Source organism: Qipengyuania sp. SM2512 (assembly GCF_054954005.1).
The window spans coordinates 1,559,553-2,457,491 of the sequence record NZ_CM143134.1 but is presented as its reverse complement, the minus strand read 5'-3'; the positions used below and the strand labels follow the sequence as shown (position 1 = coordinate 2,457,491).

Sequence of the window (897,939 nt, the reverse complement as noted above, 5' to 3'; positions counted from 1 at the left end):
TCATTTCATTATTTTCCTTTCAGCCAAAATTGGCATCCTCCTTTCCTTCAAAATGGAATTGGCCGTGCACGGTCGAGCGCGTGCCAAGCCTGGAACGCGGCAAGGGTAGCGCGATGCTGCGGATCGTTGCTGAGAACACCGCTGAGCCAGGCAAGCCAGATTGCCTGCGCTTTTTGCGGCGCCCTTGCTGCCTGGACGGCTTCATCTGCATCAGGCAGAGCCAGCTCGATGCCGTAGCTTCTCCCAATCAGGGTCAGCGCCCGTTCGTTTGCGGAAATGTAATGGGCCCGCCGATGGCGATGGTGGTCGCGGATGGGAAACACGCGCCGCTCCGCGTCCGTGAGGCGGCCATCATCGTCCAGAGACGCCAGCATGCGAAATGCGGCTCCCAGATTTGCGAGGCAGTCGGTTCGGCCATCGACCAGCGAATGCATATCGGCGGTGGGACCGAGCAGGTCGTCAGGGTGATAGGAGAAGTGATGGCGCTCGAAAGTGACATCCGCTCCCGACCCGAGAGCAACCCGGAACGCGCCGATGGCCCGGATAGGCTGGTCACCGTCAAGGCAACGCGAGCGATGGATGACCGCAAACGACACGACGGTCTGCGGATGGGTGTAGTGGTTCATATTCAATATCCTGAAAACGAAGCGGGCGGCCACCTCCCGGTGCCGCCCGCTTTCTGTTGCTCTGAGTGATTGGGTTGCTTGGCGGGATCAGCTCGCGTTGGCGGATCGAAGATGGCCAACAGCCTGGGCCAGTTCCGCCTGCCCCCTCGCGATTGCCTGATCGATCGCGGCGCTGGGTGAGCAACTGGTTTCCCAAAGGGCGCCGACTTCAGTCAGGGTGAAAAGCCTTCGCCGATCACCACAGACCAGCACCATGGCTCTATCGGTGCGCGGCCTTGCGACATCGACAGGCACGAACTCCACGCCAAGGACATGCCTGTGGATCACTGCGAGGCTCCGAGGCCTATCGGTGTCGCACCCTCGCCATAAGCTCACGATCGTATGCGGACGCAGCGCGATCGATTGCACGGCCAGCGCCAGAAGCCGGCGATCGGTAGGGTTGTCGACGTGCTCGAATTTCACGGACCCGTTGCAGGTCATGCCGTTTGGCATGCCCAGAGCTGCGGCAAGCGCACGTGAGAGTGCTTCGCGCGGACAGAGGTCCGCGACGGTCTTGGTATTTGTCATGTTAGGTATCCTGTTTTGCGGTGACGGCGTATTCGCCGGAGCCTTTTCCATCTCTCGAAAAGCCCGCTTTTACCGCCAATCTGGAAGTCCGGGCGACGCTGGTAGCGCCGCCTGTCACTGGTCTGCGATCAGCGCCGGTAGCGCGTGGTCCAGGTCACCCGCTCAACGTAAGGCGGGTCACGGAACGGCCGGAATGCGCTTGCATACCAGGCTTCCTCAGCCTCGCGTTCCTCGTCAGCCACTTCGACCCACCAGACCTCTGCTTTTGGATTCCACCGCCAGCCTCGCTCCTTCACGACATTCTTGAAGGAGCGCGGCAGCCTGCGCGCCTCGAAACGCCACGTTGGCTTAGCCGCCCGCGCCATGCATTCAGCAAGGACCGAACCACCGGTGGGAGTTTCCTGATCCAGCAGATTCACGAGGCTCACGACGTCCGACATCGCGCGGTGCTTGACCGGGTTGAACAGTCCGCACTGCATGAGCAAATGATCGAGCTTCTGACCGTCCCATCCCCAGTCGGCCCAAGCAGCATTCGCCACGCTGCAAACCCAGGGCTTGTCTTCGAGGTCCGGCAACAACCGTTCCGTAAAGGGCCGGTCGAAGGCTGCGTGGTGCGCGACGATGGCATCTACCGCATTGAGCCGCCTCGCTATGTGCGCAGTATTGATGGACTGGTTTTCCAGCATGGCATCGGTCAGGCCTGTGAGCTGGACAATCTTTTGCGGGAGCGGAAACCCCGGCGCCTGGCGTGCCTCGCCGGCTGAAGTCACCGTCACGATACGGCCCAATGCGTCGACCTCGCAGAACGCCACGGCGATTTCGATCACAGAATCCTTGGTTGGATCGAGCCCACTGGTTTCTGTATCGAGCACGGCGATGGTCCGGATGGGTTCAACTGGATCGTCCAGTTTCGGCCACTGGTCGAAGGGCCGGACTCGCCACAGCGAGATGCACTGGTCATCCTCGCCGCTCATCAGTCTGCCGACGGCGGAGCTGCCGATATTGTCGCAAATCGTACTCATTTTTTCACCTCACGGTGACGTCGGTAGACGGAACCATTTTCCATCCCTTTCCAACGTCACCGCAAGGCATCTGCCGGGGTGCTACTTCTCCACTCCACGCCGGGAGCGTGGCTTTTCCCGATATGGGTCCATGCGTAGTCGTTCTTAGAGCCCCATCCCCTGTTGCCGAGCCTGAAGCTGGCGAAGCCGCTGGCGATGGAGCGCAGCGTCCTGCTCCATCAACTTCTGATCCTGCAGGCGAAGCTCGATGGGCCAGCGCTGTTGTTGCGCATGGGCCATGCCTGCGCACCTCTCTCGCTCTACTGGACCTTCCTCGCGCGCCCGCCTCCATTGACGATAGAGCTTTTCGGTCTTGCGCTTCTGCTCGTCCCGCATCCGCGCTAGCATCAGTTGCAGCAGGCCGGTTCCGCGCCAATGCTCGACAAGCCTGCGGTGCTCACCATCCGGCACGCGGGCGATGATTTTGTCATCGTCGCCGATATCCTGCTCGTGCGCATATCGAGCGAGCAGTGGCGCCAAAACTCTCTGGTCCTCACGCTGCCGCTCAAGGCGCGCGGCCAGGGCGGCCTGCACGATCGGATGGAGAATTGCCCCCTCGTGCATGCCGTGTTTTGCGATCACCGGGCTGAGCGGAACATAGAATCCCCGATGTGCTTCCTCTACCGCAAAGCGCTCGCCATCCAGCAGATCAACCACGTGCTGTGGTCCCGGAACTGTCGGTGCCTCGCGCATGAGGGATGTCGGCTTGGTCTTGTCCGGCGAGGAAGTTTCGTCACGTGCGGGCATTTCCGCTGTCATTGCGCGCGTTGGTTCAACGGAGCCAGGCCGCACTGCATTGGCATTTGCCCCGGGTCCAGCAATTGCGCTGGCCGCACCTCCCGATTGCGCGATTTTCGGCCCCTCGTGGGCTGCGTCGGCCTCTTTGCCAATGCCATCATCCAAGCCGGATACCTCGGTTGTGGTGCGCACCGACGAGGCGATGCCCGTCTGCCTGACCGCCTGCGCCACGCTCGTCCGTTGGTTGTCCGGTGCGGCTGCTGGAGCTGGCGTATCATCCGCAATGTTCGCGGAGGGAGCTGTTTCAAGCCGATGCGGCAGCAGCTCTGACGAGGCTGGTTGGGCGGGCTTTGCAATCAACCGCCCGGAAACTGCTGTGCGAATCCTCTGGAGCAGCTCAAGCTCCGCCTTATAAGCTCGAAGTAGGTGGCCCGGGATGGTGTGTAGGGCTCTCGCTTCACGCGTAATGGACGCCAGGCCGATCATGGCTTCTCGATCGATTTTCCCTGGCTTGGCCCGACTGGAAAGAACGCCACGGGCGCTGGCAGTGTCAGCCAGCGATGAGATAGCCGGAGCTGCGACCCGTTGGGCTGGAGCCTGCCGCCCGATACTCTTTACGGATGCGATGTTCCTGGCCAGCGGGGTGTCCCCTGCTTTGCGCAGAGGGGTGGGCTTCTCCTCACGCCGGATCGCGGCCGCCTGATTCCGGATTTTGCCGAGGTGTTCCAATGCCTCGCCGCGCAGTCCAGCAGTAACCTCGATGGACGAGCGTAACGACCGAGCGGATCGCAGGATTTCATTCAATTTTTGTGGTGTCCTGCGTTGGACAGTCTGGGCCGGAACGCTGTTGCGCAGTTTGTCGGCGCGTTTGGCGGTTCGCGGAAGTGCGTCACGCGCTGCTGCCAACATACGACGTGGTTGAGCAACCCGGCCACGCTGGCGCCCTCTCGTCAGGGCTGACATGTAATTCAGCGCGGATAGATCGAGCTTTTGCATGACTTTCGCCGAATACACTTCACGAAGCTTCGTCGCGCCAGTTCGGACTGGCCGAAGCCACTCATCAGCATTTGAAATAGCTCGGCGCATTCCCATCGTGTTTTGCAGGAGCGCAAACCCTTCGGTCGTCTCTCGCGTATGCGCGACGGCGTTTTTCAGGGCCTGCACTCCAGCGCTGCTACGAGCGTGCACGGTCACCTCTTTTGCGAGCGCAACGAGCCGCTCGTGTATCGCGACCTTTTTCGAGAAATACTGCGCCTCGACCGTGTGTTCGTTCGATTCGATACGGGCGTTGTTGCGTTCGACGACTCCGATCGGTTCGCCCTTGTCATGCAGCGCCATCCGCTCTGGTCCGACATGCTCGGTTGACACCGCGTTGAGGCCGCGGCGCTGATAGGACTGATGTGTGTATCGCTCCTCGAACCCGGAACGGCGGCATTCCAGATTGATGATGGCGGCAATTTCAGCCCGCATTCGAAGCAGCCCCTCAGGCGTAAAAGGCTCGGTTAGCTTCTCCTCCGTAAAGGCCCATTCATGGTCTCCCATGCGCTCCGCAGGACGCATGGACGCTGCGAAATGCGGATGGAAATTGCGCTGGGAGCCTTTTGCGTCCGGGAGGTGATTGGCGGCCATCCAGCCGAGACCGACACGGCCAAAAACCTGGTCCCCGATCGCCTGTGTAACCCGTCGGCGCTGCTCGGCATCGAAGAAATACGGGAGCGCGACGGTCATCCGGAACTGAATCTTGGAATTGGCGCGATAGCCCTGCTCGATCGGTTCCAGCGCGTTCCAGAAAGCAGCGCATTCCTCGACTGATTTCCCGACGTTCGACATCGGCGCCGCCAGCTGGATGTCCGGATCCTCCAGCCCGTCCGCGCGGAAGATGTATTTGACGTGGTCGGCTGCCAGACCGGCCCGATATCCTTTCGATTTCTGGCCGAGGTAACGCATTCTAACGAACACGGCGCTACGTCCGCGACTGTCACGGATGGCGGCTTTGTATTTCCGTATGCCTAACCGCAGTTTGGTCGGATTGATCGTCCTTTGCCCTTTACGCTTCATTCGCTCAGGTGCTTTTTCGACCTTCACATGAAAGGTTCGGCCCCAGGCTTTGCCGTCTTGATGAAGCCCGAGTTCGCGGAGGATCTTACGCTTCTGCCGGCCGTATTCGCGTTCGCTCCGCGCCTCGTTAATCGAGCGCAGCTTCGCCGATCGTTCGCGCGCTTTTTCTGCAGTCCGCTCTTTGGACAGCAGGCGCCGCGCGGTGCGACCGTCCTTCATGATCGCATCGACGCAGCCCGCTGTTGCAGGCACTGATTTTCCGTCGTATTCTAATGTGACCACGCGAAGCGCCCTTGCCTGAAACAGGGGGTGGGGACTTCAAGCGGGGAGCGGGTGTTGACCATGCAAAGCAAGGGTCAACGTTTCTTGCGCGTCCCCACCCACTGAACCTTACGTCCTGTCGGTTTTTGACGTTCGCATTGTCGGAGTACGTTGCAGTTTTAGCGCTGCATATAAGTATGATGCGCGAACCGGGGAGCTTTCCGGTTCACGCCTTTTGCCCCTCAGGGGCATCGGGACATTTCAGGCGTCCCAGGTCCTTCAATCGACGGGTATTGCTAGGGCCCGGCATTGGGCGATATCGCTGGTGGAGTATTCGCCCGCCACAGCGTAGCATATCTGATGCCTTCCACGACCTACAAAGGGGCTACGAGTGCCGGTCGCAGTAAGTTCGACCTTACCAGCATCCGCGCGATCCCGATACGTGACGTCGCGATCGACCTTGGATACGCGCTGACGGCTGGCGGCACCGGACGCTGCCGTCTGCCCGGCCACGAGGATCGCAATCCCTCCTTCTCCATTCGATCAGCGACCAACCGCTTTACCTGCTTTGCCTGTGGCGGAAACGGCGACGTGATAGAACTTGTGATGAAGATGCGCGGCACCGGGTTCGTCGACACTTGCAAGTGGCTCACTGATCGGCATCTTGGCGGCGCTTCGGTCCGGTCGTGGGTTGGCCGAAGGCCAGCCGGTAAAGCGGCAAATGCTACGCGCGCTTTAAGCGTGCCCGCCAAGGAGGAACACGCCGCCGCGCCTGACTACGAAGCCTTCGAATGGTTGTTACTTAGTTCCACGCTGAATTCGTCTGGCTACAACTACCTAGCAAGCCGGGGGTTCAGCGCCGAAACCATTGCGCATTTCCGCGTCGGCCAGATCGGTGATCGTGGAAAAGCAATGCAGAAGGCGGTAGCCCGCTTTGGCCTGGAACGGTTGCGGAGCTGCGGACTCGTCTGCGAAGGCAAGTTCGGTGACCGGTTCGTCTTTCCTACCGGCTACCTCCTGTTCCCCTTCATCATAGACGGCAACGTCGCGTATCTTCAGGCACGTCGCCCAGACAGCGGCACGCAGTGGCGCTGGCTCTGCCCAAACAGTCTGATCCCACCAGTGTTCAACCGGTCAGCGCTAGCAGCTGGCGCCACCACGGTCTCCATCTGCGAGGGCGTCACTGACGTCGTCTCAGCCCATGAACTCGGAATGCCTGCTATTGGACTCGTTGGTGCGAACGCTCGACTCGACGAAGCTACTCTCGACTTGCTTCGCGGTCGCAACGTCGCGATTTTCGGTGACCGCGATCCCGCCGGCTCCCGCTTCGCCTTGCATCTGATCGATAGGCTCGCGGGGATCGGTGTCACGGCAATATCGAAGCGGCTACCGTCGGGAGCCGACGATCTAAACGATCATCTACGAAATATGAGAGGCCTTACTGCATGACGTGGCACGAGTTGCTTCAGCTTCCAGAGACTGCGCTCTGGGCATGGCGAAAAGTGCGCCGTGCATATCAGGCGGCTGACAGCCTGTATGATCCAGCCGAGCTCGCAGCCTTCGAGTTGAACCTAGAGGCCGAACTCGACGCCATCCGCGCTGCCTTCGCCGAAGGCCGGTGGTCCAACCGTCCGCTGCGCCTCGTTCCACAACCGAAGAGCCCGGACAAGCAAGGCGCGCCGAGGATGCGCCAATACTTCGAGGTGTCCGTGCGCGACCAGGTCGCTTGGGCAGCAGTCGCGACTGTCTTGGGCCCTGAACTGGACCGGAAGATGCCCCCTTGGAGCTATGGCAACCGGTTATATCGCGCTGCGTGGTATGATGAGGAACGCGAGGCAGGAAAGGCGTCACGGCTGAACATCGGGCCTTACAGGCATGCGGCCGGACATCTCTATCGCCGATTCAAGCACAGCTGGCCTCTATTCCGGCGCCATATCTCATTGACGGCGCGACGGATGGTCGACGAACGGCTCGACCCCGCGCTGCTCGACGAGGGCGACCGTCGCGCCCTAGATCAATCGGACGGCCTGCAATATCTCGATACTCAGTTCTGGGTTCGGAAGGCTCCGGACGGCGGCACCATCTTCGCCGGATCATTCGACCTTATGAAGTTCTACCCATCCGTGCGGATCGAGGCGATTCGAAAGGGCTTCGCCGATCACGTTGAGGGCATCAGCGACGAGCCAGTTCTGGCAGAGCTACTCCGCCAGATGCTCGCGTTCGAAGTGGATGCTTCAGGCGTCGCGGAAGATATGAAGAAAGCGATTACCCCGCCAGTTTCATCCGGCGAGTTTCACGGCATCCCAACAGGCCTTTTCGTTGGGGGCTTTCTGGCAAATGTGGCGATGCTCTCGATTGACCTCGAAGCGGATAAATTGCTGCTCGAAAAGCGGGAAATCGCCCACTTTCGATTCGTCGATGACCATGAGGTCTTGGCTTACGACTTCGAAGGCCTTCTAGATTGGATCCGAACTTACATCGGGCTACTGGAAACATCGGGCATCGGCGTGAATGTCGAGCCCGAGAAATACGTGCCGCCCGAACTCAAGTGGCTCATCCATCCGGATAGGCTCGAGGACGATAAGGAGGCTGACAGGCCTCTGAATTCCGAGGAGGCGGAGGCCCGCGCCAGGAAGTTGTCATTGGTGGACGGGCGCAAGCCCACGCAGCTCATGACCCGCACCCTGGCCCAAGTTTCGATGCTAGCCGCGACTGACTTTGACCTCCTGACAGACGCCGGTCGCAGTCAGCGACTGGAACAACTGGAGTGGCTGCTGCTAGCCAACATCCCCGACCAGGAGATCCGTGGCGACACCCGCATGGCATTCGCCGCGGCACGCATCGCATTGCTGACGCCAGCCCTCTTCCGTCCGAATGACGATCTGCTCGCCACCCATCGCTGGATGCAAGTCCGCCTTGCCAAGAGGGACAAGGACGGGCGCCGAGGCAGAGCTCCCGACGAGGTGAATGAAGTAGAAATCGCGAGCCTAGAAAAGCGCGTCACTGAACTCGACGATCTCGAAAGGAAGGGTTGGCTCAACCTTCTGGATCGACACTTCGGTCTCCTTTTTGAAGCCTTCGCGGCGCATCCTGACAAGGTGCGACTGTTCCTGCGTCTTATCGATTTCTGCCGCACGACTGGCCACAGCGGCTTGGACAGGTTGACGAAGTGGATGGAAGAGAACCGGGAAGGGGAAACCGGTCTCCTGTGCTGCTACCTCGGCGCGACGGTTATCCAAGCACTCTCCCGGCACGTTCTGACCGCTTGCGCGGACGCCAACCGCACCAACCTGCTACACCGAGAGCGAAACGCTGCAATCTCCTTCTTGGAGAACGTGCTGGGCATAGACCTCGACCACTTCGTGCCAATGAACGCAGAGACGGAGCCCCCCCAGCACTTCCAGCAAGACGCCAAGCGGGCCTTCGTCGCCGCTCTACTCCTCGGCGCCGCAGAAATAGAGCAAGTCGCCCCTCAGCTCTCCGATAAGATGCGTCAGCGCGTCATCGCGGCGATCGGAGGTGACACTTTCGAGGCGCTCGCCGCCGCTACCCACGTTCCGATCGGCACCTGGTATCATCTGTTCCTGTCGACGACGCGCGCGCACAAGGATTTGCCGCCATCTTACTGGCCAAAAATCGAGGCCGCGCACGACCCAGACATTCTAGAGGACTTGCTCAGTCTGCGGCGATATCCGGCAAGGCTACCGGCCAAGGTATGGGCACGTCTCGTGCGCACTCCGGATCTGCTTCGCAAGGACGATGGAGGCTGGCTGATCGAGGCCGCTCGCGCGAACCCCGAGAAGTTTGCCGGTCTTCCGCCATCAGACCCCGTCGTATCCGCGGTGAAGGAGAGCCTCGCCGCCGAGGAGGGAGAGATGACCTTGTTGGACTGGGCCGCGATCGCGCAAGAGCTAGAGCCGACCGATCCGCGCCGAGCAGAGTGGACCGCATTGGAGATCGTAAGGCAGATCCTCGAGGTATTTAGAGAGTTCGACGGCCCACAGATCGACGGTCTCGACCTGATACACCCACAGAACGTCATAGTCGACGCGTCTTGGAGGGACCCGCCATCTGACGCGCTCACGAACGATCGGCTGACCTGGGAGGGCTGGCGGTCGGTGGCGCGCGCAAAGCCAGTGAAACTCTCCCCGGATGGGCTCGAGGACTACAGATACCGGGAGAACCTGGAGCACAATGATCGCAAATGGGCACGTCGGCTGCGACCGGTCGGCCAGTTGCTCTGGGGCACACTCCGGCACGACTTCAGCCTCCCCTCGGCTTGGAACATCCGGGGACAGGAGCGCAGCTTGGTGGAACTGGTCGCTTGGGATCTCGAGCGCCTGCCCATTTCGTCGTTCACGCTGAAAATTCTCCAAGCATGCCTCCTTCCCCGTTCGCTCGAGAGCGCCCTGCTCTTGGACTTCCCCTCATTGTTCGGAAACCTCCTCGGTGGCGCGGCCGACGACGTCGAATTCGACCGCCCCATCAAGAGCCCAACCGTGCTGATTGATGTGATCGAGAGGGCGCAGCTCGTCCTGACCCGCAACCAAATGGCTGTCTTGGAATACGAGCCGAGGCAGCTCATACCCGTTCGGTTGCAGCACGTCGGACGTTTGGGCGAAGGCGATGCGGCCGAGCTGGAGGAACTCCAATGACGATACCCTATGTGTCCGGCTTCGAGGAGAAGTTGAAGATCGGCCTGATCCAGACATCACTCGACCCGGCTGCGGCCTGGCCGACGAGCACGAAGATGACCGCATGCGAGGAAGAACGGGCGATCGTCGAGATCCGGGCTTTTTTCGCGGCGTTCCATCAGGAGGAACCACCTCCCCATATCATCGTGCTGCCCGAGTTGGCAGTCCCCACGGGTTTCGAGTCGAAGCTGCGCACGATGGCGACGAAAATGGAATCGGTGGTGATCGCTGGCTTCGACTACCGCGATGGAAATATTTCGGGCCAAGTCCACAACGACGCGCTTCTCATCGTCCCCCGCGTCTGGCGTGGAAAGAAGATGGGATCCAAGACGACGACGCGTCGCATCGGGAAGACCTATCCAGCACCCGAGGAGAAGAAGAAGCTGCAGTCGATCTCACGCTCGTTCAGGGAGGATCCGTCGGTCTGGCTTCTAGATGGGGGCGATATCGGGAGCTTCGGTGTGATGGTCTGTTACGACTTCCTCGACCTCGAGCGCATCGCCATGTATCGCGGCAAGGTCCATCATCTCTTTATTCTTGCGCTCAATAAGGACGCTACTTCGTTTCGTCACGTCGCGGAGGCCGTTGCTAGAATGGCATTCTGCAACGTCATCATCTGTAATTGTGGACATTTCGGCGGATCGCTCGCCGTCTCACCATACCGGCTGCCTGAGCGACGCACGATCTACCAGCACTCCGGTGCCGGCCTCGCCACCGCGCAGGTGATCGAAGTGCCCGTCTCAAAGCTCGATGAGCATCAGCACCTCAATTATCCTCAGAGCGGCGACGTCAATCTCTTCAAAAGCCTGCCACCTGGCTACAAGTTCGCAGCGGGGCTAGAACCGCACATTGCGGATCTTTGAATGTGGCGAGCATCTTCGAACGCATTCACCACCGCCTGACCCGATCACAGGTCAACAACGTCCGGGGCGGTTCGTCAGAGTCCGTTGGGCCCAATGGCGAGGACCTCGCACTTCGACTGTCGTCGATGCCAGGTTACCGTGTTCTGCGGGAAATTGACGCAAACGTCGGCGTTGAGCGACTGCGGGCCACGGCCGCTGGCGAGCGGATCGCGGCGGTCGTCGACACGGAAACCACGGGTCTCGATCCGATCAAGGACCGGATGATCGAGATCGCTGTCCAGCGCGTGATCTTCGATGATGGGCAGCATATCGTCGAGATCGAACGGGCAAGGTCGTGGTTGGAGGACCCGCAACGCCCCCTCACCTCCGAAATCTCCCAGCTGACCGGTCTCATCGATCGGGACTTGTTTGGGCAGCGGTTCGACGACGAGGCGATCCTCGAGATGATCGGCGGTTCTCACATCGTCATCGCCCACAACGCTGCGTTCGATCGCCCTTTCGTAGACCGGCGCTTTCCAAGCCTTTCCGATGTCTCTTGGGCATGCAGTCTCTCCCAGCTAGATTGGCGCAACCTCGGCTACGACGGTCGGGCGCTGGGCCATCTAGTGCTACAGAGCGGGCGGTTCTTCGATGGCCACCGCGCTGGAAACGACGTTAGCGCGCTGGTCACATTATTAGAAACCATGGCACCAGATGGCCGGACCATTTTGGGCCACCTTCTGGATCGGTGCGAACGTGACAGTCATCGGATCGAAGCGGTTGGCGCGCCCTTCGAGGCCAAGGACGGATTGAAGGGACGGGGATACAGATGGGACGCCGCCCGTCGTTTCTGGTGGCGCGAGGTGGAGCCATCTGAGCTCTGCAGCGAGGAGAACTGGCTCGAAAGAAATGTGTATCGTGGCCGTGGCCACCCGCGGTCCATCCCGATAACTCCCCGCACGCGTTTCAAGCGCGATAGCCAGACGTAATCGCGTCGCCGAGCCTCATGATTAAAGTTGGCTTCCGTGCTCGCCCAAGAGCGAGCCAGATAGTCGTAGTGGAAGCGTGCGGGATCCCTTCCCGGTGCGGCGGCGACGGGGTTCAGCGGAAGCCGTATTTCGGCACGTCCCCGGCCAACATTGCATGCTGTTTCGCTTTTGTTCTTGCGTTGATTGATGGTTTGCTGCATCCGGTGTTCGCCCCGTCGGAATATTCGGCGAGTCGTAAGGCAAGTCTGGGCCATGTGATGGTCTTTGCTGATACGCTGGGTGGCAAGAAACTGGTAAGCCATATTATAACGTTTCAGACATGCGTTATGTTGCCGTCGACAATCTGTCGAAGGCGTCGTCTCGGGGGTTGAAAATTCCCCCTATAGGTGACTGTCCAATAGGTCACTCCTTTCAAAAACCTGCCCCTCAAGGGCTTGGTAAGGAGTGATGTATGTCCAAATTTTCGAACATTCTGCCTTCGGTCACTATCAAGATGGTAGGTGACGCTCTCGATGTCCTGATCCCTGTCGCGCGGAGCGATACGGATCAGGCTCGGTATGTGGCCAATTTCCTTTTAGCATGGTGGGATGGTCAGGACCTCGGCCATCTTGAAGTGGCTGACATCGCCGCAGTTGATCGGGAACTCGGCGAAGCGATGTCTATCATCCTGCTGTTTCTGGGCCAGCACGGCATGGGATACGCTGATCTTTGGGGCCGCCGTAAGGACATGGAAGAGCTGATCGCTCTTTGGCGCCGCGCCTGATCGATGGACTCCGACCTGCGTCCGCGAGACTTATCCGCAGCGCTAGACCTCCGATCCAAACTTACCGCGCTCGTTCGATTATTCGAAGAAGGAGAGCTGTCTTGATCTACGACAAAAACATCGCAGCGCTTGAACGCAAAGAGCGCGAAGCCGAAGCAGAGTTTGTGAAACAGCAGGAGAGGCTGCTGGAGACCAAGCGCAAGATGCGGGAAGCGAAGAGTCGTCTGCTGGCCACAACACGGTCGGACAAATGGCACGCCATGACTCTTACCGCAGAGGCACGCCGAATTGGATTCACCGGCGAACATGCCGAGGCTCTGTTCCATCTCCACAGCCTTCCCCTGAACGAATACGTCAATGCGATTAAGCCCTATGCAAACGATGGGACGAGCGGGTCTATACTCGGTGCGGAATTCGCAGCCGTTCAGGCCAATCTGACCAAGTGGACCGAGCTCGGAAAGCACAAGCACTGGGACCGCGCCAGACGGGAATACGAAGAAGCGGTCGCAAGTTTCCGTAAATGGCAGGCTGACAATCCCGACAAGACAGAATGGCGGGACAAGCCTGCCACCACTGGTCAGTATTTCCTTATGTGGCGGACTGCAGAGCATCTCGGCATCGAGCAGCCTGGCAATCTGAAATGCGGCGAGGCGCATGACTGGCTTGTAAAGCACGATGCCAATCTTCGCTTCCGCTCTCCGGCCATCAACGGCGCGGCTCCACAGCGAGAAACCGCCGTGCCGCTCGCTGCCGCACCTAACTCGTCTATCGGCGAGGGATTGAATGTCTCGCGGAATCCGAAAAATCCGGAGATTTCCCATGGATGATCCCAACATCGAGCGATTGGTCCAGCTTAGGCACAGAACCTGCTTATACCCGAACATACAGGCACTGGAGGAGGACATTACCGAATACCATACGTCCATCGTCGCCAGGTGCCAGTGCGATGGAAGCTGGTCATCATCTGAGCGTGAGCAGCTTCTAAAGGACTGCGATGATTACGAGGATATGCTCGATGAGCATATGGTCTGGTCCGTCGAAATCGAAAATTATCGCAAACATAACGATGAAAAACTGCGGGCAGCACTCGTAAATCTTCCTCATCCATTCGGACCTCCCAATGCTTGATACCACCCAACGCCTTGCACTTGTGTGCGAACGTGAAAAACTGATGGAGCGGATAGATACCGCGAGTCTGGAAAACCTCTACGCCGTCAGCATTGAGGGTTGGGACTACACGCCGGATCACTCTTTACCCGATCCGGTCAACTTTGGGATGTGGCGCGCCCCCCTTTTACTCTCAGGCCATCCCCTCACCAGGATTGATGCGGCTAGGCTTCCGGTGATCCATCCAGAGATGACTAAGTCCCAGCTCCAGACCGGGCAATGGAGGCTGGCGCGTATGCTGCCGGAAGCGCCATATACTTACGACGATCCAGATACCGTCAAGACCGATCAAGACGATTTCTATTCAACGATTTCCGGTCAAGTTCTGGCTGATCGTGATTGGCTTATTTTCTCTTGGCTCGGCCACACGATCCGGGATGGAGTTGATTTTCAGTATGACGCGCTGCTCAAGGAGCCGGCGATCGGAAAGCTTCTGATAGCAAAGCGGTTCGAGGAAGCCCGAGCCATTCGTCCGGATCTCCTGGATTGGAACTGGCCCGACTGCACCCTGGCGCGCTGGAAGATAACCGGCGGGAAGGACTATCTTCCCCCATTCAGTTTCCTAGCGCTCCTCTCGGAATTTCAACGGCTGGCGCAGAATGTGACAGCGCAGATCGCGCTTTCGTTTCGGACCGATGGAAAGCCGATGACGATTGCCTCGGCCATGAATGACCTGGCGAAAGCCGATATCGAGCAGACTGGATCAGCGTTCAGCATTTTCGAAAATTGCCTCGCGAGACAAACTACCCTTATTCCCCTCCAAACCCACGCGCTTCTGCCTGAGGACAGCGTTCTGCTCAGCCGCAATCCGCTCGCAGGAATTCGTCATACCGAAAAGGCCTTTTGCGAACTGAACGATGCGATCTCAAACGGTCCGCCCGATACTCTATCAAAACTTACAGGATTTTCTGAGCAGTCGCGTGCCGCATTTGTCGCGCAGGCCATGAGCGCTCATCCGGACCATCGGCGGGACAGGCCAGTCAGGGGCGGCCACCTAGTCGTCAGGACAGAATATCATGCGAGATTCTGGGGATTGAATTGGCTTGAACATGCCTACGTAGGCTTGTTCCAGATCGCTTCAGAGGCGGACCGCTTGAATGCTGAGCATCGAGATACGAGGCGTCCTCAGCGCGTTGGACATAACCAGAGCCGCGTTATCAAACGCGATCAGGCCGTCGCGCGCATAGCGCGCGCATGGGTCGAAACTGCCCACCCGGCGGCCTACAGCGAGATCTGTCGCGAACATGCGGCAGTTAGGATGAGAAACGCCAAGACAGGTTCCTCGCCATCGGCCTTTGGTCTCGATTCAGAATTTTGCGGGCGTGACGAAGACGATGAGGAAGAAGCTTGCTCGATCGTCGATATCGAGGGAATGATCGACTATCATCTTATTCCGAAAATGAAGAAGTTCGCCAAGAGTAAGCCTGCAGGCGGCCTTCCTGGGTTCACCGCTCAATATCACCCCGCTCTTTGGCTGAAAAAAAGTGAGAACGACGATATCGGTTTTTGGATAGGCCGACGACAGGTCTCGCTGATTGGCAGGATTGCCAACCTTCCTTGTCAGGCGCCGAATATCATGCTTGAAATTCTTAAAGACATCGAACTTCTCCGACGCGCTCCATCGACTGCCGAAGATCGAGCGGCGCAGAACCTTGCAATGACTGTTGGTGAGTTCGCGTTAGATCCGATGCATGCACTATTTCGGCGCAAGGGTATAAAACTCGCAGGCTCATTCTCATCCAATAAGAAGCTGCAACTGACTTACCTGCACAGCTAGGCTTCTGACGATGCTGAAAAAGCATCGGCATGAAGGCGAAAGGATCAAACACCGAGCTGGGTAATGTGGGTGCACCGCCGCTGGTTGCGTTGCCCGAGAATGCCGAGTTTCATCTGATGCTTCCAGAGAACGCGGTGCCAGAGGCAGAGCTGCTTGATCGCCTGATTGGACAACAGATTGTGGCGCTGTTCGAAACCGTTCGAAGTTCAAAATGATAGGGAGTTGCATGGACAGTTTGGCCGGTCTCAAATGCGTTATCTACGCTCGCGTCAGCACAACCCGTCAGGCTGATAACGATATCTCTATTCCGGATCAGGAGACGCAGGGGACACGCTATATCTCTGAACGTGATGGAGACCACGTAAGGACGTATATCGAACCCGGCGCAAGCGCGACGACAACTGCGAGGCCGGTCTACCAGGAGATGCTTGCCGATGCACAGGCAGGCATGTTCGATGTCGTCGTCACGTTCGCGCTTTCCCGTATGTTCCGCAATGCGTTGGACTATTTACAGGCCCGGGCAGAATTCCGTGCTGCCGGGATCCAGCTTATCTCGATTACGCAGGATTTCACGAACGACCCCGCCGGAGAGCTGGCGCTTTCGATGGTTGCAATCTTCGATGAGTATCATTCCGCGGAGAACGCGAAGCACGTGAAACGCACGATGGTTGAGAATGCCAGAAGAGGGTTCTGGAATGGCCAGACCCCCTCATTGGGATTCAGGACCGCCGACGTGCCGCAGCCGAAGGGTAAGGACCGCAAAAAGTTGGTAATCGACGAGGAAACCGCTCCCCTCGTTCGGTTCATTTTTGACACTTACGTCAATGGCACACCGGAAGGCCCAATCGGTATCACCAAGCTGGCAGCGCTCCTAAATGAGCGCGGCGAGACTATCCGCGGCAAGAAGTTCCACGTTTCCAACGTGCATTTCGTTTTGACGAACACCGCTTACATCGGTGTGGTGTTTTTCAATAGGCGCGATTCGCGCGCGAAAACTACAAGACCCGAATCTGAATGGGTTCCGATGAGCGTGCCGCCGATCATCGACGAAGATATCTTCTATCAGGCGCAGGCTCAGATGGCTGCGCGCGATCCGCGAATGGGAAGCGCGGCAGAACGCACGAAAAAGAACCTCCTCACTAAGAAGGTAAAGTGCGGAACCGGAAATCAGGACGGTTGCGGCGGCGGAATGACGACCGCCACGGGAAAGTCAGGCAAACATCGCTACTATGCGTGCCACGCTTCCACCAAAGCCGGGAAATGTGAATGTCCCGGTCGATGGACCCCGATGGATAAGCTCGACGATATGGTCGTTGAGGGTGTTATCGAAAAGGTCCTTGCTCCCGATCGCCTCTCCAAGCTTCTCGAAGCATGGCTTGATCGGAGCGCGCATGGTGAAACTCAGGATCGGAAAGAGCTAAAAGGTCTCCGTTCACGGCAGACGCGTTTGGAAGGCGAGAGCGCCTCGGTCATCAAGCTGGTGCGCAATCAGATTCTCTCACCGGACGACCCTCAAGTGGAAAAGGAGCTCGGCCAGATTGCCGCGCAGAAACGTGCTGTAGCGGCTGACATCGACGCGCTCGAACGTAAACTCGCCGATCCGGCCAAGGCCATTACGCCCAACATTCTCGCGAAATTTAGCGGATTGGTCGCAAGTTCGATGCGCGATCGCTCTAATCCGCTGCGGAAGGCATACGTCGATCTCCTCGTGTCGCGGGTGGAGGTTGGCAACGGCGTCGTTCGTATTATGGGAAGTAAGACCGCTTTGTCCCGGGCAGCAAGCGGAACGCCGCCGCATGCTGTGCCCAGAACTGAACGGGAATGGTGCGCCCGGAAGGATTCGAACCTCCGGCCACCTGATTCGTAGTCAGGTACTCTATCCAGCTGAGCTACGGGCGCACTTGAGGGGCGGCACATAGGCAGGTGCTTTGGGCTTGGCAATCCCCCTCGCGACACGGCCCGGGATTTATTCCACGCTGAAGCGGATCCAGCCCGTTATCTGCTCTTTTCCGATGCCGCCGCGAGGACCGATAACTGCGCAAGCAGCGCCACATCGAGTGGCGGCTTGTCGAGCGAAGCAGCTTCCTGCGATGTGAACCAGGCGATTTCACCTCCTTCCAGAGCCTGCGGTTGCCCTGCCCAATTTCGGCAAGTGTAAAGCAGAATGACAATCGGGATCTGGCTGTCGGTTGCCGGCTCCTGCGCGAATCCGGCGGGCTCGAGATGCTCGGGCGAAAGCGTCAGTCCCAGTTCCTCGCCGATCTCGCGAACCAGCGCATTGGCTGGGGTTTCGCCGCGCTCCACCTTGCCGCCGGGAAACTCCCACAGCCCGGCATGATGCTTGCCCGCAGGCCGCTTGTGCATCAGCCAGCGCCCCCGATCGTCGATCAAAGCGGCCGCCACCACCGGCATCCATGTCGGATTTTCTTCCACATTCATCGCCGGCCTAAACCCTTCTTTAACGCCCCGAACCTAGAACCGGAGAGGTCAGCTCCCGTGGTTGCGAGTGGGGAAACACCGGAATGCGCCAGTTTCTGCAAATGCTCGCCCGCGAGACCGAGGGTGCCACCGCGGTCGAATACGGACTGATACTTGCCCTGATCTTCCTGGCAATGGTCGGCGCCATCCAGACCTTCGGGATCACCGCGATCTCGATGTGGACGACGATTGCCGAAGACGTCACCGGCGCGAGCGGCGGTTAGGAGCAGGCCTCGCAGATTGCATTAACGCAATTTCAACCTGTGGGGCCGAAACTGGAAAATGCCCACTCCCGGTTTGGATTTCGGGGATGGGCCGGGAAACGAAGACCAAACCAGGAGACGACCAATGAAAATTCTCAAGAAGCTTCGCAAGAACGAAGAAGGCGCCACCGCCATCGAATACGGCCTGATCGCCGCACTCATTGCCGTTGCGGCCATTACCGCGATGCAGAGCCTCGGGGGTGAACTTGATAAATCGTTCAACCAAGTTGCTGATACTCTGGAAACTGGCGCAAAAGCCGAGCGCACCGCCAGCGAGTGAAGTGTAGTATGGGCGGCGGGAGGAATCCCGCCGCCTTTTTTCACCTAATTACCCCGCTGGCCCCAATGCTTTTTGCGATGGCTAACGCCCCCTCACCACCAGCTTCACCTTTTGCCCGGCCTGCAGCGTAGAATTCGCGTCGAGCGAATTGAGCACCAGAAAGCGTTCGAGCTGCCCGTTGTCGTAAGCCATCCGGTTGGCCAGCGTGCGGATCGTATCCCCGGCGCGCACTGTTGCGATCTCGATGTGGCGCGGTACCACGTTGGCGGCTTCGGCGGCGCTGATTCGGCGCAGTGAGTTGAACATCGGCGTAAAGGCGCTCGCCCCGCCCGGCTGGGTGATCACCTGGAAGTGGTAGGCGCGGTCGTTCGCGAATTCATAGGCGAAGACGACGACTTCGACCTCTCCTTGCCCGCTGTTGACCCGTGCGGTGCCATATGCGGCAGGCAGACCGTTGACGGTGGTGCGCTGGATCGATTGCGGGCGCAGCTGCTGCTGATTGCCGCCCAGCTCCGCGAAGACGCTGGCCACGTAATTCTCGAGATTGCCGCTGTAGGGCGCCAGCGTGAACTGCGCCTGCCCGCTCTGGCCATTGATACTAACCGCACGCGTCCCGTTGAGGAGATAATAGCCTTGCGGCGCGGTGAAGGAGAGCCGCATCACCGGCTGGATGAACTGGCGCCCCTCGATGATGCCTTGTTCGGGGTCGTCGCCATACATCAATCCGTCGATGCGCTCGAGGAAGGTGTCGCGATTGGTGATTCCGGATGTCCCCTGCGCCGTGGCCAGAGCCTGCTGGACGCGGCTTGCGGGATCGGGGTGGGTCGAGGCCCAGGCTGGCAGCCGCGCATCGTCACGGCCCTGGATGCGGGCATCGAGCGAGTTCTGCGCCGCCAGGCTGGCGAGAACCGTCGCCATGGCGGTGGGATCGTAGCCCGCCTGAGTGAGATAGCGAATTCCCAGCGTATCGGCTTCGAGTTCCTGGCCGCGCGAGAAGCTGAGCGTCAGCAATTGCGAGCCCTGCAGCGCGGCCTGGCCGATCTGCTGCCCGATGCCGCTGTTGCCCAGCAAAATGCCCGACAGGATCGCCGCGCCGGCGCCCAGCAGCGTGTTGCGTTGCTGATTCGCCTGCCGGCGCTGCGAATGGCGCGCGGCGACATGCCCGACCTCGTGGCCCAGCACCGCTGCCAGTTCCGCCTCATTGTCCATCAGCGTGACCAGCTGGCGGGTGGTGTAAACAAATCCGCCGGGGATCGCGAAGGCGTTGTTCACCGAGCTGTTGAGCATCGAGACGGTGAAGGATTCGCGCGCATTGCCGAGCCCTGACTGGACGGCGATGTTCTGCCCCACCTGCTGGACGTATTGTGCCTGCGGGCCCGTCATCGCGCCGCCGAATTCGGCCAGCAATTGCGGATGAGCTTCGGCGCCCATCTGCGCTTCGCTCTGGGTGATCGGCGCGGTGGAACCGGGGATATTGGCCGTGGTGCAGCTGCTCAGCGCAAGCGCGAGCGCGGCGGTGGAACTGGCGGCAAGCGCCTTGATGGTGGACATGTATCTCTCCCTGGAACGCGCACGCGGACCCGTTCGCCCGCACATCGGATTACGGGAGTGGAAATCCTGCGGAGTGCTGGTTGGTTCCCGACAGAATTTTGCGCCGGTTCGGGTTCGGTTAACCCGCCATCGAAAGAAAGCGCTCTTCGCGCATCCGCCGCAGCTCGGCTTCGGGCTTGGTGCTGAGCGTGTCGAGTTCCTCCGCCAGTGCCGAGCCTAGAGCTTCGGCCGCCGCGCGCGGATCGCGGTGCGCGCCGCCGAGCGGTTCGGGCACGATCCGGTCGATCACGCCGAGCGCCTCGAGATGCTGCGCAGTGACCTTCATCGCTTCCGCAGCATCGGGCGCCTTCTCGGCGGTGCGCCACAGGATCGAGGCGCAGCCCTCGGGCGAGATCACCGAATAGACCGCGTGCTGGAACATCAGCACCCGTTCGGCGCTGGCCAAGGCCACCGCGCCGCCCGAGCCGCCCTCGCCGACGATCGCGGCAATCATCGGCACCGGCAGCGCGATGCAGGCCTCGGTCGCACGGGCGATCGCTTCTGCCTGGCCGCGCTCCTCGGCCTCGATCCCCGGGAACGCGCCCGAGGTATCGACCAGCGTCACCACCGGGAGGCCGAACCGCCCCGCCAGTTCCATCAGCCGGATCGCCTTGCGATAGCCCTCGGGTTTGCCCATGCCGAAATTGTGCTTGATCCGGCTCGCGGTGTCGTTGCCCTTCTCGTGGCCGATCAACATGACCTTGCGCCCGTCGAGCTTGGCGAACCCGCCGAGGATGGCGGAATCATCGGCGAAACTGCGGTCGCCGCTGAGCGGGACGAATTCATCGAAGGCATGCTCGACATAGTCGCGAAAATGCGGGCGCGCGGGATGGCGCGCGACCTGCGTCTTCTGCCACGGGGTCAGTGAGTGGTAGATCGTCCGCAGCAGCTCGGCGCTCTTGCGCTCGAGCCGCGTGAGTTCGGTGCCGATATCGACATCGTCGCCATCGGCGGCGGCGCGCAGTTCGGCGATCTGGGTCTCCAGTTCGGCGACCGGCTTTTCGAATTCGAGGTAGGAAATCATCGCTGGCGGGCTAGTCGCTGTTGCGCGGGCGCGCAAGCGGGTGGCGCTCGTTGACGAGTTTGACCAGCCGCGCAGCATCGACATGGGTGTATATCTGCGTGGTGGCGATATCGGCGTGGCCGAGCAGCAGCTGCAGCGCGCGCAGATCCGCACCGCCCTCGAGCAGATGGGTGGCGAAGGCATGGCGCAGCACATGCGGACTAAGTTTTGCGGGGTCGAGCTCGGCGCGCAGCGCCAGCTCTTTGAGGATCTGGAACAGTCGCACCCGGCTGATATGGCCGGTCCGCGAGGGGAAGAGAAACTTCGCCCCCGCCTTTTGACCTTCTGGGCGCAGTGCGAGCCAGCGGCTTAGCGCCGTTCTCGCGCGCCCGCTCACCGGGACCATCCGCGAGGCGCCTCCCTTACCGGTAACGGTCAGGAAGGGCGCATCGCGCGGCACCGCAGTGATCGGCAGCGAAACCAGCTCGGTGGCGCGCAGGCCCGAACCGTAGAGCATCTCGAGCAGCGCGAGCTGACGCACCGCTGGAGCGGCATCGCCGGCGGCCTCGAGTTCGGCCCGCGCAAACAACGCCTCGATCTGGTCGTGCGAGAGGATCTTGGGCAGCGGTCGCCGCGGGACCGGCCGCGGTAGCGCATGGCTGGGATCGTCGCCGCGCACCCCTTCCTCGGCGAGAAAACCGTAGAACTGGCGCAGCGCCGAAGACTTGCGCGCCAGAGAGGACGGCGCGAGGTCCGACCAAGCGTGACCCAGCCTCGCCAGATCCGCGGGTTGCGCGGCTGCCAGCTCGCCCACGAGCGCCTCGGCCTGCTCGAGATCGCGGCGATAGGCTTCGAGCGTGTTGCGCGCCGCACCGCGCTCGGCGGCGAGCATGGCGAGAAAATCGGCGATGGCGCTCATGGGGGGGGCGCTCATGGCTGGCGCGCCGCCCTGCTCAGGCGCGGGCGACCGCTTCGGCCGCGATCATCCGCGCTTCGGCGTTCATCCCCACCGCATCGAGCGCTCGGACGATGTGGAAGAGATGCAGCGCGGTCATCCGCTCCCAGCTTTCGCCCTGCATCCCCAGACCCGCTAGCAGCGCGACCAGCGCCTGATTGTCGGCCTGCGCGGCCTGCGCGATGCGATCGGTCCAGACGCTGCGGCGATCGAGATTGATCCGCAGGTCGCCATAGCCGCCCGCGTCCGACGGATCGATCCGCCCCAGCCCGGCCAGACCGGCCACCAACATCCGCGACTTGTGCTGACCGGCGCTGGTGTCGTTGTCGAGGAAGCTCGCGATATCGCCGCCTCCCACGCTGGCGGATGCGCCCGGCGTCGCGACCGCGAGGAGTCCCCAGGCGAGACTGCCGTCGTCCACCACCGCGCTCCAGCGCTGCGCATCGCGGTCGAGTCCGGCGGCAAGCATCGAGGAAATCAGCGGCGCTGCATCCTCCGCGAAGGCCTCGGCGGGCGGCATCCGCGCCGCCGCGTAGGCAGTGAGCACAAAAGGCCCGAAGTCCTGGCCGAGCGCATCGCCCCAGATCGCGCGCAAAGCCGCGAGCCGATCGGCAGGATCGGCATCGACATAGGCATTGCGCAGCCGTGCAGCCGTCGTGCGCGCTTCACCCTCGCCATCATCGAGCGCATAGATCTGCGAATAGAGATCGATCAGCGCCTCGGAGGAGAGAATTCCGACCTCCGCGGCCATGCCCGCCCCTTCCACGCGCTGCGCCAGCGGCAGCATCGGCGCGGTGGCAGTCTGGCGCTGCAGCGCGGGCGCGAGGGTTCCGGAAAGCTCCTCGGGGATCTCGACGCTCAGCGCATTGGCCAGCGCGAAGCGCCACGGGGTCAATTCCTCGACATCGTCCCACTCGACATTCACCGCGCGCCGTCCGGCGCCTGCCGCTCCCGCATAGCGCTGCGCCAGCAGCGAATCGATCCGCGCTACCGCGCCCGAATTCATCAGCCGCCGCAGATCGTTGCCGGCGCGGGTTTCCTCGCCGGCATAGGCGTTGCAGATCGCCTGCAGCATCCGCCATTCGCCGCCCTCGCGGTTTTCGCGCGACAGCCGCACCGCCGGGCAGGCGCCGACGATATCGGCGGTGCCGACATAGGCGTCGAGCGCCGCGCCGGTGAGACTGCTGGTGTAATCGGCCGTGTCGACATCCTGCACCAAAGTGCGCGCGGCGGCGTGCTCGCCCATCCGGTTGAGCAGACCGGCGCGCAGCGCTGCGAATTCGACCGGGTCCATTCCCGCGGGCGCGGCCAGCCGACTGGCGAGCGCGCGGCGCAGCAGGATATGACCCCAGCGCGAGACCAGCCGCCCCTCGGTCCCGGCGAGCGCCGCGCGCACCAGCGCGGCGGGTTGATTGGCGAGCGAACCGACCGGCAGCCCGCCTTCCTGCGGGCCGATGATCCCGACGCGTTCGGTCGAGCGGCGTGCGGCCGGCGGAATGTCGAATTTGGGTTTCAGCCCGAGCAACTCGTCGAGCTCGTCGGCCGACATGTTTTCGAGTTCGCGCAGCGTCGGCAGATCGTCGAGCTCGGCAGCGGAAGCGCTCTCCGAAGGCGCGGAGGGGATAGGCTGCACCACCTCGCCCGGCTGCGCGACCGGCGCAGGCGCAGAACCGGGCGATGGCGCGGGGGCGGCTGTGGGGCGCGGCGTGGGTGCGGGTGTCGGGGTCGGACTGGGCGTCGGAGCAGGCGTGTCGAAACCCGGCGGCAGCAGGTCCGCGGGCTGACCCTGCGCCAGCGCGAGGGTCGAGCCCAGCGCCACCATCGCTGCGCCGCCAGCCAGCCAGCCGCGCATCATCGGACGCTCTCGGGCAGCGGGACGGCCTGCTCGATCGGACGCATCGCCTCTTCGCCGCCATCGTACCAGGCGAGCAGGAGGATCGACAGGAGGATGAACGCGGCGATCATGCCGATACGCTGTCCCTTCATTATCTGAGCTTTAGTCCGTGCAATATGTGCCATGCTTGCCTGCCCGATAGCCCATCTCTAGGCCATGCAGCAATGACCCAGACGGCGCCACGGCTATCCCCGCAGGAAATCGAGCGGATCGCGCGGCGGATCGATCGCCCGATCGTGCTTGTCGGGCTGATGGGGGTGGGCAAATCCACCGTCGGGCGGCGGCTCGCCAATCTGCTCGGGGTCGGTTTCGTCGATGTCGACGAGCAGATCGAGCGCGCGGCGGATCGTTCGGTGGCAGAAATTTTCGACGAATTCGGCGAGCCCTATTTCCGCGATGGCGAACGGCGGGTGATCGCGCGGCTGATGGGCGAGACCCACGGCGTGATCGCGACCGGCGGCGGCGCCTTCGTCGATCCCGAGACCCGCGCGCTGATCCGCGATAAGGCGATCTCGGTCTGGCTCGACTGCGATATCGAGACTCTGGTCGAACGCACCGCGCGGCGCGATTCGCGGCCCTTGCTGCGGAGCGGCGACCCGCATGCCATCCTGCTCGCGCTCAAGGAGGAGCGCGGCGATTCCTATGCACAGGCCGATTGTCATGTCGTAACCGACGATGGCCCGCACAATGCCACCGCGCTGCGCATTCTGGAGGCGATCGATTCATGGCTGTGATCCCCGTCGATTTGGCCGGTCGCTCCTACGAGGTGCATGTCGGGCCAGGACTGCTGACGCGGCTACCCGAGCTTGCCGGGCCGCTGCTGCGCAAGACCGCGGTTACTGTGGTGGCGGACGCGAATGCGCGCCGGCACTGGGGTCCGGCGCTGGACGAAGCGCTGCGGGCGAGCGGGCGGACCGCGCTGTGGTACGAGGTCGCGCCGGGCGAAGCTTCCAAATCCTGGTCCGAACTCGCGCGGTTGACCGACTGGCTGCTGGCGCAAGGCGTCGAGCGCGGCGATCATGTGCTGGCGCTCGGCGGCGGGGTGGTCGGCGATCTCACTGGCTTCGCCTGCGCCATTCTCAAGCGCGGCTGCGGCTTCATCCAGCTCCCCACCACGCTGCTTGCGCAGGTCGACAGTTCGGTTGGGGGCAAGACCGCGATCAACACAGACGCGGGCAAGAACCTCGTCGGAGCCTTCCACCAGCCCGCGCTGGTGCTCGCCGATCTCGCCACGCTCGCCACGCTCCCGCCGCGCGAATTGCGCGCCGGCTATGCCGAGGTGCTCAAATACGGCGTGCTGGGCGATGCGGATTTCTTCGACTGGCTGACAGAGAACTGCGCCAAGGTGCTGGAACTATACGAAAAGCCCCTCGAACAGGCCGTAGCCACCAGCGTCGCTGCCAAGGCCCGGATCGTCGCCGAGGACGAGCGCGAAACCTCCGGCGCGCGCGCGCTGCTCAACCTGGGGCACACCTTCGGCCATGCGCTCGAGGCCGAGGCGGGTTTTTCCGACCGGTTGCTGCATGGCGAGGCGGTGGCGCTCGGCATGGTGCTGGCGGCGCGTTATTCCGCGCGCAGAGGCGAGATTTCCGAGGATGCGGCGCGGCGGGTCAGCGCGGCAGTCGACGAGGCGGGTCTTCCGTCGGAAATCCCGGCTCTCCGCCTTAGCTGCACCGGCGAGACGCTTGTCAGCCACATGCAGCACGACAAGAAGATGGACGCCGGCACCCTGCCCTTCGTTCTGCTGCACGACATCGGCGACGCCTATTTGGCGCGTGACGTGGAGTTGGCGGATATGGCGATCTTTCTGACCGAGCAATTGCAGGAGCCGTGATGCCCCGGGCTTCTCGTCCGGATGGTGCGTGCGGCGTCATCGCAAAGCCGGGGAATTGACCGTGCAGGTTGGCGAAGCCGAGCTGTCGGATCCGCAGGTCAGCGCGCTTCTCGCGGCCCATCAGCGCGACATGCACGCGGTTTCGCCTCCGGGCACCAGCTTCGCGCTCGATCTTTCCGGTCTTTCGACACCCGAAATAACCTTGTTCGCGGCCTGGGATGACGAGGCGCTGATGGCGGTTGGCGCGCTCAAGCGCCTCGGCCCGGCACAGGCCGAGATCAAATCCATGCGCACCGATCCGGCACATTTGTCGCGCGGAGCCGGACGCGCGATTCTGGAAGCTATCATCGACCGAGCCCGCCGCGACGGCGTCGCGAGGCTCAGTCTGGAGACTGGGACCAGCGAACATTTCGTTCCCGCCATCGCGCTGTATCGGCTGTATGGTTTCAAACAGGGCGAAGCGTTTGGCCGGTACGCGAACGGCCCGCATAACCAATGCTACCACCTCGATATGTAGGGGCAGCTTCGACTAGAACAGTCGCGACCCGTTCGGGACTGGCACATCGGGGGCGAACAGCACCACCTCGCCCGCCGCGTCGGCAAAGCCAAGTACCAGCACCTCGGACATCGCCGGCCCGATTTGGCGCGGCGGAAAATTGACCACCCCGGCGACCTGCCGCCCCGGGAGCTCGGCGAGGGTGTAATTGGCCGCGATCTGCGCGCAGCTCTTCCTGGTCCCGATCCCCGGCCCGAAATCCACCACCAGCCGATAGGAAGGCTTGCGTGCCTCCGGGAAGGCTTCGGCCGAAAGGATCGTGCCCACGCGGATATCGACCGCGAGAAACCACTCGAAGTCGATCTGCTCTTGGCCCGGGGCATCGGGAGAGTGGGCCAGATGCATCAGGGCTTCACCCTGAGGAACATCATGCCGTCCCAACCCTTTCCGCCTACGGTCTGCAACGCGGTGGCTTCGAGTCGATCGTGTTGAAAGACATGGTCGTACAGGGCCCGCGTTCCGATCGCCGATTCGTCGTCGTCCGCCGGCTCGAGGATTGTTCCTTCGCGGACCACATTATCGACCACGATCAAGGCGCCGGGCCGCGAGAGTCGCAGGGCGTGGTCGACATAGGCGCAATTGTTCGGCTTGTCGGCATCGATGAAGGTGAGGTCGAACGGTCCGGTCAGATCGGGCAAGGTCGTCAATGCCTCGCCGACATGCAGCGCGATCCGTTTCCCGAGGCCTGCCGCTTGGAAATTGGCCCGAGCGACTGCTGCAAAGGTGTCCTGCGCTTCGAGCGTGACCACTTGCCCATCTCCGGCCAGACCGCGCGCGAGATGGATGGTCGAATAGCCGCCGAGCGTTCCGATCTCGAGCACGCGCCGCGCTCCCGTCAGCGCGACCAGCAGCTGCAGAAATCTCCCCTGCGCGGCGGAGACCGCGATATCGGGCAGGCCCGCAGCCGAACAGCGCGCCAGACAGTCGTCGAGCACCGGATCGTCGGGGAGCAGGCGGTCAGCAATGAACTCGTCGACCGCCTGCCAGGCTTCGTCCACGGCCTTCCACCCTGCTATGCCCGACATGGGGTCATTCCAGCTCGAGGATCACTTCGTCGACCGCCAGGCTGTCGCCCTCGGCGGCGTTGATCGTGCCCACGGTCGCTTCCTTCTCGGCGCGCAGGATGTTCTCCATCTTCATCGCCTCGACCGTGGCGAGCGGCTGGCCCGGCTGGACCTTGTCGCCCGCGGCGACATGCAGTTTCACCAGCAGGCCCGGCATCGGGCAGATCAGCAGCTTGGACAGATCCGGCGGGATCTTCTCGATCATGTGATCGGCGAGATGCGCGACGCGGGTCTGGAGAATCCGCAGGACATGCTTTGCGCCGCGCGTGGTCACCGCATAGCCGCCGCGGGTGGGCGCGAGCTGCAGCGTCAGCGGCTCGTCGTCGAGCGCGATCTCGACCACGCGCGCGCCGGGCGTGTATTCCATCTCCAGCTCGACCGGCTCGCCATCGACGCTGATCGCGTCTTCCTCGAGCTCGACCGCGTAGTCCTTGCCCGCAATCCGGACCGTCCATTCGCCCGGCGCGTAGGGAGAGCCGTTGAGCTGCTGGTCGATGCGCCCGGCGCGGTCGGCATCGGCGGTGGCGATGATCCCGCCGACCGCCGCAAGCCCGCGCAGGAGGTCGTCGGAAGTCGCTGCACCCTCGAAGCCATCGGGATATTCCTCGGCGATGAAGCCCGTGGTCAGTTCGCCGGCGCGGAAGCGAGGATGCTGCATGATCGCGCTGAGGAAATCGACATTGTGCCCCAGCCCCTCGATGCGGAAGGCATCGAGCGCGCGCACCTGCCGATCGGCGGCCGTGTCGCGGGTCTCGCCCCAGGTCACCAGCTTGGCGATCATCGGGTCGTAGAACATCGAGACCTCGCCGCCCTCGAACACGCCGTCGTCGACGCGGACACCGTCCACGCCGCGGCGGCCGTTGGCCTCGCCGTCGTCGGCCCAGGGCTCGACCGGGGGCTGATAATGCACCAGCCTGCCGATCGAGGGCAGGAAGCCGCGATAGGGATCTTCGGCATAGACGCGGTTCTCGATCGCCCAACCATCGATCCCGATATCGTCCTGGCTCATCGCCAGTTTCTCGCCCGCGGCGACGCGGATCATCTGCTCGACCAGATCGATCCCGGTGATCGCCTCGGTCACCGGATGCTCGACCTGCAGGCGGGTGTTCATCTCGAGAAAATAGAAGCTCTCGCCCGTCGGATCGGCGCCGCTGACGATCAGCTCGACCGTGCCCGCCGAATGGTAATCCACCGCCCGCGCCAGCGCGACGCTCTGCTCGCCCATCGCCTTGCGCATCGCGGGCGTGACGAAGGGCGACGGCGCTTCCTCGACCACCTTCTGGTGGCGGCGCTGGATCGAGCATTCGCGCTCGTTGAGATGCAGAATGGTGCCGTGCTTGTCGCCGAGGATCTGGATCTCGATATGGCGCGGATCCTCGATGAATTTCTCGATGAAGACCCGCTCGTCGCCGAAGCTGTTGAGCCCCTCGCGCTGGGTCGCCTCGAAGCCTTCCTCCACGTCCGTGTCGTTCCAGGCGAGCCGCATCCCCTTGCCGCCGCCGCCGGCGCTCGCCTTCATCATCACCGGATAGCCGATGCGGTTGGCCCATTCGAGCGCCTCGGCGGTGTCGGCGATCGCACCTTCGGAGCCGGGCACGGTGTTGACCCCGGCGGCGCGCGCCAGCTTCTTGCTCTCGATCTTGTCGCCCATCGCCGCGATCGCGCCCGCGGGGGGGCCGATGAAGGCGATCCCGGCGGCATCGAGCGCCTCGACGAAGCTCGCGCGCTCGGAGAGAAAACCATAGCCCGGATGCACCGCATCGGCGCCGGTTTGCTTGCAGACCTCGATGATCTTGTCGGCGAGCAGATAGCTCTCCGATGCCGGCGCAGGTCCGATCCGCACCGCCTCGTCGGCCATGCGGACGAAGGGGGCGCGCGCATCGGCGTCGGAATAGACCGCCACGGTGGCGATACCCATGCGGCGGGCGGTTGTGATCACCCGGCAGGCGATCTCGCCCCGGTTGGCGATGAGGATCTTCTTGAACACGATTATCTCTCCGTCCCGGTCTTCGGTTCGCCGGACACCTGATTGGTTAGCAATGCGCGCATGCTCCGGGTGCGCTCGCGGGTCAACTCGGCGCGGCAATTCGCGGTCAGCAGCGGCTGCAGCGAACCGCCGCGCGCGTCGTAGCCGACCAGCCGGCAATGCGCGTCGCGATAGGCGAGCCAGGCGCGCTGCGCCTCAAGCAGGGTGGGCCAATGCCCGGGCTCACCGTCGTCATAGGGCTCGGCATCGGCGGATTTGGCCAGCGCACGGACCTCGCGCCAGACCTGGTTGAGCTCGGCATCGGCTCGCTGGAAATCCTGCGCGGCGCAGATGTTCATCGCGGTCTGGGTCATGGGCTCGGCGCAATCCGGGTCCTCGAGGGGCGGAGTCGCGGCCTGCAGCGAAAACGCCAGCGCAGATGCCAGGGTTAGCGCGATCACGCCGCCCGTCCGCCCATGCCGCAGTGAACTCGAGCGTGCCTCATGATCCCGTCTCCAAGCCTCGGCGGCCCGCATAGCCGATCAGCGCCGCCGCGTAAGCCCCCGCGCCGCGACGGTCGCCCTCGCCCGCGACCAGCGAGCGCACCGCGCGCGCCAGCATCGCGACATTCGTATCAGACAAGACGCCGAGCGGTTCGACATAGACCCCGATGGTGAACAGGATCGCGCCGGTCGCGGGCAGGCGTCGCAGCGTCTGGCGCTCGGATCGGACGAACAGCGTCTCGCCCGCGTTGTCGGCATCGACATGCGCAAAGGCCAGCTCTGGCGGCTGGGCGATCCAGCGCCGCGCCCCGGTGGGCGCGATGAACCAGTTGCAACGCCCGAAGATCTTCCCCGGTTCGAGCCGGTCCATGAAATGGTCGACGCCGCCGGCAAGCTGCTCGGCATAACCCTGGATAGGTGCGTGCAGCGCGGTCAGCGCGAGGCCCATCTTCTCCGCCGGGTGCCAGTCCGAGGGCCAGGCCACCGCCGCGCCGACGAGGCGATAGACATCCTCGCCCTCGCGCCGGGTCAGCAGGCACATGTCCTCGTGATGTGCGGCGGCGGCCTCGGGCAGCGCGCCCGAGAGGCCCAGCATCGCCGTCAGCTCCGCCCCCGGCGCAGCGGCTTCGGGCGCTAGCTGCACGCCTGCGGGGAAGTCCGCGAACCCCTCGGCGCGCGCCGCACGATCGGGGTCGGGCTGCAGCCACTCGCTTTCGTCGAGCCGCACCAGCCCCATCCGCAGCTGCCCGCCGCCGCGTGCCCTCGGCAGCAGGGCGTCGACGGAGAAGCCGAGGGTCAGAGATTCTCGTCATCCCAGCGAAAGCTGGGATCTGTCTCAGGTTCGCGCGAGACCGACACAGATCCCAGCTTTCGCTGGGATGACGTGCTCGGCACAATCACTCCGCCGGTTCCACCTCGGCCATCCGCTCCGCGCGCATCGGTTCCTCGCCCTGCAGCGGGGTCAGCCCCAGCTTGGCGAACAGCGCCGAATCGCTGGCGTCGCCAGCGTTGGCGGCGGTCAGCAGCTTGTCGCCGGTGAAGATCGAGTTCGCGCCCGCGAGGAAGCACAGCGCCTGCGTCGCCTCGCTCATGCTCTCGCGCCCCGCCGACAGCCGGACCATGCTCAGCGGCATGCAGATCCGCGCCACCGCGACGGTGCGGACGAATTCGATATCGTCGATCTTGGCGAGCGGGGTGTCCGCGAGCATGTCGCCCAGCACCGTGCCCTTGACCGGCACCAGCGCATTGACCGGCACGCTCTCGGGATGCTGCGGCAGCGTCGCGAGCGTGTGGACGAAGCCGACCCGGTCGGCGCGCGTCTCGCCCATCCCGACGATCCCGCCCGAACAGACGTTGATCCCCGCCTCGCGCACGTTCTGAAGCGTGTCGAGCCGGTCCTCATATTTGCGGCTCGTGATGACACGCTCGTAATATTCGGGCCCGGTGTCGATATTGTGGTTGTAATAGTCGAGCCCCGCCTCCTTGAGCATGTCGGCCTGGCGAGGGGTGAGCATCCCCAGCGTCATGCAGGTCTCGAGCCCCATCGCGCGCACGCCCTTCACGATCTCGACGATCGCGGGCATGTCGCGATCCTTGGGGTTGCGCCAGGCGGCGCCCATGCAGAACCGCTGGCTGCCGTGATCCTTGGCCTGCGCGGCGGATTGCAGCACCTGTTGGACATCCATCAGCTTGGTCGCCGCGACACCGCTGTCGGCCTTCACCGACTGCGAACAATAGCCGCAATCCTCGGGGCAGCCGCCGGTCTTGATGCTCAGCAGCGTGCACAGCTGAACCTGCTCGGGCGGATGGTTCGCGCGGTGAACGCTCGCCGCCTGGAACAGCAATTCGGTGAAGGGCAGCTCGAACAGCGCGGCGATCTCGTCGCGGGTCCAGTCGGTGCGGATTTGGGTCAATTTTTGTCTCGCATAAAATATTTCATCATCAGAATGCCGATCACAAAAAAGAGGATCGCAGTTCCAGGGAATGCAATAAACTTGATCAGCGCATCATTCTCACATCCAGTGCCGTCAGCCTGAGGTGCGCAATGTCCGAGAGCAGCCATACCTAGCCCAACGGATACAACGATTATACCAATGATGGCCACGACAGCGCATCCCAGCTTCTGCCATCCCGTCAGCGTCGGTTGATCGCTAAAACTCACTCCGCCGTTCCCTCGTCATTGCGAGGAGCCGCAGGCGACGCGGCAATCCAGCTTCTGACGTTGCTTCACGCGGAGGCGGCAGAAGCTGGATTGCTTCGCTTTGCTCGCAATGACGAACTGAGGGGTATCACTCCGCCGCCTCGTCCAGATCCTCCCCCGCCGGCGGCATATTGTGCCCCAGCAGGCGCAGCACGTCCGCCGCGCATTCGACCACGTTGGAGCCGGGGCCGTAGATGCCCTGCACTCCTGCCTCGCGCAGGAATTCGTAGTCCTTCTGCGGGATCACGCCGCCTGCGATCACTTTGATGTCGCTACGGCCCGCTTCCTTCAGCAGTCCGATCAGCTCGGGGATCAGCGTCTTGTGACCCGCCGCGAGGCTGCTGGCGCCGATCGCGTCGACCTCTTTCTCCAGCGCCATCGCCAGCGTTTCCTTCGGCGTCTGGAACAGCGGTCCCGAGACCACCTCGAAACCCATATCGGCAAAGGCGGATGCGATCACGTTGGCCCCGCGGTCGTGGCCGTCCTGCCCCATCTTGGCGACCATCAGTCGCGGCGCGTGGCCCAGCCGGCGTTCGACGGCGCGCACGCCCTCGACCACCTGATTGTAGCGGTCGTCGCCGGCATAGGCCTCGGTGTAGACCCCGCGGACCGGCACCGGAAGCGTGTTGTAGCGGCCATAGGCGTCTTCCATCGCCTGGCTGATCTCGCCCAGCGTCGCATCGTGGCGCGCCGCCTCGACCGCGAGTTCGAGCAGATTGCCCTCGCGCTGCGCCGCGCCGCGCGCCAGCGCGTCGAGCGCCGCCTTGCAACTCATGTCGTCGCGGGTGGCGCGGACCTTCTCCAGCCTTGCAATCTGGCTCGTGCGCACCGCGTGGTTGTCGATATCGAGCGTGTCGATCTCGTCCTCGGTCTCGCGGCGGTATTTGTTGACCCCGACCACCACCGTCTCGCCGCGATCGACGCTCGCCTGCTTGACCGCGGCGGCGCGCTCGATCGCCGCCTTGGGCTTGCCGCTGGCGACATAGCGGGTCATCCCGCCGGCCTCTTCGACCTCGCCCAACAGCGCGCGCGCCTGCTCGATCAGCGCCGCGGTCAGGCTCTCGATATAATAGCTGCCCCCCAGGGGATCGGCGACATTGGTGATGCCGCTTTCTTCCTGGATCACCAGCTGGGTGTTGCGCGCGATCCGGGCCGAAAAATCGGTCGGCAGCGCGATCGCCTCGTCGAGCGCATTGGTGTGGAGCGACTGCGTCCCCCCCAGCACCGCCGCCATCGCTTCCATCGTGGTGCGGATGACATTGTTGTAGGGGTCCTGCTCCTGCAGGCTGACGCCGCTTGTCTGGCAATGGGTGCGCAGCATCTTCGACTTTTCGGATTGGGCGCCGAGCCCTTCCATCACCTCGTGCCACAGCGCGCGCGCGGCGCGCATCTTGGCGATCTCCATGAAGAAGTTCATGCCGATGCCCCAGAAGAACGACAGGCGCGGCGCGAAGGCGTCGAGGTCGAGCCCGGTCTCCATCGCGCGCTTGGCGTATTCCTTGCCATCGGCGATGGTGAAGGCCAGCTCCTGCACCGCGGTCGCTCCGGCCTCGTGCATGTGATAGCCCGAGATCGAAATGCTGTTGAATTTCGGCATGTTGGCCGAGGTATATGCGATGATGTCCGAGACGATCCGCATGCTCGGCTCGGGCGGGTAGATATAGGTGTTGCGGACCATGAACTCCTTGAGGATGTCGTTCTGGATGGTTCCCGAAAGCTTGGCCTGCGGCACGCCCTGGCGCTCGCCCGCGACGATGTAGAACGCCATGATCGGGATCACCGCGCCGTTCATCGTCATCGACACGCTCATCTCGTCGAGCGGGATCGAATCGAACAGGATCTCCATGTCGCGCACCGTGTCGATCGCGACCCCGGCCTTGCCGACATCGCCGCGCACGCGCGGATGGTCGGAGTCGTAGCCGCGATGGGTCGCGAGATCGAAGGCGACCGAGAGGCCCTTCTGCCCGGCGGCGAGATTGCGGCGGTAGAAGGCGTTGGATTCCTCGGCGGTGGAGAAGCCCGCATATTGCCGGATCGTCCACGGGCGCCCGGTGTACATGCTGGCATAGGGCCCGCGGGTGTAGGGCGCGATCCCGGGAACGCCGGGGTCGAGCGCGCTGCCCTCGGCGCCGACATCGGCGGAGGTGTAGAGCGGCTTGATCGCGATGCCTTCCGGCGTTTGCCAGGTCAGGTCGCGGCCCTTGACCTCCTTGTCGGCGAGGGTCTTCCAGTCGGCATAGGTGGGTGTATCGGTCATGGGAGACGCCTAGCGCCCCGATGCGCGCTTGCCAATCAGGCGGAAGCGCTCGGCCGTGCGGAAACGCGAGCGTGCCAGTCGCGGAGGCTGGCGCAGTCTTCGGGGACTTCCAGCCCGACGAACAGCGCGAAATCCACCGTCGTCAGCAGCAGAATATCGGCCGCCGAGAACGCGCTGCCCGCGAGGAATTCGCGCCCGTCGAGCGCGCTGTCGAAGAACCGCATCGCCTCTTCCACGCGCGGCCGATTGGCTTCGCCCCATTCGGTATTGCGACCCGGCAGCGCGGCGGTGAAGCGGTGGGTATGCACCCAGACCGCGCCGACCGGCAGCATCAGGATCAACTCGACCCGGCGGTTCCACATCTCGATTTCGGCGATCTCGAGCGGGGCGTTGCCGAACAGCGGCGGTTCGGGGTTGAGCGCCTCGAGATAGCGCATGATCGCGACGCTTTCCGCGATGATCGTGCCGTCGTCCAGCTCGAGGATCGGCGTCTGCCCCCGCGGGTTCTTCGCAACGAACTCGGGCGCCTTCTGCTCGCGCTGCGGGATCGAGACTTCCTGCGATGGCAGGTCGATCCCCTTCTCGGCGGCGAAGATCCGCACCCGGCGCGGATTGGGTGCGGGGTTTGGGCTGTCGTAGAATAGCATGGTCGTCCTCTCTCCCGTGCCGGTCAGTTCGACCAGTGCGAATCGCCCTTCGGCGTTTCCATGATCTCGGTCAGCTGCCCCATCATGTCCTTGGGGTGCAGAAAGAAGATCGGCGTGCCGTGCGCCCCGATGCGGGTGGGGCCCAGGATGCGCTTGCCCAGTTCCTCGAACCATTTGCGCGCGTCTTCGATATCCTCGACCTCGTAGCAGACATGATGCTGCGCGCCGGCGGGGTTCTGCTGGATGAACTTGGCGATGGGGCTGTCTGGACCGAGCGGCTCGATAAGCTCGATTTGCGTGCCGTGCGCACCGTTCTCGCCGGGCGTATCGACGAAGCAGACCTTCACCCCTTGTTCGGACATGTCGAACGGATCGGAGATTGCGGTCGCGCCGAGCGTATCGCGATAATGCGCGATCGAGTCCGCGATGCTCGGAGTAGCCACCCCGATGTGATTCAAACGGCCCAGTTTCATGCGCAAACTCCTCTCAATTCGTCATGCTGAACTCGTTTCAGCATCCATCTCGCGACCCGCTCCGACATCGCCTTGGGCGAGCTGGACCCTGAAACGAGTTCAGGATGACGGGGCGGTGATGGCGTTCATCATTTCATCGCCCGAGCCTTCGCTCACAGCGGAATATTGTCGTGCTTCTTCCACGGGTTCTCGAGCACCTTGCCACGCAGCTTTCTAAGCCCCAGCGCGATCCGCCTGCGCGTGGCGCGGGGGTGGATCACCTCGTCGATATAACCGCGGCTCGCCGCGACGAAGGGGTTGGCGAAGCGATCTTCGTACTCCCTGGTCTTCTCGGCGATCTTTTCGGGATTGTCGCGGTCCTGGCGGAAGATGATCTCGACCGCGCCCTTGGCGCCCATCACCGCGATCTCGGCGGTCGGCCAGGCGTAGTTGAAATCGCCGCGCAGATGCTTGGAGGCCATGACGTCGTAGGCGCCGCCATAGGCCTTGCGGGTGATCACGGTGATCTTGGGCACGGTCGCCTCGGCATAGGCGAACAAGAGCTTGGCGCCGTGCTTGATGATGCCGTTGTGCTCCTGCGCGGTGCCCGGGAGGAAGCCCGGGACATCGACGAAGGTGACGATCGGGATCGAGAAGGCATCGCAGAAGCGCACGAAGCGCGCCGCCTTCTTGCTGGAATTGATGTCGAGCACCCCGGCGAGCACCATCGGCTGGTTGGCGACAACGCCCACGCTGCGGCCCTCCACCCGGCCGAAGCCGCACAGGATATTGCCCGCATGCGCCGGCTGGATCTCGAAGAAATCACCCTCGTCGAGCACCTTGGCGATGACTTCGTGCATGTCGTAGGGCTGGTTCGCGCTGTCGGGAATCAGCGCGTCGAGGCTGGGCTCCTCGCGGTCCCAGGCGTCGGCGGTGGGGCGCTCGGGCACTTCCAGGCGATTGGAAAGCGGCAGGAAATCGAAGAAATCGCGCGTTGCGAGCAGCGTCTCGATATCGTTCTCGAAGGCGAGATCGGCGACGCTGGTCTTGGTGGTGTGCGTCACCGCGCCGCCCAGTTCCTCCTGCGTCACCACCTCATTGGTCACCGTCTTGACCACCTCGGGCCCAGTGACGAACATGTAGGAGCTGTCCTTCACCATGAAGATGAAATCGGTCATCGCCGGCGAATAGACCGCCCCGCCTGCGCAGGGCCCCATGATCAGGCTGATCTGCGGCACGACGCCGCTGGCGAGGACGTTGCGCTGGAACACCTCGGCATAGCCGCCGAGCGAGGCCACGCCTTCTTGGATACGCGCGCCGCCGCTGTCGTTGATCCCGATCACCGGCGCGCCGACCTTGAGCGCCATATCCATCACCTTGCAGATCTTCTCTGCATGGCGTTTGGAAAGAGAGCCGCCGAAGACGGTGAAATCCTGCGAGAAAACGAACACCAGCCGGCCGTTGATCGTCCCCGATCCGGTGACCACGCCATCGCCCGGGATTTTCTGGTCCTGCATCCCGAAATCGGTGCAGTCGTGTTCGACATAGGTGTCGACTTCTTCGAAACTGTCCTCGTCGAGCAATACCTCGAGCCGCTCGCGGGCGGTCAGCTTGCCCTTGGCGTGCTGCGCGTCGATGCGCTTCTGGCCTCCGCCCAGGTGGGCAGCGTCGCGGCGACGTTCCATTTCGGCGATATTGGCGGACATTGAATTCCCCTGAAAACTCGTACCCCGAGCGGTTAGCCAGCGCAGCCGCTTCGCACAATACCGCGGCCCGATTCCGCCTGCCCCATCACGCGCCGCGCAGCGCAGAGATCAGGAACTCGACATTGCCTTCAGGCCCGGTGATCGGGCTTTCGACCACGCCCTGCACCGCAAAGCCCAACCCTTCTACCCAGTCCTGCACTTCGGCGCAGACCCGCTCGTGGAGCACCGGATCGCGCACCACCCCGCCCTTGCCCACTTCCTCGCGCCCGACCTCGAACTGCGGCTTGATCAGCGCCACCAGCCGGCACTGCGGTGCCGCGAGCTCCAGCGGCCGCTCCAGCACCTTGGCCAATCCGATGAAGCTCGCATCGCAGACCACCCAGCCGCAGGGTCGGTCGATCATCGCAGGCGTGAGGATCCGCGCGCTGGTCTGTTCGAGCACGGTGACGCGCGGATCCTGGCGCAGCTTCCACGCGAGCTGGTTGGTCCCGCTGTCGACCGCGAACACGTGATCCGCGCCCGCCTCCAACAGCACATCGGTGAAGCCCCCGGTCGAGCTGCCGATATCCATCGCGACGGCCCCCGCCGGGTCGAGTTCGAAATGCTTGAGCGCATGCGCCAGCTTGATCCCGCCGCGGCTGACCCAGGGATGATCGCGTCCGCGCACCTCGAGCGGCGCGTCCCCGGGCAATTGCTGGCCCGGCTTGGCGAGCTTGGTCTCGCCCGAAAACACCAGCCCCGCCATCACCAGCGCCTGCGCGCGAGTGCGGCTCTCAACCAGCCCGCGCTCGACGAGCAGCTGATCAATCCGGCGTTTTGTGCTCATGGCTTGCGATGATCCATTGGAAACAAGCGGCCTAGCGCGCATTGAGCGGTTATGAAACCGATCTACAGCCATTTGGCCGCCGCCCTTGGTCTCACCTTCGCGCTCGCCGCCTGCATCCCGGCGCCGCGGCCGGCACCTACGCCGGCTCCCGCCCCGGTCGAGGTGCGCCCCACGCCCACCCCGATCCCCACACCGCAGCAGACCTATGCCAATTGGATGGACGCCCCGCGCAGCGCCGGTGACTGGAACTATCGCCAGCAGGCGGGCGGCTCGCTGGCGCAATTCGGCTCGCCCGGCGCCGGTGCGGGCTTCGCAATGCGCTGCGACAGCGCCCGGCGCGCAATCGTGCTGACGCGCGAATCGAACGCGTCCCAGCCGGTCCCGCTGCGCATCCGCACCGAGACCGCCGAGCGCGTGGTCACTGCCGAGCCGGTCGCGGGCCAGACATCCTCGGTGGCGGTGGCGATCCCGGCGCGCGACCCGATCCTCGATGCGATGGCGCTTACCAAGGGCCGCTTCGCGATCGAGGCGCAGGGCACGCCGACGCTCTATATTCCGGCCTGGGCCGAAGTCACCCGCGTGATCGAAGACTGTCGCTGATCGGTAACAGAACGCGCTTCGGCATCGGCAACCCGCAAGCGGCCGATACTGACGTGGGAAAACTTTTATACAAGACTTGTTTTAATCGCGCACAGGCAACAGATTGCCACTCAAGATCAGCGGCGAAACGCGGTCTTGTCCCCGGAGACGGGGTACTTTGGCTCTAACAGCGCGAAAGGAGGTGATCCGATGTCTCATGGTTCAGCAGAGAGGTCGGCAAGTTTCCGCGCGGAGCACTATCGGTAAAACCTACCCTTAGAGGCTCCGTGAAGCGGCGCTTCCCGCCGCTGACCATGCGAAGGGCAGTTCCAACCCGAGCGCTTGCGCCGGGCCGGAGCTGCCCTTCACATGTTGGCGAAGCCTATTGTTCGCCATTGCAATATAATTGCTCAGTGGCGCTCTTTTCGTCCAGTTGGGTATGGGCTGGCTGATGGTATCTTCACACCGCTTGCCCTGCGCCCTTGCGCAGATTACCCGCTCGGGATGAACTTCGAACAGATCGCCCACCCCGCTCCCGTCCCCGGTGCAACCCGCCAGCAGGCGCTCGCCGACCCCGGCTTCGGCAAGCTCTTCACAGATCACATGGTCGAGATCGACTATGATGCGGACAAGGGCGGCTGGTTCGCCGCGCGGATCGGCCCGCGCCAGCCGATCACGCTCGATCCGGCGGCGGCGGTATTGCACTACGCGCAGGAAATCTTCGAGGGCATGAAGGCCTATCGCCACGAAGACGGCAGTTTTGCGCTGTTCCGCCCCGAGGCCAATGCCCGCCGTTTCAACGATTCGGCGCGGCGGATGGCGATGCCAGAACTGCCCGAGGATTTGTTCCTCGAATCGGTCCGTCAGCTCGTGCTCAAGGACCGCGACTGGTACCCCGAGATCGAGGGCGGCGCGCTCTATCTGCGGCCCTTCATGTTCGCCAGCGAGGCCTTTCTCGGCGTGCGCCCCGCACGGCAGTACAAATATATGGTCATCGCCAGCCCGGTGGGCGGTTATTTCAAATCGGGCGCTCCGGCGGTCAAGATCTGGGTCAGCCGCAACTACACCCGCGCGGCGCCCGGCGGCACCGGCTTCGCCAAGACCGGCGGCAATTACGCCGCCAGCCTCGTGCCGCAGGACGAAGCCACCGCGCAGGGCTGCGATCAGGTCGTGTTCCTCGATGCGGTGGAGAAGAAATGGATCGAGGAGCTGGGGGGCATGAACCTGTTCTTCGTCTTCGACGACGGCAGCGTGGTCACCCCGCCGCTGACTGGAACGATCCTGCCCGGCATCACCCGCGACAGCCTGATCGCACTGCTGCGCGACGAAGGTCTGAGCCTGCGCGAGGAGCCCTACAGCATCGACCAGTGGCGCATCGATGCGGGCACCGGCCATCTGCTCGAAACCATGGCCTGCGGCACCGCGGCGGTGGTCACCGCAGTCGGCACGGTCGCGGGACCCGATGGCGAATTCACCATCGGCTCGGGCGGTCCCGGCCAACTCACGACCCGGCTGCGCGACCGGCTGGTGGGTATTCAGCGCGGCACCGTCGCCGACGACCGCGGCTGGGTGACGAAGCTCTAAGAACGAGCGCCCGAACGGGATTGTCAGGGAGTGAATCTCCCCTCCCCTCGGGGAGGGGCCGGGGGTGGGGGAGCGCGCCGCAGGCGCGCGTCCAGTTTCATCGGGGCCTAACACACCCCCACCCGACCTCCCCCTCAAGGGGGAGAGCGATTCGGTCAATCCAAAGTCTTCGGGTACTAGGCCGCAATCCGGCTGAGCCGCATCGCCAGCCGCGCCGCGGGCGCGATGCTCTGCGCCACCTGAGTCAGCGCGCGGCCGCCCGTGGCATGCTCGCCGGTGTGCCAGATCGCTTCGGCTACCCGCACCGGTCGCCGGGCGCGGCGGGCAAACTCCTGCTGATAGGTGGGCGCCGCCGCGCCTCCCCCCTGCTGCCAGGCCTGCGCCGCGGCAATCCCGCTGGCGATGGCGATGCTCATCCCCTCTCCGGCGAGGCTGGGGATCACCGCGGCCTGATCGCCCAGCCGGAACAGCCCGGGCGCGGTGTCCTGCGCAATCCAGCCATAGGGAACCGCCGCGATCGTATCGACACGCGGGCTGGCGGGCGCGAACCGCAACCGCGCGGCGAAGGCTGCGGACTGGTCCGCGAGCATGTCGAGCAACTGCGCCGGATCATTGGCCGCGCGCGCGAGCAGCGATTTGCGCAAGGCAAGACAGACATTGGCGCTGCCATCCTCCTGCAGCACGATCCCGGCATAGCCGCCCGCGAACAGATGCAGTTCGATGCTCTCGCCGATCAGCGCGGTGAGCCGCGGATCCGACGCGATCCGAAACCGCAGCCCGAGCGCCGGATCGCGCGCATTGCGGGGGCGAGCGGCACCGCGCAGATCGTGCTTGCCGCTGGCGAGAAACAACGAATCGGAGCGGTAGTCGCGCGCCGCGCCGCTGGCGCAGCCGGGCGCCAGCGCGCGGATCGTGTCGATTTCGAGAGCGGCTCCAGCCTTCACCGCCACTCGCCGAAGCGCGCTGTCGAAAGCGCGGCGCGAGAGCCCCCAGGCCGGCTCGGGCAGCGTGTTCTGCGCGAAGCTGTCACCCGCGAACAGCCGCAGCGTGGTCACCCTCTGTGCGCCGAGCTGGGCCAGATCGATCCCGAGGCTGCGAAGGGTGGCGGCGGTGCGCCAGCTCATGAAGCCGCCGCACAGCGCATCGCCGACCTCGGCGTCGCGATCGATCAGCAGGGGTTCCGCCCCGCCCCGCGCTAGGACGATCGCGGCGGCGCACCCGGCAGGTCCTGCCCCGAGGATCACCGGAGCGTCCGTAGGCGCCATCAGACCCGCTTTTCGACGCAAAGCCGGAAGGGGAAAACCCGCCGCACCCGCGCGTCGGTGATCCCGGCCTCCGCGAGGAGCTGCTTCCATTCCGCAGGGCGATAGGAGCGCGCGATCGACATATGCCCGTCGTGGCGCACGATCGGGTGCCAGCCGGCCAACTGCGCGAGCAGCGGATAGGCGAAATAGGCGAAGCCGTGGCGGTGGAGATCGTTGACGAGCCAGCAGCATTTGGCGTGCGTATCCATCGCGATCAGGAAGGCGATCAGCTCGTCATGCGCCATGTGATGCGCGACCAGGCTGGAGATGACGACGTCGAAATCGCGCGCGATCACCTCGGCATAGTCGCCGGTCCAATATTCGATCGGCAGGTCGCAGGGCGTGCTCTCGCGCGCCACGACCTTGCTCTTGGGATTGAGATCGACCCCGACCAGATAGGCGGTCTTGCCCTTGCGCTTCGCCCAGGCGGCGATCTCGCGCAGCATGTCGCCATCGCCGAAACCGACATCGAGCAGGCGGAAGGTATCGCGGCCCTTCAGCGCGCGCTCGAGATAGTCCAGCGTCGGACGATAGGCCTGGGTCAGGCGGTTGACCTTCGCGAGATCCTGCAGGACGTCGCGATAGGTGGCCAGATCCATGCCGGGCTCGTCCATCATCTCCTGGGCGATGAGGCGGTCTTCAAGCATTGCCGATCACCCGCTCCAGCCGAAGCGGAAGCCTTCCATCGCCAGCCCGGGGCCGAAGGCCAGCGCGACCCCATTGCGCGGGGCGTCGCGCAGCGTGCGTTCGAGCACGAACATCAGCGTCGAGGAGGACATATTGCCGAAATCGCGCAGCACCGCGCGCGAATGGTCGAGCGCATCGGGGGCGAGCCCGAGCCCGCTCTCGACCGCGTCGAGGATCGAGCGCCCCCCGGCATGGACCGCGAAGGCCTCTGGCAGAGCTTGCGGCGCGATCCGCGCGCGGACCTCGGGGTTGAGCAACGCGTCGCGGATCCGGCCCGGGACCTCGCCCGAGAGATGCATGTGGAAGCCGGTGTCGCCGATATGCCAGGTGATCAGCCCGTCGCTGTCCTCCAGCGTCGCGGAAAGGCCCTCGCCCAGCTCGAGACCCGGACCTTCGCCGCTGACGATCGCCGCCGCGGCGCCGTCGCCGAACTGTGCGCCGGCGAGCAGCGGCTCGATCTCGTCGTGGTCCTGATGGTGCAGGCTCGAGAGCTCGACCGTGACCACCAGCACGCGCGCACCCGCCTCGCTGCGGACGATATGGCGCGCGGTGCGCAGCGCGGTGACCGCGGCGTAGCAGCCCATGAAGCCGATCAGCACCCGCTCTACCGAGCCCGCCAGCCCCAGCCGCCGGGCGATCATCTGGTCGATCCCCGGCGCCACGAACCCGGTGCAACTTGCAACGACGATATGTGTGATTGAACCGAGATCGCCCAGCTTCGCGATGGCAGTCAGCGCCAGTTCGGGTGCTTCTCTGGCATAAATTTCCATGCGATCCGCAGTGCTGGGTGGTTCGGCGGCGTAAAAACCGGCCCCCTCGTCGAGCTTGGCGTCTTCCTCGTCCAGCACCGACCAGCGGTGTTCGATGCCCGAGCGCTCCGCCATCCGCGCGTAGAGCTTCGCCTCGCGGCGACCTTCGAGCCGGCGCATCGCCCAGTGGCGATAATCCTGTTCGAAGTCGCAAGCGGGCACTGCTGTGGCGATGGCATTGATACGCGCGGTCATGCGGGAAGACATCCTAGATTGCTCCCTTCAACGGTTGCGCGCTGCGCAGGTTTCCTAGCGCGGCAGATTATCGCGCAGCTCGGCGAGCCACAGATCCGCCACCGCATCGCTCGGCGCGCGCCAGTCACCGCGCGGGCTGAGCGCGCCCCCCGGGCTGACCTTGGGCCCGTTGGGCAGCGCACTGCGCTTGAACTGACTGTACTGGAAGAAGCGCCTCAGGAACTTCTCCAGCCAGCCGGCGATAATCTCGAGGCTGTACTCGTTCTTGCGGTCCTCTGCGAAGCCCTCGGGCCACAGCCCCGCCCTCGCATCCTTCCAGGCGTGCCATGCGAGGAAGGCGACATGGCTGGGCTTGTGGCCCCAGCGCATGATGTGATGCAGGAAGAAGTCGTTGAGCTCGTAGGGTCCGATCTTGCCCTCGGTGCTCTGGATCTCCCCATCTTCGCCCACCGGGATCAGCTCCGGCGAGATCTCGGTGCCGAGGATCGCCAGCAGCACGGCATCGCATTCCGCATCGAACTGGGAGGTGGTCGTGGTCCAGCGGATCAGATACTGGATCAGGGTCTTGGGCACGCCCGCATTGACGTTGTAATGGCTCATCTGATCGCCGACGCCGTAAGTGCACCACCCCAGCGCCAGCTCGCTCAGATCGCCGGTGCCGATGACCCAGCCGCCATGCTGACCCGCCAGCCGGAATAGGTAATCGGTACGCAGCCCCGCCTGCACGTTCTCGAAGGTCACATCGTAGACCGGCTCGCCTCCGGCGAAGGCATGACCGATGTTCTCGAGCATCAGCCGCGCGGTCGGCTTGATATCGATCTCCTCGGCGGTGATGCCGAGCGCCTCCATCAGCTTCCAGGCATTCGATTTGGTGGTGTCCGAGGTGCCGAAGCCGGGGAGCGTGTAGCCTCGAATGGTGGAGCGCGGCAGGCCGAGCGTGTCGCAGGCTTTGGCGGCGACGATCAACGCATGGGTGCTGTCGAGCCCTCCCGAAACGCCGATGACGAGCGACTGCGGATCGGTCGCCCCGATCCGGCGGACGATGCCCTCCACCTGGATGTTGAACGCTTCATAGCAATCCTCGTCGAGCTTGAGCTTGCGATTGGGGACGAAGGGAAAGCGGCGCACCGGACGGTTCAGGCCGATATCACCGCCCCGGGGCTCGTGATCGAAAACCACGGTGCGAAAATGATCTTCGGGCCGTCCGGAAGCCTCCGCGGCATCGTTGAAGGTCTGCATCCGCATCCGGTCGCTGAGGATCCGCTGGCAGTCGATGTCGGCGATGCTCAACTCGGGTTCGCGATCGAAGCGGACGCTTTCGACCAGCAGATCGCCCAGTTCGTAGATCATCCCCTGCCCGTCCCACGCGAGATCGGTGGTGCTTTCACCGTGACCGCTCGCCGAATAGGCATAAGCGCAGACCGAGCGCGCGGAACTTGCGCGGCTGAGCAGATGGCGCTCGTCCGACTTGCCGATGGTGATGTTGGAGGCGGACAGGTTGAGCAGGATAGTCGCGCCCGCGAGCGCCGCCTGCGTGCCCGGCTGGACCGGGCTCCAGAAGTCCTCGCAAATCTCTATTCCGAAGACGAAGCCTGGGATGCTCTCGTGCGCGAAGATCAAATCGATCCCGAACGGCACTTCCGCCCCGTTGACCGAAATCGCCAGATCCACACAATCGCGGCCGTGCGCGAACCAGCGCTTTTCGTAGAACTCGCGGTAGTTCGGCAGATAGCTCTTGGGCACCACGCCCAGGATCGTGCCGCGCGCGATGGCGATGGCGCAATTGTAGATCCGTCCGTTGCGGCGCAGCGGCGCACCGATCACCAGCACGGTCGGTAATTCGCGGCTCGCCTCGACCACCTTCTCCAGATGAATCTCCACCGCGTCGAGCAGTGCGCCCTGCATATGCAGATCGTCGATCGCGTAGGAGGAAAGACACAATTCCGGATAGAGCAGCAGGTCCACATTCCGATCCGCGGCCTTGCGCGCTTCGCTGACGATCCCTTTGGCATTATAGGCGACATCGGCGGTGCGCACCTTGGGGGTGCTGGTCGCTACACGCACGAAGCCATGGGTGTGGATGTCGAAGAAGGGGTGGGCCTGAGTCATGCCGTCTTCCGTATCGGCAGACACTCCGCCACGCAATCGACCAGACCGGACCTCACGCGGCGAGGAGCTCGGCGGCGCGCGGACCGTCCTGCAGCAGGGCGAGCAGACCGCGCTCTTCGCGGCTGAGCCATTTGGTGCTGCGCGGCAAGCTCAAGGTCTCTCTCCACTCGGCCTGTTTGCCGATCAGATCGATGACCGCCGGGTGAACGTAGCTCTTGCGCGTCACAGCCGGAGTATTGCCGAGATGTGCGGCGACCTCTTCCAGCACCGCCTTGATGGTCAGCACCTCTTCGCTGGCGGCCAGCAGGCTGAAACCGAGCACGCTCGCATGCCAGGTGCGGAAGTTCTTCGCCGTAAAATCCTCACCCATCGTCTCGCGCAAATAGGCGTTCACGTCGGATGATCCGACCGCGTGATGCTCGCCCTCGTCGTCAATATACTGGAAAACGTGTTGCCCGGGCAGGTCCTGCATCCTGCGCACGACCCGTGCCAGACTGCTGTCGGTCACCGTCATCTCGCGCAGCTTGCCACCCTTGCCCTTGAACCGCAGTCGTAGCGTGTGACCGGTCACCTCGGCATGACGCTGGCGCAGGGTCGTCGCACCGTAGCTCTTGTTGCGCGCCGCATATCCCTCGTTCCCGATCCGGACTGCGCCCAGATCGAGCAGCCGCACCACGCTCGCCACCGCGCGCTCGCGGGTCAGCGCGCGGGCGCGCAAATCCTCTTCGACGCGGCGGCGCACGAGCGGCAGCAGATTGCCAAAGGTGATGCAGCCGTCGTATTTCTCGCTTTCCTGCTTGGCGCGAAAATCGGGGTGGTAGCGGTATTGCTTGCGGCCCTTCGCGTCATAGCCGGTGGCAAGGATATGGCCGTTGGGTGCCGGGCAGAACCAGGCATCGATATAGGCCGGCGGCAGCGCGATCTCACTCAGCCGCCGCTTCTCCAGGCGATCGGCGATCAGCTTGCCGTCGGGGTCGTAATAGGCCCAGCCCCGGCCGGCGCGCTTGCGGGTGATCCCGGGGAGATCGTCGTCGACATAGATGAGCTTCGTCATGGTGAAGGCCAAACCGCCCGGACTGCGATCCGGTTCCGCTTGCCTGCCGCTCATTCACGCCCCACCTTGCGTCCCACAAACGCGAGGAGACATGCTTTGCCCAACGCCGACTATACGCCGCCCGAAGTCTGGTCGCACGATGCCGAGAACGGTGGTAAATTCGCCAGCATCAACCGTCCGACCGCGGGTGCGCGCGAAGACAAGGAGCTTCCGCTGGGCAAGCACGACTTCCAACTCTATTCGCTCGCCACGCCCAATGGGGTGAAGGCGACGATCATGCTCGAGGAACTGCTCGAAGCCGGGCATTCAGGCGCCGAATACGACGCCTGGACGATCGATATCGGTAATGGCGACCAGTTCGGTTCGGGTTTCGTCGATCTCAACCCCAACTCCAAGATCCCCACCCTGCTCGACCGCAGCGGCGAGAAGCCCGTGCGGGTGTTCGAGAGCGGCGCCATCCTGATGCATCTGGCGGAAAAATTCGGTGCCTTCCTGCCGACCGATCACACCCGCGCCGAAGTGCTCAGCTGGCTGTTCTGGCAAGTCGGCAGCGCCCCCTTCATCGGCGGCGGCTTCGGTCATTTCTACGCCTATGCGCCCGAAAAATACGAATATCCGATCAACCGCTATGCGATGGAAACCAAGCGGCTGTTCGACGTCGCAGACAAGCGGCTCGAGCGCTCGCAATATCTCGGCGGCGACGAATACACCGTCGCCGACATCGCCGCCTTCCCCTGGATCGCCCCCTTTGTTTTCGGCGGAATTTACGGCGAAGCGCGCAAGTTCCTCTCGATTCACGAATACGAGCATGTCGATCGCTGGGTGAAAGCCATCGCCGAGCGACCCGCGGTGAAGCGCGGCCGGATCGTCAACAAAACCTGGGGCGAAGAGGACGAGCAATTGCGCGAGCGCCATTCGGCTGCGGATTTCGAAGGCAAGGCTCTCTAGGCTCGAAAGTTCGGGCGCAACCGGCGGTTGCGTCCGCAGGTCCGATGGACGGCGCCGGGAGGTCACCCCTTTTCATCGCCGCGCAAGCCGCTATAGGGGCCCGCTCGTGCTGGGGTGTAGCCAAGTGGTAAGGCACCGGTTTTTGGTATCGGCATTCGCAGGTTCGATCCCTGCCACCCCAGCCAGTATTTCCAGCACGTCATGCCGAACCGTGAGCTCGGAGCGAATCCTTCGTCAGCTTGATCCGGTCGTGCCTCGCTGGCAGACGCCGACAATGCGGATCGCCATCTACGACCTTGATAACACGTTGACCCGGCGGGCGACCTTCACGCCCTTTCTGGTCTTCGCCGCGCAGCGGATCGCGCCTTGGCGATTGGCGCTGCTGCCGGTCTGGGTGGCGATGATGATTGGATATCGCGCAGGGCTTTACGATCGAAGCAGGCTCAAGACCCGCGGAATGCGGCTGATGCTCGGCATGGCAGACATTGCAACGCTCGAGAAATTGGGCCGGCAGTTCGCAGCCCGTCGTGCGGACAATGACGGGTTCATGCCTGCGGCCCTTGCCTTGCTCGAGGAAGATCGAACCCAAGGCGCGCGTATCGTCGTCGCGACAGCAGCGTTCGAATTCTACGCGAGGGCTTTCGCCGACCATCTCCGCATCGATACGGTGATCGGGACGCGCTGGGACGATTGTTCGATCCCGGGCGGAAATTGTCACGGCGAGACAAAGCTCGCGCGGGTTAGGCAGTGGGCCGAGCAGGAGGGCCACGCGCTGGATGATATCGAGCTGCGCTTCGTGAGCGACAGCTTTGCCGATGCGCCGCTGCTGGAACTGGCAGACGACCCGATCTTCATCAGCGCAAGTTCTGCCAAGAGGGCAAGGGCCCAGGCCCGCGGTTGGCGGGTCCTCAGCGCCGACTGAGCAGCTCTGCGAGCCGCCTAACGATCACCGCCCCCGTTGCGTCGAACCTCTCCTGCGAAAACTTGTCCAACACCCGTGCGCGTGCTTCGCAGCCCATCGCAGAAAGGTCTTGCGGGGCATCCAGCAACTCGCCGAGTGCCTTGGCCAGCGAATGCGGGTCGCCGACCTCGACGACGCGTCCCGTAGCGGGCGCGTCGACAGTGAAGGGCATTTCCCCTGTGCGCGACACGATGGCGGGAAGGCCCGCCTGCATTGCCTCGTGCGCGGCGATGCAGAAGCCTTCGCGGCGCGAGGGCTGCACATAAAGGTGAAGCTTCGCCAGGAAGCCTGCGGGGTCGCTGGCAAACCCGATGAAGTCGATCGTATCGAGGTCGAGGGCCTTGGCACGCGCGCGCAACGCGCTCTCGTCTCCGCCAGCTCCGGCGATCGCAATTCGGTAGCGTGTTTTCGGCGCCGAGGAGCCAGAGTGCATAATGGCGAGGGCATCGATGAGAATGTCGTACCCCTTGTTGGGGTGGAGCCTGCCGAGGCTGCCGATCCGCAGGGCCTCTTCCGGCTGCCAGGGCTGCGCCCGGGGAGCATTCGGTTCGGCCGCGAAGATGGGCCATGTTACAAGCCGATCGGCCGGAATGCCCAGTCGCTCGCCGGTCAGCGCGGCGACCTGCGAACTGTCCGCTACCCAGATGTCGGTCGCAGCTGCACGCCAGCGCAGCAGCCGCTCGTTCCATGGCTTGAGAAACGCATTGTGCTGCCAGCTTACGACCGGGATGCCGAGACTTCGGCCCGCAAGCTGTCCAAGCAGCGTCGCGCGGGTCAGCGAGGTCCAGAGTGCCTCCGCACCCCATCCCCGCGTCTGATCGCGAATCCAGCGGTAAGCGGCCACCTGGTCCTTCTCGCCTCCGTCGCGCACGACGGGTTCGATGCCCTCTGTCCTCAATCGCTCTACGGCAAGTCCGTCGCGCCTGGTGAGTGCCATGATGCGAACCTGCGCACCTGCTCGTTCCAAGGCTCGGACGATCTTGGGTAGAGGCGTCTGCGCGCCGCCTCCCTCCATGGAATTGATCACATATGCTATCCGCATGGCGCTCCGCCCTCACGGCGTGCGACCGCGGCCGCGATGGCGTTGGCGGCTCGTTCGGATGCGGGTGTTTCGGACAGCGCAAAAGTATGCGCGATCAGCCGCTTCTGCTCGGGGCGATAGCGCTCGCCGATTGCATCCCACCGGGCAAGTGCGGAAACCAGACCCGAGGCACTCTCCACCCTCTCCCCGGTCCGCAGAAAGGGCAGCGCCGTCTCGCCTTGCGAGCCCAGTGCGCCGTTGGGATCCAGCAGGAATACGGGCCGCGGTCGCACGAGGAACTCGTAAATCTGGCTCGATGCATCGCCGATGTAGCCGTCCGCTCCGAGCATATAGGACATGTCGAACAGGCGCGGCCCGTCGATGTCGATAAGGATGTTCGACGCCGCCAGCACCTCCTCCGGGATTTCGGGGCGCACTCTGCCGACCTTGTATTCGGGTGAGATGTGGATGGCCTTGCGGAACAGCATGACATGCGGTGCGAAGATCATATTGTAAGCCTGCCCTGCCTCGCTCGCGAACCAGCGGAGCAATTCGGGTCCAGTATCGTACCAGCTCGACAGGTGCGGGTCGAAGTGCGGATTATAGACGAATGTCGGGCGGCCGTTGCTGAAGAAGTCGGGCCGTGCATGAAGATCGATGCCCTCGAACTTGGAATAGCCGGTCACCTCGATCTTGGCTGGATCGACGCCGTTGGCGACGAGTTGCTCCTTCATTTTCGGACCGGCGACGAGACTGAGATCGAAGCGCCGGTGGTCGGGATGGAAGGTGACGCTGCGGTCGCCCGTCCCGTGCGGCACCCTGATGAACAGCGGTGCAGTGTCCGGATCGAGGCGTTGCTTGATCCTCAGACAGGTCCGCTCGGTCGAAACTACCGCATGGCTCGAAGAGAAAAGCGCCAAGTGAAAGCGAAGGCGTGCAAGACGGGTGGCAGGTGCGACCTTGTCCAGCATCCGCGTCGCGCCAGCGATGACTCGCGGCAGGGAGAGTTCCTGCCAGTTTATGCGCGCCGCATCTTCCGGCCGGATGAGGTTCTCTATCTGTGCACGGACGGCGCCGCTGGCATAGGCCACCAAGGTCTCGACCCCGGGATGGAGGCGGGCCATCGCGCCCGCGACCGGAGCGAGATGGGCCACCTGATGCGCCGCGTCGTGGTTGAACAGGAAAACCGCTCGGGACATAGGCCGCGCGGATAAGGCAACGGCTCGCCGATGCAAAGCGAATAGCCGGCTTGCGCCATTTGCCTAGATAGACGCCAACGGCTACCGCGCGGTCGAGCCTGAGGCTGCGCGCCGCATTGGGATTGATGATGAAACTTGCGGCAGAGGAGATGGATCGGCCCGGCGAGCCCCGGCGCGGCGGGCTGCTCAATATCCTCAAGAATGTCGCCTGGCTGATGGGTGGCAAGGGCTTCGGGGCGATCTGCTCCATCGCCTATCTTGCCATCCTGTCGCGCTCGCTCGGTCTCAAGGACTTCGGCCACTTTTCGCTCATTTTTGCGACCGGCCTCGCGCTGGTTGCGCTGGCAAGCTTCCAGACCTGGCAGACAGTGGTGAAGTTCGGTGCCGAGCCCTCGCGCCGCAGGGATTGGCGCAGTTTCGGGCGTCTCGTGTGGCTGTGCGGGGCCATCGACGTCTCCGGCGCAGCGGTCGGGACTCTGGTGGCCTTCGTGGTTTACTACGGGTTCGGAGGGGCGCTCAGCCTCAATCCCGAATTCATCGACATGGCCTTCTGGTTCAACGTCGCATTGCTGTGGTCGCGGATGACCACACCCAACGGCATCGTTCGCGTTCTCGACCGCTTCGACCTCGGCACCTATGTCGAAGCGGTGGTCCCGGCGGGCCGGCTGCTCGCCTCGTTGCTGATCATTCTTCTGGGGCCGACCGTAGGCCGCTTCCTGTTCGCCTGGGCCTTCTTCGACCTGCTGACCGGATTGCTGTATTGGATCGTCGCTTGGCGGCTTGTGCCCAAGGCTCTCAACCGTGAGACATTCGGCCATTTCCGCGAGACGCTGACCGCCAATTCGGATGTGCCCAAGTTCTTCGGCATCACCTATGCCAGCTCGACGCTCGATGCGATCTACAAGCAGGGGCCGGTCCTGGTCGTGGGACTCCTCCTTGGCACCAGCGCGGCGGGTCTTTACCGCCTCGCCGATCAATTGGGTCAGGGGATCGGTAAGCTATCGGGAATGCTTACGCGCGCGATCTTCCCCGAGTTCGCGGTGGCGCATACCACGCAGGCGATCGACCTGTTCCGCCGGCTGGTACGACAGGTGACGCTGATCGCTGCGCTCGGCGGCGTGGGCGTGACGCTGGTCGCCATTTTCCTAGGGGAGCCGCTGCTCACATTGATCGGCGGGGACGCCTATACGGCTGGCGCGGTTATCCTCATCCCGCTGGCGGTCGCTGCGTCTTTCGAACTTGCGTCGGTGGCTTACGAGCCGATGCTCTATTCGACGGGACACGCGCAATATCCGCTGGTGATCCGGTTGATTGCGGTCGCTGTGCTGGGCGTCGGCATTTTCTTTCTTCTGCCGATGGGACCGATCGGGGTGGGCATCGCTGTCGCCTGCGGCATGGCCGTGTCGTGGGTGCTGATGAGCGCGATCGTCCTGCGGGTGATGCGCAGCCTGGTACTGGCGGAGAAAGCGGCGTGAATTCGGCGCTTATATTGGCGGGAACCCGGCCGGGCGGCGATCCGCTTGCGGGGGTCGAGGGCAAGCCGCACAAGGCGCTGATCGAGATCGAGGGCAGGACCCTCCTTGAGAGAGTGGTAACGGCGCTGCGCGGTGCAGGGATGGATCGCATCGGCGTATCCTGCGACGATGGGCCTGTCGCCGAACTCGCCCGCTCGCTGGAATGCGAGGTGATGCGGACAGGAGCCGGGCCCAGTGAAAGCGCCAGCATCGCCTTTGCGGCTTTCGGGGCACCGCTCCTCATTACGACCGCGGACCACGCCCTTCTGCGAGCAGAATGGGTGCGCGAACTTATAGAAGGTACGCCTGCGGATGCCGATCTGGGCGTCGCGATGGCGAAGTGGGAAGATATCGAAATCGCCATGCCCGGCAGCAGGCGCACCTACCTGCGGTTTGCCGACGGTTCCTGGTCGGGCTGCAACCTTTTCTACCTGCGAACCCATCGCGCCGAAGCCGCGCTGTCAACCTGGCGCAGCGTCGAGGCGGATCGCAAGCACCCCTGGCGATTAGTTCGCAGGCTGGGACTGACCACGCTCGCCGCCTATGCTCTCGGCCGTCTGGGTCTGGGCGATGGAATTGCGCGGCTTGGGCGCCGCATCGGTATCGAGGTGCGCCTGGTCAGGGCGTCGGATGGCCTCGCAGCGGTCGATGTCGACAAACCGCAGGACTTGGAAGATATCCGCGCGTTGACTGGCCGGACCGAAACTTAGTGCCGCCTTGCAGTCGCGTCATAAGCGCGATGTTTCCACCCACGCCGCAGACCGTCTGACTGCTCGGTGCAGGAACCTGCCGAAATGGCATGCGTAGAGGGTCATGACCAAGAGCAAGCAGGTTGGGCCCTCTTGATGCTGGCTGGGACGAATTCCTGGGTACCATATTGCGGGGTCGCGCCCGCTCCTGACGAGTGGTGGATGCGGTTCAACTCCGATCCGGTTTTGATCCTGGCGCTCGCTGCTGGACTCGGCTGGGTCTTGCTTCGCGGCGGTTTCGATGCGGGCGGCCGCAGACGGCTCTTCGGTGCTGCCGCCATCTTCGCTTTCCTGTATATTTCGCCATTCTGCGCGCTGGGCTCGTCTCTGTTTGCCGTTCGGGCAGCTCATCATGTCGTGCTGGTTGCTGCCTTGGCGCCGCTGCTTGCCGGATTTGCTCCCTTCGAGCGGGCCGCCCGCTCTCTGTCGCTGCCGCAGCTGACCGCCTTGCACATGCTGATCTTCTGGGCGTGGCATGCCCCCGCGCTTTACTCAGCAGCGCTCTCCAACGACGCCCTGTTCTGGGCGATGCAGGCAAGCCTGCTGCTCTCCGCCGCCGTCTGGTGGGCCCGTGTGCGGCAGGCCGAGCCGGGCGCCGCCGTGATCGCGCTGCTCGCCACCATGGTCCTGATGGGTCTGCTCGCCGCGCTGCTCATCTTCGCGGGCCGCGCCTTCTACGAACCGCATTGGCTGACCACTCAGGCGTGGGCACTTTCGCCGCTCGAGGACCAGCAATTGGCCGGCATTCTGATGTGGGTGCCCGGATCGGCCATCTACCTGCTGGTCGCGCTCGCGGTGCTCTACCGGTCCTTGCGGCTCGAACCTGCCCGGTGAACCTCTCCGACTTCTTCCGTGACTGGTCGAAAAGCTATCGCGACCGCGGGAAATACACTCCCGTCGGGGTCACCTTCCATTGGACCATGGCCGCGCTGGTGATCTATCAACTGCTCTCCGGCTGGTGGATGCAGCGCTATCTCGTCGGGGCCGACAAGCTGGACGCCTATGCCCGCCACAGTGGCCTGGGTCTCACCCTGCTGCTGCTCGGCGCGCTGCGGCTGCTATGGCGGATGATGGTGCCAGGCCCGATCAACGATGCCGACAATCAGGGATGGCGCAGCAATGTGGCACATATCATCCACGCGATGTTCTACACGCTGTTCACGATCATGCCGCTGAGCGGATACATGCTGTGGTCCGCGATCCAGCCGGCGCGTCCGCTGTATATCGGCGGACTGGTCCGGGTGCCTTCGATGCCGTTTCAGGATTTCTCGCCCGAGTGGCAGTCCTGGGTGCTGGAAAGCTCGCTCGACGTGCATGTCTTCTGCGTCGTGGTTCTCGCGCTTCTGATCCCGGCTCACGCAGGAGCGGCGATCAAGCACCACTTCTGGGATCGGGACGACGTGTTCGAAGGCATGCTTCCGGAAGTGCCGGATACCGACTGGAATCCCGCAGCCGCGAGGCGAAAGCCGCAAGGGGAGCAATCTCCTCCTCGTGCAGAAGCCGGCTGATATGCGTCATCGCGCCGTTCGGATCGCCATAGCGTTCTCCAGTCCGCCAGTGTCGCAGCTGCGCCTCCAGATAGGGCGCGGGCTGCGCAGCGACCGGCGGATTGCCCAGCCCTACACCCATCCCGTCGCGGCCGTGGCATTCTGCGCAGGAGATCAGACCGCGCTGTGGATCGCCGAAGAAATAGAGCCGCGCGATGCGGGTAGAACAGACCGCATCCGGCAAGGGCTCGTCGGCGGTGGTGCGCGGCACCTCGGGGGGCACGGGCATTGCGGCATAATGGAACGCAACCTTTTGCCGGGAGTGCCAATCGAGCTGTTCGGCAATCCAGACCATTTGCGGATGCCGTCTGAGGCCGGTGGCGAAATAGTCGAGCTGCCGGGCGATGTAGCCGGGGTTGAGCCCGGCGAGCCGCGGCACGAGTTTGCCGTCGCCCTCTCCGCGAAGGCCGTGACAGGTGATGCAGGCCCCGCGCGCGCCGGCATCGCCTCCGGACAGCGCCACCAGTTCGGCGGTGCGCTCCCATTCGCCGACGGTCGGCTCGGCTTCGTTGCAGGCGGTCGCCGCGGCGGAAGCGAACAGAATCGCGATCGTACGGAAGAGCCGGGCCATCCCGACGGGAACCTTCCCGCCGCCGCGACGGTTCCCGAGCGAGTGACCCGCCGAGTCACTCGCGAAGGGCAAAGAAGCCGCTGGCGGCGGTGGCGCCGCACGAGTGCCACGGCCTGCGCCGCTGCCGCGCTGGCTTTGGCCGGCTGCAAGGAGGTTCCCGGCCCGCGCTATGTCCGCAGCGGAGCCGATGCAGAGAGGGGATTGGCGCTGATCAAGGAAACAGGCTGCGCAGCATGCCACAAAATTCCGGGCATCGACTGGCCCAGGGGGCGATTGGGGCCCTCGCTGGTCGGCTTCGACGATATTGGTCTGATTGCCGGAGCGCTTCCCAACACCCCGGCTAATCTCGCCCACTTCGTCCGTAACGCACCCGAGGCAAAGCCCGGCTCGACGATGCCTGCCATGCCGCTCACCAGGGCAGAGGCTTCCGATGTCGCTGCCTACCTGTACGGCCTCGACGATGTTTGACGCGCTGTGGGGATGGCCGCCGCCGGTGCTCGATCCCGCAGGCCCCTATGCGGACAGCGTAACTGTGCTCGCCTGGGCGCTGTTCGGCATGGGCGTCATCGTCACCTGCGTCGTCGTGGCCGCCTTGTGGGTGGCGGCCAAAGGACCTGAAAAATGGCGTCGAAGGCTGGGCGGTGAGCGCGCGGTTTGGATCGGCGGGATCGCCTTTCCCGGCGTGGTACTGACCGTTCTGCTGGTATGGGGCCTGCTGCTCACCGCCTCGCTGACCGAGGAGATCAGCGGCGACGAAATGCGTGTGCGCGTGACCGGCCATATGTGGTGGTTCGATGTCGAATATCTGGACGCCGATGGCGATGTGCTGCTGCGCGATGCGAACGAGCTGCATCTGCCGGTCGGCGAAAAGGTGGTGCTGGAACTGCTCAGCGACGATGTGATCCATTCCTTCTGGGTCCCCCATCTTTCGGGCAAGAAGGACATGGTCCCCGGCCGTCTCAACGAATTGCTGGTGCAGGCGGACCGGCCCGGACGGTTCGGCGGGGTTTGCGCCGAGTATTGCGGGGGGCCGCATGCATTGATGGGCTTCGTCGCGGTGGCGCATGAAGCGGGCGAATGGGAAGCGTGGTTGCAGGCGCGGCTCGAGGGCGGCGACAGCCCCCCCGCTCTGCCAGCGCGAACTGGCCCGATGCCTGCGGTGGTCGAAGAAACAGACTTGCCCGCGCGAACGGATCAAGCCGCCGCCGCAATTGCTGGCCGCGCTCTGTTCATGGATAGCGGCTGCGGCGCCTGCCACCGTGTAGCGGGAACCGAAGCGAACGGGCTTGCCGGCCCGGACCTTACGCACGTCGGCGCCCGCCTGACGCTGGGCGCAGGTATCCTGCCCAATCATCGCGGGACGATGATGGGCTGGATCGGCGACAGCCAGTCGATCAAGCCGGGCAACCGCATGCCGACCTACGACCGGCTTTCCGCCGACGAGCTCGAGGCTGTCGCAATCTGGCTGGAGCAACAGAGGTGAGGGCAGCTGGCGGAGGCGACGCAATGGCCGGGCGCGAATCCGAAACCGGCTTCGATCACGATCTCTACAAGCTCTTCCCGGTCCACGCCCCGCGCCCCGAAGGCGAGGTGGAGGAACTCGACCGGATCTGGAAAGCGCCCACCGGCTGGGGGCTGCTGAAGGGCATCAACAACAATTACATCGGGTTTTTCCACCTCTCCACGGCCTTCCTGTTCTTCCTGCTCGCTGGGATCCTTGCGCTGGGAATGAGGGTCCAACTGGCCGCTCCGCTGCAGGATTTCCTGCCGCAGGAGACCTACAATCAGTTCTTCACCATGCATGGCACGATGATGATGTTCCTGTTCGCCGTGCCGGCGGTGGAGGCGGCGGGGATGCTGCTGCTGCCGCAGATGCTGGGAGCGCGCGAACTGCCGTTCCCGCGCATGGCCGCCTACGGGTTCTGGATGTTCCTTATCGGCGGCCTCTCGTTCTTCGCTTCGATCTTTTTCAGCCTCGCCCCCAGCGGCGGCTGGTTCATGTATCCGCCGTTGACCAGCATTGCCTTCTCGCCCGAGATCAACACGGATTTCTATCTGCTGGGGATCGGCTTCATCGAGATCAGCGCCATTGCCGGCGCGGTGGAGATCATCGTCGGTGTCCTGCGATCCCGGGCACCGGGGATGACACTGGACCGCATGCCGATCTTCGCCTGGGCGATGCTGGTGTTCGGCGTGATGATCATCCTGGCCTTCCCCGCGATCATCGCCGCCACCTCGCTGCTGGAGCTCGAGCGGGCGTTCAACTGGCCGTTCTTCGATCCCACCCGCGGCGGCGACCCGCTCTTGTGGCAGCACCTGTTCTGGTTCTTCGGGCACCCGGAAGTCTACATCATCTTCATCCCCGCCGCGGGCATGATGAGCATGATGGTGGCGACGATCGCGCGCGTGCCGTTGGTGGGTTACCGGCTCAATGTGGTCGCGCTGGTGGCAACGGGGTTCATCAGCTTCGGCGTCTGGGCGCACCACATGTTCGCCACCGGCATGCCGCGCGTCTCCACCGGCTATTTCAGCGCCGCCAGCATGGCGGTAAGCCTGCCGGCGGGGATACAGGTGTTCTGCTGGATCGCGACTCTCGCGAGCGGGAAGATACGCTGGTCGGCACCGGCGCTGTTCGTGACCGGCAGCATTGTAACCTTCACCATTGGCGGGCTGACCGGGGTGATGCTGGGCATGGTCCCGTTCGACTGGCAGGCCCACGACACGCATTTCGTCGTCGCCCACCTGCATTACGTGCTGATCGGCGGCATGGTGATGCCCCTGTTCGGCGCGTTCTACTACTGGGCCGGGATGACCAGCAAAAACGCGCTGTCGGACCGGCTTGGCCGGTGGGTGTTCGCGCTTTTCTTCAGCGGCGTGCACATCACTTTCCTGCCCATGCACCTGACGGGGTTCCTCGGCATGCCGCGCCGGGTATACACCTATCTGCCGGGCCGCGATCTCGATCTGGTCAATCTGATCTCCACGATCGGCGCCTTCGTCATTGCCGCCGGAGTCGCGCTGTTCCTGTTCGATCTGGCACGCAATTTCCGTTTCACCGCCGCGGAATCGGCGGGCAACGTCTATGATGCCGGGACGCTGGAATGGTTGCCCGCCGGCCTCTATTCCAGTCGCTCGCTGCCGCTGGTGAAAAGCCGCAATCCGCTGTGGGACGATCCCGACCTCGCCGAGGATACTCATCAAGGGCGCTACTTCCTGCCCAACAGCGCCACCGGGCTGCGCGAGACGATCATCACCAGCCCGGTCAATGCCGAGCCGCAATATCTGCAGATCATTCCCGGCCCCTCCCCTTTTCCAACAGCAGCGGCCTTCCTCACGGCCGCATTCTTTCTGTCGCTGACGGTACAGGCCTATGGCTTTGCAGTGTTCTGCGGCGTGATCGCAGTGGGCTGTATGCTGCGCTGGATGTGGGACAGCGATCCACCAGTGGAACAGAAGACGGCCGACATCGGTGGCGGTATCACGGTTCCAATCGCGATCACCGGCCCGAAGAGCCACGGCTGGTGGGGGCTCAACGTCCTGATGGTGGTGATGGGCATGATCGGCGTGATGATGCTGTTTTCCTATCTCTATCTGTTCGGCATTCACCCCGACGTCTGGATCGCCGCGCCGCCGCTGGAACAGACGCTGGGTATCCTTGCGCTGTTCGGGGCGACGACGGCGCTCGCATGGCTCTCACGCCGCATGCTGTCCTGGCGCAAGCCCGGGATTCCCGCCGGACAATTGCCCTGGATCACCGCAGCGCTCGCTGCGACCTGTTCGGCCCTGGCGGTGTATTGGGACTGGTCCGGCTGGAGCGGCGCCGGGCTCGATCCCGTGGCCAGCGGGCAAGGCGCGACGGTGTTCGCAGCGGTGGGTTATCAAGGTTGCCTGACCGCGATAAGCGCGCTTCTGGCCGGTTATCTCGGCTTTCGCAGCGGTCGCGGGCTGATAAGCCCGCCGGCCAGCGTCACGCTCGACACGGTCGCACGCTTCATCGGCTATGTCGGAGTGCAGGGCGCCGTCCTCGCCTTTGTGATCCGGCTGCTCCCGGGCGGGTGAGAGAATGCAGGACTTTCGCAATCACCACGACTTCCGAACTCTGACCGCGGCTTTTGCCATCTGGGCGGCCCATTTCACGCTGCTTTGGGCCGCAAGTATCACGTTCCCCGGCGCCATCGCCGCGCGCTGGCTGGCGCTCGCGTTCACGGTGATCGCGCTGGCTGCGCTTGCCTGGCTTTATCTGCGAGCGGGTAAGCCAAAGCTCGGCAGCGTCGCGGGACTGGGCCTTGCGATCGCCACTGTCGGGACGCTCTATGATTCCGTTCCCCCGCTGATTGGGTGATCCGGCCCGGCAACGGGCTCAGTGGCTTCCGAGTGCAGGGCGCCAGTGTTCAGCTTGGAATGCGAAGCTGTGTCTTCCTACGAAGCTCCGCATGCGGCACCTGCGAGGAACGTCGTAGCGGTAGGCGCATTGCAAAACCATGAGCAACAACGGGCCACCCTCGTCCAGTTTCGTTCGCCAGGCGAGGTCGGGCTACCCTGCTCGCGCCGTTGCGCTCTGCATCATCGCGATCGCGGCGGGCTTTTGGCTGCTGAGGGAAACCTATGCAGTGACCATGCCGGTCCTGGCGGCCTTGCTGCTGGCGCTTGCGGTCTGGCCCGTCGTCCAGCCGCTACGCGACCGGATGCCGAAACATTTGAAGTGGCTGGGAGCGGCGAGCGGGCTGCTGATCGTTCTGCTGATCCTGTTCGCCTTCCTGATCGGACTTGGCCTCGCGCTGCAGCAAATCTACGAACTTTCGAGCACCTTGGCCCCGCAATTGAACGAACGCATCGGCAGTTTGCCGCTGCCCAATATTGTCTCCGACGGGCCCGATCCCGGCTCCCAATCGCTGATTTCGGCTGGCGGCCTTGCATCGCGCGCGCTGGCCGCGCTCGGCATCACCGCCGGAGTCGCGTCCGGGATTATCCTGATATTGTTCCTGATGCTGCTGATGCTGACCGAGACCGAAAACTGGCACCGGAAAATGCTGGCCTTGACCGGCCCCGGCGGCGAGCGCCGCTGGCCGGAGATCGGCCGGTCCGTAGGCACAAAGTTCCGAGCCTATTTCACGACCCGCTTTGTTCTGGGTTGTATCACCGCGGCTCTTTATGTCGCATGGCTCGCCGCCTTCGGTGTCGATTATCTCCTTCTGTGGGGCGTCTTGGCTGTCCTGCTCAACTTCGTTCCGACCGTTGGATCGATAATTGCGGGCACATTGCCGGTCCTTTATGTCCTGATCGTCCGCGATCCCCTGTCGGCTGCGATTGTGGCTGGGGGGTTGCTGGTGATCGAGCAGGTGATGGGCAATTTTGTCGATCCCAAGCTCATGGGCCGGCGACTGGCCGTTTCGCCCCTGGTGGTGCTGGTGGCGCTGGTTTTCTGGACCCTGATCTGGGGTGCGGCCGGCGCCGTCCTGGCGGTTCCGCTAACCGTCTTCGCTACCGTGGTCATGGCCCATTCCGAGCGCCTCAAGCCGGTCGCCCTGCTGCTGACCGATTGTGACGATTTCGATGGCCTCGAGGATTACAGCAAGCCGGGTTAGAACCGAGCGACGCTGACTGTTTCATATGCTTCCACAGAGCAAGACGAACGCCGCCCTCTCTCGCATTTCACTTCGGTGGATCAGTGCCGCGCCAGACGAATTCGCTAGCTCTGCTCGTGCGGCTACGAAACACAATGACAGGAAATCGCTGCCGGAACAAAGAGCCAAGAGCAAAGATCATCATTCGATCCCATTTGGGCTGGCTGAGACGAGTGGCACCCTTCATAAGGGCGCCCCATGAGTAAAATCCTGGTCAGCCGTTATCTTGCTTCCATCGTGAAGAGAGGCACTCTCCAAGTCACGTTCGCCGATGGCACTCGAAGCAATTTCGGCGAACCGGCTGCGGGGTTCCCCGATGTCGCCCTGACCTTCACCGATAAGGCCGTGCCGCGCGATATCCTGCTCGATCCCAGACTTGGGGCAGCCGAAGCCTATATGGATGGCCGGCTGATCCTGCAGCAGGGCGGGATCATGGAACTGGTGGAGCTGTTGCGCTCCAATGCGCCGTGGGATCGCGGCGGATCCATCGGTCGGCCTAGCCTGCGCCGGAGCCTGGGTAACCGCATCGCTTTCGCCCGCGAGGCGATCAACGACACCCTGCGATCGCAGCGCAACGTCTCGCATCACTACGACATCGGCAACGAGCTGTACCGCCTGATGCTCGACTGCGAGCACATGCAGTATAGCTGCGGCTACTGGGACGACGGCGTCGAGACGCTGGCGCAGGCGCAGGAAGCCAAGCTGGCACACATTGCCTCCAAGCTGGCGCTTGGAGACGGCCAGACAGTCCTCGACATCGGCTGCGGCTGGGGCGGCATGGTGATCTATCTGGCCCGCAAGTTCGACATTAGGGTGACCGGGATCACGCTATCCCGCGAACAGCTCGCGCTGGCGCAGGAACGCGCCAGAGACGCGGGGGTCGCGGACCGCGTTTCATTCGAGCTGATCGACTACCGGGACCTGCCAGAGCGCGGCAAACGGTACGATCGGATCGTTTCGGTGGGTATGTTCGAACACGTCGGGCGTCCGCAGTTCGAAACCTTCTTCGAGGCCTGCGCCAATTTACTCGCCGATGACGGCGTGATGTTGCTGCACACGATCGGGCGGATCGGATCGCCCGGAACGACGGATGCCTTCACACGCAAATACATCTTCCCCGGCGGTTATATTCCCGCCCTGTCCGAGACGATCGCCGCCAGCGAGAAATTCAGACTCATCGCCAGCGATATCGAAATGCTGCGGCTGCATTACGCCAAGACCCTCAGGGCATGGTACGCCAATTGCCTGGCCAATCGCGATGCGATCGTGGCTTTGTACGACGAGCGCTTTTTTCGGATGTGGACGTTCTACCTGGCGGGTGCGACGTCGAGTTTCGAAAACGGCGGCATGTGCAATTACCAGATCCAGTATAGCCGGGACCGCCGCATCCTCCCGCTGACCCGGGATTACATGCGCGAAGCCGAAGCGGCGCTCACTCGCTCGTCATAAGCGATCGAAATTTGCCGGAGCTGCCCTTTCCGCTCCTAAGCCCCTCCAATGTGGGGAGAAGGATCGGGCCGATTCCCTAGCCAGTGGCCGATCATCCGCGTCTGAGGGCGTTCGGAAGGCTGTACTCACGCCGGCGCCCCGGGAATGCGGCACCGGTCCAAGACCCGGAGCGTCCCGGAGCGACATTTCCCCCTGTCCACACCAAGCTGCTTGACGAGCCATGCCGATCCCGACAGAGAGCCAAAACGCAAATGCGAATACTTCGCAATAGCGGGGGCATTATCATGGGATCGAATTTCTCCGTCGCCACGCGACTCGCATCGGGCTGCGCCGTCGCGGCGCTTGGCCTGGGGTTAGATGCGGCGCCGGGGTTCGCGCAGGAAGCACAGCAGGATTCCGAGGTCGGGGATCCCATAATCGTCGTCACCGCAGCCGGGTTCGAACAGAAGATCACCGATGCCCCAGCCAGCATCAGCGTGGTGACCGCGGAAGAGCTCGCGCAGCGGCCATACATGACCCTGATCGACGCAGTGCGCGACCTCGAGGGCGTCGATGTGGGCGAGACCTCGGACAAGACCGGGCAGCGCACGATCAGCATCCGCGGCATGGGGGCCGACTATACGCTGATCCTGATCAACGGCCGCCGCCAGAACAATCACGGCGACATCTACCCCAACAATTTCGGCGGCAACCAGTTCAACCACATCCCGCCGCTCGACACGATCGAACGGATCGAGGTAATCCGCGGCCCTGCCTCCACACTCTATGGCGCGGATGCGCTTGGCGGGGTGATCAACATCATCACCAAGCCGGTCAGCATGGTCTGGTCGGGATCGGCCACGGTCAGCCGCAGCATCCAGGAAGACAGCCGCTTCGGCGCCGACACCACCATCGATGCCAGCCTGAACGGGCCGCTGATCGGCGATCTGCTGGGCATCTCGCTGCGCGGCTCGTTGTACAAGCGCGAGCCCTCGAGCCCCGATTTTGCGCCGGTGACAGACCCCGCCGGGGTGGTGCATGTGCGCGGGCTGGGCTTTGGCGGCGGCGGCCGAACCGTCGACAGCACCAATTACAACGTCGGCGGAACGCTCTCGTTCAACCCGGTCGAAGGGCATGTGTTCGAGTTCGACTACGATGTTTCGCGGCAGAAATATGATAACGCACCGATTACAGATCCCGAGACCGGGGCAGTCAGCTTTCCGCTCGGAACGGTCGACAGCATCAACACGATCTGGCGCGCATCCCGCGGAGTGGTGGCACCGCGCGTAGGCTACAAGGACGAGCAGCGGTTCGAGCGCGACAATTGGTCGCTCACCTATCGCGGCGACTGGGGCTTCGGACAGAGCTTCGTCAGCCTCGCCCATATCGATACTGGCAATCGCGGCCGCACGCGCCCGTTCTCGGTGGCGGAGCGGGTGCTGCTTCAGTCGATCTATGACGGCACCGGCGAATATGCCGGACTGAGCGAGGACCAGCGGCGCCAGCTCGCCGAGGACACCTTCCTGCCCCGCCCCGACCGCGATCTGCGCAGCAGCCAGTACACGCTCGATGCGCGCATGGTCGTGCCGCTGATCGGGTTCGCTGGCGATCACGAGGTCGTTTTCGGCGGTGAGGTGATCGACGGCGAACTGGAAGACGCCGTGTTCGGCCTGGAAGCCAGCAATGAAGGCCTCGAAGCGGTGCAGGAGCAGAAGCAGTGGTCGCTCTTCCTCGAGGACAACTGGGCACCCACTGACTGGTTCACCATCACCGGCGGCTTGCGCTATGACGAACACGACCTTTTCGGCGGCCAGTTCAGCCCCCGCCTCTATGGCGTGTTCACCGTCAGCGACACCATCACCGTCAAAGGCGGCGTCAGCACCGGGTTCAAGACCCCCAAGACCACAGATTTGTATGACGGCATTCGCGGATTCGGCGGACAGGGCACCAGCCCCTTCATCGGCAATCCCGACCTCGTTCCCGAAACCAGCGTCAATTACGAGGCAGCAGCCTATTGGGACCCGCTGCCCGGTACCGGCATCAACGTCACTGTGTTCCGCAACGAATTCGACGACAAGCTGTCGAGTACCACGGTCCAGCCCTGTGCCGTAACCGGCGGGGTGCGGCCCTGCGCCAATCTGGGCGACTATTTCGAGGTTCTGGGGCTTGGCGGAACGATCAACCAGCCGATCAATATCGACGAAGCGCGGATCGAAGGGATCGAGGTCGCGGGTCGCTTGCGGATGTTCGAAGCGGTCAAATTGCGCGCAAACTACACGCTGACCGGTAGCGAGCAGCTGAGCGGCGCCGACGTCGGCCTGCCGCTGACCAATTCGGCGCGCCACATGGCCAATGCCACGCTCGACTGGGACGCGACCGACCGGCTGAGTGCGCAGCTGAATGCCGAGCACCGCTCGCGCCGCTATCGCGGGGTCGATGCGGTAACGGGGGAGCAGATCTTCTACAAGAGCTACACCGTGCTCAACGCGGGCGCGCAGTTCCGTCTGAACAATCACATCACCCTGGCGGGCCGGGTCAACAACCTGCTCGATCAGGATTTTACCAGCTACGAAACCAACTTCCTCGACAATGGCGATGGCACCTTCACCCCCAGCTACGTCGACGATTACAACAACAAGGACAAGGCACGAAGCTATTGGGTTAGCGTGAACGCGAGGTTCTAAGCGCTCTGGCTGGGCGGGTCCCTCACCCGAGCCGATGCGCGCAGCCACCAAACGCTTTGTTGCTATTGATGCTGATTTGCAATTACACGCCAGCGTGATAGCGTAGCAGGACACGATACCCGATGGACATGCAATCGACACAGCAACCGGTCTGCGGCCCCGGAGCCGTTCGCCGCAAGGCGGGCAAGCGTCGCATACCCGCTTTCTGGGTGCGCCAGTTCCACACCTGGCACTGGATGAGCAGCGCGATCTGCCTCGCAGGAATGATCCTGTTTGCAGTGACCGGCATCACCTTGAACCACGCCGGTTCGATCGAAGCCGATCCCGAAATCACCACCCAGGAATATACGCTGCCGGCCGAATTGCTCCGCTCGCTCGCAGCCGTGCCGGACAGCGCCGGACCGGAGACCGTCGTTCCTTCGGCAGTAGCCGAATGGCTGGACGAGACCGCCGATGTCGACGTCGCGAACCGAACGCCCGAGTGGAACGCCAGCGAACTCTATGTCCCGCTGGCGCAGCCGGGGGGCGACGGCTGGGTGCTGATCGACCGGGCGACCGGAGAAGTGATCCACGAAACCACCGACCGCGGCTGGATCGCCTATCTCAACGACCTCCACAAAGGACGCGACACGGGCACCGCTTGGTCGTGGTTCATCGACATCTTCGCCGCGGCCTGCGTGGTCTTTTCGCTCACCGGGCTGCTGCTGCTCCAGCTTCATGCCAAGAAGCGGCGCTCGACCTGGCCCATCGCCGGCGCGGGCGTGCTGATCCCGCTCTTTCTGCTCGTCTTCCTCATCCATTGAAGTGAACCCGGAGTTTCCCATGCGCGTATCGATCGCCTTCGCCTTCGCCGCCACTGGCCTTGCCGCCGCCCCCGCCGCCGCGCAGGAAATGTCCGTCAGCGTCGAAATCCCGCGGCTGCGCGTCGCGGAATACCACCGGCCCTATGTCGCGATCTGGATCGAGGATGCGAGCGGCAAATCCGTGCGGACGCTCGACGTCTGGTACGATGTCGATCTCTCGCCCGAGGACGGTGCCAAATGGCTGCCCGACATGCGGACCTGGTGGCGTCGAGCGGGCCGAGCGATGAAGATGCCCGCCAACGGCATCAGCGCACCGACCAAGGCGCCAGGCACCCATGCGCGAACCTATCGCCAGGGCAGCCGTCCGCTCGCGAACCTCCCCGCCGGGAGCTACACCTTGCGGGTAGAAGCGGCCCGCGAGGTCGGCGGGCGCGAACTGGTGTCGCTGCCCTTCCAGTGGCCCCCCAAGTCCAGCACCTCCGCCACCGCACGGGGCAAATCCGAACTGGGCGCGGTGCGCCTGACAACCAAGCGCTAAGCCGCGCGGGAATACCCGACGACCGCCATCATCCGCAATCAAAGGACCCAATCATGTTCGCCAAACCCAGCCTGCTCGCCCTCGGCCTCGCACTCGGCCTCTCCACCCTGCTCCCCACCCAGGCGGATGCGCATCGCCGCTGGCTGCTGCCTTCCGCCACCGTGATGGCGGGCGAGAGCGATCTGGTGACGGTCGACGCCGCCGCCTCCAACGGCTTGTTCCTGTTCGAACACCGGCCGATGTCGCTCGACTCGCTGGTGGTCACCGGTCCCGACGGCGAACCGGTCGATCCGACGATCCTGGGCTCGGGCGCCTACCGCAGCGCCTTCGACGTGCCGCTGGCGGCGCAGGGCACTTACCGGATCGCGCTGGTCAGCGATGGCGTGATGGGGTCCTACGAACTCAATGGCGAGCGCCAGCGCTTCCGCGGCAGCGTCGATGATCTGCCCGCAGGCGCGACCGAGATCCGCACCACTCGCAACAATTCGCGCACCGAAACCTTCGTAACGCTCGGCGCGCCCAGCGATACCGCGCTCCAGCCCACCAACAGCGGGCTGGAAATGGTCCCGGTCACCCACCCCAATGATATCGTGGCGGGCGAACCGGCAGTGATGCGCTTCCTTCTCGATGGCCAGCCGGCGGCGGATCTCGAGGTCGAATTCGTCGCGGGCGGCACGCGCTACCGCGACGATCCGGGCATTGCCATGCTGCGGACCGATGCCGAGGGCCAATTGACGCTCGAGGCCGCGACGGCGGGAATGTATTATCTGGAGGCGTCCAGCGCACAGGAAGCCGCGGACGGCCAGCCCGAACGCCGCGCCTCCTACACTGCGGTGCTCGAGTTCCTGCCGCTTTGAAGGATACGGGGGGCGTGGCAGGGCCGAGACTGGAGCAACTCCTCCTGCCACCCGGGCCGCCGCGCGAGACTGCACCCGCGCCGGCAGATGGCCGGTCGGTACTGCTTGGCGGCGAAACGATGGGTACGAACTGGTCGCTCGAGGCAATCGTACCCCCTGCCCTTACCGACACCGTCATCCGCAGCGCGCTCGATAACGTTTTCGACCGTATCATCGGTCAGATGAGCCAGTGGCACGCCCAATCCGACCTCAGCCGCTTCAACCGCGCTGCGCCCGGAAGCCGGCATCGGATCGCGGACGAGTTCGCCTATGTTCTCGACTGTTCGCTCACCATTGCCCGGGCGAGTTCGGGGGCGTTCGATCCGACGATCGGCGCAGTGTCCGAACTGTGGGGGTTCGGGCCATCGGACCCGCCGGTCCGAAAACCGTCGCGCGAGGTTGCGGCAGCCGGGCGCGGGTACGATTGGCGGAATATCGAGTTGGAAGAAAACGGCAGAGTGCTGGTCCAGCCGGGCGGCCTCACTCTCGACTTTTCCGGCATCGCCAAGGGGTTTGCAGTCGATGCCGGGGTGCATGCGCTGGGCCGAATCGGTGTGGATCACGCCCTGCTGAACATCGGCGGCGAATTACGCGGTTCGGGCCTGCGAGCCGATGGCCTCCCATGGTGGGTCGATCTCGAGATTCCACCGGACAGCCCTGCACCGGCGACGCGCGTCGGTCTGACCGGCTGGTCTATCGCCACATCCGGCAATTATGCTCGTCGGCGCGGCGCGGGAGGGCAATCGTGGAGCCATACGATCGAACCGGCGAGCGGACTGCCTCTATCCGACGAAATCCTTTCGGTGACCGTGCTGCATCCGGGCTGCATGCAAGCCGATGCGCTGGCCACGGCCATTGTGGTGCTGGGCTTGGACAAAGGTAGGATGTTTGCCGAAACCAATGCGATTCCGGCGCGGATCGTCACGAAATCCAGCGTTGTGGAGAGCGCAGCCTGGGCGCGGTGGGCTAACTAGCCCCTCCGGCGACGCGCGCGCATCGCCCCCTTACCTGATACCGGCGCTCGCGAGATCGGTGACGAAGTCCTCGGTCCATTGCTTGACGTTGTCGTCGCGCACGGTGTCGATGGTCGCTTCGTAGCGGCGCTGGCGCTCCGCCAGCGGCATGTCGAGCGCGGTGTGGATGGCATAGGCCAGATCGTCGGGACTGTGCGGATTGACGATCAGCGATTCGGGCATCTGCAGCGCCGAGCCCGCGAATTGCGACAGGATGAGCACCCCGGGATCGAGCGGATCCTGCGCGGCAATATATTCTTTTGCGACCAAGTTCATCCCGTCGCGCAAGGGAGTCACCAGCCCGATCTTCGCCGCCCGGAAAAAGCCGAACAGCTCGGCGTGGCTATAGCCGCGATTGACGTAGCGGATCGGGACCATGTCCACTTCGGAGCGCGCGCCGTTGATCTGGCCCGCCTTCTGCTCGAGCTCGGTACGGATCTGCTTGTAGCTTTCGACATCCTCGCGGCTTGGCGGCGCGATCTGGATGAAGACGAGATCGCGGACGCGCTCGGGAAACTGGTCAAAAAAGCGCCCGATCCCGTCCATCCGTTCGGGCAGTCCCTTGGAATAGTCGAGCCGGTCGACGCCGATCATCGCGGTCCGGCGGCGCGTCGAGGACAGCAGTCTTTGACCCGCCTGCCGCGCCTCTCCGGTCTCGCCCTCGGCCTGGAAATGGTCCCAGTCGATCCCGATCGGATAGGCCCGCGCGTAGGTCGTCCAGCCGTCCAGCGTGACCGCGCCGCTCTCCTCGTCGACCTCTGCGCCCAGCTCTTCCGAGCAATAATGGAGAAAGCTCTCGCGCCAGTCGACGGTCTGGAAGCCCACCAGATCGTATTGCAGCATCGTGCGCACCAGGCGCTCGTGATACGGCAGCGAGACGAAGAGCCGCGTCGGCGGCCAGGGGATATGGAGGAAGAAGCCGATCCGGTTCTTCAGGCCGCGCGAGCGCAGCCTCTCGCCCAGCGGGATCAGATGGTAATCGTGAACCCAGACCAGGTCGTCTTCCTCGATCAGCGGGGTGACGCTATCGGCGAAGCGCTCGTTGACCCGCTCGTAGCCCTTGCCCGTCTCGCGCTCGTATTCGGTGAGATCGAGGCGAAAGTGGAACAGCGGCCACAGCGTGGCATTGGCGTAGCCGTTGTAATATTCGTCGATGTCGCGGTGCGACAGGTCGATCGTCGCGGTGGTCACGCCGTCGTGGCGCTGCATCGCGATGTTGCCGTCCTCCTCGTCGCTTTCCTCACCCGACCAGCCGAACCAGATGCCCTTGTGATCGCGCAGCGCAGAGTTGAGCGCACCGGCGAGTCCGCCCTGCGCGCCCGCGGCGCCTCGCGCCTTGGGTACGGCGACGCGGTTCGAGATGACGATGAGTTTGCCTATCGGACTTCACTCCAGGGTTTTGACAACAATCCGGCGCAATTGATTACTCCTACGAGCGAATAGGTCTGGGGGAAGTTCCCCCAAAGCTCGCCGGTGACATAATCGAGATCCTCGCTCAGCAGCCCCGATCGGGTAGTATGGCTGAGCATAGTCTCGAACAGCACCCGTGCCTCGGCATCGCGCCCGACGAGGTGAAGCGCTTCGATCAGCCAGAAGGTGCAGACGTTGAACGCGGTTTCCGGCGCGCCGAAATCGTCTTCCGCTGCATAGCGCAGCATGTGATCCCCGCGCCGCAATTCGCGCTCGACTGCGGCAAAGGTCGATAGGAAGCGTTCGTTGTCGGGCGAGAGAAACCGCAGCTCGACCATCTGCAGCAGGCTGGCATCGAGATAATCACTCTCGAAGCTGGCGCCGTAATGACCACCCCCGTCGCCATTTTCTACCCACGCTTCGGTTTCGATCTTCGTGCGAATGGCAGCGGCGCGGCGGTGCCACAATTCGCAGCGATCCTCGCGGCCCAGCCGCTCGGCGACATTGGCGAGGCGGTCGCAGGCTGCCCAGCTCATGACCGCCGAATAGGTGTGCACTTCCTGCCGGGTCCGAAACTCCCACAGCCCTGCATCGGGCTGGTCGTGCATCGCCCACGCCATTTCGCCGACTTGCTCGAGGCTCTCGAAATCGCGCTCGTCGGCCATCCTCAACAGGCGGCTGTCGAGGAAGCCATGAACCGTCGGAAGCACGATCTGACCGTAGCAATCGTGCTGGATCTGCTCGAAGGCCGCATTGCCGCGCCGCACCGGCCCCATCTCGCGATAGCCGGCCAGCGCGGTTTCATGGCCTTCGTTGAGCTCGCTCTGGCCCATCACGGAGTAAAGCGGCTGGATGCGCCCGCCCTTGGCGCCATCGATGATGTTGCGCAGATAGGTGAGGTATTTTTCCAGCACATCGAGCGCACCCAGCCGGTTGAGCGCCTGCACCGTGTAATAGGAATCGCGGATCCAGCAGAAGCGGTAGTCCCAATTGCGCTCGCTGTGGGGCGCCTCGGGGACCGAAGTGGTCAGCGCGGCGACGATCGCGCCGGTTTCCTCGTGCTGGCACAATTTGAGCGCGATGGCGCAGCGGATCACCTCAGCCTGCCACTCGAGCGGAATGTGCAGACCGCGCGTCCAATGGGTCCAGTACTTCTCGGTCAGAGCTTCCATCTGGCGCACTTCGGAGCGCAAATTCCCGACGAAAGGCTCGTCGGGCCCGAGGAAAAAATGAACATCGTGCTCGAGACGAAAACTCCGGTTTTCAAGCACATAGCCGACCGGTGCATCGGTGCTCAGCCGCAGCGCCTGCGGTTCGAGCAGATAGCGGATGTGGTTGGTGCCATTGGTGCTTTCGGCGCGCGCGCCGCCGTAATTCTTCATCGGCGCAAGAACCACTCGCAGCCGCGGAGTGCCCGCCACCGGCCGCACGATCCGGACGAAGGCGACCGGACGATACATCCGTCCCGACCGTTCGAAGCGCGGGCAGAAATCGTGGATTTCGACTGCGCTCCCGTCTTCGGACTCGAGCCTGGTCACCAGGATGGGGGTGTTGCGGCGATAACGCTGCGTCGCGGACACCTGCCCCTCTATCTCGAACCGCCAGACTCCCTCGTCGCGGCGGTCGCCATTGAGCAAAGTGCAGAAAACGGGATCGCCATCGACCCGCGGGACGCAGCCCCAGGCGAATGCGCCGTCGGTGTCGACCAATGCACTTACCTGGCAATTGCCGATCGGCCAGACTTCGAGGTTGGGTGTGTCCAAGGTATCTACAACTCCAGCCAATTGTGCACTGCGTCAACGTCCAAAAGAGCGAATTGAGCAGCGCTCTCGCGCGGGGTGCCCACCAAGATCCCGAAGCCGCTCAGCTCCTCGCAGGCGGCAAAGCCGTCCTCGTCGGTGATATCGTCGCCTACGAACACCGGGCGCGTCCCCGCGAACGCGGGCTGGGCCATGAATGCGCGCACCGCGCCGCCCTTGTCGGCGCCCTCATGCACAAGCTCGACGACGCATTTTCCGGTCTTGACCGCCAGACCCTCGCGCGCGCCGATGGCGCGCATGAAGGCATCGACCGCTTCACCGGCGGCGGGGCGGGCGCGGTAATGCAGTGCGCAGCCATGCGATTTGGCCTCGAAGACGAGGTCATGAGCACGGGCGTAGTCGGCGACCTCGGCGATTGTCTCGGGATCGAGCCCGCGCGCCGCGTCTCCCAGGACTGAGCCATCGGCCAGACGCTGGTCGGCGCCATGCGAGCCGGCTTGCGCCACCGACACCGGCCCGAGATGGGATTCCAGATCCTTGAGCGCACGGCCGCTGACCAACGCAAAGCACCCGTCCAGCCGCGTGGAAAGCCGCTCGAGCCTGCGGGCCAGCCCTTCGGGCACCTCGATCGCATCCGGACGCGCAGCGATCGCCACCAGCGTGCCGTCGAAATCGAGGAACAGCGCCAGCGGCCCTTCGGCAAGCAGATCTGCGAGAGGCGGAGGCGGAGGAAGCGGAGCAGGTGAGCTCATGGCGCGCGGCCATAGTGCCTCGCGCCCGCAGGTCAAACCTCCATGATCGGTCTAGCCTGCCTGCAGCGGCAGACGCGACCTGGATGCACGGGCGTCATTCGCGGAAGCTCTCGCCCCAGATCGTGTAAATGAATGTTGCCGACCAGGTGATGAGCATGAAGCCGCTCAGCGATAGGATCATCACGAGGAGCCTGATGGCGCTGTGGGCTTCCAGATTGGTGTATCCCAATGTGGAGAACGTCGCTCCGGCGAAATAGATCAAATCAGCTGCGGAGCTGCCATATCCGCTGCTCAAGGAGCCATGTCCCTGCGAGAGGAGGAGCGCCAGCAATCCGGCACCCAGCGCGATCTCGATCAAATGGAGCAAGGCCAAACCCCAGAATGTGAACAGGAGCCCCAGATAACGATGGGAGTCCTGTTGGGGCTTGTGCTTTCGGATGACCTCGAGCCCAGTCATGTGAAGGACGCCGAAAAGGAGCAATAAGCCAATTCCGCAAGCCAGCACAGTAAGTTCGCTACTGTTCATGATATTCGGAATGAACTTGCCGCCTCCCCCGTTCCTTCCGCGTCCGCAAATTCGCGCGATCCAGGTGGCACCCCGGAATATCGCAGGATCGGCGACACCGGGGCCAAGCGGGAACGAACCCGGGCGTTCCGCGCTCGGGAGGGCATGACGACCACCAATCACGAAGAGCTGTTTCGCGTTGCCGTGAAAGACCTGCGCGAGGGGCGCAGGGTCGTCGCGGATCGTCTCCCCGACGTTGCCTCGGCCACGGACAACCTCGACACCCGGCTTGCCTTCCATCGCCTGATCGCGGGCGCGGCCGAAGAAATGGGGGTGCTGGCCGAAATGCTCGGAGAGCCGGATGGCGAGCCAAACTTATGGGCTGGCGGGATTATGGACGATGCGTGCCGCGACGTCGCTTCGACTGCGGCCGGGCCGGTGCGTGATGTCGCCTTGATCGGAGCGATACGGAAGTTTCTGGCGGCCGATATCGTCTCGCTGGAAACAGCCATTGCCCTGGCCGGGCATGATGATGACCGGAAAGGCAAAGCGCTCGAGCAGCTTCGACAGGCTGCGTCGGACCTCGACCACCATCTGCGCGACCAGTTGCTCGGATTGGCCGAGAGATAGGGCGCTGAACCCGAAATCAGCGCCCACGAGGCGTGGTTCGTCACATTTTCCTGGCTTCCGAGAGAAGCATGCCCAAAGCGGCGAGAGTAGCCTTCCGGCAGACAGTCTCCCGGCCAAGATCGCCGAAATAATGAACTTCGTGAAGCGATTCCGCGCCATTGCGTGCTATCGCAAGGTGCACGAGTCCGACTTCTTCGTCGCTCTCCTGCGGTCCGGCAAAGCCAGTAACCGCAAGAGCCAAATCGGCGTGGCTGCGCTGCAGGGCGGCCGTCGCCATGCCGATAGCCACGTTGCGGCTCACGCCCTGACAGGCTTCGACCTCCACGCGATCGAGGTCGAGCAACTCGCATTTGGAATCCAGCGAATAGACGATGAAACCGCGTTCCAGAGCGCCGCTGACTTCCGGGTCCGAAACAAGCGCGAAGCAGATCATGCCGCCGGTGCAGCTTTCGGCGATTGCCAGGCTGGGTCCGTCCGGGCCCAGCGCTTGACCGAGCGCGCCGACAAATTGTGCTATCTCAGGATTGTCCGTCATGGGTCCACCTTCCATTGGTGTTCGCAACGATTGCGACAGCAAGGCGGTTTCCTGCTTGGTGCAAACTTGGTGCAAACTACCAGGGCAGAAAGCTAACCGCCTCCGCCGATGCTCCCGTCGTTCAGGATCCAGATGCCGGCAATCAGCGCCAGTCCTCCGGCGATGACGGACCAGCTCATCCACCGCAGGTTGGGAGTGTCGGGCCGATCAACTTCATGGCTCGAAAGGCGCGCAAAAGTGCTGCATGCACGTCTTTCGGCGGTGAACGCGACGACTATGCCGAGCAGGATGAAAAGCGACGCGATGGCCTGAGCCAACCATGGCGGCCTGAACTCGCCGAACACGACGTGGAAGGCGATTCCGACGCCGATTGCTGCGAAGGCGGTACGCAGCCAACCGGCAAACGTGCGCTCGGTGGCCTGAATCGTTCGATCCTCGGCCAGATCGGTCCGAAATTCAGCCCACTTCGTGCTTTTTTCCGAATCACTCTTGCAATCGACCGGATCATCCTGCGCCATCAAACCGGAATAGCCCCCCGGGATCGTCTTGCAATTGCTGAAGGTTTGATAGCGGCCAGATAAGGCGGAGCGTATCGCTCTCCTGACGGCCGGGCACAGCAGGAACGGTCTCGCCCCGACTCCGTTGGCCGTGCATGCAGAAAAGCGTTGTTGAACAGAGCCAATCCCGCATTCAGGACCCCATCGGTGGACCTGATCGGCAAACCTCCCCCTGGGACATGATCGTCCAGCCCGGACCCGTTCTGGTGACGGCAATCCATGCTGGCCACACGATCCGCAAGTCCCTGCGACCCTGGCTGCGGATCGAAGAGCATGCACGCCTGCGTGAAGAAGATCCCCTGACGGATTTCTTCCTGCCCGCCGGCGATACGATCTTCCGCGCAAACCGCTCTCGCTTCGAATTCGATCTCAACCGTCCAGCCGACAAAGCGGTGACGGTCGATCCGGAGGATACCTGGGGGCTTCGGATTTGGGATCGCGAACTGCCTCAGACAGAAATCGATGCCTCGCTCGCGCTCCACCGCCAGTTCTACACGGTGATGGCCGAGCGGGTCGAAGCCATGATCGCGGAGCATGGGCGGATCCTCGTGCTCGACATCCACAGCTACAATCACCGCCGGGATGGCGCGGCCGGGCCCAGCGCTCCGCAGGCGGAAAATCCCGATATCGATCTCGGGGCCACGACGTTGAACAAGGCCGTCTACGGGGACCTGCTCGACCAGTTCGCCCGAGGCCTGCGTTCGCGGCCCGTGAGGGGGAAATCCCCAGACGTGCAGGTGAATGTGCGCTGGGACGATGGAGGCAACTTTCCCGAATGGCTGCATGCGACCTATGGCGATGCCGCATGCGTCATCACGCTCGAATACAAAAAGATCTTCATGGATGAGTGGGGCCAGGAGGCTGACATCCTGGCGTTGCAGGATCTGCGCGAAGGCTTCCAGGCCGCAGTCGCGAATGCCCGAGAATGGCTGGCGCACACGGAGGTCCGCACATGAGCGAGACAACCGAAACCCTACAGCGAGTGGGTGGTGAACCGAAGTTGTGTTCGGCGGCGATCGCCGTCGATCGCGCCCTTGCCCGCATGGACACCAAGGTAGACTGGCTCGAGCGCCTGACCCCGATCAATATCAAAGAGATTTGGGGCGAGTTTTGCGCGTCGAACTTCAAGCGGATGCCCGACAGCCGCTTCAGTGAGGGGCTCGAGCAGGATGCGCCCGTCCTTCGCAGCGAGTTGTTCGCCCTTCCGGTGCGCGAGATCGAAGACCCGCTGGTGGAAGCCCTGTTGCTCGAGAAACAGCGCGAAATCGATCAGCAGATCGAGCTGGTCCGCATGCGCGGGAAAGAGGGCTTCATCCTCGCCAGCATCGATCTTTTCGGCCACGTCAGCGAGACGTTGCTTCAGCAAGCGCGCGATCTCCTCGACAAGGTTCCTGTCCTTGCGCCCGATCCAGAGGATGCCGGGGCCCCCGAGATATGCGATGCAGCCCGAGCGGAGGTGGAACAATACCGCGCCCGGCACCCGCGGTTCGAATGCCAGGTAATCGTCGATCCGACCCCGGGCACCTCGCTTTACGTATCCCAGGGCGACTTCCATGTGGCCGCCGATTTCCGCACCTCCCGGCACCGGATCGATCCACTGATTCAGCACGAGATCGGGACGCATGCGGTTACTCGCCATAACGGCCGGTGCCAGCCCCTGCACACGCTGGCCGGGGGACTGGCGGATTACGACGAGCTTCAGGAAGGCCTGGCGGTTCTGGCTGAATACCTTTCGGGCTATCTACCTGCAGAGCGGCTTCGGACCCTTGGCGCGCGAGTGATCGCGGCGCAGATGGCCATCCACGAGGAGAAGGGGCCGGATATCTACGCCTGCCTCGTCGAAGAGCATGAGATCGATTCTCCAACCGCCTTCGATACTGCGCTGCGGGCAAAACGCGGCGGAGGGCTAACCAAGGACGCGCTCTACCTCAAGGGACTGGCAGAATTGCTCGCGCACTTGTCCCGCGGCGGCGATCTCGAAGTGCTCTTTCTCGGAAAATTCGCGCTGAAACACCTGCACACCGTCGAAGCGCTCATCGAGAACGGCGTCCTTCGGCGGCCCGACATCCTGCCTTCCTATCTCCAGGACCAAACGGCGCTCGACCGGCTCGCCCGCGTCCGAACGCTGTCACTCGCGGAATTCTATCACGAAAGCCCCAACCCATGACCGATGCCAAAACCAAAAAGAAAGCGAAGACCAAGGCCGCCGCAGCACGCGGGGACACCACGATCAAAATCGCTTTCGTGGTCAACGACGTCGCGACCGAACAGGACAATTACACCACCATCCGTCTCGCCCGCAAAGCCGTGGCACGCGGTCACGAAGTGGCGCTGATCGGTCTCGGCGATTTCATCTACGATTGGAAAGACGGGATCTGCGCGATGGCGACGATGAGCGAGGTTTCCCGGTTCGAGGACGACACGACCTATCTGGCACACCTCCAGGATCCAGGGATGGAGCGCGCGCGCATCGTCTTGTCGCAATACGATATTCTCATGCTGCGCAGCGACCCGGCGCCGGAGCTGACCACGCGCAATTGGGCCCCGTCCTCGGGCCTCCTGTTCGCGCAGCTCGCGTCCTTGGGCAACACGATCGTGCTCAACGATCCCAAACAGCTGACCGATGCGGTCAACAAAACCTATTTCCAGGGTTTTCCCGAGTCCGTTCGTCCGGCAACCAGCATCACGCGCGAAGCGGACGAGATCGCCCGCTTTCTCGATGCCCATGACGGCAAAGGCGTGATCAAACCGTTGCAGGGATCGGGCGGACAGGGCGTGTTCCTGATCGACGAAGACAATCGCCAGAACCTCAACCAGATCGTCGAGGCGGTGATCCGCGATGGCTATGCGATCGTTCAGGAATACCTGCCGGCCGCGAAGGAGGGTGATCTGCGGATGATCACCTTGAACGGGCGGCCGCTCAAGGTCGACGATACCTATGCCTGCATACGTCGATTCAGCCAAACGGACGACCACCGCTCGAACATCTCGGCCGGGGGCGGTGTCGAGCTGGCAGTGCCCGACGAGACCGCACTGCGGATCGCGGAGATCGTTGGTCCCAAACTGATCGACGACGGCATGTATCTGACCGGGCTAGATATTGCCGGAGACAAGATGATGGAGCTCAACGTCGATACCCCGGGGGGAATCAATTTCATGGAAGACCTTAGCGGCGTCGATTTCAGCGGGGCGATCGTCGATGATCTGGAGCGCAAGGTCAGGTTGCAGCGCCAATACGGCGGAGCGCTGACCAACCGGCAGCTGGCTGTAATTTAGCCGGATCGAATCGTCTGAAAGGGAAGCTGCGCGCCGAGGCACCGACCCTCGCGACAGATATCATGGTTTCAGCTCGGCGCGTCATTCCCACCTTTCGTCACACCCTCGCCGATGCGTCGGAACGCTCCAGCCCCTTGCTGCGCTGTCGGTGTCGTATGGCTCGAGAACGAAATCCGGCTCCGAGCTGACGCGATCCGCATTGCCGCGATCAATCTGCGCAAGACGAAGCCCTCATCCCGGAGAATGTCATGGATAGCTCAATTTCCACGCAGGGGATCGAACCGCCACTCCCCAAACAGCAACAGGAAGTGCCAGGAACCACCAAGGGTATGCAACCGGCGCCCGATCACGGCGAAACCAGCTATTCGGGTTCAGGACGACTGCAGGGCAAGCGCGCGCTCATAACCGGCGGTGACAGCGGCATCGGCCGCGCCGTCGCGATAGCCTTTGCCCGCGAAGGTGCCGATGTGCTCGTCTCCTACCTATGCGAGGACGAAGACGCCCGAGAAACGGCGCGGTGGATCGAAGACGCAGGGCGCCGGGCCATCCTCGAACCCGGCGATATAAGCGATGCTGCGCATTGCCGAAAATTGGTAGAAAAGGCGGTCGGCGAGTTCGGCGGGATCGACATTCTGGTGAACAATGCCGCGCATCAGATGACCTTCGACAACCTCGAAGACATCCCCGACGCCGAGTGGGAAAAAACTTTCGCCACCAATATCCACGCCATGTTCTATCTGGCCAAGGCGGCGGTTCCGCACATGGGTGAAGGTGGTTCGATCATAAACACCGCATCGATCAATTCCGACAATCCCAACCCGACCCTGCTGCCCTACGCGACCACCAAGGGCGCCATCCAGAACTTCACTGCGGGACTTGCGCAATTGCTGGCGGACAAAGGGATCCGGGTAAACTGCGTAGCACCCGGCCCCGTGTGGACGCCGCTTATTCCGGCGACCATGCCCCCTGAACGGGTCGCGGATTTCGGGAAGAACTATCCGCTGGGGCGCCCGGCGCAGCCGGCCGAGCTGGCTCCTCCCTATGTCATGCTGGCAAGCGGCGAGGCGAGTTACATCTCCGGCGCAACGATTGCGGTGACAGGAGGCAAACCCTTGATTTGATATGGGAATACGGGCGACTTGATCGCATCAGCAGAGCGAAGGGGGGCGGCATCAGCCGCCCTTTTTGATGAGGCAGACGACTCCTGTTGAAGTGAAGAGCCCGCCCGAAGCCTAGTGTCCCGCCCCGATTGGAATTCGAGGAACCATGCGGCGCAAGGTCGTTTGAAAGCTATATCCCCCAAAGCTGTCGGAAGCAGAAAGATGAAACTCAAACCCCTTAGCGAACAGGTCGTCGTCGTCACCGGAGGATCCTCCGGGATCGGTCTTGCAACGGCCAAGCTGGCAGCCCGCGAAGGCGCCAAGGTGGTGATCGTCGCGCGCGGCGAGGAGGGCCTGCGTGCTGCGGCCGAGGAGATCCAGGCCGACGGCGGGATCTGCGACTATCTCTGCGCCGACGTCGGTTCCCGCGAGGATGTGCGCGCCACGGTCGAGGCTGTGCTCGAGAAGCACGGGCGGTTCGACACCTGGGTGAGCAACGCCGGGGTCGGGGTCTACGCCAAGCTCGAGGAGTTGAGCGACGAAGACCACCGCCGGTTGTTCGACACCAATTACTGGGGCGTGGTCCACTGCGCGACCGAGGCGCTCCCGCATCTCAAGAAACATGGCGGGGCACTGATCACCACCGGCTCGATCTCCTCGCAGATGCCGGCGCCGGTGCTGTCGTCCTACACCGCCAGCAAATATGCGGTGAAAGGCTATATCGATTCGCTGCGCCTCGAGTTGATGCACGAGAACGCCCCGGTTTCGGTAACCCTGATCCAGCCCAGCGGCATCAACTCGCCGTTCGGCGAGCATTCTCTGAACCAGATGGACGATCGCTCGGTGGTGCCGCCGCCGGTCTATTCTCCCGATGTCGTCGCCAAGGCGATCTGCCACGCGGCAGAACATCCAACCCGCGACATGATCGTCGGCGGCGCGGGCCGGGCGATGACGCTGCTTGCCAACCTCGCCCCGGGACTGGCGGATTGGGTGTTCTCGACGGCCTTTTTCAAACTGGCGCTCGACAAGGATAATCCCAAGCGCTCGGACGACGGCGGGTTCCATGAGGCCGGTGGCGGCGGCGAGGTTTACGGCGATCAGAGCAAATGGATGCGCGATACGAGCGCCTATTCGGCGATGCGCCGGAATCCCGCGATAACCGCTTTCGCGTTGCTTGGCGTGGGCATCGGCCTGCTCGGATGGCTACAGAAAAATCGCTCCTGACGATCAGCGCCTGCCGGGGCGCGACCGATCCCTCGTAGCGCGTTAGCCTGCGCGGCCTCAGCGCTCCCGCGCCAATCCCGGCCCAACCCTTCACAATCGCGGCGGGGCTGGTATCAGAGCGCGCCAGCGGAGAATGATCGGAAGAAAGCAGTTTTGGGATCGACAGCGATAATCCGAGCCCTGATGGTGCTGGCCTTGATGGCGCTGGGTTTGCCCGCGTCGGCACAGCTGGTCCAGCAACCGGAAGCGGAAGAAACGGCGCCGGCCGACCTGTTTGGTCGTGAGACGCCGCGTTCGACGGTCACCGGACTTATCCGTGCGCTCGCATCCGCCGACTACGCCCGCGCTTCGCAGTTTCTCGCCTCGCAGAACCTCGACGATCCTGCGGCAGCCGAGGAAGCCGCCGAGCAGGCGCGCCAGTTGCAGGTTGCACTCGACAGCGGAGGCAATCTGCTGCCTTTCAGCGCGCTTCCCAACGAATCCACCGGGCGTCTCGACGACGGCTTGCCCCCCGGGGTCGAGCGGGTGGGTACGCTTGCAGGCGAGGGAGAAATCCCGATCCTGCTCGAGCGCGGTGAAGGCCCGGAGGGCGTCGAAATTTGGCGGGTCTCGCGAGAGACGCTCGACGCGATCGACGAATTGGTGCCGGCAGTCGAAGAACTCCCCACCGCCGAAACCGAAGAAGCGCTGGCGGTTGCCGGCGCTCCGGTCGCCGATTGGCTGCTGTTGCTCGGCATCGCTGCGGGCAGCTTCCTCCTGCTGTGGGTGGTATCCGCGGCAATACTCTGGCTGATGCGGGCCGCCGTCGCCGACGAGGAAGAGAGCGCAGCCTATGGCCTGGTCCATGCCGCCCTGCCGCCGCTGAGCCTGTTCCTGGCAGTGGTCGGCTTCAATCTGTGGGCAGGCAGCGTCGAGGTCTCGATCGTCGCCCGGCAGACGCTGCTGCGCTATATCGGGATCGTCGCCTGGATCGCCCTGGCTTGGTTCGCGCTCCGTCTGGTCGATGCGGTCGCCCACCTCGCGACCAACCGAATGGAGCGGCAGCAACGACGGCAGGGCGCATCGATCGTCGCGCTGATGCGCCGCGCCGCGAAGCTGGTCCTGCTCGCGCTCGCCTTCGTCGCCATCCTCGACACCTTCGGTTTCGACGTGACCGCCGGCGTCGCCGCTCTCGGCATCGGCGGACTGGCGCTTGCCCTCGGAGCACAAAAAACGGTCGAGAATCTGGTCGGCAGTGTGACGGTGATTGCCGACAAGCCGGTGGAGGTCGGCGATTTTTGCCGTGTCGGCGATGTCGTCGGTACGGTCGAGGACATCGGCATGCGCTCGACGCGGGTCCGCACGCTCGAACGCTCGCTCGTCACCATCGCGAATGGCGATTTTTCGTCTCGGGAGATCGAGAACTATGCCAAGCGCGACCGCTTCCTGTTCAACCCGACGATCGGCGTGGAATACGGAATATCGGCCGCCAAGCTGCGCGAAGGCATCGAGATCATCGAGCACGTTCTGAGCGAACACGAGCTGGTCGAGAAGGAAGGCCTGCGCGCCCGCTTCGCCCATTTCGGTGCCAGTTCGCTGGACATCGAGGTATGGTCGTACATCACCGTTCTCGATTACGCCGAAAGCCGCCTGATCCGGCAGGAGCTGCTGCTGGCGATATTCGAGCGGTTGGAGGCTGCGGGGCTTTCGATCGCCTTCCCCACCCAGAAGATCCATCTCGTTACCGAGGAGGAACGAGAGCGCCCTTCAGCCGGGTAGAGCGGCTCACAAATGCGCTTCCGCCGATCTATGCCCTTCCCTGCTGGTCGCCGGGCGTGCCGACCCGAAGCCCGTCGCTTTCCGGGCGCCCCGGCAGACCAGCATCTGAAAGCTCGTCCGCCGGGTGACAGTGATCGGTGCGTCATTCCTGTTGCTTGCGGGCGCCTTTGCATCGCACCATTGCCGCTTGGCGGGCAGACCAATGCAGTCCGGCGCATGACAAGGTAGCTGCCGAACGGAGAACCACTATGCTCGAACAACTTCTCGGCCCGGATGAATTCGATGTCTGGCCGCACCTTGCTGCCATCGGCCTGGCCTATATCCTCGCTTTTCCCATCGGCTGGAACAGGGAAAAGACCGAAAGAAGCGCGGGACTGCGGACCTTTCCCCTCGTAGCCGTGGCCAGCTGCGGCTTCATACAGGCCGCGGAGTCGCTCACCGCAGAGACGCCCGAAGCAATGGCCCGCATCGTCGAGGGCCTGATCACCGGAATGGGTTTCATCGGTGGCGGCGCAATCCTCAGGCTCAAGGACTCGGTAAAAGGCACTGCGACCGCTGCGAGCCTTTGGGTAACCGGAGCGATCGGCGCATCGGTTGCCTTGGGCAGCCTGGATGTGGCCGTGATGCTTTCGGTAGTGACCGTTGCGACGCTCTGGATCATGGCACCGATCAAGCATTTCGGACATTTGCAGGAAGACAGCGACGAAAGCGGTTCGGGCAAAATAGAGACGCCTCAAGATCGCCCTTGAAGCTGCCAGACCATGCGATATTCCCCGCGGGTCAGCCTTGGCATGATGCAGACGGCATCGCTGACTTCGCCAAACACTTTGAAAACTGAGGCTTATCGTGCGGCAACTGACGATCGTGATCCCTCCCCAAGATGCCGAGCGCGTGCGCGCGGCTGCAGCGGGCAATTCGATCGAGGTCATGGCCGAGGTGGAAGCGGTGCGCGACGGGGCGCAGCGGGTGCTGATGCTCTGCGACGCGCCCAATGCGGCAATCGAGGGGTTCCTCGCTGCGCTCGAGGAGGTCGAGGGGCTCTACGTCACCTACGCACCGCAGGGCGTGCTGGCGCTGCGGCCCCCCGCCAACCAGCCGGAGGACCAGGTCACCGATGTCCAGCCGCGCAGCCCGCTCGAGATCTTTCTTTCGGGGCTGCAGAGCATCGGCTCCTGGACCGGCTTTATCAGCTATGCGGCGCTGGGCGGGGTGATCGTATGGGTCGCGCTGTTTACCGAAAGCGTGTTTCTGCTGGTCGCTGCGATGCTGATCGCGCCCTTTGCCGGTCCCGCGATGAACACCGCCCTCGCCACCGCGCGGGGCGATCTCTACCTGCTGAAGCGCTCGCTGCTGCGCTACGTGGCGGCGCTGGCGACAGCGATCGCGGTGGCGGCGCTCCTGAGCCTGATCTTCGAGCAGAAGATCGCGACGGGTCTGATGATCTCGTCCAGCATGCGATCCGCGGTGTCGGTGCTCCTGCCGCTGGCCGCGGGCGCGGCGGGCGCGCTAAACCTGGCGCAGTCGGAGCGCAGCAGTCTGGTCAGCGGCGCGGCGACCGGGATGCTGGTCGCCGCCGCGCTTGCCCCCCCGGCCGGACTGGTCGGGATGGGGCTGGTGATCGGCCAGATGGATATCGTCTATTCCAGCCTGTGGGCGCTCGCGATCCAGATCGTGGGAATAAACCTGGCGGGCTTCGTGGTTTTCAGGCTCTACGGCGTGACCAACAAGGGCGCCCGCTACCCGCGCGGCAAATCGGCGATCACCGTCGGGGCGCTGGCTCTCAGCATGGCCGCGGTGCTGGCGCTGCTGGTCGTCCAGTTCTCTTTCTCGCCGCAATTCGAACAATCCTCGCTCGCCCAGCGTATCACCGCTCTGGCGCAGCAGCAGATCGAGACGCGCGACGACGTGGAGCTGGTCATGGCGCAGGCCGCCTTCAGCCGCGCGCGCCCGTCTGGTGAAAACCCGGTGCTGCTGACGATCCAGGTCGAAGGCGATCTGACTCAGGCGCAGCAAAACCGGCTTGCCGCCAGCCTGCGGGCGATGATCGAGCGCGAGTTCGGGGTTCGGGCGCTGGTCGACCTGACGGCGCTGTGACGCCAGGCAAGCAAAGACTTGGCCGCGTAGCCAGGACCTCGGACCTTCGCGCACGTCATCCGCTGCCTGGTTGATCACCCGTTCGTGAGTCCGCCGAAAAGAAACCGCCGTTTCGATCGCACCGCAAGCAGCGCAAACGGCACCGGAGCCCCACTCCGCCCTCTATAATACCCTTCGAACTGAAGGGCTTTTATGAACAATTTGAAGATCGGTGCGCGTCTCAACCTCGTCAGCCTCGCTGCGCTGCTGGGACTGGCGCTGGTGCTTGCGCTTTCGCTGTTCCGGCTTGACGACACGATGCGCGCCGATGTTGCGGATCGCACACAAAAGACGGTGGAGATCGCGCACAGTACGCTTGTGCACTACCACGGGCTCGAACGCGCCGGAGCCATGTCGCGGTCGGAGGCGCAGGCCGCCGCCATGGGCGCGGTCAAGGCGATGCGTTATGGCAATGACGACTACTTCTGGGTGAACGACATGCAGCCGCGCATGGTCATGCATCCGATGAAGCCGGAGCTGGACGGTACTGACATCAGCAGGACGACCGACGCCGACGGCAATGCGATGTTCGTCGAGATGGTCGGGATCGTTCGCGCCGAGGGCGAAGGCTTCCTGAATTACAACTGGCCCAAGCCCGGCGCCGAGGAAGCACAGCCCAAAATCTCTTTTGTGAAGGGCTTCGAGCCCTGGGGCTGGATCATCGGATCCGGCGTCTACGTCGACGACATCCGAGCAGCGGTCTGGAAGGCGGCGGTCGGCCAGGGCGCGATCGTTCTGCTGATCATCGCCGCAGTGGGAACCTTGAACTGGCGGCTCAGCAGCTCGATCTCCCTCCCAGTGGCTGCACTCGCCGGACGCATGCGCGGCCTTGCGGCGGGCGAGACGCAGGATCCCATTCCCGGAGTTCGCCGGGCGGACGAAGTCGGCGACATGGCCAAGGGCCTGGAGGTTTTCCGCGAGGCCGCGATCGCCAAGGCAGCGGCGGACGCCGAGAAAGCCCGATCGGATGCCGATCAGGATTTCGTTGTCGAGACGCTCTCGACCCGCCTGGGGCAGATGTCGCAAGGCGATCTCACTGCGCAGATCGACGTCGAATTCCCCGCTTCCTATGCAGTGCTCAAAGCAAATTTCAACACCACCCTCGCCAGCCTCCGCGAGCTGATTGCCTCGCTCGGACAATCGACCGATGCCATCCGCGACGGCTCGCACGAAATCGCCCAGGCATCGGACAATCTCGCCCGGCGCACGGAGGCCAACGCAGCAAGTCTGGAGGAAACCTCGGCGGCCTTGTCGCAGATGGAAGGCCGCCTGCGCACCACGGCCGGCGCCGCCGTTCAGACGGTCGAGCAGGCCAGTGAGGCGAAAGCGCTGGTGGGCGAAGGCCGCACCACCGCCGACCGCGCCGTGGGAGCGATGGGCCGCGTCGCCGATGGCGCGAAGGGCATCGACAATGTCATCGAAGGGTTGGACAAGATCGCCTTCCAGACGCGCGTGCTGGCGATGAACGCTGCCGTCGAAGCTGGCCGAGCCGGCGAAGCTGGCCGCGGCTTCGCCGTGGTCGCGGACCTGGTCTCCGCGCTGGCGATGCGATCGGAAGAAGAAGCCAAGCGCGCGCGCGAGGAGCTAACAGCAACTCAGGCCGACATCGGCCTGGCGGTCGGTGCGGTCCAGGAGATGGATACCGCTCTTGTCAGCATCATGGGCGGGGTCGAGCAGGTCTACGAGCTCGTCACGACGATGGCGGCGGACAACCAGGCGCAGTCGTCGACGATCAGCGAGATAACGGTTGCGGTCAATTCGATGGACACCGCGACCCAGCAGAACGCGGCGATGGTCGAGGAGACGTCGGCGGCATCTCGCAATCTGGCGCAGGAAGCGATGGCGCTGAGCGAGCGCTCGGCCCATTTCAAGACCGGGGGTCAGGCTCAAGCGTCGCTCCCCGGTACCGCGCCGACCGGCAGCAGGCCCGCGGATCTGCCTCGCGCCGCTGCCTAGGCCCGGCCTCCCGAAAATTCAGGATTGCCGCCCTTCGGGGCGCGAGGAGTGCATTACTGTGAACATGAAGAACATTCGGCTCACGCTGATCGCCGGGGTTGCCCTGAGCGCCCTTGGAGCAGTGCCGGCGCATGCCCAGACTGCGCGCGAAGCTGAGCTCGAAGCGCGTCTGAGGATGCTTGAAGCAGCGGTGGCCGAGCTGCGCAGCGAGCTGGCGCAGGAACGCGTGAGCGAGGACAGCGCGGCAGCCACGCCGCAATCCGCATCGCCGCCTCTCCATGCCGAACCGGCAACCAAACTCACAGCGCAGCAATCGATCGAAGATTCAGGCCCCAGCATCGAGGTCGGTGGCTTCTTCAAGACCTACGCAGCGGTGAGCGGGTATTCGGACGGCACGCTTGCGGCAAATTCGAGCGGTCACGACTTCTACAATCCCGGCACGATTCCCGTCGGCGGCGAAAGCCAAGGGGCATCCTTTCGCGCCAATGTGAAGCAGACACGCATCGCGCTGAAGGCCAGAGCGCCGCTGGCCAAAGAAGTTCTGGCAGGAGTTCTCGAGGTCGATTTCCAGTCCTCCCCCGGCAGCGGCAGCCACCGGGTAACCAATGCCTACAATCCTGCCCTGCGCCGCGCTTTCATGAGCTATGGCAATCTGCTCATTGGGCAGGAATGGACCAATTTTCAGTACCTGCCCGCATTGCCGGAGACCGCCGATTATCTCGGCCCAAGCGAGGGAACGGTCTTCGTGCGCCAGCCCCAGTTGCGCTACACGCACGCCCTGTCCCGCTCGGCCAGTTTCTCGGTGGCCGCTGAAAACCCGGCGGTAACCACCGCCGATGCAGGTTCGGCGATCATCGGCGAGAACCACGCCGGTCGCCTGCCCGATCTGACCGCGAGGCTGAACCTTACCCTCGGCTCTGCGGAACTCTCGCTGGCGGGCCTCGCACGCGAACTGACCGCGCACCTGGGAGACGAGGAAGACGCAGCACTTGGCTGGGGCCTATCTGTCGCAGGAAAGATCCAGCTCGGTGCGCAGCGCCGTCACGATCTGCGCTTCATGGTGACCCACGGCAGCGGCATCGGTCGCTACGTCGGGCTCAATCTGGCACCCGATGCGATCGTGGTTCGCGATGGCGGACTGCGCCTCGAGCCCGCCGTTCTGACTGCCGGCTTCGCAGCGCTCAGGCTTGGCTGGACGAAGCGCTTGCGATCCACCTTCATGGTCAGCGCGCAGACAATCGATGTCCCGGCTGCCCTCGCCGCTCTCGAATCCAACGACACGGTCTGGAGCGCTTCGGCCAATTTGTTCTACTCGCCAATGCCGCAGGTGGATTTCGGCTTCGAGCTGCGACACGGCGAGCGCGAGCTGGTGTCAGGCGCTACTGGCCGACTCGACCGCGCCGAATTCGCTGCGAAGTACAGCTTCTGATCGCGAGACGGCGGGCGCTCACGACGAGGCCTGGTCCTTTCTAATGTGCCGTTTGGGACCCCTGCCAGAATACTTGATCATCGGCGAATGTGGGACGGACTAGCACACGCCATAGAGGCTGCGTGGGGGTACAAGGAGTGGTCCTCCGTGCGCCGATTGTAATACCCGATCGGGGGCAGAGCCCCCGACTTTGCGCGGCTTCCTTGCCACTCAAGTACTTAGGGGCAAGTGGTGGACAGGGCTGGATTCGAACCAGCGTACGCTTGCGCGGGCAGATTTACAGTCTGCTGCCTTTAACCACTCGGCCACCTGTCCACTTGGCTTGCCAGTTGCGCGATGAAAACGCGGAGGGTCTGGGCGACCCCGCTGGCCGAGAGGCGCCCCTTTGGCGAAGCGGCGCTTGCCTGTCAATGGCCGCACTGGCAGGGGACGCGGCTATTGCCACAAGGGAGCAGCCATATGGCCAAGACGGAGCGCAAAAAGGCGCTGCGCGGACGCGCGGGACGCATGCAGGGTGGGCGCGGAAGCGGTCGCGCCAGCACCGGTCAGGTCCGCCTGTGGGGTCACCACGCGGTCGAAGCCGCGCTCAAGAACCCCGAGCGGCGCCATCACAAGCTGTGGGCGACGCGGGAGGCGCTGGCGGAGCTCGACGGCGAGCTGCCCGAGGACTTCACTGTCGAATACGCCGGCATGCCCGATCTCGATCGGCTGGTGGCGCGCGATGCGCCGCACCAGGGGCTGGTGCTGGATTGCGCTGCGCTCGACGATGTCTTTCTCGATCAGGTGCTCAAGGCCGAGCCCGACCGCCCGCTGCTGGTGCTTGACCAGGTCACCGACCCGCACAATGTCGGCGCGATCCTGCGCTCGGCGGCGGCTTTCGGCGCAGCGGCGATCGTGACGCAGGACCGCCACGCGCCGCCGGAGGGAGGCGTGATCGGCAAGGCGGCCTCGGGCGCTCTGGAGGTCGTGCCCTGGGTGCGGGTGGTCAATCTGGCGCGCGCGCTCGAGGATATGGCGGCGGCGGGATACTGGCGCATCGGTCTGGCAGGCGAAGCGGAGGCAACGCTGGCGCAGGCGCTTCCTGCTGGCCCGGTGGCGCTGGTGCTCGGTGCCGAAGGGCCGGGAATGCGGCACAATGTCGCGGGCCATTGCGACGCGCTGGCGCGGCTGCCGATCGGCGATGCCATGGAGAGCCTCAACGTTTCGAACGCGGCCGCGATCGCGCTTTATGCAGTGGCGACCCGCTGACTCGAGCCGGAAACGGAAAACGCCGCATCGTGCCTGAGCGCGATGCGGCGTCGATCCGTGCGACCCGCCTGCACGGCGGGAGGGAAACAGGTCCTAGTTGACCGAATCCTTGAGGCCCTTGCCGGCCTTAAACTTGGGCTGATTCGACGCCTTGATCGTCATCGGTTCGCCGGTGCGCGGATTGCGACCCGTCGAGGCCTTGCGCTTGGCGACCGAGAAGGTGCCGAAACCGACCAGCCGCACATCGTCGCCGCTCGACAGCGATTTGGTGATGGCGTCGAACACGCCCTCGACGGCGCTGGAGGCATCGCTCTTCGACAGGCCGCTGGAATCGGCGACGGCGCTGATCAGGTCGTTCTTGTTCATCTTAAGGGAACCCCCACTTGGTGTTGAATTCGTCTCGGTGAATCATGTCTCCGAATGCGCGGCAGTTGAACGAGTCGACGCAGGACTGTCAAAGGCAAATCCGCCCGCCGGGGTCGGGATTCGCCTCTAAAACCCTGAAATCAACGTAATTGCTCGCTTAACCACGCGGCGGAAGCGCCCCTCTGCCTCGAACCGGGTCATCCCCCAAGGACCCAGCGATCCGAGTCGCGGCGCTGCACCGAAGCTTCGATCAATGCGCGGTCCGCACCGGCGATTGCGCATTGCCCACCGTCAGCGGCTGACTCGCAAGATCGTCGGCCTCGGTCCATTCGATCTCGGCGGGAACCGAGGTCAGCGCGTGCTCGAGCACCTGGTCGACATGCGAGACCGGGATGATCTTGAGCCCGTCTTTGACCTTGGCGGGGATCTCGGCGAGGTCCTTCACGTTCTCCTCTGGGATCAGCACGGTCTCGATCCCGCCGCGCAGGGCCGCGAGCAGCTTCTCCTTCAGGCCGCCGATCGGCAACACGCGACCGCGCAAAGTCACCTCGCCGGTCATCGCGACCTCAGGGCGCACCGGGATGCCGCTCAGGGTCGAGACGATCGAGGTGACCATGCCGATGCCCGCGCTCGGGCCGTCCTTGGGGACCGCGCCCTCGGGCAGGTGGATATGGATGTTCTTGCGCTGGAAGATGCTGGGCTTGATACCATAGGCGGGCGCGCGCGCCTTGACGAAGCTGAAGGCTGCGGCGACGCTTTCGTTCATCACCTCGCCCAGCTTGCCGGTGGTCTTGACCTCGCCCTTGCCCGGCGTGGTCACGCTCTCGATCGTCAGCAATTCGCCGCCGACCTCGGTCCAGGCGAGCCCGGTGACCGCGCCGATCTGCGGCTCCTCCTCCGACATGCCGTGCTTGAACTTGCGCACGCCCGAGAAGTCCGCGAGGTTTTCGGGAGTGATGGTGACGCTGGCGGTGGTCCCCTCGAGGATCTTGCGCAGCGACTTGCGGCACAGTTTCGCAATCTCGCGCTCGAGCGTGCGCACCCCGGCCTCGCGGGTGTAGTAGCGGATCAGGTCGCGCAGACCCTCTTCGGTCAGCGTGAACTCGTCCTTGGTCAACCCGTGCTGCTTGATCTGCTTGTCGAGCAGATGGCCCTGCGCGATCTCGACCTTCTCGTCCTCGGTGTAGCCCTCGAGCCGGATGATCTCCATCCGATCGAGCAGCGGTTGCGGCAGGTTGAGGCTGTTGGCGGTGCAGACGAACATCACATCCGACAGGTCGATGTCGAGTTCGAGATAGTGATCCTGGAACTTGCTGTTCTGCTCGGGGTCGAGCACTTCGAGCAGCGCCGACGCGGGATCGCCGCGGAAATCCTGGCCCAGCTTGTCGATCTCGTCGAGCAGGAACAGCGGGTTGGACTTGCCGGCCTTCTTGAGATTGGTGACGATCTTGCCCGGCAGCGAGCCGATGTAGGTGCGGCGGTGACCGCGGATCTCGGCCTCGTCGCGCACCCCGCCCAGCGACTGGCGGATGAATTCGCGCCCCGTCGCCCGGGCGATCGATTTGCCCAGGCTGGTCTTGCCGACGCCGGGAGGGCCGACGAGGCACAGGATCGGACCCTTGAGCGTGTTGGTGCGCGCCTGGACCGCGAGATATTCGACGATCCGGTCCTTGACCTTCTCCAGCCCGTAGTGATCGGCGTCGAGCACCTCCTGCGCCTTGCCGATATCTTTCTTGAGCCGGCTCTTCTTGCCCCAGGGCAGGCCGAGCAGGACGTCGAGATAGTTGCGGATGACAGTCGCCTCGGCGCTCATCGGCTGCATGCCGCGCAGCTTCTTGAGCTCGCTCTCGGCCTTGGCGCGCGCTTCCTTGCTCAGCTTGGTCTTGGCGATGGTTTCGGTAAGTTCGGCGATCCCGTCGCCGTCCTCGCCCTCGCCACCGAGTTCGTTCTGGATCGCCTTGAGCTGCTCGTTGAGATAATATTCGCGCTGGGTCTTTTCCATCTGGCGCTTGACCCGGCCGCGGATCTTGCGCTCGACCTGGAGCACCGAGAGCTCGCCCTCCATGAAGGACATCACCATCTCGAGCCGCTTGTGCGGGTCGGCTTCGGCGAGCAGCGTCTGCTTGTCCGAGACCCGCGCCGCGACCGCAGCGGCGATGGTGTCGGCGAGCTCGCCGGCATCGTCGATCTCGGCGAGTTCGTCGCCCGCGCCCTCGCCCAGCTTCTTGTTGAGCTTGGCGTATTCGGCGAACTGCTCGACCACCTGGCGCATCATCGCCACGACCTCGCTGCCCGCGGCGGTCTGTTCCTCGTGCAGCGTGACCTCGGCCATCACGTAATCGTCCTGCTCGCTGAAACGCTCGCAGGTGGCGCGCGCCGCGCCCTCGACCATCACCCGCACCGTGCCGTCGGGCAGCTTGAGCAATTGCAGCACCCGCGCGACCACGCCGACATCGTAGAGATCGTCGCGCTCGGGATCGTCGCAGCCCGGATCGAGTTGGGCGAGCAGGAAGATGTCCTTCGAGCCTTCCATCGCCGCCTCGAGCGCGGCGACCGATTTGTCGCGGCCGACGAACAGCGGCACCACCATGCCGGGGAAGACGACGATGTCGCGGAGCGGGAGAAGGGGAAATTGCTGGGTCATGCGGTTGGTCCGTAAGTCGGGCGCAGCGAAGACCGCGCCTCGTGTGACCCAGGATATGGGAACCCGCCCCGCCCGCCGCAATCCCGTTTCCTGGCAAAGCTGTGGACGCGGGCGCGGAAGCTCGGTCGGCTGACACATCTGACACGGGTGCGGGGTATCGGGCGGCTTTCGGACGCAAAAGCGTCACCTTGGGGGCGAAAAGCGTCGCCTTGGCGGGCAGAAGTGTCACCTTCGCGCGGCGAAGTGTCGCCTTGCTGGCGGGGCCCGCCTGTGCGGCGGGGCAAAGTGTCGCTCCACCGCGCCGAGCATGCTCCGGGGCAGTCACCTTGCGGCGCGCCGGATGATGGGCGGGGCGATTGGCAAGGCCGGAGGATACGCCGTCGGTCATTGCGCGAGGGTGGCAAATTCGTCGCCTGTAGGAAAATGGTTTTCGTGGCGCTGCGACGCTGGTGGCGCAGGACGCCTTCGCAGAACGCGGCTCGAACCCGGAAGACGTGACGCAGGGTGGCGGGGCTCGCGGCTTGCTGGATGCAGTCTCACCCGCTGCATGAGCGGCGATCTGCACGCCTGCCGGGCATCACGTCTCATCGGGACCACGGCTCGCCGAGGACGGCCCAAGAGCTGGAACGAGCGGGCCGATAACCGTTTACCCAAGAGAGACGGGACACACCGATACGAGGAGAGAGACGATGGCAGACTATCGAGACGATTACGGACAGGAATATCGCCGCGACCGGAGATACGACAATGATCGTTCTTCCTATCGCGATGATGCCAATCGCGCGTCCTATCGCGACGAAGCCGGGCGCGGCGGCTATCGCGGCGGCGGCTATGGAGGCGGCTACGGTGGCGGCGATGGAGGCGGCTACGGTGGCGGTTATCGCGACGATAACGACCGCGGCGCCATGGACCGCGCCGGCGACGAGGTGAAATCCTGGTTCGGCGACGACGATGCCGAGCGGCGCCGCCGCATGGACGAACGCCGCGACTACGAAACCGATCGGTACGGCGGCTACAATGATCGAGGCGGGTCCCGCGACCGCGGCTATTACGGATCCAGCGAGCGCGGCGGCGACCGGGATGGCGGCCGCTGGGGCGGCTATGCCGGCGGGCGTGGCCAGTATGAGGGCCAGTTTGAGGGCCAGGATCGCTACGGTTCCGCCCGGCGCAGCAGTTTTCGCGGCGACGAACTCTACGATCGCGGCGCGGGCGACAGCCATTACGGCAAGGGGCCCAAGAACGACGTGCGATCCAAGGAGCGGCTGCAGGAACGCATCAGCGACGAAATGCACGACGATCACGATCTCGACGCCAGCAACATCGAAGTGACCACGCAGGACAATGGGGAAGTCACGCTGGAAGGCAGCGTCGCTTCGCGCTGGGAAAAACGCCGCGCCGAGAACTGCGCCTATGACGTTCGGGGCGTTCGCCATGTGCAGAACAACATCCGCATCGACGAACGCAGCGATGCCACCGACGAAAGCCGCAGCGTCGCGCGCGATCCGGACGCGACCAACCGGCCCACGACGGGCCGCAAGACGGCGACCAAGACCTGAACCCCGGCTCTTGCCCGCAACCCGGCCCCCCGCTCCGCACCGCGGCGCGGGGGGTTTCCGGATGCGCAACCGCGGATTGCTGCTTCGCAAAGGGCGGCGGCGGAGCGCTCCTGGCTTCGCCCGCTGGTCAGCGCGGCATCGACGGCGCCGATATTTCCTTGCGGATCACCGACCGCCGCTCTCCCGGGTCCGCGCGAAGATCGCGCGATGGGCGCATTGAGGATTCGACAGGGGACGACGTCGTTCGGGTCATCGTGCCCAAAAGCGGACTGTCAGTAAACGACCCTTGCAGCCGTTCCCTAATTTCGTCGCCCCGGGCTAGACCCGGGGTCCCGCTGCCTTCGTGGCCAAAGGCTCAACACCGGCAGGCACGCCTCGGTGGACAAACCCATCCCCTCGTCATTGCGAGCCGCCGCAGGCGGCGCGGCAATCCATGGACGGCGGTTTCGTCTTTACACGTCAGTAGCGAGGGCGCGCGACGCCGCGCCATGGATTGCCGCGTCGCTGCGCTCCTCGCAATGACGAGAGGGAAGGCGGCGGCTTTCCTTCCGCCATCGCCAAAACCCGCCGTACCGTTTACGACCCAATTGCAGACGGTGGCAGACTATGCTCCCACCTCCCCATGAAACATCTTTTGACGTTCCTTTCGGTCGGGCTAGTCGTAGCTTCGTGTTCCGACCCGCGAGCGGGCAGTCCCGATCCTGATCCCGGCACGGCGATCGCCCTGTGCTTGGACGAGAAGCTGACTGATCAGAAGTCGGAACATACCCGCATCAGGTATGTCTCACACGATCGCGGTCGGATGCTCAGCTACGTTTTTGACGTTTTCTCGGGCGACTTCTACTCAGCCGAGATCGATCCGCCCGTGCCGATCACAAACATGGTGATCGCTGCGCAGCTATCCCGTGAGTACTTCGAAGAACTCAGGGAAAATCCGCCAAAAAACCGAGATGATTACGACACGCTGCGGCTGCGCTTTGAAGCGATTGATAACCTCCGAATGTCGGACATGGTCGGGGGTGGCGCGCTCACTTTCTTGGAAGCGGATCTGGCCGCCATAGAAGCCAGCGCAACGAGTATCCTTCCAAGACAGCCCTATCTCGTTCGCGACGGCAATTGGGTATACAAGATCATCAGTGATGGCCCGCCCGATGAAAACCTTCGCGCGAAAGTACGGAAAATCCTAGAGGGATTCGATCAGCACGCTACCTTATGTGAGCCCGGCAAAAGGGCCCGGACAGATCCTCGTGCGACGGAAACTAAACTAGGGCCTGCGTTGTCGTGGTCTGACTAACGTCAGCTTCCCACCCAGTCTCAGACATATCTCCAAAGTGCCGGCCATCCCGAAACCCGCCATGCGGTCAAAAGGCACACCTCTCACGCTAGCCGGTACAAGCCGGGGGTGGCGACGGTAGAGCGGAGCGGCTCGGCGTGAGTCGCTGGCGCGCTTCTCGCCCTTATGCGCGGAAGCCCGGATCAGTGCGGTCGAGCTTCCTCAGCAGCGCGGGCCAGGCGAGCGCGTTGGCGATCATGCCGATGCCCGCGGGCGGGGTCTGCGACTTGACCTTTTCGGGGGTGCCCTGCGGCGGGTTATGGAGCCCGTCGCGGCCCGCCGAGAGCATCTTGACCTGCGCATCGCAGGCGCGTTCGAGGAAATAGAGCCGCAGGAAGCACTCGCCCACGCTCTTGCCGATTGCCAGCGTGCCGTGGTTGCGCAGGATCATGACGTGCTTGTCGCCCATGTCCGCGACCAGCCGCTCGCGTTCCTCGAGGTCGGTCGCGATGCCTTCGTACTCGTGATAGGCGATGTCGCTGCGCGCAATCATCCCGGTCTGGGTGTGCTCGAGCAGCCCGTCGGCCATGGCGCTGACCGCCTGGCCCGCTGGGGTGTGCAGATGCATCACCGCATGGGCATCGTCGCAATTCATGTGCAGCGCGGAATGGATGGTGAAGCCCGCCGGATTGACGGGGTGCGCGGTCGGGATCACCGGCTGGCCGTCGACATCGATCTTGACCAGGCTGGAGGCGGTGATTTCCTCGAACATCTGATCGTAGGGGTTGATCAGGAAATGATGCTCGGGGCCGGGCACGCGGGCGGAGAGATGGGTGAAGATCAGATCGTCCCAGCCGTAGAGCGCGACCAGCCGGTAGGCCGCGGCGAGATCGACGCGGACCGCCCATTCCTCCTCGCTTACCTGCGCGCGGATGTCGGCGTCGCTGCCAGTTGAGTTGTCGTTCATCACGGTTGCCATGACTGCCTCTCCGATTGGTTGTGTTTTGCCACGGATAACACGGAATGGGCGCAGGCTGTAGGGGGTTTGCGGGGCGCGCCTATCTTTCCGACTCGTCACCAAGAACTTGGTTCAGGGTCCATGCTTCCTCCTGCGCCGAAGGTACTAGGCGGAGAGATGGGTGCTGAATCAAGTTCAGCATGACGATGGGGCCGGCGTTGCCATTGGCCAAATACCGTCACCCTGAACTTGGTTCAGGGTCCATGCCTCCGACTGCGCCGAAGGTACCCAGCGGAGCGATGGATGCTGAAACGAGTTCAGCATGACGGATTATCAGAACTTGGAGCTGGTGCCCCTGCCCCCTACCCCATCCCGGGAAGATTGAACCCCGGAGGCAGGCCCATGCCCGACTGGATGCCTTCCATCTCGGTGGCGGCGCGGCGGTCCGCCTTGTCGCGGGCGTCGTTGAAGGCGGCGGTGACGAGATCCTCGACCATCTGCTTTTCCTCGACCTTCATCAGGCTGTCGTCGATCGCGACGCCGAGGATGCGGCCGCGCGCGGTGGCGCGGACCTTGACCAGACCGCCGCCGGCGCTGCCCTCGACCTCGATCGTGTCGAGCTTGGCCTGCGCCTCGCCCATCTGGGTCTGGATGGTTTCGGCGGCCTTCTGCGCCGCGGCGAGCATTTCTTCCATCGACTTCATGCTTGGTTTCTCCATTCCTGCAGGCCGACCGGGGGTTTGTCGCGATCGGCGATGATTTCGGCACCGGGAAAGGCGGCGAAGGCGGCCTGTACCAACGGATGCGCGCGCGCTTCGGTTTCCGCGCTCTGCTGCGCGGCTTCTTCGCGCTCGGCGATCGAGGGGGCGGCCTCACCCTCTCCGTCGGGGACTTCCTCGAGCAGCCAGCGCTTGCCGGTGATCGCGGCGAGCGCCTCGCGCAGCGTGGGACCGATGTCGTCGCGGTAGAGCGGGTTGCGCGTGAACCGCAGCAGCCCGTCCTCGACCGCGATCGGGCGGATCTGCAGCCGCATGATCCCGGCCGCGAGATGCTGCCCGCCGGCCTCGACCTTCGCAACGAGATCTTCCCACTTCACCGCATTGACGCCCGGAGCATCGCCCGCGGGCGAGCCTTCCGCAGACGGTGCGGGCGCGCGGGTGGCGGCGTCCTCGATCAGCCGCGCCAGCCGGCCCGGGTCGGGCAGTTCCTGCGCATGCAGCGCGCGCAGCAGCGCCATCCGCGCCGAGACCAGCGGGTCGGGCGCCTGGCGGACCTCGTCATAGCCCTTGAGCAGCAATTGCCACAGCCGGTGGAGCTGCGCCGGCGGGATCGCCGCGGCCCACTCGCCAAGCTGCGCGCGTTCCTCGGCGGAGAGCGCATCGACCTCGCCCCCCGAGACCTGCGCCACGGTGACGCGGTGGACGATGTCCATCAGCGAGCGCAGCATGGCCAGCGGCTCAACCCCGAGCGCGTATTGTTCGTCGATGCCTTCGAGCAGCGGCTTGCCCTCGCCCGCCAGCAGATGCGCCAGCAGCCTTCGCTGCGCGCTCTTGTCGGCGAGCCCGAGCATCGAGCGGACCCGCTCGGCGGTGACCCGGCCCTCGCTGTCCATATCGGCATGGGCAATCGCCTGGTCGAGGATCGAAAGCCCGTCGCGCACCGAGCCCTCGGCGGCATTGGCGATGATCGACAGCGCCTCGGCATCGGCCTCGACGCCTTCCTTGGTGCAGATCAGCGCGAAATGCTCCTGCAGCATCTCGGCGGGAATCCGCCGGAGGTCGAAGCGCTGGGTGCGGCTGAGCACGGTGACGGGGAGCTTCTCCACCTCGGTGGTGGCGAAGAGGAATTTGACGTGGGCGGGCGGTTCTTCGAGCGTCTTGAGCAGCGCGTTGAAGGCGTTGCGCGAGAGCATGTGGACTTCGTCGACGATGTAGATCTTGTAGCGCGCGCTGACCGCGGAATAGCGCACCGCCTCGATGATCTCGCGGACGTCGTCGACACCGGTGTGGCTGGCGGCGTCCATCTCGATGACGTCGATATGCCGTCCCTCGGCGATCGCGACGCAGGGTTCGCAGACGCCGCAAGGGTCGATCGTCGGGCCGCCGCTGCCATCGGGGCCCACGCAATTGAGCGCCTTGGCGATCAGCCGGGCGGTCGAGGTCTTGCCGACCCCGCGCACCCCGGTCATCAAAAAGGCATGCGCCAGCCGGTCGCGCGCAATGGCGTTGGCCAGCGTGCGGACCATGGGCTCCTGGCCGATCAGCTCGGAAAAGGTCTGCGGGCGGTATTTGCGCGCGAGCACGCGATAGGGCTGCGCGGGCGCGTCGCTGGCTGGTTTGGCCGCGGGAGCCGGAGCAGGCGCTGGATTGTCGACAGCTTTCTCGGTCGGCGCTGGCGCGGGCGCAGAATCGGGCGCGCCGAACAGCGCTTCCTGCCCCGCTTGCTCAAGCTCGGCGGCGGTTGGTTCCGCCTCCTCGGGAACGCTTTCCCATGGCAGGCCGTCTGGATTGTCCGGTGAATCACCCATCCGCCCTAGCTAGGGCGTGCGCGCGCATTTGTCATGCTGGCGTTTGCCATGCCGGCCTCTGTCACGCTGGGGGAAATAGGAGCCGAGCGACCCGTCGCAATTCACCTGGGCTGCTTCCTTCCGGACCTGACCCGGTGAGCGAACGCAAACGTCCACCCGACTCCCGGAGCGCCATATGGCGGCGAAGTCGCGGGGGTTCAAGTTTTTCGTGTGGTGGATTCGTCGTTTCCCTTTTCCTGGTCATTGCGAGGAGCGCAGCGACGAAGCAATCCATGGTACGGCGTTGGCGGCCGTCACTGCCGTCGTGAACGCGGAAAGCGCAGTCCATGGATTGCCACGCCACCTGCGGCGGCTCGCAATGACGAATGGTTCAGGTGGAGGAGCGCAGCGACGCGGCAATCCAGCGCCTGCCGTCGCGTGCAACGCAAAGCCTAGTTGAAATTGTCCGCGTAGGCCTGGAGCTTGAGATGGCGCACTGGGGTCGCGCGGACCCGCGCCGCGATGCCGTGCTTGGCGGCGTAGGCGGCAGCCTCTTCGCGCGAGGGAAAGGTGAGCACGACCTGCGCCTGCGTGTCGCCGCTGCCGGTCCATCCCATCAGCGGGTCGGCATGGCGGGCTTCGCTCTGCTCGAATTCGAGCACCCACTCGTCTATCCGCGCCTTGCCGGACTGCATCGCGTTCTTGGGACGTTGATAGATTCGGGCTGCCATGGGGACGCCCTTAATTCAGCGCGGCGCTTTGGAAAAGGCATTCTTGGTCTTGAGGCTGGGCGCTTCGGTCCAAGGCTCCTCGGGCCAGCGGTGCTTGGGGTAGCGGCCCTTCATCTCCTTGCGCACCTCGGCCCAGCTGCCGCGCCAGAAACCGGGGAGATCGCGGGTCGCCTGCAGCGGGCGTCCGGCGGGGCTGGTGAGCTTGAGCAGCAGCGGGGTGTCGCCAATCATCGGATGGCGCTCGAGCCCGAACAGCGCCTGGACCCGCACTTCGGCACTGGGGGCATCGTCGCCGGCATAGTCGATCGCATGCGTGCTGCCCGCGGGCGAGGTGAAGCTGCGCGGTGCGAGCCGGTCGAGCCGCTGGCGCGAATCCCAGTCGAGCAGCGCCAGCGCCGCCTCGGCGAGTTTCGCTTGCGAGACACCGAGATCGCGGCGCCCGGCAAGCAGCGGTGCAAGCCATTGCTCGGCATTCCAAGCGAGGCTCTCGGGCGACAGCGCCGCGATCCCGGCGTGGCGCGCCCGCGCCAGCAGAGCGGGCGGGAGCAGTTCCCCCAGTTTCTCGACAGCTTTTTCCACAAGGATATCCGCAATCGCTGCCATATCGGGCGCCGGGTTGGAGCCGGTGGCCAGCGTGATCGCGCCGATGCGGCGCTCGACCCGCGCCTCGATCCGCGCTTCGCCCTTGTTCCAGTCGAACACCTGGCGACGCTCGATCCGCTCGGGCAGCCAGCGTTCGAGATCGGGTTCGGCGAGCGGCAGCGCGGCGGTGATCCGCGCGCCCTTTGCCTGCCCCTGCGCATCGCCGATCGCCAGCCAGTCCTGCCGCGCCAGCGGGCTGGCCGGATCGAGCACGAAACCGCGCCCGCCCGCGGCCAGCCAGTGCTCGCCCGAGGAATCGCGGCGGCGCGCGATGGTGTCGGGCATTCCGGCGGCGAGGAGGATGGCGTAGGGGACGGATTTGCGCTCTGCCGTCCCGTTCACCAGCCCCCGCGCCCGTTCCGCCCAGCGCTCGGCCAGCTTGCGGCTCGCCTCGGCTTTGGGCGAGCGGTCGGCGTTCCAGCGTTGGAGCCGGCCCGCCAGATCCTCGCCGCGGCCGCCGAGGTTACGCTCCTGCAGCAGCACCGCAATCCGCGCCGCTTCGCGCGCCGCGCCGTGTTCGGCGCCGAACAGCACCATCGCCGCCTGCGCCGGGTCGAGCGCCAGCGCGGCGAGCTTCCTGCCGCGCTCGGTTATCCGCCCCTCGGCCTCGAGAGCGCCCAGCCCCTGGAGTTTCTGCCGCGCGGCGCCGAGCGAGGCTTCGGGTGGCGCGTCGAGCCATGGCAGCGCAGCGGGATCGCCGCTGCCCCACAGCGCGGTCTTGAGCACCAGCGGCGCCAGATCGGCGGTCTCGATTTCGGGCGGGTCGAAGCGCGGGCGGCCCTTGTGACCGCCCTCCTCCCACAACCGATAGGCGACCCCCGGCCCCTGCCGCGCGGCGCGTCCGGCGCGCTGGGTGGCGGCGGCCTGGCTGGCGCGGTGGGTGACGAGATGGGTGGTGCCCGCGGCGCGGTCGTATTCGGCGCGGCGCGACAGGCCGGAATCGACCACCACCGAGACACCCTCAAGCGTGATCGAGGTTTCGGCGATGGCGCTGGCGAGCACGATCCGGCGGCGTCCCTGCGGGTCGCGGCGGATTGCGGCGCGCTGCATGGCGGGTTCGACCTGGCCGTGGAGCGGAAGCACCGGCACATCGGGCAGCCGCGCCTCAAGCCGTTCGGCAGTCCGCTCGATCTCGCCCACGCCGGGGAGGAAGGCGAGGATATCGCCCTCTTCCTCGCGCCAGGCGGTCAGCACCGCCTGCGCAATCGCATCCTCGATCCGCAGCTGCGGCGAAGAGCCGTGCCATGCGATCCGCAAGGGGTAGGCGCGCCCCTCGCTGGCGATGGTCTTCGCGCCCTCCCCCAGCAATTCGGCGAAGCGCGCGCCGTCGATCGTCGCCGACATCACCAGGACCCGCAGATCCTCGCGCAGCACCGCGCGGCTCTCCAGCGCCAGCGCGAGCCCGAGATCGCTGTCGAGATGGCGCTCATGCGCCTCGTCGAACAGGACCGCGGAGACCCCCTTCAGCTCGGGATCGTCGAGCAGGCGGTTGACGAAGATCGCCTCGGTCATGACCAGAATGCGGGTCCGCGCCGAGGTCCTGCTGTCGAGCCGGGTCAGATAGCCCACCGTCTCGCCCGGGCTTTCGCCCAGCATCTGCGCCATCCGCTCCGCCGCCGCGCGCGCCGCGACCCGCCGCGGCGAGGTCAGGATCACCTGCCCACTGCACCACGGCTCGCCGAGCAGCGCGGGCGCCACCGCGGTGGTCTTGCCCGCCCCCGGCGGCGCAACCAGCACCGCGCCGGTCTGGTCGCGCAGCGCGACGAGCAGTTCGGGGAGGACAGCGTGGATGGGGAGGCCGGCGCTCACTCAATCACCTTTTGTCATGCTGAACTCGTTTCAGCATCCATTCTTCCTCTTCGAACCGGGGTCTGCGAGGATGGATGGACCCTGGAAGCGAAGCTGTGCGCAGCACAACCGAGTTCAGGGTGACAAGTGTTTTAGTAACCCCGGGCCACCGCGAAATGCGCCGCTTCGGTCATCGCCTGGCGGGCCTTGCCGTCGGGGAAGATCGAGAGCGCGTCGATCGCGCGGTCGGCGAAGTGGCGGGCGCGGGCGCGGGTGTCGTCGACCGCGCCGTGCTGCGCGATCAGCGCGCAGGCATGGTCGAGATCGGCGTCGGAACTCTTGATCCCCGAGATCGCCTCGCGCCAGAAGGCGCGTTCCTCCTCGCTGCCGCGGGCATAAGCGAGGATCACCGGGAGCGTCATCTTGCCCTCGCGGAAATCGTCGCCGCGATCCTTGCCCATCGCCGCCGCGTCGGAATCGTAATCGATCGCGTCGTCGACCAGCTGGAAGGCGACCCCGAGATTGCGGCCGTACTCGTCGAGCGCGCGTTCCTGGTCGTCGCTGCATTCGGCGACCACCGCAGCGATCCGGCTGGCGGCGGCGAACAATGCCGCGGTCTTGGCGCGGATGATGTGAAGGTAGCGTTCCTCGCTGGTGCCGATCTTGCGCTGCGCGGTGAGCTGGTCGACCTCGCCCTCGGCGATGATCGCGCTGGCGCCCGAGAGGATTTTCAGCACCCTGAGACTGCCGTCCTCGGTCATCAGCTCGAAGCTGCGGCTGAACAGGAAGTCGCCCACCAGCACGGTCGCGGGATTGCCGAAGATGATATTGGCGGCGGTCTTGCCGCGGCGCATCTCGCTGCCGTCGACGACGTCGTCGTGGAGCAGCGTGGCGGTGTGGATGAACTCGACCGAGGCGGCGAGCTTGTAATGGCGCGAGCCCTGATAGCCGACCAGTTCGGCGCCCGCGAGCGTGAGCATGGGGCGCAGCCGCTTGCCGCCGCCCGAGATCAGATGCCCGGCGAGCGCGGGGATCAGCGGGATTTCGCTCTGCATCCGGTCGAGAATCACCGCATTGACCGCGTTCATGCCCGGCGCGGTCAGCGCCAGCATCGGGTCGAGCGAGGGGGCAGGCGATTGCTTGCGCGAGATGGGGACGATATCGGCGCTCATTGCGCTGCGCGCCATGCTCTGCGCAAGCCCGCTTGGCAAGGCGCGAATTGCTGCTAGCCTTGGCCGCATGAGCGATGCAACACCCGCCACCGTGCCAGCGGAGCCGCACGAAGACCGCGTGCTGACCGGCTATCGCAAGAGCATCGACAATATCGACGCGGCGCTGGTCCACATTCTCGCCGAACGGTTCCGGATCACGCAGGCGGTGGGCGCCTATAAGGCGACCGCCACGCTGCCGCCGGCCGATCCCGCGCGCGAGAAGGAACAGATCGCCCGGCTGCGCCGACTGGCGGAAGAATCCGATCTGGATCCGGAATTCAGCGAGAAGTTCATCCGCTTCGTGATCGAGGAAGTGATCCGCCATCATGAGAAGGCGCGCTCCGACGGCGCCCCCGGCGGTGGGCCCGCGCGCCCCTGACTGGCACCCGCGCGACCGTAGCCAGAACGCAATTGTGGCCCAAAAACAGCAATTCCGACCCGATTGTTGCATAACACCGTGTTTTCTATGCAATGCCCTTGAGTCCGAACCGCCGATTATCTAGACCGGCTGCGATAATCCATTCGAAGGGGAGTAAATTATGAAGTTTGGTAAAGTAGCCCTGGCCGCATCGGCCGTGAGTCTCGCGATCACCCCGGCCGCCTTCGCTGCCGAGCGCGTCAGCGCGCCGGTCGATGGCGAGAGCGAAATCGGTGGCGGCGGTGCCACCGTAGCCGTGCTCTTCGCGATCCTCGCCCTGGGCGTCGGCATCGCGGTCGGTGGTACGGACGAACCCGTCAGCCCCTGATCGCTGGTTCAACAAGAATTCGAAACGGGGTCGGTTTTCCGGCCCCGTTTTCGTTTGTGCGGCTGCAATTGCCGCCCGGCTCGGCCGAACGGAACCGGCCTTCACCCAGAGCTTGCACTATCTTGCCGTAGGAACATGCGCGCGCGGCAGGCTGAGCCGCACCAGCAGCCCACCAAGATCCTCGCTCTCGCCCAGCTCGACCTCCCCGCCGTAGATTTCGGCGACATCGCGCACGATCGCCAGCCCCAGCCCCGTTCCGGGCTTGCCGGTGTCGAGCCGCGCGCCGCGATCGAAGATGCTGATCCGATCGGCCTCGGGGATACCGGTTCCGTCGTCCTCGACCCAGATAACGCACATTGTCTCGCCGGGTTCGGCATCGATGGTCGCGAACACGCTGCCGCCGCCGTATTTTGCCGCGTTCTCGATCAGATTGCCGAGGATTTCGTCGAGATCCTGGCGTTCGATCGAAACCAGCGCGCTGCGGTTGCCGTCGAGGTCGAAGCGGGTGCCCGGATAGAGCCGCTCGACCGCGCGGCGCACCGCCTCGGCGCTTTCCCACACCGGCGTATGCGCCAGTCCTACCGCCCTGCGCCCCACTGCACGCGCGCGCGCGAGGTGGTGATCGACATGGCGCTGCATCGTGCGCGCCTCGCGTATCGTCGTGTCGGCGAGATCCGGCGCGCGCGCGGTCGCCGCATTGGTCAGCACGGTCAGCGGGGTCTTGAGCGCATGCGCGAGATTGCCTGCATGGGTGCGCGCTTCCTCCGCCTGTTTCGCCGAATGGGCGAGCAGGCCGTTGAGCTCCTCCACCAGCGGCTGGACCTCGAGCGGCAGCGGCTCGTCGATCCGGTTGACCCCGGTGCTGCGCATGTTCTGGATCGCCGCGCGTACCCGCCGCAGGGGACCGAGCCCGACCCAGTTCTGCAGCACCGCCATCGCGAACAGCCCCAGTCCCAGCAGCGCGAAGCTCCACACCAGGATCGCTCGGATCTCGCCGATCTGCGCATCGAGCTCTCCGCGACTGGCGGCCACGGTGAACCACCAGCGGGTGTCGCTGTCGGGCAGATAGACCGAGCGTTCCGCCACGCGCAGCGGCTCGGCGGGGAACTGGTCGGAATCGTAGATCACCAGCTCGTGCCCGGGATCGCTGGCGCGCACTTCGAGGCTGCGGTCCCACAAGCTGCGGCTGGGATAGTCCTCGTGACCCTCGCCGCGGATCTGCCAATATACGCCGCTATTGGGTTCGAGGAAGCGCTGATCGCCCAGCCGGCGGTAGAATCGCACGTCGCCCAGAGGATCGATCTCGGCCGAGGAGACCAGCGCGTTCATCACGTATTCGAGCTGGTCGTCGAAATTGCTCTCGACCAGGCTGGTCAGCGTGCGGTCGAGCGCAAACCCGCCGGCGAGCAGCAGGATGAGGATCCAACCCGCGGCGATCGCCATCATCCGGCTGGCAAGGCTCCGCTTGCCGCCGGCGGCTGCGCCGAGCGTCACGGGGCTGCGCCCCTTCTCCACCGGATCGGAGGGGGAAGCGTCCGTCGGCCCGGGCTTACGCGCGGGGGGCGTCGGCGGGGTCGTCGAGAGAGTAGCCAAGGCCGCGTATCGTTGTGATCACTTCCGCACCCAGTTTCTTGCGGATGCGGGTGACGAAGACCTCGATCGTGTTGGAATCGCGGTCGAAATCCTGGTCGTAGATATGTTCGATCAGCTCGGTGCGGCTGACCACCTTGCCCTTGTGGTGGATCAGGTAGCTCAGCAGCTTGTATTCCTGCGCGGTGAGCTTGACCGGTTCGCCCTTGAGCGTCACGCGGCCCGAACGCGTGTCGAGCCGGACATCGCCCGCGGTCAGCTCGCTCGAAGTGTTGCCCGAAGCGCGGCGGATCAACGCGCGCAGCCGCGCGATCAGCTCCTCGGTCTGGAACGGCTTGGCGAGGTAATCGTCGGCGCCCGCGTCGAGCCCGGCGACCTTGTCCGACCAGCTGTCGCGCGCGGTGAGGACGAGCACCGGAAAGGCCCGCCCTTCCTTGCGCCACATGCCCAAAACCGAAAGCCCGTCGATCTCGGGCAGGCCGAGATCGAGGATCACGGCATCGTAATCCTCGGTCGAGCCCATGAAATGGCCGTCTTCGCCATCGGTGGCGAGATCGACCGCATAGCCGTTCTGTTCGAGCGTCGATTTGAGTTGCTGGCCGAGGGTGGGCTCGTCCTCGACAATCAGGAGCCGCATAAAGTTTCTATCCCTGTTCGCACATCGGCACCCCGGTATCGGAGCGCGCCGGAGATGTCGTTCATCTATCGGAACGCGTCAAGTTGGCGCAGGTTTCTGGGACCGCCCTAGCGGCTGCGGCGAATGACCCTGCCCGTGCGCGCATCGACATCGACGAACATCACGCGGCCATCGCGGATGAACTTCAACCGATAGGCCATTGCGGTCGAATCGTAAGCGGGACCCAGATATTCGGCATCGCGCATGGTCGGCAAAATACGCGCCTCGATCTCGCGCAGCGACAGCACATTGCCCGCGCGCATTTCCTTGCGCGCTTCCCCCTGGTCGGAGTTCTGCTGCGCGAGAGCGGGAGCGTGGGCCGACAGGATCAGGCCGGCAGCGGCCAGGGAGGCGGGAAGATGTTTCATGATGGCTCGATGATTGGACCCAAGCCATTGAACAAGGACTGAATGTCCTCCCGCCCCCTTCTGGCACTGTCTAGCGGGTCATTTCATATTTGACCGTGAGGTTCACTCCGGTGCCGACCTGACCGGGCTCGATCGGCGGGGCGGATTCGCTCGCGTCCATCGACCGCACCATCGCTGGCTGCGGGATCGGACCCTGGTTCTGCACGCTCTCGGAAACTTCGAGCAGCCTCACGCGCGAATAGCCGGCCATGCGGGCGTATTCCTCGGCCATGCGCTGGCCGCGGGCGAAGGCCTGCGCGCGCGCCTGTTCCTCGACCGCATCATCGTCCTCGAGCATGAAGTTGGGCCCGTAGATGTTGTTGGCGCCCACGCTCACCAGCGCGTCGAGGATTTCCGCGGCGCGCGGCAGGTCGCGAAGCTTCACCTGGACCTGATTGTTGACGTTGTAGCCCTGGAAGACCTGCTCGCCCGTGCCCTGATTATAGTCGTATTGCGGGCTGACGCTGAAATTGCTGGTCTGGATGTCCTCGCGCGCGATCCCGAGCTCGCGCAGGCGGGCGATGATCCGGTCCATCGCCTGCGAGTTTTGCGTCAGCGCCTCGCGTGCGGTGGAGGCGCGGGTCATCACCCCGGCGCCGATCTGGGCGACATCGGGCGCGCTGCGGACCACCTCGCTGACCGACAGCTCGACCACCGGGCCCTGGCTGGCGATCTGGATTTCGGCGGCGCTGGCCGGCGCGGCGATGACCGCGATTGCGGCGAGGGGGATGGCGTATCGAAGCATGGATGTTCTCCTTGTCGGCAGGCCGCTCGCCTGCCCCGCACGATCAAGCGAGGCCGGCGCGACTTGTTCCGCATCTCCTCTGCCCCCCGGCGCTGCACCGGAGCTGAACGTCGCCGCGGGAAGGATGGCAGGCGTCCCACGACGCAGCGCGGGAGTTTGCCCTTGTCGCACCGGCGCCGCGCGCCTACCTCGCGCTTCCCATGGCGCAACCTCCGATCCTCAGCTGGGAAGGCCTCGGTCTTCAACAGGGCGGTCGCTGGCTGTTCGGCGCGCCCGAAACCGGCGGGCTCGATCTTCATATCGGACCGCGCGACCGGATTGCGCTGATCGGCCGCAACGGCGCCGGCAAGACCACGCTGTTCAGGCTGATCGACGACAAGCTCGAGGCCGATCGGGGCCTGCGCAAGGTGAAGCCGGGGACCCGGATCGTGGTGCTCGAACAGGATCCGGCCGTCGCCGGACATGCCACCCTGATGGACTGGGCGCTCTCCGGCGAAGACGCTCCCGCCGAGTACGAGATCGATGCCATCGCCGGCCAGCTCGGGATCGACATGACGACCGCGACCAAGGGCGCGAGCGGCGGCGAGCGGCGCCGCGCCGCGATCGCCCGCGCGCTGGCGCAGGATCCCGACCTGCTGCTGCTCGACGAGCCGACCAACCATCTCGACCTCGCCGCGATCGACTGGCTCGAGGATTATCTCGACCGCTACACCGGCGCCTTCGTGGTGATCAGCCACGACCGCACTTTCCTTAAGCGCCTGACCCGCGCGACGCTGTGGCTCGACCGCGGCGGGCTGCGGCGCAAGGAAATCGGCTTCGGCGGCTACGAGGCTTGGGAAGAGCAGGTCTATGCCGAGGAAGCGCGCAACGCCGACCGGCTCGACGCGAAGCTCAAGATCGAAGCGCACTGGCTCGAACGCGGCGTGACCGCGCGGCGCAAGCGCAACCAGGGGCGGCTCGAGAAGCTGCACCAGATGCGCGCCACCCGAGCAGGGATGATCGTGGGCGCGGGCACCGCCAAGCTCAAGCTGGCGACCGAGACGGAGTTCAAGTCCAAGGCCGTCATCACCGCGGACAACATCTCCAAGAGCTACGACGGGCGGGCGATCATCAAGCCCTTCAGCCTGCGGATCCAGCGCGGCGACCGGATCGGCATCGTCGGCTCCAACGGCGCGGGCAAGACCACGCTGCTCAAGATGCTGACCGGCGAACTCGAACCCGACACCGGCAGCGTCGAGATCGCCAAGACGCTCACCGGCGTGATGATCGACCAGCAGCGCAGCCTGATGGCGCCCGACAAGACGGTGCGCGAAGTGCTCGCCGAGGGCGGCGACTGGATCGACGTGCGCGGGGTGCGCAAGCATGTGCTCGCCTATCTCAAGGACTTCCTGTTCGACCCCAAGATGGTCGACACCAGGGTCGGCATCCTCTCGGGCGGCGAGCGTTCGCGGCTGCTGCTGGCGCGCGAATTCGCCAAGGCGAGCAATCTGCTGGTGCTCGACGAGCCGACCAACGATCTCGATCTCGAGACGCTCGACCTGCTGCAGGAGGTGATCGCCGACTACGAGGGCACCGTGCTGCTGGTGAGCCACGACCGCGACTTCCTCGACCGGACGGTGACGCTGACGCTGGGGCTCGACGGGACCGGCCAGGTCGATGTGGTCGCGGGCGGCTACGAGGACTGGCAGCGCAAGCGGCGCGAGCCGGTGGCCGGCAGGAAGGGCGATGCGGCTGCGGCGAGCAAGCCCGCTGCCAGGGCTCCGCCGCCGCCGAAATCGGACAAGCTGACCTACAAGGACCAGCGCGACTACGAATTGCTGCCGGCGCGAATCGAGGAACTGGAAGCCGCGATCCTGAAGGGCGAGGCGATCCTCGCCGATCCCGAGCTGTTCACCGCCGATCCGCAGAAATTCGCCAACATCCTCAAGGGGATCGAGAACGCGCGCACGGAGAAGGATGCGGCGGAGGAGCGCTGGCTGACCCTTGCCGAACAGGTTGAGGGGTGAGCGAGGCGCTGCGGCGCGAGATCGCCGGGTGCAGGCTTTGCGCGCAGCATCTTCCGCACGGGGTGCGCCCGGTGGTCGGCTTTTCGGCAACCGCACGGTTGCTCATCATCGGTCAGGCGCCGGGCTCGAAAGTCCACGAAAGCGGGATTCCCTGGGACGATGCCAGCGGCGACCGGCTGCGCGAGTGGACCGGGCTGAGCAAGGAGGAGATGTACGATCCCGCGCGGGTGGCGCTGGTGCCGATGGGGTTCTGCTATCCCGGCAAGGCCAGCGGGGGCGACAAGCCGCCGCGCCGCGAATGCGCAGTCCAATGGCACGAGCGGGTGCTCGAGGTCCTTCCCGCCAAACGGCTGACGCTGCTGGTGGGGATGCATGCGCAGGCTCACTACCTCCCCGAACAGCGCAAATGGTCGATGACCGAGCGCGTGCGGAATTTTCGCGCCTTCCTGCCCGAGGCCTTCCCCCTTCCCCACCCCGCCTGGCGGAGCACGATCTGGATGCGCAAACACCCCTGGTTCGAGGCCGAGGTACTGCCCGAATTGCGCGCGGCAGTGGCTGGCGCGGCGGCAGAACGCGGCGCAAGTTGATGAAACACATCTGGGGGCCTCACGAGAGGCGGTAGAAATCGGCGACGCGGTCGAGCGCGAGGCGGAGCACAAGTTTGCCGCTGCGCGCGGGCCATTCGAGCGCCTTTTCCGCCGCCGGGATCGTCTCGCCGGCGCAGATCACGCGCCACAGCACGTCCTGCAGGCCCCCGCCGGCCTGCGCCAGCGCGCCGTGGAAGCGCGCCTTGGCGGCGATCTGGCGTTCGGCGCCGGTCAGCCCGGTCTCGCCGGTGGTGCGCGCGCGGACCGGGTCCCAGCGCATAGTGACCGAGGGCGCGAGCTGCGCGCGTTCGTAATCGCCGCGCAGCCGTTCGCCGGCCGCGAACTGGCGGTCGCCGAGATAGCCGCGCGCGTAGAGCCAGCTCAGCGGCGATTCGGCCAGGTTCACCGTCACCGAACGGCGGCGGCGCGACGGCGCGCGCCCGGAGCGACGCGGACCTTCCTCGGTGAGTTCGCGTTCGACCAGTTCCTGCTTCATTCCGAATCTCCTGCTGCGGGTCGCGGCCCTTGCATTGTTCCGGTTCATGTAGGAAAGTGGAAAAACCAGATAGGTTAGCAAGATAGGTTAGAGAGAGCCGTCGATGATCAATCGCATTCGCGACATCCGCAAGCAGAAGGGCTGGACGCTGGCCGATCTCGCCGAGGCCTGCACCCCGCCCACGACCCCGCAGACGGTGGGGCGGCTCGAAACCGGGATGCGCAATCTCTCGCTCAAATGGATGGAGCGGATCGCGGGCGCGCTCGGGGTCGAGCCCGAGATGCTGGTGCGTTCGGACCGGTCCAGTCACCCGCAGACCGTCGCGGTGCTCGCCGCCGATGGCGCGGAAGCGCTGCCGACCCCGCGCGATGCGCTGCTGGCGACCGATCTGGGCGGCGAGGCGCCGCTGGTCGTGCTCGAGATCGCCTATCCGCACGGCGAATACCGCCCCGGCGACCAGCTCTGGCTGCGCCAGCTCGCCCCCGAGGACGCGGGCCGCGCGATCAACCGCGACGTGCTCGTCCCGCGCAAGCACGGCCGCTTCGCTTTCGGACGGCTGATCGACCGGCAGGGCAAGCTGGTCGGGATCCTTCCCCCCGGCCACGGGCAGAAGCAGGAGGTGGTCAGCGACCCCGCCTGGATCGCGGTCGCCGAAATGCTGGTCCGGCGGCTCTGATGCCGCGCGTACTCTCGCTCTCGACACTCTACCCCAACAATTTGCAGCCGCGCTTCGGGACTTTCGTCGCGCGCTCGCTCGAGGCGCTCCAGCGCGAGACCGGTTGGGACGTGACGGTGATCAACCCGATCGGCGTCCCGCCGCTGGCGCTGGGGCAATACTGCGCCAAGGCCGCAGCGGCGGTGGACGGCGTGGAACACGGCGTGCCGATCCATCGCCCGAGCTTTCGCCTGCTGCCCGGCGTGAGCGGACGGTTCAACCCCGCTGCCATCGCCCGCGCGGCGATCCCGCTGGCGCGGCGCCTGCACCGCGAGGCGCCCTTCGACCTGGTCGATGCGCAGTTCTTCTATCCCGACGGGCCTGCCGCCCTGCGCGTCGCGCGGGCGCTGGGACTGCCGCTGTCGATCAAGGCGCGCGGTGCGGACATCCATTATTGGGGCGGAAAATCATACGCGCGCGCCGCCATGATCGAGGCGGGCGCAGCCGCTGCGGGCCTGCTGGCGGTGTGCGAAGCGCTCGCCGCCGACATGGCCGCGCTGGGCCTGCCGCGCGAAAAAATCGCGGTCCATTACACCGGGCTCGACCGCGACCGCTTCCGCCCGCTCGACCACACACAGCTGCGCCCGCGGATCGCCGAGCAGCTCAGCCTGCCGCTGGGCTTCGCCGAACCGCTGCTGGCGAGTGTGGGCGCGCTGATCCCGCGCAAGGGTCAGGAACTCGTGATCCGCGCCCTCCCCGGCCTGCCCGGCGCCCGGCTGCTGCTGGTCGGCAAGGGCGAGGAGGAAGCCAGGCTGCGCGCGCTGGCGGCGGAATTGGGGGTTGCGGAGCGGGTCCATTTCCTCGGCCTGCTCGATCACGACATGCTGCCGCTGGTGCTCTCCGCCTGCGATGCGATGGTGCTGCCCTCGGCGAGCGAGGGGCTGGCCAACGCCTGGGTCGAGGCGCTCGCCTGCGGCACGCCGCTGGTGATCACCGATGTCGGCGGCGCGCGCGAACTGCTGAGCGACCCCGTGGCCGGCGTGCTGGTGGCGCGCGAAACGCAGGCGGTACGCGGAGGCATCGAGCGGGTGCTGGCGGAGCCGCGCGACCGGCAGGCAGTGGCCGCCACGGTCGAGCGCTTCGGCTGGACCCAGAATGCGCGCGCGCTCGCGGCGTATTACGACCGTCTGGCGGGAGCCGCCGGCTAGACCCGTCGAGGGTCCAGCCGGCCGGCTACTCAGACCTCGCCGCGCGCGGCGCGGTCCTGCTTGTCGGTGGCGGTTTCCTCGCGCACGAAGCTGCTCGAATTGACCCCCAGCCACACCAGCAGCGGCGCGGACATATAGACCGAGCTGTAGGTGCCGACGAAAAGGCCCAGCGTGATCGCCGCGACCAGACCGAACAGGCTGGCGGGGCCGACGAACAGCAGCGGCAGCAGCGCGATCAGCAGCGTCAGGCTGGTCATCACGGTGCGCGCCAGCGTTTCGTTGACCGAGAGATCGAGCAGCTCGGGCATCGGCATCTTGCGGTATTTCTTCAGATTCTCGCGAATCCGGTCGTAGACCACGATGGTGTCGTTGAGCGAGTAGCCGATGATCGCCAGGATGGCCGCGATGATCTGGAGGCTGAACTCGAGCTGGAACAGCGCGAACATCCCCAGCGTCAGCGAGACGTCGTGGAACAGCGCGAACAGCGCACCGACGCCGAACTGCCACTCGAACCGGATCCAGATGTAGATCGCCACCGCCAGCATCGCCGCGATCAGCGCGAAGGCGGCATCGTCGCGGAATTCGCCCGAGACCTTGCCGGAGACCGAATCCACGCCGTCGATCCGCAGATTGGGGTGATCGGCTTCGAGTGCCTCGGTGATGTCCTGCGTCATGCGATCGGCGAATTCCTTGTCGCCTTCCGCCTCGGGCGGGAGCACGACGCGGATCGAGACCTGGTTCGGTTCGCCGAAGCGCTGGATCACCGGATTGTCGACCGTGGGCACCGCATCCACCGTCTCGCGGATCTCGCCCACCGGGGCTTCAGCCTCGCCGACGAAGGTGACGCGGATTTCCTGGCCGCCGGCAAAATCGACCCCGTAATTGAGGCCGTTGACCGCGACCAGCGCCCAGCTCGCGATGATCAGCGCGATGCTGACCACGAAGAACGGAACCCGCCATTTGAGGAACTTGATGTTGGTGTCGTCTGGGACGAGCTTGAGCAGTTTCATGATCTCTCTCCCCTCACAGCGTGATGTCGCTGGGACGGTTCTTGCGCAGCCATCCGGCGACCCACATCCGGGTCAGGGTGACGGCGGTGAAAACGCTGGTGAACAGACCGACCACGAGCACGATCGCGAAACCGCGGATCGGGCCCGATCCGAACAGGAACAGCAGCACACCGGCGATGAGGTTGGTGACATTGGCGTCGTAGATCGCGCGGCTGGCTTCCTTGTAGCCGTTCTCGACCGCGGCGACGACGCGCCTTCCGCGCTTGCGCTCCTCGCGGATGCGTTCGTTGATCAGCACATTGGCGTCCACCGCCGCGCCGATGGTCAGCACGAAGCCGGCGATGCCCGGAAGGGTCAGCGTGGTGTTGAGCCAGGCCATGATGCCCAGCAACATCAGCACGTTGATGACCAGGGCAACCGCCGCATAGACGCCGAAGCGGCCATAGGTGGCGATCATCAGCACCACCACCGCAAGCGAGCCGATCAGCATGGCGAGAATGCCGCGGCGGATCGAATCGGCGCCGAGATCGGGCCCGACGGTGCGTTCCTCGATCACCGCGAGATCGACCGGCAGGGCGCCCGAGCGCAGCGAGATCGCCAGATTGTTGGCGCTCTCGGTGGTGAAGCTGCCCGAAATCTGCGCGCTGCCGCCCAGGATCGGTTCGTTGAAGACGGGGGTCGAGATCACTTCGTCATCGAGAATGATGGCGAACAGCTTGCCGACGTTCTCGGTGCTGAGCTTGGCGAAACGCGCCCCGCCCTGCTGGTCGAACTGGATATTGACCACCGGCTCGTTGGTCTGGGCGTCGAAGCTCTGCTGCGCGCCGGTCAGGCTGTCGCCGCGGATGCCGCCCAGCCGCCGGACCGCGACCGAGGTGCCTTGCTGCGGAGTGCCTTCGGCATAGGGGAAGATCTGACTGCCCGGAGGCGCGATGCCTTGTGCGACATCGGTCGGCAGCGCGGTCTCGTCGACCATCTTGAACTCGAGCCGTGCGGTCTGACCGAGCAGCTCCTTGAGCTGATCGGGATCCTCGAGCCCGGGGACCTGAACCACGATCCTCGTGTCGCCCTGGCGGATGATGGTCGGCTCGCGCGTGCCCAGCGCGTCGATGCGGCGGCGGACGACCTCGGTGGCGCTGTCCATCGCGTCGGTGACCGCCTGTTCGGTCCCGGCCTCGGTCGGGGTGAGGACCATCCGGGTCTCGTCGACCACGGTCAGGTCCCACTCGCGCACCATGCCTGCGCCATTGACCAGCGGCAGCAGCAATTCGCGCGCGCGGTCGACGTCGGCGGCATCGTCGATCATGAAGCTCAGCCGGCCATCGGCAGTCGAGACATCGCCGATGCGGATCCGCGGCTCGGCGTCCTGGAGAACGGTGCGGACGCCTTCTTCCATGCTCTGCAAGCGCTGTGCGGCCACCTGCGCGGGCTCGGCCTCGAGCAGGATGTGGCTACCGCCGGCGAGATCGAGCCCGAGGTTGACGGTCGGTTCGGGAAGCGCCTCGGGCCAGCGCAGGTCGGTCGCCGCGAACAGCGACGGCAGCGCCGCGAAGATCGCCACCGCGGCGATCAGCCAGAGCCAGGTCTTCTTCCAGGTGGGGAAGTCGAGCATTGTCGGTTGCGCCCTTCGCTCAGTCGTTCGCCGGGGGGGCGGTTTCGGGCGCGATCACATCGCCGATGGTGGATTTGACCGCGCGCACCTTGACGCCCTTGGCCAGTTCCAGCTCGGCGTAATGGTCCTCGACCTTGACGACCTTGGCCACCAGCCCGCCGGCAGTGATCACCTGGTCGCCGCGCTTGAGCCCGGCGACCTTGGCCTGATGCGCCTTGTGCTGCTTCATCTGCGGGCGGATGATCAGGAACCAGAAGATCAGGATCATGCCGACGATCGGCGCCCAGGTAAGCCACGCGGGCGGAGCTTCGGCGGCGCCGGTCGCGGCGGCAAGGATGTCGAACATGATCAGAATCAGCCTGTCGGAAGTGGTGACTATCGGGTGATTCGCAGGTGGTGGAGCGCTGGCGAAAATCAAGCGGCGCGCCCCGCCCCCTCGCGAAGAGGCCGCCGCCTAGCAGCAATGCTGCAACAGGGCAACGCAATGGCGCGCGCAGCGGCTTGCCATAGCGGAATGCGGTGCCTATAGGGCCGCCTTCCACTGGATCCGGGACGTAGCGCAGTCTGGTAGCGCACCACACTGGGGGTGTGGGGGTCGCAGGTTCGAATCCTGTCGTCCCGACCAGTGGAATACCCCTCCCCGCGATACCCCCGCACAGCTCCTCGCCGGCCTGGCCGAGGAGGAGCTCGCAGGCTGGGCTGCGAGCCTTGCCCTGCGCCGGTGCCGCAACATGACCGATCGGCGCTAAGCCATGTTAAGGGCGGTGGACCTCCAATGGGAGCTGGGAACGATGGCGAGCCCATCCCGAAGCGGCTCGATCGCCCGGACCGGCCGAGCTTCGGACTACGGGTTGATCCGCACTACCCCGGTGAAATTGTTTAACGCTATGGTTGATAGAGAGCCAGCTCAGTTGGAGCCCGCATAACTTGTCACCCAAGAATTTCGAGAAGTCCCGCAAGGCGATTGCCTTCGCCGCCTTGGCCCTGGTTCCCACATCGCTGCTGGGGCTGCACCTCGGCGTCCAGAGCGAGTTCGAAAAGGCGCGGATCCTTCGCACGACTGTCGAAGAGACGATCGTCAATCGCGATCGTCTGGCGGCCTTGCTCTCGCTGCATCTCGATATCGAGACCGGCGTCCGCGGTTACGTGCTGACGGACGACGAAACCTTCCTTCGCCCGTTTCTCGTCGCAGCCCCCCGCCGGACCGAGCTGATCGCCGCGCTGAAACGCGATGCGGCTGCCGATGAGGGCGCGCAGCCGCTGCTGGAACGGCTCGATCGGTCCTCCGCCCGGCAGTTCCAGCTGGCACTCGCCAATTATTCGGATGCGCGCGACGGCAGGCAGGACGAGTCGGAGTCCCGCATCGCCTCGGGTGCCGGCAGGAGGGCGATGGACGTTGTCCGGCGCGATATCGCCGCGCTGGACGCTCTCGAGCGCAACCGGCTGGCCGAAATCACCGCGCGCACCGAGGGCATCCGCGGCAATGTCGAGTTCCTCGTGTCGATGCTTATCGCCGGGCTGGCCCTGTTGCTGGCCGCGGTGGCGATTGTCGTCGGCAAGACAACCCGCCAGCGGCAGGAAGCGCTCGCCCGGGCGCACGAACTGAACGCGCGGCAGCGCGCATTGTTCGATGGCGCCGTCGACGGCATGCTGCTGCTCGACGAAACAGGCGATATCCGCAAGCTGAACCCCAGCATCGTCCGCATGTTCGGCTATGCCGAGGACGAGCTGCTGGGCCGCCACAACACCATCCTGATGGCCGAGCCCTTCGATCTCGCAGCAAGCCGCGCCTGGCTCGCCCGAGTCGGCGCCGCCGGTGTGGAAGGGGCTGGCCGGCGTCTCGAATTCACCGGCCGGCGCAAGGATGGCACGACCTTCGACACCGAGGTCGCGGTCAGCCGTGTCGCCGACCAGCGAGAGCGCCGCTACGTTGCCGCCATTCGCGATATTTCCGACTACAAGCGCGCAGAAGCGATGAAGAACGAATTCGTCTCCACCGTCAGCCACGAGCTGCGCACGCCCTTGACCTCGATCGGTGGCTCGCTTGGGCTGCTGGCGGGAGGAGCCGTGGGCGAACTCAACGAAAAGGCCGCGCGCCTGGTGGATATCGCCCACAAGAATTGCGAGCGCCTCGTGCGTCTCATCAACGACATCCTCGATATCGAAAAGATCAGTTCGGGGAAAATGCACTTCGCGCAGGACGAGGTTGAGCTGGGAGAATTGATCCAGCGGACCCTCGGGGCAAATTGCGCCTTTGCAGGGACCCGGCGGGTATCGCTGGTCAGCAAGGGTCTCGGCCGCCGCGTCGAGGTGCTGGGAGACGCCGACCGGCTCGAGCAGGTGCTCACCAATCTGGTTTCCAACGCGATCAAGCATTCGCCCGAAGGCGCGACGGTGGAAGTCTTCCTGCAACAGCGCGGATCGCAGGCAAGGGTCGAGGTCCGCGACCGCGGCGAAGGCGTCCCGCAGGACTTCCGCCAGCGGATATTCGGCAAGTTCGCAATGGCCGACGGTTCCGACAACCGGACCCGGGGCGGAACCGGGCTGGGCCTCTCCATCGCCCGCGAAATCGCGCAGCATCATGGCGGAACGGTGTCCTATGAGGATCGCCTCGGAGGCGGAACGGTGTTCTGGCTCGAACTCCCCGCGATCTCGGAACTGGTGCAATGCTCGAATGCGGCGACGGATCTGCCGCGCATCCTGCATGTCGACGACGACCGCGATTGTCTCAGCGTGCTGGCAAGCGCTTTCGAGGACCGGGCAGCGGTCGTCTCGTTCTCCGCGATGGAGGACGCGCGCAGCGCCATCGAGGACGAGCATTTCGCGGGCGCGATCATCGATGTCGGTATGCGGGACGAAGACGGCACCTCTTTGCTTCCGGCGATCCGCCGGCGCAATCCGGGGCTCCCCGTCCTGCTGTTCAGCGCACGCGACGAGGAGCACCTCTCCGCAGCGGCCGATGCCGTGCTGATCAAGAGCAGATCGGACCTCAACGAAGTGGTGGAAACGATGATGGGTCTGCTCGCCGAGCGAGGAGCGCAGGCGTGACGAGAATTCTCTATGTCGACGATGAGCCGGATATTCGCGAGATCGCCGAGATGGCGCTCGGTCTCGATCCCGGGTTCGAGGTGCGCTGTGCAGCGTCAGCCACGGAGGCGCTCGCGATTGCTGCGCAGTGGCATCCCGAGATCGCCCTGCTGGATGTCATGATGCCCGAGATCGACGGGCCTTCCCTTCTGCGAATGATGCGCGAACGTGAGGACTTGGCCGCGATCCCGGTCGCCTTCGTTACGGCGCGCGCGCAGCCGTCGGAATTGCAGAACTTCGCCATGCTCGATGCGGTCGGAGTCATCGCCAAGCCCTTCGACCCGATGACGCTGGCGAGCAAGGTGCGCGCTCTGATCGCATGACCGACATCGAACGCAAGATGGCCGAACTGGCGGCACGCTTCGCAGCCCGTGCGGACGAGGAGCGGGCGGCCTTCACGGCTTCGCTGGCAGCCGGGGATCGCACAGCGATTGCCGCGCGCGCGCACAGGCTCGCCGGAATTGCGGGAATGTACGGCCATCCGCTGATCACCGAAGCCGCCCTGGCGTTGGAAGCGGCGGCGGAAGAGGGTCACGCGATGGATGCAGAGGCTCAACACTTCCTCGCGCTGCTTGCGGGCCTGCAAGCCAGCTGAATCAGCCGGGCTGAAACCCCTTGCGGGTCATGGTGCCCCAGCCCTTCTGCTTGCGCACGAACTGCCACCAGCCTTGCAGCCGCCAGAAATTGGACAGCTGGCGGTAGCCGAAATTCTCCACCACCGCGATGACAGCCAAAGCAGCCAGCTCGCGGGCCCGGGTGAACCGGCGAAGCTGAATTTCCTCCAGCACCAGCGTCGCCATCGAGACGAATATGCCCAGGGTGAAGGTCACCGCGAGAAACGCGAGCAGCCACGGCAGCGCGAGCAGGCCCAGCGCCCACAGGAGCGGCACGAGGATATAGCCGAACACCTCGACCAGCGGGCCGATCACATCCACCAGCAATATTTGGCCGAACCCGATAATGCCGATCCGCCCGTAGCGCGGGTTGAGCGCCATATCCTTGTGCTTCGCAAAGCATTCGAGCGAGCCGCGCTGCCACCGGGCGCGCTGCCGCGAGAGGACGCGGATATCCTCGGGGCACTCGGTCCAGCAGACCGGCTCGGCGATGAATTCGACCCGGTAGGCGAGGCCAAGGTCGCGCATATGCCGGTGCAGCTTGATCACGAGTTCCATGTCCTCGCCCACGGTATCGTGGCTGTACCCCCCCACTTCCACGACGCGTTGACGATCGAACAGACCGAAGGCTCCGGAAATCACCATCAGCGCCTGCATCTTGCCCAGCGCCAGGCGTGCCATGAGGAAGGCGCGCAGATATTCCATGATCTGCACGAGCGCGAGGAAGTTCTTCGGCAGATGTATCTCGGAAATGCGGCCCGCATCGACCTTGCAGCCGTTGGCGATCCGGATCGTGCCGCCGGCGGCAATGGTGAGATGGGGCTCGTCGATGAAGGGGCGCACGACCCGCAGCAAAGCGTCCGCCTCGAGGATGGAATCCGCATCGATCGCGCAGAACAGCGGGGTCCGGGAGCAATTGATACCGGCGTTGAGAGCGTCGGCCTTGCCGCCGTTTTCCTTGTCGACGACGAGCAGCCGCGGGAATGCGCGCGAGGCATAGAAGCCGCGAACCGGCGCATGGTCGACGGCCTCGTCGACATAGCGCTCCACCTCGCGCAGCCCGAAGCTTTCGATCAGTTTCGCCAGCGTCGTGTCGCTCGAGCCGTCGTTGATGACGACGACTTCGAAGTCGGGATATTGCAGCGCGAGCAGCGATCGCACGCTCTCGACGATGCTCAGTTCCTCGTTGAATGCCGGCGCCAGCACCGAGATCGCGGGCGCCTGCTCCGAATAGCGGCGCCACAATGTCGCGCTGCGCGGGACGGGAGGGCGCGTTCCCAGAGCGATGGCGGCATAGACGAGCTGGACGAGATAGAAGGCCGTCTGGGTGAGCCCCAGGACGATGACGACAAGCGCGATCGCTTCGGCACCGCCGATCAGCCAGTCGCCGATGACAGCGGAATGAGGAAGGGTCATGCGGCCGCCTTTTCGGCCAGCAGGGTGGTCGCAGCGCGGCGCGCCAGGGCTTCGGTTCCGCTCGCCGCCCGGTTCATCACCGCCGTGCCCGGCTCGCCGAGCCGCAGAAGCGCCTCGCCCGCTCTGAAGCGGACCCACCAATGGCGGTCCGACAGCAATATGCCCAATTGTTCGGCAAAGCGGCGCAGCGCGATCTGGCCGGTTGCTTCGGCGGATGCCGCCCTGATCCGCCAGTCCTGGCTCGCCAGTCCCGCCTCGATCGCGCGTGCGCTCGCCGGATGACCGGTTCTCCCCAGCGCGCGGAAGACGCGTGGCTGCAGATCGGGTGTGCCGCACGGATTTGCCGCCATTTCCGCCAGCAGCGGAGCATGGGTGTAGCCGCTGTCGGCAAGCGCATCGACCGCCGCCACCTTGCCGGCATCGGGGAATGCCGCATCGCTCAGCAGCGCCCGCACCGCATCGGGATCGCGCGCGGCGATATCGCTCATCAGCGAAACCAGCAGCAGCGAGTTCTCGGCTTCGCCGATCCGCAGTTTGCCCACCAGCGCCATCAGATCGGGTGCATCGCCGCGGGCCGAGAGGGCCAGCGCCGCCCCCAGCCTGACGTGCGGGTTGGCATCGTCGAGCGCCAGTTCGACGACACCGGTGTAATCGTCGAACAATGCCAGCGCCTCGATCGCCGTCAGCCGATCCTGCGCGGTCCGCGAGCGCGCGCGCTTGTGGAGGAGGTCGGGAACGCCGAGCGCAGCGGCAATTGCGAGCAGTTCGGCCCGGTCGCTGCCGCGCATGAACTCCGCCAGTTCGACGGTGAGATCGGTGGCGAAGCGCACATCGGCGCCGGAGAGCCTTTCCACGCCCGCATTGCCCCCGAGAAGGATCGGGGTCAGGCGTCTGCGGACCCGCGCGCGATTTCGCGCCGCGCGGCCGGAGAAGATGCGGACGACGATCAAGCCGACCAGAGCGACAGCGCCGGTCAGGCACAGGATCAGCGACACGCTCCAGAGGGTGACAAGCGGATTCATCGCGCGTCAGAAGCCGAATTTGAGGCCCAGGCGCCCCTCGTTCCGGTCGAGCCCGTCATCGCGCCACTCGCGGGCGGCCGAAGCGGTCAGCGAAACATTGCGTGCTAGGGGAAACTCGGTTCCGGCGAACAGCGAGGTGGTTTCGGTGACCACACCCAGATCGGTGTCGGGTCCGGTCGCCGCGCCGAGGAAGAACCGCGCGCGCTCGCCGGCGAAATAATCCCCGCGCAGCGAGCCGCCAAAGCGGAAGGACCCGCCGTCGACCCGAACCGCATTGCCCCGCGCGGTCAGCGAAAACCGCCCATCGGCGAAATACTGGGTCACCGTCGGAGAGAGCAGCAGGACGTCCTGGAGGGGAAAACGCTGGAAGCTCGCGTCCAGGCCGACGAGCGTCGGGTTTGCGGTGTCCCTCAGTCGATGCTCCACCCCGGCGCCGATGCTCCATTCGGGGCGGAAATCGGCCGATGGCGTCGCAGAACCGCTCATGCGGAGCCAGTTGTTCGCGGACACCTGCACCGTGGCCCCGCCGGCGAGTTCGATATCCTCGACCCCGAAGCGCCGATGATAGGCCGCGCGCAGGTTGGAGGTGGCGTTCGCGCTCAGCGGCAGCAGCGCACCTGCCGCGACTTCGCTCCAGCCTTCCCGGTCCTGCGACAGGTCGCTGATCGCGCCTTCGACATAGACATGGCGCTGCCGCAGCGAAGGAGCGCCGCGCCGCTGCGCGATCAGCGCGAGCCCTTGCGCCGCATCGGCATAATCGGGCGCTACCGATAGAACGGAGCGAAACTCGGCCTCGGCGGCATCGAAATCCTCCAGGGCGAGCAAGGCGTATCCAAGCTGCAGCCGCGCATCGACATCCTGCGGGTTTGCCGCCACCCAGGGCTCGAGCAGTTCGACGGCTCTGCCGGGCTCGCCTGCCTGGCGAGCCGCGACGGCTTCTTCATAGGGGCGCGGCTGGGCGGCGGCGGGCGCAGGCGATACGGCCAGCCAGCCAGCCAGAACCGCACCGGCGATCAGCGCCGCTCTCATGATTCGTCCTTCAGCAGCCGTTCGAGCCGCGCCAGCAGTTCTTCGGGCATGAAGGGCTTCACCAGATAGTCGTTGGCGCCGAGCTCGAGCGCGCTGACGACGTCCTGTTCGCCCCTTCGGGCGGTAAGCATGATGACCGGGGTGCGCGCATGCGCTTCGGAGGCGCGCATCCGGCGCAGCACTTCGAACCCGTCGTGGACCGGCATCATGGCATCGAGCACTACTGCGTCGGGCGCCGAATCCTCCAGCCGGGCGAGCGCCTCGCGCCCGTCGTGCGCAATTATGGGATTGTAATCCCGAGCAGAAAGCCTGAATTCGAGCAGCTCCGTCAGGAGCGGCTCGTCGTCTACCACCAACACTGTTTTCATCGGTCCGTCCTGCGAGCGAAACATTCACATTTGGTTAGGAATACAGCGCGATCTTCCGCGGGCCCTGCACCGGTGCGCCGGCCCGGTGCGCTGGACGAAAGCGAATCGGCGGAGATCCATGGGATCGATGCCCGGTCGCCTGCAAAAATCGCCAGTCCTATAAATTCGTGTAGCATACATAGCCTCCAAGGTTCTGCATGCTCCGCGCGTTCCCATGTTTTTCGCCAGGGATCTTGAGCATTTTCATCACCTCGCCCGCGGTCGTTCACGCCGGCAAACCCGGAGTTTCGACATGCCCGGCGCGGTAACGTACCCCTTCCCGCGCTGGCCACCCGAGCGGGAGCACGACAAGGCGGCGGCCCCCGCCCCGCACACCCTGGATGCAGGGGCATGGGTCTGGCAGCCGGAGGCCTGGCGAGATGGCGGCGACATTCTTGTTCGCAGCGCTGCCGCGCGGGGGGTGAAGCACCTCTACGTCACGCTCGTCATCGCCGCTGGCGAAGTCGAGCACCGACCCGAACTCGCCAGCTTTATCCGCGCTGCGGCGCGCGCGAACATCGCGGTCGAAGCGGTCGAGGGCGATCCGCATATGATCCTTCGCGAAGGCCTGGCCAATGCGCTTGCCCGAGCGCAGGCTATCGCGCGTTACCAAGAGAAAGCGCCCGCAGCGGCGCGGCTTGCGGCAATTCAGTACGATATCGAGCCCTACGCCTTGCCCGATTGGGGAACGAAATCGGTCGACCACGCGGCGTGGAGCGACGCCGTCACCGCCTTGGCGCAGGCGGTGGGCGGTCCGGTCCATCTCGTCCTGCCATTCTGGATCGCGGACGAACCGGCCGGGTTGAGGTTTCTGCGCGATGTCGAGGCATCGGTGAAGGCAGTGACGGTCATGAGCTATCGGACCGACAGTGCGCTTGCCGCATCCTTGGCCGAGCCTCTGCTCCGCTGGGGCGGAATGGCGGGCAAGCCGGTGCGGATCGCATTGGAGGCCGGGCCTGTCGCTTGCGAGGCCGAGGAGGTCCTTGTCCCCACCGCCAGCGGACGATCGGCGCCGATCGAGAAGGATACGATGCATACGGGCCGCGGCGTGATCCGAACGCAATCGGACCGGATCAGCTTTCTTGGCGACGAACAGCGGATGTTTGCAGCAGCACGCGAAGTCGCGCGGGTGGCATCCGCCTGGCGCGCCTTCGCGGGTGTCGGCTTTCACGGCCTCGTCTTGTGGGAACGCCCGGAAGGGTCGGGCGGACGCTAGCTAACGGGCCGCAGCGGACCGACCGTGTTCAGAAGGACTGGCTCACCGACACGTTGAAACGCGGCGATTTGTCGTCGGTATCGTAGCGCGCCCCGGTCAGCGGGACCGCCAGTTCCAGATCGAGGTCGAGATCGCGGGTGATGTCGGTGCGGATGCCGCCGCCGCCCGATGCGAGCGAGCCGCTGCCGCGGCCGTCGTCGAGATTGCCGACCACACCGCCATCGGCATAGGCGTAGAGCTGCATTCCGCGAACCAGCCCGAAAGCCTCGTCCCAGTCGTAGCGCAGTTCGGCCGAGCCCATGATCCCGTTGTCCCCCGAGCGCTCGCTGAAATTGTAGCCGCGCAGGAAGCGGTTGCCGCCCAGCCCGATGTCCTCGGTGATGAGCAGCGGGGTGGAGGATATCTGGCCCTGCCCGGCGAGGGCCAGGCTGAAGGGACCCGAGAGATCGCGCTGCCACCTCACCCATCCCGAGAGAACCGTGAAACCGGGCGAAGCGTCGGGGCGCGAGGCGAGCGGGTCGCCGCGCTGGGTGGCATCGAGAACATCGAGCCCCTGCGACAGGGTCAGCCTGGCGCTGAGCGCTCCGCCGGCTGCGATGGCGCGCGTGTAGAGGCTGGTCCGGACCACAGGAATCCGGTCGTGGCGAGCAAGAGCGTCGAACCGCTCCTGGCGCAGATCGCGATATTCGAATTCCGCGTCGAGCCAGAGCGAGAAGCCGCGCGAGCGGCGCAGCGGGTGCCGCAATTGCCCGCCGATCTGCACCGATTGGCCGAAAATGCGGCGTTCTTCGAGATAGGCTCCGGGATTGGTCGCCGAATAAGATCCGGTGGCAACGAACTCCGTGCCCTGCGGGGTGAGCACGATGCCATAGCGGCCGCGGACGAACTGCAGTTCGCTCGGACTGTCGGGCACCGTCGAATAGGTGAAATCGACCTCGTCGAAGGGCGAGAGCAGGCCGTTGGCATCGATGTCGATCCGGGCGCGCAGCGGACCGATCGGCTGCGAACCGTCATTGGCGAGTTCGGCCCGCCCCGAGAAACGCGCGCGCGCGGCCTCGACGATCAACACGCCGCGCCCGCCCTCGCGCGCATAGCGCGGGCGGCGCAGCGAGACGCCCGCGATATCGTCGGCCAGCAGCACCTGTCGCTCCAGCCGTGCCAGGGTAACCGGTCGTCCGTCGAGCAGGGGCTGGAGCTGCGCGCGGATCGCGGGATCGTCCGCACCCTGTATCCGGATGTCGTCGATCACCCCTTCCTCGACCCGGACCCGCAGCACGCCGCCGGTCAGCGATTGCGGGGCGATAAATGCAGAGGCGAAGATGTAACCGTTCTCGCGCGCCCGCGCGGCGACCCGGTCGCTCAAGGCGGACAGCTCCCCCGGCGTCAGCGTCCGGGCGGCGTAATCCCGTACAATGTCGGCGAAGTCGCCCGGTGTCAGCGCGATCAGATTGTCGAGCACGATGGCACCGACATCATAAGCGGTATCGTCGAAGACCGTGTTGTCGATCGCGATCGGAGGGAATTCGAGTTCGACCGGGGTCCCTTCGAATCCCGGGATATCCTGCTCCTCCCGCTCCTCCTGGGTGGGATCGGTGCGATCGAGTGCATCCTGCGCCGCAAGCGGTCCGCCTGCGAGCAGGCCGAAGCCGGCCATCGCGATCTTAAGCAAGGAATGCATGCGAACCTGTTCCATCATTACCCGCCCTCCCTGCATTTCAAAGGGTTAAGAGAGGCTCAACTTCACAAAAGATTTACCTTGCGTCTCAACAAGTTGTTCCGACCACCGCGGCTAGTGATACGGTGAAGGAGACCGTCTGTGCGCAAGAAGATCAAGTCCATTTCGTCGCTCGCGCTGCTGCTGTGCAGCACCAGCGCCATGGCGCAGAGCGGACCCTGGACGGTCAGCGAGGCGCGCGGTCAGGTCCAGATAAGCGAGAAAGCCAAGGTCCGTACGGCGCAGCGCGGGGCGAGCGTTCCGCCCGGTGCGACGGTACGGACGGGCGCCGATGGCAATGCGGTCCTGGTTCGCGGGCGCGAGTTCGTCACCCTGCGGCGCAATTCGCAGATCCGCATCCCCGCCGCCGATGCCGAGCGCAGCGTGATCCAGGTGCTGCAGGACTGGGGCAGCGCGCTGTTCGATATCGGCAAGCAGCCCGAGCCTCATTTCGGCGTGGAGACGCCTTATCTCGCGGCTGTCGTCAAGGGGACGAGCTTCACGATCACCGTCGCGCCCGAGGGAGCCTCGATGCAGGTGCTCGAAGGCGCGGTCGAGGTCGCCACTCTAGACGGCGGCGCGCGCGATCTGGTTATGCCGGGTGCGGTCGCGATGATCGCGGCGGACGACCGGTTGCGGCTGGTCGTCGAGAACGGCGAACGCAAGGTGCTCGATTCGCCCGCCCGCCCTGCTGCGGGACCGGCCGCGGGCGCCAGCCTGCAGCCCACATCGGGCGCGACGGCGGTCGGCGGGAGCTATGGGCTGGTCCAGGCCGGACCGGCCAGGGCGATAGACGCGGTCTTCTCCAGCGGGGCAGCCGATCTCTCCGACCTTTCCGAAGGCTTCCTGAGCGGCGAGACGGCGGAGTTCGCCGCGGAACTGGTGGCAGATCTGGCGCGGGAAGTTCCTGCGCCCGCTCTTCCTCCGCCGCCCGAGACCGTGGTCGTGCCTGATGAGCCGGAACCTGAGCCGGAGCCGGAACCCGAGCCCGAACCCGAACCCGAACCCGAACCCGAGCCCGAGCCCGATCCGGCAGACGAAGACGGGTCCGGCGATGACGAGGATGGCGATCCGGACAAGGGCCACGGGAACGACGAGGACGGCGACGACGAGGACAATCCCGGGGCAGGCCCCCCTCCTGGAGAGCCTGAGCCGGAGCCGGAGCCCGAGCCTGAGCCTGAGCCTGAGCCTGAGCCCGAGCCCGAGCCTGAGCCTGAGCCTGAGCCTGAACCCGAGCCCGAACCCGAGCCGGAGCCTGAGCCCGAGCCCGAGCCCGAGCCTGAACCCGAGCCCGAACCCGATCCGGGTGAAGATGACGGCGATGATGGCGATGATGATGACGACGAAGACGATGACGGTAACAACGGCAATGGCAACGACGACGACGGCGACGACGATAGCAACCCGGGAAATGGGGATGAAGGCGACGAAGATGAGGGAGAGGATGAGGAAGACGGTGACGACGATGAGGACGATGACGATGACGACTGAGTCGGCTTGCCGGGTCTGAGGATGCTGCGGTGACCGCCTCGCGTTGTCCTTCGGACGCCGATGCCGGCCGGGGACGATCACGCCTGCGAGTGGCGGCGCTCGCGCTGCTGCTGGCGGCGGTCGTCGGCCTGCTGACGGCCGCGGGCGTCGTGCAGCCGTTCGAGAACGCGCTGCAGAACGCAGGCTTCTCGATGCGCGAGCGCGCGGCGAGCGGGCAGCTGCACATCGTCGAAATGGACGCGGCGAGCGTTGCGGCGATCCGGAGCTGGCCCTGGCCGCGCGAGCATCACGCCCGCGTGGTCGATCAATTGCAGCGCGCGGGTGCGCGGACCGTGGCCTTCGACGTGGATTTCTCCAGCACGTCGAATGCTCGGCAGGATGCCATTCTCGCGAAGTCGCTGGCGCGCTCGGCCGCCACCGTCGTGCTGCCGATCTTCGGTCAGCAGGAGAGTTTCGGCAGCGCTCGCCAGCTCGACTCGCTGCCCATCCCGATCCTCCGGGAGCACGTCGTGCTGGGTTCGGTCTCGGTGGCTCCCGATCCCGACGGGCTGGTTCGCCAGATGCCGCTGGGCACGCTCAACGCAGGCGCCCCGCGACCGTCGCTCGCAGCGCAGATCGCGCACCGCTCGGGCGCTGCGGACAGTTTCTATCCCATCGACTTCGCGATCGATCCGGCCACCATCCCACGCCACAGCTTCGTCGCCATCGAACGCGGGCAGTTCGACAGCGCCGAGCTGCGCGGGAAAGACGTCATCATCGGGGCCACGGCGATCGAGATGTTCGATCGCTATGCGGTCCCCGCGCATGGGGTGCTGCCGGGCGTGGTCGTTCAGGCGCTGGCGGCCGAGACGCTGGCGCGCGGCGTCCCGGTCCGGATTGCATGGTACTGGCTGCTGGCTCTGGCCGCCCTGCTGGCGGTCTGGATCCTGACCGCTTCGTCGCGCGCTTCGGTCGCCGCCCGCGCGATCGTGACGAGCGGTGCCATGCTGACGCTGTGGCATGTCGGCAGCTGGCTGTTCCCCGTGCGGATCGAGCTGGCCGCGGCGTTGCTTGTCCTGGCAGGCGCTTCCGTGCTGCGCGCGGCGGTGCTGCTGCAGCGCGAATTCGAGCAAAGCCGGCTGGTCGATGCCGAGAGCGGGATGCCCAACCGCCGCGCGCTCGACAAGCGCATCGGCGGCGGATCCGGCGCTCACACTGTGGCGGCGATGATCGACGAGTTCGATGCGCTCAAATCGGTGGTGGGCCAGGCCGAGATCGGCAATCTGCTCTCGCGGATCGAGGATCGCCTGCTGGCGAGCGGTTGCCAGGGGCCGATCTATCGCATCGACGACCGCGTCCTGGCCTGGGTTTCTTCGCAGGAACTCTACGAGCTGGAGGACCACCTCACGGGCCTCGGCGCGGTCATGCGCAACCCGGTCGAGGTGGGCGGCCGCAGGGTCGATGTCACGCTCGGCTTCGGGATTGCCGGGGACACCGCGACGTCGGGCGCAGTCCATGCGGCGAGCCTGGCTCTGCGCCATGACGATCTGTGGACCTATCACGAGGATGCCGGGAAAGCCGCGCTCGAACAGCAGGTCTCGCTGATGGGCGAGCTCGACATCGCGATCGAGCGCGGCGATCTCGAGGTGCTCTACCAGCCCAAGCTCGAGCTCGCGATCGACCGCATCACCAGCGCCGAGGCGCTGATCCGCTGGAACCACCCGGCGCGCGGCTATCTGCGGCCCGACAGCTTCATTCCGCTCGCGGAAGAGAGCAACCGCATCGGTGCGCTGACGCTGTTCGTGTTGCGCCGCGCGATCGACGACATGGGCGAATGGTGCGCGGGCGGGGTGAGCATCCGGACCGCGGTCAATATTTCTGCCCGGCTGATCTCCTCGCCCGAATTCGTGGCCGAGGTCGAGCGGATGATCGGCACCACCGGCGTCGCGGCCGACCGGCTGATCTTCGAAATCACCGAATCCGCCACCTTGCGCGATCCCGAGGGCGCGCGCGCGGCGCTGCTGCGCTTCCGCGATCTCGGGGTGGCGATCTCGATGGACGACTACGGCACCGGCCAGTCGACGCTGTCCTATCTCAAGAACTTGCCGCTGTCCGAGCTCAAGATCGACCGCAGCTTCGTCCAGCATGCGCATCAGGACCACAACGACGCGCTGCTGGTCCGCTCGACCGTGGAACTGGCGCACCAGCTCGGTCTGCAGGTCGTGGCCGAGGGGATCGAGGAGGCGGAATGCCTGGCGTTTCTCCGCGCCATCGGATGCGATTATGCGCAAGGCTATTTCATCGGCAAACCCATGACAGGCGACGAACTCGTCGAGATGATCGCCCGGGCCTCGAGGCAGGCAGCATGAAGCAGAGCCCATGCTGCGGCCTTGTCAGGCGCCCCCATGCGATTACCCTGCGGGCATGGCGCAGGATGACGAGCCCGACAGCAAAAGCGAGTCCGAGAAGAGCACCGACCGGGCCGAGCTGCGCACGGATCTGGCCGAAGACCGCACCATCCAGGCGACAGAGCGTACCTTTGCGGGCTGGCTGCGCACCGCTTTCGCCGCGATAGGCGTCGGCGTCGCCTTCCACGTGGTGTTCGGCGAGTTCCAGCCGCCGTGGCTGGCGCAGGCGATCGCCTCGCTGTTCATAGTGCTGGGCATCTCCGTGGCGTTCACCGCCGAGCGACGCGCTTCCGGCACGTTCAAACGCCTTTCGAGCCACGAGGTCGACCGGCCGAACATTCCCAATCTGCGCTGGCTGAGCTGGTCGATCATTGCCGGGGCAATCGCGCTCATCGCCGGGATCTGGATGCTCGACGGTGGGACGAGCGGCTAGCGGCGGACCGGGCCGGGAGATGCGAGAGAGGATCGGTCGCGGAAGCGGGAGCCAGGGCCGACCGGCTTCCGCTCGGGCCGTCCTGCCCGCACCGCAGCTTTACCGGTTGTCCCCGTCCGAGGCTTGCGATAACCGGCGCCCGTGACAGCAGCCTCCCGCATCCTCGATCGTCGACCGGCTGGGATGCGATGAACCTCCCTCTCGAAGCGGCTATGCCGCAACCGCCCCGCCGCGCGCTGTTCGCATTGACGATATTCGCCGGCAGCTTCCTGCTGTTCCTGATACAGCCGCTGGTGGCGCGGCTCGCGCTGCCGCAGCTGGGCGGCGCGCCCAATGTCTGGAACAGCGCGATGCTGGTGTTCCAGCTGCTGCTGCTGGGCGGATATGGCTACGCCCATTGGCTTAGTCGCTGGCCGCTGCGGCGGCAGGGACTGGTCCATCTCGCGCTGCTGCTGATCGCGGCGCTGGTGCTGCCCATATCGCTCGCCGATATCGCACCGCCTGCGGCGGGCTGGGAAGTGCTCTGGGTCCCGGCGCTGCTGGGTTTGACGGTGGGTCCGGTGTTCCTGCTGGTGGCAGCACAGGCCTCGCTGATCCAGCGCTGGTTCGCCGCGGCGCCGGGCGCGGGCAACCCCTACCCGCTTTATGCAGCGTCCAATCTCGGCAGTTTCACCGGCCTGATGGCCTACCCCCTGTGGCTCGAGCCGCGCCTGTCGCTGATCGCGCAGAGCGAACTGTGGTCGGTCGGCTACGGCGTGCTGATCCTGCTCACCGCGCTCGCCGTGGCGCAGCGCTGGAAGTCCGCGGATCTGGTGGCGGAACCGGTTGCGCAGGCGCTCTCGGAGCGCCCGCCCGTTCGCACCGTGCTGCTGTGGCTGGCGCTGGCGGCGGTGCCATCGGGGCTGATGCTGTCGACCACCACGCTGCTGACCACCGACCTGATGGCGATGCCGCTGCTGTGGGTGATCCCGCTGGGGCTCTATCTGCTCAGCTTCTCCGTCGCCTTTTCCGAAATCGGTCACTGGACCCGCATTCTCACGCGGATCGCGCCGGTGCTGCTGCTCGCCGCCGGCTCCTTCGCGATGGTGTCGGGCGGGCAGGCCAATCCGGCGATCGCGCTGGCGATGGTCGGGCTGCTGTTCGTGCTGGCGGTGGCGCTCCACGGACGGCTCTACGCGCTGCGGCCCGATCCGTCGCAGCTGACCTTCTTCTATCTCGTCGTCGCCGCTGGCGGAGCATTGGGCGGTGCCTTTACCGCGCTGCTCGCCCCGCTGCTGTTCGACTGGATCTACGAGCACGCCATCCTGCTGCTGGCGGGAGCCGCGCTCCTGCCGCAGACGCTGGCGATCGAACGGATGCGCCGCTTCCTGCAAGAGCACTCCGCCGGCAAGGCCATCACCGCCGCTCTGGTCGCGTTCGCGGCGCTGCTCGCCTGGCTGCTGTACCGCGCCACCGAAGCGGGCGATGGCGAGACGATCCTGGCGCTGGTTCTTGGCCTGACGCTGATCGGTGTGGCGCTGGTCGCGGTGCGCTGGGCCTTCGTCGTCGTAGCCGCGCTGCTGATGCTGGGCTTCGGCGGATTCTCGACGCTGGCGCTATCGGCGCAGGGTGAACGGGCGCGGACCTATTTCGGGGTCTACAGCGTGGTCGAGACCGAGGGTGGGCGGTTCCGCCAGCTCAACCACGGAACCACCAATCACGGGCGGCAATGGCTCGACCCCGAGCGGCGTAGCGATCCGACCAGCTATTACGGCCGTTCCGCCGGGATCGGCATCGCGCTCGATGCCGCTGCGGCGGATGCCGAGATCGGGGTGGTCGGCTTGGGAGCGGGAACGCTGGCCTGTTATCGCCGCCCGGCGCAGCGCTGGACCTTCTTCGAGATCGACCCGCAGATCGCGGCCTATTCGCGCGACGGCAGCTTCACCTTCCTGTCGGACTGCACCCCCGATGCGCGGATCGTGATCGGCGACGCGCGGCTCGAGCTCGCCGAGGAGCGGCCGGGGCGCTTCGATCTGCTGGCGGTGGATGCCTTCTCGTCGGATTCGATCCCGCTGCATCTGATGACCGAGGAGGCCTTCGCCACCTATGGCCGCGCGCTGACCCGCGACGGATTGCTGCTGGTGCATATCTCCAACCGCTTCATCGATCTGGCGCCGATGGTCTCGGCGCTGGCCGAAGCGCAGGGATGGCAGGGGAGACTGCGCTTCGATGACGAGGACCTCGCCGAGGGGCTGACGCCATCGGTGTGGATCGCTCTGGCGCGCGACGAGGAGGCACTCGCACGGCTCGAGGGTGAATATGCCTGGGAGCCGCTGCCGCGCCCCGCCCGCCGCGCCTGGACCGACAACAACGCATCCATCCTGCCGCTCATCCGCTGGTAGGTCCGCTGGTAGCTGAACCTTCGCACTTGCAGCATCGCGCCTGATCGCATAAAGGCGCGGCATCCATCGGACCCGGCCTGCCGGGTGGCTCGGCCCGGCGCCTATCCCCGGGACAATGTTGAGACCGGCAGTTCAAACCGCACATCGTGATCGCCGCTTTTCGCGTCGTTCCTTGCGTCCCGCCGGTCGTATGGGTCAGGCAAACATTCCCATGTTCGATATCGCTACGCTCAAACGCGAGTGGCTTTCCAATCCCCGACGCGACATCCTCGCCGGCATCGTCGTCGCGCTCGCGCTGATCCCCGAGGCGATCGGTTTCTCGATCATCGCCGGTGTCGATCCGCGCGTGGGCCTCTACGCCTCCTTCTCGATCGCGGTGATCATTTCGCTGGTCGGCGGCAGGCCGGGAATGATCTCGGCGGCGACCGCCGCGATTGCGGTGCTCGTCCTCCCGCTGATCCAGGATCACGGCGTCGAATATCTCTTCGCCGCGACCGTGCTGATGGGCGTGATCCAGGTCATCGCCGGCTTCCTGCGGCTGCATCTGCTGATGCAATATGTCTCGCGCTCGGTGATCACCGGCTTCGTCAACGCATTGGCGATCCTGATCTTCATGGCGCAATTGCCCGAACTGACGGGCGTGCCGATGCTGACCTATGTGCTGGTCGCTGCGGGTCTCGCCATCATCTACCTGTTCCCGCTGCTGACCAGAGCCGTCCCCTCGCCGCTGGTCGCGATCGTGGTGCTGACGGCGGCGGCCTATTACATGGGCTTCGACGTCCGCACGGTGGGCGACATGGGCGAACTGCCCTCCTCGCTCCCCGCCTGGCTGATCCCCGACGTGCCCTTCACGCTCGAGACGCTGCAGATCATCCTGCCCTATTCGCTCACCATGGCCGCGGTCGGCCTGCTGGAATCGATGCTGACCGCGCAGATCGTCGACGATTTGACCGACACCGGCTCGGACAAGCAGCGCGAGATGAAAGGTCAGGGGATCGCCAATTTCTTCACCGGATTTCTGGGCGGCATGGGCGGCTGCGCGATGATCGGCCAGTCGGTGATCAACGTCAAATCGGGCGGCGAAACGCGGCTTTCGACCATGGTGTCGGGCGTGTTCCTGCTGTTCCTGCTGCTGGTCTTGGGCTCGCTGGTTGCGATCATCCCCATGGCCGCGCTGGTCGCGGTGATGATCATGGTCTCGATCGGCACCTTCTCCTGGCGCTCGATCAAGGACATCCGCATCCACCCCTGGCAGTCCTCGGTCGTCATGATCGTGACCGTCGTGATCGTGGTCTGGACCCACGATCTGGCGCAGGGCGTGCTGGCGGGCGTGATCCTTTCGGGTCTGTTCTTCGCCAGCAAGGTCAAGCGGATGTTCACCGTCGAAACCGATCTGTCCGGCGATGGCCGGACGCGGACCTACCGCATCGGCGGACAGGTGTTCTTCGCCTCCTCCGACAGCTTCGTTTCCGCCTTCGACTACAAGGAAGTGCTCGACCGGGTGGTCATCGACGTCAGCGAGGCGCATTTCTGGGACATCTCGGCGGTCGGAACGCTCGACAAGGCGATCCTCAAGTTCCGCCGCGAAGGCACCGAGGTCGAAGTGCTCGGCCTCAACGATGCCAGCGCGGCGATGATCGAGCGTTATGCCATTCACGACAAGCCCGGCGCCGATGCGCAAGCGGGCGCGCACTGATGGGAGAGAGAACCATGGAACACGTGCTCGCGGCGATCGACGCCTCCACCTATGCCACCAGCGTCTGCCGCTATGCCGCCTGGGCCGCGACCCGGCTAACGCTCCCGGTGGAGCTGCTCCACGTGGTGCAGCATCAGGACCCGGTCACCGCGCGCCACGACCTGTCGGGCGCGATCGGCCTCGGGGTCAAAAGCGATCTGATGGAAGAGCTGGTCCGCCTGTCTCAGGACAGCAGCCGGATCGAAATCGAGAAGGGCCGCGTGCTGCTGGCTGCGGGCGAGCAGATGCTGCGCGAGGCTGGCGTCGAGCAAGTCACCGCGCTACATCGGCATGGACCGGTGGTCGAGACCATTCTGGAGCGCGAGGACACCGCCCGCGTGCTGGTGCTGGGCAAGCGCGGCGTGGCGCATGAAGCGGGCGGCGAGCATCTCGGCTCGATGATCGAACGCGTGGTCCGCGCCAGCGCCAAGCCGGTGCTGGTCGCCTCGCGCGAATATTCCGAGCCGCGGCACGTGGTCTTCGCCTATGACGCCAGCCCCGCCGCCGATCGCGCGCTCGAGCGGCTGGCCAATTCGCCGCTGTTTGCCGGGCTGCCGGTCACGATCGTCATGGCCGAGGCGAGTGGCGACGCGGAACGGGCAAAACTGGCCAGGGCCGAGGCGGCGTTTGCGCCCGAGCATTCGGTCACCGCGGTCCTGGAGCGCGGCAAGGCCGAGCAGGTGATCCCCGGCGTGGTTGCTGCCACCGAGGGCGCGCTGCTGCTGATGGGTGCCTATGGCCATTCGCCGATCCGCCGGATGATCCTGGGCAGCACGACCACCGAGATGGTCCGCACGGTCAAGGCACCGGTGCTGATGGTACGCTGAGCAGACCATGATGCGGGCTCAATAATTCGACAGTTTTCGAACTATCGATTGACGCACCCAAGCGTCGCGCTATCTCGCGTCCCGAACAACGGGAGCGACCATGGCCGAAACCGACCAGATCTGGGCCGTCGATGCGCTCGCCGCGCTGGCGCATGAGACGCGGCTGACGGTGTTCCGCATGCTCGTGCAGGCCGGTCCTGCGGGCATGATGGCGGGCGAAATCGCGCAGGCCTGCGGGGTGCCCTCCTCGACCATGTCGCACCACCTCGCCAATCTCGAGCGCGCCGGGCTCGCGCTCTCGCAGCGCGAGAGCCGGGTGATCCGCTACCGCGCACAATACGACGGGATGCGCCGGCTGATGGGCTTCCTGATGGAGGATTGCTGCCAGGGCGACCCGCGGCTGTGCGCCGATCTGCCCGAGCTTGCCGCCTGCCCTTCCCCCACGACGCGATGAGACCCGCCATGACCGACAAGACCTACAATGTGCTGTTCCTTTGCACCGGCAATTCCGCGCGCTCGATCCTGGGCGAATCGCTGATGAACAAATTGGGCGAAGGCCGTTTCCGCGCCTACAGCGCCGGGAGCGATCCCAAGGGCGCTGTCCATCCGATGGCGCTCGACGTGCTCGGCCACCTCGGTTTTCCCACCGAGGGCCTGCGCTCCAAGAATTGGGACGAATTCGCGCAGGCTGGCGCGCCCGAGTTCCACTTCATCTTTACCGTGTGCGACAATGCCGCGGGCGAAAGCTGCCCCGTCTGGCCCGGCCACCCGATCACCGCGCATTGGGGCCTCGAGGACCCCGCCGCGGTCGAGGGCGAGGAGCAGCACCAGGCCTTTATCGACGCGCTGCGCTATCTGCGTCGGCGGATCGACCTGTTCCTGATGCTCCCCCACGGCAGCGTCGACGAGCTGGCGATGCGCGGCAAGCTGGCCGCGATCGGCCGCGAGGAAGGCGCCAGCGCCCGGGCCAGGGACGAGCGATGAACACGCTCGCGCAGGCCGAACCCGCCGCCTCCCCGCTCGGCACATTCGAGCGCTATCTCTCGCTCTGGGTGCTGGGCGCGATCCTTGCCGGGATCGCGCTGGGGCTGCTCGCGCCCGGCATGGTCGGGGTGATGGCGGGGTTCGAATACGCCTCGGTCAATCTGGTGGTCGCACTGCTGATCTGGGCGATGATCTTCCCGATGATGGTCGGGGTCGATTTCGGCAGCATCAAGAACATCGGCCGCAAGCCCAAGGGGCTGGTGATTACGCTGGTCGTCAACTGGCTGATCAAGCCCTTTACCATGGCCGCGCTGGCGGTGCTGTTCTTCGATTATCTCTACGCCGGGCTGATGTCGGACAGCGACGCCGACCAGTATATCGCCGGGCTGATCCTGCTGGGCGCCGCGCCCTGCACCGCGATGGTCTTCGTCTGGTCGCAGCTGACCAGGGGCGATCCCGCCTACACGCTGGTGCAGGTCTCGGTGAACGATCTGATCATGATCGTCGCCTTCGCGCCAATCGTCGCGCTGCTGCTCGGCGTTACCGATATCGCGGTGCCGTGGGAAACGCTGCTGCTCTCGGTCGGGCTCTATGTCGTGGTGCCGCTGGTGGCGGGCGCTGTGGTGCGGCGACGGGTGGTCGCCAGCCACCATGGCGACGAGACCGCGGTCGACACCTTCACCGCGCGGCTCAAGCCGTGGTCGATCGTCGGCCTGCTGGCGACGGTGGTGCTGCTGTTCGCCTTCCAGGCCGAAACCATCGTCGGCAATCCGCTGCTGATCGTGCTGATCGCGGTCCCGATCGTGATCCAGTCCTACGGCATCTTCGCGCTGGCCTATGCCGCCGCCTGGGCGTGGAAGGTGCCGCACAACATCGCCGCGCCCTGCGCGATGATCGGCACCTCCAATTTCTTCGAGCTGGCGGTGGCGGTGGCGATCGGACTGTTCGGCCTGTCGAGCGGCGCGGCGCTGGCGACCGTGGTGGGCGTGCTGGTCGAGGTGCCGGTGATGCTCTCGCTGGTTGCCTACGCCAACCGCACCCGCGACCGCTTCCCCGCGGCGTGACCGAAGAGATGCCGATGAACCGCCTGCGCACCCTCGCCGATCCCGACCACCTGCCCGCGCTGCGCGAGGAGTATCTGCGCGCGCAGCCCGCCGCTGGGCTTGGCGCGCTCGATCCGCCGCCGCGGATTCTGCTGCTCTACGGGTCTTTGCGCGAGCGATCCTATTCGCGGCTCGCGGTGGAGGAGGCGGCGCGGCTGTTGCAACGCTTCGGCTGCGAGACGCGGGTTTTCGACCCTTCCGATCTGCCACTGCCCGACCAGGTCACGGGCGACGACCACCCGGCAGTCCATGAACTGCGCGAACACTCCCTGTGGTCCGAGGGCCAGGTGTGGTGCAGCCCCGAACGCCACGGCCAGATGACCGGGATCATGAAGGCGCAGATCGATCACCTGCCGCTGGCCTACAAGGGTCTGCGCCCGACGCAGGGCCGCACGCTGGCGGTGATGCAGGTCAGCGCCGGATCGCAAAGCTTCAACACCATCAACGCGATGCGCATGCTGGGCCGCTGGATGCGGATGGTGACCATTCCCAACCAATTCTCGGTGGCGAAGGCCTATGAGGAATTCGACGAGGCGGGGCGGATGAAATCCTCGGCCTATTATGACCGCATCGTCGATGTGATGGAGGAGCTGGTGCGCTTCACCGTACTGCTGCGCCCGCATGCGGCGCAACTGGTCGATCGCTATTCCGAGCGCAAGGACCGCAACGAGCCGGTCGAGACTCCTGCGGATCGTGCGGGGCTGGCGAGCAGAAACTAGCCCAATACGGCACTTTTCACTTTCCTACACGAACCGGATTGGTTCATCCTTTCGGCGAATCGGAAGGAGAACCCGCATGGCCCTCGTCGAAACCCTGATCGGCCCCATCGCCTCGCTGCTCGACAAGCTCATCCCCGACAAGGAGGCGCGCGCCCGCGCCAAGCTCGAACTGCTCCAGCTCGAGGGCTCGCAGGAATTGCGCGCCATCGAGGCGCGGCTCGGCGCGATCGTCGCCGAGGCGGGCTCGCAGGATCCCTGGACCAGCCGCGCGCGGCCCTCGTTCCTCTACGTGATCTACGTGTTGCTGCTGTGGTCGCTGCCGATGGGGGTGCTCGCCGCCTTCTCCCCCGCCAGTGCGCGGGACATCGCCGCGGGCATGAACGCCTACCTCGCGGGCCTGCCCGAACCGCTCTACGCGCTCTTCGGCACCGGCTACCTCGGCTACACCGCCGCCCGTCAATGGGGGAAGGTCAAGGGCGTGGACCGGTAGGGGTCGGCGGTACGGCGACTAGCCGAGCTGCTCCTCCAGGCTGCGTGTGCGCGGTGTCATTTCCTCGCCGGTGTGCTTTGTTGCGGCGGGCTCGATCAGCAGCACCCAGCATTCCTCTTGCGCGACGGGATTGTGGCGGACGCCGCTGGGCACGGTCAGGAAATCGCCCTGCTCGAGATCGACGGTCTCGTTCTCGAACTCTATCCGAAGCGATCCTTTGACTATGTAGAACAGCTCATCCTGCCCCTCGTGCGCGTGCCACACGAGTTCGCCCTTCAGCTTCGCGGCCTTGAGAAGCTGATCGTTGACCTGGCCGATCACCTTGGGCGACCAGTAGTCTGTTACCCGATCGAACGCGGCGGCAAGCGTCGTTGGCGATAGCATCCAAACCTCCAGGATAACGCAGGGCCGCATCCGGATCGCGCCCTCGCTCAAGATCATACACGCCGATTGTACGGCAGCAATCGGGTCGCTTGCCGACTGGCAGCTTTTCTTCTCCTCCCCCTTGAGGGGGAGGCGGGGTGGGGGTGTTCGGCGCTTGTAGCTGCGCGCGCCGTACCCCCACCCCCGGCCCCTCCCGATGGGGAGGGGGAGAAATGCGGGAAGACCTGCACCCCCTCTCGTCATTGCGAGGAGCGCAGCGACGCGGCAATCCAGGGGGTAAGGGTGCGGGTTGTCGCTGCCATGGTGCCGGGACGCGAGGCAGGGCCATGGATTGCTGCGCCGCCTGCGGCGGCTCGCAATGACGACGACGGGGACTGGTCCGGGAGGCGAGAAGCGGGCGAAAGGCGAGCCGAGGCCCGCCCCGCCCCGCAAAATCAGCTCGCGGTCACGCCCGCGGCATGGTCCTGCACCAGTTCGTAGGCGCGCTCGTACCATTCGTTGCCGGGGTAGTTGGAGCCCAGCACCGCGGCGTATTTGACCGCTTCCTCGGGAATGCCGAGCGCCAGGCTGCTCTCGGTCAGCCGGTAGAGCGCCTCGGGCGCATGGCTGGTGGTCTGGAAATTCTCGACCACGTTCTGGAACCGCATCTGCGCCGCGATCCAGCGGCCGCTGCGCTGGTAATAGCGCCCGATCTCCATCTCCTTGCCCGCGAGGTGATCCTCGACCAGGTCGAGCTTCAGCCGCGCATCGGCGGCGTAGTCGCTCTGCGGGAAGCGGCGGTTGATCTCGGTCAGCGCGGTGCGCGCCTGTTCGGTGATCTTCTGGTCGCGCTGGACGTCGCTGATCTGCTCGTAATAGCTCAGCGCGATCAGGTAATAGGCGTAGGGCGCGTCCTTGTTGCCCGGGTGGATCGTCAGGAAACGCTGCGCCGATTGGATCGCCTTATTGTAATCGGCGGCGGCGTAATAGCTGAAGGCGCTCATCAGCTGCGCACGGCGCGCCCAGGGCGAATAGGGATGCTGGCGCTCGACCTCGTCGAACAAGGCCGCCGCCAGCGTGGGCTGACCGCGATCGAGCCGCTGCTTGGCCACGGTGTAAAGCGATTCGACATCGCGCGCCACATAGGCGGTATCCGCTTCGGCGCCCCCGGTGGAGGCGCAGGCGGCGGTGAGCAGCGTGGCGCCGGCGAGCGCGGCGGCGAGGATCGGCTTTGTTGTCATGCGGCAAGCCTATAGCCAGCGCCGCGCTGAACGCCAAGTGAAGGTGTGGAGGCGGCGGCGCTTAATGCCCGGCCCGCTGTGATCCGCCTGCGGTTTGCCTCAGTTCACGCCTTCGGGCGCATCCCACAGCAGGTGGCGGTTCTCGAGCATCACCAGATTGGAGTTGCGGATGATCTCGCCCTTGGTGCGATAGCCGAGCAATTGCTCGGCCTCGGTATCGGGATTGTTGATCAGCACACGCAATTCCTCCGAGGAGAAATCGCTCAGGCCCCGCGCGCGTTCGATTCCGGTGCCGTCGTAGATGTGGAGCACGTCGCCGCGGGCAAAATCGCCATCCATCGAAACCACGTCCTCGCGGCAGATCGCCCGGTCGCCGCTGGCCAGCGCCTTGGCGACGCCCTTGCTGACCGACAGGCTGCCCGCCATCTGCAAGCGGTTGGCGATCCAGCTGTCCCAGCCCGAGAGCGGGTTGGGATGCGGCAGGACCTTGGTCGCGCGGCGCTCGCCGCTCAGCACGGTGCTCAGCGGACGATCCACTTCGCCCTGTGCGATCCAGGTGGTGCAGCCCGCTTCCTGCGCCATGTTGGCGGCCTGCAGCTTGGTCTCCATTCCGCCGGTGCCCAGCGAGCTCTTGCCCTTGGTGGCGTCCATATATTGCGAGACGTCCTCGACCTGGGGGATGAAGACCGCCTCGGGATCGTCGGGGTTGCGGTCGTAGAGCCCGTCCACCCCCGTGAGGATGATCAGGTCCTTGGCGCCGATCATCTGCGCCACCTTGGCCGCCAGCCGGTCGTTGTCGCCGACCCGGATCTGCTCGGTGGTGATGGTGTCGTTCTCGTTGACGATCGGCACCACCCCCGCCTTGAGCAGCCGGTGGACGGTGTTGCGGGTGTTGAGGAAGCGGCGGTGATCCTCGAAGTCCCCCAGCGTCAGCAGCACCTGCGCGATCTCGAAGCCGTATTCATGGCCCACGGTGCGATAAGCGTTGAGCAGCAACGGCATGCCGCAGGCGGCCGCGGCCTGCTTGTCGGATACTCCGGCGCTCTCGGGCGTTTCCCCCACGATACGCAGCCCCAGCGCCACCGAGCCGGAGGAGCAGATGATGACGTTGTAGCCATCGGCGCGCAACCGATTGACGTCCTCGAGCAGGCGCTGGAGGAAGCCGAAGCGCGGGGTGAGCAGGTCCTGGTTGGCCAGCAGGGCCGAACCGATCTTTACGACTACGCTGCGTTTGGTCGTCACAATAGAAATTCCGCCGGGTTGAAAGCAATGAGATTTCCACATAGATAGCGATGGTGCAGCGCACAACCCGCAAGATTGGATTCTCTTCGATCATCGCGCCCGATCAAACGTTTATCTGCGGCCGCGCCTATTCGTTACCAATCGAACCGCGCATTCGGTAAAATAGATTGCAGCGTTTCAAATTATCGCAAGGAGCGACTTATTACTTTCTCCAAGATACTCATGATCGGTTGCGGCAAGATGGGAGGAGCCTTGCTCGACCACTGGATGACCGGCGGCGAGGACTTCACCGTGGTCGATCCCGGTCTGGAAAGCGCCCCCGCTGGCGCCCGACTGCTGGCCGACCGCGCCGCGCTGGGCGACGAGCGCTTCGATGTGGTGGTCGTCGCGATCAAGCCGCAGATGATCGACGATCTGATGCCGCCCTACCGCGATCACCTCTCGCCGGGGGGCTATGTCCTCTCAATCGCCGCGGGCACCTCCGCCGCGCGGATCGCGCGGGCGATGGGCGGCGCGCCGGTGGTGCGGGTCATGCCCAATCTTCCCGCCGCAGTCGGCCGCGGGGTCAGCGGGCTCTACGCCGATTCCGCCGCCGAGACCGCGTCGCTGGCCCATGCCGAGGCGATGATGCGCCGCGCGGGCGCCACCGTCACCGTCGACAGCGAGGACAAGCTCGACCGCGTGACCGCGGTTGCGGGCTCGGGTCCGGGTTATGTCTTCGAGCTCGCGCGCGCCTATGTCGCCGCGGCGGTCGAGATGGGCTTCTCCGAGGACGAGGCGCGCGCGATGGTGCTGGGCACGATGGGCGGCGCTATCGCCATGGCCGAGGCGCATGGCGCGCCCGATCTGGAAACCCTGCGCAATTCGGTCACCAGCAAGGGCGGCACCACCGCCGCCGGACTCGACGCGCTCAATGGCGACGGGCTGATCACCGCGCGGCTGCGCGACACGCTCGCCGCGGCCTACGACCGGGCGGTGGAGCTGCGCTGACCAGCCCGCTCCCGCCCTCTTCCCTCCTCCTGCAAGGAATTCGACGATGAACGACCAGACACTCGACCCGCAACTCCACATCCACGAACTCGGCAGCCGCGCCCGCGCCGCCGCGCGCCAGCTGCTCACCGCCAGCACCGAGGCCAAGAACACCGCGCTGATCGAGGCCGCCAAGGCGCTGCGCGCGGCGATGCCCGCTTTGCTCGAGGCCAACGCCAAGGACGTCGCCAGCGTCGAAGGCAAGAAGGACGCCAGCTTCATCGACCGGCTCGAGCTGACCGAGGACCGGATCGAAGGCATGGCCGCCGCGCTCGAGCAGATTGCCGAGCTGCCCGACCCGGTCGGCCGCCAGCTCGCGCAGTTCGACCGGCCCAACGGCCTCAAGATCGAGCGCGTCGCGGTGCCGATCGGGGTGATCGGGATGATCTACGAATCGCGCCCCAATGTCGGCGCCGACGCCAGCGCGCTGTGCCTCAAATCGGGCAATGCGGTGATCCTGCGCGGCGGCAGCGAGAGCCGGCATTCGACCCGCGAGATCGTCGCCTGCATGCAGGCCGGGCTCGAGGCCGCGGGGCTCCCCGCCGATGCGGTCCAGACCGTCCAGACCACCGACCGCGCCGCGGTCGCCGCGCTGCTCCAGGCCGACGAATTCGTCGATCTGGTGATCCCGCGCGGCGGGCGCGGGCTGGTCGAGCTGGTCCGCGACCAGGCCAGCGTTCCCACGCTGCTCCACCTCGACGGCAATTGCCACAGCTATGTCCACGCCGCCGCCGACGTCGACAAGGCGGTCGCGATCATCCGCAACGCCAAGCTGCGCCGCACCGGGGTCTGCGGCGCGACCGAGAGCGTGGTGGTCGACCGCGCGGTGGCCGGCCAGGTCATCCCGCTGCTCGCCGACGCCATGGTGAGCGAATGCGAATTGCGCGGCGACGACGAGGCGGTCGCAATCGACTCGCGCCTCAACCGCGCGAGCGAGGAGGACTGGGACACCGAATATCTCGGCCCCATCGCATCCGTGAAGATCGTCGACGGCCTCGCCGAGGGCATCGCCTGGGTCGACCGGCACAGCTCGCACCACACCGACGCGATCCTCACCGAGGACGGCGAGGCCGCGCGCCGCTTCATGACCGCGATCGACAGCGCGGTGGTGATGCACAACGCCTCGACCCAGTTCTCCGACGGCGGCGAATTCGGCATGGGCGCCGAGATCGGCATCGCCACGGGCAAGATGCACGCCCGCGGCCCCGTCGGGCTCGAGCAGCTGACGAGCTTCAAGTACCTGGTGCATGGGGACGGACAAACGAGGGCGTAGTTTGTTTGCGCAAGCGCATCCGCGCTCGCGATATCCTCGGCCCTGACGGTCCTGCGGGCGGCCGGTCGGCCTTGCGACGCCTGCGGCGTCGTCCCAGCGCTGACCGGCTGGCCTGGTGGCGGAGCACGGACCCGCAAGGGTCCGCAAGGGCGACCGCCCGCCCGCAGCGACCGCAGGGAGCGAGGACACCGCGCGCCCGGATGGGCGTGCGAAAAACAAAAACTCCGCCCGCCCAGATACATTTTCCTACACGCCCCAAATCTGCTTCATCCTCGCGGATGACCTCCCCCGACTCGCCCGAACCCGCCCCCCTCGCCCCGCACTCCCCGCGCGGCACGCTCCCGGCCTTCGCCCCCGTCCCGCGCCAGAAGCAGCGCTCCAACGGCTGGACCCCCGCGGTGCAATGCGCCTTCATCGAGGCGCTGGCCGACACCGGCTCCGTCTCGAGCGCCTGCCGCGCGGTCGGGCGCGCCGATCACGGCGCCTATCTGCTGCGCCGCCACCCGGAGGCGGGCGAGTTCCGCGCCGCGTGGCAGGCCGCGCTCGATCTCGGCATCCAGCGGATCGAGGACGTCGCGATGGAGCGCGCGCTCCACGGGGTCGAGGTCCCGGTCTATTCCTACGGCAAGCTCGTCGGCAGCCGCACGGTCCACAACGACCGCCTGCTGATGTTCCTCCTGCGCAACCGCGCGCCCCAGCGCTTCAGCGAGGGCCGCGCCAGGGGGCTGAGCGCGCTCGACCGGGCGGAACTCGCGCGGCTCAAGAAGCAGTGGCACAAGGAATGGCGCGAGACCTGGGAGGCCGAGCGCGCGCTGCGCGACACCGAGGAGGAGCAGGAGAGCTACGAGCGGATCGACGCCTGGATCGACACTATGCACACCAACCGGATGCGGCGGATGAGCCCGCGCGCCCGCGCCGCGCTCGACGAGCACAACCGCATCATGGAGGAGGACCGCGCGGCGGGCTACGACCCGTGGCACGACCCCGAGCACCCCGACTACCACGGCGCCGCCGCGCGCGCGGCCGCCGGCGAGTCCGAAGCGATCCGCCTCCCCCCGCCCGGCTGGGGCGAAAAGGCAGAGGAGCCCGAGCCGGACCCCGGCCCGCGCCGGCATGGGCTCAAGGATGAGGGGTGGGAGTAGGCGCGCGACCTAGATGGCGAGCGCGAGTCCGGGCCGCGCAGCGGACCGCAAGGGCGACCGCCCGCCGCGGCTTATGCCGCGAAGCCAAGGGGCGCGGATGCGCCCCGCCCGGCGCCTGAGGGCGCAAACAAAAACTCCCCGCCTCATGCTCCGGCATTGCCGCATAATTCCCCTTGCGCTTCATACGGCACTGCCGCATCTAGCCGGCAATGGATGACGCACCAGTTCACACGGTGGTCGAGACCAAAGCCTTCACCTCGCGGGCGAAGAAGCTGGGCCTTACCCCGGCCGAACTGGCGGCCATCTACGATGTCTACGCAAGGACGCCCGACTACGGAAAGGTGGTCAGGAAGACCGGCGGCCTGCGCAAGGGCCGCGTCGCGAATGAGGCGACCGGCAAGAGCGGCGGTTACCGCGTGTTCAGCTTCTTCGCCGATCGCGACAATCCGGTTTTCCTCCTCTGGATGCTCGACAAGACCGACGAGGATACGCTGACCGACGAGCAGGAAAAGGCGTTCAAGGCACTGACTGGCGTTTTGAAGAAGGAATTGCGCAGATGAAGGACGAAGATTTCAAGGGGCTGGTCGCCGGGCTGGAGGACGCGATCGCCTTCGTGCAGGGCGACGCCGCCAAGGGCCGCGTCGCCGCTGGCCCCGACGTCAAGGCGATCCGCGCCAAGACCAGGCTCAGCCAGGCGAAATTCGCCGCCAAGCTGCGCCTCCCCGTCGCGACGTTGCAAGACTGGGAGCAAAATCGCCGCTCGCCGGACGCCCCGGCGCGGACGCTGCTGGGGATGGTGGATGCGGACCCGAAGGCGGCGCTGGATTTGATCGAGCGGGCGACGAACTAAAGTTTGAAGCAGTTCTCGCGGTGCCATTTCAGGAACGCCGGATGCGGGCGCTCCGCTTCGCGGCTGGGTGCCACGGCCTTGCGCGTCGGGTTGATAATCGCCTCGATGCTCGCCGGATCATTGACCTGCCGCGACACCATGATGTCGAGATCGTCCGAGAGCCCGATCAACCCCCGGTCGAACATCCAGTGCGCGGTGCCTGAGAGCGCCAGCCCGTTGCGGATGCTGTCGGGTCCGCCGCGCTCGACCGGGCGGATATGCGCGCTTTCGCTCCCTTAAGCCCTCTTAGAAAAGCTTCGAATCCGCCCTCAGGATGGATCACTTTTGCGCTTTGTGACGCATCACGTCATTCTAGTTTTAGATTGCTGAGTACGACGGAAGTGAGAACCCTGTTCCTAGCGGTAAAGCATTGTATTCATAGTCGCGCAGCGTATATCTCTTCATGGAAGACCCCTAATATCCGTACTTCAGTATTTACAGGGAGAATTGAATGAACGATAATAAATACAGCGGTTGGTTTAGGCAGGTTGAAGAATGGCTAGACCGAGAGGGCTATCCACTCGAATACCAATGCGCTTCAGCGTTTCAAGCCGAAGGTCTGCGTGTTTTCCAAGGAACATTTGCGCAAATCCCGAGGGACGGAAACCCGAAACAGATCGACGTTGTAGCAGACGCCACAGTCAGTTGCGGCGAGCGTTTCCTTCGGATCAGTACGGTCGTTGAGTGTTGTTCGTCCGCAGAAAAACCGATCATCATCTTCACCGATCCGTTCGCCCGAATGGCTCCAGAAGCTTGCATAGCACAAACCATTGGGAGCGACATCGGCGATGCCCTAATGTGGCTCTTGCGTGGAGAAGACTCGCTAAAGAGATTAGCGATTTTCGCAACGCCTGAAATCCCTGGATTTACCGGTCGTCAAGCATTTAGCTCAGAAGATACTTTCTATCAGGAAATTGACGACCTAGTCCAAGCCTGTTCTGCTCTCGTGACGGAAGCAGATCGCGCTAAAAAACCCCGTAACTACATTCAAGACTTCGGGTTGGTCACATTTCCGACTATTGTAATCGACAGTAAACTTCTTGAAGCTAGTTACAATTCCTCAACGAGGAGGCTCGAATTAGTGGAAGTTTCTAAATCTAGAATTCACTGGAGGGGTTCTGGGAGTCATCCATTAATTTCGACTATTGATGTCATCACGCTAGAGGCGTTACCAGACTTCGCTAGAGAACGAGCAAGTGACTGCCGGACCTTACTCCCCCATCTCGCCACCCAGCTTGAGGAACTTGTGGAGGCATTCTCAAAGTCAGACCGCCAACTCATCTTTGAAGATCGGGGACCAACAGGCAGGGGCCGCCTCCCGCGGCTCCTAGCATTACTTTTAGATAATGCCGAAGGAGGCGGCATGAACCAGAAGAAAAATACTCGAGCGTGAACGCCGTATCGCTTAATTTGTTCTAATCCAATTTGGTTAGCCCTCACCTATCTCGACTTGCTCCGCAGCCTCTGTTGGCAGATTTTCCATTATCTCGGCGTGATGTGGATTCAGAAGCAATTCGTGAGGTATGTTATCTAAAATATTGTATTTTACTATATATTTTTGAAATTTTATCCCTCTCTCCGTCAATGAATTGTAAAACAAAATTGCCATAGCGTGGTCTGGTATCTGCGAGCGAATTATTCTATTATAATACACCCTTTCAGCATATGGCGATTCATTTAAAAATCGATATATATTGTACAGTGTTCTAAAGTAAGTTGCCAACAAAGGTCGCAACCTATCTAACGCCTGATTCAAGGGTTGATGGGCGCCGATCTGATCTCCATCTTCAGCACCAAGGGCTCCCAATCCAAAGTTCGGATGTGCGATGAGATGATACATAGAAAAGAAAGCTTGTGCTCCCTTTCGAGGTCTGTCCTCAACAGGAGACTGGTACTCAAATTGATCGACAACCTCATTTAAAAATCGCAGAGAGTCGAACAACGTTCTCTCGAAATTTTGGACTTTTATTGCATTTACTTGCTGATCAAGGGCTTGAGCTGAGCGAGCTAGTTCCTCCCTATTTTGCATCATCTCCCCACGCGTAAGCCGAAGTTCGTTACGGCTCAGTCCTAATTCGGTGGTTTGGATGTGAACCGTATACAGAAGCGCCAAAAACGTGAGTGCTGTCAAAATAACGCCTGCTGCACCGGCCATAAAATCACCAAATTCGGACCATTCGGCTGGGCTGAAATGTAGCACCCCAATCAAGTAAAAAAATACTAGTACAAAAATGCTGATAACGGCGGCCATTATGAGATGCCAAGGACGCTTAGGCGGGAGGTCAACATTCATGCTTGTAGCCTATAAAGAATTGTGCGGCAACGCAACTTGTTTTGAATTCAGGCCTACTCAATACGACATGTTACGGAAATCTCGTTATGAGCCAAGAGACTAGTCTTCACGCGCTTTTGGCGGACGCGCGTCCACATGCCGCATAAGGTTGGGGAAAGCGGTCGGCTTACGTAGTGAAGCGAAAAGCTAGCTACCCACGATGCTCGCGTTCCTACTAGCGAACCTCTTGGGCGAGCTTCGCTCCCGCTGGGACACACCGCCTTCGGCGCTCACGCATCCTCAGAGTAAGGCTATTCCTCCCCCATCCGCAACGCCGCGATAAACGCCTCCTGCGGGATCGACACATTGCCCCCGGCCTTCGCCGGGGCAGGCCGCCTACGGCGCTCCCGCATCCGCGCCTTGCCCTTCTTCTGCTTGTCGAGCAGCTTCCTCTTGCGGATGTCGCCGCCGAAGCATTTGCCGGTGACGGGTTTGCGCCGAGCCGCGCTTGGAGGCGCCGGGGTTTCGCGGGCGACCACCTTGCCACTCACCTCACGGATATTGCTGCCGCGCATGAACCACGTTGAGGATCTCGACAGACTCAGCGCCGACCGTATAGATCAGCACATAGTTGGGATGAACCACCGCTTCGCGGGTGCCTGCAAGGCGGCCCCGGCGATAGAGAAACGGATGCTCGCTCAGCCGCTCGGCGCAGGCTTCGATGGCATCCTTGATCTGTTGCGCGGCGGGCGTGTTGCGCTCGGCGATATAGGTGACGATGGCGCGCAAATCCGAGCGGGCCGATTGCCGCCAGATCAGATTCAGCGGGCTTTCCGATCGTCTATGATCTTCTGCACCTCGGCCATGACCGCGTCGTGCGACAGCGGCGGGCGGGTGTCGGCCAGCGAGGCTTCGACCTTCGCGCGCAGCCACTTGTCATAGGCTTCAGCCTGCTCGACGGTCTCGAACTCGGAAACGATGGGCGACAGCTCGTTCATGGCACAGAATATATCGCAATCGGGGAGGATGGCAAAGGGCCTGCTGTGCTCCCCTTCTTCGTGTCTTCGCGTCTTCGCGTGAAACCAAAATCGCTCGCACGCTGCCGGAGTGCCCCTCCACCATCCTGCGGATGGTTCCCCTCCCCGTGCCGGGGAGGAAAGCTACTCCTCCCCCATCCGCAGCGCCGCGATAAACGCCTCCTGCGGAATGCTCACATTCCCCCCGCCTTCGCCGGGGCAGGCCGCCTGCGGCGCTCCCGCATCCTCAGAATGAGGTCACTCCTCCCCCATCCGCAGCGCCGCGATAAACGCCTCCTGAGGAATCGAGACGTTCCCATATTCCCGCATCCGGGCCTTGCCCTTCTTCTGCTTGTCGAGCAGCTTCTTCTTGCGGCTGATGTCGCCGCCGTAGCATTTGGCGGTCACGTCCTTGCGCAGCGCGGCGATGGTTTCGCGGGCGATCACCTTGCCGCCGATCGCGGCCTGGATCGGGATCTTGAACAGGTGGCGCGGGATCAGGTCCTTGAGGCGCTCGCACATGCCGCGGCCGCGTTCCTCGGCGACCGCGCGGTGGACGATCAGGCTGAGCGCGTCGACCGGCTCGTTGTTGACGAGGATGCTCATCTTGACCAGGTCGCCCTCGCGCAGCCCGATCTGCTCGTAGTCGAAGCTGGCGTAGCCGCGGCTGATGCTCTTGAGGCGATCGTAGAAGTCGAACACCACCTCGTTGAGCGGCAGCTCGTAGGTCACCTGCGCGCGGCCGGCCACGTATGTCAGATCGGTCTGGATCCCGCGGCGGTCCTGGCACAGCTTGAGGATCGAGCCGAGATAGTCGTCGGGGGTGTAGATCACCGCCTTGATCCACGGCTCCTCGATCATCTCGATCCGGCTGGGGTCGGGGTAATCGGCCGGATTGTGCAGCTCGATGACCTTGGCATCCTCGTTCTTGGTGTGCCCGAGCGCGATGCGGTAGACCACGCTAGGCGCGGTGGTGATGAGGTCGAGATCGTATTCGCGGGTCAGCCGCTCCTGGATGATCTCCAGATGCAAGAGGCCGAGGAACCCGCAGCGGAAACCGAAGCCAAGCGCGGCAGAGCTTTCCATCTCGTAGGAGAAGCTGGCGTCGTTGAGCCGGAGCTTGCCGATGCTCTCGCGCAGCTTCTCGAACTCGGCGGCGTCGACCGGGAACAGCCCGCAGAACACCACCGGCTGGACTTCCTTGTAGCCCGCCAACGCCTTGACCGCGCCGCCCTTGACCGTGGTGATGGTGTCGCCGACGCGGGCCTGCTCGACCTCCTTGATCTGCGCGGTGATGAAGCCGATCTCGCCCGGGCCCAGCTCGGGCAGCTCGACGCGCTTGGGGGTGAAGGCGCCGACGCGGTCGATCAGGTGCTGCGTGCCGCCCTGCATGAAGCGGACATTGAGGCCCTTCTTGAGCACGCCGTCGATGACGCGCACGAGGATGACCACGCCGAGATAGGGGTCGTACCAGGAGTCGACCAGCATGGCCTTGAGCGGTGCGTCGCGGTCGCCCACGGGGGGCGGGATGCGCTTGACCACGGCTTCGAGCACCTCGGCGATGCCGATCCCGGATTTGGCGCTGGTGAGGACGGCGTCGTCTGCGGGGAGGCCGATGATGTCCTCGATCTCGGCCTTGACCTTGTCGGGGTCGGCGGCGGGGAGGTCGATCTTGTTGATGACGGGGACGATCTCGTGGTCGTGCTCGATCGACTGGTAGACGTTGGCGAGCGTCTGCGCCTCGACCCCTTGCGCGGCGTCGACCACCAGCAGCGCGCCCTCGCAGGCGGCGAGGGAGCGGGAGACCTCATAGGCGAAGTCGACATGGCCGGGCGTGTCCATGAGGTTGAGGTGGTAGGTCTCGCCATCCTCGGCGGTGTAGCGAAGGTTGACCGTCTGGGCCTTGATGGTGATCCCGCGCTCGCGCTCGATGTCCATGTTATCAAGGACTTGCTCGCTCATCTCGCGCAGGGTGAGGCCCCCGCAATGCTGGATCAGCCGGTCGGCGAGCGTGGACTTGCCATGATCGATATGCGCGATGATGGAAAAATTGCGGATCTTGGAAAGGTCGGTCATCGCCCCCGCGCATAGCCGCGCCGGCACCGCGCGCCAAGCGGCAGATTGGGGCGGTGCTCAGTCGCTGCGGAGCGGTTGCGCCGGGGCCTCGTTCGCCAGCTTGAACTGCGGGTAGCTGCGCGGTGCTTCGCCGATGCTCGACTTGCCGGGGGGCAGTGCCTGCAGGGGAGCGCCCGCGGCGGCCAGTTCGTAGGGGCTGACGCGCGCCCGCGTGCACAGCCCGCCTGCGCCGTCGTCGACCAGCGGCTGTTCGAACTCGACTCCCTGGGTGTCGTCCATCGTCCGGGTGACGGTGCAGACCGCCAGCTGCCCCTGCCCGAAGTCGAGCACAAAGGCGGTGCCCACCGGGACGTCGCACAGCCCCTGGATCATCGCCCCGCTGCGCGACAGATTGCGCAGGGTCACCTCGTAATAATGGTCCTCGTGGATCACCCCGACCTTGCGGAACACGGTGCGCCGGGTCGCGCGCTGGCTGCCGCTGTCGGTGGGCGCGAGACGCCATTCGCCGCGCGCGATTTCCTCCAGCACCTGCGGCGCAGCAAGCGCTTCGGAGAACACGAAGCCCTGCGCCCCGGCAACGCCGAGCTTCTTCAATTCTTCCAGCAGTCCGAGCGCATGGACCCCGGTCGCATGCGTCTCCATCCCGAGCGCCTCGGCCAGCGCGGCGATCGCGCGGACCATCCCCATATCGCCATGCTCGTGGCGAACCGAGCTCTCGAAAAAGCCCGCGCCGAGCTTGACCGCGGTGAACGGCGCCCGGCGCAGATAGCCGAGCGAGGTGAAGCCGGTGCCGAACTCGTCGAGCGTCAGCCGCACCCCGAGCTTGAACAGCGCGGACAGCGCGGTGTCGACTGCCACGGGATCACCCTGGAGGATCGATTCGCGCAGTTCGAGTTCGAGCCGCGCGGGATCCAGCCCCGTCTGCTCGAGCACTTCGGCCACCATCGCGGCAAAACCGTTGGCGAAGAACTGGACCGTGGAGATAGTGACCGCCACGCGCAAGCTCGCCGGCCAGCCGAGCGCATCCTCGCAGGCCTTGCGCAAGGCCCATTCGCCGATCGGGACGATCAACCGGCTGCCCTCGGCGACCGGAAGGAAGGTCTCCGGGGTGACCCGGCCGCGTTCCTCGTCCTGCCAGCAATATTGCGCCTCGAGCCCGACGACGCGGTTGTCCGCCAGCGCGACCTGCGGCTGGTATTCGAGCGAGAAATGCCCGCTCTCGAGCGCCTGCGCCAGATCCTCTTCCATCCGCTTGCGCAGCCGCGCTTCATGTTCGAGATCGGCGGCGTAGAAGCGGAACTGGCCGCGCCCGCCGTTCTTCGAGGCGTAGAGCGCCAGATCCGCGGCGCGGGTCAGTTCGTCGCGCTCGACCCCGTCGTATGGAGCAATCGCGATTCCCACCGAACAGCCGATGGTGCAGCGTCCCTCCTCGACCGAATAGGGCTGCGAGATCATGGCGATGATCTTCTTCGCGAGCTCCCCCAGTTCGCCGCGGTCGTCCATATCGGGGATCAGCAGCTGGAATTCGTCGCCCCCCAGCCGGCCGATCTCGCCGCGCCCCGCTACCACCGCCCGGAGGCGCTCGGCGACCTGCTGGAGCAGCTGGTCGCCCGCCGCATGGCCGAGCGTGTCGTTGACCTGCTTGAAACGGTCGAGATCGAGCATCAGGATCGCCGCCTGCCGTTTGGCGGCGCGGAAAGCCGCCAGGGTGGAGTCGATCCGCTGCTCCATCCGGTGGCGGTTCGCCAGCCCCGTCAGCGAGTCGAACCGGGCCAGCCGCGCCGCCTCTTCCTCGCCGCGGAATTCTTCGGTGATGTCGAATCCGGTGCCGCGGAAACCGAGGAACTCGCCCAGGCCGTCGTAATGCGGCTTGCCCGACAGGCGCAGCACCAGATCGACCGAGTCCCGGACCGACCGCACGGTGAGGTTGGCGAAGGATTTGCGCGTTGCCAGCTTGAGCCCGAGCGAACGGCCGTCGGCCTCGCCATCCGCGGGCACGAAATGCGCCTGCAGCGGATCGCCCAGCAGCTCATCGGAAGCGAGCCCGAACATGACCGGGATCGACGGACTGAGGTAGGCGATGCGGCCCCGCGGATCGGTGGACCAGAACAGGCTGGCGCCGCTGGCTTCGAGCTGTTCGACGAGCGCGAGCTTCTCGTGATCGACCAAAGCGACCGGTCCGGGACCGGCCACGCCGTCTGCCGCAGCCTCCACGGACGAGGGGACGGCGCTCTGGCGTGTCTTGAACAATTCGGAAAAGGGGATCGCCCCCATGGTCCGTCAGCCTTCCTGCGATGTAACTCGGGTGCTCGCGGGGTCTCTTCGAACCGGCTTTCAGGCTATCAACGAGCCATGCTGGAAGTAAGCGCCAATGGTTAGCTTTTCGCTAAGGCACTCCCCGTTCAGGGCGCCCGATCAGGCCATTCAGAGCGCGCGATCAGGCGGCGTGACGTGTACCCGTGATCGCCCGGGGGGGACCGACTTCGACCTCGACGAATTTGCGCTCGAGGGCATCGACCGGCTTCTGCTCGCCGAACAGCATGGTGTAGGCATCCTGCGGCAGAGCCGCGAGAGGCCGGCCCGCGGCCTCGATCTCGTAGGGCGAGACACGGTGACGCGTGCACCAGCCCTCGGCGCCGTCGCTGATCAACGGATTTTCGAACTCCACCCCCTGGACCGCCCCGCGCGAGCGGCGCACCGTGGCGACCGCGAGCTGGCCGCCGCCCAGATCGAGCACGCATTCCGTACCGAGCGGGACTTCTGCCAGGCCTTCGATCATGGCTCCTGTCTTCGACAGATTGCGCATGACCGCGCGGTATCGGCAGTCCTCGATGATCACCCCGATCCGGCGGAAAACGGTGCGACGATCCGCACGGTATTTCTCCGGCCCGCGCGCTTCGTATTCGAGCGAATTGCTTTCGAGCCGCGCAAGGACCTCGTCATTGGGCATGGCGGCGGAGAAGATATAGCCCTGGACATGGCTTGCCCCGCGCTGCTTGACCAGTTCGAGTTCGTCCTTGGTCTCGACCCCCTCGGCCACCGTCTGCATGCCCAGCGCCTCGGCCAGGCCGACGATAGCGCTCATGATCGCGCGGTTGTTGTTGCCGGACTCGGTGGCGCCGCGCACGAAGCTCTGGTCGATCTTGATCTTGTCGAACGGCGCGGTGCGCAGATAGCTGAGCGAGGAATAGCCGGTGCCGAAATCGTCGAGCGCCAGCCTGACGCCGATTGCCTTGAGCTCCTCGAACATCCGCTGGGTTCGCCCGGTGTCGCCGAGGAATACCGATTCGGTGATTTCCAGCTCGAGCCGGTTGGGGTCGAGACCGGTGCTTTTGAGCACCCGCTCGACGATGGCAGAAAAATCGTCGTGGACGAACTGGATCGCCGAGACATTGACCGCGACGCGCAGCGGTACCGGCCAGGCAGCGGCATCGCGGCACACCCGTTCCAGCGCCCAATCGCCCAGCGCCTTGATCTCGTTGATCTCCTCGGCAACTGGAATGAACTCGGCGGGCGGGATATTGCCCTTGTCGGGGTGCTCCCAGCGCATCAGCGCCTCGAAGCACGACACCTTGTTGGTGTTGACGTCGATGATCGGCTGGTAATGCATCGCCATCTCGTCCTTGACGAGTGCGTCGCGCAGATCTTCCTCGACCTGGCGGCGGTGATTGGCACCGTCCTTGAGATCGCTCGAATAGAAGCGGTACTTGCCCCGCCCGCTCCCCTTCGCAGCATAGAGCGCCAGATCGGCGGCCTTCACGATCTCCTCGGAGTCAAGGCCGTCGTAGGGCGCAATGGCCACGCCGATCGAAGTCCCGACGATCGCGCGCAGGCCGTTGATCGAATAGGGCTGCGAGAGCATCTGGATCAGCTGGCTGCTGAGATCGCCGAGCACTCCGCGATCGTCGATATCGGGGAGCATGATCTGGAACTCGTCGCCCCCGACCCGGCCGATGTCGCCCATATGGCCGACCATCTGCTGCAGCCGCGCCGCAAACTGCTTGAGCAATTCGTCGCCCGCCGGATGACCCAGCGTATCGTTGACCTGCTTGAAGCGGTCGAGATCGAGCATCATCAGAGCGCAGCACTGCTTCGAGTTGCGGTAGGACTTGAGCGTCTTGTCGAGCCGCATCTCCATGCGGCGACGGTTCGACAGGCCGGTGAGCGAATCGAACTGCGCCATGCGCTCCGCATCGCGCTGCTTCTCGCGGCTCGAAGTGATGTTCTTCGCACTGCCGCGGTAACCGGTAAATTCGCCCGCATCGTCGTGCTGCGGCTTGCCGGCGATCTCCCAGAAGGTGGTCTCTTGGGCGCGTTTGACCGATACCGGCAGTTCGGAGATCGAATTGCGCGCGCCGAGCAGGAAAGCGAGCGGGCGACCCTCGCGCTCGTCGGCGCCGTCGGTATCGGTGGTGAACAACTCGGTCAGCGGTGTGCCGATGATATCCTCGGGCGCCCAGCCATGCGCTTCGCAGGCGGAGCGGGTCAGATAGGTCAGCCGGCCATTGGCATCGGTCGCCCAGAACCAGCCGAGACCGGCCTTTTCGAAAGTGTCGAGCAGTTCGAGCCGGCGCACGGCATCATCGTTCGCGATGGGAACGACCTGCTGCATCGCCCCCGCCCCGTCGTTCGCTCCTGCATTGCGTGAAACACGCGAGAAAAAACCGCCCATGGCCATCTGCCAAGGCCTCCTGATTTGTCTGCTGCCGGTCGCGAACCGTTGTTCTTGAGACCCGCCCTAATCGCTAATTCTTGACGAATGCATAACCATGCGCAGCGCGCCGTTGCGCTTGCCAGCGGCTGGCCGCGGGGCCATGTTCGCGAGCGGAGGGTCGAGCATGCGCCATATTGCGATCATCGGTTCGGGACCTGCCGGCTACTACACGGCGGAAGCGGCCCAGAAGCGCTGGGGCGACGCGGTCCGGGTCGATATCTTCGACCGACTGCCGGTGCCCTTCGGCCTCATCCGGACCGGCGTGGCGCCCGACCATCAGTCGATCAAGGGCGTCGCGCGCCGCTACGAAAAAACCGCGCTCACCGATCATGTCCGCTTCGTCGGTAATGTCGCCGTCGGCGAACACGTCAGCGTGGGCGAATTGCAGGCGCTCTACGATGCGGTGATCCTGGCAACCGGCGCGCCCGAAGACCGCCCGCTGGGACTCAAGGGCGACGACCTCGCCAATGTCTTCGGCAGCGCCGCCTTCGTCGGCTGGTACAACGGCCATCCGCAATTCGCTGGTCTCGATCCCGATCTGTCGGGCAGGCACGCGGTGGTGATCGGCATGGGCAATGTCGCGCTCGATGTGACGCGGATCCTGGCCAAGACCCAACGCGAGTTCACGGCTTCGGACATCGTTGCGCATGCGCTCGATCGGCTCAGGGCGAGCGGGATAGAGACCATCACCATTCTGGGTCGCCGCGGGCCGCACAATATCATGATGACCCCAAGGGAACTGGGCGAGCTGGGCGAGCTCGAACGCGCCATTCCCCTGGTCGACCCGGCCGATCTGCCGCCGATCGACGAAGACGCCATCCTCGAACCCGGACTGCGCAAATCGGTGACGCATTTGCGCAGCTTCGCGGCGTTTCCGGAAAGCGCGCGCAAGGCGAAACCGATCGCCATCCATTTCGATTTCTACGCCAGTCCAAAAGCCCTGCTGGGCGAAGACGGCAAGGTCCGCGCGGTGCAGGTCGAGCGCACCGCAGTCATGGGCGGGCGCCCGATCGGTACCGGCGAAATCTACGAGCTGCCGGCCGATCTGGTGGTGAGCTGCATCGGCTATCGCACCACCCCCATCCCCGATGTCCCCTTCGACGAGCGCGGCGGCCACTTCTCCAACGAGGATGGCCGCATCGCCCCCGGCCTGTATTGCGTCGGCTGGGCCAAGCGCGGCCCTTCGGGCACGATCGGGACCAACCGGCCCGATGGTTATGCGGTGGTGGATCTGGTCGCTGCGGATATCGGCGGCGGCGCAGACAAGCGGGGGCGCGAAGGCTTCGACGAGCTGGCCGAAGCGCGCGGGCTCGAGGTGGTCACCTTCAGCGACTGGAAGAAAATCGAGGAGGCCGAGATCGCCGCCGCGCGCGAAGGCTCGCCGCGTGAGAAATTCGTCGATATCGCCAGCATGATTGCCGCGCGCGACTGATTGGTCGATGGGGCCGCATGAACCCGCAAGACAGGAACCCCGCGTGCCCAGATCCCGGACGAAACCCATGACCGCCACCATCGAGATGGTCGAGGCTGGCGGCCGTAGCCTGCGCGTGGCGCATTGGCGGCTGGGCGAACCTTCCGATCACCCGCCGCTCCTGTTCTTCAACGGCATCGGCGCGAATATCGAGGCGGTCTCCGCGCTTGCCGAGCGGCTGACCGAGCGCGGATTCGTGATGTTCGACATGCCGGGCACCGGCGAAAGCCCCGATCCTTCGGTACCCTACAACCCCGCCACCATCAGCTGGACCGCGACCCGGGTCCTCGACCGGCTGGGGCTGGATGAGGTCGACGTGATGGGGATCAGCTGGGGCGGCGCGATCGCGCAGCAATTTGCGCTCCAGCACCCCGGGCGCACGCGCCGCCTCGTGCTGGTCGCGACCACCGCCGGTATGCCGATGGTGCCGGGCGACCCTGCCATTCTGAGCAAGATGGTCGATCCGGGCCGCTACGCCGATCCCGACTTCATGAACGAGCTGTTCCTGTCGCTCTACGGGGATATGGCCAGGCGCCCGGGCAGCAAGGCCGAGCATATCGGCAGGCTCACCCCGCCCTCCCCGGTTGGCTTTGCCTATCAACTGCTCGCCATGGTGGGCTGGAGCAGCCTCCCCGCACTGCCTCTCCTCGACAAGGAGGTGCTGATCATGATGGGCGCCGACGACAATCTCGTCGCACCGATCAATGGCCGGATCCTCGCCGCCGCGATCCGCAACTCGCGGCTGGAGATCGTCGAGGGCGGCGGGCACCTGTTCCTGTTGACGCATGGCGACGAAAGCGTAGCCTGTCTGCGCGCGTTCCTCGACGCCCCGGATACCGAGGCGGAGCGGCAGCGCGCGGCATAAGCCAAGGCACGGCGGCTCAACGCCGGCCAAGATCGTTGGGAGTTCGATGGAGTCAGCGCAGCCGGATCCGCTTGTCAGGCCGATCTCGAGTCAATTCCCTCCCGCTCCCCAGACAGGCTCCCGCGCCGCCCATGGCGAAGGCGGCGCGCTCGACCGGCCCGGCTTCGCCTGGGCGGTGTTCGAATGGGCGCGCAATCCCTATTACATCCTGATCGTCATCTATGTCTTCGCGCCCTATTTCGCGCGCGACATCATCGGCGCGGACCTGCTCGCGAGCGGGGTGCTCGACGATCTCGATCCCGAGACCGCGCTCGCCACCGCCAATGCGCAGGGGCAGGCGACGATCGCCTCGGTCACCAAATGGGCGGGCATGATCGCCGCGCTCACCGCCCCCTTCCTCGGCGCCGCGCTCGACCGCGGCGGGCGGCTCAAGCCCGTCCTCGCGGTCGCGCTCACCACGATCGCGATAAGCTCGAGCCTGCTGTGGTTCGCCATGCCGGGCGGCCAGGGCCTGCCGATCCCGGCGATCATGGCGCTGCTGGTGATCGCCTATGTCGCCTTCACCTATTCGGAGGTCACGCACAACGCGATGCTCAGCGTCGCGGGGCGACCCGACCGCCTGTCGATGATCTCGGGGCTCGGCCTCGGGCTCGGCAATCTGGCGGCGACGCTGATCTTCATCGCGCTGGTGGTGCTGTTCGTCCTTCCCGCGCTGACCGGCTGGCCCTTCGCCGCGCCGCTGTTCGGGATCGATATCGGCGCATTCGAGCACATGCGGCTCGCCGGCCCGATCTGCGGCGTGTGGCTGGCTGTGTTCTCGATCTACTTCTTCCGTCACGCCAAAGACCCCGGCGTGCCCGGTGCGAGCTGGCGCAAGGCGCTGGTCGACGGCGCCCGAAGCGTGCTGCGAACCCTGCGCGAGGCGGCCAAATACCGCGAGCTGATGAAATTCCTGGTCGCCCGCATGTTCTATGCCGATGCGATGGCGGCGCTGCTGGCGCTGGGCGCGGTCTATGTCGCGCTGTTCCTGGGCTGGGGCTTCCTCGAGATGCTCTGCTACGCGATCTTCGCCTCGGCCTGCGCCTTCTGCGGCGGCCTCTTCGGCGGCTGGCTCGACACGCGCATCGGGGTCAAGCGCGCGCTGGTGGTCGAGATCGCCGCGATGATGCTGGCCCTCAGCGCGCAACTCAGCATCACCCGCGACAGCCTCGGCTTCGGGCTGATCGAGAACTATACCGTCTGGGACGGGCTGGCATTCCAGACCTTGTCCGATATCGTCTATCTCTCGCTCATCAGCGTGGTCGCGGTGGCCGCCACCGCGAGCCTCTCCTCGAGCCGCTCGATGCTGGTCACGCTGGCTCCGCCCGGGCGCAGCGGCGAGTTCTTCGGGCTCTACGCCATCGCCGGGACGATCACCGTGTGGATGGGGCCGCTGCTGGTCCAGTATTTCACGCTGTGGTTCACCGACCAGCGGATCGGCATGGCCTCGATCTCGATCCTGTTCCTGATCGGGCTGACCATGCTGCTGTTCGTCCGGATGCCCGAGCGCGGGAGCAGCACGGCCTGACCTAGCGCCGGCGACAAGCGTCTGGACTCATCGGTTGCAATGTGGAACCTTCCTCCGCGGAGAGAGGAGCACAATATGCCCGCATTCGACCTGATAATTCGCAACGGCACCATCGTCGATGGCACCGGGGACAAGAGCTTTACCGGAGACATCGCCATCAGGGACGGCCTGATCGCGCAGGTCGGCACGGTGACCGGCGACGCCGCCGAGGAAATCGACGCAAGCGGCCATCTGGTCACCCCGGGCTTCGTCGACATCCACACGCATTACGACGGCCAGGCGACCTGGGACCAGGAAATGGCACCCTCGAGCTGGCACGGGGTCACCACCGTGGTGATGGGCAATTGCGGGGTCGGCTTCGCGCCCGCGCGGCGCGACCAGCACGAATGGCTGATCGGTCTGATGGAAGGGGTCGAGGATATCCCCGGCACCGCGCTGGCCGAAGGCATGACCTGGAAGTGGGAAAGCTTCCCCGAATATCTCGACGCGCTCGAGGAACTGCCGCGCACGGTCGATGTCGCAACCCATGTCCCGCATGGCGCGGTGCGCGCCTATGTGCTGGGCGAGCGCGAGCGGCCCGGCGCGGTCCCCACCGCCGACGACATCGCGCGGATGGCGCAGATCGTCGAGGAAGGCGTGCGCGCCGGGGCGCTGGGCTTTTCGACCAGTCGCACCGTGATCCACCGCGATATCGATGGCGAGGTCGTGCCCGGCACCACCGCCACCGCAGAGGAACTGATCGAAATCGGGCGCGCGATGGGCCGCGCCGGGCACGGCGTGTTCGAAATGGCCAGCGACATGAAGCGCGAGTGGGACGAATTCGGCTGGATGGGCAAGATGAGCCGCGAAACCGGCCTCCCCGTCACCTTCGCCGCGCTGCAATCGATCGCCAAGGAAATGCCGCTCGACGAGCAGATCGCCGCGATGCGCGCCGAGAACGACAATGGCGCCAATATCGTCGCGCAGATCGCACTGCGCGGCAACGGCATCGTGATGGCGTGGCAGGGCACGGTCCACCCGTTCCGCTTCCGCCCCAGCTTCCAGGCGATCGAGGCCCTCCCCTGGGAGGAGCAGCGCGCGAAGCTGCTCGACCTCGAATTCAAGGCGCAGATGCTGTCCGAGCAGAACGACCTCTCGCAGGTCAATCAGGACATTCTGCCGTTGGTGATGGTGGTCTGCGGCGGCTGGGCGATGCAGTATCAGATGGATCCGGATTTCGATTACGAACCCCAGCCCGACGAAAGCATCGCGGCGCGCGCGGAAGCCGCCGGTAAATCGGGTGAGGAATACGCCTACGATCTGCTGTGCAGCGACGAGGGCAAGGGCTTCATCTATCTGCCGATCCTCAATTACGCCGATGGCAATCTCGACTTCCTCGAGACGCTCCAGCAGGATTCCGACACGGTCAATTCGCTCTCCGACGGCGGTGCGCATTGCGGGACGATCTGCGACGCCGCCTCGCCGACCTTCATGCTCCAGCACTGGGTCCGCGACCGGGCGCGCGGGACGATCGGACTGGAGAACGCCATCAAGCGCCAATGCGCCGACACTGCGCGGCTTTACGGGCTCGAGGATCGCGGCATCATCGCGCCCGGCTATCTCGCGGATCTCAACATCATTGATTTCGAGCGCTTGAAGCTGGGTAAACCCTGGCTCGCCTTCGACCTGCCCGCGGGCGGCAAGCGGCTGCTCCAGAAGGCCGACGGTTATGTCGCCACCATCAAGAACGGCGCAGTCACCTTCCGCGAGGGCGCATGGACCGGCGCCACGCCCGGCGGGCTGATCCGCGGTCCGCAGCGGGTCGAACTGGCGGAGGCCGCCGAATGAAGGCCATCCGCACCGGCGCGACGCCCTCCACGCTCGAAGCGCTAGAATATGTCGATATCGCCGAGGCAAGGGCCCCCGGCCCCGGCGAAATCACGGTAGACTTGAAAGCCAGCTCGCTGAATTACCACGATTATGCGGTGGTCAGGGGCATGATCCCGTCCCCGCAGGGCCGCATCCCCATGTCCGACGGTGCAGGCGAGGTCACCGCGGTGGGCGACGGCGTGACCGAGTTTTCGGTCGGCGATGCCGTGGTCAGCACCTTCTTCCCCGAATGGCTCGACGGCGCGCCGCTCAGGTCCGCCTTTACCGGCGTTCCGGGCGACGGGATCGATGGCTATGCGCGCGAGAGCGTGACCGCGTCGGCCGCGTCCTTCACCCGCGCCCCGGCCGGCTTCTCGCATGCCGAGGCTGCGACGCTGACCTGCGCGGGCGTGACCGCCTGGCGCGCGCTGTTTGTCGACTATTCGCTCAAGCCGGGCGACACCGTGCTGGTGCAGGGCACCGGCGGGGTCTCGATCTTCGCGCTGCAGCTGGCCAAGGCGGCGGGCGCGACGGTGATTGCCACCAGTTCCTCCGACGAAAAGCTCGAGCGGGTGAAAGAACTCGGCGCCGATCATCTGATCAATTACAAAGAGGTCGAGGCCTGGGGCCCCAAGGCACTGGAACTGACCGGCGGGCGCGGCGTCGACTGCGTCGTCGAGATCGGCGGCGCGGGCACGCTCGACCAGTCGATGCTGGCCACCAGGGTCGGCGGCCATGTCGCGCTGCTCGGGGTGCTGGCCGGGATGGCCGGCCCGGTCCAGACCGCGCTGCTGTTCTCGAAAAACCTGAAGGTTCAGGGGCTCACGGTGGGCAGCCGGGCAATGCAGCTCGATCTGATCGCCGCGATCGAAGCCAATGGCATCCGCCCCGTCATCAGCGACACCTTCGCGCTCGATGACCTTGCCGACGCCTTCCACCATCAGGAAGCCAACCGCCACTTCGGCAAGATCTCGGTGGCTATCGGCTAGCAGTTCCGATGGGAAAACCCGGCGAAGCGCTGCTTCGCCGGGTCGGGGATCACACCCGCATCGGCATCAGCACGTAAAGCGCGGGCGCGTCTTCGCTCTTGCGGATCAGCGTCGGCGCGCCGGCATCGGCGAGATGGAGTTCGACCGTATCGCTGTCGATCTGGCTGAGGATATCCTTCAGATAGCCGGCGTTGAAGCCGATCTCGAACGGCTCGGAGGAATATTCCGCCGACAGTTCCTCGGCCGCGGTGCCGTTGTCGGGGCTGGTGACGGTGAGCGTCACCTTGTCCTTCTCGAGCCCCATCTTGACCGCACGGGTCTTCTCGGTGGCGATGGTCGCGACGCGGTCGACGCCCTGGAAGAAGCTGCGCGGATCGACCCTGAGCAGCTTGTCGTTGCCGGTCGGGATCACCCGGCTGTAATCGGGGAAGGTGCCGTCGATCAGCTTGCTGGTCAGCACCACCCCGCCGGTGCCGCCGAAGGTGAAGCGGATCTTGCTCGCCGAAAGGTCGATCTGGACGTCGCTATCCATCGCTTCCTCGAGCAGCTTGCGCAGTTCGGCGACGGCTTTGCGCGGGACGATCACATCGGGCATGCCCTCGGCGCCCTCGGGGCGCGGCAGGGTGAAGCGCGCGAGGCGGTGGCCGTCGGTGGCGGCGGCCTTGAGCACCGGCTGGTCCTCGTCCGAGACGTGCAGGAAGATACCGTTGAGGTAGTAGCGCGTTTCCTCGGTCGAGATCGCGAAGCGGGTGCGGTCGATCATTTCGGCCAGCACCTTGGCGGGGAGCGCGAAGCTGGTCGGAAGGTCGCCTTCGACGATCATCGGGAAATCGTCGCGCGGGAGCGTCGGCAGCTTGAAGCGGCTGCGCCCGGCCTTGACCTCCATCCGGTTTTCCGCGGTTTCGAGGCTGACCTGACTGCCTTCGGGCAGCTTGCGGGCGATGTCGAACAGCAGATGCGCCGAGACGGTGATCGCGCCGGGATCGTCGACGCTGGCGGCGGCCATATGCTCGACCACCTGCAGGTCGAGATCGGTCGCCATGACCTTGAGCGAGCTGTCGCTGCCCGCTTCGATGAGCACGTTCGAGAGGATCGGGATCGTATTGCGTCGTTCCACGACCGACTGGACGTGGGAGAGGCAGCGCAGCAGCGTCGCGCGTTCGATGGTGGCCTTCATGGTATCGACTATCGTCCCTCTGAAGGGCGCAGGACAGGCCGGAATCGCCCCACCAGCGCCGGAATATGTCAGCGCGACCTTAGCGGGGCTGCCAGACCGGGCAAGGTTCAACCGCTAATGCGCGGTATTGCTTGGGGATAAAGCGAGTGAAACCAGCCCCGCGGGCCCGAGCACTCAGCCCAGCATCGCCATCCCGCCGTTCACATGCAGCGTCTGCCCGGTGACGTAGCTCGCCTCGTCGCTGGCGAGATAGGCCACCGCCGCGCCGATATCCTCGCCCTCGCCCATCCGGCCCATCGGGATCCGCGCGTTGAGCGCCTCCTTCTGCGCTTCGGGCAGTTCGCCGGTCATCGCGGTGCGGATGAAGCCCGGCGCGACGCAATTGACGGTCACCCCGCGGCTGGCGAGTTCCTGCGCCAGGCTCTTGGACATGCCCGTCAGCCCGGCCTTGGCGGCGGCGTAGTTCATCTGGCCGGGATTGCCGGTGGTGCCGACCACGCTGGTGATCGAGACGATCCGGCCGTGGCGCGCCTTCATCATCGGCCGCGCGGCGGCGCGCATCAGCCGGAAGGAGGCTTCGAGGTTGATCTTGATGACCTCGTCCCACTCCTCGTCCTTCATCCGCAGCGCCAGATTGTCGCGGGTGATCCCGGCGTTGTTGACCAGAATGTCGATCTTGCCGAGCGTGTCGATGGTGGCGGGGACCAGTTCCTCGACCTGCGTGGTGTCCGCGAGGTTGCAGGTGATCTCGACATGATCGCCGCCGACCTCCTCGATCAACTGCTCGCGAAATGTGCGCAGCTTGCTGCCGTTGGAGCCCGACAGCGCCAGCCGCGCCCCCTGCCGCGCCAGTGCATAGGCGATCGACGAGCCGATCCCGCCGCTGGCACCGGTGACGAGGGCGGTTTTTCCTTCGAGACTGAACATCACGAGCACTCCTTTGCAAAAGCTTCGAGGTCGGCCATCGTCACTAGGCTGGTGACCCGCGCCTCGGGGGCGATCCGCCCAACCATCGGGCCGAGCACCTTGCCGCCCAGTTCGACGAAATATTCCACCCCGTCGGCGTGCATGGCAAGCACGCTTTCGCGCCAGCGGACGCGGCCGGTGACCTGTTGCACGAGCAAATCGCGTTCCTCCCGCGGGTCGGTCACCCGCGTGGCGGTGACGTTGGCGTAGAGGGGCAACGCGAAACCCTGCGGCGGGGTGCGCTCGAGCGCCTGCGCCATCCGCTCGGCCGCGGGCTGCATCAGCGAGCAGTGGAACGGTGCCGAAACCGGCAGCTTGATCCCGCGCTTGATGCCGTGGTCCTTGGCCAGCGCGATCGCGCGCTCGATCGCCTCGGCGTGGCCCGAGATGACAACCTGCGTGGGGTCGTTGTCATTGGCGATCTCGCAGACTTCGCGACTGTTTGTAGGGGTGATGGCTGCAGCTTCGGCGAGCGCGGTGGCCTTGTCGATATCGGCGCCGAGCAATGCGGCCATCGCACCGATGCCCACCGGCACCGCCTCCTGCATCGCCTGACCGCGCAGCTTGAGCAGACGCGCGGTGTCGCCCAGCGTGAAGGCGTTGATCGCGCACAGCGCGGTGTATTCGCCCAGCGAATGGCCCGCGACGCAGGCGGCCTTCTCGGCCAGCTCGACCCCGAATTCGCGCTCAAGCACCCGCAAGGTGGCGATGGCATTAGCCATGATCGCGGGCTGGGCGTTGGCGGTCAGCGTCAGCTGGTCTTCGAGGCCTTCGCGCATGATCGCGGAGAGCTTCTGCGCCAGCGCGTCGTCGACCTCCTCGAAGACCTCGCGCGCATGCGGACTGGCCTCGGCCAGATCGACGCCCATGCCGATCTTCTGGCTCCCCTGGCCGGGAAAAATGAATGCTCTCATGCCGGTTCTCCTCTGGGAGTGCTCCTCTGGGGGCAAGGCCCCTATGCGGCGCCCGCCGGTTCGACAAGGCCGAAGGGGACAATCCGGTTGTCCGCGCTATGCCCGATCTGCGCGCGGCCGAGATAGGGAATGCCCGAGCGGCTGCACCAGTCCTCGACGATTGCCACCACATCGGCGCCGAAGGGGCGATCGTTCTCGGGCACCTTGGAAACCTCGCCCAGCCGGATGCCCGCGATGTCGTGAAGGTGCTGGGTCACATGGAACATCATCCGGTCGATCGCATAGAGATGCTCGGCGACTTCCTCGATCATCACCACATGGCCCGCCAGCGGCGGCATGAACTCGGTGCCGACCAGCATGGCCAGCGTCATCAGGTTGAAGGCAACCACCGGCTCGTTGCCGATGCTCTCTTCTTTTCCGGAAGGATCGCCCGCCAGCCAATCGAGCGCACGCCGAACGGCGGCTTCACCGCCCTCGCGCTTGCAATCGACCGGCATGGGCGCGTGCACCGGCCGCCCGATCCCAGCGCGATAAAGCGCACCCAGCAACGTGCCGCAATCCGAATAGCCCAGATAACTCTTGGCCGCCGCGTGCTCGTTCATGCCCGCCAGCGCGTCCCGGGCGATCCGGTTCGAGCCGTAGCCCCCCTTGGCGAACCACACTGCGTCGAAGCCGGGATCGTTGGCGCATTCGAGCAGCGCAGCCAGCCGCACCGCATCCGATCCGGCGAAGTGCCCCTCGGTGGCGAAGCATTGCTCATGGAAGCTCAGTTGGAGCTGCGGGTAGCCCTCCGCCGCCAGCGCCGTGACCAGCTGGGCGAGCTTGCGCTTGATCGGGGTGGCGGGGGCGCAGATGGCGATGCGTCTCATCGCGCACCGCTCTAGCGCGCTTGTCACCGCTTGTCATTGCCGGCACAACCCAATAGCGGATCGCGGAATGAACGACTTTCCTACCCCCGACGAACTGCTGACCCGCCCCTTTTTCTTCGTCGGCATCGGCGGATCGGGGATGCTGCCGCTGGCGCAAATCCTGCGCGGGCGTGGCGCCATTGTTGCTGGATCGGACCGCAGTTTCGACCAGGGCCATTCGCCCGAAAAATTCGCCGCTCTGGAGCGACAGGGCTTCACGCTCCACCCGCAGGACGGCAGCGGAATCGTCTCGCGCGACCAGATCGTTGTCGCCTCCGCCGCCGTGGAAGACACGGTGCCCGAGATCGCCCGCGCGAAGGATTTCGAGTGCCTGCGCCTCACCCGCGCCGAGCTCAATTCGATCCTGTTCAACACCAGCGGCGCGGGGCTGGCGGTCGCGGGGACCAGCGGCAAGTCCACCGTCACCGGGATGCTGGGCTGGATTCTCCACGCGACGGGCCGCGAGCCGACCATCATGAACGGCGCGGTGATGACCAATTTCGTCTCGCCCGAGCGCCCCTTCGCCAGCGCGGTGGTGGGCGGGCAAAGCCTCTATGTCAGCGAGGTCGACGAAAGCGACGGCTCAATCGCGCTTTACCGCCCCGCGGTTGGCGTACTGCTCAACGTCAGCCTCGATCACAAGAGCATGGAGGAATTGCGCCAGCTGTTCGGCGACTATCTGGCGCGCAGCCGGATCGCGGTGGTCAACGCCGACGATGCCGAAGCGCTCGCGCTGCTGCCGCATGCGCGCGAGGCGATTACCTTCGGGATCGATCAGGCGAAGGCGCAAATCGGCGTGGTGCCCGGCTCGATCGCCGAGGGGCCGATGCGCCAGGCCGCGCTGGTGGTGGATCGTCACGACGGGGGCGAGCATGCGCTGCGGCTGGGCCTGCCGGGACGGCACAATCTCTCCAACGCGCTCGCAGCGGTCGCGGCGGCTGCGGCGGCGGGAGTTCCGGTCGCAGCGGCGGTAGAAGCGCTGGCCGGCTTCGACGGTCTGTCGCGCCGCTTCGAACTGATCGGCGTGTCGGCAAACGGCATCACCGTGATCGACGATTTCGGCCACAATCCGGAAAAATGCGCGGCGACTCTGCGCACGCTGAAGGCCCACCAGGGGCGCATACTCGCCTTCTTCCAGCCGCATGGCTACGGACCGCTGCGACAGATGGGCGACGAACTGGCCGAAACATTCGCGAACCTGCTCGACGGAGAAGATCGCGTGATCCTGAGCGATCCGGTCTATTTCGGCGGCACGGTCGATCGCAGCGAGGGCAGCGAGCGGATCGTCCGGCTGATCGAGCAGGCGGGCGGCGCAGCGGAGCACATCCCGCAGCGCGCCGATGTCGGCGACCGGTTGGCGCAAATCGCGCGGCCGGGCGACCGGATCGTGGTCATGGGCGCACGCGACGATACGCTCTCGGGGTTCGCACGCGAACTCTACCAGCGGTTGGCCTGAGCCCCGCCCGCTAGGCCGGGTTCAACGTGTCGTGAAACCGTCCAGCCGTGCTTTTGGCCGTACCGGCATTGTACAGCACGCTGCAATCGCGCCCGCTGTCCTTCGCCCGGTAGAGCGCGGCATCGGCATCGGCAAAGGCCTGATGCATCAATTGCCCATGTCCAAGCACGGCTCCGATGCTGACCGTCACCAAGGGTAGATCGACCGGAGACTGCGAACCATCGATCCGGGTGACGGTCTGCCGCAGTTTCTCGGCCAGTTGCATCAGTTCTGGCCCGTCCGCCGTGCGGGCGACCACCGCGAATTCCTCTCCGCCCAGACGATAGACCCTGGCTCCGGGGCGATCGCCGAGCGCGTCGCGCAGGATCGCAGCGACGCGGCAAAGCACTGCGTCGCCGATCTGATGGCCGTGTTTGTCGTCCACTGCCTTGAAACGATCGATGTCGGCCAGCAGCAGCCCTTCCCCGGGGCTCAACCGCGCCACCATGTCGAAGGCACGGCGATTGGCGAGACCGGTGAGCCCGTCGGTGTTGGCCATTTGCCCAAGCCGGACCGCCTGATTGCGGGCCTGGTCGCGGTCGTCGCGCAGCGCCAGAAAGCGATCGCCGACCCCGAGCGAAGTCAAGATGGCAAGCACGACCATCGCCACGAAAACGCCGTCCTCGAGCGCGAAGCCGAACTCCATCAGGCCCAAGCCTACAAGCAGGCGCAGCAATCCGACCGCCATCAACACCGAGAGCCCGAGCGCCGCCCAGCGCGCGCCGCGGCTGCCGCGCGCGAGCGCCACCGCCACCGCAATCAGCACCATCAGCGCGCTGGGGACGAGACTGGCCATCAACCAGGCGTTGACCGTGATGCGCAGAGCCTCGCCGCCGATCAGCGCGACGATCTTGACCAGAATAGGAATCAGCGCTGCGGCGATGAGCGCCGCGTTCAAGCCCCGGCTCAGCAGCCGGTCCTCGATCAACCCGCGCACCACCATCACCGCGCTCGACAGCGCAAGCACGAAAGCAAGCGCAGTCGCCCGCCAGCGCAGGCCCAGTTCGAGATCGGGGAGGAACTCGAAGATCAGCCCCGATTGAAGCAGCGTGTAGAAAGTCATCGCCCCCACCATGCCAAGATGCCACAGCACGAAAGGCTGGCGCAGGATGCGGTAGAACAGCAGGTCGTAGATCAGCGGCAGGATCAGCAGACCAATCACCAGCACATAGGCCAGCGAACGCAGATAATGTTTTTCGGCGCTGCGGGCCTGCGTGAGGATGCGCGCCTTGGCCGTGGTCGCCGCCGAATAGGGCCGCTCCACCACCGTATCCACCGCGATCAGCCGAGCGGCCTCGTCGGGGATCGGCACGTTGAAGCGGTTGCCTGCAAACCAGTTGCGCGCGGCCATCTGGCGATCGACGTCGATCAGCCGCTGCGTACCATCCGCATAGGTGAATCGAACCAACATGGAGGTGAAGTCCGAGGCTTCGGTCTGCCATACCAGACCGTTGCTGCCGGGCAGGAGCCGGCGGGGAACCTCTACCGAAGTCCGGACGAAGCGGTCGCGATGACCGAAGCGGCTGCCGCTGCATTGCAGCTGCCCGCGCGGGAGATCGAAAGCGCCACGGGCGGATTCGGCGCCGGCGGTGCAGGTCAGCGATTTGAGCGGCAGAATCTGCGCGGCCAGCGGCCCGCCCCACACCAGGCCGAACGCGCACGCAATCAATGCCATAACCCGATAAAGCCCCACGGCTCTCCCCTCCTATTCGAGAACCGTGCCCGGCAGTCTTGCAGCCAGGCGTTTCCCCTCCTGTCGCAGATGTATCAAATCGGGAAACTGGATGGCCAGCGGTTTCCGCAATTCCTTACTCCTGCGCGGTCGAACTAGTGAGCGCCCTCTTCGTTTCCGACCTTGAGCACCTTGTGCAGCACCAGCGCGATAATCATGCCCAGCGCCAGCCCGACCAGTGCGGACAGCGCGGCGTAGGTCGCCCATCCCAGAATTCCGGCCAGGCTGCCCGTGGCGGCCTCGACCGCCACTTCTGCGTCATGCGCCCAGTCGGAAAGGCTGTGCAGACCAAGCTCGTGCATGCCGTGAAGAATGATGCCGCCGCCGACCCAGAGCATCGCGACCGTCCCGATGAGGGACAGGCCGGCGAGCAGCACCGGCATCGCTTTCAGCAGGAACCGGCCGAAGCGCTGCGCGGCTTCCGAAGGCTTTTCGGTCAGGTGCAGACCGAGATCGTCCACCTTCACCAGCAGCGCCACCGCTCCGTAGACGAACACCGTAACTGCGACCCCGACGACCGCGAGCACCCCGGCGCGGGTGACGAAATCCTCGGCGGCGACTTCGTTGAGCGTGATCGCCATGATTTCCGCGGAAAGGATGAGATCGGTTCGAATCGCACCGGCGACGCGCTTCTTCTCGAAGGCGACGGGATCCTCGATCGGGTCCTCGAGCGTTTTGCCATGCTTGGCGCCGCCCAGCTTCTCCATCACCTTTTCCGCGCCCTCGTAGGAGAGATAGGCGCCGCCGGCGAGCAGGATGAAGATGATCGCCGATGGCAGGAAGAAGCTCAGAAGCAGTGCGCCGGGCAACAGGATCAGCAGCTTGTTCTTGAGGCTGCCCTTGGTGATCTGCCAGATGATCGGCAATTCGCGTGCCGGCTTGAAACCGGTCACATAGGAGGGGGTCACCGCGGCATCGTCGATCACCACACCCGCGGTCTTGGTTCCTGCCTTGCCCGCCGCGACACCGATATCGTCGATCGATGCGGCCGCCGCGCGGGCGATTATCGAAACGTCGTCGAGCAGGGCGACCAATCCAGCGGGCATCCGGAATCCTTTGTTGCGTTCTATCCGCGGCCCCTGCCCTGCCTGCGATGCCGCGACAAGCCTTGCTTTCCGCAGGCATCGCGCTATGTGCCCCGCTTCCCCGCGTGAGCAGGGATTCGAAGAAAGCCGGAGGGGCCCCGCGGAACCGCTGCGGACAAGCCAGCGATCGGCATTAGTGAAAGGACCAAGGCATGGCTCTGTATGAGCATGTATTCTTGGCGCGTCAGGACCTCTCCCAGAGTCAGGTCGACCAGCTGGCCGCCAATGCAACCGAAATCGTCGAGAAGAATGAAGGCCGGGTCACCAAGACCGAGACCTGGGGCCTCAAGAATCTCGCCTACAAGATCGATCGCAACCGCAAGGCGCATTTCGTCATGCTCAACATCGAGGGCCCCGGCGCCGTCGTGCACGAGCTCGAGCGCCAGACGCGCATCAACGAAGACATCATCCGCTATCTCACCATCCGCGTCGACGAGCACGAGGAAGGCCCCAGCGTCATGATGCGCAAGAACGAGCGCGACAAGAAGCGTCGCAGCGACCGTGAGGAGCGCAACTGATGGCCCGTCCGTTTTTCCGCCGCCGCAAGTCCTGCCCATTCTCGGGCAAGGGCGCTCCCGCGATCGACTACAAGGATGTGCGTCTGCTGCAGGGCTTCATGTCCGAGCGTGGCAAGATCGTCCCCAGCCGTATCACCGCCGTTAGCGGCAAGAAGCAGCGCGAGCTGGCCAAGGCGATCAAGCGCGCCCGCCAGATCGGCCTGCTGCCCTACATCGTGCGCTGAGGAGAACAGACATGGATATCATACTCCTCGAACGCATCGGCAACCTCGGCGGGATTGGCGATGTCGTCACCGTCAAGGACGGCTTCGCGCGCAACTTCCTGCTCCCGCAGAAGAAGGCCCTGCGCGCCAATGGCGCGAACAAGAAGGTCTTCGAAGCCAATCGCGAGCGTCTCGAAACCGAGAACGCCGATCGCCGGACCGAGGCCCAGGCCGCTGGCGAGAAGATCGCCGGTGCCGAAGTCGTGCTGATCCGCGCTTCTTCGAACGCCGGCCAGCTCTATGGCTCGGTCAATGTGCGCGACATCGTCAGCGGGCTCGAAGCCCAGGGGCACGAAGTCGACAAGAAGCAGGTCATCCTCGGCAGCCCCATCAAGGTGCTCGGCATGCATGACGTGACCGTGGCCCTCCACCCCGAGGTCCACATCACGGTCAAGGCCAATGTCGCGCGTTCGCAGGACGAGGCCGATTTGCAGAGCCAGGGCATCGACGTCCTCGCGCAGGCATTCGAAGACGACCAGGCCGAGATCGAGAAGATGGCCGATGCCAACCGCACCGATCCCAATCTCGAGCCGGGCGAAATTCCGTCCGACATGCTCGAAGACGGCGTCAGCACAGAAGACGGCATGAGCCGGCGCGAAGCGCTGATCGAAGCGACCGATCCGGACGCCGACAACAGCTGATCGCACTTTCTCGACAACAAAAGGGCGCGGCGGCTTCGGTCTCCGCGCCCTTTTTGTAAGACGCGCGATCGGCTAGCGGTGACGCCGACAGTACGAAAGCCGGGCAAAGGGGCCACCTATGGAATCGATCGACCAGATCCTCGACAAGCTGCAGTCCGTCTATGATGCGGCAGTGGAGCGGCTGCGCGGCGATGTCATGGCCTTCGGGCGCGACCGCACCCTGCCCGCACCCGAGCGGCGCAAGGACGGCTCCTACACCTATCCCGAACTGCGCCTGCGCTTTCGCGGCGGCGACCAGCCGGCGGACCGCAGCCGCGCCTTCGGGCGGCTCAACGCGCCCGGGCTCTACACCACCACCGTCACCCGCCCCGCACTGTTCCGCGACTATCTTGCCGAGCAGCTCCATCTGATCTCGTCGAACTACGAGGTCGAGGTGGAGGTCGGCTCCTCGCAGCAGGAAATGCCCTTCCCTTATGTCCTCGACGGCCAGGCGGGCGCGGAGCTGGCGGGCGTCGATCCCAACGAAGTCGCGCGCTATTTCCCTTCCACCGATCTCGCCGATATCGGCGACGAACTCGCCGACGGGATCGAGCTGGAAAACCCGGACGATCCGATCCCGCTGTCGCTGTTCGACGGGCTGCGGACCGATTTCAGCCTTGCCCGGCTGGCGCATTACACCGGCACCCGGCCCGAGGATTTCCAGCGCTTCATCCTGTTCACCAACTACCACCGCTATGTCGATGAATTCGTCGACTGGGCGGGCGCGCAGCTAGGCAAGGACGGCTACACAGAACTCGCGGGCGCCGGCGGGCTGAGGCTGTCCGAGCAGACCGCCAATGCCAGCGCGCAATTGTCCGACACCGCCTGGCGGCGCCACCAGATGCCCGCCTATCACCTGGTCGGCGAGGGCCGCGGCGGGGTGACGCTGGTTAACATCGGGGTCGGGCCCTCCAACGCCAAGACGATCTGCGACCACCTCGCGGTGCTGCGCCCCGAGGCATGGCTGATGATCGGCCATTGCGGCGGTCTGCGCCCCAGCCAGAAGATCGGCGACTACGTCCTCGCCCACGCCTATCTGCGCGACGATCACGTGCTCGACCCGGTGCTGCCGCCCGAAATCCCGCTCCCCGCCATCGCCGAGGTCCAGCAGGCGCTGGCCGGCGCCGCGGAGGAAGTCTCGGGCGAGCACGGTTCGGACCTCAAGCGGCGCATGCGCACCGGAACCGTGGTCACCACCGACGACCGCAATTGGGAGCTGCGCTACACCAGCTCGGCGCGGCGGCTGTCGCTCAGCCGCGCGGTCGGGATCGACATGGAGAGCGCCACCATCGCCGCGCAGGGTTACCGCTTCCGCGTGCCCTACGGGACGCTGCTCTGCGTCAGCGACAAGCCGCTCCACGGCGAGATCAAGCTGCCCGGACAGGCGAACAAATTCTACGAAGAGGCGATCGCCGCGCATCTCCAGATCGGGGTGACCGCCTGCCGCCGGCTGCGCGAGGAAGGCCCGCGGCTCCACAGCCGCAAGCTGCGCGCCTTCAACGAGCCGCCCTTCCGCTGAGCGCGGGCGCGCGACCGAGCCCTGCAGCGCCTCATTCGTCCTGCGCCTCGAGCGTCTCGATGCTGTCCTTGCCAGTCACCTGCTCGATCGCCTGACGCAGGCCCTTGATCGCTGCCTTGTCGGTCCCGAAATCCGCTTCGAAAGCATAGGTCTTGCCCTTCTGCCCCGTCACCGACAGCGGCACGGAACCGGCCAGGTCCGCCAGCATTGCCGCGGAAATCTGCTTTTTGAATTCGACCGAAAAATCGCCCATTGCACCCTCGTTCCGCCAAAAGCGGAAACTGCCACGCGTCTCATACGCGGCAAGGCGAACAAGCTCCGGTTCGGAGGATCAGCGTGCTGGCAGCGGCTCTAGAGCAAACTCCAAATTGTAGCGCGCCTCGACGGTGATCTCGCCGGGCTCGATCGGCGTGCGCGCGATCCGCGAGCCGGTCACCACGATAGCGCCGTTCCCCTTGCTCATCTGGACCTGGCTGTCAGAAACCAGCAGCACCCTGGCGACTCTCATCCCCAAAGCGCTCGCCGTCGCGTCCGCCTGGGCGCGTGCCTCGCGCAGCGCTTCCGCCTCGGCGCTGCGCGTCAGGCGTTCGATATTCTCTTCGGCGACCGCGAACTCCGGGCCACTGATCGAATTGGCCCCGGCATCGAACAGCGCGCTGATCAGATCGCCGGCGCTGGCCAGATCGCGGCTCTCCACCGTCACCGCGCTGCTCGCGCGAAAGCCGAGGATGCGATCGACCGTAGCGTTTCGGGTGTCGGCAAATTGCGGATCGACCGACAGCCCGGAGGTCTGGATCTGCTCGGGCGGGATCCCCGCCTCGCGCAGTACCGCGATCACCGGAGCGAGCTTGCGGTTGTTGGCATCGAGCGCGGCAGCGGCGCTCTCGCCGGTGGTGACGACGCCCACGGTGATTGTCATCACCTCGGGCGCGGCGGCAATCCGGCCCACGCCCTGCACCCGCAGAATCGTCTCGTTGGCGGTGACCAGCGGACGAGCCATCTCGGTTTGCGCCGCCAGCGGCGCTGCGACTCCCAGCGCCAGCGCAAGGCCAAGCAATCTCATTCCTACCACGAGCATCCCTCCCTTTCGGACCTTACCCCATCCCTTTGGTCTTCGTCTTCCCCGCCTGGGCATGCGAGACCATGAAATCGATGATCTGCCCGGCGATATCCTTCTCGGTCGCCTTCTCGATGCCTTCAAGCCCGGGGGAGGAATTGACCTCCATGATCACCGGGCCGTGGTTCGAGCGCAGCATGTCGACGCCGCAGACGTTGAGCCCCATGCGCCGCGCCGCGCTGACCGCGGTCGAACGTTCGGCGGGAGTGATCTTGATCAGCTGCGCGCTGCCGCCGCGGTGGAGATTGCTGCGGAAATCGTCGGGCGCGCCGGTGCGCTTCATCGAGGCGACCACCTTGCCGCCCACCACCAGTGCACGGATGTCGGTGCCGCCGGCTTCCTTGATGAATTCCTGCACCAATATGTTCACATTGGCGCCGCGGAAGGCCTCGATCACCGATTTGGCCGAGGACATGGTCTCGGCCAGCACCACGCCGATCCCCTGCGTCCCCTCGAGCAGCTTGATCACCACCGGCGGCCCCTTGACCGCCTTGATGATCTCCTCGGCCTGCTTGGGATCGTTGGCGTAGGCGGTCAGCGGCAGGCCGAGCCCATGCTTGGCGAGGATCTGCATGCTGCGCAGCTTGTCCCGACTGCGGCCGATCGCGACGCTTTCGTTGAGCGACCAGGTGCCGCGCATCTCGAACTGGCGCAGAATCGAGAGCCCGTATTGGGTGATCGAGGCACCGATGCGCGGGATCACCGCGTCGTAGCTTTCGGCCGGCTCGCCATTGTAGAACACCTCGGGCCGGTGGCTGGCGATATGCACGGTGCAGCGCAGCGTGTTGAGGATGTCGAGTTGGTGGCCGCGCTCCTCCGCCGCCTGCTTGAGTCGCTTGTGCGAATAGAGGTTCGCATTGCGTGCGAGCATGGCAATTTTCATCGGGAGAACCTCAGGGTTTGTGGCCGACGACGACATCGCGACCATGGGTCTGCAGCCAGGAATGGCCCGAATCGACGAGGAAATGGCGCCGTAGTGCGGAGCGCCCGATCAACATAGGGAATTTCATGTCCGAGCGGTCGGCGAGGCTGATCTCGGCGCGGAATTCGACATCGCCGATCCGGATCGGGGTCTTGATGATCATCCGCCGCTGGGTCTCGCCATTGGAACTGGTGATCCCGCGCCAGTCGACATGGACCGCCTCGCAGACCTGCCGGACATGCTGGCGCTCGAAATCGACCGCGAAGCGGACATAGGCCTCGCCGTCGCGCTCGAAGCGCTCGATGATCGTGCCGTGGAGCGAGGAGGTGCGCGCGCCGGTGTCGATCTTGGCGGGGATCGCGGTCAGCCCGAGCTCGGGCAGCGCGACCAGCTCGCGCCAGCCGACCACCGGGAGGGGCTTGCGCGGCCTGGTTGCGCCGGAATCGCTCATGGAAGGATCGCGAGCCCGTCGCCGCCGTGGCCGGCCTCGAGCCGCCGCAGGACGCGCCCGCTTGCGTAATCGACCTCGGCGATGGTGTCGTCGCCGGTCTCGGCGACGTAGATCCGTTCCCCGTCCTGCGACCAGATCACCGTGACCTGCATCCGCTCCTGCGCGCCCTCCGGACCGCTCACCGCGATCGAGCGGATCGGCTGCGCGCTTTCCAGATCGATCACCGTCAGCCCGCCATCGGCGAGATCCGAGGTGACCGCGACATCGCCCTGCGGCCTGATCGCCAGCCGCAGCGGGAAGGCGCCGGTGACGAGCTCGCTGCGGATTTCCAGGTTCATCGGATCGAGCGCGAAGGCCTTGTCCGAACCACGCGCGCTGACCCACAGCGTCTCGCCGTCGGGCGCGAGCGCGATTCCCTCGGGTTCGACCCCGACCGCGACCGAGAGCGGCGCGCGGCGGGTGAGCAGATCGACCAGCGTCACCGTCCCGGAACCCATGTCCACGGTCCAGGCGTGGCGCGCATCGGGGGAGATGGCGAGCATATGACTGCCTTCCTGCCCGGTGCCGTATTCGAAGGTCTCGGCCTTGCCGAGCGGGTCGCGGATCCAGAACACCGATTTGCGGCCCTCGGCGGTGGCGTAGAGCGCGCCATTGGCATGCCAGACGATGCCATGCGGGCGCGCGTTGGCGCCCAGCTCGACGCTCCTAACGCGGGCGAGGTCGCTGGTGCGGAAGATATCCACGCTGGTGCCACCGTAGCAGGCGAGCGCGACATGCGCGCCGCCGGGCGAGGTCGCCAACTCGTGCGGAGTGGTGCAGCTCGGGACCTCGCGCACCGTCTCGCCGGTCGCGAGATCGATCTTGGTCAGCGTGTTGCCGAACTTGTTGGCGACGAACAGAGTGCCGCTTCGCGCTGCCGCATTCGAAGCGGTCGGGGCATCGGCGGCCACGGGCGCGCAGGCGGCGAGGCCCAGCACGGCGGGGGCCCAGGCGAAAGCGAGGGTCGGAATGATACGCACGGTCGTGATGCTCCCCTGATTCGGCACACTGCCGCGTCGGTCTGCGATTGGAGCGCAGCCTACCCGCGGGGAGCGATGCTCACAAGCGCCGCCGTGCTCTCGGCCGGTCCGAGCCATTCGGCCATCGCCCGCCCCAGATCGGGTTTGGTCACGCTGCCCATATGGGTGCCCGGAACCTCGACATAGGCCGCATCGGGCAGCAGCGCCGCCAATTCCTCGGCCGAGCCATTGTCGCGGTCCTCGTCGCCGCAGACCACCAGCGTGGGCATGGCGACATTGGCCAGCGTGGCCAGATCGAGATCGGGCATGGTGTCGAGCAGCAGCCGCGCCGCGACCCGGTCGACGCCCTGAGACTTGAGGAACTGCACCGAGAAATACGCAGGATCGCCGCGCGGAATCGCTTCGAACTCGTCGATCACGCGCCTGAAATGCGCCGCGCGCTTCTGCCACTCGCCCAGCCCCGCGGTCCCCATCCCGCCGACGATCAGCCGCTGCGGCGCAAGCGCCCCGGTCGCGACCCCGTGGAGCGAGGTCCGCGCGCCGAGCGAGAAACCGCCCAGATCGTAGTGCTCCAGCCCCAGATGCGCGACCAGCGCCGCGACATCGCGCACCAGCACATTGGGGGGATAGGCTTCGGGCTCGCGCGGCGCGGCGCTCTCGCCGTGGACGCGAAAGTCGAGCATCAGCACCTCGTAGCCCAGCTCCGCGATGGCGCGGTCGTGCCCCCATTTGATCCAGTTCATCTGCGCGCTGGAGAACAATCCGTGGAGCAGCACCACCGGCCGCCCCGCGCCCACGCGGTGCAGCGCGAGCTCCGTGCCATCAAAGCTGAGGAAATGTTTGGTGGTCGGTTGCATCATTCCGGCCCTGTGAGGAAAGCGACCCAGCCCTGGCTCGTGTCGGGCTGGGTCTGGTGAGCCTTTGCTTCCGGTGACAGGATGATCCACGGCTGCTTGCTGGCGACCCAGAAATGCGCCTTGATTTCGAGCTTCGCACTATCATCGAGCGTGCCGCAGCGCAGCGATCCGAAACCCGGATTGCGATCGTTGGTCGCGTAGATCCGCGCCAGACATTTCTCGCAACCATGGATGGTCGAGACTGCGCCGCTGGGCTGGACCATGGTGCCCGCCTTCACCGGCCCTTCGAGCGTGATGTCCTGCTCGGCGAACAGCATATGCTCGCTGAAAGCGCTTCCGGTGCGGGTTTGGCAATCGGTGCACTGGCAGGCATAGGGCGGCAGCCGCATGCCCGGGGCGAGACGGTAACGCACCGCCCTGCAATTGCACCCGCCGGCGAGTTCGCCCTCGGGCAGGCTCATCGCTCTGTCAGCCCCCGCTGCCCCATCCGCCAGCGGACCATCTCGATGCGGTCCTGGCCGAAGAAGGGTTCGCCGTCGAATACCAGCGTCGGCACGCCCCAATGGCCCGCGGCCTCAAGCGCGGTCTGGTTGGCCGCGATCTCGGCATCGAGCGCCTCGGGATTGCGCTGCGCCTCACAGTCGAGCTCGGCGAGGTCGAGACCGGCCCGGGTTGCGGCTCGGGCCAGGTGATCGCCCTCGTTCCAGCCTTCCGCCCCGCCCCAGATCAGCCGTCCCGCCTCGTGCGCGAAGGCGAGGCCCTTGCCGCGCCGCGCCGCAGCTTGCCCAAGCCGGGTGATCCGGCGGATATGCGGCTGGTCTTCAGCGATTTTCCTGGTGGCGGTGTCCTGGACGATCGGATCGGGGCGCGGCGGGCCGAAGGGGATGTCCTGGAACTGCGCCACGCGCATCATGTCGCGCATCGTGTAGCCCAGCCAGTTGGGATGGTTGCGCTCGAAGAAATCAGGCTGCCGGATGGCCAGCGGCCAGACCGGGCGCAGCGCGATCTCGAGGTCGTAGGCCTCGGTCAGGGCGCGATAGCGGCCCACCGCGAGATAGCTGTAGGGCGAGCGGAAGCTGAAATAGAGATCGGCGGTGAGAGTCATCTCGCCGTTCTCGCGCAAGTCAGCGGAAGAAGCAATTCGTCCCCGCGTGGAGCGATTCGACCTCTTTTTGCGCTCCCTCGTCCGTCAGGAAACCGAAGATGCCCGCGGGGGTGGTGAACTCCTCGCCCAGCGTGCTGTCGGCGATCATCTCGACCTCGTAGGCGGTGGCCAGTTCGGCCTCGCTGCTGGCGAGATCGATCCCCTCCGCGGTGGCGATATCCGCACTCTGCCCGTCGCCGTCGCCCAGCGACCAGCCGGCCAGCGCGCCCTCCTGGAAATTGAGCGTGAGCCCGCCGGGATATTCGGTGAAGGCCACGGGCCCCGCACCGCATTCGGCGTTGGTCCCGGCATCGCGCGCTTCGCCCAGCGCCTTGACCAGTTCCGCCTCGACCGTTTCGCGCGGACTGCCGAACGACAGCATGGTGCCGAGCGGCCCAGTGACCTCGAGCCCGTCGCCGCGCAGCCGGACGACGCCGGCCGGGTCCGCAGGCAAATTGGGCGTTTCCTGCAGCGCAAGTTCGGAGCTTTCGGCGGTCTCCTCGCTCCCGCTGCAGGCAGCAAGCGCCAGCGCCGCGGCGCCGATCATCGTCCAACGCATGCTCATCCTGCCCCTACCCCTTCTTGAGACACTCGCGCCCAAGCAGTTCAGCGATCTGCACCGCGTTCAAAGCCGCACCCTTACGCAGATTGTCCGAGACGCACCACAGGTTGATCCCGAACTCGACCGTTGGGTCCTCGCGCACCCGGCTGATATAGGTCGCGCTGTCGCCGGCGGCCTCCACGGGGGTGACGTATCCGCCGTCCTCGCGCTTGTCGATCAGCATGATCCCGGGCGCCTCGCGCAGGATATCCTGCGCCTGTTCGGCGGTCATTTCCCGCTCGAACTCGATGTTCACCGATTCCGAATGGCCGACGAAGACCGGCACCCGCACGCAGGTCGCGGTGAGCTTGATCTTCGGGTCGAGGATCTTCTTGGTCTCGACCACCATCTTCCATTCTTCCTTGGTCGAACCATCGTCGAGGAAGCTGTCGATATGCGGGATGACGTTGAAGGCGATCTGCTTGGTGAACTTCACCGACTCCACCGGATCGCCGACGAAGATCGCACGGCTCTGCTGGAACAGCTCGTCCATGCCTTCCTTGCCCGCGCCCGAAACCGACTGATAGGTCGCCACCACCACGCGCTTGATCCGCGCGACATCGTGGAGCGGCTTGAGCGCCACCACCAGCTGCGCGGTCGAGCAATTGGGATTGGCGATGATGTTGCGCTTGGAATAGCCGTGGATCGCCTCGGGGTTCACCTCGGGGACGATCAGCGGGACATCGGGGTCCATGCGGTAGAGCGAGGAATTGTCGATCACCACGCAGCCCGCGGCCGCCGCCTTCGGTGCATATTCCTTCGCCGGACCGCTTCCCGCGGCGAACAGCGCGATGTCCCAGCCGGCCCAGTCGAAATGCTCGATGTTCTTGCATTTCAGCATCTTGCCGGTGTCGCCATACTCGACTTCGAGGTTGTGGCTGCGGCTCGAGGCCACCGCCGCGACCTCGTCGACGGGGAATTCGCGCTCGGCGAGCACCTGCATCATCTCGCGCCCGACGTTTCCGGTCGCCCCGACGACTGCCACACGATAACCCAAATGCTGTCTCCTGTAGAATTTCAGTGCGGGACATAGCGACGCCCGCGCCGTTCACAACCGCTCCCGGTCGCTCCGGGCCACTCACTCGGGCGGCGTCACCCCGTGATGCTCGAGGAACCGGAACACCGTGTTGTAGCGATGCGGCGAGATCTGCTCGCCCGAGACGCGGTGGGTGTAGCCGGGATAGAGCATCATCTGGAACGGCACGTTGGCCTCCTGCATCGCGGCGATGACCTCGGTGGCATTCTCGAACACCACATTGTCGTCGGCCATGCCGTGGATCAGCAGTAGCGGGTCGACAATGTTCGCGGCGTTCGGGATGGCCGAGGCGGCGGCGTAGGCTGCGGCATCGTCCTGCGGGGTGCCCATATAGCGCTCGGTGTAATGGGTGTCGTAGAGCTCCCACCGCGTCACCGGCGCGCCCGCGATCCCGGCGGCATAGAGGCCGGGATCGGCCTGCAGCTGCTTCAACGTCATATAGCCGCCATAGGACCAGCCATCGATAGCGATCTTGTCGGGATCGACGAAGGGGAGCGTCTTGAGGAACTGCGCCCCCGCCTTCTGGTCGCGCACCTCGACCCCGCCCATGCCGCGATAGATCGGCTGTTCGAAAGCGACCCCGCGATTGGCTGAGCCGCGGTTGTCGAGCGCGAAATAGATGTAACCGAGGTCGACGATCGCCTGCTCGAGCGGCGCACTCCAGTTGCGCTGCACCACCTGCGGGCCGGGGCCACTGTAGTGATAGTAATAGACCGGGTAGCGCTTGCCCGGCTCCATCTCGGGGCGGATCATCTTCCAGTGCAGGGTGCTGCCGTCCTCGGCCTCGATGGTGCCGAATTCGGGCGCGCGATGCCCGGCGAGGAACGGCGCATAAGGATGCTCGGCCCCCAATGCGTTTTCCTCGATCCAGGTCAGCCGCTGACCCGAGGTGTCGGCGATATAGCTTTGCGTCGGCTGGTCGGGTTTCGACCGGCTCACCAGCAGCGTCTGCGCCTTGGAGTCCATGCTGGCGGAATTGACGAAAGCGGGGTCGGTCAGCCGCTCGATCGCGGCGGGATTCTCGAGATCGAAACCATAGACCTGCTGCGCCAGCACATCGTCCATCGTGCCCTGGAAATAGACCCGGCCCGCCGCCTGATCGACCCCGACCAGCTTGGTGACCATCCAGTCGCCGCTCGTGAGTTGGCTCCACTCGCCATCGGCATAGCGATAGAGATGGCCGAAACCGTCGCGCTCGGACCACCAGATCAGCGAACCGTCGTCGAGCCACTGGTAATTATCGGAGAGATTGATCCAGTAGTCCTCGACCGCCGCGCGTTCGGTGAACAGCACCTCGCTCGCACCCGTGGCCGGATCGACCCGCAGCATGTCGAGCACGGTCTGGTCGCGGTTCTGGCGCTGGACGTAGAGCGCGCTGCCATCGGGCGCCCAGTCGACGCGCGGGATGTAGATATCGGTCTCGTCTCCCAGATCGACCTGGACGCGGTTGCCGCCGTCCGGGTCCATCACGAACAGTTCGACCAGCGCATTGGCGCTGCCCGCCACCGGATAGCGCTGGTCGTAGACCTTGGTCCCGGTGGCGCCGATCGCCGCCCGGGTGACCACGCCGACTTCGCTTTCGTCGAACCGTTCGACCGCGATGCGCCGGTCCTGCGGGCTCCACCAATAGCCGGTGAGCCGTCCCATCTCTTCCTGCGCGACGAATTCCGCCTCGCCCCAGCGGACGTTCTCGTTGTCCTCCTGCGGAGTCACGGGCGCCGCCTCGCTGCCGACCGCGCCGACCCACAATTGCCGGTCGCGCACGAAGGATACATATTCACCGGTCTCGCTCAGCGCGGGGTTGAGTTCGCTTTCCTCGGTGTCGGTCAGCCGGAGCGTGCTGCCGTCGAGCCGCGCGAGATAGAGGTCGCCGTCGAGCGGGACCAGCACGCCCGAGCCGTCGCTCGCCCATTGATAGTCGATGATGCCCTTGAGACTGCCAACGCGCGCGCGCTCGCGCTGCATCTTCTCGTCCTCGGACAATTCGCGTCCCGTCCCCAGCGCCTCGCTGTCGACCAGCATCCGCCATTCGCCGCTCGTCCGGTCGTAGCCCCAGAGATCGTAGCGCTCGCGATCGCTCTCGCGGTTGCGCAGCAGCGTCAGGAAGCGCCCGTCGGGGGAAAGCTTGGCCTGCCGCGGGCTCGGGCCGTCGAGACCGGGGCTGGCGAAGACGCGCTCGAACGTCAGCTCGGGAGCGGCGGTCATCGGGCGGTCCTGCGCGACTGCGGGAGCCGCAAGGAAAACAGCGGCAGTGGATAACAGCGAAAGACGCATCTCAATTCAAACCTCGTCATTGCGAGCCAAGCGAAGCGATCCGGGGGGCGCCCGGGATTGCCGCGCAACCTGTCGTCGCTCGCAATGACGACAATTCGTCCGGTTTGCAAAGGCGCGTTTGCGAAGGGCAAATGCCGCGCCCAACGCAAAAGGCGCCCCGGCCGAGACCGGAGCGCCTTTCGTGTAGCGATGGCGTGAGCCTTATGCCTTGGGCGCGTTGTCGCGGCGTTCGGCGATACGCGCGCGCTTGCCGGTGCGGCCGCGCAGGTAGTAAAGCTTGGCGCGACGCACGATGCCGCGGCGGACCACGGTGATCGAATCGACGATCGGCGAATAGAGCGGGAAGACGCGTTCCACGCCCTCGCCGAAGCTCATCTTGCGCACGGTGAAGTTCGACCCCATGCCGCGGTTGGAGCGCGCGATCACGACGCCTTCGAAGTTCTGGACACGCTCGCGCGTGCCTTCGACGACCTTCACGCCGACGCGAACGGTGTCGCCCGCGCGAAATTCGGGGATTTCCTTGCCGAGGTTCTCGATGGCTTCCGCCTCGAGCTGCTGGATCAGGTTCATATGCCTGGTCTTTCTAGTCTTTTCGCCGCGCGCCAGAGGCAGGTCGGTCCCGAGCGTCACTGTAACGCTCCCAAAGGTCCGGCCTGCGTAACCGTGTGTCGTCCTCGCTGCGTGACTGGCGCCACGCCGCGATCTTCGCATGATCCCCCGACCGCAGCACTTCAGGGATCGTGCGCCCTTCCCATTGCTGAGGTCGGGTGTATTGCGGGTATTCGAGCAGGCCGTTCTCGAACGACTCTTCGGCCCCGCTGGAAGGCGCGCCCATTACTCCGGGAAGCAGCCGAATGCAAGCATCGAGTATGGCCAGCGCGGCGGGCTCGCCGCCAGAGAGCACGATGTCGCCCATGCTCACCTGCTCGATCTCGGGACGCGCCTCGAACAGGCGTTCGTCAAAACCCTCGAAGCGGCCGCACAGCAGCACCACGCCCGGGCCCGCCGCCAGTTCGCGGATGCGCTGCTGCGTTATCGCTTTACCGCGCGGTGTCATGGCGAGGATGGGAACCGTGTCCTCGGTCCCGCTAGTGTCCCCCGCCCCGTTCGTGTCGAGCGCAGTCGAGACACCGGCCAAAGCGTCGGCGCCCTCGTCTCTCGACTTCCCTCGAGACGAACGCAAATGGTGTGCCGATATTCCGACCGCATGATCCACCGCCGCCGCGAGCACATCGCATTTGAGCACCATCCCCGCACCGCCGCCCGCCGGGGTGTCGTCCACAGTGCGGTGCTTGTCGCCGGCGAAATCGCGGATCTGGAGCGTCTCGCACGACCAGTCGCCCCGCTCGAGCGCGCGCCCTGCGAGCGATACGCCCAGCGGCCCGGGAAACATCTCGGGATAGAGCGTCAGGATGGTGGCGGCGAAACTCATTGGGTCCAGTTCTCCGTCGCGAGGCCGGGGATATCGGCGAAATCGCGCTCGTTATTGGTGATCAGGATTGCATCCCGGCTGAGCACATGGGCAGCGATCAAGCGGTCGAAACTGGCGCGCCTGAAGGGTAGCTGCGCATAGGCTTTCGCAGCCTCGCCGTCGAACGGCAGAATTTCGAATTTGTCGAAGAACCGTCCGGCCAATTCGCCCTGCCCCGTCAGCGCCAGGCCCAGTCCGACCTCCGCCTGAACGATTGCGGAAATCGCCAGTTCGTCCGCAGCGACGCTGCCAACCTTCTTCAACAGCGCGTCCGAAGTGCCCTCGAGCAGATAGATGCAGATGTTGGCGTCGAGAAAATACCGGCGGTCAGCCACCGGGCGATACGCCCCAGCGACGCTCCAGCGGGTCGAACGGCACCCGTTCGATGGGGTCGGCCTTGCCATAGATATCGGAAAGGTCGATCGTCCGCGAGGCTGCAGGATTGGCTTCGATGATCAGCCTGCCCTTGAGATCGCGATGCACCGTCCACTCGCGATTGGGCTCCACGCCGAGTGCCGCAGGCAGACGGATCGCCACCGAATTGCCCGACTTGAAACTTTTTGCAGGGTATTCTTCGCCCATCTTGCCACTCCGTATATACGGCGTGTATATACGCTACGAAGGACCGTCGCAAGCTTGTCGGGAGACAGACTGCCGAAGCCGCACGAGAGCATGGATCGCATGAGCAACGACACCATCGACGATTGCATCATTGTGGGCGCAGGTCCCGCGGGACTGACGGCGGCGATCTATCTGGCGCGCTATCACCTTTCGATCCGGATGTTCGATTGCGGCACCAGCCGCGCCAGCTGGATCCCGACCAGTCACAATCACGCCGGCTTTCCCGAGGGCATCAACGGCAACGAACTGCTCGACCGCATGCGCGAGCAGGCGGCGAAGTATGGTGCGCTGCGCGAGCCCCGGCGGGTGACCGATCTATCGTGCGAAGGGGAAGGGTTCCTCGTCCATTGCGGCGAGGAGCGCTATCGCGCGCGCTCGGTGCTGCTCGCCACGGGGGTGGTGAACAACCGCCCCGAAGGAATGGACGACGCCTTTCACGACGAGGCGCTGGCGCGCGGGCTGATCCGCTATTGCCCGGTCTGCGACGGCTACGAGGTCACCGACAAGCGCGTCGCGGTGCTGGGTACCGGCGATCATGGCACCGCCGAGGCGCTGTTCCTGCGCGGCTACACCAAGGATCTGACGCTGGTGTGCCCGCATGGAGACCACGACCTCTCCGCCCAAAGCAGCGCTGCGCTGGACGAGGCGGGGATCGCCAGAGTCGCCGGGCCTTGCGGCGAGTTCGACCTGGATATGCAGGGGATCGGCTTCGACACTGCCGAGGGGCGGCTGCGCTTCGACAGCATCTATCCCGCGCTGGGATCGCAGATCCGCTCGGGCCTCGCGGTCGCCTGCGGAGCCGATGTCAGCGAGGCGGGCTGCATCGAGGTCGACGATCATCTGGAAACCAGCGTCCCCGGCCTGTTCGCCGCCGGGGATGTCGTGGTGGGGCTCGACCAGATCAGCCATGCGATGGGCCAGGCCGGGGTCGCGGCGACGACCATCCGCAACCATCTCGCGGCACAGCGCCCGATCCGCCGCTAGTCGGCGCACTTCACGAAGACGACCCCGTCTCCGCGGATCGGATGGCCGGCCAGCGTTTCCTCCTCCCCACTTTCGGGCGGCATGACGGCAAGCCCGTCGGGTCCGCGAGTCTCGATCGGCAGCGTCGGGATCGGCTCGTCCCATTGGAGCGCCGGGGTTGGGCCGACATCGACGACGCCGGTCTCGGGCAGCCCGTCGATGCGGGTCTCGATAATGCTCATGCCCCGCGAATTGGCCGTGACCGCGAAGTCGGGCCGCGAGCAATCGGCCCGAACTCCTTTTGCGACCCAGTCGCCGCGAACATAGTCCGAAGTCACGGCGATTCCCCCGGCGCGCGCCGGGTCGCGGTCTCTGGCGGGCGGATCGGCGTGCTCGATGGTCTCGACGATCAAGGTGCCGCGGCCCTGCTGGCAATAGCTGGCATCGGCGATCTCGGCGGTCATCCGGACATAATCTCCGGGCGCGATGCCATCGGCACCCTGCGGAGCGTTGAAGGACCAGGTCTCGCCATCGGGCGTGCGCAGGAGCGAACATTCGGCGCCGCTCTCCACCCTGCCCTCCAGCGTGACGGGTCGCGGCTGACCTGCCGGGCGCGTGCCCGCTGCCGGTCCGTCGTTGCCGACACTCGGCGGGGCGACCTCCGGAGACGAGGAACCGGCGTCGGAACAGGCCAGCAGCAATGCGGCGGGACTCAGGATGACGGCTTTGGAAAGGATCGACATATCCGCCCAATGCACGGATTTCGCCGAGAGTTCCTAGTCGACGAACCCTTCGGCTACCACCAGCCGCTCGTCGTTCCATTCGGGCACGGCCTGGCGGGTAAGCGGAACCATGAAGGTCTGGCCGTCGGGCTTCTCGATCTCGATCACATCGGTGGCGCCGAAATTCTCGACCGCCTTGACGTGCCCGACCGGTTCGCCGGTGTCGGTCACCACCGCCAGATCGAGCAGGTCGGAGAAGTAGAACTCGCCCTCTTCCAGCTCCGGCAGGCCCGCCCGCGGAACGGTGAGCGTGGTGCCGCGCAGCGCCTCGGCGGAATTGCGGTCGGCGATCTCGGCAAAGCGGGCGACTGCCCCGCCCTTGCCGTCGCTGCGGACCTTGGTCAGCGTCAGCGCGCCGCCGTTGAAGCTCTTGTGCGGCTTCAGGCTTTCCCAGCCATCGCCGAACAGCTTGAGACGCACTTCGCCCGCCACGCCATGCGCGCCGGTTACGGCGGCAAGGGTGACGGGCTTGTCGGTCATGTCAGGCTCAGGCGCGGACTCGGGCGGAAGGCTCAGCCCTCCGCCTTGTCCTCGCTCTTGTCTTCGGTAGCGGCGTCGTCGGCAGGCGCTTCGGTTGCAGCTTCCTCGGCGGGAGCCTCGTCAGCCTTGGGCTCTTCGGCGGGCTTGGCAGCTTCGGCCTTGGCTGCCTCTTCGGCTTCCTTGCGCTCGGTTTCCTTGGTCGCACGCTCTTCGGCGCGCTCGGTCGCCTTCTCGCCCGGTTTGCCCTTGTTGGGGTTGCTGCGCGCCGCGCGCTCGCGGACGCCCGCGGCGTCGAGGAAGCGGGCGACACGGTCCGAAGGCTGCGCGCCGACCTGGAGCCAGTGACGCGCACGGTCCTCGTCGATCTTCACGCGGGCGGGATCGTCCTTGGCGAGCAGCGGGTTGTAGACGCCGATCTGCTCGAGATATTTGCCGTCGCGCGGCGAACGGTTGTCGGCCGCAACGATGCGGTAATAGGGGCGCTTCTTGGCGCCGCCACGGCTGAGTCGAAGTGCAATTGCCATTGTATCGTACCTTTCAAGATCAACTAACTGAATCTACTTGTTTTCTAAAAGCTTTCGCAGGTCCGGCGGAAGCGTGTTCGGATCGACGCCCGCACCCTTCTTGCCGCCCATTCCGGGCAGTCCGCCGGGACCGGGGCCGTCCATTCCGGGCATGCCGCCCATTCCTCCGCCGCCGCCGCCGAACAGCGCGCCGAGGCCCTTGAGCCCGCCCATCTTCTTGATCTGTTTCATCGCGCGGGACATCTCCTGGTGCATCTTGAGCACCTTGTTGACCTCCTGCACCTGCCGCCCGCTGCCCGCCGCGACGCGCTTCTTGCGCTTGGCGTTGAGCAGCGCGGGGTTCGCGCGTTCCTTGCGCGTCATCGAGCCGATGATCGCATCCATATGCACCAGGACCTTGTCGTCCATCCCGCTCGACGCCATCGCCGCCTTGGCTTTCTTCATGCCCGGCATCATCCCGGCGAGCATGCCCAGCCCGCCCATGTTCTGCATCTGGCGCAATTGCATCCGCAGATCGTCGAGATCGAACTGGCCCTTGGCCATCTTGCGCGCGAGCGCCTCGGCGTCTTCCTGATTGACCGCCGCGGCGGCCTTCTCGACCAGACTGACGACATCGCCCATGCCCAGGATGCGGCCGGCCACGCGCTTGGCATCGAAAGCCTCGATCGCGTCGAGCTTCTCGCCGGTGCCCGCGAACTTGATCGGCTTGCCGGTGACGAAGCGCATCGAGAGCGCCGCGCCGCCGCGCGCATCGCCGTCCATCCGCGTCAGCACGACGCCGGTCAGCGGCACCTCGTCGGTGAAGCTCTTGGCGACGTTGACCGCGTCCTGCCCGGTCAGGCTGTCGACCACCAGCAGCACTTCGGTGGGGGCGGAGATTCCGGCGACCGCCTTCATCTCGGCCATCAGCGCTTCGTCGACATGCAGTCGGCCGGCGGTGTCGAGCAGCAGCACGTCGGCGGATTGCAGTCTGGCGCTTTCCATCGCGCGGCGCGCGATATCGACCGGCTGCTGACCCGCGATGATCGGCAGCGTCGCGACCGAGGCCTGCTGGCCGAGCACCGCAAGCTGTTCCTGCGCCGCCGGACGGTTGACGTCGAGCGAGGCCATCAGCGCCTTCTTGCCATGCTTCTCCTTGAGCAGCTTGGCGATCTTGGCGGTGGAGGTGGTCTTGCCCGAGCCCTGGAGGCCGACCATCATGATCACCACCGGGGGCTTGGCTTCGAGATTGAGCGTCGCGGGTTCGTCGCCGCCGAGCATCTCGATCAGCTCGTCATTGACGATCTTGACGACCTGCTGCCCCGGGGTGACCGAGCGCAGCACATCCTGGCCGATGGCCTTTTCGGTCACCGCATCGATAAAGCGGCGCACCACCGGCAGCGCGACATCGGCCTCGAGCAGCGCGATCCGCACTTCGCGCATCGCGTCGCGGACATCCTGTTCGGACAGCGCGCCGCGGCCCTTGAGCTTGTCGAAGACGGAGCCGAGCCGATCTGACAGATTGTCGAACATGCTGCACCAACTCCTCTTCGAATGCACCGGGCGCGGCCGCGCGCGATGCCCCGACCATAAGCGAAAAACGCCGGCGGACGAAACCTCGTCGGCCAGCGTGCGGACCTCATTGAAGAGAGAGCCGACTTTTTCTGTCTTCGCCATCTCGCCGGAACCCGGCGGGATGGGAAATGGTGGAGCCTAGCGGGATCGAACCGCTGACCTCAACACTGCCAGTGTTGCGCTCTCCCAGCTGAGCTAAGGCCCCAAACATTTCGCGGATATCGCGCCCTTGCGGGTGCACTATCCTTGCGGGAAGCGCCCTTTATGCAGGACGCTCCCCTTTTGCAACCGCTAAATCAACTCTCTTCGGCGTCTTCGTCGCCCTTGCCCTTGGATACGCCGAGATCGTCGTCGCCGCCGAGATCGACCTCGTTGTCGGGCGAATCGTCGTCCTCGTCGATGTCTTCCAGATCGTCATCGGCCAGATCGGAGTCGGCTTCGCCTTCCTTCTCCTTCTTCTCTTCCTCGAAGGGGATCGGCTGCTTGGACTTGAGAACCGGCTCGGGATTCCATTCCTCGCCGCACTCGATGCAGGTCGCGGGCTCGTCCTTGCCCAGATCGTAGAAGCGGGTGCCGCATTTCGGGCAGGTCCGCTTGGTGCCCCATTCCGGTTTGACCATGTGTAATCCTTGGCTGGACCCCGCCGGTCGCGGCGGGGTTGAATGATTTGTTACATACGTGATGGGATCGCGCTGACCCAGAATCAAGACGGGATATCGGGCGCGCGATCGACTGCGCGCGCGCCTTGCCAGATGGCGATGCCACTGTCAAAGACCGGCGCCTACCCGCCCTCCTCGGCGCGCGGCAAGCCTGCTTTGCTCGCGCGCCCTCCAAACCAAGCGAAAGCCGCGCGTGTCCGCTCACCGCTTCTCCACCCATCGCTTTGCCCCCCAGGGCCCGCTCACCGGTCGCATCCGCGTTCCGGGCGACAAGTCGATCAGCCACCGCGCGCTGATGTTCGCCAGCCTGGCGATCGGCGAGACCCGGATCGACGGGCTGCTCGAGGGCGAGGACGTCCATGCCACTGCGCGCGCGATGCAGCAGATGGGCGCGCAGATCGAAAAAGACGAAAGCGGCTGCTGGCGGGTCCACGGCGTCGGCGTCGGCGGCTTGCTCGAACCTGAGGCTCAGCTCGAGATGGGCAACAGCGGCACCTCGACCCGGCTCTTGATGGGCCTGCTCGCCAGCCACGGCTTTCAGGCCAGCTTCACCGGCGATGCCAGCCTTTCCGCGCGGCCGATGGCGCGGGTGATCGCGCCGCTCTCGCAGATGGGCGCGGGCTTTACCGCGCGCGCTGGCGACCGGCTGCCCATCCTGATGGAAGGCGCGCATCCGGCGGTGCCGATCACCTACCGGCTCCCCGTCGCCAGCGCGCAGGTCAAAAGCGCGGTGCTGCTCGCGGCGCTCAACACGCCGGGGATCACCACGGTGATCGAACCCGTGCCCACGCGCGATCACACCGAGCGGATGCTCTCGGCCTTCGGGGTCGATGTAGCCATCGGCGAGGATGGGGACGGCGCGCGCACCATCGCGATCCGCGGACCCTGCGACATGACCCCCTGCACGCTCACCGTGCCCGGCGATCCCTCGTCAGCCGCCTTCTTCGCGGTCGCGGCGCTGCTGGTGCCGGGCAGCGATCTGGTGATCGAGAACGTCGGGCTCAATCCGACTCGCGACGGCATCTTCCGCGTGCTGCGCGCAATGGGCGGATCGATCGAGGAACTCGAGTGCCGCGAGGTCGGCGGCGAGCCGGTGGCCGATCTGCGCGTGCGCCATTCCGCGCTCAGGGGCGTCGAAATCGATCCCGCCATTGCGCCCAGCATGATCGACGAATTCCCGGTGCTCTTCGTCGCCGCCGCGCTGGCCGAGGGGCGCACCGTCGCCGCGGGGCTCGAGGAATTGCGGGTCAAGGAAAGCGACCGGCTGGCGACCATGGCCGCGGCGCTGTCCGCGGTCGGCGCAAAGGTCGAGGAACATGCGGACGGTCTGGTCATCGATGGCACGGCCGGCACCCCGCTGGCGGGCGGCGGCCCTGTCGCGACGAGGCTCGACCACCGCATAGCGATGAGCATGGCGGTAGCCGGCCTTGCCAGCACCGCCGGCGTCGCCATCGACGATGCCGCGCCGATCGCCACCAGCTTTCCCGGCTTTCTCGAACTGCTGACGGAGGCCACCCGATGATCGCCCCCTCGATTGCCGCCATGATCCACCCCGATGTCGCCACCTTCGTCGGCTTTCTCGGCATGGCCTGCATCATCGCTGCCTACGCCTATCTGACCTGGAAGGCCGAACCCAACCCCTTCCTGCTCCACGGCACCAACCTCGCGGGTGCGGCGCTGCTGACCGTATCGCTGGTGGTGCACACCAATTGGCCCAGCCTTGTGCTCGAGGGTTTCTGGGCAGCGATCGCGCTGTGGGGCTTGGCAAAGGCGGTTCGCGACCGCAAAAGCAAGCCATGATTATCGCCGTCGACGGCCCCACTGCCAGCGGCAAGGGCACCATCGCCAAGGCGCTTTCGGCGCATTTCGGGGTCCCGCATCTGGACACCGGGCTGCTCTATCGCGCGGTCGGCCGGCAGGTGCTGCTCGCTGGCGGCGACCCCGACGACGCCGGGGACGCGCTTGCCGCCTGCCGTTTCGAGGACGGCCTGCTCGATGATCCGGTGCTGCGCGACGAGGAAACCGGCGGGCTCGCCAGCCGGGTCTCGCTCCATCCTTGCGTGCGCGAGGCGTTGTTCGCCCGCCAGCGCGCCTTCGCCACGCAGCCGGGCGGCGCGGTGCTCGACGGGCGCGATATCGGCACGGTGATCGCCCCCGAGGCCGAGGCCAAGCTGTTCATCACCGCCAGCGTCGAGGCGCGCGCGCACCGCCGCTTCCTCGAAATGCGCGAGCGCGGGGTGAAGGTCGCGCTACTCGAGATCCAGGACGATCTGCGCCGCCGCGACGAACGCGACCGCAACCGCGCGGTCGCCCCGCTGCGCCCCGCGGAGGACGCCATGGTCATCGACACCAGCCCGCTCGACCGCGACGAGGCGGTGGCGGCGGCGATCGAAGCTGTCACTTTGGCGATCGGCGGCATCGAGCGCTAGAGCAGGCGGATGTTGGATTGCCGCTGCGACAATCCAACAGATGGACGCCCAACGGGATCGCGACCCTCGTGTCAGATGTGTCAGATGGCCCTGCCGCCCGCCTCATTTCGCTTGCCTACAGCACCCGGTTCTGCTAGCCGCGCCCCCGTTCGACGGGCAGGAAAAGGTCCGCGGCAGGTCAAGCGACAGGATCGATATTCCGCCAGGGTGCCATGCGCCCCATGCCTCGCTTTTCCGCCGCCTTCCCCATCCACCTCGAGAACTTGCGCGCCGGCACCCGGCCCCGCGCAAACAACGGCCTCTTGGCCCACCAAGGCAATCCCGCCGCGGTGGAGAAAGACCCCGGTAGAACCGGCGGCCGGAAATTCGAGTGAACAGGACTACCACACGCATGGCAACTGCGCCCAATCCCACCCGCGACGATTTCGCGAAAATGCTCGACGAGCAACTCGGCTCTGCCGATGACGGCGGCTTCGAAGGCCGCGTCGTCAAGGGCACCGTCACCGCCATCGACAACGGCATGGCGACCATCGATGTCGGCCTCAAGAGCGAAGGCCGCGTCGATCTCAAGGAATTCATGCGCGGCACCGAAGAGCACGGCCTGACCGTCGGCTCCGAAGTCGAAGTCTATGTCGACCGGGTCGAGAACGCCGACGGCGAAGCGATGCTCAGCCGCGACCGCGCCCGCCGCGAAGCCGCCTGGGACAAGCTGGAAAGCGAGTTTGGCGAAGGCAAGCGCGTCGAGGGCCGCATCTTCGGCCGCGTCAAGGGCGGCTTTACCGTCGATCTCGACGGCGCCGTGGCCTTCCTGCCCGGCAGCCAGGTCGACATCCGTCCGGTGCGCGACATCACCCCGCTGATGGAAATGCCGCAGCCCTTCCAGATCCTCAAGATGGACCGTCGCCGCGGCAATATCGTCGTCTCGCGCCGCGCCGTGCTGGAAGAAACCCGCGCCGAACAGCGCAGCGAGCTGATCAACGATCTCGCCGAGGGCCAGGTCATCGACGGCGTCGTCAAGAACATCACCGATTACGGCGCCTTCGTCGATCTCGGCGGCATCGACGGCCTGCTCCATGTCACCGACATGAGCTACAAGCGCGTCAACCACCCCAGCGAGATGATCGAGATCGGCCAGACCGTGACCGTTCAGATCGTCCGCATCAACGAAGAAACCCAGCGCATCAGCCTCGGCATGAAGCAGCTGGAAAGCGATCCCTGGGATGGCGTCGGCGCCAAGTACCCGATCGGCATGAAGCTCACCGGCACGGTGACCAACATCACCGAATACGGTGCCTTCGTCGAGATCGAAGCCGGTATCGAAGGCCTGGTCCACGTCTCCGAGATGAGCTGGACCAAGAAGAACGTCCACCCGGGCAAGATCGTCAGCACTTCGCAGGAAGTCGATGTGATGGTGCTCGAGGTCGACAGCGAAAAGCGTCGCATCTCGCTCGGCCTCAAGCAGGCTCAGGGCAATCCGTGGGACGATTTCGCCGAGAAGTATCCGGTTGGCAGCAAGGTCGAGGGCGAAGTCAAGAACGCCACCGAGTTCGGCCTGTTCATCGGTCTGCCCGGCGACGTCGACGGCATGGTCCACATGTCCGACATCGCCTGGGGGATCTCGGGCGAGGACGCTTTGGCGCTTCACCGCAAGGGTGAAGAAGTCGAGGCGATCGTGCTCGATGTCGATGTCGACAAGGAGCGCATCAGCCTGGGCATGAAGCAGCTCGAAAAGGGTGCACCGAGCGAAGGCGCGGCCACCGGTTCGCTGCGCAAGAACGAGACGGTCACCGTCAGCGTTCTCGAAGTGCGCGACGGCGGCCTCGAGGTTCAGGTCGGCGAAGACGGCGCGACCGGCTTCATCAAGCGCTCGGATCTCGGCCGCGACCGCGACGAACAGCGTCCCGATCGCTTCCAGGCCGGTCAGAAGATCGACGCGCTGGTCACCGGCTTCGACCGGTCGAAGAAGCCGACCTTCTCGATCAAGGCGCGTCAGATCGCCGACGAGAAGGAAGCGGTGGCGCAGTTCGGTTCGTCCGACTCGGGCGCTTCGCTCGGCGACATCCTCGGCGCCGCGCTGAAGAAGTCCGACGAGTCCTGAGCTCGCGAGCACCCTGAGCCGCTCCGGCTGAGGGATCTCGAAACCTGAAACGGCAAGGCCCGCCCTCCCATCCGGGAAGGCGGGCCTTTCCTTTTGGGCTTGGGTGCGTAGAATCGGCCCCATGCTCCAGATTCATCAATTCCCCTGCCTGACCGACAATTACGGATTCCTGCTTCACGATCCGGACAGCGGCGAGACCGCGGCGATCGACACCCCCGACGGTGCGGAATACCTTCGCCAGGCCGAGGCCAAGGGGTGGCAGATCACGCAGATCTGGAACACCCACTGGCACCCCGACCACGCGGGCGGCAACGCTGCGATCGTCGAGGCCAGCGGTGCGACGGTGGTCGCTCCACAGGAGGTCGAGCGTCTCTCGCCCATCGACCGGCAGGTGAGCCATGGCGATACGGTGACGCTGGGAACGCACCAAGCGCGGGTGATCGACGTCTCGGGTCACACCAACGGCCACATCGCCTATCACCTGCCCGCCGATGGCATCGCCTTCGTCGGCGACAGCGTCTTCGCACTCGGTTGCGGACGAATGTTCGAAGGCGAGCCGGCGCAGTTCTGGGACAGCCTCCAGCGAATCAAGGCGCTGCCCGCCGAAACGGTGCTCTATTGCGCGCATGAATACAGCCAGGCCAACGCCCGCTTCGCGCTCCACGCCGATCCCGGCAATGGAGCATTGCAGGCCTATGCCCGCGAGATCGACGAAAAGCGCGCGCGCGGCGAGCCGACGGTTCCCACGCGGCTCGACCGGGAGCTTGCGACCAACCCCTTCCTGCGCGCCGACGAGCCCGCCTTGCAGGCGCAATGGGGCGGAGAGGACCCGGCACAGACCTTCGCCGCGCTGCGCGCAGGCAAAGACAATTTCTAACCCGGATCAGGCGGCGGGAGTCCCCTCTTGAAGGCGCTGCGGGTGACCGCGCTCAGCCCCGACCTCACCGGACTGGCGCTGGCCGATATGCCGAAGCCGGAGCGGGGCCGCGGCGAAGTGCTGGTGCGGGTCCGCGCCGCTTCGCTCAACTATCCCGACCTGTTGATGACCCGCGGCGAGTATCAGTTCAAGCCGCCGCTGCCCTTCGTATCGGGTCTCGAGATGGCAGGCGAAATCGTCGAAGCCGACGCTGCCAGCGGCTTTGCCCCCGGCGACCGTGTCATGGGCGGTGCCAAGACCGGAGCGATGGCCGAATACGTCGCCCTGCCCGGCGGCGCGCTCCGTCCCGTGCCGGACGGCCTATCCTGCGCGCAGGCTGCCGCGATGGGCGCTGCCTATCACACCGCCTATGTCGCTCTGGTCGAACTGGGGCAGCTGGAGGCCGGCCAGACCGTGCTGGTGCATGGCGCCAGCGGCGGGGTCGGTCTAGCGTCCTGCGATCTCGCCCGCGCAATGGGCGCCCGGGTTATCGCCGCAACCCATCGCGCCGACAAACGCGAGGCGCTGGCTGCGATCGCCAGACCCGAAGCGATAATCCTCAACGCCGGCAGATTCCGCGAGGAGGTGTCTGAGCTGACCGGCGGGCGCCTCTGCGATCTGGTCTTCGATCCGGTGGGCGGCGACGTCTTCGACGAAAGCACGCGCTGCGTCGCCTTCGGCGGCAAACTGCTGGTGGTGGGCTTCGTCGCCGGACGGATCCCCGAGATCGCGGTCAACATCCCGCTGATCAAGGGCTTCTCGGTGGTCGGGGTGCGCGCCGGCGAATACGCCCGGCGCTTCCCCGAACGCGGCGAGCGGATTGCCGCAGCCATCGACAACTTGGCGAGCGAGGGCGCGATCACCCCGCACATCGACCGGGTGTTGCCGCTCACCGCCTGGCGGGAAGCGTTTCAGGCCATGGAGCGGGGCGAGATCGTCGGAAAGATCGTGCTCGAGCCGTAAGGCTCACAGCCCCGCGATAATCTCGTCGGCAAGTTCGCGATCCTTCGCGGCATCGTGCTTTTCGGCGATCAGCTTGCGGCTCGCCGCAGTGGCGGCCCGCGCAGCACGGTTGCGCACGTCCTCGATCGCCTCGCGCTCGGCGGCAGCGATCTTGTCCTCGGCCATCCGCTGACGGCGTGCCACCATCTCGGCGCTGTCTTCCTCGGCGCGCTGCATGACAGCGTCTGCCTCGGTGCGCGCATTGGCGAGCATCGCTTCGGCATCTTTCTGCGCGTCGGCGATCTTGGCGGCATATTCGTCGCGCAGCGCTTCGGCTTCGGCGCGCAGCTTCTTGGCTTCATCGAGCTGCTCGCGGATGGCCGCGATCCGGCTGTCGAGGCCGCCGCCGATGGTCTTGTGCACCTTCGCGACGAAGAAGGCGATCAGCAGCAGGATCAGCATGGCGATCGACACCCACTGATACGGCGCCAGTCCCATCAATGTGGGTTCGATGTGCTTCCCCGCGCCTGCATCGACCTCGGTATAGGCCTCGTTCGGTTCGGTGGTGAAAACTTCCGTGGCATTAGCCATGAGCGAGCGATTCCTTAACGGCCTGGGTCGCGACCGGCCGGCTAACCTCGACCCCGGCCAGGCGCCGGACGATGTCCTGCGCCGCATCGGCGGCAACCGCTTCGACCTCGGTCATCGCTTCGGTCCGCGCGGCGTCGATGCGCTGCTCGGCCTCGGCCAGCTGCGCGTCGAGACGCTCCTGCGCCTCCGAGAGCTTCAGCCCGGACTGGGTCGCCGCATCGGCCTTGGCCTTGGCGATCAGATCGTGCGCAGCCGCACGGTTGGCGTTTTCCCGTTCGCGCCACGCCGCTTCCTCTTCGTCGGCGCGGTCGCGCGCGCTCTGGGCGGCAGTCAGATCGTCCGAGATCTGCTTGTCGCGCAAAGACACGGTTTCCATCACCCGCGGCACCATGCCACGACCGACGACGAAGAATGTGAGACCGAAGAACACCAGCAACCAGAACAGCTGGCTGGAGAAGGTTTCGACGGCTTGGGCTATCTGGGGCATGAGGCGTGCTCTTGCAGTGGAGGCGGGCCGGAGACATCCCCCGGCCCGCGCCCGATTACTCGTGTCTTAGGCGACGAAGATCAGGATCATCGCGACGACGAAGGCCAGCAGGCCGAGAAGTTCGGCAGCGGCGAAGCCGATGAACAGGCGGCCCTGCTGGCCGTCGGCAGCACCTGGATTGCGCAGAGCGCCTTCGAGATACTTGGCAAACACGTTGCCCACGCCGAGCGAAGCGAGACCGGCACCGATTGCGGCAAGGCCGGCTCCGAGCAGTTTGGCTGCTTCCATTTCCATGAGATATTCCTTTCGTGTGAACGTCGTTGGTGGATCTTGAGGCTTAGTGAAGGTTCTCGGCGTCGTTGATGTACAGGGCCGTCAACAGCGCGAAGACATAGGCCTGGATGCCGGCGACGAGCAATTCCAGCGCGCAGATACCGATCATCAGGATGAAACTGGGGAGGCCGACCAGCAGGCCGAAGCCAAAGCCGGCATTGCTGCCGTCGATGACGAAGCTGGATAGCACTTCGAGAAGGATGTGTCCCGCCATCATGGCGACGAACAGCCGCAGCGCCAGGCTGAAGGGCCGAACCATGAAGGAGATGAACTCGATCGGCGCGATGAAGGGGATCATCGGCAGCGGCGTGCCATGCGGCACGAACAGGCCGAAGAACTTGAGACCGTGCTTCCAGAAACCGACCCCGAGAACGATCGAGAAGGAGATGACCGCAAGGATGCCGGTCACTGTGAAGTGGCTGGTAAAGGTGAAGGGATGCACGCCCACCACGCCCAGCGGCATCAGCCCGAGCAGGTTGGCGAAGAGGATGAACATGAACAGGCTGAAGACGTAGGGCACATATTTGCGCCCCGCCTTGCCGATGTTCGCCTCGAGCATGTCGTCGATGAAACCGGTGAAGCTTTCCACCATCATCTGCCAGCGCCCGGGTACGAGCTCGCGCTTCATGCCCAGCGCCACGAACGCAAAGAGCACGAGCGTGGTGATGAGCATCCACAGCGCGCTGTTGGTGAAAGCGATATTGTAGCCCGCGACTTCCCAACCCGCCGTGCCGCCAAGCGGCTCGATCGTGAACTGGTGCATCGGATCGACCTTGGCTTCTTCTGCCACTTGAAGAAAATCCCTAATCCTGTGGTCCCGAATTCGGCGTGTTCCCGCTACGGGTTCACTCGTCCGAACTCTTGTTCGCGGAACGGATGACGTTTCTGAAGGCCACGACTATCCCGAGGAACAGTCCGGTCAACAGACCCCAGGGCAAAGTGCCAAACAGCCAGTCGAACAACCAGCCGAGCACCAGACCGCCGAGAATCCCGCCGAGCAAATCGGCCAGAACGCGGTTGCCGCTGCTGTAATTCGCATCGGCACCCGATGTCCGCGGCTTGTTGCGCTGTTCTTCCCGCTCGCGTGCGGCCTTGAGCCGCGCCTCGAGCGCGTCGATCCGCGCATCTTCGCCGATGGGTTCTCTTGCGGGCTTCTCGTCGCTCATGCCAGCCTCCGTTTGATGGGAATGCGCAGCACGGGCAAAGCCGCCCGCCGAGGGCGCCGACCCCTTAGGCGGGGGCCGGAAACGAGTCAACACGCGGCGGGCTCACAAGCCGCGGCGGTCGTCCGGGAATTTGCCCTGTGTTGCTAACCTGTTGCTAATCTGTTGCTTACGGGCAGCGCGGATCGCGCTGCGGCGCGACGGTGCCGCGGGTCTGCCAGCTGCCATCGGGCGCCTGGTATTTTTCGCCCGGCGCGGTCTTGAGGATGGCCTGGCAGCCCGCAGCGAAGGCGTATTCCTCGAGCGTGGCATTGGCAGCCTGCGCCTTGTCCGAATAGACTGCGCGCCGCTTGATGTTGATGCTGTTGACGATCCGGCGCAGGCTTTCGGTCTCCGCGGTTACGATGCCGAGATAACCATCCATCTTCTCGCCGATCTGGCCCGCCGAGCGGGCATTGTCGTAGGCCGGGTCGCGCTGCGCGAAGGCCGGCGCGGCGATACCGCCGACGGCCAGCGCCGCTGCTGCAAGTCCGAGAGCCGTTTTGGTCAGTCTGTTCATCATGTTACCCCTTGTGCGGTATCAGAAGATATCCGCGTTTTCCTCGATCGTATTGCCGGCATCCGCGGCGAGCCGGTAGATCACTTCCTGCCTGATGTTCACGTTCAGCTCGATCACGATCGCCTCCTCGGGAGCGTTCACAGTAATGCATCCTGCCAGCGCGAGCGAAGCCAGAAGCGGCAGCGCCATCCTGTTCCTGTCTGCCTTGAAGCCACGCCCCTTGCCGATCCCCTGCCTGCGGCCGGGTGTCGCAAGCCGCACGCGGCCCGTCAATTGCTGGCCTGTCATAGCGGTCACTCGCTTTCCTGCTCCTGAATGGTTGGTTCGCCCGGATCGATCGCGCCCTCTGGATCGTTCGCGAAGGGATCGTCCGGATCGATTTCGGGTCCGGCCTCCTCGCCGGTGATTTTGCGGCGCAGCAGTCTCGTGCCGTCGTCCGATACGAGACCCAGCCTGCGCGGATCGCGCACGGCGGCCGGGTCGTAGAGCGATTTCATCGAATTGATCAGCTGGTAGAATTGCGCGCGGATGTTGATCCGGAACTGCAGCGGCAGGCGCGCCAGCCGCCGGGTGATGAAATTGCTGCTGGCACCCTCGCCCTGCGCGATGCCGTCGAACCGCACCCGGGTGACGATCTCGCCCGTAAGGGGTCCCTCCATCAGCAGGCGCATCTCCGCATAGTCCAGGCTGCGCAGCGCATCGAAAGCGAAATTGGCCATCGGCGAGAGGTCCTCATAGGTCAGCTCGCCGACATAGGAAATATTGCCTCCCGGCGGTCGGGAAATCAGCACGCCCTCGTCGATCCGCCCATTGCCCGAGGCATCGAAGACGATCGGGATCGTCCCGTCGAACACGCCGGTCGCGGCGAGATTGCCGATATCCATTCGATCGACGAATACGCCCGCATCGAGACCGACCATATCGAAAACATAGCCCCGTTCCTCTTTGATGCCGAAGTCGAGATCGACCTCGCGCAGGATGAGCTCCCCCCCCATGAAGGGCCAACTTCCGCCTTCGACCGACAGCATGGTCCAGTCGCGCAGCTGGAAATCCAGCGTACCGCCGGTGACCTCCACGCCGGGATTGACCGAACCGATGCTCAATCGCTGTTGGGGAGCGGTGGTCAGGCTCAGCAGATCGGTGAAGACAATCGTGCCGCTGGCCCCGCGCACCGGACCGAAGGCCGCGGCAAAATCGAAAGCATCGGTGGTGACTTCTCCCGAACTGGTGACGACGGCTTCGTCCCAGGCGACCCGGCCGATCCCGGCGATGAGACCATCGGCATTGGCGATCACCCCCAGCGCCAGCCGCGAGAGATCGTCGGGCTGCAGCCCTCCATCGAATTCCAGCCCCGCCACCGTCAGCGCGGCCTCGCCCCGGCCCGTGGAGAGATCGTGGAGGATATCCGCGGCAGTCACCACGCGGTCGCTGGCGGGATGGCGCAGCTCGGCGAAGGCGGTGATGATATTATCGACCAGCGACAGCCGCGCATCGCGCGCTTGCAGTGGTTCGAACCGATCGGGCGTTGCGCGATCGAGCAGACGGAAGCTGCCGTCCGTCAGATCCAGCCGTCCATCGGCGTAGCGCCACTCCCCGCTGGTACCGCGAATATCGAGCGGCACTGCCTCGAGCGAGACGTCGGCACCGGCAAAGCTGCCCGCGATAGCCTCGCCGAAGCGCGCATCGAGCTGGTCGATGGCGAAGCGGCTGGCGGTCTGCGCGGGGCCAAGCTCGACATCGATCTGACGCGCGGTCAAGATACCGGGATAGGCGAAGCCGACAGCGCCGGTGGCGAGCCGGACCGGGGTTCCGCCCAGCATCCCAGCCAAGGCAAGGCGCGGGGCACCCGCCGCGATACGCAGGCCCTGCGGTCCGTTTTCGACAATCGCCCGCCCCGGCGGCGGGCACAGGGTCAGCGAATGGCGATCCAGCCTGAGATCGGCGAATTGCAAATGCGCGAATCGGATATCGGTGCATTCGCGCCACAGCGCCAGAACTCCGCCCGGGCCCCAGCGTCCCGAAAGCGGCAGTTGCAGGTCGCGTGCCGATCCGCCGGGCAAGGCACCGCTCATCACCGCCTCACCCGAGAAACCGAAGGCTCCGTCCGCTCGCTGCGTCAAGGCAAGCCTGGGGATTGCCAGGGCCGACCCGCCCGCCTCGTAGCGTGCCATAGCCATGCGCAATACCAGATCGCCCCGGGCGCCGCTTTCCATCCGGCCTGTCATGCTTGGCAGACCCGATCCGCTCATGGCAAAATTGCCCGAGAACCGTGCCGGCCCCGCTCCTGTCCGGCTGGCTTCGACCTGCGAGAGCGAAAGCAGCCGCCGACCGCTTCCGCCGCGCAGCTGAGCTTGCGACATGAACAGCGCGATACCCTCGCCGCGCTTGCTGACGTTCATATCCGCGGTCAGCGAACTGCCGCGCGCCTCGCTGCGCAGAGCCGCGGTGATCCGGCGGGCGATCGGCTCGACCAGCGTACCCGCCCCGGTCTCGGCCAATCCGGAAAGCGCGGCGTCGGTTTGGCGACCGGGCCGCAGGCCGTTCGCTTCGACATCGCCGCGCCAGGTCGCATTTTCAAAGCCGCGCTCGGCGCGGGCCGTCCCATCCAGCGTCACCAGCGCACCGGACATTTGCGGGGTGCTTACCCCGCGCAAGGCAAAGCTGTGGTTTGCAGCCATTATGCCATCGCGCCAGCTCGCCCTGATCGTTCCGTCGAGTCCGTTTGCCGCCATCGCTTCGCTGCCGATCCGGTTCGACCGGATCGATGCGCGCCCGCTGAAATCCTGCAGATCCGGGCTAGCCTTCGCCCGGATGCGCGCCGCGAACTGCGCCAGCGTAATTCCGCTGCAGTCGGCCGATCGCAGCCGCACCGGACCCGCAAAGCTGGGCGCGCCTGCGCTGGTCGTCAGCGAACCATAGGCAGTGGCCCCGAGCAGCGCGCAGTCAGGAAGATCGAGCTGAGGCGCAGTGGCGGCGAATATGCCTGCAAACCCATCGTCGATCCTGCCCTCGCCCTCCAGCTTGAGGCCGATCGGACCATGGGCGGTTTCGAGCAGTCCGCGGCCGTCGCGCACCGTAACGTTCAGCTCGGGAAGCCCCGGCTCCGCGCCGGTCTCGGCAAAAATGAGCGGATCGAGAGTTCCGAAACTCAGCCCCGTTCCCCGCAGCACGCCGAACAGCCGCGGCTTGACGAGAATCACGCGATCGATCGTCGGCGTGCCGAAGCGGTGGCGCAGGCGCAGTTCCACGCGTTCGGCGGTGAAATCGGGACGGTCCGGGTCGCCAAGGACGACATCGGTCAGGATCTGGCTCTGCGCACCGATGCGGGCAATATCGTAGCTGGCCGGGATGCCGTAAGGCGCGAGCTGGTCCTCGATGATGTCGCCCGCGATACGCTCGCGCATCAGCCACGCGCCTAGCACCGCCAGCAGCATCGCCACCACGATGCCGAGCGGACCCATCCAGCGTTTCTTGCGCCAACGCGACCGGTATGCGCGAGGTTGCTCCGCCTCCGCGGCCGCTTGGGTATCGACCCCGTCCATCCGCGTGCCCTTGCGCGCATGGACGGTGAAAGGCAATGCAGCCGTGATCAGTGTCGAGCGGAGCAAAAAATTGCCGCAGCAGACGGATACAAAAACGGCGCATCCCGGCAGCGGCCACCGCGCGCGCCTGCGCGAGCGATTGCTTGCCGGCGGCCCGGAAGCGCTCGCCGACTACGAACTGCTCGAATTCCTGCTCTTCGCCGCGGTGCGGCAGGGCGACACCAAGCCCACCGCGAAGGCGCTGATCGCGCATTTCGGTTCGCTCTCGGCGGTACTGAGCGCCGAACCGGGCGCGCTCAAGCAGGTCAAGGGCGTCGGGGAGGCGGGGGCGGCGGCGCTGTGGAGCGTGTCATTGGCAGCGCGGCGAATGGCGCGGGGGCGGGTGCAGAACGCCCCTGTGCTGGGTAGCTGGCAGGCGCTGCTCGATTATCTTGCGCTCGATATGGCGCATCTCAGGCACGAGCGGGTGCGGGTGCTGTTCCTCAATTCGCAGAACCGGCTCGTGCTCGACCATCTGGCGAGCGAGGGATCGGTCGATCAGGCGGCGATCCACCCGCGCGAGGTGATCCGCAAGGCCTTCGACATCGGCGCGACCGCGCTGATCCTGGTCCACAACCACCCCAGCGGCAATCCCGAACCCAGCCGCGCCGACATCGAGATCACCAATCGAATCGCCGAGGCGGGGCGCCATCTCGACATCACCGTCCACGACCACGTCATTGTCGGCGCCAACACGCATGTCTCGCTGCGCGCCAAGGGGCTGATTTGAGGCTGAGCGCTAGGGGACCAGACCCCAGACCGCATATTGGCGTTCCACGCTCGGCTTCATGAGCTTGGCCTCGGCGATCGAAGCCTGCCCGGCTTTCCGATCGCCCATCGCGATCAGGATCAAGCCCCTGAGAAATCGCGTGTCGGGCATCTGGCGATATTCGCCCAGCGCCGCATCGGCGTCGATCAGAGCGGCTTCGTAATTACCGAGCCGATACTGCGCCAGCGCCCGGCTATCGAGCGCGGCCGGGGAAAAGTCGGATTTCTCGACCGCCCCGACGCAGGTGTCGAGGATCTCCTCGTTCACGAGGTCCCATTTGCCGCTTTCCCAGCACAGGGCGTTGAGCAGCCCGCCATCGCCCGGCCGTGACGACAGGGTCGATCGAAGGAGCTCGATACCTTCCTCGGGGCTTCCGGCCCAGCCCAGTGCGATGCCGAGGATCTCATCCGCTTCGTGAGGCGCTTCCGCAAAGCCGGCATAGTCCTCGGCCAGGCTCCGCGCATCCTCGCCCTGCCCCATCAATCCCAGCAGCTCGATTTGGGCGTAGTAGGTGCTTCCGTCGGGATCGCTGTCCTCGGCCATGCGATAGTCTTCCAGCGCCGCTTCGTAATTGCCCAGCATAAATCGAGCACCGCCGCGGGCGAGGTAGAGATCGGCAGTCGGATCCATGGCGATAGCGGCGTCATAGTCCTCGATGCTGCCGGCATGGTCGAAGGTACCGCTGCGGAAGGCTGCCCGGTTGATCAGCGCGGAACTGTCGAAGTCCTCGGCATCCTCGATCAGCGTCGCATAGGCTTCTTCGAGCGGCGCCAGCGCTGAGCGGTCGCTGCCATAATCCCAGGCACGCCGCGTGGTCTCCGGTGCCTGGGCGATCGGCAGTGCGCGGAGATGTTGCGCCAGTTGCCGTTTGACCGCGGTCAGCTGCGCGGCCGGCAACTCTTCCTTGTAGGAACGGCGCGACTGCTTGAGTGCAAGTTTCTCCCCCGCCATCTCGACATCCGAGTAAACCTCCACACCGCCGATAACCGCTTCGATCGCGTCGCCATTGCGCAGCGTGAAGCCCCTACCCGCTTCGGGAAGAATCACTTCGAGTTCGGTCATACCGAAATATGGCCCGTTCAACCGGATGGGGATATCGCGCCACTCCGCCCGCGAGCGGGTGGCGGCAAAATCGAGCTGGGCCGCGATCTGCGCGGGCGGCGAAAGTTGATAGATGCCGCGCTCCGGCCTCCACGGCGAAGTCATCACTCCCTTGGCAGTGATCCTGGCCAGCCCGGGCTCGTCGTCGTAGGAAATCGCATAATCCACCATCTGAACCGGGCCGAGCTCGGAACCGACGATATTCTGGACCGCGTCGCGCTGCAGTTTGCCCTCGTCCAGATCGGCGGTCGAGCGCAGCGCCGCGCCCATCGATCCGCTGCGGACGATCTCGACATCGAACAGCGTCGGCACCGCCACGCCCGCGCTCTGGTCGAGCGTCAGGCGAACGGTCTGGTCGGGGAAAGACTGCGGGCGCTCGTCCAGCTCGACGAGCTCGGCCCCGCCATCCCGCACCGGGAGGGCGTGATGGAAGCGAGGAACCTCATCGATGTTCGCAAGCCGCGTTCCTGCACTGGTCCCGTCGAGCCAATAATTCTTGCCGGCGATCTCGGCGCGCACGATGATGTGGTCGAAATTACTCGCCATCGGCAACAATTCGGCCACCGCGTCGCCGCCCGTGCTGCGAACCAGCACCGCCTCGCTCTCGACACCGAGCTCATGCAGCATCGCAAGCAGGAGATAGGATTTCGCCTTGCAGTCGCCGTAACGAAAGTCCCACGTCTCCTGCGGCGACTGCGGAAGATAATTGCCCCCGGCCATGCCGTTCGCCAAATAGCTTATCTGGTCCTGGACCAACCGCGTGGCCAGCGCCGCCCGTTCGAGCGGATCGGAGGTCTGCGCCGCGATCGCCGCGACTTCATCGGAAAGTTCGCTACCCGGCGCGATCGTGCCTTCGGTGCGATAATGGGGTGCCATCACCGCGGAAACCTCCGCGTAATCGGCAAAGCTCGTGACCTGGATCATCGGCCCCAAGAGATAGCGGAACGGCGAACTGTCGGGCTTTTCGGGCGCTTTGGGCAGCGGCAGAGCGATATCTACGATCCGGTATTCACCCTTGAATTTGGGAGCGATGTCTCCTTCGACTCCGCGAATCTTCCACTCGACGTCCATGTCGGCCGGCCAGGACACGGTGACCCGCCCGCTCTCGAGCGGGATCGGTTCGGCAATCAACTGATCGGTCCATTGCACCTCGCGCCCCAGCGCCTGGTCGGTCACCGTCGTCGAGAATGCCATGCGCAGCACGTCGCCGATCTGCGCACCCGACAGCGGCATTGTCGCGGTCAGCATTCCGTTGAGCTCGCGCTGCTCGAGCCGCGCCTCGCGCCGCAGCACCTCGAATCGATTGCCCTGTGCCAGCACATCGATCACCTCGTCACCGCGCAGCAATTCGATCCGGTGGACGGTCAGATCGCCCTTGTCGGGAAGCCAAGCGGTCTGCAGCGTCCCCATCTGCGTGAGCGCTTCGGGGGAATCGAGCCGGATGGCGGCGTCGGTGTAGACCCACAACTGCCCCTCTTCGAGCCGCACCTGCTTTTCCGCCAGCAGCAGCGGGCCGCGACTGTCCCGCACGGCGTCGAGCTCGGCGATTTCGACCCAGGATGGCGGCGCATCGTAGAGCGGGACCTCCCCGGCATAGGCCGGACAGACCGCGAGCGCGGCGCAAGAAGCGGCAAGCGTAATGGCGATCCTGTTGAAATGCATGGTTTCCCCCCCGACCGAATGCCCCATCCGGTGTAGCGCGACATTGCCGTTCGCCATGGCAAAGATCAACCGCCTCCCACAGGCACCTACCTTGCCAATCCCGCGCCGGACTTCTAGCCGCGCTGCAGCCCCTTACCCGGAGATTCCCATGGTCCCCCGCTACGCCCGTCCTGCCATGACCGCCATCTGGGAGCCGGAGGCGCGCTATCGCATCTGGTTCGAGATCGAGGCGCATGCGACGCAGAAGCTGGGCGAGCTGGGCGTGGTGCCGGTCGAAGCGGGCGAGGCGCTATGGGCCTGGTGGGCCACCGATCCCGCGATCGACGTCGAGGCGATCGACGAGATCGAGGCGGTCACCAAGCACGATGTGATCGCCTTCCTCACCTGGGTCTCCGAGCAGGTGGCCGCGCATTCCGGGCAGGACTGGGCGCGCTTCATGCATCAGGGCATGACCAGTTCCGACGTCCTCGACACCACGCTCGCGGTGCAGCTCGCACGCGCCACCGATCTCCTGCTCGAGGATATGGACGGGCTGCTCGCCGCGCTTCGGACCCGCGCGATGGAGCACAAATACACCCCCACCATCGGGCGCAGCCACGGGATCCATGCCGAGCCGGTGACCTTCGGGCTCAAGCTCGCGCAGGCCTATGCCGAATTCGAGCGCTGCCGCGCCCGGCTCTGGGATGCGCGCGCGGAAATCGCCACCTGCGCGATCTCGGGCGCGGTCGGGACCTTCGCCAATATCGATCCCGAGGTTGAGGCCTATGTCGCGCAGAAACTCGGGCTGGTTCCCGAGACGATCTCGACGCAGGTGATCCCGCGCGACCGCCACGCGATGTATTTCGCCACGCTGGCGGTGGTAGCCGGATCGATCGAGCGGATCGCAGTCGAAATCCGCCATCTGCAGCGCACCGAGGTGCTCGAGGCGGAGGAGTATTTCTCGCCCGGTCAGAAGGGATCGAGCGCCATGCCGCACAAGCGCAATCCGATCCTCACCGAAAACCTCACTGGCCAGGCACGAATGATCCGCGCCTATGCCCTCCCCGCGCTCGAGAACGTCGCGCTGTGGCACGAACGCGATATCTCGCATTCCTCGGTCGAGCGCTTCATCGGCCCCGATGCCACCGTCACGCTCGATTTCGCGCTCGCGCGGCTCACCGGCGTGATCGAGAAGCTGCTGGTCTATCCCAAGCGCATGCAGGCGAACATGGACCGCATGGGCGGGCTGGTCCATTCGCAGCGCGTGCTGCTGGCGCTGACCCAGGCCGGGGTCAGCCGCGAGGACGCCTATGGCATCGTCCAGCGCAACGCGATGAAGGTGTGGGAATCGGACGGTCGGATGCAATTGCTCGAACTTCTTCAGCAGGATCCCGAGGTGACCGCAGCGCTGCCCGAAGGCGAACTCGAAGAGAAATTCGACCTCGCCTATCACTTCAAGCATGTCGACACGCTGTTCGCGCGGGTGTTCGACGAGCAGCCGGAAGGCTGAGCTTGCGGCTTTACGCCACCGCTGCCCGGGCCTAGCATCAGCCCCATCGTACACGGAAGGAATTGGAGGCCATGCAGATCATCCGCACGCTCGTCTGGGTGCTGATCCTGGTCGTGCTGCTCGTCTTCACCGCCTTCAACTGGCGGCCGGTCGAGGTGACGATCTGGACCAACACCGTGCTCGAAACCAAGATCCCGGCGCTGGCGATAACCGCCTTCCTGCTCGGACTGGTGCCAATGTGGCTGATCCATCGCGGCACGAAATGGCGGCTGGAACGGCGCATCGCGGCGCTGGAATCGGCGGCGCGGGTCGGAAGCCGGTCGCGTGCGCCGACGCAGCCCGATGCGCTCGCGCCGACGCGGCCGACCGCCGAACCCGCCGATCCGTTCAACCCGGCACCGACCGCGCCTTCCTCTTCCTCGTCCGCTTCTGCAACCTCCCCAACTACGAACCCCAACCCATGAGCAATCCGGTCTATCTCGCCCTCGACGAACCCCGTCTCGCGGAAGCGCATGCGCTTGCGGAACGCGCCCGGCCGCATATCGGCGGCATCAAGCTTGGGATGGAGTTCTTCTACGCTCATGGCCATCACGGCGTGCTCGACATCGCGCATCTCGGCCTGCCGATCTTTCTCGACCTCAAGCTGCACGACATCCCCAATACCGCCGCGCGCGCTATGCAGGCCGTGGGCGTGCTCGAACCGGCGATTGTCACCGTCCACGCCAGCGGCGGCAGGGCGATGATGGAGGACGCCAAAGCGGCCGCGGGCGAGAATTGCAAAGTGGTCGCCGTGACCATGTTAACCAGTCTCGACGAGCGCGATCTCGATCGCACCGGGGTGGCGGGTTCGCCGCACGATCATGTCATGCGTCTTGCCAATCTGGCGCGCGAGGCCGGGCTCGACGGAATCGTCTGCTCGGGCCGCGAGGTTGCAGCCGTGCACCGCGACTGGAAGGAGGGCTTCCTCGTGGTGCCCGGCCTGCGCCCCGCGGGCAGCGCGGCGGGCGATCAGAAGCGCGTCGTGACCCCGCGCCAAGCGCGCGACGACGGGGCCAGCGTGCTGGTGATCGGCCGGCCCATCAGCCGCGCCGCCGACCCGCTCGCGGCGGCAAGAGACATCGAAGCGACACTGTAGGATACCCATGACCACGCAGATCAAGATTTGCGGGCTCTCGACGCCCGAGACGATGGACGCCGCCATCGATGCCGGTGCGACACATGTCGGGCTGGTCCATTACGAGAAGAGCCCGCGCCACGTCGCGCTCGAAGACGCCGCCAAGCTGCGGCGCCGGGTGCCCGAAGGCGTCAAGCTAGTGCTGGTGACCGTGGCGATGGAGCCGCAATATCTCGCGCGCTGCTACGAGGCGCTGCGCCCCGACGTGATCCAGTTCCACGGCTCCGAGACGTCCGAATGGATGGCGCTGGTGCGCAAGACGATCAAGGTCGAGACCTGGCGCGCGGTCGGGCTGCGCGAGGCCGCGACGCTCGAACGCGCGCGCCAATTCGCGGATTCCAGCGACCTGCTGCTGTTCGATGCGCCCGCCAAATCGCTCCCGGGCGGCAATGGCGTCTCGTTCCAGTGGGACCTGCTCCAGGGCTGGGAGCCGTTCATGCCCTGGGCGCTCGCGGGCGGGCTGACCCCGGAGAATGTCGGCGAGGCGATCGCGATCACCGGCGCGCCGCTGGTCGATGCCTCGAGCGGGCTCGAAACCGCGCCGGGCGTGAAAAGCGTCGAACTGATCCGCGCCTTCTGCGAGGCCGTGAAGCGCGCGTAAACTCGCGGTGCGCAGGCACAAACGCAAGCTGTCTCGACTTCGTCGGGCACGACCGCCATGGGGATCCGATGGACACCAAGCCCAACTCCTTTCGCACCCAGCCAGACGAACGCGGCCACTTCGGCGATTACGGCGGTCGCTACGTGGCCGAAACGCTGATGCCACTGGTGCTCGATTTGGAGCGCGAATACCGCAAGGCGCAGGCCGATCCGGCGTTCAAGGCGCAGTTCGACGATCTGCTCGAACATTACGTCGGCCGCCCCAGCCCGCTCTATTTCGCCGAGCGGCTCACCGAAGCGCTGGGCGGCGCGCAGGTCTGGTTCAAACGCGACGAGCTCAACCACACCGGCGCGCACAAGATCAACAATTGCATCGGGCAGATCCTGCTGGCGATCCGGATGGGCAAGACCCGGATCATCGCCGAGACGGGCGCGGGCCAGCACGGGGTCGCTACCGCTACGGTTTGCGCGCGCTTCGGCCTGCCCTGCGTGATCTACATGGGCGCGGAGGATATCCGCCGTCAGCAGCCAAACGTGTTCCGAATGAAGCTGCTGGGCGCAGAAGTGGTGCCCGTCACCAGCGGGCGCGGCACGCTCAAGGATGCGATGAACGAGGGGCTGCGCGACTGGGTCGCGAATGTCCACGACACCTTCTACATCATCGGCACCGCTGCAGGCCCGCATCCCTATCCCGAGATGGTCCGCGATTTTCAGAGCGTCATCGGCAAGGAAGCGCGCCAGCAGATGCAGGACCGCATCGGCCGTCTGCCCGATCTGCTGGTGGCGGCGATCGGCGGCGGCTCCAACGCGCTCGGCCTGTTCCACCCCTTCCTCGACGATCCGGAAGTGAACATGCTCGGAGTCGAGGCGGCGGGTCACGGGCTCGACGGCAGCGAACACGCCGCCAGCCTGCTCGGCGGCTTCCCCGGCGTGCTCCACGGTAACAAAACCTATCTGCTGCAGGACGAGGACGGCCAGATCACCGAGGGTCACTCGATCAGCGCCGGTCTGGACTACCCCGGGATCGGCCCCGAGCACGCCTGGCTCAAGGACAGCGGCCGCGTCGAATACACCGCGGTCACCGACGACGAGGCGCTGGAGGCGTTTCAGCTTCTGTGCCGCACCGAGGGGATCATACCCGCACTCGAACCCGCCCACGCCATCGCTGCAGTGCAGAAGCGCGCGGCGGAGATGGACCGCAACGCAATCATCCTCGCCAACCTGTGCGGGCGCGGCGACAAGGACATTTTCACCGTGGCCGATAAGCTCGGGGTGGAGATCTAGTGCACACCCACTCCCCTCCCGTCACCCCGGACTTGATCCGGGGTCCCGCTTCCTTTTTGCCCGGTCGAAGCCAGCGGGATCCCCGCCTTCGCGGGGATGACGGTAAAGATGACAACGGAATATCGAGCCGAAGTGCGTGCCTCCTCGATGACTGATCGCCTCTCCACCACCTTCGCCAAACCTCACCCAGCCCTCGTCTGCTTCCTCACCGCAGGCGATGGCGAAACCGCGGCCAATCTCGATGCGCTGGTCGCGGGCGGCGCGGATGTGATCGAGCTGGGAATGCCGTTCACCGATCCGATGGCCGATGGCCCCGCGATCCAGAACGCGAACATTCGCTCGCTCAAGGCAGGCACGACCACCGCCGACGTGTTCGCCATCGCCACGGGCTTTCGCCAGCGCCATCCGGAGGTGCCGCTCGTCTTGATGGGCTATGCCAATCCGATGATCCGGCGAGGCCCTGAATGGTTTGCCGATGCGGCGAAGAAGGCAGGCGTCGATGGGGTGATATGCGTCGATATCCCGCCCGAGGAGGACGATGCGCTCGGCCCGCAGCTTCGCGCCGCGGGGATCGCGCCGATCCGCCTCGCCACTCCCACCACCGATGCCGCGCGGCTGCCCGCGGTGATCGAGGGGAGCGAAGGCTTCCTCTATTACGTGGCGGTGGCGGGGATCACCGGCATGCAGCAGGCGGCGATCGGATCGATCGAGGACAACGTCGCGCGGATCAAGCGCTCGACCGATATTCCGGTTGCGGTGGGATTCGGTGTGAGAACACCCGAACAAGCCGCTGAAATCGCGCGAGTCGCGGATGGCGTGGTGGTCGGATCGGCGCTGGTCGAGTTGGTCGCCGAGCACGGACGGAACGCGCCGGAGCATCTGCGGGCGCTCACTCGTTCACTTGCTGAAGCGGTCCACTCGGCGCGTTAGCCTCTGTACCGTCATTGCGAGCATCCGTCAGGACGCGCGGCAATCCATGGAACGGCACTGCAGGCGGCGCGCGGGTTGCAAGGGCGGTCCATGGATTGCCGCGTCGCCCTGCGGGCTCCTCGCAACGACGAGGCTTGGAAGGGGCGGATGCGCAGAACCCATGACCATCCACCCTTCGGCTCGCAATGACAGATTTTTGACGCTAAGGCCCTCTGCATGAACTGGTTCAACCGCGTCCGCAATTCGCTCGCCTTCCTTCCCAAGCGCGCGACCGAGAAGGATCTCTGGGTCAAATGCCCGGGATGCCAGCAGATGGTCTTCGCACAGGAATATGCCGAGAACCTCTCGGTCTGCCCACGCTGCGAGCATCACGGCCGGATCGGCGCCGACGAGCGGCTGCGGCAATTGCTCGACGAGGGCTATGATGTCCTGCCCCAGCCCGAGGTCCGCGAGGATCCGCTCAAGTTCCGCGACACCAAGAAATACACCGACCGCCTCAAGCAGGCCCGAGCCAAGAACCCGCACCGCGATGCCTTTACGGTGGGTTCGGGCACGATCGAGGACCGCCCGGCGGTGGTCGGGGTGCAGGATTTCGGCTTCATGGGCGGCAGCATGGGCATGGCGGTGGGCACCGCCTTCTGCCAGGGCGCCGAGCGCGCGCTGACCCGGCGCTGCCCCTATATCGTCGTCACCGCCGCGGGCGGCGCGCGGATGCAGGAGGGCATTCTCAGCCTGATGCAGATGCCCAAGGCCACCGTGATGACCCGGCGGCTCAGGGAAGCAGGCCTGTCCTATATCGTCGTGCTGACCGATCCCACCACCGGCGGCGTTACCGCGAGCTATGCGATGCTGGGCGATATCCACATCGCCGAACCGGGTGCGCTGATCGGTTTCGCTGGCCAGCGGGTGATCCAGGACACGATCCGTGAACAGCTCCCCGACGGCTTCCAGCGCGCGGAGTATCTGCACAAGCACGGCATGGTCGACATGGTCGTCCACCGCCACGAGCTGAAAGACAGGCTGGCCACGGTGCTCGACTATCTGCAGCCCAAGGTTGCGGCGTAATCGCCAGCGGCATGGGATGAGGTCGTGAAGGACTTCGCCACCTCTTCCGATCCCGCCGTTCAGGCGCAGCTCGACCGGCTCGCGGCACTGAGTGTGCCCAACGGGCGGCTCGGGCTCGGGACGATCCGCGCGCTGCTGGCGCGGCTGGGCGATCCGCACAAGCGCCTGCCGCCGGTGCTTCATGTCGCAGGCACCAATGGCAAGGGCAGCACCTGCGCCTTCCTGCGCGCCATGCTCGAAGCCGATGGTCAGCGGGTGCACATGACCACCAGTCCGCATCTGGTGCGCTACAATGAACGCATCCGCGTCGCGGGCGAGTTGATCTCGGACGGCCGCCTCGCCACCCTGCTAGAAGAAGTGCTCGATTTGGGCGACGATCTGGCGCCGAGTTTTTTCGAAGTCACCATTGCCGCCGCCTTTACCGAGTTTGCGCGGGTACCGGCGGATGCCTGCGTGGTGGAAGTCGGCCTCGGCGGACGCTTCGATGCGACCAATGTGATCGAGAACCCCGCCGCCTGCGCGATCGCCGCGCTGGGGATCGATCACGAACGCTTCCTGCTCGCTCCCGAGGAGGGGGCGCCGCAAGTACCCCTGGCCCGCATCGCCTTCGAGAAGGCCGGGATCGTCAAGCCGGGGGCGTCGCTGGTGACGCTGTCCCATCCCACCGAGGCGCAGGCCGAGATCAAGCGTGCGGCGTTGGCTGCCGGAGCGTCCTTGGCGATGCGTGGACGCGATTGGCATTCAAGTACCTCCGGCATCGGCCTGCACTATGCCGACCGTCACGGCGAGCTTGTCTTGCCGCTACCCACCCTTCCCGGAGCGCATCAGGCGGAGAACGCGGCGCTGGCGGTGGCCACGCTCCGCCATCAGGATTTCATCACCGTTTCGCACGATGCAATGGCCGCAGGAATCCGCGCGGCCGATTGGCCCGCACGTCTGCAGCGTCTTGCACCCGGTGCCCTAAGCAGCGCGGGATTTGCGGACCGCCCGATCTGGCTGGACGGCGGGCACAACCCCAGCGCCGGCGAAGCGTTGGGCCAGCATTTTACCGGCCAGCGGCTGCACCTGATCGTCGGGATGCTCGATGCCAAGGACCCGCGCGCGCTTACCGGGCCGCTGGCGGGTTCCATCGCGAGCCTCACCGTGGTTCCTGTTCCCGGGCACGATTGCCACCCCGCCAGCGCCTTCGGGGCGGACGCGGGCGCGGCGCCCGATGTGCCCACCGCACTCGCCGCCCTGCCGCACGACGGTCTGCCGGTGCTGGTCTCGGGCTCCCTCTACCTCGCCGGCGAGGTGCTGCGGCTCAACGGGACTATACCCGAGTAAGCGACTGGCGAGGCGTTCGGTTTACTGGCTCCTCGCCACCCTCGGCGCGGGATCGGGAGCGACGACCCCGGATTTGCGCCCGGCCCGGTGCTCGCGCATCCATTCGAGGATGCACAGCACCACCGCCACCATGCCGATCAGCATGGTGAAGATAAAGACGTCGTAATAGCCGCGCTCCTCGATCATCTGGCCGAGCGCACCGCGCCCCAGCGTGCCGACCAGCAGCGTGAGCGAGGCCAGCAGCGCATATTGCACCGCCGAATAGCCCTTGGCGACGATCGACGACAGCCAGGCGATATAGGCCGCGCCCGCGATGCCGATCGCCAGGTTCTCGCCCCCGATGGTGATCATCAGCCGCGCCAGCCGCTCGCTCCCGCCGGGGAACTGCATCACCGCCCAGGTGAAGCCGGTGAAATCGCTGACGGCCTGCATGTTCGCCCCGCCCAGCGCCAGATCGGCATAGAGTAGGTTGGTGGCCGCCGCGAGAAACGCGCCCAGCGTCAGCGTGAACATCCGCCCGAATGCAGTGATCATCCAGCCGCCCAGCGCGAGGCCCAGCAGAATCGCGCCGACGCCGAAGAATTTTGACGCCACCGCGACCTCGTCGAGCGTGTATCCCAGCTCGCCGAGATAGAAGGGATAGGCGAAAGTGCCCCAGATCGCGTCGGTGATCCGGTAGGTCAGCACCAGCGCGAAGACGAGCACCAACGACCAGCCCATGCGGCCGACGAATTCGACCAGCGGCAGCAGCAGCGCGCGGTAGAGCTGGTCGAGGATCAGGCCGTCCGATTTCAGAGCGGTGCGTCCCTCCTTGATGACATGCTTGCCATCACGGTTGAGCTTGAACAGCCAGGCAGCGATGAAGGCAGGGACGATGATCGTCGCGGCGATGATCAGCGGGCCGTAGGTTGCGGTGAAGAGCGTCGGATCGGGGCGATCTTCCGGCAGCGCGGTGAGCGAACGCACCATGAAGATCAGCACCGTAACGATCGCCCAGCCCCACAGCAGGCCAACCGCCAGCAGCGCCCAGTTGCGCACCCGCGGCTCGATCTCGCCGACCTCGTAGAGTTCGGCGGTCTTTTCCTCGTTCATCGTGGTTGCCGCGGCCTTGTCGACATCGGCGTCGGGCGCGAACAGCCCGGCGATGCCGATACCCAGCATGATCACGCCCATCACGACATAGGTCTGCGGCCAGCCGATCCGTTCGGCGATGATCAGCCCCAGCGCCCCGCCCACCAGCGCGGCGAGACGAAAGCCCATCTGGGTGACCGTGGAAAGGATATCGATCGTCGCCTCGTCATCGGCGATGTCGATGCGCCAGGCGTTGATGACGATGTCCTGCGTCGCGCTGGCGAAGGCACCGATCCCGGCGAGCAGGCTGAACCAGCCCAGCTGGCTCTTGGGATCGAGCAGCGACAAGGTGACGAGGATGATCCCGAGCAGCAATTGCATCGGCGCGATCCACTGTTTGCGCTTGCCGAGGCGGCGCAGGCCGGGAATGTCGAGCCGGTCGACCAGCGGCGACCACAGGAACTGGAAGGCGTAGGCCAGCCCGATCAGCGAGAAGACACCCATCGTCTCGAGATCGACCTCCGCCTCGCTCAGCCAGGCGTAGAGCGTGCCGAGAAACAGCGCGAAGGGCAGGCCGCTGGCGAAGCCGAACAGCGCCATATAGCCCGTCTTGCGGTTCCTCAGCGCGAGTTTCAGGACACTCCAGCTCGAAGGCTTCACCGTCTCGGCAACTGATGCCATTCGTCTGGACCCTTTCGGTTATTGGAATTTTTTGCGACACTAGGTGGATTGCAGGAAAAGGAACAGGACACATGGGCGTTCCCAGCACGCTGGCCCCCCATCACCGCCCAACCGACGGGCAGCTCGCGCTGGCGCGCGAGGTCGCCGACGGCGGCAGGGCACCCGAGCAGCCGGTAACGCGGGTGCCCGCGAGCGTCTACACCGATCCGGCGCATTTCGCCCGCGAGAAGGCGGCGCTTTACGACCGGATGCCGCAGATCCTGTGCCCCAGCGCGCTGTTGCCCGATCCTGGCATGGCACTGCCGCACGACGCCACCGGGCGCCCGCTGCTGATCACCCGCGATGCGAACGCAGAGGTGCATGTCTTCCTCAATGTCTGCCGCCATCGCGGCACCAGGCTGGTCGAGGGAGACGAGGTGCGCTGCACCAAGAAGCTGGTGTGCCCCTATCATGCCTGGACATATTCCGTGGACGGTCGCCTGCTCGCCCTCCCCCGTCCCGATACCTTTGCCGCTATCGACAAGGACGCGCACGGCCTGGTCGAACTGCCCAGCTGCGAGAGCGGCGGGCTGATCTGGTTCGCTCCGGCCAAGGGCGCGGATTTCGGCCACGTTCGCAACATCGGCGCGGACATGGACGCATTCGGCACCGCCGATCACGTACTGTTCCGGCGCAAGACCCACACGGTCAAGGCCAACTGGAAGCTGATCATGGATGCCTTCCTCGAAAGCTATCACGTCACCCGGCTCCATGCGAAAACCATCGGGCCGTTCTTCAAGGACGGGGTGACGTCGGGCGATCTGATCGGGCCGCACCACCGTTCGGCGGTCGGACGGCTGGAGGACATGGCGAGCGTCGATCTCACCGATATGGCCGCGCTGCGCCGCGTCGTCACCTTCGCCTATCAGCTGGTCCCCGGTGCCTTGATCATCCCCAGCCCGGACTATCTCAACGTGATGGTCATGATGCCGCAGGCGCACGACCTCACGCTGGTCGAAGACTTCATGCTCATTCCCGAAGAGCCCGCCACCGACAAGGCGCGCGACCATTGGGAGCGCAGCTGGGCGCTGCTCGACGGCGGGGTCTTCGCGAGCGAGGATTTCCGCGCCGCCGAGCTCGGGCAGCAGGGGCTGGCGACCGGCGCGGTGCCCGAATTGATGCTGGGATCGCTCGAAGGCGGGATCGCCCGCTATCACGAGACCGTGGCGGAAGCCTTGCGCGCCGCCGAGTGACCGCGTAGCGGCGCGCAGATGGCCGAAAGACTACCCGAAGCCGGCGACCGGATCGCCAAGCTGCTCGCACGCGCCGGCGTGGCCAGCCGACGCGAGATCGAACGCATGATCGCCGATGGCCGGGTCGCGATCGAGGGCAAGGTGCTCGACACCCCCGCGATCAAGCTGCTCAACCTGCGCGGGGTCACCGTCGACGGCAAGCCCGTCGGCAGGGCCGAGGAAGCCAGGCTCTATGCCTTTCACAAGCCCTCGGGCCTCATCACCGCCGAGCGCGACCCCGCCGGACGGCCGACGATCTACGACGCTCTGCGCAACGCGCTGCCCAAGGGCACGCCGCGGCTGATGCCGGTGGGGCGGCTCGATTTCACCACCGAAGGCCTGCTGCTGCTCACCAATGACGGCGAGCTCAAGCGGGCGATGGAACTGCCGTCGTCGGGCATCCCGCGCACCTACCGCGCGCGCGCTTTCGGCGACATCACCCAGGCCCAGCTCGACGATCTGTCGCACGGAGTCGAGATCGACGGGATGCGCTACGGCAGTATCGAGGCCGATCTCGAGCGCGGCTCGGGTCGCAACCGCTGGATCGTGCTGACGCTGACCGAGGGCAAGAACCGCGAAGTGCGCAATGTGCTCGAACATCTCGGGCTCGAGGTCAGCCGGCTGCTGCGCACCGGCTACGGCCCCTTCGACCTCGCCGATCTGCCGCGCGGCCAGGCGGTCCAGATCCGCCACGCGGATGTCGAACGCTTCATAGGCACCCTGCCCAAGCCCAAGAAAGCGAAGCCGCAGGCATGAGGCCGAAATCGTGAGAATCGTCGCGGGCGACTGGCGCGGACGCAAACTTGTGTCGCCCAGGGGCGAGGCCACGCGCCCGACCGCCGACCGCACGCGCGAGACGCTGTTCAACATGCTCACCAGCCGGCTCGGCAGTTTCGAGGGGCTCTCGGTCGCCGATCTCTTTGCGGGATCGGGCGCGCTGGGAATGGAAGCGCTGTCGCGCGGCGCCGCGCATTGCCTCTTCGTCGAGCAGGAGCCCGAGGCGCTCAAGGCGATTCGCGCCAATATCGCCGCTTTCGATGCGCGCGACCGCACGAGCGTTCAGGCCGGTTCGGTCATGGCGCTGGGCGCCGCGCGTTCGCCGCACGACCTGATCCTGCTCGATCCGCCCTATGGCACCGGAGCTGGCCAGGTCGCGCTCGACCGGATGATGCGCTACGGCTGGTTCGACGCCTCGAGCTGGATCGTCCTCGAAACCGGCGTGAACGAAATCGTATCGATCAAGCAACTCGACATCGAGGCGGAACGCCGCGTCGGCAAGGCCAAGCTGACCTTCCTGCGGCTCGCCTGCTAGCTCATTCCTGCGGCGGATAGAGCTCGAATTCGGGCAGACGGTGCGCTTGCACCATCCATCCCAGCCGCTCTGCGGTCTGAATATGCGCTTGCGCAGGCAGTTCGTCCGGCTCGTCGAGCGTGGCGCTCTGCACATCGACCAGCCCGGGCAGCATTGCGTCATTGGTGTAGAACAGTCCCGTTCCGCACTGGATGCAGAAGTGGCGGCGGGCATGCTCCGATGAGGCATAGGTAGAGGGCTCGCCCGACACCGCCAGCTGTTCCTGCGTCATCATCGCCCAACCCACCATCGGCGCGCCCGAGGCGCGGCGGCAATCGACGCAATGACACAGCGCATGATTAAGCGGCGCACCGGAAATCTCGTAACGGATCGCTCCGCAGTGGCATCCTCCGGTCAGCATGATCATCCTCCTCCTGTTCGCCATTTCGGAATGCGCTGCAGCGAAGCAAAAGAAAAGGGCGGCGCTTTTGCGGCACCGCCCTCTAATAAACCTTTGAATGCGTTACATCTGATCGTCGGTTTCACCCGGCCAATAGCCCAACGGCTTGGTGACCCCAGGGCCTCGCCTTCCGGCTTCCCAGGCGTTGATGCAATTGTCCTGCTCGTTCGGCGAGCAGATCGGGACTTCGCCGGTGGGAGGCCCCTGATCGCCGGGAGTGTTTTGAACGACCGCAGTGCTTCGGAACTGAATATTCCCCGCCATCGTGTTCGCTGCACGCGAGGCCGGAGCGGTGCCGGCGGTGGCGCTCTGCGTCGCAGGCATCGGCGTCGCACCGCTCATCTGGTTCATGATCGACGTCCAGGCCGCGGCACGCTGCTGCGGCTGCATACCGGCGATGCGCATACGCTGCTCATCGTTTAGTACCCACCAGCCGCGCACCTGGTCATCGGTCAAGGTCCAGTAGTATTCCTGAACTTGGATGGGCCAGCGCGTGTAGGCGATTCGCTGGTCGTCTTCCCAGTTCATGAACATCTGTTGCTGGGCGGGAGTCATATTGTATGCTCCGGCATCCATGTCCTGTGTCGTAGTCTGCGCCAAAGCGGGAGCTGCTGAGAATGCCAGCGCTGCGGCACCGGCGAGGATGAGATTACGCATGTTTCGTCTCCGATTAAAATTGCCGTCCCCTTCTCTACGCAGCATTGCCGCGTGGGTTCCGTTGCTCTTGCCTAGCCTGCCGCCGTTCCCTAACTGTTCGCATGATCATGACTTCGCTCGAAAACTCTCCCCCGCCCGCCAGTCCGGGCGCGCTGCCCCCCTATGCGAAAAACCTCAACGGTCCGCAGAAGGATGCGGTGCTGACCACCGAAGGCCCGGTGCTGATGCTGGCGGGCGCTGGGACCGGCAAGACCGCCGCACTCACTGCACGGTTGGCGCATCTGATCGCGACGCGGCGTGCCTGGCCGAGCGAGATCCTCTGCGTAACCTTCACCAACAAGGCCGCGCGCGAGATGCGCGAACGGGTCGGACGGCACATCGGCGATGCGGTCGAAGGCATGCCCTGGTTGGGCACCTTCCACTCGATCGGCGCCAAGATGCTGCGCCGCCATGCCGAGCTGGTGGGGCTGCAGAGCAATTACACCATCATCGACACCGATGATCAGCTGCGCCTGCTCAAGCAGCTGATCCGCGAGGCCGAGCTCGACGAGAAGCGCTGGCCGCCGCGCCAGCTCGCCAGCCTGCTCGACCGCTGGAAGAACCGCGGGCTCAACCCCGGCGATCTCGATGCGGTCGAGAACGAGGCCTATGCCAATGGTCGCGGGCAGGAATTCTACACGCTCTACCAGGAGCGGTTGAAAGCGCTCAACGCCTGCGATTTCGGCGATCTGCTGCTGCACATGCTCAACATATTGCGGCGGCACCGCGATGTGCTCGAGCAGTATCAGCAGCGCTTTAAATACATTCTGGTCGACGAATACCAGGACACCAACCAGGTCCAGTATCTGTGGCTGCGGCTGCTCGCGCAGGAGCGCCGCAACATCTGCGTGGTGGGCGACGACGACCAGTCGATTTACTCGTGGCGCGGTGCCGAGGTGGCCAACATCCTCAAGTTCGAGAAGGATTTCCCCGGCGCGGCGGTGATCAAGCTCGAGCAGAACTACCGCTCCACGCCGCAGATTCTCGCAGCCGCTTCGGGCCTGATCGATGCCAACAGCCAAAGGCTGGGCAAGACGCTGTGGACCGACCTGCCCGCGGGCGACAGGATCAAGGCGATCGGCGTCTGGGACGGACCCGAGGAAGCGCGCCGGCTGGGTGAGGACATCGAACGGCTCGAACGCGAGGGTGCCTCGCTCGACGAGGTCGCCATCCTGGTCCGTGCACAATATCAGACGCGCGAATTCGAGGACCGCTTCATCCAGATCGGCCTGAGCTATCGCATCATCGGCGGCTTCCGCTTCTATGAACGCGCCGAAATCCGCGATGCGCTCGCCTATCTGCGGGTGATCGAGCAACCTGCCGATGATCTCGCTTTCGAACGCATCTATAACCAGCCCAAGCGTGGCCTCGGAGCCAAGACGCTCGACGCCATGCGGCGCCACGCTAAACGCACGGGCATGCCGCTAGCGGCCGCCTCGATCGATCTGTGTGACAGCGACGAACTTCCCGCCCGCGCGCGAAATACGCTCAAGGCGCTGCTCCAGCAGTTCCTGCTGTGGCGCGAAAGCGCTGAGCAGGAAACGCCTGCCAACCTGCTGCGGCGGGTCGTGACCGAAAGCGGCTACGAGGACATGCTGCAGAAGGATCGCGGCCCGGAAAGCGCCGGACGGCTCGAGAACCTCTCGGAGCTGGCCCGGGCCATGGAGGATTACGACACGCTCACCGATTTTCTCGAGCATGTCAGCCTGGTGATGGAGAACGATGCGCGCGATCAGGGCGAGAAGGTCACCATCATGACCATGCACGCGGCAAAGGGGCTCGAGTTCGACCATGTTTTCCTGCCCGGCTGGGAGGAAGGGGTGTTCCCCAGCCAGCGCTCGCTCGACGAGGGCGGGCTGGCCAGCCTCGAGGAGGAACGCCGCCTCGCCTATGTCGCGATCACCCGCGCCAAGCGCCGCTGCACCATTCTCCACGCCGCGAACCGGCGGATCTACGGGCAATGGACCAGCTCGATCCCCAGCCGCTTCATCGAGGAGCTGCCGGCCGAGCATGTCGAGCAGGAGACCACGCTCGCGGGCGGCGCCTCGCTGTGGCGCGCGAACTGGAGCGAGCAGGACGACCCCTTCGCGCATGTCTCGACCGCCCGGCCCGACAAATCGACGACACGCGGACCCGGCTGGCAACGGGCGCTCGCCACTGGCTACGACAGCAAGCCGGTCAGGATCGCGGAGAACAAGCGCAGCGCCGCGAGCTTCGCCGCCAAACCACGCAGCGACATCGCCATCGGCGCGCGCGTGTTTCACGACAAATTCGGTTACGGGACGGTCGCCGGGCAGGACGGCAACAAGCTCGAGATCGGATTCGAGAAGGCGGGCACCAAGCGGGTGCTCGACAGCTTCGTCAAGCTGGCCGAGTAATCGCGCTAGCGCTCAGCGCACCGGTCGCTGGGCGACGGGCGCTCAGCGAAATCCGACGCCGAGGAAATCGGGACGCGGACCGTTCCATTCGCCATCGCCGGCCGGTTCGTCGCGGCGCGCGCGCGGCGCGGGCTTCGCTGCGGGTTCGGCATCCGGCTTCGCGGCCCTGGGCGCGCGTTCGCGGCGCGCCGGCTTGGCCGGACGGTCCTCGCGGGTTTCGACCCGCTCGGGTTCGGGTGTGGCTTCTTCGACTACAGCGGCATCCTGCGGCGCTTCCTCGCGGCTGCGACCGGCTTCGCCGCGCGGCTTGCGCGCCCGGCGGGGCTTCTTGTCGGCGGGTGGGTCGTCGGCAAGCTTGCGGTCGACGACCTGGTCATCGGCAGGCTTTTCCGCCGCCGGCTTGTCGTCGGTCTGCTTGGGCGTCTGCTTGGACGCGCCGCCCTTGAGTTCGACGCGGACATCGTCCTTGCCGAACACCGGGATCTTGTGACCGGTCAGCTTCTCGACATTGTCGATCGCCTCGGCATCTTCATCCGAAACGAAGGTGAAGGCGCGGCCCTTGGCGCCCGCGCGGCCGGTGCGGCCGATGCGGTGGACGTAATCGTCCGGATGCCAGGGGGTGTCGTAGTTGAAGACGTGGCTCACGCCCTTCACATCGAGTCCGCGCGCGGCGACATCGCTGGCGACGAGAATGTTGATGGCGCCCGACTTGAACCGGTCGAGTTCCTTGATCCGGGTCGCCTGGTCGATGTCGCCATGGATCTCGCCGCTGGAAAAGCCCTCGCGCTGCAGGTGCTTGTTGAGCTCGCGCACCGTCGTCTTGCGGTTCGAGAACACGATCGCGGTCTCGACATGATCGTTGCGCAGCAGCCATTCGAGCGTCTCGCGCTTCTTGCGCGCCGACACCTGGATCTTGAAGGCGGTGATGTCCTTGTTGGTGGACGCCGCTCGGCTGACCTCGATCCGCTTGGGATTGTTCATGAATTTCTTCGAGAGCTTCTCGATCGGCGGCGGCATGGTCGCCGAGAACAGCATGGTCTGGCGCTGCTCGGGAAGCTTGGAGCAGATGAACTCGATATCGGGAATGAACCCCATGTCGAGCATCCGGTCGGCCTCGTCGATGACGAGCAGTTCGCAGCCGTTGAGCAGGATCTTGCCACGCTCGAACAGGTCCATCAGCCGGCCCGGAGTCGCGATCAGCACGTCGACGCCCTCGTTGAGCGCCTTGATCTGGTCGCCCATCTGCACGCCGCCGATCAGCAGCGCGAGCTTGAGGTCGTGGTTCTTGCCGTATTTCTCGAAATTCTCGGCGACCTGCGCGGCGAGTTCGCGCGTCGGCGCAAGAATCAGCGAGCGCGGCATCAGCGCCCGGCGCCGGCCGCTGGCCATGATGTCGATCATCGGCAGCACGAAACTGGCGGTCTTGCCCGTCCCCGTCTGGGCAATACCGACAATGTCCTTCATCATCAGGATCGGCGGAATCGCCTGCGCCTGAATGTCGGTGGGTACGGTATAGCCCGCGGATTCCACCGCTTGGAGCAGGGTCGGGGAGAGGCCGAGGTCGGCAAATGTCATGCGGTTTCGCGTGGTCCGATAATGGATAGGAGTATCAACGCTGCGGCCACGAATGCAGCACGAGCGCCGCGCCCATCGCCGGAAACCTCGCGAAAGTCAAGAAATCCCGCGGGAATGGCACTCGATGGTTACTATTCAGCCATCCGGACCAATTGCCGCAACCGCGCCACTTCGCATTTCGCCCCGTTGCGCGCGTGCAACTGGTCGCGATCGATGCAGAGCTGTCCGTCCCGGTTGTTCTCCATGTAGAAGCCGGAGTAGAAGTCGCGCGCCGAGCAGGATTTTTCCAGCGTGGCGGAAATCAGCCGCCGGTCGCGCAGGAACAGCAGCAAACGGTTGCTGCCTTCGGCGTGGACACCGGCGATGCTCTGTACCGGCAGGCAATTGCCGATCGTCCGCTCCAGATAGCGCGGTTGCGAACTGCGCGGCGGCAGCGTGGTCGTCAGGTTCTGGCGCACGGGGCCGGGTCGCGGGGCGATCCGGATGATCACCCGCTGCTGAATCCGGACCTGTTCGAGGACCGGGGTCCGTTGCGGCAGCAGAAAGGGGAGATAGGCGGCGGGCAGAAGCTCCGCCCGCCCCTCGGGGAGTTCCTCCAGAGCCGCCTGCTCGGTCAATCGCCGATCCGCATCTTCCAGCGCGTCCGGATGAAAGGGAGCGCTCGCAACGGGAAACAGCAGCCCGAAGGACGCGAGGATGGCGGCAAGCGAATTCATTGCGAAATCGGACGATGCTCCCTGACGGCCACGGTTGCGGCGCGCGGTCGATGAAATCCGCTGGTGGCCTCCCCTGCTTGAATAGCGGCTTAATCCCCCAGCGGGTTATGACAAGGGCCGGGTCAAATGGTGGCGGACAAAGCTGCGGATGTGGCATGGGGCCCCCATGGCTCCCGAACCCGACGCGAATCGACCGTTTCTTGCCGCTGCCGCCGAATTGCTGGGCCAGCGCGGCTTCACCTGCGATCCCGATCTGCTCGAGCCTTGGCTGACCGACTGGCGCGGTCGCTACACGGGTACCGCTCTCGGCCTCGCCTCGCCGCGCACCACGCCCGAAGTGAGCGCGCTGGTGAAATTGTGTGCCCGGCACGGCGTTCCGATCGTGGCACAGGGCGGCAACAGCGGCATGTCGGGCGGCGCGACGCCCGATGCGAGCGGCAGCGCCTTGCTGCTCAGCCTGAGGCGGATGGATGCGGTTCGCATGCTCGACAGCGAAGCCAGAGAGATCGTGTGCGAGGCAGGCGTCATCCTGCAGGACCTGCACGAGGCAGCGGAAGCGGCCCGGCTGCGCTTCCCGCTCACGCTGGGCGGCAAGGGCTCGGCCACGATCGGGGGGCTGGTGTCGACCAACGCCGGCGGGACGCAGGTGCTGCGCCACGGCACGATGCGCGCGCAGGTGCTCGGGCTGGAAGCGGTGCTCGCGGATGGCAGCATCTTCGATTCGCTTACGCCGCTCAAGAAGGACAATCGCGGCTTCGACCTCAAGCAGATGCTGATCGGGTCGGAGGGCACGCTGGGCATCGTCACCGCGGCCAATTTGCGCCTGCTGCCGGAGAGCGGCGGTCGGCTCGTGATCTGGGCCGGCCTCGGCACGATCGCGCAGGCGAGACAGCTCCTGCTTCAGACGCAAGCCGAAGCGGGAGACCAGCTCGAGGGGTTCGAGGTGATCCCGGCGCATTCGCTTGCCGCGGTGCTCGACCATCTTCCCGACGCACGCGCGCCATTGCAGGGCGAACATGCCTGGCATGCGCTGATCGAACTGGTCGCTGAGGTGGGCCAGGAGGACCGGCTTCAGCCGCTGGCGGAAAGCCTGCTCGCCAAGGCCCTCGATCGCCGATTGATCGAAGACGCCACAATCGCCGCCAATGAGACGCAGGCGGAGGCGTTCTGGCTGCTGCGCGATTCGATTGCGCCGGCAGAGCGCTCGATCGGGCCGGCAATGCAGCACGATATTGCGGTGCCCGTGGCGCGCATGGCCGATTTCGTCGAGGCTGCCATCCCCGAGGTCGAAACCCGTTTTCCCGGCACAAGCGCCATCGCCTTCGGCCATCTTGGCGACGGCAATGTGCATTTCCATGTCCTGGCGCCGCCTGGCGCGGTGCGCGGCGAATGGGAGCGCGAGCAGGGCAAGGCGATCAGCCGCTTCGTCCACGATCTAGTCACCCGATGGGGCGGTTCGATCAGCGCCGAGCACGGGATCGGGCAGGTCAAACTGGACGAGTTGGAGCGGCTCGGCGATCCGGTGTCCTTGGCGATGATGCGCGCGGTGAAGCAGGCGCTCGATCCGGACGGCATCCTCAATCCGGGCAAGCTGGTCCGGGTTGCACGCGCGAACGGCAACGCCTAAAGCGCGCTTTTCCACGCGCGTTCCGGGCCCGGCCCGGATGTGCAAACGACATTCCAGCTCGATCCGGAGACGCTCCATGGCCAGCGCGCCGCAGCCCAGCCTGCCCCTGTTCTACAACGACCTCATGCCGCTCAACAGCCGCGATCACCAGAAATGGCGCACGCGGTCGCTCGACAGCGCGGACTTCATGAAAAAGGCGCACGCAATCCCGCTGACGGTGGACGAATTCGTCCAGGCGCAGCGCAATTATCCGATCGTCTTTTCCTCGGGCGACAATCCGCTGCCGCTCGCGCTGATGGGCATGAACGAGGGCGTCAACACCTTCATCGACGACAAGGGCAAGATCAACGAACCCGTCTATCTGCCGGCCTATATCCGCCGCTATCCCTTCATGCTGGCGAAGCTGCAGCAGGATAAGGACGAGCTCTCGCTCTGCTTCGACCCGACCAGTGAAGCCATCGGCGAGTTCGAGGAAGGCGAGGCGCTGTTCAATGACGAAGGCCAGGCTTCGGACAACACCAAGCGCATCCTCGAATTCTGCGAGCAGTTCGAACAGTCGGGCCAGCGCACCAAGGCCTTCATCGACGAGCTCAAGAAGCACGATCTACTGATGGACGGCGAAATCTCGATCCAGCAGCAAGACAATCCGGACAAGCCCTACATCTATCGCGGCTTTCAGATGGTCAATCAGGAGAAGCTGCTCGAGGTCCGCGGCGATCAGCTTCGCACCTGGAACCAGAACGGGCTGATGCTGCTGATCCACGCCCATATTTTCTCGCTCGACCTGATGCGCACGATCTTCTCGCGCCAGGTGCAGCAGGGGACGGCTCCGGTCGCCGCGGCCGCGCCTGCTCCGCAAAGCGTCAACTAAGCCGAGAAATCTCCCTCTCGCGGCCCGGCCTCTCCGGGCCGGGAGAGGGAGTGGATGCGACAGGATGAGGCGGGCGTGCGCCGACCGGGCGCCCCCGCTTATCCGCTTTCCTGCCGACCACTTGAAACCGGCCGACGGCAATTCCATCTTGGCCGTGCCGGGCGGCATCCCCCCTCATGGCTTGCCCGGCTGGGTGCATGAAAATGCACCTCCTCCCTGAACCTTGGCCACCTCGTGCATCTCGCGCGAGGTGGTTTTTTTGGGACGCAGCTTCTACTCTGCCGCGTGGCGCATCCTGCCGTCGGCGCCCAGCGCGGCGGTCTCGGTGGCCAGCGCCCGCACCAGCCCCGACAGCAGCCGCACCATCCCCGGGAACCGCGGCCCGGCATCGCGCAAACCTGCGTCGAGATAGGCGGTGCGGCACACCTCCAGCTGGAGCGCATGGATCCCGCGGCGCGGCGCGCCGTGGCGTTCGAGAACATAGCCGCCGGCATAGGGCCGGTTGTGCGCCACCCGCCGCTCCGCCGCCGAAAGATGCCGCAACGCGGTGGCGGACAGCAGGTCGTCGCAGGACGCGCCGAAGCGATCGCCGATGACGAATTCGGCCGCACGGTCCTGTCCGCTCCGCGGTTTCAGCGGCGGCATGGAATGCAGATCGAGCAGCAGGACCGCACCCCATTGCTCGCGAACCTGTTCGAGCGCGCCGCCCAATGCCCCGTGATAGGGCCGGTGGATGCTGTCGATCCGCTCGGTCAGCGCTGCGGGCGTGAGCGCTTCACGCCAAATCTCGCCCAGTCCCGGAAGACGCCGTGGAACCAGCCCAAGCCCGCTGCGCGAGCGGCGATTGGAAGCGCTGGCGCCGCGGTTCGTGCGGGGTGCGCCCTGCACCATCGACCAGTCGATATCGTCGGGGGCGCGGTTGAGGTCGAGCAGCGCCCGCGGCGCATGCGCCACCAGCAGCGCCGCTCCGCTGGCTGCGGCCACCTCCCGCGCCAGCCGGTCGACCAGCCGGTCCTCGAGCCGCAGCTGCGACCATTCGGCTTCGCGCATGGCGGCGTCGATCCCGGGAGGGTAATGGCGTCCGCCATGCGGCGCGGCGATCACGATCGGCAGCGTCAGCCGCTCGGGAATATGCAGGGTGAAAGCGGGGTCCTGCGTCCCGGGTATGCAACCGCCCTCATGTGTGCCGGATGTCGGCCAAGCGATGGTCCTCGAAGACGCCATGCCCGAGTGCTGAACGGAACAGGCGCGCAAGTCAAAACCATTCCCTCCGATCGGCTTGTTCCAGCCGTGGACAGGTCCGGATCTTCCAAGGCTTTCTTAAGGAGAATGGCCTATGGGATGCGCCATGACAGATTTTCATCGTGCCCAAATCCTTCTCGCCGAAGACGACGATGCCATGCGGTCCTATCTGGTGCGCGCGCTGGAGCAGGCCGGCTTCGCAGTCGACGCGGTCGATCGCGGAACCGCGGCCCTGCCCCTGCTCCATTCGAAGCATTACGATCTGCTGCTGTCCGATATCGTCATGCCCGAAATGGACGGGATCGAGCTGGCGCAGCGCTGCAACGAGATCAGCGCGGACACGAAGGTTATGTTCATCACCGGCTTCGCCGCGGTGACGCTCAAGGCCAGCCGCGAACAGCCAAACGCCAAGGTGCTGTCCAAGCCCTTTCACCTCAAGGATCTGGTGCTCGAGGTCGAGCGCGTGCTCGAAGACCGGATCTCGGCGATCCTCTAGGCACGATTTTGGGAACAGGCCCGGAAATCGCGCGAATGACCTCTTGCGCGCACAGGGACCTCTCGCTAAAGCGCGCGCCTGTCGCATGATCCTCAGCGGGTCATGATATACTCGATATAGTGGGCGTATAGCTCAGTGGTAGAGCACTGTGTTGACATCGCAGGGGCCGGGAGTTCAACTCTCTCTACGCCCACCATTCGAAAACCCCGCAAATCGCTGGATTTGCGGGGTTTTTCTTTGTCTGCCACGAATTACACCCGGCGCAGCACTATGGCGGTCGACCGAACAGGCGGGGCCCCGCTTCGGCCCGGTTTCAAGCACACCCGGCCGGAAGGGCTTCGTCGGCAGTGCTGGTGCTCAGACCGCAGAACTGAACCGGCGCTTCGACACTCCACGATAGGGATCAAACAAGGCCGCAATGGTCCTCGGATATGGCAGACCTTCGCCGGTGATTGCGACATGGTCGCCGCTCAGCGAAGCCAGATTCCGCTCGAGAAAGGGCTCCAGGCTATCGCCGACTTGTGACAGAAGCGGCTGAGGAACAGCCGCTACACCCGAGCACAGCAGGCTCTCGATGATCCTGGCGCGCCTGCGATCATCGTTCGTCCGGGCGATCCCCCGAACGGCGGCAAGGCGGCCTTGCGACGCCATCATCCGGTAGCGGCCGCTGTTCTTTTCATTCTGCGCCAGAAGAGTGGGGAAGGAACTGATCGCCGAAGCGCCCAGTCCGATCACATTGGGCGCATCGTCGTCGGTAAAGCCCTGGAAATTGCGGTGCAGGGTTCCCCCCAGCGCGGCTTCGGCCAGCGGATCGCCGCCCGGCCGCGCGAAATGGTCGAAGCCCACCGGGGTATATCCATGCGTACACAGGAAAGAAAAACCCAGCTTGGCCATTGCGAACCGCTCCGCCTGGCCCGGCATGTCGCTAGCATCGATGACCCGCTGGCGCGGCACGATATGGGGCACGTGGGCATAGCCGAACAGAGCGATACGGTCGGCGCCCAGCACCCGCGTGCGCTGCAGACTGTCGAGCAGATCCTCGCGGGTTTGGCCGGGCAATCCATACATCAGGTCGAAATTGAGCGAGGTCACCCCGGCGGCTCTCAACCAATCGGTAGTTCGCAGGATCAGATCCTCCGACTGAATCCGGCCGATCGCCGCCTGGCAATGCGGCGCGAAGGTCTGCACTCCCAGGCTCGCGCGCTCGATCCCGCTCGCGGCGATCGTATCGGCCCATTCCGGGCTCATGGTTCGCGGATCGAGTTCGATGGACATGACCGGGTCGGAGATAGCGAAGCGAAGCGTCAGGGCTTCGACCAGCCGGGTGAAATCCCCCGGCGCGATCGCATTCGGGCTGCCCCCGCCGAAAGCGACACGTCCGATCCGGGTGCCCGCAGGCAAGAGCGCTGCCACGGTTTCGATCTCGCTGTGCAGCGCGGCGAGATAGGATTCCAGCCTGCTCCTGCGGCCTACCGCGCCGGTGTGGCAGCCGCAGTAGAAACAGATCTTCTCGCAGAACGGGATATGGACGTAGAGCGACACATCCCCATCCACGCTCTCCAACGCCGTACGATAGGCAGCGGGATCGATGTCACCGAATTCCGCCGCAGTCGGGAAGCTGGTATAGCGCGGGACGGGCGTTGCGAGCAGGTCTGGATGATAGGGCCACATGCCCCCTGCTGAGCGCAAGGAGGCTGCCGGGTCATTGCGCTGGATCAAACCAGGCTTAATCCGGCTCCTCTTCCTCGTCGATCAACACGCGGTTTGCGGCGCCATCGAGATCCTCGAACTGGCCATTTCGCATTGCCCAGAAAAAGAACGCCAGGCCTGCGCCGCCCATGCCCAGGGCGATCGGGATCAAGAACACGAGAACGTTCACGCGGGCGGCGCATTTGCGGCGCTTGCAAGCCGCAGCGAATTGCCGACCACGACCAGCGAGCTGAGCGACATGGCGACGGCCGCGATCAGCGGGGTGACCAGACCGGAAACCGCCAAAGGTACGGCGAGAATATTGTAGCCGATGGCAAAACCGAAATTCTGCCGCACGATCGCCATCGTCCGCCGCGCGACCTGCACCGCCAGCGCAACCGGCATGAGGGTCTCGCCGATAAAGACCGCGTCTGCCGCCTGCCGGCTGGCGTCGCTGGCGCTGCCCGGCGCGATCGAGGCATGCGCGGCGGCAAGCGCCGGTCCGTCGTTGAGCCCGTCGCCGACCATGAGCGGGCGATGCCCTGCCCGCTTGAGGTCCTCGAGCAGGGCCAGCTTCTCCGCCGGCGTCATCGATCCGCTGCCCTCGATGCCGAGCTCGCCTGCGACCTCTGCAACCGCGACCGGGTCGTCTCCCGAGACGATGGCCGGGTGCAGGCCAAGCGCCTGGAGCGCATACAAGGTGGTTTTGACGTCGGGACGCAATTGGTCCTCGAAGCCGATAGTCCAACCGGCTTGTCCGACACGCAGGGCCACGCTGGTCCGCGCGGTTGCCGCGGCGGGGCGCTCCAGCGCAACGCGGATCTCGCCCCAGCGCCCGGTGAGGCCTTCGCCGCCGATCTCCCGGACGTCCGACAGTTCCGCCGGCGAAACCCGCAAGGCGGTTAGAGATCTGGCGAGACCGATGCTGAGCGGATGACGGCTCTGCTGCGCCAGCGCCAGCGCGATGCTCTTCGCTTCCTCGTCGAGGCCAGCGACATCGGCGCGCAGCTCTCCCAGCGTCAGGGTCCCGGTCTTGTCGAACAGAGCGGTGTCGACCTCGGCCAGGCGCTCCAGCGCGCTGCCGTCCTTCACCAGCAGCCCCTTGTGGATCAACGCGCCCGAGGCCACCACCTGCGCAGCGGGAACCGCCAGCCCCATGGCGCAAGGGCAGGTGATGATCAGAACCGCGATCGCGACCACCAGCGACTGGTGCCAGCCCGCCCCCGCTATCATCCAGCCGACGAACGACAGCGCGGCGAGCGAATGCACCGCAGGGGCATACAGGCGCGAGGCGCGGTCCGCGATGCGGACATAACGGCTGCGCGATTGGCCCGCCTCGTCCATCAGCCGGGCAATGCCGGCAAGGACGGTGTCGTCTGCCACGGCGGTCACTCGCACATGGATCGGGTCGAGCAGATTGATCGCACCGGCGAAGATCGTGTCGCCTGCCCCGGCCTGTTCGGGAACGCTTTCCCCGGTCAGCATCGCATTGTCGATCGTGCCGCGACCCTGTTCGATGATGCCGTCCGCCGCCAGTGCCTCGCCGGCAGCGACTAGCATGACCATCCCGGGTTCGAGCCGGTCCGCTTCGATCCGGACGATGGTGCCGCCAGGCTGGATCACTCCCGCGCTGCGCCCCATCCGGCCAAGCAGTGCGCCGATTCCCGCCCGGGTCCGGTTGCGCATGGTCGCATCGAGCGCGCGCCCTACGAGCAGAAAGAACAGCAGCATCACCGCGCCGTCGAAATAGGCGTGTTCCCCACCCGCCACCGTCTCGTAGAGACTGAGGCCGGTCGCCAAGATTACGCCGATCGAGATCGGCACGTCCATATTGGTGCGCCCATAGCGCAGCGCCATGAGGGCCGAAGCGAAGAACGGGCGGCCGGCATAGGCCACGACCGGCAGGGCGATCAGCGCGGACAGCCAGTGGAACAGTTCGCGCGTCACCCCGCCCAGACCGGACCAGATGCTGACCGAAAGCAGCATGATGTTCATCATGCCGAACCCGGCCACGGCGAGAGCGCGGAGCAGGATCTTGGTCTCGCGGTCGTCCTGCGCCAGCGGGTTGTCCGCGGCAGTCTGCGCCTCGAAGCCCAGCTGGCGCAGTGCGCCCAGCAGTGCCTGCTCGTCGAGCGATCGGGAGTGGCGGACCGCGACCCGCTTGGCCGAAAAATTGACTCGCGCCGCCTCGATGCCCTCGACCTCGGCGAGGCCGCGCTCGATCTTGGCGATACACCCGGCGCAGCGCATCCCCGGGACGGTGAAGCGCGTGTCGGTGAACCCGGTTTCTTCGGGGACGGCAAGGATCGCTGGCGCGTTCATTCGACCCGGCTTTCGTCGACCCATTGCCGGTCGGCATTCTCGATCGCGACCCGCACGATCCAGCGGCCTTCAGCCAGCGGATCTGTGGAAACGAATACCCCCTCGCCCGCCGCTTCGAAATCCAGACCGGTCGTCTCCGCATCCCCCAAAGGACGGCGCAGTTCGGCCGAGACCGTCGCTCCGGCCGGCACCCCTTGGGTCAAGACAAGCAAGCGTCCATCGGCGCCGCGTTCGACGCTGGCGGACCATCCAAGCGACTCCTGTTCGCGCGCCGCTTCCAGCCAGGTGTTGAACTTCTGGCTGGCAACATAGGAGTTCTTCACCACCACGCCGCCGAAACCCGCGGTCGCCAGGCTCGCCATGTACAGATTGACCGCGACCACGATCCCGAACCCGCCCACCAGGACTGCAGTCATGTGGCGACCGGTGAACTCGCGCTTCATCATTCGTCTCCCGGCGCCGAGAAGCGCGTTTCGGCGGTATCGGTCTCGCGCTGCTCGTCCAGCGAAGTCACCCGGAAGACGAAGTCCTGCGCCGGGGTCCCCTCCGGAACCATGACATAGGCGCGCACCGTCTCGATCTGATCGGCGGCAACGGTGACGGTCTGGCTCGCGGCGGCATCGTCTCGGCGGATCGTGTCGGACCACATCAATGCGCCGGGCAGCCCCTCGACCGCGATCTCCATGTCGCGCGGGCGGCTTTCCATATTGCGCAGCCGGAGCGTGTAGGAATTGCGCACCGAGCCGTCGCTCATCAGCATGAAGGGCGGATTGCGATCGGGCGAGGCCGTGAGTTCGGTGTGGCTGCGCACCCCGAGCGCGAACAGCAGCGCCAGCCCGATCGATCCCCAGATCAGGAAGTACGCGATGGTGCGCGGTCGCAGCAGCGTCTTCCAGATCGGACGCGGCTCCTCGCCCCTGGCCTCGCGCTCGCAATCGTCGAGCGTGGCGTAATCGATGAGTCCGCGCGGGCGACCGATATCGGCCATCACCTTGTCACAGGCGTCGATGCACAGCGCGCAGGTGATGCAGCCGATCTGCGGCCCCTCGCGGATATCGATGCCGGTCGGGCAAACCGCCACACACAGGTTGCAATCGATGCAGTCGCCGAAATGCTCGGGGTCCTTCTGCGCCTTCTTGACGCTTCCGCGCGGTTCGCCGCGCCAGTCCTTGTAGGTGACCACCAGCGATTTCTCGTCGAGCATCGCGGTCTGGATGCGCGGCCAGGGGCACATGTAGATGCACACCTGCTCGCGCATGAAGCCGCCCAGCGCGAAGGTGGTGAAGGTCAAGATGGCCACGGTGATGTAGGCGACCGGGGGCGCTTCGCCGCCGAAGAAGTTCCCGAACAGCGTCGGCGCGTCGGCGAAATACAGGATCCATGCGCCGCCGGTGACGAAGCTGATCGCCAGATAGAGCGACCATTTGAACCCGCGTTTGGCGGCCTTCTTTGGCCCCCAGGGCGCGGCGTCGAGCCTAATGCGGGCATTGCGATCGCCATCGACCAGACGATCGACATGCTGGAACAGATCGGTCCAGACGGTCTGAGGACAGGCGTAGCCGCACCATGCCCGGCCGACCGCGCTGGTCACCAGGAACAGGCCAAGGCCCGCCATGATCAACAGCCCTGCGATGAAATAGAACTCGTGCGGCCAGATCTCGATGCCGAACATATAGAAGCGGCGGTTGGCGAGATCGATGAGCACCGCCTGGTCGGGCGCATAGGGTCCGCGATCCCAGCGGATCCAGGGCGTAACGTAATAGATCGCCAGCGTGACGAGCATCATCGCCCATTTGAAGCGGCGAAAGCGCCCGTCGATCCGCTTGTTATGGACCTGCTTGCTCTTCTCGAACAGCTTGCTTGGCAGGTGTTCGCGCGGCGGCTCGTGCGGCTCATGGCGCTCGCCGCCCGCCTCCGGCTCGGCGACAGCGCTGGAAACGGGATCGCCGGACTTGGCGACCCCGTCCTCCTTCAGAACATTCTTGCCGTCACGGTGTTTCATCGACTTGTACCGCCGGGTTCTCGGCGACCTCCAGGAAGTCTTCCCCTCCCCCGAGCGAATGGACATAGGCCGCCAGCATCTTGATGGTTACCGGGTCGAGCCGCTCGCCCCAACGAGGCATCATCCCCATCTTCGGATCGACCACCTGGCGTGCGATCGCCTCACGGCTGCCGCCGCGCAACCAGATCGCATCGTTCAAACGCGGCGCGCCTATTTCGCGACTGCCGCCGCCCTGCGGACCGTGACACAGCGCACAATTGTCGGCGAATATCTGTGCGCCGACCGGGCCGGATTCGGCCTTGCCGCTGAGTGACAGCACATGATCGACCAGCGCATCCATCTGCTCCGGCGCGAACACTCCGGTGAACGCCGGCATCAGGCTGGTGCGCGTCTGTTCGTGGCCGGCCTGACGGATGCCGTGAACGAGGGTGTATTCGATGGCGCGCAGATCGCCGCCCCAAAGCCAGGCGTCGTCGTTGAGGTTGGGATAGCCCAGCGTCTGGCTACCCGCGGCACCCGAGCCGTGACACTGGACGCAATTGACCTTGAATGCCGCAGCGCCGCCCGCCACCGCCTGCGCCATCAGGGCGCTGTCGTCGGGGAGGCGCTCGATCGGAATGCGCGAGAGCCGTTCGCGGACCCCGGCCTGCGCCAGCTCGGCGGCGCTCATCTCCTCCGCTAGCTGGCCGCGGCTGCTCCATCCGAGCACGCCGCCAGTGGCCTTTTCGACCAGCGGCCAGGCCGGGTAGAGGACGACATAGACCACACTCCAGGCGATCGTGGCGTAGAAGATCCACAGCCACCAGCGCGGCATCGGCGTGTCGAGTTCCTCGATCCCGTCCCATTCGTGGCCGACTGTCTCGGTGCCGGTCGCTTCGTCGATCCGCTTATTCACCATCGTGATCGTCCTCGAAGATGGAATGGCGCGCCGCATCGACATGGCGGCGCGAACCGGGCCGGAAAGGCCAGGCGCACAGGGTAACGAACACCCCGAACATGACGACGAGGAAGTAGCTGTCGGCGAAGTGGCGCAATTGCTCGTAGAAGCTCATCGGCCTTTCTCCCCGGCAAGCTCTTCCTGCGCTGCAGCGCTGCTGAAATCGACCAGCGTGCCGAGCATCTGGAGATAAGCGACAAGCGCATCCATCTCGGTCAGGCGGTCGGGATTGCCGTCGAAATCGCGGATCTGCGTCTTGGGATAGCGTTCGGCCAGATCGCCCGGGTCGGCATCGGGGTCCGCCTGCGCGAGAATGTCGTTGAGCGCGAGTTCGATGTCCCTGTCGGTATAGGGCACGCCCACGCGGCGCAGCGCCACCAGCGTCGCCGCGGGATCATGGATCGCAAGATCGGTTTCGAGGAGAAAGCCGTATTGCGGCATGACGCTCTGGGGCACCACGCTCTGCGGGTTCTCGAGATGCTGGACATGCCATTCGTCCGAATAGCGTCCGCCCACGCGTGCCAGATCGGGCCCGGTGCGCTTGGAGCCCCACTGGAACGGGTGGTCGTACATGCTCTCCGCCGCCAGCGAGTAATGCCCATAACGCTCGACCTCGTCGCGGAAAGGCCGGATCATCTGACTATGACAGGAGTAGCAACCCTCGCGAATGTAGATGTCGCGCCCAGCCTGTTCGAGCGGGGTATAGGGCCGCATCCCTTCGACCTGCTCGATGGTGTTGTCGATCCAGAACAGCGGCGCGATCTCGACGATACCGCCGATGGCGACCGCGAAGAAGGTCCCGACCGCCAGCAGGGTGATGTTGCGCTCGAGCTTCTTGTGCACCTTGACGGTGGCCGAGACATCCGGCGGCTCGTTCGCAAGATCCTTGTCGTCCGGCAGGTTCGATGGAGTGTTCATTGGTCGGCCTTCAATTCGCAGTGGCGACGATCGGGCGGTCTTGTTCCGCGTCGTAGGCAGCGTCGCTCATCGGCTTCTCCTCACGCAGCTTGCCGGCGAGAGTCATCCAGATGTTGTAAGTCATCACGAGGGCACCGGTGAGATAGAGCAGCCCGCCGAAAGCGCGCAGGACATACATCTCGAACAGCGCTTCGACGGTGTCGGCGAAGCTGTTCACCAGATAGCCGTCGGCGCCGTATTCGCGCCACATCAGGCCCTGGGTGATCCCCGCCACCCACATGCTGGCAGCGTAGAAAACGATCCCCACCGTCGCGAGCCAGAAGTGCCAGTTGATCATCTGGAGCGAGTACATCCGCTCGCGTTTCCACAACCGCGGAACCAGATAATAGATCGCCGCGAAGGTGATCATCCCGTTCCAGCCGAGCGCGCCGGCATGGACGTGGCCGATAGTCCAGTCGGTGTAGTGCGACAGCGAGTTGACCGCCTTGATGCTCAGCATCGGGCCTTCGAAGGTGGCGATGCCGTAGAAGGCGAGCGCCATCACCATCATGCGGATGATCGGATCGGTGCGGACCTTGTCCCACGCGCCGTTGAGCGTCATCAGCCCGTTGATCATCCCGCCCCAGCTGGGCATCCACAGCATGATCGAAAAGACCATGCCCAGCGTCTGCGCCCAGTCGGGCAGCGCCGTGTAGTGGAGGTGGTGCGGACCCGCCCAGATATAGAGGAAGATCAGCGACCAGAAGTGGATGATCGACAGCCGGTAGGAATAGATCGGGCGTTCGGCCTGCTTCGGGACGAAGTAATACATCATCGCCAGGAAGCCCGCCGTCAGGAAGAACCCGACCGCGTTGTGGCCGTACCACCACTGCGTAAGTGCGTCCTGCACCCCGGCGAACGCGCTGTAGCTGCGCGACCCCACCAGGCTGACCGGCATCGCCAGATTGTTGACGATGTGGAGCATCGCGATCGTAATGATGAAGGCGAGGTAGAACCAGTTGGCGACGTAGATATGCGGCTCTTTGCGCTTCAGGATCGTACCGATAAACACCGCCGCATAGGCGACCCAGACGATCGTCAGCCAGATATCGACATACCATTCCGGCTCGGCGTATTCCTTGCTCTGGGTAATCCCGAGCAGATAGCCGCTAGCCGCCAGCACGATAAACATCTGGTAACCCCAGAACACGAAGCGCGCGAGACTGGGGAAGGCAAGCTGCGCGCGGCAGGTGCGCTGGACGACGTAGAAGCTGGTCGCGATCAGGGCGTTGCCCCCGAATGCGAAGATCACCGCCGAGGTGTGCAGCGGGCGCAAGCGGCCGAAATTGAAATAGGGCTGGAAATTGAGCTCGGGGAAAGCAAGCTGGAGGGCAATGAGCAGACCCGCGAGAAGCCCGGCGAGACCCCAGAAGGTCGTCGCCAGGACGCCCCAGCGAATGACATCGTCATCGTAACGCGACGGCCCTTCGGGCATGCGGAAGAAGCTCTGCGCCTTGCCCACCGGGTCGAACCGCGCTGCGCTCATCCACATGAGCACGAAGGCGACCGTACCGACGATCCAGGCGTGCGCCGCAAATCCGCTGTCCACCGCAGTGGCCGCAGCGACAATCGCCAGCAACAATACTCCGAACCACAGGCCTACGCGGCCAAGCGCAGCTTCAGCTTGCATGAGTTTCTCCGTCCAATGGAGGCGCGTCTATGGCGCAGCGCGGCTGGCCGCATTGATCCAGCTCAAATTGGCGAAATAATTACGCGGTTGCACAAAGATGTCCGGCGCGTGCCTCCAGGGTCGCGCTGTCGCAGAGATGCACGACCGAACGGCCCGAGGTTTCGATCAGGCCTGCTTCGCGCAACGCCGTCAGCTGCCGGCTGATCGTCTCAATCGTCAGTCCCAGGCTGTCCGCCATGTCGCGGCGCGACATCGGCAGGTGCAGCAGACAGCCGCCCTCCAGCGGGGTCCCGATCCGCGCGGCCATGGTGACGAGGAAGCTCGCCACTCTTTCCTGGGCGGTCTTGCGCCCCAGCGTGATCGACTTCTCGCGGCTGCGGCTAAGCGAATCGAGGACGCGGACGAGCACTTCGTTCAACAGGCCGGCCTCGCTGCGAGCGAGTTCGAAGAACTCGGCTGCGGGAAAGGCGATCAGTTCGCAATCCTGCAATGCACACAAGGTGTAGGAATGCGCGCCTCGGGCCGGAACCGAGACGAGATCGCCCGCGAAGTAAAAGCCGAGAACCTGCTCGCGGTCGCCCGAGGCATGCGCCACCAGCTTGGTCGCCCCTACCGCAACGAAGACGATCTGGTCTTCATCGCCATCGGCAAGGACGTCCTCGCCGGATTTGGCGCTGGCATAGCGGCCCAGAGCCTGAAGCCGCAGGTAGGCCGCATCCGCCATATCCTGGGGAAGGATCGCCTGAACGAACAGCTCGAACAGTTCGGGGAAAGTCGTGGTCGCCGGGGCGCGGTGGTATTGCATTCCCGATTTATGCGGGCCTGGCCCCTGTCGGTCATTGATCCCGATCAATGAACTCTGGTCCGATCGGCGCGATGGAGCGCGCGTCGATGCAAGCGAATGGGCCGCAAGGGGTGGCCACTGCATCGCCAGGACAGGAAAATGAAAACTTCAGCCATGGTCGGCGCTTTGATACTGGGCGCGTCGCTGTTGCCCGCCACAGCCGCCGCACAGGATCGCAGCGGTTCCGTGCAGGTCAAAGCCTTCGCAACCGGTGTGTTGCCCGACGGCGAAATCGTCGAAGTCGAAGTCGACAATGTCGGACTGCCTGCAGGCACCCAGACCAAGGCCAACGACAATGTCGTGCCGACCCTCGCCATCGAGTATTTCCTGACCGATAACCTCTCGCTCGAAACGATCTGTTGCCTGACGCAGCACGATGTCGACGGCGTCAGCGGTTTGCCCGGGGCCGAACTGGTCGCCGATGCGAAACTGATCCCGGCGACGATCACCGCCAAATACCATTTCGATCTCGGCGTGATGAAGCCCTATATCGGCGCCGGAGCGGCCTACTTCATCTTCCTGGGCGAGGACCCGGGCGCCGCCACTCTGCCCCTCGGAGTGACCGATTTCGACCTGTCGAACGAGTTCGGCCTGGCGCTCCAAGCGGGCGTGGATATTCCTCTCAACGATCGCGGTTTTGGCGTCAGCCTGGATGCCAAGCGCTATTTCATCGATACCACGGCCCGCTGGTTCGTGGGCGATACGGTCGCGATCCAGACCAAGCACAGGCTCGACCCGTGGGTCGTCAGCGCAGGTCTGGCCTACCGGTTCTAGACGAAACAACGACTGGCGGGAGAAGCCTATCCGGCGCGGTCCTCCAGAGCCTCGGGCTGGAGGATCGCGATCTCCCTGCGACCGAGGACTTCGATCAGCCCCTCGTTCTTCATTTTGGTGAACTGGCGGCTGACCGTCTCGATCGTCAGACCCAGAATATCGGCGATCTGCTGACGCGACAGCGGCAGCGTCAACTCGCGCGGGCCTCCCCCGGCCGCGGAACCACACGGAGGGGGCACGAGGCGTTCGGCGGTTTCGAGCAAAAAGCTCGCCAGCTTCTGTTCCGCATTCATCCGCCCGAGCAAAAGCATCCAGCGGCGCGTGCGGTCGAGTTCGGTCAGGGTCCGCTCGAGCAATTTGTGCTCCAGCCGCGGATGCTCGCGCGCAAAGCGCTCGAACTCGAGGCGCGGAAACACGCAAACCTGCGTGCTGATAAGGGCTTCCGCGCCATAAGGCGTGGTCGGCCCGAACGGCCGGCCAAGAAAGTCCGAGGGGTAAGCCAGGCCGAGTATCTGTTCCTTGCCGTCCGCGGTCTGCGTGGACAGTTTCATGATACCGTCCACGACATTCGCCACCAGGACCGCATCCTCGCCTTCCCACAGGAGGCGTTCGCCGGGTTCCAGATGCATGGGCCGACCGATATCGTTCAGGAGCAGGATTTCGGCCTCCTCAAGCTCGGCGCAGATCGCCCGATCGCGCACCGCGCATGCCTGGCAGAAATTCACTGCGGTTGCTTGACGGGTAGATGATTTCTCATTGCGGATGCCAGCCCCCCCTTGGGCTGCGGATGTTAAAGACTCCCGTTGATCGAACATGATCTGCGAAGGCCCACGCGGTGCGATGGTTGCAACCAATCGTTGCAAGAGTTTTCCGGCGCGGAATGGAGTGCGGGCCTTCGAAGTGGAGCCCTTGCCGTAACGTTACCATAGGAGAGCAGGCGATGGCTACGACCGCGTCCTCGGTTGAGTTCGCGGTGAGCCTCGGGCAGAGGCCCGCGCATGCGGATCGATATGAATGCCTCCACCCGCCGGGTTTCGTCGATGGCAAAGAATCCCGGGCTTTTTGCGAACCAGGCTGCCGATCTCCAGAGGCTTTCGGCCGAAGGAAGAGTCAGGCGACTGCAGGAGCGCCGGGGAATCGACTTTTCTTCGAACGACTATCTGGGCCTGGCCGGTTCGCCGCGTCTGTCGCGTGCGATCGGCGAGGCGATTGCGCGGGGGGTTCCGGTGGGCTCGGGCGGGTCGCGGCTGTTGCGCGGCAACCATAACGAGCATGAAGCGCTCGAATCCGAGGCAGCCGCATTCTTCGGCACCGAAGCGGCGCTCTACTGCTCTTCAGGCTTCACCGCCAACTCGCTGTTGCTTTCGACACTGCCGCAGGCGGGGGACCTGATCGTCCACGACGAACTCATCCATGCCAGCGCGCATGAGGGCCTTCGTCTGGCGCGCTGCGAAGCGATCGCCGTTCCGCACAATGACGTGAACGCTTTCGAGGCTGCGATCACGACCTGGCGGCGTTCGGGCGGCACCGGGCGACCATGGATTGCGGTGGAAAGCCTTTACAGCATGGATGGCGCAAAAGCTCCGCTATCCGACCTTGCCACGATCGCCGAGCGCCACGAAGCGATCCTGCTGATCGACGAAGCCCATGCGACCGGGGCCTTCGGACCCGACGGACGCGGGTTGGCAGCCGCGCTCGACGGAAACCACAATGTCGTGACGTTGAAAACCTGCGGCAAGGCGCTGGGATGCGAAGGTGCGCTGGTGTGCGGTCCGCGGATCGTGCGCGACTTTCTCGTCAATCGCGGGCGCGGCTTCATCTTCTCGACCGCGCCCTCGCCCCTCATGGCGAGCGCTGTTCGCGAAGCGCTGCGTATCCTGGTCGCCGAACCCGAACGGCGGACGAGGCTTGAGATGCTTGTGACCGAAGCAGAACGCCAACTCGCTCCGTTGGGGGCTCGCAGAACAGCTTCGCCGATCCTCCCGCTGGTTATCGGCGACCCGGCCCCGACGATGGCGGTGGCAGAGAGGCTTCAGTCCGCAGGCTTCGACGTTCGCGGCATTCGGCCGCCCACCGTACCGGAAGGAACGTCGCGCCTGCGCATTTCGATCACCCTCAACATCGATGCACAGGATATTGCCGCGCTGGCAAAAGCTCTGGCCGAGGTCGTGCCATGAGCAGGCCGACGAGCGAGCCGGCATTCGTCGTTACGGGCACCGATACGGAGATCGGCAAGACGGTATTCGCGGCGGGTCTAGCGGGCGCGCTGAAGGCGCATTACTGGAAGCCGGTCCAGGCGGGCCTCGCGGATGGCAGCGACCGCGAGCGCGTTGCGGCGCTCAGCGGGCTCCCGGCTGCAAACATCTTGCCCGAAACCTACCGGCTGACCACGCCCTGCTCTCCCCACGAGGCGGCTGCGCGCGACGGTGTCACCATAGATCCGGTGCGGCTCGGACCGCCACCGCTCCGCCCGCTGGTGATCGAGGGCGCCGGCGGAGCGCTCGTGCCGTTGACGCGGGACGTCCTCTTCGCCGATGTCTTCGCGCGCTGGGGTCTGCCTGCGATCATCGTCGCCCGCACGGGCCTCGGGACGATCAACCACAGTCTGCTGACGATCGAGGCCTTGCGAAACCGCGGCGTTGCAATTTTCGGTGTCGCCTTCGTCGGCGAACAGAACGAGGAAAGCGAGAGCACTATCGCCCGTCTCGGAGACGTGCGCCGGCTTGGCCGGTTGCCCTTGCTCGATCCGCTGACGTCAGAGACGCTCTCAGCCGCCTTCGCCGCCAATTTCCGCGTGGAGTGCTTCTCTTGACCGCTTCCCCGATCTGGCATCCCTTTACCCAGCACGGGCTTGGCGAGCCGAGCCCGCAGGTTGCGCGAGCCGAGGGTGCGGCGCTTTTTATCGCAGACGGCCGCCGGATCGTCGACGCCATCTCGTCCTGGTGGGTAACCACTCACGAACACTGCCACCCGCGGATCATGACGGCGATCGCCGAGCAGGCCCGCAATCTCGACCAGATCATTTTCGCCGGCTGGACCCACGAACCCGCCGAAGCCGTGGCCCGCGGGCTTCGCGAATTGATGCCCGACGAACTGACGCGGATCTTCTTCTCCGATTCCGGATCGACCAGCGTCGAAGTGGCGCTCAAGATGGCGCTCGGATATTGGGCGAACACGGGCCGGCCGCGGCACAAGATACTCGTGCTCGAGCACGCCTATCACGGCGACACGGTCGGCGCGATGTCGGTGGGTGCGCGCGGCGTGTTCAACGCCGCCTATGCACCGCTGCTGTTCGATGTGGAGACGCTACCCTTTCCCGCCGGCGACGGGGCGGCCACGCTCGAGAGATTGACCGCGCTGTGCCGCGAAGACCCGGCGGCGCTCATCGTGGAGCCGCTGATCTGCGGCGCGGGCGGCATGAAGATCTACGATGCCGCGATCTTGGCAGAGATGCGCCGGATCTGCACCGCGCACGATGTGCTGTTCATCGCCGACGAGGTGATGACCGGTTGGGGCCGCACAGGAACTCTGCTTGCCTGCGAGCAGGCGGGGATCGTCCCGGACATTCTCTGTCTCTCCAAGGGTCTGACGGGGGGAGCCATGCCGCTTGCGGTAACCATGGCGAGCGAACCGATCTTTGCGGCCCATCTCTCGCAGGATCGTGCGCGGATGTTCTTTCACTCGTCGAGCTACACCGCAAATCCACTGGCCTGCGCCGCCGCAGCCGCGAACATCGCAATCTGGCAGGACGAGCCGGTGATCGAACGCGTTGGCAGGCTCGCCGAGCGTCAGACGCGACACCTTGAGAAGCTCGCGCAAAATCCGCGAATTGCGAACGCCCGCCGAGCCGGTACGATCACAGCGGTCGAAATCGAGGACAGCCATAGTGGCTATCTGTCCGATCTCGGCCCCAAACTCTTGGCCCGTTTCCGCCAGTCCGACCTGTTGCTGCGGCCGCTCGGCAACACAGTCTACGTCATGCCGCCCTATTGCGTTTCCGACGAAGATCTCGCGTCGATATACGACGGGATCGAGGACGCGGTCGCTAACTGCTGAGCGATCCTCTGCTGCTTCCGGCGGTCCTCTGCTCCACCGGAAGCACCCACGCTACTCAAGCAAGCCGGAACCCTTGAGAAAGAATTCGGTTCGCAGGGCCAACCTTTCTTGTGACGGCTTTCCCGCGACACCGTGGCTTATTGCCTCGGTCTGCAAATCGCTGATGATGAGACCGAGGAAGATTTCGGCAAGCATCTCGGGGTCCCCTTCCATCGCGACTCCCGCTTCGCTCCAGGCGACGAAGATTCGTTCCAGCGCTTGGCGCGTGCACATGGCGGTGGTCTCGAAAAAACGCCGCGCGAAGGTCGGGTCCTCGATGCTGCGCGCGATCACGATCCGCACCAGCGCGACCTCTCCCGGATCGAGCAGCCGCTGGTGCAGCTTCGCGGCAATGCGCCGCAGCGTCTCGGCGGGCAGCGCACCCTCGGAAGCGACCTCGCGGATGAGGCTTTCCCCCGATCCGGCCTGGTCGAAGACCACCGCGTCGAGCAATCCCTCCTTGTTGCCGAACAGCTTGTAGACCGTCGCCAGCGAGCCACCGGCGCGATCGACGATATGGCCGAGCGTCGTGCGCTCGAAACCCTGTTCGACGAACAGCGCGCGGGCCGATTCGACTATCGCTTGTCGGCGGCGGTCCAGCCGGTCTGTTTCGGTTGCAGTTTCGATCATCACTCCTCTTTTTCCATGAAAAGCGGTTGCGCACTACAGGTGTAATTCCTATTACACCTTCGCACCTGCACAATTTCCCTCAGAAAGTCCACTCGCGATGCGTTATCTAGCCGGCCTGCTTGCCAGCATCCTGTTGGTTTCCTGCGCAACCGAGGAAGAGGCCCCAGCTCCGCAGCCGATTCCGGTAAAGACCATCACGATCGCCAGCGAGGCGATACCCAATGTCATCGAACTGCCGGGCCGCGTCGAGCCGGTGCGCGAAGCCGAAGTGCGCGCGCGGGTAACCGGCATCGTCCAGGAACGGCTTTACGAGGAAGGTACCGACGTCTCGGCTGGCCAGCCGCTGTTCCGCATCGATCCTCGCGAGCTGCGCGCCAGCTCCGCGCAGATCGAAGCCAGCCTCGACCGCGCCCGTGCCACTGCCGCCAACGCGCGCGCCGTGGTCGATCGCTACCGCCCGCTGGTGGAAGAGAACGCCATCAGTGGTCAGGAGTACGATGCCGCCGTGGCCGCTTCGCGCGAAGCGGCGGCCAATGTCGCGCAGATCCGCGCGCAGCTCGAATCGGCTTCGCTCCAGCTTGGCTACACCACGGTTCGCGCCCCGATCGCCGGCCGTGCCGGTCGCGCGCTGGTGACCGAAGGGGCGCTGGTAAGCCAGGCCGAGGGAACGATGATGACGCAGATCGAGCAGATCTCGCCGGTCTACGTCAGCTTCGCGCAGTCGGCGAGCGAGGTGCTGGCCATCCGCCGCGCCATCGCCGCGGGCGAGCTCGATCTCGGCGAGGACGACCGGGTCGAGGTCCGGCTCACTTTCGCCGACGGCACCGAATATCCGATCCCCGGCTATATCGACTTCCTCGCCTTCTCCGTCGACGAGGACACCGGTACCGTCGAACTGCGCGCCGAATTCCCCAACCCCACCGGCCTGCTGCTTCCCGGCGAATTCGTCCGCGCGCAGATCTATGCCGGGCAGGTGACCAGCGGGATTGCGGTCCCGCAGCGCGCGGTCACCGTCAACGAGAACGGCGGCTCGGTGTTCGTGATGAACCGCGAAGGACTCGCCGAATTGCGACCGGTCAAGCTGGGCGCCATGGTCGACGGGCGCTGGGTGATCGAGAGCGGGCTGCGTCCCGGCGATGTGGTCATCGTCAGCAATCTGCAGAAAATCCGCCCCGGCGCCCCCGTCACGCGGGCCGACACGAAGACCGGGCGCGCGGCCCGTCCGCAGCCCGCTGCCGCCGGGGGCCAGTAAATCATGGCACGCTTCTTCATCGACAGGCCGATCTTCGCCTGGGTGATCTCGATCGGCCTCCTGCTCGCCGGGATCATGGCGCTGCGCGCCCTGCCGATCGAGCAATACCCGCAGGTCGCGCCGCCCTCGCTCACCATCAGCGTGGTCTATCCCGGCGCCGACGCCGCGACCCTGGAGCAAAACGTTACCCAGGTGATCGAGCAGCAGCTCAATGGGGTGGAGGGTTTCCTCTACATGGCGTCGAGCAGCAATTCCAACGGCACCGCATCGATCACGCTGACCTTCGAGGCGGGGACAGATGTCGATGTCGCACAGACCGAAGTCCAGAACCGGCTGAGCACGGTCGAGGCGCGGCTGCCCGAAGAGGTCCGGCGCCAGGGCATAACCGTCCGCCAGGCCAACGCCGGCTTCCTGATGATCGTGGCGCTGACCTCCGAAAGCGGCAATCTCTCGACCACCGATCTGGGCAATATCGCGTCGAACCAGGTGGTGGACGAACTGCGCCGCGTCCCCGGCGTCGGCGACGTCACGCTGTTCGGATCGCAATATGCGATGCGCATCTGGCTCGATCCCGAGGCGCTGGCATCCTACCGCCTGTCCCCCTCCGATGTCCTGGGCGCGATCCGCGAGCAGAACAGCCAGACCGCGGGCGGTGCGCTCGGCACGCTGCCGATCGTGGACGGGCAGCAGATCAACGCCACCATCTCGACCGAGGGCCGCTTCACCACGGTCGAGGAATTCGAGAACATCATCCTGCGCGCCAGTTCCGGCGCGGCGGTCGTGCGGCTGGGCGAGGTCGCGCGGGTCGAGATCGGCGCGCAGAGCTACGCCACCTCCACCACGCTCAACGGCCAGCCGATGGCGGGCATGGCGGTCCAGCTCGCCACCGGCGCCAATGCGCTGGCCGCGGCGGAAGGCATTCGCGCGCGGATGGAAGAAATCGGCAGCGGGCTTCCGGCCGACGTCGCTTGGTCGGTGCCCTACGACACCACGCCCTTCGTCCAGGCTTCGGTCGACGAGGTGGTGGTCACCCTGATCGAGGCGATGGTGCTGGTCTTCCTCGTGATGTTCCTGTTCCTGCAGAACTGGCGCGCGACCCTCATCCCGACGCTGGTCGTCCCGATCGCGCTTGCCGGCGCTTGTCTCGGGCTGTGGCTGTTCGGTTTCTCGATCAACGTGCTCTCGCTGTTCGGCATGGTGCTCGCGATCGGCATTCTGGTCGACGACGCGATCGTGGTGATCGAGAATGTCGAACGGATCATGCGCGAGGAGGGGCTTCCCCCGCTCCAGGCGACCCGCAAGGCGATGGACCAGATCACCGGCGCGATCATCGGCATCACACTGGTGCTGATCGCGGTCTTTATTCCGATGGCCTTTTTCCCCGGTTCGACCGGCGGGATCTACCGCCAGTTCTCGGTCACGCTCGCGATCTCGATCTTCTTCTCCGCGGTGCTCGCGCTGTCGCTGACACCCGCCCTGTGCGCGACCTTCCTCAAGCCGCTGGACCATGGCCCGGACGAGGCCGCCCCCGACGCAATTCTGCCCGAGCCCCGGACGCCGCGCGAAGGATGGCGCGGCGCGATCGACCGGCTGCGCAGTCTGTCGGCGCGCGGTTTCGCCCGCTTCAACCGCTGGTTTGCCCGAATGACCGGCAAATACGGCCGCGCCAATGACGCTCTCCTGTCGCGTCCGTTGCGGACCTTCGCGATCTTCGTTGCGCTCGCCGCCGTCACGCTGCTGCTGTTCATGCGGCTGCCGACCGCCTTTCTCCCGAGCGAGGATCAGGGCTTTTTAATCACCGCCGTCCAGGCGCCCCCGGGCGCGACGGTCGAGCGCACCGACGAGGCGCTGGAGCCGATCACCAGCTACTGGCTGGCGCAGGAGGAGGTGGAGAGCCTCGTCGTGGTTCGCGGCTTCAGCTTCTTTGGCCAGGGCCAGAACAACGCGCTGATGTTCGCTTCCTTCAAGCCGTGGGACGAACGCGGCGGCGCGGAGAGCGGTGCCGAAGCCGTGCTCGGGCGTGCCATGGGCGCGTTTTCGCAGGTCGATGGCGCGACCGCCTTCGTGATCCAGCCGCCCGCGATCCAGTCGCTAGGGCAGGCGAGCGGCTTCACGCTCAAGCTGCAGGACCGCGGCGGGCTGGGGCGCGAAGCGCTCATCGCTGCCCGCGATCAATTGCTCGGAATGGCCTCGCAAAGCCCGGCAATCGCCAACCTCCGCCCCGAGGATCAGGGCTCCAGCCCCGAACTCAAGGTCACGATCGACCGGGTCCAGGCGCGTGCGCTGGGTCTCTCGCTGGCCGAGGTCAACACGGCGCTGTCGATCAATTTCGGCTCGGCCTATGCCAACGACTTCAACCGCGAGGGGCGCGTGCTGCAGGTGCTCGTTCAGGCTGACGCGCCCTATCGCATGCAGCCCGACGACGTGCTCGCGCTGCGCATACCCAACCAGCAGGGCGAGCTCGTCCCCTTCGGCGCCTTTGCCGAAGTCGAATGGTCCGCCGCTCCGGGGAGCCTCGCGCGCTACAACGGCTATCCGGCGATGACCCTCTCGGGGATGGCCGCACCGGGCGAATCCTCGGGTGCCGCGCTGGAGGAAATGGAACGGCTCGCCGGGCAGCTGCCTCAGGGTATCGGCTTCGAATGGACCGGCATCTCCTTCGAGGAGAAGCAGGCCGGCGGGCAGATATCGCTCCTGCTAGGCCTGTCGCTGGTGGTCGTCTTCCTGGTGCTTGCCGCGCTGTACGAAAGCTGGACGATCCCGCTCGCGGTGCTGCTGATCGTCCCGATGGGCGTCCTGGGAGCGGTGCTGTTCTCGATGCTGCGGGGTCTGTCGGCGGACGTCTATTTCAACGTCGGCCTGATCACCATCATCGGCCTCGCCGCCAAGAACGCGATCCTGATCGTCGAATTCGCGATCGAGGAGGAGGAACGGGGCAAATCGATCGCCGAGGCGGTCAAGACCGCGGCGCGGCTCAGGCTGCGGCCGATCATCATGACCTCGCTCGCCTTCTCGATGGGCATGGTCCCGCTGGTGCTGTCGAGCGGCGCCGGCGCGGCCAGCCGGATCGCGGTCGGCACGGGTGTGATGGGCGGAATGATCGCGGCGACCGCGATCGGCATCTTCATCATTCCGGCGCTCTATCTGCTGGTCCGCCAGCGGTTGAGCCGCAAGGAGCCGGTTCCCGCCGGTCACCGCGACGAACAGATCGACACGCTGCCCGGAGAAACAGTGTCCGGAGAGGAACCCGCCCGATGAGACGGATCATTGCCCTCGCTCTGCTGGGGACCGCGCTGACCGGTTGCACCAATCTTGCGCCCAAGCCGGAGCTGCGCGAGCTCCCCGTCGCACCCGCCTTTCCCGAACTGTTCGACACCGACGGCGAGGCGGTGGCCGCGCAGCTGTCCTACCGCGACTGGTTCACCGATCCGCGCCTCGAAGCGCTGGTCGCCACCGCGCTGGCGAACAACCGCGATCTGATGGCCGCCACCGCCCGCATCGAGCAGGCGCGTGCGCGCTATCGCATTCAGGACAGCCGCGAACTTCCGACTGTGGTGGCCAATGCCAATGCGCTCCGCACGAGGCAGGCGGCGGGGAGCGTGCCGATCGGCGGCGTGGATGGCGGCATCGGCGCGACCACCTTCAGCCGCTTCGACATCGGCGTCGGTGTCAGCGCCTTCGAACTCGACTTCTGGGGCCGGCTGGCGAATCTGAGCGAAGCGGCGCGGGCGCAGTATCTCGCCACCGTCGCGGCGCAGCGCGCCTTCTACCTGTCGCTGATCGCCGACACAGCGACCACCTATTACGAGATCGTCGAGACCGAGGAACAGATCGCGCTCGCGCAGGCGACCGCCGAGAGCCGCGAGGAAGGTCTGCGGATCGCGCGGCTGCGGCTCGATGCCGGGGTCACCTCGGCGCTCCCCTTCGGCCAGGCCGAGACGTTGCTGACCCAGGCCCAGCAGCAATTGGCGGCCGAGCGGCTTTCGTTGGCGCAATTGCGCAACCAGCTTGCCGTGCTGGTCGGCGGTGCGGAACCCGACAGCCTCCCCGCCGGGCTGGCGCTCGCCGCGCAAGGAAACGAAGTCCGTCTGGCTGCCGGTCTGCCATCGGAGCTGCTGCTGGTCCGCCCCGATATCGCCGCCGCCGAGGAGCAGCTGCGCGCAGCACGCGCCAATATCGGCGCCGCCCGGGCCGCCTTCTTCCCGAGCATCTCGCTCACCGGCAGTGCCGGCCTGTCATCCACCAGCCTCTCGGGACTGTTCGGCACCGACGGGCTGGGCTGGAGCTTCGGCCCCTCGATCAGCCTGCCGATATTCGATGGCGGCGCGCGCGCGGCCGATCTCGATCTGGCCGAAGCGCTCGCGGTCGAGGAGGTCGCCGATTACGAACGCACCGTGCAGACCGCGTTCCGCGAGGTGGCGGATGCGCTTGCAGGGCGGCGCTATCTGGCCGAACAGGTCGTCACGCTCGAGGCGGCGGTAGCCTCGCAGGAGCGGATCGCGCGGATCGCGCGGCTGCGCTACCGCGAAGGCGTGGCGGATTATCTCGAAGTGCTCGACGCGGAGCGCAACCTGTTCGCCGCGCAGCAGCAATTGCTCGCCACCCGCCGCGCCTGGCTGCAGAACCGCGCAACGCTCTTCGTGGCGCTGGGAGGCGGGTTCGGGCGGGTAGATCCCTGAGACCTCCGACCCCGCCCCAAACTGTCGGCCCCTCGCCTTGCGCCCTCCCCTCGCTCTGCTAAAGCGCGCGGGACTCACATATTCTCGGACATTCTAGACAAGCAGGGCACTCATGCAAAAAATTCAGGTCAAGAACCCGGTCGTCGAACTCGACGGCGACGAAATGACGAAGATCATCTGGGAGTGGATCCGCGAGCGGCTGATCCTTCCCTATCTCGATATCGACCTGAAGTATTACGACCTGTCGATCGAAAAGCGCGACGAGACCGACGATCAGATCACCGTCGATGCCGCCAATGCCATCAAGGAGCATGGCGTCGGCGTCAAATGCGCCACGATCACGCCGGACGAGCAGCGGGTCGAGGAATTCGGGCTCAAGAAGATGTGGGTCAGCCCCAACGGGACGATCCGCAACATCCTGGGCGGCGTCGTGTTCCGCGAGCCGATCGTGATCGACAACGTGCCGCGGCTGGTGCCCGGCTGGACCGACCCGATCGTGGTCGGCCGCCACGCCTTCGGCGACCAGTACCGCGCCAAGGACACGCTGATCCCCGGCAAGGGCAAGCTGCGGATGGTGTTCGAGGGCGAGGACGGCCAGAACATCGACATCGACGTGTTCGACTTCCCCAGCCCGGGCGTCGCGCTGACGATGTACAATCTCGACGATTCGATCCGCGATTTTGCGCGCGCCAGCTTCGCCTACGGACTCGACCGCAAATGGCCGGTCTATCTCTCGACCAAGAACACGATCCTTAAGAAATACGACGGCCGCTTCAAGGACCTGTTCGAGGAAATCTTCGAGGCCGAGTTCAAGGCCGATTTCGACAAGGCCGGGATCACCTACGAGCACCGCCTGATCGACGACATGGTGGCCTCCGCGCTCAAGTGGAGCGGCAAGTTCGTCTGGGCCTGCAAGAATTACGACGGCGACGTCCAGTCGGACATCGTGGCGCAGGGCTTCGGCTCGCTCGGGCTGATGACTAGCGTGCTGATGACCCCCGATGGCAAGACCGTCGAAGCCGAGGCCGCGCATGGCACCGTCACCCGCCACTATCGCCAGCACCAACAGGGCAAGGCGACCAGCACCAACCCGATCGCCAGCATCTTCGCCTGGACCCGCGGGCTGATGTATCGCGGCAAGTTCGACGAGACGCCCGATGTGGTCCGTTTCGCCGAGACGCTCGAGAAGGTCTGCATTCAGACGGTCGAGAACGGCCAGATGACCAAGGATCTGGCGCTGCTGATCGGTCCGCAGCAGAACTGGCTCACCACCGAGCAGTTCTTCCAGGCGATCGTCGACAATCTCGAGACGGAAATGGCGAACTGGAGCTGAGGCTCCGGTTCCCGTTTTCAGGGAGCTGAACTCAATGGCCAAGGCTCCGAAGAAGCGTCCTTCCGCGCGCGTCAGCGGCGAGAAGGTCGGCAAGGCGCGGCTGCTCGTGCGGCAGGCGATGATCAAGGACATCCGCGGCATCGCCGCGCTGGTGCGCCGCGCCTATGACGATCTGCCCGCCTACAAGCAGAGCGAGATCCGCGGGCAGATCAACAATTTCCCCGAGGGCTGCTTCGTCGCGCTGCTCGACGAGGAGGTCGTGGGCTATTGCGCCTCGATGCAATTGCCCGAGCCGGTGGTGTTCGCACCGCACGATTGGGACGAGATCTCGGGCAATGGCTATGGCAGCCGCCACGATCCGACCGGCGACTGGCTCTACGGCTACGAGATGTGCGTGGACCCCAAGGTGCGCGGCGTGCGCATCGGGCGGCGGCTCTACGAGGAGCGCCGCGCGCTGGCCGAGGAGCGCGAGCTGACCGGCATCGTGTTCGGCGGGCGGATGCCCAACTATCGCCGCCACCAGCGCAAGGTCGATGGCCCGCAGGACTATCTCGACCAGGTGATCGCGGGCAAGATCCACGATCCGGTGCTGCGCTTCCAGCTCGCCAACGGGTTCGAAGCGGTCGGAATCCTCGAAGGCTATCTGCCCGAGGACAAGCGCTCGGCGGGCAATGCGGTCAAGATGGTCTGGCGCAACCCCTATGTCGAGCGCGACACGCCGGTGAAGATGCGCATCCCGCGCGGGGTCGAATCGGTCCGCGTCGCGACCTGCCAGCTGCAGGCGCGCGCGGTGAAGGATTACGACGAATTCCTGCGCGCGATCCGCTATTTCATCGATGTCGCCAGCGATTACGAGGCCGATTTCATCGTCTTCCCCGAGCTGTTCACGCTGATGCTGCTCAGCTTCGAGGAGAAGGAACTGTCGCCGATGGAGGCGATCGAGCGGCTCTCGGAGTACACCCCGCGATTGAAGACCGACATTTCGGACTTCGCGATGCGCTACAACATCAACATCATCGCGGGCTCGCATCCCACCCGGATGGAGGACGGCGACATCCACAACGTCGCCTATGTCTGCCTGCGCGACGGTTCGGTTCACGAGCAGGAGAAGATCCACCCCACGCCCAACGAGCGCTATTGGTGGAACATCCGCGGCGGCGACAAGATCAACGTGATCCAGACCGATTGCGGCCCGATCGGCGTGCAGATCTGCTACGATTCCGAATTCCCCGAACTCTCGCGCAAGCTGGCCGACGAGGGTGCGCGGATCATCTTCGTGCCGTTCTGCACCGACAGCCGCCAGGGCTATCTCAGGGTCCGCTATTGCTCGGCCGCGCGCGCGATCGAGAACCAGTGCTTCGTGGTGCTGAGCGGCAATGTCGGCAATCTGCCCAACGTCGCGAACATGGACATCCAGTATGCGCAGAGCTGCATCCTGACGCCGTGCGACTTCCCCTTCGCGCGCGACGGGATCGCCGCCGAGGCGACCGAGAATGTCGAGACGCTGACCATCAGCGACGTCAATCTCGCCGATCTGTCCTGGGCCCGCGCCGAAGGCACCGTGCGCAATCTCGCCGACCGCCGCTTCGATCTCTACCGGATCGAGTGGGACGAGGACGGCGACCACGCGGGCAAGCCGCGCCCGCGCACCGAACCGCTGGGCCCCCATTCGGTCGGCGGCGGCTGATACTTTCCGCGCGCAACGAGAGCCGCGCGTGGTGACAGGAAGGCCCGCCCCGGCTAGTCGCTAGCCATGGCTGGCGAAATCGAAGCAACCCCCATGCTCTCCGACGCGCTGGTGATCCTCGGCGCGGCGGGGCTCGTCATCCCGATCTTCACCCGCTTCCGCATCACCCCGGTGATCGGCTTCATCCTGATCGGCATCGCGGTCGGCCCTTATGGTCTGGGGCAGCTCGTGTTCGAGCGACCCTGGCTGACCCACATCACGATCACCGACCCGGAGGCGCTGGAGCCCTTCGCCGAGCTTGGTATCATCCTGCTGTTGTTCACGATCGGGCTGGAATTGAGTTTCAACCGATTGTGGCAGATGCGCAGGCTGGTCTTCGGGCTCGGGGCGCTCGAACTGGTTATAATCGGCACCCTGCTGGCGATCTTCCTCGGGATGATGGGACAATACTGGACCGGCGCGCTGGCGCTGGGTCTGGCGCTTGCATTTTCCTCCACTGCCATCGTGCTGCCGATCTCGGGCACCAACAGTCCTGTCGGGCGCGCAGCCTTGTCGATGCTGCTGTTCGAAGACATCATGATTGTCCCGATCATCTTCATTCTGGGCGCCATGGGACCGACCGCGCAGGCCGAAGGCTGGGAGGGATTGGTCGACACCCTTCTGCTCGGAGCGGCGGTGATCACCGTGCTGCTGGTTGTCGGCCGGATCGCCCTGCCCCGCCTGTTCGCGCAAGCGGCGCGAACCAAGAGCCCCGAGCTGTTCCTTGCCGCCAGCCTGCTGGTGGTGATCGGGGCCAGCCTCGCCACGGCATTGGCCGGCCTGTCGCCGATCGTCGGCGCGCTGATCGCGGGGCTGCTGATCGCCGAGACCGAATACCACACCGAAGTCGAAGGCATTATCGAACCCTTCAAGGGGCTCGCGCTGGGTATTTTCCTCATCACCGTGGGGATGAGCATCGACCTCACCACGATCTGGGAAAACATCGGTGCGGTCGCCGCCGCCGTAGTGGGCGTGCTGGTCTTCAAAGCGCTTGTGACGGGCATGTTGCTGCGGCTGATGGGCGCGCGGCGCTCTACTGCTGCCGAGACCGGCATTCTGATGGCGAGCCCTTCGGAAACCACGCTCATCGTGCTCGCGGCGGCGGGATCGGCACTGCTGATCCAGCCAGGAACCGCGCAGTTCTGGCAGATCGTCACCGCGATCGGCCTCACCGTCACGCCGCTTCTGGCGCGTCTGGGGCGCGTAATCGGGCGCCGGGTCGAGGCGATCCCCGACCTGCCGCCCGAAGACGAAGGAGACCCGCGAGTCATCATCATCGGCGCCGGGCGCGTGGGCCGCCTCGTCGCCCGCATGCTGGAGAAGCACGGCAAGCCCTATGTCGCGCTGGATTCCAACTCCGACCTCATCGTCAGCGCCAGGCGCGCCGGCATTCGCGCCACTTTCGGCGATGCGGCGCGCGGCGCGGCGCTCAGCAAGCTTGGAGTCGAGAACGCGCTGGCAGTGGTGCTGACCATGGACGAGCCGGTGCTCGCGCAGCGCTTGGTCGCACGACTCCGCAAGGAATATCCCGATCTGCTGATCGTCGCCCGCGCGCGCGACACGCGGCACGCGGCGGAGCTCTACCGCGCCGGAGCCAGCCATGCGGTGCCCGAAGCGCTCGAGGCTTCGCTCCAGCTCAGCGAAGCGGTGCTGGTCGATATCGGCGTGGCAATGGGGCCGGTGATCGCCTCAATCCACGAGAAACGCGACGAGTATCGCGTGCAGATCGAAGAAGAGGGTGCGCTCGCCTACAAGCCCAAATTGCGAACCAGCACCGCCCAATCCTGATCTTTCCGCAACCGAGCGGTGAACTCCGGCCCGGCCCGTGCGTTGGGCCTGTACGACGAACGATCAAGGAGAAACCGCAATGGCCGACCACGACCCCACCAAACCGACCCCCAACAAGGAAAAATTCAAGCCGCAGAACGTCCAGGATCCGCAGCAGAGCGGAAAGGACCGCGGCAAGCCCGGCGACACCGGGGGGATGGATATCGAACAGGGCAGCAGCGGCGTGACCAAAACCACGCCGAGCCGCTAGCAAGAACCCAGACGGGCAAACTCAGGCGGACTGCCTCGCCAGTGCCTCGCGCACTGCCGCGATGGCGTCCGCCGCTTTTGCGCCGTCCGGCCCGCCGCCCTGCGCCATGTCGGCGCGGCCACCGCCGCCCTTGCCGCCAAGCGCCTCCACGCCCGCGCGAACCAGCGCTACGGCGTCGAACCGACCGGTGAGATCGTCGGTAACCGCAACCGCGAAGGCACCCTTGCCGTCGTTGACCGCGCAGATCGCCGCCACGCCCGAACCCATCCGCTTCTTCGCTTCGTCGAGCAGCGGGCGCAGGTCCTTGGGGTCCAGCCCCTCGATGACCTTGCCCGAATAGGCCACCCCGCCGATGTCTTCGTCCGCGGCTGCCTCGCTGTTCGTGCTTGCTCCGTCGCCCGCGAGCGCCAGCGCACGCCGGGCCTCGGCGAGTTCCTTTTCGAGCTTCTTGCGTTCCTCGACCAAAGCTTCGACCCGCGCCGCGGCCTCGTCGGGCGAGGTGCGCAGCGTGCCGGCGATCGCCTGCAGCGCCTGATCGCGCGCGCCGAGCCACTGGCGCGCCGCTTCGCCGGTTACCGCCTCGATCCGGCGCACCCCGGAACTCACGGCGCTGTCCGAGACGATCTTGAACAGACCGATATCGCCTGTCGCCTCGACATGGATGCCGCCGCACAGCTCGACCGAATAGTTGCGACGGCCATCGCGCCCGGTGCCAATCGACAGCACGCGCACCTCGTCGCCGTATTTCTCGCCGAACAGCGCCAGCGCGCCGGCCGCGACCGCGTCGTCGGGTGTCATCAGCCGCGTCTGGACCGCCTCATTGGCGCGGATCTCCGCATTGACCTCGGCCTCAACCGCCGCGATTTCCACGGGCGTGAGCGGTTTGGGGTGCGAGAAATCGAACCGGAAGCGGTCGTCCGCAACCAGCGAGCCTTTCTGCGTCACATGCTCGCCGAGCTGATCGCGCAGCGCGGCGTGGAGTAGATGGGTCGAGGAATGGTTCGCGCGGATGCGGTCGCGCCTTTGGGCATCGACTGCGAGATGGACGGTATCCCCGCGCTTCACCGCGCCCTTGGTGACGCGGCCCACATGGGTGTGCAGCCGCCCGAGCGGCTTGTTGGTGGTTTCGACCGCGAATTCGATCCCCTCCGGGGTCCAGATCCGCCCCGAATCGCCGGTCTGACCGCCGCTCTCGCCGTAGAAAGGCGTCTGGTTGGTAAGCAGGATGACCGTCTCGCCCTCGCTCGCGCTCTCGACCTCGGCTCCGTCGCGGACGATCGCGATCACCGCGCCCTCGCCCGTGGTCGAACTGTAGCCGGTGAATTCGGTCGAGCCTTCGCGATCGGCGATGTCGAACCAAACCTCCTCGCTCGCGGATTCGCCCGAGCCCTTCCATGCGGCGCGGGCTGCGGCCTTCTGCTGCGCCATCGCGGCGTCGAAGGCATCGCGATCGACCGCGATGCCGCGGCTGCGCAGCGCATCCTCGGTGAGATCGTAGGGGAAGCCATAGGTGTCGTAGAGCTTGAACGCGGTGGCGCCGTCGAGCGTGCCGCCCTCGCCCATTGCGCCGGTGGCTTCGTCGAGCAGGCGCAGCCCCTTGTCGAGCGTGCGGCGAAACTGCGTCTCCTCGCGCTCGAGCACTTCCTCGATCAGCGCCTGTCCGCGCTGCAACTCGGGATAGGCCTGGCCCATCTCGGTAACCAGCGCGGGGACCAGCCGATGCATCAGCGGCTCGGCGGTGCCGAGCAGATGCGCGTGGCGCATCGCGCGGCGCATGATCCGCCGCAGCACATAGCCGCGCCCTTCGTTGGAAGGCAGCACGCCGTCGGCAAGCAGGAAGCTGGTCGACCGCAGATGATCGGCGATCACCCGGTGGCTGGCGGTGTTGTCGCCCTGCGCCGGAACGCCGGTCAGGCTTTCGCCCGCGGCGATCAGCGCCCTGAACGTATCGGTGTCGTAATTGTCATGGACGCCTTGGAGCACCGCGGCGATGCGTTCGAGCCCCATGCCGGTGTCGATCGAGGGCTTGGGCAGCGCTTCGCGGCTGCCATTGGCCTGCTGCTCGAATTGCATGAACACCAGGTTCCAGATCTCGACGAAACGGTCGCCATCTTCTTCCGGCGAACCCGGAGGGCCGCCCCAGATGTGCTCGCCGTGGTCGTAGAAGATTTCCGAGCACGGACCGCAGGGGCCGGTGTCGCCCATCGACCAGAAATTGTCGGCCGTGGCGATGCGGATGATCCGCTCCTCGGGCAGGCCGCTGATCTTGCGCCAAAGCGCGAAGGCTTCGTCGTCGGTGTGATAGACGGTGGCGGTGAGCCGGTCCGCCGCAAGACCCCATTCCCTGATGAGCAGGTTCCAGGCATGCTCGATCGCCTGCTCTTTAAAATAATCGCCGAAGCTGAAATTGCCGAGCATCTCGAAGAAGGTGTGGTGGCGGGCGGTGTAGCCGACATTGTCGAGGTCGTTGTGCTTGCCCCCGGCGCGGACGCATTTCTGGCTGCTGGTCGCGCGCGGGCTCGGCGGAGTTTCGAGCCCGGTGAAGGCGTTCTTGAACGGCACCATGCCGGCATTGACGAACATCAGCGTCGGATCGCTGAATGGCACCAGCGGCGCGGACGCCACCTGCGCATGATCGGCGGCGGAGAAATAGTCGAGGAAGGACCGGCGGATGTCGTTGGTCGATGTCATGAGGCGCAGTTAGGCAATCGCCGCGCGAGCGACAAGCGCGGAGTATCCGATTGCGGTGATCGCCGAACCGGGCCGGAAGCGTCGGACGCCCCCGGCCCCGCCCGCTACCAGCCGAAATAGGGACCGCCGCGCTCGCGCGCGCGCTGCCATGCGGGGCGGGCATGGACCGCCTCGACGAAGCGCGCCAGCTTTGGCGCTCGCTCGGCATAGCCCTGCATGACCGCGATCTCGGCGGGGAAGCTCATCAGGACATCGGCGGCAGACCAGTCGTTTCCGACGAAATGAAGATCGTCGCCCAGCTCGCGTTCGGTGAACATCACATGCGCCTCGAGCTGTTCGTCGATCCGCGGCATCAGCGGCGCGGCGGCCTCGCCCAGCCGCGCGCTATAGAGCTTGAGCATGACGGGGACGAAGAAACTGCTTTCGCCGAACTGCATCCATTCGAGGAATTCGACCCATTGCGCGCTGTCGCGCGAAGGCAGCCAGGCATCGCCGCCGTGGCGTTCGCACAGATACTGGATGATCGCGCCGCTTTCCGAGACCATAAGGCCGCCGTCCTCGATCACCGGCGACTTGCCCAACGGGTGCGCTTGCTTGAGTTCGGGCGGCGCGAGATTGGTGGTCGCATCGCGCTGATAGGAAACGATCGTATAGTCGGCGCCCAGTTCCTCGAGCAGCCAGAGGATCCGCTGCGAGCGGCTGTTGTTGAGATGGTGGACGGTGATGGTCATGCTGGGATTCCTCGCTGGTTGGGCCGCTGGTCCGGGCGCTGGTTCTGGCGCTGGCTCGGGACCAAGCCTATGCCATCCGCACCGGCGGGGCCATCACCATGTGAGATCATCCGATAGCTACCCTTCGGGTCCTCGCGGCCGGAACACGCAGCGGGACGCACAGTGAGACACGCAGCGAAAAGCCGCCGCAACAAGGGGCCTGGTGGGGCATGTTCTTGCGCACGGCGGCTTTCCGCGTGTCCGAACGCCGCTTATGGGGACAGCCGGGGGTGACGGCTGCGGCGTCCGCTTGAGAAGATGCGCTCAGTCCTCCGCGTCAGGACCGGTCATCATCTTCTCGGCGACTTCGTCGGTGCGGCCGCGAATGGCGGCTTCCAACCGGTCGCAAACTTCGGAATTTTCCTTCAGATAGGTCTTGGCGTTCTCGCGGCCCTGGCCGATCCTTATGCTGTCGTAGCTGAACCAGGAACCCGACTTCTCGACGATCCCGGCCTTGACGCCGAGATCGAGAATCTCGCCGATCTTGGAGATGCCCTCGCCATACATGATGTCGAATTCGACCTGCTTGAACGGCGGTGCGACCTTGTTCTTGACCACTTTCACGCGGGTCGAATTGCCGACGATATCGTCGCGGTCCTTGATCTGTCCGGTGCGGCGGATGTCGAGCCGGACCGAAGCGTAGAACTTGAGCGCGTTGCCGCCGGTGGTGGTCTCGGGATTGCCGTACATCACGCCGATCTTCATGCGCAGCTGGTTGATGAAGATCACCATGCATTTCGAGCGGCTGATCGAGCCGGTCAGCTTGCGCAGCGACTGGCTCATCAGACGGGCCTGGAGCCCGACATGGCTGTCGCCCATCTCGCCCTCGATCTCGGCGCGCGGCACCAGGGCGGCGACCGAATCAATCACCAGCACGTCGATCGCGTTCGAGCGGACCAGCGTATCGACGATTTCGAGCGCCTGCTCGCCAGTGTCGGGCTGCGACACGATCAGCTCGTCGATATCGACGCCCAGCTTGCGGGCATAGACCGGATCGAGCGCATGCTCGGCATCGACGAAGGCAGCGGTGCCCCCGCCCTTCTGCGCTTCGGCGATGACATGCAGCGCGAGCGTGGTCTTGCCCGAGCTTTCGGGGCCGTAGACTTCGATCACGCGCCCCTTGGGCAGGCCGCCCACGCCGAGCGCGATATCGAGCCCGAGCGATCCGGTCGAGATCGACTCGATGTTCATCGCTTCCTTCTGGCCCAGCTTCATCGCCGAGCCCTTGCCGAATGCGCGATCGATCTGCGCGAGTGCGGCATCGAGTGCCTTTTGACGGTCCACGTCGACTTCCTTGTCTTTTACGAGCTTCAGACTTGCCGCCATGACATTCCCTCCTGCGCTTGACCAGAGCCGCTGCCGACTCATCAACGGGAGAGTATGTACCGCGTTTGTTCCACCGGAACAAGAGTGGAACGAGAAAATTTCTCGGAAGCGCCGTTCAGCGCCTGGTCTTGCCCTGCCCGCTCAGCACTTCGGCGACTTTCTCGCTGATCTGCTGGACGCTGAAGGGCTTGGGAATGAAGTGCATGTTCTCGATGTCGATTTCGTTGCGCAGTTGTTCCTCGGCATAGCCCGACATGAACAGGATCGGGATCGTCGGCTTCACCCGGCGGACCGCGCGCGCCATCGCCGGCCCATCCATCGCGGGCATCACCACATCCGAAACGATGAGGTCGAACTCGATCCCGCTATTGGCCACCGCCGCCAGCCCGGCCTCGCCATCTGCGGCGGGGGTGACCGAATAGCCGGCGCGCGTCAGCGCCCGCTCGGCCACCGCGCGGACCATGTCTTCGTCTTCCACCAGCAGCAGATTGCCGCCCTCCGACCAGTCGCTCGCCTTGGCATCCTCGACTTCCTCGCGTCGCCGAGGGGCCGGCATTTCGCCCTTGTGAACGGGGAGGTAGACGGTGAAGCGCGCGCCCGCGGGTGTGCCGTCGGGTCCCGGCACGTTGTCGGCAAAGATGAACCCGTTGGACTGCTTGACGATGCCATAGACCGTCGAGAGCCCCAGTCCGGTGCCCTTGCCCTGCTCCTTGGTGGTGAAGAACGGCTCGAAGATCTTGTTGATGACGTTTTCGGGGATGCCGCCGCCGGTGTCCTGAACGATGAGCACGGTGTAGTCGTTGGCGGGCATGATATCGATGCCCATCTTGCGCGCGTCGCGCGCCGAGACGTGCCGGGTGGCGAGCGTCAGCCGGCCCTTGAGATCGGGCTGCCCCTTGCGCTCGGCATAGGCCTGCATCGCATCGCGCGCGTTGACCGCGAGATTGATGATCACCTGCTCGAGCTGCTGCGGATCGGCGCGGACCGGGCCGAGCTCGCGATCGTGACGCACCGAGAACTCGACCCTGCCGCCCATCAGCCGCTTGAGCAGCTGGCTGACCTCGCTGACCACGTCGGGCATCTGCAGCACCACCGGCCGCAGCGTCTGCTGGCGGCTGAAGGCGAGCAGCTGACGGGTGAGCGAGGCGGCGCGGTTGGAATTGGCCTTGATCTGCTGGATGTCGTCGTAATCGCTGTCGCCGGGAGTATGGCGCAGCAGCATCAGGTCGCAATAGCCGATGATCGCGGTGAGGACGTTGTTAAAGTCGTGCGCCACGCCGCCCGCCAGTTGGCCGACCGCCTGCATCTTGGTGGCCTGCGCCACCTGGCGGCGCAGGCGTTTCTCCTCGGTCGAGTCAGATAGCGACAAGAGAACTGCGGCATCGCCGAGCCCGCGCACTCCGGCGAGGCCGATGCTCACCGGCTCTTCCTTGTCGCCCGCCAGCCGCACCGCCATGTCGCCGCTCGCCGCGACCCCCTTGGCGAAGCGGCGCACGGTATCGGACATCGCCGCCTTGTCTTCCGCGACCACCAGATCCGAGGGGAATTGCGGCAGGCCGGATTTCTCGCGCTCGATGGCCCGCAGGAACGCCTTGTTGGCGAACAGGAAGCGGCCGTCGCGATCGGTCAGGGCCAGACCCAGCGGCAGCGCCGATAGCAGCGCTTCGAGCTGCGGAACCGCCGCGCGCCCGCTGCCTTCCCACGCGCCGCCGACGCCCACGCTGCTGTCGACCAGCAGCATCAAAGAGGGCGCCTCGTCGGCCCCGCTGACCTGCTTGGCGCCCGGTTCGTCGAGCGGGATGTGGACCAGTGTCTGCGGCGAACCCTGCTGGCCTTCGCGCGCGAAGTAGATGCGATCGCGGTCGTCGGACCGCAGCAATTGGACGAAATCCTTGCCCGATAGCGATTTGTCCGCCTGCCCGGTGGTCCGCTCGGCCAGCCCCCGGCTATGCTCGATCACGACGCCGTCGGGAGCGACCAGCGCGACTTCCAACCCTGCGCGCGACATCGTGGCGCCGAAGGGGCCGGCAATGCTTTCCGCCACGCCGTCGTAGCTGCGATGCTCGATGATCTCGCGAAACCGCCAGATCAAATAGTCCTCTCCCCGACCGCTGCGCTCGACCGTGAGGCGAAATGTCCGCTCACTCTGCGCCAGACGCAGCAGTTCGACCTCGCCGCGTCCGTCCCGCCATGCCGCCCGCGCGGCGGCGTTCGCGGCTTCGCGCCCGCGCTCGTCGAGCGCCAGCGCCTGCGGCTCGGCATCGATGCCGAACCAGTCGCGATAGGTCGAATTGGCGCAGGTCAGCCGGTTGGCACGATCGGTAATCGCGATGGCGACGCGCTTGTTCTCGATCGCCGCATGCGTCACCGACCAGTCGGGCGGCGCAAGATCGCGGGCCGCTGGCGGCGTCTTCAGCCGGGTGATCAGCAAGAGGCCCAGCATGAGCGTGAGCAAACCCCCGGCGTAGGCGGCGGCCATGAGCCCGCTCGAACCCAGCAGCCAGACCAAGCCGACCGACAGGCCCATTGCAACAAGCAGGCCGATCACCAGCGGAATCGGCGGCAGTCGCAGGAGCCCATCGTCGCCGGCAGTGATCATCGGTCCTCCGCGCCCGGCAGACCTGCGGTCTCTTCCATCGCGCCGAGACGTTGCTTACGCTTGCGCATCACCAGATTGCGCCAGATGAAACCCGCGATGAGATGGCCCGCAGCCGCGCCCACCACCGCGAGAACCACGAAGCCGAAAGCGGTCAGCCCGGCCAGTTCGAAGAACCCCGCCAGCGCCCCGCGGTCATGCGCGATTTCCGAGGCGGCGCCACCACCGACCGCGGCATCGATGTTGAGCACCGTGGCTCCGACCTTGTTGGCCACCACCAACCAGAACGGGAAGGTAAAGGGATTGGTCACGAAGGTCACCGCAGCTGCCAAAGGCACATTGGCGCGCGCCGGGAGCGCGAGAAAGGCGGCGAGGAAAATCTGCCCAAGCGGCACGATGAACGCGGCAAACAGGCCGAGCGCGACGCCGCGAGGGACCGAGCGCCGGGTGAAACGCCACAGTTCAGGGCTCAGGAACCGGTGCGCGATCGGTTGAAGATATTTGTTCCGCCCCATCTGCTCGCGCGTGGGCATATGCTTGCGGAACCAGTCCGACAGAAACGTCTTGGATCGCATATCGCTCATTGCCACCCTGCAGCATTGTGCCAGCGGGCGGGACTAGGCAAGGAGCGTGAACGGGCTGGCGGCATGAAGTGCATTCCGAGCTTGGGTGACTAGCGGCGTGGACCTGTCCGATGCGTGAACTTGCGCGAGCGCCTGCACGGCGACCGCGCGCGCAAGATCTGGCTGTCAGCCACGATCGCGCATTACGCGCGCCTTGTCCCGCTGCCAATCGCGATCCTTGATCGTCTGGCGCTTGTCGTGCGCCTGCTTGCCCCTGGCCACCGCCAGCTCGACCTTCGCGCGGCCTGTCGAATTGAAATAGACCGAGAGCGGGACCAGCGTCATGCCCTTGCGTTCGATCGCGCCGAGCAGGCGCTCGATCTCGCGCTCGTGCAGCAGCAGCTTGCGCGGGCGCTTGGGCTCGTGGTTTTCGCGGTTGCCGTTTGCGTATTCGGGGATGTTGGCATTGACCAGCCAGACCTGTCCGCCGCGCACCTCGGCATAGCTTTCCTTGATCGAGGCCTGCCCGCCGCGCAGCGCCTTCACTTCCGTACCGTGGAGCGCCAGGCCCGCCTCGAGCGTATCCTCGACGTGATAGTCGAACCGCACCCGCCGGTTGTCGGCGACGGTCTTCTGCTTGTCGAAAGTGGCGGGCTTGGGACGGGCCATGATGACGGGCACTTAGGAAGGCCGGGGCCAAAGGGAAAGGGGGAACGGTTACGGCCTGCCGGTTTGCGTCGACCGGGCGAACTGCCGCTGCGCCCCCTGTCACACCAGACCGGCATGCTCCAGCGCCGCATCGACCGCCTTGCGCGCCTCGGGACTGCAGGCGCACAGCGGCAGGCGGACCTCGTCGGTCAGCCAGTCGTGGACCCGCGACAGCGCGTATTTAACCGGCGCGGGCGAGCTGTCCTCGAACATGGCGTAATGCAGCGGATAGAGCCGGTCGTTGAGCTGGCGCGCCTTGACCAGATCATTGTCCGCGCAGGCCCGCTGGAACTCGGCACACAGCGCCGGCGCGACATTGGCGGTCACCGAGATGCAGCCCTTGCCGCCCGCGGCGTTGAACGGCAGCGCCAGTTCGTCATTGCCCGAGAGCTGGCAGAACTCCTTGCCGATCCCCATCCGGTGGTCGGCGACCCGGCTGAGATCCTCGCTGGCATCCTTGATGGCGATGATGCTGTCTGGATATTTGTTCGCCAGGGCGATCGTGGTTTCGGGCGCGATATCGGTGACCGTGCGCGCGGGCACGTTGTAGAGCACGATCGGCAGATCGCAATTTTCTGCCAGATGGCTGAAATGCGCGATCAGCCCCGCCTGGCTCGGGCGGTTGTAATAGGGCGCCACGCACAGCGCCGCCGCGGCACCGGCCTTCTTCGAGAAGTGCATGTGCAGGAGTGCGTTCTTGGTGTCGTTGCTTCCGCAGCCGGCGATCACCGGCACGCGGCCTGCCGCCTGCTCGATGCAGACCTCGACCACGCGGTGATGCTCGGCATTGGACAGCGTCGAGGCCTCGCCGGTGGTGCCGCAGGGGACCAGCGCCGAGCTTCCGTTCTCGATCTGCCAGTCGACCAGCCGCCGGAAAGCGGCTTCGTCGAACGTTCCGTCGCGAAAAGGAGTCACCAGGGCCGGTATCGAGCCAGAGAACATTTACGAAGGTCCTGCGTTGGTCCCATGCACGCAAAATTCTTGCGCGCTGGGAGGGAAATCGTTCAGCGCCTGATAAGGAGCCGGAAGGCACAATGTCCAGCATGGGTCACAAAACACTTACAACATTCGTACTTCTCGCCAGCACCGCGCTGGCTCCACCGCTGGCCGCCCAGTCGATGAGTAACCAGTCGATGGGCAACACGCCCAATGTCCGGTCCAATATGGTTGCCATGCAGCCGGCCCGGATGGCCGAGGCAGTCGATCGCTGGAACTACCTGCGCGAACAGCAGAACCTGCCGTTTGCGACCTACGCCAATTTCATCAGCGCCTATCCGGGCTTCCCGATGCAGGAGCGGTTGCAGCAACGCGCCGAAGCCGCGCTCGACACCGACCCGGTGGACACCGAGTCGCTGGTCGCCTTCTTCGATCGCAACCCGCCGCTGACCAACCCCGCCAAGGCGCGCTACGCACTCGCGCTCGCGACTCAGAACCGTCCGGAAGCTTTCGCCATGGCGCAGGACGCCTGGCGCGGCGGCACCATGAGCGGCACCGCCGAAGCCTATCTTCAGGGTCTTTATGGCGCTCGTTTCACCCCGGAGGATCACGATGCGCGGATGAACGCCTTGCTGTGGCAGGGCGACAGCGAAGCCGCGGCCCGCAATGTGGTGCGCGTTTCGCCGGCACAGCGCGGACTCGCGATGGCGCGACTGGCGCTGCTTCAAGGCGAAACGCCGTCCTCGGCCGGACTGAGCGTGCCCAACGACGCGCGTTCAGACCCGGGCTATGTCTACAATCTGGTCCGCCACTATCGCACCAGCAATCAGATCCCGCAGGCGGTCGCCCTCCTGACCAGTCGCCCGACTTTCACCCGCCCCGCATTCGATGGCGAGGCCATGATCGGCGAGATGCTGCGCGTGGCGCAGGGTGCAAGTTCGGACCAGGCGGCGCGTATCGCGGCTTCGGTCGACGATCTCTTTGCTCCGGGGTACGACGTCAGCGACGGCGCCTATCGCCTGCGCGACGACTACACCTCGTTGATGTGGCTCGGCGGCACCGGCGCACTGTGGCATATGGGCGACGGCACTCGTGCGGCGCCGCTGTTCTATCGCTACGGCGCGGCAGCGAAGACCCCGCAAACCCGCTCCAAGGGCTTCTACTGGGCCGGTCTCGCCGCTTCGCGCGCCGGCATGGCGCAGGAAGCCGAGCGGTACTTCAACCTCGCCGCGCAATATCCCGACCGGTTCTACGGCCAGCTCGCGCTCGACGAACTCGGGCGGCCGGTGCCACCGCTGCAACGGGTGGCGGTGGCTACGCCGACCGACGAGCAACGCCGCGAATTCGCCCGATCGCCGCTGGTCGCCGCGACGCGCTATGTGGCGCAGGGCGCCCCTTGGAGTACGGGCATCCAGTTCTATCGCGAACTGGCGCAATCCGCCGATACGCCCGAAGAACACGCGCTGGTCGCCGAACTGGCGCAAGAGATCGCCCGGCGGGATCTGGCGGTCAACGTCACCGAAGCGGCGGCAGCCGATGGTCACGACAGCTTCGTGGCGCAGGGTTTCCCGACGCTGCCGCTTCCTGCGGGCGCGAACTTCACCCTCGTCCACGCCATCGCAAGGCAGGAAAGTCAGTTCGCGCAGAATGCGATCAGCCATGCCGGCGCGCGCGGGCTGATGCAGTTGATGCCCGGCACCGCCCGCGAGGAAGCGGATCGTGCGGGCATGAACTACATGACCGCCAATCTGATCGATGATGCGAGCTACAACATCCGCCTGGGCAGCAACCACATCGAGCGGCTCGTCTCCTACTACGACGGCAGCTATCCGCTCGCCTTCGCGGCCTACAATGCCGGACCGGGCAATGTGAACAAATGGCTGCGCGCCAATGGCGACCCGCGCACTGGCGCGATCGGCTGGCTCGAATGGATCGAGAAGGTGCCGTTCTTCGAAACCAAGAACTACATTCACCGGGTGATCGAGAACGCGGCGGTCTACGAACACCTCTACCCTGATCGTACGGTCTACGGTCAGGCGCGGACGGTGAGTGACTTCCTGCGCTGATTTGCTCTAGGGCGGCGCATCATGACCGCGCCGACCAATCCGATCACCCCTGCGGGCTACGCCGCGCTCAAGGCTCGCTACGACCTCCTGCTCGGCACCGAACGGCCGGCGATCGTCGAGATCGTCAGCTGGGCGGCGGGCAATGGCGACCGGAGCGAGAACGGCGATTATATCTATGGCCGCAAGCGTATGCGCGAAATCGACCGCGAACTGGCGCATCTCGCCCGCCGGCTCAAGGCGGCGCGGGTGATCGATCCCAGCGAGCAGCCCGACAAGCAGCGGGCCTTCTTCGGCGCGCGGGTGACGCTTGCTGACGAGGATGATGTCAGGAAGAGTGTCACCTTGGTCGGCGACGACGAACAGGATGCCGGAGCCGGCCGGATTGGCTGGTCCTCCCCCCTCGCCCGGGCGATCAAGGGCGCTGCGGTGGGCGACCTTCGGTCGGTGCGGCTTCCGGGCGGCGACAAGGAATGGGAAGTTGTCGCAATCGCTTATGACTAGACTCGGCCTCGCCCTCCTGCTCCTCCTCGCGGCTCCTCTCTCCGCCAAGGAGAGCCTTGGAGTCTTCGGCAATTGGGGCGCCTTTCGCGACGAGGCCGGCCCCCGCTGCTACGCCATCGCCATCCCTCGCACGAACTCTGCGTCCGGCAGCGGGCAGGCCTACGCCAGCGTCGCTACCTGGCCGCGGCGCAATATTCGCGGCCAAATCCATTTTCGCCTGTCGCGCGAAACGCGGGCGGACAGCGCCGTGACGCTGCAGATCGGGCGCGAACGCTTCGAACTGACTGGAGGCGGCGTGGACGCCTGGGCCGCTGACCGCGCGATGGATGCAGCCATCGTGGCCGCACTGAGATCGGCAGACCGGATGAGCATTGGCGCGGCCGACAGCAGCGGGCGGCGCTTCTCCGACCGCTACGTACTGGACGGCGTGGCCTCGGCAATGGACGCGGCGACCGTCGCCTGCGCACGCCGCCGCTAGGCAAATAAAAGGCGGGCCGCAGCACGAAGCTGCGACCCGCCGATCTTAAAGCGTCATTCGATTAGAAGCGGAAGCCGACGCCCGCGACGACCTGATGACGATCGGTGTCGATGTCGAAATTCGCCGTGTCGGGCGCATCGCCTTCGAAATCGATCTCGGCATCGCTGTAGTTCGAATAGCGGTATTCGAGCTTCACGAAGCTTTGCTCGGTCATGGCGTATTCGACACCTGCGCCAAGGCGATAACCGTCGGCATCGATGTCCTGATCGAAGGTTTCGGTGCCGGAAGCCGAACGGATGTTGTATTTGGCGTTGGTGTAGCCGCCCTTGGCGTAGACCAGCAGATCGGGCTGCGCCAACACACCGACGCGCGCGCCGACGTAGAGGTCGCGGCCGGTTTCGACATTGCCGAGGCCAAAGCCTTCGAAATCGCCGTCCCGGAATTCCACATCGGCGGTGGAGCCGGTGTATTCGCCTTCGACACCAAGCACGAAGCCGCCAGCACTGAAGTCGTAACCCAGCGCGCCGCCATAGACGACGCCTTCGATCGACTGATCGTTGTCGATGCTTGAATCATCGTCGATCGAGCTGCCAGCTGTACTGCTGTCGTAGCCGGCGATGATCTCGGCGCGCGGACCGGTGAAAGTGCCGTCGACCGCGGACTGAGCCATAGCCGGGGCCGAAATCGAAAGAGCCGAACCTGCGACCAGAAGGACTGTTGCGTATTTCATGTTATTCTACTCCGTTGTCGTAAACCCGCGGACTTCTGCCGCGTGGACCTACTCAACGGCGCATATGCCAGCGCAGTTTCATGAACCTGAAACAACAAGAATCTGTTGCAGTTTGGTAACATTGCTGCATCGACCCGTGCCCGTTTGTCGACCGGATCGAAGCAGCCGCGTCTCCTCGAGGTTTGCCGACCAGCAGCCTTTCGCAAATGCGGCAACGCCCCTATATGCGTATCTCCCATGCCAGACACCACGCTCATGACCATTCCCGGACAGGTCGATCCCGTCCCGACCTCGCGCGACATCACCCCGCGCAGCGACGGCCGCGTCGATCTTCTCGGCCTGCCCCGCCCCCGGATCCGCGCGCTGCTCGAAGAGGCCGGGCTCGATCCCAAGCAGGCCAAGCTGCGCGCCAAGCAGCTGTTCCACTGGCTCTATCATCGCGGCGTCACCGAGTTCGACGCGATGACCGACATGGCCAAGACGCTGCGTCCCTGGTTGGCCGAGCGCTTCGTCATCGGCCGCCCTGAGGTGGTGGAGGCACAGCATTCCTCCGACGGCACGCGCAAATGGCTGCTCAAGACCAGCGACGGGCACGAGTTCGAGATGGTCTTCATCCCCGACGACGACCGCGGCACGCTTTGCGTCTCGAGCCAGATCGGCTGCACGCTGAACTGCACCTTCTGCCACACCGGGACGATGCGGCTGGTCCGAAACCTGACCCCGGGCGAGATCGTCGGCCAGGTCATGCTGGCGCGCGATTCGTTGGGCGAATGGCCGAAAGCCAGCGCGAGTCCCCGCGCAGGCGGGGACCTCGGGCAGCCTGGCACTACGCCGACCGAGACCCCCGCCTTCGCGGGGGATCACGATCACGATGAGCCCGGCGAATACCGCGCCGACGGGCGGCTGCTGACCAATATCGTGATGATGGGAATGGGCGAGCCGCTCTACAATTTCGACAATGTCCGCGACGCCTTGCAACTGGTGATGGATGGCGAGGGGCTGGCGCTGTCCAAGCGCCGGATCACGCTTTCGACCAGCGGCGTGGTGCCGATGATGGCGCGCTGCGGCGAGGAGATCGGGGTCAACCTCGCGGTCTCGCTCCACGCGGTGACCAAGGAAGTGCGCGACGAGATCGTGCCGATCAACCGCAAATACGGGATCGAGGAGCTGCTCCAGGCCTGCGCCGATTATCCCAGCGCCAACAACGCGCGGCGGATCACCTTCGAATACGTCATGCTCAAGGACAAGAACGACTCTGACGCCGATGCGCACGAGCTGGTCCGGCTGCTGCGGCAATACGACCTGCCCGCGAAGGTCAATCTGATCCCGTTCAATCCGTGGTCGGGTTCGATCTACGAATGCTCGACCCCGGAGCGGATCCGTTCGTTCAGCGGCATCGTGTTCGACGCGGGGATATCCGCGCCGGTGCGCACGCCGCGCGGCCGCGACATCGATGCCGCCTGCGGCCAGCTCAAGACCTCGGCCGAGAAGAAGAGCCGGGCGCAGCGCGACCGCGAGGCTGCCGAGAACGAGACCGCAGCCGCCTGATGGCCGACGCGGCGACCCTCGCTTTCTACCAGGAGCAGGCGCCGCGCTACACGATGAGCTTCGATCAGGCGCCCAGCCGCCATCTCGACGGCTTTCTCGATCGCGTGTCGCCCGGCGCACGCGTCCTCGAGCTGGGCTGCGGCGGCGGGCGCGACTCGGCACGAATTCGGGAGCGGGGTTTCGATCTGGACGCCACCGATGGCACCCCGGCCATGGTCAGGAAGGCCAATGAGCGGTTCGAAATCGGCGCTCGCGCCATGCGGTTCGACCAGCTCGATGCAGAAGCAGCTTACGACGCGGTCTGGGCCCACGCCTGTCTGCTCCATGTCGGGCGTGCCGAACTGCCCGCGATCCTCGCTGCGGTCCACCGCGCGCTCAGGCCCGGAGGCTGGCATTATGCGAGCTACAAGCTCGGCACCGGCGAAGGACGCGACCGCCATGGCCGGCTGCACAATTTCCCTACCGAGGACTGGCTGGAGACGATCTATCGCGAAGCCCGCTTCGCGATCGCGGACACGCAGGTCTATCCCGGCAAGGGCGCGGACGGCGTGATGCGCGACTGGATGGCACTGACGGTGCGCAGACCGTGACAGCCCGGCCCGCCAGCGGCGAAGCCGAGGTCCTCGCACTGTGCGTCGGCCAGCCGCAACCCTTCAACGGCGCCGAACTGAGCGCGATCGACAAGCGCGCGGTCGCCGGCCCCGTCGCCATTCGCAGCTTCGGGCTGGAGGGCGACATGGTAGCCGACACCAAGCACCATGGCGGACCGGACATGGCGGTCCATCACTATCCGCGCGACCATTATGCCGGATGGGACCCCTGGCTCGGCGGCAATGCGGTGCTCGCCTGCGATGCGCCGTTCGGCGAGAATATTAGCACGGCGGGTCTGACCGAAAGCGATGTCCACATCGGTGGTCGGTTCCGGCTTGGCTCGGCGCTGATCGAGGTCAGCCAGCCGCGCCAGCCCTGCTGGAAGATCGAGCATCGCTTCGGCCGCATGGGCATGGTCAAGCGCATCCTCCGGGAGCACAATTGCGGCTGGTACTACCGCGTCATCGAGGAAGGCGAAGCGCAGGCTGGAGATGTCATCCGGCGCGTCGAGACCGGACACGAGGGCTGGAGCGTGGCGCGGCTTTTCGCCTGCCTGTACGATCCCTCGCAAGCTGCCACCGCCGCCGAACTGCAGGAAATCGCCGCGCTCGAGCGGCTGTGCGACGAATGGCGCAAGAAGGCCGCGAAGGCGATTGCGGGCTAGGCCGGTTCCCACTGCTTAGGCGAGCAAGCCGCCGACCGATCGATTATCCCGAGAAACACCTTTGCTTGACCGCCCGATGATGGTTGAAGGGCAAGGATGCTTGCCCGCGGCCAACCTCCAGCATGACCCAGCCTGCAGTTCTGATCACCGGCGGAGCGCGGCGCATAGGCGCTGCGATCGCGCGAGCATTCGGCGATGCGGGCTGGCACGTCGTCATCCACTATGGAAGTTCGCGCGAGGAGGCGGAAGCCCTAGCCGGAGAGCTGCCGAGCGCCGAGACCGCGAGTTGCGATCTGGCGGACGGCGAGGCTTCGGTGGCTCTCGTCGAGCGCCTAGCGGCCCGGCTCGACGACTGGCGGGTGCTGGTTAATTGCGCCAGCGTCTTCGAACCCGATGGTTCGCGCGCACTCGATCCCGAAACCAATCGCCGTGCCTTCGCGATCAATGCGGCGACGCCCGCGCGCATGGCGCAAGCGTTTCTGGCGCGGTCGCGGACCGGCCAGGGGCGGCGGGTCATCCAGATCACCGACCAGAAGATCCGCAATCCCAACCCCGACTTCTTCAGCTACACCATGAGCAAGCACGCGCTCCACGCCACCGTGGCGATGCTCAGCAAGGCGCGGCTGCGGGCGGAGGATCGGGTCTACGGGCTGGCCCCCGGCGCCATCCTCGCCAGCCACGATCAGGCGCAGGACGAGACCGACATTTCCCACCGGCTCAACCTGCTGCAGCGCAAGACGGCACCCGCCGAGGTGGCACGGGCGGCATTGTTCCTGGCGCAGGGCTGGATGGCGAGCGGCCAGACGCTGTTCGTCGACAGCGGCCAGCACCTGCTCGACCAGGACCGCGACGTGATCTATCTTGCCCGCGAGCAGGTCCGCAGCGGAGAGATTGCATGAAACGCCACGCCCTGACGACGCGCCTCTGGCACTGGATCAGCGCCGTCCTCGTGGTGATCCTGTTCATGTCGGGCCTCACCATCTCCAATGCGCACCCCTGGCTCTATTGGGGCGAAGCGGGCTTCATGCCGCAAGAGGCCTGGCTGGCCGTGCCGCGATTTCCCGACTGGATGACGATTCCGGGCTATTACAGCCTCGCGGTAGCGCGCGACTGGCACAATCTCGCGGTCTGGCCCTTCGCGCTGATGCTGCTGTTCATCTGGATCGCGATGCTGGCGAACCGCCACTTCAAGCGCGATCTCGCGACCACGGCGGAGGAATGGCAACCGCGAAACATCCGCCGCGACATCGCCGCGCATCTCCGGCTCGACTTCGATCACGGCGCGGGCAAGTACAACTTCTTCCAGAAACTCGCCTATGGGCTGGTGTTCGGCGTGTTCTTGCCGATGATGATCTTCACCGGGATCGCCATCAACCCGGGTCTGGGGCCGACATTCGGCTGGCTGATCGATCTGCTGGGCGGGCGGCAATCCGCGCGCAGCCTGCATTTCATCTTCGCCTTCGCGCTGTTCGGTTTCTTTATCGTCCATGTGGTGATGGTGATGCTGGCCGGGCCGGCGCGGCAGGTCAGCGACATGATCACCGGCGGCAAAGGCAAGGATGGAGAAGCCGATGCGCCGTAGGAACTTCCTCGTCGCCGCAGGCGCGGCCTTGCTGGCGGGCTGCAACAAATTCGCCGAGAGCGGCCCCGGAGCGAAGCTGCTTTCCGCCGCCGAGCGCTGGCACCTGGGAGCGCATCGCTTCCTGCGCGACCGCGAAGCGCTGGCGCCGGAGTTCGCACCCGGCGAGATCTCGCCCTTCTTCCGCGGCAATGGCACCACCGATCCGCAAAGCCCCGCCTATCGAGCCCATGCCGCGCAAGGCTTTGCCGAGTGGCGGCTGGCGGTGGGCGGGCTGGTCGAGACCCCGATGGCGCTGTCGCTCGACAACATCCGGCGATTGCCCCAGCGCACCCAAATCACCCGCCACGACTGCGTCGAAGGGTGGAGCGCGATCGGGCAATGGACCGGACCGCAATTGTCGCTGCTGCTCGAGGCTGCCGGTCTGCGTCCGGAGGCCAAATACATCCTGTTCCTCTGTGCCGACGAACTCAATGGGGACCGGTATTACGAGAGCATCGACCTGATCGATGCCTTCCACCCGCAGACGATCGTGGCGCACAGCCTCAATGGCGAGCCGCTGCCGATCCGCAACGGCGCGCCCTTGCGGATGCGGATCGAGCGGCAATTGGGTTATAAGCACGCCAAATATCTCACCGCGATCATGGCGGTGGCGAGCCTCGACGACATCGGCGGCGGAGAAGGCGGCTACTGGGAAGATCGCGGCTATCAGTGGTACGCGGGGATCTAGCGGCCTCCGCCAGCGTAGTTCTCTTGAAGCCTCAAGGAGATAAGCGGCATGGCCGGTGGTTGGGCGCGCGATGGCGCGGTTCAGGATCAGATCGACGACACCATTTCGGACGCGGTCAGGGCGGCGCGGTCGCGAATGCCGGTGGGCGAGAGCGAGCGCTATTGCATCGAGTGCGGCGAAGAGATTCCCGAGCGGCGGCGCGAGGCCCTGCCCGGCGTCAAGCGCTGCGTCGCTTGTCAGTCGGGGCTCGATTCCAGCGCCCGCGCCTCTGGGATCAACCGCCGCGGCAGCAAGGACAGCCAGCTGCGCTAGTCCTGGGCCTCAGAGATCGGGAAGGCGCTGGCTGGCGAAGCCCCAGCCGGACAGGCTCTTGCTCGCGGCGCGATCGATCAGGCGCTTGGCATCGTCGATAGAGAACAGCTTCGCGTCTTGCAACGCCTTCAACTCGTTCCAGGCGATCGGTGCTGCTACCGGCGCTCCTGCCCGTGCACGGGCGGAATAGGGCAGCACCGCCGTGCTGCCACGCTGGTTGCGCAGCCAGTCGATGAAGATCTTCCCCTTGCGCTTGGCCTTGCTCATCGTTGCGGTGAAGCGCTCGGGCTCGGCGAGGCTGAGCGCCTCGGCAAACCGGCGGCTGAAATCCTTGTGCGCTTCCCAGTCATGGCCCGGTGTCAGCGGGACCACCACGTGGACGCCCTTCCCGCCTGAGAGCATGGCAAAGCTCACCAGTCCCAGATCGGAGAGCCGGTCGCGGATATCGCGCGCCGCGCTCTTCACATCGCCGAAATCGAGCCCCTCGTCAGGGTCGAGATCGAACACCATCCGGTCGGGCGCCTCGACATCGCCGCTGCGCGATCCCCAGCCGTGGAACTCGATCGTGCCCATCTGGACGCATTGCAGCAGCCCGCGCGCGTCCTCGACGAACAGATAATCCTCGCTGCCGCCATCCTTCTCGACGATCGGCACGTGGCGCACCGCGTCGCCGAAGCTGCCGCTGTCGTGCTTCTGAAAGAAGCACTTCTTGGCTCGCCCCTGCGGGCAGCGCACCAGACTGACCGGGCGTTCCGCGGCGAAGGGAAGCATGATCGGGGCGACCGCTTCGTAGTAATCGGCGAGCTGCCCCTTGGTCTGTCCGCTCTCGGGAAAGACGACCCGCTCGCGGCTGCTGATCGCGACTTCGGCTTCGGGCGCCGGGGGGTCGGCGGGTAGCTCCGGGGTGACGTCCTCGGCCGGCTTGTCGGTGCGCAGGCCCAGATAGCTGCCGTGGCGGACATTTCCCGCGGCGGTGAATTCGGCGAAGGCGATCTCGGCGACCAGGTTCGGCGTCACCCACGAGACGCCCCGGCTCGACACCTTGTCGACCTCGGCGGGCGGGGTCTTGCGGGCCAGCCGCTTCAGCTTGCCCGCCAGCTCTTCCATGTCGTCCTGCGAGAAGCCGGTGCCGACATTGCCCTTGTAGACCAGCTCGTCATCCTCGTGCTGCGCCAGCAGCAGCGACGAAAAGGGACGCGCCTTGGCCGAAGACTTCTTCCAGCCGATCACGACGAACTCCTGCCGCCGGGTGCATTTGACCTTCACCCAGGATTTCGACCGGCGCGAGGCATAGCGGCCGTCGATGGTCTTGGAGATGATCCCTTCCTGCTTCGCGCCGCACATGGCGCGGTAGAGCTTCTCCCCCGCGCCGATGACGTGCTGGGCGATATGGATCGGCGGCTCGGCACGGTCGAGCAGCGCTTCGAGCCGTTCCTTGCGTTCGACGTTGGGCAGGTCGGTGAGATTTTCCCCCTCGGCCTCGAGCAGATCGAAAGCGTAGAAGAGCAGATCATCGCCCTTCCCCTGCGCCCCATGCCCGCGCTTGAGCACGCTCTGCAGCGAGGAGAAATCGGGGTTGCCATCCGCGTCCGTGGCGACGATCTCGCCGTCGATAAGGCAGCTCGGCAGATCGAGCGCGGCGAAGCTCTCGACCAGCGGAGCGAACTTTTCTGTCCAGTCCTTCCCGTTGCGAGTGTAGACCCGGACCTCGTCGCCCTTTGCCGCAATCAGCGCACGATAGCCGTCGAACTTGATCTCGTGCATCCAGCGATTGCCGGTGGGCACATCGTCGACCAGCGTGGCAAGCTGCGGCTTGCGGAATTTGGGCAGCGGAGCGGGCTTGGCGGGTCTGGCGGTCGTTGCCTTGCCCGCATTGCGCGACGCGGCCTTCTCCATCTGCGCCAGAAAGGCATCGTCCTTCTTGCCCGCCAGCGAGTACTCGCCTTTGCGGTCCGCCGCGATCTCCGCCATCGAACGACCGGTCAGCACGCTGGTCAGTTCGCGCTGGACCAGCGCATCCCCTTCCTGCGCATGGTCGTCCTGCAATTTGCGCAGCAGCCAGTTCTCGCGCTTTTCGCCGGGCTTTTTCTTCAGCCGGATCAGCAGCCATTCGCCCTTCATCCGCTCGCCCTCGAGACAGAAGTGGAGATGGCCCTTCTCGAGATCCGAAGCGCTCTTGCCTTCGATCGGCGCCCAGGTCCCGCGATCCCACAGCATCACCGTCCCGCCGCCATATTCCTCCTTCGGAATGGTCCCCTCGAACTCGGCGTAGGACATCGGATGATCCTCGGTGCGCACCGCCAGCCGCTTGATGTCAGGATCGGGCGATGGCCCCTTGGTGACCGCCCAGCTCTTGAACACCCCGCCCACTTCCAGCCGCAGATCCCAGTGCAACCGCGTCGCATCGTGCTTCTGGACGATGAACAGATCGCCGCCCGCGCTGCTCTGCGCCTTACCAGAGGGCTCGGGCGTCTTCCCGAAATCGCGCTTGGCATTGTAGGTGGCGAGGGGATCGGTGCGGGCCATCGATCAGGCGGATTTCTTCTTGCGCGCGGTGCTCTTGGCCGCCCCCTTCGCCGGCTTGCCCGTGCCCTTTTCGGCAGCGACCGATTTCTTGAGCGCCGCCATCAGGTCGATCACATTGCCTCCGGTGGCCGCGGGTTCCTCGGCATCCTCGACGATCCGCTTGCCGTCCTTGGCCTTGGCCTTGGTGTCGATCAGCTTGCGCAGCGCCTGCGCGTAGCGGTCCTCGAACTCGCCCGCATCGAAGGGCGCAGTCTTCTTGTCGATCAGGCTGGTGGCGAGATCGAGCAGATCCTCGTCGGGCTTGTCCTCGCCGATCTCGCCGAAGAAGGACTGACCCTTGCGGACCTCGTCGGCATAGCGCAGCGTCTCGAGCAGCAGTCCCTTGCCGCAGGGCTTGACCGCCACCAGCTTCTCCGCGCCGCGCACCGACAATTGCCCGAGCCCGACCTTCCCCGCCTGGCGCAAGGCATCGCGCAGCACGATGAAGGCTTCTTCGGCGAGCTCGTCCTTCGGAACGACGTAATAGGGTTTCTCGTAATAAAGCGCGTCGATCTCATGCGCCTCGACGAACTGGACCAGTTCGAGCGTGCGCTTGCTCTCGACCTTGACCGCCTCGATCTCCTCGTCCTCGAGCAGGACGTAATTGCCCTTGGACAATTCGTAGCCCTTGACGATCTCGTCCCGGTCCACCGGGCCGACCCCGGCGACGACCTTGTCGTAGGCGATGCGCTTGCCCGAAGGCTCGTGGATCTGCCGGAAGCTGATCTTGGCTCCCGACTGGGTCGCGGAATAAAGCTCGACCGGGATCGAGACCAGCGCGAGCCGGATCTGACCCTGCCAATAGGCGCGTGCAGCCATGGATTGGTTCCTTTCGAGATATAGCAGCGCTTGAAGCGCGCAAATGTTTCGCAAGGCTCGTGATGCGCCGTTTGGATTGCCGCTCGCGCCGCACGCTGGTAACGGGCGCGCGCACCCCGGGCCTGGCTTGCAGGTCGGTATTTCAGGAATTGCCCTTCATGCCCAGCACCTCCGAAGCCCATCCCCGCAAGGTCGTCCTCGCCTATTCGGGCGGTCTCGACACCTCGGTGATCGCCAAATGGCTGAGCGTCGAGCGCGGCTGCGAGGTCGTGACCTTTACCGCCGATCTGGGCCAGGGCGAGGAGATCGAGCCGGCGCGCGACAAGGCCCGCGCGATGGGGATCCCCGACGCCAACATCTTCATCGAGGACCTGCGCGAGGAATTCGTCCGCGATTTCGTCTTCCCGATGATGCGCGCCAACGCCCGCTACGAGGGCGACTATCTGCTCGGCACCAGCATCGCCCGCCCGCTGATCTCCAAGCGGCTGGTCGAGATCGCGCGCGAGACCGGCGCCGATGCCATCGCGCATGGCGCCACCGGCAAGGGCAACGACCAGGTCCGTTTCGAGCTGTCCGCCTATGCGCTCGCGCCCGACATCACGGTCATCGCGCCGTGGCGCGAGTGGGATCTGACCAGCCGCACCGCGCTGATCGCCTGGGCCGAGGCGCACCAGATCGCCATCCCGCGCGACAAGCGCGGCGAGAGCCCCTTCTCCACCGACGCGAACCTGCTGCACACCTCCTCGGAGGGCAAGGTGCTCGAGGACCCATGGGAGGAGACCCCCGACTATGTCTATTCGCGCACCGAGCACCCCGAGCAGGCGCCCGATACGCCCGAGTACATCACCATCGAGTTCGAGCGCGGCGACGGCGTGGCGCTCAATGGCGAGGCGTTGAGCCCGGCGGCGCTGCTGACCGCGCTCAACGAGTTGGGTCGGCGCCACGGGATCGGCCGGCTCGATCTGGTAGAGAACCGCTTCGTCGGCATGAAGAGCCGCGGGATGTACGAGACCCCCGGCGGCGAGATCTATGCCCGCGCGCATCGCGGAATCGAGCAGCTCACGCTGGATCGCGGCGCGGCGCATCTCAAGGACGAGCTGATGCCGCGCTATGCCGAGCTGATCTACAACGGCCTCTGGTTCAGCCCCGAGCGGCTGATGCTGCAGGCGGCGGTCGATCTCAGCCAGGAGAAGGTCAGCGGCACCGTCCGGCTCAAGCTCTACAAGGGCACCGCCAGCGTGGTCGGGCGCAAATCGCCCAACTCGCTCTATTCGGAGGCGCATGTCACCTTCGAGGACGATGCCGGCGCCTACGACCAGAAGGACGCCGAGGGCTTCATCAAGCTCAACGCTTTGCGACTCAGGCTGCTGGCACAGCGCGACCGCTAAGGCGGATCCGCCGATCCCGGCAAGAATGTTTCAACTCGGGTAGCGCAGCAGCGGTGCTTGCGGCGAAGCGTTGACTTATCCACTCGCGTCCACAGCGAAAAACGGCGTCGGTGGATAAGCCGGGCGCTTGCTCGAACCGCATGCGAGGCGCAGATTTGATCCATCGGAACGGGGCGGAAACGCCGGGCAATGGCAGGCCGAAAGGTCTGAAATCGCTCGACAAATCCAAGCCGGAAAGACGTGGTGAAACCTGTCCACGCCTGCCCCGAGATGGTCGGATGCAAGGGCTTCTGTCTGCAGCACCCGGCGATCGATGACGGACGAGCGCAAGGCGCTTCATCACGGGCCGGACAGACCGGTCGGATGCCCGCGGAGGCTTGGTGGAGGATCTCTGATCCGAAGCGAAGCCGAAGTTCACGGCGCCGGCCATCAGGAAAGTCCGGTTGCGGAAATGCCTGTCGAGGGTTTTCCCGCCTGGTTTGCGAAGGGGTTCGCCTCCGAACGGTCTGGCGGGATGACAGGAGGGTGTTTCCGGATGCCGGTGCGAGCGCCGGCGACGGACCCGACCCGCGCGCTTCGGTGCGCGGCTGGGAAACCGCCGGATGCCAAGTGCCCGTTTCGGCGGGACCACGCATCGGTGAGAGTGGGGTCGGCAGCGATGCCGGCCCCATTTTGTTAGGCCTCCCTGCTTTTGCAGCGCGCCGCTTTCGCTGGTCGTAGCGCCGCGCAAGGCAACCGCCGGGTTCCCGTTCCGCTCGGGCCCGCGCCTCCTTCCTGACCGGCCGCGCCTCACCATGGCCAAGCCGCAGGGGCGAATCGGTCTCTCCTCATGCTCTCGCCGCAGGGCTGTAGGAAAATGAAAAAGGCGCCGCGCCGCCACGATCTCGCCCGCGCGGCCTCAATCCACGATGAACTGTGGCGACAATCGGGCAGTTGCCCGCGCCCGGTGCGCACGGCCACGCATGATGGGCTAGAGAGTTCCCGCAACAATTGGAGGGAACGGTTTTGTCCCATCGCAGTTTGAAGCTCTTTTTTCTGGCCGCCGCGATTGCGGTTCCGGCCAGCGCCGCCACTCCGGTGGATCACAATGCTGACCGATCCGGCGAAGCTCCCGCCGCGCCGATCCGGTTCGAAACCGGCCCCGTGGTGCAGGAGGTCCCGCCCGCCCCCGCTCCCGTCATCGAAGACGATGCGCAGTCGCTCGGCAGCGGGGTCGCGTCGTTCTACGGCGCCAAGTTCCACGGCCGCCGCACCGCCAGCGGCGAGCGCTTCGACATGCATGCGCTCACCGCAGCGCACCGCAGCCTGCCCTTCGGCAGCGAGGTCCGCGTCACCGATCCGCGCTCGGGCCGCTCGGTCACGGTGCGGATCAACGACCGCGGTCCGTTCTCGCGCCACCGCACGATCGACCTCTCGCGCGCCGCCGCGCAGGAGATCGGGCTGGTCAACCGCGGCCACGGCACGGTCGAGCTCGAGCTCCTCAGCTAACCACCCCCTTCGCTACCCCCGTCATTCTCCGGCTTGCCGAGCCCTCCGCTTCCCGCGATAGATCGCGCGGGGGGGGACGCGAGGGATGGCGGGGATCGATTGGCCCGATCCGGCGACCCCGCCCGGGCTCGAGTGGCTGGCGCAGGCTTCGGAGGCGACCGATATCGCCAGCCTGCTCGCCTTCCTCGCGCTGGGCTTCGTGCGCGGGCGGCGGACGAGCTTGGCGCTGCTGCTGGTGGTGACCGGATCGCTGGGGGTGGAGGCGCTGGCCTCGGCGATGGGGGTCGGGATGTATGTCGGGGTGGTGCCGGTGTGACCCGCGCCATCCCCTTCAGGCAGGTCCGCGCCCTCCGACGGGTCCGCCCCATCGGACACATCTGACACATCTGACACATCCGACCCGTCCGGCACAGCCGAAGCGTCACCTTGCGGCGCCGCGTCCGCTCCGAGGTCCTCCGCGCTCCCTTCCCCGACCCCCTCTCCAGTCTCCCCTTCTCCGGCCTCCCCAGCCAGCACCCGGTCGAGCAGTTCGCGGCCCTCGGCCTGCCATTGCTCGAAGCGCGCCAGCGCCTTGGCGGTTGCGCGCTCGACCGCGCGGTCGTCGGCGCGGTGGCGCGCGGCGGCGTCGCGGTAGTCCTTCTTCCCCGCCGCCACCGCCGCCTCCTGCGCTTCGAGCGCCTGTTCGCAGGCGAGCCCGAACACCCCCAGCCGGCTGGGCGGCAGATCCGCGCAGGCCGGAGCGGGCGGCGCAGACGGCGCGGGCGGCGCCTCGCCCGCAGCGGTTCCGGTTTCGGGCCAGGCCTGCTCGCACTCCTCCGCCGCCAGCCGCGCGCCGAGCTGCGCCGCGCGGGCATGGTGCTCGGGGACGCTCTGCCCGGCGCGCCCGGCGAGCAGCGTGTCGAAACACGACGCGCGCGCTTGCGCCTCCTGCTCCGCCCCGCCGTTCTGGGCAATCCGCCGGTCGAGCCGCGCGAGATGGGTGAGCAGATAGCGCGGATCGTGCCGCCGCCAGGTGGCGACATGCTCGCCGCGGCAGAACACCGGCACGGCCACCCCGTCGAAGGCGCGGGAGGCCAGCTCGGCCTCGCCCGCGGCGCGCGCATGGACCAGCGCCGCCTCCCACAAGTTCGCGAACGCGGGCTCGCGGCGGCGAAGGCGATAGACGGTGTCGCGGCTCACCCCGACCCGCGCCGCCGCGGCGCGGACATTGCCGTGCAGCGCGAGACTATCGAGAAACCGCACCTGCTGCGCCGCGCCGAATTTGACGTTGGCGGGCGTCGGGTCGCCGGAGCCGGAACAGGGGTCGGCCCAAGGGTCGGAATCCAGCACGATCTCGCGCGGCGGATCGCCGGGCAACCAGCCCCCGGGCCAGTGCGGCGCGGCGGATTTGCGCCCGCCTCCATACCCGGAGCCGCCCATCCGGGCCGCCCGCCGCGCCTGCAGCAGCGCGGCGCTGGAGGGGTAATGGTCGTAGGGGGTCTTGGCGGCGGGATGGGCGGCGGGATTGGCGGGATCGTATGCGCCGCTGCGGGGGTCCTGCCCGTAATCGTAGGACAGCCCGTAGTAGGGATCGTCGTCGGAGTCGGGGCCGGGGTCGAGGTCGGGGTCGCCGTACGGCGCCTCCGCCTCCCACCCCCGCCCGGCCTTGCTCTTGAGCCCGCGCGACAACCAGTCCTGCGTCGGGACGCCGTAATCGCCCGCCCCCGAAGCGCCGCCTCCCCGCGCAGCCGGGGACCTCAGGCCGCCAGCGGACCGGTCGTTACCCGCCGCCCCGTCGTCATCGGGGATGTCGCAAGGCATGGTGAATTTGTCGAAGCGGTGGGCGATATCGGGAGTGTCGGTCATGCCACGTCTCCCGTGCCGGAGAGCGCTGCTGGGCTAACGGAGAGCGCGAGTCCGAGCCCGCAGGGCTCGCAAGCGCGACCGCGCGCCGGCCGGTCAGGCCGTAAGCCGTTGCGAAGCACAGCCGCAGGCTGAACCGCGCGGATGCGCGCGCCGGCGCCTGAGGCGAAAACAAAAAGACTCTGAGGCATGATCCGATCTCCGTGGGGATGAACGAATCGAACCATCTATGGCATGTGGGGGTCTGTAGGAAAATGATTTGTTCGAAACTTTGACATTGCTGCGGCTAGTCCGTCAGGTATGAATCGCGCCATGGCCAAAGCAAACTTGCTCGATACAAACACCGCAAACGTCGTGGAGCTAATTGGCAACGGAAGAATCTTTCGCGTTCCGCCCTATCAGCGCGACTATTCGTGGGGTGAAGAGCAATGGGAAGACCTATGGACCGATGTAACGGAGCTCGTTCAGAAGCCCGACGATAAGCATTACCTAGGGGCTCTTGTAGTAGAGGCCAAATCGGACCGTGAATTCGAGATTATCGACGGACAACAAAGGCTAGCAACAATCAGTCTACTTGCCCTCGCTATCATCGCTAGGCTCCAAAATCTAGCTGCCCGCGATATTGAGAGGGATAAAAACCAAGAGCGCGCTCAAGCGCTGCGGTCGATATTCCTTGGGCAAAAGGACCCTGCCTCATTAATAGAGGCCAGCAAATTATATCTTAACGAAAACAACAATAGCTTTTACCAAGACTACTTAATACAGCTAAAGAGCCCGCTAAATCCTAGAGGATTAGAAAAATCCAATAAGCTTCTTTGGACATGCTTCGAATATTTTTCAAAGCAATTATCGCAACTCGAGTTTTGCGAAGACGGAGAAAGGCTCGCCACTCTACTATCTGAGACGATTGGCCGCCAACTAATGTTTATACGGATCAGTGTCGATGACGAGTTAAATGCGTATACAGTCTTCGAGACACTTAATGCGCGCGGCTTGGAGCTAACTTCAACAGACCTCCTTAAGAATTACATGTTTTCTCGCATTTCTGTAAAAACCGATCGTGACGTATTACATCGTCGGTGGCAATCCTTGATCGCCAAAGTAACGGCCCCAAGCTTTCCGGAATTTCTCCGCTATCACCTTCTTACGAAATACCCAAAGGTTCGGACTCAACGGCTATTCAAGATATTCCGAGAGCAAATAAAAGAACCGCAGGACGTATTTAAGTTACTAGATGAGCTTGAACCCCGCGCGGAAATTTATGCAGCGCTAAAAGATCCGACACACGGATATTGGCAGGAGACGCCTTCTGCACGGCCGTATATACTTGATTTCAAATTATTTCGAGTACGGCAAATGACGCCTACGCTATTCGCTGCTTGGGAAAAGTACTCCATCGAAGAATTTGTCAAGCTCCTCAAACTAATATCAATTATTTCGTTTAGATATAATGTAATAAGCGACTTGAATACAAATACCTTGGAGCCGATTTACCACGAAGGCGCTAAAAATATTTTGGATGGATCGTCAACAAGGGCAAGTGATTCAGCGAGGGACTTGCGTCGCATTTACGTCGGTGATGACAAATTTAAATCCGATTTCTCCAGTTTCTCTGTGAGCGGTAGCGGCCAGAGCAAAAAGCTCGTTCGGTACATTCTAGCAAAGCTTGAGTCTCATGTTTCTGGAATACCGCGGGACCCGGAAACCGATAGCGGTTCGATTGAGCATATCTTGCCAGAAAATCCGTCACAGGATTGGACAATCATGTTTCCAGAGGAGCTTTGGGAACAATCGATATATCGTGTCGGCAATCTTACCCTGCTCGAAGTTAATAAAAATCGAGACATTGGAAATAAGCCATACGGCGAGAAGGTGCTAGTTTATCCTACAAGTCAATATCGGCTTACGCAGAAGGTCGCGGAATACGCTCCAGAAGATTGGACGCCCGCCAGATTAAACGCGCGACAGATCTCGATGGCAAACCGCGCTCTGCAGATTTGGCGATCGGATTATGCGTAAGGGCGCCGTGTAAGAGAGAAGGTCTAGCTTTCAGTCGCGCAATACCTTGACCAACTGCCCGTGGGCAAAAATTATTGATCCCTTTGTCCTTAGTTTATCGAAGGACGTGCTCGTCGGCCGTGGATAAGCCTCGGCCGCGTGCAACGCGGCACCGCTCCACCATCCTGCGGATGGTCCCCCTCCCCATCTTACGATGGAGAGGACCTTTGCGTCCTTAATGTGAGCCTAGATATCGTCCGCGACATCCTCGGCTTCGTCCTCGACTTCCTCGACGCAATCGACGTCGTCGGGGGCGCAGGTGACGGCGGCGGCACCGGCTCCGGCGCCCAGCAGCGCGGCGCAGCCCGAGGTGGCGAAAGCCGCCAGCGCGGCGGCGGCAAGTGCGGGTTTCTTCATGGGTTTTCTCCTTTTGCGATGCCGATTCAATGGCCGCGGGCGGAGGAGGTTCCGGGTTTTTGCGGGGTATGGGGAGCGGGGGGCGCGGGACTGCGGGCGCGCGCGCTTGGGGCTTTACCCCTCCACCATCCTGCGGATGGTCCCCCTCCCCATCTGCGATGGGGAGGATCTTTGGCGGGGCCTTACTCGCGCGGAGAATCAGCGCGCGAGCATCGGCGCCAGATAGTGCCCCGTCACGCTGCGCTTTTCCTTCGCGACCTGTTCGGGGGTGCCCTGCGCGACCACTTCCCCCCCGCGCACGCCGCCGTCGGGGCCGAGATCGAGGATCCAGTCGGCCGTCTTGATGACGTCGAGATTGTGCTCGATCACCACCACCGAATTGCCCTGGTCGACCAGCCGGTGGAGCACTTCCAGGAGCTTGCGGACATCCTCGAAATGCAGGCCGGTGGTCGGCTCGTCGAGGATGTAGAGCGTCTGCCCGGTGGAGCGGCGCGCGAGTTCCTTGGCGAGCTTGACGCGCTGCGCCTCGCCGCCGCTGAGCGTGGTCGCCTGCTGGCCGACCTTGACATAGCCCAGCCCGACCTCGCCCAGCATCCGCATCTTCTCGCGGATCGGCGGGACCGCCTTGAAGAATTCCTCCGCGTCCTCGATCGTCATGTCGAGCACATCGGCGATCGAGAGGCCCTTGAAGCGCACCTCGAGCGTCTCGCGGTTGTAGCGCTTGCCGTGGCATTCCTCGCAGGTGACGTAGACGTCGGGGAGGAAGTGCATCTCGATCTTGATCAGCCCGTCGCCCTGGCAGGCCTCGCAGCGGCCGCCCTTGACGTTGAAGCTGAAGCGCCCGGGCTTGTAGCCGCGCGCGAGGCTTTCGGGCAGGCCTGCGAACCAGTCGCGGATCTGGGTGAAGGCGCCGGTGTAGGTGGCGGGGTTGGAGCGCGGGGTGCGGCCGATCGGCGACTGGTCGATCTCGATCACCTTGTCGCAATGTTCGAGCCCGGTGACCTTGTCGTGCGCGCCCGCGATGATCCGCGCGCCGTTGAGCTGCCGCGCGGCGGCGGCGTAGAGCGTGTCGATGGTGAAGGAGGACTTGCCCGAGCCCGAGACCCCGGTGACGCAGGCGAAGGTGCCTAGCGGGAGCGAGGCGGTGACGTTCTGGAGGTTGTTCGCGCGCGCGCCGTGGACGGTCAGCTTCTTGCCATTGCCCTTGCGGCGCTTGGCGGGAACCTCGATCTTGCGGCGGCCGGTGAGATAGTCGGCGGTGAGCGAGTTCTTGGCCTTGAGCACCTGCTTGAGCGTGCCCTGCGCAACGATCTCGCCCCCGCGCACCCCCGCGCCGGGGCCGAGATCGACGACATGGTCGGCCTGGCGGATCGCGTCCTCGTCATGCTCGACGACGATGACGGTGTTGCCCAGATCGCGCAGCCGCTTGAGCGTTTCGAGCAGCCGGTCGTTGTCGCGCTGGTGGAGCCCGATGCTGGGCTCGTCGAGGACGTAGAGCACGCCGCTGAGCCCCGAGCCGATCTGGCTGGCGAGGCGGATCCGCTGGCTTTCGCCGCCGCTGAGGGTACCTGAAGTTCGGTCGAGGTTGAGATAATCCAGCCCGACATTGTCGAGGAAGCCCAGCCGCTCGTTGATCTCCTTGAGGATGGCCTTGGCGATCTGGCTCTGCTGCGGGTTGAGGTGATCGTCGAGCCCGAGGAACCAGGTCTTGGCATCGGCGACGCTCATCTGCGTCGGCGTGGCGATGTCGGTGGGGCCGTCGGCACCGGGGATCTTCACTGCCAGCGCCTTGTCGTTGAGCCTTTTGCCGCCGCAGGCCTCGCAGGGCTGCGCGGTCTGGAACTTGGACAGCTCCTCGCGCATCCACGCGCTCTCGGTCTGCAGCAGCCGGCGGTTGAGATTGCCGATCACCCCCTCGAAGGCCTTGTTGACGGTGTATTGCTTGCGCCCGTCCTTGAAGGTCAGCGGCACCCGCGCGCCCTTGGTGCCATGCAGGATCACCTCGCGGTGCTCCTGCGCCAGATCCTGCCACGGGGTGGTCAGGTCGAAGCCGAACTCGGCGGCGAGGCTGGCGAGCACCTGGAGGTAATAGGGCGATGGCGGGTTGGACTTGGCCCAGGGCACCACCGCGCCCTTCTTGAGGCTCAGCGCCTCGTTGGGGACCACCAGCCGGGGATCGAAGGACTGCTTCTCGCCCAGCCCGTCGCAGGTCGAGCACGCCCCCTGGGGGGCGTTGAAGGAGAACAGCCGCGGCTCGATCTCCTCGATCGTGAAACCGCTGACCGGGCAGGCGAATTTCTCGGAGAAGACGATGCGGTTGGCGGGGACGCCGGTGCCCTTCATCTTGCCGCCGCTCGCTTCGCTCGCCACCATCTTGGTCTTCGTCACCTCAGCGGAAGCTGGGATCTCGGTCGGTTGCGCGCCTTCGTGAGCGATCCCAGCTTTCGCTGGGATGACGGCAGGGGTGGGAAGCAATTCCGCCACCGTCCCCTCAGCCAGATCCACATACGCCAGCCCGTCGGCCAGCTTGAGCGCCTGCTCGAAACTGTCCGCCAGCCGCGTCTCGAGCCCCGGCTTTACCGCGAGCCGGTCGACCACCACCTCGATGTCGTGCTTGAGCTTCTTGTCGAGCGCGGGCGCCTCGCCGATCTCGTAGATCTCGCCGTCGATCCGGACGCGGGTGAAGCCCGATTTCTGCCATTCGGCGAGCTCCTTGCGGTACTCGCCCTTGCGCCCGCGCACCGCCGGCGCGAGCAAATAGAGCCGCGTGCCTTCGGGCAGCGCCATCACCCGGTCGACCATGTTGGAGACGGTCTGCGCCTCGATCGGCAGCCCGGTGGCGGGCGAATAGGGGGTGCCGACGCGCGCCCACAGCAGCCGCATATAGTCGTAGATCTCGGTGACGGTCGCCACGGTCGAACGCGGGTTGCGCGAAGTCGTCTTTTGCTCGATCGAGATCGCAGGCGAAAGCCCGTCGATATGCTCGACATCGGGCTTCTGCATCATCTCGAGGAATTGCCGCGCATAGGCGCTCAGGCTCTCGACATAGCGCCGCTGCCCCTCGGCATAGATGGTGTCGAAGGCGAGGCTCGACTTGCCCGAACCCGACAGCCCGGTGATCACGATCAGTGCATCGCGCGGCAGATCGATATCGATGCCCTTGAGGTTGTGCTCGCGCGCACCGCGCACGGAAATCTTGGTAAGAGCCATGCGGCGCGTGTTCCTGTTGTGTTCGGTTTTGTCAAGCGTGGGAGCCGCCCGGTTCCCCGGAGAGATGGGGACGCGGCCCGCGGCGCGCAACAGCGCGCTCCGGGGTCCTACGGGTCAGGCCGAGCGGAGTTCCGCGCGGTCAGAGCAGCGGCGCACGCCGCGTCACCGGCACCGCGAGTCCGGCCTGATCCGCGATCATCGAGATCCACTGGCCGACCTGCGCGATCTCCTCCTCGACCAGCGGGCTGTTCGCGCGTTCGCTGTCCTTCGCCGCGGTCGCACCGAAGTCGCCGCCGCGCTTGGAATGGGTCGCGAACACCGGACCCTCGGCCACCCGGGCGGCCTGCGCGGCATCGAGCGGCAGGTCGAACAGGCCGGCGATCGCGGCGATGGTATCGGCGCGCCGCACGTCGAAGACATCGCCGTCGAGCGTGCGCAGCCGTTCGGGGTAGCGGTCGAGCAGCATCGCAAAATAACGCTGGTTGAGAAACCAGGCGAGCCCCGCGGCCTGCAGGTCGGTCATCGAGAATTGCTCGCGCGCATCCATCCCCAGATCCATTCCCGCGTAACCCATCATTTCGAGATAGAGCTGGCGCCCCCAGCGGCGGCCCATCATCCCCTTGCGGACCACCGCGGCGAGGAAGGCGGGCAGCGGGTTGGTCATGAGGACCGCGCGGGCATCGGGGCGCGCATCGAGCAGCGCGGGGATCAGCCTGTTGGCATGGTTGGTCGGCTTGACCACCACCGCCGCCTCGCGCTCGCCCCCTGCACGCCCGTGCGGACGTGACAGCAGGTCGAGCATCGGCGCGACCAGCGGGCGCCCCGCCTCGCCCAGATTGGTGAGGCTCACGAGAATGCCCGGTTCGCTCAGCCCGGCGGCGACCCCGGGAATGTCGAGCGCGCGCACCAGCAGCGTCGACCGGCAGAAGGCCGTGTGGAACACGAAGTGCAGCGGGCCGGTCGCGGGCACGAGATCCACCATTCCGCCGAGCGGGAGGAAAGCCTCGTCCGCCGCAGTGGCCGGGGTGCGATCGGCGAGGAACTGCGGCGCGGCAAGATCGCTGCGCGGGATGCGCAGGAACTGCAGCATGCCAGCGGCAGGATCGATCCGGTGGGGCAGCCATTCGGGGTCTGCGGAGAATTTGGTACCATCGTCTGTCATCCCCCTCCCTTAGCGAGGCTTGGGCGCGAAGACCAAGACCTCCGGGCCGCCGACCTGCGGCGCGCCCCGAGCGCAGTCCGCCCCGTAGAAGGGACGAGTTGAGGACCGATGACGTCCGGGAGCCGTTGTATAGGTAACCGAGGGGGCTTTTCCGCTGTCCGACCCGCGATGACGGGATTGGGCGCGAGGCCCGCCACCAGCAGATACGCCGGAGCAGATGCCACCGATGTCCAGTCCAACCCCGACGAGCGTCGCAGACGCCGAGAACCCTATCCACAGCAATCCACCCGCGCAGTCCCGCTCTGCGCCGGCGCCGGCGAGGCGTGCAGCGCAAGGCGCGCTGCCCTCGCCCGGCGCTCGCGATCTCAGTTCCGGTCCACGCGACCGGGTGCGGCGCCTGTTGCAGGATCTCGATACACCGCTGGACGGCGCGCCGGACCGGCCCGCCACCGCTTCGCGCCCCCGCGTCGGCGAGGCCGAAAGCACCGACCTGCGCCGCGCGCGGCGGGCTGCGCGCAGGGTGTTCAGGGTCAACCCCTCGCGCTCCGCACGGCGCAGCGCGACCGCCATGCTGACCGCGGGCGCGGTCGGTCTGGCGGCCTTTACCGGGCCATCGGCGCTGCGCACCGGCTCCGACGGCAGCGAGAGCAGCCTGGTGCTGGGGTCGGACGATCCCACCCAGAACCGCATCCACGCCAGCCGGATCTCGACCAGCGCGCAGTTCAAGCGCGCGCTGGTCCAGGAAGAGGGCGTGCGCCAGGTGGTCTACCGCGATGTCGCGGGCTATCCCACCGTCGGCGTCGGCCATCTGATCGAGCCGCAGGACAATCTGCGTGTCGGCGACCGCGTGAGCAAGGAAGGCGTGCTCGGCTTCCTCGACGGCGATATCGCCGAGGCGGAAGGTCATGTCCGCGATCTGGTCGGCGATCTGCCGCTGTTCCAGCACGAGTTCGATGCGCTGGTCGATCTGGTCTACAATGTCGGGCGCGGCAATGTCTCGGCCTCGGAAAGCCCGCGGCTCAACGCCGCGATCGATGCCGGCGATTACGACCGGATCGCTTCCGAACTCGATTACACCCATGCTGCGGGCCGGGTGGCGCGCGGGCTGGAGTTTCGCAGCGAACGGCGCGCGGCGATTTTCGTCAGCGCGTCCTACGAGGATCCGCGCGAAACGGGCTCGACGCGTACCGATGTGTGATAGATTGCCGCGATGGGGCAACGCTTTTTCATCGCCATCCGACCGCCGGGCGAGATCCGCGATCTGCTGATCGACCGGATGGAGGCGCTCGAAGGCGCTCGCTGGCAGGACGACGACCAGCTCCACCTCACGCTGCGCTTCGTCGGCGAGGCCGATCCGCGGGAGGTGGACGATCTGATGGTGGCGCTGCAATCGGTTTCCGCTCCGCCCTTCGCGCTGGCGCTCGATGGCCTCGGCCATTTCGAGCGCAAGGGCGTGCCGCATACGCTATGGGCGGGGGTGACGCAGCCGGACGCTCTGTTCGTGCTGCGCAACCGGGTCGAGCGCGCGTGCCGCAGGGCGGGTTTTCCTGCGGAAACGCGCAAGTTCGCGCCGCATATCACCATCGCCCGGCTCAATCGCTCGACCGCACCGCCCGAAGGCTGGCTGGCGCAGCACGCCGATCTGCGCTCGGACCCTTGGCCGGTCGATTCCTTCGTCCTGTACGAGAGCCGGCTCGACCCGGGTGGATCGACCTACGAACCTGTCATGCGCTACGGATTTGCCTGAAATGACCCGCCCGACCTTCCTTGTCCCCGTATTCGCTCCCCTGCTGGCGCTGGCCTGCTTCGGCTGCTCGGCGGCCCCCGAAGAAGAAGAAGAGCAGCCGCTTGCGGCCGCCAGCGCCGAAACTCCCGGCCGGGCCGGTCTCGAGCAAGCGATGGCGGCTCCGCCCGAGGATTGCCTGCTGATGGTGTGGTCGAACCAGCAGGAGCGCGACATCGAGTTCGACCGCGCGCACGATCTGGTGGATGGCGGGGCGATCTCCTGCGCCACCGGGACCAGCCCGAGCCAGTTCCAGGCGGCGCTCGAGGCGCTGCGCGAGGCGGCGCGCTCGGGCGACAGCCGCCGAGTGCTGGCCGAGGTCGGGATCCCGCTGCTCTATATCGATCGTGCGGGCAAACGCGTCGAGCTCGACGAGGCGCGCGCCGAAGCGCTGGCCGAGGAGGTGTTCGACGCCGAGCTGATGCGCACGCTCGAGCGGCTCGACCTTGCAGACATGACCGTGGTGCCCAAGCGCGGCGGGTTCTTCGAGCTGGGCTCGCTGTGGCTGGTGGTCGATCAGCAGGGCGGGCGGCCGCGGCTGGTCACCGTGAACCGCCAGGCGCTCGCCGAGGCGGCGGATGCGGCGAGGAGCGCGGCGCAGGATCATGAGGGCGCGGTGGTTCCCGAGGGCTGAGCCCTTGCATTTGCTGGCAATCCCCTGTTCAAGCGCGCCAGTCTAAACGTCTGTTGTCCGTGGGCGCACTCGTGCCCCGCAATATGAAATCAACCGGAGACCCCTATGAAGGCCCAGATTCTGGCCACCACCGCCGCCGCCGCCCTGCTGGCCGGCTGCACCACCACCGGAGAAGCCGCGATGGATCGCCCGCTCGCCGAGGCCCCGACCGCAGGCTCCGCTGCCATCCCGCAAGGCACCGGCTATTTCGCCGCCGACAGCACCCTGCCCTTCCTCGCCCCCGATTTCACCAAGATCTCGGAAGATGATTACCTGCCCGCTTTCGAGCAGGGCATGGCGATCCAGAAGGCCGAGGTCGAGGCGATCGTCGCCAACCCCGAGGCGCCCACCTTCGCCAACACCATCGTTGCACTCGAGAAATCGGGCCGGATGCTCGACCGCGTCGGCAATGTGTTCTTCGCGCTGACCGGCACCAACACCACCGACCGGCTCGACGAAATCAACACCGAGATCAGCCCGGTGCTGTCCGCGCATTACGATTCGATCACGCTCAACCCCGCGCTGTTCGAGCGCGTGAAGGCGGTTTACGACAACCGCGCCGCGATGGCGATGACGCCCGAGGACGCGACGCTGCTCGAGAACACCTACGAGGGCATGGTCCATGCCGGTGCGATGCTGACCGACGCCCAGCGCGAGCAGGTCAAGGCGATCAACACCAAGCTGTCCACGATCACCACCGAGCTGAGCCAGAAGGTGCGTTCGGCGATGACCGACCAGCCGCTGGTGGTCGACACCCGCGCCGAGCTGGCCGGATTGTCGGATGCCGACATCCAGGCCGCCGCCGATCTCGCGACCGAGAAGGGCTATCCCGGCAAGTTCGCGATCGCGCTGCAGAACACCACCCAGCAGCCGGTGCTCCCGAGCCTGGAAAACCGTGCGGTGCGCGAGAAGCTGTTCATGCTCAGCTATCACCGCGCGGATGGCCAGCGCGCGGTCGACACCCGCCCGCTGATCGCCGAGATCGCCGCGCTGCGCGCCGAGAAGGCGGCGCTGTTCGGCGCGCCCGACTGGGCGACCTATGCGATGTGGGACCGGATGGCCGAGAACCCCAAGACCGCGCTGGGCTTCATGGGCCAGATGGTCCCCGCGCTCGCCGCGACCCAGCGCCGCGAGGCCGCGCTGCTCAACGAGGTGATCGAGGCCGAGGGCGGCGATTTCGAGGTCCAGCCGTGGGACTGGTATCGCTACGCCAACCAGGTCAAGGCCGAGCGCTACGATCTCGACGAGGACGCGGTGATGGAATATTTCCAGCTCCAGCCGGTGCTCGAAGACGGCGTGTTCTACATGGCCGAGAAGCTCTACGGGCTGACCTTCGAGCGGCGCACCGACCTGCCGGTCTATCACCCCGATGTGTGGACCTACACCGTGTTCGACCGCGACGGTTCGGAACTCGGGGTGTTCTACTTCGATCCGTTCCAGCGCCCCTCCAAGCGCGGCGGTGCGTGGATGAGCAATTTCGTCGAGCAGAGCGATCTGTGGGGCACCAAGCCGGTGATCTACAATGTGCTCAACATCCCCAAGGCGGCCGCGGGCGAACCCCAGCTGGTCAGCTTCGACTGGGTCAACACCGCGTTCCACGAATTCGGCCACGCGCTGCACGGCTTCTTCGCCGACCAGCGCTACGAGAGCCTGTCGGGCACCGCCACGGCGCGCGATTTCGTCGAATATCCCAGCCAGGTCCACGAAATGTGGGCGACCTATCCCGAAGTGCTGGCGAACTACGCCAAGCATTACGAGACCGGCGAGACCATCCCGGCGGAGATGATCGCCAAGATCGAGGCCGCGGCCAAGTTCAACCAGGGCTACGACTTCGGCGAGACCGTGGCCGCGGCGCTGCTCGACATGAAGTGGCACGCGCTGACACCGGCGCAGGCGCGGGCGATCGACACGCCGGCCGAGGTCGACGCCTTCGAACGCCAGGCGCTGACCGAACTCGGGCTCGAGGTCGATCTGGTGCCGCCGCGCTATCGCAGCACCTATTTCAACCACATCTTCAGCTCGCCCGAAGGCTACAGCGCCGGGTATTACAGCTATCTGTGGACCGAGATGCTCGACCGCGACAGCCGCAAGTGGTTCCGCGAGAACGGCGGGCTGACCCGCGAAAACGGCGATCACTATCGCGCCACCGTGCTCAGCCGCGGCGGGACGATGGACTATTTCGAGATGTTCGAGAATTTCGCCGGACGTCAGCCGAACATCACCCCGATGCTCGAGGCGCGCGGGCTGATCCCGGGCGACGAGGCGGCGGACAGCGAAGTGGCCGACGACGGCCCCGCGCAGGTCGGCGATGCGGGTACGGGTCCGATCAGGGACTGAGCTTTCGTCCAATGCAAAAACAGGGGTCGGACCGCGAGGTCCGGCCCCTTTTTCGTGCGCGGGGTCAGCGGATGACGAGCGCCCGGCGGCCCGGCTCGCCGATCCACTCGACCGCGACATTCCAGACGCGCGCGATGACTTCCGCGGCCAGCGCGTCTGCAGGCGCGCCGTCGGCGGCCACGCTCCCGCCGCCGAGCACCACGACCCGGTCGGCATGGTTCATCGCCAGCGCAAGATCGTGGAGCACCAGCACCACGCCGGCCCCTGCGTCGGCCGCATGGCGCAGATGACGCAGCAGCGCGAATTGATGGGCGAGATCGAGCGCGGCGAGCGGCTCGTCGGCGAGGATCCATTCGGGTGTCCCCGCGAGCACCCGCGCCAGCAGCACGCGCGCGGTTTCGCCTCCCGAAAGCGAGAGCGCGCGGCGCTCGGCGAAAGCGCCGAGATCGAGCGCGGCGATGGCGGCATCGACCGGCGCGGCGAGGCGGTCGCCATGCGGCATCCGCCCCAATTCGATCAGGCTGCGCACGGGCACGTCCCAGGCGATCTCGGGGGTCTGCGGGAGATAGCCCAGCCGCCTGGCGCGATCGCGCGGGTGGAGCCGGGCGAGATCCTCGCCGACCAGCATCACCCGGCCCGCATCGGGGGTTATCAATCCGGCGAGCGTTTCGAGCAGGGTCGATTTGCCCGCGCCATTGGGGCCGCAGATCGCGGTGATCTGGCCGCGTTCGAGCGCGAGCGACACGTCGCCTAGGCGGCCAGACACGACCAGCCCTTCTGCCGCGAGACTCTGTGCCGACCCGTTCACAGCAGCCCCCTCCGCAGCCGCAGCAGCAGCCACAGGAAGAACGGCGCGCCGAGCAGGCTGAGCGCGATCCCGAGCCTGAGTTCGGTGACCAGCGGGAGCACCCGCACCAGACTGTCGGCCACCAGCACCAGCAAGGCGCCCGCGAGCGCGCTGGGGAGGATCAGCCGCGAGGGGCGGCGGTCGGTGAAGGGGCGGACCAGATGCGGGACGATCAGTCCGACGAAGCCGATGATCCCCGCCACCGCGACGCTGGCACCCACGGTCAGCCCGACGCCCAGCACCAGCAGCCACAGCAGCCGCGCGGTGTCTATCCCGAGCGAGCGCGCAACCGGTTCGCCCAGCGTGAGCGCATCGAGCGCGGGCCCGGCGCGCCACAGCAGCGCCACGCCCAGCGCGACCAGCGGCGCAGCGAGCCAGACCTCGCGCCAGCCGCGGTCGGTCAGCGCGCCGTTGAGCCACATCACGATCTCGCTCATCGCGAAGGCGTTGGGCGCGAGGCTGATCGCCAGCGCGGTGAGCGCGCCCGCGAGGCTCGCCACCATCAATCCGGCGAGCGTGAACAGCGCGATCCCGCCCGTGCGCCCGGCGATCGCGGCGAGCAGCGCCATCGCTCCGCCCGCGCCCAGCAACGCGAATAGCGGCAGCAGCAGCGGCGAGGCGGCATAGCCGAACCACAGCGCCACCACCGCGCCCAGCGCCGCCCCCGGCGCGATCCCGAACAGGCCAGGGTCGGCGAGCGGATTGCGCAGATAGCCCTGCATCGCGGCCCCCGCCGCGCCCAGCCCGGCGCCGACGACGATCGCCAGCAGCGAGCGCGGCAGCCGCAGTTCGGCGAGGATCAGCGTGGCATTGGGGGTGCTCGCCGGGTCGAGCCAGACCCGCCCCGCAAGCAGCGAGAGCGGGAGGGCCAACGCCAATAGCAGGGTGAAGAGGGCGATGGCGCGGGTCATCGGCTTGCGGTCCGCTGCGCCAAACGGCGGTCGAGCATCGCGGTGCGCAAGCCGCGCAAGCGCTCCATCGCGCGGATGATCGTCGGCCCGCCGCAATAGACGAGGCCGGGGTCGAAGGGTTCGACGCGGGTTTCCGGCAAATGGTCGAGCAGCGGATGGCTCTGCCCCGGCTCGTTGCCCGCGACCAGCAGCAGTTCGGGCGGATCGGCGGCGACCTGTTCGAGACTGAGATAATCCGCCTGCCCCAGGCCGCGCGCCGCCGAATGGCTGGTGAATCCGGCGCGGCCCAGCAGATCGGTGACCAGCGCCGCCTCGCCCGCAACGATGCCTCCCGATTGCCACAACACCGTCGGCACGCGCTCGCCCTCGATCGGAACGGCCGAGGCCGCGATCCGCGCCGCCAGCCGTTCGCCCGCCGCTGCATCGCCCGCGAGCTGCGCCAGTTCGCGGACTTGCGCGATGCTGTCCTCGACCCCGCTGGCGATCCCGAAGGAGACCACTGCGATCCCCATGTCCTCCAGCGCGGCGCGGGTCGCGGGGGCGAGGAAAGGGCTCGCCACCACCACATCGGGGTCGAGCGCGAGCACTTCCTCGGCCGTCCCGCCGGTGACGGCGAAGCGGCGCGCCACCGCCACATCCATCGAGCTGGCGCGCGGATCGTGGCTGTAATGCGAGATCGCGAGCAGTTGCGCCGGATCTGCGACCTCCGCCAGCACTGCATCGCTGCAAGGGTTGAGGCTGACGATGGTCGGTCGGGCCGGCAGGCGGTCTGCGGTAGGCTCGGGCACGCGGCTCTCAGCGCATCCCGCCAGCAGCAGCGCCGCCGCCAGCCCCCACCCGGCCCCCCGGCGGATCACATCTGCGCCCTCACCCCGAGGAAGGCGCCCCGTCCCGCAGAGCCGTAGCCCGCCGCGGTCTGATATTCCTCGTCGAAGACGTTCTCGACCCGGCCGAACAGTTCGACGCTGTCGCCGAAGGGATAGGAGGCACGCAGGTCGAAGACTTCGTAGCCTTCGAGCCGGACGGTGTTCGCGGCATTGTCGAAACTGTCGCCGACCAGCCGCAGATCGCCGCCGATCACCAGCCCGAGCGGGGTCTGCCAGTCGGCAAAGATCGTGGCGCTGTGGCGCGGGCGGCGGGCGAGTTCGTTGTCCGTCTCGCGGTTCTCGGTGTCGACGAGGCTGTAGACGCCCGCGAGCCGCAGCGATGGTGCCAGATCGACGCCCAGTTCCGCCTCCACGCCCTGCGCCCGCGCGCGGGCGATGTTGGCATAGGTAAAGGTGGCGTTGTCGAACCCGATCAGGTTCTCGCTGTCGCGGCGGAACAGCGTGAGCGCGGCGTGGAAATCCGATCCGCGCACGCCGCGTTCGACCCCGAAATCGGCGCTGGTGGACTGCTCGGGCTGCAGGTCGAGATTCCCGTAGGGGGAATAGAGCTGGTACAAGGTCGGGGCCTTGAACCCTTCGCCGACGCTCGCGCGGAGCCGCCAGCCGCTGCCGACCCTGTAGCTGACATCGCCGCCGAAGCTGGCGGCGCTGCCGAAGCGGTCGTGATCGTCCACCCGCGCGCCGACATGCGCCGCCAGCCCGCCCAGCACCCAGCCCGCCTGCACATAGGCGCCGGTGATCGTGGCGTCCTCGCCAGTGTCACTGTCGGTCTGGTATTCGCTCCATTCGCGGTTGCCGCCGAAGGCCAGCGTCAGCCCGCCGATCAGCCGGTATTCGCCGCGCAGCGACAGGTTCTGCGAATTGCCGTCGCTGGTGAACAGCGGCGCGCTACCGAGTATGGGGCCCAGTGCGGTATCGAAATTGTCGCGCGCGGTGTCGGCCAGCGCATAGGAGGCGCGCAAGGTCAGGTCCTGCCCGTAATAGGCGAGGCCCAGCGCGCCCGAGAGCTGCTCGGTCTCCTGCGTCTCGGAGGTGTCGCCGAGCGTGTAACTGGGCGCGGGGAAGCCATCGATGTCGATGTCACTGTTGGCGTAACGGGTGTTGGCGAAGAGTTCGAGCTGGTCGGTCAGATCGACGAAGACCGATCCGCCCAGCGTGAACTGCTCCGATCCGTCCGCTTCGGACCCCGCTGCGGCGGAAGAGAAGCCGTCGGTGCGGAAATAGGAGGCCGAGAGCCCGGCGTAATAGGCGTCCTCGGAGAGCCCGCCGGTGGCGCTGGCGGAAAGCGTGTCGCGCGCGCCATATTCGGCGCTGCCCGCCAGTCCGCTGCGCCCGCGGGTCGAGATGTCGAGCACGCCCGCGACCGCGTCCGAACCCCAGATGGTGCTGTTGGAGCCGCGCAGCAGGTCGATCTTGCCGACCGTGCCGGTGGTCAGCGTGCCGAAATCGAACCCGCCCGAGGGCGAGGCCGGATCGGCCACGCGCACTCCGTCGATCAGCACCAGCAATTGCTCCGCATCGCCGCCGCGCACGCGCACCCCGGTGAAGGCGCCGGGCGGTCCGTTGCGGCTGAAGGAGACACCCGGAGCGCGGGCGAGCACGCGGGTGATGTCGGCGCCCTGCACCGCCTCGATCTCGTCGCGGCCGATCACGGTGACCGCCTGGCCGGTGTTCTCGACCCGCGTGAACAGGCCGGTAGCCGTGACGGTGATCGCCTCGGCCGCGCCCTCATCGCCGTCGTCCTCGTCAGCGCCGACGAAGACCTCCGCCTCCTCGACCCGGTCGACAGGCTGTACGGGTTGGGCGCAAACCGCAGAGGGAATCGCAGTTACGGTCAGCAAGAACAGAAATTTACGCAATGCAGGCTCCTATCACGAACGAAACGCCGCTCATGACGGAGGGAGTCTGCCTCAGGGCAGTCTCACCCGTTTGCCATCGGTACACCCCGCCCGCGGCCGAACGACACGCATGGGCAGGTCTCCTGGCTCCCGGATCTCCGGAGCGCCCCGCCTTCCCGCTGTCGCAGTGGCATGCTGGAGCGCACCTAACCGGTCACAGTTGCGGGGGCAGCCGAAGTATCGAACTCCGTTCCCTCTTAGGCCGGCGTCAACCGGCACCCATGACGCGAAGGCGCCCTTAAGCGAAGGCTTTACCCCGTGCAAGCGACCTGTCCGATTTCGGGATGGTGGCAGCGCCAAGGCGCGAGATGCGCAAATTAGTGCTAGGGAAAGCATTGCCTGCTAATGGCGCGGGCTCCTTTGCGCATATCGAGGATTCACACCGGTGAAACGGCACGGCACGGCAGACATGGGCGAGGCGCCGGGGAGCGATCCCCGCATCGCCCTGCGCGCCGCCAGCCGCAGCCGACTCCGCAGCCGCCGCCTGGCGCACAAATCGCTGCTGCGGCAGCGTTTCGCGGCGGTGGGCGCGCTGGCCATCGCGGTCGCGGTGCCAGCGCTGGCTGCGCCGCTGGGGCTGGACGATCTGACCGCGCGCGCGTTCGGCATGGCCGAACAGGCCGCACCGCTCACCGCGATGCCGTTCGAACGGGCCGAAACCAACTTTCCCGGCTCGGCTTTCTACTATCTCGACGGCGTTCCCGGGGACGTCTCCGGGCAGGCCTACGATCTCGACGATCTTCGCTCGCCCGAGGCGGTAAAGGGCGAAACCATCCGCTTCGCCGAAAGCCACGACCCCGGGCTCGCCGCGCGGGCGTTCCAGTCGGCGGGCTCGGCGGTGGACCGCGCGCGGGCGCTGCAATGCCTGTCGATGGCGGTCTATTACGAGGCCGCGAGCGAGAGCTACGCCGGCCAGCGCGCGGTGGCGCAGGTGGTGCTCAACCGCGTCGCGCACCCGGCCTATCCCGCCAGCGTCTGCGGGGTGGTGTTCCAGGGTTCGGAGCGCACCACCGGCTGCCAGTTCACCTTCACCTGCGACGGCAGTCTGGTGCGCCAGCCCGCGCGCGCCAGCTGGGCGACCGCGCAATCGGTGGCGCTGTCGGCGCTGTCGGGCGAGGTTTTCGCCCCGGTCGGCACCGCGACGCATTACCACACCCACGCGGTGAACCCATATTGGGCGCCCAGCCTCGATCTGATCGGCTCGATCGGTGCCCACCGCTTCTATCGCTGGAAGGGCCGCGCGGGTCAGGTCGATGCTTTTACGATGAGCTATCGCGGCGGCGAGCCCTTCGCCGCGCCGCGTCCGCGTTCGCCCGAGAGCGCGGTGCCGGCCGTCAGCGACGCTTCCGCGCCGCGCGGCTTCGCCACCCCGCCCGCGCCCAGCGAGGCCTTCGCGCCGCCCCCCGGCGCCGGTCCGGTCGAGGCCGCCCGCGCCCCCAAGGTCGACGATCGCCTGCCCGACAGCGGCGGGATCAAGGCCGAATACCGGCGCAGCGGCCAGTGGATCGCCGAGCCCGGCCAGGCTCCCGCGGCCCGCTAGTCCCGGCGTTCACATGTTGGAAACCGTCCTTCCGAAGATTGTTTTAGGAAGAGGCGCTTAGTTCACCGGCAAGCCTCCAGGAGACTTGCCCCAATGTCGTTCCATTTCGCCGCCGCCCGCTCGGCCGCGCATTCTCCGATCGCGCGCGCATTGGCCAAAAAGGCTCTCGGCCGAGCCGCCAACGACAACCCTTGCGACGAGACCGATCTCACCGGAGCGCTGGGCGGACAGGATTTCATGCTCAAGGCGGCGCTGCGCCATTTTGCCGAGCACGGGCTCGGCGCCGCGCGCGAGGCGCGCAAGCAGGCCGAGCGGGCATTCTTCACTGGTGACCGGCAGGGCTATCGCTGGTGGCTGGGCGTCTGCCGCGCGCTCGATCGCCGCCTCGCTGCCGACCTCGACCGCAGCACCACGGATCACAGCGCCGACGAGACGCTGATCGGCTGATCCGGATCCGCCACGAGCGAGCGGCCTGCTCGCGTCACGGAAAACCACCATTCCGGTCTTAACTAATTTATGATGTCTGCCAGCCTATAGCCGTCGAGATGGCGAACGACAGGCCACAGACGAGCCTCGAAAGGTTCCTGCCCCACCGGGAAGGCGCGGACGCACTGAGCGACCGCGTCCGGCTCCTGCTCGTCCGAACGCTTTACACCCAGCCGACCAGCCTCGCGATCGGCGCCGCCAATGGCGCGGTCTCGAGCTTCGCCGCCGCCTATCTCAGCGGCGAGTCGAGCCTCTATGTTCTCGCAGCGGTTCTCACCGCGATCGCCGCCGCGCGTGTGGTGATGGCCTTCTACCTGCCCGCGCGCAGCGGCGCGGGCGACGCGCGCACGCTGGAAACCGCCTACGAAATCGGCGCCTTCGCCTATTCGGCGGTGCTCGGCGTGTTCGCCGCGGCCACCCTGCTGCTCGAACTGCCCTACGGGATCGATCTGCTGATGGCCGCCAATGCGCTGGGCTACGGCGTCGGGATCTGCGCACGCAACGCCGGGCGGCCCTTTATCGCGCTGGGCCAGCTGCTGCTGGTGGTCATGCCGATGATCCTGGTCTGCCTGTGGCTCGGCGGGTTCGCAATGTATCTTCTTGCGGCCAACATGCTGCTGCTGCTTCCTGCGATGTCGTCGATCACTCTCAACGTGTTCCGAGTCCTGCGCGATTCGATTGCCGAGGCCGAACGCAGCCAGGAGCTGGCGGTACGGATGCAGGTGCTCGCGCGTACCGATGTGGTCACCGGCCTCGCCAATCGCGCCGGGCTCAACCATGCGCTGGTCGAGACGCTGGTCGAACTGCCGGTCGACGGCGCGCTGGGGCTGTTCTGGATCGATCTCGACCGCTTCAAGGAAGTCAACGATCTGCTCGGGCACCAGGTCGGCGACCGCGTGCTCGCAGAGATCGGCCGCCGGCTGCGCGCCAGCCTGCCCGCCGGCGATACGGTGGCGCGCTTCGGCGGCGACGAATTCGTGATCTGCACCCGCGTGGCCGACAAGCGTGCCTGCGAGAAGATCGCCGCGCTGATCCAGGGCGAGATCACCCGTGTGATCCGGCTCGACGGCGAGCGGCTGGAGATGCAGGCCTCGATCGGGATCGCCTGCCTGCCCGAGGACGGCAAGGATGCCGATGCCCTGATGAAGGCCGCCGATCTGGCGCTCTATCACGCCAAGGCCAACGGCAAGAACCAGGCCTCCTTCTTCGACGGATCGATGACCCGCGACCTGATGCGCCGCCGCGAGATCGAGGCCGAGCTGCGGCTGGCCCTGCAACGCGACGAGCTGTCGATCTTCTTCCAGCCGATCGTCGATCTGGATACCGGCAATATCCGCACCTTCGAGGCGCTGGTGCGCTGGTTCCATCCCGAAAAAGGCGAGCTCAAGCCGGACGAATTCATCCCGGTGGCCGAGGAATCGGGCGTCATCGTCGCGCTGGGCAACTGGATCACCGCGCAGGCCGCCAGGGCTGCGGCGCAGTGGCCCGCCGATGTCACGCTGGCGGTCAATCTCTCGCCGTTGCAGATCAAGGCGCCGGGGGCCGCGCTGGGAATCCTCAACGCTCTCAAGGCGGCCGGACTCGACCCGCGGCGGCTGGAGCTGGAGGTCACCGAAAGCCTGTTCCTCGAGGACAGCCCGGTGGTCCGCGGCTTCGTCGAGCAGCTTTCGGCGGCGGGAGTGCAGTTCGCGCTCGACGATTTCGGCACCGGCTATTCCTCGCTCGCCTATATCCACAACTGGCCGTTCTCGAAGATCAAGGTCGATCGCAGCTTCGTCTCGGGCCCGCATGTCGGCAAGAAGAGCGACGCGATCATCCGCGCGGTGTCGCAGATGGCGGCGACGCTCGACATGACCATCGTCGCCGAGGGGCTCGAGACGATCGAGCAGGTCCAGGCGGTCCGCGATGCCGGCTGTACGCTGGGACAGGGGTTCTATTTCAGCCGCGCGGTGCCCGATTACCTCGCCGCCATGCTGCTGGCGCAGGAGCGCAACACCGACGTCCACTCGCTGACGGGCTGATCCGCGGCGGCGTTTCCCGGAACGGATTGCGGTTCCGGACGTCTCCTCGATGCAGGGTTTTCGGGCCTTCCACACTCCTGCGCACCCTCTTATTGCAACTGCGAACAAGTCGCAAAGATAGTCGCACGAGCGCCGGGTTTTCGGGTTGCAATCGCCATGTCTGCCGCCTAACTCGCTGGCACGCGCCCGGCGCTGCGTCACCGCGGGACGCGGATGCGCGCCAGTTTGGCAGGATCTCGTCCCGCAAGTTCAGAAGGACGCACAGCCTCATGTCCCACACACAACATGGCCGCAAGAAAATCGCGCTTATCGGCTCCGGCATGATCGGCGGCACACTGGCCCATCTCGCCGCGAAGAAGGAAATGGGCGACATCGTCCTGTTCGACATTGCCGAGGGCATGCCGCAGGGCAAGGCGCTGGACCTGAGCCAGTGCGGCCCGGTTGAAGGCTTCGACGCCAAGATCACCGGCACCAATGATTATGCCGATATCGCCGGTGCGGACGTCATCATCGTCACCGCCGGTGTGCCGCGCAAACCCGGCATGAGCCGCGACGATCTGCTCGGCATCAATCTCAAGGTGATGAAGGCGGTCGGCGAAGGCATCAAGAACAACGCCCCCGACGCATTCGTGATCTGCATCACCAACCCGCTCGACGCGATGGTCTGGGCGCTGCGCGAATTTTCCGGACTGCCGCACAACAAGGTGGTCGGCATGGCGGGCGTGCTCGACAGCGCGCGCTTCGCGACCTTCCTCGCGTGGGAATTCGACGTTTCGGTCAAGGACGTGAACGCCTTCGTGCTTGGCGGCCACGGCGACACGATGGTTCCCGTCACCAGCTACACCACGATCAACGGCATCCCCGTGAAGGACTTCGCCAAGATCAAGGGCGTGTCGGAAAGCCGCATCGATGAAATCGTCGACCGCACCCGCAAGGGCGGCGGCGAGATCGTGGCCCTGCTCGGCAACGGCTCGGCCTATTATGCCCCCGCGACCAGCGCGATTTCGATGGCCGAGGCCTATCTGGGCGACACCAAGCGCATCCTGCCCTGCGCCAGCTATGTCGACGGCAAATACGGCCTCGACGGGCTGTATGTCGGCGTGCCGACAGTGATCGGCGCGGGCGGCACCGAGGAAGTGATCGAGATCGAGCTGTCGGACGAAGAAAAGGGCAACCTCAAGGTCAGCACCGACGCGGTCGAGGAACTGCTCGAAGCCTGCAAGGGGCTGGACGAAAGCCTGAAATAACCGCCGTCATTCCGGCGCAAGCCGGAATCTCGTGCCGCGAGGTGCGACTTCGTTGAAAGCGATCCCAGCGTGCGCTGGGATGACGAACAGATTGGGAAGACAGATGAGCATCCTCGTAGACAAATCCACCAAGGTCATCACCCAGGGCATGACCGGTGAGACCGGCACCTTCCACACCCAGCAGGCGCTCGATTACGGTACGCAGATGGTTGCGGGCGTGACCCCCGGCAAGGGCGGCACCACCCACATCGGCCTGCCCAATTTCAACACCGTGCGCGAGGCCAAGGCCGAGACCGGCGCGACCGCGTCGTGCATCTATGTCCCGCCGCCCTTCGCCGCCGATGCGATCTGCGAGGCGATCGACGCCGAGATGGAACTGATCGTCTGCATCACCGAAGGCATCCCGGTGCTCGACATGGTCAAGGTCAAGGCCGCGCTCGAAGGCACCAAGTCGCGGCTGATCGGCCCCAACTGCCCCGGCGTGCTGACGCCCGGCGAGTGCAAGATCGGCATCATGCCCGGCTCGATCTTCCAGAAGGGTTCGGTCGGCGTGGTCAGCCGCTCGGGCACGCTGACCTATGAGGCGGTCCACCAGACCACCATGGTGGGCCTGGGCCAGACCACCGCGGTCGGGATCGGCGGCGATCCGGTCAACGGCACCAATTTCATCGACGTGCTCGACCTATTCCTCGACGACGACGCCACCAAGTCGATCATCATGATCGGCGAGATCGGCGGCAGCGCCGAAGAGGAAGCGGCCGAATTCATCAAGCAGGAAGCCGCCAAGGGCCGCAAGAAGCCGATGGTCGGCTTCATCGCCGGCCGCACCGCGCCTCCGGGCCGCCGCATGGGCCACGCCGGGGCGATCGTCTCGGGCGGCCAGGGCGGCGCCGACGACAAGATCGCGGCGATGGAAGCAGCGGGCATCCGCGTCTCCCCCTCGCCCAGCGAGCTTGGCACCACGCTCGACGCGATGCTCAAGGAACTCGCCTGACGAAACTAGCTGAGTCCCCGCGCAGGCGGGGACCTCAGGCCGCCCGGACACCGCATGAAAGCTGGCTATGTCTATGTCCTCACCAACAAACCGATGGGTGTCCTCTATATTGGAGTCACCGACGATCTGGCGAGGCGGGTGGAGCAGCATCGTGCGAACGCGGTTTCGAGTTTCACGAAGCGATACAATTGCCATCGCCTCGTGTGGTTCGGGCGTTTCGAGAACATTCACGACGCTCGTTCGTTCGAACGGCAGATGAAGAAATGGGATCGGGCATGGAAGGTCGCACGCATCGTCGAAATGAATCCGACGTGGCGCGATCTGGCGGGCGATCTGTGACCATGCGATTCGAGACGAGTCGCGAGTGGCCTGAGGTCCCCGCCTTCGCGGGGACTCACACTGATTGGCCTGAGGTCCCCGCCTTCGCGGGGACTCACCACGGGCTTGGCGCCTCTGCCTTCGCAGGGGTCCGGAGATAGCAATGGGTAACGAGAACCACGATTTCCTCCCCGAGATGGCCGGGCAGGACGGACCGCAGCCCGGGCCGAGCTGGGACAATCCGCGCTGGCGGCACGAGAACTCGGGCGCCGGGGACGACTGGACGCAGGGGCTCGACCCGACCCAGATGCGGCTCGCGGTCGCGCAGGCGGCGAAGCAAGCGGGCAAGCCAGCCGATCCCAAGGCGATCGAGCAGGCGGCGGACGATTCGATCCGCGCCATGCTGCTGGTCCGGCTCTACCGCGTGCGCGGACATCTCGCCGCCGATCTCGATCCGCTGGGTCTGTCGCACCGCGAGGAGCCCGAGGATCTGAGCCTCGAATGGCATGGCTTTGCCGGCCAGGAGGACCGCGAGGTCTATGTCGGCGGGGTGTTCGGCTTCGAATGGGTCAGCGTCGGCAAGCTCTACGAGGTGCTGCGCGCGACCTATTGCGGCAATGTCGGGCTGGAATACATGCACATCTCGGACACCGAGGAGCGCCGCTTCCTGCAGGACCATTTCGAGACCCCCGAAGAGACCATCCAGTTCACCGAGGAAGGCAAGCGCGCGATCCTCGCCGCGGTGATCCGCGGCGAGCAATACGAGCAGTTCCTCGGCAAGAAATACGTCGGCACCAAGCGCTTCGGTCTCGATGGCGGCGAGAGCATGATCCCCGCGCTCGAGGCGGTGATCAAATACGGCGGCCAGCTCGGCGTGCGCGAGATCATCTACGGCATGGCGCACCGCGGGCGTTTGAACGTCCTCGCGAACGTCATGGCCAAACCCTACAAGGTCATCTTCCACGAATTCTCCGGCGGCAGCTCCAACCCCGACGATGTCGGCGGTTCGGGCGATGTGAAATATCACCTCGGCACCAGCACCGACCGCGAATTCGACGGGATCACGGTGCATATGAGCCTGGTCCCCAACCCCAGCCATCTCGAAGCGGTCAACCCGGTGGTGCTGGGCAAGGCGCGCGCGCAGCAGGCGAACCGCGACGATCTGATCAAGCACGAACAGGTGCTCCCGGTGCTGATCCACGGCGATGCCGCCTTCGCGGGTCAGGGCATCGTCTGGGAATGCCTCGGACTCTCGGGAATCCGTGGCTACGACACCGGCGGCTGCATCCACTTCGTGATCAATAACCAGATCGGTTTCACGACCAGCCCCAAATTTGCCAGATCGTCCCCCTACCCCTCCGATGTGGCCAAGGGCGTCCAGGCGCCGATCCTCCACGTCAATGGCGACGATCCCGAGGCAGTGACCTTCGCCTGCAAGCTAGCGGTCGAATACCGCCACACCTTCGGGCGCGACATCGTGATCGACATGTGGTGCTATCGCCGCTTCGGCCACAATGAGGGCGACGAACCCAGCTTCACCCAGCCGCTGATGTACGATTCCATCCGCGCGCATCCCAAGGTCAGCGTGATCTATGGCGACCGGCTCGAAAGCGAGGGCGTGATCGAGGGGGGTTATCGCAACGGGCTGTGCGACGAGTTCAACGACCGGCTGGAACAGGAATTCGCCGCCGCCAAGGATTACACCCCCGACGAGGCGGACTGGTTCGGCGGGCGCTGGGCCGGTCTCAACAAGCCCGCCGATCCCGAGACCGCGCGGCGCAACGTCGAGAGCGCGGTTTCCGACAAGCTGTTCGCCAGCCTCGGTCGCACGCTGACAACCGTCCCCGAGGATCTCACGATCCACAAGACGCTGGGCCGCGTGCTCAAGGCCAAGCGCGCGATGTTCGAAAAGGGCGAGGGCTTCGACTGGGCGACCGCGGAAGCGCTCGCCTTCGGCAGCCTCGTTACCGAGGGCTTCGGCGTCCGCCTCTCGGGCCAGGATTCGGGCCGCGGCACCTTCAGTCAGCGGCACGCGATCTGGGTCGACCAGACCGACGAGCGCAAATACATCCCGCTCGCCACGCTGCCGCACGGCAAGTTCGAGGTCTACGACTCGATCCTGTCCGAATACGGCGTGCTCGGCTTCGAATACGGCTTCGCGCTGGCCGATCCCAAAACGCTGGTGATGTGGGAAGCGCAGTTCGGCGATTTCGCCAATGGCGCGCAGATCATCATCGACCAGTTCATCGCCAGCGGCGAGGCCAAATGGCTGCGCGCCAACGGGCTCGTGCTGCTGCTGCCACATGGCTACGAGGGCCAGGGTCCGGAGCACAGCTCCGCGCGGCTTGAACGCTTCCTGCAGCTGTGCGCGAACGACAACATCCAGGTCTGCAACATCACCACCCCGGCGAACTTCTTCCACGTGCTTCGCCGCCAGATGCTGCGCTCGTTCCGCAAGCCGCTGGTGATCATGACCCCCAAGAGCCTGCTGCGCCATCCGATGGCCAAGAGCCCGGTGGGCGATTTCACCGGCAAGTCGCATTTCCAGCGGATCGTGTCCGACCCGCTCGAAATCGCCGACGACAAGGTGCGCCGCGTGGTGCTGTGTTCGGGCAAGGTCGCCTACGACCTGATCGAGAAGCGCGACGCGGAAGGGCTGGACGACGTCTCGATCATCCGGGTCGAGCAGATCTACCCCTTCCCCGGCGACCCGCTGGCGCTGCGGCTGTCGCGGATGGGCAATCTCGAGGACGTGGTCTGGTGCCAGGAAGAGCCGCAGAACAACGGCAGCTGGTTCTTCGTCCAGAACCGCATCGAGGATGCGCTGACGCAGGCCGGCCACCAGGGCAAGCGTCCGCTCTATGCGGGCCGCGAGATGGCGGCATCGCCCGCCACCGGCTATGCCCGTCGCCACGAGGAGCAGCAGCGCTCGCTGGTGAGCATGGCGCTGGGTCTCAACGATGGCGGCGCTGCGCTGCGCAACGGCAATTCCAACCCTAACCCCGCGAAGGGCTGAGGAACATATCATGGCTACGGAAATCCAAGTCCCGACCCTGGGCGAATCGGTCACCGAAGGCACCATCGGCGAATGGCTCAAGCAGCCCGGCGACAGCGTGGCGGTGGATGAGGCGATCGTCAGCCTCGAGACCGACAAGGTCGCGGTGGAGGTCCCCTCCCCCGTCGCGGGCGTGATCAAGGAACTCAAGGCGGCCGAAGGCGATACCGTCGAGGTCGGCGCGGTGCTCGCGATCGTCGAGGAAGGCGGCGCCGGCGCTGCCAAGAGCGACGACAGCGCCAAGGCCTCCGAAGCCAAGGATGCGGCCCCCGCTCCTTCGCCCACCCCGGCCCCCGCTCCAGCTCCGGCGAAGGAACAGGCCAAGGACGGCGGCGCTACGCTAAGCCCGGCGGTGCGCCGCGCGGTGCTCGAACACGGCGTCGATCCCTCGATCATCGAGGGGTCGGGCCGGGATGGCCGTCTGACCAAGGAAGACGTGATCGCCGCCGCCAAGGCCAAGAAGGACGGCTCCGCCGCGCAGTCCGCAGCGCCCGCCGAGGAGGCCAAGGCCCCGGCCAGCACCGGCGGCGAGCGCCGCGAGGAGCGGGTCAAGATGACCCGGATGCGCCAGACCATCGCCCGCCGCCTCAAGGGCGCGCAGGAAGAAGCAGCGCTGCTCACCACCTTCAACGATTGTGACATGAGCGCGGTCATCGAGGCGCGGACCAAATACAAGGACCTGTTCGCCAAGAAGCACGACATAAGGCTCGGCTTCATGGGCTTCTTCGCCAAGGCCGCCTGCCTCGCGCTCAAGGACGTCCCCTCGGCCAACGCCTATATCGAGGGCGACGAGATCGTCTATCACGACTATGTCGACATCTCGGTCGCGGTCAGCGCCCCCAACGGGCTGGTCGTCCCGGTGATCCGCGATGCCGACAAGAAGGGCTTCGCGCGGATCGAGAAGGACATCGCCGATTTCGGGGCGCGGGCCAAGGACGGCAAGCTCACCATGGAAGACATGAAGGGCGGCACCTTCACCATCTCCAACGGCGGCGTGTTCGGTTCGCTGATGTCGACCCCGATCATCAACCCGCCGCAGAGCGCGGTGCTCGGCCTGCACCGGATCGAGGATCGCGCGGTGGTGGTGAACGGCGAGATCGTTGTGCGCCCGATGATGTATCTGGCGCTGTCCTACGATCACCGGCTGATCGACGGCCGCGAGGCGGTGACCGCGTTGAAGATCATCAAGGAGGCGATCGAGGATCCCACGCGGATGCTGATCGACCTGTAGTTTTCCGTCACCCCAGCGAAAGCTGGGGTCTCGTGCCACCAGGTACGACTTAGCTGAGGGAGATCCCAGCTTTCGCTGGGATGACGATTGAATGGCTGACCACACTTACGATTACGACGTCCTGATCATCGGCTCCGGCCCCGGCGGCTATGTCGCGGCGATCCGCGCGGCGCAGCTCGGGCTCAAGACCGCCTGCGCCGAAGGCCGCGAGACGCTGGGCGGGACCTGTCTCAACGTCGGCTGCATCCCTTCAAAGGCGATGCTCCACGCGAGCGAGTTCTTCGACGCCGCCGCGAACGGCACGATGGCCAAGATGGGCGTCGAGGTCACTCCGAAGCTCAACCTCGACGCGATGCATGCGCAGCGGATCGACGCGGTCACCTCGCTCACCGGCGGGATCGAGTTCCTGTTCAAGAAGAACAAGGTCGACTGGAAGAAGGGTTACGCAACCTTCCAGGACGCGCACACGGTCAAGGTCGGCGACGAGACGGTCACCGCGAAGGACATCGTCATCGCCACCGGCTCCTCGGTCACCCCGCTGCCCGGGGTCGAGGTCGATAACGCCAAGGGCGTGGTGGTCGATTCCACCGGCGCGCTGGAACTGGCGCAGGTGCCCAAGAAGATGGTCGTCATCGGCGGCGGAGTGATCGGGCTCGAGCTGGGTTCGGTCTGGCGCCGGCTCGGCGCCGAAGTCGTCTGCGTCGAATTCCTCGACGAGATCCTGCCGGGCCTGGACGGCGACATCCGCAAGGAAGCCCGCAAGATCTTCAAGAAGCAGGGCATCGAGTTCAAGCTGTCGAGCAAGGTCACCGGCGTTTCGGTGAAGGGCAAGACAGCCACGCTGACGATTGAGCCCGCCGCGGGCGGCGAGCCCGAGACGATGGAAGCCGATTGCGTGCTGGTCTCGATCGGACGCCGGCCCAACACCGAGGGGCTCGGCCTCGAGGCGATCGGGCTGGAAACCAACAAGCGCGGCCAGATAGAGATCGATCACGAATTCCGCACCAAGGTTGAGGGCGTATGGGCGATCGGCGATGTCGTCCCCGGACCCATGCTGGCGCACAAGGCCGAGGACGAGGGCATCGCGGTGGCCGAGAACATCGCGGGCCAGACCGGCATCGTGAATCACGCGCTGATCCCCAATGTCGTCTACACCTGGCCGGAGATCGCCGGAGTCGGCCTCACCACCGAGGAAGCGATCGAGAAGATGGGCGGCGACAAGGCCAAGGTGAAGATCGGCAAGTTCCCGATGATGGCCAACAGCCGCGCCAAGACCAATCACGAGCCCGATGGCCTGGTGAAGATCATCGCCGAGGCCGAGAGCGACCGGGTGCTCGGCGTCTGGGCGATCGCCAGCGTCGCGGGCACGATGATCCAGCAGGCCACGCAGGCGATGGAATTCGGCGCGACGAGCGAGGATATCGCCTACACCTGCCATGCTCACCCGACGCATTCCGAAGCGATCAAGGAAGCCGCCATGGCGGTCCAGGGCAAGCCGATTCACATTTGATCGGCCTGCCCTCCCCGCCTAGGACGCGGGAAAGGAGCGAGCGGCATGGCCTATCCGAGACTGACCGACAAACCCGGCGCGCTGGAGACCGCGGCGGCGATCCGCGCGGGCGAGCTGTCGCCGCGCGAAGCGGTGGGGCACGCCATCGCCCGGATCGAGAAGCTCGACGCCAAGGTCAATGCGGTGGTGGTATGCGATTTCGACCGCGCCCGGGACGTGGCAAGCGCGCTCGACGGCCAGACGCCGCGCGAGGACCAGCCGCTGTTCGGCGTGCCGATGACGATCAAGGAAAGCTTCGACATCGAAGGGCTGCCGACCAGCTGGGGGCATCAGAGCTACGCCGGCAATATCGCCAGCCGCGATGCCGAGGTGGTGCAGCGGCTCAAGCGCGCGGGCGCGATCTTTCTGGGCAAGACCAACATTCCCCCCGATCTCGCCGACTGGCAGTCGAACAACCCGGTCTATGGCCGCACCAGCAATCCGCACGATCCTTCGCGTTCGCCGGGCGGCTCCTCGGGCGGCGCGGCGGCGGCGGTGGCGAGCGGCATGGTCGCCTGCGAATTCGGCAGCGACATCGGCGGCTCGATCCGCGTGCCCGCGCATTTCTGCGGCATCTGGGGGCACAAGACGAGCTGGGGCCTGATCAGCCTGCGCGGCCACTATCATCCGGCCCTTTCCGCCAGCCCCGGCTTCCCGGGCGCGCATGATGGCGCGCTGGGCGTCATCGGGCCGCTGGCGCGCAATCCGGACGATCTCGAGGCGCTGGTCCGGATCACCACCGAGCGCCCGCTCGGCTCGCGCGGCAAGCCGCTGGGCGAATGCCGCCTGCTGCTGCTCACCGATCACCCGGCAAGCCCGGTCGATGCGTCGGTTCGCGAGCCGATCGAGGCGGCCGCGGGGGAGCTGGAGCGCGCAGGGGTGCGGATCGACCGGTCGAGCGATCTGGTCCCCGATCTGGCCCGCCAGCATGCCGCCTATATGAAGATGCTCGCCATCGCGATGGCGCGCGGTGCCCCGGCCCCCGACGGCAAGCGCGCGAGTGCCAGCGACTGGTTCGGCCTGCTCGACGCGCAGGCAGTCAATGCCGCGGCATGGGCCACGCTGTTCGAGACCTACGACTTCGTGCTCGCCGCGCCTGCGCCAACGCTGGCCTTCGAACATCGCGACGAGGCCTATTTCAAGGGCGAGGAAACCATCGAAGGCGCCAGCCGCCGCGCGGCCGACGGGCTGGCCTGGGCGGGCCTCGCGACCTTCCCCAACCTGCCCGCGACCGTTCTCCCTGTGGGCGAGAGCGGCGGCCTGCCCTGCGGCGTGCAGGTGATCGGGCCCGCCTGGGCCGATCTCGACTGCATCGCCGCGGCGCGCGGCATCGGCCGGATCCTGCACGGGTAATTCTGCACATGAACGCCAAACTCATGCAGCGCTTCGCCCGCTGGCACATCTGGCTCGGCTGGGCGATCGCGGTCCCGCTGATGATGTGGACGCTGAGCGGGCTGGTGATGGTCGCGCGCCCGATCGAGCAGGTGCGCGGGGAACATCTGCGCCTGCCGGTCGAGGAGCAGGCGCTGCCGCCAGACGTCCAGATCGCGGTCCAGCTGCCTGCGGATTCCACCCGTCCGGTGCGCTCGGTCACCACGCAGGTCGAGGGCCGCACGACCGTGACCCGGATCGCCTATCTCGACGGCACCAGCGAACGCTTCGGCGCCGATGGACGCGCGATGGCACCGCTGACCGACGTCGAGGCGCGGCTGCTGGTCGCCGAGCGGATCGTCGGCGGCGACGCCGTCGCCTCGGTGACGCGGTTCGCGGCGGAGGACCCGCCGCTCGATTTCCGCCGCGAGATCCCGGTCTGGCAGGTCGCGCTGGAGGACGGCACCCATGTCTATGTCGGGATCGAGAGCGGCGCGATCGAAGCGGTGCGGACGCGGTTCTGGCGGGTGTTCGACCTGATGTGGGGGCTCCACATCATGGATCTGGAAAGCCGCGAGGACACCAGCCACCCGGTGCTGATCCTGTTCGCAGGTCTGGCGCTGCTGGGCACGCTGCTGGGCACCGCGCTGCTGTTCCGCCGCCGCCGCAGCCGGCCGCTGCGGTGATACGAGCCGCATGAACCCGGAAATCCTCACCCCCGTGCTCGACTGGCTCGATCTGATCGGCATCGGCATCTTCGCGCTGACCGGGGCGCTGGTCGCCGCGCGCGAGCAGCAGACCTTCGTCACCATGGCGTTCTTCGCGCTGGTCACCGGGGTCGGCGGCGGCACGGTGCGCGATCTGCTGATCGGTGCGCCGGTCTTCTGGATCGGCCACCCCTGGGTCGCGGCAGTGTGTCTGGCGACCGCGCTGCTGACCTGGTTCACCCCGACGCGCTGGTGGGACGGCAAGCTGCTCGATTTCGCCGACGGGCTGGGGCTGACCGCCTATGCGGTGATCGGCACGGCCAAGGCGCTGAGCTACGGCGTCCCGCCGATCCCGGCGATCCTGATGGGGGTCGTGACCGGCACGGTCGGCGGGATCATCCGCGACATGATTGCCGGACGGCCTTCGATCATCATGCGCCCCGAACTCTATGTGACCGCGGCGGCGCTATCCGCCACGCTCGCCGCGGTCGGCGAGATTGTCGCCCTGCAGCGCGAATGGGTCTGGATCGGCGCGGTCACCGCAGGCTACGCGCTGCGCGCGGCGGCGATCCACTGGCAATTGGCGTTGCCGGCCTATCGCGATCCGCTCGCGCGCAGGGAATAGCGCCTAGTAGCCGGGATATTCGGTGCCGATTTCGTCCTGTTCGAGATCGCCTGGAAGCGGCGCGCCGGGATAGGGCGGAAGCGGTTCTTCGCTGGTTGCCCGGCTGGTTACCGGAGCGGGAAGCGCAGGCTGCGCTGGCTGGGCATCGATATTGGCCCAGGCCGAACGATAGGCCTCGTCGTCATACTGCCGGTCTTCCACAGGCGCGGCCGCATAGAGATCGCCCCGATTGCTGGCACTGTAGTTCGGATCCCCATAGCCGACCGCGCCGTTCGACAGATCGATTGCGTCGATCCGCCCGTCCGCTCCGATCGAGCAACTGAACCCCGCGCCGTCGTAGAGTCTGCCCGTGACGAGCCAGCCTCTGGCATTGCGATCGACCGAGTCGACGCTTTCGACGCGGGTGTCGCGCTCGATCCTCTCGACGCACATGGCGGCAGCACGGTCGAGCCCGCTGGTTTCGGCGCTGCGAAGGTCCGGATTCTGCGCGGGATAGCGGGTGTCGGGATAGCGCGCCTGGCGATCGTCGTCGCCGGCGACCGCACTCGCCACCGCGGCGAGCCCGCCGAGGATCAGCACCCCGGTGAGAATGTCGCCGGCATCCACCCCGCCGCGCCCGTGATGACGGTCGTAGCGGCGGTCATAGCGCCGATCGTAACGGTCGTGGCGATAGCTGCGGTATTGCTCGTATGTCTGGCCCTCGGCTGCATCCCAGGCGAGCCCGGCGGCGATGGCGCTGCGGCTGCTCGAGACGGGCAGTTCGGCTGCCATGGCGGGGGTCGCGGTAAGCGAAAGCGCCGCCAACATAGCGGGAGCGGCGGCAAAGCGGGCGAATCTGGTCATATCATGGTTCCCATGCGGTCCGCCCCACCCGGAGTCGCGAAAGTGAGATGATGAGCTAGGCGGTCCAGGCTATCTCGAGCCTGAACCGCCCCTGTGGGACCTTATTCGGTGCAGCAGCGCGCGCGAGCCTAGCGGAGGCCGCGGATGCCGTTGTAGTCGATGTCGCGGATCTGGCCGCGGTAGTCGACCTGACAATTGAACCGCCCCTCGTCGGTGCGCTGGTTGCCATAGCGTCCACCGCGATAGGATTGCTGGCCATCGACCACCAGATTGCCGCGGACGCGGAACCCGTTGCGGTTGTCGTTGACGTCGCGGACTTGGGTGACGTTGGCGTAGCGGTAGCCGTAGCGGCGGGCGTTGTTCTCGACCGCGGCGACGCAGCGCTGGACTGCCGCGCGCGGGTTGACCCGCGCGTTGTAGCGATCGTTGTGGTAGCGATTGTCCTGGTAGCGGGGATCCCGGTAGCGCGGATCCTGATAGCGCCGGTCGTCGTAGCGATCTCTGTCCGAACCGCCCAGCGCGCCGGCGGCGATGGCGATACCGCCGAGGATCACCGCACCGGCGATGATTTCACCGGCGCCGATGCCGTCGTCGCGGTCGCGGTCGCGCGACTGGGCGAAGGCGGGAGTTGCGGAAGTCATCGCCAACGCGCCTGCCGCGATGGTCGCCACGCTTCCCTTGGCGAGTGCTTTGGTGATGGTCTTCATGGCTCGATCCTCATGCTCGGCCGGGGCGAGAATGCCTTGGCTTCACATGAGGTTCTAGGCGGGCCGCGCTGAGGCGAGCCTGAATTCGCCCGACAGCCGCCGTTCAGCTAAATACGCACTTATCTGAACGGCGACTTCGACTTACTCTGCTGGTGGCACTTCCAGCCCGGTGTGCTGCGCGAGGAAGGCGAGGATATCGCCATATTCGTCGATCACCTTGTCGGTGGGCTTGCCCGACCCGTGGCCGGCGCGGGTCTCGATCCGGATCAGCTGCGGCTGCTCGCCCAGATCCGCCGCCTGCAACGCGGCAGTGTATTTGAAGCTGTGGCCGGGAACCACGCGGTCGTCGGTGTCCGCAGTCGTCACCAGCAGCGCCGGGTAATCCACCCCGCTGCGGATGTTGTGCAGCGGCGAATAGGACCGCAGGACCGCGAAGTCGGCCTCGCGGTCGGGATAGCCGTAATCGTCGACCCAGTAGCGGCCCGCAGTCCAGCGGTCGAAGCGCAGCATGTCCATCACGCCCACCGCGGCATTGCCGGCGTCGAACAGATCGGGACGCTGGTTGACCACCGCGCCGACCAGCAGCCCACCGTTGGAGCCGCCCTGGATCGCCAGACCGTCCTCGGTGGTGTAGCCATTGGCCTTGAGATACTCGCCCGCGGCAATGAAATCGTCGAAGACGTTCTGCTTGTTGTTCAGACGCCCGCCATCGTGCCACTCCTTGCCGTATTCGCCGCCGCCGCGGATATTGGCGAGGGCGAAGGTGCCGCCCGCCTCGAGCCAGGCGAGCCGCGTGGGCGAGAAGCTGGGCGTCAGCGAGATGTTGAACCCGCCATAGGCGTAGAGCAGCGTCGGCGACGGGCCGGTGCTGTCCTTGTGGCGGACCACGAACATCGGCACGCGCGTGCCGTCCTTGGAAACGTAGAACACCTGCTCGACGCGGTAGTCCTCGGGTTCGAAAGCGACCTCGGGCTCGGCGAAGACGGTCCGCTCACCGGTGTCGACATCGAGGCGGTAGATCGCGCCGGGCTGGTTGAAGCTGGTGAAGCTGTAGAAGGTCTCGGCGTCGCCGGGATCGCCGTTCAGCCCGCCGATCGAGCCGATCCCGGGCAGGTCGAGCGTGCCGGTCGGATTGCCGTCGAGATCGTGATAGACCGCGCGGCTGCTGGCATCCTTCATATATTCGACCACCAGCCTGTCGCCGATGATCGAGGCGCCCGAGATCGGCTCGTCGCTCTGCGCGACGACCTCTTCCCATTCGAGCGTGTCGGCGGTGAGATCGGCGCGGACCACGCGGTAGCGCGGCGCATTCTCATTGGTCATGAAATAGACCGTGTCGCCGGTCGAGGCGATCGGGCTCCAGCTGTTGTCGAAGCCGGTGATCAGCGGGCGCGGCGTCCAGCCTTCGCTGGCGCGCGTCGTGAGGTCGATCACGCGCAGCTCGTTGCGGTCGTCGGTCCCGGTCGAGCTGGAGATGAAGGCCCAGCGCCCGTCGTGGCTGACTCCGGCGCCGTGGCCCTGTTCGCGGGCATCGGGGGTCTCATAGACCAGCTCGTCCGCGCTCTGCGGCGTGCCGAGGCGGTGGAAATAGACCTTCTGGTTGTAGTTGAGCGACTGGAAGTCCTGCCCTTCCTCCGATTCCGGGAAGCGCGAGTAGAAGAATCCCTCGTCGCCGTTCCAGGAGATGCCGGTGAACTTGGCCCACTCGATTTCGTCGGCCAGTTCCTCGCCGGTGTCGACATCGAGCACCTTGATATTGCGCCAGTCGCTGCCGCCGTCCTGGATCGCATAGGCGAGATAGCGCCCGCTCTTCGAAGGCGCGGTGTCCGCGAGCGCGGTGGCGTTGTCGGCGGACCATTCGTTGGGATCAAGCAACAGCCGCGCCTCGCCGTCCCATCCGTCGCGGACGAAATATTGCGACTGGTTCATCAGCCCCGAATTGTAGCTGTAGAAATAGCGGTCGCCCGCCTTGTCGGGGATGCCGAAGCGTTCGTAGTCGATCAGCTCGGCGAGCCGGTCCTTGAACCAGGCGGTGCCGGGGAGCGTTTCCAGATAGGCGTCGGTGACCACGTTCTGCGCCTCGACCCACTCGGCGACCTGCGGATCGGTGCGGACGTCATTCTCGAGCCAGCGATAGGGATCGGCGACGGTCTGGCCGAACAGCACCTCGCTCGTGTCGGTGGCGCGGGTTTCGGGATAATCGATATCCGCGGTCTGCGCGGCGGCGGGCGCTGTCGAAAGCGCGATGGTGGCGGCGCCGGCGAGCGCGAGAGCGATGATACGGGACATGGGGGGACTCTCCAGGATTTTGGCTATTTCGTTGGGATTGTAACTAGGTGCTCGAGCCCGGCGGCGCAATCATTCGCCCAGCGCGGCGAGCACGTCGCGGGTGAAGGCGAGGATGTCGAAGCTCTCGCCCACCGGATCCTCGCCGCGGCGCACGATCACCACATCGCGGCTGGGGACGATCACGACATATTGCCCGCGATTTCCCATGGCGGCGAAGGTGTCGGCTGGAATGCCTTCGGTCCGGTTGAACAGCCAGAAGCCCGCGCCATAGCCCGTCGGGCGTCCTTCGGGCTGCGGGCCCGACGGGGCGGAGACGTATTCGATCCAGCCTTCGGGCAGGATACGAATGCCATCGGGCAGCACGCCATCGTCGAGATAGAGTTGGCCGAATTTGGCGAGATCGCGCGCGGTGGACCACACCTGGCTCGAGAGCACGTAATTGCCCTGCCAGTCGGTCTCTGCGACGGTGTGGTCCATGCCGAGCCGTGCGAACAGCGCGGAGGGCGGGTGGTCGGCAAAACTGCCTTCGATCGCTTTCACGGCCATCAGCGTGTCGTTGTTGGCGTAGCGATACGTGCTGCCCGGCGGGCTCACCAGCGGCCAGTGCGCAGCGCGCTCGTTAACCGTGGCACCGCCCCAGTAGAGCGGATCGGTTCGATTCCCGGGCGTGTCGGAATAGCGACCCGAGGCCATGCGGAGCAGATGATCGATCGTGATCGCCGCGCGTCCCTGGTCTTGGGTCAGATTGCCAAGCCCCGCTCTGCGCTCCACCGCTGTCTCGCCGCGCGCGACCGCCGCCCCGACCAGTGTCGCCGCAAGGCTCTTGGCGACCGACCATGTGCGCTGTGGCACCGCGGGACCGAAGTCGCGGGCATAGGCCTCGCCAAGCATCCTGCCGCCCGACTGGACAACCACGGCGGTCGTGCGGGCGCCCTCGCCGAATGCGTCACCGAACGCGTCTTGCGAGATCCGCGCCAGTGCTCCGGAAGGAAATGCGCGGATTGCAACCGCAGGGCGGTTTGGCTGCTCGCGCAGCGTCGCGAATGGCGGGATATTGCCGCCAATCGGAAGGAGCTGGCACCCTTGCTGCGAAACGTGCCGGGCAATCCGCGGAGCCATTCCCTCGGCCCAGTCAACACTCACATTCGCGACCTGCGACGAAGCGTCGGCCGCATCGACCCGGGAAATCCGATAGCCGAGCTCGGGAGCGATTCCGTCGAGCGGGGCCTGGATGCCCGCCATCTCCCACTCCGCAACGCTCTCGGGGGTCCGCGTCGCACCGTTGCGCTCGGCGTTGGCGATTGCGCTGCACAACATCAGCGCCTTGTACCCCGCCGCCAGCGCGCGGTCGTAGCGGGCGTCGAGCCGCTCCTGTTCGCCCTGCGCGAAAACGGGTGCGGCGATGGTGGCGGCGGTGGCGAGCAGCGCGGCGGCTGCGAGGGTCTGGCGGATCATGCGGCACCTTGTGCCATGCCCCGCGCAAAAGAAAAGGGCCGCGCGGTTTCCCGGGCGGCCCTGCTCCCCCGCAAAGGCGGGGGTCTCATGCGTTTTGCGTGGCGCCAATGGCCCGAGGTCCCCGCCTGCGCGGGGACTCGCCAGCTCAGGCGTCCTCGTATTCTTCCTCGTCCTGGTTCATCACCGGGCCGCTGTCCTTGCCCTTGGCGTCGACATCGCGGTCGACCAGTTCGATGATCGCCATCTGCGCGGCGTCGCTGCCGCGGTAGCCGGCCTTGATGATCCGCGTGTAGCCGCCTTCGCGATCCGAATAGCGATCGGCCAGAACGTCGAACAGTTTCTTGAGCTGGGTGTCGTCGAGCATCCGCGCATGCGCGAGACGACGGTTCGAGAGCCCGCCGCGCTTGGCCAGCGTGATCAGCTTCTCGACATAGGGGCGCAGTTCCTTCGCCTTGGGCAGCGTGGTGAGGATCTGCTCGTGCTTGATCAGCGCGGCGCTCATATTGCGGAACAGGGCCTTGCGGTGGCCCGACTTGCGGCCAAGCTTGCGCTGCGAAATACCGTGACGCATCATTCATTCCTTACGTTCGTTAGAGGCCCGTATCAGGTAGCCCGTAGCCGGTCGGTTAGGCCGACCACCACTCTCCCCGTGAGGGGAGAGAAAACGAGACTTGGCGGCTTGCCGCCTAGTCGCAGTAGAGAGGGGATTGCAACCGTTGCAGGCCCCTCTCCAACTTCGCCTAGCGAGCAAGCTCGCAAGGCTTCGTATCCTCTCCCCGCACGGGGACAGGATTATCAGCCCAGCAGTTCCTGTTCGAGCTTCTTGGCCATTTCCTCGATGTTCTCCGGCGGCCAGCCCGGGATGTCCATCCCGAGACGCAGGCCCATGCTGGAGAGCACTTCCTTGATCTCGTTGAGCGACTTGCGGCCGAAATTGGGCGTCCGCAGCATCTCGGCTTCGGTCTTCTGGACCAGATCGCCGATGTAGATGATGTTGTCGTTCTTGAGGCAATTGGCGCTGCGCACCGAGAGCTCCAGCTCGTCGACCTTCTTGAGCAGGTAACGGTTGAGCTGGTTGGTGTCGCTTTCCTGCGGCTCCGCGGCCTGGCCGATCATGGCCGAGCTGGGCTGCGGGACGCCGTCCTCGAAGTGGACGAACAGCGTCAGCTGGTCCTGGAGGATGCGCGCGGCATAGGCCACGGCGTCTTCCGGGGTGACGGTTCCATCGGTTTCGACCGTCAGCGAGAGCTTGTCGTAGTCGAGCTCCTGCCCGACGCGGGCGGCCTCGACCTTGTAGCTCACCTGGCGAACCGGCGAGTAGAGGCTGTCGACCGGGATCAGACCGATCGGCGCGTCGGCCGGACGGTTCTGGACCGCGGGCGAATAGCCCTTACCGATGTCGGCGGTCAGCTCCATGTTGAGCGTGGCGCCCTCGTCGAGATGGCACAGCACGAGGTTCTTGTTCATCACCTCGATATCGCCCGAGACCGCGATGTCGCCGGCCTTGACCTGCGCCGGCCCGGTCATGGAGAGCTGCAGCCGCTTGGGGCCCTCGCCTTCCATCCGCAGCGCGATCTGCTTCACGTTGAGGACGATGTCGGTGACATCCTCGCGCACGCCGGCGAGCGAGGAGAATTCGTGGAGCACGTTCTCGATCTTGATCGAGGTGATCGCCGCGCCCTGGAGCGAGGAGAGCAGCACGCGCCGCAGCGCGTTGCCGAGCGTCAGGCCGAAGCCGCGCTCGAGAGGTTCAGCGACGAAGGTCGTCCTGCGGTTCTTTTCGCCGCCGTCCTTGATTTCGAGGCTGCTGGGTTTCTTGAGTTCCTGCCAGTTCTTGGTGTTGACGGACATGGATTTCCCCTATTTCGCGCTGGGCGGGTTCGGATATGGGCAGGACCGGAAGCTCTGGAAGAGCGCCCGGTCCGTGAGAGATTGTCGGCGGGACCCGTATGGCCCCGCCAGGCAGGCACGGATCAGACGCGGCGACGCTTGGATGGCCGCACGCCGTTATGCGGGATCGGCGTCACGTCGCGGATCGAGGTGATGGTGAAGCCCACCGCAGCCAGACCGCGAAGCGCGCTCTCGCGGCCCGAGCCCGGACCCTTCACTTCGACTTCCAGCGTCCGGACGCCGTGCTCGGCGGCCTTCTTGCCGGCATCGTCGGCAGCGACCTGGGCCGCATAGGGAGTCGACTTGCGGCTCCCCTTGAAGCCCATCGTGCCGGCGCTGGACCAGCTGATCGCGTTGCCCTGGGCATCGGTGATGGTGATCATCGTGTTGTTGAAGCTGGCGTTGATGTGCGCGACGCCGCTGGAAATGTTCTTCTTGTCGCGACGTTTAACTCGGCCGGGTTCGCGTGCCATGTGTGTATTCCTCTATATTCGCGAGAAGGGAAAAGCTGCGGAGGCACAAGGGCCTCGCGCGGCTTACTTCTTCTTGCCGGCGATCGGCTTGGCCTTGCCCTTGCGGGTGCGGGCGTTGGTGTGGGTGCGCTGGCCGCGAACGGGCAGGCCGGTACGATGACGCAGACCGCGATAGGTCCGCAGATCCATCAACCGCTTGATGTTCATCGCGGTGTCGCGGCGAAGGTCGCCTTCGACCTGATGATCCGAATCGATCGTCTCGCGGATGCGCAGCAGCTCCTCGTCGGTGAGGTCCTGCACGCGGCGCGACTGGTCGATGCCAAGCTTCTCGGCGATCTGGACCGCCGTGGTCCGGCCGATTCCGTGAATATAGGTAAGCGCGATAATCACGCGCTTGTTGGTGGGGATGTTGATCCCGGCAATACGTGCCACTTAATACTTCTCCATGCTCCACAGGGGTTTGCGGTTGCCTGACGGGCCGCCCCCTATCTCATCGCTCACTTCACCGACAAATGCACAAACGAACCGGATAGCGCGCATCCAAAGGCTGCCGCCTGCCGGACCCGTCCGATACTGTCGAATGAAGGGCGCGCTTACGTCGATTCGACGCTCGCGTCAACCATCTACCCGCGCGCTGGGGTGCGCAACCGCCCGCGGGGCGGCTGCGTGAGAAAGATCCTATAGCCCGAAGCCGAGCGCTCGTCAAAACACGTAATGCCTGCCCTGCCCTATTCTGCCCGCCCCAGCGCATCGATCTGATCTTCCAGCGAGGCATCGGGTTCGATGCGCGGTTCTGGGTCCGGTGCCGGTATCGCCTCGTCCGGCGCGGCGGAACCACCCGACTCGAGCGCGCCGAGGTGATCGCGCAAGCCCATCAGCTGCTGCGTCATCACCCCGTCCACGGCTCCGGCGATCTGTTCGACCTCGTAGCGCATCGGTCCGCCGACGTTGTATTCCCACAGCACCCTTGTGCCGCCCTCAACTTCCTTGAGCGTGATGGTGAGGATCCCCGTCGCCGGCTCGCCCTGCAGCGGTCCCAGCCCGCCGCGCAGCCGCAGCACGCGCAAGGGGAAGGCCTGGAGCACGGTGGCGTGGTGCGCGCTGCCATCCATGGCGAAGCCCTCCTCGCCATCGTCGCCCGGGAGCTTCTCGCACAGGCAACCGCCCGCCTGCGGTGTGAGCATCATGTTGGCGGCATCGCCCGACCATGTGTGGTCGGAATTCCACCATTCGCCCGGCTTGATCAGCGCAAGCCATACCGCAAGCGGCTCGGCGGCCACTTCGGCGGTGGCGCGGGTGACGAAGCCGTCGTCCGTGGTCGAAACCACTTCTGCGGTAGCGGGTGAAACGGGGATCGCCAGCGCGAGCGCGGCAGCGAGGATAATCCGGTTACGCATCCATCACTCCTTCGCCCCTGGCGATAGGACAGAGCGAACGCGTTGGAAAGCCGATGGTGCGCGCAGGCGTGAACCAGCGCCGCGCCCTCAGCCCTGCGCGAGAATTCCGTCGATCCGGCTGGTCACATCCTCGATACTCGCCATGCCATCGACCCGGCTGACGATCCCGCGGCTTTCGTACCCCGGCAGGATCGGCGCGGTTTCGGCCCGGTAGAGCGCCATGCGCTTGCGCACGGTTTCCTCGTTGTCGTCGGGTCGCCGCTTGAACTCGGTCGAACCGCATTTGTCGCAGGTCCCCGGGTCCTTGGGCAGCTTGAAGATGTCGTGATAGCCCGCTCCGCATTCCGCGCAGGTAAAGCGCCCGATGATGCGTTCGACCAGCGCGTCTTCATCGACTTCGAGTTCGATCACGTGATCGAGCTTGCGGCCGTGGCGGGTGAGGATTTCGTCGAGCATTGCGGCCTGCACCTCGGTGCGCGGGTAGCCGTCGAAGATGGCGCCCATATCGGGACCCATCGCGGTCAATTCTGCATCGATGAGGTCGGAGACGATTTCGTCGTTGACGAGCTCGCCGCGGTCCATGACCGTCTTGGCCTTGATCCCGACTTGCGTCCCCGCCTTGACCGCACCGCGCAGCATGTCGCCGGTCGAAAGCTGGCGCATGCCGTGATGTTCGACAAGGCGCTGCGACTGCGTGCCCTTGCCTGCGCCCGGAGGCCCCAGAAGGATTATGTCCATTCCGTATTATCCCCTTCGACCCCGCGCGCAAGCTAGCGGTTGCGGCCCTTCAACTTGGCCTTCTTGATGAGGTCGCCATACTGATGCGCGAGCAGATGCGACTGGATCTGGCTGATCGTATCGACCGTGACGTTCACGACGATCAGCAGGCTGGTCCCGCCCAGGAACAACGGAATCCCCGTCTGCGCGATCATATATTCGGGGATCACGCAGACCAGCGCCAGGTAGATCGCGCCGACCACGGTGATGCGCGTGAGAACGTAATCGAGATATTCCTCGGTCCGCTTGCCCGGACGGATGCCCGGAATGAACCCGCCGTTCTTCTTGAGATTGTCCGCAGTCTCCTCGGGGTTGAAGACAACCGCGGTGTAGAAGAAGGCGAAGAAGATGATGCCGGCCGCGTAGAGCGTCATGTAGAGCGGCTGACCATGCGCCAAATACTGGTTGAGCGCGATGATGGTGCTGCCGAACCCGCTGTCGGTGTCGACCGAATTGCCGGCGAACTGGCTGATCGTCAGCGGCAGGAGCAGGAGCGAGCTCGCGAAGATCGGCGGGATGACGCCTGCGGTGTTGAGCTTGAGCGGCAAATGCGAGCGGTCCGCCTGCATCATGCCGCGCTGCGTGGCGCGCTTGGGATACTGGATCAGCAATCGCCGCTGCGCGCGTTCGACGAAGGAAATGATCAGAATCAGCACCACCACCATCAGGATGAAGCCGATGATGATCCCAGGCGAGATCGAGCCGGTGCGACCGCCTTCGAACAGGTTCGAGGCAAAGCCCGGGAACTGGGCGACGATGCCCGCCATGATGATCAGCGAGACGCCGTTGCCGATGCCGCGACTGGTTATCTGTTCGCCCAGCCACAGCAGGAACATGGTTCCGCCGACCAGCGAAATGACGACGCCAATGCGGAACGCAATGCCCGGATCGATGACCGCGTTGAGACCGCTCGACGCGCCGAAGCTCTCAAGTCCGGCGGCCAGGAACCAGCCCTGGATCGAACACAGGAACACGGTGCCGTAGCGGGTGTACTGATTGAGCTTCTGGCGCCCCGTGCTGCCCTCTTTCTTGAGCGCGGCCAGCGTCGGATGCAGTGCGCTGGCAAGCTGCACCACGATCGAGGCGGTAATATAGGGCATCACGCCGAGCGCGATCAGGCTCATCCGCTCGAGGCTGCCGCCGGTGAACATGTTGAACATGTCCAGAATGCCACCCTGGGTGGTCTCGGCGAGCTGCGCGAGCACGCGCGGGTTGATACCCGGGAGCGGCACGAAGCTGAGAAAGCGGAAGACGATAAGCGCGCCGATGGTGAACCAGATACGCTGGCGCAGCTCGGTGGCCTTGGAGAAGTTTGCGAGGCTCATCTGGCTCGCAATATTGTCGGCGCGTGATGCCATGGCTTAATTGTCGATCCTAGCGTCTGCGTATGATGGGCGCCGGCCCGTCCCGGCAGACAGGACAGATAGGGAGCGGGGTTCGCAATGTCGAACCCCGCTCCCGATTTTTCCGACTATTCGGAAGCAGCCTTGGCTGCAGCGTGCTTGCCGGTCTTGTTCTCGTTGGGCTTGCCGCTGACGCGCTTGACCTTGACGATCTCGACCGATCCGCCCGCCTTCTCGACCGCTTCGATGGCGCCCTTGGAGGCACCCGCGACCGTCAGCGTGAGCTTGGTGGTCAGTTCGCCCTTGCCGAGCAGGCGCAGGCCGTCCTTGCCGCCGCGCGCGAGGCCAGCGGCCTTGAGCGCTTCGTGGTCGATCGTGCCCTTGGCGTCGAGCTTGCCCGCGTCGATGAACTTCTGGATCATCCCGATGTTCACTTCGGAAAAGTCCTTGGCGAAGGGGTTGTTGAACCCGCGCTTCGGCAGACGCATGTGGAGCGGCATCTGGCCGCCCTCGAAGCCCTTCACGGCAACGCCCGAACGGCTCTTCTGGCCCTTCTGGCCGCGCCCGCCGGTCTTGCCCTTGCCCGAGCCGATGCCGCGTCCGATGCGCATCCGGCTCTTGCGGGCGCCGGGATTGTCGCGGATTTCGTTGAGTTTGAAAGTCATGGGTGCACTCGCTTTCGCTTTGTTCGCGCTGATTGTGTCTCGATCTCCGCCGGATGCGGAAACGAGGATCGGCCCCCCGCACCGGCGGGGGGCCGACGGGTCTTAGATGACCTCGACCATGTGCGGCAATTTTGCAATCGCACCGCGCACTTCGGGGGTGTCCTCGATCTCGACGGTCCTGTGCATCTTGCCCAGGCCCAGACCGGTGAGGATCTTCTTCTGGCTCTCGGGCCGCCGGATGGGCGAACCGATCTGCCGGATCGTAATCGTCTTGTTCTTTGCCATCTGTCTTACTCCGCGACCGCTGCGGCGTCGGCTTGCGCCTCGGCTTCGCTGCTACCACCGCGGCCGAGCAGATCGGCGACCTTCTTGCCGCGACGCTGGGCCACCGACTTCGGCGAAGTCTGGTTCACCAGCGCATCGAAAGTGGCGCGGATCATGTTGTAGGGGTTGGACGAGCCGACCGACTTGGTCACCACGTCGGCAACGCCAAGGCTTTCGAACACGGCGCGCATCGGACCACCGGCAATGATGCCGGTACCCGCGGGTGCCGAACGAACATTGACCTTGCCCGCACCGAACCGGCCCTTGCCGTCATGGTGCAGCGTGCGGCCTTCCTTGAGCGGGACGCGGATCATCTTCTTGCGCGCAGCCGCGGTCGCCTTGGAAATGGCTTCCGGCACTTCGCGCGCCTTGCCATGGCCGAAGCCGACCCGGCCTGAACCGTCGCCGACCACGACCAGAGCGGCGAAGCCGAAGCGCTTACCACCCTTCACGGTCTTGGAGACGCGGTTGATGTGGACCAGCTTCTCGATGATGCCGTCGTCTTCTTGCTCGCGTCCACCGCCGCGACGGTTGTTGTCACGGCCGCCACCGGGGCCACCGCGACCGCGATTGCCGCCGCCGGGGCCACCCGGGCCACCGCGACCACCGCCGCCGGGCCCGCCGCGTCCGCGACCGGCATTCTGGCGCTCGCGTGGTTGCCCTTCGGCGCCTTGTGCCGGCGACTGATTGGCGGCAGCCTCGGAAGGCGTGTCGGCGATTGCCGGCTCTTCCTTGACGACCGCATGCTCGGTCTCGGCCTTGGCAGGCTGGTCGATCTCGACCGGCTTGGCTTCGGACTTGGTTTCCGTCGCCGCGGCCTCGGCTTCGGGAGCCTTGGTTTCGGGGGTCTCTGCGGATTTGTTGTCGTCAGCCATCATCAGAACTCCAGCCCGCCTTCGCGAGCGGCGTCGGCCAGCGCTTTCACGCGGCCGTGGAACAGGAAGCCGCCGCGATCGAACACGACGGTGGTGACGCCGGCCTTCTTGGCGGCGGCGGCGATGTCCTTGCCGACCGTCTTGGCGGCATCGATATTGGCACCGGAATTCTCCGCCCCGAGCGTCGATGCGGCGGCGACGGTCTTGCCGGCCGCGTCATCGATGATCTGCGCGTAGATGTGCTTGCCGGTGCGGTGCACGGACAGTCGCGGCTTGCCGCTCGCACGGCTCTTGAGAGCGGTGCGGACACGCTGGCGGCGGCGTTCGAAAAGGGAAAGTTTGGCCATGTTACTTCTTCTTCCCTTCCTTGCGGAAGACGTACTCGCCCTGGTACTTGATACCCTTGCCCTTGTAGGGTTCGGGCTTGCGCCAGCGGCGGATTTCAGCGGCGAACTGGCCAACAGACTGCTTGTCGATGCCCGAGATGATCACGGTCGTTTGATCGGGGGTGGCGACATCGAGGCCTTCGGGAATGTCGAGATCGACATCGTGGCTGTAGCCGAGCTGAAGCTTGAGCTTCCGGCCCTGCGCCGCAGCACGATAGCCGACACCGGTGATTACCAGCGTCTTGGCAAACCCGACAGTGACGCCCTCGACCAGATTGGAGACCAGCGTACGCTGCAGACCCCAGAAGGACCGTGCCTCCTTGGTGTCGTTGGCCGGGTTCACCTGGATCTCGTCGCCTTCGACCTTGTAGGCGATGTGGTCCGACAGGTGCAGGGTCAGCGTGCCCTTGGGGCCTTTGACGCTCAGCACGTTGCCATCGATGTTGGCGGTCACCCCGGAGGGGATCGCGACCGGTCGTTTACCGATGCGGCTCATCAGTATACCTCCGCCAGCACTTCGCCACCGACGTTCTCGGTCCGCGCTTCCGCATCGGAAAGCACGCCGCGAGGCGTCGAGACGATGGTGATGCCAAGGCCGTTGCGCACCGTCGGAAGTTCCTTGGAACCCGAATAGACGCGGCGGCCGGGCTTCGAAACGCGCGAGACGTGCTTGATAGCCGGCTCGCCTTCGAAATATTTCAGTTCGATCCGCAGCGCCTTGTGCTTGCCGGTCGAGTCCTCGGAGAAGCCACGGATGTAGCCCTCGCGCTGGAGCACTTCCAGTACGTTCGCGCGCAGCTTGGACGCGGGCGAAAGGACGGAATCCTTCTTCGCCTGCTGGCCGTTGCGGATACGGGTGAGCATGTCACCCAGGGGATCGGTCATTGCCATCGTCTAGTTCCTCACCAGCTCGACTTGGTCAGGCCGGGAATCAGGCCCTTATTGCCCAGATTCCGCAGCTCGATCCGGTTGACGCCGAACTTGCGGTAATAGCCGCGGGGGCGGCCGGTGGTCGCACAGCGATTGCGCACGCGGGTCGGATTCGCATTACGCGGAATCTCGGCCATCTTCAGGCGTGCCATCAACCGGTCGCTTTCGTCGGCAGAAGTGTCGTCAGCAATCGCCTTCAGCTTTTCATACTTAGCGGCATACTGCTTGACGAGCTTCTTGCGACGCTCGTTCTTGTTGATCGAACTCAGTTTCGCCATTGGACTTAAGTTCCTCTTCTAGCGGCCCTCAGGCGGCTTCTTTCTGCTCGGCCATCAGGCCAATGAACGGGAAGCCGAACAGGCGCAGCAATTCGCGCGCTTCGTCGTCGGTCTTCGCCGTGGTGGTTACGATGATGTCCATGCCCCGGACCTTCTCGATCTTGTCGTAGCTGATCTCGGGGAAAACGATCTGTTCCTTCAGGCCCATCGCGTAATTGCCGCGCCCGTCGAAGCTCTTCGGGTTGAGACCACGAAAATCTCGAATGCGGGGCATGGCGATGGTCACAAGACGATCGACGAACTCGAACATCCGCTCGCGGCGCAGGGTTACCTTGCACCCGATCGGCATGCCTTCGCGCAGCTTGAACTGGGCGATCGACTTCTTGGCGATGGTGATGACCGGCTTCTGGCCGGCGATCAGCGCCATTTCGTCGGCGGCGGTCTGAACCTTCTTCTTGTCCTGGCTGGCTTCGCCCACGCCCATGTTGAGCGTGATCTTGTCCAGACGCGGAACTTCGAGACGGTTCTTGTAGCCGAATTTCTCGGTCATCGCCTTGACGATCTCGTCGTCGTAGCGCTGCCTCATGCGAGGGGTATAATCAGCCATCGATGGTCTCCCCGGACTTGACGGCGACGCGCACCTTCTTGCCGTCCTGCTGTTCGAAACGGACGCGGGTGGGCTTGCCGTCCTTGGGGTCGGCCAGGGCCACCTTGCAGATCGGCATCGCGGCTGCGAAGCGGTCGATCCCGCCCTGCGGGTTGGCCTGGTCGGGCTTGCGGTGACGGGTGGCGATATTGACGCCGTCCACGATCAGCTTGCCTTCCTTGGGCATTACCTTGGAGACGGTGCCGGTCTGGCCCTTGTCCTTGCCGGACAGCACCACGACCTTGTCGCCCTTCTTGATCTTTGCGGCGGCCATTACAGCACCTCCGGCGCGAGCGAGATGATCTTCATGAAGCCGCGGCCGCGCAGTTCGCGCACCACCGGGCCGAAGATACGGGTGCCGATCGGCTCTTCGCTCTTGTTCACGAGCACGGCGGCATTGCTGTCGAAGCGGATGACGCTGCCGTCGGGACGACGGACGTCCTTACGGGTCCGCACGATCACGGCGCGATGGACGTCGCCCTTCTTGACCTTGGCGCGCGGCTGGGCTTCCTTGACGGAAACCACGATGACATCGCCGACGCTCGCGGTACGACGCTTCGACCCGCCCAGCACCTTGATGCACTGGACGCGCTTGGCGCCGCTGTTGTCCGCGACGTCGAGATTGGACTGCATCTGGATCATAGATCCGTCTTCCTTCTCATTGGCTTGCCGGAACCAGTCCGGCAGTTCCTAAAACGTCAGTTACCGGCGGCCTCGGACTCGAGGTTCGCCTCGACCGCCTGAGTGCCGCCCGCGGTTACGCGATCCTTCACAAGCCAGGTCTTGGTCTTCGAAATCGGCTTCGTCTCCTCGATACGGACGACGTCGCCGAGCGTGTATTCATTCGCTTCGTCGTGAGCGTGATACTTCTTCGAACGACGGATGATCTTCCCGTAGAGCGGGTGCTTCACCTTGCGTTCGACCTTCACGGTCACGGTCTTGTCGGTTTTGTCGGAAGTGACGGTCCCGATCAGGATACGTTTGGGCATGGTCTACTCCTCAGGCTTTCGCTTTGGCGTCAGCAGCGGAACGCTTGGAGCGCTCGGTCTGAAGCGTCTTGATCTTCGCGATCGCGCGACGGACTTCGCGGATACGCGCCGGCGCTTCGAGCTGGTTGGTGGCAGCCTGAAACCGCAGGTTGAACTGCTCGCGCTTGAGCGTGGTCAGTTCGTCCGAAAGCTGATCGTCGCTCTTCTGGCGCAGATCGTCGGTCTTGGTCGAATTCTGGGCCATCATTCGCCTCCCAGGTGCGAGGTGTCGCCAAAGCGGGCGATAACCTTCGTCTTGATCGGCAGCTTCATCGCTGCGCGTTCGAAGGCTTCGGCGGCCAGCGGGCCGGCAACGCCGTCGAGTTCGAACAGGATCCGGCCCGGCTTAACGCGGGCGGCCCAATATTCGACCGAACCCTTGCCCTTACCCTGACGCACTTCGGCAGGCTTTTTCGACACGGGCACATCGGGGAACACGCGGATCCACAAGCGTCCCTGACGCTTGATGTGGCGCGTGATCGCACGACGCGCGGCCTCGATCTGGCGCGCGGTGATACGCTCGGGTTCCAGGGCCTTGAGGCCATAGGAGCCGAAGTTGAGGGTGGTGCCACCCTTGGCTTCGCCCTTGATCCGGCCTTTGAAGGCCTTGCGGAACTTGGTTTTTTTCGGTTGCAGCATTTTTTCTACCTATCCTGCAATCAGCGAGCCGGTCGCACGCCGGAGGTCTGCGATTCCATCATCAGACGGTCCTGCGCGGTCGGGTCGTGGCCGAGGATCTCGCCCTTGAAGACCCACACCTTGATGCCGATGATGCCATAGGCGGTCAGCGCCTCGGCTTCGCCGTAATCGATGTTGGCGCGCAGCGTGTGCAGCGGCACACGGCCTTCGCGATACTGTTCGACGCGGGCGATTTCGGCGCCGCCAAGACGGCCGCCGCAGACGATCTTGATGCCTTCGGCACCCAGACGCATGGCGGACTGCATCGCGCGCTTCATCGCACGGCGGAAGGCGATACGGCGGATCAGCTGATCGGCGATGCCCTGAGCGACGAGCTTGGCATCGACTTCCGGCTTGCGGATCTCGACGATGTTGAGCTTGACGTCGCTTGCGGTCATCGAAGCCAGCTTGACGCGCAGCTTCTCGATATCCGCGCCCTTCTTGCCGATGATAACACCGGGGCGGGCAGCGTAGATCGAGATGCGGCACAGCTTGGCCGGACGCTCGATCACCACCTTGGAAATCGCGGCCTGCGGCAGCGAGTTCATGATGAACTTGCGGATCTCGATGTCTTCCTTGAGCAGCTGCGCATAGTTACGCCCTTCGGCGTACCAGCGGCTGTCCCAGGTGCGGTTGATCTGCAGACGCAGACCGATCGGATTGCTCTTCTGGCCCATCTTACGCCTCTTCCTCTTCGCGCACCACTATCCGCAGCTTGCTGAACGGCTTCAGGATGCGGGTGGACTTGCCACGGCCGCGCGTGTGGAAACGCTTCATGGTGATCGACTTGCCCACGGAAGCTTCCGCAACCACCAGCGCATCGACGTCGAGATCGTGATTGTTTTCCGCATTGGCGATCGCCGAAGCGAGCACCTTACTGGCATCACGGGCCATCGCCTTCTTGGAGAAAGCGAGGATGTTCAGCGCCTCTTCGGCCTTCTTGCCGCGGATCAGCTCCGCGACAAGGTTCAGCTTCTGCGCGGAACCACGAATGGTGGTGCCGACCGCGAGAGCCTCGTTGTCGGCCACGCGGCGGGGAGACTTAGCCTTGCCCATCAGCGCTTACCCTTCTTATCCGAGGCATGCCCCGGAAATGTCCGCGTCGGCGAGAATTCGCCGAGCTTGTGGCCGACCATCTCTTCCGAGACGGAGACCGGGATGAACTTGTGGCCATTGTAGACGCTGAACGTCAGACCGACGAACTGCGGCAGGATCGTCGAACGACGCGACCAGGTCTTGATGGGCTTGGAGCCACTGCTGTCCTGCGCGTCTTCGGCCTTTTTCAAAAGGCTGAGTTCGACGAACGGACCTTTCCAGACGGAACGAGCCATTGGTCCTTACCTCTTCTTCTTGGCGTGGCGCGAACGGATGATCATTTTGTCCGTCTGCTTGTTGTTGCGGGTACGGGCGCCCTTGGTGGGCTTGCCCCACGGGGTGACCGGATGACGGCCACCGCTGGTGCGGCCTTCGCCGCCGCCGTGCGGGTGATCGACCGGGTTCTTGGCGACGCCACGGGTCAGCGGGCGACGGCCCTTCCAGCGGGTGCGTCCGGCCTTGCCGAAATTCTGGTTCTGGTTGTCCGGGTTGGACACGGCACCGACGGTGCCCATGCAGTCCGCACGCAGATAACGCTGCTCGCCTGAATTGAGCCTGACGATGACCATGCCGCGATCGCGGCCGACCAGCTGGACATAGGCACCGGCGGAACGGGCGATCTGCCCGCCCTTTTCCGGCTTCATCTCCACATTGTGGCAGATGGTGCCGACCGGCATCTGGCCCAGCAGCATCGCGTTGCCCGGCTTGGTGTCGACGCGTTCGCCGGCAATCACCTTGTCGCCGACGGCAAGCCGCTGCGGCGCAATGATATAGGCCAGTTCATCGTCGGTATACTTGATCAGCGCGATGAAGGCAGTGCGGTTGGGATCGTATTCGATCCGCTCCACGGTGCCCTCGACGTCCCACTTGCGACGTTTGAAGTCGATAAAGCGGTAGCGCTGCTTGTGACCGCCCGCGATACCGCGCGAGGTCACATGACCCTTGTTGTTGCGGCCGCCCGTCTTGTGCTTGCCCTCGGTCAGAGACTTGATCGGGCCGCCCTTGTGGAGCCCCGACTTGTCGACCAGGATCAAGCCACGGCGTGCGGGGCTCGTCGGTTTGTAATTCTTGAGTGCCATTGGTTCCTAGCCCCTCAGATACCGCTCGTGATGTCGATCATTTCACCCTCGGCGAGGGTGACGATCGCCTTCTTCACGTCGGAACGCTTGTAGGGCCTGCCCTTCCAGCGTTTGGTCTTGCCCTTGGTCACGATGGTGTTCACGCCCACGACTTTCTTGTCGTAGATCGCCTGGACCGCTTCTTTGATCTGCGGCTTCGTGGCATCGTTCGCGACCTTGAAGACGACCGCATTGTGCTCGGACGCCATCGTCGACTTTTCGGTGATGTGGGGCGCGAGAATCACGTCGTAGTGACGCGCGTCCACTTCCTGCTTCTTAGCCATTGAACCGGGCCTCCAGCTTTGCAACCGCATCCTTGGTGAGGATCAGCGTGTCGTGCTTCAGGATGTCGTAGACATTGGCGCCGACTGCGGGGAGCATGTTGATCCCCGGCAGGTTGCGCGCAGCCTTCTGGAAGCCGTCGTTGACGGTCTCGCCGTCGATAAACAGGACCTTGCCGCTCCAGCCGTTCTTGTCGAACTGGCCCTTGAGCGCCTTGGTCTTGGCTTCGCTCAGATCGAGGCTGTCGAGGATGATCAGGCCGTCCTTGGCCTTGCTCGACAGCGCCATCTTGAGACCGAGCGCGCGGACCTTCTTGTTGAGCGACTGCTCGAACTCACGCCGACGCGGGCCATGGGCCTTGCCGCCGCCGATGAAGATCGGTGCAGCGCGATCGCCGTGACGGGCGCCGCCGGTGCCCTTCTGGCGGACGAACTTCTTGCCCGTGCGGTTGACATCCGACCGCTCGCGCGCCGCGCGGGCGGTGCCGCGACGGTTCTCGAGCTGCCAGGTGACGACCCGGTGCAGGATGTCGGCACGCGGCTCGACCCCGAACACGGTATCGTCGAGTTCGATATCGCCCGACGCCTTGCCGTCGATATTCTGGACCTTCACCTTCATGGGTCAGCCCTCCTTGTTCTCGCCATCGGCCTTGTCGGCGCTCGGCGTTGTGCTGGTGTGTTCTTCGTCAGCACCCGGCTCGGCATCGGCGCCGGCCTGCTGCTGGTCCATCAGCTTTTCCTGCTGCTCGACCGAAACCTCGGGGTTGACTGCGTGATCGGCGCTGCTTTCGATCAGGCCGGCATCGGCCTCCTCGTGAGCGAACTCGTCCTGATTACGGAACATCACACCGGGGAACGGCAGATCTTCGGAATGCTTGATCTTGACCGAGTCGCGAACCAGCATCCAGCCGTTCTTCGCGCCCGGGACCGAGCCCTTGACGAAGAGCAGGCCGCGTTCGGCGTCGGTACGCACGATTTCGAGGTTCTGCTGGGTGCGCTGACGGTCGCCCATGTGGCCGGCCATCTTCTTGCCCTTGAACACCTTGCCCGGATCCTGGCGCTGACCCGTCGAACCGTGTGAACGGTGCGAGAGCGAGACGCCGTGGGTGGCACGAAGACCGCCGAAGTTCCAACGCTTCATGGCGCCGGCAAAGCCCTTGCCCTGCGTGTGACCGGTGATGTCGACCTTCTGGCCGGCAATGAAATGCTCGGCGGAAATCCGCGCACCGACCGGCAGAAGAGCGTCTTCGCCGTCGACGCGGAATTCGGCGACTTTCATCTTGAGCCCGACTTCGGCCTTGGCGAATGCTTCGCGCTGCGGCTTGTTGACGTTCTTGTGCTTGGCATCGCCGGCACCGAGCTGGACGGCAAAATAGCCGTCACGATCGGCGGTGCGATGCAATGTAACCTGGCAACCTTCCAGCGACAGAACGGTAACCGGCACGTGCCGACCGTCCTCCTGGAAGAGGCGGGTCATCCCGACTTTTTTCGCGATAACGCCTGTGCGCATCGTCAGAACTCCTAAACAGAGGCACCCGGCCCATCCGGGTGCTTGCGAACAACCGGGTTCAACCCCGGAGGTCCAATTCAGCCCATAAATGCGATGCGAGCCCCGTCCGGGCCGAGTGCTCCGTCGGGCCAGGTGGCCGTGGGAGCGAGACGGGGGACGCAGACCCGGATAAATCCGGCGGTATCCCTTATCCGAGTCCCCGCGAAGGCGGGGACCTCAGGCCGCTTGGTGCGACCTGCAAAACTGTTCCGGCCCTTTAACGTCCGACCGGGAGGACCGAGACCCCCGCCTGCGCGGGGGCTGCGCTCATGCAAACCTGCGGTTTACGCGAGCTTGATTTCGACGTTGACGCCGGCAGCGAGATCGAGCTTCATCAGCGCGTCGACCGTCTGGGCGTTCGGCTGCACAATGTCCAGCAGTCGCTTGTAGGTGCGCACCTCGAACTGCTCGCGCGACTTCTTGTCGATGTGCGGGCCGCGGTTCACGGTGAACTTCTCGATACGCGTCGGCATGGGAATGGGGCCACGAATAAGAGCACCCGTACGACGTGCGGTTTCGGCGATTTCGCCAGTTGCCTGGTCGAGAACGCGGTGGTCGAACGCCTTGAGGCGAATGCGGATATTCTGAGCTTCCATTACCTATACCGATGCGAAAGAGCCAAGGAAGCCCGGAGACCTCCAAAAAAAGAGAACCGCCCCACCCAACCGATAAACCGGTGAGGGGCGGCCCTCCTCAAACTTTAAAGCGCGCGCCGGGGGAGACGAATCTCCCGTCGCGACGCGCGCTCTATATTACTTCGTGATGTCGCTGACAACCCCAGAACCGACGGTCCGGCCACCTTCACGGATGGCGAAACGCAGGCCTTCGTCCATGGCGATGGGAGCGATCAGCTTGACGCCGATCGTCACGTTATCCCCAGGCATCACCATCTCGGTGCCCTCGGGAAGTATCACTTCGCCGGTGACGTCGGTGGTGCGGAAGTAGAACTGCGGGCGGTAGTTGGCGAAGAACGGCGTGTGACGGCCGCCCTCGTCCTTCGACAGCACGTAGACCTCGGCGCTGAACTCGGTGTGCGGGTTGACCGAACCGGGCTTGGCCAGAACCTGGCCACGCTCGACATCTTCACGCGCGATACCGCGGATCAGGGCACCGACGTTGTCGCCGGCTTCACCGCGATCGAGCAGCTTGCGGAACATCTCGACACCGGTGACGACCGTCTTGGTCGTATCCTTGATGCCGACGATTTCGCATTCGTCGCCGACGTTCACGATACCGGTCTCGATACGGCCGGTGACGACCGTGCCGCGACCCGAGATCGAGAACACGTCCTCGATCGGCATCAGGAAGGGCTTGTCGACCGGACGCTCGGGCTGCGGGATGTAGGAATCGACCGCTTCCATCAGTGCCTTGATCGACTTCTCGCCGATTTCCTCGTCGCGACCTTCGAGAGCGGCCAGGGCCGAACCCTTGACGATCGGAATGTTGTCGCCGTCGAAATCATAGGCCGAGAGCAGTTCGCGGACTTCGAGTTCGACCAGTTCGAGCAGTTCCTCGTCGTCGACCTGGTCGACCTTGTTGAGGTAGACCACCAGCTGCGGCACGCCGACCTGACGGGCGAGCAGGATGTGCTCGCGGGTCTGGGGCATGGGGCCGTCGGCGGCGTTCACCACCAGGATGGCGCCGTCCATCTGCGCCGCACCGGTGATCATGTTCTTCACATAGTCGGCGTGGCCCGGGCAATCGACGTGCGCGTAGTGGCGCTTCTCGGTTTCATACTCGACGTGCGCCGTCGAGATGGTGATGCCGCGCTCGCGCTCTTCGGGAGCCTTGTCGATGTTCGCGAAATCGACCGCTGCACCGCCGAATGTTTCGGCCATGACCTTGGTGATCGCCGCAGTCAGCGTGGTCTTGCCGTGATCGACGTGACCGATGGTGCCGATGTTGCAATGCGGCTTGTTCCGCTGGAATTTTTCCTTCGCCATTTTACTCTAACCTCTGTTCAAAAATTGAATCTGTGCGGGGAAATGCGGCACCCGCCGAAACAGGCGCCGCCCCTAAACGCTCGCTTGCGGTTAGGCAAGCTTCTCCTTGACGTCCTGCGCAACGCTCGCCGGCACTTCTTCGTAATGAGAGAACTGCATCGAGTAGTTTGCCCGGCCCTGGCTGAACGAACGCAGCTCGTTCACGTAACCGAACATGTTGGCGAGAGGCACCATGGCTTCCACTGCCTGGGCATTGCCGCGCGTGTCGGTGCCCTGGATCTGGCCACGGCGCGAATTGAGATCGCCGATAACGTCGCCAAGATAATCGTCCGGAGTGATGACTTCAACCTTCATCACCGGCTCGAGCAGCTTGATCCCGCCACGTTCGGCGGCTTCGCGCATCGCACCCTTGCCGCAGATCTCGAACGCCACGGTCGAGGAGTCGACATCGTGATAGGCGCCGTCGGTCAGATGGACGGTGAAATCGATGATCGGGAAGCCGATCAGATAGCCGCTTGCAGCCTGCTCGCGGATCCCCTTCTCGAGCGACGGGATATATTCCTTGGGAATATTGCCGCCCTTGATGCTGTCCTCGAACACGATGCCCTGACCGCGCTCACCCGGGGTGAAGGTCGCCTTGGCACGGGCAAACTGGCCCGTACCGCCGGACTGCTTCTTGTGGGTGTAATCGACGTCGATCGTACGTCCGAGCGATTCACGGTAGGCCACCTGCGGCGCGCCGACATTGGCCTCGACCTTGAACTCGCGCTTCATCCGGTCGACCAGGATGTCGAGGTGAAGCTCGCCCATGCCCTTGATGATCGTCTGGCCCGATTCGTGATCGGTCGAGACGCGGAACGAGGGATCCTCGGCAGCCAGGCGATTGAGCGCGACGCCCATCTTTTCCTGGTCGGCCTTGGTCTTGGGTTCCACCGACAGTTCGATGACCGGCTCGGGGAATTCCATCCGCTCGAGAATGATCGGGTTCGCCGTATCGCACAGCGTATCGCCGGTGGTGGTGTCCTTCATCCCGGCGATGGCGACGATGTCGCCCGCGAACGCCTCATCGATGTCCTCGCGGTTGTTCGAGTGCATCAGCAGCATGCGGCCGATCTTTTCCTTCTTGTCCTTCACCGAGTTGAGCACCTGGCCCTTGACCAGCTTGCCCGAATAGATGCGGGTGAAGGTGAGCGAGCCGACGAAGGGATCGTTCATGATCTTGAACGCCAGCGCGCTGAAGGGCGCGTCGTCGGAGGACGCGCGGCTTGCGGGTTCCTCGGTGTCGGGGATGATACCCTCGATCGCGGGAACGTCGGTCGGCGACGGCATGTAGTCCACCACCGCGTCGAGCAGGGGCTGCACGCCCTTGTTCTTGAACGCCGAGCCGCAGACCACGGGAACGAAGGCGCGCGCCAGCGTACCCTTGCGGATCAGCTTCTTGATCGTGGCGACATCGGGGATCTCGCCCTCGAGATAGGCTTCCATCACCGCGTCGTCCTGGTCGACGACCAGCTCGATCAGCGCCTCGCGGTATTCCGCGGCCTTGTCGGCCAGATCCTCGGGGATGTCGACATAGTTGAACTCGGCGCCGAGGCTCTCGTCTTCCCAGACGATGCCGCGGTTGTTGACCAGATCGACGACGCCCTTGAGGCCGCCTTCCATGCCGATCGGCAGGTAGAGCACCAGCGGCACCGCGCCGAGGCGGTCGATGATCGACTGAACGCAATAGTAGAAATCGGCGCCGGTGCGGTCGAGCTTGTTGATGAAGCACATGCGCGGGACGCCGTATTTGTCGGCCTGGCGCCAGACGGTTTCGGACTGGGGTTCCACGCCCGCGACGCCGTCGAAGACCGCGACCGCGCCGTCGAGCACGCGCAAGGACCGCTCGACTTCGATGGTGAAGTCGACGTGCCCGGGGGTGTCGATGATGTTGATGCGGTGCTTGGGGCCCTTGCCGTCTTCGGCCGCCCAGAAGGTGGTCGTCGCGGCCGAGGTGATGGTGATCCCGCGTTCCTGCTCCTGCTCCATCCAGTCCATGGTCGCGGCGCCGTCATGGACTTCGCCGATCTTGTAGGACTTGCCGGTGTAATAGAGGATGCGTTCGGTCGTGGTGGTCTTGCCGGCATCGATGTGCGCCATGATGCCGATGTTGCGGTAACGCTCGAGCGGATACTCGCGGGCCATGTGGAATTCCTCGTTCGTGTAGGGGCCCCGGGACGGGTCGCCCCCCATATGGTGCTTCGTGTGACCTTATGAAGACCGCCCCGCGTCCACCCGTGCCATGCCTGAGCCAAGCACGAAGCGAACGCGGGGGCCGGCCTTCAGGCCTGCACTACCAGCGGTAGTGCGAGAAGGCGCGGTTGGCGTCCGCCATGCGGTGGGCGTCTTCGCGCTTCTTGACCGCGTTGCCGCGGTTGTTGGCGGCATCCATCAGCTCGCCCGAGAGGCGCGCCGACATGGTGGTCTCGGGGCGGCCGCGCGCGGCGGAGATGACCCAGCGCATCGCGAGCGCCTGGGCGCGCTCGGGGCGCACCTCGACCGGCACCTGATAGGTGGCACCGCCGACGCGGCGCGAACGCACCTCGACCTGCGGCTTCACGTTCTCGAGCGCGGTGTGGAACAGCTCGATCGGATTGGCCTTTGCCTTTTCCTCGACCACGGAGAGCGCGGTGTAGACGATCCCCTCGGCCACGGCCTTCTTGCCGTCGAGCATGAGGTTGTTCATGAATTTCGACAGGGTCTGATCCCCGAACTTGGGATCGGGCAGGATGACCCGTTTTTCGGGACGACGACGACGTGACATGTCGCTAAATTCCTTATTCTCTCCCTCGCTGCTCCCCCGCGAAGGCGGGGGTCTCGGGCGGCGAGGCGAATTGCAAACTGCGGCGTTCAGCCTGAGGCACGAGGTCCCCGCCTGCGCGGGGACGCCCCAAACGATCCGCCCCTAGCGGATCATTTGGGCCGCTTGGCCCCGTACTTGGAACGCGACTTCTTGCGATCCTTGACGCCCTGCGTATCGAGCACGCCGCGCAGCACGTGGTAGCGCACGCCGGGAAGATCGCGGACACGCCCGCCGCGGATCAGCACGACGCTGTGCTCCTGCAGGTTGTGGCCCTCGCCGGGGATGTAGGAGATGACCTCGCGCTGGTTGGTCAGGCGAACCTTGGCCACCTTGCGCAGCGCCGAGTTCGGCTTCTTCGGGGTCGTGGTGTAGACACGGGTGCAAACGCCGCGCTTCTGCGGGTTCTGCTCCATCGCAGGGACCTTGGACTTGGCCTTCTGCGGAACGCGGCCCTTGCGGACCAGCTGGTTGATCGTCGGCATAGATTCTTTCTCTTCACCTTCGTTTTCCGGTCATGCGGTAGTGCATGACCGGGGACGCCCCTTCCGGGCGCGAAACCGGTTCCCACTTTCGCTGAAGGGGCTCGGTCCGTGCCAGTCAGGGCTGGCGGCTCGGGCGGGTCGGGGATGGAAGGTCTGGGCTGCCCTGCCCCGCCAAAGCGGAGGCGTTGCTGCGTCTCCGCGAAGGCGGAGACCTCATGCCGCCAGCAAAACGCCAGCGGCCCGAGGCTCCCGCCTCAAGCGGGAGCTCAACTTGGGCGAGCCTGAAACACTCCACCCGCGGCCCGCAAAAGCCACCGGGTTACTTTACCGGCTGCCCCAAAGGGTCCGGAAGGTTTCCGCAGCTCCGGAAGTGTCCGGAGCGCCTCGCCTTCTGGTCCGCCTCAATAGAAAGGAGCCTCGCGCTGGTTGGCGACAAGGCCCCGGGACATGACCGGCAATGTTCAGCTCTATCTGACCAGCCCGCCTGTCGCGCGGACGCGGGGGCATGGCTGGATGGAGGGGCGCTTAGGGGGATTCGGGGTTGGGGTCAAGGTGTGGTGGCGGATGCGCGGCTAAACGCCTTGCGTTAAGGCGCATTGACAGGTGAGCCTCTTAGGATTATCGGCTGTGATATGCGTTGTGTTGTAGAGGACAAACGGGTCGCGGCGGTTGTCGCCAACGGTGAAGCCAAGGCTTCGGGATTGACCGTGGCAGTCATCACGTCGCTTCGGATGAAATTGCGAATCATCTTGGCGGCCCCTGATGTCTCTACGCTTAGCAATTGGAAGAGCCTCCGGTTTCGACAAACCGAGACCGAAGGATTGATTGATATAGATGAGGATTGGACGATGCGGGTCGCTATTTCGTCAGCAGACGGGGAGCTGCAAATGAACATCAAACAGATCGAGAGCCGTGCAGGAGTGGCGGCGTGATACTTGAGAGGATCGACGGTCCGCCGCCTCATCCGGGCGAGTTCATAAAGATGGAGCTGGAAGAGAGAAGCTGGACCCACCGCGATCTGGCTTTTGTGCTCGGCATGTCGGAGCAACAGCTAAGTCCCATCTTGAGCGGTAAGCGTGCTGTGTCGCCTGACATGGCATGCGCCTTGGGCGCTGCATTGGACGTAGCGCCCCAGTTCTTCTTAAACCTCCAATCGGTTTATGTGCTTGAGCATGCAAAGCCACCGGAAGCCGGTGTGGCCGCACGGGGGAAGATTCAAAATGAACTCCCGCTGCGTGAGATGATGAACAGGGGTTGGATCGAGGAGTTAGACCCGGACCTTCTCGAAATACAGGTAGCCGATTTTCTTGAGTTGAGTGCATCGAACGACAATTCCTTTCTTGACGCGTTTGCGGCCAAGAAAACTCATTATGGTGAAATCACCCCGAGCCAACGCGCTTGGGTCGCCTGCGCTCGAAAACTCGCCCGGAAAATTGATGCTCCAAGGTTCGACTTAGGTGCGCTCGAATCCGCCCTTACGAAGCTTAAGCCTCTTCTGATTGAACCGGAGAGCGTCAATGAGGTCCCTGAAATCCTCAGAGTGTGTGGAGTTCGGCTGGTAGTTGTCGAAACTCTGCCTGGAGCGAAAATCGACGGTGCGTGCTTTTGGTTGGACGACGACTCCCCTGTGATCGCGCTATCCACACTTTATGATCGTCTTGATAATTTTTGGTTCGTTCTTCGCCATGAGATCGAGCACATAATCCGTGGTGATGGGAAAAATTCTCCGTTGCTTGACGAAACAGTTGAGCAAAATGAAGACAATGACCTGCCTGATTGTGAGAAAATCGCGAACGCAGAGGCGGCAAACTTCCTAGTGGATGAAGCAAAATTCAATTCTTTCTACCTCAGGAAATACCCTTACTTCTCGGAACGGGATATTCTCGGTTTTGCGAGTGTAAATGGCGTTCATCCCGCCATAGTAGTTGGGCGACTTCAAAACCGCTTGAAGCGCTACAATTTTCTCCGAAAGCATCTGGTTAAAATAAGAAGTACCCTTTTAGGATCTCTCCCATACGATGGATGGGGGAACTCGAGCTTAGTGACGAAGGAGTAATACCTTGAAGTTTGCCGAACAAATGCAGGCGATTTTCGACGAGTATCAACTCGAAGTTGCCAGCGGCCCCGTTAATTTAGACGAAGTAGCCGATTGGGCTCTGCGGACTAGCCGTTTCGTACCTCCACCTAGGAGCATACGAAAGATCTGCCGGGATGCGCTTGCCGAGAGCCTAAGGCAAGAGAAGCGCGTGGACGAAGCAGGCCGCGAGTACCGCGCCAAGCATTCCATCCGCTCTCAAAGCGGCGGGCAGCAATTAAGTCTGTGGGCCGATATCGATTCTGCCCCGCGGGCCTTCATGGTCAAATCGTTCGCACAGAGACGCAAAGGCATTTCCAGCGATTGTTTCCAACTGAAGCAAGATGTCGACCATTACAATGATGTTTCGGAAACTAAGCCGATCCAACTCATCATTGATTTCTCCGACGATGTGGCGGAAATGGAAGCCCAGAGGGAATTCGATCGAAAAAAAGCTGCCTAACCATTCTTGACCATTCGCTCTGTCGCTCAGTTACGCTTCGATTTCGACGAGCTCGCCAGCTCTGTTTCCTTTCATGGAGCAAAACCACTGCTTGCCACTTGAAGACCCTATGATTAAGGAACCCTTTTTTGGATTCAAAAGACCGATAAGTTCATTCTTAAGTTCAGAAAACTTTTGATCAGCTCGCTTCTTTATTACGATAGCGGTCAAATGATTTGGCACCACACTGACGTCGTAATCTAGTGAGCGCAGGTGTGCCACGACCTTATTGATACTATCGAATTTATTTCGATTGAATTCAATTAGATATTGCCGCTCGACATGATTTTCCTTAGTCAAGACTTTGTCCTTATTTTCGGTAATGCAGTCGCATTGGCTATCTAAAACATTACGAATTGCAAGCAGTCTTGTAGTGAATGTGCCACTTCAGGATCGTGCATCGATGGACGGCCTCTCATTCTCGTCATGGAGTGAACCACTAAGAGCGAAGAAAACCATTTTCCTACACGCTTCTATTTTGCTCTCGTCCCTCTAACAGCGCTCGCAACTCGGTGCCCGCGCTTGCCTAGGAGGACGTTCTATGACGCAAGTCCCCACCACCGGGAGTTTGTTTTCCGCAAGCGCATCCGCGCTCGCGATTTCCTCGGCCCTGACGGGCCTGCGGGCGGGCGGTCGCCCTTGCCTCGCCTTCGGCTCGGTTCTCGCGCTTGCCAAGGAGGTTGGATTATGACGCATTACCCCGACGGCCCTTCGGACGCCGACGACGACGCATCGCCCTTCCCTGTCGATCCCGCCTCCGACCCCACCCTTCAGAACGCTTCGCAGACCGTGAACCTGCGGCAGATTCCGCGGCAGGCGACTTCCGCAGTCGCCTTCGTCGGGCCGCTGCCTGCGGATGGCGATCCGCTGCTCTCCTTCACCCCCTATATCCACGCGGCGCCGCGGGCGCGGTCGATCACGCCCGAGGTCCAGCGCGGCTTCATCGCGCATCTCGCCGCCACCGGGGTGGTCAAGCAGGCGGCGCGGCATGTCGGGCGCAGTCTCGAGGCGCTCTACAAGCTGCGCCACCGTCCCGGCGCCGAGGGCTTTTCCGAGGCCTGGGACGCGGCGCTGGAGCGCGGGGTGCGACGGCTCGAGGATGTCGCGCTCGAACGCGCGATGACCGGCACGCGCACCCCGATCGTCTCGGGCGGCGAAATCCTCGGCTGGTGGGACAAGCCCGACAACGCGCTGCTGCGCTTCCTGCTCCAGCACCGGCTGCCCGATCGCTACGGGGTCCATAATCTCAAGCCCGGCCACCCGGTCTACGAAAGCATCCGCGCCGAGGTGCTCGCCCAACTCGCCGCGGAGGAGGAGGACGAGCAGGAGGTGTTCGACCGCATCGACGCCTTCATCGACGACATGAAAGTCCGCCGCGCCGCCAACGCGAAGATCCTCGCGGAGGGAGACTGGGGCGGGGATGCGGGCGCTGGGGAGGAGGAAGAACAACCAGAGTAGCGGCCTGGTCCTAGCCGAACGGTTCGGCCTGGTGGCGGAGCACGGGAGTTTTTTGTTTGCGCAAGCGCATCCGCGCTCGCGATTTCCTCGGCCCTGACGGGCCTGCGGGCGGGCGGTCGCCCTTGCGGACCCTGCGGGTCCGTGCTCCGCCACCAGGCCGTAAGCTGGCTCTGAACTCCCCTCAACCCTTCAGGAAATCCACCAGGTTCTTGACCTTGCGGGTGCGCCATTGCGGGAGCGGGGCGACCAGCCAGTAGGCGCGGCGACCCGGTTCCGGCCCTTCGAGCACTTCGAGCCGCCCGTCCTCAATCGCATCCTTGACCAGCAGTTCGGGGAGCACCGCGCGGCCCAGCCCGGCGAGCGCGCTCGACAGCGCCTGCCCGGCGTTGGAGACCGCGACATGCGGCTCCGCGCCCTCGGGCAGGCCGACGCCCCAGTCGATCCAGCGCTCGGGGGGCTTCCCCTTGCCGGTGGCGGGCCCATCGACCGGTTTCGCGACGGTGACGCGCGCGGCGGGGGCGAGTTCCACGCCCTCGAGCTCGCCCGGCCCGTCGACCAGCCGCACCGCGCAATCGAGGTTCGCCTCGGTGAAATCGGCCAGCTCGTCAGCGACGAAGGAGAACCGCACATCGGGGTATTCGGCGGCGAAGGCGGCGAGCCGCGGGGCGAGCCACTGCGCGTAGAATTCGCGCGGCGCGGCGATGGTGTAGCGGTCGCTCGCCTGCCCCGCCTGCATCGCCTGGACGCTCTCCTCGAACTTGAGGAATCCTTCGCGCAGCGCGTCGAGCCCGGCGCCGCCCTCCTCGGTCAGTTCGAGCCCCTTGCTGGTGCGGCGGAACAGGACGGTGCCGAGGTGATCCTCGAGCGCGCGGATCTGCTGGCCGACCGCGGCGGGGGTGACCGCGAGCTCGTCCGCGGCGCGGGTGAAGCTGAGGTGCCGCGCGGCGGCATCGTAAACGCGCAGGGCGTTGAGGGGCAGATGGGTGCGCTTCATGGTGCGCCCCGTCTAGGCAGAGGTGCCAGTGAGTACAAGCGGGAGCCGGCACAAGCGGGTGTGGGTTCCCGCTCGCCCGCGCCTAGTGTAACCGCTTCGTGACCGCTGTGTTGCCATGCTGGCGCGGCGCGGCGCGCAGCGTTACCAGCGCCGCCGCAACGAGAGGAGCCCGACCCCAGCGATGAACGCGCCCGAGAAGATCGCGCCTATCCCGACGTATGATTCGCCCGCCGAGCGCTACGTCAACCGCGAGCTGAGCTGGCTGAGCTTCAACCGCCGGGTCCTCGCCGAGAGCGAGAACCCGCGCTATCCGCTGCTCGAGCGGTTGCGGTTCCTGTCGATCTCGGCGAGCAATCTCGACGAGTTCACCATGGTCCGCATCGCCGGGCTCGAGGGCCAGATGCAGCGCGGGATCGAGACCACCGGGATCGACGGCCGCTCGCCGCGCCAGCAGCTCGAGGCGATCCGCGAACAGGTGCTCGCGGTGGAGGATCGCCAGCAGGCCAGCCTGCGCAGGCTGCAGGGGCTGCTGCGCGAGGAAGGCATCCTCATCGCCGATGTCGCGGAACTGGGCGAGGACCAGCAGGCCTGGCTGGAGACCTATTTCACCACCGACATCCTGCCGCTGATCACCCCGCAGGCGATCGATCCGGCGCATCCTTTCCCCTTCGTCCAGAACATGGGGATGGGCGCGCTGTTCCGCCTCAAGCGCGCCAAGCCCAAGCTCGAGCTGATGGAGATGGTGCTGATCCCCAGCGCCGCGCCGCGCTTCGTCCGCCTGCCGGGCCAGCATGCGGTCTATGTCGCGGTCGAGAAGCTGATCGTCCATTTCGCGCGCGAGATCTTCCCGGGCTTCAAGATCCTGGGCGACGGCATGTTCCGGGTTCTGCGCGACAGCGACATCGAGGTCGAGGACGAGGCCGAGGATCTGGTGCGCTATTACCGCACCGCGATCCAACGCCGCCGCCGCGGCCGCGCGGTGCTGCTCGAGCTCGACGAGGATTGCGACGCGCAGGCCGAGACGCTGCTGCGCGAGGAGTTCAACGTCGACAGCGCGATGGTGGTCAAGTCGGACGGGATGCTGGGTCTGCGCGAATTGAGCGCGATCTGCCGCGAACCCCGCCCCGATCTCAAATTCCCCCCGTTCAGCCCGCGCTTCCCCGAACGCATCCTCGAGCATGACGGCGACTGCTTCTCGGCGATCAAGGCCAAGGACATCGTGATCCACCACCCCTACGAGAGCTTCGAGGTGGTGGTCGATTTCCTGCGCCAGGCGGCGACCGACCCCAATGTCGTCTCGATCAAGCAGACGCTCTACCGCGCGGGCGACCAGTCGCCGGTGATCGCGGCGCTGATCGACGCCGCGCAGAACGGCAAGGCGGTGACCGCGGTGGTCGAGCTCAAAGCGCGGTTCGACGAGGAGCGCAACATCCGCTGGGCGAGCGAGCTCGAACGCGCGGGCGTGCAGGTGATCTACGGCTTCATGGAACTCAAGACCCACGCCAAGATCAGCCTGGTCGTGCGGCGCGAGGAGGACGGCTACCGCACCTATTGCCACTTCGGGACCGGAAACTACCACCCGATCAACGCCAAGATCTACACCGACCTCAGCTTCTTCACCGCCGATCCGGCGCTGGGGCGCGATGCCGCCAAGGTGTTCAACTACGTCACCGGCTATGTCGAACCCACCGGGGTCGAGAAGATCGCGGTCTCGCCGCTCAATCTGAGCGAGCGGCTGTTCGAGCTGATCGATCGCGAGATCGCCAATGCCGGCGCGGGCCGCCCCGCCGGCATCTGGGTCAAGCTCAACTCGATCACCAACCGCCCGATGATCGACAAGCTCTACGAGGCGAGCCAGGCGGGGGTCGAGATCCGCATGGTGATCCGCGGGATCTGTTCGCTGCGCGCCGGGCTGCCCGGCCTGTCGGAGAACATCCAGGTCAAATCGATCATCGGCCGGTTCCTCGAACACAGCCGGATCTGGTGCTTCGCCAACGGCAAGGACCTGCCCAGCCGCCAGGCGGAGGTCTATATCACCTCCGCCGATGCGATGAGCCGCAATCTCGACCGCCGGGTCGAGGTGATGGTGCCGATCACCAACAAGACCGTCCACGATCAGGTGCTGGGCCAGGTGATGCTGGCCAATATGCTCGACACCGAGCAGAGCTGGGAGCTGTGCCCCAACGGCCAGTACGAGCGGATGCGCGAAGACGCGGCCGGGGACGGCGCAGGGGGCGATGGCTTCAACTGCCACCAGTATTTCATGAGCAACCCTTCGCTGTCGGGCCGCGGCGCGGCACTGGAAGCGGGTGCGGTCCCGCGGCTCAAACTTAAGGATCAGGACAAAGCGTGAGCAAGAACGTAAAAATCCGCCGCGAGCGGCGCCTCGTCCATGCCCCGAGCGCGGTGATCGATATCGGCTCCAACACCGTGCGCCTGGTGATCTACGAGGGATCGCCGCGGGCGCCGCGGGTGGTCTGGAACGAGAAGGTCGCCGCGCGGCTGGGCCGCGACCTGTCCACCACCGGACTGATCCCCGACGAGGCTTCGGATGAGGCGATCCGCGCGCTTGCGCGGTTCGCGCTGCTGATCGAGGATCTCGATATCGGCGATGTCCAGACGGTCGCCACCGCCGCCGCGCGCGATGCAAGCAATGGCGCGGAGTTTCTGGCCAAGGTCGCCGATCTCGGGCTCGAACCCCGCCTGCTCTCGGGCGAGGACGAGGCCGAAGCCGCCGCGATGGGCACCATCGGTGCCTTCCCCGGAGCGGAGGGCGTGGTCGCCGATCTGGGGGGCGGCAGCCTCGAGCTGGTCTCGGTCGCGGAAGGCAGGAGCCATCACGCCACCAGCCTGCCGCTGGGCACGCTGCGGCTGCCCGCGCTGCGCGCCGGATCGGACAGGAAATTCGACAAGACCGTCCGCACTGCAATCGCCGAAGCCGGCTGGGCCGCCGCGCATCCCGGCCCGCTCTACATGGTCGGCGGCACCTGGCGCGCCTTTGCCGCCTATGCGATGCGCAAGCACGATTTCCCGCTGACCGATCCGCACGGCTATTGGCTCGACACCGAGACCGCTGACAAGCTCGCCGCCGAAGCGATGACCGCTTCGCCCGACAAGCTGGCGACAATGTCGGGCATCAGTTCGATGCGCGCGGGCTATATTCCCGATGCCGCCGCGATGCTGCGCCCGCTGCTCGACGAATTGCAGCCCGAGGGGCTGATCTTCTCCTCATGGGGCCTGCGCGAAGGCTTGCTGTTCTCGCGGCTCGAGGAACTGCAGCGGACCAAGGACCCGCTGCTGGCGGGGGTCGCCGATTTCGCCGAGATGCACGGCGCCTCGATCACCCATGCGGCGATGCTGGCGGCGTGGAGCGTCGAGCTGGCCGATGGCAAGGGCCGCAGCCGAGGCAACGAGCGGCTGCGGCTGGCGAGCGCGCAGCTGGCCGCCGCGCTGCACCGGGTCGAGCCGAATCTGCGCTACAATCACGCGCTCGAATGGGCGCTCGACAAGCGCTGGATCGGCTGCGACGCGCGCAGCCGCGCGATGCTCTGCGCCTCGCTGATCGGCAGCATGGGCCGCAGCGCCATCCCCGACCGGTTGCGCAGCCTCGCCAGCGACAGCGATCTGTGCGAGGCGGTCACCTGGGGGCTGGGGTTCAAGCTGGCACGGCGGCTGGGCGCGGCTTCGCGGGTCTCGATGATCAGCAGCGCGCTGATCCGCAAGAAAAAGCGGCTGATCCTGCGGCTCGACCCCAGCCGCGCGCCGCTGGGCAATTATCCGGTGACCAAGGATCTCGAGATCCTCGCCAACTTCCTCGAGCTGGAACCCAAGATCAAGATCGGGGCGGTCGAACCCGGGGACTGAGCCCCGCGCCGGTCCGGATCTCAGTTCGCGGTGGCGGGGGCCGCGAGCGGGAAGAAGGGTATCCGCACTTCGAGCGGGGAGCCGTCCTCGGCGTCGAAAGTGTAGAAGCCTTCCATCGAGCCGTGCGGCGTATCGAGCGGGCAGCCCGAGACATAGTCGTGCGCCTGCCCGGGGGCGAGCACCGGCTGTTCGCCGACCACGCCCGCGCCATCGACGATGCTCACCCCGCCGCGCCCGTCGGTGATCCGCCAGTGGCGGTTGCGCAATTGCACGGTCCGGTCGGAACCGTTCTCGATCCGGATGTGATAGACCCAGAACCAGCGTGCGGATTCGGGCTGTGACTGTTCGGGCAGAAAACTGGCGGCGACGCGCACGGTAATTCCGTGGGTCATCGCGGCATGGGGAAAAAGAGCTTTGATCACCCCGCCAAGGTAGCGTGTGTGGCGCGCGCGACAAGGGGCGAGGCAGTTTGGGCGGGGCGGTTTCGGTCATGCCGCCGGAACGGTCGGTCGCAGGGTGACCGGGACGGAGACGCCGCGGCGACCCGTTCGAGGCGTGCTCCCGGCGGGGGTTATCCCCAGGCCCTTCTTGCCCGCCGCTTTATGCCTTGCGAATGACTTGCATTAGCATAGGATGGCAGCAAGGAGATCGCATGGACCATTCGGATGATTCGACCACACTCGACCTTCCCCTCCCCGCACGCCGCGAGCGCACGCTTGGGCTGGTGCTGATCCGGCGGATGGCCGGGCACGGGCTGCAGGATTCGCGCGCGGCGATGCTGGCGATGGATGCCGCCGGGCCGGGCTTTCCCAAGCTGCTGGTGGTGGCGCGCGCGCTGGTGCTCGAACTGGCGCGAACCTCGCGCCGGCGGATCCTGCTCGCGCCCTGCTGCGCCGCCGGGATGACCCGCGACGAGGGGCTGCTGGTGGACATGATCGCCGGCGGCGGGCTCGAACTGCACGCCGCGCTCACCGACGATGCGCCCTGCACCACCGCGCTCTCGACCGCGCGGGCGCTGGGCCGCGAGCTCGAACGGGTGGCGCTGCGCAACGGCTGGCGGCGCTAGATCGGGACGACATAAAACGGAAATCTCCCCTCCCCTCGGGGAGGGGCGGGGGAGCGCGCCGCAGGCGCGCGTCCAGGCCATTGGCGCGGTACACCCCCACCCAGCCTCCCCCTCAAGGGGGAGGAGCAGGTCGGGTCGATCCAAAATCGTCGAACTCTAGAACCCGGCGGCACTCAGCGCGCGGTCGATATCCTCGGTGATGTCGGCGATGTCTTCGAGCCCGACATTGATCCGCAGCAGCCCCTCGGTCACTCCCATTTCCGTGCGCGCCTCCGCGCTCATGCCGGCGTGGGTGGTGCTGGCGGGGTGACACATCAGGCTGCGCGCATCGCCGATATTGTTCGAGATATCGACCAGTTCGAGCGCGTCGAGCAGCGCGAAAGCCTTTGCACGGTCGCCGACATCGAAAGCGAAGATCGGGCCGAATGCGTCCATTTGCCGCGCGGCCAATTCGTGGCGCGGGTGGCTGGGCAGGCCGGGGTGGAGCATCCGGGGACCGCGGTCCTCGATGAAGCGGCCGAGTTCGAGCGCGTTCTCGCTCTGGCGATGCGCGCGCAGGCCCAGCGTCTCCAGCCCCTTGAGCACCACCCAGGCGTTGAACGGCGCGCAATTGGGGCCGGTGTTGCGTTGGAACGGGAGCAGCACTTCCTCGATCCATTCGCTGCTGCCGCAGACCGCGCCCGCGAGCACCCTGCCCTGCCCGTCCATCAGCTTGGTGGCGCTGTAGGCCACCACGTCGGCGCCGAATTCCATCGGCCGCTGCAGCGCGCTGGTGGCGAAGGCGTTGTCGACCACGCTGGTGATGCCATGCGCCTTCGCGAGCCCGCAGACATGGGCGAGATCGACCACGTCGAGCGTGGGATTGGCGGGAGTCTCGAAGAAGAACACCTTGGTGTTGGGGCGGATCGCGCGCTCCCATTCCGCGTCCACCGCGCTGTCGATCACGGTGGTTGCGATCCCGAACTTGGGGAGCAGATTGTCGACCAGCCAGCGGCACGAGCCGAAGGCGGCGCGCGCGGCGACGACATGGTCGCCGGTCTCGAGCTGGCACAGCAGCGCCGCGGTCATCGCCGCCATCCCGCTGGCCTGCGCGCGGCAGGCCTCGGCGCCTTCCATCAGCGCGATCCGCTCCTCGAGCATGGCGACGGTGGGGTTCTGCAACCGCGAATAGGTCATGCCCTGCTCGTCGCCGGCGAAGCGCGCGGCAGGAGTTGCGGCATCGGGGTAGGTGTAGCCCGAGGTGAGGAACAGCGCCTCGCTGGTCTCGCCGTGTTCGGAGCGCCAGGTCCCGCCGCGCACGGCCTGGGTCGCGGGGCGCCAGTGGCGGGTGATCGAGCGGTCGGTTCCGGTGGTCTGTTTCATCGCGCGCCTGTCTAGGCAGCGCATGGCGCTGCGGCAAGCCGCTGCCGCGATGATGGGCGGAACCACGAAAAAGGGGCGGAGAGTTGCCTCTCCGCCCCCGTATTTCGCAAACCCGAAAGCTTACGGGCTGACGGCTTCATCGTCATTGTCATCGGCGATCAGAACGATGCCGAGGATCACGGCGGCAGCCGCCACGATCCCGATGATGAGGCCCGAACCGCCGGCGGCCATTTCGCTTTCGCCATCGACCGGAGCCGAATAACGCTCGGCAGCGGCAACCGGCGCAGCGATCATCGCAGCGGCGGCGGCAGCACCAAGAACTGTTGCAGTCTTCTTCATAGTGGAACTCCACGCATTGCAGTCGGACGGCGGTATTTTAACGGTGCGACTCGCGTCGCTCGGCCCTTCCGCCTTGGCCTTGGCGACTTGCTAGAGCTGTAGCATGACATAATCGTGGCGAAACTGTGTTTCTGCCAGGCGGGGCGCAGTTGCGGCGAAACCTGTGGTTGTTTCGCCACTTGAACGGCGCCCCTCCGCCAATTAAGCCCGCCGCGATGACAAGCTCCGCCAGGCCCGACCACGATCCGCGCGCCTGGTGCATGGCGCTGACGCTCGGCTTCTGGCTGGTCTGCCTGATCCGGCTCGGTATTCCGACCGCCCCCTATTTCGACGAGGTCCACTACCTTCCCGCGGCGCGCGAACTGCTGGCGCTGGGCGAGTTCACCAACCGCGAGCATCCGCTGCTGGGCAAGCAATTGCTCGCGCTGGGGATCGCGCTGCTGGGCGACAATCCCTGGGGCTGGCGGCTGGTGCCGACGCTTTTCGGCGCGCTGGCGCTCTACGCCGCGATGCGCGCGCTGTGGCACGCGACGCTCAGCCGCTTCGCCACGCTCGCCTATGGCGCGCTGCTTGGGACCGGTTTCCTGCTCTATGTCCACGCCCGGATCCCGATGCTCGACGTGTTCCACATCGCCTTCCTCGCGCTTGCTTTCTGGCAATGCGCAGGCGCGATGCGCGAGCCCGAGACCGGACGGTGGCGGCTGGCGCTGGCAGGCGCGGCGCTGGGGCTGTCGATGGCCGCCAAGTGGAACGCGCTGGTGCTGGCCCCGGTCCCCGGCCTGGTCTTTCTCGTCATGCGCGCCAGGGCGGGTCGCCGCCGGCTGCTGCTCAGCCGCCGCGGCGCGCCGGTGCCGGGGATCACGCTGCTCGAGGCGGCGCTGTGGCTCGGGCTGGTGCCGCTACTGGTCTATGCCGCCACCTATCTGCCCGCCTTCTGGTTCGAGCGCGGCGCGATCGGCAGCCCCGACGGACCCGCCGATCTGATCGCCCACCATATCGCGATGCTCGGGATGCAGTCGGGCGTCACCCAGCCGCATCCCTATTCGAGCCAGTGGCTGCAATGGCTGCTCAACGCGCGCGGGATCTGGTTTCTTTACGAGGTCATCGACGGGGCGCAGCGCGGCATCCTGCTGATCGGCAATCCGCTGACCATGCTGCTCGGCCTGCCCGCGCTGGTCTGGGCCGCATGGCGCGGCATCGCCCGGCGCGACGGCGTGTTGCTGGCACCGGTCTGGCTCTATACTCTGACGCTGGGGTTCTGGGCGGTCGCGGACAAGCCGGTGCAGTTCTATTACCATTACCTGCTGCCGAGCATGTTCCTGCTGGCGGCGCTGGCGCTGGCGCTGGATGCGCTGTGGCAGGCGGGACGGCGCTGGCTCGCACTCCTGCCGCTGGCGGGGAGTGTCGCATTCTTCGTCTATTTCTACCCCATCCTCAGCGCCGCACCGCTGGATGGCGAGATGGCCTTCCTGCAATGGGCCTGGCTGCCCGGCTGGCGCTGAAGGGCCCGCCCTATGCCTCAGTAGCGGCCCCAGACGAAGCGGCTCGACAGCGCGTAGTTCCACACCGAGCCGATCGCGATCCCGACCAGCGCCGCGGCCACTTCGTGCAGGCCGCGGTCGAACAGAGTGGTCGCCACCGCGACATTGGCGAAGGCGCCCACCGAACAGGCGGCGATGAAGCTGAGCCAGCCGCGCAGCACTGCGCCCGGCGTGGTCAGCCGCCGGTCGCGGTAGGTGAGAAAATTGTTGAGCCAGAAATTGAAGGTCATCGCCCCGAAGGTCGCGATCGCCTGCGCCCAGGGGAATGCCGTCCCCGCAGTCAGCAGGAACAGATAGAGCAGCGCCATATGCACCAGCACGCCGAGCGCACCGACGGTGCCGAACATGGCGAAGCGGGTCGGGATCAGCCGCCCGAAACTCTTGTCGTAGAGCCCGGCGAGGAAATCGAACGCGATCGCGCGATCGAGCTTGGATTCGCCCGAGCGGCGCGCGGAGAAATTCATCGGGACATCCTTCACGGTGAGGCTCCGCTCGCTGGTGGCGAGCAGGTCGAGCAGGATCTTGAAGCCGATCGCCGAGAGTCGCGGCGCGAGTTCGCGCGCGGTCGCGGTGCGGAGCAGGAAATAGCCGCTCATCGGATCGGTCAGCTCGACCCCGGTGAGCTTGCGCGCGAGCGTGTTGGCGATCCCCGAGAGCCTCTCGCGGTCGGGCCGCCCCCATCCTTCGGTGCTCGCCCCGACGGCGAAGCGGCTCGCGACCGCCACATCCGCCTCGCCCGAACGCACCGCGTCGAGCATGGGGACGAGCAATTGCGGATCGTGCTGGTGGTCGGCGTCCATCACCGCGGCAAAGGGCGCGGCGGTGGCGCAGAAGCCCTCGATCGCGGCGGAGGACAGGCCGCGGCGACCGATCCGCTGGATTACGCGCAGACGAGGGTCGGTCAGCGCCAGCCGGCGGGCTTCCTCGGCGGTGCCATCGGCGGAATTGTCGTCCACGACCAGCACTTCCCAGCCCGCAGGACCGAGCGCCTGCTCGATCCGCGCGACCAGCGGCGCGAGATTGTCGCGCTCGTTGAGCGTGGGCAGGATGATGGCGAGTTCGAGCGCGGCCATGGTCGATCGGATCGGGACGGGCGCGGCGGAGGACATGTCCATGACCAGACCCGCCTAGCGCCCAAATCTCAAGATAGGCTTAGCAGATTGCTAACCAGCGCCGCAGCGATGGTGTCGGTCGAGGCCTCGCCGCCGAGATCGGCGCCCAGCACCCCGCCGGCCAGCGTCTGCGCCACGGCACGCTCGACCCGGCCCGCATCGCCCTCGCGCCCGAGCGAATGGCGCAGCAGCATCGCCAGGCTGAGGATCGCGGCGAGGGGGTTGGCCCTGCCCTGCCCCGCGATATCGGGCGCGCTGCCGTGGATCGGCTCGTAAAGCCCGAAAGTGCCGTGGTCGGTGGTGCGCTCGCCGAGGCTGGCGCTGGGGAGCAGACCGATCGACCCGACCACCGCGCTGGCCTGATCGGAGAGGATATCGCCGAACAGATTGCCGGTCAGGATCACGTCGAACTGGCCCGGCGCGCGGACCATCTGCATGGCGGCGTTGTCGACATAAAGATGGTCGAGACGGATCTCGGGATAATCGCGCCCGACCTCGATCACGGTCTCGCGCCAGATCCGGCTGGTCTCAAGGACATTGGCCTTGTCGACGCTGGTCACCCGGCCGCGGCGCTTGCCCGCCGCCTGGAACGCGGTGTGCGCGATCCGGCGGACCTCGCTCTTGCTATAGGACATCGAATCCCAGCCCTCGCGCTCGCCCGCCTCGGTGGTGCGCTCGCCCTTGGCGCCGAAATAGACATCGCCGTTCAATTCGCGGACCACCAGCAGATCGATCCCGCGCGCCAGTTCGGACTTGAGCGGCGAAAGGTCTTCCAGACCGGGCCAGCCCGCGGCGGGGCGCAGATTGGCGAACAGGCCAAGTTCGGCGCGCAGGCCCAGGATCGCCGCCTCGGGGCGGTGCTCGCGCGGCAGCGTGTCGCCTTCGGGATCGCCCACCGCGCCAAACAGCACCGCATCGGCGGCGCGCGCCATTTCGAGCGTCTCGAGAGGGAGCGGGTGGCCGTGGCGGCGATAGGCCGCCATGCCGACATCACCCTCGAACAGCACGAGGCCGGGCAGCGCCAGCGCGTCGAGCACCTGGCGCGCGGCAGCGGTAACCTCGGGGCCGATCCCGTCGCCGGGCAATAGCGCGATCTTCATGGTGTCAGCTTTCCCCCCTGCTGTCCGATTGGCCATCCATTCTGGCGAGCCTCTCGCACAGCTGCCTGCGCGCCGCCATAACGTCGGCGCGGGTCTCGGCAATCAGGTATCGGGCGACCGGCCGCTCGAGCCGAGCCAGAATTTCCAGCCCCGAAGCAAGATCGGCTATCGCGGGCCGGCCCCGATACCAATTTGCGTCTCCGGCGCCATCGGCATTCCTCGCCTCGTCTCCGCCATAGCCCATCTCGCGCAGCAGCAGCGTCTCATAGGCGACCAGCCCCTCGACCCAGCCGCGCGCCGAGGGCGCCGAGCAGATCGCGTCGAGCAGGCCCGCGAGCGCGGCGTGGACCGCCGGATAGGCCTGGCGTTCGGGGAGCGCGGTGGCGGTCAGCGCACAGGTCCAGGCGATCGCCGCGGCGGGGAGCGGCTCGCTCAGCCACGGTCCGCGGCTGGCGGTGAGTTCGAGCCGGGCAAAGGGCAGCTGACCTTCGGATTTGGAGCGGATATCGGCCATCACGAGGTTGCCCGGCATGACGACGGGACGCAGCAGCCGCCCGCGGCCGCCCGCGACATAGGCCGCAACCAGACCGGCCTCGGCGGTCAACATCCGGGCGATGACCGCAGTCTCGCCCTGCGGTCTCGAAGCGACGACGATGGCGGGTGCGCGAAGCTGCATCGACGGAGCGCGTCAGGCGCTGCCGGCGCAGAGACCCGCGCCGAACCTCGCGTTAGGGATTGCGGGCTTCCAGCGCGGTGATCCGCGCGGAGAGCTTCTCGGTCTCCTCGCGGGCCTTCGCAGCCATGGTCTTAACCGCGTCGAATTCCTCGCGGGTGACGAAATCCATCCCCCCGAAGGCCTCCTTGGCGCGTTCGCGCGCGGACTCGCGCGCCTCGCGGGTCATCCCCGCAAAGGTTCCGGCGGCCGAATTGGCCAGTTTGACGAAATCGGCGATGAGCGGGTTCTGGCTTTGCATGGCGCTGAGATGGGCGCGGCGGAAGCGATTGTCCAGAGGGTGACGCCGGCCGGCGCTAGCCGCCGATCCGGACGCGTTCGACCGCGCCGCCGGTCTCGCCATCGCCGGTGCCATCGGCCTCGGGATTGAGCTGGAGGAACTGGTAGTTGAGCGCGAAGGCGAACAGCACCCAGACGAGATAGGGCAACAGCAGCACGCCTGCGAGCCGGCGGATTCGCCAGAACAGCACGATCACCGCAATGAGCGTCAGCGCCACCAGCCCGATCACCAGCAGCCCGCCCGCGATCTGCTGCATCCCGAAGAACACCGGGGTCCAGGCGAGATTGAAGACGAAATGGACCGCGAACACAGTCAGCGCCAGCGTTCGTCCACGCGCGCCCCAGGCGGCGCAGACCAGCGCCAGCGCAAGGCCGATCATCACATAGAGGATCGTCCAGACGATCCCGAAGGCGGCGGGCGGTGGGTAGATGCCGGGCTTGTCGAGACCGGCGAACCAGGCGGTGTCGGGGCCGCTCGACTGCCCGGCGAGAAAGCCGAGCAGCACGATCAGCGGGACGGTGAACAGCGCCCAACGGATGAAACTCGCGCGCAATTGTCCGCGCGAAGCCAGCATGTTCATGCAATTTTCCCCGTTATCCCGATTCGTTGCCTCGGGTTTAACCCTGTGCGGGCGCGCAAGGCAATCGACTGGCACCAATGCGTCGCGTGCCGGGACGGCGGGTTTATCGGGCCTGCGAGGCCGCGCGCGCTCAACGCAGCAGGACCAGTTCCTCGGCCATGGTCGGATGGATCGCGGTGGTGGCGTCGAAATCGGCCTTGGTCAGCCCCGCCTTGACCGCGATCGCCGCCGCCTGCATCATCTCGGGCGCATCGGGGGCGATCATGTGGATGCCGACGATCTTGCCGCTGTCGCCGTCGCAGACCATCTTGAACAGCGAGCGTTCGTTGCGCCCCGCCAGCACGTTCTTCATCGGGCGGAAATCGGACAGATAGACCTTGACGCTGCCGAGCTTGTTCTTGGCCTCGCCCTCGGTCATGCCCACCGCCGCGATCGGCGGATGGCTGAAGACCGCGCTGGGGATGCAGGAATGGTCCACCGCGACCGGGTCGTGGCCGCCGAACACGGTGTCGGCGAAAGCCTGACCCTCGCGGATCGCGACCGGGGTGAGCTGGACGCGGTCGGTGACATCGCCCACCGCGTAGATGTGGTCGACATTGGTCTTGCTGAAGCGATCGACCACGATCTCGCCGCCCTCGCCCAGTTCGACACCCGCCTTGTCGAGCCCCAGCCCTTCGGTGTTGGGGATGCGGCCGACGGCGAACATCACCGTGTCGGCTTTCTCCTCCTCGCCGTCGGACAGCTTCACGTAGAAGCCGCCCTCGTCGCAGGGCTTGATGTATTCGAAGGTGGTGTTGAAGCGGAAGGTGATCCCCTTGGTGGTCGAGATCTGCAGCAGGCGGTCGCGCACCGCCTCGTCGTAGCTGCGCAGCAGGCGGTCGCCGCGATTGACGATATGCACGTCGCAGCCGAACTCGTTGAAGATGCCCGCGAATTCGTTGGCGATATAGCCGCCGCCCGCGATGATGATCTTTTTGGGCAATTCGTCGAGGTGGAACGCCTCGTTCGAGCTGATCGCATGTTCGGCGCCCTCGCACTCGGGCATGCGCGGGCGCGCCCCGGTGGCGATCAGGATATGGTTTGCGGTCACCACTCTGCCGCCTGCCAGCGTGATCTCGTGCGGGCCGGTGATCTCGGCGCGCTCCTTGAAGATGGTCACATCGTGGTTTTCGAGCGTGTCGGTATAGGCGCCCTCGAGGCGGGTGACGTCGTCGAGGACGTTGTCGCGCAGCGTCTTCCAGTTGAAGCGCTTGCCCTCGATTTCCCAGCCGAACCGCTGGCAGTCCTCGAGATCCTCGGCGAAATGCGCGCCATAGACGAGCATCTTCTTGGGGACGCAGCCGCGGATGACGCAGGTGCCGCCGACGCGGTGTTCCTCGGCGATTGCGACCCTCGCCCCATGCGCCGCGGCGACCCGGCTGGCGCGCACGCCGCCCGATCCGGCGCCGATGGTGAAGAGGTCGTAATCATAGTCGTCGGAAGATTGAAAGACCACGCGCGCGCTCCTTGGTGGGGGAGCGCGCGCTATGGCTTTCATCGGGTAGGTCGGCAACCCCGTGCAAGGGTTGCCTTAGAGGTTAGCGCGAAGCCTGGCTGCGTCCGCCGCGGCTGCGGTTGCGGTTCTGGCCACCCCCCGAGCTTCCGCCCGAACGCCCTTGGCCGCCGCCGTGGCCACCATCACCATCGCGGCGCGGCTTGCCGGCGCGCGAGGGATGCTTCTTGCCCGGCTGGCTGCCGCGCGACGGAGTGACCTGCGCGCGGCCCTGCTTCTGCTGGTGCTCGCGCTTGGTCGGACCGACGCCCTCGACCACCGCACGGAAATTCTCCGGCAGGTCGAGCCGTTCGAATTCGGCATCGGTGAGCTTGCGGATGTCCTTGAGATAGGCGCGCTCGTCCTCGGCGCACATCGCGATCGCGATGCCCTCGGCCCCGGCGCGCGCGGTGCGGCCGATCCGGTGGACATATTGCTCGGGCACGTTGGGCAGCTCGTAATTGATCACGTGGCTGACGCCGGGGATGTCGATCCCGCGCGCGGCGACATCGGTTGCCACCAGCACCGGGGTCTTGGCCCGCTTGAACTCGTCGAGCGCGCGTTCGCGCTGCGGCTGGCTCTTGTTGCCGTGGATCGCATTGGCGTTGATGCCGACCTGCGCCAGCTTCTTCACCACCCGGTCGCAGCCGTGCTTGGTGCGCGCGAACACGAGCACACGCTCGATCTTGCCGGGGATCTGGTGACGGCCCGAGAGGATCATCTCGAGCAGCGACTGCTTCTCTTCCTGCTGGACCATGTAGAGATACTGGTCGATCCGCTCGGCGGTGGTGCTTTCGGGCGTGACCGAGACCTGGACCGGGTTGCGGCAATATTTGCCGACCAGTTCCTTGATCGCCTTGGGCATGGTGGCCGAGAAGAACAGCGTCTGGCGCTCCTTGGGGACCAGCTCGCTGATCTTGCGCAGCGCGTGGATGAAGCCGAGGTCGAGCATCTGGTCGGCCTCGTCGAGGATGAGGATCTCGACGCTACCAAGGCCAATCGCCTTCTGGTCGATCAGATCGAGCAGCCGGCCCGGCGTGGCGACGAGGATGTCGGTGCCGCGGTGGAGCTTGTTGCGGTCCTTGTTGACCGAGGTCCCGCCGACGATGGAATGGACCTTGAGGCCCGCCAGCGCGCCGTAATCCTTGGCCGACTGGGCGATCTGCCCGGCCAGCTCGCGCGTCGGCGCGAGGATCAGCATGCGGCACGATTTGAACGGGGTCTGGTTGTCGGCGGCGCGCAGCCGGTCGATGCTGGGCAGCATGAACGCGGCGGTCTTGCCGGTGCCGGTCTGCGCGATGCCCATCAGGTCGCGCCCTTCGAGCACGGGCGGGATCGCCTGCGCCTGGATCGGGGTCGGGGTGGTGTAGCCCTGCAGGTCGAGCGCCTGGAGAACGGGCTGCGAAAGCCCGAGATCGGAGAACTGGACGGGCTGGTCGGAAGTCTGTGTCATGTGTCTGTAAACTCGTAATATGCGGCGCGCGCGCAGAGCCGGGACGGAGTCCAGACGGAATCCACGCGCGTCGCGGGTGTCAAAACGACCCGCGTGAAAAGGGAAGTCTTTGGGGAGAACCGAAGGGCTGCCGGGGATGGCTCTGTCTGGCCAACCGCTTCACGCGGGCGCGCACCTCGATGGAAAGCCATGTGGGGAAGTTGCGCGGGAAAGTCAATTTGTTTCGCGAATGGGGGCCGCAGGAGGCCGCATGAGGATCACGGACTGGATGCACCCGCGCGAGCCTTGTCCGCAATCCGGTGGAAGACCGCGCGCAATTCGTCGGGACCGGCCTTCTCGATCGCGCCCGCCGCGACTTCGGCTGGCGACCACGTCAGGGTCGGCAGTTCGTCGTCGAGCATCTCCCACTCCGGGAACATTCGCTCCTCGACCGTCTCGGACAGCGCCAGGCTGACCTCGGCATGGCGATCATCCTCGACGATACGCGCATAGAGGGCATCGATCGCGCCAGCGGGCCCTTCGATCAGCTGGAGATAGACGTCGTGCCTGCAGATCAGCGCGCCGGTTATGTCGTCGCGCCGGTTGTTGCGGCGGGCCTGGATCAATATGCCGGCAAGCGTCGAATTGTCGAACCCGAACGGCTGCGAACGGTAGATCAACTGCTTCATTGCATGCCTCCTGCGGGTACGCGCACGACAGAATACTGCATTTGCTCGGCTGTCGATAGCCATGGGGCACGTGCATCCCGCCCCACGGTGGTCATCCGGGCCTGATCCGGGGTCCCGCTGGCTTCCTCATGCCGCGTCAGACCTTTTCGCTCGTCGTCGCAGGCCGCCGCCGGCGTCGTGGCAATCCATGAGAGGCGCTTTCCACCCGAAGCCACGGCAGCGACGAGCCGCGGCCGCACCATGGATTGCTTCGTCGCTACGCTCCTCGCAATGACGAGGGTGGAACCCCTTGGCGGGCCGGATGCAAGATCGCCCGTCTGCGTCGCCCCGGACCCGACCCGGAGTCCAGCTTGTTCGTCGCTGCCGCGACGCAAGCCCGGATCGAAGCGCAGAGCCGCCCCGCAGCGGGACGACCGATCCGCTTCGCTTGCGTCACTTTGCACCAGAGGCAGCGGGGCCCCGGGTCAGGCCCGGGCGACGAGGGGGTGAGCTGCCCCATCGATTTTGGCGGTTCGCGACTCGGACGGCCCCGGCAAATCCGCTGGCCGCTTGCTGGGGCCCTGCGCCAAAAGGCTGCCTGGCAGCGAACGACCCAGTTACAGCGCTTCCCAAGTTTCGTCGCCCCGGGCTCGACCCGGGGTCACGCTGCCTTGCTGCCGAAAGGCTCAACACCGGCAGGTTCGCCTCCGGGGAAAAACCCCTGCCGCCGTCATTGCGAGCCGCCGCAGGCGGCGCGGCAATCCACGAACGACGGTTTCCTCTTTCCATGACAGTAGTGAGGACCCGCAAAGCCGCGCCATGGATTGCCGCGTCGCTGCGCTCCTCGCAATGACGAGAGGGAAGGCGGCGGCTTTCCTTCCGCCATCGCCAAAACCCGCCGTACCGTTTACGACCCCATTGCGGACGGTTTCTGAAATCGCTCTATTTGCTCGACGAATAATTCGCACCTAGGGGAGATAATGGCCGCGCTTACCAACCGGCTCAAGGCAGCGACAATGGGCTTCGGCATAACGGTTGCGCCGTTTGCCATCTTCGCAATTGCGCACCTAATTTTCATGCCGCAGATCGTCGCGGCTATGGAAGGACTCGACAGTAACGATCAAGCTCTGGTGGTCTCGTCCTGGCGAAGTGAATATTCCGCGATGCACAGCATAGTCGCGATAATATTCGCCGCTTACTGGGTCATAACGGCAGTGTTCGGAAGGGGGGATCTACTAACTTCCAGGGCTGCCAATAGCATCTTGGCCTTTTGTGTTGCCGTATACCTTACGATAACGGCATACTTCATATTCCTTCAGCGGCCCGACGGATTAGAGATCGTGTGCCCACTTCTCGGTATCTCTAACACGGACGGAAACCCCTTTGGCTTCGACGTCAAAACATCATGCGGCGCTTTCGTCTACGCGGCCAACCAAATCATATTGTTGGGGCTGGTGGGGTTGATCGTGCCCCTAATTATTAGCCTGATTGTCCGCATAGTTTCATCTCGCCGCGCATATCGGCTCCTTGATGACGCTCCTCCACCGTTTCTTGAATGACTGCTTCCCACCCAATGCCGGACGTTCGCGCTTGGTTGGCCACATATTGAAAGCCGACCTTCGGCTATAAGCGGGTTCAGTGTAAAAAAGGCCTAGCAGCAATCGACCCGAACCCCAGAAACTCAGCCAACCCACAAAGCAAGCTCAGTCACGGGCGATTAACCGGCCGGCTTGCCCTCACCCCAGCCCCGCCCGCTCCAGCAACCCTGCCGTGCTCGCGTCGAAGCTCCCGCCGCCCTTCTCGATCGCCTTTGCCATCTGCTTGCCCAGTTCGACCCCGAACTGGTCGAAGGGGTTGATCCCCATCAAGACCGCGCTGGCGAACACGCGGTGTTCGTGGAAGGCGATCAGCGCGCCCAGCGCGGCGGCGTCGAAATCGTCGGCGAGGATGGTGGCGCTGGGGCGGTCGCCGGGGAAGTGGCGCGCGGGGTCCTCGCCCTTGTCGCCCACCATCAGCGCCGCACCTTGCGCGAAGCAATTGGTCAGCAATATGCGGTGATGCGCGGGGTCGAGCGCATCGCCCGGCGCCACGCTGGCGATGAAATCGACCGGGATCAGATGCGTGCCCTGGTGGAGCAGCTGGAACACCGCGTGCTGCGCATCGGTGCCCACCCCGCCCCAAGTCACCGGCGCGGTCGGGCCGTCGACCGGCTGCATGCCGGCGGTGACTCGCTTGCCGTTGCTCTCCATCTCGAGCTGCTGGAGATAGTCGGGGAACAGCCCCAGCCGCTCGTCATAGGCGAAGACCGCGCGGGTCTGGCAGCCGCGAATGCGGGTGTAGTAGAGATCGGCGAAGGCGGCGCGCAGGACGAGGTTGGCGCTTCCCTCGGTGTCGCGGAAATGCTCGTCCATCGCCCTGGCGCCGGCGAGGAAGGCGCGGAAATCCTCCATCCCGGCGGCCATAGCGACCGGGAAGCCGATGCTCGACCATACCGAATAGCGCCCGCCGACGCTTTCGGGGAACGGCAGGATGCGGGTCTCGTCGACGCCCCATTCGACCGCCTTTTCCGGGCTGGCGGTGAGCGCCACCACGCGGCCGTAGGGATCGGCGACGCCGTTGTCGGACAGCCATTTGAGCGCGGAAGCCGCGTTGGTCATGGTCTCGATGGTGGTGAAAGTCTTGCTGGCGACCGCGATCAGCGTCCTGGCCGGATCGCAGGCGGCGAAGGCCGCTTCCAGCGCGACGCCGTCGATGTTGGAGACGACGTGGACGTCGCAATAGGACAGCTCGCGGCTGAGCGCATCGACGCCCAGCGCCGGGCCCAGCGCCGAGCCGCCGATGCCGATGTGGATCAGGTGGTCGATATCGCCCAGCGCGCCCTGATGGATCGCCTCGACCAGCAGCCCCATGCGATCGAGCAGCGCCTCGGCCTCCTCGACCTTGGCCGCGTCGCCGACGCCGCGCAGCGTCGCATGATCGGCGGCGCGGTTCTCGGTCGGGTTGACCACCTCGCCCGCGAACAGTTTCGCGCGCATGCCGGCGAAATCCATCGCCTCGGCCAGCTCCTCGAAAGAGGCGATCACCGCGCGGTCGAGATGGGTCTTGGACCAGTCGAAGAAAATCCCGCCGGCATCGAGGATCGCGTTCTCGCCCTCGGCGCCGCTGCCAAGCTCGATCCGGCCCGAGAGCATGGCGACGCGGTCCGCATCGCCGGGTTCGTCGGTGCCCTCACCGCCATCGCGGGTGGCGCTGAACAATTCGCGCAAGGTGGGGCGCGGCAGGGCTTCGAGACGGGTCCACAGATCGGCGGGCGAAGTCATGCGCAAAAGTCCTTTAATGGCCAGCCCTGCGCGCCTAGGGAATCGCTCCATGAATGGCAAACCCCCTATCGCTGCGAGCACCGCGCCGCAAAGGCCGCAGGACGGGCGCACCGGATCCGGAACCGCAGCGGCCCCCGAGACCGGCACCGGCACCGGCACCGAGGAGCGCGAGGACTGGTGGAGCTTCACCAAATTCGTGCTCAAGGTGGTGCTCGCGGTGCTGGTGTTCCGCACCTTCCTGTTCGCGCCCTTCACCATTCCCAGCGAGAGCATGCTGCCCGCGCTGTGGAAGGGCGATTATCTGGTCGCGGCCAAATGGCCCTATGGCTATTCCAACCTCTCGATGCCCTTCCAGGTGCCGCTGCTTCCCGGCAGGATCCTCGCGGACCTGCCAGAGCGCGGCGATGTCGCGATCTTCAAGCATCCGATCGACGGCACCGACTATATCAAGCGGGTGATCGCCCTGCCCGGCGACACCATCGAGATGCGCGGCGGGCGCGTGACGATCAACGGTCGGCCGGTCGAGCAGGAGCTGGTGCGCGAGTTCGACCTGCCGCTGTCCGCCAACACCCAATGCGTGCGCGGCGGGTTCGAGGTCGAGACGGAGCGCGGGACCGCCTGCCGCTACCGCATGGCGCGCGAGACGCTGCCCTCGGGCCGCGCCTACACCGTGCTGGATTTCGGGGTGACCCCGCAGGACGATTTCGGCCCGGTGGTCGTGCCGCGCGAGCACCTGTTCGTGATGGGCGACAATCGCGACAATTCGCAGGACAGCCGCTTCGAGGCCGCGCCGCAGGGCGGCGTGGGGCTGGTCCCGACCGAGCTTCTGGTGGGCCGCGCAAGCAGGGTGCTGTGGTCGACCGATGGCAGCGCCGAATGGCTCAAGCCCTGGACCTGGTTCAGCGCCACCCGCTGGGACCGGATCGGGGAAAGCCTGTGAGCGGGGGCGGGACCCTGGCGCCCGAGGCGCGCGACTGGCTCGAGGCGACCGGCTTCACCGTCGGCGACGAGGCGCTGTGGCACGCCGCGCTGACGCATGGCAGCCTGGGCGAGGCGAAGGATTACGAGCGGCTCGAATTCCTCGGCGACCGGGTGCTCGGACTGGCGGTGGCCGACTGGCTCTACCGCCAGAGCGAGGCGCCCGAGGGGCGATTGTCGCAGCGGCTCAACGCGCTGGTCAGCCGCGAGATGTGCGCCGAAACCGCGCGCGGGCTGGGCCTCGCCGAGCATATCCGGATCTCCAAACAGGCCAGCGCCGACGGCGGGCGCGACAGCGACAACATCCTGGGCGATGTGATGGAATCGCTGCTCGGCGCGCAATTCATCGAGAACGGCTTCGCTTCGGCGCGCGATCTGGTGCATGAGCTGTGGCGTCCGGCGCTCGAAAGCGGTGCGGGCCAGCGCAAGCACCCCAAGAGCGCGCTGCAGGAATGGGCCGCGGGCAACCAGCGCCGCCCGCCGCAATATGAGGTCACCGACCGCAGCGGCCCCGACCACGCCGCGCAGTTCACCGTCAAGGTGAGCGTGTTCAAGGTCGGCGAGGCCGAAGCCACCGCGGGCAGCAAGTCCGAGGCCGAGCGCGAGGCCGCCAGAGAGTTCATGGAGAAATACGGATGAGTACCGCGTCGTGACCAACGAGACCGAAGCAAGCCAGGCCGAGCCCGCCGAAACCGGCCCCGCCCTCCCCACCCGCTGCGGCGTGGTCGCAGTGCTCGGCGCGCCCAATGCGGGCAAGTCGACGCTGGTCAACCAGCTGGTCGGGCAGAAGGTCGCGATCACATCCGCCAAGGCGCAGACCACCCGCGCGCGGATGCTCGGGATCGCGCTGCACGAGAGCGACGGCTTCGCGACGCAGATGGTCCTGGTCGACACGCCGGGCATCTTCGCGCCCAAGCGGCGGCTCGACCGCGCGATGGTCAGCGCCGCCTGGGAAGGCGCCGAGGCCGCCGATGCGGTGCTGCTGATGGTCGATCCGCTCAAGCAGCGCCGTCACGAGTTGCTGCCGATGCTCGAGCAATTGAAGCACCGGCCCGAGCGCAAGTTCCTGGTGCTCAACAAGGTCGACCGGGCGAAGAAGGAACCGCTGCTGGCGCTGGCGCAGGAGCTGGGCGAGCTGGGCGATTTCGCCGAGATCTACTTCATCTCCGCGCTCACCGGCGACGGGGTCGCCGAGCTCAAGGATGTCCTCGCCGCGCTGATGCCGCAGGGCGAGTGGATGTATCCCGAGGACCAGGTCAGCGACGCCAGCGAGCGGCTGCTCGCCACCGAGATCACCCGCGAACAGCTCTACAAGCAGCTCCACGAGGAACTGCCCTACGACAGCGCAGTGCGCCCCGAGAAATACATCCAGCGCAAGGACGGCAGCCTCGAGATCCACCAGCAGATCGTGGTCGCGCGCGACAACCAGCGCATGATCGTGCTGGGCAAGGGCGGCAGCATGATCAAATCGATCGGCGCCGCCGCGCGGCAGGAGCTGAGCGAGCTGCTGGGCCAGAAGGTGCATTTGTTCCTGCACGTCAAGGCGACCGAGAACTGGGCCGAGGACAAGGAGATTTACGAGGAAATGGGGCTGGATTGGGTGGGGTGAGCGGGGACGCGCATCTGCCCCTCCGTCAGCCGCCTTCGGCGTCTGCCACCTCCCCACTTGTCCTGCGGAAAAGCGGGGAGGAACTGACTTGTCAGATCCCTGTGATCCTCCCCGTTTTCGCGAAGCGCAAATGGGGAGGTGGCAGCCGCGTTAGCGGCTGACGGAGGGGCTCAGCGCCGGCAGCGGCGGATGAGCGCTTCGGCTGTATCGATGGGCGATCTCAGCACATCGGTTGCCGGTATCCGGACGATCTCGATCCCCCGCCCGCCCAGCCAATCATCGCGCGCCGCGTCGCGTTCGGGGCGGTTGCCCATGCTGTGCGCGATACCGTCGATCTCCACGCAGAGCTTTGCGGCTGCGCAGTAGAAATCGAGCACATAGGGGCCGAGCGGGTGCTGGCGGCGGAACTTGGCCTCGGTGTTTTGCCGCAGTTGGCGCCACAGGAGCACTTCGGGGAGCGACATGCTTGCCCGGAGGGAGCGTGCTCGGGCGACGTTTCGCTCTTGCTTGCTGCGTGGCATTTTGCCCCTCCGTCAGCCGCCCTTGGCGGCTGCCACCTCCCCGTTTGCGCTGCGCGAAAACGGGGAGGATCCCTGCCGCCTAACGCTTCTTCAATATCTCGATCCCGTTCTTCTTGGCGAAGTCCCTGGTCGATTCCTCGCTCCGGCCGAGCGATTTGGCGATTTCGCGCAGGCCCTTGCCCTTGGCGGCGAGCGTGCGCAGCATGCCGGCCTCGTCGGCGCGCCAGGGTTGCTTGTGGCGTTCGAAATGTTCCTTCGCCATTACTCAGCCGCCTTCTTTGCCGGTGCTTTCTTAGCAACAACTTTCTTGGCGGGAGCCTTCTTGGCGGCCGGTTTCTTCTTCGGCGCTGCCTTCTTCGCCGGGGCCTTGCGCTTCTTCTTGACCGGCCCCTTGGCGACCCGCGCGTCGATCAGCGCGATCGCTTCGGCGTCGGTCAGATCCTCGGGCTTGGCGTCCTTGGGGATGGTCGCATTGGTGGTGCCGTCGGTGACATAGGGGCCGTAGCGGCCCGGCATCACCTTCATCTCGGCGCCGCTGACCGGGTGGACGCCGAGCGTCTTGATCGGTTCGGCCTTGCCGCGGGTGCCGCCCTTGCGGTTGGCCGCCTCGGCCAGCAGCGAGACCGCGGCGTTCATGCCCGTGTCGAAGACGTCGCGCGTGCTGGTCAGCTTGGCGTATTTGCCATCGTGGCGCAGATAGGGGCCGTAGCGTCCGATCGCCGCCTCGATCTCCTTGCCGCTCTCGGGATGGGTGCCGACGATCCGCGGCAGCGCCAGTAGTTTCAAGGCCCATTCGAGATCGAAATCGTCGAGGTCCTTGGGGATGCTGGCGCGTTTCGCCTCCTTGCCCTCGCCGAGCTGGATATAGGGGCCGAAGCGCCCGGTCTTGCGCTCGACCGGGAGGCCGGTGGCGGGATCCTCGCCCATCACCGCATCCTCGGCGGCCTCCTCGCCATCGGCGCCCGGCTGGGCGAAGCGGCGGGTGAACTTGCACTCGGGGTAATTGGCGCAGGCGACGAAGGCGCCGTAGCGCCCGCCGCGCAGCGCGAGCCGGCCGCCCTCGCGGCCTTCCTTGTCGCACAGCGGGCAGAAGCGCGGCTCCTTGCCGTCGGCGCGTTCGGGGAAGAGATAGTCCGAGAGATATTCGTCGAGCACCTCGGTGACTTCCGAAGGCTTCTTCTCCATCACCTCCTCGGTCTTGGGCTTGAAGTCCTTCCAGAACGCTTCGAGCAAGGTCTTCCACGCCTCGTTCCCGGCGGACACCTCGTCGAGATCGTCCTCCATTCCGGCGGTGAAATCATAGGCCACGTAGTTGGGGAAGAAGCGTTCGAGGAACGCCGTCAGCAGGCGCCCGCTTTCCTCGGCGAAGAAGCGGTTCTTCTCCATCCGGACATATTCGCGGTCGCGCAGCGTCTGGATCGTGCTGGCGTAGGTGGACGGGCGGCCGATGCCCAGTTCCTCGAGCCGCTTCACCAGCGAGGCTTCGGAGAAGCGCGGCGGCGGCTGGGTGAAATGCTGGTTCGCCTCGACCGCGGTCTTGGCGGGCGCATCGCCCTTGCGCAGCACCGGGAGCAAGCCCTCGTCCTCGTCCTCCGCCTTGTCGTCGAAGCCTTCCTGATAGACCGCGAAATAGCCCGGAAACTTGACCACCTGGCCGGTGGCGCGCAGCTCGTGCCGGCCGGTCGCATCGCGCAAGGTCACGGTGGTGCGTTCTAGCTGCGCGGTCGCCATCTGGCTGGCCATGGCTCGCTTGAAGATCAGGTCGTAAAGCTTGGCTTCGTCCCCGCTGCCCGCTCGATCCTTGCGGAAATCGGTCGGGCGGATCGCTTCGTGCGCTTCCTGCGCGTTCTTGGCCTTGGTGCTGTAGAAGCGCGGTTTTTCGGGGCGATAATCGTCGCTGAACCGCTCCACGATGGCGTCGCGCGCGGCCATGATGGCGCTCATGTCCATCTGCACGCCGTCGGTCCGCATGTAGGTGATCGCGCCTGCTTCGTAGAGCGATTGCGCCAGCCGCATGGTGTGGCTGGCGGAATAGCCCAGCTTGCGCGAGGCCTCCTGCTGCAGCGTCGAGGTCGTGAAGGGCGGCGCGGGGTTGCGCTTGAGCGGCTTGGTCTCGACGTCCTCCACCGTGAAGCGCCCGTCCTCGACCGCCTGCTTCGCCGCCGCGGCACTCGCTTCGTCGCCCAGCGTCAGCTTTTCCAGCTTCTTGCCGTCGAACTTCACCAGCCGCGCGTCGAACGCGGTGCCGTCGTGCTGGAGCTTGGCCAGCACGCTCCAGTATTCGTCCGCGCGGAAGACCTCGATCTCGCGCTCGCGTTCGCAGATCAGGCGCAGCGCGACCGACTGCACCCGGCCCGCGCTCTTGGCGCCGGGCAGCCGCCGCCACAGCACCGGGCTGAGCGTGAAACCATAGAGATAATCGAGTGCGCGGCGCGCCAGATAGGCGTCGATGAGCGGCTGATCGAGTTCGCGCGGGGCCTTCATCGCCTCGGTGACCGCGGTCTTGGTGATCGCGTTGAAGGTCACCCGGTCGACCTTGGCGGGCAGCGCCTTGCGCTTGGCCAGCAGCTCGCGGACATGCCAGGAAATCGCCTCGCCCTCGCGGTCGGGGTCGGTCGCGAGCACGAGCCGCGTCGCCTTCTTGGCCGCGTCGCTGATCTCCTTGAAGCGGCTCTGCTTGTCGCGATAGAGCTCCCAGTCCATCGCGAAATCCTCGTCCGGGCGGACGCTGCCATCCTTGGGCGGCAGGTCGCGGACATGGCCGTAGGATGCCAGGACCTTGAAGTCCTTGCCGAGGTATTTCTCGATGGTTTTCGCCTTGGCGGGCGATTCGACGATGACGAGTTGCATGAGTGTCTGGAACGTCCCTTACGTGTGCGTATGCGTATACGCGCGAAAATGGGGGCGGTTTTGGAGAGGCGTCAAGCGCGATATGCTTGGCGCATCGGATGTTCGCCCCGCAATCGCAACTGCAATCGAACCGGGCGGAGACGCGACGACCGGGCCGACCCCGTGGATCGACCCGGTCAATCGAGCCTGTTCGCTTGCCGGAAAAATGTCCGGATTAGGGGGCGAGCACCACGTCGGGCAGCGCAGCGAGGTCCTGCATGGTCATGCCGGTCTGCAGATCGGCATCGTCCCCGGCGCCGCGGACCGTCAGCCCATCGATCGGGATGACGACATAGCGATCGGGGTTGCTGTCCTCGATCTCGATCAGCAGCTCGGTCACCGCGCCGGAGGCGTCGCGGCTCACCCGTTCGACATCGCCCAGCTCGGTGCCGTCGGCGGTCACCAGCTCGGCATCGAGCAATTGCGCTTCGGTGAGACCGAGCGCGGCCTCGGCGGTGCCGGCGGCAATAGCGCTTTGTTCGGCCTGATCCTCGATCCGGTCGAGCTGGGCTTCGGTCGTCTGCGTCTCGTCGGTCGTGTCCGAGCCGCAGGCGGCGAGCGAGGCGAGCGCGAACGGGAGGATGGCGAATTTTGCGAATGTCATGGAATGGGGCCCTCTTTGCTGTTTTGTACTCGGTCAATCGGTGCCGGACGCAGATGTTCCGGGCTCGCGGGTGGTGTGGTCGTGGATCAGGCGAGGCTGACGCGCCCCGCCGCGTGCCTCTCCAGCCGTCCGGCGATCTCCAGTTCAAGCAGCGCCAGCTGCACCGCGGCGGCGCTGGTCCCCGACTGGCGGATCAGCTCGTCGACCGCGACGGGCGCGGTGGTGAGCAGCGCGGCGATGTCCGCGGGCTCTGCCTCCGCCAGCTCTTCCGGTGCAGAATCGAACTGGCCCATCGGTTCGCGGAAGGTCGAGCGCGGGATGCCGTCGAAGCCGGAGAGCAGCTCGATCACCTCCTCGGGCGATTGCACCAGCACCGCGCCTTCGCGGATCAGATGGTTGCCGCCGTGGCTGCGCGGGTCGAGCGGGCTGCCGGGGATCGCCATCACCTCGCGCCCCGCCTCTCCCGCCAGCCGTGCGGTGATCAGGCTGCCCGAGCGCACCGCCGCCTCGACCACCAGCGTGCCCGCCGCGAGACCGGCGATGATGCGATTGCGGCTGGGGAAATGGCTGCCGCGCGGCTCGGTGCCCGGCGGCTGTTCGGCGAGCAGCAGGCCTTCGCTCGCGATCCGCTCCTGCAGCGCGGCGTGCTGCGGCGGATAGGCGATATCGATCCCGCTGGCGATCACGCCAACGGTCCGGGGGCCCGCTGAACTGTTGAGGGCACCCTCGTGCGCCGCGCCGTCGATCCCGCGCGCCAGCCCCGAGACCACGGTAAACCCCGCCTCCGCCAGCGCGGCGGCGAAATCGCGCGCCAGCTTTACCGCCGCGGCGCTGGCGTTGCGCGCGCCGACCATCGCGACGCAGGGCTGAGAGGCCAGCGCCAGATCGCCGCGCCAGGTCAGGATCGGCGGCGCGCTGTCGAGCTGGCCCAGCAGCGCAGGATAGCCGGGCTGGTCGTGGAACAGGTATTTCGCGCCCGCGCTTCGGACCGCATCGATCTCGCGCTCGATGGTCTCGGACGGGGCGGCGCGGTAGGCGCGTCCGCCGCGGCTGCCGAGTTCGGGGAGCGCCGCCAGGGCCTGGGCCGCGCTGCCGAAGCGCATCAGCAGCTGGGCATAGCTGACCGGGCCGATATTGGGCGAGCGCAGCAGGCGGATGCGGGCGAAGGCTTCGGCCTGATCGAGCGCCTCGGCCACCTCGTCATCCCAGCGAAAGCTGGGATCTCCCGCAGGTCGAGCGCCGGGAGGAAGGCGATCCCAGCTTTCGCTGGGATGACGGATGGATTGCGGGTTTCACCCCTTGCTGCCCACCCGAGGCTCGGTCCCCGCCGCCAGCCGCTTGAGATTGGCGCGGTGGAGCCAGATCACCAGCAGCGCGATCAGCGCCAGGACCGGAACGAAGGCGGGGTAGCCCAGCAGCGCCGCCGCCAGCGCCGCGGCGACCACCGCGCACATGCCAGCGAGCGAGCTGATCCGCGAGACCGCCAGCACTCCCAGCCACACCAGCGCGTAGGCCAGCCCGATCGGCCAGGCGATACCAAGGCTGACCCCGGCGTTGGTGGCGACGCCCTTGCCGCCCTTGAAGCCCAGCCAGACCGGGAAGCAGTGCCCCACCACCGCAGACAGCGCCGCGGCCGGAACGGGGCCCCAGGCGGCCTGCGGCATCGCCTCGGGCTGATCGAACAGCCGCCAGGCGAGGAACACCGGCAGGAAGCCCTTGGCCAGGTCGAGCAGCAGCACCGCCGCCGCCAGCCCCTTGCTCCCGGTGCGCAGCACATTGGTCGCGCCGATATTGCCGCTGCCGATCTGGCGGATGTCGCCCTTGCCCGCGAGCTTGGCGAGGATCAGCCCGAAGGGGATCGAGCCCAGCCCATAGCCGAGCAGCGCGGCCCACAGCGTGGAGATCGTGAACTCGGTACCCATATCTGCGCGAATCCCCACAATTGGTGCGGACCGAGCCTGTCCAAGCCCCGCCCTTTGCCCTAGCGCGTCTACCGGAAGCAGCGCCCCTTCGACAAGCTCAGGACGAACGCAATTGGACAAACCCGAGCCGCATACCCCCATCCTGGTGTTCGATTCCGGCGTCGGCGGGCTGACGGTGCTGGCGCAATTGCGCCGCCTGTTGCCGCAGGCGCCGGTAATCTACGCCGCCGACATGGCCGGGCTGCCCTATGGCGCCAAGAGCGAGGCCGAGGTCGCCGCGCGGGTCGCCGGCCTGCTCGGGCGGATGGCCGAGCGCTACCAGCCGCGGCTGATCTGCCTCGCCTGCAACACCGCTAGCACGATCGCATTGGGCATGGTGCGCGAGGTGCTCGAGACCCCGATCGTCGGCACCGTCCCCGCGATCAAGCCCGCCGCCGCGCTCACCAAAAGCGGCACCTTCGGCCTGCTCGGCACCGAGGCGACCATGCGCCAGGCCTATGTCGACGAGCTCGAACACGACTTCGCCAAGGGCAAGACGCTGCTGCGGCACGGCGCCAACGGGCTGGTGGCGCTGGCCGAGGCCAAGCTGCGCGGCGAAGCCGTATCGATCGATGCGGTGGCGCGCGAGGCCAAGGGGCTGGTGCTCCAGCAGGGCGGCGAGGCGATCGACACGGTGGTGCTTGCCTGCACCCATTTCCCGCTGCTCGAGGAGGAATTGCGCGCCGCCTTCGGCGAGGACGTCACCCTGCTCGACGGTGCGGAAGGCATCGCTCGGCGGATCGTCGCGCTGACGCAGGGCCAGAGCTTCGAGCGCAGCCGCTCCGATTTCGCGGTCACCACCGGCGAGTTGGAGGATTTCAGGAAACTGGCGCCGGCCTTCGCGGCGCAGAAGATGACCCGGCTCGAACGCTTCTGACCCCTTGCGAGTCATTCGCAAAGATCGCTGTGGCAAATCGTCTGCTTTCTCCCTAAATCGGCGCTCCAGATGGCCGCCGCGGGCGGCGCGACCAAGCGGTGACGCGTGAACTACGGACAGGTATTCGACCAGGCGATCGACCGGCTCCATTCCGAGGGCCGCTACCGCGTGTTCATCGACATCATGCGCAACAAGGGGGCCTACCCCAACGCGCGCTGCTTTCACGGTCACAACGGCCCCAAGCCGATCACCGTGTGGTGCTCCAACGACTATCTCGCCATGGGCCAGCACCCCAAGGTGATCGAGGCGATGGAATCCGCGCTGCACGATGTCGGCGCCGGTTCGGGCGGCACCCGCAACATCGGCGGCAACACCCATTTCCACATCGAGCTCGAGCGCGAGCTCGCCGATCTGCACGACAAGGAAGGCGCGCTGCTGTTCACCAGCGGCTATGTCTCCAACGACGCGACGCTGTCGACGCTGGCCAAGCTGCTGCCGGGCTGCGTGATCTTTTCCGACGAATTGAACCACGCCAGCATGATCGCCGGCATCCGCAATTCGGGCTGCGAGAAGCGGGTGTTCCGTCACAATGATCTGGCGCATCTCGAGGAGCTGCTCGCCGCCGAGGACGAGGCGACTCCCAAGCTGATCGCCTTCGAGAGCGTCTATTCGATGGATGGCGACGTGGCCCCGGTCCACGCGATCTGCGATCTCGCCGACAAGTACAACGCGCTGACCTATATCGACGAGGTTCACGCTGTCGGCATGTACGGCGCGCGCGGCGGCGGCATCACCGAGCGCGACGAGGCCGTCCACCGCATCGACATCGTCGAGGGGACGCTGGGCAAGGCCTTCGGCGTGATGGGCGGCTATATCGCGGCCGACAACCGGATCATCGACTGCATCCGCTCCTATGCACCCGGCTTCATCTTCACCACCTCGCTCAGCCCGGTGCTGGTCGCGGGCGTGCTGGCGGCGGTCAAGCATCTCAAGGGCTCGAGCGAGGAGCGCGACGCGCAGCAGGCCAATGCCGCGATGCTCAAGGCCATCCTTGGCGAACGCGGGCTGCCCGTGCTGCCCTCGACCACGCATATCGTCCCGCTGATGGTCGGCGATCCGGTGCGCGCCAAGAAGATCAGCGACATCCTGCTCGCCGAATACGGCGTCTATGTGCAGCCGATCAACTTCCCCACCGTGCCGCGCGGGACCGAGCGACTGCGCTTCACCCCCGGCCCGGCGCATACGGTCGAGATGATGCACGATCTGGGCGATGCGCTGGTCGAGATCTGGTCGCGGCTGGACATGGACCTCGCCGAGGCCGCCTAGCCCGCGCTGCCTGACCCGCAAGGGATTTGCGCAAAGCCGCCGCTGCGCTACCACGCCTGCACAACGCAGGAGATAGCATGAGCGGGACGCCCGAACAGACCTATGCCGAAATCGTCCGCGGTCGCCGCTCGACGCGCGGCTACCTCGACAAGCCGGTTCCGCGCGAACTGATCGAGGAAGTTCTCGCGCTCGCCACGCGCTCGCCCTCCTCGATGAACACGCAGCCGTGGCATTTGCACGTCATCACCGGCGAGCCGCTCGACCGTATCCGCAAGGGCAACACCGAGCGCATTCTCGCGGGCGAGCCCGACAGCCGCGAGTTCCGCCGCGGACAGCCCTTCGCCGGGGTCCACCGTGATCGCCAGATCGGCGTGGCCAAACAGCTGTTCGGCGCGATGGGCATCGAACGCGACGACAAGGATGCGCGCCAGGACTGGGTGCTGCGCGGCTTCCGCCAGTTCGATGCTCCCGTCTGCGTGATCGTGGCCTACGACCGCGAGCTTTCCGAAAGCGACGACACCGCCTTCGATTGCGGCGCGCTGACCACCTGCCTCGTCAACGCCGCATGGTCGCGCGGCCTGGGCTGCGTGATCAACTCGCAAGGCATCATGCAAAGCCCGGTGGTGCGCGAACACGCGGGCATCCCCGACGATCAGGTGATCCTGAAGGCGGTGGCGATGGGATGGCCCGACGAGGAGTTCCCGGCCAACGCGGTGGTGAGCACCCGCAAGCCGCTGGAGGAAGCGGCGCGGTTCGTGGGGTTCGGCGATCGCCCAGACTGAGCGGAAAACGCGGGAATTTCGCGTCCCGCGGTACCAGCATCATTGAACCGCCTGCTGCTTCCAATGAATAACAATTGTTAATTTAACTAACACTGGCCTTCATCGGTTCGGTTTATTTCGAGATTATCTCTCTCTCTCGGAACAGCATCGCCCGCGCTCCGTTTCATTGACCATACACACAGTCAAGAAGGGAGACATTATGGCCGAAATTCCAATCGAGAAAAAATCGGGATCCAAGTGGCTTTGGATCCTTCTGGCGTTACTTGCACTGGCTCTAATTGCCTGGTGGATTCTGGACGATGACGGCGACGATGTCGTCGAATACACAGACCAGGCCGTAGTTACCGACACCGTACCGGCAGCGACCGGCATGCTTGTTGTCGGTGAAAGCGTCGATATGGACGGGGTGGAAGTAACCTCGCTTGCCGGCGACATGGCGTTCTACATAGAGATGAACGGACAGCAGGTTCCGGTGTTCTTCGATCAGGTGCCCACCCCGGGCGACGCGACCGAAGGCGAATACGACATCAACCCCGGTTCGATTCTCAACATCGAGGGTGAAGTCCGCTCCGCTACGGATACGCTTCCGGCAAACGCCGACCCGTCGATCCTCGGGCAATCGCAAAACTACATTTTCGCAGAGTCGATCGAGATGGTCGGTAGCTGATACCCTCGGCAGTTCCCTGCCGTAGCACCTCGACGATTTGCACATTCCATTAAGGAGAATTATTATGCGCCACGACAAACGATACGAAAAGCTGGATGCTCTCGGCGACTGGAAGCTCGAGCATAGCTCGCAGGACATCCGCGGCATGCCGCTGGTCAGCCCCGAAGGCCATCAGTTCGGCATCATCGACGACCTGCTGGTCGATCGCGACAACGAGCGGGTGATGGCGGTCCGGCTCGAGGACGGCCGGGTCACGCCGGTCGAGCCGCTCGACATTCACGACAATTGCGTCGTCTATGGCGAAGAAGCGGTCGCCCATGCCCAGCGCGGCGTCGCCGAGGGCCATGTGGTCGACGAGGAAGTCGTACCGGTGGTCGAGGAGCGGGTAGCCGTGGGCAAGCGCATGGCCGACCGCGGCCGGGTCATCAACGTCCATACCGACGTCGTAACCGACAAGGTCAGCGAAGACGTCCACCTGCGCAAGGAAAACGTCTCGGTCGAGAAGCGTCCGGTCGACGATCGCCGCGTATCCACCAAGGATGCCAACGCGATGCTCGATGGCAAGTCGGTCACCATGACCGAGCGCAACGAGGAGGCCGTGGTCGCCAAGGACGCCGTCGTTACCGACGAAGTCGTGGTCAAGAAGACCGCCGGCGACAAGGTCGAGCATATCGACGAAACCGTCCGCAAGACCAAGGTCGATGTCGATACCGACAACGACGCCCGCCGCCGCACGTAATACCGCGCGATAGGCAAGGAAACGGGCCGGTAGCGGATACGCCGCTCCCGGCCCGTTTCCGTTCAGGATGGAGCCCCAGAGATGACAAGAACCGACAAGACCGACCCTGCTCGCGGACCCGTGGTGGAAGAAGCCACCATCCCGGTCGTCGAGGAGCGGGTCCGACTCGACAAGACCGTCGAACAGGGTCGCACCGTGACCGTCCGGACGCACCCGGTGACCGAGACCGAGACGCTCACCCAGCCGCTGGCGCACGAACGCGTGACTGTCGAACGCGTGCCCATCGGTCAGGTGGTGAGCGAAATACCGCCGGTGCGCGAGGACGGCGATCTGACCGTGATCCCGGTGGTCGAGGAGCGTGCGCGCGTGGTGGTGGAACAGGTGCTGGTCGAGGAGATCCACCTGCGCCGCACGCGCGAGGAGACCGTCGAGGCTTTCGAGGTCGAGCGCCGGCGTACCGAGGTCGAGATCGACGAATAACCGACTACGAATGATCGAAGCGAGGCGGGGCCGGTCCCCGCCTCACTCAGAATTCAGCGCAGGCTCACCACATTGTCGCTGACCTTGCGCGCACGGCTGCCGTCATAGAGGCTGGCCATCGGCTGGTCCTCCACGATCAGGCTCTGGGTCGGGCCGAAGCCGTTGAAATCGGTCTTCATCGCCGCGCCATAGGCGCCCAGCATCCCGATCTCGATATAGTCGCCCGCCTGGATATCCTCGGGCAGTGCGAAGGGGCCGGGCATGTAGTCGGCATCGTCGCAGGTCGGCCCGTAAAACGCGAATTCCATGTCCGGCTTGATGAGGTCGTCCTCAAGCGCGCGGACCGGAAACTTCCAGTCGACATGCGCGGCATCGAACAGCGCGCCATAGGAGCCGTCGTTGATGTAGAGCTCCTCGCCGCGGCGCTTCTCGACCTTGACCACCAGCGACGAATATTCCGCGCACAGCGCGCGGCCGGGCTCGCACCACAGCTCGGCGTTGTAGGCGATCGGCAGCGCGTAGAAATGCTGGTGGATGATGTTGAAATAATCTTCGAGCGGCGGCGGCTCCAAGCCGGGATAGACGCTGGGGAAGCCTCCGCCGACATCGATCATGTCGATCACCACCGATGCCTCGGCGATCGCCGCGCGGGTGCGGTCGAGCGCCTGGACATAAGCGAACGGGCTCATCGCCTGGCTGCCGACGTGGAAACACACGCCGAGCCAGTCCGCATGCTGGCGCGCCTGCTGGAGCAGCAGCGGCCCCTCGGTGAGGTCGCAGCCGAACTTGCTGGCAAGGCTGAGCTCGGAAAATTCGGAGGACACGCGGAGCCGGACGCACAGCCGCAGGTCGGTGGCGGGCTCGCCCGCATCATCGGTGCAGGCGGCGACGATCTTCTCGAGTTCCTCGACGCTGTCGAGGCTGAAGGTCCTGACGCCGTGGACCCGGTAGGCCTCGCGGATGGCGCTGGGCGCCTTGATCGGGTGCATGAAGCACAGCACCGCCTCGGGCAGGATGCCGCGCACCAGCCGGACCTCGGCGATCGAGGCGACGTCGTAATGCGTCACCCCGGCGTTCCACAGCACGCGCAGCAGCTCGGGCGAAGGATTGGCCTTCACCGCATAGAGCGACTTGCCGGGAAACTTCTCGACGAAGAAGCGCGCCGCACGCGTGGCAGCGTGCGGACGGTTGAGAATGACGGGTTCGTCGGGCGCGAGAGCGCGTACTACGGACCGGGCGTCAGGATAGGTGTGCAATTCAAGGGACCCCCAAAACGATTGTTCGTGACAAGGGCTGCCTAGCGGTCGTCAGTCCCGCCCTTGTTGAAGGGGCTCCGGCAGCGGGAGTGCGCATTTAGGGCCTGGCGCTGCAAAAGCAAGGAGATTCCCGCCCCCGGACCCGGTTTCTCCGCGTGGCCGCGCGTCAGGAAAGCCGGTTGCGGAAATCCTCGTAGCCGAAGCTTTTCACCAGTTCGAGCGCATCGCTGTCGCTGTCCCACAGCCAGATCGAGGGCAGCGGGACGCCGTTGAAGGTGTTGGTCTTGACCATCGAATAATGCGCCTGGTCGAGGAAGGCAATTCGCTGGCCGGGTTCGGCGGGGACCGGGAGGCGGTAGTCGCCGATCACGTCGCCCGCGAGGCACGAGGGACCGCCGAGCCTTATGAGCCCCTGCTCCCCCGCGAAGGCAGGGGCCTCGGGCGGCGAAGCACCGAACTGCCCGAGGTCCCCGCCTTCGCGGGGACTCGTGCCCTCCCCCAGCATCGCCGGGCGATAGGGCGCCTCGATCACATCGGGCATGTGGCAGGTGGCGGAAATATCGGTGATCGCGAAGGGCACCTCGTTGACCCCGGTGTCGAGGATTGTGCCGACCAGAATCCCGGCATCGAGCGCCACCGCCTCGCCCGGCTCGAGATAGATTTCGGCGCCGGTGTCCTCCTTGGCGTCGCGCAGGAACTCCACCAGCTCCTCGCGCTGGTAATCGGCGCGGGTGATGTGGTGGCCGCCGCCCATATTGATCCATTTGAGCTGGCCGAAATAAGGCTCGATCGCATCGAAGACCCGGTCCCAGGTCTGCGCCAGCGGCGCGAAATCCTGTTCGCACAGATTGTGGAAATGGATCCCCTCGACGCCTTCCATATGCTCCTCGGTGAGCTGGTCGAGCGGGAAGCCCAATCGCGAGCCGGGGCTGGAGGGATCGTAGCGCGGCACCTCGCCGGTGGGGACCTGCGCGTTGATCCTGAGGCCGACATCGAAATCGCCCCCGGTCGCCCGCGCCTGGTCCATGATCAGCGCGGCGCGGCGCATCTGCGCGGGCGAATTGAAGATCAGGTGATCGGACAGTCGGCAGATCTCCTCGAGATCCTCGGGCTTGTAGGCGGCGCAGTAGGTGGCGATCTCGCCATCGTAGAACTCGCCCGCGAGCCGGGCCTCCCACAGGCCCGAGGCGCAGACCCCGTCGAGATATTCGCCGATCAGCGGCGCGACCGACCACATCGAGAACGCCTTGAGCGCCGAGAGCACCTTGATGTCGGCGGCGTCGCGGATATCCGCGAGCAGCTGGCAATTGGCGCGCAGCTTCGCGGCATCGACCACGAAGGCGGGGCTGTCGACGCGCGAGAGGTCGAACTGCGCAAAGGCACCCGGATCGCCGGCTTTGGTTTCCATTTTTAGTCCGTCCTCAATTTAGCCTGCTCGTCATTGCGCGGCGCCCCGAACCTGTTCGGGGCGCCGCGGCAATCCAGTTTGCGACGGTGCGCATGGAAGCTATGCCGGGCCGTGGATTGCTTCGCTTCGCTCGCAATGACGAATGAGGCGGTGCCGCGCACTTGGGTCAGTCGACGCAGATCGTGCTGGCGATTTTGCCGTTCTCGATCGTGCTGTAGCAGCCGAACAGCCGGTCGTCGGCCTGGCACATGCCCTTGGGGTTCTGCGCAGATGGCTGCGGCCCGGTTTCCTCGGCGATGCACTGGCCTTCGCATTGCGAGGAATCGGTGCAGGACTTGCCCGCATCAGCAAAGGGGACGACGCACAGTTCGGCACCAAGCCGCCCGCGGCGCTCGACCGTGCCGCCATCCGCGGCGCAAGTCGCGCGGTCGGTGTCGGACATCGTCGTCTGGAACGGCTGCTCTGCCGCCTCGGGCGCTTCGGCGGGGACGCAGGCGCTCGCCAGCAGAGCGGCGCCGAGAATCGCAAAGCCGCGCATCAGAATGCCACCGGCGCGTCGAGCTCGGCGACCTTCCACGGCAGGCCGTGGGCGTTGAGCATTTCCATGAAGGGATCGGGATCGAATTCCTCGATGTTGAACACCCCGTCACCCTTCCACGCGCCCTGCAGCACCATCGCGCTGCCGATCATCGCGGGCACGCCGGTGGTATAGGAAACCGCCTGGTTGCCCGTTTCGGCATAGGCGTCCTCGTGGTCGCAGATATTGTTGATGTAGAAGGTCTTCTCACCCGAACCGTCGAGCGCCTCGCCGGTGGCGATCACGCCGATATTGGTCTTGCCCTTGGTGGTCTCGCCGAGCGATTCGGGCTTGGGCAGCACGGCGGCGAGGAATTGCAGCGGGACGATGTCGCGGCCCTGGTATTTCACCGGCTCGATGCTGGTCATGCCGACATTCTGCAGCACGGTGAGGTGCGTGATGTACTGATCGCCGAAGGTCATCCAGAAGCGCGCGCGCTCCAATTCGGGGACGAAGCGCGCGAGGCTTTCCAGCTCCTCGTGGTACATCATGTACATGTTCTTGGGGCCGACGGCCTCGAAGTCGAATTCGACCTTCTTGGCCAGCGCAGGGGTCTCGACAAACGCGCCGTTTTCCCAGTGGCGCGCGGGCGCGGTGATCTCGCGGATGTTGATCTCGGGGTTGAAATTGGTGGCGAAATGCTGGCCGTGATCGCCGCCGTTGCAGTCGAGAATGTCGAGCTGGCGGATGGTCTTGAGCTTGTGCTTCTTGAGCCACATGGTGAAGACCGATGTGACGCCGGGATCGAAGCCCGAGCCGAGCAGCGCCATGATTCCCGCTTCCTTGAAGCGGTCGTGATAGGCCCACTGCCATTTGTACTCGAACTTGGCCTCGTCCTTGGGCTCGTAATTGGCGGTGTCGAGATAATGCACGCCGGCCTCGAGACAGGCGTCCATGATCGGCAGGTCCTGATAGGGCAGCGCCAGATTGACGACCAGACTGGGCTGCACCTTGCGGATCAGATTGACCATCGCCGGCACTTCCTCGGCGTCGATCTCATAGGTGGCGACATCCTGCCCGGTGCGCTGCTTGACGCTCTCGGCGATGGAATCGCATTTCGACTTGGTGCGGCTGGCGAGATGGATGTCCGAGAAAATCTCGGGGTTCATCGCCATCTTGTGCACGCATACCGAACTGACGCCGCCCGCGCCGATGACCAGGACTGTCGACATAATAACTCCATTGCTTGCCCGACCGGCGCGCTCGCGGGGCCGACCTGTGATGCTTGCTCACATAGGGAAATGCGCTAGCCCCGCAACATGATCCGAGAAACCATCCGCATGCCCACCCGCGAGGGTGTCCTCGCCGCTGCCGAGAGCATCGCCGCGATCCTGCCCCCCACCCCGCTGCTGCCGGTCGAGATCGGCGGCGTGCGCTGCCATGCGAAGGCCGAGACGCTGCAGCCGGTCGGCGCCTTCAAGATTCGCGGCGGCTGGTGGCGCTTGTCCAACCTGACGACCGAGCAGCGCAAGCGCGGCGTGGTCGCGGTGTCGAGCGGCAATCATGCGCAGGGAGTCGCCTGGGCGGCGCGGCGGCTGGGGATACCCGCAGCGATCGTGATGCCGCGCAACGCTCCAAAGGTGAAGCTCGAAGCAACCGAGGCGCTGGGCGCCGAGATCGTGCTCTACGAGCGCCCCGGCGAGGACCGCGACGAGGTCGCCGCGCGCGAGGTCGAGCGCCGCGGCGCGGTGCTGGTCCATGCCTTCGGCGACGCCTGGGTGATCGAGGGCCAGGGCAGCGCGGGCATCGAGATCGCGGTGCAGCTGGGCGGCGAGCCCTCGCGGATCCTGGTGTGCTGCGGCGGCGGCGGACTGGCGGCGGGGCTAGCGCTCGCCTGCCCGAGCAGCGCCATCGTCCCGGTCGAGCCCGAAGGGTGGGACATGGTCGGGCAGGCGCTCGCCAGCCGAGAAATCGTCCGCGTGGGTACCAATCCACCCGCGACGATTTGCGATGCGCTCCAGCCCGACGCGACCAAGCCGATCAATCTTTCGGTGCTGCAGGACCGCGCCGAGCCGGGCATCAGCGTCACCGACGAAGAAGTCCGCGCGGCGCAGCGCTTCGCCTTTGCGACGCTGCGGCTCGTGGTCGAGCCGGGCGGCGCGGCGGCGCTGGCGGCGGCGCTGGCGGGCAAGGTGGAGCTCGACGAGCGCAGCGTGGTGATGCTCACCGGGGGCAACACCGACGCCGCCAGCTTCGCCGCGACGATCGCGCCCTGACGACAGGGAAGCAAAGCGTCACGAGCCGGACATGAGAACGCCATAGAGCGGTCGCGGGATCAACTCGGGATTTTCGCGACATGGCGACGGCGGCAGGACGGATCATCGACGATGCGGTGGTGCGCAAGCAGGCAAAGCCCGGCGGCAGGCTGCTCGACCGGGCTTTCGCACTGGCGTTCAAGGGTCTGGTCTATCCGCAGATCTGGGAAGATCCGGTGGTCGATATGGCAGGCCTCGCCATCGCGCCCGGCATGCGCGTGGTCTGCATCGCCAGCGGCAGCTGCAACGCGCTGTCCTATCTCACCGCCGATCCCGCAAGCATTACCGCGGTCGATCTCAACCGCGCGCATGTCGCGCTGGGCCGGCTCAAGATCGCCGCGATCCGCCACCTGCCCAATTACGAACGCTTCCACCGCTTCTTCGTGCAGGCCGATCACAAGGAAAACCGCCCGATCTACGACCGGCTGATCGCGCCGCACCTGGATCCCGAGAGCCGCCATTACTGGGAAGCGCGCGATTTCACCGGTCGCCGCCGGATCGGCCATTTCACCCGCGGCATCTATCGTCAGGGTCTGCTCGGCGGCTTCATAGGCCTCGCCCATCTGGCCGCCCGGATTTACGGGGTCGATCTGGGCCGGGTGCTCGAAGCATCGACGCTGGAGGATCAACGGCGGGTGTTCGAGGACGAGCTGGCCCCGATCTTCGACAAGAGATTCATCCGCTGGCTGACCGACCACCCCGCCTCGCTGTTCGGGCTCGGCATTCCTCCGGCGCAATACAAGGTGCTCGCGGGCGACCGTAGGATGGCCGAAGTGCTCAAGCAGCGGCTCGAGAAGCTGGCCTGCGATTTCGCGGTGGCAGACAATTACTTCGCCTGGCAGGCCTTCGGGCGCGGCTACGACCGCAGCGAGACCGCGCCGCTGCCGCCCTATCTGCAGCGCGCCAATTGGGAGCTGATGCAGGAACGGGCCGACCGGCTGGAGGTGCGGCACGAGAACCTGACCGCGTTTCTCGGCCGACAGGATGCGGCGAGCCAGGATCGCTACCTGCTGCTCGACGCGCAGGACTGGATGGACGATGCGCAGCTCGGCGCACTGTGGCACCAGATCACCCGCACCGCCCGTCCCGGCGCGCGGGTGCTGTTCCGCACCGCCGCCGAGCCCAGCCTGCTGCCGGGGCGGCTGGACCCGGCGGTGCTGTCGCGCTGGCGCTACCGCGAGGAGACTTCCGCCGATCTGACGCGGCGCGATCGCTCGTCGATCTATGGCGGGGTTCACCTGTACGAGTTCGCCGGGTGAGCGCTGCGAGCGGCGAGCATGCCGCGCTGATGGATTCGATCTATCGCGGCCAGCGGCACATCTACGACGCGACGCGCAAATATTACCTGTTCGGGCGCGACCGGCTGATCGGTGCGCTGGCCTGCGAGCCGGGCGACAGCGTGCTCGAGATCGCCTGCGGAACGGGGCGCAACCTCGACCGGATTGCCAGGACCTGGCCCGGCGTGCACCTGTTCGGGCTCGACATCTCGAACGAGATGCTGATCTCGGCCTCGGGCCGGCTCGGGACCCGGGCGCGGCTGGCGCAGGGCGACGCGCGCGATTTCGACGCGGCGACGGCGCTGGGGCAGGCGCGCTTCGACCGGGTGGTGCTGTCCTATTCGCTCTCGATGATCCCCGATTGGGACCGCGCGCTGCGCCATGCGGCCGCGCTGGTCGCACCCGGCGGCTCGCTGCATCTGGTCGATTTCGGGTCGCTGGAGGGATTGCCCCGCCCGCTCGCCGCGGCGCTGCGCGGCTGGCTGGCGAAGTTCCACGTCGAGCCGCGCCTGGACTTGCGCGATGCGGCGCTGCGCGTCTGCGCGCTCGAAGCGCTCGATTGCGAGTGGGAGGACGGCCCGTTCGCCTATTACCAGTCGGGAGTCCTGCAGCGCCCGACGGGCTGATTGCGCCGCGCCAGCTTGCGTTTGACAATTGCCATCCTCGCCCTAGTTTCGCGGGCAACAGGGAGAATTTTCAATGCAGGCTCAAATGCTCGCACCGGCCGCCGTGCTGGTGCTCTGGTCGCTCGTCATGCTGTTCTGGATGGGCTTCACGCGCTTCCCTGCGATGAAGAAGCTCGGCGGCGGACTGGCAGACACCAAGCCGGGCGGCCGCGGTCAGAATCTCGAGGGCGTGATCCCCGACAAGGTCAATTGGAAAGCGCACAATTACGCGCATCTGATGGAACAGCCGACCATCTTCTATGCCACCGCGCTGATCCTGGCGGTGATGGGCGCGGGCGCGCTGGATGTGGTGCTGGCCTGGATCTACGTCGCGCTGCGGATAGTCCACTCGGTCTATCAGGCGACGGTCAATGTGGTGAAGATCCGCTTCCTGTTCTTCATTCTCTCGACCTTCGCGCTGCTGGTGCTGGCGGTGCGCGCGGTGATGGCGACGCTGCTGTTCGACCCGGGTCTCGCGCCTAGCTGAGGAGCTAACCGATGGAGACTGTCATGATCCATTCCGCCATCCTCCAGCCGGTCGTCGTGCTGCTGGCCTGGACCATGGTCATGTGGTTGTGGATGTACGTCACCCGCCTGCCGGCAATGACCAAAGCGGGGCTCGCGCCCAACGACGCGCGCCAGACCGGCGTGCTCGACGAGCGCCTGCCCGCGCAGGTCCAGTGGAAGGCGCACAATTACAACCATCTCCACGAGCAGCCGACCGTGTTCTACGCGGTCTGCCTGCTGCTCGCGATGGTGGGCTGGGGCGACGGATTCAACGCCGTTCTGGCCTGGGCCTATGTCAGTCTCAGGGTGATGCACTCGCTGGTGCAGGCGACCGTGAATGCGGTGGCGGTGCGCTTCGCGCTGTTCGCGCTATCGAGCCTGGTGTTGATCGCGCTGGTCTTCCACGCCGCGATCTGGGCCTTCGACATCCACTTCTAGCTCGGAGAGCCTCTGCTCCCCTCCCCTCGGGGAGGGGCCGGGGGTGGGGGAGCGCGCCGCAGGCGCGCGTCCAGGCCATTGGCGCGGTACACCCCCACCCGGCCTCCCCCTCAAGGGGGAGGAGCAGAGTGCATCATGCTTGGGCGTTACTCGGCGGCTTCTTGCTCAGGAGCATCGGTGGCGGCATGCGCGTGGCCGTCGGTGTCGATCTCGAGATTGGCGAGGAAGCGCTCGGCATCGAGCGCGGCCATGCAGCCCATCCCTGCGGCGGTGACCGCCTGGCGGTAGACGTGATCGGTGACGTCGCCCGCGGCGAAGACGCCGGGCACTTCGGTTTTGGGGGTGCCGGCTTCGACCAGCAGATAGCCGCCATCGTCCATCGGCAGCTTGCCCTTGAACAGCTCGGTGGCGGGCGAATGGCCGATCGCGACGAATGCGCCGTCGACCTTGAGCTCGCTTGCCGAGCCGTCGACGGTGTCGCGCAGATTGATGTGGGTCAGCCCGCCCGCGAGCGGATCGCCTGCAAAGCTGTCGACCGCCTTGTTCCACAGCACCGAAATCTTGGGGTGGTTGAGCAATCGCTCCTGGAGGATCTTCTCGGCGCGCAGCGAATCGCGGCGGTGGATCAGCGTGACGTCGTCGGAATGATTCGTGAGGTAGAGCGCCTCCTCGACCGCGGTGTTGCCGCCGCCGATCACCGCGACCTTCTTGCCGCGGTAGAAAAAGCCGTCGCAGGTGGCGCAGGCCGAGACGCCCTTGCCGCCCAGTTCCTGCTCGCCCGGCGCGCCCAGCCATTTGGCCTGCGCGCCCGTCGCGATCACCAGCGCATCGCCGATATATTCGTCGCCGCTGTCGCCCACCGCGCGGAACGGCGAGCCGTTTGCGAGATCGACCTCGACGATCGTGTCCCACATCATCCGCGTGCCGACATGCTCGGCCTGCGCCTTCATCTCCTCCATCAGCCACGGGCCCTGGACCACATCGCGGAAACCGGGATAGTTCTCGACATCGGTGGTGATGGTCAGCTGGCCGCCGGGCTGGAGCCCCTGCACCACGATCGGCTCCATCATCGCGCGCGCGCCGTAGATGGCAGCGGAATAGCCTGCGGGGCCTGAGCCGATGATGAGCAGCTTGGTGCGATGGGTCGCCATGGAAATCTCTCGGTAAAAGCTTGCGGAAAACGTCTATATGGGAAGCGGAAGCGCCTGTGTCACGCCACCAGGCGCGCGTGCAAGCGGGTGCGCATGGCGTCGTCCACACCTATGACCTGCTCGAGATAGGCGTCGAGCGAACCGTGGTCGCGATCCACCTCCTCGCGGTAGGTGGCGAGGTAGTCCTCGTGAACCTCGAGCAGCGCACGGATCGCCGCCTCGTCGAGCTTGCGACCCAGCCGCTGCTCGATCCCCGGGACCGACTGTTCGCGCAGCACCGACAACGTCGGCGCGGCATTGGTGCGCAGGAACTCGGCGAGTTGATCCTCCTCGCTCGCGCCCAGCACATGGAGCAACAGCATCGCCGCCACCCCGGTGCGGTCCTTGCCCGCGAAGCAATGCACCAGGCTGGCGCCCTCGCGCTCGTCCAGCGCGCGGAAATAGCGTCCGAACATGTCGATCATCGCCGGATTGCGCGGCATGCGGGTGTAGACCGCGATCATCCGCTGGTGGGCATATTCCGCGGTGGTCGTTTCCGCATCGACATCCATGTGCGGCGGGCTGGAGCTGGTCTCGCCCTCGTAGAAGATGACTTCGCCATCGAAGCCTTCGACCCGGCGGCAGGGGTTGCGTTCGCGCTCAGAAGTGCCGCGCAGATCGATGACGGTGCGGATGTCGAGGTCGGCGATGGCGGCAAGATCGGCATCGCTGGCGCCGACATGCTGGCCCGAGCGGTACAGCAGCCCGCTGCGGACATGCCCTCCGCCCGAAACCGACCAGCCGCCGTAATCGCGGAAATTGTGGATGCCTTCGGTGGTGAGAAAGGGTTCGCGAATCATGCGCGCGAGCGTGGCAGGGGCGGGGCCGCGCAACAAGCGCAGTCTACTCGCTCAGGTCCGTCTCAGCGGGCACGAGGATCAGCGTCTGCTCCTCCACGCGCCAGCCCGCCAGCCGCGAGAGCACGTTCATGCCCAGCACATTGGTCTGGCCGAGATTGGGCGCGATCACGACATCGATCCCGCTGGCTTCGACATTGCCGAAGCTGAGCGTGTCGGCGGTGGAGATCTGCGCGTTAATCGAGCCATTGGCGGTGGTGATCCGCACCGGAATGCCGCCGGTCCGGGCGGTGAGACCCGCACGGTCTGCGACCTCCTGCGAGACTGCGGTCACGGTGGCGCCGGTGTCGACGAGAAAATTGGCGGGGACGCCGTTGAGCTGCGCCTCGAGCCAGTAATGACCGTCGGGCGAAAGCGGCACGCGCGTCTCGCCGCCCTCGACCACCTGAGCCGGCAGGCCGAGCTGCGGCACCGCCAGATCGATCCGCGAATCGAAGCGCGAGAGCTGGAGCACCACGGTGATCAGGATCGCGCCCAGCGCCAGCGTGCTGAGCGTGCGGATCACGCGCCCCAGTGCGATCCGGCGATGCACCATGACAGCGCCGATCCAGCCGCCGACCATCGCCACGATCGCGGCGATGAGGAGTTCGAAACGGGGGATCGAGCGGACGATCTCGGCGACTGCGTCGAAGGCCGGGGCGAAAGCGGAAGCGAAGTCCATGGGTGCGATATAGGAACGCGACCCTCGCGCGTCCATGAACCGCTGCAGGGTATCGCCGCTGCGGGAGCAGTCAGCCGGGCTCGGCAATCATGCGATCGGCCAGCTCGCGCCCGGAAATCCACGCGCTTTCCACCCGCGGCGCGATCAGCCAGTCGCCTGCCAGGCCGAGGCGCAGCGAGGCGTCCCACAGCGCGGGTTCGCCCGCGACCGGCTGCGCTTTGGCGTAGAGCCAGCGATGCGCGCTGGCATGGTCCGGTTGCGCCGGCTCGATCGCCCGATCCGCGAACATTGCAGCGAGCAGCAGCGCGGGGATTTGCTCGGCCGGGGTATCCAGATGATCGCGCGTCCAGCCCGGCGAGGCCTGGAGGACCCAGCTCTCGCTGCCGCCACGGCCAGGCTTCCCGCCATCGCGCGCCGCCCAGGCCACCGCGCCGCCAGTCGTGATCGCGTCCGCAAGCGGCAGGGTCTGGGCGAACGAGGCCATCGCAGTCCAGCACGGCTCCGACCGCGTCCGCTCGGCGCGATCGGCGAACCCGGACGAGAAATCTGCCACCAGCGGCCCCGCCTGCTCGGCCGGAATGGCGACGACGACGCTGGCATAGCCGCCCCGGACGCCCTCCCCGCCATGCAGCACCCATTCGCCCGCAACCCGCTCGAGCCGATCGATTCGCGTGCCCCATCGCACATCCAGACCTTCGGCCATGGCGCGGACCGGTTCGTTCATTCCGCTGACGCCCACCAGCGCCTCGGGCCCCGCGGCGGGCCAATTGGCGACCCTGCCCGCATCGCGCCACTGCGCCACCTCGGCGCGGAACCGCTCGTCGCGCGCGGTGAAATATTGCGCACCGTGGTCGAAGCGCAGTTCTCGTCCGTCCAGCTCGACTCGACGCGTCGACATCCGTCCGCCAGGCCCGCGACCCTTGTCGAACAGCTCCAACGCGACACCGGCCTGCGCCAGCGCGCGGGCACAGGACAATCCGGCCATCCCGGCACCGATGATCGCGACAGTCATGGCAGCACCGCCCGGTCAGGGTGCCTTGCGCGGATCGGTCGCCTCGGCGAGGATCAGCGAGAAGCGTTCCTTGCTGTCGAGCCAGCGCTTGCGCGGCGACCAGCCGCCCGCGTGGAGCAGCATGTCGGCGCTGCGGCGGGTGAATTTATGGCTGTTCTCGGTGTGGATCGTCTCGCCTTCCGCCATCGCGAAGCTCTCGCCGGAAACCGAAAACTCGATCCCGTGCATGGCCTCGAGATGCATCTCCACGCGGGCGTACTCGTCGTTCCAGCGCGCGACATGGCGCAGGCTTTCGACCGGGATCGTGCCCTCGAGCTCGCGGTTGATCCGCCGCGCAAGATTGAGGTTGAACTCGCCCGTCACCCCGCCCGCATCGTCATAGGCCGCCTCGAGCACCGTGCGATCCTTGACCAGATCCATCCCGATCAGCAGCAGCGGCTGCACCCCGTGATCGGCCTGCAGCGTCAGCCGCATGGAGCGCAGCAGCTCGACCGCGGTCCAGGCGACCATATTGCCGATGGTCGAACCGGGAAAGAAGCCCAGCTTGGCTGCCTTCTCCACCTCGGAAGGCAGCGTGACCTCGGCCATGAAATCGGCTTCGACGGGATAGACCGGCAGCCCGGGAAACTTGCCCGAGAGCTCGATCGCCGCCTGGCGCAGGAAGTCGCCGGCGATGTCGAGCGGGACGTAGGAGGACGGCGCGATCGCATCGAGCAGCAGCGGGGTCTTGACCGAACTGCCCGAACCGAATTCCACCACCGCGCGGTCGGGGCCCACGGCAGAAGCGATCTCGCCGGCACGTTCGGTGAGTATCTCGGTCTCGGCGCGGGTAGGATAATATTCGGGGACCCTGGTGATGTCCTCGAACAATTGCGAACCGGCATCGTCGTATAGCCAGCGCGCCGGGATCGCCTTGCGGCTCGCGCGCAGCCCTTCGAGCACATCGGCGCGAAAGGCGCGGTCGACTCCGTCCTCGTCGCGATCGACGAGAGCTATTCCTTCGCTGGTCTTCATCACAGATCTCTGGCGAGGCGCAGGCCGGTGAACTGCCAGCGCTGGTGGGGGTAGAAGAAATTGCGGTAGCTGGCGCGCGAATGGCCGCGTGCGGTGGCGCAGCTGGCGCCCTTGAGCACGAACTGCCCGCTCATGAACTTGCCATTGTATTCGCCCACCGCGCCCGGAGCGGGCTGGAACCGCGGATAGGGCAGATAGCCCGAGCGGGTGAATTGCCAGCAATCGCCGAACAGGCCCTCGCTGCCGCGCGGCTGGACCGGACCGGCCGCGTCGAGCTGGTTGCCGGCGGCGGGATCATGCGCCGGCCCCTCGCCTTCCTGCCCGCGCGCGATGGCTTCCCACTCGCCCTCGGTCGGCAGCCGCTCACCGGCCCAACTGGCAAAGGCATCGGCTTCGAAATAGGAGATATGCGTGACCGGCGCCTCGGGATCGCGCGGCTGCCAGCCGGCGAGCGTGAACTGCTCGTCCTCGCGCCAGTAGAGCGGCGCGGTGATGGCGTTATCCTTCACCCAGCCCCAGCCGTCGGAGAGCCACAGGGTCGCGGTGTCGTAGCCGCCATCGGCGATGAAAGCGCCCCACTGGGCATTGGTCACCAGCCGCTTGGCCAGCGCGAAGGGTTCGAGCAGCGTGCGATGCGCAGGGCCCTCGTTGTCGAAAGCGAAGCCCTCTTCCTGATGCCCGATCCGGGCGATGCCGCCGGGGTGGCGGTGCCAGCCTTCCCATCCCCCGCGCAGGCGGGGGTCTCCGGCTGCCTGACCGTTCGTCGGCTGACTGAGGTCCCCGCCTTGGCGGGGACTCGCGTCTTTCCACATCGCCGGACCCAGCGGGTTCTGGAACAATGCGTGCTTGATATCGGTCAGCAGCAGTTCCTGATGCTGCTGCTCATGCGCGATCCCCAGCGCAATCAGGTCCTCATGCTGCGGATCCTCGAGCAGCGGCTCCATCGCCGCGCTCACATGCGCGCGATAGGCCAGCACCTCGTCGAGCGAGGGGCGCGAGAGCATCCCCCGGGCAAACCGCGCGATCCGCTCGCCCTCGGTTTCGTAATAGGAATTGTGGATGAAGGCCCAGCGCTCGTCGAACAGCGAATAGTCGGCAGCATATTCACGCAGCAGGAAGGTTTCCCAAAACCAGGTGGTGTGCGCCAGATGCCATTTGGCGGGCGAGGCGTCTTCCATCGACTGGATCGTGGCGTCGGCATCGGAGAGAGGCGCGGTCAGCGCTTCGCTCAGCGCGCGGGTGGCGCGAAACCGCTCGGCAAGTCCCGCGGTCGGGGCGGTCCCGGATCTGGTCTGTAGCTGTGCGACGGTAAGACCCCCTTGTAGATGCAGCTGCCGATGCGCGGCGAGCGAGCCTCACAATGACGAGAAACCGCCGTTTCCGAAAGGGGTTCCGGAAAAAACTCCTTACAGAAGCGCTGTCGGACCGCGGGTTAGCGCGGTCGGCCGTTCAGGCGGCGTCGGCGCGGCGCACCTGCGCTTCGGCGTTCAGCATCTCGGCCAGCAGGAACGCCAGTTCGAGCGATTGCGCCGCGTTGAGCCGCGGGTCGCAATGCGTGTGATAGCGATCGCCGAGCGCCTCGTCGGTGATCGCCACCGCGCCGCCGACGCATTCGGTGACATCCTGCCCGGTCATCTCGACATGGATGCCGCCCGGATGCGTGCCCTCGGCGCGGTGGACCGCGAAGAAGCCCTTAACCTCGCTCAGGATCCGGTCGAAGGGGCGCGTCTTGAAGCCGCTCTCGGCCTTGACGACATTGCCGTGCATCGGGTCGCAGCTCCACACCACCGGATGGCCCTCGCGCGTCGCCGCGCGCACCAGCGGGGGCAGGCCCTTCTCCACCTTGTCGTGCCCGAAGCGGCTGATCAGCGTGATCCGGCCCGGCTCGCGCGCGGGATTGAGCGTATCGAGCAGCCGCAGCAGCGCATCGGGTTCCAGGTTCGGCCCGCATTTCAGCCCCAGCGGATTGCCGATCCCGCGCGCGAATTCGACATGCGCGCTGCCTTCGAAGCGGGTGCGGTCGCCGATCCAGACCATGTGCGCGCTGGTGTCGTACCATTCGCCGGTGAGCGAATCGCGCCGCGTCATCACCTGCTCGTAGGGCAGCAGCAGCGCCTCGTGGCTGGTGTAGAAAGTGGTGCGCTGCAATTGCGGCATGGTGTGCGGATCGATCCCGCAGGCTTCCATGAAGTCGAGCGATTCGCCGATCCGGTCGGCGATATCGGCGAATTTGTCGGCCCAGGGGCTGCGGCCCATGAAGTCGAGCGTCCACTGGTGGACCTGCCGCAGATTGGCGTAGCCCCCGCCCGCGAAGGCACGCAGCAGGTTGAGCGTGGCGGCGGCCTGCGAGTAGGCGCGCACCATCCGCTGGGGATCGTTGCGGCGGGTTTCCGGGTCGAACTCTATGCCATTGATGTTGTCGCCGAGATAGCTTGGTAGAGTCGTGTCGCCCTGGGTCTCGGTGGGCGAGGAGCGCGGCTTGGCGAATTGCCCGGCCATCCGCCCGACCTTCACCACCGGATGCTTGCTGGCGAAGGTCAGCACCACCGCCATCTGCAGGATCACGCGGAAGGTGTCGCGGATGTTGTCGGGGTGGAATTCGGCAAAGCTCTCGGCGCAGTCGCCGCCCTGCAGCAGGAAGGATTCCCCCGCTGCGACCTGCGCCAGATCCGCCTTGAGCGCCCGCGCCTCGCCCGCGAAGACCAGCGGCGGATGCGAAGTGAGCGTCTCCTGAGCCGCCGCCAGCGCCGCGGCGTCTTCGTAGTGCGGCAGATGCCGCGCTTCGAATTGCGTCCAGCTGTCGGGCGTCCACGCCTTCGTCATCATCGGTCCATTCAATCGCCACACGGCAGTATCGCCGTCGCAAGAGCGCAATTATCGCAAGCGGAATGGGCCATATGCCGCAAGCATGTTTTGCTTGGCCAGCGCAAAAACCCGATTGCCGAGATCGGGATCAGCGGCCCTGCATGATCGCCGGGGCCTTCGCGGGCCGGATCTCCTCCGCGAGCTGAGCGCCCTCGGGGATCACCGCGAGCCGCCAGCCGTCGCGCCCGCCGAAATATTTCTGCGCCAGCTGCATCATCGCCTCGGGCGTGGTGCGCGAATAATCGGTCAGCAGCGAGCGCAGCAGCGCGATCCGCCGCGGATCGACGGTGGATCCCTCGAGCTGGTAGAGCCAGAACAGATTGCCGCTCGAGGCGCGCGATATCGACTGGCGCAACGGTTCGGTCACCCGTGCCAATTCGTCCGCGGCAGGCGGCGTGGTGGCGAGCTCGTCGGCGATCCGCTCGGCTTCCTGGAAGAAGATCGGCACCGCCTCGGGCTGCAATTGCGCCAAAGCGCTGATCCGGCCGCCACCCGCGATGTCGCTGGGCCATTCGGTTCGCACGACCGGCGCATAGCTCGCCCCCGCCCGCTCGCGCATCGCATCGAACAGCCGGTTGTTGAACAGCTGGACGAGGATCTCGAGCTGGCGCGATTCGCGCAGGCCCTCGACTCCGCCGCCGCTCGGCCAGGCGATTACCGCGGCGGCCTGATTGGCATCGCCGCGGTGGTAGCGGATGGTGGTGTCCACGTCGTCGGGGAAGGCCGGCACCCGCGCCGCGACCGCCTCGGGCAGATCGCCGCGCGGCTCGAGCGCGCCGAAAGTTCGGGCCAGCGCCGCCACAGCCTCCTCGCGTTCGAAATCGCCGAAGATCAACACTTCGACCGGACCCTGCGCCAGCAGCGGCTCCCAGAAGGCGCGGAAGCCTGCGGGATCGGTTGCGGCGAGCGCGGCCAGATCCGGCGTGGCGAAGCGCGGATCGCCATCGCGCAGCAGCGCGTCGAGATCGCGGTTGAGCACGCCCGCCGGGCTGGTGGCATAGCTTTCATAGGCCAACCGAGCCGCAGCCTGCGCGCGCAGCACCGGGTTGGGGTCCCAGCGCGGCTGGTCGAGCTTGGCGGCGAAGAGATACAGCTGGTCGGCGAGATCCTCCGCGCGGGTCTGCGCGAAGAAGGTGAAGGCGCCCTCGTCGACCGAGAAATCGAAACCCATCTTGCGCCCGGTGCTGATCCGGTCGAGCTCTTCCTCGCCCAGTTCGCCCAGGCCCGAGCTGATCAGGGCCATTTCGCCCAGCCGGACATAGGGTGCCTGCGCCGGATCGACCGCGCGATAGCCGCCGCCGAAGCGGACCTTGACCGAAACGCGGCCTGGCTCGGCATCATTGGCCCACAACAGCGCCTTGACCCCATTGGCGAAATCGACCCGCTCGACGTCGAGCACGCCGATCGGTCCGGCGCGGACGACTTCGCCCGGCTCACCGATGGGCGGCAATTCGTCGAAGGCGATCGTCGTAGCAGTGAGCCGGGCGCTGCCATCGGGCTCGACCGGCGCGGACAGCGCCGTTGCCAGTTCCTGTTCGCTCGCCTCGCCCGCCACGGGCGTGACATAGGCCGCGCGGATCACCGATCCGGTGAACAGGGCACGGGTGTGGTCGAGAATTTGCTGCGGGGTGATCGCGTCCTTCATCCCGCGGAACACGGTGAGCACGGTTTCGGGCGCGGCGACCGCCTCGCGGATATCGACCGCCTGGACGATATCGTCGGCCAGCCGTCCGCCCGCCATCACCGAGCGCTCGGCGACCGAGCTTTCGAACACCTGTTCGAACTCGGCGATCTCGCGATCGATCTCCTCCTCGGTGGGGGGGGTAGCGAGCGCGTCGGCGATAACCGCGCGCACGTCGCCGAGCGCGGTTTCCCAGTCGTCGCTGAGCGGCGCCATGCTGACGAATGTGGCATCGGTCGAGCGACTGATGTCGTCCTGCCGGACCTGCGCATAGAGATAGCTGCCGCCGGCGCGGGCGCGCGATTCGAGCCGCCGATTGATCAGCGCCTGCGCCAGCGAATCGCGCAGCAAGCCCTGGTTGTAGGCGATGGTGTCCTGCACCGGGCGCCACGGACGCAGCGCTGCATAGGTCAGGCTGCGGGGCAGATCGGGTTCGACGATGACGACGGTCTCACCGACCGGATTGGCGGGATCGGTACCGGGAGGCGCCACCGGGTCGCCGAAATCGGGAGCCGGCGCGGGTTCGCCGCGCACGTCCCAGTCGCCGAACTTGGCCTCGATCTGCGCGGCGAGCAGCATCGGGTCGAGATCGCCGACTGCGACGATCACGGTGTTCTCGGGCCGGTACCAGCGGCGATGAAAGGCGTTGACGCTCCTGCCGGTGGCGGCCTGCAGCGTCTCGGCCGTGCCGATGGGGTTGCGCGTGGCGAGCCGCTGCCCCGCGAACAGGGTGGCGCGGCTGGCATCGGCGCTGCGCTGCGCCGCCCCGCCCCGTTCGCGCATTTCGGCCAGCACGATCGGGACTTCGGCACCGACGGTGGTATCGCTGAGCACCGGTTCGCGAACCATGCCAGAGAGCAGCTTCATGCTCTCTTCCAGCTTTGCAGCGTCGATATTGGGCAGGTCGAGCTTGTAGACCGTGTGCGTCGGACTGGTCTCGGCATTGGTGTCGCTGCCGAAGGTGGCGCCCAGCCGCTGCCAGGTCGGGATCGCCTCGGAAGTGCCGAGGTATTTGCTTTCGCGGAACAGCAGGTGCTCGAGCAGATGCGCGTAACCGCGCTCGTTTTCGGTCTCGTGCAGCGACCCGGCATCGATACGGACGCGAATCGAGGCCTGGTCGGGCGGAACGCCGTTGCGCCGCACCGCGTAGCGCAACCCGTTGTCCATCTCTCCGAACAGCCATTCCTCGTCGCGCGGGACATCGGAGCCGCGGTAGATCCACGGCACCTCGTCGCCGGTCTGCAGCGCGGTCGGTGCCGGTGCTGGCGTAGGGGCCGACTGCGGAACCGCGATCTCCTGCGCCAGCGCGGGGTGCACGGCGAGAAGAGCGATCGGGGCGAGAAGTGCAAAGCGCCGGGCGGCACGCGCGAAGATGGTCATGCGCCGCATATAGGGGGTGCATGCGTGAAGCGGTAGTGAACGCGACGACCGGATGCCGCGCCTTGTTCCGGACCGCTATGCACCCTACATCGCAAGGCATGTTCATAGAGACCGAAACCACGCCCAACCCGGCGAGCCTGAAATTCCTCCCCGGCCAGCAGGTCATGGCCCAGGGGACGCGCGAATTCGCCGATCCCGAAGCCGCCGAGGCCAGCCCGCTGGCGCAGGCGATCTTCGATACCGGCGAGGTCGTGAACGTCTTCTTCGGCAGCGATTTCATCTCCGTCACCGCAGCGCCCGGGGTCGACTGGACCGCGCTCAAGCCGCAGGTGCTCTCGATCCTGCTCGACCATTTTGTCGCCGAGGCGCCGCTGTTCGCTCCCGGCACTGCGGCGGGTATCGCGGTTCCGCCCGAAGGCGGCGAACTGCTGGTCGAAGAAAATGCCGAGGACGCCGATATCGTCGCGCAGATCAACGAATTGCTCGATACCCGCGTGCGGCCGGCGGTTGCCGGCGATGGCGGCGACATCCAGTATCGCGGCTTCAAGGACGGGGTGGTTTTCCTGACGATGCAGGGCGCCTGCTCGGGCTGCCCGTCGTCTTCCGCCACGCTCAAGCACGGCATCGAGGGCCTGCTGAAACATTACGTGCCCGAGGTCGTCGAAGTCCGCGCCGCCTGACTTCCCCTCCACTTGCACAATCATAGGATTTTCATGCCCCAGCAGTTCCACGACAACACGCTGTCCGCCGACGCGCTCGACCAGATCTTCCGCGAGGCGCGCACTTACAATGGCTGGCTCGACAAGCCGGTGAGCGACGAGCAGCTTCACGCGATCTACGAATTGGTCAAGATGGGGCCGACCTCAGCCAATATGCAGCCCGCGCGGATCGTGTGGGTCAAGTCGCAGGAACAGAAGAACAGGCTGGCGGAACTGGCTTCGGATGCCAATGCGGACAAGATCCGCGCCGCCCCCGTAACCGCGATCATCGGCTACGACATCGATTTCCACGAGGAACTGCCGTGGCTGTTCCCGCACACCGACGCCAAGAGCTGGTTCGCGGGCGACGAGGCGGGCCGGATCGAAGGCGCCAAGCGCAATTCGGCGCTTCAGGGCGCCTATATGATCATTGCCGCGCGCGCGCTCGGGCTCGATTGCGGGCCGATGTCCGGAGTCGATCTCGAGGGGATCACCAAGGAATTCTTCGCCGACCAGCCGCGCCACCGTGCCGACTGGGTCTGCTCGATCGGCTATGGCGATCCCACGAGCATCTTCGAGCGCAGCCCACGCCCCGATTTCGACAAATTCACCCGCATCGTCTGAGGCCCGCCGCTTGAAGCTTGTCCAAGGCTGAGGCATCGCACCCGGATGCGAACGCTCGCGATCGAATGCGCCACCGAAGCCTGCTCTGTCGCCCTGTTCGAGGGCGCGGACGCGGATGCGCACTTGCTGGATCATCGCCACGAAGTGATCGGGCGCGGCCATGCCGAGCGGCTGGTGCCGATGATCGCCGAACTGCCGGAGCGCGGTCAGGCGGAGCGCATCCTGGTCTCGCTTGGCCCCGGCAGCTTTACCGGAACGCGGATCGGGCTGGCGACCGCGCGGGCGCTGGGAATTGCCTGGGGCTCCGAGGTGCTCGGTTTCCCGACGCTGGCGCTGGTCGGCGCAACCGCGCGGGCATTCGCCGAGACGGCGGAATCGCAAATTCTGGTGGCGATGACCGGCGGGCACGGCGAATATTTTGTTCAGCTCTTCGGCGATCGCGGCCTGCCGCTCGCCGACCATGCTTCGCTGGCTCCGGTGGCGGCAGCGGGCTTCGCCGACACGCCGCTGGTCGCGGGCAGCAGGGCGAAAGAATTGGTCGGCCTGCGGGGATCGGGCCAGGCGCTCGACCTGTTGCCCGACGCGCGCTACGCCCCCGCCCTCCCCGCCTCGCTGCTCACCGATCGTCTCTCTCCGATCTATGGTCGCCCGCCGGACGCCAAGCTTCCGGCATGACGCAGGACGAGACGATCGACGCCATCATGCAGGTCATGGAACGGGCCTTCGATCCCTATTGGAGAGAAGCCTGGAACCGGCGTCAGGTTACCGACAGTTTCGCGCTGCCCTCGACGCATGCGCTGCTAATCGATGCCCAGGGCAATATTGCCCGTCATCCCGCCGACACGATCGGTTTCGTGCTGTCGCGCATCGTGCTGGACGAAGAAGAGTTGCTGCTGGTGGCGATCGCCCCCGAATATCGCGGGAAGCAACTTGGCAAGCGGCTGATAGAACACTCCGCCAGCGCGGCGCGCGACCGCGGCGCGACCCGGCTGTTCCTCGAAATGCGCGCCAACAATCCCGCCGACCGCGTTTACCGTGCCGCGGGCTTCGAGCGGATCGGAATGCGCAAGGATTACTACCGCACTGCCGATGGAGAGAAGCTCGATGCGATCACTTTCGGAAGAAATTTAACCAATTGAGCCGGTCGTCTGTCGAGTTTTACTTGAAAACGATGACAGTGGAGTTGCAATTGTGAACCGAACCGTTCAAGGGCCGCGGCAGAAGCCTCGTCGACAAGAGGCCACTCCGACAGATCGGATCGCTAAGGATTGAAAATGGATAATTTTGAGAACGACACGAGCGAAATGCTCATCACCCTTACCAGCGACATCGTCGCTGCCCATGTCAGCAACAACAGCGTCTCGGTGGACGAAGTTCCTACGCTGATTTCCAAGATTCACGCTGCCCTCGCTGATCTCGGCCACAATGCCGAGCCCGTCGAGGAAACGCCCGAACCCGCCGTTTCGGTGCGCGCTTCGGTCAAGCGCGACCATCTCGTCTGCCTCGATTGCGGCAAGAAGATGAAGATGCTCAAGCGCCACCTGACCACCGAGCACGACATGACCCCGGCCGAATATCGCGATCGCTGGAGCCTGTCGGCCGATTATCCGATGGTCGCTCCCGAATACGCCGAGACGCGCCGCGATCTCGCTAAGAAGATCGGCCTGGGCCGCAAGCCCGGCCAGCAGCGCGGTCGCAAGAAGAATCCCGCCTGAGCGCAGGCTGAAGCTTGAGCAAGACGCCCCGCCCCCCTATGGGTGCGGGGCGTTTTGTATTGGAGCATGACTTGCCGCAGCGGATCGACCTCGAACAGCTTTGTGCCGACAAGGGGCTGCGGATTACCGAACAGCGCCGCACCATCGCGCGCGTCCTGTCCGAGAGCGACGACCATCCCGATGTGGAAATGCTCCACCAGCGCGCCTCGGCGATCGATGCCAAGATCTCGATCGCCACGGTCTATCGCACCGTCCGCCTGTTCGAGGATGCCGGCATTCTCGACCGGCACGATTTCGGCGATGGCCGCGCGCGCTACGAAGCCGCGCCCGAGGCGCATCACGACCATCTGATCGATGTCGAGAGCGGCAAGGTGGTCGAATTCGTCGATCCCGAACTCGAAGCGCTGCAGAAGCAGATCGCGGAGAAGCTGGGCTACCGCCTCGTCGATCACCGGATGGAACTCTATGGCGTCCGGCTCGACCGCGAGGACTGAAACCCGCAGCGCCGCGCGGCTGGCCGCGATGCGCGGCGAAGCCACCCGACTAGACTGGCCCGGCCGCATCCGATTGGCGCTGCGCTCTGCGGCGATCGTGGTCCTGCTGATCGTCTTCGTGCCGCTGCATTATCTGTACCGCATCTTCGCCTATGGCTCGCCGTTCCCGATGTATTTCCTGCGCTGCGTGGCGCGGGTGTCGGGCGCACGGGTCGAGATCGTCGGCACACCGCTGCGGCGCGATGTGTTCTTCATCGCCAATCACATCTCCTGGATCGACATCCTCGCGCTGGCCGGCGCCAGCGGAACCGCTTTCGTCGCGAAATACGAATTGTCTCAGGTGCCGGTGATCGGCTGGCTGTGCGCGCTCAACCGCACCGTCTTCGTGCAGCGCGAGAACCGGCTCGGCGTCGCGCAGCAGATCAACGCCTTGCGCGAGGCACTGGCGGACAATTGGTCGGTGACGGTCTTCCCCGAAGGAACCACCACCGACGGCCATTCGCTCTTGCCGTTCAAATCGAGCATCCTGTCGGTGCTCGAACCCCCGCCGCCGGGCGTGCTCGTCCAGCCGGTGATGATCGACTATGGCGCTGTCGGCGAGGAGATCGGCTGGATCGGCGACGAGGGCGGGCTTAACAACGCCAGACGGATTCTCTCCCGGCCGGGCAGTTTCCCGGTCCGGATCCACTATCTCGAACCTTTCAGCCCGGAAGAATATCGCGGCCGCAAGGCGATCGCAGCCAAGGCGCGCGAGGAAATCGAGGAAGCGTTGCTGGCGGCGCTGGATCATCCGCTGCGCGATTTCGCGCATACGGTCGCACCGATCCGCTATGTGGCGCCCGCCGATCGCGGGGCACCACCGCCGCACGGCTAGAGTTCGGCGCGCACCAGCCAGTCGTGGAATATCCGCACCGGACGTTCCTCCAGCGCGGTCGGGCGGCAGACGAACCAATAGCTGTAGGGGCTCTCGACCTCGACCCCGTAGAGATTGGTCAGCCGGGCATCGCCAGCGCGCCGCAAATGGTCGTCGTGCATGATCGCGATCCCCAGCCCCTGGGCCGCGGCGGCCAGCATCAGCTGGCCCGAATCGTAATGGTCGATCGCCGCGGGTTCGAGATCGTGGAGCGAAAGCGCCGCTTTCCATGCCTCGAAGCTGGCGGGCAGCTCCTGGTGGATGAGAAAGGTCTGCTTCGACAGAAGCTCCCGATCGGGCTCGGTTCCGACCGCCTCGGCGATCGCGCGGTTGGCGATGGCGTGGACGCGGTTGTAGTCGAGCCGCACCGCATGCAGCCCGCTTGCCGGGCCGCGCGAGAGGATGATCCCGGCGTCGAGCGTGTCGCCCACCCGGTCCTCGATATGCGGGCCGGTGTCGATGTCGATATGCAGCAGCGGATGCGAGGCGCGCAGTTCGCTCAGCCGGGGGAACAGCCGCTGACTGCCGAACAGCGGCAGCACGCCGAGCCGCAGCCGCAGCAGCGACAGATTCTCCGACTGGCTTTCGACCGCACGGGCGAGCGCCTCGAGATGCGGATTGACCGATTCGTAGAAAGCCTGGCCCTCGTCGGTCAGCTGCATCGACTGGCGCGCGCGGGTGAACAGTTTCTTGCCCACGAAGCTTTCGAGATTGCCGATCCTACGCGAGAGCGCGGACGGGCTCAGCCCCAGCTCGTCGGCGGCGGCGCGGGCCGATCCGAGGCGGACGGTGCGGGCGAAGGCTTCGAGCGCGCGTAGCGGGGGAAGTCGGCGGATGACCATCGCCTACTCCATGGCGTCCTCGAGCCGTCCTGTCGAGTGCGCGATCAGTCCGCAGCCCTGCGCCCGGGCTGATGGAGTCGCAGCCGGGTGACATGGGTCTCGTCGCCGTCGATGACCTCGATCCGCCAGCCGCTGGGATGGTCGACCACCGCGCCGACGGGGGGCACCTGCTCGGCCAGAACAAAGGTCAGTCCGCCCAGCGTATCGACCGATTCCTCGACCTCGGCCAGGCGCGGATCGATCCGCTCGGCCACCTCCTCGAGTTCGGCGCGGGCATCGCAATCCCACATGCCGTCGCCGATGGAGAGGATCATGTCGACCGGGGTCTCGTCATGTTCGTCCTCGATCTCGCCGACGATTTCCTCGACCAGATCCTCGATCGTGATGATGCCGTCGGTGCCGGAGAATTCGTCGAGCACGATCGCGAGATGCATCCGCTGGGCGCGCATGTCGGCGAGCACATCGAGCGCATTGCGCGTCTGCGGGACATAGAGCGGCTGGCGCATCAGCACCGTCCAGTCGGCGGGCGGCTGGTCGCCGCGTGCCAGAAAGGGGAACACGTCCTTGAGGTGGATCATGCCGACCACCTCGTCGAGCTGGTCGCGATAGACCGGGAGCCGCGAATGGCCGTGCTCGGCGAAGGTGTTGACCAGCTCCTCCCAGCTCGCACTCGCTTCGACCGCGATGATCTCGCCGCGCGGGATCGAGACATCGTCGGCGTCGTGCTCGCTGAAATGCAGCAAATTGCGCAGCATCTGGCGTTCGACCGAGGACAGATCGCCCTTGCGGCTCTCGACCGTCTCGGGGGTGCCGGAATTCTCCCCCTCGTGCTCGTCGATGGCCTCTTCGAGCTGGGCACGCAGCGAGCGATCGCCGCTGTCGGAATCGAACAGTCTGCGGATAGCGGGCCAGAGCCCGCCGCTACTTTCCGCGTCTCCCGCGGTTGATGACGAATCGGGCATGGCCCTGGAACGCGCTCCTTCTAGATGCGATCCCCATATGGGTCGCGGATCGCCAGTTTTTCAAGCACCGCGATCTCAAGCCGCTCCATCGCCTCGGCCTGTGTGTCGCTTTCGACATGGTCGTGGCCCGCCAGATGGAGCAATCCGTGGACGATCAGATGGGCGGCATGATCGGCGAGCGAGACATCCTTCTCCTGCGCCTCGCGCGCGCAGGTCTCATACGCCAGCGCGATATCGCCTAGCAGTTCGGGCGGGCCTTCTGCGGCGAGCGCATGCAGATCGTCCCGGCTGAGCATCGGAAAAGACAGCACATTGGTGGGCTTGTCGCGCCCGCGCCATTCGCGGTTGAGCGCGTGAACCTCGGCGTCGGAGGTGAACAACAGGCTGGCCGAAAGCCGCGGATTCGCAAGCTCGGGTGCGACAGCCGCAGCGGCCTGCGCCGCGCGGTCGGCGAGGCCGGACCAGTCGCCGCTGGGCCAGGGATTCTCGATCTCGGTGTCCAGTTCCACTGTCTTCGGGCTTTCGGTTAAAAATGGCGTTGGAGGAGGCGCGACTTTCATCTGCGCAACGATGGGGAAACCGGGCTATCGGGTGCAGTCCCTCGACGCCGAAAGTCAACCGCCGTGCGGCGCCGTGCCGGGAGCGTGGCGATGGCCCTCCGCTCCGTCGCCGCTGCCGTGATCGGAAGAGTAGGCGGCATATTGTGCTTCGGACATCTCGGGCAACGCCTGCACGAATGCGGCAATGTTCCAGATGGTTTGATCGTCGTGGGTTGCCCCGAAGGCGGGCATGCCAGTCATCTTGACACCATGTTTGACCAGCCAGAAGACCTCGGGCGCGCTCCACTGCTCGGCGGCATTCGCCAGGGCCGGAGGTATCGGGCGCATGCCCTGCGCCCATTCCGCGCGGCTCGCGCCAACTCCTCCGTGGCAGTGCTGACACATCGCCTTGTAAGGGGATGCCCCGGCATCGACCATCGCCCGCGTCAGTTCGGGCGCGCTGACCTCGTCGCCATGCCGCTGTACCGAGTTGACGAAGGTGGTGTTGAGCGCCCAGCCGACGATCGGATTGTGGCGCTCGGACGCGGCGACGTTGTAGCCCCCGGTTAGGATCACGATAAGCGCGATCAGCACGCCCAGAAGAAACAGCGCCAGAGCGCCTAGTGCGAAGGATCGCCGATGAACGGTCACGACGCTTCAATGTCGGTGCCGAAGCACTGCACATAGCCGCGGTAGCCGAGTTCGTCCTGCGCGCCAGGCGGCACGACGATCATCTCCATTCCCTGAAGACCGGCATTGCCCTCGTCATCGAGCGGTCGGAGCCTGACCGTAAGGCCGCCATCGGCGAACTCGCTAGTGCCCGTGCTGGGAAGCGAGATGAGTTTCCCGTTCAGCTTGATGGCGCCGCTTCCGCCGGGCTCATAGACAAGGGATGGAAACGCCACTTCGGTCAGCCTGACCACGCAGCGGCCTTCCACGCCGCCCAGAGCAGCGATGTCCGCGTCTGTCATCGTCTCTGGCTTTATGATTGCGGTCGCGACGTTTTGCAGCGCGGCCTCGGCGCCGACGATCGGCGCCGGAGTTGGTGCGGGCTCGAGCTGCGCCTCACGGTCGTTCCCAACGGCCGTGTTCTGGTTGCATGCGGCCAGCGGAAGCGCGATCAAGGCGAGGAGCGTAACGGCTCTCATCGTTCGATCTCCTCCGGCACCCGCTTGGTCATGCGAACGCCGTTCTCCTCGATGTCGGCGATCAGATATTTCATCTGCGCGATCTCGCGCCTCTGGGCCAGGATGATGTCATGCGCCAGTTTCCGCACGCGCGGGTCGCGGATATGGGCGCGCTCGCTGGTCATGATCGCGATCGAATGGTGCGGTATCATCGCCTTCATGTATTCCGTGTCGGTCACGGTGGTCTGGCTGCGCACGAGCCACAAAGCCAGCGCGAACACGACCGCAGCCACAGCGTAGATGACAAGGTTCTTCTTTCGGTTCTGGTACATTCCCAGCATGAAGGACAGCATAACGACCATCATCGCCGCGCCCATGACGAAGCTCATCCAGAACCGCGTTTCGCTCCAGAAGATGTGGTCGGCATCATAGGTGTTGACGTACATGAGCACGAACATCACCGCCGTGCTTGTGCCGATCATCGCCATGAAGCGCACATACATGCTCATGCCGCCGTGATCGTTCTGCTTGGTTTCCTTGCCCTCTGCCATAGGCACCCTTTTGTGTCCGCTTCAGGAACAAAATGCGGCTCTGGCGGGAATGTTTCTCGAAATCCGGTATTTTGTCCCGGTTGCCGCGCCTGTCGCTCGTTCGGATATGAGAGCAGACAGCGACCGCCAGCCGAGGATTCCGCGGTTGGGCGGCTCCGCGACTGTGTGTTTTCAGCCAGAAACGACCGGCAACAAGCGAAGACTTGGCTGATGTAGTCCGAGCCGGGGCGTGGCCGGCGGAGCCTGCGAAGGTCCGCTAATGGCCGCTAGCTGCCGACGACGAACGGTCCCGTTGGAATCCGCCTGCGCCTACGCATCCGGCCCCTCGTAAGCCTCGACGATCCGCCCCACGATCGGGTGCCGGACCACGTCCTTGGCGCCGAAGCGAACCGTGCCGAAGCCTTCCAGCCCTTCCAGCTTCTCGACTGCATCGGCCAGTCCGCTCATCCCGATCCCGCCGGGAATATCGACCTGCCGCGGATCGCCGCAGACCACCATCCGGCTGTTCTGGCCGAAGCGGGTGAGGAACATCTTCATCTGCTCGCGGGTGGTGTTCTGCGCCTCGTCGAGGATAATGAAGCTGTCCGCCAGGGTGCGTCCGCGCATGAAGGCGATCGGCGCGATCTCGATCTCGCCGCTGGCCATCCGGCGGTCCACCTGTTCGGGGGGCATGCAGTCGTAGAGCGCATCGTAGAGCGGGCGCAGGAAGGGATCGACCTTGTCCTTCATGTCGCCGGGCAGGAAGCCCAGCTTCTCGCCCGCCTCGACCGCGGGGCGCGACAGGATGAGCCGCTGGACGCTGCCGCTGATCAGCTGGCTGACCGCCTGAGCCACCGCGAGATAGGTCTTGCCCGTACCCGCCGGGCCGAGCGCGAAGATGATGTCGTCGCGGCTGAGCGAGCGCATATAGGTCGCCTGCGCCACGCTGCGCGGGACGATGGTCTTGCGCCGCGTGCGGATCATGATCGGCGGCAGGTCGGGTTCGCCCTCGATAATGCCGTCGAGCGTCGGCTCGTTGGACATCGCGATAACCGCCTCGATCGTCCCCGCGTCGAGATCCTCGCCCAGCGCGAGGCGGTCGTACATCGCCTGGAGGACGTCGCGCGCGCGGGCGACGTTGTCCTCGGGGCCTTCGACGTGGATCTGGTCGCCGCGGGCCGAGATGAACACGCCGAGGCGGTTTTCCACCTGGACCAGATTGGCATCGAACTGCCCGAACAGTGCGCCGAGCAGGCTCTGGTTGTCGAAGGTGATCTCGGTCTGCGCGCGGCGGATCTCGCGCTGCGGAACGGGCGGACGCGACAGCGCGGGGGTGGCGCCGTTGCGGGGTCTGCTGACGGATTTTCGAGCCATAGGGTCCTTTACAACTCGGCCATGCGCGGCCGGGCGAGTCGCAAGATTAGGCTCGCAGGGGCGCAGTGCAAGCGCTGCTGCGGCATGGCGGTGGATTGTCACGCCGGCGCAATGGTTTGGCTCGGATGATCTGGTCTCGTAGAGCCGCTCAGGCGGCGACGGTCTCGCAGATGACTCCGCGCAGGGAATTGGGACCCGCCTCGGCCAGATGGACATCGACCAGATCGCCGATCGCGCAATCGCCCTCGAACCAGACCGATTGCAGCCAGGGCGATTTGCCCAGCCATTGCCCGGGGAGCTTGCCCTTGCGCTCGACCAGCACCTCGCAGTTGCGCCCAGCGCTGGCCTTGTTGAAGGCGTGCTGGTCGCGGTTGATCGCCGCCTGCAGTCGCTGCAGCCGCTCGTCCATCACCTCCATCGCCACCTGATCCGCCATGGTTGCGGCGGGCGTGCCGGGGCGCGGCGAATATTTAAAGGTATAGGCCTGCGCGTAACCGACCGCATCGACCAGCGCGAGGGTCTCGGCGAATTCGGCCTCGGTCTCGCCGGGGAAGCCGACGATGAAATCGCCGCTCAGCGCCAGATCGGGCCGCGCGGCGCGGAAGCGCTCGAGCAGGCGCAGATAGCTGTCTGCGGTGTGGCTGCGGTTCATCGCCTTGAGCACCCGGTCCGAGCCGCTCTGCACCGGCAGGTGGAGATAGGGCATCAGCTTATCGACCTCGCCATGCGCGGCGATCAGCGCATCGTCCATGTCGGCGGGATGGCTTGTGGTGTAGCGGATGCGCGCGAGGCCATCCACTTCGGCCAGCGCGCGGATCAGGCCCGCAAGGCCCACCGCGCGGCCGCGTTCGTCCTCGCCGCTCCAGGCGGAGACGTTCTGGCCCAGCAGCGTGATCTCGCGCGCACCGGCAGCGACGAGCTTGCGCGCCTCGAGCGTGAGATCGGCATAGGGGCGCGAGATTTCCGCGCCGCGGGTGTAGGGCACCACGCAATAGGTGCAGAATTTGTCGCAGCCTTCCTGTACGGTGAGGAAGGCGGCGGGCGCGCTCTTGCGGCGCTCGGGCAGAGCGGCGAATTTGGCGATCGCGGGCATGTCGGTGTCGGTGCCGCGCTCGCCCTGCACCGCGCGGTCGATCATGTCGGGCAGGCGGTGATAGGCCTGCGGGCCGACCACCATCGAGACCGCGGGGGCGCGGGCCATGATCTCGTCGCCCTCGGCCTGCGCGACGCAGCCTGCGACTGCGATCAGCGGCGTCCTGCCCGCCTTAGTGCCCGCCTTCACCAGCCGGCCGATGTCGGAATAGACCTTCTCGGCCGCCCGTTCTCGGATGTGGCAGGTGTTGAGCACGACCAGATCCGCCTCCTCGCCCTCGGGCGCGGGCGTGATTCCGCGCTCGCCGAGCATCTCGGCCATGCGCTCGCCGTCGTAGACGTTCATCTGACAGCCGAAGCTCTTGACCCTGTAGGTCTTGGGGGCGGTGGTCGGTTTCATGGGAGGCCGCGCCTTACGGTAAAGGGGCCAGGGATTCAATGGCACGCGAGGGCGCGCAGGAGCCCGCAGGCCCGCCTTGCAGTGGCGGAGGCCCCCGCTATGGCGGAGGCCTCCAGACCGGTCAGCTCACTACGGCGGTTACAATCTTGCCCGGCTCGCGCGGGGGCTCGCCCTTGGGGAGCGCGTCGACATGGTCCATGCCGCTCTCGACCTGGCCCCAGACGGTGTATTGCCCGTCGAGGAAATGCGCGTCGTCGAGGCAGATGAAGAACTGGCTGTTGGCGCTGTCGGGCACCTGGGTGCGCGCCATCGAGCAGGTGCCGCGGGTGTGCGGCTCGGAATTGAACTCGGCCTTGAGGTCGGGCTTGTCGCTGCCGCTCATGCCGGTGCCGGTGGGATCGCCGCCCTGCGCCATGAAGCCGGGGATCACGCGGTGGAACACTACCCCGTCGTAGAAGCCTTCGCGCGCCAGCTCGGTGATCCGCTCGACATGGCCCGGGGCCAGATCGGGGCGCAGCTTGATGACGACATCGCCGCCCTTTCCGTCGCCGCAATCGAGGGTGAGGGTCAGCTTTTCGTCGGCCATGATATCGTCTCCTGAAGTTGCGGCGCCGCTATAGGCGATGCGCCGGAAATGTCACCACCTCCCCGTGTTTTGGCGCCTTGCTTTTGGTGCCTCCTCGCCTAGAGCGGCGCCATGGCCAAACGCGAGCGACCCGAGGACGAAGTGATGCTGGGGGAGCGCCGGCAGACTTCCGCGCGTCCCGAGGATCGCCACGAAACGCGCCCAGACGGACGCCCAGACGACCGTATCGACGACGAGCGGATGGACGAGGAGAACATCCTCAAGCCCGAATATGTCCGCAGCGTTCAGGATGCGCTCGAAGCGGGCGACGACGCGCTGGTCTACGAACTGGTCGAACCGCTCCATCCCGCCGACATCGCCGATCTGCTCGAGCTGTTCGAACGCGACGAGCGCCATCAGCTCGCCGCCGCGATCACCGATCTGATGACCAGCGATGTCGTCGCCGAACTCAACGATTTCGTCCGCGACGATATGATGGAATCGCTGCCCGCGTCGCGGGTGGCGTCGATCGCCGAACAGCTCGACACCGACGATGCGGTCCAGCTGATCGAGGATCTCGACGAGGACAACCAGCAGGCGATTCTCGCTGAACTCGACGCCGAGGATCGCCACGCGATCGAAAGCGCGCTGGCCTATCCCGAGGAGACCGCCGGGCGGTTGATGAGCCGCGATTTCGTCGCGGTCCCCGAGCACCTCACGGTCGGCGATCTGATCGATTTCCTGCGCGAGGACCGCGCGCTGCCCAATGATTTCTTCGAGATCTTCGTGGTCGATGCCAAGCACCACCCGGTCGGCACCTGCCAGCTGTCGTGGATCCTGCGCACTCCGCGCACGATCCCGCTCACCGATGTGATGAAGCGCGACCAGACGCTGATCCCCGCCGCGCTCGACCAGGAAGAGGTCGGCAACATGTTCCAGAAATACGCGCTGATCAGCGCCGCGGTCGTCGACGCAAGCGGGCGGCTGGTCGGCCAGATGACGGTCGACGACGTGGTCCACATCATCGCCGAGGAAGCGGGCGAGGACGCGCTGCTGATGAGCGGCGCGGGCGAAGGCGACATCAACGAGCCGATCCGCGCCGCCTATTTCAGCCGCGTCCGCTGGCTGGTCGCCAATCTGGGCACCGCGCTGATCGCATCGCTGATCATCGCCGCTTTCGGCACCGCGATCGAGCAGCTGGTGGCGCTGGCGGTGCTGATGCCGATCGTCGCCAGCATCGGCGGCAATGCGGGCACACAGACCATGGCGGTCACCGTGCGCGCCATCGCGATGAACCAGCTGACCCGCTCCAACACGAAACGCATCCTGCTGCGCGAAATGCGCGTCGCGGTGCTCAACGGCGCGACCATCGCATTGCTGATCGGCCTCGCGACCGGCGCGATCTTCACGCCCATGCTCGGGCTGGTGATCGCCGCGGCGATGGTGATCAACGTCATCATTGCCGGGCTGGCGGGCGTGCTGGTGCCGGTGATCTTCGACCGGCTCGACACCGACCCTGCGGTCGCATCGAGCGTCTTCGTCACCATGATCACCGATTCGATGGGCTTTTTCGCCTTCCTCGGGCTGGCGGTCGTGAGCGGGGTCGTGGGGTAGGAACATCCGCCAAATCCATCGTCGCCCCGGCTCGGAGGCCGGGGCGACGAGAGTTGTGGAATCGGGACCGAGCCCTACCTAGCCTTCATGCCGCTACACCTGACCAAGATCGCCTTCGGCGCGAAATCCTATGCCGGGATCGCAAGCTGGTACGCCGACCGTCCGCGGGTGAGCGTGAACACCCGCTATCGCCCGACCCGGTGGGAGGAATGCATCGGCGGCTCGCTGTTCTGGATCCACGAACACAATCTGGTCGCGCGCAGTCCGATCATCGGCTTCACCGAGCAGGACAACGGCCGCTGGTTCATCGATCTCGAACCGCGGCTGATCCCGGTGTTGCCCAAGCCCAAGCGTGCGCATCAGGGCTGGCGCTACCTCAAGGGCGACCCGCCGCGCGATCTCGAAGAGGGCGAGGACATCGGCGATGTCATGCCCGGCCGCCTGGCAGGGCGTTTGCAGAAGCTCGGCCTGATCTGAAAAGCGGAACGCTATCCGCCGGGTATGCGTTGGTAGGGAAAGGAGATTTTCTATGCCCGACCGCCAGTCTATGCACCCCGACAACGACCTGATCGACGCCATGACTCAGGACCCGACACCCGCGCAGCAGAGCAGTGCGGGCGGTGCGGTCAACCGTGACGTCGGCAAGCGCGGCGAACTCAACCGCGCTACAGATCCAGCCAATCGCGAGCCCGAAGTCGGCTCGGATAACCCGGCGGATGACGCCAAAAAGGGCCCCAAAACCCGCGCTGCGATCCAGGAAGCTCGCAACAACAGCTGACCTAATCGCAGCGAAGCCCACCAGCGCCGCCCCTTGGAGGGCGGCGCTTGCTTTTGGGGTGGGTTGATTTACTCCTCGGGCCTTCCGGGGGAGCAGACTGTCATGACGGCGATCGCAGCGCAGCACGAAATCAGGCGCGCTTACGTCGGGGGTGGCCCCGGCATCATCGTCTCCGCGCTGGTCTGGGCCATCGCAGCTTATTGCGTCTCGCAATGGGGTATCCAGATAGGGTTCATCGCCCTGTTTATCGGCGGCATGACCATCTTTCCCCTAGCGCAGCTCATTTGTCGCATCGTTTTCGCGCGTCCGGCTCCCTCATCCGGAAACCCCGTAGCCATGCTCGGCCTGGAGAGCACGATCGCGATGATCGCCCTGCTCGGCGCGGCCTGGCTGCTGTTGCCGTTCCGGCCCGAGGCCGTGTTTCCCTTGGCGGCGATTGCCGTCGGCACCCACTATTTCGCGTTTGCGACGCTCTACGGGGACCGCACCTACTGGGTGATTGCCGCACTCCTCACCGCGATCGGCGCAGTCGCGCTGTTCGAACCGGCGGTGGGTACGGTGGCGGTTGTCATAGCAGTAGCGTTGGTAGAATTGGCCGCGGGGCTTTATCTGACTGCGCGGGAGCACAGCCGGGCTGCGGCGCTCTAGCCAACGGGAGCAGCCGTCTTCTCGGCCACCCGGCGCAGGACATCGACATAGGCCTCTGGCGGTTGTGCACCGGGGATCAGGAACTTGTCCGCCACCACCATCGCCGGAACCCCGGAGATGTTGAGATCCCACGCCGCGCGCTCCTCGGCGCGGGTCTTCCGGGCGATGTCCTCGCTGTCGAGCGCGGCCTCCGCCTCGGCGCGGTCGAAGCCGGTCTCTTCGGCGATATCGAGCAGCACCGAACGCTCGCCGATCCGGCGGCGCTGGTTAAAGTGAGCGGTGAACAGCGCGAGTTCGAGCGCGGTCTGGCGTTCGTAGCCATGCGTCTCGCCGGCCCAGGTGAGCAGCTTGTGCGCATCGAAAGTGTTCCACATCATCGCATCGGGCGCAGGCTCCTCGCCCTCGTAATCGAGCGAGACGCCCGCGCTCTGCGCCGCGCTGCGCATCTGCCCTTGGACATCCTTCGACTGTTCCAGAGTGCGCCCGTATTTGCGCGCGATATGCGCGGTGCGCTCCTCGCCTTCGGGCGGCATGTCGGGGTTGAGCTCGAACGCGTGCCAGCGGATATCCGCCGCGATCTCGCCCTCGAGCCGGTCGAGCGCCTGACGCAGATTGCCCCAGCCGACCAGGCACCAAGGGCACATGATGTCCGACCAGATATCGATGGTCAGCTTGCGCGGTTCGGTCATCGGTCTCTCCACCAACTCAGCAAGTGATGCGCGATCGCCTGTGCGGGCGGCGCGGCGAAGGGGCCGTCGCCGGCGAGCGAGGCCGAAACCTCCTCGCGCGTGAACCAACGGATTTCGGCCAGTTCGGTTTCGTCCACTACGAGCGCATCGTCATCGGCATAGCCATGGCAGCCGATCATCAATTGCGAGGGGAACGGCCATGGCTGGCTGGCGATATAGGTGACGTTGCGCACCTTCACCCCGCTTTCCTCGAAGACCTCGCGCGCCACGCCTTCCTCGATGCTCTCCCCCGGTTCGACGAAACCCGCGAGCGCGGAGAACCGTCCCTCGGGCCAGCCCTTGCCGCGCCCCAGCATCAGCCTGCCGTCGTATTCGACCAGCATGATCGCGACCGGGTCGGTGCGGGGAAAATGGCTGGCCTCGCACTGGCTGCAGTTGCGCTGCCAGCCGCCCTTGGCGATCGTCGTGGTGCCGCCGCACTGGGCGCAGAAACGGTGCCGCGCGTGCCAGTCGACGATGCTGCGCGCGCCGCCATAGATCGCCAGATCGTCGGACGTTAGGCTGGCCATTGCCTGCCACAGCGCCGGATTGGCCATCCGCGGCGCCGCATCCCCCAGCGCCGGCACGCAGGCGAAGCAAGGCTTGCCGCCGTCGAGCCCGAGAAACACCAGCTCGGCATCCTCGGGGGCATCGGCCAGCGTGCCCCAGGCGAGGCCGCCGGTCTCGTTCATCCCCGGCATCAACCCGTCGAGCGCGAGCAGCCGCGCGCGCCAGTTCATATATCCCGCCAGCCGCTCGGGATCGGCGCGGTCGTTGTCCGCCCGGTCGAGCCGCGACCCCGTGAATGCCAGCATCAGGCGCTCTGCTTCGCGGCGAGATCCTTGGCGACCGCCGCCGGAAAACCGGCGTGGATCGGATAGGCTTCGGATGGCATGTACTGGGTGAACATCGCGGCGCGCAGATTGGCGTCGTAATTGACGAAAGCCACCGTGCCGGCCGCACCGCCCCAGCCGAAGGAGCCTTCGGTCACCCGCCCGCCAGCCCCGAAGCCCTGGCCTTCGATCCAGGTGCCCTCGGTGGTCGCAGTTTCGGGTAGCAGGTTGGATGTGCCGACCCGCACCGCCAGCTCGCCCATCACGCGCTTGCCGTCGAGCATGCCGTAGCCCAGCAGCATCCGCTGGAAGCGGTCGTAATCGCGCGGGCTGGAGACCAGGCCTGCCCCGCCGAAGGGAAAGGACGGCTCGTCGAGATAGATCGAGGCGCGCGCCGGATCGATCGGCACGGGGACGGAATTGACGATGCCGTAATTGGTGGTGAAGCGCCCGATCTCGCTTTCGGGGACGCGGAACCACGTGCTGGTCATCCCGGCGGGTTCGAACAGTCGCTGCTTCAGGAAGGCGTCGAAGCTCATCCCGCTCGCCACCTCGATCACCCGGCCCATCAGGTCGAGCCCGACCGAATAGCTCCATTTGGAACCCGGCTGGAGCACCAGCGGCACCTGCGCCAGCCGGTCCGCGAAATTGTCGAGCCCGCGCACCGCTTCGGCCCGGCCGAGACCGGGGATCGGAATCCGGCTGACCTGCCCCGGCACCAAGCCGCGCTCGACGTAGAGCTGCGCGATCGGACCCTTCTGGACGATGTTGTAACCCAGACCCGCAGTGTGGGTGAGCAGCTGGCGAATGGTGATCGGACGCTCGGCAGGCACCAGATCGGTGGCCGAGCCGTCATAGGTGCGCTGCACCTGCATATCGGCGAAGGCGGGGAGGATTTCGGCCAGCGGCTGGTCGAGACCGAGCTTGCCCTCGTCGATCAGCATCATCGCCGCCATGCCGGTGATCGGCTTGGTCATCGAATAGATCCGGTAGAGGCTGTCTAGGCCGGCGGGTGCCGCCTGACCGATCGCCAGCGTTCCCTTGGCGATCACCAGCGGATCGCGCTGGCCCCAGCCCAGCGTGGCGACCATGTTGGCGACCTTGCGCTCGTCGACGTATTTATCGACCATTGCCGCGACCGCCGGCCAGCTGCTGCGCGGCGCAGCCGTCTGCGCCAGCAGACCCGCGCCCGGCAACCCGGCGAAAGCCGCTCCGGCGCCGAGCATCGCCCCTCCCCGCAAGAGACTGCGGCGGGACATCTGGGTGCCGTCGAATTCGCGATAGGCCATTGGTTTCCTCTCCATCAGGCGGGGCGCAGACCGCTCCGGTGCATCCGCGCTTGTGAACACCCGATTGCAAATTGCAACCTTGGAAAAGCCTCGAACGCCGTCCCATGCTTGCAAGCCGGCGCTGTCCTATCTATCTAAAGCACATGCTCAATATCGTCTCTATCCTGCTAGGGATTCTCTCCCTCGTCATCGTGATACCCGCCACCATTCCCTTCCTGGGCTGGGGCAATTGGTTCGCGCTGCCGCTGATCGTTGCCGGTATCGCGGTGGGGCAATTGTCCTCGCACCGCAGCGGGCGCAATTTCTGCCTCGTGGTGCTGGCGATTGCGGTGATCCGGCTCGCGCTGGGCGGGGGTAGCTTCTAGGCCAGCGCCAGCCGCGCCGCCTTCGCGAACAGCGTGGGTAACCCGGCTTCGCCGAGCGTTTTCAGCGGCCACCATTCGCCCTCGCCCGGCGGCGCATAGATGCCCTCATAACGGCTCACCGACAGCGCGAGTTGGGCGTGGGTAAAGGTATGGCTGACCTGCCCGAGCGTCTGCCATTCGCCGATCAGCGGAGCCTCGCCCGAGCCATCGGCCTGCGCCGACCAGCCGTCGTCGGGCAGCGCACGCATCCCGCCGAGCATCCCCTTGCCTTCGCGCCGGACCAGCCAGACCGCCTGGTCGCGCTCGATCCAGAAGGCCCTGCCCTGCCGGACAGGTTTGGCCTTCTTCTTCGCTTTGACCGGCAGCCGAGCCGGATCGCCGCGCAATCGCGCTTCGCAGCCGTCGGCCAGCGGACAGAGCAGGCATTTGGGGTCGCGCGTGGTGCAGATCGTCGCGCCCAGATCCATCATCGCCTGCGCGAAATCGCCGGCGCGGCTCTCCGGGGTGATGGTCTCGGCAGCGGCGCGGATTTCCTTGCGCGCCTGCGGCAGCGGGATTTCGATCGCGAACAACCGCGCCACCACCCGCTCGACATTGGCATCGACCACCACCGCGCGCCGGCCGAAGGCGATCGCCGCCACCGCAGCGGCGGTATAGGCGCCCAGCCCCGGCAATTCGCGCAATTTGACTTCGGTATCGGGGAACCCGCCGCGCGCGGCAACCGCCCGTGCCGCTTTGACCAGATTGCGCGCGCGCGAATAATAGCCCAGCCCCGCCCAGGCCGCCATCACCTCCTCCTCGGGCGCGGCGGCCAGCGCCGCGACATCCGGCCAGCGCCCGGTGAAAACGGCGAAATAGGGCTTCACCGCCGCGACGGTGGTCTGCTGCAGCATCACCTCGGAGAGCCAGACGCGGTAGGGATCGGGCGCAGGATCGCCGGGCCTCGCGCGCCACGGGAGCGAGCGGGCATGGCGGTCGTACCAGTCGAGCAATCTGTCAGCGATGGTGGAGGTCACGGCCCGGCTATGGCATGGGGAGCGCACAGATGGAAAGCGACACCCCCCAAAAGCCGGCGAAAGCCAGGCCCGCCCCCAAGAACCGGGTCAAACCCTACGAGCGTCCACGCGGGGGGCAGGCCAAGGCGATCAGCGATCTGGTGCCGCAGATCGGCCGGACCGCCTTCCGCCGCTTCGGTTTCGTCCAGTCGAGCGTGGTCTCCCGCTGGCCCGAGATCGTCGGCGATGCGCATGCCCGCGTCTGCGCGCCCGAATCGATCCGCTTCCCGCCGGGCGAAAAATCCGAAGGCATCCTCCAGCTGGTCGTCCTGCCCGCGCATGCCCCATTGATCCAGCACGTGATTCCCGAGATCGTCGAACGCGTGAACCGCTTCTTCGGCTACAAGGCGGTGGCGCGGGTCAAGATGCGGCAAGGCACGGTTCAGGCGCCCGCGGCTAGCGAAAGACCCAAATCGCCGCCCTCGCTCAAGCCGATTCCGATGGAATTGGGGGACAGCCTGCGCGATATCGGCGATCCGGAACTGCGCGCGGTGCTCGAATCCCTCGCGCGCAGCTTCGGCGATGGCGACAAGGAAACCGGCGAGAGATGATCAAACGACGTGTAAAGCTGGCGCTGGCGCTCGGCGCTCTCGCGCTCACCGGCAGCGCCGCCGCGGTCATGGCGCAGTCTGGGCAGAACTGGACCACCGCGGTCGTCGAGCGCGACAACGGCCACCTGCTCGGCAATCCCGAGGCGAAGGTCAAGCTGGTCGAGTTCATGAGCTACACCTGCTCGCATTGCGCCGATTTCGCGCGCGAGGGCGAGCCGGCGATCAAGCTGGCCTATGTTCCCAACGGCAGGGTCAGCTTTGAAATCCGCCACTTGCTGCGCGATCCGATCGATCTGACTGCAGCGCTGCTGACCCATTGCGGGGATCCGGCGAAATTCGCCGCCAACCATTCCGCCATTCTCCATGCGCAGGACGAATGGATGGCCAAGGCGCGCGCCACTACCCAGGCGCAGCGCTCGCGCTGGCAATTCGGCACCAATGGCGCGCGCCGTCAGGCGATGGCCAGCGATCTGGGCTTCTACACCATCATGGAGCGGCGCGGCTATTCGCGCGTCGCGCTCGACCGCTGTCTCGCGGACGAAGCCAAGGCGGCACAGCTCGCCGAATCGAGCCAGGCCGATGTTGCGGCTTACAAGCTTCAAGGAACGCCCAGCTTCGTCGTCGATGGCGAATTGCTCGAGGGCGTCTTTACCTGGCTCGCGTTGGAAAAGGCGCTCGGCAGCCGCTTTTAGACCCGCCCGGCCGGGGCGATTTGTGTGAAAAAGCGCCGGGCCATGCTTCCATCCACCCGAACCTCCCGTCTAACCTCGCCAATCACGACCAAGGACCGACATCGATGACCGCAATCCGCTCGCCGTTTCTCGCCGCATTGGCCTTCCCGCTCGCGCTGGCGCTTTCCGCCTGCGGTTCGGCCACGGAGGAGACCGGCAATCTCGAAGGCGAGCCGATTGCCGAGGTCCCCGCGCCCGAGGGCCAGCAATGGAGCGATGTCGTCACCGTTACCGATGCCGATGGCTATCTGCTCGGCAATCCCGATGCGCCGATCAAGGTGCTCGAATTCGCCTCGCTGACCTGCCCCGCCTGCGCCGCGTTCGCCCAGAACGGTGCCGATCAGCTCAAGGAAGAATACGTCGACACCGGGCGGGTGAGCTTCGAGCTGCGCAACCAGATCCACGGCCCGCACGATCTGATGCTGGCGCAGCTGGTGCGCTGCGGCGCGGACGAGACCTATCACCCGCTGTCCGACCAGGTGTGGAAGAACCTCCAGACCGTGCTCGGCCCCGTGTTCGAGCGCGAGGAACAGTTCTCGCAGGCGCTGGCGCTGCCCGAGGATCAGCGCTTCGTCGCCGCCGCCGATGTCGTCGGCTTCTACGATTTCTTCGCCGCGCGCGGAATCAGCGAGGATCAGGCGCGCAGTTGCCTGGCCGATTTCTCTGCGATGACGACCATCGCCGAGAATTCGACCCGGCAGTCGAACGAACTGGGCGTCACCGGCACCCCGACCTTCTTCATCAACGGTCAGAAGCAGGACGCGGTCAACAGCTGGCAGGCGCTCGAACCCCTGCTTCAGCGCGCCGGGGCAAGGTAACGGCCCGCTCGGGGTAGCGGATCGGCGATGCTCCTCAGCAAGCTCAAGCTCAGCGGCTTCAAGAGCTTCGTCGAACCGGCAGAACTGCGCATCGAACCCGGGCTGACCGGCGTCGTCGGCCCCAACGGCTGCGGCAAGTCCAATCTGCTCGAGGCGATTCGCTGGGTGATGGGCGAGAATTCGCCCAAATCGATGCGCTCGGGCGGGATGGAGGATGTCATCTTCGCCGGCACGCAATCGCGCCCGCCGCGCGATTTCGCCGAAGTGGTGCTCAACGGCCAGACCGGCGACGGCGAAGAACTGCAGGTCATCCGCCGGATCGAACGCGGCGCCGGCTCGGCCTACCGCGTCAACGGGCAGGACGTGCGCGCCAAGGATGTCGCGCTGACTTTCGCCGATGCCGCCACCGGGGCGCATAGCCCTGCGCTGGTGAGCCAGGGCAAGATCGCGCAGGTGATCGCCGCCAAGCCCGCCGAACGCCGCCAGATGCTCGAGGAGGCGGCGGGGATCGCGGGCCTACACGTCCGCCGCCGCGACGCCGAGAGCAAGCTGCGCCAGACCGAGGCCAATCTCGCCCGGCTCGAGGATCTCGCCGCCGGGCTCGACAGCCAGATCGCCTCGCTGCGGCGCCAGGCCAAGCAGGCCGAGCGCTACACCGCGCTCTCGAACGAGATCCGCACCGCCGAGGCGCGGCTGGTCTTCGCCCGCTGGCGCGATGCCGCCGAGGCGGCTGAGGCCGCCAAGGCGGAAGCGGCGCAGGCCGATGCCCGGGTCGAGGAAGCTAAGAGCGCCACCGAGATCGCGCAAAAGGCGCAGCATGAAGCCGCTAAGGCGCTGTCCGTAGCGCGCGAGGAACTGACCGATCGGCGCGACGATGCCAGCGCGCATGGCCACCGGATGGCGGCGCTCACCGGCCAGCTCGAAGCGGCGGAGCAGCGGCTGCGCGACCTCGACCGGCAGAAGACCCGGCTGGAGGAAGATCGCGGCGATGCCGACCGGCTGACCCGCGATGCCGCAGGGGCGCTGGCAAAGCTCAAGACCGAACTCGAGGCGAACCGCAAGGCATTGGCGGAGGACGAGGAGCGGCGACCGGCGCTGGCTGCCCGGGCCGAGGAGGTCGAGCGCGCCGCCCGAGCCGCCGAACTCGCGCTCGCAAGGGCCACCGCGGAAAATGCCGGCACCGAGGCCGAATGGCGCGTGGTGGAGGCGGAAATCGCGCAGGCGCGCGCGCGGCTCGACCGGCTCGAGACAGATCGCCGCCGGCTGAGCGAACAGGGCGAAGCGCTGGAACGCGAGGATGCGGGCACCGATGTCGATGCAGCGCGCATGGCTGCAGGGGCCGCCACCGCCGATCGCGAAGCGCGCCAGCAGACGATCGCCGCGATGCAGGTGCGCAAGGGGGAATTGCAGCAGACGCGCGACGATGCGGCGAGTGCGCTATCCTCGGCGCGCGCAGAACTGTCGGGAATCGAACGCGAATTCTCCGCGCTCGACCGCGATCGCGAAGCCCGGGAGAAGGCGGCGCAGAAGCGCCAGGGCCGCAGGCAGGCGATCGACGGATTGCGTGCCGCCAAAGGCTATGAACGCGCACTCGCCGCGGTGCTCGGGCGCGACAGCAAGGCGCTGCTCGGCGATCCCGCCAGCAGCGAGGAAGGACGGTTCTGGACCGGGCGCGCTGCCCCCGCCCCGGTGGCCGACAGCCTCGCCGAACAGGTCGGGGACTGCCCCCCCGAACTCGCCGCAAGGCTGGCGCTTGTGCATGTCGCGGAGAGCGACGACGGCCGCGCGCTCGCGCCGGGAGAATGGCTGGTAACGACCTCCGGTTCGCTGCGCCGCTGGGACGGGTTCGTCGCGCGCGGCGAAGGGGCCGCCGAGGCCGCGCGGCTCGAGGCCGAGAACCGCCACGCCGAGCTGGCCGAAGCGCTACCGGCGCTGCGCTCCGCGGTCGAACAGGCCGACGCCGTGCAGCGGCAGGCGCAGGAGGAACTCGCCGCGCTGCAGCGCGATCTCGTCGCAGCCGAACGCGAGCTGGCTCAGGCCTCGGAAAACGAGCGCCAGAAATTGCGCGCGCTCGACCAGGCCGAAGCCGCGCGCGAACGCATGGCGGGTCGGCGCAGCGAGCTCGAACGCGCGCAGAGCGAGCTGGGCGAATTGCTCGGCGCGGCAAAAACGGAACTCGCAGCGGCGGAGGCAAAGCGCACCGCCCTTCCCGATCCGGCAAGCGGACGCGCAGCGCTCGACGCCGCGCGCGCGCGCAACGAGGCGGCGCGGTCGGGCGTACAGGCAGCGGCGGCCGAACTTGCCGCGCACGACCAGGCGCTGGCGGTGGCGCGCGAGCGGACCGCGGCGCAGCGTTCGGACATGGCCAATTGGGAAGCGCGCTCGAGCGAGGCGGCGCGGCGGATGGCGGATATGGCGCGGCGGCTCGAAGAGATCGACGAGGAGCGAGCGGTCGTGGCGGCCAAGCCCGAGGGGCTGATGCGCGAGATCGAACAGGGCGATGCGGTGCGCACGCGGCTGGCGGAGGGGCTGGCGCAGGCCGAGGCTGCACTCGCCCGGGCGCAGGAAACCGCGGCCCGCGCCGACCGCGACTTCGCGAGCGCAAGCGAGGCGTTGGCCGAGGCGCGCGAGAACCGCGCCGGGCTCGCGGCGCGCGCGGAGAGCCAGGATGCCCGAAGGATCGAGATGGCGCGGACCTCGGGCGAGCGCTTCCAGTGTCCGCCGCCGCATCTGCCCGGCGCCTTCGGGTTCGATGCGGCGGCGGTCGCCGAGGCGGAGGCCGAGAGCGAGGCGATGGACCGGCTCACCGCAAGCCGCGAGCGAATCGGTCCGGTCAATCTCGTGGCTGCCGACGAACTAGCTCGGGTCGAGGCCGAACACGGTGCCAGCACCGAGGAGCAGGCCGAACTCGCGGAGGCGGTCAGCCGGCTGCGCGGGTCGATCGGCAGTCTCAACCGCGAGGGACGCGAGCGGCTGCGCGATGCGTTCGAGCGGGTCGACACCCATTTCCGCCAGCTGTTCACGCAATTGTTCGAGGGCGGACAGGCCCATCTGGCGCTGATCGACAGCGACGACCCGCTCGACGCCGGGCTCGAGATCTACGCCCAGCCGCCGGGCAAGCGCCTCCAGTCGCTGACGCTGCTCTCGGGGGGCGAACAGGCGCTGACCGCGATCGCACTGATATTCGCGCTGTTCCTCACCAACCCCGCGCCGATCTGCGTGCTCGACGAAGTCGATGCGCCGCTCGACGACGCCAATATCGACCGCTTCTGCGACCTGCTCGACGCGATGGTGAAGGAAACCGCGACCCGCTATCTGATCGTTACGCACAATGCGGTGACGATGAGCCGGATGCACCGGTTGTTCGGCGTGACGATGGTGGAGAAAGGCGTGAGCCGGTTGGTGAGCGTGGATCTCGGCGCGGCGGAGGAATTGCTCGCCGCGGTGGAGTAGATTTTAGCCCGCGAGCGCGCGTTCGAGCCGGTCGCGAATGGCCCTGAGCTGGGGCAGGATTTCTTCGCCGTTGGCCCGCACCACGGGAGCCTGAGCCGCCCCCTGCGTATCGGGCGCGCCGATGATCGCCGCCCTGGCGCCTTTGAGCGTATAACCCTCGCGGTTCACCAGCCGGTCGATGCGTTCGACCAGCGCGACGTCCTCAGCGCGGTAATAGCGCCGCCCGCCGCTGCGCTTGAGCGGTTCGAGCATCGGGAACTGCTGCTCCCAATAGCGCAAGACATGCGGCTTGATGCCGAGCGCCTGCCCGACCTCGCCGATGGTGCGCAATGCGCCGCTGTCCTTGCCATCGTCGAAATCGGCCATTGCGCTATTCCTTTGCGATGCGGTCCTTGAGCAGCTGGCTGGCGCGGAACGTCAGCACCCGGCGCGGGGTGATCGGCACTTCGACCCCGGTCTTGGGATTGCGGCCGACCCGTTCCTTCTTGTCGCGCAGCACGAAGCTGCCGAAGCCGGAGATCTTCACATTCTCGCCATCGGCCAGTGCACCGCACATCTTCGCCAGAATCGATTCCACGATCCCGAGCGATTCAGCGCGCGACAAGCCCATCTTGCGATTGATCGTTTCCGCCAGATCGGCGCGAGTGAGCGTACCCACCGAACGCATATCGCATCCTCCTAAAGTCCAAGCGCGACCCGCACGAAACCCGCAGGCAGGACTAGCCCCTGCGGTGGAACCGCGCAACGGATAGTGCTGATTTCGCCGCGAAAAGCGAAGAAAACTTCACATGCGGACGAGCGAAGCGCCCCAGGTGAAGCCGCCGCCCATCGCTTCGAACATCACCAGATCGCCGGGCTTGATCCGGCCATCGCGCGTGGCAACGTCGAGCGCGAGCGGGACCGAGGCCGCCGAGGTGTTGGCGTGGCGGTCGACGGTGACCACCACACGCTCTGCGGGCAGGCCCAGCTTGCGCGCGGTGGCGTCGAGGATGCGCGCGTTGGCCTGATGCGGGACGACCCAGTCGACAGCATCGATTGTCATATCGACATCGGCGAGCACTTCGCCCAGCACTTCGGCGAGATTGACGACCGCGTGGCGGAAAACCTCGCGCCCCTTCATCCGCAGCTTGCCGACCGTGCCGGTGCTCGAGGGGCCGCCATCGACATGAAGCAGGTCGCAATGCTCGCCGTCGGCGTGGAGCCGGGTGGCGAGGATGCCGGGTCCGTCTTCCGCGACGTCCTGCGCTTCGAGCACCACCGCCCCCGCGCCGTCGCCGAACAGCACGCAGGTGGTGCGGTCCTCCCAGTCGAGGATGCGGCTGAAGGTTTCGGCGCCGATCACCAGCGCCTTCGTGGCCATGCCGGTGCGCAGCAGCGAATCGGCAGTCGCCATCGCATAAAGAAACCCCGAGCAGACCGCCTGGACGTCGAAGGCGATCCCGCCGCGGCAGCCAAGCGCCTGCTGGACCTGCGTCGCAGTGGCGGGAAAAGTATAGTCGGGGGTCGCGGTGGCGAGGACGATCAGGCCGATCTCGCTCGCGTCGACGCCGGCGGCTTCGAGCGCGTTGCGCGCCGCCTCGATGGCGAGGGTCGAGGTCGTTTCACCCTCGCCCGCAATATAGCGCTGGCGAATGCCAGTGCGCTCGACGATCCAGTCGTCGCTGGTGTCGACGCGTTCGGCCAATTGGGCGTTGGTGACGCAATTCCTGGGCAGGGCCGAGCCCGTCCCCTGCAGGACCGAACGGATCATGTCGCCGCGGGTCCGGCCGCTACGCCGCTGCCTCTGCCCGCGAGATCGCCGACCTTGGCGAGATCATGAGCGATGCGGTTGGTTATATCGTCCTCGAGGAGCCGGGCGGCGACTTCGACCGCATTGGCGACGCCCTTGGCATTGGCGCTGCCGTGGCTTTTCACCACCACGCCGTTGAGGCCGAGGAAAACCGCGCCATTGTGATTGTTGGGGTCGAGATGATGGCGCAGCAATTCGGTTGCCGGACGCGAGACGAGGAAGCCGACCTTCGAACGGATCGAGGAGGCGAAAGCCTGTTTCAGCAGATCGGTAACGAAGCGCGCCGCTCCTTCGATGGCCTTGAGCGCGATATTGCCGGAGAACCCGTCGCAGACCACCACGTCGCATTCGCCGCGGTTGATCTTGTCGGCTTCGACGAAGCCTTCGAAATCCATCGCCAGTCCGGTGGCCGCCCGCAAGCGATTGGCAGCCTCCTGGATGTCCTCGGTGCCCTTGGTCTCCTCGGTGCCGATGTTGAGCAGGCGCACGCGGGGCCGCTCGCGGCCGCTGACGATCCGCGAATAGGCGGCGCCCATGATCGCGAATTGTACGAGATTGCGCGCGTCGCCCTCGCTGTTCGCACCCAGATCGAGCATGATGACATCGTCGTCGGTGAGTGTGGGCAACAAGGCCGCGAGCGCTGGCCGATCGAGCCCGGGCATCGTCCGCAGGGCGAGCTTGCTCATCGCCATCAGGGCGCCGGTGTTGCCCCCGCTGACCGCGGCTCCGGCAAGCCCCTGCTTCACCGCATTGACCGCGAGGCCCATGCTGGTGGTCTTGGCACGGCGCAAGGCCTTGCTGGGCTTTTCATCGCCGCCGACCACATCCTCGCAATGGAGGATCTCGGACGCACCGCTCATGCCGGGATGGTTGTCGAGCGCGGCCTTGATCTGCTTCTCGTCGCCCACGAGGAGGAACTGAAAGCGGTCGTGGCGTCGCCGGGCGAGCGCCGCGCCCTCAACCATCACGCGCACGCCTTCATCGCCGCCCATCGCATCGACGGCGATACGCGGAAGATTCATGACGTGCTCCGGTTGGTTACGGTCAGAGACCGACGGCGACGATCTCGCGACCGTTGTAATGTCCGCAATGGGTGCAGAGATTGTGCGGACGCTTCAGTTCGCCGCAGTTCGAGCACTCGTGATGAGCTTCGACTTTCAGCGAATCATGCGAACGGCGGTTGCCGCGGCGATGGGGTGATACTTTTCTTTTGGGGACGGCCATGGCGGCACCTGTTCCTCAATAAATCTAGATGGTTGGCGGCCGCCCTAGAGGACGGTCCGGCAACGCACAAGTGTGCGTCAGACAGAAAATCCAACCTGTGACGGTGAAGAAGGGCGCTATAACGACATTCGACGCGGTTGCAAGCGGTTGATAGCGCCACTCCAAGGATTGTTCATCGGTGGAGATAGGCTAACGCAAAGTTGGACTACAGGGGGCCAAACGAGATGGACGGTACGACGATTTTCCTCCCGGTGACGCTGGCCGCTGCTGCGGCAGCGGCGCTGATCAATCTGTGGCTGGCGATCCGGGTCGGGCAGCTGCGTGGCCAGACCAAGCTCGTCCACGGCGACGATGCCGGCGGGCCGCTGACCCGGCGAATGCGCGCGCAGCTCAATTTCGTCGAGAACACCGGTTTCGTGCTGGTGCTGATCGCCGCGATCGAGCTGGCGGGAAAAGGGGGCCAGTGGCTCGCACTCGTGGCCGGGGCCTATATGCTCGCGCGGGTGGCGCATGGCATCGGGATGGACGGCGAAACCCCCACCCTGCCCCGCAAGATCGGAACGGTGGTCACTCTGCTCACCCTGCTTGGGCTCGCGATCGCCGCCACGCTGGTGGCGCTGCGGGTGATCTGACCCGCGCTTACGCCAGCGCGTAGTCGCTGACGAAGGCGTTGGTCTTGCGCTCCTGACCGAAGGTGCTGGTCGGACCGTGACCGGGGATGAAGGTGACGTCCTCGCCCAGCGGCCACAGCTTGCCGGTGATCGCGTCGATCAGGTCCTGGTGATTGCCCATCGGGAAATCGGTCCGCCCGATGCTGCCCTGGAACAACACGTCCCCGACCACCGCGAATTTGCTCGGCCGGTGGAAGAACACGACATGGCCGGGCGTGTGGCCGGGGCAATGGAAGACCTCGAGCACCAGCTCGCCCACGGTCACCGTATCGCCATCGACCAGCCAGCGGTCGGGCTCGAACACCTGGCCGTTGACGCCGTATTTCCTGCCGTCCTCGTCGAGGCGGCTGATCCAGAAGCGGTCGGCCTCGTGCGGTCCCTCGATCGGCAGGCCGAGCTCCTTGGCGAGTATCCCCGCCTCGCCGCAATGGTCGATGTGACCATGGGTGATGAGGATTTTCTCGAGCTCGACCCCGCTCTGCTTCACCGCCGCCTTGAGCTTGTCGAGATCGCCGCCGGGATCGATCAGCGCGCCCCGGTTGGTGGCGGTGCACCAGATCAGCGAACAGTTCTGCTGCAGCGGAGTGACCGGGACGATGCCCGCTTTCATGGGTGGAGTGGGAGCGGTCTGGGTCATGGGAATAGAATGGCGGCGGGGCCGGGGGATTGCAAGGAAACGCATGACCGAGCGGGCCGATTTGCAACGCCTCGCTTATTGTGCATTGTGGTCTTCTCACCGGGGGGAGACAAGACGATGGCTGCTTGCGAATACACCGTGAAACCACTGTTCGCCGAACCGTACTTTATCACGAGTATCGCCGACGCCATTTCGCCCGAGCAGATCAAGTTCATCAAGGGGCTGAAAATGCTCGAAAATCAGGTGAACATGATCTCCGAGGAACTCTACATCTTCGACCAGCCCGAGCTTCGCAGTATCGCGGATGCTGTGCAGGCGTCGCTCGATACTTATGCCAGCGAAATCATGGGAATCTCGCAGGAGCTCTATGTCACCCAGTCCTGGGCGCTCGCCAATCCGCCCGGTGTGGGAATGCACGGGCACGCGCATTCCAACTCGATCGTCTCGGGATCGCTCTATTACAGCGACCTACCCGAGCCGGTCTCCAACATGATCTTCGATCGGCATCGAATGTACCAGCAGCTGGCGCTGTCGCCCGAGGAGGGCAAGGCGAACATCTACAACACGACGAAGAATATCGTGCAGCCCAAGAAGGGATCTCTGGTCCTGTTCTCTTCGAGCCTGCTGCACTTCGTCGAACCGAACCAATCGAGCGAGACCCGCCATTCGATCGCGTTCAACACCTTCCTCCGAGGCAAGATCGGCAGCTTCCGGGATGTCTCGGAACTGATCCTGCCCTAGCTGCGAGAGGCTGAAGGCTCGGTCTGCAGCGTTATCCCGTTTACTCCGCGGCGTCGCGGAACTTGGCCGACGGGCAAACCGGGGAGACGAATCAATGGTGCTTTTCGTCCCGGATTTCCTCAATGTCGCGTTCGCGCTGACCATCCATGGGATGTCGATTCTTGGGCTTCCGCATGAATCGAAGGAACAGGACCAAAGCAATCACAAAAGCGGCGATCAATGTGCCGAAAGCGAGCCACGTCAACAAATTGTCCGTTCCCATGATCGGCCTTTCTGTTCCTGCTCCGATTTCAACAATCGGGGAGACCCCTGGTTCCGCAGTTCAGACCCGTCCCCCCTTCCACACCACCCGGCCGATAATCTCGAGCTCCCCGCGCGCCAGCTCGATGGGCGGATAGGCCTCGGTGGCGCTGACCAGCTTGATACGGTCGGGAGCGCTGGCCTGGACCTGTTTCACATGGAGCGCGTCGCCGATGCGGACGACGTGGATGCCCTCGCCGGCGCGCTTGTTGCGGTCGACAAATATCTCGTCGCCGCTGCGCAGCACCGGCTCCATCGAATCGCCCTCGACCCGGATCGCCGAGAGATCGGCGCCTTCCAGCCCCATTTCGCGCAACCAGCGGCGCGAGAAGCGGAAGCTGTCGAGGGAAATTTCCTCCGACCCCACCGCGCCCGGCCCCGCCGAGGCGTCGAGCGGGAGCCGCGGAACGGCGAGGAATTCCTCCGCTGCCGCCCGGAGCACTATCCTCGCGGGAGCGCCCAACTCGGCTTCGGAAACCCCGAAGAATTCGGCCAGCCGCTGGCGGTCGCGCTCCTCGAGTCGGCGGGGCGAACCCTTGCGAACATACTGCTGGAGGTAGCTCGGGTTGCGGCCGAGCATGGCGGAGAGCGAAGCGAGGCTGGAACGGCTGGCCTGCGCCAGTTCGAGCAGGCGGGCGCGTTCGGGTGCGGCGTCGTCATGAATTTCGACCAACAGCTGTTCCTCGGCACTTTGTCGAACCCGACATCGACATTTCCTATACCATAGGATTTTTCCTAGACAAGTTGGATTTCGGCTGGAACAAATGGCGAACGAAGACCGCGAATCGCCAAGCCGAGGGAGTGCCATGCTGATCCGATCCGTCGAAAAATTCCTCCGCGAGCAGGAGATGCCCGCCACCAAATTCGGTCGCCTCGCGGCGAGCGATCCGCGCTTCGTGCTCGATCTGAGGATGGGACGCGAGCCGCGCGGCTTCATGGCGGCGCGGGTGTTGTCCTTCATGGACGGCTATCGCGCCGGACGGGAGGCCGCGCATGTCGAGTGACGGCCCTCCCCTCCATCCGCCCCGAACCGGGCTGCGAACTGCGCGGCGAACCACCACCGACCGACTGCGCGAAGCGCTGCTGGCGCTTGCAGAGCAGCGCGGCGAGGTGCTGGTTCACCGCGAAAAGGCCTGGGCCAGCATCACCTTCGCGGGAACGCGCCACACCCTCTCGCTGCGCTTCACCGGGAGCGAGGCGGTGGCGGCGGGCGAACGCTTCGTCGCCGCGCTCCCCGAGCATGAATTCGCCATCCCCCGCCAGCTGGTCGCCGATGCGACGGTGAGCGAGGTCGAGCATCGGTTGCTGCCCGATCCGCTGCTGGTGGTGGGGTGCGAAATGCTGCTGCTGGAGGAGGCCTAGGACCGTGTCAGATGTATCGACACCCTGCCTCCAGCCCCAATAGCTTCGTCACCCCGGCCCCCGAGCCGGGGTCCCGCTTCCTTCCGACGCCGTGCTGGAGACAGCCCGGCCCCGGATCAAGTCCGGGGCGACGGTGATATGACCGCTCAGGTCCGCCGGATCACCAGGTTCCGAATCTCGGTCATATCCTCCATCGCGAAGCGCACCCCTTCGCGGCCCAGGCCCGAGTTCTTGACCCCGCCATAGGGCATGTTGTCGACGCGGAAGCTGGGGACCTCGTTGATGCAGATCCCGCCGCATTCGACCCGGTCCCAGGCGTCGAGCACCTTGAACAGATCGCGGGTGAAGATCCCCGCCTGCAAGCCGAATTCGCTGCGGTTGACCTCTTTGAGCGCGGCATCGAAATCGTCGAACTTCATCAGCACGGCGACCGGCCCGAAGGCTTCCTCGTTGACGATCTTCGCGGCTCTATCGACATCCTCGAGCAGGGTCGCCTCGATCATCTGGCCGTCGCGCCCGCCGCCGCACAGCAGTGTGGCGCCGTTTGCCACGGCCTCGTCGATCCAGCCCTTCAGGCGCTCGGCCTCGCCCTCGTCGATCATCGGGCCGATGAAGGTGTCGCGCTGCTTGGGATCGCCGACCACCAGCGATTGGGCGCGTTCGACCAGCATGTCGCGGAACCGGTCGTAGACCGCGGAGTGGATGAGAATGCGCTGCACGCTGATGCAGCTCTGCCCCGACTGGTAATAGGTGCCCTTGATCACCCGTTCGAGCGCGTCGTCGAGATCGGCATCCTCGTCCACGATCACCGCGGCATTGCCGCCCAGTTCGAGCACGACCTTCTTCTTGCCCGCGCGCGCCTTCAGCGCCCAGCCGACCGTGTCGGAGCCGGTGAAGGAGAGCAGCTTGAGCCGTTCGTCGGTGGTGAACAGATCGGCGCCGTCGCGGCTGGCGGGCAGGATCGAGAAGGCGCCTTCGGGCAGATCGGTCTCGGCCAGCACCTCGCCGATGATCAGCGCGCCCAGCGGGGTCTTGCTGGCGGGCTTGAGCACGAAGGGGCACCCGACCGCGATCGCCGGGGCGATCTTGTGCGCCGCGAGGTTGAGCGGAAAGTTGAACGGGCTGATGAAGCTGCAGGGGCCGACCGGCACCCGCTTCCAGATCGACTGATAACCCGCAGCGCGGGGTGAAATGTCGAGCGGCATCACCTCGCCGCCTAGCCGCACCGATTCCTCGGCCGCGATCCGGAAGGTGTCGATCAGCCGGTCGACCTCGCCCTCGGCATCGCCGATCGGCTTGCCCGCCTCGACGCAGAGCGAATAGGCGAGCTCCTCGGCGCGCTCCTCGAACCGCGCCACGCAATGCTCGAGCACGGCCTTGCGCTCGTAACTCGCCAGCCGCGCCATCGGCTCGGTCGCCCGGACCGCGCCGGCTATCGCGGCATCGATGATCTCGGGGGTCGCCAGCGCGGTGCGGAACGCGATCTCGCCGGTAAACTTGTCGGTGACTTCGAGATCGGTGTTGGGCTGGGCAGGCTTGCTGTTGAGATAGAGCGGGTAGGTATCCTTGAGCTGGGGCACGGCATTGTCCTCGTCATCCCGGCCACCATGCCGGGAACCCGCTTACTTCTGACCCGCCGCGAGAAGAGAAGCGGGACCCCGGACCGGGTCCGGGGTGACGGAGGAAGAAAGTTCGAGCGGGGAGGTCGTTCCGTCAGTACCCCAGTTCGAGATCGAGCCGCGGTTCGACCGGATCGCCGCGTTTCCAGCGCTCCAGATTGGCGATGAAGCGATCCGCGCTGCGCTGGAACATCTTGGTCTGCGCGCGGCCCGAGAGATGCATGGTCACCTGCGCGTTTTCCAGCCCCCACAGCGGATGGTCTTCGGGCAGCGGCTCGGGATCGGTGACATCGAGCAGCGCGCCCTCGATCGATTTCGAACGCAGCGCCTCGATCAGCGCGGATTGGTCGACCACATCGCCGCGCGCGATATTAACCAGCACCGCGCTGGATTTCATCGCCGCCAGTTCTTCCGCGCCGATCATGTGGCGGGTCTCGGGAGTGGAAGGAACCGCCAGCACCACCCAGTCGAACTCGCCCAGCTTCGCGCGCCATTCACCCGGCTTGAGCGCACCATCCGCGCCCGAGCGGCGCACCGGCACGACCTCCATGTCGAAGGCTTCCAGACGGGTCTTCACCAGCGCGCCGATCGCACCCATCCCCAGCAACAGCACCCGCTCGCCCGCAAGCTCGCGCTTGCCGGGGCTGTCGAGCAGCCATTCGTGCCGGTCCATCGCGCGCACCACCTCGGCATAGCCCTTGGCATGCGCGAGCATCAGCAGAACGACATACTCCGCGATCGTCAGCGCATTGATGCCCGCGCCATTGGTTACCACCGTGCCGCGCTGCGCCAGTAGATCGAGCGGCAGGAAATCGAGCCCGGCGTAGATCGAGTTGAGCCATTTGAGGTTCGTGGCAGCGGTGACGACCTCCGCCATCGGGCCGTGCTGCGCGAAATCGAACCAGCCGATCTCGGCGCGGGGCGCGAGTTCCAGCGCCTCTTCCTTGGACATGAACCAGTGCGGCTCCACCCAGTCGGGCAGGCGCGGCTCGACCAGCGGGCGGATCATGGCGGAAAGGACGGCGGTGGTCATCGGCGCATCTCGATCTCGTTGCGCGCCGCGTCGGCCAGGAACGCGCTACGGGTCAGGCTGCGCTCGGCCGCCGCGCGGTCGATGGCATCGAGCATCCCCTTGTCGAGCGAGATATTGGCACGAACCTGGCGACCGGTGCGCTTGATATAGGGCACGGCGACGATGAAAGCGCCTGCCGCAATATCTTCCGCCGCATCTGCGCGGATCTGGTCGAGTCGCTGCGGCGTCTTCACCTCCGCGTCCTCGAACCACAGTTCCAACGCCTCGCAGGCATTGGGGAGGACATCCTCGATCTCGTCGGCCGCCGAAAAGCACCCGGGGAGATCGGGAAAGCGCACTCCGAAGGCGCTGTCATCGTCCTTGTCGACGATCGCATAGAAATATTGCATATCGGTCACTCCCAACCTGCCATCAGAGCGATGTTGCGCGCGGTGCCGAGCGGCAAATCACGCTTGGGATGGGGAACGATCACCGTCCTGTCGCCCTTGCGAAACTTATGGTGCGAGCCCTTGACCGCAACCAGTTCGAAACCATCCGCTAGCAGGCGCTTGACGATCTTCTTGCTGCTGCGCTCCGTGCGCACTTATATACACACAGATGTGGTGAAGTCAAGCAGGCGGGTTCCTCTCAAAGCTTCCATTCCCAGCCGAGCGAATCGCCGTCCATCACCTCGACGCCCTTCGCGGCGAGTTCGTCGCGGATTGCGTCGGAGGCGGAGAAATCCTTGTTCGCCCGCGCCTGCTGGCGGCGGGCGATCAGCGCATCGATGCCGGCCTCGTCGATTTCGGCCGCGACCGGGTTCAGCCGCAGGTCCTCGCGCGTCAGCTCGAGCAGCCCCAGCCCAAGCAATTGGTCGGCGATCCGCACCCCCTGGATGCGCTTGGCGGCGGGAGTCTTCTTGGCAGCCAGCAGCGTCTCGAGCTGGGTCAGCACCACCGCGGTGTTGAGGTCGCCGCAGATCGCCTCGTCGAACATCGCCCGCTCCTGCGCGCTCAGCGGGAAGCTGCCCTCGGGCTGCTTGCTGGCGGCGAGCTCGGCCTTGAGCTTGTCCACCTGCATCACCAGCCGCTTGAGCCGGGTGAGCGCCGCGCCCAGCCCTTCCCAGCTGAATTCCAGCTCGCTGCGGTAATGCGCCTGGAGGCACATCATCCGGTAGGCGAGCGGGTGATAGCCGCGGTCGATGAGCAATTGCAGCCGCAGGAACTCGCCCGAAGACTTGCTCATCTTGCCGCTGCGCTCAATCAGGAAGTTGTTGTGCATCCAGATCTTCGCACCCGAATGCGCGGCCTCGTCAAGCCCGCCGCAGCCGCAGAAGGCCTGGTTCTGCGCGATCTCGTTGGGGTGGTGGATCTCGCGGTGGTCGATCCCCCCGGTGTGGATGTCGAAGGGGAGGCCCAGCAGCTTCTCGGCCATCACCGAGCATTCCAGATGCCAGCCGGGTGCGCCGCGGCCCCAGGGCGATTCCCATTCCATCTGGCGGGTCTCGCCGGCCGGAGTCTTGCGCCAGATCGCGAAATCGGCGGCGTTGCGCTTGCCTGCGACGGTGTCGATCCGGCCCTCACCACCATCCTCGGTGACGGCGCGCGCGAGGCGGCCGTAATCGGCGACGGTCGAGACGTCGAAATAGAGCCCGGAGTCGAGTTCATAGCAATGCTTGTCGGCGATGCCCTTGGCGAACTCGATCATCGGCTCGATGTAATCGGTCGCCACCGACCATTGCGCGGGCTGGCGGATGTTGAGCGCGCGGACATCGGATTTGAACGCTTGCGTATAATGCCGCGCGATGTCCCAGATCGACTTGTCCGATTTGGCTGCGGCCTGTTCCAGCTTGTCCTCGCCCGCGTCGCCATCATCGGTGAGATGGCCGACATCGGTGATGTTGATGATGTGAGTGAGCTTGTAGCCCCGCCACTCAAGCGCACGGCCGAGCGTATCGGCGAAGACATAGGCGCGCATATTGCCGATATGCGGGTAATTGTAGACCGTCGGCCCGCAGCTGTAGACCCGCGCCTCGCCTTCATGGACGGGGACGAAGGGCTCGAGCGCGCGGGTGAGCGAGTTGAACAGCGTGAGTGTGGGTGCGGTCATGGGGGGCCTTTGGCGGTGGCGGGCGCGAAGGTCAATTTTCCTCGTCATTGCGAGGAGCCGCAGGCGGAGTCGAAGACGGCCCGCAGGGCCACCCGGCAATCCATGGCGCCGGTCCATGGATTGCTTCGCTATGCTCGCAATGACGAACGAGCGTTGAGCCTCAGCCCCACCCCTCCCAGCGCGTGGTCTCTTCCAGCGGCGCGCGCTGGACATCGAAGCGGTTCACCGGGGCTTCGGGGTCGCGATAGCCGATCGCCATGCCGCAGAAGAAGGTGTGATCCGCAGGGATCTCCACCATCTCGCGCACTTGCGGCGAATAGGCGGCCCAGGCTTCCTGCGCGCAGCTATCGAGCCCGGCCTCGCGCAGCAGCAGCATCAGTGTCTGCAGCCACATGCCGATATCCGACCATTGCGGCGGACCCATGTATTGGGGCGTGTGGACCAGCATCAGCACCGGCGCCCCGAAAGCGCGGAAGTTCTGCGCGAACCACGCCAGCCTTTTGGCCTTGTCCTCGCGCACGATGCCGAGCGCGGCATACATGTCCTCGCCCACCCCGAAGCGGCGCTGCTCGTAGGCGCCGCCCAGGTCCTTAGGATAAATGTCGTATTCGGGCTGGAGCGCCGCGCGGCCCTTGGGAAACTCCAGCGCCACCCGGTCGAACAGCGCCTGCATCGGCGCGCCGGTGAGCACCACCGCGTTCCAAGGCTGGACATTGCCTCCCGAAGGCGAACGCTGCGCCTGCTCGAGAATGCCCGTCAGCAAGTCGCGGTCGACCGCTTGGTCGGTAAAGGCGCGTACCGAGCGGCGCGTCTGGACGGCTTGGGTAACGTTCATTGCGGTTTGCTATCGAGCAGGTCCGCGACATTGCGCCGCCCACTCGCCACTCGGAGAATCGTTACGCGATCATCCGCATTCTCGAAGAGCGCAAGATACCGGCCGAAGCTTGCCGCGCGGACCGCACCGCCCCATTCCTCCCGCAGCCTGTACCTGCGAGGATTTTCGGGGATCTGCTCGATGAATGCACGGAGTTCGGCCAGAAACGACCTCGCTCGCGGAGGATTGTCTTCGGCAATATACTCACCGATTTCGACGATATCGGTCCGGGCTTGCTCGGTATATTCGAGCTTCACTCTCCTTGCTCTACAGACTTTCGACGCGCCACACGATCGATCGTGTCGAGAGCCTCGGCGAAGACTTCATCGGACGAGAAACGCGGACCCGATCTTGCCCGATCGAGAATCGCACGCATGCGGGCGTTCTCGGCTTCGCGGTGATCGTAGTCCTCGCCCCAACCGCGCAAGGCTTCACGCACGACCTCGCTGGTGGTGGCGTATTCGCCGCGCTCGACGGCAGCCCGGAGACGGGCGACCATCTCTTCGGGCATAGTGACGGTGATGCGTTCTAGCTTACCCATACGCCTACATTATCATACGATGTATGACTCGAGCAACGCATGATAGGATATTGCGCCAGAGGCAGGTTCAACGATTGAGCCAATGACTAAGCGGCCGCCTATTCTTCCTCGAACAGCCCAGCGAGCTGTTCGATGATCGTTCCGCCGAGCTGTTCGACATCCATGATCGTGACCGCGCGCTTGTAGTAGCGGGTGACGTCGTGGCCGATGCCGATCGCGACCAGCTGAACCGGCGACTGTTTCTCGATCCAGGCGATCACCTTGCGCAAATGGCTTTCGAGATAGCCCGCTTGGTTGACCGAGAGCGTGCTGTCGTCGACCGGCGCTCCGTCGGAGATGACCATCAGGATGCGGCGGTCTTCGGCGCGGCGGAGCAGGCGGTCGTGCGCCCACAGCAGCGCCTCGCCGTCGATGTTTTCCTTGAGCAGACCCTCGCGCATCATCAGCCCGAGATTGCGGCGCGCGCGGCGCCAGGGCTCGTCGGCCTGCTTGTAGATAATGTGGCGCAGATCGTTGAGCCGGCCCGGTTCCGCCGGACGGCCGTCGGCCAGCCAGGCCTCGCGGCTCTGCCCGCCCTTCCAGGCGCGGGTGGTGAAGCCGAGGATCTCGGTCTTGACCCCGCAGCGCTCGAGCGTGCGCGCCATGATGTCGGCGCTGATCGCCGCGATCGAGATCGGGCGGCCGCGCATCGAGCCCGAATTGTCGATCAGCAGCGTGACCACCGTATCCTTGAACTCGGTATCGCGCTCCATCTTGTAGGAGAGCGCGTGGCCGGGGCTGACGACCACGCGGGTGAGCCGCGCGGCGTCGAGCATGCCCTCTTCCTGGTCGAAATCCCAGCTGCGGTTCTGCTGCGCCATCAGCCGCCGCTGCAGCCGGTTGGCAAGGCGGGTGACGATGCCCTGCAGCCCGGCGAGCTGGCTGTCGAGATAGGTCCGCAGCCGTTCGAGTTCCTCGCGGTCGCAGAGCTCGCTCGCCTCGATCACCTCGTCGAAGGCCTCGGTGTAGGGGCGGTAGTTGAAATCGAGCGGATCGTCGGTCCAGGGGCGGTTGGGGCGGACCGGCTGCATGCCTTCCTCGCCCTCGTCCGAGGGGTCGCCCTCGCCCATCTCCTGCTCGCCCTCGGTGTCTTCCTCGGCCTCGCCATCGGCATCGCCCTCGGCGGTCTCGCCCGCCATTTCGGTCGCCTGCGGCTCGGCGTCGCCCTCGTCCTGCTCGTCGGCGCCGTCCTCGTCCTCGGGGGTCTCGCCATCCTCCTCGTCGCCGTCCTCGCCGCCTTCGTCTGGGGCGTCCTGCGGCAGGGTGAGATCGAGATGGCGCAGCATGTCGAGCGCGAGCCGCTGGAACGAGGCCTGATCGTCGAGACTGTCGGCCAGCGCCGCCATGTCGCCGCCCGCCTTGGCCTCGATATGCTCGCGGACCATGTCGACGCCCTTGCGCGCGCGCTCGGGGATCGCCTCGCCGGTCAGCGCCTCGCGCAGCATCAGCGACAGCGCGGTGGGCAGCGGCACATCCTCGGCACTGTCGGCGCGAACGATCGGATCGGAAGCGGTGCGCAGTTCGACCGCCGCGTCGAGATTGGCGCGGATGCCATTGTACTGCGTGGTGCCCAGCGCCTCGTAGCGGACCTGCTCGACCGCGTCGTAGCAGGCGCGTGCAATCGGCTCGGGCGGCGCGGATTTCTCGTGGACGCGCTCGTTGTGGTGGCGCAGCTTGAGCGCGAAACTGTCGGCGAAACCGCGCGCCTCGCGCGCCTGGTCGGCGGGCAGATTGCGACCCGGCAGCGGCACGCGGAAATTCTTGCCCGAGGATGACGGGCTGTCCGCGCTCCAGGCGACCTCCACCTCGTCCTCGCGCGCCAGCGCCCGCGCGGTGCCGGTCAGCGCCTGCTTGAATCGGTCGAGGGGGGTCTGGTCGGTCATCGCGTACTCGGGTTCGGCTGCATCATCCGATGGTCTGGCCGGTGGTCTTCCAGTCGGCGAGGAAGCCCTCGATGCCCTTGTCGGTCAGGACATGCTGCGCCAGCGACATGATCACCTTGGGCGGCATGGTGGCGACGTCGGCGCCGATCAACGCGCTTTCGAGCACATGGGTGGCGTGGCGCACGCTGGCGACCAGGATTTCGGTGTCGAAGGCGTAATTGTCGTAGATCGTGCGGATGTCGCGGATCAGCTCCATCCCGTTGGCGCCATTGTCGTCGTGCCGTCCGACGAAGGGCGAGACGAAGGTGGCCCCCGCCTTGGCCGCGAGCAGCGCCTGATTGGCGGAGAAGCACAGCGTCACATTGACCATGGTGCCATCCTCGGTGAGCTTGAGGCAGGTCTTGAGCCCGTCGATCGTCAGCGGCACCTTGATGCAGACATTGTCCGCGATCTTGCGCAGGATCTCGGCCTCTTTCATCATCGTCGCGTGATCGAGTGCGACCACCTCGGCGCTGACCGGGCCGTCGACGATGGCGCAGATCTGCCTGGTGACCTCGAGAAAATCCTGCCCCGATTTGGCGATCAGCGAGGGGTTGGTGGTCACCCCGTCGAGCAGGCCGGTTTCGGCGAGTTCCTTGATCGCGTCGATCTCTGCGGTGTCGGCGAAGAATTTCATGGCTAAGCGCTCCGGGGGTTTGCGAGTCACGGCCAGCCTTAGCGACCGACAGGCGCAGGGGCTAGTGGGCGGCCAGTGACGGGCTAGAGCGCCGCGGCGGTGCCGAAGACGCCGATGATCAGCGGATCTCGCGTGGCGCGCGGATCGGCGCGGATGGCAGCTTCCTCGCGCGCGATCTCGCCCCAGATGATGTCGTCCACTCCGGTCGCGACCCGGCCGGCGAGCGCGCCGACATCGACTCCGGAAAGCCCCGCGATCAGCTCGCCGACGAGCGGATCCTGCGCGACGCGCATCGCGGTCCCGAGCTCGGGGACCATTGCCTCGACCAGCCTCCCGCCCATCTGCCCGCGCAGATAGCCCGTCGCCGCAGTCGGCCCGCCGCGGACCAGATCGACCGCGTTCTGGAATCCGATAACCCGCACCGCATCGGTCACCAGCGGCGCCGCACGCTGCGCCCCGCGATAGGCGACATCGGCAAAGGCGCTCTCGATCCGGTTCTTGAACAGCGCCGAGGTGAGAATCCGGCTCAGCACATCGCCTCTAGTGCCGAGCAGATTGCCCAGCCCGAGCTGCGCGACCTGGCTATCCCAATAGCCATTGCCCTGCAGCATCCGCGCGAAGGCGCGCTCGCTGGAGAGGAACAGCATCCGCTCGACCGCATCGACGAGGCTGTAGCCGCCCATGTTCTGGCAGGCGGGCAGCGCCAGCAGCGCGGTGCCGGCGGCGAGCCCGCCGAAGGTCCGGGTCATGAAGGCGCGGCGGCCGAGGAAAGCGGCGTTCGGGGCGACGAGAATATCGGTCATATCGTGCATCCTCTTGTAGCGTGCCCTTGTCGTGGGCGCGGGCTGCCGCCCATATGCGGCCCCAGATGAACCGCGTCCGCTGCCTCGTCCTCAACGCCGCGCTCGGCCCGCTCGACTACCGCGTGCCCGAAGGGGTGGCGGCCGAATTCGGCCAGGTGGTCGAATGCCCGCTTGGCCCGCGCACGGTAGTGGGGATCGTCTGGGAGGCCGAACGGCTCCCCGGGGCCGAGGTTCCGGCGGAGAAACTTCGCCCGCTGCGCGCCGCGCTGCCGATCCCGCCATTGTCCGCACCTTTGAGACGGCTGATCGAATGGACCGCGGATTATTACTGCGCCCCGCTCGCCAGCGTGGCGCGGATGGCGCTGTCCTCGGGCGGTGCGCTGCGCGGCCCTGCGACGATGACCGAATACCGGCTCTCGGGCGGGATGCCCGAGCGGATGACCGCGCAGCGCGAGGCCGCGATCGAGGCGCTCGACGGCGAGCAGGCGACGGTGCGCGAGCTGGCGGGAATCGCCGGGGTCTCCGAGGCGGTGCTGCGCGGGCTGGTCAACCACGGGGTGCTCGAGCCGGTCGAGGTCGATTGCGACCGCCCCTACCCGCGCGCCGACCCCGATCATGCGCAGCCCGATCTCAGCGCCGAGCAGCAAAAGGCTGCCGATATCTTCACCGAGGCGGTGCGTGCGAAGCAATTCGCCCCCTTCCTGCTCGACGGGGTGACCGGATCGGGCAAGACCGAGACCTATTTCGAACCGATCGCCGAGGCGCTGCGGCTGGGGCGGCAGGTGCTGGTACTGCTGCCCGAGATCGCTCTGACCGAGGCCTTCCTGACGCGCTTCGAGGAGCGCTTCGGGACGGCGCCGGTGCTGTGGCATTCGGCGCTCAAATCGACCGAGCGGCGGCGCGCCTGGCGCGCGATCGCGGAAGGCGGCGCGCAGGTGGTGGTCGGCGCGCGATCGGCACTGTTCCTGCCCTATGCCAGGCTCGGGCTGGTGGTGGTCGACGAGGCGCATGAGGTCAGCTTCAAGCAGGACGACGGGGTGCGCTACAACGCACGCGACGTGGCGGTGATGCGCGGGCATTTCGAGCGCATTCCGGTGGTGCTGGCGAGCGCCACGCCCGCGCTGGAAAGCCTCGCCATGGCCGAGAACGGCACCTACACCCGCGTCGAGCTGCCGCGCCGCTTCGGCGGGGCGCAGATGCCCAGCATCACGACCATCGATCTGACGCAGGAGAAGCCCGGCCGCGGCGCCTGGCTCGCCGAACCGCTGATCGCTGCGATCGCGGAACGGCTGGAGCGCGGCGAGCAGTCGCTGCTGTTCCTCAACCGCCGCGGCTATGCGCCGCTGACGCTGTGCCGCAATTGCGGGTTCCGCTTCAAATGCCCCAATTGCAGCGCCTGGCTGGTCGAGCACCGTTTCAGCAGCCGGCTCGCCTGCCACCATTGCGGCCACGAGACCGCGCCGCCCCCGACCTGCCCCGAATGCGGCGAGCCCGACTGCCTCGTCGCCTGCGGGCCCGGGGTGGAACGCATAGCCGACGAGGTTGCCGAGCGGCTGCCCGAGGCGCGGGTCTTTGTCGCAACGTCGGACACGCTCAATTCGCCGGGCCGCGCGGCGCAATTCGTGGCGCAGGTGGAAGCGGGCGCGATCGACGTCATCGTCGGCACCCAATTGGTAACCAAGGGGTTCCATTTCCCCGAGCTGACGCTGGTGGGGGTGGTCGATGCCGATCTCGGGCTCGAGGGCGGCGATCTGCGCGCGGCGGAACGGACCTATCAGCAGGTCGCGCAGGTCGCGGGCCGCGCGGGCCGCGCGAGCAAGCCGGGCGAAGTGCTGATCCAGACCCGCCATCCCGACGCTCCGGTGATCGCCGCGCTGGCCTCGGGCGACCGCGACGGCTTTTACGAGGCCGAAACCGAGGCGCGGCGGATGGCGGGCGCCCCGCCCTTCGGCCGCTGGGCCGCGATCATCGTCTCGAGCGAGGAAGAGGACGAAGCGCGCGAGGCCGCCAACCGCATCGGCGCTGCGCGCCCGCGCCACGACGACATGGCGATCTACGGCCCCGCCCCCGCCCCGCTCTCGCTATTGCGCGGGCGCTACCGCTACCGGCTGCTGATCAACGCGAAACGCAGCGTCGAACTCCAGGCGATCCTGCGCCGCTGGCTCGGCGCATTGCACCACACGGCCGGGGTGCGCGTTAATGTCGATGTCGATCCCTATAGTTTTATGTGATCCAGCTTCAGGTCGAATTGCGCCCGCGCGCTTTCGACTGCGCCGATATTCGCGATCGCCCAGTTTCCGAGCCGCGCGACCGGATCGCAGAGCGAGATGCCCAGCGAGGTGAGTTCGTAATCGACTCGCGGCGGGACCGAAGGCGTTACCGTCCGCTTCACGAGGCCGTCGCGTTCGAGCCCGCGCAGCGTGCGGGTCAGCATCCGCTGCGAAATCCCCGGAATGCCGCGGCGCAATTCGTTGAAGCGCTGCGAGCCTTCGGCCAAGCTCATCACCACGCGGACCGACCATTTGTCGCCGACCCGCGCGAGGATGTCGTTGACCGCACCGCATTGGGGAGCGTCGTGGACCGCAAGGGTTACACCGCTGTCCCTAGCGGACATCGCAGTGCCTTCTTGCGCAGGACGGGTCAGGGTATCCATATAGCCTCCAGGTTATCGACAGTAACTATCGCAGCAATCATGGAGTCCCTCAATGCAAATCCTTCGAATCGACAGCGCCACCACCGGGGATCAGTCCGTAACCCGCCGGCTGACCGACGAGCTGACCCGCCACTTCCGCGAAAAGCACCCCGACGCCAAGGTGGTGGAACGCGATCTGGTGGCCGATCCGCTGCCGCATATCGACCCGATCACCACCAAGGCGATCCGCACCGCGCCCGAGACGCATGAGGAAGCGGTTGCCGCCGCCTATCCCGACGAGCGTGCGGTGCTCGACGAGTTCCTCGCCTCCGACGTGGTGATCGTCGGCGCGCCGATGTACAATTTCTCGATCCCCAGTCAGCTCAAGGCCTGGCTCGACCGGCTTGGCGTGCCCGGCGTGACCTTCCGCTATTCCGAAGCCGGCCCCGAAGGGCTCGCGGGCGGGCGCAAGGTGGTGGTCGCCTCGGCGCGCGGCGGTGCCTATTCCAACGAGGACATGGCCGAGAACCAGGAAAGCCTGCTCGCGACCATGTTCGGCTTCCTCGGGGTCGACGATCTCAGCTTCGTCCGCGTCGAGAAGACCGGCTTCGGACCCGAGGCGATCGAGGAAGGTTTCGCCGCGGCCAAGGCCGAGATCGCCAAGCTCTAGGCAAGCTGCGCGGGGTCGGGCATTGCCCCGGCGATGCCCGACCCTGCCAGCCGCCCCGTCCTCGTCCCCATCCTCGGCGACCAGCTCACCCGCGGTCTCGCCTCGCTGCGCGGGCGCGCCAAGAACGATACCGTCATCCTGATGATGGAGCTGTGGGACGAGGCCACCTACGTGCGCCACCACAAGCAGAAGATCGCGCTGATCTTCTCCGCCATGCGCCATTTCGCCGCCGAGCTCGAAGAGGCCGGCTGGAGCGTCGATTACATAAGGCTCACCGATCCCGACAATGCGGGCAGCTTTACCGGCGAGGTCGCGCGGGCGATCGAGCGCCACGATCCGCGCGCGGTGCATGTCACCCATTCGGGCGAATGGCGGGTCCAGCAGGCGATCGAGCAATGGCCCGAGAAATTCGCCTGCGAGGTCGAGATCCTGGAAGACGACCGGTTCCTCTGCCCGCTCTCCGAGTTCCGCGCCTGGGCGCAGGATCGCGGCACGCTGCGGATGGAGAATTTCTACCGCGACATGCGGCGCCGGACCGGGCTGCTGATGACCGATGACGGCAATCCCGTCGGCGGCGAGTGGAATTACGACAAGCTCAACCGCGAGGGCCCGGACGAGGACATGGACCCGCCGCCGCGCCGGGCCTTCCCCCCCGATGAAATCACCCGCGAGGTCCTCGCGCTGGTCAAGGAGCGGTTCGGCGGCCATTTCGGCAGTCTCGAAAACTTCGGCTGGCCGGTGACCCGCGAGGAGGCCGAGGAGGCCGCCGAGGCATTCTTCAGCGAACGGTTGGCGCGGTTCGGCCCCTATCAGGACGCGATGGTCCACGGGCAGGACGACCTCTACCATTCGATGCTCTCGACCAGCCTCAACCTCGGCCTGCTCGACCCGCTCGAGTTGTGCCGCCGCGCCGAAGCGCTCTACGCGTCGGGCGAGGCGCCGATCAATTCGGTCGAGGGCTTCATCCGCCAGATCATCGGCTGGCGCGAATATGTCCGCGGCTTCTACTGGCAGTTCATGCCCGGATTGGCGGAGGCGAACGCGCTCGAGGCGCACCGGCCGCTGCCCGAATTCTACTGGACCGGCGACACCAATATGCGCTGCCTCGCCGACTGCATCCGCTCGACCCGCGACAACGCGCATGCGCATCACATCCAGCGGCTGATGGTGCTGGGCAATTTCGCGCTGATCGCGGGGATCGACCCGCAGGCGGTGCAGGACTGGTATCTGGTGGTCTATGCCGACGCTTACGAATGGGTCGAACTGCCCAATGTGGCGGCAATGATCATCTATGCCGATGGCGGCAAGCTGGCGAGCAAACCCTATGCGGCGAGCGGCAATTACATCAACACGATGTCCGACTATTGCCGCAAATGCACCTATTCGCCGCACAAGAAGACCGGCGAAGGCGCTTGCCCCTTCAACCCGCTCTACTGGCATTTCATGGATCGCCACCGCGAGCGGCTGGAGAGCAATCCGCGCGTCGGCCGGATCTATGCCAATTGGGACCGGATGGGGGATGAGCGGCAGCGAGAATATCTCGACAGCGCGGAGGCGTTTCTGGAGACGCTGGTGCCGGCGAAGGAAGGTTGGGCGCGCGATTCGTGAATTCAGTCCGCTATCGCCGGCGCGAATTCGGCGATAGAGGGCAGCGATGATCGAACTATCCTGCCTCTGCGGCCAGCTCCGCGTCGACCTCACCAAGCGCCCCGACTTCGTCCACGAGTGCAACTGCACGCTGTGCCGCAAGACCGGCGCGCGCTGGGGTTATTTCCACCCCTCCGAAGCCACCGTGACCGGCGCATCGCAGGGCTACAGCCGCACCGACAAGCCCGAACCCGCCGCCGAGATCCGCTTTTGCGCAAGCTGCGGCGCGACCACCCATTTAACCCTGACCGCCGAGGCCGCAGCGAAATATGGCAATACCATGATGGGCGCGAACATGCTGCTGGCGGACGAGCGCGAGCTGGCGGGCGTCGAACTGCGCTATCCCGACGGGGAAGCGTGGTCGGGCGAAGGCGAATTCGCCTATGTGCGCGAGGCGCGAACTCTCGGGTGAGCGAAACGGAGCGCCCTGCGCTCGGGCCGAGCCGCTGCCTTGGTGCGGCCTAACCTCGGCGTTCAGACTAGGAAGGGTTTGGTCGGCTATTCACGCGGGATGAAACGCACAATTTTCCTGGGCCTCGGTGCGCTGATGGCCATCGCCGGGTCGGCAGCGCTGGCAAGCACCGTCGCCTCCGACTGGACCATCGGCCCGCACATCCGCGGCAAGAACTACTCGGTCGGGATGCCGTTGCAGCCCGCGCCCACCCGCAACGGCTGGGCCTTCGACTTTCCCTACCCCGACCGCTCCGCCGGGCATGTTCATTACGTGACCTACGACCCCGGTTCGCTCGCGGGGAAATCCCGGATCGTCGTGCGCTACCGCGTGGATGCTGCGCGCGGTACGCGTTTCGTGCCGCAGGAGCATCCCGAACTGCCCGGCACCGTCTCGATGGTGATCCAGCAGCGCGGCGACAATTGGAAGGCGAAGGGGCGGTTCGAACATTACCGCTGGTACTCGCCGGCTGCAAAGGTCCACGAAATCCGGCCGGGCGAGCACCAGATGACGCTCTCGCTCGACGATCCCGCGTGGATTTCGGTCTATGGCCGCCCGGCAAGCGAAAATCCGCGCGCATACCGCCAGGCGCTGGCCAATTCCGCACGGCTCGGGCTGGTGTTCGGCTCGACCGCCGCAAGGGGGCACGGAGTTTATGCCACCGCGCCGGCGCGTTTCGAACTGGTCAGTATCCGCGTCGAGTGAGCCGGCAGCGCCCGGCGCCTCGCCCAGCTGTTCCGGATCAATTCGTTCGGTCGGGCTTTCCGGCCTTGCCGCGTCGGCGCGCGAGGAGGAACAGCAGCGTGGGCCAGAATATGGTGTTGAGGATATCCACCGCCGACCCCGTGACAGTGGCGCCGCCGGCGGGCGAATAGGCGTCGATCGCCTCGTTTCCGAACGCGAAGAGGTAGACCAATGCGATCGGCACGCGCGAGCGCATGCGATGCCGCAGGAACAGCGCCGCCGCGAAGAAAATGATCAGACCCGCATGAAGGTGCAGCAGATCCTCGGTTGCACCGAGCGTGGTGCCCAGGGCCTGCTTCGCGGAGGAATATTGGCCGAGATAAGGGGTGATCGAAATGTCCACCCGGCCCCGCTACCGGCAGGCTATCCGCTTGTCACCAAAGAGTTTCGCCAAGCATGCGCGGTGAGTCCCGGCGTGAGGCGCCGGCAGCGCGCGATTACTCCTCGTGCCGCTCGCGCCGCAGCAGCTCCTCCTTGATCGCGGTGCCATAGGCGTAGCCGCCCAGCCCGCCATCGGCGGCGATCACTCGGTGGCAGGGGATCAGCACCGCGATGTGGTTCGCCCCGTTGGCACCGCCGACCGCGCGGCTTGCACCGGGATTGCCGAGTGCAGCGGCGAGCTGGCCGTAGCTGCGGGTTTCCCCGGGCGGAATTTCGCGCAGCGCCTGCCAGATGCGCTGCTGGAAGGCGGTGCCCTTGACGTCGAGCGGGATGTCACCGCCGAGCCCCGGCTGCTCGACCGCCCGGGTGACCTGCTCGAACAACTCCCGGAACTCCTCGCCGCCTTCGACCAGCTCGGCCCCAGGAAAGCGCCGCCGCAGCTCCGCCTCGCCTTCGTCGAAAGAGAGGCAGCACACCCCAGTCTCGGTGGCGGCGACCAGCATCGGACCCAGCGTCGTTGCGATCACACTCCAGTGGATGATGCGGCCCTTGCCGCCGCCGCGCCAGTCACTCGGTGTCATCCCCATCCGTCCCTCCATCGCGGCATAGAAGCGGCTGGGTGCCGGGAAGCCCGCATCGTAGATCGCATCGCTCACCCGTTCGCAGCCCTCCAGCATCTCCTTCGCGCGTTCCTCGCGCAGGGCGCGGGCATAGGCTGCGGGCGAGAGGCCGATGGCGCGCTTGAACAGCCGCTGGAAATGGCTGGGTGCATAGCCGGTCAGCCGTGCCAGCTGTCCAAGGGTCGCGCTCTCGCCGGCGCGGATCGCATCCAGTGCCGCGCGCACCGCAGCCTCTTCCTGGCTCTGGCAATCGGGGGCACAGCGCTTGCAGGCGCGCAGGCCTGCGGCCTCGGCCTCGGCAGGCGTGGTATAGAAGCGGACGTTGGCGCGCTTGGGCGCCCGCGCCGGGCAGGAGGGGCGGCAGTATATCCCGGTCGAATGCACCCCGGTGACGAAGACGCCGTCGAAGCGGCGGTCCTTGGCCAGCGCGATCCGCCAGCGGTCCTCGTCGCTCAGCTCCGGGGTGTCCGGGACTTCGACGGATGCAGCGGCAATCATCCCTTTATCCTCCTTTGCTTCGTGTCGCGATGCAAGCGGGGCTAGACTATATCCGCCATCGCGGCGTCCCGAAGCTTGCGGTCAATGTCGCGGGCGCGATAGAAGCGCCGCCGGATGGGACGTCTCCTTACTCTTTGTGCGCTGCTGCTCGGCCTGATCGCCGCGCCCTCGCCCGCGCTTGCCGAGCCTGCCGATATCGACGCGGCGGCGCGCGGGGTGGTGCGCGTGGTGATTCTCGGCAGCGACGGCGAGCAGGTCTATCCCATCAGCCACGGCAGCGGCTTCGCGGTCAGCCCCACGCAGATCGTCACCAACGCGCATGTCATCCGCGATGCCATGAACGACGAAAGCCTGCGGATCGGCATTGTCCCCTCCGATGGGGCGGAGGCGGTTTATGGCCGCGCGGTCGCGGTATCCTCGCGCAACGATCTGGCGCTGGTCGAACTCACCGGCGAACTGCGCCTGCCGCCGCTCACGCTGGCGGGCGGCCCCCCCGCGGACAGCGGAGAGGGCTATGCGGTCGGCTATCCGATGAATGTCGACAAGGCGCAGGGGCTCGACATCGGCGACATCTTCCGCAGCCAGCCGCCGGTCAAGAGCCGCGGCTTTCTCGCCGGGACCCGGCCTAGCCGCAGTTTCGACACCGTGCTTCACACCGCCCCGATCGCCCGCGGCAATTCGGGCGGCCCGCTGCTGGATGGCTGCGGCCGGGTGCTGGGCGTAAACAGCTTCGGCGCCGATTCGGGCGGCTCGGACGCGGAATTCTTCTTCGCCGTGTCGAACCGCGAATTGCGCGCTTTCCTGAACGACAATGAAATCGCCCCGCGGGTCAACGACACAGAATGCCGCAGCCTCGACGCTCTCGAGGCCGAAGAACGCGCGCGGATGGAACGCGAACAGAGCGCTGCGCGAGCCAGTCTGGAAAACCGCAGCGAAGAAGAGCGCATCCGCCGCGATCGCGCGCGCTTCGAGGCCGAGATGCAGGTGCGCGACGAACGCGACGATCGCATGCTGGCGAGCGTGCTGCTGCTGCTGCTCGGTGCCGGGCTGATCTGGTGGGCGTTCGAAAAGCGCGAGCCGGTCGAAAGCGAACTCGGGACCGTGACCTGGCCGGTCCGCAACCGGATCGTGCTGGCGCTGGGGATCGGCGCGGTGCTGGTCGCGCTGATGCTGCATGTCAGCCGCCCGGGGATCGACGAGATCGACCGCCGGGTCACGAGCGCGATGGGCGGAGAGGCGGATGCTCCGGGCGAAGCCGGCGCCCCCGGCTCGCAATCCGGCGAGGCGCGCTATGTCTGTACGCTCGATGCGCAGCGCAGCCGCGTCACCAGCGCGCAGGCGCAGGAGGTGAGTTTCGACTGGAGCGCCGGGGGCTGCGTCAACGAGCGCACCCAATACGGGCTTTCCGCCGGGACCTGGTCGCGCGTCTTCGTGCCAAACGAGGAACAGGCGGTCGCGGTCAACAGCTTCGATCCGGCACGGCGGATATACCGCACCGAACGCTACCTGCTCTCGCGCGAGGCCATGAGCACGGCGCGCGAAGCGCGCGGCAAATACAAGGCTCCGGCCTGCAAGTCCGAAGACGCCGCCTCGTCCTTGGGCGACATGCAGACCGAAGTCGTCTCCGTCCTGCCGACGCAGCCCAACGAGCGGCTGGTCTATTCCTGCGAGATCGCCGAGAGCGAGTGAACCGTCCCTCGGCTGGCCGCCTGTTGGCGACGAGTTTGACGGGCACCCGGCTTGCGCTTCGCGATACCCGATGCTAGGCGCGCGACAGCTTTGCCGGGGTGGCTTTCGTCCATCCGCGACGCCGGGCTGACAGCATCGTTATTTTCCGGACCTCGAGAGGACGACAGCGCGTGGAGATTTCCGCCGGTATACAGGCAAGCCTGGCAGGGCGCTATGCGTCGGCCCTGTTCGACCTGGCGAGCGAGAACGGCACAGTGACCGCGGTCGAATCGGACCTCGACAAGCTCGAGGCCGCTTTGGCCGAATCGGGTGAACTGGCCCAGCTCACCACCAACCCCAAGGTATCGCGCAAGGCCGCCGGTCAGGCGCTGTCGAGCGTGGGCACCGTGCTCGGCCTCGCCGAACTGACGCAGAACTTCGTCGGGGTGCTGGCGCACAACCGCCGGCTGGCGCAACTGCCCAAGGTAATCCGCGCCTTCCGCGCGATCGCCGCCGCCCAGCGCGGCGAGATCACCGCGCAGGTCGTCAGCGCGCATGCGCTCAGCGACACGCAGCTCGAGCAGATCCGTTCGCGGCTCACCGCGCGCGAGGGCCGCACCGTCAAGCTTTCCACGACCGTCGATCCCGAGCTTCTCGGCGGTTTGGTCGTTACGATCGGATCGAAGCGCATCGACGGCTCGATCCGCACCCGCCTCAATTCCCTCGCCCAGGCGATGAAGGCCTGATCAAAGGACGTTACTCATGGATATCCGCGCCGCAGAAATTTCGAAGGTCATCAAGGACCAGATCGCCAATTTCGGCACCCAGGCCGAAGTCAGCGAAGTCGGCACCGTTTTGTCGGTGGGTGACGGCATCGCCCGCATCCACGGTCTCGACCAGGTCCAGGCCGGCGAGATGATCGAATTCGCCAATGGCGTTCAGGGCATGGCGCTCAACCTCGAGGCCGACAATGTCGGCGCGGTGATCTTCGGTTCCGATACCGAGATCAAGGAAGGCGACAGCGTCAAGCGCACTCAGACCATCGTCGACGTGCCCGTTGGCAAGGGCCTGCTCGGCCGCGTCGTCGACGCCCTTGGCAACCCGATCGATGGCAAGGGCCCGATCGTGGCGACCGAGCGTCGCCGCGTCGAGAAGAAGGCCCCGGGCATCATCCCGCGCGAATCGGTGTCCGAGCCGGTCCAGTCGGGCCTCAAGGCGATCGACGCGCTGGTTCCCGTCGGCCGCGGCCAGCGCGAGCTGATCATCGGCGATCGCCAGACCGGCAAGTCCGCCGTCGCGATCGACACCTTCATCAACCAGAAGGAAAACAACGCCGGCGACGACGAAGGCAAGAAGCTCTACTGCATCTATGTCGCGGTCGGCCAGAAGCGCTCGACCGTCGCGCAGATCGTCAAGAGCCTCGAGGAAAACGGCGCGATGGAATATACCATTGTCGTCGCGGCCACCGCATCGGAGCCCGCTCCGCTGCAGTATCTCGCGCCCTACACCGGCTGCGCGATGGGCGAATTCTTCCGCGACAACGGCATGCATGCCGTGATCGTCTATGACGATCTTTCCAAGCAGGCCGTGGCTTATCGCCAGATGTCGCTGCTGCTGCGCCGCCCGCCGGGCCGCGAAGCCTATCCCGGCGACGTGTTCTATCTCCACAGCCGCCTGCTCGAGCGCGCGGCCAAGATGAACAAGTCGGAAGGCGGCGGCTCGCTGACCGCTCTGCCGATCATCGAGACCCAGGCGGGCGACGTCTCGGCCTATATTCCGACCAATGTGATCTCGATCACCGATGGCCAGATCTTCCTCGAGACCGAATTGTTCTACCAGGGCATCCGTCCGGCGATCAACGTCGGCCTGTCGGTCAGCCGCGTCGGCGGTGCCGCGCAGACCAAGGCGATGAAGAAGGTCTCCGGCTCGATGAAGCTCGACCTCGCGCAGTACCGCGAGATGGCCGCCTTCGCGCAGTTCGGTTCGGACCTCGACGCCTCGACCCAGAAGCTGCTCAACCGCGGTGCACGGCTGACCGAGCTGCTCAAGCAGCCGCAGTATTCGCCGATGCCGTTCGAGGAGCAGACGATCTCGATCTTCGCCGGCACCAACGGCTACCTCGATGCGATCGCGGTCGACCGGGTCAACGAATACGAGGCCGCCATGCTCAGCCACATGCGCAGCGAGCACGCCGAGGTGCTGGAGACCATCCGCACCACCGGCAAGTTCGAGGACGATACGAAGGCCAAGGTCGTCGCCGCGCTCGACAAGTTCGCCAAGCAGTTCGCCTGATCGACGCGTGAGCTACACCGTCTTCGCCACGATCCCGGTCAAGCCGGAGCATATGGATGCCGCCTGCGAAGCGGTGGCTGCCATCGTGCCCGCGACTCGCGGAGAAGACGGGTGCGTTTGCTTCGAACCGCGGCGTGCGGCGGACGGATCGAGTACGATCATGATTTTCGAACAATGGGCGGATCGCGCCGCGTTCGATTTCCACCACGCCCAGGATTACACCAAGGACGTTTTCGCAAAATACGAGAACTGGCTCGCAAGCGCGCCGGTACTCGTCGAAGCGAAGCCGCTGGAAGACTGAAACCATGGCTAGCCTGAAAGAACTCAAGGGCCGTATCAACTCGGTCAAGTCGACCCAGAAGATCACCAAGGCCAAGCAGATGGTCGCGGCGGCCAAGCTGCGCCGTGCGCAGGCGGCTGCCGAACAGGCACGCCCTTATGCCGAGCGGCTGTCGGGCGTCATGGCCTCGCTCGCGGGCAAGGTCAGCGGCGACAGCGCGCCCCGGCTGCTGGCCGGGACCGGTGCCAGCCAACGCTATCTGCTGGTGGTGGTCAACACCGACAAGGGCCTGTGCGGCGGTCTCAACGCCAATATCGTCAAGGCCGCCAAGGCCCGCGCGCGCGAGCTGATCAAGGCGGGCAAGGACGTGCAGTTCTACCTCGTCGGCAAGAAGGGCCGCGCGCCGATCAAGCGCGAGTTCGCCGAGCTGGTCGAGAAGCAATTCGACACCAGCGAGGTCCGCACCCCGGGCTTCGTCGAGGCCGAAGCGATTGCCGACGATCTGATCGCGCGGTTCGACCGCGGCGAATACGACATCGCGCAGTTGGTCTATCCGATCTTCCGCAGCGCGCTGTCGCAGGACCCGACCATCGACCAGCTGATCCCCGTGCCCTCGCCCGAGGTCTCGGGCGACAACAAGGATGCCGGAGCGGTGGTCGAATACGAGCCGGGCGAAGAGGAAATTCTCGAGGAGCTGCTGCCGCGCTACGTCAAGACGCAGCTGTTCGGAGCGCTGCTCGAGCGCGAGGCCTCGGAACAGGGCGCGTCGATGACCGCTATGGACAATGCCACGCGCAATGCCGGCGATCTCATCAAGGACCTGACCATCCAGTACAACCGCAGCCGTCAGGCCGCGATCACCACCGAACTGATCGAAATCATCGCCGGCGCCGAAGCGCTCTGACCCTTATGAAAGCCAATCTCTTGAACAAGCTCGCCTTCCTTCTCGTCCCCCTGCTCGCTCTGGCCGCATGCGGCGAGGAACCCGCCGCCGAAGTCGCCCAGACCCAGGTCGCGACGCCCGAACCGGTGGCAACGCTGCCCGCCCCCAATCAGGCGCTGTTCACGCAGCTCTTTGCCGACGCCTGTCCCGAAGCGGAGCCGGTCAACACCGCAGTCTGCCGCCGCGCCGGCCTCGGTTCGGACGAGGTCCTGTGCGAATTCGGCCTCGGCGAGGACGAATATCTGCGCAACGACGCGACCCTTACTCCCGGCGATGGTCAATGGACGCTCGCCGATCCCGAAAACGTGTGCGCCTCTTAAGGCGCCCAACCCCTAAGGCAGGATCCTGATCATGGCCACCGCTCCCGTACTCAACCAGACCACGACCGGCGTCATCAGCCAGGTCATCGGCGCCGTCGTCGACGTGCAGTTCGAAGGCGAACTGCCGGCGATCCTGACCGCGCTCGAAACCCGCAACGGCGACACCACGCTCGTCCTCGAGGTTGCCCAGCACCTCGGCGAGAACACCGTCCGCACCATCGCGATGGACGGCACCGACGGCCTCACCCGCGGGCAGGAAGTGATCAACACCGGCGCGCAGATCCGCGTCCCCGTCGGTCCCAAGACGCTTGGCCGGATCATGAACGTCATCGGCGAGCCGATCGACGAACGCGGCCCCGTGGGCGCCGAGACGACCATGCCGATCCATGCCGAGGCTCCGCTGTTCGTCGACCAGTCGACCGAGGCGGCAATTCTCGTCACCGGGATCAAGGTCATCGACCTGCTCGCGCCCTATGCGCGCGGCGGCAAGATCGGCCTGTTCGGCGGCGCCGGCGTCGGCAAGACGGTCCTCATCCAGGAACTGATCAACAACATCGCCAAGGGCCATGGCGGCGTCTCGGTGTTCGCGGGCGTCGGTGAGCGGACCCGCGAGGGGAACGACCTCTACCACGAATTCCTCGATGCGGGCGTCATCGCCAAGAACGAGGCCGGTGAGGCAATCTCCGAAGGTTCCAAGGTTGCGCTGGTGTTCGGCCAGATGAACGAGCCTCCGGGCGCGCGTGCCCGCGTGGCGCTTTCAGGTCTGACGATGGCGGAATATTTCCGCGACGTCGAAGGCCAGGACGTGCTGTTCTTCGTCGACAACATCTTCCGCTTCACCCAGGCGGGTTCGGAAGTGTCCGCGCTGCTCGGCCGCATTCCGTCGGCGGTGGGCTATCAGCCGACGCTGTCGACCGACATGGGCAATCTGCAGGAACGCATCACCTCGACCAACAAGGGCTCGATCACCTCGGTGCAGGCGATCTACGTCCCCGCGGACGATCTCACCGATCCCGCACCTGCCGCTTCGTTCGCCCACTTGGACGCCACCACGACTCTGAACCGCGCGATTTCGGAGCTGGGCATCTACCCGGCGGTCGATCCGCTCGATTCCACCAGCCGAGTGCTCGAACCGCGCGTCGTCGGCGAGGAGCATTACCGCACGGCTCGCCGGGTCCAGGAAACGCTGCAGAAGTACAAGAGCCTGCAGGACATCATCGCCATTCTCGGCATGGACGAGCTGTCCGAAGAGGATAAGCTGACGGTCAGCCGCGCGCGCAAGATCCAGAAGTTCCTCAGCCAGCCGTTCCACGTGGCCGAAGTCTTCACCAGCATCCCGGGCGTGTTCGTCCAGCTCGAAGACACGGTGAAGAGTTTCAAGGCGGTGGTCGACGGCGAATACGACTATCTGCCGGAGAGCGCCTTCTACATGGTCGGCGGGATCGATCAGGCGGTCGAGAAGGCCAAGAAGATGGCCGACGAAACCTGACACATTTCCCTCCCGCACGCGGGAGGGCGGAGAGACCAGCATGGCTTTGCATTTCGAACTCGTCACCCCGATCAAGCAGGTCCGCAGCGAGGACGTCCACATGGTGGTCGTCCCCGGTACGGAAGGCGAGTTCGGCGTGCTCGAGGGGCATGCGCCCTTCATGTCGACCATCCGCGACGGCGCGGTGCAGGTCTACCGGACCGAGGGCGGCGCGCCCGAGATGATCGAAGTGCGCGGCGGTTTCGCCGAAGTGGGCGAGAACGGCCTCACCGTGCTGGCGGAGCATGTCGAGGGCTGACTGCCCGCAGCATCGCGGAATACTGGAAAGGGCGGCCTCGCGGGGCCGCCCTTTTCGTTTGCGGATCGCTGGCTAGCCGGGCTTCTTCGCGCTCGCCTTGCGCTTCTTCATCGCATCGTGAAAACGGTCGGCCCAGCCCGGCTTCACGATCTGCTCGCCCCGCACCATCCGCAGATCGCCCGCAGCGACATCGCCGCTGACCGCGCTGCCCGCCGCCACGATCGCGTCGCGGCCGATGGTGACCGGTGCGATCAGCGCGCTGTTGGAGCCGATGAAGGCGTTTTCGCCGACCACGGTCCGGTGCTTGAAATAGCCGTCGTAATTGCAGGTGATCGTGCCCGCGCCGATATTGGCGCCCGCGCCCACCTCGGCATCGCCGAGATACGTCAGATGGCTGGCCTTGGCGCCCTCGCCCAGCACCGCCGCCTTCATCTCGACGAAATTGCCGACGAAGCTGTTCTTTCCCATCACCGCACCCGGGCGCAGCCTCGCGAAAGGACCGGCTTGTGCGCCCTCGCCGATGGTGGCGCCCTCGATATGGCTGAAGGCCTTGATATGCGCGCCGTCGGCCACACTGACGCCGGGTCCGAACACCACATTGGGTTCGATCACGACATCACGGCCCAGCTTCGTGTCGTAGCTGAAGAACACCGTCTCGGGCGCCTTGAGCGTGACGCCGTCGGCCATGGCTTCCTCGCGGCGAAAGGCCTGCCAATGCGCTTCGGCGGCGGCGAGTTCGGCGCGGCTGTTGATCCCCCGCACCTCGTCCGGATCGTCCGTGACCACCACCGCGCTGTGGCGACCGTCGGCATTGGCGACGTTGACCACGTCGACGAGGTAGTATTCCCCCTGGCTGTTGTCGTTGCCGACCCGCCTCAGCAGTTCGAACATGTCGGAGGCGCGGGCCGCCATCAGCCCCGAATTGCACAGACGGCAGCTGCGCTCTTCCTCGGTCGCGTCCTTGTGCTCGACCATCTTGGCGATACGCCCGTCCTCGTGGGCGAGCACGCGGCCATACTGCAGCGGGTCTTCCGGTTCGAAGCCCAGCACGACCACCGCGGGCGCATCGTCGGCATGGAGCCGGTCGAGCATCGCCTGCATCGTCTTTGCGCGCACGAAGGGCACGTCGCCGTAGAGTATCAGCACGTCGCCATCGAACCCGTCCAGGCCAGCCTGCGCCTGCTGGACGGCGTGCCCGGTGCCGAGCTGCGGCTCCTGCAGGCTGGTCTCGGCGCGGCCCGCCATCGTCGCCTCGAGCTGCTCGCGGCCGCTGCCGACCACCACGACCGTCTTGGCTGGGCCCAGTTCGGCCGCAGAGGCCATCAGGTGGTCGATCATCGGCCGACCGGCGATCGGATGCAGCACCTTGTGCAGGTCGCTCTTCATGCGGGTGCCCTTGCCCGCAGCGAGAATGACGGCGGCGAATTCGCGTTTCTGGATCATGGTCTGCGCCTTGCCACCATTCGCTTGCGGTTTGAAGTCGCATCCTTCACCGCCGCGCGCATGGCCAGATTTCCCTTCGACATCGTCGCGTTCGACCTCGACGGAACGCTGCTCGACAGTTTCCGCGATCTGGGTGCCGCGGTGAACCACGCGCTCGAGCTGGGCGGGTTCGAGCCGGTGCCGGTGGAGAGCAGCAAGGATCTGATCGGCGGCGGGGCCAAGGTGATGCTGGCGCGCGCGGTCGAGCGCCAGGGCGGGATGCCCGAGGACGAGTTTCGTCCGCTCTACAAGCAGATGCTCACCTATTACGCCGCCAACAACGCGGTCCACACGCGGCCCTATCCCGGCGCGGAGGAATGCCTCGATGCGCTGGCCGCCCGCGGCGTCAGGATGGCGGTGGTGACCAACAAGTTCGAGGACTTCGCGCGCGGGATACTCGCCGCGCTGGGCCTCGCCGACCGGTTCGAGACCATCATCGGCGGCGACACCATGGGCAAGGGCCGCGCCAAGCCGGAACCGGATTCGCTGATCGAAGCGCGGCTGCGCTGCGGCGGCGGCAGCTTTGCCTTCGTGGGCGACAGCACCTATGACGTCATGGCAGCCCGCGCCGCGCGGGTGCCGGTGATCGGCGCGCGCTACGGCTATTGCGACAAGCCGCCGGGCGAGCTCGGCGCCGATGCCGAGATCGATTCGCTCGCCGAGCTGATTTCGGCGCTCGAGAATCTGGCGAGCGCCTGAAGCCGGCCTGAGGCTCGCCCCGACCCTACGGCACGGCGGCGCGTCGAACTGGCGGTTGCAAGCGCGCGGCGAACATGTCAGTCCGCCGCTCGGATTGACGTTCACGTAAACCATATCGGAGACCCCGCATGACCATCGATTTCAAGGACAAGGTAGCCATCGTCACCGGCGCAGGCGGCGGACTGGGCCGCGAATACGCACTCGAGCTCGGCAAACGCGGCGCCAAGGTCGTGGTCAACGACCTGGGCGGATCACGCGACGGCACCGGCACTTCCGATATGGCAGCCAAGGTCGTCGAGGAGATCGAAATGGCCGGCGGCACCGCGATGGCCAATGGCGCCTCGGTCACCAACCCCGAGCAGATGGAAAAACTGGTCGCCGACGCCAAGCAGAAATGGGGCGGCGTCCATGTGCTGATCAACAATGCCGGCGTGCTGCGCGACAAGACCTTCGCCAAGATGACCGCGGAAGACTTCGCCTTTGTCGTCGACGTCCACCTCAACGGTTCGGCCTATGCCACCAAGGCCTGCTGGGAGACCTTCCGCGACCAGGCCTATGGCCGCGTGCTAATGACCGCGAGTTCGACCGGACTGTTCGGCAATTTCGGCCAGGCCAATTACGGCGCGGCCAAGCTGGGCCTCGCGGGCCTGACCAAGACGCTCCAGCTCGAGGGCGCGAAGTACAACATCAAGGTCAACACGCTCAGCCCCGTCGCCGGCACCCGGATGACCGAGGACCTGTTCCCCGAGGAAGCCTTCAAGCTGTTCGATCCGGTCAATGTCGTCCCCGCGGCGCTGTTCCTCGTCAGCGAGGATGCGCCCAGCAACGCCATCGTCGGCGCGGGTGCGGGCGGGTTCCACTCCTCCTGGGTGGTGATGAACGACGCCGTCTGGCTCCCCGAGGACCAGCGCACCGTCGAAGGCTTCGCCGAGAACTGGAAGACCATTTCGGACTTCTCCAACCTCAAGGCGCCGCAGTCGGGCTCCGAGCAGTCGGGCAACATCCTCACCGCAATGCAGAAGGTCACCGGCACCGGCCCGTCCTCCGCGCGCAGCTGATCCTGCCGTCCTCCGCTTGCGTGGCGTATTGACGCCGTAATACACCGAGCCTATTCTCCCTGTCTTCAGGATGGGGAGAATAGGCCGTGTACAGCCAGCAGGATCTCAATTCCGCAGTCGCCGCCGGGGCGATCAGCGCCGAGGCGGCCGACGCGCTGCGCGCGCATGTCGCGGCGCAGAACGACTCCGTACCGGCCGATGCCGAGCATTTCCGCCTGATCACCGGGTTCAACGATGTCTTCGTCTCGATCGGCGTGGTGATCCTGCTGGTCGCGATGGCAGCGATCGGCGGATCGATCTACGAAAGCACTGCCGGCCCTTCCCCGGCCGGCGCGGCGCTGGTGGCGGGCACCTCCTGGCTGCTTGCCGAATTCTTCACCCGCAAGAAACGCATGGCGCTGCCCTCGATCATCCTCCTGCTCGCCTTCGTCGGCGGAGTATTTTCCACACTGGTCGGGCTCTCGCTGGAACTCATCGGAAACGACCCTGCCCGCGAGACCGTTGGCGTGCTGCTCATTGCGTTGGCCGGACTGATCACCGCCGCGGCAGCCTTGTTCCACTGGAAGCGTTTCATGGTGCCGATCACCATCGCCGCGGGTACTGCCGCGCTTGCCGCAACCGTGGTCGCGCTGATCGTCGCCGTGATCGGACCCAATTCCGACGATGTCGGCGATGTGATGCTGGTCATCGTCTTCGTGGCCGGGCTGGCGATCTTCGCCTTCGCGATGCGCTGGGACATGAGCGATCCTGTGCGCGGAACGCGGCGCAGCGATGTCGCCTTCTGGCTGCACCTGCTCGCCGCTCCGATGATCGCGCATCCGGTGTTCGTGCTGATCGGGGTGACCGATGGCAGGACGTTCGGACCCGGCGCGGCGCTGGCGGTGCTGGCGGTCTATGTCGCCTTCGGTCTGGTCGCGCTGGCGGTCGATCGGCGGGCGCTGCTGGTCTCCGCGCTCGCCTATGTTCTCATCGCGCTGACGCTGCTGTTCGACCGCTTCGGCGCGGTGGAACTCAGCTTCGCGCTCACCGCTCTGGTGATCGGTTCGGCGCTGCTGACGCTGAGCGCGATGTGGACTCCGATCCGCCGCGCTGTGGTCGGCGCCTTGCCGGGAAGCATGAGTGTGCGGTTGCCCGCCACAGCCTGACGCTCAGTCCGCGACTGCCTTGACCAGCCGGCGCTCCATGGGGGCGAGCACGCCGGCGAGTTCGTGGCCCCGCTTGAGCACCTGGCCGTGTTCGCCGAACAGCGTCCACATCCCCTGCCGGTTGCGCAGCGCGGGCCGCTTCTCGACCCGCATCTGCGGCCGTTCGGCGGCACGGCGGAAGGCCGAGAAGCTTGCCATCTCGCGCGCGAAATCCATCGCATAGTCGCGCCATTCGCCCGCCGCGACCATCCGGCCGTAGAGATCGAGGATGCGGAGCAATTCCGCGCGGGTGAATGCGACCTGCAGCGGCGCGCGCTGCGGAAAGGGCAGCACCGCGCCCGAGCCCGGCGGCGCTCCGGTCTGCCCCATCAGTCCTGCGTACCGCTGCGCAGGGTCTCGTCCTCCGACCCTGCGGCGGGCTGGGGAAAGGCCTTGCGCAGGCTGTCGAGTTCGGCGCGCATCTCCGTGAGCTGCTTTTCGAGCGCCGCGATGCGGCCCGGATCGGGCTCGCACGGCTCGTTGCAGGGCGTGCCATAGGGCATGAACTCGCGCATATAGGTTTCCACCGGCACCAGCGTGCTGCGCGCCTTGAAGCCGACCATCGTCGCGCCTTCGGCTACATCGTCGAAGACCACCGCATTGGCGCCGATCCGCGCTCGGTCGCCCACGGTGATCGGCCCGATGACCTGCGCGCCCGAGCCAATGATGACATTGTTGCCGATGGTCGGGTGGCGCTTGCCGCCCACGCCGTTGGTGGGATTGGTGCCGCCTAGCGTGACGCATTGGTAGATGGTCACGTCATGGCCGATCACCGCGGTCTCGCCGATCACCGAGAAACCGTGATCGATGAAGAAATTGCGCCCGATTTTGGCGCCGGGGTGAATGTCTATCGCGGTGAGGAAGCGGCTGGTGTGATTGACCAAACGGGCGAGGAAGAACAGCTCGGCTTCGAACAGCCAATGCGCCACCCGGTGCCAGAACAGCGCCCAAACCCCGGGATAAAGCAGCATTTCCCAGCGCGAACGCGGCGCGGGATCGCGCGCGCGGATCGAGTCCAGATAGGCAAAGAGACGGTCGAACATCGGTCGGGATTCTTCCACCAATTGCGGATCAAAGCAAGCGGGCCTGCTCTGGCCCTTCCACGGCGTCCAGTGCATCGCGCCAGATCGACATGGTGGCGGGCGCCTTGCGTTCAAGAGATATCCGGTCGATCTCGGCGACCAGCCGCTCGATGGCGGCATAGCTGCGAGTGACGCGCGGGACGAGATACTGCATCGCGCCCTCGGCAAGAGCCAGGCGGCGCTGTTCGGCATGGGCGGCGATCAGGTCGGCCACCATCGCGTCGTCGGGCGCGGTTATCGCCATCTGCAACGATCCGCCCAGCCGCGAGCGCAGATCGGGAAGCGCAATGTCCCACTGCGCGTCACCGGCGATCAGCAGCAGCGGGCGACCATCTTCCTGTGCACGGTTCCAGCGGTGGAACAATTCGGTCTCGTCCCACGCCTGCGCGTCGTCGATCGCCTCGCCCTGCCCCTGGGCTTCGAACCAGCGCGCCAGCAGCGACTTGCCCGATCGCGGCGGCCCCAGCAGCACTGCGGTACGAAAAGGCCAGTCCTGCGGCCGGGCGAGCGCATCGACCGCACTGCGGTTGCCTGCTCCCACGACGATGCGCGATGCGGTGGCTTCGCCGGAATCGAGAGGCAGCGCGATCTGGGACATCGGCGCCCCCGCCTAGCGGCTGATCAGGAGCGCGTTGTTGCCCTGTTGCACGGTGAAGCCGCGCGCGCGCAGGGCGCCAGCGAGATCCTGGATCGAGCCGGCATAGCTTACCGTGAGCACTGAGGTGCCGCCGATCGCGGTGCTGCGAATGCCGGCGTTGCGCACACCCGAGGACGCGCGAACTTCGCTCAGCGCCGCGTTGAAGGCTGCGGCGTCCGGCGTCTGGACCTGCACCGTATAGAGGGCGACCGACCCTTCTGGGGGCGGGGTGTTGACCGGCGCGGCGCTGATCGTGCCGTCGGTTTCGGCCGCCGCGCTCGATGCGCGTTCGCGTGCGGCCCGCTCCGCCCGTTCGCGCGCATCCGCCGCCTGCCCCGCCTCGATCAGCCGCAGCAGCGCGGGGTCGATTTCGGGGGTGCCGAGATTGAGCGTCGGATCGGGGCTGAGCAATCCTTCGGCGAAGGCGCGGGCGAAGATTGCGTCGAACCGCGTCACCGCCCGCGCGAGCATGTCGGGCAGCTCCTGCGGGCTGTCCGCGGTCATCTCGAAACCGGCGAGATAGACGCTGTCGGGGCCGTAGCGCGCGGTGAAACGCCCGGTCACCGGGCCGCCGGGATAGGAATAGTCGAGATTGGCGATCGGAATCAGGACGTTCGAGGCGCTGAACTGGTCGAGCACATTGCGCCACCACAACCGGCTGCGCCGCCCGGTCTGGCCGTAATTGACGAGCAGCGAATCGCTCCCCGCGCCAGACGGGCGGACGTAGTCGATACGGCTCGAACCCGCCTGGTATTCGGCCCATGCGCGCTGCCAGGGGTTGCGCATCTCGTAGACCAGCTGCGTCCCCGCCGAGACCGTCACCGGCACCAGCAGCATTGGCGCAGACCGCCGCGCTTGCTCATCGCCGCCGAGATAGGCGTTCGCGCGCTGGCGGTCGAAGATCACCCCGAGCCGGGCGATATAGCGCCGCGGACCGAGCTGCTCGCGTTCGATGACAATCGCCGAGACCATCGCGGCGATCTGCGAATCGGAAAGCTCGGGCCCCTCGAGCCGCTCCCAGGCCTGGCGCTGCGCCGCTTCCCAGCCCTTGGCGCGGGCGTCCTGGGCATTCTCGCCGGTGACATCCACTTCCACCCCGGTAACCGAAATGTCTCTCGACGCCGCGATCGGGGCGATCCCGCGCTCGCCGTCGACCTGCGCGAATAGCGCCGCCGCGCACAGCGCAAGCAGCGCCAGAGCGACGATCAGCAGGGCCTGCAATCGGCCGATTGGTGGGAGAGCGAAGCGCATCATGGGGAAAACACCGGCCTTTTGCCCAAAGCCCCGTGCGAATCCAAGCGGGAATGCTAAAGGACCGGGCATGAATGGCAAGAATTCCCCCTACACCTATGCCGATGCGGGCGTTTCGATCGCCGCGGGCAACGCGCTGGTCAATGCGATCGGGCCGCTGGCGAAGTCCACCGCGCGCCCCGGCGCCGACAGCGAGCTGGGGGGATTCGGCGGCTTCTTCGATCCCAAGGCGGCGGGTTATATCGACCCGCTGCTGGTCGCGGCCAACGACGGGGTCGGGACCAAGCTCAAACTGGCGATCGATCACGACCGCCACGACAGCGTCGGCGTGGATCTGGTCGCGATGTGCGTCAACGATCTCATCGTCCAAGGCGCCGAACCGCTGTTCTTTCTCGATTATTTCGCCACCGGCAAGCTCGAGAACGGGATCGCCGAACGTGTCGTCGCGGGTATCGCTGAGGGCTGCAAGCAGGCCGGCTGCGCGCTGATCGGCGGCGAGACAGCCGAAATGCCGGGCATGTACGCGCCGGGCGATTACGACCTCGCGGGCTTCTGCGTGGGCGCGGTCGAACGCGGCCAGCAGCTCACGGGCGAGCGAGTGGCGCCCGGACAGGTGCTGCTCGGGCTCGCCAGCTCGGGGGTCCATTCCAACGGCTATTCGCTGGTCCGGCGGCTGGCGGCGGATAAAGGCTGGCAGCTCGACGCACCAGCACCGTTCGCGCCCGAAACGGCGCTCGTCGATGCGCTGATCGAACCCACGCGGATCTATGTGAAGAGCCTGCTCGGGCCGATCCGCGCCGGGCAGATCGCCGCGCTGGCGCATATCACCGGGGGCGGGCTGCTGGAGAATATCCCGCGCGTGCTCCCCGAGGGCGCGCATGCGGTGGTCGATGCCGACGCCTGGGAGCAGCCCGGGCTGATGGCTTTCCTCCAGCAGCAGGGCGCGATCGAGCCGGCGGAGATGGCGCGGACCTTCAATTGCGGCGTGGGCATGGTGCTGGCGGTCGATCCGACCGATGTCGAGGCGTTGACCGAAGCGCTCGATACCGCGGGCGAGACGGTCCTGCGGATCGGCACCATTGAGGAAGGCGAGCGCGGCTGCACCGTTCGGGGCAGCGCCGGAAACTGGGGCGCCGATGCGGCCTGGGAGGCCCGTCACCTTGCCTGAAGGACACCGCGACAAGGCCAGGGTCGCGGTCTTCATTTCCGGACTGGGCACCAATATGGCCGCGCTGCTCTACGCCGGGCGCCAGCCGGGATCGCCCTATGAGGTGGTGCTGGTTGCGAGCAACGATCCGCAGGCCGAGGGGCTGGAGCTGGCGCGGGGCGAAGGCGTCGCCACTTTCGCGCAGTCGCACAGCGGCATGGCTCGCGCAGAGCACGATGCGGCGATGGAGCAGGCCGCCACCGATGCAGGCGCCGATTATATCGCGCTGGCGGGCTACATGCGGATTCTGACTCCCGGCTTCGTCGCGCGCTGGAAGGGGCGGATGCTCAACATCCACCCTTCCCTTTTGCCGCTCTATCCCGGGCTCGACACGCATGCCCGCGCCATCGCAGCGGGGGATGCCAGCGCCGGCGCGACGGTCCATCTGGTGAGCGACGAACTCGACATGGGCGAAGCGCTCGGGCGCGCCGAAGTGGCGATCCGCACCGGGGACACGCCCGAGAGCCTCGCAAGCCGCGTCCGTCTCGCCGAGCATCAGCTCTACCCCCGCGTGCTTGCGGAGTATGTGGCCCAAGACCATCGAACGCAGGCGTCGTGCGCCGGCGCAATGCGGTAGCAGGGCTCTTAGCCGCCATGTCCGCAACCCCGCCCCGCCCCCATCCGCTCGCCCGTTCCGGCTTCGCGCGCCACGCCGACCGCATAATCGCGCGGATTTGGCGGCACGGGCTGACCCCCAAGCCCCCGCTCGACCCCGAATTCCTGTGGCGCAAGGGCAGCGAGGGCTTCGAGGGAGAGGACGAAACCTCGATCCGAGCACCCGAAGACGTCGCCGATTTTCGCGACCGGGTCGAACATCTGTGCAGGAGCCTGACCGAGGAAGCCGCGCTCAATGCGCTGGGGCATACCCTGGCCTATGGTCAGATCACCGCGGCGATCCGCAAGCGCCATGCGCTTGGTCGGCTGTGGCGCGACCGGCCCGAACTCGCAACCACGCCAATCGCGCCGCCGATCGTAGTGGTGGGCCAGATGCGCGCCGGCACGACAAGGCTGCACCGGCTGCTTTCGGCCGATCCGGCGCATGCGGGCACGCGGTTCTGCAACGCGCTCGACCCGGTCCCGGCCAAGCCCGACTGGCGCCCGATCAAGAGCGGCTTCGCGCTGGCGCTGGCGCGGCGAATCAATCCCTGGCTCGATACGCTGCACCCCTTCGGCGCGACGCGAGTCGACGAGGAGATCAGCTGGCTCTCCTACGCGCTCGACGCCTGCACCTACGAGGCGCAGTGGCGCATTCCGAGCTTCGTCGCCTTCAACGAATCAACCGATCCTGCGCCGATATACCGCGAATTCGCGCGAATCCTGCGCACCGATGCGGCGGCGATGGGGAACGCCGAACTGCCGCGGGTGCTGAAGGTCCCGCAGTATTCGGAGGCTCTGCCGGCGCTGCTAGATCAGTTTCCCGACGCCCGAATCGTCGTCGCCCGGCGCGACGAGGAGGCGGTGCTGGAAAGCTCGGTTTCGATGGTTGCGAGCCAGTCCGCATTCCAGTCGGATCACGCCGATCTTGCTGCCATCCGAGCGGAATGGCGGCGGAAAATCGCGCTGCGAACTGCTCGGATCGAGGCCGCGCTGGCCCAATTCGACGGTCCGCTTGCCCGAGTGGACTTCGATGAGTTCGACTTCGACAGCGAGGCGGTCGTGAAGCGCATTTATAAGGATCTGAGAATCGGTTTTTCATCCGAAGCCCGGATTGCCATGCGCCGCGAAAACGCGCGCGCCTCGCGCGACAGCCATGGGCAACATCGCGCACAGATCTCCGGATTCAAATCGCGGGGTGCGGAACCGACCAGCCAGGCCGGGACGGTTCGTCAGACCTGAAACCGGCGGGGAGAAGGCGAGCAGCCTCGCCCTTCCCCGCCAGCCGGATCAGCCGACGATTTCGTCGTCGTTGAAGAAGAAGGCGATCTCGTTCGCGGCGTTCTCTTCGGAATCCGAACCATGGACCGAATTGGCCTCGATGTTCTCGGCATAGGCCTTGCGGATCGTGCCCTCGGCGGCATCGGCCGGGTTGGTCGCGCCCATCACGTCGCGGTTGCGCTTCACCGCATCCTCGCCCTCGAGCACCTGGACCACCACCGGGCCGCTGGTCATGAAGGTGACGAGTTCGCCGTAGAAGGGGCGATCCTTGTGGACCTCGTAAAAGCCCTTGGCCTGCTCTTCGGTCATCAGGATGCGCTTGGAAGCGACGACGCGCAGGCCGGCTTCCTCCAGCATCTTGGTGACCGCGCCGGTCAGGTTGCGGCGGGTGGCATCGGGCTTGATGATCGAAAAGGTGCGGGTGGTCGCCATCGGAAATATCCTCGTAGTCGCTGGGATGAAATTGTCGCGGGATTGGCCGCGCCACTAGCGCCGCGCCCGCTTGGCGGCAAGCGTCAGTTGAGTCCGCGGCGGACGGTGAGCTGGCCGGTGGTCTCCCCCGTGGCGCCGCTTGCCTGGAAGACAAAGCTGGTGCCGCCGGGCGCCTCGCCCGCGATCATCGTCATCGCTCCGGTCCGCATATCGAGTTCGATGTCGACCCCGGCGGCCTCGGCCTGGCGGCGATAGAAAGCGACCAGATCGGCGGGGCTGTCCTCGCTCGCCAGCGAGACCATCACGCCCGTGCCCTCGTCGCGGCCGATCTGGACCGTGTTGCGGATCGCGGCGCCGGGATAGATGCTGAAGCCCTCCGGCAGGCGAGGCACCACGGTTTCGCCCGCGTGCATGGTGGTGGTGCCGTCCTCATTGTAGACCACCGCGCGGGTCTCGCCGGTTTCGGGATCTACCTCGTAGCTGCCGGTCTCGAATTGCTGGACATCCTTGTCGGCTACCGTCGCCTCCTCGGGAGCGGGGCTGCAGGCTGCAAGGATCAGGCTGGCGGAAATGGCGGTGCCGGCGAGGCGCATGGAATTCTCCTTCGCCCGGTCAACGAGGCGTCACCCCACTTCGATCCAGCCGCCGTCCTCCTGTTTCCAGGCATGGCTCTCGATCGTGTCGCGGGCGCGGAAGCTGCGCCAGAGTTCGCGCGCGTTCTGCGTGGCACCGGCATCAAACAGCAGAAAGGCGCGCTCGAACCCGGTGGCCTCCACGCGCCAGATGCCGTCGGCGAGGATCACCATCCGCGCCTCGTTGGGCGCGGCGCAGGTCTCGGACAGCAGGATCGGCTGGCGCGCCGCGTGCGGCTCGCCCGCTTCGCCATGGGCGAGGAAATGCGTCCCGCCCTCGCTCCACAATGCACGCGAAATGCCCGCACGCCGTTCGCCATCGCCGCTCACCACCAGCATCCGGTGGCCGCCCTGCAGCGCCTTACGCGCGAGCAGCGGCACGACCTGTTCGACCGGATCGCGGCTCAGCTGGTAGAAATCGACCCGCATCGCCTCAGGCCGCCCTGGCGGCGCGGCAGCGATCGGAGCAGAACTTCACCTGCTCCCAATCGCGTGCCCATTTCTTGCGCCAAGCGAAGGGCAGGCCGCAGGCGGCACAGGTCTTCGACGGCAGGTCGCCCTTGCGCCGCATCCTGCCCGTGCCGCCTGCCACAAGCGCGGCTCAGCGCTCGATCGTATCGGCGACCAGCTGGTCTATCAGGCGTACGCCGAAGCCGCTCGCACCCTTGTCCCAGGTGGCACCCGGCTTGTCGGTCCACACCGTGCCGGCGATGTCGACATGCGCCCAGGGCGTGTCGTCCATGATGAAGCGCTGGAGGAATTGCGCCGCGGTGATCGACCCCGCCGCCTTGCCGCCGATGTTCTTCATGTCGGCGATCGGCGATTCGATCATCTTGTCGTAGGCGGGCCCCATCGGCATGCGCCAGACGCTGTCGCCGCTGGTCTTGCCGGCCTTGTCGAGATCGGACCAGAGCTCGTCATTGTTGGAGAAGACCCCGGCGTGCTCGTGACCGAGCGAGACGATAATCGCGCCTGTAAGCGTGGCGAAATCGACCACGCGGCCGGGTTTGAATTCCTGCTGCGTCCAGTGCAGCGCGTCGCACAGCACCAGCCGTCCCTCGGCATCGGTGTTGAGGATTTCGATGGTCTGTCCCGACATCGAGGTGACCACATCGCCCGGGCGCTGCGCCGCGCCATCGGGCATGTTCTCGACCAGCCCGATCACGCCGACGACATTGGCCTTGGCCTTGCGCTTGACCAGCGCGAGCATCCCGCCCGCGACCGCGCCGCCGCCGCCCATGTCCCATTTCATGTCTTCCATGCCGGGCCCGGGCTTGATCGAGATGCCGCCGGTGTCGAAGGTCACGCCCTTGCCGACGAAGGCCACTGGCGCCGTGCCTTCCTCGCCGCCGTTCCAGCGGATCGCGAGGATGCGCGATTCGCGCATCGAGCCCTGCCCGACGCCGAGCAGCGCGCCCATGCCGAGATCGTGCATCTGCGTCTCGTCGAGGACGATCAGCTCCGCGCCGGTACCCTCGAAGCGCTTCTGGCAGCGTTCGACGAAGCTTTCGGGATAGATCACATTGGCGGGTTCGGTGACCAGCTCGCGGGTGAACTCGACGCCTTCGGCAAGCGGCTCGACCGCTTTCCAGGCCGCTTCGCCGCTACCGGGCGCGTTGAAGACGGTAACGCTCTTGAGCGTGATCTTCTGTTCGTCCTTGAGTTTGGTGCGATAGACGTCGTAGCGCCAGTTGCGCAGCCGCAGACCCAGCAGCAGATGCGCCAGCTCGTCTGATTTGAGATTGCCCGCATCGAGACCGATCGTCTCGACCCCTGCGGATTGGAACTTCGCCGCCAGCGCCGCGCCGGCGCGCTCGAGATTGGCGGAGCGCTTGGCATCGCCCGGATCGCCGGCTCCGGCCACGGCGACGCGGATCACCGCCCCGTCGCGCTCGACGAAACCGTCGAAGACCTGGCCGGTGCGGCCCTTGAAGCGCGCCGCCTCGGCGCCTTGCTTCATGGCGGACTCGAGACTTTCGGGAAGCTTGCCCTTGTCGGCGGTTTGGGCGATGAGCCGCAGCCCTTCAGGACGGGACTGGCTAAATTCGATGTTCATGGGATCTCCCGGAATTCTGGATCGGGACGCTGCGGCTCCGGGCCACGGCGTCCCCTTTCGGATGCCGATTGCGATTAGGCGGACGCGGTGCGATAGGCAAGGCATGCCCTCGCCCCGCTGCCGCGCGCCCGGTTTTCGCCCGTTTCAGGCCCGCTTGCTTCAGGCGCGCCTGGCCGCGTCCGCCTGCGCGCTCGCCTTCATCCTCGCGCCGGGACATTTGGCCGCGCAGGAAGGCGCCGCCGCGGGAATGGCCACCGCGCAGGAGCAGATCGATCTTGCCCAGCCGCGCGACCCGGCAGAAACCAACCAGCCCGCGCTGGAGCTGCCGCAGGAACCGCAGCCGGCGCTGAGTGCGCAAGCGAGCGGCGGCGACGCGATCGATTTCGAGGCGCAGACGCTCAGCTTCGACGAAGAGACCGACACGGTCACCGCCGCGGGTAATGTGGTGCTGCGCAGCGGCGACCGATCGGTGCGCGCCGACAATGTCAGCTGGAACCGGCAGAGCGGCGAGATCCTCGCGACCGGCCGGGTTCGCTTCGTCGACGAGAACGGCAACCAGCTCTACACCGAATCCGTCACGCTGACCGACGAATTCGAGACCGGCGCAATGGAAGACCTGTTGCTCGCCTTGCGCCAGGGCGGGCGGTTGGCGGCGCAATCGGGGCTGCGCGAGGCGGATGGCACGATCACGCTCTCGCAGGCGGCCTACAGCGCCTGCGCGGTGACAACCCCTGCCGGTTGCGACAAATCGCCCAGTTGGCGCATCACCGCCGAACGGGTGAGCTACGATCCGCAAAGCAGCGAGGTGCGGTTCCGCAACGCCTATCTCGAGCTGTTCGGGGCGCGTATCCTGCCGCTGCCGGGGCTGGCCATCCGCACCGATGGCGGCGCGGTGGCGGGTTTCCTGGTGCCCGATCTGCGGGTTTCGGAGAGCAATGGCGTCGAGGTCAGCGGGAGCTATTACTGGCGTCTGGCGGAGAACCGCGACCTGACCGCCAGCGCCTATCTGTTCACCGGCGCGCCGCCGATGGCGAGCGCACAATACCGCCAGCTGGCGGACCGGGGCGCGTTCCAGATCACCGGCTACGCCACCTACAGCAGCCGCAGCTCCACCTTCACCGGCGAGCCGACCAGCGAGCGCGATCCGCGCGGCTATCTGTTCGCCAACGGAAAATTCCAGTTCACGCCGGAATGGAGCCTGACCGGCTCGCTGCGGGTGGCGAGCGACCGGACCTTCCTGCGCCGCTACGACATCAGCCGCGACGAGCGCCTGCGCTCGATGGTCGAGCTCGAGCGGGTCGACCGCGATTCCTATCTTTCGATCGCCGGCTGGGCGACACAGACGCTGCGGCTCGGCGCATCGCAGGGACAGGTCCCGCTGGCGCTGCCCGCAATCGACTACCGCAAGCGGCTCGCCGACCCGTTGCTGGGCGGCAAGGTCGAACTGCAAGCCAACAGCCTAGCGATCCTGCGCCAGGACGGGCAGGACACCCAGCGTGCCTTCGCCCGCGCGCGCTGGGATCTGCGGCGGATCACCGGGCTGGGACAGGTGGTCCAGCTGACCGGCCTGCTGCGCGGCGACGTCTATCATTCGGACGAGAATTTCCTTACCCCCACGGCGCTCTACCGCGGCGAACCGGGATGGCAAGGGCGCGGTATCGCGCTCGCCGCAGTCGACGTCCTCTGGCCGCTGGTGGGCGAATTCGCCGGCGGCGAACAGGTGTTCACCCCGCGAGTACAATTGGTCGCCACTCCGCCGATCCGCAACCTGGCGATTCCCAACGAGGATGCCCGCGCGATCGATCTTGAGGATTCCAACCTCTTCGCGCTCAACCGCTTCCCCGGCTACGACCGGGTCGAGGACGGGGTGCGGCTGACCTACGGCTTCGACTGGCAGCTGCGGCGGCCGGGGTGGGAGGTCAAGTCCACGCTGGGCCAGTCCTTCCGGCTCGCGCGCGACCTGGGGATCCTGATCGACGGCACCGGCCTGTCCGAACGCGTTTCCGATGTGGTCGGGCGCACCGAAGTGCGGTTCCGCGATTTCGTCAAGTTCACCCACCGCTTCCGCCTCGACAAGGACAGCCTCGCGATCCGCCGCAACGAGATCGACGCCACCGTGGGTTCGGCGCGCACCTATGCCGAGATCGGCTATCTGCGGCTCAACCGCGACATTACCGAGGTCGAGGATCTGCAGGATCGCGAGGAATTGCGCGCCGCGGTGCGCGTGGCCTTCCTCGACTATTGGTCGGTGTTTGGTTCGGGCGTCTTCAACCTCACCGATCAGGCCGAGGACCCGACTTTCGCCTCCGACGGCTTCGAGGCGATCCGCACCAGGCTGGGGGTCGCCTATCAGGACGACTGCATCGAGATGGGCCTGACCTGGCGCCGCGACTATATCAGCAACGGCGATGCCGAGCGCGGCGACACCTTCCAGCTCTATTTCAGCCTGCGCAATCTGGGCTTCCGCTGAGCGCATTCCGCCCCGCGCCGGGGCACACCCCGCTTCGCCGTGCGCGGCCCCGTTGGCAGCGCGCCGCAAACGCGCTATCCGGCGCGCCAATCAGCTACGGTTAAGCCTGGCACAGCCAGTGACCGCAGCCATATCCGGGCGCCCGAGAGCGGCGCTGCATTGGGACGATATATACGTGACGCGCAAAACGCTTTCCAATCTGGTTTCCATGGTCGCGCTGGCTGGCCTCGTGGCGGCACCGACCGCCGCGTCGGCTCAGATTTCGCCGCCGAGCGCGAACACGCTCGACCTGCCCGAGAACATCACCATCGTGGGTTCGCAGACGCCCAATCTGCGCAGCGCCACCGCGGTGGTGAACGGCGCGGTCATCACGGGCACCGATATCGACCACCGCGTTGCACTGGTCACTGCGGCGAGCGAGAACGAGACCGCCGGCGAGGAACTGCAGCGGCTGCGGATGCAGGTGCTGCGCAATCTGATCGACGAAACGCTGCAGATCCAGGAAGCAGAGGCGCAGGAAATCGCGATCGCGCCCGAAGAGATCAACCAGACCTATGCGCGGCTCGCGCAGCAGAATTTCGGCCAGAACGTCGGAGCGATGGATGCCTATCTGATCGGGATCGGCTCCTCGCCGGTCTCGCTCAAGCGCCAGATCCAGGGCGAACTTGCGTGGCAGCGGCTGCTGCGCCGCAATGTCGCGCCCTTCATCAATGTCTCCGAGGAGGAAGTGAACGAGCTGCTCGAACGGCTCGAAGCCTCGCGCGGCACCGAGGAGCACCGGCTGGGCGAGATCTTCCTGTCCGCCACGCCCGAAAGCCAGGCTGCGGTTCAGCAGAATGCCACGCGGATCATCGAGCAGATCCGCGAGGGCGGCAGCTTCGTGGGTTATGCCCGCCAGTTCTCCGAAGCCTCAACCGCGGCGGTCGGCGGCGATCTCGGCTGGGTGCGGCTGGCGCAATTGCCCGCCGAACTCGCCACCGTGGCGCGCGAGATGCAGCCCGGCCAGCTGGTCGGCCCGGTCCCCGTCCCCGGCGGCTTCTCGATCCTCTATCTGATCGACAAGCGCCAGGTTCTGACCGCCGATCCGCGCGATGCGCTGCTCAGCCTCAAGCAGATCTCGATCGGCTTCGAGCCGGGCACCACCGAAGCGCAGGCCACCGCCCGCGCCGGCGAATTCGCGCAGGCGATGCAGTCGATCCGGGGCTGCGGCGATGCCGAAAGCGCGGCGGGAGCAATCGGGGCGAACGTGGTCACCAACGACCAGATCCGCGCGCGCTCGCTGCCCGAATCGCTGCAGAACGCCGTGCTCCAGTTGCAGATCGGCCAGACCACACCGCCCTTCGGTTCGGTGGAAGACGGCATTCGCGTGCTGATGCTGTGCGGCCGCGACGATCCGCAGGCCGAAGCCGGCCCCGACTTCGACCAGCTGATGGGCCAGATCGAAGACGAACGCATCAACAAGCGTGCGCAGCGCTATCTGCGCGACCTGCGCAACGACGCCTATATCGTCTACAATTGAGCTTGGCGGGTGAGCGGGTCGCGCCAGCCCAGCGAAGTCCCGCCGCTCGCCCTCTCGCTGGGCGATCCGTCCGGGATCGGCCCCGAGCTGATCGCCGAGGCATGGTTCCAGCGCCGTTCGCTGGGCCTTGAACCCTTCGTGGTGGTCGGCGGCGCGACCGTGCTGCACGGTGCCGCGCGCAGCCGCGGTCTCGATCTCCCGATCATCGCCGTGGATGCCGTCGGCGCGGTGGGCCCGGAACTGTTCGACTGCGGCCTTCCCGTATTCTCATCGCATGACGGTGCCTATGCGCCCGGCAAGCCCGACCTGGCGGGTGCGCGGCTGGCGCTGCATTCGTTGACCGAAGCCTGCCGCGCGGTGCGCGAGGGCGAAGCCGCCGCACTGGTCACGCTCCCGGTTGCCAAGTCGCAGCTGGCGCTGGCGGGCTTCGGCCATCCCGGTCAGACCGAGTTTCTTGCGCAGCAATGCGGCGTGTCCGAGCGCGACGCGGTGATGATGCTGGCCGGGCCGAGCCTGCGGGCGGTGCCGCTCACGGTCCACTGCCCGCTGGCCGAGGTTTCGGGGCGGCTGACAGCCGAACTCATCATCCACAAGGCGCGCATCGTCGCGCAGGCGCTGCGTGACGATTTCGGCATCGATCATCCGCGTCTGGCGCTGGCCGGGCTCAACCCCCACGCGGGCGAGGACGGGCGAATGGGGAGCGAGGAAATCCGCGTGATCGCCCCCGCCATTGCCGCGCTGCGCGAGCAAGGGGTCGACGCGACCGGTCCGCATCCCGGCGATGCGCTGTTCACCGCCCGTGCGCGCGCGACCTACGACGTGGCGCTGGCGATGTATCACGACCAGGCGCTGATTCCGCTCAAGGCGCTCGATTTCGACGAGGGGGTCAATGTGACGCTCGGCCTGCCGATCGTGCGCACCAGCCCCGACCACGGCACCGCCTTCGCCATTGCCGGGGAAGGCATCGCCGATCCCGGCGCGACCTTCGCCGCGCTGCGGATGGCGAGCGAATGCGCGGCGCGGCGGCTTGGCAGCAAGGCCTGAGCCTTTCCTGCATTACTGCAAACCGCCGATGCGATGGATTGCTTCGCTTCGCTCGCAATGACGGGCTAAGGGCAGCGACATGCACCCCGCCCTCCCCCCCTTGCGCGAAGTCATCGCCCGGCACGGTCTCAGCGCCTCCAAGGCGCTCGGCCAGAACTTCCTCTTCGACGAGCACCTTCTCGACCGGATCGCCGCCGTTCCCGGCGATTTGCAGGACTGCGCCGTTCTCGAGATCGGCCCCGGCCCCGGCGGCCTCACCCGCGCTCTGCTGCGGGCCGGCGCGCGGGTCACGGCGATCGAGATGGACCGACGGTGCCTCCCCGCGCTCGCCGAACTCGAGGAGGCCTTTCCGGGCCGCTTGAGGGTGATCGAGGGCGATGCGCTTAAGCTCGACCATGACGCGATCATGGGAGAACCCCACGCCGTGGTCGCCAACCTGCCCTACAATATCGGCACCGCGCTGTTCGTGCGCTGGCTCGGCGGGCAGGACTGGCCGCCGCGCTGGACCTCGCTGACGCTGATGTTCCAGCAGGAGGTCGCACAGCGCATCGTCGCCGCCCCGGGCAGCAAGGCCTATGGCCGGCTGGCCGTGCTCGCGCAGTGGCGCACGAGCGCGCGATTGGCGATGAAGGTCCACCGCAGCGCCTTCACCCCTCCGCCCAAGGTGATGAGCGCGATCGTCCATGTCGAACCCGGAACGATGCCGGAGGGGGTGAGCGCGCACCGGCTCGAACGGCTGACCGAGGCCGCCTTCGGTCAACGCCGCAAGATGCTGCGCCAGAGCCTGAAGGGTGTGCCCGGCGCGCTGGAGACGCTCGAGACGCTGCGGATCGATCCGCAACGCCGGGCCGAAACGCTGGCGGTGGAGGAATTCGTCGCCATCGCGCGCCTGCTGAGCTAGCCGGCGCGCAGCCGCGGTTCAGACGCCAGCGGCCGGATTGTCCCGCGTCAGCCGGAGATAGGTCGGCGAAAAATCCCCGGCCGAGGCGAGCATCGTCCAATCGAGCACCCGGATCACGCGCCGTTCGCGCGCGATCAGCCCGTCGGTTTCTAGCTCCTTCAGCACGCGGCTGACATGCATCGGCGTCACTCCGATGATGTCGGAAATCTGCTCCTGGGTCAGCGGCAAGACGAAGTCGTGCAGCTCGGTCTCTTGCGAATGCGACAGCCGTACCGACAGTTCGCACAGCAGATAGGCGACCTTGGTCCGCGAATCCCGCCTGCCCAGATTGGCCATCCACTCGCGCGAAATTGCCGATTTGATCAGCGTATCGCGAAACAGAGCCTTGCCGATACTCGGGCATTCGAACATCACCTGGACGAGTTCTTCGCATTCGAAATTATACAGTTTGCACTCGGAAATCGCCTGCACATTGTAGTCGATCGAGGGCAGGAACAAGGCGTCGAAATCCAGCAGTTCTCCGGCGAAAAACATGCCGACGATCTGCCGCCCTCCGCTCCCGACGATCTTGTGGCCGGCAGCGATGCCGGAAACCAGCAGCGAACAGGTGCTGGGAGTGGCCCCATCGCGAACCGAGAACGCGCCGGGTGCCAATTGCCTCGATGCGCTTCCGAGCGAATTGAGCCTGGCGACATCGCCATCACCCAGGTCGGAGTGTTTCCGCAATCGGTCGATAAACTTCTGAAGCGACACGCAGGCGTCCCCTTTAGGCCGAACCTCAGCGGTCCTGCGGTGCACTCCCACAAGGCAACCACAAATTAACCGGCACGGTATAGCCCATGTTCATAGCATAGATCGTATACATAGCTTGGATTCGCGGATCTGGCGGTCTAGGGGTGATAAAACCCTTGTTCTGTTATTCGGCCTCGTCCGCAAAGACTTATTATAGAGGGTTTACCGAGAAGCAAGGTTCTTGCTCCTCCCGGCCCGAGGTCGGGGGCACGAACTGAAGCCGCTGCCAGGTGGGCCAGCGCGGACGCCAGGGTCCGAGCAGACGGGATATGGGGCGCGCCGCCCCGGTCTGTTCTTCTCCCTTCACACCGGAGAAAATCCGGCGCCTGAAGATCGGTCTATAAGTACACTAATGGGTTGTTAACCCGTCGCGATTGAGTGGAGCCAAATGTTTGGAACACCGACCTCACGAGGAGCCCAATAGAGGGCGCCTCGCATCTTCTTTCGACAATGTCGCCGATCATGTCCGGGCCTCGCTCGACCGGATTGTCTCCCATTGCGCGGCCGAGTTCGACTGTTCGATCTCGCTGGTGTCGGTGGCCGAGCCAGCGCAGCTGAGGGTGCTGGCGGCGACGGGAATCGAAGCCGGCGAGGTGCCGTTGGAGACTTCGTTCTGTATTCACGCGATCCGATCGCAGCAGCCGCTGGTCGTCGACGACGCGCTCGAGGATCCCCGCTTCTGCGGGAACGAATTCGTCCACGGCGACCCGCCGATCCGCAGCTACATGGCCTATCCGCTGCGGCATTCGCGCGGGTGCTATATCGGGACGCTGTGCATCATCGACAGCCGCCCCCACCGCTTCACCAGCGCCGATCTCGTTAAGCTGAAGACCTATGCCGGGGTCGTCGAGGATATTCTCGAACTGCACACCATTCACCTAGACGGACAGGAACTGAACGAAGAGGTGCAGGAGCAGAACCGTCGGCTGCTCACCTCGAACCGGTTGCTGCGCCAAGCCGAAGCGGTGGCAAAAATGGGCGCCTGGGAGCTCGAGATCGCCACCCAGAAGCTCAAATGGTCCGAAGGGGCGCTGGCCGTTTTCGATGGCACTCAGTTCGAGAGCATTTCATTCGAAGCAGCAATCTCGCGCTATGAGCGTGACGATCAAGGCACAATGCGTAGACTGTTCGACGAGCTCATAAGCTCAGGAAAAACCTTCGACTTCGAGACATATCTGTACATCCCACAGGGCGGAGCGAAGCGCGTCCGCATCGTTGCCGAGCGGATCGAAGGCGACATCACCCACCCGGCCCGCGTCGTCGGGATTCTGCAGGACGTCACCGAAAGCTACCAGAGGGACATGGCGCTGCGTCATGCCGCCGAGCACGACAGCCTTACCGGGCTGCACAATCGCTTCGCCTTCGACCGGCTGCTCCAGCAAAGACTCTCCAACAGCAAGAGCCTGCGCGATACGATTGCGGTCCTGCTGATCGATCTCGACGGCTTCAAGGATGTCAACGATGCGGTCGGCCACATGGTCGGCGACATCATTCTCGAAGAGGTCGGCGAACGGATTTCCAAGGCCACGCCGGATGGCGGCTTCGCAGCGCGCTGGGGCGGCGACGAGTTCGCTATCGTCCTGCCGGCAAAAACCAGCGGCGCAATGGCCGAGAAGATCGGCGCGCAGTTGATCCAGCAATTGCGCTACCGCTCGGAAATCTCCGGCCATCTGATCGAACTGGGCGCCACCGCAGGGCTAGCGATCGGAACGAGCGGAACCAGCGTCAAGGAACTCGTCCGCCGGGCCGACACCGCGCTCTACCACGGCAAGAAACGCGATCCGGGCAAGGTCCATGTCTACGAGGCCGGGCTGGAACAGGCGAATGTCGCTCGCCAATACGCGCTCAACGAAGTGCGCAGCGCAATCCGCGAAGACCGCATCTTCCCCGGCTACCAGCCGGTGGTCGAACTGCGCACCGGGCGACTGATCGGGTTCGAGGCGCTGATGCGGCTCAACAGCCGGAGCGGCCGCCGCATCACCGCGACCGAAGTCTTCCCCGCGCTGATCGATCCGATCCTCTCGCGCGAGGTCAGCGCCTGCATGATCGAGCAAGTCTCGAACGAATTCGCGGCGCTCGAGCGCTGCGCGCCGGCGCTCGATTTCGTCAGCATCAACGCCAGCGAAGCCGATCTGCTGACGAGCGGCTTCGCCAGGCAGTTCATGGCCGCGATGCGCAAGAAGCGGGTCGATCTGTCGCGGATCACGCTGGAAGTGACCGAGACCATGCTGCTGGTCGACAACACCCAGGCGGTTCAGCGCGTTCTCACCGAACTGCGCGACAATGGGGTGAGCATCGCTCTCGACGATTTCGGCACCGGCTATTCCTCGCTCAGTCACCTCCGCGATTTTCCAATCGACAAGGTCAAGATCGACGGCAGTTTCGTCCAGGCGATGGCCACCGACCAGCAGGCCACCAAGATCGTCCGCGCGCTGATCGGAATGGCCAACAGCATGGGATTGACCGTGATCGCCGAAGGTGTCGAGACCGAAACCCAGAGCCGCCTGCTCCAGCAGATGGGCTGCCAGCTGGGACAGGGATTCCTGTTCGGTCACGCCGAGGAACTTGGGCGGCTGACGCTGGGGCGCGATCGCAGCTACAAGCTGCACGCGTTCGCCACGGCGGCAGCCTAGGCGCTATCCCGACTTCTTGCGGGCCCGCCAGGCGTGGAGCAGCGGCTCGGTATAGCCGCTGGGCTGCGCGGCGCCCTCGAAGATCAGCGCCTTTGCGGCACTGAACGCGGCGCCGTCCTCATTGGCAAGCAAGGCTTCATAGCTCGGATCGCGAGCGTTCTGCTCGTCCACCTTGGCGGCCATGCGGCGCAGCGAATCCATCACCTGCTCCTCGCTGACCACGCCGTGGAGCAGCCAGTTGGCGATGTGCTGCGAGGAAATCCGCAAGGTAGCGCGGTCCTCCATCAGCCCGACATCGTCGATATCCGGGACCTTGGAGCAGCCGACCCCCTGGTCGATCCAGCGCACCACATAGCCGAGCAGCCCCTGGCAATTGTTGTCGAGCTCGTCGCGGATCTCGTCCTCGGACCAGTTCACCCCCTCGGCGAGCGGGATGGTCAGCAGGTCGTCGAGCCCCGGCATTTCGGCAAGCCCCTGCTGCAGCTCGAACACGTCCTCGCGGTGGTAGTGGATCGCGTGGAGCGTAGCGGCGGTCGGGCTCGGCACCCAGGCGGTGTTGGCGCCGGCACGCAGATGGCCGATCTTCTCCAGCATCATCTTGCCCATCAGATCGGGCGCGGCCCACATGCCCTTGCCGATCTGCGCGCGGCCCGAGAGCCCGTGGCGCAGGCCGATGCCGACATTGCGCGCCTCATAGGCCTTCAGCCAGGGGCTGTCCTTCATCGCGCCCTTGCGCAGCATCGCGCCGGCCTGCATCGAGGTGTGGATCTCGTCGCCGGTGCGGTCGAGAAAGCCGGTGTTGATGAAGACGATGCGGTCCTTCACCGCATGGATGCAGGAGGCCAGATTGGCGCTCGTGCGGCGCTCCTCGTCCATCACCCCGACCTTCATCGTGTGGCGCGGCAGACCGAGCAGGTCCTCGACCGCATCGAACAGGTCATCGGTGAACGCGCATTCCTCGGGCCCGTGCATCTTGGGTTTGACGATATAGATCGAGCCGCTGCGGCTGTTGCCGAAGCGGGTCTTGCCCGCCACATCCAGAGCTCCGATCGCCCCGGTGACGATCGCATCCATCAGCCCCTCGGGGATATTTTCGCCCGCGAACCGCATCGCCGGGTTGGTCATCAAATGGCCGACATTGCGCACGAACATCAGGCTGCGCCCCGGGAGCGCGAAATCCTGCCCCTGCGGATCGGTGTAGCGGTGGTCGTCGGCGAGCTGGCGAGTCACGGTGTTGCCGCCCTTGGCGAAGCTTTCTTCCAGATCTCCGCGGATCACGCCGAGCCAGTTGCGATAGCCGAGCAGCTTGTCGTCGGCATCGACCGCGGCGACCGAATCTTCCAGATCGGCGATGGTGGTGAGCGCCGCCTCGAGCAGGACGTCGCTGATCCCCGCCTTGTCCTGCTGCCCCACGGGACTGGCGGGGTCGAACTGGACCTCGATATGCAGGCCGTTGTTGCGGAACAGCAGCGCGTTCTCGCCCCTGCCGACGAGCTGCCCGGGGTCGGCCAGCGGAACGCCGTCATCCAGCGGCGCCACGAGCTTGGCCCACCTCGCGCCTTCTGCGAGCGGCAGTGCCTGGTCGAGAAAGCGTCTGGCCTCGGCGATCACCGCCTGGCCGCGGAGTTCGTCATAGCCGCCCGGCAGCGCGGGGGGCGCATCGAGCGTGTCGGTGCCGTAGAAGGCGTCGTAGAGGCTCCCCCAGCGCGCATTGGCGGCGTTGAGCAGGAAGCGCGCGTTGAGGATCGGCACCACCAGCTGGGGGCCGGCCATGGTCGCGATCTCTGGATCGACATTCTCGGTTCCGATCGTGAACGCGCCCGGCTCGGGTACGAGATAACCGATTTCAGTCAGAAAGGCGCGATAGGACGCCGCATCATGCGGCTGGCCGACGCGCTCGCGGTGCCAGTCGTCGATCCTGGTCTGCAATTCCTCGCGCCTGGCCAGCAGCGCGCGGTTGCGCGGCACGAACGCGCCAAGCAGCTCTGCACAGCCCGACCAAAATTCTCCGGCATCGCGCCCTAGCGGGGCAAGCACTTCGCTTTCGAGGAATTCGGCCAGCGCGGTATCCACCTCGATACCGGCGCGCGTGGTGTAATCATTCATGGAATCTGCTCACCCGGATTGCGACCGCGCAAGCAGGCGGCCAGACGTTAACGAATCCCGGGGAGGAGATGGCGCGCATATGGCGGGCCGTCCTCTGGTTGGCAAGCCGGGGACGAGCGGGCGGGGTTGGACATGGCGCGCCTGCGGGTTAAGGGCTCCGCCGATGACACTGGATACTCCCACCAAGGAAATACTCGCCCGGATCGATGGCGAGGCGATGCTCGAACAGGTGCTCGACTGGGCCGCCGTCAACAGCGGCACCGCCAATCTCGCCGGCCTGGCAACGATGGCCGAGAAACTGGGAGCCGCGTTTGCGACGCTTCCCGGCGAAGTCGAGCTGGTCGAACCCGCCGCGGTCACCGCGATCGCGGCGGACGGCAGCGAATTCGCCAAGCCGCACGGGCACCACATGGTGCTGCGCGTGCGGCCCGAAGCGGCGCGGCGCGTGGTGCTGACCGGCCATATGGACACGGTCTTCCCCGTCGATCACGGCTTCCAGTCGGTCGCATGGCTCGACGACGAGACGATCAACGGCCCCGGCACCGCCGACATGAAAGGCGGGCTTTGCGTCCTGCTCCACGCGCTGCAGGCCTTCGAGCAGAGCGCAGGCGCCGAACAGCTCGGCTACGACGTGATGATCAATTCCGACGAGGAGACCGGCAGCCTCGCCAGCCGCGGGCTGATCGAAGAGCTCGCGCAAGGCAAATACGCCGCGCTGACCTACGAGCCCTCCGCCCTGCCCGATGGCACGCTCGCGCATGCGCGCGGCGGCACGGGCAATTATTCGATCACCGTTCGCGGCCGCTCGGCGCATGCCGGGCGCAATCCGCAGGACGGGCGCAACGCCATCGTCGCGGCCTCCGACCTGGTCTTGCGCGTCGCGGCGCTGGCGGGCGAGGACATCACCGTCAACCCGGCGAAGATCGAGGGCGGCGCGGCCAACAATGTCGTCCCCGATCTCGCTATCTTACGCTTCAACATCCGCCCCAAGACGACCCAGGCGATGGAGCGCTTCGATGGCGAACTCGACGCGGTCCTGCGCGCGGTGGAAGCCGAGCACGAAGTCTCGACTTCGCGCCATGGCGGCGTTACCCGTCCGCCCAAGCCGGTCGATGCCCGCGCGCAGAAGCTGTTCGATCTGGTCCGCTCCTGCGGCGCGCAGCTCGGCCGCGAGATCGGCTGGCAGCCCACCGGCGGGGTCTGCGACGGCAACAACATCGCCGCCTGCGGTGTCCCCGTGGTCGACACCATGGGGGTGCGCGGCGGCAAGATCCATTCGCCCGAGGAATTCATGATTGTGCCCTCGCTGGTCGAACGCGCCGCGCTGTCCGCGCTGGTGCTCGAACGGCTGGCCGCGGGCGATCCGCTGGCCGATGCCGTGTCTGCAGGAGACCGCTCGTGAGCTTCCGCCTGCGCGCCGCGCGGCTCGAGGATATCGAACCGCTCTACGAAATGGCCAAGCTGACCGGGGGCGGGTTCACCAATCTGCCCGCCGACCGCAAATCGCTGACGGGCAAGCTGGAACGCGCCGCCGCCGCCTTCGCGCGCGACGACGACCGGCTGGGCGACGACCAGTTCGTGCTGGTGCTCGAAAACACCGAGACCGGCCAGGTGCGCGGCACCTGCCAGCTGTTCAGCCAGGTCGGGCAGCAATGGCCGTTTTATTCCTACCGGATGACCACGCTGACGCAGCATTCGCAGGAACTCGACCGCACGGTGCGCGCCGAGCTGCTTGGCCTGACCACCGATCTCGAAGGCTCGAGCGAGGTCGGCGGGCTGTTCCTTCACCCGCTCGAACGCGCCGGCGGGCTCGGCCTGCTGCTGGCGCGCAGCCGCTATCTGTTCATTGCCATGCACCGGCTGCGCTTCGCCGACCGGGTGATCGCCGAATTGCGCGGGATCATCGACGATGCCGGCGGATCGCCCTTCTGGGACGGGGTCGCGGGCCGGTTCTTCGGGATGAGCTTCCAGGAAGCCGACTACTTCAACGCCATCAACGGCAACCAGTTCATCGCCGATCTGATGCCCAAGCACCCGGTCTATGTCGCCATGCTCGACGAGGAAGCGCGCAAGGTCATCGGCCTCCCCCACCCCACCGGGCGCGCGGCGATGCGGATGCTCGAGCAGGAGGGCTTTGCCTATGAAGGCTATGTCGACATTTTCGACGGCGGCCCCACGATGTCGGCGCGCACCGACCGGGTGAACAGCGTGCGCGACTCGCGCCCCGGCCGCGTCAGCGCGACCGATCTGGACATCGGCAAGCGCGCGCTGGTCGCCACCGGAACGCTCGAGAGCTTCCGCTGCGCCTACGGCCAGTGCGACGTGGCCGAGGACGGAAGCATGGCGATAGACGAAGCCTGCGCACTGACGCTCGACGTCGTCGCTGGCGACGAGGTTTGGAGCGTAGCGCGGTGATGGAACTGGTTCGCGTCATCCCAGCGGAAGCTGGGAACTCTTTCCACGGGGTCGAAGCTTGCGGAACGAGGCCCCGGATCAAGTCCGGGGCGACGAGGCTCATGCGATGAGCCTCGTCGAAATCAATTTCGACGGCATCGTCGGACCAAGCCACAATTACGCCGGGCTCAGCCTGGGCAATATCGCGAGCGCCAGCCACAAGGGCCAGCCCTCCTATCCGCGCGCCGCGGCGCTGCAGGGCGTGGCCAAGATGCGCGCCAACATGGAACTGGGTCTGCCGCAGGGCTTCCTGCTGCCGCTGCCTCGCCCCAATTTCGGGCTGATGCGCGATCTCGCGCTCGACGCCTCGAGCGAGCCCGCGCTGGTGGCGGCCGCCTGGTCGGCAAGCTCGATGTGGACCGCCAACGCCGCCACCGTCAGCCCCGCCCCCGACACCGCCGACGCGCGCTGCCACCTGACCCCGGCCAATCTGGTGACCATGCTCCACCGCGGTCAGGAATGGCGCGACACGAAGCGCCAGCTGGCGATAGCCTTCGCCGATCCGCGCCATTTCGCGGTGCACGACGCGGTCCCCGCTAGCTTCGGCGACGAGGGCGCGGCCAACCACATGCGGCTGTGCGAGAACCATACCGAGGCCGGCGTCGAGGTCTTCGTCTATGGCCAGCAGGGCGGCCGCTTCCCCGCGCGCCAGCACGAGCAGGCCAGCCGCGCGGTCGCTCGCAAGCACGGGCTCGACCCCGCGCGCTGCGTGTTCGTCGAACAGAACCCCGAAGCCATCGCAGCGGGTGCGTTCCACAACGATGTCGTGGCGGTGGCGAACGAGCGCGTCCTGTTCACCCATGCGCGCGCCTTCGCCGACCAGCAGGGCGCCTACGAGGCGATCCGTGCCGTCTTCCCCGCGCTCGAGGTGGTCGAAGTGCCAGAAGAAGCGGTGAGCCTGGAAGAGGCAATCCGCACTTATCTGTTCAATGCGCAATTGCTCACGCTGCAGCACGGCGAAATGGCGCTGGTGGTGCCGAACGAATGTCAGGAGAGCGCTTCGGTCTGGGCGTGGTGCGAGCGGATGCTCGCGGGCAACGGACCGATCCGCCGGGTCATCCCCGTCGATGTTCGCCAGTCGATGGCCAATGGCGGCGGGCCGGCTTGTTTGCGGCTGCGCGTGGTCGCCGATCCCGCGACGGTGGATCCCCGCTTCCTGCTGGACGAGGGTCGGATCGAGCGGGCGGAATCCGTCATCGCCGAGATGTGGCCCGAGCAGATCGACCCCGTCGATATCGGTAGCGAAGCGCTTGCCAAGACCGTGATCGAGGCGCGCGAGGCGCTGCTCGGCGTTCTGGCACTCGACGAACTGGCCTGACCTGACCCGCGCCGGCCTGACCCGCGCCGGCCTGACCCGCAACGGGACAGGCACCTAGCTTTGCGGGATAGCGGCTCCTCCATGCTGGACTCAGCCTGTCGGCGCGCCTTACAACCGGCCCATCGATTAACCATCGGGAACGGCTCGCCAGCGAGGATGGCATGGTGCTTGCGTTCCGGGTGGTTAAGCCAAGGGAGTTCGCGTGCTGCGCCGGATCAAGAGACTGTTTGTGATCAAGACGCGCTTCGAGGCGTATCTGATCATTTTCGCGCTGGCGCTGGGCGCGATGACCCGGGGCGTCCGCTACACGCTCGAATATCCCGGGGTCGGCGGCTACCTGCTATGGGCCGCGACGGCGGGCGCGGTGTTTCTGGGCGGTGCCAAGATTCTCGACGCGATCCGCTACGAACGTGATGCCAAAGCGAATGCGGAGGCCGAATAGGACTACCGGCAGCGCAAGATTTTCGACTGAAGAGAAGGTGGGGGTTTCTGTTGCTAGCTACCCCCGGAGCCCCGGAATCCGTTCTGTTGCCCGGTCGGTCCAACCGCGCTTTGGCTTTGTAAAGTCAGGCCGTTAGGCCATCAAATTACGCCGCAAGAGCGAGTGCTTCATTGTCATTGGCACTTATGGTTTTGAGCCTTGAACGGGTTACTCAGCCCGAGCAAAAACTGCGCTTTTCAACACACGTCGATCCTAGTTCGGCCCCAGCATCAAAGGCGGTTTCTCGCCGCTGGTGGTGGAGCCGCCGGGTACTGCCCCCGGGTCCGTTGTGCCTATTGTACGCAGCACTTTATCGCCATAGTCGGCCGAAACCGACCCGCCCTATATAGCGATCCGAAGCTTAATGTGAAGTGGACGAAGGATCGGGTGGCGTCGCGGGCTCGCGCTTGAGCTCCGCGAGGATCTTCTTGAGCACGTCGAGCTGCGGATCGGTGGGCACTTCGGGGTTCTGCGAGCTGTCCTCGGTCGCCGCCTGCTTGCGCTGCATTTCCTCCGTCACCCGGTTGACGCTGCGCACCAGCACGAACAGCGCCATCGCGACGATCAGGAAATTGATCAGCGCGGTCAGCAGCGCGCCATAGCCGATCATCGCCACGCCCGCTTCCTTGAGCTGCTCGTAATTGTCGATCGCGCCCTCGTACCCTTCCGGAATCTCCCCCAGCAGCAGGAACCAGTTCGAGAAGTCGATGTCGCCGAAGAACCAGCCGATCAGCGGCATCAGCACGCCCTGCGTCAATTGCGTGACGATCCCGCTGAAGGCGGCGCCGATGACCACGCCAACCGCCAGATCGATGACATTCCCGCGGGCGATGAACTTCTTGAACTCGGATGCCAGTTTCATGGTGTCGCCCCCTGCTTGACGTATCGTTGCGCCTCCCTGCCACGAGGAGGATTCCGCCTCAAGCCTTGCGGAAACGACCCGCTTCCGCTTGAAAGAAAGCGCGACCGTGCTATCTGGGTAAGACAGTTTTCCACCGAGGGGTATGTCATGAATCGCTTCGCAGCCATCCGCACCGCAACCCGGGCGATCGGCATCGCCGCCATGGCGCTGACGCTGTCCGCCTGCGGGATCAATTCGGTCCCCGCCGCTGAAGAAAACGCCAAGGCCAAATGGGCCGATGTCGAGGCGCAGTTCCAGCGCCGCGCCAACCTCATCCCCAACCTCCAGCAAGTCGTGCTCTCCTCCGCCGAGCAGGAGCGCGAGACGCTCCAGGGCGTGATCGAGGCGCGCGCTGCAGCCACTCGCCCCGAAATCCAGATCGATGGCGACGATCTCAGCAATCCGGAAGCGATGCAGCAGTATCAGCAGGCGCAGAGCCAGCTTGGCGGCGCGCTGTCGCGGCTGCTTGTCTCGGTCGAACGCTATCCCGAATTACGCAGCCAGGAGAATTTCGGCCGGCTGATGGTCCAGCTCGAAGGCGCGGAAAACCGCATCTCGACCTCGATCCGCGACTACAACGAGGCGGTTCGCCAGTACAACACCACCATCCGCACCTTCCCGGACACGATCGGCGCCAACATCATCCACGGCGCCGAGCCGATGGTCCCCTACGAGGCCGCCACCGAAGGAGCCGAAGTCGCGCCCGAGCTCGACATGGGTCGCAGCGACGCCGCCCCGGCTGCAAACTGAGCGGGGCTGACAGCGCCGGAATGGCTCAACCGATCGGTCTGCTTCGTCGTTTTCTCGTCCTGCTGGCCGCGCTTGCGCTGGCTCCTGCGGCCTATGCGCAGGAGTTCCCCGAGCGCGGCACGGCGCCCGTGGTCGATGCCGCGAACATCATCGACGAGGCGACCGAAGCGCAGCTGACGCAGCGGCTCGACCAGTTCGAGGAGCAGAACCAGCGTCAGTTCGTCATCGCCACTGTTCCCGATCTGCAGGGCTACGATATCGCCGATTACGGCTATCGCCTCGGGCGTGAATGGGGGATCGGCGATGCCGAGCGCGACGATGGCGTGCTGCTGATCGTTGCACCCAACGAGCGGCTGATGCGGATCGAGGTCGGCTATGGGCTCGAAGGCATCCTGCCCGACGGCCTCGCCTTTGAATATATCGAGGAAATGAAGGACTATTTCCGCGACGGCCAATTCTCCGCCGGGATTGCGCAAGGTGCCGAGCGGATCATAAACCAGCTCGAACTGCCACCAGAAGAGGCGGCGGCGATCGCCGAGCAGGCCACGCAGGAGCGGGCAAGTGCAGGCGAAGGCGGCTTCCCGATCGGAGCGCTAATCTGGCTGGGCTTCATCCTGTTCTTCTTCGTGCTGCCGATGTTCGGTCGGCGCGGAAAGCGGCGCTTTCGCGGCGGCGGCGCGGGCGGTTTCGCGCGCGACATCATCCTCTGGGAAGTCGGCAAGGCGGTCGTCGGCGGTCTAACCGACAGCGACGGGGGCGGCTTTGGCGTTGGCGGCTTCGGCGGGGGAGGCGGCGGTTTCGGCGGCTTTTCCGGCGGCGGCGGCAGTTTCGGGGGCGGCGGCGCCTCCGGGGGGTGGTAGATGGCCTATTTGACGCAAGATCAGCACGCGATTGTCACCGACGCGGTCGCCAGGGCCGAGAGCATGACCAGCGGCGAGATCGTCACTGTCCTCGCCGATCGCTCGGATGGCTACACCGATGTCGTGCTGATGTGGTCCGCCGGGATCGCCTTCACCGCGATGAGCCTGTTCGCCATCCTGCCCAAGCCCTTCCTCGATCTGTGGGATTCGCTGATCGGCGGCTGGACGCATGAATGGACCGATGGCGAGATTGCCACGATGACGATCATGCTGGGGCTGATCGCCTTCGTCGTGACCTGGCTGCTGCTGTCGTGGGACGCGCTCAAATTCCGCGTCGTCCCCGGCCCGGTCAAGACCGCGCGCGTCCACGACCGCGCGATCTCCCATTTCAAGGTCGGCGCAGAACGCCGCACCCATGGCCGCACCGGGGTGCTGATCTATCTCTCGATGCAGGAACACCGCGCCGAGATCGTGGCCGACCGGCCGATCGCCGAGCAGGTGTCCGCCGATGTCTGGGGCGAGGCGATGGCCGACATGCTGACCGACATCAAGCGCGGCTGCGTGGCCGAGGGAATGGCCGCCGGGGTCCGCGATGTCGGGCAGGTGCTGGCCGAGCACTTCCCGCGCACCGCGGACGATGTCAACGAACTGCCCGACCGGCTGATCGAGGTTTGATCGGGGAGGCGCGCTTGCTCCCCTCCCCTTGGGGAGGGGCCGGGGGTGGGGGTTCGACGCCAACGGCCTGGGCACACCCATCCCCAACCCCTTCCCTCAAGGGAGGGGGCTTAAAATGACCGCCGACCGCGATGCGCCCGAAGAGATCGTCTGGCAGGGCAAATACGTCGTCGCCAAGACCCGCGGGCGCTGGGAATACGTCGGCCGTACGCGGAACATCCGCGCCGCGGTGATCCTCGCGCTGATCGAAGACGACGTGATCCTGATCGAGCAGTACCGCGTCCCCATGGGGCGCAATTGCATCGAACTGCCCGCCGGGCTGATCGGCGACGAAGACGGAGGCGAGGACGAGGACGATCTGGCCGCCGCCGGACGTGAACTGGAGGAGGAGACCGGCTATCGCGCCGGCAGGCTCGAGGATTGCGGGAGCTATCATTCGTCACCCGGCATGGTGAGCGAGAGCTTCACCCTCGTGCGCGCGACGCAATTGCAGCAGGTCGGCCCGGGCGGCGGGACCGAAAGCGAGGACATCGCGGTCCACCGGGTCCCCCGTGCGGAGCTGGCTTCGTTTCTCGAGCGCAAGCGCGGCGAAGGTTGCGGCGTGGATGTCCGCCTGCTCTTGCTGCTGGGACAGGACATCCTATCGGGAGAGACAAAATGACCATGACCAAGGGCAATCGCTGCGCGGGCAAGCTGGCGCTGGTGACCGGTGCGGCGCAGGGGCTCGGCCGCGCGCATGCGACCAGGCTGGCCGAGGAAGGCGCGCGGGTGATGTGCACCGACGTCAACGGCGAAGGCGCGCAGGAGACCGCGACGCTGATCAATGCGCAGCTGGGTGCCGGCACCGCCTTCGGCGTGGCCCATGACGTCACCGATCCCGAAGCCTGGGAAGCTGCAGTCCAAGCCGCGCGCGACCATCTCGGTGGCCTCAGCGTGCTGGTCAACAACGCCGGGATCGGCGTGGGCGGCAATATCGAGACCTGCGACTTCGACGATTGGAAGCGCTGCTTCTCGGTCAATGTCGATTCGATCTTCCACGGCTGCCAGAAAGCCCTGCCGCTGATGCGCGAGCATGCGCCCGGCTCGATCGTCAACATTTCCAGCATCGCCGGGCTGATCGCCAGCGACACCATGCCGGCCTACAATTCCTCCAAGGCGGCGGTGTGGATGCTGTCGAAGTCGATCGCGCTGCATTGCGCCAAGAACCGGATGAACATCCGCTGCAATTCGGTCCATCCCACCTTCGTCGACACCCCGATCCTCGACGGGACCGCGCGGCATCACAATATCGACAAGGCGGTCCTGCTGGAAAAGTTGGCGCGCCAGATCCCCCTCAAGACGGTGGGCGAACCCAATGATATCGCAAATGCGGTGGTCTATCTCGCCAGCGACGAGAGCAAGTTCATGACCGGCGCGGAGCTCAAGCTCGACGGCGGCATCTCGGCCATGTGAACTGACATGCGAGAGGCGCGGATCGCTCCGCGCCTCTCAATCCGCGATCAGGCCGATCGCGAGGTAGATCAGGATCGGGCTGCCGAAGCCTACCAGAGTGGCGATCACGAAGCCCGCCCGCACCAGCGTGGTGTCGATCCCGAAGTAGTTGGCGATCCCGGCGCAGACCCCCATGAGCTTGCCGCGCTGGCGGTCCAGTCGAAAGCTCTTCGACGGCGGACCGCCCGGGGCGGAGTGGCGCAGATCGCTCATGCGATCAGACCACCGGGCGAGGCGGGGACGATGGCCATGGCCAGAAAGGCCCCCGAGATAACCAGCGAAAAGCCGGCGGCGAAAAGCTTGCTGCTGAAGAGATTGGACATGATTTCCTTCCTGTTCGAATGAGAGTTAAGCGCGGCGCGCGGATCAGGCGATGAAGCCGGTCGGGCTGGCGGGGACGATCGCGGTAGCCATGACGATGGCCGAAATGGCGAGTGCGGCGATGGCGGCGAAGGCGTTGTTGATGGTGCTGAACGACATGGTGTTGGTCCTTTTGTTTCCCTGAACCCCGGCCCTTCCGGGGACATCAGGTAGTTTGCAACCCCCGTGCCAAACTAGGAGAATGGCGGAATTCAGCCATTGTTCGGCCGTCGCCAGCTGAACCAGGCATTCATCGACCCGAAAGGTTGGTGAATTTTCCCAACAATTCGAAATCGCGTTTCGCGCTGGCCTCGCTCCGGGCGCGCGGGTAACGCTCGCCGGGCTTATGGCGCTCGACCGCATCTCGCTTTCCGACTTCCGCAACCACGCCCAAACCACGCTTGAAGGCACTGCGCGGATGAACCTGCTCGTCGGTGCCAATGGCGCGGGCAAGACCAATGTGCTCGAGGCGCTGTCGCTGCTCGCGCCGGGTCGCGGGATGCGCCGCGCGGCGCTGGTCGACATGGTGCGCGGCGGGGCGGTCGATGGCTTCGCGGTCGGCGCGAGCCTGATCGGCGCCGAGGAGCCGGTGCGGCTGGGCACCTACACCCAGGGCGCGCAGCCCGGGCGGCGTCGGGTAAGGATCAACGGCGCCGAAAGCTCTGCGGTGGCGCTGGGCGAATGGCTGGCGATCGGCTGGCTGACCCCGGCGATGGACGGGCTGTTCACCGGCGCGGCGCAGGACCGGCGGCGCTATCTCGACCGGCTGGCGCTGGCGATCGATCCGGTCCACGCGCGCCATGCGGGGCGCTACGAAGCGGCCTTGCGCGAACGCAACCGCCTGCTGTCCGACGACCGAGAGCCCGACCCCAGCTGGCTCGATGCGATCGAGACACAGCTAGCCGAGCACGGCACCGCGCTGAGCGAAGGCCGCGCGCGGCTCATCGATGCGCTGATGGCCGAAATCGTAACCCAGCCCGAAGCGCCCTTCCCCCGGCCTGCGCTCAGCTACGCGCCGGGCGGACCGCTCGGCTACGAGGGCCTCTCGCAGGCGTTCCACGACAACCGCCGCCGCGACCGCGCCGCGCAGCGCACGCTCGACGGGCCGCATCGCGACGATCTCGAGGTGCTCTACGCCGCCCGGCGCATGCCCGCGGCGCAATGCTCGACCGGCGAGCAGAAGGCGCTGCTGCTGGCGATCACCATCGCGCATGCCGCGCTCTCGGCGAAGGGACGCGCGTCGCTGCTGCTGCTCGACGAGGTCGCGGCGCATCTTGATCCCGACCGGCGCGCGGCGCTTTTCGAGCGGCTGCGCGCGGGCGGGGCGCAGGTCTGGATCACCGGAACCGAGCTCGCGCCCTTCGAGGCGATCGCCGACGAGGCTGCGGTCTGGACCGTCGCCGGGGGCAGCGCGCAGCGCCGCTAGACCGGCGCCGACCCTAATCCGCCGCGGGCAGCGCCGCCTGCACGTCGTCGAGTGTATCGGCCACCAGCGCCTCGATCCCGGGCGCGGTCGGGTGGATCCGGTCGGACTGGAACAGCGCGGGATCCTGGTAGATGCTCTCGAGCCAGAAGGGCACCAGTTGCGCGTCATATTCCTCCGCCAGCTCGGCATAGAGCGCGTCGAAGCTCTGCTGGAACTCTGGCCCGTAATTGGGCGGCGCGCGCATTCCCATGATCAGCACCGGGATGTCGCGGTTGCGCAATTCGCCCAGCATCGCCTCGAAATTGGTGCGGGTTTCCTCGGGCGAGAGCCCGCGGATGAGATCGTTTCCGCCCAGTTCGAGCAGCACGAGGTCGGGCGGGGTTTCCAGCGCATCGAGCGTGAACGCCAGCCGCTGGCGCCCGGCGGCGCTGGTATCGCCCGAAACGCCGGCATCGATCACCCGCGCGTTCACCCCGGCGCCGCGCAGCGCGGCCTCCAGCCGCTCCGGATAGCCCTCCTGCTCGGCGAGGCCATAGCCCGCGAACAGGCTGTTGCCGAAAGCGAGGATGCGCCGTTCCTCGCCGGTCACCGCGATATCCGCCGCGGGCGCTGCGACGCTCGTCTCCTCGCTCGCGGCTGGCACCTCGCCCGCTTCGCCCGAACAGGCGGCCAGCGCCAGCGCGGCGCATCCGATAGACCAATTGCGTATCTGCATCGTCGAGCTTCCTTGTGTGGCCCCCTTCCCTATGGCATCGCTGCAATGTGACAAACCCCTCTCCGACCATCCTCGCCCAGAACCTCACCCTCACGCTCGGCACCGAACAGGCGCCGGTCGAGATCCTGCGCGGGATCGACCTGCGGATCGAGCGCGGCGAGACGGTCGCGCTGCTCGGTCCGTCGGGTTCGGGCAAGAGCTCGCTGATGGCGGTGCTGTCGGGGCTCGAGCGCGCCAGCGGCGGCACGCTCAGCGTCGCGGACGAGAATTTCGCAGCGCTGAGCGAGGATGGTCTCGCGCATGCCCGCCGCGGACGGATCGGCATCGTGCTCCAGGCCTTCCATCTCCTCCCGACCATGACCGCGCTGGAAAACGTCGCCACGCCGATGGAACTGGCCGGCGAGGGCGACGCCCAGCCCCGTGCCCGCGCCGAACTCGAAGCGGTCGGGCTCGGTCACCGTCTCGACCACTACCCCCAGCAATTGTCCGGCGGCGAACAGCAACGCGTCGCGATCGCGCGCGCCACCGCGGCGCGCCCCGCGTTGATCTTCGCCGACGAACCCACCGGCAATCTCGACGCCGCAACGGGTCACGAGATCGTCGACCTGCTCTTCGCGCGCCGCGCCGAAACCGGAGCCACGCTGCTGGTCATCACCCACGATCCCGAACTGGCCGAGAAATGCGAACGGGTGATCACCCTCGCCGACGGAAGGATCGCCACCGACACCAGGACTGCAATCGGCGGAGCGACCGCGCCCGCATGAGCCGGGCCATCGCCTGGCGCATCGCACGCCGCGATCTCAGCGCGCGCTTCCGCGGCTTGCGGCTGCTGCTGATCTGCCTCTTCCTTGGGACCGGCGCGCTCACCGCGATCGGTTCGCTGACCGCGGCGATCGAGCAGGAGATATCGTCGAGCGGGCAGACGCTGCTGGGCGGCGATCTCGAGATCGAATTGTGGCAGCGCGGCCTCAACCCCGAGGAAACCGCGGCGCTGGCCGAATATGGCGATCTGTCGCGCGGCTATCGCATGCAGGCGATGGCGCGGGCGGGCGAGCAGGCGGTCCCCGTCGGACTGAAGGCGGTCGACGCCGCCTATCCGCTCTATGGCGAGCTGACGCTGCAGGACGGGCGCTCGGTGGGCGCGCCGCCCGAGGACGAGATCTGGCTGGGCCAGGGTGCAGCCGACCGGCTCGGCATCACCACGGGGGACCCGGTCGCCATCGGCACCCAGACGCTCACAGTCGGCGGGATCATCGCCAACGAACCCGACAAGCTCAGCGAAGGCTTCCAGCTCGGCCCCACCGTGATCGCCGCCGAGGACCTGCCGGTCCGCGCCGGGCTGATCGCGCCGGGCTCGATGTACCAGACCAAGACCCGCGTCGCCTTCAGTGGCGGCCAGGACCCCGAGACGGTCGAGGAAACGCTCGAAACCCGCTTCCCCGAAGCCGGGTTCGACTTCCGCACCGCCGACCGCGCCTCGCCCGGTGCCGACCGCTTCGTCAGCCGGATGAGCGAATTCCTGACCCTCGTCGGGCTCGCGGCGCTGGTGATCGCCGGGATCGGCATTGGCGGCGGGGTGACCTCCTATCTCGACGCACGGCGTCAGGGAATCGCCACGCTCAAGATCCTCGGCGCGAGCAGCGGCGATATCGCACGGATCTACGCGCTGCAGATCTTCGCCGCGGCGATGGTGGGTAGCCTCGCGGGCATACTCGTCGGGATTGCGGTCACCCCGGTGCTGTCGCTCGCGCTGCAGGGGCTGCTGCCCGTGGATGGCGGGCTGGTGATCGACCCAGGGGCGATCCTGCTGGCGCTGGCCTATGGCCTGCTGGTCGCGCTGATCTTCGCTGCCCCGCCGCTGATGCGCGCGCGGCGCTTCCCGGCGATGGCGCTCATGCGCGCGCGCATCTCGCCATTGGGGGGAGACCGCAAGGCTGTCGGGATCGTCGCTGCGGGTCTGGTGGCGATCGTCGCGCTGGCGCTGCTGACCGCCAGCCGCCCCGAACTCTCCGCCATGTTCCTCGCCGGCGCCGCGGCCGCGCTCGGGCTGCTCGCGCTGCTGGCAATGGGGATCCGCCGCCTTGCCGCCGCGCTGCCGCGCCCGTCCAGCCCGATCGCGCGCAACGCGCTCGCCAATCTCCATCGCCCGGGCTCCAGCACCACCGCGCTGGTGACCGCGCTGGGTTTCGGCCTGGCCGCCTTCGTCCTGCTCGCTGCGGTGCAATCGGCGATCGACGGCAATATCGAACAGCGCGTGCCCGAGCAGGCGCCCGACTATTTCGTGCTCGACATCCCGCGCGACCAAGTGAGCGAATTCGAGCAGCTGGTCTGGGCCGAAGACGAACAGGCCGCGATCCGCGCGGTTCCGGCGCTGCGCGGGGCGGTGCTCGCCTTCGGGCCCGAGGGCGCGATGACCCGCACCGCCGAGCTCGAGGATCTCCCCGACGGCGCCTGGGCGCTGCGCGGCGAACGCGGGCTGACCTATGCCGACCGGATTCCAGACAACAATACCATCGTCGAGGGCCAGTGGTGGGGTCCGTTCTACAGCGGCGAACCGCTGGTCTCGGTCGATCAGGAACTGGCCGAGGCAGCCGGGCTCGAGATCGGGGACATGATAACCTTCGGTGTGCTCGGGGTCGAGCGAACCGCCCGGATCGCCAATCTGCGGCAGATCGAATGGGAGAGCCTGGGCTTCAACTACGTCTTCGTGCTGAGCCCCAATGCCATCCAGGATGCGCCGCACAATCTCGCCGCGACCATCGACCTGACCGAGGGCACCCCGACCGGACCGCTGCTGCAGGCGCTGGTGCGCGAGTTTCCATCGAGCTCGGTGATCGAGGTCGGCAATGTGCTCCAGCAGGCGCGCACGCTGCTCGAGCAGGTCGGATTGGCGACCCTCGCTGCCGCCGGTGTGGCAGTGCTGGCGGGGCTCGCCGTGCTGCTGGGCGCGATCGCCGCCGCGCGCGCGCAGCGCACCTACGACACGGTGATCCTGCGCGTGCTGGGCGCCGATCGCCGCCAGATCCTGACGATGCAGCTGGTCGAGTATCTCCTGCTTGCCGGCGCCCTGGCGCTGGTCGCGCTCGGGCTCGGCAGCCTGACCGCCTGGCTGGTAATCACCCAGCTGTTCGAGTTCGACTGGCTGCCCGACTGGGGCGCGGTGCTGGCGGTGCTGGGCCTCGGGATCGCGGTGGTGTTGCTGTTCGCGGTGCTGGGCTCGCTCCCGCTGCTGCGGGCCAAGCCCGCCCAGGCGCTGCGCACCCTGTAGGAGCGGTCCGGCAGGACAGACAGCTGCTCCCTTCGCAGCCGCCCCGGTTCTCCCTCGCTTGCACTGCAGACAAGAAAAAGGGGGCCGCGAAGCCCCCTTTTCCGTTTGTCGATGGCCTGCCGCTTAGAAGCGGAAGCGTCCGGTCACGCCGTAGGTGCGCGGTGCGTTCGGGTAGCCCGAAACCGTCCCGGCCTGCGCCACACCGTCGAACACCGCGGTGATGTAGCGCTCGTTGGTGAGGTTGCGGACATAGCCCGAGAGCTCGAAGCCATTGTCCATCACGAAAGCCAGCGAGGCGTTGACCTGGTTGATCTCGCGACGGAACTGACGCGCCACATCGACGCCAATCTGGTTCGTATCGAAGCCGGTCAGGCCATTGACGATCTGCGTGTTGCTCTCGTGGTAGAAGTCCACCCGTCCGATCAGCAGATTGCCGCTGTCGCCGAACTCGTGCGTGTAAGTGCCCGAAGTCGCGATCGTGAATTCCGGGATATCGGCCGGACGCTGGCCCGACAGATCGCCCAGCGTCGAATTGGTGAAGCTGTCGTAGACCGGATCGAGATAGGTCAGCGCGAAGGTGAACACCAGCGGATCGGCGGGCGACACGGTTGCGTCGAACTCGAAGCCCTTGGTCGACTGCTCTTCCGCGTTCGCAAGCGCGAAGCCGGTGCCGGTGAAGACGTTCGACTGGAAGTTCTCCAGCGTCTGGTCGAACAGCGCCAGGTTGAACCCGACCCGGTCGAACTGAGCCTTGAGGCCGAGTTCGTAGACCTTTGCTTCTTCCGGCAGAGCGAAACGCGTCCCGGTCGTGAGGTTGGGCACCGCCAGCCCGGCATCGCGGATCGGCGAGGACGGAGCGAGGATGGTGCTGCCGAACGGACCCGGAGTGAAGTCGCTCGGGAACGGACGGCTGTCGCGCGACAGATTGACCGAGCTCGCCTTGAAGCCCGTGGCATAGGTGAAATAGGCGTTGACGTTGTCGGTGATGTCGTAGGCGGCACGAAGCGTGTAGCTCCAGTCGTCGTCGCGGGTCTGGCCCGGCTCCACCGCATTGGGCACGCCCAAGAACGGCGGCAGGAACTGCAGCGGCTGCAGCGCGAGCAGCGGATTGGTCGCCGGATTGGTCGCCGCGGCGGCAATCGCACCGAAGGCTGCCGGATTGGCCTGCTGGAACTGACCGATGACCGTCGGGGTTACGGACCCCGGAGCGATCTGGAGAGCGTTGGCGATCTGACCCACGATCACCGCATCGACCACATTGGTGTTGGCCAGCGGATCGAGCGACTCCTGCCGAAGCGTGAAGTCCTTTTTGTCGTCGGTGTAGTTGAAGCCGCCGGTCAGCGTCAGCCGGTCGGTGACCTCGAAGTCGACCGTGCCGAAGATCGAGTAGCTCTCGTTGTCGAGCGTGAAGAACTCGCGGGTGCTGGGACCCTCGGCAAAAATCGACCCTGCGGGGAAGCCCAGCGCCGCCTCGACACCCGCCAGCGTCCCGGGAGTACCGCGACCGGCCAGCAGATCGAAGAACGGACGCGCCTGCGGACCGTTGGTCAGACCGCTGTTCTGCGTCACGTCTTCCTTGAAGTAGAAGCCGCCGAGCAGGAAGTTGAGCGGGCCGTCGAAGTCCGAGGTGACCCGCAGTTCCTGCGTGAAGGTGTCGATCGCCTGATCGCGGAATTCGGCGACCACGTCGGCGCTGGAGAAATCGACGTCCTGCTGGCTGAAGCTGCGCAGTTCGCGATAGGCGGTGATCGAGGTCAGCGACACCGAACCCAGATCGTAATCCGCCTGCAGCGAGCCGCCGTAGCTCTCGATCTCGTTGACCGGAAGCTGGTTGAGATAGGTGCGGTCGGAGAACACGTTCTCTGGCTCGATCTGGCCGCCCACGGCGAAGATCAGCGGAACCGTAGGCCCGGCGATGAGATTGCCGGCATAGCAGCACAGCTCGTCGATCTTGGAATAGTCGCCGATGGCGCGCAGACGGAGCGGACCGTTGTTGTCGAACAGCAGCTGACCGCGCACCGAGTAGCGGTCGCGCTCATTGATCTTCTCATCGAGATTGACGACATCGACATAACCGTCGCGCTTGTTGAGGTTGCCGTCGAGCGAAAAGGCGACGCTGTCGGTCAGCGGACCGGTGACATCGCCCTTGAGCACGATGTTGTTGTAATTGCCGTAGGTCGCCGAGACCGAACCGCCGAAGTCGAACTGCGGCTCGCGGGTGACGACCGAGATCACGCCGGCGCTGGCGTTCTTGCCGAACAGCGTCGACTGCGGGCCGCGCAGCACTTCGATACGCTGAACGTTGGCGATATCGTTGATCTGCGCCGCGGAGCGCGAGCGGAAGACGTTGTCGATGAACACGCCGACCGAAGGCTCGACACCGGCGTTGTTGGCGCCATTGCCGAAACCGCGGATGATGAAGGTGGTGTTGGCCGAGCTCTGCAGCTGGCTTACGCGGAGCGAGGGCGAGACCGTCTGCAAATCCTGCAGGTCGCGGATTTCGGCGCGCTCGAGCGTCTCGCCGGTGGTCACGCTGACCGAAACGGGAACTTCCTGCAGCGTCTGCTCGCGCTTGGTGGCGGTCACGACGATGACATTGGGGTTGGTTGCCGGAGCGACATCGGCGGTGTCGTTCGTCAGTTCGGAATCGTTGTCCTGGGTGCGGACCGGATCGTTCTCGACCACGTCCTGGGCGAACACGCTGGCAGGGGTCAAGGCAAAGGCAGCGGCGCCTACAAGCAGGCGCGCGGAAACGGAAATGTGCATGAAAGGTCCTCTTTGTGCGGGCTCTTCTCTTCAGCGAACCCGGCGTTGTGCGAACTCGACGCGCGTCTCTCCCGTGCGTCTCGCGGGTTGCATAGGAGGACCCATCCTGTTGCTCAACGCCAATGTTGCGTCGTTCGTCGGATTGTTGCGCGATTGTTGCAACCAATTCACACCTTCGGCGTCACCCGGCCTTTTGCACCGTCCGAGCTTGCCGTGGGAGGGCACCTGCGGTAGGGGCGCGCGACCCCATTCCCCAGACACTCTCCCCACGAAAGCACCGCCTCATGTCCCGCGATCTGCGTAATATCGCCATCATCGCCCACGTCGACCATGGCAAGACCACGCTCGTTGACCAGCTCTTCCGCCAGTCCGGCACCTTCCGCGAGAACCAGCGCGTCGAAGAACGTGCCATGGATTCGGGCGATCTGGAAAAGGAGCGGGGCATCACGATCCTCGCCAAATGCACCAGCGTCGAATGGGAGCATGACGGCACCAACACCCGCATCAACATCGTCGATACCCCCGGCCACGCCGACTTCGGCGCCGAGGTCGAGCGCATCCTGTCGATGGTTGACGGGGTGATCCTGCTGGTCGATGCCGCCGAAGGCCCGATGCCGCAGACCAAATTCGTCACCGGCAAGGCGCTGGCGCTGGGTCTCAAGCCGATCGTCGTCGTCAACAAGATCGATCGTTCCGACGCGCGCCCCGACGAGGTGCTCGACGAATGTTTCGAGCTCTTCCTCAGCCTCGACGCCAATGACGAGCAGCTCGACTTCCCCTCGCTCTGGGCCTCGGGCCGCGACGGCTATGCGAGCGCCGACAAGGACGCGCGCTCGGGCGATCTCGATCCCCTGTTCAAGCTCATCGTCGATCACGTGCCCGCGCCGGGTCTCGACCCCGACGGTCCGTTCAGCTTTCTCGCGACGCTGCTCGACCGCGACAATTTCATGGGCCGCGTGCTCACCGGCCGGATCCAGTCCGGTACCGTGCGCGTCAACGATCCGATCCACGCCATCGACGTCGACGGCAAGGTGGTCGAGGTCGGCCGCGCCACCAAGCTGATGAGCTTCGACGGGCTCGACCGCGTTCCGGTCGAGACTGCGGTGGCGGGCGACATCATCGCGCTCGCCGGGCTTGAGAAGGCGACCGTTTCCAACACCGTCGCCGATCCCTCGGTCAAGGAGCCGATCCCCGCGCAGCCGATCGATCCGCCGACGCTGGCGATGCGCTTCAGCGTCAACGACAGCCCGCTGGCGGGCCGCGAAGGTTCCAAGGTCACCAGCCGCATGATCCGCGACCGCCTGTTGCGCGAAGCGGAAACCAATGTCGCCATCCGCGTCACCGAGGCTGCCGACAAGGACAGCTTCGAAGTCGCGGGCCGCGGCGAATTGCAGCTCGGCGTGCTGATCGAGACGATGCGCCGCGAAGGCTTCGAGCTTGGCATCAGCCGCCCGCGCGTCCTCTTCCAGGAAGAGGACGGCAAGCGGCTCGAGCCCTATGAAACCGTGGTCATCGACGTCGATGACGAGCATTCGGGCACCGTCGTCGAGAAGATGCAGCGCCGCAAGGCCGAGCTCACCGAGATGCGCCCGAGCGGCAGCGGTAAGACCCGGATCACCTTCTCGGCGCCCAGCCGCGGGCTGATCGGCTATCACGGCGAGTTTCTGTCCGATACGCGCGGCACCGGGATCATGAACCGGCTGTTCGAGAAATACGGCCCCTACAAGGGTGCGGTCGGCGGTCGCCAGAACGGCGTTCTGCTGTCCAACTCGGCCGGCGAAGCCACCGCCTATGCGCTGTTCGCGCTGGAAGAACGCGGCGAGCTGTTCATCGGCGCGGGCGAGAAGATCTACGAGGGCATCATCATCGGCGAGAACGCCAAGCCCGAGGATCTCGAGGTCAACCCGCTCAAGTCCAAGCAGCTGACCAACTTCCGCTCGACCGGCAAGGACGACGCGATCCGCCTCACCCCGCCGCGCGCGATGACCCTCGAACAGGCGATCGCCTATATCGACGACGACGAGATGGTCGAGGTGACCCCGCAGACGATCCGTCTGCGCAAGGCGATCCTCGATCCCAACGAGCGCAAGAAAGCCAAGCGCAAGGGCTGAGCCGCGTTCAGCCGGTCAGCGCCTGTTCGCTCAGCACCAGCGCCGCATAGAGGAGCGTGCCGCCTGCGAAGGGGAGGAAGAAGCTCTTCCTCTCCTCGGGCAGCTCCTCCTTGAGCACGACGAGAACGATCGCGCCCGAAACGAAGGCGAACAGGCCGCCGATGACGATCTGGGGCACGGAGACCTGCGTTCCCAGGATCCAGCCGGCCAGCGTCGCCGCGCTCAGGATCCATCGGCCGCGGTCGTCGTAAAGCTCGGGATGGTCCCCGCGGGTGCCGAAATCGGCGGTGACGAAATGCAGCGTCATGGCGAAGAAATACAGCGCCAGCCCGATCAGGCCGGTGTCTTCGCGGTGGTTGAGAAGATAGCCGATCACGAATATCAGCAGGCTGCTGACCGCGATATGCAGCCAGAACACGCTGCTCTCGGGCCTGGCGCGCTCGATCTGGTCCTTGTCCTGGCCGCGGCTGCGCTTCAGCGCTCGCTCGGTGCCGTAGAAGGCTGCCACCCCGAACAGCGCAAGCAGATAAACCGCGCTTTCGGCCATCACCTCGCCCAGACCCGTTGCACGGTTGAACGCGCCGGCATGCGCGCCGAGTTCGGGCAGCATGTGGAGGAAGACGTAGGCCACCGCCACGCCGCCCGAGAAGCTGAGCCAGCGGCTGCGCGGGTTGCGGTCGAGGAACCGCAAGCGCCCGACGAACAGATGCACCAGGCAGAACGCCACCGCCATGAGACCGGTGAAAAGGGTGGCAGAAGCGGTCAAAGCCGGCCCTCCCCGCCCCAGATCGAAACCGTGCAACCTGCTACCATGCTCCAACGATAGACGCCGCCCTCCCGCTTGGCGAGAGGGCGGCGCCGGTCATGCTGCGGGTGGGACTAGATCCGGCCGGTGATCTGAATCCCGTAGAAGCGCGGCTCGGCCGGAATGAAGGTCGAAATACCGAAGCCGCCGCCGGTGTTGCCCGCGTCGAGCAGATATTCCTCGTCGGCGGCGTTGCGGATGAAGCCCGCAATTTCGAGCCGGTCGTCGGCAAAGCTAACACCCGCGCGGGCATTGATCAGCGTGACCGGCCCCTGCGAGATCTCCGGATCGTTGGGTACCTGGAAGAAGATGCGGCTGCGATAGGTGATCGAAGGGGTGGCGAAGAACCGCATCCCGTTGCCAAGCGGCGCGTCCACGGTGAAGCCTGCCGCCGCCTGCCATTCGGGCTGGAGCCGGAACCGGTCGCCCGCAAATACGCCGTTTTCCGGCTTATCGTCGATACCACCGTCGATGTAGCCGACATTACCGAACAGACTCAGCCAATCGGTGGCGTTGATCGCCAGTTCCGCTTCGACGCCCAGATTGCTCGCCGAGCCGGCGCTTTCCGTAACCGTCGAGCCGACCGCACCAGCCGGATCGTTCGGTTCGGTGATCGTGCGCGAAATCTGGAAACCGTCGTACTGCTGGTAGTAAACACCGAGCGACCCCGACACGGCGCCGAAGCTCGCTTTGATCCCACCTTCGTAGTTCCAGACGACTTCCTCCGGCACCAACTGGACGTTTGCTACCGGAATGCCGCCGCTACGGGCCGCACCCAGCTGAACCACCGGCGAGCGTCGTCCCTTCGAAATCGTGCCATAGACGTTCACGTCGGGACTCAGCCGATAGAGGACGTTGAACCGGGGCAGCACCGCCGAGAAGCTGTCTTCGGTGGTAAAGGTCTGTCCGGCAGTGTCGATCTGACCCGGAATGAGCGAAGCGCGCAGATTGATGCCTGCCGCCCGCAATTGGTCCAGAAGAGTGCCTGGCAGGATGCTGGCCAGCAGCGGTACCGGCACATCGGCGCGGAAGCCCGAGCGGCGCTTCTCGATCAGCAGCCGGACGCCGGCGGTCAGTTCGAGCGAATCCGTGGGGATCCAGGTGCTGTCCGCAAACATCGAATAGCTGTCGTTCTTGCCCTGATTCTCGAACGTCGAGCTGTAGGGGATCTGCGTCAGCGCGCCTCCGGTGATCGCCGCAGTAGCCTGCGCCGCGGTTACCACGCCCTCGGCGTTGATGCAGCCGATCGGCAGGGCATTGCTGAGGCACTGGAGGAAAGTGCCCTCTTCCGAAGAAAACGGCACGTTCTGGAGATTGTCTTCGGTGAAGACGTTCCAGCCGAACGAGGCACGCCAGCTTGGGTCGGTGTAGGTGAAGCGGCTCTCGTGGCTGGCCTGCCAGCCCTCCGCGATCTCGGCGAACTCGAGATACCACGCCGCCGAACCGTCGGCGTCGAACACTTCGCGGCTGTCGAACTCGCGGTAACCGTTGACGGTGGTGAAGTTCCAGCCATCGGCGAAATCGTAGCTGGCGGTGAGGTTGACGTCGTAAATCTCGCGATTGAGGCCGAGTTGGTCGTTACCGAGCGCTTCGGCCGAGAGCGGCGAGCCGCCGAGGTTCGCCCGACCGAAGGGATCGCCGGGACCGTCCTCGGTCGGAAGCGCGCGCGAAATGAACGGCGTGCCGCCGTTGCGCTGGCGGTCGAAGGTGCCGATCAGGTCGACGGTGAGATCGGCGGTCGGCGTGTAGCGTAGCGACGCGCGGACGCCGAGATTGTCCTGCGAATAGAGCTCTTCTTCCTGATTGGGAGCGAGGTTCTCGACATAGCCGTCGCGGGTGCGCCATTCGGCGGCGATCCGGCCCGCGAGCACGTCCGACCCGGCGTTGACATAGCCCGAGAGCAGCGTCTGGTTGAAATTGCCGTAGCCGCCGGTCACTTCGGCGGAAAAGCCTTCGCGCGGGCGCGCCGAGACCAGGCTGATCGCGCCGACCGCGGAGGCGGTGCCGAACAGCGTCGCCTGCGGCCCCTTGATCACCTCGACCCGGTCGAGATCGTAGATCGCCTGGTAGGAGCCGCGCGAGCGCGAGATGTCGACGCCGTTGTAATAGAGTGTGACGCGCGGCCCCTGCTGCGAGGAACCCGAATCCGAGGTGATGCCGCGGATGACGATGCCGGGATTGTTGGCGCTCTGCTCCTGGATGTTGAGCCCGGGAACATAGTTGGAGAGCTCGTCGAGATCGGTGACGCCCAGCTCGCTGATCCGATTGCCGGTCAGCGCCGAGATGGTGATCGGCACATCGACCGCGCGCTGTTCGATCTTCTGCGCGGTGACGATGATCTCATTGCCGCGGACGGGCTCTTCCTGCGCCGGCGCTTCGGGCTGCACCGCAGCCTGTGCGAAGGCGGGCGCAAAGGGCACGAGCGCGGTGGTCGCGGCGAGCAGAGCGAAAACGGAACGTCTGACAGTCATTGTCGAGGAGCCTTTTCATTATTGGTCGCCGCGCCTCTGCGCCGCTCCGGTGACAGGGCCACGACAATTATGTTGCACTGCGGTGAAAGCCGGATCGACCACCCGTGACCGCGCGAGTGGCAATTGTTCGCCGCCTTTGTTAATCGCCCGTCCATGCAAACCGGAACCCTGATCACCCTCGCCCTCTATTTCATCCTGATGATCGGCATCGGGCTGTTCGCCTGGAAGCGCTCGACCGACACCAGCGAGGGCTATCTGCTCGCGGGACGCAATCTGTCGCCCGGCGTCGCGGCGCTCTCCGCAGGCGCTTCGGATATGTCGGGCTGGCTGCTGCTGGGCCTGCCCGGTGCGCTGTTCGCCGCCGGGCTGGTCGAAGCCTGGATCGGGATCGGGCTGTTCCTGGGCGCGGTGGCGAACTGGTACATCGTCGCGCCGCGGCTGCGCCGCCAGACGCAGGATCTGGGCAATGCACTCACCATCCCGCAATTCCTCGCTAACCGCTTTCCCGACAAGGCGGTGCTGCTGCGGGTCATCAGCGCGATCGTGATCGTCGCCTTCTTCACCGTCTACACCGCCGCTGGCCTAGTCGGCGGCGGCAAGCTGTTCCAGACCGCCTTCGCCGAACTGCTGCCCGCTTCGGGCATGAGCGATTACATGCTCGGCATCTGGATCACCGCCGGGGTGGTGCTCGCCTACACCATGGTGGGCGGCTTCCTCGCGGTCAGCCTGACCGATTTCGTGCAGGGCTGCATCATGGTGGTGGCGCTGGTGCTGATGCCGCTGGTGGTGATGTTCGGCGATGGCGGCAGCGGCGGTGCCTCGCTGCTCGAAGTGCCGGTCGAGGGCTTCCTCAGCCTGACGCAGGGGCTAACCGCGCTCGGCTTCATCAGCGCGGTGACCTGGGGGCTGGGCTATTTCGGCCAGCCGCATATCATCGTGCGGTTCATGGCGCTGCGTAGCGTCGAGGACGTGCCCGCGGCGCGCGCCATCGGGCTGATCTGGATGGCGGTGGCGCTGGCCGGTTCGCTCGGTATCGGGCTCGCGGGCCGCGCCTACGCCAACCGCAACGGGCTGGTGATCGACGACCCCGAGACGATCTTCATCGTTCTTTCGGAGCTGCTGTTCCACCCGCTGGTGACCGGCTTCCTGCTCGCCGCACTGCTCGCCGCGATCATGAGCACGATCAGCTCGCAGCTGCTGGTCTCCTCCAGCTCGCTGACCGAGGATTTCTACCGCCTGTTCCTGCGCAAAAACGCCAGCGAACGCGAGGCGGTGAATGTCGGGCGGATCTGCGTCGCGCTGGTGGCGCTGGCCGCGATCGTCATCGCCGCCGATCCCGACAGCGAGGTGCTGGGTCTGGTCGCCAACGCCTGGGCCGGGTTCGGCGCCGCCTTCGGGCCGCTGATCGTGCTGGCGCTGACCTGGGACCGGATGACTGGCGCGGGGGCGGTGGCCGGGCTGGTGACCGGCGCGGCGGTGGTCGCGCTGTGGATCGCGCTCGGGCTGAATGCAGACTTCATCGGCGGCCAGGGTCTCTACGAGATCGTCCCCGGCTTCATCGCCAGCTGGCTCGCCATCGTGCTGGTCAGCAGGGCCACGCAGCCGCAAGCCAACGCCGCCACTCTGGAGAGAACATGATCAGATCGCACACGCTGCTCGCCGGTATCGCCGCCCTCGCCCTGACCGCAACCGGCGGGCAGGCGCAGGAGCCTGAGAGTCCTCGGCCGATCGAGCAGCAGATCGGCGCCGGGGGCCGTCCGGTCGGCGCGAACTGGTCGCGCAGCCCGGTGATCGCCGAGCACGGCATGGCCGCCACCGCGCATCCGCTGGCGACGCAGATCGCGCTCGACATCCTCAAGGCGGGCGGCAGCGCGGTCGATGCGGCGATCGCCGCCAATGCCGCGCTCGGGCTGATGGAGCCGACCGGCAACGGCATCGGGGGCGATCTGTTCGCGATCGTCTACGACCCGGCGACCGACAAGCTCCACGGCATCAATGGCTCGGGCCGCTCGCCCAGCGGACAAACGCTCGCGCAATTGCGCGCCAAACTGGACGGCGCGGAGGCGCTGCCCCCGGTCGGTCCGCTGCCGGTCACCATCCCGGGCACGGTCGACGCCTGGTTCGCGATGCACGAACGCTTCGGCAAGCTACCGATGAGCGACATCCTCGCGCCCACCGTGCGCTACGCCCGCGAAGGCCATCCGGTCGCTCCCGTCATCGCCATGTATCTCGAGCGCAGCCTGCGCTCGTTCGAGGCGCGGCAGCAGACCATGCCGTTCGATTTCGCCAATGCGCGCGCCACCTGGTTCGCCGATGGCAGTGCGCCCGAGGCGGGCGAGATCTTCCGCAACCCCGATCTGGCCGCCACGCTCGAGACCATCGGGCGCGACGGACGCGACGCTTTTTACGAAGGCGAGCTCGCGCAGGTGATGGTCGACTATCTGCAGCGACAGGGTTCGGCCTACACGCTCGCGGACTTCGCCGCGCATGACAGCGAATGGGTCGATCCCGCCTGCGCGCTTTACCGCGACGGCTATGAATTGTGCGAGCTGCCGCCCAACAGCCAGGGCTTCGCCGCGCTGCAGATGGTCAACATCCTCAAAAACGTCGATCTCGCGCAGTGGGAACGCGGCAGCCCCGAGGCGATCCACTACATCACCGAAGCCAAGCGGCTCGCCTACGCCGATGTCGCGCGGTTCTACGCCGATCCCGACTTCGCCGCTCTGCCCGCCGAACTCCTCACCGAGGAATACGGCCGCGAGCGCTTCGCGCTGATCGATCCGGCGCGCGCCACCCCCGAATTCGGCCCCGGCGAGCCCAAGCTCGAGGGCCAAGGCGACACCACCTATCTGACCGTGGTCGACGGCGACGGGATGATGGTGAGCCTGATCCAGTCCAACTACCGCGGCATGGGCGGCGGGCTGACCCCCGACGGGCTGGGCTTCATGTTCCAGGACCGCGGCGAGCTCTACAGCCTCGATCCCGCGCATCCCAACGCCTACGAGCCGAAAAAGCGCCCCTTCCAGACCATCATCCCCGCCTTCGTGAAGAAGGACGGCAAGCCGTGGATGACGTTGGGGCTGATGGGCGGTGGGATGCAGCCGCAGGGCCATGTCCAGGTGCTGATCAACATGGTCGATTACGACATGAACCTGCAGGAAGCGGGCGACGCGGCGCGGATCAACCACGATGGCGGGCGCCAGCCCACCGAACCGCTGGCCGGTCCTTCCGCCGATCCGCTGGGCACGCTGTTCGTCGAACCGGGCCTGCCCGCCGCGACCGTCGAGCGGCTGCGCGCGATGGGTCACACAGTCGAAGTGGTCGCCGACGGAATCATGTTCGGCGGCTATCAGGCGATCGCCCGCGACCCCGAGACCGGGGTGCTGACCGGCGCGACCGAAATGCGCAAGGACGGGCAGGCGAGCGGCTACTGAGGAGCGAGGCGATGGCGAAGGTGACCGGACTGGGCGGGGTCTTCTACGTGGTGAAGGACCCCGAGGCGACGCGGCAATGGTACCGCGAGGTGCTCGGGCTCGGCGGCGAATACGGCCCGCAGCTGATGTGGTCCGAAGAGACCAAGGAGCAGCCCTATTCGCTGGTCAGCCATTTCAAGGACGATGCCTATATCAAGCCGGGCGCCGGCGGCTTCATGATCAACCTGCGGGTCGACGATTGCGACGCCATGGTCGAACAGCTCAAGGCCAAGGGCGTCGCAATTCTCGACAGCGCCGACGAGGGCTATGGCAAGTTCGCCTGGCTGCTCGACCCCGACGGGATCAAGATCGAGCTGTGGGAGCAATGCGCGGTTCCCGAATCCTGACGCAGGTTTCGCGCCCCGCTTAGGCTTTGGTTAAGCATGATCGGGTTACGGCTCGCGCATGCGGCAGTTGCTCTGGTTTCTCGCGCTCATCGCGCTCGGCGGATGCTCCGCAGTGCCGCAGTCGCGCGAACCGGAACGGCCCGGAGCACGCGGCGCTTCGAACGGCGCCGCCGTATCGATCCGGCCCGAAGCCGCGCAATGCCTCAGCGAGCTGGCGCGCACCGGATCGCTCTACTCGCCCGTCCCCGACCGCCACTACGGCGCCGGTTGCCAGATATCCAACAGCGTCCGGCTCGATCGCCTTCAGGGCGACGCGGGCGGATTTGCGCTGTCGAATCTGGGTCCGGTTGCCTGTCCGCTGGCGAGTGCCTTTTCGGGCTGGGCGCGCTTCGGCGTGGACCGTGCGGCGCGCCAGATGCTCGGCAGCCCGCTAGAGCGGATCGAGACCATGGGCAGCTATTCCTGCCGCAACGTGGCCGGCACCGGGCGGCTCTCGGCGCACAGCCGGGCCGAAGCGATCGATATCGGCGCTTTCGTGCTCGCGGACGGACGCCGGATCAGCGTGATCGACGGTTGGTCGTCGCGCGATCGCGACGAGCAGGCCTTTCTCCGCACAGTCCATCGCAGCGCCTGCAAGCGCTTCGGCACCGTGCTGGGTCCGGAGTACAACGCCGCGCATCGCGACCATCTGCATGTCGAGCTGGGCAGCGGAAGCTTCTGCCGCTGACCTCGGCCATGACGCGTTATTCGGCTTCGTAATCGCTGAAGAAGCTGTAGTCGGGCAGCGAATGGAACGCGGTGCGCAGGGCATCGCTCCAGCTGGTCGAGATTGCCAGAAAATAGGGATCGTCATGCGCGATTCGGCGCTGGTGCGTCACCTCGAACTGGTCGCGTTCGATCACCATCAGATCGAGCGGCAGGCCGACCGAGAGATTGGCCTTGAGCGTCGAATCGAACGACACCGTCAGCAGCTTGACCGCATCCTCCATGCTCATCGAGCGATCGTAGCCGCGCAGGATAATCGGGCGGCCGTATTTGGTCTCGCCGATCTGGAAGAAGGGCGTGTCGGCGCTGGCCTCGATGAAATTGCCTTCCGGATAGACCATGAACAATCGCGGCTCCATCCCGGCGATCTGGCCCGCGACGATGATCGAGGCGGTGAAGCGGCCCTTGCCGCGCTCGCCATTGATGCGCTGGCGCTCGGCGATGGTTTCGCGCACCAGTTTGCCGATCTCGCTCGCGACCTGGAACATGGTCGGCGATTGCAGCAGCACATTGTCGCGCTGGTCGGGTTCCTTGGTGCGCTCTTCGAGCTGGCTGACCACCGCCTGGGTGGTGGCGAGATTGCCTGCGGTCATGACGGTGATGATCCGGTCGCCGGGCACCTGCCAGTGGAACATCTTGCGGAACACGGAAATGTTGTCGACACCCGAATTTGTGCGGGTGTCGCTCATCAACACGAGACCCTTCTCGACGATCATTCCCACGCAATATGTCATGCATTCTCCCTGTTGTTGAACCTGGTTATTGTTGAACCTGGCGCTGAGCCACGGCGACTTCGACCTGCAGCTCCTGCGAGGCGCTGCCGAAGGTGATCCCGGTGATCGGCGCGGCATCGCGGTAATCGCGCCCGGTGGCAACCCGGACATAGCGCTGGTCGGGGCTGATGCCGTTGGAAATGTCGAATCCGACCCAGCCCAGCCCTTCGACGAAGGCCTCGGCCCAGCCATGGGTGGCATCCTGCTCGATGCGGTCGTCCATCATCAGATAGCCGCTGACATAGCGCGCGGGGATATCGAGCGACCGCGCTGCGCCGATGAAGATCTGCGCATGATCCTGACACACGCCGTGCCCTTCGCAGAGCGATTGTTCGGCAGGCGTGTTCACATCGGTGGTGCCGATCTCGTAGGCAACCGCATCGATGATCCGCGCCGAGAGCGTGTGAAGCGTGTCGAGCGGTTGCTGGCCTTCGGCGCGGACGCTTTCAGCCAGCGCCTTCATCCTGGGCCCGGGCTTGGTCCGCGGGGTCTGGCCGCGGAAGCTCCACAGCGGCAGGTGGCCGGCGTGGTGGCCGATGACGCCGGCATGGTCCGAGGTGTCAACCTCGCCGCTGCAGGTGACCGTGACCTCGCGCGCACCGCCATCCACGGCAACCAGCGTCACGCGGTTGTGGTGCTGATCGTCGTAGCTGAGTTCCTCGTGCGCATGGTCGAATTCCATGGTCCAGGAGAGGATTTCCTGACCCTGAGTGGCTTTGGGCGTGAGCCGCAGCCGCTGGAGCGCGTGGACAACCGGTTCGGAGAAGCGATAGCGGGTGGTGTGGCGGATATCGAGGCGCATCAGGCAAGGAACCTGTAATCTTGGGCGATCGCCTGAGCGATCGACGAGTTGGCGGCGGTGAAATCGGTCAGGAACTGGTGCAGGCCCTTGTCGAACACGTCCTCGATCGAGAGCCCGGACAAGCGCGTATCGGATTCGCGCATGAGTTCGTTGCTGGTGCCCTCGATGCCGTGGATGCGGGCCAGCGCAGCGAGATTCTCGCGCAGCGCCGCGTGCGAATAGGCCAGGCTGCGCGGGAAGCGCTCGTCGAGCACGAGGAAGCTGACGATACCGCGCGCATCGATCTGTCCGGCGTTGAGCCAGCGGTACGCGCTGTCTCCCGAGACCGAACGCAGCACCATGTCCCATTGCCCGGTGTCCATGCTCGACCCGACATAGGACAGCGAGGGCAGCAGCAGATAGTATTTGATGTCCATGATGCGGGCGATGTTGTCGGCGCGTTCGATGAAGGTCCCGGCGCGGGCGAAGTGGAAGCCCTCCTCGCGCAGCATCGAGCCCAGCACCGCGCCATGCGCCAGCGTGCCCGCGCGGCGCACCGCGGTCAGCACCTCGCCGACGCGCTGTTCGCCGACCGGGCGCGCAAGCATGTCCTTGATCTGCAGCCAGCTGTCGTTGACCGCTTCCCAGACCTCGCTGGTGATCGCGCTGCGCGCCTCGCGGGCGTTGGAGCGGATCTGCTGGAACGTGTTGAGGACGCTGGCGGAACTGTCCTTGTCGCGCAGGATGTAGTTCCAGGCCTGCATGCCGGTGTAGGTGGCGTTCTTGGCCTCGTAGCCGCGGCGGTGGCCGGCGGTCTCGATGACCGAACGCCATTCCTCCTCGGCGCTGACCGAATCGCGGGTCAGCGCCATGCGCAGCCCCGCGTCGAGCAGGCGCGCGGTGTTTTCGGCCCGCTCGAGATAGCGGAACATCCAGAACAGCGAATTGGCGGTTCTTCCCAGCATCAGTCTTTGAGCACCCAAGTGTCCTTGGTGCCCCCGCCCTGGCTCGAGTTGACCACCAGCGACCCCGGCTTCATCGCCACCCGGGTCAGCCCGCCGGGGGTGATGTCCACCTTGTCGGGCGAGACCAGCACGAAGGGGCGCAGATCGAGATGGCGCGGTGCGAGGCCGCGATTGGTGAAGATCGGACAGGTCGAGAGCGCCAGCGTCGGCTGAGCGATATAGCCTTCGGGATCGGCGCGCAGTTTGGCGGCGAAATCGCTCAACTCCTTCTTGCTCGCCGCCGGCCCGATCAGCATCCCATAGCCGCCAGACCCATGAACTTCCTTGACCACCAGCTCGGCCAGATTGTCGAGCACATAGGCGAGGCTGTCCGGGTCCGAGCAGCGCCAGGTCTGGACATTGGGCAGCAGCGGTTTCTCGCCGGTGTAGAATTCGACGATCTCGGGCATGAAGGAATAGATCGCCTTGTCGTCGGCGACCCCGGTGCCCGGCGCATTGGCGATGGTGACCCGGCCGGCGCGATAGACATCCATGATGCCCGGCACACCCAGCACACTGTCGGGGTTGAAGCTGAGCGGATCGAGAAATTCGTCGTCGACCCGGCGATAGATCACGTCGATCGGCTTGTAGCCCCAGGTGGTGCGCATCGCGACCCGGCCATCGACGATGCGCAGGTCGCGGCCCTCGACCAGTTCGGCGCCCATCTGCTCGGCGAGGAAGGCGTGTTCGAAATAGGCGGAGTTGAAGATGCCCGGCGTCAGCACCGCGACGACGGGCTTGCCCTCGGCGCAGGCAGGGGCGCAGGCGGCCAGGCTCTTGGCGAGCCGGCGCGGGTAGTTGGAAACGCTTTCGACCGGTACGCGCATGAACAGTTCGGGGAACATCGCCATCATCGTCTCGCGGTTCTCCAGCATGTAGGAGACCCCGCTGGGGGTGCGGGCGTTGTCCTCGAGCACGTAGAACTCGTCCGGTCCGGTGCGGACCAGATCGATCCCGACGATATGGGTGTAAATCCCCCCCGGCGGGGTGAAACCGACCATATGCGGCAGCCAGGCGGCGTTGTTGCGGAACAGGTGCTCGGGCACGCGGCCGGCGCGAATGATCTCCTGCCGGTGGTAGAGATCGTGCATGAAGGCGTTGAGCGCGGAGACGCGCTGCTCGATGCCCTTGGTCAGCTTGCGCCATTCATGCGCGGTGATGATCCGCGGCACCATGTCGAAGGGGATCAGCCGCTCTTCGGCCTCGTCCTCGCCGTAGACATTGAAAGTGATGCCGGTGCGGCGGAAGGCGGTTTCGGCGTCGCGGTGCTTGCGCTTGAGGAAAGATTTTTCCTGCTCGCCATACCACGCCTGATAGCCAATATAGGCGTCGCGCACACCGCCATCGGACTTGTGCATCTCGTCGAAAAATTCGCCTGCTGCCATGTTTCCCCAAGAACGCTGCGCCCGAGCCAGAAATGGCCGGGGTCCAAGCGCTCGTTCCCGTCATGACAACAAAGGTTCAGACCGCCTCAAGTTCCCCTAACACGGTTTTAATAACTTCGGGCGAGGATACGAAGCCCATGTGGGTGCAGTGCATGCCGATCGCCCGATCGCGCTCGCCCACCCTGCCGCGCGCGCAGCGCGGGTGGACCACTCCGTCGCGCGGGCTCCACAAGGCTACCGTCTCGACCGGCGGCTTGCGCGCAGGCTCGGCATCGAATTCGGGTTCGTCGACCCGGTGGCCGGCAATCGCCTGATAGGCGCGCCAGCCGTTGTTGGCGCGCGGGCTGCCCGAAAACGGCGATCCCAGAGTGATGATCTTGGCGACCTTGTCGGGGTGCAGCTTGGCAAGCTCGCGCGCCATCACGCCGCCCAGGCTCCAGCCGACCAGCACGATCGGCTCGCCAGCGCGTTCGTGCAGTTCGAGCAGACGCGCCTCGACCTTGGCGAAGCGCTTGGCGGTCGCGCCAAAATTGTACCCGACGCCCCAGCGCTTGGCGGTGTGCCCCGCTTTTTCGAGGATGTGTGCCATATATCGCATGCGGATGGGGTGCGCGCCGAAACCGGGCAGCAGCATGACGGTGCGCGGGCGTTCGCTCGGGCTGATCTCGAACTTGCGGAACAGCCGCCGGAACGGCTCGAACACCCACCCCAGTTCGCGCAGCAGCAACAGCGCTCGCGGCGAACGCACGTCGTCGGGGTTGGGTTCGCTCGCCAGCGCCCAGCGGCGGGCGAGTTCGGCTCGGCTCCACCCTTCGGCAAGCTTGGTATCCAGGGGGCCGGTTGCCGTCATTGTGTCATAGGACGCCATGCCGGATGAACGCGGGGTGAGAAGAATCGGTTCCGCCTCCGGCCGCCCTTCACCTCAACGCCAGTCACCCAGCTCAAGCGAGTTACCCAGCCTCAAGGGCAGTCACCCACGCGCTCGTGGGTCGCCTTCATCCGCAAGGTCGAATCGCCCATTCCCGCCATGTCGCCGGTCATGGTCATATTCATCGCCGAGGAAGTCGGGGTCGCGGTTCCGGTCATCGCCATCTGGATGGTGTTGCCCTGCTCGCCGGTGCATTGCATCAGCGCATCGATTTCACCGCCATCGACATCGAAGCGCTGGAAGGTGCAGTCGCCGTCCTGCGACTGGCGCGCCATCTCCTCGTAGCCCTTGTCGACATCGGCCTGGGTCAGGCAATATTCGTGCGCCTGGCCGTCCATCATCTGGCGCAGCATGTCGCCCGCGCCCGCGGGCGCGCCGGGGATATCGACCTCGAGCACTTCCATCACCGCGCGATACTGGCCCGGCTGCGGCTGGACGGTGTCGCGCGCGCGTTCGGCCACTTCGGACTGGCTGATCCCGCCGCCGTCCGCGTCCGCGTCCTCGGGTTCGGGCTCGCCGCAGCCGGCGAGAGCGAGAAGGGCGAGCGGGGCGGCGAAAACGGATGGGTGCATGACGAGATCTCCCTGACAAGCCGGTGGGCTTCCAGGGCAATCTGCACGCCAATGCGGTGCTTGCCAAGCGCCCGTTGATCGGCGGCTCCCCCTGCCCCATATCGGCGCATATGGCCGAACTCGTAATCCGCCGGGGACTCGATGAACCCGATACCACCGGGGACTTCGTACCCCACAAACCCGCGCGGCCCGAGAAATCGATGCCGGGGCGCCCCTTCGAGCTGATCTCGCAATACAGCCCCGCCGGCGATCAGCCGACCGCGATCGAGGATCTGGTCGGCGCCGTGAACGAGGGCGAGCAGACGCAGGTGCTGCTGGGGGTCACCGGCAGCGGCAAGACCTACACCATGGCGCAGGTGATCGAGCGGGTGCAGCGCCCCGCGCTCATCCTCGCGCCCAACAAGATCCTCGCCGCGCAGCTCTATGGCGAGTTCAAGAGCTTCTTTCCCAACAATGCGGTCGAGTATTTCGTCAGCTATTACGACTATTACCAGCCCGAGGCCTATGTCCCGCGCTCGGACACCTATATCGAGAAGGAAAGTTCGGTGAACGAGGCGATCGACCGGATGCGCCACTCGGCCACCCGCGCGCTGCTCGAACGCGACGACGTGATCATCGTCGCCTCGGTTTCATGCCTCTACGGCATCGGCTCGGTCGAGACCTATTCGGCGATGATCTTCGATCTCAAGAAAGGCGAGAGCGTCGACCAGCGCGAGCTGATCCGCAAGCTGGTCGCGCTGCAATACAAGCGCAACGACGTCGCCTTCGCGCGGGGCAATTTCCGCGTCCGCGGCGACAGCCTCGAAATCTACCCCTCGCATTACGAGGACATCGCCTGGCGGATCGGCTTCTTCGGCGACGAGATCGAGGAAATCAGCGAATTCGATCCGCTCACCGGCAAGAAGGGCGCGAGCCTCGAGAAGGTCCGCGTCTACGCCAATTCGCACTATGTCACGCCCGGTCCGACGATGAAGCAGGCGGCCGAGGCGATCCGCTTCGAGCTGACCGAACGATTGAAGGAACTGCACGCCGAGGGTCACTTGCTCGAAGCCCAGCGGCTCGAGCAGCGGACCAATTTCGATCTCGAGATGATTGCCGCGACCGGCAGCTGCAACGGGATCGAGAATTACAGCCGCTTCCTGACCGGCCGCCTGCCGGGCGAGCCGCCGCCCACGCTGTTCGAATATCTGCCCGAGAACGCGCTGCTGTTCGTCGACGAAAGCCACCAGACCGTGCCGCAGATCGGCGCGATGTCGAAGGGCGATCATCGGCGCAAGATCACGCTGGCCGAATTCGGCTTCCGCCTGCCGTCGTGCATCGACAACCGCCCGCTGCGCTTCAACGAATGGGACGCGATGCGCCCTCAGACCGTCGCGGTCTCGGCCACTCCCGGCAGCTGGGAGATGGAGCAGACCGGCGGCGTCTTCGCCGAACAGGTCATCCGCCCCACCGGGCTGATCGATCCCCCGGTCGAGATCCGCCCGGTCGAGGACCAGGTGCAGGACTGCATCGACCAGTGTCTCAAGACCGCCAAGCAGGGCTACCGCACGCTGGTCACCACGCTGACCAAGCGGATGGCCGAGGACCTGACCGAATTCATGCACGAACAGGGCGTGCGGGTGCGCTACATGCACTCCGACGTCGAGACGCTGGAGCGGATCGAGCTGATCCGCGACCTGCGGCTGGGCGTCTATGACGTGCTGATCGGCATCAACCTCCTGCGCGAGGGGCTCGACATCCCCGAATGCGGGCTGGTGGCGATCCTCGATGCCGACAAGGAAGGCTTCCTGCGCTCGGAAACCTCGCTCATCCAGACCATCGGCCGCGCGGCGCGCAACGTGGACGGGCGGGTGATCCTCTATGCCGACCGCATCACCGGCTCGATGGAGCGCGCGATCGCGGAGACCGATCGCCGCCGCGAGAAGCAGCGCGAATACAATGCCGAGCACGGCATCACCCCCACCACGATCAAGCGCGACATCGCCGATATCGTCGCGCACAGCGCGGCGCAGGACGGGGTGACGGTCGATATCGGCGACCCCGCGGTCAACAATCTGGTGGGCCACAATCTGCGCGGCTATATCGAGGACCTCGAAAAGCGGATGCGCAACGCTGCGGCCAATCTGGAATTCGAGGAGGCGGGCCGGCTGCGCGACGAGATCCGCCGGCTCGAGAACGACGAGCTCGGCCTGCCCGACGGCGAGAAGCGCGCACCGCAGGTCGGCCGCTCGAACGAAGGCAAGCCGGGTACCCGTAAGATGCGCTACGGCAAGACCAGCTACAAGAAGATGGGCGGCAAACCGTAAAGGTTACAACCAGTTAACCATCGTTCGCGGAACCCGCTGGGCCAGGCATGGTTTCCTGCATAGTCTCTTCGAAAGGAACTCGCCCTTGCGCCTCCCTCTGGTCCTTCTCGCCCCGTTCGCGCTTGCCGCCTGTTCCGACAACGCCGAGGAGCCGGTCGATGCGGCAGCATCGCTCGAAGAAACCACCACGGCTCAAGCAGGCGCCGACGCGCAGGGCAATCGCTGGTTCTACAAGCCCGCGACGCAGACCGCGCTGTTCGGCCCCGCGAATTCGGAAGGCATCGTTTCGCTCAGCTGCAATCTCTCGCTCGACGAGGACGATGCGGTGGTCGCTTTCCAATGGCTCTCGGCGGCGCAGGAGGGCGCCCGGGAAACCGTCGCCGTCACGTCGGGCGACCGGACGGTCGAATTTTCGGTGACCGGCACCGCCAGCGCGCTCGGGCCCGACGCGATCTGGAACGGCGAGATTGCCGCCGGCGATCCGGCGCTCGCCTTCTTCGCAGCCTCGTCGGAGCCGCTGACTTTCACCCTCGGCAGCGAAAGCGTGACCACGCCCGCGGACGAGGCGATCGACCGGGTGGTGGCCGCCTGCAGCTGACGGGAATTGACCATCGGCGGGGTGATCGCATAGCTGCGCCGATGCGCTCCATCACCCTCCTGTGTCTCGCCGCCCTCCCGCTCCTCGCGCTACCATCGTGCAAGCCGCCCGCCGCCGACGATTACGTCGCACGGGTCGGGCTCCAGGAGCGCTCGGGCCCGTCCGAACCGCTGCTCGCGCCCGACACTGCGGGAGCGCAATGGGTCGTCAGCCGCGAGCCGGGACGGATCATCTATGGCAATCCCGGCGAGACGCCGCTGCTGGCGCTGGCCTGCGTGGAAGGTCCGGGCGGAGCGCAGATCGCCTATGAACGGATCGTCGCCGCCGATCCCAACGCCAAGGCGATCCTCGCGCTGATCGGCAATTCGCATGTCACCCGGCTGTTTGTCGATGCCGAGAAAGTCGGGGACGACTGGCGCTGGCGCGGCGCGACCGACGCCGAGGATCCCGCGCTCGAAGTGCTCACCGGACCCCGGCAGGTTGAAGCGACGGTACCCGGTGCAGGCAGCGTCATCCTCAACCCGAGCAGCGTGCCGCGCGAATTGATCAATCGCTGCCGGGCGCAGGGTCAGTAACGGAACCTCGCGCCTGCTGCGCCAGATCCGTCAACAGATCCGGCGTGAGCACCTGCGGCAGGGTCTGCGCCCCCTCCCCCGCCGGATACCACAGGTAGAGCGGCACCCCCGCCGCGCCCTGATCGGTGAGGAAGCGCGCGATTTCCTCGTCGCGGCGGGTCCAGTCGCCGACCAGCGTGATCACCCCCGCTTCCTCGAAAGCCGCGCGTACCGCCTCGCGTTCGATCGCGGCGCTTTCGTTGACCTTGCAGGTCACGCACCAGTCGGCGGTGAACCAGACGAACACCGGTTGGCCGGTCGCGCGCGCCGCGGCCAGCGCCGCCTCGCTGAAGGGGCGCGGGTCGTGGATGCTTTCGCTGGCCTGCGCCGGAGCTGCGGACTGGCCGGACAAGAGGACTGAGAAGGTCCCGGTCGCCGCCAGCGCGACCAGAGCGCCCGCCACGCGAAACTTGCCCGCTCGCCGCGCGAACAGCACCGCGAGCAGCAGCACCGCCCCCGCCGACAGCCCCAGCGCCGCGAGCGCGAAGCCGGCGCCCGCCATCCGCCACAGCAGCCAGACCAGCGCCAGCGCAGTCAGCCCCATCGGCAGCGCCATCCAGCGGCGGAAACTGGCCATCCACGGTCCCGGTCGCGGCAGCGCGCGGCGCAGGCCCGGCACGAAGCCGAGCAGCAGGAAGGGCAGCGCCAGCCCCACCCCGAGCGCCGCGAACAGCGCGAGCGCCTGCGCCACCGGCAGCAGCAGCGCGGCGCCCATCGCCGCCGCCATGAAGGGACCGGTGCACGGCGTCGCGACGAAGGCCGCGAGCAGTCCGGTCCCGAAGCTGCTCGCCCCGCCCTTCCCGCCGCGCATCACCAGGCCGGGAAGCTCGAACGCGCCGGCGAAATTGGCGGTGATCGCCGCGGCAAGCACTAGCAGCGCCACCACCACCGCGAGCTCCTGCAGCTGGAACGCCCAGCCGATCTGCTCTCCCGCCGCGCGCAAGGCGAGCAGCAGCGCCCCCAGTGCGAGACAGGCGAGCACCACGCCGAGCGTGTAGAACAGCGCATCGCGCCGCGCCGCGCGCTCGTCGCCCCCCGCCCTGGCGAGCGAGAGCGCCTTGAGGCTGAGGATCGGGAAGACGCAGGGCATCACGTTGAGCAGCAGTCCGCCCAGCAGCGCGCCGAGCAGAGCGAGCCAGACCGAGGGCAGCTCGTCTGCGCCGGGCGCGAACGCAGTTCCCGATGCTGGGACCGCGCCCGGCTGCGCCGTGAAGCGAACGCCCTCGCCTTGCCCGAACGACAGGATGCCCGACAGGGTCGCCGGCAGCGTGCCGCGGCCCAGCGGGATCTCGGCGATGAGCCGGTCGCCATCGCGGAAGAAGGCTTGATCCGCGGTGTAATCGACCAGATCGGGTTCGCCGATGAAAACATGCGGGGCGCCTAGGTCGAGCTCGGCGGGGACCGGGACCGCGATCCGCAAACGCCCGTTCGCGATCGCGAAGCTTCCCTCGCGGTCGAGCAGCGGCGCGATCGCGGCGCGCCAGCGGTCGAAGCGCGGATCGAGCGCAATGGTGTTGGCGTCGAGCGTCAGCCGCGCCTGCTGCGGCACGCAGATGGTGTCGGTGCAGGCGAGATAATCCGCCTCGACCGCGATCGCGGCCACATCCCCGACGTCCGCGCCCGCCGGCACGCTGACCGGGACCAGCACCGTGTAGGCGCCTTCGTAAATGTGGTTCATCAGCCCCGAGATCACCAGCCGCTCGGGCACCGGGTAGAGCGGCTCGCCCGCCTCCCAGCCCGCGGGCAGCTCCCAGTCGAGCTCCATCCCGTAGCCGGCATCGCCCGGATTGCGCCAGTAGCCGTGCCATTCCTCGGACACGGGCGTGAAATGCAGCGCCAGCGTCCATTCCTCGCCCGCCACCGCCGCACCCTCGGCGAAGAGTTCGGCGCGGATCGAGTTCTCGCGCTCGCCTTGCGCAAAGGCGGCGGAGGCGAACAGCACCGCGCAGGCCAATAGCGCCAGCAGGCTCCGCAACCCGTTCAACATCCTTGCCTCGATCACGCGACAGCCTCTAGGGCGAGGGACTGCTCCGCGCAATCAGGGGACGACGAACGCCATGGCCGATACGCCCGACACCGCACCGCACGCCACCAAGCGAGACCTGCTGATCGTGGGCGGCGGGCTGGTGGGCATGACGCTGGCGCTCGCCGCCGCGCGCAAGGGGATGACCAGCCATGTCGTCGACCGCGCCGATCCCGCGGAACTGACCGCCGAAGGCTTCGACGGCCGCGCCTCGGCGATCAGCACCGCGAGCTGGCGGCTGTTCCGCCATATCGGGCTGGAGCAGGCGCTCGAACCCTTCGGCTGCGGAATCGCCTCGATCGCGGTCACCGACCAGATGAAGCCCGGGCGGATCGACTTCGCGCCCGAGCCGCACGAGGGCACGCTGGGGCGGATGTTCGCCAACCGTCAGCTGCGGCTCGCGCTGTTCGAGGCCGCACGCGACGAGCCGCTGATCTCCTGGCATTCGCGCGCCGAAATCGTCGATCGCACCCGCAGCGAGCATGGCGTAAGCGCGACGCTGGCCGACGGGACCCGGCTCGAGGCCAGCCTGATGGTCGCCGCCGAGGGCCGCGGCTCGCCCACTCGCGAGGATGCGGGCATCCCGATCGCGCAATGGCAGTACCACCACCGCGCGGTGATCGCCGGACTGACTCACGAGAAGCCGCATGGCAATGTGGCGTGGGAAATCTTCTATCCCGCCGGCCCCTTCGCGCTGCTCCCCATGCTCGACGCAGCCGATGGCGCGCATCGCAGCGCGCTGGTCTGGACGGTGGACGAAAAAGACGCCGCCGGCACGCTCAAGCTGGGCGACCGCGCCTTTCTCGCCGAAGTCGAGAAGCGGATGGGCGGCGTGTTCGGCGCAATCGAGGCGGTGGGTCCGCGCGCGTCCTGGCCGCTGGGTTTCCATCACACCGCGAAGATCACCGACACGCGGCTCGCGCTGATCGGCGATGCCGCGCATGGCATCCACCCCATCGCCGGACAGGGGCTGAACCTCGGCCTGCGCGATGTCGGGGCGCTGGTCGAAGTGCTCGAGGAAGGCCTGCGGCTGGGCCTCGAACCCGGCGATGCGCAGGGTCTGGCGCGTTACGAACGCTGGCGCGGGCTCGACAGCTTCACCGTGGCGCTGGCGACCGACGGGCTCACAAGGCTGTTCGGCCTGCCGGGTAGACCGGCGAGCGCTCTGCGGCGGCTGGGAATGGGCGGCATCCAGCGCATGCCGATGCTCAAACGCTGGTTCATGGACGAGGCGCGCGGGATCACCGGCGACCTGCCCGAGCTGCTGCGCGCCTGAGGCTCGCAGTCTGGCCTCGGGGTCAGGCCTCGGGGTCAGGCCTCGGGCTCGACCACCGGACTGATCTGTTCGATCCGGTTGCCGACCCCGTCGCGCAGCATTCGCGGTTCGAGCACCGCCGAGGTTTCGATCAGATCGAGCGCTTGCTGGGTCGCGGCGAAGCGCTGCGCATCGGCGATCCAGTCGGCGGCATTGTCGGCGCCCGGAAGCTTGCTGACTTCCTCGATGGCCGCTTCGACGCGGCCGCTTTCGAGAAACAGCCGCGCGCGGTCGAGCCGCCGCTCGGGCTGCGGCGAGGGCGTAGTTTCCCGGCGGACCACGAAGAGCTGCGACAATTCGTTGCGGATCAGATCCCAGGAGAAATCGCGACTGCCTTCGGACAGACGCGGCGCAATGCCCTCGAGCCGCGCGATCAGCTGATCGAGCGTGACCGGATCGCGCGAATTGGCGATGATGGTGCGCACCGCATTGGGCAGCGCATCGCCGAAGCGCAGCCGCAGCTGATCGGCGAGGAAGCCGAGTTCGGCACCCTTCTCGATCGCCCGCCGCGCGGCGAAGGCGATCAGCAGGCCCTCGGCGCGCGCGGCATTGCCCGCCGCCGCCTGCGCCTGGATATCGAGCCGCGCCAGCCGCTGCTCGGCCGCGGCGAGCCGCTGGTCGATCCCGCCCTGCTGTTCGGCCACGCGCTCGACCGCCTCATTGGTCTGGCCGATGGCCGCGCTGGCGGTGGTGGTGGGTGTCGGGGTGGGTTCGGCGCGCGCGCCATTCGCGGCCACGGCGGTCGTCGCATCGGGCGCCGCGACCCGAGCGGGTTCCTCCCGCGCCTCGGCCCAGCGATAGACGGCGTACCCGGCGAGCGATCCGCCCAGGATGAAGGCAGCGAGCACTGCGAGCAGCACCGGGCGCATGGAAGGCCGCTTGCTCCGCTGTGAAGTGAATTCGTTCATATGCGCCTTTGTTGCGATCCCATCAGCCGGAGCGTCCGGCGCTCTGCGCATGGCCGCCCGCCCCGATCATGTCCTTGCACAGAATTTCCGCCGATGCCAACAGCGCGCCGTCGTCCGGGGCCGGTGCGATGTGGACCGCCCCCCAGCCGCCGCCCGCGGGCCCCAGCAGCCGCGGTCCGATCAGCACCAGCGCCAGCCTGCTGCGGTCGATCGCCAGCCTCGCGCATTCGGCGGCGAAGTGACGCGCGGTTTCCCCCGAATGCAGGAGAACCACCCCGCCCCCGGCGAGCCGCCCGCGCAATTCGCCTTCGATCGGCAGGTCGACCGCGCGATAGACCACCCGCTCGGCGATCGAAGTCGCGGCGGGGGCAGCCAATGGGACACGGCGTTCGCCGCACAGCCGCAGCAGCCTGGTCATGGTGGCCGGCATGCCATCGACCAGCGTCTGTAAGCCGCCCGCGCCGACCCTCTCCACCGCAAACCCGGCCTCGCGCGCCGCCGCCCCCGTGGTCTCACCGACCGCGAAGACGGGGAGGTCGACGAGGCGGTCCAGCCCCTCGCCCCCGTGGCGAAAGACATTGGCGCTGCCCGCGAGTATCGCGTCGAAAGCCCGGGGGTCGGGAGCTGTCCACTCGGCGGGTTCGATCCGGCTGAGCGGGCGGCCCGCCACCTGCAGGCCTCGCTGGCGTGCCGCCGCGGCGCTTGCGCTCCATCCCGGCTCGGGCCGGAAGAGGAACAGGGTGGCGCTCACGCGGGGCCGCTGAAGGAACCGGCGACATGGGGCGGGGCCTGCGCCAGCAGCTCGCGCGCAAGCCGGTGCGGGGGACCGTCGTCGCCCGGAGCGAGGCGGGTGTCGCCCGCGATCCGCACCGCTCCGTCGGAACTGTAGATCGCGGCGCGCAGCACGATCTCGTCGCCTTCCCAATGGGTCAGCGCCGCGATCGGGCTGTGGCAGGACCCGCCCAGCCCGGCGAGTAGCGCGCGCTCGGCCAGCACCTCGGCGTGGCTTGCCCCGTGATCGATCGCCGCGAGCAGCGCGCGCATCGCCCCGTCGACGGTGCGGCATTCGATCCCGATCGCCGCCTGCGCGGGCGCGGGCATCCATTCCTCGGGGTCGAGCCGAACGCCCACCGCGTCCTCGCCCAGCCGGATCAGACCCGCGGCGGCGAGGAAGGTGGCGTGGACATCGCCCGCCGCCAGCTTGGCCATCCGGGTTGCGACATTGCCGCGGAAAGTCACCGCCTTGCAGTCGGGCCGCGCGTTGAGCAGCTGCGCCGCGCGGCGCGGCGCGCTGGTCCCCACCACCGCGCCCGGGGGCAGCGCCGCGATCGAGCGCGCACCCAGCAGCCGGTCGGCGCGATCCTCGCGCTCGAGCACCGCGGCGATCACCAGTTCGGGCGGGCGGATGGTCTCGACATCTTTCAGCGAATGGACCGCCGCGTCGATCGTGCCATCGATCAGCCAGTGATCGAGTTCGCGGGTCCACAGCGCCTTGCCGCCGATATCGGCCAGGGGAAGATCGCGAATCTTGTCGCCGCTGGCCTGCACCGGGACCAGCTCGATCGCCTGCTCGTCCCAGCCGTGCGCCGCGCAGAGCCGCGCGCGCGTCTCGTGCGCCTGCGCCATCGCCAGCGGCGAGCGCCTGGTGCCGAGGCGGATCGGGCGGTCGGCAAACGGAGGCGGGGTGTTGCTTTGGGGCATCGCGTTGCCTTGCTCTAGCGCCGCAGGACGCTAAGGGAAAGCCGGATGGGCTTGGTACTCGGGATCGAATCGAGCTGCGACGAAACCGCGGCGGCGCTGGTGACCACCGGACGCCAGATCCTCGCCCAGCGGATCGCCTCGCAGGATGCGGAGCATGCGCCTTACGGCGGCGTGGTCCCCGAGATCGCCGCGCGCGCCCACGCCGAACGTCTCGCCCCGATCATTTCGGGGGTTCTGGCGGACGCCGGCAAGACGCTGGCCGATTGCGACGCCATCGCCGCCACCGCCGGTCCTGGGCTGATCGGCGGAGTGATGGTCGGGCTGGTCAGCGCCAAGGCGCTCGCCATGGCCAGCGACACCCCGCTGATCGCGATCAACCACCTCGAAGGCCATGCATTGAGCCCGCGGCTGGTCGATCCCGAGCTCGGCTTTCCCTATCTGCTGCTGCTGGTCTCGGGCGGGCATTGCCAGATCCTGCGGGTCGAGGGCGTGGGACAATACCGCCGGCTCGCCACCACGATCGACGATGCGCTGGGCGAAGCCTTCGACAAGACCGCCAAGATACTCGGGCTCGGCTTCCCCGGCGGCCCCGCGGTCGAGCGGCTGGCGAAGCAGGGCGATCCGCGCGCGGTGCCGCTGCCGCGCCCGCTGGTGGGGAGCGGCGAGCCGCATTTCTCCTTCGCCGGGCTCAAGAGCGCGGTGCTGCGCGCGCACGACAGCGGGCTCCACAGCGCTCCCGACATCGCCGCGAGCTTCCAGCAGGCGGCGCTCGACTGCGTGCTCGACCGGTTGCGGATCGCCTGTGCGTCCACCGAAGCGATGCCCGCGCTGGTGGTCGCGGGCGGGGTTGCGTCCAACCAGTCGATCCGCACGGCGCTCGAAACTTTCGCCAAGGACAATGCCATGCGCTTCGTCGCCCCGCCCCCTGCGCTGTGCACCGACAACGCCGCAATGATCGCCTGGGCGGGCTGCGAGCGGCTGGGCCAGTCCGATCCGCTCGACTTCGTCGCGCGCCCGCGCTGGCCGCTCGACCCCGCCGCCGAGCCCGCGCGCGGTGCGGGGGTCAAGGCATGAGGACGGTCGGGGTTCTGGGCGCGGGCGCGTGGGGCACTGCGCTGGCGCAGATGCTGGCGAGCGATGGGCGCGAGGTGCTGCTGTGGGCGCGCGAGAGCGAGCTGGTCGCGGAAATCAACGCGCAGCGGACCAACACGCTGTTCCTCCCCGGCACCGCGCTCGCGCCGACGATCCGCGCCACCGGCGATCTCGCCGACATCGCCGCGCTCGGCATCGCGCTGGTCGTGACCCCGGCGCAGCATATGGGCGCCGTGCTCGGCGCCATTCCCTCGCATCCCGCCGATCTGGTGCTGTGCTCCAAGGGGATCGAGGCGGGCAGCGGGCGATTGATGAACGACGTCGCGCGCGACGCCGCGCCGAAATCGCAGATCGCGGTGCTTTCGGGACCGACCTTCGCGCATGAGGTCGCCGCCGGGCTGCCGACTGCGGTCACGCTGGCCTGCGGCGGCGGCGAGGCGCAGTGGGAGCGGATCGCGCCCGCGATCGCCCGTCCCGCCTTCCGCCCCTATTACTCCGCCGATGTCACCGGTGCGGAGATCGGCGGCGCGGTGAAGAACGTGCTCGCGATCGCCTGCGGCGTGGTCGACGGGCTGGCGCTCGGGCAGAACGCGCGCGCGGCGCTGATCGCGCGCGGCTATGCCGAAATGCTGCGCTTCGGCGAGGCGCGCGGGGCGCAGGTCGAGACGCTCGCAGGGCTGTGCGGGTTGGGCGATCTGGTACTCACCTGCTCCTCCACCTCGAGCCGCAATTTCTCACTCGGCAAGGCGCTGGGCGAAGGCGAGGATGCGGCGCGCCTGATGGCCGATCGCAAGACGGTGGCCGAGGGCGCGCACACCGCGCCGGTGCTCGACCAGCTGGCGCGCGACATGGCAATCGCCATGCCGATCGTCGCCGCGGTCACCAGGCTGCTCGGCGGCGCCGAGGCCCGCGGCGTGGTCTCGGACCTGCTCGCCCGGCCCTTGCGCGCGGAGCGCGAGGACTAGCGATGGCCCCTTCCCCGCCCGACGCGCCGCCCAGCGACAGCAGCGGCGATATCGCCGCGCTCGCCAAGGGCGGCCAGACCAATTTCATCGGCTTCCTGCTGCGGCTCGCGGCGCGGCTGCCCTTCCTGTTCATCGCCGGGCGGCTCTACGGCGCCGAAGCGCTGGGCCGCTTCGCCTCGGCGCTGGTGGTGGTCGAGCTGGTCGCGCTGCTGTGCTCGCTGGGCGAGAAACGCGGTCTCGCCCAGCGGCTGTCCCTCGGCGAGACCGACGAGACCAATCTCGTCTTCGACGGCATCCTGCTCGCAGTGCTGTTTTCCGCCCTTGCCGCGCTGTTCTTCTGGTTCGTCCCCGCGCCGCTGTTCCCCAGCGGGCAATTCACCGCGCTCGACCGGCTGATCGTGCTGGCGATCCCCGCCTTCGCCCTGACCGAGATCGTGCTCGCGGCGCAGGCCTATCGCTACGACATCGCCACCACCGTGCGCGCCCGCGCCATCGTCGAACCCTGGACGCTCTCGATCATGGCGGGGGCGCTCTATTTCGTGCCGCAGACGCGCGACTCCGGCCTCTCGCTCGCCTATCTCATCTCGATCTATGCCGGGCTGCTGACCGGCTTGTGGACCTTCCTGCGCAGCTACGGCCTGCCGCGCGGCTGGCGCCCCCACCCGGTGGCGATGACGCGGCTGACCACGCGCGCCTTCCCGCTGGCGATCGCCGATGCGATCGAATGGGGCACAAGGCGGGTGGACATCTTCATCCTCGGCCTGTTCGCCGCCCCCGCAGCGGTCGGCGTCTATTATGTCGCGCAGCAGGTCGCCAGCCTGCCGCAGAAGCTCAAGACCAGCTTCGAGCCGATCCTGGGGCCGGTCATCACCAAGAACCTCAAGACGAAGAACTACGCCGCCATCGCCCAACAGGTGTGCCAGGTCGGGTTCTGGATCGTCGCGGCACAGGCCGGAATCGCGCTGGCGCTGGGGATGCCGGGCGAAGCGGTGATGGGGCTGGTGGGGCCCAATTTCGTCGGCGGCACCGGCGCGCTCGCCTTCCTGCTCGCGGCCGAGGTGGTGGCGGCGACGGCGGTCGTCTCCGAGGCGGCGCTGGTCTATGTCGCGCGGGTCCGCAACCTGTGGATCTCGATCGGCACGATCGGCTTCCAGGCCGCGCTCACCGTCGTGCTGATCATGCTGGTCGAGCATCTCGGCTATGGCGAGCCCTACAAGGCGGCGGCGGCGGCGCTGGCGCTGATGACCGCGCTCGGCCTCGCCAGCCTGGTCAAGGCACGGCTGCTCGCGCGCATTCTCGGCCATCCGATCAACAATTGGCGCTGGGCACTGGTCTGGGCCACCGCCCCGGCGGTCGCGGTCGGCTATGGGGCGACGCTGCTGCCCGAATGGGCCGAACTCGCCTTCGGCATACCGGCGATCCTGGCGACCTATGGCTGGGTTATCTGGCATCGCGGCTTCGGCCCGGAGGACCGCGTGCTGTTCCGCCGCAACATGGGCGGCGAGGCCGAAGCGGCCGCGAACCTCGCACCCAAATAGGCTCCATTCACTGGGCATTCACGCCGCGGTGCAAGGATGGCGACAAGTTTTGGGGGAGGAACTTGCCATGAGATCGATGCACCTGCTGACCGCCTGCGCCGCCGGAGCCATGCTTGCGGGCTGCGCAGCGTCTTCCGCCGACGATCAAATCGTCACCACCGGCGCGGAGGGGGTGCGCCCGATCGCACCACCCGCGCCCCCGCCCCCTCCTCCTCCTCCTCCTCCTCCTCCTCCTCCTCCTCCTCCTCCTCCCCCTCCCCCTCCCCCCATGGCGTCGTCGATCATGGTCGCGGGCTCGCGAGTCGCGCAGGAGGCAGCCTCGCCCGAGGCGGGAAGCGCGCCAATCGAGACCAGCTACCGCTATTTCCCGCCGATCATGGTTCCGACCGAGGTGGATCGCGAGCGCTACGATGGCGAGGAGGTCTCGCCGGTCAGGCTGGTTGCGGCCGAACCGGTCTCGACCTTCTCGGTCGATGTCGACACCGCCGCCTATGCCAACGCCCGCCGCTTCCTCAAGGACGGGCAGATGCCTCCCGCCGATGCGGTGCGGACCGAGGAATTCATCAACTACTTCCGCTACGATTACGACGCTCCGCGCGCGCCGGCGCAGCCCTTCGCGGTCGCCATGGATGTCGCCGCCAGCCCATGGAACGCCGACAGCCGCCTCGTGAGGATCGGGCTGTCGGGCTATGAGATGCCGCCGCAAGATCGCCCACCCGCCAATCTGGTGTTCCTGCTCGACGTCTCGGGCTCGATGAACAGCCGCGACAAGCTGCCGCTGGTCAAGACCGCGCTGCGGAGCCTGGTGAACCAGCTCACCGCGCAGGACCGGGTCTCGATCGTGGTCTATGCCGGCGCCGCGGGCCTCGTGCTCGAGCCCACCAGCGATGCCGCCACAATTCGTGCTGCGCTCGACCGGCTCGAGGCCGGCGGGTCGACCGCGGGCGGCGCCGGGCTCGAGCTCGCCTATCGCATCGCCGAGGACAACCGCATTGCGGGCGGGGTCAACCGCGTGATCCTTGCCACCGATGGCGATTTCAACGTCGGGGTTTCCGACCGGGATGCGCTGATCGAACTGATCGAACGCAAGCGCGAATCGGGCACCACGCTCACCGTGCTCGGCTTCGGCCGCGGCAATGTGAACGATGCGATGATGGAGCAGATCGCCGATCACGGGAACGGCAATTACGCCTATATCGACAGCGCGCTCGAGGCCCGCAAGGTGCTCGGCGAACAGATGGGCGCGACGATCTTCACCATCGCCGAGGACGTGAAGATCCAGGTCGAGTTCAACCCCATGGTGGTCAGCCAGTACCGTCTGATCGGCTACGAGAACCGCGCGCTGCGCGAGCAGGATTTCGACGACGATGCGGTGGATGCGGGCGATATCGGCGCGGGCCATCAGGTCACCGCGCTCTATGAGGTGATCCCCGCGGGCGCGAAGGGCTGGATCGCACAGCGCCGTTACGAGACCCCGAGCGATCCGCGCGCGCGCGAACTGGCGGCCGAAGCTGCCCATGTGAAGCTGCGCTACAAGCTGTCCGGCGGCGACACCTCGACGCTCGTCGAGCACGTCCTCCCGGCATCGGCGCTCGCGCAGCCCGCCGCGCCGCGGGGCGATTTCGCCTTCGCCGCCGCGGTGGCGGGTTTCGGGCAGAAGCTGCGCGGCGACACGCTGCTGGGCGATTTCTCCTACGCCGACATTGCCAGTCTGGCGGGGCGGCAGGAGGATTTCTGGCGGCAGGAATTCATCCAGCTGGTCAAGGCGGCGCAGGCGCAATCCGCCAGCGATTAGGAAAAGCGCTGCATCAACCCTTCCGCTTGGGCGGGGCGGCCTTTAGAGCCGGGCCATGGCCAAGCGTTCGCCCCTCGTCCTGCTCGCCGGCGCTGCGCTCGTCGCGGCGATCGGCTATTGGGGCGGTGCGCGCCACGGCGAGGCGTTCGTGGCTGCCAAGCAGCCGCTGGTGGCGCAGGCCATCGCGGGGGTCCAAGGCACCCCGGTACGGGCGCGGATGACCAACGGCGCAGGCTCGCCGACCCGTCACCTGGTTCTCGAAAACGCCGCAACGCTCGACGAGGCGACCCGCGCCCGGGTGGCGCGGGCGGTGGCGCAGGTGCCCGGGGTCGGCGGGGTGTTCTGGGCCGACGGCAGCGCCGCCGCACAGGCCGAGGCCCCGCGCTACACCCCGCTGCATTGCCAGGAGGATGTCGAGGGCCTGCTGCGCTCGCGCACCATCCGGTTCGAGGGCGGATCTTCGGAACTGGTGCCCGCCAGCCAGGTGCTGCTCGACGAAGTCGCCGAGGCGTTGCAGCCCTGCCTCGGCTCGATCATCGCGGTCAGCGGGCACACCGACAATTCGGGTCCCGAGCCGGGCAATCTGGAACTCAGCCGCGAGCGCGCGGTGGCGGTGCGCGAGGCGCTGATGCGCCGCGGCATCCCGCGCGATGGCTTGCGCGCGATGGGTTATGGTTCGCGGCAGCCGGTCGCGGGGCTGGCACCGAGCGACCCCGCCAATCGCCGGATCGAATTCTCGGTGATCGCCACCGAACCGCTCGTGCCCACCCCCGTCGACACCCCGGGAGCGCGCTGACATGCCGATCTGGTTCGAAGTGATCGTGCTGATGCTGGTTGCCTATGGTGGCGGCGTGCTGCTGGGCTGGGCGATCTGGCACAGCGCCGCCGAGCCGGGAATGGATGCAGACGAAGGAGACGACCTGTGATTGAGTTGATCGAAGCCAATTGGCCGCTGTTGCTGGTGGCCTTTCTGATTGGGCTGGCGCTGGCCTTTTTCCTGTTCAAGGCGAACCGCCGCACGCGGGTGACCGGCGAGACCGGCGACGTGCTCGACGAAGGCGCCTCGCCCGCCGCGCGCAATCAGGCGCTGATCGATTCCGGCGCGGTCGCCGCCGCTCCGCCCGAGACCGTCGCTCCGACACCGCCGGCGCCCCCCGGGATCAAGCCGGCCGAGCGTGTCGAGGCGCCGCAGCCGGTCGTTCCGCCGACCCCCACCGGTCTTGCCGGCACCGGCGCGGCGGTCGCCTCCGCTGCGGCGACGAGCCGGCCCGCCGGCGACGACCTCACCCGGATCAAGGGCGTCGGACCCAAGCTGGCAGCGCGTCTGGACGAACTCGGCGTGACCGGCTTCGAACAGATCGCCGCCTGGGACGAGGCCGCAATCGACCGCGTCGACGCCGAGCTCGGCCGTTTCCAGGGCCGCATCCGCCGCGACAATTGGGTCGAACAGGCGCGCTTTCTGGCCCAGGGCGACACCGCCGGATACGAGGGCCGCTTCGGCAGGCTCGACTGACGCGCGACCGCCCGAAGGAACCCGGTCCGGCTTGAAGCATTCATAGCCAAAGGGTCGGCGCGAATTCGGAAAGGACGCTCATGAGGCAGCCAACGATACTTGTCGCCGAAGACGAGGCGATGATCGGCTGGGATCTGCGCGATACCGTCGAGGAGGCCGGCTATGCGGTCGAGGGTCCCTTCGTCGATATCTCCTCCGCCATGCTCGCCTATCAGAAACGCAAGCCCGATCTCGCGATCCTCGACGTCCAGCTGGGCGACGGCAATGCCTTCCCTCTGGCCGAAAAGCTGATGGCGGAAAACATTCCGGTGATCTTCCACTCGGGCAATTACCTGCCCGAAGAAGTGCACCGGCGCTTCCCCGGCTCGACTTCGCTGGCCAAGCCCTGCCCGCCCGCCGAGATCATCCAGTCGGTGCACGACGCGCTCGGCGACTAGTGCCCCGCTGCCCGCCGCGAACACCGCCCCTTGAAGCCGCGCGGCAAGCCTGCCATCGCTCCTGATCAGATCAAAGGAGACCACATGGCCGGCATGGCGCCCTTCGCCTGGGACGACCCCTTCCAGCTCGACGACCAGCTCACAGAAGAGGAGCGGATGATCCGCGACGCCGCGCGCGGCTTCGCCCAGTCCGAGCTCCAGCCGCGCGTGATCGAGGCCTTTTCCAAGGAGATCGACGCCCCCGAACTGTTCCCGCTGATGGGTCAGGCCGGGCTGCTGGGCGCGACCATCCCCGAGGAGTACGGCGGCGCGGGCGCGGGCTATGTCGCCTACGGGCTGATCGCGCGCGAGATCGAGCGCGTCGACAGCGGCTACCGCTCGATGGCCAGCGTCCAGTCGAGCCTCGTGATGTATCCGATCCACGCCTACGGCACCGAAGAACAGCGCCGCAAATACTTGCCGGGCCTCGCCAGCGGCGAGCTGATCGGCTGTTTCGGCCTGACCGAACCCGATGCGGGCTCCGACCCTTCGGGGATGAAGACCGTCGCGAGGAAAGACGGTGACGGCTATGTCCTCAACGGCTCCAAGACCTGGATTTCCAATTCGCCCTTCGCCGATGTCTTCGTGGTCTGGGCCAAGAGCGAGGCGCATGGCGGCGGCATCCGCGGCTTCGTGCTCGACAAGGGCACCAAGGGCCTTTCCGCGCCCAAGATCGAGGGCAAGATCTCCCTGCGCGCCAGCACCACCGGCATGATCGTGATGGACGACGTCCATGTCGGCGCCGAGGCGCTGCTGCCCGATGTCCAGGGGCTCAAGGGGCCGTTCGGCTGCCTCAACCGCGCGCGCTACGGGATCAGCTGGGGCGCCATGGGTGCGGCTGAATTCTGCTTCCACGCCGCGCGGCAATATGGGCTCGACCGCCACCAGTTCGACCGCCCGCTCGCCGCAACGCAGTTGTTCCAGAAGAAATACGCCGACATGATGACCGACATCGCCATGGCGCTGCAGGCCAGCTTGCGCGTCGGTCGCCTCATGGACGAAGGCAAGTTCGCCCCCGAGATGATCTCGATCGTCAAGCGCAACAATGTCGGCAAGGCGCTCGACATCGCCCGCGTCGCGCGCGACATGCACGGCGGCAACGGCATTTCCGAGGAATATCAGGTCATCCGCCACATGGTGAACCTCGAGACGGTCAACACCTACGAAGGCACCGCCGATGTCCACGCACTGATCCTGGGCCGCGCCGTCACCGGGATCGCGGCGTTTGGCTGAGGGGACGCCGATCATGAAACTCCACGGCTATTACCGCAGCTCGACCAGCTACCGCCTGCGGATCGCGCTCGAGCTCAAGGGGCTCGCCTACGAGAACGTCCCCGTAAACCTGCTCCAGTCCGAGCAGAAGGGCGCGGCCTTCACCAGCCGCAACCCCTTCGGCTCGGTGCCGCTGCTCGAGGCCGGTGGCCGCGACAAGGTGCAGTCGATGGCGCTGATCGAATGGCTCGACGAGGCCTACCCTGCGCGCCCGCTGCTCCCCGCCGATCCCGAACAGCGCTACACCGCGCGCGAGCTCGGGATGGCGATCGCCACCGAACTCCACGCCCCGCTCAACCTGCCCGTGCTCAAATACCTCAAGGATCCGCTCGGCCACGATCAGGCCGAAATCGACACCTGGTACCGCCACTGGCTGGCGCGCACGCTTGGTCCGGTCGAGACGCGGCTGGCGCAGCTCGGCAGCGGCGACTTCCTGTTCGCCGCCCCCGGCTATTTCGAGGTCATCCTGCTGCCGCAGGTCTACAACGCGCAGCGCTTCGGTTTCGATTTCGCCGACAAGCCGCATATCAACCGGATAGAACGCGCCTGTCTCGCGTTGCCACAATTCCAGCGGGCGCATCCCGATGCCCAGCCCGACAATCCCGCTAACGCATAAGCCCCGAGAGGAATTGAGATGAAGCTCGCAACCCTGAACGACGGAACCCGCGACGGGAAACTGGTCGTCGTCTCCAAGGACCTCACCCGCTACTGCCCGGCGGACAACATCGCCCCCACGCTGCAGGCCGCGCTCGACGACTGGGCCGCCTGCGCGCCCAAGCTGCAGAACCTCGCCACCGATGTCGAGCACCAGAGTGTCCCCTGCGAACGTTTCCACGAGCGCGAGGCGCATTCGCCGCTGCCGCGCGCCTATCAATGGGCCGACGGCTCGGCCTACATCAACCACGTCGAACTGGTCCGCAAGGCGCGCGACGCCGAGGTGCCCGAGAGCTTCTACCACGACCCGCTGATGTATCAGGGCGGCAGCGACAGCTTCCTGCCGCCGCGCGCCGACATCCCGCTGGGCGATCCCGCCTGGGGCTGCGACATGGAAGGCGAGATCGCCTGCATCACCGACGATGTCCCGATGGGCGTCGGCAAGGCCGATGCCGCGGAACACATCAAGCTGCTGATGCTGGTCAACGACGTGAGCCTGCGCGGCCTGATCCCGGGCGAACTCGCCAAGGGCTTCGGCTTCTTCCAGTCCAAACCCTCGAGCGCCTTCTCGCCGGTCTGCGTCACCCCCGACGAGCTCGGCGAGGCCTGGCAGGGCAGCGTCATCCATCTGCCGCTCGCCGTCGATTACAATGGCGAGCCCTTCGGCCGCGCCGATGTCGGCCAGGACGCCACCTTCAGCCTCGCCGATCTGGTCGCCCACGCCGCCAAGACCCGTCCGCTGGGAGCGGGCTGCATCATCGGTTCGGGCACGATCTCGAACAAGGGCGAGGACGGCGGCCCCGGCAAACCCGTCGCCGAAGGCGGCCGCGGCTACAGCTGCATCGCCGAGATCCGCATGATCGAGACGATCTACGAAGGCGAGGCCAAGACGCGCTTCATGCAGGCGGGCGACACCGTCCGGCTCGAGATGAAGGACAAAGACGGCCACTCGATCTTCGGCGCGATCGAGCAGAAGGTGGTGGCGGTGTGAGGGGGGCGCTGGTGGGTTGGCTGGCGGTTACTTGCCGCGGATCGCGCTGAAGCGAGAGGCGGCGGTTTAGGCGTATCCGGCCCAGCGGTTCGCTGCCGGCTTTTGGGTGGAGGCTGGGCGTCTGCTTTCAGGCGTTCAGATGATGTAAGCGGGCGTTTGTTGCGCCAACCCTGTCATGTACCGGAGCGGACTTGACGCCTTACTTTGCGCGCCAGCTCAACGCCATCGAAGGGCAGATACGTTTCGAGTAAGAAGGCGTGCAAGTCCTTCTCAGACAGCGCCTTCGAGAACAGGAAACCTTGAAGTTCATTACAGCCGGCGATCTGAAGCAAACGCTCCTGCTCTTCCGTTTCCACCCCTTCGGCCGTGACGGAAAGAGCCATCGCATGCCCCAGAGCGATCACCGCCTGAACGATTGCATTTGCCTCGGAATCGTGGCCGAGACGCTTTACGAAACTCTTGTCTATCTTGATCCGATCGACCTTGAACTTCTTCAAATAACTCAGGCTCGAATACCCTGTACCGAAATCGTCAAGAGCAATTCGAAAGCCAGAGGCGCGCAAGTCCTTCAGCGCCGCTGTCACGGCGTCATCGTCCCCAACGAGGATGCTCTCGGTTACCTCCAATTCGATTTGCTCAGGCTTGACGCCAGCCTCGAACACGATCGATCGGATCGAATGGGCCACGTCCGGTGTTCGAAATTGCACCGGAGAGATGTTGACTGCCATCGAGAGCCCCGGCCATTGGCGCGCTACGCGACAGGCCTCGGCAAGCACCCAGCCGCCCACTGCATCGATTAGCCCGCACTCCTCAGCGACCGGGATAAACGCGTCGGGCGCCAACTTACCTCGAGTGGGATGCCCCCATCTCACCAGCGCCTCTAAACCCATTATGCGTCGCCCGGTGGCGTCCAGTTTTGGCTGATACTCGACGAAGAGCTCTTCGCCCGAGCGCAATGCTGCTCTCAGCTCATCTTCGATGACGCGTCGGCTCGCAATGCTCTCGTCCATCTCGGCGGTGAAGAAGCGATAGTCGTTGCGACCGTCTTCCTTTGCCTTGTACATCGCCATGTCGGCCTTCCTTAGCAGCTCGGTCTTCTCAGAGCCCTGGAAGGGGGAAATCGCGATGCCGATGCTGCCACCGACATGTACCGATGAGCCGATGATCTCGAAGGGCTTACGCAGCTCGCTGAGAATAGCGTTTGCAGCGTCCGAGAATTCATCGGAGACGCGCCGATCGGCGAGGCAGATAGCGAATTCATCGCCACCAATGCGTGCAACGACATCGCAGGCTCCGACGCAGTTGACGAGGCGAACCGCCACCGCCTGAATTAGCTGGTCACCCGCCAAGTGACCCAGTCTATCGTTGACCTGCTTAAAGCGGTCGAGGTCGATCAGCATCACACCGAGAAGCGTCTCCGATCCTGCTTCGCCCAGTACTTCATCGACGAACCTGCTGAACGAGGTTCGGTTTGGAAGACCAGTCAACGCGTCATGGTTGGGAGGTAGAGAGCTTGCGTCTCTGTAGCCTGCAGTTCCAGTCGCGCTTCTTCAAGGCGCCGGATTGACTTCGCATCCTTGGACATAAGTCGGCCGACGCTGGCAGTCAGCGCCGCAAGCAAACCCAATAGGGCAAGGAGCGCCACTCCTCCCTGGAGTAGCACCGAACGCAAAATTGCCTGGCCCGGCATCTCGGGACGCCATGTGAAATAGCCGATCGGCTCACCGTCCCAGGAAGATAGGGCGACGCTTTGCATAGCGGAGCTTTCTATAGCGGGTGACTTGGTCACACGTGCACCGACAATCCCCCGTTCGCGCTGGAGATGTTGCATAAGGCTCGTATTCAAGTAGCGGATGCTAATGAGCAGTGGCTCCGTACCGGTCGTATCGCCGGCTATTTGCGAATCTGGCATCATGCGCATGACGCTCGCGGCCGCTACTTTCCCCTCGATATCCACCAGGTCGGTCGCATGTACTGCAACGGGAGACGTGCGAACGGTACTTTGTGGATGGATCTTTTGATTCGGAAGACGCTCATGTGGGTTTGCCGGGGCGCTGCTTCGCCCGCGCGCCTCAGTTATCAGGAAGGCTACCCCCTTCTGAACGCCCATCAGTATTTCGGGATTGACCCGGACACCGTTTTCCATCGCGTAGAGAGGGCGATCTTGGCCATCCACGATGATGTCAATCTCGTGATTGAACACGTAATTCAGCCACGTTCCGACATTCTGGTCCAGCCAATCAAGGTCAGGCTCTCGCTTGCTCACTTCGGCGAAGGCTGGATCCCATATGGCGATCCCTGCCTGACTTTGTGCAAGTTCGTCGAGCGTTGCGCCAATCGCAAGACGTACCTCCCGCACCTGCCTGTCTCGGGTCGCTGCATCGCTGTTCTCTGCCGTGACCCACAAGCTCCAGAGGCCGAACACTACAAGTGCTCCAGCCAGGCAAATGGCAGGTAGCGCGACGAACACGAAAAAACGCTGTCGAGGCCTCGTAATGTTGAAGAGCGGAAACTGGTACATCGAAGCCTGGTGTGATCGAGAAGGAGAAGCACCAATCCCCGATTGCTTTTCAAGCCTTAACCTATTCGGATCGAGGTGCCCTAATCTTTAATTATAGACGAGTTCACTGCCGGTGGTACGCGCCTGTCGATACGAGCTCGGTGATGCGAGGCTCACGTTGCGGCGGTACGCAATATCCTGTCGCAATACGGGTCGAAGTAATGCTGGAGGCAAATAAGCCCGCGCAATCAAGCCTTCGCATAACATTTTGAATATCGCATGTCCTGCGAATCGCTCATCCTGATTTCTCAACGCAAGCGGGAGCGGAAGATGCAGCAGCAGAAACTCAAAGATCCCGCGCCGGACACATCGGCCGGGTTTTCACTGCCAAGCTATTGCCTCAAATTCACTGACGACGGTTTGGGGAGTCGCAAGGAACTCCAGTTCGAGGCCATCAATGCTTCGAAAGCGCTGCTTGTCGCGCAAGAGGAAGCCTCCAACCGGCGGGCCGAACTGTGGTGCGATGGCCGCAAGCTGTGCAACATCTCGCATACCGGAGCCGGGGTCTGGGAAGTCAGCCCCTGAAATCCCGCGCCCCTGATATCCCGCGCCCCCAAATCCGGCACACCTGAGATCCGCAGAAGGCCGGCGTCTCCGCATCCATCCAGCCTCCCGTTTCATTCTTCCGGTCCGGGCACCCGTTCCAGCCCCCGTGGCGCAGGTTCAGGCGACCTGATCGAGGTGCAGGTAGAGCGCGCTGAAGCCGGAGCTATCCCGCAGCCGATCCCAATCGGGGATCGCGATGGACCGGCCATCGCGCTCGATCAGCCCCGCCTCGTCGAGCGCCTTCAGGCTGCGGTTGACATGAACCTGGGTGAGCCCGGTCGCATCGGCGAGCTGCTCCTGCGTGAAGGGGAGCCGATACCCTTCCTCGTCTCCGAGCCCCACGAGCTTCAGCCGCAGTGCGAATTCGCACAGGAGATGAGCGATGCGCTGCTTGGCCGGGCGCTGGCCGACGTTCACCACCCATTCGCGGTAGATCGATGCATCGATCAGCGTGTCGATCCAGAGGGTACGCCCGATCCGGGGATTGCTGTCGATCAGGGCAAGCAGCTCTCGAACGGGAAAGTGGACGATCTCGCAGTCCGTCAGCGCCTGAACGTTGTGATCCGCAACCCTGAGCAGCGAACCCTCGAGATCGACGAAATCGCCCGGGATATGGAAACTGACGATCTGGCGGCGACCCCCGTCGGTGATTTTCTGCCGGATCGCGAATCCCTCGAGGACCAGGGCGCTCTCCTCGCAGGCCACGCCCTCGCGAACGAGATAACCGCCGGCCTGGTAGGTCTTTTCCCTGTAACTGAGCGAATAGAGCGCCTCCAGATCGGCGGCATCGAGGACCCCGCGCCGCTCATGCTTGCGCAGCATGCGATGAAAGATGGGATGGTTCGACAAAGCCGTGAGTTCCCCCTCGGAAAAGCGGCTTGGCGTCTCTGGACGCTCTTCGTCGCTGAAACGCTTCGCCTTTGCGCAGGATAGCACCGCCTCGGAGGAATAAGAAGGGGCTGGCTCCGGCGCCCGCGCCCGCGCCCGCGCAGAGCCGCCCGACGCGCCATCGGCGGCAAAGCCCCGGATCGGCCCGCGCGAAAACGACCGCTTTCCTACACGAAATCGGCCCGCTAGCTTCGCACTGGGCCCTTCTCGCCGCGATTCCGGTCTCCGCGGACACCCGTCGAGCCAGCGGCGAGCGCAGGGGCATGTGTTTCATCAACCAACTCGCCCGAATCGGCGTAGCGACACGAAAAACGGCCGCCGAATCGCAATCCGGCGGCCGATTTGTTGGAGGGACGGGGCGATTACATCGAGCGGGCGATCACCATCCGCATGATCTCGTTCGAGCCGCCGAAGATCCGCGTGATCCGGCTGTCGCGATACATCCGCGCGATCGGATAGTCGTTGATATAGCCCGAGCCGCCATGCAGCTGAAGGCATTTGTCGACCACCTCGCTCTGCAGTTCGGTAACCCAGTATTTGGCCATGCAGGCGGTGGGGACATCGAGCTTGCCCTCGAGATGCTTGGAGATGCAGTCGTTGACGAAGACCCGCGCCGCGGTGCCCTTGGCCTTGAGATCGGCGAGGACGAACTGGGTGTTCTGGAAGTCCCATACCGTCTGGCCGAAGGCCTTGCGCTCCTTGACGAATTCGACCGTCACATCGAGCGCACGCTCGATCCCGGCAATCGCGCCCATGGCGATGATCAGCCGCTCCTGCGGCAGCTCGCCCATCAGCTGGTAGAAGCCCTTGCCCTCCACCCCGCCGAGCACGTTCTCGGCCGGAACGAAGACATCGTCGAAGAACAGTTCGGAGGTGTCCTGCGCATCGAGCCCGATCTTGTCGAGCTTCTTGCCGCGCTGGAAGCCCTCGGCGCCCTCGGTCTCGAGCAGCAGCAGCGAGATGCCCTTGGCGCGCTGGTTGGGATCGGTCTTGGCAACGACGATGATGAAATCGGCGATCTGGCCGTTGGAGATATAGGTCTTGGCGCCGTTGAGCCGGTAGCCATTGCCGTCCTTCAGCGCGGTGGTGGTGATGCTCTGCAGATCCGAGCCGACGCCCGGCTCGGTCATCGCGATCGCGCTCACCAGCTCGCCGCTGACCAGCTTGGGCAGGTATTTCTTCTTCTGCTCCTCGGTGCCGTGGCGGACCAGATAGGGCAGGATCACCGTGTTGTGCAGGCTGGCGGCGAAACCGTCGACATTGTGTTTGCCCTGCTGCTCGATCACCACCATGTCGTGGCGGAAATCGCCGCCATGGCCGCCGTATTCCTCGGGCACCGAGACGCCGAGCAGACCGGCCTCGCCCGCCTCGTTCCAGAATTCACGTTCGACCTGGCCGTCCTCGCGCCATTTCGCGACGCGCTTTTCGGGAGCGTGCTTTTCGTAGAACTTGCCGACGGCATCGGCGAAGATCGAGATTTCCTCGTCTTCCATGAAGGCGGGCGGCGGAATGTCGATGACGGGCATTGGGGGTTATCCTCTCTCAGGGGCAGTCAGATGGCAGTAGCGCGCTTGTCCCGCGCGCTTACTTGCCCTTCCAGTTGGGCTTGCGCTTCTCGGCGAAGGCAGCCGCGCCTTCGCGCGCGTCCTCGCTCATGAAGACCTTGGGCAGCAGCTTGGCCTGCTCGTCCCAGCGCTCTTCCAGGCTCCAGCCGCGCGACTGGTCGACGATCTGCTTGGAAACGCGCACCGCCAGCGGGCCGTTCTCGTTGATCTTCGCCGCCAGTTCCTTGGCCGCATCGAGCGCCGAGCCTTCGACCACGCGGTTGACCAGCCCGAGCTCGTAGGCGCGGGTGGCGTCGATGAAATCGCCGGTCAGCGCCAGCTCCATCGCGATCTTGGGCGGGATCAGATCGGGCAGCTTCATCAGCCCGCCCGCCGCCGCGGCAAGCCCGCGCTTGGCTTCGGGGATGCCGAATTTGGCGTCCTTGTTGGCGACCACGAGATCGCAGGAAATCATCAGCTCCATCCCGCCTGCGAGTGCATAGCCCTCGACCGCGGCGATCAGGGGCTTGGAGGGGCCCTGCTGGGTGATGCCGCCGAAGCCGCGGCCCTCGATGCTGGGGGATTCGCCGCGCAGGAAGCCCTTGAGATCCATGCCCGAGCAGAAGGTCCCGCCCGCGCCGGTGAGGATCGCAACGCGCAGATCGTCGTCTGCGTCGAGCCGGTCCATCGCCGCGGCGATGCCTTCCGCAGCGGCCTTGTTCATTGCGTTCTTGGCTTCGGGACGGTTGATCGTGACGATCAGAATGCCGTCTTCGACCTGGGTCAGGACTTCTTCGCTCACAGGCTCATCTCCCATTGCAATGTGAAACTGGTCTTGCGCCCTTGCTGCGGCAGGCTTACGCCTACGTCAACCGGCAATCGCCGCGAAAGGCGCGCCCGGAGAGGAGAACATTGCATGTCCGAAGCCTATATCATCGACGCCGTCCGCACCCCGCGCGGGATCGGAAAACAGGGCAAAGGCGCGCTTGCCGAACAGCATCCGCAGCACCTCGCGGCAACCGTGCTCAAGGCGATCGCCCAGCGTAACGGGCTCGACACCGCCACCGTCGACGACGTGATCTGGTCAGTAAGCACGCAGGACGGGATGCAGGCGGGCGATCTGGGCCGCATGGCGGCGCTCGATGCAGGCTACGACGTTACCAGCTCGGGGACGACGCTCGACCGGTTCTGCGGCGGCGGGATCACCAGCGTCAGCCTCGCGGCAGCGCAGGTGATGAGCGGGATGGAAGATTGCGTGGTCGCAGGCGGCACCGAAATGATGAGCCTCACCGGACAGATGGCGCGCGACAAGATGGCTGCGGGGATGAAGCCGCCGATGATGGGCAGCTACAACGAGCGGCTGCAGCAGTCGCATCCGCAGAGCCACCAGGGCGTCTGCGGCGATGCGATCGCCACAAAGGAAGGCTTCACCCGCGAGGAACTGGACGAGGTCGGCTATCGCAGCCAGCAGCGCGCTGCGCAGGCGATCGCGGAAGGCAGGTTCGACAAGTCGCTGGTCCCGGTGGTCGACGACGAGGGCAACGTGGTGCTCGACAAGGAAGAGTTTCCCCGCCCGCAGACCACGCGCGAAGGTCTCGCCGAGCTCGAGCCCGCCTTCACCAAGATCGCCGATGTGCCGATCGACCAGAACGGAACCACATTCCGCGGGCTGATCAACCGCAAATATCCCGATCTCGAGATCGAGCATTTCCACCACGCCGGCAACAGCTCGGGCGTGGTCGATGGCGCTGCGGCGGTGCTCGTGACCAGCAAGGCCTATGCCCAGAAGTACGGCCTCAAGCCGCGCGCGCGGATCGTCGCCACCGCCAATATGGGCGACGACCCCACGCTGATGCTCAACGCCCCGGTTCCCGCGGCGAAGAAGGTGCTGGAGAAGGCCGGGCTGACGGTGGACGACATCGACCTGTTCGAGATCAACGAGGCCTTCGCGGTGGTCGCGGCCAAATTCGTCCGCGATCTCGGGCTCGACTGGGACAAGGTCAACGTCAACGGCGGCTCGATCGCGCTGGGTCACCCGATCGGCGCAACCGGATCGATTCTGATCGGCACGATGATCGACGAACTCGAACGCCAGAACAAGCGCTACGGCCTCGTCACCATGTGCGCCGCGGGCGGCATGGCGCCGGCGATCGTGATCGAGCGGGTCGAGGACTTTGTCGACTGATTATCGGTTCTAGCGAGGAGTGGATGGGAGTTCGGGCACCGCGCCCGGCTCCCATCGCTCGCCGGCGAAGCGGATCGGCGGGGCTATGTGGTGCGCGCCTTCGTCTGTTTCGACCAGCAGCCCGCGCTCGGCGATATGCGGTTGGTCGAGCGCTTCGCGAAAATCCAGCACCGGCGCGAAGGCCACGTCCTTGTCGGCGAACCACTCCACCCATTCGTCGCGCGTTTTGCCCGCAAAGGTCTCGCACAGGAAGGCGATCAGCGGCTCCTGCTCGCCCGCGGGCGCTTCCGCATAGGGAAGCAGATCCTCGCGCCCCAGCGCCGCCAGCAGCACTTTCGCGAATTTGATCTCGCGTCCGCCCAGCGCGATGTGGCGCCCGTCAGCGGTGCGATAGACCTGGTAAAAGGCTGCCCCCCCAAGCGAACGCTGGCTGGCCGAGCGCGGACTTTCGCCGCCCGCGATCGCGCTGCCCGCAGTGTGCGCACACCACGGCAGCAGGCTGTCGAACATCGCGCAGTCGATATAGGCACCCTCGCCGCTGCGCTCGCGCCCCAGCAGCGCCATCAGCACCGCCGAGAGCGCGGTGAGTCCCGCGGCCATGTCCGAGCTTGCCACCCCGGGCACCACCGGCACGCCATCGGGCCCGTCGTTGACTGCGAGGAAACCTGCCAGCGCCTGCACCGCCATATCGTGCGCCGGGTGCTGCGCCAACGCGCCGTCCTGTCCGAAGGCGGTGATCGAACAATAGACGATCCCCGGATTGAGCGCGCGGACCGCCTCGTAATCCAAGCCCAGCCTTGCCATCACCCCGGGGCGAAACCCCTCCACGAAGACATCCGCCTCGCGGCACAGGTCGGCGAGCGCCTCCCTGCCAGCATCGCTCTTGAGGTCGAGCGCGCGGCTTTCCTTGCCGCGGTTGCAATTGGCGAACCAGACCGAGTGTCCCGCCTCGAACGGTCCCTGGTCGCGTGCAGGGTCGCCCGCCAGCGGTTCGATCTTGATCACCCGCGCGCCGTGGTCGGCCATCATCACGGTCATCATCGGACCGGGCAGAAACTGCGTCAGGTCGATCACGGTGATTCCGGATAATTTGCCCATTCGCAATTCCCCCCTTGGTGCCCGCGGTCGTTGCGAGGCGGCCCACATGGACGAGGAATTGTCGCCGCGCCAGTGGGCCGTCAGGGGTCGATCGGCAATCGGGCTTCGGCAAGCGCGAGGTCTGCGACCGTGTCGATATCGATCAGGCTGGCGGGCGAGAACGGCGACAGGGCTTCCGCATCTTCGCTCCAGCCATGCCCGCCCGCTCCGCGGTCGCCTTGCAAGCCGCCGAGACGCGAGAACATGGCTGCGGGGAACCCGGCCGGGTTGCCGTGTCTGCCATCGGGATAGCGGGTGAACAGCGCGCCATCGCCCAGCGCGAGGCGGCGCAGATGACCGGCTTCGACGAACGGCATGTCGGCCAGCAGGATCACCAGCCGCGAGCAATCCTTCGCCGCCTGCGCCGCGCACCGGATCGAACTCGCCAGCCCCTCGCCGGCGCGGGCATTTACCGCGGTGCGCCATGGGGTTCCCGAGAACAGGCTTGCCGAATGTTCGCTCGCCACGACGAAGCGGGTCACGAAACCCGCATGGATCGCCGCTTCGGCTGCCCATTGCCAGAGTGGGCACGGGCCGAGCTCTGCCGCCAGCTTGTCGCCGGTGAAGCGCTCGCCGCGTCCCGCGGCCAGCAGCGCGACCGCAATCGATGGGTCGAGCGGATCAGCGCAAGCGTTCATAGGAACCGACCACCTCGGCCAGGACCGACAGCGCCAAGGCCTGCGGTGTCCGGCAGGCGGGGAGCAGGCCGATCGGGCTGCGCAGCCGGGCGATGTCCTCCTCGCGCGCGCCGCGGGCAAGTAGCGCCATGGTGCGCTGTGCGCGGGCATTCTCGCCGCCCTGAGCGCCGATGTAGAAGGCGTCGCCCGCCAGCGCGTGCTCGATCAGCGCGGCCTCCCACTCGTGGTCGTGGAACAGCAGGATCTCGGCGGTCCAGCGGTCCGAAGGGGCGAGTTCGGGCGCCTTGCCCAGCGTCAGTTCGCGCTTGTCGTTCGCCTCGATCGCGATCCCGTAAGCGCGCGCCAGCCGCGCCAGCGCTGCCAGTTCGGGACCCTCGCCATAGGCGCGCAGGCGCAAGGCGGGGATATATCGCCGGCGGCGCAATTGCTCGCTATCGGGTAGCTCCAGCTCGGCCGGTCGGCGCGCTTGCAGCCGCGCCAGAGCCGCGCGGCAGGCGCCCCTGTCGGGCGCGGGGTCGAGCAATATGTCCAACCCTCCGCCGCAGGGCAGGCGGAAGTCGATCAGATCCGAGCCGTGCCCGTAGCGCCGCACGACCGGCTTGCTACAATTCCTGACATCCGCGGCGAGCTGGCTTTCCAGGCAACCGTCCGCGAGATCGCCGACCACGCTGCCATCGGGCAGCACCGCCAATTGCGCACCGATCCGGCGCGAGAAACTGCCCTCTATCCCGACGATGGTGCACAGCGCGGCGCCCGGTTCGCAGGCAGCAGCCAGCGCGGCATGGTCCTCACCCAAAGCAGCGGGACTATCGGTCCGGAGCATCGTCACTCGGGCATCGCCGCGATCACCCGGTCGGGCGTCATCGGGAAACCGAGCACCCGCGCGCCGCATGCGTTGTAGATCGCATTGCCGATCGCCGCGGCACCGCCGCACATCCCCAGCTCGCCGACCCCCTTCGCCTGTATCGGGCTGGCCGCCGGATCGCGTTCCTCGACCATGATGACCTCGAGATCGGGAACGTCGCGGTTCACCGGAACATGATATTCGGCAAGGTCGCAATTGGCGATATGGCCATCGACCGGATCGAACAGCAGCGCTTCGGTGAGCGCGGCACCGATGCTCCAGACGATGCCGCCCAGACATTGCGAACGCGCGGTCTTGGCGTTGAGCACCCGGCCGAAGCCGTAAGCGCCGAGCATGCGGTCGACCCGCGTCTCGCCGGTGAAGCGGTTGACGCGCACTTGCGCAAAGAACGCGCCATAGCCGGACGCGGTAAAATCGTCCTCGACAGCACCGGGCTCGTAATGCCCCTCGACCGAGAGTTCCTCGCCATCGAGCAGTTCGACCAGCGAAGCGCCGCCGATCACGCCGCCGTCCTTGAGCTTCAATTCCTCGGCCGACACTCCCGCCTTCTTCGCCAGAGTCGCGCGCAGGTCCTCGCAGGCGACGAACACCGCCGAGCAGATCGAGGATGCGCCCCAGCTACCGCCCGATCCCGGCCCGCGCGGGAAATCGGTGTCGCCCAAATCGACCAGCACCCGGTCCATCGGCAGGCCGAGCATCTCGCCCGTCACCTGGCCGACGATCGAATAGGTGCCGGTGCCGATATCGGTCATGTCGGTTTCGACCAGCGCGGTGCCGTCGGGCTTGAGCGTCACCCGCGCACGCGCCTCGGCGATATTGTGGACCCGCGCCGCGCTCGCCATGCCGGTGCCGATCCACCATTCGCCCTCGCGCCGCTGACGCGGTTTGCGCGGGCCATGGTCCCAGCCGAAGGCCTCGGCGCCCTGTTCAAGGCACTCGGCCAGCTTGCGCGAGGAATAGGGCAAGCCGTTGACGGGATGGCATTCGGGGATATTGCGCAGCCGCAATTCGACCGGATCGATCCCGACTTCTTCGGCCAGCATGTCCATCGCCGATTCGAGCGCGGGCATGCCCACGGCCTCGCCCGGCGCGCGGACCGAGCCTGCGGTCATCCGGTGGATCCGCGCCACTTCGAGCTGGAGCAGGCGGTTCTCGCCTCCGTAAAGGAACTCGCTCGACTGCAGCACCGGCTCGGCGAAGCTCTCGCCCGGCAGCTGCGAGACGCGCGCCTCGTGCCCGAAGCCGGTCAGGCGACCGTTCTCGTCGGCAGCGAGCCGGAAGCGCTGGCTGGTTTCCGAGCGGCGCATGATCGTCTGGAACACCTGCTGACGGCTCAACACCACGCGCACCGGTCGCTCCAGCTCCATCGCCGCGATCGACGCCGCAACAGCTTCCTCGCTGATCCCGAGCTTGGATCCAAAGCCGCCCCCGACATAGCGGGCGATCAGTCGCACCTGGTCCTCCTCGAGGCCCAGCGCATCGGCCAGTTCGGAAATGTTGTAGTTGGGCATCTGCAGCGAGGCATGGACAGTCAGCTTCTGCCCGTCCCATTGCGCGATGGCGGCATGCGGCTCCATTGCCGCGGAACTGTGTCCTTCGGTGGTGTAGGTCACATCGACGCTGTGCGCCGCTTGGCTCATCGCCTGTGCGAGGTCGCCCTGGCGCGTGGCGCCGTCCTGCGGCTCGGCATCCGTCCTTTCAGGGTCGAGCGGCACATCGGCGACATTTTCGGCGCGATATTCGAAGGTCAGATGCTTGGCCGCATCCCTGGCCTGTTCGAAGCTTTCCGCCACCACCAATGCGATCGGCTGCCCGAAATAGCCGACCTCGCGCGCGGGCTGCGCCGGGGCTTCGCCCGCGCCCCCCTGCGCCGCTCGTGCGGTGAGCCGCTTGTCGTCGATCACCGCAACCACGCCGGGCATCGACAGCACCGAATCCTTGTGGACCCCCTTGATCGTACCCTTGGTGAAGGGAGCAGTGACCAGCACGCCTTCGAGACAATCCGCGATCGGGTATTCGGCGGCATAGGGTGCGGTGCCGGTAACCTTGCCGAGCCCGTCTGGGCGCGCCAGCGGCTTGCCGATGATCCCCTGCACCATGTCGTCGAGCAAATTGCGGGTGTCGGGTTCGTCCTGTTTCAGATGCGCGCTCACAGTTCCATCCCCGTCGCTTCGGCCAGCACCGCAGCCAGCGTGCGCCGGGCCAGCGGAATTTTGAAATCGTTTTCGCCATAGCCTTGCGCACTGTCGAGCAGCACATCGGCTGCCTCGTCGAACAGTTGCGCAGACGGCTCCTTATTCAGCAGCACCTCGCTCAAGCGCGGGTCGTGCCACGGCTTGTGCGCCAACCCTCCAAAGGCGAGATCGGCGCGGCTGAAGCGTCCATCCTCGAGTGCCACCACGGCAGCGACCGAGACCATGGCGAAAGCGTAGGATGAGCGCTCGCGCACCTTGCGGTAGAGCTGGCGTGCCTCGACCGGCGGTGGAAGGATGACAGCTGTGATGATCTCGCCCTCCTCCAGCACATTGTCGCGCCAGGGGGTGTCGCCGGGCAGGCAGTGGAAATCGCGCACCGCCACGCTGCGGGACTTTCCGCTAGCATCGGCGATCTCGACCGCGGCGCCGAGCGCACTCATCGCCACCGCCATATCGCCGGGGTAGGTGGCGATGCATTGATCGCTGGTGCCCAGCACCGCGTGCAGCCGCGCGATCCCCTTGAGCGCACCGCAGCCCGAGCCGGGCTCGCGCTTGTTGCAGGGCTGGTCGATGTTCATGAAATAATAGCAGCGCGTGCGCTGGCACAGATTGCCGCCGGTGGTCGCCTTGTTGCGCAATTGCTGGCTCGCGCCCGCCAGGATCGCGCGGGCGAGCAGCGGGTAGTCGCTGCGGACACGGTCGTGGACTGCGGTGGCGGTGTTGCTCGCCAGCGCGCCGATCCTCAGGCCGCCCTCGTCGGTATCGGCGATTTGCCCCATCGGCAGACGATGGATATCGACCAGCGTCTGCGGCGTTTCCACCTGCAGCTTCATGAGATCGATCAGATTGGTTCCGCCGGCGATCGGCTTGCTATCACGGTCGGCGCAGAGCTGGGCGGCGTGGTCGAGACCGTCGGCGCGCTGAAAATCGAACGGCCTCATGCCGGATCCTCCTGCGCGGCTACATCCTCGATCGCGGCGACGATATTGGCATAGGCGCCGCAGCGGCACAGATTTCCGCTCATCCGCTCGCGAATTTCGGCGCCGCTGGCCTGCATCGGACCTTCGAGGCTCTCGCTCGCATCGCTCGGCCAGCCGTTGGCGATCTCCTGCAGCATCGCGGTGGCCGAGCAGATCTGGCCCGGTGTGCAATAGCCGCATTGGTACCCGTCGTACTCGACGAAGGCTTGCTGCAGCTTCGAAGGCGCAGCGGGGGTGCCCAGACCTTCTATGGTGGTGACATGGTCGCCGTCATGCATCGCGGCGAGCGACAGGCAGCTGTTGATCCGCATCCCGTCAACCAGCACGGTGCAGGCGCCGCACTGGCCATGGTCGCAGCCCTTCTTGGTCCCGGGCAGGGCCAAGTCGTGACGCAGGAAATCGAGCAGGGTTACTCTCGGATCGTCGGGCAAATCGTAGGTTTGGGAATTGATGGTGATCGGCACAGCAAGCTCCTCCACCCGGTCGAACGCATGCGGGCCTAGAAGTGTCCGGCTCGAATTGGGTTTCCTGCAGACCCCGCCGCGGCCAGCGCGCTAGTCGCCCCGGTCCAAAGCGATGGCATTGCGGCCGTTCTCCTTGGCGCGGTAGAGGGCGCGGTCGGCTGCGGCCAGCAACGCCGAAGCGTCACCGGTGAGCGTGGACGAGGCAGCCGCGACGCCCAAGCTGATTGTCACCACCGTTTGATCGGGGTGAGGATGTTCGACGCCGAGCCCCTCGATGGCGGCGCGGATACGGTCCGCGACGAGTGCAGCGCCCTCGGCGTCGATGCCGGGCAACAGCAGCGCGAATTCCTCGCCGCCCGTTCGTGCTGCAATATCGATCTCGCGGAAGGTCCCGCCAATCGCTTCCGCCACCCTCTTGAGGCATTCGTCGCCGGCCGGATGACCGAAGCGGTCGTTGTATTCCTTGAAGTGGTCGATATCGATCGCGATCAGTGCAAGCGGTTTCCCATCGCGCTGGGCGCGCGACCATTCCTCGCGCAGGCGGTCGTCGAACAGCCGGCGGTTAGCGAGTCCGGTCAGCGGATCGGTGGTGGCCTGCGTGGCAAGCAGTGCATTGGCTTCGGCTAGCTCGGCGTTCGCACGCTCGAGACGGACGCGCTGCATGGCGTAGCCGACCCTTGTGCGGAACAGTTCGACCGCGTCGATCTGGCGCCGTGCCCAGGGGCGGGACCGCCCGCGCACGGTCTCTCGCCAGGTGACGAAGGACAGACGCGGCGACGGTTGCTGCGACGATCCCTCAAGACCCTCGTCCTTGCGCGGATCGCCTGCCCAGTCGATTTCCTCGACCTGTTCGGCACGCAGCCATAGCGCGATCAGCGGACGCGATGCCTGCAGCCTGATCGCCAGCACTCCGCTCGCTTCGCGGACCATGGCCGCGCCTTGAGGGTATTCCTCGCTCAGGCGGTCGGTGGCGTAGCTCTCGCGATCCTTCAGCTTGCCATGGAGGAAGTCGTAAAGAGCGGCCAGTCGGCCATCCTCCTCCGGATACCAACCGGCTCCCGCAATCAATCCGCCTTCGGCCAGCAGGACGAAACCGCCGCTGTCGATCAGCCGCTGCAGTTCCTCGCACGAAGTTCTCAAGCGGCGCTCGGGATCCTCGCTCCTGCGCATGGCTTCGAGGACGGAATCCAGGGCGGCGGCCTGGATCGTTCCGAGCCGAGCGCTTTCGGCGCGTTCATGCGCCAGCACGAAGGCAGACAGCGAGGTTGCGATATGGCGGCAGAACAACTGCGTCTCCACTGGCACCAGCCGCGGCTGATAATGGTGGCATATGATCAGCCCCCACAATTCGCCTTCGGCCAGCAGCGAGATCGACATCGAGGCGCGCAGCCCCATGTTCTTCATGTATTCGAGATGGATCGGGGCGACAGAGCGCAGAATGCAGTGCGACATGTCGATCGGCGCGCCGCAGGACGTCGGCACCAGTGGCGCAGGCTCATAGTCCACATCGGGAACCATGCGGATCAGATTTCGGCGGAGCAGCTCGCGCACCTGACGCGGCACGTCCGAGGCGGGGAAGCGGTGCCCGAGATATTTCGCCGCTCGCGCGATGCGAGATTCGGCGATCACCGAGCCGCTGTCGTCATCCTGAAAGCGATAGATCATCACGCTGTCGAAGCCGGTGATGGCGCGCACCTGGTCGACCGCGACGGCGCAGGCATCGCGCAGGCTCTGGCAGGCGTTGATCCGGGTGAAGATCGCCCCCGCCAGGTCCAGCGCCGAAGCGACGCTGCCCTCGAGCTCGGCCTGGAGCAGTTCGACCGCGACGAAGCGGCCGGTGCGGTGTGCCATCATAGCCAACGGCCTGCGGTCGCCGGGCCGGGCGAGTCCCACATAGACCGGCTCGTCATTGAGATTGAGCAGGCAGGAAACGATCAGATCGTCGATCGAGATCCCCAGCAGGTCGCGCGCCGTCGGATTGTCGCTTGGCGCAAGACCGAGCAGGCGCTCGCAATCGCCCGCGCGATGCGACAGCACGCCCGTGGCCGCGTCGAACAGCAGCAGGACGCCGTGCGGCTGGATCGAACCGGGCGCGTGGATCGGCTCCGAATCGCACTGGCGCTGCGGGTCGTGGACGGGGGCTCGCGCAGGGGCGGAGGCGTCGGTAGTCGATGGTATTTGGAGGGTCATGCTGTGTTCCCCCTATCGAAGAGGGTCCGAAATAGGATGGGGGAGAAAGAGCGACAAAGGCTGCGTCAGCGGCACAAGACCGTCGGGGGCCCGGAGAATCGCGGGGCGCAAGCCGTACCCGCCGCGCGATCGCAAGACATTGCCGCCGGGCACGGGTGCGCGGCAAGCCTAGCACGAATTGGTCCCGGGTGCGCGTCTAATCGCTCGCCCGTCCGGCGAAGATCGAGCGGATGACCGCGTCCAGATCCTCGTGGCTGAAAGGCTTCTCCAGCCGGGCGACGATGTCCTGCTTCGCGCCTTCGGGCATCTCGGCATAGCCGCTGGCGAGCACCACGGGCAGCTCGGGACGGTCGCGGTGGATCTCGCGTGCCAGCGCCACTCCGGTCATATTGGGCATGGCCTGGTCGGTGATGACAAGATCGATATCATCGCGCATAGCGAGCATGTCGAGTGCGTGGGCGCCCGAGCCGGCCTCGACGACCTCGTGGCCCAGGTCCTCGAGCAGCGCGACGGTGCCGAACAGCACCAGCGCGTCGTCGTCGACGGCGAGGATTTTCAAGGGCTTAAGTGCATCTTCGGCCCTTTCCTCGGGAGCGGTTTCGCCTGCGGGAGCGGGAGCCTGCGTCCCCGCCACGGGCAGATACATCTCCGCGGTCGTCCCCTCGCCCTCCCGACTTTGTAATTGGAAGGAGCCGCCCAGCTGGCTGGTCAGCCCGTGGACCATCGACAGCCCCAGCCCGGTGCCGCGCCCGACCCCCTTGGTGGTGAAGAAGGGCTCCATCGCCCGCGCCAGCGTGTCGGAATCCATCCCGGCGCCGGTGTCCTCGACCCGGATGCGGACGTAATCGCCTTCGCGCAGCTGCGGCGTACCCTCCTCGGCCCGGACGCAGTCGAGCCGGATGGTCAGCCGCCCGCTGCCCTCCATCGCGTCGCGCGCGTTGACCGCGAGGTTGAGCACCGCCATTTCCAGCTGGTTCTCGTCGACCAGCGCCTGCGGCACCTTCGTGTCCAAGTCGAGCACGATATCCATCTCCGGCCCGAGCGAGCGTTCGAGCAGGTCGCGCATCCCGGGCAGCAGCGCCGCGACATCGACCGGGCGCGGATCGAGCTCCTGCCGGCGCGCGAAGGCGAGCATCCGCTGGGTCAGCGTGGCTCCGCGTTCGGCGCCCGCGAGCGCATTGGCGAGATAGCTGTGTGCGCGCTCGTCGCCCTCGGGCAACCGCTTGCGCAGCAGTTCGAGGCTCGAGCGCACCGCCATCAGCAGATTGTTGAAATCATGCGCCACCCCGCCGGTGAGCTGGCCGATGGTTTCCAGCTTCTGGCTCTGGCGCAGCGCATGCTCGGCCTTGTCGCGCGCGGCTTCCGCCGCCTTGCGCTCGGTGACATCGACCACCGAGGCCATCACCCGGTCGACCTCGCCCCGCGCATTGCGGGTCGAGCGCGCCGAGACCAGCACTTCGGCGCGCTCGCCGCTGCGCTTGATAACGGTGTAGGGCAGGTCGTAGGCCACATCGGCCTCGGCCATCCGCTCGGCATAGGCGCCCTGGTGTTCGCCGAGGCATTCGGGCGCCATGAACTCGGTCACCAGGCGGCCCAGCACGTCCTCGGCGCTGCCATACTGCATGAAGGACAGCCAGCGTTCGCTCACGGTGACGATGCGGCCCTCGCCATCGGTCGAAAGCAGCGCGACCGGGGTCTTGAGATAGAGATCCGCCAGTTCCTGCGTGCGTTCGCGCACCGCCGCCTCGAGCCGATCCTGCGACGCCGCCAGCGCCTCGCGGATGCGGACCTGGTCGTCGATCTCGGTGCAGCTGCCATACCAGCGGGTGATGTGGCCGTCCTCGTCGCGCACCGGCTGCGCCTTGCCCAGCACCCAGCGGTATTCGCCCGAGCGGTGGCGCAGCCGGTATTCGATCTCGTAGGGCACCCCGGTCTCGAGCGATTGCCGCCAGCGCTCCCAGGCGCGCGGCTGATCCTCGGGATGGAACAGCCCCTCCCAGCGCTCGCCATCGGTCGAACCGCGCGGCACACCGGTGTATTCGTACCAGCGGTCGTTGTAATAGTCGTGATAGCCGTCGGGCCGGGTGGACCAGATCATCTGGTCGATCGAATTGGCGATGGCGTGGAACTTGCGCTCGCTCTTGCGCAGCTTCTGCTGGTTTTCGCGCAGCTCTTCCATCCGGGCCCGCGCCTCGAACTGGCGCTGGCGCGCCTTGAGTGCCGAGCGGACCGCGCGGACGATATCGTCGCGGTGCATCGGCCGCGCGAGCAGCACCGCATTGCCCAGCGCGTCGATCCGCTCGTCCTCGGCAGCATTGCGCTGGCGCGCCCTCCCCGCAGTCAGGACGATGAAGGGGATATCGGACCAGGCGGGCTGCGCCTCGAGCGCCGAGCGGATGAGCGCCAGATCCTCGCCGATCGCCTCCTCGGCGATCAGGACCACCCCGATATGCTCCTCGATCAGCGCGCGCAGGCCTGCGGGATCGGCGACCACCAGCGGATCGATCCCGCTCTGGGCAAGCAGTTCCGCCGCCACCTGGGCGTCGCGGCCGCGCGGTGCGAGCACCGCCACGGTGGTTCCGTATTTTGTGCCCGGCATTCTCAGGCGTCTTTCAGCAATCTGTCTTTGCCGGGCACGTAATTGGGATGGCCGCTAAGGAGCCCGGCAAAGCCGGTCAGCGGTTCGCCGATGGTGATCCCCGCAGCGCCGACATCGAATTCGCGGATGATCCGCTCGTGATCCGAAGTGCGGGTCTTGATCACGGCCACGGATTTGCGCACCGTGCCCTCGACCTCGAAGAAACGCATCAGCACCACCGCATCCGCCAGATAGCTGACGTCGACATCGGCGCGCAGATCGCCCATCACCCCGTGCTGGCCCAGGATCATCAGCGAGATGATGCCCTGCTGGCTCAGATAGCTGAGCAGCTCGTGCATCTGCAGCACGAGGAAATTGTCGCTCGGCATGCCATGCATATAGGCGTTGAGACTGTCGATCACGATCATCCGCGCGCCGTCGGTCTCGACCGCCGACTGGACCGCGCCCGCGAATTCGCCCGGCGAAAGCTCGCCCGGATCGATCTGGCGCAGGTTGAGCTGGCCGTTGTCGAGATAGGGCCGCAGGTCCATTCCCAGCGCGGCGGAGCGCTGGAGCAGCGTCGCGAGCCGCTCGTCGAACAGATAATAGGCTACGCGCTCGCCGCGCTCGAGCGCCGCCACCAGGCATCTGACCGCCGTGGTGGTCTTGCCCACCCCAGCCGGGCCGGTGAGCAGCGTGCTGGTGCCCGGAACCAGACCTTCGCCGAGCAGCCGGTCGAGGCCCGCGAGCCCGGTGGTGACGGGGGTCGGGTCGAATGGGCGGTGGTGCTCGGAGGCGACCAGCCGCGGATAGACCACCAGCCCCCCGCGCTCGATGGTGAAATCGTGGAAGCCGCCGCGGTATTTGAGCCCGCGCATCTTGACCACGCGCATCCGCCGCCGTTCGGAGCCGAAATCGCTCGCGCTCTGTTCGAGCGAGACCACGCCATGCGCGATGCTGTGCAATTGCAGATCGCCGGGCTCGGCGGTGCGGTCGTCGAGCATCAGCACGGTGCAATCGCGCTTGGCGAAGAAATGCTTGAGCGCGAGGATTTGGCGGCGGTAGCGCAGCGCGCTTTGCGACAGCAGCCGCAGTTCGGACAGGCTGTCGAGCACCACGCGGGTGGGATTGGTCTTTTCCACCTGCTCGATGATGCCCGCAACGGTCTCGCCCAGCTCGACCTCGCTGGGATGGAGCAGGCTCTGCTCGTTCTCGATGCTGAACTCGTTCTCGGCGACCAGTTCGAACAGGTCGATTTCATTGAGCGACCAGCCGTGCGAGAGCGCCACCGAATGCAGCTCGTCGGCGGTTTCCGACAGAGTGATATACAGCCCGGTCTCCCCCCGCTTGCGCCCCTCGAGCAGGAAATTGAGCGCCAGCGTGGTCTTGCCGGTGCCGGGCGTGCCCTCGACCAGATAGAGCCGATACGCCGGAAAGCCGCCGCGCAGGATGTGGTCGAGACCCGCGATCCCGGTCTGTGTGGGGGCCGCGTGCTCGCGGCCTGTCGTTGTGTCGTTCATCCACACCCTTCTGAGATCATTCGACTATCTTGGCAAGCCGGACGCAGGGGCGGACCCGCCGTTCGCGCAAGCCCCGGCCGCCCCCATGCTCGCGGCAAAACCGGCCCCGCCCGCAGCCCGATTGCTGGCTTCAATCGCCCGGAGCGCAATGGGTTCCGGAAGGGCGGTTCGGGTGATGGGTGTTCGGGGCTGTCCGCTTTCGGCGCGGGAGCTGGCGACGTGCTATGGCTGGGATTGGGTGGAAAGCGGACGTAATGTGCTATTCAATTGTACGCCCGCTCTTGATATTGCGATGCTGGCGCTTTGGTAAAACCCTTATTACGGCAGGCATAATCTTATGACAAATGAGAGGCGCAAGCTTGGCTTCATATTTCAAGAGATTGAGAAGTCACTTGGAATTAGTCTTTCTAGCTTTCCAAGAGTTCTGGGATTTGGAGGGGAAATGGAATTTGATGTGTGCGATTTGGTCGATCGCGCGGGCCCTAAGCCATGGAGTTCGATAAATATCGAAACCGGCGGTATTTCCAGCCGGACAGCTTATGAGCCTGGCTATGGCACCCATTGGGGGGAAATCCTATTCCATACATCTGACGATAAAGGTCTCGTAGTTATCATCGACCCCGAAGTTCCAATCGGTCTACTTTTTCAAACATACGATATCAACGTCATTGAAAACACCGATAGCTGGCGACGAGACTTTCACTATTCTGCCGAGTGGCGAAAAGAGTGCTCCAAAGATACAAAAAAGCGGTCATACATTGACGAGTGGCCGACCCTCTTAGAAGACCTTACAAATACTCCGAGATTGGAGCTTTAAGGGTTATTGTCAGACTAAATACAAGGTGTCTCCGATTGGTGGAGCTGTGGCAAGGTTGCGATGAAGGTCCGCTATTGGGTCGTTTGCTGCTAGGCAGCTTCTGTCGCAGGACCGTGGCAAGCGGACAGTCGAATCCGCGTGACCATCGGGACCGGGAGCCGCCGAAATCGAAGCTGCAACCCAACCTCTCGTCGCCCCGGGCTCGACCCGGGGTCCCGCTTTGGTCGTTGCGAGGAGCGTAGCGACGCGGCAATCCAGGGCGCGACGTAGCGGCTAAGCGACTGCCCTGGCGCCCGGCGGCAAGCTTCGGTCATGGATTGCCGCGCCGCCTGCGGCGGCTCGCAAGGACGAAGGGATGGGTTTGTCCACGGAGGCGCGCCTGCCGGTGTCGAGCCTCTCGGCACGAAGGCAGCGGGGCCCCGGATCAAGTCCGGGGCGACGAAAGTGGGAAAGATGGTCCCGGCTCGGCCGGAGGCCTCCCCTTCGTCATTGCGAGGAGCGCAGCGACGCAGCAATCCAGGGCGGGCCGTCGCGGGCCCACACTCCTGCGCAAATGACGGAAATCGGCGTCCCTGGATTGCCACGCCGCCTGCGGCGGCTCGCAAGGACGAACAGGATCGCGGAACGCTTGCGCCCGCGCTTCGCTGGGTCAGCAAGCGACACTCACAGGGATACGACATGGGTTTTCTGAAAGACGGCCAGTGGCACGACGAATGGGACTATAACGACGAGGATAGCGGCGCCTTCGAGCGCGACGAAAGTGCGTTTCGCAACTGGGTCACGCCCGACGGCAGCCCCGGGCCGACCGGGGACGGTGGTTTCGTGGCGGAGCCGGGGCGCTACCGGCTCTATATCAGCCTCGCCTGCCCCTGGGCGCACCGCGCCAACGCCGCGCGGCATCTCAAGGGGCTGACCGGGGCGATCGAGCTGGTCAACGTCCACTGGCGTATGCAGGAGGGCGGCTGGTCGTTCCGCGAGGGTCAGTGCGTGACCCCCGAACCGCTGATGGGCGCGAGCAATCTGCACCAGATCTACACCGCGGCGAAACCCGATTATTCGGGCCATGTCACCGTGCCGGTGCTGTGGGACAAGGAGACCGGCACTATCGTCAACAATGAGAGCGCGGACATTTTGCGGATGCTCGGCAACGCTTTCGACCATTGCGGCGCGAACGATCTCGACCTCTACCCCGAGGCGCATCGCGGCGAGATCGACGCGGTCAACGAGGAGGTCTACGACAGCGTCAACAACGGGGTCTACAAGGCCGGTTTCGCGACCACGCAGCATGCCTATGAGGCGGCTGTGGTGCCGCTGTTCGCCAAGCTCGACGCGCTGGAGCAGCGGCTCGAGGGGCAGGCGTGGCTGGTCGGCGGGCAGCTGACCGAGGCGGATATCCGGCTGTGGACCACGCTGATCCGCTTCGACCCGGTCTATCACGGCCATTTCAAATGCAACATCCGCCGGATCGCGGACTATCCCAATCTTGCGGCGTTCACGCGGCGGCTCTACGCGCTCGACGGGATCGCCGAGACGGTGAATTTCCACCACATCCGCCACCATTATTACGAGAGCCACGACCACATCAATCCCACCGGCGTGGTGCCTGCGGGGCCCGATCCGCTGGTGCCGGGGGCCGCGGAATGAGCGCGCGGCCTCTGCTGTCGGTCCACAAGGCGCGGCGCGAGGATATCGGCGATCTGGTCACCCGCCGCCCCGTGCCCGGTCCCGGACTGGAGCAGGTCGATCCCTTCCTGTTCCTCAACCATCACGGGCCGCAGACCTATCCGCCGGGCAATCACGGCCTGCCCTTTGGCCCGCACCCGCACCGCGGCTTCGAGACGGTGACCTTCATCCTGCAGGGCAATCTGGCGCACCGCGATACCGGCGGCGGCGAGAGCGTGGTCGAGGCCGGCGGGGTGCAGTGGATGACCGCAGGGCGCGGGCTGATCCACGCCGAACTGTCGCCCGAGAGCTTCAAGCGCGAAGGCGGGCCGCTCGAGATCCTGCAGCTGTGGGTCAACCTGCCGCGCGGCTCAAGCTGACCGAGCCGAATTACATTCCGGTGGCGGCGGAGGAGATACCGGCAGTCGAACTGGCGCCCGGCGCGACCCTGCGCGCGGTCTCGGGGAGCGAGGGCGCGCGGGTCTCGTCGCTGACCGGGGTCATGCTGGCGATGGTGGAGCTGGCTTCAGGCAGCAGCGCCACCCTGCCCGCGCCCGCGGGACGCAGCGTGTTCTTCTACACGGTGCGCGGGGCGGCGCGAATCGGTCCGGACGAGGTGCCCGAGCACCATCTGGCGCAAGTCGGCGACGGCGAGGGGGTGGAGGTTTCCAGCGATTCGGGCTGCCTCATCCTATACGGCCATGCCGACCCGATCGGTGAACCGGTGGTCGCCCACGGCCCCTTCGTGATGAACACGCGCGAGGAGATCCTCAAGGCGCTGCAGGACTACCAAAACGGGGTTTTCGGCGATCCTGCGGCGCTGGGCTAGCCGAGCCTGACCGCGATGCGCTCACCCCAAAACCGAGAAAGCCCCGGCCAGGCCGGGGCTTTCAAAAATCGGTGATGCTGATTTCAGCGGGGCGAGACGAGGTCGCCAATCCATTTCCAAACTGACATAGAAATCTCCTGTCTGCACGGAATGTGCTGACAGCATGGTTAACAGATATTAACCTTGTTGCAAGACCCTATGCTGCGGCGGCTCCTTTCGGCATCTGCGCGAGGAGGGCGTCCATGGGGAGGGGGCGAGAGAAATAATAGCCTTGCGCTTCCTCGCAGCCCATCTCGCGCAGGATCTTGGAGACGCCCAATGTCTCCACCCCTTCGGCGACCGCGGTGCGCCCGAGCGAGTGGATCATCTGGATCGCCGAGCCGACCAGCGCGCGATCCGCCTCCGAGGTCTCGATCCCGGTCACGAAGCTGCGATCGATCTTGACCTCGTCGGCCGGAATCCAGCGCAGATATTCGAGCGAAGCATGCCCCATGCCGAAATCATCGACAGAGAGCTTGACCCCCATCCGCTTGAGGTCCCCCATGGTGCGAGAGACGGCATCATCGTTCTCGATCGGCGCCGTCTCTGTTATCTCGAGAATGATATTGGCGGCCGGGAAACGATGCGCGGCGATGATCTGCTCGAGCTGAGGGACGAACATCCGGTCGCGCAGGTCTAGCGCCGAGATATTGATCGAAATCCGGAATTCGGGATAACGATCGAGCGCCTTGCGCGCCTGGACCAGCGCGCGATTGAGAACGTAGAAGGTGATCATTCCGACCCTGCCGTGTTCCTCGGCGATGGCGACGACCTTGTCGGGCGCGATGTCCCCCCGGGTGGGATGCGTCCAGCGCAGCAGTGCTTCCGCCCCGACGACCAGACCCGTAGCCAGCGACACTTTGGGCTGGAAGGCGACCCCGACCTCGTCGTTGCGGAGCGCAGTTTCTAGTTCCGATAGAATCTGCCCTCGCCAGGCGATGTCATCGGCGACCCGCGACTCGCTGACAAGAAACACGCGACCGGCCCGCGCGGCGTCTTCGGCGCACTGCATCGCGTTCTCAGTCCGCTCGCGCAACTTGGCGTTGTAATTGCTGTCGATGCCAATGGAGGAAGCGATATCGGGCGCTTGGGAGCCGACGGTTATGCTGGTGCGGAACAGCGCATGCAGTCCCTGCGCGTGCTCGACCAGATCGGTCGGCAGGGTTGTGCTCCGGGTCCAGACGAAGGTGTCCTTGTGGAAGGCGAACTCGGCAGAGGAATCGGTGGCGCGCAGCATGGTGTGCGCCTTGATCAGCAATTGGTCGATTTCCTGTGGCGACAGAATCGCCGAGATGGTGGCAAAATTGCGGATCTTCAGCGCCAGCACATCCATGCCTTCGGCCAATTGGGAGCCTTGCAGGGTCTCAATCCTGCGCAGCCCGGTCGCGCCCCGATAGGTATTGTTCGCGAGGCGATACAAGCGGAAGGCGGCGATCGCCAGACAAACCGCCGCGGGTACGACATCCACGCTTACACTGATGAAGTCGAGCACCAGCGGGATCACCGCGAGCCCCACCCCGGAAAGCAGGACGAGACTTTCCGCAGGGATTGCCCGCTTGCTCAGGCGGAAAACCACGCCGCAAATAACGAGAAAAGCGGGAAACCAGCCCAGGTCGATGGGACTACCGCGCTTGAGGGTCTCGGCCCCGATTATATGAAAATACGCCAGGGGAGCATCGCCTCTGAGTGGCAAAGCATGCATATCCCGCGCCCCGCGGCTCGCCGGCGCGATTACCACATCTTTCCCGCGCACGGCTTCGACGCTCGTTCTGCCAGCCAAGGCATCTATGTAGCTTATGACCGGGACCGTGGTAGGGTCGGTCGCAAAATCGACACGGTAAAAGCTACCGTCACCATCCACGCGCGCCAGTGCCGCGGAGAACGAGGGACGATCCTCACCGAGAATGAAGGAGCTCGTTGGCAAACGGAACGAGAGCTTGAAGGGCGCGACCTCGCCATACATCGATACGATCCGTGCCGAGGATCGGAAGCGCTCGTGCGGAACAATCGACGAACTCGATCCATCGGCTTGCTCGATTTCAGGCGTGGCTCCGAGGAAGACCCGCGATCCATAGCGATCGAGCGCTCGGGCGAACTCTGCATCGTGTCGAGGTTCGGTGAGATCCGCATAAGCCCGAGCGAAAAAGACCCGTTCCGCCCCCTGCGCGAACAATCGATCGAGTAGCTGCGCGTCTGCGCTGCGGCTCGGTTCATCCGAGCCCAAGGCGTTGAGCGTCCGATCCTCGATAGCGACGACCACCACCTGCTGATCGGCGGGCTGCGATCTCAGTGCCCCGCGGACCGCACGGAAGCTGTCTTCCACGGGCAGCGCAAGATCGATGAAACCGATCACCAGCCCGATCAGCATGGCCCATGCGGCTATCCGCCGCCGCGCTAATTGCGGCTCGGCGGCATCCTGCTCGCGGCGAAAACGGCCCCGCAGCCCTCGACGCCAGCGCGCGGCAAAGCGGAACACGCCGCCGTCCTGATCTGGTTCGTCAACTTCACGCATAGGCTGTGGGCGGCAGCCGCCTCCCCTCGATGTTCGACCTGGGCTTCAGGCCTTCCTAGGGTTCGAAAGGGTAATATTTCGTAACTTTCGGACCTCACCACCCGGTTTGCGCGCCGCTTCCGGCCCCAGCTTCCGGGCCGAGCCGAAACCAAGCACGGTTGGTCGAACAGTTTTCTCGCCATGGAACCAACCGGCTTTGCAGCCTTTGATGAGGTTCACGCAAAGAAGGATGGCACTATGAAAATTCGCACTATGATGTTTGCGGCAGCCGCTGGCTCGTTGGCCTCGGCGCCGGTCGCGCTTCAGGCGGCCGAGGCCGCTCCGCTCAACCGCGCCTCGATGCCCGCGAGCGAAGCCTCGGAACTCGGCGGTGGGATCGGCGCCGGTATCGCCGTGATCGCGCTCGCCGCCGCCGGCATGCTCGCCCTCATCCTCACCGATGACGATGATGACGACGAAGCCGTCAGCCCCTGAGGCCCAGCCTCCGAGACTTGACAGTCGTTTCGAGAAAGGCGGTCCCGCGGGGCCGCCTTTTTTGTGGCCGGTCCCCCGATGCCGGTCCTACAAAGATGCAGCTGGCCCGGGCATTCTTGCGTAGGGATTGGACACGGACCGGGTCCTTCGTTACCCGGCGCGTTGCAATTCCATGACAGACGCTCCCGAACCCAAGGCACCCGTTGCCCCGATCCACCGCATTCAGGAAAACCTGATCGCGCGGCTCGAGCGGCGTGCGCTCACCCATCTGTGCTCGGTGATGCCCCCCTGGGTCAGCCCCGACATGCTGACCTTCACCGGAATGATCGGCGCGCTGTTCGTTTTCGCCGGCTATCTGGGCAGCAATCTCGACCCCGACTGGCTGTGGCTGTCGATCCTGGGATATTTCATCCACTGGTTCGGCGACTCGCTCGATGGCAGCCTTGCGCGCTTCCGCAAGATCGAGCGCCCGCGCTATGGCTATTTCCTCGACCACAGCTGCGACGGCTTTGCCACCATGCTGGTGGTGATCGGGATCGGAGTAACCCCCTACGTCCAGCTCGAAGTCGCGCTGATCGCGCTGGCGGGTTATCTGCTGATGTCGATCCACGCCTTCCTCTCGGTGCGCGTGTTGGGCGAGCTGCGCCTGTCCTATTTCAACGCCGGGCCGACCGAATTGCGGCTGATCCTGATCGGGCTGACGCTGGCGATGCTGATCGCCGGGCTCGAGAGCCCGATCGTCTGGGAGCTGAACGGCTTCGACCTGTTCGTCGGCGGCGTGGGGCTCATCCTGATCGCCCTGTTCGTCCTCCAGACCGCCACCACCGCGCGCCGGCTGGCCAAGCAGGAACCGGCACCGGACTGGCACGGCTGAACGCGCCGGCACGCACGGCAGGCATGCTGGCCGGAAATCGCGCCCGTTGGCGAAAACCGCGCCGGTTTTCGCAGCCGATCACGCCCCGCCGATTACGGCGCGGATGGTTCACGCCGCGGCATGGAGCGTCTCGTCGCCTGCGAACCACTGCGCGAAATCCGCCGCCTCCAGCGGACGTGCGAAATAATAGCCCTGCCCCTCGTCGCATCCCATCGCGGTGAGCATATCGGCCGCGGCAGCGATTTCGATCCCTTCGGCGACCACGCGGCAACCCAGATCGTGCGATAGCGAGATCATCGAACGGACCAGCGTCAGCTCGCGCTCGCCCCGCATCAAATCGCGAATGAAGGACTGATCGATCTTCACGATCTTGGCGGGCAGACGCTGGAGATAGGCAAGGCTGCTGTGACCGGTGCCGAAATCGTCGATGGCGATGGCGATGCCCGCTTCGTCGATCGTGGCCAGCTGTTCGAGCGCGCGCGCCGTGTCTTCCATCACTGCGCTTTCGGTGACTTCCAGTTCGAGCATTTCGGGGCGGACGCCGTGCTTCATGAGGCTCAACTTCACCCGCTGGGCGAAGTCGATCTCCGACAGATTGGTCGCCGAAATGTTGATCGACAGCGTGAGGCCGAGCCCCTGATTGCGCCAGGCGCCGAGTTGCCGCAGTCCCATTTCGATGACCCGATCGGTCGCCGCGCGCGCCAGCGAGGTCTTCTCGATGATCGGGATGAATTCCGCGGGCGAGACGTCGCCGAGCACGGGATGCGACCAGCGCAGCAAGGCTTCCGCGCCGACGCAGCGACGCGAAGCCAGATCGACCCGCGGCTGATAGACCAGCCGCAATTGCTCGGGATCCTCCAGCGCTGCGCCGAAATCCTCGAGCAGCAGGAACCTTCGGCGATGCGCCTCATCGTCTTGCGAGGCGTAGAAGCCGATGTCGGTCTGGGAGAACCGGGCATCGAGCGCCGCGCTGTAGGCGGTGCGCAGCACGTCGGCAGGCGCGCTCTTGCCGCTGACGAAGGGTGCCATCCCGATCTTGGCATTGGTGACGAAGCGGAAGGTTCCATCGGTCCGCAGCTTGCCCAGCAGTTCGACCAGCTGGAGCATGTATTCCTGCTGCTTGGCGGCGAGCGGCGCGAGAAAGGCGAACTGGGTTGCGGCGACATGATAGGCGGGGCGCCCCGGTCCGAGCAGGCGGCGCAGCGTCCGCGCCGCTTCCTGGACCATGGTGTCGACATAGTCGGGCCCGAGCACCCGGATGCCCTCGTTGACCTGTTCGTGGCCGGCAAGCTCGACGAGCACGACCTGGCGCAATTGCCCCGGATCGTCGCGCCCTAGGTCCTCGAGATCGTCGAAGAACTGGACCCGGTTGGCCAGACCGCTGATCGGATCGATCCGTCCGAATGCATGCTGGAGCTCGATCTGCGCCATCACCATCTGCGCCAGATCCTCCAGCGCGGCCAGCTCCGAGGCGGTCGCCGACCTGGGCTCCATGCCGATGACGCAAAGCGCCCCCAGGCCGAAGCCCTCGCGCGTGGTCAGCGGCGCGCCCGCGTAGAAGCGCGCACCCTGCGATGCCAGGACGCTGTTCGCATAGCGGGGATCGGCGAGAAGATCGGGAACCACGATGGCTTCGGTGCTCTCGGCCACGGCGGCGCAGGGCGCTTTGTCGCGCGGGATCGATCGGTGCTCCACGCCGACGCGCGATTTGAACCACTGCCGGTCGCTGTCGGTCAGCGATACCGCCGAGATGGGCAGGTCGAATATCTGGCTCGCCATGCGGGTGATGCGATCGAAACTCTCGCTCGGCGGCGTGTCGAGCAGATTCAACCGGTGCAGGGCGTCGAGCCGGGCGGGTTCGTCATGGGGGTTCATAGAATCGGCCGAGATAGTATAGGCCAAGTTCCGTTAGCGTCGGAAAGGTTAAGAGACGGTAAGCTTCCCGTCTAGAACACCGCATGGTCGCCGCGTTCCGAGGTAGCGCGGCCGTCGAGTACTGAACGGTAGTGGGCGAATAGGGTTTCGCTTCCGCTCGAAGGTGTGGCGTCGGCATCGTAACGCCCGGTCCGCGGATCGAGCACCAGCATCGATTCGGTGGCGTAATAGCGGCCGATGCGCGCAAGCTCCGCCTTGTCGGCGAGTGACGGCACGATGCGGCCCGCCGCGCCAAGTGCTGCGGCAACAAGGCCGAGCAGCGCTACCGGTACCGAGCGAAACTTCGCGGGACGCTCCAGCAGCGCGAACAGCGCTTCGCCTTGCTGGCGCGGCGTGATCGCATCCCCCGGCCCGCCGATCGGCAGGATGCGGTTCCAGCGGGTCGCGTCGTTGAGGCAGTCCGCGATATACTCCGCCAGATCGTCGTCGCTTATCGGCTTGCAGGCGGTCAGCGTGCCATCGCCGAACAGCAGGAAGGGCCGCCCTTCGCGGACGCGCTCAATCTGGCCCGAGAGCGATTTGAAGAAGGCGGTGGGCCGGACGATCGAATAGCGCAGGCCGGAGCCGATCAGCGCCGCCTCGAAGGCCAGCTTGGCGTGCTGGAACGCCAGCCGCGGTTTCTGCACGCAGATCGCGGACAGCAGGACGAAATGGCCGACCCCTGCGCGCCGCGCCGCCTCCAGCGCCAGCAGATGCGCGCGGTGATCGATCGCCCATGCATCCACGGGCGCTCCGGTTCGCGAGGCCATGCAGGACACCACCGCATCGAAGCGCTCGCCGGCAAATCCGTCGCGAGCGAGCGAGGCCGGATCGCTCACCTCGACCCGTCTTGTCGAAGCTCCGGCAGCCTCCAGAGCCCATACCGGCGAAGGGTCGACGGGCGAACGCTCGCGAACGAAGGCGACGACCTCGTGGCCTCGCTGGACAAGTGCGGAGACCGTCGCCCGGCCGATGGTGCCGGTCGCGCCGAGCACGCAGACCCTGAGATGCGCCATCAGGCCGCCAAGCCTGGGAGCTGCCGCAAGGGCCAGGGAAATCGGGCCGCCGATCCGGACGGCGCTGCGGCGGACATGTCTTCCAACTTGCTCCCCCTTTTCCTCGTCTCCGGCCTGGGTCCGCAACAGGCCAAGTCCAGTCTTGCCCGTTTCCCCGACCTTTTAAAGAGCCTGCCACTTGCGCGGGGAAAAATCGGGTCGAGGGCCGATCAGCCTCGCCCGGCGCGAACGGGCCGCCACCATGCTCGCAAGGCAAACGACAAGCGCGCACCCGGCACGGTGCCGGATGCGCGCCTGGCATGGTGAGTTTGCCTGCCGGTCCGCGCCCTAGAAGGACGTCCAATCTTCATTGGCAGCCCGGCCGTTCGCCACCGCGAGGGCGGGCTTTGCCGTCAGGGCCGCTGCGAGCTTCGCCTGCTCCCGCCTGGCCCCATGGCTGGCCGGAAGCACCGCCACCCTCGCCGAGCCACTTTGCGCGGCGCCGACATCGAACTGCGACGCGCGTTCGGAGAGCGCGTTGACTTCGCCCGACAGGCTGAGCGCGGCGGCGGAGGTTTCTTCCACCATCGACGCGTTCTGCTGGGTGGCCTGATCCATCGCGCCGACTGCGCTGGAGATCTGGCTGATCGCGGTGGCCTGCGCCTCGTTGTCGGTGGCCATCCCGCCGAGCAGCGTGTGCACTTCGGCGACACCCTCTGCGATGTCGGCCAGTGCACCGTCGACCTTCTGGACCATCTCGACCGCGGAACTGATGTCGTCCTGCGTCGCGGTCAACTGATCGCGGGCGCGGCCGGCTTCTTCTTCCGCGCGCATGGCCAGTGCCGAGACGAGATCCGCGACCACGGCAAAGCCTCGACCGGCATCACCGGCGCGGCCCGCCTCGACGGCGGCGTTCATCGCGAGGACGCGGGTCTGGAAGGCGATCTTGTCGACCCCCTCGATCACGTCGTTGATCCCCTTGGCGCTTTCCGAAACGCGGGTCATGGCCTGGACCGCCTCATCGGCAACGCCGCGGCCGCCGCTGACGGTCGAGATGGCATTGTCGGCGCGGCTGACGGTCTGGACCGCGGCCTTGGCGGTCGCTCCGATCCGCTGGTCGATCTGTGCCAGCGCGGCGGAGGTTTCCTCCAGGCTCGCCGCATTGGCTTCGGTCCGGCGAGCGAGATCTTCGGAAGCCTGGGCGATTTCGCCCGAGCCGGTCCGAATGGTCGCGGCGCTTTCGATGACCGAGCCGATCAGCTCGCGCAGGCTGGCCAACGCGTCGTTGAAATTGGTCCGCAGTTCGACATAGGCCGGCGGGAACTCCGCACGGATCTCGGCGGTCAGATCGCCCGCCTTGAGCGCGGTCAGGCTCTCGCTCAGCGAGCTGGTGACCACCTGCTGCTCGGCCGCGGTTCGGGCATCGATCTCCGCCCGCTGAACGGCCGCCATGCGGAACAGCTCGACCGCCTGTGCGACTTCGCCCAGTTCGTCCACGCGATTGCGATGCGGGACATCGGCCTTGCCGCCTTCGGCAAGCGTGGTGGTGGCGCGGGAAACTTCGGCAAGTGGCACCGAGACGGTTCGACCGATAAGCTTCCAGATGCCGAACAATACAGCCAGTCCGGCCAGCGAAAGAAGGACGAGTACCGTGAATGCGGTGGCCGCGAAAGCATTGCCCGCGGCGTCGTTGGCGTTCGCGCGCTGCCCTTGGAGATCAATAAGCTTCTGGGTGTCGTCCAAGGCCGTGGTAGATGCCTCTCGGCCCTCACCTTTGACCAGGGGAAGTGCTGCTGCACCTCCTTGCGAGTCGATAGCCATGAAAATGCGCCCGTTTACCTGGGCCAGATCATCGATATGCTTCTTAAGCTGCTGCAGCTGAGGCGAGAACTCTCCAGCAAGCGGCTCATAGTCGGCGATGGCTTGGGCGATCGCAGTTTCGTTTTTGGCGAACCTTTCGGCGTAAGCCTGTTTCTCTTGCAGCCCGTCCGAGGTCAGTCTGGAAAAGATGATGATCCGGTGTTCGCGCAACGCCGACACCAACCGCCCAAGCGCTTCGGTTCCGGCGATACCGCGATCGACGTGGGCGGAGGCGATCTCGCTCATGGTGCGGGTCGCGTAGATCCCGGAACCCGCAATCGTCGCGAGAATCGCGGCAATGACGGCGAAGGAAACGAACATCTTCTTGGGCAGGCGCCAACTGTTAAACGTCTGTATCATGGGTCTTCCACAACTTGAGGGAGGGTGAAGGTACCACTCCCTTATAGCGCGGCTCCGACCACAACCCGATCTAGCGCAAAGTTATTTTTGGCTGGGCACCTCGCGCGGTCCGACCTAAACCTGGGGCGGCGTGGCTACACGAATGCCCACTTCTATCGGAGCGGCGACGGCGACGGGCCCGAATGGCAGCGCATCGACCCGGAGGTCACTCGTGGCGAAGCGCGTCGATCGGATCGAGTTTCGAAGCACGGCGCGCGGGGTAGTAGCCGAACAGGATGCCCATCGCGGCCGAGAAGACGAAGCTCAGAATGTTGATCGTCGGGTCGAACACGAAGGGCACCTCGATCAGGCCCGCCAGGCTCCACGAGAACAGGAAGGCGAGCCCGATCCCCAGCAGACCGCCGAAGCAGCACAGCACCACCGCCTCGGTCAGGAACTGCAGCCGCACCTCGCGCGCCAAGGCACCGATCGCCAGCCGGATGCCGATCTCGCGTGTCCGTTCGGTCACCGAGACCAGCATGATGTTCATGATCCCGATCCCGCCCACCAGCAGGCTGATCGAGGCGATCACCGCCACCATCGCGGTCAGCGCGCCCGTGGCCGCGCCCAGCGCCTGATTGACCTGCGCGGTGTCGATGACGTTGAAATCATTGTCTGTCCCGACCTGCAGAAACCGCCGCTCGCGCAGCAGCTCGACCAGCGAATCCTGGATCGCGGCGCTCGAATAGGCGGGATCGTATTTGATCACGAAGCTCTGGATGTTGTCACTGCCGGTGAAGCGCCGCTGCACCGTCTTGAGCGGCATCATCACGACATTGTCGGCATCCTGCCCGCCGCCGCCCTGTCCGCGCTCCTCGAGAACGCCAATGACCGTGCAGGAGACCTGATCGAGCCGCAATTGCTCACCCAGCGGACTTACGCCGGGCACGAAGATCGCCTCGACCACCTTGGGACCGACGAGGCAGACGTTCCGACCGCCACTTTCCTCCTCGACGGTGAAGGAGCGGCCTTGCGCGATGTCGATCGTCTGCGCGCGCAGATAGGCGTTCTCCACGCCCTCGACGCTGGTCGACCAGTCCTGCCCGTTGTTGAACGCGGTCGCGGGTGCGGTGACGCTGCCCGCCGCCTCGACCACGCCCGCGATCTGGTTGGCGACCGCATCGATATCGGCGCGATCGAAGGGCCGCGGCCGTCCGCGGTCGCCGCCGGTGGGGAAGACGATGAAAACGTTCGAGCCGAGCGAGGAAATCTCCTCCTTGACCGAGGCGGTCACGCCATTGCCCAGCGTCACCATGGTGATGACCGCGGCGACGCCGATGATGATCCCCAGCGTGGTCAGGAAGGAACGCAGCAGATGGCGCCGGATTTCGCGGAAGGAAAGCAGCAGGGTGGCGCCGAACATGCCGAACATCAGACTGCTGCCACCGCGTGTCCGGCGAGATTGCCGCGCTCGACCGTTTCGACCAGCCCGTCGCGGAAATGGACGATGGTGTTGGCGAAGGCGGCCATTTCCTTTTCGTGCGTGACCATCAGGATGGTGATGCCCTCGCGGTTGAGCCGGGTCAGCAGTTCCATGATCTCGATCGAGCGCTCGGTGTCGAGATTGCCCGTCGGTTCGTCGGCCAGCAGGACATCGGGCTGCGTCACCAGCGCCCGCGCGATGGCGACGCGCTGCTGCTGCCCGCCCGACAGTTCGGCCGGGGTGTGATCGGCCCAGGGCACCAGCCCGACCTGATCGAGCGAACGCAGCGCGGATTCGCGCCGCGCCTTCTTGCTCTCGCCGCGATAGAGCAGCGGCAGTTCGACATTCTCGATCGCACTGGTGCGCGAGAGCAGGTTGAACCCCTGGAACACGAAGCCGAGATATTTGCGCCGCAGCAGGCTGCGCTGATCGCGGTCGAGCGACTGGACCTCGACCCCGCGGAACCGGAATATCCCCGCGGTGGGGACGTCGAGGCAACCCAGAATGTTCATCGTCGTCGACTTGCCCGAGCCCGAGGGCCCCATAATCGCCACGAAATCGCCGCGCTCGATCGTGACGTCGACGCCCTTGAGCGCCTGAAACGCCGCCGCTCCCTCGCCGAAGGTCTTGGTGATCCCGACCAGTTCGATCAGCGGCGCCTCGCTCATGGCGCGTCGGCCTCGATCCCGGTCACAACCTCCATGCCCGGCTCGAGCTCGTCCGATCGCACCACCGTCAGCCGCCCGTCGCTCTGCCCTGTCACGACCTCGATCGCTTCGAGCGTGCCATCGGGTTGTACGACATAGACCTGCTGGCGGCTGCCGACGCCGATCGTCGCGCGCTGTTCGTTCTGCTCGAGCCCGATCGAGGGGTTGAGGACGCCGCCGCCTTCTTCCTCCTCGGCATCGGGGCGAAAGCGCAGCGCGCTGTTGGGCACCAGCATCCGGCGCCCGGTGCTCTGGGTGGCGATGGTCGCTGTCGCGGTCATGCCCGGGCGCAACAGGCCTTGCGTATTCGCCACCGATAGCCGCGCTTCGTAGCTCACCACCGAATTGGCCTGCGCGGCCTGGCTCGCCTGCGCGCTTGCCTCGGAAGCGGTGTTGCTGCTCGCCTGATCGACCCGTTCGACCACCGCCGGGAAGCGCCGGCCGGGATAGGCATCCACGGTGAAGCTGGCCTTCTGCCCTTCCTCGACCTGGCCGACATCGGCCTCGTCCACCGCCACCTGGAGCTGCATCGCCGAGAGATCCTCGGCGATGATGAACAAGGTCGGCGTGCTGAAGCTGGCGGCGACGGTCTGGCCGGGCTCGACCTGCCGCGCCAGCACGATCCCCGCCACGGGCGAACGGACAACCGCGCGGTTGCGGTTGGTCACCGCCGAGGACAGCTGCGCTTCGGAGGAACGCACGCTGGCCTGCGCAGAGGCCACGGTGGCATTGCCGCGCCGGACCGCCGCCTCGGCCTGTTCGAGTTCGACCTGCGAGGGCACGCGGCCGTCGGATATTCTGAACACTTCGCGGAACCGGGCGAGCTGCGCGCGGTCGACGTCGAGCGTGGCGCGCGCCTCCTCGACCCGCGCGCGTGCGGCGTTGAGATTGGCCTGCGCCTGGGTGATCTGATCCTCGATCACATCGGTGTTGATCTCGGCCAGCACTTGCCCTGGCACGACGCGGTCGTTGACATCCACCAGCACGCGATCGATCCGTCCCGACACTTCGGAGCCGACCTGGACCTGATTGGTCGGGCGCAGATTGCCCGTCGCCGTGACCGTGAGATCGAGCGAGCGGAGCACCACTTCCTCGGTGATGTAGCCGGGTGCCTCGTCGCCCCCGACACAGCGCGAGACCGCCAGCACGAGCACCAGCAGCACCAGCGCGGGCAGCCAGAACTTCATCCAGCGGCGCCAGCGCGGGCGCGGCTTCTCGCCGAGAAACTCGTCGATATCGCCGCTCTGTGCGGCCGGCGCGGTGTCGCTCATCGCGGGGTTCCTTCGTCTGTATCCTCGGGCTCGCCGTCCCAGCCGCCGCCAAGCGCCTGGGTGAGGCGCACGAAGGCGCTCGCGCGCTCCACCGCACTCGATGCCAGCGAATTGCGCGCGGAAAGGAGCTGATTTTCGGCCAGCAGCAGCGTTTCGAAATCGATCAGCCCGGTCTCGTACTGGCTGCGCGCCAGGATCGCAGCGTTCTCCGCCGCTTCCAGCGCGACGGCGAACAGAGCGACGCGGGCGCGGGCCGCGCGCAGGTCGACCGCGGCGCTTTCGACCTCCTCGAGCGCGAGCAGGATCGTCTGCTCCCAATTGGCGAGCGAGACGCGCGCCGCGGCCTCCGCCGCGTCGATCTGCGCCCGCGTTCGTCCGCCGTCGAAGATCAGCTGGCTGACCCCGGCGAGCAGCCCGCCGGTGATCGTGTCGAAGAGATTGCCGAGCCCGGCCGAGCCGGTGCCGATGTTTCCGGTCAGTTGCACCAGCGGCAGCAACTGGGTCCGCGTGAGACCGATGCGGGCGCTGTCGGCAATCAGCGCCGCCTCGGCCTGACGAACATCGGGTCTTTGCCGCAGAACCTCTGCGGGGGCTTGGAAACCGACGCTTTCCGGAGGGACCGGGATCGGGCGCGCCTGCTCTTCCAACAGGGCAAGAACGCGGCCCGGCGGCTCGCCGATGAGCGTCGAGAGCGCATAGCTGCGCGCCGCCAGCTCCGCTTCGAGCGCCGGGATGATGGCGGCGGTCTGCGCCTGCTGTGCGCGGGCCTGTTCGACATCGAGGCTCGAGACCAGCCCCGCCTCGCGCCGCCAGACCGCGATCTGGAGGTTGTCGTCCTGGATCGCCAGCGTCTCGCGCGCGATCGCCAGTCGCACCGCGCTCCCCCGCGCCGCAACCGCGATCTGCACCACCTGCCCGACGATCAGCCGCTGGACATCGGCCAACGCGTATCCCGCCGCGGCGAGCTCCGCGCGCGACACCGCGACATTGTAGCCGATCCTGCCGAACAGGTCGATTTCCCACTGCGCATCCGCGCCGATCGAGAGCCCCAAGTCATCGTCGGCGAAATCGCCGAAATCCCGCCGCACGCCGGCGCTGCCGTCCAGCCGGGGCAGATAGCCCGCACGCGCCTGGCGCACGCCCGCCCTCGCCTGCGCCAGGCGCGCAGCGGCGATGGCCAGATCGCGGTTCTCGGTGATCGCCAGCCCGACCAGCTCGGTGATCAGCGGATCCCCCAGGAGCGTCCAATATTGCACTGTGTCGAGCGTGACGGGCGCCGGATCGGCGACCCACGATTGGGGAATCGCAAAGCCCGGCTCGGCAGCGGTTTGCATATTCGTCGGTGTTGCGCACGCGACCAGCGCCAGTGACAGCCCCACGGCCCCTGCGATATGACTCTGCAACCCCCGCCCCCTCGTTCACCCATGGTCGTCCTTAAAGGTTCGAACGACGAAGGGAACGATTATTTGTATAGAATTACCTCCGCAAGCGATCGTTTCGGCGAAGTATCGCCGCCCAAGGGTAGCGGGTCGCTGCACCGCTGCTATGAACAGCCATGACCAACAGGCGCAGCTTCATTCAAGGTTTGGGAATGCTTCCGGCAGCGCTTGCGCTGCGCTCGGTCGCGGCCGAGGCACGCGGTTCCCGCCTGCCGCCGCGGCTGCGGCCCGGCGACACGGTCGGACTGGTCGAGCCTGCCGGTTTCAGCGACAATGCGGCGCAGATCGAGGCGGCCGAGAACACCATCAGGGGGATGGGGCTGGTGCCCAGGCTGGGTGCTCATGTCGGGATGCGCCACGGTTATCTCGCGGGCACCGACCGGCAACGCGCCGCCGACCTCAACGCGATGTTCGCCGATGCCGAGGTGCGTGCCGTCTTTGCCGTGCGCGGCGGCTGGGGCAGCGCGCGTATCCTCCCCTTTCTCGACTGGAAGATCATCCGCGCCAATCCCAAGCTGCTGATCGGGTTCAGCGACATCACCGCGCTGCATCTCGCCTTTGCGGCCCGGGCCGGATTTTCCACGATCCACTCGCCCAACGCCGCCAACAGCTGGCCGGAGATCAGCTGGAACAGCCTGTGGTACCTCGCTTTCGCCGGCGCGACGCCGACGTTCCGCAATCCGGAGATCGAGACCGATGACCCTGCCGCGCGGGAACGCTGGCGTACCGTCGCCATCCGACCGGGACAGGCGCGCGGTCGGCTGATCGGCGGAAATCTCTCGGTGCTCACCGCGCTGGTCGGGACGCCGTGGCTCCCCGATTTCGACGGGGCGATCCTGTTTCTCGAGGACACGAACGAAGCCCAATACCGCGTCGACCGAATGCTGAGCCAGCTGGCGCTTTCGGGCATTCTCGGCCGGGTCGCCGGCGTGGTGTTCGGTCACTGCACGCGCTGCACAGCAGGGGTCGAAGACTACATCGGCTTCACCATCCCGGAACTGCTCCACCAATATCTCGCCCCGCTCGGCGTGCCGGCGTTCTATGGGGCGAATATCGGCCACATCGCCAACCAGCTCAGCCTCCCGGTCGGAGCCCAGGTGGAGATCGACGCCGCCCCCGGGACCATCCGCGTATTGGAGCCGGTCGCTCGATAGCCAATAGGGACGGCGCCGGCTTCTCGGACTGCGTGCAGCCGGGCCGGACTGGCGGTCGAAGGCGATAAGTCCTGCCATTGGCGCAACGATCTGATAGTGCACGCCGCATTGCTTCGAACACCTCGAGAGCAGCCGGCAAGGTACGGGAATGGCGCGCAAATATCGAAAACATGGTCCCCGCGAGGATATCTACGCGCAGGAGGAGGTCCCGAGCGCGGTCGAACCGTGCTGGCTTTGTGGACGGCCGACCGGAAAGACGATCGTCTGGCACCATCCTGTGCCGAAGAGCCGGGGCGGCCGCGATGTCGTTCCCATGCATCCCATCTGCCAGCAGACCCTGATCGCCAACTTCACCAATTCCGAACTGCAGCGCCACGCGATGGATGTGGATGCCCTGCTGGCCAACCCGGCCGTGCGCAAATTCGTCGACTGGGTGGCGAAAAAGGATCCAGATTTCACCGCTACCACGACAAAAAAGCAGCGGTGATCGCGCGGCGGCGAGCCGCCTAGCCGGTGCAGCCGCGCGAAGGTGTTGTGTGGCCAGCACTCGCCGGGCTAGGCGGCGGCACAAACAGGCCCCGCGCTCGCGGTATTGCTCGCGCCGGGGGTCAGCCAACTCGAAACGAGGAGTCCGCCCCGCATTATGGTAACCGCCCCAATCCTCTACGGCCTGCCCCATTCGCTTTATACCGGGAAGGTGCGCAGCTTTCTGCGCAAGCAGGGCATCGCCTATTGCGAGACACCGCCCAGCGACCCGCATTTCACCGGGAACGTCGTGCCGAAAATCGGACGGGGCATCATTCCGGTGGTCGAACTCGGCGACGGTACACTGGTGCAGGATACGGTCGACATCATCGACCATTTCGAGCGAGCCGGGGTCCGTTACACGGCCTATCCCCCGACGCCGCGCCAGCGCACGGTGGCGCATCTGTTCGAACTCTATGCCGTCCTCGGCCTGACGCGCCATGCGATGCATTACCGCTGGTCGTATCTGGCCGAGCAGGAGGCGTTTCTGCGCGATGCCTTCGGAGTCGGCGGCGATCCGGAGCGGACCGCGGCGACCATGGCGCGGATGAACAGCTATCTGCCGGTGCTGGGGGTGTCGGATGAGACGATCCCGGCAATTGAAGATAGCTATCGTCAATTGCTGGGCGGGCTGGAAGCGCATTTCGCGCTTCATCCCTATCTGCTGGGCAATCAGCCGTCGACCGGCGACTATTCGCTGTTCGGGCCGCTGTTCGCTCATCTCGGCCGCGACCCGGTGCCGCTGGCGATCATGCAGCGTGCGGCGCCCAAGGTGTTCCGCTGGACCGAACGCATGCATGCGCCCGATCTCGACCTCGTGGAATATGGCGATGCCTGCGACCAGCCCGGTTTCGCGGCCGATGACGCAATTCCCGCAACGCTGGGACCCGTACTCGACCAGATCGCAGCCGAACTGCTGCCCGGTCTGACCGACCGGCTCGAAGTTCTGCAAGCCCATGTCGCAAGCGGCGCCGCCCGGCCCGGACAGCCCGTCACCGCCAAGCCGCATCAGCGGATCATCGGCCAGGCCGAAACCTCGTTTCGCGGCGTGGCCTATACCGGCGGCGTCCAGCCCTACACCTTCTTCCTGTGGCAGAGACTGCGCGACGCGGCGGGCGACAGCGACCCGGTGCGCAAGCTGTTCGCCGCGCATAGTCTGTCGCCGCTGCTGGAGGCAAAGCTGCCGATCCGCGTCGAACGCGCCGGCAATATCGAAGTATGGGGAGAGCTCGCCGACTAGCCGCCGCGTTGCATCGGCTCGATCTCATGCCCATGCGGCGCGTCACCCGCTCGTAGTTGGAGGCCTCGTCAGGATGTGGGACGGCTGGCATCGCCCGGCGGGCGCGCAGTGGGGTGCGAGGACGACAATCCGCCATCGATGGCGAGTGCCTGGCCGTTGACGTAGCTGGCCGCGTCGCTGACGAGGAACAGCGCGGCCTCGGCGATCTCTTCGGGCTGCCCGCCGCGCAGCAGCGGGTTGAGCTGGCCGATCTTGTGCTCCTTGCCCGCCGCGCGGGCGCCGTCGAACAGCGGCTGGGTCATGCCGGTCTCGGTCAGGCCGGGCAGCACCGCATTGACCCGCACTCCGGTCCCGGCAAGCTGCTGCGCCGCAGTCTGCACCAGGTTGATCACGCCCGCCTTGCTGGCGGAATATTGCGCAGGCCCCGCGCCCGAGCGCAGACCCGCGACCGAGGCGGTGCACAGGATCGCCCCGCCGCCGCCATCGCGGATCGCGGGCGCGGCGTGTTTGATCGCCAGAAAGGGTCCGATCAGATTGACTCGCAGGACTTCAGCCCAGATTTGCGGCGTCGCGTCGAAGAAGCCGCCGCGCGCCCCGCCGGTGATCCCGGCGTTGGCGAAAAAGACGTCGAGCCTGCCATAGGCCTCGAGCGCCTTGGCAACCGCAGCCGCGACATCGGCTTCCTCGCCCGCATCGCCGACCATCGCGATTGCATGCCCGCCAGCCTGTTCCACGGCGGCTGCGGTGCGGTGAACCTCCTCGGTCCGGTCGAACAGCACCAGCTTCGCGCCTTCGCGGGCGAAGAGCAGCGCGCTCGCGCGGCCGATGCCAGACCCCGCCCCGGTGATGACGGCGACCTTGCCCGACAGCCGCCCGATTTCCGTCCCGCTCATATGGTCATGCCCCCGTCGACCACGACCATCTGGCCGGTGGTCCATCTGGCGGCCGGCGAGGACAAATAGACGGCGGCCCCGGCGATATCGCGCGGCTCGCCGATCCGCCGCATTGGCAGTGCTGCCTCGGTCCGTTCCAGCGCCTCGGGGTTCTCCCACAGGGCGCGGGCGAAATCGGTCTTCACCAGGCCGGGAGCGATGGCATTGATCCGCACACCGTGCTGGCCGTTCTCGACCGCGTAATTGCGCACCAGCTGGAAATCGGCGGCCTTGGAGACATTGTAGGCCCCGATGGTCGCCGAGCCGCGCAGCCCGCCGATCGAGCTGATCACCACGATCGCGCCGTCGCCCTTTTCGCGCATGTCGGGGAGCGCCAGCTGCATCAGCCAGTGGTTGGAGAGGATGTTATTGTCCAGAACCTTGCGGAACTGCTCGTCTTCGATCCCGTCCATCGAACCGTAATAGGGATTGGAGGCGGCGTTGCAGATCAGGATATCGACCGCGCCGAGCTGCTCCCTGGTGCGCGCGAACAGATCCTGCAGCTGCTCCTTGTCCGAAATGCTCGCGGCTACGGCGATCGCGCTTCCGGCGCCGTGCTCGGCATTGATCGCCGCGGCGACCTCATCGCAGGCCTCCTGCTTGCGGCTGGAAATGACCACGTGCGCGCCATGGGCGGCGAGTTCCTCGGCAATGGCCTTGCCAATGCCGCGGCTCGATCCGGTGACGATCGCGACCTTTCCGGTCAGGTCGAATAGGGACATTGTTCGTTCTCCTCTCAAGTGTTTCGTCCGTTGCGGTCGAGCGCTTCGGCTCTAGGCCGTATCGGACCTGGCTGGCGGCTGCTGTCAGCTTCCCCTCCTCGGAGGAAAAGAATCCGCGGCTCCGCCCTCGCGCATGGTCGTGTTAGGCCCTGCGGGATTCCCGCAGGGCCTGGCTGCTCAATAACCGCCGATGGTCGCGAAGCGGTTCTTGAGGAAGGATGTGCTGCCGAAGCTGGCTTCCAGCACGCGGGCGCGCTTGAGATAGAAGCCGACATCGTATTCGTCGGTCATCCCCATCCCGCCATGCAGCTGGACGCCTTCGCGGCTGACGGTGTGGAGCACCCGATTGGCTTCCGCCTTGGCGATGACGGCAGCGCGCGCCACGCCGAACCCGCTGTCGAGCGCCTGCAGGCCGCCTTCGACCGCCGAGCGCATCATCGCCAGATCGCCGAACAGATCGGCCATGCGGTGCTGCAGCGCCTGGAAGGTGGCCAGCACCTGATTGAACTGCACGCGCTGCTTGAGGTAGCCCATCGTCGAGTCGAACACCGCCTGCGCCATGCCGAGCATCTCGCAGGCGGTCAGGATCCGCGCCCGGTCCAGCACATCGTCGAGCAGGCTGTCGCCGCCGCCTGCAAGCCGATCCGCCGCAGCGCCGTCGAAGGTAACTTCGGCGTGGCTGCGCTGGTCCGTGAGCTTGCGGGTCGAAAGCGAAACGCCCTCGCCCTTCTCGACCAGATAGAGCCCATCCTTCGCCGCAACCACGAACAGATCGGCGCCATGCGCTTCGTGCACGAAGGCCTTGGTGCCCGACAGTTTCCCGCTCGATACGGAGGTTTCGATCTTCGCCGGATCGTGCCGTGGCCCTTCGTCGACCGCGAGTGTGCCGATGATTTCGCCGCTGGCAAGGCCGGGCAGCCATTTGGCCTGCTGCTCCTCGCTGCCGCCGAGCAGGATGGCTGCCGCGGCGATGGTGCTGGCCACCAGCGGGCTTGCCGTCAGCGTCTTGCCCAATTCCTCGACCACCAGCCCGGCCGAGAGCCAGCCGAAGTCCGAGCCGCCATGCTCCTCTGGAATGACCACGCCGACCCAGCCCATTTCGGCCATGGTGGCATAGGCCTTGCGGTCGAACGCCTCTTCCGCGCCGCCGGCCCGCACCTTGCGAAACTCGGCCACCGGGCTTTCGTTGGTCGTCCACTCGCGCGCCATGTCGCGCAGCATTTCCTGTTCTTCGTTGAGAACCGCCATGTTCCTGTTCTCTCTTTCTTACTGGTGATCGAGCATGCCAAGCACGCGCTTGGCGATGATGTTGTTCTGGATCTCGGTCGAACCGCCGTAGATCGTGGTGGCCTTCCCAAAGAGCCAGGCGCGCACGCCGGACAGTTCGGCTTCGGAAAAGCCTTCGCCTTCCCAGCCCAGCCCCTGCAGCCCCATGATCTCGATCAAGAGCTCGGCGCGTTCCTGCCCCAGCTTGGTGCCCAGCTTCTTGAGCACCGAGCTGATCTCGGACACGCCGCCCGCCTTGCTTTCCTCGGCGGCGCGGCGTGCGGTGAGCAGGAAGGCGCCCCAGCGGATCTCGAAATCGGCGATCCGGTCGCGCAAGACCTTGTCGGCCAGTTCGCCATCGGCGTCGGTCTCGACATACTTCTTTGCGATATCGGCGAGGCTCGCCCCCATGAGGCGGGCCATGCTGCCGCCGCCCGAGAGATTGGTGCGCTCATGCTGCAGCAGGCGTTTGCCGATGGTCCAGCCTTCGCCCTCCTTGCCGACCAGATTGCCCTTGGGCACCTTCACATCGGTGAAAAAGGTTTCGCAGAACGGGCTCATACCGCTGATCATCTGGATCGGGCGGACTTCGACGCCCGGCGCATCCATGTCGATCAACAGGAAGCTGATGCCCTTGTGCTTGTCGCTGCGGTCGGTGCGCACGAGGCAGAAGCACTTGTCCGCCCATTGCCCGCCGCTGGTCCAGGTCTTCTGGCCGTTGACGAGGTAATGGTCGCCCTTGTCCTCGGCCATGGTCTGGAGATTGGCCAGATCGGACCCGGCATTGGGTTCGCTATAGCCCTGGCACCAGCGGATTTCGCCGCGGCAGATCGGCGGGATATGTTCGTGCTTCTGTTCCTCGCTGCCATATTCGAGCAGCGTCGGGCCGAACATCATCACGCCCATGCCGCCGATCGGATTGAAGGCGCCGACTTTCGCCATTTCCTCGCTGAGGATGCCCGCCTGCTTGCGCGAGAGCCCGCCACCGCCGTACTCCGTGGGCCAGGTCGGCGTCCCCCAGCCGCGTTCGCCCATAGCCTTGCGCCAGCCTTCCTGTGCTGGGGTCTCGTGGACCGGACCCTCGACGGACGCCAGCGCATTGCCCTTGCCCTTGAGTTCGGGGGGAAAGTTCTCGGCCAGGAACTGGCGCACTTCCTCGCGGAAGACGTCCTCCGCGCCGTGGCTGTCGATCTGCGGCTGGGTAGCCATGCCTGCTTCTCCTCCAGATTGTCGGCCATCGGGGCCGCGTGATTGAAAACCCATGACCCCATCAATGTGGCAGATGGGCCGGTTCGTCCAGATCGAGCACGCTCCCGCGCTCGCGTTTTGCGGCCAACGCTTCCGCGCCCGCCCCCGCTTCGGGAGTTGCTGGCGCGCGCCAGCAAGGCTTTGCTCGACTTGAGAGGACCTTGTAACCTATCCTAACCACGAAGGCGCCTCGGCGGGGGCGCCGAAGCATCGAGAGGAAGCTGCCATGAATGACACCGACAAAGATCGAATAGTCGGGATATTGAACAATATCCTCGAGCAAGAACTCGCAGGCGTAGTGCGCTACACTCACTATTCCTTTCTGGTCTTCGGCTTCAACAGAATCCCGATAGTGTCCTGGCTGCGAAGCCAGGCGGGCGAATCTCTTCTGCATGCGCAAGAGGCAGGTGAGATGATCACGCTGCTGGGCGAACATCCTTCTCTCAACATCGGACCTTTGCTCGAAACGCACAACCACGACATCGCTGCCATCCTGCGCGAGTCGCTTCAGGCCGAAAGTGCCGCGCTCGACCTCTATCGCGAGCTCTTGAAAGCGGCCGAAGGAAGGTCGGTGACGCTCGAAGAATATGCCCGGAAGATGATCTACGCCGAGGAAGTTCATGCCAGCGAGGTCGATAAGATGCTGCGCATGCCAGGTGAGATCGCAACCTATTCCGGCGGCTAAATAGGCCGCAGTTCCACGGTCGCCGGGTGCGAGATGGGCAAGCCGCACCCGGCCACGCGGGGCCGCTCATCGCCAGGCCGAACGCGAGCTAGGGCACTTCTGTCGGCAGTCACCAAGATTGCCGAAGTGCAGCGGCATGCGCCTGACTCATCTCCTCAACCGAAACCCCGTTTCTGATTTGCTGAACCCTCGGGTGATAGCGCCTGCGAGGACATTCGGTGGAACAGAGCGTGCGGCAAGGCTATTCACCAGGTGTGATTGGCTCGTTCATCTCCACTCGCAGCATGCTCCTCGCCATCTTCGTGCTGATGGCGGGGAACGGCGTCATGTCCACGCTCATCAGCTTCCGGCTGGAGAGCGCGGGCACGCGGGCCGGGATCATCGGGCTGGTGGCGACCTCCTATTTCGTGGGGCTCACCATCGGGGCCTTGCGGGCCTCGCCGATCATCCGACGCGTGGGGCATATCCGCACTTTCGCCGCCGCGGTCTCGCTGCTTTCGGCAACCACGCTCGCCTACACACTCTTTCAGAACACTGCGTTCTGGGGCCTCCTGCGCTTCATCGACGGATTGTGCGTCGCCGCCGTCTTCGTCTGTCTCGAGAGCTGGTTGAACGAGCGAGCGGAGCCCCGCACCCGCGGCTCCGTTCTGGCTGCCTATATGATCTCCCTCTATGCCGGCCAGGCGCTGGGCCAGTTCCTGCTCAACCTCGACGCATCCGCCGCAGCACCCTTCGTGGCATCCTCGCTGCTGGTCTCGCTGTCCGTGCTGCCGATCGCGCTCACGCGGCTCAAGGAACCGGCGGTGACGCAACAATCCCCTCTCTCGATCGGCGGGCTCTATGCGGCATCGCCGCTGGGCGTGGTGGGATGCGCCGCGATCGGACTGATGCTCGGCGCCTTCTACGGCCTTGGTGCAGTCTACGCCCGCCGCATCGGACTGGAGATGTCGCAAATCGCGGTCTTCATGAGCGTGGTGATCGCTGGCGGCGTCGCGCTGCAATGGCCCGTCGGGTGGCTGTCCGACCGGTTCGACCGGCGAGCGGTGATCGTCGCAGCGCTCGCGGGAGCGACGGCGGTCTGCGGCGGGTTGGCGTGGATTGCAGGCCCAGGCCCCCTGTTCCTGATCCTGGCCGCGATCTTCGGCGGGTTGAGCTTTGCCCTCTATCCGCTCTGCGTCGCCCATACCAATGATCATCTGAGCGCCGAGCAGCGGGTGAGCGCGAGCGGCGGTCTCGTGCTCACCTACTCGATGGGGGCGGCTGCGGGACCTACCGCCGGCGCCGCGGTCATGATGGCGGCCGGCGTGGGCGGCCTGTTCCTGTTTATCGGCACCTGCGCCTTGCTGACGCTGATCTTCGCGCTGTGGCGGCAGCTGCGCCGCGAACCCGTGCCGAGCGAGCTGCAGCAGCCCTACCAGATCTTGCCCCGAACGACTCCGGCAGCAGCCGAACTGGACGCGCTCCCCCGATCAGACTAGCCGCCACACTTGCCTGCAACCGACCGCCCTCGGCTGCGTTCGAAAGAGTATATCGCACACCAGCAGGAAGATGCCTTGTCCGATCCCGTTTTGAAGGAAGCCGCGCCATTGGAGAAGAGCGCGCGAATTCAGGTCAATCCGCCGGTCTTCTACATCTCGGCCGGACTGATCCTGCTGTTCGCGATCTTCGGTGCGGTATTCGCGGAGCCCGCAGCACTGCTGTTCGACCGGCTCCAGGCGACGATCGTCGCGGATTTCGGCTGGTTCTACGTTGCCGCGGTCGCCGGTTTCCTGGTGTTCGTCATCTATCTGATGTTCAGCCGACACGGCGAGGTCAAGCTCGGGCCCGACGAGAGCGAGCCCGACTATAGCTATCTGTCCTGGTTCGCCATGCTCTTCAGCGCCGGGATGGGCATCGGGCTGGTGTTCTTCGGCGTCGCCGAACCCATCCAGCACTATGCCGCTCCGCCGATCGGCGAAGGCGGTACGTTCGAGGCGGCGCGGCAGGCGATGGTTCTGACTTTCCTCCACTGGGGGCTCCACGCCTGGGCGATCTACATCGTCGTCGGGCTGGCGCTGGCGTATTTCTCGTTTCGCCGGGGGCTGCCGCTGGCTCTGCGCTCGCCGCTCTATCCCCTGATCGGGCGGCGGATCTACGGGCCGATCGGTCATTCGGTCGATATCTTCGCGGTCATCGGCACGATGTTCGGCGTTGCGACCTCGCTCGGCCTGGGCGTTCTGCAGGTGAACGCGGGTCTCGATTACCTGTTCGGCGTCCCCGTTTCTTCCACCACGCAATTGCTGCTGATCGCGATGATCACCGCCATCGCGACGCTGTCGGTCTTCCTCGGGCTCGACAAGGGCGTGAAGCGATTGTCGGAACTCAACATCGTCCTCGCCGTCCTGCTGCTCGGCTTCGTCCTGTTTGCCGGGCCGACGATTTTCCTGCTGGACGCCTATCTGCAGAACATCGGCGCCTATCTCGACTCGCTCGTCCAGCGCACCTTCCGCCTCTACGCTTACGAGCCGAACCCCTGGCTCGGCGACTGGACGCTTTTCTACTGGGGCTGGTGGATCGCCTGGTCGCCCTTCGTGGGGATGTTCATCGCCCGCATCTCCCGCGGCCGGACGATCCGCGAATTCATCGGCGGCGTGCTGCTGGTGCCCGTGTTGTTCAGCTTTCTGTGGATGACCGTGTTCGGCAACACCGCGATCGCGCTCGACATGGGCGGGGTCGCCCCGATCGCCGAAACCGCGCTGGCCAACCTTCCCGTCGCCCTGTTCGAAACGCTGGCGGCGCTGCCGTTCGGCGCTGTCAGCTCCTTCGTCGCGACGCTTCTGGTAATCACATTCTTCGTCACCTCGGCGGATTCGGGCGCGCTGGTGATGGACACGATCACCTCGGGCGCGGCCGAAAATCCGCCGGTGTGGCAGCGCATCTTCTGGGCCGTTTGCGCGGGTACGATCGCCGGAGTGCTGCTTCTTGCGGGCGGTCTCCAGGCGCTGCAGACCGCGGCGATCGCCAGCGCTCTGCCGTTTGCGGTCATCATGATCTTCATCTGCGTCGGCCTGCTGCGAGCGCTGCAGATGGAGAAGGACGGCTCGACGATCGATCTTTCCGCGGCCGAGACTGCCGCTGCCGATCCCGAACTGAGCTGGCAGCAACGGCTGACCTCGCTGATGCAGCACTTCAGCGCCGACCAGATCGCCGGCTTCATCGGCGCGACCGCCAGGCCTGCGCTGGAAGCGGTCGCCGAGCAGATGCGCGAGAGCGGCTTCTCGCCCGAAATCGCGGAGGAAGCAGGCCGACTCGACCTGAAGATTCCTCACGGCGAAAGAGGCGTGTTCCAGTACACGGTGCGGTCCCGCAGTTTTCTGTCGCCTAGCTTCATCTGGGTGGAAAGACGCAAGTCAGCCGACGGGGAGCAGCGCCACTTCCGCGCGATGGCCCACAGTTCGGAAGGCGACCAGCCTCACGATGTCACCGGGTTCAATCAGGACCAGCTCATCAACGATCTTCTCAACCGCTATGCGCGCTTTCGCCACACGCGCCGGATGACCTGACGATGGCCAGGGTCAGTGACCTCCATCTGGAGCACGCCCAGGAGATGTTTCTGGCCGAGCGCGCGCGGCGTGAGGCAATTCGAGGCAGTCTCAGCACACCGGTAGCGGCGATCTCCTTCGCGGTTTTCGCCCTGGGAACGCTCAGCGTGGAGATCGATGTCGGACGGCTGGGCCATGTCTCCACCCTGGCAATCCTTTTCCTCGCGCTGGGTTCGGTGGCCGCCTTGTTCGCTTCGGCCTATCAGGTGCTGCTGTCGGAGTGGTTGTTCGTCTATCACGAGCCGCCACGGCTCCCGGACATCGTCGGCAGCGAGGATATGAACGACGACGAGAGCGAGGCGATGGCGCGGGGCCTTCTGGCTGCCAGCTATGCGGTCGCCTACGAAGAGCAGTTGAAAGGAAACGCGATCAGCGCGATGCGCCGCACATGGGCGCTGCGCTTGATCCTGCTGGCCCTCCTCCTCCAGGCGGTCGCGTTCGTCATCCTTCCCTTTCACCGCGGAGGGTTTTGAAGATGGCCCTTCTCGATGCGATTTTCACCCGTCGCCGCCAGGTTCCCCGCTTCTCCGCGCTTCCCCGCCGAACGCGGCAGCGTCTTTCGGTGGCCTGCGATGACCTGACGAGGACCGAGAACGAGATCGCGCGCGATCTCGGCCTCGATACGCCGCCCCGGCTGATGCTGGTGGATGAGGAAGAGGCGGTTCTGCTTCTGAAAACCGACCGGGAATGCACTCGGTGAGCCGCGCCGGTGGACGGGCCGCGGATAGCTTCCCGGGCAGCAATCGCCATCACTGCTCGGAGCCTGCGGTTGCAAGTTTGCAAGCATCGCAGGAGCGGACGTTCGGACTAACACCACCCGCATGGCTTCAGCGCGCCACCGGCGGAAATTGGCGAACCCGCCGGTGGCGGAGAGGGAGGGATTCGAACCCTCGGAACGCTTGCGCGCTCAACAGTTTTCGAGACTGCCCCGTTCGACCACTCCGGCACCTCTCCGCATCGCCGTATCGGCGGGACGATTGCCCGCCTCCCGGTCGCTGGGAAGCCGCGCGCCTAGCCCAAGGTCCGGACCGGAGCAAGCCGAAATATGGACGCGAGCGTGCAAAACGGGGGATGGTAACCAAGCGGTTACTTGTCACGGGCGCGCGGGACCCCATATTCCGTGTTCTCATGGATCGCGCATTGTTCTTTTCGCCCCAGGCTGGTCGCACGATCGATGCGCCCGAGCTTGCCCGCACGCGCTTCGCCATCGGCGACGTCGTGCGCCATCGCATGTTCGACTTCCGCGGGGTGATCTTCGATATCGATCCGGTCTTCGCAAACAGCGACGAGTGGTATGAGTCGATCCCTGAGGGTATCCGGCCCGACCGCAACCAGCCGTTCTACCATCTCTTCGCCGAGACCGATGAGTCGAGCTACACCGCCTATGTCAGCCAGCAGAACCTGGTGAGCGATTCGCTGGGCGGCCCGGTCGAGCATCCCGAGGTCGACCAGATGTTCGAACAATTTGAAGACGGACGCTACCGCGTGCGCCGCTCGCTGACCCATTGAGGGGCCCGCCGGGGTCACTCGCCGTGCAGGCCGCGGCGGGGCCGGTCTCGAACCTCAGCTCTTGATCTTCCAGCCCGATTTGAGCACCCGGTAGCACAACAGCGCGAGCAGCAGGTTGCACGCCGCAAGCCCCGCTCCGGCCCAGACGATCGCCTGCACTCCTTCGCCAATGTCGCTTTGCCCCAGGAAGCCGTAGCGAAAGCCCGAGATCACATAGAAGAACGGGTTGAAGCGGCTGATCGTCTGGAACAGCGGCGAAAGATTGTCGATCACGTAGAACGTGCCCGAGAGCAGGCTAAGCGGCGCGATGACGAAATTGGTCACCGCAGCGTTGTGATCGAATTTTTCCGCCCAAATCGAGGCCAGCAGCCCCATCAGCGCGAGCAGGATCGACCCCATCAGCCCAAACCAGATGATCGCCCAGGGCTCCGCCGCGTGGAGCGTAACTCCGGGATAGAGCGCCATCGCCAGCGCCACGGTGCAGCCGACGGCCAGCGCGCGGGTGACCGCGGCGGCGACGATCCCGGTCATCAACTCGCCTTCCGAAAGCGGCGGCATCAGCAGGTCGATGATCGTACCCTGGATCTTGCCCGACAGCAGCGAGAAGCTGGAATTGGCAAAGCCATTCTGCATCATTCCCATTACGATCAGCCCGGGGGCGACGAAATCGCCGAAGGGGACGCCCAGCACCTCGCGCCCACCGCGGCCCAGCGCGACGGTGAAAATGACGAGGAACAGCAGCGTGGTGACCGCGGGCGCCCAGATAGTCTGGGTCTGCACCTTGAGAAACCGGCGGACCTCCTTAATATAGAGGCTCCACAGCCCGATGCGGTTGATACCGGTGATCACCGGCTGACCGTGCGGCGCGAACCGGGTAACTGCGCTCCCGCTGCCGCTTTCCACGAGGGAGGGTGCGGCACCTGCCGCATGCGGGGGGGAGTTCGGGACTTGATCGGTCATGGGCGCGCGCCTACGTCGATGCTGCCCCGCTGACAAGCACGCTTCCGCGCACCCGCCGGGCGCCTATGCAAAATGGATTGAACTGAATGAGCTGGACCGACGAACGCATCGCGACCCTGAAGAAGATGTGGGAAGGCGGCTCAACCGCCAGCCAGATCGCCGATGAACTGGGCGGGGTCAGCCGCAATGCGGTGATCGGCAAGGCGCATCGCCTCGGGCTCAAGGCGCGGCCTTCCCCGGTCAAGGCGGCCGAGAAGAAGCCGGTCGCCGTCAAGAAGGCCAAGCCCGCCGCGAAGCCGGTGGCGAAGAAACCTCAGCTTCGCGCCGACACGCCTGCCGCCGAACCGACCGCCGCCCCCGCACCGAGCGCGCCGCCAGCCGAGCCGGTAGCCGAGCGGCAGGCAGAGCCGGACGTGGAGCCGGGTACCGGTGCTGCTTCGGGCCATTCGCAGCCGCTGCCCAATCGTGCGCCCAACATGCCCAAGATCGTCTCGGTCGGTCCCGGCGGATTCCTCCGCCAGGGTCCGGGCGACCAGCAGCCGCCGATCCCGCCGGCGCCGCCGCGCCGCCTGGTGCCCGCCAAGCCGAGCCCCGAGATCGCCGACAAGACCAGCCTGCTGGATCTGAGCGAAAAGGTCTGCCGCTGGCCGATGGGTCATCCGGGCGAACCGGACTTTCATTTCTGTGGCACGGCGGTCAACCCGGGCTTTCCCTATTGCGTCGAGCATTGCGGCCGAGCCTATCAGGCGCAGTTGCCGCGCGGTTCGCGCCGTCCCCCGCCCCCCCTGCCCTTCGGCGGTCCGCGCGTTCGCTGAACGAACGTCCAGCGGACCGGCCGGTTGGAACCGGTCGTCCGCCGGGCGGTCGATCACCCTCTGGTAACCACCTTCATTGACGCTCGGGACAGCTGCACCGAGCTAGGCTTGGCGATGGTTCCCATCTTGGCATTCACGCCGGGCGGGGCCAGCCGGGGGAGTGCAACTTACCGCAATGGATTGGCCGAGCATCACCTTCGGCGCCTTTCTGGCGACTGCGGCGATTTTCGTCCTCATCACACTGGCGCTTTTCCCGGTGGTCCGGCGTCCGTTCCTGCTCTGGCTTTCGGCGCGCACCGCCATGATCGGGCTGATGGCGGTGATGTTCATGGCCCCCTCAGCTCCGATCGGCCTTAGCGGAGCGGAAGCCAAGCTCATCGGCGGGGTCGCCAACACGCTCAGCATCGCGGTCGCGGGACCTTTCCTCGCGTCCTATATCGAACGCAAATATCTGCTCGAAGGAACCCGGCGACTGTTGCGATCGGTGTTCCCCATTGGACTCGTCCTGGCGGGGATTATCCCGCTGGTCCCGCATGTGCCGATACTGACCAACGTGCCGGAGACAGGGTTGCTGGCGCTGATCGCCATCATCGTCTTCGGCCTCGGCAAGGCGATCGCGCTGGGAAGCCGGGCGGCGACTTTCCAGGCGGTCGCCTGGTCGGGAGGAGTGATTGTAGGACTCTACCTGCTGGTGCACGAACTCGTCACCGGGGTAGAACTCAACTTCTGGACCAGCGCGGTACTCGCCGCTCTCGTGCTGGAATTCATCGTCACCTCGATGGGCGTGGTCGATGGTTTCATGGACTTCCGGCGCCAACGCGACGCGGCATTGGCCGAAGTCGAAGCCGCAACGCTTGCCATCGCGACCGACCCGCTCACGGGCCTGGCCAACCGGCGCGGACTACTGCGGCATTACGAGGAAAGCGAGCGCGGCCGTCCGCATGGCTTGGCCTTGATCGACTGCGACCATTTCAAACGGATCAACGACCGCTACGGCCACGATGTCGGCGACGAGGTGCTGGTCGCGATTGGCAGAGGGCTGAAGGGCGAGAATGTCTTTGCCGCACGGCTCGGCGGCGAGGAATTCGTGGTCCTGCTCTATGGCGCCGACTGGCAGAGTCTGGCCGAAAAAGCCCGCCGGCGCGTCACAACAGCTGTGATCGAGCATGTCTCGCACCTCGCCACTACCGTCACCGCAAGCGCGGGCATTGCGCAGCTGCGCGACGGTGAAACGCTCGCCAGCGCGCTCAAACGCGCCGACCGGGCCCTCTATGCAGCCAAGGATGCCGGGCGCGACCGTTCGCTGGCGATGACCCCTTTCGACGCGGCTCCCTTGGGTGTCGGCGGCCCGCCGCATCTGCGCGCGGTCGGCTGAACCATCGCGTAAAAACACACCGCAAACTCATCTCGCTTCGCGCACCGAATACCTTGGCGGAATGATGCGAACCGCTATGGAGGTCCCGACCAATCGGGAGTTGCCCAATGCCGCTATCGCTACACGCCGCCTTCGTCCCCAGCGCCCTGCAGATGATCGACAGCACCGCAAAGCTGGTCGATCGCGGCGAAGTCTGGTGCAGCGAGCAGGGGCATGAGCCCGCGCATGTCCTGTCGGCGCGGATATACGAGGATATGTTCCCCTTCACCTATCAGGTGAAAAGCGTCGCGGTGCACACCGCGGGCGCGCTCGCGGGTGTCGCGAAGGGTGTGTTCCAGCCCGACCTGTCGCCGCCGCCCGAGAGCTTCGACGGGTTGCGCGAGCACCTGGCTGCGGCGCGCACTGCGCTCGAGCAAACCTCCGAAGACGATCTAGAACAGGCGATCGGGCGCGACATGCGGTTCGAATTCCGCGACTTCAGGCTGGATTTCACGGCGGAGGAATTCCTGCTCAGCTTCAGCCAGCCCAATTTCTATTTCCACGCCGCGACCGCCTACGACATCCTGCGGATGCTGGGCGTTCCGGTCGGCAAGCGCGACTTTAACGGAAGGGTACGGGTTCGGCAGGGTTGAGCCCGCCGGCCCGCATCACGGCGCCCGCGCGAACCAGATGGTGTGGTGCGGCCCCTTGTTGTTGGGGCGCGCGCGCACCACGCGCTCCTCGACCTCGAAGCCGGCATCCTTGAGCCGGCCGCGGAACTTGGGATCGGGCGCGGCGGACCACACCGCGAGGATTCCGCCCGGCCTGAGCGCATCGCGCGAGCGGGCGATCCCGGTGCGCGTGTAGAGTCGCTCGTTGCCATCGCGGACGATCCCGTCGGGGCCGTTGTCGACATCGAGCAGGATGGCGTCGAATTTCGGGCTGGTGCCGTCGTTGGCATCGTCGATCAGTGCCGCCACATCGCACAGCACCACCTCGCCGCGCGGATCGTCGAGCGTCGCACCGGTCAGATGCGCCAGCGGGCCCCGCGCCCAAGCGAGGATCTCGGGCACCACTTCGGCGACCACCACCCGGCCATTCGCGGGGATCGCCGCCAGCGCGGCGCGAAAGGTGAAGCCCATCCCGTAGCCGCCGATCAGCACGCGCGGTGCGGGCGCGTCGATCTGTTCCAGCGTGAGCTCGGCCAGCTGCTCCTCGCTGAACTGCATCCGCGTCCCCATCAGCTCGTCGCGGCCAAGCATGATGATGTGGTCGCGGCCATGGCTGACCAGGGTGAGTGTGTCGCCGCCGGGGATCTCGGCGGTGGCAAGGGTTTCGCGCGGCAGCATCGGTCTTCTCCAAAGGAAGGGGGCCGCGAATTGATCGCGGCCCCCGTCTTAGCTTGATTTCAGCCGGGCCTGAACCCGGATGAAGGTATCAGGTCCTGACGATCAGTCCTTGAGGAAGTCCGGCACATGCGCGCCGCCTTCGCTCGAACCGCCGGTCTCGCCATCGCGATTGCCGCGACCGCCACGGTCGCCGCCGCGATCACGGCCACCGCCGCCACCGCCGCTGCGCGGGCCACGACGATCGCCGCCGCGGCCACCGCCGCCGCTGCGCTCGCCGCCTTCACGCTTCTCGCGCGGAGGACGGGTGTCTTCGAGCTCTTCGCCGGTTTCCTGGTCGACCACACGCATCGACAGGCGAACCTTGCCGCGCTGGTCGATCTCGAGGACCTTGACCTTCACTTCCTGGCCTTCCGACACGACGTCGGTGGGCTTCTCTACGCGCTCGTTCTTCATTTCGGAAACGTGGACGAGACCGTCCTTGCCACCCATGAAGTTCACGAAGGCGCCGAAATCGACGATGTTGACGACCTTGCCGTCGTAGATCTTGCCGACTTCCGCTTCCTCGACGATGCCGAGGATCCACTTGCGTGCGGCCTCGATCTCATCGACGTTGGAGGAGCTGATCTTGATCATGCCCTCGTCGTCGATATCGACCTTGGCACCGGTCTCGGCGACGATCTCGCGGATCACCTTGCCGCCCGTGCCGATGACGTCGCGGATCTTCGACTTGTCGATCTGCAGCGTCTCGATGCGCGGAGCATGCTTGCTGACTTCGCCGCGGGCGGTGCCCAGCGCCTTGGTCATCTCGCCCAGGATGTGCGTGCGGCCGGCCTTGGCCTGCTCGAGCGCCTTGGCCATGATTTCCTGCGTGATGCCGGCGACCTTGATGTCCATCTGCATGGTGGTGATACCGGCTTCGGTCCCCGCAACCTTGAAGTCCATGTCGCCCAGGTGATCCTCGTCGCCGAGGATGTCGCTGAGCACGGCGAACTGGTCGCCTTCCAGGATCAGGCCCATCGCGATGCCGGAGACCGGGCGCTCGATCGGAACGCCGGCATCCATCATGCTCAGGCAGCCGCCGCAGACCGTCGCCATCGAGCTCGAGCCGTTGGACTCGGTGATGTCGGACAGGACGCGGATCGTGTAGGGGAAGTCCTCACGCGACGGCAGCACCGGGTGCAGCGCGCGCCAGGCAAGCTTGCCATGACCGATCTCGCGGCGGTTGGAACCGCCGAACCGGCCCACTTCGCCGACCGAATAGGGCGGGAAGTTGTAGTGCAGCATGAAGCTTTCGTAGGACAGGCCGCTGAGCCCGTCGATCATCTGCTCGGAATCCTTGGTGCCCAGCGTGGTGGTGCAGATCGCCTGCGTCTCGCCCCGGGTGAACAGCGAGGAACCATGGGTGCGCGGGAGGAAGCCGACCATCGCCTCGATCGGGCGAACCTGATCGACCGCACGGCCGTCGATCCGCTTGCCGTCCTTGAGGATGGCCTTGCGGACGATGTCGCTTTCCAGCTTCTTCACCAGCTTGAGCTTGCCGAGATATTCGGCCGGGTCGGAGTGATCCAGGCTCTCGTAATGCGCGCGCGCCTTGGCGCGGGCATCGGCGATGGCGTTCTGGCGCTGCTGCTTGTCGGTGAGCTTGTAGGCGGCGTCGATATCGGCGCCGATCAGCCCGCGCAGCTCGTCCAGCGTCGCGGTCTTGTCTTCGACCGGATCGAGATCCCAGGGATCCTTCGCGGCCAGTTCGGCCAGGTCGACGATCGCCTTGATGACCTTGCGGTTCTCGTCATGCGCGAACATCACCGCACCGAGCATTTCTTCCTCGGTCAGCTCCTTGGCTTCGGACTCGACCATCATCACCGCGTCGTGCGTGGCGGCGACGATGAGATCGAGGCGGCCGTCCACCAGCGTGGAGGACTGTGCCGGGTTGAGCGTGTATTCGCCATCGACCATGCCGACGCGGCAACCCGAGATCGGGCCCATAAAGGGCAGGCCGGAGATCGTCAGTGCGGCGGAGGCGGCGATCATCGCGACGATATCGGGCTCGGTTTCGCCGTCATACGACAGGACCTGGCAGATCACGTTGATCTCGTTGTAGAAACCTTCGGGGAACAGCGGACGGACCGGACGGTCGATCAACCGGCTGGTGAGCGTTTCCTTCTCGGTGGCGCCGCGTTCGCGCTTGAAGAAGCCGCCCGGGATGCGCCCGGCGGCGGAGAATTTTTCCTGATAATGGACGGTGAGCGGGAAGAAATCCTGCCCTTCCTTCAGGCTGCGGGCGGCGGTCACGGCGCAGAGCACCACGGTTTCGCCATAGGTGGCCAGCACGGCGCCGTCGGCCTGACGGGCGATGTGGCCGGTTTCCAGCGTGAGGGTCTTTCCGCCCCACTCCAGTTCTACTTTGTGAATGTCGAACATTTGAATTCCTTCTGATCCCGCCTGCCATATTGCAGCGCGGGGCCTCGATTGTCCGGGGATGCCGTCCCGGTCCGGTTGAGGGCCTTGGTCAGCCCCGAGGCGCAGGGGCCGGATGCCCATGCGCCGATAAGCGAAAGGGCGGCCCTTTATGGGAGCCGCCCTTCCACGAAACTCTTATTTTCTCAGACCCAGCTTCTGGATCAGCGCATTGTACCGCTCGACGTCTTTCCTCTTGAGGTAGGCGAGCAGGTTGCGGCGCTTGTTGACCATCATCAGCAGACCACGACGCGAATGATTGTCCTTGTGGTGGCCCTTGAAGTGACCCGTCAGGTTCTTGATGCGCTCGGTCAGGATCGCGACCTGGACTTCCGGCGAACCGGTGTCGCCCTCGGCCTGGGCGTTGTCCTTGATGATTTCCTGTTTCTTTTCGGCGGTAACCGTCATGCATTCTACTCCGCGACATCGGCTGTGTTGAAACCCCGGACGACCTTGGCCGTCCCTCCGACTATCTCCAGCAACGCGACCGGAATATCCTCCAGCTTGGCGAAATAGAGCCCGTCTTTGTGGGGCATTCCCGAAATTACCCGGCCCTGGCGGACCGCCTGCGCGCTATCGGGGTCGAGGGAAAGAGCCGGGATGTCGTCCAGCCCCGCCTCAAGCGGCAGAAGCGATTGGTGAAGTGGCGCGCCCTTACCGATTTCGTTCAGCAAGTCCAGCGAAATCGCCTGCTTCTCGGAGAACGGACCGGCCTTGGTGCGCCTGAGATAGGTGACATGGCCGACCGTGCCAAGCGCCCGTGCGATGTCCCGTGCAAGCGAGCGGATGTAAGTGCCCTTGCTGACATGGGCGACCAGCGTGACGCTGTCGGCGAGCTCCAGCGGCGCGCCCGGATCGTAGGGATCGGGGCGGCCGGTGGTGGTGGCGAAGGTGCTGGTCAGATCGACCGCCTGCGGGTCTTCACCCGCATCGCGCCACAGCGACAATTCGTGGATCGTCACCCGCCGCGGTTTCATCTCGACCTGCTCGCCGGCGCGGGCGCGGTCGTAGGCGCGCTTGCCATCGATCTTGAGCGCCGAATAGGTCGGCGGCAATTGCTCGATTGCGCCGGTGAAATGCTCCAGCACCGCGGCCACCGCCAGCATCGGTGGGCGCCGGTCGGAGCGTTCGACCACTTCGCCCTCGGTGTCGAGCGTGTCGGTCTCCTCGCCGAACTGGATGGTGAATTCGTAGATCTTGCTGGCATCGAGCATCCGCCCGGCCAGCTTGGTCGCCTCGCCCAGCGCGATCGGCAGCACGCCCTCGGCCAGCGGGTCGAGCGTGCCGCCGTGACCGACCTTGGTCCTGGCATAGCCCGCCTCGCGCAGCACGCGCTTGACCGCGCCCACCGCCTGGGTCGAACCCAGCCCGCGCGGCTTGTCGAGCACCAGCCAGCCGTCGGGTTTGATCGTGGAATTGGCGGCGGCGCTCATCCAGAAATCCCCCGGGCAATCCAGCCGGCGATATCGAAATAGATGTCCTGAACCCACAGCACCGGCGGCAGCACCACATTCTCGACCAGCCTGCTGTCGGGAAAGGCCCAGCTCGCCGCGATCAACACGACGATGAACACCATCCCCAGCGCCTGCAGCCTTTGCCAATGGCGCTGGTAGCGCAGCGGCAGCAGTCCGCCGAGGATGTGCGAGCCGTCGAAAGGCGGGATCGGCAGCAGGTTGAACAGCGCCAGGAAGATGTTGATGAGGATGAAATAGGTGAAGCCGGTAAACAGCCAAGGGTTGGGTTCAACGCCGGCGGCATGGCTGAGCCCCATCACCACGCCCGCCACGATCGCGCCAAACAGGGCCAGCACGAGGTTGGTGCCCGGCCCTGCCGCCGCCACCGCCATCATCCCATAGCGAGGGTTATCGAGGCGGTCCTGCCGCACCGGGACCGGCTTGGCCCAGCCGAAGATCGGGCCGCCGAACAGCGCGAGCGCGCCCGGCACCAGCAGCGTACCGATGGGATCGACATGGCGGATGGGGTTGAGGCTGAGGCGGCGCTGTTCCTTGGCGGTGGGATCGCCCAGCATCAGCGCGACCCAGCCGTGCGCTACTTCGTGAAAGACGATCGCGACGATCAGGCACGGGATCAGGATCGCCGCGAGAATAAGGGTTTCGAGCATGGGGGGTAGATAGGGGCTCGGCGCTCAGCCCGCCAGCGCCTCGCTGAAATGACGGCGGCACAGCGCAAGATAGCGGTCGTTGCCGCCGATCTCGGTCTGCGCGCCCTCGGCCACCGCCTGGCCGCTTTCGTCCACCCGCAGGTTCATCGTCGCCTTGCGCCCGCAATGACACACGCCCTTGAGCTCGACGAGCTTGTCGGCGATCCCCAGTAGCACCGCGGATCCCGGAAACAGCTCGCCCTGAAAATCGGTGCGCAACCCGTAGCAGACCACCGGCACCCCGCCCTCGTCGGTCAGCTTCGCCAATTGCCAGACCTGCTCGCGGGTGAGGAACTGCGCCTCGTCGACCATCACGCAGTCGATCGGGGTCGCGGCATGGACCTCCATCACCTCCCGCCACAGATCGGTGCCCGCCCCGAACCGGTGCGCATCGGTCTCGAGCCCGATCCGGCTGCGGATCATGCCCTGCGAGCGAGTGTCGAGCGCGGCGGTCCACAGCATGGTGCGCATTCCGCGCTCGCGATAGTTGAAATCGGCCTGCAGCAGAGTGGAGCTCTTCCCGGCATTCATGCTGGCGTAGTAGAAATAGAGCTTGGCCATGCTTCAGCGTGACCGATCGCCGCCGCCAATGCCATCCCCTGCTCGCAGCTTGATTGCGGATAAGATCGCCGCCCGGTGCGTTGCTGGTGCGTTGTTCCGGCAAACTCAGGAGGAAGAAGCATGATCCGTTCGATTCTTATGGGCCTGGTTGCAGGGCAACGCAGCATGACCCCCCTCGCCGCCGTCGCCGCCGCTGCCCGCAAGGGCAACCTGCCCCCCGGCGCGCCGCTGGAACGGCTGATCTCGCATCCGGTGGTGGCCGGCGGCACGGTGGCTTTGGCGGCAGCCGAGATGGCGGGCGACAAGATGAAATCCGCGCCGGATCGCGTGGTGGCGCTGGGCCTAATCGCGCGCACCCTGACCTCGGCCTATGCCGGGGCGGCACTGGCGCCGCGCGGCGAGCGCGCGGCGGGCGCGATCCTCGGGGTCGCGGCGGCGCTGGGCGCATCCTACGTCGGGTGGCGGCTACGCTGCGCGGCGATGAAACGCTTTGGCCAGACCGCAAGCGGCGTGGGCGAGGATGCGCTCGTGCTGGGCAGCGGTCTGGGAGTGGCGCTCGCCCCGCGCTGAGCCAGTCAGCGCTGACGGAGGTAGCGCTTAGCCAGCGTCGTCGGAATCCTCCTCGAGGTCGCGCGCGACCTTGGGGTCGTTGAGCAATTGCTCGATCCGGCTCGCCTCATCGAAGCTCTCGTCGGCGCGGAAGCTTAGCCTGGGGGCGAATTTGAGCCCCAGCCTTTTGGCGACCTCGCGCTGAAAGAAGGCGGTGTTGGTGCGCAGGGCCTTGAGTACCACCGCCTCCTCCTCGCCGAGGAGCGGCTTCACATAGGCCTTGGCGTTGCGCAGGTCGGGCGACATCCGCACCTCGGTAACCGAGATGGTGGTGGCGCTGAGCACGTCGTCATGTGCCTCGCCGCGCGCGAGCAGTTCGGACAATATGTGCCGCACCCGCTCGCCCACCTTGAGGACGCGGACCGATTGCTGTTCGGGCGTGGCGGACTTGTGAGCCATCAGGCGTCTCCCTGTGGTCTTGGTGTCGGTATGGCGGTGCTGGTGGCGCTGGCGAGCAGCGTGCCGTCATCGGACAGCAACTGGCCCTCGAGGAAGATGACCCGGCGCCCGCGCCGCACCACCCTGCCCTTGCCGATCAGCGGACCCGCGGGGACCGGCCTGAGCAGGCTCATGCTGATTTCCAGATTGAGCGGTGCCTCGGCATGATCGGTTGCCCAGACATGCGCCCAGCCCATCGCCTCGTCGAGAAAGCCCGCGACCAGCCCGCCCTGCACGCTGCCGCGCGGAGTGATGAAGCTCGCAGGCGCGGTAAAGCGCAAGGTGATCTCCTCGCGCGCCGTATCGTAGCTATCGAATTCGACGCCCATCAGATCGGCATGCGCGGCGTGCGGATTGTGCGGGCGTTCGGCGTTACTCATCACTGACCCTCAAGGTCCCGGGACCACGAACAGCAGGTCTCCGGCAATATAGATCACACCCAGGACGACGGCGATCGCCGCCCCAGCCAGGCCGAGAAACCGGAACCTGCGACTGGGGCGGTAACGCACAATCGGTTCCCGCTAGAGCGTGCGTTCGCGCAGCTCGACCTCGAAGACTTCGAGCTGGTCGCCCGGCTTGATGTCGTTGGTGTCTTCGAGCACCACGCCGCATTCGAGACCGGCGCGGACTTCGTCCACATCGTCCTTGAAGCGTCGCAGCGAAGCGATCGTGGTCGCCGAAACGATGACGTCCTCGCGGGTGAGACGCGCGAACAGACCCTTGCGGATGACGCCCTCCTCGACCAGCAGACCGGCGGCCTTGTCGCGCTTGCCCGAGCGGAACACTTCCTTGACCTGCGCGCGTCCGACGACGGTCTCGATCCGCTCCGGACCCAGCTCGCCCGCCATCTCCTTGGCGACCTCCTCGGTCACGTGGTAGATGACGTCGTAATACATCATCCGCACCTGATCGCGGTTGACCTGCATCCGGGCCTTGGCATTGGGACGCACGTTGAAGCCGATGATCGGGGCGTTGGATGCCGCCGCGAGACTGACGTCGCTCTCGGTGATCGCGCCGACGCCGGCGTGTAGCACGCGCACCTTGATCTCGTCGTTCGAGAGGTTGTGAAGCGCGGTGTTGATCGCCTCGACCGAGCCGTGGACATCCGCCTTCACCACCACCGGCCATTCGATGACGTTCGACTGGAGGTTGGTGAACATGGTGTCGAAGCTGGTCGGCGCGAGCGCGGTGCGCTGCTCGGTGGCGGCCTTCTGGCGGTATTCGGCCACTTCGCGGGCGCGCTGTTCGTTGTCGACCACGGTGAGCTGATCGCCCGCCTTGGGGACGCCGCCCAGACCCAGGACCTCGACCGGCATCGAAGGGCCGGCTTCCTTGACCTGCTTGCCTGTGTAATCGACCACCGCGCGGACGCGGCCGCTCTGGGTGCCGACCACGAAGGCATCGCCGCGCTTGAGCGTGCCGCGCGTCACCAGCACCGTCGCGACCGGACCGCGGCCCTTGTCGAGCTGGGCTTCGATGACGGTGGCTTCGGCCGGACGATCGGGACGCGCCTTGAGTTCGAGCAGTTCGGCCTGGACCGCGATCGCATCGAGCAATTCGTCGAGGCCTTCCTTCTTGAGCGCGGAAATCTCGACGTCCTGCACTTCGCCCGACATCTTCTCGACGATGACCTCATGCTCGAGCAGACGGGTGCGGATCTTGTCCGCATCGGCCTCGGGCTTGTCCATCTTGTTGATCGCCACGATCATCGGGACACCCGCCGCATGGGTGTGGCGGATCGCCTCGATCGTCTGCGGCATGATGCCATCGTCGGCAGCAACGACCAGCACCACCAGATCGGTGACATTGGCACCGCGCTGGCGCATTTCGGTAAAGGCGGCGTGACCAGGCGTGTCGAGGAAGGTGATCATGTCGCCGCCCTTGGTTTTCACCTGATAGCTGCCGATGTGCTGAGTGATGCCACCGGCCTCGCCCTTGGTCACATTTGTGCCGCGCAGCGCGTCGAGCAGGCTGGTCTTGCCGTGATCGACATGGCCCATGATGGTGACCACCGGCGGGCGCGGACGCAGCGTCTCTTCGGGATCGAGATCCTGCTCGACCTGGATATCGATATCGGATTCCGAGACGCGCTGGATGCGGTGCCCGAATTGCTCGACGAGCAGCTCGGCGGTGTCTTGGTCGATGGTCTGGTTGACGGTGACCATCATGCCCAGATTGAACAGCTCCTTGACCAGATGCGCGCCCTTTTCGGCCATGCGGTTGGCAAGTTCCTGCACGGTGATCGCCTCGGGGACGACCACATCGCGGGCCTGCTTCTCGCGCGGCGCGGAGGGACCGCCATGGGTGCGGCGTTCCTTCTCGCGGGCTCGCTTGAGCGCGGCGAGCGAGCGGGCACGGCGGCCCTCGTCCTCGTTGAGCGCACGGTTCACCGTCAGCTTGCCACCGCGACGCTTGTCGGGCTCCTCGCGGACCGGCTTCTCTTCCTTCTTTTCCTTCTTCGGACGCTTGATCTCGGGGCGCGCGACGGGGGTGAACCGGCGCGGCGCGGGCGCTGCCGCGCCTTCCGCCTCGGGCTCGGCTGTGCTCGCTTCGGGACCGGCCTCGACCTTGGCATCCGCGCCGGTCGCAGCCGGTGCAGCGGGTTCGGCCTCGGCTTCGGGCGCGGCAGCCGCGGGCGCGGCCGCTTCGGCCTCGGCCTCACGGTTGGCCTCGGCGCGCTTCTTCTCGTCCTCGGCGGCCTGACGGGCAGCCTCGTCCTCGCGCTTGCGCGCTTCCTGACCCTGCAGCAGGCGTGCTTCCTCGGCTTCGCGCTGGAGACGCGCGACGCGCTCCTGCGGCGTCTCGCCCGAAGTGTCCTTCTTGACCGGAGCGGCCCGCGCCGTCGGCGCGGGGGCCGGCGGTGGCGGGGGCGGCGGAGCCGGTTCGGGAGCCGGCGGCGGCGGCGGCGCGGCCTCGCCGGGCTTCACGAGCTTGCGGCGCCGCTTCACCTCGACCGCCACCTTGTTGGTGCGGCCGTGGCTGAAGGTCTGCTTGACCTCGCCGGCATCCACCGACCGTTTGAGGCCGAGGGGTTTGCGGGCAGGCTTCTGGTCTTCGTCGCTCATCTAGCTCATCTGTCCTTCAGGTATTCGTATCGTCAATCCGGCGCTCTGCGGAAGCAGGCGCGTCGTCGGTGGAGGCGGCATGACTGCCGCCGGTAAAATGCAACAATCGCTGCAGAAGCCCCGAGACTCGCCCGGCCGCTCCATCGTCGGCAAGCGCCAGATGGACGACGTTCAGGCGGCCCAATGCCACAGACAGCGCCGCCCGGTCCAGTGGCAAGACCGTTCCGCGCAATGCAGTGCCCTCGCGATCGGACCCGACGCGCCACGCCTGATCGAGTTTGCGGCACCCGCCCTCGCTGGCATCGCTGGCGTGCAGCAGCAGCGACACCGCCCCGCCCCGCGCCGTCTCGGCGATGCGGTCGGTGCCCAATATGAGTGCGCCGGTGCGCATTTCCAACCCCAGCCGGTCGAGCAGTGCCCTGGTCAGCGCATCCTCGATCTTGGCGGGAAGGTCCGCGGGGATGTGAAGCTCGCCGGTCTTGAAGGCGCGCGAGAGCGCTCCCTTGAGCCGGCCCTTGGCCAGCGCCTCGGCGAGTTCGTCGCGCGTCACCCCGATCCAGGCGCCGCGACCGGGGGCCTTCGCCTGGACATCGGGCAGCACCAGACCCTCGGGCGAGACCGCCAGCCGGATCAGACCCTCGCGCGGCGAACTCTCGCCGGCGAGGATGCAGCGGCGTTCCGGACAGCGCTCCCCGGGCTCCGCTTTACGGGGCCGCGAGGCTTCGGCGATGTCGGGCGTCAGGCGCTCATTGGGTGGAGTCCGCATCGGCGGCCTCCTGGATGTCGGACTCGCCAGCCGCGGCGGCGTCCGCCTCGGTGGGAGCTTCTTCGGCGGCTACCTCTGCGGATACTTCCTCGGCAGGAGCTTCCTCGGCTGGAACCGCCTTGGTCTTCTTCGCAGGCTTGGCCTTGGCGGCGGGCGCCTCAGCCGGAACGGCTGCAGGTGCCGGGGTCTCGTCCTCGAACCAATGCGCGCGGGCAGCCATGATGATCTCGTTGCCCTGCTCTTCGCTCAGCCCGAACTCGCCCAGAACGCCGCCCTTGTCCTGCTCGCGCTGCGGAGGACGCCGCATCGGCGGGCCAGCGGCTGCGGCATCGGGATTGGCGCGGCGCCGCGGCGCCTCGCGCTTCTTGGCGATGAGCTCGTCGGTTGCGAGATCGGCGAGATCGTCGAGTTCCTTGATCCCGGCCTTGCCCAGCACCACCAGCATCTGCTCGGTGAGATGCGGGATTTCGGCCAGCGCGTCCTCGACGCCCAGCTCCTTGCGCTCCTCGCGGAAGGCAGCCGACTGGCGCTCGAGCGCCTCGAGCGCGCGGTTCTGGAGTTCCTCGGCCAGTTCCTCGTCGAAGCCCTCGATCGCCGCCAGCTCGTCGAGCTGGACATAGGCGACTTCCTCGAGCTCGGCGAAGCCTTCGGCCACCAGCAGCTGCGACAGCGTCTCGTCAACATCGAGCTCTTCCTCGAAGGTCTTGGAGCGCTCGGCGAATTCCTTCTGCCGCTTCTCGCTCGCTTCCTCCTCGGTCATGATGTCGATCTGATTGCCGGTCAGCTGGCTGGCGAGCCGGACGTTCTGACCGCGGCGACCGATCGCAAGGCTCAGCTGGTCGTCGGGCACCACCACTTCGATCCGGCCTTCTTCCTCGTCGAGGACGACGCGGCTGACGGTGGCGGGCTGGAGCGCGTTGACGATGAAGGTCGCCTGATCCTCGCTCCAGGGGATGATGTCGATCTTCTCGCCCTGCAGTTCCTGGACCACCGCCTGAACGCGGCTGCCCTTCATGCCGACGCAGGCGCCGACCGGATCGATGCTGGAATCATGGCTGATGACACCGATCTTCGCGCGCGAACCCGGATCGCGGGCGGCGGCCTTGATCTCGATGATGCCGTCGTAGATTTCGGGCACTTCCTGCGCGAACAGCTTGCGCATGAAATCGGGATGCGCGCGCGACAGGAAGATCTGCGGGCCGCGGTTGTTACGCTCCACCTTGCTGATGATCGCCCGGACGCGCTCGCCCACGCGGGCGGCCTCGCGCGGGATCTGCTGGTCGCGGCGGATGACGCCCTCGGCGCGGCCGAGGTTGACGATCACATGGCCGAATTCGACCGATTTGATCACCCCGGTGATGACTTCGCCCGAACGGTCCTTGAATTCCTCGAACTGGCGCTCGCGCTCGGCATCGCGGACCTTCTGGAAGATCACCTGCTTGGCGCTCTGCGCGTCGATGCGGCCAAGATCGATGGCGGGCAGCGGATCGACGATGAAATCGCCGACCTTGGCATCGGCTTCGAGCTTCTGCGCCGCGGCGAGATCCACCTGCTTGAAATAGTCCTCAACCTCCTCGACCACCTCGACGACGCGCCACAGGCGCAGATCGCCGGTCACGGGGTCGAGCTTGGCGCGGATGTCGTTCTCGGCACCGTAGCGGTTGCGCGCGCTCTTCTGGATCGCCTCTTCCATCGCCTCGATGACGATTTCCTTGTCGATCATCTTCTCGGAGGCCACCGCATTGGCGATCGCGAGGAGTTCGGCCTTGTTGGCAGACATGGCACTGGCCATCAGCTGTTACTCTCTTCTTCTTCGGTTTCGATTACGTCCTCGACACCCTGGGTATCGAGCGGTTGAGTCGCGGCGATGAGCGCGTCGGTCAGGACCAGCTTCGCCGAATGGATGAGCGCAAGAGGGAAGGAAACCTCGCCGGCGCGGTTGTCCGCCACGGTGACCATGTCGCCTTCGATCCCCACCAGCGGGCCGCGCAGATTGCGATGGCCCTGGACCTTCTCGGTCAGCGCGATCTTGGCCTCGTGCCCTGCCCAGGTCGCGAAATCCTGCGCGCGAGTCAGCGGGCGGTCGATCCCGGGGCTCGAGACCTCGAGGTGATAGGCACCGGGGACCAGCACCGTACCCGCCTCCTCGAGCGCATCGAGCCGTTCGGAAACCCGGCGGCTGAGCGCGGCGCATTGTTCGATCACCAGCTGACCCGTCGCCGGGTCCTCGGCCATGATCTGCAGCGCCTGGCCGCCGTCGCCGGCTTCCGAGGCGATCATCTTCACCCGCACGAGATCGAAACCCAGCGCCTGCGCTTCAGGTTCGATCACTTCGGTCAGGCGGTCGATATCGGCCATTCGGTCTCCGTTTGCGAGCTCGCGATACCACAGCGATGCGACAACAGGGTTTCGCGCCGGCCCCTTGCGGCGCCAGCCCCTCAATGTCGCAACAGTATCGGGATTGACGGTGAGCTAGGCGCAAACACGCCGCATTGCAAGCGCCGATCAGCCGTCGTCGGCGAGTCCGTGCTTCTTGATCGCATGGCGCAGTTGGTCGTAGCTCAGCCCAAGCGCCTTGGCGGTCTGGCGCTGGTTCCAGCGATGCTTGCCCAGCGCGTGCTCGAGAATGCTCTTTTCGTGCTCGTCGACCGCAGCGCGCAAATCGTCGACCGAATCGAAATCGGCGGCCGCGGGCGCGGGGGCCTGGGCGCTGGTCGTCTTCTGCGATTGCGCATGGCTCGGGGTCGCGGGTTTCCACGGGCTGTCGAAGGGGTCGAACACCGCATGGGCGATCGGTGCGTTCCAGTCGTCCCAGCGGTAAACCGCGCGCTCGACGACATTGCGCAATTCGCGGACATTGCCCGGCCAGGGATGGTTCTCGAGCTGTTCGGCGACATGCGGTGCGAAGCCGGGCCAGCCCTCCCAGCCGATCTCGGCGGCCATCCGGCGCCCGAAATAATCGGCGAGCACCTGGATATCGCCCTCGCGCACGCGCAGCGGTGGCAGGGTGATGACCTCGAAGCTGAGCCGGTCGAGCAGATCGGGACGGAAATCGCCGCGTTCGGCCTTGGCTTGGAGGTCCTCGTTGGTCGCACCGACGATGCGGACGTCGATCCGCACCGGACGGCTCGAACCGATCCGCGTGACCTCGCCATATTCGACTGCGCGCAGCAATCGCTCCTGCGCGCCCATCGACAGCGTACCCAGCTCGTCGAGGAACAGCGTGCCCTTGTCCGCCTCCTCGAAGCGCCCGACGCGGTGCTTGGTCGCGCCGGTGAAGGCGCCCGCCTCGTGGCCGAACAGTTCGGCCTCGATCAGCGTCTCGGGCAGAGCGGCGCAGTTCATGATCACCAGCGGTTCGTCCCAGCGGGTCGAGAGGCGATGGAGCCGTTCGGCGATCAGTTCCTTGCCGGTCCCGCGCTCGCCGACGATCAGCACCGGGCGCCGCATCGGCGCAGCGCGGCTGGTCCGCTCCACCGCATCCAGGAAGGCGCCGGACTGGCCGACAAACTGGTTTTCCCGCTCCATCGCCAAGATATAGGGAATTTCCCCAAGGATTGGCAATAGGCGCCACACCCTTCTGGAGAATGGGTGGACAACCCGCTGCATTTCCACCGCTTTCGACGTTTGGCACACCGCTTGCAAACCATCTTGCAACACAGTCACATCGCTCGGAGGACCACACAATGTACGATCGCCGCTTCTTCGCCACCCGCCTGGGACGCGCCGCCCTCGTCAGCATCGGGGCGATGGTGATCTTTGTCGGCTTCAGCAGCCAGATCGCGGTCACCGAACCCCTGCCCGCATTCGCCATCCACCCGCAGGTCGAGCTGGCGTGAGCGAGCCGAACAACCCGCTAGGGCCGGAGCCTCGCTCTCCCGACAGTCCCGACCGCGCCGACCCCGGCGCGAAAGAGGCTTCGGCCCGCCCCGGTTCCGGTGCGGGCCCACGCCCGTCGCGGATCGAGGAGGAGGTCGAGCGCCTGCGCCGCTCCCCTCGCCCGCGGCAGTCGGCCAAGGAAGGCAAGCGTGCCGACGCCAGAGGCGACCCCTGGGAAGCCGCCGACAAGATTACCGATTTCTTCTCCAACGGAGCACCTTTGATGGGTATTTTCAGCCGCACGCGCGACATCGTCGCCGCCAATTTCAACGACATGCTCGACAAGGCGGACGACCCGACCAAGATGATCCGCATGATCATCCTCGAAATGGAGGAAACGCTGGTCGAGGTTCGCGCCAGCGCCGCGCGGACCATTGCCGATCAGAAGGAAATGCACCGCAAGAGCGTCCAGCTCGACCGGCTGCAGGACGATTGGGGCGATAAGGCGCAGCTTGCCCTGTCCAAGGATCGCGAGGATCTGGCCCGCGCCGCTCTGGTCGAGAAGAAGAAGGCGGCCAATCTCTCCGAGGAGCTCAAGCAGGAGATCGCGGTGCTCGACGATGCGCTGCGCGCCTATGAGCAGGACATCCAGAAGCTCCAGAACCGGTTGCGCGAAGCGCGCAGCCGCCAGACCGCGATCGCCGCGCGGCTCGAGAGCGCCGAGAACCGGGTCAAGCTGCGCACGCTGATGAGCTCGGAGCGCACCGACGATGCGCTGGCGCGCTTCGACCAGCTCGAACGCCGCGTCGACTACGCCGAGGGCCGCGCCGAATCGCTCTCGCTCGCCGAAGGCGGGAACAAGGCCAGTCTCGCCGACGAGATCTCCGCGCTCGAGGGCGCCGATGCGATCGACGACGAGCTCGAACAGATGAAACGCGCGCTCGGCAAGAGCGGCGACCCCAAGCAGGAAGGTTGATCCATGGATTTCGAACCAATCATCATCATTCCGGCGATCTTCATCGGTCTGCCGTGGATCGTTCTGCACTACATGACCAAGTGGAAGACCTCCGCCTCGATCACCACCGACGACGAGGCGCTGCTCGAAGAGCTCTACAACCTCGCCAAGCGGCTCGACGACCGGATGGACACGGTCGAGCGGCTGGTCGCCTCGGACAACCCGGAGTTCAAGCCTGCCCGCCTGGTGCATGATTCCGAAGCCGACAACCAGCAGCTGCGCGAGCTGGAACAGCTCATCGCCGAGAAAAAAGGAGCCGCCAAGTGAACAGCCCCCGCACCACGCTCTACCGCGACAAGCAAAACGCCAAGCTGATGGGCGTCTGCTCCGGCATCGCCGATTACACGGGGGTCAACGCCCTCTGGATCAGGCTCGGCTTCCTAGTTGCGGTACTCTCGGGCGTGCTGAGCCCGATCGTTCTGCCGCTCTATTTTCTCGCCGGACTGCTGCTCAACAAGAAGCCCGAGTATCTCTACCGCGAAGCACCCGAGGAACAGAAATACTGGCAGGGCGTGCGCCAGAGCCCGAAGCGCACGGCACGCCAAATCCGCTCGCGGATGAAGGATGTCGATCGCCGGCTTGCCGAGGTCGAGACCTTCTACGTCAGCTCGAATCCGCGCCTCACCGCCGAAATCGAGCGGCTACGCTGAGCCATAACAAAGCAGGGGAGATAAATTATGGAGTGGATGATAGGTTTCGCACCGTTCTTGATGGTCATCGGGATCGTCTGGATCGCCCAGCGGGGCAAGCTGGAGGAAAAGAAGATTATCGCCACGGCTGAAGCGAGCTCGGAGAAGGCCGCGCAATACGCGAGCCGGGTGACAGAGCTCGAAGACCGGGTCCGGGTGCTCGAACGCATCGTCACCGACAAGGGCTACGACATCGCCGCGCAGATCGAAGCGCTTCGCGACCAGCGCCGGGTCGATGAGACGGTCGCCGGCGTCCCGCTCGACACGAAAGAGAGAGGAACCGTCTGATGGACTGGGACAATCAGACTTTCCTCGTCGCGATCATCGCGCTCAGCATTGTGGGCTGGCTGATCAACAACTGGATCCGCGCCAAGCACGGCTATCCGCTCGAGGACGAATGGGGCGGCAAGACCGAACGCAGCGCCAGTCCCGCCGACAGCGCCGAGACCAAGCAATTGCGCGCCGAAAACGCCGAGCTGCGAACCCTGCTGGGCAAGGTCGACAAGCGAATGCAGGTGCTCGAGCGGATCGTGATGAGGTGGTCCCGCCTTCTTGGACAGGTTGGCGGCGAAGTTAAGCTAATCCCGGATGTGATTATGCCGCCAGTCTGGTCATCAGATCATGGGGGGCATGCCCCCCATGATCTGGTTCGCTGATCCGCCCGTAGGCCTCTGCCGGGGTTCGCCCGGCCAGACCCGAGTGCGGTCGCTGCGTGTTGTAATAGGTGATCCAGCGCCGAAGGCCAGCGCGTAGCTCCGAGCCGGTCTCGAAGGCGTGGAGATAGACGCATTCGTATTTCAGGGAACGCCAGAGGCGCTCGATGAAGACATTGTCCATCCACCGGCCCCGACCATCCATGCTGATCCGGACCTCAGCATCGCGCAACACGCTGGTGAACGCGAAGCTGGTAAACTGGCTGCCCTGATCGGTGTTGAAGATTTCAGGACGACCGAAGCGCGCCAGCGCTTCCTCCAGAGCCGCCACGCAGAAGCCGGCATCCATCGTGTTCGACAGCCGCCAGGCCAGCACCTTGCGGGTTGCCCAGTCCATCACCGCAACCAGATACAAGAAGCCCCGCCGCATCGGGATGTAGGTCACATCTGCGCACCAGACATGGTTGGGCCGGTCGATCGCCAGCTTGCGCAGCAGATAGGGATAGACACGGTGCTGAGGGTGCGGATCGCTCGTGCGCGGCCGCTGGTAAATCGGCGACAAGCCCATCTTCGCCATCAGCCGCCGCACACGGCGGCGACCGACCTCGTGGCCCTCCCGGCGCAGGTGCCGAACCATCTGGCGACTGCCATACCACGGCATGTCGAGGAACGCCGCGTCGATCACCCGCATCAGCGCCAGCGTCTCCTCGGTCTCCGGGACCGGCGCGTAGTAATAGGACGAGCGACTGATCGAGAGCAGGCGGCATTGTGCCGCGATCGACAGGCGGTGGTGAGCAGGTTCGATCATCGATCGCCTCCGTGCCACGCTCATCGACCGGAGGCTTTGGCTAAAAAATCCCGCTCCACGACCAGCTGGCCGATCTTCGCGTGCAGTTTCTCCACCTCGGCCTCGCTGGCCGCCTTGGCTGCTTCGCCTGCCCCGGAGAACGTGCTCCCCATTCCCTCGATGGCCTGGCGCTTCCAAGCCGCGATCATTGTGTGGTGGATGCCATGCTTCGCGGCCAGCTCCGCCAGCGTCAGGTCACCCCGGATTGCTTCCAGCGCCACCTTCGCCTTGAAATCCGCGCTGTAGCGCTTCCTCGTCTTCTTCATTTCCCGTCCATTCCTCAGGTCGGGATTAGCTTAGCACCCTGTCCGAAATTCCGGGACCACCTCATGACGGACAAGGGCTATTCGCTCGCCGACGAGATCGAGGCGCTGCGCGACAGCGGACCCACACTCACGCCTCCTGCCAAACGCCGCGACGGCGGAATCGACACCGCCATCGACACCGGCATCGACACCGGCACCCCGCTGGACATCAAGCAGACGGAACAGGCCCGATGAACCAATTCGCTGAGATCGTCCCCCACCTGCCCTGGATCGTCGGCGCGGCGCTGGGCCTTGGCGCGATGACCACGCTGGGCTGGATCCATACCACCAGGCTCAAGATCAAGCACGGCTATCCTTTGGAGGGAATGTGGGGCCAGTCGCTAAAGCCCTCTACCGACGGGCAGACCGCCGAACGGGTCAAGCTGCTGACGCAGGAGAACGCCGAACTGCGGGCCGAGCTGGGTTCGATGAAGGATCGGCTGGTCAATGTGGAGCGGATCGTCACCGACAGCGGCTACCACCTCACCGGCGAAATCGACCGCCTGCGCGACCGCAGGGATCCGGTACAGTGAACTTCGCCGACGCCATTGCCTTCTGCGCGCTTATGTTCGCCCTCATCGTGGCTGCGGGCATCTGGCTCAATGCCTATGAGGGCAGAATGAAGCATCGACAGAGGCAATTGGAACTGGAAGTGCGCCTGGCAGAAGCCAGCGCGGCGAAGAGGTCCGATGCCGAGGCCGACCGGCTGGAGGAGCGGGTCCGCGTACTCGAGCGCATCGCGACCGACCGCAGCCCCGAACTCGCTGCTCAGATCGAGCAATTGCGCGACCTGCACGAACTGGACGAAACCACCGGCAAGGAACCCGCACGATGAATTTCTGGACCGCCGCCGTCATCATCGTACTGATCTGGGGGATCGTCCAGATCTACACCCGCCGTCACGACCGCGATCTGGGGGTTACCCGGGATGAGGACGGCAATCCGGTGTTCGCGCCGCCGAAATCCGACCCCGGCAGCGAAGAGACACGCCGCGAGATCGAGCGGTTGAACGAGCGGATCAAAGTGCTCGAACGCATCACCACCGACGCCAACAGTCACGAAGCGCGGGAAAGCCGCCGCATCGCGGCGGAAATCGACAGCCTGCGCGACAAACAGGCCGACTAGCCACCACAGGTTCCAGGAGGACATGAGGGAAATGTTCGAACCATCATTCGTCATCGCCGTCGCCGCGCTGATCGGCTTGGCCATCGTCGCCGCCACGCTGTTGCTGGGCTGGCGGGGCTGGCTGGCGCTTAAGCAGCGCGAGCTCGACTGCCACCGCAGCGAACCGCGCGAGGCGGGCTCTACCATGGGCGCCGCGCGGATCGAGATCTCCGATCTCAAGGAGCGCATCCGCAAGCTGGAGGCGATCGCCAACGGAGTCGATCTGTGAGCGCGGTTCGCAATGATGCTGCCCGGGTCGGGATCGGTCTGGGGAGCGCGATTGCGGTCGCCATCTCCTGGAGCCTGCATCAGTCGATCGTCTGGGCTGCGATCCAGGGCTTCTTCGGCTGGTTCTACGTCCTCTATTACGCGCTCACCCGGCCCGGCGGCCTTTCCGGCTGACGGGGGGCTCGCTCGGTCCTGTCCCGCGATGGACGCGGGATTGCGGTGCGGCTAGAGGCGGCGCCATGAGACCACTCGACGACATTGCCGAGGAGTACAATTTCCTCGAAGGCGACGAACGCTATCGTCTGCTGATCGAACTCGGCCACGAGCTCGATCCCATGCCCGATGCGCTCAAGACCGATGCCACGCTGGTGCGCGGCTGTTCGGCGCAGGTGTGGGTCTATCCCACCGAAGTCGCGGGCCAGCTCCGTTTCCTCGCCGACAGCAATGCCGCGATCACCAAGGGCATCGTCGCGCTGGTGATCGCCGCGGTGCAGGACCGCCCCGCCGCCGAGGTCGCCAAGATGGATGTGGCCGCCGCGCTCGATCCCTTCGATCTCAAGAACCAGCTGTCGTCCAACCGCACGCAGGGCGTTCCCAACATGATCGCGCTGGTGCAGCAACACGCGGCCCGGATCTCCGCGAGCTAGGATGCGCCTGTTCTATCGCGTCGCAGGTCTGCTGGCTCTGGCGCTCGGAATCGTGGGCGCAGTCCTGCCGCTGATGCCGACGGTGCCATTCCTGTTGCTGGCGGTCTATTTCTTCGCGCGGAGCAATCCCGAGTGGGAAAAGCGCATTCTCGATCATCCGCACTGGGGCCCGCAGGTGCGCGACTGGCGCGAGCGCCGCGCGATCAACCGGCGCGCCAAGACCCTGGCGATCGGCGCGATGGCGACCGGCGCGGTGTTCACCTATTTCACCCTCGGCGCGCCATGGTACTACGCCTCGATCGCGGTCCTGGTGATCGCGGGCAGCTGGATCGCGACGCGCAACGAGTAAGGGAGGTCCCGCGCCCGGGGCGCCCGCTTCGGAAACGGGTTCTGCGCGCACCTCAGCGGCGCGGGTCCTCGCTCGGTGCGAATATGCTCCCGGTCCACGCGCTTTCGCTGCCGCGCGTCACGCCGTATTCGAACAGCTGGTTCATGTAGGACTGCGAAAATTGCTCCTCGGTTTCCAACTGGAATTCGGGTCCGATGTAACTGATCTGGAACCCGATGCCGTTGTCCTTGGCAAAATTCTGCACATTGAGAAGCATGGCCCGGTCGTGCGCCGAAAGCACCGTCGAGAGCGCGCGACTGATGATCGCGAAAGTGGCCGGTTCGACCAGCCTGTATTCGGGGCGGAGGCGCCCATTGAGGATCACGAATATCTGGTCCTGGCTCTGCCGATCTTCGTCCCCTTCTCGTGCAATGACGCTTTCGGGTATGGCGAGGAAGCCAGCGGTCGCCGATCCATCGACATGCATTTCGCTGAAGCTCTGCGCGCCTTCGGTAACCTCTATCATGACCGGCGCGAACAGGCCCGGGATACTGGCTGAGGCGAGCAGCACCCGGCGAAACAGCTCCAGACGGCGGGGATCGGTGCTTTGCGCGATCGCCCCCATGTCCCACACTACCCCGCGCGCCGCATCGAGATTGGTCGTCTGGACGAGCAACCGGCGCCCCTTGCCATGTTGCTCGGCGATCGCTTCGAGCAGGGGTTCGTCGACGTTCTGCGCAATCAACTCGGCCAGCGGCGCGGTATCGGCGATGCTGGGCTGCGTGAGCAGTCCGACCACGCCGCGCTGGCGATAGATATCCTTGCGGGTGACCCCGGTATAGAAACCGCGCACGCGATCGTCATAGTCGGAACCCAGAAAGGCGAAAGGAGCGATCAGCGCGCCCGTGCTGACTCCCGAGACGATGGCAAATTCCGGTCTCTTTCCCGTTCCGCTCCAGCCCTTCAGGAAACCGGCCGCATAGGCGCCGTCGTCGGAGCCTCCGGATAGCGCGAGAAAGGCGCCCGGACGATCCGACATCCGGTCTTGCGCCATTGACGCCCGCATGGCGTCGAAGGCCCCGGGATCGGCATCGGCCCAGTAGCGGACCGAGGGGAAACCGGGGACGACGGCCTGCTCCGCCTGCGACTGCGTGTGGGCGATCCGCTCGGGCCAGGTCGCGCAGCCGCCCAGCGCAAGGGCCAGTGCCACCAGCAGGGTCGATGTGCGGCGCATCAGCGGGGTGCAGCCAAAGGGATAGCGTGGTTCCAGACAGGGGGCCATTGCGGGCGGAGGCGTGAAAAAGGCACAGACAACACCGAGAATACCACTCCGAAAGCCGCAACGCGTGGCGGCGGTCTTACGTCAGCCCGCAGGCAAGAACAACGGGAGGCGACGGTCGCGATCTAATGGCCGAAATGAGGCATAAGCCTTCCGCCGTGGCAAAGAGCGACGCCATCGTTGCCCGACATGACTTAACAAATGCAAAATCCGATCTCTATGATCGCGATTTTCGGTTAAGAACATATTAACCAGTGGAACGTCCGGGCATCCGCTCTTCATCGCGAGTTTTTGGTTGAAATTAAGGAACCCATATTCTCCCCAATCTGATCGACGCCGAATAGCCTGCTATATGTCACTCACAAATGGCGCACCGAGTACTGCAAGCCGCAGCCGGTTCTTGCCAGAGGACATGGAAATGCATTGGTTTGAGACAAACGCGCCGATAAGGCAGAAGACCTTGATCGCTTTCGGAACGCTGATCGGAGCGATAATCCTGCTCGGGATGATTGCCGCCATCCGTGGAGACTGGGTCATGGCCGGTGCTACGGCGCTCGTGGCGGTGGTCTGCGCACTGCTCGCCCGAGCGTTTCGCGAAGCAATCTGCACGCCCTATGTTTCCACCGTAGTCCGAATGGAGCAACTCGCTGCGGGCGATCTTGCCACGCCTTTCACCTACACCGAATACCAGGATTGCGTCGGCCGAATGACGCGCGCGATGTTCACCTTCCGCGATACCGCCGTGCAGCAGCAGCAGAATGCAGTCGAGCAGGCCGAAGTGGTCTCCGCGCTGCGGCTGGGACTGGCACAGCTCAAGGAAGGCGACCTGACTGGCGATATCACGATCGAGTTTCCCGATTCCTATGCAGAGCTCAAGACCAATTTCAACGAGGCGCTGGCGAGCCTGCGTGAGCTGATCGGCTCGGTAGCCGAAGGCGCCGCGACGAAATGGACGAGCGCCTCCAGGCCACCGCCGAGGCCGCGAGCAGCACGGTCCAGCGGGCCGATGGCGCGATCGCAACAGTCCAGGGCGGTCGCGAAATCGCCGATGAAGCGGTCCGGGCCATGACCCGGGTGTCGGACAGCGCGAAAGGCATCGACAGCGTGATCGAGGGCCTCGACAAGATCGCCTTCCAGACCAGGGTGCTGGCCATGAACGCGGCGATCGAAGCCGGTCGTGCCGGCGAGGCCGGGCGCGGCTTCGCGGTGGTCGCCGATCTGGTCTCGGCGCTCGCCAAGCGCGCCGAGGAAGAAGCCGGCAATGCGAGCGATCAGCTCACCACCACCCAGACCGATATTCTCGCTGCGGTTGGCATGGTCGAGAAGGTCGATGGCACCTTCGTGAATATTTCGGGCGACGTGAGCGAAGTCCACACGCTGCTGAGCCAGATGGCGGACGACAATCGCGCCCAGTCCCGCGCCATCGCCGAGATCAATGTTGCGATCCGGGAGATGGACCAGTCGACCCAGCAGAATGCCGCAATGGTCGAGGAAACCTCGGCTGCGGCGCGCAATCTGACGGGCGAAGTCGCCGCGCTCAGCGAGCAGGCCGGGCAGTTCCGGATCGACAGCGCCAGCCGCGCCGCTCCAAACCCCCTCGCGGGTTTCGCCAGGTCCGCCGGTGAGAATGCCTCCGGTCACCGCGTTCCGGTCAGGCACGTTGCAGCGGCGGAAGCGGCCAACGATCATCCTGCGACGGGCGAATGGGCTTCATTCTAGAGCCCGGGAAGCAGCATACGCTCGTCCTACCGTTCAACCGCAGGGAGAGGGCCGGCTTTAGAGTGATTGGCCGAGCCTCGAAGTAGGTTGCGGATTGCGGAAGGCGTTGCAATCCATGGCTACGAAGAGGCCTTCCGTCGCATGATCTCGCAACTGTGCTTCAGCCGGGCGCGGTGGCTGCCGAGTCCCGCTTCCGAGCGTCGCGTTGGGGCTGGCCAGGGGCCAGCCCTAGTCCTTAAATAATCGATCGCAGTTAACTCATGCGCACCAGCCTAGCTGGGTCGAGTCAACAAACAACGAGCAACCGATCGTTTCAAAGCCACCTCCTGCTGTCCTGCCCAAGCTATCCCAGCCAATCCTCAAAATTGCTTGCTGACCGAACGGTGTTGAGCCGCTAGGTTAACTTCTCTACGCCCGGAAAGCCTGCAGAGAGAATTCTTAAATCGATGGCGATTAGTCCCAGCCCGATAACCTGGATTGAAAGCCATGTACCCGGCGGGAAGAAAGTTGCGCTGCTGGGACTGGCGTTTTTCGCGCTCACTTCGCTGACCATCGCGATGACGCGCTTCGGTGGCGCGCTCGCCCTAGTCTGGCTCGGCACAGCGATCCTCACCGCCGTGCTGGTGACGCTTCCCAGGCCGCAGTGGAGCCGGGTCCTCTGGGGTTTTGCAGCCCTCAGCGCGGCGGCGACCAGCCTCTTCGGCTTCGGCCCGCACATGGCACTGCAACTGGCGGCCACCAATGTGTTCGAAGCCTATGTGATCGCGCGCTTGTTGCTGGCGCTGCGGCCGCAGCGCGACTGGCTCGAGAGCGTCGATGGGCTTATCGTCCTGATCGTCGCGGGCGGGCTTATCGGCCCCGCGCTGGCAGCGATACCGGGGGGCTTGATGGTAGCGATGGTGGCGCCGGGCGGCTGGCTCTCGCACGCGACCGACTGGATCGCCGGCCATGGGCTGGGTACGCTGCTCGGCTTCCCGATCGCCTACATGGCCACCTCGGGCGCACTCTCGAAGGAAACTGCCGCCTCTCGTCCGGCGGTCGTTGCGGAATGCATCGGCCATGCGCTGATCGTCGGCGTCGTGACCGCGGTGGTCTTCCTGCAAGCCGATTTGCCGTTGCTGTTTCTTCCCGTCGCGCCGCTTTTGTTCGCCGCCTTCCGCCAGGGCCGCATCGGTGCGTCGATCGGATTGTTCACCATCGCCCTAGTCGCCATCGTCTCGTCTTCGACCGGCCAAGGCGTTTCGCTCCCGGCCCTCGACGCCTTCGGCGAGAAGGTGCTGTTCCTTCAGTTTTACCTCGCCGTGCTGCTGCTGCTCGCACTGCCGGTATCGGTGGCGCTCAAACGCAATCAGCTGCTGTTCGCCCAACTCGAGGAGAAGAAGGCGCTCAAGGCCCTCATTTCCGATCATTCGGACGATGCACTGCTCAATCTCGACAGCGAAGGTCGGGTACGGTTCGCGTCCCCGGCGGGCGAGCGGCTAAGTGGACGGACCGAGCTGATGGATCTGCCACTGACAGTTTTCTTCGATCCGCTCGACGAAGTGCTCGTGCTCGGCGCCCTCACCCGCGCCGGCCAAGAGCCGGGTCAGACCTGCATGATCGAACGCCCGGTACTGCGGGGCAAGGATCAGATCTGGCTCGAGGCACGGATCCGGGCCGTCCCCCGCGCCGAAATCACTCGCCCGATCGCGAGCTCGATAGGGGCCCCGATCGTAGGCTATGCCGTCACCATCCGCGATGTCACCGCGAGCAAAAGCGCAGAGTTGCGCGCCTTGCGCGAGGCGGATACCGATGCCCTCACCGGCTTGCCCAACCGCCGCGCATTCCTGCGCCACCTCGAAGCCCGGCTCGAACATGCGGCGCATCGCCCCTTCATGTTCGCCATCGTCGATCTCGACCATTTCAAATGCGTCAACGACACCCATGGTCATGACGCCGGCGACATGGTGCTGCGCCGGGTCGCGGCAGCGATGCAGCAACTGAGCGCACCCGAACGCTTTTTCGCCCGCCTCGGCGGCGACGAATTCGCGCTGATCGCCGACGGCATCGAACCGAGCGAGGCGGCGGCGCTATGCGAGCAATTGTGCCGAGAAGTGGCGGAGCTGGATCTCGCCGCGCCAGATGGGACGGTGTTCTCGCTCACCGCCAGCGTCGGCCTGGCAGGAATTGCCGTAGCCTGCAGCGCCTCTCTTGCCCTGCAGGCCGCCGATGGCCCGCTCTACGCCGCCAAGTCGGCAGGCGGCAACCGGGTCGAGATTGCCGCTGCTGGCGAGAATTGCCCCACCCGGCGCTCCGATAGCGCAACGCGAGCGGCTTGACCCCTTACTCTGCGCGGTAGGGCGCAAGACGCCCGGCGATCGCAGCGATGCGCGGGCAGCCATCCCCTGCTGTGTGGGTCCGGCACCTTTGCAAGGTTTTCCCGCTTTTCCCGGTATGGCGCCATTTCCAGTTCGGACCCGCATTCCGGTTCTTCGCGCGGGTCAGGAACCATTCAGCTCAACTGGCCTTATCTAAGCAACGTTTCATCGTAGCGAAAAGGAGCCTGCCATGCCGCTCAGAAGCTATCGCAGCAGCCGTCCCGACCCTTGGTCGGTACCGCGGCCTTACAGCGATGCCAGTCTGCGGATGATGAAGCACGGAAGAATCCTGCCCATGCAGGACGAACCGGGACTGCTTCGGCGCCTTCTCAGCCGCTGACGCAGCGGGGCCATCCCAGCTCAATAATCTGCGCTGAGCAATGCGCGTCCGGTGTCCTGAACCGTGCCGGGGGCAGGCGTTGCGGCGGCCAATTGGGGGCGGAAGCCGTCGTATATCGCGCGCGCGGCGGTGGCGATCACCGCCGGACGGTTCTCGCCCCCGCGGGCGAAAAAGGCGACCGCGAGGCGGCGGCCATCGGGCAACGTCAGAAAACCGACATCGGTGGTGTAGCGGTTGAGCGTTCCGGTCTTGTGCTCGACCACCGCGCCATAGGGCAGCATCCCGCGAATGCGGTTCGAACCGGTCACGCAGCGGCGCATCATGTCGATCAGCGTGGCGCGGCTGCGGGCGGTCAGCGCCCGGTCGCCATCCACCAGCCGCAGCAACTCGAGCATGGCGAGCGGGGTGGCCGAATCGCGCACGTCCCACAGGTCGCGGCGGGCGGCGAGCAGATCGGCGATGTTGCGGTCGACGCGGATGCCGGTGAGACCGTGGCCGCGCAGCCAGCGGTCGATCGCCGCAGGACCGCCGAGCGTGGCGATCAGCTCGTCGGTCGCGCGGTTGTCGCTGCGGACCATCATCCGGTCCATCAGGCTGTAGGCACTCGAACCGCCGATCGCCTCGTCGAGCGAACGGCGCCCGGCATCGACCTCGGACAGATAGGCAGCGGCGACCGCAATCTTCATCGTGCTCGCCATCGGAAAGGCCTTGTCGGTGTTGACTCCGATCACCAGCCCGGTGGTCAGATCAAGCGCGGCGATGCCATATTCTCCGGGATTTTCGCGCGCGGTAGCGGCGAGCCGCTGTTCGAGGTGCTGAAGCTCGAAATGCTGCAGATCGATCGGCTGTGCGGCGATCTCCGCCGGCTGTGCGACCAACAGCACCGCGAGCCAGGCACTCAAACCGAATTTCCACATTGCCGGTCTCCTCGTTCAAGCCGTTGAAGTGTAGGCAAACCTTGCCTCGACTCGCAATTTCTAGGGCCACGGCGTTAACATGTGCTGACACGGGTCGGACCGCGGCTCTGTCAAAAGGTGACAGAGTCACATCGGCGTGGCAACTCTTGTTCTTGTGCTGCACCGCAGGCCGGGAGCGGTGCCTACAGCGCGGAAAGCGAGAACGCAGCCGCGAGCGCGAACGGTTGCGAAAATTGTTTGCCCTGAACGGCACGACTACAGCCGTGGGCGGAGGGTCGCCCCTCCGCCCAAAGTCTTCGTTGGCCCCTTGGTTCAGGGGCTGACGGGTTCGTCGTCCTCGAACAGTTCGATGAGGATGAGGGTGCCAGCTACGGCGACGCCCAGAGCTATAGCTCCGACGATGAGTCCGCCATTGTCGCCGCCGAGTTCGCTTTCATCAGCGATAGGAGCGGAAAAACGCTCGGTCGCGGCAACCGGCGCAGCGATCATCGCAGCGACGGCGGCAGCACCCAGAGCCAGTGCACTTTTCTTCATAGTGAAACTCCACGAGATTGCATTAAACATGGCGGCTTGAAGTGATCGCGACTTTCGTCGCTAGCCCCCCGCCTCGGTCTTGGGGCTGAGGAGGGTTGTAGCATGACTAACTTGGAGCGAAACCGTATTCGGGCAAAATGATACGCCTGGCCCCGGGCTTACGGCTTAGTTATTCCAGCAAAAAACGGGCGGCGGCGGATACCTAACATTCTCCTTGGGTAAGGCGTTCGCTAACCGAGAAAAGGCTGTTTGCTCTCGGGCTCCGAAACCGGCCCGGTCGCAAAGGAGCTACTTGCAGTCCGAAGCTGCATCGGCGATGCCAGCGGAATACGCTGACCGCGCAAGTCGGAACCGATAAAACCCCGGCAGGGAGCGACAACACATGCTCGATCGCATCGGCGCTATCTCGATCCTCCTCGGCGGCGCAGCCATGACCTCGGCGGGATGCGATGCGTCCCACACTTCTCGCAGCGAGAACACCGCCTTCGGTTCGAGCGCACCCGGTTCCGTTTCCGATTGCGCCGAGAAATTCGCCGCAGGCGGGGAAGTATGGGGTGACAATCCGATTGGCGCCTCCTTCGTTTATGACGTAACCGAGGTCGAAGGTCTGGGGACCAACGGGCAGTTCTGGCAGCGCGAGCCTGGCGACGAAGGCACGCATTCCGTCATCATCCACAACGGCGACGGCGCCGCTCAAGCAGTCGAAGACTTTCTCAAGAGCACCCCCTCAGGCGATAGTGAAACGTTCAGTTCCGAGAGTATCTCGCTTGTTCGCGTGAACGAAGCCCCTGAAGCAAAATTCCAGGAAGCCCTGCGCAAAGGCTGCGAAAGACTGCGCGACGGAGTGACCATCCGTCAGGTCACATTCTTCCGCAGCACGCGCTGACGATCTGGTGCTGTCGGGCCGCTAGCCAACCTCACGCAAACCACTCCGGACAAGGCCAGTCCGCGTTAGGTCGCGCCGCTAAAAACCAGATTTGTGACGTCCGGGCGCGTGAACTTCCCCTCGCGCCCGAACTCAGGCTCCGGCGCTGTCGCGGACCACGGCGATGCCCGCCTCGCGCTGGCGCTTGAGTTCGGCCTTTAGCTTGGCCGGGTCGGCGGCGAAGACGAAGCCGAAGCTCACTCCGCCTTCCTTGCCCACGGTCGCGTGGTGGAGCTTGTGCGCCTGGACCAGCCGCTTAGCGTAGCCGCGCTTGGGCACCCAGCGGAAGTAGCGCTGATGCACCAACCCGTCGTGAACCACGGTGTAGATCAGCCCGTAGAGCGTGATCCCCAGAGCCACCCACCAGAGCAGTTCGGAATAGAGATAACCGATCAGGAACATGAAAAAGACGATGGTGCCGAAGGTGACCGCATAGAGATCGTTCTTTTCGAAGACATGATCGTGCGGTTCGTGATGATCGCGGTGCCAGCCCCAGCCCCAGCCATGCATGATGTATTTGTGCGCCCACCAGGCGAACAGTTCCATGCCCAGCACCGCCAGCACGACGGTCAGAATGATGGCGGGGACGGTCATGCGTGTCTCACTCGCTCGGGTTGCGGGTTTCCGGCTGCGGCTGGAGCAGACCGGGCAGCGCCCACCACGGCACGTCGGGCGCCCGATGGTGTTCGTGGTGATAGCCGAAATGGAAACAGGATGCGAGCGATGCCAGCGTCCCGAAACGTTCGCTGCGAGCATTGTGGCGATCGGCGAAGCCGGCATGGCCCGCGCTTTCGTGGCGGTGCGGGCGGTAGGTGCCGAAATAGAACAATTGCAGCGAGGAAGCGATCGCCGGGAGCCCGTAGAGCAACACGATCTTCTCGACCGGAACCGCGAACACCAGCCAGTAGAGCAGCACCATGAAGGAAACGAACAGCACCGAGCGCCAGCCGAAATAGCGGGTCAGAAAGGTTGCGTACCAGCGCCAGAAACGGGTCGGATTGGCGGCGTCGAAATCGGGGTCGCGCACCGAGCCGGGGGATTTGTGATGCGCAAAATGGGCGTCGCGCATCCGCTTCCAGCCGAAGCCGGCGTAAAGGAACAGCAACACCGCGCCCACCGCGCCGTTGACCCGCCCACCGCCCGGAACCAGCGAACCGTGCATCGCGTCATGGCTAACGATGAACAGCCCGACCGAGAGCCAGCATTGCAGCAGCGCAATGGCTAGTGCCAGTGGCAGGCTGTTCCAGGTCAGCGCGAAACCGAACATCGCGTATAGATGGAGGCCGAGCCAGCTCGCGACGATCGCTGCGGCGAGGCCGAGCCCGATCGCGGCCTGTGTCAGGCGCGGGCGACGGGTGGGAAGGGTTGCGGTGCGGGACGACATGGCAGGCGCCTACCAGCCCCAGGTCAGGGGCGGAAGGCCGAGCCTTAGTTGGCCGCTTGCTCGGCGGGGAAGAAGATGCTGCGCATTCCGTCGTCGATCCGCGCAGGCCGATGGGTGTCGACATGGATGCAGCACCAGGCCGACTTCACCTCGGCGAGCACTTCCTCGCCGCGGTGGATGACGGTGGAGTAGAAGGCGCGCGCGCCCCTGAAGCTTTCGAGCACCGTCTGCGCGATCACATCGTCCTCGAGAAAGGCGGGCTTGCGATAGGTGATCTCGTGCTTGAGCGCGACCCAGGCCTTGCTCGCCACCTCTTCGGCGGGCGCCAGCTTCTGCCAATGCGCGAGCACCGCATCCTGGACCCAGCCCAGATAGCGCGCGTTGTTGACATGACCCATGAAGTCGATGTCCGCGGGGACCACGGTGATCGGAAAGGCAAAGGGTTTTGCTGACATGGGTGCCAGTTAGGGATTGATACCTTTCTTTTCCATGACACGGCTATTGCTTGGGCGGGGAAAGATTGCACCTGTTGCCCGCTTGCCGCAAATATCGCCGCTATGGCGAGCAAACCGCGCACACTTTACGAGAAGATCTGGGACTCGCATGTCGTCGAGCGGCGCGAGGACGGCACCTGCCTTCTCTATATCGACCGGCATCTGGTTCACGAGGTTACCAGCCCACAAGCCTTCGAGGCGCTGCGGCTCGCGGGACGCAGCGTGCGCCGCCCCGATCTCACGCTCGCAGTGCCCGACCACAATCTCCCGACCACGCCCCGGCTCGCGGGCGATGGCAGCCGGCTTCCGATCGCCGACCCGAAAAGCGCCGCGCAGCTCGCCGCGCTCGAACGCAACGCCCCGCAATTCGGCATCCGCTACATCGATGCGAGCGCCGCCGAGCAGGGCATCGTCCATGTCGTCGGCCCCGAGCAGGGTTTCTCGCTGCCCGGCACCACCATCGTCTGCGGCGATAGCCACACCGCCGCGCACGGCGGGATCGGCGCGCTGGCCTTCGGGATCGGCACCAGCGAGGTCGAGCATGTGCTGGCGACGCAGACGCTGCTGCTGGCGCCGTCGAAGACCATGGAGGTCCGGGTCGAGGGAGAACTCGGCCCCGGCGTGACCGCCAAGGATCTGATCCTGCACATCATTGGGCAGATCGGCACCGCGGGCGGCACCGGACATGTGATCGAATACCGCGGCGAGGTGTTCGAGACAATGAGCGTCGAGGGAAGGCTGACGGTGTGCAACATGAGCATCGAGGGCGGCGCCCGCGCCGGGCTGATCGCGCCCGACGAGATGGTATTCGCCTACCTAGAAGGCCGCCCCTATGCGCCGACGGGCGAAAACTGGGACCGCGCGCTGGTCTGGTGGCGCTCGCTGCGCACCGACGAAGGAGCGCGTTTCGACCGCAGCGTGGTGATCGATGCGGACGCCATCGAACCCACGGTGAGCTGGGGCACCAGCCCCGAGGATGTGGTCGCGGTGGGCGGCAGCGTGCCCGCACCCGAGAGCTTCGCCGATCCCGCCAAGCAGGAAGCGGCGCGCAAGAGCCTTGCCTATATGGGGCTCGAGCCCGGTACGCCCATTTCCCAGATCGCGATCGAGAACGTCTTTATCGGTAGTTGCACCAACAGCCGGATCGAGGATCTGCGCGCCGCGGCGGCGGTGCTCAAGGGGCGGCGCAAGGCCGAGGCGGTCCGCTGGGCGATCGTCGTCCCCGGCTCCGGCCTGGTCAAGCGCCAGGCCGAGGCCGAGGGGCTCGACCGGATCTTCACCGCAGCGGGCTTCGAATGGCGCGAGCCGGGCTGTTCGGCGTGCCTGGCGATGAACCCCGACAAGGTCCCGCCGGGCGAACGCTGCGCCTCGACCAGCAACCGCAATTTCGTCGGCCGCCAGGGTCCCGGCGCGCGCACCCATCTGCTCAGCCCGGCGATGGCCGCCGCCGCCGCGGTCACCGGGCGGCTCACGGATGTGCGCGAACTGCTGATCGACTCCCCCCTTGCCAGCCCCGACCCCGCTGGCGCATGAGGCCCGCATGACACGCAAGAAAACAGGCAAGGCCGCTATCGCAGGCGCCATCGGTTCCGCCGCCATCGCCGCGGCGATGCTCTATGTCTCCAATCGCAAGAAGAACCGCCCCCAGCAACCCGGCCCCATCCCCCCGTCGGGCGAGAACCCCGAAACCGATTGATGAAAGCCGTCGCTTCGATCGAGGGCCGCGCGATCCCCTATGGCGCGAAGAATGTCGACACCGACATCATCATCCCTGCGCATTGGCTCAAGACGATCACCCGCGAGGGGCTCGCGCAAGGCGCATTCGAGAGTGTTCGAGCCGAGCCCGACAACGTGTTCGACCAGCCCGAGAATATCGGCGCGCCGATTCTGATCGCGGGCGACAATTTCGGCTGCGGCTCAAGCCGCGAGCATGCCGCCTGGGCCTTGCTCGACATGGGCGTACGCGCGGTGATCGCGCCCAGCTTCTCGGATATCTTCTCCAGCAACGCGTTCAAGAACGGCATCCTCGCGGTCGAATTGCCGCAGGAGCAGGTCGACCGATTGATGGAGGTGGCGCGCGAGCAGCCGATCACGGTCGATCTCGACAGCCAGACGGTGACCAACCCATTTCAGGATCGCTTCACCTTCGCGATCGATCCGTTCCGCAAGCATTGCCTGCTCGAGGGCCTCGACGAGATCGGGATGACCCTGGCGCGCGATGCCGCCATTTCTAATTACGAGACGAGCCGGGTGGCTGCGCTGCCCTGGCTCGACAATCCAAGGGAGAATTCATTGTGAAAGCCGTGCTGTCCAAAGAAACCGGCGGACCCGAAACGCTGGTGGTCGAGGAGATCGCCGAGCCCAAGCCGGGCGCCGGCGAGGTGCTGGTCAAGGTCGCCGCCTGCGCGATCAACTTTCCCGACACGCTGATCATCCGCGACCTGTACCAGTTCAAGCCGCAGCGCCCCTTCGCGCCGGGCGGCGAAATCTCGGGCACGGTCGAGGCGCTGGGCGAAGGCGTCGAGGATTTCGCGGTGGGCGACAGGGTGATGTGCGGGGTCGGCAATGGCGGCCTGCAGGAGAAGGTCGCGGTCGCGGCGCAGCGCCTGTTCAAGGTTCCGGACGGCATCGATCTGGTCCAGGCCAGCGCGCTGTTGATGACCTATGGCACCACCATCCACGGGCTCAAGGATCGCGGCGATATCAAGGCTGGCGAGACCGTGCTGATCCTCGGCGCTGCGGGCGGCGTAGGTCTTTCCGCGGTTGAACTCGCCAAGGCCTATGGCTGCCGTGTGGTCGCCGCGGTCTCGACCGAGGAAAAGGGCGAGGTCGCACGCAAGGCGGGCGCCGACGAGGTGGTGATCTATCCCCGCGCGCCTTTCGACAAGGACCAGTCCAAGCAGCTCGCGAGCGATTTCAAGGCTGCGGTCGGACCCGACGGTGCGAACATCGTCTACGACATCGTCGGCGGCGACTATTCCGAGCCCGCGCTGCGCGCGATCGCCTGGGAGGGCCGCTTCCTGGTGATCGGCTTTCCCGCCGGTATCGCCAAGATGCCGCTCAACCTCACCCTGCTCAAGAGCTGCGACATCCGCGGCGTGTTCTGGGGCGCCTGGACCGCGCGCGAACCGCAGAAGAACGCCGCCAACATCGCCGAGCTGTTCGAGCTGTGGCAGGCGGGCAAGATCAGTCCGCTGGTCAGCGAGACCTATCCGCTCGAGCGTGCGCACGAAGCCATCGCCAAGCTGGAAAACCGCGGCGCAATCGGCAAGCTGGTGGTGACGATGCCCGGCTGACAATCCGGTTGCCGGGGCAGGCTGCCGGGCCTATCTCCTCGGGCCGACAGCCCCTGCCCCCACGAGGATCACCATGACCGATTTCAAGGATCGCCAGCGCGGCGAAGAAGCCAAATACGCGATGGACGAGGAAACCGCCTTCAAGATCGCGGCGCGGCGCAACCGCCTGCTGGGCGAATGGGCGGCGGGCCTCATGGAGCTCACTCCCGAGGAAACCGACGCTTACAAGAAGGCGGTCGTCCAGGCCGATTTCGAAGAGGCGGGCGACGAGGACGTGATCCGCAAGGTGCTGGGCGACCTGACCGCCGCCGGGAGCGAGGTGACCGAAGCCGATATCCGCACCAAGCTGGAGGAGTGCTCGGTCGAGGCGCGCCGCCAGTTCATGAGCGAGCAGGGCTGACACCATGCCGATGCCCGCCGAGGAAATCGAACGCCTGATCAAGGCCGCCCTGCCCGAGGCACAGGTCGAGATCCGCGATCTGGCGGGGGACAACGACCATTTCGCGGCGCATGTCGTCGCGCCCGAATTCGCGGGCAAGAGCCGAGTCCAGCAGCACAAGCTGGTCTACGAGGCGCTCGGCGGCCGGATGGGCGGCGAGCTCCACGCCTTGCAACTGACCACTCAGGTTCCCACCTGAATCATCCAAGCAAATTCGTAATGGAAGGCAGGACACCCCAATGTCCGATGTAAACTCCCGTATCACCGGCATCGTCGGCGAGGCCGACGTCGTACTCTTCATGAAGGGCACGCCGCTGTTTCCGCAGTGCGGCTTCTCGAGCCGTGCGATCGCCATTCTCGACCATTGCGGCGTCGCCTATGAAAGCGTCGATGTCCTGCAGGACATGGAAATCCGTCAGGGCATCAAGGGTTTCTCCGACTGGCCGACCATCCCGCAGCTCTACGTCAAGGGCGAGTTCGTCGGCGGCAGCGACATCATGATGGAGATGTTCGAGGCCGGCGAATTGCAGCAGCTGATGGACGAGAAGCAGGTCGCCAAGGCCGAGAGCTGACCGACGACGCCGCCACCGGCGTGCAACCACAACGGGAAAGGCCCGCGTGACCGACCAAAGTCACGCGGGCCTTTTTTGTGCAGTATTCGGGGAGGCGGGACCGCAGACCAGGAGCGGCCCGCCTCGGTTCGAAGACCATCAGGGACGCTTACTCTATGCAGGCCTCGTGCCAAACCCGTTCGAGTTTGGCTTTCCGCGCATCGCGGTGGTTAACACCCGGACCGCTGCAAGCGAAGGTGTAAATTATCCCGACACGCAGCGAGGTCTTGCCTGCTTGGCAAGCCGTCGCCCAGCATGCAGTAGGATCAACATGAGCGCTTCCGACGACCAACCCATCCCCGCCGCAACCCTGGTGATCTTTCGTGGAGGGCGCGAGGGAGCCGATCCCGAATTGCTGATGGTGGTGCGCTCGCGCAAGATGTCCTTCGCCGGCGGCATGGCGGTATTCCCCGGCGGCCGCGTCGATCCGGCGGATTACGACCTGGGGCGGCAGCTTGCTCGAGGTGAAGATCCGGAGGAACTCGCGCACCGCATTGCCGCGATCCGCGAGACGCTGGAGGAAACCGGCCTCGCCGTGGGCCTTACCGGCACCATCGACGGTACGCTTGCGCGCGAGGCCCGCGCCTTGCTGCTGGAACAGGGCGCGCTTGCCCCGGTGCTCGAGCGCTTCGGCTGGGCGATCGACCGGAGCGCCATCATCCCCTTCGCGCGCTGGCTGCCGCTGGGCATGGCGCACAGCCGCATCTTCGACACCCGCTTCTACCTCGCAGATCTGGGCACCGGAGCGGTCGATGTCGAAGTCGATGCCACCGAGAACACCCGATTGTTCTGGGTCAGCGCCCAGGGCGCGCTGGAGATGGCCGAACGCGAGGAGATCGCCTTGATCTTCCCCACCCGCCGCAATCTGGAACGGCTGGCCCTGTTCGGCGATTTCGCCGCCGCCAAAGCGCATGCCGAAGCGACTCCGGTGCGGATCATCACCCCGCAGATCGACGAAAGCGGTGCCGCACCAGTGCTGCGCATCCCGTACGACGCCGGCTATCCGGTGACCACCGAAGTGCTCGAAAATGCCATGCGCGGCGACTGAGCCCCGCTACCGACTGCTTCGCAAGCGCTCCTGAACGGACGCGCCCGCGCGGAAAGTAAGTCCGAAATGGATAGAGTTTTTGGCGTCGCTTCGGGATCGGCCCGAACCCGCCCCTTCCCCGCGGAATACCGTAGCAACAGGATGATGCCGCGCAGCCTCCTGGAAAGCCATTGCATCGGCGGCCATTATAAACACGCCGTTATGGATTATCTCTCCGTTACTTAAAAAGTATTCGGCCGGCTTGACTCTATCAAATTAAAGTTGAGTTTTTCTGCAATACTCGCGCGTCATTAGCCCTATTTTTCCTAATCACTATGTATTTGTCTATTTCCAGTCGCATTTGCTTCTTTACAGCACTATCATTTACATCAAACAAATCGAGAATAGGATGATGGTGTTAGCGGCACGAGTCGCTGATCAATAATATGGGTTGCTACATCCAGGGTCGCTCCGACTGATTATTTCAAGGGAGATTATTGAGATGGCCAAGGAACCCAGAGAAGTCGTTCGCCGGCAGTTGTTCTTTTCCGAGCCACCAACCAAGGAGGTGATCGACCGCCCGCAAACCAAGCTCAGCTTCGATCTCGGCAAAGTCGATCTCGATGCAAAGCAATTGGCGGGGATTCGAAACGAGGCCGTACGCGCGGCGATGGCGGCCGCGGCGAAATTCCTCGGCCGAGATGATTTCGCAATCGATAGCGAAAGCTTTTCGACCTTCTCGACCTTCTCGACCTTTTCTTCGGCGGCATAGCTTCCCGTGTTGCAGCGGCTCTAGATCGGGCCGCTGCAACCTGAGCTATGCGAAGTTTTCGAGCGTTCCGCTTCGGGCGCACAGGGAGTAAGGCGCTATGCCGACCCCATTTTCGACCTTCGTTGTAAAGGTAGCAAGTCGCTGCAATCTGAATTGCGACTATTGCTACATGTACAATCTGGAGGATCGTAGCTACCGCAACCAGCCGGCTGTGCTGACCGATGAAGTTGCGCGCAACGCTGCCAGCCGAATCGCCGAGCATGCCGTAGCGCACGACCTTGGCGCGATTCACTTCATTATGCACGGAGGGGAGTCCCTCCTCGCGGGCAAGCGACGGATCGCGCGGATCGCCACAATCGTGCGCGAGGTGCTTGCCGTTCACGATGTGCAGGTTCGCTTCAGCATGCAGTCCAATGGCATGCTCATAGACGATGAATGGATCGAGCTCCTGGCCGATCAAGGAATCCGCATCGGTGTCAGCGTCGACGGCCCTCGCCAAGTGCATGACCGGCACCGGCGGGATCATTTCGGCAAGGGGTCGTTTGACCGCGTCGTCGGGGCCATCGCTCAATTGCAATCGCACCCGCGCGGCCCGGAAATCTTCTCCAACGTCCTTGCGGTGGTCGACACCGATATCGATCCGGCGGCGCTCCTGGATTTCTGGGACGAGATCGACGTCGTCGGCTTCGATCTCTCGCTTCCGCATGCCAATCACCTGCATCCTCCGCCTGCACCGATCGAAGCCTATCGCGACTGGTTGATTGCCTTCTTCGATGGTTGGTTCGACCGCAACAAGCCCAACCGCCACGTTCGCTATTTCGAGAACATGATGCGGATGATGTTCGGGTGCCAGATCAGCACCGACAACATCGGTGGCAAGCCGGTCGATGTTCTGGTTATCGAAACGGACGGCAGTCTCGAGCCGACCGACGCTTTCAAATGCTGCTTCGATGGCGTCACCAAGCTGGGTGCCAATCTGGCCACGACCGCGCTCGACGAGCTGTCGGACAACCCCTTGATCGAAGCCTTTCAAAAGGGATCGACCGGCCTGTGCGATACCTGCCAGGCGTGCGAGGCTCGCGACATCTGCGGAGGCGGCTACATGCCGCACCGCTTCGGCGAGGATAACAGCTTCAATCACCCCAGCGTTTACTGCGGAGCGCTCAAGCCTTTGGTCCATCACATGCACACAAGGATCGTGGAAAGCCTGCCGGCGCAGATGCAGGGAATGGCAGCATGAACGATCGGGCCGTCCTCTTCGCCGGCCCCGCGTGCTCCGACCACCGCCAACGCATTCTGGCCATGGTCGCATCGCACAGTCGCAGGCAGATCGAGGCTGTCTGTCGTCACTATGTCGAACAGCAGGCAGTCCTCGGCATATCGCTTGGCGAGGCAGAGACGCTGCTCCGATTTGCCTTCCTCCTCGCGCCCCTGGAGGACAGCGCGACGCTCCGCGCTTTCCTGATGCACCCGACCACGCAATACTGGCTATCCGCCATGCGCCGTGCGAGCGGGGAGGTCGATCGGAAGTTCCGGAGACCATTCGCCCGCAATGCAGGCAATCTCGGAATGCAACTGGCGCTGGCGACGGGCGACGAGAGCCATTGGCCAATCGTGCTCGATGGCGAAGGCGGGATGAGACTTCCGATCCTCGACCGGCATATCGAATTCGGCCGCGAAAGAGCCTCCGCGCGGACCGAAGCCGATATCGTCGCGGGCGGTGCGAGATTTCGCTTCGATAACGGCATGACAGTGGAAATTCCGCTAAGCGACCTCGTCGCCGAGATCGTCGACCCGGAGCCCAGCCTCGAACGCGATGGATTCTGCCTCACCCTTTACGAGCGGCTGATGGAGGGCGCCGTTCAACTGCAACGGCGCGACGAGTGGCTCCGCCCCCATTGGACCGGGACCAACGAGCGGAGCACCGGTACGGTGTATTTCGGGGCCTCCCCGGATCAATACCCCGCCCGCTTTCCGGTAGAGCCCTTCGCCAGGGCGGCACAGCATATCGCGGACGCATCCCCCGAACTCGCTGCCGACGTCTGCAGTTTCACACCGGTCTTCGTCCCCCGAAGCACCGGTCCCGCAATGCGGATCGGATTCACGGTTTCCTCCCGCCAGGGCGCGATGTTTCTCGATCCCGACGAGCCGCAGTTGATGGCCGAGAATATCGTCCATGAGAATGCGCATGTTAAGCTGCGCTATATGCAGCTGGTGGACCCGATACTGGAAGATTTCTACGATGCGGATTGCGAACGCTTCCAGGTTCCGTGGCGGCCCGATCCGCGCCCCCTCCCCGGGATCCTGGAAGGCGCCTATGTCTTCTCCAATGTCCTCGGTCACAGGCGCAGTTCCGGGGTCGATGCCACAGCGAACGACCTGGCCGAAGACATCGCCGGGGCCTTGACCATCCTGCGCCGGCATGGCCGCTTTACTGAAGCTGGCGAACGGTTCTTTTCCGAGCTCGAAGCCTGGAACGCCGCGGCCTGAACATCCCGCGATCGTCCTTTCGCACTCGCTGCTGCGGAATTAGCGCACGATGCATGTTCGATGTTACCGAAGAGACCCGGCTATTTTGGTGAGCACCCGCAGCTCGACGAGAGCGGCAGGCGCCCGGGCGGCACATTCCCACCGGCGCCGGCCATCCGGCTACCGCCGAGGCACTCAACCGCACCATGCGCGGCGACCGACCCCTGCCCATCACCGGCTCGTCGCAGTTTCGCGCCCCGCCGGAACGGGTGGCGCTTCGAAACCGTTCTTTCGTCGAACTCTCAGACAAAGGACGCTTCCCATGGGCACGATCACCACCGTCAATCCGGCCACCGGCCAGGACCTCTCCACCTACGCACAGATCGACCGCAACGAGGCCGGTCGCAAGGTCGAGGCCTGTCACGCCGCTTTCGAGAAATGGAAGCTGCAATCGCTCGATGAGCGCGCCAAGATCATCAAGGGCATCGGCAAGGCGCTACGCAACAACAAGGAAGAGCTCGCCCAGCTGATGACCGACGAGGTCGGCAAGCTTATCAAGGACAGCCGCGACGAGGTCGAGCTGTGCGCCGCGATCTGCGACTACACCGCCGCCAACGGCCCGAGCGAGCTCGCCGACCAGAAGCGCGAGCCGAGCAATGCCGGGCGCGGCATCGTGACCTTCTCGCCGATCGGTGTCATTTACGGCATTCAGCCGTGGAATTTCCCCGCCTATCAGGTGATCCGCTACGCCATCGCCAATCTGATGACGGGCAATGGCGTGCTGCTCAAGCATGCCAGCAATTGCACCGGCAGCGGGTTCAAGCTCGCCGAGATCTTCGTCGAGGGCGGACTACCCGAGGACCTCTTCACCGTGCTGGTGATCGACCACGATACCTCGGACGCGATCATCGAGCACGAGAAGGTACGCGGGGTGACGCTAACGGGGTCGGACCGAGCGGGCAAATCAATCGCCGAGGCCGCCGGCAAGGTGCTCAAGCCGACGGTGCTCGAGCTCGGCTCCAACGACGCCTATATGGTGCTCGAGGATGCCGATCTCGATCTCGCCGCTGAGGTCTGCGCCAATGCCCGGCTCTACAACAACGGTCAGACTTGCATCAACGGCAAGCGCTTCATCGTGACCGAGAAGGTCTACGATGCGTTTCTCGACAGGTTCAAGGCGCGTTTCGAAGCGGTCAGGACCGGCGATCCCAACGCCGAGGACAGCGACATGGGCCCGATGTCGCGAGCCGATTTGCGCGACACGCTGCAGAAGCAGGTCGATCAGAGCCTTGAGAAGGGCGCCACCGCCTTGGTGGGGTGTGAAATCCCCGATGGCCCTGGCGCCTTCTATCCCGCCTCAATCCTCACCGATGTCGCACCCGGGCAGCCCGCCTATGACGACGAATTGTTCGGCCCGGTCGCCTCGGTGATCAAGGCGAAGGACGACGAGGACGCGATGCGGATCGCCAACGACAGCCGCTATGGCCTCGGTGGCGGGATCCTGTCGAAGAACGTCGACCGGGCGATCGAACTCGCCTCGCGCCATTTCGACACCGGCATGGTGTACATCAACACCTATGGCGTGGCCGATCCCGCGATGCCCTTCGGCGGGGTCAAGAACTCGGGTTATGGCCGCGAGCATGGCGGCTTCGGCATCAAGGAGTTCGCCAACGCCAAGAGCATCTTCATCGGCAGTGCGTGATCGGCGAAAATGGTGCGCCCGGCAGGACTCGAACCTGCTGCCTCAAGATTAGAAGTCTCGCGCTCTATCCAGATGAGCTACGGGCGCGCACCGCGGGGCAATAGCGCGGGATTGCCTTGACGCCAAACGGAGATAGAACGGGCGGCGATGGTCAACCCCGCGCCGCCCGCTGCTCCCTCCACCGCGGAGCCCCCGCGCTGGCGCTATTACGACTTGGTGATGGCCGCCTTCGTCACCATTCTGCTCCTTTCCAATTTGATCGGCGCGGCCAAGCCGTCCTTCATTACCCTGCCCGGCGGCACCGAATGGTCGTTCGGCGCTGGCGTGCTGTTCTTCCCGGTGAGCTATATCATCGGCGACGTGCTGACCGAGGTTTACGGCTACGCCCGTGCGCGGCGGGTGATCTGGACGGGGTTCGCGGCGCTCGCCTTCATGGCCTTCATGGCCTGGGTGGTGGTCGCGCTGCCTGCCGCCGCCGGCTGGACCGGGCAGGAGGCCTACGAGCAGGTGTTCGGCAACACCTGGCGGATCGTCGCCGCCTCGATGATAGCCTTCTGGGCGGGCGAATTCGCCAACAGCTATGTCCTCGCGCGGATGAAGGTCTGGACCAGGGGCAAGGCGCTGTGGAGCCGGACCATCGGCTCGACGGTGGTTGGCCAGGGGCTCGACAGCCTGATCTTCTATCCGCTCGCCTTCTACGGTGTGGCGGGCTGGCCGCCCGAACTGCTGTGGCAGGTCGTGCTCTCGCAATGGGCGATCAAGACCGCGTGGGAGGCGCTGCTGACCCCCTTCACCTATCTGGTCATCGGCTGGCTGAAGAAGCGTGAGGGCGTCGAGATCTACGACACCGATACCGATTTTTCGCCCTTCGCCCGATCGCGAGGCTAGCCGTCAAAACGAAAAAGGGGCCGGACGATGCGTCCGGCCCCTCCCCTCTCCCAAGGGAACCCAAGTGTCAGAAGGTGACGCCCACCCCGATCCCGTAGCGGCGCGGATCGAGCGTGAAGATATTGCTAAACAGTCCCGAACTGGCGTCGGTCACATAGAGCCCGGTCTCCGAATTGCTGTCGAAGATGTTCTGCACGAACCCGCGCACGAACCAGCGATCGTTCGCGGAGTTGAGCTGGATTTGGGCATTCGCCTGGACGAAAGGTGCGATCCGGTTGACGCGTCCGTTGAACACATTGCCGAATTGTTCGCCGGTGAAGGCGAGATCGAACCGCGGCACCAGCGTCATGCCGCTCTCGAATTCGGCAGTGTACTGGACGCCGAGCGAGGCCTTCATCTCTGGGGCCTGCGGCAGCTTGTTGCCCCGCAAATTGACCTCGACGCCCGGGCTCAGGACCTCGATGCCCCCGAAAGCCGCCCCGATCGCACCGGCCTGCGCCTCGAGGACCGAACAGATCGAGAAGGCCCCGGTCGAGGCGATGCCCCCGTCGGACGGGAAGGCAGCGGGGCCGCGCAAGCCCATCGCGGGATTCACCGCTGCCACGAAGGCGTTGGCCCCGGCCCCGGTGACCGCGCAATTGGCACCGTTGGTGATATCCTTGATGATCACCGCAGTGGGATCGCCGCCGCCGGGATCGCGCGGGTTGGAGAAGAACTGATCGCCCGCCACTTCGGCGTTGAGGTAGCTGAAATTCATGTTGATCAGCCAATTGTAGGCCGGCCGGATGACCGATTCCAGTTCGACCCCCCAGATCGTGGCATCAATCGTATCGTTCACCGATGTCCGCGCGATGATCCGGCTGAGCTGCAGGTCGCTGTATTTGTAGTAGAACGCCGTGGCATTGAGCTGCAGCGCACCATTGGCGAGCGTGTTCTTCGTACCGATCTCGAACGCATCGATGCTTTCGGAGCCGAACGTATCGCTCACATCGAAGATCGGCTGCAGCGGCGGATTGATGCCGCCCGATTTGTAGCCCCGCGAATAGGACGCATAGATCAGATTGTCGGGAGTGACCTGCCAGTCTAGAACCGCGCGACCGGTGATCTCGTCGAAGCCGACCTCGCGGAACTGCACCAGCTGGTTGCCCGGCACGCCGGGATCGGCATCGAAGCCCCCGACGAAGGGCGAGGTGAACGGATCGTCCTCGTTGGCGAAGGGGTTGAGAAAGCTCGCCAGCGTCGATCGTGCGGTGATGTTCTTGCTGTCGTCGTTGTAGCGCAGCCCGCCGGTGAATTTCAGCGTATCGCTGATGTCGAAATAGACTTCGCCGAATATGCCGAAGCTCTCGAGCTGGAAATCGAGCGTGCGGTTACGGAAGAACGAGGTTGCGAGATAGCTCGGCGGCGCACCCGCGGCGAAAGCGTTGAAGGTCCCCAGGATTCCGGTCACGTAATCGATGGCGAAGCTGTTGACGTAATAGCTGTTCTCGGAGACGCTCGAATCGGCGTAGATCCCGCCGACGAGGAAGTTGAAGGGTCCGTCGAAATCCGAGGACAGGATCGCTTCGACCGACCACGCTTTCCGCTCCTCGTTCGAACGGTCGAACTGCAGCGACTCATCCGAACAGGCTGCCGCGCCTTCATAGACGCCGAAATTGTCCGAGCGGTTGTCCGAGGTGCACAATTGCCCGTTGGGGCCGGTCGGGATCAGCGCCTGCGCGATCGGCGCGAAATAGGCGGCTGAGCCGGGGACGAAAGCCGGTGCGGGTGCCGGCAGCCCGGTCGGGATGCCGTTGGCGGCAAAGAAGGCCAGCGTGTTGAGCGCCGGTGCCAGTTGCGAGCGATCGGTCACGCCCAGATTGTAATCCTGGCGCGAATCCACCGACGCTTCCTGATAGGTCCCGCTCAGCGACAGGTTGAACGCGCCGATGCCCTGATCGAGATGCGCCTGGAAGATCATTTCGTCGGCGAAATAGGTCGGCGAAAAGGCGGTGTTGACCTGCCGCGCATCGGCGGGTTCCTGGAAGTTGGCGTAGGAGCCGGGGCCATAGAGGCTGTTCAACCCGAATGCGGCAGGGATACCCTGAATCGCGAAGAATTCGGACGAACCCAGCGTGCCGGTGAAATTGGCGTTGGTGTTGTTCTTGGAAAAGTCGCGGCGGTTGTTGAGACAGCCCAGCACGCCGGTCGGATCGAACTGGCATTTCTGCTTCTGGATGCGCAGGCGGTCGTCGTCCTCGCGGAAGTAATAGCCCATCAGATCGAGCGTGGTGTTCGCACCCGGTTCGAAGCGCAGCGAGCCGCGCACCGCGTACATGTCGCGCCCGTCGATGTCCGTATTGTCGAACAGATTCTCGGTATAGCCGTCGCGGTTGAGGTAGAACCCGGCGACCCGCACGCCGATCGCTTCACCGATGGGCACGTTGATCATGCCCTTGGCCTTGATGCTGTTGTAATTGCCGTACTCACCTTCGACCGCGGCACCGAAGCCCGACAGGTCCGGCTTGGCGGTGACGACATTGACCACGCCCGAAGTCGCATTGCGGCCGAACAGCGTCCCTTGCGGACCGCGCAGGACCTCGACCCGCTCAAGGTCGAAATATTCGGTCTCGAACAATCGGGTGCCGAACAGCGGCGCGGAGTTGAGATGGATCGCGGTGGCGCTGTCGCAGGATACGCCGACGCACAGATCGCCGATCCCGCGGATGGTGAAACTCGAGCCGGTAAAGTTCGACTTGGTGAAAGAGACGTTAGGCAGCGTAAGCTGAAGATCGCTCGCATTCTCGATCTGCTGCGCTTCGAGCGCTTCGGCATCGAACGCGCTGACCGCGATTGGTACTTCCTGCAGACTCTGGTTCTGACGCTGCGCGGTGACGATGATCGTCGGCGCGTTGAAGCGCGGATCCTCGAGATCGCTGTCGGCGGCGGATTGTGCGTGAACCGGAACTGCAACTGCACCGGCACAAATGCCGGCCAGAAGGGTGGCCTTAACCCTCATAATTCCCTCTCCTCATCCAGCCGTCTATTTTTGCGGCTTAGACACGGAAAGGTAACACATCGTCGCTTGCTGGCAAGCGTTTACGCAGCTTTGTTGCGTATCACCTAGGATACACGAGTTTTTCCATTATTACAGAGCCTTTTAGACTTAACAGTCAGACGAGTTCGCTGCTCAGGGAAATATCCGCAATGCCGCGTCTGCCATCCGCATCGCGGCCGAGTTGGACGAGAATGTCGATCACGCTCGAAGCGTAGGCGATCGTATCGCTGCGCGTCAGGCCGATCCCGGTCTGCATGACCATTAAGGACAATTGCTCGAGCGCGCCGCTCAGCGAATTCGCGTGGATGGTCGAAAAACTGCCCGGGTGGCCGGTGTTGATCGCGCGCAGAAAGCTGACGCTTTCCGCGCCGCGCAATTCGCCCAGCACGATCCGGTCGGGCCGCAGCCGGAGCGCGGCCTGGAGCAGTTCGTTGGCGGTGACCTTGGCCTCGCCCAGCTCGCCCTTCACCGCTACCAGACCGACGCCGTTCTCGCCGGGCAGTTTGAGTTCGGGCGTATCCTCCACCAGCACCACCCGCTCGTGCCGCGGAATCTCGCCGAGCATGGCGTTGAGGAAGGTGGTCTTGCCGGTGCTGGTGCCCCCCGAAATCAGGATCGTGCGGCGTTGCCGGATCGCGGCGCGCAGGAAGGCGATCGGCTCCGCGTGCGGGTCGGGCAGCGGTTCGTCCTGTGGGGGTTTGAGCGGACCGCGATCATAGGCGTCGAGCGTGAGATCGAGCCGGCGGTGGCGGCGGATCGCCATGGTCCAGTGCTTCCGTGCGGCGGGCGGTCCGCAGAACTGGATCCGCGCGCCGTCGGGCAAGGTCGCGCCGAGTAGCGGATGCTCGCGATTGATCCCTTGGTGGCTGACCCGCGCGACCTGTTCGGCGAGCCGCTGGACCAGCCGGTCGTCCACCTCGGCTACCGCGATCTTCTGCATTCCCGGATGCGCGGAGTCCTCGATCCACACCTCGCCGGGCCGGTTGACCAGAATCTCGGTCACGGTGTCGCGATCGAGCCATTGCCGGAACGGCGCGAGATAGGCGTCGAGATAGACGCTGCGCTCGCTCACGACGGGCTGCAGCGGCTCGATCTCGCCCGGCTGGAGAGTAAGGATATGCGCGCTCATGATCGGGCGAGCCTCAGCTCACCTGGGTGAAATCGAGGTCGCGCGCGGTGAAGATGCGGATCGGCTCACCCTGGCGGACGCGCACCGTCGGGCTGCGCTGTCCGTCCTGCTGTGCGGCCACGCCGGCGGCGGATTGCCCCGCGCCGCCCAGCACCACCGATGCGCCGCCCGAGCCAAGCGCAGAGAGTCCACCCACGACGGAAAGCAGCATCGCCGATCCGAAGCGCTGGAAGAAGCTGTTGCCGCTGACCCTACCCTCGAGCCCGGTGGTTCCGTCGAAGCCGACCGCAGGCGAGGCGAGGTTCACCGAAGCGCCATCGGGGCGGATCAGCCGGGTCCAGATTACATAGGCACGCTTCTGCCCGCCCTGCAGGCCCGACTGATACTGGCCGATCAGCCGGCTCGAGCGGGGGACCAGCACCCGTTTGCCGTCGAAGCTCTTCACGTCCTGGCTGACCACGGCGCGAACATAGCCGGGGACGTTGGTATCGATCGCCGTTTCGAGGACCGCAGGGATCAGCGTCCCTTGCGTCACGGTGGTCGAGGGATTGGTCATGGCCCTCGCCTGCGCCGGTCCGCCGCCGACACCGCCCACGCGGCTGGCGAAATCGCTGGCCGAATTGCCGGTGGCGCTGGCGGCGGCGGAGTCGCCTCCCGCGGCCGGGCCTTCCTGCAGCGTGGCCGCGGAAGAACCGGAGTCGAACACCAGCGTCGGACTGGAATAGGGATTGGCGCTCGGCATCGTTTGCGGCGGCGCAGAATAGACGGGGGATGGCGCCGGATCGGAATAGGGCGCAGCCTGGACGGCTTGCCCCGCCGGGACAGCCTCACCCGCGTTCGGAGCCGCGACCGGAGCCGGCTGGGCAGCGGCGGCCTGCTGCGGCGGCGCGCTCCCGATCCCCTCGGGTTCGGCGACGCGCGCCGAATTCATGCTCCACAAAGTCACCGCGCCCAGCGCGGCGACCAGCGCGATCCCGGCGACCATGCCGACCCCTTCGCTGCGCCCCTTCTTGGCGGCGACCACCGGGAAGCTGTTGCGCTGCGCCAGATCGATGATCTCGGCATCCGCACCGTCACGCGGATCGACATCGTTGGCGGCATCGGAAAGCCCGCTCTTGGGGGGCATGCGCATGGCCAGTTTCATGATTCCACCTTTCCTGCCGAGACGGGCGTCGTCTCGGCGCGTGTTTCGCGAGGGGGTCTGACCGGGCCGGTGTTGACCAGCCTGGCCATCTGCTCGCCCGAGCGCAGCACGATCTCGCGCGGCACACCGTCGAGCACGATGACATCCTCGCGGACGGTAAAGTTCACCGGACCTTCGTCGCCTGCGGCATTGGTGGTGAGGATGGCAGGCACCGGACGACCCTGCTGCCACGTCAAGAATACGGCGTCGCCGTCGTCGAAGGTTCGAACCGGCAGCAACGCGGTGTCGCCCGAGCTCGCCCAGGCGAAGTTGAGTTCGGTGGGATCGAGGACCGCGAGCGGGTCCGTGCTCGCTTCGCGCTCTGCCGCGGTGGTCGCGTCGGCCAACTGCGCTGGCTCTTCCTCGGGCTCGTCGGGATAGGTAAAGCTCAGGACGTAGAGCGGTTGGGAGTTCGGGCTGGCCACCAGATCGAACAGGTAGGTCCGCTTGTTGGTCACCACGGTCATATTGGTCGCGGCGCGCGCTTCGAGCGGCTTAACGAACAGCAGGTTCGCGCGCTTGTTGGGGGTGATCTGCCAGGCGGTGGAATCCCCCACGGCGACGTTCTCGATCGCTTCGCTGTCGTGAAAGCGGATCGTGGCCTGGACCTTCACCTGGCCATTGACCCGAACCACCCGCGATTCGTCATAGGGTATCTCGACCAGCCGGTTGTCCTGCGCCGACAGCGGCGCAGCCAGCGGAACGGCCAAAAGGGCAAGCGCCAGCGCGGTAGCGGTGGGACGGATCATTTCTTGGACTCCAGAGGACTCGTATTGGCCGAGCGGAAGCGGCTTCCCACGCCATGCGCGCGCGATACCGGGGCGGTACCGGGCTGCACCGGGGCGGCGCCCGAAGCGGCATTGAAAACCCTTGTGGTGCGGCTCTGCGCGGTCTGCGCCGACCCGCCCGAATCATTGGCCGGCATGCCGACCGGCTGCGCGGCGATATCGATCCGGCGCGCCTGCGCCAGCACCTGCGAGGTGGCCTGCGCCTGCTCGGTCGCCGGTTGCATCGCGGCGGCCGCCGGCGCGGAAGTGGTATAGATCACGGTGGGCGTATCCTGGCGATCGCTCTCCGAGCGCGCGAGGCCGAACACCGTCCAGCCGCCGACCATGGTCGCCGCGGTCTTGAGCACCAGCACCATCAGCGCGACATGGACTGCGCCGATCATGAAGAAGCCCATCGCCGCCTGCGCGTCGACCTGTCCGGGATTCGCGACCAGAACCGCAAGGATCGGCACCGCCAGTTCGAGCATCACGCTGCCGCCGATCACCGCGAACAGCGGCGCCAGCGCCAGCATGGTCACGCCCTTGATCCAGCCGGCGAAAAGCCCGCGCGTCCCGTCGAACAGCGCCATCACCACGAACACCGGGCCAAGCGCCACCAACACCGCGAGCGCGATCCGCGCGGTTACCAGCAGCCCGACCGTGCCCAGCATGAACAGCATGGCGCCCAGCCACATCATTCCCTCGGGCGAGAAGGCGGAGATGTCCTCCGCCCCGGCGCTCGCCTGCTGGATGGCGAGGAAGACGACGTCGATCTTCTGCGCGAAAGTGGTGGTCGCCGATTCGGTCGTGCCCGTCAGGATGCCCGCGAGCCAGTCGGGCGCGCCGATCGCGAGGTTCCAGACGACGCTCTGATAGGCGACCCAGCTGGTGGCGAAGGTCAGCACCAGACCCACCGTGAGCATCCGCGGCGTCAGCGCGCGCACCCCGATGCCCGACCGGCCGGTGAGCAGCTGGATGCCAAAAATCGCGATATAGATCGTCAGCAGGATCGTGAGCACCGCGGCCATCGAGCCGCCGGGCGCGAACAGCCGTCCGAACGCCTCCGCGGTCAGATTGCCCGCGGTGCAATCGACCGCGCGCAGCGCTGCCGCCACCCCCGAGCCGACCTCCTGGGCCACCTGCTGGCAATTGACTGTCATTCGGCGGCCAGTCGCTCGGGAATCTCGCCGAAGCTGTCGTTGGCGCCGCCGCCGGGCCAGGCCGCGCCGGTGAGCGAGGGGAACCAGTCTGCGGGATTGTCGCCCACCGCTTCGCGCAGCAGATCGAGCCGGCGCACCGAACCCTCGCGGCCCGAAAGCACGGTCAGCACCTCGGGCGCGCCCGAGAGATCGAGCCGGACCACCACGCTGGCATCGGGCTGGCGGATCAGGAAGCAGCGGCTGTGCGCGGGCAGCGTGCGGATGAGCGCCAGCTCGTGCTGGGTCAGCCCGAACCCGTCGCAATAGTCCTCGGGACGCGCGCGGCTGTTGGGCATGAAGATCATGGTCGCGGTCTGCTCGACCAATGCGGTGGAAATGCGGCTTTCCAGCGCATCGCGCGCGCTCTGGGTGGCGAAACCGACCAGCGCGTTGCGCTTGCGCAAAGTCTTGAGCCAGTCGCGGATCCGCGCGGCGAAGACCTCGTCGTCGAGCGCCTTCCAGCCCTCGTCGATTAGGATCATGGTCGGATCGCCGTCGAGTCGTTCCTCGATCCGGTGGAACAGATACATCATCGTCGGCGTGCGCAGCTTGGGGTTCTCGAGCAGCGCGGTCATATCGAAGCCGACCACCCGCGTCGAGAGGTCGAGCCCGTCCTCGGCATTGTCGAACAGCCAGCCGTTCTCGCCCTCGCCGATCCAGGCTGCCAAGCGGTCCGCAAGATCGCCCGGCTGCGGGCGACGGGTGCCCGAGAGCAGTTCCTTGAAATGGCGCAGCCGCCGGAGCGATCCGTCGTTGGAATAGGCGGCATCCACCGCAGTGGCGATGGTGGCGGATTCCTCGGGGCCCTCGGCCTTGAGCAGCACGCCCAGCCAGTCGCGCAGGAAGGCGCGGTTCGTCGCATTGTCGGCCAGCGCCATCGGGTTGAAACCGGTGGGTTGGCCCGCGCTGATCTTGTCGTAGCGCCCGCCGATGCCGCGGATGAACAGCTCGGCGCCGCGATCCTTGTCGAACAACACTGTGCGCGGCTTGAACTTCTGCGCCTGCGCGGCGAGGAAGTTCATCACCACGGTCTTGCCCGAACCCGAGGGGCCGATGACCGAGAAATTGCCCAGATCGCCGTGGTGGAAATTGAAGAAGAACGGCGTCGCGCTGGTGGTCTGGAGCAGCGTCACCGCCTCGCCCCAGTGATTGCCCTCGGCCTTGCCCAAAGCGAAACCGTGGAACGAGCCGAAGCTCGCCATATTGGCGCTCGAGATCAGCGCGCGGCGCACCAGATAGCTCTCGTTGCCCGGAAACTGGCCCCAGAAGGCAGGTTCGAGATTGGTATCCTCGCGCACCGCGATCGCGCCGGTGTCGGCCAGCGCAGCGGCGCAGGCGGCAGTCGCGTCGTCGAGCCGGACGAGATCGCGCTCGCGCACCAGCACGGTGAGGTGATGATCGCCGAAGCCCACTGCGCCGTTGCCCAGCGCATCGCGTGCGGACAGCATGTCGGCGCGCTCGGCTGCGGCTTCCTCGTCTGCCGACTTGAGCCGGCGGATCGCCAGATCCATCCGCTCGCGCGCGGTCTGGCGCTCCTGCGGGGCGTAGCTTTCGCTCACCACCATCTCGAAGGGCAGCCGCAGCAACGGGTCGAGCAGGCCGGGGCTGGTCGCTTCGGGATAGTCCTTGAGCCCCAGGATCGCGGCGAATTCAGGCGCGCCCGAACCGCGCTGCTCGAGCGCGTCGAGCCCGAACGAAACCCGGCGGTAGGGCAGCATATTGCCGATATCGGCATCGTCCGAGGGCCGCCGCACCGGGCGCATCTCGCCATTGTAGAGCGCGGAGAGCAGTTCGAGCAGCTCGTTGTTGGTCGTGCCCTGCGGCCCGGTGTAATCGCCCAGCGGCTGCGCGCCATAGGCGGCGAGCGAGGCCATCAGCCCGGTCGCTGCCGATTTGAGCGAGCGCATATCCTTGGGATCGGCCTCGATCTCGGTCTGGCCCTTGCGGCGCCAGGCCTTGGACGCACGCTCGACCAGACCGGCCTTGCCGCGCGCGGGGCGGCGGATCAGCGTCACGAACTGGTCGTTGATGAACAGCGAGCCCGAGCCCAGCCGCTCCTTCCAGCGCTCGGAGATGTGGCGGCTGAGCTCGTCGGGGTAGACGCCGTCGAGATCGACCTCGACCCGGCGCCGGACGACGTGGTGATACATCACGAAGCGCGCATCCAGCGTCGAGCGCAGCATGATCTCGCGCGTCGCCGCGTGCGCGTTGAGCGCTTCGCTGTCCTCGGTCTCGAACAGCAGGCCGGGCACCTGCAGCGCGGTCATCAGCGAACCGTCGCGCAGCAGCAGCGTGTTGCCGTCGACCAGCCTTGCATAGGGCAGCCGGTCGCCCGCGCGCGCTTCCTTGGCGCTCCAGGCAGCGGCTCCGATCCAATTGGTCATGCGGTCGCGGTCCTTCGTCCGATACGCGTCAGGCGGCGTAGCTGTTGCAGCCCCAGCGGTTGTAATTCTTCACCCGCGGGCATTTCGACACTTTGGTGATCCACAGGTCGAAGATGCGCGGTTCGCGCAGGCAGGCGAAATAGCCGATCCCGTGGATCAGCGCGGCAGCGGGCAGAGCCCAGAAGCTGCCGGTGATCAGGAACAGCTCGGTCGTCACCATGCCGTTGATGATGAAATAGTTGAACGTCACGCCCGCGAACATCTGCGGGCGAGTGAGCGCGCGATGGACGGGGTGGCGGACGAGCTGCTGCATCTCAGGCCGCCGCCTGCTGGATGCCCGCGACGATCGAGGCGGCACCGAACAGGATGAAGGTGCCCAGGATCACCGTTGCGCCGAAGCGCCAGTTGAGCCTGCCGGTCAGCATCATGAAGCCCACCGCGGCGACCGCCATCACCGCCACGGCGGTGGCGACATTGCCCAGCAGCGTGCCCTGCAGCCAGCCGACCGCGGCCACCACCGGGCCCGAACCCGCGGGGTCGGCAGCCTGCGCCAAAGCGGCGGAGGGTGCGGCAAGCAGCGCCAGGGCAACAAGACGGAACATCGAACGCATCAAACAATTACTCCCGGGAATGATCGGACAGGCGGCCCATGATGGCCGCGACGTAATGCTGGGTCTCGCGAATGCGGGGGATGCCGCCGGCGCGGATCACGCGGCCGGGGCCGGCGTTGTAGGCGGCCAGCGCGCGCTCGAGATCGCCATCGAAGCGATCGAGCTGGGTGCGCAGATAGCGCGCGCCGCCTTCGAGATTCGCGAAGGGATCATGGGGGTTTACGCCCAGTTCGCGGGCAGTTCCGGGCATCAGCTGGGCAAGCCCGCGCGCGCCGACCGGCGAGACCGCATCGGCGCGCCAACGGCTTTCCTGCCAGACCAGCGCCTCGATCAGGGCGGCGCTCAGATCGAAGCGGCGCGCCAGTTCGGCGACCTTGGCCTGGTAGGCCAGCGGTACGCCCTGCGCGTGGCGGGCGGCGTCGCCGACGATGTGTTCGGGATGCGCGACGCCGGGCGAAAATCCGGTTTCTCTATCGACAGTTCCAAGGAGGCGGGTGTCGAATTCGACATCGACAGGTTCGGCTTCGGATGCGGGCGCAGCAAGGCCCCCCGCAATCCAGCGCGCGCCGTCCTCCTCAATCTGTAACACGTCCGCCCTGGCTTGCGTGGCACCGAAGGCCAGGCTTACCGCCAGGAGGCTATGCGTGCACGCGGCACGAATCATGGCGCCCTCCACAGTCAGACCCCCCGTTGGGCGCTATACATGACACGCGGGTGACAATGAAATCGTCACTGCGCTGAGGAGGCGAAGCGTTCCCGCCCTTCATCGCATTGAGATAACGGCCTGGCCCTTAAACGAGGTGCAGAGGAAGGGGCGACACCGCACCCTTATCTATCTGGCGGCGATGCGCGCGCTTTCGGCGAATTCGCCGCGTTCGAGCATGGCGAGCGCCTGCCGCGCGAGGCGGCGGCTGTCGACCCACTCGCCCTCGGCGGTTTCGAGTTCGACGCGGCTGCGGTTGTCGCGCGCCGCCTCGAACAATTGCCGCGCGAGCGTTTCGTCGCCCTTGCGCGCATAGGCGATGCCAAGGTTGATGAGCCGCGCCGGATCGTCGGTTTCGATCCGGTCATTGTCCATGATAGCTGCGATCGCGGCGGTGTCGCGGCCATCGACCAGGGCCTTGTGACCGAAATTATCCGCCACCGGCGCCTGTGCCATGGCCAGTACGACGATTGCCTGTGCGAGCCCAATCATGATCTCTCTCCTTAGGTTCTCTGTGAGCCTGTTGGAGCAGATCGCAACGCTAGCCGCAACATATCTGTAATATTGTCATCGTTTGGTCATACCACCGCGCAGCTTCGTGTCGAAAGCACTTTCGCCGGCGTTTGTCGCCGAAATGTCATGGAGTGACCAAAACTGTCACGGAGCGGGCCTAGCGGGTGATTCGCGATCAGAATTTCGCGCCTTTCCATCCGGTTTATGAGGGGACCGCAAACCGTGAAGACACTCACTCGCTCGTTCGTAATTGGCACCTCCGCCCTCGCTCTGGCGAGCTGCGGTGCAGATGAAATCGTCTCTCCGGGAACCGGCGGCGACATCATCATCACCAACCCGACACCCACCCCGACCCCCACTCCGACACCGACTCCCACGTCGACGCTGGTCACTCCGGCTGCGGGTTGCCCCACGATTTCCAACCCCGACCAGCTGACCGACAGCGGCACGATCACCGGCCCGACCGGCACCTATCGCGTCTGCACCATGCCCGCGCGCTTCACCGCTTCCTCGACCCTGCCGTTCAACCAGGGCATCCTCTATCGGATGAACGGCCGCGTCGATGTCGGCACCGACGGCGGCCCCGCCGCCAATGACAGCGACGGTCTGGACGACAGCGAAGTCACGCTGACCATCGAACCCGGCGCCATCACCTATGCGAGCGGCTCGAGCTTCCTGATGGTCAACCGCGGCAGCGACATCAATGCGGTCGGCACCGCGTCGCGCCCGATCATCTTCACCAGCCGCGACAACGTTCAGGGCCTGAACAACGTCAACTCGTCGGGCCAGTGGGGCGGCATCGTTCTCGCCGGTCGCGCTCCGGTGACCGATTGTATCGCTCCGGGCGCAAACCCGGGGTCGATCAATTGCGAACGTCAGGTCGAAGGTGCATCCGACCCGGCATTGTTCGGCGGGACCACCACCAACGACGATTCGGGCGATCTGGCTTTCGTCCAGATCCGCTACTCGGGCTTCGTCCTCTCGGGTGACAACGAGCTGCAGTCGCTGACCACCGGCGGCACCGGAACCGGGACGACCTTCAACAACATCATGAGCTACAACAGCTCCGATGACGGGGTCGAATTCTTCGGCGGCTTCGTCAACATGAAGCGGCTGATCGTCGTCGGCGCGGAAGACGATTCGCTCGACACGGATACCGGCGTGAAAGCGAACCTGCAGTTCGTCATCGCAGTCCAGCGCCCCGGGGTCGGTGACGGCATCATCGAAGCCGACTCGACCAACGGGCTCGAGGAGCAGCTTCCCCGCCAGAACACGCAGATCTCCAATGCGACCTTCATCGCCAACAGCGGCGAAGGCGACCATGCGATCCGTATCCGCGGCGGCACCGACTACGCCATCGTAAATTCGATCCTCGTGGATGCCTCGGGAAGCACACCGTGTCTGCGGATCGATCAGGCGATCACGCTTCGCGGTGCGAATGCCGCGCTGGATGAGGAAGGCCCGCCGGTGTTCAACTCCTTCGTGCTCGATTGCGCCGAGGATTTCCGCAATGGTTCGGGTGGCACCACCGATGCGCAGACCAAGGCGGTCTTCGATGCCGGCACGAACAACCGGGCCGACTTCACCAACACGCTGTCGATGACCTTCGTCAACGGCGCGAACGAAAACGGCGTGGCGGTCTTCAACCCGACCGTGCTGTCGACCTTCTTCGAAGTTCCGACCAATATCGGGGCGGTTTATCCGGGCAACAACACCTGGATCAATGGCTGGACGTGCAACTCCGCCACGGTGACGTTCGACGAGGCCGTTTCCGCCTGCACCTCGCTGCCGGTCTACTGATCGGACGGACACGGGGAGCGGCCGCCCTGGGCGCGTTCGCTCCCCGATTTCCTACACGAGAGCCCTTCGGGTTCTGATGAATTACGACCGCAAATGAGGGGGTCAAACCACATGTCGACTGGTAAGCGGCTGGCAGGGTTGCTGCTTTTCACCACGGCGCTGTCCTTCCCGGGCTACGCTTATGCTCAAGGAACAGGCGGCGCGCCGAACACCGGGGCAGAGGGCTCTTCGCCCGACGATAATGCCGACGAGGTGCTGACGGACACTGCGCAGGGTACGGCGCAGACACAGCAGGTGGACGAGCTCGAGGAAGAACAGCCCGATGTCTCGATCCCCGGCGGCGGCAGCACGATCGTCGTGACCGGACGGCGACGTACGGATCCCGAGCGTTCCTCGACGCAGGTGGTTTCGGTCCTGAGCGCGAAAAGCATAGCGCGGACCGGTGAAGGCGATATCGCGGGCGCGCTTAGCCGCGTGACCGGTCTTTCGACCGCCGGCAACGGCCTCGTCTATGTCCGCGGACTCGGCGATCGCTATTCACTCGCGCTGCTTAACGGGCTTCCCCTGCCCTCGCCGCAACCGCTCAGCCGCGTGGTGCCGCTCGATATCTTCCCGACCAGCGTGATCGCATCCTCGCTGGTGCAGAAGACCTATTCCGCGAACTTCCCCGGCGAATTCGGCGGCGGGGTGATCAACCTCACCACCAAGGCCATCCCCGACGAGAGCTTTCTCGAGCTCAGCGTCAGCGGCAGCGGTGACGAGCAGACCACCTTCTCGACCGGCTACACCTATTACGGGTCGCAATACGACTGGTTCGGCTTCGACGACGGCAGCCGCGATCCGGGTCCGGAACTGCAGGAGTTTCTCGACAGCGGCGCGCGCATCGGCGATCAGGATGTCGATACCAAGGGCATCCTGCTCGAGCTCGGTAACCCGAACCGGATCCTGCTGCAGAAGAACGAATGGCTGCCGATCAACTGGTCGGCCGGGTTCACCGCCGGTACCAGCTTCGATTTCGGCGACACAGGGCGGTTCGGCGTGATCGCCACCGCTTCGCTCAGCAACAAATGGCGCAACCGTCGCATCATCTCGCAGAGCGCAGTCGATGCCGACCTCAATCTCGACAGCGATTTCGTCGAGTTCGTAACCGACAACCGGATTCTCGCCAACGGCCTACTCGGGTTCGGGCTGGAGCTTGGCGACCATCAGTTCCGCTTCACCAACGTCTTCATCCGCGACACGCTCAAGCGGGCCTCGCTGGAACTCGGGACGGATTTTCAAAACGACGACACCGATCTGATCCAGAACACTGCCTGGTTCGAACGGCAATTGCTCGACACGCAGTTCGTCGGCGAGCTCGAATTCGGCGATCTTTCGGTGGACCTGCGTGGCGGTTATGCGCAGACGCAGCGCGAAGCTCCGTTCGACTGGGAGTTCACCTACACCCGCACGAACAATCCCAACGATCCGCTGGGCAATGTCTTCGTCAACACACTCGACCCGCAGCGCGGCGGGGCTGTCGTATCGTTCTCGGACCTGACCGAGGATTTGTATTACGGCGGGATCGATCTGAGCTATCTGGTCACCGACTGGCTGAGCGCAACGGTCGGCTATGCCTACACCGACACCGAACGTCTCTCGACCCGGCGTGAGTTCGACATTCGCGCCTCGACCGGCTTCCCCGATGTCTTCGGTGGCTTCCGTCCAGACAATCTGCTGGGTGATGCGCTGATCGAACTGGGTTTCGATCCGGCGGCCCAGCGGGCTGGCGGTCTCGGCCCGTTCGAATACAACATTTTCGAAACAACCCAGTCCGACCCGGCCTTCGCGGCCACGTTGAAAATTCACGCGGGTTACGGCAAGCTCAATATCACGGCGGCCCCCGGGCTAACGCTCGACGCCGGCGTGCGCTACGAAGACGCTGTCCAGACGGTCAATCCGGTCGAGGTGTTTGCAAACCCGCTGGGCTCCACCAGTTCGACGCTGATCGCGAACGACTATTTCCTGCCGGCGGGAACGCTCACCTACGAGATCACGCCCGACCTGCAGGCCCGCATCAGCGCATCCGCAACCATCGCCCGGCCGCAGTTTCGCGAGTTGATCTTCCAGACCTATTTCGATCCCGAAACCAACCGCCAGTTCAACGGCAATCCGCGCCTGGTCGACAGCGAACTGATCAATTACGAAGCGCGTCTGGAATATTACCTCGGCGGCGGCGACCGGATCAGCCTGGCGGGCTTCTACAAGGACATCGAGAACCCGATCGAGGTCTTCTCGAGCTTCTCCGATAACGACCAGATCAGCGGTTTCGCCAATGCTCCTGCGGCAACGCTGTACGGCGCCGAGCTGGAAACGCAGGTGACCTGGGATCTCTACGACTGGGGCGGCTTCTGGGAGACCAAGCAGTTCCTGGTCGTGGCAAACTACACTTACACGCAGTCCGAGCTGAAGGTCGGCCCCGACGACATCGCGCAGGTGTTTCCGTTCGCCGACCAGCCGGCGACCAACTTCTTCCGCGACGGCGTTGCTCTGACTGGCCAGTCGGATCATCTGGTCAATCTCCAACTCGGGCTGGAGGATCAGGAAGAACTGCAGCAGTTCACCGTGCTGTTCAGCTATGCCAGCGAACGCGTGACCAGCCGCGGCACTTCATCGCTCCCCGACATCGTCGAGGATCCGGGCCTGCGGCTCGACCTGGTCTATCGCCAGGGCCTCGAGGCTTTCGGTATTCCGCTCGAACTGAAGCTCGAGGCGCGCAATCTCACGGGGCGCGACCATCTCGAGTTCCAGGACAACGGGACCACCCGGATCGACATCAACACTTATGAGGTCGGGCGCAGCTTCGGGGTCGGGCTTTCGGCCGAATTCTGAGCCGCACGGACATTATCCGCCGAGCGAGGGGCCGTCCTGCGGGGCGGCCCTTTTCGTTTCTGCAGTCGGTTCTGCAATCGGGAAGCGGCTCAAGCCGAGTCGTAGACGTAGCCGACCGAGCGCACGGTGCGCAGCGGCGGTTCGGCGCCGACCGCCTCGAGCGCACGCCGCAGGCGGCCGATCCAGACATCGACGGTGCGTTCGTCGATCGGGGAATCCTGCTTGCCCAGACCGGCGATGAGCGCCTGGCGCGTCAGCACCCGGTCGGGGTTTTCCGCCAGGAATCGCAGCAGCCTGAATTCATTGGGGCGCAGGCTGACCGGCTTGCCAGCCCAGCGCGCCTGCAGCGAGCCCATGTCGATCGTCAGCGGGCCGAGATCGAGCACCTTGGCAAGATGGCGCTGCTCCAGCGGCGAGCGCAGCGCCAGCACCCGGTCGAGCACGCTGCGGCGATCGAGCGGCCCGATCAAATAGTCGTCCGCGCCGGCCTGCAGCGCGCGGCGGCGATCCTCGGCGTCGCCGCACTCGAGCACCATGGTCACATGCGCGTCCTGCATCCGCGGATCGGCGCGCAGCCGGCGGCACATCTCGAGCCCCGCCATGGTGGGGAGCACCCAGTCGACGAACACCCAGACCGCGCCTTCGGCGAGCCGGTCCGGGCCATCGGCGCCCAGCCGCGCGAAGACGAAGCGCGTGCCTTCGTGCTCGAAGCTTTCGAGCGCTTCGCCGAGTTCGGCGGTCAGAAATATCGTGACGGTTTCCACCCCGGGCCCCTCCTTGGGAGAGAGACCGGATTGGCGCGCTAGTGTGACCTGATTGTGACGGGATTGCGGGCGAAATTCAGATAGCGCGGCCGACCACTTCCTTCATGATCTCGCTGGTCCCGCCGTAGATCCGCTGGACGCGCGCATCGCGCCACAACCGGGCGATCGGATATTCGTTCATATAGCCCGCACCGCCATGCAACTGCAGCCCCATGTCGCAGCACTCCCATTGCAGTTCGGTGTGCCACAGCTTGGCGGCGCTGGCCTCGTCGGTGGTGAGTTTGCCCTGCAGATGGCGCGTGATCGCCCAGTCGAGATGCGCCCAGCCGACCTGCAGCTTGGCCTTGAGGTCGGCGAGGACGAATTTGGTGTTCTGGAACTCGATCACGGTGCGACCGAAGGCCTTGCGGTCCTTCACGAAGGCGACCGTCTCGTCGAAAGCGCGCTGCGCCCCCGCCTGCGCGCCGACGGCGATAGAGAGCCGTTCCTGCGGCAGTTCCTCCATCAGATGAATGAAACCGCGGCCCTCCTGCCCGAGCAGATTGTCCCTGGGCACGCGGCAATCCTGGAAGAACAGTTCGGAGGTATCGGCGGAGTGTTGGCCGATCTTGTCGAGATTGCGCCCGCGCTCGAACCCGGTGGTCCCGGCGTCGACGAGGATCAGGCTGGTGCCCTTGGCGCCTTGGCTGGGGTCGGTCTTGGCGACCACGATCACGCAATCGGCGTTCTGACCGTTGGTGATGTAGGTCTTGGAGCCGTTGACCACCCAATGCTCGCCATCCACCGTGGCGGTGGTCCGGATGCCCTGCAGATCGCTCCCCGCGCCGGGCTCGGTCATGGCGATGGCGGTGATCACGTCGCCCGAGACCATGCCGGGGAGATATTTCGCGCGCTGTTCGTCGGTCCCGAGCCGCTCGAAATAGTTCGCGGTGATGTCGTTCTGCAGCGTGAAGCCGGCCGAGCTGCCGAGATAGGCCAATTCCTCGGTTACAATGCAGTTGAAGCCGAAATCGAGCCCCAGCCCGCCGTTCTCCTCGGCAACGGTGGGGCACAGCATTCCCGCCTCGCCCAGCGCCTTCCACGCCTCGCGCCCGACGATGCCCTCCTCCTCGTGTTGGTCGAGAAAGGGGGTCATGTGTTCGGCGAAGACCTTGCGGACGGTGCCGCGGAAGGCTTCGTGGTCATCGCTATAGGCGGTGCGGCTGGCGGTATCGAGCATGGGTCTGGTCCTCAGGCGTTCAGGAAGCCGGTCAGGCGCTGGCGGATGATCTGGTCGGCTTCGGCCATGATCCTGTCGATCAGATCCTTGCAGGTGGGAATGTCGTGGATCAGTCCGGCGACCATGCCGCAGGACCAGGCGCCGGCGTCCATCTCGCCTTCCATCATGATCCGCGGATAGACGCCCGCGACCTCCTCGATGATGTCCTCGAACTTGAGATCGGCGCCGAGCTTGCGCTCCTTCTCGATCAGCCGTTCGACCGCGTCGTTGGTCATGACCCGTTCGGTGTTGCGCAGGCTGCGCATCACCAGCCTGGTGTCGAGCTCGGAGGCGGCGACGATCGCCTGTTTCACATTCTCGTGCACCGGCGCTTCCTTGGTGGCGATGAAGCGGGTGCCCATGTTGATCCCCTCGGCACCCATCGCGAGGCTGGCGACGAGGCTGCGCGCATCGGCCTGCCCGCCGCTGGCGACGAAGGGAATGTCGAGCTCGTCCGCCGCGCGCGGCAGCAGGATCATGTTGGGGATGTCGTCCTCGCCGGGATGGCCGCCGCATTCGAAGCCGTCGACGCTGACCGCGTCGCAGCCGATCGCCTGCGCTTTCAGGCTGTGACGCACGCTGGTGCATTTGTGGATTACCTTGATCCCGGCATCCTTGAGATGCGGCAGCACCGCCTGAGGGTTGTTGCCCGCGGTCTCGACCACCCTGACCCCGCCCTCGATGATGACCCTGATCAGCCCGCCGTAATCGGGCGAGTTGACGCTGGGCAGGAAGGTCAGGTTCACGCCGAAGGGCTTGTCGGTCAGCTCGCGGCACTTGGCGATCTCGGCGGCGAGCTTCTCGGGCGTTCCCTGGGTCAGCCCGGTGATGATCCCCAGCCCGCCGGCGTTGGACACCGCCGCGGCGAGCTCGGCAAAGCCGACATAATGCATGCCGCCCTGGATGATCGGATGCTCGATACCGAACATTTCGGTGATGCGGGTCTTCATGGCGGCTCTTCCTTTGTGTTTCGTTTTGCAACGCGTATCGGTCGCACGAGAGGCGCGCAAGGGAGAGATGGTGCATGGACGAGCGGGACGAGACAGGCGAGCGGACACCGGTGATCGTGGGGGTCGGCCAGGTCAACGACCGCCCCGAGCGGCCCGAGGACGGGCTCGACCCGGTCGGGCTGATGGCCGAGGCGCTGAGGCGCGCGGACAGCGATGCCGGCGGAGGAATGCTGGCGAAGTGCGATTCGCTGGCAGTGGTCAGCCAATTGGCCTGGCCGCAGCTCAACCCGGTCGACGGCAAGCTCGCCGAAGCGCTGGGCATCGCGCCCGCGCATTGCGAGCAGACCGCCATGCCCAATGGCGACAGCCCGATCCGCCTGCTGCACGAAGCCGCCAACCGCATCGGCGCGGGCGAGGCGCGAATCTGCGCGGTGGTCGGCGCGGAAGCGCTGCGCACCGCGGCGCAACTGGCTGCCGCCACGGCGAAGGCTGGGGACGACAAGCCCAACGCGCTGCGCGATGCCAGCCATAGGCGGCGCGTGGGCTATGCGCAGAGCTATGGGCTGACGGTGCCGGTCGATGTCTATCCGCTCTACGAGAACGCCGGCCGCGCCGCCTATGGCCAGTCGCTCGCCGAGGGTCAGGCCGAGAGCGGCGCGCTTTGGGCGGGGATGAGCGAGGTCGCCGCGCGATGCGAGCACGCCTGGATCCGCGATGCCGTGGCACCGGAAGACGTCGTGACGCCATCGGAGGGCAACCGACCGCTGGCCTTTCCCTACACCAAGCTCCAGGTGGCCAATTCCTCGGTCAATCAGGGGGCCGGATTTTTGGTCACCAGCCTGGCCGAAGCACGGCGGCGCGGGATCCCTGAGGAGCGGCTGATCCATATCGGGTATGGCGCCGCGGCGCATGAGCATGGCGATTTTCTCCGGCGCGACAGCTACGCCGGCTCGCCCGGGCTGACCGTCTCGATCGCGCGGACGCTCGAACTCAACGGAGTCACCGCCGCCGATCTCGACCATGTCGAGCTCTACAGCTGCTTCCCCTGCGTCCCCAAGATGGCGCGCCGCGTGCTCGCCTGGCCGCTGGACAGACCGATCACCCGCTTCGGTGGGCTGACCTTCGGCGGCGGGCCGATCGGCAATTACATGAGCCATGCACTGGCATGCATGGTCGAAACCTTGCGCGAGACCGGCGGGCGCGGCCTGCTGTTCGCCAATGGCGGCTACGCCACGCACAACCACACGATCCTGCTCTCGGCCGAACCGACCGGCGTATGCTTCCCGCAGGATTTCGACTATCAGGCCCAGGCCGATGCGCTGCGCGGGGAGATCCCGCCGCTCGAGGAAGCCTATTGCGGGCCGGCCACGATCGAGACCTACACGGTGCACTACGCGCGCGACGGCACGCCGAGGCTGGGAACGGTCGTGGCGCGGACACCTACGGGCGCGCGGACCTTGGCAAGCGTTCCGCCCGAGGACCGGACCACGCTCGACCTGCTCACAAGCGGAGTGCAGGAGCCGGTGGGCAGGCCGGGCACGATCCTCGACGGCGAGACCGGGAACGATCTGCGCCGTTGGGTGCCGGACGCAGCCTGGAGCACTTCTTCTCCCCCTTGAGGGGGAGGCCGGGTGGGGGTGTTCGGCGCTCGAAGCTTCATGCGCCGTACCCCCACCCCCGGCCCCTCCCCAAAGGGAGGGGTGTAGCGACCCCGTTCTCTGACTGTGCTCGAGCCGCGCGTCAGAGGTCGGTGAACTTCGGCGCGCGCTTCTGCATGCCCGCCATCACGGCCTCGACCTGATTGGGACGGCGGATGACCTGCGCCTGCTCCTCGCTTTCGGCGAGCAGGATCGCGTCGGTGTTGCCTTCCAGCATCGTGTCCATCAACCGCTTGGCGGCGCGGATCGCCTCGGGGTTGCGGCTGGCGATGGTCTCGGCGATCGCCTGAGCACGCGCCAGCGGTTCCTCCTCGAGGAACGTCGCCAGCCCGTATTCCAAAGCCTGTTCGCCGGTGAACTCGCGGTTGGTGTAGGTCAGCTCGCGCAGCACATCATCGCGGATCAATCCGCGCCACAGCGCGTAGCCGCCCATGTCGGGGACCAGCCCCCATTTCATCTCCATGATCGCCATCCGCGTTTGCGGGTGGACCACGCGGATGTCCGCGCCGCTGGCGATCTGCAGCCCGCCCCCGAAGCACACGCCGTGCACCGCCGCGATCACCGGAACCGGGCATTTGCGCCAGGTCATCGCGACTTCCTGGAACTTGTTGGCGTTGCCATGGGTGCGCTCGGTCAGCGGCGCGGCCTCACCCGAGGGCGCGGCGGTGAAGCTCGCCATGTCGAGGCCCGCGCAGAACGCGCGCCCCTCGCCCGAGAGCACCACCGCACGCAGACCAGAAAGTGTCCGCACATGCTCCCCCGCCGCGATGATCGCGTCGAACATCGCCGGGTCGAGCGCGTTCATCTTGTCGCCGCGGGTCAGGCGGACATGCGCGACGCCATTGTCGGCGAGCTCGAAGGATACGCGATCATTGGGCTGCATGGGATGGTTCTCCTGAAGACTGCGCCGATGACGGTGCGCGAGCGATGCGGCCCTGTCCACACCGTTCGGGTCTGGCCGAAGCGATCAGCCGCCGCTCTTCGCGAGGAAGCGCTTGATGTTACGCGCAGCCTGGCGGATGCGCTGCTCGTTCTCGACCATGGCAATACGGACATAGCCCTCGCCTTCCTCGCCATAGCCGACCCCCGCGGCGACCGCGACATCGGCTTCCTCGATCAGCCGCTTGGAGAATTCGAGACTGCCCATGCTCTCGAACCCCTTGGGCAGCTTGGCCCAGGCGAACATCGAGGCGGCCGGAGAGGGGATATCCCACCCCGCCCGGCCGAAGGATTCTACCAGCACGTCGCGGCGCTTCTGATACAATTGGCGATTGCTCTCTATGATGTCCTGCGGGCCGTTGAGCGCGGCGCAGGCGGCCGCCTGGATCGGGGTGAAGGCGCCGTAGTCGAGATAGCTCTTAACCCGCGTCAGCGCCGCGATCAGTTCGCGATTGCCCACCGCGAAGCCCATCCGCCAGCCGGCCATCGAGTATGTCTTCGACATCGAGGTGAACTCGACCGCGACCTCCTTGGCGCCCTCGGCCTGCATGATCGACGGTGTCGGCACACCGTCGAAATAGAGTTCGGAATAGGCCAGGTCCGAGATCACCCAGACCCCGTTCTCGCGCGCCCAGTCGACCACACGCTGGTAGAAGGCGAGATCGACCACCTCGGCGGTGGGATTGGATGGATAGTTGACCACCAGCATGGTCGGGCGCGGGACGGTGTATTGCATCGCCCGGTCGAGTTCCTTCCAATATTCCTCGCCGGGTGTGGTCGGGACCGAGCGGATCGTCGCGCCCGCGATGATGAAGCCGAAGGTGTGGATCGGATAGGAGGGGCTCGGCGCCAGCACCACGTCGCCCGGGGCGGTGATCGCGGTGGCGAGGCTGGCGAGCCCCTCCTTCGAGCCCATCGTCACCACGATCTCGTTTTGCGGATCGAGTTCGACCCCGAAGCGGCGCTGGTAGTAGCTCGCCTGCGCGCGGCGCAGCCCCGGAATGCCCTTGGACTGCGAATAGCCATGCGCATTGGGCTTGCGCGCCACTTCGCACAATTTGTCGATCACGTGCTGCGGGGGCGGCTGGTCGGGATTGCCCATGCCCAGATCGATGATGTCGCGGCCCGCCTGACGCGCGGCGTGGCGCAGGGCGTTCACTTCGGCGATCACATAGGGCGGCAGGCGTTTGATGCGGTATAAGTCGTCGGACATGTGGGTTCCCGGGACACGAATGGCTCTTGTCACATTGATTACCTATTCATGGCGCAGGCGCAAAGACAGTCGCTATAGCGGATGCGCGGATAATCTAGGCTGCTACAAAGGCCTGCTTGCGCGCGGGAGGGATTTGGAATGAGCGACAGACGGGAGACCGGCGGAGAAACGACCGGCAAAGCAAGCAATCCCGAGGCCGAGCCCTTCGCCCAGGCGCTCGCGATGCAGAACCAGTTGGCGCAGGCCATGTTCGCGCCGCTCATGACCGGTGCCGAAGACCGCCCGGTCGCGATGGACGACATGCAGCACTGGGCCGAGACCGGGCAGAAGCTGCAGGGCATGTGGCTGCAATATCAGACCGAACGCCTGTCCGACCCGCAGGCGATGCTGCCCTATCTCGATCCCTCGCGCTGGATGACGCTGGCGCAAGGCTGGTTCCGGCAGATGCCGCTGGCGCATGTCGAGCAGCAAAAGGCGCTGTGGGACGAGGGCTTCCGGCTGTGGGAAGATGTGCTCGGGCAATATGGCATCGGCTCCAAGGCGAACGAGGCCGCGGCGGGCGATCCGCAACTCCCGCGCAAGGACCGGCGTTTCGCCGACGAGAGATGGCGTGCGCACCCTGCGTTTGCGCTGCTGCACCAGACCTATCTGTTCCTCGCCGAACGGGTCGGCGAGATGGTCGACCGGATCGAGGGCCTGCCCGACGACAAGCGCGAGCAATTGCGCTTCACCACCAGGGCAATCACCGAGGCGGCGAGCCCAGCGAATTTTCCGCTGACCAATCCGGTGGTGCTCGAGCGCACGCTGGAGACGCGCGGCGACAATCTGGTCAAGGGGATGGAGCATCTGCTCGTGGATCTGCGCCGCGGACAGCTCAGTCACACCGATTCCAAGGCTTTCAAACTGGGCGAGAACATTGCGGTCACGCCGGGCAAGGTGGTCCACGAGACCCCGCTCTACCAGCTGATCCAGTACAGCCCGACCACCGAGAAAGTGCTCGCCACCCCGCTGGTGATCTTTCCGCCGTGGATCAATCGCTTCTACATTCTCGACCTCAACGAGAAGAAGAGCTTCGTGCGCTGGGCGGTGGCGCAGGGTCTCACAGTATTTATGGTGAGCTGGAAATCGGCCGATGCCAGCATGAAGGATGTGGTTTGGGACGATTACGTCCGCGCCCAGATCGACGCGATCGACCATGTCCGCAAGCGGCTCGGCGTGCCCAGCGTCAACGCGATCGGCTATTGCGTTGCGGGAACGACGCTCGCCGCGACGCTGGCGGTTCTTCACCGGCGCGGCGAGCAGGAGAGGGTGAAAAGCGCGACCTTCTTCACCGCGCAGGTCGATTTCGAGAAGGCCGGCGAACTGCTCAACCTCGTCGACGACCAGCAGATGGCGGCGATCGAGGCGCTGGCACCCGAAGGCTATCTCGACGGCCGCTACATGGCCGCGGCCTTCAACATGCTGCGCGGCACCGATCTGATCTGGAACTATGTCGTCAACAATTACCTGCTGGGCGAGGACTATCCGGCCTTCGACCTGCTCCACTGGAACGGCGACGTCACCAATCTGCCCGCGAAATGGCACAAGCAGTATCTGTGCGATCTCTATCGCGACAACCGACTGGTACAAAAGGACGCGCTTTGCGTCGATGGGACGCCGATCGATCTCGGACTGATCCGCACCCCGGCCTATATCCAGGCTGGCCGCGAGGATCACATCGCCCCGGCGCAGAGCGTCTGGCGGATAACCGATCACCTCGCCGGGCCGATCCGTTTCGTCCTCGCGGGTTCGGGCCATATCGCCGGGGTGGTCAACCCACCCGAGGCTAACAAATACCAGTACTGGCTCAACGAGGGCGAGACGCGCAGCCTTGATGAGTTCACGCAGGGCGCGACCGAGCATTCCGGCAGTTGGTGGCCGGACTGGATCGAATGGCTGCGCGCACAGGATGGCGAAACAGTTGCGGCCGCGGGCAAGCGCAAGCCCGGTTCGCGCGGCGATACCGTGATCGAGGACGCTCCCGGACGTTACGTCATGGCCCGTTGAAGAGCCACGGACCGCCAATGGTGCAGTGCACAATAAATCCTTGACTTCGCAGTTGCAGCATCCTACTTGTGCAATGCAACAAGAAGCGAGGACTCCATGGCCGAGAGCCAGACCAAAGCCGATAGCGCCGCCGAGAAGGCTTTTGCCGAGGCAAGCCTGAAAGGGACTGGCCTGAAGGCGACGGACTCGAAGGCGACGGACTCGAAGGCGACGGACTCGAAGGCGACTGGCGCCAAGTCCGTCACGGGTGAAAACGTCGACCTCAAGGCTGTCGAAGAGGCAGTCGAGGCCGATGTCGCCGCTCCTGCCAAAGCGGTTGACATCGCCAAGGCCGTTGCAGCTGAAAAGAAGCCCGTTGCGAAACCCGATGCTTCGAAGGCGATGAAGGGCAAGAAGAAGGCTCGCGCCGCCAAGCCCGCCTCGAAGAGGCCGGTACTGGCGAAGCAGCCCGCTCGGCCCCGTACGACCCCGAGCCCCCCCATTCCCACCCCCATTCCAAAGACCCAGCGCAAGGATACCGTCATGGCTACTGCCAACACCACCACCACCGATTTTACTGCCACCGCCCAGAACACCGCTGCCGAAATGCAGAACCGCGCCAAGGCAGCCTTCGAAAAGAGCACCGCTCTGACCGGCGAAGTCACCGAATTCCACAAGGGCAATCTCGAAGCGCTCGTCGAGAGCAGCAAGCTGCTCGCCAGCGGCATGCAGGACCTGGGCCGCACCTATATGGAAGATGCCCGGACCGCCGCCGACACGGTGACCGATGACGTCAAGAAGATGGCCGCCATCAAGTCGCCCACCGAGCTGTTCCAGCTGCAGGGCGAAATCGCGCGTCGCAATTTCGATGCCGCGGTCGCCCAGACCTCGAAGAACACCGAAGCGATGATGAAGCTCTTCACCGGGGCTTTCGCGCCGCTTTCGAACCGCGCCAGCGTTGCCGCCGAGAAGGTCTCGAGCGCCGCCTGAGCCGATAACGATTTCTGTCGCCGGGCTTCTCTCTCCTCTCTCTCTCGGCCCGGAGGCAAACGACAACGGGTCGGATGGTGTGCATGCCATCCGGCCCGTTTTCGTGTCATCGCCAACTTTCCGCCTTGGCGAAGGGGTTATTTTGTCATGAAACGCCCCCGATCCGCCCGCCATGGGTTGCGAAGCGGCTCGGCCATACGATATTGCAGTGCTCAATGACCCGCCTGATCGCCTCTTGCAGCCAGCTGCCCCTTCCCGCCCGCGCTGCGGACGAAGGCGCGGGCGAAGACGATAACGACACCGAGCGCCGCATCGGGGTCGCAACCAAGACCCGAGCCAAGCCCAAGAAGCCGAGCCAGTACAAGGTGCTGCTGCTCAACGACGATTACACCCCGATGGAATTCGTGGTGATCGTGCTCAAGCGGTTCTTCCGGATGGATATGGAAGAAGCGACGCGGGTGATGCTGCATGTCCACCAGAGGGGTGTCGGCGTCTGCGGGATATTCCCCTATGAAGTCGCCGAAACCAAAGTGAACCAGGTCATGGATTTTGCGCGGCAGAACGACCATCCGCTGCAATGCACGCTCGAGAAGGCCTAGCGGGGCTTCCGATTGCCGCCGCTTGGCTCGTCTAAACCATAGGGCATGACCCGGCGGCGTTTTCGCGCTAGAGCAAACGACCCATCGAAAAGTCACGGCGCGCCTTGTTCAACTTCATCCCCAGCATCGATCGCTACATCTTCCGGCTCGTGATCGTGCCGATGCTGGGTGTGTTCGCGCTCGCTGCATCGCTGCTGACGCTGGACAAGATGCTGCGGCTGTTCGATTTCGTCGCGGTCGAAGGCGGACCTGTCGGCGTGGTGTTCAAGATGCTGGCCACGCTGATCCCCGAATACGCCAGCCTGGCCATCCCGCTCGGCCTGCTGCTCGGGATCCTGTTCGCCTTTCGCAAACTGGCCACTTCGAGCGAACTCGATGTGATGCGCGCAGTGGGGCAGAGCTACGGGCGGTTGTTGCGTGTTCCCTATATCATCACTTTCGTGTTGATGGCGGTGAACATTGCGCTGGTGTTCTACATCCAGCCGATCAGCCGCTACACCTACGAACAGCTCGAATACGAATTGCGCTCGGGCGCGCTGGGCGCCTCGATCAAGGTCGGCGAATTCACCTCGCTGGCGGACCGGATGGCGCTGCGGATCGAGGAAAGCGAGGACGACGGCCGCGAGTTGAAGGGTATTTTCGCGCGCGTTGCCAACGACAAGGGTCAGGTCCTGTCGATCTCGGCGCGCGAGGGAGCCTTCCTCGCAACCACCGACAGCCCCGACACGATCATCCTCCGCCTGCTCGATGGCACCATCGTCCAGGATACCGGCAGCCAGACGCCGCGCGTGCTAACCTTCACCCGCCACGATCTGCCGATCGATCTTCCGCAGATGGAGGAATTCCGGACCCGCGGCGATGCCGAGCGGGAATATATCCTGCCCGAACTGCTCAGCGTCGGCTGGAGCCAGGAAGAACCCGAAATCAAGCGGGCAGCCAGTCAGGCCAGTTTCAACTTCCGCATGGTCGAGGTCGTGATGATGCTGCTGATGCCGCTGCTGGCGGTGGCGCTCGCCATTCCGCCCAAACGATCGACCAGTGCGCTGGGCGTGTTCGTGTCGATCGTGATGGTGGTCTCCTATCACAAGGTGAACGAATACGGCGAGGATATCGCCGCGCTGGGGCGGATCGATCCGTTCTTTGCGCTGTGGGTTCCCTTTGCGGTCTTTGCCGCGCTGATCGGATGGATGTATTACCGGGTCGCTTTCGTCCCTGGGGGCCAAGCCATCGGCGCGCTCGAAAACATTTTCGCGAAACTCGCCAAGTGGATCGGCCGGCTGTTCGGCCGCGGGCGGCGCGAAGCGCATTTGGCCCCGGCCGAGTAGGACGGAACCATGCAGCTCGATTTCTTTCCGTCGCGGACGCTGACCGTCTACCTCGCCAAGATGTTCATCACCCGCATCGTTGCAGTGCTGGTGATGCTGCTGCTGGTGCTGATGATGCTCGATCTGCTGTCCACCAGCGGCGAGATCCTCGCGGTCGAAGGTAACGGACAGGGCGAATTGCTCACCTATGTAAGCCTGCGCATTCCGCAGCTGGTCGCCCGCTTCCTGCCCTATTCGGTGCTGCTGGCGACGCTCATCACCCTCGTGGGGCTCAACCAGAACAGCGAGGTCGTGGCGATGAAGGCGGCCGGTCTGTCGGCGCATCAGGTGCTCGCTCCGCTGCTGCTGACCGCCGCGCTGGTGGCGGTGATCAGCTTCACCTTCAACGAACGCGTGGTCACGCGTGCGACCGCGTCGCTCAAGAGCTGGGAAGCGACCGAGTTCGGCGCCGTGCCGCCCGAATCCGCTGCCAAGGCGAACATCTACCTGACCGATGGGCAGAACGTCCTTTCTGCCGGCTCGATCGCTGGCAGCGGTGACGATATTGTGATGGCCGGGGTGACCTGGTACCGCCGCAGCCCCGAAGGCATGATCATCGAACAGGTCCGGGCGCCGCGCGCTACCTTTGCCGCGCCCGGCTGGGAACTGGAGCAGGCGACCAGGTTCGAAGTGGCGAATGCGGGATCGGAGAAGCTCGACCGCCTCGTCGTCGGCGAACAGGTGACGCCGTCGCAGATCGATCTTGCCACCGTGGACCCCGACACGCTGCCTTTCTGGGAGCTGTCGGATTCGATCGAGCGCTACGAGGAAGTCGGCAGGCGAACGGCCGAACTGCGCGCGAAATGGTGGCACAAGCTGTCGGGGCCGTTGTCCTCGGTGCTGATGCCGCTGCTGGGATCGATCGCGGCCTTCGGGCTTGCGCGGTCGGGACAATTGTTCCTCCGCGCAGTGATCGGCATGGCGCTGGGCTTCGCCTATTTCGTGGTCGACAACGCCGCCCTCGCAATGGGCAATTTCGGCGGCTACCCTCCGTTTCTGGCTGCCTGGGCGCCGTTCCTGCTGTTTCTGCTGGTTGGGGAGACGGTGCTGGTCCGCACCGAGGAATGACCGCCTGGTCGATCCGGCTCGCGCGGCGCGAGGACGCCGACGCTTTTCCCGCAATCGAACGCAGCGCCGCACAGCTGCTGGCAGGCTATCCGGGGATCGAAGGCATCGATCCGGAACGAACGCCGACCGCCGGCCAGTATCGCGCGCTGATTGCGAAGGGGCACAGCCTCGTTGCGATCGCCGAGGGCTGCGTTGTCGGTTTCCTCGCCACCGAACCGTGCGGGCGCGAACTGCACATCCGCGAAATGGATGTCGCATCCCGATGGCAACGACAGGGGATCGGCGCGATCATGATCCGCGCCTGCGGAATAGATGCCGCCAACGTAGGCTTTGCAGCGCTGACCTTGACCACCTTCCGCGACGTTCCCTGGAACGCGCTCTTCTACGCCCGGCTCGGCTTTGTCGAGATCGCCGAGCCGGATGAGCACGCTCGGCTCGATGCCGAGCTCGAAAAGGAAGCAATTGCCGGTCTGAAATGCGAACAGCGCGTCGCGATGATCCGGTTTCTCGGCTGAGGACAGCCGGGAAGAGCTCAGCGCGGGCGCATCGTGCTGCGCGCGATCCTTGCCACAAGCATCGTCATGCCCTTGTGGTTGGCGCCGTCATAGGTCGAGCCCACGCCCAGATTGTCGCGCAGGCGGCGGTGCGCCTCGGGCAGCGAGTGATAGGGCATCGAGGGCATCAGGTGATGCAGCGCGTGATAGCGCAACCCCACCGGCGCCCATATCTCGGCGACCACCCCGGGCGGCGGGACATTGACCGAATCGAGGAACTGCGCGGTGACCGTCATCGGCTCGCCCTCGTTCTCCCACAAATGCGCGACCAGCGTGCGCAGCTGGTTGAGCACGGCGGTGACCGAGACCACCGCCAGCGCGACCAGCAGCGGCTTCCAGCCGAGCGCGAACACGCTGCCGATCAGCAGCCACGACCAGACGAAACCGCCCGCTTCCTGACGCAGCACCCGCCCCCGCAGCTCGCCCTCGGGGGGTCGCCGGCGGAAGCGCGGGTTGATCGAGAGCGCGGAAAAGCGCTGCCAGGTGAGCTTGCGGATCGCGGGCACCAGCGCGCCCAGCGGCACCAGCACCGCGAAGCGGAACAGCAGCGCCACCGGCGCCAGCAGCGCCACCAGCACGAACAGCGGCAGCGACCAAGGCTTCATCAGCGCCAGCGGGAGATATTCGGGATCCTCCACCGTGCCATACTGGGTGCGCTTGTGATGCAGCGTGTGAACGCCCTCGTACATGAAGGACGGCGTCAGCAGCGGGATCCCGACCAACAGGTTCCAGCCGGCACGGAAGCCCGGCAACGCATCGCGGTGGATGTGGGACAGCTCGTGGATGAACAGCAGCGCGCGGTAGAGCGCCAGCGCCGCTATCAGTCCCAGCGCGACGGCCGCCAGCGGTGTTTCGACCAGGATCGCACCCGCCAGCGCGCCATAACCGATAGCGGCGGAGAGCAGCATGTCGGTCCAGTAGATCGCGGGGCTCGCCACGGCGATATCCTTGGTCAGATCGCGCGCGGCGCGCAGCATCGCCTTGTCGTCGGCGATCGGCACGCGCACCCGCTGCGCGGTTGCCGCCGGTGCGCCGCGATCGGCCGGGATGGTCTGTTGCATGGTCATAATCGGTCTATCACAAGCGGCCCTTACCGCATTTCGGCCGCGCAAGACAGCGGCGCGGGGGGTCGCTTGACAAAGCCTCGTGTGCCACCGCAGGGGCGAACCCAGGCTGAACGAGGGGTCACAGTGGCGTGACAGGAAAAATAGGTATTCGAGCGGTCTCCGGCAAGCGCGGGCGCGCCGAATTCGTCGATCTGGGGCGCCGCTTCGCCAGGGACGTACCGCACAGCGTTCCGCAGTTGCGTTCCGAACAGCTCGAACTGGTCGATCCCGCCCGCAACCCCTTCTTCGGCCATGCCCGCGTGCAATTGTTCATCGCCGAGCGCGACGGCGAGGCGGTGGGACGTATCTCTGCGCATATCGACGAGCTCGCGCTCGAACTGCCCCCCGAACAGGGGATGGGTCCGGGAACCGGCATGTTCGGCTATTTCGATGCCGCCGACGAGCAGGTCGCCCATGTCCTGCTCGCACAGGCCGAAGACTGGCTGCGCGCGGAAGGCATGACCAAGGTTCTGGGGCCGATCTCCCTGTCGGTGTGGGAAGAACCCGGTCTGCTGGTCAAGGGCCACGATCATTCCCCGATGATCATGATGGGGCATCATCCCGCCCATTATCTCGGCTGGATCGAAAGCGCGGGCTACGCGACCGCCAAGCTCCTGCGCACCTACGAGCTCGACGTGAAGGGGGAATTCCCGCCGCTGATCCGGCGCATCATCGCCTCGGGCGAACGCAACGATCGGATCAAGGTGCGCTATGTCGACAAGGCGCAATGGGACCGCGAGGTCCGCATCGTTCTGGAAATCCTCAACGACGCCTGGTCCGACAATTGGGGCTTCGTGCCCTTTACCGATCGCGAAACCGCTTATGCCGGCAAGAAGCTGCGTCCGCTCATCCACGAGGAGATCAACATGATCGCCGAACTCGACGGCGAGCCGGTGGCCTTCATGCTGACCTTCCCCGATGTGAACGACATGCTGCGCAAGACCGGCGGCAAACTGTTTCCCTTCGGCTGGTTGCGGCTGCTGCGCTGGGCTCGCAACCCCAAGGGCGCCGGACTGCGGGTGCCGCTGATGGGTGTGCGCAAGGCGCTGCACAATTCCCGCCTCGCCAGTCAGCTGGCCTTTATGATGATCGGCCAGATTCGCCGCAATGCAGCGGAAATCTACGATTCCGATCGCGCCGAAATCGGCTGGGTGCTCGACGACAACAAAGGTATGGTCGCAATTGCCGAAACCATCGGCACGACCGTCAATCGCGAATACGCCATCTTGCAGAAGCCGCTTTGACCCCGAAACTCGCGGTGTGGCATCGGCGCCACGACCTGCCGGTAAAACATGCCGGCGGGAACCATGGCCCGGCGCAAACGGTTTTCAGACGATTCCGGGCGCGTATGCCCGGACAGGTTGGGGCCGAATGACACACACGCCACAAACGAACGGGACCTGCGTCCCAAGCGCCGATGGCGTCCTGCCTGGCCGCATCCTGATCGTCGAGGACGACGCGATCCTCGCGGTCACCATCGAGATGACGCTGCGCGATGCAGGCATCGAAGATATTGAGATGTGTTCGACCACCGAAATGGCACTCGTCGCCTTGCGCGCCAAACAGCCCGACGCGATCGTGCTCGACGTCCATCTGGCCGATCGCGACGATGGCTGGACCATCGCCGAACTGGTGCGCTCTCTGGGGCCCAACAGCCCGCGGATCGTGTTCTCGACCGGCGCTCCGCGCGATATCCCCCCGGAAATCGCCGAACTGGGCTGCGTGCTTGAAAAGCCCTACGATCCGCAGACTCTGGTCGATGTGCTGCGCGAACCCAGACGGCGCGGGATCATTTCCCGGCTGCGGAGTGCGCTGAGCTGATTTCGCCGGGGCGACCCGATGGGCAAGCGCCGGCCCGCTTCGTACGATCCATCATTTGCAAAAAAAGGCCTCCGCTCTTGAGAGCGAAGGCCTTCGGGATCGTGTCACCAGCCGCTTGGACGGGAGGGGGGGTCTCGGCGGTGACATTAGACAAATGGTCGGACTTGAGCCAGGTTCCCAGGACGGCGAAAATTTTTGACAATTTTTTGCTGCCGCAATGGATTCCGGTTTTCGCCCCGCTGGACAAAGCGCCTGCGCTCGCCCATCGGGCGCTCGAATTGCACACCTGCGGTCGCCAAATCCAGCCGCTGGGCTCGCAACTGGCGGCGCCCAAGCGCCAGCATATCATCCAGTCGGCACGGTTCGACCGGGCGCCAGCCAGCACGATCCTGAGCCGGGCACGCGCGGCACCGGTTTGGTTTCTCGGGCGTGATCAATCCTCCATTGCCCCCGCCTCTTCTATCGACCATTAGCGGGGCCGGAAAACTGTCAATTTGCCGTTGGATGGTCGCTCTGCGAGCGGAACCATCCCAATTGGCCTGCGTTCTAGGCGCGCTAACCTTGGAAGGGGACTCTATGTCGCTTGGTGATCAGATTGCGAAGAATTTGCCGTATTTGCGCCGGTATGCGCGCGCCCTGACCGGATCCCAGGCGACGGGCGATGCCTTCGTCCGGGCGACGCTGGAAGCGGCGCTGGCCGATGAAGACCTCAAGCGATCGCTGGATGGCGGCCGTGTTCCGCTCTATCGCGCCTTCAACAAGGTGTGGGCGAGCGCCTATCTGGAAACCCCCGAGCCCGCGAACGAGTCCGGTGCCCACGAGCAGGCTGCAAGCGGAAGGCTCAAGGCGATCACGCCGATGAATCGCCAGGCGCTGCTGCTCACGACGCTCGAGGATTTCTCGGTCGATCAGGCCTCCGAGATCATGGAAGTCGAGCCCGACGAGATCGAGAAGCTGGTGCAGGAAGCGGTCGCGGAAATCGACCGCGAAACCTCGACCAGCGTGCTGATCATCGAGGATGAGCCGCTGATCTCGATGCAACTCGAGGATCTGGTCAAGTCGCTGGGCCACGAGATCTGCGGAACCGCGGCGACGCGGACGCAGGCGCAGGAAGTGGTCGCCGAAAAGACCCCGGGCCTGGTCCTGGCCGACATCCAGCTGGCCGACGGCTCTTCGGGACTCGACGCTGTCGACGATATCCTCGCGATCGACACGGTGCCGGTGATCTTCATCACCGCCTATCCCGAACGCCTGCTGACCGGCGACCGGCCCGAGCCGACCTATCTTGTCACCAAGCCCTTCCAGGAACAGACCGTTCGCGCAGCGATCAGTCAGGCGCTGTTTTTCGGATCGAGCCGCCCGATCGGCTGAACTCCGCCTTCTTTAGGGATCTGAGAAAAGATGGCGGTCCTGCGGGGCCGCCATTTTTCGTTAGGGCGGAGGGTTCGTGCAGTTCCTTCCTCGCACGGGATATGGCGAGAGGCTGGAAGGGCGCTGCAAACCTCAGGCAATCGCCGCGACGGTCACGCCTCGGGCAAGGCGTGGCGCTTGGCACGGATCTCGAAAGCGCTGCGCTCCCGCACCGGCACCAGCAGAGTGCAGCGCACGCCCTCAGGGGCGAAGACGAGCTCGACCGGATGGCGCAGTTCGTGCGCCACGATCTTCTCGATCAGGTCGGTGCCAAAACCGCGCTGGCGCTGCTGCGGCACGGGCGGGCCGCCGCTTTCGGCCCAGTGCAGCCGCGCGAGGTTATCGGCGGCCAGCTCCCAGGTTACCGAAACCGTGCCGCCTTCTGTACTCAGCGAGCCATATTTGGAGGCATTGGTCGCCAGTTCGTGCAGCGCAAGGCCCAGGGAGAGCGCGTCGTTGGGCGCCAGTTCGACGGTGGGTCCCTCGCAAACCACGCGGTGCGATTCGTCATGCGCATAGGGCGCCAGTTCGGCTCCCACCACCGCCGCGATCGGGGTGGTGCCCCATTCGGACTGGGTCAGCAGGTCGTGGGTCGCCGAGAGCGCACGGATGCGGCCATCGAGCCCGTCGGCGAAATCCTCGACATCGTGGGCCCGCCGGCGCGTCAGCGCGACGATCGAAAGGACGTTGGCGAGCGTGTTCTTGACCCGGTGGTTCAGCTCGCGGGTGAGCGAGTTGCGGATCGAGTTCTGCTCGGCGAACCAATTGAGCGAGCGCTGATCCTCGAGCGCCTGCTGCGTCAGCAGACGGGTCACGATCATCAGCAGGCTGGCCACGGCGAGGCCGAACAATAGCGTGATCAGCGACATCGGCGACAGCACCCCGCTCCCCGCCGCCTGGATGACCAGCGTCATATCGCGGTTGGCGACTCTGACCGTCTGTTGCAGAATCTCGCCGCTGAGCTCGTCGCCCTCCAGACTGCCGAGCAGATTGTCCTCGTCGGGATTGCCATCGTAAAGCCTGACCCCGAGCCCCTTGCGATCGACCAGCTCCGCTGCCGAGGCGAGGAAGTCCTGGGCATTGAACGGGCTCATGATGAAGCCCTTGAGCTGCCGCTCCCCGGAGCTGGTGTCGAACACCGGCATGAAGATCAGAAAGCCAGGCGCGAAGCCGTCGCCTTCCTGGACGAGCACGACGCGGCCGCTGGCGGTGGGGCGCATGGTCCGCTCGGCCTCGTCCATTGCCGCACGCCGGGTCGGCTCCGAATACATGTCGAAGCCGATCGCGCGGCGATTGCGCGCGGTATCGGGCTGGAGCAGCGCGATCGGCACGAGCGTGTCGCGCGGCTCGTCCTCGAGCGCCGGCTGCACTTCCATCTCGGCGACGCGGTAACGGCCCAGATCGCTTTCGAACTCGGCTACTTCGCTGGAGTTCAGTACCGGCGCCCAGCCGTAACCCTCGGCGCCGCGATAATCGGCGTCGAGCCGCAGTTCTGCCACGAAGCGGCCAAAAGTCGCCATGTCGACCCGGCCGACGGTGGAAAACAGCGCCGCTCCGGCGCGCAGGTAGGAGGCGTTTACCGAAGCGCGCCGCTCCAGCGCCGAGGCCATCGCGATCGCCGTCCGGTTCATCATCACCTGCTCGCGCTGCTCCTCGCCGCGCTCTATCGCGAATACGCTCAGACAGGTAATCGCGATAACGAGCAGGAAGATCGCCGCCGGGATTGCCCGCGGGTAGGTGACAAGCCAGCGGCGCGGACCGGAATCGAGCATGCTGACCTTTTGAGACAGGATTTGGTCCCCCGAGAGTTGATTGCTTGGCCGGAACGGCTGTAGGAAGCGCCCGCCATATGCAGCCGGTCTGTGTGTGGGGAACCAAATTCGGGAGGCTTCGTTCCCTGGTAACCATGGGATCGAACAAACCGCGTTACGTCGCAGGACGCGATTTGTGATAAGGACGTGCCAATTCAATTATGACTTCGGATAAAAATGACCTCGACGCTCGCGGGTCCGACGTGCCGCGCAAACGCGAAGCGGGCCAGTCGAACAAACCGCAATGGGCCAATGGCCTGCGACAATTGTACGATTCCGTGGTGGAAGAAGACATCCCGGATCAGTTCAAGGATCTGCTCTCTAAACTGGACGCAAAGGACTGATGGGGTCGGAAAAACGGACGGCTAGCGAAAAGGCCGCATTCAAACGCGAACTGACCGACGTGGTCCCGCATCTGCGCGCCTTCGCACGCGGATTGTGCGGTCGTGCCGATATGGCCGACGATCTCGTCCAGGAAGCACTGCTCAAGGCATGGGCGGCGCAGGAACGATTCGAACCCGGCACGTCGATGCGCGCCTGGACCTTCGTGATCCTGCGCAACGCCTATCTCACCGACATGCGCCGCAACCGCTTCCGCGGCGAGTACGACGAGAATGTCGCCGAGCGGATTCTCACCGCACCCGCGGGCCAGGAAGAGCCGATCCATCTGTCCGACATGCACCGTGCGCTGCTGACCCTGCCGCCCGAACGGCGTGAAGCGCTGTTGCTCGTAGGCGCCGGCGGCTTCTCCTACGAGGAAGCGGCCAATATTTGCGGTTGCGCAGTCGGCACGATCAAGAGCCGGGTGGGCCGCGCCCGCGCCGCGCTCAACACGATGCTTGCGGATGGCGACATCCCGCGCCGTTCGACTGCCGACGATACTGCACATCGCGCGATCCTGGAGGAACTGGACGATGTTGCCGCAGGCAACGGCGTCGCCTCGCGCAGCTGACCGGCTCCCGCAATTGATGCCGGGTCTTGTCGCTGCGCGCCGCGCGGCGCATCCTGCGCCTGCATGACCACGCCCGAACCCCAGCCGCAGACCGCCGATGCCCGCTCCCGATCGGGCCGGCGACTCGCCTTCGCGGAGCAGGAACTGCGGCTGATTTCGGCGCTGGTGCTGCTGATCGGCCTTGGCCTGTTTCTGGCCCTGCCCTTCGTCCTCTCGATCGGTTCGGTGGTGTTCCTGCCGCTGACGGCAGCCGTCGTGCTCACGATCATCCTCTCGCCGCTTGCCGACAAGCTGGCGATCTGGGGTCTGCCCAACGTCCTCGCCTCGCTCGTTTCGCTCCTGGTGTTTCTGGCGATCGTGATCCTAGCCCTCGCGCTGATTCTTCAACCGGCCTTCGCGCTGTTCGAGCAGCTGCCCGATATGGTCGACACGGTCGGTATGCGCTTTGCCGAGCTGCGTAACCAGTTCGGCTGGATCGCGCAGATCAACGAAGATCTGGCCGAGCTGATGGAGCGCGGGAATGGCCCGCGGGTCGTGATCGCCAGCCCCAGCCTGCTTCAGGAAATGGCCTTTGCGACGCCAAGCGTGGTCATCGAGATCGTGCTCATGCTGCTGATGGTCTTCTTCATGATCGAAGCGCGTGTGCGCCTGCGCCAGCGCCTGCTGCTCGACCGCGCTTCCTTCGGGGCCAGTGTCAAGGCGGCACGGGTGCTGCGCGAGGTACAGGACCGGGTGGCTGCCTATATTCTGACCGTCGGCTGGATCAATCTCTGCGTCGGGGTGATCGTCGGCGCTGGCGCCTGGGCGCTGGGGGTGGAGGCGCCGATCATGTGGGGCGGTCTCGCCGCACTGCTGAATTTCATCCCCTACATCGGTCCGACGCTGATGATCGGCCTGCTGGCGCTGTTCGGGATCGGCACCACCGAAACGGTGCTGGTGGGGCTAATCCCCGCCGCTGCCTATCTCGGCCTGCATACGATCGAGGCGAATGTCGTCACTCCGTCGATCCTCGGCGCACGCTTCACCATGAATCCGGTGATGATCCTGATCGCGCTGAGCTATTTTTCCTGGATCTGGGGCGTGCCCGGTGCGCTGCTGTCGGTGCCGCTGCTGCTAACGCTGACCGCGCTGTTCGAGCATATCGGACGGCCCAATCTGGTCGGGTTTGTTTTCGGAGAACCGCTGTTCGCGGAGAATCTCCTGGCGAAAGATCCCGAAGAGCATGGTCCGCGAACCTCAGACCCGGCTTGATCGGCGCCGCCGCTCCTGGCCACCTGAACCCACATAAGAAAAGACCCGCCCCACCAATCGGCGGAACGGGCCCAATCCATTTTCAGCCTCGGTTTCAGCCGGGGTACTTCCAGCATTCGCCGCGTGCGAGGTTCTCGGAAGCGAAGCTCCAGTTGAGCTTGTTGTCGAGCACCGCGTCGAGATATTTGGGGCGCGCGTTCTGGTGATCCAGATAATAGGCGTGTTCCCACAGATCGATCACCAGCAGCGGATTGTAGCCCTGGTCGGCGAGCGTGTCGCCATCGTGGGTTTCCTCGATGGTGAGCTTGCCGTCCTTCTCGGCGAGCCACACCCAGCCGCTGGCGAAGTGACCGGCGCCGCGCTCGGCGAGCTTGCTCTTGAGTTCGGTAATCGAACCGAAGGCAGCGTCGATCATGCTCTTGAGTTCGCCGGATGCCGCCGATTCCTTGCCGGTCAGCGAATGCCAGTAAAAGCCGTGGTTCCAGCTCTGCGCGGCGTTGTTGAACAGGCCCTGATCGCTGCCGCGCGCGGCAGCGACGACTTCCTCGAGCGACTTGTCGGCATGATCGGTGCCTTCGATCGCCTTGTTGGTCTTGTCGATATAGGCCTGGTGGTGCTTGCCGTGGTGATAGGAAAGCGTCTCGGCCGAAATTGCCGGTTCGAGTTCGGTGTCAGGATACGGCAGGTCGATGAGTTTGAAAGCCATGAGTGGTCCCCTCTGGTTCTGAATTCGTGAGATCGGTTCAACCCTTGCAACGCTTGGCGCGGCGATGGGTTGCAAAGTGCTAGACGAAATTTCCCCGGGCTCCCACCGGAGAATACCGGGCTCGAGAGAGACCTTCCCAAATCGCCTCCAAGCGGGCAGAAGCGCGCCGGCATGCAGGTCCAGAAGCGGGCCAAGAGCGGACAATGGAATCAGGATGACACGCAAGTTCTTCGGTACCGACGGCATTCGCGGACGGACCAATTCGGATAAGATGACGGCCTCGACCGCGATGTGCATCGGCCAAGCCGCCGGTGCGCATTTCCGCCGCGGAACACATCGCAACCGGGTAGTGATCGGCAAAGACACGCGGCTCTCGGGCTATATGGTCGAAAGCGCGCTGGTGGCGGGCTTCACCAGCGTCGGGGTGGATGTGATCATGACCGGGCCCCTGCCGACGCCGGCGATCGCCATGCTGACACACGAGATGCGCGCCGACCTCGGCGTCATGATCTCGGCCAGCCACAATCCCTACGAAGATAACGGCATCAAGCTGTTCGGCCCCGACGGGTTCAAGCTGTCCGACGAAGACGAGATGGCGATTGAGGCGCTGCTCGACCAGAAGCCCCAGCTTGCCGAACCGCAGGACATCGGCCGCGCGCGGCGGATCGAGGATGCGCGCGGGCGCTATATCCATGCGGTCAAGCAGTCGATCGGTGCCGACGTCCGCCTCGACGATCTCAAGGTGGTGGTCGATTGCGCCCATGGCGCGGCCTATCAGGTCACGCCTTCGGCGATCTGGGAACTGGGTGCCGAGGTTGTCACCCTCGGGGTTACACCCAACGGCACCAACATCAACGATGGGGTCGGCTCCACCTCGCTCGATGCGATCAAGGCGAAGGTGGTGGAAACCGGCGCGGATATCGGCATCGCGCTGGATGGAGATGCCGACCGGCTGATCCTGATCGACGAGAAGGGCCAGACGGTGGATGGCGACCAGATCATGGCGCTGATCGCCACCCGCATGTCGGAAAAGGGCGAGCTGCGCGGCGGCGGCGTGGTGGCGACGGTCATGTCCAACCTCGGGCTGGAGCGCTATCTCGAAGGCATCGGGCTGACGCTCGAGCGAACCAAGGTGGGCGATCGCCATGTGCTTGAGCGGATGAAGCAGGGCGGCTTCAATATCGGCGGCGAGCAATCGGGCCACATGATCCTACTCGATCATGCCACCACCGGCGACGGCACCATTGCGGCGCTGCGCGTGCTTTCCAGCCTCGTGCGATCGGGGCGTCCGGCAAGCGAATTGCTCCACCTGTTCGATCCGGTCCCGCAATTGCTCAAGAACGTGCGCTACGATGGCGGTCAGCCGCTGGAGGCGGAGGGCGTCAAGCAGGCAATCGCCGCTGGCGAAGCCGAACTCGCCGGCAAGGGTCGCCTGCTGATACGCGCATCGGGCACCGAGCCGCTGATCCGCGTCATGGCCGAGGGCGACGATGCCGCGCAGGTCGAGCGCATCGTCGACAGCATCTGCGATGCGGTGCAGGCGGCCACCTGATGCTGGAGATGCGCCCCGATTGCGAACGCTGCGGCGCAGACCTGCCCGCGGAGGCGCCGGGCGCATTTATCTGCAGCTTGGAATGCAGCTTCTGCGCGCGCTGCGCCGACGAACTCGACGATATCTGCCCCAACTGCGGCGGCGAACTGATGGATCGCCCAACCCGCCCCAGGCCGCTGCAGGAAAAATTTCCGCCCGCCGCCGAGCGCAAGCACCGGTCCGCCTGAGATGGACCGCAAGCCCGCTCGCATCCTCTCGATCGCCGGTTCGGACAGTTCGGGCGGCGCCGGAATTCAGGCCGACATCAAGACCATCACCATGCTGGGCGGCTATGCGATGACCGCGATCACCGCGATCACCGCGCAGAACACGCGCGGTGTGCAGGCGGTCGAGATGCTGCCGGTCGAACTGGTGCTGGCGCAGATCCACTCCTGCCTGTCCGACATCGGCGCCGACGCGATCAAGATCGGTATGCTGGGATCAGCCGATATCGCGCATGCGGTGGCGGAGCGCCTCGACAGCTTTGTCGGCCCGATCGTCTTCGACCCGGTCATGGTCGCCACCAGCGGTGCCGAACTGGCGAGCGGCGAAACCATCGCCGCCTTCGACCGGCTGCTCGCGATCGCCACGCTGGTGACCCCCAACCTGCCCGAACTCGCGGTGTTGTCGGGGACCGAACCTGAGACTTCGGATACCATTCTGGCAGCGGCAATGACGCTGGCGAAGCGTCACGGGGTCCAGGTGCTGGCCAAGGGCGGCCACCGCGGCGATGCCGAGGTGATCGACTATATCGTCTCGCCCTCCGGCAAATACGCGAGCTTCGGTCATGCGCGGATCGACACCCGCCACACCCATGGCACCGGCTGCACGCTGTCGGCAGCGGTGGCGACGCTGCTGGGTTTCGGCCAGCCGCTGACCAATGCAATCCAGCTGGCGCGGGCCTTCACCTACCGCGCGATCGAACAGGCGCCCGGTTTCGGCGAAGGCAGCGGTCCGCTGGGCCAGCAGGCGGTGCGTTCGCTGGACTAAACCTCGATGTTGTAGAAATCGGCGATATGGCCCCAGGCCTCGTCGGCGGTCTCGCACCAGCGGAACAGCGCGAGATCCTTGTGGCCGATCGTCCCCTCGTCGGCAAGCGCCTCGAAATCGATCACCCGCGTCCAGAAATCCTTGCCGAACAGCAGGATCGGCATGGGCTTCATCTTGCCGGTCTGGATCAGCGTCAGCAGTTCGAAAAACTCGTCGAAGGTGCCGAACCCGCCCGGGAATACCGCCACTGCGCGCGCGCGCAGCAGGAAGTGCATCTTGCGCAGCGCAAAATAGTGGAACTGGAAGCTGAGGTGCGGGGTGACATAGCTGTTGGGCGCCTGCTCATGCGGCAGGACGATGTTGAGCCCGATGCTTTCCGCGCCGGCATCGAACGCGCCCTTGTTGGCCGCCTCCATGATCGACGGCCCGCCGCCCGAGCAGACCACGAACTGGCGCTTGCCATCCTCGACGATCGCCTTTTCGCTCGCCAGCCGCGCGAGATCATAGGCCTCCTGATAATATTTGGCCTTGGCGGCGAGGTTCTTGACCACCCGCCGCTCCGGCTCGGGCAGATCGTCGGTGCCTTCGAGCGCGGTTTCTACCGATTGCGGAGGGGGGATGCGCGCCGACCCGTAGATCACCAAGGTCGAGCCGACGCCGGCTTCGTCGAGCAGCATTTCGGGCTTGAGCAATTCCAGCTGAAACCGGACCGGGCGCAATTCCTCGCGCAGCAGGAAATCGCGGTCCTGGAAGGCCAGCTCATAGGCCGGATCCTGGGTCTGCGGCGTGGCATGCGGCTGCGATTTGGAGAATTGCGCCTCCTCCTCCGCCGGATAGAAGTGACGGGCGGCGCGCTCGGGCTTGCCGGTTTCTGGCTCGGGGGTATCGGTCATGGGCTGTCCGATAGGCAATGCCCGGCGATGCGGCAAGCGCGCTCGCTCGCTCGCACAGGCGATTGTCGTTTCAGGAAATTCCATCGCCAAGAGCCTTCGTTCCCAGCGAAGCCCGGTCCGCGAGAGACCGCACTAAACAAAGATTTGTTCTGACGTCGCTTGGTGCCAAGCGTCATTTTCCTTCCGTAACCACCGAAGGAATTTCTCTTGTCTAATCTGTCTCTTGCTCTGGGTGGATGCTTGAGGGGTGAACCGGTCCGCCATGGCATCGCCGAGCATGCCGCCGGGCCCGCGCGCACCCGCGCCGGAGTCCGCGGCATGAAAACCTCGATCTGCACCATAGCGCATGGCCGGCCCGATCACCTGGCGAATCTGGTGCGCGGTCTCAACCACAACCGCCGCCCCCCCGGCGAATTGGTGATCGCGGTGATGCAGGACCAGCGCTACGACCTGCCTGCGACCGGATTCCCGACCCGGCAGGTGATGCTGGGAACAGGCGACATTTCGTCGGGACGAGCGCGCAATGCCGCTGCCGCCAAGGCTTCTGGCGATTTCCTCATCTTCCTCGACGCCGACTGCATCCCTTCCCCGAAACTGATCGACGATTATGCGCTCGCCGCCGCGCTCAACGACGGGGTGCTGATGGGCGAAGTCGGCTATCTGCCCAAGGGGGCGGCCGACCACGGCATTGACTACACCCGGTTCGAAAGCGAAGCGGTCGAACATTCCGAGCATGCCGGCCCTCCGCCCGGCATGGTTGGCCATTGCGGTGATTATCGCTGCTTCCGGTCGCTGAATTTCGCGCTTTCGACGCGAACCTTCGCCAGCCTCGGTGGGTTCGACGAACGCTATGCCAGCAATGGCGGCCAAGACAGCGACTTCGGTCGCACGGCCATCTCCAACGGGGTGCCGCTGTGGTTGGCGCGCGGGGCGAAGGCCTATCACCAATTCCGAAGCCACCACATGCCGCCGGTTCATCAGCTCGACAGCGTCCTCGCGGATGCAGCGATGTTTCAGGAGAAATGGGGCGAACCGACAATGCAGAACTGGCTCAGGGCGTTCGAACTGATGGGGCTGATCGAGCGCGAAGGCTCCGGCTGGCGCAAACTGCGCGAGCCGGGCGAAGCGGAACTCGCCCTCACGCGCCAGCAGGCGGACCGCCCCTTCGCCAGCAGCGCAGCAGTGCTCGAATGGCTGGAAGAACGCGCTGCGGCTGCCGGCAACGAAGCGTATATGCCCCGCATGGCCTCGGCATAACAGGTTTCGCAGCCCGCAAGTATCGCATCTCCTGACAGCTCGCGAGCGCCCGGGTGCGGCAGACCGTTACTGGGACCGATGCCGAACCCGTTGCCTAGTTTCGCTCTCGCCGGGTAGAGAGCGGAAATGAACAGCCCCAACGAGTTCGAAAGATTTCCCCTGACCGGGCGTTTCCTCGCCGGGCGCGCGCGCTCTGAGATGAGCGAGGCCGAGCGGGTCCGGATGGAGGCATTGGTGACTGGGACCGAGGTGCTCGAGCATGAGCACCGGGTGATCGCGCGCGGTCAGAGGTCCGACCATTCGACCATGCTGATCGAAGGCTTCATGCTGCGCACACTGGAATCCGAAAATCGCCGCCATGCGGTGAGCTTCCACGTGCCGGGCGATTTCGTCGACCTGCACTGCTTTGCGCTCCAGCGGCTCGATCACAATATCGATTGCGTCGGCCCGGCCCGAGTCGGCTATGTCCCGCACGAAGCCATCGTCGAAGTGATGCGCGACGATCCGAAGCTGGCGCGGCTGTTCTGGTTTTCCACCCTGCTGGACGCCGCGTTGCATCGCGAGTGGATCATGAAGCTCGAACAACTGACCGCGCCGCGGCGGATCGCGCATATCCTCGCCGAGATCTGGCGGCGGCTGGAGATGGTCGGCATGGCTCACCCGGACGGGTTCGAGACCCCTTTGAGGCAGATCGATATTGCCGACATGTGCGGCGCCACTGCGATCCACGTCAACCGCGCGGTGGCCGAACTGCGCAAGTCCGGAATTGCCGATTTTCGCCGGGGCCGCGTTGTGGTTTCCGACCGCGACCGGCTGGAGGAATACGGCGATTTCAATCCCGGCTATCTCTATGCCGGCGAGCCGCCGATCCCCTGACTCGCCCTACCCTCGGCATGAACACGGCGACCGCTCGCTGAGTTTCAAGAGAAAAAGCTCCGAAAGTTAACATTGGTCAATGGACCAACCCGCAATCGCTTGCTTAATCGCGCCTCGACCTTTGAGGGGGGGTAGAGAGACCGACCGAATGACTTTTCCCCTCACCGGAGCATTCCTGGCCGGGCGGCTGCGAGATCACCTCGACCACGACGATCTGGCCTATATCGAGGACCTGATCGACAGTGTCGAAGAGCACGGCGATGGCGTTCGACTGGCCGAAAGCGGCGTGCCGACCGAAAAGAGCCAGCTGCTGATCGAAGGCTTCGTGTTTCGCACGATCGAGACCGACAAGCGTCGCTTTATCGTCGGGATTCACGTGCCCGGCGATTTCATCGATCTGCACGGGTTTGCACTCAAGGAGCTCGACCACACGCTGGTAAGCGCCGGTGCGGTCAAGCTCGGCCTGGTCCCCCATGAGCGGTTGGAGGCGGTGATGAGCGAGAGTCCCGACATTGCCCGCGCGATGTGGTTCGCGACGCTGCTCGACGCGGCAATCCATCGCAAATGGATCCAGACGCTCGAACAGCTCGATGCACCGCGCCGGATTGCCCATCTCTACGCCGAGCTGCACGAGCGGCTCGACCTCGTCGGTCGTCAGGTTCCGCGGGCTTTGCGGACGCCGTTCACCCAGCTCGATCTGGCCGATATGTGCGGGGTCAGCGCCATCCATGCAAATCGCGCGGTGGGAAAATTGCGCGAGCTGGGGATCGGCGAAATCCGCCGCGGCGACCTTTACACAGACGATTGGGACGCGCTTAAACAATATGCCCGCTTCGACCCGAGCTACCTCTACGGCCGCGGTGCGCTCAAGGTGCAGGACGACTGGCGCTAACCGCGCCGGGGATCAGGCCGGCTCGATCGCGTAGTCGATCGGCTTGAAGCTGCCGCCGTTGGAGGCATAAGCCGAACAGGCGGTCAGTCCGACGATCAGATCCATCTCGGCGCGCAGCACGATCCGGTCGCCCGGCGTGCTCACCGGCGGCTTGACCGCGATGACGCCGGATTTTCCATCCACCGGCACATTCATGAACAGGTTGAACGCGGTCGGGATGGCGTCGGGTCCGATGCCATAGGGTTCGAGCGCCGCCTGCAGATTGCCGAAACATCCGCGATGCTCGGGCTTGTCGGGATAGAAATGGCGGAAGGTGTCAACACTGCAGGGAGTGAGCAGGAAATCATGCGTGCCGACCGTGTCCTCGAGGATGATCAGCATCACCCGCGAGCGGTTGGACCACAGGCGGCTGCCCGCGGTCAGCGCGATGGTTTCCTCGTAATCGAAGGTCCGCCCGTTGGAGATGACCTCGCCGACATCCTCTGCGCCGTAGCAGACCAGGTCCGAAACCTGCCCGCCTTGGGGGTCGCTGACGATGAGCGTTTCCCCCTTGGCGAGCGTGACAGCAACTCCACTGCGCGGTTCGATTCGTTTCATTTCGGGCCGACTCATTTGGGCGAGTTCCGCTTGTCGCTGAAGGGGCATATCCAATCGGATGCGACCGCCCGGCCGCTGTATTGCCGCGCTTCGCTCGTTTCGCCGTGACGCGCCAGCATCGGGTTGATCGAACCGGCGAGCTTGGTGTCGCGCGCGAGAATGGCCTCGCGCATCCGCTCGTAGCGACCCTGCTCGCGCAGCTTCTCGAACTGGTCGTGCAGGTTGAACACCAGCGTGGGATAGGCGAAGCGCCGCGCCGGACGCGAGGCGTTGGGATGCAGGCCGACGACGAAGAAGGCTTCGCCGCCGAAGCTCAGCGAGAAATGCGGATCGGATGGGTCAGGGCTGACGCTGGCGTCGTAAGGCTGAGAAAACCACTCGTCCTTGTCGGCGAGCGATTGCAGCCGCTCCCACAGCCGCTTCTCGAAGGCGTGCTCGTCGGCATCGAGCGGGCCTTCGAACATCACCGCGAGGCTGCGTAGATAGCTGCGATCGTCGCGGTAGCTCTCAGCCCAGTCGAGCAGCGCGTCGTGAATTCGCAGATCGTCCCAGCCGCTGGTCATGTCCTTGGCGAAGAGCGTTTTCAAAGTCCCCCGCGCCAGAGTCGATTTCGCGCCGACGCAAGGGTACTCGCTGCGCTCGATGAAAGCCTCGAATGCCTCGCGCATTTCGAGTTCGCGCGTTTGCGGCACACTCATCACGGCGACGGTCATTGCGCGGCCCTCGCACCGAACGTGCATCGGCTGGCATTGGCATCATCCCCCGCTTGGAGAGAGAACGGGAAGGAAACCCCATGGGGTTCCGGGCGGCTGGACATCGGTCGGGTCTTTCGAACTGTTTACCACAAGTGCGAGGAGCAAATCCTCCGCCTGGACCCAACGATCCTCAGGCAGAGGAGGACCAAGATTCACATGAATTAATTTTAGCGACGGGCGAAACCGCTGGATTTGGCTTTGTCGCGCCGAGATCTCGAAGCGATTTCCGACAGCTCGGTTCATACCGCGGGGTTGTGATCGAACTGAGCCGGCGGAACCTTGCTTTGTAGCCCGGCAATCGAACGCCGCCACAATTGTCCATCCGCACGCTGCGATCAATGGCAAGCAAAGATCGGCAGCGGCGGATCGGAAAAGATCTCCCGGCTTACCCCGCCCCAGATCGTCTCGGACAGGCGCGAGCGCCCATAGGCACCCATCACCAGATAGGACGCCTGCTGATCAGCCGCAGCCGCCATCACCGCCTTCGCGATCGACTTCGCGCGATACGGCAGATCGATCAACTCGCAGGCGATCCCGTGCCGCGAGAGATACTCGGCCCCCTGGACCGGGGGCAGATCGAAGCGGTTGGCCTCCTCCTCGCCGACTACGGTTACCAGGCTCACCGAACCCGCCTTTGCGAGCAGCGGCAAGGCGCCGCGCAAGGCGCGTGACGCCTCGGGCGAGCCGTCCCAGGCGACGATGGCCGGGCCGCTGCTATCGAAGCGCGTCACACCGGGCGGAACGACGAGAACGGGGGTTTGCGAACGAAGGACGATTTCGCCAACGAGTTTGGAAGGACCTTCGTTCTTCAGCGGATCGCAGCTTCCCAGCACGATGATGTCGCTCAGACCGCTTCGCCGCATGAGTTGCTGGGAAGCGAAGCCGTCGCTCTGTATCCAGTTCCAGGCGACATCCTCCTTCGCCAGCCGCGCCTCGAGCCTTCGGTGCAAAGCATCGGCCTGTTCCCGGGTCGCCTCGATGATCTGTGCCGCCATCAATCCGTAGAAATCGACGACTGCACCCATTTCCCACTGGATGGACTTCATACAGGTAAGATGTCCGTCGAAGGCGCGGGCCAGGTCGAGTGCGACCTGCAGCCGAGCTTCAAGGCAGTCGTCGTCTTCGACGTGAAGCAGGATCGAGCGCATAACAATTTCCCTTCTTGGTTTGGACAATCGGCATAGCATCGGCGGCAGCGGCGCAATCTAAGTTATATCCGGAGCGGCCTTCCCTCAAATACCTTCGTTTTCTCCCCCAAAATACGCAGACAATTCCGCCGTCAAGCAAGGCGGGCGAAGTTTGCCACGCCAGCGGCAGGTCGGTGCGGAGTGGCGGCAATCGCCGCTTCCATTCCAGCCAGCCCATCGATTGCTGCCGACAGCTCGGCAAAGGTCTTGTCGTCTATGCGGTAGAAGACGAGCTTGGCTTCCTTTCGGGTGGTCACCACGCCGGCATTGCGCAGGACGGCAAGCTGTTGCGACAGCGTCGGTTGCCCGATCGCCGCTTCTTCGTCGATCTCTCCGACATTGCGCTCCACTCCGGACAGGGCCCGGAGAATGCGGAGACGGACCGGATGCGCAACTGCCTTCAGCGCGTCGACGAGCTCTTCCTCGCTCATTTTTGCGCCCCTCCCCTGGTTTCCTTCAGGAACCAGTCGGTCTGGTTCTTCGCCGCGAAGACGTCGTCGAGCTTTGCGCTGGGCTGGCGCAACAGTGGCTGTCCCGGCTCCCAATTCGCAGGAGCAAGAACCTGGCCCTGGTGCACCGCTTGCAGGGCGTCGAGGGTTCGCAGCATTTCCGGCGTCGATCGACCCACATTGGCGGGATAACAGGTCATCGCGCGGATGATGCCTTCCGGATCGATGAAGAACGTCGTGCGGACGGTGGCGCTGTCCCTGTCTTGCGGAGCGACCATTCCATAGGCCTTCCCGATCACGAGTGTGGGATCCTCGACAATCGGAAAACGCACTTCGATGTCGAAACGGTCGCGGATCATCCTCAGCCACGCGAAATGCGAAAACAGACTGTCGACCGACAGCGCCATGAGTGCGCAGTCACGCTGATCGAACTGAGCGGCGGCCTGAGCCAGCGCGACGAACTCGGTGGTGCAGACGGGGGTGAAATCGGCGGGATGCGAAAACAGCACCAGCCAACGACCGCGATAATCCGACAGCCGGATGTCGCCTGCGGTGCTTCGGGCCGAAAAATCCGGTGCGATGTCGCCGATCCGCAGTCCCGCGGATGGGGCTGTTCGCTCGGCGACATCGCCTGATGCTGACTGGTTCATCCGGGCTGCATAGCACTTGACACGGCCAACGCAATACATATACTCACTTTATGTAATCAAATGGAGTTAGCAAGATGGCTGATGACAGACCGCTGGAACTCGCATCGCAGCAGATCGCCCGCGCCCGGGGCGACAAGTGTTTGCGCCCCTCGATCGCCGGCTTCTTCGACGAAGCGACGAACACAGTAACCTATGTCGTGCATGATCCGAAGACCGCGGAGGCGGCAATCGTCGATTCGGTGCTGGATTTCGAAGCGGCTTCCGGAAGAACCTCGAATGGTTCCGCGGACCGCATTATCGAATACATCACTTCCAATAATCTGAAAGTGATGTGGCATATCGAGACGCATGCGCACGCCGATCACATTTCGGCAGCCCCTTATTTGCAGGAGAAGCTCGGCGGCAAGCTGGCAATCGGCCGCGAGATCATTCGCGTGCAGGAGGTCTTCGGCAAGCTCTTCAACGCGGGCACCGACTTCGAACGCGACGGCTCGCAATTCGACAAGCTGTTCGACGATGGCGAAACCTTCAAGCTGGGCGAGCTCGAAGGCATCGCTCTTCACGTCCCGGGTCATACGCCTGCCGATATGGCGTTCATCATCGGGGATGCTGCCTTTGTCGGCGACACGATATTCATGCCGGACTTCGGCACGGCGCGGGCCGACTTCCCGGGCGGGGACGCGCACAAGCTGTTCCGCTCGATCCGGCGGCTGCTGTCGCTGCCCGAGGATACGCGCCTGTTCCTGTGCCACGACTATAAGGCACCCGGCCGCGATGACTATGCCTGGGAGACGACGGTCAAGCAGCAGCGCGAAGAGAACGTCCATGTGAAGGATGGCGTGACCGAAGACGAATTCGTCGAAATGCGGACCAGCCGCGACAGGACGTTGGCGATGCCGAACCTCATCATGCCATCGGTGCAGGTGAACATTCGCGGTGGGCGCTTGCCCGACCCCGAGGATAACGGCGTCAGCTACATCAAAATTCCGGTCAACGCCGTATGACGCTTGCCGGATTCCCGGATGCCGCGCCGCTCGCCGGTCTGGCGGGCGGCGTGCTCATCGGGCTCGCAGCCGCTTTGATGCTGCTGGGGTTGGGCCGCATTGCGGGCGTCTCCGGTCTGGCGGCCAAGGCCGTCGGACTGGGCGGTAGCGGCATTGGCCGCAGCGCTGCCTGGATGTTCGTAATCGGCCTCCCGCTCGGTGCGCTGGTCGTCTTGCTCGTGGCCGGCGGCATCGACGCCAGTTTTGCCGACCCTCTCACGCTCGTGGTTGCGGGCCTGCTTGTCGGAATCGGGACCCGCATGGGCAGCGGATGCACCAGCGGCCACGGTGTCTGCGGCGTCAGCCGCCTTTCCGCCCGTTCTCTCGTGGCGACCCTGACCTTCATGGCGGCGGGAATCGCGACCGTAGCCGTCATGAACGCCATGGGCATGGAGGTTTTGTCATGAAGAATATCGGCTCTCGCGATCGTATCCTGCGGATCGCAATCGCAATCGTTCTGGCCATCCTTGCGGCGACCGGAACGATCGGCGGCGGCCTCGCCATCGCCGCATGGATCGTGGCCGGGGTGTTGCTGGCGACCAGCCTCGTCGGCTTCTGCCCCGCCTACCGCCTCCTCGGCCTGAATACGTGCGGGAAGACATGATGCGGATCGCCATCGCTTCGCTTGCTTCGGGAACCCTGTTCGGGGCCGGCCTCGCGCTCGGGGGAATGACGGATCCGGCGCGCGTGCGAGGATTTCTCGATATCTTCGGCAATTGGGATCCCACGCTCGCCTTCGTGATGGGCGGCGCCGTGATCGTGATGGCGATCGCCTGGCGGTTCGTGCCGCAAATGGCCGGACCCTTGCTGGTCGAGCGATTTCATCTGCCGACGCGCTCGGATCTGACCCCGCGGCTGATAGGGGGTGCAGCGCTGTTCGGCATCGGCTGGGGCGTCGCCGGACTTTGCCCCGGCCCGGGCATCGCCGCGCTCGTCATCGAGCCCGCGGCGGCGGCGATCTTCGTGCTCGCGATGCTCGCCGGAATGGGAGCTGTCCGGATGTTCGAAGGAGCAGGGTCATGAAGCTGGCTGAGGTGTCGAACCGGTTCGCGGTGGCGCCGCAGCTTCGGCCCGAAGACATACAGGAACTCGCCGATGCAGGCTTTGGCACGGTCATCTGCAATCGTCCCGACGGTGAGGAAGCAGGCCAGCCAGCCATCGAGCGTATGCGCGATGCAGCCGAGAAGGCGGGACTGGCATTCCATCACATACCCGTTTCCGGCGGCGAGTTCCCGCCTGCTGCGATCAGGGCGTTTGGCAGGGTCCGCGAGGAAGCAGACCGAAAGGTCCTGGCCTATTGCCGGTCGGGAACCCGATCGATCATGCTCGATGCCCTTGCCAATACCGAGCGTCTCAGCGCCGAGCAGCGCATCGCGAATGCGCGGGAGGCGGGCTACGACCTGTCCCCCATGCGCGCGCGGCTCGGCGAGGAACAAAGATAACACCCGGAGAGATCGCCATGGCCCAGAATCCTACTCACGAGGTCGTCATCATCGGCGGCGGATCGGCAGGTATCGCGACCGCGGCCTCGATGCTGAAGCGGCGCCCGGCGCTTGACGTGGCTATCGTCGAACCGAGCGAGCATCATTACTACCAGCCCGGTTGGACCATGGTCGGCGGCGGTGTCTTCGACGCGCCCGTCACCTGCCGGTCCATGGCGAGTGTCATGCCGAGGAAGGTGCGCTGGATCCGCCAGGCCGCCGCCACTTTCCAGCCCGAAAGCAATCGGGTGACGCTGGCCGACGGCAGCACCGTCACTTACGGGATTCTGATCGTAGCAGCCGGCATCCGCCTTGCATGGGAGAAGATCGAAGGTCTCGAGGAGACGCTCGGCAAGAACGGCGTCACGTCGAACTATCGTTACGACCTGGCACCCTACACCTGGGAACTGGTCCAAAACCTGAAATCCGGGCGCGCCATCTTCAGCCAGCCGGCCATGCCGATCAAATGCGCAGGCGCCCCGCAGAAGGCGATGTATCTGTCCTGCGACGCGTGGATGGATCGCGGCGTGCTCGGCGACATCGATGTCGAGTTCCGTAACGCGGGCGGTGTGCTTTTCGGGGTCAAGGAATTCCTCCCCGCGCTGATGGAATATGTCGAGAAATACCGCATCGCCCTGAAGCTCAACCAGAACCTTGTCTCCGTGGACGGACCCGCGAAGACCGCGACTTTCAAGACCGAAGCGGGCGAGGAAACGGTCGAATTCGATATGCTGCATGTCGTGCCGCCACAGGTCGCGCCGCAATTCGTCGCAGATAGCCCGCTGGCCGATGCGCAAAGCGGATTCGTCGACATCGACAAGTTCACACTGCGCCACGTGCGCTATCCCAACGTGTTTGGTGTCGGCGATGCGGGATCCACCCCCAATGCCAAGACGGCCGCCGCCGTGCGCAAGCAGGCCCCCATTGTCGCGGTGAACGCGCTGGCGGCGCTCGACGGGAAACCGCCGGTTGCCGATTATGACGGCTACGGATCGTGTCCGCTGACCGTGGAGCGCGGCAGGATCGTGCTCGCCGAATTCGGTTATGACGGGAAGCTGCTGCCCAGCTTCCCGAAATGGGTCATCGACGGCACTCGTCCACGCAAGCTCAGCTGGCTGCTCAAGTCCGAGGTTCTCCCATGGATCTACTGGAACGGCATGCTCAAGGGCCACGAATGGCTCGTTAGGCCGCAGGTCAAGACCGCTGCCTGATGGACAGCAACGGCCCCGAAGCGGACGTGTCAGGCACCGGCGCAGGCGGGCGGGCAAAGCAAGGCAGCTTGCTGTCGCAGTATTTCCCGATCCTAGAATGGGGGCGGACATATAACGGCACAGTCCTGACCAACGATCTGGTCGCGGCGGTGATCGTCACGATCATGCTGATCCCGCAAAGCCTCGCCTATGCCTTGCTCGCGGGCCTGCCGCCGGTCGTCGGGCTCTACGCATCGATCCTGCCGCTTGTCGCCTACGCCCTGTTCGGCACCAGCCGGACGCTGGCGGTGGGGCCGGTCGCGGTCGTGTCGCTGATGACGGCGAGCGCCGCCGGAGCGGTGGCGGCGCAGGACACCGCGCTCTATCTCGAAGCGGCGATCACTCTCGCGGCCTTGTCAGGCATCATGCTTGCCGTGCTGGGTTTCCTGCGAATGGGGTTTCTCGCCAATCTCCTGTCGCACCCGGTCATCAGCGGTTTCATCACCGCGAGCGGCATTCTCATCGCGACCAGCCAGCTCAAGCACATTCTTGGGATGACGGCCGGCGGCGACACCTGGCCCGAGATGCTGGGCGGGCTGGCCTCGGCCCTCGGCACCGTCAATCCATGGACACTGGCGGTCGGCGTGCCGGCGACGCTGTTTCTGTTCTGGGTCCGTAAAGGGCTGAAACCGTCTCTCATCAGGCTGGGCCTCAAACCGCGAGCAGCCGACATCGCGGCGAAGGTCGGACCTGTCGTAGCCGTGGCGCTCACCATTCTCATGGCGATCGCATTCGATCTGGGCGATCGCGGAGTTAACCTCGTCGGGGCGATCCCGCGGGGGCTGCCGCCCTTCGCCCTTCCCTCGACCGATCTCGACCTGATCGGCCGGCTGTGGGTGCCCGCCCTCCTGATCTCGATCATCGGCTTTGTAGAGAGCGTGTCGGTGGCGCAGACGCTGGCGGCGAAGCGCCGACAACGGATCGCCCCGAACCAGGAATTGATCGGCCTGGGCGCATCCAACATCGCCAGCGCGTTTTCGGGCGGGTACCCCGTGACCGGGGGCTTTGCCCGGTCGGTGGTCAATTTCGATGCGGGTGCGGAAACCCCGGCAGCGGGCGCCTACACTGCGGTCGGTATTGCTCTGGCCAGTCTCTTCCTGACGCCGTTGCTGTTCCACCTGCCGGTCGCGACGCTGGCCGCGACGATCATCGTCGCCGTGCTCAGCCTGGTCGACCTCGACACCCCCGGCCAGCTGTGGCGCTATTCGAAAACCGATTTCGCGGCGCACATGGTTACGATCGCCGTTACCCTGCTGGCGGGCGTCGAGCTGGGCGTCATCTCGGGTGTCGCCGTCGGGCTGCTGCTCTATCTCTGGCGCGCGAGCCGGCCGCACGCGGCCATCGTCGGGCGGGTCCCGGAATCGGAGCATTTCCGCAATGTCGATCGCCACAAGGTTTTTACCGTGCCGCATGTCCTTTCGATCCGGATCGACGAGAGCCTGACCTATCTCAATGCCCGCTGGCTGGAAGAGTACGTGCTGGAAGAGGTCGCCGACCGATCGGAAGTGCGGCACGTCATCCTCATGTGCAGCGCGGTGAACGAGATCGACGCCTCGGGACTCGAGAGCCTTGAAGCAATCAATCATCGCCTGGCGGATGCCGGGATCGGGCTGCATCTGTCTGAAGTCAAAGGACCGGTGATGGACCGGCTGAACCGGACCCGCTTCGTCGAGGAGCTGAACGGCAAGGTCTTCCTGTCGCAGAACCGCGCCTTTCGCGAACTCGCGGCCAATGGCGGCCCGCCCGAGGCTCCCACCGCCGATATGGCGCGAGGGATGATCTGATCGCTGCCGGTTCCGGACGAAACGGCGCGAACGGGAAATTTGCCGCATCCACCGGCTGCTGCGTGTTGCATCGCTGTTGCATCGAGCCGCAAAGACCTCGCCGAAACTCGCGTTGATCCGCGAAAAGACGCGAGACTGCCAGGGGTCCGTCGAACCAACCGGCGGATGCACATATCCGACTGTAGATAGTGGAGAATATTGGATGCCCCGTGAGGATTCGAACCTCAATTGACGGAGTCAGAGTCCGTAGTCTTACCATTAGACGACGGGGCATCGGCACCGGGCGTGGGCGGGACTCGCCTGCGCTCCGGCGCGAGGCGGCCATCTAGGTGGGAGTTCCCGGCAGGTCAAGGCTCCCCGGCGGTGCCGCGCAAGTCCTTGCTCCCGCGCGGCATCGGCTGTAGCAAGCATGTCAGGTCCCCGCGCCGGATTTTTCGGAGCGCGGGAGGAAACAGAAAGATTTGCCATGGCGGACCAATCTCCGCCGGACTTGCATACAGCGGCTGGCAAGCGAAGGGGTAAGACGTCCGGCAAGGTAGCCGATTTTCGCTACAAGCGCCCCTCCCGGCCCGACAGAAAGGCCCGCGATTCCAGCGGCCTTCTCCACGCATCGGCTGGTCATGTCCGCCACGAAGCCAGCCCTCGCCGGCAGGCCTATGCCGCGCTCGATCTGGGCACCAACAATTGCCGTCTGCTTATCGCGCGGCCATCGGGCGAAAACTTTACCGTGATCGATGCATTCAGCCGCGTGGTGCGCCTCGGCGAAGGACTGGCGGCTTCGGGCAAATTGTCCGACGCCGCGATGGAGCGCACCTTGGGCGCACTGCATGTCTGCGCCGAGAAGCTGCGCCGCCGCAACGTGCATCTGGCACGCTCGGTCGCGACCGAGGCCTGCCGCCGCGCTTCCAACGGCGAGGCGTTTATCGAACGGGTGCGCGAGGAAACCGGGATCGCGCTCGACATAATCTCGGCGCAGGAAGAGGCGCGGCTGGCGGTGCTGGGGTGCCATATTCTGCTCGAGGACGGAGTGGGCCCCGCAGTCATCTTCGACATCGGGGGCGGTTCGACCGAGTTGGTGCTGATCGAGCCCGGTGGCCCCGTGCCGCGCATCCTCGACTGGCTGAGCGTGCCATGGGGCGTGGTTTCGCTCACCGATTCGGTCCAGCCGCCCGATGGCACCAGGCACGGCCGCGCGCTGCGCTATGCCGAAATGCGCCGTCTGGTCTCGGAAAGCTTCACCCCCTTCGCCGAGCGGATCGCCGACACCGCGCGCGATTCCGCAACGATCCGCCTGCTGGGCACCAGCGGCACGGTCACCACTCTGGCCAGCATCCATCTCGAACTCCCGCAATATGATCGCCGCGCGGTCGACGGGCTGATCGTACCCTCGCGCTCGATGCGCGACATCTCGCTGCGCCTTTCGACAATGAGCGAAGCGGATCGCCGCACCCTGCCCTGCATCGGCGACGACCGTGCCAATCTGGTCGTGGCGGGCTGCGCGATCCTGGAATCGATCCTCGACATCTGGCCGGCGAAGGAACTCGCGGTCGCGGATCGCGGCATCCGCGAAGGCATCCTGCGCAGCCTGATGGCCGCCGACGAGGTCGCCGAGCGCAGCCGCGAAACCCGCCTGCGCATGCGGGAGCAGGATCTGTGAGCCGTTCCGGGCGCGATTCGGACCGAAGGGTCAAGACGGCGAAGGGGCGCACCGCCTCCTCCACCCGCTGGCTCGAACGCCAGCTCAACGATCCGTACGTCAAGCAGGCCAAGGCCGACGGCTATCGCAGCCGCGCGGCCTACAAATTGCTCGAGCTGGACGAGAAATTCGCCCTGCTCAAACGCGCCGAGCGGGTGGTCGATCTCGGCATCGCGCCGGGCGGCTGGAGCCAGGTGGTTCGCAAGGTCGCGCCCCGGGCGGCGATCGTCGGGATCGACCTGCTCCCGACCGAGCCGATCGAGGGCGTCACCATTTTCGAGATGGATTTCATGGACGATGCCGCGCCCCAGGCACTGGAAGAGGCGCTCGAAGGCGCCCCGGATCTGGTGATGAGCGACATGGCGGCCAACACAGTGGGCCACAAGCAGACCGATCATCTGCGCACCATGGGGCTGGTCGAGGCCGCTGCCTGGTATGCGATCGAAACGCTGGCGCCGGGCGGCGCCTTCATCGCCAAGGTCCTGGCGGGCGGCACCGACGCCGAACTGCTCAACCTGCTCAAAAAGCACTTCCGCACGGTCAAGCACGCCAAGCCCCCGGCCAGCCGCAAGGGTTCTTCGGAATGGTATGTGGTGGCGCAGGGGTTCAAGGGACGCGACTAGCGGCGCCCCCATTACCCAACAACGACCGTTCAGAGACTCCCGACGAAGTCGCTGGGGTTATTCGTCCACTTGGACCGGACCGGAAGGAACCGGTTGCTCGTCGCCCATCGCGCCTGCGGCTTCGGGCGCATCCGCTGCTGCACCCTCGACCGCGCCGGGGCCTTCGCCCGCTGCGTCGACGCCAATCTCACCAACAGCCGGAGCCGCGGGCTCGGGCTTGGCCGGTGCCCCGCCGAAGGTCGAAAGATACTCCATCACATTGGCGCGATCTTCCGGATTCGACAGACCGGCAAAGCTCATCTTGGTACCGCTGGCAAAAGCGCGCGGGCTGGTGAGCCAGGCGTCCATGTTTTCCCAGGTCCACTGCCCACCGTGTTCGGCAAGCGCGCTGGAATAGGCAAAGCCCGGTGCATGTGCACCGATTGCGGTCCCCATCACGCCATAAAGATTGGGACCGATCCCGTTCGCTCCGCCCTGCTCGATCGTGTGGCAGGCGGTGCATTTGGCGAACACCGCTTCGCCAGCGGCGGCATCGGCGGATGCCAGCAGCATGCCGAGGTCCGGCCCGGCATCCTCGCCGGCGCCCTCTTCGGGGGCGTCGATGAAATAGCCCGGCTCTTCCGGCATCTCGGGATTGTCGGCATGGAAATACATGCCCGAGCCGATCGAGGCGCCGAGCGCGACGATCCCGGCGAAGAGAACCCATCCGGAGGCGGTATTGAACTTGTCGTCCATGCGTGAATCGTCCGCAAACTGGTGTGAAGATATCGGTTTCGCGCCGCTCTAGGGGGGCCGTGGCCCGCGCGCAAGTGCGCGCAGCGCGCCTGAGGCTGCAGGAGCTGCAATTCGCTTGCGGGGGTCAGGCGGCGCCGATAGCACGGCTGCCATGCGCAAATTTCCCCAGCCTGCCCTCGCCATGGTCGACACGATGCGCGCTGCGGCACAGGCCGATCCGGCCCGCACCATCGCTTTCGGCGGGGCGCCCGGATCGAATTCGCACCAGGCGACGATGCAGTTCGCGCCCGAGGCGCTGCCCCTGCCCTGCTACGGTTTCGAGGACGCGCTCGACGCGGTGAAGGCGGGCCAGGCGGGCGCGGCGATGATCCCGATCGAGAATTCGCAGCATGGCCGCGTCTCCGACATCCACTTCCTGCTGCCCGAAAGCGGGCTGGCGATCGTGGCCGAGCACTTCATGCCGATCACCCATGCGCTGATGGCGCTAGGCGACGGGCCCTTCGAAGCCGCCTACAGCCATCCGCAGGCGCTGGGCCAGTCACGCGAATATCTGCTGGCGCGCGGTATCGTCCCGATGGCCTATGCCGACACCGCCGGGGCGGCGGCCCATGTTGCGGAGCGCGGGCTGCCGGAACTTGCGGCGCTCGCCCCGCCGATGGCGGCCGAACTCTATGGGCTGAAGATCATCGAGAAGGCGGTCGAGGATGCGCATGACAACACCACGCGCTTCGTGCTGCTGGCCAAGGATGCACGCGACCCGGCGAAGGTCGATGGCGCCGAGCCGATGACCACCTTCATTTTCGAGGTGAAGAACGTGCCCGCAGCGCTCTACAAGGCGCTCGGCTGTTTCGCCACCAATGGCGTGAACATGACCAAGCTGGAAAGCTACCAGAAGGGCGCGAGCTTTGCGGCGACGAAGTTCTACGCCGATATCGAAGGCGCCCCGGGCGACCCGCGGGTGGACCATGCACTCGAAGAACTCGCCTTCCATTGCAACAGCGTGCGGCTGCTCGGCAGCTACGCGCAGGCGCGCAAGCGAGGATGAGCATGGCCACCCGGCGCGGCGCGATGCTCGGCGGCCTCGCCTTGGCGGGCGCGGCCTGCGTTCCCTTCGCGGACGATACGAAGTCCCGGCTGGAAGCCAAGCTGCGCATCGTCGAGGCCGAGGCCGGCGGCGAACTAGGCACCTTTGCGCTCGACACGCAGACCGGGCTCGGCCTGGGTCACCGGCAGAGCGAGCGCTTCGCCCATTGCTCCAGCTTCAAGGCCTCGCTTGCGGCGATGGTCCTCCAGCTCGATGCGGAAGGGACGATCTCGGCGGACGAGCATGTCCGCTGGACGCGCGAGGATCTGATGGCGGTGTCGCCCTTCACCACGCAGCGGCTCGAAACCGGCGCAAGCTTGCGCGAACTTGCCGAGTTCACGCAGAAATATTCGGACAACGCTGCGGCGAACATCCTGCTGGCGAAGCTGGGCGGACCGCAGGCGCTGACCGCCTTCTGGCGGCGGATGGGTGACGATATCAGTCGCCTCGACCGCACAGAGCCCGCGCTCAACCACGTGCCGCCGGGAGAAATGCGCGACACCACCAACCCGCAGGCCATGGCGACCACGCTGGCGCGCTTGCTCTATGGCGGCGGGCTGGCCGCACAAGCGGGCTCTCAGCTAAAAGGCTGGATGCACGACACTCCCACAGGCCTGCGGCGGGTACGCGCGGGGCTGCCCGAGGGCTGGCATGCGGGCGACAAGACCGGCACCTCGATCTGGCCGGGAATGGGCAGTCTTTATGTCGATATCGGCTTCATCGAACCCCCGGGGCGCGCGCCGCTGACCTTCGCGACCTACTACCGCGCACCGGAAACGCATGACGGGATGGATCCGGCCTCCGAAGCCGCGCTGGCACAGGCAGGGGCCATCATCGCCCGCTGGGCCGCCGGCTGAGCGCCTATTCCTCGGCGAAGATTGCGACCTCGTTGACGCCTTCGCTGGTCGCTCGGCCGCGGTACATGCCGCTGGTGTTGAAGCTGAACACCGCCGCTCCCGACGGTGCAACCACGATCACCCCGCCGTCGCCGCCCAGCTCCTCGACCTCGGCGAGCACGGCATCGGCGACGCCTTCGACCAGCTTTTCGGTCAGCCTGATCTCGCCGCCCTCGGGTAGGCCGTTGTCGAATTCCGCCAGCGCCGTGTTGCCTGCCAGACGCAGCCTCGTGCAGATCTCATGCGCCACGCCGACGCGGATGAAATATTCGCCCGCGCCCGTGGCCGAGACCGCGCAGCTCCGGTTGTCGGCATAGGTGCCCGCGCCGATCATCGGCGCATCGCCGATCCGGCCCCAGCGCTTGCCGGTCATCCCGCCGGTCGAGGTGCCGGCGGCCAGATTGCCCGCCTGGTCGAGCGCCACTGCGCCCACGGTGCCGAACTTGTGATCGACGTCATAGGCCGACAGCTGCTCCGCCTTCATCCGCTCGAGCGCTTCGCGGCGCGCCTCGGTCTGGAACCATGCGGGCTCGGCGGTCTCGATCCCCTGCTCGCGCGCGAATTCCTCGGCCCCCTCGCCGCTCAGGAAGACATGGCGTCCGTCGCGCATCACCGCGCGCGCCAGCAGGATCGGGTTCTTGGTCGCGGTAACCCCGGTGACCGCCCCTGCCGTGCGATCGCGCCCGTCCATCACCGCCGCGTCGAGTTCGTTGGCGCCTTCCCAGGTGAACACCGCGCCGCGCCCGGCGTTGAACTTGGGATCGTCCTCCATCAGCAGGATCGCCGCCTCGACCGCATCCATCGCGGTCCCGCCTTCGCGCAGTACCGCGGCGCCCGCGTCGAGTGCGGTCTGCAGCGCCGCCTCGTATTCCGCCTCTCGCTCGGGGGTCATGTTCTCGCGCGACAAAGTCCCCGCGCCGCCGTGGATGGCGAAGGACCAGGTCCCCTCGTCATGCGCCGCAGCGGGGGTGGCGAGGAGCGCCGGCAGCGCGAGCAGACCGAGGGCGAGAGCGGTGAAGGAACGGGTCATGCTGCGGCGATAGCACGGGGGCTTTGCCGCTCCACCCGAAATTGGCGGGTGGTGCCGAAGAACGGGCGTGGTAACCTTGTGCCACACCATTGGGAGAGACAGCGATGAGCCAATTCGGTTTCGACAGCACGGCGGACGAGGTTCTGGCCGATCAGGACCTCACCGGGCGCACCGCCTTCATCACCGGGGCCTATTCGGGGCTCGGCCACGAAACCGCGCGCGCGATGGGTGCCAGGGGGGCCAAGCTCATCCTTTCGGGGCGCGACGAATCGAAGCTCGAAGCGGCGGCCAAGAGTATCGCCGACGAGACCGGGGCAAAGGTCGAAACGCTGGTCTGCGATCTCGCCTCACTCGACTCTGTTCGTGCCGCAGGAAAAGAGTCGAATGCGAGATTCGACACTATCGACCTCCTGATCAACAATGCGGGAGTGATGGCTTGCCCGCTTTCGCGCACCGCAGACGGTTTCGAGCTGCAATTCGGGACCAACCATCTGGGCCACTTCCTGCTCACCAACCTCTTGATTCCGCTGCTGGAAAAAGGCGACCGCCCGCGCATCGTCAATCTCTCGAGCCGCGGCCATCATCTCGACAGCCTCCATTTCGACGATCTCAACTATGTCGAACGCGAGTACGACAAATGGGAAGCCTACGGGCAGTCGAAGACCGCCAACATCCTGTTCACCGTGGCGCTCGAGCAGCGGCTCGCGGACAAGGGCATCCATGCCTATGCGGTCCATCCCGGCGGGATCATGACCAATCTCGGGCGCCATCTCGAACCCGACGACCTCGCCAATCTGCGCAAGCGGATGGAGAGCAATTCCGGCGACAAGGGCATGACCTTCAAATCCATCCCCCAGGGCGCGGCGACCACCTGCTGGGCCGCGACTGCGACGGAGCTCGAAGGCAAGGGTGGTCTCTACGCCGAGGACTGCGCCGTCGCCGAGCAGAGCGATACCGATCCCACCGGCGGGGTGCGCTCCTATGCGCTGGACAAGCAGGCCGCGGAGCGGCTCTGGTCCGTCTCCGAGGAGCTGGTGGGCGCGAATTTCGCCCACTGATCGAGCGGCTCCGGCAAGGGGCCGCCTGTCGTCGGTCCGCTCATGGGCGCCCTTCGTCGACTTGCCCTCTTGCGGATCGGCGCCCGGCGGCGCAGGCCGCAGCACCAGATTCACGGGAGTTGCAGATGAAGACCTTCGCCGCCGCTATTGCCCTGGCCACCGCCCCCCTCGCCCTTTCGGCGTCTCCCGCGCTCGCGCAGGCCGAAGTCGCAGTCGCGGGCGAGGCGGCACCCCAGTGGGTCCAGACCAGCAATGCCTACACCACCCAGCTGATCGAGTTCGAGGCGCAGTTCTTCCCCGAGGGCGCCTCGCAGTCGGGCTACGAGCAATATGACGGGCAGACCTTCGACCTGTCGCTCGATCGCGACGCGCGCTACCTCGCCGGCGCAGAGGCCCTGCGCCGCCAGTTCGTCGCCGCGCGCGAGACCGAGACCAACGCCAACGTCAAACAGGATCTCGCCATCCTGATCGACTCGCTCGACCGGAGCATCGAATCGACCCGGCTCAACCAGCGGCTGCTGCTCGAATGGTCCGAAGTGCCGCAGACCATCTTCTACACGATCGGCGGCATGCTCTCGGACCAGACCGCGGAAAACCGCCGCGCTTCGGCGCTGACGCTGCTGCAGCGCTACACCGGACTGGCCGAAGGCACTCAGCCCTATACCGAACTCGCCAAGGCGCGCTTCGAAGCCAGCCGCGGGGCGGACAAGCTCGGACCCTATGCGGTCGAGGTCGAGGAATCGATCGCCAAGATCCCGACTTTCGTCGCCGGCATCCGCGAGCTGTTCGAACGCTACGAGATCGCGGGCGCCGAGCCTGCGCTGGCCGCGCTGGAAACCCAGTTCGCGGATTACGGCGAGTGGACCCGCGCCACGGTGCTGCCGACCGCCCGGCCCGAAGCGCGCCTGCCCGAGGAGCTCTACGCGCTCAACCTGCGCAATGTCGGGATCGACATGGAACCGCGCGAGGCGATGGCCCGCGCGCGGCGCGGCTTCTACGAAATCCGCGCCCAGATGGAGGCGCTCGCGCCGCAGATCGCGGAGAAGAACGGCTGGGAGGAAACCGACTACGCCTCGGTCATGCGCAAGCTCAAGGAGCGCACGATCCCCAATGACGAGATCGAAGATTTCTATCGCGGGGTGAACGCGCAGCTCGAGGCGAAAATTCGCGAGAACGATATCGTCAGCCTGCCCGATTACGAGCTGTCGATGCGGCTCGCCTCCGAGGCCGAGAGCGCCGCGCAGCCCGCGCCGCACATGCGTCCGCCGCGGCTGATCGGCAACACCGGCGAACAGGGCACTTTCGTGCTGACCGCCGGCAATCCCACCGCCGGGCCCGAAGACGCCTATGACGATTTCAACCACGCCGCGGCCAGCTGGACTCTGAGCGCGCATGAAGGCCGCCCGGGCCACGAAATGCAGTTCGCCGCGCTGGTCGAGCAGGGCGTCAGCCTCGCCCGGCTGCTCTACGCCTTCAACAGCGTGAACGTCGAAGGCTGGGCGCTTTATGCCGAAGCCGAGATGCTGCCCTACGAGCCGATCGAGGGGCAGTTCATCGCCCAGCAGTTCCGCCTGCTGCGCGCCGCCCGCGCCTTCCTCGACCCGATGCTCAACCTCGGGCTGATCACCCGCGAAGAGGCCGGCCGCATCCTGCGCGAAGACGCGCTGTTCTCGCCCGGAATGGTGAAGCAGGAACTCGATCGCTACACCTTCCGCTCGCCCGGTCAGGCGGGGAGCTATTACTACGGCTACCGCAAGCTGATCGATCTGCGGGTCGAGACCGAGATCGCGCTGGGCGAGGATTTCGAGGAGAAGGCCTTCAACGATTTCCTGCTCAGCCAGGGGATCATCCCGCTCGAACTGATGGCGCAGGCGGTGCGCGAGGAGTTCATTCCCTCGCAGCGCTCCGGGCAGTAAACGGGCGGCTGAGCGTTTCCCACAAGGTCCGATCCTTGCCCGCCTGGGCTTTGGGCTGAGGCCGGCGCTGGCGCTATAGCCAGCGCTGGCTGCGGAAGATCGCCAGAATGCCGACGGTGATCGCCAGGCAGGCGCCGAGCACGCCCCAGAACGCCCATGGCTCGGCGTTCCAGGGGATGCCCGAGACATTGCTCCCGAGCAGCCCGGTGAAGAAGGTCAGCGGCAGGAACACGCCCGCCATCACGCCCAGCTTGTAGGTCGCGTTCTGGCTGACCGCCTGCGCGCGGGCGCGCAGTTCGTCCTGCAGCACCAGCGCGCTTTCCTTGCTGATGTTGATGTCGTCGAGATGCCGCCGCAGGCGCGAGATCGATTCGGCGATCTCACGCCGGTCGTGCGGCTCGAACCATTCGGGCGCTTCGCGGCTGATCTGCTGCAGCGCCTCGTGCTGGGGCGAGATATGGCGCTGCAGCGCCAGGCATTCGCGGCGGATATCGGCGATCTCGCGCGCGCGGACCGCCAGCGCCAGATCTTCGGCATTGTCCTCGAGCCGGTCGATGGCGGCGTTGATGTCGATCACCGCGCCGCTCAGATGATCGATCATCAGCTCGGCGATCAGCGTGATCATCGCCCCGGCATCGCGCGGTCCCGCGCCGCGATCGAACAGATCGCGCAGCTCGTTGGGGCTCTGCTGCGGGGCGCGGCGCAGCGTCAGGACCCGGCTGCCGTCGCTCCACAATTGCATCGCGATCATGTCCTCGGGCGTGGCGCCGGGATTGAAATTGAGATCGCGCAGCGTAGCCACCAGCGCATCGCCTTCGCGAAAGGCGCGCGGGCGCGACATGTCCGAGACCAGCAGTTCGGCAGTGGGCTCGGTCATCCCCTTCTGCCGTCGCAGCCACGCCTCGAGGCCAGGACGGGCGCGATCTAGGTGGAGCCACAGGATCTCCTCGGAACTTCCCGGGGTCCAGTTCTGCGCCTCGTCCCACTCGATCGGCCGCGCGCCGCCGGCCCCATCGATCACGCGGCCGAACAGCAGTGGATTCTGGGTGTCGCATGCGTCGATCGTGCCGGTCATCGCCGCCTCATGCCGCATCGCTCGCGCGCTGTCATTGCTCCTTCACCTTGGGCGTTCTATATCGCCACCATGTCTTCCCTACGCCCCTGGCGCGATATCGAGCGCCGCAAGAGCCGTCAGATCATGATCGGCAAGGTCCCGGTGGGCGGCGATGCGCCGATCAGCGTCCAGACCATGACCAACACGCCGACCGAGGACGTGAGCGCGACGATCGACCAGATCCGCCGCTGCGAGGAAGTGGGCGCCGACATCATCCGCGTGTCCTGCCCGACCGAGGAGGCGACCCGGCATTTCGACAAGATCACCCGCGCTGCCGAGGTGCCGATCGTCGCGGACATCCATTTCCACTACAAGCGCGCGCTCGAGGCGGCCGACAAGGGCGCCGCCTGCCTGCGGATCAATCCGGGCAATATCGGTTCCTCGCAGCGGGTTGCCGAAGTGGTCCGCGCCGCCAAGGCCAATGGCTGCGCGATCCGCATCGGGGTCAACGCCGGGAGCCTGGAAAAGGACCTGCTCGAGAAATACGGCGAGCCCTGCCCCGAGGCGCTGATCGAAAGCGCGCTCGATCATATCAAGCTGCTGCAGGATCACGATTTCCACGATTTCAAGGTGGCGGTGAAGGCCAGCGACGTGTTCCTCGCGGTGGCCGCCTACCACGGGCTCGCCGAAGCGGTCGATTGCCCGCTTCATCTGGGCATCACCGAGGCCGGCGGGTTGATCGGCGGCACCGTCAAGAGCTCGATCGGCATGGGCAGCCTGCTGTGGGCCGGGATCGGCGACACGATCCGCGTCTCGCTCTCCGCCGAACCCGAGCAGGAGATCAAGGTTGGGTTCGAGATGCTCAAGGCGCTGGGGCTGCGGACCCGCGGCGTGCGCGTGGTCTCCTGCCCTTCCTGCTCGCGCCAGGGTTTCGACGTCATCCGCACGGTCGAGGCGCTGGAGAAGCGGCTCGAGCATATCAAGACCCCGATGAGCCTCTCGGTGCTGGGCTGCGTCGTCAACGGCCCGGGCGAAGCGCGCGAGACCGATATCGGCCTCACCGGCGGCGGCAATGGCAAGCACATGGTCTTTCTCTCGGGCGTGACTGACCACACGGTGCAGAGCGAGGACATGCTTGAGCATATCGTGAGGCTGGTCGAGGCCAAGGCCGCGCAGATCGAGGCGGGCGAAGCGGTCGCCTTCGATCCGCATGCTCCCGCCATACAGGCCGTCGAAGCGGCGGAGTGATCCGCGCCGCGCTGTGATCGAAGGGCTGTTTCTCGCTCTCGCGCTCGCGATGGATGCCTTTGCCGTCGCCCTGACGCAGGGCGCGCGGTTCCGGCCGCGAGTCCTGCCCGGGATCGGGATCGCCGCCGCCTTTGGCGTCGCGCAGGGAATCATGCCGCTGATCGGCTGGGCGCTGGGCGCCATGGCGCTGGTCTTCGTCGCGGAGCTGGATCACTGGATCGCCTTCGCGCTGCTCGGGATCCTTGGAATTCAGATGATCCGCGGCGGCGAGGACGACGAGGCCGCCCCGAAACTGCGCGGCCTGGCGTTGCTGGCGGCGGCGATCGCGACCAGCATCGATGCGCTCGCCGCCGGAATCACTCTGCCCACGCTCGACCTTTCGCCGCTGCTCGCTGCGGCGCTGATCGCCGTGGTCACATTCGCCCTCTCGGCGGTCGGGGTGCTGTCGGGCCGGATCGCCGGCGACGGCTACGGACGCTGGGCGGAGCGCGCCGGCGGGGTGATCCTGATCGCGCTGGGGACCAAGATCCTGGCCGAGCACAGCGGGTTCCTGTGACGCCATGCTCCACGTCGTCCACCACGCCGATTATATGGCGCCGCCGCCCGAGCGCGGCACGTTCAAGTTCGACAAATACTATCTGGTGATGGAGGCGCTCCGAGGCAGCGGCGCACCGGTCACCGAGCACGCGCCCGAGCCGATGCCGCGCCGCTGGCTCGAGGAAGTCCACGACCCCGCCTATGTCGACGAGGTGTTCCCGCGCGACAAGGAGCGGCGGATCGGCTTTCCGGTGACCCCGCATATCGCGGCCCGCGTGCGCCACACCAATGGCGGGACCTGGCTGGCGGCGCGGCTGGCGCTCGAACACGGTTATGCCGCCAACAGCGCGGCGGGGAGCCACCACGCGCTGCACGGCACCGGCGCGGGCTATTGCGTGTTCAACGATCTGGCAGTCGCCGCCAACCGGCTGATCGCCGAGGGCGATGCGCGCCGGATCCTGATCGTCGATTGCGATGTCCATCAGGGCGACGGCACCGCCAGCCTGACCGCCACCCGGAGCGACATCTTCACGCTGTCGTTCCACGCCGAGAAGAACTTCCCGGTGCGCAAGGCGCGCTCGGATTGCGATGTCGAACTGGCGGACGGCACCGACGATGCCGGATACATGGAAGCGCTCGAGCGCCATTTGCCCGAGGTCGTCGGGCGGTTCGCGCCCGATCTGGTGCTCTACCAAGCGGGGGTGGATCCCCATGTTGACGACAAGCTTGGACGGCTGGCGCTGAGCGACGAGGGGCTGGCGGCGCGCGATCGCTTCGTCGTCGGGGAGGCGCGGCGCCGCGGGCTGCCGATCGCGAGTGCGCTCGGCGGCGGCTACGGCTCCGATCAACGCATAGTGGCTGAGCGCCACGCGGCATCGATGCTAGCGATGGCCGAGACCAACTCCACCTTCGCGCGTTCATCTTGCGCTAGGGTGGACGCTGCTAGAGAATGAAACGATGAAACGCCGCGATCTTATAAAGGCTGGATTTGCCGCGGGCGCGATGGCCGCGCTGCCGCTGCGCGCCGCTGCGCAGGCGGGCGGGACCTCGCCGCGCGACCGCAAGCTGTTCGAACTCGCCCGCAGCGAGCTGGCGCGGATGGGCAGCCATGTCTGGCGCAGCGACATCGTCGGGGTCGCCGATTTCGGGCTTCATTCTTCGCAGCGGCGCTTCCACTTCGTCGATCTGGAGCGCGAGCGGGTCGCAAGCTACCACGTCAGCCACGGCGATGGCTCGGACGGCGAGCACGACGGCTGGCTCAAGCGCTATTCCAACCTCGAGGGCTCGCACGCCACCAGCCGCGGCGCCTACACCACGCGGAGCTGGTATATGGGGCGGTTCGGCATGTCGATCCGGCTCGACGGGCTCGACCCGACCAATTCCAACGCGCTCGACCGCGCGATCGTGATGCACAAGGCGCGCTATGCGACCCCCGAGCATGTCGACCGCTGGGGACGGCTGGGCCGCTCCAACGGCTGCCTGGCGATGGGCCCCGAACAGTTCGACCGCGCGCTGATCGATCTGGCGGGCGGGCGGCTGGTACTGGCGGGAAGCTACGGCATCGCCGAGGACGGCAGCACGATCGCCCCGCCGGTGCAGCAGATCGATTTGCTGCGCCCCGAACGCGAGAATACCCTCCAGCGAACCAACCCCGGCGTCTACTGACCGGCCCGCCCCTGAGACAGGGGGCGAGCCGGTAAGCTGGATCAGGCGCCCGGCGCTGCGAGCGGGATTATCTCTTCGCCCTGCACGCGTGAGCGATTGGCCATCCGCGGACGCTCGAACGAAGCCATCACCGCCGCGTCGCGGCCATAGATGTCCTCGAAGGTCGTCAGATTGCCATCGACATCGCGGGCCATGGTGAAATAGGTGATGTAGACCGGCCACGGGTTCTGGATCTCGTAGGCGGTGTAGGTGCCCGAGGCGGTGATCGCCTCGACCTCGCGCTGGATCGCGGGGATGTCCTCCTTGGTCTCCATATTGCCCAGCATCGCCATCGTCATCGCCAGTTCGCGCGCGTTCTCGACGCGGATGCAGCCGTGGCTGAGCGCGCGGTCGTCATTGGCGAACAGCCCGCGCGAGGGCGTGTCGTGGAGGAAGATCGCATGCCGGTTGGGCATGTGCAGCTTCATCACCCCGAGCGCGTTCTTGGGTCCGGGCTGCTGGACGACCGTCACCCAGCCGTTCTCGCCGCGGGTCGCGGTATAGCCCTGCGCCTTGGCCCAGCCGGGATTGCCGAGCACCCGTGCGCCCAGCCCCTCGCCCTTGACGATCGATTGCGGCACCGTCCAGGTCGGGTTGAAGATCACCCCTTCGACCATCTCGGCCAGCTGCGGGGTCGCGGTATTTCCCGGCTTGCCGACCACGGTGCGATAGCTCTTGATGATCCTGTCGCGCACCGTCAGCCGGACCTGGAACTCGGGCACGTTGGTCATCAGGTACTTGCTGCCCAGATCCTGCGGCAGCCAGCGCCAGCGATCCATATTGGCGCGGATCAGCTTGCGCTTCGACGACTGGCCCTTTGGCGTGGCCGCGAGTTCCGCCTTGAGCAGCGCATAGTCGGGATGAACCGGTGCCAGCCCCTCGAGCGTCGCGACGATGGTGCCCTTGGCGAGCGCATCCTTGAGCAGCCGCGCGGTGGGCATGCGATCGGCGTCGGGGTCCATCACGAACCACTGCTTGCGCCCCTCCATCGGGGTGCGCCCGTCGCGCAGATCCTCGACCAGCCAGACGAAAGTGCGGCTCGCCACATCGTTGAGCGCGGCCCCCTCGCCCTGCGCGATCGCCGCGGCGAGGACATCGGCACCGTAATCCGCCGGATCGAGCCCCTCGGCCGCAATCCCGGCAATATAGCCGGCGAGCTGCTGCGCCTGCGGCAGCAACCATTCGCCGATCAGGATCGGCAGTTCCTGCACAACTTCGCCCGATTCCATCGCGATATCGTCGAAATTCTCGGCAACCGTGGGCTGGCGCGGCTCAGACTGGGGTGCGGACCGGGGTGCCGACTGTGATGCGGCCTGCGGCACCGACCGGACGGGGCGCGGCTCACTCTCGCGGCTGTCCGCCTGCAATCGCGTATAATCGGGCAGCGGCTCCTGGACCGTCGCCGGCTCGGGCGGGAGCAGGTTGCGCGGTGCGGCCTGCTGCGCCTGAGCGCTCACCGCCAGCATCGCCGTGCCCGTCGCCAAACCCAATATCGTCTTGAAATTTTTCATAAGTCCCACCGGAAGCGCCATTCGGCGTCTGTTTACGCGATATCGGGCCACCTTCCAATATCGCAGCTTAGCTGCAGGTGAACTGGCGGTCGTTTGTCGCATCTTCGAGCTAGTAGCGGATTTGCGTGACCCTGCGGCGGCTCGCGCATTATAGCGCAAGCATGATGCAATCGCGTATCCTCCCGATCGCTGCGGCCTTGCTGGGGGTCGCCTGCCTGTCGCTGATGGACGCCTTCATGAAGAGCGCCGCGCTGGCGGGGGGTACCTTCAGCGCCACGCTGCTGCGCTCGGCGATCGGGACGCTGATCGCCGCACCGGTATGGCTGGCGCTCGGCGGACGCTGGCCGCGCTGGCCGGTCTTGAAACTGCATCTCGAGCGGGGCGTCGTGTCGGCCTTCATGGCGCTGTCGTTCTTCTACTCGCTGACCAAGCTGGGGATCGCCGAGGCGATCGCGATCAGCTTCGTCGCGCCGCTGCTCGCGCTCTATCTTGCGCGGGTGCTGCTGGGCGAAATCATCCGCAGGCGAGCGGTACTGGCCTCGGTCCTCGGCTTTGCGGGCACGCTGGTGATCGTCGGCGGAAAACTTGGCGATGGCGAGTTCGACCGCGACACCGGGCTGGGGCTCGCGGCAATTCTGTTTTCGGCGCTGCTCTATGCCTATAATTTCATCGTCATCCGCCGCCAGTCGCAGCTCGCCCGCCCGCTCGAGATCGCCGCCTTCCATTCCGGCGTCGCCGCGCTGGTGATGGCGCTGGCCGCTCCGCTGCTGTTCGTCTGGCCCGGCGAGGCGGTGCTGCTCGACACCGCGCTGGCTGCGCTGCTGACCGTCGCCGGGGCGATGGCGATCGCCTGGGCCTATGCCCGCGCCGAGGCGCAGGTGCTGGTGCCGATGGAATATTCGGGCTTCCTGTGGGCGGCGCTGTTCGGGTGGCTGTTCTTCCGCGAGAGCGTGACCCTGCCGACCGTCGCCGGCGCCGCGATCATCGTCGCGGCATGCTGGCTGGCGGCGCGCGGGCCCGGTACGGATCGCATGGTCCCGGCGACCGAGCAGCGGGCCGTCTAGGGCAGACCGTCCATGCTCGGGCCCTGCTGCCACCTTGATTTTCGCCCGCTTTCGGCGCAGGTGCGCGGCACAGATCGCCGCGCCGGCCATTGGTTGGATGAAGGCCCCAGATAAGAAGGATTGACGCACGCATGACCCAGGTCGGCCAAGACAAGCTCGCAACTCGCTCCACTCTCACGGTGAACGGCAAGGACTACGCCTATTATTCCTTCGCCAAGGCGGCGGAGACGATCGGCGACGTGTCGAAGCTGCCGTTCAGCCTCAAGGTCCTGCTCGAGAACATGCTGCGCTTCGAGGATGGCGGCTTCACCGTCTCAACCGCCGACGCGCAGGCGATCGCCGACTGGCAGAAGGATCCCAAGACCGGCAAGGAAATCCAGTTCCGCCCGGCGCGCGTGCTGCTGCAGGATTTCACCGGTGTTCCCTGCGTCGTCGATCTGGCCGCGATGCGCGATGCGATCGGCAAGCTGGGCGGCGACACCGCCAAGATCAATCCGCAGGTCCCCGTCAACCTCGTGATCGATCACTCGGTCATGGTCGATGAATTCGGCCACCCCAAGGCCTTCGAGCACAACGTCGAGATGGAATACGCGCGCAACGCCGAGCGTTACGACTTCCTCAAATGGGGCTCCAAGAGCTTCGAGAACTTCTCCGCCGTGCCCCCGGGCACCGGCATCTGCCACCAGGTCAATCTGGAATATATCGGCAAGGGCGTGTGGTCGACCGAGGATGCGGGCGGCCAGGCGATCGCCTATCCCGACACCTGCGTCGGCACCGACAGCCACACCACCATGATCAACGGGTTGGGCGTGCTCGGCTGGGGCGTGGGCGGAATCGAGGCGGAAGCCGCCATGCTCGGCCAGCCGATCTCGATGCTGATCCCGCAGGTCGTCGGCTTCAAGCTGACCGGCGCGATGGCCGAAGGCGTCAACGCCACCGATCTGGTGCTCACCTGCGTCCAGATGCTGCGCGAGCGCGGCGTGGTCGGCAGCTTCGTCGAGTTCTACGGCCCGGGCGTTTCGAACCTTTCGCTCGCCGACCGCGCGACGATCGCCAATATGGCGCCCGAGTACGGCGCAACTTGCGGCATCTTCGGGATCGACGAGAAGACGCTGGAATACATGCGCCTGACCGGCCGCGACGAAGACGCGCTGGCGCTGGTCGAAGCCTATGCCCGCGAACAGGGCATGTGGTTCACCCCCGAGAACGAGCCGGTCTTCAGCGACACGCTCGAACTCGACATGAGCAAAGTCGTGCCCTCGCTCGCCGGCCCCAAGCGGCCGCAGGACCGCGTGGCGCTGCCGCAGGTCGACGAGCTGTTCAACACCGACCTCAAGACGGTCTACAAGAAGGACGGCCCGCACCGCGTCGCCGTCGAGGGCAAGGATCACGACATTGGCGATGGCGATGTCGTGATTGCCGCGATCACCAGCTGCACCAACACCTCCAATCCGGATGTGATGATCGCCGCCGGCCTGGTCGCGCAGAAGGCCAATGCGCGCGGCCTCAAGCCCAAGCCCTGGGTCAAGACCTCGCTCGCGCCGGGTTCGCAGGTGGTCACCGACTATCTGGTCAAGTCGGGCCTGCAGACCGATCTCGACGCGCTGGGCTTCGATCTGGTCGGCTATGGCTGCACCACCTGCATCGGGAATTCGGGCCCGCTGGCCCCGCCGATCAGCAAGGCGATCAACGGCAACGACATCGTCGCGGCCAGCGTCCTCTCGGGCAATCGCAATTTCGAAGGCCGGGTCTCCCCCGACGTGCGCGCCAACTTCCTCGCCTCGCCGCCGCTGGTGGTCGCCTATTCGCTGCTGGGCACGGTGACGCAGGACATCACCGAGACCCCGATCGGTCAGGACCAGGACGGCAAGGACGTGATGCTGGCCGATCTGTGGCCGAGCAATCAGGAGATCGCCGACCACCGCGCCGCCAATATCGACCGCGAGATGTTCGCGCGCCGCTATGCCAACGTCTATGAAGGCGACGAGCACTGGCGCGGGATCAAGGTCGAGGCCTCGGACACCTATCGCTGGAACCCGACCAGCACCTATGTCGCCAGCCCGCCCTATTTCGAGGGCATGGGCATGGAGCCGGCGCCGATCACCGACATCACCGATGCCAAGCTGCTGGCCATCCTCGGCGATTCGACCACGACCGATCACATCAGCCCGGCCGGTTCGATCAAGGAAGACAGCCCGGCGGGCGAATATCTCAACAGCCATCAGGTCGCCAAGGCGGACTTCAATTCCTACGGCAGCCGCCGCGGCAATCACGAGGTGATGATGCGCGGCACCTTCGCCAACATCCGGATCCGCAACGAGATGGTTCCGGGCGTCGAGGGTGGCTACACCACCTTCGAGGGCGAGCAGATGCCGATCTACGACGCGGCAATGAAGCACAAGGAAAACGGCACTCCGCTGGTGGTCGTCGCCGGCAAGGAATACGGCACCGGCTCGAGCCGCGACTGGGCCGCCAAGGGCACCATCCTGCTCGGCGTGCGCGCGGTCATCGTCGAGAGCTTCGAGCGCATCCACCGTTCCAACCTGATCGGCATGGGCGTGCTGCCGCTGCAGTTCACCAATGGCGAGACGCGCCAGAGCCTGGGTCTGGGCCCCGACGATACCTTCACCATCAAGGGGCTGGCCGATCTTTCGCCGAGCCAGGAAGTCGAGGTCGAGGTGACCCATGCCGACGGCACTGTGAAGAGCTTCACCACCAAGTGCCGGATCGATACCGCCAACGAGATGGAATATTACCGCCACGGCGGCATCCTGCACTACGTGCTGCGCAAGCTCGCCACCGACTGAGCAAGCTCAGCCCTCGATGCAAAAGAAAGGGCGGCTCCCCATCGCGGGGAGCCGCCCTTTTCTTGTGCGGGTTGGCCTAAAGTTTCGTGGGTTCGCCTAAAGTTCCGATCAGGCGATCCGCTTGCGCGCGAACAGCTCGCCCAGCTTGCGCCGGCGCAACACTGCAGCGGCGGCGAGGCCGAACAGCGCCATCATCGGCGGCGCGGGCACATCGGTCCCGCTGGTGGTGCCGCTGGTCGTGCTGACATCGCCGGAGGTGCTCGAGGAGGTCGACGAACTGGTGCTCGATGATGTCGAACTCGACGTCGAAGAGGAGGTCGAGGACGACGTCGACGAGCTGGTGCTCGAGGTGATGTTGCCCGAGGTCGAGGTGCTGGTCGAAACATCGCCCGAGGAGCTCGAGGTGGTGGTGCTGGTGACCGCGCCGGTCGAGGTGCTGACCGAACCCGTCGAAGTGCTCACCGAACCGGTGCTGGTCGAAACCCCGCCGGTGGTGGTCGAGGTCGACGAACCGCCGCTGGAATTCTCATTCGAATTGTCGATATCGACGATGATGTCGCCATCGAAACCGCTGGTCGAGGTCGTGGTGGTGGTCGTCGTCGTACCCGGCGTGCCGCTGGTGGTTTCGCCGCCGGTGGTGTTGACCACCACGCTGGTGCTGCCGCCACCGCCGCCGCCGAAGAAGCCGCCGAAAAAGCCGCCGCCGCCGCCGAAGCCGCCACCGAAGCCGCCTCCGCCGACGGGAGGGATCGAGCGCGCGGCGCCGCCGCCGCCGGTCAGCGGCCGCGCTTCGGGAAGCGGCGGAACCGGAACCGGGGCCAGTGCGGTGCGATAGACCGGCTCGACCGGGCGTTCGATCGTCCGCGCGCGGACCGGCTCGCGCCGGGGCACCGTACGCTGCGCCACCGGCCGCGGGGCCTGCTTGATCATCTTGATCTGGCGCGGCTCGGCCTTGGCCGATTTGAACGAGGGGCTGTCGGTGATCGGCTTCTCGGCGACATGCACCGCGCCGCCCGCCAGAAGCGCGCCACCCGCAGCGGTGGCCGACAGTTTTGCGAGAGCTGCTTTTACCGACATCGTTCAAATTCCTGTTTCGACCGGCACGCTGGCCCCGAAGGTCCATACACCGAAAAAGCCTCTGTGCAGATTCGTTTACTATCCGCGTCATGGCTAAAAAGTAAATTCTGGCCGGAATAGCGAGGACTTTAGCCGCCTTGTCCCGGAGCGGGACCCGTTGTGGGGTAAACCTTACCGCTGGATCAAGCCTATTCGTCGAACAAGTTCGATTGGCCTGCCGGCCCGGGAACGGCGAGCCCGAGATGTCTCCAGCCGCCCTCGTTGAGGCAGCGTCCGCGCGCTGTGCGGGCGATCAGGCCGAGCTGAATGAGATAGGGCTCGATCACCTCTTCGACCGTGTCGCGCGGCTCGGACAGGCCCGCGGCGAGCGTCTCGACCCCGACCGGGCCGCCCGCATAGGTGGCCGCGATCATGGTGAGATAGCGCCGGTCCATCGCATCGAGGCCGAGCGAATCGACCTCGAGTCTCGTCAGCGCCGCATCCGCGACCCTGGCGGTGACCGTGAGGTCCCCGGCGACGCTGGCAAAATCGCGCACCCGGCGCATCAGCCGTCCGGCGATCCGCGGGGTGCCGCGGCTGCGTCGCGCGATTTCGCGCGCCCCGCCCTCGTCGATTGCGAGATCGAGCAGCCCGGCACCGCGGGTCACCACCCTAAGCAATTCGTCCTCGGTGTAAAAATACAGCCGCACCGGAATCCCGAACCGGTCGCGCAAGGGGGTGGTCAGCAGCCCCTGCCGCGTGGTCGCGCCGACCAGCGTGAAGGCCGGCAGATCGATCCGCACGCTGCGCGCCGAGGGACCCTCGCCGATGATGATGTCGAGCGCGCGGTCCTCCATCGCCGGATAGAGGATCTCCTCGACCACCGGATTGAGCCGGTGGATCTCGTCGATGAACAGCACGTCGTGCGGCTCGAGATTGGTCAGCAGCGCGGCGAGATCGCCCGCCTTGGCGATCACCGGGCCGGAAGTGGAGCGAAAGCCGACCCCGAGCTCCTTCGCGACGATCTGCGCCAGCGTGGTCTTGCCCAGCCCCGGCGGCCCGAAGAACAGCACATGATCCAGCGCCTCGCCGCGCGAACGGGCGGCTTCGATGAACACGCGCAGATTTTCGCGCGCACCGCGCTGACCGACGAATTCGGCGAGCGACTTTGGCCGCAGCGCCGCGTCGGGATCGTCCGGCTGGCGGGTGGGGGTGTGGAGGGGAGCGGGGTCGGTCACCAATTGTCGTCCTGTCGAACTGCATCCGCACAATATGCGCTCCGCAAGGCGCCACCGACCCAGGTTCCGCCCTGCGCCTGACATTCTCGAACGGCCTGTCGAAGCTCAAAGGCCCAAAAAATGACTAAGCCGATCAGCAACCCGGGGACGATTACAAAGAAAGCCCATTCCTTAATCGCGGGGTTTAGCTTTACATTGCCTTTGATGCCTCGGACGAACAGCATCACCCCGCGGCCCTCTTCAGTGCCACGCGGATCAGTTCGCCCTCGCTCGCGCCCTCGCCCAGTTCGCTCTGCGCGCGCGCGACGGCTTGCGCGGCGACGGCGGGTTTGAAGCCGAGGTTCTGCAGCGCCGAGACCGCGTCGGCGCTGGCTCCGCCCGCCGGCAGCGCCGCAGACGCGCCGCCCTCGCCGCCGGGAAGCGCGCCGGCCTTGTCCTTGAGCTCGTTGACGATCCGCGCCGCCAGCTTGGGCCCTACCCCCTGGGCGCGCGCCAGCGTGGCGGCGTCGACCCGCGCGCAGGCGTCGCGCAATTCGCTCGGGCTGAGCGCCGAGAGGATCGCCAGCGCGACCTTGCTGCCCACGCCCTGCACTCCGGTCAGCAGCCGGAACCAGTCGCGCTCGCCGGCTTCTGCAAAGCCGAGCAACCGCATGTCGTTCTCGCTGACCTGTAGATCGGTGAACAGCGTGCAGGCCTCGCCCCTGGCGCCAAGCGCGGCCAGCGTCTTGGACGAGCAATGGACCAGATAGCCCACGCCCGCGACATCGATCACCGCCCAGTCGGTGCCGGTTTCATCGAGCAGGCCCTTCAGCTTGGCGATCATTGCATCATTCCGGACATGCTTTGTTCTTGGGGGAATAGAGAGGATTGGTCCAGCGCCGATGGACTTCCGCCCACATATTCGGGCATGTGGCTGGCATGAGCTGGAACACATTCGGACGCGTCTTGCGCTTCACCACCTGGGGCGAGAGCCATGGTCCCGCGATCGGCGCGGTGGTCGACGGCTGCCCTCCGGGGCTAGAACTGGCCGAGAGCGACATCCAGCCCTTTCTCGATGCGCGCAAGCCCGGGCAGTCCAAATACACCACCCAGCGGCGCGAGGCTGACGAGGTCCGCATCCTGTCGGGCACCTTCGAGGGCCGCACCACCGGCACGCCGATTTCGTTGCTGATCGAGAACACCGACCAGCGCTCGAAGGACTATTCGCAGATCGCGAACAGCTATCGGCCCGGTCACGCCGACTACGCCTACGACGCGAAATACGGCTTCCGGGATTACCGCGGCGGCGGGCGCAGTTCGGCGCGCGAGACCGCGATGCGGGTGGCGGCGGGAGCGGTGGCGCGGCTGGTCATGCCCGAGGTGCGGATCCTCGCCTTTGTCGCGGAGATCGGCGGCGATGCCATCGACCCGGCGGCGTTCGACGCGAGAGAAATCGCGCGCAACCCCTTCTGGTGCCCCGATCCGGACGCGGCCAGGCGCTGGGAGGCGAGCGTCGACGCGGCGCGAAAGGCCGGGTCCTCGCTTGGCGCGGTCGTCGAATGCATCGCGACCGGCGTCCCGGCCGGCTGGGGCGCGCCGATCTACGCCAAGCTGGACGCCGATCTCGCCGCGGCGATGATGGGGATCAACGCGGTCAAGGGCGTCGAGATCGGCGACGGCTTTGCCGCAGCGCGGCTCTCAGGCGAGGAGAATGCCGACCCGATGCGACCGGCGCAGGATGGCTCCGGTCCGCGCTTCGAGGCGAATCATGCGGGCGGGATCGCCGGGGGAATCTCGACCGGCCAGCCAGTCACCGCGCGCGTCGCTTTCAAGCCGACCAGCTCGATCCTCACCCCCGTCGAAAGCGTCAACCGACGGGGCGAGGCGGTCGAGGTTAGCACCAAGGGGCGCCACGACCCCTGCGTCGGCATTCGCGGCGTGCCGGTGGTCGAGGCGATGATGGCGCTGGCCCTGGCTGACCACAAATTGCTCCACCGGGCGCAGTGCGGAACCTGAGCCAAGTCTGCGGCGCTTTGCGAAAGTTCCGCGCCACTGATTGATAATTCCGATGTTAGCAATCGCACAATATCGCTTTTGTGCGGCGCAGCAGCGCCTATCTGTCACCCATCAGTTTCACCCCAAATTTGGAGATTCTCATGGGTATCATCGGTAGTCAGCTCAAGCCGTTCAAAGCCAATGCCTTCCAGGCCGGCAAGGACTTTTTCGAAGTCACGCAGGACGATATCGCCGGCAAGTGGGCGGTGTTCTTCTTCTATCCCGCCGACTTCACCTTCGTCTGCCCGACCGAGCTCGAAGATCTCGGCGAGCATTACGACATGCTCCAGAAGATGGGCGTCGAAGTCTACGGCGTCTCCACCGACACGCATTTCGCGCACAAGGCCTGGCACGACACCAGCGAGCGGATCGGCAAGCTCAAGTTCGCCTTCCTCGGCGATCAGCTCCACACGCTGTCGAAGAATTTCGACGTGCTGCGTGAGGACATGGGTCTCGCCGACCGTGCGACCTTCGTCATCGATCCCGATGGTGTGATCCAGATCATGGAACAGACCTGCGAAGGCGTCGGCCGCAATGCCAACGAACTGACCCGCAAGATCAAGGCCGCGCAGTATGTGCGCAACAATCCGGGCCAGGTCTGCCCCGCGGCGTGGGAAGAGGGCGGCGACACGCTGGCTCCTTCGCTCGACCTCGTCGGCAAGATCTGATCCTCCGGATCTGAAACGATACCGCGGCCGCCGTTTCGGCGGTGGCCGCGAAGCGCCCGGGCCTCGCCCGGGTTGCTGGAAGGCCCGGGGCGAACCCTCCCCCCCTCCCGTCCCGGGCCTTTTGCTTTTTTACTCTCCGGCTTTCGCCACCAGCCTCAAGCCAACGGGATTTGCCATGCTCGATGCCAATCTGACCCAGCAACTGACGACCTATCTCGCCAATCTGCGCGAGCCGGTCGAACTCGTCGCCTCGCTCGGCGATGATGCCAAATCGCAGCAGACGCGCGAATTGCTCGAGCAGATCGCGGCGCTGCACGGTGATGTCAGCGCGAGCTTCGACGGCACCGACGATCGCAAGCCCAGCTTCGTGATCCGCCGCGCCAGCGATGCGACCAAATGGGTCCGCTTCGCCGGCATTCCCGCCGGCCATGAATTCACCTCGCTGGTGCTGGCGCTGCTGTGGGCCGGCGGCCACCCGCCCAAGGTCGACGCCGATCTGATCGAACAGATCCGCGCGCTCGAAGGCGACTACAATTTCGAGATGTATTTCTCGCTCTCGTGCCACAATTGCCCCGACGTGGTGCAGGCGCTGACGCTGATGGCGCTGGAGAACCCGCGCATCACCGCCACGCTGATCGAGGGCGGCGCGTTTCAGGACGAGGTCGAGGAGCGCGGCGTGATGGCCGTTCCCGCGACCTTCCTCAACGGGGAGAGCTTCTACAACGGCAAGATGGAACTGGCCGAGATCCTCGCCAAGCTCGACAAGGGCAGCGGTGCCAAGGCAGCCGAGAAACTGTCCGCCAAAGACCCGTTCGAAGTGCTGATCGTCGGCGGCGGACCCGCGGGCGCATCCTCGGCGATCTACACCGCGCGCAAGGGCTTCCGCACCGGGATCGCCGCCGAGCGCTTCGGCGGTCAGCTGCACGACACGCTCGGGATCGAGAACCTGCCCGGGACCCCCTATACCGAGGGCCCCAAGCTGGCCGGCCAACTCGAGACCCATGTCGGCGAATACGAGATCGACCTGATGAACCTCGCCACCGCCAACAAGCTGGTGCCGGCAAAGGAAAAGGGCGGTCTGCACCGGCTCGAGCTCGGCAATGGTGCCACGCTGTCGTCGCGCAGCCTGATCATCTCGACCGGCGCGCGCTGGCGCAATCTCGGCGTCCCGGGCGAGGCAGAATACCGCAACAAGGGCGTTGCCTATTGCCCGCATTGCGACGGACCGCTGTTCAAGGGCAAGCGGATCGCGGTGATCGGCGGCGGCAATTCGGGCGTCGAGGCGGCGATCGACCTTGCCAAGATCGTCGGCCATGTCACCCTGGTCGAGTTCGACAGCAAGCTGCGCGCCGACGAGGTGCTGCAGGCGAAATTGCGCAGCCTCGGCAATGTCGAGATCATCACCTCGGGCCAGACCACCGAGATCACCGGCGACGGCAGCCGCGTCGACGGGATGGTGGTCAAGGATCGCAATTCCGGCGACGAGCGGAGCATCGAGCTCGCGGGCGTCTTCGTCCAGATCGGGCTGGTGCCCAACACCGAATGGCTCAAGGACAGCGGGCTCGAGCTTTCCAAGCATGGCGAGATCGTGATCGACGAGGAAGGCCGCACCAATCTGCCCGGCGTGTTCGCGGCGGGCGATGTCACCACCGTGCCCTACAAGCAGATCGTGGTGGCGATGGGCGAAGGCTCGAAAGCGGGGCTCTCCGCTTTCGACTATCTCATCCGCAACGAGCCGGCGGAAGAGATCGCTCAGGCTGCCTAAATCTTTCGGCGATACGAATTCGAAGCGCCGCCGTTCCTTTCGGAATGGCGGCGTTTTTTATTGTCCTGGGCTGGCGCAGCCATCGCTTCTGGCAATCAATCCGAACCATTTAATCGATTGGACGAATGATCGCGGAAAGGTCATCCTTCTCCGGTAGCTCGGGCAAGACCTGAGTCGATCAGATCAGACAGGAGAGAGACCATGGACGCGAAGACAGGTGATATCAGCGGCGGATGCCCCTTCAACGGCGACGGAGGCGTACGCGCCCTGCTCGGCCGGACCAACAAGGATTGGTGGCCCGACTCGCTCGACCTTCATATCCTCACCCAGGGGGGCGTCTCGCCCGATCCGATGGGCGAGGATTTCGACTATGTCGAAGCCTTCAACGTGCTCGACTACAAGGCGCTCAAGCAGGACCTGACCGCGCTGATGACCGACAGCCAGCCCTGGTGGCCGGCGGATTATGGCCATTACGGCCCGTTCTTCATCCGCATGGCCTGGCATGCGGCGGGCACCTATCGCACCGGGGACGGTCGCGGCGGCGCGAGCAGCGGGCAGCAGCGCTTCGCTCCGCTCAACAGCTGGCCAGACAACGGCAATCTCGACAAGGCGCGCCGCCTGCTGTGGCCGATCAAGCAGAAATACGGCAAGCACATCAGCTGGGCCGATCTGTTCATCCTCACCGGCAATGTCGCCATCGAGTCGATGGGCGGCCCGGTGTTCGGCTATGGCGGCGGGCGCAAGGACGTCTACGAGCCCGAGAACGACATCTACTGGGGTTCGGAAGAAGAATGGGTCGACCAGGGTGTCGAAACCCGCATCATCCCCGATGAAGGCAAGGCGCTCGAGAACCCGCTCGCGGCGATCCAGATGGGCCTGATCTACGTCAATCCCGAGGGCCCGGGCGGCGATCCGGACCCGCTGGGCTCGGCGCGCGACATGAAGGAAACCTTCGCGCGCATGGCGATGAACGACGAGGAAACCGTCGCGCTGACCGCGGGCGGCCACGCCTTCGGCAAGTGCCACGGCGCGGTTCCGCCCGATCAGCTTTCGGGCGCCCCCGAAGGCGAAGGCATGCACCTGATGGGCTTCGGCTGGGCTACCGACCCCGACCAGATCGGCAAGGGCCACATCACGACCTCGGGCCTCGAAGGCGCCTGGACACCCAACCCGACGCAGTGGGGCGGCGACTATTTCCGCCTGCTGTTCAAATATGAGTACGAGCTGGTCAGAAGCCCGGCCGGTGCCCAGCAATGGCAGCCGATCAACCCCGATCCGGAAGACATGGCGCCCGATGCGCGCGATCCTTCCAAAAAGGTGCCGACCATGATGACTACCGCCGACATGGCGCTGAAGATGGACCCGGATTATCGCAAGATTTCCGAGCACTTCCGCGACAACCAGGCGGCGCTCGACGATGCCTTCGCGCGCGCATGGTTCAAGCTGTGCCACCGCGATATGGGCCCCAAGATCCGCTACATGGGTCCCGAGGTTCCGGCCGAGGAGCTGATCTGGCAGGATCCGGTCCCCGCCGGCACGCAGGCTTCGGATGCCGCCGTTTCGGCGTTCAAATCCGAGGTGCTCGATAGCGGGCTTAGCGTTTCGGAACTCGTCAAGGCGGCCTGGGCCTCGGCCTCGACCTACCGCAAGTCCGATCATCGCGGCGGCGCCAATGGTGCGCGGGTGCGGCTCGCCCCGCAGAAGGACTGGAAGGTCAACGATCCGCAGGAACTTTCCAAGGTGCTGGCCAAGCTCGACGAGCTTCGCGGCGATCTGTCGATGGCCGATGCCATCGTCATCGCGGGTTCGGCAGCGGTCGAGAAGGCGGCCAAGGATGCGGGCTTCGCCGTCACCGTACCCGTCACCACGGGCCGCGGCGATGCCGGCGAAGAGCACACCGATGCCGAGAGCTTCGAGCCGATGGAACCCTTCGCCGATGGCTTCCGCAACTACCTCAAGACCAAGGCGCCGGTGAAGACCGAGGACCTGCTGATAGACCGGGCGAGTCTTCTCGGCCTGTCGATCCCGGAGATGGTCGTTCTGGTCGGCGGGATGCGCGCGCTGGGTGCGGTGAGCACCCATGCCAAGCACGGCAATTCGATCGGCGTGCTGACCGATCGGCCGGGGCAACTGACCAACGACTTCTTCGTCAACCTGCTGCACATGGGCACGTCCTGGGAAGTGGTCGACGAAAGCGGCGACGAGGAATTCATCGGCCGCTGCCGTCTGGAAGGTCACGAGAAGTGGCGCGCCACGCGCACCGATCTGGTGTTCGGCTCCAACTCGCAGCTGCGCTCGGTCGCCGAAGTCTATGCCGAGAACGGCCACGAACAGAAGTTCGTGAACGATTTCATCAAGGCCTGGAACAAGGTGATGGACGCCGATCGCTTCGATCTGCGCTACGCCAAATACCACCAGTGATCGGCAGGCGTTCGGGCGTCAGCCCTTTCGCTTGAGAACGATCAGGAGCGCACCGTCACCCCCGTGGTGGCGGTGCGCTTTGCGTATGGCGGCGATCGCGCTGCCGTGTTCGCTGGCGGCGAGCCAGTCGAGCACCTTGGCGCGGATCGCGCCGCGCCGCTGGCCGCGATCCGCCGGATCGACCGGCCGCGATTTGCCCGTCACCAGCAGCACGGTGCGCGCGCCCATGGCGCGGGCCTGACCCACCCCGCTGATCAGCCTCGTATAGGCGGCATCCAGCCCGTGACCGTGGAGATCGAGGGTGAAATCGGGCGCCACCGTGCCGGACTTGAGCTTGCGGTCCCAATGCGAGTCGAGGTCGCTCCCTTGGGCAACCGGTGGCTTGGGCGGCGGGCGAACCTGGACGCGCGGCGCTCTGGGTTTTGCGGATCGCGGAGTGGGTGGAGATGCAGCGGTTCGCTTCTCCGGCGCGGGTGCGGAGGTCGCCGGTTGGACCTTCCTGGCGACCAGCGGCGTGACCGTTTCGGCGACGCGGTGCCAGGCCGCGGCTTCCTCCTCGGACAGCCCGCGCGGCGGCCTCATCGCCCGATGAGACGCGCGACCGTGCCCTTGGGCAACAGGACCAGCGCGCTGCCGCGTCCGCTCATCCCCCCGGCGATCTCGCGCGCATCCGCGCCATTGCCCCAGAAGGTGTCGAAGCGGTTCGCACCCTTGATCGCGCCGCCAGTGTCCTGCGCGACCCACAACCCGTCGGCGACATCGCGGTCGAGATCGAGCCACACCGGCGCGCCCAGCGGCACGAAGCGCGGATCGACCGCCACCGAAGCCTCGCGCCGGACGGGGATCTCCAGCGCGCCAAGCGGTCCATCGGTCTCGAGTTCGCGGAAGAAGATCCAGCTCTTGTTGAGCCGCATCAAATCCCCGCCCGCCTCGGGGTAGTCGCGCAGATACTGGACGATGCCCTGCATCGAACCGGCGTATTGCCCAGGCCCGTCGCCGAGCAGGCCGCGTTCGCGCATCACGCTGCCGATCCCGACATATTCGCGTCCGTTCTGCCCGGCATAGCCGATCCGCATCCGCGAGCCATCGGGCAGGCGCAGCAGGCCCGAGCCCTGAATCTGGAGGAAGAAGAACTCGATGGGATCTGCGGCCCAGGCGATCTCGAGCCCGCGCCCGGCCAGCACACCCCGTTCGATCTCGGCGCGCTCGTAATAGGGGACGAAATTGCCCGCAGCATCGGTGCGCCCGAGCGGGGGGCGCCCTTCGCGCTCGCTCTCGGCCATATCGGTCGGCCAGCCGCGCACCAGATCGGGCGGCATCCGGTAGACCGGGACGGCGTATCCGGGCAGCGGCGTGCGGCTGCCGAGTATCTCGGGCTCGAAATAGCCGGTCGCGAAGGCGCTACCCTCACCCACCCGAGCGGTTTCGAAATGCATGTCGAAGAAGCGCGCGGCGTCGCCCGCGCCCCAGGATGTTGCGGCCTGGCAGGCGGGGCGCCAGTCGTCGCGCTGGGTTAGCCCGCTCTGGTCGGTACGGATCAGCAGCTTGGGACAGGATTCGCGGAAACCCGCGAGCGCGCTGGCGGCGTCGTTCTGGCCCAGCCCCAGCGAAGCGATCGCCGGGCCGCGCGCAATACCTGCAAGCAAAGCGCTCTCGGCGAGGGCCGGGGGCGCAGGCGGGGTGATTTGCGGAACCCCCGCATCGGGGATCACACGGGTGCAGGCAGCAAGAAGCGCCAGCGCAGCGACCGTCAGCGAGGAGCGAATACGCATGCTGTTTCCCGTTCCCGCCCGTCTATCCGGCGCGCCAGTGGCCACCCATCGGGACCTGCCGCATCGGTCTCCTCGAATCAGTCCTGATCGGTCTCGTCGAGAATCCAGTTGGGCTCGGGCGAATCCACATGGCGCGCAAAGGTCCAGATGTCGCGGCTTTCGACCGCATCGTCGAGCGAGCCGGCGATCACCATGTCGTCGCGATCGCGCGTCACCGCGGCGATATCGGCAACGAACAGCACCGAAACGCGCGCCATGCGCCCGTCGATTTCGGCCGATTTGATCGTCGCGTTCTCGATCCGGACCAGCCGGTTGGCCAGCGTCTCGCCCGCCGCCTCGCGCGCGTCGATTGCGCCGGCAAAGCTTTCATAGACGTCGTCGTCGCACAATTCGCGCAAGGTCTCGCGGTCGCCCTCCCAGAAAGCTTCAAGGATCATGCCATAGGCGCCCTTCGCACCCTCGAGAAAGGAGACGATGTCGAAGCGCGGATCGGCACTGGCAATCGCCCGCACGCCCGCTTCGGTCCCTGCAGGAACGTCCGCATGCCGCAATTGTACCGAGGGCTGCACGGTGCGCGCCGATTCATCGGCCGGCTGGCGGTCTTCGCCGCGTTCGATGCGGCGCGGCACAACTTCTTCCTCGTGTTCCGCACGGCGACCGAGCACCGAATAGAGCCGCAGGCCAAGAAAGGCAGCGACGGCGGCGAGGATGACGATTTCCAGTATCACGTAACAAGCACCTGCAGTTTTGGCCCGCTCGCAAACACGGCACGGACCCGAGATTTTCGTAACTTACCCCTGCCCTACATAGGTGTAAAACTCAAATGGACAACACGCCGTACAGCTTCCTCCCGCCGCTTTGCCGCCCCGCCCCGTCCGGTGCAGCGCAGTTGCCGCACCCATTGGCAGGTGCTACGCGCGCCGCCGAACCGGTGCCGGGCCCAATCGTCCGTCCGCGACAGGCACCGCAGCGCCAACACTGACACGAAAGACGACGCATCATGGCCGACGAAGGCGATATCCTCACCGACATCAATCCCGATCCCGCAGCAGGTGCCAACGGCGCGGACAATCAGCCCGCCGCCGGCATGATCTCGCAATATGTGAAGGATCTCTCGGTCGAGAACCCGAATGCGCCGGCCTGCTTCCAGTGGACCGACCAGCCGCAGATCGACCTGCAGTTCAACATCGGTGCCACCCCGGTCAGCGGCGAAGTGCACGAGGTCGAGCTCAAGGTGAACATCACCGCCAAGGGCGAGAAGGGCAATTTCTACCTCGTCGAACTGAGCTATTGCGGCCTCGCGGGCCTGCGCAACCTGCCCGACGAGCATGCGCACGCCTTCCTCTACGCCGAAGCGCCGCGCATCCTCTTCCCCTTCGCGCGCCGCGTGATCGCTGATGCGACTCGCGATGCCGGCTTCCCGCCGCTGATGATGGAGCCGATGGATTTCGGCGCGCTCTACCAGCAGCAGCTCGCCGCCCGCGCGCAGCAACAGGGCGAAGGTCAGGCGCCCAGCCCCGTTGGCAACGCCTGAGCCTGTAACCTGATCGGGGCTCGGGCATGAGCCTGCTCAAAAACGTCGGGACGATCGGCGGGCTGACGATGGTCAGCCGCGTCGCCGGCATGGCGCGCGAGATGATCTTCAGCCGCGTGCTCGGTGCCAATGCGGTGACCGACGCGTGGTTTCAGGCCTTCATCATCCCCAATGTGTTCCGCCGGCTGTTCGCCGAAGGGGCCTTTTCCGCCGCCTTCGTACCGATGTTCTCCAAGCGGTTGCATGGCGATGGCGGGCTGGAAGCTGCGCGCAGCTTCAGCGACGATGTCCTGAGCGTCTTTCTGCCGGTGCTGATCGCGCTGACCGCCGTGCTGCTGCTGGCGATGCCGGGGGTGATCTGGCTGCTCGCGGACAAGCCGATCGATCCCGGCGAGTTCGACATGGCGGTCGATTTCGCCCGGATCATGTTCCCCTATATCGTACTGGTCAGCATGGTGACGCTGTTCACCGGCATGCTCAACTCGGTCTCGCGCTTCGCGCCGGGGGCGAGCTTTCCGATCATCCTCAACATCGTACTGATCGCCGCTCTGCTGCTGGGCGAGCGCTGGATGGCCGCCACCGGCGCCAGTATCGAGCAGACCGCCTACGGCATCGCCTGGGCGGTGACCGGGGCGGGCGTGATGCAGCTCGTCTGGCTCTACGTCTGGGTACGGGTCGAGGGTTTCCGCCCCAAGCTGCTCTGGCCCCGGCTGACACCCGAGGTGAAGCGGCTCGGCATTATCGCCCTGCCCGCAGCGATCGGCGGCGGCGCCTATCAGATCAACACGCTGGTCCAGCTCTATTTTCTCAACCAACTCGAGAGCGGTTCGGTCAGCTACATGAATTACGCCGACCGGCTGAACCAGTTGCCGCTGGGCATCATCGGGATCGCGCTGAGCACCGCCATCCTTCCCACGCTTTCGAAATTCGTCGGCAGCAAGAACAGGGAAGGCGCCGACCGAGTGCAGTCCGACGCGATCGAGCTGGCGATGCTGCTGACGATCCCGGCAGCAGTCGCCCTGGCGATCTGCGCGACCCCCTTCGTGACGATGATCTTCCAGGGCGGGCGTTTCGATCTGGCCGATGCCGCCATCACCGGCGAAGTGCTGGCGGTGCTGGTGCTGGGCCTGCCCGCCTATGTGCTGGTCAAGGTGCTGGTGCCTAATTTCTACGCCCGCGCGGACACCCGCACCCCGGTCTACGCCGCCTTCATCTCGCTGGCGGTGTTCGTCGCCTTCAACATCGCCTTCCTTCAGCGTTTCGGTGTCGTCGGGGTGGCCTATGCCAGCGTGATCGGCGCCTGGATCAACACCGGCTTCCTCTATATCGTGCTGATGCGGCGCGGCTATTACCGCCTCCCCGGGGCGCTGGTACTGAGGATCGCGCGCCAGCTTGTCGCCGCCGCTGCGATGGGTGCCGCACTGTGGTTCGCGCGCGACTTGCTGACCGGCTATTTCGCCGCCGGCCTGTTTGCACGCCTCTTCGCGCTCGCGGTACTCGTCGCCTGTGCAGCGATCGTCTATTTTGGGGTGGCCTTTGCGGTCGGCGCGATCGACCGGCAGCGGATCGCCATCCTCACCAAGAAGAAAGCACCCTGATATCATGCGCGTCGTTTCCGGCATCCAGCCCACCGGCAATCTGCACCTCGGCAATTACCTCGGCGCGATCCGCAACTGGGTGCGGATGCAGGACGAGATCGATGCGGGTAACCGCGCTCAGGTAGCCGAAGGCGGTAGCGCACCAAAGAACCAGTGCCTGTTCTTCCTCGCCGATCTGCACGCGATCTCGCAGCCGCACGTCCCCGCCGATCTACACCGCGGCTCGCTCGAGATGACTGCGGCTCTGGTCGCCTGCGGGATCGATCCTTCGCGCTCGATCCTCTTCAACCAGGCGCAGGTCCCCCAGCATGCCGAGCTGCAATGGCTGCTCAGCGGCACCGCGCGGATGGGTTGGCTCAACCGGATGACGCAGTGGAAGGACAAGGCGGGCAAGAACCGCGAGGGCCAATCGGTGGCGTTGTTCTCCTACCCGGTGCTGCAGGCCGCGGACGTTTTGCTCTATCAGGCCACGCATGTGCCGGTGGGCGAGGACCAGAAGCAGCATCTCGAGCTGGCGCGCGACATCGCGCAGAAGTTCAACAATGATTTCGGTTCGGAAGGCGCGCCGGTCTTCACCCTGCCCGAGCCCTTCATCCCCCCGGTCGCGGCGCGGATCATGAGCCTGCGCGACGGCAGCGCCAAGATGAGCAAATCCGACCCTTCGGATCTCAGCCGCATCAACCTCTCGGACGATCCCGAGACGGTGATGCGCAAGATCAAGAAGGCCAAGACCGATGCGGAACCGCTGCCCGGCGAACTGGGCGGCCTGGTCGGGCGTCCCGAAGCCCTCAACCTCGTCACCATCTATGCCGCGCTGGCGGATCGCAGCGCCGAGGACGTGCTGAGCGAATTCGCCGGCCAGGGTTTCGGCTCCTTCAAGCCGGCGCTCGGAGAACTGCTGGTCGAGACGCTGCGGCCGATATCGCAGCGCTTCACCGCCCTGCTCGAAGACCGCGAATCGCTCGACGCCATCCTGGCGACTGGCGCGGCGCGCGCGCGGACGCTGGCCGGCCCCACGCTCGATTCCGCCTATCGCGCGCTCGGTCTCGTCAGGGCCTGAATCCTCGAGCGCAGCGGATCGTCTAATCATCTGATAAGTAAAGCATTCAATCGCGGTTCAGGACGCGTGGTTTACACCCCCTCCCAACGCTGACAGCATGGTCATGGGGAAACGACCGCGCGCGGCGTGTCTGTCTCGAAAGGATACCACCATGACCACCCGCAAACAGGGATGGGGGCGCACCATTAAGCTGGCCTCCGTTCCCATCATTCTCGCCAGCCTCGCCGCTTGCGCCACGCCTTTCAAAGCCGATGTCTCGCGTTTCCAGACGCAGCTTCCCGCCCCCGCCGGCGAGAGCTTCGCCGTGGTCGCGGACGATCCTGCGCTGGCTGGCGGGCTCGAATTCGCGATGTACGCCGATCGGGTCGAAGCGCAGATGCAGCGTCTCGGCTATGCCCAGGCCGCCTCGCCCGAAACCGCGAGCCTGCTGGTCCGCTTCGATTACGGCGTCGACAACGGTCGCGAGCGCATCCGCACGACCGGCTTCCGCGATCCGTTCTACGACCCCTGGTATGGTTACAGCCGGTACTACCGCTCGAGTCTGCGATATCGCTCGCCCTTTTACGGCAATCGCTGGGGCTACGGCTTCTACGATCCGTGGTTCGGTGGCCCGGAGGTGACCAGCACCACCGTCTACACCAGCGGCATCGACTTGAAGATCGACCGCACCGCGACCGGCGAACGGCTGTTCGAGGGCAAGGCCGAAGCCGTCTCGACCTCGGACCGCCTGCAATATCTGGTGCCTAATCTGGTCGAAGCCATGTTCACGGATTTCCCCGGCAGATCGGGCGAAACGGTGCGGATTTCGATCGCCCCGGAAAAGACCACGGTGCGCCGGGTCGATTGAACGGCCTGCGGTTACGGAAACACGAAGGGCGGCCCCAACGGGTCGCCCTTTTTCATGCCTGCTTCGCGCTTCAGTTCAGCCCAGCGTGCCCGCCGGTCGAGCCGAAACCGCCTTGTCCGCGCTCGGTCGCATCGAGATCGGCGACTTCCTCCCAGCCGGCGCGAACCACCGGAGCCAGCACCAATTGTGCGATCCGGTCGCCGCGCGCGACTGCGAAGCTCTCCGCGCCGTGGTTGACGAGGATGATCTTCAATTCGCCGCGATAGTCGGAATCGATCGTGCCGGGCGCATTGGGCACGCCGATCCCGTGCTTGAGCGCGAGGCCCGAGCGCGGCCGGACCTGGATTTCGTACCCCTCCGGAATGGCGAGCGCGAAGCCCGTGGCGACCGCGTGGCGCGCACCGGGGGCGAGTTCGACCGCTTCGGCGGCGACGACATCCATCCCCGCCGCGCCGGGCGTGGCATAGACCGGCAGATCGAGCCCCTCGCCATGCGCCAACCGCTTGAGGCGTACGCCGACCGGATCAGTCATCGTGATCGTCCTGCATTGCCGCCAGCGTGTCGGCCGCGCGCCGCACAAGCTCGCGCGCCACGTCCGGCTTGGACATCTGCGCAAGCGTCTCGACCCCGGCCTCGGTGACGATCTGGACCTGATTGCTGTCCCCGCCCATGACCCCGCCATCGCCGGTGTCGGTGACATTGTTGGCGATGATCCAGTCGGCGCCCTTGCGCTTGCGCTTGGATTTGGCGTTCTCGAGCAGGTTCTCGGTTTCGGCGGCAAAGCCGATCAGCAGGTTCGGTCGTTCGCGACCCGAGGCGATGGTTGCGAGGATGTCGGGGTTTTCCGAGAGGATCAGCGCCGGCGGGGCGGAGCCGCGCTTCTTCATCTTCTCGCCCGCGACATGGCTGCTCTTCCAGTCGGCCACGGCCGCCACCATGAAGGCGATATCGGCGGGCAGCGCCCGCTTGACCTGGGCTGCCATCTCGTCTGCGCTTTCTACATCGATCCGATCGACCCCGATGGGTGTGGGCAGATGCACCGGCCCCGCCACCAGCGTGACTCGCGCGCCCGCCCCCGCAGCCATCGCGGCGATCGCGAAGCCCTGCTTGCCCGAGCTGCGATTGGCGAGATAGCGCACCGGATCGATCCGCTCCCAGGTCGGTCCGGCGGTGACCAGCACGTGTCTGCCATACAGCGGACGATGCTCGGGATCGGAATCGAATTCAGCCTGTCCCGCTAGCGGATCGGTCGGCGCCGCGGCCGGCGGTTGCGGCCAGGTCCCGTCGTCAGCTCCCGCGAAGGGGAAATCGAGCCCCGCATGATCGCCAAGGGCCGCAGCGGAAGCCTTGCCCTTGCGCGCCAGCAGGGGTCCGCCCAGATCGGGCTCGGGCCCCCCAACGTCCTGCGGGTTTCCGGCGTCGAACCACGGGTCGGTGGGCGGCTCGCCCTCGGGCAGCGCATCCAGCTCGGCATCGATCTCCTCATGCGAGCGCTTCGCGGTGCTGCGCGGAATGAGGGCGGAGAGCAGCGAATTCCACGCGCCCTTGCTCTCGACTTCGGGTTCGGGTTCGAGCGCTTCGGAAGCGAGCTCGTCGCGATAGGCACCGGCGCGCGCAGTCACTGGTCCGATGGCCTTCGAAGGAGCCGCCAGCTCCGGAATATCGAGATCGAGCAATCCGGCGATCGCCTGGAGGACCTCGGGCGGTTCGGGGAGCCGTCCCGGGCCGTATTCCCCGCAAGCCATCGCTCCCTCGCCGGGCTCCATCACCTCCACGCCCGCCTGGCGCAGCCACGCGACATTGCGCAGGGTCGCCTGATGCTGCCACATCCGCACGTTCATCGCGGGCACGGCGAGCACCGGCTTGTCGGTCGCGAGGATCAGCGTGGTCGCCAGATCGTCGGCGATCCCCGCCGCCATCTTGGCGAGCAGACCCGCGGTCGCGGGGCAGACCACCACCAGATCGGCCTGGCGCGAGAGCTGGATATGCCCCATTTCGACCTCGTCCTTGAGGTCGAAGAGCGAGGTGTAGACCTTGTTTTCGCTCAAAGCGGCCAGCGCCATCGGAGTGACGAACTGCTGCCCGCCCTCGGTCAGAACGCAGGTCACCTCGCCCCCGGCCTTGCGGATCAGGCGAACGAGCTCGCAGGATTTATAGGCCGCGATGCCGCCGCCGATCACCAGCAGGATGCGCCAAGCGGTCACTGCTTGCACCCAGACTTCGGAAGGCTTGGCTGCATATCGGGCCCTGCCCCGCTTATGTTGTCCCCTGATCTCATCGCCGCGCTTGCTAGCGCCCCGGACCCGCTAACGCCAGCAAGTCTTGGCGGCCGAGCTCGCTTGCGCGGACACGCCCGCACGCGCATAACCGTGCCGAAACACGCGGTGGAACCACGTGCCGACCAACAGACCCGGGGGGATATCCGCGATGCACCTGATCCTGAGCGCCATCATTATCCTGCTGGCCGTCATCGACGTGGTGGTGGGGGTGGGCTTTCTGGTCAATCCGGCGATAGCCGGCGCCGACTTCGGCCTGACGGTCGCGGGTAATGCAGGAACCTCGGCACTGCGCGCCGACTTTACCGCCTTCTTCTTTGTGGCAGCGCTGTTCATGGCCTGGGGCGCCTGGCGCCGGCGCGGGGAATTGCTGCTGGCACCGCTCGCGCTGTTCGCGATCGCTTTCACCGGGCGGCTGATCAACCTGCTGGTCGAGGGAAGCTACGACGGCTGGTGGCTGCCGATGGCGGTCGAGATGGCGCATGTCGTGGTGCTCGCGCTCGCGATCCGCGCCTGGCCCAGCCGACGCGCCGGATTCTAGGCCCGGCCGAGCGCCGCGCGGCCCAGTGAGCGTGCCGCCATCGGCACGAAGGCCAGGCCGATGAACATCGCCGGAGCGACCACCGCACCCCAGTAGAAATTGTTCGCTCGTCCGGCGATCATGAATGCCAGTGCGTAGCCCAGATAGAGCAGGCTAGCGGTGCGGCCCGCGTCGCTTTTCCACCCCGCCCAGCCGAATATCATGAGCACCGCCAGCGGCCCCGCGATGGCGTGCGGCAGGAACCGCAAATTGCTCGAGAGAACGATTTTCGAGAGCCAGCCCGCCAGGCCGTCCAGCGTCAGCCATGTCGGGCCGAGCGGGTCCTGCGGTCCGACATAGGCGGCGACGGTCGACAGATGGACCGCCAGTACAGCCGCGTAGAGCAATATGAGCAGGACCCAGGCCGAGCCTTCGCGCCAGTCGCGCCGCCACAGCGCCATGGCCGCCATCAGCAGGACGAAGGGCAGCGCGTGCTCGCGCAGCAGCAGCGCCAGCGCGGCAACCGCCAGCGAAGCGTGCCAGCGCCCGGGCCGATGCAGCGCCAGCGCCAGCGCGATCAGCATGCCCGTCCAGAATTCGTGCAGGACGAAATAGTACCGGTTGATCGTGTTCGACCCGCCCAATACCATCAGCGTCGCACCGATCAGGCAGTAGCGCGCGCCCCCGGGTTCCTCGCCGAGCCGCCTCCACCAGGCGAAGGCCGCCGCGCCCAGCAGCAGGATGCTGAGCCCCTGGAGGATTTCTTCACCCAGCCAGATATGGAAAAAAGCGAGAGTCGGCAGCCGGACGGCGAGGCCGGGGCGCACCGGATAATCGCCGCGCCGCTGCTCCTCGACGGCGACGGCGTAATAGTTCTCGCCTCGCGCGACCCGCTCGATGATCCGGTCGTAGAGCGCCAGATCGTCGTCGCGTGCGCTATCCTTCGTGACCTCACGATCGGGGCTGAGCGAAGGGACACTGGCGACCTCGCCATCCATCGAGGAGGTAAGCGGGGTGACGGCCGCCAGCGCGAGCAGGGCCGCCAGCACGGCCAAGAGCAACCGGGCCGGGGCGCGCTGCCAATGGGAGAAGCGGTCCCACGCGGGCCGCGGCTGAACTACGTCAGCCATCCCTGGGCCGCTGCAAGCCACACCGCCGCGCCGCCGGCCAGCGCCGCGACGAGATAGCCTATCGCGCCACCGCCCTCGCTGCGTCGACGCTCGCGCCGTTCCCACATCAACTCGATATCGGGAACCGGCGGTGGTTCGGGTGCCCCGCCGCGCGCCGGATAATGATCCTCGATCCGGCGGACCAGCGCGGGCAGACGCAGCAGCGTTTCGGTGTCGGCGCGGATGCGCTCGGCGAGCGCGGCCTCTGGGCCCAGCTCGTCGCGGATCCAGGCGCGCACGAAGGGCGCGGAGACATCCCACATGTTGATCTTGGGATCGAGCTGGGTGGCGATCCCCTCGACCATCACCATGGTCTTCTGCAACAAAAGCAGATGCGGCTGCGTCTGCATGTCGAAATCGCGGGTGATGGCGAACAGCCCGTCGAGCATCTGCCCCACGCTCAGCTCGCTCACCGGCTTGCCGCGCATCGGCTCGCCCACCGCACGCAGCGCCGTGGCGAATTCGTCGACCGAATGATGCGAGGGCACATATTGCGCCTCGAAATGGATCTCGGCGACGCGGCGGTAGTTGCCCGTGGTCAGCCCGTAGAGGATCTCGGCGAGCCATTGCCGCGCCTGGCGGTCGATCCGCCCCATGATCCCGAAATCGATCGCCACGATGGTCCCGTCGCCGCGCACGAACAGATTGCCCTGGTGCATGTCGGCGTGGAAGAAGCCCGCGCTGATCGCCTGCTTGAGGAAGGCGAGGACCAGCCGCTGCGCGAGATCGGGAAGATCGTGACCGGCGGCGATCAGCTGCTCGGTCTGGCTGATCTTGATCCCGTCGATCCATTCCATCGTCAGGACCCGGCCATTGGTGCGGTCCCAGTCGATTGCGGGTACGGTGTAGCGCTCGGTCCCGATCATCGCCTCGGCCAGCTCGGATGCCGAGGCCGCCTCGCGGCGCAGATCGAGCTCGCGATTGGTCCAGCGCTTGAAATTGGCGATGGTCAGCCGCGGGCGCAGCCGCCGCGCCTCGGCATTGCCCAGCGCCTCGAGATGCGCGGCCGCCCATTCATAGGTGCTAATGTCGCGTTCGAAGCGTTCGCGAATTCCCGGACGCAGGACCTTGATCGCCACGGTCCGGCCATCGGTGGTGATGCCGCGATGGACCTGCGCGATCGAGGCGGCGCCGACCGGAACCGGATCGATCTCGAGAAAGAGGTCGGACAGCGGCTGGGTAAAGGTCGCGGCGATCGCCGCCTCGATCTGTTCGAAGGGAACCGGTGGGAGATTGTCCTGCAGGCTGAGCAGGTTCTGCGCTGCCTCGTCGCCGACCAGATCCGGCCTTGTCGCCAGCGTCTGACCCAGCTTGATCGCGGCGGGCCCGATCGCGCGGAAGGCGTCGGCATAATCGGGCTGGGCGGGCTGTGCAGCGCCGAAACGCGCGATCCGCGCCAACCGCTTGACCTGCGGCGGAGTGTTGGGATCGCGCTCGATCCCGCGCAGCGCACCGTGCCGCGCGAGGGTGCGGCCCCATTTGAGCAGGCGCCAGATATGGGTTGCAGGACGGGTCACGGGTTCAGGTTTTCCACCCTGAATGGATCGCGACCAACCCGCCCATGATCGGTTCGACGCGCGTCTGGGTAAAGCCGGCCGCGCGGATCATGCTCTCGAATTCGGACATCGGCGGGAACCGGCGGATCGATTCGACGAGATAGCGATAGCTCTCCTCGTCGCCCGCGATCGCCTTGCCGAGCTGCGGGACGAGCTTGTGCGAATAGAGATCGTAGGCCTGTTTGAAGCCGGGCCATTCGACGGTCGAGAATTCGAGGCAGAAGAACCGCCCGCCGAATTTGAGCACCCGGTGCGCCTCGGCCAGGGCCCGGTCGATATGGGTGACGTTGCGGATGCCGAAGGCGATCGTATAGGCATCGAAGATCCGCGAAGGATAGCTCAGCAGTTCGGCGTTCTGGCACGACCAGGCGAGCCCGGTCAGCCCGCGGTCGAGCGCGCGCTCCATCCCGACATCGAGCATGTCCTGGTTGATATCGGCGACGGTCACCTCGGCGCCGCGTTCGACCATGCGGAAGGCGATGTCCCCGGTGCCCCCCGCCATGTCGAGGATCGCCTCGCCCGGCTGCGGCTTGACCCGCGCCACGAAGCGATCCTTCCACAAGCGGTGCATCCCGCCCGACATCGCGTCGTTCATGATGTCGTATTTGGCGGCGACATTGGAGAAGACCGCGCCAACGCGCTCGGTCTTCTCCTCGGGCGCGACGTCTTCATAGCCGAAGGAAACGGTGTCGTTCATGAGGCGAGCCTTAGGGACAATTGCCGGGCGGGCAAAGGGTGTTAGAGACCATCCATGCCCGAACTTCCCGAAGTCGAGACCACCGTGCGCGGTCTGGCGCGTTTTCTCGATGGCCAGACCCTCACCCGGGTGACCGTCAACCGCCCCGATCTGCGCCGCCCCTTCCCGCCCGGCCTGGTCCAGGCGCTGACCGGAGCGCAGGTCACCGGGCTCTCGCGCCGCGCCAAATACGGGCTGATCCACACCGCGCGCGATCATGCGATGGTGTTCCATCTCGGCATGAGCGGGCGCTGGCGGATCGACCCTGAGGAGGACGAGCGGCACGACCATCTGGTGCTGGAGACCGCGAGCCATCGCTTCGCGCTCAACGATCCGCGCCGCTTCGGCTCGGTCGATCTGCTGCTCGCCTCCGAGCTCGATGCCTGGCCGGCCTTCGCCGCCCTCGGGCCCGAGCCGCTGGGGCCGGAACTGACCGCAGCCTGGCTGCGCGAGCGAACCAGGGGCCGCCGGCCCGCGATCAAGCAGATGCTGCTCGACCAGCGCGTGGTCGCGGGTCTGGGCAATATCTACGTCTGCGAGGCGCTGTGGCGAGCGCGGATCGACCCGCGCAAAGCGGGCGGCAAGGTCACCGCGCCCCAGCTCGAACGCCTCGTCCCCGCAATCCGCGACGTCCTCGAGCAGTCGATCCGCGACGGCGGTTCCACCTTGCGCGACTTTGCCCAGCCCGATGGCGAGCTGGGCTATTTCGCCACCCGCTTCGACGTCTATGGCCGCACGGATCAGCCCTGCCACCGCGATGACGGCGGCACGATCCGGCGGCTGGTCCAGGGCGGGCGCAGCACCTGGTATTGCCCGCGCTGCCAGCGCTAGCGGACCGCCTGTCCAACAAAGGATTGACGATTCGCGCCCATCGACCTATGTCGCCCGCTTTCCGGCGGTCATGCGCCGATTTTCGCAAGATTCGACAGATTCGGCGGGCGCGCTCCATGCGGCCGTACGAAACCGAGCAGACAAGGACGACCATGGCCAATACGCCGCAAGCCAAAAAGCGCATCCGTCGCAACGACCGCCGCTCCGAGATCAACACCGCGCGCAAGAGCCGCATCCGTACCTTCGTGAAGCAGGTCGAGACCGCCTGCGAGACGGGCGACAAGGAAGCGGCCACGGTGGCGCTCAAGCAGGCCCAGCCCGAACTGGCCCGCGGTGTCGCGCGCGGCGTGCTGCACAAGAACACCGCCTCGCGCAAGATGAGCCGACTGAGCAAGCGCGTCGCCTCGCTCTGATCCGAATCGCTCGCGTCTCGCCGTCACCGGCGCGGACGACAGCAGGCAAATGACAGCAGGTCGCCGCGGCAACGCGGCGGCCTTTTGTTTTGGGTGCGAAGTGGACCGTCTGTTCAGTCGTCAGAGTGAAACCCAATCGTCATGTTCGGTGCTCGCGACTCCTTGGAAACGCGTGATTCAGGCGCTTAAATAAGTTAAAAATCCTTGATTTCAGCGAGTTCGACGGCGGCCTGCGGGCTAGGGTTGAGTCAACGGTTTTATTTCGCTTTTTTTGCAGCATCCACACTTGCGACTCATCCGAAGCTGACCCTAGAAGATGGCTCTGCCTGGGGCGGGACAGCCCGGGCTCCACAATTTGGTACATACGATGGGGGTTCCCGGAAGGATCGATTCCGGGAAATGGCGACGCTGTGTCTCCATCCTCGCCAGACATGATAACGCTTCGCCGGCAGCGCTGCTTGCCGGCACGATTTTGGGTGACGAGACGATGGGCAAGCTGACGGAACAAACCGGTGTGAAACGCAGCGGGCGGGAGGATCTCATGGAAGACCTCGAGGCGGTGAATCTGGCTGCCGATTGGGCCGACATCAGCCAGGGCCTGCGCAAGGATCTGGGCCAGCAATTGCACAGCCAGTGGATCAAGCCGATCCAGGTCGGCGCGCTCGATCGCGACACCGGGACGCTCGACCTCTACCTGCCCACGCAATTCTCCGCCGACTGGGTCCGCGACCGCTTTTCCGATCGCCTGTCGCTGGCGTGGAAGATCGCGCGCGGCGAAGTACGCCAGATCGCGATTTCGGTTCACCCCGGCCGCCGCAAGGTCGCCGATCTGCAATTGCATTCCGATGGCCGCCGCCCCGCCAACGACGGCGCCGATCAATCGATGATGGCCATCTCGGCCGACACGCTGAACGATGCCGGCTTTACCTCCAGCGTCGGCCTCGACCCCTCGCTGACCTTCGCCGCCTTCGTCACGGGCGAAGCCAATGTGCTGGCCTGCAACGCCGCGCAGCGGATGGCCGCGCCCGAGAAGCCGCAGTTCTCCCCGCTCTATCTCAAGGGCGCGACCGGCCAGGGCAAGACCCACCTGCTGCACTCGATCGGCCATTCCTTCCTGCTGGCGCATCCGCGCAGCCGGATATTCTACTGCAGCGCCGAGCGCTTCATGGTCGAATTCGTCCAGGCGCTGAAACAGAACCAGATGATCGAGTTCAAGGGCCGGCTGCGCAGCTTCGACCTGCTGCTGGTCGACGACATCCAGTTCATCATCGGCAAGGCCAGCGCGCAGGAAGAACTGCTCTACACGATCGATGCGCTGCTGGCCGAGGGCAAGCGGCTGGTGTTCGCCGCCGACCGCGCGCCGCAGGCGCTCGACGGGGTCGAACCCCGGCTGCTGAGCCGCCTCTCGATGGGTCTGGTCGCCGACATCCAGGCCGCCGACATCGAATTGCGCCGCAAGATCCTGGTCAGCAAGCTGACCCGCTTCGCGCCGCTCGAAGTGCCCGACGACGTGATCGATTTCCTCGCCCGCACCATCACCCGCAACATCCGCGAGCTGGTGGGCGGCCTCAACAAGCTGATCGCCTATGCCCAGCTGACCGGGCAGGAGGTCTCGCTCCAGCTCGCCGAGGAGCAGCTCACCGACATCCTTTCGGCCAATCGCCGCCGGATCACGATCGACGAGATCCAGCGCACGGTGTGCCAGTTCTACCGCATCGACCGCTCCGAGATGTCTAGCAAGCGGCGCGCGCGCGCCGTGGTCCGTCCGCGCCAGGTGGCGATGTATCTCGCCAAGGTGCTGACCCCGCGCAGCTACCCCGAGATCGGCCGCAAGTTCGGCGGGCGCGATCACTCCACCGTGATCCATGCGGTTCGGCTGATCGAGGATCTGCGCACCCGCGACGCCGATATGGATGGCGATGTCCGCAGCCTGCTGCGCCAGCTCGAGAGCTGATCGCGGGATTGCGGCGCCGTGGGGCGCAGCGTAGGGGAGCGGCATGACCGCTGCGCCCCCTCTCGCTCCGCTGGCGCCTTGCACCGGCTCTCGCCTCGACCCGACCACCCTGCCTCTCAATTGGCGCGAAGCGGTCTGGCGGGCCCTGCGCGGAAACTGCCCGCGTTGCGGTGAGGCATCGCTGTTCCGCAAATGGCTCAAGCCCGTCGATCATTGCCGGGCCTGCGGGCAGGATTGGTCGTTCGAACGGGCGGACGACTTTCCGGCCTATATTTCGATCTTCGTGACCGGACACCTGATGGCCCCCCTGATCATCGCGCTCATCGGCGAGTTCGGCATGTCGTCCTGGGCCACGCTGGCGGTCATCCTTCCCCTGGCCATGGCGATGATGCTCGGCCTGCTCCAGCCCGCCAAGGGCGCAGTGCTGGCGACGATGTGGTGGTCGGGAATGGGAACCTTCAAGCGCGAACGGCCGATCGGCCATCCCGATCACCACGACCGGTAGGGAGGCCGAGGATGAAGCAGCCGCCCGAAGGGCCATTCCCGCCCGAACGACTCGCCCGGTTCGCCCGCCATATCGTGCTGCCCGAAGTCGGCGGCGCGGGACAGGCGGCGCTGGAGCGATCGCATGTGGTGCTGGTGGGCCTGGGGGGGATCGGCTCGCCCGCCTTGCAGTATCTCGCCGCAGCCGGAATCGGGCGGTTGACGCTGGTGGACGGCGACAAGGTGGATGCCAGCAACCTCCAGCGCCAGACGATCTACACGACCCGCGATATCGAGCACGGCAAGGCCGTCTCCGCCCGCCGCTGGCTGGCAAATTTCGATGTGGCGACCGAAGCCGAATTGCACGACGGCCGGATCGGGCCGGACAACGCCCCCGCCCTGCTGGAAGGCGCCGATCTGGTCCTCGACGGGACTGACAATTTCGCGACCCGGCTGGCGGTCTCGGATGCCTGCGTTGCGGCGCAGGTTCCCTTGCTCAGCGCCGCCGTCGGCCGGTTCCAGGGCCAGGTCGGCGCCTTTGCCGGGCACCGCGCGGACCAGGCCTGCTACCGCTGCTTCGTCGGTGACGCCTTCGACGCCGAGGATTGCGACAGCTGCGCCGAGGATGGCATGCTCGGGGCGATGGCGGGCTGGACCGGTACTTTCGCCGCGCTGCATGCGGTGCGGGTGCTGCTCGACGGCGTCAGCAGTTTCGGCGATCCGCAATGGGGCACGGTCCATCTGCTCGACGGCATGACGCCCGCGATGCGCAGTTTCCTCATCGCCAAGGACCCCGCCTGCAGCGGCTGCGGCTCAGCCGCCCTCTAGCAGCTCGTCGACCCATTGCGGCACCAGCTGCGTCGCGGGGCCCTGCCGGCTTTCGTCGAACCAGTGCGAGCCCTGGCTGCGTTCGAGATTGAGTTCGAGCGTCCGCGCGCCGAGCTCGCTGGCGTCCTGGACGAAGCCGGCGGCGGGATAGACCGCGCCCGAAGTGCCGATCGAGACGAACATATCCGCCTCGCGCAGCGCGGCATAGATCCGCTCCATCTCGTAGGGCATCTCGCCGAACCACACGACATCGGGCCGCAGCGAAGCTTCACCGCAATCCGGGCATGGCGGCTTTTCGATCAGCGTGCCGGCCCAGCGATGGCGCGTATCGCAGGCGGTGCACCAGGCGTTGAGGTGGGTGCCGTGCATATGCAGCACGCCGCTCGCTCCGGCGCGCTCGTGCAGATCGTCGACATTCTGCGTGACGATCAGCAATTCGCCGCGCCATTCCGCTTCGAGCCGCGCGAGCGCATGATGCGCGGCATTGGGCTGCTTGGTCTGCACCGCGGCGCGGCGCAGGTCGTAGAAGCGCTGGACCAGTTCGGGATCGCGCGCGAACGCCTCTGGGGTGGCGACATCCTCGACCCGGTGCTTTTCCCACAGCCCGCCGCCGTCGCGAAAGGTGTCGATCCCGCTTTCCGCGGAGATTCCCGCCCCGGTCAGGACGACGATATTGCGCATGCGGGCCATGTCCCCCATGAAGCATGCGGATTAGGGGAATGGCAATGGTACGGATCGGGATCGTCGGCAGCGAAGGCCGCATGGGACAGGCGATCGCCGCCATCCTGCCCGAGCTCGGGCACGAGCTGGCGGGCGGCGTGGACAAGGGCGGCGATGTCGCGCGGCTTGCGGATGCAAGCGATGTGCTGGTCGATTTCTCCTCTCCCGGCAGTCTGGAAGTCAATCTTCACGCCGCCATCGGCGCAGGGATCCCGCTGGTGATCGGAACCACCGGGCTCGAGGAGCGCCATCACCGCGCGATCGACGACGCCGCGCGCGCGGTGCCGATCCTCCAGACCGGCAACACCTCGCTCGGGATCACGCTGCTGTCGCATCTGGTGCAGGAAGCGGCCACGCGGCTGGGCGAGGATTGGGACATCGAGATCGTCGAGATGCACCACCGCCACAAGGTCGATGCCCCCTCGGGCACCGCGTTGCTGCTGGGCGAAGCCGCCGCACGCGGTCGCGGGGTCGAGCTGGCCGAGTGCCGCGAGAGCGGACGAGACGGCCACACCGGAGAACGGGAAGCGGGCGCGATCGGCTTTGCGGCCTTGCGCGGCGGGACGGTCGCAGGCGAGCACAGCGTCATCATGGCCGGTTCGCAGGAACGGCTGACCTTTTCGCACAGCGCCGAGGATCGCAGCATCTTCGCGCGCGGCGCGGCGCGCGCGGCGGAGTGGCTCGCCGGGAGGGAACCGGGCCGCTACACCATGCGCGACGTGCTCGAGCTTTGACCCGCGACCAAATCTTCGAATTCTTCCGCCGGCTCGCCGAGGACAATCCCGAACCCGAGACCGAGCTGGAATATGGCAACGCCTTCCAGCTTGTGGTCGCGGTGGCGCTGAGCGCGCAGGCGACCGATGTCGGGGTCAACAAGGCGACCCGCGCGCTGTTCGCGAGCGTCGAGACGCCGGAGCAGATGCTCGCGCTGGGCGAAGACGGGCTCAAGCAGCACATCAAGACCATCGGCCTGTTCAATTCCAAGGCCAAGAACGTGATCGCGCTCTCGCGGCTGCTGGTCGAGGAATACGACAGCGAGGTCCCCGCCACGCGCGAGGATCTGGTGCGGCTCCCCGGCGTCGGGCGCAAGACCGCCAATGTCGTGCTCAATTGCTGGTTCGGGCAGGAGACCTTCGCGGTCGACACGCATATCCTGCGCCTCGGAAACCGCACCGGGTTGGCCAAGGGCAAGACCCCCGAAGCGGTCGAGGCCAAGCTGGAGAAGCGCGTGCCGCAGCCGTTCCGGCGGCATGCGCATCACTGGCTGATCCTGCACGGGCGCTACATCTGCAAGGCGCGCACCCCCGAATGCTGGCGCTGCCCGGTGGTCGATCTGTGCAGCTACCGGGCGAAGGTGATGGAACCGCCGCGAAAGGGCCGGGTTCAGCAAGGATCCGCATAAGTCCGTTCTTGCCAAGGAGTGCGACCATGATCCGTACCGCCGCCACCGCCGCCGCTACCGGTCTGCTCCTCGCGGGCTGCGCTCCGGTCGAGAGCGAGGACAGCTTCGTCAGCGAGGCGCCGATGGCCAGCGTGACCGGCGAGGCCGAGCGCTGCATCAACACCGCGATCATCCGCCACTCGCGCGTTCACGACGATCGCACGATCGATTTCGAGGTCGGCAGCCGGACCTACCGCAACACGCTCGGACGCGGCTGCAGCGGCCTGGGGTTCGAGAAATCCTTCACCTACAGCACCTCGATCAACCGGCTGTGCGCCGGCGAGATCATCTATGTCCTGCGCACGGTCGGGGGCCGGCTCGATCGCGGCCCCGGGTGCTCGCTGGGCGAATTCGTCCCGATCGAATATGTCGAGCGCGACATCGACACGATGCAGAGGTAACTCCGCGTCAGACGTCGTCCGCGCTTGCCATCTCGGCGCGGTCGATCTCGTCCGTCATCGATCCCACCGTAACGGCCACCGCGGCATCGCCGGTGACATTGGTGACGGTGCGCATCATGTCCATGATCCGGTCGACCCCGGCGACGAAGGCGATCGTTTCCAGCGGCACGCTGACTGCGGTGAAAATCGCCGCCATCATGATCAGCCCGGCGCCCGGGATCCCCGCCGCACCGACCGAGCCGAGCGTCGCCAGCACCGCGATGGTGAGATAATCCGCCATCGACAGATCGACCCCGAAGACCTGCGCCCCGAACAGCGTGGCGAGCCCGAGATACATCGCGGTTCCGTCCATGTTGATCGTGGCACCCAGCGAGGTGGTGAAGCTGGTGACCGAACGGCTGACACCCAGATTGCGCTCGACGCAGCGCATCGTCACCGGCAGCGTCGCGTTCGACGAGGCGGTGGAATAGGCGACCGCCTGGGCGTCGACGATGCCGCGGAAGAAGGGGATCACCGGCAGTTTGGCCAGGAATTTCACTATCCCGGCATACATGAGGAGGATGATCAGCAGGCAGCCGGCGTAATTGAGCGCAACCAGCTTGCCCAGCGCGAGCAGCGCGGGAACGCCCACGGTCCCCGCCACCCAGGCCATCAGCGCGAACACGCCGAAGGGGGTCAGCTCCATCACCACCGCGGTGACCTTCTGCATCACGATCGAGCCCGAATCGAAGATCCGCTGGACCGGCGTGCCTTCGTCCTTGGCCATCAATATGCCGATGCCGATCAGCAGCGAGAAGATGATCAGCGGCAGGACGTTGACGTCGGCCATCACCTGCACCGGGCTTTGCGGGACCATGCCCAGCAGCATGTCCTGCCAGGTCACGACGGTGGGTTCGGGCACCGGCCCCATGTCGATCGCGCTGGTGTCGAGCCCGAGGCCCGGCTGGAACAATGCGCCCAGCCCGAGGCCGAGCCAGACCGCGACCTGGCCGGTCACCACGAAGATCAGGATCGCGCGCCCCCCGACGCTGCCCAGCTTGCGCAGATCGCCGATCGCCGCGACACCCGCGACCAGGCTGAAGAAGATCAGCGGCACGACCAGCATCTTGATGAAGGCGATGAAGATATCGCCGACGATCTTGATGCTTTCGGCGCCCGGCCCCCACAGCAGGCCGACGACGATGCCCAGGGCGAGCGCGCCGATGACCCGCTGCCACAGCGGAATGGCCAACCAAGTTTTCAACTGCAATCCCCTCGCAAATAACCGGCGCAGAACCCTGCCCTAGCGGCCCAGCGCCGCCGCAGCGATCGCCGTATAGATGCGGCTTAGCGCAGAAAGGTCTGCCACCGCCACCGCCTCGTCGCGCTTGTGCATGGTCGCGTTGACCAGCCCGAATTCGATCACCGGGCAGACTTCGCGCAGGAAGCGCGCGTCGGAGGTGCCGCCGGTGGTGGAGGCTTCGGGTTCGAACCCGGTTTCCTCCTTCACCGCGGCGGCGATGATGGCGGAGAATTCGCCCGGCGGGGTGAGGAAAGGCTCGCCCGAGACGATCGGCAGCGTGGTCCCGCCGTGTTTCGTGGCGATTGAGGCCACCAGTTCGGAGAGCGAAGCCCCAGAATGCGTATCGTTGAAGCGGATCGAGATCCGCGCGGTGGCCTTGGCGGGGATCACATTGTGCGCGACATTGCCGACCTCGAGATCGGTGATCTCGAGATTGGAGGGCTGGAACCAGTCGGTGCCTTCGTCGAGCACCAGCGCGTCAAGCTCGGCGAGCATCGCCACCAGCCTGGGGATCGGGTTGTCGGCGAGATGCGGATAGGCGACATGGCCCTGCGTCCCCTCGACCTCGAGCCACATATTGACCGAGCCGCGGCGGCCGATCTTCATCATGTCGCCCAGCCGGTTGACGCTGGTGGGTTCGCCGACGAGGCACAGGTCGGGCCGGTGGCCCTGTTCGCGCATGAAGTCTATCAGCGCGCGGGTGCCGTGGATCGCGGGGCCTTCCTCGTCGCCGGTGATGATGAAGCTGACCGTTCCCGTCTCGGCGGGCAGTTCGGCGACCGCGGCGACCATGCAGGCGATCGCACCCTTCATGTCGACCGCGCCGCGCCCGTAGAGCAGATCGCCCCCGGGGCTGGGGCGGATATCGGGTTCGAAGGCCTCGCTGGTCCAGCCGCCCCCGGGGGGAACCACGTCGAGATGGCCGGCAAAGGCGAAATGGCGCGAGCCCTCGGGTCCGCGGCGGATGGCGAAGAGGTTTTCGACCGGACCGTCTGGCGCCTCGCCGACGACGAAACGCGTCACCTCGAAACCCAGCGGCGCGAGCATGGCTTCCATTGCGTCGAACACCGCGCCGGTGGCGGGGGTGACGCTGGGGGCGGCCATCAGGCGCTTGGCGAGCTCGAGCACTTGGGTCATGCTCTCGCCGCTAGCGGAGTATCCATCCATGCCCAAGCTCGATCTCGACGCCATCCCCCGGACCAATGCCACCGGCTACCCGCCGCCCTTCGATGCCGAGGTCGAGGGCCGCTGGTATCGCCGCCTCGCACCGCCCGCCGGGCTCACGCTGCTTGGGGCGCGCCATGTGGTGCTCGAACCCGGCGCCTATTCCTCGCAGCGCCACTGGCACCGCGCGCAGGACGAGCTGGTGGTGATGCTCGCGGGCGAGGCGGTGCTGATCGAGGACGGGGACGAGACCCCGGTGCGCGCGGGCGACGTGCTCGCCTGGCCCGCAGGCGTGGAGAACGGCCACCGGCTGCACAATCGCTCCGGCAAAGACTGCGTCTTCGTCGCGATCAGCGGCGGCGACCGCGATGCCGATTCGGGAGAGTATCCCGATATCGACATGGTGTTCGGACCCGATGGCTATGCCCGCAAGGACGGGACGCCCTATCCCACCGAGCGCGTGCCCTGAGCCTGGCGGCGGGCGGCTATCGTTCCGCGGGTGGAAGCAGCCCCGGTGCGAAGGCCTCGTCGAGCAGCCGCGCCATGCGCAGGCCTGCCTGAACCACCCGCTGGCGCGCGACGGGGACCGCCGCGACGATGTCTTCCTGCGTCAGCGCGGTGGAATCGGGCAATTCCTCGTCGCAGGGGCTTCGATCGAAGGCGTTGGGATAGACGATGTCGCGCGCGGTCTGCCAGCTTTCGCGGCCCCAGTCGTCGGGCGTTCCTCCGGCCAGCTCGGCGCGTTCCGCGGCGGAATAGCGCCGCACCACCGGCGGCTCGTCGGTGATGGCGCGTTCGGCCAACGGGCCGTCCCAGATCCAGTGCAGGTTGAGATCGGGGACGATGCCGTAATCGGCCTCGCGGTCGTTGCCGCCGCGGTCCTCGTGATCGCCCGAATGCAGCGGCATGTGCACATCGCCGACGAAATGGACGAGGAAGGCGAGCGCTTCGAGCCTTATATGCGCGGGCAGACTTTCGTCGGCGAGCAGGCGGTGGCTGCGCTCGATCTGCCCCGTAACGCAGGCCCCGCCCGAGCAATTGGCGCGCGGGTTGAAGGCCTCGCAGACCGGCGCGGTGCGGTAATGCCAGGCGGCGGTGTAGCCCCAGCGCGAAGAATCGCGGCGCACGCAATCGGGCCAGACCGATGCGTCCTGCAAAGTGTCGAGATCGCAATCGGGGGTCGCCATTAGCTCGGAGCGGGCCAGCAACCGGGCAATGCCGCGCTGGGTTGCGGGGGCGATATTGGCCTGCGCGACATCGGCGGTCACCGTGTGCGCGTAGAAGCCCCAAGCCGCCGCTATCTGCGGTACCGCCAGCCCGAGCATGGCGAGGCACAGCGCGAACGCGCGCATCATTCCGGCGCCGCTCATCCCAGCGCGGGCGCCGAATCGTATTGTTCTATGACCCATTCTTCATTCTCCGAGGCCTCGATCCAGGCCTGCATCCAGTCATGTTCCCACACCGCCTGCATATAGGCACCGGCGAAGCCGGGAACGGCGACGCCATAGCTGATAAACCGGCTGACCACCGGCGCGTAGAAGATGTCCGCGGCGCCGAAGGTGCCGAACAGGAACGGCCCGCCCGAGCCGAACCGCGCGCGCGCTTCCGCCCACAACCCGAGGATCCGCACCACTTCCTGCTTCGTGGTTTCCGAAGGCTGGACGCCTTCGAAGCGCTTGCGGATGTTCATCGGGAATTCGCTGCGCATCGTGTGGTAGCCGCTGTGCATCTCGGCGACCATCGAGCGCGCCATGCCGCGCGCGGCGTCGTCCTTGGGCCAGAAGCGTTCGCGGCCGACCTTGTCGGCAAGATAGTCGAGGATCGCGATACTGTCCCAGACCACCGTCTCGCCGTCCCACAGCAGCGGGACCTTGCCGCTCGAGGCTTGCAGACCGCTGTCGTCCTGCTTGGCCGATTCCCAGCCCTCGCCATAGAGCGGTACGATGATCTCCTCGAAGGCCAGACCGGACTGCTTGGCCGCCAGCCAGGCGCGCAGCGACCAGCTCGAGTAATTCTTGTTGCCGATGATCAGTTTCATGCACTGCCCCGTTGGTTGCGGGCGCGGTAGAGCCTCGCTGCAACGCTGTCGAGAACGACACGACCATCTTTGCGATGCGCCGCAAACGAGTTAGATAGGCGCTATGACCCTACGCCCTTTCCACCTCGCCTTCCCGGTCCGCGACCTGACCGAAGCGCGCGCTTTTTACGGCGATCTGCTGGGCTGCCCGGAAGGGCGCTGCAGCGACCACTGGGTGGATTTCAATTTTTTCGGCCACCAGCTCGTGGCTCACACAGGTGGCGACCGCACCAGCAACCCCGTGGACGGGCACGATGTCCCCGTTCCCCATTTTGGCGTCCTGCTGGAAATGGCCGACTGGCAGGCGCTGGCCGACCGGCTGATAGCGGCAGGAACCGACTTCGCCATGGAGCCCACCGTGCGTTTCAAGGGCGAGATCGGCGAACAAGCCACCATGTTCTTCCGCGACCCCAGCGGCAATGCACTGGAATTCAAGGCGTTCGCCGACGATGCGATGATCTTTGCGAGTTAGGTAGGCGAGGGGAGGTCCGTCTGGCGTAGTGTCGGACCTGAAAACTGCCGTTCGGCTATCGACCCAAAGACCGCCTTCGTGGTGAATTCCCTAAGACGAAGATGGCTGGACCGTGAAGGGCAAACCGCCTGCCCCGGTTTTGGCTCATGTCTCCAGTACCAGTGAGGTGCTACGATGACCGGAAAAAATTTACTCGCACTGGCCCTCTCGGTCGCCGCTGTTTGCGCATGCGGCTTTCCTATTCTCCCGGCCGGCGCAGCGCCTGCTAATGCGAATACTTGTGAGACATTGGTGATAAATCCGTCGGACGTCAGGACAGCGGATGCCGCCGGGATCGTGCCCGCCGAAGACGCTGGTACGATTGAGATACTTTCTGTCGAAACCGTATCCTCAAAATGTGCGCAACAAATTCTAGCATTTGAAAATGGATCTTATGCAATGCGTGACGGAACGACTTTAACGAAGCCGTCCGGAAGCAATCAAGCGATACCGAAAGGGGCGAAACTTTATACTAATGATCTGCTGGCGGAAGTCCCACAAGGATTCTCGGCTGATGGCGACTTTATCGTTGCGGATCAAGTCGGCTACCGACGCATGGACGATCGGCTTATTACGCAATATATCGGGTTGTGGCGTTCGAGCGAGGGATCGCAGTTATACGGTTTTACTGTCGATGAATCTGGAAAGGCCAGCCCATTAAAACCGGTACTGTCTTCCAAAAAAGCGATCCAGAGCGTCTCTTATTTTCCGATGCCCGATACACGTTCAGGTACCCTGAATCTCGTCATGTCAGACGGAAATCTTGTCACTCTACAGTGGCGACACCCCGGATTTTTCTGAAAATCGACCGCCGTGTGCTCCAGTTCAATGCGCCGGAGACGATTATTACAGATATAACGTAAAGAAGCGTTGGTTGGGTGAATTTCCTATCAATTGGTGACGGCGGCTTTCCACCCAAGATCAGCCATTCCGTGAGAAACCAAACCGTCCCAGAACCCGACTAGACCCCGGCGTCGCTGAGCACTGCGGCGCGCAGTTCGGGGATTCCCATCCCCTTTTCCGCGCTGGTGACATGCACTTGCGGGAAGGCGGCGACATGCTTCTTGGCCTCGGCCTCGACCCGCGCGACGGTCTTTTCCAGCTCGCTCGCCTTGATCTTGTCGGCCTTGGTCATCACCACGCGGTAGCCAACCGCGGCCTCGTCGAGCATGGTCATCATCTCGCGGTCGACGTCCTTCAGGCCATGGCGGCTGTCGACCAGCACCAGCGTGCGGACCAGCACAACCCGTCCGCGCAGGAAGGTGCGGACCAGCTTCTTCCATTTGTCGACCACCGCCACGGGCGCCTTGGCGAAGCCATAGCCGGGCATATCGACCAGACGCATCTGCGTCGGCTCGCCGACCTCGAAGAAATTGAGCTCCTGCGTCCGCCCCGGGGTAACCGAGGCGCGCGCGATCGCCTTACGCGCGGTGAGCGCGTTGAGCAGCGAGCTCTTGCCGACGTTGGAGCGTCCGCAAAAGGCGATCTCGGGTACGGTCGGATCGGGGAGGAACTTGAGCTGCGGCGCCGACAGCAGGAATTCCACCCGCTGCGAGAACATCTTCTCCGCCCGCTTGGTCAGCGCCTTGCGTTCGTCCTCTTCCATCAGCTCTTGGCCCCGGTCTTGCCGGCCGCTTTCTGGGCGTCCTTCTCGGCGCGTTCGGCTTCCGCCGCGGCGCGCAGTTGCGGGTGCTTGGAGTAGAGATATTTCTGCTGCGCCAGCGTGAGGATGTTGCTGGTGTTCCAGTAGATCAGCAGGCCCGCGGCAAACGGCGCCATCACGAACATCAGCACCCAGGGCATGATGTTGAAGATCTGCCGCTGCATCGGATCGCTGACCGGGTTAAGCTGGAAGGTCATCCACATCGTCAGACCCAGCAGCACCGCGAGCACGCCGATCGCCAGGAAGCCGGGCGGATCGAAGGGCAGCAGGCCGAAACCGTTGAGGATCACCGCCGGATCGGGCGCGGAGAGATCGTCGATCCACAGGAAGGGGCGGTGGCGCATCTCGATCGCGAGGTAGAGCACCTTGTAGAGCGCGAAGAAGATCGGGATCTGGATGATCAGCGGCAGACAGCCCGCCAGTGGGTTGACGCCCTCGTCCTTGAACAGCTTCTGCATTTCCTGCTGCTGCTTGACGCGGTCCTCCTTGTGCTTCTCCTGCACCTCTTTCATCCGCGGCTGGATCGCCTTCATCCCCGCCATCGACGAGAACTGCTTCTGCGCCACGGGGAACATCACCCCGCGGACCACCACGGTGAGCAGGATGATCGCGACGCCGAAATTGCCGGCCAGCTCGTAGAGCTGGTGCAGCAGCCACAGCAGCGGCTTTTCGAACCAGCGGAACCAGCCCCAGTCGATCGCCAGGCCGAAACGCTCGATCCCGGAGTCCTCATAGGCGTCGAGCAGCGCGCTCTCCTTGGCGCCGACGAACAGGCGATTGGTCGCGGTGATCGCGCGGCCTGCGGGCAAGGTGATCGGCTCCTGGACCACATCCGCGCGGAACAAATTGCCGCCCAGCGCACGGAAGCTGGCTTCGGTTTCGCCCGCGCCCGGAATGAGCGCGGAGAGCCAGTAGATGTCGGTGAAGCCGAGCCATTCGGCCTCGCCCTCGGGCGTGGTCATGTCGCCCACCGGCAGATCGTCATAGCCGTAATCGTAATTGGCCGAGCCGCCGAAGACGCCGATCGGGCCGGAATGCGCGATGAAGAAATCCTCGCTCGCGGTTTCGCTGGTGCGCGCGATCAGCGCGAAGGGCTGGACCACCGCAGCCCCGCCGGATGTGTTGGCGACGCGCTGTTCGGCGGTGATCATGTATTGCGAGTCGATCGAGAGCGCGATCGTATAGGTCAGGCCATCGGCGCCGCGGTGCGTAAGCACCACCGGGCTATCGGGCGAAAGGACTTCGCCATCGGCTTCCCACACCGCATCGGCGGGAACGCGCTGGCCATTGGCCAGAAAGCCGAACTCGGCAAAATAGGGTTGCGGCGTGCCGGCAGGCGCGAACAGGCGGACCGGCGGGCTGTCTTCTTCGGTGGTCTCGCGATATTCCTTGAGCACGATATCGTCGATCACCGCGCCCCTGAGGTTGATCGAGCCTGCCAGCAGCGGCGAATCGATCCGCACCCGGTTGCTCGAGGCCAGCGCGCTTTCGAGCGTGACGGGCGTAGCGCCCGCGACGCCGGGCGCCAGGCCCGCACCGCTCGCGGTCGTGCCCGACCCCGCACCCGAAACCGCCGCCATCTCGGCCGGCGTATCGGCAATCCCTTCGACCGCTGCAGTGTTGGCGGGCTGCGGATAGAGATAGCCCACTGCGGCGTCCCAGCCCAGCAGGAGCAGGGCCGAAAGCACGACGGCGAACAGGAGATTGCGCTGGTTGGTCAAGGTCGATCCCGTTAAAAACTACGATCTGGGGTGCTGTATTGCATTGTCAATACACCCGCAGTTTGCGAATGGGCTGCGGATATTCAGGGCACCGGATCGTGCCCATGCCCTCCCCAAGGGTGGCAGCGCAATATACGCTTCGTCGCAAGCCATCCACCCCTGATCGCGCCGTATTTGCCCAGTGCCTGGATAGCGTATTCGCTGCAGGAGGGGGAAAAGCGGCAGGTCGGCGGCAGGACGCGGCTTGGGCCCCACTGCCACGCCCGCGCGATCCAGATCAACGGCCAGATCAGCGGGCGTTTCATCGCCTCGGACTGCGCGGCGGACCAGGCCTTCGACCGCGGCGACGATCGCCCTTGCCCTGCGCCGCGCGCGTGAGCGCGAGATCGAGTTCCGCGGCAAGGCTGGCGAAGTCGCGCTCGATCCCGCCTTCGCGGCCGATCAACACGTGGTCGTGATCGGGCAGGCCGCCTTCGGGCAGGGCCGCCCACAGCAATTCGCGAAAGCGGCGCTTCATCCGATTGCGGACCACCGCATTGCCGATCTTCTTGGTGACCGTGATGCCGTATCGGCGGTCGCGCCCGCCATTGGGATGGACCAGCAGCACGAAGCCGGGCTGCGCCACGCGGATCCCGCGATTCGCCGCGAGAAAGTCGGCGCGCTTGGCGATGGACTGTGGGTGCCTCGACATGGCCAGAGTTCACCCCCGCGACGGGCCGGGAACGACACGGGCTCCCTCAGGGAGCCCGCATGGCCGATCGGCCGACTGTATCGCCGCAGCCCTGAGGCCGCGCGAGCAGGGATGGCGCACGCACATCGGCGCGCGCGCAATCACATCAGGCGCAGAGCGTCTTGCGACCGCGACGGCGGCGGTTGCGCAGCACATTGCGGCCACCCGGGGTGGCCTTGCGTGCGAAGAAACCGTGGCGGCGCTGGCGCACCAGGTTGGAAGGCTGGAAAGTCCGCTTCATCGGATCGTCCTTATCTAAATACGGTCAAAGGATGCGCGGCCAGGAACAAGCGGCACGGAGCATCAACAAAAAGGGCCGCCCGTCGAGGCGACCGCTCTTGGGAGGCGCGCATAGTGCAGCCGCGCCCCGGCGTCAAGCGACGCGGGCCCGCTTACTGCATGCGAACCGAGAAGTAGGCGATCCGCGGCGAGCGCATCTTGGCGTAGCGATCGATCCATTGGCCCATCTCGCCCGCTTCCATCCAGCGCGCCCTGTGGTGCGGGACCGAATTGGTCATCGCATAGAAGGCGCGCGCCTGCTGCGACGACATGCCCATATCGGCATAATAGTCGAGATAGACGCGGTTTTCCGGGTCATCGAGCGAGAAATCATCGGCCTCGCGGCCGTATTCGTCGCGCCAGCTGTGGACCGCGAATTCGGCGCCGGGCTCCATGCTGCGTTCGATCCCGGCAAGGAACAGCTCGACCGCGCCCGAGCGCACCGAGCCATGAGCGGGAACATGGGTGGCGAGGCCCGCCTTGCGGATCATCCGGCCAAGCTCGAGATTAGCGCGGTCGTCCAGCGTGCCCGGGCATTCGATCATCTCGAGTCGCGCCAGGCCCGGGTTGTCCGCAAGCACGCGGGCGAACCAGCTGGGGCTCATCGCATCGGTCTCGCCGACCAATTCGACCCGGTCGCCGATCACGCGGAAGGGGCCGTACTGCAACGCGCCATAGCGGGCGGCGGGACGACGCGACTGGACGAAGCTCTGCGTCTCGGGCTGCTGCACCGGAGCGCGCCACTGGGGGAGGTCGCGCGGGGTGGCGGAATAGGTGATGGTCTGGCCCTGAGCGGCTCGCGGAAGCGCATAGCGCGCCGCGAGTTCGCGCGGCTGGGCGGCGCTGCGCGGCTGCGACGCCGCGGGCTGAACCTGCCCTTGCCATGTCGCCACCGGCTGCGTCGGCAGATAGATGAGCGCCAGCGACTGGGCGGCGGCGGGGCCGGCACCGGCAAGACCGAGCGCAGCGAGCGAGAGAGTGGCAAAGCGAAGCATGTCGCATGATTTGGGCCCGCCACCTTGCGAACATGCCAAGGGCCTTGGTTAACCCGGTCTTTACCATGCTTGCCGCGAAGCCGTTTCGAAGCGAGCCGCTTAACGCAGCCCGCACTCGACAGACGGGAAATCGCGTTCCAAAAGAAGCATCGGCAAGATGCCACGACATAAGGGCAAGCACCTGGAGGGGGATAGGCTTGGTCGCACTGGTACGCACAGTCGCCTATCTGGGGCTCGAGGCACGCGCGGTCGAAGTGCAGTGCCAGGTCGCGCCCGGGCTGCCGCGCTTCAGCGTCGTCGGCCTGCCCGACAAGGCAGTGGGCGAAAGCCGCGAGCGGGTGCAGGCCGCGCTTTCCGCCATGGGGCTCGCGCTGCCGCCCAAGCGGATCACCATCAACCTCTCTCCCGCCGACCTGCCCAAGGAAGGGTCGCATTACGACCTGCCCATCGCGCTGGCACTGCTGGCGGCGATGGGGGTGACCGATGCCGAGCAGCTGATCGACTGGGTGGCAGTGGGAGAGCTGGCGCTCGATGCGCGGGTGGTGCCCTCGCCCGGCGTTCTGCTCGCCGCGATCCACGCCAGCGAGGCCGAGCTGGGGCTGATCTGTCCGCGCGCGCAGGGCGCCGAGGCGCGCTGGGCCAGCGGAGTGCCGGTCATCGCCGCGCCGGATCTGGCCAGCCTTATCAATCATCTCAAGGGTACGCAGCGGCTAGCCGAACCTGAGCCGGGGCAAGTGGAAGCAGCCCCGCCCGGACCCGATCTGAAGCGGGTCAAGGGACAGGAAACCGCCAAGCGCGCGCTGGAAATCGCCGCCGCCGGAGGCCACAATCTTCTAAGATAAGATACCCCTACGCTCATAAGTCTGTTAGGGGAATTCGATGGACGCAGTTATCTACGTGCGCTGGTCAAGCGCGGACCAATCGCGGGGCTCAAGTCGAGAACGGCAACTTGAAGATTGCCGCCGGCATGCTGAAGCGAAAGGGTGGACTGTCGTAGCCGAGCTTGAGGACGAAGGTATCTCTGCGTTTAAGGGACACCATGCGTCCTCAGGTGAACTCGGCCGCTTCGTTGCGGATGTGGAGGCCGGAGCCTACCCAGATGGCATCGTCCTTCTGACCGAGAAGTTAGATCGCCTGTCGCGCGAGGAACCGGGGCGCGTCTTCAGTTGGATGCTGCAAGTAACTCATGCAGGCGTGATCGTCGCCACAGTCGACGGCGATCGGCAGTATAAGCACGGCCAACTCGACATGGCCGGCATTATCGAGATCGTGGTCAAAGCGCAGCTTGCGCACGAAGAGTCGCAGAAAAAGGCCGACCGGGTCTCCGCTGCTTGGCGCCAGAAACGCAGCCGGTTGGCCGATGGCGAAACTCTGGTCATGACGCGACGCGTCCCAGCCTGGATTGAGGTTCTTGGTTCGCCCCCTGCATTCGCCCTCATCCAAGAACGAGCTGATATCGTGCGACGTATCTTCGAAGAAACAGTGGCAGGATTCGGTAAGCAATCCATCGCTCGCCGCCTCAATGAGGAAGGCGTAGCCACTTTCGCTCGCGCCAGCGGCTGGCACGCCTCCTACATTCAAAAGATACTCAAGAGTCCGGCGGTCATCGGAGAGATGCAGCCGGGCAGGAAACCGCGCGGCGAGCCACGCGAGCTCGTGGGGGAGGCGGTTCACGACTACTACCCGGCCGTCGTTAACGCTGATCTACATGCTCGAGCCCTGCGCAGCATCGCAGGACGGTCGCGACGCTTCGCCGGTCGGGGGCGGCGGCTCGTCAATATATTCTCCGGCGTCGCCAAGTGTGGCGAGTGCCATCAGCGTATGACGTTCAGAGGGAAGGGTAAGAAGGTCCGCGCCAATGGCGAGATCGTCGCTGAGGATTACCTTGTTTGCGATAGCTATCAGCGTGGACTGGGATGCGCGAATAAGCAGCACTTCAACTACGCCACCTGGGAGACCGCCATTCTCAACGCCGTTCTCACGAAGGCGATGGGCGATGAACATTTCGCTTCACAGCAAGAAGTGAAGGAACTTGAGGTCGAACACGCCGAACTCATCCGCAGGCGTGACGCAAATCTACGTAAGGCCGGAGCAGCGCTCGCGCTATACTTGGAAGCAGAGCGAGAAGAAGTGAAAACGGCTTGGTCCAATCTTACCGACGAACTGGATAAATGCAACGCAGCACTAGTCACCATACGAAAACGGATAACTAAGGCGCGCGGCGTCGTGTCGCCATCAGAGCACCAGAAGAGGATTGCCGAGCTGTTCAACCAGATGGAGGACAAGGATGAGGATATCCGATTTGAGGCACGATCGCGTGTGATGGAGGCCGTTCACGAGCTACTACTTGCCATGGAGTTCAGAAGAGACCCTCCGTCGGTCGAGGTCAGGACCAAGAGCAAATTCGGGATTAACATCGAATGGATCGGCGGCACCGGTTCGAGGGCGGAGTTCTTTTACCGCTATGATGAAGGCTTCTTTTGAACGGGCTTATCGTCGGCGCCCACTTCGTGATGATGACAGAGGACGGCACAGTACGGAGATGCCCCAATCCAGTCGAGCGTTGGCACTGCCCCTCCCCATCGCGCGTCATCGACAACTTCCACCGCTGAACGCAGGGCCGTCCCGCCTTAAGCTGATTAGACGAACCAAATAATGCGCCGAGATCAGCGCCCCCGCCCGCGGTTGCCCAGCAGGTTTAATCTTTGCGAGATATCTCCCTGTGAAAGCAAGCTTACCGCGAGGATTGTTCGAAGTCTGGCCAGCGGAGGGACGGATGCGACATTATCTCGACTTGGCGGCAGCGCTCAGAATGGAACTGTCAGAGCTAGATTCGAGCACGTCTGGTTTAGGCGTTTCGGTCACCATCAGAATGTTACCTCTGCGAAACGTGGCAGCGAAGTCGTCGGCGAGGGCACTTCGCAGAACGTAGCAAGCTTGGGATTGTCTTGCGCATTAGCTCTTAGCCACTGGGCAAGTTGCTGCCAGCACTCACGACCAAACCCGGATCGCTCGGCAGAATCCCACATCTGTGCCGCCAGCCAAGTCGCGATAACATCCGTTTCGCAATAATCTGCAATCTCACGCCACCGCCCCTCAGCAGCGAGGCTAGCGACGTTTTCCCCATTTCCGCTGCACTTGGCCGGGACCGAGAACGCCGCGCACAGATGCGCGAGCTTGACGCCGGGCCCGGCGCCTCGGATCTCGTCATGCAGATCAAAATGCAGACCTGGCCGGCATCTGTGCGCGAGGCGCGAGATCGTCGGGACATCTTCTCCCGTGAGAACAGCCCGTGCGAGCAGAACGGGGATGTCGAACGACTTGCCGTTATAAGTCAGGATGTGGTCTGCCTGCGCCAGCGTGCGTTCGACCTTGGCGACAATCTCTCGCTCGGACTGTCCTTCCAGGCAAAAGCTACGCAGATCGAAGACCAGGCCATCTGTCCCTGCGCGCGAGACGGCCAAGGTGGATGCGCAGACGAGCCGATGAAGTGGCCAAGGAGCGAACACTCCTTCTTCATCGTGATAGCCGCAGCGTGCCATGGCATCGCGGTCGGCGATGGTTTCAATATCCAATACGACGGTTTTCACTTGGCTTCTCCCCCAAGCACCGTGTCGGCTCGCTCTGCGGCCCGAGTCCGCGCAAACGTGAGGAGGACGGAGCGGCGGGGCGCGAAGGCGTCGCGAGCCGCCGGGCTTTGCAGTGGTTCGGCACCGGCAACGATGCCACGGGCCATGGAAGAGTAAACGTTCATTCTGGAAATCCTCGGTGAGGTTTGTCGCTCCTCAACCCGACTTTTCCTTTCGCCGGGCGGAGCATCTCCCGGCTCCCTCCCATTCATGGTGTCGTCCACGGCTGCCGGTCCGTGGCATTCTTTCAACATCTGCGCATGTGAAGGACCGCCGCCCGTTGCGGCGATCCTTCACACGATTCCCCTATTCGGTGGCCTGCAGGCGCACGCGCGGCAGGCGATCGCATTGCCATCCGAAGGGCGTGCAGAAGCGCCAGTCGGAGGGCTGCCTGTTGAGTTCGTTCCAGCATTTATCGAAGAGCTCGTGACCTCTGCGATATTCTACGTCGGAGAGGTCCAGAGACAGCAACTTGGTTTCACCGTCAGCGCCCACCCTCATCTTTTTGGGGATGTGTTCGCCGTCCTCGAGGAACTCGATGCGCACCACATGGAATAGCTGCCGCAATCGGAACTTCTCCCATCTCATCTCCCGCTTGCCGGTGCTCGGCCGGAGCACCTCTGGGATTTGCGCGTCCAGCATCATGCACAAGTCGTCGGTCGTTCTGGCCTTCATCGCCAGCAAAGCGAGGTGGCAAGTGCGGGCGCAAACGATGGCCGTCCGGTGTACTGCAGAAATTCGCGCTGTGAGCTTGTCGGCGCGTTGTCCTGCCCGGCTTTTACCATTCTTGCCCTTGAGAAGGGTGGAATAGCGATGGTGATAATCATCGGCGGCGTCCCTCGAACGGCGCAGAAGATCGGACATCCGGGGGACACCGTCTTTGCCGAAATGCGAAATGATTTGTTGCTCGTTGGCTCGGTTTACTGCCCCTAAACCCCATGTGCGGAGCTTTCCGTTCGACTCGATTGATGGTGCGCTTGTCCTCAATCTCTTCAATCTCGTTCCGCACATTGGCCAGGTAGAGTTCCAGCATCTCGTGGGCGAAGGCATGCCGCTTGATCTGAGGCCGGAATATTTGCCCGATCGTCCAGCTTTTCCTGACCTCCTTACTCCACACCTCGTCGATCTGCAGATGGATCAGGCGCCAGCCCAAGCTTGCTTCCCGCTGCTGCTCAAGCGCAGCCCAGCACACGAACATCCATGCTGCCGGGCCGATCAGATCTGCCTCGATCGCGCCGTGAGTTACAGCATCGTCCATCAAGGTTCGCACATCGTCAAGATCGCCCTGGAAGAGCGCTGCGACCAGTTCAGGCTGCGTTTTTTGCAGCTTCGCTAGTTCCTCGGCAAGAGTTGCAGGGTCGAAGTGACACTGGGTTCCGAGAGCGTACCGAGGTGTGGCGTCCGGGTCGGGGCCCATCTCCCCCTCAGGCGCTACCTGGCCAACCATAAGGTCGGCTGCTTCCGCCGCACGCTCGTTATCGGACGAGCGAGAACCGGCGTGCCACATCCACTCTATGCGCTCGCGCATCATGTCCTCGCCGGCAGGCATATCGAGGATGCGGACCTTCTTCGCCCCAAGATGCACGTTCTTCACCTTGCGCAAATCGTCAGCGGCGAGCAATGCGGCGCCGCTTTCCTCGGCAGTTGGAGCAGCCCCGCGCTCCGCCAGCAGCTGCTGGCGGAAGAGGACCTGGGCGAGCGTTATACTGCTGGCCCCCGGCAGCAGAGGCCGATCGGGATCGAAGGTCTCGAGCTCGTTAGGATCGGCGCTCTTGAAATCGCGGCCCGTGCCCGGCAGCAAAGGCTCGTCGGCGGTGAAAGCATCAAATTTAGTATGAAACATGACTGGTACTCCTTTCAAAAACGGTTCCCGCATGAACCGTCTTCGTGAGTTCCCAGACCGCCACAAAATAGACGGCGATCGGCACTCGTCAAGAACAAATCGGCAACCACTAGAAATTTGCGATTAGATCGACTGCACGATTGAGGTCAGCATCCGCTGCCTGCTGCTCCTTCCGAAGCTTTAGAAGGATAACGCTCCCCACGGCGTCGCTGGCGGGCAACGCATTGAGCCTCGCCAAGTCGGCAATCATCGTCTCCTGGCGCTGTTCGATACAATCGAGCAGCGCCAGGAGTTCGAGCGAGCGGGTCAGAAATTCGTGAAGGTCCATGGCTTAACCGCGCCTCCACTGCGAAGGGCACGGCGGCTCAGACAGGAAGCGCGGATTGCCGCCGTTGGCGGCGATGAAGTCGAAAGCCTGGCCACGCGTGGCGATCGCAGGCAAGGGCACACCAAGCACGCGGTGAATTTCGCCGATCAAGTAGTGTTGAGGGCGGGTGACGCTCTTGCGCCGCCAGTCCTTGCGGTGGAAGGCGTCGGAAGCACGGAATTCATCGACCTCTTGCCGATAGATCGCCTCCAGCCGCTTCCATTGCAGCCAGGTGCCCTTTGCACGAGCCCAATCCAAGATTACCGGATCGCGAAGCGCACGGTGTAGCCCATCCATCAGCCGATCAGGCACTCTCACCTGGTCCTTGAAAATGGCTTGGAACACCTCCCACGGCAGCGAGAGGAGCCCGGCAAGGGCCAGGCTATCGAGATCAAGCGCTTCGTTCACCTCGAACGCGAAACCGAGATAATATTTGAGGTTGTCGCGGCTAGCTTCGACGTCACACCGCCGCTTGCCATACTGGTGGATTTCACGCCTGAGATCGGCGAGCGGTGTGATTGCCGTCTCTCCGTCAATTCCAAGCTGTTCAAGCAAAGGCCGGAGGCGGTGATCCGGCCGAAAAGGTGCACTCATGTCTTCCTCCGTTGATGTGGAGGAAGTTCAGTTAGAGCAGTGGGCGAGCCACGTTGGCGACCGGGTGCTCTCGTACTTTGCGATCAAGGGCCGGCGACTTGCCCCCACAGGTAGCGGCGGACCTGCTCTATGCCATCAAGATCCTTCTCTAGCATCAAATCCAGTGCCGAGCGCCCTGCAAATATGGCCGCATCGTTGGGCGCGCGCATCCACCTGTCTGCCCGCGAAGGGATCGGCAGGAGTGTGCCGATGGTGCGGAAGATGTCGAGCATGATCGCAAGCCGCTCTACGACGGAGCGCGGGACCTCTGCGGCCGATCTCTGTCGGAGTTCGGCAAGCTCGTTGCTTGAGCCCAGCCCCAGCAGCCTCAATTGCTCAGGAAGAGTGAGAGCCCATGCACGCGCGAGACCATCAAAAACCCTAAGGACCGGGTTGGCTGCCGGTGGCCCCATATCATGGGGTATGTTGCCTTCTTGAGCTCCGTGCGCTGAGACGCCCCCATTACCAGCCATCAGGTGTACGCTCCGCCTTGGCATGCGCCGACTGTCTCAATGAAGAAGTCCGAGCCGCAATGGTGTCCGCTGCGCGCACAAGTAGAGTTTGCCTACCCGAACACGGGACTCGCCGTTTCATGAACCAAGCCGCGGCCAGAGCATTACCGCCATGCCGGAAGATGGCCGCTTTGATCAAAGTCTTGCTGAAAATGGCGCCGGAAGCGGCCATCATGCGAAAACCTCGGGTAATTGCCACAATCGCTTCATCCAATCCGTCGGTCTCGATTAAATCATGAAACATTGCTGCTCTCCCGCCATGCGGCCCATTCCGCATCGACCACTCCTCGGCCTTCGTCGGTAGCGAGCGGTCGGACGAACTTGCCGAAGCCAGTCGCCAGGATCGCACGCGCAGGAATGAGCACATGAACGTGCGGCGCGCCGGGACGAGCGGCACGAGCTGGAACGTGCATGACGCAAACCGCCGCCACCCCGTGCACCTTTACCAGCCGCTCGAGCGTGAATGCCCGGGCTGCTTCCCAGGCATCGTGGAGCTTCATTACTTGTGGCAAGACTTCCGCCTCGGGAAAGCGCAGCGTGACGATCACGGCCAAGTCCTTGAGGCTGAATCCCTGCTCGTCGTACGCACGAGCCAGCCGCTGCGGGTCTTTCCATTCGTCGTCTGCGCCGGCAGCCAACCCGCGCCAGTAGTCTCTCGAGTTCGCGCGCCTCGCGCTCAGCTTGCCGTTCCCTTTTGGCCTGCGCCGTTGCCTGGGCTTTCGCCTCCCGCTGTTCTTGGGAAAGCGCACGATGTCGCCGCTTAGCAGTTGCAGTCTTTTGGCCGCGCTGACTCCTCAGCCATGCGGTCGACGCGGCGCTGACCGCTGAACGCAACTCGGCAGCTGCGATGGGCCGCCCATCGATCCGCGTCGAGGGGCGTTTCTTTTCCTTATGGTTCATTTGCCTATTTTAGGAGGGGGGTGGTTGATAAGGAGAAAAAGCGCCCGCATCACGGAGGCGATTTTTGTCCTTAATTGCGCACCACCCCCCTTATAACCTTCTTCCAGAGGGAAAGAGTCTTCCGCCATTGCAAGGTAGAAGCCAGGCTTTCCCCACCAATGAGACTGAAGGCTGCTTTAAGACTATCCCGATCGATGGAAGCTCGCGACGAGAACTCGTGTGCCGGCCCGGCAGTGCCTGCTCTACCCACATCAATCGTGCTCGCGGTGTCGCCGGACCTTCGGCTGCCGATCCGCGTAAGCCGCCGTCCATTCGGTTCTCCGGCACCTGAGCTGCCTAGGCTCAGGACTCATTGATCGAGCCAGAAGATGACGGTTGCGGCGATGCAGATGGCGGACATGAAGGTGTGGGCGCAGCGGTCGTAGCGGGTGTGGATGCGGCGCCAGTCCTTGAGTTTGCCGAACAGGTTTTCGACCCTGTGGCGCTGGCGGTAGAGGGTCCGGTCGTCCGGGAGATGGAGCTTTCGATTGGCCTTTGACGGGATGCAGGCGGTGATCCCGCGATCGGCCAGAGCGGCGCGGAACCAGTCGGCGTCATAACCCTTGTCGCCGAGCTGTGCGCGGGCGTTAGGCAGGGCCTCAAGCATCAGCGCCGCACCTTTGAAGTCGCTCATCTGACCTTCGCTGAGCAGCATGACCAGTGGCCGCCCCTGGCCATCGCAGACCGCATGAAGCTTGGAGCTCAGACCGCCTTTGGTGCGCCCGATACGTCTGGGAAGAGCCCCTTTTTTAACAGGCTGGCAGCTGTTCGGTGAGCTTTGAGATGCGTGGCATCAATCATCAGCTGATCCGGCTTGCAGAGCGGGCGCGCGATCGTCAACCTGGGACCACGCGCTTGGATCCTTTTTTCCTATCCCTCAGCAGTCGCGCGATGCTTTGACCGCTGACTGGTCGCCCGAAAAGGTAGCCTTGCCCAAATGGGCATCCCGCCTGCTGGAGAAGAAGCCTCTGGTTTTCGGTTTCCACCCCTTCGGCTACGATGCTTTTATTGAGATTTTGTGCCAGGCCAATCACCGCCGAAACGATAGCTAGGATGTCTGAATTCGATGCAATTCTCTCAACAAAGGTTCGATCAATCTTGATCACATCCACAGGGTAGTCCCTAAGATGAGACAATGATGAGTATCCGGTTCCAAAATCGTCCAAGGCTATAGATACGCCTTTTTTATTAAGCGCTTCGAGCGCACGATTTACATACATGGAGCTACGGTCGAGAAATACATGCTCCGTAACCTCAAGCTCGATCATAGAGGCCGGGATGTCATAACGGTCCAGCCGGCTTATCATGCGTTCGGCAAAGTCATCGCGCAAAAACTCCACGGGTGCGGCGTTGATAGAAACTTTCCCAAACGGCAGTCCGTGGTTAATCCATTCGCTCACATCCGCGAACACTCTTTCCTGCATCAAATCGCTGATCTTGGTCGCTAACTCGTAATCCTTGAAGGCTTCCGCAACTGTGCCGGGCTGCTGTAATCCACGACCTCCGTGCCGCCATCTCAGAAGAGCTTCGAAACCGGCTATCTCCCCGGTACTGAGATCCACCTTTTGCTGGTAGAATGGCTCGACCGATCGATCTGTGACGGAGTTTCGAGCCAGGCTGAGCTGCGAGGAGATTACTTGCGCGTGATCGCGCATGTAAGGCTGAAAAACCGATGTTCCGCCGCGTCCGCTTGCCTTGAGCGCGTAGAGCGCGATATCAGCATTATCGAAAAGCTCATCGGCGCTGCTGGCGTTGTCCGGGAAGATTGCCCCGCCTATAGTTGCGCTGGCGCTTATCTCTCGATCTGCGAAGCGAATAGATTTTTGCAGAGCTGTAAGAATAGCTTCTCCAAAAGTTGCAAGGTCTAGATCGCGCTCCTCAATGTCGAGTAACACGGCGAATTCGTCCCCTCCCAGCCTGGCAACAAACCCGCAGGAGGCGACGGCTTTCTTCAATCTTTGCGCGAAAATCTTGAGAAAGTGATCGCCAGCGGTATGGCCAAGGGTGTCGTTCACATGCTTGAAATGGTCGAGATCGATAAGCAGCAGCCCTAACCGAGAATTTGACGCCGTCGCTCTTATCGTCGCCGACTGCAGGCGATCGGTAAAAGCTCGCCGGTTAGGCAATTCAGTCAACCAGTCGTGCTCACTCGCCCATTTCAGCTGCCCAGCGGTCTCCTTCTGAGTGGTAGTGTCTCTTGCGATCGAGAGAATGCGTGAAACCTTGCCATTCGCATCCAACATGGGGCCGACTACCACATCCCACCAACGCGGGCTGCCCAGGTCCGGTCTCGACTGCGTACTAAAGCGCACGGTCGAACCCGCCAAAGCAGTCTCAAAGGCGCCAGTGAGTTCCCCGCGCGCTGCCTCAGGCCATTGGTCAAACCATATGGCGCCCTGGATCTCGTCTAGTCGATTAAGGTTCATCGCATCCAAGGCGGACGAGTTCACCAGGCGTACCGTGCCATCGGTATTGATTATCTCAATACAATCGGCGCTCGCCTCCAGCACGCTCCGGTATAACATTTCGCTTTCTTGGAGAGACTGCTCGGCCGCCTTTCGATCAGAAATATCTTGAACGACCGCAATCGAGCTGGAAATACTACCGTCCTCTGACCGAACGAAGGTCACGCTGACTTCGCACCAGACGACGGATCCATCGGGGCGCAGGTATCGCTTCTCGATCTGGAAGGGCTCGCATTTAGCACGTTTTTCTGCGTGCAATGGCAAGTTCCAGACCAAATCCTCTGGGTGGGTGTAATCGGCGAAACTCAGCTCCTTGAGTTCGCTCTCCGTTCTGCCAAGCAGTTGGCAAAATCGTTCGTTTGCGAGAGTTAGCACTCCATTCGCGTCACTTTGCAGGATTCCTACCATTGCTTGGCCGAAAACGGTAGAAAGGCGAGCTTCCCTTTCTTTTAAAGCTCGGTCACTCGCATTCCTTGCGGTGTTGTCCTGGATTGCTCCGACCATTCTGGTCGCATGTCCGTCAGGGTCTTGAGCAACGAAGCCCCGGACTAGCACTTCTGCATAGGAACCATCGGCTTTCTGCAGGCGATATTCGCTCTCGAATCTCGGATCGCCCACTTGGAAGAGAGATCTTACTGCATCCGATACGCGCTTTTGGTCGTCGGGATGGATGCGACTGCGCCACCAGTCTATACTTTGGCCCAAATCCTCCGATTTGTAGCCAAGAGATTTATTGTGGGTCTGGTGCCATTCGAGTTTGCCCGATGTGAAGTCCCAATCGAACACGACGTCCTGCGTCGCTTGTGCCGCTAAACGGAAACGCTCTTCCGCGGCAGTCAGGGCCGCAGTCCGCTCAACACGGCGGGTGATATCCCGATACCACACGGCAATTCCGCCCTGCGTGAGAGGGATAGCCTCGATATGATACCATTTTGAAAGTGTGGGAAAGTATCCTTCGAAGCGGACTTCCTCTCGGTCCTTCATACACCGCCGGTAATTAACCTCGAAATCAATACCCTTTATTTCAGGAAGCGCCGTCCATAAGTCTGTTCCCAGAATATCTCTGTAGGTTGCGCCAAATTCGCGCTGGGCTCGACTGCTTACGTATGTAATTTGCCAGTGCGCATCGAGGACCAGCACGCTGTCGGTACTGCACTCCAGGATCTCGCGAAAATCAATCGATACAGATGCATCTTCAGATAAAGGCAAGCTATGGTCCCCACGGCTGATTGCTACTCATAGGCCTCAATGGGTTAGCATTCCAGGTATGAGGAAACGAGCCCGGCGACATAGTCCTTGTCGTGGATCGTAGCGCCCGCCGAGCGGCGTAACCAACCGGTTAATCCAGAGATCTACGAGTTGCGGCGTTGCGCCGCATGAAAGTCGACACGGCGGAGGATCAATACCAGATCGTCCGAACTGATGTCGAAGGTCTCCCCAAGATCAGCCAATGCAGCTTCGATGTCCTCCGGGTGAGCCGGCGCCAGATCGCGTTCCACTATTCGCTGGCCCAAAATCGCTTTGGGTTTGTGCGGGTAGCTGTGTCCAGAGACCAAGTGAAAGGCGCCCCCGACGATGACAAGGCAGATCGCGTTCACCGCGACAGGAAACAGTGCAAACGAATATCCAGCGGCTGTGATAGCCGGACCGCCAATGACGGCAGTTAGGGCGGCCGCACCTCCCGGCGGATGCAAGCACCTCGACAAGGACATTGCGAGAATTGCGAACCCAACGGCTAATCCTGCCGCAAGATGCGGCGATGCGAAGGTCTGGGCGAAAAACACACCGATCAGAGCTGAAATGGTGTTCCCGCCAATCACCGGCCATGGTTGCGCGAGTGGACTGGCTGGAACGGCAAAAATCAGCACGGCCGACGCACCCATCGGTGCAACAATGATCGCGAGCGCCGCCAGATCTCGCAGCACCAGCCAAGCCAGCAGACTGGTCAAAGCAATGCCGATTACGCCGCCTACGCAGGCAAGCGCGCGGTCCGCGAATGTCGCGCCGGCGAGGATAGGGGTAAAAAGGCGTCTCATGGCTCGGCCGAACGATTGTGTTGGAAGTGCCCAATGCGTTCGGAATGCGCTTGAAGCGAACAAGAATGCCAACGGTCGATGCAAAGTTCGCTACTGTGTCCAGGTTGCGCCTACGCTATCAAATAGGGTCATACGTAGGGCCGCCCCCGGATGCGATGCTCAGATCAGATCGGTGGCATCTCTCTTCGCGCCTAGCCGGCCGTTCGCGTCACATCACAACTGCACCGATGGAAGCGATCGCGATGCCAAAGGCTGCGACGGCAGCGGGAACGATGAGCACCTGCGCATAAACCTCGCCGCGAGTAAGCGGGCCGAAGGCCGTCTGCAGAGCTGCGCCTGGCCGCTCGAACTCACAGCGGGGTTGCGGCGCCGATTGGCGCAGCATCGCGCGCGCCGTTCCGAAGAACATTATGACATAAACCGCTGAGATAGCGATCGCGAATGCGGCATGTGCACCGCCCGTGGCTCCGAGCAGGGCGAGCAAAAAAATCGTGTAGCAGGCAATCATCGCACGCCAGACTGCCGCCGGCATTTCGAAGGTTCGCGGTTCGGGCTGTTGCGGCGGGGCATTCGTTTCGTTGTCGTTTGCCTCGATATGAGCGAGCGAGACGAACACCTCGGGTGAGGGCTTCAGGGTGTCACGCTGTGATGTGATTGCGGGCACTTGGCGTGCAACATCAGGCATGAGGCAAATCCTTTCCTGCGCGCCGTCCGGCCAATCCGTCGCGGCGCATGGTAATTGCAGTCAGCAGGCTGTCGGCGATCATCCTCGCCCTGGTGCCGACCAGCTCGGTGGCCGCACTCTGGCCGTCCGCATCCCGCAGCGCTTCGTAGAAAAGATCGAGCCAGCGTGCGAAATGCCTGAATTCCAGCCCCGGAATTGCGAGGTGCTTGAGCATGGGGTTGCCGGAGAATTCGCCGCTGTTGTGCAGCACCGAGCGCCAGAAGGCCTTCATCCGCGAGAGATGCGGTGGCCAATCGGCGATGTGCCGGGCGAAGATCGGGCCGAGCAGCGCGTCATCGCGAATCTTCGCATAGAAATCCTCTACGAGCCGATCGATGAACCGTGCATCGACGCCGATTTGCTCTGCAGCCGCTCGCTTTTCGGCCCTCTTCTGCTGAGCGTAGGCGTGTGCTTCGGCACCCGTTCTCCCGGTGTGGAAGGCGTCACGGTTCATGTCTGCTCTTCCCGGTGAGTGGGTGTTGCTGCCGTGCTGCCGTGCTGTGGATTGCGCAGAAATTGGACATGGAACTTCACCGCTCCGATCGGCTCGACCCAGTGGAGGATCGTGGGTTCGACCACGCCAGGTGCCATGTCCGGCGTAAGAATCGCGTCGGCCGGCGCGCGGCGAGGATCCGCAACGACATACCGCAGTTTCCCCTCCTCCACGTGGATCAGGCCCCAGACACCCTCCTTGGTCGAATGCTCCTTGAGCAATCCTGCGGGTATGGTGCCCTCGGTAAAGGTCGCGGTCTGTTTATAGGGGGCGAGGTTTCGGATAAGATCGGAGTTCATGTCAGGCGGCTTTTCGTTTTTCGAGCAGGACCCGGATTGCGAGACTGAGTTCGTCGCCGAGAAGCGGCTTCTCGATTACCTCGGCACCGAGCGCGGCGGTGCTGGCGCGCAGCGAGATGGTCGGATTGGTGGCGAGAGCGATCGCCGGCAAGTCGCAGCCCTGAAGTCGCAGCTGGCGAAGCGCCGCCAGTCCGTCCCCCCCGTAGCTCTGGTCGATGACCAGTACGGCGGAGAGCGGGGGCGGGCTCCCATCGGCCCCGCCCGCAGCCGCCTCGACGATGCGGAAGCCTTCGATCGCCAGAGAGAACTGGAGGGACGATAGGAATGGCCGATCCTCAATGAGCAGCAGGACAGCATCTCGATCCATCATCACCAGCCTCCCAATCGGCAACCTGGGTCAGGCCGCCTTCTTCCAGTTGGGTTCGAGCGTCACGTGGTTCGGACACTCTGCGATACGCCCCACAGGAAGCCCGGCAAGCTCGTTGGCGAAGCCATGATTGACGTCGCGGTGGTGCGCCTCGTCGGCCCGAACCACGATGACGACGTCGCGCAAAGTGGCGTCCTCGGCGAGGCCCCAGTAATGTTTGGCTATCTCGGGGGCCGCGACATTCGGGCTGCGGCCCTCGTCGATCTCCGCGAGGTAGTGAGTGTAACTGATGACCGCTTCTTCCTCGAAATAACCCACCACACGGTGCGCAGTTTTCGAGCTGATCAGGTAAAGAGCGAAGAAGAACAGATAGAACACCCATTGCACGCCGATGATGACCGCGCGTTCGAACCAAGTCGGCTGCGACACTTCGATGAAGGTCATCAGATGCATCCGCTCGTTTTCAGCTTCATCCATGAGCGTTTTGATCCAGCCCTTGTCGTCGCACATGCGGCGAAGGCAGGCGAGATGGTTGATAGTGGCCCCGACCATCCCCGGAACGGCCGCCACGGTCTCGAGTACGACCGCACGGTGGCCATAGCGCTCGGCGAAGAACGTGTCGGCGGACCAGCGCAGGGCCTTGGTGAAGCCGAACGCCACACGGTCCGAAAGGCCGCGAGGGTTGTGATGAACGCCCAGATCGATGAGAGGTGCAGTCATTGAACTTACTCCGCTAAGCAGCACGTAGAATGGAGCGCCGCCGTTGGCCCTGATCTACGGCTGAGACCGGACATGCGAAATTTGGATGATCACCCTACTGCAAGCCCCCTAAGGGCCTTACCGGAGGTGGGGCGACCCAGTTTCGTCAGCCGTTTCCTGCCCCGCCTTTCGTTTTCAACGGCGCTGCTGCTCGCGCTGCTGGCGATCGGCGCAGCGGTGGCAGTGCGACTGCTATTCGCCGATGAGCTCGGCCAACGCGCCACGTTTATTTTCTTCGTACCAGGGGTCGTTGTAGCGAGTGCGCTTTCCGGTCTTCGCGCAGGCGCTTTCGCGGCATTGGCGGGCGCTGCTGCTGGACTGTGGTGCGACAGCATTGTTGGGCCGATTGCGGGGGGCAGTCTGATCGCGGCGGCGGCATTCGTGCTGATCGGAATCGCGGTGGCCGTAGGAGGAGAGTGGTTCCAGCGCGCGCGGGTCGAGACCGAGGCGGCGGCGGGAGCGCTGGCGCGTCGCGAGGCCCATCTGCGGTCAATACTCGAGACAGTACCCGACGCGATGGTGGTGATCGACGAAGCCGGACTGATCCGCGATTTCAGTCTCGCTGCCGAACGCATGTTCGGATGGGAGGCCGATGAAGTCGCTGGACGAAATGTCAGTCTGTTGATGCCCGATCCCTATCGCACCGCCCATGACGGCTATCTGAAGCGCTACTATCGCACGGGCGAACGGCGGATAATCGGCAAGGGCCGCGTTGTCGTAGGCGAGAGAAAGGACGGGTCCACCTTCCCGCTCGAGCTGGCGGTGGGCGAGATGCAGGCCGAAGGGCAGCGCTTCTTCACAGGGTTCATCCGTGACCTGACCGAACGTCAGCAGGCGGAAACCAGACTGCAGGAACTGCAGAGCGAGCTGGTTCACGTCTCGCGTCTGACGGCACTCGGCGAGATGGCCTCGGCGCTCGCACATGAGATCAATCAGCCACTCTCGGCCATTGCAAATTACCTGAAGGGCAGTCGATTGCTTCTTGCGCGGGAGAAGGTACCTATGGAACGCGTGGCAGATGCCGTCGAACGCGCCGCCAACGAGGCGCTGCGCGCAGGCGAGATCATCCGCCGCCTTCGTGACTTCGTGGCGCGCGGTGAGACCGAGCGAACGATCGAAAGCCTGCCGAAGCTCGTCGAGGAAGCGAGCGCGCTGGCGATGGTGGGTGCCAAAGAGCATGGCATTCGCGTGTTGTATGCGTTCAATTCCGAGATCGATCTCGTCTTGGCGGACAAGGTGCAAATCCAGCAGGTGGTGCTCAATCTGGTTCGCAATGCCGTCGATTCTATGGCGGGCTCCGCGTCCTTGCAGCGCTTGCTTACGATAGCCATCGAACCGGTCGGGAGCGAGATGGCGTCTGTCGTGGTAACCGATACAGGACCGGGGATCGATCCCGATGTGACCGACGAGCTGTTCCAGCCGTTTGTCACCACCAAGCGAACGGGTCTTGGTGTGGGTCTTTCGATTTCGCGAACGATCGTCGAAGCGCATGGCGGGCGCATCTGGGCCCAGCAGGCGCCAGATGGCGGCGCGGAGTTCGGCTTCACCTTGCAACGCGTCACAAGTGAGGAACTGTACAATGGCGACTAGCAGCGCAAATGATCCGATCGTCTACGTGATCGACGACGATGAGGGCGCCCGGCATTCGCTCGAATTCCTGCTCGACGTTGCCGAGATCCGGGTGCGCTCTTTCGCGTCGGCCGATGCCTTTCTGCGATCCTCACCGCCGCTGATAGGTGCCTGCGTCGTAACTGACGTGCGCATGCCCGGCACCAGCGGTGTCGAGCTTACGGCCAAACTCAAACAGCGCGATGCCGCGGTGCCAGTCATCGTCATCACCGGGCATGCAGACGTGCCGTTAGCGATCCAGGCCATGAAGGCAGGTGCCGCAGACTTCATCGAGAAGCCGTTCGACGACGAGACGATCCTGTCCTCGATCCGCAAATCGCTCGCGGAGAAGACGGGCGACGATAAGCTTCAGACCGAGCGGAGCGAAGTGATCGAGCGCATCGAGCTGCTGTCGGCAAGAGAGCGGGAGGTCGTCGACGGCCTCGTGGCCGGCAAGGCCAACAAGGTGATCGCCTTCGATCTCGGAATTAGCCCGCGAACAGTTGAAGTCTATCGTGCCAACGCGATGATGAAGATGCAGGCCAAGTCGCTTTCGGATCTGGTGCGAATGATGACGATCGCGAAAATCGGTTAGCACGGCTCGAGAGTCCGTTCGATGACTACTTACGGCAGCTTCCTCCGCCCTTGTTTTCCGAGCAGACTGTTAGCTAGCGGCCCAGGTCCGGAAAACCCGCTGCGCATCTAAACGAATCCTCTGGCGACTGCTTCGACAAAGTCAGCCAAGCGCAGCACAGTTGAGTCATCTCATTTCAGCGGTTCGCCGACGGGTCTACCTTCGACGAAGAGCTGGCGGCGCTCTATCGGACGCAGCTCAATGGTCGCGGTCTCCAAGTTAACGATGCCCGTTTCTGCTGGATCCCGCTCTGCCTCGCGATCAGCAGCCGTGTCCAAATTGACCACTGTCGACGTCACATTGGCCTGACCATCCCCGGCAGACACCAGCAGCAGGCGGCTCTGGTCGAGCTTGAGCAGCGCGCATTGTGACCCCGGCAGGCATTGCTGCTGAGCTGCAATCCGGCGCAGCACTTCGGGGGTGAGTTCGAGGTCGCCGGATAGCACGCGGATACGCGATGTCAGCTCTGCAGCTTCCCTTGCGGAGATATCGGCCTTCGCCACCGCCCAGCGCTCATCCGCTTGCAACGCACTTCGTGCCGGTTCGCGCCAGGCGGCCGGCCCGGAGCGGGCGATTTTTGCCAGTCTATCGCGTCCCGTGGGGCCGAAATCGAACGCCATCGCCGCCCAATCGAACTGATTTGGCGAGATTTTGCCCTGTTCAAGGCGGACGAGCTGCGAACGCGTGGAAATCGCTCCGAAATCGACAATCGGCAGCGCAAGCAGCAGGGCCGCGGCGCAGAGACCGATCGCAAAGCGTGTCTGGAAAGGGCGCAGCGGTTCGTCGAAATCTTGCCGCGCGGCGAGGATTGCCCACCAGCCGCCCAGCCCGTAGACAACCGCAACAGCAACCGCCACCGAGCCCCAGATGCGCTCTGGCGTCCATCCATATTGATCGATGCGCAGTCCCAGCGCGAGCGCAGCGAGGATACTCAGCGGCAGGATCACCGCCACCAGGACCAAAGCCGAAAGGTGCAGGACCCGGTTGTGCGGGCGCTCGGAGCGGCTTTCGGCGATGACCGCATTGACGAGCAACACCGCCCCGGCGCTAGCGGCGAGGAGCAAGGCGGTGGCGGAGAGCCAGCTGTCCCATAGCCCCTGCAGACCGGTGAAGGCGATCGAGACCAGAAAGGCGGCAAGAGCGAAGGCGAGGACCGGGGCGAGCACGCGAAGGACGGCCATCGCCAGCCGCTGCAAGGCCGGAACGAACCCATCCTGTTCGCGCAGGATCCCCACCGCGGCGCCGAACGCAAAACCCGCCAGCGTCCAGCCGAACCATGCCTTGGCCAGCAGCGTATTGAGCGCGTCTATCCCTATGATCGCGAACAGACCTGCGATGAGCCAGGCAAGCAGGAAGGCCAGCCCGGTGAAAAACAGGCTGGCGGCACCGATCACCGCATCGTTCCAAAAATGCGCGTAGAGGCGCGGATACGGGAGTTGCCATGTGCCCTCGTCGCGAATCGTCTGGAACAGGGGGCCCGCGAGGAGGACGGCGAACAGTCCGGCAAAATAGGGCCATTCGTAGACAGCAGCTCCCTGTCCGTAGCTGGCGGTGGACCAACCGACAAAGGCGGTGATCAGCGCCCACACCAGCGCAAAACCGATCGCCCAGCTCCAGCGAAGACGCTCGATGGTTAGCACCAGTGAAAGTGTGCCGACCGCAGTGAAGGTTGCCATGGCCTGCCTGACGGGCGGCAAAGGCGTGGCAAAGTCATGGTCGGTCAGCAACCAGAAGATCAGCCCCCCGAACGCGCACACCAAGCCAATGATCCACGGCCTGAGATGCCATGGCGCCGCGTCCGCGTCAGAGTGCTCAGTCATATGCAAATTCCTTCGCAAACGAGAATTTCGGTTTTCGGCGGCGAAGCCGCTGGAGCTGCAGGCGGCTCCGGGGTCGCATCGGGTATCTGGTCCGCGACATGAAGGGTCGAGGAGCACCAGCTTTATGCGAAATGGAGGCGACGCAGCGCAATCGGAGCAAGGATCCGAGTCGTTGGGCGAAGCAGCTCGAGACTGTCGTTTCGAAAGGTCTGGCGCTCTTTGGGCCGACGGAAAGTAACTCGCCGCTACCCTTCCGCGCGGGAAATATACGCATCGACCTGACCTTCCAGCGTGTCCAGCGGCAGCGCCCCCTGGCCCAGCACCGCCTCGTGGAAGGCGCGGATATCGAAGCGCGGTCCGAGCTCGCGTTCGGCGCGGTCCCGCAATTCGGCGATTTTGAGCTGGCCGATCATGTAGCTCGTCGCCTGGCCGGGATTGTTGATGTAGCGATCGACCTCCTTGCGGATGTCCCGTTCCGAATTGGGCGAATTCGCGCGGAAATAATCGATCGCCTGCTCGCGCGACCAGCGCTTGGAATGGATCCCGCTGTCGAGCACCAGGCGGATCGCCCGCCACATTTGCAGCGACAGCATCCCGAAGCGCTGCTCGGGGGTCGTGTAGACACCCATTTCATCAGCAAGCCGCTCGGTATAGAGCGCCCAGCCTTCGGTGTAGGCGCTAAACCCGCCGAAGCGCCTGAACTTTGGCAGCCCTTGCAGCTCCTGCGCGCGCGCGATCTGAAAATGATGGCCGGGCGCGCCTTCATGCGCGGCGATGGCATCGGTTTGGATCCGGTTGACTTGGTTCATATCAGCAAGGTTGACGTAGAAGATCCCGGGACGCGAGCCGTCCGGCGCGGGGCGGTTGTAGAAGGCGACCGCCGCGGTATCCTGGCGGAACGGTTCCACCGCGCGCACTTCCAGCTCCGCTTCCGGCAGACGCTCGAAATACTGCGGAGCCTTGGCCATGACGTTCGCGATCAGCGTGCGGGCTTCCTCCAAATAGCGCTCGCGCCCCTCCTCGGTGTTGGAGTATTTGTAGGCCGGATCGCTGCGCAATGCGGCGAAGAATTCCTCCAGCGTGCCGGTAAACCCGATCTCCCGCTTCACCCCTTCCATTTCTGCCCGAATGGCCGCGACCTGTTCGAGTCCTATCGAGTGGATCCGGTCGGCGGAAAGATCGGTCGTGGTGTAGGTCGCGAGGCGATTCGCGTAATAGGCTTCGCCCTCGGGCAGGCTCCAGGCACCGTTGTTGCCATCGGCGCGCGGTTCGAGTTCCTCAATGCCCGCGACCAGTGCTTCGACTCCGGTGCGGAACGGACCGGTCAGTGCCGCGCGGCCATCGCCCAGCAATTCGGTCTTTTCCCCCTCCGGGATAGCGAGCGAGTTCACCTTCGCCTGGAAGTCCGCCCAGATCGGGTTGTCCGCACCCGAGGCGAACGGCGCGCCGGCGAGGATGCTGCGGGCGTCGGCGGCGGCCGGCTCGAACACCATTTCGGGCGGAACGATCCCAAGCGCCGCCTGCTGCTCCATCACGGCGACGGTTTCGCGCATCACCCGCTCGCTGTCGCGCAGCCGGGCGATATAAGCGCGCGCGTCGGAGACGCTTTCCACGCGGTGCTGGTTGATGAGGAAGACCGGGATGCTGCCCGCCGGGGTGCCGTTGGTCGAAACCGGAAAGCCATAGGCGCGGAAGCGATCGCTCTCGCGGCGACGTTCGACCTCGCGCTCGAACAGGGAATAGCTGAGCCGAGCCGACGGTCCCAGCCGGGCGGGATCGAACCCGGCACGCAGCTGCGCCAGCTGGCGCTCGGCGAGCCGCAGTTGCTCGTCCCCTGCCTCGAGCGTGTAGTCGCCGAGCCGGTCATAATCCTGTCGCGAACCCAGGCTCGTCAGCGTTTCGGGGCTCAGGGCTGCCTGGGCGTCGAAAGCGGCATCGAGAAAGGCGAGCAGGCGCGCATCCTCTCGGGCAGCAGATTGCTCCAACTGACCGGCCTGGGCCGGACCGACGGTCGCAACCGGTTCGGCCTGTGCGGCGCAACCGGCGAGCAAAAAAATGGGAAGCAAACGGTGGATCATGGGTGCGCGTCCTCAAACGGCAAAAAGCGGCTCGGGGCTCTGCTATCCTGCTGTGGCTTCCTTCTCAATAGAACGCTGCAGGAATGACCTTGGGCGGCTCGCTTGTGAATGACAGCTTTTTGCCTCTAGCACGCCGGAAGGTGCCCGTCGGCAAGCGGCCCATCTCCTGCCATTCCGCCGCACTTCCACAACTTAGATTTATGTGGGTGTAGGCATATCCAACCTGCTCCTAAGCGGCCTTCCCATAAATGGAACATAAGCGGAACGATTTTCTGCTTTTGCCGCAAGCGTCGCAGCTAGAATCTTGTGTGCTGACAATGGCGAGGGAGCGTACGGATGTCGGCTTTGCGCCCCAATAACGGTCATTCGCCGAGCCGGCGCGATATCTCAAAAGCTGCCGCTTCTAGTCCGCGTTTTCCCGTACGTCCGAAGTCCATAAAGCCACTCCTATTTCGCTCCCATGGCCAAAGCGATAGTATTGGGCGGCCGCGAAGCTCAAACGCTTGCGACGGACGATCCCCGCCATATTTCGTAGGGCGATCGCGGCGCGGGGTCGCACATTGTAGCGCCCTCAAGCTGCTAGCTTTGCGGAGCGCAGACCTGTCGATCACATACTCGTTAAGTCGTCTGGACCAAGGTATCGGACGTCGACGGTATCGCCAAGCCAACCGACACTCGCCAATGCCAAGCCCAGCCGGCTCGTATTGACCGGCTCGTCGAGCCGCCCCAGACGCGTAAAATCTGCCGCATGGACGAACGTTTCGTCGCCTGCGTCAATGAGCCGCAACGCCGTTCCCACCGGTGGGCCGACATCATCCCATTCGACATGGAACTCATGGGCTGTCGACGCCCAAGTCCGTCGACGTTCGGGCACCATGCTTTGTATGAACTGGAGCCAGAGCCCATGCGACGCCGTGGTCGGCCAATCGGAATTGTCGCGCCCACTGGCCACGGTGTCCTCGCGTAACCAGGCGCGCAATTCCGCCATGGTATTGAAATCCGCCTGCGTCTGCGAAACCGCACTGATCGCGGCGAGGCGCGAGCTGAATCCGGCGTGTATCAGGATGGCTGCCGAGATGTTCAGCGTGCCGGTCTCGACCGCGCCTACCGCGACTCCGAGCTCGACATCCTCCATCGAGAAACCGCCCTCAAGCAAATCGCCGTGCGCTAGCCCCCGCACGCGCACTGCCTCCATTGCCCAGGGCAATTTATAGACCAGCGCCTGCTCGACGAATTTCAGCACCTCGTCTTCCCTGCCGGATGCGAGAGGCGCGAGCGCGCGACCTTCGAGCCATGCATTCAGGATCGCCGGCCAGTCGTCCGGCAGGTCGTCAGGGACGAACGGAGCAATCGCGAAGACCTTTTTGGCGAACGCTGTCAATGCGGCGATCGCTTCCTCCGCATCATCTAGGAGAATGGCGCCATTGGTCCGGACCAGAAGTTCGTTCAGTTCGGCGGCATCACGGTCGAGGGCTTCGCCAGTCGCGAGACCAATCCCGGCAAGGAAATAGCCGCGACGCTGGGTGGCCGTCGTCCGGCCCCAGATGAATTTCGTGCGTGCGACCAGCCCGGTTTTGAGCAATTGCTGGACAGCGGCATTGCGGTGCTGAAGGCGCCGCGTCCACAGCGACGACGTCAGCACGTCATCAAGCATCGCTTCGATCTGATCGTCCGGCACTTCCTGTTCGCCGAGCATGCTAAGCAGCGCTGTGTCGAGAGTCGTGAGATACCCCGACCACCGCCCACGCTCCTGCTCGTTCACATCGCTGCTTTCAGTTGGCAGCACCGGGAACTCCCACGCGGTCACGCCGGCGAGATAGTCTAGGACGGTCGCCACCGACTTGGCTTTAGTCTTTCGGACGATCCGGCCCATCAACGAGAGCAACAGGCGCAAGAGGCCGCTCTCCATCTCCTTGCCCTTGGCGCTGTCGACCATCTCCTTCCACTCCGCACGGCGATTGGTGAGCCGGTCGAACATCGGCATGAGCACTAGGCCTTCGACATCGACATAGGCACGGCCGGCACGTCCGACGACGTTGCGGAATTCAGCAATGTCAATCGGCTCTCTGCCCCGCTTGAGGCCATGGAAGATCAACGTCGTGGCCGAGAGGTTCAGACCCTGCGCCAGCGTCGGTGACGACACCGTCACCCGCAGGATACCATCGCGCAGCAAGCGCTCGACCTCCTTGCGATAGGGCGTGGGAAGCGCCCCATGATGGATCGCGACGCCGAGGCGCAGGCACGCCAGAACCGGACTGTCGACGCCAAGCCACTCGGTCCCGATCGCGATGGCATTGTTCAGTACGGCCGGGTCGTGATCGAGCACCGGCACGATCGATCCGCGCTTGGCGAGATCTACGATGGCTTTGGCGAAGGGCTCGACCGATCGGCGTTGCGGACAGAAGATCAGCACGGAGTGCTTGTCTGCAACCATTGCCCAGGCCGTTGCGATGCACAGTTCGCGCTGATCGCACGGGAAAAAGCGCGTCTTCCGCCCCTTGGGCAGGCTGGATGTCAGGAAGCGCGGCACGCACGGTTTCTCTGCACCGACTGAGATTTCGAGCTTCGCATGATCGCCATGCCATTCGACCTCGCCGTAGCGCAAGCGCGTTGGCCGCCAGTTCATCTTGATTAGTCCGTCGTCTTGATCGCCGCTCAGCCACGCCGTGAAATCCTCCAGCTGATCGCCTTCGGGAAGGATGGCCGATAGACAGACGATGCGCCGAGTCTCGGCGTCACTGCGCCGTAACAAGCGCTGGATTTGGACCTCATAGCGGACTTCACGCTCGGTCAGTCCGATCATATGGCCTTCGTCAAGGACAACGAGGCCTACTGTATCGAGCAGGTCGGGGTCGTTACGGAGCGCAAAATCGAGCTTTTCGGGCGTGGCGACGATGATGTCACTTTCCCGCAGGAAATCCTCATCGACGTCGCTGACGCCGATCGCGCCATAGAGACTTGAGACCGTTTTTCCGAGCGGCCCGAAGGTGCGCTGAAGCGTCACTTCGGTCTGCGCTGAGAGCGCGCGCAGGGGGGTCACGAACACGACGCGACGACCGGCCGCTAGACAGGCTAGGATGCAAAGCTCCGCGACGCGGGTCTTGCCGGCGCTCGTCGGCAACGAGACGACCAAATTGTCGTCGAGATCCAACGCCCGGGTCGCAGCATCGATCTGCGAAGGCCACAGGTCGATCTCGGAGCGGCCCCGGCGCAGGAGCGACGCGATGAACAATTCGCGGTAGACACCCCAATCCTCGGCTGCACCATCGTTGGGCGCCTTGGGGAGGCGGACATGGAAGCTCGATGACCACAAATCGTTAAGCAGGTGAATGGTGAGCCGGTGGCACCACCAGCTCGGCACCATCTTGAGTTCGGCCGCCGAGGACAGACCGATCTTCAGGCGTTCGATCGCGGAGCCGATCAGCGCATCGTCGCCCCGCTCGAACGCAAGCAGCGCGATGGCGAGCGCTGCCGTAAAATTGTCGGCAAGCGCCCGATCCACAACCTGCAGGAGCGGTTCGTCTGCCGGCTCGTCCACACTATCGCCCGAAGCTGGCGCGTCCCCTACGTCTTCTCCCGTAAGATGCGCGATCATCGCATCCTCTGAAGCGGCGTTACGCTGTTCCTCGATCAGCGTTTCGAGCGTAGCCAAATCGCGCAGCATTAGGAGCGCCACCGCGCGTTCCGGCACGCTGAGATTGGCCTTGTTCACCCCCTCGTGCAGCAATGAGAATGCCCGTGCCGCATAGCGGGCGAGATGGTAGCAGGCACCAGCCATCAGCCGGTGGAAGTCCCGGTCGCTCGTCACGCGGCCACGCGCCGTTGCCGCCTCAATCGCCGAAGCGGCATGTTCGAAGGCACTTCGCGCCGCGCCGAATTCGGCCTGCTGATCGAGCAGTCGCAGTCCTTGGTTCATCAGCGAATAGGCGAAACTCAGCAGATCGTAAGTCAGGAGCGATGAGAATTGCGGTGCTTCGGGCGGCACCACCCCGTCGCGCCACACCATTGCCCGCGCCTGACCTTTCGCGAGTAGATCGTCACGGAACCCGGCGGCAGTCGCCTCGGCGATGAGCTGCGCGATGACTTCAGGGCTTGTTGCCATCGGCGATCACCTTGTCGAAGACCTGTTTGATGAACGCCTGATGGGCCGACACCCGCAGACCGACCGCGAACTGCGGGATCTTGCCGGTATAAGCGTTGAGGTTGGCAGTGAGCAGATTGCTCGGATTGTTACCGGTGAACATGAACATTAGGTGCGACAGCTGATTGATCTCGATCCGCGCGTTGAGCTGAACTTGGTCAATCGCCTCAGCCAGGGCCGTCTCGCCCGTCTCGAACAATCGGTCCGCAACGAACGCGAGCGCGTGCGGCGTCGGCCGCCCGTTACTGGATGCAAGCGCCGTCCGGGCTTCATCGACCGTTCTCTTGCCGAGCGCGGCGCGGCTTTTGACCTCGCCCTTCAGAAATTTGACGGTGACGCCAGGATCGAGCCTGACCCCCAGAATATCGTCACCACGCATCGCCATCTCACGGTGATCCGACCACCGCAATTTGAAGACGCCGACCGAATAACCGGTGAACTCCGACACATAGCTGGTGGCAAGAATTTCGCCGAGATCGCCCGAACGAGATTTGGCACCTTGCGGCAACTTGGTCTGGACATAGTCGGCCACCGCCGGCTTCCCAAGCCGCCGCAGGATGTCGGAAAGGCGGTCCGGTGCGGCATAGTGACCGGGAACGACCGCAGCCACCGATGCCACGCCTGTACTCGCGAGGGCCGCCGCGTCAGCCTCGAGATAGACGAGGCTGGATGTTTTGACCTTGGTGACAGCCTCGCCGCACCAGGATTTGATGTCCGCCACTTAAAACGCCCCCTTCTGCCCTTTCATATCACATTGAGATGCGCGACGGCATCTATTCAGAGAACGCTGTCGTGGAAGCTTCTCGTCGAGGTTAGAAAGGTGTCGGCCTCACGTGATTGTATTTCCGTTCTTTGGAATGGAAAGCTGGACGGTAAAGACGACGAAGGGTCGAGGTTGGCCTTCATAATCACACCATCGACGTCCACTTCTGCGATTGCTGGACTTAAAACCTGCCATTCTGCTTCCGGCCCAGTTGCCGTATTTCCGGAAGTGGAGACGCCGACCTTCAGCAAAGCGCCCCAATCCCGGTCATTAGGCAGCCCGGTCGGCTTGCCTGAAAGCGGACAATGCGGGTTACACCCGGCGACGGGCAGACTTTTGCAGAAACATTGCACGGTCTGCATCACGCAGCGCCTCCTCCGGCGAAGACGAGCCGGGCTCGACAATTACGATGCCTATGCTCGGGCCAGGATAGTGGAATGCTGCCCCGCGAAGGCGATATTGGCCGGTCGTATCGGAAGCCAGTCGTTCGGTCACTTGGGCCATAGAGTTGGCCTGCTCACTGGGGTCGGTTGGAGCCAGTCCAATCACGACGAACTCATCACCGCCGATGCGGGCTAATTGATCACCTGCGCGTATTAATCGCTTCAGCCGCGAGCCAAATTCCGTCAGAAAGTCGTCGCCGGTTTCATGGCCGAAGCGATCGTTGATGGACTTGAAGCCGTCGAGGTCGACATATACGACCAAGACCGCCTGTCGTGTTCGGTCAGCCAAGGCGAACAGCCGGTGGAGTTCCTCCATCAGGAACCTGCGGTTTGCGAGACCGGTCAACGGGTCGAGATATGACCACTCCTCCAGTCGGCTATTGGCTTGCTGAAGCTCGTGCAGCAGTTCCTCGCGCTCGATTTGCTGCTGGATCAAGGTGGCGAACAAATCCAGCATTGTCCTCGTCGCGTCCGTCACCGGAGCGGTCGCTGTGCTCGCGGCACATAACGTGCCGTAAAGCCTCCCGTCGTCGTAGCGCACCGGTGTCGTAACGTAGGTCAGAATGTCCAGTGCACGCGCAGCTTCAACATCGCCCCATGTAGCCAAAGCATCGGGTGTAGATGTTACGCCTTCGGACAACGCCCGACGGCAAAGCGTGTCCTGCCAAGGCACTGTGAGGCCCTCGGGAATATGCATCGTGCGGGCATTGAGCGAGTAAAGCACGTGCTGGTGCCCAGCGGCTTCGTCGACATGCGTAAGGTAAGTGCTGTCTAGGCCGGTTGTCATCTGCAGCAGCAAGAGCAATGGCCGGGTCAGTTCCTCCAGGGTCCTGGCGGTGGCAACGGCGCGCGTCACTTCGCCTAGGAATTGTGATTGCATAAGAGGGGCTCGATTTGGATTGGCACCGGAAGACTTAAAGGAGGGCTTGCGAACGTTAACCGATGAGTTATGCCGTTGAGCCTCATCGACGGTGCCTGTCGAATGGCGACAATTGGCTGGGAATCGGACGTTCCACCCTAAGGTTTCGGCGATCGTATGACTTGCAAACACTCGTTTTAGCGGCGGTTGTTCAGAGTTCGATCAATGTCGAGTAGGCGGTCAGAAATATTTGAAAGCTGTTTAGTCCATTTATCCAAAATGCTCACAAGGCCGAGCAGACTCGCAGCGATTATGGCTAATGCGACAATAATCGCGACCTCAAGATTGCTCATTCTGGCCTCTCCGGTTCCGGCTTACCGTTGACGACCTTCTTCAGCCGCTCATCCCAGTTAAGTTCGTTCATAGCCTCAGATTGCCTGCTCCGGCAATGTCAGCAAGTGGGTCGCTTGATGAATGGCAGGAAATCGCCGCGATTGCCAAAATTCTGGCTTTCAGGTCCCGACCCCTTAGCGGCCCTTTAGACCGACGAGGCAGCGGAACCCCTAGTGGCTTGTATCTCCTGTGACGGAGAGTTGGGACGCACTGGAACATTCGCCATGGCCGAGACTTGATTGACGAGCGATCAGTTTACGGAGATCAAAATGAAGCAAGCTCTACACGCCATCGTCCCTCTTGCTGCTCTTGCGCTTACGGCCTGCGAGTCCGAGGCCGAGCAACAGGCTGATACGACCGAAGACCGCATCGAGATGCAAGCGGAGCAGAGCGCGGCGGCAGCTGGCGATGAGATAGCGGCTCTCGGACTTACCGAGAGGCAGTTACTCGACGCCGATTTGGTAAGTCAGGACGGCACCGAATTGGGTGACGTGGAACAGGTAAGGCGAAGTGCTTCCGGCGAAGTCAGCGGCCTGCTGATCGAAATCGAAGATAGCGATCCCGACCGCTACGTCGAGATACCGTTGAGTGGCCTGAACGCTACCGAAGGCGGTGTCTTTGGCGATACCGATCTGCAAACAGACATGACAGCGCAGGACTTGGCCGCGATGCCAGATGCAGCAGTTGCCGCCGGTTGACGGTTTGCCAGTCGGTTACGAAAACCGAGAATGTGGCGGTCGGTGTTAGCTGCTGGCATTGCTGAGAGCAAAGCTGACAGCCAAAACGGGCGAGATTCTTCCGCCGCCTTGTGACCACTCCCAGTGCTCCCGCTTTCGGAACTACAATTTGAGAGGCTTCGCTGAGCTCCGGGAAGGAGAAGAAGGATGGCCCACGATCGCGTTCGGGCGCTGAGTGACGTTCTGGATGGACTTGAAAGAGCTACTCACGACGAGAGCATCGCCGTGCAGGAGGTCATCGAGGAGCTCGGCCGCAAGTCGTTCGCCTCGCTCATGCTCATCTTCTCCCTGATTTCGACCTCTCCTGCGAGTGGGATCCCCGGCGTCACCGCAATGGTCGCGGCGATTGTGTTCATTCTGGTCGTCCAGATGATACTGGGGCGTGATTGTGTGTGGCTGCCCGGCTTCATCTCCCGCCGCCAGCTATCCACGGAGAAGCTTTGCAAGGGGATCGGTTGGTTGCGCAAGCCGGTCTACTTCGTTGAGGGTTTCCTCAAGCCGCGGCTCACATTCCTTTTCCACCGGCCATGGATCTATCTTCCGCTCGTCCTTATCCTCGGATTGACGATGTTCATGCCGTTTATGGAGATCGTCCCGACTTCGGGTTCGATTGCATCGGCCGTAATCGCACTTTTCGCCGCCGGACTACTGACGCGCGACGGCGCTCTCGTGGTCGCCTCATTTCTCCTCTTGGCCGGTATCCCTATAGCCGCTTGGCAGTTTGGGTTCGCGCCGTGAGCTCGGACGGTCCTCAGCAAGAGCTGCTGGCGAAGGGGCCTTTGCGGTCGTTCTTTTCTTATTTGCTGCCTGGCGCCATCTAACATGAGAAGCCCGCTCTCGATGCACCGCCCATGGGTGCTGGCAATCTGCATGGCGGCATTCTGGTTGCTGGCTCTGCTCTCTGGTGGCGCGGCATCCCTCTGGGATATCAGGATATTTTCGGTTCTGCGGCCGGAAGAGCGCACTCCGTTGGTAGATTTAGCGTGGATAATCACATGGCTCGGCGACTGGGTAGTGCTAATCCCGATCACTCTGCTTGCCACGGGCATTCTCTTGCGGCGTGGCTTGCGGGTCGAGGCTCTTGCGCTGTTCGGAACTACGTTAGCGGTCCGCTTGATGGTGACCTTGCAAAAGACCTTGTTTGATCGTGCCCGACCGGACGTTGAGCACTGGATGCTAGAATACACCCAAAGCTTTCCGAGCGCACATGCTGCGAACTCGTGCGCGACATTCCTGGCGATCGCTATCATTTTCACTGGATCGCGCGCAGGGATTACCCTTGCGCTCGTCCTATCGGCAGCAGTGGGAGCAAGCCGTATCGTCCTTGGGGTGCATTGGCCCAGCGATGTCCTAGGAGGCTGGGCTTTTGCGATCCTCGTGATAGCTCCGCTGTGGAGACTCCGGGCGACCCGACAAGAGAGGCTCTCCTGCTGATCCAACTATAACGGACGCCGGCACATCTTTATGCTGAGCGCTGAATGTTCATCGCAGCCGGGAGCCTGAAGTGGGAATTTCGCTCACGATGTAGTTCGAGGCGGCGGAACGGGCTCGTCTGACGCCCAGCGCCCATTTCCGTTTCCCACCCAGTTGCGGCCAGAAATGGCTTGGGGCGGTCACCTGCAAGCCGACATGCAGCTTTGCCCCGTGCCGAGCCAGGACCTGCCTTTCAGCAACCGGCCCAGAACCTTGTCACGCCGAGGGAGAGAAAACGAAATCTGCGGTCGCATGATCAAAGCCGCCGATGAGGTGGTGAACTTGTTCGGAGCAACGCCTGGGAGGACCGGAAATCTTGTCGATGAGGTTTACCCAAGCTACCCCGGCTTGGTTGTGACCGGCGGCGAGTTGTACAGCATGGTCTGGGGCTTTCCACGGAGTCAGGCAGAAGCGCTCGCGATTGCCCGGGTTGCGAGGAAACATTGAACGGGATTGCAACCACGCGTTCTCAGCAAAGTCTCGTAGCCTTGCTTTCGCGAGGCTCAGACGGCACTCAGTCTCGATGAAATATTTAGCTCTTGGACTCTGCGCAATCTTAGCCTCTTGCGATCCACCCACTGAGACCAGCGCGACCGTCGAACAAATGAAAATGGAACCGCAAGCCGTTACACCAAAGCCAGCGACTGAGGCTGTCGAGCCAGAACCTGTAGTTCTCTCAGGACCGCTTGACGCTGAGGCGCAGGAAGTCCGCCTCAATGCCTGTCGCGCAAAGATGGCTGAGTTCAACAATCTCGCGAATGATCCTCGCGACATTCTGCGCACTCAGCCGCTTGTCTCCCCGTCGGCTTTCCTCGGGCTGGACCACACTGAGGTTTCACGTTTTGTTGAGTTGAGCGCGTGTAACGGTGCAGCCGGTCAGGTTGGCAGTCGGGAGGTCTCGATCCTCTCCAATGCCACTGGCAAGGAGTTCAATCTCCATACAGCAGAGAATAACCGCGACTGGTAGGGTCGTGCGCGACAAATAGGGGAAGAAGTTTGAACAAGACGCTACTCGCGAGCCTAATTGGCAGCGCGGCTATTTTTTGCGACACCCGCCGCCGCATGGGACTTTACTGAGAGCGGCGACCGTTGCTCCATTTCGCAAACATTCGAGGGGGCGGGTGCGACTCTTTTCACGATTACGCAGGATCAAGCCTATTTTGATGAAGGAGATAAAGTCCTCGTCATCGTTCAAAACGATAACTGGACAGTTCCTCATGAAGAGACGGTCGGTGTAGTTCGATTTGAAACTGACGACAGTTGGTTTGAAAATTAGGCTTTTGGTTTAAACAACGCAAAGGGATTGAGCGGAAATATCGTAACGAGCGCTCCTTTTGATTACGTTGAGGAAACCTTGGGGAATGCTCCGCTATGGCTACATATTACCCGCGAGGGTGAGGTGATTGATAAACTCAAAATGTCTGGCTTCGCTTATTATTTCAGCCAGTTTAGAAGCTGTAGAGCCAAGCGGGTTGCAGTGATTGAAGAGCAGGAGCGTCAGCGCTCACTTCGTGAAGGGATTCCACTGAATCCCTTCGCTCCCAAGAATTGACCTAAGTTCGAAACATATGTTAGCGGACGCTCGCTGGATTCCCGTCGTCTCAGTTTTGCGATTCGTTGTTGCGGCATTCCAGTAGACCTTTGCGCCGACGCTCCCCCTTCCATGCGAGCGTCGGCGCACTTTTCACTCCACCACCTAAGTAGTTTCGTGGTCGAGCGCGTCCGCTAACCTCCCCCAAGCGATAACTCAGAGGGTGCCTCTCGCAATGGTGGTGTATTCGGGGTCGAGGTCGAGACCTGCTTGGCATCTTCTATCATTCCCAAAGCAATTGCGGACATCCAGCAGCCTATTGTCAGAGTCCGGTTTCCGCAGATCGATCCCTACTACCCGACATTCAGCAGACGGCTCAGATTTGGTCGCGCTGAGCGAGAGAGAAGGAGAGCTGCGACCGCCAGCGTTGTGTGTGGAAGATTAGAGCAGGAGCGGCCGTCTGACATTGACTAACGGTGATGTGCGTGAATAACACACCTCGTCATTTAGCTGAGAGAGGGGTGTCAGCCATCAAACCTTCTATTTTCGCTTTAACCATCGGGTTGGCCATGGCGGGTTGCACATCGACGGGCGTGAAGTCCGGAGCCGCGCTTGAGTCGATCGGAGAACCTTCGCTCGTGGCCGACGAAACCGGCCTAGATGAGCTCTGGTTGGCATTGCCTGAGGAGATGAAACAGAACACTCTTCACGGGCTCAGCGTTGCTGTGTTCGACAGCTACAAGATTGTCGATGTCGAGACGTTCGGGGTGAAATCCGCCCTCAGTGGCGAGGCAGTGACCGAAGACACCGTATTCTCAACGGCCTCCATTTCGAAGGTCGTGACAGCACTTGTCTGCCTGAAGCTGGCCGAAAACGGTGCTATCGACCTGGACGCGCCAATCGCAACCTATCTAAAAAGCTGGAAGTTGCCAGAAAGCGAATTCTCCGGGGCTGCGGATGTAACTTGGCGGCAGCTGCTGACGCACACGGCAGGCACGTCGCAGCACGGATTTGCAGACTACTACGAGGGCGACGACATACCTACATTGATCGACAGCCTCGAAGGCCGGCTGCCGCGCTATGAAAAGCCTATCGAGTTTCTGTTCTCGCCGGGAACGGACTGGCAATATAGCGGCGGCGGCTACGTGATCGTGCAGCTTGCACTTGAGGACCATACCGGTATCTCCCTCCCGGAACTTGCCGCGCGCGAAGTGTTTGAGCCGCTTGGATTGCAGCACACGACCATGATCCAGCCGGGCGCGGTTGGCTTCCCGGCCGATGCGGCTCTGGTCCATGACGAGGCCGGCGGGATCATTCGCACCGGACTTCCAATAACTCCGCAAATCTCTGCTTCGGGGATGTGGTCAAGTCCCGCCGACCTGGCCACTTTTGCTATCGCGATCCAGCGCGCGCTTGCAGGCGGAACGGACGGACCGATAAAGCCAGCGGAAGCACGGGCGCTAACAGACATCTTCTCGCTCGAGCCGGTCGGCGGCATGAGCATGCCCTTCTTTCGCGGCTTCGGCTTCGGAAACACCGACTGGTTTCGTCACGATGGATCGAACACAGGCGTGAACGCAGATTTGCTGGGTTCGATGGAGGGCGGCTATGGCATAATCATGCTTGGCAATGGAGATGACGCAAATACAGGCCCGGTGTTTGCCACGCTGCGGCGCGAGATCATCGAGCGAATGGGGTGGAGCCAACGTGTCCCGCTGGCCACCCTGCCGCTCCCAGAACCGCTGACGAGCAAGCTTGTTGGGACCTATACGGGGCTCCTCTACGACCTCGGGCTGGACTACCGGATCGAAAAGCAGGGCGGCAGATTATGGGTCGTGTCCGAATTCTTCACCCAGTTTCTGGGCAGGGACCGCAGCGAGATGCGCTATCTCGGCGACAATACCTTCGCGATTGAGGACTATCCCAATCGCTTGCGGTTTGACTGCGAGACTCCCGGCCATGAGTGCACGGTCCTGCTGAACCGCCCGGGCAGCAGCGCCGATAAAATCATACGACCGATGCAGAAGGCGGAAGCAGAAGAATCGCAGTAGCTAGCGCGAAGCACAACCTGCTCATTGTTGAACGGCAGCTTCTTCGATTTGATGATGCGAAGCTGCCGGTCAGCTTCCGGCCCAATTCCTGCCATTCTCGCACCATACCCACAGCAATGTGTCGGTTGGGTGTAGGTATATCGAACCTGCTTATGATCGGGCCGCCGGGTGCGGGGAAATCGCTGCTCGCTTCCTGCCTGCCGGGGATATTGCCCGAGCTCAGCCCTGCCGAAGCGCTCGAGGTCAGCATGGTGCAGTCGGTCGCAGGCATGCTCGAGGAAGGGCGGATCAACCGCCACCGACCCTTCCGCGCTCCGCATCATTCGGCCTCGATGGCCGCGCTCACCGGGGGCGGGCTGCGGGTCAAGCCGGGCGAAGTCAGCCTCGCGCATCTGGGCGTGCTGTTCCAGCGCGCGGCGCTCGACTCGCTGCGCCAGCCGCTCGAGACCGGGCACGTCGATCTCGCGCGCGCCAATGCGCATGTCACCTTTCCCGCGCGGGTGCAGCTGGTCGCTGCGATGAACCCGTGCCGCTGCGGCCATCTGGGCGACCCGGCGCTGGCCTGCAGCAGAGCGCCCAAATGCGCAGCCGATTATCAGGCGCGGGTATCGGGGCCGATGCTCGACCGGATCGATCTCCATGTCCAGGTGGATCCGGTCAGCGCCGCCGATCTCGGCCTGCCTCCCCCTGCCGAGGGCAGTGCCGAGGTGGCCGCCCGCGTCGCTGCGGCCCGCGCGCGCCAGACTGTCCGCGCCGAGGCGAGCGGGGCGCGCAGCAATGCCGAGCTCGACGGCGATGCGCTGGAGGAATTCGCCGCCCCCGACGACCTGGGCCGCAAGCTGCTGATGCAGGCGGCCGAGGCAATGCGGCTTTCGGCGCGGTCCTATGTGCGGATGCTGCGGGTGGCTCGCACCATCGCCGATCTGGCGGCGGCGGACCAAGTTGGCCGCCTTCACGTCGCGGAGGCGCTCAGCTATCGGCGCCAACCGCCGCGGGCTTGATCGGAGAGAAAATGAAGATGGGGACGATGAGCCACGGTTCGAAGCGACTCGTCGTTGCCGGCGCCATCCTGTTCCTGCTCGGCCTGAGCCAGGGTGCGGCCGTTCCGTATTTCTTCAACCCCCGCATGGCGTTGTCGGCGCATTTGACGGCCGTACAAAGCGCCACGGCAATCATGGTCGCGGGCGCCCTCTAGGGCTGGACCCATCTGTCTGCACATTGGGACCGAATTGGGCGTTGGGCGGTCATCGTCGGCATGTACGCCCTGTGGCTCGCTCTGACGCTCTCGGCTGCGACCGGTGCCAGCGATAGCCTCCCCATAGCCGGTGAAGGTTACCATGCAGGCGAAGCCATGGAGACGGCTGTGAGCGTCGCTGTGGCAGGGTCGAGCGTGGTCATGTTCGCGGGATGGGCGATCTTCACCATCGGTCTCATACGCAAAAGGGGGCGTTGAGAAGCCGTTTGCGTGTCAGTCGGCCTCGCTCATATTGAGGTTGAGCTTGACCGGTTCGTGCTCCTGATCCCCTTCGAACTTCTTGAGGAAATCCTCGATCGGTATCGCCTGTTCGCGGTTCACCAGCGGCACGGGCTTGGTCAGTTCGAGCGCGCGTTGCTCGTCCGGGGTCATGCGGACATGGATGAAGGGCACCCAGACCTCGCCATATTCGGCTTTCTGATACCAGACGTCGAGGATGTCGTAGGACATCCACTGGCCGTCCGGCTCCTCCAGCCGGATGCCCTCGCCGATCCGCGGGACGGCGACTGTCTTGAGGCGAAAGACCGTCTGATGGGTCTCGTTCTGGACTTCAATCTCGATCACGTGACTGCGCCGATTCCCGTTGAGCGGTAGTGCCCAGCGTCGGCACTGCCAGCAACATATTGAAATCGATTTAACGGTGACGTCACCCAGGGCTTGCCGAGTCGCAAGGGGGTCAGGCGACTTCGCGCGGCCCCGGGCGTTTGACGATCTCGAGCTTCAGGGCGGCTTTGCCCCCCTCGGCTTTGCTGCCATCGGCGCGGATACCGCACTGGGCGCGGTCGATCAGCGCGAGGTCCTTGGGCCCGAGTATTCGCCCGTCATGCGAGAGGATTGATACCGGACCGATCGGCAGACGATCGCGTTCGTCGACCAGCACCGGGTTCTCGAACACCTCGCCGCCGTATTTCTGGCCCCACTGGCGCAGCGCGATCATCGCCGGCAGCAGGTCCAGCCCCTTGTCGGTGAGGCGGTATTCGATCTTGCGGCGATCTTCGGCCATGGGCTTGCGCGCCAGGATGCCGTGCTCGACCAGCTTGGCGAGGCGGTTGGAAAGAATGTTGCGCGCGATGCCGAGTTCGGTAAGGAACTCCTCGAAGTGATGCAGCCCGTTGAAACCGGCGCGCAGGATCATGAAGCTCCAGCGTTCGCCCATCACCTCCAGCGCTTGCGGAAGCCCGCATTCGGTCAGTTCGCGCAGCGGCTCTCTGATCTCGCCCATGAAAATCCTTTCCCGCGTTCTTCCTAGCCGGAAAACGCGCGGGTGCAAATCGACCCGGCCGTTACGATTTAAGTTGCATCGCGCAACCTAGTTAGCTAGGCGACCTTTCGCAACAGGTTTCAAAGTGCAACCTAGTTGCAAATATAGAAACCCCGGTTGATGTAAACGCAAGCTCAAGGATTCTCCCCATGACCCTCTCCCTTCCCCGCCTCACCAATCTTTCCGCTATCGCGCTGGGCCTTGGCTACACCGCACTGACCTTCGGCGCCGCGCTGGCCCCGGCTCCCGCCACCGCCGCAGCTGGCGCCTATTATGTCGCCGAGCTGGCCGCCCCGGCCAGCGAGAGCCGCACCGTTGCAGGCGGCGTCGCCTGGTCCTGCCAGGGTACCACCTGTGTCGCCAACAAGGGCACCAGCCGGCCGATGCGCATGTGCCGCGAACTGCAGCGCGAAATGGGCGAAGTGACCGCTTTCACCACCGATGGCGAAGCGCTCGAAGCCGACAAGCTGGCGCGCTGCAACGGCTGATCCGACCTTACCGTCCCACCCCTCTCCATCGGGTGGCCAACTGCCCCGGCCGCGTCTGTCCCCACAGGCGGCCGGGGCTTCTTTTTGGCTCGTACCTTTAGGTCAGCAGCCCGCGCTGCTCGAGATCGGCGCGCAGCAGCGCGGCATCGGCGAAATGATGGACCTGCCAGCCGTAGCTCCGCGCCGCATCGATATTCGCGCGATTGTCGTCGATGAACAGCATCGACTCCGGCTCATGCCCGAAGCGCTCGGCGGCGAGCGCGAAGATCGCGGCATCGGGCTTGACCATTCGCTCCTTGCCCGAAACCACGATTTTGCGAAACAGATCGAACACCGGTTGGGTCGGCCGGAAGCCGTCCCAGAATTCGGAGCCGAAATTGGTAATCGCGTAGAGCGGCATATCGCGCGCGTGGAGTTCTTCAACGATGGCGAGGCTGCCGGGGACAGGGCCGGGAATGGTCTCGTTGAAGCGCGTCGCATAGGCTTCGATCAGCGGCGCGTGATCGGGATACAGCGCCGTCCTCTCGGGCACCATCTCGGCCAGCGGACGCCCCGCATCGGCCTCGAAATGCCACTGCTCGGTCACCACTTCGGCGAGCAGGTGATCGAGCTCGGCGGGGTCCTCGACCAGCTTCTCGAACAGCGCGCTCAGCTGCCACTGGAACAGCACCCGCCCGACATCGAACACCACTGCCTCTATCATGTGCCATTTCCCCAAACGGAAGCGGCCCGCGCTCCCCTCAAGGGAGCCGGGCCGTTCACCTCACCATCGTCCGCAGCGAAACGCCGCGGCGCCAATCAACCCTGGCGGGCCTTGAAGCGACGGTTGGTCTTGTTGATGACATAGGTCCGCCCACGACGACGGATCACGCGGCAGTCGCGGTGACGGTTCTTGAGCGACTTGAGGCTGTTGCGGATTTTCATGACGGGTTCCGTATGACAAATAAATACGCGCCGGAGATGCGACCCCGACGCGCGGATTTCAAGCGCGCCGGTTAGCGACGGGGCCGAGTCGGGTCAAGCACTACCTGCCCGATCGGAGGCGGCCCCGCCACCTCCGGCTGCTCGCTGCGCCAGCCGGCGCTCCCAGTCCAGCGCATGCGCCACGATCGTGTCGAGGTCGGCATAGCGCGGCACCCATGGCAGCGTTGCGCGAAGCCGCGAAGGGTCGGCGATCAGCGCCGCCGGATCGCCCGGACGGCGCGGCTGCATAACGCGTTCGATATGCCCGCCGCTCGCCCGGTCCACCGCATCGAGCACATCGAGCACCGAGAATCCGCGCCCATAGCCGCAATTCATCGTCAGCGGACGACCGGGCTCCGCCACCAGCGCGTCGAGCGCCAGCACATGCGCTGCGGCGAGATCGCTGACATGGATGTAGTCGCGTACCCCGGTCCCATCGGATGTGTCGTAATCGGTGCCATAGACCGCGACTCGCTCGCGTTTGCCCAGCGCCGCCTCGCAGGCGACCTTGATGAGATGCGTCGCCCCGGCGGTGGACTGCCCGGCGCGCCCGCGCGGATCAGCGCCGGCAACGTTGAAATAGCGCAGCACGCAGACATCCAGCCCATGCGCCGCGCTGGCGTCGGCGAGCATCTGCTCGGTCATCAGCTTGGACCAGCCATAGGGGTTGATCGGCTGCGTTGGAGTGTCCTCGGTCACGGCCGTGCGCTCCGGCACGCCATAGACCGCCGCGGTCGAGCTGAAGATGAAGCGCGGTACGCCCGCGCGCACCGCGGCCGCGATCAGCACCCGGCTCCTGCCGGTGTTGTTGTCGTAATAGGCGAGCGGATCGGCCACCGATTCGGGAACTACTACCGAGCCGGCGAAGTGCATGATCGCGCAGATGCCCAGCTCGGCGAATATCCGCTCGAGCAAGCCGCAATCGCCGATATCGCCCTCATAGAACTTCACCCCGTCGGGCACTGTGTCGAGAAAGCCGGTCGAGAGGTCGTCCAACACCGCCACCGGCCAGCCGGCATCGACCAACGCCAGCACCGCATGGCTACCGATGTAGCCCGCTCCGCCGGTGACCAGCACCGCGCCCTTTTCGCCTGCGTTCATACCCGCTCCGCTATCAGCAACCGCCCTGCCTCTGAAGCACCGCCAACGACTCAGCGCGCGCTCCGGCACCGCTTTGCCATCCAAACGTTAGCCAAAGACCAATATCCCTGCCCCGAATAAATCCGCACTGGAGCCATCCCATGATCCGTCGCACCCTTTCCGCCGCCGCACTCGCTCTCTCGCTCGCCGCCTGCGCCACCGCGCCCGGACCGGTCGAAGTCACCCGCTTCGTCGCCCCCACCGCCAGCACCCAGCTCGCGCAAGGGCCGATCTTCGTCCAGAGCGCGGCCGGCGAGGACAATCTCGAGCTCGCACCCTACAAGGCAGCCGTCGCCGCCGAGCTGGTTCGACAGGGTTATCGCGAAAGCGCCCGCGCCGGGGCGGGCCAGATCGCCGAAGTCCGCGTCGAGCGCTACCGACTGGGCAGCGACGGCGGGCGCAACCCGGTGAGCGTGGGCGTCGGCGGTTCGACCGGCAGCTACGGCTCAGGGGTCGGCCTCGGGGTCGGCATCAATCTGGGCGGCGGGTCGCAGAGCCAGGTGGGCACCGAAATGCGCGTCGTCATCCGGGATGCCGCCAGTTCGCAGGTGCTGTGGGAAGGCCGCGCCGATTTCGCGGTGGCCGAAAACTCTGCCCTTGCGGATCGGGTCGCCAACGCACAGACGGTCGCCGCCGCGCTGTTCAGCGAGTTCCCCGGCAACAATGGCGAAACCGTGCAAGTAGAGGTACAAGAGTGAGCGATATCCGGATCGATTGCGCTTTCGACAGCGGCAATATCGAAGTCCTTTCGGTGGATGGTGCGCGCGCCACGCTGGCGATCCCGGCGGACCACCAGAGCGAGTTCAAGCAGTGGTTCCACTTCCGCGTCTCGGGCGCGGCGGGGCGCGAGCTGGAACTGGTGATCACCGGGCTCAACACCAGCGCCTATCCCGGCGGCTGGCCCGATTACGACGCCTGCGTTTCCGAAGACCGCGAATTCTGGGGCCGCGCCGAATCGACGTTCGACAAGGATGCCGAGGGCGGTTCGCTCACCATCCGCTACACCCCCGCCAGCGAGATCTCCTGGTTCGCCTATTTTGCTCCCTATTCGATGGAGCGCCACCACGATCTGATCTCCGAGGCCGCGGCTTCCGAAGGTGTCCACTACCGCCATCTCGGCACCACGCTCGACGGCCAGCCGATCGACTGCCTCGAACTGGGCGAAGGCGATCGCCAGGTCTGGCTCTACGCCCGCCAGCATCCCGGCGAGACGCAGGCCGAATGGTGGATGGAGGGCGCGCTCGAAGTGCTCACCGACCCCAGCGATCCCGTCGCCATGGTGCTGCGGCAGAAGTGCCGCTTCCACATCGTCCCCAATTGCAATCCCGACGGCTCGCGCCGCGGCCATCTGCGGACCAATGCGGCGGGGACCAATCTCAACCGCGAATGGGCCGAGCCCGGCGCCGAGAAATCGCCCGAAGTGCTCGCGATCCGCAATGCGATGGACGAAACCGGAGTGGATTTCGCGATGGACATCCACGGCGACGAGGCGATTCCCGCGGTGTTCCTTGCGGGCTTCGAAGGGATCCCTTCTTGGAGCGACGAACAGGGCGAGCGCTATTATCGCTACGAGCGCATCCTCGACCGCCGCACCCCGGATTTCCAGACCAAGCTGGGCTATCCCAAGACTTCGGCGGGCAAGGCCAATCTGGCCATCTCGACCAATCAGGTCGCGCACCGTTTCGGCTGCACCGCGATGACGCTCGAGATGCCCTACAAGGATCTGATCGACCTGCCCGATCCCGCGCAGGGCTGGTCGCCCGAGCGCTGCAAGCTGCTCGCGCGCGACTGCCTCGCGGCGCTGGTCGAATGGCTCGAGACCGAAGAGGACTGAGTTCCGCGCGGGGCCGGGCTGGTCACCCCTTGAGGAGAATCTCCGCCACTTCCTCCATGCTGCCCGTCACCAGCAGCGGGTTGCCGCCGATGATGCCGACCGCGGTCTGGCCGTTCTCGGCAGTGCGCAGCCAGGCGACGTTGGATGCGACGACGAGATAATTGCCGCCGCGCGATTGGAGGGGGATGAATTTCATGGGCCGGATTCTCCTGTTACCCGGCGGCGCCTACACGCGCGTCCGCTGAAACGGGGTTAACGCCGCGGAGAGAATTCTTCGCTCAGACGAGGCTGGCGGGTCCGAACGCATCGGGGAGCAGCGCCGAGAGGGTAGTGCGGCGCACCTCCTTCGGTCCCACGCACAGCACCTGCGGATCGGTGCCGCCCAATTGCGCCAGCTCGTTGAGCACCTGGCGGCAGCGACCGCAGGGTGTGATCGGTTCGTCCCCCGGCCCCGTCACCGCCACCGCCTCGAGCCCGCCGCGCCGGCCCTCGGCCATTGCTCGCGCCACCGCCACGGTCTCGGCGCACAGCGCCAGGCCGTAGCTCGCGTTCTCGATATTGGTCCCGGTGACGATTCCGCCATCGGCAAAACGCAGCGCAGCGCCCACGGGAAAGTTCGAATAGGGCGAATAGGAACTCGTCGCCGCATCGCGCGCGGCGGCAATCAGGATTTCGTCGGCGGGGGTCTGATCGATCATCGCCATGCTCCTAGGGCCGCACCACCACCCAGCGCAACGGTTGCTCGGCGGCTTCGGTCTGAAAGGCGCGGTTGGCGGTCCACAGCATCCACGGGCGCCCTTCATAGGTCGGCTCGTTCCAGTTGCGCGACAGCCACAGATTGCGGTCGATCCGCGCTGCGACCGCATAGTCCTCCTCGAACTCCTCCGACGGCGCGAGGATGACCGGCTTGCCGGTGTGCGCCTCGATCTGGTTGACCAGCGTCATCACCTCGCTCTGGACCGCGGCGCGGCTGACCCGCTCGGGGCAGTCCTCGGCGGTGCGCTCGAGCATGATCGCAGGCGGCAGCAGTTCGACGTCGCGCGGAACGGTGGTGACGAAATTGGCCGACTGGCCGTCGGCCCTGGTGCAAGGGTCGAAACGATGGACCGCGCCGATCTGCAGCCCCGCGCCGCGCGCAGCGGCAAAATTGTCGGGGAAAGCGGCGTCCTTGCCATCGGCTCCGCGGCTCGCCTCAAGGTAGACGAAACCCGCGCCCAGCCCCTTGAGCGTGGCGAAGTTGACGGACCCGTCGACCTCGCCCACCAGCGCACCTTGATCCGCCCATCGGGCCTCGTCGGGGCGCCAGTTGCGCGAATCCCACCATGCCCAGCCGCCGCCGACCAGCGCGATCAGCACCGCCAGCGCAATCACCCGCGGCAGCCAGCGCGAACCGCGCGTGCCTGCCGGACGGCGCGGCTTTCTGCGAGAGGGCCTGCGCGCCATCACTCAGCCCTTGATGTGCAGCACGCAGATCAGCGTGAACAGCCGCCGCGCGGTGGCGAAATCGGTTTCGACCTTGCCCTCGAGCCGCTCGACCAGCAGTTCGGCGGCATGGTTGTGGATTCCGCGGCGGGCCATGTCGATCGTCTCGATCTCGGCGGGGGTGGCCTTGCGGATCGCTTGGTAATAGCTGTCGCAGATCGCGAAATAGTCGCGGATCTGGCGGCGAAACCGCGCCAGACCCAGCACCAGCTCCTCGACCAGCTCGCCCTCCATATCGGCGATCCGCATCGCCAGCCGCCCGTCGACCACCGCCAGCGTCAGCTGGAACGGACCGCTCGCCCCGCGCTCGACTGCGCGCAGCGGTTTGAAGCTGTTCTCCTCGATCAGGTCGAAGATCGCGACGCGCCGCTCCTGCTCGATATCGGCATTGCGCCAGATGATCGTCGCCTCGTCGAGATCGACTTGCGCAATGCGGTAGTCGCCTTCGCCAACAACGGGAGGGGCGGAAACGGGAGGAGTGGGGGAATCGGGCATCGCTGGCAGCCGCTTTCGCAGATAGTGCACTGGCGCGGCAAGGGCTTGCGCGCGCATCCCCGCTATCCACAGGCCGCGAGTGCCGATCTGTGGCCCTGCTGCCTTGCCAGTGAAGGGGCCGCACGGGCATCAGGGCCGAATGCCCGCAACCGACACGCTCGCCCCTCCCGCTGATTCGCGCGCCCCTGCCGCTGCAGCGAGTCAGCCCGACAACATCGGCCGCGCGCTGCCCGCGAATCTCGAGGCCGAGGCGGCGTTCCTGGGCGCAGTGCTGATCGACAACAAGGTGATCGAGGAGCTCTCGACCCCGATCCGGCCCGAGCATTTCTTCGAACCGGTCCACCAGCGGGTCTACGAACGTGTGCTGCGGCTGCTCGACCGCAATTCGGTCGCCACCCCGGTGACGCTCAAGCCCTATTTCGAGCAGGACGAGGCGCTGCAATCGCTCGGCGGGGTGACCTATCTCGCCAAGCTGACTGCCGATGGCCAGGGCCTGCTCGCCTCGCGCGAGCTGGCCGAGCAGATCTACGATCTGGCGCTGCTGCGCGAGCTGGTCAGCGTCGGGCGGGGGCTGGTCGAGGGCGCGCTGGACACCTCGGAAGAGGTCGCGCCGATGGACAAGATCGCGCAGGCCGAGGCGGATCTGTTCCGCGTCGCCGAAGGCGCGACGGGCGATTCGCAGGCGACCGATTTCCGCAGCGCGACGCTGGCCGCGCTGAAGATGGCCGAGGCGGCGATGAATTCGGGCGGCGGGCTCTCAGGCAAGACCACTGGGCTCGAGGTGATCGACCAGAAGACCGCCGGCCTGCACAGTTCGGATCTCATCATCCTCGCGGGGCGGCCGGGCATGGGCAAGACCTCGCTCGCCACCAACATCGCCTTCAACTGCGCTGCCGAGCACATGAAATGGCAGCGCGAGGGTGGCACCTACAATTTCGGTGCCCCGGTCGCCTTCTTCAGCCTCGAGATGAGCGCCGACCAGCTCGCCACGCGTATCCTCGCCGAACAGGCCGAGATCACCAGCGAATCATTGCGTTCGGGCAAGATCACCCGCGACGAGTTCCAGAAGCTCTCCGCCGCCAGCCAGAAGCTCGCCGATCTGCCGCTCTATATCGACGACACGCCCGCGCTCACCATCGCCGGGCTGCGGACCCGCGCGCGGCGGCTCAAGCGCCGCCACGACATCGGCATGATCGTGGTCGATTATCTCCAGCTGCTGCAGGGTTCGGGCCGCGCCAACGACAACCGCGTCAACGAGATCTCGGAGATCAGCCGCGGGCTCAAGACGCTCGCCAAGGAACTCAACCTGCCCGTGATCGCGCTGTCGCAGCTCAGCCGCGCAGTCGAGCAGCGCGAGGACAAGCGCCCGATGCTCTCGGATCTGCGCGAATCGGGCTCGATCGAGCAGGACGCCGACATGGTGTGGTTCATCTTCCGCGCGGACTATTACCACGAGGCCTCGCGCCCCGACATGCCCGGCCCCGAAAGCTCGCCCGATGCGCGCGAGAAATACAGCGTCTGGGAAGAACGTTATCTGGAGCTGCGCAACCGGGCGACGCTGATCGTCGCCAAGCAGCGCCACGGTTCGACCGGCAATGTCCCGCTGCATTTCCATGCCGAGATCACCAAGTTCACAAGTCCCAACAAGAAGGACTATAGCGACTGGGGCGAACAGTGATCCGCGCGGGCGGGCGGGTCAGAGCCCGAGGTTGAGTTTGCGGCTGATCGTGTAGTCGAGCACCGAAACCAGCAGCCAGCTCAGGTTCCAGCGGATCCGGTTCCACGGAGTGGCGCGCTCCTCATGCAGTTCGGGCGTGATCCGTTCGGACGCCTCCGCCTGCGTGGCGATGAATTCGCGCATCCGCTCTGCCAGCGCGGCATCCTCGATCCGCAGCATGATCTCCAGATTGATGAACAGGCTGCGCATGTCGAAATTGGCGCTGCCCAGATAGACCGCATCGTCGAGCACGATCAGCTTGGTGTGCAGCTTGCAGGGGGTGAATTCGTAGATCTCGGCCCGTTTGCCCAGCAGGTAATGATACAGTGAGCGCGTCGCGCCAATGGTTGCGTTGTTGTCCGATTTGCCCGCCATCACCAGCCGCGCCTCGCCCATCTGCGCAATCCGCCCGATCCGGCGCAGCAGCTTTCTCGAGGGCGAGAAATAGGCCATGAACATGTCGAGCCGCTTGCCCCGGTCGAGATCGCGCCCAACGCAGGCGGCCCATTTCGAAAGCCCTCGGGCCGGCCCGCCGACCAGCCAGCGCAGCCCTTCGCCCTCCGACCAGTCCCACTCGCGCACCGCGCGGCGGATCCGCTTGAAATTGCCGTCGACTTCCTCGTTCCAGCTCTGCAGCCGGTCGAACCATCCGACCAGCCCGGCCACCGCCGAACCCTCGAGCGTGATCCCGAGGTCGTTCCAGCCGTTCTCCTCCGGAGGGGCGAAATAGTCGTCCTGGATGTTGAACCCGCCGAACATCGCGCGGCAATCGTCGGCGATGACCATCTTCTGGTGGTTGCGGATCAGATAGCGCTGGGTCCAGAGCGTGCCGAAGACCTGGCAGGTCGCGCCGGCTTTGCGCAGCGGCTCGAGGAAGGGCTGGGACAAATCCGCGCCGAATCCGTCGATCACCAGAGTGACATCGACCCCCCGCCGTGCTGCCGCGACCAGGGCGTCGCGCAGTTCGGTCCCGACCTCATCCTCGAGGAAGATGTAGAAACACAATTTGAGCGTGCGCCGGGCCGAAGCGACCAGCTCGAACAGCGCCGCGCGGCGATCCGCTCCCCCGGGGTAGAACCGCAGCGACTGACCCTGCGCTTCGCAGGAGAAGGGTTCGGGATCGCTGTATCCGGTACCCGCGCCGGGGTCCTGCACTGGGGCATCGGTCATCGCCCGAGGTCCTAGGCCAGCCATGCGGGCTGTGCAAATTCTTGACTCCGCAGCCTCGGAAGGCTATTTGGCAGCCTTTCCCGATTTCATCGAATTTTTCGGAGTGCTGTATGGCGCGCGTAACCGTCGAAGATTGCGTCGACAAGATCCCCAACCGTTTCGATCTCGTGCTGCTGGCGGCCCAGCGGGCGCGCGAGATTTCGGGCGGGGCGGAACTGACGATCGATCGCGATCGCGACAAGAACCCCGTCGTCGCGCTGCGCGAGATTGCCGAACAGACCGTCAAGCCCAAGGAATTGATGGAATCGGCAGTCACCAGCCTGCAGAAGATCCTGCCCGACGACGACGACGAAGCGGATGAAGTCGGCTCGCTCAGCCAGTCGGCCGAAGCGCTGCGGATCACCGCTTCCGCTCCCGCGCGTTCGACCTCGGTCGGGGCCGATTACGAAGGCTGATTGCCTCCGACATTGCAGACGCCAAAGGGCCGCATCCTCACCGGGATTGCGGCCCTTTTGCTTGGCCTGCCTGCTCCGCCCGGCGCTTGAAGGGCAGCAGCAGACTCCATCCGAGCCCGAGCGGGCGCTCGTCCTGATATTCGGCGAGGCCGATCGTCAATCCATCCTGCCCCGCCTGTGCGCTTGCGCGATAGGTTCCGAACAGCCTGTCCCAGCCCGACAGTATGGTGCCGTAATTGCTGTTGGTCTCGCGCTCCAGCACCGAATGATGGACGCGGTGCATATCGGGGGTGACGATCGCGCGGCGTGCCAGCCGATCGAAAGCGGGCGGCAGCGACAGGTTCGCATGGATGAACAGCGTGGCCGCATTGAACGCCACTTCGAAGATGAAGACCGCGATTGCTGCGGGTCCCAGCGCGGCGACTACGGCCATCTTGTAGAGCATCGACAGGCCGATCTCGACCGGGTGGAAGCGCGCCGCGGTGGTAACGTCGAAATCGGGATCGGCGTGATGGACCTGATGTAGGCGCCATAGCAGCGGGACGCGGTGGGTGGCCCAGTGTTGGAGAAACAGCGCGAGATCGAGCGCTATGAGGGTGAGCAGCAGTTCGAGCCAGAACGGCAGCGCGAACTGGTTGAATAGCCCCCATCCGCGCGCCTCCGCCAGTTGCGCGGTGCCGACCATCAGCAGCGGCACCGCCACCCGGACCAGTGCGGTATCGAGCGCGAAGAGCCCCAGATTGGTGCTCCAGCGGCGGGTGCGGCCATGCCGCAGCGCACGGCGCGGTGCGATCATCTCCACCGCCGCCAGCGCAGCGAAGACCAGCGCCATCGCGGCAAGACCGATCATCTGGAAAGTTGGCGATCGCGGATCCATCCCGCCCTATGTGGCGCACAGCCCGCGCGGCGCAAGCCGGCAACCGCATTGCACCGAACCGTGGCGGGAAGTAAGGGCCGACCCAAGGGGAACGGCATGAGCGAACTGGGCGAAGCGATCGGCACCGCGGCCGAAGGCGGCCTGATCGGACGCGCGATCGCGGCCGAGGCGGGTAAGCCCGGCAATGGGCCGTTGGCTCTGGTCGATGGCCATTTCGCCGAAGCCGCCTGCCTCAATTGCGGCACCGCCCTGATAGGGCCGCATTGCCATCGATGCGGCCAGCAGGCGCATCTCCACCGCACTCTGGGCGCCTTCCTGCACGACCTGCTTCACGGTGCGCTGCATTTCGACGGCAAGACGTGGCGCACGCTTCCCGAACTCGCGCTCCGGCCCGGCAAACTCACCCGCCGCTACATCGACGGCGAGCGCGCCCGCTTCGTCTCGCCGATGGCGCTGTTCCTGTTCTCGGTGTTCCTGATGTTCGCCGTCTTCCAGGCGATCGGGCTGACCCCTCCGACCGACATCTCGACCCGTGACGGGATCCGCGCGCAGATCGAGGATGCCCGCACGGACCTCACCGACGAGCGCGATGCGCTGCGGCGGCAGGTGGAGAGTGCACCGGCAGGTTCGCCGACGCGCGCCGCGTTGCAGAGCGAACTCGCTGCCGTCGAGGAGCGAATCGTCGCAGTCGAGCAAACCGGCGAGGTAATGGAGGGCGCAGGTGGGATCGCTTCGGTGTCACACCGCAAGACCGGCTTGAGCTGGCTCGACAAGGGATTGGACAAATGGCGCAACAATCCGGGGCTGATGCTCTACAAGCTGCAAGCCAACAGCTATAAATTCAGCTGGTTGCTGATCCCGCTTTCGGTGCCCTTCGTGTGGCTGCTGTTTCTCTGGCGACGTGGTTTTCGCGCCTACGATCATGCTATTTTCGTGACCTACTCGCTGGCGTTTATGTCGCTGCTGTTCGTGGCTCTGTCGCTGCTCAATGCTCTCGGCGTGACCGGGGGGATCGTGTTGCTCGCAGGCTCGCTGATCCCGCCGGTGCATATCTACAAGCACTTGCGCGGGACTTACGCCCTGACGCGCTTTTCGGCACTATGGCGGCTCTGCGTGCTGGTGATCTTCATCAGTGTGGTCGTAATGCTGTTCCTGCAGATCCTGCTGCTGCTCGGGGCGTTCTAAAGGCTCAGGCGCCGCGCCCGGTCTGCTCCTGCAGCGCGTCGATCCGCTTCGACGCCTGGGCCTTGGTCAGCCCGGTGTCATAGGCCTCGGGATCGCCAGCTTCTTCGCTCAGCGTCTTGAGATAGCTCGCCTGCGCCCCGGTCATCGCCTCGTCGCCGGTGGTCCAGTTCTCGGGCGGTTTCTCGGCATTGGTGACGGGATCGGACTTGGGATGTTCGGTGGGAACGGTGCTGGTCATGGAACAAATCTCCTTTGTCCGACCAACATATTAGTTCCTGCTATGTTCCCGGCGGTGCTGCTCTTCGGCAAAAGAAACGGCGCGCACCGCGGGAAGCAGTGCGCGCCATTCGTAGCTTCGATCAACCTTCGGATTAGGCGCCCGCGGGGGCCGCGCCGCCTTCGCCGCCGAACTTCTTGCCCGCCTTGGGAACTGCGCTGCCGATAATCGGCTTGATCTCGATCTGGCCGCCCTTGGGCCTGTCGGTGCGATCGATCGTACCGTCCTTGATCAGCCGATCGATCTCCTCGCCGGTCAGCGTCTCGTATTCGAGCAGTGCCTGCGCCAGCAGATGGAGCTTGTCCTCCTGCTCGCTCAACACTTCGGTCGCTCGCTTGAGCCCGGCTTCGACCAGTTCCTTGATCTCGGCGTCGATCAGCTTGTTCGTTTCCGAGCCGCCCATAGTGCGCGCGGTCTGGCCCATGCCGAGATAGCCTTCCTGGCTTTCCTCGTATTGCAGCGGGCCGAGCTTGTCGCTCATGCCCCATTTGGTGACCATCGAGCGCGCCAGATCGGTCGCGTACTGGATATCGCCCGAGGCGCCGCTGGAGACCTTGTTGTGGCCGAAGATGATCTCCTCCGCCACGCGCCCACCCATCGCGACCGCGAGGTTCGCGTGCATCTTGTCGCGGTGGTAGGAATAGCTGTCGCGCTCGGGCAGGCGCATCACCATGCCCAGCGCGCGGCCGCGCGGGATGATCGTCGCCTTGTGGATCGGGTCCGAGGCAGGCTCGTTGATCGAGACCAGCGCATGCCCCGCCTCGTGATAGGCGGTCATCTTCTTCTCGTCCTCGGTCATCACCATCGAACGCCGTTCGGCGCCCATCATGACCTTGTCCTTGGCGTCCTCGAACTCCTGCATGGCGACCAGACGCTTGTTGCGCCGTGCGCCCAGCAGCGCCGCCTCGTTGACGAGGTTGGCGAGATCGGCACCCGAAAAGCCCGGGGTGCCGCGCGCGATGGTGCGGCTGTTGACGTCGGGCGCCAGCGGCACCTTCTTCATGTGCACCGCGAGGATCTTCTCGCGCCCTTCGATATCGGGGATCGGGACGACGACCTGGCGATCGAACCGGCCCGGACGCAGCAGCGCGGGGTCGAGCACGTCGGGACGGTTGGTCGCCGCGATGATGATGATGCCTTCATTGGCCTCGAACCCGTCCATCTCGACCAGCAGCTGGTTGAGCGTCTGCTCGCGCTCGTCGTTGGAATTGCCCAGGCCGTGCCCGCGGCTGCGGCCCACGGCATCGATCTCGTCGATGAAGAGGATGCAGGGCGCGTTCTTCTTGGCCTGTTCGAACATGTCGCGCACGCGGCTGGCACCGACGCCGACGAACATCTCGACGAAGTCCGAGCCCGAGATGGTGAAGAAGGGCACGCCCGCTTCGCCCGCGATGGCGCGCGCCAGCAGCGTCTTGCCGGTACCGGGCGAGCCGACCAGCAGCGCGCCCTTGGGAATCTGTCCGCCGAGCTTGGAGAAGCGCTGCGGGTCCTTGAGGAATTCGACGATCTCCTCCAGCTCCTCGCGCGCCTCGTCGATGCCCGCGACATCGTCGAAGGTGACTTTGCCCTGTTTTTCGGTGAGCATCTTGGCCTTGGACTTGCCGAAGCCCATCGCGCCGCCCGCGCCGCCGCCCTTCTGGACCTGGCGCAGCGCGAAGAAGGCGATGCCGAGAATGAGGATGAACGGCAGCGACTGGATGAGCATGTAGGTGAGAACACCCATCTCTTCCTTGGCCGCACCGGTGTAGGGAACGTCGTTTTCTTCGAGCAGCGCGGTCAGCGAGGTGTCGTTGGCGACGGGGACCGAGGAAAAGGCCTCGCCATTGGACAGCGTGCCGGTAATCCGGTCTTCGGAGATGCTGACATTCTGAACCGCGCCTTCGGCAACGCGGTCGCGGAATTCGGAATAGCCGAGCTCCTCGCCGGCGGGCTGCGCGCTGCCGCCGAACACCGAGACCACGACCAGCAGGGCAAGGAAAATCCCGCCCCAGATCATCAGGCTCTTTACCCAGGGGTTGGGACCATTGTCCTGGGGGTCGCCCGGCTCGTTCTGATCTCTCATGTCACGCACATCCTTTCGCGATCTCCAATGTAGGCGCGCGGGTGTGAATGACAAGTTGCCGAAATGCGCATCGGCCGCCCGGAATCAGGCAATGATCCGGTCGAACAGCCAGTAGCTCCCGGTGATGCCGATTGCATAGGCCGCAAGTCGAACGGCCGGGGGCTCGGCGTGGGGGGAAACCCGCTGCAGCACGCGGCGCAGCGCCAGCACCGCGGCGATCACCAGCAATTGCCCTGCCTCGACCCCGAGGTTGAAGGTGACCAGCGCAGCCGGCACCTCGCCCTCGGGCAGACCGATCTCGCGCAGCGCGCCAGCGAAACCGAAGCCGTGGAACAAGCCAAAACCGAATGCCACGGCCCAGGGCAACCGCCGCGTCAGCGTCTCGCCGTCGCCGCGCGCCAGTTCGACCGCGAGGAACACGATCGACAGCGCGATCAATGCCTCGACCGGGCGCGACGGCAGCCCCGCATAGCCAAAGGTGACCGCCGCCAGCGTCAGCGAATGCGCCAGCGTAAAGGCGGTCGCAGCCTTCACTACGGTCCAGCCGCGCGCCACCAGCAGCACCAGCGCGATCACGAACAGCAAGTGATCCCAGCCTTCGAGGATGTGCTCGACCCCGAGCCCGAAATAACTGCGCCAGACCTGTGCCGCGGCGGGGATTCCGGCGATCGTCGCCTCGGGCTCGGAAGCGGTGAGGCGATGGGTCTGCACCGCACGTCCGAGCGGGACCACGCGCAGCAGCGCGTCACCGGCAACGACGAGATCGCGCGCGCCGATGCGCCGATCGGCGACCGAGCCATCGCATTCGACTTCGACGCCGCCGATCAGCGCCGCTGCGCCGCTGCGAACGACCAGCTCGCCCGCCATGCGGCAATTGTCGGGTGGCGTGGGAAATGCCAGCCGCGCGGCGGGCGAGGCGACCGGCTGCTTCCAGTCGAGCCGCCAGCGGTTCTCGTCGAGCTGGGTGAAGGAGATCGCCACCGGGCGCAGCTCGTCGGCCCGCGCACTGTCGGGCCATGCGAACGCCGCCCCGAGCAAGGCGGCCAGCAACAGCGCGGCCAGACAATTCGCAGCGCGCAAGATCACTCGGCGATCTCGACCCGATAGGCGTTGCGCAGCAGGCGATAGGCGGCCTCGGTGCGCGAGGCGATGGTCGCGCCGCGCCAATCGTCCTCGACCTGCTTGCGGATTTCGCCGAGCGGCGGAACCGCCCCTGCCTCGCGCGCTCGCAGCCGGACCAGATGCCAGCCGAAGCCCGAAGGAACCGGACCCTGCCAACTTTCGCCGGGATCCAGATCCGCAGTCGCTGCGGCGAACTGGCGACCGTAGCGGTCGGTTACGCTGCGAAAGGTCGCATTTTCCTGCGACGCCGGGACCGAGAGCGGCTCGCCCAGCCCGCGCCAGTCTGCGCCGCGCTCCAACTGGTCCAGAGCCACGCGCGCGGTGGCCTCATCTGCGAAATAGAGCTGGTCGAAGCTGGCACTGTCGCCACATGCAAATCGCTCGGGGTGCGCCGCCAGCCATTCGCGCAAGACTGCCTCGCTTGGCACTGCGGTCTCCGCCTGCGCGCTTGCCAGCGCGTCCATCTTCTTCGCCAGCCGCCGCCGGACCACGGCATCGTCGCGGTCGAGCCCCAGCCGCAGCGCCTCGCGATAGAGCACCTCGTCGCGCAGCCAGCGCTCGATCAGCCCGTCGAGCTCGGCATCGGTCGGCGGGCGCTGCATCATCGCCTCGAATTGCAGCGCCAGGCTGGCCTGCACCTCGCGGTCGACCGCGATGCTGCGGCTGTCGGGATCCGCCTCCTCGCCGCGCCAGGCGAACAGCGCGAACAGCAGTGCGCCGGCGGCGAGGAAATGGACGAGCGGATCGCGCGCCCAGTTGCGGATCACGATTTCTCCATGATTGCGGGCGCGGTCGGGCGCGGTGTCGTCGGCGACGACATGGGAGAGGGCCGGATCCAGATCGGTGAACTGTAGGCCCGCTCCTGCGCCACCGAGGCTTTGACCACCTCGTCGGACAGCTCCATCCCGAAGCGCAAGCGGTCGAACAGCGGCCAGCGCGGGGTCGGAATTTCGAGCACGCGGACATAATAGAAGGCGCGCTGCCCGGCCTCGTAATCGGGATCGGTCCAGGCCGTGCGCAATTCGGGCGCGCCGATGCTGTTGGCATAGCTCGCCTTCATGCGGTCGACCGTATCGCCGACCGGTGGCACCTTGCCGCCGACCCGCTTGCGCTCGGTCATGTCGGACCAGACCACGTCGTAGACGCGTTCCTGCGCCTCTCCGCTCTCGTCGACCCAGCCCTTGACCACCTGCACGCGGTCGAGATTGGCGCCATCGGGATCTTTCAGCGCCGAGATCATCAGCACCGGCGCGCGCCCGCTGGCGGACAGTTCACCGCCCATCGGCACGCCGCGCTGGTAGCCTGCGCGCACCCAGTCGCCGCGCCAGTCCGCGGCGGTGAAGTCGAAGCCGGCGAAGACGCGCAGCACCATCCGGGGGCCGGTGGTGGCATAGACCTCGCGCCGCTTGAAAGCGTCGAAGATCTCCGCCCGCGTGTTGCCCCGCGCCCAGGCCGCGGCATAGCCGCCCGCGAGATAGTGCCAGCCGAAGCGCCCCTCGCTGGTGCCCAGATTCTGCGGCGCCATCGCGCGCTGCGGATTGGGCTCGTTGCCGGTGTGCTTGCCGAAGAAATTGTCCTCGTCGGCAGTCGCCAGACCGGTGTGGCTATCGGTCGAGCCTACCAGCCCGAAGGCGTAGGGATTGGCGCCGGTGCGCTGCTCGATCGACAGCCCGCGCTTGAGCGCCTCGCGGACGTAATTCCCGCGTTGCATCTCCGGTGTGGCCGTGGCGGTGAGCGGCAGATTGCCCAGTTCCCAGCCGGCGGTGCCGAACCCTGCGAACTCGTCGTTTGGCGACATGAAGGGATGCGCCTCGCTGTCGCCCTTGATCTGGGTCGCCTCGACCACCGGCTCCCAGCGCGCTCGCTTGCGCGCGTATTCCGCGGTCATCGGCCCGCCGCCGGGCATGGTCAGCTCGAACATCAAACCGTTGGAAAGGTTGGAGTTGTGCGGGATCGCCAGCACCTGTCCGCCGGTGCCCTTCTCATAGGCGTCCATATAGTCCCACAGCCCCTCGGCCGCGGTGTCGATGCCCGGATAGGGGACCACCTTCGCGGTCCTGACGCTGCCGTCGCGAAACATCACCACCCGGTGGAGATTGTTGCCATCGGGCATGAGCGTGTATTCGAATCCCGCCAGTGCGGTGAATTCGCCCGGTCGATTGTAGCGGTCGAGCATGGCGAGATGCGCATCCCATATCGTTCGCGTCGCCTCGCGCTGCCGCTCGGGATCCCTCAAAGCGGCGGGCAAATTATCGTTGGAAGCGGCGGTGATCAGTTCGGCGATGGCACGCTGCGAGCCTTGCGGCCCCTCGTGCATCATGTCGTACCAGCGCCTGAGCGTGGGATCTCGCACCAGAATGCGCGGGGCATCGTAGAGCCGCCGGGTCGCGCCCAGCGCATCGGAATGGTCGGTGATCACGAGAAAATCGAGCGGGCGGTCGAGCTGCGCCGCGAGCCCGGTGGTGGCGGTGACTTCGCGCCCGCTGGCGAATTGCAGCGCCTCCTCCGGCCCCAGCCGGACACCGAAGCCGAAAGCGTCGATAGAATTGTCGGTGTGGAGATGGGTATCGCCCCAATAGGGCCGGTCGGGAAATTCGGCGAGCTCGATCGTGCCGCTGCCGTCGCCGCGCTGGACCTCGCTACCGGCGGTTTCCATGCCGCAGCCTGCCAGCGCCGCTCCGAGACCCAGGCACGCCATCCCCGCAATTATCCTGCGCATCGCACTCTCCCCCAGACCCGGCGCGAATGTGCGCAATCCGCGCGGACGAAGTCAAGCGGCGGCTAGAACGGCAAGATGCTTCCCGAAGTGTCGGAGATGAACCAGAAATAGCCGCCCAGCCCGGCCGCCAGCGCGGAAAGCGCCAGCGCCACCAGCATCAGCAAGCCATCGCGCACCAGGATTGCCAGGCCGAAAGCGGCGATCGGCACCATCGGTGCGCTGCTCGCGAAAGGCACCAGTTCGAGCGGTGGAACCGTGCAGCACAGCATCACCACGACGACCGCCGCGAGCTTCTGCATCCGCGGGCCGGCAAACCGCTCGAGCCGTCCTTTGAACCAGCGGTCGAGGAACGCAGCCACGCCTTCCAGCTTCTTCGCCGCAGCTAGCAGCTTCTTCGCGCCGACCGAACGGCGCTGGATGACTTGCGGCAGCCACACGTGGTCCCGCCCGAGCAGCTGCTGCACCGCGACCAGCGCGATGATCAGCGCGAGCAGCGTGGGAACGCCGGGGACAATCCCGCCGATGGTCATCTCGATCAGCGCCGGCACCAGCAGGAACGGCCCGAAACTGCGCTTGCCGAACTTGTGGAGCACATCGGCGACCCGGACTTCCTCGGCGCCGGAGGCCAAATCCTCCAGCGTTTCCACCGTTTCGCTGACATTGTGCGGCTCTTGCGTCATCGCTACGCCTCTCCGCCGCTCAACGGGCGCAAGCGCCAGATGGCCCCCGCGCCGTTAGGCCGAGGATTTGAGCAGCGCCGAACGCTCGCAGCTGCAGACTACCTCGCCGCGCTGGTTGAGCGCTTCGTGGCGGAAGGTCACGATCCCCTGCCCGGGGCGCGACTTGCTTGCGCGCAGGCCGATCACCTCGCTGCGCGCGCGCAGCGTGTCGCCGATGAACACCGGGTTGGGGGTCACCACCTTGTCGAAACCCAGATTGGCGACCAGCGTGCCCAGAGTGGTGTCGCCGACCGAGAGCCCGACCAGCAGCGCGAAGGTGAAGGTCGAATTGACCAGGATCTGCCCGAACCCGCTTTCCTTCGCCGCCTCGACATCGAGATGCAGCGGCTGGGGATTGTGCGTCATGGTCGAGAACAGCAGATTGTCGGTCTCGGTCACGGTGCGTCGAATCTCGTGTTCGAGTGTATCGCCCACGGTCCATTGGTCGAAAAACTTGCCGGCCATCAGGAGGCCGCCCCCATCACGGCCTTGACCTCGAGGAAGTCGTGGAACCCGAACCGGCCCCATTCGCGGCCGTTGCCGCTCTTCTTGTAGCCCCCGAAGGCGGCATGCATGTCGTGGCCGCCATTGATCGCCACCCGCCCCGCACGGATCCGCCGTGCGAGCTTCTTGGCGGTCTCGACGTCGTCGCCGGTTATCTGACTGGCAAGCCCGTATTCGGTGTCGTTGGCGATCCGCACCGCGTCATCGTAATCCTCATAGGCGAGAATGGTGAGCACCGGGCCGAAGATCTCCTCACGCGCGATCGTCATGTCGTTAGTGACATCGGCGAACACCGTGGGGCGGACGTAATGGCCGGTTTCCAGTCCCTCGGGCTTGCCCGGTCCGCCCGCGACCAGCGTGGCGCCCTCAGCCATGCCCTGTTCGATCAGCCCCTGGATCTTGTCCCACTGCGCTTTGGAAACCACTGGCCCGATGGTGGCATTGCCCTTGGGATCGCCGGGCACGACCTTCTCCGCCGCTTCCTTGGCCGCTGCCTTGGCTTCCTCCATCCGCTGGTGGGGAACCAGCATCCGGCTGGGCGCGGTGCAGGTCTGGCCCGAATTGCCCATCATCGCGGTCGTGCCGCGCGCGACCGACTGGGCGAAAACCGAATCGTCGAGCACGATATTGGGGCTCTTGCCGCCCAGTTCCTGCGCCACGCGCTTGACCGTCGCGGCGGAATTGGCGGCGATGGCGACGCCCGCGCGGGTCGAGCCGGTGAAGCTCACCATGTCGATATCCGGATGGCCGCTGATCGCCTCGCCCGCGCCCGGTCCGTCGCCGTTGACGAGGTTGAACACGCCCGCGGGCACGCCCGCCGCATCCATGATCTCGGCGAAGATGACGGCGTTGAACGGCGCGATTTCCGACGGCTTCAGGATCATCGTGCAGCCCGTCGCGAGCGCCGGAAAGACCTTGCAGGCAATCTGGTTGAGCGGCCAGTTCCAGGGGGTGATCATCCCGACCACGCCGATCGGTTCGTAGAGGTGCAGCGTCGGCCCGTCCTGGCGCTCGAACTCGAAACTCTCCAGCACCTCGATCGCGGTCTGGCAGTGCCCGGCAAGCAGGCCGACATGCGGTCCATTGGCGAGCGACATCGGCGCGCCCATCTCCTCGCTGATCGCGGCAGCCAGATCCTCGCGGCGCTTCCCGATCTCGGCCAGAATCGCGCGCAGCAGGTCGAGCCGGGTCTCGCGGCTGGAGAACTGCCAGTCCTCGAAGGCGCGGCGCGCGGCCGCAACCGCGCTTTCGACATCGGCGGCGCTGCCGAAAGAAATGTGGCCGATCGCCTTTTCGGTGGCGGGGTTCTCGACCTCGCGGGTGTCGGCCCGGGCCGGATCGACCCATTGGCCGTCGATGTAGAATTTCGTGCAATCGCGCATGGTCATACTCCTTGGATGCCGCCCTAGCTGCCCTGCCCCCAGCGCGCCACCACCTCGGCGCCGTCCTCGGCGCTGTCGCGGATCGTGCCCGGGGTCCGTTCGAAACGCGGCGCGGGCGCGGTGTGCCAGACGCCGTCGCGTTCCACATAGGAACCGCGCGCCTGCAGATGCGGGTGGGTGCGCGCCTCGTCGACCGGCAGAACGGGCGCGAAGCAGGCGTCGGTGCCTTCGAGCAGTTCGGTCCAGTCGGCAGCGGTCCTTGTCTTGAACAGCGCCGCGAGCCGCCCGGTGTAATCGTCCCAATTGGCGGGGTCCATCTGGCCCTGGCGCAATTCCTCGGGCGCCTCGGCCCTGTCGAGCAGCTCGGCGTAGAATTGCGGCTCGATCGCGCCGACGCTGATCTCGCGCCCGTCGGCGCATTCGTAGCAGCGGTAGAAATGCGCCGCGCCGCCGAGCATGCCCTTACCGCGCTCGGTGCTGAGATGCGGCGCGTGGCGCGCGCCGAAGAAGAAGCTCATCAGGCTGGTTGCGCCATCGACGATCGCGGCATCGACCACCTGGCCCTGCCCCGAGCGCTCCCGCTCATAGAGCGCGGCGAGAATGCCGAGCGCGCAATAGAGCGACCCGCCGCCGAAATCGCCGACCAGGTTCTGCGGCGGGGTGGCGGTCTCGCCCGCGCGCCCAACCGCCGCCAGCGCGCCGGTGATGGCGATGTAATTGATGTCGTGACCCGCCGTCTTGGCGAGCGGGCCGTCCTGCCCCCAGCCGGTCATCCGCGCGAAGATCAGCCGCGGATTGTCCGCCAGCAGCACCTCGGGGCCCAGCCCCAGCCGCTCCATCACCCCGGGGCGATAGCCTTCGACCAGCACATCGGCATGACGAACGGCATCGCGGCAGAAGCTCTGGCCCTCCTCGGTCTTGAGATCGACCGCGACGCGGTGGCGGCCGCGCTCGACCACCGGGTTGAGCACCTGCGTGCCCGCGCGCTCGATCCGCACCACCTCGGCGCCCATGTCGGCGAGCAGCATCGCGACATGCGGCCCCGGCCCGATCCCGGTGAATTCGACGACCTTGAGACCCTTCAGCGGGCCGGCGGAACCGGTATCGACCATATCATCTCTCTCCTGTTTGCCCATCGCATTGCACGGCGCGCGCCGTCCCGCAACCGCGCGGCGGGTCGATGCAAAAAGGTTGTCTTTCGCGCCCCGAAGCGGCACCGCGAGCCGACATGCCATCCGCGCCTTCAAAACCCGCCCGAGCCGTCAGGTGAGCGAGCTGCAACGCGAATTCCGCGATGCGCTGGGCTCCTTCGCGACCGGCGTCACCATCGCCACCACGCTGGCGGGCGATGGCGAACCCGTCGGGGTGACCGCGAGCAGCTTCAATTCGGTCAGCCTCGATCCGCCGCTGGTCCTGTGGTCGCTGGCCAAGAACTCGCTGTCGCGCGAGGCGTTTTCCTCCAGCGGGCATTTCGCGGTCCATGTGCTCGCCGCCTCGCAGCGCGCGCTGTCCGACCGCTTCGCGCGCTCGGGCTCCGACAAATTCGAAGGCGTCGACTGGCTGCGCGGCAAGCTGGGGTCGCCGGTCTTCCCCGAATTCGCCGCGCGGTTCGAATGCCGCACCCGCCATGAATACGAGGGCGGCGACCACATCATCCTGGTCGGCGAGGTGGTCGAGTTCGAGGCGCGGCCGGTGGCGCCGCTGCTGTTCCTCGCCGGGCGCTACGCCCGCCACCTGCCCGATGCCGGGCCGACCGCAGAGAGCGAGGATATCCTCAACGAAGCGCTCTCGCTCGAACGCGCGCTCGAGACGGTGGTCGAAGGCAAGCTGGGGGAAGCCGAACTGGCCGAGACGAGGCGGCTGATGCAGCGGATCATCGAACTGGCGCGCGGCGCCTCGACCTGAGCCCCTTTCGCAGGCCACACGAGACGCTATGGTCGCCGCCCGAGGAGAGTGTGGTCATGAGCGAATTCGTCGAGCCCCCGCGCAGCAGCAGCGCAACCCATTGCACGGCAGAGCAGTACGAGGCGCTCTACCGCCGCTCGCTCGAACAGCCCGACGCCTTCTGGCTCGAGCAGGCCGAGCGGCTCGACTGGTTCACCCCGCCCACGCAGGGCGGCGAATGGTCCTACGACCCGGTGTTCATCGAATGGTTCGGCGATAGCACGCTCAACCTGTGCCACAACGCGGTCGATCGCCATCTTGCGGACAAGGCCGACAGCACCGCGCTGATCTTCGAGCCCGACGATCCCGTCGGCGAGAGCCGCAGCCTCACCTATCGCGAGCTGCATGGCGAGGTTGTGCGGATGGCCAATGCGCTCAAGGCGCTGGGCGTCGCCAGGGGCGACCGCGTCACGCTCTACATGCCGATGATCGTCGAGGGCGTCACCGCCATGCTTGCCTGCGCGCGGATCGGCGCGGTGCATTCGGTGGTGTTCGGCGGCTTCTCGCCCGAGGCGCTGGCGGGGCGGATCGTCGATTGCGACAGCCGCTTCGTCGTGACCGCCGATGGCGGAATGCGCGGCGGCAGACCGGTGGCGCTCAAAGCCAATGTCGACGCCGCGCTGGCGCATGACGGCGTCGCGGTCGATGGGGTGCTGGTGGTGCGCCACACCGGCGCTGAGACTGCGATGCAGGCCCCACGCGACCGCTGGTTGCACGAACTCGCCAGCGACGAGGACTGCCCCTGCGCGGAAATGCGCGCCGAGGATCCGCTGTTCATCCTCTACACCTCGGGTTCGACCGGCAAACCCAAGGGCGTGCTCCACACCACCGGCGGCTATGGCGTCTGGACCGCGGCGACCTTTCACTACGTCTTCGACTACCAGCCGGGCGAGGTGTTCTGGTGCACCGCCGATATCGGCTGGGTGACCGGGCACAGTTATGTTGTCTATGGGCCGCTGCTCAACGGCGCGGCGCAGGTCATCTTCGAGGGCGTGCCCAATTATCCCGACCACGGCCGGTTCTGGGATGTGGTCGACAAGCATTCGGTCGCCATCCTCTACACCGCGCCGACCGCGATCCGCGCGCTGATGCGCGAGGGCGACGAACACGTGACCAGCCGCGACCGCTCCTCGCTGCGGCTGCTGGGCACGGTGGGCGAACCGATCAATCCCGAGGCCTGGCGCTGGTATTTCGAAGTGGTCGGCGACAAGCGCTGCCCGGTGGTCGACACCTGGTGGCAGACCGAGACCGGCGGTGCGATGATCACCACCCTGCCCGGCGCGCATGCGATGAAGCCCGGCAGCGCCGGTCTGCCCTTCTTCGGAATCCGCCCGCAATTGCTCGATGCCGAGGGCGAGGTGCTCGAGGGCGCCGCTGCGGGCAATCTCGCGATCACCCATAGCTGGCCCGGCCAGGCGCGCACCGTTTACGGTGATCACGACCGCTTCGTGCAGACCTATTTCAGCACCTATATGGGCCAATATTTCACCGGCGACGGCTGCCGCCGCGACGAGGACGGCTATTACTGGATCACCGGAAGGGTGGACGACGTGATCAACGTCTCGGGCCACCGCATGGGAACCGCCGAGATCGAGAGCGCGCTTGTGCTCCACGACAGCGTCGCAGAGGCAGCGGTGGTCGGCTGCCCGCACGACATCAAGGGCCAGGGCATCTATTGCTACGTCACGCTCTATGCGGGTCGCGAGGGGTCCGACGCGCTCGCGGAGGAACTGCGCCAGCATGTCCGCAAGGAGATCGGTCCGATCGCCACCCCCGACCACATCCAGTTCACCGACGGCCTGCCCAAGACCCGCTCGGGCAAGATCATGCGCCGCATCCTGCGCAAGATCGCCGAGAACGAGTTCGGCGCGCTGGGCGACACCTCGACGCTGGCCGACCCCTCGCTGGTCGAACGGCTGATCGAGGGGCGCCAGAACCGCTGACCGGCCGGGCTACCCCGCACCACACGGCTTGCGCCTTTCGCCCGCGCGGATAGGATGGGTTCGCGATCGAAACCAATCCACCAGACGCCCGGGAGAGCGCCATGAGCTACGAGACCATCACCACCACCCGCGCCGGCAATGTGCTGAAGCTGACGCTCAACCGGCCCGAGCAGCTCAACGCCTGCCCGCCGCAAATGGCCGACGAGATTTTCGACGCAGTCCGCGATCTCGACGGTGCGCGCGCCGTTCTGATGACCGGCGAGGGCCGCGCCTTCTGCTCGGGCGCGGATCTCGCCGCCAATGCGGACAAATCGGGCAGCGGCCCTATCAACGGCGGCGACCGCGCCTTCACCTCGCTGCAGCGGCACTACAATCCGATGATCCAGGCGCTCGCCAGCGTGCCGGTGCCGGTGGTCTCCGCGGTGCAGGGCCCGGCTGCCGGGGTCGGCTGCTCGATCGCGCTGGCGGCGGATTTCGTGATTGCCGGCAAGAGCGGCTATTTCCTCCAGGCCTTCGTCAACATCGGGCTGGTCCCCGATGGCGGGTCGAGCTGGATGCTGCCCCGCCTCGTCGGCACCGCGCAGGCGACGCGGATGATGATGCTGGGCGAGAAGATCCACGGCGAGGAAGCCGAGCGGATCGGGCTGATCTACAAATGCGTCGAGGACGAGGCGCTGACCGCAGAGGCCGAGGCGCTGGCCGAAAAGCTCGCCAACGGCCCGACGCTGGCGCTGGGGCTGATGAAGCGCAACATTCGCGCCGGGCTGGAGAGCGATTTCACCGCGACGCTGCTGATGGAAGCGCAGGGCCAGCGCGAGGCCGGGATGAGCCAGGATTCGATGGAGGGCGCGATGTCCTTCCTCCAGAAGCGCAAACCCGAATTCAAGGGCGCCTGAGCGCGCTCGCCTAGAGCATGATGATTTGAATGGAGCCTGCTCTCCCCTCCCCTCGGGGAGGGGTCGGGGGTGGGGGAGCGCGCCACAGGCGCGCGTCCAGGCCATCGGCGTAGTACACCCCCACCCGGCCTCCCCCTCAAGGGGGAGGAGCAGGTCGGGTCAATGAAAACTAGTAGTGGTCCAGCCCGAAAACGAGGCTGAAACGAAAAGGGGCGGCACCATGGCCGCCCCTTTCTTTTGTCGGTCGACCGCGCCTCAGGCGAAGGCGTCGCGCTTGATGGTGATCACCTGCGGATAGGTGAATTCCTTCAGGCCATCGATGCCGTATTCGGCGCCGATGCCCGACTGCTTGTGCCCGCCGAAGGGCGCGAAGGGCGAGAGGTGCATGAACTCGTTGACCCACACCGTGCCGGTTTCCATCCGCTCGGCGACTGCGACGCCCTGCTCGGCATCGGCGGTCCAGACCGCACCCGCGAGCCCGTATTCCGAGGCATTGGCGCGCTCGATCGCCTCGTCGACGGTGGCGAATTTCATCAGTGGCATGACCGGGCCGAACTGCTCCTCGGCGACGATCCGCGCATCCTCGGGCGGATTGTCGAGGATGGTGATGGGCACGTAATAACCCGTCCCCGAAGGATCGACATCGCCCCCGGCGAGGAACTGGTAGCCCTGGTCCTTGGCGTCCTGGATCAGTTCGCAGACGCGCTCGAACTGCTTCTTGTTCTGGATAGGGCCCACCCCGGTGCCCTGCTGCGCGCCGTCGCCGACCTTCACCGTCTTGGCGTAGGCGGCGATCGCCTTGGACAGATCGTCGTAGATGTCCTCGTGGATATAGATCCGCTTGGCGGCGATGCAGACCTGCCCGGCGTTGGAGAAGCTCGACCAGAACAGCTGTTCGGCGACCTTCTCGACATCGGCATCGGCGAGCACGATCGAGGCGTCGTTGCCGCCCAGCTCGAGCGTGATGCGCTTCAAATCCTTGCTCGCGCCTTCCATGATCTTCTTGCCGGTCGCAGTCGAGCCGGTGAAGGTGATCTTGTCGATGCCCGGGTGGCTCGTGATCATCGGGCCCAGCTCGTCGGGGCCGGTGATGATGTTGACCGTGCCCGCGGGCACGACGTCCTTGATCAGCTCGGCGATCCGCAGTGTGGTCAGCGGGGTGAAGGGCGAAGGCTTGAGCACGATGGTGCAACCCGCGACCAGCGCCGGCACGATCTTCTGGATCGCCATCATGATCGGGAAGTTCCACGGCACGATCCCGCCGACCACGCCCACCGGGACACGGCGGGTGCGCGACAGGCGGGTGTCGTCGTCCTGGTTGATCACATCCTCGAGCCGCAGCGTGGATTGCGCCGCGGCGAGCCCGGCGGCACCGTAGATCTCCTGCTGCGCCTGGTTGTGCGGCTTGCCCTGCTCGCTGGTGAGCAGGCGGAACAGCTCGTCGGCGTTCTCCTTGATCGTCGCGGCGATTCCCTGCACCACCTTCTGGCGTTCTTCGGGCGTGGTCTTCTTCCAGCTCTGGAAGGCGCGGCGCGCGGCGGCAACCGCGCGGTCGAGCTCGTCCTGGCCCGCGGAAGGGACCTGGCCGACGACTTCCTCGGTGGCGGGGTTGATGACATCCATCGTCCCCGCGGTGGTGACGAGCTCGCCGTCGATCAGATTGGAATAGGTCTTGGTCATCTCTCTCTCCCGTATGTGTCAGCGGATCCCTGTGGGCGTTCCCGCCTAAGCTCGGCCTAAGCTGGGAACGCGAATCTCGGTTGCAATATGAGACTAGGCCTTCGTGCGGGCGAGCGCCAGCGGGCATCGCCGGGTCGGGCGTGGCACTCGCCGGAACGCTGGGTCAGCCACTTTCGCGCTGCGTCAGCAGCCCGCGCCCGATCACCTGCGCCTGGATTTCCGCCGCGCCTTCGAAGATGTTGAGGATCCGCGCATCGCACAGCACCCGGCTCACCTCGTATTCGAGCGCATAGCCATTGCCGCCGTGGATCTGGACCGCATTGTCGGCATTGGCCCAGGCGACCCGCGCGGCGAGCAGCTTGGCCATGCCCGCCTCGATGTCGCAGCGCTCGCTCTTGTCCTTGTGGCGCGCCGCGGAATAGGTCAGCTCGCGCGCCATCAGCTGCTCGACCGCCATCAGCACCAGCTTGTCCGCCACGCGCGGGAAGGCGAGCAGCGGCTTGCCGAACTGGCGCCGCTCGCCGGCATAGCGCAGCGCGAGATCGAAGGCGTGCCAGCCGACCCCGATGGCGCGTGCCGCGGTCTGGATCCGCGCGCCCTCGAAGGTGCGCATCAATTGCTTGAACCCCTGGCCCTCAGCGCCGCCGAGCAGCGCGTCGCCGGGCACCGCGAAACCGTCGAAGCCGAGCGTGTATTCCTTCATTCCGCGATAGCCGAGCACCGCGATCTCGTCGCCCGCCAGCCCCTCGTCGGGAAAGGGATCGGCCTCGCTGCCGCGGGTCTTTTCGGCGAGCAGCATCGACAGCCCGCCATAGCCCGGCGTCTCGGCGTCGGTGCGGCACAGCAGCGTCATCAGATCGGCGCGCGCGGCGTGGGTGATCCAGGTCTTGGAGCCATGGACCCGCCAGTCGCCAGCCTCGTCCCTGACCGCGCGGGTGCGGACCGAGGCGAGGTCGGAGCCGGTGTCGGGCTCGGTAAAGACCGCAGTCGGCAGGATCGAGCCATCCGCGAGCCGCGGCAGGTAATGCGCCTTCTGCGCCTCGGTTCCGTTCTCGCCGATCAGCTCGCTGGCGATCTCGGAGCGGGTGCCCAGCGACCCGGCGCAAATCCAGCCGCGCGAGAGCTCCTCGGAAACCAGGCACATCGCCAGCTTGCCCAGCCCCAGCCCGCCATAGCGCTCGTCGATGCAGACCCCGAACACGCCGAGCTGCGCCATCTCGTCGACCAGTTCGATCGGGATCAGCGCATCGGCGAGGTGCCAGCCTTGCGCATGCGGGGCGATCCGGTCGGCGGTGAAGGCGCGGAACTGGGTGCGGATCATATCGAGCGTCTCGTCGTCGAAGCCTTCGTCGGGCACGCGCCCCTCGGCAAGGTGGCTCGCCAGCGCCGCACGGTGCTGCGCGGTGCTGCCATCGTCGAGGAAGCGCCGAACGGCGGGGTCTTCGGCAAAGCTCCTCGCCGCGTCGGCGGTGCCGAGCTCTGCGGGACGGACGAACTCGCTCTGGCTCATCGGCAGCGCGCTGGTGAGCTGGTGGCAATATTCCCCGAAGCCGATCGCCAGCGCCAGCTTTTCGACCTCGCCGAAGCGGCCCGCGGCCTCGACTCGCGCCGCCCAGTCGGCGACCGCCTCCAGCGCGGCGACTGTGGTGCCGATCCAAGCGAAGCCATGGACGCGGCGCTGCTCGCGCTCGATCAGCGAGGGGTCGGGCTTTCCGCCGGGAGCGACCAGAGCGGCGGTCGCCGCGCGCACTGCGTCGCGATAGAGGCGCGCGGCGGCGCAGGCCCGGCGGGCCGTTTCGATCCAGTCGTTCATAGAATTCCACCCATCCCGGCGTGACGCCTTTTGCGGCAAGAAACCCGCAATCGCGGCAAATTGCAATCGCCGAACCGGGATCCTGCAAACCGGCCGGCGAAACAAAGTGCCGCGCAGCCGCCTGATAGAAATGCTGTGTTTCGCCGCGCGGACGCGAGGATTTAGAGGACCGGAGCATCATGACCCGCATCCTCACCCATCTAGAACGGCTCGAAGCCGAAAGCGTCCACATCATGCGCGAGGTCGTCGCCGAGGCCGAGAAGCCGGTGATGCTTTATTCGGTCGGCAAGGACAGTGCGGTGATGCTGCATCTGGCGCGCAAGGCCTTCTATCCCGCGCCGCCGCCCTTCCCGCTGCTCCATGTCGACACCACCTGGAAGTTCAAGGCGATGTACGCGCTGCGCGAGAAGGCCGCGCGCGAGGCGGGGATGGAGCTGCTGGTCCATCGCAACCCCGAAGCCATCGAGCGCGGGATCAACCCCTTCGATCACGGGTCGCTGCACACCGATATGTGGAAGACAGAAGGGCTCAAGCAGGCGCTCGACCTCCACGGTTTCGACGCGGCCTTCGGCGGCGCGCGGCGCGACGAGGAGAAGGCCCGCGCCAAGGAGCGCATCTTCTCCTTCCGCACCGCCAGCCATGGCTGGGACCCCAAGAACCAGCGCCCCGAATTGTGGAACCTCTACAACACCCGCAAGGCTCCCCGAACCCGCAATGGCGGCGAGAGCATCCGGGTGTTCCCGCTGAGCAATTGGACCGAGCTCGACATCTGGCAATATATCCAGCTCGAGAACATCGAGATCGTCCCGCTCTATTTCGCCGCGCCGCGGCCCACGGTCGAACGCGACGGGATGATCGTGATGGTCGACGATGAGCGCTTCCCGCTCGAGGGCGAAGAGCCGGTCGAACGCTCGATCCGCTTCCGCACGCTGGGCTGCTATCCGCTCACCGGAGCAGTCGAAAGCACCGCCTCCACCCTCTCCGAGATCATCCAGGAAATGCTGCTGACCACCACCAGCGAACGACAGGGCCGCGCGATCGACCGCGATGCCGGCGGCTCGTCGATGGAGAAGAAGAAGCAGGAGGGCTATTTCTGATGGCCGATCAGCCTCCTTCCGAACAGGCTTACCGCCCCGATGCGCTCGCGGGCGAGGACATCGACGCCTATCTGACCCGCCACCAGCACAAGACCATGCTGCGCTTCATCACCTGCGGCAGCGTGGACGATGGCAAATCGACGCTGATCGGGCGGCTGCTCTACGACTCCAAGATGATCTTCGAGGACCAGCTCGCCAGCCTCGAGAGCGACAGCAAAAGGATCGGCACGCAGGGACATGAGCTCGACTACGCGCTGCTGGTCGACGGGCTGGCGGCCGAGCGCGAGCAGGGCATCACCATCGACGTCGCCTACCGCTTCTTCTCCACCGACCGCCGCAAGTTCATCGTCGCCGATTGCCCCGGGCACGAGCAATACACCCGCAACATGGTCACCGGCGCTTCGACCGCCGAGCTGGCGGTGATCCTGGTCGATGCGCGCAAGGGCGTGCTGGTCCAGACCCGGCGGCACAGCTTCCTGTGCCACCGGCTGGGGATCCGCCGGATCGTGCTGGCGGTCAACAAGATGGATCTGGTCGATTACGATCAGGCGACCTACGACGCGATCGTCGCCGATTACGCGGCCTTCGCCGCCGAGATCGGGATCGAGAATTTCACCGCCATGCCGATCTCGGGCTTCAAGGGCGACAACATCGCCGGCCCTTCGGAGCACATGCCCTGGTACGCCGGTCCCTCGCTGATCGAGCATCTCGAGACCGTCGAGCTCGATGCCGCCGATGCGCAGGACAACCCGTTCCGCATGCCGGTGCAATGGGTCAGCCGCCCCGATCTGGACTTCCGCGGCTTCGCCGGGCTGGTCGCCAGCGGGACCGTCAAACCGGGCGCGGCCCTGCGGGTGCTGCCCTCGGGCAAGACCACCACGCTCGAGCGCATCGTCACTTTCTCGGGCGACCTCGACGAAGCGGTGGCGGGGCAGTCGGTCACGCTGACTTTCGCCGACGAGATCGACTGTTCGCGCGGCGATGTGATCGCCGCCGCCGAGGATCCGCCGCAGGTCTCCGACCAGTTCGAGGCGACGCTGGTGTGGATGGACGACGACCCCATGCTGGTCGGCCGGGCCTATTGGCTCAAGCTGGGCACGCAGACCGTCTCGGCCAGCGTCCAGGAGCCCAAATACGAGATCAACGTCAACACCATGGCGCATCTTGCCGCCAAGACGCTGACGCTCAATTCGATCGGCGTCGCCGAGGTTCACACCGAGAAGCCGATCGTCTTCGAACCCTATGCGGACAACCGGACGCTGGGCGGCTTCGTGCTGATCGACAAGCTGACCAATCGCACGGTCGCTGGCGGCATGCTCCATTTCGCGCTGCGCCGCGCGCAAAACGTCCATTGGCAGCCCACCGACATCACCCGCCAGGATCACGCCAGCCTCAAGAATCAGGCGCCGCGGGTGCTGTGGTTCACCGGCCTGTCGGGTTCGGGCAAATCGACCATCGCCAACGAGGTCGAGAAGCTGCTGGCGGTGATGAACCGCCACACCTTCCTGCTCGACGGCGACAATGTCCGCCACGGGCTCAACAAGGATCTGGGCTTCACCGACGCCGACCGGATCGAGAACATCCGCCGCGTCGGCGAGGTCGCGCGGCTGATGGCCGATGCCGGGCTGATCGTGCTGACCGCCTTCATCAGCCCGTTCCGCGCCGAGCGGCAGATGGTGCGCGACATGCTGCCCGCGGGCGAGTTCGTCGAGATCTTCGTCGACACCCCGCTGGAGGTCGCCGAGCAGCGCGATGTGAAGGGACTCTACAAGAAGGCGCGCGAGGGCAAGCTCAAGAACTTCACCGGGATCGACAGCCCCTATGAAGCGCCGGAAAATCCCGACATCGTGGTCAACACGGTCGCAATGACCCCCGGCGAGGCGGCCGAATACATCATCCGCCAGATCATGCCGCTGAAATAGCAGGACCGCGATGGACGATTCCGAACTCGCCGCGCAGCTCGCGCACCACGCCGGCCGGATCGCGCTGGCGATCCGCGACTCGGGCCTGATCGCGGGCCGCGCGCTGGGCGATGCGGGCGATGAGGCCGCCAACCGCTTCCTGTGCCGCGCAATCGCGCAGCACCGGCCGGGCGACGGGCTGCTCTCGGAGGAATCCGCCGACACCGAGGCACGCCTCGCCAAGGACCGCGTCTGGATCATCGACCCGGTCGACGGGACGCGCGAATATGGCGAGGGCCGCAGCGACTGGGCGGTCCATATCGGACTGGCGATCGACGGCGTCGCGCAAATCGGCGCGGTCGCGCTGCCTGCTCTCGATCTGGTGCTGCGCTCCGACAGGCCGCTAGCCCTGCCCGAAGCGCCCGCGACCCCGCGCATGGTGGTCTCGCGCAGCCGCCCGCCCGCGCAGGCGCTCGCGGTGGCCGAGGCGCTGGGCGCCGAGATCGTCCCCATGGGCAGCGCGGGCGCCAAGGCGATGGCGGTGGTTCGCGGCGAAGCGGAAATCTATCTTCACGCGGGCGGCCAGCACCAGTGGGACAATTGCGCCCCCGCTGCGGTCGCCGCGGCGCACGGCCTCCACGTCAGCCGGATCGACGGCGCGCCGCTCGCCTACAACGCGCGCGACACCTCGGTGCCCGATCTGCTGATCTGCCGCGCCGAACTCGCCGAGCGGGTGCTGGCCGAGATCGCCGCGCTGGAGCGTGACGGTTTTCGAGGGACCCAGTCTGCTCCTCCCCCTTGAGGGGGAGGCCGGGTGGGGGTGTACGACGCCGATGGCCTGGCCGATGGGGCGGACGCGCGCCTGCGGCGCGCTCCCCCACCCCCAACCCCTCCCCGAGGGGAGGGGAGATGTAACTCCATTTTACGCCATGCGCATCTAGCCGGCTGACGCCCCGCTGCAAGTCACCCGCGCGCGCATCGCGACCCTCTCGCCCTGCTGGCTCCACAGGCTCGCCCCGTCATCGCCGGCGTCGCCGCACAGATGCAGCGGCATGCCGTCGAAGGCCGGCGCTTCGCCGCGGAATTCGAACCCGGTGATCGGCTTCGGGAGATGCTGCTGCGCCAGCCCCATCAACAGCGTCGCCTGCAGTGGACCATGCACCACCAGCGCGGGATAGGCTTCCTCGCCCATGGCATAGGGCCGGTCGTAATGGATCCGGTGCCCGTTCATGGTCAGCGCCGAATACCGGAACAGCAGCACCGGATCGGGGTCGATGCTCGCGCGCCAGCCGCATTCGGGCGGCGGCGCCGCGGTCGGCAGCGCCGGTCCGGAAGCCGCAGCCGCGCGGTAGACCAGATCCTGCTCCTCGCGGATCGCCAGCCCTTCGGCATTGGCGATCGCATGTTCGAGCGTCACGAACACCAGCGTCCCGCTGCGCCCGCGCTTCTCTTCGACGCTGAGGATCGTCGAAGTCCTGGTCACCTCCTCTCCCAGCACCAGCGGCGCGTGGAACGAGAGCCGACCCCCGGCCCACATCCGCCGCGGCAGCGGGATCGGCGGGAGGAAATCGCCCTTGGCCGGGTGACCGTCGGCGCCCAGCCCGGCTGGCGGTCGAACATCCCAGAAATGGAGCCAGTGGTGCAGCAGCGGCAGCGGGCCTCCCGCCGCGCTCTCGCCCTGCCCGCCCAGCGCCGCCAGCAGCGCATTGCTGCGCGCCGGCTCGAGACGGTCGCGCGCGGTGACGCTCCGGCCGATCCAGCCGGCGAAATCGCCGCTCATCAGCCCTCGACCTGCGCCAGCAATTGCTGCGCACGCGACAGATGCGGGCGGTCGAGCATGCCGCCCTCGTAGCCGATCGTCCCCGCTCCGGGATTGGCCGCAAACAGCGCGACGATCTCCCGCGCCTTCTCGATCTCCTCCGCGTTCGGGGTGAAGGCTGCGTTGATCACTTCGACCTGTGCCGGGTGGATCGCGAGCATCCCGCGATAGCCCGCGCGCCGGACCTGCTCCGCGCGCGTCTTGAGCGTCTCGAGATCGCGGAAATCGGCCTGGATCGTCTCTATCGCGGGCACGCCCGCGCTCGCCGCGCCGAGCAGGCACAGGCTGCGCGCCAGCTCATAGGTGAAGCCGAACCGGCCGTCCGCGTCGGTGTTGGATTGCGCGCCGATGGAATCCGCCAGATCCTCCGCGCCCCAGGTCATCGCGACCAGCCGCGGCGCGCCCGCGAAATCGCCGCAATGGAACATGCTGCGCGCAGTTTCGGTGACCAGCACGATCACCGGCGTCGAGCCCTGTTCGATCCCGTTGGCCACCTCGAGCGCTTCGAGATAGCGGTCGAGCACCTCCATATCCTCTCGGCCCGAGACCTTGGGCAGCATGATCCCGCCCGGCCGCGCAGGCATGACCGCGGCGAGGTCCTCGAGCGTATACGGGCCGTCGAGCGGATTGACCCGGACGAACAGCCGGTTGCGGTGCTCCTGATTGCCGCGCAGGAACTGGGCGACCGCCGCCCGCGCCGCGGGCTTGTTGTCGATCGTGACCGCATCCTCGAGATCGAGGATCACCACATCCGCCGCGCCGCCGACCGCCTTGGTCATCTTCTTCTCGCTGTCGCCGGGCGCGAACAGCCAGGATCGCATTGTGATCGGGCCGGTGTCGGTCATGTCTGGTCGGGCTCCTCTTCGCGGACCTGTCGCGGGCCTTTCGCGGGCCGCTGCGCCTGCACCCCTTTCCCGCCCGCCTGCCGAGGGTCAAGCCCATGGCGCGCGAAGGGAAAAGTTGTCGCAAGTGTAGTCACTCTGTAACCGGCGGTCGAAACAGCGGCCCGACCGGCCGCGCCGCGACCTTTCGGGATTCCATGATGATGCTTCGCTCTCTGTTCGCCAGCCTGTTCCTCGCGCTCGCGGGCTGCACCACCGCCACCGCCGTCACGGCGCCGCAGAGCACCGCCGCTACGGCGCCGCAGACCACCGCCGCGACGCAGCGCGAGCCGGTCACCATTCTCGTCTCGATCGACGGCTTCAGGCCCGATTATCTCGGTCGCGGCGACAGCCCGCATCTCGATTCGCTCGCAGCCACGGGCGTGACCGCCGAGATGCGCCCCTCCTTCCCGACCAAGACCTTCCCCAATCACTATACGATCGTCACCGGTTTGCGCCCCGACCATCACGGCATCGTCGACAACAATATGGAAGACGCCGCGCGTCCCGGCGAGCGCTTCTCGATGGGCAATGCGAGCCAGGCGCTCGATCCCTTCTGGTGGGATGGCGGCGAGCCGATCTGGGTCACCGCCGAGAAGCAGGGCGTGCGCAGCGCGACGATGTTCTGGCCCGGCTCCGAGGTTGCGATCCGCGGCACCCGTCCTTCCGACTGGCAGCGTTTCGACCAGAACATCACCAACCCGCAGCGGGTCGCCGCGGTGGTGGACTGGCTGCGCCGCCCGGAGGCGACCCGTCCCGAATTCGTCACGCTCTATTTCGACACGGTGGACACCGCCGGACACCGCCACGGTCCGCAATCGCCCGAAGCCATGGCGGCGATCCGCGAGGTGGATGCGCGGATCGGCGATCTGCAGGCGGAACTCGCCGCGCTGGGCCAGCCGGTGAATTTCGTCGTCACCTCCGATCACGGCATGGCGCAGACCAGCGCCGAGCGGGTGGTGCGCACCGACCACCTGCTCGACCCCGCCGCCTTCCGCACCATCACCGATGGTCCCTATCTCGCGCTCGAGCCGCAACCCGGACGCGAAGCGGAAGTGGCCGCCGCGCTGCTCAAGCCGCACGCCAATATGGAATGCTGGCGCAAGGGCGAGATCCCCGCGGAATTCGCCTATGGCAGCCATCCGCGCATCCCCAGCTTCCTCTGCCTCGCCCGCTCCGGCTGGGTCGTGCTGGGCGGCGAGCCGCGCTACAGCCCCACCGGCGGCGCCCACGGCTACGACCACCGCGACCCGGCGATGAAGGCGCTGTTCATCGCCTCGGGTCCGGCCTTCCGCTCCGGCCTTACCCTGCCGATCTTCGACAATGTCGATGTCTATCCGCTGCTGGCCGAGGTCCTTGGAGTCACCCCGCAGCCCTCCGACGGCCGGCCGGAGACCCTCGCCCCGGCGCTGCGCGACTGACGATCCGGGTCAAACCCGTTCGGGCTTGAAGACACCGCTCCCCGCGCGCATGATTGCGCTATCAGATTGCGTAGGGGGGTAGCAGCATGGACAGAATCGGAATGTCGCGGCGCGAGCTGCTGGCGGCGGGAGCGGGGATGTCGCTGGCGGCGGCATCGGGGCAGGCGCTGGCGCAGGAGGCCATCGGTCAGCCGCTGCTGGGCAATCCGGCCCTGCCCGAGGCGCCCGGCCAGCGCCTGGGCTGGGCCATAGTCGGTCTCGGCACCTTCGCGGTGGGCCAGGTGATCCCCGGCTTCGCCGACGCGCGGCTGAGCCGCCTCACCGCATTCGTATCGGGCAACCCCGCCAAGGCGCAGGACCTCGGAGCCCGCTACGGCGTCGAGCGGATCTACGACTATGCGAATTTCGATTCCATTGCCGAGGACCCGGCGATCGATTGCGTCTATATCGTCCTGCCGGTCGGCCTCCACGCCGAATACACCATCCGCGCGCTCAAGGCGGGCAAGCACGTGCTGTGCGAGAAGCCGATGGCCTCGAGTGCCCGCGAAGCGCAGGCCATGGTCGATGCCGCGCGCGCCGCCGACCGCCAGCTCGGCATCGCCTACCGCGTCCATTTCGAGCCCAACAACCGCGAGGTCCTGCGCCGGATCACTGCCGGCGAACTCGGCACGATGCGCTACATTTCGGCCGATCACGGATTTTCCGCCAATCCGGACTATCCGCCGCACAAATGGCGGCTGGAAAAGCTGCTGGGCGGCGGCGGGTCGCTCTACGACATCGGGGTCTACGGGCTCAACACCAGCCTGATGATGCTGCCCGGCGACCGCGTCGTGGGCGTCACCGCGCATTATGCCACCCCCGAGAACGATCCGCGTTTCGTCGAAGTCGAAGGCGCAGTCGATTTTCGCCTGCGGATGGCGAGCGGGATCAACGTCCAGGGCTCCTCCTCCTATTGCACCAGCCCCTATGTCAGTCGCCAACGCTATTTCGGCAGCGAGGCGAGCATCGAGATGCAGCCCGCCACCACCTATGACGACAACCGCATTCTGCTCGAAGGCGGCGGCCTGCCCCCGCGCGAATTCCGCGCGGGCAATCCGATGAGCCAGTTCGCGGCGCAAGTGGACGGCTTCTCCGCCGCCGCGCGCGCCGGCGAACCGCACCGGACGCCTGGGGGAATGGGCCTGCGCGACATGAGGTTGATCGAGGCAATCTACGCCAGCGCCGATACCGATGGCGCGATGGTGGCGTTGAATGTCGAAGTGTAGTCTTTCCCTCGTGGAGATGTAGGTCGAAAACGGCCGATCGCGCCGCGCAGCGGTTGCAATTTGCCTTTGACAAGCTCGTCGGGAATCGGAATGGTAGCGCTCCCATAACAACAGTTCCGCGATTCAAGCGGTCCGGGGAGGATCTCGAATGATGCACTACGGCAAGGCGGCCGCCACGGGTCTCGCCGCCATCCTGCTGGCTTCCTGCGCTGCCGGCCAGCCCATGCAGATGGCCTCCGCCAGCTATCCCGAACGCGAGGGCGCCGGCCTCGCGCATCCCGAACTGTGGCCCGCATTCGAATACCCGGTGGCGAACCCCGCCCCTGCCGAAGCACGGATTGCACGCCTGCTTGCCCGGATGACATTGGCCGAGAAGATCGGGCAATTGGTCCAGGCCGATATCTGCTGCGTCACCCCCGAGGAGGTGCGGACCTACAATCTCGGCTCGGTGCTCAACGGCGGCAATTCGGGACCCTATGGCAACGACCTCGCCCCCGCGCGCGACTGGCTTCGCCTCGCCGACGAATTCTGGGCCGCCTCCACCGACACCAGCGACGGCGGCTTGGGCATTCCGCTGGTCTGGGGCACCGATGCGGTCCACGGCCATTCCAATATCGTCGGGGCGACGATCTTCCCGCACAACATCGGTCTGGGCGCGGCGCGCGATGTCGCGCTGATCGAGAGGATCGGCGCCGCCACCGCCCGAGAAATCCGCGTCACCGGGCAGGAATGGACCTTCGCGCCCACGGTGGCGGTGCCGCAGGATTTCCGCTGGGGCCGGGCCTATGAAGGCTATTCCTCCGACCCCGCCATCGTCGCCTCCTATGTGGGTGCAATGGTGCGCGGATTGCAGGGCGGGCCGGACAACCAGAACCTGCTCGCCGGTCCCTATGTCATCGCCTCGACCAAGCATTTCCTGGCCGATGGCGGGACGGACAACGGCACCGATCAGGGCGACAGCTCGATCAGCGAGCAGGAACTGCGCGATATCCACGGCACGCCCTACGGCCCCGCGATCGCCGAGGGCGTCTCCACCGTCATGGCGAGCTTCTCGAGCTGGCAGGGCGTCAAGATGACCGGCAACCACAGCCTGCTCACCGGCGTGCTCAAGGAGCGGATGGATTTCGGCGGATTCGTGGTGTCCGACTGGAACGCCCATGGCCAGGTGGCGGGCTGCACCAACGAGAGCTGTCCGCAGGCGCTGATGGCCGGGATCGACATGTATATGGCGCCCGACACCTGGCGCCCGATCTATGACGACCTGCTCGCGCGGGCGCAGGCGGGCGAAATCCCCCTGAGCCGCATCGACGATGCAGTGACGCGGATCCTGCGGGTGAAGGAGCGGCTCGGCCTGCTCGATGCACCGCGTCCCTCCGAACGGCTGCTGTCGGGCGATTACGACCTGCTCGGCGCGCCAGAACACCGCGACCTCGCGCGCGAGGCGGTGCGCCGGTCGCTGGTCCTGCTGCGCAACGACGGCGTGTTGCCGCTGGCCCCGGGCGGACGCCTGCTGGTGGCGGGCGACGGCGCCGACGATATCGCCAAGCAATCGGGCGGCTGGACGCTGAGCTGGCAGGGGACCGGGCTGACCAACGCCAACTTCCCAGGTGCCACGTCGATCTGGAGCGGATTGCACGCGGCGGTCGAGGCGGGCGGCGGCAGCGCCGAACTCTCGCCGGACGGCACATTCACGCGCCGCCCCGATGCCGCCGTGGTGGTGTTCGGCGAGGAGCCCTATGCCGAGTTCCAGGGCGATCGCGCCACGCTGGCGCTCGACCACCCGCTGACCGGTCCCTTTGAGACTATGCGCGCCTTGCGCGAACAGGGCATTCCAGTTGTGGCGGTGATGGTCACCGGCCGCCCGCTCTATGTGAACGAGGCGCTCAACAATTCCGATGCCTTCGTGGTCGCATGGCTGCCCGGCAGCGAGGGGCAGGGCGTGGCCGACGTGCTGGTGGGCGATGCCGGCGGCAAGGCCCAGTTCGACTTTACCGGCACCCTGCCCGCCGTATGGCCCCTCACGCCCGACATGGCCGACGGCACTCTCTACCCGCTCGGCCACGGGCTGACCTATGCCAGTCCGCGCACCGCCTGGACCGAACTGCCGGTGGTCGCCGCAGCGGCGCAGGCCGGGGACAGCCGCATTTGGTTTGCCGAAGGCGTGCCCGCCGCGGCCTGGTCGCTCCACATTGCCGACCCCACGCAGCCGGGCAGCCAGACCCGGGTGACCACCGTACCGGCCGAGGCCCTGCAGGGCCGCGCGCGGATCAGCGCGGTCAACCATGTGGTGCAGGAAGGCGCGCGGCGGTTCGAGATTTCGGGCGGCGAGGCGGCGCTCTCGGTGAGCAATATCGAGCCGATCGACATCACCCGCGAGACCAATGCCGACATAATGCTGCTGTTCACGGTCAAGGTCGATGCGGCGCCTGCCGCCATCGGCGTCGAGATGCTAGGGGCAGACGGAACCCGCGCGGCGAACCCCGTTTCGCTGCCTGCCAACGCCCGCTTCGTGCGCTATGGCCTGCCGCTGAAATGCCTGCGCGAGAAGGGGATCGACATGGCCCGCGTGACCGCGCCGTTCATCCTGACGAGCGAAGGCCGCAGCGATATCGCGCTGGCCGAAGTGCGGCTGGGGATGGACGCGGAGGTCGTGCTGCCGTGCGCCTGAGCGCGGTCACTCGCCCGCGACGGCATAGGGGCCGATCACAAGTCCGGTGAACAGCCCGGCGTGGACCGAGGCGAGGCCTTCGACATCCACATTCTCCGCCAGGCTGGTCCAGCGCTCTGCGCCCGCCTTTCGCCAGCCAAAGCTCGCCGTGCCGCCGCTCAGCTCGATCCGCAGATCGACTGCGCCGCCCGGCATCAGCGGCGCCGCAGCCATCAGTGCCCCCCGCTCCTCCGGCCGTTCGGCATCGCGAAGACGCATGACGATTTGCGCCCGCTCCCCGGTGCCCTCGATCCCCAGCGCGAAGAAATGCGTCTCGTCCATGAAGGCGAGAAGGCCCGCGAAATCGCCCGCGCCTTGCGGTTCGAACCGCAGCCGCGCGGTCACCGCGGCGTCATGGTGCCGCAGGCGGCGACCGGTGAAGGCGGGCCGGCGAAGGCTACCCGCGCCGTCGGGACCGGCCGTGACCCACAGCGCGCCAGCCGCCGGGTCGACACCGACCTGCTGCACCGCGCCGGGGCTGCGGATCGTGATCCATTCGGGCGAGAGTGGTGCGCCAGTGAAATCGTCGCGCCAGCCGGACCAGTCTGTGCCGTCATGGGCGGGCAAGGCCGGGCGCGGGACGGTTGCGGGCATGGCCTCGCCGGGGTCCAGGAAGCGCGGCCAGCCGTCCTCCCATCGCACCGGCAGCAGATAAGTCTCGCGCCCCAGCAGCGTCGATTGTCCGGCGAAGGGCCGCGTCGCCAGGAACACGCCCCACCATGAGCCATCGTCGAGTTGCACCATATCGGCGTGCCCGGTCGCTTCGACCCGGTCGGGGCGGGTCGGATCCATGTTCCGCTGGGTCAGGATGGGATTGACGGGGCCCGGCTCGTAGGGACCGCCGACATTGCGCGAACGGTAGATCGTCTGCGAGTGCTGGTCCGCCGTCCCGCCTTCGGCCGCCAGCAGATAGAACCAGCCGTCGATCCTGTAGATATGCGGTCCCTCCGCCCAGACCGGCTGCTCCGAGATATCCACCCCGCCATCCACCAGCAGGGTGCGCTCGCCGACCAGTTTCATCGCGTCGGGATCGAAGCCCTGCAGCCAGAGGGCGCGGTGGCCCTCGTATTGCGGCTCTCCCGGAGGGGCGTCGTTGTAGACGATCCACGCGGTTTCCCGCCCCTCGGCATCGCTATCGAAGAACAGCGAGGGATCGATCCCGTCGAAGGGCAACCACACCGGATCGCTCCACGGACCTTCGGCGCGGTCCGCGGTGATGACGAAATTGCCGCTGCAGTCGATGCAGGTGTTGACGATCCAGAACCTGCCGTCGTGATGGGTGATCGCGGGTGCGAACAGACCGCGATTGGTACCGAGACCTGAGAAATCCATCATTCCGGGCCGGTCGATCGCATGCCCCACCAGGTTCCAGTTCACGAGATCGCGGCTGTGAAAGATCGGCAGGCCGGGAAACCACGAGAATGTACTGGTGACGAGGTAGAAATCGTCACCCACCCGGACGATCGACGGGTCGGGATGAAACCCGGGCAGCACCGGATTGCGGAACTGCCCCGCGGGCGGCGCAGCGGCCTCGCCTTGCGCCCGATATTCCACGAAATCGAACCGCGCCGTGGGGCCGGCGATCGCCGTCGTCGCGAGCAGCATCGCCGCTGTGCCGATGGTTGCAGTGAGCGTCGCCCTGATCATCCTGACCGTCATATTTCCTCCACCCGCTTCCCGGTTTGTCCGGGTTTGCTCTTGCCCCGCCTTCCTAGCCACCTTATGGTAGCGCTATCAAGGGGAGGAATGGAGCGGCAATGGCCGACCGTCTGAAACAGGCTCTGCCGGAGGATCATGCCTCGGGCCAATTCATCGGACGCGCCCACGGGCCGCAGGGTCCCTGCGTGATCGCGGTCCGCGAGGGCCGCATTTTCGACCTGACGGGCGTCGTCGCCACCACCGCGGGCGCCGTGATACGCAGGGAGTTCGACGGGGGCGAGGAGATCGGCACCGTCGAGACTGGCCTGCCCGAAGGCTGGACGCTGCTCTCCCCGATCGACCTGCAATGTGTGAAGGCGGCGGGAGTCACCTTCGCCCTGTCCGCCATCGAACGGGTGATCGAGGAACGCGCGCGCGGCGACGCCGAGTCGGCCGCTGCCATCCGCGCCGCGCTGGAAGACAAGGTCGGCGCGGGTATCCGCGCGGTGGTTCCCGGTTCGCCCGAGGCCGCCGAACTCAAATCCGCGCTGATTGCCGAGGGCATGTGGTCGCAATATCTCGAAGTCGCCATCGGGCCCGATGCGGAAATCTTCTCCAAGTCCCCCGTGCTTTCCACCGTCGGCCACGGCGCGCCGATCGGCGTGCGCAGCGATTCCAACTGGAACAACCCCGAACCCGAAGTGGTGCTGGTCTGCGATCCGGACGGCGAAATCGTGGGCGCCACGCTGGGCAACGACGTGAACCTGCGCGATTTCGAAGGCCGCTCGGCGCTGCTGCTCTCCAAAGCCAAGGACAACACCGCCAGCTGCGCGATCGGCCCCTTCATCCGCCTGTTCGACGACTCTTTCACCCTCGACGACGTCCGCCAGGCCAATGTCGATCTCGTCATCGACGGACCCGAGGGTTACCGGCTCGAAGGCACCAACGACATGGGCCAGATCAGCCGCGACCCGGTCGAACTGGTGCGCCAGTGCCTGTCCGAACACCATTATCCCGACGGCTTCGTGCTGTTCTGCGGCACGCTGTTCGCCCCGACGCAGGACCGCGATACGCCGGGCGCGGGGTTTACGCACAAGGTCGGGGACGTGGTGACGATCAGCTCGCGCCGGATCGGATCCCTGCGAAACACCGTTATGAAATCGCGCGACGCGCCTGCCTGGACCATGGGCATCCGGCAATTCTCGCAGAACCTGGCCGCTCGCGGCCTCATAGACCGAATCTGAGGAGTGCTATGACCAATCGTACCCTATCCCACTACATCGGCGGCGAGTTCACCGGTGCGAGCGACGCTCTCGAGAGCCTCAACCCGTCCGACACCAGCGAGGTTGTCGCCCGCTTTCCCGACGGCTCGGCGGCCGATGTCTCGCAGGCGGTGGCGGCGGCGAAGAGCGCGCAGCCCGAATGGGCCGAGGCTTCGCCCGAAGTGCGTTCGGACCTGCTCGAGAAGATCGCCGTGGCGCTGTTCGACCGCGCTGCCGAGCTGGGCGAACTGCTCGCCCGCGAGGAAGGCAAGCTGCGCGGCGAAGGTATGGGCGAGGTACTGCGCGCCGCGCGCATCTTCCGCTACTTCTCGGGCGAGGCGCTGCGCCGCCACGGCCTGACGCTGGAATCGACTCGCCCCGGTCTCGATGTCGCCACCTATCGCGAGGCTCTGGGCGTGGTCGGGCTTATCACCCCGTGGAACTTCCCGATCGCGATCCCCGCGTGGAAGGCCGCGCCGGCCATGGCCTTCGGCAATTCGGTGGTGCTCAAGCCCGCCAACGTGACCCCGGCGGTCGCCTATGCGCTCGCCGAGGTGATTCACGAGGCGGGCGTGCCCGCGGGCGTGTTCAACCTCGTGCTGGGCCGCGGCGATGTCGGGCGCGCCATCGTCGACCATGAGGACGTCACCGCGATCAGCTTCACCGGCAGCCAGCAGGTCGGCGGCGCGGTGGGTCTCGCCGCGATGAAGCGCGGCGCGCGGGTGCAGATGGAAATGGGCGGCAAGAACCCGCTGGTGGTGCTCAACGATGCCGATCTCGACAAGGCAGTCACCATCGCGGCGGATGGCGGCTTCTTCCAGACCGGACAGCGCTGCACTGCATCGAGCCGGGTGATCGTCGAAGACGGCATCCACGACCGCTTCGTCGCTGCGCTGACCGAAAGGGCCGCCAGCCTCAAGGTCGGCGCCGCGCTCGATTCCGCATCGCAGGTCGGCCCGGCTTCGAGCGAGGCGCAGCTCGAGCAGAATTTCCGCTATGTCGGCATCGCCTGCGACGAAGGCGGCCGGCTCGCGAGTGGCGGCGGCGGGGTGGACACCGGCACTCAGGGCTATTTCATGCAGCCCACGGTGATCGCCGATACCGCCCCCGACATGACGATCAACAACGAGGAAGTGTTCGGCCCGGTAGTCTCGACCGTGCGGGTCAAGAACTACGACGAAGCGCTGGAACTGGCCAATCGCGGCAATTTCGGCCTGTCTTCGGGCATCGTCACCAACAGCCTCAAGCATGCGCGGCATTTCCGCAAAAACGTGAAAGCAGGGATGGTGATGGTCAATCTGCCCACCGCGGGCGTCGATTACCACGTTCCCTTCGGCGGCACCCGCGGATCGAGCTACGGCCCGCGCGAGCAGGGCTTCGCCGCGGTCGAATTCTACACCACGATCAAGACGGTTTACACGGGAGACTGCGCCTGATGGCCGAAGGAATGTTGCGGCCAGTCGCGCAGGGGGCATCATACCCCAGCCTGGCCGGCAAGAAGGTGATTATCAGCGGCGGCGGGTCGGGCATAGGCGAGGGAATCGTCGAAGGCTTCGTGCGCCAGGGCGCCGCAGTGGCCTTCGTCGATATCGAGGTGGAACCGAGCGAAGCGCTGGTTGCGCGGTTGGGCGACGCCGAGATCCCGCCGATCTTCAGCCATTGCGACATCACCCGAAGTGCCGATTACACGGCCAGGATCGAGGAGCTGATCGGCAGGCTGGGCGGGTCCGACGTGCTGGTCAACAACGCGGCGAACGACGACCGCCACATGGTCGAGGAGGTCACCGAGGCCTATTGGGACGAGCGGATGGCGGTCAATCTGAAACACCAGTTCTTCGCCGCACGCGCCGCCGTTCCGGCAATGCGCGCGGCCGGCGGCGGATCGATCATCAATTTGGGGTCTATCTCCTGGCATCTCGGGCTGGAGAACCTGGCGATCTACCAGACCGCCAAGGCCGGGATCGAGGGCCTGACCCGCAGCCTGGCGCGCGAGTTCGGGCGCGACAACATCCGCGTCAACGCGATCATCCCGGGCAATGTTCAGACCCCGCGCCAGAGCAAGTGGTATTCGCCCGAGGGCGAGGCCGAGATCGTGGCGGCGCAATGCCTCACCGGGCGGATCCAGCCGGTCGATATCGCCGCCATGGCGCTGTTCCTCGCCAGCGACGATGCCCGGTTCTGCACCGCGCACAATTACTGGGTCGATGCCGGATGGCGCTGAACCTCACCGCCTCGGCCAACCCGCGCCAGCTGCTCGATGTCGGCAGCAAGCTGGGCGAAGGCGCGTTCTGGGATGCGGAGCGGCAGGTTGTATGGTTCGTCGATATCAAGCAGCAGCGGCTGTGGCACTACGATCCGGCGAACGGCAGCAACGCCATCGCCCAGGCGCCGGGCCAGATCGGCTGGGCGCTTCCGGCCGACAACGGCCTGCTGCTCTGCGGGTTACAGGACGGCCTCCACACCTTCGATCCCGCGCGCCAGAGCTTCGAGAAGCTGATGGACGTGCCGGGCGAGCCCGCGCACAACCGCCTCAACGACGCCTGCACCGACCCCTGGGGCCGCGTGTGGTTCGGATCGATGGATGACCGCGAGGCGGAGGCCTCGGGCCGGTTCTATGTGTTCGATCGCGGCGAGATTCGCTCCGCCGGGCCTTCGGGCATCGCGATCACCAATGGCCCCGCGGTCAATGCCCAGGGCGACCGGATCTATTTCACCGACACGACCGCCCAGACAATCATGGTCGCCGACCTGTCGCCCGCCGGTGTCGGCGAGGCGCGCGTCTTCGCCGACACCAGCGCGCTGTTCCCCGATGCCTATCCCGATGGGCCGGTGGTCGACAGCGAGGATTACGTCTGGACCGCGCTCTACCTCGGGAGCCGGGTCGCCCGCTTCTCGCCCGATGGCGAGCTGGTGGCGCAGATCGAGTTCGCCGCGCGCGACATCACCAAACTTTGTCTGGGAGGGGCGGACCTGCGCACCGGTTTCGTGACCACCGCGACCAAGAACCTCGAGCCTGCGCAATTTGCGCAATATCCGCACGCGGGCAGCCTGATCGGTTTCGATGCGCCGGTTGCCGGCTTTGCGCAGACGCGGGTCAGGCTGGGATAGACGACGCCACCGGCAAACCGCCGGGGCAAATCGCGAGCGGGAGCATAAGCCATGAGAGCCGCCGCGCTCTGCATTGCCGCCTTTCTGGCCGCCGCCAGCGCCCCGGCGCTCGCCGCGCCGCAACCCGGCGCAGCTTATGGCGACCGCATGGTCTTTCAACGCGGAGAGCCGATCGTTGTCGAGGGCAAGGCCGCCCCCGGCGACGAGGTTGCCGGAACGCTCGGTGCGGAACGGCAGACCGCCCGCGCCGATGCCACCGGCCTGTTCCGGCTGACATTCGCCCCGCGCGCGGCCTCGTCCGAACCGCTTGAGCTGACCTTGTCCGACAGCATGGGCCGAACCGTGCTGAGCGACTTGCTGGTGGGCGAGGTCTGGCTCTGCTCGGGCCAGTCGAATATGGAACTGCCGGTTGCGCGGGCGCTGAACACGGCGAACGAATTGCGCATGGCGGCAGATCCGCAGCTGCGGCTGTTGAAGGTGCCGCAGTCCACCGCCGCCGCGGAGCAGAGCGTGTTCGGCGCACCCGCCGAATGGCAGGAAGCCACGCCCGCCAGCGTCGAGACCTTCTCGGCCGCCTGCTTCTACATGGGGAAGCGTTTGCGCGCCGCCCTCGGTGTGCCGATCGGCCTGATCCATGCCAATTGGGGCGGCTCGGCCGCCAGCGCCTGGCTGAGCCCGCAATCCGTCATAGCGCTCCATGGCGAAGAGGCGGCCAGCCTGCTGAAGCTCTACGACCGCGATCCGCTTGCGGCTGCCCGGGCCTTTGCGCCGCACTGGCAGGATTGGTGGCGCGCCGGAGACGATGGCACCGAGCCTTGGGCGAATTCCGCCAGCCTCGCATGGCAAAAGATCCCACAATTCTCTTTCTGGAATGAGTGGAAAGGCACCGGTCTCGATACCCGGCCCGTCGCGAATGTCTGGCTGCGGCAGAGCTTCACGCTCACGGCAAAGCAGGCCGCAGCGGGCGACGGCCGGCTCGCCATCGGCGCGATCGACGATCTCGACATGACCTGGGTCAACGGCAAACCGGTGGGCTACACCTTCGGCTGGGGGGTGGAGCGGACCTATCGCGTGCCCGCCGAATATTTGCGCGCGGGAGCCAACGAGGTGCTGATCGCGGCCAGCAACGACTGGGATACCGGCGGCTTCTTCGGCGGGCCCGAGCGGCTCCATTTCACGCCTGCGGGCGGCGCGGCGATCCCGCTCGGGGCCGACTGGGACTATTCGGTGGGCGCCCTGACCGAAATGCCGCCGCGCGCGCCGTGGGATGCCATCGCGGGCCTCGGCGTGATGCACAATGCGATGATCGCGCCGCTGGGCCCGATGCGGCTGGCGGGCGTGGCCTGGTACCAGGGCGAAGCGGACGTCGGCCAGCCGGGCTACGACACCCGTCTCGCGCAGCTGTTCGCGGGCTGGCGCCGTCAATTCGGCGAACAGGCGCGCATGCTGGTGGTGCAATTGGCGAATTACGGCACGCGGGTGGATGGTCCGGTCGAAAGCGACTGGGCCGACCTACGCGAGGAACAGCGGCAGGGCGTGCTCGCCGATGGCAACGCCGCGCTGGTGACCGCGATCGACCTCGGCGAGCCGACCGACATCCACCCGGCCAACAAGAATGTGCTCGGCCGCAGGCTGGCGCTGGCGGCGCGGGGGATCGCGCTGCCGCAGCCGGAAAGCGCGATGGCGGCGGGCGACACGATCACCGTCGCCTTCAGCGGGGTCGAAGGCGATCTGCGCGCCTATGGCGGACCCTACCCGCTCGGCGTGGAGCTCTGCGGCCCGGCACCGGCAAGCTGCCGCTTCGTGCTGGCGCGGATCGAGGGCAGCCGCCTGCTCATCGCTGGGGATGGCCTGCCCGCCACACGACTGCGCTATCTCTGGGCCGACGCGCCGGTCGCCAATCTGTTCGACGCGCGCGATCTGCCACTGCCCGGGTTCGAACTGGCGATCGAGCGGTGATTGGAGGCCCTCTGCCTGGCATCCTCGTTTGCAAGGGCCCGCAACACTGCCTCGCCTAGACATTTCCGGCAGCGGCTGGACGGCGCAACTGCTTCCCGAATGCGGGGCCGCACTGGCCTCGCTTGAGTTCGATGGGGTCGAAATACTCCGCCCCATGCCGCGTGGCTCGACCGATCCGCTCGCGAGTTCCTGCTTCCCGCTGGTGCCTTATGCCAACCGCATTGCCGACGGCTTGTTTACTCTCGGCGAAAACACGGTGCGGCTCCCGCGCAATTTTCCTCCCGAGACATCCAGCCTCCACGGCTTCGGCTGGCAAGACAAATGGGAGATCGATTCCGCCTCCGCTTCCGAATGCACGCTCGAACATCGCCACCCGGGTCGCGGTCCTGGACCATGGCTCGACAATCGGACGGACTGGCATTGGGCCTATCAGGCGCAGCAACGCATCCGGTTGGGGCCGCAAGGGTGCACGATATCGCTCGTGGTGACCAACCGCTCGAACAGGGTGATGCCCGCAGGTCTGGGGCTGCACCCCTATTTCCGCCGCCGCCCCGAAACCCGCCTGCGGTTCGCGGCGGAAGGGGTGATGCTGGTCGACGAGGCCTCGATCCCCACTGGCACGATGGCCCCGCCCGGCCGGTTCGGTGATTTCGCGCGCGGTTCGCCGCTACCCGACGAAACGGTGGACCACTGCTTCGCCGGGTGGAACGGCGTGGCGGTGATCGAGGACAATCTCGGCACCATCGCGCTGACTGCGCGCGGCGCGCCTCAACTCCATGTCTATGCCCCGGTTGACGGCAGCGCGCTGTGCCTCGAACCGGTCAGCCATGTGCCCGATGCGCTCAACCGGACGCCGGTCTCGATGACCTTCCTGCCGCCCGGTTGCACCGCCAGCCTGGGGATGGGGATTTCGGTCAGTGCGATCGATTGAGAAAACCGGTGGAGCGGATCAGTGATTGTGTCGCGGCAGGCCCTTCTGCGCCGTCCCACGATATTTGAGCGCGAAATCCATCACCCCGCCCTCGCCCAATTGTCCGGTCTTCTCGCGATAGAGTTCTTCCCACGGGGTGTGAGAAGCAGGAACGGGCGGCGCGGGTTCTTCCGCGAGGCGGCGAGCAATCTCGGCCTTCTCCACCAGCGCATCGCATGTACCCTTGTTCAAATCGACCCTGATGACATCGCCGTCACGCAGCCAGGCCAGTCCTCCGCCCGCCGCGCTTTCGGGCGAGACGTTGAGGATCGAGGGGCTGTCGCTGGTGCCCGATTGCCTCCCGTCGCCCAGAGTCGGCAGCCAGGACACACCGCGCCGGATCATCGCATCGGGCGGCTGCATATTGACCACTTCGGCGCTGCCCGGCCAGCCGATCACCCCGGAGCCGCGGATCACCAGGATCGAACCTTCGTCGATGTCGAGATCGGGGTCGTTGATCCGCTGATGGTAATCGTCGGATCCGTCGAACACGACCGCACCCGCTTCGAACAGGTTCTCGGCGCCGGGGCGCGATAGGTAGCGGGCACGGAATTCCTCGGAGATCACCGAGGTCTTGAGCACCGCGAAATCGAACAGATTGCCCGACAGCACCATAAAGCCCGCGCGCTCCATCAGCGGATCGGCAAAGGGGCGGATCATCTCGCGGTCTCGGCTTTCGCGACCAGCGAGATTCTCCGCCATGGTAGCGCCAGTGCAGGTCAGGCAGTCCCCGTGCAGCCTGCCCGACTCCAGCAGTTCCCACATCACCGCTGGAACGCCGCCCGCGCGGTGGAACCGTTCCCCCAGATACTTACCCGCCGGTTGCATGTTGAGCAGCAGCGGCAGATCGTAGCCGTGGTCGTTCCAGGTGCTGAGCGGCAGCTCCACTCCGGCATGGGCGGCCATGGCCTGGATATGCGGCTGCGCGTTGGACGACCCCCCGCAGGCGCTGACAACAGCGATCGCATTCTCGAACGCCGCGCGTGTCAGGATGGCCGAGGGCCGCATGTCCGCATGCACCATTTCGACGATCCGCCGCCCGGTGCGATAGGCCATCTGCCCGCGCTCGCGATAGGGCGCAGGGATGGCGGCGCAGCCGGTCAGCGACAGGCCGAGCGCTTCGGCTACCGCGTTCATCGTGCTCGCGGTGCCCATCGAATTGCAATGGCCGGCGCTGGGAGCGCTCGATGTGGCGCGGTCGAGGAATTCCTCCTCGCTTATCTCGCCGGCCGCCAGCATGCGGCGGCTGCGCCAGATCACCGTCCCGCTGCCGACAAGTTCGTCCTCGTGCCAGCCGTCGAGCATCGGCCCGCCCGACAGAACAATGGCGGGAATATCGACTGTGCTCGCCGCCATGATCTGGCTCGGCGTGGTCTTGTCGCAGCCGGTGGTCAGCACCACACCATCGATAGGATACCCGTTGAGCAGTTCCACCAGCCCCAGATACAGCAGGTTGCGATCGAGCGCTGCGGTCGGCCGGCGGCAGTTCTCGAAGATCGGATGGACGGGGAATTCGATGGGAATGCCGCCCGCATCGCGAATCCCGTCGCGGGTGCGCTTGGCCAGTTCGAGATGGATGCGGTTGCAGGGCGAGAGATCGCTGCCGCTTTGCGCGATGCCGATGATCGGCTTGCCGCTGCGCAGTTCCTCGGGGGTGACGCCGTAATTCATGAACCGCTCGAGATAGAGCGCCGTCATGTCCATGCGGGCGGGATTGTCGAACCAGTCGCGGCTGCGCAACCGCCGGGTGCCTACCGTCTCATCGGCGCCCATCAGCTTGCGGCTCCGTGAGAGCCCCGGCCCGCCAGTGACGGCGCAGCATCCGATTCGCGGCGCACCAGCGTGTAGGGCATGATCTCTTCCTCGATCGGGCTCACTTGACCCTGTCGTTTTGCCCGGATCATACGGGTGATCGCGCCCACCGCCCAGGCGGTCATCTCACGGATCGGCTGGCGGATCGTCGTCAATTCGGGCCAGATCGAACTGGCCATGTCGGTATCGTCGAACCCGCAGACGGTGATGTCGTTGGGCACGTCGAGATGCCGGCGGTGGGCCACGGCCACGGTAGCCGCCGCCATGTCGTCGTTCGAGGCGAAGATCGCGGTGGGACGCGGTGTGGCCGAAAGCAACTTTTCCGCCCCGTCCATGCCCGAGCGATAGGTAAAGCGGCCCTGCACGATCAGGCGGTCGTCCACTTCCAGCCCGGCATCGCGGATCGCGGCAAGATAGCCGTTCAGGCGCCGGTCGGCCGCAACCTGCTCGGGATTGCCGATGATGAAGCCGATCCGTTCGTGGCCGAGTCCGAGGATGTGGCGCGTCATGTCGTAGGCGGCCTGGAAATCGTCGATCAGCACCGCACCCTGCGAGCCTTCCGCCTTGCCCGGGCCCACCGCGACCGCGATGGTATTGAGTTCGGCCACAAGATCGAGCACTTCCCGATCGTCGCACAGCGGCGGTGGAAGAATGAAACCCTGGATCCCGCCCTCGGCGAGATTGCGCACCAGAACCATGGCGGCGGCCAAGCTGTCGCAGCTCTGGACGACCAATTGCACGTCGCGGCGGCTGGCTTCCTCCAGCGCGCCCATCAGGAACTCGCTGAGGTAGGATGCCGAGGGGTTGTCGAACAGCAGCGCGATGCGCACCTGGTCGCCCCCCGCCAGGCTGCGCGCGGCGCGGTTGGGCGAATAGTTGAGCTTGGCGATGGCGGCCATCACCTGGTCGCGCGTGCCGACCCGGACATTGCCCTGGGCGTTTATCACCCGGCTCACCGTCATCGGCGAGCAATTGGCTTCGCGCGCCACATCGGCGATCGTCGGGGCACCCATTTGCCGACCCGCCCCGCGCTGCTTGCGCCGAACCCCTACCGAACTCTCGTCCGGCTGATGCCCCTGGTCACTCATCACTGCGCCCATAGACCCTGATTCCATTGCTCATCAAGCGCCCCCTCGATCTGCCCGTCAATTGCCCGGGGCTTCGGGAAAGGTGAGGCTGCGATAATGATCGAGGCTCTCGGCGGGAGGGCGCGTTCCGGCGGGCAGTTCGAGCCCGTTGACGGACTGCCAATAGGCGAGCGAAGCATCGCGCCACCAGCGCGCCTCGCGCCGCTGGATGGCAAGGTTTTCGGCCACGGCGCGGTGGCGCTGCGGATCGACGTGGTCGGCAAGCCCGCGCCAGGTTTCGGTCATCCGGTCGACATCACCGACGCCGCTGTCGTAGCGCGCGACCAGTTCGGCCCACAGGCTCCGGCCCGAGCGCATCCGATGGTCCCAGCCGACGCGGTGAAACCAAAGCAGATAGGCGGGATCGATGCTCGCGGGATCGCTCCATCGCGCCGCGACCGAAGGCGCATATTGGGCGAGAGCGTCGCTTCCGCCGGAGGTGCGATCGAACCCGATCCCCTCCGCATCGGCGCGGTGGTAATAGCACGGGTTCCATTCGGGCCTTTCCAGTTCGCAGATCCAAGGCGCGGGTCCGTAGTGGTGACCGGTGTCCATCAGATGCGCGAGGCCCAGCGGCGTCATATAGTCGACCACCGCTTGCCGGCTCGCCAGCATGATCGGCACCACCGCATCGATGAAGGCCGGATCGCGGCTGAAGGTCTGTGCGGCCCATTCCCGCGCGATTTGCTCGCTCGAGAGGCTGGGATCCCAGGCCAGCCGTCCGAAAGCGTACCAATTCGCCTGATCGAAGTCCGAACCCGACCAGTTGCGATCCGATCCGGTGTTGGCGACCCCCGCCATTCCGACCGGCGCGACCACCTGGGCCACCGTCGCGCCGCGCCCGGTGTCGGCGTCGAGCACCTCCTCCCACATCGGCGCGAGGTAGGCGAGATGGCTGGCGAAGCCGAGGTATTCCTTGGTGATCTGCGCTTCCAGCATCAGCCTGGTGTTGGGCGTCGCCCCGAACATCGGATGGAACGGCTCGCGCGGCTGGAAGTCGATTGCCCCGTTCTTGACCTGCACGATCACATTCTCGGCGAACGCGCCATCCAGCGGGACGAATTCGGCATAGGCCTGTTTGGCGCGGTCGGTTTCGTCATGTTCGGAATAGACGAAGGCACGCCAGATCACGGTGCCTCGCTCGCCCAGCGCTTCCGCCATCATGTTGGCCCCGTCGGCATGAGTGCGGCCATAGTCCTGAGGACCCGGCTGGCCCTCGCTGTTGGCCTTGACCAGGAACCCGCCGAAATCGGGGATCGCGGCATAGATCTCGTCGGCCTTGCCCGCCCACCAGGCGCGCACCGCGGGATCGAGCGGGTCCGCGCTGTCGAGCCCGCCGATTTCGCGCGGGGCGCTGAAACGCGCGGAAAGGAACACGCGAATGCCAAAAGGCCTCCAGGCGTCCGCCAGCCGTGCCAGCTTGGCGATGTAGCGCGGCTCCAGCATGAAGGCGCGCGCATTGACGTTGTTCACCGCCACGGCATTGATGCCGATGCTGGCATTGGCGCGCGCATAGTCCAGCATCCGCTGGTCGAGCCGTTCGGGCAAATGCCACCAGTCGAAGATCGAGCGGCCCGCATAGCCGCGCTCGACATGGCCATCGGGATTGTCCCAGTGGTTGAGCATGCGCAGCGGCATGGCGGGCGCGGAGGCGATGTCCAGACTGCGGGGATCCGCGCCCTGGGACAGTTCGCGCAGCAGGGCGTAGGCACCGTAGAGACAGGACAGCTCGCCCGGCCCACCGACCGCGATACCCTTCGCGTTCGAGCGCACCGTGTATTCGCCCGTACCCGCCGGATCGCTGCCACAGTCGAGCGCAATGACGGAGCGGAGCTCAGCCCCGCTTTCCAAGGGCTGGCCGCTCAGCCGCTCGAGGCCAAGGCCGAGTTCGCGAGCGGCAATTTCGAGAGTTGGCGCCTCGCCGCCACTGTCGTTTTCGACTTCGACCCGCGGTGCAAAATTCCGCAGCCGCTCCAGCGCTTCACCTTCCAGCGGAGCATGGCGCAGCCACAGGTCGTAACCATCCTCGGCCTGCGCGACCGGGGCGAGCGACAAGGCGGCGCCAATCCCGGCGAGACCTGTGGCTATTCGGCGTGGGAACCCTCTCCAGCTCATTCTGGTAGCGCTATCATAGGGCCGCTCGCAGTCAAGCGGGAGGCCCGGCCGCCCGGGGGCTGTATCGGTCGAGGAAATGCTGATGCGCAGGCAGCTGATCGGCCTGCTCGCGGATATTGGCGGCGAGCGCCTCCAGCGACGAGCCCAGCCGTTCCTTCCCGATCATCTCGCCCAGCGCATGGTGCGCTTGCGGCTGCAGCCCCTGCCCCAGCATCACCTGCACCCAGCTGTCCACGCGAAACAGCTCGTCGCTAGCCTGAAAAGCGGTGGCGCTTTGCCTGAACAGCGCGATGCGGCTGGCTAGACTTTCGGGGATATCCATGGTGCGGCACCGGTCCCAGAACGGTTCGCCGCTGCGCTGGTTCAGGTGGTAATGCAGGACGATGAAATCGCGCACGCCCTCCAGCTCGCGCTTCGACAGATCGTTGAAGCGCGCAGACAGCGCGTCCATCTCGCCTTCGAAGGGGAACAGTTGCATGAGCCGCGTCACCGCGATCATGATCAGGTGGATGCTGGTCGATTCGAGCGGTTCGACAAAGCCGCTCGAGAGCCCGATCGCCACGCAATTGCGGTTCCAGGCCTTGCGGCGACTGCCCGACACATAGCGGATCGGGCGCGGCTCGGTCAGCATCGGACCATCAAGGCGTTCCGTGAGCATTGCCAGCGCCTCGTCGTCCGACAGGAACTCGCTCGCATAGACCAGCCCGTTGCCGACCCGATGCTGCAAGGGAATCTGCCACTGCCAGCCCGCTTTGTGCGCGATCGCCCGGGTGTAGGGACGCGCGAAGCCGGTGCTCTCGGTCTGCACAGCCAGCGCGCGATCGGTCGCAAGCCAGTGGGTCCAGTCCTCGTAGCCGGTCTGCAGCGCCTCCTCGATCAGCAATGCGCGAAAGCCGGTGCAATCGATGAACAGATCGCCCTCAATCACGCCGCCGATGTCGAGCGCCAGCGCGGCGATATGCCCGCTGCCGGGATCGAGCCGCACTTCTTCGATCCTGCCCTCCACCCGCTTCACGCCGAGCGGTTCGGCGAAGCCGCGCAGATACTGACCATAGGCGGTGGCATCGAGGTGATAGGCATAGTTCAGCGGCGCCGCCGCGCGGTTGTCCGCTCCACCGATGGCGAACCGGTTCGCCAGCGCGGCCTGCGTCTCGAGACTGTAGTCATCGAGCGGTCCGGCAAAACCCATCTGCCGCGCAGCCAGCCACATGTGCTGGAAATCGGCCATCCAGGTCGACCGGCCCAGCGTGACGAAGGAATGGAAATAGCGCTCCTCGTCGCGGCTCCAGTTCTCGAAGCTGATCCCCAGCTTGAAACTCGCCTGCGTTGCGGTGACGAACTCGCGCTCGTCCAGACCCAGCAGTTCGTGAAACCGGCGCGCGGTGGGGATCGTGCTTTCGCCAACGCCCACGGTGCCGATCATATCGGATTCGACCAGCACGATCTCGATCAGGGGCCCGAGATTCTTCACCAGCGCGGCCGCGACGGTCCAGCCGGCTGTCCCGCCGCCCGCAATCACGACCTTTTTTACCGGCCTGCCCAGCGCCATCCCCCCGCCCTCCCTTACCGGTTCAGCCGGTTGAGCACTTGCGCGCGCAGCCGTCGTGCAGTCATTTCGTCCATCGGCCCCAGCGGCCCGCGTGCATGCCCCGGCAGATGCTCGCCCGCCTGCCCCGCATCGCCGAACACATAATAGTCGAACAATTCGCGCCACGCCGCCTTCTCGCCCTCCGGCCGGTCGCGCAGGCTGAGCAGCGCGTGCAGCAGCGTTGTCTGCGGCGAATCGATATAGGCGGGGACCGGGTTCCACCAGTAATTGGCCATGACATTGAAGGCCGCGAGTGCATCGACCTGATGCCACCACAGCGCCGGATAATAGAGCACGTCGCCCGGTTCGAGTTCGGCGACCAGCGCCGTTGCCATCGCCTGCGCGAAGCGCGGGTAGAGGCGTAGGTCGGGTTGCTTGAGATCGACCATTGTCACCACCTGCCCGGCGGGCGTTGGCTCGAGCGGGCCAGGGTAGAGATTGGCGATCTGGTCGGGCGGAAAAAGTGTGAAGCGGCGCTGCCCGACCAGGCAGCAGGCGACATTGTGCGACATGTCGTAGTGGGCCGCAGCGGTGGTGCGATTGCCGATCCAAAGGCTGACGAGCGGCGGCTTGAAACCGAAATCCGGATGATCCAGCGGCAGGTCGTTCTCGGCCCGGAAACCCGACAGGAATCGGTCGATATCGGCAGATCCGACATAGATGGCCGGCTCGTCGGCGCTCCCGCCATTGGCGAGGATTCGCTTGAGAATTTCGCCCAGAGGCGCCCGGCCCGAGGTGAAGTTCATGCCGCTCGCATCGGCATTGTAATGGAACCGGCCGCTGATTTCCGGCGGCCCGGTGAACACGGTGACCGGGCTCTTCCCGCCGAAGGTCGCGATATAGTCCGCTGCCTGCCGCGCTCCTGACAGACCGCGTTCGACAATCGGCCAGCTTCGCGCGAGCCCCTCCAGCACTACCGGCTGCTGACCGGCGAACAGGGTCTCGAACGGGATCGCGCAAGGGTCCACGCCAGTCATTCTTCGGACGGGGGTGCCCCAGTCTTTCACGACGGTCTTGCAAGCTGCTGCGCGGCGCCTTTACGATCCACCAGCCGCTGCAGATTGGCGAGCGAAGCGGCGATCATGAACGCCGGATGCAGGAAGCCAGCGCGGTGCAGCCTATCGAGCGCGGCTCCGTCCAGCGCCGCCAGCCGCTCGCGGTCGATGGTTTGCGCATCGGATATGGCGTAGGCCTCCCCTTCGGCAACCTGCAGTTCGAGATTGACCGGCCTGAGCAATTCGGCGTCCACGAAGGCCTCCGCCATCGGGTCGAGCAGCTGGTTGCCGATATAGATCGCCCTCAGCGTGTCCCTTACCCGTTCGAGATAGCGGGTGTTCCCCCCATGCGGCAGGAACACGGCTTCCCCATCCTCCCGCGACAGCCGGGGGTGGTCGAGGTCTATGCGGATCACCGGTTCTGCTTCGTCGTGCTGCGACGCGGCAATGCTGAAGGGGCCGCGCTGGAGGAGGGCCGGGATCGCCGCAGTCTGCCACCCGTCCGAAGGATCGAGGAAGAGGTTTTCGTCGCGCGCCAGCCCCAGCAAGGCGACCGGGCGCAGCCGCGCTTCCGCATCGGGACGCAAGACGATCGGCAGTTCTCGCTGGATGGCCTCGAACTCGGTCGGAAACACCATCACCTGGTTCACCGCATCGCCGAATTCAGCGCCGCCGCGCGTGATGACCCGCAGATCGTGATGGTCGACATTGTTGAGCAGGACGCTGGTCATGATGCTTTGCGGTCTTCTCGCCTCCCTCGGGTCTGCCGACTATGCGCGGCAAGCACGATCGCCGCAATGGACGGGGGAGGATCCCGGTGCCCGGAAACCCTCCCCCGCTTGCCGTGTCGGCCTATGCCGGTGGGCGCTCCCGGTCAGAACCGGTAGCGGGCACCCAGGAACACCCGCGGGCTCTGCTCCTGCGCAAACCACAACTGGTTCGTGTCGCGCCCGTAGGAGCGGATCGGCTCGCTCAGGATATTGATGGCCTCGAGCGAGACGGCGATGTTGTCAGTGAAATCGTAACTGATGTTTGCATCGACGGTACCGAACGGCTCGAAGAACACCGGGCTGCGACCACCGCCGCGGTTGACCGCGGAGAGGAACTTGTCGCGCCAGTTGTACGCCACACGTGCGGACAGCGGGCCCGATTCGTAGATGCCGGTAACGTTGAAGCTGTCGGCCAGCCCGACCAGTGCATAGACGTTGGCGTTCGGGTCGGACAGGACATCCACATTGACGTCACCATAGACCTTGGTGAACGAACCCGAAATGCCGAAGCCGGTCTCGCCAAAGAAGTACTGACCCTGGATTTCGAAACCGTGGATATTCCCTTCCTGGTTGTTGATCGGCGTATTCACCCGGAATTCGAACAGCGGATCGTTCGCATCGGCAACTACGTCGCGCGCCGCCAGAATCTGGTCTGCGAAGGCCTGATCAATCTGGCCATTGGGATTTAGATTGGCTTCGAAGTCTGCGCGTGCCGCAGCCACATTGCCGTTGTTTTGGTCGATGAGGGCGACGAAGGTGAACAAGCTGACATCGCTGAGCACCGCACCGATATCCGCGATCTGCTCGATAGCAGTGCCCGACCGGGTGCCCGGTGCGCCGCTGGTCGGATCACGCAGCCCGAACAATTGGAGCGGCTCCTGTCCGACACCGACGAAGTTCTTCACCTTTTTGGCGAAAAAGGCAGCCGATACGTAGCTCGATCGGTCGAAATACCATTCCAGCGAAACATCGAAATTGTCGGACACCAGCGGAAGCAAATTGGGATTGCCCTGCGCACCGCCGGTCACCCCCCCCAGCACAGTAGGCCGGTTCGGGGGAGTGGCCGATTGCGAAACGAAGAGGTTGCCGTAATCTGCACGCGCGATGGTCTTGCTATAGGATACGCGCGCTATGACATCGTCGACCGGCTCGATCTGGAAGTCGATCGCGGGGAGCAGATTGTTGTATTCGCCTTCGCCAGAGCGCTCGACGAGGCTTTCCGGCACCAGCCGCAGCACGCTCGTAAAGTCGTTGTCGGAATCCCATTCGATCAGATCGGGCGTGTTGAACTGCGCGTAGGATCGAACCGTGGTGTTTTCCCACCGGGCCCCGGCAACGAGGCCCGCAGGCCGCCCCATGAGCTCACCGTCCCAAGCGAGTTGCGCATAGACGGAAAATATCTTTTCTTCCACCTCGTCATAGTCGCTTCCCGTGACGTTGATGGGGTTGCCGCGAGCTTCGTAGATCGGCGCGAACGCCTGGTAGAGATCGACGGCATTGCCGCGGAAAGCGATCTGGGCATTGGTGACGTCATATCTGTCGAACTGGCACTGGAGGCAGAACTGCTCGATGAGGCCTCCCGCAATCTCTTCGACATCGCCGACATTGTTGATGCCCCAGTCACCCAGCGTTTGCTGGGTCTGCGTCCGCGCACTGGTCATGTGCGAGTCGATATAGCTGGCCCCGACATCGAAGCGGCCGCCCCCGTCGAATTCCCATCCGAGGTTGGCGCCGATCTGGTTCAGCCGGTGGCGCTGGCTAGCCGAGTTGCACTTTGCAGATATGTGCTGTCGAAGGACAGATCGTCCGAGAGCCACAGCGCGTTAGCCACCGAGAGCGCGACCTTCTTGTCGCCGGTGTCCGTCAGGAACCGATCATACCCTTTCACCAGCAGTTCTAGCCGCGACACCGCATCCCAGCCCATCAGCGCGCGCATCTCCATCTCGGTCTGACCACGGGCGCCGAGGAGCGCCAAGCCCAAGCCTTCGCTGAGCGAAAGCGGTGAGATGAACAGATTATCGTTCGGCCCGGACGCCTCCGCCAGTTGCGGATAAAGTCGGGCGGCAAGGCGAGCCTGGCCGGTGGTGACATCATGCGCGATTGCCTTGTTGGAGCCGCCGCGTTCGGATTGCTCGCGGGTTGTCGCACATGCGGTGAGCCCCAGGACTGCCGCGATGGCGAGCATCGTTCCTCTCATCGATCCTGCTCCATGAACTCTTCCAACCATTCCGGCAGCGGGCGCAGGTGTCCCTCCGGGGTGCGGCACAGGCCAAGGCTGAGCGCGCTGCCCGGCGGGCAATCCGCGGGCTTCATGACCGGCCGGGGCGGAGTGCTCATGACCATCCATGCAGTGATGGGAGGAAGCCGGTTGCCGTTCTCATCGGGCTGCACCCTCCTCGCTTGTCTTCGCTCCAGCCAGACGAAGGCGCGGCGGGCTTGCGCTTCGCCGAGCCCATACCTCGATTGCAGGCTGCGCAGCGCGTTGATCTCGCCGTCGGAAGCCTCTTGCCGGCCACGCGCTGCGGCGCTTTCGAGACCTTCGACCTTGATGACCTTGCCCGGTCCGCATGCTGCATGGATTGGATCGACCAGCACTGGCTCGGTCATTTCGTTCACCGATCCCATGAACGCGACCGTCTCACCTACGCGGGCATAGCCCGGAATCTCACCGCTGCCGAACGCGAGGTAGTTCTGCTCATCCACAAAAAGCCGAGCGCTGAACGGAAACAGGACTAGGGCATCGCCGCGGTCGGCAGCGCGGAAGCAGCCATCCTTCAGAACCACCTTCACCCGACTGCCGATCGCGTTTAGCGCGCCGGCGGGGCGGTCGTGGCGGGGGAAGATGCGAATGTGCCTCGCGATGGATTCGGGCACTGCATCGTCGCGAGCGGCGGGACGCGGCGGATTGACCAGCGGAACGACCGGCGCAGCGCGAAATTTCAGTTCCACCGATTCCGGTATCGTCACACCTTTGCGAGCGACGAGCGCACGAAACTCTCCCTCCGACACCAGCACCTCGGCGGTCACATGATCGGCGGCGACCCCCGTCGATTGCAGCACGCGGTCCTCGCGGAAAGTCTCCCACATCCACTGCGCGTCAGCCTGCAACTGCTCCATCGACCAGCGCACTGTCTTGCCGATGAAGCGCGAGTGCTGCGTGTATTTGCGCAAGGTTGCCGGACCATCGCGCAGGAACTGGAATACTACCGAGGGGTCGCCTTCGTTGTCGTAATAGACCGAGACGTAATTGCCGCCCTCCTCCCGCTCGAGCCGGCGAGAAAGCTGCGCGACATCGTCCATCACACTGTTCTGGAAATCGCCGACGCGTTTAAACTGCTTATCCGCCGCGATCTGCTCGGCCGTGCGGGGCGGCGGATCGCCCGGCCGCGCGGGGGTAAAACCGGCGGGAGGCGCATCAAGGATCGTGGCGAAACCCCGCTCATTAAATTCCGCCCTGAACGGCTGTCCTGGAGCTTCCACGGAGACCGTGTTCGCTGTTTCAGTGCAACCGCCGCTCGCCAAGACCACGAAAAACGGCAATGCCAGACGCCTCAGCGCGGGCGCGAATGAGCAAGTCGATCGCTTCAAATTTATGCTTTTCATCCTGCATCCGGTTCCACTGGTGGAGCGGACGGGATGTTGGTGGCCATCTCGCACCATTGCGGCTCGGCCTTCCCGCCGCGAAGCCTTTTGTCCGTAAGCACGCGCTCTTGCTCCAGCAGGCAATCATTGGCCTGGCGCAGCGCTTCCGCTTTGCTCAGCCCTTCGCGCGCGGCGCTCTGCTTCACCGCGAACCACACCCCGCCATAACCAGCCGCCTGAGCGAGCGATTTGACCGTTACCACGCGGTGGCGCCCGCAAGCTTCGATCAGCGCCGGCGGAGGCGCTGCCACTTCCGCGCGATAGCCGAGCTGCATGCGGGTACCGACGCGGGCCAATTGCCGCGCGTTACCGGAGTGGCGGGAGCGGAAAGCCAGATGTCCCTCCCGATCCCGGTAGACGCCGACGCCGAGGGGGAACATCGCCAGAGGATCGTCAGCGCCCTCTTCGTCGATGAAAAAGCATCCGTCGCGCAGCACGATCGCATCGTATGTTGCCAGGTCGGGCGTGGGGCCCGCCAGCCTCCGTTCGTTCGGAACGTAGCGGATCAAAGGCCGCAGTTCATCTGGGACAGCGGGGAGATCCGGCTCCGCCCACTCGCTGAAACGCAGAACAAGGTTGGGAGGAATATCCCATCGCTTCGCGGTCCGCATAGCCTCGAACTCGTCACGGGGCACCGCTATGTTTAACCACGGCACACTCATATTGCCGAACCCGGGCGATGCGATGCCGTCACCGATACGGCCAGCCCACTCGCGCGCGACGCGGTCCTGGTCGGTGCGCGCGAAGCCGGCTGTGGCAGGCTGAAACAGCGAATTGCCGGCGTATCGCCGCAAGGTCGCCGCAGGCTCGTTCAGGAAATAAGCGACGCCCGTGACCGTGCCTAGGCCGTCATTCTCCGGCCCGCCGCGCCAACGCCATTCGATTCCCCCGAAGTTTCCAATCTCGCCCCGCTTGAGACGGCGCAACATGGGCAGATGTCGTTCCTCCAGCCTGTCGGCAAATTGCCAGCGGCGATCCTGCAGCGTTGGGGAATAGGGTTCCGGCCCAAGCCGGGTGACCGGTGGATAGGGCGGCCCCTCAAGAATCGTGGCGTACGCTTGACTTTGATCGGCCTGCGTAACGGAAGCCCCATCCGAACAGGCTGAAAGCATCATCAGAACTGTTGTGAGATGGCAGGTGATGGCGCGGCTCCCCATGTTACATAGCAACCTAGTCAAGCCTCTCTGAACCTTTGATAAATCAGGTCTGGCCTTGGCCGTGATCGTGAACGCTGGCGCTTCGCAATCGAGCCGGGGACCGGGGCCATGAGCTCAGGTCCGATCCCGTGTGGGCTCGTTGGCCCTTCGCCTCCGGTCGCTGCTTTGCGCCGTGTTTCAGGCCTCGCGGCAGCGAACCCAGCGCTTGCGCCCCGATCGCCACACCGACCCGTCATAGGATTGCGCCGCATCGTTCCAGTGAGCGATCAGGATGAGTCCTCCTGGGTCGCACCTCTGGAAACCAGCGCAAGCCGCAATTCCGGTCCGTGCATCCACCACTGCGACGCAGTAACTTCAATTTCTCGCTTATCATCTACGAGGTGCGCCAGGAACAGTCCGGCGCTCGGCACATGTCCGAAGCCAAGAGACACCATTATCGGGCGCTCATCCGCCGTCTTACATGACAGTCCGCCCGTCGCATGGGCGGGCACACTGAGCATTAAGAGCCCGAAAAAGGCTAGGCTTCGAAAGAAAACCGGCATGAAGATGCTCATGGCAAGCCATCAATGAATAGCGGATTACGGGAGGCCGGCAGCTCGGGCAGACGATCGGAACCCACTTGGCCGCAAGCCCGCTTTGCATCTGCTCGGTCTCGAAACCGACAGTCCGCGAACGATCCCATTGCGGCTTCCAACGACAACGGGCAGGCGAATCTTTCAACAAAAGGCGACGGCCATTTAGCAGGTGCAATGCAAAGCCGAAGTGCGAATCGCTTACCTCGCCCTTTGGGATCTGCGCCAGCTGCTCGATCAGATCTGCCGTGAAAGTCATTCGTCTGGTATGGCAACTTCTGAAGAATTTGCGGGAGTGGCGAAGTGCGCAGGTTTGGCGCTTCGTTCAGTCGTCAGATGTGGCGGCTCTGGCACCTCCGTCTGCTGCGCCTATCGAAAGGCTTTGTGACGGGGCGCTCCTGTGGCCGGCTGTCGTTCGTGGGGAGATCACAACCGCAGCTTCACGTTTAGCATGCCGCGGCTGACGATCGTCATCGCTCACGGTCTGTTCGATTTGACGCGGCTGAGTGGAACGAGGAGAGATTGAAGGGATTGGAAACCTGCAACGGGAAAGAACCAGCTATCCGCATAACTGCCCTCCTACAAAGCTTTGCGGCGCTTGCCTTGGTTGGCTGCGGCCATACGGCTGACTTACCGGTTAGGGCCGCGAGCGGACCGGCGCCCCAGATTGTCGAACCAACCGACACCTTGCTGCCCACAATTGACGTTGCACCCGCCACGGGATGGCCCGAAGGCGCTTTCCCGATGCCGGCGGATGGGCTGACGGTAACTGCATTTGCCGAAGGACTGGAGCATCCGCGCTGGCTTCATGTCCTCCCCAATGGCGATGTGCTCGTAGCCGAATCTGCTGCCCCACCGCAGCCCGAGTTGGGAAAGGGCATCAAGGGCTTCTTCATGAAACTGTTCATGAAAAAGGCGGGTTCGGCGGTGCCGAGCGCGAACCGGATCACCCTTTTGCGCGATACCAACGGTGACGGTATCGCCGATTTGCGCAGCTCCTTCATCACCGGCCTCAACTCTCCCTTCGGAATGGCGCTTGTTCGCTCCGATCTCTACGTCGCCAACACCGACGCGGTCCTGCGTTTCCGCTACGAAACCGGCGCCACGAGCATTGCCGGCGCAGGCGAGACAATCGCGGCGCTTCCCGCGGGGCCATACAACCAGCACTGGACGCGCAGCCTCGCCGTCAGCCCCGACAACACGAAACTGTATGTCGCCATCGGATCGGCGAGCAATATCGGCGAGTACGGGCTGGACGAAGAGACAGGTCGCGCCGCGATCCGCGAGATAGATCTGCGCACCGGGGCCGAACGGCTATTCGCGAGCGGTTTGCGCAATCCGGTCGGAATGGCTTTCGAGCCGGAGAGCGGACGGCTTTGGGCCGCCGTCAATGAGCGCGATGAGCTTGGGTCGGACGTTCCGCCCGATTACATGACAGCGGTCGAGGATGGCGGCTTCTACGGTTGGCCCTATTCCTACTGGGGCGATCACGTCGATGAGAGGGTCGAGCCGCAACGTCCCGACCTCGTCGCGCGAGCTGTCATCCCCGATTACGCGCTCGGCCCGCACACCGCCTCGCTAGGTCTGGCGTTCACCGATGCTTCCCACGCGGCACCGCTTGGCCTGCAAGGCGCTTTCGTAGGTCAGCACGGCTCATGGAATCGCAAGCCGCCGAGCGGCTACAAGGTCGTATTCGTTCCATTCGAGGAAGGGCGGCCCAGCGGGCCGATCTACGATATCCTCACCGGGTTTCTCAGTGCCGAGGGTGACGCTTATGGCCGACCTGTCGGAGTCGCTCTCGACGAGCGAGGCGGACTGCTGGTCGCCGACGATGTGGGAAACACGGTCTGGCGCGTGACGCAAAGCAACCGCCCAGCGCCGCAGCCCTGACATCGGGCACGCGAGCGATCGAATTTCGCCGCCTCACGTGACGCCTGCATTCACGCGCGAGACGATTCTGTTCTGAACCAGATTCGATCGAGGCTGACGTCGGTTCGCTGTCCTCGACCGCGCCGGCGCCTCAATGTTGGTGCGGCGCTGCGCCGGGTGGATCCACATGGCCAACCGCATAGCCCGCGTATTCCTGCTCGCTCATCTCCGGCATCGCCTTTACGAACGCAGCGATATTCCACAATGTCCGATCGTCATGCGTCGGCCCGAAGGCTGGCATTCCGCTCATCTTCACACCGTGTTTGACCAGCCAGAAAATCTCTTCCGAACTCCATTCCCGGGCAGCATGCGCAAGGGCGGGCGGCTTGGGGCGCATCGTCTCGGCCCATTCCGCGCGACCTTCGCCGACACCGCCATGGCACTGCACGCACATGGCTTTGTACTCTCCCGCGCCGGCCGTTATCATCGCCGGTGTTAATTCGGCAGGCGCCTCGATGTCGTCGGCAGCTCCCTGCACTGCGTTGCGCATGGTGGTCGTCAACGCCCACTCACCCAGCGGTGTGTGCCGGTCGGTGGCCGCGACGTTGTAACCGCCGGTGAGAATCACCAGCAGGCCAATCGCAATGAGCACCAGCAGGGTGCCGACAGCACCTAGCAGGACGCCTCGCCAGATCTTGCTCATGTCGCGGCTCCTTCGTAGCACCGGACGTAACCGCGATAACCGATTTCGTCGCTGGCTTGCGGCGGGACGACGATCATATCCACCGCCTGCAGACCGGCGTTGCCGGTCTCGTCAACAGGCCGCAGCATTACGATGAGCCCGCCTTCCTCGTAGCGTCCCTCGCCAGTGGTTGGCAGGACGATCAACTTTCCGTTGAGCTTGATGGCACCGGGACCATCGGGCTCGTAGAGAAATGAGGGAAACCCGATTTCGGTCAGCTTGACGGCGCAGCGACCCTCTCTTCCGCCGAGTGCTTCGATATCGACACCGCTCATGGTTTCCGGCTTTATGATCGCGGTGGCGACGTTCTCCAAGGCTGACGCGGCACCCATGATCGGCGCGGGTGTGGGGGCCGGTTCGAGCTGCGACTCGCGATCATTGCCGACTGCGGTGTTCTGGTTGCACGCGACCAGTGGCAGCGCCAGGGCGGCAATCGCTGCGAGTATTCTCATTGTTCCGCCTCCTCGGGCAGGCGCTCGATGGTTCGCACACCGTTCTCGTCGATATCGGCGATCAGGTATTTCATCTGCGCGATCTCGCGCCGCTGAGCGAGGATGATGTCATGGGCGAGCTTGCGCACGCGTGGATCGCGGATATGCGCGCGTTCGCTGGTCATGATCGCGATCGAGTGATGCGGGATCATCGCCTGCATATATTCGCTGTCGGTGATCGTGGTCTGGCTGCGCACCAGCCACAGCGCGAGCGCGAAGACGAGCGCGGCGACACCCAGAATAACGAAGTTCTTGGCAGTGCTTTTGTACATACCCCACATAAAGAGCAGCATCACCACCATCATCGCCGCGCCCATGACGAAGGCCATCCAGAAGCGGGTCTCGCTCCAGAAGATGTGATCGACATCGTAGGTGTTCAGGTACATGAGGATGAACATCACGACGGTCGAGGTGCCGATCATCGCCATGAAGCGGATGTAGTTTCCTCCGCCTCCGCCTTTCGATTTATGCTCTGCCATACAACCTCCTTGCCATTTATTTCATCGATCGACAGGCGGTTCACGCAATGAGCGGGCAGCGAGGGCGAGCGCGAGCAGCGGGACGATCGTCCACATCATTAGGGGGATCAGTCCGATCCCCAACAATACGGGCATCCGCTCGGAATAGTTCCAACCCCATGGCGCGCGTAACGCGATGAATTCTATAACAAGCGCGAGTATCTGCCCGGTTCCCAGAAAGACAATCAATGGACGCAGCTTCAGACTGCGCAACCAGTAGCGATCGTTCGCCGCCCAGGATGCGATGAGATAGGCGAAAACCATAATGCCCGCGTCCCCGAAAGAAGCGAGGCCGCAATTGACGGTGACCCGCCATGCAGAAAGCTCGCCCATCGCGTAGAACGGCATCTGCAGCATCTCCCAGAGAAATGCGGTCAGATAGCCGTGGATTGCCAGCCAGGTTTCGGGTCTATCGAGTTTCGCCAAACGCTTTCCTCAGGCTGGCTGTTCTGCGACGCCGTCGATGGCCGACAATCGCAGACCACGCAGGCGCAGCGCGTTGCCGATCACCGAAACCGAGGACAGGCTCATCGCCGCCGCAGCGATCATCGGGTTCAGCAGCAAGCCGGTAAAGGGAAACAGCACACCGGCGGCAACCGGAATACCCAGCGTGTTGTAGGCGAAGGCAAAGAACAGGTTCTGCCGGATATTGCGCATGGTCGCGCGCGACAGGACGATCGCCTGCACCACTCCGGTCAGATCTCCGCGCACCAGCGTTACCCCGGCGCTCTCGATCGCCACGTCGGTGCCAGTGCCCATGGCGATGCCGACATCGGCAGCCGCCAGGGCGGGCGCATCGTTGATCCCGTCCCCGGCCATGGCGACGCGGCGCCCCTCGGACTTCAATCTCTCGACTTCGCGATGCTTGTCTTCGGGCGAGACGTTGGCGTGCACCTCGTCGATGGCCATTTCCCGCGCGACCGCTTCGGCCGTTCCGCGACTGTCGCCGGTCAGCATGACCACGCGAATACCGCGCGCGTGGAGTGCAGCGATCGCCGCCGCGCTGGTCGGCTTGATGGGGTCGGCCACGGCGATCAGACCTGCAGGGCGCCCGTCGAATGCGACGAACATCACCGTTTGCCCCTGCGCCCATCCGGCTTCGGCCGAGTCCAGCCAGCTCTCGTCGCCGATCCCAACGCGGCGCATCATCTTCTCGTTGCCGATCGCCACCCGGCGAGCGCTTACGGTCGCTTCGACGCCTTCGCCGGTCGTCGAGGCCAGGTCCGTTGCATTGGCGGGCGAAACCCCGCGTGCCCGCGCGCCCTCGACAATCGCATGCGCCAGCGGATGCTCGCTGCCCAGCTCGACGCCCGCGACCGCGGCAAGGAACTCGGTTTCATCGATGCCTTCAACTGGATCGACCGCCACCAGATCGGGCTTGCCCATCGTCAGCGTGCCGGTCTTGTCGACCACCAGCGTGTCGATCTTCTCGAGCGTCTCAAGCGCCTCGGCATTGCGAATCAGGATGCCGTGTTGCGCGCCCTTGCCGGTGCCGGTCATCACCGACATCGGCGTGGCGAGCCCCAGCGCACAGGGGCAGGCAATGATCAGAACCGCGATGGCATTGACCAGCGCATAGGCGAGCGCCGGTGCGGGTCCCCAGATCGCCCAGACGACAAAGCTGACGATTGCGATGACGACGACCGTCGGCACGAACCAGCCCGCGACCTGGTCGGCCAACCGCTGAATCGGCGCGCGGCTGCGCTGCGCCTCGGCGACCATCTGGACGATCTTGGACAGCATGGTATCCTTGCCGACGTTGGTGGCCCGCATGACGAAGCCCCCCGTCTGGTTGACCGTTCCGCCGATGACCGTATCGCCCGCGCGCTTGGTCACCGGCAGGGGTTCGCCGCTCACCATCGACTCGTCGATTGCGCTCGATCCCTCCTCGATTTCGCCATCGACCGGGACCTTGTCACCAGGCCGCACGCGCAAGCGGTCGCCGGTCGCCAGCTCATCGAGCGGCACCTCGCGCTCCTCGCCCTCGCCGAAGATCTTTACAGCAGAGGGCGGCGCGAGTTCGAGCAATGCGCGAAGGGCGCTTGAGGTCGAGCCGCGTGCCTTCAATTCCAGTAGCTGCCCAAGGAGGACCAGCGTGGTGATGACCGCCGCTGCCTCATAGTACACGCCCACCCGGCCCGAATGATCGCGGAACGCCGGCGGAAAGAGGTCCGGCAGCGCCGTCGCCACCAGGCTGAACAGATAGGCAATGCCGACGCCGATACCGATCAGCGTGAACATGTTGAGATTGCGCGTCTTGAGCGATTGCCAGGCACGCACGAAAAACGGCCAGCCTCCCCAAAGAACGACAGGGGAGGCGAGGACGAACTGCGCCCATTGCGCCCGGGCGGGCTCGATCAACTGGTCGAAGCTGAGCCCCGGAACCATATCGCTCATCGCATAGGCGAACAGCGGCAGCGTGAGGAGCGCGCTCCACCAGAAGCGGCGGCGCATATCGACGAGTTCGGGGTCGGGTCCTTCGTCAAGACTCACGATTTCCGGCTCGAGCGCCATGCCGCAAATGGGGCAGGAGCCCGGTCCGGGCTGGCGAATCTCGGGATGCATCGGGCAGGTGTAAATCGTCCCTGCGGGTACATTCTCCACCGCATCGAGATGCGCGCCCGACAGGTAGAGCTCGGGATCCGCCCGGAACTTGTCATGGCAGCGCGACGAGCAGAAATAGTGCTTGGAACCCTTGTGCTCGGCCACGTGTTTCGCGCCATCGATCTCGACGCTCATCCCGCAGACCGGATCGATCGCGGTGCCCTCGAGTACGCTGTCCTCCTTGCTCATGCGAACTCCTTCCTAGCTCTTCACCACGACGAACTGCCCCATCATGCCTGCGTCCTCATGTTCGAGAATGTGGCAATGATACATGTAAGGCAGGTCCGGATCGGTATGTTCCTCGAAGCGCAGCAGCACGCGCACCTGCTCGCGAGGATTGACGACGACCGTATCCTTGAACCCCGTTTCCGGCGGCGGCGGCGCGCGCCCGTCGCGATCGATCACGCGGAACTGCGCGTTATGGATGTGAAAGGGGTGCGCCATCATCGAGGCATTGGCGATTTCCCAGATCTCCCACTGCCCGACGGGTACGCGCTCGTTGATCACGTTCATGTCCATGCTCGCGCCGTTGATCGACATGCCGCCGCCCATCATGCCCATGTCGAGAACAAATCTCCTCGTGCGGACAGCCACCGACGTATCGGGCACGGCAAACGAAGCCAGCCGCGCTGGCAAAGCGGCCGATCGGGCTGCGCCCTGCGGCCTGATTTCGAGAATCCGGAAGACCTTGTCAGCGCCGCCGCCCTCACGGCCTCGATTCATCATGCCTCCCCCCATCATGCCGCCGCCGTCCCCGCCCATCATACCCATCGAATTGTCCGGGCTGGTGGCGACCAGGCTGAGCGGGCGACCCTCGGAAAGGTCGACGATAACCTGCGCGCGTTCTCCCGGGGCGAGCCTGAGCGACCGGGTCGGATGGGGGCGTTGGAGAAGGCCGCCATCGCTCGCGACCAATTGCATGGTCTGCCCACCGGCGAGCGAGAAATGGTAGAAGCGCGCATTCGAACCATTGAGGATGCGCAGGCGCAACAGGCCGGTTCCCGCGTCGAACACTGCGTTCTGAGTACCGTTCACAAAGATACGGTCTCCACGCACGCCCATCATCTGTGCATGCATGTTCTGCGGATAGAGCAGCCTGCCGGAGCTATCGAGCAGGCGGTCCTGGACGATCAGCGGGATATCGTCGATGCCGTATCCGCTCGGCAGATCGAGTGCGTCTTCCTCGTCATCGCGGACGTAGATCGGGGCGGCGAGCCCCGCATAGACCTGCGGTCCCGTACCGCGATGCAGATGCGAGTGATACCAGTAGAGCGAAGCGCGCTGGCGAACTTCGAAGGTCGGGCTCCAGCGTGCGCCTGGACGGATCAGCTGGTGCGGTCCGCCGTCAGCTGCGGCGGGAAGCTCGAAACCATGCCAGTGGACCGTCGCGCCCTCTGGCAGTTCGTTGTCGATATGCAACCGAACCCGCTCGCCGCGGCGCATTTCCAGTGTCGGGCCAAGGTAGGGCGCGTTTACCCCAATCGTGGGCGAAGCGACGCCGGGAACGAATTCCTTCTGCCTTGCGGATACTGACAGTCGGAATACCCGCTCGCCCTGTTCGACGGTTCCCTGGTCGCGCTGCGGAATGAAAAGCGAATTGGCACCGACTCCATCGGAACCAAGCAGCGAGTTCCTCGCTTCGCAGGCCGACAATGGCAAAGCCATGAGACCGGCAGCAGCTGTTCCGGCTCTTCTCAGCAAGGCGCGTCGGTCGAGACCGGTCGTGATGACCCACCCGTCCATTCTATTTGCTCCGAAGATACTTGATCAGTGCAGCGATGCCCAAAACCATCAGGACGATCAGCAACAAGCAGATCAGCCCCATGATCCCCATCATGGCGGACGGCGTATCACCATTCATCATAGTACTTCTCCCGTGATACCGGCCCCGGGATACTGCCGGAGCCGGCTCACATATTACTTCTTGGTGATCGAGGTGATCGAGCTGCCACTTTCTCCAGTGGCAAATTCGAACGAGACTTTATCGCCAACCGCCACGTCATTACGCAGCTGTTCGTCGGCTTCGAAGCCCATCGTCATGGCCGGCCATTCGATCGAAGGGACTGCGCCGTGATCGATGGTGATCGTTCCCTCATCGGCATCGATGGCGGTGACGGTTCCTTCGGCTGAGGCGCTCTGCATCGCGCCGTCCGATCCCATCATCGGCATGTTGCCATCGTCCATCGGCATCTGTCCGCCTGCCATCTGGCCGTCCGCCATGGCCGTGTCGTCCATCATTTCTGCATCGTCACCGGATCCACAGGCGGCGAGCGCCAGCGGCGCTGCCAATAGTGTCATGAGGGTTGTAATACGCATTCTTCTTCTCCTTCGAGGGGTTTGGACTGTTTGGTCCGGGGACGCCGCATCATCAGATAGGCGGCAGGAAGTACGAACATCGAAAGCAGTGGGGCGGTGATCATCCCGCCGATCATCGGGGCCGCGATACGGCTCATCACTTCGGACCCGGCGCCGGTGCCGATGAGAATCGGAAAAAGGCCGGCGAGGATGACGGCCACGGTCATCGCCTTGGGCCGCACGCGCAGCAGCGCGCCTTCGCGGATCGCTGCCGATACCTCGTCGGCACCTAGATCGCCCTCCCGGCGTTCCAGCGCGGCTTTCAGGTAAATCAGCATGACCACGCCGAACTCTGCTGAAACGCCTGCGAGCGCGATGAACCCCACGGCCGTCGCGACCGATTGGTTGTACCCCATCAGGTAGAGCAGCCAGAACCCGCCGGTCAGCGCAAATGGGAGCGTACCCATGATCAGCAGCGCCTCGTCGAAGCGGCGGAAGATAAGATAAAGCAGCAGGAAGATGATCGCGAGCGTCGCGGGCACAACGATCTTCAGGCGTTCATAGGCGCGGGTCAGATATTCGAACTGCCCGGCGTAAGACAGGCTGACGCCTGCGGGCAGATCGACCTCGGCCGCGATCGCCTCCTGCAAGTCGCTCACCACCGAGGTCAGATCGCGCCCGCGTACATCGATGTAGACGAAGCTGGTCGGGCGTCCCTGCTCGCTCTTGAGCATGGGCGGGCCGCTGGTCACCCGGACATCGGCGACGGTGCCAAGCGTGATCTGCTGTCCCGCAGGGGTGAGTACCGGAAGATTGCGCAGTTCATCGACGCTGTCGCGGATCTCGCGCGGATAGCGCACGTTGACCGGATAGCGGGCCAGCCCCTCCACCGTGCGCGCGACATTCGCGCCACCAATCGCGCCCGAGACTATCTGCTGCACGTCGGCGATGTTGAGGCCGTAGCGGGCAGCTTCCAGGCGATCGATATCGACATCGACATAGCGGCCGCCAGACAGCCTTTCGGCCAGAGCCGAGCTTACCCCCGGTACCTGCTTGGCTATCCGCTCGACCTGGAGCGCAACGCGCTCGATCTCGCCCAGATCCTCGCCTGAGACCTTGACCCCGATCGGGCTCTTGATGCCGGTTGCGAGCATGTCGATGCGGTTGCGGATGGGGGGCACCCACACGTTGGCGAGACCCGGCACCCGCACCACGCGATCGAGCTCCTCGACCAGCTTGTCCGTCGTCATGCCCTCGCGCCATTCCTCGCGCGGCTTGAAGCGGATCGTGGTCTCGAACATCGTCAGCGGCGCCGGATCGGTGGCCGTGTCGGCGCGGCCGGCCTTGCCGAAGACGGTGTCGACTTCGGGCACCGTCTTGATCAGGCGGTCGGTCCGCTGAAGCAGAGCCGAGGCCTCGCCTGGAGACAGACCGGGAAGCGCGCTCGGCATGTAGAGTAGATCGCCCTCGTCGAGCGGGGGCAGGAACTCGCCGCCAAGACGCGAGAAAGGAACGAGCGTCGTGGCGAAGATCAGCCCGGCGATGACCAGCGTTGCCTTCGGACGGCGCATCACCCAATCGAGCCCGGGCCGGTAAGCGCGGGTCAGCGCCCTGTTGATCGGATTGCTGTCTTCGGCGGGAATCTTGCCCCTGATCAGCCAGCCCATCAGAACCGGCACCAGCGTGATCGACAGAATCGCCGCCGCCGCCATGGCATAGGTCTTGGTAAAGGCGAGCGGGGCGAACAGCCGTCCCTCCTGCGCCTGCAGGGTGAAGACCGGCAGGAACGAAAGCGTGATGATCAGCAGGCTGAAGAACAGCGCCGGCCCGACCTCCTTCGATGCATCGGCGACGATGCGCCAGCGCTCCTGAACCGAAAGCACGGTATCCGGGTTCTCCTCGGTCCAGCGCTCGATATGCTTGTGCGCATTCTCGATCATCACCACCGCCGCATCGACCATCGCGCCGATCGCAATAGCGATGCCGCCCAGCGACATGATGTTGGCGTTGACGCCCTGGAAGCGCATCACGAGAAAGGCTGCGAGGACGCCGAGCGGCAGTGTAACGACTGCCACGAGCGCCGAGCGCGCGTGCCACAGGAACAGCAGGCATACGAGCGCGACGACGATAAACTCCTCGATCAGCTTGGTGGTCAGGTTTTCGACCGAGGCGTCGATCAGCTGCGAGCGATCGTAGGTCGTCACGATCTCGACGCCTTCGGGCAGGCTCGCCTGCAACTGGTCGAGCTTCGCTTCCACCGCCTCGATCGCCCCGCGGGCGTCGGCGCCCTGCCGCAGGATAACGATCCCGCCCGCGACTTCGCCCTCGCCGTTCAGTTCGGCGATGCCGCGCCGCAGTTCGGGTCCGATCTGGACATTGGCGACATCGCCCAGCGTGACCGGAACGCCGCCCGCTTCGGTGCGCAGCGGTATGACGCGAAAATCTTCCAGGCTCCCGAGGTAGCCCGACGCGCGGACCATGAATTCGGCTTCGCCCATCTCTACGATGGAGCCGCCTGTCTCCTGGTTGCCTGCCTGGACCGCGCTCACCACCTCGGCGTGGGTCACGCCGAGCGAGGCCATGCGATAGGGGTCGAGCACGATCTGATACTGCTTGACCATGCCGCCGACGCTAGCGACTTCGGCAATGCCGGCAATGGTCTTAAGTTCGTAGCGCAGGAACCAGTCCTGCAGACTTCTCAGCCCTGCAAGATCGTGCCCTCCGCTGCGATCCACCAGCGCATATTCGTAGATCCACCCGACCCCGGTCGCATCCGGGCCGAGCGTACTCTCGACGCCTTCGGGCAGACGGTTCTGGACCTGGTTGAGATATTCCAGAACGCGCGAACGCGCCCAGTAGAGATCGGTCCCGTCCTCGAAAATGACATAGACATAGCTGTCGCCGAAGAATGAATAGCCGCGCACGGTCTTCGCTCCCGGAACCGAAAGCATCGTCGTGGCCAGCGGATAGGTGACCTGGTCCTCGATGATGCGCGGGGCCTGCCCGGCATAGTTCGAGCGGATCACCACCTGCACGTCGGAGAGATCAGGCAGCGCATCGACCGGAGTGGTCCGCACTGCCCAGAAGCCGGCGAGCGCCAGACCGATTGCAGCCAGAACCACGAAAAGGCGGTTGGCAATCGAACTGTCGATGATCCGCGCGATCATTCGCCGGTCTTCCGGATCGAGACGATTTTAGGTCCGCTTCTGGCTTGGACAAAGGTGAAGGCAACCCGGTCGCCGCGTTGAAACCCGCGCAGCTGCGCCGGAGCCTCGGTGGCGAACCCCATCGTCATGGCCGGCCATTCGAGCGCGGGCACCGGCCCGTGCCGCAAGGTGACACCGCGGGCAGTGATCCGCTCGATCGTGCCGGTGGCGCGATAGGTCCGCGGCCCATCCGCGTCGTTCTGCGTTTCGCCTTCGCCGACGGTCGATGGCGCTTCGTCAATGGTGCGCACATCGATACCGGCAAGGCTGGCCTCGGAGTCGAGCAGGAACTGGCCCGAAACGACCACCTCTTCGCCCGCCGCGAGCCCCGCAAGCACTTCGGTCCGACCGCCTGCTTCGCGTCCGATCCGGACCTCGGCAGGGCGGTAGCCCCCACGCTCCTGAGTGATCATCACCAGGGTGCGTTCTCCGGTGCGGATCACGGCTTCGGAGGGAACCAGCAATGCCTGTTGCCGCTCGGGCGCAAGCGTGACCTGCGCGAACATTCCCGGCTTCAGACGCAGCCCGGGATTGGGCATCGCCGCGCGCACGGTGATCGTCCGGCTGGCATCCTGCGCGCTGGGCAGGATGGCGATGATCCGGCCGGCGAAGCGTTCGCCGGGAAAAGCGGTGAGGGTCGCGCTTACCGGCTGTCCAACGCGGGCGCTCCCCGCCAGCGCCTCTGGCACCGCCGCCTCGAGCCAGATCGGACTGTAGCCGCTGATTTCCGCGAGAGTCTGACCGGCCATGACCGTCATGCCCGGCCGCACACCAAGGGCAGTGATCGCCCCGGATTGCGGCGCGGTGACTGTAATCGTAGACTGCGGCCTGCCGCTTCGTGCGACCGAAGAAATCACCGAATCCGGCATGCCGAGCAGGCGCAGACGTTCACGAGCGGCCCGGGTCAAGGCTTGGTCCCCGGTCGCGGCGACGGCCAGATATTCGTTTTGCGCGCCGCCCCATTCGGGAACCAGAAGATCGGCGATCGGCGCGCCCCTGGCGATCAGGTCTTGCGGGGCGTGGCCGTAGGTCCGCTGGACATAGCCGCCCGCGCGTGGCTGGACGATTGCGACTTCGCTCCCGTTATAGGCGAGCGTGCCGGTAACCGTCGTCTCCGGCTCCAGCACGCCGAATTCGACCTCGGCGGTGCGGATCCCGAAATTCTGCACCATCGTGGAATCGATGCTGACTCCTTCGCCGCCCTGCGCCTCGCCTCCGGCGCATTTCGGGACCAGCTGCATGTCCATGAACGGAGATTTGCCCGGCTCGTCGAAGCGCTGGTCGGGCACCATCGGATCGTACCAGTAAAGGACTTCCTCGCATCCGGTTTCGGCAGCAGCATCATCATTAGCACCGCCACCTTCGCCGAGCATCGACAGACCGTAACCGGCCCCTAGGCTAATCAAAGCAATACCGGCCGCCGCCGCATAAGAGCGCTGGCGCGGCGTCAGACGTTCGAACACAGCTCTCACGGCCTGTCCTCCCCGTAGGTAAGTCGCAGCGTCGCAGCCGCCTCGACCGCGGCCTGCTCGCGTTCGAGAATCTCGAGTTCGAGAAGTGCTAGCGCAGATTTTGACGCGATCACGTCGACGAGATCGGCGCGGCCGGCGGCGAAGCTGGCCGTCTCGAGTGCGCTCCGATCACGTGCGAGCGGGAGAAGCTCGTCGCGCGCCCGCTCCCATTGCCGCACCGCGCTGCGCCAGGCGGCAAGGTCGGCCTCGAACCGGGCAGTGACAGCGCGCAGACGGTCGTCCCGCTCGGCCAGCGCAGCAGCTGCGTCCGCCTCGGCTGCCGCGATACGCGGGTTCTGGCGCCGATCGGTGAAGATCGGCAGCGTGACCGAGCCCATAACCGACACGACATCGCCGAAATCGGGGTTTCTGCGGCCGTAGGTCACGCTCACGCCGAAGTCGGGTCGCTTTTCGGAACGAGCCAACTGGACGCCTGCTTCGGACCGCTCACTCTCGGCGTCCGCAAGCAAGAGTTCGGGGTTGGTTTCCAGGTCACGCCGTAGCCGTCCCGGATCCACATCGGCGCTGGGAGCGATGCCCTGCGCGACAGGCTGGGCAGCGGCTATATAGCGCGAAAGGCGAGCCTGCGCCGTTTCGCGGCTTGCCTCGATGGCAGTTATGGCGTCCTCGATCTCGAGCAGTTCGCGCCGGATCACCAAGCTCTCGGCGGGCCTTGCCGATCCCGATGCGACCGCACTGTTGGCGACCGGAACGAACTCCCGAAGGTCGGCCTGCGCGGTGCGCGCAAGATCCATCCGGCGCTGTGCATAATAAAGGCTGATCCAGGCGCCTCCGGCATCAGCGAGAATATTGCGTTCCGCCATGCCGAGACGCGCTTCGGCGAGCCGGATCTCCGAACTGGCGAGACCGGACCGTGCGCGGCGGCGGGCGAGGTTTGGGATTTCCTGCTCGATGCCGACCGCGATCTGGGTCGGAAGCTGGCGCTCGATCTCGAACGCGGCTGGCCCGGTGACCGGCAAATTCATGACGCCAGCGCGCAAGCGCGGATCGGGCAGCTCGTCGACAGCATCCGCCGCCACCCGCCTTGCTTCCACGCGCAACGCGCCCGCCTCCAGAACGGGCTGCTCCGTCCGCGCGCCTTCAAGCGCTTCCTCGTAGCCGACGGGCTGCGCCTGTGCAGCCTGCGCGGCGATCATGGCTGCCAAAGGCACCCAGCAAATCCGCCAAGACATTGGATAAACCTCGCTCGTTCAGAGCGGGCCGGTAAGACGATGCACATGCCATCGCGGTCGTGCCGCGGGGCACAGACGCAGTCATCCAGCCAGCTCGCTTAGCGACGCTGCGCGCCGCCGTTCGAAAACTAGACGGTGAGGCTGGTTTGTGGAGGCGGCGACTCCGGCCGCACCGGTTCGCTTACGAGCCGAACAGCGGCGCGGGTGAGATAAGATGCGGCGGCCGGGAACGGCGCTGTCTGCATTGAACCACCACCTGAAAGCGCCAGCGGCGGCAGGCAATTCATGGCGACAAGACAATCGAGCGTCATGTCCGGGCAAGGCCCTTCGCGATCGGATTCATCCTGGCTGCCCATGCCGTGCTCAGCCGTCGCCTGCGCCATCTCGGCGCATTCCGCCATCTCCGCCGGCTCGCTCTGCGGAACAGCCGCCTGGGCCGCAACCTGAACGAACAGGCCGAAGCTGAAACATATAAATGCCAAGGCGCGAAGAAATCTCACTCGAGGCAAATAGTCCGGCTACCAGCCAAGTGCAAGTCGGCCGACCGCCTGCGCCATGCGCTCGAACGCTTGCAGCCTTAAGTCTCTGTCAGCAGCAGCCGCTCGCGGCTTAAAGCGTTGGTTCCGAAACCTCCCGCACGAGGTCGCCGGTTTCCTTTTTATCGGCGTGACGGGCGATATCGGCCTGCGAAACGATGCCGCAGCACTTTCCTTCGCGATCGACAACGGGAAGGCGGCGGATCTGGTTCGCCTCCATCTTGCTGCAGCATTCGTCCACGCTTGCCTCTGGCCCCACCGTCACGGGGGAAGCCGACATGACTTCCTCGACCGGAGTGTCGGAACCCTTGCCCTGTGCGACGCAGCGGCAGGCGATGTCGCGATCGGTGACCACGCCGACGAGTGAGCCATCGTCATCGACGACAGGGATTTCGCCGCAATCGTTATCAACCATGAGACTCGCTGCCTCTTTTACGCTGCTCGAGCGCCGGCAGCATGCGGGATTACCGGTCATTACGTCTTGCGCTTGCATGTCGTGTCTCCTGCTTTCCAGAAATTCGAGTTTCGATACGACAAGAGAATGAAGCGCCATCGCGCTCGGTTCCGGTTTGAAGGACGACCCGTTGGCCGTCTGCGGCGGTTTGTCCGATCGCCCAGCGGATGCGGACCCTCACCTTGGACCGAAGCGCCAAAGTGGCCTCGAGACGAAGCACATGCCGAAGCCGGTCCCGATAAGTCATGCCAGATTTGAGGGGGAAACAGGCCGCCAATCCGTAGCAGAAGGAACGTCCGCAGTCCCCGTGCGTGCTCAAGCTGCCAGCGCTATGGTATAAAGGGGAAGACCGCGCGTCGCAGAAAGTCGGAGGAAGGATCACATCTTGAATGAAAGTTCCGACAGTCCTGTCGTAATCGTCACCGGTTCGAGCGGCTACATCGGCTCCTCGATCGTAAAGAAGCTCGCAGCTCGCTATCGCGTGATCGGCTTCGATCGCGATGCGTCGCCGCACCCGCCGGCGGAAGCCGAGTGCGTTTGTGTCGATGTCACCGACCAGGCGAGCATCGATGCGGCCTTCGAACGCGTTCGCATTGCCTATGGCTCCAGAATTGCCTCCTTCATTCATCTGGCCGCGTACTTCGATCTCACAGGCGAACCTAATTCCGAATATGACGAAGTAACGGTCAAGGGGACTGGCCGGCTGCTCGATGCGCTGCAGGATTTCGATATCGACCAGTTCGTGTTCGTCAGCACGATGCTGGTCCACGCGCCGGTCGAGCGCGGCAAGCTGATCGACGAGGCCTCGCCGCTTGATACGCACCTCCCCTACCGGGAATCGAAAGTCCGCACAGAACAACGGATCCGCGAGCAACGCGGCGACATTGATGCGGTCTTCGTACGGCCTGCGGGCGTCTACGACGACGAAGGCCATTCGGCGTTCCTCGCACAGCAGGTCGCACGCATCTACGAGAAGCGGCCCAGCGCCCGCGTCTATCCCGGCGATCTCGACACTGGCCAGCCCTATCTGCATCTCGATGACCTGCTCGATGCGTTAGAGCGGATCGTCGACCGCCGAGGCGACTTGCCGGAGGAATGGCCCGTCCTTCTCGGCGAAGACGACGTGATGTCGTACGGCGATCTGCAAAAGGCGCTGGGTCGCCTGATCCACGACGAGGACTGGACGACCCGCTCGGTCCCGAAGGGTTTGGCCGAAACGGGGGCTTGGGTCGAAAACGAATTGCTCGGCGAGGAGGCCTTCATCCGCCCTTGGATGGTGGACATTTCAGACGATCACTACGAACTCGATCTGAGCAACGCACGAGAAAAACTGGACTGGACACCGCAGCACAAGCTGAGGACCACGCTCCCGCGGATCGTCGAGGGGCTGAAAGCCGACCCTCCGGCCTGGTACCGCGAGAACAAGCTCAATGCTGCGCGGGTCGCCGGCAGCAATTTCGACGATGCCGAAGAGGCAAGGCCTCGCGAACTGGGTGAGGACGCGCGGGCGGACCATTCCAGCCACATGCGCAAGATGCACTTCAGCATGCTGTGGGTTCATTGGCTGACCATGGCGCTCGGCCTCTGGCTCGCGACCACACCCTTCGTCTTCGGAACCTTCGACCAGAGCGAATTCAACTCGGCGGTCATGCGTGTGACGGAGGATCGCAATCTCTGGGATCCGGCGCTGCGGAGCTGGCTGACAGCCTGGAACGATGTCGTGAGCGGCATCCTGATCATGGTCTTTGCGGCCATCTCGCTCTCGCCGCGCGGAGGCTGGGCGCAATGGGCGAACACCTGCATCGGCATCTGGCTGCTCGGCGCCCCGCTGCTGTTCTGGACGCCCGATGCGGCCGTCTATGCCAACGACACCTTCATCGGCGCGCTGGTGATCGCTTTCACCATCCTGGTGCCGATGATGCCGGGCATGGCGCCGGAGGGCATGATGGACGACAGCGACGTGCCGCCGGGCTGGACCTATTCGCCTTCGACCTATGTCCAGCGCATGCCTATCATTGCTCTCGGCGCCGTCGGGTTCTTCCTGTCGCGCATTCTGACGGCGTATCAGCTTGGCCATATCGACGTGGTTTGGGAGCCCTTCTTCGCCTCGCCCACTGCGCTCAACGGCACCGAATACATCATCACGTCCGACGTCTCGAAGGCCTGGCCGGTGGCCGACGGCGGTATCGGCGCGATGAGCTACATGTTCGAGATCTTGATGGGCGTGATGGGCGGCCGCGCCCGCTGGCGGACCATGCCGTGGATGGTGACGCTGTTCGGCATCGTCGTGGTGCCGCTGGGCGTGATCAGCATCTACTTCATCATCATCCAGCCGATCATGATCGGAACTTACTGCACGATCTGCCTCATGGCGGCCGCCGCGATGCTGATCATGATACCCTACTCGCTCGACGAGCTGGTCGCGATGGGCCAGTTCCTCGTCCTGAACACGCGGCGCGGGCAACCGTTCTGGCGTTCTTTCTTCCGCGGCGACGCGCTTCCGGGCGGTAGCAAGGACACCCATCCCGGCTTCGATGCGCCGCTCGCGGCGAGCCTCGGTTCGGCGGCGCGCGGGGTCACGGTCCCCTGGACATTGACCATTAGTGTGCTGATCGGCGCTTTCCTCATGTTTTCAAGGCTCGTTCTCGGCACAGAACCACCTCTGGCCGACAGCGATCATGTGGTGGGGGCGCTCGTCGTCACGGTCGCAGTGATAGCGATGGCGGAAGTCGCAAGACCGCTGCGTTTTCTGAACGTAGCATTTGGCCTCTGGCTGATGGCGGCTCCCTGGCTGATGGACGGAAGCACCAGCATCACGAGCGACATCATTGGTACTGTGCTCGGAGCATTGCTGATAGGATTGAGCCTGCCGAGAGGCCGACGGAGCGACGAGCATTACGGGAGCTGGGATCGCTTCGTCGTTTAAGATGCTTGTCGAGCAGCACAGGGACCGGGGATCGAACTCTCGGGCACTTTAGAACTTGAACAGGAGACACTGGCTCTGGACCGCAGCACTCGAGATCCACAACGAATGACCTGGCGCGGCGCGCATCCCGCTCTTTGGCTCGCCATATTCGGAGTGCTCATCGCGTTTGCGTGGGAAATGCTGCAACTTCCCTTCTATGAGACCGGCGATCTTAATCCTGCTGCGGCTGCGCGTCGCTGCGCTCTTGCAGCGCTGGGCGATGCCGGAATCATGGTGGCAGCGTATCTCGGGGCTTCGATCGGCAGCGGAAAGACTCCCTGGCTGCTCGCGTGGCCGGTTTCCCGCTTCGTAGCCTATCTGATCATTGGCCTCAGCGTCACGGCGGCCATTGAGATGCTGGCCGTGCGAAGCGACTGGGGGTGGACCTACAGTCCGGCCATGCCGCTCGTGCCCATCTTAGATATAGGTGCGGTCCCGGTGGCCATGTGGATCATCGTTCCTACGGTGGCACTGTGGATGACGCGCAGGATGGGAGTGAACTAGGGACTCGGCGTCGCTTTTGTCGTTTTTTGCAACGCGCCACCCATGGCTGCTGCCCGCCGCATCAGAGGAAACACATCGCGACACGGCGCCGATCCAAAGTAATCGTTCGGGCGACAAGCCTGCGCGCGCAGATTAGCACCGGGCAAGCTCGCACCGATGTACCGAGCGCCGCCATTCATCTTCTTGACTAGGCTTGCATCGCGGCAGCTCTTCGCTGGCCTCCGCTGCTCCGAAACCCGAAAAACAGGATTCCTGCGGTGATCACCTGCGCAGCAATCGGCTCGACGGCTGGATAGAACCCAATCAAATCGACCCGTGGGAAACCTTCGAGGAGGGTTACGCCCAGCATTCCCGCTTCTTGAAGCGCGCCTACTCCCTTGCCGGCGAGTACAACGGCGAGGACCGCGATGAGCCACGCACTGTACCTGAAGAACTGGGTAATTGGCAGTTTCCGACTGTAGCGGAGCATGATCCAGGCGAGGACCGCGAGTACGACGAGTGCCGACAGCGCACCGGCAAGAATGGTCCCGCTGTTCTGAGGATTCCACAAGGCCGCGTAGAACAGGATCGTCTCGAACACCTCGCGGTAGACCACCACGAAGGCGAGCCCGAACAGGAACCAGGCAGACCGGCGCGAAAGAGCCTTGCCCATCTTTTCCTGGATGTACCGCCGCCACTCGTCGGCCTGGCTTTTCCCGTGCATCCAGATGCCGACCGAGACGAGCACCACGGCCGCCAGCAGCGCGCCGAACCCTTCGGTAAGCTCACGGCTGGCGCCGCTTATGGTCACGAAGTAGGTTGCAACGGCCCAGGTGACCACACCGGCGAGCAGGGCAGCAATCCACCCACCGTGGACGTAGGGCATGACCTCGGTTCGCTCCGACTTCCGGACAAACGCAATCATCGCTATCACCACCAGCAGCGCCTCGAGCCCCTCGCGCAGCAGGATCGTGAAGGCGCCGAGGAACGTCGAAATGTCTGTCGCCGCTTCGGGCGACAAGGCGGTCTCCGCCCGGTCCAGCAGTGGATCGATCTCCATGAGCTCGCGGCGTAGGTCCGCTGGCCGAACACCAGAGTTGATGCTCGCGCGAAAGCCGCTAAGCGCTTGCTCAACCTGCAGCATCAGATCTCCGTCGCGGGTAGACAGAACCGCTTCAAGCGGTTCGAACCCATCGAGATAGGCGGAGAGGGCAAGTTCATTGGCCTGTGCGCGGTCCCCCCGTTCGTATGCCGCAAGGCTTTCCCGCAGTTTCTGGCGAACAAAATCCAGTGACCCCGAGCCTTCGGCCGTCTCCACAACCTGCGGATTGGCTCGCAAGTAAGCCATTACGGCAAACGCCCGGTCGCCCCCGATCTGCTGCGCCAACGCCGCTGGTGTCAAGGCGACCAGCGCTTCGAGATCAGGTACGAGACGGCGGATTTCGGCGTTCTCCTCCCAGATGCGCTGGCCTTCTGCTTCGTGCGGGAAGGCTATGCCGCCAGCGTAGAGAGCCAGCGCCCATCGATCCTGATCCGGGAGGGAAGCAAAGCTCGGCATGGTCGTGCCTTCAAGACCCTGGGTGATGACCTGGTAGAGCCCGAACGCGCTGCGCTCCCGCGCGCGCTCCTGATCGGTGAAGTCGATCGGAGGGGGATCGATGTTCATCAGCTGCGACGGCGGAGACTCGCCAGACGCTCCGTGGCACGCGGCGCAGTTCTGGGCGAACAAAGTTGTTGCACGCGTCAGGTCAGGCGCCTCGCCGGGGGCGAGCGGGACCGGGTGTTCCGCGAGCAGGGCGGCGGCAAGACTGCGCGCCAGTTGTGCGACTTCGCCGGCCGACCGCTTGGCCGCAATGGCTTCCCTCAATTCTCTGGCGCGTTCCTGGAGAACGCTCTTGTTCCGACTGGCCGGAAGGCTGCCGATCCGCTCGGCGACCGACGCAGAGAACTCGATCATCTCGTCGTATTCGAACTGGTTGGACACCTTACCGTCGGTAACCGCTGCGCCGTAGTCGACAGCCACATAGTCGAGCATTCGCCAGGTAGTCGCAACTCCGGGTGCGCCAGCGCGCGCTGCGCCAGAAGCCACAACGCTTAGGAGGAGAACAACGATGAGGACAAGCACTCGGCCATTGCGGCCCCAGGAAGGCAAACTGCGATCGGACATGGAAAACTCTTATAAACGATGCGACTGATAATCAATTGCAAAATGGGCGGCCGGAGCCAAGGTCACGCAGGTGCGAACCAGCCGGCGCAGCTGGGCATGCGAGCTGTTCGCCAAAGTCCCAGCGCGGTCGCTATCGACGGGTTGTACCTGTCGATCTCGCATGGTTGTTTGTACGAAAGGACACGATCGTCGCACGTGTCGCAGCGCAGACGAGCTGCAGGTTCAGGCTCCGGCGCGAAGGGTCTTTTGAGCCTCATCGTTCCTCCGCAAGCTCCCGCCTGGCGCCACGGATGATCTCCCAGGCCGAGTGAAGGAAGACGACGGCGATGATGGCTGCGACGACTAGATCGGGCCAAGCGCTCTGCAGCCAGTAGACCAGGCCGGCGGCTATGACGACCGCGACATTGTTGATCGCATCGTTGCGCGAGAACAGCCAAATTGCTCGCGCTTGGGCATCGCCGCTGTCACGGAAGCGGGCCAGGACGAGAGCAGCCGTGACGTTTACAGCCAGAGCCGCGATCCCGATGCCGCCCATCAGCTCCGCTTCGGGCGGGATGGCGTTCATTGCGCGCCATGCGGCCATCCCGAGCACCCATACACCGAGCAACGCGAGGAATAGGCCTTGGGTGAGCGCAACCTTGGCGCGAGTGGACGCGGACCAGGCCAGCGCGAGCAGCCCGATAAAGGTGATCGACCCGTCGCCCAGGAAATCGAGCGAGTCCGCCTTCAGTGCCTGGCTGTTCGCAAGGAAGCCGCCAAACAGTTCAATGATCCCGAACCCGGCATTAAGGATGACGACAATCCAGAGCGCGCGGCGATAGGCGGGATCGACGGCAGCTCTATTTGTATCCCCGTGGCAGCCGCAGCCGGTTTCTCCTTTCGATTCTGTCATGACGCCTCTCTAGAACCTCCAGTCACTGGAGGAGCAAGCCTCTATTGCAACCGCAGGTCCTACTTTGAGGCGAAACAGGCTGATCTCCCCCGTCGGCGTGCGGACGACCCGGCGCGGGCGGCCGCTGTGAGGCTCGAGATCAGCGAGGATCGCCTCCACTGCTCCGCGAGCGTTCGGTTCTGTGTTCTCAAACCCGTCCAAGCGCTGCACCAAGCCGAACAATGCGCGCATGAGTCTGGAGCGCTGTCGCGCATAGTCGGCGATATGGACTTCGCCGCCGGGTCTTACCGCACCGACCATGGCTGCGATCCCGCGCCTCTTTTCCTCCATTGGCACTTGATGGAAGACAAGGCTCGAGATGACCTTTGTGAAGTTGTCGCCATATCGATCCGCTTCATGCGCGAACGCCTGTCGCCACTCGATCTCGACGCCCGCTTGACATGCCTTGCCGGCGGCGATCTCCAACACCGCGGGATCCGGATCTAGTCCGACAACTCGCGCGTTCGGCACCGCCTCCTTGATGAGCAAAGCGAACGTCCCGGTGCCGCAGCCGACGTCCAGGATCACATCGTCCCCGGAGGGGGCGAGCTGGTCGAGCAGGGCTGAGCGCCATGTCATTTCGCGCGTGAGCAGCCTGATGGCGAGATCGTATGCGCCGGTCAGTTTTGGCCGGCCCAGTGCCGGCGTGAAGTTCGTGGGGTCCATCCGGCCTTCCTGACGATTGACTCAAGAAGGCACAGGATACATCCTCCAGTCACTGGAGGATCAAGACTTATGGCGATGCTGATGATCGGCGAGCTGGCGAGGCGCACTGGCGTCAAGGTCAACACCATCCGCTTTTACGAGGATATCGCCTTGATGCCGAAGGCGGCGCGTACCGATTCCGGCCGCCGCACCTATAGCGAAGCGGATGTAAAGCGCCTGAAGTTCATACGGAACGGGCGTGACCTTGGTTTTTCAACGGAGGAGCTGAAGTCACTGATTGCTCTCTCGGAGCACTCGGACCTCGATTGCGGAGCGGCGGCTGCGATCGCACGCCGTCATCTTCTCGCTGTAGAAGCGAGGATGTCTCGTCTGATGCTGATGCGGCGTGAGCTGGAGAGAGTGGCCGCCAACTGCGACGGCGGCCGCATGGCCGATTGCCAGGTCATCGGTGCCATCGCGGAGGCCCCATCACATTGAGCATCGAACGATCCGCTTCGCTTGGCGATTTCGCGGTCAGGCACTATTCTTCAGCCACCTAGATTGCCGGCGCTTTCCTGTCCGAAATTGACATATCGACCGCCAGTTGATCTCTCTTACCATGCATCCAGGCCTTTGCAGGTTTCGAGAAGCGACCTTCGGCGCTGGCTATGGTCTGGCGCGCGAAGCACTCAAGCTCTCTACAATTCGGCAATCGCCGATACGGTCCGCCTCACAGGATTGTAGCAACTGGCCTAATTCCTCACGCAGCGCGGTCAGATCGGCGATCTTGCTGTCGACCTCACTCAGCTGTTGCCGGACAAGCTGGTCGACATTCTCGCAGGGCTTGTCGTCGTGATCGGACAACGCCAGCAATTCACGCACCTGCGCCATGCTGAAGCCGAGCGCGCGGGCCCGCCGAACGAACGTCAGCGTCGCCAAATGCTCGTCGGAGTAGTCGCGATAGTTGCTGTCGGTGCGGTCCGCGGCAGGCAGGATCCCTGCGCGCTCGTAATAGCGGATCGTCTCCGCCTTGGTGCCGGTTGCTTGCGCCAGTTCGCCGATACGCATGGCTTGACCTTGTAGCTGCTACAAGGTGCATATGTCCCTGCGACTCGAACGTTGCAAGGAGAGCGGCATGGGCAAGTCCTGCTGCCAGACGACAGATACCGACCCCAGCGCGCACAACAATCCGCGCTGGCGGCTGATCCTGTGGATCGCTCTGATAGCGAACGCCGGAATGTTTGTGGTGGAGATCGTCGCGGGTATCGCAGCCGATTCCCGCGCGCTCCAGGCCGATGCGCTCGACTTCTTCGGCGATGCAGCCAACTATGCGATCAGTCTCGGTGTTGCGGGCATGGCTCTGGCCTGGCGAGCGAAAGCGGCATTGCTCAAAGCCGCCACGATGCTCGCCTTCGGCCTGTGGGTGATCGGCTTTGCGATCTATGGCCTGGCTGTCGGCTCGAGCCCGGAGCCGCAGACGATGGGACTGATCGGCACGCTGGCGCTGCTCGTCAATGCGGCGGTCGCGCTGCTGCTGTTCCGATATCGCGAAGGCGACGCAAACATGCGTTCTGTCTGGATCTGCTCGCGCAACGATGCGCTCGGCAACATCGCCGTGCTTGCCGCCGCGCTGGGCGTGTTCGGCACCGGGCAGGCGTGGCCCGACTTGCTTGTCGCCGGCATCATGGCCGGCCTCGCCATCTGGGGCAGCAGCGAAGTCTTCACACAGGCGCGCCGGGAGCTGGCGCAGGGCTGACAGTGCCCGAGCGCGCATGAGCTCGTTTTGGCTGCTCCATAGACGCCGCTACAGCAGGCTCAATTAACGCTCGGTGCTCCTCGACGCTGAGCGGGCGGAAACAGCTGATCGTTAAGTTCGCGTGGAGAGCACGTCTCAGCTGCTCATGCTCCGCCTCCCGATCCTTGAAACGGCTGCACCCAGAACACGACTACCGCGACGAACGCTGCGTAGGCCGCGGCGAAGCCGAAAATCGTCCAGCGATGGAATCCCCTCGCCCGCTCGCCCGAAAAGTGGATGAACATCGCATAGAGTACCGGCATCAGCGCGACGAACGCCAGACTGACCCAGAAGAGGCGGAAATCCTCGATCGGCGTGCCGATGATCGTGAGCGGTATAAAGGCGAGCGTCATCGTCACCGCATGATCGCCAATCACGCTGGTGCTGGCCGAGGTGACCTGGCCGGAGCGGGCGACGCTCCAAGTTGCGAAGACCTCCGGCAAGGCTGCGACAGTGGCAGTGATGAAGAGGCCCCCCACCACATTGGGGATGCCCAGTGCGCTGATGATCTTCTCGCTGGAGAAAACGGTGAAATAGGCACCGACTGCAAGAGCGCTGACGCCTGCGATCGCCATCCACCGTTCCTTGCGGCTCCAATCGACGTTCTCGCCTTGCTCGCGGCCGCGCACCAGAGCTTGGACGAGGTAGGCCAGATAGGCGATCAGCAGCAGCCAGCCATCGATCGGTTGCAGGCCCCGCCACGCGGCGGGCAGCGTCAGCAGAGCGAAGACGGCAAGGATGCCGAGATAAGGAAGCGCCTGGACGGTGACGGCATCCTCATCGACTGCAACATAGTGCTTTCGCCGGTGCTCTTCGTGATCCTTGCTCCCTGTTTCCTTCAAGCCGGACTTGCGGGTGGCAAGGTAGGCAGTCGCCACCATCAGCGGGATGGCGAGGACGTTCGAGCCGAGCATAGCGCCCAGTCCGATCTCGGAGACGCCGCGCGCCGCACTCGTGAGATTGATGCCGATTTCCGGCGAAGCTGCGGCGATGCCCAGAAAGGAGCCACCCGCGGCAACCGAGAAGCCCCACTGCTTGCGAAGCTTTTTGAGGGGCCCAGACAGCCGTTCCGCGCCCCAGTGCGCTGCCCACACGGCGGCTAGAAGAACCCCTGCCCAGACCGCTGTCATTTTTTCCAGAAACCGCGGTGTTTGGTGCCCCTCTCCTCGTGAATGTCCATGTGCGCATCGCGGAGGATCTCGATGCCGCCATAAAGCGCAATACAGGCAACTGCGATGCCGACAACAAGATCGGGCCAGTTGGCACCGGTGAAAAGCACGACGACACCGGCAATGATGATGCCGCCGTTGGCCACGAAATCGTTGAAACTGAAGGTAGTGGCCGCGCGCAGGTTCACGTCGCGGTTCTGCAGTTTCTTAAGCAGGTAGAGCGAAAGAAGGTTCACAATCGCTGCGATGGCAGCCATCGCCATCATCATTACGCCGGCAGGCTCCGATCCTTCGAGGAAACGGCGTATGGCATCCAGGACGACGCCGACCGCAAAGATCAGGAGCATGAAACCGGAAACGCGCGCCGCCCCGCGCTTCCACACTCGCGAGCGGGTGAGGGCAAATAAGGTCAGCCCATAGACCACCGCGTCGGACGTATTATCGAGGCCGTTCGCAATCAGCGCGTTGGAATCCCCTATCGCGCCGGTGATGAAGAAGCCGACTGCGATGGCGACGTTGAGCCAAAGGACGATCCACAGGGTACGGCGCTTGTCGGCGGAGCCGAGATCGAGGTCGGTTTCGCTCATTCGATTTTCCCCTCACCTTTGGCACCGGTCCGCGCCCAGCGTTCGGCGCGCCCTCCGGCATCCGGATCAAAACAGCGCATTTCGGCCGGCGGGAAGAGAACGTTGGATAGTTTGGTGGCCCATCCGTGCCAGTCTCTTGTGCCGATGATGGCGATACGGCCGAACTGGTCCTTGTGCTTCACGTCGAAGCGGAGGTCGCGCCAGATTCCGCCAAGGTCCCATCCCAAGAAATCCGGCCCGAGCTCGATGACCATCGGGACCGCTCCCTGCTCTTGCGCAGCAACGCGCTCGAACAGGGGTACGAAGCGGTCGTAGTCCGAGCTTTCAAGGGTTCCGCCGGCTTTAACGCGGATCAGCCCAGTCTCTTCTTCGATCTCCAGCACAATAACCTCTTCGGTCCGATTCTTTGAGGCCCCTCTTCTTCATGTAACCTCTCGCAATTCGTCGCGTTCCTCCCCCGTGACATTGCGGCGCAAGCGATCCCACCACTTCTCGCGCCAGCTGAGATCGTCGTCGGAACGGTGCAGCACGAGCCGCGCAATCGCCGGCAGGACGAACAAGGTGAGGATCGTCGCAGTGATCAGCCCGCCAATGACGACGGTGGCCAGCGGACGCTGCACTTCGGCACCGGTTCCGGTCGCGATCGCCATCGGCACGAAGCCAAGCGACGCGACCAGCGCGGTCATCAGCACGGGGCGCATGCGTGCCAGGGCACCGTCCTCGATCGCCTCATCAAGTTCCATGCCCCTCTCGAGACGCTGCCGGATCGCAGTCATCATCACCAAGCCGTTGAGCACCGCCACGCCCGAAAGCGCGATGAAGCCTACTGCAGCCGATACCGAGAACGGCAGTCCCCGCAAAGCAAGTGCAAAGATGCCGCCCGCCAAGGCCATGGGAATGGCACTGAACACCGCCAGGGCAGGAACCCAGCCGCCGAGAGCCATGAACAGCAGAAGCAGAACGAGAGCGAAGCACACGGGCACGACGATAGCGAGCCGCGCCTGGGCCGCCTGCAAGTTTTGGTACTGGCCACCCCATTCGATGAACGCGGCAGGTGGTATATCGACCTGGGCAGCGACGCTTTCCTGAGCTTCCTCGACAAACGAACCGAGATCGCGCTCGCGCACGTTGGCCGAGACGATCACCAGCCGGCGTCCCTGTTCACGGCGCACTTCAGCCAGACCGTCGACCACGCGGAAATCGGCCAGCGCCCGCAGTGGAACTGTGACGCCGTTTTCGAGGACGATCGGAAGGGCCCCGAGCTGGTCGAAATCGTCACGCGCGGCGGCTTTCAGACGAACGATAACCTCGAACCTGCGATCGCCTTCGAAGACCAGACCAGCAGGCCGCCCGCCGAGTGCGATGGCAACGGACTGGGCGACATCTTCTACCGTCAGGCCATATCGGGCAATGGTCGGGCGGTCGAAGGCGATGTCAAGCGTTGGAAAGCCCGTGACCTGTTGCACTCGTACATCGGCCGCGCCCTCGGTCTCCCGCAGTATGTCAGCGACATCGTCAGCCGCAGCAGTCAATTGTGTAAGGTCATCACCATAGATTTTAACTGCGAGGTCGCTACGGCTTCCTGCAATCAACTCGTTGAAACGCATCTCGATCGGCTGAGTGAACTCATAAAGATTGCCGACCAAGCCGTTAAGAGCGTCCTCAAGCTCGGCAACAAGTTGTTCCTTGTTTTTGGACGGCTCGGGCCAGTCTTCCCGTGGTTTGAGAATCACGAAGCCATCGGATATGTTTGGCGGCATAGGATCACTCGCGACTTCAGCTGTGCCGGTTTTGGAGAAAACCAACGCCACTTCGGGGAATTGCACGATCCGCTTCTCGACCTGACGTTGCATGTCCACCGAGCGCTCTGTCGGGGTTGAGGGAATGCGTATGGACTGAATCAACAGATCCCGCTCGTCGAGTTGCGGGGTGAACTCGCTGCCGAGAAAACTGAATATGAACGCCGCCAAGGCGAATATACCGACGCTGGTGCCGATCACCGGCCAGGGTCGTGCAATGGCCTTGCGCAGCGCCGGGCGGTAGCGCTCCTTGGCGAGCCGGATCGGCTTTACCTCCGTCTCGGTAAGCTTCTTGTTGAGCAGCACCGCGATCATCGCCGGCACGAAGGTCAGCGACAGCACGAAAGCCGAGGCAAGCGCGAGCATCATCGTGATCGCCATCGGCGAGAACGTCTTGCCCTCGACCCCGGTAAAGGTGAGCAGTGGTGCAAAGACCAGAAAAATGATTGCCTGCCCGTAGACGGTCGGTTTGATCATTTCCTGGGCCGCAAGGCGTGTTTCAACCAGCCGTTCACCCAAGGTTAGCAGACGCCCCTCGTGATGCTGTCGCGCCGCCAGACGTGCGACACTGTTCTCGACGATAATGACGGCACCATCGACGATCAGACCGAAATCCAGCGCCCCGAGGCTCATCAAATTACCGGAGACCCCCAGCCGGTTCATGCCGATGGCCGCCATGAGCATCGATATCGGGATGACCAGGGCTGTGATGATGGCTGCGCGGATGTTGCCAAGCAAAAGGAACAGCACAGCGATGACCAGCAACGCGCCTTCGAGCAGGTTCCTTTCGACCGTCGCGATCGTCGCGTCGACGAGCGAAGACCGGTTGTAGACGATCTCGGCAACCACACCCTCCGGAAGCGACGCGCGAACGTCCTCGAGCCGCTCGGCAGCGCCGGCTGCGACGGTCCGGCTGTTCTCGCCCGCACGCATCAGCACGGTGCCAACGACAGCCTCTTCGCCGTTCAGTGAGGCCGCGCCGGTTCGAAGGTCGCCCCCAATTTCGACATCGGCCACATCGCCGATTCGGATAGGCACACCCTCGCGCGTGGCGACCACTGCTTCTTCGATGTCGGCAATGCTGCCGAGCCTCGCGTCTAACCGAACGAGAAGAGCCTCGTCCGCACGATCCACGAAGTTCGCGCCCGCTGCAAGATTGGCAGCCTCAAGTGCATCGATCAGTGAATCGAAAGACAGGCCATAACCGGTAAGGCGAGCCGGATCGGGTTGAACGAGGAACTGCTTCTCGAAGCCGCCGATGGAATCGACCCCCGCCACCCCATCGATCGAACGCATCAGCGGTGCCACGACCCAGTCCTGCACGGTCCGCAGATAGGCCGCCTTGGCGATCTCGCTTTCGAGCCGGTCGCCGCGTTCGGTGATAAAGCTGCCATCTGACTGCCAGCCGGTACGGCCGCCGGGGGTGGCACCGCGCCCTCCGGGATGCTCGTATTCAATTGTATACATCAAGACTTCGCCGAGTCCCGTCGAGATCGGCCCCATCGCAGGCTCGGCGCCTTCGGGCAGCGTAGCACCGATAGGCGCGAGGCGTTCGTTCACCTGTTGCCGGGCGAAATAGAGGTCGGTCCCTTCCTCGAAGATCGCGGTGACCTGGCTGAAGCCGTTGCGCGAGATCGAGCGGGTCATCTCCAGGCCCTCTATCCCGGCGAGCCCAGTCTCGATGGGAAAGGTCACCTGTGTCTCCACCTGCGAAGGCGAAAGAGCAGGCGCAGTGGTATTGATCTGCACCTGTGTGTTGGTGATGTCTGGAACCGCGTCGATCGGTAGTCGCAGCAGATTGAACGCGCCATAAATGGCCGCGAGCCCGGTGAGAGCGATAATCGCCCAGCGAAAGCGCACGGCGACATCAAGAACTATCCCGATCAAACCGTGGCGGTGGCCGCCCTCTCCTGATGGCGTCGAACTGTGATCAGTCGTCATCTTCGACGTTCTCCTTCTCGAGTTCGGCCTTCAGCAGGAAGGCATTGTCGCTGGCGATCCGCCAACCGGGCTGGAGACCGGAAAGGATGGTCACCATTCCGGCGGACCGGCTGCCTGTGGCCACTTCACGCGCCTGGAAGCCGCGCTGTGTGCGCACGAAAACGACATCGCGCCCTTCGAGCACTTGCACGGCGTCCTCTGGAACCGCGATGCGGCTCTGATCGACTTCGCCGGACGGGCGAATGCGTGCCTGGAGGAAAGCGCCAGGTTGAAGACCCGGTATTGCTCGCGTCAGACTGAGCACGGCGGTAGCACTGCGGCTTTCCGTATCGAGCGAAGGGGTGCCCGCGCGGCCGAGCGCGACGTCGCTATGGCCCGGCTCTCCGAGCGCTACGGCCTGTTCTACTTCTTCGCCCAGACATGCGGCGCCTGCGAGGTCATGAGCCCGATCGTCAAGGCGGTCGCGTCACGCTGGCGGATCACCGTGCGCGCGATCTCGACCGATGGCGGGCCGTCGCGGCACTTTCCGGACTACAGCGTAGAGAAAGGCCAGCGGCCGCGCATGGGGCTCGAGCCCGGGATCACCCCGGCGGTGGTGCTGTGGGACAGCGTCGGCAAACGCCCGATCCCGATCGGCTACGGCGTGCTCTCGGCCGACGAGCTGCAGGACCGCATCTATCTCCTCACCTCGAAGGAAGCCGGACATGATTACTAGGATCAGAACCCTTGCGCTCGCGCTGGCCGCCACGAGCATGGTCGCCGCCCCGATCTCGGGACCAGCATCGGCGAACGTCGGCGACAGCATGGACCGGTTCATGGATGACATGGGCGGGGCGGCGATCCGCCCGCGCGTCGCTCTGATGATCGGCAACATGGTCGAGGCGATCCGCACCGACACCGCGATCGGCGAGGCCGAAAAGGAACTGCTTCAGGTCGCGTCGCTGCCGCTCTACAAGATCCTCACCGTGCAGGCGGCGTTCGGACGCGGCATGGCGACCGACGACCGCGCGACGCTCGCCGAAGTTGCCAGCATCGATCTGCTCCATGCGATCCTCGAACGGATCGTCTCCGAAGCGGGCCGCTCGATGGCCAGTTTCATTGCCGCCGACGAAGCCAAGCTCGCGCTGTGGCGCGCGCAGGTGGCGGAGGTGCGCAACCAGCTCGCGCACCGGCAGGCCAACGGACAGGCACGCATCACCGCAATTGTCCAGATTATCGAGAAGACCGCGATGATCGAGAACATGCTCGCCGCCTCGATGTCACCCTCGATGGCTGCGGCGCTCGACTGGTCGCGCGGGCTGCAGTCGCGCTCGATCGTACCGTAAGGGATCAAGCAAGTGGTCGAGATATTCACGGTCGGCGGCGGCGAATACATCGTCAACGTCCTGAACGCAGTCGCCGCCTGGACGGGTGCCGGCGGCTACAAGAGCCTGATCCAGGTCGCATTGGTGATGGGAATGGCGCTGGCGGTCATCGTGCTCGCCTTCAATCAGGACTGGCGCGCCTGGCTCAACTGGTTCCTCGGCGCGACACTCATCTACATGTGCCTGATGGTGCCGCGGATGGACGTGCATGTCACCGACCGCGTCAATCCGAGCCTAGCTCCGGCCACGGTCGCCAATGTCCCACTGGGGCTCGCGCTCATGGCGAGCTTCACCAGCCAGGCCGGCGACTATCTCACCCGCTCGGCCGAGCTCGTCTTCGGGCTGCCGGACGATCTCAACTATTCGAAGAACGGCATGATCTACGGTGCGCGGCTGCTCGAGGCGACGCGCTCGCTGCGCATCAACGATCCCGAGTTCGCCGCCAATTTCGACGAGCATGTCCGGCAATGCGTGTTCTATGACATCCTGCTCGGCCGCTATTCGATGAAGGAGCTGTCGCAGAGCAATGACATCTGGGCGACCATCGCGCCGGGTAGCGCGGCGCGTGCGCAGAAGTTCGTCACCCGCCAAAGTGACGACAGCGTCACCGCCTCGATTGTTACCTGCCGCGAAGCCTATACCGCGCTCTCCAACCAGTGGGCGGGCCTCATCGACGAGATGACGCTGGTCGCCGGCCGCCAGCTCTACCCGCGCCAGTCCGAGGCGCTCGCCAGGGCCAAGTTGCTCGCCGATCTTCCCGTCGCCTATCAGTATCTGAGCGGCGTCTCGCAAAGCGCGAGCGCGATCTTCCGCCAAGTCCTCACAATTAATGCGATGAACCAGGCGATGCACGGCTTTGCCGGCGCGAGCGGCACGACCAGCGTCGATGTCTTCGCCCAGACCCGGGCCGACATCCAGACCGAGCGGACCTATTCCTCGATCGCGCACAATGCCATGAAGTGGGTGCCGATCCTCAACATCGTGCTCACCGTCGTGTTCTACGCGCTGTTCCCGGTGCTCTTCCCGTTGTTCCTGATGCCCAGGAGCGGCCCGCTGGCTCTCAGAGGCTACGTCACCGGCTTCTTCTATCTTGCCGCCTGGGGACCGCTGTTCGTCATCCTGCACATGATCCTGATGTTCAAGGGCGCAAGCGATGTCGCCGCCGCGAGCGGCAGCACCGGGCTCAGTCTGGCAACCTTCGGCGGAATGAGCGACGTCAACAGCGATATCGGCGTGCTGGCCGGCTATCTCGTCGCCTCGGTGCCGTTCCTCGCCGGCGGCGTGGCCAAGGGCGCCATGGCCATCTCCACGCAGGCGACCTCCTACCTCAACCCGAGCCAGAACGCGGCTGAGGAAGCCGCGCGCGAGGCGAGCACGGGCAATGTCTCGCTCGGCAATTCGAACATCGACAATTCGAGCGTGTTCTCGCGCCAGTTCGCGCAAGGCAACCTTGCGCCCAATATCGCCTATGGCGCAGGCCAGACGCGCAGCTTCGGCGACAGCGGCACACAGACCACCAGTTTTCCCGGTGCCGAGTTCGCACATGTGCCGACATCGAGCTATCCGTTCAACCCGACACTGGGACAGGACTTCAGCGGCAGACTCTCGACCATGGCGAGCCAGAGCCGCGGCCAGAGCGAGACATACTCTAACCTCGCCCAGCAATCGACGAGCTCCGCGGTCACCCGATTCCACGAACTCCGCGATGCCTGGTCGGCGAGCCGCTCAAACGAGTCCGTCAGCGGGACCTCTACCAGCGACAGTATTGGCAGCGCGTTCAGCCAGGTCGACAACGCATCCCGCACGCTTCAGCAGCAATTCGGCCTGTCGCGCCGCGCCGCAGATGACATCACGGTCTCATGGTTCCTGAATGGGGATGCGGGACTGGGTGTGAAGGGCGACAAAGGATCCGTGCAGGGATCGGCAGGGCTGCGGGGCGGCCGCAACCAGAACTGGACCGACAGCGATATCGGCATCGCATCCGAAGACCGATCGCGGATGGTGGGCGCACTCCGTCAGATCGCCGAAAGCGAGAACTGGTCGACGACGCGCGAAGGATTCCTGCGCGAGACAAGTTCGAGCTCGGAAGCGCTGGTCTCGAGCAGCGCAGCGGGTCTCACCACTTCGCTCACGGAGGCCCAGAGCTACACCGTGGAAGCACGCCGCTCCGAAGAGCTTGCCAGCCGCCTAGAGAATCAGGCGAGCTGGTACAAAAGTGCCACTGCGGCCGGATCGCTGAATCTCAGTCAGGCTTACCGCGAATGGGGCATGGCCGAGATCGAAGCCAACCGGGACTACTACGGCCCGGTGCACTTCGACGACATCGGGTTTCAGATGAGCGCACAAGGCCAGCAGTTGCAGGCGCGCTTCGTCGAAAGCTACGCGGACCGACTGCATGGCGAGATTGCCGACGAGCTCGTCTTGTCTCCCCATGCGCCGGTTTCGCGCCCAAGCGTCAGTTCCGCAGGGGACGTGCGGGGTTCGGTCAAGCTCGGAGGGCCTCCCGGCGCACTGTCAGCCTCGTCCGACAACCGCGGAGATATTGAGCGGGAAGTCGCGAGAGTTCAGGAGCGCGGAGAGCAACGAGTGGACCGGGTAACAGATTACCTGGAAGGTCGAACGCGGGGCGCGCGCGGCGCCTCTGCGGAAGCCGCCGACGATGTCAAGGAATGGTAGGTCAAACTAAGCCATCGTAGATCGCAACGTAAATCACGAAGGCCACGAAGAGGATTCCGAAAAGGATAAGGCCCGCCTTTCCCCACGGGTCTGCCCAAGTCTTCTTCCACGTGTAAGCCGTCAATCTGTTTTCGGCGATGGCGCGATCGACCTCGCGAAAGCCCTGCCAGTCCCGGCCGTCGGCGTTGCGGGATTTGTCTGGATCACTCATCGACCAACTCCTTCACGAACCAGAACCGCCCACCTCTGCTCTTCCTGGGAGACGTTGGAGGCGCGCAGCCAGCAACTTAACTCAAAAGTTTCGGGAATACGATATGCAGGACTTGGACTTTTGCATAGGATGGCAGACAATCCTAATGAAGCACGCGATCCTCACAACGACTTGGCTGGCATTTGCATGACGTTCCAGCGCAGATCAGAGAAGCAGCGTGTCGGCAAACCGGGGGCGGTGATCTTCGACTTCCGCCAGGAGTTACATCGGCAGAAACGGGCAAAGCGCCGATCGCTCGCGATGCTTATTGGCGGTGGTCTGCTGGCGGGAGCTATCGGCGGGCTCGTCGGAATCAACTGGCCAGCAAGTACGGCGAGCGCGCAAGCAAGGGCGACGCATAGCTTTGCCGTGTGTGGGACAATCCGCCAGACGTGCGTGGTTGATGGCGACACGATCTGGCTCGAGGGTGCGAAGATCCGCATCGCCGATATCGACACGCCGGAGATCACCTCACCAAAATGCGATGCCGAGTACGAGAGAGGAATTCGTGCGCGCGATCGGCTTGCGGTGCTGCTCAATGAAGGTGAGTTCGAACTGCGCCCGATCGGAAATCGCGACGAGGACCAGTACGGACGCAAGCTTCGCGTCATCGTGCGAAGCGGCCGGTCGTTAGGCGATCAACTTGTATCGGAAAACCTGGCCCGCACTTGGACCGGCGGGCGGGAGTCGTGGTGCTGATGCGCGATTGGCAGACCGACGAAGAGCGCGCGGACGACGAAGCGAACGCCTGGAAACTCCATCTCGAAGCGTGGCTGATCGGGGCCGCGATGCTGTTGGCGATCACGGGCGCTTATGTCGGCTGATGTGACGCTCACAGGAGAACAGAAATTGTGGGGCATCGCGCTTTAAGTCGAGAAGGCACAAGGTGATCGCGGACCCTCTTTCATTGCCGGGAAAATAGACGCCCTTGCTCGATCCGGTGAAAAGGACGGGGCTCGGCTGTGGCAGGAGGTTGCTCGCCGCTTTGACAGGCTCGCGGACCGGCAGGAAGACGACCGGTCCTCGTAAGACCCTTGCCTTCACTGCCACGTTCGATCCTATCGAGATAGGCATTCAACCGTTCAAGCGTCCGTCGTCTGGGGCGCCTCCCCATTCTCAGGTCGAGTACGAACCTTGGGTCACCGACTGCGCGGCGGCCAAAGCGTGTCGCGGAAATGCGGTGCTTGATGAGATGTATCTCGATCCGGTCCAACAACGTCATCGCTACTAACCTCGACTCGCATCCTGCTTGTGTTCCTGTTATGTTCCTACTAGGAAGGATTTCGCGAGTCTAGGAAGAATCCTATACCCGACGAGAAACATAGAGGACTGACCATGGAGAATGTCAGGGAAGAGCTCGACCGGCTGATCCAGAAGCACAAATATGGCTATGCTTCGATCTCGAGGCTGCTGGGGCGCAATGCCAGCTACATCCAACAGTTCATCAAGCGAGGCTCACCCCGCAAGCTCGACGATGAAGACCGCAAAACGCTGGCGAGCTTCTTCGGCGTCGATGAACAGGTTTTCGGTGGCCCGGCTAACGTGGTTTGGGACGGCCTGGTGGAAATCCCCGTGCTCGATGTCGAGGCGTCCGCGGGCTTTGGTGCCGTGGCGGCGAGCGAGACTGCACAAACCCGCTTCGGGTTCGATGAGCGGTGGCTACGAAGTCTGACGTCGGCAAAGAGCGCCAGCCTATCGATTGTGCGCGTGATGGGCGACTCGATGGAGCCTACGCTCAGCGACGGCGATGAAGTGCTCGTGGATGCGTCCGATCACGCATCGCGGCTTCGTGACGGAATTTACGTCCTGCGTGCCGACGATGCACTTGTGGTGAAGCGGGTCGCCATCAAACCAGGAGGCAAGCAGATTACAATCGCCAGCGACAATCCTGCATACCCGACCTGGAGCGACATGGACCGGTCAGAGGTACACGTGGTCGGGCGAGTGATCTGGTTTGGAAGAGCACTATAGTATTGACCGGAGCTGGCCCGCTTGCTGACAGGCAGGTTTTAGTTCCTAAATGCAGGAAGCGGCTGTTTATTGGGGGTCACAACGGCTCCGTAGTGACACGCTGCCTCAGGCGACTATCTCGACTTCATCTCCTGCGAACCACCCCTGCTGCAGCATTGCGTCACGCAATGCTGTGGGATTTTCCGCGTAATAGACGACTGCCAAGCTCCGCTCGGCGCGGCTGCATGTCACATAAAAAAGTCGACGTGTACGATCGATTGTCGTCTCTTTGCCTGCCGCCTCATTTTCGAAATCGGTCTTGCTCTTCCCCTTGGTGCCAAACAGTTTGTCATAGTTAAATAAGAAACCGCGAGCCTCCTCATCGCTTATGACGACCATCACCCGTGGAAATTCCAAGCCCTTCACGCCCTGGTGGGTATCGAACTGCGAAACGCCGCGCACATAGCGGTCATATTTATCGATCTGATCGAATGGCGCCTCGAGCGCGTGCCGCCAGGCGGCAATCTCGCTCTTGATGTCGACCTCTTCCTCGTCCTTCCCGGTGTCGTCCTCGTCTGCCGGCTCGGGATCGGCGGCGGCAAATGGCAGCAACACGTCCGGCACGGTGAATAAGCCGTTCTCGGCGACATAGCGCAGGACGTCGCGCAGGCTCGCCGGAGGCTGCCCGTCGACCAGCGTCATCAATCCCGCACAGGCCGCCTTGGCCCGGTCGAGCAGGCTCTGCTGCGCCTCCCCGGCGTCCCGCAGCGCATCCCGGTTAAGCAGCGGCGATGTCCTGCGTATGATCGCGGCCGTTGCGAACCGGTCACCGGCGCGCAGCGCCTTGACTAGCGGGAGGATCTCGCGCGTGAAGATGCCTAGCCCGGCGCCGGTCCCGTCGAGCAGCCCGGTGTTGATGCGCTGGACGGCATAAAGCGGCCCGAAAAATTGTTCGAACCCGAACCGGCGCGCCGACATCATATGTTCGAGCGCCAGCGTCTTGATCGCCTCCGACCCGTCTGCCCAGGCCGGATCATCGGAAATCTCCGCCATCCGCGCCGCGATCGATGCCTCCGCCGCCGATTTGTCGATTGTCGTGTGGGGGAGCAGGAACAGCCGGATGACCCCGGCCTTCGCATCGGAGCGCGGGCGCTGTTCCTGGCCGTCGTCGTCGCGCCGGACCTTGTTGATCAGTTCGATCACCCGTGTCGGGCAGCGGTGGTTCATCTCCTTGCGCGGCTTTGCCCAATCCGCCGGGATCGCTTCGGCGAGGTCGGTTTTTCCGTCTGCATAGATGCGCTGCATAGTGTCGCCGAACAGGCCGAGGATGAAATCGTCCCGGTGCGCTGCCTGAACCTCGAGCAGCGCATCCATCAACCGTCGGCTGGTGTCTTGACTCTCATCGATCAGCAGGATCGGAAACCGCGTCACCAGCAGCCGGCGCAGACCGGGCTTGGACGTCAGAAACTCCGCGGTCATCGCGATAACCTCGGCATGGTTGAGCGCATCGCGAGTGCGATTGTCGCCGGTCGGGCTGTAGATAAACCGCTGGATGGTATCGAGCCCGGCATGGCGGCGGCGCTTGCTTTCGATCGAGCGGGCGCGATCGACCGCGGCCTTGCTCGTAGCGCGGCCCTTGGCCTGAGCCTCTTCCAGCTCCGCGATATCCTGCATCATCCGCGCGGCGACCCATTTGCGGATATCGCCGTCATAGCCGCCGATCAGAGACCAGGCGAAGGCGTGAATGGTCGACACTTCGACGCGAGGATCGAACTCGAGGCGCTGCTTGATCTCGTCGCAGGCGGCATTGGTATACGTGATGACGCCGATTTTCTGTCCGGCAAGCGAGAGGCGCCGCCCCTGATCGCGGCACACGATACGAATCGCCTCGACTAACGATCTCGTCTTGCCGGACCCAGCACCGGCATAAAGGAAGAAGCTCTTCGGCTTGTCGAGGTTAAGGCAGTCAAGAATGGTCTCGTCCGCCTCGGCGTCGAACAGATCATCTTCGGACGCCGTGCTCACTAGGCCACCTCCACCTTGGGCAGGATCTCCACGCGCTTCTTCCTAAGCTGCAGCAGCAGCCATTCGAGGCCTTCGGCGATGTAGCGTGGAACGACGAGATCGTTGAACCCTTCGGCCTCAAGCACGTCGAGCGCGAATTCGGCCTTCTTGCCCGTCTTGAGTGCAAGGTACATCTGCTCGCCGATCGCCGCCGCCCCATCCCCGGCCCCGATCGCGTCGCGAAACTTGCGCACGAGACCGGTCCCTTGCAGTGCGGCGAAGAACGCCAGATTCTCGAACACCAGCGCGTCCTCGAACGTATACGGCAGTGCTATCTCCGAGGCATCTGCGCCGGGCAGCGTCACCCTGAGCGGTGTCTGATAGGCGACCCGAACGGTCGGAATCGGCTCTGGCGTAATAGTTGTCAGCGGCGAAGTAGCTCGCCGCGGCCGACGGCGAGCGGACATTGGCAACAGAGAGCATTGGCGGCGGATCCCGTTTGGCCCCTCAAGCCTCCCGCCAGGCGATCAGATATCGGGCCCGATATCGCCCAGGTCGCGGTCCTGCTGTTCGCGCGCGGCGCCTCCGAGCAGCGCGCGCTGCTGATCCTCCTGTTGCCGGTGGTCGGCGCGGTTACGATCGCGTGCCGCATCCTGTGAGGCTTGCGGATCGGGGACATCCGGGCGCGACGGCTTGTCCGTCAGGCCGGCGCGTTCTCTTGGGCTCTCCCTGGCTTCGCCAAGCGGCAATTCGGATTGCGCGTGGGCGGGGTTCTCCGGCCTGGCGCTCGAGCGGGATGCAAGTCGCACCTCACTTGCCGGATCGGTAGGCAGGGACGGCCTAGCAGAGGCTTGCTTGCCACCTTTGCCCAATTTCGGCGTGTTCGACTGCGCCGCTCGCTTGCTTCGCGAACGTCCCTTCTGCGGATCGTCCGATGGTCGATCCTTGCGCGCCAGACGGCGCGGCTCGCCGCCATCGTCGTGGCTCCCTGCGCGATGCTCCGCAGTGCCCTGAGTATCAGAACGATCGCTGTCGCTGCGGTGGGCTGCGCCGGTTCGCGATGGCGCTTCACGCGCGATGAAACCTTCGGCGACACGGGGCCAATCGCGCGGGATAAGCGTGACAGGCGCGGCCGGAAAGCCATCCGGAAACTTGATGAAGCCCGACAGGCTGGGAAGCTCCATGACCTCGTCGGGAAGGAGCAGCGGAACGACCTGTCGGCGGGGTGTCAGGCTGACCGCATCGCGGGCGTTGTTGTAGCCATAGCTGTAGCCTTCTTCCATCTCGCGGACCTCGCGGTGCCCAACGACATCGGAGCACCAGGTCGCGGTTTCGCGGTCTGCCGTTGCGAGAATCAGCTTGGTTCTGGCGAGCGAGGACAGGGTCATCGCCATGTTCTCGCCGTAGACCTCCTTGAGCTTGGCGAAGGCATGCACGCCGGTGACGATCGCGCCGCCGAAGTTGCGCGCGGTCTGCAGACCCTTCTCGAGCGACGGCAGGCGGTGCAGCGCCCCGAGCTCGTCGATCAGGAACCATAGCTTGAGGTCGCGCGTCCGCCGCCCGGACATCAGCGTGTTGATCGCGGTATCGAGCCACAACGTGAGCAACTGCGAGAGCACGCTCATGTCGACATAGCGCGCCGAGAGGAACAGCAGCGAGCCCGGTTCGCATGTTCCCTTGACCCAGCGGCGGATCGAAAACGGCTCCCCGCGCGAGGGTAGCATCTGCATCGCCTTGGCGTTGACGTTGAACACCGCGCGCACCGATTCCGCCATCTTGGCAGCGCTCGGCGTGGTGATCGGCCCCGCCATCGTGTCCTCGAGCAGCTTGTGCAGATCGGACAGGTCGGCGTTCATCAGCTCGTCGGCGAGCGCCTGGTTGCTGCCCCGTCCTTCCGCGGCGAGCTTTATGCAAGTCTCGACGAACATGGTGCGCGCGGCGAGCACCCAGAACTGCTCCGAGCCGCCCCCGTCGTGGGGCACCAGCGATTCAGCAGCCGAGTGAAATTCGGCGCGCGAGGTGCAGTCGTTGAACACGCTCCAGGCCGGGCAGCGGGCGTCGAGCGGGTTGAGAATGACGTCGCGATCCGCCTCGTAAAAGGTCTCGATAAAGGCCCCTGTGAGGTCGAATATCACCGCGCGCTCGCCCCGCTCGCGGATTTCGGCGACGAGGTCGGTGAGCGCCACGGTCTTGCCGGTGCCGGTGGTCCCGACAAGCATCGCGTGGCTCTGCTCGCGCCGCCACGGCCAGCTCACGCCGGCGAGATGCGCCGGGGTATAGAGCCCCGCTTCGCGCAATGATGCGCGACCGGCCAGACGCCATGACCAACCCATTTCGCTACCGTATTCACGCGCCCGTTCGCGGGCGTTGTGGCGGGAGATGTCATTCTCCAGTTCGGGCAGGCTCGCGAGCGAAGAGCCGCGCACATGCTTCTTCTGTTTCGAGCGCTCGCCGAAGCGTTCGGCAATCCACCAGAAGGCGATGAACAGCGGGACGAGGACCAGGCTTGCAACCAGGAACGTACTCCGCAGCGCCTCCCCGAATGCGGCGACCGCGGCGCGCATCGGCGGGTATTGGGTGACGACCGACATGGGGAAGGCGGCGGTCTCGCCGTTGCCCAGTTTGAGCTGCACGAGCTTGGCGGGATCGAACTCCATGAAACCGTAGGCCGCGCGAAGTGGAATTATGCCAGTCGCTTCAGCCGAGCGGAGGCAGTCCGAACTGCTCGGCCGTGAATTCCAGCACCTCGCCCGAAGGAAACGCAGCCAGTGCAGTGAGGCGCCAGCCTTCGAGGCGCAGGTGCCAGCCGCGTCCGTGATCGGGCTCGGCCTTGGCAAAGCACGCGGGATCGAACAGCGCGAGATTGATCCCCTGCGGATCGCGCGCCGACGGTGAGCGGATCGCCTGCCCGCCCGCGGCGCGAGCAGCCTCGGCGAGATCCTGACAAGCGGAATAGTCGACCGGGTCTGCCCAGCGTTTGCTGTCGCGCGACAGGGGCGGCCGCGTGGTGTCGAGCAGCCGGACAATGGAGACGGGAATCGAGAAGCTCAAATGCTCGCTGGTGCGGTTGCCGGGGACAAACCCCGGCGAGCGGCTGATGAAGCGGAGCCGCCAATAGGCGGTTTCGGTGATCGCGGTCTGCTCGGCCTCGCTGGCGTAGAAGATGCCGGGTCGCTCGTTCGCACGCCGAAAGCGGCTGGCCACGCTGTGGCCGTAGCGAAAGGGCGAGGCGAGAAGGTAGTGCAGGCCGCGCGCTGCCTTGGGCAGATCGGGCTTGGCCGCATCGGCGAGTTCTTCGAGCCGCTTCTGGTCATCAAGGTTGGCGGCAAGGCGATTGGTCGAGATGCGATGCTGCGCCTCGACGACACGCCAGACCGTCCTGCGATAGCGGCGCAGCTCAGACGCGAGCGCGATGGGCGTCCACATAGTCGCAAACCGTCATGAGCCCCTTGAAGCTGTCGATCAGGTCAAGAGGCCGCGCCTCGAGATCGAGATTTGGGGTCGCGAGCCAAGCTCGTGCAGCCATATCGTCGCTGCCTAGCAGCGCATCGAGCGAGCGGAATAGGCGCAGCAGAAACTGGCCGGCTTCGAACGACTTGCTGGCCGGATCGAGCTCGGACCTGCCCGAGCGCAAACGCGAGACAGTGGCCTGAGACAGCCCGAGAACTGCACCAAGCTTGGCGTTGGTCAGGCCCCAGAACTCCGCAATTCTGGCGATTGCGGTGGTCAGGACCTTGCTATCTCCCTCCTCGACTTCAGCGGCTCTCGTTGCCATCGGCGCATCCTTTCATGTGCACGATCTAGCACCGAACTACTCATTTGAACAGGCGTGCGTTCAAAGATTACCTCGCCATTCGAAAACCGGCCAATCATGCGGAGCTCGCCGAATATCGTTTCAAAGCGGCCCGCCACCTGCGAAAGCCAGCGCTGCGCCCGGCCGGATCGCGGGTGATAAGCATCGGCATCCCAGTAACCACAGTCGTCGCGCTCAGCGAGCCAGATGGCGACAAGGTCGCAGTAGGTGGAGATCCCGCAATCGGCAAAGGCATTGCGCAGCAGGATGCGGTCTTCGCGGCCGCGCGACCCGTCGCAGGGTTCAAGAGAGGGGAAGGTGCTGCGCGCCGTCTCGATAATTTCCTCGACTAGACACTCGTATTCCCATTCCCAATCGTCCTCATCGTCGATCTCCAAAGTACGGAAGGCGACGATTGCGCCGGACGGATAGCTGACGGAACGTCCCATCACCCACCTCCCTCAAGCCGCTTCGGCGAGATCGGCTGCCGCAGCCTCGCTACCGGCGCCCGAACGCCCTCCGAGCTTCAGGATGAGGCTCGCAGCCTCTTCCGCCCTGGCGGCTGCCGTGAGCATGGCTCGATCATCGGATTTCAGAAGTTCGAGCCAATGCGCGATATAGCTCGCATGGTGGTCGAGATGCGCGACCGGCAGACCGAGCTCGGCGCCCAGGATCGCGGCGGACAGCTCGGCCACCAATTCCTCGGCCGCGTAGGATTCGCTTCCAAATCGGTTCTTGAGATCGCGACCCAGACGTGAGCCATGCCCGGTCCAGTGCGAGAGTTCGTGCGCAAGCGTTGCATAGTAGTGGTCGTAGCCATCGAAAAGTGCCGCCGTGGGCATCGTGATCCGGTCCGGCATGGGCTCGTAGTAGGCTTCCGACCCCTGATGCCGAAGGTCGGCCCCCACGCTTGAAAAGAAAGCGTCGAGCCGCTCTTCCCGTCCCGCAGGCTCGACTGGCTCGAGCTCAGGCTTCGCGCGATACATGCCGGGCAAGCCGTCGCACTGATCGACGTTGAAGACCGCGTAGGCCTTGAGGACACGTCGCTTCTCGGTGCCTTCTTCCCCGTCATCGCCTTCGACCTGCTTGTTGTAGCTCTTGTAGAAGATCGCGATCGTCGATTTCTCGCCCTTGCGGACCTGCCCGCCGAGCTTCTGGCACTGCCGGTATGTCATCCAATAGGGTGACAGGAACCCGGCGGCCTCCGCGATCATCCAGAGCCAGAAGGTGTTCATGCCCCGATAGGGTGTGCCGCAGCTGCGCAAGGGCCGTGATACCGGAACCCCGCGCCATGGCTTTACCCATGGTCTGGTTCCCTGCTCGAGTTTCTCGATGATCGCAGAGGTGATTTGTGCGGCGGGGGTCGGCCCTCCGCGGCGTGTAAACTTCGACATGAGGTGTCTCCTGATTGCCAGGACGAGACCGTCCCGTGGCAATCAAAAGGAGCCCTCTTTCCTCTAACCACTTTGGATGGCGGCTTCGCGCCCTACATCCGGCCGTTCGGCCTTGTCGCCGACGATCCCGAAAGCCGCCGTTCGTTCGCCAGCGCTCAACTGGTTCAGACCCGAAATTGTGCTGACGGCCCAGCAGGCGTGGCCACAATTATATTCGGAGTGCAGCAATCAGGGCGTCCCGAGCCATGGCCACGCGCGGGTGTCGCAGCGATGAGCGTGCCCACACAAGGTAGAAAGCGTTGAGCGGCACCATGATCGGCGCGGGTATCTCGATCAGCGTGCAGGCAGCGCGTTCGCTGCGGGTGAGATAGCCGGGCAGTACCGTCCAGCCGAGGTCCGCGTACAATCCCGACCGTAGCACCCTCAGATCGGGCGCGGTCAAGGCGGGCTGGCTGGTCAGCTCGATCTGGTTTGCATGGAGCCAGGTTCGCAGCAGCGGCCGGTCAAGATCGTAGGCGAGGTGGGCTGTTTGATTAAGCCCTTCGACCAGCGGCAATTCGGCAATCCGCATGGCCACGGCGGGAGAGGCTACGGCGCGCAGGTGCTCTTCGCCCAGCGCATGGAAGGCCAACCGCGGATCTTCGGGTTTCGAGGCGGTGACAGCCAGATGCACCCTGTCTTCGAGGAGCATGGCATAAAGCGCCTCGCGCCCGCCGATATGCAGGCGCAGGTCCAGCCCTGCTTCCAGCAGCGGAGCCAGTCGGGGCGTGATCATCTCTCCCAGCAGGTCCGACGGTGCGGCGATGTGGACCGTGCCCGAGATGCGCGACGATCGGGCCCGCGCGCTGGCCAGTGCCCATTCCGCCGTGTCGAGGCTGCTTCCGATCGAAGCCGCCAAATCGTCGGCAATCGCTGTTGGTCGAACACCCCGCGAATGGCGATCAAACAAGGGACGGCTCAATTGCGCCTCGAGCGATGCGATGTGCTGCGACGCAGCCGGTTGGGTAATGCCGATTGCCCGGGCCGCCTCGCTCAGTGAACGACGGCGGTAGACTTCGACGAAGGTGCGCAACTGCAGGAGGGACATTGCGGTTCCATAAGCGGATTTATGGCCGTCCGCCATTCCCGCTGGATTTCATGATGCCGTTCCCGGCGTATCTAAGCCGCCGAAAGGCACGATCGAATGAAAAATCGCCGCCAACTGCTGAAAGCTCTCACAGCTGTCTTTGTGGCGGGTGCGGCTGCGCCGGGTGCGTTTGCTCGTGTCCCCGACATCAATGGAACAGGACAATTGACGATGACCCGCATTCTGATGGTGGCCACCTCCGCCGACCGCATGACCCCCGGCACCGAACCGACGGGTGTCTGGCTCGAGGAACTTACCACCCCGTATTATGCCTTCCGCGATGCGGGCGCCGAGGTGACGCTTGCCTCGATCAAGGGCGGCGCCATCCCCGTCGACCAGCGCAGCGTCAATGCCGACGGCGAGAACGACGCTTCGGTCGAGCGCTATCTGAAGGACGAGGCCCTGAAGGCCGAGGTTGTCGGCACGCCGGTGTTCACCAGCATCGATCCCGGCGGCTACGACGCGCTGTTCCTGCCCGGTGGCCACGGCACCATGTTCGATTACCCCGGCAGCGACGAACTGGCCCGCCTGGTCGAACGCTTCGACCGCGAAGGCAAGATCGTCGCCGCCGTCTGTCATGGACCGGCAGGGCTGGTCTCGGCGAAGAAGGCCGATGGCACGCCCCTCGTGGCTGGCCGCCGTGTCGCGGGCTTCACCGACAGCGAGGAGCGCGCGGTCGGCCTCGATCAGGCGGTGCCGTTCCTGCTCGAAACGCGCCTCAAGGAACTTGGGGGCAAGCACGAGGGCGGCCCCGATTTTGCCCCCTTCGCCCTACGCGACGGCAATCTGGTGACCGGTCAGAACCCCGCCAGCGCGGCGCGCACCGCGGAACTCGTGATGGAAGCCCTCAAGGAAAAGGTCGCCTGATCATGCGCTATCTCCACACCATGCTGCGCGTCGCCGATCCCGAGTCGTCGATCCGTTTCTTCACGCTGCTGGGTCTCAACGAGACCCGGCGCATGGAGAACCAGGCCGGGCGTTACACGCTGATCTACCTTGCCGCCGACGAGGATTTCCGCGGCGACGGCGAGCAGAGCGATGCCGAGGTCGAGCTGACGTACAACTGGCCGCCCGAGGACGGCAGCCCTGCCGAGACATACACGGGGGGCCGAAACTTCGGCCATCTCGCCTATCAGGTCGACGACATCTACGAAATCTGCGCGCGGCTGCAGGCGGGCGGCGTGACGATCAATCGCCCCCCGCGCGACGGGCACATGGCGTTCGTCCGCTCTCCGGACGGGATCTCGATCGAACTGCTGCAGCAGGGCGAACACAAGGCTCCGGTCGAACCCTGGGCCTCCATGCCCAACACGGGCGAATGGTGATGGCGAAATTGTTCGAAACGATTGAGGTTGGCGGGCTGCGGCTCGCCAACCGCATCGTTATCGCGCCGATGTGCCAGTATTCGGCAGTCGACGGCGCGATGACCGACTGGCACCAGATGCATCTCGGGGAGTTGGCGCTCTCGGGCGCGGGCGCGCTGACGATAGAGGCGACCGCGGTCAGCCCGGAAGGGCGCATCACCTACGGTGACGTCGGCCTGTACGATGACCGTACCGAAGCGGCGATGCAAAGCGTGCTCGAAAGTGTGCGCCGTTGGTCGGACATGCCGCTTATCATCCAGCTGGCCCATGCCGGCCGCAAGGCGAGCTGCGCCAAGCCGTGGCACGGCGGAACGCAGATCGCCCCCGATGCGGAGAATGGCTGGCAGACCGTGGCACCCAGCGCCATCCCATTCGCTCCGGACGACCATCCCCCTGTCGAACTGGACGAGTCAGGGCTTGCCCGCATCCGGGAGGCGTTCGCGGATGCCGCCCGGCGCGCCGGCAGGCTCGGCATCGAAGCCATCCAGATCCACGCCGCGCATGGCTATCTGCTCCACGAGTTTCTTTCGCCGATCTCCAACCGGCGCGGCGACGACTACGGCGGCAGCCTCGACAACCGGATGCGGTTCCCGCTCGAAGTGTTCGATGCCGTGCGCGAAGCATTTCCGGCCGACCGCCCGGTGACCGTCCGCGTTTCCGGGACCGACTGGGTTGAAGGCGGCTGGACGGCGGAGGAAACCGCATTGTTTGCACAGCAGCTGGAGCGGCGCGGTTGTTCGGCAATCCACGTCTCCGGCGGCGGCCTCGACCCGCGCCAGCAGATCCCTGTCGGCCCCGGCTATCAGGTGCCGCTGGCGCGGACGGTCAAGGACGCGGTCGCCATGCCTGTCGTGGCGGTCGGAATGATCACCGATCCGCACCAGGCGGAGCGCATCCTCGAAGACCGGCATGCCGACGCCATAGCGATAGCCCGCGCTGCGCTGTGGGATCCGCGCTGGCCCTGGCACGCCGCCGCCGCGCTTGGCGCATCGGTCAAGGCGCCCCCGCAATATCTCCGGTCCGAGCCCCAGGAAGCGGGCCGCATTCTCAAGGAAATGATCCCATGAAAATCTCCGTCAAACTGCTTCTTGCCGCGGGCGCGGCTTTAACGCTCGCCGCCTGCTCGACGACCCGCGAGAGTGCATCCGCGCCCCAGATCGAACAGGTCGCGACCTTCGATGGCGCGATGCCGACTGGCGTGACCGTCGCCCCCAACGGGCGCATTTTTGTCAACTTCCCGCAATGGGGCGACAACGCGCCGTTCACGGTGGCCGAGTTGGTCGACGGCAAGGCGGTGCCTTATCCCGACGCCGCGACCAACCGGCCCGATCCGGCCGACCCGGCGGGGCATTTCATCTCGGTGCAGAGCGTGGTGGCCGATGGCGCCAACCGCCTCTGGGTGCTCGACACGGCGGCGCCCAATTTCTCCCAGCCCCAGGCCGGCGGTGCAAAGCTGGTGGCGATCGATCTTTCAACCAACCGGGTGGTGAAGACGATCGTTCTGCCGCCCAGCGTGGTGCTGCCCACGACCTACCTCAACGACGTGCGCTTCGATCTGCGTCAGGGCGCCGAGGGCGTCGCCTACATCACCGACAGCAGCAACGCCGGTGTCGGCGGCATCATCGTCGTCGATATCGCCAGCGGGCGTGCGATCCGGCGCCTGTCGAACCATGCGACGACCAACCCCGAGCGCGGCTTCACCCCGGTCGTCGACGGCGCGGTGCTCATGAACCGCCCGGCCGACGGCCCCGCGACGCCGGTCGCGATCGCCAGCGACGCGATTGCGCTCAGCGCCGACGGCAGCCTGCTCTACTATGGACCGCTGTCGGGTCGCACGCTGCACGCGGTGCCCACGGCGCTGCTGCGCGATGCCGCGGTGTCCGAGGAGGAGTTGGGCCGCGCGGTCCGCAACCTGGGGCGCAAAGGCGCCTCGGACGGGATTGCCGAGGACGACAACGGCCGCGTGTTCGCCGGCGATTACGAGAACAACGCGATCCGCGTGCTCGACCAGGGCAGCTGGACGACGGTGGTCAGCGACCCGCGCATCAGCTGGCCCGACACGCTGTCGATCGGCACCGACGGCTACCTCTACTTCACCGCCAACCAGCTTCACCGCCAGCCAGGCTTCCACGGCGGGCGGGACTTGCGCCGCAAGCCCTACGAACTGCTCCGCATCAAGGTGGGCGCCGGTCCCGTCCTGTTGCGCTCGCAGTGACCCCATCAGGCCGGGCGGGCTCGCGCGGGGCCGCGATCCGGCGAAAAATCAACAACTGACTTGAAGGAATACAGTCATGACCAAGGGTATCGAAGGCAAGGTCGTTCTCATAACCGGCGGCAGCAGCGGCATCGGCGCGGAAACTGCGCGTCTTCTCGCGGAACGCGGCGCCAAGGTGGCCATCGCCGCGCGGCGCAAGGACAGGCTCGACGAGGTCGTCGCGGACATCGCCGGAAATGGCGGCTCGGCACGTAGCTACGCGCTGGACGTGACCGACAAATCGGCGGTCCAGTCCGTCGTCGCCGCAATCGTTGCCGACTTCGGCCGCCTCGACGTGCTGATCAACAACGCCGGGCTGATGCCGATCCGTCCGATGGCCGAGGTCAACACCGACGAGTGGGACCAGATGATCGACGTCAATCTGAAGGGTACGCTCTACGGCATCGCGGCGGCCCTTCCCGGGTTTCTCGAGCAGGGCAGCGGTCACATCATCAACTTGAGCTCGGTTGCAGGCATCAAGGTCTTCGCACCGGGCGGCACGGTCTACTCCGGCACCAAGTTCGCCGTGAGCGCCATCAGCGAGGGCTTGCGCCACGAGGTGGGGGAAAAGGTCCGGGTCACGTCGATCGAGCCCGGAGCCGTTGAAAGCGATTTGAAGTTCACGACGTCGGGCACTGCTGCCGAGACGGTGCTGGACTTCTACAAGCAGGCCATCCCGGCGGCATCGGTGGCGCGTGCTATCGCGTTCGCTATCGAACAACCTGATGACGTCGACGTCAACGCGATCGTAATCCGGCCGACCGCACAAGAGTTCTGATTTCGACCGGGAGGCGGGGCCGCGTGTGCTCCGCCTCATGGGGAACGTACCGGCCCGCTCGTCCGTTAACTTGCCGAATAATATCTGTTCGTTTCACTTGAGGAATAAATTATGCCCAAACTTGCCCTGTATGTACCGCTGAAGGCCAAGCCCGGAAAAGAGCGCGATGTCGCCGATTTCCTGACCTCGGCATTGCCACTCGTTCAAGCTGAGCCGGGCACTCTGACCTGGTACGCGATCGAGGAAGGTCCCGGTGCGTACGCGATCTTCGATACGTTCGACACGGAGGAGGATCGGCAGGCCCATCTTGACGGCAAGGTTGCCGCTGCGCTGATGGGCAAGGCAGACGAACTGTTTTCCGAACCGCCGCAGATTCACAAGTTCACCCTGCTGGCCGCGAAATAACGGAACGCTCGGCACCCTAGCGCGTCGCTCTCATCGCCCGCGCGGGGGAGGGACCCGCGCGCGGCGGCGTGCGTTGAGCGGTTTTCCCCGAACTGGCGAAGGAGACACACCATGCGCACCACTCAGACGCTCGACCTGAACGACGCGCGGGCAATCATCGATGCGGGGATCGCGGAGGCCGAGGGGATCGGCAACCCGATGAACATCGCGGTGGTCGACGCGGGCGGCTGCCTCCTAGCGTTTGCGCGGATGGCCGATGCGTGGCGCGGCAGCGTCGACATCGCGATCGGCACCCCACGCTGAAGGTCGATATCGAGAACGCCGGCGGTGCATGGACCAATCAGGAAGTCGTGGTCGACAACGGCCTTGTTACCAGCCGCGATCCCGATGATCTGCCCGCCTTCTGTGCCAGACTCGTTGAGGAAATCGCAGAAGGTGCGGGCGGAGCGCTCGCAGCAGGGAATTAAGACGGGGTCGTTTCGACGAACCATGTGAGGGCTCTTTCCCCGGAGAAGGTCCGCACAAAACAGGGGTGGCGGATGGCCAGCGATTGGCCGTCCGCCACGCCGCGTATCACACGAACAGGGCGCACCTGACGGCACTCAGCCCTAAGCCGCGTCAACTTCGGTGACGCGTCTCCGGCTCAAGCGTCCAGATTCGACCCATTCCAACGTGTGGTTTAGATGCACCTGCCCGAACGTGCATTCGGCCAGATTTACGACTTACAGCGCCGCCTTGAGATAGCGGGCGGTGAGACTGCCTTCCGCTTCCGCAACCACGCCAGGGACGCCGCTGGCAACGATACGGCCCCCATCTTCCCCGGCCCCCGGTCCCAGATCGATGATCCAGTCCACCTGTGCGATGGCGCGCATGTCGTGTTCCACGACTACGACGGTATTGCCGGCATCGACGAGGCCCTGCAGGTGTTGCATCAGCCGGTCGACATCGGAGGGGTGAAGCCCCGAAGTTGGCTCGTCGAGGATGTAGATCGTGTTGCCGCGTTGAGCGCGTTGCAGTTCAGTCGCCAGCTTGATGCGCTGCGCTTCGCCGCCTGACAGCTCGGTCGCCGGCTGACCGAGCCTCAGATAGCCAAGACCGATCTCCCGCAACAAGTCGAGAGAGCGCATCACAGATGCCTCGTCAGCGAAGAAATCGCACGCATCGTCGACCGTCAGTTCGAGCACCTGGGCGATATTGCGCCCGTTCCATTCGACTTCGAGCGTTTGCGGGTTGTAGCGAGAGCCATGACAAGTCGAGCACGGGGCAAAAACGCTCGGTAGGAACAGCAGCTCCACCATGACGTATCCCTCGCCATCGCACACAGGGCAGCGGCCTTGCGCGACGTTGAACGAGAACCTTCCCCGGCTGTAGTGCCGCCGGCGGGCGAGCGGCGTATCAGCGAAGATCCGTCGCACATGGTCGAACATGCCGCTGTAGGTGGACAGGTTCGAGCGCGGCGTGCGGCCGATCGGCTTCTGATCGACCCGCACCAGCCTGCGAACATGCTCCATGCCTGCGACAATGCGTCCTTCAGTGTCGTTCTGCGCAACATCGAGCAGCGGATCGACATCCTCCTCCTCGGCCACGGGAGGGGCGCCGAGGTGGTCCGTGACGAGCTCGGGCAGCGCCTGACTGAGAAGACTGGATTTGCCCGATCCCGAAACGCCGGTGACAGCGGTGAAACAGCCGATGGGAAACTCGACGTCGAGACCATGGAGATTGTTCCGCCTGATCCCTTCCAGGCGTAGCCATGCCCTGGGATCGCGCGGTGTGCGCTCACTGCGGAGCGGCTCTGCGAACAGGTAGCGGCGGGTGATCGAAGTCTCGACGTCGGCAAGCCCCTCTATCGGCCCGCTATAGAGGACTTCACCGCCCTTTTCCCCGGCTCCCGGCCCGACATCGATGAGCCATTCCGCGCGGCGGATCACGTCGAGATCATGTTCGACGACGAACAGGGAGTTGCCCGCCGCCTTGAGACGCTCGAGGATGGTGAGCAAGGCTTCGCCATCTGCCGGGTGCAACCCTGCCGAAGGCTCGTCAAGGACATAGACCACGCCGAAAAGCTGTGACGACAATTGGGTGGCAAGCCGCAAGCGTTGCAGCTCTCCGGAGGAGAGCGTCGGCGTGCTGCGGTCGAGCGAAATGTAGCCAAGGCCAAGATCGATCAGCGGTTCTAGCCGCTCGATCAATTCGCAGGCAAGGCGTTGGGCGGCGATCCGCTTCTCGTCGGAGAGATTGGGCGTGCGGCGCACGTCGGGCGCGCCCTTGTGCGCAGAGCCGCCCGCGGCAACCCGTTGTTCGACCGATGCATCGCGGGCCGCTTTCTCCAGGACATGGCCCTTCGAGGGGGCGGAGGCCGCCCCATACGCGCCCTGCGCGACGGGCATCAGCAAGTCCTTCAGCTTGAGCACCGTCAGGTCGCCGAACTCGGCAATGTCGAGGCCGGCGAATTTGACCGACAGGGCTTCGCGCTTCAGGCGCTTGCCGTCGCAGGTCGGGCAATCGCGGCCGATGATATATTGCGAGACGCGCTTCTTCATCAGCGCGCTCTTAGTGTTGGCGAAGGTTTCCAGCACATAGCGGCGCGCGCCGGTGAAGGTGCCCTGGTAGCTCGGCTCCATGCGGCGCTTGAGCGCCTTCCGGGTCTGTTCGGGCGTCAGGCCCGCGTAGACCGGCACCGTGGGCGCCTCTTCAGTGAAGAGGATCCAGTCGCGATCCTTTTTCGGCAGGTCGCGCCACGGCGTGTCGACGTCATAGCCGAGCGAAACGAGGATATCGCGCAGGTTCTGCCCATGCCAGGCGGCCGGCCAGGCGGCGATCGCCCGGTCGCGAATGGTGAGGCTGTCGTCAGGAACCATCGTTTCTTCGGTCGCGTCATATACGCGGCCGATGCCGTGACAGGTCGCGCAGGCCCCCGCGACCGTGTTGGGGGAGAAATCCTCAGCATAGAGCATGGGCTGATGGGGCGGATATTCGCCGACGCGCGAATAGAGCATCCGCACCAGGCTGGAGAGCGTCGTCACGGTGCCGACCGAGGATCGCGCGTTAGCCGAGCCGCGCTGCTGCTGCAACGCGACCGCAGGCGGCAATCCGTCGATCGCGTCGACCTCCGGCACGCCGGCCTGGTCGATCAGGCGACGGGCATAGGGCGCAACCGATTCCAGATACCGCCGCTGGGCTTCGGCATAAAGGGTGCCGAACGCGAGCGATGACTTGCCCGAGCCCGATATGCCGGTGAACACCACGAAGGCGTCGCGCGGTACATCTACGTCAATATTTTTGAGGTTATTCTGGCGCGCGCCGCGAACCTGCACGCAAGCGGGCGGCCCCGTACGCCCATGATCGGTGGCCGGCGTCGTGGCGTAAATATCCTTGCTCTTCAATTCAGTCTTCCTGCCCTATACGCCCGTGCGGCCCGTGGTTCATCACAGTCGGGTAACAGATGAATCCATTTCCTACTCAATACATCCAACGGCCAGGCCGGCCCGATGTTCGGCACCTTTGAAATATTTTTCCAGCATTAGGCAAAGGTTGCGACAAACCATTTTTCCCATGGAGTCGCGCGACGAGACCACACCCACTCCGACGGTAAGCGCCTGGGCCAGGCGGCCCTCGTCCGTGCCGCTATCGGCATGTAACGACCGCACTGCGGCGCTTTTTACCGCATCGCGACGCGTTGCCCATTTGCCAGAGCGCGCATCATCATGGCCGGGGTCGGCCCATGATGACGGCCGAGTTGTCGATCCGAGCGCCTCGCGCCGCTTCGGATCGGCGGGTCAGTAGTGAATGACCGTGCGGATCGACTTGCCTTCGTGCATCAGTTCGAAGGCCTTGTTGATGTCTTCCAAACCCATCGTGTGGGTTACGAATGGGGCCAGATCGATATCGCCTCTCATCGCGTCCTCGACCATGCCGGGGAGCTGTGTCCGTCCCTTGACGCCACCGAAAGCGGACCCCTTCCATACGCGGCCCGTGACGAGCTGGAATGGGCGGGTGGAGATTTCCTCGCCCGCGCCGGCAACGCCAATCACGATCGACTGACCCCAGCCACGGTGCGCCGATTCAAGCGCGGCGCGCATGACGTGGACGTTGCCGATGCACTCGAAGGTATGATCGATGCCCCAGCCCGTCATCTCGATCAGCACTTGCTGGATGGGCTTGTCATGGTCCTTGGGGTTGATGCACTCGGTCGCACCGAACTGGCGTGCCAGCTCGAACTTGGACGGATTGGTGTCGATGGCGATGATGCGACCCGCCTTAGCCTGGCGCGCACCCTGAATCGCCGCGAGGCCGATGCCGCCGAGGCCGAACACGGCGACCGAGTCTCCCGGCTGGACCTTGGCGGTATTGTGGACCGCGCCGATGCCGGTCGTGACGCCGCAGCCGAGCAAGCAGACATGTTCGGGGTTTGCCTCGGGATTGATCTTGGCGAGCGAGACTTCGGCGACGACGGTATATTCACTGAAGGTCGAACAGCCCATGTAATGATAGAGGGGCTGACCATTGTACGAAAAGCGGGTGGTCCCATCGGGCATCAAGCCCTTGCCCTGCGTTTCGCGAACAGCGACGCACAGGTTGGTCTTGCCCGACAGGCAGAAGTCGCACTTGCCGCACTCGGCGGTGTAGAGCGGAATCACGTGATCGCCCGGCCCGACGCTGGTGACGCCTTCACCGACCTCGACAACGATGCCCGCGCCCTCGTGGCCCAGAACCACCGGGAAAACACCCTCCGGATCGCTCCCCTCCAGCGTGTACGCGTCGGTGTGGCACACACCGGTGTGCGTCACCCGTATGAGGACTTCGCCTTTCCGGGGTGGGGCGACATCGATCTCGACGATTTCGAGTGGCTTGCCCGCCTCGAAGGCAACAGCGGCGCGAGATTTCATGTTGGGATACCCTCGTTGAGATGAACTGAGTGCTGGTGCGAGGCCGTTTGCGTCAGCGCAAATTCGTCGACATTCTCATACTGGCAGGGAGTATCTCTATCATACTCCCTAGCAGTATACAAGAGGTGTCCTGACGAGGATCTCAAACCAGAGAAGACAGCAGGGGCTGGCTTCCGAGTGCGGGAGGACACGGGCAGCAAAATGAACCAGAAATCGTCATTTGAGATAGGTACGCAGAATCTTCATTACGCCCTCCACGCCGTCATCGTGATCGCCACCTGCGCCTCCGACGGCCCGATCTGCGCCCGCACCGAATGTTTCCCTGAGATGACTCTCCATCACTTCTGCCATCAGTCCATTTGTCGCACCACGCATGGCGACAATTTGCTGCAGCAGGGGAGCGCAATCGGCCCCCGCTTCGATCGCACGTTCCAGAGCGTGCGCCTGACCCTTGATACGCCGCAAGCGTGTGATGGCTCGCTTCTTGTCCTCTGATGAATGTGGCATCGCGTCTTCCCGAGAAATCGCTCCAGCATACTATACAGGGGGGGAGTTTCAATCCTGCACAGAGCCGGGCGTTTTTCAAACGGGGCGAGGTTCCGGACATGCTCTCAAGCCTGCGTCACGAGCAGCCTTGGCATGGGCGCCGAGGGTCCGATCCTCCGTCGGGGAAGGGGGAGCGATCGCTCACTCCCCCCGGTATGCCGGTCAGACCGTAACGACGACCTTGCCGATCTGCTCGTTCGATTCGAGGAAGCGGTGAGCGTCCTGGATGGCGTCGAGCGGGAAAGTGCGCGCGATCCGCGGCTTGAGCGCGCCCGATTCCAGACCCGCCACGATAAACGCCTTGGCGCGATCGAGGGCGGCATCGTCCGAGACGATCTCGCTGTAGAGATACCCCTTGAGCGTGAGGCTCTTGCCCAGCACGGAGAACAACGGGAACGGCGTCGGTTCGCCGCTGAGCGCGCCATATTCGAGCAGGATGCCGCCGCGTGCCATGCTCTCGGTCAGCGGCTCGAATGACGGGCCTCCGACCGGATCGAGCACCACGCGCGCACCCCGACCATCGGTTATCTCCATCACCCTCGCTACCAGGTCCTCTTCCCCGGTCGCAACGACATGATGTGCACCGGCATCGATCAGGGCCTGGCGCTTGGCGCCGGTACGCGTCGTCGCGATTACCGTCGCGCCGACCATCCGCGCAATCTGGAAGGCAGCAAGGCCGACGCTGCTGGAGGCAGCAGTGACGATGACGAAATCGCCCTCGCCGAGTTTCGCCTGCTCCACCAGCGCACCCCAGGCGGTGACATACTGCATCCACACGGCCGCCGCTTCCTCGAACGACAGCGCCGCCGGATGCTTGACGACGAGGCGGGCGGGCACGTTGGCGACCTCGCCATAAGTGCCCCAGCGTGCGATATCGAGCGGGGGGATGACGCTGACGGCTTCGCCTTCAGCAAACCCGGTCACGTCCGCGCCGACCGTAACGACGGTGCCGGCAGCCTCGTAGCCGAGGCGGCTCGGGAACTCGGCTTCCTGAAGGTAGGCATGCTTGCGGAACATCACCTCGGCGCGGTTGATGCCTATCGCCTTGACCGCGATCTGCACTTCGTCGGCCGCGGGCGCGGGCACTGCCACATCTTCAATCCTGAGGACGCTGGCGTCGCCATATTCGTGGATACGGACGATGCGGCTCATGGGACACTCCTTGATTATTTAATGATCGTTCTGTATGGGAGTGGACCACCAGTTTCAAGATATTATTTATCGATCATTCCATATCGGGCGCCAGGCATGACAGAGACGAAAGCCCGTCGTGGCGCAGGTCGCCCTCGTGCGTTTGACACCGACGCTGCGCTCGACAAGGCGGTACGACTGTTCTGGCAGCGCGGCTACGAGGCGACTTCGATGGCCGATCTGGTGGCGGAGACCGGCGTCGCCGCCGCCAGTCTCTATGCAGCGTTTGGCAACAAGGCGGGGCTGTTCGCGGCGGTGATCGAGCGCTACGCCGCGACGTTCAGCGTCCACCTCTATGCCCCCATCAACGATCCGGCATTGTCCACCTTCGATGCCGTCAAAGGGCTGCTGGAACGAGCAGCGTCATCCTTCTCGGAACCCGGAACGCCGGCCGGCTGTTTCATGTATTCGGCAGCAGCAGCCGTTTCGCCGGCGTCCGCCGCCATCGAATGCCTGCTGCGCGACAAGCGTATCGCGGCGGAGGCCCTCCTGATCGAGCGTCTGCATCGCGGCGCGGCGCAGGGCGAGCTTGCGGCCAATGCCGATCCGGCCGTGCTAGGCAAATTCTTCAATACGGTCATGGAAGGCATGTCCGTTCAGGCACGCGACGGAGCTACGATCGACGAACTGCTCTCCATTGCCAGAATGGCACTGGATCGATGGCCGGCTGCGGTATGATCGTTACAGGGTGGTTATCTTCCTGTCTGCCTTCCGCCACCAAACAATCAAACTCTTCTCACAGGACGAAAGCACATGAAACACGTGACACTGCCAGGCGGGGAAGTGGTTCCTTCATTGGGTCAAGGCACCTGGAAGATGGGCGAACGTGCCGAGCGCCGAGCAGATGAGATCGCTGCGTTACGCGCCGGTGTCGAACTGGGCATGACGCTCATCGATACGGCCGAAATGTATGGCGACGGTGCGGCGGAAACGCTGATATCCGAGGCGCTGGGCAGCGTTCGCGACCAGTTGTTCATCGTCAGCAAGGCATATCCGCAGAACGCATCGCGCTCCCGCCTTGCCGACGCGTGCGAGGCGAGCCTGAAGCGGCTCGGCACCGACCGGCTCGACCTCTACCTGCTCCACTGGCGGGGATCGGTGCCGCTCGCTGAGACAGTGGAGGCATTGGAGGCGCTCAAATCGGCAGGAAAGATCCGGCACTGGGGTGTCAGCAATCTCGATACCGATGATATGGACGAGCTTGTCGCTGCCGGCGGGGGTGGCTGCGTGACCGATCAGATCCTTTACAATCTGGTCCGTCGGGGCCCCGAATTGGACCTGCTGCCGTGGCTCTCCGAGCACAAAGTGGCGGTTATGGCGTATAGTCCGGTCGAGCAGGGACGACTTTCTACGCACCCCGCTCTCGCCAAAATTGCAGCCGAGGTTGGTGCAACCCCTGTGCAGGTCGCACTTTCTTGGACGTTGCGGCACGATGGCCTCATCGCCATCCCCAAAGCGAGTTCAGTCGCACATGTGCGGGAGAACCGCGCGGCCGCCGATATCGTTCTTTCCGACGCCCAGCTTGCGACACTCGACGCGGCATTTCCCAGGCCACTCGACCGCCGTCCACTCGAGATGCTTTAGCGTCGGATGGCGATATTATCGCTCGAAGGAACAGGACGCAAACCGGATCGGCGGTAGGCGCGCAGCGGTGCGGCGATCGGACCAGTGTCGAAACCGCTATCGAGTAGGTGCTGCGCGACTGGCGGTCCGAGAACCAGGCCTATCGCGCCCCTGGACCCAATCTGCTTTTAGCCTCCACGAATAACCGTCTGACCGTTCCTACCGTCTATGAGGCGTATCCGAGTTGGCAGGGCAGCCAAGGGCGTCATTCTTGTCCATCGGGCGCTCTGGATCGAAGCTCGGGCGGCCTAGCTGTCAGCACGACACCGCGCTGCCCGAGTTTCAAGCTGCCATCCCAGCGTGTGCCGCTGGCGGGAAGGTGGTCGACTACTCGCTCAAGCTCAGTTTGACAGAGCGCAGGCCATCAACCGTTCACTGCACTGCAGCGCCGAATTAGCGCGCTGCTACCTAGAGAACTAACTAGCCCGAAAATGCTCTCGATAGCCCGATCTCGCAAGCTTAGTATCTCATTGATGAATACGAGAAATTTGGTGGGCGCTATAGGGCTAGAACCTAGGACCCGCTGATCAATAGTGAGCTGCTTGACGGCAGCTTTAGCCGATTTCTCACCAAAAGAGGACGGTCAACAATCGGCCCAATTCCAGTCAAAATGTCAAAAGGCGGCCCGTCCGGAATGGACGGGCCGCCAACCGGGCAAGCCGACCTGTCAGGAGGGTCAGGCGGCTTTCTCGGTCAACTGGTCGCTGGCGTCTTCCGGCCGACCAGACGTTTCCTCGTTCTTGGCGGCTTCTTCCCTGAGAGTGCCGAAACGCATGACGGCCGGAACCCAGGACAGAGCCTGCTCTTTGACGTCGGCCTCACCGATGAATTCACCCGAGAAGATTCGTTCGGCAGCGGAGGCGAGGTCGGCTTTCTTCGAACCGGCATAGCGGCTGACAAGCTCAGGTCCGCCCACCGCATCGAAGGCTTCCAGAATGCGCGCTTTCGGCACGCGATCGAAGAAGTTCGCCGCCGTCGGCCTCCACCAGTGCGCCATCTCGATCTCGAGCAAGGCGCCCATTGCGTTGTGGAGTGGGAGTCCGCGCTCGCCGTCGGTGTTGAGGCTGGCAATGAGCGTGCGGGCAACCACGGAGCCGAGCCATAGACTGCGCGCCTCGTCGGGAAGCGCCCGAAAGGCGGCAAATCGCTCAACCTCCGAAGCGCCGACGCGCCAGCATTCGTCGAGCGAACCAGTGAACTCCGCCAGAGCCGCACTCGCCGGAGCATCCTTGGCTTCGAACCCCGAGATCGGGCCGCTCGCCAGGGGCCCCGAAATCGTAACCGCCTTCCTAGCGCGCCAGTCGTGACCATCCGCATCGGCGAGCGTGAAGATCATGAGGTCGAGCGCCAGGCCTGGGTCGTTGGCGAGATGGATGGCGAGGACATCGCGGCGCTGCATCGCCAGTTCGTCGAGCAGTCGCTGCGAATAGGTTGCAGGCTTGCTCGACGCATCACCGCCATCTTCGACGGGCTCGATGATGCCCTCGTCCGGCTGCGCCACCTCGCTTTCCGTGTAGTACTGCGGAACAAGAGTAGGCTCGCCACCGCGCGACAGGACCAGGAAGGCTCCCGCTTCTTCCTTCAGATCGTCGGCGAGCACCGGTGGGCGATCGTTGAGCGCCCGCATGGCGCGATCGATGCGCGCCAGTTCCTCATCAGCCTTGGCGACCTCCTGCTCGCTGCTGTCCTCGTCCTCGAGGATTGCCGCCTCACGGTCGTAGTCTGCCTCGAGTTCCGAAAGCTCCTCGGCTTCCGCCTCATTCAGCGGAGCCCGCTCGACGGGCAGGCGATTCAGGCCCTCGATCAGATCGTGGCCGACGTACGAGCCGAGCGTCGGACGGACCCACGCTAGGCCGAGTTCGGCTGCCCGGGCGCTTGCCGCCTCTTTCATCTTCTGGTGCGCGAGATCCTCAAGCAGCGCGATGTCGACCCAGCTCTCGCTGGCATCGTCGTCGAAAAGCTCGCGCTCGATCCGGCCACCCGCCTCGAGATAGGCCTCGCGACCGACCAGGATCGCGCGCGGATCGCTACCGCGCACGGTCGCATCCAGCACCATCCGTCGGATCGTATCGGGCGTGATCTGGTACCAGGCACCCTGCAGCTCGGCGAAAACATGCATTTGCCGTTCGATGTCCGAGACCGCGCCATAGGCCTTGGCCATGTCGAGAGTGATCGCGCCTTCGGCGAGCGCTTCAAAGACGCACGGCGCCAGCGAAGCGAGGCGCAGTCGGCCCTCGACGAAGCGGACGGTCAGGCCGAAGCGCCGAGCGACGTCCTCGGTCGTGGCGCCCGCTTCGATGATTGCGGCGAAGGCCTGCGCTTCGTCAGCGGGATTCATGGCCAGACGCTGGAAGTTCTCGGCCAGACTCGCTTCGCGCACTTCGCATTCATCGCCTTCGATGACGAGGCAGGTCACTTCATGGGTTGTGGGAATTGCGCCGTCCTCGGCGAGCGACTGCAATGCGGCAAGCCGCCGGCCGCCGGCCTCGACTTCAAACTTGCCGCGCGCGGCCTTGCGCACGACGAGGTTCTGGAGAAGGCCGCGGGCCGCGATATCGGTTTTGAGCTGGGCATCGGCAGTGGCATCGCTCACCTTCCGGACGTTGCGCGGACTCGGGACGAGCTTCTTCAAGGGAATGGACTGGGTCATCGATCGTCTCCTGATGGATTGAACGAACCCTGCGGGCGCATCCCACAAGGTTCGCCAGTCCAAGGCACTCTCTTCTCTCTGCTGTGAGACGTGCTGCCGCTGATCAGGGGGCAAGCGCTTCAAGGATGGCCGGCCCATCGGCCACCGGCACGAACAGGCGCGTCCGGTAGCGGATGATCTCGGTGAAGCAGCCTTTGGCCTTGTACCAGTCGAGCCGATCGGGCGTGAAGCCAGTCAATTCGATGCGCTGCTCGCCGCCGACGAGACTGCGCTTGACGGTCAGCGGATCATGGCTCTGCAAGGACTGTGCGGTGCCACTCGAGAGGACGAGAACGGCCAGTTCACCGGGAGTAGGCAAGATTGAGTTGCCGAGGCCGAAGGTCTGCGACACCTTGGCGATATCCGCGGCCACCACCTCGCGCCCGATGATGGAGGCGCCGTCGGCCGAGACGATACGGGTCACGCGCACGTGATCGCCGGGGAGGCGCTTCCAGATCCGAAATTACTCGATAGCTGTCGACCTGGACCGTTTCGAGCCCGAGATCGAGTGTTCCCGCTTCGCGCGCGGCCTCCACGCGCGCTTCGATCAGAGCAAGATACTCGTCGAAGATCGCGTTCTGCATCCCAATCGGCAGCGCGAGCACGCGGTTGCCCTTGGAACCGGACCAGCGGCCGCCGCGGCTCTTGCAGAGCTGGCGAGCAATTGCTTCGAGGGATTGTGTGTTCTGACCTTCACTTCGGGACTGCATCGGAAGACTCCGTATCGTCTGCTCGCTTCCCCAGCGCTGCCTCTCCTCTCTGCGGTGTTCTAATCGCTTTCCTACAGGCTGATGTTCTTTTTATGTTCTCTTGCGATTCGGTGCAATCGAGGAGAACGCGAAATGGTAAGCCGGTTCATTGCAGGCTTGATCTGTGCAGCGAGCCTGACGGCTGGCGAAGGAGCATTCGCTCAGGAATTTCGAATTTTCGATCACGACCATGGCCTCAAGGAGGAACCGGGCGGGGAAAGCTTCAGCGGCGAGAGCAGTCGACGTTCGGAGCAAAGTGCACTCGCGTTCCGCGCAGTCGTCCCCGGCTATCGGGAAGCGATCTACCTGCCGCTCATCCGCGAAGCCGAACTAAGGCATCGGCTGCCGCCGCGGTTACTTCAGGCTCTGATCTGGGCGGAATCCCGGTTCAACCCGCTTGCGGTCAGTCCCGCAGGCGCGGCAGGTCTTGCCCAGCTGATGCCGGCCACCGCAAGAGAACTCGGCGTCGCGAACCGGCATGATCCGCAGGAGAATATCGAGGGCGGTGCGCGCTATCTCAGACAGATGCTCGATCGGTTTGGGTCGGTGCATCTCGCCCTTGCCGCATATAACGCTGGACCCGGCGCCGTCACGAAGGCGGGCGGAATTCCAAGAAATCGCGAGACGCCCGGTTATGTTCGAAGCGTGCTCGAACGCTGGATGAGTTACGCCAACTAATGACGACTAATCGCAGGCGCATAACGGGCAAGCTCGAACTCGGCCCGCGCGGCTATGCAATCGTGACCGAAGCCGGAGATCACTGGGTGCTCGTAGGTTGCGAGCCCGATGGTGACATGATTG

881 protein-coding genes, 9 tRNA genes, 2 other RNA genes, 7 pseudogenes, 1 riboswitch and 1 other annotated feature (2 of these 901 running past the window's edge) are annotated in these 897,939 nt (G+C 65.3%); of the genes and pseudogenes, 425 read left to right on the top strand and 474 right to left on the bottom strand.

Translation table 11 applies throughout. From position 1 onward, the window contains the following. From ACQ5J0_RS12300 to ACQ5J0_RS12280, 5 genes are all read right to left on the bottom strand, one after another. Positions 1–4 carry the 5' end (the start) of a hypothetical protein gene (locus ACQ5J0_RS12300; RefSeq protein WP_462567793.1) on the bottom strand. Its footprint begins 752 nt before the window's first position, so 4 of the gene's 756 nt are visible here — the first part of the coding sequence; the start codon lies at positions 2–4; the stop codon falls past the left edge of the window. Positions 5–47: 43 nt separating this feature from the next. Further along, on the bottom strand, positions 48–626 hold the full coding sequence (locus ACQ5J0_RS12295) for a hypothetical protein (RefSeq protein ID WP_462567792.1): 579 nt from the start codon (positions 624–626) through the stop codon (positions 48–50). Positions 627–713: 87 nt separating this feature from the next. Next, positions 714–1,193, bottom strand: coding sequence for a hypothetical protein (locus tag ACQ5J0_RS12290; protein ID WP_462567791.1), 480 nt, complete (start codon positions 1,191–1,193; stop codon positions 714–716). Positions 1,194–1,321: 128 nt separating this feature from the next. Beyond that, positions 1,322–2,167: a 3'-5' exonuclease gene (locus ACQ5J0_RS12285; protein ID WP_462567790.1), complete on the bottom strand. Its 846-nt coding sequence runs from the start codon at positions 2,165–2,167 to the stop codon at positions 1,322–1,324. Positions 2,168–2,359: 192 nt separating this feature from the next. Further along, positions 2,360–5,332 (bottom strand): MobA/MobL family protein, encoded by a 2,973-nt coding sequence (locus ACQ5J0_RS12280; protein ID WP_462567789.1) that lies wholly within the window; start codon positions 5,330–5,332, stop codon positions 2,360–2,362. A gap of 288 nt (positions 5,333–5,620) precedes the next feature. Here ACQ5J0_RS12280 and ACQ5J0_RS12275 point away from each other — a divergent pair, with 288 nt between their 5' ends. From ACQ5J0_RS12275 to ACQ5J0_RS12230, 10 genes are all read left to right on the top strand, one after another. Continuing rightward, on the top strand, positions 5,621–6,760 hold the full coding sequence (locus ACQ5J0_RS12275; RefSeq protein ID WP_462567787.1) for a CHC2 zinc finger domain-containing protein: 1,140 nt from the start codon (positions 5,621–5,623) through the stop codon (positions 6,758–6,760). Further along, on the top strand, positions 6,757–9,966 hold the full coding sequence (locus ACQ5J0_RS12270) for an RNA-directed DNA polymerase (protein WP_462567786.1): 3,210 nt from the start codon (positions 6,757–6,759) through the stop codon (positions 9,964–9,966). The genes ACQ5J0_RS12275 and ACQ5J0_RS12270 overlap by 4 nt, the downstream gene beginning before the upstream one ends. Continuing rightward, positions 9,963–10,868 carry a carbon-nitrogen hydrolase family protein gene (locus ACQ5J0_RS12265; protein WP_462567785.1) on the top strand — a complete coding sequence of 302 codons (906 nt, stop codon included), beginning with the start codon at positions 9,963–9,965 and terminating at the stop codon, positions 10,866–10,868. Before ACQ5J0_RS12270 ends, ACQ5J0_RS12265 begins: the two co-directional genes overlap by 4 nt. A 2-nt stretch (positions 10,869–10,870) precedes the next feature. After that, on the top strand, positions 10,871–11,836 hold the full coding sequence (locus ACQ5J0_RS12260; RefSeq protein ID WP_462567784.1) for a 3'-5' exonuclease: 966 nt from the start codon (positions 10,871–10,873) through the stop codon (positions 11,834–11,836). 451 nt (positions 11,837–12,287) lie between these two features. After that, a complete protein-coding gene (locus ACQ5J0_RS12255) occupies positions 12,288–12,599 on the top strand; it encodes a DUF7673 family protein (RefSeq protein WP_462567783.1) in 312 nt (103 codons plus the stop codon). Between the two features lie 101 nt (positions 12,600–12,700). After that, positions 12,701–13,426: a hypothetical protein gene (locus ACQ5J0_RS12250; RefSeq protein ID WP_462567782.1), complete on the top strand. Its 726-nt coding sequence runs from the start codon at positions 12,701–12,703 to the stop codon at positions 13,424–13,426. After that, positions 13,419–13,727 carry a hypothetical protein gene (locus tag ACQ5J0_RS12245; protein ID WP_462567781.1) on the top strand — a complete coding sequence of 103 codons (309 nt, stop codon included), beginning with the start codon at positions 13,419–13,421 and terminating at the stop codon, positions 13,725–13,727. Before ACQ5J0_RS12250 ends, ACQ5J0_RS12245 begins: the two co-directional genes overlap by 8 nt. Next, a complete protein-coding gene (locus tag ACQ5J0_RS12240) occupies positions 13,720–15,543 on the top strand; it encodes a hypothetical protein (protein WP_462567780.1) in 1,824 nt (607 codons plus the stop codon). The genes ACQ5J0_RS12245 and ACQ5J0_RS12240 overlap by 8 nt, the downstream gene beginning before the upstream one ends. 29 nt (positions 15,544–15,572) lie before the next feature. Next, complete coding sequence (locus ACQ5J0_RS12235) at positions 15,573–15,758, top strand: hypothetical protein (RefSeq protein ID WP_462567779.1); 186 nt, start codon at positions 15,573–15,575, stop codon at positions 15,756–15,758. Then, positions 15,755–17,410, top strand: coding sequence for a recombinase family protein (locus ACQ5J0_RS12230; RefSeq protein WP_462570112.1), 1,656 nt, complete (start codon positions 15,755–15,757; stop codon positions 17,408–17,410). The genes ACQ5J0_RS12235 and ACQ5J0_RS12230 overlap by 4 nt, the downstream gene beginning before the upstream one ends. Here the strand turns inward: ACQ5J0_RS12230 and ACQ5J0_RS12225 are convergent. Beyond that, positions 17,366–17,442: transfer RNA gene (locus tag ACQ5J0_RS12225), tRNA-Arg, on the bottom strand. The genes ACQ5J0_RS12230 and ACQ5J0_RS12225 overlap by 45 nt on opposite strands. Positions 17,443–17,538: 96 nt before the next feature. Then, the gene (locus ACQ5J0_RS12220) at positions 17,539–17,982 is read right to left on the bottom strand and encodes a (deoxy)nucleoside triphosphate pyrophosphohydrolase (protein WP_462567778.1); all 444 of its coding nucleotides are present in this window, start codon (positions 17,980–17,982) and stop codon (positions 17,539–17,541) included. 83 nt (positions 17,983–18,065) lie between these two features. Here ACQ5J0_RS12220 and ACQ5J0_RS12215 point away from each other — a divergent pair, with 83 nt between their 5' ends. Further along, positions 18,066–18,245 carry a Flp family type IVb pilin gene (locus ACQ5J0_RS12215; RefSeq protein WP_462567777.1) on the top strand — a complete coding sequence of 60 codons (180 nt, stop codon included), beginning with the start codon at positions 18,066–18,068 and terminating at the stop codon, positions 18,243–18,245. A 124-nt stretch (positions 18,246–18,369) separates the two neighbouring features. After that, positions 18,370–18,564: a Flp family type IVb pilin gene (locus tag ACQ5J0_RS12210; RefSeq protein WP_462567776.1), complete on the top strand. Its 195-nt coding sequence runs from the start codon at positions 18,370–18,372 to the stop codon at positions 18,562–18,564. Positions 18,565–18,645: 81 nt separating this feature from the next. Here ACQ5J0_RS12210 and ACQ5J0_RS12205 read toward each other — a convergent pair whose 3' ends face one another. The 5 genes from ACQ5J0_RS12205 to ACQ5J0_RS12185 form a co-directional block, all read right to left on the bottom strand. Beyond that, complete coding sequence (locus ACQ5J0_RS12205; RefSeq protein ID WP_462567775.1) at positions 18,646–20,115, bottom strand: M48 family metalloprotease; 1,470 nt, start codon at positions 20,113–20,115, stop codon at positions 18,646–18,648. Between the two features lie 118 nt (positions 20,116–20,233). Beyond that, the gene (locus tag ACQ5J0_RS12200; RefSeq protein WP_462567774.1) at positions 20,234–21,178 is read right to left on the bottom strand and encodes an acetyl-CoA carboxylase carboxyltransferase subunit alpha; all 945 of its coding nucleotides are present in this window, start codon (positions 21,176–21,178) and stop codon (positions 20,234–20,236) included. 10 nt (positions 21,179–21,188) lie between these two features. Then, the gene (locus ACQ5J0_RS12195; protein ID WP_462567773.1) at positions 21,189–22,091 is read right to left on the bottom strand and encodes a tyrosine recombinase; all 903 of its coding nucleotides are present in this window, start codon (positions 22,089–22,091) and stop codon (positions 21,189–21,191) included. 19 nt (positions 22,092–22,110) lie between these two features. Continuing rightward, entirely contained in the window at positions 22,111–23,967 is a 1,857-nt protein-coding gene (locus tag ACQ5J0_RS12190) for a DEAD/DEAH box helicase family protein (RefSeq protein WP_462567772.1), read from the bottom strand. After that, on the bottom strand, positions 23,964–24,098 hold the full coding sequence (locus ACQ5J0_RS12185) for a hypothetical protein (RefSeq protein WP_462567771.1): 135 nt from the start codon (positions 24,096–24,098) through the stop codon (positions 23,964–23,966). The genes ACQ5J0_RS12190 and ACQ5J0_RS12185 overlap by 4 nt, the downstream gene beginning before the upstream one ends. Before the next feature lie 72 nt (positions 24,099–24,170). Here ACQ5J0_RS12185 and ACQ5J0_RS12180 point away from each other — a divergent pair, with 72 nt between their 5' ends. From ACQ5J0_RS12180 to ACQ5J0_RS12170, 3 genes are all read left to right on the top strand, one after another. Next, positions 24,171–24,740: a shikimate kinase gene (locus tag ACQ5J0_RS12180; RefSeq protein ID WP_462567770.1), complete on the top strand. Its 570-nt coding sequence runs from the start codon at positions 24,171–24,173 to the stop codon at positions 24,738–24,740. Beyond that, positions 24,731–25,840 (top strand): 3-dehydroquinate synthase, encoded by a 1,110-nt coding sequence (gene aroB, locus ACQ5J0_RS12175; protein ID WP_462567769.1) that lies wholly within the window; start codon positions 24,731–24,733, stop codon positions 25,838–25,840. Before ACQ5J0_RS12180 ends, aroB begins: the two co-directional genes overlap by 10 nt. Positions 25,841–25,901: 61 nt before the next feature. Next, positions 25,902–26,357 (top strand): GNAT family N-acetyltransferase, encoded by a 456-nt coding sequence (locus ACQ5J0_RS12170; RefSeq protein ID WP_462570111.1) that lies wholly within the window; start codon positions 25,902–25,904, stop codon positions 26,355–26,357. 12 nt (positions 26,358–26,369) lie between these two features. Here the strand turns inward: ACQ5J0_RS12170 and ACQ5J0_RS12165 are convergent, their stop codons facing one another. The 12 genes from ACQ5J0_RS12165 to ACQ5J0_RS12110 form a co-directional block, all read right to left on the bottom strand. Then, positions 26,370–26,741 carry a tRNA-binding protein gene (locus ACQ5J0_RS12165; protein WP_462567768.1) on the bottom strand — a complete coding sequence of 124 codons (372 nt, stop codon included), beginning with the start codon at positions 26,739–26,741 and terminating at the stop codon, positions 26,370–26,372. Beyond that, complete coding sequence (locus tag ACQ5J0_RS12160) at positions 26,741–27,421, bottom strand: O-methyltransferase (protein ID WP_462567767.1); 681 nt, start codon at positions 27,419–27,421, stop codon at positions 26,741–26,743. The genes ACQ5J0_RS12165 and ACQ5J0_RS12160 overlap by 1 nt, the downstream gene beginning before the upstream one ends. 4 nt (positions 27,422–27,425) lie before the next feature. Beyond that, the gene (locus ACQ5J0_RS12155) at positions 27,426–29,447 is read right to left on the bottom strand and encodes an ATP-binding protein (RefSeq protein WP_462567766.1); all 2,022 of its coding nucleotides are present in this window, start codon (positions 29,445–29,447) and stop codon (positions 27,426–27,428) included. Positions 29,448–29,449: 2 nt separating this feature from the next. Beyond that, positions 29,450–29,887 (bottom strand): lysozyme inhibitor LprI family protein, encoded by a 438-nt coding sequence (locus ACQ5J0_RS12150; protein WP_462567765.1) that lies wholly within the window; start codon positions 29,885–29,887, stop codon positions 29,450–29,452. A 40-nt stretch (positions 29,888–29,927) separates the two neighbouring features. Then, on the bottom strand, positions 29,928–30,728 hold the full coding sequence (locus ACQ5J0_RS12145; protein WP_462570110.1) for a heme-dependent oxidative N-demethylase family protein: 801 nt from the start codon (positions 30,726–30,728) through the stop codon (positions 29,928–29,930). A gap of 97 nt (positions 30,729–30,825) precedes the next feature. Beyond that, entirely contained in the window at positions 30,826–31,842 is a 1,017-nt protein-coding gene (gene bioB, locus ACQ5J0_RS12140) for a biotin synthase BioB (RefSeq protein WP_462567764.1), read from the bottom strand. Next, entirely contained in the window at positions 31,839–32,090 is a 252-nt protein-coding gene (locus tag ACQ5J0_RS12135; protein WP_462567763.1) for a hypothetical protein, read from the bottom strand. The genes bioB and ACQ5J0_RS12135 overlap by 4 nt, the downstream gene beginning before the upstream one ends. 127 nt (positions 32,091–32,217) lie before the next feature. Next, a complete protein-coding gene (gene scpA, locus ACQ5J0_RS12130) occupies positions 32,218–34,386 on the bottom strand; it encodes a methylmalonyl-CoA mutase (protein WP_462567762.1) in 2,169 nt (722 codons plus the stop codon). Positions 34,387–34,421: 35 nt separating this feature from the next. Continuing rightward, the gene (locus ACQ5J0_RS12125) at positions 34,422–35,033 is read right to left on the bottom strand and encodes a glutathione S-transferase family protein (RefSeq protein ID WP_462567761.1); all 612 of its coding nucleotides are present in this window, start codon (positions 35,031–35,033) and stop codon (positions 34,422–34,424) included. 23 nt (positions 35,034–35,056) lie between these two features. Continuing rightward, positions 35,057–35,506: a methylmalonyl-CoA epimerase gene (mce, locus tag ACQ5J0_RS12120; RefSeq protein ID WP_462567760.1), complete on the bottom strand. Its 450-nt coding sequence runs from the start codon at positions 35,504–35,506 to the stop codon at positions 35,057–35,059. Positions 35,507–35,658: 152 nt separating this feature from the next. Next, positions 35,659–37,191: an acyl-CoA carboxylase subunit beta gene (locus ACQ5J0_RS12115; RefSeq protein ID WP_462567759.1), complete on the bottom strand. Its 1,533-nt coding sequence runs from the start codon at positions 37,189–37,191 to the stop codon at positions 35,659–35,661. An 85-nt stretch (positions 37,192–37,276) separates the two neighbouring features. Beyond that, entirely contained in the window at positions 37,277–38,017 is a 741-nt protein-coding gene (locus ACQ5J0_RS12110; protein WP_462567758.1) for a TlyA family RNA methyltransferase, read from the bottom strand. Positions 38,018–38,068: 51 nt separating this feature from the next. Here ACQ5J0_RS12110 and ACQ5J0_RS12105 point away from each other — a divergent pair, with 51 nt between their 5' ends. Both ACQ5J0_RS12105 and ACQ5J0_RS12100 read left to right on the top strand, forming a co-directional pair. After that, positions 38,069–38,617 (top strand): hypothetical protein, encoded by a 549-nt coding sequence (locus tag ACQ5J0_RS12105; protein WP_462567757.1) that lies wholly within the window; start codon positions 38,069–38,071, stop codon positions 38,615–38,617. Between the two features lie 483 nt (positions 38,618–39,100). After that, a complete protein-coding gene (locus tag ACQ5J0_RS12100) occupies positions 39,101–40,180 on the top strand; it encodes a branched-chain amino acid aminotransferase (protein WP_462567756.1) in 1,080 nt (359 codons plus the stop codon). 176 nt (positions 40,181–40,356) lie between these two features. Here ACQ5J0_RS12100 and ACQ5J0_RS12095 read toward each other — a convergent pair whose 3' ends face one another. The 5 genes from ACQ5J0_RS12095 to ACQ5J0_RS12075 are packed head-to-tail and all read right to left on the bottom strand — an operon-like array spanning position 40,357 to position 46,338. After that, complete coding sequence (locus ACQ5J0_RS12095) at positions 40,357–41,445, bottom strand: NAD(P)/FAD-dependent oxidoreductase (protein ID WP_462567755.1); 1,089 nt, start codon at positions 41,443–41,445, stop codon at positions 40,357–40,359. Continuing rightward, positions 41,445–42,131: a methyltransferase domain-containing protein gene (locus ACQ5J0_RS12090; protein WP_462567754.1), complete on the bottom strand. Its 687-nt coding sequence runs from the start codon at positions 42,129–42,131 to the stop codon at positions 41,445–41,447. Before ACQ5J0_RS12090 ends, ACQ5J0_RS12095 begins: the two co-directional genes overlap by 1 nt. 6 nt (positions 42,132–42,137) lie before the next feature. Next, positions 42,138–43,187 carry a type III polyketide synthase gene (locus tag ACQ5J0_RS12085; protein WP_462567753.1) on the bottom strand — a complete coding sequence of 350 codons (1,050 nt, stop codon included), beginning with the start codon at positions 43,185–43,187 and terminating at the stop codon, positions 42,138–42,140. 42 nt (positions 43,188–43,229) lie between these two features. Beyond that, a complete protein-coding gene (locus ACQ5J0_RS12080) occupies positions 43,230–45,284 on the bottom strand; it encodes an NAD(+) synthase (protein ID WP_462567752.1) in 2,055 nt (684 codons plus the stop codon). Between the two features lie 52 nt (positions 45,285–45,336). Beyond that, the gene (locus ACQ5J0_RS12075; protein WP_462567751.1) at positions 45,337–46,338 is read right to left on the bottom strand and encodes a DNA topoisomerase IB; all 1,002 of its coding nucleotides are present in this window, start codon (positions 46,336–46,338) and stop codon (positions 45,337–45,339) included. 96 nt (positions 46,339–46,434) lie between these two features. Here ACQ5J0_RS12075 and yghU point away from each other — a divergent pair, with 96 nt between their 5' ends. The 3 genes from yghU (at position 46,435) to ACQ5J0_RS12060 (ending at position 48,208) form a co-directional block, all read left to right on the top strand. After that, complete coding sequence (gene yghU, locus ACQ5J0_RS12070; RefSeq protein ID WP_462567750.1) at positions 46,435–47,286, top strand: glutathione-dependent disulfide-bond oxidoreductase; 852 nt, start codon at positions 46,435–46,437, stop codon at positions 47,284–47,286. 110 nt (positions 47,287–47,396) lie between these two features. Beyond that, a tRNA-Gln gene (locus ACQ5J0_RS12065) sits at positions 47,397–47,471 on the top strand. An 89-nt stretch (positions 47,472–47,560) separates the two neighbouring features. Next, complete coding sequence (locus ACQ5J0_RS12060; RefSeq protein WP_462567749.1) at positions 47,561–48,208, top strand: HAD family hydrolase; 648 nt, start codon at positions 47,561–47,563, stop codon at positions 48,206–48,208. Here the strand turns inward: ACQ5J0_RS12060 and ACQ5J0_RS12055 are convergent. Beyond that, a complete protein-coding gene (locus tag ACQ5J0_RS12055) occupies positions 48,195–49,262 on the bottom strand; it encodes a glycosyltransferase family 4 protein (protein WP_462570109.1) in 1,068 nt (355 codons plus the stop codon). The two genes, ACQ5J0_RS12060 and ACQ5J0_RS12055, sit on opposite strands and share 14 nt — an antisense overlap. 17 nt (positions 49,263–49,279) lie before the next feature. Next, positions 49,280–50,467 (bottom strand): hypothetical protein, encoded by a 1,188-nt coding sequence (locus ACQ5J0_RS12050; protein WP_462567748.1) that lies wholly within the window; start codon positions 50,465–50,467, stop codon positions 49,280–49,282. A 128-nt stretch (positions 50,468–50,595) separates the two neighbouring features. On the opposite strand from ACQ5J0_RS12050, the gene ACQ5J0_RS12045 reads away from it, so the two are divergent. The 15 genes from ACQ5J0_RS12045 (at position 50,596) to ACQ5J0_RS11975 (ending at position 67,795) form a co-directional block, all read left to right on the top strand. Next, positions 50,596–51,942 carry a lipopolysaccharide biosynthesis protein gene (locus ACQ5J0_RS12045; RefSeq protein ID WP_462567747.1) on the top strand — a complete coding sequence of 449 codons (1,347 nt, stop codon included), beginning with the start codon at positions 50,596–50,598 and terminating at the stop codon, positions 51,940–51,942. Continuing rightward, positions 51,939–52,691, top strand: a complete 753-nt coding sequence (locus tag ACQ5J0_RS12040; protein ID WP_462567746.1) for a nucleotidyltransferase family protein — start codon at positions 51,939–51,941, stop codon at positions 52,689–52,691. Before ACQ5J0_RS12045 ends, ACQ5J0_RS12040 begins: the two co-directional genes overlap by 4 nt. A gap of 201 nt (positions 52,692–52,892) precedes the next feature. Continuing rightward, positions 52,893–53,564 (top strand): cytochrome c oxidase assembly protein, encoded by a 672-nt coding sequence (locus ACQ5J0_RS12035; protein WP_462567745.1) that lies wholly within the window; start codon positions 52,893–52,895, stop codon positions 53,562–53,564. Beyond that, complete coding sequence (locus ACQ5J0_RS12030) at positions 53,561–54,238, top strand: cytochrome b (protein ID WP_462567744.1); 678 nt, start codon at positions 53,561–53,563, stop codon at positions 54,236–54,238. The genes ACQ5J0_RS12035 and ACQ5J0_RS12030 overlap by 4 nt, the downstream gene beginning before the upstream one ends. Before the next feature lie 811 nt (positions 54,239–55,049). After that, positions 55,050–55,316 carry a c-type cytochrome gene (locus ACQ5J0_RS12025; RefSeq protein ID WP_462567743.1) on the top strand — a complete coding sequence of 89 codons (267 nt, stop codon included), beginning with the start codon at positions 55,050–55,052 and terminating at the stop codon, positions 55,314–55,316. Further along, positions 55,309–56,331: a cytochrome c oxidase subunit II gene (locus ACQ5J0_RS12020; protein WP_462567742.1), complete on the top strand. Its 1,023-nt coding sequence runs from the start codon at positions 55,309–55,311 to the stop codon at positions 56,329–56,331. Before ACQ5J0_RS12025 ends, ACQ5J0_RS12020 begins: the two co-directional genes overlap by 8 nt. Positions 56,332–56,354: 23 nt before the next feature. Further along, positions 56,355–58,907 carry a cbb3-type cytochrome c oxidase subunit I gene (locus ACQ5J0_RS12015; protein ID WP_462567741.1) on the top strand — a complete coding sequence of 851 codons (2,553 nt, stop codon included), beginning with the start codon at positions 56,355–56,357 and terminating at the stop codon, positions 58,905–58,907. Positions 58,908–58,911: 4 nt separating this feature from the next. Next, positions 58,912–59,190 (top strand): hypothetical protein, encoded by a 279-nt coding sequence (locus ACQ5J0_RS12010; RefSeq protein WP_462567740.1) that lies wholly within the window; start codon positions 58,912–58,914, stop codon positions 59,188–59,190. A gap of 139 nt (positions 59,191–59,329) precedes the next feature. Beyond that, positions 59,330–60,433 carry an AI-2E family transporter gene (locus ACQ5J0_RS12005; RefSeq protein ID WP_462567738.1) on the top strand — a complete coding sequence of 368 codons (1,104 nt, stop codon included), beginning with the start codon at positions 59,330–59,332 and terminating at the stop codon, positions 60,431–60,433. 237 nt (positions 60,434–60,670) lie between these two features. Next, complete coding sequence (locus ACQ5J0_RS12000; RefSeq protein ID WP_462567737.1) at positions 60,671–61,921, top strand: class I SAM-dependent methyltransferase; 1,251 nt, start codon at positions 60,671–60,673, stop codon at positions 61,919–61,921. Positions 61,922–62,205: 284 nt separating this feature from the next. Beyond that, entirely contained in the window at positions 62,206–64,584 is a 2,379-nt protein-coding gene (locus ACQ5J0_RS11995; protein WP_462567736.1) for a TonB-dependent receptor domain-containing protein, read from the top strand. Between the two features lie 128 nt (positions 64,585–64,712). After that, positions 64,713–65,387: a PepSY-associated TM helix domain-containing protein gene (locus tag ACQ5J0_RS11990; protein WP_462570108.1), complete on the top strand. Its 675-nt coding sequence runs from the start codon at positions 64,713–64,715 to the stop codon at positions 65,385–65,387. 19 nt (positions 65,388–65,406) lie between these two features. Beyond that, positions 65,407–65,925 (top strand): DUF2271 domain-containing protein, encoded by a 519-nt coding sequence (locus ACQ5J0_RS11985; RefSeq protein WP_462567735.1) that lies wholly within the window; start codon positions 65,407–65,409, stop codon positions 65,923–65,925. A 53-nt stretch (positions 65,926–65,978) separates the two neighbouring features. Continuing rightward, positions 65,979–66,782, top strand: a complete 804-nt coding sequence (locus tag ACQ5J0_RS11980; protein ID WP_462567733.1) for a DUF4198 domain-containing protein — start codon at positions 65,979–65,981, stop codon at positions 66,780–66,782. A gap of 14 nt (positions 66,783–66,796) precedes the next feature. After that, complete coding sequence (locus ACQ5J0_RS11975; RefSeq protein WP_462567732.1) at positions 66,797–67,795, top strand: FAD:protein FMN transferase; 999 nt, start codon at positions 66,797–66,799, stop codon at positions 67,793–67,795. A gap of 30 nt (positions 67,796–67,825) precedes the next feature. Here ACQ5J0_RS11975 and ACQ5J0_RS11970 read toward each other — a convergent pair whose 3' ends face one another. From ACQ5J0_RS11970 to ACQ5J0_RS11955, 4 genes are all read right to left on the bottom strand, one after another. Next, positions 67,826–69,214 (bottom strand): alpha,alpha-trehalose-phosphate synthase (UDP-forming), encoded by a 1,389-nt coding sequence (locus tag ACQ5J0_RS11970; RefSeq protein WP_462570107.1) that lies wholly within the window; start codon positions 69,212–69,214, stop codon positions 67,826–67,828. After that, a complete protein-coding gene (locus tag ACQ5J0_RS11965; protein ID WP_462567731.1) occupies positions 69,211–71,007 on the bottom strand; it encodes a glycoside hydrolase family 15 protein in 1,797 nt (598 codons plus the stop codon). The genes ACQ5J0_RS11970 and ACQ5J0_RS11965 overlap by 4 nt, the downstream gene beginning before the upstream one ends. Before the next feature lie 5 nt (positions 71,008–71,012). Continuing rightward, positions 71,013–71,756, bottom strand: a complete 744-nt coding sequence (gene otsB, locus ACQ5J0_RS11960) for a trehalose-phosphatase (protein WP_462567730.1) — start codon at positions 71,754–71,756, stop codon at positions 71,013–71,015. A 94-nt stretch (positions 71,757–71,850) separates the two neighbouring features. Then, positions 71,851–72,282, bottom strand: coding sequence for an ion channel (locus ACQ5J0_RS11955; RefSeq protein WP_462567729.1), 432 nt, complete (start codon positions 72,280–72,282; stop codon positions 71,851–71,853). Positions 72,283–72,426: 144 nt separating this feature from the next. Here ACQ5J0_RS11955 and ACQ5J0_RS11950 point away from each other — a divergent pair, with 144 nt between their 5' ends. Next, the gene (locus ACQ5J0_RS11950) at positions 72,427–72,891 is read left to right on the top strand and encodes a hypothetical protein (protein ID WP_462567728.1); all 465 of its coding nucleotides are present in this window, start codon (positions 72,427–72,429) and stop codon (positions 72,889–72,891) included. A gap of 40 nt (positions 72,892–72,931) precedes the next feature. Here ACQ5J0_RS11950 and ACQ5J0_RS11945 read toward each other — a convergent pair whose 3' ends face one another. Then, positions 72,932–73,426 carry a CinA family protein gene (locus tag ACQ5J0_RS11945; protein ID WP_462567727.1) on the bottom strand — a complete coding sequence of 165 codons (495 nt, stop codon included), beginning with the start codon at positions 73,424–73,426 and terminating at the stop codon, positions 72,932–72,934. Between the two features lie 92 nt (positions 73,427–73,518). Beyond that, complete coding sequence (locus ACQ5J0_RS11940; RefSeq protein ID WP_462567726.1) at positions 73,519–73,944, bottom strand: YidH family protein; 426 nt, start codon at positions 73,942–73,944, stop codon at positions 73,519–73,521. A 218-nt stretch (positions 73,945–74,162) separates the two neighbouring features. Between ACQ5J0_RS11940 and ACQ5J0_RS11935 the strand changes: the two genes are divergently transcribed. The 10 genes from ACQ5J0_RS11935 to ACQ5J0_RS11890 all read left to right on the top strand — a co-directional run bounded on the left by ACQ5J0_RS11935 (position 74,163) and on the right by ACQ5J0_RS11890 (position 86,859). Beyond that, the gene (locus ACQ5J0_RS11935) at positions 74,163–74,939 is read left to right on the top strand and encodes an N-formylglutamate amidohydrolase (RefSeq protein ID WP_462567725.1); all 777 of its coding nucleotides are present in this window, start codon (positions 74,163–74,165) and stop codon (positions 74,937–74,939) included. Further along, positions 74,936–76,150: a tyrosine/phenylalanine carboxypeptidase domain-containing protein gene (locus ACQ5J0_RS11930; protein WP_462567724.1), complete on the top strand. Its 1,215-nt coding sequence runs from the start codon at positions 74,936–74,938 to the stop codon at positions 76,148–76,150. The genes ACQ5J0_RS11935 and ACQ5J0_RS11930 overlap by 4 nt, the downstream gene beginning before the upstream one ends. Then, positions 76,147–77,259, top strand: coding sequence for an ATP-grasp domain-containing protein (locus ACQ5J0_RS11925; protein ID WP_462567723.1), 1,113 nt, complete (start codon positions 76,147–76,149; stop codon positions 77,257–77,259). Before ACQ5J0_RS11930 ends, ACQ5J0_RS11925 begins: the two co-directional genes overlap by 4 nt. A gap of 248 nt (positions 77,260–77,507) precedes the next feature. Continuing rightward, entirely contained in the window at positions 77,508–78,380 is an 873-nt protein-coding gene (locus tag ACQ5J0_RS11920; RefSeq protein ID WP_462567722.1) for a glucose 1-dehydrogenase, read from the top strand. Positions 78,381–78,581: 201 nt separating this feature from the next. After that, a complete protein-coding gene (locus ACQ5J0_RS11915; protein WP_462567721.1) occupies positions 78,582–79,583 on the top strand; it encodes an SDR family oxidoreductase in 1,002 nt (333 codons plus the stop codon). Positions 79,584–79,781: 198 nt separating this feature from the next. Further along, on the top strand, positions 79,782–81,341 hold the full coding sequence (locus ACQ5J0_RS11910) for a mechanosensitive ion channel family protein (protein ID WP_462567720.1): 1,560 nt from the start codon (positions 79,782–79,784) through the stop codon (positions 81,339–81,341). A 248-nt stretch (positions 81,342–81,589) separates the two neighbouring features. Beyond that, positions 81,590–82,090 (top strand): MgtC/SapB family protein, encoded by a 501-nt coding sequence (locus tag ACQ5J0_RS11905; RefSeq protein ID WP_462567719.1) that lies wholly within the window; start codon positions 81,590–81,592, stop codon positions 82,088–82,090. A 115-nt stretch (positions 82,091–82,205) separates the two neighbouring features. Continuing rightward, a complete protein-coding gene (locus tag ACQ5J0_RS11900; RefSeq protein WP_462567718.1) occupies positions 82,206–83,435 on the top strand; it encodes a DUF389 domain-containing protein in 1,230 nt (409 codons plus the stop codon). A 192-nt stretch (positions 83,436–83,627) separates the two neighbouring features. Beyond that, positions 83,628–85,430 (top strand): cache domain-containing protein, encoded by a 1,803-nt coding sequence (locus ACQ5J0_RS11895; protein ID WP_462567717.1) that lies wholly within the window; start codon positions 83,628–83,630, stop codon positions 85,428–85,430. 64 nt (positions 85,431–85,494) lie between these two features. Beyond that, complete coding sequence (locus ACQ5J0_RS11890; protein WP_462570106.1) at positions 85,495–86,859, top strand: DcaP family trimeric outer membrane transporter; 1,365 nt, start codon at positions 85,495–85,497, stop codon at positions 86,857–86,859. Positions 86,860–87,088: 229 nt separating this feature from the next. Here ACQ5J0_RS11890 and ACQ5J0_RS11885 read toward each other — a convergent pair. After that, positions 87,089–87,174: transfer RNA gene (locus ACQ5J0_RS11885), tRNA-Tyr, on the bottom strand. A 144-nt stretch (positions 87,175–87,318) separates the two neighbouring features. On the opposite strand from ACQ5J0_RS11885, the gene rlmB reads away from it, so the two are divergent. Next, positions 87,319–88,107 (top strand): 23S rRNA (guanosine(2251)-2'-O)-methyltransferase RlmB, encoded by a 789-nt coding sequence (rlmB, locus tag ACQ5J0_RS11880; protein ID WP_462567716.1) that lies wholly within the window; start codon positions 87,319–87,321, stop codon positions 88,105–88,107. A gap of 93 nt (positions 88,108–88,200) precedes the next feature. On the opposite strand, the gene ACQ5J0_RS11875 is transcribed toward rlmB, so the two are convergent. After that, positions 88,201–88,473 carry an HU family DNA-binding protein gene (locus tag ACQ5J0_RS11875; protein ID WP_462567714.1) on the bottom strand — a complete coding sequence of 91 codons (273 nt, stop codon included), beginning with the start codon at positions 88,471–88,473 and terminating at the stop codon, positions 88,201–88,203. A 250-nt stretch (positions 88,474–88,723) separates the two neighbouring features. Continuing rightward, complete coding sequence (gene lon / locus ACQ5J0_RS11870) at positions 88,724–91,117, bottom strand: endopeptidase La (protein ID WP_462567713.1); 2,394 nt, start codon at positions 91,115–91,117, stop codon at positions 88,724–88,726. Between the two features lie 689 nt (positions 91,118–91,806). Between lon and ACQ5J0_RS11865 the strand changes: the two genes are divergently transcribed. After that, positions 91,807–92,673, top strand: coding sequence for a BON domain-containing protein (locus tag ACQ5J0_RS11865; RefSeq protein WP_462567712.1), 867 nt, complete (start codon positions 91,807–91,809; stop codon positions 92,671–92,673). A 622-nt stretch (positions 92,674–93,295) separates the two neighbouring features. Next, the gene (locus ACQ5J0_RS11860; RefSeq protein ID WP_462567711.1) at positions 93,296–93,967 is read left to right on the top strand and encodes a hypothetical protein; all 672 of its coding nucleotides are present in this window, start codon (positions 93,296–93,298) and stop codon (positions 93,965–93,967) included. Between the two features lie 163 nt (positions 93,968–94,130). Here the strand turns inward: ACQ5J0_RS11860 and ACQ5J0_RS11855 are convergent, their stop codons facing one another. The 7 genes from ACQ5J0_RS11855 to ACQ5J0_RS11825 all read right to left on the bottom strand — a co-directional run bounded on the left by ACQ5J0_RS11855 (position 94,131) and on the right by ACQ5J0_RS11825 (position 101,743). Continuing rightward, positions 94,131–94,913 (bottom strand): class II aldolase/adducin family protein, encoded by a 783-nt coding sequence (locus tag ACQ5J0_RS11855; RefSeq protein WP_462567710.1) that lies wholly within the window; start codon positions 94,911–94,913, stop codon positions 94,131–94,133. Positions 94,914–95,266: 353 nt separating this feature from the next. After that, entirely contained in the window at positions 95,267–95,608 is a 342-nt protein-coding gene (locus ACQ5J0_RS11850; RefSeq protein ID WP_462567709.1) for a YbaB/EbfC family nucleoid-associated protein, read from the bottom strand. Continuing rightward, the gene (locus ACQ5J0_RS11845; RefSeq protein WP_462567708.1) at positions 95,605–97,431 is read right to left on the bottom strand and encodes a DNA polymerase III subunit gamma/tau; all 1,827 of its coding nucleotides are present in this window, start codon (positions 97,429–97,431) and stop codon (positions 95,605–95,607) included. The genes ACQ5J0_RS11850 and ACQ5J0_RS11845 overlap by 4 nt, the downstream gene beginning before the upstream one ends. A gap of 72 nt (positions 97,432–97,503) precedes the next feature. Beyond that, an RNA gene (gene ffs / locus ACQ5J0_RS11840) (signal recognition particle sRNA small type) lies at positions 97,504–97,598 on the bottom strand. 264 nt (positions 97,599–97,862) lie between these two features. Further along, the gene (locus tag ACQ5J0_RS11835) at positions 97,863–98,141 is read right to left on the bottom strand and encodes an ETC complex I subunit (RefSeq protein ID WP_462567707.1); all 279 of its coding nucleotides are present in this window, start codon (positions 98,139–98,141) and stop codon (positions 97,863–97,865) included. Positions 98,142–98,156: 15 nt separating this feature from the next. Beyond that, positions 98,157–100,592 carry an ATP-dependent helicase HrpB gene (gene hrpB, locus ACQ5J0_RS11830; protein ID WP_462567706.1) on the bottom strand — a complete coding sequence of 812 codons (2,436 nt, stop codon included), beginning with the start codon at positions 100,590–100,592 and terminating at the stop codon, positions 98,157–98,159. Positions 100,593–100,723: 131 nt separating this feature from the next. Next, positions 100,724–101,743 (bottom strand): polyprenyl synthetase family protein, encoded by a 1,020-nt coding sequence (locus tag ACQ5J0_RS11825; RefSeq protein WP_462570105.1) that lies wholly within the window; start codon positions 101,741–101,743, stop codon positions 100,724–100,726. A gap of 67 nt (positions 101,744–101,810) precedes the next feature. Here ACQ5J0_RS11825 and ACQ5J0_RS11820 point away from each other — a divergent pair, with 67 nt between their 5' ends. Together ACQ5J0_RS11820 and ACQ5J0_RS11815 are read left to right on the top strand one after the other, a co-directional pair. Continuing rightward, the gene (locus ACQ5J0_RS11820; RefSeq protein WP_462567705.1) at positions 101,811–102,161 is read left to right on the top strand and encodes a chorismate mutase; all 351 of its coding nucleotides are present in this window, start codon (positions 101,811–101,813) and stop codon (positions 102,159–102,161) included. A 160-nt stretch (positions 102,162–102,321) separates the two neighbouring features. Next, positions 102,322–102,528, top strand: coding sequence for a hypothetical protein (locus tag ACQ5J0_RS11815; RefSeq protein ID WP_462567704.1), 207 nt, complete (start codon positions 102,322–102,324; stop codon positions 102,526–102,528). A gap of 117 nt (positions 102,529–102,645) precedes the next feature. On the opposite strand, the gene ACQ5J0_RS11810 is transcribed toward ACQ5J0_RS11815, so the two are convergent. The 4 genes from ACQ5J0_RS11810 to ACQ5J0_RS11795 all read right to left on the bottom strand — a co-directional run bounded on the left by ACQ5J0_RS11810 (position 102,646) and on the right by ACQ5J0_RS11795 (position 105,946). Then, on the bottom strand, positions 102,646–103,974 hold the full coding sequence (locus ACQ5J0_RS11810; RefSeq protein WP_462570103.1) for a sensor histidine kinase: 1,329 nt from the start codon (positions 103,972–103,974) through the stop codon (positions 102,646–102,648). Between the two features lie 103 nt (positions 103,975–104,077). Next, complete coding sequence (locus ACQ5J0_RS11805; RefSeq protein WP_462567703.1) at positions 104,078–104,755, bottom strand: response regulator transcription factor; 678 nt, start codon at positions 104,753–104,755, stop codon at positions 104,078–104,080. A 107-nt stretch (positions 104,756–104,862) separates the two neighbouring features. Continuing rightward, the gene (locus ACQ5J0_RS11800; protein ID WP_462567702.1) at positions 104,863–105,162 is read right to left on the bottom strand and encodes a PepSY domain-containing protein; all 300 of its coding nucleotides are present in this window, start codon (positions 105,160–105,162) and stop codon (positions 104,863–104,865) included. 70 nt (positions 105,163–105,232) lie between these two features. Further along, on the bottom strand, positions 105,233–105,946 hold the full coding sequence (locus ACQ5J0_RS11795; protein ID WP_462567701.1) for an SIMPL domain-containing protein: 714 nt from the start codon (positions 105,944–105,946) through the stop codon (positions 105,233–105,235). Positions 105,947–106,146: 200 nt separating this feature from the next. Between ACQ5J0_RS11795 and ACQ5J0_RS11790 the strand changes: the two genes are divergently transcribed. Both ACQ5J0_RS11790 and ACQ5J0_RS11785 read left to right on the top strand, forming a co-directional pair. Then, a complete protein-coding gene (locus ACQ5J0_RS11790) occupies positions 106,147–107,952 on the top strand; it encodes an ABC-F family ATP-binding cassette domain-containing protein (RefSeq protein WP_462567700.1) in 1,806 nt (601 codons plus the stop codon). Continuing rightward, the gene (locus tag ACQ5J0_RS11785; protein WP_462567699.1) at positions 107,949–108,539 is read left to right on the top strand and encodes a uracil-DNA glycosylase family protein; all 591 of its coding nucleotides are present in this window, start codon (positions 107,949–107,951) and stop codon (positions 108,537–108,539) included. Before ACQ5J0_RS11790 ends, ACQ5J0_RS11785 begins: the two co-directional genes overlap by 4 nt. Positions 108,540–108,558: 19 nt before the next feature. Here the strand turns inward: ACQ5J0_RS11785 and ACQ5J0_RS11780 are convergent, their stop codons facing one another. After that, entirely contained in the window at positions 108,559–109,035 is a 477-nt protein-coding gene (locus ACQ5J0_RS11780) for a DUF6456 domain-containing protein (RefSeq protein WP_462567697.1), read from the bottom strand. A 103-nt stretch (positions 109,036–109,138) separates the two neighbouring features. On the opposite strand from ACQ5J0_RS11780, the gene ACQ5J0_RS11775 reads away from it, so the two are divergent. After that, positions 109,139–109,711 carry a helix-turn-helix domain-containing protein gene (locus ACQ5J0_RS11775; protein WP_462567696.1) on the top strand — a complete coding sequence of 191 codons (573 nt, stop codon included), beginning with the start codon at positions 109,139–109,141 and terminating at the stop codon, positions 109,709–109,711. Next, the gene (locus ACQ5J0_RS11770; protein WP_462567695.1) at positions 109,711–110,898 is read left to right on the top strand and encodes a glycosyltransferase; all 1,188 of its coding nucleotides are present in this window, start codon (positions 109,711–109,713) and stop codon (positions 110,896–110,898) included. The genes ACQ5J0_RS11775 and ACQ5J0_RS11770 overlap by 1 nt, the downstream gene beginning before the upstream one ends. Before the next feature lie 29 nt (positions 110,899–110,927). On the opposite strand, the gene secF is transcribed toward ACQ5J0_RS11770, so the two are convergent. The 3 genes from secF to yajC are packed head-to-tail and all read right to left on the bottom strand — an operon-like array spanning position 110,928 to position 113,866. Further along, positions 110,928–111,908 carry a protein translocase subunit SecF gene (gene secF / locus ACQ5J0_RS11765; protein WP_462567694.1) on the bottom strand — a complete coding sequence of 327 codons (981 nt, stop codon included), beginning with the start codon at positions 111,906–111,908 and terminating at the stop codon, positions 110,928–110,930. A gap of 13 nt (positions 111,909–111,921) precedes the next feature. After that, entirely contained in the window at positions 111,922–113,520 is a 1,599-nt protein-coding gene (gene secD / locus ACQ5J0_RS11760) for a protein translocase subunit SecD (RefSeq protein ID WP_462567693.1), read from the bottom strand. A gap of 19 nt (positions 113,521–113,539) precedes the next feature. After that, entirely contained in the window at positions 113,540–113,866 is a 327-nt protein-coding gene (gene yajC / locus ACQ5J0_RS11755; RefSeq protein WP_462567692.1) for a preprotein translocase subunit YajC, read from the bottom strand. Between the two features lie 202 nt (positions 113,867–114,068). Between yajC and ACQ5J0_RS11750 the strand changes: the two genes are divergently transcribed. The 4 genes from ACQ5J0_RS11750 to ACQ5J0_RS11735 all read left to right on the top strand — a co-directional run bounded on the left by ACQ5J0_RS11750 (position 114,069) and on the right by ACQ5J0_RS11735 (position 117,202). Continuing rightward, positions 114,069–114,145: transfer RNA gene (locus ACQ5J0_RS11750), tRNA-Pro, on the top strand. A 353-nt stretch (positions 114,146–114,498) separates the two neighbouring features. Then, positions 114,499–116,568 (top strand): ATP-binding protein, encoded by a 2,070-nt coding sequence (locus ACQ5J0_RS11745; protein WP_462567691.1) that lies wholly within the window; start codon positions 114,499–114,501, stop codon positions 116,566–116,568. Beyond that, positions 116,565–116,930: a response regulator gene (locus ACQ5J0_RS11740; protein WP_462567690.1), complete on the top strand. Its 366-nt coding sequence runs from the start codon at positions 116,565–116,567 to the stop codon at positions 116,928–116,930. Before ACQ5J0_RS11745 ends, ACQ5J0_RS11740 begins: the two co-directional genes overlap by 4 nt. Then, positions 116,927–117,202, top strand: a complete 276-nt coding sequence (locus ACQ5J0_RS11735) for an Hpt domain-containing protein (RefSeq protein WP_462567689.1) — start codon at positions 116,927–116,929, stop codon at positions 117,200–117,202. Before ACQ5J0_RS11740 ends, ACQ5J0_RS11735 begins: the two co-directional genes overlap by 4 nt. A gap of 1 nt (position 117,203) precedes the next feature. Here the strand turns inward: ACQ5J0_RS11735 and ACQ5J0_RS11730 are convergent, their stop codons facing one another. The 4 genes from ACQ5J0_RS11730 to ACQ5J0_RS11715 are packed head-to-tail and all read right to left on the bottom strand — an operon-like array spanning position 117,204 to position 121,056. Continuing rightward, positions 117,204–118,637 (bottom strand): glycosyltransferase family 2 protein, encoded by a 1,434-nt coding sequence (locus tag ACQ5J0_RS11730; RefSeq protein ID WP_462567687.1) that lies wholly within the window; start codon positions 118,635–118,637, stop codon positions 117,204–117,206. Then, positions 118,634–119,659, bottom strand: a complete 1,026-nt coding sequence (locus ACQ5J0_RS11725) for a HEAT repeat domain-containing protein (protein WP_462567686.1) — start codon at positions 119,657–119,659, stop codon at positions 118,634–118,636. Before ACQ5J0_RS11725 ends, ACQ5J0_RS11730 begins: the two co-directional genes overlap by 4 nt. A gap of 6 nt (positions 119,660–119,665) precedes the next feature. Next, a complete protein-coding gene (locus tag ACQ5J0_RS11720; protein ID WP_462567685.1) occupies positions 119,666–120,688 on the bottom strand; it encodes a YaiO family outer membrane beta-barrel protein in 1,023 nt (340 codons plus the stop codon). After that, a complete protein-coding gene (locus tag ACQ5J0_RS11715) occupies positions 120,685–121,056 on the bottom strand; it encodes a response regulator (protein WP_462567684.1) in 372 nt (123 codons plus the stop codon). The genes ACQ5J0_RS11720 and ACQ5J0_RS11715 overlap by 4 nt, the downstream gene beginning before the upstream one ends. 292 nt (positions 121,057–121,348) lie before the next feature. Between ACQ5J0_RS11715 and ACQ5J0_RS11710 the strand changes: the two genes are divergently transcribed. Further along, a complete protein-coding gene (locus ACQ5J0_RS11710; protein ID WP_462567682.1) occupies positions 121,349–122,311 on the top strand; it encodes a hypothetical protein in 963 nt (320 codons plus the stop codon). Between the two features lie 28 nt (positions 122,312–122,339). Here the strand turns inward: ACQ5J0_RS11710 and ACQ5J0_RS11705 are convergent, their stop codons facing one another. Continuing rightward, positions 122,340–123,989, bottom strand: coding sequence for a ShlB/FhaC/HecB family hemolysin secretion/activation protein (locus tag ACQ5J0_RS11705; protein ID WP_462567680.1), 1,650 nt, complete (start codon positions 123,987–123,989; stop codon positions 122,340–122,342). A gap of 138 nt (positions 123,990–124,127) precedes the next feature. On the opposite strand from ACQ5J0_RS11705, the gene ACQ5J0_RS11700 reads away from it, so the two are divergent. The 11 genes from ACQ5J0_RS11700 (at position 124,128) to ACQ5J0_RS11650 (ending at position 136,575) form a co-directional block, all read left to right on the top strand. Next, entirely contained in the window at positions 124,128–125,516 is a 1,389-nt protein-coding gene (locus ACQ5J0_RS11700; RefSeq protein WP_462567678.1) for a FecR family protein, read from the top strand. A gap of 29 nt (positions 125,517–125,545) precedes the next feature. After that, positions 125,546–127,864 (top strand): putative bifunctional diguanylate cyclase/phosphodiesterase, encoded by a 2,319-nt coding sequence (locus tag ACQ5J0_RS11695; RefSeq protein WP_462567676.1) that lies wholly within the window; start codon positions 125,546–125,548, stop codon positions 127,862–127,864. A 55-nt stretch (positions 127,865–127,919) separates the two neighbouring features. After that, positions 127,920–128,336, top strand: coding sequence for a YidH family protein (locus ACQ5J0_RS11690; RefSeq protein WP_462567674.1), 417 nt, complete (start codon positions 127,920–127,922; stop codon positions 128,334–128,336). 212 nt (positions 128,337–128,548) lie between these two features. Beyond that, positions 128,549–130,717: a spermidine synthase gene (locus ACQ5J0_RS11685; RefSeq protein WP_462567672.1), complete on the top strand. Its 2,169-nt coding sequence runs from the start codon at positions 128,549–128,551 to the stop codon at positions 130,715–130,717. A gap of 65 nt (positions 130,718–130,782) precedes the next feature. Next, positions 130,783–130,835, top strand: a sequence feature (sul1 is cis-regulatory element that is thought to sense ions involved in sulfur or methionine metabolism; They are found in Alphaproteobacteria). A 93-nt stretch (positions 130,836–130,928) separates the two neighbouring features. Further along, complete coding sequence (locus ACQ5J0_RS11680; RefSeq protein ID WP_462567670.1) at positions 130,929–132,413, top strand: SulP family inorganic anion transporter; 1,485 nt, start codon at positions 130,929–130,931, stop codon at positions 132,411–132,413. Between the two features lie 14 nt (positions 132,414–132,427). Beyond that, positions 132,428–133,279 (top strand): universal stress protein, encoded by an 852-nt coding sequence (locus tag ACQ5J0_RS11675; protein ID WP_462567668.1) that lies wholly within the window; start codon positions 132,428–132,430, stop codon positions 133,277–133,279. A 100-nt stretch (positions 133,280–133,379) separates the two neighbouring features. After that, the gene (locus tag ACQ5J0_RS11670) at positions 133,380–133,733 is read left to right on the top strand and encodes an ArsR/SmtB family transcription factor (protein ID WP_462567667.1); all 354 of its coding nucleotides are present in this window, start codon (positions 133,380–133,382) and stop codon (positions 133,731–133,733) included. An 8-nt stretch (positions 133,734–133,741) separates the two neighbouring features. After that, a complete protein-coding gene (locus ACQ5J0_RS11665) occupies positions 133,742–134,263 on the top strand; it encodes an arsenate reductase ArsC (RefSeq protein ID WP_462567665.1) in 522 nt (173 codons plus the stop codon). Beyond that, entirely contained in the window at positions 134,260–135,327 is a 1,068-nt protein-coding gene (arsB, locus tag ACQ5J0_RS11660; protein ID WP_462567664.1) for an ACR3 family arsenite efflux transporter, read from the top strand. Before ACQ5J0_RS11665 ends, arsB begins: the two co-directional genes overlap by 4 nt. 14 nt (positions 135,328–135,341) lie before the next feature. After that, on the top strand, positions 135,342–136,085 hold the full coding sequence (gene arsH, locus ACQ5J0_RS11655) for an arsenical resistance protein ArsH (RefSeq protein WP_462570102.1): 744 nt from the start codon (positions 135,342–135,344) through the stop codon (positions 136,083–136,085). A gap of 76 nt (positions 136,086–136,161) precedes the next feature. Then, positions 136,162–136,575, top strand: coding sequence for a holin family protein (locus tag ACQ5J0_RS11650; protein ID WP_462567663.1), 414 nt, complete (start codon positions 136,162–136,164; stop codon positions 136,573–136,575). A gap of 18 nt (positions 136,576–136,593) precedes the next feature. Here the strand turns inward: ACQ5J0_RS11650 and ACQ5J0_RS11645 are convergent, their stop codons facing one another. The 3 genes from ACQ5J0_RS11645 to proB all read right to left on the bottom strand — a co-directional run bounded on the left by ACQ5J0_RS11645 (position 136,594) and on the right by proB (position 139,421). Further along, entirely contained in the window at positions 136,594–136,959 is a 366-nt protein-coding gene (locus ACQ5J0_RS11645; RefSeq protein ID WP_462567661.1) for a cupin domain-containing protein, read from the bottom strand. A gap of 434 nt (positions 136,960–137,393) precedes the next feature. Beyond that, positions 137,394–138,179 (bottom strand): outer membrane protein assembly factor BamD, encoded by a 786-nt coding sequence (locus tag ACQ5J0_RS11640; RefSeq protein ID WP_462567659.1) that lies wholly within the window; start codon positions 138,177–138,179, stop codon positions 137,394–137,396. A 99-nt stretch (positions 138,180–138,278) separates the two neighbouring features. Continuing rightward, a complete protein-coding gene (gene proB / locus ACQ5J0_RS11635) occupies positions 138,279–139,421 on the bottom strand; it encodes a glutamate 5-kinase (RefSeq protein ID WP_462567658.1) in 1,143 nt (380 codons plus the stop codon). 222 nt (positions 139,422–139,643) lie between these two features. Here proB and ACQ5J0_RS11630 point away from each other — a divergent pair, with 222 nt between their 5' ends. The 5 genes from ACQ5J0_RS11630 to ACQ5J0_RS11610 all read left to right on the top strand — a co-directional run bounded on the left by ACQ5J0_RS11630 (position 139,644) and on the right by ACQ5J0_RS11610 (position 143,715). Next, positions 139,644–140,411 (top strand): pyrroline-5-carboxylate reductase family protein, encoded by a 768-nt coding sequence (locus ACQ5J0_RS11630; RefSeq protein ID WP_462567657.1) that lies wholly within the window; start codon positions 139,644–139,646, stop codon positions 140,409–140,411. A gap of 46 nt (positions 140,412–140,457) precedes the next feature. Continuing rightward, complete coding sequence (locus tag ACQ5J0_RS11625; RefSeq protein WP_462567656.1) at positions 140,458–141,723, top strand: glutamate-5-semialdehyde dehydrogenase; 1,266 nt, start codon at positions 140,458–140,460, stop codon at positions 141,721–141,723. Between the two features lie 278 nt (positions 141,724–142,001). Continuing rightward, on the top strand, positions 142,002–142,865 hold the full coding sequence (locus ACQ5J0_RS11620) for a hypothetical protein (RefSeq protein ID WP_462567654.1): 864 nt from the start codon (positions 142,002–142,004) through the stop codon (positions 142,863–142,865). Positions 142,866–143,074: 209 nt separating this feature from the next. Continuing rightward, on the top strand, positions 143,075–143,425 hold the full coding sequence (locus ACQ5J0_RS11615; protein ID WP_462567652.1) for a type II toxin-antitoxin system RelE/ParE family toxin: 351 nt from the start codon (positions 143,075–143,077) through the stop codon (positions 143,423–143,425). After that, positions 143,422–143,715, top strand: a complete 294-nt coding sequence (locus tag ACQ5J0_RS11610; RefSeq protein ID WP_462567650.1) for a helix-turn-helix domain-containing protein — start codon at positions 143,422–143,424, stop codon at positions 143,713–143,715. The genes ACQ5J0_RS11615 and ACQ5J0_RS11610 overlap by 4 nt, the downstream gene beginning before the upstream one ends. Here ACQ5J0_RS11610 and ACQ5J0_RS11605 read toward each other — a convergent pair. Beyond that, positions 143,712–143,972, bottom strand: coding sequence for an HNH endonuclease (locus ACQ5J0_RS11605; RefSeq protein WP_462570101.1), 261 nt, complete (start codon positions 143,970–143,972; stop codon positions 143,712–143,714). The genes ACQ5J0_RS11610 and ACQ5J0_RS11605 overlap by 4 nt on opposite strands. A 233-nt stretch (positions 143,973–144,205) precedes the next feature. On the opposite strand from ACQ5J0_RS11605, the gene ACQ5J0_RS11600 reads away from it, so the two are divergent. Further along, the gene (locus tag ACQ5J0_RS11600; protein ID WP_462567648.1) at positions 144,206–145,147 is read left to right on the top strand and encodes a hypothetical protein; all 942 of its coding nucleotides are present in this window, start codon (positions 144,206–144,208) and stop codon (positions 145,145–145,147) included. Positions 145,148–145,183: 36 nt separating this feature from the next. Here the strand turns inward: ACQ5J0_RS11600 and ACQ5J0_RS11595 are convergent, their stop codons facing one another. The 7 genes and pseudogenes from ACQ5J0_RS11595 to ACQ5J0_RS11565 all read right to left on the bottom strand — a co-directional run bounded on the left by ACQ5J0_RS11595 (position 145,184) and on the right by ACQ5J0_RS11565 (position 153,730). Then, on the bottom strand, positions 145,184–146,005 hold the full coding sequence (locus tag ACQ5J0_RS11595) for a putative phage abortive infection protein (protein ID WP_462567647.1): 822 nt from the start codon (positions 146,003–146,005) through the stop codon (positions 145,184–145,186). Positions 146,006–146,337: 332 nt separating this feature from the next. Continuing rightward, a pseudogene (locus ACQ5J0_RS11590) lies at positions 146,338–146,577 on the bottom strand (hypothetical protein); the annotation flags it as partial. 1 nt (position 146,578) lies between these two features. Continuing rightward, on the bottom strand, positions 146,579–146,815 hold the full coding sequence (locus ACQ5J0_RS11585; RefSeq protein WP_462567645.1) for a type II toxin-antitoxin system RelE/ParE family toxin: 237 nt from the start codon (positions 146,813–146,815) through the stop codon (positions 146,579–146,581). A gap of 32 nt (positions 146,816–146,847) precedes the next feature. Next, a complete protein-coding gene (relB, locus tag ACQ5J0_RS11580; protein WP_462567643.1) occupies positions 146,848–147,024 on the bottom strand; it encodes a type II toxin-antitoxin system RelB family antitoxin in 177 nt (58 codons plus the stop codon). Between the two features lie 276 nt (positions 147,025–147,300). After that, positions 147,301–149,118 (bottom strand): translation elongation factor 4, encoded by a 1,818-nt coding sequence (gene lepA / locus ACQ5J0_RS11575; RefSeq protein WP_462567641.1) that lies wholly within the window; start codon positions 149,116–149,118, stop codon positions 147,301–147,303. A 57-nt stretch (positions 149,119–149,175) separates the two neighbouring features. Continuing rightward, the gene (locus tag ACQ5J0_RS11570; protein ID WP_462567640.1) at positions 149,176–151,392 is read right to left on the bottom strand and encodes a putative bifunctional diguanylate cyclase/phosphodiesterase; all 2,217 of its coding nucleotides are present in this window, start codon (positions 151,390–151,392) and stop codon (positions 149,176–149,178) included. A 163-nt stretch (positions 151,393–151,555) separates the two neighbouring features. After that, positions 151,556–153,730 carry an EAL domain-containing protein gene (locus ACQ5J0_RS11565; RefSeq protein ID WP_462567639.1) on the bottom strand — a complete coding sequence of 725 codons (2,175 nt, stop codon included), beginning with the start codon at positions 153,728–153,730 and terminating at the stop codon, positions 151,556–151,558. A 226-nt stretch (positions 153,731–153,956) separates the two neighbouring features. Here ACQ5J0_RS11565 and ACQ5J0_RS11560 point away from each other — a divergent pair, with 226 nt between their 5' ends. From ACQ5J0_RS11560 to ACQ5J0_RS11540, 5 genes are all read left to right on the top strand, one after another. Next, positions 153,957–155,264 (top strand): FAD-dependent oxidoreductase, encoded by a 1,308-nt coding sequence (locus tag ACQ5J0_RS11560; RefSeq protein WP_462567637.1) that lies wholly within the window; start codon positions 153,957–153,959, stop codon positions 155,262–155,264. Between the two features lie 67 nt (positions 155,265–155,331). Next, entirely contained in the window at positions 155,332–156,168 is an 837-nt protein-coding gene (locus tag ACQ5J0_RS11555; protein ID WP_462567636.1) for an alpha/beta fold hydrolase, read from the top strand. 46 nt (positions 156,169–156,214) lie between these two features. Further along, a complete protein-coding gene (locus ACQ5J0_RS11550) occupies positions 156,215–157,735 on the top strand; it encodes an MFS transporter (RefSeq protein WP_462567635.1) in 1,521 nt (506 codons plus the stop codon). Between the two features lie 75 nt (positions 157,736–157,810). Further along, complete coding sequence (locus ACQ5J0_RS11545) at positions 157,811–159,562, top strand: N-acyl-D-amino-acid deacylase family protein (RefSeq protein ID WP_462567634.1); 1,752 nt, start codon at positions 157,811–157,813, stop codon at positions 159,560–159,562. Beyond that, positions 159,559–160,572 (top strand): zinc-dependent alcohol dehydrogenase family protein, encoded by a 1,014-nt coding sequence (locus ACQ5J0_RS11540; protein WP_462567633.1) that lies wholly within the window; start codon positions 159,559–159,561, stop codon positions 160,570–160,572. Before ACQ5J0_RS11545 ends, ACQ5J0_RS11540 begins: the two co-directional genes overlap by 4 nt. Positions 160,573–160,621: 49 nt before the next feature. Here the strand turns inward: ACQ5J0_RS11540 and dnaN are convergent, their stop codons facing one another. The 4 genes from dnaN to ACQ5J0_RS11520 all read right to left on the bottom strand — a co-directional run bounded on the left by dnaN (position 160,622) and on the right by ACQ5J0_RS11520 (position 164,498). Continuing rightward, positions 160,622–161,749 (bottom strand): DNA polymerase III subunit beta, encoded by a 1,128-nt coding sequence (dnaN, locus tag ACQ5J0_RS11535; RefSeq protein WP_462567632.1) that lies wholly within the window; start codon positions 161,747–161,749, stop codon positions 160,622–160,624. 174 nt (positions 161,750–161,923) lie between these two features. Then, positions 161,924–162,676 (bottom strand): 3-oxoacyl-ACP reductase FabG, encoded by a 753-nt coding sequence (fabG, locus tag ACQ5J0_RS11530; RefSeq protein WP_462567631.1) that lies wholly within the window; start codon positions 162,674–162,676, stop codon positions 161,924–161,926. Then, positions 162,676–163,629, bottom strand: a complete 954-nt coding sequence (locus tag ACQ5J0_RS11525) for an ACP S-malonyltransferase (RefSeq protein ID WP_462567630.1) — start codon at positions 163,627–163,629, stop codon at positions 162,676–162,678. The genes fabG and ACQ5J0_RS11525 overlap by 1 nt, the downstream gene beginning before the upstream one ends. A gap of 41 nt (positions 163,630–163,670) precedes the next feature. Then, on the bottom strand, positions 163,671–164,498 hold the full coding sequence (locus tag ACQ5J0_RS11520) for an LD-carboxypeptidase (protein WP_462567629.1): 828 nt from the start codon (positions 164,496–164,498) through the stop codon (positions 163,671–163,673). A 67-nt stretch (positions 164,499–164,565) separates the two neighbouring features. Between ACQ5J0_RS11520 and ACQ5J0_RS11515 the strand changes: the two genes are divergently transcribed. Next, positions 164,566–165,993: a glutamate ligase domain-containing protein gene (locus tag ACQ5J0_RS11515; protein ID WP_462567628.1), complete on the top strand. Its 1,428-nt coding sequence runs from the start codon at positions 164,566–164,568 to the stop codon at positions 165,991–165,993. A 10-nt stretch (positions 165,994–166,003) separates the two neighbouring features. On the opposite strand, the gene ACQ5J0_RS11510 is transcribed toward ACQ5J0_RS11515, so the two are convergent. Then, positions 166,004–167,707, bottom strand: a complete 1,704-nt coding sequence (locus ACQ5J0_RS11510; protein WP_462567627.1) for a sensor domain-containing diguanylate cyclase — start codon at positions 167,705–167,707, stop codon at positions 166,004–166,006. 152 nt (positions 167,708–167,859) lie between these two features. Continuing rightward, on the bottom strand, positions 167,860–168,810 hold the full coding sequence (locus ACQ5J0_RS11505; RefSeq protein WP_462567626.1) for a DUF808 domain-containing protein: 951 nt from the start codon (positions 168,808–168,810) through the stop codon (positions 167,860–167,862). Between the two features lie 191 nt (positions 168,811–169,001). Here ACQ5J0_RS11505 and rpsF point away from each other — a divergent pair, with 191 nt between their 5' ends. The 4 genes from rpsF (at position 169,002) to ACQ5J0_RS11485 (ending at position 171,829) form a co-directional block, all read left to right on the top strand. Continuing rightward, positions 169,002–169,367 carry a 30S ribosomal protein S6 gene (gene rpsF, locus ACQ5J0_RS11500; protein ID WP_462567625.1) on the top strand — a complete coding sequence of 122 codons (366 nt, stop codon included), beginning with the start codon at positions 169,002–169,004 and terminating at the stop codon, positions 169,365–169,367. Then, positions 169,367–169,591, top strand: a complete 225-nt coding sequence (rpsR, locus tag ACQ5J0_RS11495) for a 30S ribosomal protein S18 (protein WP_067612794.1) — start codon at positions 169,367–169,369, stop codon at positions 169,589–169,591. Before rpsF ends, rpsR begins: the two co-directional genes overlap by 1 nt. A gap of 11 nt (positions 169,592–169,602) precedes the next feature. Beyond that, the gene (rplI, locus tag ACQ5J0_RS11490) at positions 169,603–170,271 is read left to right on the top strand and encodes a 50S ribosomal protein L9 (protein WP_462567624.1); all 669 of its coding nucleotides are present in this window, start codon (positions 169,603–169,605) and stop codon (positions 170,269–170,271) included. Between the two features lie 118 nt (positions 170,272–170,389). Next, positions 170,390–171,829 (top strand): AMP nucleosidase, encoded by a 1,440-nt coding sequence (locus ACQ5J0_RS11485; protein WP_462567623.1) that lies wholly within the window; start codon positions 170,390–170,392, stop codon positions 171,827–171,829. A 31-nt stretch (positions 171,830–171,860) separates the two neighbouring features. Here the strand turns inward: ACQ5J0_RS11485 and ACQ5J0_RS11480 are convergent, their stop codons facing one another. The 15 genes from ACQ5J0_RS11480 to ACQ5J0_RS11410 form a co-directional block, all read right to left on the bottom strand. Continuing rightward, the gene (locus ACQ5J0_RS11480; protein WP_462567622.1) at positions 171,861–172,082 is read right to left on the bottom strand and encodes a hypothetical protein; all 222 of its coding nucleotides are present in this window, start codon (positions 172,080–172,082) and stop codon (positions 171,861–171,863) included. Between the two features lie 78 nt (positions 172,083–172,160). Then, positions 172,161–172,892, bottom strand: a complete 732-nt coding sequence (locus ACQ5J0_RS11475; protein ID WP_462567621.1) for an SIMPL domain-containing protein — start codon at positions 172,890–172,892, stop codon at positions 172,161–172,163. A 31-nt stretch (positions 172,893–172,923) separates the two neighbouring features. Next, positions 172,924–173,829 (bottom strand): 30S ribosomal protein S6--L-glutamate ligase, encoded by a 906-nt coding sequence (rimK, locus tag ACQ5J0_RS11470; RefSeq protein ID WP_462567620.1) that lies wholly within the window; start codon positions 173,827–173,829, stop codon positions 172,924–172,926. Between the two features lie 10 nt (positions 173,830–173,839). Further along, positions 173,840–174,319: an ATP-dependent zinc protease family protein gene (locus tag ACQ5J0_RS11465; RefSeq protein ID WP_462567619.1), complete on the bottom strand. Its 480-nt coding sequence runs from the start codon at positions 174,317–174,319 to the stop codon at positions 173,840–173,842. Continuing rightward, positions 174,316–175,338, bottom strand: coding sequence for a YncE family protein (locus tag ACQ5J0_RS11460; RefSeq protein ID WP_462567617.1), 1,023 nt, complete (start codon positions 175,336–175,338; stop codon positions 174,316–174,318). The genes ACQ5J0_RS11465 and ACQ5J0_RS11460 overlap by 4 nt, the downstream gene beginning before the upstream one ends. 59 nt (positions 175,339–175,397) lie before the next feature. Continuing rightward, entirely contained in the window at positions 175,398–176,198 is an 801-nt protein-coding gene (locus ACQ5J0_RS11455; protein WP_462567616.1) for an alpha/beta fold hydrolase, read from the bottom strand. Continuing rightward, entirely contained in the window at positions 176,195–176,656 is a 462-nt protein-coding gene (locus tag ACQ5J0_RS11450; RefSeq protein ID WP_462567615.1) for a GFA family protein, read from the bottom strand. Before ACQ5J0_RS11450 ends, ACQ5J0_RS11455 begins: the two co-directional genes overlap by 4 nt. Beyond that, positions 176,653–177,300: a DsbA family protein gene (locus ACQ5J0_RS11445; RefSeq protein ID WP_462567614.1), complete on the bottom strand. Its 648-nt coding sequence runs from the start codon at positions 177,298–177,300 to the stop codon at positions 176,653–176,655. Before ACQ5J0_RS11445 ends, ACQ5J0_RS11450 begins: the two co-directional genes overlap by 4 nt. 19 nt (positions 177,301–177,319) lie before the next feature. Continuing rightward, the gene (locus ACQ5J0_RS11440) at positions 177,320–177,904 is read right to left on the bottom strand and encodes an aspartate-semialdehyde dehydrogenase (RefSeq protein WP_462567613.1); all 585 of its coding nucleotides are present in this window, start codon (positions 177,902–177,904) and stop codon (positions 177,320–177,322) included. A gap of 7 nt (positions 177,905–177,911) precedes the next feature. Then, positions 177,912–178,937 (bottom strand): aspartate-semialdehyde dehydrogenase, encoded by a 1,026-nt coding sequence (locus tag ACQ5J0_RS11435; RefSeq protein ID WP_462567612.1) that lies wholly within the window; start codon positions 178,935–178,937, stop codon positions 177,912–177,914. 81 nt (positions 178,938–179,018) lie between these two features. Further along, positions 179,019–181,250 carry a S9 family peptidase gene (locus tag ACQ5J0_RS11430; RefSeq protein ID WP_462567611.1) on the bottom strand — a complete coding sequence of 744 codons (2,232 nt, stop codon included), beginning with the start codon at positions 181,248–181,250 and terminating at the stop codon, positions 179,019–179,021. Between the two features lie 201 nt (positions 181,251–181,451). Next, on the bottom strand, positions 181,452–181,820 hold the full coding sequence (gene rplS / locus ACQ5J0_RS11425; protein WP_305929734.1) for a 50S ribosomal protein L19: 369 nt from the start codon (positions 181,818–181,820) through the stop codon (positions 181,452–181,454). Between the two features lie 13 nt (positions 181,821–181,833). Further along, complete coding sequence (gene trmD / locus ACQ5J0_RS11420) at positions 181,834–182,682, bottom strand: tRNA (guanosine(37)-N1)-methyltransferase TrmD (RefSeq protein ID WP_462567609.1); 849 nt, start codon at positions 182,680–182,682, stop codon at positions 181,834–181,836. Next, a complete protein-coding gene (locus tag ACQ5J0_RS11415; RefSeq protein WP_462567608.1) occupies positions 182,679–183,056 on the bottom strand; it encodes a PIN domain-containing protein in 378 nt (125 codons plus the stop codon). The genes trmD and ACQ5J0_RS11415 overlap by 4 nt, the downstream gene beginning before the upstream one ends. Next, the gene (locus ACQ5J0_RS11410) at positions 183,049–183,303 is read right to left on the bottom strand and encodes an AbrB/MazE/SpoVT family DNA-binding domain-containing protein (RefSeq protein WP_462567607.1); all 255 of its coding nucleotides are present in this window, start codon (positions 183,301–183,303) and stop codon (positions 183,049–183,051) included. Before ACQ5J0_RS11410 ends, ACQ5J0_RS11415 begins: the two co-directional genes overlap by 8 nt. A gap of 90 nt (positions 183,304–183,393) precedes the next feature. Here ACQ5J0_RS11410 and ACQ5J0_RS11405 point away from each other — a divergent pair, with 90 nt between their 5' ends. Then, positions 183,394–184,326 (top strand): NAD(P)/FAD-dependent oxidoreductase, encoded by a 933-nt coding sequence (locus ACQ5J0_RS11405; RefSeq protein ID WP_462567606.1) that lies wholly within the window; start codon positions 183,394–183,396, stop codon positions 184,324–184,326. Here ACQ5J0_RS11405 and ACQ5J0_RS11400 read toward each other — a convergent pair. From ACQ5J0_RS11400 to ACQ5J0_RS11375, 6 genes are all read right to left on the bottom strand, one after another. Then, the gene (locus ACQ5J0_RS11400) at positions 184,323–185,048 is read right to left on the bottom strand and encodes a DUF5818 domain-containing protein (protein ID WP_462567605.1); all 726 of its coding nucleotides are present in this window, start codon (positions 185,046–185,048) and stop codon (positions 184,323–184,325) included. The two genes, ACQ5J0_RS11405 and ACQ5J0_RS11400, sit on opposite strands and share 4 nt — an antisense overlap. 33 nt (positions 185,049–185,081) lie before the next feature. Next, positions 185,082–185,567, bottom strand: a complete 486-nt coding sequence (gene rimM / locus ACQ5J0_RS11395) for a ribosome maturation factor RimM (RefSeq protein ID WP_462567604.1) — start codon at positions 185,565–185,567, stop codon at positions 185,082–185,084. A gap of 32 nt (positions 185,568–185,599) precedes the next feature. Beyond that, the gene (gene rpsP / locus ACQ5J0_RS11390) at positions 185,600–186,091 is read right to left on the bottom strand and encodes a 30S ribosomal protein S16 (protein ID WP_462567603.1); all 492 of its coding nucleotides are present in this window, start codon (positions 186,089–186,091) and stop codon (positions 185,600–185,602) included. Between the two features lie 33 nt (positions 186,092–186,124). After that, the gene (gene ffh / locus ACQ5J0_RS11385) at positions 186,125–187,603 is read right to left on the bottom strand and encodes a signal recognition particle protein (protein ID WP_462567602.1); all 1,479 of its coding nucleotides are present in this window, start codon (positions 187,601–187,603) and stop codon (positions 186,125–186,127) included. Positions 187,604–187,774: 171 nt separating this feature from the next. Continuing rightward, positions 187,775–187,850: transfer RNA gene (locus ACQ5J0_RS11380), tRNA-Ala, on the bottom strand. A 91-nt stretch (positions 187,851–187,941) separates the two neighbouring features. After that, positions 187,942–188,265: a TIGR02300 family protein gene (locus ACQ5J0_RS11375; RefSeq protein WP_305929741.1), complete on the bottom strand. Its 324-nt coding sequence runs from the start codon at positions 188,263–188,265 to the stop codon at positions 187,942–187,944. 232 nt (positions 188,266–188,497) lie between these two features. On the opposite strand from ACQ5J0_RS11375, the gene aroA reads away from it, so the two are divergent. The 6 genes from aroA to ACQ5J0_RS11345 all read left to right on the top strand — a co-directional run bounded on the left by aroA (position 188,498) and on the right by ACQ5J0_RS11345 (position 194,710). Beyond that, entirely contained in the window at positions 188,498–189,826 is a 1,329-nt protein-coding gene (aroA, locus tag ACQ5J0_RS11370; RefSeq protein WP_462567601.1) for a 3-phosphoshikimate 1-carboxyvinyltransferase, read from the top strand. Next, on the top strand, positions 189,823–190,104 hold the full coding sequence (locus tag ACQ5J0_RS11365; protein ID WP_462567600.1) for a CBU_0592 family membrane protein: 282 nt from the start codon (positions 189,823–189,825) through the stop codon (positions 190,102–190,104). The genes aroA and ACQ5J0_RS11365 overlap by 4 nt, the downstream gene beginning before the upstream one ends. Then, complete coding sequence (locus tag ACQ5J0_RS11360; RefSeq protein ID WP_462567599.1) at positions 190,101–190,733, top strand: (d)CMP kinase; 633 nt, start codon at positions 190,101–190,103, stop codon at positions 190,731–190,733. The genes ACQ5J0_RS11365 and ACQ5J0_RS11360 overlap by 4 nt, the downstream gene beginning before the upstream one ends. A gap of 391 nt (positions 190,734–191,124) precedes the next feature. After that, positions 191,125–192,831 (top strand): 30S ribosomal protein S1, encoded by a 1,707-nt coding sequence (gene rpsA / locus ACQ5J0_RS11355; RefSeq protein ID WP_462567597.1) that lies wholly within the window; start codon positions 191,125–191,127, stop codon positions 192,829–192,831. Between the two features lie 121 nt (positions 192,832–192,952). Then, positions 192,953–193,708, top strand: a complete 756-nt coding sequence (gene gloB, locus ACQ5J0_RS11350; RefSeq protein WP_462567596.1) for a hydroxyacylglutathione hydrolase — start codon at positions 192,953–192,955, stop codon at positions 193,706–193,708. 27 nt (positions 193,709–193,735) lie between these two features. Further along, on the top strand, positions 193,736–194,710 hold the full coding sequence (locus ACQ5J0_RS11345; protein ID WP_462567595.1) for an NADPH:quinone oxidoreductase family protein: 975 nt from the start codon (positions 193,736–193,738) through the stop codon (positions 194,708–194,710). Positions 194,711–194,713: 3 nt separating this feature from the next. On the opposite strand, the gene ACQ5J0_RS11340 is transcribed toward ACQ5J0_RS11345, so the two are convergent. From ACQ5J0_RS11340 to ACQ5J0_RS11305, 8 genes are all read right to left on the bottom strand, one after another. Then, complete coding sequence (locus tag ACQ5J0_RS11340; RefSeq protein ID WP_462567594.1) at positions 194,714–195,280, bottom strand: F0F1 ATP synthase subunit B family protein; 567 nt, start codon at positions 195,278–195,280, stop codon at positions 194,714–194,716. Further along, positions 195,273–195,767: a F0F1 ATP synthase subunit B family protein gene (locus tag ACQ5J0_RS11335; RefSeq protein WP_462567593.1), complete on the bottom strand. Its 495-nt coding sequence runs from the start codon at positions 195,765–195,767 to the stop codon at positions 195,273–195,275. The genes ACQ5J0_RS11340 and ACQ5J0_RS11335 overlap by 8 nt, the downstream gene beginning before the upstream one ends. A gap of 66 nt (positions 195,768–195,833) precedes the next feature. After that, the gene (locus ACQ5J0_RS11330; RefSeq protein WP_305929748.1) at positions 195,834–196,061 is read right to left on the bottom strand and encodes a F0F1 ATP synthase subunit C; all 228 of its coding nucleotides are present in this window, start codon (positions 196,059–196,061) and stop codon (positions 195,834–195,836) included. Between the two features lie 43 nt (positions 196,062–196,104). Next, positions 196,105–196,890: a F0F1 ATP synthase subunit A gene (locus ACQ5J0_RS11325; protein WP_462567592.1), complete on the bottom strand. Its 786-nt coding sequence runs from the start codon at positions 196,888–196,890 to the stop codon at positions 196,105–196,107. 55 nt (positions 196,891–196,945) lie between these two features. Then, positions 196,946–197,266, bottom strand: a complete 321-nt coding sequence (locus ACQ5J0_RS11320) for an AtpZ/AtpI family protein (RefSeq protein ID WP_462567591.1) — start codon at positions 197,264–197,266, stop codon at positions 196,946–196,948. 166 nt (positions 197,267–197,432) lie between these two features. Beyond that, positions 197,433–197,822 (bottom strand): YdbL family probable chaperone protein, encoded by a 390-nt coding sequence (locus ACQ5J0_RS11315; RefSeq protein WP_462567590.1) that lies wholly within the window; start codon positions 197,820–197,822, stop codon positions 197,433–197,435. Positions 197,823–197,843: 21 nt separating this feature from the next. Continuing rightward, positions 197,844–198,110 (bottom strand): YnbE family lipoprotein, encoded by a 267-nt coding sequence (locus tag ACQ5J0_RS11310; protein ID WP_462567589.1) that lies wholly within the window; start codon positions 198,108–198,110, stop codon positions 197,844–197,846. Positions 198,111–198,115: 5 nt separating this feature from the next. Beyond that, a complete protein-coding gene (locus ACQ5J0_RS11305; RefSeq protein WP_462567588.1) occupies positions 198,116–201,283 on the bottom strand; it encodes an intermembrane phospholipid transport protein YdbH family protein in 3,168 nt (1,055 codons plus the stop codon). 151 nt (positions 201,284–201,434) lie between these two features. Here ACQ5J0_RS11305 and radC point away from each other — a divergent pair, with 151 nt between their 5' ends. Then, positions 201,435–202,133: a RadC family protein gene (gene radC / locus ACQ5J0_RS11300; RefSeq protein ID WP_462567587.1), complete on the top strand. Its 699-nt coding sequence runs from the start codon at positions 201,435–201,437 to the stop codon at positions 202,131–202,133. 9 nt (positions 202,134–202,142) lie between these two features. Here radC and ACQ5J0_RS11295 read toward each other — a convergent pair whose 3' ends face one another. After that, entirely contained in the window at positions 202,143–204,962 is a 2,820-nt protein-coding gene (locus ACQ5J0_RS11295; RefSeq protein WP_462567586.1) for a DUF3857 domain-containing protein, read from the bottom strand. A gap of 121 nt (positions 204,963–205,083) precedes the next feature. Here ACQ5J0_RS11295 and purB point away from each other — a divergent pair, with 121 nt between their 5' ends. From purB to ACQ5J0_RS11255, 8 genes are all read left to right on the top strand, one after another. Then, positions 205,084–206,424, top strand: coding sequence for an adenylosuccinate lyase (gene purB / locus ACQ5J0_RS11290; RefSeq protein ID WP_462567585.1), 1,341 nt, complete (start codon positions 205,084–205,086; stop codon positions 206,422–206,424). Positions 206,425–206,495: 71 nt separating this feature from the next. Further along, positions 206,496–206,888, top strand: a complete 393-nt coding sequence (locus tag ACQ5J0_RS11285; protein WP_462567584.1) for a DUF1049 domain-containing protein — start codon at positions 206,496–206,498, stop codon at positions 206,886–206,888. Beyond that, positions 206,885–207,559 (top strand): orotidine-5'-phosphate decarboxylase, encoded by a 675-nt coding sequence (gene pyrF / locus ACQ5J0_RS11280; RefSeq protein WP_462567583.1) that lies wholly within the window; start codon positions 206,885–206,887, stop codon positions 207,557–207,559. The genes ACQ5J0_RS11285 and pyrF overlap by 4 nt, the downstream gene beginning before the upstream one ends. A 7-nt stretch (positions 207,560–207,566) precedes the next feature. Next, complete coding sequence (locus ACQ5J0_RS11275; protein WP_462567582.1) at positions 207,567–208,199, top strand: phosphoribosylanthranilate isomerase; 633 nt, start codon at positions 207,567–207,569, stop codon at positions 208,197–208,199. A 68-nt stretch (positions 208,200–208,267) separates the two neighbouring features. After that, positions 208,268–209,482, top strand: a complete 1,215-nt coding sequence (trpB, locus tag ACQ5J0_RS11270) for a tryptophan synthase subunit beta (RefSeq protein ID WP_462567581.1) — start codon at positions 208,268–208,270, stop codon at positions 209,480–209,482. Positions 209,483–209,629: 147 nt separating this feature from the next. Beyond that, complete coding sequence (trpA, locus tag ACQ5J0_RS11265; protein WP_462570100.1) at positions 209,630–210,412, top strand: tryptophan synthase subunit alpha; 783 nt, start codon at positions 209,630–209,632, stop codon at positions 210,410–210,412. Positions 210,413–210,628: 216 nt separating this feature from the next. After that, complete coding sequence (gene accD, locus ACQ5J0_RS11260) at positions 210,629–211,477, top strand: acetyl-CoA carboxylase, carboxyltransferase subunit beta (RefSeq protein WP_462567580.1); 849 nt, start codon at positions 210,629–210,631, stop codon at positions 211,475–211,477. Between the two features lie 24 nt (positions 211,478–211,501). Then, positions 211,502–212,803 (top strand): bifunctional folylpolyglutamate synthase/dihydrofolate synthase, encoded by a 1,302-nt coding sequence (locus ACQ5J0_RS11255; protein ID WP_462567579.1) that lies wholly within the window; start codon positions 211,502–211,504, stop codon positions 212,801–212,803. A 21-nt stretch (positions 212,804–212,824) separates the two neighbouring features. Here ACQ5J0_RS11255 and ACQ5J0_RS11250 read toward each other — a convergent pair whose 3' ends face one another. Beyond that, the gene (locus tag ACQ5J0_RS11250) at positions 212,825–214,555 is read right to left on the bottom strand and encodes an AmpG family muropeptide MFS transporter (protein ID WP_462567578.1); all 1,731 of its coding nucleotides are present in this window, start codon (positions 214,553–214,555) and stop codon (positions 212,825–212,827) included. Between the two features lie 71 nt (positions 214,556–214,626). Here ACQ5J0_RS11250 and ACQ5J0_RS11245 point away from each other — a divergent pair, with 71 nt between their 5' ends. The 3 genes from ACQ5J0_RS11245 to rsmD are packed head-to-tail and all read left to right on the top strand — an operon-like array spanning position 214,627 to position 217,138. Beyond that, the gene (locus tag ACQ5J0_RS11245; RefSeq protein ID WP_462567576.1) at positions 214,627–215,787 is read left to right on the top strand and encodes an aromatic ring-hydroxylating oxygenase subunit alpha; all 1,161 of its coding nucleotides are present in this window, start codon (positions 214,627–214,629) and stop codon (positions 215,785–215,787) included. An 18-nt stretch (positions 215,788–215,805) separates the two neighbouring features. Then, on the top strand, positions 215,806–216,582 hold the full coding sequence (locus ACQ5J0_RS11240) for a pseudouridine synthase (RefSeq protein ID WP_462567575.1): 777 nt from the start codon (positions 215,806–215,808) through the stop codon (positions 216,580–216,582). Between the two features lie 10 nt (positions 216,583–216,592). Continuing rightward, entirely contained in the window at positions 216,593–217,138 is a 546-nt protein-coding gene (gene rsmD / locus ACQ5J0_RS11235; protein ID WP_462567574.1) for a 16S rRNA (guanine(966)-N(2))-methyltransferase RsmD, read from the top strand. A gap of 1 nt (position 217,139) precedes the next feature. On the opposite strand, the gene ACQ5J0_RS11230 is transcribed toward rsmD, so the two are convergent. Together ACQ5J0_RS11230 and ACQ5J0_RS11225 are read right to left on the bottom strand one after the other, a co-directional pair. After that, on the bottom strand, positions 217,140–217,538 hold the full coding sequence (locus tag ACQ5J0_RS11230; protein WP_462567573.1) for a GFA family protein: 399 nt from the start codon (positions 217,536–217,538) through the stop codon (positions 217,140–217,142). 102 nt (positions 217,539–217,640) lie between these two features. Further along, the gene (locus tag ACQ5J0_RS11225) at positions 217,641–218,234 is read right to left on the bottom strand and encodes a hypothetical protein (RefSeq protein ID WP_462567571.1); all 594 of its coding nucleotides are present in this window, start codon (positions 218,232–218,234) and stop codon (positions 217,641–217,643) included. Positions 218,235–218,341: 107 nt separating this feature from the next. Here ACQ5J0_RS11225 and ACQ5J0_RS11220 point away from each other — a divergent pair, with 107 nt between their 5' ends. Beyond that, entirely contained in the window at positions 218,342–220,651 is a 2,310-nt protein-coding gene (locus ACQ5J0_RS11220; RefSeq protein WP_462570099.1) for an ATP-dependent helicase, read from the top strand. Positions 220,652–220,693: 42 nt separating this feature from the next. Here the strand turns inward: ACQ5J0_RS11220 and ACQ5J0_RS11215 are convergent, their stop codons facing one another. Both ACQ5J0_RS11215 and ACQ5J0_RS11210 read right to left on the bottom strand, forming a co-directional pair. After that, complete coding sequence (locus ACQ5J0_RS11215; RefSeq protein WP_462567569.1) at positions 220,694–222,226, bottom strand: DEAD/DEAH box helicase; 1,533 nt, start codon at positions 222,224–222,226, stop codon at positions 220,694–220,696. 131 nt (positions 222,227–222,357) lie between these two features. Beyond that, the gene (locus ACQ5J0_RS11210; protein WP_462567568.1) at positions 222,358–222,942 is read right to left on the bottom strand and encodes a hypothetical protein; all 585 of its coding nucleotides are present in this window, start codon (positions 222,940–222,942) and stop codon (positions 222,358–222,360) included. Positions 222,943–223,108: 166 nt separating this feature from the next. Here ACQ5J0_RS11210 and ACQ5J0_RS11205 point away from each other — a divergent pair, with 166 nt between their 5' ends. Beyond that, entirely contained in the window at positions 223,109–224,569 is a 1,461-nt protein-coding gene (locus tag ACQ5J0_RS11205; protein ID WP_462567567.1) for an FAD-binding oxidoreductase, read from the top strand. A gap of 76 nt (positions 224,570–224,645) precedes the next feature. Further along, complete coding sequence (locus ACQ5J0_RS11200) at positions 224,646–225,440, top strand: SapC family protein (protein ID WP_462567565.1); 795 nt, start codon at positions 224,646–224,648, stop codon at positions 225,438–225,440. A 273-nt stretch (positions 225,441–225,713) separates the two neighbouring features. On the opposite strand, the gene ACQ5J0_RS11195 is transcribed toward ACQ5J0_RS11200, so the two are convergent. Further along, positions 225,714–226,664, bottom strand: a complete 951-nt coding sequence (locus ACQ5J0_RS11195) for an N-formylglutamate amidohydrolase (RefSeq protein ID WP_462567564.1) — start codon at positions 226,662–226,664, stop codon at positions 225,714–225,716. 124 nt (positions 226,665–226,788) lie between these two features. Between ACQ5J0_RS11195 and cpdR the strand changes: the two genes are divergently transcribed. Both cpdR and ACQ5J0_RS11185 read left to right on the top strand, forming a co-directional pair. After that, on the top strand, positions 226,789–227,178 hold the full coding sequence (gene cpdR, locus ACQ5J0_RS11190) for a cell cycle two-component system response regulator CpdR (protein WP_462567563.1): 390 nt from the start codon (positions 226,789–226,791) through the stop codon (positions 227,176–227,178). 121 nt (positions 227,179–227,299) lie between these two features. Beyond that, positions 227,300–227,374, top strand: a tRNA-Val gene (locus ACQ5J0_RS11185). A 161-nt stretch (positions 227,375–227,535) separates the two neighbouring features. Here the strand turns inward: ACQ5J0_RS11185 and ACQ5J0_RS11180 are convergent. The 10 genes from ACQ5J0_RS11180 to ACQ5J0_RS11135 all read right to left on the bottom strand — a co-directional run bounded on the left by ACQ5J0_RS11180 (position 227,536) and on the right by ACQ5J0_RS11135 (position 237,520). Continuing rightward, positions 227,536–228,849 (bottom strand): radical SAM protein, encoded by a 1,314-nt coding sequence (locus tag ACQ5J0_RS11180; protein ID WP_462567562.1) that lies wholly within the window; start codon positions 228,847–228,849, stop codon positions 227,536–227,538. A 55-nt stretch (positions 228,850–228,904) separates the two neighbouring features. Continuing rightward, positions 228,905–229,057: a cbb3-type cytochrome oxidase assembly protein CcoS gene (gene ccoS, locus ACQ5J0_RS11175; RefSeq protein WP_462567561.1), complete on the bottom strand. Its 153-nt coding sequence runs from the start codon at positions 229,055–229,057 to the stop codon at positions 228,905–228,907. After that, positions 229,054–231,189: a heavy metal translocating P-type ATPase gene (locus tag ACQ5J0_RS11170; protein WP_462567560.1), complete on the bottom strand. Its 2,136-nt coding sequence runs from the start codon at positions 231,187–231,189 to the stop codon at positions 229,054–229,056. The genes ccoS and ACQ5J0_RS11170 overlap by 4 nt, the downstream gene beginning before the upstream one ends. Next, positions 231,186–231,632, bottom strand: coding sequence for a FixH family protein (locus ACQ5J0_RS11165; RefSeq protein ID WP_462567559.1), 447 nt, complete (start codon positions 231,630–231,632; stop codon positions 231,186–231,188). Before ACQ5J0_RS11165 ends, ACQ5J0_RS11170 begins: the two co-directional genes overlap by 4 nt. Beyond that, positions 231,632–233,191 (bottom strand): cytochrome c oxidase accessory protein CcoG, encoded by a 1,560-nt coding sequence (ccoG, locus tag ACQ5J0_RS11160; RefSeq protein WP_462567558.1) that lies wholly within the window; start codon positions 233,189–233,191, stop codon positions 231,632–231,634. Before ccoG ends, ACQ5J0_RS11165 begins: the two co-directional genes overlap by 1 nt. Then, positions 233,178–234,089: a cytochrome-c oxidase, cbb3-type subunit III gene (gene ccoP, locus ACQ5J0_RS11155; RefSeq protein ID WP_462567557.1), complete on the bottom strand. Its 912-nt coding sequence runs from the start codon at positions 234,087–234,089 to the stop codon at positions 233,178–233,180. Before ccoP ends, ccoG begins: the two co-directional genes overlap by 14 nt. Continuing rightward, positions 234,079–234,243 carry a cbb3-type cytochrome c oxidase subunit 3 gene (locus tag ACQ5J0_RS11150; RefSeq protein ID WP_462567556.1) on the bottom strand — a complete coding sequence of 55 codons (165 nt, stop codon included), beginning with the start codon at positions 234,241–234,243 and terminating at the stop codon, positions 234,079–234,081. The genes ccoP and ACQ5J0_RS11150 overlap by 11 nt, the downstream gene beginning before the upstream one ends. Then, the gene (ccoO, locus tag ACQ5J0_RS11145) at positions 234,240–235,046 is read right to left on the bottom strand and encodes a cytochrome-c oxidase, cbb3-type subunit II (protein WP_462567555.1); all 807 of its coding nucleotides are present in this window, start codon (positions 235,044–235,046) and stop codon (positions 234,240–234,242) included. The genes ACQ5J0_RS11150 and ccoO overlap by 4 nt, the downstream gene beginning before the upstream one ends. Before the next feature lie 10 nt (positions 235,047–235,056). After that, complete coding sequence (gene ccoN / locus ACQ5J0_RS11140) at positions 235,057–236,715, bottom strand: cytochrome-c oxidase, cbb3-type subunit I (protein ID WP_462567554.1); 1,659 nt, start codon at positions 236,713–236,715, stop codon at positions 235,057–235,059. Positions 236,716–236,794: 79 nt separating this feature from the next. Next, complete coding sequence (locus ACQ5J0_RS11135; protein WP_462567553.1) at positions 236,795–237,520, bottom strand: Crp/Fnr family transcriptional regulator; 726 nt, start codon at positions 237,518–237,520, stop codon at positions 236,795–236,797. A 96-nt stretch (positions 237,521–237,616) separates the two neighbouring features. On the opposite strand from ACQ5J0_RS11135, the gene ACQ5J0_RS11130 reads away from it, so the two are divergent. Beyond that, a complete protein-coding gene (locus tag ACQ5J0_RS11130) occupies positions 237,617–238,333 on the top strand; it encodes an OmpW/AlkL family protein (protein ID WP_462567552.1) in 717 nt (238 codons plus the stop codon). A gap of 26 nt (positions 238,334–238,359) precedes the next feature. Here ACQ5J0_RS11130 and ACQ5J0_RS11125 read toward each other — a convergent pair whose 3' ends face one another. Next, positions 238,360–239,148, bottom strand: a complete 789-nt coding sequence (locus ACQ5J0_RS11125) for a Crp/Fnr family transcriptional regulator (protein WP_462567551.1) — start codon at positions 239,146–239,148, stop codon at positions 238,360–238,362. Between the two features lie 225 nt (positions 239,149–239,373). Between ACQ5J0_RS11125 and ACQ5J0_RS11120 the strand changes: the two genes are divergently transcribed. The 3 genes from ACQ5J0_RS11120 to ACQ5J0_RS11110 are packed head-to-tail and all read left to right on the top strand — an operon-like array spanning position 239,374 to position 242,389. Further along, positions 239,374–240,510 carry an 8-amino-7-oxononanoate synthase gene (locus tag ACQ5J0_RS11120; RefSeq protein ID WP_462567550.1) on the top strand — a complete coding sequence of 379 codons (1,137 nt, stop codon included), beginning with the start codon at positions 239,374–239,376 and terminating at the stop codon, positions 240,508–240,510. Beyond that, complete coding sequence (bioD, locus tag ACQ5J0_RS11115) at positions 240,507–241,145, top strand: dethiobiotin synthase (RefSeq protein WP_462567549.1); 639 nt, start codon at positions 240,507–240,509, stop codon at positions 241,143–241,145. The genes ACQ5J0_RS11120 and bioD overlap by 4 nt, the downstream gene beginning before the upstream one ends. Beyond that, on the top strand, positions 241,142–242,389 hold the full coding sequence (locus tag ACQ5J0_RS11110; RefSeq protein WP_462567548.1) for an adenosylmethionine--8-amino-7-oxononanoate transaminase: 1,248 nt from the start codon (positions 241,142–241,144) through the stop codon (positions 242,387–242,389). The genes bioD and ACQ5J0_RS11110 overlap by 4 nt, the downstream gene beginning before the upstream one ends. A 51-nt stretch (positions 242,390–242,440) precedes the next feature. Here ACQ5J0_RS11110 and ACQ5J0_RS11105 read toward each other — a convergent pair whose 3' ends face one another. After that, positions 242,441–243,058, bottom strand: a complete 618-nt coding sequence (locus tag ACQ5J0_RS11105; RefSeq protein ID WP_462567547.1) for a TetR/AcrR family transcriptional regulator — start codon at positions 243,056–243,058, stop codon at positions 242,441–242,443. A gap of 97 nt (positions 243,059–243,155) precedes the next feature. On the opposite strand from ACQ5J0_RS11105, the gene ACQ5J0_RS11100 reads away from it, so the two are divergent. From ACQ5J0_RS11100 to ACQ5J0_RS11070, 7 genes are all read left to right on the top strand, one after another. After that, positions 243,156–244,310, top strand: a complete 1,155-nt coding sequence (locus ACQ5J0_RS11100; RefSeq protein WP_462567546.1) for an efflux RND transporter periplasmic adaptor subunit — start codon at positions 243,156–243,158, stop codon at positions 244,308–244,310. A gap of 3 nt (positions 244,311–244,313) precedes the next feature. Further along, positions 244,314–247,568 carry a multidrug efflux RND transporter permease subunit gene (locus ACQ5J0_RS11095; RefSeq protein WP_462567545.1) on the top strand — a complete coding sequence of 1,085 codons (3,255 nt, stop codon included), beginning with the start codon at positions 244,314–244,316 and terminating at the stop codon, positions 247,566–247,568. Further along, positions 247,565–248,989, top strand: coding sequence for an efflux transporter outer membrane subunit (locus tag ACQ5J0_RS11090; RefSeq protein ID WP_462567544.1), 1,425 nt, complete (start codon positions 247,565–247,567; stop codon positions 248,987–248,989). The genes ACQ5J0_RS11095 and ACQ5J0_RS11090 overlap by 4 nt, the downstream gene beginning before the upstream one ends. Positions 248,990–249,101: 112 nt before the next feature. Continuing rightward, positions 249,102–250,322 carry an NADP-dependent isocitrate dehydrogenase gene (locus ACQ5J0_RS11085; protein ID WP_462567542.1) on the top strand — a complete coding sequence of 407 codons (1,221 nt, stop codon included), beginning with the start codon at positions 249,102–249,104 and terminating at the stop codon, positions 250,320–250,322. 34 nt (positions 250,323–250,356) lie between these two features. After that, entirely contained in the window at positions 250,357–252,009 is a 1,653-nt protein-coding gene (locus ACQ5J0_RS11080; protein ID WP_462567541.1) for a GNAT family N-acetyltransferase, read from the top strand. A 66-nt stretch (positions 252,010–252,075) separates the two neighbouring features. Then, positions 252,076–253,836, top strand: coding sequence for a cation:proton antiporter domain-containing protein (locus ACQ5J0_RS11075; RefSeq protein WP_462567540.1), 1,761 nt, complete (start codon positions 252,076–252,078; stop codon positions 253,834–253,836). Positions 253,837–253,915: 79 nt separating this feature from the next. Then, entirely contained in the window at positions 253,916–254,086 is a 171-nt protein-coding gene (locus ACQ5J0_RS11070; protein WP_462567538.1) for a hypothetical protein, read from the top strand. Positions 254,087–254,107: 21 nt separating this feature from the next. On the opposite strand, the gene alaS is transcribed toward ACQ5J0_RS11070, so the two are convergent. The 7 genes from alaS to dapA form a co-directional block, all read right to left on the bottom strand. Beyond that, positions 254,108–256,777 (bottom strand): alanine--tRNA ligase, encoded by a 2,670-nt coding sequence (gene alaS / locus ACQ5J0_RS11065; protein WP_462567537.1) that lies wholly within the window; start codon positions 256,775–256,777, stop codon positions 254,108–254,110. A gap of 104 nt (positions 256,778–256,881) precedes the next feature. After that, positions 256,882–257,508 carry a glutathione S-transferase family protein gene (locus tag ACQ5J0_RS11060; protein WP_462567536.1) on the bottom strand — a complete coding sequence of 209 codons (627 nt, stop codon included), beginning with the start codon at positions 257,506–257,508 and terminating at the stop codon, positions 256,882–256,884. A gap of 303 nt (positions 257,509–257,811) precedes the next feature. Beyond that, entirely contained in the window at positions 257,812–258,873 is a 1,062-nt protein-coding gene (gene recA / locus ACQ5J0_RS11055) for a recombinase RecA (protein WP_462567535.1), read from the bottom strand. Between the two features lie 115 nt (positions 258,874–258,988). Next, the gene (locus ACQ5J0_RS11050) at positions 258,989–261,472 is read right to left on the bottom strand and encodes a response regulator (protein WP_462567534.1); all 2,484 of its coding nucleotides are present in this window, start codon (positions 261,470–261,472) and stop codon (positions 258,989–258,991) included. After that, positions 261,469–262,053, bottom strand: coding sequence for a DUF2062 domain-containing protein (locus ACQ5J0_RS11045; RefSeq protein WP_462567533.1), 585 nt, complete (start codon positions 262,051–262,053; stop codon positions 261,469–261,471). Before ACQ5J0_RS11045 ends, ACQ5J0_RS11050 begins: the two co-directional genes overlap by 4 nt. 165 nt (positions 262,054–262,218) lie before the next feature. After that, a complete protein-coding gene (gene smpB, locus ACQ5J0_RS11040; RefSeq protein WP_462567532.1) occupies positions 262,219–262,701 on the bottom strand; it encodes an SsrA-binding protein SmpB in 483 nt (160 codons plus the stop codon). A 99-nt stretch (positions 262,702–262,800) separates the two neighbouring features. After that, on the bottom strand, positions 262,801–263,682 hold the full coding sequence (dapA, locus tag ACQ5J0_RS11035) for a 4-hydroxy-tetrahydrodipicolinate synthase (protein ID WP_462567531.1): 882 nt from the start codon (positions 263,680–263,682) through the stop codon (positions 262,801–262,803). 101 nt (positions 263,683–263,783) lie between these two features. On the opposite strand from dapA, the gene ACQ5J0_RS11030 reads away from it, so the two are divergent. The 3 genes from ACQ5J0_RS11030 to ACQ5J0_RS11020 are packed head-to-tail and all read left to right on the top strand — an operon-like array spanning position 263,784 to position 266,721. Next, positions 263,784–265,742 carry a lytic transglycosylase domain-containing protein gene (locus tag ACQ5J0_RS11030; protein WP_462567530.1) on the top strand — a complete coding sequence of 653 codons (1,959 nt, stop codon included), beginning with the start codon at positions 263,784–263,786 and terminating at the stop codon, positions 265,740–265,742. A gap of 21 nt (positions 265,743–265,763) precedes the next feature. Next, positions 265,764–266,243, top strand: coding sequence for a GreA/GreB family elongation factor (locus ACQ5J0_RS11025; protein ID WP_462567529.1), 480 nt, complete (start codon positions 265,764–265,766; stop codon positions 266,241–266,243). Beyond that, a complete protein-coding gene (locus ACQ5J0_RS11020; RefSeq protein ID WP_462567528.1) occupies positions 266,236–266,721 on the top strand; it encodes a hypothetical protein in 486 nt (161 codons plus the stop codon). Before ACQ5J0_RS11025 ends, ACQ5J0_RS11020 begins: the two co-directional genes overlap by 8 nt. A gap of 61 nt (positions 266,722–266,782) precedes the next feature. Here ACQ5J0_RS11020 and ACQ5J0_RS11015 read toward each other — a convergent pair whose 3' ends face one another. Then, the gene (locus ACQ5J0_RS11015; RefSeq protein WP_462567527.1) at positions 266,783–267,451 is read right to left on the bottom strand and encodes an outer membrane protein; all 669 of its coding nucleotides are present in this window, start codon (positions 267,449–267,451) and stop codon (positions 266,783–266,785) included. Positions 267,452–267,688: 237 nt separating this feature from the next. On the opposite strand from ACQ5J0_RS11015, the gene rlmN reads away from it, so the two are divergent. The 7 genes from rlmN to ACQ5J0_RS10980 all read left to right on the top strand — a co-directional run bounded on the left by rlmN (position 267,689) and on the right by ACQ5J0_RS10980 (position 272,875). Further along, complete coding sequence (gene rlmN / locus ACQ5J0_RS11010) at positions 267,689–268,999, top strand: 23S rRNA (adenine(2503)-C(2))-methyltransferase RlmN (protein ID WP_462567526.1); 1,311 nt, start codon at positions 267,689–267,691, stop codon at positions 268,997–268,999. Further along, positions 268,999–269,589, top strand: coding sequence for a class I SAM-dependent methyltransferase (locus tag ACQ5J0_RS11005; RefSeq protein ID WP_462567525.1), 591 nt, complete (start codon positions 268,999–269,001; stop codon positions 269,587–269,589). Before rlmN ends, ACQ5J0_RS11005 begins: the two co-directional genes overlap by 1 nt. Next, positions 269,586–270,254 carry an MOSC domain-containing protein gene (locus ACQ5J0_RS11000; protein WP_462567524.1) on the top strand — a complete coding sequence of 223 codons (669 nt, stop codon included), beginning with the start codon at positions 269,586–269,588 and terminating at the stop codon, positions 270,252–270,254. The genes ACQ5J0_RS11005 and ACQ5J0_RS11000 overlap by 4 nt, the downstream gene beginning before the upstream one ends. Positions 270,255–270,376: 122 nt before the next feature. After that, the gene (locus ACQ5J0_RS10995; RefSeq protein ID WP_462567523.1) at positions 270,377–271,153 is read left to right on the top strand and encodes an SDR family oxidoreductase; all 777 of its coding nucleotides are present in this window, start codon (positions 270,377–270,379) and stop codon (positions 271,151–271,153) included. Continuing rightward, positions 271,150–271,836: a cytochrome b/b6 domain-containing protein gene (locus tag ACQ5J0_RS10990; RefSeq protein ID WP_462567522.1), complete on the top strand. Its 687-nt coding sequence runs from the start codon at positions 271,150–271,152 to the stop codon at positions 271,834–271,836. The genes ACQ5J0_RS10995 and ACQ5J0_RS10990 overlap by 4 nt, the downstream gene beginning before the upstream one ends. After that, complete coding sequence (locus ACQ5J0_RS10985) at positions 271,826–272,563, top strand: molybdopterin-binding protein (protein WP_462567521.1); 738 nt, start codon at positions 271,826–271,828, stop codon at positions 272,561–272,563. The genes ACQ5J0_RS10990 and ACQ5J0_RS10985 overlap by 11 nt, the downstream gene beginning before the upstream one ends. 48 nt (positions 272,564–272,611) lie before the next feature. After that, positions 272,612–272,875, top strand: coding sequence for a DksA/TraR family C4-type zinc finger protein (locus ACQ5J0_RS10980; RefSeq protein WP_462567520.1), 264 nt, complete (start codon positions 272,612–272,614; stop codon positions 272,873–272,875). Between the two features lie 9 nt (positions 272,876–272,884). Here ACQ5J0_RS10980 and ligD read toward each other — a convergent pair whose 3' ends face one another. Further along, positions 272,885–275,401 (bottom strand): DNA ligase D, encoded by a 2,517-nt coding sequence (gene ligD, locus ACQ5J0_RS10975; protein WP_462567519.1) that lies wholly within the window; start codon positions 275,399–275,401, stop codon positions 272,885–272,887. Between the two features lie 3 nt (positions 275,402–275,404). Then, a complete protein-coding gene (gene ku, locus ACQ5J0_RS10970) occupies positions 275,405–276,259 on the bottom strand; it encodes a non-homologous end joining protein Ku (RefSeq protein WP_462567518.1) in 855 nt (284 codons plus the stop codon). 158 nt (positions 276,260–276,417) lie between these two features. Here ku and ACQ5J0_RS10965 point away from each other — a divergent pair, with 158 nt between their 5' ends. Both ACQ5J0_RS10965 and ACQ5J0_RS10960 read left to right on the top strand, forming a co-directional pair. Beyond that, the gene (locus ACQ5J0_RS10965) at positions 276,418–277,647 is read left to right on the top strand and encodes an argininosuccinate synthase (protein WP_462567517.1); all 1,230 of its coding nucleotides are present in this window, start codon (positions 276,418–276,420) and stop codon (positions 277,645–277,647) included. Positions 277,648–278,667: 1,020 nt separating this feature from the next. Next, positions 278,668–279,135, top strand: coding sequence for a septal ring lytic transglycosylase RlpA family protein (locus ACQ5J0_RS10960; RefSeq protein ID WP_462567516.1), 468 nt, complete (start codon positions 278,668–278,670; stop codon positions 279,133–279,135). A gap of 21 nt (positions 279,136–279,156) precedes the next feature. Here the strand turns inward: ACQ5J0_RS10960 and ACQ5J0_RS10955 are convergent, their stop codons facing one another. Continuing rightward, positions 279,157–280,980: a hypothetical protein gene (locus ACQ5J0_RS10955; protein WP_462567515.1), complete on the bottom strand. Its 1,824-nt coding sequence runs from the start codon at positions 280,978–280,980 to the stop codon at positions 279,157–279,159. A gap of 309 nt (positions 280,981–281,289) precedes the next feature. On the opposite strand from ACQ5J0_RS10955, the gene ACQ5J0_RS10950 reads away from it, so the two are divergent. After that, on the top strand, positions 281,290–282,996 hold the full coding sequence (locus tag ACQ5J0_RS10950; RefSeq protein WP_305929811.1) for a DUF262 domain-containing protein: 1,707 nt from the start codon (positions 281,290–281,292) through the stop codon (positions 282,994–282,996). A 225-nt stretch (positions 282,997–283,221) separates the two neighbouring features. Here ACQ5J0_RS10950 and ACQ5J0_RS10945 read toward each other — a convergent pair whose 3' ends face one another. From ACQ5J0_RS10945 to ACQ5J0_RS10935, 3 genes are all read right to left on the bottom strand, one after another. Further along, complete coding sequence (locus ACQ5J0_RS10945; protein WP_462567514.1) at positions 283,222–283,392, bottom strand: hypothetical protein; 171 nt, start codon at positions 283,390–283,392, stop codon at positions 283,222–283,224. Positions 283,393–283,590: 198 nt separating this feature from the next. Then, positions 283,591–286,602, bottom strand: coding sequence for an excinuclease ABC subunit UvrA (uvrA, locus tag ACQ5J0_RS10940; RefSeq protein ID WP_462567513.1), 3,012 nt, complete (start codon positions 286,600–286,602; stop codon positions 283,591–283,593). A 139-nt stretch (positions 286,603–286,741) separates the two neighbouring features. Continuing rightward, positions 286,742–287,764: a hypothetical protein gene (locus ACQ5J0_RS10935; protein WP_462567512.1), complete on the bottom strand. Its 1,023-nt coding sequence runs from the start codon at positions 287,762–287,764 to the stop codon at positions 286,742–286,744. A gap of 388 nt (positions 287,765–288,152) precedes the next feature. On the opposite strand from ACQ5J0_RS10935, the gene ACQ5J0_RS10930 reads away from it, so the two are divergent. From ACQ5J0_RS10930 to ACQ5J0_RS10915, 4 genes are all read left to right on the top strand, one after another. Continuing rightward, positions 288,153–288,962 carry a lysozyme gene (locus ACQ5J0_RS10930; RefSeq protein ID WP_462567511.1) on the top strand — a complete coding sequence of 270 codons (810 nt, stop codon included), beginning with the start codon at positions 288,153–288,155 and terminating at the stop codon, positions 288,960–288,962. Between the two features lie 12 nt (positions 288,963–288,974). After that, positions 288,975–289,511, top strand: coding sequence for an RNA 2',3'-cyclic phosphodiesterase (gene thpR, locus ACQ5J0_RS10925; RefSeq protein ID WP_462567510.1), 537 nt, complete (start codon positions 288,975–288,977; stop codon positions 289,509–289,511). A gap of 1 nt (position 289,512) precedes the next feature. Then, a complete protein-coding gene (locus tag ACQ5J0_RS10920; protein ID WP_462567509.1) occupies positions 289,513–290,181 on the top strand; it encodes a hypothetical protein in 669 nt (222 codons plus the stop codon). 105 nt (positions 290,182–290,286) lie between these two features. Beyond that, the gene (locus ACQ5J0_RS10915; protein ID WP_462567508.1) at positions 290,287–292,557 is read left to right on the top strand and encodes a M3 family metallopeptidase; all 2,271 of its coding nucleotides are present in this window, start codon (positions 290,287–290,289) and stop codon (positions 292,555–292,557) included. A 64-nt stretch (positions 292,558–292,621) separates the two neighbouring features. Here the strand turns inward: ACQ5J0_RS10915 and ACQ5J0_RS10910 are convergent, their stop codons facing one another. Genes ACQ5J0_RS10910 through ACQ5J0_RS10895 form a run of 4 tightly spaced genes read right to left on the bottom strand, consistent with a single transcriptional unit; the run spans position 292,622 to position 297,061 of the window. Beyond that, positions 292,622–293,323: an ABC transporter ATP-binding protein gene (locus ACQ5J0_RS10910; RefSeq protein WP_462567507.1), complete on the bottom strand. Its 702-nt coding sequence runs from the start codon at positions 293,321–293,323 to the stop codon at positions 292,622–292,624. A 38-nt stretch (positions 293,324–293,361) separates the two neighbouring features. Beyond that, positions 293,362–294,315, bottom strand: a complete 954-nt coding sequence (locus ACQ5J0_RS10905) for a FecCD family ABC transporter permease (RefSeq protein WP_462567506.1) — start codon at positions 294,313–294,315, stop codon at positions 293,362–293,364. Beyond that, entirely contained in the window at positions 294,312–295,172 is an 861-nt protein-coding gene (locus ACQ5J0_RS10900) for an ABC transporter substrate-binding protein (protein WP_462567505.1), read from the bottom strand. The genes ACQ5J0_RS10905 and ACQ5J0_RS10900 overlap by 4 nt, the downstream gene beginning before the upstream one ends. Continuing rightward, entirely contained in the window at positions 295,169–297,061 is a 1,893-nt protein-coding gene (locus ACQ5J0_RS10895) for a TonB-dependent receptor plug domain-containing protein (RefSeq protein WP_462567504.1), read from the bottom strand. The genes ACQ5J0_RS10900 and ACQ5J0_RS10895 overlap by 4 nt, the downstream gene beginning before the upstream one ends. Positions 297,062–297,156: 95 nt before the next feature. Continuing rightward, positions 297,157–297,333, bottom strand: a riboswitch (cobalamin riboswitch). A 152-nt stretch (positions 297,334–297,485) separates the two neighbouring features. On the opposite strand from ACQ5J0_RS10895, the gene ACQ5J0_RS10890 reads away from it, so the two are divergent. From ACQ5J0_RS10890 to ACQ5J0_RS10835, 12 genes are all read left to right on the top strand, one after another. After that, positions 297,486–298,640 (top strand): cell wall hydrolase, encoded by a 1,155-nt coding sequence (locus ACQ5J0_RS10890; RefSeq protein ID WP_462567503.1) that lies wholly within the window; start codon positions 297,486–297,488, stop codon positions 298,638–298,640. 93 nt (positions 298,641–298,733) lie between these two features. Continuing rightward, entirely contained in the window at positions 298,734–299,087 is a 354-nt protein-coding gene (locus ACQ5J0_RS10885) for a hypothetical protein (RefSeq protein WP_462567502.1), read from the top strand. A 98-nt stretch (positions 299,088–299,185) separates the two neighbouring features. Further along, positions 299,186–301,147 (top strand): putative bifunctional diguanylate cyclase/phosphodiesterase, encoded by a 1,962-nt coding sequence (locus ACQ5J0_RS10880; RefSeq protein WP_462567501.1) that lies wholly within the window; start codon positions 299,186–299,188, stop codon positions 301,145–301,147. A gap of 269 nt (positions 301,148–301,416) precedes the next feature. Continuing rightward, positions 301,417–302,394, top strand: a complete 978-nt coding sequence (gene mdh, locus ACQ5J0_RS10875; protein WP_462567500.1) for a malate dehydrogenase — start codon at positions 301,417–301,419, stop codon at positions 302,392–302,394. Between the two features lie 103 nt (positions 302,395–302,497). Next, positions 302,498–303,388, top strand: a complete 891-nt coding sequence (sucD, locus tag ACQ5J0_RS10870; protein WP_462567499.1) for a succinate--CoA ligase subunit alpha — start codon at positions 302,498–302,500, stop codon at positions 303,386–303,388. A gap of 54 nt (positions 303,389–303,442) precedes the next feature. Then, positions 303,443–303,727 carry a GIY-YIG nuclease family protein gene (locus ACQ5J0_RS10865; protein WP_462567498.1) on the top strand — a complete coding sequence of 95 codons (285 nt, stop codon included), beginning with the start codon at positions 303,443–303,445 and terminating at the stop codon, positions 303,725–303,727. A 142-nt stretch (positions 303,728–303,869) separates the two neighbouring features. After that, positions 303,870–306,722 carry a 2-oxoglutarate dehydrogenase E1 component gene (locus ACQ5J0_RS10860; protein WP_462567497.1) on the top strand — a complete coding sequence of 951 codons (2,853 nt, stop codon included), beginning with the start codon at positions 303,870–303,872 and terminating at the stop codon, positions 306,720–306,722. A 10-nt stretch (positions 306,723–306,732) separates the two neighbouring features. Continuing rightward, on the top strand, positions 306,733–307,992 hold the full coding sequence (odhB, locus tag ACQ5J0_RS10855; protein ID WP_462567496.1) for a 2-oxoglutarate dehydrogenase complex dihydrolipoyllysine-residue succinyltransferase: 1,260 nt from the start codon (positions 306,733–306,735) through the stop codon (positions 307,990–307,992). Positions 307,993–308,083: 91 nt separating this feature from the next. Continuing rightward, positions 308,084–309,502 carry a dihydrolipoyl dehydrogenase gene (gene lpdA, locus ACQ5J0_RS10850; protein WP_462567495.1) on the top strand — a complete coding sequence of 473 codons (1,419 nt, stop codon included), beginning with the start codon at positions 308,084–308,086 and terminating at the stop codon, positions 309,500–309,502. Positions 309,503–309,547: 45 nt separating this feature from the next. After that, on the top strand, positions 309,548–310,894 hold the full coding sequence (locus tag ACQ5J0_RS10845) for an amidase family protein (protein ID WP_462567494.1): 1,347 nt from the start codon (positions 309,548–309,550) through the stop codon (positions 310,892–310,894). 8 nt (positions 310,895–310,902) lie between these two features. Next, complete coding sequence (locus tag ACQ5J0_RS10840) at positions 310,903–311,598, top strand: PepSY domain-containing protein (protein WP_462567493.1); 696 nt, start codon at positions 310,903–310,905, stop codon at positions 311,596–311,598. A 10-nt stretch (positions 311,599–311,608) separates the two neighbouring features. Beyond that, positions 311,609–312,244: a trimeric intracellular cation channel family protein gene (locus ACQ5J0_RS10835; protein WP_462567492.1), complete on the top strand. Its 636-nt coding sequence runs from the start codon at positions 311,609–311,611 to the stop codon at positions 312,242–312,244. 3 nt (positions 312,245–312,247) lie between these two features. Here the strand turns inward: ACQ5J0_RS10835 and ACQ5J0_RS10830 are convergent, their stop codons facing one another. The 36 genes from ACQ5J0_RS10830 to rpsL all read right to left on the bottom strand — a co-directional run bounded on the left by ACQ5J0_RS10830 (position 312,248) and on the right by rpsL (position 338,538). Next, positions 312,248–313,087: a hypothetical protein gene (locus ACQ5J0_RS10830; protein WP_462567491.1), complete on the bottom strand. Its 840-nt coding sequence runs from the start codon at positions 313,085–313,087 to the stop codon at positions 312,248–312,250. Between the two features lie 128 nt (positions 313,088–313,215). Then, positions 313,216–313,794, bottom strand: coding sequence for a hypothetical protein (locus ACQ5J0_RS10825; RefSeq protein WP_462567490.1), 579 nt, complete (start codon positions 313,792–313,794; stop codon positions 313,216–313,218). A 141-nt stretch (positions 313,795–313,935) separates the two neighbouring features. Continuing rightward, positions 313,936–316,083, bottom strand: a complete 2,148-nt coding sequence (locus ACQ5J0_RS10820) for a prolyl oligopeptidase family serine peptidase (RefSeq protein ID WP_462567489.1) — start codon at positions 316,081–316,083, stop codon at positions 313,936–313,938. Between the two features lie 69 nt (positions 316,084–316,152). Then, positions 316,153–317,538, bottom strand: coding sequence for a serine hydrolase domain-containing protein (locus ACQ5J0_RS10815; RefSeq protein ID WP_462567488.1), 1,386 nt, complete (start codon positions 317,536–317,538; stop codon positions 316,153–316,155). Between the two features lie 145 nt (positions 317,539–317,683). Beyond that, positions 317,684–318,109, bottom strand: a complete 426-nt coding sequence (rplQ, locus tag ACQ5J0_RS10810) for a 50S ribosomal protein L17 (protein ID WP_462567487.1) — start codon at positions 318,107–318,109, stop codon at positions 317,684–317,686. A gap of 224 nt (positions 318,110–318,333) precedes the next feature. Beyond that, positions 318,334–319,389, bottom strand: coding sequence for a DNA-directed RNA polymerase subunit alpha (locus tag ACQ5J0_RS10805; RefSeq protein ID WP_462567486.1), 1,056 nt, complete (start codon positions 319,387–319,389; stop codon positions 318,334–318,336). 122 nt (positions 319,390–319,511) lie between these two features. Further along, positions 319,512–319,901 (bottom strand): 30S ribosomal protein S11, encoded by a 390-nt coding sequence (rpsK, locus tag ACQ5J0_RS10800; protein WP_462567485.1) that lies wholly within the window; start codon positions 319,899–319,901, stop codon positions 319,512–319,514. A gap of 63 nt (positions 319,902–319,964) precedes the next feature. Continuing rightward, positions 319,965–320,333 (bottom strand): 30S ribosomal protein S13, encoded by a 369-nt coding sequence (gene rpsM / locus ACQ5J0_RS10795; RefSeq protein ID WP_462567484.1) that lies wholly within the window; start codon positions 320,331–320,333, stop codon positions 319,965–319,967. Positions 320,334–320,629: 296 nt separating this feature from the next. Continuing rightward, positions 320,630–321,298, bottom strand: a complete 669-nt coding sequence (locus ACQ5J0_RS10790) for an SRPBCC family protein (protein WP_462567483.1) — start codon at positions 321,296–321,298, stop codon at positions 320,630–320,632. 87 nt (positions 321,299–321,385) lie between these two features. Next, a complete protein-coding gene (locus ACQ5J0_RS10785) occupies positions 321,386–322,036 on the bottom strand; it encodes an adenylate kinase (RefSeq protein ID WP_462567482.1) in 651 nt (216 codons plus the stop codon). A gap of 32 nt (positions 322,037–322,068) precedes the next feature. After that, on the bottom strand, positions 322,069–323,433 hold the full coding sequence (gene secY / locus ACQ5J0_RS10780) for a preprotein translocase subunit SecY (RefSeq protein ID WP_462567481.1): 1,365 nt from the start codon (positions 323,431–323,433) through the stop codon (positions 322,069–322,071). Between the two features lie 113 nt (positions 323,434–323,546). Then, a complete protein-coding gene (gene rplO / locus ACQ5J0_RS10775) occupies positions 323,547–324,083 on the bottom strand; it encodes a 50S ribosomal protein L15 (RefSeq protein WP_462567480.1) in 537 nt (178 codons plus the stop codon). A gap of 102 nt (positions 324,084–324,185) precedes the next feature. Then, complete coding sequence (gene rpmD, locus ACQ5J0_RS10770; RefSeq protein ID WP_462567479.1) at positions 324,186–324,368, bottom strand: 50S ribosomal protein L30; 183 nt, start codon at positions 324,366–324,368, stop codon at positions 324,186–324,188. Positions 324,369–324,373: 5 nt separating this feature from the next. Further along, a complete protein-coding gene (gene rpsE, locus ACQ5J0_RS10765) occupies positions 324,374–325,285 on the bottom strand; it encodes a 30S ribosomal protein S5 (RefSeq protein ID WP_462567478.1) in 912 nt (303 codons plus the stop codon). Next, complete coding sequence (gene rplR / locus ACQ5J0_RS10760) at positions 325,285–325,629, bottom strand: 50S ribosomal protein L18 (RefSeq protein WP_462567477.1); 345 nt, start codon at positions 325,627–325,629, stop codon at positions 325,285–325,287. Before rplR ends, rpsE begins: the two co-directional genes overlap by 1 nt. A 1-nt stretch (position 325,630) precedes the next feature. Further along, positions 325,631–326,164 carry a 50S ribosomal protein L6 gene (gene rplF, locus ACQ5J0_RS10755; protein ID WP_462567476.1) on the bottom strand — a complete coding sequence of 178 codons (534 nt, stop codon included), beginning with the start codon at positions 326,162–326,164 and terminating at the stop codon, positions 325,631–325,633. Beyond that, positions 326,164–326,559, bottom strand: coding sequence for a 30S ribosomal protein S8 (gene rpsH, locus ACQ5J0_RS10750; RefSeq protein ID WP_462567475.1), 396 nt, complete (start codon positions 326,557–326,559; stop codon positions 326,164–326,166). The genes rplF and rpsH overlap by 1 nt, the downstream gene beginning before the upstream one ends. An 11-nt stretch (positions 326,560–326,570) precedes the next feature. Next, on the bottom strand, positions 326,571–326,876 hold the full coding sequence (gene rpsN / locus ACQ5J0_RS10745; protein WP_462567474.1) for a 30S ribosomal protein S14: 306 nt from the start codon (positions 326,874–326,876) through the stop codon (positions 326,571–326,573). A gap of 28 nt (positions 326,877–326,904) precedes the next feature. Continuing rightward, a complete protein-coding gene (gene rplE / locus ACQ5J0_RS10740) occupies positions 326,905–327,483 on the bottom strand; it encodes a 50S ribosomal protein L5 (protein ID WP_462567472.1) in 579 nt (192 codons plus the stop codon). Further along, positions 327,476–327,796: a 50S ribosomal protein L24 gene (gene rplX, locus ACQ5J0_RS10735; protein ID WP_454597130.1), complete on the bottom strand. Its 321-nt coding sequence runs from the start codon at positions 327,794–327,796 to the stop codon at positions 327,476–327,478. Before rplX ends, rplE begins: the two co-directional genes overlap by 8 nt. Further along, positions 327,796–328,164 (bottom strand): 50S ribosomal protein L14, encoded by a 369-nt coding sequence (gene rplN / locus ACQ5J0_RS10730; RefSeq protein WP_067608516.1) that lies wholly within the window; start codon positions 328,162–328,164, stop codon positions 327,796–327,798. Before rplN ends, rplX begins: the two co-directional genes overlap by 1 nt. 56 nt (positions 328,165–328,220) lie before the next feature. Beyond that, the gene (rpsQ, locus tag ACQ5J0_RS10725) at positions 328,221–328,511 is read right to left on the bottom strand and encodes a 30S ribosomal protein S17 (protein WP_462567471.1); all 291 of its coding nucleotides are present in this window, start codon (positions 328,509–328,511) and stop codon (positions 328,221–328,223) included. A 10-nt stretch (positions 328,512–328,521) separates the two neighbouring features. Then, a complete protein-coding gene (rpmC, locus tag ACQ5J0_RS10720; RefSeq protein ID WP_462567470.1) occupies positions 328,522–328,755 on the bottom strand; it encodes a 50S ribosomal protein L29 in 234 nt (77 codons plus the stop codon). Next, complete coding sequence (gene rplP / locus ACQ5J0_RS10715) at positions 328,755–329,189, bottom strand: 50S ribosomal protein L16 (RefSeq protein ID WP_067608527.1); 435 nt, start codon at positions 329,187–329,189, stop codon at positions 328,755–328,757. Before rplP ends, rpmC begins: the two co-directional genes overlap by 1 nt. Before the next feature lie 20 nt (positions 329,190–329,209). Next, positions 329,210–329,905 carry a 30S ribosomal protein S3 gene (gene rpsC, locus ACQ5J0_RS10710; protein ID WP_462567469.1) on the bottom strand — a complete coding sequence of 232 codons (696 nt, stop codon included), beginning with the start codon at positions 329,903–329,905 and terminating at the stop codon, positions 329,210–329,212. Between the two features lies 1 nt (position 329,906). Beyond that, positions 329,907–330,284 carry a 50S ribosomal protein L22 gene (gene rplV, locus ACQ5J0_RS10705; RefSeq protein ID WP_305929860.1) on the bottom strand — a complete coding sequence of 126 codons (378 nt, stop codon included), beginning with the start codon at positions 330,282–330,284 and terminating at the stop codon, positions 329,907–329,909. After that, complete coding sequence (rpsS, locus tag ACQ5J0_RS10700; RefSeq protein WP_454597135.1) at positions 330,284–330,559, bottom strand: 30S ribosomal protein S19; 276 nt, start codon at positions 330,557–330,559, stop codon at positions 330,284–330,286. The genes rplV and rpsS overlap by 1 nt, the downstream gene beginning before the upstream one ends. A gap of 6 nt (positions 330,560–330,565) precedes the next feature. Then, positions 330,566–331,402: a 50S ribosomal protein L2 gene (gene rplB / locus ACQ5J0_RS10695; protein ID WP_462567468.1), complete on the bottom strand. Its 837-nt coding sequence runs from the start codon at positions 331,400–331,402 to the stop codon at positions 330,566–330,568. 14 nt (positions 331,403–331,416) lie between these two features. Then, on the bottom strand, positions 331,417–331,725 hold the full coding sequence (locus ACQ5J0_RS10690) for a 50S ribosomal protein L23 (RefSeq protein ID WP_462567467.1): 309 nt from the start codon (positions 331,723–331,725) through the stop codon (positions 331,417–331,419). Continuing rightward, positions 331,718–332,341 (bottom strand): 50S ribosomal protein L4, encoded by a 624-nt coding sequence (gene rplD / locus ACQ5J0_RS10685; RefSeq protein ID WP_462567466.1) that lies wholly within the window; start codon positions 332,339–332,341, stop codon positions 331,718–331,720. Before rplD ends, ACQ5J0_RS10690 begins: the two co-directional genes overlap by 8 nt. A 3-nt stretch (positions 332,342–332,344) precedes the next feature. Continuing rightward, entirely contained in the window at positions 332,345–333,232 is an 888-nt protein-coding gene (gene rplC, locus ACQ5J0_RS10680; protein ID WP_462567465.1) for a 50S ribosomal protein L3, read from the bottom strand. Positions 333,233–333,555: 323 nt separating this feature from the next. Next, positions 333,556–333,867: a 30S ribosomal protein S10 gene (rpsJ, locus tag ACQ5J0_RS10675; RefSeq protein WP_061924928.1), complete on the bottom strand. Its 312-nt coding sequence runs from the start codon at positions 333,865–333,867 to the stop codon at positions 333,556–333,558. A 156-nt stretch (positions 333,868–334,023) separates the two neighbouring features. Beyond that, positions 334,024–335,214, bottom strand: a complete 1,191-nt coding sequence (gene tuf / locus ACQ5J0_RS10670; RefSeq protein WP_462567464.1) for an elongation factor Tu — start codon at positions 335,212–335,214, stop codon at positions 334,024–334,026. Positions 335,215–335,304: 90 nt separating this feature from the next. Further along, on the bottom strand, positions 335,305–337,398 hold the full coding sequence (fusA, locus tag ACQ5J0_RS10665; RefSeq protein ID WP_462567463.1) for an elongation factor G: 2,094 nt from the start codon (positions 337,396–337,398) through the stop codon (positions 335,305–335,307). A 148-nt stretch (positions 337,399–337,546) separates the two neighbouring features. Continuing rightward, positions 337,547–338,017, bottom strand: a complete 471-nt coding sequence (gene rpsG, locus ACQ5J0_RS10660; RefSeq protein WP_462567462.1) for a 30S ribosomal protein S7 — start codon at positions 338,015–338,017, stop codon at positions 337,547–337,549. Positions 338,018–338,166: 149 nt separating this feature from the next. Further along, positions 338,167–338,538, bottom strand: coding sequence for a 30S ribosomal protein S12 (gene rpsL, locus ACQ5J0_RS10655; protein ID WP_324827010.1), 372 nt, complete (start codon positions 338,536–338,538; stop codon positions 338,167–338,169). Positions 338,539–338,985: 447 nt separating this feature from the next. Between rpsL and ACQ5J0_RS10650 the strand changes: the two genes are divergently transcribed. The 4 genes from ACQ5J0_RS10650 to ACQ5J0_RS10635 are packed head-to-tail and all read left to right on the top strand — an operon-like array spanning position 338,986 to position 341,075. Next, complete coding sequence (locus tag ACQ5J0_RS10650; RefSeq protein WP_462567461.1) at positions 338,986–339,114, top strand: hypothetical protein; 129 nt, start codon at positions 338,986–338,988, stop codon at positions 339,112–339,114. 56 nt (positions 339,115–339,170) lie between these two features. After that, positions 339,171–339,470, top strand: a complete 300-nt coding sequence (locus tag ACQ5J0_RS10645) for a hypothetical protein (protein WP_462567460.1) — start codon at positions 339,171–339,173, stop codon at positions 339,468–339,470. Then, positions 339,467–340,594, top strand: a complete 1,128-nt coding sequence (locus tag ACQ5J0_RS10640) for a HigA family addiction module antitoxin (RefSeq protein ID WP_462567459.1) — start codon at positions 339,467–339,469, stop codon at positions 340,592–340,594. Before ACQ5J0_RS10645 ends, ACQ5J0_RS10640 begins: the two co-directional genes overlap by 4 nt. A 4-nt stretch (positions 340,595–340,598) precedes the next feature. Further along, positions 340,599–341,075, top strand: a complete 477-nt coding sequence (locus tag ACQ5J0_RS10635) for a hypothetical protein (protein WP_462567458.1) — start codon at positions 340,599–340,601, stop codon at positions 341,073–341,075. A 30-nt stretch (positions 341,076–341,105) separates the two neighbouring features. Here ACQ5J0_RS10635 and ACQ5J0_RS10630 read toward each other — a convergent pair whose 3' ends face one another. Continuing rightward, positions 341,106–341,414 carry a hypothetical protein gene (locus tag ACQ5J0_RS10630; RefSeq protein WP_462567457.1) on the bottom strand — a complete coding sequence of 103 codons (309 nt, stop codon included), beginning with the start codon at positions 341,412–341,414 and terminating at the stop codon, positions 341,106–341,108. A 241-nt stretch (positions 341,415–341,655) separates the two neighbouring features. Between ACQ5J0_RS10630 and ACQ5J0_RS10625 the strand changes: the two genes are divergently transcribed. Next, a complete protein-coding gene (locus tag ACQ5J0_RS10625; RefSeq protein ID WP_462567456.1) occupies positions 341,656–341,805 on the top strand; it encodes a hypothetical protein in 150 nt (49 codons plus the stop codon). Beyond that, complete coding sequence (locus ACQ5J0_RS10620; protein WP_462567455.1) at positions 341,802–342,572, top strand: hypothetical protein; 771 nt, start codon at positions 341,802–341,804, stop codon at positions 342,570–342,572. The genes ACQ5J0_RS10625 and ACQ5J0_RS10620 overlap by 4 nt, the downstream gene beginning before the upstream one ends. Before the next feature lie 181 nt (positions 342,573–342,753). On the opposite strand, the gene ACQ5J0_RS10615 is transcribed toward ACQ5J0_RS10620, so the two are convergent. After that, positions 342,754–343,566 (bottom strand): LysR substrate-binding domain-containing protein, encoded by an 813-nt coding sequence (locus ACQ5J0_RS10615; RefSeq protein ID WP_462567454.1) that lies wholly within the window; start codon positions 343,564–343,566, stop codon positions 342,754–342,756. A 181-nt stretch (positions 343,567–343,747) separates the two neighbouring features. Between ACQ5J0_RS10615 and ACQ5J0_RS10610 the strand changes: the two genes are divergently transcribed. Further along, positions 343,748–345,919, top strand: coding sequence for an RNA degradosome polyphosphate kinase (locus tag ACQ5J0_RS10610; protein WP_462567453.1), 2,172 nt, complete (start codon positions 343,748–343,750; stop codon positions 345,917–345,919). Further along, entirely contained in the window at positions 345,916–347,430 is a 1,515-nt protein-coding gene (locus ACQ5J0_RS10605; protein WP_462567452.1) for a Ppx/GppA phosphatase family protein, read from the top strand. The genes ACQ5J0_RS10610 and ACQ5J0_RS10605 overlap by 4 nt, the downstream gene beginning before the upstream one ends. Positions 347,431–347,450: 20 nt before the next feature. Here the strand turns inward: ACQ5J0_RS10605 and apaG are convergent, their stop codons facing one another. Next, on the bottom strand, positions 347,451–347,849 hold the full coding sequence (gene apaG, locus ACQ5J0_RS10600) for a Co2+/Mg2+ efflux protein ApaG (RefSeq protein ID WP_462570098.1): 399 nt from the start codon (positions 347,847–347,849) through the stop codon (positions 347,451–347,453). Positions 347,850–348,082: 233 nt separating this feature from the next. On the opposite strand from apaG, the gene ACQ5J0_RS10595 reads away from it, so the two are divergent. After that, positions 348,083–348,496: a DUF6628 family protein gene (locus ACQ5J0_RS10595; protein ID WP_462567451.1), complete on the top strand. Its 414-nt coding sequence runs from the start codon at positions 348,083–348,085 to the stop codon at positions 348,494–348,496. A 156-nt stretch (positions 348,497–348,652) separates the two neighbouring features. Here the strand turns inward: ACQ5J0_RS10595 and ACQ5J0_RS10590 are convergent, their stop codons facing one another. Together ACQ5J0_RS10590 and ACQ5J0_RS10585 are read right to left on the bottom strand one after the other, a co-directional pair. Further along, positions 348,653–349,858: a trans-sulfuration enzyme family protein gene (locus ACQ5J0_RS10590; RefSeq protein ID WP_462567450.1), complete on the bottom strand. Its 1,206-nt coding sequence runs from the start codon at positions 349,856–349,858 to the stop codon at positions 348,653–348,655. 120 nt (positions 349,859–349,978) lie between these two features. After that, positions 349,979–350,197 carry a hypothetical protein gene (locus ACQ5J0_RS10585; protein ID WP_462567449.1) on the bottom strand — a complete coding sequence of 73 codons (219 nt, stop codon included), beginning with the start codon at positions 350,195–350,197 and terminating at the stop codon, positions 349,979–349,981. Positions 350,198–350,412: 215 nt separating this feature from the next. On the opposite strand from ACQ5J0_RS10585, the gene ACQ5J0_RS10580 reads away from it, so the two are divergent. Beyond that, complete coding sequence (locus ACQ5J0_RS10580) at positions 350,413–351,699, top strand: phospholipid carrier-dependent glycosyltransferase (RefSeq protein WP_462567448.1); 1,287 nt, start codon at positions 350,413–350,415, stop codon at positions 351,697–351,699. Positions 351,700–351,716: 17 nt separating this feature from the next. Here the strand turns inward: ACQ5J0_RS10580 and ACQ5J0_RS10575 are convergent, their stop codons facing one another. The 8 genes from ACQ5J0_RS10575 to ACQ5J0_RS10540 all read right to left on the bottom strand — a co-directional run bounded on the left by ACQ5J0_RS10575 (position 351,717) and on the right by ACQ5J0_RS10540 (position 359,195). Next, the gene (locus ACQ5J0_RS10575) at positions 351,717–352,847 is read right to left on the bottom strand and encodes a glycosyltransferase (protein WP_462567447.1); all 1,131 of its coding nucleotides are present in this window, start codon (positions 352,845–352,847) and stop codon (positions 351,717–351,719) included. Between the two features lie 32 nt (positions 352,848–352,879). Further along, positions 352,880–353,950: a 3-isopropylmalate dehydrogenase gene (gene leuB / locus ACQ5J0_RS10570; RefSeq protein WP_462567446.1), complete on the bottom strand. Its 1,071-nt coding sequence runs from the start codon at positions 353,948–353,950 to the stop codon at positions 352,880–352,882. A 4-nt stretch (positions 353,951–353,954) separates the two neighbouring features. Further along, complete coding sequence (gene recO / locus ACQ5J0_RS10565) at positions 353,955–354,626, bottom strand: DNA repair protein RecO (protein ID WP_462567445.1); 672 nt, start codon at positions 354,624–354,626, stop codon at positions 353,955–353,957. A gap of 52 nt (positions 354,627–354,678) precedes the next feature. Next, complete coding sequence (locus ACQ5J0_RS10560; RefSeq protein ID WP_462567443.1) at positions 354,679–354,924, bottom strand: accessory factor UbiK family protein; 246 nt, start codon at positions 354,922–354,924, stop codon at positions 354,679–354,681. A gap of 55 nt (positions 354,925–354,979) precedes the next feature. Further along, a complete protein-coding gene (locus ACQ5J0_RS10555; RefSeq protein ID WP_462567442.1) occupies positions 354,980–355,543 on the bottom strand; it encodes a TspO/MBR family protein in 564 nt (187 codons plus the stop codon). A gap of 130 nt (positions 355,544–355,673) precedes the next feature. Further along, positions 355,674–357,038 carry a glutathione-disulfide reductase gene (gene gorA, locus ACQ5J0_RS10550; protein WP_462567441.1) on the bottom strand — a complete coding sequence of 455 codons (1,365 nt, stop codon included), beginning with the start codon at positions 357,036–357,038 and terminating at the stop codon, positions 355,674–355,676. A gap of 82 nt (positions 357,039–357,120) precedes the next feature. Beyond that, on the bottom strand, positions 357,121–358,527 hold the full coding sequence (locus ACQ5J0_RS10545) for a DEAD/DEAH box helicase (RefSeq protein ID WP_462567440.1): 1,407 nt from the start codon (positions 358,525–358,527) through the stop codon (positions 357,121–357,123). 257 nt (positions 358,528–358,784) lie between these two features. Next, entirely contained in the window at positions 358,785–359,195 is a 411-nt protein-coding gene (locus ACQ5J0_RS10540) for a BLUF domain-containing protein (protein WP_462567439.1), read from the bottom strand. A gap of 959 nt (positions 359,196–360,154) precedes the next feature. On the opposite strand from ACQ5J0_RS10540, the gene ACQ5J0_RS10535 reads away from it, so the two are divergent. Further along, complete coding sequence (locus ACQ5J0_RS10535; RefSeq protein ID WP_462567438.1) at positions 360,155–360,733, top strand: hypothetical protein; 579 nt, start codon at positions 360,155–360,157, stop codon at positions 360,731–360,733. Between the two features lie 177 nt (positions 360,734–360,910). Here the strand turns inward: ACQ5J0_RS10535 and pgi are convergent, their stop codons facing one another. Then, complete coding sequence (gene pgi / locus ACQ5J0_RS10530; protein ID WP_462567437.1) at positions 360,911–362,494, bottom strand: glucose-6-phosphate isomerase; 1,584 nt, start codon at positions 362,492–362,494, stop codon at positions 360,911–360,913. Between the two features lie 49 nt (positions 362,495–362,543). Between pgi and lepB the strand changes: the two genes are divergently transcribed. From lepB to era, 3 genes are all read left to right on the top strand, one after another. Beyond that, a complete protein-coding gene (gene lepB, locus ACQ5J0_RS10525; RefSeq protein ID WP_462567436.1) occupies positions 362,544–363,434 on the top strand; it encodes a signal peptidase I in 891 nt (296 codons plus the stop codon). Beyond that, a complete protein-coding gene (rnc, locus tag ACQ5J0_RS10520; protein ID WP_462567435.1) occupies positions 363,431–364,111 on the top strand; it encodes a ribonuclease III in 681 nt (226 codons plus the stop codon). The genes lepB and rnc overlap by 4 nt, the downstream gene beginning before the upstream one ends. Positions 364,112–364,202: 91 nt before the next feature. Next, positions 364,203–365,081 carry a GTPase Era gene (gene era / locus ACQ5J0_RS10515; protein WP_462570097.1) on the top strand — a complete coding sequence of 293 codons (879 nt, stop codon included), beginning with the start codon at positions 364,203–364,205 and terminating at the stop codon, positions 365,079–365,081. 170 nt (positions 365,082–365,251) lie between these two features. Here the strand turns inward: era and ACQ5J0_RS10510 are convergent, their stop codons facing one another. The 6 genes from ACQ5J0_RS10510 to plsY all read right to left on the bottom strand — a co-directional run bounded on the left by ACQ5J0_RS10510 (position 365,252) and on the right by plsY (position 371,017). Then, positions 365,252–365,545 carry an endonuclease domain-containing protein gene (locus ACQ5J0_RS10510; RefSeq protein ID WP_462567434.1) on the bottom strand — a complete coding sequence of 98 codons (294 nt, stop codon included), beginning with the start codon at positions 365,543–365,545 and terminating at the stop codon, positions 365,252–365,254. A gap of 136 nt (positions 365,546–365,681) precedes the next feature. Further along, positions 365,682–365,864, bottom strand: a complete 183-nt coding sequence (locus ACQ5J0_RS10505; protein ID WP_462567433.1) for a hypothetical protein — start codon at positions 365,862–365,864, stop codon at positions 365,682–365,684. Then, positions 365,864–368,452 (bottom strand): type I DNA topoisomerase, encoded by a 2,589-nt coding sequence (topA, locus tag ACQ5J0_RS10500; RefSeq protein ID WP_462567432.1) that lies wholly within the window; start codon positions 368,450–368,452, stop codon positions 365,864–365,866. Before topA ends, ACQ5J0_RS10505 begins: the two co-directional genes overlap by 1 nt. A 214-nt stretch (positions 368,453–368,666) precedes the next feature. Then, positions 368,667–369,095 (bottom strand): PRC-barrel domain containing protein, encoded by a 429-nt coding sequence (locus tag ACQ5J0_RS10495; protein ID WP_462567431.1) that lies wholly within the window; start codon positions 369,093–369,095, stop codon positions 368,667–368,669. An 86-nt stretch (positions 369,096–369,181) separates the two neighbouring features. Then, on the bottom strand, positions 369,182–370,291 hold the full coding sequence (dprA, locus tag ACQ5J0_RS10490) for a DNA-processing protein DprA (RefSeq protein ID WP_462567430.1): 1,110 nt from the start codon (positions 370,289–370,291) through the stop codon (positions 369,182–369,184). Positions 370,292–370,387: 96 nt separating this feature from the next. Beyond that, positions 370,388–371,017, bottom strand: a complete 630-nt coding sequence (gene plsY, locus ACQ5J0_RS10485; RefSeq protein ID WP_462567429.1) for a glycerol-3-phosphate 1-O-acyltransferase PlsY — start codon at positions 371,015–371,017, stop codon at positions 370,388–370,390. Between the two features lie 112 nt (positions 371,018–371,129). Here plsY and murI point away from each other — a divergent pair, with 112 nt between their 5' ends. The 6 genes from murI (at position 371,130) to ACQ5J0_RS10455 (ending at position 375,927) form a co-directional block, all read left to right on the top strand. Then, positions 371,130–371,933, top strand: coding sequence for a glutamate racemase (murI, locus tag ACQ5J0_RS10480; RefSeq protein ID WP_462567428.1), 804 nt, complete (start codon positions 371,130–371,132; stop codon positions 371,931–371,933). Positions 371,934–372,038: 105 nt separating this feature from the next. Then, on the top strand, positions 372,039–373,259 hold the full coding sequence (gene hemA / locus ACQ5J0_RS10475; RefSeq protein WP_462567427.1) for a 5-aminolevulinate synthase: 1,221 nt from the start codon (positions 372,039–372,041) through the stop codon (positions 373,257–373,259). A gap of 77 nt (positions 373,260–373,336) precedes the next feature. Further along, on the top strand, positions 373,337–374,041 hold the full coding sequence (locus tag ACQ5J0_RS10470) for a nitroreductase (protein ID WP_462567426.1): 705 nt from the start codon (positions 373,337–373,339) through the stop codon (positions 374,039–374,041). A gap of 199 nt (positions 374,042–374,240) precedes the next feature. Next, entirely contained in the window at positions 374,241–374,708 is a 468-nt protein-coding gene (locus ACQ5J0_RS10465) for a hypothetical protein (protein WP_462567425.1), read from the top strand. Positions 374,709–374,772: 64 nt separating this feature from the next. Beyond that, complete coding sequence (locus ACQ5J0_RS10460; protein ID WP_462567424.1) at positions 374,773–375,447, top strand: YsnF/AvaK domain-containing protein; 675 nt, start codon at positions 374,773–374,775, stop codon at positions 375,445–375,447. Positions 375,448–375,528: 81 nt separating this feature from the next. Continuing rightward, positions 375,529–375,927: a DUF2382 domain-containing protein gene (locus ACQ5J0_RS10455; protein WP_462567423.1), complete on the top strand. Its 399-nt coding sequence runs from the start codon at positions 375,529–375,531 to the stop codon at positions 375,925–375,927. A gap of 53 nt (positions 375,928–375,980) precedes the next feature. On the opposite strand, the gene ACQ5J0_RS10450 is transcribed toward ACQ5J0_RS10455, so the two are convergent. The 4 genes from ACQ5J0_RS10450 to ACQ5J0_RS10435 form a co-directional block, all read right to left on the bottom strand. Further along, positions 375,981–377,183, bottom strand: a complete 1,203-nt coding sequence (locus ACQ5J0_RS10450; protein WP_462567422.1) for a type III PLP-dependent enzyme — start codon at positions 377,181–377,183, stop codon at positions 375,981–375,983. A 166-nt stretch (positions 377,184–377,349) separates the two neighbouring features. Beyond that, on the bottom strand, positions 377,350–378,591 hold the full coding sequence (locus ACQ5J0_RS10445; protein WP_462567421.1) for a carboxynorspermidine decarboxylase: 1,242 nt from the start codon (positions 378,589–378,591) through the stop codon (positions 377,350–377,352). A gap of 166 nt (positions 378,592–378,757) precedes the next feature. Then, positions 378,758–379,129 carry a hypothetical protein gene (locus ACQ5J0_RS10440; protein WP_462567420.1) on the bottom strand — a complete coding sequence of 124 codons (372 nt, stop codon included), beginning with the start codon at positions 379,127–379,129 and terminating at the stop codon, positions 378,758–378,760. Further along, the gene (locus tag ACQ5J0_RS10435) at positions 379,129–380,340 is read right to left on the bottom strand and encodes a saccharopine dehydrogenase family protein (protein ID WP_462567419.1); all 1,212 of its coding nucleotides are present in this window, start codon (positions 380,338–380,340) and stop codon (positions 379,129–379,131) included. Before ACQ5J0_RS10435 ends, ACQ5J0_RS10440 begins: the two co-directional genes overlap by 1 nt. A gap of 87 nt (positions 380,341–380,427) precedes the next feature. Between ACQ5J0_RS10435 and ACQ5J0_RS10430 the strand changes: the two genes are divergently transcribed. The 5 genes from ACQ5J0_RS10430 to ACQ5J0_RS10410 all read left to right on the top strand — a co-directional run bounded on the left by ACQ5J0_RS10430 (position 380,428) and on the right by ACQ5J0_RS10410 (position 384,310). After that, a complete protein-coding gene (locus ACQ5J0_RS10430; RefSeq protein ID WP_462567418.1) occupies positions 380,428–381,384 on the top strand; it encodes a threonine ammonia-lyase in 957 nt (318 codons plus the stop codon). Positions 381,385–381,464: 80 nt separating this feature from the next. Continuing rightward, complete coding sequence (locus ACQ5J0_RS10425) at positions 381,465–382,682, top strand: BtaA family protein (RefSeq protein WP_462567417.1); 1,218 nt, start codon at positions 381,465–381,467, stop codon at positions 382,680–382,682. Continuing rightward, complete coding sequence (locus tag ACQ5J0_RS10420; RefSeq protein WP_462567416.1) at positions 382,679–383,326, top strand: class I SAM-dependent methyltransferase; 648 nt, start codon at positions 382,679–382,681, stop codon at positions 383,324–383,326. The genes ACQ5J0_RS10425 and ACQ5J0_RS10420 overlap by 4 nt, the downstream gene beginning before the upstream one ends. Positions 383,327–383,399: 73 nt before the next feature. Then, on the top strand, positions 383,400–383,852 hold the full coding sequence (locus ACQ5J0_RS10415) for an MAPEG family protein (protein ID WP_462567415.1): 453 nt from the start codon (positions 383,400–383,402) through the stop codon (positions 383,850–383,852). A 23-nt stretch (positions 383,853–383,875) separates the two neighbouring features. Then, positions 383,876–384,310, top strand: coding sequence for an MAPEG family protein (locus ACQ5J0_RS10410; RefSeq protein ID WP_462567414.1), 435 nt, complete (start codon positions 383,876–383,878; stop codon positions 384,308–384,310). A gap of 146 nt (positions 384,311–384,456) precedes the next feature. Here the strand turns inward: ACQ5J0_RS10410 and trxB are convergent, their stop codons facing one another. The 8 genes from trxB to ACQ5J0_RS10370 all read right to left on the bottom strand — a co-directional run bounded on the left by trxB (position 384,457) and on the right by ACQ5J0_RS10370 (position 394,970). Next, positions 384,457–385,461 carry a thioredoxin-disulfide reductase gene (gene trxB, locus ACQ5J0_RS10405; RefSeq protein ID WP_462567413.1) on the bottom strand — a complete coding sequence of 335 codons (1,005 nt, stop codon included), beginning with the start codon at positions 385,459–385,461 and terminating at the stop codon, positions 384,457–384,459. A 59-nt stretch (positions 385,462–385,520) separates the two neighbouring features. Next, positions 385,521–386,300: a tyrosine-protein phosphatase gene (locus tag ACQ5J0_RS10400; protein ID WP_462567412.1), complete on the bottom strand. Its 780-nt coding sequence runs from the start codon at positions 386,298–386,300 to the stop codon at positions 385,521–385,523. Between the two features lie 43 nt (positions 386,301–386,343). Beyond that, complete coding sequence (locus tag ACQ5J0_RS10395; RefSeq protein WP_462567410.1) at positions 386,344–387,018, bottom strand: retropepsin-like aspartic protease family protein; 675 nt, start codon at positions 387,016–387,018, stop codon at positions 386,344–386,346. Between the two features lie 70 nt (positions 387,019–387,088). Further along, a complete protein-coding gene (locus ACQ5J0_RS10390; RefSeq protein ID WP_462567409.1) occupies positions 387,089–388,030 on the bottom strand; it encodes an NAD(P)/FAD-dependent oxidoreductase in 942 nt (313 codons plus the stop codon). A gap of 15 nt (positions 388,031–388,045) precedes the next feature. Beyond that, positions 388,046–389,044: an L-histidine N(alpha)-methyltransferase gene (egtD, locus tag ACQ5J0_RS10385; protein WP_462567408.1), complete on the bottom strand. Its 999-nt coding sequence runs from the start codon at positions 389,042–389,044 to the stop codon at positions 388,046–388,048. Then, positions 389,044–390,276 carry an ergothioneine biosynthesis protein EgtB gene (gene egtB, locus ACQ5J0_RS10380; protein ID WP_462570096.1) on the bottom strand — a complete coding sequence of 411 codons (1,233 nt, stop codon included), beginning with the start codon at positions 390,274–390,276 and terminating at the stop codon, positions 389,044–389,046. The genes egtD and egtB overlap by 1 nt, the downstream gene beginning before the upstream one ends. 217 nt (positions 390,277–390,493) lie before the next feature. Beyond that, positions 390,494–391,867 (bottom strand): class II 3-deoxy-7-phosphoheptulonate synthase, encoded by a 1,374-nt coding sequence (locus ACQ5J0_RS10375; protein ID WP_305930474.1) that lies wholly within the window; start codon positions 391,865–391,867, stop codon positions 390,494–390,496. 130 nt (positions 391,868–391,997) lie between these two features. After that, on the bottom strand, positions 391,998–394,970 hold the full coding sequence (locus ACQ5J0_RS10370; protein ID WP_462570095.1) for a M16 family metallopeptidase: 2,973 nt from the start codon (positions 394,968–394,970) through the stop codon (positions 391,998–392,000). Positions 394,971–395,068: 98 nt separating this feature from the next. Between ACQ5J0_RS10370 and ACQ5J0_RS10365 the strand changes: the two genes are divergently transcribed. From ACQ5J0_RS10365 to ACQ5J0_RS10335, 7 genes are all read left to right on the top strand, one after another. After that, the gene (locus tag ACQ5J0_RS10365) at positions 395,069–395,650 is read left to right on the top strand and encodes a NifU family protein (protein ID WP_305929944.1); all 582 of its coding nucleotides are present in this window, start codon (positions 395,069–395,071) and stop codon (positions 395,648–395,650) included. 33 nt (positions 395,651–395,683) lie between these two features. After that, a complete protein-coding gene (locus ACQ5J0_RS10360) occupies positions 395,684–396,292 on the top strand; it encodes a malonic semialdehyde reductase (protein ID WP_462567407.1) in 609 nt (202 codons plus the stop codon). Between the two features lie 45 nt (positions 396,293–396,337). Continuing rightward, complete coding sequence (gene tsaB, locus ACQ5J0_RS10355; protein ID WP_462567406.1) at positions 396,338–396,967, top strand: tRNA (adenosine(37)-N6)-threonylcarbamoyltransferase complex dimerization subunit type 1 TsaB; 630 nt, start codon at positions 396,338–396,340, stop codon at positions 396,965–396,967. Beyond that, positions 396,964–397,431, top strand: a complete 468-nt coding sequence (locus ACQ5J0_RS10350; RefSeq protein WP_462567405.1) for a GNAT family N-acetyltransferase — start codon at positions 396,964–396,966, stop codon at positions 397,429–397,431. The genes tsaB and ACQ5J0_RS10350 overlap by 4 nt, the downstream gene beginning before the upstream one ends. 135 nt (positions 397,432–397,566) lie before the next feature. Continuing rightward, complete coding sequence (locus ACQ5J0_RS10345; protein WP_462567403.1) at positions 397,567–398,007, top strand: Ros/MucR family transcriptional regulator; 441 nt, start codon at positions 397,567–397,569, stop codon at positions 398,005–398,007. A 71-nt stretch (positions 398,008–398,078) separates the two neighbouring features. Continuing rightward, positions 398,079–398,501 carry a Fur family transcriptional regulator gene (locus tag ACQ5J0_RS10340; RefSeq protein WP_462567402.1) on the top strand — a complete coding sequence of 141 codons (423 nt, stop codon included), beginning with the start codon at positions 398,079–398,081 and terminating at the stop codon, positions 398,499–398,501. Beyond that, the gene (locus tag ACQ5J0_RS10335) at positions 398,473–399,375 is read left to right on the top strand and encodes a lysophospholipid acyltransferase family protein (protein ID WP_462567401.1); all 903 of its coding nucleotides are present in this window, start codon (positions 398,473–398,475) and stop codon (positions 399,373–399,375) included. Before ACQ5J0_RS10340 ends, ACQ5J0_RS10335 begins: the two co-directional genes overlap by 29 nt. Here the strand turns inward: ACQ5J0_RS10335 and ACQ5J0_RS10330 are convergent. The 9 genes from ACQ5J0_RS10330 to ACQ5J0_RS10290 all read right to left on the bottom strand — a co-directional run bounded on the left by ACQ5J0_RS10330 (position 399,372) and on the right by ACQ5J0_RS10290 (position 406,866). Continuing rightward, positions 399,372–400,256, bottom strand: a complete 885-nt coding sequence (locus tag ACQ5J0_RS10330) for a LysR family transcriptional regulator (RefSeq protein WP_462567400.1) — start codon at positions 400,254–400,256, stop codon at positions 399,372–399,374. The genes ACQ5J0_RS10335 and ACQ5J0_RS10330 overlap by 4 nt on opposite strands. Positions 400,257–400,300: 44 nt before the next feature. Then, the gene (locus tag ACQ5J0_RS10325) at positions 400,301–401,218 is read right to left on the bottom strand and encodes a hemolysin family protein (protein ID WP_462567399.1); all 918 of its coding nucleotides are present in this window, start codon (positions 401,216–401,218) and stop codon (positions 400,301–400,303) included. A 20-nt stretch (positions 401,219–401,238) separates the two neighbouring features. Continuing rightward, positions 401,239–401,727 (bottom strand): rRNA maturation RNase YbeY, encoded by a 489-nt coding sequence (ybeY, locus tag ACQ5J0_RS10320; protein WP_462567398.1) that lies wholly within the window; start codon positions 401,725–401,727, stop codon positions 401,239–401,241. Positions 401,728–401,832: 105 nt separating this feature from the next. Continuing rightward, positions 401,833–402,351, bottom strand: a complete 519-nt coding sequence (locus ACQ5J0_RS10315) for a c-type cytochrome (RefSeq protein WP_462567396.1) — start codon at positions 402,349–402,351, stop codon at positions 401,833–401,835. Positions 402,352–402,404: 53 nt separating this feature from the next. Then, entirely contained in the window at positions 402,405–402,905 is a 501-nt protein-coding gene (locus ACQ5J0_RS10310; RefSeq protein WP_462567395.1) for a DUF6692 family protein, read from the bottom strand. Next, the gene (locus ACQ5J0_RS10305) at positions 402,902–403,366 is read right to left on the bottom strand and encodes a DUF305 domain-containing protein (RefSeq protein ID WP_462570094.1); all 465 of its coding nucleotides are present in this window, start codon (positions 403,364–403,366) and stop codon (positions 402,902–402,904) included. Before ACQ5J0_RS10305 ends, ACQ5J0_RS10310 begins: the two co-directional genes overlap by 4 nt. A 378-nt stretch (positions 403,367–403,744) precedes the next feature. Continuing rightward, positions 403,745–404,788 (bottom strand): PhoH family protein, encoded by a 1,044-nt coding sequence (locus ACQ5J0_RS10300; protein WP_462567394.1) that lies wholly within the window; start codon positions 404,786–404,788, stop codon positions 403,745–403,747. A 148-nt stretch (positions 404,789–404,936) separates the two neighbouring features. Further along, positions 404,937–406,280 (bottom strand): tRNA (N6-isopentenyl adenosine(37)-C2)-methylthiotransferase MiaB, encoded by a 1,344-nt coding sequence (gene miaB, locus ACQ5J0_RS10295; protein ID WP_462567393.1) that lies wholly within the window; start codon positions 406,278–406,280, stop codon positions 404,937–404,939. Positions 406,281–406,401: 121 nt separating this feature from the next. Beyond that, positions 406,402–406,866, bottom strand: coding sequence for a peptidylprolyl isomerase (locus ACQ5J0_RS10290; protein ID WP_462567392.1), 465 nt, complete (start codon positions 406,864–406,866; stop codon positions 406,402–406,404). 144 nt (positions 406,867–407,010) lie between these two features. Between ACQ5J0_RS10290 and mgtE the strand changes: the two genes are divergently transcribed. From mgtE to ACQ5J0_RS10270, 4 genes are all read left to right on the top strand, one after another. After that, positions 407,011–408,459 carry a magnesium transporter gene (gene mgtE, locus ACQ5J0_RS10285; protein WP_462570092.1) on the top strand — a complete coding sequence of 483 codons (1,449 nt, stop codon included), beginning with the start codon at positions 407,011–407,013 and terminating at the stop codon, positions 408,457–408,459. Between the two features lie 87 nt (positions 408,460–408,546). Continuing rightward, positions 408,547–408,936 (top strand): DUF1489 family protein, encoded by a 390-nt coding sequence (locus ACQ5J0_RS10280; protein ID WP_462567391.1) that lies wholly within the window; start codon positions 408,547–408,549, stop codon positions 408,934–408,936. A 52-nt stretch (positions 408,937–408,988) separates the two neighbouring features. Beyond that, positions 408,989–409,237: a hypothetical protein gene (locus tag ACQ5J0_RS10275; RefSeq protein ID WP_462567389.1), complete on the top strand. Its 249-nt coding sequence runs from the start codon at positions 408,989–408,991 to the stop codon at positions 409,235–409,237. Between the two features lie 102 nt (positions 409,238–409,339). Continuing rightward, a complete protein-coding gene (locus ACQ5J0_RS10270; RefSeq protein ID WP_462567388.1) occupies positions 409,340–409,885 on the top strand; it encodes a DUF7010 family protein in 546 nt (181 codons plus the stop codon). Here ACQ5J0_RS10270 and ACQ5J0_RS10265 read toward each other — a convergent pair. From ACQ5J0_RS10265 to ACQ5J0_RS10255, 3 genes are read right to left on the bottom strand one after another with little or no spacing between them, the layout of a single operon-like run. Then, positions 409,882–410,574, bottom strand: coding sequence for a DsbA family oxidoreductase (locus ACQ5J0_RS10265; RefSeq protein WP_462567387.1), 693 nt, complete (start codon positions 410,572–410,574; stop codon positions 409,882–409,884). The genes ACQ5J0_RS10270 and ACQ5J0_RS10265 overlap by 4 nt on opposite strands. Beyond that, complete coding sequence (nudC, locus tag ACQ5J0_RS10260) at positions 410,571–411,428, bottom strand: NAD(+) diphosphatase (protein WP_462567386.1); 858 nt, start codon at positions 411,426–411,428, stop codon at positions 410,571–410,573. The genes ACQ5J0_RS10265 and nudC overlap by 4 nt, the downstream gene beginning before the upstream one ends. Beyond that, a complete protein-coding gene (locus ACQ5J0_RS10255; RefSeq protein ID WP_462567385.1) occupies positions 411,428–412,735 on the bottom strand; it encodes a serine hydrolase domain-containing protein in 1,308 nt (435 codons plus the stop codon). The genes nudC and ACQ5J0_RS10255 overlap by 1 nt, the downstream gene beginning before the upstream one ends. A 143-nt stretch (positions 412,736–412,878) precedes the next feature. Here ACQ5J0_RS10255 and ACQ5J0_RS10250 point away from each other — a divergent pair, with 143 nt between their 5' ends. Continuing rightward, complete coding sequence (locus tag ACQ5J0_RS10250; protein WP_462567384.1) at positions 412,879–413,100, top strand: hypothetical protein; 222 nt, start codon at positions 412,879–412,881, stop codon at positions 413,098–413,100. Here ACQ5J0_RS10250 and mutY read toward each other — a convergent pair. Beyond that, positions 413,097–414,116 carry an A/G-specific adenine glycosylase gene (gene mutY, locus ACQ5J0_RS10245; RefSeq protein ID WP_462567383.1) on the bottom strand — a complete coding sequence of 340 codons (1,020 nt, stop codon included), beginning with the start codon at positions 414,114–414,116 and terminating at the stop codon, positions 413,097–413,099. The genes ACQ5J0_RS10250 and mutY overlap by 4 nt on opposite strands. Before the next feature lie 29 nt (positions 414,117–414,145). Between mutY and ACQ5J0_RS10240 the strand changes: the two genes are divergently transcribed. The 4 genes from ACQ5J0_RS10240 to smc all read left to right on the top strand — a co-directional run bounded on the left by ACQ5J0_RS10240 (position 414,146) and on the right by smc (position 419,708). Continuing rightward, on the top strand, positions 414,146–414,706 hold the full coding sequence (locus ACQ5J0_RS10240; protein ID WP_462567382.1) for a DUF721 domain-containing protein: 561 nt from the start codon (positions 414,146–414,148) through the stop codon (positions 414,704–414,706). After that, a complete protein-coding gene (locus ACQ5J0_RS10235) occupies positions 414,703–415,398 on the top strand; it encodes a thioredoxin domain-containing protein (protein WP_462567381.1) in 696 nt (231 codons plus the stop codon). The genes ACQ5J0_RS10240 and ACQ5J0_RS10235 overlap by 4 nt, the downstream gene beginning before the upstream one ends. A gap of 104 nt (positions 415,399–415,502) precedes the next feature. Further along, positions 415,503–416,255: a thioredoxin domain-containing protein gene (locus tag ACQ5J0_RS10230; RefSeq protein WP_462567380.1), complete on the top strand. Its 753-nt coding sequence runs from the start codon at positions 415,503–415,505 to the stop codon at positions 416,253–416,255. A 27-nt stretch (positions 416,256–416,282) separates the two neighbouring features. Then, a complete protein-coding gene (smc, locus tag ACQ5J0_RS10225) occupies positions 416,283–419,708 on the top strand; it encodes a chromosome segregation protein SMC (RefSeq protein ID WP_462567379.1) in 3,426 nt (1,141 codons plus the stop codon). A 3-nt stretch (positions 419,709–419,711) separates the two neighbouring features. Here smc and ACQ5J0_RS10220 read toward each other — a convergent pair whose 3' ends face one another. The 5 genes from ACQ5J0_RS10220 to rpmF form a co-directional block, all read right to left on the bottom strand. Continuing rightward, positions 419,712–420,074: a MerR family transcriptional regulator gene (locus ACQ5J0_RS10220; RefSeq protein WP_462567378.1), complete on the bottom strand. Its 363-nt coding sequence runs from the start codon at positions 420,072–420,074 to the stop codon at positions 419,712–419,714. A gap of 4 nt (positions 420,075–420,078) precedes the next feature. After that, positions 420,079–420,375, bottom strand: coding sequence for an integration host factor subunit alpha (locus ACQ5J0_RS10215; RefSeq protein WP_462567377.1), 297 nt, complete (start codon positions 420,373–420,375; stop codon positions 420,079–420,081). 117 nt (positions 420,376–420,492) lie between these two features. Next, entirely contained in the window at positions 420,493–421,458 is a 966-nt protein-coding gene (locus ACQ5J0_RS10210; RefSeq protein WP_462567375.1) for a beta-ketoacyl-ACP synthase III, read from the bottom strand. Beyond that, a complete protein-coding gene (gene plsX, locus ACQ5J0_RS10205; RefSeq protein ID WP_462567374.1) occupies positions 421,455–422,519 on the bottom strand; it encodes a phosphate acyltransferase PlsX in 1,065 nt (354 codons plus the stop codon). The genes ACQ5J0_RS10210 and plsX overlap by 4 nt, the downstream gene beginning before the upstream one ends. A 22-nt stretch (positions 422,520–422,541) precedes the next feature. Continuing rightward, entirely contained in the window at positions 422,542–422,721 is a 180-nt protein-coding gene (gene rpmF / locus ACQ5J0_RS10200) for a 50S ribosomal protein L32 (protein ID WP_462567373.1), read from the bottom strand. Positions 422,722–422,945: 224 nt separating this feature from the next. On the opposite strand from rpmF, the gene ACQ5J0_RS10195 reads away from it, so the two are divergent. Continuing rightward, positions 422,946–423,353 carry an MAPEG family protein gene (locus tag ACQ5J0_RS10195; protein WP_462567372.1) on the top strand — a complete coding sequence of 136 codons (408 nt, stop codon included), beginning with the start codon at positions 422,946–422,948 and terminating at the stop codon, positions 423,351–423,353. A 7-nt stretch (positions 423,354–423,360) separates the two neighbouring features. Here the strand turns inward: ACQ5J0_RS10195 and ACQ5J0_RS10190 are convergent, their stop codons facing one another. Then, positions 423,361–424,029: an MBL fold metallo-hydrolase gene (locus tag ACQ5J0_RS10190; RefSeq protein WP_462567371.1), complete on the bottom strand. Its 669-nt coding sequence runs from the start codon at positions 424,027–424,029 to the stop codon at positions 423,361–423,363. Between the two features lie 117 nt (positions 424,030–424,146). On the opposite strand from ACQ5J0_RS10190, the gene ACQ5J0_RS10185 reads away from it, so the two are divergent. Next, a complete protein-coding gene (locus tag ACQ5J0_RS10185) occupies positions 424,147–424,770 on the top strand; it encodes a TIGR02466 family protein (RefSeq protein WP_462567370.1) in 624 nt (207 codons plus the stop codon). A 91-nt stretch (positions 424,771–424,861) separates the two neighbouring features. Here ACQ5J0_RS10185 and ACQ5J0_RS10180 read toward each other — a convergent pair whose 3' ends face one another. Continuing rightward, positions 424,862–425,032 (bottom strand): hypothetical protein, encoded by a 171-nt coding sequence (locus tag ACQ5J0_RS10180; RefSeq protein WP_462567369.1) that lies wholly within the window; start codon positions 425,030–425,032, stop codon positions 424,862–424,864. A gap of 60 nt (positions 425,033–425,092) precedes the next feature. Then, positions 425,093–425,743, bottom strand: a complete 651-nt coding sequence (locus tag ACQ5J0_RS10175) for a S24 family peptidase (RefSeq protein ID WP_462567368.1) — start codon at positions 425,741–425,743, stop codon at positions 425,093–425,095. A 133-nt stretch (positions 425,744–425,876) separates the two neighbouring features. On the opposite strand from ACQ5J0_RS10175, the gene ACQ5J0_RS10170 reads away from it, so the two are divergent. Further along, positions 425,877–426,074, top strand: a complete 198-nt coding sequence (locus ACQ5J0_RS10170) for a hypothetical protein (RefSeq protein WP_305929979.1) — start codon at positions 425,877–425,879, stop codon at positions 426,072–426,074. Continuing rightward, positions 426,064–426,432: a hypothetical protein gene (locus ACQ5J0_RS10165; RefSeq protein WP_462567367.1), complete on the top strand. Its 369-nt coding sequence runs from the start codon at positions 426,064–426,066 to the stop codon at positions 426,430–426,432. Before ACQ5J0_RS10170 ends, ACQ5J0_RS10165 begins: the two co-directional genes overlap by 11 nt. Positions 426,433–426,578: 146 nt before the next feature. On the opposite strand, the gene ACQ5J0_RS10160 is transcribed toward ACQ5J0_RS10165, so the two are convergent. The 11 genes from ACQ5J0_RS10160 to ACQ5J0_RS10110 all read right to left on the bottom strand — a co-directional run bounded on the left by ACQ5J0_RS10160 (position 426,579) and on the right by ACQ5J0_RS10110 (position 435,988). Further along, positions 426,579–428,012 (bottom strand): aldehyde dehydrogenase family protein, encoded by a 1,434-nt coding sequence (locus ACQ5J0_RS10160; protein WP_462567366.1) that lies wholly within the window; start codon positions 428,010–428,012, stop codon positions 426,579–426,581. A 133-nt stretch (positions 428,013–428,145) separates the two neighbouring features. Beyond that, complete coding sequence (locus tag ACQ5J0_RS10155; RefSeq protein WP_462567365.1) at positions 428,146–429,084, bottom strand: D-2-hydroxyacid dehydrogenase; 939 nt, start codon at positions 429,082–429,084, stop codon at positions 428,146–428,148. Then, entirely contained in the window at positions 429,081–429,473 is a 393-nt protein-coding gene (locus ACQ5J0_RS10150; RefSeq protein ID WP_462567364.1) for a type II toxin-antitoxin system HicB family antitoxin, read from the bottom strand. Before ACQ5J0_RS10150 ends, ACQ5J0_RS10155 begins: the two co-directional genes overlap by 4 nt. A gap of 5 nt (positions 429,474–429,478) precedes the next feature. Beyond that, on the bottom strand, positions 429,479–429,667 hold the full coding sequence (locus ACQ5J0_RS10145) for a type II toxin-antitoxin system HicA family toxin (RefSeq protein ID WP_462567363.1): 189 nt from the start codon (positions 429,665–429,667) through the stop codon (positions 429,479–429,481). Between the two features lie 44 nt (positions 429,668–429,711). Next, positions 429,712–431,172, bottom strand: coding sequence for a cysteine--tRNA ligase (gene cysS, locus ACQ5J0_RS10140; RefSeq protein ID WP_462567362.1), 1,461 nt, complete (start codon positions 431,170–431,172; stop codon positions 429,712–429,714). Positions 431,173–431,332: 160 nt separating this feature from the next. Then, positions 431,333–432,007: a nitroreductase gene (locus ACQ5J0_RS10135; protein ID WP_462567361.1), complete on the bottom strand. Its 675-nt coding sequence runs from the start codon at positions 432,005–432,007 to the stop codon at positions 431,333–431,335. Then, the gene (locus ACQ5J0_RS10130) at positions 432,004–432,303 is read right to left on the bottom strand and encodes a type II toxin-antitoxin system RelE/ParE family toxin (RefSeq protein WP_462567360.1); all 300 of its coding nucleotides are present in this window, start codon (positions 432,301–432,303) and stop codon (positions 432,004–432,006) included. Before ACQ5J0_RS10130 ends, ACQ5J0_RS10135 begins: the two co-directional genes overlap by 4 nt. Continuing rightward, entirely contained in the window at positions 432,300–432,587 is a 288-nt protein-coding gene (locus ACQ5J0_RS10125; protein ID WP_462567359.1) for a ribbon-helix-helix domain-containing protein, read from the bottom strand. The genes ACQ5J0_RS10130 and ACQ5J0_RS10125 overlap by 4 nt, the downstream gene beginning before the upstream one ends. 98 nt (positions 432,588–432,685) lie before the next feature. Further along, positions 432,686–434,509: a cobaltochelatase subunit CobT gene (gene cobT / locus ACQ5J0_RS10120; protein ID WP_462567358.1), complete on the bottom strand. Its 1,824-nt coding sequence runs from the start codon at positions 434,507–434,509 to the stop codon at positions 432,686–432,688. 22 nt (positions 434,510–434,531) lie between these two features. After that, entirely contained in the window at positions 434,532–435,185 is a 654-nt protein-coding gene (gene fsa, locus ACQ5J0_RS10115; RefSeq protein ID WP_462567357.1) for a fructose-6-phosphate aldolase, read from the bottom strand. An 83-nt stretch (positions 435,186–435,268) separates the two neighbouring features. After that, on the bottom strand, positions 435,269–435,988 hold the full coding sequence (locus ACQ5J0_RS10110; protein ID WP_462567356.1) for a DUF4197 domain-containing protein: 720 nt from the start codon (positions 435,986–435,988) through the stop codon (positions 435,269–435,271). Between the two features lie 65 nt (positions 435,989–436,053). Here ACQ5J0_RS10110 and ACQ5J0_RS10105 point away from each other — a divergent pair, with 65 nt between their 5' ends. Beyond that, positions 436,054–438,219, top strand: a complete 2,166-nt coding sequence (locus ACQ5J0_RS10105; RefSeq protein ID WP_462567355.1) for a primosomal protein N' — start codon at positions 436,054–436,056, stop codon at positions 438,217–438,219. On the opposite strand, the gene ACQ5J0_RS10100 is transcribed toward ACQ5J0_RS10105, so the two are convergent. Beyond that, positions 438,204–438,641, bottom strand: a complete 438-nt coding sequence (locus ACQ5J0_RS10100; RefSeq protein ID WP_462567354.1) for a winged helix-turn-helix transcriptional regulator — start codon at positions 438,639–438,641, stop codon at positions 438,204–438,206. The genes ACQ5J0_RS10105 and ACQ5J0_RS10100 overlap by 16 nt on opposite strands. 52 nt (positions 438,642–438,693) lie before the next feature. On the opposite strand from ACQ5J0_RS10100, the gene ACQ5J0_RS10095 reads away from it, so the two are divergent. The 4 genes from ACQ5J0_RS10095 to ACQ5J0_RS10080 all read left to right on the top strand — a co-directional run bounded on the left by ACQ5J0_RS10095 (position 438,694) and on the right by ACQ5J0_RS10080 (position 442,093). Further along, a complete protein-coding gene (locus tag ACQ5J0_RS10095; RefSeq protein ID WP_462567353.1) occupies positions 438,694–439,290 on the top strand; it encodes an FMN-dependent NADH-azoreductase in 597 nt (198 codons plus the stop codon). A gap of 33 nt (positions 439,291–439,323) precedes the next feature. After that, positions 439,324–440,898, top strand: a complete 1,575-nt coding sequence (locus ACQ5J0_RS10090) for a cryptochrome/photolyase family protein (RefSeq protein WP_462567352.1) — start codon at positions 439,324–439,326, stop codon at positions 440,896–440,898. A 46-nt stretch (positions 440,899–440,944) separates the two neighbouring features. Further along, entirely contained in the window at positions 440,945–441,349 is a 405-nt protein-coding gene (locus ACQ5J0_RS10085; RefSeq protein ID WP_462567351.1) for a GFA family protein, read from the top strand. A 99-nt stretch (positions 441,350–441,448) separates the two neighbouring features. Next, positions 441,449–442,093, top strand: a complete 645-nt coding sequence (locus tag ACQ5J0_RS10080; protein ID WP_462567350.1) for a hypothetical protein — start codon at positions 441,449–441,451, stop codon at positions 442,091–442,093. A 37-nt stretch (positions 442,094–442,130) separates the two neighbouring features. On the opposite strand, the gene ACQ5J0_RS10075 is transcribed toward ACQ5J0_RS10080, so the two are convergent. Next, complete coding sequence (locus ACQ5J0_RS10075; RefSeq protein WP_462567349.1) at positions 442,131–442,475, bottom strand: hypothetical protein; 345 nt, start codon at positions 442,473–442,475, stop codon at positions 442,131–442,133. A gap of 94 nt (positions 442,476–442,569) precedes the next feature. Continuing rightward, entirely contained in the window at positions 442,570–443,631 is a 1,062-nt protein-coding gene (locus ACQ5J0_RS10070; protein WP_462567348.1) for a bifunctional transcriptional activator/DNA repair enzyme AdaA, read from the bottom strand. Positions 443,632–443,745: 114 nt separating this feature from the next. Here ACQ5J0_RS10070 and ACQ5J0_RS10065 point away from each other — a divergent pair, with 114 nt between their 5' ends. The 8 genes from ACQ5J0_RS10065 (at position 443,746) to ACQ5J0_RS10030 (ending at position 450,921) form a co-directional block, all read left to right on the top strand. Beyond that, positions 443,746–445,320 carry a S1 family peptidase gene (locus tag ACQ5J0_RS10065; RefSeq protein ID WP_462567347.1) on the top strand — a complete coding sequence of 525 codons (1,575 nt, stop codon included), beginning with the start codon at positions 443,746–443,748 and terminating at the stop codon, positions 445,318–445,320. Between the two features lie 170 nt (positions 445,321–445,490). Beyond that, positions 445,491–446,045, top strand: a complete 555-nt coding sequence (locus ACQ5J0_RS10060) for a F0F1 ATP synthase subunit delta (RefSeq protein WP_462567346.1) — start codon at positions 445,491–445,493, stop codon at positions 446,043–446,045. Between the two features lie 16 nt (positions 446,046–446,061). Continuing rightward, a complete protein-coding gene (atpA, locus tag ACQ5J0_RS10055) occupies positions 446,062–447,591 on the top strand; it encodes a F0F1 ATP synthase subunit alpha (RefSeq protein WP_462567345.1) in 1,530 nt (509 codons plus the stop codon). Between the two features lie 7 nt (positions 447,592–447,598). Beyond that, positions 447,599–447,892 carry a putative quinol monooxygenase gene (locus ACQ5J0_RS10050; RefSeq protein ID WP_462567344.1) on the top strand — a complete coding sequence of 98 codons (294 nt, stop codon included), beginning with the start codon at positions 447,599–447,601 and terminating at the stop codon, positions 447,890–447,892. Positions 447,893–447,896: 4 nt separating this feature from the next. Further along, positions 447,897–448,775: a F0F1 ATP synthase subunit gamma gene (locus ACQ5J0_RS10045; RefSeq protein WP_462567343.1), complete on the top strand. Its 879-nt coding sequence runs from the start codon at positions 447,897–447,899 to the stop codon at positions 448,773–448,775. A gap of 5 nt (positions 448,776–448,780) precedes the next feature. Continuing rightward, a complete protein-coding gene (locus ACQ5J0_RS10040) occupies positions 448,781–449,134 on the top strand; it encodes a hypothetical protein (RefSeq protein WP_462567342.1) in 354 nt (117 codons plus the stop codon). A gap of 31 nt (positions 449,135–449,165) precedes the next feature. Further along, positions 449,166–450,623: a F0F1 ATP synthase subunit beta gene (gene atpD / locus ACQ5J0_RS10035; protein ID WP_462567341.1), complete on the top strand. Its 1,458-nt coding sequence runs from the start codon at positions 449,166–449,168 to the stop codon at positions 450,621–450,623. Positions 450,624–450,663: 40 nt separating this feature from the next. After that, positions 450,664–450,921, top strand: a complete 258-nt coding sequence (locus ACQ5J0_RS10030) for an ATP synthase F1 subunit epsilon (RefSeq protein WP_462567340.1) — start codon at positions 450,664–450,666, stop codon at positions 450,919–450,921. Positions 450,922–450,993: 72 nt separating this feature from the next. Here ACQ5J0_RS10030 and glmU read toward each other — a convergent pair whose 3' ends face one another. Beyond that, positions 450,994–452,364: a bifunctional UDP-N-acetylglucosamine diphosphorylase/glucosamine-1-phosphate N-acetyltransferase GlmU gene (gene glmU, locus ACQ5J0_RS10025; RefSeq protein ID WP_462567339.1), complete on the bottom strand. Its 1,371-nt coding sequence runs from the start codon at positions 452,362–452,364 to the stop codon at positions 450,994–450,996. Positions 452,365–452,424: 60 nt separating this feature from the next. On the opposite strand from glmU, the gene ACQ5J0_RS10020 reads away from it, so the two are divergent. From ACQ5J0_RS10020 to ACQ5J0_RS10010, 3 genes are all read left to right on the top strand, one after another. After that, a complete protein-coding gene (locus tag ACQ5J0_RS10020; RefSeq protein ID WP_462567338.1) occupies positions 452,425–453,102 on the top strand; it encodes an HAD-IA family hydrolase in 678 nt (225 codons plus the stop codon). A 128-nt stretch (positions 453,103–453,230) separates the two neighbouring features. Further along, positions 453,231–454,160, top strand: coding sequence for an SDR family NAD(P)-dependent oxidoreductase (locus ACQ5J0_RS10015; protein WP_462567337.1), 930 nt, complete (start codon positions 453,231–453,233; stop codon positions 454,158–454,160). 86 nt (positions 454,161–454,246) lie between these two features. After that, the gene (locus ACQ5J0_RS10010) at positions 454,247–455,305 is read left to right on the top strand and encodes a hypothetical protein (protein WP_462567336.1); all 1,059 of its coding nucleotides are present in this window, start codon (positions 454,247–454,249) and stop codon (positions 455,303–455,305) included. Between the two features lie 3 nt (positions 455,306–455,308). Here ACQ5J0_RS10010 and ACQ5J0_RS10005 read toward each other — a convergent pair whose 3' ends face one another. The 4 genes from ACQ5J0_RS10005 to ACQ5J0_RS09990 are packed head-to-tail and all read right to left on the bottom strand — an operon-like array spanning position 455,309 to position 458,317. Further along, positions 455,309–455,674 (bottom strand): DUF2794 domain-containing protein, encoded by a 366-nt coding sequence (locus ACQ5J0_RS10005; protein ID WP_462567335.1) that lies wholly within the window; start codon positions 455,672–455,674, stop codon positions 455,309–455,311. After that, a complete protein-coding gene (gene epsC / locus ACQ5J0_RS10000) occupies positions 455,674–456,387 on the bottom strand; it encodes a serine O-acetyltransferase EpsC (protein WP_462567334.1) in 714 nt (237 codons plus the stop codon). The genes ACQ5J0_RS10005 and epsC overlap by 1 nt, the downstream gene beginning before the upstream one ends. A 28-nt stretch (positions 456,388–456,415) precedes the next feature. Then, positions 456,416–457,024 (bottom strand): P-loop NTPase family protein, encoded by a 609-nt coding sequence (locus ACQ5J0_RS09995; protein WP_462567333.1) that lies wholly within the window; start codon positions 457,022–457,024, stop codon positions 456,416–456,418. Positions 457,025–457,036: 12 nt separating this feature from the next. Then, positions 457,037–458,317: a heavy-metal-associated domain-containing protein gene (locus tag ACQ5J0_RS09990; protein WP_462567332.1), complete on the bottom strand. Its 1,281-nt coding sequence runs from the start codon at positions 458,315–458,317 to the stop codon at positions 457,037–457,039. Between the two features lie 67 nt (positions 458,318–458,384). Between ACQ5J0_RS09990 and purM the strand changes: the two genes are divergently transcribed. Genes purM through ACQ5J0_RS09975 form a run of 3 tightly spaced genes read left to right on the top strand, consistent with a single transcriptional unit; the run spans position 458,385 to position 461,357 of the window. After that, positions 458,385–459,482 (top strand): phosphoribosylformylglycinamidine cyclo-ligase, encoded by a 1,098-nt coding sequence (gene purM / locus ACQ5J0_RS09985; RefSeq protein WP_462567331.1) that lies wholly within the window; start codon positions 458,385–458,387, stop codon positions 459,480–459,482. Continuing rightward, complete coding sequence (purN, locus tag ACQ5J0_RS09980) at positions 459,475–460,098, top strand: phosphoribosylglycinamide formyltransferase (RefSeq protein ID WP_462567329.1); 624 nt, start codon at positions 459,475–459,477, stop codon at positions 460,096–460,098. Before purM ends, purN begins: the two co-directional genes overlap by 8 nt. 17 nt (positions 460,099–460,115) lie before the next feature. Continuing rightward, a complete protein-coding gene (locus tag ACQ5J0_RS09975) occupies positions 460,116–461,357 on the top strand; it encodes a sulfotransferase family protein (RefSeq protein ID WP_462567328.1) in 1,242 nt (413 codons plus the stop codon). 48 nt (positions 461,358–461,405) lie between these two features. On the opposite strand, the gene ndk is transcribed toward ACQ5J0_RS09975, so the two are convergent. The 5 genes from ndk to ACQ5J0_RS09950 all read right to left on the bottom strand — a co-directional run bounded on the left by ndk (position 461,406) and on the right by ACQ5J0_RS09950 (position 464,516). Then, on the bottom strand, positions 461,406–461,828 hold the full coding sequence (gene ndk / locus ACQ5J0_RS09970) for a nucleoside-diphosphate kinase (RefSeq protein WP_462567327.1): 423 nt from the start codon (positions 461,826–461,828) through the stop codon (positions 461,406–461,408). 83 nt (positions 461,829–461,911) lie between these two features. Then, a complete protein-coding gene (locus ACQ5J0_RS09965; RefSeq protein ID WP_462567326.1) occupies positions 461,912–462,421 on the bottom strand; it encodes a hypothetical protein in 510 nt (169 codons plus the stop codon). 30 nt (positions 462,422–462,451) lie between these two features. Beyond that, positions 462,452–462,889, bottom strand: a complete 438-nt coding sequence (locus ACQ5J0_RS09960; protein WP_462567325.1) for a DNA polymerase III subunit chi — start codon at positions 462,887–462,889, stop codon at positions 462,452–462,454. A gap of 4 nt (positions 462,890–462,893) precedes the next feature. Beyond that, positions 462,894–463,031 (bottom strand): DUF2256 domain-containing protein, encoded by a 138-nt coding sequence (locus tag ACQ5J0_RS09955; protein ID WP_462570091.1) that lies wholly within the window; start codon positions 463,029–463,031, stop codon positions 462,894–462,896. A 30-nt stretch (positions 463,032–463,061) separates the two neighbouring features. Then, positions 463,062–464,516 carry a leucyl aminopeptidase gene (locus tag ACQ5J0_RS09950; protein ID WP_462567323.1) on the bottom strand — a complete coding sequence of 485 codons (1,455 nt, stop codon included), beginning with the start codon at positions 464,514–464,516 and terminating at the stop codon, positions 463,062–463,064. 103 nt (positions 464,517–464,619) lie between these two features. On the opposite strand from ACQ5J0_RS09950, the gene ACQ5J0_RS09945 reads away from it, so the two are divergent. The 4 genes from ACQ5J0_RS09945 to rsmA all read left to right on the top strand — a co-directional run bounded on the left by ACQ5J0_RS09945 (position 464,620) and on the right by rsmA (position 470,450). Beyond that, positions 464,620–466,986: an LPS-assembly protein LptD gene (locus tag ACQ5J0_RS09945; protein ID WP_462567322.1), complete on the top strand. Its 2,367-nt coding sequence runs from the start codon at positions 464,620–464,622 to the stop codon at positions 466,984–466,986. Between the two features lie 208 nt (positions 466,987–467,194). Next, entirely contained in the window at positions 467,195–468,505 is a 1,311-nt protein-coding gene (locus tag ACQ5J0_RS09940; RefSeq protein WP_462570090.1) for a peptidylprolyl isomerase, read from the top strand. 9 nt (positions 468,506–468,514) lie between these two features. After that, complete coding sequence (gene pdxA / locus ACQ5J0_RS09935; RefSeq protein WP_462567321.1) at positions 468,515–469,549, top strand: 4-hydroxythreonine-4-phosphate dehydrogenase PdxA; 1,035 nt, start codon at positions 468,515–468,517, stop codon at positions 469,547–469,549. Between the two features lie 79 nt (positions 469,550–469,628). After that, positions 469,629–470,450 (top strand): 16S rRNA (adenine(1518)-N(6)/adenine(1519)-N(6))-dimethyltransferase RsmA, encoded by an 822-nt coding sequence (gene rsmA / locus ACQ5J0_RS09930; protein ID WP_462567320.1) that lies wholly within the window; start codon positions 469,629–469,631, stop codon positions 470,448–470,450. Positions 470,451–470,468: 18 nt separating this feature from the next. Here rsmA and ACQ5J0_RS09925 read toward each other — a convergent pair whose 3' ends face one another. Next, a complete protein-coding gene (locus tag ACQ5J0_RS09925; protein WP_462567319.1) occupies positions 470,469–471,203 on the bottom strand; it encodes a Crp/Fnr family transcriptional regulator in 735 nt (244 codons plus the stop codon). Between the two features lie 431 nt (positions 471,204–471,634). On the opposite strand from ACQ5J0_RS09925, the gene ACQ5J0_RS09920 reads away from it, so the two are divergent. Continuing rightward, complete coding sequence (locus ACQ5J0_RS09920) at positions 471,635–473,875, top strand: sensor domain-containing phosphodiesterase (protein ID WP_462567318.1); 2,241 nt, start codon at positions 471,635–471,637, stop codon at positions 473,873–473,875. Between the two features lie 3 nt (positions 473,876–473,878). Here the strand turns inward: ACQ5J0_RS09920 and ACQ5J0_RS09915 are convergent, their stop codons facing one another. After that, on the bottom strand, positions 473,879–475,981 hold the full coding sequence (locus ACQ5J0_RS09915) for a malate synthase G (protein WP_462567317.1): 2,103 nt from the start codon (positions 475,979–475,981) through the stop codon (positions 473,879–473,881). A gap of 163 nt (positions 475,982–476,144) precedes the next feature. Here ACQ5J0_RS09915 and ACQ5J0_RS09910 point away from each other — a divergent pair, with 163 nt between their 5' ends. The 4 genes from ACQ5J0_RS09910 (at position 476,145) to ACQ5J0_RS09895 (ending at position 480,195) form a co-directional block, all read left to right on the top strand. Next, on the top strand, positions 476,145–477,383 hold the full coding sequence (locus tag ACQ5J0_RS09910) for a hydrolase (protein WP_462567316.1): 1,239 nt from the start codon (positions 476,145–476,147) through the stop codon (positions 477,381–477,383). Continuing rightward, complete coding sequence (locus ACQ5J0_RS09905; RefSeq protein ID WP_462567315.1) at positions 477,380–478,396, top strand: arginine N-succinyltransferase; 1,017 nt, start codon at positions 477,380–477,382, stop codon at positions 478,394–478,396. The genes ACQ5J0_RS09910 and ACQ5J0_RS09905 overlap by 4 nt, the downstream gene beginning before the upstream one ends. 106 nt (positions 478,397–478,502) lie before the next feature. Continuing rightward, a complete protein-coding gene (locus ACQ5J0_RS09900) occupies positions 478,503–479,753 on the top strand; it encodes an N-succinylarginine dihydrolase (RefSeq protein ID WP_462567314.1) in 1,251 nt (416 codons plus the stop codon). Between the two features lie 202 nt (positions 479,754–479,955). Continuing rightward, positions 479,956–480,195, top strand: coding sequence for a hypothetical protein (locus ACQ5J0_RS09895; RefSeq protein ID WP_462567313.1), 240 nt, complete (start codon positions 479,956–479,958; stop codon positions 480,193–480,195). A 72-nt stretch (positions 480,196–480,267) separates the two neighbouring features. Here ACQ5J0_RS09895 and ssrA read toward each other — a convergent pair. Further along, positions 480,268–480,609, bottom strand: a transfer-messenger RNA (tmRNA) gene (ssrA, locus tag ACQ5J0_RS09890). Beyond that, positions 480,596–481,096 (bottom strand): large conductance mechanosensitive channel protein MscL, encoded by a 501-nt coding sequence (gene mscL / locus ACQ5J0_RS09885; protein WP_462567312.1) that lies wholly within the window; start codon positions 481,094–481,096, stop codon positions 480,596–480,598. Before mscL ends, ssrA begins: the two co-directional genes overlap by 14 nt. A 147-nt stretch (positions 481,097–481,243) precedes the next feature. On the opposite strand from mscL, the gene ACQ5J0_RS09880 reads away from it, so the two are divergent. From ACQ5J0_RS09880 to ACQ5J0_RS09860, 5 genes are all read left to right on the top strand, one after another. Continuing rightward, entirely contained in the window at positions 481,244–481,885 is a 642-nt protein-coding gene (locus ACQ5J0_RS09880) for a LemA family protein (RefSeq protein WP_462567311.1), read from the top strand. A 20-nt stretch (positions 481,886–481,905) separates the two neighbouring features. After that, complete coding sequence (locus tag ACQ5J0_RS09875) at positions 481,906–482,745, top strand: TPM domain-containing protein (protein WP_462567310.1); 840 nt, start codon at positions 481,906–481,908, stop codon at positions 482,743–482,745. Then, a complete protein-coding gene (locus tag ACQ5J0_RS09870) occupies positions 482,746–483,420 on the top strand; it encodes a TPM domain-containing protein (RefSeq protein WP_462567309.1) in 675 nt (224 codons plus the stop codon). It abuts the gene before it with no gap. Positions 483,421–483,535: 115 nt separating this feature from the next. Then, positions 483,536–484,081, top strand: coding sequence for an NUDIX hydrolase (locus tag ACQ5J0_RS09865; protein WP_462567308.1), 546 nt, complete (start codon positions 483,536–483,538; stop codon positions 484,079–484,081). After that, entirely contained in the window at positions 484,078–484,872 is a 795-nt protein-coding gene (locus ACQ5J0_RS09860; RefSeq protein ID WP_462567307.1) for an SDR family oxidoreductase, read from the top strand. The genes ACQ5J0_RS09865 and ACQ5J0_RS09860 overlap by 4 nt, the downstream gene beginning before the upstream one ends. A 36-nt stretch (positions 484,873–484,908) precedes the next feature. On the opposite strand, the gene ACQ5J0_RS09855 is transcribed toward ACQ5J0_RS09860, so the two are convergent. Genes ACQ5J0_RS09855 through ACQ5J0_RS09845 form a run of 3 tightly spaced genes read right to left on the bottom strand, consistent with a single transcriptional unit; the run spans position 484,909 to position 485,391 of the window. Continuing rightward, a complete protein-coding gene (locus ACQ5J0_RS09855; protein WP_462567306.1) occupies positions 484,909–485,124 on the bottom strand; it encodes a PspC domain-containing protein in 216 nt (71 codons plus the stop codon). Beyond that, positions 485,121–485,234, bottom strand: a complete 114-nt coding sequence (locus ACQ5J0_RS09850; protein WP_462567305.1) for a recombination protein F — start codon at positions 485,232–485,234, stop codon at positions 485,121–485,123. The genes ACQ5J0_RS09855 and ACQ5J0_RS09850 overlap by 4 nt, the downstream gene beginning before the upstream one ends. Positions 485,235–485,277: 43 nt before the next feature. Continuing rightward, the gene (locus ACQ5J0_RS09845; protein ID WP_462567304.1) at positions 485,278–485,391 is read right to left on the bottom strand and encodes an enoyl-CoA hydratase; all 114 of its coding nucleotides are present in this window, start codon (positions 485,389–485,391) and stop codon (positions 485,278–485,280) included. 226 nt (positions 485,392–485,617) lie between these two features. Between ACQ5J0_RS09845 and recF the strand changes: the two genes are divergently transcribed. After that, positions 485,618–486,697 carry a DNA replication/repair protein RecF gene (gene recF, locus ACQ5J0_RS09840; RefSeq protein ID WP_462567303.1) on the top strand — a complete coding sequence of 360 codons (1,080 nt, stop codon included), beginning with the start codon at positions 485,618–485,620 and terminating at the stop codon, positions 486,695–486,697. Positions 486,698–486,710: 13 nt separating this feature from the next. Here recF and ACQ5J0_RS09835 read toward each other — a convergent pair whose 3' ends face one another. Beyond that, the gene (locus tag ACQ5J0_RS09835) at positions 486,711–487,412 is read right to left on the bottom strand and encodes an arylesterase (protein WP_462567302.1); all 702 of its coding nucleotides are present in this window, start codon (positions 487,410–487,412) and stop codon (positions 486,711–486,713) included. A 47-nt stretch (positions 487,413–487,459) separates the two neighbouring features. On the opposite strand from ACQ5J0_RS09835, the gene ACQ5J0_RS09830 reads away from it, so the two are divergent. Together ACQ5J0_RS09830 and ACQ5J0_RS09825 are read left to right on the top strand one after the other, a co-directional pair. After that, a complete protein-coding gene (locus ACQ5J0_RS09830; RefSeq protein ID WP_462567301.1) occupies positions 487,460–488,176 on the top strand; it encodes an ABC transporter ATP-binding protein in 717 nt (238 codons plus the stop codon). Beyond that, a complete protein-coding gene (locus ACQ5J0_RS09825; RefSeq protein WP_462567300.1) occupies positions 488,173–490,680 on the top strand; it encodes an ABC transporter permease in 2,508 nt (835 codons plus the stop codon). The genes ACQ5J0_RS09830 and ACQ5J0_RS09825 overlap by 4 nt, the downstream gene beginning before the upstream one ends. Before the next feature lie 123 nt (positions 490,681–490,803). Here the strand turns inward: ACQ5J0_RS09825 and ACQ5J0_RS09820 are convergent, their stop codons facing one another. Next, positions 490,804–493,446: a TonB-dependent receptor gene (locus ACQ5J0_RS09820; protein WP_462567299.1), complete on the bottom strand. Its 2,643-nt coding sequence runs from the start codon at positions 493,444–493,446 to the stop codon at positions 490,804–490,806. A gap of 284 nt (positions 493,447–493,730) precedes the next feature. Between ACQ5J0_RS09820 and typA the strand changes: the two genes are divergently transcribed. Beyond that, positions 493,731–495,557: a translational GTPase TypA gene (gene typA, locus ACQ5J0_RS09815; protein WP_462567298.1), complete on the top strand. Its 1,827-nt coding sequence runs from the start codon at positions 493,731–493,733 to the stop codon at positions 495,555–495,557. A gap of 7 nt (positions 495,558–495,564) precedes the next feature. Here typA and ACQ5J0_RS09810 read toward each other — a convergent pair whose 3' ends face one another. Further along, positions 495,565–496,323, bottom strand: coding sequence for a hypothetical protein (locus ACQ5J0_RS09810; RefSeq protein ID WP_462567297.1), 759 nt, complete (start codon positions 496,321–496,323; stop codon positions 495,565–495,567). Positions 496,324–496,436: 113 nt separating this feature from the next. After that, a complete protein-coding gene (locus ACQ5J0_RS09805) occupies positions 496,437–498,833 on the bottom strand; it encodes a TonB-dependent receptor (protein WP_462567296.1) in 2,397 nt (798 codons plus the stop codon). Positions 498,834–498,986: 153 nt separating this feature from the next. Here ACQ5J0_RS09805 and putP point away from each other — a divergent pair, with 153 nt between their 5' ends. From putP to ACQ5J0_RS09785, 4 genes are read left to right on the top strand one after another with little or no spacing between them, the layout of a single operon-like run. After that, on the top strand, positions 498,987–500,471 hold the full coding sequence (gene putP, locus ACQ5J0_RS09800; protein ID WP_462567295.1) for a sodium/proline symporter PutP: 1,485 nt from the start codon (positions 498,987–498,989) through the stop codon (positions 500,469–500,471). After that, positions 500,468–502,267, top strand: a complete 1,800-nt coding sequence (locus ACQ5J0_RS09795) for a gamma-glutamyltransferase family protein (protein WP_462567294.1) — start codon at positions 500,468–500,470, stop codon at positions 502,265–502,267. The genes putP and ACQ5J0_RS09795 overlap by 4 nt, the downstream gene beginning before the upstream one ends. Before the next feature lie 11 nt (positions 502,268–502,278). Beyond that, the gene (locus tag ACQ5J0_RS09790) at positions 502,279–502,653 is read left to right on the top strand and encodes a VOC family protein (protein ID WP_462567293.1); all 375 of its coding nucleotides are present in this window, start codon (positions 502,279–502,281) and stop codon (positions 502,651–502,653) included. A 58-nt stretch (positions 502,654–502,711) separates the two neighbouring features. Beyond that, positions 502,712–503,380 (top strand): extensin-like domain-containing protein, encoded by a 669-nt coding sequence (locus ACQ5J0_RS09785; protein WP_462567292.1) that lies wholly within the window; start codon positions 502,712–502,714, stop codon positions 503,378–503,380. A gap of 16 nt (positions 503,381–503,396) precedes the next feature. Here ACQ5J0_RS09785 and ACQ5J0_RS09780 read toward each other — a convergent pair whose 3' ends face one another. The 6 genes from ACQ5J0_RS09780 to ACQ5J0_RS09755 all read right to left on the bottom strand — a co-directional run bounded on the left by ACQ5J0_RS09780 (position 503,397) and on the right by ACQ5J0_RS09755 (position 508,861). Beyond that, complete coding sequence (locus ACQ5J0_RS09780; RefSeq protein WP_462567291.1) at positions 503,397–504,152, bottom strand: peptidase; 756 nt, start codon at positions 504,150–504,152, stop codon at positions 503,397–503,399. A gap of 25 nt (positions 504,153–504,177) precedes the next feature. After that, a complete protein-coding gene (locus ACQ5J0_RS09775) occupies positions 504,178–504,993 on the bottom strand; it encodes a transglutaminase family protein (RefSeq protein WP_462567290.1) in 816 nt (271 codons plus the stop codon). Further along, on the bottom strand, positions 504,993–505,937 hold the full coding sequence (locus ACQ5J0_RS09770; RefSeq protein WP_462567289.1) for an alpha-E domain-containing protein: 945 nt from the start codon (positions 505,935–505,937) through the stop codon (positions 504,993–504,995). Before ACQ5J0_RS09770 ends, ACQ5J0_RS09775 begins: the two co-directional genes overlap by 1 nt. Next, on the bottom strand, positions 505,937–507,361 hold the full coding sequence (locus ACQ5J0_RS09765; protein ID WP_462567288.1) for a circularly permuted type 2 ATP-grasp protein: 1,425 nt from the start codon (positions 507,359–507,361) through the stop codon (positions 505,937–505,939). Before ACQ5J0_RS09765 ends, ACQ5J0_RS09770 begins: the two co-directional genes overlap by 1 nt. 76 nt (positions 507,362–507,437) lie before the next feature. Beyond that, positions 507,438–508,229, bottom strand: a complete 792-nt coding sequence (locus ACQ5J0_RS09760; RefSeq protein ID WP_462567287.1) for an esterase/lipase family protein — start codon at positions 508,227–508,229, stop codon at positions 507,438–507,440. Between the two features lie 92 nt (positions 508,230–508,321). Further along, positions 508,322–508,861, bottom strand: a complete 540-nt coding sequence (locus ACQ5J0_RS09755) for a DUF3617 domain-containing protein (RefSeq protein ID WP_462567286.1) — start codon at positions 508,859–508,861, stop codon at positions 508,322–508,324. A 110-nt stretch (positions 508,862–508,971) separates the two neighbouring features. Between ACQ5J0_RS09755 and uvrB the strand changes: the two genes are divergently transcribed. The 3 genes from uvrB (at position 508,972) to ACQ5J0_RS09740 (ending at position 512,340) form a co-directional block, all read left to right on the top strand. After that, positions 508,972–511,167 carry an excinuclease ABC subunit UvrB gene (gene uvrB / locus ACQ5J0_RS09750; protein WP_462567285.1) on the top strand — a complete coding sequence of 732 codons (2,196 nt, stop codon included), beginning with the start codon at positions 508,972–508,974 and terminating at the stop codon, positions 511,165–511,167. Positions 511,168–511,252: 85 nt separating this feature from the next. Then, the gene (locus ACQ5J0_RS09745; protein ID WP_462567284.1) at positions 511,253–511,765 is read left to right on the top strand and encodes a hypothetical protein; all 513 of its coding nucleotides are present in this window, start codon (positions 511,253–511,255) and stop codon (positions 511,763–511,765) included. A 41-nt stretch (positions 511,766–511,806) separates the two neighbouring features. After that, entirely contained in the window at positions 511,807–512,340 is a 534-nt protein-coding gene (locus ACQ5J0_RS09740; RefSeq protein WP_462567283.1) for a hypothetical protein, read from the top strand. On the opposite strand, the gene ACQ5J0_RS09735 is transcribed toward ACQ5J0_RS09740, so the two are convergent. Further along, positions 512,312–514,381, bottom strand: a complete 2,070-nt coding sequence (locus tag ACQ5J0_RS09735; protein ID WP_462567282.1) for a protein-disulfide reductase DsbD family protein — start codon at positions 514,379–514,381, stop codon at positions 512,312–512,314. The two genes, ACQ5J0_RS09740 and ACQ5J0_RS09735, sit on opposite strands and share 29 nt — an antisense overlap. Before the next feature lie 55 nt (positions 514,382–514,436). Here ACQ5J0_RS09735 and ACQ5J0_RS09730 point away from each other — a divergent pair, with 55 nt between their 5' ends. Next, complete coding sequence (locus tag ACQ5J0_RS09730; protein ID WP_462567281.1) at positions 514,437–515,678, top strand: FAD-dependent monooxygenase; 1,242 nt, start codon at positions 514,437–514,439, stop codon at positions 515,676–515,678. Between the two features lie 35 nt (positions 515,679–515,713). Here the strand turns inward: ACQ5J0_RS09730 and ACQ5J0_RS09725 are convergent, their stop codons facing one another. The 3 genes from ACQ5J0_RS09725 to hemC are packed head-to-tail and all read right to left on the bottom strand — an operon-like array spanning position 515,714 to position 518,251. Further along, the gene (locus ACQ5J0_RS09725; protein WP_462567280.1) at positions 515,714–516,625 is read right to left on the bottom strand and encodes a hypothetical protein; all 912 of its coding nucleotides are present in this window, start codon (positions 516,623–516,625) and stop codon (positions 515,714–515,716) included. Positions 516,626–516,647: 22 nt separating this feature from the next. Further along, complete coding sequence (locus ACQ5J0_RS09720; protein WP_462567279.1) at positions 516,648–517,376, bottom strand: uroporphyrinogen-III synthase; 729 nt, start codon at positions 517,374–517,376, stop codon at positions 516,648–516,650. After that, complete coding sequence (gene hemC, locus ACQ5J0_RS09715) at positions 517,373–518,251, bottom strand: hydroxymethylbilane synthase (RefSeq protein WP_462570089.1); 879 nt, start codon at positions 518,249–518,251, stop codon at positions 517,373–517,375. Before hemC ends, ACQ5J0_RS09720 begins: the two co-directional genes overlap by 4 nt. Before the next feature lie 120 nt (positions 518,252–518,371). Here hemC and tsaD point away from each other — a divergent pair, with 120 nt between their 5' ends. The 11 genes from tsaD to ACQ5J0_RS09660 all read left to right on the top strand — a co-directional run bounded on the left by tsaD (position 518,372) and on the right by ACQ5J0_RS09660 (position 528,622). Then, the gene (gene tsaD, locus ACQ5J0_RS09710) at positions 518,372–519,400 is read left to right on the top strand and encodes a tRNA (adenosine(37)-N6)-threonylcarbamoyltransferase complex transferase subunit TsaD (protein ID WP_462567278.1); all 1,029 of its coding nucleotides are present in this window, start codon (positions 518,372–518,374) and stop codon (positions 519,398–519,400) included. After that, on the top strand, positions 519,397–520,383 hold the full coding sequence (locus ACQ5J0_RS09705) for an NAD(P)H-dependent glycerol-3-phosphate dehydrogenase (protein ID WP_462567277.1): 987 nt from the start codon (positions 519,397–519,399) through the stop codon (positions 520,381–520,383). The genes tsaD and ACQ5J0_RS09705 overlap by 4 nt, the downstream gene beginning before the upstream one ends. Before the next feature lie 2 nt (positions 520,384–520,385). Beyond that, entirely contained in the window at positions 520,386–521,921 is a 1,536-nt protein-coding gene (locus ACQ5J0_RS09700) for a lipopolysaccharide biosynthesis protein (protein ID WP_462567276.1), read from the top strand. 67 nt (positions 521,922–521,988) lie between these two features. Continuing rightward, entirely contained in the window at positions 521,989–523,716 is a 1,728-nt protein-coding gene (locus ACQ5J0_RS09695) for a vWA domain-containing protein (RefSeq protein WP_462567275.1), read from the top strand. Between the two features lie 55 nt (positions 523,717–523,771). Continuing rightward, positions 523,772–524,512 carry an OmpA family protein gene (locus ACQ5J0_RS09690; RefSeq protein ID WP_462567273.1) on the top strand — a complete coding sequence of 247 codons (741 nt, stop codon included), beginning with the start codon at positions 523,772–523,774 and terminating at the stop codon, positions 524,510–524,512. Position 524,513: 1 nt separating this feature from the next. Next, positions 524,514–524,642 carry a hypothetical protein gene (locus ACQ5J0_RS09685; RefSeq protein ID WP_462567272.1) on the top strand — a complete coding sequence of 43 codons (129 nt, stop codon included), beginning with the start codon at positions 524,514–524,516 and terminating at the stop codon, positions 524,640–524,642. Beyond that, complete coding sequence (locus ACQ5J0_RS09680) at positions 524,639–525,229, top strand: hypothetical protein (RefSeq protein ID WP_462567271.1); 591 nt, start codon at positions 524,639–524,641, stop codon at positions 525,227–525,229. The genes ACQ5J0_RS09685 and ACQ5J0_RS09680 overlap by 4 nt, the downstream gene beginning before the upstream one ends. Positions 525,230–525,309: 80 nt before the next feature. Beyond that, positions 525,310–525,666 carry a response regulator gene (locus tag ACQ5J0_RS09675; protein ID WP_462567270.1) on the top strand — a complete coding sequence of 119 codons (357 nt, stop codon included), beginning with the start codon at positions 525,310–525,312 and terminating at the stop codon, positions 525,664–525,666. 93 nt (positions 525,667–525,759) lie between these two features. Then, on the top strand, positions 525,760–526,938 hold the full coding sequence (locus tag ACQ5J0_RS09670) for an acyl-CoA dehydrogenase (RefSeq protein ID WP_462570088.1): 1,179 nt from the start codon (positions 525,760–525,762) through the stop codon (positions 526,936–526,938). Positions 526,939–526,951: 13 nt separating this feature from the next. After that, positions 526,952–527,593 (top strand): maleylacetoacetate isomerase, encoded by a 642-nt coding sequence (maiA, locus tag ACQ5J0_RS09665; RefSeq protein WP_462567269.1) that lies wholly within the window; start codon positions 526,952–526,954, stop codon positions 527,591–527,593. 18 nt (positions 527,594–527,611) lie between these two features. After that, positions 527,612–528,622: a fumarylacetoacetate hydrolase family protein gene (locus tag ACQ5J0_RS09660; protein ID WP_462567268.1), complete on the top strand. Its 1,011-nt coding sequence runs from the start codon at positions 527,612–527,614 to the stop codon at positions 528,620–528,622. Between the two features lie 173 nt (positions 528,623–528,795). On the opposite strand, the gene ACQ5J0_RS09655 is transcribed toward ACQ5J0_RS09660, so the two are convergent. Then, a complete protein-coding gene (locus tag ACQ5J0_RS09655; RefSeq protein WP_462567267.1) occupies positions 528,796–530,109 on the bottom strand; it encodes a putative bifunctional diguanylate cyclase/phosphodiesterase in 1,314 nt (437 codons plus the stop codon). Further along, complete coding sequence (locus ACQ5J0_RS09650; RefSeq protein WP_462567266.1) at positions 530,106–531,143, bottom strand: CHASE4 domain-containing protein; 1,038 nt, start codon at positions 531,141–531,143, stop codon at positions 530,106–530,108. The genes ACQ5J0_RS09655 and ACQ5J0_RS09650 overlap by 4 nt, the downstream gene beginning before the upstream one ends. 258 nt (positions 531,144–531,401) lie before the next feature. On the opposite strand from ACQ5J0_RS09650, the gene ACQ5J0_RS09645 reads away from it, so the two are divergent. Further along, positions 531,402–531,707: a hypothetical protein gene (locus ACQ5J0_RS09645; RefSeq protein ID WP_462567265.1), complete on the top strand. Its 306-nt coding sequence runs from the start codon at positions 531,402–531,404 to the stop codon at positions 531,705–531,707. A 138-nt stretch (positions 531,708–531,845) separates the two neighbouring features. Here the strand turns inward: ACQ5J0_RS09645 and ACQ5J0_RS09640 are convergent, their stop codons facing one another. The 3 genes from ACQ5J0_RS09640 to ACQ5J0_RS09630 all read right to left on the bottom strand — a co-directional run bounded on the left by ACQ5J0_RS09640 (position 531,846) and on the right by ACQ5J0_RS09630 (position 534,962). Continuing rightward, entirely contained in the window at positions 531,846–532,550 is a 705-nt protein-coding gene (locus tag ACQ5J0_RS09640) for a Crp/Fnr family transcriptional regulator (RefSeq protein ID WP_462567264.1), read from the bottom strand. 428 nt (positions 532,551–532,978) lie between these two features. Beyond that, positions 532,979–534,142, bottom strand: a complete 1,164-nt coding sequence (locus tag ACQ5J0_RS09635) for an acyl-CoA dehydrogenase family protein (protein ID WP_462567263.1) — start codon at positions 534,140–534,142, stop codon at positions 532,979–532,981. A gap of 58 nt (positions 534,143–534,200) precedes the next feature. Continuing rightward, on the bottom strand, positions 534,201–534,962 hold the full coding sequence (locus ACQ5J0_RS09630) for a crotonase/enoyl-CoA hydratase family protein (RefSeq protein ID WP_462567262.1): 762 nt from the start codon (positions 534,960–534,962) through the stop codon (positions 534,201–534,203). Positions 534,963–535,076: 114 nt separating this feature from the next. Here ACQ5J0_RS09630 and ACQ5J0_RS09625 point away from each other — a divergent pair, with 114 nt between their 5' ends. Next, entirely contained in the window at positions 535,077–536,345 is a 1,269-nt protein-coding gene (locus ACQ5J0_RS09625) for an acetyl-CoA C-acetyltransferase (protein ID WP_462567261.1), read from the top strand. 9 nt (positions 536,346–536,354) lie between these two features. Here the strand turns inward: ACQ5J0_RS09625 and ACQ5J0_RS09620 are convergent, their stop codons facing one another. The 9 genes from ACQ5J0_RS09620 to ACQ5J0_RS09580 all read right to left on the bottom strand — a co-directional run bounded on the left by ACQ5J0_RS09620 (position 536,355) and on the right by ACQ5J0_RS09580 (position 548,912). Further along, positions 536,355–537,443, bottom strand: a complete 1,089-nt coding sequence (locus tag ACQ5J0_RS09620) for a CaiB/BaiF CoA transferase family protein (protein WP_462567260.1) — start codon at positions 537,441–537,443, stop codon at positions 536,355–536,357. Positions 537,444–537,523: 80 nt separating this feature from the next. Further along, positions 537,524–538,120, bottom strand: a complete 597-nt coding sequence (locus ACQ5J0_RS09615) for a nucleotidyltransferase family protein (protein ID WP_462567259.1) — start codon at positions 538,118–538,120, stop codon at positions 537,524–537,526. Beyond that, positions 538,104–538,943 (bottom strand): XdhC family protein, encoded by an 840-nt coding sequence (locus ACQ5J0_RS09610; protein ID WP_462567258.1) that lies wholly within the window; start codon positions 538,941–538,943, stop codon positions 538,104–538,106. The genes ACQ5J0_RS09615 and ACQ5J0_RS09610 overlap by 17 nt, the downstream gene beginning before the upstream one ends. A 2-nt stretch (positions 538,944–538,945) precedes the next feature. Continuing rightward, complete coding sequence (locus tag ACQ5J0_RS09605; RefSeq protein WP_462567257.1) at positions 538,946–541,138, bottom strand: xanthine dehydrogenase family protein molybdopterin-binding subunit; 2,193 nt, start codon at positions 541,136–541,138, stop codon at positions 538,946–538,948. After that, entirely contained in the window at positions 541,135–542,121 is a 987-nt protein-coding gene (locus ACQ5J0_RS09600) for an FAD binding domain-containing protein (protein WP_462567256.1), read from the bottom strand. The genes ACQ5J0_RS09605 and ACQ5J0_RS09600 overlap by 4 nt, the downstream gene beginning before the upstream one ends. Next, the gene (locus ACQ5J0_RS09595) at positions 542,118–542,624 is read right to left on the bottom strand and encodes a 2Fe-2S iron-sulfur cluster-binding protein (protein WP_462567255.1); all 507 of its coding nucleotides are present in this window, start codon (positions 542,622–542,624) and stop codon (positions 542,118–542,120) included. Before ACQ5J0_RS09595 ends, ACQ5J0_RS09600 begins: the two co-directional genes overlap by 4 nt. A gap of 90 nt (positions 542,625–542,714) precedes the next feature. After that, positions 542,715–544,814: a sensor domain-containing diguanylate cyclase gene (locus ACQ5J0_RS09590; protein ID WP_462567254.1), complete on the bottom strand. Its 2,100-nt coding sequence runs from the start codon at positions 544,812–544,814 to the stop codon at positions 542,715–542,717. A 196-nt stretch (positions 544,815–545,010) separates the two neighbouring features. Further along, positions 545,011–547,413, bottom strand: a complete 2,403-nt coding sequence (locus tag ACQ5J0_RS09585; protein ID WP_462567253.1) for a PAS domain S-box protein — start codon at positions 547,411–547,413, stop codon at positions 545,011–545,013. A 2-nt stretch (positions 547,414–547,415) separates the two neighbouring features. Beyond that, positions 547,416–548,912, bottom strand: a complete 1,497-nt coding sequence (locus tag ACQ5J0_RS09580; protein WP_462567252.1) for an ATPase domain-containing protein — start codon at positions 548,910–548,912, stop codon at positions 547,416–547,418. A 337-nt stretch (positions 548,913–549,249) separates the two neighbouring features. On the opposite strand from ACQ5J0_RS09580, the gene ACQ5J0_RS09575 reads away from it, so the two are divergent. The 4 genes from ACQ5J0_RS09575 (at position 549,250) to ACQ5J0_RS09560 (ending at position 552,220) form a co-directional block, all read left to right on the top strand. Then, positions 549,250–549,729 (top strand): hypothetical protein, encoded by a 480-nt coding sequence (locus ACQ5J0_RS09575; RefSeq protein ID WP_462567251.1) that lies wholly within the window; start codon positions 549,250–549,252, stop codon positions 549,727–549,729. 678 nt (positions 549,730–550,407) lie between these two features. Next, positions 550,408–551,373 carry a glutathione S-transferase family protein gene (locus ACQ5J0_RS09570; protein WP_462567250.1) on the top strand — a complete coding sequence of 322 codons (966 nt, stop codon included), beginning with the start codon at positions 550,408–550,410 and terminating at the stop codon, positions 551,371–551,373. Next, complete coding sequence (locus ACQ5J0_RS09565; protein WP_462567249.1) at positions 551,370–551,771, top strand: pirin family protein; 402 nt, start codon at positions 551,370–551,372, stop codon at positions 551,769–551,771. Before ACQ5J0_RS09570 ends, ACQ5J0_RS09565 begins: the two co-directional genes overlap by 4 nt. Then, positions 551,741–552,220, top strand: a complete 480-nt coding sequence (locus ACQ5J0_RS09560; RefSeq protein WP_462567248.1) for a pirin-like C-terminal cupin domain-containing protein — start codon at positions 551,741–551,743, stop codon at positions 552,218–552,220. The genes ACQ5J0_RS09565 and ACQ5J0_RS09560 overlap by 31 nt, the downstream gene beginning before the upstream one ends. A 196-nt stretch (positions 552,221–552,416) precedes the next feature. On the opposite strand, the gene ACQ5J0_RS09555 is transcribed toward ACQ5J0_RS09560, so the two are convergent. Then, positions 552,417–554,627, bottom strand: coding sequence for an EAL domain-containing protein (locus ACQ5J0_RS09555; protein WP_462570087.1), 2,211 nt, complete (start codon positions 554,625–554,627; stop codon positions 552,417–552,419). A 381-nt stretch (positions 554,628–555,008) separates the two neighbouring features. On the opposite strand from ACQ5J0_RS09555, the gene ACQ5J0_RS09550 reads away from it, so the two are divergent. Beyond that, positions 555,009–555,245 carry a hypothetical protein gene (locus tag ACQ5J0_RS09550; protein ID WP_462567247.1) on the top strand — a complete coding sequence of 79 codons (237 nt, stop codon included), beginning with the start codon at positions 555,009–555,011 and terminating at the stop codon, positions 555,243–555,245. 172 nt (positions 555,246–555,417) lie between these two features. Next, positions 555,418–556,119 (top strand): CDP-alcohol phosphatidyltransferase family protein, encoded by a 702-nt coding sequence (locus ACQ5J0_RS09545; RefSeq protein ID WP_462567245.1) that lies wholly within the window; start codon positions 555,418–555,420, stop codon positions 556,117–556,119. A gap of 108 nt (positions 556,120–556,227) precedes the next feature. Here the strand turns inward: ACQ5J0_RS09545 and ACQ5J0_RS09540 are convergent, their stop codons facing one another. From ACQ5J0_RS09540 to ACQ5J0_RS09510, 7 genes are all read right to left on the bottom strand, one after another. Further along, the gene (locus ACQ5J0_RS09540) at positions 556,228–557,994 is read right to left on the bottom strand and encodes a sensor domain-containing phosphodiesterase (RefSeq protein WP_462567244.1); all 1,767 of its coding nucleotides are present in this window, start codon (positions 557,992–557,994) and stop codon (positions 556,228–556,230) included. A gap of 71 nt (positions 557,995–558,065) precedes the next feature. Further along, positions 558,066–559,049: an NAD(P)H-binding protein gene (locus ACQ5J0_RS09535; RefSeq protein ID WP_462567243.1), complete on the bottom strand. Its 984-nt coding sequence runs from the start codon at positions 559,047–559,049 to the stop codon at positions 558,066–558,068. A gap of 327 nt (positions 559,050–559,376) precedes the next feature. Continuing rightward, positions 559,377–561,248: a methyl-accepting chemotaxis protein gene (locus tag ACQ5J0_RS09530; RefSeq protein WP_462567242.1), complete on the bottom strand. Its 1,872-nt coding sequence runs from the start codon at positions 561,246–561,248 to the stop codon at positions 559,377–559,379. Positions 561,249–561,453: 205 nt separating this feature from the next. Continuing rightward, complete coding sequence (locus tag ACQ5J0_RS09525; protein WP_462567241.1) at positions 561,454–562,650, bottom strand: ABC transporter permease; 1,197 nt, start codon at positions 562,648–562,650, stop codon at positions 561,454–561,456. A gap of 8 nt (positions 562,651–562,658) precedes the next feature. Beyond that, entirely contained in the window at positions 562,659–563,378 is a 720-nt protein-coding gene (locus tag ACQ5J0_RS09520) for an ABC transporter ATP-binding protein (RefSeq protein WP_462567240.1), read from the bottom strand. Next, positions 563,375–564,688 (bottom strand): efflux RND transporter periplasmic adaptor subunit, encoded by a 1,314-nt coding sequence (locus ACQ5J0_RS09515; RefSeq protein WP_462567239.1) that lies wholly within the window; start codon positions 564,686–564,688, stop codon positions 563,375–563,377. Before ACQ5J0_RS09515 ends, ACQ5J0_RS09520 begins: the two co-directional genes overlap by 4 nt. Continuing rightward, positions 564,685–566,022 carry an efflux transporter outer membrane subunit gene (locus ACQ5J0_RS09510; RefSeq protein WP_462567238.1) on the bottom strand — a complete coding sequence of 446 codons (1,338 nt, stop codon included), beginning with the start codon at positions 566,020–566,022 and terminating at the stop codon, positions 564,685–564,687. Before ACQ5J0_RS09510 ends, ACQ5J0_RS09515 begins: the two co-directional genes overlap by 4 nt. 221 nt (positions 566,023–566,243) lie before the next feature. On the opposite strand from ACQ5J0_RS09510, the gene ACQ5J0_RS09505 reads away from it, so the two are divergent. The 3 genes from ACQ5J0_RS09505 to ACQ5J0_RS09495 all read left to right on the top strand — a co-directional run bounded on the left by ACQ5J0_RS09505 (position 566,244) and on the right by ACQ5J0_RS09495 (position 569,046). Beyond that, complete coding sequence (locus ACQ5J0_RS09505; RefSeq protein WP_462567237.1) at positions 566,244–567,281, top strand: S66 peptidase family protein; 1,038 nt, start codon at positions 566,244–566,246, stop codon at positions 567,279–567,281. A 148-nt stretch (positions 567,282–567,429) separates the two neighbouring features. Next, positions 567,430–567,768, top strand: a complete 339-nt coding sequence (locus ACQ5J0_RS09500) for a hypothetical protein (RefSeq protein WP_462567236.1) — start codon at positions 567,430–567,432, stop codon at positions 567,766–567,768. A 156-nt stretch (positions 567,769–567,924) separates the two neighbouring features. Further along, positions 567,925–569,046, top strand: a complete 1,122-nt coding sequence (locus ACQ5J0_RS09495) for a glutathione S-transferase family protein (RefSeq protein WP_462567235.1) — start codon at positions 567,925–567,927, stop codon at positions 569,044–569,046. A gap of 68 nt (positions 569,047–569,114) precedes the next feature. Here ACQ5J0_RS09495 and ACQ5J0_RS09490 read toward each other — a convergent pair whose 3' ends face one another. The 4 genes from ACQ5J0_RS09490 to ACQ5J0_RS09475 form a co-directional block, all read right to left on the bottom strand. Further along, a complete protein-coding gene (locus tag ACQ5J0_RS09490; RefSeq protein ID WP_462567234.1) occupies positions 569,115–569,939 on the bottom strand; it encodes an SDR family NAD(P)-dependent oxidoreductase in 825 nt (274 codons plus the stop codon). Beyond that, positions 569,936–570,700 (bottom strand): SDR family NAD(P)-dependent oxidoreductase, encoded by a 765-nt coding sequence (locus tag ACQ5J0_RS09485; RefSeq protein ID WP_462567232.1) that lies wholly within the window; start codon positions 570,698–570,700, stop codon positions 569,936–569,938. The genes ACQ5J0_RS09490 and ACQ5J0_RS09485 overlap by 4 nt, the downstream gene beginning before the upstream one ends. A gap of 177 nt (positions 570,701–570,877) precedes the next feature. Next, positions 570,878–571,948, bottom strand: a complete 1,071-nt coding sequence (locus tag ACQ5J0_RS09480; RefSeq protein WP_462567231.1) for an acyl-CoA dehydrogenase family protein — start codon at positions 571,946–571,948, stop codon at positions 570,878–570,880. 18 nt (positions 571,949–571,966) lie between these two features. After that, on the bottom strand, positions 571,967–573,175 hold the full coding sequence (locus ACQ5J0_RS09475; RefSeq protein WP_462567229.1) for an acyl-CoA dehydrogenase family protein: 1,209 nt from the start codon (positions 573,173–573,175) through the stop codon (positions 571,967–571,969). 265 nt (positions 573,176–573,440) lie between these two features. On the opposite strand from ACQ5J0_RS09475, the gene ACQ5J0_RS09470 reads away from it, so the two are divergent. The 5 genes from ACQ5J0_RS09470 (at position 573,441) to ACQ5J0_RS09450 (ending at position 578,180) form a co-directional block, all read left to right on the top strand. Beyond that, positions 573,441–573,899: a ferritin-like domain-containing protein gene (locus ACQ5J0_RS09470; RefSeq protein WP_462567228.1), complete on the top strand. Its 459-nt coding sequence runs from the start codon at positions 573,441–573,443 to the stop codon at positions 573,897–573,899. Between the two features lie 254 nt (positions 573,900–574,153). After that, on the top strand, positions 574,154–575,377 hold the full coding sequence (locus tag ACQ5J0_RS09465) for an MFS transporter (RefSeq protein ID WP_462567227.1): 1,224 nt from the start codon (positions 574,154–574,156) through the stop codon (positions 575,375–575,377). Between the two features lie 75 nt (positions 575,378–575,452). Next, entirely contained in the window at positions 575,453–577,441 is a 1,989-nt protein-coding gene (locus ACQ5J0_RS09460) for a BCCT family transporter (protein WP_462567226.1), read from the top strand. Positions 577,442–577,443: 2 nt separating this feature from the next. Further along, the gene (locus ACQ5J0_RS09455) at positions 577,444–577,953 is read left to right on the top strand and encodes a hypothetical protein (protein ID WP_462567225.1); all 510 of its coding nucleotides are present in this window, start codon (positions 577,444–577,446) and stop codon (positions 577,951–577,953) included. 2 nt (positions 577,954–577,955) lie between these two features. Continuing rightward, positions 577,956–578,180 carry a hypothetical protein gene (locus ACQ5J0_RS09450; protein WP_462567224.1) on the top strand — a complete coding sequence of 75 codons (225 nt, stop codon included), beginning with the start codon at positions 577,956–577,958 and terminating at the stop codon, positions 578,178–578,180. Positions 578,181–578,344: 164 nt separating this feature from the next. Here the strand turns inward: ACQ5J0_RS09450 and ACQ5J0_RS09445 are convergent. Then, a tRNA-Ser gene (locus ACQ5J0_RS09445) sits at positions 578,345–578,434 on the bottom strand. Between the two features lie 174 nt (positions 578,435–578,608). Between ACQ5J0_RS09445 and hspQ the strand changes: the two genes are divergently transcribed. Continuing rightward, the gene (gene hspQ, locus ACQ5J0_RS09440) at positions 578,609–578,989 is read left to right on the top strand and encodes a heat shock protein HspQ (protein WP_462567223.1); all 381 of its coding nucleotides are present in this window, start codon (positions 578,609–578,611) and stop codon (positions 578,987–578,989) included. A 54-nt stretch (positions 578,990–579,043) separates the two neighbouring features. Here the strand turns inward: hspQ and ACQ5J0_RS09435 are convergent, their stop codons facing one another. After that, positions 579,044–579,949, bottom strand: coding sequence for an ABC transporter permease (locus ACQ5J0_RS09435; protein ID WP_462567222.1), 906 nt, complete (start codon positions 579,947–579,949; stop codon positions 579,044–579,046). A gap of 86 nt (positions 579,950–580,035) precedes the next feature. On the opposite strand from ACQ5J0_RS09435, the gene ACQ5J0_RS09430 reads away from it, so the two are divergent. The 3 genes from ACQ5J0_RS09430 to ACQ5J0_RS09420 all read left to right on the top strand — a co-directional run bounded on the left by ACQ5J0_RS09430 (position 580,036) and on the right by ACQ5J0_RS09420 (position 582,771). Beyond that, positions 580,036–580,764 (top strand): GcrA family cell cycle regulator, encoded by a 729-nt coding sequence (locus ACQ5J0_RS09430; protein WP_462567221.1) that lies wholly within the window; start codon positions 580,036–580,038, stop codon positions 580,762–580,764. Between the two features lie 175 nt (positions 580,765–580,939). Beyond that, positions 580,940–582,139, top strand: coding sequence for a GGDEF domain-containing protein (locus ACQ5J0_RS09425; RefSeq protein WP_462567220.1), 1,200 nt, complete (start codon positions 580,940–580,942; stop codon positions 582,137–582,139). 107 nt (positions 582,140–582,246) lie between these two features. Then, on the top strand, positions 582,247–582,771 hold the full coding sequence (locus ACQ5J0_RS09420) for a DUF1993 domain-containing protein (protein ID WP_462567219.1): 525 nt from the start codon (positions 582,247–582,249) through the stop codon (positions 582,769–582,771). A 15-nt stretch (positions 582,772–582,786) separates the two neighbouring features. On the opposite strand, the gene ACQ5J0_RS09415 is transcribed toward ACQ5J0_RS09420, so the two are convergent. The 6 genes from ACQ5J0_RS09415 to ACQ5J0_RS09390 all read right to left on the bottom strand — a co-directional run bounded on the left by ACQ5J0_RS09415 (position 582,787) and on the right by ACQ5J0_RS09390 (position 588,646). Then, positions 582,787–583,467 carry a polyamine aminopropyltransferase gene (locus tag ACQ5J0_RS09415; RefSeq protein WP_462567218.1) on the bottom strand — a complete coding sequence of 227 codons (681 nt, stop codon included), beginning with the start codon at positions 583,465–583,467 and terminating at the stop codon, positions 582,787–582,789. A gap of 102 nt (positions 583,468–583,569) precedes the next feature. Then, entirely contained in the window at positions 583,570–585,888 is a 2,319-nt protein-coding gene (gene pnp, locus ACQ5J0_RS09410; RefSeq protein ID WP_462567217.1) for a polyribonucleotide nucleotidyltransferase, read from the bottom strand. A gap of 174 nt (positions 585,889–586,062) precedes the next feature. Then, positions 586,063–586,332, bottom strand: coding sequence for a 30S ribosomal protein S15 (gene rpsO / locus ACQ5J0_RS09405; protein ID WP_305930174.1), 270 nt, complete (start codon positions 586,330–586,332; stop codon positions 586,063–586,065). A 5-nt stretch (positions 586,333–586,337) separates the two neighbouring features. Beyond that, entirely contained in the window at positions 586,338–587,357 is a 1,020-nt protein-coding gene (gene truB, locus ACQ5J0_RS09400; RefSeq protein WP_462567216.1) for a tRNA pseudouridine(55) synthase TruB, read from the bottom strand. Next, positions 587,354–588,046 (bottom strand): site-2 protease family protein, encoded by a 693-nt coding sequence (locus ACQ5J0_RS09395; RefSeq protein WP_462567215.1) that lies wholly within the window; start codon positions 588,044–588,046, stop codon positions 587,354–587,356. Before ACQ5J0_RS09395 ends, truB begins: the two co-directional genes overlap by 4 nt. A 24-nt stretch (positions 588,047–588,070) precedes the next feature. Beyond that, entirely contained in the window at positions 588,071–588,646 is a 576-nt protein-coding gene (locus tag ACQ5J0_RS09390) for a thymidine kinase (protein ID WP_462567214.1), read from the bottom strand. Positions 588,647–588,766: 120 nt separating this feature from the next. Between ACQ5J0_RS09390 and ACQ5J0_RS09385 the strand changes: the two genes are divergently transcribed. Then, positions 588,767–589,216: a DUF4126 family protein gene (locus ACQ5J0_RS09385; RefSeq protein ID WP_462567213.1), complete on the top strand. Its 450-nt coding sequence runs from the start codon at positions 588,767–588,769 to the stop codon at positions 589,214–589,216. 27 nt (positions 589,217–589,243) lie between these two features. On the opposite strand, the gene rbfA is transcribed toward ACQ5J0_RS09385, so the two are convergent. The 7 genes from rbfA to pspF all read right to left on the bottom strand — a co-directional run bounded on the left by rbfA (position 589,244) and on the right by pspF (position 597,052). Next, a complete protein-coding gene (gene rbfA, locus ACQ5J0_RS09380) occupies positions 589,244–589,654 on the bottom strand; it encodes a 30S ribosome-binding factor RbfA (protein WP_462567212.1) in 411 nt (136 codons plus the stop codon). Beyond that, on the bottom strand, positions 589,654–590,073 hold the full coding sequence (locus ACQ5J0_RS09375; protein WP_462567211.1) for a PaaI family thioesterase: 420 nt from the start codon (positions 590,071–590,073) through the stop codon (positions 589,654–589,656). Before ACQ5J0_RS09375 ends, rbfA begins: the two co-directional genes overlap by 1 nt. 141 nt (positions 590,074–590,214) lie before the next feature. After that, positions 590,215–592,758, bottom strand: coding sequence for a translation initiation factor IF-2 (gene infB / locus ACQ5J0_RS09370; RefSeq protein ID WP_462567210.1), 2,544 nt, complete (start codon positions 592,756–592,758; stop codon positions 590,215–590,217). A 16-nt stretch (positions 592,759–592,774) separates the two neighbouring features. After that, a complete protein-coding gene (locus ACQ5J0_RS09365) occupies positions 592,775–593,524 on the bottom strand; it encodes a DUF448 domain-containing protein (RefSeq protein ID WP_462567209.1) in 750 nt (249 codons plus the stop codon). Further along, positions 593,505–595,316, bottom strand: a complete 1,812-nt coding sequence (nusA, locus tag ACQ5J0_RS09360; protein ID WP_462567208.1) for a transcription termination factor NusA — start codon at positions 595,314–595,316, stop codon at positions 593,505–593,507. The genes ACQ5J0_RS09365 and nusA overlap by 20 nt, the downstream gene beginning before the upstream one ends. Next, on the bottom strand, positions 595,316–595,882 hold the full coding sequence (gene rimP, locus ACQ5J0_RS09355) for a ribosome maturation protein RimP (RefSeq protein ID WP_462567207.1): 567 nt from the start codon (positions 595,880–595,882) through the stop codon (positions 595,316–595,318). The genes nusA and rimP overlap by 1 nt, the downstream gene beginning before the upstream one ends. Positions 595,883–596,029: 147 nt before the next feature. Continuing rightward, positions 596,030–597,052 carry a phage shock protein operon transcriptional activator gene (gene pspF / locus ACQ5J0_RS09350; RefSeq protein WP_462567206.1) on the bottom strand — a complete coding sequence of 341 codons (1,023 nt, stop codon included), beginning with the start codon at positions 597,050–597,052 and terminating at the stop codon, positions 596,030–596,032. A 158-nt stretch (positions 597,053–597,210) separates the two neighbouring features. Here pspF and ACQ5J0_RS09345 point away from each other — a divergent pair, with 158 nt between their 5' ends. The 6 genes from ACQ5J0_RS09345 to ACQ5J0_RS09320 all read left to right on the top strand — a co-directional run bounded on the left by ACQ5J0_RS09345 (position 597,211) and on the right by ACQ5J0_RS09320 (position 599,703). Continuing rightward, entirely contained in the window at positions 597,211–597,363 is a 153-nt protein-coding gene (locus tag ACQ5J0_RS09345; RefSeq protein WP_454597448.1) for a hypothetical protein, read from the top strand. A gap of 122 nt (positions 597,364–597,485) precedes the next feature. After that, a complete protein-coding gene (gene pspA, locus ACQ5J0_RS09340) occupies positions 597,486–598,319 on the top strand; it encodes a phage shock protein PspA (protein WP_462570086.1) in 834 nt (277 codons plus the stop codon). Positions 598,320–598,322: 3 nt separating this feature from the next. Then, positions 598,323–598,625 (top strand): envelope stress response membrane protein PspB, encoded by a 303-nt coding sequence (pspB, locus tag ACQ5J0_RS09335; RefSeq protein WP_462567205.1) that lies wholly within the window; start codon positions 598,323–598,325, stop codon positions 598,623–598,625. Then, positions 598,622–599,008: an envelope stress response membrane protein PspC gene (gene pspC, locus ACQ5J0_RS09330; protein WP_462567204.1), complete on the top strand. Its 387-nt coding sequence runs from the start codon at positions 598,622–598,624 to the stop codon at positions 599,006–599,008. The genes pspB and pspC overlap by 4 nt, the downstream gene beginning before the upstream one ends. Before the next feature lie 27 nt (positions 599,009–599,035). After that, entirely contained in the window at positions 599,036–599,335 is a 300-nt protein-coding gene (locus tag ACQ5J0_RS09325) for a hypothetical protein (RefSeq protein ID WP_462567203.1), read from the top strand. After that, positions 599,335–599,703, top strand: a complete 369-nt coding sequence (locus ACQ5J0_RS09320) for a hypothetical protein (protein WP_462567202.1) — start codon at positions 599,335–599,337, stop codon at positions 599,701–599,703. Before ACQ5J0_RS09325 ends, ACQ5J0_RS09320 begins: the two co-directional genes overlap by 1 nt. Here ACQ5J0_RS09320 and ACQ5J0_RS09315 read toward each other — a convergent pair. Then, positions 599,642–600,813 (bottom strand): IS3 family transposase gene (locus ACQ5J0_RS09315; RefSeq protein ID WP_462567201.1). Its coding sequence is split into 2 segments (ribosomal slippage): positions 599,642–600,549 and positions 600,549–600,813, totalling 1,173 coding nucleotides; the frame shifts between segments, so codons are not numbered across the junction. The genes ACQ5J0_RS09320 and ACQ5J0_RS09315 overlap by 62 nt on opposite strands. 63 nt (positions 600,814–600,876) lie before the next feature. Between ACQ5J0_RS09315 and ACQ5J0_RS09310 the strand changes: the two genes are divergently transcribed. The 8 genes from ACQ5J0_RS09310 (at position 600,877) to ACQ5J0_RS09275 (ending at position 603,240) form a co-directional block, all read left to right on the top strand. Next, positions 600,877–601,047, top strand: coding sequence for a hypothetical protein (locus ACQ5J0_RS09310; protein WP_462567200.1), 171 nt, complete (start codon positions 600,877–600,879; stop codon positions 601,045–601,047). Continuing rightward, positions 601,044–601,385, top strand: coding sequence for a hypothetical protein (locus ACQ5J0_RS09305; protein WP_462567199.1), 342 nt, complete (start codon positions 601,044–601,046; stop codon positions 601,383–601,385). Before ACQ5J0_RS09310 ends, ACQ5J0_RS09305 begins: the two co-directional genes overlap by 4 nt. Then, a complete protein-coding gene (locus tag ACQ5J0_RS09300; protein ID WP_462567197.1) occupies positions 601,382–601,687 on the top strand; it encodes a hypothetical protein in 306 nt (101 codons plus the stop codon). Before ACQ5J0_RS09305 ends, ACQ5J0_RS09300 begins: the two co-directional genes overlap by 4 nt. After that, a complete protein-coding gene (locus ACQ5J0_RS09295; protein ID WP_462567196.1) occupies positions 601,684–601,977 on the top strand; it encodes a hypothetical protein in 294 nt (97 codons plus the stop codon). The genes ACQ5J0_RS09300 and ACQ5J0_RS09295 overlap by 4 nt, the downstream gene beginning before the upstream one ends. A 31-nt stretch (positions 601,978–602,008) precedes the next feature. Next, the gene (locus tag ACQ5J0_RS09290) at positions 602,009–602,245 is read left to right on the top strand and encodes a hypothetical protein (RefSeq protein ID WP_462567194.1); all 237 of its coding nucleotides are present in this window, start codon (positions 602,009–602,011) and stop codon (positions 602,243–602,245) included. Then, positions 602,242–602,418, top strand: coding sequence for a hypothetical protein (locus ACQ5J0_RS09285; RefSeq protein ID WP_454597457.1), 177 nt, complete (start codon positions 602,242–602,244; stop codon positions 602,416–602,418). The genes ACQ5J0_RS09290 and ACQ5J0_RS09285 overlap by 4 nt, the downstream gene beginning before the upstream one ends. Positions 602,419–602,483: 65 nt before the next feature. Beyond that, positions 602,484–602,891 (top strand): SufE family protein, encoded by a 408-nt coding sequence (locus ACQ5J0_RS09280; RefSeq protein ID WP_462567192.1) that lies wholly within the window; start codon positions 602,484–602,486, stop codon positions 602,889–602,891. Between the two features lies 1 nt (position 602,892). Then, a complete protein-coding gene (locus ACQ5J0_RS09275) occupies positions 602,893–603,240 on the top strand; it encodes a YbaN family protein (RefSeq protein WP_462567190.1) in 348 nt (115 codons plus the stop codon). A 52-nt stretch (positions 603,241–603,292) separates the two neighbouring features. On the opposite strand, the gene ACQ5J0_RS09270 is transcribed toward ACQ5J0_RS09275, so the two are convergent. After that, positions 603,293–604,453: a patatin-like phospholipase family protein gene (locus ACQ5J0_RS09270; RefSeq protein ID WP_462567188.1), complete on the bottom strand. Its 1,161-nt coding sequence runs from the start codon at positions 604,451–604,453 to the stop codon at positions 603,293–603,295. A gap of 505 nt (positions 604,454–604,958) precedes the next feature. Between ACQ5J0_RS09270 and ACQ5J0_RS09265 the strand changes: the two genes are divergently transcribed. The 4 genes from ACQ5J0_RS09265 (at position 604,959) to ACQ5J0_RS09250 (ending at position 608,914) form a co-directional block, all read left to right on the top strand. Then, complete coding sequence (locus ACQ5J0_RS09265; protein ID WP_462567186.1) at positions 604,959–605,567, top strand: hypothetical protein; 609 nt, start codon at positions 604,959–604,961, stop codon at positions 605,565–605,567. After that, a complete protein-coding gene (locus ACQ5J0_RS09260; protein WP_462567184.1) occupies positions 605,564–606,217 on the top strand; it encodes a methyl-accepting chemotaxis protein in 654 nt (217 codons plus the stop codon). The genes ACQ5J0_RS09265 and ACQ5J0_RS09260 overlap by 4 nt, the downstream gene beginning before the upstream one ends. Before the next feature lie 446 nt (positions 606,218–606,663). Further along, the gene (locus ACQ5J0_RS09255) at positions 606,664–608,535 is read left to right on the top strand and encodes a sensor domain-containing diguanylate cyclase (RefSeq protein WP_462567183.1); all 1,872 of its coding nucleotides are present in this window, start codon (positions 606,664–606,666) and stop codon (positions 608,533–608,535) included. Between the two features lie 229 nt (positions 608,536–608,764). After that, positions 608,765–608,914: a hypothetical protein gene (locus ACQ5J0_RS09250; protein ID WP_462567181.1), complete on the top strand. Its 150-nt coding sequence runs from the start codon at positions 608,765–608,767 to the stop codon at positions 608,912–608,914. A gap of 20 nt (positions 608,915–608,934) precedes the next feature. On the opposite strand, the gene ACQ5J0_RS09245 is transcribed toward ACQ5J0_RS09250, so the two are convergent. Further along, positions 608,935–609,831, bottom strand: a complete 897-nt coding sequence (locus tag ACQ5J0_RS09245; protein ID WP_462567179.1) for a serine hydrolase — start codon at positions 609,829–609,831, stop codon at positions 608,935–608,937. A gap of 312 nt (positions 609,832–610,143) precedes the next feature. Further along, positions 610,144–610,365, bottom strand: coding sequence for a hypothetical protein (locus ACQ5J0_RS09240; protein ID WP_462567178.1), 222 nt, complete (start codon positions 610,363–610,365; stop codon positions 610,144–610,146). 382 nt (positions 610,366–610,747) lie between these two features. On the opposite strand from ACQ5J0_RS09240, the gene ACQ5J0_RS09235 reads away from it, so the two are divergent. After that, positions 610,748–611,251, top strand: coding sequence for a hypothetical protein (locus tag ACQ5J0_RS09235; protein WP_462567177.1), 504 nt, complete (start codon positions 610,748–610,750; stop codon positions 611,249–611,251). Between the two features lie 132 nt (positions 611,252–611,383). On the opposite strand, the gene ACQ5J0_RS09230 is transcribed toward ACQ5J0_RS09235, so the two are convergent. The 3 genes from ACQ5J0_RS09230 to ACQ5J0_RS09220 are packed head-to-tail and all read right to left on the bottom strand — an operon-like array spanning position 611,384 to position 613,129. After that, positions 611,384–611,884, bottom strand: coding sequence for a sterol desaturase family protein (locus tag ACQ5J0_RS09230; RefSeq protein ID WP_462567175.1), 501 nt, complete (start codon positions 611,882–611,884; stop codon positions 611,384–611,386). 7 nt (positions 611,885–611,891) lie between these two features. Further along, on the bottom strand, positions 611,892–612,674 hold the full coding sequence (locus tag ACQ5J0_RS09225) for a fatty acid desaturase (RefSeq protein WP_462567174.1): 783 nt from the start codon (positions 612,672–612,674) through the stop codon (positions 611,892–611,894). A 44-nt stretch (positions 612,675–612,718) separates the two neighbouring features. Further along, positions 612,719–613,129: an acyl-CoA thioesterase gene (locus tag ACQ5J0_RS09220; RefSeq protein ID WP_462567173.1), complete on the bottom strand. Its 411-nt coding sequence runs from the start codon at positions 613,127–613,129 to the stop codon at positions 612,719–612,721. 102 nt (positions 613,130–613,231) lie between these two features. On the opposite strand from ACQ5J0_RS09220, the gene leuC reads away from it, so the two are divergent. The 12 genes from leuC to ACQ5J0_RS09160 all read left to right on the top strand — a co-directional run bounded on the left by leuC (position 613,232) and on the right by ACQ5J0_RS09160 (position 623,484). Continuing rightward, a complete protein-coding gene (gene leuC / locus ACQ5J0_RS09215) occupies positions 613,232–614,701 on the top strand; it encodes a 3-isopropylmalate dehydratase large subunit (RefSeq protein WP_462567172.1) in 1,470 nt (489 codons plus the stop codon). Between the two features lie 7 nt (positions 614,702–614,708). After that, positions 614,709–614,864, top strand: a complete 156-nt coding sequence (locus tag ACQ5J0_RS09210) for an isopropylmalate isomerase (protein WP_462567171.1) — start codon at positions 614,709–614,711, stop codon at positions 614,862–614,864. Continuing rightward, entirely contained in the window at positions 614,864–615,466 is a 603-nt protein-coding gene (leuD, locus tag ACQ5J0_RS09205; RefSeq protein ID WP_462567170.1) for a 3-isopropylmalate dehydratase small subunit, read from the top strand. Before ACQ5J0_RS09210 ends, leuD begins: the two co-directional genes overlap by 1 nt. Beyond that, positions 615,463–616,464 carry an NADPH:quinone oxidoreductase family protein gene (locus tag ACQ5J0_RS09200; RefSeq protein WP_462567169.1) on the top strand — a complete coding sequence of 334 codons (1,002 nt, stop codon included), beginning with the start codon at positions 615,463–615,465 and terminating at the stop codon, positions 616,462–616,464. The genes leuD and ACQ5J0_RS09200 overlap by 4 nt, the downstream gene beginning before the upstream one ends. 73 nt (positions 616,465–616,537) lie before the next feature. After that, positions 616,538–616,864, top strand: coding sequence for a DUF1476 domain-containing protein (locus ACQ5J0_RS09195; RefSeq protein ID WP_462567168.1), 327 nt, complete (start codon positions 616,538–616,540; stop codon positions 616,862–616,864). A 4-nt stretch (positions 616,865–616,868) separates the two neighbouring features. Next, the gene (locus ACQ5J0_RS09190) at positions 616,869–617,102 is read left to right on the top strand and encodes a BolA family protein (protein ID WP_462567167.1); all 234 of its coding nucleotides are present in this window, start codon (positions 616,869–616,871) and stop codon (positions 617,100–617,102) included. 40 nt (positions 617,103–617,142) lie between these two features. Continuing rightward, on the top strand, positions 617,143–617,475 hold the full coding sequence (grxD, locus tag ACQ5J0_RS09185) for a Grx4 family monothiol glutaredoxin (protein WP_462567165.1): 333 nt from the start codon (positions 617,143–617,145) through the stop codon (positions 617,473–617,475). A gap of 310 nt (positions 617,476–617,785) precedes the next feature. Next, the gene (locus ACQ5J0_RS09180) at positions 617,786–618,562 is read left to right on the top strand and encodes an NUDIX hydrolase (RefSeq protein WP_462567164.1); all 777 of its coding nucleotides are present in this window, start codon (positions 617,786–617,788) and stop codon (positions 618,560–618,562) included. 481 nt (positions 618,563–619,043) lie between these two features. Then, entirely contained in the window at positions 619,044–619,313 is a 270-nt protein-coding gene (locus ACQ5J0_RS09175; protein ID WP_462567163.1) for a hypothetical protein, read from the top strand. A 169-nt stretch (positions 619,314–619,482) separates the two neighbouring features. Further along, a complete protein-coding gene (locus tag ACQ5J0_RS09170) occupies positions 619,483–620,553 on the top strand; it encodes a radical SAM protein (protein WP_462567162.1) in 1,071 nt (356 codons plus the stop codon). Further along, the gene (locus ACQ5J0_RS09165) at positions 620,550–621,803 is read left to right on the top strand and encodes an aKG-HExxH-type peptide beta-hydroxylase (RefSeq protein WP_462567161.1); all 1,254 of its coding nucleotides are present in this window, start codon (positions 620,550–620,552) and stop codon (positions 621,801–621,803) included. Before ACQ5J0_RS09170 ends, ACQ5J0_RS09165 begins: the two co-directional genes overlap by 4 nt. A gap of 301 nt (positions 621,804–622,104) precedes the next feature. Next, entirely contained in the window at positions 622,105–623,484 is a 1,380-nt protein-coding gene (locus ACQ5J0_RS09160) for an NAD-dependent succinate-semialdehyde dehydrogenase (RefSeq protein ID WP_462567160.1), read from the top strand. Positions 623,485–623,494: 10 nt separating this feature from the next. Here ACQ5J0_RS09160 and ACQ5J0_RS09155 read toward each other — a convergent pair. Continuing rightward, positions 623,495–623,571 (bottom strand) — tRNA-Arg (locus ACQ5J0_RS09155). 60 nt (positions 623,572–623,631) lie between these two features. On the opposite strand from ACQ5J0_RS09155, the gene ACQ5J0_RS09150 reads away from it, so the two are divergent. After that, positions 623,632–624,372: a queuosine precursor transporter gene (locus tag ACQ5J0_RS09150; RefSeq protein ID WP_462567159.1), complete on the top strand. Its 741-nt coding sequence runs from the start codon at positions 623,632–623,634 to the stop codon at positions 624,370–624,372. 67 nt (positions 624,373–624,439) lie between these two features. Here the strand turns inward: ACQ5J0_RS09150 and ACQ5J0_RS09145 are convergent, their stop codons facing one another. The 10 genes from ACQ5J0_RS09145 to ACQ5J0_RS09100 form a co-directional block, all read right to left on the bottom strand. Next, complete coding sequence (locus ACQ5J0_RS09145) at positions 624,440–627,370, bottom strand: TonB-dependent receptor (RefSeq protein WP_462567158.1); 2,931 nt, start codon at positions 627,368–627,370, stop codon at positions 624,440–624,442. A 154-nt stretch (positions 627,371–627,524) separates the two neighbouring features. After that, entirely contained in the window at positions 627,525–628,538 is a 1,014-nt protein-coding gene (virB11, locus tag ACQ5J0_RS09140; protein WP_462567157.1) for a P-type DNA transfer ATPase VirB11, read from the bottom strand. A 13-nt stretch (positions 628,539–628,551) separates the two neighbouring features. After that, a complete protein-coding gene (locus tag ACQ5J0_RS09135; RefSeq protein WP_462567156.1) occupies positions 628,552–629,682 on the bottom strand; it encodes a TrbI/VirB10 family protein in 1,131 nt (376 codons plus the stop codon). Beyond that, entirely contained in the window at positions 629,679–630,470 is a 792-nt protein-coding gene (locus ACQ5J0_RS09130; protein ID WP_462567155.1) for a TrbG/VirB9 family P-type conjugative transfer protein, read from the bottom strand. The genes ACQ5J0_RS09135 and ACQ5J0_RS09130 overlap by 4 nt, the downstream gene beginning before the upstream one ends. Next, positions 630,467–631,648, bottom strand: coding sequence for a TrbL/VirB6 family protein (locus tag ACQ5J0_RS09125; RefSeq protein ID WP_462567154.1), 1,182 nt, complete (start codon positions 631,646–631,648; stop codon positions 630,467–630,469). Before ACQ5J0_RS09125 ends, ACQ5J0_RS09130 begins: the two co-directional genes overlap by 4 nt. Next, positions 631,645–634,071, bottom strand: a complete 2,427-nt coding sequence (locus tag ACQ5J0_RS09120; protein ID WP_462567153.1) for a VirB4 family type IV secretion/conjugal transfer ATPase — start codon at positions 634,069–634,071, stop codon at positions 631,645–631,647. Before ACQ5J0_RS09120 ends, ACQ5J0_RS09125 begins: the two co-directional genes overlap by 4 nt. Before the next feature lie 28 nt (positions 634,072–634,099). Then, entirely contained in the window at positions 634,100–634,384 is a 285-nt protein-coding gene (locus ACQ5J0_RS09115) for a VirB3 family type IV secretion system protein (RefSeq protein ID WP_462567152.1), read from the bottom strand. A gap of 1 nt (position 634,385) precedes the next feature. After that, positions 634,386–634,682, bottom strand: a complete 297-nt coding sequence (locus tag ACQ5J0_RS09110) for a TrbC/VirB2 family protein (RefSeq protein WP_462567151.1) — start codon at positions 634,680–634,682, stop codon at positions 634,386–634,388. Positions 634,683–634,689: 7 nt separating this feature from the next. Beyond that, positions 634,690–635,346, bottom strand: coding sequence for a lytic transglycosylase domain-containing protein (locus ACQ5J0_RS09105; protein ID WP_462567150.1), 657 nt, complete (start codon positions 635,344–635,346; stop codon positions 634,690–634,692). Positions 635,347–635,514: 168 nt separating this feature from the next. Then, entirely contained in the window at positions 635,515–635,877 is a 363-nt protein-coding gene (locus ACQ5J0_RS09100; protein ID WP_462567149.1) for a hypothetical protein, read from the bottom strand. A gap of 243 nt (positions 635,878–636,120) precedes the next feature. On the opposite strand from ACQ5J0_RS09100, the gene ACQ5J0_RS09095 reads away from it, so the two are divergent. Further along, entirely contained in the window at positions 636,121–637,698 is a 1,578-nt protein-coding gene (locus ACQ5J0_RS09095; protein ID WP_462567148.1) for a hypothetical protein, read from the top strand. 111 nt (positions 637,699–637,809) lie between these two features. Next, positions 637,810–640,569 (top strand): TonB-dependent receptor domain-containing protein, encoded by a 2,760-nt coding sequence (locus tag ACQ5J0_RS09090; RefSeq protein ID WP_462567147.1) that lies wholly within the window; start codon positions 637,810–637,812, stop codon positions 640,567–640,569. Between the two features lie 89 nt (positions 640,570–640,658). Here the strand turns inward: ACQ5J0_RS09090 and ACQ5J0_RS09085 are convergent, their stop codons facing one another. The 3 genes from ACQ5J0_RS09085 to ACQ5J0_RS09075 form a co-directional block, all read right to left on the bottom strand. Further along, positions 640,659–641,333 (bottom strand): response regulator transcription factor, encoded by a 675-nt coding sequence (locus ACQ5J0_RS09085; RefSeq protein WP_462567146.1) that lies wholly within the window; start codon positions 641,331–641,333, stop codon positions 640,659–640,661. Between the two features lie 76 nt (positions 641,334–641,409). Next, the gene (locus ACQ5J0_RS09080; RefSeq protein ID WP_462567145.1) at positions 641,410–642,552 is read right to left on the bottom strand and encodes an acyl-CoA dehydrogenase family protein; all 1,143 of its coding nucleotides are present in this window, start codon (positions 642,550–642,552) and stop codon (positions 641,410–641,412) included. Positions 642,553–642,563: 11 nt separating this feature from the next. After that, positions 642,564–643,541 carry an NAD(P)H-dependent flavin oxidoreductase gene (locus tag ACQ5J0_RS09075; RefSeq protein WP_462567144.1) on the bottom strand — a complete coding sequence of 326 codons (978 nt, stop codon included), beginning with the start codon at positions 643,539–643,541 and terminating at the stop codon, positions 642,564–642,566. Positions 643,542–643,615: 74 nt separating this feature from the next. Here ACQ5J0_RS09075 and ACQ5J0_RS09070 point away from each other — a divergent pair, with 74 nt between their 5' ends. Beyond that, the gene (locus tag ACQ5J0_RS09070; RefSeq protein ID WP_462567143.1) at positions 643,616–645,160 is read left to right on the top strand and encodes an acetyl-CoA acetyltransferase; all 1,545 of its coding nucleotides are present in this window, start codon (positions 643,616–643,618) and stop codon (positions 645,158–645,160) included. A 121-nt stretch (positions 645,161–645,281) separates the two neighbouring features. Here ACQ5J0_RS09070 and ACQ5J0_RS09065 read toward each other — a convergent pair whose 3' ends face one another. Both ACQ5J0_RS09065 and ACQ5J0_RS09060 read right to left on the bottom strand, forming a co-directional pair. Continuing rightward, positions 645,282–646,082, bottom strand: a complete 801-nt coding sequence (locus ACQ5J0_RS09065; protein WP_462567142.1) for a crotonase/enoyl-CoA hydratase family protein — start codon at positions 646,080–646,082, stop codon at positions 645,282–645,284. An 84-nt stretch (positions 646,083–646,166) separates the two neighbouring features. Further along, positions 646,167–647,351, bottom strand: a complete 1,185-nt coding sequence (locus ACQ5J0_RS09060; protein ID WP_462567141.1) for an LL-diaminopimelate aminotransferase — start codon at positions 647,349–647,351, stop codon at positions 646,167–646,169. A 138-nt stretch (positions 647,352–647,489) separates the two neighbouring features. Here ACQ5J0_RS09060 and ACQ5J0_RS09055 point away from each other — a divergent pair, with 138 nt between their 5' ends. Continuing rightward, positions 647,490–649,397 (top strand): PHA/PHB synthase family protein, encoded by a 1,908-nt coding sequence (locus ACQ5J0_RS09055; RefSeq protein ID WP_462567140.1) that lies wholly within the window; start codon positions 647,490–647,492, stop codon positions 649,395–649,397. A gap of 62 nt (positions 649,398–649,459) precedes the next feature. Here ACQ5J0_RS09055 and ACQ5J0_RS09050 read toward each other — a convergent pair whose 3' ends face one another. After that, positions 649,460–649,921 carry a hypothetical protein gene (locus tag ACQ5J0_RS09050; protein WP_462567139.1) on the bottom strand — a complete coding sequence of 154 codons (462 nt, stop codon included), beginning with the start codon at positions 649,919–649,921 and terminating at the stop codon, positions 649,460–649,462. Here ACQ5J0_RS09050 and ACQ5J0_RS09045 point away from each other — a divergent pair. The 5 genes from ACQ5J0_RS09045 to ACQ5J0_RS09025 all read left to right on the top strand — a co-directional run bounded on the left by ACQ5J0_RS09045 (position 649,920) and on the right by ACQ5J0_RS09025 (position 653,912). Further along, entirely contained in the window at positions 649,920–650,366 is a 447-nt protein-coding gene (locus ACQ5J0_RS09045) for a phasin family protein (protein WP_462567138.1), read from the top strand. The genes ACQ5J0_RS09050 and ACQ5J0_RS09045 overlap by 2 nt on opposite strands. A gap of 215 nt (positions 650,367–650,581) precedes the next feature. Beyond that, on the top strand, positions 650,582–650,965 hold the full coding sequence (gene clpS, locus ACQ5J0_RS09040) for an ATP-dependent Clp protease adapter ClpS (protein WP_462567137.1): 384 nt from the start codon (positions 650,582–650,584) through the stop codon (positions 650,963–650,965). Positions 650,966–651,069: 104 nt separating this feature from the next. Next, positions 651,070–652,290 carry an LptF/LptG family permease gene (locus ACQ5J0_RS09035; protein ID WP_462567136.1) on the top strand — a complete coding sequence of 407 codons (1,221 nt, stop codon included), beginning with the start codon at positions 651,070–651,072 and terminating at the stop codon, positions 652,288–652,290. A 9-nt stretch (positions 652,291–652,299) separates the two neighbouring features. Next, positions 652,300–653,397 (top strand): LPS export ABC transporter permease LptG, encoded by a 1,098-nt coding sequence (gene lptG, locus ACQ5J0_RS09030; protein ID WP_462567135.1) that lies wholly within the window; start codon positions 652,300–652,302, stop codon positions 653,395–653,397. Next, entirely contained in the window at positions 653,394–653,912 is a 519-nt protein-coding gene (locus ACQ5J0_RS09025) for a GNAT family N-acetyltransferase (protein WP_462567134.1), read from the top strand. The genes lptG and ACQ5J0_RS09025 overlap by 4 nt, the downstream gene beginning before the upstream one ends. Before the next feature lie 17 nt (positions 653,913–653,929). Here ACQ5J0_RS09025 and ACQ5J0_RS09020 read toward each other — a convergent pair whose 3' ends face one another. Continuing rightward, positions 653,930–655,018: a fatty acid desaturase family protein gene (locus ACQ5J0_RS09020; RefSeq protein ID WP_462567133.1), complete on the bottom strand. Its 1,089-nt coding sequence runs from the start codon at positions 655,016–655,018 to the stop codon at positions 653,930–653,932. 128 nt (positions 655,019–655,146) lie between these two features. Here ACQ5J0_RS09020 and ACQ5J0_RS09015 point away from each other — a divergent pair, with 128 nt between their 5' ends. From ACQ5J0_RS09015 to ACQ5J0_RS09000, 4 genes are all read left to right on the top strand, one after another. After that, complete coding sequence (locus ACQ5J0_RS09015) at positions 655,147–656,301, top strand: N-acetyltransferase (protein WP_462567132.1); 1,155 nt, start codon at positions 655,147–655,149, stop codon at positions 656,299–656,301. 127 nt (positions 656,302–656,428) lie between these two features. Then, on the top strand, positions 656,429–656,878 hold the full coding sequence (locus ACQ5J0_RS09010) for a response regulator (protein ID WP_462567131.1): 450 nt from the start codon (positions 656,429–656,431) through the stop codon (positions 656,876–656,878). 164 nt (positions 656,879–657,042) lie between these two features. Next, positions 657,043–657,351 carry a hypothetical protein gene (locus tag ACQ5J0_RS09005; protein ID WP_462567130.1) on the top strand — a complete coding sequence of 103 codons (309 nt, stop codon included), beginning with the start codon at positions 657,043–657,045 and terminating at the stop codon, positions 657,349–657,351. 103 nt (positions 657,352–657,454) lie between these two features. Then, positions 657,455–658,249: a response regulator gene (locus tag ACQ5J0_RS09000; RefSeq protein WP_462567129.1), complete on the top strand. Its 795-nt coding sequence runs from the start codon at positions 657,455–657,457 to the stop codon at positions 658,247–658,249. Positions 658,250–658,401: 152 nt separating this feature from the next. Here the strand turns inward: ACQ5J0_RS09000 and ACQ5J0_RS08995 are convergent, their stop codons facing one another. Beyond that, positions 658,402–660,060: a CHASE domain-containing protein gene (locus tag ACQ5J0_RS08995; protein WP_462567128.1), complete on the bottom strand. Its 1,659-nt coding sequence runs from the start codon at positions 660,058–660,060 to the stop codon at positions 658,402–658,404. A 200-nt stretch (positions 660,061–660,260) separates the two neighbouring features. On the opposite strand from ACQ5J0_RS08995, the gene ACQ5J0_RS08990 reads away from it, so the two are divergent. From ACQ5J0_RS08990 to ACQ5J0_RS08980, 3 genes are all read left to right on the top strand, one after another. Further along, the gene (locus tag ACQ5J0_RS08990; protein WP_462567127.1) at positions 660,261–660,443 is read left to right on the top strand and encodes a NepR family anti-sigma factor; all 183 of its coding nucleotides are present in this window, start codon (positions 660,261–660,263) and stop codon (positions 660,441–660,443) included. After that, on the top strand, positions 660,443–661,051 hold the full coding sequence (locus ACQ5J0_RS08985) for a sigma-70 family RNA polymerase sigma factor (protein WP_462567126.1): 609 nt from the start codon (positions 660,443–660,445) through the stop codon (positions 661,049–661,051). The genes ACQ5J0_RS08990 and ACQ5J0_RS08985 overlap by 1 nt, the downstream gene beginning before the upstream one ends. 63 nt (positions 661,052–661,114) lie before the next feature. Beyond that, positions 661,115–662,302 (top strand): AI-2E family transporter, encoded by a 1,188-nt coding sequence (locus ACQ5J0_RS08980; RefSeq protein ID WP_462567125.1) that lies wholly within the window; start codon positions 661,115–661,117, stop codon positions 662,300–662,302. Between the two features lie 94 nt (positions 662,303–662,396). Here the strand turns inward: ACQ5J0_RS08980 and ACQ5J0_RS08975 are convergent, their stop codons facing one another. Continuing rightward, the gene (locus tag ACQ5J0_RS08975; protein WP_462567124.1) at positions 662,397–663,008 is read right to left on the bottom strand and encodes a superoxide dismutase; all 612 of its coding nucleotides are present in this window, start codon (positions 663,006–663,008) and stop codon (positions 662,397–662,399) included. A 214-nt stretch (positions 663,009–663,222) separates the two neighbouring features. Here ACQ5J0_RS08975 and glmM point away from each other — a divergent pair, with 214 nt between their 5' ends. Genes glmM through thiD form a run of 3 tightly spaced genes read left to right on the top strand, consistent with a single transcriptional unit; the run spans position 663,223 to position 665,589 of the window. Continuing rightward, positions 663,223–664,560, top strand: a complete 1,338-nt coding sequence (gene glmM, locus ACQ5J0_RS08970) for a phosphoglucosamine mutase (RefSeq protein ID WP_462567123.1) — start codon at positions 663,223–663,225, stop codon at positions 664,558–664,560. After that, complete coding sequence (locus tag ACQ5J0_RS08965; RefSeq protein WP_462567122.1) at positions 664,560–664,787, top strand: DUF1272 domain-containing protein; 228 nt, start codon at positions 664,560–664,562, stop codon at positions 664,785–664,787. Before glmM ends, ACQ5J0_RS08965 begins: the two co-directional genes overlap by 1 nt. Position 664,788: 1 nt before the next feature. Beyond that, positions 664,789–665,589, top strand: coding sequence for a bifunctional hydroxymethylpyrimidine kinase/phosphomethylpyrimidine kinase (gene thiD / locus ACQ5J0_RS08960; protein WP_462567121.1), 801 nt, complete (start codon positions 664,789–664,791; stop codon positions 665,587–665,589). Here the strand turns inward: thiD and ACQ5J0_RS08955 are convergent. Beyond that, positions 665,586–666,482 carry an LOG family protein gene (locus ACQ5J0_RS08955; protein ID WP_462567120.1) on the bottom strand — a complete coding sequence of 299 codons (897 nt, stop codon included), beginning with the start codon at positions 666,480–666,482 and terminating at the stop codon, positions 665,586–665,588. The genes thiD and ACQ5J0_RS08955 overlap by 4 nt on opposite strands. 318 nt (positions 666,483–666,800) lie before the next feature. Here ACQ5J0_RS08955 and ACQ5J0_RS08950 point away from each other — a divergent pair, with 318 nt between their 5' ends. The 3 genes from ACQ5J0_RS08950 (at position 666,801) to ACQ5J0_RS08940 (ending at position 669,507) form a co-directional block, all read left to right on the top strand. Next, positions 666,801–667,739, top strand: coding sequence for a glycosyltransferase family 2 protein (locus tag ACQ5J0_RS08950; protein WP_462567119.1), 939 nt, complete (start codon positions 666,801–666,803; stop codon positions 667,737–667,739). A 126-nt stretch (positions 667,740–667,865) separates the two neighbouring features. Further along, entirely contained in the window at positions 667,866–668,615 is a 750-nt protein-coding gene (locus ACQ5J0_RS08945) for a Crp/Fnr family transcriptional regulator (protein WP_462567118.1), read from the top strand. 148 nt (positions 668,616–668,763) lie between these two features. Next, a complete protein-coding gene (locus ACQ5J0_RS08940) occupies positions 668,764–669,507 on the top strand; it encodes a Crp/Fnr family transcriptional regulator (protein WP_462567117.1) in 744 nt (247 codons plus the stop codon). 12 nt (positions 669,508–669,519) lie between these two features. Here the strand turns inward: ACQ5J0_RS08940 and ACQ5J0_RS08935 are convergent, their stop codons facing one another. From ACQ5J0_RS08935 to ACQ5J0_RS08915, 5 genes are all read right to left on the bottom strand, one after another. Further along, positions 669,520–670,104, bottom strand: coding sequence for a DUF1989 domain-containing protein (locus tag ACQ5J0_RS08935; protein ID WP_462567116.1), 585 nt, complete (start codon positions 670,102–670,104; stop codon positions 669,520–669,522). An 11-nt stretch (positions 670,105–670,115) separates the two neighbouring features. After that, complete coding sequence (gene gntA / locus ACQ5J0_RS08930; protein ID WP_462567115.1) at positions 670,116–670,817, bottom strand: guanitoxin biosynthesis heme-dependent pre-guanitoxin N-hydroxylase GntA; 702 nt, start codon at positions 670,815–670,817, stop codon at positions 670,116–670,118. A gap of 377 nt (positions 670,818–671,194) precedes the next feature. Beyond that, positions 671,195–672,007 carry a universal stress protein gene (locus ACQ5J0_RS08925; protein ID WP_462567114.1) on the bottom strand — a complete coding sequence of 271 codons (813 nt, stop codon included), beginning with the start codon at positions 672,005–672,007 and terminating at the stop codon, positions 671,195–671,197. Positions 672,008–672,138: 131 nt separating this feature from the next. Then, positions 672,139–672,477: an ArsR/SmtB family transcription factor gene (locus ACQ5J0_RS08920; RefSeq protein WP_462567113.1), complete on the bottom strand. Its 339-nt coding sequence runs from the start codon at positions 672,475–672,477 to the stop codon at positions 672,139–672,141. Further along, entirely contained in the window at positions 672,474–673,145 is a 672-nt protein-coding gene (locus ACQ5J0_RS08915; protein ID WP_462567112.1) for a peroxiredoxin, read from the bottom strand. The genes ACQ5J0_RS08920 and ACQ5J0_RS08915 overlap by 4 nt, the downstream gene beginning before the upstream one ends. Before the next feature lie 74 nt (positions 673,146–673,219). On the opposite strand from ACQ5J0_RS08915, the gene ACQ5J0_RS08910 reads away from it, so the two are divergent. The 7 genes from ACQ5J0_RS08910 to ACQ5J0_RS08880 are packed head-to-tail and all read left to right on the top strand — an operon-like array spanning position 673,220 to position 678,703. Next, positions 673,220–674,149 (top strand): MBL fold metallo-hydrolase, encoded by a 930-nt coding sequence (locus ACQ5J0_RS08910; RefSeq protein WP_462567111.1) that lies wholly within the window; start codon positions 673,220–673,222, stop codon positions 674,147–674,149. Then, on the top strand, positions 674,146–674,595 hold the full coding sequence (locus ACQ5J0_RS08905) for a YeeE/YedE family protein (RefSeq protein WP_462567110.1): 450 nt from the start codon (positions 674,146–674,148) through the stop codon (positions 674,593–674,595). Before ACQ5J0_RS08910 ends, ACQ5J0_RS08905 begins: the two co-directional genes overlap by 4 nt. Continuing rightward, positions 674,592–674,792, top strand: coding sequence for a YgaP family membrane protein (locus ACQ5J0_RS08900; RefSeq protein WP_462567109.1), 201 nt, complete (start codon positions 674,592–674,594; stop codon positions 674,790–674,792). Before ACQ5J0_RS08905 ends, ACQ5J0_RS08900 begins: the two co-directional genes overlap by 4 nt. Continuing rightward, positions 674,792–675,211, top strand: coding sequence for a DUF6691 family protein (locus ACQ5J0_RS08895; protein ID WP_462570085.1), 420 nt, complete (start codon positions 674,792–674,794; stop codon positions 675,209–675,211). The genes ACQ5J0_RS08900 and ACQ5J0_RS08895 overlap by 1 nt, the downstream gene beginning before the upstream one ends. Further along, a complete protein-coding gene (locus ACQ5J0_RS08890) occupies positions 675,208–675,630 on the top strand; it encodes a protein tyrosine phosphatase family protein (protein ID WP_462567108.1) in 423 nt (140 codons plus the stop codon). Before ACQ5J0_RS08895 ends, ACQ5J0_RS08890 begins: the two co-directional genes overlap by 4 nt. Positions 675,631–675,647: 17 nt before the next feature. Next, positions 675,648–676,880 carry an NAD(P)/FAD-dependent oxidoreductase gene (locus ACQ5J0_RS08885; protein WP_462567107.1) on the top strand — a complete coding sequence of 411 codons (1,233 nt, stop codon included), beginning with the start codon at positions 675,648–675,650 and terminating at the stop codon, positions 676,878–676,880. Then, positions 676,880–678,703, top strand: coding sequence for a SulP family inorganic anion transporter (locus ACQ5J0_RS08880; protein WP_462567106.1), 1,824 nt, complete (start codon positions 676,880–676,882; stop codon positions 678,701–678,703). Before ACQ5J0_RS08885 ends, ACQ5J0_RS08880 begins: the two co-directional genes overlap by 1 nt. Before the next feature lie 199 nt (positions 678,704–678,902). Here the strand turns inward: ACQ5J0_RS08880 and ACQ5J0_RS08875 are convergent. After that, a tRNA-Gln gene (locus tag ACQ5J0_RS08875) sits at positions 678,903–678,976 on the bottom strand. Positions 678,977–679,169: 193 nt separating this feature from the next. Here ACQ5J0_RS08875 and ACQ5J0_RS08870 point away from each other — a divergent pair. Further along, complete coding sequence (locus ACQ5J0_RS08870) at positions 679,170–680,360, top strand: Ppx/GppA phosphatase family protein (protein WP_462567105.1); 1,191 nt, start codon at positions 679,170–679,172, stop codon at positions 680,358–680,360. Continuing rightward, positions 680,357–681,022: an RlmE family RNA methyltransferase gene (locus ACQ5J0_RS08865; protein ID WP_462567104.1), complete on the top strand. Its 666-nt coding sequence runs from the start codon at positions 680,357–680,359 to the stop codon at positions 681,020–681,022. Before ACQ5J0_RS08870 ends, ACQ5J0_RS08865 begins: the two co-directional genes overlap by 4 nt. 57 nt (positions 681,023–681,079) lie before the next feature. Here the strand turns inward: ACQ5J0_RS08865 and ACQ5J0_RS08860 are convergent, their stop codons facing one another. After that, the gene (locus ACQ5J0_RS08860; RefSeq protein ID WP_462567103.1) at positions 681,080–681,757 is read right to left on the bottom strand and encodes a c-type cytochrome; all 678 of its coding nucleotides are present in this window, start codon (positions 681,755–681,757) and stop codon (positions 681,080–681,082) included. A 151-nt stretch (positions 681,758–681,908) separates the two neighbouring features. On the opposite strand from ACQ5J0_RS08860, the gene ACQ5J0_RS08855 reads away from it, so the two are divergent. Together ACQ5J0_RS08855 and bla are read left to right on the top strand one after the other, a co-directional pair. Then, on the top strand, positions 681,909–682,802 hold the full coding sequence (locus ACQ5J0_RS08855) for a prephenate dehydratase (RefSeq protein ID WP_462567102.1): 894 nt from the start codon (positions 681,909–681,911) through the stop codon (positions 682,800–682,802). A 2-nt stretch (positions 682,803–682,804) separates the two neighbouring features. Further along, the gene (gene bla / locus ACQ5J0_RS08850) at positions 682,805–683,698 is read left to right on the top strand and encodes a class A beta-lactamase (RefSeq protein ID WP_462567101.1); all 894 of its coding nucleotides are present in this window, start codon (positions 682,805–682,807) and stop codon (positions 683,696–683,698) included. 4 nt (positions 683,699–683,702) lie between these two features. Here bla and ACQ5J0_RS08845 read toward each other — a convergent pair whose 3' ends face one another. Next, positions 683,703–684,767, bottom strand: a complete 1,065-nt coding sequence (locus ACQ5J0_RS08845; protein ID WP_462567100.1) for an isoaspartyl peptidase/L-asparaginase family protein — start codon at positions 684,765–684,767, stop codon at positions 683,703–683,705. Between the two features lie 104 nt (positions 684,768–684,871). Here ACQ5J0_RS08845 and ACQ5J0_RS08840 point away from each other — a divergent pair, with 104 nt between their 5' ends. Further along, the gene (locus ACQ5J0_RS08840) at positions 684,872–685,825 is read left to right on the top strand and encodes an SDR family NAD(P)-dependent oxidoreductase (RefSeq protein WP_462567099.1); all 954 of its coding nucleotides are present in this window, start codon (positions 684,872–684,874) and stop codon (positions 685,823–685,825) included. A gap of 125 nt (positions 685,826–685,950) precedes the next feature. Continuing rightward, positions 685,951–687,741 carry a DUF885 domain-containing protein gene (locus ACQ5J0_RS08835; RefSeq protein ID WP_462567098.1) on the top strand — a complete coding sequence of 597 codons (1,791 nt, stop codon included), beginning with the start codon at positions 685,951–685,953 and terminating at the stop codon, positions 687,739–687,741. A gap of 73 nt (positions 687,742–687,814) precedes the next feature. Here the strand turns inward: ACQ5J0_RS08835 and ACQ5J0_RS08830 are convergent, their stop codons facing one another. After that, on the bottom strand, positions 687,815–688,816 hold the full coding sequence (locus tag ACQ5J0_RS08830) for a CorA family divalent cation transporter (RefSeq protein ID WP_462567097.1): 1,002 nt from the start codon (positions 688,814–688,816) through the stop codon (positions 687,815–687,817). Positions 688,817–688,885: 69 nt separating this feature from the next. Between ACQ5J0_RS08830 and ispG the strand changes: the two genes are divergently transcribed. Genes ispG through ACQ5J0_RS08810 form a run of 4 tightly spaced genes read left to right on the top strand, consistent with a single transcriptional unit; the run spans position 688,886 to position 692,245 of the window. Next, entirely contained in the window at positions 688,886–690,043 is a 1,158-nt protein-coding gene (gene ispG / locus ACQ5J0_RS08825) for a flavodoxin-dependent (E)-4-hydroxy-3-methylbut-2-enyl-diphosphate synthase (protein WP_462567096.1), read from the top strand. Positions 690,044–690,056: 13 nt separating this feature from the next. Continuing rightward, positions 690,057–690,599 carry a manganese efflux pump MntP gene (locus ACQ5J0_RS08820; RefSeq protein WP_462567095.1) on the top strand — a complete coding sequence of 181 codons (543 nt, stop codon included), beginning with the start codon at positions 690,057–690,059 and terminating at the stop codon, positions 690,597–690,599. A gap of 4 nt (positions 690,600–690,603) precedes the next feature. Continuing rightward, positions 690,604–691,533, top strand: a complete 930-nt coding sequence (locus tag ACQ5J0_RS08815; protein WP_462567094.1) for a histone deacetylase family protein — start codon at positions 690,604–690,606, stop codon at positions 691,531–691,533. 4 nt (positions 691,534–691,537) lie between these two features. After that, positions 691,538–692,245 (top strand): murein L,D-transpeptidase catalytic domain-containing protein, encoded by a 708-nt coding sequence (locus ACQ5J0_RS08810; RefSeq protein ID WP_462567093.1) that lies wholly within the window; start codon positions 691,538–691,540, stop codon positions 692,243–692,245. Between the two features lie 41 nt (positions 692,246–692,286). Here ACQ5J0_RS08810 and ACQ5J0_RS08805 read toward each other — a convergent pair whose 3' ends face one another. Beyond that, positions 692,287–693,795: a L,D-transpeptidase family protein gene (locus ACQ5J0_RS08805; protein WP_462567092.1), complete on the bottom strand. Its 1,509-nt coding sequence runs from the start codon at positions 693,793–693,795 to the stop codon at positions 692,287–692,289. Positions 693,796–693,956: 161 nt separating this feature from the next. Between ACQ5J0_RS08805 and ACQ5J0_RS08800 the strand changes: the two genes are divergently transcribed. Next, positions 693,957–694,859: a DMT family transporter gene (locus tag ACQ5J0_RS08800; RefSeq protein WP_462567091.1), complete on the top strand. Its 903-nt coding sequence runs from the start codon at positions 693,957–693,959 to the stop codon at positions 694,857–694,859. A 131-nt stretch (positions 694,860–694,990) separates the two neighbouring features. After that, positions 694,991–697,666, top strand: coding sequence for an aconitate hydratase AcnA (gene acnA, locus ACQ5J0_RS08795; RefSeq protein ID WP_462567090.1), 2,676 nt, complete (start codon positions 694,991–694,993; stop codon positions 697,664–697,666). A gap of 108 nt (positions 697,667–697,774) precedes the next feature. On the opposite strand, the gene ACQ5J0_RS08790 is transcribed toward acnA, so the two are convergent. The 3 genes from ACQ5J0_RS08790 to ruvA form a co-directional block, all read right to left on the bottom strand. Next, the gene (locus ACQ5J0_RS08790) at positions 697,775–698,743 is read right to left on the bottom strand and encodes an MYXO-CTERM sorting domain-containing protein (protein ID WP_462567089.1); all 969 of its coding nucleotides are present in this window, start codon (positions 698,741–698,743) and stop codon (positions 697,775–697,777) included. 188 nt (positions 698,744–698,931) lie between these two features. After that, positions 698,932–699,960 carry a Holliday junction branch migration DNA helicase RuvB gene (ruvB, locus tag ACQ5J0_RS08785; protein WP_462567088.1) on the bottom strand — a complete coding sequence of 343 codons (1,029 nt, stop codon included), beginning with the start codon at positions 699,958–699,960 and terminating at the stop codon, positions 698,932–698,934. Between the two features lie 223 nt (positions 699,961–700,183). Further along, the gene (ruvA, locus tag ACQ5J0_RS08780) at positions 700,184–700,783 is read right to left on the bottom strand and encodes a Holliday junction branch migration protein RuvA (RefSeq protein WP_462567087.1); all 600 of its coding nucleotides are present in this window, start codon (positions 700,781–700,783) and stop codon (positions 700,184–700,186) included. Between the two features lie 95 nt (positions 700,784–700,878). On the opposite strand from ruvA, the gene aroC reads away from it, so the two are divergent. The 4 genes from aroC (at position 700,879) to katG (ending at position 706,848) form a co-directional block, all read left to right on the top strand. Further along, positions 700,879–701,955 (top strand): chorismate synthase, encoded by a 1,077-nt coding sequence (gene aroC, locus ACQ5J0_RS08775; protein ID WP_462567085.1) that lies wholly within the window; start codon positions 700,879–700,881, stop codon positions 701,953–701,955. Between the two features lie 140 nt (positions 701,956–702,095). After that, complete coding sequence (ahpC, locus tag ACQ5J0_RS08770) at positions 702,096–702,662, top strand: alkyl hydroperoxide reductase subunit C (protein WP_462567083.1); 567 nt, start codon at positions 702,096–702,098, stop codon at positions 702,660–702,662. 175 nt (positions 702,663–702,837) lie between these two features. After that, the gene (gene ahpF / locus ACQ5J0_RS08765) at positions 702,838–704,427 is read left to right on the top strand and encodes an alkyl hydroperoxide reductase subunit F (RefSeq protein ID WP_462567082.1); all 1,590 of its coding nucleotides are present in this window, start codon (positions 702,838–702,840) and stop codon (positions 704,425–704,427) included. Between the two features lie 201 nt (positions 704,428–704,628). After that, entirely contained in the window at positions 704,629–706,848 is a 2,220-nt protein-coding gene (gene katG, locus ACQ5J0_RS08760; RefSeq protein WP_462567081.1) for a catalase/peroxidase HPI, read from the top strand. Positions 706,849–706,866: 18 nt separating this feature from the next. Here katG and ACQ5J0_RS08755 read toward each other — a convergent pair whose 3' ends face one another. The 3 genes from ACQ5J0_RS08755 to ACQ5J0_RS08745 form a co-directional block, all read right to left on the bottom strand. Then, positions 706,867–707,430, bottom strand: a complete 564-nt coding sequence (locus tag ACQ5J0_RS08755) for a Smr/MutS family protein (protein ID WP_462567079.1) — start codon at positions 707,428–707,430, stop codon at positions 706,867–706,869. Then, complete coding sequence (gene mltA / locus ACQ5J0_RS08750; RefSeq protein ID WP_462567078.1) at positions 707,427–708,620, bottom strand: murein transglycosylase A; 1,194 nt, start codon at positions 708,618–708,620, stop codon at positions 707,427–707,429. The genes ACQ5J0_RS08755 and mltA overlap by 4 nt, the downstream gene beginning before the upstream one ends. 77 nt (positions 708,621–708,697) lie before the next feature. Further along, positions 708,698–709,348 (bottom strand): Tim44/TimA family putative adaptor protein, encoded by a 651-nt coding sequence (locus tag ACQ5J0_RS08745; RefSeq protein WP_462567077.1) that lies wholly within the window; start codon positions 709,346–709,348, stop codon positions 708,698–708,700. A 272-nt stretch (positions 709,349–709,620) separates the two neighbouring features. Between ACQ5J0_RS08745 and secB the strand changes: the two genes are divergently transcribed. The 4 genes from secB to ACQ5J0_RS08725 all read left to right on the top strand — a co-directional run bounded on the left by secB (position 709,621) and on the right by ACQ5J0_RS08725 (position 713,659). Next, positions 709,621–710,154, top strand: a complete 534-nt coding sequence (gene secB / locus ACQ5J0_RS08740; protein ID WP_462567076.1) for a protein-export chaperone SecB — start codon at positions 709,621–709,623, stop codon at positions 710,152–710,154. A gap of 26 nt (positions 710,155–710,180) precedes the next feature. Continuing rightward, positions 710,181–711,752 carry a murein biosynthesis integral membrane protein MurJ gene (murJ, locus tag ACQ5J0_RS08735; protein WP_462567075.1) on the top strand — a complete coding sequence of 524 codons (1,572 nt, stop codon included), beginning with the start codon at positions 710,181–710,183 and terminating at the stop codon, positions 711,750–711,752. Between the two features lie 4 nt (positions 711,753–711,756). Further along, positions 711,757–712,812 carry a tryptophan--tRNA ligase gene (trpS, locus tag ACQ5J0_RS08730; protein WP_462567074.1) on the top strand — a complete coding sequence of 352 codons (1,056 nt, stop codon included), beginning with the start codon at positions 711,757–711,759 and terminating at the stop codon, positions 712,810–712,812. A gap of 151 nt (positions 712,813–712,963) precedes the next feature. After that, positions 712,964–713,659, top strand: a complete 696-nt coding sequence (locus ACQ5J0_RS08725; protein ID WP_462567073.1) for a DUF4136 domain-containing protein — start codon at positions 712,964–712,966, stop codon at positions 713,657–713,659. Between the two features lie 70 nt (positions 713,660–713,729). Here ACQ5J0_RS08725 and dut read toward each other — a convergent pair whose 3' ends face one another. Beyond that, the gene (gene dut, locus ACQ5J0_RS08720) at positions 713,730–714,191 is read right to left on the bottom strand and encodes a dUTP diphosphatase (RefSeq protein ID WP_462567072.1); all 462 of its coding nucleotides are present in this window, start codon (positions 714,189–714,191) and stop codon (positions 713,730–713,732) included. Next, positions 714,184–715,863, bottom strand: coding sequence for a bifunctional phosphopantothenoylcysteine decarboxylase/phosphopantothenate synthase (locus ACQ5J0_RS08715; RefSeq protein WP_462567071.1), 1,680 nt, complete (start codon positions 715,861–715,863; stop codon positions 714,184–714,186). Before ACQ5J0_RS08715 ends, dut begins: the two co-directional genes overlap by 8 nt. 223 nt (positions 715,864–716,086) lie before the next feature. Between ACQ5J0_RS08715 and ACQ5J0_RS08710 the strand changes: the two genes are divergently transcribed. After that, entirely contained in the window at positions 716,087–716,476 is a 390-nt protein-coding gene (locus ACQ5J0_RS08710) for a hypothetical protein (protein WP_462567069.1), read from the top strand. On the opposite strand, the gene ACQ5J0_RS08705 is transcribed toward ACQ5J0_RS08710, so the two are convergent. The 3 genes from ACQ5J0_RS08705 to ACQ5J0_RS08695 are packed head-to-tail and all read right to left on the bottom strand — an operon-like array spanning position 716,473 to position 719,877. Continuing rightward, positions 716,473–717,585: a hypothetical protein gene (locus ACQ5J0_RS08705; protein WP_462567068.1), complete on the bottom strand. Its 1,113-nt coding sequence runs from the start codon at positions 717,583–717,585 to the stop codon at positions 716,473–716,475. The genes ACQ5J0_RS08710 and ACQ5J0_RS08705 overlap by 4 nt on opposite strands. Next, positions 717,573–719,141 carry a 2-polyprenylphenol 6-hydroxylase gene (gene ubiB, locus ACQ5J0_RS08700; RefSeq protein WP_462567067.1) on the bottom strand — a complete coding sequence of 523 codons (1,569 nt, stop codon included), beginning with the start codon at positions 719,139–719,141 and terminating at the stop codon, positions 717,573–717,575. The genes ACQ5J0_RS08705 and ubiB overlap by 13 nt, the downstream gene beginning before the upstream one ends. Before the next feature lie 4 nt (positions 719,142–719,145). Further along, positions 719,146–719,877, bottom strand: coding sequence for a class I SAM-dependent methyltransferase (locus ACQ5J0_RS08695; RefSeq protein ID WP_462567066.1), 732 nt, complete (start codon positions 719,875–719,877; stop codon positions 719,146–719,148). A gap of 54 nt (positions 719,878–719,931) precedes the next feature. On the opposite strand from ACQ5J0_RS08695, the gene mutM reads away from it, so the two are divergent. The 5 genes from mutM (at position 719,932) to ACQ5J0_RS08670 (ending at position 724,425) form a co-directional block, all read left to right on the top strand. Further along, complete coding sequence (gene mutM, locus ACQ5J0_RS08690) at positions 719,932–720,747, top strand: bifunctional DNA-formamidopyrimidine glycosylase/DNA-(apurinic or apyrimidinic site) lyase (protein ID WP_462567065.1); 816 nt, start codon at positions 719,932–719,934, stop codon at positions 720,745–720,747. Positions 720,748–720,899: 152 nt separating this feature from the next. After that, positions 720,900–721,160 carry a 30S ribosomal protein S20 gene (gene rpsT, locus ACQ5J0_RS08685; protein WP_462570084.1) on the top strand — a complete coding sequence of 87 codons (261 nt, stop codon included), beginning with the start codon at positions 720,900–720,902 and terminating at the stop codon, positions 721,158–721,160. Between the two features lie 487 nt (positions 721,161–721,647). After that, complete coding sequence (dnaA, locus tag ACQ5J0_RS08680) at positions 721,648–723,114, top strand: chromosomal replication initiator protein DnaA (protein WP_462567064.1); 1,467 nt, start codon at positions 721,648–721,650, stop codon at positions 723,112–723,114. Positions 723,115–723,157: 43 nt separating this feature from the next. Beyond that, positions 723,158–723,619, top strand: a complete 462-nt coding sequence (locus ACQ5J0_RS08675; protein WP_462567062.1) for a DUF983 domain-containing protein — start codon at positions 723,158–723,160, stop codon at positions 723,617–723,619. An 11-nt stretch (positions 723,620–723,630) separates the two neighbouring features. After that, entirely contained in the window at positions 723,631–724,425 is a 795-nt protein-coding gene (locus tag ACQ5J0_RS08670) for a HesA/MoeB/ThiF family protein (RefSeq protein ID WP_462567061.1), read from the top strand. Here ACQ5J0_RS08670 and ACQ5J0_RS08665 read toward each other — a convergent pair. Then, complete coding sequence (locus ACQ5J0_RS08665) at positions 724,411–725,115, bottom strand: NAD-dependent deacylase (protein ID WP_462567060.1); 705 nt, start codon at positions 725,113–725,115, stop codon at positions 724,411–724,413. The two genes, ACQ5J0_RS08670 and ACQ5J0_RS08665, sit on opposite strands and share 15 nt — an antisense overlap. A 35-nt stretch (positions 725,116–725,150) precedes the next feature. Between ACQ5J0_RS08665 and dapB the strand changes: the two genes are divergently transcribed. Genes dapB through ACQ5J0_RS08650 form a run of 3 tightly spaced genes read left to right on the top strand, consistent with a single transcriptional unit; the run spans position 725,151 to position 726,987 of the window. Further along, positions 725,151–725,879: a 4-hydroxy-tetrahydrodipicolinate reductase gene (dapB, locus tag ACQ5J0_RS08660; protein ID WP_462570083.1), complete on the top strand. Its 729-nt coding sequence runs from the start codon at positions 725,151–725,153 to the stop codon at positions 725,877–725,879. Then, positions 725,876–726,547, top strand: coding sequence for an endonuclease III (nth, locus tag ACQ5J0_RS08655; protein WP_462567059.1), 672 nt, complete (start codon positions 725,876–725,878; stop codon positions 726,545–726,547). Before dapB ends, nth begins: the two co-directional genes overlap by 4 nt. Before the next feature lie 26 nt (positions 726,548–726,573). Beyond that, the gene (locus tag ACQ5J0_RS08650; protein ID WP_462567058.1) at positions 726,574–726,987 is read left to right on the top strand and encodes a hypothetical protein; all 414 of its coding nucleotides are present in this window, start codon (positions 726,574–726,576) and stop codon (positions 726,985–726,987) included. 7 nt (positions 726,988–726,994) lie between these two features. Here the strand turns inward: ACQ5J0_RS08650 and ACQ5J0_RS08645 are convergent, their stop codons facing one another. Then, a complete protein-coding gene (locus tag ACQ5J0_RS08645; RefSeq protein WP_462567057.1) occupies positions 726,995–728,230 on the bottom strand; it encodes a dicarboxylate/amino acid:cation symporter in 1,236 nt (411 codons plus the stop codon). A 39-nt stretch (positions 728,231–728,269) separates the two neighbouring features. Then, the gene (dapE, locus tag ACQ5J0_RS08640) at positions 728,270–729,406 is read right to left on the bottom strand and encodes a succinyl-diaminopimelate desuccinylase (RefSeq protein WP_462567056.1); all 1,137 of its coding nucleotides are present in this window, start codon (positions 729,404–729,406) and stop codon (positions 728,270–728,272) included. Between the two features lie 28 nt (positions 729,407–729,434). On the opposite strand from dapE, the gene ACQ5J0_RS08635 reads away from it, so the two are divergent. Next, positions 729,435–729,902, top strand: coding sequence for a cupin domain-containing protein (locus ACQ5J0_RS08635; RefSeq protein ID WP_462567055.1), 468 nt, complete (start codon positions 729,435–729,437; stop codon positions 729,900–729,902). Between the two features lie 16 nt (positions 729,903–729,918). Here ACQ5J0_RS08635 and ACQ5J0_RS08630 read toward each other — a convergent pair whose 3' ends face one another. Then, complete coding sequence (locus ACQ5J0_RS08630; RefSeq protein WP_462567054.1) at positions 729,919–730,788, bottom strand: S1/P1 nuclease; 870 nt, start codon at positions 730,786–730,788, stop codon at positions 729,919–729,921. An 11-nt stretch (positions 730,789–730,799) separates the two neighbouring features. After that, positions 730,800–731,471 (bottom strand): glutathione S-transferase family protein, encoded by a 672-nt coding sequence (locus ACQ5J0_RS08625; RefSeq protein ID WP_462567053.1) that lies wholly within the window; start codon positions 731,469–731,471, stop codon positions 730,800–730,802. 103 nt (positions 731,472–731,574) lie between these two features. On the opposite strand from ACQ5J0_RS08625, the gene ACQ5J0_RS08620 reads away from it, so the two are divergent. Both ACQ5J0_RS08620 and ACQ5J0_RS08615 read left to right on the top strand, forming a co-directional pair. Continuing rightward, a complete protein-coding gene (locus ACQ5J0_RS08620; RefSeq protein WP_462567052.1) occupies positions 731,575–731,982 on the top strand; it encodes a VOC family protein in 408 nt (135 codons plus the stop codon). Between the two features lie 174 nt (positions 731,983–732,156). Beyond that, positions 732,157–732,822 carry a hypothetical protein gene (locus ACQ5J0_RS08615; protein ID WP_462567051.1) on the top strand — a complete coding sequence of 222 codons (666 nt, stop codon included), beginning with the start codon at positions 732,157–732,159 and terminating at the stop codon, positions 732,820–732,822. Between the two features lie 160 nt (positions 732,823–732,982). Here ACQ5J0_RS08615 and yihA read toward each other — a convergent pair whose 3' ends face one another. The 6 genes from yihA to ACQ5J0_RS08585 form a co-directional block, all read right to left on the bottom strand. Continuing rightward, entirely contained in the window at positions 732,983–733,627 is a 645-nt protein-coding gene (yihA, locus tag ACQ5J0_RS08610; protein ID WP_462567050.1) for a ribosome biogenesis GTP-binding protein YihA/YsxC, read from the bottom strand. Beyond that, entirely contained in the window at positions 733,627–735,405 is a 1,779-nt protein-coding gene (gene yidC / locus ACQ5J0_RS08605; RefSeq protein ID WP_462567049.1) for a membrane protein insertase YidC, read from the bottom strand. Before yidC ends, yihA begins: the two co-directional genes overlap by 1 nt. An 83-nt stretch (positions 735,406–735,488) precedes the next feature. Next, positions 735,489–735,710, bottom strand: coding sequence for a membrane protein insertion efficiency factor YidD (gene yidD, locus ACQ5J0_RS08600; RefSeq protein ID WP_462567048.1), 222 nt, complete (start codon positions 735,708–735,710; stop codon positions 735,489–735,491). Further along, entirely contained in the window at positions 735,707–736,096 is a 390-nt protein-coding gene (gene rnpA / locus ACQ5J0_RS08595) for a ribonuclease P protein component (RefSeq protein WP_462567047.1), read from the bottom strand. The genes yidD and rnpA overlap by 4 nt, the downstream gene beginning before the upstream one ends. 145 nt (positions 736,097–736,241) lie before the next feature. Beyond that, the gene (rpmH, locus tag ACQ5J0_RS08590) at positions 736,242–736,376 is read right to left on the bottom strand and encodes a 50S ribosomal protein L34 (protein WP_067611985.1); all 135 of its coding nucleotides are present in this window, start codon (positions 736,374–736,376) and stop codon (positions 736,242–736,244) included. 151 nt (positions 736,377–736,527) lie between these two features. Next, positions 736,528–737,409 (bottom strand): alpha/beta hydrolase, encoded by an 882-nt coding sequence (locus ACQ5J0_RS08585; RefSeq protein WP_462567046.1) that lies wholly within the window; start codon positions 737,407–737,409, stop codon positions 736,528–736,530. Positions 737,410–737,606: 197 nt separating this feature from the next. Here ACQ5J0_RS08585 and ACQ5J0_RS08580 point away from each other — a divergent pair. Then, a pseudogene (locus ACQ5J0_RS08580) lies at positions 737,607–738,245 on the top strand (magnesium chelatase domain-containing protein); the annotation flags it as partial. A 43-nt stretch (positions 738,246–738,288) separates the two neighbouring features. Beyond that, on the top strand, positions 738,289–739,893 hold the full coding sequence (locus ACQ5J0_RS08575; RefSeq protein WP_462567045.1) for a recombinase family protein: 1,605 nt from the start codon (positions 738,289–738,291) through the stop codon (positions 739,891–739,893). Between the two features lie 383 nt (positions 739,894–740,276). Here ACQ5J0_RS08575 and ACQ5J0_RS08570 read toward each other — a convergent pair whose 3' ends face one another. The 16 genes and pseudogenes from ACQ5J0_RS08570 to ACQ5J0_RS08495 form a co-directional block, all read right to left on the bottom strand. Then, on the bottom strand, positions 740,277–740,999 hold the full coding sequence (locus tag ACQ5J0_RS08570; protein ID WP_462567044.1) for a ribonuclease H-like domain-containing protein: 723 nt from the start codon (positions 740,997–740,999) through the stop codon (positions 740,277–740,279). 345 nt (positions 741,000–741,344) lie between these two features. After that, positions 741,345–741,902: a hypothetical protein gene (locus ACQ5J0_RS08565; RefSeq protein ID WP_462567043.1), complete on the bottom strand. Its 558-nt coding sequence runs from the start codon at positions 741,900–741,902 to the stop codon at positions 741,345–741,347. After that, positions 741,862–742,881 (bottom strand): hypothetical protein, encoded by a 1,020-nt coding sequence (locus ACQ5J0_RS08560; protein ID WP_462567042.1) that lies wholly within the window; start codon positions 742,879–742,881, stop codon positions 741,862–741,864. Before ACQ5J0_RS08560 ends, ACQ5J0_RS08565 begins: the two co-directional genes overlap by 41 nt. Before the next feature lie 109 nt (positions 742,882–742,990). Next, on the bottom strand, positions 742,991–743,209 hold the full coding sequence (locus ACQ5J0_RS08555; protein WP_462567041.1) for a hypothetical protein: 219 nt from the start codon (positions 743,207–743,209) through the stop codon (positions 742,991–742,993). A 3-nt stretch (positions 743,210–743,212) separates the two neighbouring features. Then, positions 743,213–743,842, bottom strand: a complete 630-nt coding sequence (locus ACQ5J0_RS08550) for a hypothetical protein (RefSeq protein WP_462567040.1) — start codon at positions 743,840–743,842, stop codon at positions 743,213–743,215. 83 nt (positions 743,843–743,925) lie between these two features. Next, complete coding sequence (locus ACQ5J0_RS08545) at positions 743,926–744,114, bottom strand: MbcA/ParS/Xre antitoxin family protein (protein ID WP_462567039.1); 189 nt, start codon at positions 744,112–744,114, stop codon at positions 743,926–743,928. Between the two features lie 229 nt (positions 744,115–744,343). After that, positions 744,344–744,637 carry a hypothetical protein gene (locus tag ACQ5J0_RS08540; protein WP_462567038.1) on the bottom strand — a complete coding sequence of 98 codons (294 nt, stop codon included), beginning with the start codon at positions 744,635–744,637 and terminating at the stop codon, positions 744,344–744,346. Beyond that, the gene (locus ACQ5J0_RS08535) at positions 744,627–745,031 is read right to left on the bottom strand and encodes a hypothetical protein (RefSeq protein WP_462567037.1); all 405 of its coding nucleotides are present in this window, start codon (positions 745,029–745,031) and stop codon (positions 744,627–744,629) included. The genes ACQ5J0_RS08540 and ACQ5J0_RS08535 overlap by 11 nt, the downstream gene beginning before the upstream one ends. Before the next feature lie 611 nt (positions 745,032–745,642). Next, positions 745,643–746,166 (bottom strand): annotated as a pseudogene (locus ACQ5J0_RS08530) (IS5 family transposase); the annotation flags it as partial. Positions 746,167–746,168: 2 nt separating this feature from the next. Continuing rightward, positions 746,169–749,006 carry a sensor domain-containing protein gene (locus tag ACQ5J0_RS08525; protein ID WP_462567036.1) on the bottom strand — a complete coding sequence of 946 codons (2,838 nt, stop codon included), beginning with the start codon at positions 749,004–749,006 and terminating at the stop codon, positions 746,169–746,171. Between the two features lie 143 nt (positions 749,007–749,149). Continuing rightward, on the bottom strand, positions 749,150–749,833 hold the full coding sequence (locus tag ACQ5J0_RS08520; protein ID WP_462567035.1) for an HPP family protein: 684 nt from the start codon (positions 749,831–749,833) through the stop codon (positions 749,150–749,152). Positions 749,834–750,041: 208 nt separating this feature from the next. Further along, positions 750,042–750,518, bottom strand: coding sequence for a hypothetical protein (locus ACQ5J0_RS08515; protein ID WP_462567034.1), 477 nt, complete (start codon positions 750,516–750,518; stop codon positions 750,042–750,044). After that, complete coding sequence (locus ACQ5J0_RS08510; RefSeq protein WP_462567033.1) at positions 750,511–751,011, bottom strand: group III truncated hemoglobin; 501 nt, start codon at positions 751,009–751,011, stop codon at positions 750,511–750,513. Before ACQ5J0_RS08510 ends, ACQ5J0_RS08515 begins: the two co-directional genes overlap by 8 nt. After that, entirely contained in the window at positions 751,008–751,349 is a 342-nt protein-coding gene (locus ACQ5J0_RS08505) for a TehB-like domain-containing protein (RefSeq protein WP_462567032.1), read from the bottom strand. Before ACQ5J0_RS08505 ends, ACQ5J0_RS08510 begins: the two co-directional genes overlap by 4 nt. 1 nt (position 751,350) lies before the next feature. Then, positions 751,351–751,719 (bottom strand): histidine kinase, encoded by a 369-nt coding sequence (locus ACQ5J0_RS08500; RefSeq protein ID WP_462567031.1) that lies wholly within the window; start codon positions 751,717–751,719, stop codon positions 751,351–751,353. A 27-nt stretch (positions 751,720–751,746) separates the two neighbouring features. Continuing rightward, positions 751,747–752,436: an alternative oxidase gene (locus tag ACQ5J0_RS08495; RefSeq protein WP_462567030.1), complete on the bottom strand. Its 690-nt coding sequence runs from the start codon at positions 752,434–752,436 to the stop codon at positions 751,747–751,749. An 81-nt stretch (positions 752,437–752,517) separates the two neighbouring features. Between ACQ5J0_RS08495 and ACQ5J0_RS08490 the strand changes: the two genes are divergently transcribed. Both ACQ5J0_RS08490 and fixJ read left to right on the top strand, forming a co-directional pair. Further along, a complete protein-coding gene (locus ACQ5J0_RS08490) occupies positions 752,518–754,065 on the top strand; it encodes a sensor histidine kinase (protein WP_462567029.1) in 1,548 nt (515 codons plus the stop codon). 25 nt (positions 754,066–754,090) lie between these two features. Beyond that, positions 754,091–754,678 carry a response regulator FixJ gene (gene fixJ, locus ACQ5J0_RS08485; protein WP_462567028.1) on the top strand — a complete coding sequence of 196 codons (588 nt, stop codon included), beginning with the start codon at positions 754,091–754,093 and terminating at the stop codon, positions 754,676–754,678. A 170-nt stretch (positions 754,679–754,848) separates the two neighbouring features. Here fixJ and ACQ5J0_RS08480 read toward each other — a convergent pair whose 3' ends face one another. From ACQ5J0_RS08480 to ACQ5J0_RS08450, 7 genes are all read right to left on the bottom strand, one after another. Beyond that, complete coding sequence (locus ACQ5J0_RS08480) at positions 754,849–756,537, bottom strand: DUF4153 domain-containing protein (protein WP_462567027.1); 1,689 nt, start codon at positions 756,535–756,537, stop codon at positions 754,849–754,851. A 245-nt stretch (positions 756,538–756,782) separates the two neighbouring features. Next, the gene (locus ACQ5J0_RS08475) at positions 756,783–758,615 is read right to left on the bottom strand and encodes a DUF885 domain-containing protein (RefSeq protein ID WP_462567026.1); all 1,833 of its coding nucleotides are present in this window, start codon (positions 758,613–758,615) and stop codon (positions 756,783–756,785) included. Between the two features lie 607 nt (positions 758,616–759,222). Further along, positions 759,223–762,717, bottom strand: coding sequence for a DEAD/DEAH box helicase (locus ACQ5J0_RS08470; RefSeq protein ID WP_462567025.1), 3,495 nt, complete (start codon positions 762,715–762,717; stop codon positions 759,223–759,225). Further along, complete coding sequence (locus ACQ5J0_RS08465) at positions 762,701–763,477, bottom strand: Hachiman antiphage defense system protein HamA (RefSeq protein ID WP_462567024.1); 777 nt, start codon at positions 763,475–763,477, stop codon at positions 762,701–762,703. The genes ACQ5J0_RS08470 and ACQ5J0_RS08465 overlap by 17 nt, the downstream gene beginning before the upstream one ends. A gap of 56 nt (positions 763,478–763,533) precedes the next feature. Continuing rightward, positions 763,534–763,884: a hypothetical protein gene (locus tag ACQ5J0_RS08460; protein ID WP_462567022.1), complete on the bottom strand. Its 351-nt coding sequence runs from the start codon at positions 763,882–763,884 to the stop codon at positions 763,534–763,536. Then, entirely contained in the window at positions 763,832–764,842 is a 1,011-nt protein-coding gene (locus tag ACQ5J0_RS08455; RefSeq protein ID WP_462567021.1) for a GGDEF domain-containing protein, read from the bottom strand. The genes ACQ5J0_RS08460 and ACQ5J0_RS08455 overlap by 53 nt, the downstream gene beginning before the upstream one ends. 176 nt (positions 764,843–765,018) lie before the next feature. Next, positions 765,019–765,174, bottom strand: coding sequence for a hypothetical protein (locus ACQ5J0_RS08450; RefSeq protein WP_462567020.1), 156 nt, complete (start codon positions 765,172–765,174; stop codon positions 765,019–765,021). Between the two features lie 279 nt (positions 765,175–765,453). On the opposite strand from ACQ5J0_RS08450, the gene ACQ5J0_RS08445 reads away from it, so the two are divergent. The 10 genes and pseudogenes from ACQ5J0_RS08445 (at position 765,454) to ACQ5J0_RS08400 (ending at position 772,201) form a co-directional block, all read left to right on the top strand. Continuing rightward, positions 765,454–765,912, top strand: a complete 459-nt coding sequence (locus tag ACQ5J0_RS08445; RefSeq protein WP_462567019.1) for a PRC-barrel domain containing protein — start codon at positions 765,454–765,456, stop codon at positions 765,910–765,912. Positions 765,913–766,098: 186 nt separating this feature from the next. Continuing rightward, a complete protein-coding gene (locus ACQ5J0_RS08440; protein WP_462567018.1) occupies positions 766,099–766,689 on the top strand; it encodes an exopolysaccharide biosynthesis protein in 591 nt (196 codons plus the stop codon). Between the two features lie 132 nt (positions 766,690–766,821). Beyond that, the gene (locus ACQ5J0_RS08435) at positions 766,822–767,385 is read left to right on the top strand and encodes a phosphatase PAP2 family protein (protein ID WP_462567017.1); all 564 of its coding nucleotides are present in this window, start codon (positions 766,822–766,824) and stop codon (positions 767,383–767,385) included. Positions 767,386–767,676: 291 nt separating this feature from the next. Next, positions 767,677–767,871 (top strand): hypothetical protein, encoded by a 195-nt coding sequence (locus tag ACQ5J0_RS08430; protein WP_462567016.1) that lies wholly within the window; start codon positions 767,677–767,679, stop codon positions 767,869–767,871. A 76-nt stretch (positions 767,872–767,947) separates the two neighbouring features. Next, entirely contained in the window at positions 767,948–768,391 is a 444-nt protein-coding gene (locus tag ACQ5J0_RS08425; RefSeq protein WP_462567015.1) for a hypothetical protein, read from the top strand. Between the two features lie 57 nt (positions 768,392–768,448). Beyond that, a complete protein-coding gene (locus ACQ5J0_RS08420; RefSeq protein ID WP_462567014.1) occupies positions 768,449–768,700 on the top strand; it encodes a hypothetical protein in 252 nt (83 codons plus the stop codon). A gap of 27 nt (positions 768,701–768,727) precedes the next feature. After that, positions 768,728–768,976 carry a hypothetical protein gene (locus ACQ5J0_RS08415; RefSeq protein WP_462567013.1) on the top strand — a complete coding sequence of 83 codons (249 nt, stop codon included), beginning with the start codon at positions 768,728–768,730 and terminating at the stop codon, positions 768,974–768,976. A 500-nt stretch (positions 768,977–769,476) separates the two neighbouring features. Continuing rightward, positions 769,477–771,006, top strand: a complete 1,530-nt coding sequence (locus ACQ5J0_RS08410; RefSeq protein WP_462567012.1) for a serine hydrolase domain-containing protein — start codon at positions 769,477–769,479, stop codon at positions 771,004–771,006. Between the two features lie 134 nt (positions 771,007–771,140). Beyond that, positions 771,141–772,007, top strand: a pseudogene (locus tag ACQ5J0_RS08405) (YifB family Mg chelatase-like AAA ATPase); the annotation flags it as partial. A gap of 11 nt (positions 772,008–772,018) precedes the next feature. Next, a complete protein-coding gene (locus ACQ5J0_RS08400; RefSeq protein ID WP_462567011.1) occupies positions 772,019–772,201 on the top strand; it encodes a hypothetical protein in 183 nt (60 codons plus the stop codon). A gap of 273 nt (positions 772,202–772,474) precedes the next feature. Here the strand turns inward: ACQ5J0_RS08400 and ACQ5J0_RS08395 are convergent, their stop codons facing one another. Then, complete coding sequence (locus tag ACQ5J0_RS08395; protein WP_462567010.1) at positions 772,475–772,825, bottom strand: hypothetical protein; 351 nt, start codon at positions 772,823–772,825, stop codon at positions 772,475–772,477. 112 nt (positions 772,826–772,937) lie between these two features. Beyond that, positions 772,938–773,483, bottom strand: a complete 546-nt coding sequence (locus ACQ5J0_RS08390) for a winged helix-turn-helix transcriptional regulator (protein WP_462567009.1) — start codon at positions 773,481–773,483, stop codon at positions 772,938–772,940. Between the two features lie 188 nt (positions 773,484–773,671). On the opposite strand from ACQ5J0_RS08390, the gene ACQ5J0_RS08385 reads away from it, so the two are divergent. Further along, a complete protein-coding gene (locus ACQ5J0_RS08385) occupies positions 773,672–774,010 on the top strand; it encodes a CC_3452 family protein (RefSeq protein ID WP_462567007.1) in 339 nt (112 codons plus the stop codon). A gap of 97 nt (positions 774,011–774,107) precedes the next feature. Here ACQ5J0_RS08385 and ACQ5J0_RS08380 read toward each other — a convergent pair whose 3' ends face one another. From ACQ5J0_RS08380 to galE, 3 genes are all read right to left on the bottom strand, one after another. After that, positions 774,108–774,713, bottom strand: coding sequence for an HAD family hydrolase (locus ACQ5J0_RS08380; RefSeq protein ID WP_462567006.1), 606 nt, complete (start codon positions 774,711–774,713; stop codon positions 774,108–774,110). 95 nt (positions 774,714–774,808) lie between these two features. After that, on the bottom strand, positions 774,809–774,934 hold the full coding sequence (gene ykgO / locus ACQ5J0_RS08375) for a type B 50S ribosomal protein L36 (protein WP_007165381.1): 126 nt from the start codon (positions 774,932–774,934) through the stop codon (positions 774,809–774,811). Positions 774,935–775,027: 93 nt separating this feature from the next. After that, entirely contained in the window at positions 775,028–776,074 is a 1,047-nt protein-coding gene (gene galE, locus ACQ5J0_RS08370; protein ID WP_462567005.1) for a UDP-glucose 4-epimerase GalE, read from the bottom strand. Positions 776,075–776,214: 140 nt separating this feature from the next. Here galE and ACQ5J0_RS08365 point away from each other — a divergent pair, with 140 nt between their 5' ends. Together ACQ5J0_RS08365 and ACQ5J0_RS08360 are read left to right on the top strand one after the other, a co-directional pair. Beyond that, entirely contained in the window at positions 776,215–776,811 is a 597-nt protein-coding gene (locus tag ACQ5J0_RS08365) for a DUF4136 domain-containing protein (protein ID WP_462567004.1), read from the top strand. Then, entirely contained in the window at positions 776,808–777,947 is a 1,140-nt protein-coding gene (locus ACQ5J0_RS08360) for a M14 family metallopeptidase (RefSeq protein ID WP_462567003.1), read from the top strand. Before ACQ5J0_RS08365 ends, ACQ5J0_RS08360 begins: the two co-directional genes overlap by 4 nt. A 22-nt stretch (positions 777,948–777,969) precedes the next feature. On the opposite strand, the gene ACQ5J0_RS08355 is transcribed toward ACQ5J0_RS08360, so the two are convergent. From ACQ5J0_RS08355 to ACQ5J0_RS08340, 4 genes are all read right to left on the bottom strand, one after another. After that, positions 777,970–778,143 carry a hypothetical protein gene (locus tag ACQ5J0_RS08355; RefSeq protein WP_462567002.1) on the bottom strand — a complete coding sequence of 58 codons (174 nt, stop codon included), beginning with the start codon at positions 778,141–778,143 and terminating at the stop codon, positions 777,970–777,972. Positions 778,144–778,225: 82 nt separating this feature from the next. Further along, on the bottom strand, positions 778,226–778,645 hold the full coding sequence (locus tag ACQ5J0_RS08350; protein ID WP_462567001.1) for a cytidine deaminase: 420 nt from the start codon (positions 778,643–778,645) through the stop codon (positions 778,226–778,228). Positions 778,646–778,655: 10 nt separating this feature from the next. Then, positions 778,656–779,390: a glycoside hydrolase family 25 protein gene (locus ACQ5J0_RS08345; protein WP_462567000.1), complete on the bottom strand. Its 735-nt coding sequence runs from the start codon at positions 779,388–779,390 to the stop codon at positions 778,656–778,658. 3 nt (positions 779,391–779,393) lie between these two features. Next, positions 779,394–779,924 (bottom strand): UPF0262 family protein, encoded by a 531-nt coding sequence (locus ACQ5J0_RS08340; protein WP_462566999.1) that lies wholly within the window; start codon positions 779,922–779,924, stop codon positions 779,394–779,396. A gap of 139 nt (positions 779,925–780,063) precedes the next feature. On the opposite strand from ACQ5J0_RS08340, the gene ACQ5J0_RS08335 reads away from it, so the two are divergent. Beyond that, complete coding sequence (locus ACQ5J0_RS08335) at positions 780,064–781,602, top strand: replicative DNA helicase (protein WP_462566998.1); 1,539 nt, start codon at positions 780,064–780,066, stop codon at positions 781,600–781,602. Positions 781,603–781,620: 18 nt separating this feature from the next. On the opposite strand, the gene ACQ5J0_RS08330 is transcribed toward ACQ5J0_RS08335, so the two are convergent. Next, the gene (locus tag ACQ5J0_RS08330) at positions 781,621–782,811 is read right to left on the bottom strand and encodes a phospholipase D-like domain-containing protein (RefSeq protein ID WP_462566997.1); all 1,191 of its coding nucleotides are present in this window, start codon (positions 782,809–782,811) and stop codon (positions 781,621–781,623) included. A 110-nt stretch (positions 782,812–782,921) separates the two neighbouring features. Here ACQ5J0_RS08330 and rpoZ point away from each other — a divergent pair, with 110 nt between their 5' ends. After that, on the top strand, positions 782,922–783,266 hold the full coding sequence (rpoZ, locus tag ACQ5J0_RS08325) for a DNA-directed RNA polymerase subunit omega (RefSeq protein WP_462566996.1): 345 nt from the start codon (positions 782,922–782,924) through the stop codon (positions 783,264–783,266). Positions 783,267–783,303: 37 nt separating this feature from the next. Here the strand turns inward: rpoZ and ACQ5J0_RS08320 are convergent, their stop codons facing one another. Further along, positions 783,304–784,143 (bottom strand): sterol desaturase family protein, encoded by an 840-nt coding sequence (locus ACQ5J0_RS08320; protein ID WP_462566995.1) that lies wholly within the window; start codon positions 784,141–784,143, stop codon positions 783,304–783,306. 96 nt (positions 784,144–784,239) lie between these two features. Here ACQ5J0_RS08320 and ACQ5J0_RS08315 point away from each other — a divergent pair, with 96 nt between their 5' ends. Beyond that, positions 784,240–785,328: a DUF3667 domain-containing protein gene (locus ACQ5J0_RS08315; RefSeq protein WP_462566994.1), complete on the top strand. Its 1,089-nt coding sequence runs from the start codon at positions 784,240–784,242 to the stop codon at positions 785,326–785,328. Between the two features lie 4 nt (positions 785,329–785,332). Here ACQ5J0_RS08315 and ACQ5J0_RS08310 read toward each other — a convergent pair whose 3' ends face one another. From ACQ5J0_RS08310 to ACQ5J0_RS08270, 9 genes are all read right to left on the bottom strand, one after another. Beyond that, positions 785,333–785,566 (bottom strand): DUF3072 domain-containing protein, encoded by a 234-nt coding sequence (locus ACQ5J0_RS08310; RefSeq protein WP_462566993.1) that lies wholly within the window; start codon positions 785,564–785,566, stop codon positions 785,333–785,335. 133 nt (positions 785,567–785,699) lie between these two features. Then, positions 785,700–787,667, bottom strand: coding sequence for an ATP-dependent zinc metalloprotease FtsH (ftsH, locus tag ACQ5J0_RS08305; RefSeq protein WP_462566992.1), 1,968 nt, complete (start codon positions 787,665–787,667; stop codon positions 785,700–785,702). An 84-nt stretch (positions 787,668–787,751) separates the two neighbouring features. Then, positions 787,752–788,747 (bottom strand): HupE/UreJ family protein, encoded by a 996-nt coding sequence (locus tag ACQ5J0_RS08300; protein ID WP_462566991.1) that lies wholly within the window; start codon positions 788,745–788,747, stop codon positions 787,752–787,754. 2 nt (positions 788,748–788,749) lie between these two features. Beyond that, complete coding sequence (locus ACQ5J0_RS08295; RefSeq protein ID WP_462566990.1) at positions 788,750–789,556, bottom strand: peptidyl-prolyl cis-trans isomerase; 807 nt, start codon at positions 789,554–789,556, stop codon at positions 788,750–788,752. Then, positions 789,553–791,508 (bottom strand): DUF3604 domain-containing protein, encoded by a 1,956-nt coding sequence (locus ACQ5J0_RS08290; RefSeq protein WP_462566989.1) that lies wholly within the window; start codon positions 791,506–791,508, stop codon positions 789,553–789,555. The genes ACQ5J0_RS08295 and ACQ5J0_RS08290 overlap by 4 nt, the downstream gene beginning before the upstream one ends. A gap of 62 nt (positions 791,509–791,570) precedes the next feature. Next, positions 791,571–792,188, bottom strand: coding sequence for an exopolysaccharide biosynthesis protein (locus tag ACQ5J0_RS08285; RefSeq protein ID WP_462566988.1), 618 nt, complete (start codon positions 792,186–792,188; stop codon positions 791,571–791,573). Between the two features lie 54 nt (positions 792,189–792,242). Beyond that, entirely contained in the window at positions 792,243–792,692 is a 450-nt protein-coding gene (locus ACQ5J0_RS08280) for a MaoC family dehydratase (protein WP_462566987.1), read from the bottom strand. Continuing rightward, positions 792,692–794,113, bottom strand: a complete 1,422-nt coding sequence (locus ACQ5J0_RS08275) for an aldehyde dehydrogenase family protein (RefSeq protein WP_462566986.1) — start codon at positions 794,111–794,113, stop codon at positions 792,692–792,694. The genes ACQ5J0_RS08280 and ACQ5J0_RS08275 overlap by 1 nt, the downstream gene beginning before the upstream one ends. A gap of 23 nt (positions 794,114–794,136) precedes the next feature. Beyond that, complete coding sequence (locus ACQ5J0_RS08270) at positions 794,137–795,225, bottom strand: CaiB/BaiF CoA transferase family protein (protein ID WP_462566985.1); 1,089 nt, start codon at positions 795,223–795,225, stop codon at positions 794,137–794,139. A gap of 154 nt (positions 795,226–795,379) precedes the next feature. Between ACQ5J0_RS08270 and ACQ5J0_RS08265 the strand changes: the two genes are divergently transcribed. From ACQ5J0_RS08265 to ACQ5J0_RS08255, 3 genes are all read left to right on the top strand, one after another. Next, positions 795,380–796,018, top strand: coding sequence for a flavin reductase family protein (locus ACQ5J0_RS08265; RefSeq protein WP_462566984.1), 639 nt, complete (start codon positions 795,380–795,382; stop codon positions 796,016–796,018). Between the two features lie 56 nt (positions 796,019–796,074). Beyond that, positions 796,075–798,000, top strand: a complete 1,926-nt coding sequence (gene acs / locus ACQ5J0_RS08260; protein WP_462566983.1) for an acetate--CoA ligase — start codon at positions 796,075–796,077, stop codon at positions 797,998–798,000. Between the two features lie 101 nt (positions 798,001–798,101). Further along, positions 798,102–798,896 (top strand): enoyl-CoA hydratase-related protein, encoded by a 795-nt coding sequence (locus ACQ5J0_RS08255; protein ID WP_462566982.1) that lies wholly within the window; start codon positions 798,102–798,104, stop codon positions 798,894–798,896. A gap of 255 nt (positions 798,897–799,151) precedes the next feature. Here the strand turns inward: ACQ5J0_RS08255 and ACQ5J0_RS08250 are convergent, their stop codons facing one another. Both ACQ5J0_RS08250 and ACQ5J0_RS08245 read right to left on the bottom strand, forming a co-directional pair. Next, positions 799,152–800,576: an aldehyde dehydrogenase family protein gene (locus ACQ5J0_RS08250; RefSeq protein ID WP_462566981.1), complete on the bottom strand. Its 1,425-nt coding sequence runs from the start codon at positions 800,574–800,576 to the stop codon at positions 799,152–799,154. 163 nt (positions 800,577–800,739) lie between these two features. Continuing rightward, the gene (locus tag ACQ5J0_RS08245; RefSeq protein ID WP_462566980.1) at positions 800,740–802,389 is read right to left on the bottom strand and encodes an acyl-CoA dehydrogenase family protein; all 1,650 of its coding nucleotides are present in this window, start codon (positions 802,387–802,389) and stop codon (positions 800,740–800,742) included. 179 nt (positions 802,390–802,568) lie between these two features. Here ACQ5J0_RS08245 and cysD point away from each other — a divergent pair, with 179 nt between their 5' ends. From cysD to ACQ5J0_RS08230, 3 genes are read left to right on the top strand one after another with little or no spacing between them, the layout of a single operon-like run. Then, positions 802,569–803,486, top strand: a complete 918-nt coding sequence (cysD, locus tag ACQ5J0_RS08240; RefSeq protein ID WP_462566979.1) for a sulfate adenylyltransferase subunit CysD — start codon at positions 802,569–802,571, stop codon at positions 803,484–803,486. Then, entirely contained in the window at positions 803,486–805,408 is a 1,923-nt protein-coding gene (gene cysN, locus ACQ5J0_RS08235) for a sulfate adenylyltransferase subunit CysN (protein WP_462566978.1), read from the top strand. Before cysD ends, cysN begins: the two co-directional genes overlap by 1 nt. 10 nt (positions 805,409–805,418) lie before the next feature. After that, positions 805,419–806,189, top strand: a complete 771-nt coding sequence (locus ACQ5J0_RS08230; protein ID WP_462566977.1) for a 3'(2'),5'-bisphosphate nucleotidase CysQ — start codon at positions 805,419–805,421, stop codon at positions 806,187–806,189. A gap of 135 nt (positions 806,190–806,324) precedes the next feature. On the opposite strand, the gene ACQ5J0_RS08225 is transcribed toward ACQ5J0_RS08230, so the two are convergent. After that, positions 806,325–807,167, bottom strand: coding sequence for an HTD2 family dehydratase (locus ACQ5J0_RS08225; protein WP_462566976.1), 843 nt, complete (start codon positions 807,165–807,167; stop codon positions 806,325–806,327). After that, positions 807,167–808,051 carry an HpcH/HpaI aldolase/citrate lyase family protein gene (locus ACQ5J0_RS08220; protein WP_462566975.1) on the bottom strand — a complete coding sequence of 295 codons (885 nt, stop codon included), beginning with the start codon at positions 808,049–808,051 and terminating at the stop codon, positions 807,167–807,169. Before ACQ5J0_RS08220 ends, ACQ5J0_RS08225 begins: the two co-directional genes overlap by 1 nt. A gap of 197 nt (positions 808,052–808,248) precedes the next feature. Here ACQ5J0_RS08220 and ACQ5J0_RS08215 point away from each other — a divergent pair, with 197 nt between their 5' ends. The 3 genes from ACQ5J0_RS08215 to ACQ5J0_RS08205 all read left to right on the top strand — a co-directional run bounded on the left by ACQ5J0_RS08215 (position 808,249) and on the right by ACQ5J0_RS08205 (position 813,441). Continuing rightward, positions 808,249–809,508, top strand: coding sequence for an alkaline phosphatase family protein (locus ACQ5J0_RS08215; RefSeq protein ID WP_462566974.1), 1,260 nt, complete (start codon positions 808,249–808,251; stop codon positions 809,506–809,508). 86 nt (positions 809,509–809,594) lie between these two features. Then, positions 809,595–810,773, top strand: a complete 1,179-nt coding sequence (locus tag ACQ5J0_RS08210; RefSeq protein WP_462566973.1) for a Gfo/Idh/MocA family protein — start codon at positions 809,595–809,597, stop codon at positions 810,771–810,773. A gap of 148 nt (positions 810,774–810,921) precedes the next feature. Continuing rightward, complete coding sequence (locus ACQ5J0_RS08205; protein WP_462566972.1) at positions 810,922–813,441, top strand: glycoside hydrolase family 3 protein; 2,520 nt, start codon at positions 810,922–810,924, stop codon at positions 813,439–813,441. Positions 813,442–813,447: 6 nt separating this feature from the next. Here the strand turns inward: ACQ5J0_RS08205 and ACQ5J0_RS08200 are convergent, their stop codons facing one another. Beyond that, entirely contained in the window at positions 813,448–815,139 is a 1,692-nt protein-coding gene (locus ACQ5J0_RS08200; RefSeq protein ID WP_462566971.1) for a glycoside hydrolase family 43 protein, read from the bottom strand. Between the two features lie 98 nt (positions 815,140–815,237). Here ACQ5J0_RS08200 and ACQ5J0_RS08195 point away from each other — a divergent pair, with 98 nt between their 5' ends. The 6 genes from ACQ5J0_RS08195 to ACQ5J0_RS08170 all read left to right on the top strand — a co-directional run bounded on the left by ACQ5J0_RS08195 (position 815,238) and on the right by ACQ5J0_RS08170 (position 822,378). Further along, positions 815,238–816,362: a fumarylacetoacetate hydrolase family protein gene (locus ACQ5J0_RS08195; RefSeq protein WP_462566970.1), complete on the top strand. Its 1,125-nt coding sequence runs from the start codon at positions 815,238–815,240 to the stop codon at positions 816,360–816,362. Positions 816,363–816,370: 8 nt separating this feature from the next. Next, on the top strand, positions 816,371–817,816 hold the full coding sequence (locus ACQ5J0_RS08190; RefSeq protein WP_462566969.1) for an aldehyde dehydrogenase family protein: 1,446 nt from the start codon (positions 816,371–816,373) through the stop codon (positions 817,814–817,816). Beyond that, complete coding sequence (locus ACQ5J0_RS08185) at positions 817,816–818,601, top strand: SDR family NAD(P)-dependent oxidoreductase (RefSeq protein WP_462566968.1); 786 nt, start codon at positions 817,816–817,818, stop codon at positions 818,599–818,601. The genes ACQ5J0_RS08190 and ACQ5J0_RS08185 overlap by 1 nt, the downstream gene beginning before the upstream one ends. Next, positions 818,592–819,488, top strand: coding sequence for an SMP-30/gluconolactonase/LRE family protein (locus ACQ5J0_RS08180; protein WP_462566967.1), 897 nt, complete (start codon positions 818,592–818,594; stop codon positions 819,486–819,488). The genes ACQ5J0_RS08185 and ACQ5J0_RS08180 overlap by 10 nt, the downstream gene beginning before the upstream one ends. Positions 819,489–819,539: 51 nt before the next feature. Next, positions 819,540–821,447 (top strand): sialate O-acetylesterase, encoded by a 1,908-nt coding sequence (locus tag ACQ5J0_RS08175; protein WP_462566966.1) that lies wholly within the window; start codon positions 819,540–819,542, stop codon positions 821,445–821,447. Between the two features lie 154 nt (positions 821,448–821,601). Next, entirely contained in the window at positions 821,602–822,378 is a 777-nt protein-coding gene (locus tag ACQ5J0_RS08170; RefSeq protein ID WP_462566965.1) for an aldose 1-epimerase, read from the top strand. An 18-nt stretch (positions 822,379–822,396) separates the two neighbouring features. Here ACQ5J0_RS08170 and ACQ5J0_RS08165 read toward each other — a convergent pair whose 3' ends face one another. From ACQ5J0_RS08165 to ACQ5J0_RS08115, 11 genes are all read right to left on the bottom strand, one after another. Further along, a complete protein-coding gene (locus ACQ5J0_RS08165) occupies positions 822,397–824,190 on the bottom strand; it encodes an IlvD/Edd family dehydratase (RefSeq protein WP_462566964.1) in 1,794 nt (597 codons plus the stop codon). Continuing rightward, on the bottom strand, positions 824,190–825,317 hold the full coding sequence (locus tag ACQ5J0_RS08160) for a LacI family DNA-binding transcriptional regulator (RefSeq protein ID WP_462566963.1): 1,128 nt from the start codon (positions 825,315–825,317) through the stop codon (positions 824,190–824,192). The genes ACQ5J0_RS08165 and ACQ5J0_RS08160 overlap by 1 nt, the downstream gene beginning before the upstream one ends. Before the next feature lie 57 nt (positions 825,318–825,374). Then, positions 825,375–827,471, bottom strand: coding sequence for an alpha-glucuronidase (locus tag ACQ5J0_RS08155; protein ID WP_462566962.1), 2,097 nt, complete (start codon positions 827,469–827,471; stop codon positions 825,375–825,377). Between the two features lie 31 nt (positions 827,472–827,502). Beyond that, positions 827,503–829,020, bottom strand: coding sequence for a tryptophan halogenase family protein (locus tag ACQ5J0_RS08150; protein WP_462566961.1), 1,518 nt, complete (start codon positions 829,018–829,020; stop codon positions 827,503–827,505). Between the two features lie 14 nt (positions 829,021–829,034). Beyond that, positions 829,035–830,036, bottom strand: a complete 1,002-nt coding sequence (locus tag ACQ5J0_RS08145; protein WP_462570082.1) for a cupin-like domain-containing protein — start codon at positions 830,034–830,036, stop codon at positions 829,035–829,037. Between the two features lie 26 nt (positions 830,037–830,062). Further along, a complete protein-coding gene (locus ACQ5J0_RS08140) occupies positions 830,063–830,785 on the bottom strand; it encodes a SapC family protein (protein WP_462566960.1) in 723 nt (240 codons plus the stop codon). Positions 830,786–830,928: 143 nt separating this feature from the next. Further along, positions 830,929–832,641 carry a TonB-dependent receptor domain-containing protein gene (locus ACQ5J0_RS08135; protein ID WP_462566959.1) on the bottom strand — a complete coding sequence of 571 codons (1,713 nt, stop codon included), beginning with the start codon at positions 832,639–832,641 and terminating at the stop codon, positions 830,929–830,931. Beyond that, the gene (locus ACQ5J0_RS08130; protein WP_462566958.1) at positions 832,566–833,009 is read right to left on the bottom strand and encodes a serpin family protein; all 444 of its coding nucleotides are present in this window, start codon (positions 833,007–833,009) and stop codon (positions 832,566–832,568) included. Before ACQ5J0_RS08130 ends, ACQ5J0_RS08135 begins: the two co-directional genes overlap by 76 nt. A gap of 8 nt (positions 833,010–833,017) precedes the next feature. Continuing rightward, positions 833,018–834,364, bottom strand: coding sequence for a hypothetical protein (locus ACQ5J0_RS08125; protein ID WP_462566957.1), 1,347 nt, complete (start codon positions 834,362–834,364; stop codon positions 833,018–833,020). Between the two features lie 59 nt (positions 834,365–834,423). Next, positions 834,424–835,623, bottom strand: coding sequence for a hypothetical protein (locus ACQ5J0_RS08120; protein WP_462566956.1), 1,200 nt, complete (start codon positions 835,621–835,623; stop codon positions 834,424–834,426). Between the two features lie 456 nt (positions 835,624–836,079). Next, positions 836,080–836,454, bottom strand: a complete 375-nt coding sequence (locus tag ACQ5J0_RS08115; RefSeq protein WP_462566955.1) for a hypothetical protein — start codon at positions 836,452–836,454, stop codon at positions 836,080–836,082. A 263-nt stretch (positions 836,455–836,717) separates the two neighbouring features. Here ACQ5J0_RS08115 and ACQ5J0_RS08110 point away from each other — a divergent pair, with 263 nt between their 5' ends. Continuing rightward, positions 836,718–838,085 carry a PQQ-dependent sugar dehydrogenase gene (locus ACQ5J0_RS08110; RefSeq protein WP_462566954.1) on the top strand — a complete coding sequence of 456 codons (1,368 nt, stop codon included), beginning with the start codon at positions 836,718–836,720 and terminating at the stop codon, positions 838,083–838,085. A gap of 130 nt (positions 838,086–838,215) precedes the next feature. Here ACQ5J0_RS08110 and ACQ5J0_RS08105 read toward each other — a convergent pair whose 3' ends face one another. The 12 genes from ACQ5J0_RS08105 to ACQ5J0_RS08050 form a co-directional block, all read right to left on the bottom strand. After that, entirely contained in the window at positions 838,216–838,767 is a 552-nt protein-coding gene (locus ACQ5J0_RS08105; protein ID WP_462566953.1) for a c-type cytochrome, read from the bottom strand. After that, on the bottom strand, positions 838,764–839,258 hold the full coding sequence (locus ACQ5J0_RS08100; protein ID WP_462566952.1) for a DUF6692 family protein: 495 nt from the start codon (positions 839,256–839,258) through the stop codon (positions 838,764–838,766). The genes ACQ5J0_RS08105 and ACQ5J0_RS08100 overlap by 4 nt, the downstream gene beginning before the upstream one ends. Next, complete coding sequence (locus ACQ5J0_RS08095; protein ID WP_462566951.1) at positions 839,255–839,776, bottom strand: DUF305 domain-containing protein; 522 nt, start codon at positions 839,774–839,776, stop codon at positions 839,255–839,257. The genes ACQ5J0_RS08100 and ACQ5J0_RS08095 overlap by 4 nt, the downstream gene beginning before the upstream one ends. A gap of 21 nt (positions 839,777–839,797) precedes the next feature. After that, complete coding sequence (locus ACQ5J0_RS08090) at positions 839,798–840,241, bottom strand: hypothetical protein (RefSeq protein ID WP_462566950.1); 444 nt, start codon at positions 840,239–840,241, stop codon at positions 839,798–839,800. Between the two features lie 9 nt (positions 840,242–840,250). Beyond that, positions 840,251–842,608 carry a heavy metal translocating P-type ATPase gene (locus tag ACQ5J0_RS08085; RefSeq protein ID WP_462566949.1) on the bottom strand — a complete coding sequence of 786 codons (2,358 nt, stop codon included), beginning with the start codon at positions 842,606–842,608 and terminating at the stop codon, positions 840,251–840,253. Between the two features lie 12 nt (positions 842,609–842,620). Further along, the gene (locus ACQ5J0_RS08080; RefSeq protein ID WP_462566948.1) at positions 842,621–844,084 is read right to left on the bottom strand and encodes a multicopper oxidase family protein; all 1,464 of its coding nucleotides are present in this window, start codon (positions 844,082–844,084) and stop codon (positions 842,621–842,623) included. A gap of 252 nt (positions 844,085–844,336) precedes the next feature. Beyond that, positions 844,337–844,735, bottom strand: coding sequence for a copper-binding protein (locus ACQ5J0_RS08075; RefSeq protein ID WP_462566947.1), 399 nt, complete (start codon positions 844,733–844,735; stop codon positions 844,337–844,339). After that, positions 844,714–847,881, bottom strand: a complete 3,168-nt coding sequence (locus ACQ5J0_RS08070; protein ID WP_462566946.1) for an efflux RND transporter permease subunit — start codon at positions 847,879–847,881, stop codon at positions 844,714–844,716. Before ACQ5J0_RS08070 ends, ACQ5J0_RS08075 begins: the two co-directional genes overlap by 22 nt. Further along, on the bottom strand, positions 847,878–849,392 hold the full coding sequence (locus ACQ5J0_RS08065) for an efflux RND transporter periplasmic adaptor subunit (protein WP_462566945.1): 1,515 nt from the start codon (positions 849,390–849,392) through the stop codon (positions 847,878–847,880). Before ACQ5J0_RS08065 ends, ACQ5J0_RS08070 begins: the two co-directional genes overlap by 4 nt. Beyond that, positions 849,389–850,603, bottom strand: a complete 1,215-nt coding sequence (locus ACQ5J0_RS08060; protein ID WP_462566944.1) for a TolC family protein — start codon at positions 850,601–850,603, stop codon at positions 849,389–849,391. The genes ACQ5J0_RS08065 and ACQ5J0_RS08060 overlap by 4 nt, the downstream gene beginning before the upstream one ends. Positions 850,604–850,752: 149 nt before the next feature. Next, entirely contained in the window at positions 850,753–851,124 is a 372-nt protein-coding gene (locus ACQ5J0_RS08055) for a hypothetical protein (protein WP_462566943.1), read from the bottom strand. A gap of 109 nt (positions 851,125–851,233) precedes the next feature. Beyond that, positions 851,234–851,653: a CBS domain-containing protein gene (locus tag ACQ5J0_RS08050; protein ID WP_462566942.1), complete on the bottom strand. Its 420-nt coding sequence runs from the start codon at positions 851,651–851,653 to the stop codon at positions 851,234–851,236. 346 nt (positions 851,654–851,999) lie between these two features. Between ACQ5J0_RS08050 and ACQ5J0_RS08045 the strand changes: the two genes are divergently transcribed. Both ACQ5J0_RS08045 and ACQ5J0_RS08040 read left to right on the top strand, forming a co-directional pair. Further along, the gene (locus tag ACQ5J0_RS08045; protein WP_462566941.1) at positions 852,000–854,540 is read left to right on the top strand and encodes an NAD-dependent epimerase/dehydratase family protein; all 2,541 of its coding nucleotides are present in this window, start codon (positions 852,000–852,002) and stop codon (positions 854,538–854,540) included. A 105-nt stretch (positions 854,541–854,645) separates the two neighbouring features. Next, positions 854,646–855,083, top strand: a complete 438-nt coding sequence (locus tag ACQ5J0_RS08040; RefSeq protein ID WP_462566940.1) for a hypothetical protein — start codon at positions 854,646–854,648, stop codon at positions 855,081–855,083. A gap of 187 nt (positions 855,084–855,270) precedes the next feature. Here ACQ5J0_RS08040 and ACQ5J0_RS08035 read toward each other — a convergent pair whose 3' ends face one another. The 3 genes from ACQ5J0_RS08035 to ACQ5J0_RS08025 all read right to left on the bottom strand — a co-directional run bounded on the left by ACQ5J0_RS08035 (position 855,271) and on the right by ACQ5J0_RS08025 (position 858,826). Beyond that, positions 855,271–857,229: an FTR1 family protein gene (locus tag ACQ5J0_RS08035; RefSeq protein WP_462566939.1), complete on the bottom strand. Its 1,959-nt coding sequence runs from the start codon at positions 857,227–857,229 to the stop codon at positions 855,271–855,273. Between the two features lie 253 nt (positions 857,230–857,482). Next, positions 857,483–858,121: a cation efflux transmembrane domain-containing protein gene (locus ACQ5J0_RS08030; RefSeq protein ID WP_462566938.1), complete on the bottom strand. Its 639-nt coding sequence runs from the start codon at positions 858,119–858,121 to the stop codon at positions 857,483–857,485. A gap of 9 nt (positions 858,122–858,130) precedes the next feature. Beyond that, positions 858,131–858,826, bottom strand: a complete 696-nt coding sequence (locus tag ACQ5J0_RS08025) for a class I SAM-dependent methyltransferase (protein WP_462566937.1) — start codon at positions 858,824–858,826, stop codon at positions 858,131–858,133. 69 nt (positions 858,827–858,895) lie between these two features. On the opposite strand from ACQ5J0_RS08025, the gene ACQ5J0_RS08020 reads away from it, so the two are divergent. Next, positions 858,896–859,303: a MerR family transcriptional regulator gene (locus ACQ5J0_RS08020; protein WP_462566936.1), complete on the top strand. Its 408-nt coding sequence runs from the start codon at positions 858,896–858,898 to the stop codon at positions 859,301–859,303. 168 nt (positions 859,304–859,471) lie between these two features. Here ACQ5J0_RS08020 and ACQ5J0_RS08015 read toward each other — a convergent pair whose 3' ends face one another. After that, the gene (locus ACQ5J0_RS08015) at positions 859,472–859,873 is read right to left on the bottom strand and encodes a MerR family transcriptional regulator (RefSeq protein ID WP_299309617.1); all 402 of its coding nucleotides are present in this window, start codon (positions 859,871–859,873) and stop codon (positions 859,472–859,474) included. Between the two features lie 67 nt (positions 859,874–859,940). On the opposite strand from ACQ5J0_RS08015, the gene ACQ5J0_RS08010 reads away from it, so the two are divergent. Then, on the top strand, positions 859,941–860,561 hold the full coding sequence (locus ACQ5J0_RS08010) for a cation efflux transmembrane domain-containing protein (RefSeq protein ID WP_299309616.1): 621 nt from the start codon (positions 859,941–859,943) through the stop codon (positions 860,559–860,561). Between the two features lie 143 nt (positions 860,562–860,704). Here the strand turns inward: ACQ5J0_RS08010 and ACQ5J0_RS08005 are convergent, their stop codons facing one another. From ACQ5J0_RS08005 to ACQ5J0_RS07985, 5 genes are read right to left on the bottom strand one after another with little or no spacing between them, the layout of a single operon-like run. Further along, positions 860,705–861,694 carry a sodium:calcium antiporter gene (locus ACQ5J0_RS08005; protein WP_462566935.1) on the bottom strand — a complete coding sequence of 330 codons (990 nt, stop codon included), beginning with the start codon at positions 861,692–861,694 and terminating at the stop codon, positions 860,705–860,707. A 32-nt stretch (positions 861,695–861,726) separates the two neighbouring features. Continuing rightward, positions 861,727–862,356 (bottom strand): cation diffusion facilitator family transporter, encoded by a 630-nt coding sequence (locus ACQ5J0_RS08000; RefSeq protein ID WP_299309614.1) that lies wholly within the window; start codon positions 862,354–862,356, stop codon positions 861,727–861,729. After that, positions 862,353–862,739, bottom strand: a complete 387-nt coding sequence (locus tag ACQ5J0_RS07995) for a SpoIIAA family protein (protein WP_462566934.1) — start codon at positions 862,737–862,739, stop codon at positions 862,353–862,355. The genes ACQ5J0_RS08000 and ACQ5J0_RS07995 overlap by 4 nt, the downstream gene beginning before the upstream one ends. Before the next feature lie 39 nt (positions 862,740–862,778). Then, on the bottom strand, positions 862,779–866,042 hold the full coding sequence (locus tag ACQ5J0_RS07990) for an efflux RND transporter permease subunit (RefSeq protein ID WP_462570081.1): 3,264 nt from the start codon (positions 866,040–866,042) through the stop codon (positions 862,779–862,781). A 43-nt stretch (positions 866,043–866,085) separates the two neighbouring features. Next, positions 866,086–866,400 (bottom strand): hypothetical protein, encoded by a 315-nt coding sequence (locus ACQ5J0_RS07985; protein ID WP_462570158.1) that lies wholly within the window; start codon positions 866,398–866,400, stop codon positions 866,086–866,088. Positions 866,401–866,439: 39 nt separating this feature from the next. Between ACQ5J0_RS07985 and traF the strand changes: the two are divergent. The 3 genes and pseudogenes from traF to ACQ5J0_RS07970 all read left to right on the top strand — a co-directional run. Continuing rightward, positions 866,440–866,811, top strand: a pseudogene (traF, locus tag ACQ5J0_RS07980) (conjugal transfer protein TraF); the annotation flags it as partial. A gap of 121 nt (positions 866,812–866,932) precedes the next feature. Then, a pseudogene (locus ACQ5J0_RS07975) lies at positions 866,933–867,421 on the top strand (conjugal transfer protein TraH); the annotation flags it as partial. A 12-nt stretch (positions 867,422–867,433) separates the two neighbouring features. Then, positions 867,434–870,136: a conjugal transfer protein TraG N-terminal domain-containing protein gene (locus ACQ5J0_RS07970; protein WP_462566933.1), complete on the top strand. Its 2,703-nt coding sequence runs from the start codon at positions 867,434–867,436 to the stop codon at positions 870,134–870,136. A gap of 1 nt (position 870,137) precedes the next feature. Here the strand turns inward: ACQ5J0_RS07970 and ACQ5J0_RS07965 are convergent, their stop codons facing one another. Continuing rightward, entirely contained in the window at positions 870,138–870,347 is a 210-nt protein-coding gene (locus tag ACQ5J0_RS07965) for a hypothetical protein (RefSeq protein ID WP_462566932.1), read from the bottom strand. Positions 870,348–870,476: 129 nt separating this feature from the next. Here ACQ5J0_RS07965 and ACQ5J0_RS07960 point away from each other — a divergent pair, with 129 nt between their 5' ends. The 4 genes from ACQ5J0_RS07960 to ACQ5J0_RS07945 all read left to right on the top strand — a co-directional run bounded on the left by ACQ5J0_RS07960 (position 870,477) and on the right by ACQ5J0_RS07945 (position 872,357). Continuing rightward, complete coding sequence (locus tag ACQ5J0_RS07960) at positions 870,477–871,085, top strand: thermonuclease family protein (RefSeq protein ID WP_462566931.1); 609 nt, start codon at positions 870,477–870,479, stop codon at positions 871,083–871,085. Next, positions 871,079–871,210 (top strand): hypothetical protein, encoded by a 132-nt coding sequence (locus ACQ5J0_RS07955; RefSeq protein ID WP_462566930.1) that lies wholly within the window; start codon positions 871,079–871,081, stop codon positions 871,208–871,210. The genes ACQ5J0_RS07960 and ACQ5J0_RS07955 overlap by 7 nt, the downstream gene beginning before the upstream one ends. 82 nt (positions 871,211–871,292) lie before the next feature. Beyond that, a complete protein-coding gene (locus ACQ5J0_RS07950; RefSeq protein ID WP_462570080.1) occupies positions 871,293–871,415 on the top strand; it encodes a DUF6961 family protein in 123 nt (40 codons plus the stop codon). A 306-nt stretch (positions 871,416–871,721) separates the two neighbouring features. Then, positions 871,722–872,357: a S24 family peptidase gene (locus tag ACQ5J0_RS07945; RefSeq protein ID WP_462570039.1), complete on the top strand. Its 636-nt coding sequence runs from the start codon at positions 871,722–871,724 to the stop codon at positions 872,355–872,357. Between the two features lie 105 nt (positions 872,358–872,462). Here the strand turns inward: ACQ5J0_RS07945 and ACQ5J0_RS07940 are convergent, their stop codons facing one another. The 8 genes and pseudogenes from ACQ5J0_RS07940 to ACQ5J0_RS07905 all read right to left on the bottom strand — a co-directional run bounded on the left by ACQ5J0_RS07940 (position 872,463) and on the right by ACQ5J0_RS07905 (position 880,614). Then, complete coding sequence (locus ACQ5J0_RS07940) at positions 872,463–874,361, bottom strand: UvrD-helicase domain-containing protein (protein ID WP_462570038.1); 1,899 nt, start codon at positions 874,359–874,361, stop codon at positions 872,463–872,465. Then, on the bottom strand, positions 874,361–874,705 hold the full coding sequence (locus ACQ5J0_RS07935) for a hypothetical protein (protein WP_462570162.1): 345 nt from the start codon (positions 874,703–874,705) through the stop codon (positions 874,361–874,363). The genes ACQ5J0_RS07940 and ACQ5J0_RS07935 overlap by 1 nt, the downstream gene beginning before the upstream one ends. A 162-nt stretch (positions 874,706–874,867) precedes the next feature. Beyond that, positions 874,868–876,997, bottom strand: a complete 2,130-nt coding sequence (locus ACQ5J0_RS07930; protein ID WP_462570037.1) for a type IV secretion system DNA-binding domain-containing protein — start codon at positions 876,995–876,997, stop codon at positions 874,868–874,870. A 40-nt stretch (positions 876,998–877,037) separates the two neighbouring features. Beyond that, on the bottom strand, positions 877,038–877,766 hold the full coding sequence (locus tag ACQ5J0_RS07925; protein WP_462570036.1) for an RES family NAD+ phosphorylase: 729 nt from the start codon (positions 877,764–877,766) through the stop codon (positions 877,038–877,040). Further along, a complete protein-coding gene (locus ACQ5J0_RS07920) occupies positions 877,738–878,115 on the bottom strand; it encodes an antitoxin Xre/MbcA/ParS toxin-binding domain-containing protein (protein WP_462570033.1) in 378 nt (125 codons plus the stop codon). The genes ACQ5J0_RS07925 and ACQ5J0_RS07920 overlap by 29 nt, the downstream gene beginning before the upstream one ends. A 53-nt stretch (positions 878,116–878,168) precedes the next feature. Then, positions 878,169–878,582 (bottom strand): annotated as a pseudogene (locus ACQ5J0_RS07915) (hypothetical protein); the annotation flags it as partial. Positions 878,583–878,594: 12 nt separating this feature from the next. Then, positions 878,595–879,527, bottom strand: coding sequence for an ArdC family protein (locus tag ACQ5J0_RS07910; protein WP_462570032.1), 933 nt, complete (start codon positions 879,525–879,527; stop codon positions 878,595–878,597). Between the two features lie 208 nt (positions 879,528–879,735). Continuing rightward, positions 879,736–880,614: a LysR family transcriptional regulator gene (locus ACQ5J0_RS07905; protein WP_462570031.1), complete on the bottom strand. Its 879-nt coding sequence runs from the start codon at positions 880,612–880,614 to the stop codon at positions 879,736–879,738. Between the two features lie 210 nt (positions 880,615–880,824). Here ACQ5J0_RS07905 and ACQ5J0_RS07900 point away from each other — a divergent pair, with 210 nt between their 5' ends. The 8 genes from ACQ5J0_RS07900 (at position 880,825) to ACQ5J0_RS07865 (ending at position 885,921) form a co-directional block, all read left to right on the top strand. After that, positions 880,825–881,520: a type 1 glutamine amidotransferase domain-containing protein gene (locus ACQ5J0_RS07900; protein WP_037479462.1), complete on the top strand. Its 696-nt coding sequence runs from the start codon at positions 880,825–880,827 to the stop codon at positions 881,518–881,520. Continuing rightward, positions 881,520–881,978, top strand: a complete 459-nt coding sequence (locus ACQ5J0_RS07895; RefSeq protein WP_462570079.1) for a VOC family protein — start codon at positions 881,520–881,522, stop codon at positions 881,976–881,978. The genes ACQ5J0_RS07900 and ACQ5J0_RS07895 overlap by 1 nt, the downstream gene beginning before the upstream one ends. Next, complete coding sequence (locus ACQ5J0_RS07890; RefSeq protein WP_462570029.1) at positions 881,978–883,084, top strand: NADH:flavin oxidoreductase/NADH oxidase; 1,107 nt, start codon at positions 881,978–881,980, stop codon at positions 883,082–883,084. The genes ACQ5J0_RS07895 and ACQ5J0_RS07890 overlap by 1 nt, the downstream gene beginning before the upstream one ends. Next, positions 883,081–884,232 (top strand): L-dopachrome tautomerase-related protein, encoded by a 1,152-nt coding sequence (locus ACQ5J0_RS07885; protein ID WP_462570028.1) that lies wholly within the window; start codon positions 883,081–883,083, stop codon positions 884,230–884,232. The genes ACQ5J0_RS07890 and ACQ5J0_RS07885 overlap by 4 nt, the downstream gene beginning before the upstream one ends. Positions 884,233–884,308: 76 nt before the next feature. After that, positions 884,309–885,049, top strand: coding sequence for an SDR family oxidoreductase (locus ACQ5J0_RS07880; RefSeq protein WP_462570027.1), 741 nt, complete (start codon positions 884,309–884,311; stop codon positions 885,047–885,049). Positions 885,050–885,160: 111 nt separating this feature from the next. Then, positions 885,161–885,454 (top strand): putative quinol monooxygenase, encoded by a 294-nt coding sequence (locus ACQ5J0_RS07875; RefSeq protein WP_462570026.1) that lies wholly within the window; start codon positions 885,161–885,163, stop codon positions 885,452–885,454. A 111-nt stretch (positions 885,455–885,565) separates the two neighbouring features. Further along, a complete protein-coding gene (locus tag ACQ5J0_RS07870) occupies positions 885,566–885,757 on the top strand; it encodes a GlcG/HbpS family heme-binding protein (RefSeq protein WP_462570025.1) in 192 nt (63 codons plus the stop codon). Continuing rightward, on the top strand, positions 885,715–885,921 hold the full coding sequence (locus tag ACQ5J0_RS07865) for a DJ-1/PfpI family protein (RefSeq protein ID WP_462570024.1): 207 nt from the start codon (positions 885,715–885,717) through the stop codon (positions 885,919–885,921). Before ACQ5J0_RS07870 ends, ACQ5J0_RS07865 begins: the two co-directional genes overlap by 43 nt. 255 nt (positions 885,922–886,176) lie before the next feature. Here ACQ5J0_RS07865 and ACQ5J0_RS07860 read toward each other — a convergent pair whose 3' ends face one another. The 4 genes from ACQ5J0_RS07860 to ACQ5J0_RS07845 form a co-directional block, all read right to left on the bottom strand. Next, the gene (locus ACQ5J0_RS07860) at positions 886,177–888,837 is read right to left on the bottom strand and encodes an excinuclease ABC subunit UvrA (RefSeq protein ID WP_462570023.1); all 2,661 of its coding nucleotides are present in this window, start codon (positions 888,835–888,837) and stop codon (positions 886,177–886,179) included. 393 nt (positions 888,838–889,230) lie between these two features. Then, the gene (locus tag ACQ5J0_RS07855; protein WP_462570022.1) at positions 889,231–890,340 is read right to left on the bottom strand and encodes an S-(hydroxymethyl)glutathione dehydrogenase/class III alcohol dehydrogenase; all 1,110 of its coding nucleotides are present in this window, start codon (positions 890,338–890,340) and stop codon (positions 889,231–889,233) included. Positions 890,341–890,556: 216 nt separating this feature from the next. Continuing rightward, positions 890,557–890,847, bottom strand: a complete 291-nt coding sequence (locus ACQ5J0_RS07850) for a metal/formaldehyde-sensitive transcriptional repressor (RefSeq protein WP_462570021.1) — start codon at positions 890,845–890,847, stop codon at positions 890,557–890,559. 201 nt (positions 890,848–891,048) lie between these two features. Next, positions 891,049–892,038, bottom strand: coding sequence for a zinc-dependent alcohol dehydrogenase family protein (locus ACQ5J0_RS07845; protein WP_462570020.1), 990 nt, complete (start codon positions 892,036–892,038; stop codon positions 891,049–891,051). Between the two features lie 96 nt (positions 892,039–892,134). Between ACQ5J0_RS07845 and ACQ5J0_RS07840 the strand changes: the two genes are divergently transcribed. Continuing rightward, entirely contained in the window at positions 892,135–892,755 is a 621-nt protein-coding gene (locus ACQ5J0_RS07840) for a TetR/AcrR family transcriptional regulator (RefSeq protein WP_462570019.1), read from the top strand. Between the two features lie 75 nt (positions 892,756–892,830). Further along, on the top strand, positions 892,831–893,661 hold the full coding sequence (locus tag ACQ5J0_RS07835; protein ID WP_462570018.1) for an aldo/keto reductase: 831 nt from the start codon (positions 892,831–892,833) through the stop codon (positions 893,659–893,661). Between the two features lie 715 nt (positions 893,662–894,376). Here ACQ5J0_RS07835 and ACQ5J0_RS07830 read toward each other — a convergent pair. The 3 genes from ACQ5J0_RS07830 to ACQ5J0_RS07820 form a co-directional block, all read right to left on the bottom strand. Then, complete coding sequence (locus tag ACQ5J0_RS07830) at positions 894,377–896,350, bottom strand: ParB/RepB/Spo0J family partition protein (RefSeq protein ID WP_462570017.1); 1,974 nt, start codon at positions 896,348–896,350, stop codon at positions 894,377–894,379. Positions 896,351–896,453: 103 nt separating this feature from the next. Then, positions 896,454–896,651 carry a hypothetical protein gene (locus tag ACQ5J0_RS07825; RefSeq protein ID WP_462570016.1) on the bottom strand — a complete coding sequence of 66 codons (198 nt, stop codon included), beginning with the start codon at positions 896,649–896,651 and terminating at the stop codon, positions 896,454–896,456. A 40-nt stretch (positions 896,652–896,691) separates the two neighbouring features. After that, positions 896,692–896,973 carry a hypothetical protein gene (locus ACQ5J0_RS07820; RefSeq protein WP_462570078.1) on the bottom strand — a complete coding sequence of 94 codons (282 nt, stop codon included), beginning with the start codon at positions 896,971–896,973 and terminating at the stop codon, positions 896,692–896,694. A gap of 258 nt (positions 896,974–897,231) precedes the next feature. Between ACQ5J0_RS07820 and ACQ5J0_RS07815 the strand changes: the two genes are divergently transcribed. Then, positions 897,232–897,816: a lytic transglycosylase domain-containing protein gene (locus ACQ5J0_RS07815; protein ID WP_462570015.1), complete on the top strand. Its 585-nt coding sequence runs from the start codon at positions 897,232–897,234 to the stop codon at positions 897,814–897,816. Continuing rightward, positions 897,816–897,939: the 5' portion of a DUF5818 domain-containing protein gene (locus tag ACQ5J0_RS07810; RefSeq protein WP_462570014.1), read on the top strand. 80 nt of this gene lie beyond the right edge of the window; the window shows 124 of its 204 coding nt (coding positions 1–124); the start codon lies at positions 897,816–897,818; its stop codon lies off the right edge, out of view. Before ACQ5J0_RS07815 ends, ACQ5J0_RS07810 begins: the two co-directional genes overlap by 1 nt.

Coding starts and splice junctions, on each gene's coding strand:
- ACQ5J0_RS12295 (WP_462567792.1), bottom strand. CDS start 626: ATGAACCACTACACCCATCCGCAGACCGTCGTGTCGTTTGCGGTCATC.
- ACQ5J0_RS12290 (WP_462567791.1), bottom strand. CDS start 1,193: ATGACAAATACCAAGACCGTCGCGGACCTCTGTCCGCGCGAAGCACTC.
- ACQ5J0_RS12285 (WP_462567790.1), bottom strand. CDS start 2,167: ATGAGCGGCGAGGATGACCAGTGCATCTCGCTGTGGCGAGTCCGGCCC.
- ACQ5J0_RS12270 (WP_462567786.1), top strand. CDS start 6,757: ATGACGTGGCACGAGTTGCTTCAGCTTCCAGAGACTGCGCTCTGGGCA.
- ACQ5J0_RS12265 (WP_462567785.1), top strand. CDS start 9,963: ATGACGATACCCTATGTGTCCGGCTTCGAGGAGAAGTTGAAGATCGGC.
- ACQ5J0_RS12255 (WP_462567783.1), top strand. CDS start 12,288: ATGTCCAAATTTTCGAACATTCTGCCTTCGGTCACTATCAAGATGGTA.
- ACQ5J0_RS12245 (WP_462567781.1), top strand. CDS start 13,419: ATGGATGATCCCAACATCGAGCGATTGGTCCAGCTTAGGCACAGAACC.
- ACQ5J0_RS12240 (WP_462567780.1), top strand. CDS start 13,720: ATGCTTGATACCACCCAACGCCTTGCACTTGTGTGCGAACGTGAAAAA.
- ACQ5J0_RS12235 (WP_462567779.1), top strand. CDS start 15,573: ATGAAGGCGAAAGGATCAAACACCGAGCTGGGTAATGTGGGTGCACCG.
- ACQ5J0_RS12230 (WP_462570112.1), top strand. CDS start 15,755: ATGATAGGGAGTTGCATGGACAGTTTGGCCGGTCTCAAATGCGTTATC.
- ACQ5J0_RS12220 (WP_462567778.1), bottom strand. CDS start 17,982: ATGAATGTGGAAGAAAATCCGACATGGATGCCGGTGGTGGCGGCCGCT.
- ACQ5J0_RS12215 (WP_462567777.1), top strand. CDS start 18,066: ATGCGCCAGTTTCTGCAAATGCTCGCCCGCGAGACCGAGGGTGCCACC.
- ACQ5J0_RS12210 (WP_462567776.1), top strand. CDS start 18,370: ATGAAAATTCTCAAGAAGCTTCGCAAGAACGAAGAAGGCGCCACCGCC.
- ACQ5J0_RS12205 (WP_462567775.1), bottom strand. CDS start 20,115: ATGTCCACCATCAAGGCGCTTGCCGCCAGTTCCACCGCCGCGCTCGCG.
- ACQ5J0_RS12200 (WP_462567774.1), bottom strand. CDS start 21,178: ATGATTTCCTACCTCGAATTCGAAAAGCCGGTCGCCGAACTGGAGACC.
- ACQ5J0_RS12195 (WP_462567773.1), bottom strand. CDS start 22,091: ATGAGCGCCCCCCCCATGAGCGCCATCGCCGATTTTCTCGCCATGCTC.
- ACQ5J0_RS12190 (WP_462567772.1), bottom strand. CDS start 23,967: ATGATGCGCGGCTGGCTGGCTGGCGGCGCAGCGATGGTGGCGCTGGGC.
- ACQ5J0_RS12185 (WP_462567771.1), bottom strand. CDS start 24,098: ATGAAGGGACAGCGTATCGGCATGATCGCCGCGTTCATCCTCCTGTCG.
- ACQ5J0_RS12180 (WP_462567770.1), top strand. CDS start 24,171: ATGACCCAGACGGCGCCACGGCTATCCCCGCAGGAAATCGAGCGGATC.
- aroB (WP_462567769.1), top strand. CDS start 24,731: ATGGCTGTGATCCCCGTCGATTTGGCCGGTCGCTCCTACGAGGTGCAT.
- ACQ5J0_RS12165 (WP_462567768.1), bottom strand. CDS start 26,741: ATGCATCTGGCCCACTCTCCCGATGCCCCGGGCCAAGAGCAGATCGAC.
- ACQ5J0_RS12160 (WP_462567767.1), bottom strand. CDS start 27,421: ATGTCGGGCATAGCAGGGTGGAAGGCCGTGGACGAAGCCTGGCAGGCG.
- scpA (WP_462567762.1), bottom strand. CDS start 34,386: ATGACCGATACACCCACCTATGCCGACTGGAAGACCCTCGCCGACAAG.
- ACQ5J0_RS12125 (WP_462567761.1), bottom strand. CDS start 35,033: ATGCTATTCTACGACAGCCCAAACCCCGCACCCAATCCGCGCCGGGTG.
- mce (WP_462567760.1), bottom strand. CDS start 35,506: ATGAAACTGGGCCGTTTGAATCACATCGGGGTGGCTACTCCGAGCATC.
- ACQ5J0_RS12115 (WP_462567759.1), bottom strand. CDS start 37,191: ATGTCCGCCAATATCGCCGAAATGGAACGTCGCCGCGACGCTGCCCAC.
- ACQ5J0_RS12110 (WP_462567758.1), bottom strand. CDS start 38,017: ATGAGCACAAAACGCCGGATTGATCAGCTGCTCGTCGAGCGCGGGCTG.
- ACQ5J0_RS12105 (WP_462567757.1), top strand. CDS start 38,069: ATGAAACCGATCTACAGCCATTTGGCCGCCGCCCTTGGTCTCACCTTC.
- ACQ5J0_RS12100 (WP_462567756.1), top strand. CDS start 39,101: ATGAACTTCGAACAGATCGCCCACCCCGCTCCCGTCCCCGGTGCAACC.
- ACQ5J0_RS12095 (WP_462567755.1), bottom strand. CDS start 41,445: ATGGCGCCTACGGACGCTCCGGTGATCCTCGGGGCAGGACCTGCCGGG.
- ACQ5J0_RS12090 (WP_462567754.1), bottom strand. CDS start 42,131: ATGCTTGAAGACCGCCTCATCGCCCAGGAGATGATGGACGAGCCCGGC.
- ACQ5J0_RS12085 (WP_462567753.1), bottom strand. CDS start 43,187: ATGTCTTCCCGCATGACCGCGCGTATCAATGCCATCGCCACAGCAGTG.
- ACQ5J0_RS12080 (WP_462567752.1), bottom strand. CDS start 45,284: ATGACTCAGGCCCACCCCTTCTTCGACATCCACACCCATGGCTTCGTG.
- ACQ5J0_RS12075 (WP_462567751.1), bottom strand. CDS start 46,338: ATGACGAAGCTCATCTATGTCGACGACGATCTCCCCGGGATCACCCGC.
- ACQ5J0_RS12060 (WP_462567749.1), top strand. CDS start 47,561: ATGCGGATCGCCATCTACGACCTTGATAACACGTTGACCCGGCGGGCG.
- ACQ5J0_RS12055 (WP_462570109.1), bottom strand. CDS start 49,262: ATGGAGGGAGGCGGCGCGCAGACGCCTCTACCCAAGATCGTCCGAGCC.
- ACQ5J0_RS12050 (WP_462567748.1), bottom strand. CDS start 50,467: ATGTCCCGAGCGGTTTTCCTGTTCAACCACGACGCGGCGCATCAGGTG.
- ACQ5J0_RS12045 (WP_462567747.1), top strand. CDS start 50,596: ATGAAACTTGCGGCAGAGGAGATGGATCGGCCCGGCGAGCCCCGGCGC.
- ACQ5J0_RS12035 (WP_462567745.1), top strand. CDS start 52,893: ATGCGGTTCAACTCCGATCCGGTTTTGATCCTGGCGCTCGCTGCTGGA.
- ACQ5J0_RS12020 (WP_462567742.1), top strand. CDS start 55,309: ATGTTTGACGCGCTGTGGGGATGGCCGCCGCCGGTGCTCGATCCCGCA.
- ACQ5J0_RS12015 (WP_462567741.1), top strand. CDS start 56,355: ATGGCCGGGCGCGAATCCGAAACCGGCTTCGATCACGATCTCTACAAG.
- ACQ5J0_RS12010 (WP_462567740.1), top strand. CDS start 58,912: ATGCAGGACTTTCGCAATCACCACGACTTCCGAACTCTGACCGCGGCT.
- ACQ5J0_RS12005 (WP_462567738.1), top strand. CDS start 59,330: ATGAGCAACAACGGGCCACCCTCGTCCAGTTTCGTTCGCCAGGCGAGG.
- ACQ5J0_RS12000 (WP_462567737.1), top strand. CDS start 60,671: ATGAGTAAAATCCTGGTCAGCCGTTATCTTGCTTCCATCGTGAAGAGA.
- ACQ5J0_RS11995 (WP_462567736.1), top strand. CDS start 62,206: ATGGGATCGAATTTCTCCGTCGCCACGCGACTCGCATCGGGCTGCGCC.
- ACQ5J0_RS11990 (WP_462570108.1), top strand. CDS start 64,713: ATGCAATCGACACAGCAACCGGTCTGCGGCCCCGGAGCCGTTCGCCGC.
- ACQ5J0_RS11985 (WP_462567735.1), top strand. CDS start 65,407: ATGCGCGTATCGATCGCCTTCGCCTTCGCCGCCACTGGCCTTGCCGCC.
- ACQ5J0_RS11980 (WP_462567733.1), top strand. CDS start 65,979: ATGTTCGCCAAACCCAGCCTGCTCGCCCTCGGCCTCGCACTCGGCCTC.
- otsB (WP_462567730.1), bottom strand. CDS start 71,756: ATGAGCTCACCTGCTCCGCTTCCTCCGCCTCCGCCTCTCGCAGATCTG.
- ACQ5J0_RS11955 (WP_462567729.1), bottom strand. CDS start 72,282: ATGAACAGTAGCGAACTTACTGTGCTGGCTTGCGGAATTGGCTTATTG.
- ACQ5J0_RS11950 (WP_462567728.1), top strand. CDS start 72,427: ATGACGACCACCAATCACGAAGAGCTGTTTCGCGTTGCCGTGAAAGAC.
- ACQ5J0_RS11945 (WP_462567727.1), bottom strand. CDS start 73,426: ATGACGGACAATCCTGAGATAGCACAATTTGTCGGCGCGCTCGGTCAA.
- ACQ5J0_RS11940 (WP_462567726.1), bottom strand. CDS start 73,944: ATGGCGCAGGATGATCCGGTCGATTGCAAGAGTGATTCGGAAAAAAGC.
- ACQ5J0_RS11935 (WP_462567725.1), top strand. CDS start 74,163: ATGATCGTCCAGCCCGGACCCGTTCTGGTGACGGCAATCCATGCTGGC.
- ACQ5J0_RS11930 (WP_462567724.1), top strand. CDS start 74,936: ATGAGCGAGACAACCGAAACCCTACAGCGAGTGGGTGGTGAACCGAAG.
- ACQ5J0_RS11925 (WP_462567723.1), top strand. CDS start 76,147: ATGACCGATGCCAAAACCAAAAAGAAAGCGAAGACCAAGGCCGCCGCA.
- ACQ5J0_RS11920 (WP_462567722.1), top strand. CDS start 77,508: ATGGATAGCTCAATTTCCACGCAGGGGATCGAACCGCCACTCCCCAAA.
- ACQ5J0_RS11915 (WP_462567721.1), top strand. CDS start 78,582: ATGAAACTCAAACCCCTTAGCGAACAGGTCGTCGTCGTCACCGGAGGA.
- ACQ5J0_RS11910 (WP_462567720.1), top strand. CDS start 79,782: ATGGCGCTGGGTTTGCCCGCGTCGGCACAGCTGGTCCAGCAACCGGAA.
- ACQ5J0_RS11905 (WP_462567719.1), top strand. CDS start 81,590: ATGCTCGAACAACTTCTCGGCCCGGATGAATTCGATGTCTGGCCGCAC.
- ACQ5J0_RS11895 (WP_462567717.1), top strand. CDS start 83,628: ATGAACAATTTGAAGATCGGTGCGCGTCTCAACCTCGTCAGCCTCGCT.
- ACQ5J0_RS11890 (WP_462570106.1), top strand. CDS start 85,495: ATGAAGAACATTCGGCTCACGCTGATCGCCGGGGTTGCCCTGAGCGCC.
- rlmB (WP_462567716.1), top strand. CDS start 87,319: ATGGCCAAGACGGAGCGCAAAAAGGCGCTGCGCGGACGCGCGGGACGC.
- ACQ5J0_RS11875 (WP_462567714.1), bottom strand. CDS start 88,473: ATGAACAAGAACGACCTGATCAGCGCCGTCGCCGATTCCAGCGGCCTG.
- lon (WP_462567713.1), bottom strand. CDS start 91,117: ATGACCCAGCAATTTCCCCTTCTCCCGCTCCGCGACATCGTCGTCTTC.
- ACQ5J0_RS11865 (WP_462567712.1), top strand. CDS start 91,807: ATGGCAGACTATCGAGACGATTACGGACAGGAATATCGCCGCGACCGG.
- ACQ5J0_RS11860 (WP_462567711.1), top strand. CDS start 93,296: ATGAAACATCTTTTGACGTTCCTTTCGGTCGGGCTAGTCGTAGCTTCG.
- ACQ5J0_RS11855 (WP_462567710.1), bottom strand. CDS start 94,913: ATGAACGACAACTCAACTGGCAGCGACGCCGACATCCGCGCGCAGGTA.
- ACQ5J0_RS11850 (WP_462567709.1), bottom strand. CDS start 95,608: ATGAAGTCGATGGAAGAAATGCTCGCCGCGGCGCAGAAGGCCGCCGAA.
- ACQ5J0_RS11845 (WP_462567708.1), bottom strand. CDS start 97,431: ATGGGTGATTCACCGGACAATCCAGACGGCCTGCCATGGGAAAGCGTT.
- ACQ5J0_RS11835 (WP_462567707.1), bottom strand. CDS start 98,141: ATGGCAGCCCGAATCTATCAACGTCCCAAGAACGCGATGCAGTCCGGC.
- ACQ5J0_RS11825 (WP_462570105.1), bottom strand. CDS start 101,743: ATGAGCGCCGATATCGTCCCCATCTCGCGCAAGCAATCGCCTGCCCCC.
- ACQ5J0_RS11820 (WP_462567705.1), top strand. CDS start 101,811: ATGAGCGATGCAACACCCGCCACCGTGCCAGCGGAGCCGCACGAAGAC.
- ACQ5J0_RS11815 (WP_462567704.1), top strand. CDS start 102,322: ATGAAGTTTGGTAAAGTAGCCCTGGCCGCATCGGCCGTGAGTCTCGCG.
- ACQ5J0_RS11810 (WP_462570103.1), bottom strand. CDS start 103,974: ATGATGGCGATCGCCGCGGGTTGGATCCTCATCCTGCTGCTCGCCGGC.
- ACQ5J0_RS11805 (WP_462567703.1), bottom strand. CDS start 104,755: ATGCGGCTCCTGATTGTCGAGGACGAGCCCACCCTCGGCCAGCAACTC.
- ACQ5J0_RS11800 (WP_462567702.1), bottom strand. CDS start 105,162: ATGAAACATCTTCCCGCCTCCCTGGCCGCTGCCGGCCTGATCCTGTCG.
- ACQ5J0_RS11795 (WP_462567701.1), bottom strand. CDS start 105,946: ATGCTTCGATACGCCATCCCCCTCGCCGCAATCGCGGTCATCGCCGCG.
- ACQ5J0_RS11790 (WP_462567700.1), top strand. CDS start 106,147: ATGGCGCAACCTCCGATCCTCAGCTGGGAAGGCCTCGGTCTTCAACAG.
- ACQ5J0_RS11780 (WP_462567697.1), bottom strand. CDS start 109,035: ATGAAGCAGGAACTGGTCGAACGCGAACTCACCGAGGAAGGTCCGCGT.
- ACQ5J0_RS11775 (WP_462567696.1), top strand. CDS start 109,139: ATGATCAATCGCATTCGCGACATCCGCAAGCAGAAGGGCTGGACGCTG.
- ACQ5J0_RS11770 (WP_462567695.1), top strand. CDS start 109,711: ATGCCGCGCGTACTCTCGCTCTCGACACTCTACCCCAACAATTTGCAG.
- secF (WP_462567694.1), bottom strand. CDS start 111,908: ATGAAACTGCTCAAGCTCGTCCCAGACGACACCAACATCAAGTTCCTC.
- secD (WP_462567693.1), bottom strand. CDS start 113,520: ATGCTCGACTTCCCCACCTGGAAGAAGACCTGGCTCTGGCTGATCGCC.
- yajC (WP_462567692.1), bottom strand. CDS start 113,866: ATGTTCGACATCCTTGCCGCCGCGACCGGCGCCGCCGAAGCTCCGCCC.
- ACQ5J0_RS11735 (WP_462567689.1), top strand. CDS start 116,927: ATGACCGACATCGAACGCAAGATGGCCGAACTGGCGGCACGCTTCGCA.
- ACQ5J0_RS11730 (WP_462567687.1), bottom strand. CDS start 118,637: ATGACCCTTCCTCATTCCGCTGTCATCGGCGACTGGCTGATCGGCGGT.
- ACQ5J0_RS11725 (WP_462567686.1), bottom strand. CDS start 119,659: ATGAATCCGCTTGTCACCCTCTGGAGCGTGTCGCTGATCCTGTGCCTG.
- ACQ5J0_RS11720 (WP_462567685.1), bottom strand. CDS start 120,688: ATGAGAGCGGCGCTGATCGCCGGTGCGGTTCTGGCTGGCTGGCTGGCC.
- ACQ5J0_RS11715 (WP_462567684.1), bottom strand. CDS start 121,056: ATGAAAACAGTGTTGGTGGTAGACGACGAGCCGCTCCTGACGGAGCTG.
- ACQ5J0_RS11710 (WP_462567682.1), top strand. CDS start 121,349: ATGCCCGGCGCGGTAACGTACCCCTTCCCGCGCTGGCCACCCGAGCGG.
- ACQ5J0_RS11705 (WP_462567680.1), bottom strand. CDS start 123,989: ATGCATTCCTTGCTTAAGATCGCGATGGCCGGCTTCGGCCTGCTCGCA.
- ACQ5J0_RS11690 (WP_462567674.1), top strand. CDS start 127,920: ATGGCGCAGGATGACGAGCCCGACAGCAAAAGCGAGTCCGAGAAGAGC.
- ACQ5J0_RS11685 (WP_462567672.1), top strand. CDS start 128,549: ATGCCGCAACCGCCCCGCCGCGCGCTGTTCGCATTGACGATATTCGCC.
- ACQ5J0_RS11680 (WP_462567670.1), top strand. CDS start 130,929: ATGTTCGATATCGCTACGCTCAAACGCGAGTGGCTTTCCAATCCCCGA.
- ACQ5J0_RS11675 (WP_462567668.1), top strand. CDS start 132,428: ATGGAACACGTGCTCGCGGCGATCGACGCCTCCACCTATGCCACCAGC.
- ACQ5J0_RS11670 (WP_462567667.1), top strand. CDS start 133,380: ATGGCCGAAACCGACCAGATCTGGGCCGTCGATGCGCTCGCCGCGCTG.
- ACQ5J0_RS11665 (WP_462567665.1), top strand. CDS start 133,742: ATGACCGACAAGACCTACAATGTGCTGTTCCTTTGCACCGGCAATTCC.
- arsB (WP_462567664.1), top strand. CDS start 134,260: ATGAACACGCTCGCGCAGGCCGAACCCGCCGCCTCCCCGCTCGGCACA.
- arsH (WP_462570102.1), top strand. CDS start 135,342: ATGAACCGCCTGCGCACCCTCGCCGATCCCGACCACCTGCCCGCGCTG.
- ACQ5J0_RS11650 (WP_462567663.1), top strand. CDS start 136,162: ATGGCCCTCGTCGAAACCCTGATCGGCCCCATCGCCTCGCTGCTCGAC.
- ACQ5J0_RS11645 (WP_462567661.1), bottom strand. CDS start 136,959: ATGCTATCGCCAACGACGCTTGCCGCCGCGTTCGATCGGGTAACAGAC.
- ACQ5J0_RS11640 (WP_462567659.1), bottom strand. CDS start 138,179: ATGACAACAAAGCCGATCCTCGCCGCCGCGCTCGCCGGCGCCACGCTG.
- ACQ5J0_RS11630 (WP_462567657.1), top strand. CDS start 139,644: ATGATCGGTTGCGGCAAGATGGGAGGAGCCTTGCTCGACCACTGGATG.
- ACQ5J0_RS11625 (WP_462567656.1), top strand. CDS start 140,458: ATGAACGACCAGACACTCGACCCGCAACTCCACATCCACGAACTCGGC.
- ACQ5J0_RS11620 (WP_462567654.1), top strand. CDS start 142,002: ATGACCTCCCCCGACTCGCCCGAACCCGCCCCCCTCGCCCCGCACTCC.
- ACQ5J0_RS11615 (WP_462567652.1), top strand. CDS start 143,075: ATGGATGACGCACCAGTTCACACGGTGGTCGAGACCAAAGCCTTCACC.
- ACQ5J0_RS11610 (WP_462567650.1), top strand. CDS start 143,422: ATGAAGGACGAAGATTTCAAGGGGCTGGTCGCCGGGCTGGAGGACGCG.
- ACQ5J0_RS11600 (WP_462567648.1), top strand. CDS start 144,206: ATGAACGATAATAAATACAGCGGTTGGTTTAGGCAGGTTGAAGAATGG.
- ACQ5J0_RS11595 (WP_462567647.1), bottom strand. CDS start 146,005: ATGGCCGCCGTTATCAGCATTTTTGTACTAGTATTTTTTTACTTGATT.
- relB (WP_462567643.1), bottom strand. CDS start 147,024: ATGAACGAGCTGTCGCCCATCGTTTCCGAGTTCGAGACCGTCGAGCAG.
- lepA (WP_462567641.1), bottom strand. CDS start 149,118: ATGACCGACCTTTCCAAGATCCGCAATTTTTCCATCATCGCGCATATC.
- ACQ5J0_RS11570 (WP_462567640.1), bottom strand. CDS start 151,392: ATGGGGGCGATCCCCTTTTCCGAATTGTTCAAGACACGCCAGAGCGCC.
- ACQ5J0_RS11565 (WP_462567639.1), bottom strand. CDS start 153,730: ATGCAGCAGGTCGTTCCCATCGCGAACGATGATGCCGTGCGCCGGCTC.
- ACQ5J0_RS11560 (WP_462567637.1), top strand. CDS start 153,957: ATGCGCCATATTGCGATCATCGGTTCGGGACCTGCCGGCTACTACACG.
- ACQ5J0_RS11555 (WP_462567636.1), top strand. CDS start 155,332: ATGACCGCCACCATCGAGATGGTCGAGGCTGGCGGCCGTAGCCTGCGC.
- ACQ5J0_RS11550 (WP_462567635.1), top strand. CDS start 156,215: ATGGAGTCAGCGCAGCCGGATCCGCTTGTCAGGCCGATCTCGAGTCAA.
- ACQ5J0_RS11545 (WP_462567634.1), top strand. CDS start 157,811: ATGCCCGCATTCGACCTGATAATTCGCAACGGCACCATCGTCGATGGC.
- ACQ5J0_RS11540 (WP_462567633.1), top strand. CDS start 159,559: ATGAAGGCCATCCGCACCGGCGCGACGCCCTCCACGCTCGAAGCGCTA.
- dnaN (WP_462567632.1), bottom strand. CDS start 161,749: ATGAAGGCCACCATCGAACGCGCGACGCTGCTGCGCTGCCTCTCCCAC.
- fabG (WP_462567631.1), bottom strand. CDS start 162,676: ATGTTCAGTCTCGAAGGAAAAACCGCCCTCGTCACCGGTGCCAGCGGC.
- ACQ5J0_RS11525 (WP_462567630.1), bottom strand. CDS start 163,629: ATGAGAGCATTCATTTTTCCCGGCCAGGGGAGCCAGAAGATCGGCATG.
- ACQ5J0_RS11520 (WP_462567629.1), bottom strand. CDS start 164,498: ATGAGACGCATCGCCATCTGCGCCCCCGCCACCCCGATCAAGCGCAAG.
- ACQ5J0_RS11515 (WP_462567628.1), top strand. CDS start 164,566: ATGAACGACTTTCCTACCCCCGACGAACTGCTGACCCGCCCCTTTTTC.
- ACQ5J0_RS11510 (WP_462567627.1), bottom strand. CDS start 167,707: ATGGCATTGATTGCGTGCGCGTTCGGCCTGGTGTGGGGCGGGCCGCTG.
- ACQ5J0_RS11505 (WP_462567626.1), bottom strand. CDS start 168,810: ATGCCCGCTGGATTGGTCGCCCTGCTCGACGACGTTTCGATAATCGCC.
- rpsF (WP_462567625.1), top strand. CDS start 169,002: ATGGCTCTGTATGAGCATGTATTCTTGGCGCGTCAGGACCTCTCCCAG.
- rpsR (WP_067612794.1), top strand. CDS start 169,367: ATGGCCCGTCCGTTTTTCCGCCGCCGCAAGTCCTGCCCATTCTCGGGC.
- rplI (WP_462567624.1), top strand. CDS start 169,603: ATGGATATCATACTCCTCGAACGCATCGGCAACCTCGGCGGGATTGGC.
- ACQ5J0_RS11485 (WP_462567623.1), top strand. CDS start 170,390: ATGGAATCGATCGACCAGATCCTCGACAAGCTGCAGTCCGTCTATGAT.
- ACQ5J0_RS11480 (WP_462567622.1), bottom strand. CDS start 172,082: ATGGGCGATTTTTCGGTCGAATTCAAAAAGCAGATTTCCGCGGCAATG.
- ACQ5J0_RS11475 (WP_462567621.1), bottom strand. CDS start 172,892: ATGAGATTGCTTGGCCTTGCGCTGGCGCTGGGAGTCGCAGCGCCGCTG.
- rimK (WP_462567620.1), bottom strand. CDS start 173,829: ATGAAAATTGCCATGCTCGCACGCAATGCGAACCTCTATTCGCACAAG.
- ACQ5J0_RS11465 (WP_462567619.1), bottom strand. CDS start 174,319: ATGAGCGATTCCGGCGCAACCAGGCCGCGCAAGCCCCTCCCGGTGGTC.
- ACQ5J0_RS11455 (WP_462567616.1), bottom strand. CDS start 176,198: ATGATGCAACCGACCACCAAACATTTCCTCAGCTTTGATGGCACGGAG.
- ACQ5J0_RS11450 (WP_462567615.1), bottom strand. CDS start 176,656: ATGAGCCTGCCCGAGGGCGAACTCGCCGGCGGGTGCAATTGCAGGGCG.
- ACQ5J0_RS11445 (WP_462567614.1), bottom strand. CDS start 177,300: ATGACTCTCACCGCCGATCTCTATTTCAGCTTCCGCTCGCCCTACAGC.
- ACQ5J0_RS11440 (WP_462567613.1), bottom strand. CDS start 177,904: ATGAGCATGCGTTGGACGATGATCGGCGCCGCGGCGCTGGCGCTTGCT.
- ACQ5J0_RS11430 (WP_462567611.1), bottom strand. CDS start 181,250: ATGCGTCTTTCGCTGTTATCCACTGCCGCTGTTTTCCTTGCGGCTCCC.
- rplS (WP_305929734.1), bottom strand. CDS start 181,820: ATGAACCTGATCCAGCAGCTCGAGGCGGAAGCCATCGAGAACCTCGGC.
- trmD (WP_462567609.1), bottom strand. CDS start 182,682: ATGAGTTTCGCCGCCACCATCCTGACGCTCTATCCCGAGATGTTTCCC.
- ACQ5J0_RS11410 (WP_462567607.1), bottom strand. CDS start 183,303: ATGGGCGAAGAATACCCTGCAAAAAGTTTCAAGTCGGGCAATTCGGTG.
- ACQ5J0_RS11405 (WP_462567606.1), top strand. CDS start 183,394: ATGGATCGCATGAGCAACGACACCATCGACGATTGCATCATTGTGGGC.
- ACQ5J0_RS11400 (WP_462567605.1), bottom strand. CDS start 185,048: ATGTCGATCCTTTCCAAAGCCGTCATCCTGAGTCCCGCCGCATTGCTG.
- rimM (WP_462567604.1), bottom strand. CDS start 185,567: ATGACCGACAAGCCCGTCACCCTTGCCGCCGTAACCGGCGCGCATGGC.
- rpsP (WP_462567603.1), bottom strand. CDS start 186,091: ATGGCAATTGCACTTCGACTCAGCCGTGGCGGCGCCAAGAAGCGCCCC.
- ffh (WP_462567602.1), bottom strand. CDS start 187,603: ATGTTCGACAATCTGTCAGATCGGCTCGGCTCCGTCTTCGACAAGCTC.
- ACQ5J0_RS11375 (WP_305929741.1), bottom strand. CDS start 188,265: ATGGTCAAACCGGAATGGGGCACCAAGCGGACCTGCCCGAAATGCGGC.
- ACQ5J0_RS11365 (WP_462567600.1), top strand. CDS start 189,823: ATGATCGCCCCCTCGATTGCCGCCATGATCCACCCCGATGTCGCCACC.
- ACQ5J0_RS11360 (WP_462567599.1), top strand. CDS start 190,101: ATGATTATCGCCGTCGACGGCCCCACTGCCAGCGGCAAGGGCACCATC.
- rpsA (WP_462567597.1), top strand. CDS start 191,125: ATGGCAACTGCGCCCAATCCCACCCGCGACGATTTCGCGAAAATGCTC.
- gloB (WP_462567596.1), top strand. CDS start 192,953: ATGCTCCAGATTCATCAATTCCCCTGCCTGACCGACAATTACGGATTC.
- ACQ5J0_RS11340 (WP_462567594.1), bottom strand. CDS start 195,280: ATGGCTAATGCCACGGAAGTTTTCACCACCGAACCGAACGAGGCCTAT.
- ACQ5J0_RS11335 (WP_462567593.1), bottom strand. CDS start 195,767: ATGCCCCAGATAGCCCAAGCCGTCGAAACCTTCTCCAGCCAGCTGTTC.
- ACQ5J0_RS11330 (WP_305929748.1), bottom strand. CDS start 196,061: ATGGAAATGGAAGCAGCCAAACTGCTCGGAGCCGGCCTTGCCGCAATC.
- ACQ5J0_RS11320 (WP_462567591.1), bottom strand. CDS start 197,266: ATGAGCGACGAGAAGCCCGCAAGAGAACCCATCGGCGAAGATGCGCGG.
- ACQ5J0_RS11315 (WP_462567590.1), bottom strand. CDS start 197,822: ATGAACAGACTGACCAAAACGGCTCTCGGACTTGCAGCAGCGGCGCTG.
- ACQ5J0_RS11310 (WP_462567589.1), bottom strand. CDS start 198,110: ATGACAGGCCAGCAATTGACGGGCCGCGTGCGGCTTGCGACACCCGGC.
- ACQ5J0_RS11305 (WP_462567588.1), bottom strand. CDS start 201,283: ATGGGTCCGCTCGGCATCGTGGTGGCGATGCTGCTGGCGGTGCTAGGC.
- ACQ5J0_RS11295 (WP_462567586.1), bottom strand. CDS start 204,962: ATGGGGCATTCGGTCGGGGGGGAAACCATGCATTTCAACAGGATCGCC.
- purB (WP_462567585.1), top strand. CDS start 205,084: ATGGTCCCCCGCTACGCCCGTCCTGCCATGACCGCCATCTGGGAGCCG.
- ACQ5J0_RS11285 (WP_462567584.1), top strand. CDS start 206,496: ATGCAGATCATCCGCACGCTCGTCTGGGTGCTGATCCTGGTCGTGCTG.
- pyrF (WP_462567583.1), top strand. CDS start 206,885: ATGAGCAATCCGGTCTATCTCGCCCTCGACGAACCCCGTCTCGCGGAA.
- ACQ5J0_RS11275 (WP_462567582.1), top strand. CDS start 207,567: ATGACCACGCAGATCAAGATTTGCGGGCTCTCGACGCCCGAGACGATG.
- trpB (WP_462567581.1), top strand. CDS start 208,268: ATGGACACCAAGCCCAACTCCTTTCGCACCCAGCCAGACGAACGCGGC.
- trpA (WP_462570100.1), top strand. CDS start 209,630: ATGACTGATCGCCTCTCCACCACCTTCGCCAAACCTCACCCAGCCCTC.
- accD (WP_462567580.1), top strand. CDS start 210,629: ATGAACTGGTTCAACCGCGTCCGCAATTCGCTCGCCTTCCTTCCCAAG.
- ACQ5J0_RS11250 (WP_462567578.1), bottom strand. CDS start 214,555: ATGGCATCAGTTGCCGAGACGGTGAAGCCTTCGAGCTGGAGTGTCCTG.
- ACQ5J0_RS11245 (WP_462567576.1), top strand. CDS start 214,627: ATGGGCGTTCCCAGCACGCTGGCCCCCCATCACCGCCCAACCGACGGG.
- ACQ5J0_RS11240 (WP_462567575.1), top strand. CDS start 215,806: ATGGCCGAAAGACTACCCGAAGCCGGCGACCGGATCGCCAAGCTGCTC.
- ACQ5J0_RS11230 (WP_462567573.1), bottom strand. CDS start 217,538: ATGCTGACCGGAGGATGCCACTGCGGAGCGATCCGTTACGAGATTTCC.
- ACQ5J0_RS11225 (WP_462567571.1), bottom strand. CDS start 218,234: ATGCGTAATCTCATCCTCGCCGGTGCCGCAGCGCTGGCATTCTCAGCA.
- ACQ5J0_RS11220 (WP_462570099.1), top strand. CDS start 218,342: ATGACTTCGCTCGAAAACTCTCCCCCGCCCGCCAGTCCGGGCGCGCTG.
- ACQ5J0_RS11215 (WP_462567569.1), bottom strand. CDS start 222,226: ATGACATTTGCCGACCTCGGCCTCTCCCCGACCCTGCTCCAAGCGGTG.
- ACQ5J0_RS11210 (WP_462567568.1), bottom strand. CDS start 222,942: ATGAATTCGCTTGCCGCCATCCTCGCGTCCTTCGGGCTGCTGTTTCCC.
- ACQ5J0_RS11205 (WP_462567567.1), top strand. CDS start 223,109: ATGGCTCCCGAACCCGACGCGAATCGACCGTTTCTTGCCGCTGCCGCC.
- ACQ5J0_RS11200 (WP_462567565.1), top strand. CDS start 224,646: ATGGCCAGCGCGCCGCAGCCCAGCCTGCCCCTGTTCTACAACGACCTC.
- ACQ5J0_RS11195 (WP_462567564.1), bottom strand. CDS start 226,664: ATGGCGTCTTCGAGGACCATCGCTTGGCCGACATCCGGCACACATGAG.
- cpdR (WP_462567563.1), top strand. CDS start 226,789: ATGACAGATTTTCATCGTGCCCAAATCCTTCTCGCCGAAGACGACGAT.
- ACQ5J0_RS11180 (WP_462567562.1), bottom strand. CDS start 228,849: ATGTGGCCCTATCATCCAGACCTGCTCGCAACGCCCGTCCCGCGCTAT.
- ACQ5J0_RS11170 (WP_462567560.1), bottom strand. CDS start 231,189: ATGAACGCGCCAGCGATCCTTGCCGTCCCCGAAGAAACCGGGTTCACC.
- ACQ5J0_RS11165 (WP_462567559.1), bottom strand. CDS start 231,632: ATGAAGCGCGAGTTCACCGGTCGCCACATGACTGCAGTCCTGGTGGGC.
- ccoG (WP_462567558.1), bottom strand. CDS start 233,191: ATGAAACACCGTGACGGCAAGAATGTTCTGAAGGAGGACGGGGTCGCC.
- ccoP (WP_462567557.1), bottom strand. CDS start 234,089: ATGGTGAATAAGCGGATCGACGAAGCGACCGGCACCGAGACAGTCGGC.
- ACQ5J0_RS11150 (WP_462567556.1), bottom strand. CDS start 234,243: ATGAGCTTCTACGAGCAATTGCGCCACTTCGCCGACAGCTACTTCCTC.
- ccoO (WP_462567555.1), bottom strand. CDS start 235,046: ATGAACACTCCATCGAACCTGCCGGACGACAAGGATCTTGCGAACGAG.
- ccoN (WP_462567554.1), bottom strand. CDS start 236,715: ATGCAAGCTGAAGCTGCGCTTGGCCGCGTAGGCCTGTGGTTCGGAGTA.
- ACQ5J0_RS11135 (WP_462567553.1), bottom strand. CDS start 237,520: ATGCAATACCACCGCGCCCCGGCGACCACGACTTTCCCCGAACTGTTC.
- ACQ5J0_RS11130 (WP_462567552.1), top strand. CDS start 237,617: ATGGGCCGCAAGGGGTGGCCACTGCATCGCCAGGACAGGAAAATGAAA.
- ACQ5J0_RS11125 (WP_462567551.1), bottom strand. CDS start 239,148: ATGTTCGATCAACGGGAGTCTTTAACATCCGCAGCCCAAGGGGGGGCT.
- ACQ5J0_RS11120 (WP_462567550.1), top strand. CDS start 239,374: ATGGCAAAGAATCCCGGGCTTTTTGCGAACCAGGCTGCCGATCTCCAG.
- bioD (WP_462567549.1), top strand. CDS start 240,507: ATGAGCAGGCCGACGAGCGAGCCGGCATTCGTCGTTACGGGCACCGAT.
- ACQ5J0_RS11105 (WP_462567547.1), bottom strand. CDS start 243,058: ATGATCGAAACTGCAACCGAAACAGACCGGCTGGACCGCCGCCGACAA.
- ACQ5J0_RS11100 (WP_462567546.1), top strand. CDS start 243,156: ATGCGTTATCTAGCCGGCCTGCTTGCCAGCATCCTGTTGGTTTCCTGC.
- ACQ5J0_RS11095 (WP_462567545.1), top strand. CDS start 244,314: ATGGCACGCTTCTTCATCGACAGGCCGATCTTCGCCTGGGTGATCTCG.
- ACQ5J0_RS11090 (WP_462567544.1), top strand. CDS start 247,565: ATGAGACGGATCATTGCCCTCGCTCTGCTGGGGACCGCGCTGACCGGT.
- ACQ5J0_RS11085 (WP_462567542.1), top strand. CDS start 249,102: ATGCAAAAAATTCAGGTCAAGAACCCGGTCGTCGAACTCGACGGCGAC.
- ACQ5J0_RS11080 (WP_462567541.1), top strand. CDS start 250,357: ATGGCCAAGGCTCCGAAGAAGCGTCCTTCCGCGCGCGTCAGCGGCGAG.
- ACQ5J0_RS11075 (WP_462567540.1), top strand. CDS start 252,076: ATGGCTGGCGAAATCGAAGCAACCCCCATGCTCTCCGACGCGCTGGTG.
- ACQ5J0_RS11070 (WP_462567538.1), top strand. CDS start 253,916: ATGGCCGACCACGACCCCACCAAACCGACCCCCAACAAGGAAAAATTC.
- alaS (WP_462567537.1), bottom strand. CDS start 256,777: ATGACATCGACCAACGACATCCGCCGGTCCTTCCTCGACTATTTCTCC.
- ACQ5J0_RS11060 (WP_462567536.1), bottom strand. CDS start 257,508: ATGACCATCACCGTCCACCATCTCAACAACAGCCGCTCGCAGCGGATC.
- recA (WP_462567535.1), bottom strand. CDS start 258,873: ATGGCGGCAAGTCTGAAGCTCGTAAAAGACAAGGAAGTCGACGTGGAC.
- ACQ5J0_RS11050 (WP_462567534.1), bottom strand. CDS start 261,472: ATGATCACTGCCGGCGACGATGGGCTCCTGCGACTGCCGCCGATTCCG.
- ACQ5J0_RS11045 (WP_462567533.1), bottom strand. CDS start 262,053: ATGAGCGATATGCGATCCAAGACGTTTCTGTCGGACTGGTTCCGCAAG.
- smpB (WP_462567532.1), bottom strand. CDS start 262,701: ATGGCCCGTCCCAAGCCCGCCACTTTCGACAAGCAGAAGACCGTCGCC.
- dapA (WP_462567531.1), bottom strand. CDS start 263,682: ATGTTCTCTGGCTCGATACCGGCCCTGGTGACTCCTTTTCGCGACGGA.
- ACQ5J0_RS11030 (WP_462567530.1), top strand. CDS start 263,784: ATGGGTCACAAAACACTTACAACATTCGTACTTCTCGCCAGCACCGCG.
- ACQ5J0_RS11025 (WP_462567529.1), top strand. CDS start 265,764: ATGACCGCGCCGACCAATCCGATCACCCCTGCGGGCTACGCCGCGCTC.
- ACQ5J0_RS11020 (WP_462567528.1), top strand. CDS start 266,236: ATGACTAGACTCGGCCTCGCCCTCCTGCTCCTCCTCGCGGCTCCTCTC.
- ACQ5J0_RS11015 (WP_462567527.1), bottom strand. CDS start 267,451: ATGAAATACGCAACAGTCCTTCTGGTCGCAGGTTCGGCTCTTTCGATT.
- rlmN (WP_462567526.1), top strand. CDS start 267,689: ATGCCAGACACCACGCTCATGACCATTCCCGGACAGGTCGATCCCGTC.
- ACQ5J0_RS11005 (WP_462567525.1), top strand. CDS start 268,999: ATGGCCGACGCGGCGACCCTCGCTTTCTACCAGGAGCAGGCGCCGCGC.
- ACQ5J0_RS10995 (WP_462567523.1), top strand. CDS start 270,377: ATGACCCAGCCTGCAGTTCTGATCACCGGCGGAGCGCGGCGCATAGGC.
- ACQ5J0_RS10990 (WP_462567522.1), top strand. CDS start 271,150: ATGAAACGCCACGCCCTGACGACGCGCCTCTGGCACTGGATCAGCGCC.
- ACQ5J0_RS10985 (WP_462567521.1), top strand. CDS start 271,826: ATGCGCCGTAGGAACTTCCTCGTCGCCGCAGGCGCGGCCTTGCTGGCG.
- ACQ5J0_RS10980 (WP_462567520.1), top strand. CDS start 272,612: ATGGCCGGTGGTTGGGCGCGCGATGGCGCGGTTCAGGATCAGATCGAC.
- ligD (WP_462567519.1), bottom strand. CDS start 275,401: ATGGCCCGCACCGATCCCCTCGCCACCTACAATGCCAAGCGCGATTTC.
- ku (WP_462567518.1), bottom strand. CDS start 276,259: ATGGCTGCACGCGCCTATTGGCAGGGTCAGATCCGGCTCGCGCTGGTC.
- ACQ5J0_RS10965 (WP_462567517.1), top strand. CDS start 276,418: ATGCCCAGCACCTCCGAAGCCCATCCCCGCAAGGTCGTCCTCGCCTAT.
- ACQ5J0_RS10955 (WP_462567515.1), bottom strand. CDS start 280,980: ATGACCGACACTCCCGATATCGCCCACCGCTTCGACAAATTCACCATG.
- ACQ5J0_RS10950 (WP_305929811.1), top strand. CDS start 281,290: ATGGCCAAAGCAAACTTGCTCGATACAAACACCGCAAACGTCGTGGAG.
- ACQ5J0_RS10945 (WP_462567514.1), bottom strand. CDS start 283,392: ATGAAGAAACCCGCACTTGCCGCCGCCGCGCTGGCGGCTTTCGCCACC.
- uvrA (WP_462567513.1), bottom strand. CDS start 286,602: ATGGCTCTTACCAAGATTTCCGTGCGCGGTGCGCGCGAGCACAACCTC.
- ACQ5J0_RS10935 (WP_462567512.1), bottom strand. CDS start 287,764: ATGACAGACGATGGTACCAAATTCTCCGCAGACCCCGAATGGCTGCCC.
- thpR (WP_462567510.1), top strand. CDS start 288,975: ATGGGGCAACGCTTTTTCATCGCCATCCGACCGCCGGGCGAGATCCGC.
- ACQ5J0_RS10920 (WP_462567509.1), top strand. CDS start 289,513: ATGACCCGCCCGACCTTCCTTGTCCCCGTATTCGCTCCCCTGCTGGCG.
- ACQ5J0_RS10915 (WP_462567508.1), top strand. CDS start 290,287: ATGAAGGCCCAGATTCTGGCCACCACCGCCGCCGCCGCCCTGCTGGCC.
- ACQ5J0_RS10905 (WP_462567506.1), bottom strand. CDS start 294,315: ATGACCCGCGCCATCGCCCTCTTCACCCTGCTATTGGCGTTGGCCCTC.
- ACQ5J0_RS10885 (WP_462567502.1), top strand. CDS start 298,734: ATGTCGTTCCATTTCGCCGCCGCCCGCTCGGCCGCGCATTCTCCGATC.
- ACQ5J0_RS10880 (WP_462567501.1), top strand. CDS start 299,186: ATGGCGAACGACAGGCCACAGACGAGCCTCGAAAGGTTCCTGCCCCAC.
- mdh (WP_462567500.1), top strand. CDS start 301,417: ATGTCCCACACACAACATGGCCGCAAGAAAATCGCGCTTATCGGCTCC.
- sucD (WP_462567499.1), top strand. CDS start 302,498: ATGAGCATCCTCGTAGACAAATCCACCAAGGTCATCACCCAGGGCATG.
- ACQ5J0_RS10865 (WP_462567498.1), top strand. CDS start 303,443: ATGAAAGCTGGCTATGTCTATGTCCTCACCAACAAACCGATGGGTGTC.
- ACQ5J0_RS10860 (WP_462567497.1), top strand. CDS start 303,870: ATGGGTAACGAGAACCACGATTTCCTCCCCGAGATGGCCGGGCAGGAC.
- odhB (WP_462567496.1), top strand. CDS start 306,733: ATGGCTACGGAAATCCAAGTCCCGACCCTGGGCGAATCGGTCACCGAA.
- lpdA (WP_462567495.1), top strand. CDS start 308,084: ATGGCTGACCACACTTACGATTACGACGTCCTGATCATCGGCTCCGGC.
- ACQ5J0_RS10845 (WP_462567494.1), top strand. CDS start 309,548: ATGGCCTATCCGAGACTGACCGACAAACCCGGCGCGCTGGAGACCGCG.
- ACQ5J0_RS10840 (WP_462567493.1), top strand. CDS start 310,903: ATGAACGCCAAACTCATGCAGCGCTTCGCCCGCTGGCACATCTGGCTC.
- ACQ5J0_RS10835 (WP_462567492.1), top strand. CDS start 311,609: ATGAACCCGGAAATCCTCACCCCCGTGCTCGACTGGCTCGATCTGATC.
- ACQ5J0_RS10830 (WP_462567491.1), bottom strand. CDS start 313,087: ATGACCAGATTCGCCCGCTTTGCCGCCGCTCCCGCTATGTTGGCGGCG.
- ACQ5J0_RS10825 (WP_462567490.1), bottom strand. CDS start 313,794: ATGAAGACCATCACCAAAGCACTCGCCAAGGGAAGCGTGGCGACCATC.
- ACQ5J0_RS10820 (WP_462567489.1), bottom strand. CDS start 316,083: ATGTCCCGTATCATCGCTCTCGCGCTCGCCGGCGCCGCCACCATCGCG.
- ACQ5J0_RS10815 (WP_462567488.1), bottom strand. CDS start 317,538: ATGATCCGCCAGACCCTCGCAGCCGCCGCGCTGCTCGCCACCGCCGCC.
- rplQ (WP_462567487.1), bottom strand. CDS start 318,109: ATGCGTCACGGTATTTCGCAGCGCAAGCTTGGCCGCAAGTCGGGCCAC.
- ACQ5J0_RS10805 (WP_462567486.1), bottom strand. CDS start 319,389: ATGTCCGTCAACACCAAGAACTGGCAGGAACTCAAGAAACCCAGCAGC.
- rpsK (WP_462567485.1), bottom strand. CDS start 319,901: ATGGCACGCGAACCCGGCCGAGTTAAACGTCGCGACAAGAAGAACATT.
- ACQ5J0_RS10790 (WP_462567483.1), bottom strand. CDS start 321,298: ATGCGTAACCGGATTATCCTCGCTGCCGCGCTCGCGCTGGCGATCCCC.
- ACQ5J0_RS10785 (WP_462567482.1), bottom strand. CDS start 322,036: ATGGACATAATCCTTCTGGGGCCTCCGGGCGCAGGCAAGGGCACGCAG.
- secY (WP_462567481.1), bottom strand. CDS start 323,433: ATGGCATCACGCGCCGACAATATTGCGAGCCAGATGAGCCTCGCAAAC.
- rplO (WP_462567480.1), bottom strand. CDS start 324,083: ATGACTTTCAAACTCAACGAAATCCGCGACAATCCCGGCGCCCGCAAG.
- rpmD (WP_462567479.1), bottom strand. CDS start 324,368: ATGGCAAAGAACAAGACGATTACGATCCGGCAGATCGGTTCGCCCATC.
- rpsE (WP_462567478.1), bottom strand. CDS start 325,285: ATGATGGCTGACGACAACAAATCCGCAGAGACCCCCGAAACCAAGGCT.
- rplR (WP_462567477.1), bottom strand. CDS start 325,629: ATGGCCAAACTTTCCCTTTTCGAACGCCGCCGCCAGCGTGTCCGCACC.
- rplF (WP_462567476.1), bottom strand. CDS start 326,164: ATGAGCCGCATCGGTAAACGACCGGTCGCGATCCCCTCCGGGGTGACC.
- rpsH (WP_462567475.1), bottom strand. CDS start 326,559: ATGGCAATGACCGATCCCCTGGGTGACATGCTCACCCGTATCCGCAAC.
- rpsN (WP_462567474.1), bottom strand. CDS start 326,876: ATGGCGAAACTGAGTTCGATCAACAAGAACGAGCGTCGCAAGAAGCTC.
- rplE (WP_462567472.1), bottom strand. CDS start 327,483: ATGGCTGATTATACCCCTCGCATGAGGCAGCGCTACGACGACGAGATC.
- rplX (WP_454597130.1), bottom strand. CDS start 327,796: ATGGCCGCCGCAAAGATCAAGAAGGGCGACAAGGTCGTGGTGCTGTCC.
- rplN (WP_067608516.1), bottom strand. CDS start 328,164: ATGATCCAGATGCAGTCCAATCTCGACGTCGCGGACAACAGCGGCGCC.
- rpsQ (WP_462567471.1), bottom strand. CDS start 328,511: ATGCCCAAACGTATCCTGATCGGGACCGTCACTTCCGACAAAACCGAC.
- rpmC (WP_462567470.1), bottom strand. CDS start 328,755: ATGGCCCAGAATTCGACCAAGACCGACGATCTGCGCCAGAAGAGCGAC.
- rplP (WP_067608527.1), bottom strand. CDS start 329,189: ATGCTGCAACCGAAAAAAACCAAGTTCCGCAAGGCCTTCAAAGGCCGG.
- rpsC (WP_462567469.1), bottom strand. CDS start 329,905: ATGGGCCAGAAGAGCAATCCGATCGGTCTGCGTCTGCAGATCAACCGC.
- rplV (WP_305929860.1), bottom strand. CDS start 330,284: ATGGGCAAGGCTAAGTCTCCCCGCCGCGTGGCCGACAACGAGGCTCTC.
- rpsS (WP_454597135.1), bottom strand. CDS start 330,559: ATGGCTCGTTCCGTCTGGAAAGGTCCGTTCGTCGAACTCAGCCTTTTG.
- rplB (WP_462567468.1), bottom strand. CDS start 331,402: ATGGCACTCAAGAATTACAAACCGACGAGCCCCGCACGCCGTGGCTTG.
- ACQ5J0_RS10690 (WP_462567467.1), bottom strand. CDS start 331,725: ATGGCTAAGAAGCAGGAAGTGGACGCGCGTCACTACGACGTGATTCTC.
- rplD (WP_462567466.1), bottom strand. CDS start 332,341: ATGAAGGTGAAGGTCCAGAATATCGACGGCAAGGCGTCGGGCGATATC.
- rplC (WP_462567465.1), bottom strand. CDS start 333,232: ATGCGCACAGGCGTTATCGCGAAAAAAGTCGGGATGACCCGCCTCTTC.
- rpsJ (WP_061924928.1), bottom strand. CDS start 333,867: ATGGAAGCTCAGAATATCCGCATTCGCCTCAAGGCGTTCGACCACCGC.
- tuf (WP_462567464.1), bottom strand. CDS start 335,214: ATGGCGAAGGAAAAATTCCAGCGGAACAAGCCGCATTGCAACATCGGC.
- fusA (WP_462567463.1), bottom strand. CDS start 337,398: ATGGCCCGCGAGTATCCGCTCGAGCGTTACCGCAACATCGGCATCATG.
- rpsG (WP_462567462.1), bottom strand. CDS start 338,017: ATGTCACGTCGTCGTCGTCCCGAAAAACGGGTCATCCTGCCCGATCCC.
- rpsL (WP_324827010.1), bottom strand. CDS start 338,538: ATGCCGACGATCAACCAGCTGGTCCGCAAGGGCCGCGTTCCGCAGAAG.
- ACQ5J0_RS10650 (WP_462567461.1), top strand. CDS start 338,986: ATGACCGGCAATGTTCAGCTCTATCTGACCAGCCCGCCTGTCGCGCGG.
- ACQ5J0_RS10645 (WP_462567460.1), top strand. CDS start 339,171: ATGCGTTGTGTTGTAGAGGACAAACGGGTCGCGGCGGTTGTCGCCAAC.
- ACQ5J0_RS10625 (WP_462567456.1), top strand. CDS start 341,656: ATGACGCAAGTCCCCACCACCGGGAGTTTGTTTTCCGCAAGCGCATCC.
- ACQ5J0_RS10620 (WP_462567455.1), top strand. CDS start 341,802: ATGACGCATTACCCCGACGGCCCTTCGGACGCCGACGACGACGCATCG.
- ACQ5J0_RS10615 (WP_462567454.1), bottom strand. CDS start 343,566: ATGAAGCGCACCCATCTGCCCCTCAACGCCCTGCGCGTTTACGATGCC.
- ACQ5J0_RS10610 (WP_462567453.1), top strand. CDS start 343,748: ATGAACGCGCCCGAGAAGATCGCGCCTATCCCGACGTATGATTCGCCC.
- ACQ5J0_RS10595 (WP_462567451.1), top strand. CDS start 348,083: ATGGACCATTCGGATGATTCGACCACACTCGACCTTCCCCTCCCCGCA.
- ACQ5J0_RS10590 (WP_462567450.1), bottom strand. CDS start 349,858: ATGAAACAGACCACCGGAACCGACCGCTCGATCACCCGCCACTGGCGC.
- ACQ5J0_RS10585 (WP_462567449.1), bottom strand. CDS start 350,197: ATGAAGAAGACTGCAACAGTTCTTGGTGCTGCCGCCGCCGCTGCGATG.
- ACQ5J0_RS10580 (WP_462567448.1), top strand. CDS start 350,413: ATGACAAGCTCCGCCAGGCCCGACCACGATCCGCGCGCCTGGTGCATG.
- ACQ5J0_RS10575 (WP_462567447.1), bottom strand. CDS start 352,847: ATGTCCTCCGCCGCGCCCGTCCCGATCCGATCGACCATGGCCGCGCTC.
- leuB (WP_462567446.1), bottom strand. CDS start 353,950: ATGAAGATCGCGCTATTGCCCGGCGACGGGATCGGCCCCGAGGTTACC.
- recO (WP_462567445.1), bottom strand. CDS start 354,626: ATGCAGCTTCGCGCACCCGCCATCGTCGTCGCTTCGAGACCGCAGGGC.
- ACQ5J0_RS10560 (WP_462567443.1), bottom strand. CDS start 354,924: ATGCAAAGCCAGAACCCGCTCATCGCCGATTTCGTCAAACTGGCCAAT.
- ACQ5J0_RS10555 (WP_462567442.1), bottom strand. CDS start 355,543: ATGAACATGCTGGCTTCGCGCGGACAATTGCGCGCGAGTTTCATCCGT.
- ACQ5J0_RS10545 (WP_462567440.1), bottom strand. CDS start 358,527: ATGACACAGACTTCCGACCAGCCCGTCCAGTTCTCCGATCTCGGGCTT.
- ACQ5J0_RS10540 (WP_462567439.1), bottom strand. CDS start 359,195: ATGAAGCAGTTGATCTACCGTTCGCAGCCGTTCGGGTTCGACAATTCG.
- ACQ5J0_RS10535 (WP_462567438.1), top strand. CDS start 360,155: ATGGCCGCGCTTACCAACCGGCTCAAGGCAGCGACAATGGGCTTCGGC.
- pgi (WP_462567437.1), bottom strand. CDS start 362,494: ATGACTTCGCCCGCCGATCTGTGGACCCGTCTCGAAGCCCTGCCGCGC.
- lepB (WP_462567436.1), top strand. CDS start 362,544: ATGAATGGCAAACCCCCTATCGCTGCGAGCACCGCGCCGCAAAGGCCG.
- ACQ5J0_RS10510 (WP_462567434.1), bottom strand. CDS start 365,545: ATGTCGCTCCCCGAAGTGCTCCTGTGGCGCCAACTGCGGCAAAACACC.
- ACQ5J0_RS10505 (WP_462567433.1), bottom strand. CDS start 365,864: ATGGCGAAGGAACATTTCGAACGCCACAAGCAACCCTGGCGCGCCGAC.
- topA (WP_462567432.1), bottom strand. CDS start 368,452: ATGCAACTCGTCATCGTCGAATCGCCCGCCAAGGCGAAAACCATCGAG.
- ACQ5J0_RS10495 (WP_462567431.1), bottom strand. CDS start 369,095: ATGACATTCGCAAAATTCGCCATCCTCCCGTTCGCGCTCGCCTCGCTC.
- plsY (WP_462567429.1), bottom strand. CDS start 371,017: ATGGGTACCGAGTTCACGATCTCCACGCTGTGGGCCGCGCTGCTCGGC.
- ACQ5J0_RS10470 (WP_462567426.1), top strand. CDS start 373,337: ATGAGCGGGACGCCCGAACAGACCTATGCCGAAATCGTCCGCGGTCGC.
- ACQ5J0_RS10465 (WP_462567425.1), top strand. CDS start 374,241: ATGGCCGAAATTCCAATCGAGAAAAAATCGGGATCCAAGTGGCTTTGG.
- ACQ5J0_RS10460 (WP_462567424.1), top strand. CDS start 374,773: ATGCGCCACGACAAACGATACGAAAAGCTGGATGCTCTCGGCGACTGG.
- ACQ5J0_RS10455 (WP_462567423.1), top strand. CDS start 375,529: ATGACAAGAACCGACAAGACCGACCCTGCTCGCGGACCCGTGGTGGAA.
- ACQ5J0_RS10445 (WP_462567421.1), bottom strand. CDS start 378,591: ATGGAAACCAAAGCCGGCGATCCGGGTGCCTTTGCGCAGTTCGACCTC.
- ACQ5J0_RS10440 (WP_462567420.1), bottom strand. CDS start 379,129: ATGCGCGGCTTTGCGATTCTCGGCGCCGCTCTGCTGGCGAGCGCCTGC.
- ACQ5J0_RS10435 (WP_462567419.1), bottom strand. CDS start 380,340: ATGTCGACAGTCCTGGTCATCGGCGCGGGCGGCGTCAGTTCGGTATGC.
- ACQ5J0_RS10430 (WP_462567418.1), top strand. CDS start 380,428: ATGATCCGAGAAACCATCCGCATGCCCACCCGCGAGGGTGTCCTCGCC.
- ACQ5J0_RS10425 (WP_462567417.1), top strand. CDS start 381,465: ATGGCGACGGCGGCAGGACGGATCATCGACGATGCGGTGGTGCGCAAG.
- ACQ5J0_RS10415 (WP_462567415.1), top strand. CDS start 383,400: ATGCAGGCTCAAATGCTCGCACCGGCCGCCGTGCTGGTGCTCTGGTCG.
- ACQ5J0_RS10410 (WP_462567414.1), top strand. CDS start 383,876: ATGATCCATTCCGCCATCCTCCAGCCGGTCGTCGTGCTGCTGGCCTGG.
- trxB (WP_462567413.1), bottom strand. CDS start 385,461: ATGGCGACCCATCGCACCAAGCTGCTCATCATCGGCTCAGGCCCCGCA.
- ACQ5J0_RS10400 (WP_462567412.1), bottom strand. CDS start 386,300: ATGATTCGCGAACCCTTTCTCACCACCGAAGGCATCCACAATTTCCGC.
- ACQ5J0_RS10395 (WP_462567410.1), bottom strand. CDS start 387,018: ATGGACTTCGCTTCCGCTTTCGCCCCGGCCTTCGACGCAGTCGCCGAG.
- ACQ5J0_RS10390 (WP_462567409.1), bottom strand. CDS start 388,030: ATGACTGTCGCGATCATCGGTGCCGGGATGGCCGGATTGTCCTGTGCC.
- egtD (WP_462567408.1), bottom strand. CDS start 389,044: ATGAAGACCAGCGAAGGAATAGCTCTCGTCGATCGCGACGAGGACGGA.
- ACQ5J0_RS10375 (WP_305930474.1), bottom strand. CDS start 391,867: ATGACGAAGGCGTGGACGCCCGACAGCTGGACGCAATTCGAAGCGCGG.
- ACQ5J0_RS10370 (WP_462570095.1), bottom strand. CDS start 394,970: ATGACCATCTTCGCGCGTGCCGCCCGGCGCTTTGCACTTCTCGCCCCG.
- ACQ5J0_RS10365 (WP_305929944.1), top strand. CDS start 395,069: ATGTTCATAGAGACCGAAACCACGCCCAACCCGGCGAGCCTGAAATTC.
- ACQ5J0_RS10360 (WP_462567407.1), top strand. CDS start 395,684: ATGCCCCAGCAGTTCCACGACAACACGCTGTCCGCCGACGCGCTCGAC.
- tsaB (WP_462567406.1), top strand. CDS start 396,338: ATGCGAACGCTCGCGATCGAATGCGCCACCGAAGCCTGCTCTGTCGCC.
- ACQ5J0_RS10350 (WP_462567405.1), top strand. CDS start 396,964: ATGACGCAGGACGAGACGATCGACGCCATCATGCAGGTCATGGAACGG.
- ACQ5J0_RS10345 (WP_462567403.1), top strand. CDS start 397,567: ATGGATAATTTTGAGAACGACACGAGCGAAATGCTCATCACCCTTACC.
- ACQ5J0_RS10335 (WP_462567401.1), top strand. CDS start 398,473: ATGGCGTCCGGCTCGACCGCGAGGACTGAAACCCGCAGCGCCGCGCGG.
- ACQ5J0_RS10330 (WP_462567400.1), bottom strand. CDS start 400,256: ATGGTCATCCGCCGACTTCCCCCGCTACGCGCGCTCGAAGCCTTCGCC.
- ACQ5J0_RS10325 (WP_462567399.1), bottom strand. CDS start 401,218: ATGCCCGATTCGTCATCAACCGCGGGAGACGCGGAAAGTAGCGGCGGG.
- ACQ5J0_RS10310 (WP_462567395.1), bottom strand. CDS start 402,905: ATGAGAGCCGTTACGCTCCTCGCCTTGATCGCGCTTCCGCTGGCCGCA.
- ACQ5J0_RS10305 (WP_462570094.1), bottom strand. CDS start 403,366: ATGATCGGCACAAGCACGGCGGTGATGTTCGTGCTCATGTACGTCAAC.
- ACQ5J0_RS10300 (WP_462567394.1), bottom strand. CDS start 404,788: ATGGCTCGAAAATCCGTCAGCAGACCCCGCAACGGCGCCACCCCCGCG.
- miaB (WP_462567393.1), bottom strand. CDS start 406,280: ATGAAACCGACCACCGCCCCCAAGACCTACAGGGTCAAGAGCTTCGGC.
- ACQ5J0_RS10290 (WP_462567392.1), bottom strand. CDS start 406,866: ATGGCCGACGAAAAGCTGACCCTCACCCTCGATTGCGGCGACGGAAAG.
- mgtE (WP_462570092.1), top strand. CDS start 407,011: ATGCTGGGGGAGCGCCGGCAGACTTCCGCGCGTCCCGAGGATCGCCAC.
- ACQ5J0_RS10280 (WP_462567391.1), top strand. CDS start 408,547: ATGCCGCTACACCTGACCAAGATCGCCTTCGGCGCGAAATCCTATGCC.
- ACQ5J0_RS10275 (WP_462567389.1), top strand. CDS start 408,989: ATGCCCGACCGCCAGTCTATGCACCCCGACAACGACCTGATCGACGCC.
- ACQ5J0_RS10270 (WP_462567388.1), top strand. CDS start 409,340: ATGACGGCGATCGCAGCGCAGCACGAAATCAGGCGCGCTTACGTCGGG.
- ACQ5J0_RS10265 (WP_462567387.1), bottom strand. CDS start 410,574: ATGACCGAACCGCGCAAGCTGACCATCGATATCTGGTCGGACATCATG.
- nudC (WP_462567386.1), bottom strand. CDS start 411,428: ATGCTGGCATTCACGGGGTCGCGGCTCGACCGGGCGGACAACGACCGC.
- ACQ5J0_RS10255 (WP_462567385.1), bottom strand. CDS start 412,735: ATGGCCTATCGCGAATTCGACGGCACCCAGATGTCCCGCCGCAGTCTC.
- ACQ5J0_RS10250 (WP_462567384.1), top strand. CDS start 412,879: ATGCTCAATATCGTCTCTATCCTGCTAGGGATTCTCTCCCTCGTCATC.
- ACQ5J0_RS10240 (WP_462567382.1), top strand. CDS start 414,146: ATGGAAAGCGACACCCCCCAAAAGCCGGCGAAAGCCAGGCCCGCCCCC.
- ACQ5J0_RS10235 (WP_462567381.1), top strand. CDS start 414,703: ATGATCAAACGACGTGTAAAGCTGGCGCTGGCGCTCGGCGCTCTCGCG.
- ACQ5J0_RS10230 (WP_462567380.1), top strand. CDS start 415,503: ATGACCGCAATCCGCTCGCCGTTTCTCGCCGCATTGGCCTTCCCGCTC.
- smc (WP_462567379.1), top strand. CDS start 416,283: ATGCTCCTCAGCAAGCTCAAGCTCAGCGGCTTCAAGAGCTTCGTCGAA.
- ACQ5J0_RS10220 (WP_462567378.1), bottom strand. CDS start 420,074: ATGGCCGATTTCGACGATGGCAAGGACAGCGGCGCATTGCGCACCATC.
- ACQ5J0_RS10215 (WP_462567377.1), bottom strand. CDS start 420,375: ATGCGTTCGGTGGGTACGCTCACTCGCGCCGATCTGGCGGAAACGATC.
- ACQ5J0_RS10210 (WP_462567375.1), bottom strand. CDS start 421,458: ATGATCCGTTCGGTCCTGCAGGGGACGGGCTCGGCCCTGCCCAGGAAT.
- plsX (WP_462567374.1), bottom strand. CDS start 422,519: ATGAATCTTCCGCGTATCGCCGTCGATGCGATGGGCGGCGATGAAGGC.
- rpmF (WP_462567373.1), bottom strand. CDS start 422,721: ATGGCCGTCCCCAAAAGAAAAGTATCACCCCATCGCCGCGGCAACCGC.
- ACQ5J0_RS10195 (WP_462567372.1), top strand. CDS start 422,946: ATGGACGGTACGACGATTTTCCTCCCGGTGACGCTGGCCGCTGCTGCG.
- ACQ5J0_RS10190 (WP_462567371.1), bottom strand. CDS start 424,029: ATGACCCAGACCGCTCCCACTCCACCCATGAAAGCGGGCATCGTCCCG.
- ACQ5J0_RS10185 (WP_462567370.1), top strand. CDS start 424,147: ATGGCTGCTTGCGAATACACCGTGAAACCACTGTTCGCCGAACCGTAC.
- ACQ5J0_RS10180 (WP_462567369.1), bottom strand. CDS start 425,032: ATGGGAACGGACAATTTGTTGACGTGGCTCGCTTTCGGCACATTGATC.
- ACQ5J0_RS10170 (WP_305929979.1), top strand. CDS start 425,877: ATGCTGATCCGATCCGTCGAAAAATTCCTCCGCGAGCAGGAGATGCCC.
- ACQ5J0_RS10165 (WP_462567367.1), top strand. CDS start 426,064: ATGTCGAGTGACGGCCCTCCCCTCCATCCGCCCCGAACCGGGCTGCGA.
- ACQ5J0_RS10155 (WP_462567365.1), bottom strand. CDS start 429,084: ATGACCACCGCCGTCCTTTCCGCCATGATCCGCCCGCTGGTCGAGCCG.
- ACQ5J0_RS10150 (WP_462567364.1), bottom strand. CDS start 429,473: ATGCAATATTTCTATGCGATCGTCGACAAGGACGATGACAGCGCCTTC.
- cysS (WP_462567362.1), bottom strand. CDS start 431,172: ATGACCGCACCCACACTCACGCTGTTCAACTCGCTCACCCGCGCGCTC.
- ACQ5J0_RS10135 (WP_462567361.1), bottom strand. CDS start 432,007: ATGAACGTTACCCAAGCCGTCCAGACGCGCCGCTCGGTACGCGCCTTT.
- ACQ5J0_RS10125 (WP_462567359.1), bottom strand. CDS start 432,587: ATGGGTAAGCTAGAACGCATCACCGTCACTATGCCCGAAGAGATGGTC.
- cobT (WP_462567358.1), bottom strand. CDS start 434,509: ATGACCGACCAGACCCCCCTCGACCGATTCAAGCAGGCGCTGACCGGC.
- fsa (WP_462567357.1), bottom strand. CDS start 435,185: ATGAAATTCTTCGCCGACACCGCAGAGATCGACGCGATCAAGGAACTC.
- ACQ5J0_RS10110 (WP_462567356.1), bottom strand. CDS start 435,988: ATGACCGATATTCTCGTCGCCCCGAACGCCGCTTTCCTCGGCCGCCGC.
- ACQ5J0_RS10105 (WP_462567355.1), top strand. CDS start 436,054: ATGAACCGCGTCCGCTGCCTCGTCCTCAACGCCGCGCTCGGCCCGCTC.
- ACQ5J0_RS10100 (WP_462567354.1), bottom strand. CDS start 438,641: ATGGATACCCTGACCCGTCCTGCGCAAGAAGGCACTGCGATGTCCGCT.
- ACQ5J0_RS10095 (WP_462567353.1), top strand. CDS start 438,694: ATGCAAATCCTTCGAATCGACAGCGCCACCACCGGGGATCAGTCCGTA.
- ACQ5J0_RS10090 (WP_462567352.1), top strand. CDS start 439,324: ATGCCCGACCCTGCCAGCCGCCCCGTCCTCGTCCCCATCCTCGGCGAC.
- ACQ5J0_RS10085 (WP_462567351.1), top strand. CDS start 440,945: ATGATCGAACTATCCTGCCTCTGCGGCCAGCTCCGCGTCGACCTCACC.
- ACQ5J0_RS10080 (WP_462567350.1), top strand. CDS start 441,449: ATGAAACGCACAATTTTCCTGGGCCTCGGTGCGCTGATGGCCATCGCC.
- ACQ5J0_RS10070 (WP_462567348.1), bottom strand. CDS start 443,631: ATGATTGCCGCTGCATCCGTCGAAGTCCCGGACACCCCGGAGCTGAGC.
- ACQ5J0_RS10065 (WP_462567347.1), top strand. CDS start 443,746: ATGGGACGTCTCCTTACTCTTTGTGCGCTGCTGCTCGGCCTGATCGCC.
- atpA (WP_462567345.1), top strand. CDS start 446,062: ATGGATATCCGCGCCGCAGAAATTTCGAAGGTCATCAAGGACCAGATC.
- ACQ5J0_RS10045 (WP_462567343.1), top strand. CDS start 447,897: ATGGCTAGCCTGAAAGAACTCAAGGGCCGTATCAACTCGGTCAAGTCG.
- ACQ5J0_RS10040 (WP_462567342.1), top strand. CDS start 448,781: ATGAAAGCCAATCTCTTGAACAAGCTCGCCTTCCTTCTCGTCCCCCTG.
- atpD (WP_462567341.1), top strand. CDS start 449,166: ATGGCCACCGCTCCCGTACTCAACCAGACCACGACCGGCGTCATCAGC.
- ACQ5J0_RS10030 (WP_462567340.1), top strand. CDS start 450,664: ATGGCTTTGCATTTCGAACTCGTCACCCCGATCAAGCAGGTCCGCAGC.
- glmU (WP_462567339.1), bottom strand. CDS start 452,364: ATGATCCAGAAACGCGAATTCGCCGCCGTCATTCTCGCTGCGGGCAAG.
- ACQ5J0_RS10020 (WP_462567338.1), top strand. CDS start 452,425: ATGGCCAGATTTCCCTTCGACATCGTCGCGTTCGACCTCGACGGAACG.
- ACQ5J0_RS10015 (WP_462567337.1), top strand. CDS start 453,231: ATGACCATCGATTTCAAGGACAAGGTAGCCATCGTCACCGGCGCAGGC.
- ACQ5J0_RS10005 (WP_462567335.1), bottom strand. CDS start 455,674: ATGGGGCAGACCGGAGCGCCGCCGGGCTCGGGCGCGGTGCTGCCCTTT.
- epsC (WP_462567334.1), bottom strand. CDS start 456,387: ATGTTCGACCGTCTCTTTGCCTATCTGGACTCGATCCGCGCGCGCGAT.
- ACQ5J0_RS09995 (WP_462567333.1), bottom strand. CDS start 457,024: ATGTCCCAGATCGCGCTGCCTCTCGATTCCGGCGAAGCCACCGCATCG.
- ACQ5J0_RS09990 (WP_462567332.1), bottom strand. CDS start 458,317: ATGATGCGCTTCGCTCTCCCACCAATCGGCCGATTGCAGGCCCTGCTG.
- purM (WP_462567331.1), top strand. CDS start 458,385: ATGAATGGCAAGAATTCCCCCTACACCTATGCCGATGCGGGCGTTTCG.
- ACQ5J0_RS09975 (WP_462567328.1), top strand. CDS start 460,116: ATGTCCGCAACCCCGCCCCGCCCCCATCCGCTCGCCCGTTCCGGCTTC.
- ndk (WP_462567327.1), bottom strand. CDS start 461,828: ATGGCGACCACCCGCACCTTTTCGATCATCAAGCCCGATGCCACCCGC.
- ACQ5J0_RS09965 (WP_462567326.1), bottom strand. CDS start 462,421: ATGCGCCTCGCCGGCACCGCCATTTCCGCCAGCCTGATCCTTGCAGCC.
- ACQ5J0_RS09960 (WP_462567325.1), bottom strand. CDS start 462,889: ATGCGGGTCGATTTCTACCAGCTGAGCCGCGATCCGGTCGAACAGGTC.
- ACQ5J0_RS09955 (WP_462570091.1), bottom strand. CDS start 463,031: ATGCGGCGCAAGGGCGACCTGCCGTCGAAGACCTGTGCCGCCTGCGGC.
- ACQ5J0_RS09950 (WP_462567323.1), bottom strand. CDS start 464,516: ATGAACATCGAATTTAGCCAGTCCCGTCCTGAAGGGCTGCGGCTCATC.
- ACQ5J0_RS09945 (WP_462567322.1), top strand. CDS start 464,620: ATGCCCTCGCCCCGCTGCCGCGCGCCCGGTTTTCGCCCGTTTCAGGCC.
- ACQ5J0_RS09940 (WP_462570090.1), top strand. CDS start 467,195: ATGGTCGCGCTGGCTGGCCTCGTGGCGGCACCGACCGCCGCGTCGGCT.
- rsmA (WP_462567320.1), top strand. CDS start 469,629: ATGCACCCCGCCCTCCCCCCCTTGCGCGAAGTCATCGCCCGGCACGGT.
- ACQ5J0_RS09915 (WP_462567317.1), bottom strand. CDS start 475,981: ATGAATGATTACACCACGCGCGCCGGTATCGAGGTGGATACCGCGCTG.
- ACQ5J0_RS09910 (WP_462567316.1), top strand. CDS start 476,145: ATGACACTGGATACTCCCACCAAGGAAATACTCGCCCGGATCGATGGC.
- ACQ5J0_RS09900 (WP_462567314.1), top strand. CDS start 478,503: ATGAGCCTCGTCGAAATCAATTTCGACGGCATCGTCGGACCAAGCCAC.
- mscL (WP_462567312.1), bottom strand. CDS start 481,096: ATGAAACTGGCATCCGAGTTCAAGAAGTTCATCGCCCGCGGGAATGTC.
- ACQ5J0_RS09880 (WP_462567311.1), top strand. CDS start 481,244: ATGAATCGCTTCGCAGCCATCCGCACCGCAACCCGGGCGATCGGCATC.
- ACQ5J0_RS09875 (WP_462567310.1), top strand. CDS start 481,906: ATGGCTCAACCGATCGGTCTGCTTCGTCGTTTTCTCGTCCTGCTGGCC.
- ACQ5J0_RS09870 (WP_462567309.1), top strand. CDS start 482,746: ATGGCCTATTTGACGCAAGATCAGCACGCGATTGTCACCGACGCGGTC.
- ACQ5J0_RS09865 (WP_462567308.1), top strand. CDS start 483,536: ATGACCGCCGACCGCGATGCGCCCGAAGAGATCGTCTGGCAGGGCAAA.
- ACQ5J0_RS09860 (WP_462567307.1), top strand. CDS start 484,078: ATGACCATGACCAAGGGCAATCGCTGCGCGGGCAAGCTGGCGCTGGTG.
- ACQ5J0_RS09855 (WP_462567306.1), bottom strand. CDS start 485,124: ATGAGCGATCTGCGCCACTCCGCCCCGGGCGGTCCGCCGTCGAAGAGC.
- ACQ5J0_RS09850 (WP_462567305.1), bottom strand. CDS start 485,234: ATGTCCAATCTCTTCAGCAGCAAGCTTTTCGCCGCCGGCTTTTCGCTG.
- ACQ5J0_RS09845 (WP_462567304.1), bottom strand. CDS start 485,391: ATGTCGTTCAGCACCATCAACAACGCCTTCGCCGCCATCGCCGCACTC.
- recF (WP_462567303.1), top strand. CDS start 485,618: ATGGCGCTCGACCGCATCTCGCTTTCCGACTTCCGCAACCACGCCCAA.
- ACQ5J0_RS09835 (WP_462567302.1), bottom strand. CDS start 487,412: ATGCAGATACGCAATTGGTCTATCGGATGCGCCGCGCTGGCGCTGGCC.
- ACQ5J0_RS09825 (WP_462567300.1), top strand. CDS start 488,173: ATGAGCCGGGCCATCGCCTGGCGCATCGCACGCCGCGATCTCAGCGCG.
- ACQ5J0_RS09820 (WP_462567299.1), bottom strand. CDS start 493,446: ATGCACATTTCCGTTTCCGCGCGCCTGCTTGTAGGCGCCGCTGCCTTT.
- typA (WP_462567298.1), top strand. CDS start 493,731: ATGTCCCGCGATCTGCGTAATATCGCCATCATCGCCCACGTCGACCAT.
- ACQ5J0_RS09805 (WP_462567296.1), bottom strand. CDS start 498,833: ATGACTGTCAGACGTTCCGTTTTCGCTCTGCTCGCCGCGACCACCGCG.
- putP (WP_462567295.1), top strand. CDS start 498,987: ATGCAAACCGGAACCCTGATCACCCTCGCCCTCTATTTCATCCTGATG.
- ACQ5J0_RS09795 (WP_462567294.1), top strand. CDS start 500,468: ATGATCAGATCGCACACGCTGCTCGCCGGTATCGCCGCCCTCGCCCTG.
- ACQ5J0_RS09790 (WP_462567293.1), top strand. CDS start 502,279: ATGGCGAAGGTGACCGGACTGGGCGGGGTCTTCTACGTGGTGAAGGAC.
- ACQ5J0_RS09785 (WP_462567292.1), top strand. CDS start 502,712: ATGCGGCAGTTGCTCTGGTTTCTCGCGCTCATCGCGCTCGGCGGATGC.
- ACQ5J0_RS09780 (WP_462567291.1), bottom strand. CDS start 504,152: ATGACATATTGCGTGGGAATGATCGTCGAGAAGGGTCTCGTGTTGATG.
- ACQ5J0_RS09775 (WP_462567290.1), bottom strand. CDS start 504,993: ATGCGCCTCGATATCCGCCACACCACCCGCTATCGCTTCTCCGAACCG.
- ACQ5J0_RS09770 (WP_462567289.1), bottom strand. CDS start 505,937: ATGCTGGGAAGAACCGCCAATTCGCTGTTCTGGATGTTCCGCTATCTC.
- ACQ5J0_RS09765 (WP_462567288.1), bottom strand. CDS start 507,361: ATGGCAGCAGGCGAATTTTTCGACGAGATGCACAAGTCCGATGGCGGT.
- ACQ5J0_RS09760 (WP_462567287.1), bottom strand. CDS start 508,229: ATGGCGTCCTATGACACAATGACGGCAACCGGCCCCCTGGATACCAAG.
- ACQ5J0_RS09755 (WP_462567286.1), bottom strand. CDS start 508,861: ATGCACCCATCCGTTTTCGCCGCCCCGCTCGCCCTTCTCGCTCTCGCC.
- uvrB (WP_462567285.1), top strand. CDS start 508,972: ATGGCCGAACTCGTAATCCGCCGGGGACTCGATGAACCCGATACCACC.
- ACQ5J0_RS09740 (WP_462567283.1), top strand. CDS start 511,807: ATGCGCTCCATCACCCTCCTGTGTCTCGCCGCCCTCCCGCTCCTCGCG.
- ACQ5J0_RS09730 (WP_462567281.1), top strand. CDS start 514,437: ATGGCCGATACGCCCGACACCGCACCGCACGCCACCAAGCGAGACCTG.
- ACQ5J0_RS09725 (WP_462567280.1), bottom strand. CDS start 516,625: ATGAACGAATTCACTTCACAGCGGAGCAAGCGGCCTTCCATGCGCCCG.
- hemC (WP_462570089.1), bottom strand. CDS start 518,251: ATGGCGCAGGCGCACGAGACGCGCGCGCGGCTCTGCGCGGCGCACGGC.
- tsaD (WP_462567278.1), top strand. CDS start 518,372: ATGGGCTTGGTACTCGGGATCGAATCGAGCTGCGACGAAACCGCGGCG.
- ACQ5J0_RS09705 (WP_462567277.1), top strand. CDS start 519,397: ATGAGGACGGTCGGGGTTCTGGGCGCGGGCGCGTGGGGCACTGCGCTG.
- ACQ5J0_RS09700 (WP_462567276.1), top strand. CDS start 520,386: ATGGCCCCTTCCCCGCCCGACGCGCCGCCCAGCGACAGCAGCGGCGAT.
- ACQ5J0_RS09695 (WP_462567275.1), top strand. CDS start 521,989: ATGAGATCGATGCACCTGCTGACCGCCTGCGCCGCCGGAGCCATGCTT.
- ACQ5J0_RS09690 (WP_462567273.1), top strand. CDS start 523,772: ATGGCCAAGCGTTCGCCCCTCGTCCTGCTCGCCGGCGCTGCGCTCGTC.
- ACQ5J0_RS09685 (WP_462567272.1), top strand. CDS start 524,514: ATGCCGATCTGGTTCGAAGTGATCGTGCTGATGCTGGTTGCCTATGGT.
- ACQ5J0_RS09675 (WP_462567270.1), top strand. CDS start 525,310: ATGAGGCAGCCAACGATACTTGTCGCCGAAGACGAGGCGATGATCGGC.
- ACQ5J0_RS09670 (WP_462570088.1), top strand. CDS start 525,760: ATGGCGCCCTTCGCCTGGGACGACCCCTTCCAGCTCGACGACCAGCTC.
- maiA (WP_462567269.1), top strand. CDS start 526,952: ATGAAACTCCACGGCTATTACCGCAGCTCGACCAGCTACCGCCTGCGG.
- ACQ5J0_RS09660 (WP_462567268.1), top strand. CDS start 527,612: ATGAAGCTCGCAACCCTGAACGACGGAACCCGCGACGGGAAACTGGTC.
- ACQ5J0_RS09650 (WP_462567266.1), bottom strand. CDS start 531,143: ATGTACCAGTTTCCGCTCTTCAACATTACGAGGCCTCGACAGCGTTTT.
- ACQ5J0_RS09645 (WP_462567265.1), top strand. CDS start 531,402: ATGTCCTGCGAATCGCTCATCCTGATTTCTCAACGCAAGCGGGAGCGG.
- ACQ5J0_RS09640 (WP_462567264.1), bottom strand. CDS start 532,550: ATGCTGCGCAAGCATGAGCGGCGCGGGGTCCTCGATGCCGCCGATCTG.
- ACQ5J0_RS09635 (WP_462567263.1), bottom strand. CDS start 534,142: ATGCCCGTCATCGACATTCCGCCGCCCGCCTTCATGGAAGACGAGGAA.
- ACQ5J0_RS09625 (WP_462567261.1), top strand. CDS start 535,077: ATGTCCGAAGCCTATATCATCGACGCCGTCCGCACCCCGCGCGGGATC.
- ACQ5J0_RS09620 (WP_462567260.1), bottom strand. CDS start 537,443: ATGGGCAAATTATCCGGAATCACCGTGATCGACCTGACGCAGTTTCTG.
- ACQ5J0_RS09615 (WP_462567259.1), bottom strand. CDS start 538,120: ATGAACGCTTGCGCTGATCCGCTCGACCCATCGATTGCGGTCGCGCTG.
- ACQ5J0_RS09610 (WP_462567258.1), bottom strand. CDS start 538,943: ATGCTCCGGACCGATAGTCCCGCTGCTTTGGGTGAGGACCATGCCGCG.
- ACQ5J0_RS09600 (WP_462567256.1), bottom strand. CDS start 542,121: ATGAGGCCGTTCGATTTTCAGCGCGCCGACGGTCTCGACCACGCCGCC.
- ACQ5J0_RS09590 (WP_462567254.1), bottom strand. CDS start 544,814: ATGACCCTCCAAATACCATCGACTACCGACGCCTCCGCCCCTGCGCGA.
- ACQ5J0_RS09585 (WP_462567253.1), bottom strand. CDS start 547,413: ATGCCGGGCACAAAATACGGAACCACCGTGGCGGTGCTCGCACCGCGC.
- ACQ5J0_RS09580 (WP_462567252.1), bottom strand. CDS start 548,912: ATGAACGACACAACGACAGGCCGCGAGCACGCGGCCCCCACACAGACC.
- ACQ5J0_RS09575 (WP_462567251.1), top strand. CDS start 549,250: ATGACAAATGAGAGGCGCAAGCTTGGCTTCATATTTCAAGAGATTGAG.
- ACQ5J0_RS09570 (WP_462567250.1), top strand. CDS start 550,408: ATGGGTTTTCTGAAAGACGGCCAGTGGCACGACGAATGGGACTATAAC.
- ACQ5J0_RS09565 (WP_462567249.1), top strand. CDS start 551,370: ATGAGCGCGCGGCCTCTGCTGTCGGTCCACAAGGCGCGGCGCGAGGAT.
- ACQ5J0_RS09555 (WP_462570087.1), bottom strand. CDS start 554,627: ATGCTGATCGGGCTGGTGATCGGTTTCATCGATCTTGCGCTGCCCGTG.
- ACQ5J0_RS09550 (WP_462567247.1), top strand. CDS start 555,009: ATGAAAATTCGCACTATGATGTTTGCGGCAGCCGCTGGCTCGTTGGCC.
- ACQ5J0_RS09545 (WP_462567245.1), top strand. CDS start 555,418: ATGACAGACGCTCCCGAACCCAAGGCACCCGTTGCCCCGATCCACCGC.
- ACQ5J0_RS09540 (WP_462567244.1), bottom strand. CDS start 557,994: ATGAACCCCCATGACGAACCCGCCCGGCTCGACGCCCTGCACCGGTTG.
- ACQ5J0_RS09535 (WP_462567243.1), bottom strand. CDS start 559,049: ATGGCGCATCTCAGGGTCTGCGTGCTCGGCGCGACCGGCACCATCGGC.
- ACQ5J0_RS09530 (WP_462567242.1), bottom strand. CDS start 561,248: ATGATACAGACGTTTAACAGTTGGCGCCTGCCCAAGAAGATGTTCGTT.
- ACQ5J0_RS09525 (WP_462567241.1), bottom strand. CDS start 562,650: ATGTTCGGCGCCACCCTGCTGCTTTCCTTCCGCGAAATCCGGCGCCAT.
- ACQ5J0_RS09520 (WP_462567240.1), bottom strand. CDS start 563,378: ATGAGCGAGGCGCCGCTGATCGAACTGGTCGGGATCACCAAGACCTTC.
- ACQ5J0_RS09515 (WP_462567239.1), bottom strand. CDS start 564,688: ATGAGCGACACCGCGCCGGCCGCACAGAGCGGCGATATCGACGAGTTT.
- ACQ5J0_RS09510 (WP_462567238.1), bottom strand. CDS start 566,022: ATGCAAACCGCTGCCGAGCCGGGCTTTGCGATTCCCCAATCGTGGGTC.
- ACQ5J0_RS09505 (WP_462567237.1), top strand. CDS start 566,244: ATGACCAACAGGCGCAGCTTCATTCAAGGTTTGGGAATGCTTCCGGCA.
- ACQ5J0_RS09500 (WP_462567236.1), top strand. CDS start 567,430: ATGGCGCGCAAATATCGAAAACATGGTCCCCGCGAGGATATCTACGCG.
- ACQ5J0_RS09495 (WP_462567235.1), top strand. CDS start 567,925: ATGGTAACCGCCCCAATCCTCTACGGCCTGCCCCATTCGCTTTATACC.
- ACQ5J0_RS09490 (WP_462567234.1), bottom strand. CDS start 569,939: ATGAGCGGGACGGAAATCGGGCGGCTGTCGGGCAAGGTCGCCGTCATC.
- ACQ5J0_RS09485 (WP_462567232.1), bottom strand. CDS start 570,700: ATGTCCCTATTCGACCTGACCGGAAAGGTCGCGATCGTCACCGGATCG.
- ACQ5J0_RS09480 (WP_462567231.1), bottom strand. CDS start 571,948: ATGGCGGTTCTCAACGAAGAACAGGAAATGCTGCGCGACATGGCGCGC.
- ACQ5J0_RS09475 (WP_462567229.1), bottom strand. CDS start 573,175: ATGGCTACCCAGCCGCAGATCGACAGCCACGGCGCGGAGGACGTCTTC.
- ACQ5J0_RS09470 (WP_462567228.1), top strand. CDS start 573,441: ATGAATGACACCGACAAAGATCGAATAGTCGGGATATTGAACAATATC.
- ACQ5J0_RS09455 (WP_462567225.1), top strand. CDS start 577,444: ATGGCCAGGGTCAGTGACCTCCATCTGGAGCACGCCCAGGAGATGTTT.
- ACQ5J0_RS09450 (WP_462567224.1), top strand. CDS start 577,956: ATGGCCCTTCTCGATGCGATTTTCACCCGTCGCCGCCAGGTTCCCCGC.
- hspQ (WP_462567223.1), top strand. CDS start 578,609: ATGGATCGCGCATTGTTCTTTTCGCCCCAGGCTGGTCGCACGATCGAT.
- ACQ5J0_RS09435 (WP_462567222.1), bottom strand. CDS start 579,949: ATGACCGATCAAGTCCCGAACTCCCCCCCGCATGCGGCAGGTGCCGCA.
- ACQ5J0_RS09430 (WP_462567221.1), top strand. CDS start 580,036: ATGAGCTGGACCGACGAACGCATCGCGACCCTGAAGAAGATGTGGGAA.
- ACQ5J0_RS09425 (WP_462567220.1), top strand. CDS start 580,940: ATGGATTGGCCGAGCATCACCTTCGGCGCCTTTCTGGCGACTGCGGCG.
- ACQ5J0_RS09420 (WP_462567219.1), top strand. CDS start 582,247: ATGCCGCTATCGCTACACGCCGCCTTCGTCCCCAGCGCCCTGCAGATG.
- ACQ5J0_RS09415 (WP_462567218.1), bottom strand. CDS start 583,467: ATGCTGCCGCGCGAAACCCTTGCCACCGCCGAGATCCCCGGCGGCGAC.
- pnp (WP_462567217.1), bottom strand. CDS start 585,888: ATGTTCGACATTCACAAAGTAGAACTGGAGTGGGGCGGAAAGACCCTC.
- rpsO (WP_305930174.1), bottom strand. CDS start 586,332: ATGACGGTTACCGCCGAAAAGAAACAGGAAATCATCAAGGACAACGCC.
- truB (WP_462567216.1), bottom strand. CDS start 587,357: ATGAGCGCCGCCGCCAATTCCACGATCAAACCCGACGGCTGGCTGGTG.
- ACQ5J0_RS09395 (WP_462567215.1), bottom strand. CDS start 588,046: ATGCTCGAAACCCTTATTCTCGCGGCGATCCTGATCCCGTGCCTGATC.
- ACQ5J0_RS09390 (WP_462567214.1), bottom strand. CDS start 588,646: ATGGCCAAGCTCTATTTCTACTACGCCAGCATGAATGCCGGGAAGAGC.
- ACQ5J0_RS09385 (WP_462567213.1), top strand. CDS start 588,767: ATGATCCGTTCGATTCTTATGGGCCTGGTTGCAGGGCAACGCAGCATG.
- rbfA (WP_462567212.1), bottom strand. CDS start 589,654: ATGGCTCACAAGTCCGCCACGCCCGAACAGCAATCGGTCCGCGTCCTC.
- ACQ5J0_RS09375 (WP_462567211.1), bottom strand. CDS start 590,073: ATGAGTAACGCCGAACGCCCGCACAATCCGCACGCCGCGCATGCCGAT.
- infB (WP_462567210.1), bottom strand. CDS start 592,758: ATGAGCGACGAAGACCAGAAGCCTGCCCGCAAACCCCTCGGCCTCAAA.
- ACQ5J0_RS09365 (WP_462567209.1), bottom strand. CDS start 593,524: ATGCGGACTCCACCCAATGAGCGCCTGACGCCCGACATCGCCGAAGCC.
- nusA (WP_462567208.1), bottom strand. CDS start 595,316: ATGGCCAGTGCCATGTCTGCCAACAAGGCCGAACTCCTCGCGATCGCC.
- rimP (WP_462567207.1), bottom strand. CDS start 595,882: ATGGCCGATATCGACCGCCTGACCGAAGTGATCGAACCTGAAGCGCAG.
- pspF (WP_462567206.1), bottom strand. CDS start 597,052: ATGGAGCGGGAAAACCAGTTTGTCGGCCAGTCCGGCGCCTTCCTGGAT.
- ACQ5J0_RS09345 (WP_454597448.1), top strand. CDS start 597,211: ATGTACGATCGCCGCTTCTTCGCCACCCGCCTGGGACGCGCCGCCCTC.
- pspB (WP_462567205.1), top strand. CDS start 598,323: ATGGATTTCGAACCAATCATCATCATTCCGGCGATCTTCATCGGTCTG.
- ACQ5J0_RS09325 (WP_462567203.1), top strand. CDS start 599,036: ATGGAGTGGATGATAGGTTTCGCACCGTTCTTGATGGTCATCGGGATC.
- ACQ5J0_RS09320 (WP_462567202.1), top strand. CDS start 599,335: ATGGACTGGGACAATCAGACTTTCCTCGTCGCGATCATCGCGCTCAGC.
- ACQ5J0_RS09310 (WP_462567200.1), top strand. CDS start 600,877: ATGACGGACAAGGGCTATTCGCTCGCCGACGAGATCGAGGCGCTGCGC.
- ACQ5J0_RS09305 (WP_462567199.1), top strand. CDS start 601,044: ATGAACCAATTCGCTGAGATCGTCCCCCACCTGCCCTGGATCGTCGGC.
- ACQ5J0_RS09295 (WP_462567196.1), top strand. CDS start 601,684: ATGAATTTCTGGACCGCCGCCGTCATCATCGTACTGATCTGGGGGATC.
- ACQ5J0_RS09290 (WP_462567194.1), top strand. CDS start 602,009: ATGTTCGAACCATCATTCGTCATCGCCGTCGCCGCGCTGATCGGCTTG.
- ACQ5J0_RS09280 (WP_462567192.1), top strand. CDS start 602,484: ATGAGACCACTCGACGACATTGCCGAGGAGTACAATTTCCTCGAAGGC.
- ACQ5J0_RS09275 (WP_462567190.1), top strand. CDS start 602,893: ATGCGCCTGTTCTATCGCGTCGCAGGTCTGCTGGCTCTGGCGCTCGGA.
- ACQ5J0_RS09270 (WP_462567188.1), bottom strand. CDS start 604,453: ATGCGCCGCACATCGACCCTGCTGGTGGCACTGGCCCTTGCGCTGGGC.
- ACQ5J0_RS09260 (WP_462567184.1), top strand. CDS start 605,564: ATGACCCGGGTGTCGGACAGCGCGAAAGGCATCGACAGCGTGATCGAG.
- ACQ5J0_RS09255 (WP_462567183.1), top strand. CDS start 606,664: ATGGCGATTAGTCCCAGCCCGATAACCTGGATTGAAAGCCATGTACCC.
- ACQ5J0_RS09250 (WP_462567181.1), top strand. CDS start 608,765: ATGCCGCTCAGAAGCTATCGCAGCAGCCGTCCCGACCCTTGGTCGGTA.
- ACQ5J0_RS09245 (WP_462567179.1), bottom strand. CDS start 609,831: ATGTGGAAATTCGGTTTGAGTGCCTGGCTCGCGGTGCTGTTGGTCGCA.
- ACQ5J0_RS09240 (WP_462567178.1), bottom strand. CDS start 610,365: ATGAAGAAAAGTGCACTGGCTCTGGGTGCTGCCGCCGTCGCTGCGATG.
- ACQ5J0_RS09235 (WP_462567177.1), top strand. CDS start 610,748: ATGCTCGATCGCATCGGCGCTATCTCGATCCTCCTCGGCGGCGCAGCC.
- ACQ5J0_RS09230 (WP_462567175.1), bottom strand. CDS start 611,884: ATGACCGTCCCCGCCATCATTCTGACCGTCGTGCTGGCGGTGCTGGGC.
- ACQ5J0_RS09225 (WP_462567174.1), bottom strand. CDS start 612,674: ATGTCGTCCCGCACCGCAACCCTTCCCACCCGTCGCCCGCGCCTGACA.
- ACQ5J0_RS09220 (WP_462567173.1), bottom strand. CDS start 613,129: ATGTCAGCAAAACCCTTTGCCTTTCCGATCACCGTGGTCCCCGCGGAC.
- leuC (WP_462567172.1), top strand. CDS start 613,232: ATGGCGAGCAAACCGCGCACACTTTACGAGAAGATCTGGGACTCGCAT.
- ACQ5J0_RS09210 (WP_462567171.1), top strand. CDS start 614,709: ATGACACGCAAGAAAACAGGCAAGGCCGCTATCGCAGGCGCCATCGGT.
- leuD (WP_462567170.1), top strand. CDS start 614,864: ATGAAAGCCGTCGCTTCGATCGAGGGCCGCGCGATCCCCTATGGCGCG.
- ACQ5J0_RS09195 (WP_462567168.1), top strand. CDS start 616,538: ATGACCGATTTCAAGGATCGCCAGCGCGGCGAAGAAGCCAAATACGCG.
- ACQ5J0_RS09190 (WP_462567167.1), top strand. CDS start 616,869: ATGCCGATGCCCGCCGAGGAAATCGAACGCCTGATCAAGGCCGCCCTG.
- grxD (WP_462567165.1), top strand. CDS start 617,143: ATGTCCGATGTAAACTCCCGTATCACCGGCATCGTCGGCGAGGCCGAC.
- ACQ5J0_RS09180 (WP_462567164.1), top strand. CDS start 617,786: ATGAGCGCTTCCGACGACCAACCCATCCCCGCCGCAACCCTGGTGATC.
- ACQ5J0_RS09175 (WP_462567163.1), top strand. CDS start 619,044: ATGGCCAAGGAACCCAGAGAAGTCGTTCGCCGGCAGTTGTTCTTTTCC.
- ACQ5J0_RS09170 (WP_462567162.1), top strand. CDS start 619,483: ATGTACAATCTGGAGGATCGTAGCTACCGCAACCAGCCGGCTGTGCTG.
- ACQ5J0_RS09165 (WP_462567161.1), top strand. CDS start 620,550: ATGAACGATCGGGCCGTCCTCTTCGCCGGCCCCGCGTGCTCCGACCAC.
- ACQ5J0_RS09160 (WP_462567160.1), top strand. CDS start 622,105: ATGGGCACGATCACCACCGTCAATCCGGCCACCGGCCAGGACCTCTCC.
- ACQ5J0_RS09150 (WP_462567159.1), top strand. CDS start 623,632: ATGGTCAACCCCGCGCCGCCCGCTGCTCCCTCCACCGCGGAGCCCCCG.
- ACQ5J0_RS09145 (WP_462567158.1), bottom strand. CDS start 627,370: ATGAGGGTTAAGGCCACCCTTCTGGCCGGCATTTGTGCCGGTGCAGTT.
- virB11 (WP_462567157.1), bottom strand. CDS start 628,538: ATGAGCGCGCATATCCTTACTCTCCAGCCGGGCGAGATCGAGCCGCTG.
- ACQ5J0_RS09135 (WP_462567156.1), bottom strand. CDS start 629,682: ATGAAACTGGCCATGCGCATGCCCCCCAAGAGCGGGCTTTCCGATGCC.
- ACQ5J0_RS09130 (WP_462567155.1), bottom strand. CDS start 630,470: ATGATCCGTCCCACCGCTACCGCGCTGGCGCTTGCCCTTTTGGCCGTT.
- ACQ5J0_RS09125 (WP_462567154.1), bottom strand. CDS start 631,648: ATGACAGTCAATTGCCAGCAGGTGGCCCAGGAGGTCGGCTCGGGGGTG.
- ACQ5J0_RS09120 (WP_462567153.1), bottom strand. CDS start 634,071: ATGACCAATTGGATCGGAGCCGCTGCCTGGAGCGCCAAGGAAGCGCGC.
- ACQ5J0_RS09115 (WP_462567152.1), bottom strand. CDS start 634,384: ATGCAGCAGCTCGTCCGCCACCCCGTCCATCGCGCGCTCACTCGCCCG.
- ACQ5J0_RS09110 (WP_462567151.1), bottom strand. CDS start 634,682: ATGCGTTCGATGTTCCGTCTTGTTGCCCTGGCGCTGCTTGCCGCACCC.
- ACQ5J0_RS09105 (WP_462567150.1), bottom strand. CDS start 635,346: ATGATTCGTGCCGCGTGCACGCATAGCCTCCTGGCGGTAAGCCTGGCC.
- ACQ5J0_RS09100 (WP_462567149.1), bottom strand. CDS start 635,877: ATGATTGGGCTCGCACAGGCAATCGTCGTACTGGCCATGGCACAGGCG.
- ACQ5J0_RS09090 (WP_462567147.1), top strand. CDS start 637,810: ATGTCGACTGGTAAGCGGCTGGCAGGGTTGCTGCTTTTCACCACGGCG.
- ACQ5J0_RS09080 (WP_462567145.1), bottom strand. CDS start 642,552: ATGCTCGATACCGCCAGCCGCACCGCCTATAGCGATGACCACGAAGCC.
- ACQ5J0_RS09075 (WP_462567144.1), bottom strand. CDS start 643,541: ATGAAGACCCGCATCACCGAAATGTTCGGTATCGAGCATCCGATCATC.
- ACQ5J0_RS09070 (WP_462567143.1), top strand. CDS start 643,616: ATGGACGAGCGGGACGAGACAGGCGAGCGGACACCGGTGATCGTGGGG.
- ACQ5J0_RS09065 (WP_462567142.1), bottom strand. CDS start 646,082: ATGCAGCCCAATGATCGCGTATCCTTCGAGCTCGCCGACAATGGCGTC.
- ACQ5J0_RS09060 (WP_462567141.1), bottom strand. CDS start 647,351: ATGTCCGACGACTTATACCGCATCAAACGCCTGCCGCCCTATGTGATC.
- ACQ5J0_RS09055 (WP_462567140.1), top strand. CDS start 647,490: ATGAGCGACAGACGGGAGACCGGCGGAGAAACGACCGGCAAAGCAAGC.
- ACQ5J0_RS09045 (WP_462567138.1), top strand. CDS start 649,920: ATGGCTACTGCCAACACCACCACCACCGATTTTACTGCCACCGCCCAG.
- ACQ5J0_RS09050 (WP_462567139.1), bottom strand. CDS start 649,921: ATGACGGTATCCTTGCGCTGGGTCTTTGGAATGGGGGTGGGAATGGGG.
- clpS (WP_462567137.1), top strand. CDS start 650,582: ATGACCCGCCTGATCGCCTCTTGCAGCCAGCTGCCCCTTCCCGCCCGC.
- lptG (WP_462567135.1), top strand. CDS start 652,300: ATGCAGCTCGATTTCTTTCCGTCGCGGACGCTGACCGTCTACCTCGCC.
- ACQ5J0_RS09025 (WP_462567134.1), top strand. CDS start 653,394: ATGACCGCCTGGTCGATCCGGCTCGCGCGGCGCGAGGACGCCGACGCT.
- ACQ5J0_RS09020 (WP_462567133.1), bottom strand. CDS start 655,018: ATGACCATGCAACAGACCATCCCGGCCGATCGCGGCGCACCGGCGGCA.
- ACQ5J0_RS09010 (WP_462567131.1), top strand. CDS start 656,429: ATGACACACACGCCACAAACGAACGGGACCTGCGTCCCAAGCGCCGAT.
- ACQ5J0_RS09000 (WP_462567129.1), top strand. CDS start 657,455: ATGTCGCTTGGTGATCAGATTGCGAAGAATTTGCCGTATTTGCGCCGG.
- ACQ5J0_RS08995 (WP_462567128.1), bottom strand. CDS start 660,060: ATGCTCGATTCCGGTCCGCGCCGCTGGCTTGTCACCTACCCGCGGGCA.
- ACQ5J0_RS08990 (WP_462567127.1), top strand. CDS start 660,261: ATGACTTCGGATAAAAATGACCTCGACGCTCGCGGGTCCGACGTGCCG.
- ACQ5J0_RS08985 (WP_462567126.1), top strand. CDS start 660,443: ATGGGGTCGGAAAAACGGACGGCTAGCGAAAAGGCCGCATTCAAACGC.
- ACQ5J0_RS08980 (WP_462567125.1), top strand. CDS start 661,115: ATGACCACGCCCGAACCCCAGCCGCAGACCGCCGATGCCCGCTCCCGA.
- ACQ5J0_RS08975 (WP_462567124.1), bottom strand. CDS start 663,008: ATGGCTTTCAAACTCATCGACCTGCCGTATCCTGACACCGAACTCGAA.
- glmM (WP_462567123.1), top strand. CDS start 663,223: ATGACACGCAAGTTCTTCGGTACCGACGGCATTCGCGGACGGACCAAT.
- ACQ5J0_RS08965 (WP_462567122.1), top strand. CDS start 664,560: ATGCTGGAGATGCGCCCCGATTGCGAACGCTGCGGCGCAGACCTGCCC.
- thiD (WP_462567121.1), top strand. CDS start 664,789: ATGGACCGCAAGCCCGCTCGCATCCTCTCGATCGCCGGTTCGGACAGT.
- ACQ5J0_RS08955 (WP_462567120.1), bottom strand. CDS start 666,482: ATGACCGATACCCCCGAGCCAGAAACCGGCAAGCCCGAGCGCGCCGCC.
- ACQ5J0_RS08950 (WP_462567119.1), top strand. CDS start 666,801: ATGAAAACCTCGATCTGCACCATAGCGCATGGCCGGCCCGATCACCTG.
- ACQ5J0_RS08945 (WP_462567118.1), top strand. CDS start 667,866: ATGAACAGCCCCAACGAGTTCGAAAGATTTCCCCTGACCGGGCGTTTC.
- ACQ5J0_RS08940 (WP_462567117.1), top strand. CDS start 668,764: ATGACTTTTCCCCTCACCGGAGCATTCCTGGCCGGGCGGCTGCGAGAT.
- ACQ5J0_RS08935 (WP_462567116.1), bottom strand. CDS start 670,104: ATGAAACGAATCGAACCGCGCAGTGGAGTTGCTGTCACGCTCGCCAAG.
- gntA (WP_462567115.1), bottom strand. CDS start 670,817: ATGACCGTCGCCGTGATGAGTGTGCCGCAAACGCGCGAACTCGAAATG.
- ACQ5J0_RS08925 (WP_462567114.1), bottom strand. CDS start 672,007: ATGCGCTCGATCCTGCTTCACGTCGAAGACGACGACTGCCTTGAAGCT.
- ACQ5J0_RS08920 (WP_462567113.1), bottom strand. CDS start 672,477: ATGAGCGAGGAAGAGCTCGTCGACGCGCTGAAGGCAGTTGCGCATCCG.
- ACQ5J0_RS08915 (WP_462567112.1), bottom strand. CDS start 673,145: ATGAACCAGTCAGCATCAGGCGATGTCGCCGAGCGAACAGCCCCATCC.
- ACQ5J0_RS08910 (WP_462567111.1), top strand. CDS start 673,220: ATGGCTGATGACAGACCGCTGGAACTCGCATCGCAGCAGATCGCCCGC.
- ACQ5J0_RS08905 (WP_462567110.1), top strand. CDS start 674,146: ATGACGCTTGCCGGATTCCCGGATGCCGCGCCGCTCGCCGGTCTGGCG.
- ACQ5J0_RS08900 (WP_462567109.1), top strand. CDS start 674,592: ATGAAGAATATCGGCTCTCGCGATCGTATCCTGCGGATCGCAATCGCA.
- ACQ5J0_RS08895 (WP_462570085.1), top strand. CDS start 674,792: ATGCGGATCGCCATCGCTTCGCTTGCTTCGGGAACCCTGTTCGGGGCC.
- ACQ5J0_RS08890 (WP_462567108.1), top strand. CDS start 675,208: ATGAAGCTGGCTGAGGTGTCGAACCGGTTCGCGGTGGCGCCGCAGCTT.
- ACQ5J0_RS08885 (WP_462567107.1), top strand. CDS start 675,648: ATGGCCCAGAATCCTACTCACGAGGTCGTCATCATCGGCGGCGGATCG.
- ACQ5J0_RS08880 (WP_462567106.1), top strand. CDS start 676,880: ATGGACAGCAACGGCCCCGAAGCGGACGTGTCAGGCACCGGCGCAGGC.
- ACQ5J0_RS08870 (WP_462567105.1), top strand. CDS start 679,170: ATGGCGGACCAATCTCCGCCGGACTTGCATACAGCGGCTGGCAAGCGA.
- ACQ5J0_RS08860 (WP_462567103.1), bottom strand. CDS start 681,757: ATGGACGACAAGTTCAATACCGCCTCCGGATGGGTTCTCTTCGCCGGG.
- ACQ5J0_RS08855 (WP_462567102.1), top strand. CDS start 681,909: ATGCGCAAATTTCCCCAGCCTGCCCTCGCCATGGTCGACACGATGCGC.
- bla (WP_462567101.1), top strand. CDS start 682,805: ATGGCCACCCGGCGCGGCGCGATGCTCGGCGGCCTCGCCTTGGCGGGC.
- ACQ5J0_RS08845 (WP_462567100.1), bottom strand. CDS start 684,767: ATGACCCGTTCCTTCACCGCTCTCGCCCTCGGTCTGCTCGCGCTGCCG.
- ACQ5J0_RS08840 (WP_462567099.1), top strand. CDS start 684,872: ATGAGCCAATTCGGTTTCGACAGCACGGCGGACGAGGTTCTGGCCGAT.
- ACQ5J0_RS08835 (WP_462567098.1), top strand. CDS start 685,951: ATGAAGACCTTCGCCGCCGCTATTGCCCTGGCCACCGCCCCCCTCGCC.
- ACQ5J0_RS08830 (WP_462567097.1), bottom strand. CDS start 688,816: ATGACCGGCACGATCGACGCATGCGACACCCAGAATCCACTGCTGTTC.
- ispG (WP_462567096.1), top strand. CDS start 688,886: ATGTCTTCCCTACGCCCCTGGCGCGATATCGAGCGCCGCAAGAGCCGT.
- ACQ5J0_RS08815 (WP_462567094.1), top strand. CDS start 690,604: ATGCTCCACGTCGTCCACCACGCCGATTATATGGCGCCGCCGCCCGAG.
- ACQ5J0_RS08810 (WP_462567093.1), top strand. CDS start 691,538: ATGAAACGCCGCGATCTTATAAAGGCTGGATTTGCCGCGGGCGCGATG.
- ACQ5J0_RS08805 (WP_462567092.1), bottom strand. CDS start 693,795: ATGAAAAATTTCAAGACGATATTGGGTTTGGCGACGGGCACGGCGATG.
- ACQ5J0_RS08800 (WP_462567091.1), top strand. CDS start 693,957: ATGATGCAATCGCGTATCCTCCCGATCGCTGCGGCCTTGCTGGGGGTC.
- acnA (WP_462567090.1), top strand. CDS start 694,991: ATGACCCAGGTCGGCCAAGACAAGCTCGCAACTCGCTCCACTCTCACG.
- ACQ5J0_RS08790 (WP_462567089.1), bottom strand. CDS start 698,743: ATGTCGGTAAAAGCAGCTCTCGCAAAACTGTCGGCCACCGCTGCGGGT.
- ruvA (WP_462567087.1), bottom strand. CDS start 700,783: ATGATCGCCAAGCTGAAGGGCCTGCTCGATGAAACCGGCACCGACTGG.
- aroC (WP_462567085.1), top strand. CDS start 700,879: ATGAGCTGGAACACATTCGGACGCGTCTTGCGCTTCACCACCTGGGGC.
- ahpC (WP_462567083.1), top strand. CDS start 702,096: ATGGGTATCATCGGTAGTCAGCTCAAGCCGTTCAAAGCCAATGCCTTC.
- ahpF (WP_462567082.1), top strand. CDS start 702,838: ATGCTCGATGCCAATCTGACCCAGCAACTGACGACCTATCTCGCCAAT.
- katG (WP_462567081.1), top strand. CDS start 704,629: ATGGACGCGAAGACAGGTGATATCAGCGGCGGATGCCCCTTCAACGGC.
- ACQ5J0_RS08755 (WP_462567079.1), bottom strand. CDS start 707,430: ATGAGGCCGCCGCGCGGGCTGTCCGAGGAGGAAGCCGCGGCCTGGCAC.
- mltA (WP_462567078.1), bottom strand. CDS start 708,620: ATGCGTATTCGCTCCTCGCTGACGGTCGCTGCGCTGGCGCTTCTTGCT.
- secB (WP_462567076.1), top strand. CDS start 709,621: ATGGCCGACGAAGGCGATATCCTCACCGACATCAATCCCGATCCCGCA.
- murJ (WP_462567075.1), top strand. CDS start 710,181: ATGAGCCTGCTCAAAAACGTCGGGACGATCGGCGGGCTGACGATGGTC.
- trpS (WP_462567074.1), top strand. CDS start 711,757: ATGCGCGTCGTTTCCGGCATCCAGCCCACCGGCAATCTGCACCTCGGC.
- ACQ5J0_RS08725 (WP_462567073.1), top strand. CDS start 712,964: ATGACCACCCGCAAACAGGGATGGGGGCGCACCATTAAGCTGGCCTCC.
- dut (WP_462567072.1), bottom strand. CDS start 714,191: ATGACTGATCCGGTCGGCGTACGCCTCAAGCGGTTGGCGCATGGCGAG.
- ACQ5J0_RS08710 (WP_462567069.1), top strand. CDS start 716,087: ATGCACCTGATCCTGAGCGCCATCATTATCCTGCTGGCCGTCATCGAC.
- ACQ5J0_RS08705 (WP_462567068.1), bottom strand. CDS start 717,585: ATGGCTGACGTAGTTCAGCCGCGGCCCGCGTGGGACCGCTTCTCCCAT.
- ACQ5J0_RS08695 (WP_462567066.1), bottom strand. CDS start 719,877: ATGAACGACACCGTTTCCTTCGGCTATGAAGACGTCGCGCCCGAGGAG.
- mutM (WP_462567065.1), top strand. CDS start 719,932: ATGCCCGAACTTCCCGAAGTCGAGACCACCGTGCGCGGTCTGGCGCGT.
- rpsT (WP_462570084.1), top strand. CDS start 720,900: ATGGCCAATACGCCGCAAGCCAAAAAGCGCATCCGTCGCAACGACCGC.
- dnaA (WP_462567064.1), top strand. CDS start 721,648: ATGGGCAAGCTGACGGAACAAACCGGTGTGAAACGCAGCGGGCGGGAG.
- ACQ5J0_RS08675 (WP_462567062.1), top strand. CDS start 723,158: ATGACCGCTGCGCCCCCTCTCGCTCCGCTGGCGCCTTGCACCGGCTCT.
- ACQ5J0_RS08670 (WP_462567061.1), top strand. CDS start 723,631: ATGAAGCAGCCGCCCGAAGGGCCATTCCCGCCCGAACGACTCGCCCGG.
- ACQ5J0_RS08665 (WP_462567060.1), bottom strand. CDS start 725,115: ATGGCCCGCATGCGCAATATCGTCGTCCTGACCGGGGCGGGAATCTCC.
- dapB (WP_462570083.1), top strand. CDS start 725,151: ATGGTACGGATCGGGATCGTCGGCAGCGAAGGCCGCATGGGACAGGCG.
- ACQ5J0_RS08650 (WP_462567058.1), top strand. CDS start 726,574: ATGATCCGTACCGCCGCCACCGCCGCCGCTACCGGTCTGCTCCTCGCG.
- dapE (WP_462567056.1), bottom strand. CDS start 729,406: ATGACCCAAGTGCTCGAGCTCGCCAAGCGCCTGATGGCCGCCCCCAGC.
- ACQ5J0_RS08635 (WP_462567055.1), top strand. CDS start 729,435: ATGCCCAAGCTCGATCTCGACGCCATCCCCCGGACCAATGCCACCGGC.
- ACQ5J0_RS08630 (WP_462567054.1), bottom strand. CDS start 730,788: ATGATGCGCGCGTTCGCGCTGTGCCTCGCCATGCTCGGGCTGGCGGTA.
- ACQ5J0_RS08625 (WP_462567053.1), bottom strand. CDS start 731,471: ATGAAACTGATCATCGGCAACAAGAATTACTCGAGCTGGTCGCTGCGC.
- ACQ5J0_RS08620 (WP_462567052.1), top strand. CDS start 731,575: ATGACCCTACGCCCTTTCCACCTCGCCTTCCCGGTCCGCGACCTGACC.
- ACQ5J0_RS08615 (WP_462567051.1), top strand. CDS start 732,157: ATGACCGGAAAAAATTTACTCGCACTGGCCCTCTCGGTCGCCGCTGTT.
- yihA (WP_462567050.1), bottom strand. CDS start 733,627: ATGGAAGAGGACGAACGCAAGGCGCTGACCAAGCGGGCGGAGAAGATG.
- yidD (WP_462567048.1), bottom strand. CDS start 735,710: ATGAAACGCCCGCTGATCTGGCCGTTGATCTGGATCGCGCGGGCGTGG.
- rnpA (WP_462567047.1), bottom strand. CDS start 736,096: ATGTCGAGGCACCCACAGTCCATCGCCAAGCGCGCCGACTTTCTCGCG.
- rpmH (WP_067611985.1), bottom strand. CDS start 736,376: ATGAAGCGGACTTTCCAGCCTTCCAACCTGGTGCGCCAGCGCCGCCAC.
- ACQ5J0_RS08585 (WP_462567046.1), bottom strand. CDS start 737,409: ATGCTTCGCTTTGCCACTCTCTCGCTCGCTGCGCTCGGTCTTGCCGGT.
- ACQ5J0_RS08575 (WP_462567045.1), top strand. CDS start 738,289: ATGGACGCAGTTATCTACGTGCGCTGGTCAAGCGCGGACCAATCGCGG.
- ACQ5J0_RS08565 (WP_462567043.1), bottom strand. CDS start 741,902: ATGTCCGATCTTCTGCGCCGTTCGAGGGACGCCGCCGATGATTATCAC.
- ACQ5J0_RS08560 (WP_462567042.1), bottom strand. CDS start 742,881: ATGTTTCATACTAAATTTGATGCTTTCACCGCCGACGAGCCTTTGCTG.
- ACQ5J0_RS08555 (WP_462567041.1), bottom strand. CDS start 743,209: ATGGACCTTCACGAATTTCTGACCCGCTCGCTCGAACTCCTGGCGCTG.
- ACQ5J0_RS08550 (WP_462567040.1), bottom strand. CDS start 743,842: ATGAGTGCACCTTTTCGGCCGGATCACCGCCTCCGGCCTTTGCTTGAA.
- ACQ5J0_RS08545 (WP_462567039.1), bottom strand. CDS start 744,114: ATGCTCGACATCTTCCGCACCATCGGCACACTCCTGCCGATCCCTTCG.
- ACQ5J0_RS08540 (WP_462567038.1), bottom strand. CDS start 744,637: ATGTTTCATGATTTAATCGAGACCGACGGATTGGATGAAGCGATTGTG.
- ACQ5J0_RS08520 (WP_462567035.1), bottom strand. CDS start 749,833: ATGAGACGCCTTTTTACCCCTATCCTCGCCGGCGCGACATTCGCGGAC.
- ACQ5J0_RS08515 (WP_462567034.1), bottom strand. CDS start 750,518: ATGCCTGATGTTGCACGCCAAGTGCCCGCAATCACATCACAGCGTGAC.
- ACQ5J0_RS08510 (WP_462567033.1), bottom strand. CDS start 751,011: ATGAACCGTGACGCCTTCCACACCGGGAGAACGGGTGCCGAAGCACAC.
- ACQ5J0_RS08505 (WP_462567032.1), bottom strand. CDS start 751,349: ATGAACTCCGATCTTATCCGAAACCTCGCCCCCTATAAACAGACCGCG.
- ACQ5J0_RS08500 (WP_462567031.1), bottom strand. CDS start 751,719: ATGATGGATCGAGATGCTGTCCTGCTGCTCATTGAGGATCGGCCATTC.
- ACQ5J0_RS08495 (WP_462567030.1), bottom strand. CDS start 752,436: ATGACTGCACCTCTCATCGATCTGGGCGTTCATCACAACCCTCGCGGC.
- ACQ5J0_RS08480 (WP_462567027.1), bottom strand. CDS start 756,537: ATGACTGAGCACTCTGACGCGGACGCGGCGCCATGGCATCTCAGGCCG.
- ACQ5J0_RS08475 (WP_462567026.1), bottom strand. CDS start 758,615: ATGATCCACCGTTTGCTTCCCATTTTTTTGCTCGCCGGTTGCGCCGCA.
- ACQ5J0_RS08470 (WP_462567025.1), bottom strand. CDS start 762,717: ATGGCAACAAGCCCTGAAGTCATCGCGCAGCTCATCGCCGAGGCGACT.
- ACQ5J0_RS08455 (WP_462567021.1), bottom strand. CDS start 764,842: ATGCAATCACAATTCCTAGGCGAAGTGACGCGCGCCGTTGCCACCGCC.
- ACQ5J0_RS08450 (WP_462567020.1), bottom strand. CDS start 765,174: ATGAGCAATCTTGAGGTCGCGATTATTGTCGCATTAGCCATAATCGCT.
- ACQ5J0_RS08440 (WP_462567018.1), top strand. CDS start 766,099: ATGGCCCACGATCGCGTTCGGGCGCTGAGTGACGTTCTGGATGGACTT.
- ACQ5J0_RS08435 (WP_462567017.1), top strand. CDS start 766,822: ATGGCGGCATTCTGGTTGCTGGCTCTGCTCTCTGGTGGCGCGGCATCC.
- ACQ5J0_RS08430 (WP_462567016.1), top strand. CDS start 767,677: ATGATCAAAGCCGCCGATGAGGTGGTGAACTTGTTCGGAGCAACGCCT.
- ACQ5J0_RS08425 (WP_462567015.1), top strand. CDS start 767,948: ATGAAATATTTAGCTCTTGGACTCTGCGCAATCTTAGCCTCTTGCGAT.
- ACQ5J0_RS08400 (WP_462567011.1), top strand. CDS start 772,019: ATGAAGATGGGGACGATGAGCCACGGTTCGAAGCGACTCGTCGTTGCC.
- ACQ5J0_RS08390 (WP_462567009.1), bottom strand. CDS start 773,483: ATGGGCGAGATCAGAGAGCCGCTGCGCGAACTGACCGAATGCGGGCTT.
- ACQ5J0_RS08385 (WP_462567007.1), top strand. CDS start 773,672: ATGACCCTCTCCCTTCCCCGCCTCACCAATCTTTCCGCTATCGCGCTG.
- ACQ5J0_RS08380 (WP_462567006.1), bottom strand. CDS start 774,713: ATGATAGAGGCAGTGGTGTTCGATGTCGGGCGGGTGCTGTTCCAGTGG.
- ykgO (WP_007165381.1), bottom strand. CDS start 774,934: ATGAAAATCCGCAACAGCCTCAAGTCGCTCAAGAACCGTCACCGCGAC.
- galE (WP_462567005.1), bottom strand. CDS start 776,074: ATGAACGCAGGCGAAAAGGGCGCGGTGCTGGTCACCGGCGGAGCGGGC.
- ACQ5J0_RS08365 (WP_462567004.1), top strand. CDS start 776,215: ATGATCCGTCGCACCCTTTCCGCCGCCGCACTCGCTCTCTCGCTCGCC.
- ACQ5J0_RS08355 (WP_462567002.1), bottom strand. CDS start 778,143: ATGAAATTCATCCCCCTCCAATCGCGCGGCGGCAATTATCTCGTCGTC.
- ACQ5J0_RS08350 (WP_462567001.1), bottom strand. CDS start 778,645: ATGATCGATCAGACCCCCGCCGACGAAATCCTGATTGCCGCCGCGCGC.
- ACQ5J0_RS08345 (WP_462567000.1), bottom strand. CDS start 779,390: ATGGCGCGCAGGCCCTCTCGCAGAAAGCCGCGCCGTCCGGCAGGCACG.
- ACQ5J0_RS08340 (WP_462566999.1), bottom strand. CDS start 779,924: ATGCCCGATTCCCCCACTCCTCCCGTTTCCGCCCCTCCCGTTGTTGGC.
- ACQ5J0_RS08335 (WP_462566998.1), top strand. CDS start 780,064: ATGCCCGCAACCGACACGCTCGCCCCTCCCGCTGATTCGCGCGCCCCT.
- ACQ5J0_RS08330 (WP_462566997.1), bottom strand. CDS start 782,811: ATGACCGATGCCCCAGTGCAGGACCCCGGCGCGGGTACCGGATACAGC.
- rpoZ (WP_462566996.1), top strand. CDS start 782,922: ATGGCGCGCGTAACCGTCGAAGATTGCGTCGACAAGATCCCCAACCGT.
- ACQ5J0_RS08320 (WP_462566995.1), bottom strand. CDS start 784,143: ATGGATCCGCGATCGCCAACTTTCCAGATGATCGGTCTTGCCGCGATG.
- ACQ5J0_RS08315 (WP_462566994.1), top strand. CDS start 784,240: ATGAGCGAACTGGGCGAAGCGATCGGCACCGCGGCCGAAGGCGGCCTG.
- ACQ5J0_RS08310 (WP_462566993.1), bottom strand. CDS start 785,566: ATGACCAGCACCGTTCCCACCGAACATCCCAAGTCCGATCCCGTCACC.
- ftsH (WP_462566992.1), bottom strand. CDS start 787,667: ATGAGAGATCAGAACGAGCCGGGCGACCCCCAGGACAATGGTCCCAAC.
- ACQ5J0_RS08290 (WP_462566989.1), bottom strand. CDS start 791,508: ATGCGCAGGATAATTGCGGGGATGGCGTGCCTGGGTCTCGGAGCGGCG.
- ACQ5J0_RS08285 (WP_462566988.1), bottom strand. CDS start 792,188: ATGACGCAAGAGCCGCACAATGTCAGCGAAACGGTGGAAACGCTGGAG.
- ACQ5J0_RS08280 (WP_462566987.1), bottom strand. CDS start 792,692: ATGGCCGGCAAGTTTTTCGACCAATGGACCGTGGGCGATACACTCGAA.
- ACQ5J0_RS08275 (WP_462566986.1), bottom strand. CDS start 794,113: ATGCGCGATTGCACGAAATTCTACATCGACGGCCAATGGGTCGATCCG.
- ACQ5J0_RS08270 (WP_462566985.1), bottom strand. CDS start 795,225: ATGGTCGATACCGGTTCCGCCGGCCCGCTGAAGGGTCTCAAGGTCGTC.
- acs (WP_462566983.1), top strand. CDS start 796,075: ATGAGCGAATTCGTCGAGCCCCCGCGCAGCAGCAGCGCAACCCATTGC.
- ACQ5J0_RS08255 (WP_462566982.1), top strand. CDS start 798,102: ATGAGCTACGAGACCATCACCACCACCCGCGCCGGCAATGTGCTGAAG.
- ACQ5J0_RS08250 (WP_462566981.1), bottom strand. CDS start 800,576: ATGACCAAGACCTATTCCAATCTGATCGACGGCGAGCTCGTCACCACC.
- ACQ5J0_RS08245 (WP_462566980.1), bottom strand. CDS start 802,389: ATGAACGACTGGATCGAAACGGCCCGCCGGGCCTGCGCCGCCGCGCGC.
- cysD (WP_462566979.1), top strand. CDS start 802,569: ATGACCCGCATCCTCACCCATCTAGAACGGCTCGAAGCCGAAAGCGTC.
- cysN (WP_462566978.1), top strand. CDS start 803,486: ATGGCCGATCAGCCTCCTTCCGAACAGGCTTACCGCCCCGATGCGCTC.
- ACQ5J0_RS08230 (WP_462566977.1), top strand. CDS start 805,419: ATGGACGATTCCGAACTCGCCGCGCAGCTCGCGCACCACGCCGGCCGG.
- ACQ5J0_RS08225 (WP_462566976.1), bottom strand. CDS start 807,167: ATGAGCGGCGATTTCGCCGGCTGGATCGGCCGGAGCGTCACCGCGCGC.
- ACQ5J0_RS08220 (WP_462566975.1), bottom strand. CDS start 808,051: ATGACCGACACCGGCCCGATCACAATGCGATCCTGGCTGTTCGCGCCC.
- ACQ5J0_RS08215 (WP_462566974.1), top strand. CDS start 808,249: ATGATGCTTCGCTCTCTGTTCGCCAGCCTGTTCCTCGCGCTCGCGGGC.
- ACQ5J0_RS08210 (WP_462566973.1), top strand. CDS start 809,595: ATGGACAGAATCGGAATGTCGCGGCGCGAGCTGCTGGCGGCGGGAGCG.
- ACQ5J0_RS08205 (WP_462566972.1), top strand. CDS start 810,922: ATGATGCACTACGGCAAGGCGGCCGCCACGGGTCTCGCCGCCATCCTG.
- ACQ5J0_RS08200 (WP_462566971.1), bottom strand. CDS start 815,139: ATGACGGTCAGGATGATCAGGGCGACGCTCACTGCAACCATCGGCACA.
- ACQ5J0_RS08195 (WP_462566970.1), top strand. CDS start 815,238: ATGGCCGACCGTCTGAAACAGGCTCTGCCGGAGGATCATGCCTCGGGC.
- ACQ5J0_RS08190 (WP_462566969.1), top strand. CDS start 816,371: ATGACCAATCGTACCCTATCCCACTACATCGGCGGCGAGTTCACCGGT.
- ACQ5J0_RS08185 (WP_462566968.1), top strand. CDS start 817,816: ATGGCCGAAGGAATGTTGCGGCCAGTCGCGCAGGGGGCATCATACCCC.
- ACQ5J0_RS08180 (WP_462566967.1), top strand. CDS start 818,592: ATGGCGCTGAACCTCACCGCCTCGGCCAACCCGCGCCAGCTGCTCGAT.
- ACQ5J0_RS08175 (WP_462566966.1), top strand. CDS start 819,540: ATGAGAGCCGCCGCGCTCTGCATTGCCGCCTTTCTGGCCGCCGCCAGC.
- ACQ5J0_RS08170 (WP_462566965.1), top strand. CDS start 821,602: ATGCCGCGTGGCTCGACCGATCCGCTCGCGAGTTCCTGCTTCCCGCTG.
- ACQ5J0_RS08165 (WP_462566964.1), bottom strand. CDS start 824,190: ATGGGCGCCGATGAGACGGTAGGCACCCGGCGGTTGCGCAGCCGCGAC.
- ACQ5J0_RS08160 (WP_462566963.1), bottom strand. CDS start 825,317: ATGAGTGACCAGGGGCATCAGCCGGACGAGAGTTCGGTAGGGGTTCGG.
- ACQ5J0_RS08155 (WP_462566962.1), bottom strand. CDS start 827,471: ATGAGCTGGAGAGGGTTCCCACGCCGAATAGCCACAGGTCTCGCCGGG.
- ACQ5J0_RS08150 (WP_462566961.1), bottom strand. CDS start 829,020: ATGGCGCTGGGCAGGCCGGTAAAAAAGGTCGTGATTGCGGGCGGCGGG.
- ACQ5J0_RS08145 (WP_462570082.1), bottom strand. CDS start 830,036: ATGACTGGCGTGGACCCTTGCGCGATCCCGTTCGAGACCCTGTTCGCC.
- ACQ5J0_RS08140 (WP_462566960.1), bottom strand. CDS start 830,785: ATGACCAGCGTCCTGCTCAACAATGTCGACCATCACGATCTGCGGGTC.
- ACQ5J0_RS08130 (WP_462566958.1), bottom strand. CDS start 833,009: ATGCTCGCCATCGCGGCAGTCCTGGGGCTCACCGCATGTGCGACAACC.
- ACQ5J0_RS08120 (WP_462566956.1), bottom strand. CDS start 835,623: ATGGGGAGCCGCGCCATCACCTGCCATCTCACAACAGTTCTGATGATG.
- ACQ5J0_RS08115 (WP_462566955.1), bottom strand. CDS start 836,454: ATGACTTTCACGGCAGATCTGATCGAGCAGCTGGCGCAGATCCCAAAG.
- ACQ5J0_RS08105 (WP_462566953.1), bottom strand. CDS start 838,767: ATGAGCAAGATCTGGCGAGGCGTCCTGCTAGGTGCTGTCGGCACCCTG.
- ACQ5J0_RS08100 (WP_462566952.1), bottom strand. CDS start 839,258: ATGAGAATACTCGCAGCGATTGCCGCCCTGGCGCTGCCACTGGTCGCG.
- ACQ5J0_RS08095 (WP_462566951.1), bottom strand. CDS start 839,776: ATGGCAGAGCATAAATCGAAAGGCGGAGGCGGAGGAAACTACATCCGC.
- ACQ5J0_RS08085 (WP_462566949.1), bottom strand. CDS start 842,608: ATGAGCAAGGAGGACAGCGTACTCGAGGGCACCGCGATCGATCCGGTC.
- ACQ5J0_RS08080 (WP_462566948.1), bottom strand. CDS start 844,084: ATGGCTTTGCCATTGTCGGCCTGCGAAGCGAGGAACTCGCTGCTTGGT.
- ACQ5J0_RS08075 (WP_462566947.1), bottom strand. CDS start 844,735: ATGCGTATTACAACCCTCATGACACTATTGGCAGCGCCGCTGGCGCTC.
- ACQ5J0_RS08070 (WP_462566946.1), bottom strand. CDS start 847,881: ATGATCGCGCGGATCATCGACAGTTCGATTGCCAACCGCCTTTTCGTG.
- ACQ5J0_RS08050 (WP_462566942.1), bottom strand. CDS start 851,653: ATGCAAGCGCAAGACGTAATGACCGGTAATCCCGCATGCTGCCGGCGC.
- ACQ5J0_RS08040 (WP_462566940.1), top strand. CDS start 854,646: ATGACCTGGCGCGGCGCGCATCCCGCTCTTTGGCTCGCCATATTCGGA.
- ACQ5J0_RS08035 (WP_462566939.1), bottom strand. CDS start 857,229: ATGTCCGATCGCAGTTTGCCTTCCTGGGGCCGCAATGGCCGAGTGCTT.
- ACQ5J0_RS08030 (WP_462566938.1), bottom strand. CDS start 858,121: ATGACAGAATCGAAAGGAGAAACCGGCTGCGGCTGCCACGGGGATACA.
- ACQ5J0_RS08025 (WP_462566937.1), bottom strand. CDS start 858,826: ATGGACCCCACGAACTTCACGCCGGCACTGGGCCGGCCAAAACTGACC.
- ACQ5J0_RS08020 (WP_462566936.1), top strand. CDS start 858,896: ATGGCGATGCTGATGATCGGCGAGCTGGCGAGGCGCACTGGCGTCAAG.
- ACQ5J0_RS08015 (WP_299309617.1), bottom strand. CDS start 859,873: ATGCGTATCGGCGAACTGGCGCAAGCAACCGGCACCAAGGCGGAGACG.
- ACQ5J0_RS08010 (WP_299309616.1), top strand. CDS start 859,941: ATGGGCAAGTCCTGCTGCCAGACGACAGATACCGACCCCAGCGCGCAC.
- ACQ5J0_RS08000 (WP_299309614.1), bottom strand. CDS start 862,356: ATGAGCGAAACCGACCTCGATCTCGGCTCCGCCGACAAGCGCCGTACC.
- ACQ5J0_RS07965 (WP_462566932.1), bottom strand. CDS start 870,347: ATGAGTGATCCAGACAAATCCCGCAACGCCGACGGCCGGGACTGGCAG.
- ACQ5J0_RS07960 (WP_462566931.1), top strand. CDS start 870,477: ATGGCAGACAATCCTAATGAAGCACGCGATCCTCACAACGACTTGGCT.
- ACQ5J0_RS07945 (WP_462570039.1), top strand. CDS start 871,722: ATGGAGAATGTCAGGGAAGAGCTCGACCGGCTGATCCAGAAGCACAAA.
- ACQ5J0_RS07930 (WP_462570037.1), bottom strand. CDS start 876,997: ATGGAGTTCGATCCCGCCAAGCTCGTGCAGCTCAAACTGGGCAACGGC.
- ACQ5J0_RS07925 (WP_462570036.1), bottom strand. CDS start 877,766: ATGTGGACGCCCATCGCGCTCGCGTCTGAGCTGCGCCGCTATCGCAGG.
- ACQ5J0_RS07920 (WP_462570033.1), bottom strand. CDS start 878,115: ATGGCAACGAGAGCCGCTGAAGTCGAGGAGGGAGATAGCAAGGTCCTG.
- ACQ5J0_RS07910 (WP_462570032.1), bottom strand. CDS start 879,527: ATGTCGAAGTTTACACGCCGCGGAGGGCCGACCCCCGCCGCACAAATC.
- ACQ5J0_RS07905 (WP_462570031.1), bottom strand. CDS start 880,614: ATGTCCCTCCTGCAGTTGCGCACCTTCGTCGAAGTCTACCGCCGTCGT.
- ACQ5J0_RS07900 (WP_037479462.1), top strand. CDS start 880,825: ATGACCCGCATTCTGATGGTGGCCACCTCCGCCGACCGCATGACCCCC.
- ACQ5J0_RS07890 (WP_462570029.1), top strand. CDS start 881,978: ATGGCGAAATTGTTCGAAACGATTGAGGTTGGCGGGCTGCGGCTCGCC.
- ACQ5J0_RS07885 (WP_462570028.1), top strand. CDS start 883,081: ATGAAAATCTCCGTCAAACTGCTTCTTGCCGCGGGCGCGGCTTTAACG.
- ACQ5J0_RS07880 (WP_462570027.1), top strand. CDS start 884,309: ATGACCAAGGGTATCGAAGGCAAGGTCGTTCTCATAACCGGCGGCAGC.
- ACQ5J0_RS07875 (WP_462570026.1), top strand. CDS start 885,161: ATGCCCAAACTTGCCCTGTATGTACCGCTGAAGGCCAAGCCCGGAAAA.
- ACQ5J0_RS07870 (WP_462570025.1), top strand. CDS start 885,566: ATGCGCACCACTCAGACGCTCGACCTGAACGACGCGCGGGCAATCATC.
- ACQ5J0_RS07855 (WP_462570022.1), bottom strand. CDS start 890,340: ATGAAATCTCGCGCCGCTGTTGCCTTCGAGGCGGGCAAGCCACTCGAA.
- ACQ5J0_RS07850 (WP_462570021.1), bottom strand. CDS start 890,847: ATGCCACATTCATCAGAGGACAAGAAGCGAGCCATCACACGCTTGCGG.
- ACQ5J0_RS07845 (WP_462570020.1), bottom strand. CDS start 892,038: ATGAGCCGCATCGTCCGTATCCACGAATATGGCGACGCCAGCGTCCTC.
- ACQ5J0_RS07840 (WP_462570019.1), top strand. CDS start 892,135: ATGACAGAGACGAAAGCCCGTCGTGGCGCAGGTCGCCCTCGTGCGTTT.
- ACQ5J0_RS07835 (WP_462570018.1), top strand. CDS start 892,831: ATGAAACACGTGACACTGCCAGGCGGGGAAGTGGTTCCTTCATTGGGT.
- ACQ5J0_RS07830 (WP_462570017.1), bottom strand. CDS start 896,350: ATGACCCAGTCCATTCCCTTGAAGAAGCTCGTCCCGAGTCCGCGCAAC.
- ACQ5J0_RS07820 (WP_462570078.1), bottom strand. CDS start 896,973: ATGCAGAACGCGATCTTCGACGAGTATCTTGCTCTGATCGAAGCGCGC.
- ACQ5J0_RS07815 (WP_462570015.1), top strand. CDS start 897,232: ATGGTAAGCCGGTTCATTGCAGGCTTGATCTGTGCAGCGAGCCTGACG.